The sequence below is a fragment of the Streptomyces sp. G5(2025) genome, assembly GCF_049542075.1.
Taxonomy (GTDB): domain Bacteria; phylum Actinomycetota; class Actinomycetes; order Streptomycetales; family Streptomycetaceae; genus Streptomyces.
The window spans coordinates 172,403-1,079,077 of the sequence record NZ_JBMUZT010000006.1 but is presented as its reverse complement, the minus strand read 5'-3'; the positions used below and the strand labels follow the sequence as shown (position 1 = coordinate 1,079,077).

General features: G+C 71.4%; 780 protein-coding genes, 3 rRNA genes, 69 pseudogenes and 3 riboswitches (2 of these 855 only partly in view). Of the genes and pseudogenes, 432 read left to right on the top strand and 420 right to left on the bottom strand.

The genetic code is table 11. From position 1 onward, the window contains the following. The 4 genes in view from ACOBQB_RS15675 to ACOBQB_RS15660 are tightly spaced (at most 53 nt apart) and all read right to left on the bottom strand, a layout consistent with a single transcriptional unit that may run on beyond the window. Positions 1-489, bottom strand: partial view of a 5-oxoprolinase subunit B family protein gene (locus ACOBQB_RS15675; RefSeq protein ID WP_423592359.1) — the 5' portion only. 156 nt of this gene lie to the left of the window's left edge; 489 of the gene's 645 nt are visible here — the first part of the coding sequence; the start codon lies at positions 487-489; its stop codon lies off the left edge, out of view. Further along, positions 486-1,250 (bottom strand): LamB/YcsF family protein, encoded by a 765-nt coding sequence (locus tag ACOBQB_RS15670; protein WP_423592357.1) that lies wholly within the window; start codon positions 1,248-1,250, stop codon positions 486-488. The genes ACOBQB_RS15675 and ACOBQB_RS15670 overlap by 4 nt, the downstream gene beginning before the upstream one ends. A gap of 30 nt (positions 1,251-1,280) precedes the next feature. After that, entirely contained in the window at positions 1,281-2,051 is a 771-nt protein-coding gene (locus ACOBQB_RS15665) for a putative hydro-lyase (RefSeq protein WP_423598504.1), read from the bottom strand. A gap of 53 nt (positions 2,052-2,104) precedes the next feature. Next, the gene (locus ACOBQB_RS15660) at positions 2,105-3,430 is read right to left on the bottom strand and encodes an MFS transporter (protein ID WP_423592356.1); all 1,326 of its coding nucleotides are present in this window, start codon (positions 3,428-3,430) and stop codon (positions 2,105-2,107) included. Between the two features lie 154 nt (positions 3,431-3,584). Between ACOBQB_RS15660 and ACOBQB_RS15655 the strand changes: the two genes are divergently transcribed. The 4 genes and pseudogenes from ACOBQB_RS15655 (at position 3,585) to ACOBQB_RS15640 (ending at position 11,603) form a co-directional block, all read left to right on the top strand. Then, entirely contained in the window at positions 3,585-4,313 is a 729-nt protein-coding gene (locus tag ACOBQB_RS15655; RefSeq protein ID WP_423592354.1) for a GntR family transcriptional regulator, read from the top strand. Positions 4,314-4,372: 59 nt separating this feature from the next. After that, a complete protein-coding gene (locus tag ACOBQB_RS15650; RefSeq protein ID WP_423592352.1) occupies positions 4,373-5,899 on the top strand; it encodes a hypothetical protein in 1,527 nt (508 codons plus the stop codon). A gap of 109 nt (positions 5,900-6,008) precedes the next feature. Further along, the gene (locus tag ACOBQB_RS15645; RefSeq protein WP_423592351.1) at positions 6,009-6,902 is read left to right on the top strand and encodes a hypothetical protein; all 894 of its coding nucleotides are present in this window, start codon (positions 6,009-6,011) and stop codon (positions 6,900-6,902) included. 64 nt (positions 6,903-6,966) lie between these two features. After that, positions 6,967-11,603 (top strand): annotated as a pseudogene (locus ACOBQB_RS15640) (hypothetical protein). On the opposite strand, the gene ACOBQB_RS15635 reads toward ACOBQB_RS15640, so the two are convergent. The 4 genes from ACOBQB_RS15635 to ACOBQB_RS15620 all read right to left on the bottom strand — a co-directional run bounded on the left by ACOBQB_RS15635 (position 11,596) and on the right by ACOBQB_RS15620 (position 17,479). After that, a complete protein-coding gene (locus ACOBQB_RS15635) occupies positions 11,596-12,723 on the bottom strand; it encodes an aromatic ring-hydroxylating oxygenase subunit alpha (RefSeq protein WP_423592350.1) in 1,128 nt (375 codons plus the stop codon). The pseudogene ACOBQB_RS15640 and the gene ACOBQB_RS15635 sit on opposite strands and share 8 nt — an antisense overlap. A gap of 87 nt (positions 12,724-12,810) precedes the next feature. Beyond that, entirely contained in the window at positions 12,811-15,276 is a 2,466-nt protein-coding gene (locus tag ACOBQB_RS15630) for a GcvT family protein (RefSeq protein ID WP_423592348.1), read from the bottom strand. Next, entirely contained in the window at positions 15,273-16,358 is a 1,086-nt protein-coding gene (locus ACOBQB_RS15625; protein ID WP_423592347.1) for an S-(hydroxymethyl)mycothiol dehydrogenase, read from the bottom strand. The genes ACOBQB_RS15630 and ACOBQB_RS15625 overlap by 4 nt, the downstream gene beginning before the upstream one ends. Before the next feature lie 290 nt (positions 16,359-16,648). Beyond that, entirely contained in the window at positions 16,649-17,479 is an 831-nt protein-coding gene (locus ACOBQB_RS15620) for an IclR family transcriptional regulator (protein WP_423592346.1), read from the bottom strand. A gap of 189 nt (positions 17,480-17,668) precedes the next feature. Here ACOBQB_RS15620 and ACOBQB_RS15615 point away from each other — a divergent pair, with 189 nt between their 5' ends. Together ACOBQB_RS15615 and ACOBQB_RS15610 are read left to right on the top strand one after the other, a co-directional pair. Continuing rightward, positions 17,669-18,001 (top strand): bifunctional 3-phenylpropionate/cinnamic acid dioxygenase ferredoxin subunit, encoded by a 333-nt coding sequence (locus tag ACOBQB_RS15615; protein WP_423592344.1) that lies wholly within the window; start codon positions 17,669-17,671, stop codon positions 17,999-18,001. After that, positions 17,998-19,194, top strand: coding sequence for an NAD(P)/FAD-dependent oxidoreductase (locus tag ACOBQB_RS15610; protein ID WP_423592342.1), 1,197 nt, complete (start codon positions 17,998-18,000; stop codon positions 19,192-19,194). Before ACOBQB_RS15615 ends, ACOBQB_RS15610 begins: the two co-directional genes overlap by 4 nt. Positions 19,195-19,759: 565 nt before the next feature. Here the strand turns inward: ACOBQB_RS15610 and ACOBQB_RS15605 are convergent. Beyond that, positions 19,760-20,266: a hypothetical protein gene (locus tag ACOBQB_RS15605; protein ID WP_423598502.1), complete on the bottom strand. Its 507-nt coding sequence runs from the start codon at positions 20,264-20,266 to the stop codon at positions 19,760-19,762. 451 nt (positions 20,267-20,717) lie between these two features. Between ACOBQB_RS15605 and ACOBQB_RS15600 the strand changes: the two genes are divergently transcribed. From ACOBQB_RS15600 to ACOBQB_RS15580, 5 genes and pseudogenes are all read left to right on the top strand, one after another. After that, positions 20,718-23,684, top strand: coding sequence for a nitrate- and nitrite sensing domain-containing protein (locus ACOBQB_RS15600; protein WP_423592341.1), 2,967 nt, complete (start codon positions 20,718-20,720; stop codon positions 23,682-23,684). Beyond that, positions 23,681-24,121 (top strand): roadblock/LC7 domain-containing protein, encoded by a 441-nt coding sequence (locus tag ACOBQB_RS15595; protein ID WP_423592339.1) that lies wholly within the window; start codon positions 23,681-23,683, stop codon positions 24,119-24,121. Before ACOBQB_RS15600 ends, ACOBQB_RS15595 begins: the two co-directional genes overlap by 4 nt. A 111-nt stretch (positions 24,122-24,232) precedes the next feature. Then, positions 24,233-24,664 carry a DUF742 domain-containing protein gene (locus ACOBQB_RS15590; RefSeq protein WP_423598500.1) on the top strand — a complete coding sequence of 144 codons (432 nt, stop codon included), beginning with the start codon at positions 24,233-24,235 and terminating at the stop codon, positions 24,662-24,664. A 25-nt stretch (positions 24,665-24,689) separates the two neighbouring features. Then, positions 24,690-28,510, top strand: a pseudogene (locus tag ACOBQB_RS15585) (hydantoinase B/oxoprolinase family protein). After that, entirely contained in the window at positions 28,491-29,096 is a 606-nt protein-coding gene (locus tag ACOBQB_RS15580; protein WP_423592337.1) for a GTP-binding protein, read from the top strand. Before ACOBQB_RS15585 ends, ACOBQB_RS15580 begins: the two are co-directional and overlap by 20 nt. A gap of 67 nt (positions 29,097-29,163) precedes the next feature. Here the strand turns inward: ACOBQB_RS15580 and glpK are convergent, their stop codons facing one another. From glpK to ACOBQB_RS15555, 5 genes are all read right to left on the bottom strand, one after another. Further along, complete coding sequence (glpK, locus tag ACOBQB_RS15575; protein ID WP_423592335.1) at positions 29,164-30,684, bottom strand: glycerol kinase GlpK; 1,521 nt, start codon at positions 30,682-30,684, stop codon at positions 29,164-29,166. A gap of 91 nt (positions 30,685-30,775) precedes the next feature. Further along, the gene (locus ACOBQB_RS15570) at positions 30,776-31,531 is read right to left on the bottom strand and encodes an MIP/aquaporin family protein (protein ID WP_423592333.1); all 756 of its coding nucleotides are present in this window, start codon (positions 31,529-31,531) and stop codon (positions 30,776-30,778) included. Between the two features lie 388 nt (positions 31,532-31,919). Then, positions 31,920-33,110, bottom strand: coding sequence for a lipid-transfer protein (locus ACOBQB_RS15565; protein ID WP_423592331.1), 1,191 nt, complete (start codon positions 33,108-33,110; stop codon positions 31,920-31,922). Beyond that, complete coding sequence (locus ACOBQB_RS15560; RefSeq protein ID WP_423592329.1) at positions 33,107-33,553, bottom strand: Zn-ribbon domain-containing OB-fold protein; 447 nt, start codon at positions 33,551-33,553, stop codon at positions 33,107-33,109. The genes ACOBQB_RS15565 and ACOBQB_RS15560 overlap by 4 nt, the downstream gene beginning before the upstream one ends. 38 nt (positions 33,554-33,591) lie before the next feature. Next, entirely contained in the window at positions 33,592-34,419 is an 828-nt protein-coding gene (locus ACOBQB_RS15555; protein WP_423592327.1) for a M15 family metallopeptidase, read from the bottom strand. A gap of 72 nt (positions 34,420-34,491) precedes the next feature. On the opposite strand from ACOBQB_RS15555, the gene ACOBQB_RS15550 reads away from it, so the two are divergent. Then, positions 34,492-35,025, top strand: coding sequence for an NUDIX domain-containing protein (locus ACOBQB_RS15550; protein WP_423592325.1), 534 nt, complete (start codon positions 34,492-34,494; stop codon positions 35,023-35,025). Between the two features lie 183 nt (positions 35,026-35,208). Here ACOBQB_RS15550 and ACOBQB_RS15545 read toward each other — a convergent pair whose 3' ends face one another. Continuing rightward, positions 35,209-37,575, bottom strand: coding sequence for a glycoside hydrolase family 31 protein (locus tag ACOBQB_RS15545; protein ID WP_423592324.1), 2,367 nt, complete (start codon positions 37,573-37,575; stop codon positions 35,209-35,211). 215 nt (positions 37,576-37,790) lie between these two features. On the opposite strand from ACOBQB_RS15545, the gene ACOBQB_RS15540 reads away from it, so the two are divergent. Next, complete coding sequence (locus ACOBQB_RS15540; RefSeq protein ID WP_423592323.1) at positions 37,791-39,785, top strand: acetoacetate--CoA ligase; 1,995 nt, start codon at positions 37,791-37,793, stop codon at positions 39,783-39,785. A gap of 84 nt (positions 39,786-39,869) precedes the next feature. Beyond that, on the top strand, positions 39,870-40,763 hold the full coding sequence (locus ACOBQB_RS15535) for a hypothetical protein (RefSeq protein ID WP_423592322.1): 894 nt from the start codon (positions 39,870-39,872) through the stop codon (positions 40,761-40,763). Positions 40,764-40,823: 60 nt separating this feature from the next. Here ACOBQB_RS15535 and ptsP read toward each other — a convergent pair whose 3' ends face one another. Together ptsP and ACOBQB_RS15525 are read right to left on the bottom strand one after the other, a co-directional pair. Then, positions 40,824-42,494, bottom strand: a complete 1,671-nt coding sequence (ptsP, locus tag ACOBQB_RS15530) for a phosphoenolpyruvate--protein phosphotransferase (protein ID WP_423592320.1) — start codon at positions 42,492-42,494, stop codon at positions 40,824-40,826. A 77-nt stretch (positions 42,495-42,571) separates the two neighbouring features. After that, the gene (locus tag ACOBQB_RS15525; protein ID WP_423592318.1) at positions 42,572-43,021 is read right to left on the bottom strand and encodes a PTS sugar transporter subunit IIA; all 450 of its coding nucleotides are present in this window, start codon (positions 43,019-43,021) and stop codon (positions 42,572-42,574) included. A 682-nt stretch (positions 43,022-43,703) separates the two neighbouring features. Between ACOBQB_RS15525 and ACOBQB_RS15520 the strand changes: the two genes are divergently transcribed. The 13 genes from ACOBQB_RS15520 (at position 43,704) to ACOBQB_RS15460 (ending at position 59,137) form a co-directional block, all read left to right on the top strand. Continuing rightward, positions 43,704-45,229, top strand: a 16S ribosomal RNA gene (locus ACOBQB_RS15520). A 315-nt stretch (positions 45,230-45,544) separates the two neighbouring features. Continuing rightward, positions 45,545-48,665 (top strand): 23S ribosomal RNA (locus ACOBQB_RS15515). Positions 48,666-48,752: 87 nt separating this feature from the next. Beyond that, a 5S ribosomal RNA gene (gene rrf, locus ACOBQB_RS15510) occupies positions 48,753-48,869 on the top strand. Together the 16S, 23S and 5S rRNA genes form the textbook arrangement of a ribosomal RNA operon. Positions 48,870-49,026: 157 nt before the next feature. Continuing rightward, positions 49,027-49,635, top strand: a complete 609-nt coding sequence (locus ACOBQB_RS15505; protein ID WP_423592316.1) for a CDP-alcohol phosphatidyltransferase family protein — start codon at positions 49,027-49,029, stop codon at positions 49,633-49,635. A gap of 112 nt (positions 49,636-49,747) precedes the next feature. After that, entirely contained in the window at positions 49,748-52,243 is a 2,496-nt protein-coding gene (locus tag ACOBQB_RS15500) for a sugar phosphate nucleotidyltransferase (RefSeq protein WP_423592314.1), read from the top strand. An 89-nt stretch (positions 52,244-52,332) separates the two neighbouring features. Further along, positions 52,333-53,232: a DUF881 domain-containing protein gene (locus ACOBQB_RS15495; protein WP_423592312.1), complete on the top strand. Its 900-nt coding sequence runs from the start codon at positions 52,333-52,335 to the stop codon at positions 53,230-53,232. Beyond that, the gene (locus ACOBQB_RS15490; protein ID WP_344529508.1) at positions 53,229-53,561 is read left to right on the top strand and encodes a small basic family protein; all 333 of its coding nucleotides are present in this window, start codon (positions 53,229-53,231) and stop codon (positions 53,559-53,561) included. The genes ACOBQB_RS15495 and ACOBQB_RS15490 overlap by 4 nt, the downstream gene beginning before the upstream one ends. A 5-nt stretch (positions 53,562-53,566) precedes the next feature. After that, complete coding sequence (locus ACOBQB_RS15485) at positions 53,567-54,391, top strand: DUF881 domain-containing protein (protein ID WP_423598498.1); 825 nt, start codon at positions 53,567-53,569, stop codon at positions 54,389-54,391. Positions 54,392-54,534: 143 nt separating this feature from the next. Continuing rightward, positions 54,535-55,446, top strand: coding sequence for an FHA domain-containing protein (locus ACOBQB_RS15480; RefSeq protein WP_423592310.1), 912 nt, complete (start codon positions 54,535-54,537; stop codon positions 55,444-55,446). Between the two features lie 46 nt (positions 55,447-55,492). Further along, a complete protein-coding gene (locus ACOBQB_RS15475; RefSeq protein WP_423592308.1) occupies positions 55,493-56,236 on the top strand; it encodes a MerR family transcriptional regulator in 744 nt (247 codons plus the stop codon). Between the two features lie 87 nt (positions 56,237-56,323). Then, positions 56,324-56,797, top strand: coding sequence for a bifunctional nuclease family protein (locus ACOBQB_RS15470; protein ID WP_030794342.1), 474 nt, complete (start codon positions 56,324-56,326; stop codon positions 56,795-56,797). Between the two features lie 169 nt (positions 56,798-56,966). Then, the gene (locus ACOBQB_RS15465) at positions 56,967-57,581 is read left to right on the top strand and encodes a MerR family transcriptional regulator (RefSeq protein WP_423592307.1); all 615 of its coding nucleotides are present in this window, start codon (positions 56,967-56,969) and stop codon (positions 57,579-57,581) included. 62 nt (positions 57,582-57,643) lie between these two features. Continuing rightward, positions 57,644-59,137 (top strand): DNA polymerase IV, encoded by a 1,494-nt coding sequence (locus ACOBQB_RS15460; RefSeq protein WP_423592305.1) that lies wholly within the window; start codon positions 57,644-57,646, stop codon positions 59,135-59,137. 377 nt (positions 59,138-59,514) lie between these two features. On the opposite strand, the gene ACOBQB_RS15455 is transcribed toward ACOBQB_RS15460, so the two are convergent. After that, positions 59,515-59,892, bottom strand: coding sequence for a PRC-barrel domain-containing protein (locus ACOBQB_RS15455; RefSeq protein ID WP_423592303.1), 378 nt, complete (start codon positions 59,890-59,892; stop codon positions 59,515-59,517). A gap of 141 nt (positions 59,893-60,033) precedes the next feature. Continuing rightward, positions 60,034-60,133: riboswitch (glycine riboswitch) on the top strand. A 196-nt stretch (positions 60,134-60,329) separates the two neighbouring features. On the opposite strand from ACOBQB_RS15455, the gene gcvP reads away from it, so the two are divergent. Next, the gene (gene gcvP / locus ACOBQB_RS15450) at positions 60,330-63,218 is read left to right on the top strand and encodes an aminomethyl-transferring glycine dehydrogenase (RefSeq protein ID WP_423592302.1); all 2,889 of its coding nucleotides are present in this window, start codon (positions 60,330-60,332) and stop codon (positions 63,216-63,218) included. 140 nt (positions 63,219-63,358) lie between these two features. Here gcvP and ACOBQB_RS15445 read toward each other — a convergent pair whose 3' ends face one another. Beyond that, the gene (locus ACOBQB_RS15445) at positions 63,359-63,565 is read right to left on the bottom strand and encodes a DUF5999 family protein (RefSeq protein WP_423592300.1); all 207 of its coding nucleotides are present in this window, start codon (positions 63,563-63,565) and stop codon (positions 63,359-63,361) included. Between the two features lie 356 nt (positions 63,566-63,921). Here ACOBQB_RS15445 and ACOBQB_RS15440 point away from each other — a divergent pair. Together ACOBQB_RS15440 and ACOBQB_RS15435 are read left to right on the top strand one after the other, a co-directional pair. Then, positions 63,922-64,293 (top strand): annotated as a pseudogene (locus ACOBQB_RS15440) (IS5/IS1182 family transposase); the annotation flags it as partial. Between the two features lie 336 nt (positions 64,294-64,629). Continuing rightward, positions 64,630-65,331, top strand: a pseudogene (locus ACOBQB_RS15435) (MFS transporter); the annotation flags it as partial. 9 nt (positions 65,332-65,340) lie between these two features. Here the strand turns inward: ACOBQB_RS15435 and ACOBQB_RS15430 are convergent. Then, positions 65,341-66,027: a hypothetical protein gene (locus tag ACOBQB_RS15430; RefSeq protein WP_423592298.1), complete on the bottom strand. Its 687-nt coding sequence runs from the start codon at positions 66,025-66,027 to the stop codon at positions 65,341-65,343. 119 nt (positions 66,028-66,146) lie between these two features. Between ACOBQB_RS15430 and ACOBQB_RS15425 the strand changes: the two are divergent. Further along, positions 66,147-66,452, top strand: a pseudogene (locus ACOBQB_RS15425) (IS110 family transposase); the annotation flags it as partial. A 109-nt stretch (positions 66,453-66,561) separates the two neighbouring features. Here the strand turns inward: ACOBQB_RS15425 and ACOBQB_RS15420 are convergent. Further along, positions 66,562-66,753, bottom strand: a pseudogene (locus tag ACOBQB_RS15420) (transposase); the annotation flags it as partial. Positions 66,754-66,842: 89 nt separating this feature from the next. After that, positions 66,843-67,436 (bottom strand): hypothetical protein, encoded by a 594-nt coding sequence (locus tag ACOBQB_RS15415; RefSeq protein ID WP_423592297.1) that lies wholly within the window; start codon positions 67,434-67,436, stop codon positions 66,843-66,845. Positions 67,437-67,920: 484 nt separating this feature from the next. Between ACOBQB_RS15415 and ACOBQB_RS15410 the strand changes: the two genes are divergently transcribed. Beyond that, on the top strand, positions 67,921-69,453 hold the full coding sequence (locus tag ACOBQB_RS15410) for a glutamate--cysteine ligase (protein ID WP_423592296.1): 1,533 nt from the start codon (positions 67,921-67,923) through the stop codon (positions 69,451-69,453). Positions 69,454-69,787: 334 nt separating this feature from the next. After that, complete coding sequence (locus ACOBQB_RS15405; RefSeq protein WP_423598496.1) at positions 69,788-70,591, top strand: CPBP family intramembrane glutamic endopeptidase; 804 nt, start codon at positions 69,788-69,790, stop codon at positions 70,589-70,591. A gap of 215 nt (positions 70,592-70,806) precedes the next feature. Here ACOBQB_RS15405 and ACOBQB_RS15400 read toward each other — a convergent pair whose 3' ends face one another. Further along, a complete protein-coding gene (locus ACOBQB_RS15400) occupies positions 70,807-71,628 on the bottom strand; it encodes a PhzF family phenazine biosynthesis protein (RefSeq protein ID WP_423592294.1) in 822 nt (273 codons plus the stop codon). A gap of 580 nt (positions 71,629-72,208) precedes the next feature. Beyond that, entirely contained in the window at positions 72,209-72,343 is a 135-nt protein-coding gene (locus ACOBQB_RS15395; RefSeq protein WP_423592293.1) for a hypothetical protein, read from the bottom strand. A gap of 132 nt (positions 72,344-72,475) precedes the next feature. Between ACOBQB_RS15395 and ACOBQB_RS15390 the strand changes: the two genes are divergently transcribed. After that, complete coding sequence (locus tag ACOBQB_RS15390; RefSeq protein WP_423592292.1) at positions 72,476-73,141, top strand: PadR family transcriptional regulator; 666 nt, start codon at positions 72,476-72,478, stop codon at positions 73,139-73,141. 86 nt (positions 73,142-73,227) lie between these two features. Here ACOBQB_RS15390 and ACOBQB_RS15385 read toward each other — a convergent pair whose 3' ends face one another. Beyond that, on the bottom strand, positions 73,228-73,656 hold the full coding sequence (locus ACOBQB_RS15385) for a type II toxin-antitoxin system Rv0910 family toxin (protein WP_423592290.1): 429 nt from the start codon (positions 73,654-73,656) through the stop codon (positions 73,228-73,230). A gap of 358 nt (positions 73,657-74,014) precedes the next feature. On the opposite strand from ACOBQB_RS15385, the gene ACOBQB_RS15380 reads away from it, so the two are divergent. Continuing rightward, positions 74,015-74,869: a putative protein N(5)-glutamine methyltransferase gene (locus tag ACOBQB_RS15380; RefSeq protein ID WP_423592289.1), complete on the top strand. Its 855-nt coding sequence runs from the start codon at positions 74,015-74,017 to the stop codon at positions 74,867-74,869. Between the two features lie 75 nt (positions 74,870-74,944). On the opposite strand, the gene ACOBQB_RS15375 is transcribed toward ACOBQB_RS15380, so the two are convergent. After that, positions 74,945-75,133 carry a hypothetical protein gene (locus ACOBQB_RS15375; protein WP_423592287.1) on the bottom strand — a complete coding sequence of 63 codons (189 nt, stop codon included), beginning with the start codon at positions 75,131-75,133 and terminating at the stop codon, positions 74,945-74,947. 197 nt (positions 75,134-75,330) lie between these two features. On the opposite strand from ACOBQB_RS15375, the pseudogene ACOBQB_RS15370 reads away from it, so the two are divergent. From ACOBQB_RS15370 to ACOBQB_RS15360, 3 genes and pseudogenes are all read left to right on the top strand, one after another. Then, positions 75,331-75,902: pseudogene (locus tag ACOBQB_RS15370) on the top strand (Clp protease N-terminal domain-containing protein). Between the two features lie 99 nt (positions 75,903-76,001). Beyond that, on the top strand, positions 76,002-77,084 hold the full coding sequence (locus tag ACOBQB_RS15365) for an EamA family transporter (RefSeq protein WP_423592285.1): 1,083 nt from the start codon (positions 76,002-76,004) through the stop codon (positions 77,082-77,084). Positions 77,085-77,312: 228 nt separating this feature from the next. Then, entirely contained in the window at positions 77,313-78,278 is a 966-nt protein-coding gene (locus ACOBQB_RS15360; RefSeq protein ID WP_423598494.1) for a DMT family transporter, read from the top strand. Between the two features lie 97 nt (positions 78,279-78,375). Here the strand turns inward: ACOBQB_RS15360 and ACOBQB_RS15355 are convergent, their stop codons facing one another. Both ACOBQB_RS15355 and ACOBQB_RS15350 read right to left on the bottom strand, forming a co-directional pair. Then, positions 78,376-79,017 carry an FMN-binding negative transcriptional regulator gene (locus ACOBQB_RS15355; RefSeq protein WP_423592283.1) on the bottom strand — a complete coding sequence of 214 codons (642 nt, stop codon included), beginning with the start codon at positions 79,015-79,017 and terminating at the stop codon, positions 78,376-78,378. Next, a complete protein-coding gene (locus ACOBQB_RS15350; protein WP_423592282.1) occupies positions 79,017-79,757 on the bottom strand; it encodes a pyridoxamine 5'-phosphate oxidase family protein in 741 nt (246 codons plus the stop codon). Before ACOBQB_RS15350 ends, ACOBQB_RS15355 begins: the two co-directional genes overlap by 1 nt. 92 nt (positions 79,758-79,849) lie before the next feature. Between ACOBQB_RS15350 and ACOBQB_RS15345 the strand changes: the two are divergent. Continuing rightward, a pseudogene (locus tag ACOBQB_RS15345) lies at positions 79,850-81,179 on the top strand (aminotransferase class I/II-fold pyridoxal phosphate-dependent enzyme). 59 nt (positions 81,180-81,238) lie between these two features. Here the strand turns inward: ACOBQB_RS15345 and ACOBQB_RS15340 are convergent. Beyond that, positions 81,239-82,261: a DMT family transporter gene (locus tag ACOBQB_RS15340; RefSeq protein WP_423592280.1), complete on the bottom strand. Its 1,023-nt coding sequence runs from the start codon at positions 82,259-82,261 to the stop codon at positions 81,239-81,241. Between the two features lie 190 nt (positions 82,262-82,451). On the opposite strand from ACOBQB_RS15340, the gene ACOBQB_RS15335 reads away from it, so the two are divergent. Beyond that, a complete protein-coding gene (locus ACOBQB_RS15335) occupies positions 82,452-83,354 on the top strand; it encodes a LysR family transcriptional regulator (protein ID WP_423598492.1) in 903 nt (300 codons plus the stop codon). A 192-nt stretch (positions 83,355-83,546) separates the two neighbouring features. On the opposite strand, the gene ACOBQB_RS15330 is transcribed toward ACOBQB_RS15335, so the two are convergent. Beyond that, positions 83,547-84,014 carry a pyridoxamine 5'-phosphate oxidase family protein gene (locus tag ACOBQB_RS15330; protein ID WP_423592278.1) on the bottom strand — a complete coding sequence of 156 codons (468 nt, stop codon included), beginning with the start codon at positions 84,012-84,014 and terminating at the stop codon, positions 83,547-83,549. Positions 84,015-84,195: 181 nt separating this feature from the next. Here ACOBQB_RS15330 and ACOBQB_RS15325 point away from each other — a divergent pair, with 181 nt between their 5' ends. After that, positions 84,196-84,837 carry a cysteine hydrolase gene (locus ACOBQB_RS15325; protein WP_423592277.1) on the top strand — a complete coding sequence of 214 codons (642 nt, stop codon included), beginning with the start codon at positions 84,196-84,198 and terminating at the stop codon, positions 84,835-84,837. 31 nt (positions 84,838-84,868) lie between these two features. Here the strand turns inward: ACOBQB_RS15325 and ACOBQB_RS15320 are convergent, their stop codons facing one another. Continuing rightward, positions 84,869-85,714, bottom strand: coding sequence for a class I SAM-dependent methyltransferase (locus ACOBQB_RS15320; RefSeq protein WP_423598490.1), 846 nt, complete (start codon positions 85,712-85,714; stop codon positions 84,869-84,871). 175 nt (positions 85,715-85,889) lie between these two features. On the opposite strand from ACOBQB_RS15320, the gene ACOBQB_RS15315 reads away from it, so the two are divergent. Continuing rightward, positions 85,890-86,489, top strand: coding sequence for a TetR family transcriptional regulator (locus tag ACOBQB_RS15315; RefSeq protein WP_423592275.1), 600 nt, complete (start codon positions 85,890-85,892; stop codon positions 86,487-86,489). A 42-nt stretch (positions 86,490-86,531) separates the two neighbouring features. On the opposite strand, the gene ACOBQB_RS15310 is transcribed toward ACOBQB_RS15315, so the two are convergent. The 4 genes and pseudogenes from ACOBQB_RS15310 to ACOBQB_RS15295 all read right to left on the bottom strand — a co-directional run bounded on the left by ACOBQB_RS15310 (position 86,532) and on the right by ACOBQB_RS15295 (position 90,305). Next, a complete protein-coding gene (locus tag ACOBQB_RS15310) occupies positions 86,532-87,011 on the bottom strand; it encodes a Rieske (2Fe-2S) protein (protein ID WP_423592273.1) in 480 nt (159 codons plus the stop codon). A gap of 64 nt (positions 87,012-87,075) precedes the next feature. Then, positions 87,076-88,011 carry a VOC family protein gene (locus tag ACOBQB_RS15305; protein WP_423592271.1) on the bottom strand — a complete coding sequence of 312 codons (936 nt, stop codon included), beginning with the start codon at positions 88,009-88,011 and terminating at the stop codon, positions 87,076-87,078. 242 nt (positions 88,012-88,253) lie between these two features. After that, positions 88,254-89,372: pseudogene (locus ACOBQB_RS15300) on the bottom strand (FAD-dependent oxidoreductase); the annotation flags it as partial. Positions 89,373-89,453: 81 nt separating this feature from the next. Then, positions 89,454-90,305, bottom strand: coding sequence for a fumarylacetoacetate hydrolase family protein (locus ACOBQB_RS15295; protein ID WP_423592269.1), 852 nt, complete (start codon positions 90,303-90,305; stop codon positions 89,454-89,456). Positions 90,306-90,642: 337 nt separating this feature from the next. On the opposite strand from ACOBQB_RS15295, the gene ACOBQB_RS15290 reads away from it, so the two are divergent. The 7 genes from ACOBQB_RS15290 to ACOBQB_RS15260 all read left to right on the top strand — a co-directional run bounded on the left by ACOBQB_RS15290 (position 90,643) and on the right by ACOBQB_RS15260 (position 97,187). Next, positions 90,643-91,554: a LysR family transcriptional regulator gene (locus ACOBQB_RS15290; RefSeq protein ID WP_423592267.1), complete on the top strand. Its 912-nt coding sequence runs from the start codon at positions 90,643-90,645 to the stop codon at positions 91,552-91,554. A 119-nt stretch (positions 91,555-91,673) separates the two neighbouring features. Further along, on the top strand, positions 91,674-92,459 hold the full coding sequence (locus ACOBQB_RS15285; protein ID WP_423592265.1) for a HipA family kinase: 786 nt from the start codon (positions 91,674-91,676) through the stop codon (positions 92,457-92,459). Then, positions 92,456-92,848 (top strand): DUF3037 domain-containing protein, encoded by a 393-nt coding sequence (locus ACOBQB_RS15280; protein ID WP_423592264.1) that lies wholly within the window; start codon positions 92,456-92,458, stop codon positions 92,846-92,848. Before ACOBQB_RS15285 ends, ACOBQB_RS15280 begins: the two co-directional genes overlap by 4 nt. Positions 92,849-93,013: 165 nt before the next feature. Further along, positions 93,014-93,775, top strand: coding sequence for a 3-oxoacyl-ACP reductase FabG (gene fabG / locus ACOBQB_RS15275; RefSeq protein WP_423592262.1), 762 nt, complete (start codon positions 93,014-93,016; stop codon positions 93,773-93,775). A gap of 78 nt (positions 93,776-93,853) precedes the next feature. After that, positions 93,854-94,624 (top strand): SDR family oxidoreductase, encoded by a 771-nt coding sequence (locus ACOBQB_RS15270; RefSeq protein ID WP_423598488.1) that lies wholly within the window; start codon positions 93,854-93,856, stop codon positions 94,622-94,624. A 173-nt stretch (positions 94,625-94,797) separates the two neighbouring features. Next, positions 94,798-96,381: an ABC transporter substrate-binding protein gene (locus ACOBQB_RS15265; protein ID WP_423592260.1), complete on the top strand. Its 1,584-nt coding sequence runs from the start codon at positions 94,798-94,800 to the stop codon at positions 96,379-96,381. Positions 96,382-96,503: 122 nt separating this feature from the next. Further along, entirely contained in the window at positions 96,504-97,187 is a 684-nt protein-coding gene (locus ACOBQB_RS15260; RefSeq protein ID WP_423592259.1) for a uracil-DNA glycosylase, read from the top strand. A 1-nt stretch (position 97,188) separates the two neighbouring features. Here ACOBQB_RS15260 and ACOBQB_RS15255 read toward each other — a convergent pair whose 3' ends face one another. Further along, positions 97,189-97,629, bottom strand: a complete 441-nt coding sequence (locus ACOBQB_RS15255; protein WP_423592258.1) for a DUF3224 domain-containing protein — start codon at positions 97,627-97,629, stop codon at positions 97,189-97,191. 97 nt (positions 97,630-97,726) lie between these two features. Between ACOBQB_RS15255 and ACOBQB_RS15250 the strand changes: the two genes are divergently transcribed. Both ACOBQB_RS15250 and ACOBQB_RS15245 read left to right on the top strand, forming a co-directional pair. Then, positions 97,727-98,689, top strand: coding sequence for a helix-turn-helix transcriptional regulator (locus ACOBQB_RS15250; protein WP_423592256.1), 963 nt, complete (start codon positions 97,727-97,729; stop codon positions 98,687-98,689). 98 nt (positions 98,690-98,787) lie between these two features. Then, positions 98,788-99,276 (top strand): hypothetical protein, encoded by a 489-nt coding sequence (locus ACOBQB_RS15245; protein ID WP_423592255.1) that lies wholly within the window; start codon positions 98,788-98,790, stop codon positions 99,274-99,276. A 75-nt stretch (positions 99,277-99,351) separates the two neighbouring features. Here ACOBQB_RS15245 and ACOBQB_RS15240 read toward each other — a convergent pair whose 3' ends face one another. Then, positions 99,352-99,837: a hypothetical protein gene (locus ACOBQB_RS15240; protein WP_423592253.1), complete on the bottom strand. Its 486-nt coding sequence runs from the start codon at positions 99,835-99,837 to the stop codon at positions 99,352-99,354. Positions 99,838-100,251: 414 nt separating this feature from the next. Between ACOBQB_RS15240 and ACOBQB_RS15235 the strand changes: the two genes are divergently transcribed. Beyond that, complete coding sequence (locus tag ACOBQB_RS15235; protein WP_423592251.1) at positions 100,252-101,157, top strand: Gfo/Idh/MocA family protein; 906 nt, start codon at positions 100,252-100,254, stop codon at positions 101,155-101,157. Here the strand turns inward: ACOBQB_RS15235 and lnt (ACOBQB_RS15230) are convergent. Both lnt (ACOBQB_RS15230) and ACOBQB_RS15225 read right to left on the bottom strand, forming a co-directional pair. Continuing rightward, positions 101,081-102,817, bottom strand: a complete 1,737-nt coding sequence (lnt, locus tag ACOBQB_RS15230) for an apolipoprotein N-acyltransferase (RefSeq protein ID WP_423592250.1) — start codon at positions 102,815-102,817, stop codon at positions 101,081-101,083. The two genes, ACOBQB_RS15235 and lnt (ACOBQB_RS15230), sit on opposite strands and share 77 nt — an antisense overlap. Positions 102,818-102,956: 139 nt before the next feature. After that, positions 102,957-103,463, bottom strand: a complete 507-nt coding sequence (locus ACOBQB_RS15225) for a nuclear transport factor 2 family protein (RefSeq protein WP_423592248.1) — start codon at positions 103,461-103,463, stop codon at positions 102,957-102,959. Between the two features lie 196 nt (positions 103,464-103,659). On the opposite strand from ACOBQB_RS15225, the gene ACOBQB_RS15220 reads away from it, so the two are divergent. Further along, on the top strand, positions 103,660-103,803 hold the full coding sequence (locus tag ACOBQB_RS15220) for a hypothetical protein (protein WP_423592247.1): 144 nt from the start codon (positions 103,660-103,662) through the stop codon (positions 103,801-103,803). Positions 103,804-103,908: 105 nt separating this feature from the next. On the opposite strand, the gene ACOBQB_RS15215 is transcribed toward ACOBQB_RS15220, so the two are convergent. The 3 genes and pseudogenes from ACOBQB_RS15215 to ACOBQB_RS15205 form a co-directional block, all read right to left on the bottom strand. Further along, complete coding sequence (locus tag ACOBQB_RS15215; RefSeq protein WP_423592245.1) at positions 103,909-104,058, bottom strand: hypothetical protein; 150 nt, start codon at positions 104,056-104,058, stop codon at positions 103,909-103,911. Positions 104,059-104,473: 415 nt separating this feature from the next. Next, positions 104,474-105,346, bottom strand: coding sequence for an undecaprenyl-diphosphate phosphatase (locus ACOBQB_RS15210; protein ID WP_423592243.1), 873 nt, complete (start codon positions 105,344-105,346; stop codon positions 104,474-104,476). A gap of 299 nt (positions 105,347-105,645) precedes the next feature. Next, positions 105,646-105,774, bottom strand: a pseudogene (locus ACOBQB_RS15205) (transcriptional regulator); the annotation flags it as partial. Positions 105,775-105,855: 81 nt separating this feature from the next. On the opposite strand from ACOBQB_RS15205, the pseudogene ACOBQB_RS15200 reads away from it, so the two are divergent. Continuing rightward, positions 105,856-106,068 (top strand): annotated as a pseudogene (locus ACOBQB_RS15200) (steroid 3-ketoacyl-CoA thiolase); the annotation flags it as partial. A 72-nt stretch (positions 106,069-106,140) separates the two neighbouring features. On the opposite strand, the gene ACOBQB_RS15195 reads toward ACOBQB_RS15200, so the two are convergent. Further along, on the bottom strand, positions 106,141-106,848 hold the full coding sequence (locus ACOBQB_RS15195) for a TVP38/TMEM64 family protein (protein WP_423592241.1): 708 nt from the start codon (positions 106,846-106,848) through the stop codon (positions 106,141-106,143). Positions 106,849-106,897: 49 nt separating this feature from the next. On the opposite strand from ACOBQB_RS15195, the gene ACOBQB_RS15190 reads away from it, so the two are divergent. Both ACOBQB_RS15190 and tuf read left to right on the top strand, forming a co-directional pair. After that, positions 106,898-107,605, top strand: a complete 708-nt coding sequence (locus ACOBQB_RS15190) for a DNA alkylation repair protein (RefSeq protein WP_423592239.1) — start codon at positions 106,898-106,900, stop codon at positions 107,603-107,605. A gap of 331 nt (positions 107,606-107,936) precedes the next feature. Continuing rightward, complete coding sequence (gene tuf / locus ACOBQB_RS15185; protein WP_423592237.1) at positions 107,937-109,118, top strand: elongation factor Tu; 1,182 nt, start codon at positions 107,937-107,939, stop codon at positions 109,116-109,118. A 90-nt stretch (positions 109,119-109,208) separates the two neighbouring features. On the opposite strand, the gene ACOBQB_RS15180 is transcribed toward tuf, so the two are convergent. Further along, a complete protein-coding gene (locus ACOBQB_RS15180) occupies positions 109,209-109,982 on the bottom strand; it encodes a thioesterase II family protein (protein WP_423592235.1) in 774 nt (257 codons plus the stop codon). Positions 109,983-110,723: 741 nt separating this feature from the next. On the opposite strand from ACOBQB_RS15180, the gene ACOBQB_RS15175 reads away from it, so the two are divergent. The 7 genes from ACOBQB_RS15175 to ACOBQB_RS15145 all read left to right on the top strand — a co-directional run bounded on the left by ACOBQB_RS15175 (position 110,724) and on the right by ACOBQB_RS15145 (position 117,829). After that, a complete protein-coding gene (locus ACOBQB_RS15175) occupies positions 110,724-112,286 on the top strand; it encodes a GNAT family N-acetyltransferase (RefSeq protein WP_423592234.1) in 1,563 nt (520 codons plus the stop codon). Further along, positions 112,267-113,406 (top strand): HAD-IIIC family phosphatase, encoded by a 1,140-nt coding sequence (locus tag ACOBQB_RS15170; protein ID WP_423592232.1) that lies wholly within the window; start codon positions 112,267-112,269, stop codon positions 113,404-113,406. Before ACOBQB_RS15175 ends, ACOBQB_RS15170 begins: the two co-directional genes overlap by 20 nt. Continuing rightward, complete coding sequence (locus ACOBQB_RS15165; protein ID WP_423592231.1) at positions 113,384-113,656, top strand: acyl carrier protein; 273 nt, start codon at positions 113,384-113,386, stop codon at positions 113,654-113,656. Before ACOBQB_RS15170 ends, ACOBQB_RS15165 begins: the two co-directional genes overlap by 23 nt. Positions 113,657-113,965: 309 nt before the next feature. Further along, positions 113,966-115,138: a beta-ketoacyl-[acyl-carrier-protein] synthase family protein gene (locus ACOBQB_RS15160; RefSeq protein ID WP_423592229.1), complete on the top strand. Its 1,173-nt coding sequence runs from the start codon at positions 113,966-113,968 to the stop codon at positions 115,136-115,138. Beyond that, positions 115,135-115,653 (top strand): hypothetical protein, encoded by a 519-nt coding sequence (locus ACOBQB_RS15155; protein WP_423592227.1) that lies wholly within the window; start codon positions 115,135-115,137, stop codon positions 115,651-115,653. Before ACOBQB_RS15160 ends, ACOBQB_RS15155 begins: the two co-directional genes overlap by 4 nt. A 26-nt stretch (positions 115,654-115,679) precedes the next feature. Then, on the top strand, positions 115,680-117,083 hold the full coding sequence (locus ACOBQB_RS15150; protein WP_423592225.1) for a class I adenylate-forming enzyme family protein: 1,404 nt from the start codon (positions 115,680-115,682) through the stop codon (positions 117,081-117,083). Further along, on the top strand, positions 117,080-117,829 hold the full coding sequence (locus tag ACOBQB_RS15145) for a thioesterase II family protein (RefSeq protein ID WP_423592223.1): 750 nt from the start codon (positions 117,080-117,082) through the stop codon (positions 117,827-117,829). Before ACOBQB_RS15150 ends, ACOBQB_RS15145 begins: the two co-directional genes overlap by 4 nt. Positions 117,830-117,953: 124 nt before the next feature. Here ACOBQB_RS15145 and ACOBQB_RS15140 read toward each other — a convergent pair whose 3' ends face one another. From ACOBQB_RS15140 to ACOBQB_RS15110, 7 genes are all read right to left on the bottom strand, one after another. After that, positions 117,954-118,337, bottom strand: a complete 384-nt coding sequence (locus tag ACOBQB_RS15140) for a hypothetical protein (RefSeq protein ID WP_423592221.1) — start codon at positions 118,335-118,337, stop codon at positions 117,954-117,956. Further along, complete coding sequence (locus ACOBQB_RS15135; RefSeq protein ID WP_423592220.1) at positions 118,304-118,786, bottom strand: hypothetical protein; 483 nt, start codon at positions 118,784-118,786, stop codon at positions 118,304-118,306. Before ACOBQB_RS15135 ends, ACOBQB_RS15140 begins: the two co-directional genes overlap by 34 nt. Before the next feature lie 104 nt (positions 118,787-118,890). Continuing rightward, positions 118,891-119,910: a methyltransferase gene (locus ACOBQB_RS15130; protein ID WP_423592218.1), complete on the bottom strand. Its 1,020-nt coding sequence runs from the start codon at positions 119,908-119,910 to the stop codon at positions 118,891-118,893. A gap of 54 nt (positions 119,911-119,964) precedes the next feature. Then, positions 119,965-121,032: a pyridoxal phosphate-dependent aminotransferase gene (locus ACOBQB_RS15125; protein ID WP_423592216.1), complete on the bottom strand. Its 1,068-nt coding sequence runs from the start codon at positions 121,030-121,032 to the stop codon at positions 119,965-119,967. Further along, on the bottom strand, positions 121,029-121,409 hold the full coding sequence (locus ACOBQB_RS15120; protein WP_423592214.1) for a cupin domain-containing protein: 381 nt from the start codon (positions 121,407-121,409) through the stop codon (positions 121,029-121,031). Before ACOBQB_RS15120 ends, ACOBQB_RS15125 begins: the two co-directional genes overlap by 4 nt. Positions 121,410-121,411: 2 nt before the next feature. Continuing rightward, a complete protein-coding gene (locus ACOBQB_RS15115) occupies positions 121,412-122,353 on the bottom strand; it encodes an SAM-dependent methyltransferase (RefSeq protein WP_423592213.1) in 942 nt (313 codons plus the stop codon). 167 nt (positions 122,354-122,520) lie between these two features. Further along, positions 122,521-122,964, bottom strand: a complete 444-nt coding sequence (locus tag ACOBQB_RS15110; RefSeq protein WP_423592212.1) for a phosphopantetheine-binding protein — start codon at positions 122,962-122,964, stop codon at positions 122,521-122,523. 250 nt (positions 122,965-123,214) lie between these two features. On the opposite strand from ACOBQB_RS15110, the gene ACOBQB_RS15105 reads away from it, so the two are divergent. From ACOBQB_RS15105 to ACOBQB_RS15070, 8 genes are all read left to right on the top strand, one after another. Further along, positions 123,215-124,129 carry a ketopantoate reductase family protein gene (locus tag ACOBQB_RS15105; protein WP_423592210.1) on the top strand — a complete coding sequence of 305 codons (915 nt, stop codon included), beginning with the start codon at positions 123,215-123,217 and terminating at the stop codon, positions 124,127-124,129. Between the two features lie 43 nt (positions 124,130-124,172). Then, positions 124,173-124,490, top strand: a complete 318-nt coding sequence (locus tag ACOBQB_RS15100; protein ID WP_423592208.1) for an acyl carrier protein — start codon at positions 124,173-124,175, stop codon at positions 124,488-124,490. Further along, positions 124,487-128,977 (top strand): non-ribosomal peptide synthetase, encoded by a 4,491-nt coding sequence (locus ACOBQB_RS15095; RefSeq protein WP_423592206.1) that lies wholly within the window; start codon positions 124,487-124,489, stop codon positions 128,975-128,977. Before ACOBQB_RS15100 ends, ACOBQB_RS15095 begins: the two co-directional genes overlap by 4 nt. Then, positions 128,917-129,093: a hypothetical protein gene (locus ACOBQB_RS15090; protein ID WP_423592204.1), complete on the top strand. Its 177-nt coding sequence runs from the start codon at positions 128,917-128,919 to the stop codon at positions 129,091-129,093. Before ACOBQB_RS15095 ends, ACOBQB_RS15090 begins: the two co-directional genes overlap by 61 nt. Positions 129,094-129,149: 56 nt before the next feature. After that, a complete protein-coding gene (locus ACOBQB_RS15085; RefSeq protein WP_423592203.1) occupies positions 129,150-130,157 on the top strand; it encodes a zinc-binding dehydrogenase in 1,008 nt (335 codons plus the stop codon). 29 nt (positions 130,158-130,186) lie between these two features. Continuing rightward, a complete protein-coding gene (locus tag ACOBQB_RS15080; RefSeq protein ID WP_423592201.1) occupies positions 130,187-131,434 on the top strand; it encodes a polyketide synthase in 1,248 nt (415 codons plus the stop codon). A 72-nt stretch (positions 131,435-131,506) separates the two neighbouring features. Continuing rightward, the gene (locus ACOBQB_RS15075; protein WP_423592199.1) at positions 131,507-131,941 is read left to right on the top strand and encodes a nuclear transport factor 2 family protein; all 435 of its coding nucleotides are present in this window, start codon (positions 131,507-131,509) and stop codon (positions 131,939-131,941) included. Between the two features lie 128 nt (positions 131,942-132,069). Further along, entirely contained in the window at positions 132,070-134,460 is a 2,391-nt protein-coding gene (locus ACOBQB_RS15070; protein ID WP_423592197.1) for an amino acid adenylation domain-containing protein, read from the top strand. 95 nt (positions 134,461-134,555) lie between these two features. Here ACOBQB_RS15070 and ACOBQB_RS15065 read toward each other — a convergent pair whose 3' ends face one another. Further along, positions 134,556-135,512 (bottom strand): M28 family metallopeptidase, encoded by a 957-nt coding sequence (locus ACOBQB_RS15065; RefSeq protein ID WP_423592196.1) that lies wholly within the window; start codon positions 135,510-135,512, stop codon positions 134,556-134,558. 243 nt (positions 135,513-135,755) lie between these two features. Between ACOBQB_RS15065 and metK the strand changes: the two genes are divergently transcribed. Then, the gene (metK, locus tag ACOBQB_RS15060) at positions 135,756-136,979 is read left to right on the top strand and encodes a methionine adenosyltransferase (protein ID WP_423592195.1); all 1,224 of its coding nucleotides are present in this window, start codon (positions 135,756-135,758) and stop codon (positions 136,977-136,979) included. Between the two features lie 72 nt (positions 136,980-137,051). Here metK and ACOBQB_RS15055 read toward each other — a convergent pair whose 3' ends face one another. The 5 genes from ACOBQB_RS15055 to ACOBQB_RS15035 form a co-directional block, all read right to left on the bottom strand. Continuing rightward, positions 137,052-137,825 carry a 4'-phosphopantetheinyl transferase family protein gene (locus ACOBQB_RS15055; RefSeq protein WP_423592194.1) on the bottom strand — a complete coding sequence of 258 codons (774 nt, stop codon included), beginning with the start codon at positions 137,823-137,825 and terminating at the stop codon, positions 137,052-137,054. 139 nt (positions 137,826-137,964) lie between these two features. After that, the gene (locus ACOBQB_RS15050; RefSeq protein ID WP_423592192.1) at positions 137,965-138,156 is read right to left on the bottom strand and encodes a DUF3073 domain-containing protein; all 192 of its coding nucleotides are present in this window, start codon (positions 138,154-138,156) and stop codon (positions 137,965-137,967) included. 192 nt (positions 138,157-138,348) lie between these two features. Further along, on the bottom strand, positions 138,349-138,561 hold the full coding sequence (locus ACOBQB_RS15045) for an MbtH family protein (RefSeq protein WP_423592191.1): 213 nt from the start codon (positions 138,559-138,561) through the stop codon (positions 138,349-138,351). A gap of 13 nt (positions 138,562-138,574) precedes the next feature. Next, positions 138,575-139,627, bottom strand: coding sequence for an AMP-binding protein (locus ACOBQB_RS15040; RefSeq protein WP_423592189.1), 1,053 nt, complete (start codon positions 139,625-139,627; stop codon positions 138,575-138,577). A 46-nt stretch (positions 139,628-139,673) separates the two neighbouring features. Further along, complete coding sequence (locus tag ACOBQB_RS15035; RefSeq protein WP_423592187.1) at positions 139,674-140,582, bottom strand: phytanoyl-CoA dioxygenase family protein; 909 nt, start codon at positions 140,580-140,582, stop codon at positions 139,674-139,676. Between the two features lie 255 nt (positions 140,583-140,837). On the opposite strand from ACOBQB_RS15035, the gene ACOBQB_RS15030 reads away from it, so the two are divergent. Further along, entirely contained in the window at positions 140,838-143,159 is a 2,322-nt protein-coding gene (locus ACOBQB_RS15030; protein WP_423592185.1) for a condensation domain-containing protein, read from the top strand. A gap of 573 nt (positions 143,160-143,732) precedes the next feature. Continuing rightward, complete coding sequence (locus tag ACOBQB_RS15025; RefSeq protein WP_423598486.1) at positions 143,733-144,524, top strand: spermidine synthase; 792 nt, start codon at positions 143,733-143,735, stop codon at positions 144,522-144,524. A gap of 109 nt (positions 144,525-144,633) precedes the next feature. Here ACOBQB_RS15025 and ACOBQB_RS15020 read toward each other — a convergent pair. The 4 genes and pseudogenes from ACOBQB_RS15020 to ACOBQB_RS15005 all read right to left on the bottom strand — a co-directional run. After that, a pseudogene (locus tag ACOBQB_RS15020) lies at positions 144,634-145,117 on the bottom strand (MFS transporter); the annotation flags it as partial. A 225-nt stretch (positions 145,118-145,342) separates the two neighbouring features. Then, positions 145,343-146,458 carry a hypothetical protein gene (locus tag ACOBQB_RS15015; protein WP_423592184.1) on the bottom strand — a complete coding sequence of 372 codons (1,116 nt, stop codon included), beginning with the start codon at positions 146,456-146,458 and terminating at the stop codon, positions 145,343-145,345. Positions 146,459-146,580: 122 nt separating this feature from the next. Further along, a pseudogene (locus tag ACOBQB_RS15010) lies at positions 146,581-147,647 on the bottom strand (hypothetical protein). A gap of 76 nt (positions 147,648-147,723) precedes the next feature. Further along, on the bottom strand, positions 147,724-148,698 hold the full coding sequence (locus ACOBQB_RS15005; RefSeq protein WP_423592182.1) for a hypothetical protein: 975 nt from the start codon (positions 148,696-148,698) through the stop codon (positions 147,724-147,726). 81 nt (positions 148,699-148,779) lie between these two features. Here ACOBQB_RS15005 and ACOBQB_RS15000 point away from each other — a divergent pair, with 81 nt between their 5' ends. Both ACOBQB_RS15000 and ACOBQB_RS14995 read left to right on the top strand, forming a co-directional pair. Beyond that, on the top strand, positions 148,780-149,238 hold the full coding sequence (locus ACOBQB_RS15000) for a DUF4442 domain-containing protein (protein WP_423592180.1): 459 nt from the start codon (positions 148,780-148,782) through the stop codon (positions 149,236-149,238). A 126-nt stretch (positions 149,239-149,364) separates the two neighbouring features. Continuing rightward, complete coding sequence (locus ACOBQB_RS14995; RefSeq protein ID WP_423592178.1) at positions 149,365-150,042, top strand: DedA family protein; 678 nt, start codon at positions 149,365-149,367, stop codon at positions 150,040-150,042. Between the two features lie 22 nt (positions 150,043-150,064). Here ACOBQB_RS14995 and ACOBQB_RS14990 read toward each other — a convergent pair whose 3' ends face one another. Next, entirely contained in the window at positions 150,065-150,598 is a 534-nt protein-coding gene (locus ACOBQB_RS14990) for a gamma carbonic anhydrase family protein (RefSeq protein ID WP_423592176.1), read from the bottom strand. Between the two features lie 144 nt (positions 150,599-150,742). On the opposite strand from ACOBQB_RS14990, the gene ACOBQB_RS14985 reads away from it, so the two are divergent. Beyond that, a complete protein-coding gene (locus ACOBQB_RS14985) occupies positions 150,743-151,489 on the top strand; it encodes an acyltransferase (protein WP_423592175.1) in 747 nt (248 codons plus the stop codon). Positions 151,490-151,560: 71 nt separating this feature from the next. Here ACOBQB_RS14985 and ACOBQB_RS14980 read toward each other — a convergent pair whose 3' ends face one another. Continuing rightward, entirely contained in the window at positions 151,561-152,424 is an 864-nt protein-coding gene (locus ACOBQB_RS14980) for an EamA family transporter (protein ID WP_423592173.1), read from the bottom strand. Between the two features lie 104 nt (positions 152,425-152,528). Here ACOBQB_RS14980 and ACOBQB_RS14975 point away from each other — a divergent pair, with 104 nt between their 5' ends. Both ACOBQB_RS14975 and ACOBQB_RS14970 read left to right on the top strand, forming a co-directional pair. Next, entirely contained in the window at positions 152,529-153,113 is a 585-nt protein-coding gene (locus ACOBQB_RS14975) for a helix-turn-helix domain-containing protein (protein WP_423592171.1), read from the top strand. 43 nt (positions 153,114-153,156) lie between these two features. Beyond that, on the top strand, positions 153,157-153,717 hold the full coding sequence (locus ACOBQB_RS14970; protein WP_423592170.1) for a YbaK/EbsC family protein: 561 nt from the start codon (positions 153,157-153,159) through the stop codon (positions 153,715-153,717). A gap of 25 nt (positions 153,718-153,742) precedes the next feature. On the opposite strand, the gene ACOBQB_RS14965 is transcribed toward ACOBQB_RS14970, so the two are convergent. Both ACOBQB_RS14965 and ACOBQB_RS14960 read right to left on the bottom strand, forming a co-directional pair. Continuing rightward, positions 153,743-154,915 (bottom strand): acyl-CoA dehydrogenase family protein, encoded by a 1,173-nt coding sequence (locus tag ACOBQB_RS14965; RefSeq protein WP_423592169.1) that lies wholly within the window; start codon positions 154,913-154,915, stop codon positions 153,743-153,745. After that, on the bottom strand, positions 154,912-156,108 hold the full coding sequence (locus ACOBQB_RS14960) for a CaiB/BaiF CoA transferase family protein (protein WP_423592167.1): 1,197 nt from the start codon (positions 156,106-156,108) through the stop codon (positions 154,912-154,914). The genes ACOBQB_RS14965 and ACOBQB_RS14960 overlap by 4 nt, the downstream gene beginning before the upstream one ends. A gap of 351 nt (positions 156,109-156,459) precedes the next feature. Here ACOBQB_RS14960 and ACOBQB_RS14955 point away from each other — a divergent pair, with 351 nt between their 5' ends. After that, positions 156,460-157,209 carry a GNAT family N-acetyltransferase gene (locus ACOBQB_RS14955; protein ID WP_423592166.1) on the top strand — a complete coding sequence of 250 codons (750 nt, stop codon included), beginning with the start codon at positions 156,460-156,462 and terminating at the stop codon, positions 157,207-157,209. After that, a complete protein-coding gene (locus ACOBQB_RS14950; protein ID WP_423592164.1) occupies positions 157,206-158,039 on the top strand; it encodes a lysophospholipid acyltransferase family protein in 834 nt (277 codons plus the stop codon). The genes ACOBQB_RS14955 and ACOBQB_RS14950 overlap by 4 nt, the downstream gene beginning before the upstream one ends. Here the strand turns inward: ACOBQB_RS14950 and ACOBQB_RS14945 are convergent. Both ACOBQB_RS14945 and ACOBQB_RS14940 read right to left on the bottom strand, forming a co-directional pair. After that, positions 158,017-159,012 carry a chitinase gene (locus tag ACOBQB_RS14945; RefSeq protein ID WP_423598484.1) on the bottom strand — a complete coding sequence of 332 codons (996 nt, stop codon included), beginning with the start codon at positions 159,010-159,012 and terminating at the stop codon, positions 158,017-158,019. The genes ACOBQB_RS14950 and ACOBQB_RS14945 overlap by 23 nt on opposite strands. Before the next feature lie 185 nt (positions 159,013-159,197). Continuing rightward, positions 159,198-159,653 (bottom strand): Lrp/AsnC family transcriptional regulator, encoded by a 456-nt coding sequence (locus ACOBQB_RS14940; protein WP_423592162.1) that lies wholly within the window; start codon positions 159,651-159,653, stop codon positions 159,198-159,200. A 142-nt stretch (positions 159,654-159,795) separates the two neighbouring features. Here ACOBQB_RS14940 and ACOBQB_RS14935 point away from each other — a divergent pair, with 142 nt between their 5' ends. Together ACOBQB_RS14935 and aspA are read left to right on the top strand one after the other, a co-directional pair. Continuing rightward, entirely contained in the window at positions 159,796-160,848 is a 1,053-nt protein-coding gene (locus ACOBQB_RS14935; protein ID WP_423592160.1) for an asparaginase, read from the top strand. 125 nt (positions 160,849-160,973) lie between these two features. Continuing rightward, on the top strand, positions 160,974-162,389 hold the full coding sequence (gene aspA, locus ACOBQB_RS14930) for an aspartate ammonia-lyase (protein WP_423592158.1): 1,416 nt from the start codon (positions 160,974-160,976) through the stop codon (positions 162,387-162,389). Between the two features lie 99 nt (positions 162,390-162,488). On the opposite strand, the gene ACOBQB_RS14925 is transcribed toward aspA, so the two are convergent. The 4 genes and pseudogenes from ACOBQB_RS14925 to ACOBQB_RS14910 form a co-directional block, all read right to left on the bottom strand. Further along, entirely contained in the window at positions 162,489-163,169 is a 681-nt protein-coding gene (locus tag ACOBQB_RS14925; RefSeq protein ID WP_423592156.1) for an HAD family hydrolase, read from the bottom strand. Positions 163,170-163,195: 26 nt separating this feature from the next. Further along, positions 163,196-163,678, bottom strand: coding sequence for an Lrp/AsnC family transcriptional regulator (locus ACOBQB_RS14920; RefSeq protein ID WP_423592154.1), 483 nt, complete (start codon positions 163,676-163,678; stop codon positions 163,196-163,198). A 224-nt stretch (positions 163,679-163,902) separates the two neighbouring features. Further along, entirely contained in the window at positions 163,903-165,423 is a 1,521-nt protein-coding gene (locus ACOBQB_RS14915) for an MFS transporter (protein WP_423592152.1), read from the bottom strand. Positions 165,424-165,452: 29 nt separating this feature from the next. Continuing rightward, a pseudogene (locus ACOBQB_RS14910) lies at positions 165,453-165,824 on the bottom strand (alpha-hydroxy-acid oxidizing protein); the annotation flags it as partial. Between the two features lie 589 nt (positions 165,825-166,413). Between ACOBQB_RS14910 and ACOBQB_RS14905 the strand changes: the two are divergent. Beyond that, a complete protein-coding gene (locus ACOBQB_RS14905; RefSeq protein ID WP_423592151.1) occupies positions 166,414-166,830 on the top strand; it encodes an ATP-binding protein in 417 nt (138 codons plus the stop codon). Positions 166,831-166,915: 85 nt separating this feature from the next. Here ACOBQB_RS14905 and ACOBQB_RS14900 read toward each other — a convergent pair whose 3' ends face one another. Continuing rightward, complete coding sequence (locus tag ACOBQB_RS14900; protein WP_423592149.1) at positions 166,916-167,056, bottom strand: hypothetical protein; 141 nt, start codon at positions 167,054-167,056, stop codon at positions 166,916-166,918. 315 nt (positions 167,057-167,371) lie between these two features. Between ACOBQB_RS14900 and ACOBQB_RS14895 the strand changes: the two genes are divergently transcribed. After that, positions 167,372-168,325: a GNAT family N-acetyltransferase gene (locus ACOBQB_RS14895; RefSeq protein WP_423592147.1), complete on the top strand. Its 954-nt coding sequence runs from the start codon at positions 167,372-167,374 to the stop codon at positions 168,323-168,325. Between the two features lie 97 nt (positions 168,326-168,422). On the opposite strand, the gene ACOBQB_RS14890 is transcribed toward ACOBQB_RS14895, so the two are convergent. The 3 genes and pseudogenes from ACOBQB_RS14890 to ACOBQB_RS14880 form a co-directional block, all read right to left on the bottom strand. Next, positions 168,423-169,934 carry a hypothetical protein gene (locus tag ACOBQB_RS14890; protein WP_423592146.1) on the bottom strand — a complete coding sequence of 504 codons (1,512 nt, stop codon included), beginning with the start codon at positions 169,932-169,934 and terminating at the stop codon, positions 168,423-168,425. 165 nt (positions 169,935-170,099) lie between these two features. Beyond that, positions 170,100-170,666: pseudogene (locus tag ACOBQB_RS14885) on the bottom strand (dioxygenase); the annotation flags it as partial. A 188-nt stretch (positions 170,667-170,854) separates the two neighbouring features. Next, complete coding sequence (locus tag ACOBQB_RS14880) at positions 170,855-171,805, bottom strand: AraC family transcriptional regulator (protein ID WP_423592144.1); 951 nt, start codon at positions 171,803-171,805, stop codon at positions 170,855-170,857. Positions 171,806-172,162: 357 nt separating this feature from the next. On the opposite strand from ACOBQB_RS14880, the gene ACOBQB_RS14875 reads away from it, so the two are divergent. From ACOBQB_RS14875 to ACOBQB_RS14855, 5 genes are all read left to right on the top strand, one after another. Then, positions 172,163-172,579 (top strand): hypothetical protein, encoded by a 417-nt coding sequence (locus ACOBQB_RS14875; RefSeq protein ID WP_423592143.1) that lies wholly within the window; start codon positions 172,163-172,165, stop codon positions 172,577-172,579. 46 nt (positions 172,580-172,625) lie between these two features. Continuing rightward, positions 172,626-173,099 (top strand): hypothetical protein, encoded by a 474-nt coding sequence (locus ACOBQB_RS14870; protein WP_423592142.1) that lies wholly within the window; start codon positions 172,626-172,628, stop codon positions 173,097-173,099. A 93-nt stretch (positions 173,100-173,192) separates the two neighbouring features. After that, positions 173,193-173,597 carry a peptidoglycan-binding domain-containing protein gene (locus ACOBQB_RS14865; protein WP_423592140.1) on the top strand — a complete coding sequence of 135 codons (405 nt, stop codon included), beginning with the start codon at positions 173,193-173,195 and terminating at the stop codon, positions 173,595-173,597. Positions 173,598-173,736: 139 nt separating this feature from the next. Further along, a complete protein-coding gene (locus ACOBQB_RS14860; protein WP_423592139.1) occupies positions 173,737-174,747 on the top strand; it encodes an ATP-binding cassette domain-containing protein in 1,011 nt (336 codons plus the stop codon). 104 nt (positions 174,748-174,851) lie between these two features. Continuing rightward, the gene (locus ACOBQB_RS14855) at positions 174,852-175,601 is read left to right on the top strand and encodes an ABC transporter permease (RefSeq protein WP_423598482.1); all 750 of its coding nucleotides are present in this window, start codon (positions 174,852-174,854) and stop codon (positions 175,599-175,601) included. 25 nt (positions 175,602-175,626) lie between these two features. On the opposite strand, the gene ACOBQB_RS14850 is transcribed toward ACOBQB_RS14855, so the two are convergent. Next, positions 175,627-177,744, bottom strand: coding sequence for a SpoIIE family protein phosphatase (locus ACOBQB_RS14850; RefSeq protein WP_423592138.1), 2,118 nt, complete (start codon positions 177,742-177,744; stop codon positions 175,627-175,629). A 321-nt stretch (positions 177,745-178,065) separates the two neighbouring features. Between ACOBQB_RS14850 and ACOBQB_RS14845 the strand changes: the two genes are divergently transcribed. After that, the gene (locus ACOBQB_RS14845) at positions 178,066-179,226 is read left to right on the top strand and encodes a hypothetical protein (protein WP_423592136.1); all 1,161 of its coding nucleotides are present in this window, start codon (positions 178,066-178,068) and stop codon (positions 179,224-179,226) included. A 572-nt stretch (positions 179,227-179,798) separates the two neighbouring features. Here ACOBQB_RS14845 and ACOBQB_RS14840 read toward each other — a convergent pair. After that, entirely contained in the window at positions 179,799-181,310 is a 1,512-nt protein-coding gene (locus ACOBQB_RS14840; protein WP_423598480.1) for an FUSC family protein, read from the bottom strand. 594 nt (positions 181,311-181,904) lie between these two features. Between ACOBQB_RS14840 and ACOBQB_RS14835 the strand changes: the two genes are divergently transcribed. From ACOBQB_RS14835 to ACOBQB_RS14825, 3 genes are all read left to right on the top strand, one after another. Beyond that, positions 181,905-183,215 (top strand): sensor histidine kinase, encoded by a 1,311-nt coding sequence (locus ACOBQB_RS14835; RefSeq protein WP_423592134.1) that lies wholly within the window; start codon positions 181,905-181,907, stop codon positions 183,213-183,215. Next, positions 183,200-183,847, top strand: a complete 648-nt coding sequence (locus tag ACOBQB_RS14830) for a response regulator (protein WP_423592132.1) — start codon at positions 183,200-183,202, stop codon at positions 183,845-183,847. The genes ACOBQB_RS14835 and ACOBQB_RS14830 overlap by 16 nt, the downstream gene beginning before the upstream one ends. A gap of 158 nt (positions 183,848-184,005) precedes the next feature. Then, positions 184,006-185,043, top strand: a complete 1,038-nt coding sequence (locus ACOBQB_RS14825) for a lactonase family protein (protein WP_423592130.1) — start codon at positions 184,006-184,008, stop codon at positions 185,041-185,043. Positions 185,044-185,113: 70 nt separating this feature from the next. On the opposite strand, the gene ACOBQB_RS14820 is transcribed toward ACOBQB_RS14825, so the two are convergent. The 9 genes from ACOBQB_RS14820 to ACOBQB_RS14780 all read right to left on the bottom strand — a co-directional run bounded on the left by ACOBQB_RS14820 (position 185,114) and on the right by ACOBQB_RS14780 (position 195,863). After that, positions 185,114-186,076 carry a sirohydrochlorin chelatase gene (locus ACOBQB_RS14820; protein WP_423592129.1) on the bottom strand — a complete coding sequence of 321 codons (963 nt, stop codon included), beginning with the start codon at positions 186,074-186,076 and terminating at the stop codon, positions 185,114-185,116. A 111-nt stretch (positions 186,077-186,187) separates the two neighbouring features. Then, complete coding sequence (locus ACOBQB_RS14815) at positions 186,188-187,195, bottom strand: N-acetylglucosamine kinase (RefSeq protein ID WP_423592127.1); 1,008 nt, start codon at positions 187,193-187,195, stop codon at positions 186,188-186,190. Continuing rightward, a complete protein-coding gene (locus tag ACOBQB_RS14810) occupies positions 187,192-187,869 on the bottom strand; it encodes a uracil-DNA glycosylase (RefSeq protein ID WP_423592126.1) in 678 nt (225 codons plus the stop codon). Before ACOBQB_RS14810 ends, ACOBQB_RS14815 begins: the two co-directional genes overlap by 4 nt. Positions 187,870-187,902: 33 nt before the next feature. Further along, complete coding sequence (locus ACOBQB_RS14805; protein WP_423592124.1) at positions 187,903-188,994, bottom strand: WD40/YVTN/BNR-like repeat-containing protein; 1,092 nt, start codon at positions 188,992-188,994, stop codon at positions 187,903-187,905. Positions 188,995-189,134: 140 nt separating this feature from the next. Then, positions 189,135-190,052, bottom strand: a complete 918-nt coding sequence (gene mmuM / locus ACOBQB_RS14800) for a homocysteine S-methyltransferase (RefSeq protein ID WP_423592122.1) — start codon at positions 190,050-190,052, stop codon at positions 189,135-189,137. Then, positions 190,049-192,100, bottom strand: a complete 2,052-nt coding sequence (locus ACOBQB_RS14795) for a dipeptide ABC transporter ATP-binding protein (protein WP_423592120.1) — start codon at positions 192,098-192,100, stop codon at positions 190,049-190,051. Before ACOBQB_RS14795 ends, mmuM begins: the two co-directional genes overlap by 4 nt. A 15-nt stretch (positions 192,101-192,115) precedes the next feature. Continuing rightward, on the bottom strand, positions 192,116-193,021 hold the full coding sequence (locus ACOBQB_RS14790; RefSeq protein WP_423592119.1) for an ABC transporter permease: 906 nt from the start codon (positions 193,019-193,021) through the stop codon (positions 192,116-192,118). Beyond that, positions 193,018-193,977 (bottom strand): ABC transporter permease, encoded by a 960-nt coding sequence (locus tag ACOBQB_RS14785; protein ID WP_423592117.1) that lies wholly within the window; start codon positions 193,975-193,977, stop codon positions 193,018-193,020. The genes ACOBQB_RS14790 and ACOBQB_RS14785 overlap by 4 nt, the downstream gene beginning before the upstream one ends. Continuing rightward, positions 193,974-195,863: a peptide ABC transporter substrate-binding protein gene (locus tag ACOBQB_RS14780; RefSeq protein WP_423592115.1), complete on the bottom strand. Its 1,890-nt coding sequence runs from the start codon at positions 195,861-195,863 to the stop codon at positions 193,974-193,976. The genes ACOBQB_RS14785 and ACOBQB_RS14780 overlap by 4 nt, the downstream gene beginning before the upstream one ends. Positions 195,864-196,152: 289 nt before the next feature. Between ACOBQB_RS14780 and ACOBQB_RS14775 the strand changes: the two genes are divergently transcribed. The 4 genes from ACOBQB_RS14775 (at position 196,153) to ACOBQB_RS14760 (ending at position 200,351) form a co-directional block, all read left to right on the top strand. Next, complete coding sequence (locus ACOBQB_RS14775; RefSeq protein WP_423592113.1) at positions 196,153-197,352, top strand: ROK family protein; 1,200 nt, start codon at positions 196,153-196,155, stop codon at positions 197,350-197,352. Continuing rightward, on the top strand, positions 197,349-198,950 hold the full coding sequence (locus ACOBQB_RS14770) for a M81 family metallopeptidase (RefSeq protein WP_423592112.1): 1,602 nt from the start codon (positions 197,349-197,351) through the stop codon (positions 198,948-198,950). The genes ACOBQB_RS14775 and ACOBQB_RS14770 overlap by 4 nt, the downstream gene beginning before the upstream one ends. A 149-nt stretch (positions 198,951-199,099) precedes the next feature. After that, on the top strand, positions 199,100-199,918 hold the full coding sequence (locus ACOBQB_RS14765) for a transporter substrate-binding domain-containing protein (protein ID WP_423592110.1): 819 nt from the start codon (positions 199,100-199,102) through the stop codon (positions 199,916-199,918). 52 nt (positions 199,919-199,970) lie between these two features. Further along, positions 199,971-200,351: a DUF6479 family protein gene (locus ACOBQB_RS14760; protein WP_423592108.1), complete on the top strand. Its 381-nt coding sequence runs from the start codon at positions 199,971-199,973 to the stop codon at positions 200,349-200,351. 2 nt (positions 200,352-200,353) lie between these two features. On the opposite strand, the gene ACOBQB_RS14755 is transcribed toward ACOBQB_RS14760, so the two are convergent. Continuing rightward, on the bottom strand, positions 200,354-200,635 hold the full coding sequence (locus tag ACOBQB_RS14755; RefSeq protein WP_423592107.1) for a WhiB family transcriptional regulator: 282 nt from the start codon (positions 200,633-200,635) through the stop codon (positions 200,354-200,356). A gap of 126 nt (positions 200,636-200,761) precedes the next feature. On the opposite strand from ACOBQB_RS14755, the gene ACOBQB_RS14750 reads away from it, so the two are divergent. The 3 genes from ACOBQB_RS14750 (at position 200,762) to ACOBQB_RS14740 (ending at position 202,988) form a co-directional block, all read left to right on the top strand. Beyond that, a complete protein-coding gene (locus ACOBQB_RS14750) occupies positions 200,762-201,145 on the top strand; it encodes a VOC family protein (protein ID WP_423592105.1) in 384 nt (127 codons plus the stop codon). A gap of 127 nt (positions 201,146-201,272) precedes the next feature. Beyond that, positions 201,273-201,992, top strand: a complete 720-nt coding sequence (locus ACOBQB_RS14745; protein WP_423592103.1) for a hypothetical protein — start codon at positions 201,273-201,275, stop codon at positions 201,990-201,992. A 15-nt stretch (positions 201,993-202,007) separates the two neighbouring features. Then, positions 202,008-202,988, top strand: coding sequence for a transporter substrate-binding domain-containing protein (locus ACOBQB_RS14740; protein ID WP_423592101.1), 981 nt, complete (start codon positions 202,008-202,010; stop codon positions 202,986-202,988). A 53-nt stretch (positions 202,989-203,041) separates the two neighbouring features. Here ACOBQB_RS14740 and ACOBQB_RS14735 read toward each other — a convergent pair whose 3' ends face one another. After that, on the bottom strand, positions 203,042-204,121 hold the full coding sequence (locus ACOBQB_RS14735; RefSeq protein WP_423592099.1) for an NADH:flavin oxidoreductase/NADH oxidase: 1,080 nt from the start codon (positions 204,119-204,121) through the stop codon (positions 203,042-203,044). Positions 204,122-204,361: 240 nt separating this feature from the next. Between ACOBQB_RS14735 and ACOBQB_RS14730 the strand changes: the two are divergent. Beyond that, a pseudogene (locus ACOBQB_RS14730) lies at positions 204,362-204,720 on the top strand (ArsR/SmtB family transcription factor). A gap of 816 nt (positions 204,721-205,536) precedes the next feature. On the opposite strand, the pseudogene ACOBQB_RS14725 reads toward ACOBQB_RS14730, so the two are convergent. Both ACOBQB_RS14725 and ACOBQB_RS14720 read right to left on the bottom strand, forming a co-directional pair. Beyond that, positions 205,537-206,906, bottom strand: a pseudogene (locus ACOBQB_RS14725) (FAD-dependent oxidoreductase). Positions 206,907-206,984: 78 nt separating this feature from the next. Beyond that, entirely contained in the window at positions 206,985-207,683 is a 699-nt protein-coding gene (locus ACOBQB_RS14720) for a DUF305 domain-containing protein (RefSeq protein WP_423592097.1), read from the bottom strand. 196 nt (positions 207,684-207,879) lie between these two features. Here ACOBQB_RS14720 and ACOBQB_RS14715 point away from each other — a divergent pair, with 196 nt between their 5' ends. Beyond that, complete coding sequence (locus ACOBQB_RS14715) at positions 207,880-209,391, top strand: LVIVD repeat-containing protein (protein ID WP_423592095.1); 1,512 nt, start codon at positions 207,880-207,882, stop codon at positions 209,389-209,391. A 19-nt stretch (positions 209,392-209,410) separates the two neighbouring features. Here ACOBQB_RS14715 and ACOBQB_RS14710 read toward each other — a convergent pair whose 3' ends face one another. From ACOBQB_RS14710 to ACOBQB_RS14700, 3 genes are all read right to left on the bottom strand, one after another. Next, positions 209,411-210,070 (bottom strand): TetR/AcrR family transcriptional regulator, encoded by a 660-nt coding sequence (locus ACOBQB_RS14710; protein ID WP_423592094.1) that lies wholly within the window; start codon positions 210,068-210,070, stop codon positions 209,411-209,413. A 185-nt stretch (positions 210,071-210,255) separates the two neighbouring features. After that, complete coding sequence (locus tag ACOBQB_RS14705; protein WP_423592092.1) at positions 210,256-210,951, bottom strand: HAD family hydrolase; 696 nt, start codon at positions 210,949-210,951, stop codon at positions 210,256-210,258. Between the two features lie 188 nt (positions 210,952-211,139). Next, on the bottom strand, positions 211,140-211,829 hold the full coding sequence (locus tag ACOBQB_RS14700; RefSeq protein WP_423592091.1) for a phosphatase PAP2 family protein: 690 nt from the start codon (positions 211,827-211,829) through the stop codon (positions 211,140-211,142). Positions 211,830-212,026: 197 nt separating this feature from the next. Here ACOBQB_RS14700 and ACOBQB_RS14695 point away from each other — a divergent pair, with 197 nt between their 5' ends. After that, complete coding sequence (locus ACOBQB_RS14695) at positions 212,027-212,851, top strand: aminotransferase class I/II-fold pyridoxal phosphate-dependent enzyme (RefSeq protein ID WP_423592089.1); 825 nt, start codon at positions 212,027-212,029, stop codon at positions 212,849-212,851. Continuing rightward, positions 212,848-213,030 carry a hypothetical protein gene (locus ACOBQB_RS14690; protein ID WP_423592087.1) on the top strand — a complete coding sequence of 61 codons (183 nt, stop codon included), beginning with the start codon at positions 212,848-212,850 and terminating at the stop codon, positions 213,028-213,030. Before ACOBQB_RS14695 ends, ACOBQB_RS14690 begins: the two co-directional genes overlap by 4 nt. 92 nt (positions 213,031-213,122) lie before the next feature. Here the strand turns inward: ACOBQB_RS14690 and ACOBQB_RS14685 are convergent, their stop codons facing one another. The 3 genes from ACOBQB_RS14685 to ACOBQB_RS14675 all read right to left on the bottom strand — a co-directional run bounded on the left by ACOBQB_RS14685 (position 213,123) and on the right by ACOBQB_RS14675 (position 215,160). Further along, positions 213,123-213,365: a hypothetical protein gene (locus ACOBQB_RS14685; protein WP_423592085.1), complete on the bottom strand. Its 243-nt coding sequence runs from the start codon at positions 213,363-213,365 to the stop codon at positions 213,123-213,125. 227 nt (positions 213,366-213,592) lie between these two features. Next, positions 213,593-214,189, bottom strand: a complete 597-nt coding sequence (locus ACOBQB_RS14680; RefSeq protein WP_423592083.1) for a CchlQ — start codon at positions 214,187-214,189, stop codon at positions 213,593-213,595. Positions 214,190-214,224: 35 nt separating this feature from the next. Beyond that, positions 214,225-215,160, bottom strand: a complete 936-nt coding sequence (locus tag ACOBQB_RS14675) for a M56 family metallopeptidase (protein WP_423592082.1) — start codon at positions 215,158-215,160, stop codon at positions 214,225-214,227. A gap of 832 nt (positions 215,161-215,992) precedes the next feature. On the opposite strand from ACOBQB_RS14675, the gene ACOBQB_RS14670 reads away from it, so the two are divergent. Beyond that, on the top strand, positions 215,993-216,634 hold the full coding sequence (locus tag ACOBQB_RS14670; RefSeq protein ID WP_423592080.1) for an HAD family hydrolase: 642 nt from the start codon (positions 215,993-215,995) through the stop codon (positions 216,632-216,634). Positions 216,635-216,683: 49 nt separating this feature from the next. Here ACOBQB_RS14670 and ACOBQB_RS14665 read toward each other — a convergent pair whose 3' ends face one another. Then, positions 216,684-217,244: a DUF5134 domain-containing protein gene (locus ACOBQB_RS14665; protein WP_423592078.1), complete on the bottom strand. Its 561-nt coding sequence runs from the start codon at positions 217,242-217,244 to the stop codon at positions 216,684-216,686. Between the two features lie 153 nt (positions 217,245-217,397). On the opposite strand from ACOBQB_RS14665, the gene ACOBQB_RS14660 reads away from it, so the two are divergent. The 6 genes and pseudogenes from ACOBQB_RS14660 to ACOBQB_RS14635 all read left to right on the top strand — a co-directional run bounded on the left by ACOBQB_RS14660 (position 217,398) and on the right by ACOBQB_RS14635 (position 222,407). After that, on the top strand, positions 217,398-219,161 hold the full coding sequence (locus tag ACOBQB_RS14660; RefSeq protein WP_423592076.1) for an FUSC family protein: 1,764 nt from the start codon (positions 217,398-217,400) through the stop codon (positions 219,159-219,161). Further along, positions 219,158-219,694, top strand: a complete 537-nt coding sequence (locus ACOBQB_RS14655) for a MarR family winged helix-turn-helix transcriptional regulator (protein WP_423592074.1) — start codon at positions 219,158-219,160, stop codon at positions 219,692-219,694. Before ACOBQB_RS14660 ends, ACOBQB_RS14655 begins: the two co-directional genes overlap by 4 nt. A 248-nt stretch (positions 219,695-219,942) precedes the next feature. Further along, positions 219,943-220,320, top strand: a complete 378-nt coding sequence (locus ACOBQB_RS14650; RefSeq protein WP_423592072.1) for a DUF3311 domain-containing protein — start codon at positions 219,943-219,945, stop codon at positions 220,318-220,320. Further along, positions 220,317-221,831, top strand: a complete 1,515-nt coding sequence (locus tag ACOBQB_RS14645) for a sodium:solute symporter family protein (protein WP_423592071.1) — start codon at positions 220,317-220,319, stop codon at positions 221,829-221,831. Before ACOBQB_RS14650 ends, ACOBQB_RS14645 begins: the two co-directional genes overlap by 4 nt. Before the next feature lie 104 nt (positions 221,832-221,935). Continuing rightward, positions 221,936-221,998 (top strand): annotated as a pseudogene (locus tag ACOBQB_RS14640) (hypothetical protein); the annotation flags it as partial. Positions 221,999-222,113: 115 nt separating this feature from the next. Next, the gene (locus ACOBQB_RS14635; RefSeq protein ID WP_423592069.1) at positions 222,114-222,407 is read left to right on the top strand and encodes a hypothetical protein; all 294 of its coding nucleotides are present in this window, start codon (positions 222,114-222,116) and stop codon (positions 222,405-222,407) included. 171 nt (positions 222,408-222,578) lie between these two features. On the opposite strand, the gene ACOBQB_RS14630 is transcribed toward ACOBQB_RS14635, so the two are convergent. Then, positions 222,579-223,931: an NAD(P)/FAD-dependent oxidoreductase gene (locus ACOBQB_RS14630; RefSeq protein WP_423592067.1), complete on the bottom strand. Its 1,353-nt coding sequence runs from the start codon at positions 223,929-223,931 to the stop codon at positions 222,579-222,581. Positions 223,932-224,133: 202 nt separating this feature from the next. After that, complete coding sequence (locus tag ACOBQB_RS14625; protein ID WP_423592065.1) at positions 224,134-224,526, bottom strand: VOC family protein; 393 nt, start codon at positions 224,524-224,526, stop codon at positions 224,134-224,136. An 81-nt stretch (positions 224,527-224,607) separates the two neighbouring features. Between ACOBQB_RS14625 and ACOBQB_RS14620 the strand changes: the two genes are divergently transcribed. Further along, positions 224,608-225,186, top strand: a complete 579-nt coding sequence (locus ACOBQB_RS14620; protein ID WP_423592063.1) for a GNAT family N-acetyltransferase — start codon at positions 224,608-224,610, stop codon at positions 225,184-225,186. Here the strand turns inward: ACOBQB_RS14620 and ACOBQB_RS14615 are convergent. The 4 genes from ACOBQB_RS14615 to ACOBQB_RS14600 all read right to left on the bottom strand — a co-directional run bounded on the left by ACOBQB_RS14615 (position 225,176) and on the right by ACOBQB_RS14600 (position 228,424). Continuing rightward, the gene (locus tag ACOBQB_RS14615) at positions 225,176-225,859 is read right to left on the bottom strand and encodes a glycerophosphodiester phosphodiesterase (RefSeq protein ID WP_423592062.1); all 684 of its coding nucleotides are present in this window, start codon (positions 225,857-225,859) and stop codon (positions 225,176-225,178) included. The two genes, ACOBQB_RS14620 and ACOBQB_RS14615, sit on opposite strands and share 11 nt — an antisense overlap. Positions 225,860-225,934: 75 nt before the next feature. After that, entirely contained in the window at positions 225,935-226,060 is a 126-nt protein-coding gene (locus ACOBQB_RS14610) for a hypothetical protein (protein WP_423592060.1), read from the bottom strand. An 83-nt stretch (positions 226,061-226,143) separates the two neighbouring features. After that, positions 226,144-226,806: a PadR family transcriptional regulator gene (locus ACOBQB_RS14605; protein ID WP_423592059.1), complete on the bottom strand. Its 663-nt coding sequence runs from the start codon at positions 226,804-226,806 to the stop codon at positions 226,144-226,146. Positions 226,807-226,882: 76 nt separating this feature from the next. Next, entirely contained in the window at positions 226,883-228,424 is a 1,542-nt protein-coding gene (locus ACOBQB_RS14600) for a bifunctional phosphatase PAP2/diacylglycerol kinase family protein (protein ID WP_423592057.1), read from the bottom strand. A 186-nt stretch (positions 228,425-228,610) separates the two neighbouring features. Between ACOBQB_RS14600 and ACOBQB_RS14595 the strand changes: the two are divergent. Continuing rightward, positions 228,611-228,868: pseudogene (locus ACOBQB_RS14595) on the top strand (DUF488 domain-containing protein); the annotation flags it as partial. Positions 228,869-229,016: 148 nt separating this feature from the next. On the opposite strand, the gene ACOBQB_RS14590 reads toward ACOBQB_RS14595, so the two are convergent. The 7 genes from ACOBQB_RS14590 to ACOBQB_RS14560 all read right to left on the bottom strand — a co-directional run bounded on the left by ACOBQB_RS14590 (position 229,017) and on the right by ACOBQB_RS14560 (position 238,309). Further along, positions 229,017-230,420 carry a UbiD family decarboxylase gene (locus tag ACOBQB_RS14590; RefSeq protein ID WP_423592055.1) on the bottom strand — a complete coding sequence of 468 codons (1,404 nt, stop codon included), beginning with the start codon at positions 230,418-230,420 and terminating at the stop codon, positions 229,017-229,019. Then, the gene (locus ACOBQB_RS14585) at positions 230,407-231,150 is read right to left on the bottom strand and encodes a hypothetical protein (RefSeq protein WP_423592053.1); all 744 of its coding nucleotides are present in this window, start codon (positions 231,148-231,150) and stop codon (positions 230,407-230,409) included. Before ACOBQB_RS14585 ends, ACOBQB_RS14590 begins: the two co-directional genes overlap by 14 nt. A gap of 132 nt (positions 231,151-231,282) precedes the next feature. Beyond that, positions 231,283-232,212 carry an amidohydrolase family protein gene (locus tag ACOBQB_RS14580; RefSeq protein ID WP_423592051.1) on the bottom strand — a complete coding sequence of 310 codons (930 nt, stop codon included), beginning with the start codon at positions 232,210-232,212 and terminating at the stop codon, positions 231,283-231,285. Positions 232,213-232,288: 76 nt separating this feature from the next. Further along, positions 232,289-234,520 carry a molybdopterin cofactor-binding domain-containing protein gene (locus ACOBQB_RS14575; RefSeq protein WP_423592050.1) on the bottom strand — a complete coding sequence of 744 codons (2,232 nt, stop codon included), beginning with the start codon at positions 234,518-234,520 and terminating at the stop codon, positions 232,289-232,291. A gap of 45 nt (positions 234,521-234,565) precedes the next feature. Continuing rightward, positions 234,566-235,285: a GntR family transcriptional regulator gene (locus ACOBQB_RS14570; protein WP_423592049.1), complete on the bottom strand. Its 720-nt coding sequence runs from the start codon at positions 235,283-235,285 to the stop codon at positions 234,566-234,568. A gap of 32 nt (positions 235,286-235,317) precedes the next feature. Beyond that, complete coding sequence (locus ACOBQB_RS14565; protein WP_423592047.1) at positions 235,318-236,802, bottom strand: nucleobase:cation symporter-2 family protein; 1,485 nt, start codon at positions 236,800-236,802, stop codon at positions 235,318-235,320. 67 nt (positions 236,803-236,869) lie between these two features. Continuing rightward, on the bottom strand, positions 236,870-238,309 hold the full coding sequence (locus tag ACOBQB_RS14560; protein WP_423592045.1) for an amidohydrolase family protein: 1,440 nt from the start codon (positions 238,307-238,309) through the stop codon (positions 236,870-236,872). Positions 238,310-238,514: 205 nt separating this feature from the next. Between ACOBQB_RS14560 and ACOBQB_RS14555 the strand changes: the two genes are divergently transcribed. Next, positions 238,515-239,546, top strand: a complete 1,032-nt coding sequence (locus tag ACOBQB_RS14555; protein WP_423592043.1) for an alpha/beta fold hydrolase — start codon at positions 238,515-238,517, stop codon at positions 239,544-239,546. Further along, positions 239,543-240,979 carry a diacylglycerol kinase family protein gene (locus tag ACOBQB_RS14550; protein WP_423592042.1) on the top strand — a complete coding sequence of 479 codons (1,437 nt, stop codon included), beginning with the start codon at positions 239,543-239,545 and terminating at the stop codon, positions 240,977-240,979. The genes ACOBQB_RS14555 and ACOBQB_RS14550 overlap by 4 nt, the downstream gene beginning before the upstream one ends. A gap of 25 nt (positions 240,980-241,004) precedes the next feature. Here the strand turns inward: ACOBQB_RS14550 and ACOBQB_RS14545 are convergent, their stop codons facing one another. Beyond that, complete coding sequence (locus ACOBQB_RS14545; RefSeq protein WP_423592041.1) at positions 241,005-241,802, bottom strand: helix-turn-helix domain-containing protein; 798 nt, start codon at positions 241,800-241,802, stop codon at positions 241,005-241,007. A gap of 253 nt (positions 241,803-242,055) precedes the next feature. Between ACOBQB_RS14545 and ACOBQB_RS14540 the strand changes: the two genes are divergently transcribed. Next, positions 242,056-243,780: a dihydroxyacetone kinase family protein gene (locus ACOBQB_RS14540; RefSeq protein ID WP_423592040.1), complete on the top strand. Its 1,725-nt coding sequence runs from the start codon at positions 242,056-242,058 to the stop codon at positions 243,778-243,780. Here ACOBQB_RS14540 and ACOBQB_RS14535 read toward each other — a convergent pair. From ACOBQB_RS14535 to ACOBQB_RS14525, 3 genes are read right to left on the bottom strand one after another with little or no spacing between them, the layout of a single operon-like run. After that, entirely contained in the window at positions 243,767-244,462 is a 696-nt protein-coding gene (locus ACOBQB_RS14535; protein WP_423598478.1) for a formylglycine-generating enzyme family protein, read from the bottom strand. The genes ACOBQB_RS14540 and ACOBQB_RS14535 overlap by 14 nt on opposite strands. A gap of 55 nt (positions 244,463-244,517) precedes the next feature. Further along, on the bottom strand, positions 244,518-246,107 hold the full coding sequence (locus ACOBQB_RS14530) for an ABC transporter substrate-binding protein (protein WP_423592038.1): 1,590 nt from the start codon (positions 246,105-246,107) through the stop codon (positions 244,518-244,520). After that, positions 246,053-246,532 carry a hypothetical protein gene (locus ACOBQB_RS14525; protein WP_423592037.1) on the bottom strand — a complete coding sequence of 160 codons (480 nt, stop codon included), beginning with the start codon at positions 246,530-246,532 and terminating at the stop codon, positions 246,053-246,055. The genes ACOBQB_RS14530 and ACOBQB_RS14525 overlap by 55 nt, the downstream gene beginning before the upstream one ends. Before the next feature lie 119 nt (positions 246,533-246,651). On the opposite strand from ACOBQB_RS14525, the gene ACOBQB_RS14520 reads away from it, so the two are divergent. Then, positions 246,652-247,386, top strand: a complete 735-nt coding sequence (locus ACOBQB_RS14520; RefSeq protein WP_423592036.1) for a hypothetical protein — start codon at positions 246,652-246,654, stop codon at positions 247,384-247,386. 898 nt (positions 247,387-248,284) lie between these two features. Here the strand turns inward: ACOBQB_RS14520 and ACOBQB_RS14515 are convergent. Further along, entirely contained in the window at positions 248,285-251,488 is a 3,204-nt protein-coding gene (locus tag ACOBQB_RS14515; RefSeq protein ID WP_423592035.1) for an NACHT domain-containing protein, read from the bottom strand. 261 nt (positions 251,489-251,749) lie between these two features. Between ACOBQB_RS14515 and ACOBQB_RS14510 the strand changes: the two genes are divergently transcribed. Beyond that, positions 251,750-252,145: an STAS domain-containing protein gene (locus ACOBQB_RS14510; protein WP_423592034.1), complete on the top strand. Its 396-nt coding sequence runs from the start codon at positions 251,750-251,752 to the stop codon at positions 252,143-252,145. 56 nt (positions 252,146-252,201) lie between these two features. Here the strand turns inward: ACOBQB_RS14510 and ACOBQB_RS14505 are convergent, their stop codons facing one another. Next, complete coding sequence (locus tag ACOBQB_RS14505; RefSeq protein ID WP_423592032.1) at positions 252,202-252,711, bottom strand: hemerythrin domain-containing protein; 510 nt, start codon at positions 252,709-252,711, stop codon at positions 252,202-252,204. 177 nt (positions 252,712-252,888) lie between these two features. Further along, the gene (locus ACOBQB_RS14500; protein WP_423592030.1) at positions 252,889-253,704 is read right to left on the bottom strand and encodes an SAM-dependent methyltransferase; all 816 of its coding nucleotides are present in this window, start codon (positions 253,702-253,704) and stop codon (positions 252,889-252,891) included. 177 nt (positions 253,705-253,881) lie between these two features. Between ACOBQB_RS14500 and ACOBQB_RS14495 the strand changes: the two genes are divergently transcribed. Beyond that, positions 253,882-254,424, top strand: coding sequence for an FABP family protein (locus ACOBQB_RS14495; protein ID WP_423592029.1), 543 nt, complete (start codon positions 253,882-253,884; stop codon positions 254,422-254,424). A gap of 72 nt (positions 254,425-254,496) precedes the next feature. Here ACOBQB_RS14495 and ACOBQB_RS14490 read toward each other — a convergent pair whose 3' ends face one another. Further along, positions 254,497-255,342, bottom strand: coding sequence for an RNA polymerase sigma factor SigF (locus ACOBQB_RS14490; RefSeq protein ID WP_423592027.1), 846 nt, complete (start codon positions 255,340-255,342; stop codon positions 254,497-254,499). A 202-nt stretch (positions 255,343-255,544) separates the two neighbouring features. On the opposite strand from ACOBQB_RS14490, the gene ACOBQB_RS14485 reads away from it, so the two are divergent. From ACOBQB_RS14485 to ACOBQB_RS14450, 8 genes and pseudogenes are all read left to right on the top strand, one after another. Continuing rightward, on the top strand, positions 255,545-255,961 hold the full coding sequence (locus tag ACOBQB_RS14485; protein ID WP_423592026.1) for an ATP-binding protein: 417 nt from the start codon (positions 255,545-255,547) through the stop codon (positions 255,959-255,961). Positions 255,962-256,157: 196 nt separating this feature from the next. Next, positions 256,158-257,294 (top strand): LLM class flavin-dependent oxidoreductase, encoded by a 1,137-nt coding sequence (locus tag ACOBQB_RS14480; RefSeq protein ID WP_423592024.1) that lies wholly within the window; start codon positions 256,158-256,160, stop codon positions 257,292-257,294. A 164-nt stretch (positions 257,295-257,458) separates the two neighbouring features. Further along, a complete protein-coding gene (locus tag ACOBQB_RS14475; protein WP_423592022.1) occupies positions 257,459-258,553 on the top strand; it encodes an alpha/beta hydrolase in 1,095 nt (364 codons plus the stop codon). A gap of 81 nt (positions 258,554-258,634) precedes the next feature. Continuing rightward, on the top strand, positions 258,635-260,038 hold the full coding sequence (locus ACOBQB_RS14470; RefSeq protein ID WP_423592020.1) for a DUF6421 family protein: 1,404 nt from the start codon (positions 258,635-258,637) through the stop codon (positions 260,036-260,038). 26 nt (positions 260,039-260,064) lie between these two features. Further along, positions 260,065-260,804 (top strand): annotated as a pseudogene (locus tag ACOBQB_RS14465) (SDR family NAD(P)-dependent oxidoreductase). Between the two features lie 20 nt (positions 260,805-260,824). Beyond that, positions 260,825-261,895 (top strand): threonine aldolase family protein, encoded by a 1,071-nt coding sequence (locus ACOBQB_RS14460; protein ID WP_423598476.1) that lies wholly within the window; start codon positions 260,825-260,827, stop codon positions 261,893-261,895. Positions 261,896-261,993: 98 nt separating this feature from the next. Next, entirely contained in the window at positions 261,994-262,587 is a 594-nt protein-coding gene (locus ACOBQB_RS14455; protein ID WP_423592018.1) for a transglutaminase domain-containing protein, read from the top strand. 26 nt (positions 262,588-262,613) lie between these two features. Then, positions 262,614-263,309, top strand: a complete 696-nt coding sequence (locus ACOBQB_RS14450; RefSeq protein WP_423592016.1) for a B3/4 domain-containing protein — start codon at positions 262,614-262,616, stop codon at positions 263,307-263,309. A 12-nt stretch (positions 263,310-263,321) separates the two neighbouring features. On the opposite strand, the gene ACOBQB_RS14445 is transcribed toward ACOBQB_RS14450, so the two are convergent. Next, complete coding sequence (locus ACOBQB_RS14445) at positions 263,322-264,050, bottom strand: lysophospholipid acyltransferase family protein (RefSeq protein WP_423592014.1); 729 nt, start codon at positions 264,048-264,050, stop codon at positions 263,322-263,324. 227 nt (positions 264,051-264,277) lie between these two features. On the opposite strand from ACOBQB_RS14445, the gene ACOBQB_RS14440 reads away from it, so the two are divergent. The 4 genes from ACOBQB_RS14440 (at position 264,278) to ACOBQB_RS14425 (ending at position 267,276) form a co-directional block, all read left to right on the top strand. After that, positions 264,278-264,604, top strand: a complete 327-nt coding sequence (locus tag ACOBQB_RS14440; RefSeq protein WP_423592012.1) for a thioredoxin family protein — start codon at positions 264,278-264,280, stop codon at positions 264,602-264,604. Between the two features lie 113 nt (positions 264,605-264,717). Continuing rightward, the gene (locus ACOBQB_RS14435) at positions 264,718-265,227 is read left to right on the top strand and encodes a flavin reductase family protein (RefSeq protein ID WP_423592010.1); all 510 of its coding nucleotides are present in this window, start codon (positions 264,718-264,720) and stop codon (positions 265,225-265,227) included. Between the two features lie 231 nt (positions 265,228-265,458). Further along, on the top strand, positions 265,459-266,253 hold the full coding sequence (locus ACOBQB_RS14430) for an electron transfer flavoprotein subunit beta/FixA family protein (protein WP_423592008.1): 795 nt from the start codon (positions 265,459-265,461) through the stop codon (positions 266,251-266,253). Between the two features lie 60 nt (positions 266,254-266,313). Beyond that, positions 266,314-267,276 carry an electron transfer flavoprotein subunit alpha/FixB family protein gene (locus tag ACOBQB_RS14425; protein ID WP_423592007.1) on the top strand — a complete coding sequence of 321 codons (963 nt, stop codon included), beginning with the start codon at positions 266,314-266,316 and terminating at the stop codon, positions 267,274-267,276. A gap of 60 nt (positions 267,277-267,336) precedes the next feature. On the opposite strand, the gene ACOBQB_RS14420 is transcribed toward ACOBQB_RS14425, so the two are convergent. Continuing rightward, a complete protein-coding gene (locus ACOBQB_RS14420; protein WP_423592005.1) occupies positions 267,337-268,236 on the bottom strand; it encodes an endonuclease/exonuclease/phosphatase family protein in 900 nt (299 codons plus the stop codon). Between the two features lie 248 nt (positions 268,237-268,484). On the opposite strand from ACOBQB_RS14420, the gene ACOBQB_RS14415 reads away from it, so the two are divergent. The 3 genes from ACOBQB_RS14415 to ACOBQB_RS14405 all read left to right on the top strand — a co-directional run bounded on the left by ACOBQB_RS14415 (position 268,485) and on the right by ACOBQB_RS14405 (position 272,235). Next, the gene (locus tag ACOBQB_RS14415) at positions 268,485-269,777 is read left to right on the top strand and encodes a DUF6986 family protein (RefSeq protein WP_423592003.1); all 1,293 of its coding nucleotides are present in this window, start codon (positions 268,485-268,487) and stop codon (positions 269,775-269,777) included. Positions 269,778-269,858: 81 nt separating this feature from the next. Continuing rightward, positions 269,859-271,712 carry a serine/threonine-protein kinase gene (locus ACOBQB_RS14410; RefSeq protein WP_423592001.1) on the top strand — a complete coding sequence of 618 codons (1,854 nt, stop codon included), beginning with the start codon at positions 269,859-269,861 and terminating at the stop codon, positions 271,710-271,712. Positions 271,713-271,755: 43 nt separating this feature from the next. Beyond that, positions 271,756-272,235 carry a hypothetical protein gene (locus ACOBQB_RS14405; RefSeq protein WP_423591999.1) on the top strand — a complete coding sequence of 160 codons (480 nt, stop codon included), beginning with the start codon at positions 271,756-271,758 and terminating at the stop codon, positions 272,233-272,235. A gap of 25 nt (positions 272,236-272,260) precedes the next feature. Here ACOBQB_RS14405 and ACOBQB_RS14400 read toward each other — a convergent pair whose 3' ends face one another. After that, on the bottom strand, positions 272,261-273,328 hold the full coding sequence (locus tag ACOBQB_RS14400) for a LacI family DNA-binding transcriptional regulator (protein WP_423591997.1): 1,068 nt from the start codon (positions 273,326-273,328) through the stop codon (positions 272,261-272,263). Positions 273,329-273,494: 166 nt separating this feature from the next. On the opposite strand from ACOBQB_RS14400, the gene ACOBQB_RS14395 reads away from it, so the two are divergent. Continuing rightward, positions 273,495-274,463, top strand: a complete 969-nt coding sequence (locus ACOBQB_RS14395) for an ROK family protein (protein ID WP_423591994.1) — start codon at positions 273,495-273,497, stop codon at positions 274,461-274,463. Positions 274,464-274,829: 366 nt separating this feature from the next. Here the strand turns inward: ACOBQB_RS14395 and ACOBQB_RS14390 are convergent. Beyond that, positions 274,830-276,674, bottom strand: a pseudogene (locus tag ACOBQB_RS14390) (NEW3 domain-containing protein); the annotation flags it as partial. Between the two features lie 285 nt (positions 276,675-276,959). After that, positions 276,960-277,319 (bottom strand): hypothetical protein, encoded by a 360-nt coding sequence (locus tag ACOBQB_RS14385; protein ID WP_423591992.1) that lies wholly within the window; start codon positions 277,317-277,319, stop codon positions 276,960-276,962. Between the two features lie 182 nt (positions 277,320-277,501). On the opposite strand from ACOBQB_RS14385, the gene ACOBQB_RS14380 reads away from it, so the two are divergent. After that, on the top strand, positions 277,502-278,122 hold the full coding sequence (locus ACOBQB_RS14380; RefSeq protein ID WP_423591990.1) for a DUF4352 domain-containing protein: 621 nt from the start codon (positions 277,502-277,504) through the stop codon (positions 278,120-278,122). A gap of 110 nt (positions 278,123-278,232) precedes the next feature. Here ACOBQB_RS14380 and ACOBQB_RS14375 read toward each other — a convergent pair whose 3' ends face one another. Further along, complete coding sequence (locus ACOBQB_RS14375; protein ID WP_423591989.1) at positions 278,233-278,424, bottom strand: CsbD family protein; 192 nt, start codon at positions 278,422-278,424, stop codon at positions 278,233-278,235. A gap of 24 nt (positions 278,425-278,448) precedes the next feature. After that, positions 278,449-278,886, bottom strand: coding sequence for an STAS domain-containing protein (locus tag ACOBQB_RS14370; protein ID WP_423591987.1), 438 nt, complete (start codon positions 278,884-278,886; stop codon positions 278,449-278,451). Positions 278,887-279,179: 293 nt separating this feature from the next. Here ACOBQB_RS14370 and ACOBQB_RS14365 point away from each other — a divergent pair. After that, positions 279,180-280,222: pseudogene (locus ACOBQB_RS14365) on the top strand (NUDIX domain-containing protein). A 27-nt stretch (positions 280,223-280,249) separates the two neighbouring features. Here the strand turns inward: ACOBQB_RS14365 and ACOBQB_RS14360 are convergent. Further along, entirely contained in the window at positions 280,250-281,605 is a 1,356-nt protein-coding gene (locus ACOBQB_RS14360; protein WP_423591986.1) for a dipeptidase, read from the bottom strand. Positions 281,606-281,740: 135 nt separating this feature from the next. On the opposite strand from ACOBQB_RS14360, the pseudogene ACOBQB_RS14355 reads away from it, so the two are divergent. Together ACOBQB_RS14355 and ACOBQB_RS14350 are read left to right on the top strand one after the other, a co-directional pair. Beyond that, a pseudogene (locus ACOBQB_RS14355) lies at positions 281,741-282,942 on the top strand (geranylgeranyl reductase family protein). A 358-nt stretch (positions 282,943-283,300) separates the two neighbouring features. Beyond that, positions 283,301-283,667: pseudogene (locus ACOBQB_RS14350) on the top strand (LuxR C-terminal-related transcriptional regulator); the annotation flags it as partial. On the opposite strand, the gene ACOBQB_RS14345 reads toward ACOBQB_RS14350, so the two are convergent. After that, a complete protein-coding gene (locus tag ACOBQB_RS14345) occupies positions 283,628-283,933 on the bottom strand; it encodes a DUF6332 family protein (protein ID WP_423591984.1) in 306 nt (101 codons plus the stop codon). The pseudogene ACOBQB_RS14350 and the gene ACOBQB_RS14345 overlap by 40 nt on opposite strands. A gap of 152 nt (positions 283,934-284,085) precedes the next feature. Between ACOBQB_RS14345 and ACOBQB_RS14340 the strand changes: the two are divergent. Next, a pseudogene (locus tag ACOBQB_RS14340) lies at positions 284,086-284,475 on the top strand (MarR family winged helix-turn-helix transcriptional regulator); the annotation flags it as partial. 97 nt (positions 284,476-284,572) lie between these two features. Here the strand turns inward: ACOBQB_RS14340 and ACOBQB_RS14335 are convergent. Together ACOBQB_RS14335 and ACOBQB_RS14330 are read right to left on the bottom strand one after the other, a co-directional pair. Beyond that, a complete protein-coding gene (locus ACOBQB_RS14335; RefSeq protein ID WP_423591982.1) occupies positions 284,573-285,316 on the bottom strand; it encodes a maleylpyruvate isomerase family mycothiol-dependent enzyme in 744 nt (247 codons plus the stop codon). 51 nt (positions 285,317-285,367) lie between these two features. Beyond that, positions 285,368-286,759: an MFS transporter gene (locus ACOBQB_RS14330; RefSeq protein ID WP_423591981.1), complete on the bottom strand. Its 1,392-nt coding sequence runs from the start codon at positions 286,757-286,759 to the stop codon at positions 285,368-285,370. Positions 286,760-286,774: 15 nt separating this feature from the next. Between ACOBQB_RS14330 and ACOBQB_RS14325 the strand changes: the two genes are divergently transcribed. Further along, positions 286,775-288,007, top strand: coding sequence for an ROK family protein (locus ACOBQB_RS14325; protein WP_423591979.1), 1,233 nt, complete (start codon positions 286,775-286,777; stop codon positions 288,005-288,007). Here ACOBQB_RS14325 and ACOBQB_RS14320 read toward each other — a convergent pair. The 3 genes and pseudogenes from ACOBQB_RS14320 to ACOBQB_RS14310 form a co-directional block, all read right to left on the bottom strand. Beyond that, complete coding sequence (locus tag ACOBQB_RS14320; protein WP_423591977.1) at positions 288,004-289,254, bottom strand: MFS transporter; 1,251 nt, start codon at positions 289,252-289,254, stop codon at positions 288,004-288,006. The genes ACOBQB_RS14325 and ACOBQB_RS14320 overlap by 4 nt on opposite strands. 150 nt (positions 289,255-289,404) lie before the next feature. Beyond that, positions 289,405-290,004: a TetR/AcrR family transcriptional regulator gene (locus ACOBQB_RS14315; RefSeq protein ID WP_423591976.1), complete on the bottom strand. Its 600-nt coding sequence runs from the start codon at positions 290,002-290,004 to the stop codon at positions 289,405-289,407. 80 nt (positions 290,005-290,084) lie between these two features. Beyond that, a pseudogene (locus ACOBQB_RS14310) lies at positions 290,085-290,609 on the bottom strand (hypothetical protein); the annotation flags it as partial. Here ACOBQB_RS14310 and ACOBQB_RS14305 point away from each other — a divergent pair. Further along, on the top strand, positions 290,572-290,733 hold the full coding sequence (locus tag ACOBQB_RS14305; RefSeq protein WP_423591975.1) for a hypothetical protein: 162 nt from the start codon (positions 290,572-290,574) through the stop codon (positions 290,731-290,733). The pseudogene ACOBQB_RS14310 and the gene ACOBQB_RS14305 sit on opposite strands and share 38 nt — an antisense overlap. A 116-nt stretch (positions 290,734-290,849) precedes the next feature. On the opposite strand, the gene ACOBQB_RS14300 is transcribed toward ACOBQB_RS14305, so the two are convergent. From ACOBQB_RS14300 to ACOBQB_RS14275, 6 genes are all read right to left on the bottom strand, one after another. Then, positions 290,850-291,791, bottom strand: coding sequence for a phosphotriesterase family protein (locus ACOBQB_RS14300; protein WP_423591973.1), 942 nt, complete (start codon positions 291,789-291,791; stop codon positions 290,850-290,852). Then, entirely contained in the window at positions 291,788-292,372 is a 585-nt protein-coding gene (locus ACOBQB_RS14295) for a DUF4865 family protein (protein ID WP_423591971.1), read from the bottom strand. The genes ACOBQB_RS14300 and ACOBQB_RS14295 overlap by 4 nt, the downstream gene beginning before the upstream one ends. Positions 292,373-292,395: 23 nt before the next feature. Then, the gene (locus ACOBQB_RS14290; RefSeq protein ID WP_423591969.1) at positions 292,396-292,803 is read right to left on the bottom strand and encodes a (R)-mandelonitrile lyase; all 408 of its coding nucleotides are present in this window, start codon (positions 292,801-292,803) and stop codon (positions 292,396-292,398) included. Positions 292,804-292,814: 11 nt separating this feature from the next. After that, a complete protein-coding gene (locus ACOBQB_RS14285; RefSeq protein ID WP_423591967.1) occupies positions 292,815-293,423 on the bottom strand; it encodes a TetR/AcrR family transcriptional regulator in 609 nt (202 codons plus the stop codon). A 223-nt stretch (positions 293,424-293,646) separates the two neighbouring features. Continuing rightward, a complete protein-coding gene (locus ACOBQB_RS14280) occupies positions 293,647-294,120 on the bottom strand; it encodes an ATP-binding protein (protein ID WP_423591965.1) in 474 nt (157 codons plus the stop codon). Between the two features lie 200 nt (positions 294,121-294,320). After that, a complete protein-coding gene (locus tag ACOBQB_RS14275) occupies positions 294,321-294,650 on the bottom strand; it encodes a hypothetical protein (protein WP_423591963.1) in 330 nt (109 codons plus the stop codon). 331 nt (positions 294,651-294,981) lie between these two features. Between ACOBQB_RS14275 and ACOBQB_RS14270 the strand changes: the two genes are divergently transcribed. After that, a complete protein-coding gene (locus tag ACOBQB_RS14270; protein WP_423598474.1) occupies positions 294,982-296,088 on the top strand; it encodes a PLP-dependent cysteine synthase family protein in 1,107 nt (368 codons plus the stop codon). 27 nt (positions 296,089-296,115) lie between these two features. On the opposite strand, the gene ACOBQB_RS14265 is transcribed toward ACOBQB_RS14270, so the two are convergent. Further along, positions 296,116-296,595, bottom strand: a complete 480-nt coding sequence (locus tag ACOBQB_RS14265) for an SRPBCC family protein (RefSeq protein ID WP_423591962.1) — start codon at positions 296,593-296,595, stop codon at positions 296,116-296,118. 65 nt (positions 296,596-296,660) lie between these two features. After that, a complete protein-coding gene (locus tag ACOBQB_RS14260; RefSeq protein WP_423591960.1) occupies positions 296,661-297,527 on the bottom strand; it encodes a DeoR/GlpR family DNA-binding transcription regulator in 867 nt (288 codons plus the stop codon). A gap of 211 nt (positions 297,528-297,738) precedes the next feature. On the opposite strand from ACOBQB_RS14260, the gene ACOBQB_RS14255 reads away from it, so the two are divergent. Beyond that, positions 297,739-300,078: a hypothetical protein gene (locus ACOBQB_RS14255; RefSeq protein ID WP_423591959.1), complete on the top strand. Its 2,340-nt coding sequence runs from the start codon at positions 297,739-297,741 to the stop codon at positions 300,076-300,078. Here the strand turns inward: ACOBQB_RS14255 and ACOBQB_RS14250 are convergent. The 3 genes from ACOBQB_RS14250 to ACOBQB_RS14240 form a co-directional block, all read right to left on the bottom strand. Next, positions 300,038-302,443, bottom strand: coding sequence for a right-handed parallel beta-helix repeat-containing protein (locus ACOBQB_RS14250; protein WP_423591958.1), 2,406 nt, complete (start codon positions 302,441-302,443; stop codon positions 300,038-300,040). The two genes, ACOBQB_RS14255 and ACOBQB_RS14250, sit on opposite strands and share 41 nt — an antisense overlap. Positions 302,444-302,616: 173 nt before the next feature. Further along, positions 302,617-303,222, bottom strand: a complete 606-nt coding sequence (locus tag ACOBQB_RS14245; RefSeq protein ID WP_423591956.1) for a hypothetical protein — start codon at positions 303,220-303,222, stop codon at positions 302,617-302,619. A 260-nt stretch (positions 303,223-303,482) separates the two neighbouring features. After that, complete coding sequence (locus ACOBQB_RS14240) at positions 303,483-303,908, bottom strand: DUF6643 family protein (RefSeq protein WP_423591954.1); 426 nt, start codon at positions 303,906-303,908, stop codon at positions 303,483-303,485. Positions 303,909-304,203: 295 nt separating this feature from the next. Here ACOBQB_RS14240 and ACOBQB_RS14235 point away from each other — a divergent pair, with 295 nt between their 5' ends. Next, on the top strand, positions 304,204-305,490 hold the full coding sequence (locus tag ACOBQB_RS14235; RefSeq protein WP_423591953.1) for a TerD family protein: 1,287 nt from the start codon (positions 304,204-304,206) through the stop codon (positions 305,488-305,490). 10 nt (positions 305,491-305,500) lie between these two features. On the opposite strand, the gene ACOBQB_RS14230 is transcribed toward ACOBQB_RS14235, so the two are convergent. Beyond that, on the bottom strand, positions 305,501-306,697 hold the full coding sequence (locus ACOBQB_RS14230; protein WP_423591952.1) for a glycosyltransferase: 1,197 nt from the start codon (positions 306,695-306,697) through the stop codon (positions 305,501-305,503). Positions 306,698-306,755: 58 nt separating this feature from the next. Between ACOBQB_RS14230 and ACOBQB_RS14225 the strand changes: the two genes are divergently transcribed. After that, on the top strand, positions 306,756-307,547 hold the full coding sequence (locus tag ACOBQB_RS14225; RefSeq protein ID WP_423591951.1) for a glutamate racemase: 792 nt from the start codon (positions 306,756-306,758) through the stop codon (positions 307,545-307,547). A gap of 93 nt (positions 307,548-307,640) precedes the next feature. Beyond that, positions 307,641-308,237, top strand: a complete 597-nt coding sequence (locus tag ACOBQB_RS14220; protein ID WP_423591949.1) for a hypothetical protein — start codon at positions 307,641-307,643, stop codon at positions 308,235-308,237. A gap of 31 nt (positions 308,238-308,268) precedes the next feature. Here the strand turns inward: ACOBQB_RS14220 and ACOBQB_RS14215 are convergent, their stop codons facing one another. Further along, a complete protein-coding gene (locus tag ACOBQB_RS14215) occupies positions 308,269-309,336 on the bottom strand; it encodes an O-antigen ligase family protein (RefSeq protein WP_423591947.1) in 1,068 nt (355 codons plus the stop codon). A 196-nt stretch (positions 309,337-309,532) separates the two neighbouring features. Here ACOBQB_RS14215 and lnt (ACOBQB_RS14210) point away from each other — a divergent pair, with 196 nt between their 5' ends. The 5 genes from lnt (ACOBQB_RS14210) to ACOBQB_RS14190 all read left to right on the top strand — a co-directional run bounded on the left by lnt (ACOBQB_RS14210) (position 309,533) and on the right by ACOBQB_RS14190 (position 316,370). Next, positions 309,533-311,212, top strand: coding sequence for an apolipoprotein N-acyltransferase (gene lnt, locus ACOBQB_RS14210; protein ID WP_423591945.1), 1,680 nt, complete (start codon positions 309,533-309,535; stop codon positions 311,210-311,212). A 48-nt stretch (positions 311,213-311,260) separates the two neighbouring features. Further along, on the top strand, positions 311,261-311,740 hold the full coding sequence (locus tag ACOBQB_RS14205; protein WP_423591943.1) for an NUDIX hydrolase: 480 nt from the start codon (positions 311,261-311,263) through the stop codon (positions 311,738-311,740). Positions 311,741-311,794: 54 nt separating this feature from the next. Then, positions 311,795-312,997 (top strand): methyltransferase, encoded by a 1,203-nt coding sequence (locus ACOBQB_RS14200; protein ID WP_423591941.1) that lies wholly within the window; start codon positions 311,795-311,797, stop codon positions 312,995-312,997. A gap of 309 nt (positions 312,998-313,306) precedes the next feature. Next, positions 313,307-315,679, top strand: coding sequence for a phosphoketolase family protein (locus tag ACOBQB_RS14195; RefSeq protein ID WP_423591939.1), 2,373 nt, complete (start codon positions 313,307-313,309; stop codon positions 315,677-315,679). Then, positions 315,663-316,370, top strand: a complete 708-nt coding sequence (locus tag ACOBQB_RS14190) for an alpha-ketoglutarate-dependent dioxygenase AlkB family protein (protein WP_423591938.1) — start codon at positions 315,663-315,665, stop codon at positions 316,368-316,370. Before ACOBQB_RS14195 ends, ACOBQB_RS14190 begins: the two co-directional genes overlap by 17 nt. A 324-nt stretch (positions 316,371-316,694) precedes the next feature. Here the strand turns inward: ACOBQB_RS14190 and ACOBQB_RS14185 are convergent, their stop codons facing one another. From ACOBQB_RS14185 to ACOBQB_RS14175, 3 genes are all read right to left on the bottom strand, one after another. Further along, positions 316,695-318,056, bottom strand: a complete 1,362-nt coding sequence (locus ACOBQB_RS14185; RefSeq protein WP_423591936.1) for a S41 family peptidase — start codon at positions 318,054-318,056, stop codon at positions 316,695-316,697. A 212-nt stretch (positions 318,057-318,268) separates the two neighbouring features. Next, a complete protein-coding gene (locus tag ACOBQB_RS14180; RefSeq protein WP_423591935.1) occupies positions 318,269-318,394 on the bottom strand; it encodes a hypothetical protein in 126 nt (41 codons plus the stop codon). Next, positions 318,391-318,888 (bottom strand): methylated-DNA--[protein]-cysteine S-methyltransferase, encoded by a 498-nt coding sequence (locus ACOBQB_RS14175; RefSeq protein WP_423591933.1) that lies wholly within the window; start codon positions 318,886-318,888, stop codon positions 318,391-318,393. The genes ACOBQB_RS14180 and ACOBQB_RS14175 overlap by 4 nt, the downstream gene beginning before the upstream one ends. Positions 318,889-319,294: 406 nt before the next feature. On the opposite strand from ACOBQB_RS14175, the gene ACOBQB_RS14170 reads away from it, so the two are divergent. Together ACOBQB_RS14170 and ACOBQB_RS14165 are read left to right on the top strand one after the other, a co-directional pair. Beyond that, on the top strand, positions 319,295-321,316 hold the full coding sequence (locus ACOBQB_RS14170; protein ID WP_423591932.1) for an FAD-dependent oxidoreductase: 2,022 nt from the start codon (positions 319,295-319,297) through the stop codon (positions 321,314-321,316). Between the two features lie 20 nt (positions 321,317-321,336). Beyond that, positions 321,337-321,870: a PadR family transcriptional regulator gene (locus ACOBQB_RS14165; protein WP_423591930.1), complete on the top strand. Its 534-nt coding sequence runs from the start codon at positions 321,337-321,339 to the stop codon at positions 321,868-321,870. Positions 321,871-322,131: 261 nt separating this feature from the next. On the opposite strand, the gene ACOBQB_RS14160 is transcribed toward ACOBQB_RS14165, so the two are convergent. From ACOBQB_RS14160 to ACOBQB_RS14150, 3 genes are all read right to left on the bottom strand, one after another. Next, a complete protein-coding gene (locus tag ACOBQB_RS14160; RefSeq protein ID WP_423591928.1) occupies positions 322,132-322,482 on the bottom strand; it encodes a hypothetical protein in 351 nt (116 codons plus the stop codon). Between the two features lie 216 nt (positions 322,483-322,698). Beyond that, positions 322,699-323,205 (bottom strand): hypothetical protein, encoded by a 507-nt coding sequence (locus ACOBQB_RS14155; protein ID WP_423591926.1) that lies wholly within the window; start codon positions 323,203-323,205, stop codon positions 322,699-322,701. Between the two features lie 205 nt (positions 323,206-323,410). Then, a complete protein-coding gene (locus ACOBQB_RS14150) occupies positions 323,411-323,839 on the bottom strand; it encodes a nuclear transport factor 2 family protein (protein WP_423591924.1) in 429 nt (142 codons plus the stop codon). Positions 323,840-324,036: 197 nt separating this feature from the next. On the opposite strand from ACOBQB_RS14150, the gene ACOBQB_RS14145 reads away from it, so the two are divergent. Beyond that, the gene (locus ACOBQB_RS14145; RefSeq protein WP_423591923.1) at positions 324,037-324,609 is read left to right on the top strand and encodes a PadR family transcriptional regulator; all 573 of its coding nucleotides are present in this window, start codon (positions 324,037-324,039) and stop codon (positions 324,607-324,609) included. A 7-nt stretch (positions 324,610-324,616) separates the two neighbouring features. Here the strand turns inward: ACOBQB_RS14145 and ACOBQB_RS14140 are convergent, their stop codons facing one another. After that, positions 324,617-325,606, bottom strand: a complete 990-nt coding sequence (locus ACOBQB_RS14140; RefSeq protein ID WP_423591922.1) for a fibronectin type III domain-containing protein — start codon at positions 325,604-325,606, stop codon at positions 324,617-324,619. Positions 325,607-325,763: 157 nt separating this feature from the next. Beyond that, positions 325,764-325,943: a hypothetical protein gene (locus ACOBQB_RS14135; RefSeq protein ID WP_423591920.1), complete on the bottom strand. Its 180-nt coding sequence runs from the start codon at positions 325,941-325,943 to the stop codon at positions 325,764-325,766. Positions 325,944-326,047: 104 nt separating this feature from the next. Here ACOBQB_RS14135 and ACOBQB_RS14130 point away from each other — a divergent pair, with 104 nt between their 5' ends. From ACOBQB_RS14130 to ACOBQB_RS14120, 3 genes are all read left to right on the top strand, one after another. Then, positions 326,048-326,746 carry an endonuclease/exonuclease/phosphatase family protein gene (locus ACOBQB_RS14130; protein WP_423591918.1) on the top strand — a complete coding sequence of 233 codons (699 nt, stop codon included), beginning with the start codon at positions 326,048-326,050 and terminating at the stop codon, positions 326,744-326,746. 289 nt (positions 326,747-327,035) lie between these two features. Beyond that, the gene (locus ACOBQB_RS14125) at positions 327,036-328,886 is read left to right on the top strand and encodes a glycoside hydrolase family 15 protein (protein ID WP_423591916.1); all 1,851 of its coding nucleotides are present in this window, start codon (positions 327,036-327,038) and stop codon (positions 328,884-328,886) included. Between the two features lie 143 nt (positions 328,887-329,029). Next, entirely contained in the window at positions 329,030-330,235 is a 1,206-nt protein-coding gene (locus tag ACOBQB_RS14120; RefSeq protein ID WP_423598472.1) for an amidohydrolase, read from the top strand. A gap of 34 nt (positions 330,236-330,269) precedes the next feature. On the opposite strand, the gene ACOBQB_RS14115 is transcribed toward ACOBQB_RS14120, so the two are convergent. The 3 genes from ACOBQB_RS14115 to ACOBQB_RS14105 all read right to left on the bottom strand — a co-directional run bounded on the left by ACOBQB_RS14115 (position 330,270) and on the right by ACOBQB_RS14105 (position 333,451). After that, positions 330,270-330,533, bottom strand: a complete 264-nt coding sequence (locus ACOBQB_RS14115) for a DUF5133 domain-containing protein (RefSeq protein ID WP_423591914.1) — start codon at positions 330,531-330,533, stop codon at positions 330,270-330,272. Between the two features lie 82 nt (positions 330,534-330,615). Beyond that, a complete protein-coding gene (locus ACOBQB_RS14110; RefSeq protein WP_423591912.1) occupies positions 330,616-332,082 on the bottom strand; it encodes an aminotransferase class I/II-fold pyridoxal phosphate-dependent enzyme in 1,467 nt (488 codons plus the stop codon). Positions 332,083-332,302: 220 nt separating this feature from the next. Beyond that, complete coding sequence (locus ACOBQB_RS14105; protein ID WP_423591910.1) at positions 332,303-333,451, bottom strand: amidase domain-containing protein; 1,149 nt, start codon at positions 333,449-333,451, stop codon at positions 332,303-332,305. Between the two features lie 406 nt (positions 333,452-333,857). Between ACOBQB_RS14105 and ACOBQB_RS14100 the strand changes: the two genes are divergently transcribed. Continuing rightward, positions 333,858-335,756: a transglycosylase domain-containing protein gene (locus ACOBQB_RS14100; protein WP_423591908.1), complete on the top strand. Its 1,899-nt coding sequence runs from the start codon at positions 333,858-333,860 to the stop codon at positions 335,754-335,756. A gap of 29 nt (positions 335,757-335,785) precedes the next feature. On the opposite strand, the gene ACOBQB_RS14095 is transcribed toward ACOBQB_RS14100, so the two are convergent. Continuing rightward, a complete protein-coding gene (locus ACOBQB_RS14095; protein WP_423591907.1) occupies positions 335,786-337,120 on the bottom strand; it encodes a hypothetical protein in 1,335 nt (444 codons plus the stop codon). Between the two features lie 213 nt (positions 337,121-337,333). On the opposite strand from ACOBQB_RS14095, the gene ACOBQB_RS14090 reads away from it, so the two are divergent. Further along, positions 337,334-338,971, top strand: a complete 1,638-nt coding sequence (locus ACOBQB_RS14090; RefSeq protein ID WP_423591905.1) for a class I adenylate-forming enzyme family protein — start codon at positions 337,334-337,336, stop codon at positions 338,969-338,971. A gap of 105 nt (positions 338,972-339,076) precedes the next feature. Here the strand turns inward: ACOBQB_RS14090 and ACOBQB_RS14085 are convergent. From ACOBQB_RS14085 to ACOBQB_RS14070, 4 genes and pseudogenes are all read right to left on the bottom strand, one after another. After that, positions 339,077-339,513, bottom strand: a pseudogene (locus tag ACOBQB_RS14085) (FGGY-family carbohydrate kinase); the annotation flags it as partial. 137 nt (positions 339,514-339,650) lie between these two features. Next, a complete protein-coding gene (locus ACOBQB_RS14080; protein ID WP_423591903.1) occupies positions 339,651-340,238 on the bottom strand; it encodes a DinB family protein in 588 nt (195 codons plus the stop codon). A gap of 305 nt (positions 340,239-340,543) precedes the next feature. After that, positions 340,544-341,005 carry a pyridoxamine 5'-phosphate oxidase family protein gene (locus ACOBQB_RS14075; protein ID WP_423591901.1) on the bottom strand — a complete coding sequence of 154 codons (462 nt, stop codon included), beginning with the start codon at positions 341,003-341,005 and terminating at the stop codon, positions 340,544-340,546. A 122-nt stretch (positions 341,006-341,127) separates the two neighbouring features. Beyond that, complete coding sequence (locus ACOBQB_RS14070) at positions 341,128-341,892, bottom strand: TetR/AcrR family transcriptional regulator (protein WP_423591899.1); 765 nt, start codon at positions 341,890-341,892, stop codon at positions 341,128-341,130. A gap of 146 nt (positions 341,893-342,038) precedes the next feature. Here ACOBQB_RS14070 and ACOBQB_RS14065 point away from each other — a divergent pair, with 146 nt between their 5' ends. From ACOBQB_RS14065 to ACOBQB_RS14045, 5 genes are all read left to right on the top strand, one after another. Next, a complete protein-coding gene (locus ACOBQB_RS14065; RefSeq protein ID WP_423591897.1) occupies positions 342,039-343,088 on the top strand; it encodes a medium chain dehydrogenase/reductase family protein in 1,050 nt (349 codons plus the stop codon). 361 nt (positions 343,089-343,449) lie between these two features. After that, positions 343,450-344,817 carry a carotenoid oxygenase family protein gene (locus ACOBQB_RS14060; protein WP_423591896.1) on the top strand — a complete coding sequence of 456 codons (1,368 nt, stop codon included), beginning with the start codon at positions 343,450-343,452 and terminating at the stop codon, positions 344,815-344,817. A gap of 68 nt (positions 344,818-344,885) precedes the next feature. After that, positions 344,886-345,578: an ABC transporter permease gene (locus ACOBQB_RS14055; protein WP_423591894.1), complete on the top strand. Its 693-nt coding sequence runs from the start codon at positions 344,886-344,888 to the stop codon at positions 345,576-345,578. After that, the gene (locus tag ACOBQB_RS14050) at positions 345,575-346,255 is read left to right on the top strand and encodes an ABC transporter permease (protein ID WP_423591892.1); all 681 of its coding nucleotides are present in this window, start codon (positions 345,575-345,577) and stop codon (positions 346,253-346,255) included. The genes ACOBQB_RS14055 and ACOBQB_RS14050 overlap by 4 nt, the downstream gene beginning before the upstream one ends. Beyond that, positions 346,252-347,199: an ABC transporter substrate-binding protein gene (locus ACOBQB_RS14045; protein ID WP_423591890.1), complete on the top strand. Its 948-nt coding sequence runs from the start codon at positions 346,252-346,254 to the stop codon at positions 347,197-347,199. The genes ACOBQB_RS14050 and ACOBQB_RS14045 overlap by 4 nt, the downstream gene beginning before the upstream one ends. A gap of 80 nt (positions 347,200-347,279) precedes the next feature. Here the strand turns inward: ACOBQB_RS14045 and ACOBQB_RS14040 are convergent, their stop codons facing one another. From ACOBQB_RS14040 to ACOBQB_RS14025, 4 genes are read right to left on the bottom strand one after another with little or no spacing between them, the layout of a single operon-like run. Further along, positions 347,280-348,443 carry a betaine/proline/choline family ABC transporter ATP-binding protein gene (locus ACOBQB_RS14040; RefSeq protein WP_423591888.1) on the bottom strand — a complete coding sequence of 388 codons (1,164 nt, stop codon included), beginning with the start codon at positions 348,441-348,443 and terminating at the stop codon, positions 347,280-347,282. 22 nt (positions 348,444-348,465) lie between these two features. After that, entirely contained in the window at positions 348,466-349,113 is a 648-nt protein-coding gene (locus ACOBQB_RS14035; protein WP_423591886.1) for a LutC/YkgG family protein, read from the bottom strand. Beyond that, positions 349,110-350,624 carry a LutB/LldF family L-lactate oxidation iron-sulfur protein gene (locus ACOBQB_RS14030; protein WP_423598470.1) on the bottom strand — a complete coding sequence of 505 codons (1,515 nt, stop codon included), beginning with the start codon at positions 350,622-350,624 and terminating at the stop codon, positions 349,110-349,112. Before ACOBQB_RS14030 ends, ACOBQB_RS14035 begins: the two co-directional genes overlap by 4 nt. Positions 350,625-350,635: 11 nt before the next feature. Further along, positions 350,636-351,397 carry a (Fe-S)-binding protein gene (locus tag ACOBQB_RS14025; RefSeq protein ID WP_423598468.1) on the bottom strand — a complete coding sequence of 254 codons (762 nt, stop codon included), beginning with the start codon at positions 351,395-351,397 and terminating at the stop codon, positions 350,636-350,638. A gap of 83 nt (positions 351,398-351,480) precedes the next feature. On the opposite strand from ACOBQB_RS14025, the pseudogene ACOBQB_RS14020 reads away from it, so the two are divergent. From ACOBQB_RS14020 to ACOBQB_RS14005, 4 genes and pseudogenes are all read left to right on the top strand, one after another. After that, positions 351,481-352,508, top strand: a pseudogene (locus tag ACOBQB_RS14020) (LacI family DNA-binding transcriptional regulator). Between the two features lie 84 nt (positions 352,509-352,592). Beyond that, on the top strand, positions 352,593-353,894 hold the full coding sequence (locus ACOBQB_RS14015; protein ID WP_423591884.1) for an alpha/beta fold hydrolase: 1,302 nt from the start codon (positions 352,593-352,595) through the stop codon (positions 353,892-353,894). A gap of 193 nt (positions 353,895-354,087) precedes the next feature. Beyond that, the gene (locus tag ACOBQB_RS14010; protein WP_423591882.1) at positions 354,088-354,855 is read left to right on the top strand and encodes a PIG-L deacetylase family protein; all 768 of its coding nucleotides are present in this window, start codon (positions 354,088-354,090) and stop codon (positions 354,853-354,855) included. A gap of 75 nt (positions 354,856-354,930) precedes the next feature. Next, positions 354,931-355,764, top strand: coding sequence for an enoyl-CoA hydratase/isomerase family protein (locus ACOBQB_RS14005; protein ID WP_423591881.1), 834 nt, complete (start codon positions 354,931-354,933; stop codon positions 355,762-355,764). A 70-nt stretch (positions 355,765-355,834) separates the two neighbouring features. Here ACOBQB_RS14005 and ACOBQB_RS14000 read toward each other — a convergent pair whose 3' ends face one another. Beyond that, positions 355,835-356,797: an SDR family oxidoreductase gene (locus ACOBQB_RS14000; protein WP_423591879.1), complete on the bottom strand. Its 963-nt coding sequence runs from the start codon at positions 356,795-356,797 to the stop codon at positions 355,835-355,837. Positions 356,798-356,894: 97 nt separating this feature from the next. Here ACOBQB_RS14000 and ACOBQB_RS13995 point away from each other — a divergent pair, with 97 nt between their 5' ends. Beyond that, positions 356,895-357,281: a hypothetical protein gene (locus ACOBQB_RS13995; RefSeq protein ID WP_423591877.1), complete on the top strand. Its 387-nt coding sequence runs from the start codon at positions 356,895-356,897 to the stop codon at positions 357,279-357,281. A gap of 156 nt (positions 357,282-357,437) precedes the next feature. Here ACOBQB_RS13995 and ACOBQB_RS13990 read toward each other — a convergent pair whose 3' ends face one another. Beyond that, entirely contained in the window at positions 357,438-358,457 is a 1,020-nt protein-coding gene (locus ACOBQB_RS13990) for an NAD(P)/FAD-dependent oxidoreductase (RefSeq protein ID WP_423591875.1), read from the bottom strand. A 90-nt stretch (positions 358,458-358,547) separates the two neighbouring features. On the opposite strand from ACOBQB_RS13990, the gene ACOBQB_RS13985 reads away from it, so the two are divergent. The 12 genes from ACOBQB_RS13985 to ACOBQB_RS13930 all read left to right on the top strand — a co-directional run bounded on the left by ACOBQB_RS13985 (position 358,548) and on the right by ACOBQB_RS13930 (position 371,157). Then, on the top strand, positions 358,548-359,162 hold the full coding sequence (locus ACOBQB_RS13985; RefSeq protein ID WP_423591873.1) for a helix-turn-helix domain-containing protein: 615 nt from the start codon (positions 358,548-358,550) through the stop codon (positions 359,160-359,162). A gap of 73 nt (positions 359,163-359,235) precedes the next feature. Beyond that, on the top strand, positions 359,236-360,204 hold the full coding sequence (locus ACOBQB_RS13980; RefSeq protein ID WP_423591872.1) for an NADPH:quinone oxidoreductase family protein: 969 nt from the start codon (positions 359,236-359,238) through the stop codon (positions 360,202-360,204). Then, positions 360,201-361,388, top strand: coding sequence for an acyl-CoA dehydrogenase family protein (locus tag ACOBQB_RS13975; RefSeq protein WP_423591871.1), 1,188 nt, complete (start codon positions 360,201-360,203; stop codon positions 361,386-361,388). The genes ACOBQB_RS13980 and ACOBQB_RS13975 overlap by 4 nt, the downstream gene beginning before the upstream one ends. Continuing rightward, on the top strand, positions 361,385-362,476 hold the full coding sequence (locus ACOBQB_RS13970) for an acyl-CoA dehydrogenase family protein (protein ID WP_423591870.1): 1,092 nt from the start codon (positions 361,385-361,387) through the stop codon (positions 362,474-362,476). Before ACOBQB_RS13975 ends, ACOBQB_RS13970 begins: the two co-directional genes overlap by 4 nt. A gap of 137 nt (positions 362,477-362,613) precedes the next feature. Beyond that, positions 362,614-364,206, top strand: coding sequence for an ABC transporter substrate-binding protein (locus ACOBQB_RS13965; protein ID WP_423591868.1), 1,593 nt, complete (start codon positions 362,614-362,616; stop codon positions 364,204-364,206). 59 nt (positions 364,207-364,265) lie between these two features. Continuing rightward, positions 364,266-365,231, top strand: a complete 966-nt coding sequence (locus tag ACOBQB_RS13960; protein ID WP_423598466.1) for an ABC transporter permease — start codon at positions 364,266-364,268, stop codon at positions 365,229-365,231. After that, the gene (locus ACOBQB_RS13955) at positions 365,224-366,135 is read left to right on the top strand and encodes an ABC transporter permease (protein ID WP_423591866.1); all 912 of its coding nucleotides are present in this window, start codon (positions 365,224-365,226) and stop codon (positions 366,133-366,135) included. Before ACOBQB_RS13960 ends, ACOBQB_RS13955 begins: the two co-directional genes overlap by 8 nt. A gap of 56 nt (positions 366,136-366,191) precedes the next feature. After that, on the top strand, positions 366,192-367,103 hold the full coding sequence (locus tag ACOBQB_RS13950; protein ID WP_423598464.1) for an ABC transporter ATP-binding protein: 912 nt from the start codon (positions 366,192-366,194) through the stop codon (positions 367,101-367,103). Continuing rightward, positions 367,096-367,752 (top strand): ABC transporter ATP-binding protein, encoded by a 657-nt coding sequence (locus tag ACOBQB_RS13945; RefSeq protein WP_423591863.1) that lies wholly within the window; start codon positions 367,096-367,098, stop codon positions 367,750-367,752. The genes ACOBQB_RS13950 and ACOBQB_RS13945 overlap by 8 nt, the downstream gene beginning before the upstream one ends. A gap of 511 nt (positions 367,753-368,263) precedes the next feature. Next, positions 368,264-369,139 carry a phosphatidylinositol-specific phospholipase C/glycerophosphodiester phosphodiesterase family protein gene (locus ACOBQB_RS13940; protein ID WP_423591861.1) on the top strand — a complete coding sequence of 292 codons (876 nt, stop codon included), beginning with the start codon at positions 368,264-368,266 and terminating at the stop codon, positions 369,137-369,139. A 124-nt stretch (positions 369,140-369,263) separates the two neighbouring features. Then, positions 369,264-369,458, top strand: coding sequence for a hypothetical protein (locus tag ACOBQB_RS13935; protein WP_423591860.1), 195 nt, complete (start codon positions 369,264-369,266; stop codon positions 369,456-369,458). Between the two features lie 115 nt (positions 369,459-369,573). Next, complete coding sequence (locus ACOBQB_RS13930) at positions 369,574-371,157, top strand: hypothetical protein (RefSeq protein WP_423598462.1); 1,584 nt, start codon at positions 369,574-369,576, stop codon at positions 371,155-371,157. A gap of 18 nt (positions 371,158-371,175) precedes the next feature. On the opposite strand, the gene ACOBQB_RS13925 is transcribed toward ACOBQB_RS13930, so the two are convergent. Next, positions 371,176-372,489, bottom strand: a complete 1,314-nt coding sequence (locus ACOBQB_RS13925) for a phosphodiester glycosidase family protein (protein ID WP_423591858.1) — start codon at positions 372,487-372,489, stop codon at positions 371,176-371,178. 70 nt (positions 372,490-372,559) lie between these two features. After that, positions 372,560-372,970, bottom strand: coding sequence for a DUF779 domain-containing protein (locus ACOBQB_RS13920; protein WP_423591857.1), 411 nt, complete (start codon positions 372,968-372,970; stop codon positions 372,560-372,562). 157 nt (positions 372,971-373,127) lie between these two features. Here ACOBQB_RS13920 and ACOBQB_RS13915 point away from each other — a divergent pair, with 157 nt between their 5' ends. Both ACOBQB_RS13915 and ACOBQB_RS13910 read left to right on the top strand, forming a co-directional pair. After that, positions 373,128-374,606, top strand: a complete 1,479-nt coding sequence (locus ACOBQB_RS13915) for an esterase (RefSeq protein WP_423591855.1) — start codon at positions 373,128-373,130, stop codon at positions 374,604-374,606. Positions 374,607-374,747: 141 nt separating this feature from the next. Next, the gene (locus ACOBQB_RS13910; protein ID WP_423591853.1) at positions 374,748-375,584 is read left to right on the top strand and encodes an SDR family NAD(P)-dependent oxidoreductase; all 837 of its coding nucleotides are present in this window, start codon (positions 374,748-374,750) and stop codon (positions 375,582-375,584) included. 33 nt (positions 375,585-375,617) lie between these two features. Here the strand turns inward: ACOBQB_RS13910 and ACOBQB_RS13905 are convergent, their stop codons facing one another. Next, positions 375,618-376,745 carry a hypothetical protein gene (locus ACOBQB_RS13905; RefSeq protein WP_423591851.1) on the bottom strand — a complete coding sequence of 376 codons (1,128 nt, stop codon included), beginning with the start codon at positions 376,743-376,745 and terminating at the stop codon, positions 375,618-375,620. A gap of 408 nt (positions 376,746-377,153) precedes the next feature. Here ACOBQB_RS13905 and ACOBQB_RS13900 point away from each other — a divergent pair, with 408 nt between their 5' ends. From ACOBQB_RS13900 to ACOBQB_RS13870, 7 genes are all read left to right on the top strand, one after another. After that, a complete protein-coding gene (locus tag ACOBQB_RS13900; RefSeq protein WP_423591849.1) occupies positions 377,154-378,218 on the top strand; it encodes a phytanoyl-CoA dioxygenase family protein in 1,065 nt (354 codons plus the stop codon). Beyond that, complete coding sequence (locus ACOBQB_RS13895; RefSeq protein ID WP_423591847.1) at positions 378,200-379,519, top strand: DUF6271 family protein; 1,320 nt, start codon at positions 378,200-378,202, stop codon at positions 379,517-379,519. The genes ACOBQB_RS13900 and ACOBQB_RS13895 overlap by 19 nt, the downstream gene beginning before the upstream one ends. A 37-nt stretch (positions 379,520-379,556) precedes the next feature. Then, positions 379,557-380,723: a type III PLP-dependent enzyme gene (locus ACOBQB_RS13890; RefSeq protein ID WP_423598460.1), complete on the top strand. Its 1,167-nt coding sequence runs from the start codon at positions 379,557-379,559 to the stop codon at positions 380,721-380,723. Beyond that, the gene (locus tag ACOBQB_RS13885; protein WP_423591846.1) at positions 380,720-381,325 is read left to right on the top strand and encodes a GNAT family N-acetyltransferase; all 606 of its coding nucleotides are present in this window, start codon (positions 380,720-380,722) and stop codon (positions 381,323-381,325) included. Before ACOBQB_RS13890 ends, ACOBQB_RS13885 begins: the two co-directional genes overlap by 4 nt. After that, entirely contained in the window at positions 381,303-382,496 is a 1,194-nt protein-coding gene (locus ACOBQB_RS13880) for an MFS transporter (protein WP_423591844.1), read from the top strand. The genes ACOBQB_RS13885 and ACOBQB_RS13880 overlap by 23 nt, the downstream gene beginning before the upstream one ends. 161 nt (positions 382,497-382,657) lie before the next feature. Then, positions 382,658-383,572: an AurF N-oxygenase family protein gene (locus tag ACOBQB_RS13875; protein WP_423591842.1), complete on the top strand. Its 915-nt coding sequence runs from the start codon at positions 382,658-382,660 to the stop codon at positions 383,570-383,572. Between the two features lie 36 nt (positions 383,573-383,608). Next, complete coding sequence (locus ACOBQB_RS13870; RefSeq protein WP_423591840.1) at positions 383,609-385,255, top strand: FAD-dependent oxidoreductase; 1,647 nt, start codon at positions 383,609-383,611, stop codon at positions 385,253-385,255. Between the two features lie 188 nt (positions 385,256-385,443). On the opposite strand, the gene ACOBQB_RS13865 is transcribed toward ACOBQB_RS13870, so the two are convergent. After that, on the bottom strand, positions 385,444-386,787 hold the full coding sequence (locus tag ACOBQB_RS13865) for a phytase (RefSeq protein WP_423591838.1): 1,344 nt from the start codon (positions 386,785-386,787) through the stop codon (positions 385,444-385,446). A gap of 269 nt (positions 386,788-387,056) precedes the next feature. Here ACOBQB_RS13865 and ACOBQB_RS13860 point away from each other — a divergent pair, with 269 nt between their 5' ends. Next, entirely contained in the window at positions 387,057-387,602 is a 546-nt protein-coding gene (locus ACOBQB_RS13860; RefSeq protein WP_423591836.1) for a DUF1579 family protein, read from the top strand. Positions 387,603-387,826: 224 nt separating this feature from the next. Here the strand turns inward: ACOBQB_RS13860 and ACOBQB_RS13855 are convergent, their stop codons facing one another. The 6 genes from ACOBQB_RS13855 to ACOBQB_RS13830 all read right to left on the bottom strand — a co-directional run bounded on the left by ACOBQB_RS13855 (position 387,827) and on the right by ACOBQB_RS13830 (position 393,711). Beyond that, a complete protein-coding gene (locus ACOBQB_RS13855) occupies positions 387,827-388,876 on the bottom strand; it encodes a hypothetical protein (protein ID WP_423591835.1) in 1,050 nt (349 codons plus the stop codon). A gap of 145 nt (positions 388,877-389,021) precedes the next feature. Next, positions 389,022-389,567, bottom strand: coding sequence for a hypothetical protein (locus ACOBQB_RS13850; protein WP_423591833.1), 546 nt, complete (start codon positions 389,565-389,567; stop codon positions 389,022-389,024). 95 nt (positions 389,568-389,662) lie between these two features. After that, entirely contained in the window at positions 389,663-390,895 is a 1,233-nt protein-coding gene (locus ACOBQB_RS13845) for a hypothetical protein (RefSeq protein WP_423591832.1), read from the bottom strand. Between the two features lie 113 nt (positions 390,896-391,008). After that, the gene (locus ACOBQB_RS13840; protein WP_423591830.1) at positions 391,009-391,176 is read right to left on the bottom strand and encodes a hypothetical protein; all 168 of its coding nucleotides are present in this window, start codon (positions 391,174-391,176) and stop codon (positions 391,009-391,011) included. 237 nt (positions 391,177-391,413) lie between these two features. Continuing rightward, positions 391,414-393,015: a SulP family inorganic anion transporter gene (locus tag ACOBQB_RS13835; RefSeq protein ID WP_423591829.1), complete on the bottom strand. Its 1,602-nt coding sequence runs from the start codon at positions 393,013-393,015 to the stop codon at positions 391,414-391,416. A gap of 54 nt (positions 393,016-393,069) precedes the next feature. Then, complete coding sequence (locus ACOBQB_RS13830; protein ID WP_423591828.1) at positions 393,070-393,711, bottom strand: carbonic anhydrase; 642 nt, start codon at positions 393,709-393,711, stop codon at positions 393,070-393,072. 660 nt (positions 393,712-394,371) lie between these two features. Here ACOBQB_RS13830 and ACOBQB_RS13825 point away from each other — a divergent pair. The 5 genes from ACOBQB_RS13825 to ACOBQB_RS13805 all read left to right on the top strand — a co-directional run bounded on the left by ACOBQB_RS13825 (position 394,372) and on the right by ACOBQB_RS13805 (position 400,556). Further along, positions 394,372-395,877 (top strand): SulP family inorganic anion transporter, encoded by a 1,506-nt coding sequence (locus ACOBQB_RS13825; protein WP_423591827.1) that lies wholly within the window; start codon positions 394,372-394,374, stop codon positions 395,875-395,877. Between the two features lie 202 nt (positions 395,878-396,079). Then, a complete protein-coding gene (locus tag ACOBQB_RS13820) occupies positions 396,080-396,976 on the top strand; it encodes an SDR family oxidoreductase (protein WP_423591826.1) in 897 nt (298 codons plus the stop codon). An 88-nt stretch (positions 396,977-397,064) separates the two neighbouring features. Further along, a complete protein-coding gene (locus ACOBQB_RS13815; protein ID WP_423598458.1) occupies positions 397,065-398,273 on the top strand; it encodes an FUSC family protein in 1,209 nt (402 codons plus the stop codon). A gap of 131 nt (positions 398,274-398,404) precedes the next feature. Beyond that, positions 398,405-398,881: an SRPBCC family protein gene (locus tag ACOBQB_RS13810; RefSeq protein WP_423591825.1), complete on the top strand. Its 477-nt coding sequence runs from the start codon at positions 398,405-398,407 to the stop codon at positions 398,879-398,881. Positions 398,882-398,924: 43 nt separating this feature from the next. Next, the gene (locus ACOBQB_RS13805) at positions 398,925-400,556 is read left to right on the top strand and encodes a phytoene desaturase family protein (protein ID WP_423591824.1); all 1,632 of its coding nucleotides are present in this window, start codon (positions 398,925-398,927) and stop codon (positions 400,554-400,556) included. A 60-nt stretch (positions 400,557-400,616) separates the two neighbouring features. Here ACOBQB_RS13805 and ACOBQB_RS13800 read toward each other — a convergent pair whose 3' ends face one another. The 3 genes from ACOBQB_RS13800 to ACOBQB_RS13790 all read right to left on the bottom strand — a co-directional run bounded on the left by ACOBQB_RS13800 (position 400,617) and on the right by ACOBQB_RS13790 (position 404,547). Beyond that, positions 400,617-401,495 (bottom strand): VOC family protein, encoded by an 879-nt coding sequence (locus tag ACOBQB_RS13800; RefSeq protein WP_423591823.1) that lies wholly within the window; start codon positions 401,493-401,495, stop codon positions 400,617-400,619. Between the two features lie 137 nt (positions 401,496-401,632). Continuing rightward, positions 401,633-403,789, bottom strand: a complete 2,157-nt coding sequence (gene glgX, locus ACOBQB_RS13795; protein ID WP_423591821.1) for a glycogen debranching protein GlgX — start codon at positions 403,787-403,789, stop codon at positions 401,633-401,635. A 155-nt stretch (positions 403,790-403,944) separates the two neighbouring features. After that, positions 403,945-404,547, bottom strand: coding sequence for a pep a2 (locus ACOBQB_RS13790; RefSeq protein WP_423591820.1), 603 nt, complete (start codon positions 404,545-404,547; stop codon positions 403,945-403,947). A 324-nt stretch (positions 404,548-404,871) separates the two neighbouring features. Between ACOBQB_RS13790 and ACOBQB_RS13785 the strand changes: the two genes are divergently transcribed. Genes ACOBQB_RS13785 through glgB form a run of 4 tightly spaced genes read left to right on the top strand, consistent with a single transcriptional unit; the run spans position 404,872 to position 412,633 of the window. Next, entirely contained in the window at positions 404,872-407,286 is a 2,415-nt protein-coding gene (locus tag ACOBQB_RS13785; protein WP_423598456.1) for a maltotransferase domain-containing protein, read from the top strand. After that, positions 407,283-409,028 (top strand): maltose alpha-D-glucosyltransferase, encoded by a 1,746-nt coding sequence (gene treS, locus ACOBQB_RS13780; RefSeq protein WP_423591818.1) that lies wholly within the window; start codon positions 407,283-407,285, stop codon positions 409,026-409,028. The genes ACOBQB_RS13785 and treS overlap by 4 nt, the downstream gene beginning before the upstream one ends. 13 nt (positions 409,029-409,041) lie before the next feature. Next, complete coding sequence (locus tag ACOBQB_RS13775) at positions 409,042-410,382, top strand: maltokinase N-terminal cap-like domain-containing protein (protein ID WP_423591816.1); 1,341 nt, start codon at positions 409,042-409,044, stop codon at positions 410,380-410,382. A 4-nt stretch (positions 410,383-410,386) separates the two neighbouring features. Then, positions 410,387-412,633 (top strand): 1,4-alpha-glucan branching enzyme, encoded by a 2,247-nt coding sequence (gene glgB, locus ACOBQB_RS13770; protein ID WP_423591815.1) that lies wholly within the window; start codon positions 410,387-410,389, stop codon positions 412,631-412,633. Between the two features lie 31 nt (positions 412,634-412,664). Here glgB and ACOBQB_RS13765 read toward each other — a convergent pair whose 3' ends face one another. From ACOBQB_RS13765 to ACOBQB_RS13755, 3 genes are all read right to left on the bottom strand, one after another. Next, positions 412,665-413,069, bottom strand: a complete 405-nt coding sequence (locus ACOBQB_RS13765; protein WP_423591813.1) for a hypothetical protein — start codon at positions 413,067-413,069, stop codon at positions 412,665-412,667. A 111-nt stretch (positions 413,070-413,180) separates the two neighbouring features. Beyond that, on the bottom strand, positions 413,181-413,684 hold the full coding sequence (locus tag ACOBQB_RS13760; RefSeq protein ID WP_423591811.1) for a DUF5709 domain-containing protein: 504 nt from the start codon (positions 413,682-413,684) through the stop codon (positions 413,181-413,183). A 115-nt stretch (positions 413,685-413,799) separates the two neighbouring features. Beyond that, on the bottom strand, positions 413,800-414,999 hold the full coding sequence (locus ACOBQB_RS13755) for a PP2C family protein-serine/threonine phosphatase (RefSeq protein WP_423591810.1): 1,200 nt from the start codon (positions 414,997-414,999) through the stop codon (positions 413,800-413,802). 236 nt (positions 415,000-415,235) lie between these two features. On the opposite strand from ACOBQB_RS13755, the gene ACOBQB_RS13750 reads away from it, so the two are divergent. Beyond that, the gene (locus ACOBQB_RS13750) at positions 415,236-416,276 is read left to right on the top strand and encodes a VOC family protein (RefSeq protein ID WP_423591809.1); all 1,041 of its coding nucleotides are present in this window, start codon (positions 415,236-415,238) and stop codon (positions 416,274-416,276) included. Between the two features lie 32 nt (positions 416,277-416,308). Continuing rightward, positions 416,309-417,205 carry a SigB/SigF/SigG family RNA polymerase sigma factor gene (locus ACOBQB_RS13745; protein WP_423591807.1) on the top strand — a complete coding sequence of 299 codons (897 nt, stop codon included), beginning with the start codon at positions 416,309-416,311 and terminating at the stop codon, positions 417,203-417,205. Between the two features lie 121 nt (positions 417,206-417,326). Here ACOBQB_RS13745 and ACOBQB_RS13740 read toward each other — a convergent pair whose 3' ends face one another. Further along, a complete protein-coding gene (locus ACOBQB_RS13740) occupies positions 417,327-417,791 on the bottom strand; it encodes a Dps family protein (RefSeq protein WP_423591805.1) in 465 nt (154 codons plus the stop codon). Between the two features lie 1,142 nt (positions 417,792-418,933). On the opposite strand from ACOBQB_RS13740, the gene ACOBQB_RS13735 reads away from it, so the two are divergent. Then, a complete protein-coding gene (locus ACOBQB_RS13735) occupies positions 418,934-419,287 on the top strand; it encodes a hypothetical protein (protein WP_423591803.1) in 354 nt (117 codons plus the stop codon). A 188-nt stretch (positions 419,288-419,475) separates the two neighbouring features. On the opposite strand, the gene ACOBQB_RS13730 is transcribed toward ACOBQB_RS13735, so the two are convergent. Continuing rightward, positions 419,476-420,096, bottom strand: coding sequence for a short chain dehydrogenase (locus ACOBQB_RS13730; protein WP_423591801.1), 621 nt, complete (start codon positions 420,094-420,096; stop codon positions 419,476-419,478). 70 nt (positions 420,097-420,166) lie between these two features. On the opposite strand from ACOBQB_RS13730, the gene ACOBQB_RS13725 reads away from it, so the two are divergent. From ACOBQB_RS13725 to ACOBQB_RS13700, 6 genes and pseudogenes are all read left to right on the top strand, one after another. Beyond that, positions 420,167-421,057 (top strand): LysR family transcriptional regulator, encoded by an 891-nt coding sequence (locus tag ACOBQB_RS13725; RefSeq protein ID WP_423591799.1) that lies wholly within the window; start codon positions 420,167-420,169, stop codon positions 421,055-421,057. 235 nt (positions 421,058-421,292) lie between these two features. Further along, entirely contained in the window at positions 421,293-422,447 is a 1,155-nt protein-coding gene (locus tag ACOBQB_RS13720; RefSeq protein WP_423591797.1) for an FAD-dependent oxidoreductase, read from the top strand. Between the two features lie 67 nt (positions 422,448-422,514). Beyond that, positions 422,515-427,611 (top strand): annotated as a pseudogene (locus ACOBQB_RS13715) (beta-ketoacyl synthase N-terminal-like domain-containing protein); the annotation flags it as partial. 170 nt (positions 427,612-427,781) lie between these two features. Beyond that, positions 427,782-429,908: pseudogene (locus ACOBQB_RS13710) on the top strand (type I polyketide synthase); the annotation flags it as partial. A 502-nt stretch (positions 429,909-430,410) separates the two neighbouring features. Further along, positions 430,411-431,031 carry a thioesterase domain-containing protein gene (locus ACOBQB_RS13705; protein ID WP_423591795.1) on the top strand — a complete coding sequence of 207 codons (621 nt, stop codon included), beginning with the start codon at positions 430,411-430,413 and terminating at the stop codon, positions 431,029-431,031. A gap of 154 nt (positions 431,032-431,185) precedes the next feature. Continuing rightward, positions 431,186-431,851 carry a maleylpyruvate isomerase N-terminal domain-containing protein gene (locus ACOBQB_RS13700; RefSeq protein WP_423591793.1) on the top strand — a complete coding sequence of 222 codons (666 nt, stop codon included), beginning with the start codon at positions 431,186-431,188 and terminating at the stop codon, positions 431,849-431,851. On the opposite strand, the gene ACOBQB_RS13695 is transcribed toward ACOBQB_RS13700, so the two are convergent. Next, positions 431,844-433,139 (bottom strand): cytochrome P450 family protein, encoded by a 1,296-nt coding sequence (locus ACOBQB_RS13695; RefSeq protein ID WP_423591791.1) that lies wholly within the window; start codon positions 433,137-433,139, stop codon positions 431,844-431,846. The genes ACOBQB_RS13700 and ACOBQB_RS13695 overlap by 8 nt on opposite strands. 303 nt (positions 433,140-433,442) lie before the next feature. Between ACOBQB_RS13695 and ACOBQB_RS13690 the strand changes: the two genes are divergently transcribed. Then, complete coding sequence (locus ACOBQB_RS13690) at positions 433,443-434,018, top strand: hypothetical protein (RefSeq protein WP_423591789.1); 576 nt, start codon at positions 433,443-433,445, stop codon at positions 434,016-434,018. Between the two features lie 416 nt (positions 434,019-434,434). Here the strand turns inward: ACOBQB_RS13690 and ACOBQB_RS13685 are convergent, their stop codons facing one another. Further along, positions 434,435-435,469 carry a hypothetical protein gene (locus tag ACOBQB_RS13685; RefSeq protein ID WP_423591787.1) on the bottom strand — a complete coding sequence of 345 codons (1,035 nt, stop codon included), beginning with the start codon at positions 435,467-435,469 and terminating at the stop codon, positions 434,435-434,437. Between the two features lie 410 nt (positions 435,470-435,879). On the opposite strand from ACOBQB_RS13685, the gene ACOBQB_RS13680 reads away from it, so the two are divergent. Next, entirely contained in the window at positions 435,880-436,266 is a 387-nt protein-coding gene (locus tag ACOBQB_RS13680) for an STAS domain-containing protein (protein WP_423591785.1), read from the top strand. A 65-nt stretch (positions 436,267-436,331) separates the two neighbouring features. Here the strand turns inward: ACOBQB_RS13680 and ACOBQB_RS13675 are convergent, their stop codons facing one another. Further along, positions 436,332-437,330: an SDR family oxidoreductase gene (locus ACOBQB_RS13675; protein ID WP_423591783.1), complete on the bottom strand. Its 999-nt coding sequence runs from the start codon at positions 437,328-437,330 to the stop codon at positions 436,332-436,334. 134 nt (positions 437,331-437,464) lie between these two features. On the opposite strand from ACOBQB_RS13675, the gene ACOBQB_RS13670 reads away from it, so the two are divergent. The 3 genes from ACOBQB_RS13670 to ACOBQB_RS13660 all read left to right on the top strand — a co-directional run bounded on the left by ACOBQB_RS13670 (position 437,465) and on the right by ACOBQB_RS13660 (position 439,651). Next, on the top strand, positions 437,465-437,878 hold the full coding sequence (locus ACOBQB_RS13670; RefSeq protein ID WP_423591782.1) for a hypothetical protein: 414 nt from the start codon (positions 437,465-437,467) through the stop codon (positions 437,876-437,878). Positions 437,879-438,068: 190 nt separating this feature from the next. After that, entirely contained in the window at positions 438,069-438,935 is an 867-nt protein-coding gene (locus tag ACOBQB_RS13665) for a helix-turn-helix domain-containing protein (RefSeq protein ID WP_423591780.1), read from the top strand. An 86-nt stretch (positions 438,936-439,021) separates the two neighbouring features. Continuing rightward, complete coding sequence (locus tag ACOBQB_RS13660) at positions 439,022-439,651, top strand: hypothetical protein (protein ID WP_423591778.1); 630 nt, start codon at positions 439,022-439,024, stop codon at positions 439,649-439,651. A gap of 297 nt (positions 439,652-439,948) precedes the next feature. Here the strand turns inward: ACOBQB_RS13660 and ACOBQB_RS13655 are convergent, their stop codons facing one another. Then, positions 439,949-441,382: a PLP-dependent aminotransferase family protein gene (locus ACOBQB_RS13655; protein ID WP_423591776.1), complete on the bottom strand. Its 1,434-nt coding sequence runs from the start codon at positions 441,380-441,382 to the stop codon at positions 439,949-439,951. Positions 441,383-441,456: 74 nt separating this feature from the next. On the opposite strand from ACOBQB_RS13655, the gene ACOBQB_RS13650 reads away from it, so the two are divergent. Beyond that, positions 441,457-441,882, top strand: coding sequence for a carboxymuconolactone decarboxylase family protein (locus ACOBQB_RS13650; RefSeq protein WP_423598454.1), 426 nt, complete (start codon positions 441,457-441,459; stop codon positions 441,880-441,882). A gap of 44 nt (positions 441,883-441,926) precedes the next feature. Here the strand turns inward: ACOBQB_RS13650 and ACOBQB_RS13645 are convergent, their stop codons facing one another. Then, positions 441,927-442,727, bottom strand: a complete 801-nt coding sequence (locus ACOBQB_RS13645; RefSeq protein WP_423591774.1) for an inositol monophosphatase family protein — start codon at positions 442,725-442,727, stop codon at positions 441,927-441,929. 143 nt (positions 442,728-442,870) lie between these two features. On the opposite strand from ACOBQB_RS13645, the gene ACOBQB_RS13640 reads away from it, so the two are divergent. Then, positions 442,871-443,344: a carboxymuconolactone decarboxylase family protein gene (locus tag ACOBQB_RS13640; protein ID WP_423591772.1), complete on the top strand. Its 474-nt coding sequence runs from the start codon at positions 442,871-442,873 to the stop codon at positions 443,342-443,344. A gap of 197 nt (positions 443,345-443,541) precedes the next feature. Continuing rightward, the gene (locus ACOBQB_RS13635; protein ID WP_423591770.1) at positions 443,542-445,953 is read left to right on the top strand and encodes an ATP-binding cassette domain-containing protein; all 2,412 of its coding nucleotides are present in this window, start codon (positions 443,542-443,544) and stop codon (positions 445,951-445,953) included. A gap of 42 nt (positions 445,954-445,995) precedes the next feature. Here ACOBQB_RS13635 and ACOBQB_RS13630 read toward each other — a convergent pair whose 3' ends face one another. Beyond that, positions 445,996-446,475 (bottom strand): SRPBCC family protein, encoded by a 480-nt coding sequence (locus ACOBQB_RS13630; RefSeq protein ID WP_423591768.1) that lies wholly within the window; start codon positions 446,473-446,475, stop codon positions 445,996-445,998. Continuing rightward, positions 446,463-447,413 (bottom strand): RNA polymerase sigma-70 factor, encoded by a 951-nt coding sequence (locus ACOBQB_RS13625; RefSeq protein WP_423591767.1) that lies wholly within the window; start codon positions 447,411-447,413, stop codon positions 446,463-446,465. Before ACOBQB_RS13625 ends, ACOBQB_RS13630 begins: the two co-directional genes overlap by 13 nt. A gap of 182 nt (positions 447,414-447,595) precedes the next feature. Here ACOBQB_RS13625 and ACOBQB_RS13620 point away from each other — a divergent pair, with 182 nt between their 5' ends. Beyond that, positions 447,596-448,129, top strand: a complete 534-nt coding sequence (locus tag ACOBQB_RS13620) for a GNAT family N-acetyltransferase (protein WP_423591765.1) — start codon at positions 447,596-447,598, stop codon at positions 448,127-448,129. 47 nt (positions 448,130-448,176) lie between these two features. Here ACOBQB_RS13620 and ACOBQB_RS13615 read toward each other — a convergent pair whose 3' ends face one another. From ACOBQB_RS13615 to ACOBQB_RS13590, 6 genes are all read right to left on the bottom strand, one after another. Continuing rightward, positions 448,177-448,674, bottom strand: coding sequence for a hypothetical protein (locus tag ACOBQB_RS13615; protein WP_423591764.1), 498 nt, complete (start codon positions 448,672-448,674; stop codon positions 448,177-448,179). A 53-nt stretch (positions 448,675-448,727) separates the two neighbouring features. After that, a complete protein-coding gene (locus ACOBQB_RS13610) occupies positions 448,728-449,975 on the bottom strand; it encodes an aromatic ring-hydroxylating oxygenase subunit alpha (RefSeq protein ID WP_423591762.1) in 1,248 nt (415 codons plus the stop codon). A 97-nt stretch (positions 449,976-450,072) separates the two neighbouring features. Next, a complete protein-coding gene (cydC, locus tag ACOBQB_RS13605) occupies positions 450,073-451,833 on the bottom strand; it encodes a thiol reductant ABC exporter subunit CydC (protein WP_423591760.1) in 1,761 nt (586 codons plus the stop codon). Continuing rightward, positions 451,830-453,521: a thiol reductant ABC exporter subunit CydD gene (gene cydD / locus ACOBQB_RS13600; protein WP_423591758.1), complete on the bottom strand. Its 1,692-nt coding sequence runs from the start codon at positions 453,519-453,521 to the stop codon at positions 451,830-451,832. The genes cydC and cydD overlap by 4 nt, the downstream gene beginning before the upstream one ends. A gap of 63 nt (positions 453,522-453,584) precedes the next feature. After that, positions 453,585-454,688 carry a cytochrome d ubiquinol oxidase subunit II gene (locus ACOBQB_RS13595; RefSeq protein WP_423598452.1) on the bottom strand — a complete coding sequence of 368 codons (1,104 nt, stop codon included), beginning with the start codon at positions 454,686-454,688 and terminating at the stop codon, positions 453,585-453,587. 63 nt (positions 454,689-454,751) lie between these two features. Beyond that, positions 454,752-456,053 carry a cytochrome ubiquinol oxidase subunit I gene (locus tag ACOBQB_RS13590; protein ID WP_423591756.1) on the bottom strand — a complete coding sequence of 434 codons (1,302 nt, stop codon included), beginning with the start codon at positions 456,051-456,053 and terminating at the stop codon, positions 454,752-454,754. Between the two features lie 215 nt (positions 456,054-456,268). Here ACOBQB_RS13590 and ACOBQB_RS13585 point away from each other — a divergent pair, with 215 nt between their 5' ends. Then, positions 456,269-457,225 (top strand): LysR family transcriptional regulator, encoded by a 957-nt coding sequence (locus tag ACOBQB_RS13585; RefSeq protein WP_423591754.1) that lies wholly within the window; start codon positions 456,269-456,271, stop codon positions 457,223-457,225. On the opposite strand, the gene ACOBQB_RS13580 is transcribed toward ACOBQB_RS13585, so the two are convergent. The 3 genes from ACOBQB_RS13580 to ACOBQB_RS13570 form a co-directional block, all read right to left on the bottom strand. After that, positions 457,222-457,461 carry a hypothetical protein gene (locus ACOBQB_RS13580; protein ID WP_423591753.1) on the bottom strand — a complete coding sequence of 80 codons (240 nt, stop codon included), beginning with the start codon at positions 457,459-457,461 and terminating at the stop codon, positions 457,222-457,224. The genes ACOBQB_RS13585 and ACOBQB_RS13580 overlap by 4 nt on opposite strands. A gap of 185 nt (positions 457,462-457,646) precedes the next feature. After that, positions 457,647-458,120 (bottom strand): DIP1984 family protein, encoded by a 474-nt coding sequence (locus tag ACOBQB_RS13575; RefSeq protein WP_423591752.1) that lies wholly within the window; start codon positions 458,118-458,120, stop codon positions 457,647-457,649. 169 nt (positions 458,121-458,289) lie between these two features. Continuing rightward, positions 458,290-459,033, bottom strand: a complete 744-nt coding sequence (locus ACOBQB_RS13570; protein ID WP_423591751.1) for a S1 family peptidase — start codon at positions 459,031-459,033, stop codon at positions 458,290-458,292. Positions 459,034-459,497: 464 nt separating this feature from the next. On the opposite strand from ACOBQB_RS13570, the gene ACOBQB_RS13565 reads away from it, so the two are divergent. Next, positions 459,498-459,875: a VOC family protein gene (locus ACOBQB_RS13565; protein ID WP_423591749.1), complete on the top strand. Its 378-nt coding sequence runs from the start codon at positions 459,498-459,500 to the stop codon at positions 459,873-459,875. A gap of 114 nt (positions 459,876-459,989) precedes the next feature. Here ACOBQB_RS13565 and ACOBQB_RS13560 read toward each other — a convergent pair whose 3' ends face one another. Beyond that, positions 459,990-460,736, bottom strand: coding sequence for a cysteine hydrolase family protein (locus ACOBQB_RS13560; protein ID WP_423591748.1), 747 nt, complete (start codon positions 460,734-460,736; stop codon positions 459,990-459,992). Beyond that, a complete protein-coding gene (locus ACOBQB_RS13555; RefSeq protein WP_423591746.1) occupies positions 460,736-461,320 on the bottom strand; it encodes an isochorismatase family protein in 585 nt (194 codons plus the stop codon). The genes ACOBQB_RS13560 and ACOBQB_RS13555 overlap by 1 nt, the downstream gene beginning before the upstream one ends. A gap of 175 nt (positions 461,321-461,495) precedes the next feature. Between ACOBQB_RS13555 and ACOBQB_RS13550 the strand changes: the two genes are divergently transcribed. From ACOBQB_RS13550 to ACOBQB_RS13535, 4 genes are all read left to right on the top strand, one after another. Continuing rightward, complete coding sequence (locus ACOBQB_RS13550) at positions 461,496-462,494, top strand: GlxA family transcriptional regulator (protein WP_423591744.1); 999 nt, start codon at positions 461,496-461,498, stop codon at positions 462,492-462,494. A gap of 119 nt (positions 462,495-462,613) precedes the next feature. Beyond that, positions 462,614-463,882 carry a lycopene cyclase family protein gene (locus ACOBQB_RS13545; protein ID WP_423591742.1) on the top strand — a complete coding sequence of 423 codons (1,269 nt, stop codon included), beginning with the start codon at positions 462,614-462,616 and terminating at the stop codon, positions 463,880-463,882. Next, a complete protein-coding gene (locus tag ACOBQB_RS13540) occupies positions 463,879-464,598 on the top strand; it encodes a class I SAM-dependent methyltransferase (RefSeq protein WP_423591740.1) in 720 nt (239 codons plus the stop codon). Before ACOBQB_RS13545 ends, ACOBQB_RS13540 begins: the two co-directional genes overlap by 4 nt. Next, positions 464,595-466,166, top strand: coding sequence for an FAD-dependent oxidoreductase (locus ACOBQB_RS13535; protein ID WP_423591739.1), 1,572 nt, complete (start codon positions 464,595-464,597; stop codon positions 466,164-466,166). The genes ACOBQB_RS13540 and ACOBQB_RS13535 overlap by 4 nt, the downstream gene beginning before the upstream one ends. Before the next feature lie 35 nt (positions 466,167-466,201). Here the strand turns inward: ACOBQB_RS13535 and ACOBQB_RS13530 are convergent. The 9 genes and pseudogenes from ACOBQB_RS13530 to ACOBQB_RS13490 form a co-directional block, all read right to left on the bottom strand. After that, positions 466,202-467,217: pseudogene (locus tag ACOBQB_RS13530) on the bottom strand (DUF5914 domain-containing protein). Then, a complete protein-coding gene (locus ACOBQB_RS13525; protein ID WP_423591737.1) occupies positions 467,214-468,251 on the bottom strand; it encodes a phytoene/squalene synthase family protein in 1,038 nt (345 codons plus the stop codon). Before ACOBQB_RS13525 ends, ACOBQB_RS13530 begins: the two are co-directional and overlap by 4 nt. Next, positions 468,248-469,786, bottom strand: a complete 1,539-nt coding sequence (locus tag ACOBQB_RS13520) for a phytoene desaturase (protein WP_423591735.1) — start codon at positions 469,784-469,786, stop codon at positions 468,248-468,250. Before ACOBQB_RS13520 ends, ACOBQB_RS13525 begins: the two co-directional genes overlap by 4 nt. 167 nt (positions 469,787-469,953) lie before the next feature. Continuing rightward, positions 469,954-471,237 (bottom strand): PP2C family protein-serine/threonine phosphatase, encoded by a 1,284-nt coding sequence (locus ACOBQB_RS13515; RefSeq protein ID WP_423591733.1) that lies wholly within the window; start codon positions 471,235-471,237, stop codon positions 469,954-469,956. Then, a complete protein-coding gene (locus tag ACOBQB_RS13510; protein WP_423591731.1) occupies positions 471,234-472,253 on the bottom strand; it encodes a SpoIIE family protein phosphatase in 1,020 nt (339 codons plus the stop codon). The genes ACOBQB_RS13515 and ACOBQB_RS13510 overlap by 4 nt, the downstream gene beginning before the upstream one ends. Continuing rightward, positions 472,250-472,732 (bottom strand): anti-sigma regulatory factor, encoded by a 483-nt coding sequence (locus ACOBQB_RS13505; RefSeq protein ID WP_423591729.1) that lies wholly within the window; start codon positions 472,730-472,732, stop codon positions 472,250-472,252. Before ACOBQB_RS13505 ends, ACOBQB_RS13510 begins: the two co-directional genes overlap by 4 nt. After that, positions 472,716-473,111: an STAS domain-containing protein gene (locus tag ACOBQB_RS13500; RefSeq protein ID WP_423591727.1), complete on the bottom strand. Its 396-nt coding sequence runs from the start codon at positions 473,109-473,111 to the stop codon at positions 472,716-472,718. Before ACOBQB_RS13500 ends, ACOBQB_RS13505 begins: the two co-directional genes overlap by 17 nt. Before the next feature lie 8 nt (positions 473,112-473,119). Continuing rightward, the gene (locus tag ACOBQB_RS13495) at positions 473,120-474,001 is read right to left on the bottom strand and encodes an STAS domain-containing protein (RefSeq protein ID WP_423591726.1); all 882 of its coding nucleotides are present in this window, start codon (positions 473,999-474,001) and stop codon (positions 473,120-473,122) included. Positions 474,002-474,273: 272 nt separating this feature from the next. After that, positions 474,274-474,774 (bottom strand): MarR family winged helix-turn-helix transcriptional regulator, encoded by a 501-nt coding sequence (locus ACOBQB_RS13490; protein WP_423591725.1) that lies wholly within the window; start codon positions 474,772-474,774, stop codon positions 474,274-474,276. 154 nt (positions 474,775-474,928) lie between these two features. Here ACOBQB_RS13490 and ACOBQB_RS13485 point away from each other — a divergent pair. Further along, positions 474,929-476,094: pseudogene (locus ACOBQB_RS13485) on the top strand (PP2C family protein-serine/threonine phosphatase). Between the two features lie 28 nt (positions 476,095-476,122). On the opposite strand, the gene ACOBQB_RS13480 reads toward ACOBQB_RS13485, so the two are convergent. After that, positions 476,123-476,965 (bottom strand): RNA polymerase sigma factor SigF, encoded by an 843-nt coding sequence (locus ACOBQB_RS13480; RefSeq protein WP_423591723.1) that lies wholly within the window; start codon positions 476,963-476,965, stop codon positions 476,123-476,125. A 305-nt stretch (positions 476,966-477,270) separates the two neighbouring features. Between ACOBQB_RS13480 and ACOBQB_RS13475 the strand changes: the two genes are divergently transcribed. Next, positions 477,271-478,020 (top strand): dienelactone hydrolase family protein, encoded by a 750-nt coding sequence (locus ACOBQB_RS13475; protein WP_423591721.1) that lies wholly within the window; start codon positions 477,271-477,273, stop codon positions 478,018-478,020. A gap of 25 nt (positions 478,021-478,045) precedes the next feature. Here the strand turns inward: ACOBQB_RS13475 and ACOBQB_RS13470 are convergent, their stop codons facing one another. The 3 genes from ACOBQB_RS13470 to ACOBQB_RS13460 all read right to left on the bottom strand — a co-directional run bounded on the left by ACOBQB_RS13470 (position 478,046) and on the right by ACOBQB_RS13460 (position 480,932). Further along, on the bottom strand, positions 478,046-479,059 hold the full coding sequence (locus ACOBQB_RS13470; RefSeq protein WP_423591719.1) for an RICIN domain-containing protein: 1,014 nt from the start codon (positions 479,057-479,059) through the stop codon (positions 478,046-478,048). A gap of 121 nt (positions 479,060-479,180) precedes the next feature. Further along, positions 479,181-480,185, bottom strand: a complete 1,005-nt coding sequence (locus tag ACOBQB_RS13465) for an RICIN domain-containing protein (RefSeq protein ID WP_423591717.1) — start codon at positions 480,183-480,185, stop codon at positions 479,181-479,183. 177 nt (positions 480,186-480,362) lie between these two features. Next, on the bottom strand, positions 480,363-480,932 hold the full coding sequence (locus ACOBQB_RS13460; RefSeq protein ID WP_423591715.1) for a cysteine hydrolase family protein: 570 nt from the start codon (positions 480,930-480,932) through the stop codon (positions 480,363-480,365). A gap of 217 nt (positions 480,933-481,149) precedes the next feature. Between ACOBQB_RS13460 and ppk2 the strand changes: the two genes are divergently transcribed. Then, positions 481,150-482,124: a polyphosphate kinase 2 gene (ppk2, locus tag ACOBQB_RS13455; RefSeq protein WP_423591713.1), complete on the top strand. Its 975-nt coding sequence runs from the start codon at positions 481,150-481,152 to the stop codon at positions 482,122-482,124. A 234-nt stretch (positions 482,125-482,358) separates the two neighbouring features. Here ppk2 and ACOBQB_RS13450 read toward each other — a convergent pair whose 3' ends face one another. Further along, positions 482,359-483,387 (bottom strand): ketopantoate reductase family protein, encoded by a 1,029-nt coding sequence (locus ACOBQB_RS13450; RefSeq protein ID WP_423591711.1) that lies wholly within the window; start codon positions 483,385-483,387, stop codon positions 482,359-482,361. Positions 483,388-483,834: 447 nt separating this feature from the next. Next, entirely contained in the window at positions 483,835-484,767 is a 933-nt protein-coding gene (locus ACOBQB_RS13445) for an endo-beta-N-acetylglucosaminidase H (protein WP_423591710.1), read from the bottom strand. 270 nt (positions 484,768-485,037) lie between these two features. On the opposite strand from ACOBQB_RS13445, the gene ACOBQB_RS13440 reads away from it, so the two are divergent. Continuing rightward, positions 485,038-486,342, top strand: coding sequence for a cation:proton antiporter (locus ACOBQB_RS13440; protein ID WP_423591708.1), 1,305 nt, complete (start codon positions 485,038-485,040; stop codon positions 486,340-486,342). Between the two features lie 171 nt (positions 486,343-486,513). Then, complete coding sequence (locus ACOBQB_RS13435) at positions 486,514-486,858, top strand: GNAT family N-acetyltransferase (protein WP_423591706.1); 345 nt, start codon at positions 486,514-486,516, stop codon at positions 486,856-486,858. 478 nt (positions 486,859-487,336) lie between these two features. On the opposite strand, the pseudogene ACOBQB_RS13430 reads toward ACOBQB_RS13435, so the two are convergent. Beyond that, a pseudogene (locus ACOBQB_RS13430) lies at positions 487,337-487,866 on the bottom strand (STAS domain-containing protein); the annotation flags it as partial. Between ACOBQB_RS13430 and ACOBQB_RS13425 the strand changes: the two are divergent. The 6 genes from ACOBQB_RS13425 (at position 487,805) to ACOBQB_RS13400 (ending at position 491,337) form a co-directional block, all read left to right on the top strand. After that, complete coding sequence (locus ACOBQB_RS13425; RefSeq protein WP_423599008.1) at positions 487,805-488,026, top strand: hypothetical protein; 222 nt, start codon at positions 487,805-487,807, stop codon at positions 488,024-488,026. The pseudogene ACOBQB_RS13430 and the gene ACOBQB_RS13425 sit on opposite strands and share 62 nt — an antisense overlap. A 228-nt stretch (positions 488,027-488,254) precedes the next feature. Next, positions 488,255-489,940 (top strand): ribonuclease J, encoded by a 1,686-nt coding sequence (locus tag ACOBQB_RS13420; RefSeq protein WP_423591704.1) that lies wholly within the window; start codon positions 488,255-488,257, stop codon positions 489,938-489,940. Positions 489,941-490,272: 332 nt separating this feature from the next. Then, positions 490,273-490,524, top strand: coding sequence for a hypothetical protein (locus ACOBQB_RS13415; RefSeq protein WP_423591702.1), 252 nt, complete (start codon positions 490,273-490,275; stop codon positions 490,522-490,524). Positions 490,525-490,622: 98 nt separating this feature from the next. Further along, positions 490,623-490,841: a hypothetical protein gene (locus ACOBQB_RS13410; protein ID WP_423591700.1), complete on the top strand. Its 219-nt coding sequence runs from the start codon at positions 490,623-490,625 to the stop codon at positions 490,839-490,841. 35 nt (positions 490,842-490,876) lie between these two features. Next, complete coding sequence (locus tag ACOBQB_RS13405) at positions 490,877-491,044, top strand: hypothetical protein (protein WP_423591699.1); 168 nt, start codon at positions 490,877-490,879, stop codon at positions 491,042-491,044. Further along, complete coding sequence (locus ACOBQB_RS13400; protein ID WP_423591698.1) at positions 491,026-491,337, top strand: AarF/UbiB family protein; 312 nt, start codon at positions 491,026-491,028, stop codon at positions 491,335-491,337. Before ACOBQB_RS13405 ends, ACOBQB_RS13400 begins: the two co-directional genes overlap by 19 nt. 574 nt (positions 491,338-491,911) lie before the next feature. Here the strand turns inward: ACOBQB_RS13400 and ACOBQB_RS13395 are convergent. Continuing rightward, positions 491,912-493,282: an alpha/beta hydrolase gene (locus ACOBQB_RS13395; RefSeq protein ID WP_423591697.1), complete on the bottom strand. Its 1,371-nt coding sequence runs from the start codon at positions 493,280-493,282 to the stop codon at positions 491,912-491,914. Positions 493,283-493,611: 329 nt separating this feature from the next. Continuing rightward, on the bottom strand, positions 493,612-494,889 hold the full coding sequence (locus ACOBQB_RS13390) for an FAD-binding oxidoreductase (RefSeq protein WP_423598450.1): 1,278 nt from the start codon (positions 494,887-494,889) through the stop codon (positions 493,612-493,614). A gap of 211 nt (positions 494,890-495,100) precedes the next feature. Between ACOBQB_RS13390 and ACOBQB_RS13385 the strand changes: the two genes are divergently transcribed. Further along, a complete protein-coding gene (locus ACOBQB_RS13385; protein ID WP_423591695.1) occupies positions 495,101-495,640 on the top strand; it encodes a MerR family transcriptional regulator in 540 nt (179 codons plus the stop codon). Between the two features lie 16 nt (positions 495,641-495,656). On the opposite strand, the gene ACOBQB_RS13380 is transcribed toward ACOBQB_RS13385, so the two are convergent. Next, entirely contained in the window at positions 495,657-496,226 is a 570-nt protein-coding gene (locus ACOBQB_RS13380; protein WP_423591693.1) for an alpha/beta hydrolase, read from the bottom strand. On the opposite strand from ACOBQB_RS13380, the gene ACOBQB_RS13375 reads away from it, so the two are divergent. From ACOBQB_RS13375 to ACOBQB_RS13365, 3 genes are all read left to right on the top strand, one after another. Further along, positions 496,204-496,479, top strand: coding sequence for a hypothetical protein (locus ACOBQB_RS13375; RefSeq protein WP_423591692.1), 276 nt, complete (start codon positions 496,204-496,206; stop codon positions 496,477-496,479). The two genes, ACOBQB_RS13380 and ACOBQB_RS13375, sit on opposite strands and share 23 nt — an antisense overlap. A gap of 109 nt (positions 496,480-496,588) precedes the next feature. After that, positions 496,589-496,807: a hypothetical protein gene (locus ACOBQB_RS13370; RefSeq protein WP_423591691.1), complete on the top strand. Its 219-nt coding sequence runs from the start codon at positions 496,589-496,591 to the stop codon at positions 496,805-496,807. A 126-nt stretch (positions 496,808-496,933) separates the two neighbouring features. Beyond that, entirely contained in the window at positions 496,934-497,599 is a 666-nt protein-coding gene (locus ACOBQB_RS13365) for a hypothetical protein (RefSeq protein ID WP_423591689.1), read from the top strand. A gap of 157 nt (positions 497,600-497,756) precedes the next feature. Here ACOBQB_RS13365 and ACOBQB_RS13360 read toward each other — a convergent pair whose 3' ends face one another. Both ACOBQB_RS13360 and ACOBQB_RS13355 read right to left on the bottom strand, forming a co-directional pair. Continuing rightward, on the bottom strand, positions 497,757-498,998 hold the full coding sequence (locus ACOBQB_RS13360; protein WP_423591687.1) for a hypothetical protein: 1,242 nt from the start codon (positions 498,996-498,998) through the stop codon (positions 497,757-497,759). Between the two features lie 133 nt (positions 498,999-499,131). Then, positions 499,132-500,109, bottom strand: a complete 978-nt coding sequence (locus tag ACOBQB_RS13355) for a DinB family protein (RefSeq protein WP_423591686.1) — start codon at positions 500,107-500,109, stop codon at positions 499,132-499,134. A 62-nt stretch (positions 500,110-500,171) separates the two neighbouring features. On the opposite strand from ACOBQB_RS13355, the pseudogene ACOBQB_RS13350 reads away from it, so the two are divergent. The 4 genes and pseudogenes from ACOBQB_RS13350 to ACOBQB_RS13335 form a co-directional block, all read left to right on the top strand. After that, positions 500,172-500,718: pseudogene (locus tag ACOBQB_RS13350) on the top strand (helix-turn-helix transcriptional regulator); the annotation flags it as partial. 180 nt (positions 500,719-500,898) lie between these two features. Beyond that, positions 500,899-501,507, top strand: a complete 609-nt coding sequence (locus ACOBQB_RS13345) for a hypothetical protein (RefSeq protein ID WP_423591685.1) — start codon at positions 500,899-500,901, stop codon at positions 501,505-501,507. Beyond that, positions 501,504-502,319: an SDR family NAD(P)-dependent oxidoreductase gene (locus ACOBQB_RS13340; protein ID WP_423591683.1), complete on the top strand. Its 816-nt coding sequence runs from the start codon at positions 501,504-501,506 to the stop codon at positions 502,317-502,319. The genes ACOBQB_RS13345 and ACOBQB_RS13340 overlap by 4 nt, the downstream gene beginning before the upstream one ends. Before the next feature lie 410 nt (positions 502,320-502,729). Beyond that, a pseudogene (locus ACOBQB_RS13335) lies at positions 502,730-503,170 on the top strand (transposase); the annotation flags it as partial. Between the two features lie 77 nt (positions 503,171-503,247). On the opposite strand, the gene ACOBQB_RS13330 reads toward ACOBQB_RS13335, so the two are convergent. The 4 genes from ACOBQB_RS13330 to ACOBQB_RS13315 all read right to left on the bottom strand — a co-directional run bounded on the left by ACOBQB_RS13330 (position 503,248) and on the right by ACOBQB_RS13315 (position 506,157). Continuing rightward, positions 503,248-503,850, bottom strand: a complete 603-nt coding sequence (locus ACOBQB_RS13330) for an NAD-dependent epimerase/dehydratase family protein (RefSeq protein ID WP_423591681.1) — start codon at positions 503,848-503,850, stop codon at positions 503,248-503,250. Positions 503,851-504,341: 491 nt separating this feature from the next. Next, positions 504,342-504,839 (bottom strand): nucleoside deaminase, encoded by a 498-nt coding sequence (locus ACOBQB_RS13325; protein WP_423591680.1) that lies wholly within the window; start codon positions 504,837-504,839, stop codon positions 504,342-504,344. 144 nt (positions 504,840-504,983) lie between these two features. Continuing rightward, positions 504,984-505,454 (bottom strand): cyanase, encoded by a 471-nt coding sequence (gene cynS, locus ACOBQB_RS13320; RefSeq protein WP_399931853.1) that lies wholly within the window; start codon positions 505,452-505,454, stop codon positions 504,984-504,986. 103 nt (positions 505,455-505,557) lie between these two features. Beyond that, positions 505,558-506,157 carry a carbonic anhydrase gene (locus ACOBQB_RS13315; protein ID WP_423591678.1) on the bottom strand — a complete coding sequence of 200 codons (600 nt, stop codon included), beginning with the start codon at positions 506,155-506,157 and terminating at the stop codon, positions 505,558-505,560. 126 nt (positions 506,158-506,283) lie between these two features. Between ACOBQB_RS13315 and cynR the strand changes: the two genes are divergently transcribed. Continuing rightward, positions 506,284-507,177: a transcriptional regulator CynR gene (gene cynR, locus ACOBQB_RS13310; protein ID WP_423591677.1), complete on the top strand. Its 894-nt coding sequence runs from the start codon at positions 506,284-506,286 to the stop codon at positions 507,175-507,177. A 605-nt stretch (positions 507,178-507,782) separates the two neighbouring features. Here the strand turns inward: cynR and ACOBQB_RS13305 are convergent. From ACOBQB_RS13305 to xylB, 8 genes are all read right to left on the bottom strand, one after another. Continuing rightward, positions 507,783-508,544 (bottom strand): sensor histidine kinase, encoded by a 762-nt coding sequence (locus ACOBQB_RS13305; RefSeq protein WP_423598448.1) that lies wholly within the window; start codon positions 508,542-508,544, stop codon positions 507,783-507,785. 158 nt (positions 508,545-508,702) lie between these two features. Further along, a complete protein-coding gene (locus ACOBQB_RS13300) occupies positions 508,703-509,389 on the bottom strand; it encodes an alpha/beta hydrolase (protein ID WP_423591676.1) in 687 nt (228 codons plus the stop codon). A 500-nt stretch (positions 509,390-509,889) separates the two neighbouring features. Then, positions 509,890-511,413, bottom strand: a complete 1,524-nt coding sequence (locus tag ACOBQB_RS13295; protein ID WP_423591674.1) for an aldehyde dehydrogenase family protein — start codon at positions 511,411-511,413, stop codon at positions 509,890-509,892. Then, a complete protein-coding gene (locus ACOBQB_RS13290) occupies positions 511,410-512,849 on the bottom strand; it encodes a GAF domain-containing protein (RefSeq protein WP_423591672.1) in 1,440 nt (479 codons plus the stop codon). Before ACOBQB_RS13290 ends, ACOBQB_RS13295 begins: the two co-directional genes overlap by 4 nt. Positions 512,850-512,966: 117 nt before the next feature. Then, the gene (locus ACOBQB_RS13285) at positions 512,967-513,566 is read right to left on the bottom strand and encodes an N-acetylmuramoyl-L-alanine amidase (protein WP_423591670.1); all 600 of its coding nucleotides are present in this window, start codon (positions 513,564-513,566) and stop codon (positions 512,967-512,969) included. 53 nt (positions 513,567-513,619) lie between these two features. Beyond that, positions 513,620-514,684: an acetamidase/formamidase family protein gene (locus ACOBQB_RS13280; RefSeq protein WP_423591668.1), complete on the bottom strand. Its 1,065-nt coding sequence runs from the start codon at positions 514,682-514,684 to the stop codon at positions 513,620-513,622. Between the two features lie 487 nt (positions 514,685-515,171). Continuing rightward, positions 515,172-516,380 (bottom strand): ROK family transcriptional regulator, encoded by a 1,209-nt coding sequence (locus ACOBQB_RS13275; RefSeq protein WP_423591667.1) that lies wholly within the window; start codon positions 516,378-516,380, stop codon positions 515,172-515,174. Between the two features lie 7 nt (positions 516,381-516,387). Then, positions 516,388-517,848, bottom strand: coding sequence for a xylulokinase (gene xylB, locus ACOBQB_RS13270; RefSeq protein ID WP_423591665.1), 1,461 nt, complete (start codon positions 517,846-517,848; stop codon positions 516,388-516,390). Positions 517,849-517,971: 123 nt separating this feature from the next. Between xylB and xylA the strand changes: the two genes are divergently transcribed. Beyond that, a complete protein-coding gene (gene xylA / locus ACOBQB_RS13265) occupies positions 517,972-519,138 on the top strand; it encodes a xylose isomerase (RefSeq protein ID WP_423591663.1) in 1,167 nt (388 codons plus the stop codon). Positions 519,139-519,564: 426 nt separating this feature from the next. Here xylA and ACOBQB_RS13260 read toward each other — a convergent pair whose 3' ends face one another. Both ACOBQB_RS13260 and ACOBQB_RS13255 read right to left on the bottom strand, forming a co-directional pair. Next, complete coding sequence (locus tag ACOBQB_RS13260; RefSeq protein ID WP_423591661.1) at positions 519,565-520,887, bottom strand: SWF or SNF family helicase; 1,323 nt, start codon at positions 520,885-520,887, stop codon at positions 519,565-519,567. Beyond that, on the bottom strand, positions 520,884-523,778 hold the full coding sequence (locus ACOBQB_RS13255) for a DEAD/DEAH box helicase (RefSeq protein ID WP_423591659.1): 2,895 nt from the start codon (positions 523,776-523,778) through the stop codon (positions 520,884-520,886). Before ACOBQB_RS13255 ends, ACOBQB_RS13260 begins: the two co-directional genes overlap by 4 nt. Positions 523,779-524,030: 252 nt before the next feature. On the opposite strand from ACOBQB_RS13255, the gene ACOBQB_RS13250 reads away from it, so the two are divergent. Together ACOBQB_RS13250 and ACOBQB_RS13245 are read left to right on the top strand one after the other, a co-directional pair. Further along, positions 524,031-525,089 (top strand): fatty acid desaturase family protein, encoded by a 1,059-nt coding sequence (locus tag ACOBQB_RS13250; RefSeq protein ID WP_423591657.1) that lies wholly within the window; start codon positions 524,031-524,033, stop codon positions 525,087-525,089. Positions 525,090-525,274: 185 nt separating this feature from the next. Further along, positions 525,275-525,457, top strand: a complete 183-nt coding sequence (locus ACOBQB_RS13245) for a hypothetical protein (protein ID WP_423591656.1) — start codon at positions 525,275-525,277, stop codon at positions 525,455-525,457. A 112-nt stretch (positions 525,458-525,569) separates the two neighbouring features. Here the strand turns inward: ACOBQB_RS13245 and ACOBQB_RS13240 are convergent. Together ACOBQB_RS13240 and ACOBQB_RS13235 are read right to left on the bottom strand one after the other, a co-directional pair. Beyond that, positions 525,570-526,393 (bottom strand): annotated as a pseudogene (locus ACOBQB_RS13240) (hypothetical protein). A 127-nt stretch (positions 526,394-526,520) separates the two neighbouring features. Next, a complete protein-coding gene (locus ACOBQB_RS13235; RefSeq protein WP_423591654.1) occupies positions 526,521-526,820 on the bottom strand; it encodes a hypothetical protein in 300 nt (99 codons plus the stop codon). Between the two features lie 101 nt (positions 526,821-526,921). Between ACOBQB_RS13235 and ACOBQB_RS13230 the strand changes: the two genes are divergently transcribed. Next, a complete protein-coding gene (locus ACOBQB_RS13230; RefSeq protein WP_423591653.1) occupies positions 526,922-527,827 on the top strand; it encodes an oxygenase MpaB family protein in 906 nt (301 codons plus the stop codon). Here the strand turns inward: ACOBQB_RS13230 and ACOBQB_RS13225 are convergent. Next, positions 527,804-528,337: a PadR family transcriptional regulator gene (locus tag ACOBQB_RS13225; RefSeq protein ID WP_423591652.1), complete on the bottom strand. Its 534-nt coding sequence runs from the start codon at positions 528,335-528,337 to the stop codon at positions 527,804-527,806. The genes ACOBQB_RS13230 and ACOBQB_RS13225 overlap by 24 nt on opposite strands. A 147-nt stretch (positions 528,338-528,484) precedes the next feature. Here ACOBQB_RS13225 and ACOBQB_RS13220 point away from each other — a divergent pair, with 147 nt between their 5' ends. Next, positions 528,485-529,240 (top strand): alpha/beta fold hydrolase, encoded by a 756-nt coding sequence (locus ACOBQB_RS13220; protein ID WP_423598446.1) that lies wholly within the window; start codon positions 528,485-528,487, stop codon positions 529,238-529,240. A gap of 25 nt (positions 529,241-529,265) precedes the next feature. Here the strand turns inward: ACOBQB_RS13220 and ACOBQB_RS13215 are convergent, their stop codons facing one another. Continuing rightward, positions 529,266-529,865, bottom strand: a complete 600-nt coding sequence (locus tag ACOBQB_RS13215) for a class I SAM-dependent methyltransferase (protein WP_423591650.1) — start codon at positions 529,863-529,865, stop codon at positions 529,266-529,268. A gap of 210 nt (positions 529,866-530,075) precedes the next feature. After that, positions 530,076-530,504 carry a PPOX class F420-dependent oxidoreductase gene (locus tag ACOBQB_RS13210; RefSeq protein WP_423591649.1) on the bottom strand — a complete coding sequence of 143 codons (429 nt, stop codon included), beginning with the start codon at positions 530,502-530,504 and terminating at the stop codon, positions 530,076-530,078. A 92-nt stretch (positions 530,505-530,596) separates the two neighbouring features. Between ACOBQB_RS13210 and ACOBQB_RS13205 the strand changes: the two genes are divergently transcribed. Beyond that, positions 530,597-531,010, top strand: coding sequence for a roadblock/LC7 domain-containing protein (locus ACOBQB_RS13205; RefSeq protein ID WP_423591648.1), 414 nt, complete (start codon positions 530,597-530,599; stop codon positions 531,008-531,010). A 110-nt stretch (positions 531,011-531,120) separates the two neighbouring features. Then, positions 531,121-532,062, top strand: coding sequence for a DUF6397 family protein (locus ACOBQB_RS13200; protein WP_423591646.1), 942 nt, complete (start codon positions 531,121-531,123; stop codon positions 532,060-532,062). A 33-nt stretch (positions 532,063-532,095) separates the two neighbouring features. Here ACOBQB_RS13200 and ACOBQB_RS13195 read toward each other — a convergent pair whose 3' ends face one another. The 3 genes from ACOBQB_RS13195 to ACOBQB_RS13185 form a co-directional block, all read right to left on the bottom strand. Continuing rightward, positions 532,096-532,605: a tetratricopeptide repeat protein gene (locus ACOBQB_RS13195; protein WP_423591645.1), complete on the bottom strand. Its 510-nt coding sequence runs from the start codon at positions 532,603-532,605 to the stop codon at positions 532,096-532,098. Between the two features lie 669 nt (positions 532,606-533,274). Next, positions 533,275-534,177 (bottom strand): acyl-CoA thioesterase, encoded by a 903-nt coding sequence (locus tag ACOBQB_RS13190; protein WP_423591643.1) that lies wholly within the window; start codon positions 534,175-534,177, stop codon positions 533,275-533,277. A gap of 46 nt (positions 534,178-534,223) precedes the next feature. Then, positions 534,224-536,797 carry a DEAD/DEAH box helicase gene (locus ACOBQB_RS13185; RefSeq protein ID WP_423591641.1) on the bottom strand — a complete coding sequence of 858 codons (2,574 nt, stop codon included), beginning with the start codon at positions 536,795-536,797 and terminating at the stop codon, positions 534,224-534,226. Between the two features lie 61 nt (positions 536,798-536,858). Here ACOBQB_RS13185 and ACOBQB_RS13180 point away from each other — a divergent pair, with 61 nt between their 5' ends. Beyond that, complete coding sequence (locus ACOBQB_RS13180; protein ID WP_423591639.1) at positions 536,859-537,653, top strand: metal-dependent hydrolase; 795 nt, start codon at positions 536,859-536,861, stop codon at positions 537,651-537,653. Between the two features lie 438 nt (positions 537,654-538,091). Continuing rightward, positions 538,092-538,313, top strand: a complete 222-nt coding sequence (locus ACOBQB_RS13175; protein WP_423591637.1) for a hypothetical protein — start codon at positions 538,092-538,094, stop codon at positions 538,311-538,313. A 326-nt stretch (positions 538,314-538,639) separates the two neighbouring features. Here ACOBQB_RS13175 and ACOBQB_RS13170 read toward each other — a convergent pair whose 3' ends face one another. Together ACOBQB_RS13170 and ACOBQB_RS13165 are read right to left on the bottom strand one after the other, a co-directional pair. Next, entirely contained in the window at positions 538,640-540,421 is a 1,782-nt protein-coding gene (locus ACOBQB_RS13170) for an ABC transporter ATP-binding protein (protein WP_423591635.1), read from the bottom strand. Next, a complete protein-coding gene (locus ACOBQB_RS13165) occupies positions 540,418-542,253 on the bottom strand; it encodes an ABC transporter transmembrane domain-containing protein (protein WP_423591633.1) in 1,836 nt (611 codons plus the stop codon). The genes ACOBQB_RS13170 and ACOBQB_RS13165 overlap by 4 nt, the downstream gene beginning before the upstream one ends. 293 nt (positions 542,254-542,546) lie before the next feature. Here ACOBQB_RS13165 and ACOBQB_RS13160 point away from each other — a divergent pair, with 293 nt between their 5' ends. Both ACOBQB_RS13160 and ACOBQB_RS13155 read left to right on the top strand, forming a co-directional pair. Continuing rightward, the gene (locus tag ACOBQB_RS13160) at positions 542,547-543,305 is read left to right on the top strand and encodes a L,D-transpeptidase family protein (RefSeq protein WP_423591631.1); all 759 of its coding nucleotides are present in this window, start codon (positions 542,547-542,549) and stop codon (positions 543,303-543,305) included. A gap of 98 nt (positions 543,306-543,403) precedes the next feature. After that, complete coding sequence (locus ACOBQB_RS13155; protein ID WP_423591629.1) at positions 543,404-545,050, top strand: peptide-N4-asparagine amidase; 1,647 nt, start codon at positions 543,404-543,406, stop codon at positions 545,048-545,050. 189 nt (positions 545,051-545,239) lie between these two features. Here the strand turns inward: ACOBQB_RS13155 and ACOBQB_RS13150 are convergent, their stop codons facing one another. The 3 genes and pseudogenes from ACOBQB_RS13150 to ACOBQB_RS13140 form a co-directional block, all read right to left on the bottom strand. Then, on the bottom strand, positions 545,240-546,718 hold the full coding sequence (locus tag ACOBQB_RS13150) for a Gfo/Idh/MocA family protein (RefSeq protein WP_423591627.1): 1,479 nt from the start codon (positions 546,716-546,718) through the stop codon (positions 545,240-545,242). 217 nt (positions 546,719-546,935) lie between these two features. Next, positions 546,936-549,883, bottom strand: a pseudogene (locus ACOBQB_RS13145) (FAD-binding and (Fe-S)-binding domain-containing protein). A 57-nt stretch (positions 549,884-549,940) separates the two neighbouring features. Next, complete coding sequence (locus tag ACOBQB_RS13140) at positions 549,941-550,396, bottom strand: MarR family winged helix-turn-helix transcriptional regulator (RefSeq protein ID WP_423591625.1); 456 nt, start codon at positions 550,394-550,396, stop codon at positions 549,941-549,943. 183 nt (positions 550,397-550,579) lie between these two features. Here ACOBQB_RS13140 and ACOBQB_RS13135 point away from each other — a divergent pair, with 183 nt between their 5' ends. From ACOBQB_RS13135 to ACOBQB_RS13025, 23 genes and pseudogenes are all read left to right on the top strand, one after another. Further along, a complete protein-coding gene (locus ACOBQB_RS13135; RefSeq protein ID WP_423591623.1) occupies positions 550,580-552,388 on the top strand; it encodes an ABC transporter ATP-binding protein in 1,809 nt (602 codons plus the stop codon). Between the two features lie 43 nt (positions 552,389-552,431). Then, a complete protein-coding gene (gene mltG / locus ACOBQB_RS13130; RefSeq protein WP_423591622.1) occupies positions 552,432-553,244 on the top strand; it encodes an endolytic transglycosylase MltG in 813 nt (270 codons plus the stop codon). 486 nt (positions 553,245-553,730) lie between these two features. Then, positions 553,731-555,209 (top strand): sugar transferase, encoded by a 1,479-nt coding sequence (locus tag ACOBQB_RS13125; RefSeq protein ID WP_423591621.1) that lies wholly within the window; start codon positions 553,731-553,733, stop codon positions 555,207-555,209. An 88-nt stretch (positions 555,210-555,297) separates the two neighbouring features. Further along, positions 555,298-556,632, top strand: a complete 1,335-nt coding sequence (locus ACOBQB_RS13120) for a nucleotide sugar dehydrogenase (RefSeq protein ID WP_423591619.1) — start codon at positions 555,298-555,300, stop codon at positions 556,630-556,632. Then, on the top strand, positions 556,622-557,932 hold the full coding sequence (locus ACOBQB_RS13115) for a glycosyltransferase family 4 protein (protein WP_423591617.1): 1,311 nt from the start codon (positions 556,622-556,624) through the stop codon (positions 557,930-557,932). The genes ACOBQB_RS13120 and ACOBQB_RS13115 overlap by 11 nt, the downstream gene beginning before the upstream one ends. Next, positions 557,929-559,336, top strand: a pseudogene (locus tag ACOBQB_RS13110) (Wzz/FepE/Etk N-terminal domain-containing protein). Before ACOBQB_RS13115 ends, ACOBQB_RS13110 begins: the two are co-directional and overlap by 4 nt. Next, positions 559,333-561,012 (top strand): Wzz/FepE/Etk N-terminal domain-containing protein, encoded by a 1,680-nt coding sequence (locus ACOBQB_RS13105; protein ID WP_423591615.1) that lies wholly within the window; start codon positions 559,333-559,335, stop codon positions 561,010-561,012. Before ACOBQB_RS13110 ends, ACOBQB_RS13105 begins: the two are co-directional and overlap by 4 nt. A 3-nt stretch (positions 561,013-561,015) precedes the next feature. After that, on the top strand, positions 561,016-562,941 hold the full coding sequence (gene asnB / locus ACOBQB_RS13100; protein ID WP_423591613.1) for an asparagine synthase (glutamine-hydrolyzing): 1,926 nt from the start codon (positions 561,016-561,018) through the stop codon (positions 562,939-562,941). A 37-nt stretch (positions 562,942-562,978) separates the two neighbouring features. Next, positions 562,979-565,150: a bi-domain-containing oxidoreductase gene (locus tag ACOBQB_RS13095; RefSeq protein ID WP_423591611.1), complete on the top strand. Its 2,172-nt coding sequence runs from the start codon at positions 562,979-562,981 to the stop codon at positions 565,148-565,150. Then, a pseudogene (locus tag ACOBQB_RS13090) lies at positions 565,147-567,130 on the top strand (alginate lyase family protein). Before ACOBQB_RS13095 ends, ACOBQB_RS13090 begins: the two are co-directional and overlap by 4 nt. 8 nt (positions 567,131-567,138) lie before the next feature. Then, entirely contained in the window at positions 567,139-568,668 is a 1,530-nt protein-coding gene (locus ACOBQB_RS13085) for a right-handed parallel beta-helix repeat-containing protein (protein WP_423591609.1), read from the top strand. 1 nt (position 568,669) lies between these two features. After that, positions 568,670-569,920 carry an O-antigen ligase domain-containing protein gene (locus ACOBQB_RS13080; RefSeq protein WP_423591607.1) on the top strand — a complete coding sequence of 417 codons (1,251 nt, stop codon included), beginning with the start codon at positions 568,670-568,672 and terminating at the stop codon, positions 569,918-569,920. Positions 569,921-569,931: 11 nt separating this feature from the next. Next, positions 569,932-571,167, top strand: a complete 1,236-nt coding sequence (locus ACOBQB_RS13075) for a glycosyltransferase (protein ID WP_423591605.1) — start codon at positions 569,932-569,934, stop codon at positions 571,165-571,167. After that, on the top strand, positions 571,164-572,399 hold the full coding sequence (locus ACOBQB_RS13070) for a class I SAM-dependent methyltransferase (RefSeq protein WP_423591603.1): 1,236 nt from the start codon (positions 571,164-571,166) through the stop codon (positions 572,397-572,399). The genes ACOBQB_RS13075 and ACOBQB_RS13070 overlap by 4 nt, the downstream gene beginning before the upstream one ends. Further along, a complete protein-coding gene (locus ACOBQB_RS13065) occupies positions 572,396-573,190 on the top strand; it encodes a glucose-1-phosphate cytidylyltransferase (RefSeq protein ID WP_423591601.1) in 795 nt (264 codons plus the stop codon). Before ACOBQB_RS13070 ends, ACOBQB_RS13065 begins: the two co-directional genes overlap by 4 nt. Continuing rightward, entirely contained in the window at positions 573,187-573,849 is a 663-nt protein-coding gene (locus ACOBQB_RS13060) for a PIG-L deacetylase family protein (RefSeq protein WP_423591599.1), read from the top strand. Before ACOBQB_RS13065 ends, ACOBQB_RS13060 begins: the two co-directional genes overlap by 4 nt. 3 nt (positions 573,850-573,852) lie before the next feature. Next, positions 573,853-574,878 (top strand): NAD-dependent epimerase/dehydratase family protein, encoded by a 1,026-nt coding sequence (locus ACOBQB_RS13055; RefSeq protein WP_423591597.1) that lies wholly within the window; start codon positions 573,853-573,855, stop codon positions 574,876-574,878. Continuing rightward, positions 574,866-576,155 (top strand): DUF4910 domain-containing protein, encoded by a 1,290-nt coding sequence (locus ACOBQB_RS13050; RefSeq protein WP_423591595.1) that lies wholly within the window; start codon positions 574,866-574,868, stop codon positions 576,153-576,155. The genes ACOBQB_RS13055 and ACOBQB_RS13050 overlap by 13 nt, the downstream gene beginning before the upstream one ends. Next, positions 576,152-577,474, top strand: a complete 1,323-nt coding sequence (locus ACOBQB_RS13045) for a hypothetical protein (protein WP_423591593.1) — start codon at positions 576,152-576,154, stop codon at positions 577,472-577,474. Before ACOBQB_RS13050 ends, ACOBQB_RS13045 begins: the two co-directional genes overlap by 4 nt. Beyond that, positions 577,471-578,418 carry a glycosyltransferase family 2 protein gene (locus tag ACOBQB_RS13040; protein ID WP_423591591.1) on the top strand — a complete coding sequence of 316 codons (948 nt, stop codon included), beginning with the start codon at positions 577,471-577,473 and terminating at the stop codon, positions 578,416-578,418. Before ACOBQB_RS13045 ends, ACOBQB_RS13040 begins: the two co-directional genes overlap by 4 nt. Then, complete coding sequence (locus ACOBQB_RS13035; protein WP_423591590.1) at positions 578,415-579,638, top strand: polysaccharide pyruvyl transferase family protein; 1,224 nt, start codon at positions 578,415-578,417, stop codon at positions 579,636-579,638. The genes ACOBQB_RS13040 and ACOBQB_RS13035 overlap by 4 nt, the downstream gene beginning before the upstream one ends. Then, positions 579,635-580,198 (top strand): dTDP-4-dehydrorhamnose 3,5-epimerase family protein, encoded by a 564-nt coding sequence (locus ACOBQB_RS13030; RefSeq protein WP_423591588.1) that lies wholly within the window; start codon positions 579,635-579,637, stop codon positions 580,196-580,198. Before ACOBQB_RS13035 ends, ACOBQB_RS13030 begins: the two co-directional genes overlap by 4 nt. A 7-nt stretch (positions 580,199-580,205) precedes the next feature. Continuing rightward, positions 580,206-581,531, top strand: a complete 1,326-nt coding sequence (locus ACOBQB_RS13025; protein WP_423591587.1) for a glutamate-1-semialdehyde 2,1-aminomutase — start codon at positions 580,206-580,208, stop codon at positions 581,529-581,531. A 12-nt stretch (positions 581,532-581,543) separates the two neighbouring features. Here the strand turns inward: ACOBQB_RS13025 and ACOBQB_RS13020 are convergent, their stop codons facing one another. Then, positions 581,544-582,197, bottom strand: coding sequence for a phosphatase PAP2 family protein (locus ACOBQB_RS13020; protein ID WP_423591585.1), 654 nt, complete (start codon positions 582,195-582,197; stop codon positions 581,544-581,546). 96 nt (positions 582,198-582,293) lie between these two features. Here ACOBQB_RS13020 and ACOBQB_RS13015 point away from each other — a divergent pair. Then, positions 582,294-582,730 (top strand): annotated as a pseudogene (locus ACOBQB_RS13015) (VOC family protein). A gap of 68 nt (positions 582,731-582,798) precedes the next feature. Here ACOBQB_RS13015 and ACOBQB_RS13010 read toward each other — a convergent pair. Continuing rightward, positions 582,799-583,920 (bottom strand): NAD(P)-binding domain-containing protein, encoded by a 1,122-nt coding sequence (locus ACOBQB_RS13010; protein ID WP_423591583.1) that lies wholly within the window; start codon positions 583,918-583,920, stop codon positions 582,799-582,801. Between the two features lie 95 nt (positions 583,921-584,015). Here ACOBQB_RS13010 and ACOBQB_RS13005 point away from each other — a divergent pair, with 95 nt between their 5' ends. Further along, positions 584,016-584,438, top strand: a complete 423-nt coding sequence (locus ACOBQB_RS13005) for a YjbQ family protein (RefSeq protein ID WP_423591582.1) — start codon at positions 584,016-584,018, stop codon at positions 584,436-584,438. Between the two features lie 20 nt (positions 584,439-584,458). On the opposite strand, the gene ACOBQB_RS13000 is transcribed toward ACOBQB_RS13005, so the two are convergent. The 4 genes from ACOBQB_RS13000 to ACOBQB_RS12985 are packed head-to-tail and all read right to left on the bottom strand — an operon-like array spanning position 584,459 to position 590,894. Next, positions 584,459-584,986, bottom strand: a complete 528-nt coding sequence (locus ACOBQB_RS13000; protein WP_423591580.1) for a hypothetical protein — start codon at positions 584,984-584,986, stop codon at positions 584,459-584,461. Beyond that, complete coding sequence (locus ACOBQB_RS12995) at positions 584,983-586,197, bottom strand: hypothetical protein (protein ID WP_423591579.1); 1,215 nt, start codon at positions 586,195-586,197, stop codon at positions 584,983-584,985. The genes ACOBQB_RS13000 and ACOBQB_RS12995 overlap by 4 nt, the downstream gene beginning before the upstream one ends. Further along, positions 586,194-589,208, bottom strand: a complete 3,015-nt coding sequence (locus tag ACOBQB_RS12990; protein ID WP_423591577.1) for an AAA domain-containing protein — start codon at positions 589,206-589,208, stop codon at positions 586,194-586,196. The genes ACOBQB_RS12995 and ACOBQB_RS12990 overlap by 4 nt, the downstream gene beginning before the upstream one ends. A 9-nt stretch (positions 589,209-589,217) precedes the next feature. After that, a complete protein-coding gene (locus ACOBQB_RS12985) occupies positions 589,218-590,894 on the bottom strand; it encodes a hypothetical protein (RefSeq protein WP_423591575.1) in 1,677 nt (558 codons plus the stop codon). Positions 590,895-591,058: 164 nt separating this feature from the next. Here ACOBQB_RS12985 and ACOBQB_RS12980 point away from each other — a divergent pair, with 164 nt between their 5' ends. Then, a complete protein-coding gene (locus ACOBQB_RS12980; RefSeq protein ID WP_423591574.1) occupies positions 591,059-591,616 on the top strand; it encodes a PadR family transcriptional regulator in 558 nt (185 codons plus the stop codon). A 43-nt stretch (positions 591,617-591,659) separates the two neighbouring features. Next, a complete protein-coding gene (locus ACOBQB_RS12975) occupies positions 591,660-593,381 on the top strand; it encodes an acyl-CoA dehydrogenase family protein (protein ID WP_423591572.1) in 1,722 nt (573 codons plus the stop codon). 33 nt (positions 593,382-593,414) lie between these two features. Here ACOBQB_RS12975 and ACOBQB_RS12970 read toward each other — a convergent pair whose 3' ends face one another. Continuing rightward, complete coding sequence (locus ACOBQB_RS12970; protein ID WP_423591570.1) at positions 593,415-593,831, bottom strand: Fur family transcriptional regulator; 417 nt, start codon at positions 593,829-593,831, stop codon at positions 593,415-593,417. 346 nt (positions 593,832-594,177) lie between these two features. Here ACOBQB_RS12970 and katG point away from each other — a divergent pair, with 346 nt between their 5' ends. Further along, entirely contained in the window at positions 594,178-596,421 is a 2,244-nt protein-coding gene (katG, locus tag ACOBQB_RS12965) for a catalase/peroxidase HPI (protein WP_423591568.1), read from the top strand. An 82-nt stretch (positions 596,422-596,503) separates the two neighbouring features. Here katG and ACOBQB_RS12960 read toward each other — a convergent pair whose 3' ends face one another. The 3 genes and pseudogenes from ACOBQB_RS12960 to ACOBQB_RS12950 all read right to left on the bottom strand — a co-directional run bounded on the left by ACOBQB_RS12960 (position 596,504) and on the right by ACOBQB_RS12950 (position 601,710). After that, positions 596,504-597,748, bottom strand: a complete 1,245-nt coding sequence (locus ACOBQB_RS12960) for a DUF2201 family putative metallopeptidase (protein WP_423591566.1) — start codon at positions 597,746-597,748, stop codon at positions 596,504-596,506. Beyond that, positions 597,745-599,023: pseudogene (locus ACOBQB_RS12955) on the bottom strand (AAA family ATPase). Before ACOBQB_RS12955 ends, ACOBQB_RS12960 begins: the two are co-directional and overlap by 4 nt. Positions 599,024-600,268: 1,245 nt before the next feature. Further along, a pseudogene (locus ACOBQB_RS12950) lies at positions 600,269-601,710 on the bottom strand (hypothetical protein). Positions 601,711-601,970: 260 nt separating this feature from the next. Between ACOBQB_RS12950 and ACOBQB_RS12945 the strand changes: the two are divergent. Next, a complete protein-coding gene (locus ACOBQB_RS12945) occupies positions 601,971-603,335 on the top strand; it encodes an FAD-dependent oxidoreductase (RefSeq protein ID WP_423591564.1) in 1,365 nt (454 codons plus the stop codon). A 17-nt stretch (positions 603,336-603,352) separates the two neighbouring features. Here ACOBQB_RS12945 and ACOBQB_RS12940 read toward each other — a convergent pair whose 3' ends face one another. Continuing rightward, positions 603,353-603,979: a histidine phosphatase family protein gene (locus ACOBQB_RS12940; protein WP_423591562.1), complete on the bottom strand. Its 627-nt coding sequence runs from the start codon at positions 603,977-603,979 to the stop codon at positions 603,353-603,355. A gap of 190 nt (positions 603,980-604,169) precedes the next feature. Here ACOBQB_RS12940 and ACOBQB_RS12935 point away from each other — a divergent pair, with 190 nt between their 5' ends. Next, positions 604,170-607,262, top strand: coding sequence for an AfsR/SARP family transcriptional regulator (locus ACOBQB_RS12935; RefSeq protein ID WP_423591561.1), 3,093 nt, complete (start codon positions 604,170-604,172; stop codon positions 607,260-607,262). A 304-nt stretch (positions 607,263-607,566) separates the two neighbouring features. Beyond that, positions 607,567-608,250 (top strand): M15 family metallopeptidase, encoded by a 684-nt coding sequence (locus tag ACOBQB_RS12930; protein ID WP_423591559.1) that lies wholly within the window; start codon positions 607,567-607,569, stop codon positions 608,248-608,250. Here ACOBQB_RS12930 and ACOBQB_RS12925 read toward each other — a convergent pair. The 3 genes from ACOBQB_RS12925 to ACOBQB_RS12915 are packed head-to-tail and all read right to left on the bottom strand — an operon-like array spanning position 608,247 to position 610,876. Further along, the gene (locus ACOBQB_RS12925; protein ID WP_423591558.1) at positions 608,247-609,581 is read right to left on the bottom strand and encodes an aldehyde dehydrogenase family protein; all 1,335 of its coding nucleotides are present in this window, start codon (positions 609,579-609,581) and stop codon (positions 608,247-608,249) included. The genes ACOBQB_RS12930 and ACOBQB_RS12925 overlap by 4 nt on opposite strands. Then, positions 609,581-610,177, bottom strand: coding sequence for a TetR/AcrR family transcriptional regulator (locus ACOBQB_RS12920; RefSeq protein ID WP_423591557.1), 597 nt, complete (start codon positions 610,175-610,177; stop codon positions 609,581-609,583). Before ACOBQB_RS12920 ends, ACOBQB_RS12925 begins: the two co-directional genes overlap by 1 nt. Positions 610,178-610,180: 3 nt before the next feature. Continuing rightward, entirely contained in the window at positions 610,181-610,876 is a 696-nt protein-coding gene (locus ACOBQB_RS12915) for a type 1 glutamine amidotransferase domain-containing protein (protein ID WP_423591555.1), read from the bottom strand. Positions 610,877-611,016: 140 nt separating this feature from the next. On the opposite strand from ACOBQB_RS12915, the gene ACOBQB_RS12910 reads away from it, so the two are divergent. Next, complete coding sequence (locus ACOBQB_RS12910; RefSeq protein ID WP_423591553.1) at positions 611,017-611,934, top strand: DNA-binding protein; 918 nt, start codon at positions 611,017-611,019, stop codon at positions 611,932-611,934. On the opposite strand, the gene ACOBQB_RS12905 is transcribed toward ACOBQB_RS12910, so the two are convergent. Next, positions 611,897-612,475 (bottom strand): TetR/AcrR family transcriptional regulator, encoded by a 579-nt coding sequence (locus ACOBQB_RS12905; protein WP_423591551.1) that lies wholly within the window; start codon positions 612,473-612,475, stop codon positions 611,897-611,899. The genes ACOBQB_RS12910 and ACOBQB_RS12905 overlap by 38 nt on opposite strands. Positions 612,476-612,722: 247 nt before the next feature. Between ACOBQB_RS12905 and ACOBQB_RS12900 the strand changes: the two genes are divergently transcribed. From ACOBQB_RS12900 to ACOBQB_RS12885, 4 genes are read left to right on the top strand one after another with little or no spacing between them, the layout of a single operon-like run. Further along, on the top strand, positions 612,723-613,265 hold the full coding sequence (locus tag ACOBQB_RS12900; protein WP_423591549.1) for a (2Fe-2S)-binding protein: 543 nt from the start codon (positions 612,723-612,725) through the stop codon (positions 613,263-613,265). Beyond that, the gene (locus ACOBQB_RS12895) at positions 613,262-614,254 is read left to right on the top strand and encodes an FAD binding domain-containing protein (protein WP_423591548.1); all 993 of its coding nucleotides are present in this window, start codon (positions 613,262-613,264) and stop codon (positions 614,252-614,254) included. The genes ACOBQB_RS12900 and ACOBQB_RS12895 overlap by 4 nt, the downstream gene beginning before the upstream one ends. Then, positions 614,251-616,404 (top strand): xanthine dehydrogenase family protein molybdopterin-binding subunit, encoded by a 2,154-nt coding sequence (locus ACOBQB_RS12890; RefSeq protein WP_423591546.1) that lies wholly within the window; start codon positions 614,251-614,253, stop codon positions 616,402-616,404. The genes ACOBQB_RS12895 and ACOBQB_RS12890 overlap by 4 nt, the downstream gene beginning before the upstream one ends. Then, positions 616,397-617,545 carry an XdhC family protein gene (locus tag ACOBQB_RS12885; protein WP_423591545.1) on the top strand — a complete coding sequence of 383 codons (1,149 nt, stop codon included), beginning with the start codon at positions 616,397-616,399 and terminating at the stop codon, positions 617,543-617,545. Before ACOBQB_RS12890 ends, ACOBQB_RS12885 begins: the two co-directional genes overlap by 8 nt. On the opposite strand, the gene ACOBQB_RS12880 is transcribed toward ACOBQB_RS12885, so the two are convergent. Beyond that, positions 617,535-619,754: a WD40/YVTN/BNR-like repeat-containing protein gene (locus ACOBQB_RS12880; RefSeq protein ID WP_423591543.1), complete on the bottom strand. Its 2,220-nt coding sequence runs from the start codon at positions 619,752-619,754 to the stop codon at positions 617,535-617,537. The genes ACOBQB_RS12885 and ACOBQB_RS12880 overlap by 11 nt on opposite strands. A 358-nt stretch (positions 619,755-620,112) precedes the next feature. Between ACOBQB_RS12880 and ACOBQB_RS12875 the strand changes: the two genes are divergently transcribed. Continuing rightward, on the top strand, positions 620,113-620,412 hold the full coding sequence (locus ACOBQB_RS12875) for a hypothetical protein (RefSeq protein WP_423591541.1): 300 nt from the start codon (positions 620,113-620,115) through the stop codon (positions 620,410-620,412). 2 nt (positions 620,413-620,414) lie between these two features. Next, positions 620,415-620,690, top strand: coding sequence for a hypothetical protein (locus ACOBQB_RS12870; RefSeq protein ID WP_398549480.1), 276 nt, complete (start codon positions 620,415-620,417; stop codon positions 620,688-620,690). A 90-nt stretch (positions 620,691-620,780) separates the two neighbouring features. Here the strand turns inward: ACOBQB_RS12870 and ACOBQB_RS12865 are convergent, their stop codons facing one another. The 3 genes from ACOBQB_RS12865 to ACOBQB_RS12855 all read right to left on the bottom strand — a co-directional run bounded on the left by ACOBQB_RS12865 (position 620,781) and on the right by ACOBQB_RS12855 (position 626,131). Further along, positions 620,781-622,331, bottom strand: coding sequence for an FAD-dependent oxidoreductase (locus ACOBQB_RS12865; RefSeq protein WP_423591539.1), 1,551 nt, complete (start codon positions 622,329-622,331; stop codon positions 620,781-620,783). Between the two features lie 376 nt (positions 622,332-622,707). Then, positions 622,708-624,744: a CocE/NonD family hydrolase gene (locus ACOBQB_RS12860; RefSeq protein WP_423591537.1), complete on the bottom strand. Its 2,037-nt coding sequence runs from the start codon at positions 624,742-624,744 to the stop codon at positions 622,708-622,710. A 73-nt stretch (positions 624,745-624,817) separates the two neighbouring features. Further along, entirely contained in the window at positions 624,818-626,131 is a 1,314-nt protein-coding gene (locus ACOBQB_RS12855; protein ID WP_423591535.1) for an ATP-grasp domain-containing protein, read from the bottom strand. A 119-nt stretch (positions 626,132-626,250) separates the two neighbouring features. Here ACOBQB_RS12855 and ACOBQB_RS12850 point away from each other — a divergent pair, with 119 nt between their 5' ends. Together ACOBQB_RS12850 and ACOBQB_RS12845 are read left to right on the top strand one after the other, a co-directional pair. Further along, on the top strand, positions 626,251-626,916 hold the full coding sequence (locus ACOBQB_RS12850) for an endonuclease (protein WP_423591533.1): 666 nt from the start codon (positions 626,251-626,253) through the stop codon (positions 626,914-626,916). Positions 626,917-627,172: 256 nt separating this feature from the next. Beyond that, positions 627,173-627,355 (top strand): CGNR zinc finger domain-containing protein, encoded by a 183-nt coding sequence (locus tag ACOBQB_RS12845; RefSeq protein WP_423591532.1) that lies wholly within the window; start codon positions 627,173-627,175, stop codon positions 627,353-627,355. Between the two features lie 129 nt (positions 627,356-627,484). Here ACOBQB_RS12845 and ACOBQB_RS12840 read toward each other — a convergent pair whose 3' ends face one another. Further along, positions 627,485-627,925 (bottom strand): nitroreductase family deazaflavin-dependent oxidoreductase, encoded by a 441-nt coding sequence (locus ACOBQB_RS12840; RefSeq protein ID WP_423591530.1) that lies wholly within the window; start codon positions 627,923-627,925, stop codon positions 627,485-627,487. Positions 627,926-628,230: 305 nt separating this feature from the next. Here ACOBQB_RS12840 and ACOBQB_RS12835 point away from each other — a divergent pair, with 305 nt between their 5' ends. Next, a complete protein-coding gene (locus ACOBQB_RS12835) occupies positions 628,231-629,292 on the top strand; it encodes a PucR family transcriptional regulator (RefSeq protein WP_423591528.1) in 1,062 nt (353 codons plus the stop codon). A gap of 44 nt (positions 629,293-629,336) precedes the next feature. On the opposite strand, the gene ACOBQB_RS12830 is transcribed toward ACOBQB_RS12835, so the two are convergent. Together ACOBQB_RS12830 and ACOBQB_RS12825 are read right to left on the bottom strand one after the other, a co-directional pair. Then, positions 629,337-629,744 carry a CoA-binding protein gene (locus ACOBQB_RS12830; RefSeq protein ID WP_423591526.1) on the bottom strand — a complete coding sequence of 136 codons (408 nt, stop codon included), beginning with the start codon at positions 629,742-629,744 and terminating at the stop codon, positions 629,337-629,339. A 47-nt stretch (positions 629,745-629,791) separates the two neighbouring features. Then, the gene (locus ACOBQB_RS12825) at positions 629,792-630,367 is read right to left on the bottom strand and encodes a TerD family protein (protein ID WP_423591525.1); all 576 of its coding nucleotides are present in this window, start codon (positions 630,365-630,367) and stop codon (positions 629,792-629,794) included. Positions 630,368-630,506: 139 nt separating this feature from the next. On the opposite strand from ACOBQB_RS12825, the gene ACOBQB_RS12820 reads away from it, so the two are divergent. Then, positions 630,507-630,914 (top strand): BlaI/MecI/CopY family transcriptional regulator, encoded by a 408-nt coding sequence (locus tag ACOBQB_RS12820; protein ID WP_423591523.1) that lies wholly within the window; start codon positions 630,507-630,509, stop codon positions 630,912-630,914. 22 nt (positions 630,915-630,936) lie between these two features. Further along, positions 630,937-631,869 carry a M48 family metalloprotease gene (locus tag ACOBQB_RS12815; RefSeq protein ID WP_423591521.1) on the top strand — a complete coding sequence of 311 codons (933 nt, stop codon included), beginning with the start codon at positions 630,937-630,939 and terminating at the stop codon, positions 631,867-631,869. Between the two features lie 89 nt (positions 631,870-631,958). Here the strand turns inward: ACOBQB_RS12815 and ACOBQB_RS12810 are convergent, their stop codons facing one another. Next, entirely contained in the window at positions 631,959-632,414 is a 456-nt protein-coding gene (locus ACOBQB_RS12810) for a tellurite resistance TerB family protein (RefSeq protein WP_423591520.1), read from the bottom strand. Between the two features lie 360 nt (positions 632,415-632,774). On the opposite strand from ACOBQB_RS12810, the gene ACOBQB_RS12805 reads away from it, so the two are divergent. From ACOBQB_RS12805 to ACOBQB_RS12795, 3 genes are all read left to right on the top strand, one after another. Next, positions 632,775-634,253: an APC family permease gene (locus tag ACOBQB_RS12805; RefSeq protein ID WP_423591519.1), complete on the top strand. Its 1,479-nt coding sequence runs from the start codon at positions 632,775-632,777 to the stop codon at positions 634,251-634,253. A 103-nt stretch (positions 634,254-634,356) separates the two neighbouring features. Next, on the top strand, positions 634,357-636,042 hold the full coding sequence (locus tag ACOBQB_RS12800; protein WP_423591517.1) for an amidohydrolase: 1,686 nt from the start codon (positions 634,357-634,359) through the stop codon (positions 636,040-636,042). 328 nt (positions 636,043-636,370) lie between these two features. Further along, entirely contained in the window at positions 636,371-637,111 is a 741-nt protein-coding gene (locus ACOBQB_RS12795; RefSeq protein WP_423591516.1) for a VOC family protein, read from the top strand. Between the two features lie 66 nt (positions 637,112-637,177). On the opposite strand, the gene ACOBQB_RS12790 is transcribed toward ACOBQB_RS12795, so the two are convergent. The 4 genes from ACOBQB_RS12790 to ACOBQB_RS12775 all read right to left on the bottom strand — a co-directional run bounded on the left by ACOBQB_RS12790 (position 637,178) and on the right by ACOBQB_RS12775 (position 639,995). Further along, positions 637,178-637,699, bottom strand: a complete 522-nt coding sequence (locus ACOBQB_RS12790; protein ID WP_423591514.1) for a lasso peptide biosynthesis protein — start codon at positions 637,697-637,699, stop codon at positions 637,178-637,180. Then, on the bottom strand, positions 637,696-637,989 hold the full coding sequence (locus tag ACOBQB_RS12785) for a PqqD family peptide modification chaperone (protein WP_423591513.1): 294 nt from the start codon (positions 637,987-637,989) through the stop codon (positions 637,696-637,698). The genes ACOBQB_RS12790 and ACOBQB_RS12785 overlap by 4 nt, the downstream gene beginning before the upstream one ends. A gap of 64 nt (positions 637,990-638,053) precedes the next feature. Next, the gene (locus ACOBQB_RS12780; RefSeq protein WP_423591511.1) at positions 638,054-639,805 is read right to left on the bottom strand and encodes an asparagine synthase-related protein; all 1,752 of its coding nucleotides are present in this window, start codon (positions 639,803-639,805) and stop codon (positions 638,054-638,056) included. Between the two features lie 73 nt (positions 639,806-639,878). Then, entirely contained in the window at positions 639,879-639,995 is a 117-nt protein-coding gene (locus ACOBQB_RS12775; protein WP_423591509.1) for a lasso RiPP family leader peptide-containing protein, read from the bottom strand. 849 nt (positions 639,996-640,844) lie between these two features. Between ACOBQB_RS12775 and ACOBQB_RS12770 the strand changes: the two genes are divergently transcribed. The 3 genes from ACOBQB_RS12770 to ACOBQB_RS12760 all read left to right on the top strand — a co-directional run bounded on the left by ACOBQB_RS12770 (position 640,845) and on the right by ACOBQB_RS12760 (position 643,416). After that, on the top strand, positions 640,845-641,258 hold the full coding sequence (locus tag ACOBQB_RS12770; RefSeq protein WP_423591508.1) for a hypothetical protein: 414 nt from the start codon (positions 640,845-640,847) through the stop codon (positions 641,256-641,258). Positions 641,259-641,306: 48 nt separating this feature from the next. Next, complete coding sequence (locus tag ACOBQB_RS12765) at positions 641,307-642,536, top strand: serine hydrolase domain-containing protein (RefSeq protein ID WP_423591506.1); 1,230 nt, start codon at positions 641,307-641,309, stop codon at positions 642,534-642,536. 142 nt (positions 642,537-642,678) lie between these two features. Further along, positions 642,679-643,416 (top strand): hypothetical protein, encoded by a 738-nt coding sequence (locus ACOBQB_RS12760; protein WP_423591505.1) that lies wholly within the window; start codon positions 642,679-642,681, stop codon positions 643,414-643,416. 132 nt (positions 643,417-643,548) lie between these two features. Here the strand turns inward: ACOBQB_RS12760 and ACOBQB_RS12755 are convergent, their stop codons facing one another. Continuing rightward, the gene (locus ACOBQB_RS12755; protein ID WP_423591503.1) at positions 643,549-644,256 is read right to left on the bottom strand and encodes a 4'-phosphopantetheinyl transferase family protein; all 708 of its coding nucleotides are present in this window, start codon (positions 644,254-644,256) and stop codon (positions 643,549-643,551) included. 129 nt (positions 644,257-644,385) lie between these two features. Here ACOBQB_RS12755 and ACOBQB_RS12750 point away from each other — a divergent pair, with 129 nt between their 5' ends. From ACOBQB_RS12750 to ACOBQB_RS12735, 4 genes are all read left to right on the top strand, one after another. Next, complete coding sequence (locus ACOBQB_RS12750) at positions 644,386-645,012, top strand: YigZ family protein (RefSeq protein ID WP_423591502.1); 627 nt, start codon at positions 644,386-644,388, stop codon at positions 645,010-645,012. 93 nt (positions 645,013-645,105) lie between these two features. Next, positions 645,106-646,269: an exonuclease SbcCD subunit D gene (locus ACOBQB_RS12745; protein WP_423591500.1), complete on the top strand. Its 1,164-nt coding sequence runs from the start codon at positions 645,106-645,108 to the stop codon at positions 646,267-646,269. Beyond that, a complete protein-coding gene (locus ACOBQB_RS12740) occupies positions 646,266-649,334 on the top strand; it encodes an AAA family ATPase (RefSeq protein ID WP_423591499.1) in 3,069 nt (1,022 codons plus the stop codon). Before ACOBQB_RS12745 ends, ACOBQB_RS12740 begins: the two co-directional genes overlap by 4 nt. Positions 649,335-649,558: 224 nt before the next feature. Further along, the gene (locus ACOBQB_RS12735) at positions 649,559-649,918 is read left to right on the top strand and encodes a hypothetical protein (RefSeq protein WP_423591497.1); all 360 of its coding nucleotides are present in this window, start codon (positions 649,559-649,561) and stop codon (positions 649,916-649,918) included. Between the two features lie 332 nt (positions 649,919-650,250). Here the strand turns inward: ACOBQB_RS12735 and ACOBQB_RS12730 are convergent, their stop codons facing one another. The 10 genes and pseudogenes from ACOBQB_RS12730 to ACOBQB_RS12685 all read right to left on the bottom strand — a co-directional run bounded on the left by ACOBQB_RS12730 (position 650,251) and on the right by ACOBQB_RS12685 (position 656,769). Next, positions 650,251-651,078, bottom strand: coding sequence for a hypothetical protein (locus ACOBQB_RS12730; RefSeq protein ID WP_423591495.1), 828 nt, complete (start codon positions 651,076-651,078; stop codon positions 650,251-650,253). After that, a complete protein-coding gene (locus ACOBQB_RS12725; protein WP_423591493.1) occupies positions 651,042-651,266 on the bottom strand; it encodes a hypothetical protein in 225 nt (74 codons plus the stop codon). Before ACOBQB_RS12725 ends, ACOBQB_RS12730 begins: the two co-directional genes overlap by 37 nt. Then, complete coding sequence (locus ACOBQB_RS12720; RefSeq protein WP_423591492.1) at positions 651,263-652,258, bottom strand: hypothetical protein; 996 nt, start codon at positions 652,256-652,258, stop codon at positions 651,263-651,265. Before ACOBQB_RS12720 ends, ACOBQB_RS12725 begins: the two co-directional genes overlap by 4 nt. A gap of 343 nt (positions 652,259-652,601) precedes the next feature. Continuing rightward, positions 652,602-652,982 (bottom strand): hypothetical protein, encoded by a 381-nt coding sequence (locus tag ACOBQB_RS12715; protein WP_423591490.1) that lies wholly within the window; start codon positions 652,980-652,982, stop codon positions 652,602-652,604. After that, positions 652,975-653,703 (bottom strand): hypothetical protein, encoded by a 729-nt coding sequence (locus ACOBQB_RS12710; RefSeq protein WP_423591488.1) that lies wholly within the window; start codon positions 653,701-653,703, stop codon positions 652,975-652,977. Before ACOBQB_RS12710 ends, ACOBQB_RS12715 begins: the two co-directional genes overlap by 8 nt. Before the next feature lie 33 nt (positions 653,704-653,736). Further along, on the bottom strand, positions 653,737-654,078 hold the full coding sequence (locus ACOBQB_RS12705; RefSeq protein WP_423591487.1) for a hypothetical protein: 342 nt from the start codon (positions 654,076-654,078) through the stop codon (positions 653,737-653,739). 250 nt (positions 654,079-654,328) lie between these two features. Continuing rightward, positions 654,329-654,886 (bottom strand): hypothetical protein, encoded by a 558-nt coding sequence (locus tag ACOBQB_RS12700; protein ID WP_423591486.1) that lies wholly within the window; start codon positions 654,884-654,886, stop codon positions 654,329-654,331. Positions 654,887-655,073: 187 nt separating this feature from the next. Continuing rightward, positions 655,074-655,283 (bottom strand): hypothetical protein, encoded by a 210-nt coding sequence (locus ACOBQB_RS12695; RefSeq protein WP_423591484.1) that lies wholly within the window; start codon positions 655,281-655,283, stop codon positions 655,074-655,076. Between the two features lie 164 nt (positions 655,284-655,447). After that, a pseudogene (locus tag ACOBQB_RS12690) lies at positions 655,448-656,353 on the bottom strand (N-acetylmuramoyl-L-alanine amidase). Between the two features lie 56 nt (positions 656,354-656,409). Next, positions 656,410-656,769 (bottom strand): hypothetical protein, encoded by a 360-nt coding sequence (locus tag ACOBQB_RS12685; RefSeq protein WP_423591483.1) that lies wholly within the window; start codon positions 656,767-656,769, stop codon positions 656,410-656,412. A 412-nt stretch (positions 656,770-657,181) separates the two neighbouring features. On the opposite strand from ACOBQB_RS12685, the gene ACOBQB_RS12680 reads away from it, so the two are divergent. The 5 genes and pseudogenes from ACOBQB_RS12680 to ACOBQB_RS12660 all read left to right on the top strand — a co-directional run. Then, positions 657,182-657,898: a hypothetical protein gene (locus ACOBQB_RS12680; RefSeq protein ID WP_423591481.1), complete on the top strand. Its 717-nt coding sequence runs from the start codon at positions 657,182-657,184 to the stop codon at positions 657,896-657,898. Then, the gene (locus ACOBQB_RS12675; RefSeq protein ID WP_423591480.1) at positions 657,898-658,974 is read left to right on the top strand and encodes a hypothetical protein; all 1,077 of its coding nucleotides are present in this window, start codon (positions 657,898-657,900) and stop codon (positions 658,972-658,974) included. Before ACOBQB_RS12680 ends, ACOBQB_RS12675 begins: the two co-directional genes overlap by 1 nt. Before the next feature lie 75 nt (positions 658,975-659,049). Beyond that, the gene (locus ACOBQB_RS12670; protein WP_423591478.1) at positions 659,050-659,361 is read left to right on the top strand and encodes a hypothetical protein; all 312 of its coding nucleotides are present in this window, start codon (positions 659,050-659,052) and stop codon (positions 659,359-659,361) included. A 7-nt stretch (positions 659,362-659,368) separates the two neighbouring features. Then, positions 659,369-663,805, top strand: coding sequence for a DUF6531 domain-containing protein (locus tag ACOBQB_RS12665; protein ID WP_423591477.1), 4,437 nt, complete (start codon positions 659,369-659,371; stop codon positions 663,803-663,805). A 72-nt stretch (positions 663,806-663,877) separates the two neighbouring features. Continuing rightward, a pseudogene (locus ACOBQB_RS12660) lies at positions 663,878-664,261 on the top strand (SMI1/KNR4 family protein); the annotation flags it as partial. 324 nt (positions 664,262-664,585) lie between these two features. Here the strand turns inward: ACOBQB_RS12660 and ACOBQB_RS12655 are convergent. From ACOBQB_RS12655 to ACOBQB_RS12630, 6 genes are all read right to left on the bottom strand, one after another. Beyond that, on the bottom strand, positions 664,586-665,896 hold the full coding sequence (locus tag ACOBQB_RS12655; protein WP_423591476.1) for a hypothetical protein: 1,311 nt from the start codon (positions 665,894-665,896) through the stop codon (positions 664,586-664,588). Between the two features lie 16 nt (positions 665,897-665,912). Further along, a complete protein-coding gene (locus tag ACOBQB_RS12650; RefSeq protein WP_423591475.1) occupies positions 665,913-666,755 on the bottom strand; it encodes a hypothetical protein in 843 nt (280 codons plus the stop codon). Between the two features lie 92 nt (positions 666,756-666,847). Next, positions 666,848-667,003 (bottom strand): hypothetical protein, encoded by a 156-nt coding sequence (locus tag ACOBQB_RS12645; protein ID WP_423591474.1) that lies wholly within the window; start codon positions 667,001-667,003, stop codon positions 666,848-666,850. A 6-nt stretch (positions 667,004-667,009) separates the two neighbouring features. Then, positions 667,010-667,942: a hypothetical protein gene (locus ACOBQB_RS12640; RefSeq protein WP_423591472.1), complete on the bottom strand. Its 933-nt coding sequence runs from the start codon at positions 667,940-667,942 to the stop codon at positions 667,010-667,012. After that, on the bottom strand, positions 667,939-668,388 hold the full coding sequence (locus ACOBQB_RS12635; RefSeq protein ID WP_423591470.1) for a hypothetical protein: 450 nt from the start codon (positions 668,386-668,388) through the stop codon (positions 667,939-667,941). Before ACOBQB_RS12635 ends, ACOBQB_RS12640 begins: the two co-directional genes overlap by 4 nt. A 151-nt stretch (positions 668,389-668,539) precedes the next feature. Next, positions 668,540-668,953, bottom strand: coding sequence for a hypothetical protein (locus ACOBQB_RS12630; RefSeq protein WP_423591468.1), 414 nt, complete (start codon positions 668,951-668,953; stop codon positions 668,540-668,542). Positions 668,954-669,283: 330 nt separating this feature from the next. On the opposite strand from ACOBQB_RS12630, the gene ACOBQB_RS12625 reads away from it, so the two are divergent. After that, on the top strand, positions 669,284-669,658 hold the full coding sequence (locus ACOBQB_RS12625; RefSeq protein ID WP_423591466.1) for a hypothetical protein: 375 nt from the start codon (positions 669,284-669,286) through the stop codon (positions 669,656-669,658). A gap of 423 nt (positions 669,659-670,081) precedes the next feature. Here the strand turns inward: ACOBQB_RS12625 and ACOBQB_RS12620 are convergent, their stop codons facing one another. After that, positions 670,082-670,435, bottom strand: a complete 354-nt coding sequence (locus tag ACOBQB_RS12620) for a serine protease inhibitor (RefSeq protein WP_423591464.1) — start codon at positions 670,433-670,435, stop codon at positions 670,082-670,084. Between the two features lie 860 nt (positions 670,436-671,295). On the opposite strand from ACOBQB_RS12620, the gene ACOBQB_RS12615 reads away from it, so the two are divergent. Both ACOBQB_RS12615 and ACOBQB_RS12610 read left to right on the top strand, forming a co-directional pair. Continuing rightward, entirely contained in the window at positions 671,296-671,697 is a 402-nt protein-coding gene (locus ACOBQB_RS12615) for a CU044_2847 family protein (protein ID WP_423598444.1), read from the top strand. Positions 671,698-671,739: 42 nt separating this feature from the next. Continuing rightward, the gene (locus ACOBQB_RS12610) at positions 671,740-675,906 is read left to right on the top strand and encodes a trypsin-like peptidase domain-containing protein (RefSeq protein WP_423591462.1); all 4,167 of its coding nucleotides are present in this window, start codon (positions 671,740-671,742) and stop codon (positions 675,904-675,906) included. A gap of 199 nt (positions 675,907-676,105) precedes the next feature. Here ACOBQB_RS12610 and ACOBQB_RS12605 read toward each other — a convergent pair whose 3' ends face one another. From ACOBQB_RS12605 to ACOBQB_RS12595, 3 genes are all read right to left on the bottom strand, one after another. Continuing rightward, positions 676,106-676,375 (bottom strand): hypothetical protein, encoded by a 270-nt coding sequence (locus ACOBQB_RS12605; RefSeq protein ID WP_423591461.1) that lies wholly within the window; start codon positions 676,373-676,375, stop codon positions 676,106-676,108. Positions 676,376-676,561: 186 nt separating this feature from the next. Further along, complete coding sequence (locus tag ACOBQB_RS12600) at positions 676,562-677,020, bottom strand: hypothetical protein (RefSeq protein WP_423591460.1); 459 nt, start codon at positions 677,018-677,020, stop codon at positions 676,562-676,564. 362 nt (positions 677,021-677,382) lie between these two features. Continuing rightward, positions 677,383-677,562 (bottom strand): hypothetical protein, encoded by a 180-nt coding sequence (locus ACOBQB_RS12595; RefSeq protein ID WP_423591458.1) that lies wholly within the window; start codon positions 677,560-677,562, stop codon positions 677,383-677,385. 603 nt (positions 677,563-678,165) lie between these two features. Here ACOBQB_RS12595 and ACOBQB_RS12590 point away from each other — a divergent pair. After that, entirely contained in the window at positions 678,166-679,098 is a 933-nt protein-coding gene (locus tag ACOBQB_RS12590) for a hypothetical protein (RefSeq protein ID WP_423591457.1), read from the top strand. A gap of 45 nt (positions 679,099-679,143) precedes the next feature. On the opposite strand, the gene ACOBQB_RS12585 is transcribed toward ACOBQB_RS12590, so the two are convergent. The 3 genes from ACOBQB_RS12585 to ACOBQB_RS12575 form a co-directional block, all read right to left on the bottom strand. Further along, complete coding sequence (locus tag ACOBQB_RS12585; RefSeq protein ID WP_423591455.1) at positions 679,144-679,359, bottom strand: hypothetical protein; 216 nt, start codon at positions 679,357-679,359, stop codon at positions 679,144-679,146. Continuing rightward, positions 679,356-679,589 (bottom strand): hypothetical protein, encoded by a 234-nt coding sequence (locus ACOBQB_RS12580; RefSeq protein WP_423591453.1) that lies wholly within the window; start codon positions 679,587-679,589, stop codon positions 679,356-679,358. Before ACOBQB_RS12580 ends, ACOBQB_RS12585 begins: the two co-directional genes overlap by 4 nt. Before the next feature lie 165 nt (positions 679,590-679,754). Beyond that, the gene (locus ACOBQB_RS12575) at positions 679,755-680,753 is read right to left on the bottom strand and encodes a ParB/RepB/Spo0J family partition protein (protein WP_423591451.1); all 999 of its coding nucleotides are present in this window, start codon (positions 680,751-680,753) and stop codon (positions 679,755-679,757) included. 254 nt (positions 680,754-681,007) lie between these two features. On the opposite strand from ACOBQB_RS12575, the gene ACOBQB_RS12570 reads away from it, so the two are divergent. Continuing rightward, positions 681,008-681,340 (top strand): DUF2568 domain-containing protein, encoded by a 333-nt coding sequence (locus tag ACOBQB_RS12570; protein ID WP_423591449.1) that lies wholly within the window; start codon positions 681,008-681,010, stop codon positions 681,338-681,340. A 658-nt stretch (positions 681,341-681,998) separates the two neighbouring features. On the opposite strand, the gene ACOBQB_RS12565 is transcribed toward ACOBQB_RS12570, so the two are convergent. Both ACOBQB_RS12565 and ACOBQB_RS12560 read right to left on the bottom strand, forming a co-directional pair. Then, the gene (locus tag ACOBQB_RS12565) at positions 681,999-682,988 is read right to left on the bottom strand and encodes a recombinase zinc beta ribbon domain-containing protein (protein WP_423591448.1); all 990 of its coding nucleotides are present in this window, start codon (positions 682,986-682,988) and stop codon (positions 681,999-682,001) included. A gap of 239 nt (positions 682,989-683,227) precedes the next feature. Further along, positions 683,228-683,374 carry a DNA-binding protein gene (locus ACOBQB_RS12560; RefSeq protein WP_423591446.1) on the bottom strand — a complete coding sequence of 49 codons (147 nt, stop codon included), beginning with the start codon at positions 683,372-683,374 and terminating at the stop codon, positions 683,228-683,230. A gap of 215 nt (positions 683,375-683,589) precedes the next feature. On the opposite strand from ACOBQB_RS12560, the gene ACOBQB_RS12555 reads away from it, so the two are divergent. Then, positions 683,590-684,606: a hypothetical protein gene (locus tag ACOBQB_RS12555; RefSeq protein WP_423591444.1), complete on the top strand. Its 1,017-nt coding sequence runs from the start codon at positions 683,590-683,592 to the stop codon at positions 684,604-684,606. A 58-nt stretch (positions 684,607-684,664) separates the two neighbouring features. Further along, positions 684,665-685,099 carry a VOC family protein gene (locus ACOBQB_RS12550; protein WP_423591443.1) on the top strand — a complete coding sequence of 145 codons (435 nt, stop codon included), beginning with the start codon at positions 684,665-684,667 and terminating at the stop codon, positions 685,097-685,099. An 89-nt stretch (positions 685,100-685,188) separates the two neighbouring features. Here the strand turns inward: ACOBQB_RS12550 and ACOBQB_RS12545 are convergent, their stop codons facing one another. Together ACOBQB_RS12545 and ACOBQB_RS12540 are read right to left on the bottom strand one after the other, a co-directional pair. Continuing rightward, positions 685,189-686,070, bottom strand: coding sequence for an IS5 family transposase (locus ACOBQB_RS12545; RefSeq protein WP_423598442.1), 882 nt, complete (start codon positions 686,068-686,070; stop codon positions 685,189-685,191). A gap of 53 nt (positions 686,071-686,123) precedes the next feature. Further along, the gene (locus ACOBQB_RS12540) at positions 686,124-686,639 is read right to left on the bottom strand and encodes a DinB family protein (RefSeq protein ID WP_423591441.1); all 516 of its coding nucleotides are present in this window, start codon (positions 686,637-686,639) and stop codon (positions 686,124-686,126) included. 226 nt (positions 686,640-686,865) lie between these two features. On the opposite strand from ACOBQB_RS12540, the gene ACOBQB_RS12535 reads away from it, so the two are divergent. Both ACOBQB_RS12535 and ACOBQB_RS12530 read left to right on the top strand, forming a co-directional pair. Further along, complete coding sequence (locus tag ACOBQB_RS12535; RefSeq protein WP_423591439.1) at positions 686,866-687,096, top strand: phosphatase PAP2 family protein; 231 nt, start codon at positions 686,866-686,868, stop codon at positions 687,094-687,096. Positions 687,097-687,231: 135 nt separating this feature from the next. Further along, positions 687,232-688,032: an SAM-dependent methyltransferase gene (locus ACOBQB_RS12530; RefSeq protein WP_423591437.1), complete on the top strand. Its 801-nt coding sequence runs from the start codon at positions 687,232-687,234 to the stop codon at positions 688,030-688,032. A 29-nt stretch (positions 688,033-688,061) separates the two neighbouring features. Here ACOBQB_RS12530 and ACOBQB_RS12525 read toward each other — a convergent pair. Then, positions 688,062-688,507, bottom strand: a pseudogene (locus ACOBQB_RS12525) (Lrp/AsnC family transcriptional regulator). A 127-nt stretch (positions 688,508-688,634) separates the two neighbouring features. Here ACOBQB_RS12525 and ACOBQB_RS12520 point away from each other — a divergent pair. After that, positions 688,635-689,162 (top strand): rhodanese-like domain-containing protein, encoded by a 528-nt coding sequence (locus ACOBQB_RS12520; RefSeq protein WP_423598440.1) that lies wholly within the window; start codon positions 688,635-688,637, stop codon positions 689,160-689,162. 55 nt (positions 689,163-689,217) lie between these two features. Here the strand turns inward: ACOBQB_RS12520 and ACOBQB_RS12515 are convergent, their stop codons facing one another. Together ACOBQB_RS12515 and ACOBQB_RS12510 are read right to left on the bottom strand one after the other, a co-directional pair. Then, on the bottom strand, positions 689,218-690,924 hold the full coding sequence (locus ACOBQB_RS12515) for a DUF885 domain-containing protein (RefSeq protein WP_423591436.1): 1,707 nt from the start codon (positions 690,922-690,924) through the stop codon (positions 689,218-689,220). A 32-nt stretch (positions 690,925-690,956) separates the two neighbouring features. Beyond that, the gene (locus tag ACOBQB_RS12510; RefSeq protein ID WP_423591434.1) at positions 690,957-691,472 is read right to left on the bottom strand and encodes an Lrp/AsnC family transcriptional regulator; all 516 of its coding nucleotides are present in this window, start codon (positions 691,470-691,472) and stop codon (positions 690,957-690,959) included. Between the two features lie 60 nt (positions 691,473-691,532). Between ACOBQB_RS12510 and ACOBQB_RS12505 the strand changes: the two genes are divergently transcribed. Further along, positions 691,533-692,801 carry a trans-sulfuration enzyme family protein gene (locus ACOBQB_RS12505; protein WP_423591432.1) on the top strand — a complete coding sequence of 423 codons (1,269 nt, stop codon included), beginning with the start codon at positions 691,533-691,535 and terminating at the stop codon, positions 692,799-692,801. Here ACOBQB_RS12505 and ACOBQB_RS12500 read toward each other — a convergent pair. Both ACOBQB_RS12500 and ACOBQB_RS12495 read right to left on the bottom strand, forming a co-directional pair. Further along, positions 692,746-694,194 (bottom strand): GNAT family N-acetyltransferase, encoded by a 1,449-nt coding sequence (locus ACOBQB_RS12500; RefSeq protein WP_423591430.1) that lies wholly within the window; start codon positions 694,192-694,194, stop codon positions 692,746-692,748. The genes ACOBQB_RS12505 and ACOBQB_RS12500 overlap by 56 nt on opposite strands. Positions 694,195-694,328: 134 nt before the next feature. Beyond that, positions 694,329-695,909 carry an alkaline phosphatase D family protein gene (locus ACOBQB_RS12495; RefSeq protein WP_423591429.1) on the bottom strand — a complete coding sequence of 527 codons (1,581 nt, stop codon included), beginning with the start codon at positions 695,907-695,909 and terminating at the stop codon, positions 694,329-694,331. 365 nt (positions 695,910-696,274) lie between these two features. Between ACOBQB_RS12495 and ACOBQB_RS12490 the strand changes: the two genes are divergently transcribed. Then, on the top strand, positions 696,275-696,685 hold the full coding sequence (locus ACOBQB_RS12490) for a VOC family protein (protein ID WP_423591428.1): 411 nt from the start codon (positions 696,275-696,277) through the stop codon (positions 696,683-696,685). Continuing rightward, a pseudogene (locus ACOBQB_RS12485) lies at positions 696,613-697,418 on the top strand (DMT family transporter); the annotation flags it as partial. The gene ACOBQB_RS12490 and the pseudogene ACOBQB_RS12485, both read left to right, overlap by 73 nt. Positions 697,419-697,433: 15 nt before the next feature. Here ACOBQB_RS12485 and ACOBQB_RS12480 read toward each other — a convergent pair. Next, on the bottom strand, positions 697,434-698,264 hold the full coding sequence (locus tag ACOBQB_RS12480) for an alpha/beta fold hydrolase (protein ID WP_423591426.1): 831 nt from the start codon (positions 698,262-698,264) through the stop codon (positions 697,434-697,436). A gap of 203 nt (positions 698,265-698,467) precedes the next feature. Here ACOBQB_RS12480 and ACOBQB_RS12475 point away from each other — a divergent pair, with 203 nt between their 5' ends. Then, a complete protein-coding gene (locus ACOBQB_RS12475; protein WP_423591425.1) occupies positions 698,468-699,361 on the top strand; it encodes an RNA polymerase sigma-70 factor in 894 nt (297 codons plus the stop codon). A gap of 307 nt (positions 699,362-699,668) precedes the next feature. Next, on the top strand, positions 699,669-700,430 hold the full coding sequence (locus tag ACOBQB_RS12470) for a GntR family transcriptional regulator (protein WP_423591423.1): 762 nt from the start codon (positions 699,669-699,671) through the stop codon (positions 700,428-700,430). A gap of 832 nt (positions 700,431-701,262) precedes the next feature. Here ACOBQB_RS12470 and ACOBQB_RS12465 read toward each other — a convergent pair. The 3 genes and pseudogenes from ACOBQB_RS12465 to ACOBQB_RS12455 form a co-directional block, all read right to left on the bottom strand. Next, positions 701,263-702,420: an ROK family transcriptional regulator gene (locus tag ACOBQB_RS12465; RefSeq protein ID WP_423591421.1), complete on the bottom strand. Its 1,158-nt coding sequence runs from the start codon at positions 702,418-702,420 to the stop codon at positions 701,263-701,265. Between the two features lie 97 nt (positions 702,421-702,517). Next, a pseudogene (locus ACOBQB_RS12460) lies at positions 702,518-703,179 on the bottom strand (response regulator). Between the two features lie 19 nt (positions 703,180-703,198). After that, positions 703,199-703,584, bottom strand: a pseudogene (locus ACOBQB_RS12455) (sensor histidine kinase); the annotation flags it as partial. A 55-nt stretch (positions 703,585-703,639) separates the two neighbouring features. Between ACOBQB_RS12455 and ACOBQB_RS12450 the strand changes: the two are divergent. The 3 genes and pseudogenes from ACOBQB_RS12450 to ACOBQB_RS12440 all read left to right on the top strand — a co-directional run bounded on the left by ACOBQB_RS12450 (position 703,640) and on the right by ACOBQB_RS12440 (position 705,129). Then, positions 703,640-703,789, top strand: a complete 150-nt coding sequence (locus ACOBQB_RS12450) for a hypothetical protein (RefSeq protein WP_423591419.1) — start codon at positions 703,640-703,642, stop codon at positions 703,787-703,789. An 82-nt stretch (positions 703,790-703,871) separates the two neighbouring features. Continuing rightward, positions 703,872-704,627: pseudogene (locus ACOBQB_RS12445) on the top strand (ABC transporter permease). A gap of 34 nt (positions 704,628-704,661) precedes the next feature. Beyond that, positions 704,662-705,129: a hypothetical protein gene (locus tag ACOBQB_RS12440; RefSeq protein WP_423591417.1), complete on the top strand. Its 468-nt coding sequence runs from the start codon at positions 704,662-704,664 to the stop codon at positions 705,127-705,129. A gap of 31 nt (positions 705,130-705,160) precedes the next feature. Here the strand turns inward: ACOBQB_RS12440 and ACOBQB_RS12435 are convergent, their stop codons facing one another. The 5 genes from ACOBQB_RS12435 to ACOBQB_RS12415 form a co-directional block, all read right to left on the bottom strand. After that, positions 705,161-706,225: an enoyl-CoA hydratase/isomerase family protein gene (locus ACOBQB_RS12435; RefSeq protein ID WP_423591415.1), complete on the bottom strand. Its 1,065-nt coding sequence runs from the start codon at positions 706,223-706,225 to the stop codon at positions 705,161-705,163. A 38-nt stretch (positions 706,226-706,263) separates the two neighbouring features. Further along, positions 706,264-707,283, bottom strand: a complete 1,020-nt coding sequence (gene meaB, locus ACOBQB_RS12430; RefSeq protein WP_423591413.1) for a methylmalonyl Co-A mutase-associated GTPase MeaB — start codon at positions 707,281-707,283, stop codon at positions 706,264-706,266. A gap of 18 nt (positions 707,284-707,301) precedes the next feature. Beyond that, the gene (gene scpA, locus ACOBQB_RS12425) at positions 707,302-709,503 is read right to left on the bottom strand and encodes a methylmalonyl-CoA mutase (protein WP_423591411.1); all 2,202 of its coding nucleotides are present in this window, start codon (positions 709,501-709,503) and stop codon (positions 707,302-707,304) included. Next, entirely contained in the window at positions 709,503-711,350 is a 1,848-nt protein-coding gene (gene mutA, locus ACOBQB_RS12420) for a methylmalonyl-CoA mutase small subunit (RefSeq protein WP_423591409.1), read from the bottom strand. Before mutA ends, scpA begins: the two co-directional genes overlap by 1 nt. A 150-nt stretch (positions 711,351-711,500) precedes the next feature. Beyond that, the gene (locus tag ACOBQB_RS12415) at positions 711,501-712,289 is read right to left on the bottom strand and encodes a GNAT family N-acetyltransferase (protein ID WP_423591407.1); all 789 of its coding nucleotides are present in this window, start codon (positions 712,287-712,289) and stop codon (positions 711,501-711,503) included. Positions 712,290-712,561: 272 nt separating this feature from the next. Here ACOBQB_RS12415 and ACOBQB_RS12410 point away from each other — a divergent pair, with 272 nt between their 5' ends. Together ACOBQB_RS12410 and lysA are read left to right on the top strand one after the other, a co-directional pair. Next, positions 712,562-712,984 (top strand): SAV_915 family protein, encoded by a 423-nt coding sequence (locus ACOBQB_RS12410; RefSeq protein WP_423591405.1) that lies wholly within the window; start codon positions 712,562-712,564, stop codon positions 712,982-712,984. Between the two features lie 24 nt (positions 712,985-713,008). Beyond that, a complete protein-coding gene (gene lysA / locus ACOBQB_RS12405) occupies positions 713,009-714,400 on the top strand; it encodes a diaminopimelate decarboxylase (protein WP_423591403.1) in 1,392 nt (463 codons plus the stop codon). 89 nt (positions 714,401-714,489) lie between these two features. Here the strand turns inward: lysA and purB are convergent, their stop codons facing one another. The 9 genes and pseudogenes from purB to ACOBQB_RS12360 form a co-directional block, all read right to left on the bottom strand. Then, a complete protein-coding gene (purB, locus tag ACOBQB_RS12400; protein WP_423591401.1) occupies positions 714,490-715,932 on the bottom strand; it encodes an adenylosuccinate lyase in 1,443 nt (480 codons plus the stop codon). Positions 715,933-716,014: 82 nt separating this feature from the next. Continuing rightward, positions 716,015-716,794, bottom strand: a complete 780-nt coding sequence (locus tag ACOBQB_RS12395) for an SGNH/GDSL hydrolase family protein (protein ID WP_423591399.1) — start codon at positions 716,792-716,794, stop codon at positions 716,015-716,017. Between the two features lie 92 nt (positions 716,795-716,886). Continuing rightward, positions 716,887-717,900: a hemolysin family protein gene (locus ACOBQB_RS12390; protein ID WP_423591397.1), complete on the bottom strand. Its 1,014-nt coding sequence runs from the start codon at positions 717,898-717,900 to the stop codon at positions 716,887-716,889. Next, a complete protein-coding gene (locus tag ACOBQB_RS12385; protein WP_423591395.1) occupies positions 717,897-719,228 on the bottom strand; it encodes a hemolysin family protein in 1,332 nt (443 codons plus the stop codon). Before ACOBQB_RS12385 ends, ACOBQB_RS12390 begins: the two co-directional genes overlap by 4 nt. A gap of 185 nt (positions 719,229-719,413) precedes the next feature. Then, complete coding sequence (locus tag ACOBQB_RS12380; protein WP_423591393.1) at positions 719,414-719,839, bottom strand: GNAT family N-acetyltransferase; 426 nt, start codon at positions 719,837-719,839, stop codon at positions 719,414-719,416. 82 nt (positions 719,840-719,921) lie between these two features. Continuing rightward, positions 719,922-720,848 (bottom strand): DNA glycosylase AlkZ-like family protein, encoded by a 927-nt coding sequence (locus ACOBQB_RS12375; protein WP_423591391.1) that lies wholly within the window; start codon positions 720,846-720,848, stop codon positions 719,922-719,924. Positions 720,849-721,200: 352 nt separating this feature from the next. After that, positions 721,201-721,407: pseudogene (locus ACOBQB_RS12370) on the bottom strand (LLM class flavin-dependent oxidoreductase); the annotation flags it as partial. 50 nt (positions 721,408-721,457) lie between these two features. Further along, entirely contained in the window at positions 721,458-724,022 is a 2,565-nt protein-coding gene (locus ACOBQB_RS12365; protein WP_423591389.1) for an ABC transporter permease, read from the bottom strand. A gap of 13 nt (positions 724,023-724,035) precedes the next feature. After that, on the bottom strand, positions 724,036-724,920 hold the full coding sequence (locus ACOBQB_RS12360; RefSeq protein ID WP_423591387.1) for an ABC transporter ATP-binding protein: 885 nt from the start codon (positions 724,918-724,920) through the stop codon (positions 724,036-724,038). 164 nt (positions 724,921-725,084) lie between these two features. On the opposite strand from ACOBQB_RS12360, the gene ACOBQB_RS12355 reads away from it, so the two are divergent. From ACOBQB_RS12355 to ACOBQB_RS12345, 3 genes are all read left to right on the top strand, one after another. Next, positions 725,085-725,384, top strand: a complete 300-nt coding sequence (locus ACOBQB_RS12355; protein ID WP_423591386.1) for a toxin-antitoxin system HicB family antitoxin — start codon at positions 725,085-725,087, stop codon at positions 725,382-725,384. Positions 725,385-725,388: 4 nt separating this feature from the next. Continuing rightward, a complete protein-coding gene (locus tag ACOBQB_RS12350; RefSeq protein ID WP_423591385.1) occupies positions 725,389-725,760 on the top strand; it encodes a fic family toxin-antitoxin system, toxin component in 372 nt (123 codons plus the stop codon). 136 nt (positions 725,761-725,896) lie between these two features. Beyond that, positions 725,897-726,259, top strand: coding sequence for a VOC family protein (locus ACOBQB_RS12345; RefSeq protein WP_423591383.1), 363 nt, complete (start codon positions 725,897-725,899; stop codon positions 726,257-726,259). 24 nt (positions 726,260-726,283) lie between these two features. On the opposite strand, the pseudogene ACOBQB_RS12340 reads toward ACOBQB_RS12345, so the two are convergent. The 4 genes and pseudogenes from ACOBQB_RS12340 to bioB all read right to left on the bottom strand — a co-directional run bounded on the left by ACOBQB_RS12340 (position 726,284) and on the right by bioB (position 730,341). Then, positions 726,284-726,963 (bottom strand): annotated as a pseudogene (locus ACOBQB_RS12340) (class I SAM-dependent methyltransferase). A gap of 202 nt (positions 726,964-727,165) precedes the next feature. Beyond that, on the bottom strand, positions 727,166-727,900 hold the full coding sequence (gene bioD, locus ACOBQB_RS12335; protein WP_423591382.1) for a dethiobiotin synthase: 735 nt from the start codon (positions 727,898-727,900) through the stop codon (positions 727,166-727,168). 1 nt (position 727,901) lies between these two features. After that, positions 727,902-729,182, bottom strand: coding sequence for an adenosylmethionine--8-amino-7-oxononanoate transaminase (locus tag ACOBQB_RS12330; RefSeq protein WP_423591380.1), 1,281 nt, complete (start codon positions 729,180-729,182; stop codon positions 727,902-727,904). After that, complete coding sequence (gene bioB / locus ACOBQB_RS12325; RefSeq protein WP_423591378.1) at positions 729,175-730,341, bottom strand: biotin synthase BioB; 1,167 nt, start codon at positions 730,339-730,341, stop codon at positions 729,175-729,177. Before bioB ends, ACOBQB_RS12330 begins: the two co-directional genes overlap by 8 nt. A 120-nt stretch (positions 730,342-730,461) precedes the next feature. On the opposite strand from bioB, the gene ACOBQB_RS12320 reads away from it, so the two are divergent. Next, positions 730,462-731,676 carry an 8-amino-7-oxononanoate synthase gene (locus ACOBQB_RS12320; RefSeq protein WP_423591377.1) on the top strand — a complete coding sequence of 405 codons (1,215 nt, stop codon included), beginning with the start codon at positions 730,462-730,464 and terminating at the stop codon, positions 731,674-731,676. A 34-nt stretch (positions 731,677-731,710) separates the two neighbouring features. On the opposite strand, the gene ACOBQB_RS12315 is transcribed toward ACOBQB_RS12320, so the two are convergent. Together ACOBQB_RS12315 and ACOBQB_RS12310 are read right to left on the bottom strand one after the other, a co-directional pair. Beyond that, positions 731,711-731,944 (bottom strand): DUF397 domain-containing protein, encoded by a 234-nt coding sequence (locus ACOBQB_RS12315; protein WP_423591375.1) that lies wholly within the window; start codon positions 731,942-731,944, stop codon positions 731,711-731,713. Between the two features lie 9 nt (positions 731,945-731,953). Beyond that, positions 731,954-732,820: a helix-turn-helix domain-containing protein gene (locus ACOBQB_RS12310; protein ID WP_423591373.1), complete on the bottom strand. Its 867-nt coding sequence runs from the start codon at positions 732,818-732,820 to the stop codon at positions 731,954-731,956. Positions 732,821-733,094: 274 nt separating this feature from the next. Between ACOBQB_RS12310 and ACOBQB_RS12305 the strand changes: the two genes are divergently transcribed. Next, a complete protein-coding gene (locus tag ACOBQB_RS12305) occupies positions 733,095-733,535 on the top strand; it encodes an ATP-binding protein (RefSeq protein ID WP_423591371.1) in 441 nt (146 codons plus the stop codon). A gap of 28 nt (positions 733,536-733,563) precedes the next feature. Here the strand turns inward: ACOBQB_RS12305 and ACOBQB_RS12300 are convergent, their stop codons facing one another. Further along, on the bottom strand, positions 733,564-734,481 hold the full coding sequence (locus tag ACOBQB_RS12300; RefSeq protein ID WP_423591370.1) for a LysR family transcriptional regulator: 918 nt from the start codon (positions 734,479-734,481) through the stop codon (positions 733,564-733,566). Between the two features lie 116 nt (positions 734,482-734,597). Between ACOBQB_RS12300 and ACOBQB_RS12295 the strand changes: the two genes are divergently transcribed. Then, positions 734,598-735,215 carry a LysE family translocator gene (locus tag ACOBQB_RS12295; RefSeq protein WP_423591368.1) on the top strand — a complete coding sequence of 206 codons (618 nt, stop codon included), beginning with the start codon at positions 734,598-734,600 and terminating at the stop codon, positions 735,213-735,215. A 92-nt stretch (positions 735,216-735,307) separates the two neighbouring features. Here ACOBQB_RS12295 and ACOBQB_RS12290 read toward each other — a convergent pair whose 3' ends face one another. The 4 genes from ACOBQB_RS12290 to ACOBQB_RS12275 form a co-directional block, all read right to left on the bottom strand. Further along, positions 735,308-735,781 (bottom strand): C40 family peptidase, encoded by a 474-nt coding sequence (locus tag ACOBQB_RS12290; RefSeq protein ID WP_423591366.1) that lies wholly within the window; start codon positions 735,779-735,781, stop codon positions 735,308-735,310. A 3-nt stretch (positions 735,782-735,784) separates the two neighbouring features. Next, positions 735,785-735,952, bottom strand: a riboswitch (cyclic di-AMP (ydaO/yuaA leader). Positions 735,953-736,307: 355 nt separating this feature from the next. After that, positions 736,308-736,616 carry a hypothetical protein gene (locus ACOBQB_RS12285; RefSeq protein WP_423591365.1) on the bottom strand — a complete coding sequence of 103 codons (309 nt, stop codon included), beginning with the start codon at positions 736,614-736,616 and terminating at the stop codon, positions 736,308-736,310. Between the two features lie 7 nt (positions 736,617-736,623). Continuing rightward, positions 736,624-737,271 (bottom strand): ATP-dependent Clp protease proteolytic subunit, encoded by a 648-nt coding sequence (locus ACOBQB_RS12280; RefSeq protein WP_423591364.1) that lies wholly within the window; start codon positions 737,269-737,271, stop codon positions 736,624-736,626. Between the two features lie 136 nt (positions 737,272-737,407). Then, positions 737,408-737,803 carry a RidA family protein gene (locus ACOBQB_RS12275; protein WP_423591362.1) on the bottom strand — a complete coding sequence of 132 codons (396 nt, stop codon included), beginning with the start codon at positions 737,801-737,803 and terminating at the stop codon, positions 737,408-737,410. Between the two features lie 101 nt (positions 737,804-737,904). Here ACOBQB_RS12275 and ACOBQB_RS12270 point away from each other — a divergent pair, with 101 nt between their 5' ends. Then, on the top strand, positions 737,905-738,288 hold the full coding sequence (locus tag ACOBQB_RS12270; protein WP_423591361.1) for a winged helix-turn-helix transcriptional regulator: 384 nt from the start codon (positions 737,905-737,907) through the stop codon (positions 738,286-738,288). A 348-nt stretch (positions 738,289-738,636) separates the two neighbouring features. Here ACOBQB_RS12270 and ACOBQB_RS12265 read toward each other — a convergent pair. Next, a pseudogene (locus tag ACOBQB_RS12265) lies at positions 738,637-738,948 on the bottom strand (hypothetical protein); the annotation flags it as partial. Between the two features lie 114 nt (positions 738,949-739,062). On the opposite strand from ACOBQB_RS12265, the gene ACOBQB_RS12260 reads away from it, so the two are divergent. Continuing rightward, entirely contained in the window at positions 739,063-739,356 is a 294-nt protein-coding gene (locus ACOBQB_RS12260; RefSeq protein WP_423591359.1) for a type II toxin-antitoxin system Phd/YefM family antitoxin, read from the top strand. 41 nt (positions 739,357-739,397) lie between these two features. Here ACOBQB_RS12260 and ACOBQB_RS12255 read toward each other — a convergent pair whose 3' ends face one another. Then, positions 739,398-740,366 (bottom strand): ABC transporter permease, encoded by a 969-nt coding sequence (locus tag ACOBQB_RS12255; protein ID WP_423598438.1) that lies wholly within the window; start codon positions 740,364-740,366, stop codon positions 739,398-739,400. Positions 740,367-740,594: 228 nt separating this feature from the next. On the opposite strand from ACOBQB_RS12255, the gene ACOBQB_RS12250 reads away from it, so the two are divergent. From ACOBQB_RS12250 to ACOBQB_RS12220, 7 genes are all read left to right on the top strand, one after another. Next, on the top strand, positions 740,595-741,215 hold the full coding sequence (locus ACOBQB_RS12250; RefSeq protein ID WP_423591357.1) for a TetR/AcrR family transcriptional regulator: 621 nt from the start codon (positions 740,595-740,597) through the stop codon (positions 741,213-741,215). Positions 741,216-741,414: 199 nt separating this feature from the next. Next, positions 741,415-741,717, top strand: a complete 303-nt coding sequence (locus ACOBQB_RS12245) for an urease subunit gamma (RefSeq protein WP_223772826.1) — start codon at positions 741,415-741,417, stop codon at positions 741,715-741,717. Between the two features lie 15 nt (positions 741,718-741,732). Beyond that, positions 741,733-742,077, top strand: a complete 345-nt coding sequence (locus ACOBQB_RS12240) for an urease subunit beta (RefSeq protein WP_423591355.1) — start codon at positions 741,733-741,735, stop codon at positions 742,075-742,077. Then, positions 742,070-743,791 carry an urease subunit alpha gene (locus ACOBQB_RS12235; protein ID WP_423591353.1) on the top strand — a complete coding sequence of 574 codons (1,722 nt, stop codon included), beginning with the start codon at positions 742,070-742,072 and terminating at the stop codon, positions 743,789-743,791. Before ACOBQB_RS12240 ends, ACOBQB_RS12235 begins: the two co-directional genes overlap by 8 nt. A gap of 29 nt (positions 743,792-743,820) precedes the next feature. Continuing rightward, positions 743,821-744,495 carry an urease accessory protein UreF gene (locus tag ACOBQB_RS12230; protein ID WP_423591351.1) on the top strand — a complete coding sequence of 225 codons (675 nt, stop codon included), beginning with the start codon at positions 743,821-743,823 and terminating at the stop codon, positions 744,493-744,495. Positions 744,496-744,599: 104 nt separating this feature from the next. After that, the gene (ureG, locus tag ACOBQB_RS12225; RefSeq protein WP_423591350.1) at positions 744,600-745,283 is read left to right on the top strand and encodes an urease accessory protein UreG; all 684 of its coding nucleotides are present in this window, start codon (positions 744,600-744,602) and stop codon (positions 745,281-745,283) included. Beyond that, entirely contained in the window at positions 745,265-746,143 is an 879-nt protein-coding gene (locus tag ACOBQB_RS12220; protein ID WP_423591348.1) for an urease accessory protein UreD, read from the top strand. The genes ureG and ACOBQB_RS12220 overlap by 19 nt, the downstream gene beginning before the upstream one ends. Positions 746,144-746,145: 2 nt before the next feature. Here ACOBQB_RS12220 and ACOBQB_RS12215 read toward each other — a convergent pair whose 3' ends face one another. Then, a complete protein-coding gene (locus ACOBQB_RS12215) occupies positions 746,146-746,943 on the bottom strand; it encodes an SAM-dependent methyltransferase (RefSeq protein ID WP_423591346.1) in 798 nt (265 codons plus the stop codon). Between the two features lie 215 nt (positions 746,944-747,158). On the opposite strand from ACOBQB_RS12215, the gene ACOBQB_RS12210 reads away from it, so the two are divergent. Next, positions 747,159-748,019 (top strand): endonuclease/exonuclease/phosphatase family protein, encoded by an 861-nt coding sequence (locus ACOBQB_RS12210; RefSeq protein ID WP_423591345.1) that lies wholly within the window; start codon positions 747,159-747,161, stop codon positions 748,017-748,019. A 74-nt stretch (positions 748,020-748,093) separates the two neighbouring features. Then, the gene (locus tag ACOBQB_RS12205; protein ID WP_423591343.1) at positions 748,094-748,921 is read left to right on the top strand and encodes a restriction endonuclease; all 828 of its coding nucleotides are present in this window, start codon (positions 748,094-748,096) and stop codon (positions 748,919-748,921) included. Here ACOBQB_RS12205 and ACOBQB_RS12200 read toward each other — a convergent pair. Beyond that, a complete protein-coding gene (locus ACOBQB_RS12200; protein ID WP_423591341.1) occupies positions 748,908-749,429 on the bottom strand; it encodes a hypothetical protein in 522 nt (173 codons plus the stop codon). The genes ACOBQB_RS12205 and ACOBQB_RS12200 overlap by 14 nt on opposite strands. Before the next feature lie 292 nt (positions 749,430-749,721). Here ACOBQB_RS12200 and lanKC point away from each other — a divergent pair, with 292 nt between their 5' ends. From lanKC to ACOBQB_RS12180, 4 genes are all read left to right on the top strand, one after another. After that, on the top strand, positions 749,722-752,292 hold the full coding sequence (gene lanKC, locus ACOBQB_RS12195; RefSeq protein WP_423591339.1) for a class III lanthionine synthetase LanKC: 2,571 nt from the start codon (positions 749,722-749,724) through the stop codon (positions 752,290-752,292). A gap of 23 nt (positions 752,293-752,315) precedes the next feature. Further along, positions 752,316-752,432 (top strand): SapB/AmfS family lanthipeptide, encoded by a 117-nt coding sequence (locus ACOBQB_RS12190; RefSeq protein ID WP_423591338.1) that lies wholly within the window; start codon positions 752,316-752,318, stop codon positions 752,430-752,432. An 81-nt stretch (positions 752,433-752,513) separates the two neighbouring features. Then, the gene (locus ACOBQB_RS12185) at positions 752,514-754,298 is read left to right on the top strand and encodes an ABC transporter ATP-binding protein (RefSeq protein WP_423591337.1); all 1,785 of its coding nucleotides are present in this window, start codon (positions 752,514-752,516) and stop codon (positions 754,296-754,298) included. Next, positions 754,295-756,097, top strand: a complete 1,803-nt coding sequence (locus ACOBQB_RS12180) for an ABC transporter ATP-binding protein (protein WP_423591335.1) — start codon at positions 754,295-754,297, stop codon at positions 756,095-756,097. Before ACOBQB_RS12185 ends, ACOBQB_RS12180 begins: the two co-directional genes overlap by 4 nt. Here the strand turns inward: ACOBQB_RS12180 and ACOBQB_RS12175 are convergent. From ACOBQB_RS12175 to ACOBQB_RS12165, 3 genes are all read right to left on the bottom strand, one after another. Continuing rightward, positions 756,066-756,671: a response regulator transcription factor gene (locus tag ACOBQB_RS12175; protein WP_423591334.1), complete on the bottom strand. Its 606-nt coding sequence runs from the start codon at positions 756,669-756,671 to the stop codon at positions 756,066-756,068. The genes ACOBQB_RS12180 and ACOBQB_RS12175 overlap by 32 nt on opposite strands. 139 nt (positions 756,672-756,810) lie before the next feature. Continuing rightward, the gene (locus ACOBQB_RS12170; protein ID WP_423598436.1) at positions 756,811-757,902 is read right to left on the bottom strand and encodes an endonuclease/exonuclease/phosphatase family protein; all 1,092 of its coding nucleotides are present in this window, start codon (positions 757,900-757,902) and stop codon (positions 756,811-756,813) included. 65 nt (positions 757,903-757,967) lie between these two features. Further along, the gene (locus ACOBQB_RS12165) at positions 757,968-758,540 is read right to left on the bottom strand and encodes a M15 family metallopeptidase (RefSeq protein WP_423591332.1); all 573 of its coding nucleotides are present in this window, start codon (positions 758,538-758,540) and stop codon (positions 757,968-757,970) included. A 155-nt stretch (positions 758,541-758,695) separates the two neighbouring features. Here ACOBQB_RS12165 and ACOBQB_RS12160 point away from each other — a divergent pair, with 155 nt between their 5' ends. Together ACOBQB_RS12160 and ACOBQB_RS12155 are read left to right on the top strand one after the other, a co-directional pair. Further along, positions 758,696-759,394 (top strand): response regulator transcription factor, encoded by a 699-nt coding sequence (locus tag ACOBQB_RS12160; RefSeq protein WP_423591331.1) that lies wholly within the window; start codon positions 758,696-758,698, stop codon positions 759,392-759,394. Continuing rightward, complete coding sequence (locus tag ACOBQB_RS12155; RefSeq protein WP_423591329.1) at positions 759,387-760,649, top strand: sensor histidine kinase; 1,263 nt, start codon at positions 759,387-759,389, stop codon at positions 760,647-760,649. Before ACOBQB_RS12160 ends, ACOBQB_RS12155 begins: the two co-directional genes overlap by 8 nt. On the opposite strand, the gene ACOBQB_RS12150 is transcribed toward ACOBQB_RS12155, so the two are convergent. Then, positions 760,534-761,367 carry a PIG-L family deacetylase gene (locus ACOBQB_RS12150; RefSeq protein ID WP_423591327.1) on the bottom strand — a complete coding sequence of 278 codons (834 nt, stop codon included), beginning with the start codon at positions 761,365-761,367 and terminating at the stop codon, positions 760,534-760,536. The genes ACOBQB_RS12155 and ACOBQB_RS12150 overlap by 116 nt on opposite strands. Positions 761,368-761,532: 165 nt before the next feature. On the opposite strand from ACOBQB_RS12150, the gene ACOBQB_RS12145 reads away from it, so the two are divergent. From ACOBQB_RS12145 to ACOBQB_RS12130, 4 genes are all read left to right on the top strand, one after another. Continuing rightward, on the top strand, positions 761,533-762,012 hold the full coding sequence (locus ACOBQB_RS12145) for a hypothetical protein (protein ID WP_423591326.1): 480 nt from the start codon (positions 761,533-761,535) through the stop codon (positions 762,010-762,012). A gap of 65 nt (positions 762,013-762,077) precedes the next feature. Further along, positions 762,078-763,001 carry a hypothetical protein gene (locus ACOBQB_RS12140; RefSeq protein WP_423591324.1) on the top strand — a complete coding sequence of 308 codons (924 nt, stop codon included), beginning with the start codon at positions 762,078-762,080 and terminating at the stop codon, positions 762,999-763,001. A gap of 23 nt (positions 763,002-763,024) precedes the next feature. Beyond that, positions 763,025-764,422 carry a tetratricopeptide repeat protein gene (locus ACOBQB_RS12135; protein WP_423591322.1) on the top strand — a complete coding sequence of 466 codons (1,398 nt, stop codon included), beginning with the start codon at positions 763,025-763,027 and terminating at the stop codon, positions 764,420-764,422. Between the two features lie 204 nt (positions 764,423-764,626). Beyond that, positions 764,627-766,189 carry an alpha/beta hydrolase gene (locus ACOBQB_RS12130; RefSeq protein WP_423598434.1) on the top strand — a complete coding sequence of 521 codons (1,563 nt, stop codon included), beginning with the start codon at positions 764,627-764,629 and terminating at the stop codon, positions 766,187-766,189. Between the two features lie 18 nt (positions 766,190-766,207). Here the strand turns inward: ACOBQB_RS12130 and ACOBQB_RS12125 are convergent. The 3 genes and pseudogenes from ACOBQB_RS12125 to ACOBQB_RS12115 form a co-directional block, all read right to left on the bottom strand. After that, positions 766,208-766,695: pseudogene (locus ACOBQB_RS12125) on the bottom strand (YbaK/EbsC family protein). After that, on the bottom strand, positions 766,696-767,739 hold the full coding sequence (locus ACOBQB_RS12120; protein ID WP_423591320.1) for an NAD-dependent epimerase/dehydratase family protein: 1,044 nt from the start codon (positions 767,737-767,739) through the stop codon (positions 766,696-766,698). It lies immediately after the preceding pseudogene. Positions 767,740-767,832: 93 nt separating this feature from the next. Further along, a complete protein-coding gene (locus ACOBQB_RS12115) occupies positions 767,833-768,567 on the bottom strand; it encodes a lysophospholipid acyltransferase family protein (RefSeq protein WP_423591319.1) in 735 nt (244 codons plus the stop codon). A gap of 295 nt (positions 768,568-768,862) precedes the next feature. Here ACOBQB_RS12115 and ACOBQB_RS12110 point away from each other — a divergent pair, with 295 nt between their 5' ends. Next, positions 768,863-769,249: an SSI family serine proteinase inhibitor gene (locus ACOBQB_RS12110; RefSeq protein ID WP_423591317.1), complete on the top strand. Its 387-nt coding sequence runs from the start codon at positions 768,863-768,865 to the stop codon at positions 769,247-769,249. A gap of 52 nt (positions 769,250-769,301) precedes the next feature. On the opposite strand, the gene ACOBQB_RS12105 is transcribed toward ACOBQB_RS12110, so the two are convergent. The 5 genes from ACOBQB_RS12105 to ACOBQB_RS12085 all read right to left on the bottom strand — a co-directional run bounded on the left by ACOBQB_RS12105 (position 769,302) and on the right by ACOBQB_RS12085 (position 773,880). Then, complete coding sequence (locus ACOBQB_RS12105) at positions 769,302-769,460, bottom strand: hypothetical protein (RefSeq protein ID WP_423591315.1); 159 nt, start codon at positions 769,458-769,460, stop codon at positions 769,302-769,304. A gap of 87 nt (positions 769,461-769,547) precedes the next feature. After that, positions 769,548-770,498 (bottom strand): cytochrome c oxidase assembly protein, encoded by a 951-nt coding sequence (locus ACOBQB_RS12100; protein ID WP_423591314.1) that lies wholly within the window; start codon positions 770,496-770,498, stop codon positions 769,548-769,550. A 166-nt stretch (positions 770,499-770,664) separates the two neighbouring features. Then, complete coding sequence (locus ACOBQB_RS12095; protein WP_423591312.1) at positions 770,665-771,690, bottom strand: 6-phosphofructokinase; 1,026 nt, start codon at positions 771,688-771,690, stop codon at positions 770,665-770,667. Positions 771,691-771,870: 180 nt separating this feature from the next. Beyond that, positions 771,871-772,599, bottom strand: a complete 729-nt coding sequence (locus ACOBQB_RS12090) for a type 1 glutamine amidotransferase (RefSeq protein WP_030777503.1) — start codon at positions 772,597-772,599, stop codon at positions 771,871-771,873. A 42-nt stretch (positions 772,600-772,641) separates the two neighbouring features. Next, on the bottom strand, positions 772,642-773,880 hold the full coding sequence (locus ACOBQB_RS12085) for a MurT ligase domain-containing protein (protein ID WP_205035703.1): 1,239 nt from the start codon (positions 773,878-773,880) through the stop codon (positions 772,642-772,644). Positions 773,881-774,019: 139 nt separating this feature from the next. On the opposite strand from ACOBQB_RS12085, the gene def reads away from it, so the two are divergent. Next, the gene (gene def / locus ACOBQB_RS12080) at positions 774,020-774,559 is read left to right on the top strand and encodes a peptide deformylase (RefSeq protein WP_423591310.1); all 540 of its coding nucleotides are present in this window, start codon (positions 774,020-774,022) and stop codon (positions 774,557-774,559) included. Between the two features lie 26 nt (positions 774,560-774,585). Here the strand turns inward: def and ACOBQB_RS12075 are convergent, their stop codons facing one another. Then, positions 774,586-775,236: a TetR family transcriptional regulator gene (locus ACOBQB_RS12075; RefSeq protein WP_423591308.1), complete on the bottom strand. Its 651-nt coding sequence runs from the start codon at positions 775,234-775,236 to the stop codon at positions 774,586-774,588. Between the two features lie 166 nt (positions 775,237-775,402). Between ACOBQB_RS12075 and ACOBQB_RS12070 the strand changes: the two genes are divergently transcribed. The 4 genes from ACOBQB_RS12070 (at position 775,403) to ACOBQB_RS12055 (ending at position 779,555) form a co-directional block, all read left to right on the top strand. Further along, a complete protein-coding gene (locus tag ACOBQB_RS12070; RefSeq protein ID WP_423591307.1) occupies positions 775,403-776,629 on the top strand; it encodes an acyl-CoA dehydrogenase family protein in 1,227 nt (408 codons plus the stop codon). A 99-nt stretch (positions 776,630-776,728) separates the two neighbouring features. After that, on the top strand, positions 776,729-777,094 hold the full coding sequence (locus tag ACOBQB_RS12065) for a DUF952 domain-containing protein (protein WP_423591305.1): 366 nt from the start codon (positions 776,729-776,731) through the stop codon (positions 777,092-777,094). Between the two features lie 108 nt (positions 777,095-777,202). Continuing rightward, entirely contained in the window at positions 777,203-778,417 is a 1,215-nt protein-coding gene (locus ACOBQB_RS12060) for a cytochrome P450 (RefSeq protein WP_423591304.1), read from the top strand. A gap of 7 nt (positions 778,418-778,424) precedes the next feature. Beyond that, positions 778,425-779,555, top strand: a complete 1,131-nt coding sequence (locus ACOBQB_RS12055; protein ID WP_423591302.1) for a type III polyketide synthase — start codon at positions 778,425-778,427, stop codon at positions 779,553-779,555. A 34-nt stretch (positions 779,556-779,589) separates the two neighbouring features. Here the strand turns inward: ACOBQB_RS12055 and ACOBQB_RS12050 are convergent, their stop codons facing one another. The 3 genes from ACOBQB_RS12050 to ACOBQB_RS12040 form a co-directional block, all read right to left on the bottom strand. Continuing rightward, complete coding sequence (locus ACOBQB_RS12050; RefSeq protein ID WP_423591301.1) at positions 779,590-780,384, bottom strand: GNAT family N-acetyltransferase; 795 nt, start codon at positions 780,382-780,384, stop codon at positions 779,590-779,592. Positions 780,385-780,442: 58 nt separating this feature from the next. Then, positions 780,443-781,471 (bottom strand): 3-oxoacyl-[acyl-carrier-protein] synthase III C-terminal domain-containing protein, encoded by a 1,029-nt coding sequence (locus ACOBQB_RS12045; RefSeq protein WP_423591299.1) that lies wholly within the window; start codon positions 781,469-781,471, stop codon positions 780,443-780,445. Positions 781,472-781,583: 112 nt separating this feature from the next. After that, positions 781,584-782,045, bottom strand: coding sequence for a hypothetical protein (locus ACOBQB_RS12040; protein WP_423598432.1), 462 nt, complete (start codon positions 782,043-782,045; stop codon positions 781,584-781,586). Positions 782,046-782,105: 60 nt separating this feature from the next. On the opposite strand from ACOBQB_RS12040, the gene ACOBQB_RS12035 reads away from it, so the two are divergent. Beyond that, positions 782,106-782,294 carry a hypothetical protein gene (locus ACOBQB_RS12035; RefSeq protein ID WP_423599006.1) on the top strand — a complete coding sequence of 63 codons (189 nt, stop codon included), beginning with the start codon at positions 782,106-782,108 and terminating at the stop codon, positions 782,292-782,294. Here the strand turns inward: ACOBQB_RS12035 and ACOBQB_RS12030 are convergent. Beyond that, positions 782,217-782,405: pseudogene (locus ACOBQB_RS12030) on the bottom strand (XRE family transcriptional regulator); the annotation flags it as partial. The gene ACOBQB_RS12035 and the pseudogene ACOBQB_RS12030 overlap by 78 nt on opposite strands. Before the next feature lie 435 nt (positions 782,406-782,840). Further along, positions 782,841-783,728 (bottom strand): Gfo/Idh/MocA family protein, encoded by an 888-nt coding sequence (locus ACOBQB_RS12025; RefSeq protein WP_423591298.1) that lies wholly within the window; start codon positions 783,726-783,728, stop codon positions 782,841-782,843. Between the two features lie 281 nt (positions 783,729-784,009). On the opposite strand from ACOBQB_RS12025, the gene ACOBQB_RS12020 reads away from it, so the two are divergent. Then, positions 784,010-784,615, top strand: a complete 606-nt coding sequence (locus ACOBQB_RS12020) for a TetR family transcriptional regulator (RefSeq protein WP_423591296.1) — start codon at positions 784,010-784,012, stop codon at positions 784,613-784,615. On the opposite strand, the gene ACOBQB_RS12015 is transcribed toward ACOBQB_RS12020, so the two are convergent. Continuing rightward, complete coding sequence (locus ACOBQB_RS12015; protein ID WP_423591294.1) at positions 784,566-785,510, bottom strand: DMT family transporter; 945 nt, start codon at positions 785,508-785,510, stop codon at positions 784,566-784,568. The two genes, ACOBQB_RS12020 and ACOBQB_RS12015, sit on opposite strands and share 50 nt — an antisense overlap. 224 nt (positions 785,511-785,734) lie before the next feature. Between ACOBQB_RS12015 and ACOBQB_RS12010 the strand changes: the two genes are divergently transcribed. Both ACOBQB_RS12010 and asnB (ACOBQB_RS12005) read left to right on the top strand, forming a co-directional pair. Continuing rightward, positions 785,735-786,310, top strand: coding sequence for a TetR/AcrR family transcriptional regulator (locus ACOBQB_RS12010; protein ID WP_423598430.1), 576 nt, complete (start codon positions 785,735-785,737; stop codon positions 786,308-786,310). Positions 786,311-786,574: 264 nt separating this feature from the next. Beyond that, a complete protein-coding gene (gene asnB, locus ACOBQB_RS12005; protein ID WP_423591292.1) occupies positions 786,575-788,416 on the top strand; it encodes an asparagine synthase (glutamine-hydrolyzing) in 1,842 nt (613 codons plus the stop codon). Between the two features lie 76 nt (positions 788,417-788,492). Here the strand turns inward: asnB (ACOBQB_RS12005) and ACOBQB_RS12000 are convergent, their stop codons facing one another. Beyond that, positions 788,493-788,765 (bottom strand): hypothetical protein, encoded by a 273-nt coding sequence (locus tag ACOBQB_RS12000; protein ID WP_423591290.1) that lies wholly within the window; start codon positions 788,763-788,765, stop codon positions 788,493-788,495. A gap of 221 nt (positions 788,766-788,986) precedes the next feature. Then, positions 788,987-789,745, bottom strand: coding sequence for a sulfite exporter TauE/SafE family protein (locus ACOBQB_RS11995; RefSeq protein WP_423591289.1), 759 nt, complete (start codon positions 789,743-789,745; stop codon positions 788,987-788,989). 212 nt (positions 789,746-789,957) lie between these two features. Here ACOBQB_RS11995 and ACOBQB_RS11990 point away from each other — a divergent pair, with 212 nt between their 5' ends. Continuing rightward, the gene (locus ACOBQB_RS11990; protein ID WP_423591287.1) at positions 789,958-790,896 is read left to right on the top strand and encodes a LysR family transcriptional regulator; all 939 of its coding nucleotides are present in this window, start codon (positions 789,958-789,960) and stop codon (positions 790,894-790,896) included. A 307-nt stretch (positions 790,897-791,203) separates the two neighbouring features. Here the strand turns inward: ACOBQB_RS11990 and ACOBQB_RS11985 are convergent. Beyond that, positions 791,204-792,446, bottom strand: a pseudogene (locus ACOBQB_RS11985) (RNA polymerase sigma factor). Next, the gene (locus ACOBQB_RS11980; RefSeq protein ID WP_423591285.1) at positions 792,443-792,856 is read right to left on the bottom strand and encodes a YciI family protein; all 414 of its coding nucleotides are present in this window, start codon (positions 792,854-792,856) and stop codon (positions 792,443-792,445) included. The pseudogene ACOBQB_RS11985 and the gene ACOBQB_RS11980 overlap by 4 nt, the downstream one beginning before the upstream one ends. A gap of 289 nt (positions 792,857-793,145) precedes the next feature. Here ACOBQB_RS11980 and ACOBQB_RS11975 point away from each other — a divergent pair. From ACOBQB_RS11975 to ACOBQB_RS11965, 3 genes and pseudogenes are all read left to right on the top strand, one after another. Next, a pseudogene (locus ACOBQB_RS11975) lies at positions 793,146-795,211 on the top strand (pectinesterase family protein). A gap of 135 nt (positions 795,212-795,346) precedes the next feature. Continuing rightward, complete coding sequence (locus ACOBQB_RS11970) at positions 795,347-796,618, top strand: LLM class flavin-dependent oxidoreductase (protein ID WP_423591283.1); 1,272 nt, start codon at positions 795,347-795,349, stop codon at positions 796,616-796,618. Next, a pseudogene (locus ACOBQB_RS11965) lies at positions 796,615-797,745 on the top strand (MFS transporter); the annotation flags it as partial. The gene ACOBQB_RS11970 and the pseudogene ACOBQB_RS11965, both read left to right, overlap by 4 nt. Here the strand turns inward: ACOBQB_RS11965 and ACOBQB_RS11960 are convergent. Both ACOBQB_RS11960 and lpdA read right to left on the bottom strand, forming a co-directional pair. Then, positions 797,706-800,072 (bottom strand): MMPL family transporter, encoded by a 2,367-nt coding sequence (locus ACOBQB_RS11960; RefSeq protein WP_423591281.1) that lies wholly within the window; start codon positions 800,070-800,072, stop codon positions 797,706-797,708. The pseudogene ACOBQB_RS11965 and the gene ACOBQB_RS11960 sit on opposite strands and share 40 nt — an antisense overlap. Before the next feature lie 174 nt (positions 800,073-800,246). After that, positions 800,247-801,650, bottom strand: coding sequence for a dihydrolipoyl dehydrogenase (lpdA, locus tag ACOBQB_RS11955; protein ID WP_423591279.1), 1,404 nt, complete (start codon positions 801,648-801,650; stop codon positions 800,247-800,249). Positions 801,651-801,908: 258 nt separating this feature from the next. Between lpdA and ACOBQB_RS11950 the strand changes: the two genes are divergently transcribed. Both ACOBQB_RS11950 and ACOBQB_RS11945 read left to right on the top strand, forming a co-directional pair. Beyond that, positions 801,909-802,781 (top strand): SAM-dependent methyltransferase, encoded by an 873-nt coding sequence (locus ACOBQB_RS11950; protein ID WP_423591277.1) that lies wholly within the window; start codon positions 801,909-801,911, stop codon positions 802,779-802,781. Positions 802,782-803,054: 273 nt separating this feature from the next. Beyond that, entirely contained in the window at positions 803,055-803,930 is an 876-nt protein-coding gene (locus ACOBQB_RS11945; RefSeq protein WP_423598428.1) for a TauD/TfdA dioxygenase family protein, read from the top strand. A 7-nt stretch (positions 803,931-803,937) separates the two neighbouring features. On the opposite strand, the gene ACOBQB_RS11940 is transcribed toward ACOBQB_RS11945, so the two are convergent. Continuing rightward, entirely contained in the window at positions 803,938-804,486 is a 549-nt protein-coding gene (locus ACOBQB_RS11940; RefSeq protein WP_423591276.1) for a GNAT family N-acetyltransferase, read from the bottom strand. A gap of 392 nt (positions 804,487-804,878) precedes the next feature. On the opposite strand from ACOBQB_RS11940, the gene ACOBQB_RS11935 reads away from it, so the two are divergent. Both ACOBQB_RS11935 and ACOBQB_RS11930 read left to right on the top strand, forming a co-directional pair. After that, positions 804,879-806,102, top strand: a complete 1,224-nt coding sequence (locus ACOBQB_RS11935; RefSeq protein WP_423591274.1) for a CaiB/BaiF CoA transferase family protein — start codon at positions 804,879-804,881, stop codon at positions 806,100-806,102. A gap of 30 nt (positions 806,103-806,132) precedes the next feature. Further along, positions 806,133-806,561: a YunG family protein gene (locus ACOBQB_RS11930; RefSeq protein ID WP_423591272.1), complete on the top strand. Its 429-nt coding sequence runs from the start codon at positions 806,133-806,135 to the stop codon at positions 806,559-806,561. Here ACOBQB_RS11930 and ACOBQB_RS11925 read toward each other — a convergent pair. The 3 genes and pseudogenes from ACOBQB_RS11925 to ACOBQB_RS11915 form a co-directional block, all read right to left on the bottom strand. Continuing rightward, a pseudogene (locus tag ACOBQB_RS11925) lies at positions 806,558-806,698 on the bottom strand (cupin); the annotation flags it as partial. The gene ACOBQB_RS11930 and the pseudogene ACOBQB_RS11925 overlap by 4 nt on opposite strands. Before the next feature lie 332 nt (positions 806,699-807,030). After that, a complete protein-coding gene (locus ACOBQB_RS11920; protein ID WP_423591270.1) occupies positions 807,031-807,471 on the bottom strand; it encodes an SSI family serine proteinase inhibitor in 441 nt (146 codons plus the stop codon). A 289-nt stretch (positions 807,472-807,760) separates the two neighbouring features. Next, positions 807,761-808,960, bottom strand: coding sequence for a diaminopropionate ammonia-lyase (locus tag ACOBQB_RS11915; RefSeq protein ID WP_423591269.1), 1,200 nt, complete (start codon positions 808,958-808,960; stop codon positions 807,761-807,763). A gap of 106 nt (positions 808,961-809,066) precedes the next feature. Here ACOBQB_RS11915 and ACOBQB_RS11910 point away from each other — a divergent pair. Next, positions 809,067-809,978, top strand: a pseudogene (locus ACOBQB_RS11910) (LysR substrate-binding domain-containing protein); the annotation flags it as partial. 15 nt (positions 809,979-809,993) lie between these two features. Here the strand turns inward: ACOBQB_RS11910 and ACOBQB_RS11905 are convergent. Then, positions 809,994-810,437 carry a DUF3093 domain-containing protein gene (locus ACOBQB_RS11905; RefSeq protein ID WP_423591267.1) on the bottom strand — a complete coding sequence of 148 codons (444 nt, stop codon included), beginning with the start codon at positions 810,435-810,437 and terminating at the stop codon, positions 809,994-809,996. 131 nt (positions 810,438-810,568) lie between these two features. On the opposite strand from ACOBQB_RS11905, the pseudogene ACOBQB_RS11900 reads away from it, so the two are divergent. Further along, positions 810,569-813,363 (top strand): annotated as a pseudogene (locus tag ACOBQB_RS11900) (hypothetical protein). Between the two features lie 101 nt (positions 813,364-813,464). Continuing rightward, positions 813,465-813,962 (top strand): GNAT family N-acetyltransferase, encoded by a 498-nt coding sequence (locus ACOBQB_RS11895; RefSeq protein WP_423591265.1) that lies wholly within the window; start codon positions 813,465-813,467, stop codon positions 813,960-813,962. On the opposite strand, the gene ACOBQB_RS11890 is transcribed toward ACOBQB_RS11895, so the two are convergent. Further along, the gene (locus ACOBQB_RS11890; RefSeq protein ID WP_423598426.1) at positions 813,870-814,745 is read right to left on the bottom strand and encodes a slipin family protein; all 876 of its coding nucleotides are present in this window, start codon (positions 814,743-814,745) and stop codon (positions 813,870-813,872) included. The genes ACOBQB_RS11895 and ACOBQB_RS11890 overlap by 93 nt on opposite strands. A gap of 105 nt (positions 814,746-814,850) precedes the next feature. Next, positions 814,851-815,684, bottom strand: a complete 834-nt coding sequence (locus ACOBQB_RS11885; RefSeq protein ID WP_423591263.1) for a hypothetical protein — start codon at positions 815,682-815,684, stop codon at positions 814,851-814,853. A gap of 186 nt (positions 815,685-815,870) precedes the next feature. Between ACOBQB_RS11885 and ACOBQB_RS11880 the strand changes: the two genes are divergently transcribed. After that, on the top strand, positions 815,871-816,602 hold the full coding sequence (locus tag ACOBQB_RS11880; RefSeq protein ID WP_423591262.1) for a class I SAM-dependent methyltransferase: 732 nt from the start codon (positions 815,871-815,873) through the stop codon (positions 816,600-816,602). 78 nt (positions 816,603-816,680) lie between these two features. On the opposite strand, the gene ACOBQB_RS11875 is transcribed toward ACOBQB_RS11880, so the two are convergent. The 5 genes from ACOBQB_RS11875 to ACOBQB_RS11855 form a co-directional block, all read right to left on the bottom strand. Continuing rightward, positions 816,681-817,157: a VOC family protein gene (locus tag ACOBQB_RS11875; RefSeq protein ID WP_423591260.1), complete on the bottom strand. Its 477-nt coding sequence runs from the start codon at positions 817,155-817,157 to the stop codon at positions 816,681-816,683. A gap of 115 nt (positions 817,158-817,272) precedes the next feature. Further along, positions 817,273-818,070 carry an arylamine N-acetyltransferase family protein gene (locus ACOBQB_RS11870; RefSeq protein ID WP_423591258.1) on the bottom strand — a complete coding sequence of 266 codons (798 nt, stop codon included), beginning with the start codon at positions 818,068-818,070 and terminating at the stop codon, positions 817,273-817,275. 260 nt (positions 818,071-818,330) lie between these two features. After that, positions 818,331-818,714 (bottom strand): hypothetical protein, encoded by a 384-nt coding sequence (locus ACOBQB_RS11865; protein ID WP_423591256.1) that lies wholly within the window; start codon positions 818,712-818,714, stop codon positions 818,331-818,333. Positions 818,715-818,792: 78 nt separating this feature from the next. Beyond that, on the bottom strand, positions 818,793-819,170 hold the full coding sequence (locus ACOBQB_RS11860; protein ID WP_423591255.1) for a hypothetical protein: 378 nt from the start codon (positions 819,168-819,170) through the stop codon (positions 818,793-818,795). Beyond that, positions 819,167-819,544, bottom strand: coding sequence for a hypothetical protein (locus tag ACOBQB_RS11855; protein ID WP_423591253.1), 378 nt, complete (start codon positions 819,542-819,544; stop codon positions 819,167-819,169). Before ACOBQB_RS11855 ends, ACOBQB_RS11860 begins: the two co-directional genes overlap by 4 nt. Before the next feature lie 416 nt (positions 819,545-819,960). Here ACOBQB_RS11855 and ACOBQB_RS11850 point away from each other — a divergent pair, with 416 nt between their 5' ends. The 5 genes from ACOBQB_RS11850 to ACOBQB_RS11830 all read left to right on the top strand — a co-directional run bounded on the left by ACOBQB_RS11850 (position 819,961) and on the right by ACOBQB_RS11830 (position 826,343). Further along, complete coding sequence (locus ACOBQB_RS11850) at positions 819,961-821,148, top strand: epoxide hydrolase family protein (protein ID WP_423591251.1); 1,188 nt, start codon at positions 819,961-819,963, stop codon at positions 821,146-821,148. A 508-nt stretch (positions 821,149-821,656) separates the two neighbouring features. Then, positions 821,657-823,876, top strand: coding sequence for an MMPL family transporter (locus ACOBQB_RS11845; RefSeq protein WP_423591249.1), 2,220 nt, complete (start codon positions 821,657-821,659; stop codon positions 823,874-823,876). 247 nt (positions 823,877-824,123) lie between these two features. Then, the gene (locus tag ACOBQB_RS11840; RefSeq protein ID WP_423591247.1) at positions 824,124-824,453 is read left to right on the top strand and encodes a hypothetical protein; all 330 of its coding nucleotides are present in this window, start codon (positions 824,124-824,126) and stop codon (positions 824,451-824,453) included. 193 nt (positions 824,454-824,646) lie between these two features. Next, positions 824,647-825,339, top strand: coding sequence for a restriction endonuclease (locus tag ACOBQB_RS11835; protein WP_423591245.1), 693 nt, complete (start codon positions 824,647-824,649; stop codon positions 825,337-825,339). Positions 825,340-825,494: 155 nt separating this feature from the next. Further along, positions 825,495-826,343 carry a peptidoglycan recognition protein family protein gene (locus tag ACOBQB_RS11830; protein WP_423591244.1) on the top strand — a complete coding sequence of 283 codons (849 nt, stop codon included), beginning with the start codon at positions 825,495-825,497 and terminating at the stop codon, positions 826,341-826,343. 41 nt (positions 826,344-826,384) lie between these two features. On the opposite strand, the pseudogene ACOBQB_RS11825 reads toward ACOBQB_RS11830, so the two are convergent. Beyond that, a pseudogene (locus tag ACOBQB_RS11825) lies at positions 826,385-826,683 on the bottom strand (substrate-binding domain-containing protein); the annotation flags it as partial. On the opposite strand from ACOBQB_RS11825, the pseudogene ACOBQB_RS11820 reads away from it, so the two are divergent. Beyond that, positions 826,594-826,921: pseudogene (locus tag ACOBQB_RS11820) on the top strand (hypothetical protein); the annotation flags it as partial. The pseudogenes ACOBQB_RS11825 and ACOBQB_RS11820 sit on opposite strands and share 90 nt — an antisense overlap. 35 nt (positions 826,922-826,956) lie before the next feature. Here the strand turns inward: ACOBQB_RS11820 and ACOBQB_RS11815 are convergent. Continuing rightward, a complete protein-coding gene (locus ACOBQB_RS11815; protein ID WP_423591242.1) occupies positions 826,957-827,346 on the bottom strand; it encodes a Dabb family protein in 390 nt (129 codons plus the stop codon). An 83-nt stretch (positions 827,347-827,429) separates the two neighbouring features. Here ACOBQB_RS11815 and ACOBQB_RS11810 point away from each other — a divergent pair, with 83 nt between their 5' ends. From ACOBQB_RS11810 to ACOBQB_RS11800, 3 genes are read left to right on the top strand one after another with little or no spacing between them, the layout of a single operon-like run. After that, positions 827,430-828,056, top strand: a complete 627-nt coding sequence (locus ACOBQB_RS11810; RefSeq protein WP_423591240.1) for a TetR/AcrR family transcriptional regulator — start codon at positions 827,430-827,432, stop codon at positions 828,054-828,056. 52 nt (positions 828,057-828,108) lie between these two features. Then, positions 828,109-828,888 carry a PTS sugar transporter subunit IIA gene (locus ACOBQB_RS11805; RefSeq protein WP_423591239.1) on the top strand — a complete coding sequence of 260 codons (780 nt, stop codon included), beginning with the start codon at positions 828,109-828,111 and terminating at the stop codon, positions 828,886-828,888. Between the two features lie 28 nt (positions 828,889-828,916). Beyond that, positions 828,917-830,491: a PTS ascorbate transporter subunit IIC gene (locus ACOBQB_RS11800; RefSeq protein WP_423591237.1), complete on the top strand. Its 1,575-nt coding sequence runs from the start codon at positions 828,917-828,919 to the stop codon at positions 830,489-830,491. A 26-nt stretch (positions 830,492-830,517) separates the two neighbouring features. On the opposite strand, the gene ACOBQB_RS11795 is transcribed toward ACOBQB_RS11800, so the two are convergent. Continuing rightward, on the bottom strand, positions 830,518-831,462 hold the full coding sequence (locus tag ACOBQB_RS11795; RefSeq protein WP_423591235.1) for a GlxA family transcriptional regulator: 945 nt from the start codon (positions 831,460-831,462) through the stop codon (positions 830,518-830,520). A gap of 84 nt (positions 831,463-831,546) precedes the next feature. On the opposite strand from ACOBQB_RS11795, the gene ACOBQB_RS11790 reads away from it, so the two are divergent. Continuing rightward, entirely contained in the window at positions 831,547-832,506 is a 960-nt protein-coding gene (locus ACOBQB_RS11790; protein WP_423591233.1) for an NADP-dependent oxidoreductase, read from the top strand. Between the two features lie 10 nt (positions 832,507-832,516). Here the strand turns inward: ACOBQB_RS11790 and ACOBQB_RS11785 are convergent, their stop codons facing one another. After that, positions 832,517-833,416: an endo alpha-1,4 polygalactosaminidase gene (locus ACOBQB_RS11785; protein WP_423591232.1), complete on the bottom strand. Its 900-nt coding sequence runs from the start codon at positions 833,414-833,416 to the stop codon at positions 832,517-832,519. Between the two features lie 98 nt (positions 833,417-833,514). Next, a complete protein-coding gene (locus ACOBQB_RS11780) occupies positions 833,515-834,396 on the bottom strand; it encodes an SGNH/GDSL hydrolase family protein (RefSeq protein ID WP_423591230.1) in 882 nt (293 codons plus the stop codon). 176 nt (positions 834,397-834,572) lie between these two features. Between ACOBQB_RS11780 and ACOBQB_RS11775 the strand changes: the two genes are divergently transcribed. Continuing rightward, positions 834,573-835,136 carry an HXXEE domain-containing protein gene (locus tag ACOBQB_RS11775; RefSeq protein ID WP_423591228.1) on the top strand — a complete coding sequence of 188 codons (564 nt, stop codon included), beginning with the start codon at positions 834,573-834,575 and terminating at the stop codon, positions 835,134-835,136. Positions 835,137-835,209: 73 nt separating this feature from the next. Here ACOBQB_RS11775 and ACOBQB_RS11770 read toward each other — a convergent pair. Next, a pseudogene (locus tag ACOBQB_RS11770) lies at positions 835,210-835,530 on the bottom strand (cupin domain-containing protein); the annotation flags it as partial. A 196-nt stretch (positions 835,531-835,726) separates the two neighbouring features. Between ACOBQB_RS11770 and ACOBQB_RS11765 the strand changes: the two are divergent. The 10 genes from ACOBQB_RS11765 to secD all read left to right on the top strand — a co-directional run bounded on the left by ACOBQB_RS11765 (position 835,727) and on the right by secD (position 850,661). Further along, positions 835,727-836,677 carry a zinc-dependent alcohol dehydrogenase family protein gene (locus ACOBQB_RS11765; RefSeq protein ID WP_423591227.1) on the top strand — a complete coding sequence of 317 codons (951 nt, stop codon included), beginning with the start codon at positions 835,727-835,729 and terminating at the stop codon, positions 836,675-836,677. A 112-nt stretch (positions 836,678-836,789) separates the two neighbouring features. Then, positions 836,790-838,208 carry an extracellular solute-binding protein gene (locus tag ACOBQB_RS11760; RefSeq protein WP_423591226.1) on the top strand — a complete coding sequence of 473 codons (1,419 nt, stop codon included), beginning with the start codon at positions 836,790-836,792 and terminating at the stop codon, positions 838,206-838,208. Further along, entirely contained in the window at positions 838,205-839,200 is a 996-nt protein-coding gene (locus ACOBQB_RS11755) for a carbohydrate ABC transporter permease (RefSeq protein WP_423591224.1), read from the top strand. The genes ACOBQB_RS11760 and ACOBQB_RS11755 overlap by 4 nt, the downstream gene beginning before the upstream one ends. 22 nt (positions 839,201-839,222) lie before the next feature. Then, entirely contained in the window at positions 839,223-840,041 is an 819-nt protein-coding gene (locus ACOBQB_RS11750) for a carbohydrate ABC transporter permease (RefSeq protein WP_423591222.1), read from the top strand. Positions 840,042-840,074: 33 nt separating this feature from the next. Then, the gene (locus tag ACOBQB_RS11745) at positions 840,075-843,263 is read left to right on the top strand and encodes an alpha-mannosidase (protein WP_423591220.1); all 3,189 of its coding nucleotides are present in this window, start codon (positions 840,075-840,077) and stop codon (positions 843,261-843,263) included. A 68-nt stretch (positions 843,264-843,331) separates the two neighbouring features. Continuing rightward, complete coding sequence (locus ACOBQB_RS11740; RefSeq protein ID WP_423591218.1) at positions 843,332-845,047, top strand: class I mannose-6-phosphate isomerase; 1,716 nt, start codon at positions 843,332-843,334, stop codon at positions 845,045-845,047. After that, positions 845,044-845,964, top strand: a complete 921-nt coding sequence (locus tag ACOBQB_RS11735) for an ROK family protein (RefSeq protein WP_423591216.1) — start codon at positions 845,044-845,046, stop codon at positions 845,962-845,964. Before ACOBQB_RS11740 ends, ACOBQB_RS11735 begins: the two co-directional genes overlap by 4 nt. Before the next feature lie 58 nt (positions 845,965-846,022). Continuing rightward, complete coding sequence (locus ACOBQB_RS11730; protein ID WP_423591214.1) at positions 846,023-847,087, top strand: LacI family DNA-binding transcriptional regulator; 1,065 nt, start codon at positions 846,023-846,025, stop codon at positions 847,085-847,087. A gap of 668 nt (positions 847,088-847,755) precedes the next feature. Further along, the gene (locus ACOBQB_RS11725; RefSeq protein WP_423591213.1) at positions 847,756-848,127 is read left to right on the top strand and encodes a hypothetical protein; all 372 of its coding nucleotides are present in this window, start codon (positions 847,756-847,758) and stop codon (positions 848,125-848,127) included. An 89-nt stretch (positions 848,128-848,216) separates the two neighbouring features. Continuing rightward, positions 848,217-850,661, top strand: coding sequence for a protein translocase subunit SecD (gene secD / locus ACOBQB_RS11720; RefSeq protein ID WP_423591211.1), 2,445 nt, complete (start codon positions 848,217-848,219; stop codon positions 850,659-850,661). Positions 850,662-850,755: 94 nt separating this feature from the next. Here the strand turns inward: secD and ACOBQB_RS11715 are convergent, their stop codons facing one another. Further along, positions 850,756-851,346, bottom strand: coding sequence for a TetR family transcriptional regulator (locus tag ACOBQB_RS11715; RefSeq protein ID WP_423591209.1), 591 nt, complete (start codon positions 851,344-851,346; stop codon positions 850,756-850,758). A 157-nt stretch (positions 851,347-851,503) separates the two neighbouring features. Between ACOBQB_RS11715 and ACOBQB_RS11710 the strand changes: the two genes are divergently transcribed. After that, positions 851,504-852,439 (top strand): oxidoreductase, encoded by a 936-nt coding sequence (locus ACOBQB_RS11710; RefSeq protein ID WP_423591207.1) that lies wholly within the window; start codon positions 851,504-851,506, stop codon positions 852,437-852,439. A 62-nt stretch (positions 852,440-852,501) separates the two neighbouring features. Here the strand turns inward: ACOBQB_RS11710 and ACOBQB_RS11705 are convergent, their stop codons facing one another. Both ACOBQB_RS11705 and ACOBQB_RS11700 read right to left on the bottom strand, forming a co-directional pair. After that, complete coding sequence (locus tag ACOBQB_RS11705; RefSeq protein WP_423591206.1) at positions 852,502-853,344, bottom strand: DUF1206 domain-containing protein; 843 nt, start codon at positions 853,342-853,344, stop codon at positions 852,502-852,504. A gap of 109 nt (positions 853,345-853,453) precedes the next feature. Further along, complete coding sequence (locus tag ACOBQB_RS11700; RefSeq protein WP_423591205.1) at positions 853,454-853,786, bottom strand: STAS domain-containing protein; 333 nt, start codon at positions 853,784-853,786, stop codon at positions 853,454-853,456. A gap of 434 nt (positions 853,787-854,220) precedes the next feature. On the opposite strand from ACOBQB_RS11700, the gene ACOBQB_RS11695 reads away from it, so the two are divergent. Continuing rightward, a complete protein-coding gene (locus tag ACOBQB_RS11695) occupies positions 854,221-855,450 on the top strand; it encodes a hypothetical protein (RefSeq protein ID WP_423591203.1) in 1,230 nt (409 codons plus the stop codon). Between the two features lie 30 nt (positions 855,451-855,480). On the opposite strand, the gene ACOBQB_RS11690 is transcribed toward ACOBQB_RS11695, so the two are convergent. From ACOBQB_RS11690 to ACOBQB_RS11670, 5 genes are all read right to left on the bottom strand, one after another. Beyond that, a complete protein-coding gene (locus ACOBQB_RS11690) occupies positions 855,481-855,615 on the bottom strand; it encodes a hypothetical protein (RefSeq protein WP_423591202.1) in 135 nt (44 codons plus the stop codon). Positions 855,616-855,808: 193 nt separating this feature from the next. Then, positions 855,809-857,422: a sigma-70 family RNA polymerase sigma factor gene (locus ACOBQB_RS11685; RefSeq protein WP_423591200.1), complete on the bottom strand. Its 1,614-nt coding sequence runs from the start codon at positions 857,420-857,422 to the stop codon at positions 855,809-855,811. An 88-nt stretch (positions 857,423-857,510) separates the two neighbouring features. Then, positions 857,511-861,041 (bottom strand): LuxR C-terminal-related transcriptional regulator, encoded by a 3,531-nt coding sequence (locus ACOBQB_RS11680; RefSeq protein WP_423598424.1) that lies wholly within the window; start codon positions 861,039-861,041, stop codon positions 857,511-857,513. 77 nt (positions 861,042-861,118) lie between these two features. Beyond that, the gene (locus ACOBQB_RS11675; RefSeq protein ID WP_423591199.1) at positions 861,119-862,051 is read right to left on the bottom strand and encodes an alpha/beta hydrolase; all 933 of its coding nucleotides are present in this window, start codon (positions 862,049-862,051) and stop codon (positions 861,119-861,121) included. A gap of 375 nt (positions 862,052-862,426) precedes the next feature. Then, positions 862,427-863,026: an RNA polymerase sigma factor gene (locus tag ACOBQB_RS11670; RefSeq protein ID WP_423591197.1), complete on the bottom strand. Its 600-nt coding sequence runs from the start codon at positions 863,024-863,026 to the stop codon at positions 862,427-862,429. Between the two features lie 169 nt (positions 863,027-863,195). Here ACOBQB_RS11670 and ACOBQB_RS11665 point away from each other — a divergent pair, with 169 nt between their 5' ends. The 5 genes and pseudogenes from ACOBQB_RS11665 to ACOBQB_RS11645 all read left to right on the top strand — a co-directional run bounded on the left by ACOBQB_RS11665 (position 863,196) and on the right by ACOBQB_RS11645 (position 867,802). Next, positions 863,196-864,239 carry a MerR family transcriptional regulator gene (locus ACOBQB_RS11665; protein WP_423591195.1) on the top strand — a complete coding sequence of 348 codons (1,044 nt, stop codon included), beginning with the start codon at positions 863,196-863,198 and terminating at the stop codon, positions 864,237-864,239. Between the two features lie 112 nt (positions 864,240-864,351). Further along, positions 864,352-865,500: a GNAT family N-acetyltransferase gene (locus tag ACOBQB_RS11660; protein WP_423591193.1), complete on the top strand. Its 1,149-nt coding sequence runs from the start codon at positions 864,352-864,354 to the stop codon at positions 865,498-865,500. A 6-nt stretch (positions 865,501-865,506) separates the two neighbouring features. Then, complete coding sequence (locus ACOBQB_RS11655) at positions 865,507-866,790, top strand: DegT/DnrJ/EryC1/StrS family aminotransferase (protein WP_423591191.1); 1,284 nt, start codon at positions 865,507-865,509, stop codon at positions 866,788-866,790. A 46-nt stretch (positions 866,791-866,836) separates the two neighbouring features. Then, complete coding sequence (locus ACOBQB_RS11650) at positions 866,837-867,235, top strand: DUF4440 domain-containing protein (protein WP_423591189.1); 399 nt, start codon at positions 866,837-866,839, stop codon at positions 867,233-867,235. A gap of 46 nt (positions 867,236-867,281) precedes the next feature. Next, a pseudogene (locus tag ACOBQB_RS11645) lies at positions 867,282-867,802 on the top strand (SRPBCC family protein). Between the two features lie 317 nt (positions 867,803-868,119). On the opposite strand, the gene ACOBQB_RS11640 reads toward ACOBQB_RS11645, so the two are convergent. The 4 genes from ACOBQB_RS11640 to ACOBQB_RS11625 form a co-directional block, all read right to left on the bottom strand. Next, positions 868,120-868,704 carry a hypothetical protein gene (locus ACOBQB_RS11640; protein WP_423591187.1) on the bottom strand — a complete coding sequence of 195 codons (585 nt, stop codon included), beginning with the start codon at positions 868,702-868,704 and terminating at the stop codon, positions 868,120-868,122. Continuing rightward, positions 868,701-869,741 (bottom strand): DUF6286 domain-containing Asp23/Gls24 family envelope stress response protein, encoded by a 1,041-nt coding sequence (locus tag ACOBQB_RS11635; protein WP_423591185.1) that lies wholly within the window; start codon positions 869,739-869,741, stop codon positions 868,701-868,703. The genes ACOBQB_RS11640 and ACOBQB_RS11635 overlap by 4 nt, the downstream gene beginning before the upstream one ends. Continuing rightward, positions 869,738-869,923 carry a hypothetical protein gene (locus ACOBQB_RS11630; RefSeq protein ID WP_423591183.1) on the bottom strand — a complete coding sequence of 62 codons (186 nt, stop codon included), beginning with the start codon at positions 869,921-869,923 and terminating at the stop codon, positions 869,738-869,740. Before ACOBQB_RS11630 ends, ACOBQB_RS11635 begins: the two co-directional genes overlap by 4 nt. A gap of 119 nt (positions 869,924-870,042) precedes the next feature. Next, positions 870,043-870,582: an Asp23/Gls24 family envelope stress response protein gene (locus tag ACOBQB_RS11625; protein ID WP_423591181.1), complete on the bottom strand. Its 540-nt coding sequence runs from the start codon at positions 870,580-870,582 to the stop codon at positions 870,043-870,045. A 329-nt stretch (positions 870,583-870,911) separates the two neighbouring features. Between ACOBQB_RS11625 and ACOBQB_RS11620 the strand changes: the two genes are divergently transcribed. From ACOBQB_RS11620 to ACOBQB_RS11605, 4 genes are all read left to right on the top strand, one after another. Beyond that, on the top strand, positions 870,912-871,436 hold the full coding sequence (locus ACOBQB_RS11620; protein WP_423598422.1) for an RNA polymerase sigma factor: 525 nt from the start codon (positions 870,912-870,914) through the stop codon (positions 871,434-871,436). Further along, a complete protein-coding gene (locus tag ACOBQB_RS11615) occupies positions 871,427-872,134 on the top strand; it encodes an Asp23/Gls24 family envelope stress response protein (RefSeq protein WP_423591180.1) in 708 nt (235 codons plus the stop codon). The genes ACOBQB_RS11620 and ACOBQB_RS11615 overlap by 10 nt, the downstream gene beginning before the upstream one ends. Beyond that, positions 872,131-872,493: an Asp23/Gls24 family envelope stress response protein gene (locus ACOBQB_RS11610; RefSeq protein ID WP_423591178.1), complete on the top strand. Its 363-nt coding sequence runs from the start codon at positions 872,131-872,133 to the stop codon at positions 872,491-872,493. The genes ACOBQB_RS11615 and ACOBQB_RS11610 overlap by 4 nt, the downstream gene beginning before the upstream one ends. A gap of 188 nt (positions 872,494-872,681) precedes the next feature. Next, positions 872,682-873,287 carry a hypothetical protein gene (locus tag ACOBQB_RS11605; protein WP_423591176.1) on the top strand — a complete coding sequence of 202 codons (606 nt, stop codon included), beginning with the start codon at positions 872,682-872,684 and terminating at the stop codon, positions 873,285-873,287. Here ACOBQB_RS11605 and ACOBQB_RS11600 read toward each other — a convergent pair. Beyond that, positions 873,271-874,275 (bottom strand): MBL fold metallo-hydrolase, encoded by a 1,005-nt coding sequence (locus ACOBQB_RS11600; protein WP_423591174.1) that lies wholly within the window; start codon positions 874,273-874,275, stop codon positions 873,271-873,273. The genes ACOBQB_RS11605 and ACOBQB_RS11600 overlap by 17 nt on opposite strands. 146 nt (positions 874,276-874,421) lie before the next feature. Here ACOBQB_RS11600 and ACOBQB_RS11595 point away from each other — a divergent pair, with 146 nt between their 5' ends. The 6 genes and pseudogenes from ACOBQB_RS11595 to ACOBQB_RS11570 all read left to right on the top strand — a co-directional run bounded on the left by ACOBQB_RS11595 (position 874,422) and on the right by ACOBQB_RS11570 (position 878,009). Continuing rightward, positions 874,422-874,613 (top strand): hypothetical protein, encoded by a 192-nt coding sequence (locus ACOBQB_RS11595; protein ID WP_423591172.1) that lies wholly within the window; start codon positions 874,422-874,424, stop codon positions 874,611-874,613. Then, positions 874,595-876,063, top strand: a pseudogene (locus ACOBQB_RS11590) (amidase). The gene ACOBQB_RS11595 and the pseudogene ACOBQB_RS11590 overlap by 19 nt, the downstream one beginning before the upstream one ends. Before the next feature lie 9 nt (positions 876,064-876,072). Further along, the gene (locus tag ACOBQB_RS11585; protein WP_423591170.1) at positions 876,073-876,639 is read left to right on the top strand and encodes a TetR/AcrR family transcriptional regulator; all 567 of its coding nucleotides are present in this window, start codon (positions 876,073-876,075) and stop codon (positions 876,637-876,639) included. A gap of 179 nt (positions 876,640-876,818) precedes the next feature. Beyond that, the gene (locus ACOBQB_RS11580) at positions 876,819-877,085 is read left to right on the top strand and encodes a GlsB/YeaQ/YmgE family stress response membrane protein (protein ID WP_423591168.1); all 267 of its coding nucleotides are present in this window, start codon (positions 876,819-876,821) and stop codon (positions 877,083-877,085) included. Between the two features lie 34 nt (positions 877,086-877,119). Continuing rightward, complete coding sequence (locus ACOBQB_RS11575; protein WP_423591167.1) at positions 877,120-877,686, top strand: type 1 glutamine amidotransferase domain-containing protein; 567 nt, start codon at positions 877,120-877,122, stop codon at positions 877,684-877,686. Positions 877,687-877,751: 65 nt separating this feature from the next. Beyond that, complete coding sequence (locus tag ACOBQB_RS11570) at positions 877,752-878,009, top strand: hypothetical protein (RefSeq protein ID WP_423591165.1); 258 nt, start codon at positions 877,752-877,754, stop codon at positions 878,007-878,009. A 468-nt stretch (positions 878,010-878,477) separates the two neighbouring features. Here ACOBQB_RS11570 and ACOBQB_RS11565 read toward each other — a convergent pair whose 3' ends face one another. After that, complete coding sequence (locus tag ACOBQB_RS11565; protein ID WP_423591163.1) at positions 878,478-879,482, bottom strand: YdcF family protein; 1,005 nt, start codon at positions 879,480-879,482, stop codon at positions 878,478-878,480. A gap of 160 nt (positions 879,483-879,642) precedes the next feature. Between ACOBQB_RS11565 and ACOBQB_RS11560 the strand changes: the two genes are divergently transcribed. After that, positions 879,643-880,299: a hypothetical protein gene (locus ACOBQB_RS11560; RefSeq protein WP_423591162.1), complete on the top strand. Its 657-nt coding sequence runs from the start codon at positions 879,643-879,645 to the stop codon at positions 880,297-880,299. Between the two features lie 57 nt (positions 880,300-880,356). On the opposite strand, the gene ACOBQB_RS11555 is transcribed toward ACOBQB_RS11560, so the two are convergent. Together ACOBQB_RS11555 and ACOBQB_RS11550 are read right to left on the bottom strand one after the other, a co-directional pair. Continuing rightward, positions 880,357-880,989 carry a hypothetical protein gene (locus tag ACOBQB_RS11555; RefSeq protein ID WP_423591161.1) on the bottom strand — a complete coding sequence of 211 codons (633 nt, stop codon included), beginning with the start codon at positions 880,987-880,989 and terminating at the stop codon, positions 880,357-880,359. 191 nt (positions 880,990-881,180) lie between these two features. Beyond that, a pseudogene (locus ACOBQB_RS11550) lies at positions 881,181-881,791 on the bottom strand (VanZ family protein). A gap of 299 nt (positions 881,792-882,090) precedes the next feature. Here ACOBQB_RS11550 and ACOBQB_RS11545 point away from each other — a divergent pair. Beyond that, positions 882,091-882,498 carry a hypothetical protein gene (locus ACOBQB_RS11545; protein WP_423591159.1) on the top strand — a complete coding sequence of 136 codons (408 nt, stop codon included), beginning with the start codon at positions 882,091-882,093 and terminating at the stop codon, positions 882,496-882,498. Between the two features lie 76 nt (positions 882,499-882,574). Here ACOBQB_RS11545 and ACOBQB_RS11540 read toward each other — a convergent pair whose 3' ends face one another. After that, positions 882,575-883,366 carry a YihY/virulence factor BrkB family protein gene (locus ACOBQB_RS11540; protein WP_423591157.1) on the bottom strand — a complete coding sequence of 264 codons (792 nt, stop codon included), beginning with the start codon at positions 883,364-883,366 and terminating at the stop codon, positions 882,575-882,577. A 216-nt stretch (positions 883,367-883,582) separates the two neighbouring features. Further along, entirely contained in the window at positions 883,583-883,843 is a 261-nt protein-coding gene (locus tag ACOBQB_RS11535; protein ID WP_230899031.1) for a hypothetical protein, read from the bottom strand. A 113-nt stretch (positions 883,844-883,956) separates the two neighbouring features. On the opposite strand from ACOBQB_RS11535, the gene ACOBQB_RS11530 reads away from it, so the two are divergent. Further along, the gene (locus tag ACOBQB_RS11530) at positions 883,957-884,127 is read left to right on the top strand and encodes a hydrophobic protein (RefSeq protein ID WP_423591155.1); all 171 of its coding nucleotides are present in this window, start codon (positions 883,957-883,959) and stop codon (positions 884,125-884,127) included. A 74-nt stretch (positions 884,128-884,201) separates the two neighbouring features. On the opposite strand, the gene ACOBQB_RS11525 is transcribed toward ACOBQB_RS11530, so the two are convergent. Next, a complete protein-coding gene (locus ACOBQB_RS11525; protein WP_423591154.1) occupies positions 884,202-884,444 on the bottom strand; it encodes a hypothetical protein in 243 nt (80 codons plus the stop codon). Between the two features lie 130 nt (positions 884,445-884,574). Continuing rightward, positions 884,575-885,459 (bottom strand): ANTAR domain-containing protein, encoded by an 885-nt coding sequence (locus tag ACOBQB_RS11520; RefSeq protein WP_423591152.1) that lies wholly within the window; start codon positions 885,457-885,459, stop codon positions 884,575-884,577. A gap of 250 nt (positions 885,460-885,709) precedes the next feature. On the opposite strand from ACOBQB_RS11520, the gene ACOBQB_RS11515 reads away from it, so the two are divergent. Continuing rightward, a complete protein-coding gene (locus tag ACOBQB_RS11515; RefSeq protein ID WP_423591151.1) occupies positions 885,710-885,889 on the top strand; it encodes a hypothetical protein in 180 nt (59 codons plus the stop codon). 57 nt (positions 885,890-885,946) lie between these two features. Here the strand turns inward: ACOBQB_RS11515 and ACOBQB_RS11510 are convergent, their stop codons facing one another. From ACOBQB_RS11510 to ACOBQB_RS11495, 4 genes are all read right to left on the bottom strand, one after another. After that, a complete protein-coding gene (locus ACOBQB_RS11510) occupies positions 885,947-886,567 on the bottom strand; it encodes an L-threonylcarbamoyladenylate synthase (protein WP_423591149.1) in 621 nt (206 codons plus the stop codon). A 79-nt stretch (positions 886,568-886,646) separates the two neighbouring features. Beyond that, positions 886,647-887,108 carry a hypothetical protein gene (locus ACOBQB_RS11505; protein WP_423591147.1) on the bottom strand — a complete coding sequence of 154 codons (462 nt, stop codon included), beginning with the start codon at positions 887,106-887,108 and terminating at the stop codon, positions 886,647-886,649. A 53-nt stretch (positions 887,109-887,161) separates the two neighbouring features. Further along, a complete protein-coding gene (locus ACOBQB_RS11500; protein WP_423591145.1) occupies positions 887,162-887,602 on the bottom strand; it encodes a hypothetical protein in 441 nt (146 codons plus the stop codon). Between the two features lie 14 nt (positions 887,603-887,616). Beyond that, positions 887,617-888,066 carry a hypothetical protein gene (locus ACOBQB_RS11495; RefSeq protein ID WP_423591143.1) on the bottom strand — a complete coding sequence of 150 codons (450 nt, stop codon included), beginning with the start codon at positions 888,064-888,066 and terminating at the stop codon, positions 887,617-887,619. A gap of 163 nt (positions 888,067-888,229) precedes the next feature. On the opposite strand from ACOBQB_RS11495, the pseudogene ACOBQB_RS11490 reads away from it, so the two are divergent. Both ACOBQB_RS11490 and ACOBQB_RS11485 read left to right on the top strand, forming a co-directional pair. After that, a pseudogene (locus ACOBQB_RS11490) lies at positions 888,230-889,461 on the top strand (ATP-binding protein). After that, the gene (locus ACOBQB_RS11485; RefSeq protein ID WP_423591142.1) at positions 889,458-890,579 is read left to right on the top strand and encodes a tetratricopeptide repeat protein; all 1,122 of its coding nucleotides are present in this window, start codon (positions 889,458-889,460) and stop codon (positions 890,577-890,579) included. The pseudogene ACOBQB_RS11490 and the gene ACOBQB_RS11485 overlap by 4 nt, the downstream one beginning before the upstream one ends. 116 nt (positions 890,580-890,695) lie before the next feature. Here ACOBQB_RS11485 and ACOBQB_RS11480 read toward each other — a convergent pair whose 3' ends face one another. The 3 genes from ACOBQB_RS11480 to ACOBQB_RS11470 form a co-directional block, all read right to left on the bottom strand. After that, complete coding sequence (locus ACOBQB_RS11480) at positions 890,696-892,525, bottom strand: RICIN domain-containing protein (protein WP_423591141.1); 1,830 nt, start codon at positions 892,523-892,525, stop codon at positions 890,696-890,698. 71 nt (positions 892,526-892,596) lie between these two features. Further along, positions 892,597-894,432, bottom strand: a complete 1,836-nt coding sequence (locus ACOBQB_RS11475; RefSeq protein WP_423591139.1) for an RICIN domain-containing protein — start codon at positions 894,430-894,432, stop codon at positions 892,597-892,599. 125 nt (positions 894,433-894,557) lie between these two features. Then, positions 894,558-895,364 (bottom strand): anti-sigma factor antagonist, encoded by an 807-nt coding sequence (locus ACOBQB_RS11470; protein ID WP_423591136.1) that lies wholly within the window; start codon positions 895,362-895,364, stop codon positions 894,558-894,560. 129 nt (positions 895,365-895,493) lie between these two features. Here ACOBQB_RS11470 and ACOBQB_RS11465 point away from each other — a divergent pair, with 129 nt between their 5' ends. Continuing rightward, positions 895,494-895,835, top strand: a complete 342-nt coding sequence (locus ACOBQB_RS11465; RefSeq protein ID WP_423591135.1) for a helix-turn-helix transcriptional regulator — start codon at positions 895,494-895,496, stop codon at positions 895,833-895,835. Positions 895,836-896,104: 269 nt separating this feature from the next. Here ACOBQB_RS11465 and ACOBQB_RS11460 read toward each other — a convergent pair whose 3' ends face one another. Next, on the bottom strand, positions 896,105-896,689 hold the full coding sequence (locus ACOBQB_RS11460) for a TetR/AcrR family transcriptional regulator (protein ID WP_423591133.1): 585 nt from the start codon (positions 896,687-896,689) through the stop codon (positions 896,105-896,107). A 159-nt stretch (positions 896,690-896,848) separates the two neighbouring features. Between ACOBQB_RS11460 and ACOBQB_RS11455 the strand changes: the two genes are divergently transcribed. Further along, entirely contained in the window at positions 896,849-898,282 is a 1,434-nt protein-coding gene (locus ACOBQB_RS11455; protein ID WP_423591131.1) for an FG-GAP and VCBS repeat-containing protein, read from the top strand. A 7-nt stretch (positions 898,283-898,289) separates the two neighbouring features. Here ACOBQB_RS11455 and ACOBQB_RS11450 read toward each other — a convergent pair whose 3' ends face one another. Both ACOBQB_RS11450 and ACOBQB_RS11445 read right to left on the bottom strand, forming a co-directional pair. Continuing rightward, a complete protein-coding gene (locus tag ACOBQB_RS11450; RefSeq protein WP_423591129.1) occupies positions 898,290-898,781 on the bottom strand; it encodes a DinB family protein in 492 nt (163 codons plus the stop codon). Continuing rightward, positions 898,778-899,424: pseudogene (locus tag ACOBQB_RS11445) on the bottom strand (class I SAM-dependent methyltransferase). Before ACOBQB_RS11445 ends, ACOBQB_RS11450 begins: the two are co-directional and overlap by 4 nt. 92 nt (positions 899,425-899,516) lie before the next feature. Here ACOBQB_RS11445 and ACOBQB_RS11440 point away from each other — a divergent pair. Continuing rightward, complete coding sequence (locus ACOBQB_RS11440; protein ID WP_423591127.1) at positions 899,517-900,098, top strand: helix-turn-helix domain-containing protein; 582 nt, start codon at positions 899,517-899,519, stop codon at positions 900,096-900,098. 323 nt (positions 900,099-900,421) lie between these two features. Here ACOBQB_RS11440 and metE read toward each other — a convergent pair. The 3 genes and pseudogenes from metE to ACOBQB_RS11425 all read right to left on the bottom strand — a co-directional run bounded on the left by metE (position 900,422) and on the right by ACOBQB_RS11425 (position 905,641). After that, positions 900,422-902,784, bottom strand: a pseudogene (gene metE / locus ACOBQB_RS11435) (5-methyltetrahydropteroyltriglutamate--homocysteine S-methyltransferase). 157 nt (positions 902,785-902,941) lie between these two features. After that, positions 902,942-903,164, bottom strand: a riboswitch (cobalamin riboswitch). Positions 903,165-903,250: 86 nt separating this feature from the next. Then, complete coding sequence (proP, locus tag ACOBQB_RS11430) at positions 903,251-904,801, bottom strand: glycine betaine/L-proline transporter ProP (RefSeq protein WP_423591126.1); 1,551 nt, start codon at positions 904,799-904,801, stop codon at positions 903,251-903,253. A gap of 390 nt (positions 904,802-905,191) precedes the next feature. Beyond that, positions 905,192-905,641 carry an SRPBCC family protein gene (locus ACOBQB_RS11425; protein ID WP_423591124.1) on the bottom strand — a complete coding sequence of 150 codons (450 nt, stop codon included), beginning with the start codon at positions 905,639-905,641 and terminating at the stop codon, positions 905,192-905,194. 199 nt (positions 905,642-905,840) lie between these two features. Here ACOBQB_RS11425 and ACOBQB_RS11420 point away from each other — a divergent pair, with 199 nt between their 5' ends. After that, a protein-coding gene (locus tag ACOBQB_RS11420; protein ID WP_423591122.1) for an ABC transporter substrate-binding protein crosses the window boundary here: on the top strand, positions 905,841-906,675 show its 5' portion. 374 nt of this gene lie beyond the right edge of the window; only the first 835 of its 1,209 coding nucleotides appear in the window; its start codon is at positions 905,841-905,843; the stop codon falls past the right edge of the window.

Here is a 906,675-nt window from a genome sequence, read left to right as displayed (position 1 = left end):
CGGATACACGCCCGTGTACGCGCCGGCCAGGGCGACGCTGCCGGCGGGGACGGAGGTGCGGGGCGTGTCCCGGCGCGGGACCTCGTAGCGCTCGGGCAGCCCCGTCAGGTACCCGAAGCCGGGCGCGAACCCGCAGAACGCGACGCGGAACTGCGCCGCCGAGTGGATCCGCGCCACCTCGGGCACGGCCACACCCCAGTGCGCGGCGACGTCCGCGAGGTCCGGACCGTCGTACCGGACCGGGATCTCCAGGACTTTGTCCGTGCGCGCGGGCAGGGGTGGGATCCGCCAGCCGGGCAGTTCGGCGCCGACGTGGGCGGGGTCGTCGAGGCCGTCCAGGAGCACCGTGCGGGCCGCGGGGACGATCTCCCGGACCCGCAGGGACCCCGACGCGCGGCGGCGCAGCAGCTCGGCGTGGAGGGCCTGGGCCTCGGCGCCGTCGGCCACTTCGACGAGCAGGGCCTTCTCGCCCACCGGCAGCACCTTCACGCGAAGGCCGCCACGCGCACACCGGCTGTCTCCAGGCGGGCCCGGACCCGGCGGGCCAGCTCCACCGCCCCCGGAGTGTCGCCGTGCAGGCACAGCGACCGGGCGCGGACCGGGATCTCGCGGCCGGTGCGGGAGGCGACCGTCCCGGACTGTGCCATTCCCAGGGACCGTTCGACGACGGCGTCCACCTCCGTGATGACGGCGCCCTCGCTGCCCCTCGGCACCAGCGTGCCCTCTTCGGTGTAGGCGCGGTCCGCGAATGCCTCGGTGACGGCCGGGAGCCCGGCCTTCGCCGCCGACTCCAGGAAGCGGGATCCGGGCAGCCCGAGGACGGGCAGCGAGGCGCCGGCGAGCAGTACTCCCTCGACGACGGCGTCGGCCTGGGCCTCGTCGTGGACGACGCGGTTGTAGAGCGCGCCGTGCGGCTTGACGTACGACACGCGCGTGCCCGCCGCGCGGGCGAAGACCTCCAAGGCGCCGATCTGGTAGGCCACTTCGGCCGCCAGCTCGTCGGACGGCACGTCCATCGCGCGCCGCCCGAAGCCCGCCAGGTCGCGGTAGGAGACCTGCGCGCCGATCCGTACCCCGCGCGCGGCGGCCAGGTCGCACACCGTGCGCATGGTGGCCGGGTCCCCGGCGTGGAAGCCGCAGGCCACGTTGGCGCTGGTGACGACGGACAGCAACTCCTCGTCGTCGGTCAGGTGCCAGCGGCCGAAGCCCTCGCCGAGGTCGGCGTTCAGATCGATGGAGGCGGTGCTCATCTGCGGAGGTCTCCTGAGGTTGTTCGGCGGTCAGGCCACGCGGTACTGCTCGTCCCGGGCGTCGGTGATGAACATCCGGCCCGGGGCGTGCGTGATCGCGAAGGGTGGCCGCGATGCCATCACGGCGGCCTGCGGTGTCACCCCGCACGCCCAGAACACCGGGATGTCGTCCGGCTCGGCGGCCACCGGGTCCCCGAAGTCGGGCCGGCCCAGGTCGTCGATGCCGAGCCCGCCCGGTTCGCCGCAGTGCACGGGACTGCCGTGCACCGCCGGCATCAGGGTGCTCTCCCTGATGGCGTCGGCGAGACGGTCGGGCGGGACGGGCCGCATCGACACGACCATGGGGCCGTGCAGACGCCCCGCGGGGCGGCAGGGGCGCGCGGTGACGTACATCGGGACGTTGCGGCCCTGCTCGATGTGGCGCAGCGGGACCCCGGCGTCGGCGAGCGCCCACTCGAAGGTGAAGCTGCACCCGATGAGGAACGACACCAGGTCATCCCGCCACCGGTCGACGACGTCCGTGGGTTCGTCGACGAGCTCGCCGTGCTCCCACACGCGGTAGCGCGGCAGATCCGTGCGGAGATCGGCGTCCGGGGCGAGCGGCGTGGCCCAGGAGCCCGCGTCCGTGACGTCGAGCACCGGACAGGGCTTCGGATTGCGCTGGCAGAACAGCAGCATCTCGTACGCCCAGTCGACGGGGACGGAGATGAGGTTGGCCTGGGTGCAGCCCGCCGCCCAGCCGGCGGTCGGACCCGTCTCGCCCGAACGGAACGCCGCACGGGCCTGCTCGGCGGTGCGCATCGCGGTGTCGCCCACGCGCGCGTGTCCGATCACAGCGGTTTCCTTTCCTCGCGTCACAGCAGTTCCCTCCCTCGCGTCTCGGGAAGGCCGAGCAACGCGATGACGGCGAGTGCGTACCCCAACGCTCCGAAGATCAGCGCACCGCCGACGCCCCAGCTGTCGGCGAGGAAGCCGACCATGGTGGGGAACACGGCGCCCACCGCCCGTCCCGTGTTGTACGTGAAGCCCTGCCCCGTGCCGCGCACGGCGGCCGGATACAGCTCGCTCAGGAAGGAACCGAAGCCGCTGAAGATCGCCGACATACAGAAGCCGAGCGGGAAACCGAGCACAAGGAGAAGGCCGTTGGCCCCGTCGGGGATGTTCGTGTAGGCGAGGATGCTGGCCGCGGAGAGAAACGCGAAGAGCGTGATGTTCCGTTTGCGGCCGAGCCTGTCGGTGAGGTAGCCGCCCGTCAGATAGCCGATGAAGGCGCCGGAGATCAGGAAGGCCAGATAGCCGCCGGTGCCGACGACGGTGAGGCCGCGCTCGGTCTTCAGATACGTGGGCACCCACGTGGCCAGCGTGTAGTAGCCGCCCTGCACTCCGGTGGACAGGAGCACCGCGAAGCACGTGACGCGCAGCAGCCCCGGTTTGAAGATGGCCGTGAACGACCCCTTCTCGGCGCTCTTTTGCCGCTCGGCGGCCGCCTCCGGGGCGTCGTGCACATTGCGGCGTACGTAGATCACCAGCAGGGCGGGCAGCGCTCCGGTCCAGAACATCACGCGCCAGGCGATGTCGTCGTCCAGGAACTGGAACACCAGGGTGTAGACGATCGCGGCGAGACCCCAGCCGACGGCCCAGGAGCTCTGGATCGCGCCGAGCGTACGGCCGCGGTTCTTGGCAGTGGCGTACTCGGCGACGAGGATCGCGCCGACCGCCCACTCGCCGCCGAAACCGAGGCCCTGGAGAGCGCGGAAGAGCAGCAACGTCTCGTAGTTGGGCGCGAAACCGCAGGCGACGGTGAAGACCGCGTACGTGATGACCGTGATCATCAGCGCCTTCACGCGGCCGATGCGGTCGGCGACCACGCCCGCGACGGCGCCGCCGACGGCGGAGACGACGAGGGTGACGGTGGTGAAGAGCCCGGTCTGGCCGCTGTCGAGGCCGAAGTACGCGGCGAGCGCCACCATGCTCAGCGGCAGCGTGAAGTAGTCGTAGGAGTCGAGGGCGTAGCCCCCGAAGGCCCCGGCGAAGGCGCGGCGGCCGCGCGGGCCGAGCGCCCGCAGCCAGCCGAACGCGCCGCTGTCGCCGACGAGTTCGTTCTGGAGGGCGGGCATGTCGGCGCGTGGGCCGGGGCCTGCCTCGGCCGGTGCGGCCTTGGGCGGTGGTGTCGTGCTCATGGGCACCTCGCAGGAGAGGGACGGGAGGGTGCGGGAGCGAGAGCGGGAGGTGGGACGGTGAGCGGTGGAACCGTGCCCGACAACGTAGAGGATCGTTGAACGATCCTTCAATACCCATGTTGTCTCGTTCTTGTATGTGCGATTGAATCCGGGCATGGCTGAGGGCCCGGCGGAGGGGATGGCTGACGTGAGCGGACTGGCCGACGACCGTGCGCTCCTCGGGCGCACCAGCACGGCCGAGCGGGTCTCGGACATCCTCAGGAGCCGCATCGCCGCGGGCTTCTTCCCGCCCGGGACCCGGCTCTCCGAGGACAGCATCGGTGGCGCGCTCGGCGTCTCGCGCAACACGCTCCGGGAGGCGTTCCGGCTGCTCACGCACGAACGACTGCTGGAGCATCAGCTCAACCGCGGCGTCTTCGTCCGCCGGCTGACCGATGAGGACGTGGAGGACATCTACCGCACCCGGTCCCTCGTCGAATGCGCCGTCGTCCGCGGGCTCGGCGAGCCGCCCTACGCCGTGGACGGGCTCGCCGACGCCGTCTCGGACGGGCGGCGGGCCGCCCGCGCAGGTGACTGGAAAGGCGTGTCCACCGCCAACATCCACTTCCACCGGGAGCTCGTCGCCCTCGCCGGCAGTGCCCGCACCGGCGAACTGATGCGCAGCGTCTTCGCCGAACTGCGCCTGGCCTTCCACGTGGTGGACGAACCCCGGCGGCTCCATGAGCCCTACCTGGCACGCAACCGGCAGATCCTGACGGCACTCCAGGAAGGCCGTCGTGACGACGCCGAGAGGCTCCTCGCCGAGTACCTCGACGACTCGCGCCGACGGGTCGTCGACGCCTATCGGCGCAGCGGCGCGAAGGACGAGCGGGACGACCGCTGAACCCTGTCAGATCTGCGCCGTTTCGACCGTTGTCAGACCGAGGACCTAGTCTGTGCACCGTGACTTCGCCTGCCGTTACGGACACCGCTCCGCCCCAGCTCAGCGCGGGGCCGCGGCCCGCTCTGGGCCCGGCCGCCGACGAGGGCCTGGCGCGCCGCCTGCGCGCCCTGGCCTGCACGGCCCCGCTGCACGACCTCGACGTGCGCAAGGCCAACCTCGCGGGCGAGTACACGGTCTACGCGATGGCCGAGGTGGCCCTGTCCGCGATCGACCTCGTCACGCTCAACATGGACTTCGACACCGGCGCCGACCACGAGCAGATCGTCGCCAGGCTGCTCCCGCGCGTCGCGGCGCAGGCCCCGCAGCGCCCCGCCGCCGAGCACGAGCGCGTCGCCCGCTGGGTCCTGGAGAACCTGATCAACGTCGGCAGCGTCGACCGCGGCTTCCGCGCGGTCTACGGCACCTTCGCCCCTGATGGGACATATGTCCGCAGGGACTACGACTTCAAGCTCCTCGAAGAAGTCCCCGGGTACGGCGGCAGTGTCTACCTGCGCACGACCGACGAAGCGGTCAACGTCCTGGTGGGCGCCCTCGACACCGACGTCACCAGCGCCCAGATCGCCGCCGAGGTCAAGCTGGAGGTCCTGATCAGCCGCGGCAGGCTCGCCGACGCGCAGCTCGCCGCCGAACAGGCCCGCTACCGCACCGTGCAGTACTCGGAAACGCTCCGCAAGGCCCTCGACGCCACCCGGCGCAACGTCCGCGCGGTGGACTGGCTCCAGACCGTCCCCGACATGATCGCGGAGGCGCTCGACCACGTCGCCGACCGCTACCGCCACGAGAACGCGATCCTGACCAACATCCGCAAGGCCCGCGACGAGTCCGAGGACCCTGAGCACAAGCGCCGCGCCGCCGAGCTGGTCGACATCGTCAAGGACTGCATCCGCCGCCACACCCAGCTCCAGTCCCGCCTCCTCGAAGCGGGCCCGCTGTTCCGCGCCGAGCAGGACCGGCAGGCGTTCGCGACCCCCACCGCCCGCGCGGGCCTCGACCTGTACGGTCAGCTCCTCGCGCCGCTCCTGCCGCTTCCCGCGGAGCAGGCCACGCGCGTGACGGACGCCTTCTTCGCGCGCGGGACCGGCCTGCGTACGCCCGTCTCGGTCCGGGTCGGCGACCTCGTCGACATACTGCTGACGCCGCCGATGGAGCGGGAGCACCTCGGCGCGGAGATGCCCGAGCCGGACCTGATCGCCACCCCCGACGACAGCCGCTTCAGCGAGGAGCAGCTCGCGAGCGCCATGGAGCTGCTCGACCTGCCCGCCGACGCGCCGCGCCGCCTCTCCGGCCTGCTCGCGGAAGCCCGGCTCCGCGACAGCGAACTGCCCTACCTGGTCGCTCTGCTGGCCGTCCACGCGGCCAGCCCGCCGGTCGGCACCGCCTACCGCCAGGGCGAGGAGAAGCTGCTCTTCGCCGTGGACGACGGCACTGAACTCGAAGACGAGGAGTTCGGCGGCGCCGACCTCATCGTCGGCACCGCCCTCCTGGACGCCGCCGGCATGGCGGCCGACCGGACGGAGGCCGCCTGATGCCGACGGGACAGCACACCCCGACCCTGGCGCGCACCCGACAGCACCCCGCGACGCCGGGCACCTCCCAAGACGTAAGACCGATCCACCGCCGCAAGGAGCACACGCCGTGACCGACCACCCCGCAGAGCACGCCGCGTGGGGCGAGCCGGAGTCCGCCACGGCGCCAGCCGCTCCCGCGCCCCTCACCCCGGGCGACGCCGCCGATGCTGCGCGGCTCGTCGCCTTCGGACTCCAGCCCAAGCTCCAGCCCTCCCGCGACCAGGAGTACGCCGAACTGCTGCGCCGCTACCGCGAGGACCCGCCCTTCGCGCGGCTCGCCGACGCCGTCGCCGCCGGACTCGGGCTGGTCGTCCTGGAGGTGTCCCCGCGCGCGGGGATGGCCGTGACCGCCGCCGAGGACTCCGTCTTCGCCGTCCGCATGGGCGACTACGCCCGGCGCGCCGCGACCGACTCCACCGACCGCTTCCTGCACGGCCTCGCGCACCTCGCCGTCGCCGCCATGGCCTACCCGCGCCCCGAAGACCTCGCCGACGACGGCTACATCGGCCGCGTCACGGTCAACGGCGTCGACGCCTTCGTGCGCCAGGCCTGCCGCCGCCTGGAGGAGCGCGCCGAGGAGCAGGGCGAGAACACCGACCCCGCCACCGACACCCCGGGCCTGGAGGCCGCCTGGCGGATCTGGGCGCGGCGCAGCTCGACCGGCGCCACCAAGGACGCCCGCCGCCTCGCCGGTTCGACCACCGGCATCGTCGGCAAGGCCGTGGCCTTCCTCACCGACTCCGGGTTCCTCCAGCGCACGGGCGACGACTCCGGAGGGACGTACCGCACCACGGCCCGCTACCAGCTACAGGTCCGCGACATGGCGGGCAGCGCGGCCATGGCCGAACTCCTCGACCTCGGCATCGTCCCTGTCACGGACGGCTCGGCGACGCTGCTGCCCCCCGAAGACACCGACGACCTGGAGCTGGCCGCCGACGCGGGGCTGCCCTTCCACTCCTGACGCCGCAGGCCCCCCTCCCCACCTGCCCGCCGTTCCCCACGACTTACGACGAGAGTCCGCCGCCATGTACGAGCTGTCCCGGATCCGCCTCTACTCCATCGGTCCGGCCGGTGCGCGCTACGCCGACACCGTGCTCGACCTGCGCGGTGTGGGCGCCGAGGTGCCCGACCCCGCGCCCACCCAGGCGGAGTTCTTCGAGGACGAGCCGGTCGGCCCGCCGCGCCGCCCCGCCCCCGCCGGCGTGCTCTTCCTGGAGAACGGCGGCGGCAAGTCCGTCCTGCTCAAGCTGATCTTCTCGGTGATGCTGCCGGGCCACCGGAACACGCTGGGCGGCGCCAGCTCCGGCGTGCTGCGCAAGTTCCTGCTCGCCGACGACTGCGGGCACGTCGCCCTGGAGTGGCAGCACACCCTGACCGGCGAGTGCGTCGTCGTCGGCAAGGTCAGCGAGTGGCGGGGGCGCCAGGTCTCGAACGACCCGCGGAAGTTCGCCGAGGCCTGGTACTCCTTCCGGCCCGGGCCAGGCCTGAGCCTGGACTCGCTGCCCGTCGCCGAGTCCACCGCGGTGCGGCCCTCCGCGGAGGGCGCCTCGGGCGCACAGGGGCGGCGGCGCACCATGAAGGGCTTCCGTGACGCGCTGACCGAAGCGGGCAAGGCGTACCCCCACCTCGAAGTGTATTGGGAAGAGATCCACGACCGCTGGAACGAACACCTCGGCGACCTGGGCCTTGACCCCGAACTCTTCCGCTACCAGCGGGAGATGAACGCCGACGAGGGCGAGGCCGCGGGCCTCTTCGCGGTCAAGAAGGACTCCGACTTCACCGACCTGCTGCTGCGCGCCGTCACCGACACCCGCGACACGGACGGCCTCGCCGACCTCGTCCACGGCTTCGGCAACAAACTGGGCCGACGGGCCGAGCTGATGGCCGAGCGGGACTTCACCGCGGGCTCCGTCGACCTGCTCGGACGCATCGTGGAGGCCGCCGAGGCGCGGGCACGCGCGCGTGACGTGCACGCGGCCGCCGAGCGCCGTACGCGCACCCTGGCCCGCCGCCTGTCCGCACGCGCCGTCCAGGAGCGGGGCCGCGCCGCGACACTCGCCGAGCAGGTCACCGCCGCCGCCCACACCGTCACCGAGGCCGAGCGCGCCCGCGGCAGGAGCGCGCTGATCTCCGCCGAACTGGCCTACCGCCACGCCTCCTTGGCGCTCACCGTCGCCGAGAAGGCCGCCGCCGCCCAGCGCCGCGAGCTCGCCGACGCGCGCACGCTGCACGCCGCCTGGCAGGCCGCCGAGGCCGTCCTGCGCCACCGCGCGGCCGCCGACCGCTCCGCGCGCGTGGCCGCCGCGATCCGCGAGGCCGAGCGGGACGCCGCCCCCGCGCTCGCCGCCCGCGCGAAGGCCGCGTCCGACCTCGTCCGCGCCCTGCACACCGCCGCCGAAGGCGCCGAGAACGTCGCGAACGAAGAGGAGGAGCGCTCCGCCGCCCTCCAGGAGACCGGCGAAGCCGCGCACCGCGACGCCACCGCCGCCGCCACCGAGGCCCAGCGGGCCCGCAGCGAGGCGGGGCACCTGCGCCAGCGCCTCACCGAGGTCGAGCAGGAGACCGCCGAGGCCGTCCGCGCGGGCTGGCTCGACGACACCGCCCCCGACGCCGACCCGGCCCGCGCCGCCCTCGCCGCGAGCGACGCGGAGAAGACCACCGTCGCCGCGTGGGACACCGCGCGTGAGGCCGCCCGCCGGGCCGCCGACCACGCCAAGGAGGCGGCCGCCGCCGAGGCCCGCGCCGAGCTGACCGCCGCCCGCGCCTCGGACGCCGCGACCGCCGCCGAGTCCGCCCACGCCGCGGAGCGCCACGCCGCCGAGTCGATCGCGGGGGACGAGCGGCTCGCCGAGCTGCTGAGCCTGCCCACCGGCAGGAGCGTCGTACCGCAGCCGCGCAGCGCCGAGAACGGCGACTCCTCCACGGCGGGCGGTGCCCTCTCCGTAGCGGAACTGGACCGCTCCGCCGACGACCTGCGCGCCCTCCTCGACGACAGCGTCGCCGCCGCCGAACGCCAGCTCTTCGACCTGCGCACCGCCGCCGCCGACGACTCCCGCATCCTCGGCGCCCTCGGTGACGGCGGGCTGCTCCCGCCCGGCCCCGACGTCCTCGCCACCGTCGAGTTCCTCGGCGAGCACGGCATCCCCGCGCTGCCCGGCTGGCGCTATCTCGCCCAGGCCGTCGACCCCGCCGACCACGCGCGCGTGCTCGCCGCCCGGCCCGAGCTGGTCGACGGCGTGGTCATCACCGACCCGGACACCCACGCGCGCGCCCGCGACGCCCTCGCGGATGCCGCCCTGCTGCCCCGCTCGGCCGTCGCCGTGGGCACCGCCGCCGCCCTCCTCGCCCCCACGCCGGGCGAGCAGGCCACGGACAGCGGCGTCTTTCTCGTGCCGCCCAACCCGGCCATGCACGACGAACACGCCGCCGACGAGGAGCGCCAGGCGCTGCGCGCGCGGGCCGCCCAGCGGGACGAGGAGATCCGCGTCCTCGCCGCCCGCCTCACCAAGGACCGCGAGCTGGCCGCGCGCCTGACGTCCTGGCGCACCGGCTGCCCGAGCGGCCGCCTCGCCGAACTGGCCACCGCCGCCCAGGAAGCACGCGCCTTCGCCGAGGAGGCCGAGGCGGAGCTCGCCGAGGCCCGCACCGCCCGCGCCGAGGCCGACGAGGCCGCGAGCGAGGCGGCACGCGTGCGGGACGAGCGCCAGGAAGCCGCCCAGCGCGCCCGGAGGGCCGCCGACGCCCTCGCGGGCCTCGCCTTCCGGCTCCGCGAGCGGCTGGCTGGCAGGCCAAGCTGCGCGAACTGGCCAACGACGCCGTCGAGGCCGAGGCCCGCGCCCAGACCTGCCTGGACCGCGCCCGCGCCGCCGACGAGGACCGCCGCGCCGCCCAGCGCGCCGCCGACGACGCCCGCCGCACCGCCCGCGCGCTGCGCGCCGAGCGCGCCGAGATCGCGGGCGCCCCCGAGGACATCCCCGAGGACACCGACGCCCCGAAGACGTCGCTGCCCGCCCTCCGCGAGGCCTACCGCGCGGCCTCGCAGCTCTACGAAAAGGTGGGCGTCGGCGCCGACCTGCGCGCCGAACAGGCCCGCGCCGAGAGCGACGAGAGCGCCGCCCTCGCCGAGCTGGACCGGCTCAGCAACAAGGTCCGCACCCGCGCCGCCCTGCTCCTCGAAGGCACCGACGGCTCCGACGGCCCCTCCCGGCAGGCCGCCGCCGCGCGCGCGGAGGCGCAGGTCCAGCTCATCGAGGCCCGCGCCGCCACCGCCAGCGAGCAGCTCGGCCGACTACGCGGCGAAGCCGAACGGCACGCCCCCGAGGACGGCGAGGCCCACACCGAGCTGCCTGAAGAGCTCGTCCCCGCCGACGCCGAGCAGGCCCAGACCCTGCTGCGCACCGCCACCGGCGAACTGGCTGCGCACACCGAGGCCCTGAGCCGCGCCAAGGAGGCACACGCCGCGCTGCTCCAGACCCACCGCGCCACGGAGGACGCGGCCGGCGGCTTCGATGAGACGGCCGCCCTCCTGCGTGACCTCCTGCGCGAGCACCAGGAAGACCCCGAAGAGGAGCCCGAGCCCTATCCCGGCACCCTCGAAGAGGCCCGCCAGACCGCAGCCGAGACCCGCCGGTCGCTGCGCGGCTGCGCCGCCGACCTGTCCGCGGCCGAGGCCGCCGTCCGCGAGGCCAGCGACATACTGGTACGCCACGCCAACTCGACCCGCTACGAACAGGTGCGTACCCCCGCCCGCCAGCAGATCCGCGAGCTGCCCGCCTCCGCGCTGCCCGAGCACGCGAAGAAGTGGGCCGACGCCTTCGCGCCCCGACTGCGGGTCCTCACCGACGAGTTGGAGCAGCTGGAGCGCAACCGCGACAGCATCGTCGACCGCCTGCGCGGCCTCGTCGAGTCGGCCCTCGCGACGCTCAGGTCCGCCCAGCGCCTGTCCCGCCTGCCCGAAGGGCTGGGGGAGTGGTCGGGCCAGGAGTTCCTGCGGGTCCGCTTCGAGGAGCCCGACCAGGCCACCCTGGTGGAGCGCCTCGGCGAGGTCATCGACGAGGCCACGCGCGCGGCGGTGAAGAAGAACTCCGACATGCGGCGCGACGGGATGACCCTGCTGCTGCGCGGTGTCCAGGCCGCCCTGGAGCCGCGCGGCGTCGCCGTCGAGATTCTCAAGCCGGACGCCGTGCTGCGCGCCGAGCGCGTCCCGGTCGGACAGATGGGCGACGTGTTCTCCGGAGGCCAGCTGCTCACCGCCGCCATCGCCCTGTACTGCACGATGGCCGCCCTGCGCAGCAACGACCGGGGCCGCGACAAGCACCGGCACGCGGGCACGCTCTTCCTGGACAACCCCATCGGCCGTGCCAACGCGACGTACCTCCTTGAGCTCCAGCGGGCCGTCTCCGACGCGCTCGGCGTGCAGCTGCTCTACACGACCGGACTGTTCGACACGACGGCGCTCGCGGAATTCCCGCTGGTCATCCGGTTGCGCAACGACGCAGACCTGCGGGCGGGCCTGAAGTACATCAGCGTCGAGGAGCACCTGCGCCCGGGCCTGCCGCAGCGTGACCCCGAGGACCCGGACGGCGAGACGGTGCACGGCCAGATCACGGCGACCCGGATGTACAAGCGCCCGGCGGCCACCCCGGAGCGTGTTACTACGTAGCGAGCGTTTTGGTGAGCCACTCGTGGAAGAGCCCGATGTGGTGTTCGGTCGGTACCAGCACCCCTCCCGCGCGGTAGGCGCGGGACGCCATCGCGGGCTGGGTGCGCTCGCACGCCGCGAAGTCCTGGGCGTTGACCCGGTGGAAGAGTTCCACGGACTTCGACAGGTCGGCGCCGGACGCGACGACATCGGGTGCGTACAGCCAGTCGCACTCGACGACCGTGCGGTCCTCGGCCATCGGGAACATCCGGTGCAGGATCACATGGTCGGGGACGAGGTTGACGAACACGGTCGGCTTCACGGTGACCGCGTAGTAGCGGCGGTCCTGGTGGTCCGCCACCTCGGGGAGACGGCCGAAGCCCGGGCTGCCGTCGACCGTGAAGCCGCCGACGTCCTCACCGAACGCGGCGCCGTGCCCTACGTAGTACTGCGCGGCGTAACCGTCCGCGAACTCCGGCAGTACGTCCGTCAGTTCGGGGTGGATCGTCGCGCAGTGGTAGCACTCCATGAAGTTCTCGACGATCAGCTTCCAGTTGGCGCGTACGTCATACGTGACGCGCTTGCCGAGGGCGAGCCGCTCGGTGCCGTACCGCTCGATCGACGCCGCGTCGCCCAGGCGTTCGACCGCGGCGCTGATGACGGTCTCCTCGAAGGAGGGCGGTTCGTCGGCCAGACAGACCCAGGCGTAGCCGAGCCACTCCCGCAGGGCGACCTTCGCCAGGCCGTACGCGGAGCGGTCCACGTCCGGCATCCTCACCAGGTTGGGCGCGGCGATGAGCTTGCCGTCGAGGTCGTACGTCCAGGCGTGGTACGGACACTGGAGGGCGCGGCGGACCTGCCCGGACTCCTGAGTGCACAGGCGGGCGCCGCGGTGCCGGCAGACGTTGAGGAAGGCGCGCAGCTCCCCGGTCCGGGAACGGGTGACCAGCACGCTCTCCCGGCCGACCTGGACGGTCCGGAAGGCGCCCGGCGCGTCGAGGTCGGCGGCGCGCACCGCGCAGAACCAGAGGGCCTCGAAGACGCGTTCCTGCTCCTGCCGGAAGACCTCCGGGTCGGTGTAGTAGCGGCCGGGAAGCGTCGCGATGAGGCTCGGCGCGGGGCGTTGCGGGCTCGTCGTCACGGTGGCGTACTCCTCAGGCGGGCGGGGCTGTTGCCTCCGAAGCGGCTGACGGCTGACGGCTAGGGGCTAGCGGTTATCGGCTGGCGGTCAGCGGCGGATGCGGGTCATCTCCGGGTCGAAAAGCGGCTCTTCGGCGACCGTCGCCGGCACCTTCTCGCCGAAGTACTCCACATGGACGCCCGTGCCCGCCTCCAGCGGCGGCAGCCAGGCGTACGCGACGCAGCGGCCCAGCGTGCAGCCGTACGAGGCGCTGGTGACGTACCCGGCGGGGGCGCCGTCGACGTACACGGGTTCCTTGCCGAGGACGACGGCGGTCGGGTCGTCCAGGAGGAGGGCGGTGAGCCTGCGGGTCGGCGCCCCGAGCCCTTTGAGCGCCGAACGCCCCACGAAGTCCCCCTTGTTCATGCGGACCGCGAAGCCGACACCCGCCTCGTAGGGGTTGTGTTCGGTGGTCATGTCCTGGCCCCAGGCGCGGTACCCCTTCTCCAGGCGCAGACTGTTGAAGGCCGAGCGTCCCGCCGCGATCACGCCGTGCGCCCGTCCCGCCTCCCACAACGTGTCCCAGAGGCGCAGCCCCAGGTCGGCGGTGGTGTACAGCTCCCAGCCCAGTTCGCCGACGTAACTCAGGCGCATCGCGGTCACCGGGACATGCCCGATGTACGTCTGCTTGGCCTTGAAGTAGCCGAACGCCTCGTGCGAGAAGTCGTCGCGGGTGAGCGGCTGGACGAGCGCGCGGGCCAGCGGGCCCCAGACGCCGACGCAGCAGGTCCCCGAGGTGATGTCCCTGAGGTGCACGTCTTCGGGGGCGTGCCGCAGGAGCCAGTCCAGGTCGGCGGGGGAGTTGGCGCCCACCTGGAAGCGGTCGGGGGCCAGCCGCGCCACGGTCAGGTCGGAGCGGATGCCGCCCGCCTCGTCGAGCAGCAGGGTGTACGTGACCGAACCGGGCTTCTTGGCGAGGTTGTTGCTGGTCATGCGCTGGAGGTAGGTGAGCGAGCCGGGGCCCGTGACCTCCAGGCGGCGCAGGGGAGTCATGTCGTAGAGGGCGACCGACTCGCGGGTGGCGCGCGCCTCTGCCGCCGCGATCGGGGACCAGTGGCGGGCCGCCCACGCGTCGCGCGGCGGCACCTCGATGTCCTTGGCCAGGGGTGCGTTCGCCTCGTACCAGTGCGGGCGCTCCCAGCCGCCGCCTTCCAGGAACACGGCGCCCAGCTCCTGCTGGCGGGCGTGGAAGGGGCTGACCCTTAGGGGGCGCGGCTCGGCCGGGGGCTGGAGCGGGTGGATGACGTCATAGACCTCGATGAACTGCCGTGCGCCGCGCTCGGCGACGTACGCGGGGGAGCGCTGGGCGTCCTCGAACCGCGTCAGCTCGCACTCGTGCAGGTCCAGCGAGGGCCGGCCCTCGACCATCCACTCGGCGACCGCCTTGGCGACGCCCGCGGAGTGTGTGACCCACACGGCTTCGGCCAGCCAGAACCCGCGCAGCGTCCGCGACTCCCCGAGCAGCGGCATGCCGTCCGGGGTGAAGGAGAAGACGCCGTTGAAACCCTCCTCGATGTCCGCCGCCCCGAGGGAGGGGATCAGCCATCGGCAGTCCTCCCAACTGGGCGCGAAATCCTCCTCAGTGAAGGGGTACGACGACGGCATGTCCTCGGCGTCGTCGTACGCGGGCACGGTGAACGGGTCGACGGGCAGCGGCCGGTGGGCGTACGACCCGATGCCGATGCGGTCGGTGTGTTCCCGGAAGTACAGGTCGCGGTCCTGGAAGCGCAGGATGGGCCGCGACGCCTCGGTGCGCGGGTCGTTGACGCCCGCCAGCTCGGGCAGCGGACTCGTCTTCACGTACTGGTGTGCGAGCGGCAGTAGGGGTACGTCGACGCCGGCCAGCCGCCCGATCACCGGGCCCCAGAAACCGGCCGCCGAGACGACGTGGTCGGCGCAGAAGGTGCCGCGGTCGGTGACAACGGCCGTCACGCGGTCGCCGTCCCGCTCGATGCCTGTCACGGTGTGCCGGTCCAGAAAACGTGCTCCACGCGCGCGTGCCCGATCCATCTGCGCCCGGCAGGCGGGCACGGCCCGGGCCAGGCCGTCGTCGGGCGTGTGCAGACCGCCGTACACCCGGGCCTCGTCGACCAGCGGCCACAGTTCCTTGCACCGCTCGGGGCCGACGAGCTCGGCCCGTACGCCCCAGGAGGCGGCGAAACCGGCCTTGCGGTGCAGGTCGGCCCACCGCTCGGGCGTGGTGGCCAGCTCCAGGCCGCCGACAGGGTTGAAGCAGGAGAGCCCGTCGACCTGAAGAGAGCTGAACTTCTCCACGGTGTACGCCGCGAACGCGGTCAGCGTCTTGGAGGGCCCGGCCTGGAAGACCAGCCCCGGCGCGTGCGACGTGGAGCCGCCCGGCGCGGGCAGCGGCCCCTGGTCGAGCACGGTGACATCGGTCCAGCCGCGGGCGGTCAGCTCGTCGGCGAGCGAGCAGCCGACGATCCCGGCGCCGATGACCACCACTTTGGGCTGTGCTGTCGTGTGGACCGCGGGGTGCGCGTCGGAGCGGCTCACAGGACCACCACCGAGCGCAGCACCTCACCGCGCCGCATGCTCGCGAAGGCCTCCTCCACCTGGTCCAGGGTGATCGTCTCCGAGACGAAGCCGCCCAGGTCGAGACGGCGGCTGAGGTACTGGTCGACGAGGATCGGGAAGTCCCGCGTGGGCAGACAGTCGCCGTACCACGACGACTTGAGGGCGCCGCCGCGCGAGAAGAGATCGATCAGCGGCAGATCGACCGTCATCTCCGGATCGGGCACCCCCACCTGGACGAGCACACCCGCGTGATCGCGCATGTAGAACGCCTGCTTGTACGTCGACGGGGTGCCGACCGCGTCGATCGCGACGTCGACCCCGTGCCCGCCGGTCAGCTCACGTACGGCCGCCACGGGTTCGATGCCACGGGAGTTCACGGTGTGCGTGGCACCGAACCGGGTGGCGCCGTCCAGCTTCGCGTCGTCGATGTCGACGGCGATGACGCGGCGGGCCCCTGACAGGGACGCCCCGGCGATCGCGGCGTCGCCGACACCGCCGCAGCCGATCACGGCGACGGTGTCGCCACGGCTCACGCCGCCGGTGTTCACGGCGGCCCCATACCCCGCCATCACGCCGCAGCCGATCAGACACACCGCCTCGGGGCGCGCCGCCGGGTCGACCTTCACCGCTTGGCCGGCGGCGACCAGCGTCTTCTCCGCGAAGGCGCCGATGCCGAGCGCGGGGCTCAGCGGTGTGCCGTCGAGGAGCGTCATCGGCCGGGCGGCGTTGCGCGAGTCGAAGCAGTACCAGGGGCGCCCGCGCAGACAGGAACGGCAGGCCCCGCAGGGTGCGCGCCAGGCGATCACCACATAGTCGCCGGCGGCGAGATCGGCGACGTCCGCGCCGACCGCCTCGACGGTACCGGCCGCCTCGTGGCCCAGCAGGAACGGGAAGTCGTCGTTGATCGCGCCCTCCCGGTAGTGCAGATCCGTGTGGCAGACCCCGCAGGCCTGCACGGAGACGAGTACCTCTCCGGGACCGGGATCGGGCACGACGATCGTCCGCACCTCCAGGGGTGCGCCCTTCTTCATGGCGACGACGGCACGGACCTCATGGGGCACGGCCAGCCTCCTCTGCTCTCGCGCACGGCATGACGGTGCTGAAGCTGGAACTGAAGCTGTTGCGTAGTGCACGATCGGTTGCGCTATGAGAGACATAGTGGGAACGCCATCAAGAGACCGTCAAGGGGGCGTGGTGAACCCCTTGCAAAACAGCCGAGGCACGCCGGAACCTGGCCGATACGCGCGTGGGCGGGGTGAGGGCCCCGGGTCCCCGGCCCCGCCCACGGTGTGCCTTCGAGTGGCCCACGGGTGGTCTTTTGAATGGCCTTCGTGGCCTTCGTGGCCTTCGGTCAGAAGCCGTACCCCATCCGCCGCGAGAGCTCCACGGCCGCCGCGACCGTACGTTTGGCCAGCTCGGTCAGGCGGTCCTCGGTCAGGCGGTACACCGGCCCCGACGCGCTGAGCGCCCCGATCACCTTGCCGTCGTGCGCCCGCACCGGCGCCGCGACCGCGGCGAGACCCACCTCCAACTCCTCGACGGCCAGGGCGAACCCCTGCCCCACTACGGCCTCCAACTCCCCGCGCAGCGCCACCGTGCCGGTCACCGTGTGCTCGGTCAGGCGGGGCAGCGTACGGGCCAGGAGCCCCTCCCGCAGCGTCGTCGGCAGGTGCGCGAGGAGCACCTTGCCGCTGGACGTGGCGTGCAGCGGCGTGCGCCGGCCGAGCCAGTTCTGCGCGGTCACCGAGGCCGGGCCGCGCGCCTGCATGATGTTGACCGCCGCGTCCTCGTCGAGGACCGCGATGTTGACGGTCTCACCCACCTCGTCGGCGAGTTCGCGGCAGACCGGGCCGCCCTCCTGGGAGATGTCCATGCGCACTGCCGCCGCCCCCGCGAGGCGGAGTACGCCCGCACCAAGGAAGTACTTCCCGCGATCCTTGGCCTGGCCGACCAGGCCGCGGTTCTCCAGCACCCCGAGGAGCCGGAACGCCGTCGACTTGTGGACGCCCAACTCGTCGGCGATCTCGGTCACTCCAGCCTCGCCGTGCCGGGCGAGGATCTCCAGGACGCTCACCGCGCGGTCCACGGACTGGACGGATCCGGCGGCTGTCCTGGACTGCCTCTCGCGTGGCTCGCCGTTCGGTCCACTGTTCTGATCAGCCTGTTTCCGCGTGCCGGTCATAACTCGACTCTCACCACCTGGCGGCCTGTTGAAGCCGCGTCTGCGGGAAGCCCTTGACGCGGCGGGCACCCCGACCGGATTCTGTTGCGCATAGCGCTCCCTCGTGCGCCATGCGAAACATCATGTTACCGAAGGGTCCTGGCCCCAGAAGGGGCGTGGACCGGGCCTAACGACACCAGAGGGGGGCCCATGATTCCCGTATGCCGCCTCGAAGACCTCCCCGCGGGCGAGTCCGTCCGCCTCGACACCACGCCGCCCGTCGCGGTGTTCAACGCCGACGGTGAGCTCTTCGCCATCGACGACACATGCAGCCATCAGGACGCCTCGCTGTCGGAGGGGTGGCTGGAGGGCTGTCTGGTCGAATGCCCGCTCCACGCCGCCTCATTCGATCTCCGCACCGGGCTCCCCACCTGCCTGCCCGCGCGCAGGCCCGTCCGCACCCACCAGGTGTACGTCGACGGCGGCGTCGTCCACGTGCGTCTGGCGACCGCCGGGGAAGCCCGGGAAGGATCCGCCGCATGAGGACCGTCACCGTGGTCGGGGCCTCGCTCGCGGGGCTGCACGCGGCGCGGGAACTGCGTGCCCAGGGATTCGACGGGCGCCTGGTCGTCGTCGGTGCCGAGCCGCACCGGCCCTATGACCGGCCGCCCCTGTCCAAGGGCTTCCTCACCGAAGGCGGCGACGAGGACCGACTCGCCCTGTCCGACGAGGAGGAGACGGCGGAGCTGGACGCGGAGTGGATTCTCGGCACCCGCGCGCGTGCCCTCGACACGCGTGGCCGCAAGGTCGTCCTCGATGACGGCCGCACGCTGGCCGGCGACGGCGTGGTCATCGCCACCGGGGCGTCCGCGCGGCGCCTTCCCGGCCCCGCTCTCGTGGGCGTCCACACCCTGCGCACCCTGGACGACGCCCGCGCGCTGCGGGCCGAACTGGTCCGTGGCCCACGGCGCGTGGTCGTGATCGGCGGCGGCTTCATCGGTGCCGAGACCGCGTCCTCGTGCGTGGCGCTGGGGCATGACGTCACGGTCGTCGAGGCGGCGCCACTGCCGCTCGCTTCCCACCTGGGGGCCGAGATGGCCGCCGCGTGCGCGGCGCTGCACGCGCGGGGCGGGGCGCGGCTGCTGACGGGGGTCGGAGTGGCCGCACTCCGGGACGACGCGCCGGCATCCGCTCGTGGGGGCGCCGTCACCGCCGTGGAACTGTCCGACGGGCGTCTGCTGCCCGCGGACGTGGTCGTCGTCGGCATCGGGGCCACGCCCCACACCGACTGGCTCGCGGGCTCGCCCCTCGCCGTGGCCGACGGTGTGCTGTGTGACAACGGCTGCGTCACCGCGCTGCCACAGGTCGTCGCGGTGGGCGATGTGGCCCGCGCCGGCGGCGTCCGCACCGAACACTGGACGAGCGCCACGGAACAACCCCGGGTAGCGGTAAGGAACTTGCTCGCCGGACACACGGTCGAGACGGCCCGCTCCCTGCCGTACTTCTGGTCGGACCAGTACGGCTCTCGCCTCCAGTTCGCCGGTCGACGCCGCGAGGGCGACACGGTACGCATCGTCGAGGGGTCCCCGGAGGCGGTGGGGGAGGACGGGTTCCTCGCCGTCTATGAGCGCGGGGGCCACAGAACGGCCGCCCTCGCGATCGACCGAGCCCGGCCGTTCATGAAGGTGCGCAGGGAACTGGCGGCCGCCGAGGCCAGGGAGACTGCCGTGGTCTAGAGACCGCCGAGGCTTGGGAGGTCGCCGCGGCCGGGAGGTCACAGAGGGTAGGGGACCGCCGAGGCCGGAGAGGCTGCCGTGGTCTGCGAGGCCGCCGAAGCCAGTGAAGCTGCCGTGGTCTAGAGACCGCCGAGGCTTGGGAGGTCGCCGCGGCCGGGAGGTCACAGAGGGTAGGGGACCGCCGAGGCCGGAGAGGCTGCCGTGGTCTGCGAGGTCGCCGAAGCCAGTGAAGCTGCCGTGGTCTAGAGACCGCCGAGGCCTGGGAGATCGCCGCGGCCGGGAGGTCACAGAGGTTAGGGCGACCGCCGCGGCCAGGGTAGACCCGCCGCAGCCCAGTAGACCGCCCCGGCCAGGGAACCACCGAGGCCCAATAGACCGCAGAGACCGCAGAGGCCCCCGGGACCCCCAACACCCCCAACACCCCCGAGCCCAAAGACACTGCCGAAGCCCAAGACACCCCAGCCTCACCGAACCGCAGCGAAGCCCACGCCCCCGGCCCCGGACCGCACGGCAGCACACACCGACCCGAGCAGGCCGGCAGCGCGCAGGAGGTCTCGGTGTGCCCTCAGGAGTGCGACAGCTGGCCCGCGCCGCCGCGCCTCCGTACACGCATACGTATACCTACCTTGCCCCGCGCCGCGGCCCGCGCATGCCGCCGCGCCCGGCGCCGCTCCCGCCGCAGCTGTCGCGCCGTGCTGCTCGGCGCCGACACCACCCCGTGCCGTTGCTTCCACACCTGTCGGGTCACCCACACGTCGAGCACGCCCCAGGTGGCCACGATCGTGCTCGCCACGCTGCTGAGCACCATGGGGAAGGAGAGCCAGGAGCCCGCGAGGGCGGTGAGGAAGGCGACCATCGCCTGCACCAGGGTGACCGCCACCAGAATCACGGCCCGCACGGCCGCCGTCCGGACCGGATCAGGCAGTCGCCGTCTGCGGGCGGGCTCCTCGACCCACAGCGGCGGACGGGGCGCCGGGCGATCGTCCCCCCGCGGGGCGACCCCGGGCGCCGCGCCCCTCTCGGCTTCGCCCTTGCCTGACCCCGACGCCTTGTGACGCTCTGCCGTGCCCATCATTTCGTCACTCCCCCGCTGCTTCGCAGCCGTTCACGAACACCCTCCGGGGACACCACTGGCCCAACACACCTGTGGCTGCCCGGTTTACCGCCCTTTAAGCCGCCTGCCCCGCGGCCCGCCCTCTCCCCGAAGGCTCTTCACCGTCTCTCCCTGACCGACGAACGAGAGATCGGAAAAATTCCCCTTGCAGTTCCGCGAAGCGAAGAATTCCGGCCAACTGGCGTACCTGCGACGGCCGATGAGCCCCGGTGTCGGGCGACACAGGCTGGGACGCAATCTCCCGTAATGGAGGGACAACTGCGGACGTCTCTTTCGCGTCACGGCCGAAAAGCGTTCGGATGCGTCTTCGAGTTGCTCGTAGGTCAGTAGTAGGCTCGCGCCGTTTGTTGACGCACATGTGTGCCCCTGGCCCGTGCAACGGCCGCAGGGGGCCGATCTGGGGGAGGCCATGCGCTTTCGCGGGAAGTCCATCCGCCGGAAGATCGTGGCGCTGCTGCTTGTGCCGCTGGTTTCCCTGACCGCCATTTGGGGTTTCGCCACCGTCCTCACGGGCCGAGAGGCGAGCACCCTGCTCGACACGGCCAACGTTGTCGACAAGCTCGGCTACCCGATCGAGGACACGGTCCGCGTCGTCCAGCAGGAGCGCCGCCAGACCCTCGTCTACCTCGCCGACCCACGCGCCTCCGACGCCCTCGCGGCCCTGCGCCGCAGCCGCGACGCGACCGACGACATGATCGCCAAGGTCCGTACGAACGCCAAGGATTCGGACGTACGCGACAGCGTCGACGAGAGTTCACGCAAGCGGCTCACCTCGATCCTCGACGCCTTCGACGGCATCGATTCACTGCGCCGCACCGTCGAAGAGGGCACCATCACCCGGGCCGGCGCCCTGAAGATGTACACCAAGCTGATCGACCCCTGCTTCAGCCTGCTCACCACCCTCAACGGCTTCACCCACCTCGACGACGTGAGCCTCGACCAGCAGGGCCGCGCGCTCGTCGGCGTGGCACGCGCGCGTGAACTCCTCTCCCGAGAGGACGCGTTGCTGGGCTCCGCACTCGTCGCACGGCGCGTCACCCGGCCCGAGATCCGGCAGATCGCCGAACTCAGGGCACAGCGCTCCCTTCTGTACGAAGTGAACCTCGCGCCGCTTCCGGAGGACGACCGCGGCCGCTACGAGCGCTACTGGAACGGCGCCGAGACCACGCAGCTGCGCAAGGCCGAGAACGACGTCATCGAGTCCGCGCCCGGCACCCCGCGCGCGGTGACGTCCGCACATTGGGACGCCGCCGCGGGCCGCGTCCTGAAAGACCTCGCCGAGCGCGACGTCGAGGCGAGCGACCGCCTCAGGGACCGCGTCGAACCCGCCGCCGTCGGCGTGATCGTCCGTGTCGTCCTGGCCGGCGTCCTCGGCCTCCTCGCTCTGCTCGTCTCGGTCTTCCTGTCCGTACGGATCGGGCGCGGCCTCATCCGTGACCTGCGGCGACTGCGACTGGAGGCCCACGAGGCCTCCGGAGTCCGGCTGCCGGGCGTGCTGCGCCGCCTGGCGGCCGGCGAACAGGTCGACGTGGAGACCGAGGCGCCTCGGCTGACGTACGACAAGGACGAGATCGGGCAGGTCGGCCAGGCCCTCAACACATTGCAGCGCGCCGCGATCGAGGCCACCGTCAAACAGGCCGACCTGCGGCGCGGCGTCTCCGAGGTCTTCGTCAATCTCGCCCGCCGCAGCCAGGTCCTGCTGCACAAGCAGCTCACGCTCCTGGACACCATGGAGCGCAGGACCGAGGACACCGACGAGCTCGCCGACCTCTTCCGCCTCGACCACCTGACCACCCGCATGCGGCGGCACGCCGAAGGGCTCGTGATCCTCTCCGGAGCCGCCCCGTCCCGGCAGTGGCGCAAGCCCGTCCAGCTCATGGACGTCGTACGCGCCGCCGTCGCCGAGGTCGAGGACTACGAACGCATCGAGGTGCGCCGCCTGCCGCGCATCGCGGTCACCGGCCCGGCCGTCGCCGACCTCACGCACCTGATGGCCGAACTCCTGGAGAACGCCACGGTGTTCTCGCCCCCGCACACCGCCGTACAGGTCCTGGGCGAGCACGTTGCCAACGGCTTCACCCTGGAGATCCACGACCGAGGGCTCGGCATGGCCCCCGACGCCCTGCTGGACGCCAACCTCCGCCTCGCGGAGACCCCCGAGTTCGAACTGTCGGACACCGACCGGCTCGGCCTCTTCGTCGTCAGCAGGCTCGCCCAGCGCCAGCGGGTCCGCGTCTCCCTGCAACCTTCTCCCTACGGCGGTACGACCGCTGTCGTCTTCATCCCCGAGGCCCTGCTCACCGACGACGTCCCCGACACCGGCGGCGTCGGCTTCCGGCTCGACCGGCCGCAGGCCAAGGAGCCCGCGACGAGCGCCGACAAGGCGGCGGACCGCGCGGCGGCCCTGGCCCAGGTCCCCGTACAACTGCCCGGTCTGCCCGCCTCCCTGCTCGACGGCCCCGTGGAACTGGAGGCGCCCGTCGGCATGGCGGACCTCGACGGCTTCCCCGGCGCGCTCGGCGACGACGACAGCGAACGCGGCGACCTCTTCCGGCCCCGCCGCAGGGCCCCCGGCGCCCCGGGCGAGCAGCACCAGCACGCCCGCGACGACCGGCAGGCCGGCCGCGCCGAGCCCACCCGCCGCGACGTCCCGCAGCCCCGACGCGACGTCCCGCAGCCCCGCCCCGACATCCCGCTGCCCCGTCTCGACGACGATCCCGCCGAGGACGCCCACCCCGGCGACCCCGTGCCACTGCCGCGCCGCAGGACTCCGAAGCTGGTCAGCTCACACGGCCGCCCCGTCACGCACGGCAGGTCGGAGGGCAGGCCGCTCGCCCCGGCGCCGGAGGACATGACTCCGGAGCAGTCCTCGCAGCCTCGTCCGCGGCCGCAGTCCGCCTGGCCCGATCTGTCCCCGCCGCACCGCGACGTCACCGCCGACGCGTCACCCGACCTCCCCCGGCGCACCCGCCGCACCGGCCCGCAGGGCGGCGCCGCCCCGGACCGCACTGCTCCCGACCGCACCAGCGCCACCCACCAGGACCGCACCACCCCGGCAGGGGCCGAGACCCGGCCCCGCCCCGCCCCGGCGCCCGTCGCGGACGCCGACCGGGACCTGAGCACCACCACGACCGCCCCGGGCGGACTGCCCCGCCGGATTCGGCAGGCCAATCTCGCCCCGCAGTTGAAGGACGGACCCGACCGCCGCTCCGAGCCCGCCGAGACCCGGCCGGAGGAGCGCGACGCGGACGAGGTACGCAGCCGCATGGCCTCGCTCCAGCGTGGCTGGCAGCGCGGCCGCGAAGAGAACGCCGCCGGCGACGACGCCACGGACGGCACAGCACCAGGAACGACATCTGAGGGGAACGGTCGATGACCGCACCGAAGGCCGACGCACGCACCGCCACGACCGGGGGGCCGGGTGAGCTGAACTGGCTCCTCGACGACCTGGTGCAGCGCGTCGCCAGCATCCGCAAGGCACTCGTGCTCTCCGGGGACGGCCTGCCCACCGGCATGTCCAAGAACCTGACGAGGGAGGACAGCGAGCACCTCGCCGCTGTCGCCTCCGGGTTCCACAGCCTCGCCAAGGGCGTGGGGCGCCACTTCGAGGCGGGCAGGGTCCGCCAGACCGTGGTCGAGCTCGACGACGCGTTCCTCTTCGTCACCGCCGCGGGCGACGGCAGCTGCCTCGCTGTCCTCGCGGAGGCGGACTCCGATGTGGGCCTGGTGGCGTACGAGATGACGCTGCTGGTCAAGAGGGTGGGTGTGCATCTGGGTGCGGCGCCGCGCACGGACCTGCCCGCGGGAGGGTAGTGGGAGGTCATGAGCGACGACGGTCGAGGGACACAGGGCACACAGAGAACACAGCGAACGCAGAGGACACCTGGCGCGCAGAGAGCGCAGCGGGTCCAGAGGGTGCCGACACTGCGGGGCCTACCGGGAACAGCCGCGGCGCGGGGGGCGCCGGAAGCACAGCAGCCGCCCCGCTGGTTCGACGACGAAGCCGGCCCCGTGGTGCGCCCGTACGCCATGACACGCGGACGCACCACGAGCCCCGCCCAGCACCGCCTCGACCTGATCGCGCTGGTCGTCGCCGAGGACTGGGCCGACAGCGACCCGGAGGCGGACCAGACGCTGTCGCCCGAGCACGTGGACATCGTCGAGCTCTGCCGTGACACGCCGCAGTCGGTCGCCGAACTGGCGGCCGAACTCGATCTGCCCATCGGCGTGATCCGCGTTCTCATCGGGGACCTGGTGGCCGACGAACTGGTGCACGTGACCCGCCCGGTTCCCCCTGCCGAGCTGCCGGACGAGAGTATTCTGCGCGACGTGATCAGCGGCCTCCGGGCGCTCTGAACAGCGCGGAAGCGGGAGTGAGAACGTGACTGGCTGGCAGTTCTGGGTCGACAGGGGCGGCACCTTCACCGACATCGTCGCGCGCCGCCCCGACGGCCGCCTGCTCACCCACAAGCTCCTCTCCGACAACCCCGCCCGCTACCGCGACGCGGCCGTCGCGGGCATCCGCGAACTGCTCGCCCGCACACCCGACGGCACCGCCGACATCGCGCCCCACAGCACCGCGCCCGACGGCACCGCCGACACCGCACCCCCCGGTACCGCGCCCCACAGCACCACGCCCGCCACCACGCCCGCCACCGCGCCCGACGTCGCGACCATCGACGCCGTCCGGATGGGCACCACCGTCGCCACCAACGCCCTCCTGGAGCGCACCGGCGAGCCCACCGCCCTGGTCATCACCCGCGGCTTCCGCGACGCCCTGCGTATCGCCTACCAGAACCGGCCGCGGATCTTCGCCCGCGAGATCGTGCTCCCCGAACTCCTCTACGACCGGGTCATCGAGGTCGACGAACGCGTCACCGCCGACGGCGAGGTCCTGCGCCCACCCGACCTGAAGGGCCTGACCGGGCCCTTACAGGAGGCGTACGACGACGGAATCCGCTCCCTGGCCGTCGTGTGCATGCACAGCCACCTCCACCCCGCCCACGAACGCGCCATCGGGGAACTCGCCGCCCGCACCGGTTTCCCGCAGATCTCGCTCTCCAGTGAGGTCAGCCCTCTCATGAAGCTGGTCCCGCGCGGGGACACCGCGGTCGTCGACGCCTATCTCTCCCCGGTCCTGCGCCGCTATGTCCGGCACATCGCCGACGAACTGCACGGCGTCCGGCTGATGTTCATGCAGTCGAACGGCGGGCTCACCGAAGCGGGCCGGTTCCGCGGCAAGGACGCGATCCTCTCCGGCCCGGCGGGCGGCATCGTCGGCATGGCCCGCATGTCGCACCTCGCGGGCTTCGACCGCGTCATCGGCTTCGACATGGGTGGTACGTCGACGGACGTCTCGCACTACGCGGGTGAGTACGAGCGGGTCTTCACCACGCAGATCGCTGGGGTCCGGCTGCGCGCCCCGATGCTCGACATCCACACCGTCGCCGCGGGCGGCGGCTCCGTGCTCCACTTCGACGGCAGCCGCTACCGCGTGGGGCCCGACTCCGCGGGCGCCGCCCCCGGCCCCGCGAGCTACCGCGCCGACGGCCCGCTCACCGTCACCGACGCCAACGTCGCCCTCGGCCGCGTCCAACCGGCCCACTTCCCGAGCGTGTTCGGCCCCGACGGCGACCAGCCCCTGGACGACGCGCTCGTCCGCGACCGCTTCGCCGCACTGGCCCGCGAGATCCACGAGGCGACGGGCGACGACCGCACCCCCGAACAGGTGGCCGAGGGCTATCTGCGGATCGCGGTCGCCAACATCGCGGGCGCCGTCAAGCGCATCTCGGTCCAGAAGGGCCATGACGTCACGCGCTACGCCCTCACCACCTTCGGCGGCGCGGGCGGCCAGCACGCGTGCATGGTCGCCGACTCGCTCGGCATCCGCACGGTCCTCGTCCCGCCGATGGCCGGAGTCCTCTCCGCCCTCGGCATCGGCCTCGCCGACACGACGGCGATGCGCGAACAGTCCGTGGAGGCGCCCCTGGAGGCCTCCTCGATGCCGCACGTCCTCAAGACCGCGGACGACCTGGAGAGCGCCGCCCGGTCCGAACTGCTCGCCGAGGACGTGCCCGCCGACCGCATCCGTGTCACGCGCCGCGCCCAACTGCGCTACGACGGCACTGACACCGTCCTCACCGTGGAGCTCACGGATCCGGACGACATGACCCGCGCCTTCGAGGATCGCCACCGCGCCACCTACTCCTTCACCCTGGACCGCCCCGTCGTCGTGGAGGCCCTCTCCGTGGAGGCCACCGGGCGCACGGAACCGCCCGACCTCTCCGCCTTCGCGGGCGAGGTGACCCCGGGCACCCCGCGCCGCGTCCGGCTGCGCACCGGCGGCGCCTGGCGCGACGTACCGCTGCACCGCCGTGCGGAGCTGCCCGCCGGGCAGACCGTCACCGGACCCGCGATCATCACCGAGGCCGGTGCCACGACGGTCGTGGACGACGGCTGGCAGGCCGCCGCGGCCCCGACCGGGCACCTGGTCATGGAACGCGTCGCGGAGCCGGAGAGTTCCACCGCGAGCACCGCCGCGGACCCCGTCCTCCTGGAAGTCTTCAACAACCTCTTCATGTCCATCGCCGAACAGATGGGCGCCCGACTGGAGTCCACGGCCCAGTCGGTGAACATCAAGGAGCGGCTCGACTTCTCCTGCGCGCTCTTCGACCCGGACGGCAACCTCGTCGCCAACGCCCCGCACATCCCCGTCCACCTCGGGTCGATGGGCACCAGCGTCAAGGAAGTCATCGAACGCCGCGGCAGCGCCATGCGCCCAGGGGACACCTACGCCGTCAACGACCCGTACCACGGTGGCACGCACCTGCCCGACGTCACCGTCATCACGCCCGTCTTCGACCGACCGGGCAAGCACGGCACTTCGGGAGAGCACGGCACCGCAAGCGAGCCCGTCACTTCGGAGGAGCCCGGCACCTCGGGCGAGCACATCCTCTTCTACGTGGCCTCACGCGGCCACCACGCCGAGATCGGCGGCATCGCCCCCGGCTCCATGCCCGCGAACAGCCGCACCATCGACGAAGAAGGCATCCTCTTCGACAACTGGCTTCTTGTGGAAGAGGGCCGTTTCCGCGAGGCCGAGACCCGGCGCCTGCTCACCGACGCCCCCTACCCCTCCCGCAACCCGGACACCAACCTCGCCGACCTGCGCGCCCAGATCGCCGCCAACCAAAAGGGCGTCGACGAAGTCGCCCGGATGATCGACAACTTCGGCCTCGACGTCGTCCAGGCGTACATGAAGCACGTCCAGGACAACGCCGAGGAATCGGTGCGCCGCGTCATCGACGTCCTGGAAGACGGCGCGTTCGCTTATCAGACCGACTCGGGCGCGACCATCAACGTCCGCGTCACTGTGGACCGCGCCGCACGCTCGGCGACCGTCGACTTCACCGGTACGTCCCCTCAGCTCGCCACGAACTTCAACGCCCCTTCGCGGTGGTCAACGCAGCGGTCCTCTACGTCTTCCGTACCCTCGTCGATGACGACATCCCGCTCAACGACGGCTGTCTGCGCCCCCTGCGCATCATCGTCCCGCCCGGCTCCCTGCTCGCGCCCGAGCCGCCCGCGGCCGTCGTCGCCGGGAACGTGGAGACCTCACAGGCGATCACCGGCGCGCTCTACGCCGCCCTGGGCGTGCAGGCCGAGGGCTCCGGCACGATGAACAACGTCACCTTCGGCAACGCCCGCCATCAGTACTACGAGACGGTGGCCTCCGGCTCCGGAGCGGGCGACGGCTTCGCAGGGGCGTCCGTCGTGCAGACCCACATGACCAACTCGCGCCTCACCGACCCCGAAGTCCTGGAGTGGCGGCTGCCCGTCCTCCTGGAGGAGTTCGCCGTACGGCGAGGCAGCGGCGGCAGCGGGACGTGGCGCGGCGGTGACGGAGGAGTGCGCCGCATCCGCTTCCGCGAGCCGATGACGGTGTCGACCCTGGCCCAGCACCGCAGGGTCCCGCCGTACGGCATGGCGGGCGGCGCACCGGGCGCGCTCGGTGCGGGCCGGGTGGAGCGCGCGGACGGCACCGTCCAGGAGCTCGGCGGCAGCGACTCCGCCGACCTGGGCCCCGGCGACGTACTCGTGATCGAAACCCCCGGCGGCGGCGGATACGGACCGGCCCCGCGCGACACCACTGATGCAGGTACCGATCCAGGAGAAGTGAGCGATGATCTTCAGGCGTTCTGAGCGCGGCAAGGCCCCCGTCGAGCCGGTCACGCTGAAGATCCTTGTAGCGGGAGGCTTCGGCGTCGGCAAGACGACCCTGGTCGGCGCCGTCAGCGAGATCAAACCGCTGCGCACCGAGGAGACCCTCAGCGAGGCCGGGCGGCCCATCGACGACACGAGCGGCGTCGCGGGCAAGCACACCACCACGGTGGCCATGGACTTCGGCCGCATCACCCTGCGCGAGGACCTCGTCCTGTACCTCTTCGGTACGCCGGGACAGGACCGCTTCTGGTTCCTCTGGGACGAGCTGGCGACGGGGGCGCTCGGCGCCGTGGTCCTCGCCGACACCCGCCGCCTGGAGGACTGCTTCGCCGCCGTCGACTACTTCGAACGGCGCTCCATCCCCTTCGTCGTCGGCGTCAACTGCTTCGAAGGCGCTTCCCGCTACCCCGCCGAGACCGTGCGCCAGGCGCTGGACCTCGACGAGGCGGTACCCGTCGTGCTGTGCGACGCGCGCGACCGCGAGTCCGTCAAAGAGGTCCTCATCCGCGTCGTCGAACACGCGATGGCGGCCGCCGCGGCCGCCAGGGAGCCCGCGACCACATGACGGCCTCGTGACGGGAGCGCGGCCCGTACCCCCGCCGACCGGGGTACGGGCCGCAGCCCTGCTCGGCTCAGCCCTCGCCGTCCTCCAGCCAGCCGAAGCTCCGCTCCACCGCCTTGTGCCAGTTGTGGAACTCCGTGTCCCGCGTGGCCGCGTCCATCCGCGGCGACCATTCGACGTCCCGCTGCCAGTGCGCCTTCAGCTCGTCGAGGTCGTTCCAGACGCCCGTCGCGAGCCCGGCCGCGTACGCGGCGCCCAGACACGTCGTCTCGGAGACCTTCGGCCGGATCACCGGCACCCCGAGGACATCCGCCTGGTGCTGCATCAGCAGGTTGTTCTTCGTCATGCCGCCGTCCACCTTGAGCGTGGTGATCCGCACGCCCGAGTCCTGGTACATGGCGTCGACGACCTCACGGGTCTGCCAGCTGGTGGCCTCCAGGACCGCGCGCGCGAGGTGCGCCTTGGTGACGTACCGGGTGAGCCCGGTGACGACCCCGCGCGCGTCCGAACGCCAGTACGGCGCGTACAGGCCCGAGAACGCCGGCACGATGTACGCGCCGCCGTTGTCGTCCACGCTCGCCGCCAGCGGCTCGATCTCGTCCGCGCTGCGGATGATGCCGAGCTGGTCGCGGAACCACTGCACCAGGGCGCCGGTGATCGCGATGGACCCCTCCAGGCAGTACACCGGCGCCTCGGAGCCGATCTTGTACCCCATGGTCGTGAGCAGCCCGCTCTTCGAGGGAACGGGCCGGTTCCCGGTGTTGAGCAGTAGGAAGCTGCCCGTGCCGTACGTGTTCTTGGCCGTCCCGGTGTCGTAGCAGGCCTGCCCGAACACGGCCGCCTGCTGGTCGCCGAGCGCGGAGGCGACGGGCACTCCGGCAAGCTGCCCCACGGCCGTGCCGTACACCTCGGACGATGACCTGATCTCCGGCAGCATCGCCTCCGGGACGTTCATCGCCGACAGGATCGACTGGTCCCACTGGAGCGTCTGGAGGTTCATCAGCATGGTGCGGCCCGCGTTGGTGACGTCGGTGACGTGCTTGCCGCCGTCGGTGCCGCCCGTGAGGTTCCAGATCAGCCAGGAGTCGATGGTGCCGAACGCGATCTCCCCCCGCTCGGCGCGCACCCTCAGCCCCGGCACGTTGTCGAGCAGCCAGGCCGCCTTGGGCCCGGAGAAGTAGCTCGCGAGCGGCAGGCCCGTCTGCTCGCGGAAGCGGTCCTGGCCGTCCGTGCCGCCCAGTTCGTTGCACAGCCCCGAGGTGCGGGTGTCCTGCCACACGATCGCGTTGTGCACGGGCTTGCCCGTCGCGCGATCCCACAGGACCGTCGTCTCGCGCTGATTGGTGATGCCGAGGGCGCTCACCTGGTCGGCGCGGAGCCCCGCCTTGGCGATCGCCCCCGCGACCACCGCCTGCACCTTGGACCAGATCTCGGTGGCGTCGTGCTCCACCCAACCGGGCTTGGGGAAGATCTGGCGGTGCTCGCGCTGGTCCACGGCGACGATCGCGCCGTCCCGGTTGAAGACGATGCAGCGGCTTGAAGTGGTGCCCTGGTCGATGGCGGCGACGAATTTCTCGGAGCTGTCCGGCATGGCTACCCCTTGATGAGCTCGATGAGAGGACGCAGAAGGCTGCGCTCGAAAGGCTGCGCCCAGAAGACTGCGCCCAGAAGACTGCGCTGGGTCAGAAGGCCGCGTTGTAGATGAGGCCCGCGAGGCCTCCGCCGATCAGCGGCCCGGCCACCGGAATCCAGGCGTAGCTCCAGTCGGACGTGCCCTTGTTGGGGATCGGCAGGAAGGTGTGCACGATGCGCGGGCCGAGGTCGCGCGCGGGGTTGATGGCGTAGCCCGTGGGGCCGCCGAGCGAGAGACCGATGCCGACGACGAGGAAGGCCACGATCAGCGTCTGCGTGCCGGACTCGCCGAGACCTTTGGTGAGGCCGAAGGCGAGGATCGGCAGCACCAGCGCGACGGTCGCGATGACCTCGGTGACGAGGTTGGCGACGGGGTTGCGGATCTCCGGGATGGTGGAGAAGATCCCGAGCGTCGGCGTCGGCTCGTGCGCCCCGGTCACCGTGTCCTTCACGCTCCGCGTGACATTGGCGTTGAACTGCGCGAAATAGACGAGATACGCGAGGACGGCGCCGAGCATCGCGCCGACCAGTTGCCCGAGCACGTAGACCCAGACCTTGCCCCACTCGCCGGTGTCGATGGCGATGCCGAGCGTGACGGCCGGGTTGAGGTGGCCCCCGGAGAGCGGGCCCGCGGTGTAGGCCCCGGCGAGCACTCCGAAGCCCCATCCGAAGGCGATGACGACCCACCCGGAGGCCTTCGCCTTCGAATGGCTGAGCGTGACGGCGGCGCACACGCCGGCGCCGAGCAGAATCAGGATCGCGGTGCCGATGACCTCACCGACGAAGATGTCCCCGTTCGCGTACATGGCGGCTCCTAGGCCCTCGCCCGGGGCGGTGCGCCCCGGTCCTCCGTGCAGGGTGCGTTTCCCACGACTACTGCCTGGATGCGCCCGGCTGATGCAGCCGGAGGCAGGGAGTGTCCCGCGCCCCGCCCGGCGTCCATGACGAGCGTGCCGTCGCAGTCGTATCGCCCATGGGGGGTGACCTGTTGACCAGGCCCTTCACGCAGACCCTTCGCGCGCACAGAGGCTCTGAGCGCCGGGGAGCCGGGGTGCGGCGACGCCGACTGACACCCGGAAGTGTTCACCGGTGGTGATGGAGCGTCAAGGTCGCGGACGGCAACGGTTGACCGGTGCCGCGCCTTCCTCCAAAGGGCTTCCTGTAAAGCGCTCCCGCCGAAGACCGCCCCGAGGGTCAGCGCACCGCGACGACGGCCGATCCGTGGCCGAACAGACCTTGGTTCGCGGTGATCCCCACGCGCGCCCCCGCCACCTGACGCGCCCCGGCCGCCTCCCTCAACTGCCAAGTCAGCTCGCATACTTGAGCGATCGCCTGCGCCGGCACGGCCTCTCCGAAGGACGCGAGGCCCCCGCTGGTGTTCACCGGCACGCGCCCGCCGGTGGACGTCGCCCCGTCGCGCAGCAGCTTGGCCCCTTCACCCTCGGCGCAGAGCCCCAGGTCCTCGTACCACTGCAGTTCGAGGGCGGTGGACAGGTCGTACACCTCCGCCAGGGATATGTCCTCAGGGCCTATGCCCGCCTCTTCGTACGCCGCTCGCGCGATGGAGGCGCGGAACGTCTTCTCGGCGGGGTCGACGGCCGCCGCGGAGTCCGTGGCGATGTCCGGCAGGTCCAGCACGGTGGTGGGGTACGTCGGCGTGACCGTGGACACCGCGCGGATGCGCACCGGGTCCGGCGCTCCGTGGCGCCGGGCGAACTCCATGCTGGAGAGCACCAGGGCCGCGGCGCCGTCCGAGGTGGCGCAGATGTCGAGCAGCCGCAGCGGGTCGGCGACGACGGCCGAGGCGGCGACCTCCTCGGCCGTGACGGCCTTGCGGTAGCGGGCGTTCGCGTTGAGGGCGCCCGCCGCCGCGTTCTTCACCTTGACCTGGGCGAAGTCCTCCAGGGTGTCGCCGTGCACGGCCATCCTGCGGCGTGCGTAGAGCCCGAAATACGCGGGGTTGGTCGCCCCGAGGACCCGGAACCGCAGCCAGTCGGGATCGTCGGGCCGGTCACCGCCGGCGGGCCGGAAGAATCCCTTGGGTGCCGCGTCGGCGCCGACCACCAGGACCACGTCCGCCAGGCCCGCGAGGATCTGCGTGCGGGCGGTGCCGATCGCCTGGGCGCCGGACGCGCACGCCGCGTACACGCTCGTGACCCGCGCCCCCTGCCATCCCAGCGCCTTGGCGAAGGTGGCCCCGGCGACATACCCCGGATAGCCGCCACGGACCGTGTCCGCGCCGACGATCGAGCCCACGTCCCGCCAGTCGAGTCCGGCGTCCGCGAGGGCGGCGCGGGCCGCCACCACTCCGTACTCGACGAAGCCGCGCCCCCACTTGCCCCAGGGGTGCATGCCCGCACCGAGCACCGCCACCTCGCCGGTCATGCGCTCACCTCCACGGGCCGCCAATGCCACGTCGTCCACGTCGTTCCCTCGTCCTCGTTGAGCACCCCGGGGACGACCTCCACCTCCATGCCCACCTCCAGATCGGCGACGGAGATGCCGGGAACCGCCTGCCCGAGCACCACCATGCGCTCCGCGGCCAGCTCCACAGCCATCAACGTGTAGGGCCGCCAGGGAAGTTCCGGGTCGGAGACGAAGGGCGCGGGGGGCCGGTAACGCCCGTCGGTGTACGACCACACGCGCCCGCGCCGGGACAGCGGCACCTCGGCCAGCTCCCCGCCCGCGCAGCCGGGATTGCGGCAGAAGCCGTCCTCGCGCGGGAAGAAGACGGCGGCGCAGGCCGAGCAACGCGTCCCCAGAAGGCGGAAGTTCTCCCCCTCGCCGGCGAACCAGTCGGCCACTACGGGTGTGCGCGTACGCGACAAGGCTCCTCCATGGCGCTGAGTGGCACCGCATCTGACGCTCAGTCAGAAGTGTGCCACGGGCAATGCCCCGACAGCGACCTCCGCGAGACAGGGAAGTCGAAGTAGGTGTCCGGGAACAGCTCGGGCTTGTAGGTGTAGTGCCACCACTCCTCGGGGAGATTGACGAAGCCCTCCTTGGCCAACGTGCTCCTCAGGAGGTCGCGGTGAGCTCGCTGTTGCTTCGTGACGCGGGGATCGTCCGTGTGCGACAGCGTGTCGAAACAGTCGAAGCCCGTCCCCATGTCCACGGAGTTGTCCGGGAAGCGCTCGCCCTGAGGGCGGTGGCACGGCGTCAACGGCTCCCCGGGCGTATAGGGCCGCGTCGGCGCCGCCGGAAGCTTCACCACGGTCAGGTCCACCGTTGAGCCCCGACTGTGCCCGGACTTCTCCGCGATGTAACCGTCCGCGAACAACCGCGACTTGTCGACACGAGGATAGAACTCCTCCTTCATGCGCTCATCGCTCAGATCCTCCGCCCACCGCACGAAGTGGTCGACGGCCCGCTGCGGCCGGTAGCAGTCGTACACCTTCAAGGAGTAGCCCTTGCGCAGCAGCACCCGCTGCGCCTTGTGCAGTGCCTTCGCCGCGGGCTCGGTGAGGATGCACACCGGCTTCTTGTAGCCGGCGATGGGCTCGCCCACGAAGTTGTGCGGCGTGACGTACCGCATCTCCTGGATGATGGTCGGGTCGACGTCCCGCAGCGCCACGAACTCCTCCGGAGCCTTCGGCTCGGGCTTCGCGTGCGCGGGGGAGGGGGTGGCCGCCACGGCCAGCAGGGCGGCGGCCGAGACCACGAGCTTCCGTAGAACGGGGGCAAATGCTGTCATGCCCCTGCATCTACCAGGATCACTGCCGACCAGGGAAGACCGACGCCACGGTGATCGGATACAGTCCGCGGCGTGTCCGCATCCCCACACCCCGCCAACTCCGCCCCGGGCTCCCACTGTTCGCGCTGCGGAGCGTCCTACGAAGACCAGCCCTCGGGCTGGCCCCGCACCTGCGCCGCCTGCGGAGCCGTGGCCTACCGCAACCCGCTGCCCGTAGCGGTCGCCCTCCAGCCCGTGTACGACACCCAGGGCACCGGCCTGGTCGTCATCACACGCACCATCGCTCCCGCACTCGGAGGCGTCGCCCTGCCTGGCGGCTTCATCGACGACACGGAGGACTGGCGGCACGCGGTCGTACGCGAGCTCAAGGAGGAGACCGGCATCGCGGCGCAGAGCCGCGACGTCCGCCTCATGGACGCGATGAGCGCCTCCGACGGATACCTCCTGCTCTTCGGACTCCTCCCCGAGCGCCCGGCCGCCGACCTGCCGGCCTCCGCGCCGACGGACGAGACCGAGGGCTGGCACGTACTGCGCCAAGCCGACGAACTCGCCTTCCCTCTCCACACGCTGGCGGCACGCGCGTGGTTCGAGGGCCGCTACATCTGACACCCGGACGGCAACCCCGGCCGACCTTCGAACGGCCCTGGCCGGGGCCTGAACGGCGCAGACGCCAACGGTCCGGCCGTCCAGAGCCCAGGAGCCGGCCGCACAGGGGCCGGCCGTAGAAGGCCGGCGACCCGAACCCGGCTCGGTAGAAGGCCTCACCCGACAGGCTTCACCCGACAGACCTCACCCCACGAGCCCCCGCACCCGCACAGGCCGCTCAGGAGCACCGCCTCCGCCCCCACCGCCGTCCCTCTCGACGACCACACGCCTCCCGCTCCACCGCGTCGTGAACCGCTCGATCTCCGCCTTCTCCCAGCCGTCACCGACGTCGGCGACCACCAGGCCCCCGCCCGTGCGCCCCTCGGCAGGTGCCCACACCTCCAGCTCAAGGCCGCCGTCGCGCCCCCGCACCGGCACCACCGCGCCCGCGCGCGCCAGCACCGGAATGCGCGACAGGGGGGCGTCCACCAGCACCTGTCCGGGGCCTTCGTACGCCTTCCCGGTCGCCGTGTCGTACCACCGCCCCGGTGGCAGCCGCACCGTCCGTGCCCGCGCACCGCTCTCCAGGACCGGCGCCACCAACAAGGAGTCCCCCAACAAGAACGCGTCCTCACAGTCGCGCAGCGCCCTGTCCTCGGGACAGCCCCACCACAGGGGCCGCACATAAGGCGCGCCCGTGAGCCGGGCCAGATGGGCGAGCGTCACGAAGTACGGCAGCAGCCGCCTGCGCTCGACGAGCGCCACGCGCGCGTGCCCGAGCGCCTCCTCGCCGAACTCCCACGGCTCACGCCGCCCCGCCGTGATCGCCGCGTGCGTACGGAACAGCGGCAGATACGCGCCGAGTTGGAACCACCGCAGATACAGCTCCGGAGAGGGACTGCCGTCGAAACCGCCCACATCGGGACCCGAGTACGGCACACCGCACAATCCGAGCCCCAGCACCAGCGCCAGCGACGCCCTCAGCCCCGGCCACCCCGTGGACACATCACCGGACCACGTCCCTCCGTAGCGCTGCATCCCCGCCCACCCGGAACGCGAGAACAAGAAGGGCCGCTCCTCCGGAAGCAGCTCCCGCAGCCCCTCGTATCCCGCGCGGGCCATCGCCAGCCCGTACACGTTGTGGGCCTCCCGGTGGTCGCCACCGCGCCCCTCCAGACAGTGCCTTGCGGAGCGGGGCAGCGTCGCCTCGCCGAACGCGGCGAAAGACACCGGTTCGTTCATGTCGTGCCAGAACCCCGCGAACCCCTGGCCGAGCCGCTCCTCGTAGAGACGGCTCCACCACTTCCGCGCGCGCGGGTCGGTGAAGTCCGGATACACCGCCTCCCCGGGCCAGACGACACCACGCACCAGCCGCCCCGCCGCGTCCCGCACGAAGGCATCGGCCGCCACCCCGCGGTCGTACGCCTCGACGCCCGGCTCCGCCTTCACCGCCGGATCGACGATCGACACGAGACGGATCCCGCTCCTGCCCAACTCGTCCGCGAACTGCGGCAGCGTCGGGAAGCGCTCCTTGTCGACCGTGAACACCTGATGCGCTTCGTAGTGGTCGATGTCCAGATGGACCGCGTCCAGCGGCAGCTCGTGCTCCCGGTAGCCCGCGACGATCCGCCGGACCTCCTCCTCGCTGCCGAACCCCCACCGCGCGTGATGGTGCCCGAGCGCCCACGCGGGCGGCAGAGCCGGAGGGCCCGTGAGCGAAGCCCAACTGTGCAGCACGCGCGCGGGAGTGCCGGTCATCACCCAGCACCGCAGCGGCCCGCCGTCCATCCGCACCTCGCACGCACCGCCCCGGTCGTGCCCCGACCCCGCCCCCTCCTCGCCCTCCCGGACCTGGACCTCGCCCTCCCACGTGTTGTCGTGGAAGACCAAATGCGTACCGGCGTCCGCCACCACCATCTGCACCGGCATGGTGATGTACAACGGATCGTCCCCGGGCCCGAAGGAGCCGCCCGGATCGGTGTTCCACAGCCGGTAGGTCCCGTTCCGCAACCGGGGCCCGCCGGACCGGCCCCCGAGCCCGAAGAACCGCGCGTCCGCCGGCACCTGCGACCGCTGCACCCAACGCGCCGTGCCCCCCTCGGCCGGCTCCCACCAGCGCGGCGGCAGATCACGCCGCAGCAGTGCGCCACCGGGCGTGCGCAGCTCCACGGCCCCTTGGCGCGACACCACCACCGTCGCGCGCTCCGACACCACCCGCCAGCCGCCCTCCTTGTCGGGCTCCAGGACCGCCCGTGGATCCGGCTCAGGGCTCCCGCACGCCAGCGCGTACGACGGCTCCGGCTCCGCACCGCCCCACCCCCAGAAGACGGCCCCACCGGCGGTCACCCGCACCCGCAGCTCGGACCGCGCGAACCGCACCACACCCCCACCGGGCCCCGGCTCCACCTCCGTCACGGCACCGGGCACCCGCGCGCGCTCGGTGCGCCGCGGAGCCAGCCCTGTCGCGTCCGCCCTCCATCTGCGCCACGAGGCACGTACCGTGCGCAACCCCTGCGCCGTGCCGACCATGCCGACCGCCTTCACCGAACGCACCAGGTCACGACCGTTCATGCTGCTCACCCTGCCACCGAAAACGCCACACGTGTGCTTCGTTCAACTGCCGTTCACCTGGGGGGATGGCACTTGTCGGCCAGGCCGACCGTGTGGTGTCCACCCTGGTGCGGGAGTCGATCACGTGGCATCGTCCTTTTCAGCCGTGTTCACGCGCACACCCAGCACGTGCGCACTCCGCACGCATACGACGCGTACAGCCCGGGAGCCGCCCCATGACGTCCTCAGCGAACCCTGCGCCGCTCTGGCAGCCGAGCCCGGAGAGGATCGCCGAAGCGCGGGTCACCCGATTCCAGGCCTGGGCCGCCGAGCACTACGGCGCCCCGGCCCAGGGGGGCTACGAAGCGCTGCACCACTGGTCGGTCACCGAACTGGAGACGTTCTGGAAGGCCGTCACCGACTGGTTCGACGTCAACTTCTCCACGCCCTACGCGCGCGTGCTGGGCGACCGCTCGATGCCGGGCGCCCAGTGGTTCCCCGGCGCGACCCTCAACTACGCGGAACACGCCCTGCGCGCGGCCGACGACCCCGCGCGCGCGGACGCCCCCGCCCTCCTCCACGTCGACGAGAGCCACGACCCGCAGCCCGTCACCTGGGCCGAACTGCGCCGCCAGGTCGGTTCCCTGACCGCGGAGCTGCGCGCACTCGGCGTACGCCCCGGAGACCGCGTCAGCGGCTACCTACCGAACATCCCCGAGGCCGTCGTCGCCCTCCTGGCCACCGCCGCCGTCGGAGCCGTCTGGACCTCCTGCGCCCCCGACTTCGGCGCCCGCAGCGTCCTGGACCGCTTCCAGCAGGTCGAACCCGTCGTCCTCTTCACCGTCGACGGCTACCGCTACGGCGGCAAGGAGCACGACCGCCGCGAGACCGTCGCCGAGCTCCGCTCCGAACTGCCCAGCGTCCGTGCGGTCGTCCACATCCCGCTGCTCGGCACCGATGCCCCCGAAGGCGCCCTGGAGTGGTCGGCCCTCACCGCGGCCGACGTGGCGCCCGTCTTCGAAGCGGTGCCCTTCGACCACCCCCTGTGGGTGCTGTACTCCTCCGGCACCACCGGCCTGCCCAAGGCCATCGTCCAGTCCCAGGGCGGCATCCTCGTCGAACACCTCAAGCAACTCGGCCTGCACTGCGACCTCGGCCCCGACGACCGCTTCTTCTGGTACACCTCGACCGGCTGGATGATGTGGAACTTCCTCGTCTCCGGCCTCCTGACGGGCACCACGATCGTCCTGTACGACGGCAGCCCCGGCTACCCCGACACGGGCGCCCAGTGGCGCATCGCCGAACGCACCGGAGCCACCCTCTACGGCACCTCCGCCGCGTACGTCATGGCCTGCCGCAAAGCCGACGTCCACCCCGCCCGCGACTTCGACCTCTCGCACGTGAAGTGCGTCGCGACCACCGGCTCCCCGCTGCCTCCCGACGGCTTCCGCTGGCTGCACGACGAATTCGCCGACAACCCAGGCACCCCGGGCGGACTGTGGATGGCCTCGGTCAGCGGCGGCACGGACGTCTGCTCCTGCTTCGCCGGCGCCGTCCCCACCCTCCCCGTCCACATCGGCGAACTCCAGGCCCCCTGCCTGGGCACCGACCTCCAGTCCTGGGACCCCCAGGGCAAACCGCTGACCGACGAGGTCGGCGAACTGGTCGTCACCAACCCCATGCCGTCCATGCCCATCCACTTCTGGAACGACCCGGACGGCACCCGCTACCACGACAGCTACTTCGACACCTACCCCGGCGTCTGGCGCCACGGCGACTGGATCACCGTCACCTCCCGCGGCTCCGTGATCATCCACGGCCGCTCCGACTCCACGCTCAACCGCCAGGGCGTCCGCATGGGCTCCGCCGACATCTACGAGGCCGTCGAACGCCTCCCCGAGATCCGCGAATCCCTCGTCATCGGCGTCGAACAGCCCGACGGCGGCTACTGGATGCCGCTCTTCGTCCACCTCGCCCCCGGCGCGGCCCTCGACGACGCCCTGCGCGACCGCATCAAGCGCACCATCCGCGAACAGCTCTCCCCGCGCCACGTCCCCGACGAGATCATCGAGGTCCCCGGCGTCCCGCACACCCTCACCGGCAAGCGCATCGAGGTCCCGGTCAAGCGCCTCCTGCAAGGCACCCCGCTGAACAAGGCGGTCAACCCCGGCTCGGTCGACGACCTCGACCTCCTCCGCTTCTACGAGGACCTCGCCGCCAAGCGCCCCTGACCCACCGTCGCCGCAGCTCAGCGCCCGTTGTCAGTGCCCCCGGTTACTCTGGGTGAGCATTGATCGCTGAGCGCAGGGGGAATCATGGCGCACACCCGACACGACACGATGCGACGTGCTCTACGCCGCGAAGTCGCCGGAACCATCGGCCTGTTGGCCGATGAGGAGGACTTCGCGGCGATGCGTCGCTACCGCACCTTCACCTTCGACGACCACACGACCTACCTCCAGCAGGTCGAGGCCCTGCTCAAGACCCTCGCCTCCCAGGGCAGGCACACCACCGTCGCCCTCTTCGACCCCGAGGAGTACGCGGAGTACTGCGCGGACACCGGCCTCGACCCCGACGCCCCCGGCAGCCGCAGCCGCTTCACCGCCGAACTGGCATCGGGCGGCCCCACCGTGCCCTACGAAGGCCAGCCTCTCGCCGACCTCCTCCCCGACCTCGTCGACGAGGCGGTCCGCCGGGCCACCTGGGAATACGCGACGACGGTCCTCGCCCACACCGGCGCCTGCGCGACCTGCGGCGAGGACATCGGACGAGCCGCCTTCGCCCGGGCCTCGGAACTGATCACCCGAGCCCTCGACACCACAGGCCCCGGCACCCGGCACCTGGTCTGCAGCGTGCCCTGCGAAGCCGAGACCCTCCTGGCCACCCTGCACGTCGAGATCGACGCGGACGGCACCGCCCTGCTCGACGAGACAGAAGCCCTGGAGTTCGCCACGGTCCTCGCCGTCGGCATCGCCACCCACCGGGCGGCCGGCATGGTGCTGCGCTGCAGCGCCGAAGGCACACGCGACCGCGTCCAGGGCTGGCGCATGAACGGCGGCCGACTCCACCCCCTCACCGCCGCCGAGGTCTTCGACGCGTACTGCACCGACGCCATCTCCGGAGAGCTCGTCGCCCCCGAATCCGGCGTCGACTACTGCGCGGCACCCCACCTCGAAGGCGACGCACCGGAAAGGGGCCACACCCGCTGAACGCCCGAAGGGCGCCCCACCGCATCGGTGGGACGCCCCTCGGGAACAACGACCGTACGGCTACTCGCCGGACAGCACCGCCTGGGCGGCCTGCCGGGCCTCCTCGGCGGTGTCCGCGGCACGAGCCGCCGCCGCCGCACGCTCGCACTGGGCCAGCGTGTACTTGCCGAGCGTCGCCCGCACGTAAGGAATCGACGCCGCACCCATCGACAGGGAGGTGACCCCCAGACCGGTCAGCACACAGGCGAGCAGCGGGTCGGACGCGGCCTCACCGCACACGCCACAGCTCTTGCCCTCGGCCCGCGCCGCCTCGGCGGACAGCGACACCAGGTCGAGCAACGCCGGCTGCCACGGATCCTGGAGCCGGGACACCGCACCCACCTGACGGTCGGCGGCGAACGCGTACTGCGCGAGGTCGTTGGTCCCCAACGAAAGGAACTCGACCTCCTGAAGGATCGACCGCGCCCGCAGCGCCGCAGACGGGATCTCGACCATCGCACCGAACTTGGCCCGGAGCCCGGCCTCACGGCACGCGTCCGCGAACGCCTTGGCGTCGGTGCGGTCCGCGACCATGGGAGCCATGACCTCAAGGTAGACCGGCAGCCCCTCGGCGGCCTTGGCCAGCGAGGTCAGCTGGGTCCGGAGCACCTCCGGGTGATCCAGCAGCGACCGCAGCCCTCGCACGCCCAGCGCAGGGTTCGGCTCATCGGCCGGCGTCAGGAAGTCCAGCGGCTTGTCCGCACCGGCATCCAGCACCCGTACGACCACACGGCCCTCGGGGAAGGCCTCCAGCACCTTGCGGTACGCCTCGACCTGCTTCTCCTCCGGCGGCGCCTTGGTGCTGTCGTCCAGGAAGAGGAACTCGGTACGGAAGAGACCGACACCCTCGGCACCGGCCTCGACGGCAGCCGGCACGTCGGCGGGACCGCCGACATTGGCAAGGAGCGGAACCTTGTGCCCGTCGGACGTCGCCCCGGGACCGGTCGACGCCGCCAGCGCGGCCCTGCGCTCGGCGGCGGCCGCCTCCAGCTGCTCCCGCTTCTCCATCCTCGGATCCACGAAGATCTCGCCGGTGCTGCCATCGACAGCCACGACGGTGCCCTCGGCGAGCTCACCCGCACCCGGCAGCGCGACGACGGCCGGGACACCGAGCGCCCGCGCGAGAATCGCGCTGTGGCTGGTGGGCCCGCCCTCCTCCGTCACGAAGCCGAGCACCAGAGCCGGGTCGAGCAGCGCGGTGTCCGCGGGCGCCAGGTCCCGCGCGATCAGTACGTACGGCTCGTCGCTGTCCGGAACACCCGGCATCGGAACGCCCAGCAGCCGGGCGACGATGCGATTCCGCACGTCGTCCAGGTCCGCCACGCGACCGGCCATGTACTCACCGGCACCGGCCAGCAGTTCCCGGTAGTGCGAGAACGCGTCGTATACGGCCCGCTCGGCCGTGCTGCCGACGGTGATCCGCCGGTCGACGTCGGACATGAGCTCCGGGTCCTGGGCGATCATGGCCTGCGCCTCAAGCACCGCCTGCGCCTCGCCACCGGCCAGATTGCCGCGGGCATTCAGGTCGGCCGCCACAGCTTCCACGGCCTGGCGAGCGCGCCCCTGTTCGCGCTCCGCCTCTTCCGCGGGAATCTGCTTGGCCGGCGGCTCGAGAACCGCTGTCCCCATGTGCCGGACCTCGCCGATCGCCACACCGTGGCTCACACCGACGCCTCGCAGCGTTGTCTCCATCTCACCCGTCTCCGATAGTGCGGCGGGCTCAGCCGCCGCGGTGGTTGTCCTGCTTGCCGTCAGTGACGGCGATGACGTCACTGCCAGCTGAAGAGCGCGTCGCCGGCCTTCACGTCGCCATCCTCGATGAGCTCGGAGAGAGACTCGGCCGTGGCCTCAAGCGCCACGACCGGGCACACAGGAGACTTACCGGCGGCCTCGACGGCGGCCGGGTTCCAGCGCACCACGGCCTGGCCGCGCTGCACGGTGTCACCCTTGTTGACGAGAAGCTCGAAGCCCTCGCCGTTGAGCTGGACGGTGTCGATGCCGAGGTGCGTCAGAACGCCGTGACCCTGATCGTCGACCACTACAAAGGCGTGCGGGTGGAGAGAGACGATGATGCCGTCCACGGGAGAGACGGCCTCAGAAGCCTCACGTACGGGATCGATGGCCGTACCAGGGCCGACCATGGCACCTGAGAAGACGGGATCCGGTACTGCGGAGAGCCCAATGGCGCGTCCGGCAAGCGGGGACGAAACACTGGTCATGGCAAGCCTCCCAGGGGGTGGAGATTCGTAGCCGCCGTCGCTACCTGTCCTGGACGACGCACTGCTCAGAAGCGTAAGTCATAGGAAGTCCCGGTTCCGCACGAGAGATCCCGGTTGGCGGACCTAGGGGCACAGCACGAACGATTTGCGCCTGCCCAGGAGGAGATGTAGAGTCGGACTCTGCCTGAGGCCAACGGGACGCGGCAAGCGTCCAGGCTCGGCGACATCCTTCACGACAGATCTTATCTCTGAGTCTGGTTCCGCATGTGCTGCGGTGACCGTGGTCAGAGAGTCGAATGAGACCTGATAAAGTCGGAGTCGCCGGAAGGGGAAATCGCGAAAGCCGAAAGGCCGGAGTGAGAACCGGAAAGGCACCGAGGAAATCGGACACGAAAGAGTCTGATAGAGTCGGAAACGCAAGAACAAAAGAAACACCGAAGGGAAGCGCCCGGAGGAAAGCCCGAGAGGGTGAGTACGAAGGAAGCGTCCGTTCCTTGAGAACTCAACAGCGTGCCAAAAGTCAACGCCAGATATGTTGATACCCCGGCTCACTTCGGTGAGTTGAGGTTCCTTTGAAAAAGTCCTTCCACGGAAGGCACACAGCGAGGACGCTGTGAACGGACGGGATTATTCCTCCCGACCGTTCCGCTCTCGTGGTGTTCATCCCGATTACGGGAAAACATTCACGGAGAGTTTGATCCTGGCTCAGGACGAACGCTGGCGGCGTGCTTAACACATGCAAGTCGAACGATGAACCACTTCGGTGGGGATTAGTGGCGAACGGGTGAGTAACACGTGGGCAATCTGCCCTTCACTCTGGGACAAGCCCTGGAAACGGGGTCTAATACCGGATAACACCTCCACTCTCCTGAGTGGAGGTTAAAAGCTCCGGCGGTGAAGGATGAGCCCGCGGCCTATCAGCTTGTTGGTGAGGTAATGGCTCACCAAGGCGACGACGGGTAGCCGGCCTGAGAGGGCGACCGGCCACACTGGGACTGAGACACGGCCCAGACTCCTACGGGAGGCAGCAGTGGGGAATATTGCACAATGGGCGAAAGCCTGATGCAGCGACGCCGCGTGAGGGATGACGGCCTTCGGGTTGTAAACCTCTTTCAGCAGGGAAGAAGCGAAAGTGACGGTACCTGCAGAAGAAGCGCCGGCTAACTACGTGCCAGCAGCCGCGGTAATACGTAGGGCGCAAGCGTTGTCCGGAATTATTGGGCGTAAAGAGCTCGTAGGCGGCTTGTCACGTCGGGTGTGAAAGCCCGGGGCTTAACCCCGGGTCTGCATTCGATACGGGCTAGCTAGAGTGTGGTAGGGGAGATCGGAATTCCTGGTGTAGCGGTGAAATGCGCAGATATCAGGAGGAACACCGGTGGCGAAGGCGGATCTCTGGGCCATTACTGACGCTGAGGAGCGAAAGCGTGGGGAGCGAACAGGATTAGATACCCTGGTAGTCCACGCCGTAAACGGTGGGAACTAGGTGTTGGCGACATTCCACGTCGTCGGTGCCGCAGCTAACGCATTAAGTTCCCCGCCTGGGGAGTACGGCCGCAAGGCTAAAACTCAAAGGAATTGACGGGGGCCCGCACAAGCAGCGGAGCATGTGGCTTAATTCGACGCAACGCGAAGAACCTTACCAAGGCTTGACATACACCGGAAAGCATCAGAGATGGTGCCCCCCTTGTGGTCGGTGTACAGGTGGTGCATGGCTGTCGTCAGCTCGTGTCGTGAGATGTTGGGTTAAGTCCCGCAACGAGCGCAACCCTTGTTCTGTGTTGCCAGCATGCCCTTCGGGGTGATGGGGACTCACAGAAGACCGCCGGGGTCAACTCGGAGGAAGGTGGGGACGACGTCAAGTCATCATGCCCCTTATGTCTTGGGCTGCACACGTGCTACAATGGCAGGTACAATGAGCTGCGATACCGTGAGGTGGAGCGAATCTCAAAAAGCCTGTCTCAGTTCGGATTGGGGTCTGCAACTCGACCCCATGAAGTCGGAGTTGCTAGTAATCGCAGATCAGCATTGCTGCGGTGAATACGTTCCCGGGCCTTGTACACACCGCCCGTCACGTCACGAAAGTCGGTAACACCCGAAGCCGGTGGCCCAACCCCTTGTGGGAGGGAGCTGTCGAAGGTGGGACTGGCGATTGGGACGAAGTCGTAACAAGGTAGCCGTACCGGAAGGTGCGGCTGGATCACCTCCTTTCTAAGGAGCACTTCTTACCGATCCCTTCGGGGTGAGGTCAGAGGCCAGTACATCGGCGAATGTCTGATGCTGGTTGCTCATGGGTGGAACGTTGACTACTCGGCCTGTTTCTCGGGTCGGAGGCTGCAAGTACTGCTCGTAAGGGCGTGGAAAGCATGATCTTCGGACGGGGACTGGTCGGGCACGCTGTTGGGTATCTGAGGGTACGGGCTTGTTCCCGACCTCAATGCCGACCCCAGTGTAGGTTCGCTTCGGCGGGCTGTGATGGGTGGTTGGTCGTTGTTTGAGAACTGCACAGTGGACGCGAGCATCTGTGGCCAAGTTTTTAAGGGCGCACGGTGGATGCCTTGGCACCAGGAACCGATGAAGGACGTGGGAGGCCACGATAGTCCCCGGGGAGTCGTCAACCAGGCTTTGATCCGGGGGTTTCCGAATGGGGAAACCCGGCAGTCGTCATGGGCTGTCACCCGCTGCTGAACACATAGGCAGTGTGGAGGGAACGCGGGGAAGTGAAACATCTCAGTACCCGCAGGAAGAGAAAACAACCGTGATTCCGGGAGTAGTGGCGAGCGAAACCGGATGAGGCCAAACCTACGACGTGTGAGACCCGGCAGGGGTTGCGTCGTGGGGGTTGTGGGATCTCTCTTTCACAGTCTGCCGGCTGTGAGACGAGTCAGAAACCGTTGATGTAGGCGAAGGACATGCGAAAGGTCCGGCGTAGAGGGTAAGACCCCCGTAGTCGAAACATCAGCGGCTCGTTTGAGAGACACCCAAGTAGCACGGGGCCCGAGAAATCCCGTGTGAATCTGGCGGGACCACCCGTTAAGCCTAAATATTCCCTGGTGACCGATAGCGGATAGTACCGTGAGGGAATGGTGAAAAGTACCGCGGGAGCGGAGTGAAATAGTACCTGAAACCGTGTGCCTACAAGCCGTGGGAGCGTCGGGATGGAGCTTGCTCCATCCTCGTGACTGCGTGCCTTTTGAAGAATGAGCCTGCGAGTTTGCGGTGTGTTGCGAGGTTAACCCGTGTGGGGAAGCCGTAGCGAAAGCGAGTCCGAATAGGGCGATTCAGTAGCGCGCTCAAGACCCGAAGCGGAGTGATCTAGCCATGGGCAGGTTGAAGCGGCTGTAAGAGGTCGTGGAGGACCGAACCCACCAGGGTTGAAAACCTGGGGGATGACCTGTGGTTAGGGGTGAAAGGCCAATCAAACTCCGTGATAGCTGGTTCTCCCCGAAATGCATTTAGGTGCAGCGTCGTGTGTTTCTTGCCGGAGGTAGAGCACTGGATAGGCGATGGGCCCTACCGGGTTACTGACCTTAGCCAAACTCCGAATGCCGGTAAGTGAGAGCGCGGCAGTGAGACTGTGGGGGATAAGCTCCATGGTCGAGAGGGAAACAGCCCAGAGCATCGACTAAGGCCCCTAAGCGTACGCTAAGTGGGAAAGGATGTGGAGTCGCACAGACAACCAGGAGGTTGGCTTAGAAGCAGCCACCCTTGAAAGAGTGCGTAATAGCTCACTGGTCTAGTGATTCCGCGCCGACAATGTAGCGGGGCTCAAGCGTACCGCCGAAGTCGTGTCATTTCAGCATGAGGGCCAACGCCCGCTGGGATGGGTAGGGGAGCGTCGTGTGCCGGGTGAAGCTGCGCCGGAAGGCAGTGGTGGACGGTTCACGAGTGAGAATGCAGGCATGAGTAGCGATACATACGTGAGAAACGTGTGCGCCGATTGACTAAGGGTTCCTGGGTCAAGCTGATCTGCCCAGGGTAAGTCGGGACCTAAGGCGAGGCCGACAGGCGTAGTCGATGGATAACCGGTTGATATTCCGGTACCCGCTGTGAAGCGTCAAACATTGAATCAGGCGATGCTAAGTCCGTGAAGCCGTTCCGGACCCTTCGGGGAATGGAAAGTGGTGGAGCCGACGGACCAGACTTGTAGTAGGTGAGTGATGGGGTGACGCAGGAAGGTAGTCCAGCCCGGGCGGTGGTTGTCCCGGGGTAAGGGTGTAGGCCGTGCGGTAGGTAAATCCGTCGCACATAAGGCTGAGACCTGATGCCGAGCCGATTGTGGTGAAGTGGATGATCCTATGCTGTCGAGAAAAGCCTCTAGCGAGTTTCATGGCGGCCCGTACCCTAAACCGACTCAGGTGGTCAGGTAGAGAATACCGAGGCGTTCGGGTGAACTATGGTTAAGGAACTCGGCAAAATGCCCCCGTAACTTCGGGAGAAGGGGGGCCATCACCGGTGATGAGTCTTGCACTCTGAGCTGGGGGTGGCCGCAGAGACCAGCGAGAAGCGACTGTTTACTAAAAACACAGGTCCGTGCGAAGCCGTAAGGCGATGTATACGGACTGACGCCTGCCCGGTGCTGGAACGTTAAGGGGACCGGTTAGTGCACTTTCGGGTGTGCGAAGCTGAGAACTTAAGCGCCAGTAAACGGCGGTGGTAACTATAACCATCCTAAGGTAGCGAAATTCCTTGTCGGGTAAGTTCCGACCTGCACGAATGGCGTAACGACTTCTCGACTGTCTCAACCATAGGCCCGGTGAAATTGCACTACGAGTAAAGATGCTCGTTTCGCGCAGAAGGACGGAAAGACCCCGGGACCTTTACTACAGTTTGATATTGGTGTTCGGTTCGGCTTGTGTAGGATAGGTGGGAGACTGTGAAGCATGCACGCCAGTGTGTGTGGAGTCGCCGTTGAAATACCACTCTGGTCGTGCTGGATGTCTAACCTCGGTCCGTGATCCGGATCAGGGACAGTGTCTGATGGGTAGTTTAACTGGGGCGGTTGCCTCCCAAAGAGTAACGGAGGCGCCCAAAGGTTCCCTCAGCCTGGTTGGTAATCAGGTGTTGAGTGTAAGTGCACAAGGGAGCTTGACTGTGAGACCGACGGGTCGAGCAGGGACGAAAGTCGGGACTAGTGATCCGGCGGTGGCTTGTGGAAGCGCCGTCGCTCAACGGATAAAAGGTACCCCGGGGATAACAGGCTGATCTTCCCCAAGAGTCCATATCGACGGGATGGTTTGGCACCTCGATGTCGGCTCGTCGCATCCTGGGGCTGGAGTCGGTCCCAAGGGTTGGGCTGTTCGCCCATTAAAGCGGTACGCGAGCTGGGTTTAGAACGTCGTGAGACAGTTCGGTCCCTATCCTCTGTGCGCGTAGGAATATTGAGAAGGGCTGTCCCTAGTACGAGAGGACCGGGACGGACGAACCTCTGGTGTGCCAGTTGTCCTGCCAAGGGCATGGCTGGTTGGCTACGTTCGGAAAGGATAACCGCTGAAAGCATCTAAGCGGGAAGCCTGCTTCGAGATGAGTATTCCCACCCCCTTTGAGGGGTTAAGGCTCCCAGTAGACGACTGGGTTGATAGGCCAGATCTGGAAGCCCGGTAACGGGTGGAGGTGACTGGTACTAATAGGCCGAGGGCTTGTCCTCAGTTGCTCGCGTCCACTGTGTTGGTTCTGAAACCACGAACAACCCCATGTGTGGTCACGCATGGTGCGGTTGTCAGTTTCATAGTGTTTCGGTGGTCATAGCGTGAGGGAAACGCCCGGTTACATACCGAACCCGGAAGCTAAGCCTCACAGCGCCGATGGTACTGCAGGGGGGACCCTGTGGGAGAGTAGGACGCCGCCGAACTCCTTTTATAGCCGTGGTTCCTGGATTCAATTCCAGGAACCACGGCTTTTTTGTTTTGTGCGTGCGGTACCCCCCGCCACCCCTCCGCACCGTCGGCTGTCAGCTGAGGGTAAGGTCAGGGGGCATCATTGGTTCTTTTCCCACAGGAGGCCCCCGGGTGGAGGTCCAGGAGACGCGTGTCCAGACGGACCGTGTCCTCACCATCCCGAACATCCTCAGCATGGCGCGCCTCGCCGGCGTGCCCCTCTTCCTGTGGTTGATCCTCAGGCCTGAGTTCGGAGGGCCCAACAGTGATGGATGGGCGCTGCTGGTGCTCGCGGCCAGCGGCATCAGCGACTACCTCGACGGCAAGCTCGCGCGCCGCTGGAACCAGATCAGCAACCTGGGCCGGCTCCTCGACCCCGCGGCCGATCGGCTCTATATCCTCTCGACGCTTGTCGGCCTCACGTGGCGGGAGATTCTTCCGCTCTGGCTGACCGGGGTGCTTCTGCTGCGGGAACTGGTCCTCCTGGTGATGGTCTGGATCCTCAGGCGCCACGGCTATCCCCCGCCGCAGGTGAACTTCCTCGGCAAGGCCGCCACCTTCAACCTGATGTACGCCTTTCCACTACTGCTCCTGAGCGACGGACACAGCTGGATCGCTTCTCTTGCTGCTATTTTCGGATGGGCGTTCGCCGGATGGGGTACAAGTCTGTACTGGTGGGCAGGGATCCTGTATGTGATCCAGGTCCGCCGACTCGTGAAAGCGGACAGCATGGCCGATTGAGCCTGCCAATTAGGTGACCGTAGAGGCGCGAAGGCCCGCGTTTGACATATGCGGGTCCTGCTTGGCGGGCTGAGTCGGCTAGATCGTCGTCTATGAGGAGGACGTTTCCGACATGAAGGCCGTCGTAATGGCCGGCGGTGAGGGTACCCGCCTTCGCCCCATGACCTCTAGCATGCCCAAACCGCTCCTGCCCGTGGCCAATCGGCCGATCATGGAGCATGTGTTGCGCCTGCTGAAGAGGCATGGTCTGACCGAGACCGTGGTAACAGTGCAGTTCTTGGCGTCGCTCGTCAAGAACTACTTCGGCGACGGCGAAGAGCTCGGGATGGAGCTCACCTATGCCAACGAAGAGAAGCCGCTCGGCACCGCAGGCAGCGTGAAGAACGCCGAGGAAGCGCTGAAGGACGATGCGTTCCTCGTGATCTCCGGTGACGCGCTCACCGACTTCGACCTCACCGAGCTGATTAACTTCCACAAGGAAAAGGGCGCGCTCGTCACCGTCTGTCTGACGCGTGTACCCAACCCGCTCGAATTCGGCATCACCATCGTGGACGAGGAAGGCAAGGTCGAGCGCTTCCTGGAGAAGCCGACCTGGGGGCAGGTCTTCTCCGACACCGTGAACACGGGCATCTATGTGATGGAGCCCGAGGTGTTCGACTACGTCGAGGCCGACGTGCCGGTCGACTGGTCCGGTGACGTCTTCCCGCAGCTGATGAAGGAAGGCAAGCCCATCTACGGCTACATCGCCGAGGGCTACTGGGAGGACGTCGGTACACACGAGAGCTACGGCAAGGCGCAGGCCGACGTCCTGGAGGGCAAGGTCGACGTCGAGCTCGACGGCTTCGAGATCTCGCCCGGCGTATGGGTCGCCGAGGGCGCCGAGGTACATCCGGACGCCGTGCTGCGCGGGCCCCTGTACATCGGGGACTACGCCAAGGTCGAGGCGAACGTCGAGATTCGTGAGCACACCGTGGTGGGCTCGAATGTCGTGGTGAAGGACGGCGCCTTCCTGCACAAGGCCGTCGTGCACGACAACGTCTACATCGGACAGCACAGCAATCTGCGCGGCTGCGTCGTCGGAAAGAACACCGACATCATGCGGGCCGCTCGCATCGAGGACGGCGCGGTCATCGGCGACGAGTGCCTCGTCGGTGAAGAATCGATCATCCAGGGCAATGTGCGGGTCTATCCATTCAAGACGATCGAGGCGGGCGCGTTCGTCAACACGTCCGTCATCTGGGAGTCCCGCGGCCAGGCGCACCTCTTCGGGGCCCGTGGTGTGTCCGGCATTCTGAACGTGGAGATCACGCCTGAACTCGCGGTGCGTCTTGCGGGTGCGTATGCGACGACCCTGAAGAAGGGCTCGACCGTCACCACCGCGCGTGACCACTCGCGCGGCGCCCGTGCACTCAAACGGGCGGTGATCTCGGCGCTCCAGGCCAGCGCCATCGACGTACGCGATCTGGAGAACGTGCCGCTGCCGGTCGCGCGGCAGCAGACCGCGCGCGGCAGTGCCGGGGGAATCATGATCCGGACGACGCCCGGAGTGCCGGACTCCGTCGACATCATGTTCTTCGACGGGGAGGGCGCCGACCTCTCGCAGGGAAGCCAGCGGAAACTCGATCGCGTATACGCGCGTCAGGAATACCGGCGGGCCTTCCCCGGCGAGATCGGGGATCTGCACTTCCCGTCCAGCGTCTTCGACTCCTACACCGGCTCGCTGCTGCGGAACGTGGACACCTCCGGGATCGCCGAGTCGGGGCTGAAGGTCGTCGTCGACGCGTCCAACGGAAGTGCCGGACTGGTGCTGCCCAGCCTGCTCGGCAAGCTCGGTGTGGACGCGCTGACGATCAACCCTGGCCTCGACGAGTCGCGGCCGACCGAGACGGCGGACGCCCGCAGGGCCGGCCTGGTGCGGCTCGGTGAGATCGTTGCGTCGGCGCGAGCGGCCTTCGGGGTGCGGTTCGACCCGGTGGGCGAGCGGCTCTCGCTCGTGGACGAGAAGGGACGGATCGTCGAGGACGACCGGGCCCTGCTGGTCATGCTCGACCTGGTGGCGGCCGAGCGGCGCAGCGGGCGGGTGGCGCTGCCCGTGACCACGACGCGTATCGCCGAGCAGGTGGCCGCGTACCACGGTACGCAGGTGGACTGGACGACCACCTCACCCGACGATCTGACGCGGGTCGGACGCGGGGAGTCGACGATCTTCGGTGGCGACGGCCGCGGTGGTTTCATCGTGCCCGAGTTCAGCAGTGTGTTCGACGGCACCGCCGCGTTCGTACGGCTCATCGGGCTGGTGGCACGTACTCAGCTCACCCTGAGTCAGATCGACGCGCGCATTCCGCGGGCCCATGTGCAGCGGCGTGACCTCGCGACGCCCTGGGCCGTCAAGGGGCTCGTGATGCGGCGTGTGGTGGAGGAGGCCGGGGGCCGGTCCGTGGACACCACCGACGGTGTGCGGGTCGTGGAGGCCGACGGGCGCTGGGTGCTGGTGCTGCCGGATCCGGCGGAGGCCGTCACCCATCTGTGGGCCGAGGGGCCCGACGACGCGTCCGCCCAGGCGCTGCTCGACGAGTGGGCCGCGGTGGTGGACAGCGCGGGCCGCTGATCATGACCTGCTGCCGGGCGGTACCCGCAACGGGTGCTGCCCGGCACGCCGGTGGGGCCATTCGGAAGTAGCGCCCGCGACGTGCGACGATGTGCGGCATGCCGCAGCAGCCCCCCGTTCGGAGCACATCATCCCGGCCCAGGCGTCCGGACGCGTCCATGTCGCTGCTCACCACCGTCATGGACCACAGCCTGGACGAGGGCTACGCGGAGACGGCGGCCAGGAAGAAGGCCAGGGGGGACAGCGGTCTCCCGCGCCCATTGCGGGCCAAACTCGGGCTGGCGGCGGGCCTCGTACTCGCCGCGCTCGTCGTCACCGTGGGAGCCGCGCAGGCCCGGGTGGCGGCGCCGGTGCTCGCCAAGGAGCGCGAGGAGCTGATTGACCGAGTCGAGGCGGCCACGGCCGGGGCCGACGAGCTCAAGGACGACGTGGACGAGCTCCGCGACGACGTGGGGGAGCGGCAGCGGGCCGCGCTGAAGAAGCACGGCGGCAGCAAGGGCGAGCTGCTCGGTCTGCTCTCCGGTGCCACGAAAGTCCACGGGCCCGGAGTGAAGCTCGTGGTGGACGACAAGAAGCAGGCGGAGCAGGGCGGGGGAGGGCCACGCGAGAGCCACGGGTTCTCCGACACCGGGCGGGTGCGCGACCGTGACATGCAGCGCGTCGTCAACGGCCTGTGGCAGTCCGGCGCCGAGGCGATCTCCATCAACGACCAGCGGCTCACCGCACTGTCGGCGATCAGGGCCGCGGGTGACGCGATACTGGTCGACAACAGGCCGCTGGTACCGCCGTATACGGTGCTCGCGGTGGGGGCGGGGAAACGCTTGAGCACACGGTTCCAGAACAGCCCCGACGGTCAGTACCTGCATGCTCTGCAGGAGAACTTCGGCATCCGGACCAGCATTTCCGTGGTGGACGAGCTCCGGCTGCCCGCAGCGCCGAGTGTGACCGTACGTACAGCAGAGCCGAAAGCAGGGAAGGGCACATCGTGATCGCCGTACTGGGCCTCGTCGTGGGAGTCGTGGCCGGATTGTTGGTTCGGCCCGAGGTTCCGGCGATGGTCGAGCCGTACCTTCCCATCGCCGTGGTCGCGGCTCTTGACGCCGTGTTCGGCGGCTTGCGCGCGATGCTCGACGGCATCTTCGACGACAAGGTCTTCGTGGTGTCGTTCCTGTCGAACGTGGTGGTGGCCGCGCTGATCGTCTTCCTCGGCGACAAGTTGGGCGTCGGCGCGCAGCTGTCCACCGGCGTCGTCGTGGTCCTCGGTATCCGGATCTTCTCCAACGCCGCCGCGATCCGCCGGCACATCTTCAGGGCGTGACGCCGATGAGCGCTGACGAGAAACCCGAGCACCGCCATCGCAAGGAACTTCCCGCGGAGGTCCCCACCGAGCCGGAGGCGCCCGCGCCGCCCGCCTCCGGGGGGCAGCGGCTCACCGGCCGTCAGCGGCTGGTGAAGGGCCTGTGGCCGCCGCGGGTGACCCGTCCTCAACTGATCGTCGCCCTGCTGCTGTTCGTGCTGGGCCTCGGTCTGGCCATCCAGGTGCGGTCGAACAACGACAGCAGTGCGCTGCGCGGCGCGCGGCAAGAAGATCTTGTACGCATTCTCGATGAACTGGATGACCGTACTCAGCGTCTGGAAGAAGAGAAGCGGAGTCTTGAGGAGCAGCGGACCGGGCTGGAGAACAGTTCGGACCAGGCCGAAGAGGCCCGCAAGCAGACGGTCGAGCGGGAGCGGCAACTCGGCATCCTGGCAGGCACGGTGGCGGCCCAGGGGCCGGGCATCACGCTCGCCATCGAGGACAAGAAGGGGGCGATCGAGGCGGACATGCTGCTCGACGCCATTCAGGAACTGCGCGCCGCCGGCGCCGAGGCGATCCAGATCAATGACGTACGCGTGGTGGCCAGCACCCATCTGTCGGACGCCGACGGCGGTGGCGTCCGGGTGGACGGCCGCAAGGTCGGCGAACCGTACCTCTTCAAGGTGATCGGCAAGCCGCAGGACCTGGAACCTGCGCTGAACATCCCGGGAGGCGTGGTGCAGACTCTGGAGAAGGAGCAGGCCACGGTGACCGTGACCCGCTCGGAGAAGATCGTCGTGAACGCCTTGCGACCTGCGAAGCGGCCTGACTACGCTCGGTCGTCCTCGTAGTGAGGGGCGGGCGTATGGGGGCCGTCAGGCCAGGGCATGAGGTTGCGGGGGGGTCGGCGCACCGGAAGCGTGGTGCGTGGTGGAAACTGTTTGGTGGTTACGGACGTTGTGATGATGTCTGGTTCACCGATGAATGCCGGTGTGTGCAATCAGGGTTCGTCCTGCCCCACGGGCGGGTCTGTTTCGGTCAAGGGGAATCGCCCGTGAAGTTGTTTGCGAAGTTGTTCGGCAAGAGTGCACGTGAGGACAGCGGCAATCCTGCCACTGCCCGGCACCGTGCCCCGCGTCATGGAGACGCTGAGGGACAGGGCGGCGAGCGCCCCATGTTCCGGGACCAGGTGGCTGGTCAAGGTGGAGACATTTCGGGCGGACAGGGCGTGTCATCTGTTGACCCTGCTGGTCCCGGCCGCATAGGTTCCGGGGAACCGTCGACCTCAGGAGCGGGCGGAGGATTCACCCCCGGCCCGTATGCGTCCAATGCCCCCGCGGGGCAGCCGCGGCAGGAGGACCCGTCCATGGCCCTGGTGTGTACGAGGTGCGGCAACCGCAACGCCGAGGCGAGCCGGTTCTGCTCCAATTGCGGTGCGCCGCTGCGTCCCGGGGCGACGCCGGAGCGCGCGTCCGAGACGACCTCGACGATCTCCATCTCGGGCCTGGAGGCCTACGACGCGGAGGCGACGGGGCAGACCATGTCTCCCGCCCTCTCCCCGGAGGCGCAGGCCGCCGTCGACGCGCTGCCGCTGGGCTCGGCGCTCCTCGTGGTGCGCCGCGGGCCGAACTCGGGCAGTCGTTTCCTGCTCGACGGCGAGCTGACCACGGCGGGGCGTCACCCGCAGAGCGACATCTTCCTCGACGACGTGACGGTGTCGCGTCGCCACGTGGAGTTCCGTCGCCTCCAGGACGGTTCCTTCACCGTCGCCGACGTCGGCAGCCTCAACGGCACGTACGTCAACCGGGAGCGCATCGACTCCGTCGCGTTGTCGAACGGCGACGAGGTGCAGATCGGTAAGTACCGCCTGGTCTTCTACGCGAGCCAGCGGGGCGTCGGCATCTGATCCACCACTCCCGGACTCGTCCGGGGGACTCCCCTCAGGAAGGTCCATGCTTCAAACATCGAGCGGCGGTGCCGGCACCGGCACCGCTGCCGCGGACCGTCGGCTCATGAGCATCGGCACCGTGCTGAACACGCTGCGCGACGAGTTCCCCGAGGTCACGATCTCCAAGATTCGTTTCCTGGAGTCCGAGGGGCTCATCGAGCCGCAGCGCACGCCTTCCGGCTACCGGAAGTTCAGCCCGGAGGACGTCGAGCGGCTCGGCCATGTCCTGAGGATGCAGCGGGACCACTACCTGCCGCTGAAGGTCATCCGTGAGCACCTCGAAGCGCTGGAGAGGGGCGAGCAGGCCCCTCTGCCCTCCCTGGGGCGTCAGCGGGACCCGGGCGGCACCGAGGGCCGGGACGAGGCCGAGCGGCCGACAGCGGCCCGTGTGGGCCGTGACGAGCTGCTGGCCGTCGCGGAGATCGAGGAGCCGCAGCTCGACGAGTGGGAGGCGTACGGGCTCGTGGCACGACTGCCGGACGGTGGATACGACGCGGAGGCCGTCACGATCGCCTCACTCGTCCTCGAACTCGGCCGGTTCGGTATCGAGCCACGCCATCTGCGGGCCATGAAGTCGGCCGCCGACCGGGAGGCCGGCCTCGTCGACCAGGTCGTGGCGCCGCTGCGGCGCCACCGCAATCCGCAGACCAGGGCCCACGCGGAGGCCCGTACCAAAGAGCTCGCGGGGCTCACGGGGAAGCTGCATTCGGCCCTTGTGCAGACCGCGCTCGGGGTCAGACTGCCCTGACCCGGCAGGCACTCGGGCCGAGGCCCGGCTGGTACTCGGCGGGTGCCCGACTACCCAAACCTGCCAGCCACGTCCTAGGGTTGCTGTGTGAACGAGCTCGACGTCGTAGGTGTCCGGGTCGAAATGCCCTCCAACCAGCCGATCGTGCTCCTGCGTGAAGTGGGAGGCGACCGGTACCTCCCCATCTGGATCGGACCAGGTGAGGCGACCGCCATCGCCTTCGCGCAGCAGGGCATGGCACCCGCACGGCCGCTGACCCACGACCTGTTCAAGGACGTGCTGGAAGCGGTGGGCCAGGAGCTCTCCGAAGTGCGCATCACCGACCTGCGGGAAGGGGTCTTCTACGCCGAGCTGGTCTTCGCCAGTGGGGTGGAGGTGAGCGCGCGGCCGTCCGACGCCATAGCGCTGGCCCTGCGCACCGGAACGCCGATCTACGGAAGCGACGGTGTCCTGGACGACGCCGGGATCGCGATCCCGGACGAGCAGGAGGACGAGGTGGAGAAGTTCCGCGAGTTCCTCGACCAGATCTCTCCCGAGGACTTCGGCACCAACAGCCAGTGAGCCGCTCCCGACGGCCTGTTTCTGGCCATTCGGCTAGCCTTTCCCGGTGGCGAGGTACGCGAAACCACTCTCAGGGTGATTATCACTCGGCGTGGCGAGCGCGGCGATCGTTGACGAGCCCCTGGTGACTGCCTACCGTCGAGCAGGCAGGTCAAGGACGGAGGTCGGCGTGAGAAGCAGCGGCGACGGTACGGCGGTGGGCGGTCCGTACCCGTTTCACAGCAGCGCGGCCGATCACTCTCCGAAGCCGATGGCGGTCCAGGGGAGCGGGGACGCAACGTTCGAGAATTCCGAGCAGATCGGGTATCGCGGTCCGACCGCGTGCGCGGCCGCGGGCATCACGTATCGCCAGCTCGACTACTGGGCCCGCACGGGCCTGGTCGAGCCGAGCGTGCGCGCCGCCGGTGGCTCGGGTACCCAGCGGCTCTACAGCTTCCGGGACGTCGTGGTCCTGAAGGTCGTCAAGCGGTTCCTCGACACCGGGGTCTCGCTGCAGAACATCCGTACGACGGTCCAGCATCTGCGGGAGCGCGGGTTCCGTGACCTTGAGCGGATGACGTTGATGAGCGACGGCGCGACGGTCTACGAGTGCACGTCTCCCAGCGAGGTCCACGACCTGCTGCAGGGCGGGCAGGGAGTCTTCGGGATCGCAGTGGGTGTGGTGTGGCGTGACGTCGAGGCCGCGCTGTCGCAACTGCACGGGGAGCGGATCGACACCGGCGAGACGCTCGTCGGCCACAACCCCGCCGATGAGCTCGCCAGACGGCGCAACAAGGCGGTCTGAGCCGACGCCGGGGGGCATTGCCGACGGGGCCATTGTCAGTGGCGTAGGGCAGCATCGGAGATGTGAGAAGCGCGCCGACGATCCTGCATCTGGACATGGATGCCTTCTACGCGTCCGCCGAGCAGGCCGCGAAGCCGAGTCTGCGCGGAAAGGCCGTGGTGGTGGGCGGCCTCGGGCCGCGGGGTGTGGTCGCCACGGCTTCCTATGAGGCGCGGCGGTTCGGTGTGCATTCGGCGATGCCGATGGGGCAGGCGCGTCGGCTCGCGCCGAACGCCGCCTATCTCGTGCCGCGCTTTGGGTTGTACCGCGAGATCAGCGAGCAGGTCATGGGGCTGCTGCGGGAGCTGTCGCCGCTGGTGGAGCCGCTCAGCCTGGACGAGGCCTTCGTGGACCTGGAGGCAGGTGGCGTCGCCGACGACGAGGCGTCGGCCCGGGCCGTGGGGGAGCGGCTGCGGGCGGACATCAAGGCGGTGACCGGCCTGACCGGGTCCGTGGGGCTCGCCGCGTCGAAGATGCTGGCGAAGATCGCCTCCGAGGAGGCCAAGCCGGACGGGCTCCGGCTGATAGCGCCAGGGACGGAGCGGGCGCTGCTGGGGCCGATGTCGGTGCGGACGCTGCCCGGGGTGGGGCCTGCCACGGGGGACCATCTGCGGCGGGCCGGGATCACCACGGTCGAGGAGATCGCCGAGGCCGGGGAGGACGAGCTCGTACGGCTGCTGGGGAAGGCGCACGGCGGATCGCTGTACGCGATGGCGCTGGCGCACGACGAGCGGCCTGTGGTGGCCGAGCGGGACACGAAGTCCGTCAGCGTCGAGGACACGTACGACGTGGACATCCACGACCGGGTGCGGGTCAGGGGGGAGGTCGCCCGGCTCGCCGACCGGTGTGTGCAGCGGCTGCGGGCGGCGGGGCACTCGGGGCGGACCATCGTGCTGAAGGTGCGGCGGTTCGATTTCTCGACGCTGACGCGGTCCGAGACGCTGCGGGGGCCGACGGATGACCCCGGAGTGGTGCGGGAGGCCGCGGCGCGGCTGCTGGAGTCGGTGGACACCACGGGAGGGGTGCGGCTCCTGGGGGTGGCGGTCACTGGGCTCGCCGACTACACGCAAGAGGACCTCTTCGCGCAGGCGCAGGCGGCGGCTGAGGCGGAGGTGCCTGTTGAGGCCGATGCGGGGCCGGAGTCCGGCGGCGAGGCAGGAGGGGCGTCGCTCGGGGAGCCGGAGGAGGTGGGCGCTGAGGAGCCGGCGGCGCCTGTGGAGCGGCGTTGGGTGGCCGGGCACGATGTGCGGCATGCCGAGTACGGGCACGGGTGGGTGCAGGGCAGCGGGCTGGGGCGGGTGACGGTGCGTTTCGAGACGCCGGGGTCCGAACCGGGGCGGGTGCGGACGTTCCGTACGGACGATCCGCTGCTGGCGCCGGCGGAGCCGTTGCCGTTGGTGGAGCGGGCGCCCTGTGCGGTGGAGCCGCTGGCCGCTGTGGTGGAGGTGTCGTCGCCTTCGGGGGGCGGGGCGGTGGCCGGGGTGGGGGAGGCGGTTGAGGGTGCGGGCTCGGGGTGAGGGTTCGGCGGGGGGTGTTGTTCCTGGGTGTGGTTGTTGTTCAGGGGGAAGGGCGAGGGTTGCGGCAAGTGGTCGTGGGACGTTGCGGTCCGTAGGTGAGGCCTGGAGGGGCGGGGAAGTGGCTGGCATGAGGGGTGTGGCTGAGGGTCGCCCCGGGCTGCGGGGCGGCTCGTAAAGGGGGCAAGAGGTGAGGTGGGTGGCGGGGTGGGGTGGGTTGCTTGTGACGGACGTGGTCGAAGCCACGGTTTGAGGGTGGGGGCTGTGGCGGTGGGAGGGGGTGAGGGCGCGTTTGAGGGTGCGCTCTCGGGCCGGAGGGGCGGCGGGACAGCTCGTACAGGGGTAAGGGGCGAGGACTGCGGACAGGTGGCCGACGCGGGTCAGGAAGGGTCCGCGCCCGTGATGTGGCCGAAGTCGTGGTCCGGGGGTGGGGGCGACGGGGGTGTGGTGTCCAGGCCGTAGTGGTGGTAGAGCTGGAGTTCCTGAGCGGGAGAGAGGTGGCGGCCTACGCCGAAGTCGGGGGCGTCCTTGATCAGGTCGCGGTCGAAGGGGATGCGGAGGGTGCCGTCGTCGACCAGTTCGCTCGGCTCCAGAGGGACGAAGGCGTCGCGGCTGAACAGGCCGGTGCGTATGGCCGCCCACTCCGGTGCGCCGGTGGCGTCGTCGAGATAGATCTCGTCGATCGTGCCGATCTTCGCCCCGTTCCGGTCGAACGCCTTGCGGCCGATCAGATTGCGCGGATCGATGTCGGTCTGCACGGGCCCTCCAGCCTGTCGCGGGGTCGGATGTGGGCATAACTCATCTTTGTCCGCTCGTACTCACTAAGTAAGAGCACTTCGGGGCAGGCGGCCACTCGACGGAACGGCCGGGGGGCGCGCTGGTAGGCTGGCGCTGGCTGCTGATCCCGTGCGGGAGAGCTCTCCGGGTCAGGATTTCCGGAGGCGCCGAAGGAGCAAATCCTCCCCGGAATCTCTCAGGCACACGTACCGCACGGATGAGGTCACTCTGGAAAGCAGGGCGGGCGTACGGGCGGGCACGTTCGAAACCCCTTCCTCACCGACGGTGAAAGCCGGGACGGCGCCTTCGCGGGTGTCCCCCGGTGAAGCTCTCAGGTTGAGATGACAGAGGGGGAGGCCGTCCGGGTACCCGCGCCGTGGTACCCCTCGTAGGTCGCGCAGACCAGGAGGCCTCCGCAATGACTGCCACCAATCGCATCCCGCTCTCCGAGCTCGAACAGGGCATCCCCTTCGAGCAGCGGCACATCGGGCCCGATGCGGAAGCGCGGGCCAAGATGCTCGCCCAGGTCGGGTACGGCTCGCTGGACGAGCTCACGGCCGCCGCGGTGCCGGATGTGATCAAGAACGCCGAGGCGCTGAAGCTGCCCGGCGCGCGCTCCGAGGCCGAGGTGCTTGCCGAGCTGCGTTCGCTCGCGGACCGCAACCAGGTGCTCGATTCCATGATCGGGCTCGGGTACTACGGCACCTTCACGCCGCCCGTGATCCTGCGGAACGTCATGGAGAATCCTGCCTGGTACACCGCCTACACGCCCTACCAGCCCGAGATCTCCCAGGGGCGTCTTGAGGCGCTGCTCAACTTCCAGACCATGGTCGCCGAGCTGACCGGTCTGCCCACCTCCGGGGCCTCGCTGCTCGACGAGGGCACGGCCGCCGCCGAGGCCATGGCCCTGTCGCGGCGCATGGGCAAGGTCAAGGACGGGGTCTTCGTCGTCGACTCCGACACCCTGCCGCAGACCATCGCCGTCATCCGGACCCGCGCCGAGCCGACCGGCGTCGAGGTCGTCGTCACGGATCTGAGCACCGGTATTCCCGCCGAAGCCGCCGAGCGCGGTGTCGTGGGCGTACTCGTGCAGTACCCGGGTGCTTCCGGTGTCGTACGCGACATCAAGCCGCTCATCGACCAGGCGCACGAGCTGGGCGCGGTCGTCACCGTCGCCGCCGACCTGCTCGCCCTGACGCTGCTCACCTCGCCCGGTGAGCTCGGCGCGGACATCGCGGTCGGCACGACGCAGCGCTTCGGGGTGCCGATGGGCTTCGGCGGCCCGCACGCCGGTTACATGGCGGTGCGCGAGAAGTTCGCCCGCAGCCTGCCCGGACGGCTCGTCGGTGTCTCCGTCGACGCCGACGGCAACAAGGCGTACCGCCTCGCGCTGCAGACCCGAGAGCAGCACATCCGCCGTGAGAAGGCCACCAGCAACATCTGTACCGCTCAGGTGCTGCTCGCCGTCATGGCCGGGATGTACGCCGTCTACCACGGCCCCGACGGGCTGAAGTCCATCGCGCGGCGCACCCACCGGTACGCGACGCTGCTCGCCGCGGGCCTGAAGGCCGGTGGCGTGGAGGTCGTCCACGGCGCGTACTTCGACACGCTGACCGTGCGCGTGCCCGGCAAGGCCGAGGGAATCGTTTCCGCCGCCCGCGAGAACGGCGTCAACATCCGCCGGGTCGACGCCGACCATGTCTCGCTCGCCTGTGACGAGACCACCACGCGCCGCCAGCTGGCCGCCGTGTGGGGTGCCTTCGGGGTTGAGGCCGACGTCGACGCGCTCGACGCCGAGGTCGCGGACACGCTGCCCGCGGACCTGCTGCGCGGCGACGACTACCTCGCGCACCCGGTCTTCCACCAGTACCGCTCCGAGACCTCGATGCTGCGCTACCTGCGCAGGCTCGCCGACCGCGACTACGCGCTCGACCGCGGCATGATCCCGCTGGGCTCCTGCACGATGAAGCTCAACGCGACCACCGAGATGGAGCCGGTCACCTGGCCCGAGTTCGGACAGCTGCACCCCTTCGCGCCCGCCCAGCAGGCGCAGGGCTACCTCACGCTCATCCGTGAGCTGGAGGAGCGGCTCGCCGAGGTCACCGGGTACGACAAGGTCTCCCTCCAGCCCAACGCCGGGTCGCAGGGTGAGCTGGCCGGGCTGCTCGCGGTCCGTGGGTACCACCGCGCCAACGGTGACGACCAGCGCACCGTCTGCCTCATCCCGTCCTCCGCGCACGGCACGAACGCGGCGAGCGCCGTCATGGCCGGCATGAAGGTCGTCGTCGTGAAGACCGCCGACGACGGCGAGATCGACGCCGAGGACCTGCGCGCCAAGATCGAGAAGCACCGCGACGAGCTGGCCGTGCTCATGATCACGTACCCCTCGACGCACGGTGTGTTCGAGGAGCACGTCGCCGACATCTGCGCGGAGGTGCACGAGGCCGGCGGTCAGGTGTACGTCGACGGCGCGAACCTCAACGCGCTCGTGGGGCTCGCCAAGCCGGGGCACTTCGGCGGCGACGTCTCGCACCTGAACCTGCACAAGACGTTCTGCATCCCGCACGGCGGCGGTGGCCCCGGTGTCGGCCCGGTCGGCGTGCGCGAGCACCTCGCGCCGTACCTGCCCAACCACCCGCTCCAGCCCGCCGCGGGCCCGAAGACCGGTGTCGGCCCGATCTCCGCCGCGCCGTGGGGGTCCGCCGGGATCCTGCCGATCTCCTGGTCGTACGTACGCCTCATGGGCGGCGAGGGCCTCAAGCGCGCCACGCAGGTCGCGGTGCTCTCCGCCAACTACATCGCCAAGCGCCTGGAGCCGCACTACCCGGTGCTCTACACCGGCCCGGCCGGGCTCGTCGCGCACGAGTGCATCGTCGACCTGCGGCCGATCAGCAAGGCGACCGGCGTCAGCGTCGACGACATCGCCAAGCGGCTCATCGACTACGGCTTCCACGCGCCGACCATGTCGTTCCCGGTCGCGGGCACGTTGATGATCGAGCCGACCGAGAGCGAGGACCTCGCCGAGATCGACCGGTTCTGCGACGCGATGATCGCCATTCGCCGGGAGATCGAGAAGGTCGGTTCCGGTGAGTGGGCCGCCGACGACAACCCGCTGCGGAACGCGCCGCACACCGCGGCCGCGCTCGGTGGTGAGTGGGAGCACGGCTACAGCCGCGAGGAGGCCGTCTTCCCGGCCGGGGTCACCGCGTCGGACAAGTACTGGCCGCCGGTGCGCCGCATCGACCAGGCGTACGGCGACCGGAACCTCGTCTGCTCGTGCCCGCCGCTGGACGCGTACGAGGACTGATGACGGAGCCCGTGTTTCACGGGCATGCGTCGGGGCCGGTTCGGAGAGTTCTCTCCGGGCCGGCCCCTCGTGTGTGTTCTGTGCGGCTGTGCGGCGTGCGTTCGTGCGGCTGTGCGTCCGTGCGGCTGTGCTGGCGGCGATCAGGCGGCCGTCATGATGTGGTCGGTGCCCAGCGGTCGGTGCGGGGCGATGATCTGGCCGTCCGGCAGCAGCTCACCGGTGTCCTCGAAGAGCAGGACGCCGTTGCACAGCAGGCTCCAGCCCTGCTCCGGGTGGCTCACCATGAGGAGCGCGGCTTCCCGGTCGGCGGAGTCGGCTGTCGGGCACGGTGGTTGGTGCTGGCACATGGAAGGGTTCTTTCGCTGCGGTGAGATGGTGGTGACGTCTGTGCTGCGGTTCGATGCGGGACTCATATGCGATGCGGTACTCATAACCGCCCCCCCGTTGTAGTCGGTCCGATCCCAGTGTTGCTCTACAGGCGTCAATCCGCAGGGATTTCGCAGCCTCGGTTCTTACTGCTTAATGACGTATCACCCGCCCGGACGGTTCAGCCCAACTCCACTGTCTCTTCGGGTGGTTCGGGGTGACCCGTCCGGGCTAGTCCGTCTCTCTTCGGCTCATCGGTCAGTTGATCGGACATGTCTGTCGGGCTGGTTATCGCTGACGTGATGTGGCAGCGGATGGGGCCGTTGATGCCGGTGTCCCGTGGCGGGATCTGCCGGCTGGCCTCGGTTCGTTCAAGACGGCGCACGAACGGCTGTTGCGATGGGCGCAGGACGGCAGCTGGGAACGCATCCTGGCGGCAGGACTCGCAACAGCGGATGCCGACGGCGTCATCGGCTGGAGGGTATGGGTGGTCTCAACTGTGTGCCGCGCACATCAGCATTGCGCTCCGGGGCAAGGGAGAACGAGGCCCGAGAGCGATGCGAGCCAGCAGGTCAGGCCCTGAGTCGTTACCAAGGAGGCGGCTTCAGCACGAAGATCCATGTGGCCCTGTGACGGGCTGGGGCGGCCGCTGGCACTGGTTGTCACCGCTGGGCAGGCTGGCGACGCGCCGACCTTTGGGGCGGTCATCAGAACCGCCCCAGGGGTGCGATGACATCCTGCGGTACGAGGCCCCCCTGCGGGTAGCGGATCTGGCCGTACCTGACCGGCACCTCCACCCGGGAGTCGTACTACGACAACATCACCGGTATCGCCTTCCCTCAGGGGCGACGGCCCCATCCAGAAGAACGACGTCACCTTCACCTTCGACCCCGTCGGTTTCGCGTCCGTACGTACGCAGAACGCACGCGTCGTCGAGTTCCAGACTCCGGCGGAGGGTGTTCCGGGCCGCTTGTCCTGGACCGCCGACCAGGACGGCACGCCCGAGGAGCGGCTCGACGTGCTGCACGCCTGGCTGGTCGAGGACCTGCCGTTCGCCGTGCATCTCGCTCTGGTCGCCTGCTCGGCCGCCGTCCTGCTGCGGCTTCCGGAGACCGTGCGGGAGCGGCGGCCGCTGCGGACCGTACGGCCGCAGCGGCCCGGACTGTCGCCACGGGTGCAGGCGGTCTTCGGGCCCGCGGCGGCGGCCTCCTTCGTGGGGTTCGCCCTGCTCGGCGTCTTCACGTCGGTCAGCCCGTCCTTCCTCGCCCAGTCCTTGAACGTGCACAACCACGCGGTCAGCGGGGCGGTGGTCGCGCTGGCCTTCTTCGCCTCGACCGCCGGGCAACTGGCGGTCGCCCGGATCGGCTTGGGCCGCTCGCTGCCCCTGGGCTGCGCCGCGCTCCTCGCCGGGCTGGCCCTGCCGGCGGGCGCGTTGTGGTGGGAGCCGCTGCCGCTGGTGGTGCTGAGCGCGATCGTCGGCGGAATCGACCACGGCCTGGCGTTCCGCGGCGCACTGGCCGCGGTGGCCCAGGCGTCCGAGGCGAACCGGCGGGCGGCGGTGATCTCGGCACTGTTCGTGGTGGCCTATACGGGCATCTCGGTGCCCGTCATCGGCGTGGGGCTGCTGGCGGGGCCGGTCGGCCTGGAGGGCGCCGGGCTGGTGTTCATCGCCTGCATGGCCCTTCTGGTGTCGGCCGCGGGTGTCTACCTGCTGCGGCGGCCGGTACCCGCGGCGCGTGCCCGGTAGGCCCACGGCTCACCGCCCCGCTACGGCCGCCTTCTCCTGCGCCGCGGTGGCCGTGACCGGTTTGCCGTCCTGGACCTGCTGGAGACGCTTCAACGTGGCGGCCAGCATCGCCTCGGTGCCGGTGGGGTCCTCGCCCGCACCCGCCCCACCCGAGAGCCGCACCTCGATCACGGCCTTGCCGGAACGGCTGATCCCCGTGATGTAGTCCTCGGTGCCGTTGGGGTTGACGAACAGAGCGCTCTCGTCACCGATGGGCTTGGAGGGTTTCCGCGGCTTGTCCTCGGAGCCCTTCATCGCGGTGTACACGGCGTGCGCGTCGGCCGGGCTGTCGAGCAGACAGATGTAGACGTGGGCCATGTTCAGCGTGGAGCCCTGGTACTCGTAGGACGCGTCCCCGCCGCGGACCCAGCCCTTCGGTGCTCCCTTGGCGTCCTGGGCGTTGCAGTAGACCGTGTCCATCACGCTCTTGTCGCCGTGCAGGGAATACTCGGGCAGCGCTTCGCCGTCGCCCATGAGCGCCTGGGTGATCGCGCCCTGCGGCAGGTCCTCGGTGATCGGCTTCGCCACCGCGCGGCCCGCGTTCTCGGCGCCCGAGTGCTTCTTGGCGCTGCCCGGCTCCTCGTCGGCGGAACAGGCGGCGAGGGCGACCGTGGCGAGGACGGCGATGCAGGCGAGTGCGAGAGGGCTGCGTGGCATGAACACACCCTATCCGGGGAGCGATCATGGAACGGAGCCGGCTCCGGTGACGAAGGCGAGGCGGGCCGGGAAGACCACCGCCCTCTGGGCTGCCGGCGGCCTCCGTCAGCTTCGGGAGGGCCTCGATCGGGGCACTGCCGCTGGCGGTCGCGAAGGACAGGGGCAGCCCGGTCTCCTACCTGCCAGATCTGACGATGCGGTGGAACGCCGGCCTCTACCCGGGTGAGGCCAAGACGGACGTGAAAGACGCATTCATCATCGCCGACGCGGCCCGCGCGATGCCCCACACGCTGCGGGCGATCGACGGCGAGGACGAGACGATCGGAGAGCTGGAGATGATCGTCGGGTTCGACGACGACCTGGCCGGTGAGGCGACCAGGGTGGCGAACCGGCTGCACGGCCTGCTGCCCCAAAGCCACCCGTCGCGGCGCAATGCTGATGTGCGCGGCACACAGTTGAGACCACCGATACCCTCCAGCCGATGACGCCGTCGGCATCCGCTGTTGCGAGTCCTGCCGCCGGGATGCGTTCCCAGCTGCCGTCCTGCGCCCATCGCAACAGCCGTTCGTGCGCCGTCTTGAACGAACCGAGGCCAGCCGGCAGATCCCGCCACGGGACACCGGTGCGGTACTTCCACGCGATCGCCTCCACTGTGCGGCGATGGCAAACCCACCGCCGACCCCGCACCGGGTCCACCGGCATCAACGGCCCCATCCGCTGCCACATCACGTCAGCGATAACCAGCCCGACAGACATGTCCGATCAACTGACCGATGAGCCAAAGAGACACGACCTGGTCCACCTGGGTGGCGAGGTCAGGCGGGCGAGCCGAGCAGGGGCGCGGGTGCCGTCGGCGTCAGGCGGCGGGTGAGGACCGGGAGCAACTCGGCGACGCGGTGCGGGCGGTGGGCCGCGATGCCGGGCGGGGCCGGGGCCAGTGGGACCAGCAGATCGGTGGCCGCGAGCGGTGCCTCGGTGCCGTCGTCGGTGCAGTCGCCGTGCAGCCAGAGGGTCAGCATGTAGAGCTCGGGTACGGAGAGCAGCCGGGGCTGGCAGGGTATCGGCATGGCTTCGGCGTGCCGCAGGGCCCGTTCGGTGGAGGCGATGTAGGGGCCCTCGAAGAAGTGTGAGAAGGCCCAGCCGTCCGGCGTGAGCATGGTGTCGGCCGCGGCGAGGGTGCGCTCACCGGCGCGGATCATGAAGCGCCAGCCGGCGAGGCGCGTGGGCGAGGTGCCGTCGGGTGCGGTGCGACCCAACACATGGACGGGCAGCGGGAGTTCGGGGCTCACGGACCCCTGGGCGGCACGGAGGGCCGGGGTCCGGGCCTCGCGTACGGCTGTGGGGGAACCGAGTGCCGCGAGGACGCTGCGCAGGGCGGGCGCGGGGGCCGGGAGGACATGCAGCGGCATGGTGGGTCGCCTCTCTCATTCGACAGGCACAGTGGAGCGGGGGCAGGTGCGTGACGTCGCTGTCAGCTCTGGGTCAGAGGGGCGGGGGCCGGGGGACCGCGAGCGCCAACTCTCTGCCTAGATTGCGCAGTTTATATGAGAGGTGTTCGAGCGGTGTTTCCTCTAGGTGCAGTCGATATTGCGGGCAAGGTGATATCGGGTCGTACTTCTGAGGGTTTTATCCCGATTTCGGGCAGGCTTCGCATCCATGACCTCGTATTTCGCGAGGTGAGCGGTCGGCTGATTTCCGCCGGTACTTTTGACCAGGTTCTCCGGAACGGAATCCTCACTGTGCCGCATGCCCGGTGAATGTGCCTCGCGCCAACGACCCCGAGCCTACTGCCCGGCGCGCCGCCACGGGGCGTTATCGATCACATTGACGGGGCATCATCCCCCGTACACAGCGGCCGGACCCTTGGCTGCCTGTCCGAGGAGGGACGCTTCGATGGGTGAGAAGGTCGTGGCGGGCGCGTTCGACCTGTCCGATCGCCACCAGTACCGAAGGAAGCTGCGCGCGTGTCTGACGGGACTGCGGCGGCTGTTGGAGGAGGAGCGGTTCGACCGGCCCAGGAACCTGATGGGCATGGAGATCGAGTTGAATCTCGCCGGGCCCGACGGACTGCCGAGAATGTTGAATGCGCAGGTTCTGGAGCGCATCGCGAGCCGGGATTTCCAGACGGAACTCGGAATGTTCAATCTGGAAGTGAACATAGCCCCGCACCGGCTCGGCGGACGCGTTCTCGACCGGCTCGCCGAAGAAGTGCGCACCGGCCTCAACTACGCCCACCGAAAAGCCGGCGAGCTCGACGCGGGGATCGTCATGATCGGCATTCTGCCGACCCTGAACAGGGAGGACATGGTCTCCGCCAACCTCTCCGACGTCGACCGCTACGCCCTGTTGAACGAGCAGATCGTGGCGGCGCGCGGCGAGCGCTTCGCCCTCGACATCGAGGGGGTGGAGCGGCTGACCTGCACGTCCGCCTCGATCGTGCCCGAAGCGGCGTGCACCTCCGTGCAGTTGCACCTCCAGGTCACCCCGGGCCGCTTCGCCGATGTGTGGAACGCGGCGCAGGCCGTCGCCGCGGTGCAGGTCGCCGTGGGCGCCAACGCGCCGTTCCTGTTCGGCCGCGAGCTGTGGCGCGAGTCGCGGCCCCCGCTCTTCCTCCAGTCCACCGACACGCGACCGCCCGAACTCCAGGCCCAGGGGGTGCGGCCGCGGACCTGGTTCGGGGAGCGGTGGATCACCGGGCCAATCGAGCTCTTCGAGGAGAACCTGCGCTACTTCCCGGCGCTGCTGCCCCTCATGGAAGCGGAGGACCCGCTGGGCGTCATCGACGCGGGCGGTGTGCCGCAGCTCGGCGAACTCGTCCTGCACAACGGCACCGTCTACCGCTGGAACCGCCCGGTGTACGGCATCGCCGACGGCGTCCCGCATCTGCGCGTCGAGAACCGCGTGCTGCCCGCGGGCCCCACCGTCACCGACGTCATCGCCAACGTCGCCTTCTACTACGGGCTCGTGCGCGCCCTCGCGGAGGAGGCGAGGCCCGTGTGGACGCGGCTGCCCTTCGAGGCCGCCCACGACAACTTCGACGTCGCGTGCCGGTACGGCATCGACGCCCGGCTGCGGTGGCCGCGGCGCGGCAGGCTCGGCGGCACGGGCGGCACCGTCGAGGTGCCTGCCGTCGATCTCGTACGCGATGAACTGCTGCCCCTCGCGGCCGCCGGGCTCGACGCGTGGGGTGTGGAGCCCGCGGACCGGGATCTGTACCTCGGGGTGATCGAGGAGCGGTGCAGGCGGCGGGTGAACGGCGCGTCGTGGCAGGCCGCGACGTTCCATCGCGCCGTGGACAGCGGGCTCTCCAGGGAGGCGGCGCTGGCCGCGACCACCAGGCGGTACTGCGAGCTGATGCACCAGGGCGAGCCGGTGCACACCTGGCCGGTGGGGCATCTGCGGCCGGCGGTGCCGCTGCCCCGCTGAGCCTCGCCCCGGGCGGACGTCAGCCCTGGCTGCTGCCGGTCTCCGTGATGGCCTTGAGGGTGGCCGCCCGGCTCGTGGTTGACGCTGTCGTCCGTCAAAATCACGGGGGCGTCTGACCTGCCACGCGCGTACGCCGTCCGGGTTTCTTCGCGGTCTCGGTGCCGGACTCGACGCGGGCCGGCGTGAGCGTGGCCGGGGGCCGGGCGCGTCCGTCCCGTGCTCATCGGGCAAGCTGTGATGTCCCGTGGCGGTGGTGCCCCTCCTTGATTGCCCGCCCGAGACCCTGGCGGGGCCAGGATGGGCCTCACGCGGGATCACTCAACTGGAGGTGTCAGTGCAAGCGGAGCCGGGGCCGATGGCCGGTTCTTTGCCGATGGGCGGGCCGTCGCGGCGGATTCTGCGGGACGAGACAGTGCTTGTCCTGGCCCTCTCGCTCGGCGCGAGCGGGGTGTCCGCGCTGATCAGCTTCGTCGGATCGGTCACCAGACCGGGCGGTCTGAAGGACCAGGCGGCGACGTTGAACGCGTCGCAGGCGCCGGGGCGGCCTTGGCTTGATCTGGCGTGGCAGTTGTTCGGGATCGCCACCGCGTTGGTGCCGGTCGCCCTGGTCGCGCATTTCCTGCTGAGGGAGCGGGCGGGCCTGCGGACGCTCGGCTTCGACCGGACGCGGCCATGGCCGGACCTGGGACGCGGCACGGCGATCGCCGCGGTGATCGGCAGCCTGGGCATCGCCTTCTACCTCGCGGCCCGCGGATTCGGCTTCAACCTCACGGTGGTGCCGGAGGCGCTGCCGGACGTGTGGTGGAAGTATCCGGTCCTCGTGATGTCCGCCGTACAGAACGCGGTCCTGGAGGAAGTGATCGTCGTCGGCTACCTGCTGCGCCGGTGCGGGCAGTTGGGGTGGACGCCGATGGCCGCGCTGGTGGGCAGCTCGGTGCTGCGCGGCTCCTACCACCTGTACCAGGGCATCGGCGGATTCCTCGGGAACGTGGCGATGGGCGTGGTCTTCGTACTGCTGTACCGCAGGTGGGGCCGGGTGGGGCCGCTGGTCGTCGCCCACTCCCTGCTGGACATCGGGGCGTTCGTGGGTTACGCGCTGCTCGCGGGGAAGGTGGGGTGGCTGCCCACGCCTTCGTGAGGCGGGGTGGTGCGGGCGGGTTCGGGGCACGGCCGGGCGTCGGTCCGGGGGTGGCCGCGGGGCGCCGGGTGCCTCGGGGCGGCTGTGTGGGGACGTACGCGTGCGTGTTTCTTGTACGTCCCCACCGGGATTTCGTACGTCCCCACAGTTCTCTTCTACGTCCCCACAGTTCTCTTGTACGTCCCCACCGCGCTGTTACGAGGGCGGGGGCGCCGTCAGGCGAAGAGTTCGCCCTCGATGACCGTGACCGCGCGGCCTGTCAGGAGGGTGCGGTCGCCGCGCAGTTCCGTGCGGACCAGGCCGGTGCGGGCGGAGACCTGAAGGCCCGTCAGTCCGGTGCGGCCGAGGCGTTGGGACCAGAAGGGGGCGAGCGCGGTGTGCGCGCTGCCCGTCACGGGGTCCTCGTCGATGCCGACGCGAGGGAAGAAGCCGCGGGAGACGAAGTCGTAGCCCCGGGAGGGGTCTTCCGCCCCGGCCGTGGCGATGATGCCGCGCTCCGAGTGGCGGACGAGGGCCTTGTGGTCCGGGGTGAGCGATCGCACCGTCTTCTCGTCGGCGAGCTCCACCAGCAGGTCGCCGATGTGCCGACCCGTGTCATACGCGGCGAGCGGCTCCGCGCCCAGGGCTTCGGCGATACCCGGGGGGACCTCGGTGGCGGTGAGCGGGGCGGTCGGGAAGTCGAGGGTGAGGGTGCCGTCGTCGTGCGCGGTCGCGGTGAGGACGCCGCCGCGCGTGGCGAAGCGGACGGAGCCGGCGGCGGCGCCGATGGTGTGCAGGACGTGGGCGGTGGCCAAAGTGGCATGACCGCACAGATCGACCTCGGTGGCCGGGGTGAACCAGCGCAGCGCCCAGTCCGCTTCGCCGCCCTCGGGGAGGCGGTGGGCGAACGCGGTCTCGGCGTGGTTGACCTCCCTGGCCACGTGCTGGAGCCAGGTGTCGTTTGGAAAGGCGTCGAGGAGCAGGACGCCCGCCGGGTTGCCGGCGAAGGGGCGGTCGGTGAAGGCGTCGACGATGCGGATGCGGTGTGAAGTCGGCATGTGGTCGACGGTAGTGGCCCATTGGGCGGGGCTGGTAAGGCCAATCTTGGGTAAGTGGACCGGTTGACGGCCTTGCCGCTCGGGGCCAGAAGTCCGCGGCCGCCGGTCGCGCCCCGGGTCTCGGCAACGGGGCGCGACCGGGCTCCGCCGGCCCGGGCGTCAGGCGAAGACGATGCTTCCCCGGGCGTGTACCGACGACGTGCCGCGGACCGCGCAGTGACGCGTGTCGCTGGTCGGATAGCCGCGGCCCTGGACGCGCGCGTGCGCCATGCGGCCCCTGGTGACGGTGCCGGAGAACGGCGCGTTCGGCGGGGCCCCGCCGTCGGCGCGCGGGCGCAGCGTCGAGGTGCCGGTGCGGTGACCGCGGGCGTCGTACCACGACGACGTTCCTTTCCCTGGTCCCGGGGCAGGACCGGGACGCCCATCTCCTCGGGCAGAACGGCCGCCCGCCGGGCGGGGAGCGCCGCCCGTGCCGGACTCGCCGTACCGCGGCCCTTCTTGGGCCGGGACGTAGACGGCGCCGCCCTCCGGTGCGGGGAAGCCGGGTGCGGGTGTGCCGCCGGAAGCGGGCGGGGCCGTGTCATCCCCGCATGTCGGCGGGCACCCGTTGGCCCGGCGGGGACGGACCGACGGGAAGGGGCTCGCCCCGCAGCAGTTCGGTGATGGCGTCAGCGGCCCGGGTATGGGCCTCGGTCAGGGCCAGGGCCTGGCTCACGCGCCGCTCGTCATTCTCGCGACACGACGTTCAGTGAGAACGGGGGTTGCTGGGAGACCGCTCCCGATATATCGTTGAAGCATCGCGATCGATACGTGATTGATCGTCGACCTGACACGAGGAGTGATCTGTATGCGTTCCCACGGATTTGGCCCCGGTTTCGGACAGGGGCATGAGCACGAGCATGGGCGGGGTCGGCACGGCGGCCGTCCAGGACGAGGCGGCGACGGCCGTGAAGGGTTCGGGGGCTTCGATGGGCGGCGCGGGGCGTTCGGTCCGTTCGGTCCCGGCTTCGGGGGGCCCGGCGGCCCCGGCGGTCCCTGGGGTGGCCGCGGCGGTCGCGGCGGCCCGCGCGGGCGGGCGCGGCGCGGTGACGTGCGCGCCTCGATCCTGGCCCTCCTGAAGGACCGCCCCATGCACGGCTACGAAATGATCCAGGAGATCGCCGAGCGCAGCGGCGGCGCGTGGAAGCCCAGCCCCGGCTCGGTCTACCCCACGCTCCAGCTCCTGGAGGACGAGGGGCTGATCAGCAGCGCGAGCGAGGGCGGCAAGAAGCTCTTCTCGCTCACCGACGCCGGCCGCGAGGCTGCCGAGGAGGGGCCGGAGGCTCCTTGGGAAGAGGCCGGGCGCGGGGTCGACTGGGACACGCTGAACGAGATCCGGCAGGCCGGCTTCGGTCTGATGGAGGCGTTCGGCCAGGTCTGGAAGACCGGCAGCAAGGAGCAGCGCGAGAAGGCGGTCTCCGTCATCAACGACGCCCGCAAGAAGCTGTACCTGATCCTCGCCGATGAGGACTGAGGTGACGGGGCGCGGGCCCCTGTCGCGGCTGAGGCGCTCCACACATGCGTGTGGGGCGCCTCAGCTGTGTCGGTGGAGGGTGGCCTTCAGGGCACCAGGGCGGCCAGCTTGCGCAGCGACTCGTTCAGCGCGGCCGACGCCGAGTCCTTCAGCTTGCCCGCCATCAGGGAGACGGCGGCGCCGGTGAACTCCCCCTCGATGCGGACCAGCGTGCCCGTACTGTCGGGGGTGAGGGTGTAGCGGGTGCTGACATTGACGCCCATCGGGCCCTTTCCGGCGATGGCCAGGGTGCGGGCGGGCGTCAGTTCCACGACGGTCCAGGTGACTTCGGCGGGGAAGCCCATCAGTTTCATGTTCTCCGCGAAGGTGCCGCCCACTTCCAGCGCGGGGGGCGGGCCCTTGGGGAAGCTGGTGTGGGTGGCGTTCCATTCGCCGTACGAGGAGAAGTCGGTGAGCCGGGCCCAGACCTTCTCCGCGGGCGCCTCCATCCGTGCTTCCGCGCTGACTTCGGCCATGCGGGCACCCCTTCGCGTCGGGCGCTGCGACAGCCGCAGCTGCGGTGTCGCGGAACGTAGCCGCAGGGCCTCGAACATTCAATACTGATGAACCGTCAGAACGGTCAGGGAGTCGCAGGCCCCGAAGGGGTGGGGTACTGTTCCCCTGTCCTGCGACGGCCGCAGGCGACGCGCCTTGGAGGTGAGACCCATTACCGCAGTAGCAGGTCGGGTGCTTCCTCCTCGCGACCACGCGGTTCACCCGGCATAGGTGACCCGAGGGAGCCCCGTCGGGATCCCGGAAGGTCTTTTTCGCGTGTCGGTTTCATCTTTCTCCGCTTTCTCTGCTTTCTCCGCATCTCGATCCCAGCCGTCGCCCTTGCCGTCGGCCGCACCCTCTTGCGAGCAGCGCACCGCCGTCGTCACGGCGCTGCGTGCCGCGGGCTGCGTCTTCGCCGAGGACGAGGCGGAGTTGATCCTGTCCACCGCCCGTACCCCGGCCGAGGTCTCCGCCATGGTGGAGCGCAGGGCGGGCGGTCTGCCCCTCGAACACGTCGTCGGCTGGGCCGAGTTCCGCGGGTTGCGGATCGCCGTTGACCCGGGTGTCTTCGTACCGCGCCGCCGTACCGAGTTCCTCGTCGCCCAGGCCGCCGCGCTCGCGGGGCGCGAAGCCGTCGTCGTCGACCTGTGCTGCGGATCGGGCGCGCTGGGCGCCGCACTCGCCACGGGCCTCGACCGGGTCGAGCTGCACGCCGCCGACATCGATCCCGCGGCGGTCCGCTGCGCCCGGCGCAATGTCGAGGCCGCCGGGGGAGAGGTGTACGAGGGCGACCTCTACGACCCGCTGCCCGGCACCCTCCGCGGCCGCGTCGGCGTCCTGCTGGCCAACGTCCCCTATGTACCCACCCGCGACGTCGGCCTGTTGCCCGCCGAGGCCCGTGTCCACGAGGCGCGGGTGGCGCTCGACGGTGGCAGCGACGGGCTCGACGTGCTGCGCAGGGTGACCGCCGGGGCCCCGCGCTGGCTGGCGCCCGGCGGCCACCTGCTGTTCGAGACGAGCGAGGGGCAGGTGCCCGCCGCCGTGAAAGCCGTCGAACAGGCGGGCCTGACGGCGCGGGTGGTCGAGGACGACGAGCTGTACGCCACGGTCGTCATCGGCACGTGGCCCGGGAGCGCTTCGCGCGCGTCAAGTGCCGCAAGTGCCTCAAGTGGGTCGAGCAGGCCGGGTGCCTAGCGTGCGTGGGGCGCGTGGGGCGCGTGGGGCGCGTGGGGCACGTCGGGCAGTACGTACGTCGCGTGAGGTGCCGGGCTAGCCGATCCGGCGGATCACCGCCGCGTCGAAGAGGTCCGACGCCCTCGGGAGCGGGCTCTCGTCGTGGCAGTGCCAGGCGTCCCAGAACAGGTCGGCGGGCAGTGCGTCGTCAGGTGCGTACACCCGGTACACGTACTGCCTGCCGTCGACTGCCGGCAGGGCGACCATCCAGCACCTGCTCTCCATGCTTGTGAGACGTGCGACCCCCCGCCGGGGTTGCCCTCGGCGGGGGGCGGGCAAGGCGGCGCGCCCCCTCGCAGCCGGTCGGCCGGATCTCATCCGTAAGGAGGACAACCACAGCGCGGTCGCCCAACTTGCGTCGGACGCGAAGATGCTTCCCACCGCCGATGCATATGCCACTGGTCGTTGATGTGGTGGGAGATGTGCAAAGCCGTACCCCGCCGGAAGCCGAACCCGGCCCGACCCGAGCAGAACTCGACACGCGACTCAGCGCGGAGCTGGCCTCGGTGGTGGCCAGCGCCGCCGCCGTGCCGTGCGGGACGGGGACCGGCAGATAGACACCGCGCACCTGCTGCACTCCTTGCTGGAGACCGACCCCGAGGTGCGCGCCGTCTTCGAGAACGGCGCGCAGGTCGTGCGTCTCCTCGGCTACCTCGTGCAGCGCAGCATCGGGTACGGCCTGCGGTGGCAGGGCGCCGTCGAGGACTCGGGTGCCGTGCCCGTGGTGGGGGCGGTGAAGGAGGCGGGCTTCTCGCCCGCAGCCCTCTCCGCGATGGACTTGGCGCTGGAGCGCGCCGCGTCGCGCGAGGACCCGCGAGCCCTTGGCATGGACCTGCTCGCCGGGCTCACCGCCGACCCGGAGTGCCGGGCGGTCGAGGTCCTGGGGCGGGCGGGTGTCGGCGTCGAGATGCTGCTCCAGCGCGTCGAGGCCGGATGCCGGCAGTACACCTCCGGGGGCCACGGGTTCGCGGGCGGCCACAGCTCGGGCCGCTGATCCGCCCCGGCCGGGGGCCCGGCGAGCCGTGGGCGTCCGCCGACTGAGACAGGGGTCAGACGGGATGACGGTCATGACACGTCCTGCCATGATGTGCCGGTGCAAGCGTCTCAGGGGATTCAAGGGGTTCAGGGGAGTCAGAAGGGCCAGGGGCTCCACGGGAGCAACCAGGGGCTCCAAGGGAGTGAGGGGTGTCGCGGAGGCGGCTCCAGGAATCCGGGCCGCGGCCTTGGGCTCGGCCTCGCCCTCGTGTCGGCGGTCGCCTTCGGTGGCTCCGGCGTCGCGGCGAAGCCGCTGATCGAAGCGGGCCTCGACCCCCTGCACGTGGTGTGGCTGAGGGTGGCGGGCGCCGCCCTGGTGATGCTGCCCGTGGCCTGGCGCCACCGCGCACTGCCGCGGCGCAGGCCCGCGTTGCTCGCAGGGTTCGGTCTGCTCGCCGTGGCGGGCGTCCAGGCCTGCTACTTCGCCGCGCTCTCCCGCATCCCGGTCGGGGTCGCGCTCCTGATCGAGTACCTCGCCCCCGCGCTGGTGCTCGGCTGGGTCCGCTTCGTGCAGCGGCGGCCGGTGACGCGGGCGGCCGCCCTCGGCGTGGTGCTCGCGGTCGGCGGCCTCGCATGCGTCGTCGAGGTGTGGTCGGGGCTGAGCTTCGACGCCGTCGGACTGCTGCTCGCCCTCGGCGCCGCCTGCTGCCAGGTCGGTTACTTCGTCCTGTCCGACCAGGGCAGCGACGCCGGCGCGGACGCCCCCGACCCCCTCGGCGTCATCGCGTACGGCCTGCTCGTGGGGACCGCCGTGCTGACCGTCGTTGCACGCCCGTGGGGCATGGACTGGTCGGTGCTCGCGGGCGGCGCGGACCTGGACGGCTCGACCGTGCCCGCCTGGATCCTGCTCGGCTGGATCGTGCTCGTGGCGACCGTCGTCGCCTACGTCACCGGAGTGTTGTCCGTACGCAGGCTCTCGCCGCAGGTGGCCGGCGTCGTGGCCTGCCTGGAGGCCGTCATCGCGACCGCGCTGGCCTGGGTGATCCTGGGCGAGCACCTCTCGGCGCCGCAGATCGTCGGCGGCGCGGTCGTCCTCGCCGGCGCGTTCATCGCGCAGTCATCGGCGCCGGTCGAGCCCTCCGTGAAGGGCGGCGTCCCGGATCCCGAAACGGAGTTGTCGCGCAGCGGCGGCGCGACCTAGTGTGCTGATCATGTACGCACGAGCACTCGTTCTTCCGCCCCCCGCCGCCTAGCGCGGGGCATTCACGGATCACGCCCGGCCGGTGGCCGGGCGGAACGGTGCTGCCCGCAGACGGAGTCAGATTCCTTCCCTCCTTCTCTGCTGCGGAGAACTCACGTGTCCGACACGTCCAACATCTCCAACACGTCCCACATTTCCAACACGTCCCACATCTGTCGCACGTCCAGCGTGTCGAACGCCGTCCTCGGCCTGTCCGTCGGGCGGGGCCTCTTCTATCTGATCGTCGCCGGAACCGCCTGGGGCACCGCCGGTGCCGCCGCCGCGCTCGTCTTCCAGGACAGCGACATGGGGCCGGTCAGCCTCTCCTTCTGGCGGTGCGCGGGCGGCTTCCTGTTGCTGCTCGCCGCGCGCCTGATGCGGCCGCGCCGCGTGAGGACGTACGGCCGACCGGCCACCGAGCCGCTGAGCCGCAGGATCCGCCGGATCGTCGTGACCGGCGTGGCCCTGACGGTCTTCCAGACGGCCTACTTCGCGGCCGTCCAGATCACCGGCCTGGCGGTGGGCACGGTCGTCACCATGGGGTCGGGGCCCGTCCTCATCGCCCTCGGCGCACGGCTCGCCCTGGGGGAGCGGCTCGGGCGCGGCGGGGCCGTCGCCGTCGTGGGCGCGCTGGCCGGGCTCGTGGTGCTCGTCCTCGGCGGCGGTGGCGCGACCGTCCGGCCGATGGGCGTGCTCTGGGCGCTGCTCTCCGCGGCCGCGTACGCGGCGATGACGCTGCTCACGCGGTGGTGGGGCAGGGACGGCGGCGCCGACTCGTCCGACACCACCGTGTGGTCGTTCGCCGTCGTCGCGCTCTGCCTGCTGCCCCTCGCCGCGGCCGAGGGCCTGGTGCCGCACACCGCCGCACCCGCGCGCGTGGGCGTCTATCTGCTGTACATCGCGGCCGTGCCGACGGCGGTCGCGTACGCGCTGTACTTCGCCGGAGCGGCCGTCGTGCGGTCCGCGACCGTCTCCGTGATCATGCTCCTGGAGCCGGTCAGCGCCGCCGTCATCGCGGTCGCGCTGCTCGGCGAGGCGCTGACGGTGGCGACGGTCGCGGGCACGGTGCTGATGCTCGCCGCCGTGACGGGGCTCGCGGTCGCCGAGACGCGGAGCCTGGTGGCGGCGCGCAGGGAAGCAGCGGCGCCGGTATAGCCGTCGCGGGGCCGCCTGCTGTCCACATCCCCGTGGGCGGCAGGCGGCCCCGCCCGGTCCCGGCTAGGCCTCACGGCGGCGCAGGTCCCGGTCCCGGCTAGGCCTCACGGCGGCGCAGGTGGTGCGCCAGGGCGGCCGCGTCACCGGGCCCGCCCCGCTCGGTGAGCCCCGCGACGATGCGCTCCCGCACCTCCTCCGGCTTGTGGTTCGCGTACTTGAACTTCGCCCGTACGTCGGTCACTTCGAGACACAGTCCACGGATGCCCGGGAGCATGCGGCCGTACGGCGCCTCGCCGACCGCCGCCCGCGCGGAGCCGCCCCGCGGCTGGAAGTGCCCGACCTGACGGTTCAGGATGTCGGCCTTCTCCCCGGGGTCGTCGACCACGCGTGCGGTGCAGCGGAGCTGGACGGCGGCGTAGAAGCTGGTGGGCACGCCGTGCTCGGCCGGGCCTTCGGGGGCGGCCTGCCAGGGGCCCGGCACGAACACGTAGTCGTCGACCACGCTCAGGAGCACTTCGGGGTCGCTCTCCACGGCCCGCCACAGCGGGTTCGGGCGGGCCAGGTGGGTCAGTACCCTGCCGTGCTCGCCGTGGCCGGCCTCGTACGTGAAGTGCATCGGCTGGACGTGCGGGGGCTCACCCGGCAGACCGTTCACCGCGAGCTGGCCGAAGTCGTGGGCGGCGAGCCACTGCTGCCACTCGGTGTCGGTGCGGGCGGCATCCCAGGGGTGGACCAGCACTACAGCTCCACCAGGTAGTCGGGGACGTCGATGCCGGCTGCGAGATCGTCGGAGGGGATCACGGGGTCGTGGCCCTTGCGCAGCGGGACGACGCCCGACCAGTAGGGGAGGTCCATGTCTTCGGGCTCGTCGTTCGGGCCGCCGGTGCGGGCCTTCGCGGACACCTCGTTCAGATCGAGGCGGAGCACGGCGGTCGCCGCGATCTCCTTGGCGTTGGCGGGCCGCGAGTCGGCGGAGCGGCCCGGCACGACGTGGTCGACGAGCGCGTCCAGGGCGGCCAGCTTCTCCTCCGGGTCCGTGACCTGGTGGGCGGTGCCGTGGACCACCACCGAGCGGTAGTTGATCGAGTGGTGGAAGGCGGAGCGGGCCAGGACGAGGCCGTCGACGTGGGTGACGGTCAGGCAGACCTCAAGGCCCGGGTCCGCTTGGTCGTCCTGGATGGCGCCGGCCATGCGCAGGGGCCGGGACCCCGTCGAGCCGTGCACGTAGAGGCGTTCGCCCACGCGGCCGTAGAGCGTCGGCAGCACGACAGGGGAGCCGTCGCGCACGAAACCGAGATGGCAGACGTAGGCCTCGTCGAGTATCGCGTGCACCGTCTCACGGTCGTACGAAGCCCGCTCCCGTCCGCGGGTGGGGGCGGTGCGGTCGGTCGGTGCGTAGGCGGCGCTCTCCGGCGAAGCGGTGCCCGGGGCGACCGGGGTGCCCGTGGTGCCCGAGGTGGTGGTCGGCGTCGTCTGCATGGCCTCTCCCTGCTGATCCGTGTGCGGTGTTGCTGGTGCGGTGTTGCATGGGGATGTTGCTGTCTTGTTTGTACTAGTGCATACTTTATTTTGTGCTAGGAGAGTATCGGATCGAAGGTCGTCGCGCAGCTGATATCGCCGCCAGTGTGGAGCGGGCCGTCGGTGACGGTGGGCTTGAGCCCGGGCAACTGCTACCGCCCATGCGGGAGTTGGCGGCCCGGCTCGGGGTGAACCCCAATACCGTGGCAGCCGCCTATCGCACACTGCGTGAGCGCGGGGTCATCGAGACGGCCGGGCGGCGCGGCAGCCGGGTCCGGCCGAAGCCCGCCACGACCGCCCGTGAGCTGATCCGCGTGGACGCGCCACCCGGGGTGCGGGACGTATCGAAGGGCAACCCCGACACGCGCCTGCTGCCCGCGCTCACCGAGGCGTTCGCGGCGGCCGCGGCACAGGGCGACGAGAAACCGGTCCTCTACGGAGAAGGCGCCGTCGACCCCGAACTCGAACGGCACGTGCGTACGGCCTTCGAGGCCGAGGGGTTCCGGCCGGGCCCGTCGCCGTCACCTCCGGAGCGCTCGACGCCATGGAGCGGGTACTCGCCGCCCACCTCAAGCCCGGCGACGCGGTGGCCGTCGAGGACCCGGGGTGGGGCAGCCTGTTCGATCTCGTCTCGGCCATGGGGTTGCGGGCGGTCCCCGTCGGTGTGGACGACGACGGGCCGCTGCCCGCCGAGGTGGAGCGGGCCCTCTCCGAAGGCGCCCGCGCGGTCGTCGTGACCGACCGCGCGCAGAACCCCACGGGCGCCGCTGTCAGCGCTCCACGCGCGCGTGCGCTGCGGGAGGTGCTCGCCGCGCACAAGGGGACGCTGCTCATCGAGGACGACCACGGCCACGGCATCGTCGATCTGCCGCTGCACCCGCTCGCGGGGGTGACCCACAGCTGGGCCCTGGTGCGCTCGACCGCCAAGGCGTACGGCCCCGACCTGCGGCTCGCCGTGCTCACCGGCGATCCCGTCACCGTCGATCGGGTGCAGGGGCGCCAGCGGCTCGGCCCCGGCTGGGTCAGCCGGCTGCTCCAGCGTGCGGTGGTACGGCTCTGGGAGGGCGGAGCGGTCGACCCCGCGGTGGTGGCGGCCTCGTACGGGCGTCGGCGGGACGCGCTGACCGCGGCGCTCGCCGAGCGGGGCGTACCGGCGCACGGGCGCAGCGGCATGAACGTATGGGTGCCGGTTCCGGACGAGACCGGGGCGGTGGCCCGGCTGCTGCACGCAGGGTGGGCCGTCGCCCCGGGGCGCGGTTCCGGCTGGGCGCGCCGCCCGGGGTGCGGATCACCATCGCGGCACTCGCCGACGAGGACATCGTGCCGTTGGCCGACGCGGTGGCCTCGGCCGTGGGGCCCGCGCCGGCTCGGCGATATGGGTGACGGGGTGTCACGGGTGGCGGGGTGTCAGGGGTGGCCAGCCGTTTACGACTGGCGGCGCGTCATGGGTGGCGTGGCCGGGACTGGGTGAGTGCCGCGCCCGCCAGGACGATCACCGCGCCGACCGGTGTCGACCAGCTCAGGGACTCGCCGAGCACGGCGACGCCCGCCGCGGTCGCGATGACCGGCACGAAGTACGTGACCATCTGGGCGGTGGTCGGCCCGACCTCGGAGACCAGGGCGTACTGCAACAGGAAGGCGAGCCCCGTGCCAAGGGCGCCGAGCGCCACGACCGCCAGCAGCGGCACAAGGGGGAAGCTCGTCGGCAGTGAGGTGAACATGGGCGTGACGACGGCCAGTTCGGCAGTCGCCAGCAGCAACTGGGCGCCGGTCAAGGAGAGGTTCGAGTGGCCCGAGCCTGCCAGCGTGCGGCGGACGTAGATCCAGCCGATCGGGTAGCAGAGCGAGGCGAGCAGCGCCAGCACCGTGCCGGTGAGGTCGAGGCCGCTGAAGCCCTGCCAGGCACCCAGCACTGTCAGCACCCCGAAGAAGCCGATGCCGAGGCCCGCGACGCGGCGCCGGGTCGGGCGGTCCTCGGAGAGCGCGACGAGCGAGAGGGCCATGCCCCACAGTGGCGACGTCGCGTTGCAGATCCCGGCGAGCGTCGAGGGGATCGTCAGCTCCGCGTAGGCGAAGAGGGAGAACGGCAGGGCGTTCAGGAACAGCGCCGCCACCGCCAGGTGCAGCCAGGTCCGTGCCCCGCGCGGCAGCCGCTCGCGCTTCACGACGAGGACGGCGGCGACCACAGCCGTGCCGAACACCAGCCGCCCCAGGGTCACTTGGAACGGCGCGTACGCGTCCGTGCCCACCTTGATCAGCAGGAAACTGAAGCCCCAGATCAACGAGAGGATGCCGAAGCGGACACGCCAGTCGAGGCCGGGGCGGCCTGCCGGGTGCCCCGAGGGCGTGACCGAAGAGCGGTCCGCTGCCGCAGCCGGTGGGGCTGGGCGGCCTTCTGCACCTGTGGAACGGAGGGGCGCGGAGGCGGTGGCGGCCGAGCCGGAGCGTGGGGGCGGGTTACTCATGGGTTCCACGATGGGCCTCGATGATCTCTTAGCACAAGCGATATTTGTTGCGCGGTATCGCGTAGCACTGCTTACATGTCGGGACCGCTTACATGTCGAGTGCGGGGGTTCCCCGACGCCCGGCCCCAACCGCCCCAACCGCCTCACCTCCTCCAACGCCCTGACCCAGCACCGACCCCGGAGCGTGACCGTGCTGAACCTGGAGCGCCTGCGCACGCTCGACGCCCTCGCCCGGCACGGCTCGGTCGGCGGAGCCGCGGCGGGCCTGCACGTCACGACCTCCGCGGTCTCCCAGCAGATGACGAAGCTGGAGCGGGAGGTCGGCCAGCAGCTCCTGGCCAAGAACGGCCGGGGCGTACGTCTGACCGACGCGGGGCGGCTGCTCGCCGAGCACGCCGCGCGGATCCTCTCGCAGGTCGAACGCGCCCAGGCCGACCTGGAGGAACAGCGCGGCAAGGCGGTCGGCGAGCTGCGGATCGCGGCGTTCCCCACGGCCATGCGCGGCCTGCTGCCCGCCACGCTCGCCGCGCTGCGCGCCGAGCACCCGGGGCTGCGGGTCGGCTGTCACGAGTTGGAGCCGGCGCCCGCGGTGTCGGCCGTGGTGCGCGCCGACATCGACATGGCGGTCGTCCTCGACTGGTACAACAAACCGCTGCCGGTCCCGGACGGGCTGGTCAAGGCGCCGCTCCTCGACGATCCCGCCGACATCGCCATGCCTGCCGCGCATCCCCTCGCGGACCGGTCCGAAGTGGACCTGGAGGAGTTCGCGGAGGACGAGTGGATCACCTGGGGCGAGGGCGAGTTCTGCCACGAGTGGCTGATGTTCACACTGCGAGGCAAGGGCGTCGAACCGCGCATCGCGCACCGCGCACAGGAGCACCACACCCAGCTCGCCCTGGTCGCGGCCGGCCTCGGCGTCTGCGTGGCCCCGCGGCTGGGTCGCGACCCGATGCCGGCCGGGGCGCGCACGGTCCCGGTGCGGCACCGGGTGCGGCGCCATGTGTACGTGGTGTGGCGGGCGGACGCGGACAGACGCCCGTCGATCAGGGCCGCGGTGGAGGCGCTGCGGGCGGCCGGGGCGGGTCTGCGCTAGGCCTCGCGGCGCGGCACCGGCCCACCGCTCGCCTGAAGCGCCGCCGGCGCGCCGCCTTGCCTGAAGCCCTGCCGGCGCGCCGCCTCGCCTAGAGCCCGCCCGCCCGCGCGCCGCCTTGCCTGAAGCCCTGCCGGCGCGCCGCCTCGCCTGGAGCCCGCCGGCGCGCCGCCCCGCCTCAGTGCGCCGCCCCGCCTAGAGCCCCGCGAGCTTGCGGAAGTCCCAGGACGCGATCGCGTCCGGTGTGAGCCGGATCCACGCGTGGCGGCCGTCGTGCGGCATCTCGTCCAGGCCGAAGAGTTTGCGGGCGAACAACCGCTCCGGGACGTCGAGTTCGGGGCACGGCTCGCCCGTGCGCGGGGACTCCCCGACGAATTCGATGGTGCCGGACAGCTCGACGCCGCGCAGCTCGCCGTATTCCTCGCCCGTGTCGACCACCACGGCGATCCGATGATCCCGGCGCAGATCGGCCCAGCGCTTGCTGCGGATGATCGAGTACAGCCACAGCGATGTGCCGTCCCAGGCGAACCAGAGCGTGCTGACGTGCGGGGCGCCGTCGGCGGAGACCGTCGCCACCCGGCAGGTGCGCTCCGTGGCGAGGAACGCGTCGAGTTCGTCCGGCGTCATCATGATCCTGCGGCCCCGGCGCTGTGTGACGGCCATGTGTCCTCCCGATCGGCTCTTCCTTTTCCCGTGCCTCACGCCCACGCCTGTAATTGACAGGGCGTCAGAGAAGAATGGGGGCTCTTCCTTCGTGGCGCAATGGCCGTTAGCCTCGCGCGGATTCCGGGCTCCGGCCGCCGCCGGGGCCGGCTGTCCCGGACGTCCACGACAGGGGGAGCCCATGCCGTCGTACGAACAGCTCAGGGAGGTCCTCGACCCCGCCACCACCGTTCTGCTGACCGTCGAGTGCCAGCAAGGCGTCGTGGGCACCGAGAGCGCGCTGCCCGAACTGGCCGAGGAGGCACGCTCGTCCGGCGCTCTGGCCAACGTCGCGAGGCTGGTGTTCGCGGCGCACCAGAGCGGCGTCCAGGTCCTGCACGCGGTCGCCGAGCGCCGGCCCGACGGGCGCGGGGCCAACCGCAACGCCCGGCTCTTCCGCGCCGCCGAACGCCTTCCCGTGCAGCAGCTCTCCGGGACGCGGGCCGTGCGGATCGCGCCGCCCGTCGAAGTCGCCGAGGAGGACCTCGTCGTACGCCGCCTGCACGGCCTGTCACCGCTCGCGGGAACCGGCGTCGACCCGCTGCTGCGCAACCTCGGCTGCCGCACCCTCCTGGTCACCGGAGTCTCGGCCAACGTCGCGATCCCCAACGCCGTGTTCGACGCGGTGAACCTCGGCTACACCGCCGCCGTGCCCGCCGACGCCATCGCGGGAGTCCCCGCCGACTACACGCCCGCGATGGTCCGCAACACCCTCGCGCTCGTCGCCACCATCACCAGCACGCAGGACGTACTGGGCGCGTGGAAGCGGCCGCGCGGGGCGTAGGGCTCGGCAGGCCGGTCAACGGCTCCCCGCTCTACTCCGGCCGCTCGGCCGTCACCAGCCAGGCGGTGCCCCGCAGCCGCAGGGCGCCGTCACGCTCGTACGGGCGCAGGAGGTCCGTGAGGGTGTGGCGGGCCTGCTCCTGGTCGCGCGGTCCGACCTGGGCGAGCAGGTGGCGGCCGGGGCCGGAGCCCAGCAGGAAGGCGGCCGCGTCGTCGGCGTCCCGTCCCCAGACGCCGTACGCCTCGACGTGCCTGACGCCGAGCCGGACGAGCCCCGCGGCGGTCAGGATGTCGCGGGTGCGGTCCGGGTCGGCCAGCGAGAACATGCCGGGGCCGCCCGGTTTGCCGAAGCCGCCGATCGGCAGGATGTCGCGGAGGCCCGCCATGGCCTGGAGCCACTCGCTGCCCTCGGCATCGGCGGCGCAGACGAAGGCGGCGCGGCCCCCGGGGCGCAGGGCTCTCGCGATGTTGGTGAACGCCGCGACCGGGTCGGCGAAGAACATCACGCCGAAGCGGCTGATGACGGCGTCGTAGGTGCCCGGTTCGAAGCGGTGGACCTGGGCGTCGCCCTGCTCGAACGCCGCGTTGCCGAGCCCTTCTCGGCGGGCACTTGCCCGGGCGCGCTCCAGCATCGGCCCTGACAGGTCGAGCCCCAGAGCGCGGCCTCCCTCCACGCGGCGTGCGGCTTGGCGGGTCGTGGCTCCGGCGCCGCAGCCGACGTCCAGGACGTGGTCGCCGTCGGTGAGTGCGGCGGCCGTCAGGAGAGGCTCCGTGAAGCCCGCGTTCACGGCGTCCCAGCGGTCCTGGTTCCGGGCCCAGTGGTTGCCCTCGTAACCGTTCCACGCCTGTGCCTGCTCGGTGTTGGAGATGCGCTCCACGTGCTCTGTGTGATCGATGTGCTCCGTGTGCTCCGTGTGCTTCATGGGAGTGCCTCCTGGGGGACGTGGCCTCGGCCACGGTGGGGCGCCGGGCTAGTATGGGCGCTCGCCCAAACAGTATGGGCGTACGCCCATACTGGCAACCGGCAATCCCTCATCAGGAGAAGTGGTAGGCATGGCACCGCGTGGAGTTGCGATCCCGGACCTTCGCGAGCGGCTCTTCGACGCCGCCGAGCGCGTACTGGCGCGCGAGGGCCCCGCGGCCCTGACGAGCAGGGCCGTCACCGGTGAGGCGGGCTGCGCGAAGGGGGTGCTGCACACGCATTTCGAGGGACTGGACGCGTTCGTCGCGGAGTTGGTCCTCGACCGCTTCGCCCGCACCGCGCGGCGGGCCGCCGAACTCCCCGGCCGTGCCGGTCGATCGACCGTCCCGGAGAACCTCACCTCGGTCGCGCTGGCTCTGCTGGACTCCTTGGACCCCACCGTCGTGGGCCTCGCCATGACGCGCGCGGACGCGGCCCTGCGGATCCGTACGGCGCTGGCGGACGGCGCGCCCGGCTTCGCGGCCGTCGAGGAGTCGGTCGCCGCCTATCTGGATGCCGAGGTGCGGTGTGGACGGCTCGCGGCGGCCACGGACACCGCGGCCGCCGCGCTCGCGCTCGTCGGGACCGTCCACCATCTCCTGATGACCGGGTGGGGAGGGGCCCCGGACCCCAGGGAGCGGGTGGAACGGCTGGTGGCGCTGCTCGTCGGGCCCGCCACGGCGCAGGAGTGAGCCGTCGGCCCCTCGCTGCCCGCCAACGGGTCGAAGACCTTCCTAGGCCAGCGTGATCGCGTCACCGTCCACAGAGATCTCGGCGGCCGGCAGCGGGCTGGTCGCCGGCTTCTGCTCGACGCTGCCGTCGGCGATGGAGAACTTGCTGCCGTGGCAAGGGCAGTTGATGGTGCCCCCTTCCACGCTCGTCACCGGACACCGCTTGTGGGTGCAGAGGTTCGAGAAGGCCTTGAAGTCACCCTTGGTGGGCTGGGTGACCACCACTCCCTCGTCCTTGAAGATCTTGCCGCCGCCCACGGGGATGTCCGCCGTCCTCGCGAGCACGGTCCCGGCGGCCTTGTCGCCGCCACCGGAGGCCTGAGCGCCCGCCGGTGCGGTGGAGTCGTCGCCACTGCCGCTGCCGCTGCCGTTGTCACTGTCGCCGCCGCACGCGGTCAGGGCGGCGGCGAGCCCCGCGCCGCCGATCGTGGCCACGACGGTGCGTCGGCGGGGCCCGGAGAAGGGTTCTTCGGAAGTCGTCATGCCTGGTGGTACGGCCCCGCGGGCCACCGTGTTCAAACGCCCCGCGGACTTCCTCGCATCGGGCTCAGACCGGTGGGGCGACGAACACGCCGGGGTCGGGGTCGTTGAAGGACTCCTTGGCGACGAGTTCGTTCATGGGGTTGGCGGTGCCCCACTGGTCGGCTACCTCGGGCTGCGAGAAGTCGTAGACGTGCGGATGCCACGTGTCCTCGTCGAGCAGTTCCAACTCCGTCGTGTATTCCACGGTGTTGCCGTGCGGGTCGAGGAAGTACGTGAAGGTGTTGTCGCCCGCCGTGTGGCGTCCGGGGCCCCAGATCTTCCGGAACCCGGCGCGGGTCACCCGGCCCGAGCCGCGCATGTACTCGTCGATGCCGCGCATCTCGAAGGAGATGTGGTGCAGGGAGGTGTGCGGTCCCCGCGCGATCGCCATGGAGTGATGCCGGCTGGAGATCCGCATGAAGTGGATGACCTCGCCCATGTGAGGTGACGCCAGGGTGTCGGTCAGGCGGAAACCGAGGTGCGTCTCGTACCACCTCCGAGTCCGGTTCAGGTCGGGGGAGTTGAGGACGACGTGGGAGAGCTTGACCGGGATGGCCTCCCTCTCCTCGATCCTGCGGTGCCGCCTGGCCGCGACGTCGGCGGAGACCTCGATGGTGCGGCCGTCGACATCGAAGAAGCGGAAGCCGTAGCCGCCGCCGGGGGTGTCGATCCGGCCCGGCCGGCAGATCAACTCCACGCCCCGGGAGATGAGTTCCTCGGCGAGCGTGTCGACGTCGGCCGGGTCCGCGGCCCCGTACGAGACGAGGTCGAGGCGCTTCTCGTCTGCCTTGCGCAGCCGTACGACGTACTGCTCCGGGGAGCCCTCGGCGGCGAGGAAGGAAATGCCGGAGTCCTCGGCGACCGTGGTCAGGCCCCAGACGCCGGAGTAGAAGTCGAGCTGCTTGTCGTAGTCGGGCACGGCCAGGTCGACGTGCCGCAGGTGGGTGAGCAGGCGATGCATGAGGTCAGTCAGTCCTTTCAGGCCTTTCAGGGCGGGACGTCGGTCGAGCGTGCGGCCGAAGGGTGCGGGAAAGGGGGCGGCAAAGCGTGCGGCCGAAGGGTGCGGGAAGATGCGCGGGCCGGTTTCCTCCGCGCCGGACCAGAAGGGGTCGGGGGAGAGGGGAGGCTCGAAGCTCGGAGAATTCCCGCCCCGGCGCGTGGCCCGGTCACGCGATGGGCCTGGTACGGCAGGGGCAGGTCTCGTCAGGGCAGCTCCCGGAGCATGGTCATGGTGCGGGCCATGAGGCCGGGCACGTCGGCGTCCCGTACGCCGTCGAGCTGCCACCGCCCGATCTGGACGGACGCCTCGACGACCGGCCGGACGCGCGCGATCCGCCGCTCGTAGTACGCCTGCAACAGCGCGTCGTCCCAGGTGTCGGAGGCGGTCAGCATCTGGGCGAGGACCCAGGCGTCCTCCAGGGACAGGGCGGCGCCCTGGGCGAGGGTGGGCGGGCAGCAGTGGGCGGCGTCACCGATGAGGACGACGCGGTCGCGGTGCCAGGAGCCCTCGACCAGCAGCCGGTCGAACCAGGTGTAGTTGACCTTCGCCGGGTCGGTGATGTGCTCGGTGATCCCGGGCCAGAAGCCGCCGTAGGCCGAGGCCAGTCGGCGCATCCGGGCCGCGTACGACTCGGGCGGCATCGAGGCGCGGTCGCGCTTGGCCTCGACGACGAAGGCGTACAGGGTGCTCTCGCCGGTGGGGCAGTAGCCGGCGATGTAGGCGGGGCCGCCGTAGGTGACGTCGGCGCGGGTCACGCCGGCCGGGCGCGGGGCGGCGACGCGCCAGATGGCCATGCCGGTGGGTTCGGGTCTGGCCGTGACGCCGATCGCCGCGCGGGTGGCCGAACCCAGACCGTCGGCGGCGATCACCAGGTCGTAGCGGCCCTCGGAGCCGTCGGAGAGCCGGACGCGGACACCGTCGGCGTCCCGGTCGAGGATCTCGGCGGTGGTGCCGAGACGGACCGAGGCGCCGCTCGCGCGCACCGCCTCGATGAGGATCCGCTGGAGTCGCGGTCGCTGCACGCCGACGGTGGCGGGCAGGTCGTCGCCGCCGGTGCGCAGGTCGTCCTGCGCGTGCAGCACCGTGCCGTCGGGAGCGGTGATGCCGAGCGAGCCGAAGCCGTAGCCGGACGCCGCCACCCGCTCCCACACGCCGAGGCCGCGCAGCACGCGCAGCGCGTTGCCCTGGAGGGTGATCCCGGAGCCGGCGGTGGCGTTCCAGTCGTCCTTGGCCTCGATCAGGTCCACCGCGTGACCGGCGCGGCGCAGCAGGATCGTCACGGCGTTGCCGGCCGCGCCACCACCGACGACGAGGACCGTGCGGGGCCGGCCCTGAGGACCGTACGGGGCCGGCTGACAAGGACCGTACGGGGGCGGCTCATAAAGAACTCCTTGATTCCTCGGTCACGACGCCACCTCCGCCGCGCAGCGGACGCGCTGCGCGCCGAGCCCGGTGATGGCGCCGTCCATGACGTCACCGTCACGCAGGAGCCGCCCCCAGTGCAGGCCGTTGCCGGCCGGGGAGCCCGTCAGCACCAGGTCACCGGGGAGCAGCCGGGCGGTCTGTGAGGCGTACGCGACCATGCGGGCCACGCTGAAGATCATGTCCTTGGTGGACTCGTCCTGCATGGTCTCGCCGTTCAGCTTCAGCGTCAGACGCAGATCGTCCGGATCGCCGATCGACTCGGCGGGCACGATCCACGGACCGAGCGGGGTGAAGCCGGGCGCGTTCTTGCTCCGCAGCCAGTCCGTGCCGATCTGCGGCATGTCCCGGCGGAAGACACCCGCGCGGTCGGTGAGGTCGTTGGCGATCGTGTACCCGGCGACGTACTCCAGCGCCCGCCCCACGGACACCCGGTGGGCGGTGCGCCCGATGACTGCCGCCAACTCCAGTTCCCAGTCCGGCTCTTCGGCCCGGGCGGGCAGCACCACCTCGTCGTACGGACCGGTGATCGCGCTCGGCAGACCGATGAACATGTAGGGCAGGTCCTCGGCGGCCCGCCGGTCCATGATCTGTGCCGCCTCGGCCCGCCGCTCCTCCTCGGGGCGGTCGTCTCCCGGGACCTTGTGCGCGACGTGCAGATCGATGACGTGCCGACGGTAGTTGGCACCGGACTGGAACACCTGGCGGGGTTCGACCGGCGCGTGCACCCGGAACTCCGCCAACGGCCTGCGCTCCGCCGAGCCGTCGCCGGCCAGGGCCCGCAGACGCGGCAGCACCGCCGTCCAGCCCTCCAGAATCCGACGGACCGTCAACTGGCCGTCATCGTAGGCCCTGCACAGGTCGATGACGAGCTCGTCGGGGGTGACCAGCGCCGGGAACGCGGGCCCGTCCGGGGCCGAGAGGGTCGCGAGAGCAAAGGGGCCGGCGAAGAGCGGGGGCGCGGGGGGTGCGGGGGTACGGCAGGGGTGGGTTCCACTGGCATGTCCTCCTGATCCGCGTTCTCCTGATCCGCGTCCTCCTGACGGCGTGGCACTAATCTGGCCCCGGCCCCGTCGATCAGGGAAATCGATTGTGTGGATGACTGCCATCCATCACATGGATTACTCCTGGTCGGCGCCTGGTCGGCGTCGAAGCAGCGAGGGGAAGCCCGTGAATCTGGCCCGGTTGGACCTCAATCTCGTCGTCGCCCTGCGCGCCCTGCTGGAGGAACGCAACGTCACCCGTGCCGGGCAGCGCGTCGGGCTGAGCCAGCCCGCCATGAGCGCCGCTCTGTCCCGGCTGCGCCGCCACTTCGCCGACGACCTGCTCGCCCGCGTCGGCGGCCACTACGAGCTGACCGCTCTCGGCCAAGTGCTGCTCGACCGCACCTCCACCGCCTACGACGTGCTGGAGCGCCTCTTCTCCAGCCAGGCCGAGTTCGACCCGTCGCGGGAGACCCGAGAGTTCACGCTGGTGGCGTCCGACTACGCCGTCACCGTGTTCGGCGCCGAACTCGCGCGCGTCGTGCACGAGGAGGCCCCCGGCATCCGCCTGCGTTTCGCGCAGGCCCCGACCACCGTGGTCGACGACACGGCGACGCTGCTCAGCGCGGTCGACGGGCTGCTCATGCCGCACGGCGTCATCAGCGACTTCCCCGCCACCGACCTCTACGAGGACCGCTGGGTCCTCGTGGTCGCCGAGGACCACCCGGGCGTCGAGGACCGGCTGACCCGCCAGGACCTGGCCCGCCTGCCCTGGGTGACCTACCAGCGCACGTACGACGCGCCGGCGGTCCGCCAACTCGGCATGCTCGGAGTGACACCACGGGTGGAGGTGTCCGTCGACAGTTTCCAGATGCTGCCGCTGCTCGTGGCGGGCACCCGGCGCATCGCCCTGATCCCGGCCCGGCTCGCCCGGCTCATGGCTCCGCTCGCCGCGGTCCGCGTCCTGGAGCCGCCGTACGAGGCGGTGCCCCTGCGGGAGGCCATGTGGTGGCATCCGGTGCACACGCACGACGCCGCGCACCTCTGGCTGCGTGAGACCGCCGCACGGGTCGGGCGGCGGTTGGGGGGCGACGCGTGAGGGGAGTGCGCAGGCCGGAGCACTCGGCGTCGGCACCGATACGCGCGTGGAGACGCCCGCCGCGCCCCTCTAAGGTGGACCACGGTCCGCAAGGTTGCATAGATGAATGGCCTGGGAAAATGCTGAAAGAGGTCGCCGCGACCCGCTACATCACGCCCCTGCGTGAGGGGGGCTCGCTGCCGGGACTCGTCGAAGCCGACGACCTCGCGACGTACGTCATGAAGTTCACCGGCGCCGGACAGGGCCGCAAGACGCTCGTGGCCGAGGTGATCTGCGGGGAGCTGGCGCGCCGCCTGGGGCTGCGCGTGCCGCGGCTCGTCCAGCTCCTGCTGGACCCCGTGATCGGCCTCGGCGAACCCGACCAGGAGGTGCAGGAACTCCTGAAGTCGAGCGGCGGCCTCAACCTCGGCATGGACTTCCTGACCGGCGCGCTCGGCTTCGACCCCCTCGCCCACGTCGACGTGGACCCGGCCGAGGCGGGCCGCGTCGTCTGGTTCGACGCCCTGATCAACAACGTGGACCGCTCCTGGCGCAACCCGAACCTGCTCCTGTGGCACGGCGACCTGTGGCTGATCGACCACGGGGCCAGCATGATCTGGCACCACAACTGGCGCACCGCCCGGACCGCGGCCGCCAAACCGTACGACGCCTCCGACCACGCCCTCGCCCCCTACGGCCCCGACGTCGCGTCGGCCGCCGCCGAACTCGCCCCGCTCGTCACCGAGGACCTGCTCACCGAGGTCACCGCCGAGGTGCCCGACGCGTGGCTGCTCGACGAACCGGGCTTCGCGGACCCGGACGACGTACGCCGTGCCTACGTCTCCGCGCTGCTGCCGCGCGCCGGGACCATCCACGAACGGATCGCCCTCGGCGAGCCGCGGCCGAAGAAGGGTGCCACCCAGTGACGCAGCCGGACGCCCGGGACGTCTTCGAGTACGCGCTGGTGCGCGTGGTGCCGCGCGTGGAGCGCGGCGAGCAGTTCAACGCGGGCGTCGTGGTCTACTGCCGCGCCAAGGCCTTCGTCGCCGCCCGCACCCACCTCGACGAGGGCAGGCTGCGGGCGCTCGACCCCGCGGCCGACATCGACGGCATCCGGGCCGCGCTCGGTGCCGTCGAGCGGATCTGCGAGGGCGGCGAGGCCGCGGGCCAGGCCGAGCGGGACGACGCGGGGCGCCGCTTCCGCTGGCTCATCGCGCCGCGCTCCACGGTGGTGCAGCCGGGCCCCGTGCACACCGGTCTGACGGCGGATCCCGCGGCTGAGGTGGAGCGCCTCCTCGACCTGTTGGTGAGGTAGCGCTGGGTGAGGTATCGCGTCACAGCTCGCCCGTGTGCCGTTGACACCCGGTGCCAGGGCTTCTAGCGTCTCGTCCAGCTGAAGGTACTAAGCGGTCGCTCACCAGCGGGGCGTACCGTGGAGCCGCACTACGCAGAGCCGCATCCCAAGGCGAGGAGAACCAGCATGTCCACCACTGAGCAGCGCGTCGCGGTCGTGACCGGAGGAGCGCGAGGCATCGGTGCGGCGACCGCCGTACGGCTCGCCGCCGAGGGCCGTGCCGTGGCCGTCATCGACCTCGACGAGGCCGCCTGCAAGGACACCGTCGAGCGGATCACCGCGGCCGGCGGCAAGGCGCTCGCGGTCGGCTGCGACGTCTCCGACGAGGCCCAGGTCGAGGCCGCGGTCGCCCGCATCGCCGCGGAGCTCGGCGCGCCGACGATCCTCGTCAACAACGCCGGTGTGCTGCGCGACAACCTCCTCTTCAAGATGAGCGCGGGCGACTGGGACACGGTCATGAACGTGCACCTGCGCGGCGCGTTCCTGATGTCGAAGGCCTGCCAGAAGCACATGGTGGACGCGGGCTTCGGCCGCATCGTGAACCTCTCCTCGTCCTCCGCGCTGGGCAACCGCGGCCAGGTCAACTACGCCGCCGCCAAGGCCGGCCTCCAGGGCTTCACGAAGACCCTCGCCAAGGAGCTCGGCAAGTTCGGCGTCACCGCCAACTCCGTCGCCCCCGGCTTCATCGTCACCGAGATGACCAAGGCCACGGCCGACCGCGTCGGCATGGACTTCGAGGAGTTCCAGGCCGCGGCCGCCACTCAGATCCCGGTGCAGCGCGTCGGCCGCCCCGAGGACATCGCCAACGCCATCGCCTTCTTCACGGGTGAGGAGGCGGGCTTCGTCTCCGGACAGGTCATGTACGTCGCCGGCGGCCCGCTCAACTGACCCGGAAGGCGAGTGACCCGAAAGGCGAAGACCATGGCAGCACAGGACAGCGCAGGGCAGGACAGGGCGGTGCAGGACATGGCAGGGCAGGACAGGGCAGTGCAGGACAGCGGAAAGGCCGCGCTCATCACGGGCGCGAGCCGCGGCATCGGCTACGGCATCGCCGAGGCCCTGGTCGCCCGCGGCGACCGTGTCTGCATCACGGGACGCAATGAGGACGCCCTGAAGGAAGCCGTCGAGAAGCTCGGCTCCGACCGGGTCATCGGCGTCGCGGGCAAGGCGCACGACGAGGTGCACCAGGCGGCCGCCGTCGCGCGCATGATGGAGGCGTTCGGCAGGGTCGACTTCCTGATCAACAACGCCGGTACGAACCCGGTCTTCGGGCCGATGGCCGAGCTCGACCTGAACGTGGCGCGCAAGGTGTACGAGACCAACGTCATCTCGGCGCTCGGCTTCGCCCAGCAGACCTGGAAGGCCTGGCAGAGCGAGAACGGCGGCGCGATCGTCAACATCGCCTCCGTCGCCGGCGTCTCCGCCTCGCCCTTCATCGGGGCGTACGGGATGAGCAAGGCCGCCATGGTCAACCTCAGCCTCCAGCTGGCACACGAGTTCGCGCCGAAGGTGCGCGTGAACTCCATCGCGCCCGCGGTCGTCAAGACCAAGTTCGCCCAGGCGCTCTACGAGGGCCGTGAGGCGGAGGCCGCCGCCTCCTACCCGCTCGGCAGGCTCGGCGTGCCCGAGGACATCGGCGGCGCGGCCGCCTTCCTCACCTCCGCCCAGTCCGACTGGATCACCGGCCAGACACTCGTGGTCGATGGCGGCATCTTCCTCAATGCGGGCGTCGGCTGACGTAGCCCGCACAACCATCGGGTACGCCGCGAAAAGCGACGTACACGCGCATCAAGTGCCCTGTCGGCGCCGTGGGTTGGCCCGACGGGGCACTGCGATATTGTCTCCCGACCCCATGGCATGGCCGATCGAGGAGCGTGCGCGTGTTCAGTGAAGTTCCCCTTGCGAAGCGTATGAGGGGTCTGCGTCCGGTGGCGGCGCTCGCGTCCATGTCCCTGCTGGCGGGCTGCGGGATGCTGTCCTCCGAGGGACCGGACGAGGAACAGCGGATCACCGTCGGCACGATGAGCGCGCCCAGCACCCTGGACCCGGCCAAGGCCTGGGACAGTTCGTGGGAGCTCTACCGCAACGTCTTCCAGACCCTGCTCAGCTTCCCTTCGGGGGCCACCGAGCCGGAACCGGACGCGGCCGAGTCGTGCGAGTTCTCGGACGCGTCCAACAAGGTGTTCACCTGTGAGCTGCGCGAAGGGCTGAAGTTCTCCGACGGCGACACACTGGACGCGGCGGCCGTCAAGTACTCCTTCGACCGGATGCGGGCCCTTGAGGCCAAGGGTGTGGTGAAGGGCGGCCCCATGGGGCTGCTGGGCTCGCTCGACAAGGTCACGACCAAGGGGGACCGGACCGTCGTCTTCCGCCTCAAGAAGGCGGACGCGACGTTCCCGTTCGTGCTGTCGGCGCCCGCCATGTCGATCGTCGACCCCGGGGACTACCCCGCGGACAAGCTCCGCACGGGCGACCGGATCACCGGCTCCGGGCCGTACACCCTGGAGGCCTACACACCCAACGTCAAGGCCGAGCTGGCCAAGAACAGCAACTACAAGGGCGCGGCCGACATCAAGAACGACGCCGTCACCATCCGCTACTTCAAGAAGTCGTCGGCGATGGTCGACGCCCTCAAGAAGAAGGAGATCGACGTCACCTTCCGCGGCCTGGCCGCCGAGGACGTCGTCGCCATGCAGAACAGGGGCCGGCGCGAGCAGGACATCGAACTCGTCGAGGGCGCGGGCACCGAGATCCGCTATCTGGTGTTCAACACCAAGGATCCCTGGGCGCGCAAGCTCCCGGTCCGGCGGGCCTTCGCGCAACTCGTCGACCGGGCCGCCATCGCCCACAAGATCTACAAGGACACCGTCGAGCCGCTGTACTCGATGGTGCCGAGGGGCCTCACGGGCCACGCCACCGGGTTCTTCGACGACTACGGGAACCCCAGCACGGCCAAGGCCCGGAAGATACTCACCGACGCCGGCATCACCGCGCCCGTCCCGCTCACGCTCTGGTACACCACCGACCGCTACGGATCGGCCACCGCGCTGGAGTTCGCCGAGATCAAGCGGCAGCTGGAGGCGTCCGGGCTCTTCGACATCACGCTCAAGAGCCGCCCGTGGACCGAGTTCCAGGACGGCTACAGCAAGGGCGAGTACCCGGTCTTCGGGCGCGGATGGTTCCCGGACTTCCCCGACGCGGACAACTTCATCGCGCCGTTCGTCGGCCCGAAGAACGTGCTCAACACGCCGTACGTGTCCAAGGAGATCACCGACGAGGTGCTGCCGCGCGAGCGCAGGGAGACCGACCGGGGCGCGGTGATCGACGACTTCGAGCGGGCCCAGGAGATCCTCGTCGACGACGTCAGGCTGCTGCCGCTCTGGCAGGGCAAGCAGTACATCATGGCCAGCGAGGAGATCGCGGGCGGCGAGCGTGCCCTCGACCCCTCGGCGATCATGATGATGTGGGAGCTCCAGCGCAAGACGAGCTGGTAGGCGAGGGGCGTCGGACGAGGGGACGCCAGGGGAGGCCAGGGGAGACGGGGCTCCGGTCGGATTGTCAGTGGGCGCCGGTAGGTTCTTCTGTGAGAAGTGACCGCACACCGGAGGTTGTTCACGTGACCGACATCGCCATGCTGCCCGCGTCCTGGCGCGGAGTCCTCGGCGAGGAGCTCCAGAAGCCCTACTTCAAGGAGCTCACCGAGTTCGTCGAGAAAGAGCGGGCGATGGGCCCCGTCTACCCCCCGCGCGAGGAGGTCTTCGCCGCCCTCGACGCCACGCCCTACGAGCGCGTGAAGGTCCTGGTCCTCGGCCAGGACCCCTACCACGGAGCGGGCCAGGGCCACGGACTGTGCTTCTCCGTGCGCCCCGGCGTGAAGACCCCGCCCTCCCTGCGGAACATCTACAAGGAGATGCGGGAGGAGCTCGGCCACCCCGTGCCCGACAACGGCTACTTGATGCCGTGGGCCGAGCAGGGCGTCCTTCTCCTGAACGCGGTGCTCACGGTCCGCGCCGGTGAGGCCAACTCCCACAAGGGCAAGGGCTGGGAGAAGTTCACCGACGCGGTGATCCGGGCGGTGGCCGAGCGCCCCGACCCCGCCGTCTTCGTGCTGTGGGGGAACTACGCCCAGAAGAAGCTCCCCCTCATCGACGAGGAGCGCCACGTCGTCGTGAAGGGCGCGCACCCCTCGCCGCTCTCCGCCAAGAAGTTCTTCGGCTCGCGCCCCTTCACGCAGATCAACGAAGCGGTGGCGACGCAGGGCCACGAGCCGATCGACTGGCGGATCCCGGACCTCGGCTGACTCATTCCGCGCCGCCGAGCGTGTAGTCGAAGGCGTACGGGGTGGACTTCTCCCCGTGCCGCGCGGTGAACGTGCCGGTCCCGGTGAGCCCGGCCAGCTCACCGGTGCCGGAGCCGGGCAGCACGGTGAAGGCGCACTCGATGCCGTCGCGCACGAACGAACCGCGCTGCTCGATGACGAACGACCCCTTGCGCCCGTCGAGCGTGCCGTCGATGAACTCGTAGCCGACGTACGCGCCCGTCGTCCCGCTCGTGTACGCGATGGTGTACTCGCACGCGGTGCCGGCCGCCTCGATGGTGCCAACGTAGTCGTTGATGACGGCGGCGTGCGTGATGCGGGCGCCGCCCTCCACGCCGGCGACCGGCTGCTCGTCCCAGCCGGCGAAGGTGAAAGTGCCGGCGGTGTTGCTGGTGTTTCCGGTGTTCGCGGTGTTCGCGGTCATGTGGGCCCTCCTGGAAGTGCTCGGTGTGTCGCCGTGAGGAGGACTCTGTCGCCCGTACCTGACACCTTCTGTCAGGTACCGGGGCAGACTTGGGACCATGCGCGCCGACCGTCTCCTCGCCCTCCTCCTGCTGCTCCAGAACCGCGGGTGCATGACCGCGCCCGAACTCGCCGCGGAGCTGGAGGTCTCGGTCAGGACCGTCTACCGCGACACCGAGGCGCTCGCCGCCTCCGGGGTGCCGGTCTACGCGGAGCGGGGCCCGGCGGGCGGTTTCCGGCTGCTCGACGGCTACCGCACCCGGCTGACGGGCCTCACCGACGACGAGGCCGACTCCCTCGCCCTCGCCGGGATGCCGGGGGCCGCGGCCGACCTCGGCCTCGGCGCGGAACTGGCCACCGCGCAGCTGAAGTTGGCCGCCGCGCTGCCCACGGGCCTCGGGGAGCGGTCGCGGCGCATCCAGGACCGTTTCCACCTCGACGCGGCGGCGTGGTTCCGCACGGCCGAACCGGCGCCGCGGCTCGCCGTGGTCGCCGAAGCCGTGTGGCGCCAGCGGGTGGTGAGGGCGCGCTACCGGCGCTGGGGCGGCGAAGTCGACCGTGAACTGCACCCCTTGGGCCTGGTGCTCAAGGCGGGCAACTGGTACCTCGTGGCGTCGGCCGGCGACACCGTACGCACGTATCGGGTCTCGCGGTTCCTGACGGTGACGGTGGCGGAGGAGCCCTGCGTGCGGCCCGCCGGGTTCGATCTGGCGGCGTACTGGGACGAGGCCTCGCGTGGCCTGGAGGCACGGGTGCTGCGGAGCACCGCGCGGCTGAAGGTCTCTCCGTCGGGGCTCAGGCTCCTGCCCGCGATGTTCGGTGCGGCGGGGGCGCGGGCCGTGGAGGGCGCGGGCGAGGCCGACGCGGACGGCTGGACGGAGGTCGACCTCGCTATGGAGGAGCTGCCGGTGGCCGTGAGCGACATCCTCCGGCTCGGCCTGGAGGCGGAGGTGCTCGGGCCGCCCGAGCTCCGCGCCGAAGCGGCCAGGTGCGTCACCGGGCTGGCCCAGCGGTACGCGTGAGCGCCGCCGCCGCCGAACGTGCCTGAGCGCGATTGTCAGTGGCGGCCGCTAGCGTCGTGAGGGATGGGGGCGATGGCCGCACGACCACGGAGGACCCGGTGACGGAGCAGCAGGAGCAGACGGCGGAAGACGCGATGATGACGCGGATCGGGCAGGCGGTCATGTTGCATCACGGCGGCGACCGCGAGGAGGCACAGGGCCGCTTCCTCCGTCTGTGGGGGGAGATCGGCGAGGACGGCGACCCGCTGCACCGGTGCACCCTCGCGCACTACATGGCGGACACCCAGGAGGACCCCTCGGCGGAACTGGCCTGGGACCTGCGGGCGTTGTCGGCGGCGGACGAGCTCACGGACGCCCGGTTGAACGAACACCACCAGTCCCTCGCGGTGCGCGGCTTCTACCCCTCCCTGCACCTCAACCTCGCCGCGGACTACCTGAAGCTGGGCCGCCCCGAAGCGGCCCGCAGCCACCTGCGCCGGGCCCGCGGCGCGGTCGGCGCCCTGGAGGACGACGGGTACGGCAACGGCATCAAGGCGGCCATCGAGAGGCTGGAGCGGGAGGTGGGGGAGGGCAGCGAGGAGGAGTGACCGGGGGGTGAGCCGGGGGCGCGCAGCGGCGGCCACGGGGGTGTCGCCGCCGCGTGTCCGGCTGACCGGCCCGACTCAACGCCCGTACATGTCACGGCAGATGACCGCCTCGGGGCTGCCCGGCCGCCAGCCTCCGTAGGTTTCACCCAGGTCGCAGACGTCCGCGGCGGGGCGGGTGGCACCGGCGTCGGGCCGGGCGGCGGGGGGCCTGCGCACCGGCGGCGGCTGTGACCGCGGCTGTGACTGCGGCTGCGGCCGCGGCTGCTCGGAGCGGGGTGCCGGGGCGGAAGGGCGGGCGACGGGGGCGGGGCTCTGCGCGACGGGGAGGCGGGGAGGGCCCACGCTCACCAGGGCTTCACGGGCTGGGGCCTCGCGGGCCGGGGCCTGCTCGATCTGCGGCCGGCTTCTCCCGTCCGTGCGGGGCACGGACGGCGCCGCGGCGGTCGCGGCGGTATCGGACCGGGACGCCCGCTCGACGCTCACGCAGCCGGAGGCGGTGGCCGAGACGGCCACGGAGACGAGAAGCGCGGCGGCGGCGGTGGTGGTCGTCGATCTGTGCATCCGCCCAACTCTGGGCCCTGCCGCAGCCCTTGGAGTGCGAAACGAGAGGGAGGATGCCCCGCATGAGTGACGGACCACACCGCAAGGCGACGCGAGGCGGACCCTGCCACGCGGAGGTGCGGGACCGGGGCGCGGATCGGGGCCGGGCGCCCCCGCCGGGCGTCTCCTGCGGCGGGGCGCCCAGCGCGCGCCCCGCTCATCGCCGTACGCCCGCGACGCCCTGGTCTCCACGGCCGCGCGGATCCGCACCGACCTCACCCCGCGCGGCTTCGCCTCCGTAGCCGGCCGGCGACCGCCGCAGGCCCCGTATGCTGCGGGAACGGCGACCGGGGCCTGCGCGGGGCACAGGGCGCGAGCCGGCACAGCGGTAGGCCTGGTCGGCGGTGGATCAGCGGCAGACGTAGGGAGACAACGGTGAAGATCGGCTGCATCGGACTTGGTGACATCGCGCAGAAGGCGTATCTGCCCGTCCTCACCACTCAGCCCGGGGTCGAGCTGCACCTCCAGACCCGCACGCCCGCGACGCTCGCCCGGGTCGCCGGCGTCCACCACATCCCGGACGCCCGTTGCCACACCGATCTGGACGCGCTGCTCGCCCAGGGTCTCGACGCCGCCTTCGTGCACGCGCCGACCGCCGTGCACCCCGAGATCGTCACGCGGCTCGTCGAGGCGGGCGTCCCCACGTACGTCGACAAGCCCCTCGCGTACGAACTCGCCGACTCCGAGCGCCTCGTGAACCTCGCCGAAGACCGTGGCGTCAGCCTCGCCGTCGGCTTCAACCGCCGTTACGCGCCCGGTTACGCCCAGTGCGCCGACCACCCGCGCGAGCTGATCCTGATGCAGAAGAACCGCGTCGGGCTACCCGAGGGCCCCCGCACACTCGTGCTCGACGACTTCATCCACGTCGTGGACACCCTCCGCTTCCTGGTGCCCGGGCCGATCGACCACGTCGGCGTGCGCGCCCGCGTCACCGACGGGCTCATGGAACACGTCGTGCTCCAACTGGCGGGCGAGGGCTTCACGGCGATCGGTGTGATGAACCGGCTGAGCGGTTCGACGGAGGAGATCCTCGAAGTCTCCGGGCAGGACACCAAGCGGCAGGTGGTCAACCTCTCCGACGTCATCGACCACAAGGGGCAGCCCAGCGTGCGGCGGCGCGGCGACTGGGTGCCGGTGGCCCGGCAGCGCGGCATCGAGCAGGTCGTCCTCGCCTTCCTCGACGCCGTGCGCGCGGGCAAGGTCCTCAGCGCCCGGGATGCGCTGGCGACCCATGAACTGTGCGAGCGCGTGGTCCTCGCCGCTCAGGCACAGGGCGCCTGAGGGCCCGAGCGCCCTCGGCCGCGGACAGCGCCGCGAGCACGAGGACCGCCCCGTGCACGGGCCAGTCGCCCCAACGGACGTACGCCGTAACGCCCTTGGCCAGCGGTACGTCGTAGACCTCGGCGGCGCTCGCCGAGGTGCCCAGCGGGGCACCGACGCGTGAGCCGTCCGCGGCGTGGACCGCGGAGACACCGGTGAGGGTGGCGTGCACCATCGGGCGGCCCGTCTCGGCGGCGCGCACCGCCGCGAGCGAGGCGTGCTGCTCGGGCGCCCAGCTGGCCTGGAACGACGACGTGGCGGACTGGGCGAGCAGCAGCTGAGCACCGTCCCGGGTCAGTTGGCGGCTCATGTCGGGGAACGCCGACTCGAAGCAGACCAGCGGCCCGACCCGCAGGCCGTGCCCGGCGTCCATCACCACCTGGCGGTCACCGCGCCTGCGGTCCTCGCCGGCGGCCTTGCCGACGGAGGTGGCCCAGCCGAGCAGGGAGCGCGCCGGTATGTACTCGCCGAAGGGCACGAGCCGCATCTTGTCGTAGCGGTCGCCGGTCGGCCCGTCCGGGCCGACGAGCACGGAGCTCTTGAAGATGCCGGGCCGGTCGGAACGGCGCGCGTCGACGTTCACCAGGATGTCCGCGCCGACCTCGCGGGAGAGCGCGGCGAGGCGGCGGGCCATGTCGGGCCGGTCGGCCAGGTCGAAGCCGACGCTGCTCTCGCCCCACACGACCAGGTCGAGGTCCCGCCCGGCGAGGGAGCGGGTCAGCTCCTCCTCGCGGGCGAACCGCTTCTCGGCGCCCGCGATGCCGTTGATGACGCCGGGCTGTACGACGGCGACCTTGATCCGCCCCGCCGCTTCCGGACGCGGGGCCCAGGCCCAAGCCGCGACGGTGACGACGGCGACGGCGACGAGCCCGGCAAGCCCGGCGAGGGAGGGCGCGGCGTGGGAGGCGGACTTCGGGGCCACCACGCGGGAACCGTGCCCGGACACGAAACGGTGCCCGGACACGAAACCGTTTCCGGGCACGGAACCGGCGTCCACCGCGCCTCCCACTCCCCTGCTCCGGCCCCAGGCGACGAGCAACAGCGCGAGGCCCGCGTTGACGGCGACCACCAGCGCGCTGACCAGCCAGACGCCGCCCACGGAGGCGAGCCGCAGCGCCGGGGGCAGCTGCCACTGGCTGGAGCCGAGCAGACCCCAGGGACCGCCGAGCCCCTCCCACGACCTGACCAGTTCGACCATCAGCCAGCCCGAGGGCAGGGCCACCAGCGCGACCGCCGCACGACCCGGCGTCGGTATGCCGCCGAGGAGCCGTCGCACGAGCCACCCCCAGGGCGCCCACAGCAGGCCGAGCAGCGCGGCTATGACGACCGTGAACACATGCAGGCTCGGCAGCAGCCAGTGGTGTACGGCGACCATGAAGCCGAGGCCGCCGAGCCAGCCGTCGACCATGGCCCGCCGCCCGGTCGGGGCCGTGCGGGCCAGGAGCATCCAGGGGACCAGCGCCGCGTACGCGAACCACCACAGCGACGGCGCGGGGAACGCGAGGGCGGGCAGCGCCCCCGCCGGGACGGCGATGCCGCCCCGCCACCGCCGTGACGCGAGCAGCCGCGCGACGCGGGGCCCGAGCCGCCGCCACCGCCGGTCGTCGCCGAACTCATCCATGCAGCGCCTCCCTGGATCCCCGACGCCCGGACGTGTACCCAGTGTGCGCGCTGCCGACGATCTAGAACAGTGGGCGTTTGTTCGGCTGGCGCGGCCGAGCGGCGGTAAGGGTGGACGGTGACGGGGGGCTCGGCGGCAGTCAGTCCCCGGCGGGTGTCTCGCCGGGCCGCCGCCCGCCGACGCGGCGCCACTTCTCCCGCACCGCCACCTCGCGCAGTCGCCAGCCGTCGTGCGTACGCAGCAGCGCGAAGGCGTACCGCCCGCCGCAGACGAAGTCGGGCGCCGAGGAAGAGGAAGGCGTGGTGCTTCCTGGGGGGTCCGCGAACCGCATCGGGTTCACATAATCGGCCCGTACGCGCGCGGAGTCCCCGATGTCCTGGTCCAGCGTGCCGAACTCCAGGCGGCGGTTGACGATCAGGTGCTGGCGCATCGGGAACATCCGCATCGTGTCGGCCAGCCATGCGGCCACCTCGGCGGAGTCTCCCTCGATGCCGCCGGCGGAGCGGTAGTCGGCGCGTCCTGCGGGTGCGAACAGCTGCTGGTAGGCGTCCCAGTCACCGTCGTCGACGGCCACCGCGTACTCGGTGATGAGGGCATCGATGGCCAACCGGTCGATCACGGCGGCGAGTTCCACGCGCTGGGTCATCGGCTCAGTGTTGGGCACGGGGGATGCGGAGCCAAGGGGTGTGCACGGAGGAGAAGGAGCCGGGGAGGAGCGGGAGGAGCGGGGAAGGGACGAGGAAGGGTCAGGAAAGGCACGGCACTGTCCGTACCGCGTCTGAGTGGGTACACGCAGAAGTGCACGGTCCGCCAGTCACTCTCGTCAGAGGAGAACGAACGACATGCCAGGACTGATGACGAAGATCAAGCAGTTCGTGCAGAGCCCGCAGGGCCGACGCACGGTCGCACAGGTACGTCGCGCCTCCGCCGACCCGCGGCGACGGGCCCAGGCCCAGCGGTTCCTGGGCAGCCTGCGCCGACGGTGACGCCGGCCGGCCGGTCCGCTCCCCCCTGCCGGGAGCGGCCCGCTGCCGGCAGGGCCTGACGTCAGCCCCGCGACGAGACGCCGCTCGGCGTCGCAGCGCCGTACGTCAGGCGGCCCGCACCATCTCGGCACGGACGGCCGCCGCCCACTCCGTCACCAACTGTTCGTACTCCCTGCGCTGTTCGGGGGTGAGGCGACCACCCGCGCGCAGCCACAGGCCGCGTATCCGCTCGTTCAGTTCCATGGAAGAGCGCACGGAACCATGGGTTGGTGGGGTTAAGGGCATGGCGCCAAGCCTAGGGGATGAGTACGACAATCGGAACTGTCAGCTACCGCACACCTCCGCCGGGTGATCGCTCCCGGCGTCTGCGCCCGAGTCGCCACCCTCATATCCGTATGGAACGGTAGAAAGCGACTCGACGGTCCCGCCGCACCAGTGGTTCCGACTCGAACCCCTGCTCTCTGGCGGAACCTGTGGTTCCTATCGAAGAGGTGGCTCCATGTCCTCGAAGCGACGTCGCAAGAAGAAGTCCCGCCGCAAGCACGCGGCCAACCACGGCAGCCGCCCGCAGTCCTGAGACCGCCCACGCGGCCGGGCCCCCGCCCGGCCGCCGCCTCAGGAGGCCCCTCCACGGAGGCCCCTCCATCGCGATCCCCACGCGACCGTCGTCCTATCCCGCTGACTCCCCCGCGTGCGGGCTCAGCGTCCCCGTCGCCACCAATGCGATGAGGACGATACCGAGCACGATCCGGTAGTAGACGAACGGCATGAAGCTCTTGGTCGTGATGAACTTCATGAACCACGCGATGACCGCATAACCGACCACGAACGCGATGATCGTCGCGAAGATCGTCGGCCCCCAGGAGACATGGCCCTCGCCCGCGTCCTTCAGTTCGAAGACGCCGGACGCGAGGACGGCGGGGATGGCCAGGAGGAACGAGTAGCGTGCCGCGGCCTCGCGGGTGTAGCCCATGAGGAGGCCGCCGCTGATCGTGGCGCCGGAGCGGGAGACGCCCGGGATCAGGGCCATCGCCTGGCAGAAGCCGAAGATCAGGCCGTCCTTGACGCCCAATTCCTTGAGGCCCTTGCGGTGGCGTACGGCGCGGTGCCTGCCGCCCGTTTCGTCGCGGGCCGCCAGGCGGTCGGCGATGCCGAGGACGACGCCCATCACGATCAGCGTGGTGGCGATCAGCCGCAGGTCGCGGAAGGGGCCCTCGATCTGGTCCTTGAACGTCACGCCGAGGACGCCGATCGGGATCGAGCCGACGATGACCAGCCAGCCCATCTGCGCGTCGTGGTCCGAGCGAGGCACCTTCCCGAGGATCGAGCCGAACCACGCGGACACGATCCGCGCGATGTCCTTGCGCAAGTAGATCAGCACGGCCGTCTCCGTGCCGATCTGCGTGATCGCCGTGAACGCGGCGCCCGGGTCGTGCCAGCCGGCGAACGCCGCCGTCAGCCGCAGGTGCGCGCTGGAGGAGATCGGGAGGAACTCGGTCAGTCCCTGGACGAGCCCGAGGATGAAGGATTCAAGCCAAGACATGAAAACTGCCCGTCCAAGTACTGATCATCAGACCGCGTGAGCGGTCATTGAGGTCATTGAGGTCATTGGGGTCACAAGGTCATCGAGGTGCGTGGCTTAGCCGAGGCGGTGCGTCGTGCAACGTGGGCGAGCCCCTGAAGGGGCGGAACGCCGGGACGCGAGGGGGGATCGCCGCGATCACCCCCTCGTCGAGGGGCAGCGTAGCGGCCTTGGGTTACGGGGATGCCGGGAGGGCCGTCTTGCAGCCGCCCGGCAGTGGGCGGCCGGGCAGCCGGGCGGCAGGGGGCCGGGACCGTGGCCTACGCCGCCGAGGGACCCGTCGTCGTCCAGCCCGGGGTCTGGGGACGCGCGGTGAGGTCCTCGTGGCGGACCGCGTCGCCGCAGGCCGAGCACGTCACCACCGGAACCAGTTCGTGGCCGCAGGAGTGCGCAAGGCGACCTTCTCCACGACCCCCGCGTCCACCCGTCGGCGAAGGCGCGTCGCGAGGATGTCGCGGGGCGCGCGGCTGCGGGAGGCCGGCGCCGACCACGAGAGAGCCAACGTGCACGGCGGCGCCATCGCGCTCGGTCAGCCGCTGGACGCCAGCGGCACCCGACTGATGATTACGCTCGTCCACGCGATGCGCGCCCGCGGCGCCCGGTACGCCCGGTACGTCCTGCAGACCAGGTGCGGGGCGGGCGGGCTCGCCAACGCGACGATCCTCGAAGGGCTCTCACGGTGAAGGGCTCTCACGGTCCCGTCGAGGCCCGTCCGGCCCCGTTCGGTCTCGTCGAGTCCCGTCGGCCCTGATGGGTCAGCGGGCGCCGCGGAAGTGGTGGCGCTTGAACCACGCGACCGCCGCCCCGCCCAGGCCCGTCACCGCGATGAACCCCATCGCGATCAGGAAGACGGGCGACGTCGGCGTCGAGGCGCGGGCGCCCGCGATGACGTACGCCGCCGTGTTCGGGATCGACCCGAGGCCCGTGGCGAGGAGGAACGGCAGCCAGCCCATGCGGGAGACCGCCGCGCAGTAGTTGGCGGCGGCGAACGGCACTCCCGGGAAGAGCCGCACGGCCAGCATCGACCGGAAACCGTGCCGGCTGAACTGGCCGTCCGCCGCCCTCAGCCAGCGTCCCCGCAACAGCGGCCGCAGCGCGTCCTGGCCCAGCATCCTGCCGAGCCCGAAGGCGATCCCGGCACCGAACACCGTGCCGGCGATCGCCGCGGCGAGACCCGCCTGCGAGCCGAAGAGCGCGCCCGCCGCGAGATTGAGCAGCGGCCGCGGCACGAACGCGGCGGTGCACGCCCCGTACGCCACCGCGAACAGGGCCACTGCCGTCGCGCCGCCCAACTGCGCGGGCCAGCCGTCGGAGAGGAGCCGCTGCGGCTCGAACAGCAGCACGCACGTCGCCGCCGCGGCGAGGAGCACCACGAGCAGCGACAGCCGCGACCACGGCGAGAGCAGCGCCCGGGTGCAGCGCACGGCGAGGCCCTGTGGTCGGGCGGTTGCGGTCTCGAACATCCGGGAAGACTAACCGGCTGATGTGTCTGATCGCCGTATGGTGCGTCTCATGAGCGTCACAGTCCCGAGAAGTGCCCTGGCCGACACGGTGCTCGACCGGCTCGTCGTGACGTACGCCTCGGCGGCCTCGGCGGCCGATCCCCGGCGGGGCGAGCAGATGAGCGCGTACATGAAGGATGTCGCCCCCTTCCTCGGCCTGGCCTCCCCGGCGCGCCGCGAGCTGTCGCGCGCCGTCCTCACCGGGACGCCGCGCCCCGCCGAGGCGGACTGCGCGGCGATCGCGCTGCGCTGCTGGGAACTGCCCGAACGCGAGTACGCCTACTTCGCCGTGGACTACCTACGCCGCCACGTGCGGCGCTGCTCCTCCGGTTTCCTGCCCGTCGTACGCCACCTCGTGACCACGCGCTCCTGGTGGGACACCGTCGACCTGCTCGCCGCACATGTCGTCGGCGGGCTCGTCGCCGCCGACCCGCGGCTGCGCGCCGACATGGACGCGTGGATCGAGGACGAGGACGTGTGGGTGGCCCGCACGGCGCTCCTGCACCAGCTGCGCCACAAGGAGGCGACCGACACCGAGCGCCTCTTCGCCTACTGCGTACGTCAGTCGGGGCACCCGGAGTTCTTCATCCGCAAGGCGATCGGCTGGTGCCTGCGCGAGTACGCCAAGACCGACCCGGACGCGGTACGCGCCTTCGTCGAGCGTGAGCGGAACCGGCTCGCGCCGCTGTCGGTGCGGGAGGCGCTGAAGAACCTCTGAACCGGCCGACCGGCCGCAGAGGCAACTGAGCGCGCACCTCGCCGCGTTCGGCGAAATTCATTCGACGTGGGTGACTCGTGTCGGCGAGGATCAGACCCATGTTCCGGTACGCCTTCCTCGCAGCCACGCCCGCAGTCGCGGGCGCTGCGAAGGCTGCCGTCATCGCCCCTTGCGCCCCCGACGCCTTCGACGGCGCCCGAAGCTGACCCTCCCCGGACACTCCGGCGGACCCCGCAGGGGGAGGGTCGGTACGGCCCCTGGGGTCCCCGTCCCGGCCACGCGCACACCGCTGGTCCGGACCACAGCTTCGAGTTCCGGAGAAGGAACCACCATGCCCAAGACGGCTTACGTCCGCACGAAACCGCACCTCAACATCGGCACCATGGGCCACGTCGACCACGGCAAGACGACGCTGACCGCCGCCATCACCAAGGTCCTCAGCGAGCGCGGCACCGGCACGTTCGTTCCCTTCGACCGCATCGACCGCGCGCCGGAGGAGGCGCAGCGCGGCATCACCATCAACATCGCGCACGTCGAGTACGAGACGGACACCCGGCACTACGCCCACGTCGACATGCCCGGCCACGCCGACTACGTCAAGAACATGGTCACCGGCGCCGCCCAGCTCGACGGGGCGATCCTCGTCGTCTCGGCGCTCGACGGGATCATGCCGCAGACCGCCGAGCACGTGCTGCTCGCCCGCCAGGTCGGCGTCGACCACATCGTCGTCGCTCTCAACAAGGCCGACGCCGTCGGAGACGGCGAGGACGCCGTGCTGACCGACCTCGTGGAGCTGGAGGTCCGTGACCTGCTCTCCCGGCACGGATACGGGGGCGACTCCGTCCCGGTCGTACGGGTCTCCGGGCTCAAGGCGCTGGAGGGCCACCCCCGGTGGACCGCCGCGATCGAGGCGCTGCTCGACGCCGTGGACACGTACGTGCCGATGCCTGAGCGCTATCTCGACGCGCCGTTCCTGCTGCCCGTCGAGAACGTGCTCACCATCACCGGGCGCGGCACCGTCGTCACCGGCGCCGTCGAGCGCGGCACCGTCCGCCTCGGCGACCGGGTGGAGGTGCTCGGCGCGGACACCGAGACGGTGGTCACCGGCCTGGAGACCTTCGGCAAGCCCATGGAGGAGGCGCAGGCCGGGGACAACGTGGCGCTGTTGCTGCGCGGCCTGCCACGCGGCGCCGTACGCCGCGGCCATGTCGTCGCGGCGCCCGGCAGCGTCAGCCCGAAGCGGCGCTTCACCGCGCAGGTGTACGTCCTGTCGACCCGCGAGGGCGGCCGTACGACACCGATCGCCACGGGGTACCGGCCGCAGTTCTACATCCGCACCGCGGACGTGGTCGGTGACGTGGACCTCGGCACGGCGGCCGTGGCCCGCCCCGGCGAGACGGTCACGATGACGGTCGAGCTGGGCCGTGACGTGCCGCTGGAGACCGGCCTCGGCTTCGCGATCCGCGAGGGCGGCCGCACCGTCGGCGCGGGCACCGTCACGGAGCTCGCCTGACCGGAGCGCCTCCCGCACCTCGCGCCGTCCGCCTCGACCGGGCTCCCGTGCCGGCCTGCCGGTACGGGAGCCCGAACATCGCTGAAGCCTTCACCTGCCCTGGGGCTCCGGCACCGGACGGTGCACCCTCCCGCCGAGCGCCTTCTTGATGATCGCGGCCAGTTCATCCGTGCGCTCGTCCAGATAGAAGTGCCCCGCCGGCAAGACGTGGCATTCGCCCGGCACCGCGGATTCTTCGAGCCAACCGGCCGCCTCGTCCACAGTGACGATCGGGTCGCTGTCTCCGACCAGCACCGTGAACGGAACGTTCAGCAGCGGTCCCGGGCGCCAGGCATGAGTGCGCAGAGCCTGATAGTCCGCACGCACGGCGGGCATGACTATCTCCAGCAGTTCCGGTTCGTCCAGGAGGGCCTGGGCCCCGCCGAGGCGCTCCATCTCAGCGATCAGGGCCGCGTCGCCGACGATGCGGTCGCTGGGGGGCGGTACCGGAGTGGGGCGGCTGCGCCCGGACAGGAACAGCCGCGCGGGCGCGGGCGCCGAGACGTCCTCCAGCAGTCGGGCCGTCTCGTAGGCGATCGCCGCGCCCATGCTGTGTCCGAAGAAGGCATAGGGCCGCCCGACATCGAGACACTTCACCAACTCGTCCGCGATGTGGCGAGCGAGCCCGATGATGGACTCGACGGGCGGCTCTTGATAGCGGTCCTGGCGTCCCGGGTACTGGACGGCACGCACATCGACATCAGGAGACAGCGCGCCGGACAGGGAGAAATAGGCGCTGGCCGCGCCACCCGCGTGGGGGAAGCAGATGAGCGGTATCCCGCTGGGGGACGTGCTTGCGAATCGTTTGAGCCACTGGCTCTCCATACCCGTTCCATTCCTGTGACGGTCCGCTGCTCGGGTGGGGCCGCCATCAGCTCCCCCGGGGGCCACACTACTCAGGCAGACGATCACCGGCAGCGTCGGGGTGACCACGCCGAGCGCATTCCGCGCGTATTCAGCGATATGTGCGTGCTCGGTAATTCACGCTCGCACTCTCTTTCCAAAGGAATAGCGGAGCTGCCGTGCCGCTCGGCTCCTTGCCTATTCCTGTGCGGCTGCGCGGACGGCGGGCGCGCCTCCAGGAGGGTCGGCACACCCGACGGCCGCCGCCCGGAGGGCCGAGGTGGGCGACGCGTGCCGGGGCTGTCGCCCGGCGCCTCGTGGGTGCTCCATTCCGGCCCGGCCCCCTGGGCCCGCCTACCCCGGCCGGGGTACCCTCGGGGGGTGGGTGGCATGCAAGTCATCTATACTGGCGGGCACGTTGGCAACACTGAGGATTATATTTTGACGGATTCATGTTCGGCTGGGCGCATCGAGGCGGATGCCACCCTTCAAGAAGTGGCTGATGCAGTCAATCTACAGGAGGGAGTGCCGGGCGTACGCTCCGTCCTGAGGGCTATCCGTCGACTGGCCCCGGTTTCTACAAAAGAAATCAGCAGGGCCACGAATCTCCCGGTTCCGATTGCCGCAGCCGTAGGCAATGAATTGCGCCAGCGAGGCCTCATCAGCGAAAAGCGGCCTTCCCGGCTCACCCCCTCGGGGCTGTCGCTCCTCGCGGAGCTCGGGATGAGCCTCTCCCTCGACGCGACATGCCCGGACTGCGACGGGCGTGAGCTGGTCATTCCCGCGGTGCTCGACGAGGCCGTCCAGCGGCTCACCGAAATCATGGAAGCCGGCCCGCAGGCCGACATGGCCCTGGACCAGTCCCGGTGCACGGCGGAGACGAAGGTGCGCCGAGTACTGGCGCTGCTCCGCGCCGGTGTGCTGCCCGGCGGCTCGTTGTTGCTGGTCGGGGACGACGACATGGTGTCCCTGGCTGTCGCGGTCGTCGGCGATGTACTCGGCTCGCCGCTGGTGGAGCGGCTCACCGTCGTCGACATCTCCCCGGAAATCCTCGGCCATATCAATCGCGTCGCCGCCGACTATAAGATCAACATCGAAACCGTCGAGCACGACCTGCGCCTTCCGATTCCGAAAGAGCTGCGCGGTCAGTTCGATGTGGCGATGACGGACCCGCCGTACACCCCGGAAGGGGCGCGACTCTTCCTTTCACGGGCCGTCGAAGGACTGCGCCCGGGGACCGCCAACAGTGTCTTCTTCTCCTTCGGACCCAAGAATCCGAACGAGATGCTTGAGGTTCAGCAGGAAATCATGAACCTCGGCCTCGTCACCAATGGCTTCATCCAGAACTTCAATGAGTACGAGGGAAGTGGAATTCTCGGCGGCCGGGGGTTCTTCCAGCACTTGCTCACCACCAGTTCCACCCAGTCGTCCCTGGATGAGAATTACGAGGGGCCGCTGTACACGCGTGACAAGCGTTCGCGGCAGCGGGAATACGAATGCGTCTGCTGTCATGCGCGTTTTCCGGTCGGACCAGGTGCCCAATGGACATCGGTCGGAGCCCTGCGCGCGAATGGCTGCCCCGAGTGCGGGCGCGGCCCGTTCAAACCGCGCCAATTGGTCAGCACACCGGTGCAGCCCGCCGACCAGACCGCACCGCGCGCCGACCAGACCGCACCGCGCGACGAGCGGACCGCGCCGAGCGACGCCCCGGCTCGGACGGCTCCGGCCCGCACGGCTCCGGCCCGTGTGAGTGCGCCGGTGCAGGTATCGGGCAGGCTCGAAGAGCTCGCGGAGAAGACCGGGGCGTACCGCGTGAGGCCCGCCGAGAGCGACGACCTCGACGCGATCGGCGCCTTTGAGGTGGAGATCGCCAAGGTCTCGTTCGGCGCTGACGCGATCGACGACCCACAGCGGCACCAGGCCCGGCTGGGCAGGGCGATGCAGAAGTCCCGGGCGGGGATGTTCGTCGCCTGCGACGCGGACGGCACCGTGGTCGGCTGGCTGTGGATGAGCATCAACAAGAACACGATGACCGGCGATTCCTACGCCAACTTCCGCTCACTGGCCGTGCTGCCGATCGAGCAGCGGTCCGAGATCGCCGAGCTGCTGATCGCCACCGGTCTCGACTTCGCCGTCGACCACCACGTGGGTGAGGTGATCGGCAGGGTGTACACGGGGAACATTCCGATGCGCACGCTGTATCGGAAGTTCGGATTCGACGCGACCCACATGGCCATGCGGCTCCGACTCCCGAACCAGGCCGGACATGCACACGTCGGCCAGTGACGGTCACGGCGCGGGCGTCCTCGATCGGGTGAAGTGCGTCGTGTGGGATCTCGACGGCACGCTCTGGGACGGCGTGGCCATCGAATCCGAGACCGGGGCGCTGCCCGCCCCGCGCGCGTGGGTGCTGGACGCGATCGACGCGTTGGCCGAGCGCGGCGTGCTGAGCAGCGTCGCCAGCCGTACGGCGCCCTCACAGCTGGAGCTGCTGCTCGCCGAACCGGCCCTTTCGAAGCGCTTCGTGGCCCCGCAGGTCGGCTGGCAGGACAAGAGCGAGGCGCTGCGGCGGATCGCCGACGACCTGGGCATCGCCGTGGAGTCCTTGGTCCTCGTCGACGACAACGCCTACGAACGGGCCGAGGTCAGTGCGATGTTGCCGGTGGCGATGACGCTCGCGCCGCAGGACGTGCCCGAGTTGCTCGCGGCGATCAGTACCGGCGACATCACCGCGGACGCCCGCGAGCGAGTCGCCCGGTACCGCACCGACGCCCTGCGGAAGGCAGCCGGCCGGGAGTTCTCCGGTACCCGGGAGGACTTCTTGAGGTCCTGCGACATGCGGCTCTCCCTCGGCCCGGCCCGTGCGCGGGATTTCGACCGGTTCGTCGAGCTGGCCGCCCGCACCCACCGGCTCAACTCTTCCGGGCTGGCGGTGGAGACGGACCGGGTCCGGGCCCTCATCGCGGAGGGCGCGTACGACCTGTGGGTGGCGGAGCTGGACGACCGTTTCGGCGCGTACGGGCTGATCGGGGCGGCGCTGGTCGAGCGCGCTGCGGACAGCTGGCGGATCCGGTTGCTGGCCCTCTCCTGCCGGGTGGCGGGGCGCGGTGCCTCCCTCGGTTTTCTGCGGTGGCTCATGGACCGCGCGTCGGCTGCCGGGGCGGCGGAGATCCAGGTGGACTCCCGGCCCACGTCGGCAAATGTGGAACTGCGCCTGCTGTTCAGGCAAGCGGGCTTCCGCGTGGTGGCCGATCACGTGGACAAGGAAGAGGGCAGGGACGGGGACGGGGACGGAACTCTGGTTACCCTCGGCAGGCCGCTGCGGGGGCCGCTGCCGGATTATCCGTGGTGGTTGGAAATCGTTGACAGAGAGAAAACCCTGAATGATGGCACAGCAAAGTCCTGAGGCCGAGGTGGAGCAGACGATCCGCGATCTGCTGGCACAGGCATTGGGAGACAACGTCGGCAGGATCGCGTCGCTGCCCGCCGAAACCGAGCTCTTCGGCCCCGAGATCGGACTGTCGTCCCTGGCGGGCGCCGCTCTCCTGAGCGGACTACAGCGGCGGTTCGGTGTGGACGTCGCCGACAGGGACCTGAATCTCGACTCCCTCCAGTCAATTGCCACCCTGCGGGACTTCGTCGTCACAAACATGTAGGGGAAGGCGCCGTCTCTGACACGTGGTCACATGGGGGCTGACCAGGGCCTGGACAGAAGCCGGCGCCGACCGGGCACAGGCCTGGACAGTCTGTGTCGAAGGGGGCGGGTGTGCATGGCTCGGCGGTATTCGCCCGCTATTCCCGGAAGATCTTGCGGCGCTTGCCACGGGTCCGAGACGCGCGTTAGTGTGATTTTGCTTCGGAGTAGTCGAGTTGCGCATCAACTCTTCCTCTTCGGAGGCACGAATGATAAGGGGGGCGGCAACGCATATGCGGGGCAATCAACAGAGTTGTCGTGACGGTGCTTGATGACGACTGACATACCTGCGACAGCGGGACGAACGAACTCCGACCGTTCAGTGTGTGTCACTGGAATGGGGTGGACGACAGCTCTCGGCACTGAGCTCGGTGATGTCTGGCAGGAACTCCTGGACGGGCACAGTGGAATTCGCAAGATGCCTCCGGACAGCGTGTCGACGATGCGCGAGGCCGCCTGGCTCAAAGACCGCGATCCGTCCCCGTCCTCCGCACAGCGACAGGTCGCCGTGGCCGCCGCGGCAGCCGCGCTGCGGGACGCCGGCTGCGCGTCCGGCGACATCGATCTGTTCGTCCTCGGCAGCAGCCTCGGCCCGCATCTCGACGACGCCGCCGACGTGTCCCCGTACGACCTGACGATTCCGGTCGGTGAAGAGCTCGGCATCGAGCGGTCACCGATCGCGCTGAGCACCGCCTGCTCATCGGGAGCCGACGCGATTCTCCTCGCGGCCTCCCTGATCCGCAGCGGCGTCGTGGACCGCTGCCTGTGCGGAGGCATCGACCTGCTGAGCGACGCCAAGCAGCTCGGGCACTCCCTGCTCGGCACCGCGTCGCCGACCTCTTTCCGCCCGTTCGACGAGAACCGCGACGGCATGGCACTCGGCGAGGGAGCCGGATTCCTCGTCCTGGAGGCGCGCTCGGCCGCGCATGAGCGCGGCGCCCGCGTGTGGGGCGAGGTCCGGGGCTGGGGTTCCTCCAACGATGCCTCCGGGCTGACCGCGCCCGACACATCCGGCGCCGGCGCGGTACGCGCGGTCCAACGGGCCCTCGGCAAAGCCGATGTCGCCGTCGAGGACATCGCAGTGATCAACGCGCACGGGACCGCCACCCGAGTCAACGACGCCACCGAAGCCAAGTGTTTCGAGCAGCTCTTCGGCGACGTCGAGACCAAGCCGGTGGTCTTCGCGACGAAGCCGGCCTTCGGTCACACCCTGGGCGCCACCGGAGCGATCGAGGCGATCGCGTTGCTGCTCTCCTTGCATCACGGAGTCGCCCCGCCGCTCCCGCAGTGCGAGACGGTCATGTCCGACTTCCCGCTGCCGCTGCCCACGGACGGGGCGTTGCCCCTGAAGGGCACGTTCGGCTTCAGCCTCACCCTCGGTTTCGGCGGCTTCAACACCTGCCTGGTACTGGAGCGCGGCACTCATGAAGGCAGGTCGGCATGACTGACGCGCAGTGGTGCCCCGAGGGCGCCGTCGTCGTAGGCGAATCCGACGTCCGCCTCGACGACCCGAGTGCGGCCCCGCGCCGGATCCCCGGCACGTACGCCGACCCTGTGGCATGGATGATGGCGGACGCGGTGGCCGCGGCCCTGGAAGGCTGCGGCGCCGACGCTCCGACGGACCGGTCCGAGGTGGCCGTCATCGGGATCAGCGAGTACGCGACGCGCCGGACGCTACAGACGGTCGCAGCCGGAGTGCCGGCCGGCCGGATGTCCCCGATGCGGTTCGCAGCGGCAGGTCCCGGCTCGCTCGTCGGTCTCGTCTGTGCGGTATTCGGGTTCCAGGGGCCGACTTTGATGCTTCCTATGCCGGTCACAGAAGCCACAGAGGTGGCGAAGGCGATGATCGCCGACTGGCTGACCGATGATTTCGTGAGCGCTGCTCATGCGGTTGTCGTGACCTATGACATCGCCGAGGACGGCCGCCACCGCGCACGCTGTTCCGTGATCAGTCGGTGAAAAACAATGCGGAGGAGTCACATCCAATGACGGAGCAGCAGTTCGGCGTCGAAGGGATTGGCGATTTGCTGCGCCGTGTCGAAGAGATACCCCCGTCGCAGAATGACGATCCCCTGACGCTGGACGCTCTCGTGGAGCGTTTCGCGGCGCTGCCGGCCGAGCCCGGATCGGTCGTCGTCATCTCGCTGCCCAACAGCGCGCGCCTCCTGCGGATATTCTTCGCGGTCTCCCTGGCCGGGCACACCCCGGTGATGCTCGCTCCCTCGACGCCACCGTCCAGGGTGCGGGACATCTGCCGGCACATGGGCGCGTACGCCCTGATCCGGACCAGCATCCGGCCGACGGACTACGGCCTGAGCGACACCGCGTCGATCGGCGGCGTGGATCTTGCGGTCTTCACCGACTGGCAGTATCAGCGGCATGGCCGCGGGCACGTCATCCTGATGACGTCGGGCACCTCCGGCATGGCCACCGGGTGCCTGCACAGCGTGGATTCCCTGCTGCGCAACGCCCGTCGGCACGCCGCCTCCGTCGGCCAGACGGAGAAGGACACCGTGCTGGTCAGCCTGCCGGTGTTCTACTCCTTCGGCCTGGTCGCGCAGGTACTGGGCTGCCTGGTCTCGGGGGCGTCGATGATTCTGGCGGGCCCGCCGTTCTCCGTCACCAACTACGTGGAAACCATCACCCGTCACTCCGTCACCGTCTCGGCCCTGACCCCGATCCAGGTGAAGTCGGTCGTGGGCGTCGGCGAGGAACTGCCCGCACCGCTGCGGACGTTGAGCGTCGGTGGCCAGGCGCTCGATCCCAGCTACGTGTCCCGTCTGGTGAAGCTCAATCCCGAGCTGGGCCTGTACCTGACCTACGGACTGACCGAGGCCGGGCCACGGGTCTCCACCCTCGCGGCCCATCGCGAACACCCCGACCGCTACCGCTCGGTGGGACTGCCGCTGGACGGCGTGGAGGTGCTGACGCGCGAGAGCAGTGAGTACGGTGAGCGCGAGTTGCTGGTCCGCTCGGACACCATCTACCGCAAGCGGGTCGGGGAGATCCCGCTGTCGAAGCGGGGAGAGCTGATCGAGGAGGGACTGCTCGCCACCGGCGACATGGGTTACGTCGATGACGACGGCTATGTGTACGTCAGCAGCCGTCGCTCGGACTTCGCCATGGTGCGGGGCGAGAAGGTTTCCCTGGCGACGGTGCGCAAGGCCGCCGAGTCCCTGCCCAACGTGGTGCGGGCCGCGGCACGGGTGATGGCCGACGACGGCAACGACGACGACTTCGCCAGGGTGGGGCTCGACGTCTACGTCAATGACCTCGACGTGCCCACGGAGGCCGAGGTGCAGCGGTCGCTACGGGCCTTGCTGACCCGTAACGAGCGTCCTGGCGAAGTGCGGATCCACCCGCTGCGGTCCGGTGAGTTCCACAAATGACGACGGCCGAACCGTCAGCCGACCCCGGAGCCGAGCCGCTCACGCTGTACTGCGTACCGCATGCGGGAGGGTCGGCCCGGAGCTTCCTGCGCTGGCGCCGTGAGATGCCGGCGGCGGTCCGCGTGGCACCGCTGGAGATCGCGGGCCGGGGCCGCCGAACGCGCGAGCCGCGGCACGCGAGCCTCCAGGAGGCCGCGCGTGATCTCGCCGACGGCCTTGAGCCGAGCGGACGTTACGCCATCCTGGGCCACAGCATGGGCGGACTGATCGCCCATGAGCTCGCGCGGCTGCTCACGGACCGGGGCACAGCCCCCGAGTTCCTCGTGGTGGCGGCGACCAGGCCCTGCCATCTCCTCTCCCCGGACGCGTACGCACCGCTGCTGGAGCTGCCGGACGACCTCCTGCTGGAGACGCTGGCGGAGCATGCCACCATCCCGGCAGAGCTGGTTCACTCCCCGATGAGAGCGCTCTTCGTCCCGGTGATCCGTGGCGACCTGGAGCTGATCGCCGGGTACCGGCCGGACCTCACGGCGGAGCCGCTCCCGGTCGAGTTGTCGGCCTGGTACGGCACCGAGGACGCGACGACGCCTCCGGAGGTCATGGCCGACTGGCAGCGCCACACGCGACTTCCCTGTCGCGTCGACGCCTTCGCGGGCGGCCACTTCTTCCTCCACGACCACCTGGAGCCGGTCGCGGCACGCCTCGTCGAGCTGGCCCTGGCCGGCTCGACGCCGCGAACCGGCTGAGCCGGGCCGCAACGACAAGGACGCGAAACAGCACAGACCCGAAGCAGCACAGACCCGAAACAGCAAAGACGCTCACTGAAATGAATCAGTGAGCGTCTTTGTCGTTGCCTCTACGGCGTCGGCCTCAGCCCGTCACAGGGCATCCCGAACCCTTGGGCGCTTCGTCGTGCCGGGTGCCGAGCGACCAGTACGCCTGCTCGGAGGCCCGCCACAGCTCCGGGAACAGAACGAAGTCCGACCGGGCCTCCATGGTCGACACCGAACGTCCGCCGAGGCTGCGGGGCTGGTCCGTCTGCTCGTTGTCGTGCCGCAGCCCGGGCTGACCGCCCAGCTGGGACCAGACCATGATCAGATGGCTCTTCTTCCAGCCGAGAACACTGGCGTCGAACCGCAGCATCGCTTCCCGCACCAGAGCGAGGGAGTACGCCTGCTGTGAGCCCTTGCCGGAGTCGGCCGCGTCGTTCTGGATGGTGATCAGCTCTGCCGGGGTGCACTCGGCGCGCTCCATCGCCTGTTCGAAGGACTTCCAGAGCGGCCGGGCGACCCGGCGGAGGTTGCGATACCCGGGGAGTCGAGGCCGGTGGCGTCCTCCGGCAGCGAGTTGCGCATCATCAGCAGGCTGTGCTGCGGCAGGTGGTCGGAGAGCAGACGCACCGCGTTGATGGTGATCTCGCTCAGCTCCCGCGACCGCTCCAGCAGCCGAACGGCGTGCTGGTACCGGTCGTTCTCCAGGTGCTCCTTCACTCGCCGCAGCTCGTAGTGGATCTGCACCCACGCGTACTCGCTGATGAGGTGTGTGACCTGGAAGAATCGCTGGTCCGGGTGGTTGGTCTCGCTCTCCGGGACCAGCGCGGAAAGCGCGTCGGTCAGATTGAGGACGCTTTCGTAATTGCTTCCCCTGTCGAATTCGTACGACAGCTGCGAGTTGCTTTCGTCCGGATTCAATGAACGCTTCACGGGGCTCCCTGTCGATCTTTTCCGCTGCCCTGACGGAGGACGGTTGCCGGCCCGATGGCGGCGGGCAGTCCGTACGGGTTGCTCAAGACCGGCTCAAGACCGGCTCAAGACTGGACGGTGAACTCGAGCAGCCACATGCCCGGGGTCTCGAAGCGGAGAGTGTCCGTCAGCTCCATGCCGACCTTGGCCCCGAGGCCGCGGTAGTCCTCGACACTGCGCTCACGCGCACCGAGCAGGACGAGCATCAGCAGGTCCGCGTAGCTGGCCATCACCGGGTCCTTGCCGCTGTCGACCATACGCTCGACGATCAGAACGCGGCCGCCGGGCCCGGCCGCCTCGACGAGGCGGGCCATGATCTTCTCGGCGTCGGCGTCGCTCCAGTTGTGGAGCGTGTTGGCGATCAGGTAGACGTCGCCCTGGGCGGCGATCGGCTCGAAGAAGCTGCCGCCGACCAGTTCGCAACGGTCGGCGACCGGAGCGAGCGTCTCCCGGGCCTGCTCGACGACGTGCTCCAGCTCGAAGAGCGTGCCGCGCAGCTCCGGGTGGGTGTTCAGCAGCGGGGCCAGCAGCGCGCCCTTGCCGCCGCCGACGTCGACGACGTGCTTGACCGAGGCCCAGTCGTAGATCTTGACGAACTCGGGAACCATGCGGTTCACGGTCCGGGTGAGCCCGTCGTTGAACGACTTGTCCAGCTTCGGGTGCGCCTTGAGGTCGTCCCAGAAGTTGGCGCCGTACACCTTCTCGTAGACCGGCTCGCCGGTGCGAACGGCGGTCAGCAGCTCGGCGATGGCCGGCTCGAAACGAGCCTCGATCTCCCGGGCCGGGTCCTCCAGGTCCAGCCAGCGCTGGAGGGTGCTCGGGTGGTCGGAGCCGATGACCTGGCCGACCTCGGTCACCGCGTAGGTTCCCGACTCCTCGGTGAACAGGCCGAGAAGCGTGAGGTAGCGCATCACGCGGCCGAGCGCCTGCTCATCGGCGCCGGTCTGCTCCGCCATGGCCTTCGGCGTGTTGTGGCCGGCCTCGACGAGATCCGGCAGACGTAGCGTGGCCGCCACCCGCACCGCAGTGGGGGTGAACTCGGAGGCCAGCGCGAGGATCGTGTTCAGAGGGTCCTGACGGAACACGTCATGCTCCTTGTGTTTGTACGGGTGTGCGGCAATGAGTTGTACGCGACGTGTTCAGCCGAGGGGATCGACCTGGTCCAGTGCGTTGAGCAGCGCGAGCAGATCGTCGCGGGTGCCGAGCGAGATTCTGAGATAACCGGGGAAGCCGAACAGCGCCGCGCTGCGCACGAGAATGCCGTGCTCGGCCGCGAGCCGGTTCTGGGCGAGCAAAGGGTCCTGTACCTGGACGGCCACGAAATTCGTCGAGGAAGGCAGGTGACCGCGTCCCCGCCGGTCCAACTCGGCGCCGAACCAGACGCGTTGCGCGTCATTGGCGCGGCGTGTCCCTTCGAGGAAATCGGAATCTCCGAGAGCGGCCGTCGCGGCGGCCTGGGCGATCCGGTTCACGCTGAAGGGCAGGGTGCGCAGCGTCTCCTTCAGCTCGGCGATCAACTCGGGTGCGCCGAGGGCGTATCCCACCCTCAGCGAAGCCAGCCCGTACGCCTTGGAGAAGGTACGCAACACCATGACCGGCGCACCGCGGTCGAGATATGAATGCGCCTGCGGAGTTCCCGGGTCGGCGAACTCCATGTACGCCTCGTCGAATACCAGCGGAACACCGCTGTCTCCCGAAGCGTCCACCAGGGTGCTCAGATCCGCCGCGGGGAGCACCGAGCCGCTGGGGTTATGCGGGTTGCACACATAACCGATGCCGTGCTGGGGCAATTGGGCGGCGAATCGCGCGACATCCATCGCCGTGCCGTCGAGCGGCACCGCGGTGTGCGAGCGACCGACCCGGTCCAGCGAGGCCGCGTATCCGGGGAATGTCCCGCCGTGAACGAGCCCAGGGCGCGAACGGTCGCCCAGAGTCAGAGCCGTGGCGAGTACGAGTTCGTCACTGCCGTTGGCGACGGCGATCCGGTCCGGGGAAATGCCCCAGTGCGCGGAGAGCGCCTCCACCAGTTTGTCCCGCTCGGGAGCCGGATACAGGTTGATCCGCTGAAGTTCCTGTTCGGCAGCCTTGACGGCCAACGGGCTCGCACCGTATGGGCTTTCGCTCAGGTGCAGCCGGATCAGATCGTCGGCACCGGGAATGGTGGCGTTGTACGCCTTCTTCTCCGGTGTGGCCGATACCGCGCTCACACGCGGTCCCCGATCAGGACGCCGAAACAGTAGCTGCCGACCTCGGCCTCAAGAGTCAGGAAGCAGTGCTCACTGCCGGCCGGAATGCGCATGACGGCCGGAGAGGTCAACTCGTAGCGCTCGCCGTCGAGTTGTACTTCAATGCGGGCGCCACCCTTGTTGGGGGAGACCAGCATGTAGATCTCGTCCACTTCGTGGGTGTGCGGTGCGGCGACCGGCTTTCCCACCAGAGTGCTCAGTTCACCGCCCGCGAGCTGCACCGGCAGCCCGCCGAACATGTCGGCCGTCAGATAGAACGGCGCGGGCTGGTGATGACCTGCCACCGCGAGGGGGATCGGCAGTTGGTCGATGATCTCTGCGTTGCGGGCTTCGGCCATGGTTACCGTGCCTCCAGCACGAAGAGGTACGTGTGCGGCGCGCCGAAGGGCACGGTGCGGCGAACGGTCAGACCGCCCTGCTCGAAAAGCTCCTCGTATGCCTCACGGGTGTAGATCGGCACACCCATCAGCGCGTGCGCCAGTTCGAAGCCGCTGGAGAAGATCGGCATGGTGCCGGAGCCGTCGTGCGGCCGGACCGTGGTGTCACCGAGCAGGAAGGTGTGGGCCTTCGGGAAGGCCGCGCGCAAGGAGGGGATGACCTCCGAGCGGGTGGCCGGGTCGATGAGCAGGTCGTGCAGGAACATGAAGCTCATGACGACGTCGACCTCGTCGGCGCCCTCGATCTTCTGCTTGCCGGAGATGACGTCGCGCACGTCGGCGCAGACCGGCTTCACCTGACCCTGCAGGTCGTAGCGGCTCACGGTCTCCACGGCCAGCTCGGTGGCCGACTGGCTGATGTCGAGGCCGATGCCCCGCGTGCCGGGGCGGGTCTGGATCAGCCGGCACAGGCGCTCGGAGATTCCGCTGCCCAGGTCGGCGAGTACGGAGAAGTCGAGCTGGTTGATCTGCTCGTCGAGCAGGTGGCGCATCAGGGCGATGTCGGCCTGCGCCGAGCCGAGGGCCACCATGGCCTCGTCGCGCCGGACGTCCTCACCGAAGCTGCGCTTGCCGCGGGCGATGGGCGCCGCGTTGGCGAAGACGTCGTGGTAGCCGCCGACACTCCAGGTGAAGAACCCGATCATGCGGCGGACTTCCTGACCGTCCTGCGTCAGTTCCACCTGGTCGCCCCGCACGGACATGAAGCCGAACGACTCCGCCGACGCGATCAGCGCGCGGAACACGGACTCGTCGAGACCGTTCTCCGCGCAGTAGTCTGCGATATTCAGGCTCTTCGCCTCGGCCAGGTGAGTGAACACCTGAAGCCGTTCCAGGGCGAAAGCCACATTCGTACTGATGAAGCCATTGAATGCCGCGTCCGCATTCATGGGGACTTCAGCTCGGCCACGCCACTCCGGGGGCAGAGCCAACTCGGCGCCGGCTCCGCTGTTCGATCCCGGGGTTATTGTCGAAGTCAAAGGAAATGCCTCTCTGATCCCACTGAAGACAGGTGCTATTCGGCAGGGGCCGACGCTTTTGCGATCTCGTGTTCCACGGCCGCAGTAAGCTCCCGGACGGTGGGGTTGTCGAATACCAATCGGATGGGCAGCCGCATGCCCGTGTGCCTGCGCAATTTCATCAGGACTTGAGTGGCCTTCATGGACTGGCCGCCCGCCTCGAAGAATTGCGTGGTGTCATCGAAGTTCTTGTGTCCAAGAACTTCGACCCAGGCGTTCAGTACATGGTTGCGGATTTCGCTGGCAGAAGCAGGTGTGGACAGCTCTGCTGTGGCGGCCTGTTCTGTCTTGGGAGCGCGACGGGGCTCTTTGGGCTCGCCGTCCGCATTAAGGATCATGAGTTTAATCTCCCCCGAAATTAACAAGAGCCACTGTGCCAGAATTGTTTGCCAGTGGCGACGCTGCCCCCCGATGCGCCCAATGGCGACATGTTGCAGCAAGCTCGATGGCTGGCACTATAAGCACCTCGGTTGAGGGTAGTCAAGAGTTGACTGACCTCGGGGGACCTGATGTAAGGTCAGGCAGGTGGGTCCGGCAGGAGTGAATTATCCGGAATCTTCGCGCGGGCCGCGTCTGATGGATTATCGGCCGACAAGTTGCCGACGGGTTCTCGACCCGGGGATTTAAGTTTCCATTCACTTGGACCGTTGACGGTCTCTGGTCGAAGTGTTTTCTTCGGCGGTTCGGTTAATGTTTTGGTTCCAACGGGGGAATGCGTTGAGGCATGCAATTTTGGGGGCCGGAGGGGTCGGTCTCGCGCTGGGAGCCTCCCTGGCGAAGTCGGGCCTGCCTGTGGTCCTGGTGATGACCGAGTCCTCGTACTCCCGCTATCCAGGCCGGATCACCGTGCACAGCAAGCTGCGTGAGAGTTACAGCGTGCCGGTGAGGGCGGTCGAGCGGCTCACCGAACCGATCGATGTCCTCTGGGTGGCGACGAAGGCGCCGGCATTGGACTCCGCTCTCGAGCGCATTCACCTGGCTGGTGAGGCTCCGTCAATTGTGCCTTTGCTCAACGGCATCGGCCACCTGGGGCCCTTGCGTGCCCGATTTGGCCCGAGTTTGCTGCCTGGCTCCATCCGGATCGAAGCCATGCGCACCGCTCCCGGCGAGGTCACATGGAACTCCCTGTTCGCCTCCGTCGACCTGGCTTCGGAGGATGTGACGAACGCCTCCCGCCTGCGGTCTCTGCGGGCTGAGCTGGAGCAGGCCGGCTTCGGCTGCCAGTTCGGCGATTCGGCAGAGGCGGTATTGTGGCATAAGTTGATCTTTCTGCTGCCCCTGGCCCTGGCCACCACGGCGGCCAAGGGCCCTGTCGGCGTCGTACGGCGCAACCCCGAGTTGCTCGCGCTCATGCGCGACGTCTGCCGCGAACTCTGCGCTGTCGCCGCCTCCCAGGGCATCGCTGTCGACGCGGCGGCGAGCCAGCGGCTTCTCGACTCCTTCCCGGGCCGTACCGACTCGTCGATGCACCGGGACGCCGCCGAGGGCCGGCCCACCGAACTGGACGCACTCACCGAACCGGTGCTGCGGCTCGGTGCCGCCGGCGGTATCCCCACACCGTCGATCCGGGAGCTGGCCCAGTACGCCCGCGACGCCGGCAGCTGAGCCCACATGCGCGGAAGATCCATTCATTGCAACGGAGACGATCATGACAGCTAGTGCCCACCAGCTTCTTGAGGACGAGCTGAAGGGGATCCTTGTCGAGGATCTCTTCGTAGACGTGCCGGTCGAGGAGATCGGTGCCGAGGACGGTCTGCAGGATGTACTCGGCCTCGACTCACTCGGGTTCGTCGAGCTGCGCGTGCAGTGCGAGCAGCGCTACGGCGTGAAGATCGGTGACTCCGATTTCACCCCGGTCCACTTCCGCTCGGTCCGGTCCGTCGCCGAGCTCGTGCGCTCCCTCCGCGGTGACGACGGCGGCCTGGTCTCGTCCCCGGCGCAGCAGCAGGAAGGACAGATCCATTGATCGTCGAATCAACGACGCCTGCCCTGCCCGGACATCTTGAGGTCTGGCTCGCCTGTCAGCGCGAACCGGATTCCGACCGCTACAACACCAGCGTCGTCCTGGAGTTCGGCCCCGCCGTCGACGAGGCCGCACTGCGGACGGCCCTGCGGGACGTGCTGCGGGCCCACCCCGCGTTGCGCTCCCAGTTCCTGGTCCAGGGCGGCGAGCTGAGCCGACTGGTCGTCACCGACCCGCCGGTGGCGTTCGTCACGGAACGGATGAGCGGTGCCTACGACCGTGAGCAGGCGCTGCGGTGGGCCTCCGTCGCCGGCCGCGCGCCGTTCGACCTCACCGTGTCGCCGCTGGTCCGGGCCGCGTTGCTCGTCCGTGACGGCGGGGCGCTGCTCGCGGTCACCGTCCACCACATCGTCTTCGACGGCTGGTCCAGCCGGATCTTCGCCGACGACCTCGTCGCGGCCTACCGCGCCGGCACGGTGGGCGGACCCGGCATCCCCGACCGCCTGCCGCCGACGCCGTCGGAGACCGCGGCCGAGCAGCAGGCGGAGGGCGAGGAGTACTGGGCGTCGGTCCTGCGCGACGCCCCCGCGCCGTTGGCTCCCCTCCACGACCTGGTCCCCGACGACGGCCTGCCCGGCCCGTCGGCCTCCGCCGAACTCATGCTGTCCGCCGAGGCGACGGCCGCCGTCCAGGCCCTGGCGCTGCGCGAGCGCAGTTCACCGGCCGTGGTCCTGCTGAGCGCCTGGTCGATCATGCTGCACGCGTGGAGCGACCGCGAGGAGGGCACCTTCGGCATGGTCTTCGCGGGCCGCGAAGAGGGCGCCGAGGAACTGATCGACCTGCGCAGCCGGACCCTTCCGATCCGCGACGAGCTCGACCCCGACCGCTCCTTCGCCGACGTCATGGGCGGACTTCGCGACCAGGTCATCGACTCGCTCATGTACGCGGACATCTCCGCGCAGAGCCTCCAGGAGATCCGCCGCGACCAGGCGGAGGGACCGGCCGCCGAGCGCACGGTCTTCATGCACACCCCGACGTACGAGGACCGCTGGACGGTCGGCGACACGGTGGTGAACCGTCTGGAGCACCCGGACGAGACCACCAAGTACGAGTTCGCGATCAACGTGGTCGAGGGATCCGGCTGGATGCAGCTGCGGATCTACTACGACTCCGCGCGGTACACCGCGCCGACCGCCCAGCTGTTCGCCGAGGAGCTGCGGGAGCTGGTCTCCCGCGCGGCCGCCGAGCCGACCCTCACCTGCGGCGAACTGCTCGCGGCCTGTGACCCGCACCTGGCGGAGCGTACGGAGCACTCCGCCTCGCTGGAGGAGTCCTCCGACCTCGTGCCGGACCTCGTGCTGCGACACGCGGCCGCCCGTCCGGACGCGACAGCCGTCCGGTACGCAGAGCGCACCGTCACCTACGGCGAACTCGTCGGCAGGGCCGGTGCCGTGGCCAACTGGCTGCGGGGACAGGGGGTGCGGACCGGGGACACCGTCGCGTTCCTCGTGGCGCCCAGTGACGAGACGCCGGTGTTCTGGCTCGCCGCCGTGCTGGCCGGCGCCGCCTACCTCCCGCTGGATCCCGCCTACCCCGAGGCGCAGCTCCAGCTCATCGCGGACGACGCGCGGCCGAGCCTGCTCGTCATCGACCCCGACTGCGAGCGCGACGTCGACCTGCCCACCGGCACCGTGATATCCGTGCCGGACCTGTTCGAGCAGGCCGCCGGTGAGCCGACGCTGCCGCCGCAGGTCGACCGCGACGGTGCCTCCACCTTCTGTGTGCTCTACACCTCCGGCACCACCGGCAAGCCCAAGGGCGTCGTCCTGTCGCACCGCGGCCTGGCGCGGCTCATGCAGCAGCCCGACTTCATCCCGCTCGACGAGACGGACGTCGTCGCCCAGCTGTGCCCGCTCAACTTCGACGGCGCCTCGTACGAGATCTGGGGCGCGCTCGCGCACGGCGGCGAACTCGTCGTCCTCGACAAGCACTTGGTGCTCAGCCCTCGTGACATGCGCGATGTCGTACGGACCAGGGGCATCACGACGCTCCTCGTCACGACCCCGCTGCTGAACCGCATCATCGAGGACGCCCCCGACCTCCTGCAGTCGCTGCGGCGCGTGTACTTCGGCGGCGAGCTGATCTCCGTACCGCACATGCGCCGAGCGCTGCACTGGTGCCGGCCGGGTGTGCTGCTGCACAGCTACGGTCCGACGGAGAACTCCTTCACCTCGACCTGGCACCCCATCACCGACGTGGCGCAGAACGCGCGGACGCTGTCCATCGGCAAGCCGGTGCCGGGCACGTTCGTACGCGTCGTCATGGAGGGCACCGCTCGCCCCGCGCCGCGCGGAGTCGCCGGTGAGCTGCTCCTCGGCGGCATCGGGCTCGCCGACGGGTACCTCAACGCACCCGAGCAGACCGATGCGCGCTTCGTGGCCGATCCGCTCGCCCCCAAGGGCTCCGGCGAGGCCGCCAGGCTGTACCGGACCGGTGATCGGGTGCGCTGGACCCCCGACGGGCTGCTGGAGTTCATCGGCCGTCGCGACAACCAGGTGAAGATCCGTAGCCAGAGGGTCGAACTCGGCGAGGTGGAGGCGGTGCTCGACGCGCACCCCGCCCTTGAGTCGGTCTTCGTGACGGCCCAGCGCAATCAGCGGGACGAGAAGGAGATAGTCGCCTACGCGGTCGCCACCAGGCCGACGACTCCCGCCGAGCTCAGGCGGTTCGCCGCGGAGCGGCTGCCCACCTTCGCGGTGCCCCGCCATGTCGTCCTCATGCCCGAGCTGCCGCTGACGCCGACGGGCAAGATCGACCGTCGCAAGCTGCCGGTCGCCACCGACGCATCACCGTCCGAGGTGGCCGAGACGGCTGAGACAGCCGAGGCGGTTTTGGCCGTTGGGACGGCCGAGGCTTCCGCGGCCCCGGTGGCCGCCGCCGAGCCCCTCGTCCCGACTCCCGTGGCACAACCCGTGCGGGCGACGACGGTCGAGTCGGTACGCGTCGCCTGGCGTGCCGTCCTGGAACACGACTCCTTCGGGTTCGACCAGAACTTCTTCGACGCGGGCGGCCACTCGCTACTCCTCGTCAGGCTCCAGGAGCAGCTGCGCATGAGCACCGGCTTCGCCCCGTCGATCATCGACCTGATGCGGAACGTCACCGTTCAGGCGCAGGCCGACCTCGTCGCCGGTGCGGCGGGAGCACCGCGGGAGCCCCGCGCCGCGGCGCCCGCTCCGGCACCCGTCGCCGAGCCCGCCGCCCCGGCGGCGGACGCCGTGCGGGCGGTGAGCACCGCGCGGCCCGAGCCGCTCGCGGCCGCGCCCCAGGCACGGCCTGCCGACGACCGCAGGCACCAGGTCGTCGCGGTCTCGGCCGCCACGGCCGACGCGCTCGCGGCGGCCCGGCGCCGACTCGTCCGTCACCTGGGCGAGTCCACGGACCTGAGGCTCGACGACGTGGCCCGGACCCTCGACGCGGGCCGGATGCCGCTCGGCCACCGGTTCGCCGTGGTCGCGGGCAACCTCGTCGAGGCCGCGCGGGCACTGGGCACCGAAGGGGCGGGCGCCGGAGCTCCCGCCTTCGCCGGGCAGGCGCCCACCGGGCCGGAGCCGGCCGTCGTGTTCGCCTTCGCGGACTGCTCGGAGCCGGCCACCACCGTGTCCACGGGCGCCGCCGCCACCGTATCCACGGGCGCGCTCGCGCACCGGTTGTTCCCGGCCGTACGCGACCGGATCGACCGCGCGGCCTCACTGCTGGGCACCACGCTCCCGGAGCTTCCGGCCGGTGCCGGAGCGCCGTGGGCAGGGCTGCCGTCCAGGACTGTCGCGTGCTTCACATACGCGCTACAGGTCGGCATCGCCGAGCAGTTCGCGCTCTGGGGCGCGCCGCCGGCGGCGGTCTGCGGTGCGGGTTCGGGACGGCTCGCCGCCGCGACGGTCAGCGGTGCGCTGCCGTTCGACGACGGAGTACGCCACATCGCCTCCGGCTCCGCCGAAGACCCCGATCTGCGGCTGCGCCGGCCGGAACTGCCCTGGATCACCGGCCTCGGCAGCGTGCTGCCGGACGGCCCTGAGCCGTCGGCGCGTCACCTGACGGCCGTGGGAGAGACCGCGGAGCTGCTGAAACTGGCTGCCGAGGACCTCGGCAAGGTGGTCGTGGCCGACATCGGCACGGTCCCCGGACCGGTTTCCACGACGGATGCCTGTGCGGACGCCGTGGTCGTTCCCACCCTCGCGCCGGACGTCGACGACGATCAGGCGCTGCTGATGGCCGTGGCCGGTATGTGGTGCCAGGGAGTCGGTATCGAACTGACCCGGCCGGCCGGGGGAGGCGTCTGCATCTGCCCGGTCATCCGCTGTCCTGGGGACCGGACAGCGCCCCGCAGCCGGCGGTGCCGGTCCGCCGGTCGCTCGAAGCGGCCTGGCGGGCGGTGCTGGGCAGCGCACCGAAGGAGGACAGCGACTTCTTCGCCGCGGGCGACGAACCGCTGAGGCTGCTCCGGCTCCGCCAGCGCATCAGCCAGTTCGCCGAAGTCACCCCTTCCGCCGACGAACTGAGCAGGGCCCGTACCTTCGGCCGGATGGCCGACCTGCTCACCGCACCCTGACCGGCGTCATGACGTCGAGTGAATCTCACTGGTCTTGAAGAATGAGGAGAAACCGAATGCCGGATGTACGCGGGGAAGCCGCCATCCTTGTCGAGCCGGGTCGGCTCGAAGTGGAAGAGGTTCCGTTCCGGGACCTGGCCGAGCGGGAGGTGCTCGTACGCAACTCCGTGGCGGCCATCTGCGGCAGCGACGTGCACCGCGTGCGGGCCGAGTCGCCCTTCTTCAAGGACATGCGGGACCACCCGTATCCCTGCCCGCCGGGCTACCCGGGACACGAGGGCCTCGGTGAGGTCATCGAGAGCCGCTCGCCGCTGTTCAGTCCGGGCGACATCGTGCTGACGGTGCCGAACCACGCCTACATGGCCTCGTTCGCCCGCTACCAGACGATCGCCGACCGCTTCCTGCTGCGGGTGCCCAACGGCTCGCCGATGCAGTACCTCATGGCGCAGCAGCTGGGCACCGTGATCCACGCCCTCAAGCGGTTCTGGACGGAGCCCGCGCAGGGCCGGACCGCCGCCGTGGTCGGTGTCGGGTCGGCCGGTCTGCTGTTCGTCCAGATGCTCAGGCAGCTCGGCTTCGATCAGATCATCGCCGTCGACCTTGAGCCCGGACGGCTGGAGCTGGCCCGTGCGCACGGCGCCGCCGCGACGGCCCTCGTACCGGACCAGCAGCCCGACGAGGTCGTCAAGGAGCTGACCGGCGGCAAGGGCGCGGACCTGGTCATCGAGGCCGCAGGCACGGACTCGGCGCGTGCGCACGCGCTGTCGATGGTCGGGCTGCACGGCAAGGTGGGCCTCTACGGCATGCCCGAGGCGTACGACCTCTCCATCCCGTACGTGCAACTGTTCGGCAAGCAGGTGCAGTTGATCACGGCCGTGGGCGGTGCCCAGCTGGAGCCGGGACTCACGTCGTTCCGCAGCGCTCTGCAACTGATCGTGGACGGGTCGATCGCGGTCAAGGACCAGATCACCCACACCTTCGACATCAAGCAGATCGCCGACGCGTTCGAGCTCGCGCACACCCGGCACGAAGGTGTGGTCAAAGTCGGCATCACCTTCGACTGAGCATCGCGACCGGGAGAGAGGGCTGCACCATGTACACAGATTTGCCATCCCATTCCATCGCCATCATCGGAATGGGCGGCAGGTTCGCCAAGGCACCGGACATCTCCAGCTTCTGGAAGAATCTGGTCGACGGCCGGGACTGCTTCCAGCGGGACGAAGTCCCCGCGGTCGAGGACCTGGGCGACGACACCTTGCGGGTCTCCTCTTGGGGAATTGCTCCGAACCGTGACACGTACGACGCCGAGCTCATCGGCATCGAAGGCCTGGACCCGCAGCACGGGATACTCCAGGAATCGATGTGGCAGGCCGTCGAGGACTCCGGGACCAAGGTCTCCGCGATAGGCGACCGTACCGCGGTGTACGCCGGGTGCGCGCGGACCAAGCACGTACCCCGGGCCGCTTTCGGTGACGTGGTCGGCGTCGACCCGACCTTCTCGGGCCCCTACTTCTCCTACCTGCAGGATCTGTGGGGCGAGAGCGTCATGGTCGATTCGGCCTGCGCCACCGCGACGGTGAACGTGCACCTGGCGTGCCAGAGCCTGCGACTGCACGCGTGCGACTACGCCATCGCCGGCGCGGTCGCGATCGTGGAGGAGAACGACGGCACCTACGTCCGTACACCGCGCAGCATCTACTCGACCGAGGGCATCATGCGCCCGTTCGACCGGCGCAACAACGGGGTGGTGCCCGGCGACGGTTCGGGAGCCGTGCTCCTGCGCCGGCTGGAGGACGCGATCAGGGACGGCGACCCGATCTACGCCGTCATCCGCGGCAGCGCGGTGAACAACGACGGCCGTATGAAGCCGGGATTCGTCATTCCCGGGGTCGAGGGCAAGGTCAGGGTGGTGCGGAAGGCCCTCGCGCTGGCCGGTCTGACCGGAGCGGACATCGACTACGTCGAGACGCACGGCGTCGGCATCCCGATGAACGACCAGATCGAGGCGACGGCCCTGATCGAGGCCCTGGGCACCGAAGGGCAGCCGGTGGCCCTCGGATCCGTCAAGGCGTCCGTCGGCCACTGCGACACCGCCGCGGGAATGGCCGCCCTGATCAAAACTTCCTTCGCGATTCGTGAAGGATTCTTGCCGGCCACTCCGAACACGAGTGACCCCATTGAGGAAATCGCCCGCCACGGCGACCGGTTCGGCATCGTGCCCGAAGGCCGTCCTTGGCTGTCGAACGGCCGGCCGCGTACGGCAGGTCTGATGTCGGCCGCCGTCGGGGGAACGAACGCTTTCCTCATTCTCGAAGAGCCCCCGGTACTCGCCGGGCAGTAGAACACTTCCCTGTTCTTCTCTCTTCCGTCTTCCGTACCGAATATTTTCTGAACCCACCCAGGGAGATCCTTCATGTCGTCAAAGATCGACGCCGAACTGTACATCGAGGTCAAGAACTTCTACGCCCGCCAGATGCGCGTGCTGGACGACCTGGACATCGAGCAGTTCATCCTCACGTTCACCGAGAACGGTTCGGTGGCCCACCCCCACCGCAACGAGAAGACGGTGGGCCACGAGAACATGCGCACCAAGATGAACGCCATGCTCCCCGGCTACCAGGGGACCGTCACCCGCCACTGGTTCGACCACTTCCTCCTTGAGGAGCACGAGGGCGACGCGCTGCGGGTCACGTACTACTCGCTGGTGACGCAGTCCAACGACAAGGAGGAGGTCACCTTCTTCTCCTCCTCCAGCGTCGAGGACATCATGGTCCGTGAGGGCGGCGAGCTGCGCATCCGTGACCGGATCATCTACCGCGACAACCCCGCGAAGGGCCGCGTCATCTAACTGACGCCCCGCGTCGGCCCGTCCGCTTGGTGAGGGGCGGGCCGTCGGTGTCCGCCCCCGTCGGGGCCGGAAGATGAATCAATGCTTCGCGAGCCATCGCGGCAACAAACATGTGTGGAGGTTGGCAGATGGCTTCGGCATCTGATCCGTCATCTCAGCCGGTGGAACCGCAGGCGTGTCCGGGCTCACCCGACGCGTCGCCCCGGCTGCCCCCGGCCGCATGGAACGACACCAGCCGTCCCTTCGAGGACCAGATCTCCATGGTCGAGCTGGTGGAGCGCCAGGTGGACAAGGCACCCGACAGCCCCGCCGTCCGGCTGGCGGGCGGCACCTCCCTCAGCTACCGGGAGCTGTGGAACGACGCGGGCCTGCTCGCCGGGTACCTCCACGGCCACGGGGTGGGGCCGGGGAGTTACGTGGGTGTCCTCGTCGAGAACTCCTACGCCTCGGTGGTCGCGGTGCTGGGCACGCTGCGCGCCGGTGCGGCCTACGTGCCGCTGGACGTCCGGTGGCCGACGACCCGGATAGCCAAGCCGGTCAGGCAGTTGGAGATCGGCTGGATCGTGACCAGGGACTGCTGGGCCCGGCAGGCCGAGGAAGCCGCGGGCATCGCCGGTGTCCCGACCCGCCTGATCTGCGCGGACCTGCACGCCGAGATCGTCGAGTCGCTCGACGACGAGGCCATGGGCCTGCTCTGGGACGCGATCGCCGACGACCCGGACCTCGCCCGCGCCTCGGGCTTCAACCACAACCCGGCGGACCAGGTCACGGACACCGAGATCCAGGTGTACACCGAGCACGTCCGCGATCTCGTCCTCGCGGCCCGGCCCGACCCGCGCGTCGTCGAGGTCGGCTGCGGTGCCGGACTCATCGCGAAGGCGCTGAAGGGCCGGGTCGGCGCCTACACCGGCCTGGACATCTCCGAGGTCGCTCTGGAGCGCGCGGAACGCGAACTCGGAGAGGACTGCCGCCTGGTGCACGCCACCGCGGGCCAGCTGGGCCGGGCTGTCGCACCCGCCAGCACCGATGTCGTGCTGCTGGCCAGCGTGGCGCAGTTCTTCCCCGGCTACGAGTACCTGCGGGGCGTCCTCAAGGACGCGCTCGCCGCGGTCTCACCCGGTGGATGCGTCATCGTCGCTGATGTCGTCGAGCCGTCCGACGGCCCGGACACCGGACATCTGGCCCTGCCCTCCTCCTGGTTCGACGGGCTCGGCGAGGCGCTCGGGCTCCCGGTCGAGGTGGAGATCCGCCGACGCTCGGGGGAGCAGTGGAACGCCGCGCTCCGCGACCGGTACGACGTCGTACTGCGGCCGGGCACGGGCGAGCCCACGCCGCCGCGCCCGGTGGTCATCACCTGGCGGGACGTGGCGGACTCACGCGGACTTGCGCTGCCCGACGGGCCGGGCGCCGACGACATCGCGTACGTCATCTTCACCTCGGGGTCCACCGGCACCCCCAAGGGCGTCACCGTGCGGCACCGCAGCGCGGTGAACATCATCCAGTGGGTCAATACCCGCTACGCCGTGGGCGCGCGGGACTGTCTGCTCTGGGTCACCGCGCTGACCTTCGACCTCTCCGTGTACGACATCCTGGGCACCCTCGCCGCGGGCGCCAGCCTGCGCGTCGTCGCTCCGGAGGAGCTCGCGGACCCCGAGCTGCTGATGGAGATCATGCTCAAGGAGCCGATCACCTTCTGGGACTCGGCTCCCGCGGCGCTGAGTCTGGTGATGTCGACCGCCGAGGAGCCCGCCGCCGGGGCCGCCCCGCCGAGTCTGCGGCTCGTCTTCCTCAGCGGCGACTGGGTGCCGTTGACGCTTCCGGACCGGGTCCGCCACCACTTCCCCCTGGCCCAGGTGGTCGCTCTGGGCGGGGCGACCGAGGCGACGATCTGGTCGAACTACTTCGAGGTCGGGGAGGTCTCCCCGGACTGGGCGAGCATTCCCTACGGCCGGCCGATCGACAACGCCCGGTACTACGTCCTGGACGAGGCCCGGGAGGTGTGCCCGATCGGCGTCGAAGGCGACCTGTACATCGCGGGTACGGCGGTGGCCGACGGCTACACGGGCGATGGCGCCCTCACGGCGGCCAAGTTCCTGCCGGACACGGTCGACAAAGAATCCGGCGAGCGCATGTACTTCACCGGCGACCGCGCCAGGTGGATGGAGAGCGGCCACCTCGAATTCCTCGGGCGCCGGGACGACCAGGTCAAGATCCGGGGCTACCGCATCGAGCTGGGCGACATCATGGCCGCACTGCGCCAGGTCGAGGGTGTGGTCGACTGCGCGGTCACCACGGTGCAGGGGGCCACGGGGCCGGAGCTGGTGGCCGCGGGGGCGGTCGGCGCCAACGAAGCGGGCCTGACGAGCGTATCGGTACGCCGTCGGCTCACCGGGCTGCTTCCCAGCTACATGGTCCCGGAGCATGTGCTGCTCATGCCCGCCCTGCCGGTGGGGCCCACCGGAAAGGTGGACCGGCAGGCCCTGGCCGCGGCGGCTCCCCGGTGCGAGAACGGCGCCTGAACCGAGGAGCGGTACGGCTGTCGCACTCGGGCCGGCCGCGGTTGCCCGCGGCCGGCCCCGGGGTGGCCGGGTCACCGAAGGACCCGGCCGGGTTCTCAGGCGCTGAGCTTCGTCACGACGTACGCCATGGCGTCGCTGTTGAGGTCGAGTGCCTTCTTGTTGATGTTCGCCGGGGTGTCGCAGGCGAGGTGGTAGCACTTGTCCATGGCCTCACCGGCGGTGCCGCCCCACTTCTTGGCCTGCTCCGCGGTCTTGACCTCGGCCGAGCCGGTGAAGGTGCCGCCGACCCGAACGCCCTTGGCCCGGAAGGACTCGTGGTCGCTGCGCCCGTCCAGTGCCGTCGCAGGCTCGGTCGAAATGCCCTTGCCCGCGAAGAACTTCTTGAACAGGCCCTCGATCTCGGCGTCCTGGTTGTAGACGAAGTAACCGGGGTTGGGTGACCCGATCATGTCGAAGTTCACATAGGCGCTGATCTCGCCGAGTTCTGCGGGGGTGAGGTTGTTGACGTAGTGCGTCGAGCCGATGAACGTCTCTTCTTCCGTGCCCCAGAAACCGAAACGCATGTGCTTCTTCGGCTTGATCTCGCCCTTGGAAACAGCGAGAGCGGTCTCGATGACCGCGGCGACGGCGCTGCCGTTGTCGTTGATGCCGGCGCTGGTGTCGACCGAGTCGAGGTGCGCTCCGACCATCAACGTCTCGGCGTGGGGCTTGCCGCCCTTCTCCCAGTCGGCGAGGAGGTTATAGCTCTTCTTCCCACCGAATTCAAACTCCTGCACCGAGGTCTTGAACCCGGCCTTGTCCATGATGGCCTTGACGTACGTGAGGGAAGCCGCGTAGCCGGTGCTGCCGTGCGCCCGGTGGCCGCCATTCTTGTCGGCAATCTTCTGTAGCGCGACGAGATGCTTGAACACGGCGTCGACGGAAATGTCCGGCGCCTGCTTGCGGGCCTGGGGCGCGGTTGCGGAAGCCTGGGTTCCGGCGGTGAGAGAGAGGGCGAGGGCGGTGCTGGCGCAGACTGCGAGAGCGCCACGACGCATGGAGCTGGACTTCAAGGAATCCTCCGTTGTGGAACAAGTCCCTGGTACTCAGGGGGCTTGGAACGTTGAAGAGCCTCACATAGGATGTAACGAGCAGTCAACACCATTAAAATGCCAGGACGTTGCGGACCCGGCGCCCGTGCGCCAATTCCCGACATGGTGAACTCCAATTGTCTTGCCGACAGTTGGAGGCGACTGTGTGCCGAATTGAGTGGTCAGGCGTTTCTGCCCTTGTTCCACATTTCCAGGAGTTCTTCCATGCCCAGCCGTCTGTTCACCTCGGAATCCGTGACCGAGGGTCACCCCGACAAGATCGCCGACCAGATCAGCGACACCATTCTCGACGCGCTGCTGCGCGAGGACCCCACCTCCCGGGTCGCCGTGGAGACCCTCATCACGACGGGTCTGGTCCACATCGCCGGAGAGGTGACGACCAAGTCGTACGCGCCGATCGCGAAGCTGGTCCGGGAGAAGATCCTGGAGATCGGCTACGACTCCTCCCAGAAGGGCTTCGACGGCGCGTCCTGCGGCGTTTCGATATCCATCGGCGCGCAGTCCCCGGACATCGCGCAGGGCGTCGACACCGCGTACGAGAAGCGCGTCGCGGGTGCCGCCTCCGGCGCGGAGGAGGACGAGCTGGACAAGCAGGGCGCGGGCGACCAGGGCCTGATGTTCGGCTACGCCTGCGACGAGACCCCCGAGCTCATGCCGTTGCCGATCCACCTCGCGCACCGTCTGGCGCGGCGCCTGTCCGAGGTCCGCAAGGACGGGACCATCCCGTACCTGCGCCCGGACGGCAAGACCCAGGTCACCATCGAGTACGACGGCGACAAGGCCGTCCGGCTCGACACCATCGTGGTCTCGTCCCAGCACGCGGCGGACATCAGCCTGGAGAGGCTGCTCGAACCCGACATCCGCCGGTACGTGGTGGAGCACGTCCTCAACCAGCTCGTCGAGGACGGCATCAAGCTGGAGACCGAGGGCTACCGCCTCCTCGTGAACCCGACCGGCCGCTTCGAGATCGGCGGCCCGATGGGCGACGCCGGCCTCACCGGCCGCAAGATCATCATCGACACGTACGGCGGCATGGCCCGGCACGGCGGCGGCGCCTTCTCGGGCAAGGACCCGTCCAAGGTGGACCGCTCCGCCGCGTACGCGATGCGCTGGGTCGCCAAGAACGTCGTGGCCGCCGGCCTCGCCACCCGCTGCGAGGTCCAGGTGGCGTACGCGATCGGCAAGGCCGAGCCGGTCGGCCTCTTCGTCGAGACCTTCGGCACCCACACCGTCGACCCCGACCGCATCGAACAGGCCATCACCGAGGTCTTCGACCTCCGCCCGGCCGCGATCATCCGCGACCTGGACCTGCTGCGCCCGATCTACTCCCGGACGGCGGCCTACGGCCACTTCGGCCGCGAGCTGCCGGACTTCACCTGGGAGCGCACCGACCGCGCCGACTCCTTGCGCGCTGCCGCGGGTCGCTGACCCTGGAACCGGACAACCGCGCGGGTCCGGGTCGTTCGTGACCCGGACCCGCGCGGCGTCCTGAGCGGTGTCTCACTGTTCCGGCCGGGTGTCCACGGTGCCCACGGCGAGTGCGGGAGGCCCGGGCGGGCGCGGATGCCGGTCGGCGAGCCGTGCCCAGTCGCGGAGGCGGCTGCCGACCCGGTGCTGCTCGACTGCCACCGGTGACGCGTCCGCCACTGCCAGGCAGGCGCAGTAGTCACCGCCCAGAGGGGGACGCAGGTCGATGACCTGCACCCGGCTTGCCGTGTCGGGCCGCTCCGGCCACGCGGCGATCGCCGCGGGCGCGTCGGGCGCGGTCATCTCCAGTCTGCGCAGCGTGGTGAAGATTCCGATGCCCAGCGCTTTCGCGACTGCTTCCTTGCGGGTCCAGTACCGCAGGAACGCCCGCGTCCGGTCGTGGGGCGGGACGCTGTCCAGGGCGGCGATCTCACTGTCGCCCAGCACTGTCGGGGCCAGCCCCGCGACGTCCACCGCGGTGTCGACGGGCTCCACGTCCAGGCCGACGTCGGCGGACCGGCAGAACGCCACACCCACCAGATCGCCGCTGTGCGTCACGGAAAGCCGTATCCCGGACGCTTCTTCTCCCCGCACGCGGACCTTGCCGTGCGGGCCGCCGCAGGTGGGGCAGTGCCGGAGGAGCCCTACCTCCTCGGGCTCCACGGCAAGGAACTCTCCCAGCGCGATACGGCTGATGGCACAGCCCAGCAGGAATCGCCGACGGTCGGCCCGGTCGTGCGTCGCGGCGAGTCTGGCTCGTTCGACGGGATCGAGCAGCCGCTTCAGTGCCTCATGGGCGTCGTCCACCTCGGCCCACCACACGCGCACGGTCCCGCGGGGGAGTGCGTCGGCAGTCAGGACGGATCCCGGAGGTGGGCGTCGGCGACGTCGGTGAGCGTGGACGCGGGCCGGGCGGCAGGGCGTCGGGGGAGGATCGGCCGAACCGTCACTCTTCGCGGTGCGAGTGATCGGCCGACCGGAGGCCCGAGGCCTCCGGGGTGGACTCGAACTCCTCACGCGGAGCCGTCGACTGGTCGGCGAGCTCGCGCTGGAGGGCTTCGAAGTCCGTCACGGACGAGGAGTACTTGAGTTCCCGGGCCACCTTCGCCTGCTTGGCGCGTGCGCGACCACGTCCCATAACCGCATCTCCAGGAATGATAAGAGCGGCACTACCCCGCTCCGTGGCGGCCCGCTCGTGTTTACGTCACAGGCCAGATGCTATCATGCGCATGGCCAGTCTCCTGTGGTCTCCGGCCTCTCCCGGCGGCCGTCCGGTCGGCAGCCCTCGACCGGTAGTGCTCGGCCGGCAGCGCTCGACCGGCAGAGGCCGTCAGCGGGCACTTTCGCGGCGGACCAGCGAACGGGGCCGTAGATCCGTCCAGTTCTGGTTCACGTAACTGAGACAGGCCTCCCGGGTGGCGGGACCGGCCGCCACGCCCCAGCCGTCCGGCGCTTCGATGAACTCGGGCCACAGCGAATGCTGGCCCTCGTCGTTGACGAGCACCAGGTAGGTGCCGTCCTCATCCTCGAACGGATTGGTCATGCGTGCGATCCCTTCAGCTGGACGAGGGGACGAAGACGGGCATCCCGATCGGGGCGGAACTCGGCCAGTCGGCGGGGTCCGGCGGGAGGTCGTGGGTAGTGACCACATGGGCCTCGGTGGGCCCGTAGATGTTCTGAAGCGTGCACTGCGGCATCGCGCGGAACCACTCCGTCAGCGCGGGCGTGATGACCAGTTGCTCACCGCCGGTCATGATCTCGCGCAGGGAAGGGCAGCCCTCTTGGGACCATGAGGCGGCCCCGGCGAGCTGCTGGAGGCCAACCAGGGGGAGGAACAGGCTCGTTACCCGCTGCTGCTCGATGAGGTCGAGCAGTGCGTCGGGATCCCGTCGCACGTCTTCGTCCGGCAGGACGATGGTGCCGCCCGCGGCGAGGGTCGCGAAGATTTCCAGGACGGAGACGTCGAAGGTGAGCGGGGTGTACTGGAGGGCTCGTACGGGGGCGCCCCGATGGTTTGCCGCGGAGGTGGCCACCTGGCGGTCGATCAGCTTGCGTACCGGCTGGTGGGCCATCGCGACGCCCTTGGGGCGGCCGGTCGAGCCCGAGGTGTAGATGACGTAGGCCAGATCGCGGGAGTCGAACGCGGCGTCGGCCTGCCGGTCCTGCCGGTCCTGCGGTGCGGGGCTCTCGGCGAGCAGCTCGGCGACGTCGAACACCTCGGCGGAGAGTTGGCACACCTGGTCAACGGTCGAACCGCCGGCGATCACCGACCGGGCGCCGCCGGTGTCGAGCATGTGCTGCATGCGTTCCGCGGGGGTGCCCGGAGCGAGCGGCAGATAGGCCCCGCCGGACTCAAGGACTCCGAGTACGGCGGTCACCATTTCCGGCGATCGCTCCAGGCACACCCCGACGAGCGTTTCGCGGCCGACACCCGACGTGCGCAACCGGGCCGCGATCCGGCGGGCTCCCGCGTCGAGTTCGCGGTAACTGATCCGGCGGTCGCGGAACAGCACGGCGTCGGCGTCGGGCGTCCGTGCCGCCCACGTACGGACGACGTGGTGCAGGCCCCCGGTGCGGGTGCCCGCAGGCACGGCCGCGAATGACTTCATGACTACCTCGGCGATCGTGTGGCGTGGACGGGCGTGGCCGGCGGCGTCAGACGCTGACCGTGCCCTCCTGGAGACGCTGCATCATGCGGTGGGTGATCTCCAGCGGGGTGCCGCCGCTGCTGTCCGTGACGAACCGGCCGCGCTCGTTGATCTCGGCGACCTTGGCGTTCCACTCCTCGTGACCGCGGAACGGGATCGTCTCCTCGGGCGAGTACTCCGGGTAGGAGCGGTACTGGTTCCCCGCGCCGACCGGCTCGCCGCGCACGAGGATCGGGTCGAGGTACAGGCCCTTGTTGGAGATCGTGGTCGTCGTGGACATGAAGCCCATGTCCAGGCCGCAGCGCCGCTTCGGCGAGGTGTTGGGCTCCGAGCAGTGCAGGATGTTCGGGTGGTGGATCGACACGTCGCCCGGCTCCAGCTCGATGTCGACGACGCCGGCCCGCGCCACCCACTCCTCGATGAGGTCCTCGCGGGTCTGCGAGTGCAGCATGTTGGGCGTGTCCGTACGCAGCGTCGGCTTGTGGATCGGGATCCGGTGGCTGCCGGGAATGATCCGGAGGCAGCCGTTCTCGCGCTTGGACTCGTCGATCGCGGCCCAGACGGTCAGCGCCTCCATCGGCTGGAGCTTCCAGTACGCGCCGTCCTGGTGCCAGAGCACGGGCCTGCCGTCGAGCGCCGGCTTGCACACGTAATGCGCGGTGAAGCAGGCCACGTTGGGGCCGAGGAAGAGCTCGGCGATGTCCACGATCCGCTCGTCGGTGACCATGCGTACCCAGAACGCGTCGTTGCGCATCAGCGGGTGGTGGTAGTCCTCCGGGCGAAGGTCCGGGTACTTCCGGCCCAGCCACTCCACATGCTCGTGCGCTTCCTGGATGAGGTCGGCGTCCAGAACATTGCGAAGAATGGCAAATCCATTCTTCTCGTATTCGCTTACCACGGCATCGCGATTCAACATGCGTTCCCCCTAAAGATACTTGCCTGGACATATGCAGGTACGACGGTATCTATGCGCACGGCAAAAGTGAGAAAGGGCGTGGGAGGGGTCCATGAACGAAGTCGCCACCCTCCCCCGTTCGGGTGCGCTTAATGATCAAGTGCGATCACCATAGATGAGCGACGTGAACAGTGTCCACTCTCGGCCGGATGTGACGTGCGCCACATAAATTATCTTCATTCCGGGTCAAATGGTGCATCGAGAAAGGGGTTGATCATGGAACCCTTTTCTGGAATCTTGGTGACCCAAGCGGTCGCAAGAAGCCGTGCGGCATATGCGTGGTTCACAGGGGGTCCGGTGCAGGACGCAGTAATTCCGCTTTCTATTGCGCAACAGCGCATATGGGTTTTGGAGCAGCTGATACCGGGCCGGTCCGGTCGGCACGTCCGGGCAGTACTGCGCTGCCGCGGCGACCTCGTGCCCGATGTGCTCGCGCGGGCCCTGGCCTCGGTGGTGGCACGGCACGAGGCGCTGCGCACGAGATGGGTCACGGTCGACGGCAGGCCCGGGCAGGTGGTGCGCGGCCCGGACACGCGGGCCGTCGAACGGGTCCAACCGGCTCAACAGGCCCAACCGGTTCAACAGACTCGACCGGCCGCCCGACAGATTCGACAGGTCGACCTGTCGGCCTGTGACGATCCGTCGGGCGAGGCGGAGCGGTTGACCGCCGCCGCGGCGGCCGAGCCGTTCGACCTCGCCCATGGACCGGGGCTGCGCCTCCTGCTGCTCCGGCTCGGACCGGGGGACACCACACTGTGCCTGGTGGCGCACCGGCTCGTGGCGGACGAGGCGTCGGTCGGGATCCTGCTGCGCGAACTCGACGCCGCTTACAACGCGTTCGCGTCCGGCGCCTCGGAGCCGACGCCGATACCGGCCGTCCAGTCTCCCGAGCCCGTCGCCCAACAGCTCCCTCTGGAGGGTGAGGGCGGTCGAGCGCAGACCGACTACTGGCGGGCACGGCTGGCCGGGCTGTCGCCGGAACTCGAACTGCCCGGCGGCCGGGCCAGGCCCGCGCTGCCCTCGGCCGCCGACGCCCCGGTCGACTTCACCGTTCCGGCCGATCTCACCCGCGGACTGCGGCAGCTCGCCGCGGAGCGCGGCAGCACCGTGTTCACCGTGCTGCTGGCCGCCTTTCAGCTGGTCCTGTCGCGGTATACGGGCGCGTCCGACATCCCGGTGGGCGTACCCGGCACGCTCCGTACGGCTCCCGGGCAGGTCGGCTGCTACGTCAACCCCCTCGTCGTACGGACCGACTGCGGGGGCGACCCGGCCTTCGTGGACCTGCTCGGCCGGACCCACGAGGCCGTTACCGGCGCGTACGCGCACCAGGGCGTGCCGTACGGGCGCCTTGCCGCGGAACTGGCCGGTGCCCGTGCCGGCGACCTGAGCCGTGACCCGTTGGCCCCGGCGTGGTTCCAGCTGGCCGAGCCCGTGCCGGACCTGCGCGCCTTCGGCGGCCGGCCGGCCGACCTGGTCGTCGGGCCGGTCGGGCCGAGCCCGGTCAACGCCGACCTGGAGTGCGTGCTCGTCGACCACGGCGCGGAGCTGTCCGGTCGTCTGGTCTTCCGCTCCGACTTGTGGGACGCCGGGACGATGGACCGGTGGGCGGACTCGTACCTGCGGGTGCTCCGGCAGGCGGTGGCCGGGCCCGGGCAGCGGGTCAGCGGGATCGAGGTGCTCGCCGAGGACGAACGGGACGTGGTCTTCGACCGCTGGCAGGGCGGCAACCGCATCTACGTACTGGACAGTGCGCTGCGGCTGGCCCCGGTGGGTGTCGCGGGTGAACTGTACGTCGGCGGCGGGCAGTTGGCGCGCGGGTACGCCGGACGGCCCGACCTCACGTCCGAGCGGTTCGTCGCGGATCCCTATGGCGATGCCGGTGCGCGGATGTACCGGACCGGCGATGTCGCACGGTGGAACAGGAAGGGGCAACTGGAGTTCGTCGGCCGGGTGGACGACCAGGCGAAGATCCGGGGCATCCGGGTGGAGCCGTCCGAGGCCGGGGCGGTGCTGGCGGAACATCCGGGGGTGCGCGAGGTCGTGGTGCTCGCCCGTGAGGACGCGTCAGGTGACAAGTACCTCGCCGCGTATGTCGTACTGGTGGCGAACGGCCCGGAGGTGTCCGCGCAGGTGCTGCGGGAGTTCATCAGTGAGCGGGTGCCGGAGTACCTCGTACCGTCGGCGTTCGTCGTGCTCGACGAGTTCCCCCTGACGGCCAACGGCAAGGTCGACCGCCGCGCCCTGCCCGAGCCGCACGCGGAGCCCGGCGGCGGACCGGCCGCGGAGCCGGCCGACGAACGGGAGAAGGCGCTGGCCGAGCTGTTCGCCGAGGTGCTGGGGGAACAGGCGGTACCGGTCGACGCGGACTTCTTCGCGCTGGGCGGTGACTCGCTGCTGGCCGCCACGGTGATGGCGCGGGCGAGCGGGCGGCTCGGGGTGGACCTGCCACTGCGCGCGCTCTTCGAGCACCCGACCGTCGCCGCGCTGGCCGCCTTCGCGGCCCGGCAGGAGCTGTCCCCGACGGTGAGCGTCGGCTGACCGGAGCGGGCGGGGGTTGAACCGGTCGGTCCTGGAACGTCGGAGGAACGGTCACGGGGCTGGAGGACAACGCGCGATCCGAATGGTCCGAGCCGAATGGGACTCGATAAGGCGGTTCACTTCGCGTTCGGCGGCGCGTTCCGGGGATTTCCGCGGCGGTTAACCCCAGCACGGGAAAGAGGCCGTCTCGGTGCTCGGCCAGGAAAGCGGATAATTGCCTGCCGGGGGCGACGGCTCCCGGCAGATTCCTGACAGATTCTTCAGCAGGCTTCACAGGGTCTCGTCCCGATCGGTTCCCGGATAGCCACCCGACTCGTTTTCCCGAACGCCCTCACTAATGACCGTCGGCTTCACTTGACCGACTGGCCGATGCGGGAGGGGGAACGCGAAGTCCGCGGAGGGGAGTCCCAGGGGAGTCGCACCCCTGGGACGGGCGGGACGGCAGGGCGGGCATGGTGGGCGGGCACAATGGAGCCCGTGAACGCGCACGAGTTCGAGAGCGACGCGGGGGCCGGGCCCCCGGACGAGGCGATTCCGGTGACCCGCGACGTCGATCACGGCACCGCCAAGCTGATGCCCGACATCGACCGGGCACGGGCCTGGCTGCTCACCGTCGACGGGGCGCCGCAGTCGTACGTGGACCTGGACGAGCCCACGCACCTGGAGTTCGAGTACGCCCGTCGGCTCGCCCACGTCCTGGACACCGCGGCCGCGCCGGGCCGGCCGCTCGACGTCACCCACCTCGGCGGCGGCGCCCTCACTCTGCCCCGCTATGTCGCCGCCACCCGTCCCGGTTCCCGGCAGGACGTCGTCGAGGCCGACCGGGGGCTGCTGCGACTCGTCGCCGAACAGCTGCCGTGGGAGCGGGAGTCGGGGATCACCGTGCACGGTGCGGATGCCAGGCAGTGGCTCGAAGCGGCGCCCGACGACAGCGCCGACCTCCTCGTCGCCGACGTCTTCGGCGGCTCGCGCGTGCCCGCCCACCTCACCACCGTCGCCTACGCCAGGACCACCGACCGCGTGCTGCGCCCGGGCGGCCTGTACGCGGCGAACCTCGCCGACGGCGCGCCCTTCGCCTTCCTCCGCTCCCAACTGGCCACCTTCGCCGTGGTCTTCGAGGAACTCGCGCTGATCGCAGAGCCGTCCGTGCTGCGCGGCCGCCGCTTCGGGAACGCGGTGCTCATCGCCTCGCACGCCCCCCTCGACATCGCCGCCCTGGCCCGGCGCGCGGCGTCCGACGCCTTCCCGGCCCGCGTCGAGCACGGCGCGGCGCTGCGGCGCCTTGTCGGGGAGGCGGGGGCCGTGCGTGACGCGGAGGCCGTGCCTTCACCGGAGCCGCCGGAGGGTGCCTTCGGCATCGGCTGAGGTGGGGGTGTCGGCTCGGGTGGCGTGTGTGAGTGGAGGGGGCGGGGTGGGGGCGTTGCGGCGGTTCGTCGGGGATGCGGGGGCCGTACGCGACGAGGACGCCGTCCTCTCAGCCGAGCCGCCCGACGGGGGCTTCGGCGTCCGCTGAGGTCGAGGTGCTCACCTCCGCGGAGCCCTCGGCGCGCGGCGTGGGCACGGTCACCTCCGTGGTACGCCGCGTCAGATTGCGTACGTCGGGGACGAACAGGAGCGCCGCCGTCACGAGCACCACGAACACCGCGCAGCCCCACAGCGACGGGCCGCGCCCAAGCGCCGACTCCGCGGGGCCCGCCAGGGCCGTGGCGAGAGGCACCATCGCGATCGAGCCGACCCAGTCGTAGGCGGAGACGCGCGACAGCTTCTCCTCCGGGACCTCCTGGTGCATCGTGGTCATCCATCATCCAGGAGACGCCGAACACCTCGATGGCCACGCCGCTGACGAACATCACCGCGGCAAGCCCGGCCACCGGCAGCGGCACGGCCGGCGCCGCCGAGGGCGCGGCCGGCGGAAAGACGCAGAGGGTGCCCGCGAGCAGCAGCCGCCGCGGCTTCCAGAACGGCGAACGCCGCCGCGATCAACGCCCCGTGGCTCCCGAGGTTCGTCACGATCGCGGCGGCGGTCAGCAGCGTGGAGTTGCGACCCGCCCGACTCGGGCGGCGGCGCGGCACGGAGGCGGTTCCTTCACCCGGGGACTGTCCCCGGGGGCGGGCTCACTTGCCAAACCGTTTGTTCTCGTGGCTCAGAACGCGCCGCGCGGCTCGGAGCGGGCCGCGCGGCCTCAGGACTCGTCGGTCGCGGCCTCGCTCCACCGCACGGTGTCCAGGATCTTCTTCACCGTGGCGTCGGAGACCTCTTCCTTGACGCCCTTGGCGCCGTAAAGGGTCCAGGCCACGTACTCGCCGGCCTCGTTCTTGAAGGCGAACGTGGTGGCCTTGCCCTCCGAGTCGCACTTGGCGGACGTGGCGGCGCCGGACGTCGTCGACGTCGCGAGACTGCCCTTGACACCGGACTTGGTGGTGTACTCCTCGACCTCGCCGATCTTGATCTTCTTCTTGTCGGCCTTGGTCTGCTCGGTGTAGCCGCCGAAGACCCACCAGGCCGAGTCGTTGCGCGCGACGTCCTTGGTGTTCTTGGCGCCGTTCTGGCCCTTGGTGCCGACGACGGCGAGCGAGGTGTCGTCGGGCTCGCCGTCCTTGTCGTCGTCCGACGTGCACCACTTCTCTTTGTAGACCGCGGGCGCGGACATGCCGATGATCGCCTTCGTGCCCTTGTCCTTGCGGTCGTCGAAGCCGGTGAAGGTGTCCGGCGTCTCGACTTTCCAGTCCGCCGGGACGTCGAAGGCGGTGCCCCACTTGGGGTTCACCACGACCTGCCAGCCGGGGATCGTCGGCTTGTCCTCGCCGCCCTCGCCGCGTTCGTTCCCGTCGCTGGTGGGCGTCGGGCTCGGCTTCTTCGTCACGGACTTCGAGGGCTTCGCCGGGCCCGCGTTGTCGTCCTTGCCTTCTTCGTCACCGCCGAGGACCAGGAAGCCGGTGACACCGGCCGCCACCACCACGGCGAGCGAGGCGACGATGGCGGTGATCTTCGTCTTGTTGCCGCCACCTCCGCCCTGGCCGCCACCGCTCCGCTGCGGCAGTCCGGGCGGCGGCGTCGGGGCGGACCACTGCGGCTGCGGCTGCTCGGGCTGTGAGAACCCGCCCGAGTGCGACTGCTGGTAGCCACCGGCGGGCACCTGCTGCGGGTAACCGCCCGCGGGCGGCTGCTGATACCCCGGCTGCTGATACCCCGGCTGCTGGTAGGGGTTCGGCGCCTGGTACCCCGGCTGCTGGTACGGGTTGTGATTCTGGTCCTGCGGGTTCTGCTCGCCCCCGGGCGGCTGCTGTTCTGGCCACATGGCCAGTAACCATAGAGGTGCCGGGGGCCGGGTGCCACGGGCGTCCCCCCGGGCCGGCCCCGGCCTGCCGCCGACGGGGAGCAGCAAGGGGAGCAGAAAGGGGCGGAAAGAGATGGAAAGCGTCAGGATTCCGTCGGCTCGCCGTGGGTGCGCACCGTGCTGAGGATCTTCATCACCGTCTCCTCGGGTATCTCGTCCTTCACCCCGCGCGCCCCATAGAGGCTCCACGCGACGTAGTCGCCCGCGGAGTTCTTGAAGCCGAAGGTGATCGCCTTGCCGTCGGAGGCGCACTTGCCCTGCTGGGGCGTGTTCGTGGACTCGGCGCGGGCGATGCTGCCCTTGATGCCGGACTTGGTGGTGTACGGCTGCGCCTTCTCGTCGGACGTGAAGCTCTTCTTGTCCGGCTGGGTGTAACCGGCGTAGACCCACCAGGCGACCTGGTTGACCGCGACCTGATCGGTGTTCTTCGCGCCCTTGGCGCCCTTGGTGCCGACGGCGGCGAGTTCGTGGTCCTCGCTCCTGCCGTCCTTGTCGTCGTCGGTGACGCACCACGCGGGCTTGAGATACGCGGGCGCCGACATCGTCATGAGCGGCTCGCCCGTCTTGTTGTCCTCGAAGGCGATCGCGGACCCGGGGTTCTGCACCTCCCACTCGGGCGGTACGTCGAAGGCCGTGCCCCACCGGGGGTTCACCACGACGTGCCAGCCCTTGATGGTCGGCTTGAGGCCGTTGTCCGTACCGCGCTCGCTGTCGTCGCCGTCATCCGGGGCGGCACCCGGATTCTCGGGGGCGGCCTGCGAGGGGGAGTCGGCCCGGGCGCCCCCCTCGTCCTTCTTGTCCTTGTCGCCGCCGAGGACGAGGAACCCGGTCACGCCCGCGGCGACGACCACGGTGGCGGCGGTCACGAGAGAGATGACCTTGACCTTGTCGCTGCCCTTGCCGCCGCCCTTGTTGCCGCCGTCCGGAGCCTGCGGCGCTCCGGCCGGGACGGTCGGCGCGCTCCACTGGCCGTGGCCCTGGCCATGGGCCGGCCCTGCGGTGCGGTCGCCGGCTGCTGGTAGGGGTTCGGCGCCTGATAGCCCGGCTGCTGATACGGGTTGGGCTGCTGATACCCCGGCCGCTGGTACGGGTTGTGATGCTGGTCCCGCGGGTTCTGCTCGCCCCCGGGCGGCTGCTGTCCTGGCCACATGGCCGCACACGATACGGGCAGCGCTCGTTCAAGATCACATGGGCCCCCGGAAGCCGGGCGCGGCCCGCGAAGCCGGTCAGTCCTCGGCCGTCTCGTACTCACGCACGGTCGAGACGATCTTCTTCACGGTCGCGTCCGGAAGCTCCTCCCGCACGCCCCTCGCGCCGTGGAAGGACCAGGAGGCGAACTTGCCCGCGGAATCCTTGAAGGCGAACACCGTGGCCTTGCCGTCGGAGTCGCACTTTCCCTGCTTGTCGACACCCGCCGAAGTGGCGCTCGCCAGGCTGCCCTTGAGGCCCGACTTCGTGGTGTACGACTCCACGGGGCCGGTCGTGACCTTCTTCCTGTCGGGCTGCGTGTAGGGGCCGTAGACCCACATGGTCGCGTCGTGCCGTGCGATCTGCTCGGTGCTGTTGGCGTCCTTGTTGCCGCGGGTGCCCGCGGCGGCCAGCGGGACGTAGTCCTTGACTCCGTCCTTGTCCTCGTCGCTTTCGCACCACTTCTCCTTGTAGTAGGCGGGGGCGGCGTAGGCGACGAGGAACGGCGCCGATTCGTCGTCGGCGTCCTTCTCCTCCACATATCCGCCGGCCCAGTCCCTCGATTCCAGGGACCACTCGGGAGGTACGTCGAAGGCGATGCCGCGCTTCGGGTTCACGACGACCTTCCAGCCGGGCACGGTGGGTCCGGGGGCGGCGCCCGCGCGGGGGTTGTCGGCGGAGCCGGACGCGGACGGGCCGGGTGCGGAACCGGACTTCGCCGGGCCGGGCTCCGCGGAGTCCCCCTTCCCGCCGCCGAGGAGCAGGGCCCCGGTGACGCCCGCGGCCACCACGACGGCCGCCGCCGCGGTGAGGGCGATCAGCTTGGTCCGCCTGCCGTTGCCCCGCGGGGGCTCGGGCGCGCCGCCCCGCGGCTCGCCGGGCATGGTGGGCGCCTGCCGAGGGGCCTGCTGCGCATAGGGGTTGGGCTGCTGGTACCCCGGCTGCCGGTACGGGTTCTGGTCCTGGCCCGGCTGGTTCGGTTCGCCCCCGGGCGGCTGCTGTCCATGCCACATGGGCGTTCACGATAGGGGACGGTGATCCGCGAGGCGGAGGGGCCTGGTCATTCGACTCTACTCGTGGGTAACATCGCCGTCATGAGCGCAGACCAGATGTCGATCGGCGAGATGCTCGCCGCCACGGTGCCGATGGCCAGGACCCTGAACCTCGAATTCCGGGAGACCGCGCCGGACAAGGCCGTGGTGGCCCTGCCCGACCAGAGCGAGTACCACAACCACGTCGGCGGCCCGCACGCCGGCGCCATGTTCACGCTGGGTGAGTCCGCGAGCGGGGCCATCGTCCTCGCCGCGTTCGGCGCGCAGCTCTCCCGCGCCGTGCCGCTCGCCGTCAGCGCCGAGATCGCGTACAAGAAGCTCGCCATGGGCCCCGTGACGGCCACGGCGACGCTCGGCCGCCCGGCGCGGGACGTGATCGCCGAACTCGACGCCGGACAGCGCCCCGAGTTCCCGGTCGCCGTCGAGATCCGCCGCGCGGACGGCGCGGTGACCGGCGAGATGACCGTCCTGTGGACCCTCAGGCCCAACGACCCCAGCTGACGGCAGCCCGAAGCGGGCGGCGTCGTTCCGTCCAGGTGATCTCCGACCGGTAGGCTGCGCGGGCGTGCGCGGTTGTGTGGGCGCGTATGCCGGGGGCAAGCACTGGAACTACGGGAGGAACCGGCGTTGCACGTCCAGGAGTGGCTGGAGCACGTACCGGCCGTCAGCATTTACGCGCTGGTGGGAATCGTCATCGGCCTGGAGAGCCTGGGCATTCCGCTGCCCGGTGAGATCGTCCTGGTCTCCGCGGCTCTCCTGTCCTCCCAGCACGGTGACATCGACCCCGTCATCCTCGGTGCCTGCGCCACCGCGGGTGCCATCATCGGGGATTCCATCGGGTACGCCATCGGCCGCAAGGGCGGCCGGCCGCTGCTGGCCTGGCTGGAGCGGAAGTTCCCCAAGCACTTCAGCGCGGCCAACGTCGCGAGCTGCGAGCGGTCCTTCCAGAAGTGGGGCATGTGGGCGGTCTTCTTCGGCCGCTTCGTCGCGCTGCTCCGCATCTTCGCCGGTCCGCTCGCGGGCGTCCTGCGCATGCCGTACTGGAAGTTCCTGATCGCCAACGTTCTCGGCGGCATCGTCTGGGCCGGCGGCACCACCGCCGTCATCTACTACATCGGCGTGGTCGCCGAGGACTGGCTGAAGCGGTTCTCCTACCTCGGGCTCGCCATCGCCGTACTGATCGGCGTCGGGTCCATGCTGTTCGTCAAGCGGCGGGCCAAGAAGGCCGCCGCCGAGGCCGAGGCCACCGCCGGGACCGCCCGCCCCGTGGCGGCCGAGCCGCAGCCCGTCGGCGTCGGCGACTGAGCCGACCGAGCCGACCGAGTGGTCACCCGGCGGCGTGCGCGTCGCGGTGGGCCCTGGCCAGTTCGACGTACATCGAGCCGTTGAGCGAGATGCCCTCGCGCTCCTCGTCGGTGAGCTGCCTGCGCACCTTCGCGGGCACGCCCGCGACGAGCGAGCCCGGGGGCACCCGCATGCCCTGCGGCACCAACGCCTGCGCGGCGACCAGGGAGCCGGCGCCGATCACCGCGCCGTTGAGGACGGTCGCGCCCATCCCGATCAGGCTGTCGTCCTCGACGGTGCACCCGTGCAGGACGGCGTTGTGCCCGACGGACACGCGCGCGCCGACGGTGATGGGGAAGCCCGGGTCGACGTGCAGGCTGCAGTTGTCCTGGATGTTGCTGTCGGCGCCCACGACGATGGGCCCGCAGTCGGCGCGCAGCACCGCGCCGTACCAGGCGCTGGCCCCGGCGTGCAGCGTCACCTCGCCGAGCACGACCGAGGTCGGCGCGGTGAACGCCGCCGTGTCGATCTTCGGATCCTTGCCGCCGATGCCGGTGATGAGTGCCTCGTGGCCCATCGACTCGCTCCCCGCTTCCGTGCGTCTTCCGTGGTGTCGCGCCTGACGGCACCGTACGGGACGGCGCGGCGCACGCGGCCGGGTGGGGTGAAGATCACAGGTTGTGGGCCTGCGGGGGCCGGGGGCACTGAGTAACGTGAGCGCGTGCCGAAGAACAGGAACACGTTCTCATCGCTCGCCGCCGTGCCGCGCCGCCTCGCGCAGCGCGCGGTCCACTCGGGATGGGCGTGGGTGCAGCGCACGGGCGCGGTGACCGCCGCGCATCCAGGACGGCTGCGGTTCGGGGCGATCGGTGAGGGCACGAAGCTCGCCTTCCCGCAGGGCACCGTCTTCGGTGAGCCGTGGATACGGCTCGGCGACCACTGCATCGTCGGCGAGCACGTGACGCTCACCGCGGGAATGATGCCGGACCTCGACCTCGGCCCGGACCCGATTCTGCGCATCGGCAACGGCGTCGTGCTCGGCCGCGGCAGCCATGTCATCGCCGATACGACGGTGACGATAGGCGACGACTGCTACTTCGGGCCCTATGTGTACGTGACGTCCACCAACCACTCCTACGACGATCCGCACACGCCCATCGGCAAGCAGTGGCCGCGGATGGAGTCGGTGGAGATCGGGGCCGGGTGCTGGGTGGGGACGGGCGCGGTGATCCTGCCGGGTGCCCGGATCGGGCGCAATGTCGTGGTCGCCGCGGGGGCCGTCGTGCGGGGAGAGGTTCCCGACCACGCGGTGGTGGCGGGGGCGCCGGCGCGGGTCGTGCGGACGTGGGACGTGGAGGTGGGGTGGCAGCCGCCGTTGCGGACGCCCGCGCCGGTTCCCATCCCTGAGGGGGTTACGCCGGAGCAGTTGATCGCGCTGGGGGAGATGGGGGAGATGGGCAAGGGGTAGGTCGGTGAGTTTTCGGCTGCGGGTCGTGTGTGGCTGGTCGCGCAGTTCCCCGCGCCCCTGGCGGGGCCGTGTCAGCTGGCCAGCAGTACCGTCCCCACCAGCGCCAGGCCCGCTCCCGCCGCCTGGATCCCCCGCAGCCGTTCCTTCAGTACCGCTCGCGCCGCCAGCGCCGTGACCACCGGGTAGACGGAGGAGAGCACGGCGGCGACGGTGACCGGGCCGTTCTGGGCCGCCACCGAGTACGTGCCGTTGGCCGCGACGTCCGCGAGGCCGACGAAGGCGAGGGCGGGGAGCATCGCCCACAGGACGCCGATGCCGGAGCCCTCGGGGAGCGCGGCGCCGCCCCGCTTCACGGAGACGTACAGGGCCGCGCCGCCCGCCGCCACGTTCGTCACGCGCTGCACGAAGAGCGCGAGGAAGAGCCCGGTGAGGCTGCTCGACGCCTCGGCGATCAGCGCCATGACGCCGCCGAAGCCGAACGCGGCGAGCAGGGTGAGCAGGACGGCCTGGCGCTGCACGGGGGCGCCGCGCAGTTCGGGGCCGCCCGCGAGGAGGATGCCCGCCACGGCCACGGCGATGCCCGCGAACTGCGCGAGCCCGGGCCGCTCGCCGAGGAAGAGCCCCACGCCGACCGGCACGGCGACGCCGAGCGAGCCGAGCGGCGAGACGACGCCCATGGGCCCGAGGGCGAGAGCCTTGTAGAACGCGAGCATGGCGACGGGGCCGACCAGGCCCGCGCCGACCGCGAACCACAGCTGCGGCCCCCACTCGGTCCACCCGCCGGTCGCGACCACGACGGCACCGAGCACCAGCACCGCGATCGCCTGCGAGGCCACGACCACCGTGAGGGCGGGGACGCGGCGGGTCAGGAGTCCGCCGCCGAAGTCGGCGAGGCCCCACAGCAAGCTCGTGGCCAGGGCGAACAGTGCGGTCATGGAGGAGCCTCGCAGTACAGTGTGGTGAACCGTCGGGAACTGTCAGGTGCACCGCACGGTAGTTCAGTACAGTGAACTCTGTCATCCAAAATATTGGACGGAATGTGTCGGACCTCGACCAGCTGACCCAGTCGCTCGCGCGCAACCTCAAGCGGTGGCGCAACGAGAGAGGCTTCACCCTCGACGCCCTCGCGGCCCGCGCCGGTGTGAGCCGCGGCATGATCATCCAGATCGAGCAGGCCAGAACCAACCCCAGCGTGGGTATCACGGTGAAGCTCGCGGACGCGCTGGGCGTCAGCATCACCACGCTCCTGGACTACGAACAGGGCCCGCACGTCCGCCTCGTGCCGCCGGAGCAGGCGGTGCGCATGTGGTCCACGGAAGCCGGCAGCAGTACCACGCTCCTGGTCGGGGCCGAGGCGCACGGCCCCTTCGAGCTGTGGTCCTGGCGGTTGATGCCGGGCGACGGGAGCGACTCCGACGCGCATCCGCCGGGCACGATCGAGCTGCTGCACGTGGTGCGGGGCGAACTGACGCTCATCGTGGACGGTGTCGAGCACGCCGTCGCGACGGGCACGGCCGCCACGTTCGAGGCCAACGTCCCGCACGGCTACCACAACAAGGGTGCCGAGCCGCTGGAGATGACCCTGTCGATCTCGGTCCCGCCCGCCCACGCGTCCACCCACTGAGAGCTGTTGGCGCGCCCCGCGCCGAGTGGCCTACCGTGCCGCCATGCGTGCTCCTCTCGGTGATTTCGATGTCGTCCACCCCGCTCCCGAGGTCCTCGACCTGCTGGTCGCACCCGTCGCGGAAGCCGTACGCGGCTGGCGCGGGCCCGTCCCGGCCGACGAGCTGATCCACGTCGACACCGAACCGGAGTGGGCCGACACCGCCACCTTCCTGGAGCACTACGGCCCCGAGCTGCTCTCCCGGTCCGCCAACTGCGTCGTCGTGGCGGGCAAGCGCGGCGGCGAGACCACGCTCGCCGCGTGCGTCGTGCCGTCCGGGACGCGCGTGGACGTGAACGGCGTCGTCCGCCGCCAACTCGGGGCCCGCAAGGCGTCGTTCGCGCCGATGGAGACGGCGACGGGGGAGACCGGTATGGAGTACGGCGGCATCACGCCCATCGGGCTGCCCGCCGCGTGGCCGCTGCTCGTCGACGCCGTCGTCGTCGATCTGCCGTACGTCCTCGTCGGCAGCGGCAGCCGCCGCGGCAAGCTGATCGTGCCGGGCAAGGCCTTCGCCGCGCTGCCGAACGCGGTGGTCATCGAGGGGCTCGGCACCGCCGTCTGATCCGCGGGCAGCGGTGGACGGCGGCTCAGACGTCCAGGCCGCCGCGCGCCACGAGTTGACGGGTGATCACATTGCGCTGGATCTCGTTGGTCCCCTCACCGACGATCATCAACGGCGCGTCGCGGAAGTAGCGTTCGACGTCGAACTCGGTCGAGTAGCCGTTGCCGCCGTGGATGCGGACCGCGTCCAGCGCGATCCGCATGGCCGTCTCCGACGCGAACAGCTTGGCCATGCCGGCCTCCATGTCGACGCGCCGCCCCGCGTCGGCCTCCCGCGCCGCGTGCAGGGTGAGCTGGCGGGCGGCGGAGAGTGAAGTCGACATGTCGGCCAGGTAGTTGCCGATGGACTGGTGCTGCCAGATCGGCACGCCGAACGACTCGCGCTCCTGGGCGTAGCGCAGCGCGTCCTCGAACGCGGCGCGCCCCACGCCGAGCGCGCGAGCGGCCACCTGCAACCGCCCGGTCTCCAGGCCCTTCATCATCTGCCCGAACCCCTTTCCCTCCACGCCGCCGAGCAGCGCGTCGGCCGGTGCGCGGTGGCCGGAGAAGGACAACTCGCAGCTCTCCACGCCCTTGTAGCCGAGCTTCGGCAGATCGCGCGAGACGGTCAGGCCCGGGCCGTGCTCGACGAGCAGGACGGAGATGCCGCGATGGCGGGGCTCGGCGGCGGGGTCGGTCTTGCAGAGCAGCGCGATCAGCTGCGAGCGGCGGGAGTTGGTGATCCAGGTCTTCGCGCCGTCGATGACATACCCGCCGCCGTCCTCGTCACGGCGCGCGAGCGTGCGCAGCGCCTGGAGGTCGGAGCCGCCGCCCGGCTCGGTCAACGCCATCGTCGCGCGCACCTCGCCGGTGGCCATGCGGGGCAGCCAGCGGCTCTTCTGCGCGTCGGTGCCGAAGCGCGCGAGCAGCCCGGCGACGACCGTGTGGCCGCCCATCGCGCCCGCCAGACTCATCCAGCCGCGCGCCAGTTCCTCGGTGATCAGGACGGAGCAAGGGGTGGAGACGGGGGTGCCGCCGTATTCCCCGGGGACGGTGAGCCCGAAGACGCCGAGCTCCTTCATCCCCTCGACGAGCGCCTCGGGATAGGTGTCGGAACGCTCCAACTCCCTGACAGCGGGCCGGACCCTGCGGTCCACGAAGTCCCGCACGGTCGTGACCGCCAGCTGCTCGTCGGGCGGGAGGCTGTCCAGGGCGCTCACCGGCACACCCCCTCGGCGACCAGCCGGGCGATCTCGTCCGGGCCGCGCCCCAGCTCGGCGAGGATCGCCTCGGTGTGCTCGCCCGCCGCCGGCACCGGGTCCATCCGCGGGGCCACACCGGAGAGGTCCGCGGGCGGCAGCAGCGCCTGTACGGGCGACGGCACCCCCGGCACCCGTACGTCCTGCCAGCGCCCGCGCTCGCTCAGCACGGGGTGGTCGAGGAATTCCTGGACCGAGTTGACACCCGCGTTGGCGATGTGGGCCCGGTCGAGGAGCTTCATCGCCTCGTCACCGCCGAGCTCCCGGAAACGTACGGCGATGATCGCGTCCAGGGCGTCCCGGTGCGCCACGCGGTCGGAGCCGGTGGCGAACCGATGGTCGTCGGCCAGCTCGGGGCGGCCGAGGAACTCCCGGCACAGGGCGGCCCATTCGCGTTCGTTCTGCACGGACAGCAGGACGTCCTTGCCGTCGGAGGCGGTGAAGGGACCGTACGGCGCGACCGTCGCGTGCCGGGCGCCGACGCGCGGCGGCTGGGTGCCGCCGTAGCGCGTGTAGTACGCGGGCTGGCTCATCCACTCGGCGAGCGCGTCGAAGAGGGAGACCTCGACGGCCGGGGCGCGGCCGGTCGTCGCCCGGGTGAACAGCGCCGAGAGGATGCCGCTGTAGGCGTACATGCCGCCCGCGATGTCGGCCACGGAGATGCCCACGCGCACCGCCTCGTCCGGGGTGCCGGTGAGCTGGAGCAGCCCCGTCTGGCACTGCACGAGCAGGTCGTACGCTTTGCGGTCCGCCCAGGGGCCGTCGGTGCCGTACCCGCTGATGGTGCAAGGGATGAGGGAGGGGTGGCGGGCCTGGAGCTCCTCGGCGCCGAGACCCATGCGGGCGGCGGCGCCGGGGGCGAGGTTCTGCACGAACACGTCGGCGCCCTCGATGAGTTCGGCGAGAACACGCATTCCGTCCACCGACTTCAGGTCGAGGGTGACGGATTCCTTCGAGCGGTTCAGCCAGACGAAATAGCTGGCCTGGCCGTGCACCGTGGTGTCGTACCGCCGCGCGAAGTCTCCACCGCCGGGCCGTTCGACCTTGATGACGCGCGCGCCCAGATCGGCGAGCTGCCGGGTGGCGAAGGGCGCGGCGACGGCCTGCTCAAGGCTGACGACGGTGATACCGGCGAGGGGGAGGGGAGGTGGCATGCGGCGTTTGTACGGCCTGGCGCGGGGGCGGGTCAATCGGGGCCGGCCGGGGCGAGGGCCGCGGAGGCCGGAAGAGGCCGCAAGAGGCCGGGCCGGAGGTGAGGCCCACCGCCCGTTCTGGACGCGCGCCCGACGCACGGCCGACGCGCGCCTGAAGCGCGAAGTTCAGCCGGTGCCGTCACCGTGCTGAACGTGCCGCGGCGCCCACCGACGCGAGCGGTCCGCCACGCGGCGCCCCCGTCCCCCTACCTCCACTCCCTCCCCTCGACACTCCCTCCCCTCGACACTCCCTCCCCGCGACCCTCCCTCCCCGCGACCCTCCCTCCCCACCGAACCGAGAACGGAAGCGTCATGCCCCCGACATCCCTCGTTCCGACGGTCACCAGCTCATACGTCACTTCCATCGCGGACACCACCGAACAGATCAGGGCCGCCCAGCGCCTGCGTCACCGCGTCTTCGGTGAGGAGATGGGCGCGGCGCTCGACACACCTCTGCCCGGCCACGACATCGACGCCTACGACGACCTCGCCGACCACCTGATCGTCACCGACACCGCGACCGGTGAGGTCGTCGGCACCTACCGGCTGCTGCCTCCCGGCCGTGCCGAACGCTCCTACTCCGAGGGCGAGTTCGACCTGCGTGCCCTCAGCGCCCTGCGGTCCTCCACCGTGGAGGCGGGCCGCTCCTGCGTCCACCCCGACCACCGCTCCGGTGCCGTCATCAACCTCATGTGGTCGGCGCTCGCCCGCTACGTCCTGCTCTCCGGCCACCGCCACCTGGCGGGCTGCGCCTCCGTGCCGCTGGCCGACGGCGGGCGGGCCGCGTCCAGCGCCTGGCTGCTCGGCACCGCCAAGCACGCCGCGCCGCCGGAGCTGCGCGTGCACCCCCGGCTCCCCTGGACCCCCACGGGTGCCGCCCCGGAGCGCCCCACCTACGCCGACCTGCCACCCCTGCTGCGCGGTTACCTCCGCCTCGGCGCGTGGATGTGCGGAGCCCCCGCCCACGATCCGCGGTTCGACGTCGCCGACTTCTTCGTACTCCTCGACACCGAGCGGCTCAGCGCGCGCCACCGCCGCTACTTCCTCGGGGCAAACGCGTGAGGAGCCCTTGGGCGGTCGACCGCGGCTGTCCCGCGAGCTGCGTCGCGGAGCCGGACCCGCGCGTGCCGCCGGGTGAACTCGCCCGCCGGTACACCGCGTTGGCGTACACACTGACCCGGGCCATGGTGCGGGGCGGCCGGCTCGCCGAGCCCCGGATCCTGCGGGGCGAGGCGCGCGCGGTGCTCGGCGCGCTCGGGGTGCGCCTGGAGGTGGCGCGCGCCGCACGGCTGAGCGCGGGGGGCGGCGGCGCGGGCACCCTCGTCGTGGCCAACCACATCTCCTGGCTCGACGTCGTCGCCCTGCTCGCGGTCGAGCCGGTGAGCGTGCTCGCCAAGCGCGAGGTGGGCCGGTGGCCGCTCGTGGGCACGCTGGCCCGGCGGGCGGGGACACGGTTCATCGACAGGGACGGCAGCCCGCGCCGACTCCCCCACGCGGTGGCCGAGTTGGCGCGGGACCTGCGGGGCGGTACGTCCGTTCTCGTCTTTCCCCAGGCGACGACGTGGTGCTCCGCCGCGGGCGGCGACTTCCGGCGGGCCGCTTTCCAGGCGGCGGTGGACGCGGGCGCGACCGTGCGCCCGGTGACGGTCGCCTACCGGCAGGGCGGCGCTCCCAGCGCCGCGGCCGCCTTCCTCGGCGAGGAGGACTTCACCGCCTCGCTGCGCAGGGTGGCGGCCGCGTCCGGACTGGCCGTGCGGGTCACGGTCCACGACCCGCTCACCGGCACCGACCGGCGTTCGCTGGCCGAGGCCGCACGGCGGGCCGTGGCCGGGGTGGCCGCGCCGCTCGGCACAGGGCCCCAGGGCCTGCTCAACTCCGCGTCAACCGCTTGAAGTTGTCCCCGAACGTCCACCCCTTCGAACCGTCCCAGTTGATCGACCACGTCATGAGGCCCTTCAGGCCGCCGCTGTACGTGTTCCACGCCTGGGTCACCAGGGCCGGGGACATGTAGCCGCCGCCCGCGCCGGGTTGGGCCGGGAGGCCCGGGACCTGTTTGTCGTAAGGGACCTTGATCGTGGTGCCCTGGATGACCAGACCCTTGTTGAGGCAGTCCGTCTGCGCGGTGAAGCCCTGGACGGTACCCGCGGAGTAGGAGTCGCCGGAGCAGCCGTACATGCTGCCGTTGTAGTACTGCATGTTGAGCCACCACAGGCGGCCGTTGTCCGCGTACTTCTTGATGATGGGGAGGTACGCGCCCCAGATCGAGCCGTAGACGACGCTGCCGCCGGTGACGTAGGCCGTCTCGGGGGCCATGGTCAGGCCGAAGTTCGCGGGCATCCGCGCGAGGACCCCGTCGATGATGCGGATCAGGTTGGACTGGGACGGCGAGAGCTGGTTGATGTTGCCGCTGCCCACGAGGCCGGTCTCGATGTCGATGTCGATGCCGTCGAAGTTGTACTTCTTGAGGATCGGCACGATCGTCTCGACGAAGCGGTCGGCGACCCTGCTGGAGCTGAGGTCGATCCCGGCCGTCGCGCCGCCGATGGACATCAGGATCGTCGCGCCGGCCGCCTTGGCCTCGCACATCTCGGCGGGCGTCGCGACTTTCACCGTCGCGTCCATGCCGTCCTCCCACAGGACGGTGCCGTCGGAACGGATCACGGGGAAGGCCGCGTTGATCACGTTGTAGCCGTGCTCACGGATGCGCGAGTCGGTGATCGGGGTCCAGCCGAAGGGCGGGTGGACGCCGTTGGCCGCGCCGTCCCAGTTCTCCCAGTAGCCCTGGAGCACCTTCCCCGCGGGCTTCGACTTGACCGCGCACGTGTCGGCCGGGGGCGCGGAGGGGGCCGCCGCGGCGGCCGGCAGTTGTGCGGCACAGGCGAGGGCCAGGGCGGCCCCCAGCAGGCGTAACGTCCGACCGATCACGCTGTGCTCCTTGACTGCGAGGGGGCGAGGAGGCGTGCGTGGTGCGAAGCGTCACAGTAGGAAGGACCGGACCTGGCGTCAATAGGTCTGTACCAAGGGAGGCGGGGTATCGACGCTGTCCTTGGTCAGCCGCCCACCGGCAGGCCCTCGGGTTCCTTGATCCGCTTCATGATGATCTGCGAGTTGACCTCCGTGACCCCCGCCAGCGCCGTGAGCCGCTCGATCCACAGGCGCTCGTACGCGGCGAGGTCCGCCACGGCGATGCGCAGCAGGCAGCCTGGGCTGCCGAACAGGCGGTACGCCTCGATGACGTCCGGGATGTCCTGGAGCGCCGCCTCGAACGCCTCGACCGTCTCGCGGTCGCGCCGCACCTCGATGGAGACCAGCACCTCGAAGCCGCGGCCGACCGCCTCGGGGTCCACGACCGCGCGGTACCCCTGGATCACGCCGTCCAGCTCCAGCTGACGCACCCGCCGCATGCACGGCGACGCGCTCAGGCCGACCCGCTGGGCCAGCTCCTGGTTGGTGAGGCGACCGTCCTTCTGAAGCTCGCGCAAGATTTGCCGATCGATCTCGTCCATGGAGCAATTATCCACCCCGAAATGCGCCTGAGTGAACGAATACAGGCAAACACATTGCGCGGTGTTCGAACTATTGTTGCGCCGAGGCTGCCCGCCGCTCGGAGGGCTCTCGGTCTTCGGTATTCCTGGGAGGGACGCACACGTGGAAGCACAGGCGCGACGGATCGTCGTCATCAGCACCGGCGGCACCATCGCCAGCCGCTGGCAGGGCACCGGCTTCGCCGCCGACGCCCCCGGGCGCGAGGTGCTCGCCACGGCCGCGATACCCCACGGCATCACCTCCGAGGTCATCGACCTGTTCAACGTGAACAGCCCGCGGCTGACCTCCGCCCAGCAGCTCACCCTGCTGCGCACCGTGCACGAGGTGCTCGCCGACCCCGGCGTCGACGGCATCGTCGTCACCCACGGCACGGACACCCTGGAGGAGACCGCCCTCCTGCTCGACCTGCACCACGTCGACTCCCGCCCGGTGGTGCTCACCGGCGCCCAGAAGCCCCTCGGCGCCGAGGACGGCGACGGACCCGGCAACCTGTACGACGCGCTGCTCACCGCCGCGACCGTGCGGGACCTCGGGGTGCTGATCGTCTTCGACGGCAAGGTGCACGCCGCGCGCGGCACCGTGAAGACGCACACCCTCGCCGCCGACGCCTTCGCCGACCCCTCCGGGCCGCGTGTCGGCAAGGTCGGCTTCGGCAAGGTCTCGATCCTGCACCGCCCGGAGCGCCCCGAGCCGCTGCCGCTGCCCGCGGCCGGCGCGGTCCTGCCGCGCGTCGACATGGTCATGCACCACGTCGACGCCGACCCGCTGCTCCTGGAGGCGGCGGTCCGGGCAGGCGCGCAGGGCATCGTGCTCGTCGCCACCGGAGCGGGCAACGCGACACCCGAGTTCGTCACCGCCGTCCGCGGTGCCGTCGAGCGGGGCGTGCTCGTCGCCCTCACCAGCCGCGTCCCCGCGGGCCCCGTCACCGAGATCTACACGCACGGCGGAGCCGTCGACCTCGCGGCCGCCGGAGCGGTCCTCACCGGTACGTTGCGCGCCGGTCAGGCGCGTACGGCAGTGCTCGCGGCGCTGCTCGCGGCCTCCGGCCGGGGGGAGCGGTCGGAGATTCTGCGGCGGATTGTCGGTGCGGCGGGGGACCTGGCCAGGGCTGGGGCTGGGGCTGGGGCTGCGGCTGCGGCTGCGGTGGCTGCCTGAGCGTATGTGCCTGCGGGCCGGTTTGTGGCTGGTCGCGCCCGCGCGGCGGAAGCCGCACATGTCACTGCCCCACGCCCCTTGAGGGGCGTTCGACTTCCCCCCGTACGACTGAAAAGAACAGCACCATGACCGCCGCCCCGGCCCCCGCCCCCGCCACGCGCCGCGAACACGACCTGCTCGGTGACCGCGACGTCCCCGCCGACGCCTACTGGGGCATCCACTCCCTGCGCGCCACGGAGAACTTCCCCATCACGGGCATCCCCATCTCCGTGTACCCGCAGCTCATCGACGCCCTCGCCGCCGTGAAAGAAGCCGCCGCGCGCGCCAACGAGGAGCTGGGGCTGCTCCCGAAAGCCAAGGCCGACGCGATCGCCGCCGCCTGCCGGGAGATCCGCGCGGGGCGCCTGCACGACCAGTTCGTCGTCGACGTCATTCAGGGCGGCGCGGGCACCTCCACCAACATGAACGCCAACGAGGTCGTCGCCAACCGGGCTCTGGAGCTCCTCGGGCACCCCAAGGGCGCGTACGAGCACCTGCACCCCAACGAGGACGTCAACCTCAGCCAGTCCACCAACGACGTCTACCCGACCGCCGTGAAGGTCGCGACGATCAGCGCGGTGCATGGCTTGCTGCGCGCCATGGCGGTCGTGCAGGACGCGTTCGCGGCGAAGGCGCTGGAGTTCCGCGACGTCCTGAAAATGGGGCGTACGCAGCTCCAGGACGCGGTGCCGATGACGCTCGGCCAGGAGTTCTCCGCGTACGCCGTGATGCTCGACGAGGACCGCATGCGGCTCGCCGAGGCCGTCGAGCTGATCCACGAGATCAACCTCGGCGCCACCGCCATCGGCACCGGGCTCAACGCCCCCGCCGGATACGCCGAGACGGCCCGCCGCCACCTCGCCGAGATCACCGGCATGCCGCTGGTGACGGCCGCCAACCTCGTCGAGGCGACGCAGGACTGCGGTGCCTTCGTGCACCTGTCGGGCGTCCTGAAGCGGATCGCCGTCAAGCTCTCGAAGAGCTGCAACGACCTGCGGCTGCTGTCGTCCGGCCCCCGCGCCGGGCTCAACGAGATCAACCTGCCACCCGTGCAGGCCGGTTCGAGCATCATGCCGGGCAAGGTCAACCCGGTGATCCCCGAGGTCGTCAACCAGGTCTGCTTCGAGGTCATCGGCAACGACGTCACCATCACCATGGCCGCCGAGGCGGGCCAGCTCCAGCTCAACGCCTTCGAGCCGATCATCCTGCACTCGCTGGCGAAGAGCATCACCTCGCTGCGCGCGGCCTGCCTGACGCTCGCCGAACGCTGCGTGGAGGGCATCACCGCCAACACGGAGGTGCTGCGCCACTCCGTGGAGACGTCCATCGGGCTGGTCACCGCGCTCAACCCGCACATCGGGTACACGGCCGCCACGGAGATCGCGCGGGAGGCGTTGGCCACGGGGCGCGGTGTGGCCGAACTGGTGCTGGAGAAGGGGTTGTTGCCGCCGGAGCGGTTGGCTGAGCTGCTTACTCCTGAGCGGGTGGCGGGGGCAGCCTGAGCAGAGGGACCGAATTTTCCCTGCGGGCCGTATGGGGCTGGTCGCGCACTTCCCCGCGCCCTTGAACGGGCCACGCCCGCCCTCGGCCCCCCTCTGTCCCTAGCTCGCCAGGAGTTCCAGTGCTGCCTGTGCGGTGAACTCGGTGTGGCCGCCGGGGAACAGGAGGTCTGCGTGGGTGAAGGCCTCGTGGGTGGCGTGAGCCGGTATGTAAGGGATGGCTACGCACCGCATTCCGGCCGCCCGCGCGGCCTCCGCGCCCGGTGCCGCGTCCTCGAAGACCACGCAGTCCGCGGGGTCCGCGTCCAGCAGGGCGGCCGCCGCCAGGAACACGTCCGGGGCGGGCTTGCCGCGCGGCACCTCCTCGGCGGAGACGAGCGTGGTCAGCTGGGCGGCCAGGCCCGTGCCGGTCAGGATCGCCTCGATGGCCGCGCGGGAGGACCCGGACGCCACGGCCATGGGCACGCCCGCCTCGTGCAGCCGCTCGACGAGCTTGCGCATCTCCGGGTAGACCGGTGTGTTCGCGCGCGCCAGCGCCAGATAGCGGCGGTCGAGGTCGGCGAGGAGCTCCGCCGCCGACGCCTCGATGCCGTACTCCGCCTTCCACAGCGCGAGCGTCTCGACGGAACTGATGCCGACGTACTGTTCGTTGTCGGCCCAGGTGTACTCCCGGCCCGTGCGGTCGGCGAGCAGCGCCCGCGAGGCTTCGTAGTAGTTGGGCTCGCTGTCCACGAGTGTGCCGTCCAGGTCGAAGACGACCGAGGTCCTGCCGAAGGTGCTCATGCCCTCCAGCATGTCAAACGGCCAGGTCACCCTTGTTCGGTGGTCGACCTGCCGACGGACTCGACGAGCGGGAGCAGGCGGTGCGGCACCCGCTCGCGCAGCGCCATCTCGGTACGGGTGCGGACGACACCCGGCAGCTTGATCAGCTGCTGGATGACGTCCTCCAGGTGGCCGTTGTCGCGGGCGGCGACGCGCGTCAGCAGGTCGCCGCCGCCCGTGATCGAGTGCGCCTCGATGATCTCGGGTACGGCCGCGAGCGCGTCGCCCACCTCGTCCAGGTACCCCTGCGTCACCTCGATGTGGACGAAGGCCAGCACGGGGTGACCGAGGGCGGCGGGGGAGAGGAACGGTCCCGTGCCCGTGATCACGCCGTCCCGCTCCATGCGGTCGAGCCGCGCCTGGAGCGTGCCGCGGGCGATGCCGAGGACGCGCGCGTACTCACGCAGGCTGGTGCGCGGCTGTTCGAGGAGCAGCCGCAGGATGCGGGTGTCGAGTTCGTCGACGGCCATGGTGCGAGGTTCTCCCAGGTGAGCGGTGCCGATCGCTGGTGACTGTAGCCGCTCGGGCCTGGGGCGCCACTTCGGTCACCCAGACCTGGCGCTTGTTCGTGTTCGTCGCGTCCGTGTGCCCGGTCCCTCCGGTGCCGAACGCGCCGGGCGGCAGCTGCACTCCACGACGACGGCCGCCACGGCGCCCTCACTGAAGGGCATGCGGCCGCCGGTGGACGCGTGGCTCAGTGCGCGTCCTCCGTCGGGCGCAGGCCCTTAGGGATCTTCGCCCAGGTGAGCGCCGCGGCGGCAAGCGGCAGCGCCGCCGCCATCAGGAACGTCGGCGTCATCCCGGAGGTGAACGCATCGCCGGCCTTCGACAGCAGGGTGCTGCCGGCCGATCCGGTCAGCTCGTGCGCCACGTGCGCGGCCTCGCCGATCGAGTCGCTCGCGGCCGAGGCGGTGTCGCCCGAGAGGCCGAGGTCGGGCAGGTTCACGCGGTACAGGGCCGTGGCGACGCTGCCGAGGACGGCCACGCCCATCGCGGCGCCGAGTTCGTAGCAGGTCTCCTCGACGGCCGCGGCACCGCTGACGTGCTCGGCCGGAGTGGCGGCCATCAGCGTCACGGACGCGGCGGTCGTCGCGATGCCCACGCCACAGCCGAGCACGGCCAGCGCGACGGCGATCTCGCCGTAGCCGAGCGGCGCCGACAACTGGAGCAGCCACGGCAGGGCGAGGCCCGCCGTCATCAGCAGCAGACCGCCGCCCATGACGTGCCGGATCGGCAGCCGGTGCATCAGCGCCGGGGTGACCAGCGACGTCAGGACCAGGCCCAGTGGCGCGGGCAGCAGGTGGACGCCCGCCTCCAGGGGCGTGTAGCCCTGCCCGTACTGGAACCACTGGGTGATGAGGAACAGGGCCGAGCCCATCGCGATCATGCCGAGGAAGATCGAGGCCGCGGCGATGGCGAACGGCCGGGAGGCGAAGAGCCGTACCTGGAGCAGCGGGTGCTCCAGCCGCAGCTGGCGGCGGACGAAGAGGGTGAGCGTCACCGCGGCCACGACGAGCAGGGTCCAGGCCACGGGGTCGGCCGGGCCGCCCTTGCCGAGCTGCTTGATGCCGCCCGCCAGGGCGAGCATGCCGAGCACGGACTGACCGACGCCCCACCAGTCCCAGCGGCCCTCCCGGGGCTGGTGCGACTCGGGCAGGATCCACAGGCCGAGCGCGATGACGACCAGGGCGACGGGGATGTTGATCAGGAACGCGGAGTGCCAGCCGTCGTGCTCCACGAGGAGACCGCCGACGACCGGGCCGAGCGCCATGCCGCCACCGAAAACGGCGGACCACACCGCGTAGGCGAGGGCGCGCTCCCGGGCGTCGGTGAAGACGTGCCGCAGGATCGACAGGGTGGCGGGCATGATCGCCGCGCCACCGGCGCCGAGGAGCGCGCGGGCGGCGATGACCTGCCAGGGGGCGGTCGCGAAGACGGCGAGCAGCGAGGCGAGGGCGAAGACGCCGAAGCCGATGATCAGCAGTCGCTTGCGTCCCCACCGGTCGCCGAGGGCGCCCGCGGTGACCAGGAGTCCGGACAGCACGAGGGCGTAGACATCGATGATCCACAGCTGCTGTACGGAGCTGGGCCGCAGATCGGCGACGAGGGACGGGAAGGCGACGTTCAGGATCGTGGTGTCCATGGCGATCAGCAGCAGGCTGCCGGAGAGGATCGCGAGGACGGCCCAGCGTCGTGAATCACGCTGCGGGGTCATGATGGAACACTCCAAGTTCGAATGAGACACTAATGTCTCACACGGAACGTAAAAGTGTCCAGTGAGGGGGTGGGGGGCGGCTGCAACACCCGCTGGAGCGCCTCCGGCGTGAGGTCCGCGAGCGTCGGGTTACCGTCCACGGCCATCAGCAGGCCGGCCTCGGCGGGCAGGGAGCGCAGGACGTGCGTGACGCCGTCGGTCCCGCCCATGCCGAGCCCGTAGACGTACGGGCGGCCCACGCCGAGGGCGGTGGCGCCGAGCGCCGGCGCCTTGACGAGGTGCGCGCCGCCGCGCACCCCCGAGCCGAACAGGACGGGCAGGCCGTCGGCGGCCTCGACGACCGCGGGCAGGACGTCCAGCGCGGGCAGTCCTCCGTTGGCCTGGCGGCCGCCGTGGTCGGAGCCATCATCGGCACCCCGGTCCGCGCCGCCGCCCGCGCGGCCGCGAGGTCGCCGTGCCCGTCCTGCGTACAGATGCCGAGGTCCCCGATGGGCGCCATGAACAGGGGAGAGGGCAGGGTCATGCCGAACAGGTCCACGGACAGGTCGCGCCGCTTGGCGCCGACGGACACCCGGGGGATCAGCCCTCAACGGTCGAACGCCCTGACGTGGGCGTCCTGCGTCCGCTCGTCCCGCACGCCGCCCGCCACGTACGAGAGGACCGACGACGGCAGCGCGGCGTGCGCGCGTGCCCCTCAACCGGCGTACGTCATGGGAAACGTGGGGGTGACGCCGCGCGGGCCGTCCAGGTAGATCTCGTCCTGGTAGTCCTTGAAGGGGCGGGGCTCCTGGGGCATGGGGCGGCCTTTCGGGGCAGTTCTCCCGTGCCGCATCCGACGTCTGCCGTACGACTTGCTGGACGGGCGGGTTGGCGATCGGCCCGAGGGGGCATCACCGTGGGGCAGGACCGGTCGCGCAAGACACGCCGCGGCCCCGGTGGCGACAGTGGTCGCGGGTGTGCCGGTTGTCCAGGGAGGGGATGTGAGTTGCCATGCGTGCGCAGCAGCGCGCCCATAGGCCCACCGCACGGGTCGAGTACGCATTGCCGCAGGAGGCCGCTTCCGCGGGGCGGGCACGGAGGCTGACCTGCGCGTTTCTGGTCAGGCCCCACCGCCGTAAGAACGAGGTGACCGCCGAGCGCGTGGACGACGCCGCCCTGGTCGTCTCCGAGCTGGTCTCCAACGCCGTCCAGCACGCGCGGGGCGGCTGCCGCCTGCGCGTGGAGGTCTCCGGCGACCGGGTGACCGTGGAGGTCCACGACACGAGCCCGGTCCGCCCCCGCGTACGCAGGCCGAGCAGCGAACGGGAGAGCGGCCGAGGCCTGGCCCTGGTCCGTCAACTCGCCCACCGCGTGGAGGTCGTGACCGTACGGCGGGGCGGCAAGACGGTGCGGGCGGTGCTGGCCTGACGGCCCGTAGAGCCCGTAGAGCACAGACGTCGGTGGGCCCGTAGACCTCGGCGGGCCCGCGCGCCCCGACGCCTCGCACGACCGCTCACGCACGTGCCGCGGCGGCCCGCAGGGTCCGGACGGTGTGGACGCCGCGCACCACCGCGAGCAGCGTGGCGAGCACGGCGCCGGCAACGAGAAGTCGCCCCACGTCCGGGGCGAAGAGCAGGATCTGCGCCAGGCCCACCCCGTGACCTGCCGGGGCAGTACGTACACGACAGACCCCGCGAGGAGCAGGAGACCCGCGACCAGGACGGCGCCGCCGAGAACGGTCCGCCACCGGACGCACTCCGCCGCCGGTGCCGGGCGCCGTACCGGCCGGAACAGCGACCAGCCGAGCGCCGCCCCCAGCGCGGCCGTGAGGCCGGTGGCGAGGGCGAGCAGGGTGGCCGTCATCGGGTCGGCGGGGGCGGGCTCGGCCCGCACCTCCGGCAGGCCGCCGGGGCGCACGCCGGAAAAAGTCCGTTGCGGGCGACGGGTGCCGCATCGGAGAGTTGAGCCCATGACCACGTCTCACACCCCGCCGCCCGGCCTGACGGTGCGGGCCGCGACGCTCGGCGACGCGGCGGCGGTGTGCGCGCTGCTCAATGAGATCGATCTGCTGGAGATCGGCCGCGCGGACACCGAAATCGCAGAAGTCCAGGCCGGCTTGAACCACCCCGACGTGGACCTGGAGCGGGACTCCTGGCTGTTGTTCGAAGGTGAGCGGCTCGTCGGGTACGCCCTGCTGTGGGACGAGTCGGGCGGCGAGCGGATCGACGTCGACCACTATGTCCTCCCCGGCCTGACGGAAGGCGCCCTGCACCTCTTCGGCCTGATGGAGGACCGCGCCGCGCAGCGCGCCGCGGCCAACGGAGCCACCCGCGCGGTGCTCCACCTGCACCTCAACATCACGCCCACCATGGACCTGCCGGCACTGCGCGACCGGGGCTGGCGGCCCGTACGCCGGCACCACGTGATGGACCGTCACCTCGACCCAGTGGTAGACCACTTGCCGAAGGCGCCGGACGGCGTCACACTGCGGGACTGCTCGCAGGAGGAGGACCGGCGGCGCGCCCACCGGCTGCTACAGGAAAGCTTCGCCGAGCACTTCGACTTCCAGCCGCGCACGTACACGCAGTGGCTCGACGACATCGACGCCGAGCGCGTCGACTGGTCACTGATCTGGATCGCCCGCGTCGAGGACCTGGGCGACGCGGCCGTGCTGCGCACCCACAACCACCGCGCGTCGATGGCCTGGATCGGCGCTGTCGGCGTCCTGGCCGAGGCCCGCGGCCGTGGCCTCGGCAGTCATCTCCTGCGCCACGCCTTCGGGCACTACGCCGCGCTGGGCCGCGACCGGATCGGCCTCGGCGTCGACACGGACAACAGCAGCGGCGCCCTCGCGCTCTACGAGCGGCACGGCATGGCCCTCGACTTCGCCGTCGACACCTGGGAGCTGACCCGCCCGGTCTGACCGCCCACGAGCCGGCCGCCCACAAGAACCGCGGCCCGGCCCGAGACCCACAGGGGAGGTCTCGGGCCGGGCCGCCACCGCCCCCACCGCCTGCGGGTCAGCGCAGGAAGCCGCCGAACAACGCCGACGCGTTCGGAGCCGCGACGTCCTTGGGACCGAAGGCGACGGAGCCCGTGGCGGTCAGGCCCGTGGACGTGCCGCGCAGCGACCACACCGCGCCGGCCTGGGCGTTCTCCCGGACCGAGGAAGCGGCGAGGTCGGTGTGCCCGTCACCGGTGACGTCGAGCAGCGCGGCGGCGGCCCCGAACGTGTCGTCCTGCTCGGCGACGCCCGGCACGTCCGGCGTGTTCTGGTGGAAGACCTGGGCCCCGGTGCCGGTCGCACCGGCGGCACTGCCGCGCACCAGGACGACCGCACCCGCGTTGGCGACGGTGCCGACGTCCTCGCCGAGGACACCGACCGCGATATCGGCGTATCCGTCACCCGTCACATCGCCGACGGCGATCGCGCTGCCGAAGCGGTCCCCGCTCTCCTCGGCGCCGGGCACGCCCGGCAGGTCCTGGTTGAACTTCTGCGTCTCAGCCGTGAGGCCGTCGGCCGAGCCGAAGGCGACCACGACCCCCGACTCGTATTCGTCGTCGCCGACCACCAGGTCGTCGTAGTGGTCGCCGTTGACGTCGCCGATGCCCAGCTCCCCGCCCGAGCCCGTCGCCCGGCCGCGCTTGAAGCCGGTCGGGGTGCCGTACAGGACGCTGTTGTCCCACTCGCCGTCACCGTAGTAGTCGTTCATGGCGATGTCGGCGCGGCCGTCGCCGTTGACGTCACCGACGGCCTTGGGGACGACCGGGCCCTGCACGGAGCCGGGGCCGTCGACGCAGTCCCGGTCGGCGCAGGTCGGGTCGGGGCGCTGCTCGCTGTCGTAGTCCCACCACTGCGACTTGTCCATGAAGTCCAGGGTCTTGGCCGGCGTGCCGGTCCGCGCGATGGGGCCCTTCCAGAGGCGGGCCTGCTGGCCGACCGGGTCGTCTCCGTAGGACCCCGCCCCGGCGAACAGGGCGAGGTCGGTGATGCCGTCGCCGTCGAAGTCACCGGCCTGCGGCGCGAAGCCGTAGGCGGCGATCTTGGTGCCGCCGGTCAGGCCGGACGCGGAGCCCCACAGGACCACCGCGCCCGCGGCCGAACTCCTGCTGTCGACGCCGATGACCAGGTCGGTGTAGCCGTCGCGGTCCAGGTCGCCCTTGGTGAACGACCTGCCGAACTCCTGCTTCGCGGTGGCCGCGCCGGGCACCCCGCTCGTGGTGCGGCTGATGACCTTCTTGCGGGCCGGGTCGAGGCCGTCCTTCGACCCGTACGTCACCACCACATACCCGGCCTTGGCCTGGCCGGAGACCGTACCGCCCGGGGCGCCGACGGCCAGGTCGCCGTACCCGTCGCCGTTGAAGTCGTCCGTCGTCTTCGCCGCGGCCCCCGCGCGCCCGGCGTCGGCGGCGGGAGCGGCGGCACGGGCGGTGCCCTGCCCGAGAGTGAGGGCGGAGAGGCCGCCGCCCACCAGCAAGGAGGCGGCGATCACGGGCATGGTGAGGCGAACGGTGCGACGGGCGCGCGACATACGACTTCCCTTGGTCAAGGTCCGGTTGAGCGGCTCGGGACGTGAGACCACCGATGGTTCCCCGCCGTTCACTGCGGATCACCCGCTGGTTCACACCCGGCCGGTCATGTGACCTTCGACCGTGCGGGAAGGTTGTACGGGGGCGTGCGTCGTACCGGGCGGCTACTGCGGCACGTTCAGCACGAAGTCGAAGTCGGCCTCCTTCGCGTTTCCGACGGTACGTACGTTCATGAGCAGCCGGGCGTCGAAGATCGGGTCCGTGTTGTTGCGCGGCTCACCGGGGAAGTACAGCTGGGTTGTGAGCACCGGCCGCCCCGGAGCCTGCACCTTGACGTGCAGATGGCGGGTGCGCCCGGGGTAGAGACCCGGCACGACCGTGGTGAGCCGGAAGGCGCCGGACGCGTCCGTGAACTGGTGCCCGCGGAAACGGAACCCCACGTTGTCGTACGTCCCATAGGTGTCGGCCTGCCAGAAGTCCAGCAGGACCTGCGGTATCGCACGGCAGGCACGCCCGAAGACGTACCCGGTGACGGTGAGCCGCACCCCAGGTGTGCCCGCCTGGATCAGCGAGGTGCGGCGCGGGGAGTTGGGCTTGAAGTACGGCCCTTCCATCTGCGGCGGCGTCGGGTCGTCGCCGTCGTCGCAGGTCGGGGTCAGCGCCGGCGCCTCGCCCCGCTCGCGGGCGGACCGGGCCAGCGCCGGCACGCCCATCAGGCTCACCGGGACGGCCATGCCGACCGCGGCGGCGGCCCGCAGGACGGCCTTACGGCTGGGCCCCTTCCCGCGCGGCCGCCCGGCCCCGCCGCCACTGCCGCCCTCGGCGTCGTCGCGGATGCCGTCCCCGGCGCCTGGGCCGGTGCCGATCTCGTCGTCCATCGCTCCTCCTGAAGGGTGGGGTGGGTTCCGGATCGGCTAAGAAGCTATGCGGGGGAGCGGAGCCGGGCGATGGACGGGAGCCGGTGGTCGTGGTGAATATCGCCACCGCCGCGGCGGAAGTCCCCGGGGCTGGCCCCGGTCTCCCGGCGGAAGAAGCGGCAGAAGTACGCCGGGTCCCCGAACCCGACCCGCCCGGCGATCTGACGTACCGACAACTCCGTGCGCAGCAGCAGGCGTTTGGCCTCGTGCACCCGGGCCTGCCGGATCAGCTCGCCGGGCGTGCGGCCGGTGGACGCCTTCACCGCCTCGCTGAGATAGCTGACCGAGACGCCCAGACGCTCCGCGCAGGTCCGCACCGACGGCGGCGCGCCCTCCGGGGTCGCGAGCAGCGTCACGAACTCCGCCGCCACCGAGCCGGGCCGCGACCGCGGCGGCGCGGCCACCGGCTGGTGCGCGGGCAGCCGCGCGGCCCGCACCACCAGGACGTGCAGCAGGGCCCGCAGCACGCTCTGGAACCCCTGCGCACCCGTGCGGTACTCGCCGTCCAGCTCGGCGACGAGGCGCGCCGTCCACTCCGCCGCCTCGCCGGACAGGTCGAGCCACGAGCGTCGCGTGAGCCCCCGCAGGACCTCGCGGTCGGCGGGGTGGTCCAGGAGGAAGTCGTCGGTGAAGAGGATGACGCGGCCCTCCAGGCCCGTGACGCCTTCCCAGTGGTGGACCTGGCCGGGAGCGATGAAGCCCAGGTTGGGCGGCCGCAGCGCGAAGCCCGTCAGGTCGACGACGTGGCTGCCGGTGCCGCCCGTGACGTGGACGATCTCGTGGAAGGTGTGCCGGTGCGGGAAGGACGCGCGCGACATCGGCCCGATCGTGTCGAACGTGCCGATGGCGAACGGCAGCGCGTTGGGCATCGGCACTTCCAGGCGGTGCATGGGCATGCCCTCCCCGGCGGGCTCGCCGTTGTTCCCCTTGCCGGGCAAGACCGTTGTGCCGCGCATGCCTACGCTCCTCATCCCGACGCCGTCCGCCACGGCCGCCGTCACCATGACCGGGAGGCTGGTCCGGGCCGGCCGGTCCCACGATGGCACGGCCGGCCCGGCGGCGTCAGAGTCATGTCAGCGCCGCTCGGCACGATCGGAGCCGCAGAGAACCGATCGAGCCACCCGAAGCAAGACGACACGGACCCGAGCGAACGACCCGGACCCAAGCCAACGACACGGACCCGAGCCGCTGGGGGGACAGCAGACATGGCCGTCAGAAGACGCGCACGCGATCGGAACAGAAGCGGGAACCGGAACCGGCGCGGGGACGGGAAACGGGCGGCCCTCGCCGGTGCCCTCGTCTGCGCCGCCGCCATGACCGTCTCCCCGGCCTCGCAGGCCACGGCGTCCGCCCCGTCCACGGCGTCCGCGCAGTTCACGGCGTCCGCGCAGGCCACCGCCGCGACCTGTCAGACGCGGGCCGACGCCCGGCACACCGACTGGACCGGAATGCACTTCCTCGGCGACGTCGTGTGCTCGCACAACACCGGCTCGATCCGGGTGCAGTCCACCACCGACAGCATGGTGAACGGCCAGATCGACTTCTCGCCCAGCTGGTTCGTCTGCTGGAAGCGCGGAAGCCCGTACCAGGGCGGGGACATCTGGTACTACACGCAGGGCGACACGGTCTCCGGCAGCAGGACGGCCAAGGGCTGGGGCTACCTCCCGGCCGCCGAACTCTCCTCGGCCACGCACCCGGTACCGGGCCTGAAGCAGTGCACCTGGTCATGAGCGACTGACACCGCCGACCCTCCGGACCTCTGGATGGAGTACGAGCATGCGTCCCACCTCGCCCCACGGAAAGCGCCGCGCGGCCCTCGCGGGCGCCGCGCTGAGCCTGGCCCTGACCGCGGCACTGGCCCCGACCGCCGCCCAGGCCGGCCCCGCCGCGCCCCGCGCCGGTTACGCCGACGCGACGGCCACCTGCTCGCTGCGGCAGAACCAGCCGCACAAGGACACGCTGGGCAACTACTTCAGCCTGGACCTGTACTGCGACAACCTCGCCTCCGACGCGTTCGGCCGCCCCGCCTTCAACGCGCCGGTCACCGGCCGCCTCAAGTTCTCGCCCAGCTGGTTCGTGTGCTGGACCGAGGGCGACGCCGCCCCCGACGGGAACAAGGTCTGGTACTACACGCAGAGCGACGAAGTCGTGAGCCTGCCCGGCATCAAGGGCTGGGGCATGGTGCCGGCCAAGGTCGTGCAGACCCAGAAGCACCCCTACCCCGGGCTGCCCCGCTGCCCCTGGTTCTGATCCGCCCTGCTCCTTTCCACGTACGCCCACTTACATCCATGCAGGTCCACGTAAATCCACGTACGTCCACCACTGTTCGGGAGAAGGTCCACCGTGACTTCACGATCCAGCCGACGTATTCGTGTCCGTACACTCGCCGCCGCGCTGCTCGGCTGCGCGCTGCTGGCCGGGCCCGCCGTGGCGCTCGCCGGGGCCAGCCCGTCAGCGAAGGACGGCGGGACGGCCGCCGCCGACGTGCAGATCAGGCAGGCCACCAATGGGGAGTGGCGCCACTGCCCCTACACCGGTACCCACCCCGAACTCGGCAAGGGTCACGCGAACGACGCGGTCGGGCACCTCCAGTGTGTCCTGAACAAGGTGTACGGCTACAAGAACATCGTCATGGACAAGATCTTCGGTGACGCCACCCTGGCCGCGGTCAAGAACTTCCAGCAGAGCGTCGGTCTGACCGCCGACGGCTTCGTCGGCCCCAACACGTGGGCGGCGCTGCACCCGTAGCCGAACGCCTGAGTCGAAGGCCTGGGCCGAAGAAATGAGTGATCAAGTTTGACTAATAACCCCTCCCCGGTTTACCGTCCCTCCTCCTAGTCAAGCTTGACTACATGGTCGGGGTGGAGATGTGCGTGGAGGGAGACGAATGGAGAACGCGATCGTCCTCGCGGGTGTGCGGAAGCGGTACGGAGACAAAGCGGCCCTCGACGGGCTCGACCTGGTGGCCGCGCGCGGGACGGTGCACGGCGTGCTCGGCCCGAACGGCGCGGGCAAGACCACCGCGGTACGCATCATGTCGACGCTGCTCCGGGCGGACGAGGGTCAGGTGGAGGTCGCCGGACGCGACGCGCGGCGCGACGTCGACGGGGTGCGCCGCAGGATCGGTCTGCTCGGTCAGCACGCGGCGGTCGACGAGGAACTCAGCGGCCGGCAGAACCTGGAGATGTTCGGCCGCCTGCACCACCTGGGCGCCCGGCGGGCACGTGTGCGGGCCGACGAACTCCTGGCCCGTTTCGGCCTCGCCGACACGGGCCGCAAGGCGGTCAAGCGGTACAGCGGCGGCATGCGGCGCCGCCTCGACCTCGCGGCGTCGCTCCTGACGGAACCGGAGGTGCTCTTCCTGGACGAGCCGACGACAGGCCTGGATCCGCGTGGCCGGGCGGAGGTGTGGGAGGCGGTGCGCTCCCTGGTCGGCGGCGGCACGACGGTGCTCCTGACCACGCAGTACCTGGAGGAGGCCGATCAACTGGCCGACCGGATCTCCCTGGTGGACCGCGGCCGGGTCATCGCGGACGGCACGCCGGACGACCTGAAGGCGCGGACCGGCGGTGACCGGATCGATGTCGTGGTGCGCGACAGCGCCCACCTGGTGCCGGCCGCGCGGCTCCTGCCGGGCGACGCGGGCGACGTGACCGTCGACGCCGACCGCCGACTCGTCAGCGTCCCCGTCACCGACCGCATGGACGCCCTCGCCGGTGTCGTACGGGCGTTGCGGGAGGAGGGCATCGAGGCGGAGGACATCGCTCTGCGCAGGCCGACGCTCGACGAGGTGTTCCTGCGCCTGACAGGACGTACGGAGGAGGGGGCGGACGGGGCGGACGGGCCGGGAACGGCGGGATCGGCGGGATCGGCGGCATGGGCGAAGGAGGCCGTATGAGGGCGACGGTGACACCACAGAGCACGGCGGTGAGCGCGGCGAGTGTGACGGTGACCGTTTCGGGTGGCTCGCTGATCGGCTGGGCGCTGATCGACTCCTGGACCATGACCCGCCGCGAACTCGCGCACTGGGCGCGGCAACCCGTGCAGTTCCTCGTCGGGCTCGTCTTCCCCGTGATGCTGCTCCTGATGTTCAACTACCTGATCGGCGGCGGCAAGGGCATCGCGGGTGACTACGCCGAGTTCCTCGTGCCCGGCATGTTCGCGCTGACCATGGCGTTCGGCCTTGACGCCACGATGGTCGCGGTCACCACCGACCTCAACAAGGGTGTCGTGGACCGCTTCCGCTCCCTGCCGATGACCAACGGCGCGGTCCTGGTGGGCCGTTCGGTGGCCGACATGCTCCAGTCGTTCGCCTCGCTGGTCGTGATGACGGGTGTGGGCCTCGCCATCGGCTGGCGCTGGCACGGCTCCCTCGGCGCGGTGCTCGGCGCGATCGGCGTGCTGATGCTGCTGCGCTTCGCGATGCTGTGGCTCGGCATCCACCTCGCCATGGTCGCGGGCAGACCGGAGCTGGTGGCGGCCGTGCAGATCCTGGTCTGGCCGGTCGGCTTCCTCTCCAACGCGTTCACGGTGCCGGAGAACATGCCGGGCTGGCTGGGCGCCGCGGTCGAGTGGAACCCGATGTCGGCGACGGCCACGGCGGTGCGGGACCTCTTCGGCAACGACCCCGGGGTGAGGGGCACTTCGTGGGCGGCGGAGCATGCCGGGCTGCTCGCGGTGGTGTGGCCGCTGCTACTCGTCGGCGTCTTCCTGCCGCTGGCGGTACGGAGGTTCGGTGCTCTGAGCAAGTAGCGCCGCCGCCTTCACCGGGGTTCCTTTACCGGGTGTCGGGCGGGTCCAGGGGCCGGGCTTCGGCGATCAGGAGCGCGACGTCGTCGTGGTCGTCGGAGTGCCTCAGGGACGACAGCAGCCATTCACAGGTCTCGCCCAGCGGCCGGCGCGGCTCGTCGAGCAGGAGCAGGAGGGCCTCCAGACGCTCGTCGATGGGGTGGTGCCGGGTCTCGACGAGGCCGTCGGTGTAGAGGAGGAGCCGGTCGCCCGGGTTCAGTTCGAAGCTGATCGTGCTGAACGGGACGCCGCCGACGCCGAGCGGCGCCCCGGTCGGCAGGTCGAGGAGCTCGGGGCGGCGGCCGCTGCGGGCGAGGACGGGCGGCAGGTGCCCGGCGTTGGAGATGCGGCACATCCGCTCGTGCGGGGCGTAGATGGCGTAGGCGCAGGTGGCGATGTAGTGCTCAAGGCTCCGGGCGATCTTGTCGAGGTGTCGCAGGACCTCGTCGGGCTCCAGGTCGAGGTCGGCGAAGGCGCTGGTCGCCGCGCGCAGACGCCCCATGGCGGCGGCCGCGTCGATTCCGTTCCCCATGACGTCGCCGATGACCAGCGCCGTCCTGTCGCCGTCCAGCGGGATGATGTCGTACCAGTCGCCGCCGACCTCGCTGGACGCCTCGGCGGGCCGGTAGTGCGAGGCGACGTCCAGGCCCGCGAGACGCGGCGGTGTCTTGGGCAGGAGACTGCGCTGGAGGGTGACGGCGGAGTTGCGGATGCTCTCGTGCCGGCGCGCGTTGTCGATGGCCACGGCGGCCCGGGCGGCCAGCTCCTTGGCGAGGAGTACGTCGTCCTCGTCGAAGGGCCGCTGATTGCGCGCGCGCAGCAGGTCGAAGGCGCCGAGGATCTCGTTGTGCGCGATCAGCGGTACGGCGACGTAGGAGTGCACACCGGCGCGGGCCAGGGTCCGCGCCGCCTCCGGGTCGCGGGCGATCCGCTGGAGGTCCTCGGGTCCGGCGTGCGTCACGAGCACGGGCTGCCCCGTGCGCACGCACCGGGTGACCAGCCGGTCGGCGCCGTACTCGGCGACGTCACCGACCTGGTCCATGGCCACGGTCGCCTCGGACGGGTAGGCCGAGGCCACGGCGAGCGCGCGGAACACCTTCGCGCCCTCCACGGACTCCGTGGGGCGGCGGAAGGCCAGCACGGAGTCGAGCACGTCCACCGCGGCCATGTCGGCCAGCTCCGGGACGGCGACCTCCGCCAGTTCGTTCGCGGTCTGCACCACGTCCAGGCTGGTGCCGATACGGCCGGACGCCGTGGCGATCAGTGTCAGATGGCGGCGGGCCCGCTCCGCCTGGGTCTCGGACCGGTGGCGTTCCGAGACGTCGATGACGGAGTTGGCGACCCCCATCACCCGCCCCGTCGGCCCCTCCAGTCGGTAGTACGACACTGACCACGCGCGATCGGTGCCCGGCGACGCCGGGGTGCGGCCCACGACGTAGTCGTCGGTGATGGGTGTGCCGGTGCTCAGCACCTGCCGCAGCGCCGACTCGATGCGGTCCACGTCGAGGAACGGCAGGATGTCGCGCGGCCTGCGGCCGATGTGCTCGGCGGCCGGAATCCCGTTGATCCGTTCGAGGGCGGGGTTGACCAGGAGATAACGCAGGTCGGTGTCGAGGAGCGCGAGACCGATGGGGGACTGGTACACGAGCCGCTCGGACAGCGCGAGGCCCGTCTCCACCTGCTGCAACGTGGACTGATCGGCGGCGATCCCCAGGGCGTAGACGTCGCCCAGGTCGTCCAGCAGCCGCATGTTGCGGAACTCCACCACACGCGTGCTGCCGTCCTTGTGCCGCACGGGGAACGCCCCGGCCCAGCTCGCCCCGGTGCCCATCACCTCGGTGAACAGCTTGGCGACCAGACCGCGGTGCTCCTCGTGGACCAGCAGCCGGGCCGCGTACTGGCCGAGCGCCTCCTCGGCGGAGTACCCGAAGACGTCGTCCGCCTGCGGGCTCCAGAAGACGATGCGCCCGCCGCTGTCCAGCACCACGGCCGACACGCTGAGCAAATCGAGCAGGCCGCCCGGAGGCAGGGTCGCCGAGGGGTCCGTCACTCCGTCGTTCACCCCTTGGTTCACCCCGTCGTTCCGCAACGGTTCGCCTGTTCCCATCGCGCCCACTCCCTCCTGGCCGCGCCCGGGGGCTGCGCGGCCGGCGGCGTGTATCCCTCCATCCTGCGCGAGGAACCGGGCAGCGCACGACCGGAGGGCGCCGGAGCGTGTCCCGAGCGGGTTCGGGGGCGTGGGACGAAAGGGGAGGTGCCCGGTTTCCCGCGCGTCCAGGGCCGGCCGAGGCTTCGTCCAGGGCCGGCCACGGCTTCGTCCAGGGCCGGCCGCGGCCCACCTCCCTGGGGCCGTTCACGGGGTTCCCGCTTCGCCCGGCGGCCCCACGGACCATACTGGTCGGGCCCTGACCACCCACAGAACGATTCCATGGCCAAGAACAGCACCTCCTCGACCACCGTCCCCCACACCGCGTGGCTGGGGCGCGGGCGCCACCTCGGGCCCGAGCCCGAACAGGACGTCCGGCGCAACCTGATCGCCCTCAAGGCGGCCGGGGTGCTCGACGACTACCTGGACCTCGACCCCGTCGAGGCGGCCCGCTCCACCGTCCTCCACCCGCGTGACGAGACCGCCGACCCCGGCCCCTCGGCCCGCCGCCTGTTCGAGGCCCGCTGGCACGTGGCCGACGACGTCACGGTCCGCGCCCAGCTCACCACGTACGACCCCGAGACGCGCCGCAAGGACGGCGAGGGCGTCGTCTGGGTCCTGGCCGCCGAGGCGGAGCAGGCGTGGGACGCGCACTGGCCGTCGCCCGCCACCATGTTCTGGCCCGACAGCGACCGGGTCGCCTGGGACCACGACACGGTGGAGGACCTGCGCCTGCGAGCGACGAACCACCTGCCGAAGGACGACGACGAGCTGCGCCACCGGCTGCGGGACTGCACCCGGCAGAGCTGGTTCATCCACGTCGTCGTGCACGAGGCGATGACCCCGGACGCGCGCGGGCAGCAGCCGGTCTCGGTGTTCCTGCCGCCGAGTCTGCGGCACCGGGTGGTCGAACACCGGGGCACACCCGAGCAGGCGCAGATCGCCGACTTCGCGATGAAGCGGGAGCTGGGCGTGCGGATGCCGCGCGGCGGCGCGGTGGTCCTGCCCACGGCGCCGCAGGGACCGGAGTACGACGCGGAGCGCTTCACGGTGCGCAGCGTCTTCCTGGACGGCTCGGAACCGACCGAACTCCTCGACAGGATCGCGCAGTTCGCCGCCCTGCCCCGGCCCCTGCCCGCCGACGCCGAGCGGGCCCTGACGCGCCTGCGCCAGGGCTGGCACCTGCTCACCCCGGACGAGGAGCTGGCCCACGCCCAGTCCATGGTCACGAGGTACGCCGAGGCGCTCGACGCCATGACGACATCCCGTGACCTGTACCGGGAAGCGGCCGAGGCGGCGCAGGCCGCGCTCGCGGAGACGGCGGGCGGCGCCGCACCCCTCCCGCAGGCACCCGGCCCGGCCAAGACGGAGGGCTCATCACCGCTGGGCGCCCTCACGAAGGCGTTCGGCCGCTTCCGGGACCCGAACAAGGAGAACAAATAGCGCGCGCGGACGCCTCGTCCCGAGGGCAGGTGGCGTCACCTGCGGCTCCCGGTCGGCCGTCAGCCGCCGAGGCGTGCCGTGGAGGCCCCGGTCGGCGGGGGCGGCGATACGGCGTCATCCCCGCCGACCCGAAGCCCGAGCTCCCCGGAACAGCCGTCACGTCGTTGAGGTAGGGCCCCGGTGCCGTGCCCGCGGGGCCCCGTACGACCGTCCAGCCGTCACCGTCCCGGTGCAGACAGGTGCTGCGGGCCGGGTCCTGGTGGTTCCAGCCGGAGACCCGGGCGGCGCGGCCCCGCCGGTCACCCGCGTCCCCCAACAGCGCCCCGAGGGTGAAGCCCGCCTCCACCCGCCTCCAGGCGGTGCCGTCCCGGTGGGCCAGGCCGTCCGGAGCGCAGCTGCGCGGGGGGCGGGGTGCTGTCGGGCGCTGGTACGGCCTGCCAGTCCTCTGCGCGAGACGCCGCCGGTACGGCGGCCCCTGCCAGGCCCGTACCGAGAGTGACCCCCAAGGGGTGATCCCCAAGAGTGATCCCCGGGAGCGCGCCGGCCGTCCCCGCCACACCTCGTCAAACCGGTCAGGCGCCGATCAGCGGCGCGCGCCCCGTGCCCCGGAGAGGCGTGGCGAGAGCGGCCAGCGCTTTTTCCAAGCTGTGCAGGTGAGCGAGGGCGGGTTCCGCGACGGCGGCCTGCGGCAGCTCCTGGGGAGCCCCCGCCGGGCGGGACGCCGCCGCATCCGGCGCCGTCAGGGCCTCGACGGCCGCCTCGACGCGCCAGCACGCGGCGGCCAGGCGGGCGTCATGGCTGGCCTCCGGGTCGCCCGCGACGGAGGCCAGCCCGCGCACCTCGTGCGCGCAGGCGTCGAGCAGCGCGAGGACCTGGAGGGCGCGCCGCTTGCGGGCGCGCAGCGGGCAGAGCGGATGCACGAGCGGCGCCACGGACAGACGTACCCGCCCCAGAAGCGCTTCGAGCTCGGTGACCCGGTGGGCGGGGTCGGCGTCGGCCGACCCGGCGAGCCGCGCGGCGGCCTCCGCGGTGCAGGCGTGCACGCAGCGCAGCGCGCGCTCGATCCAGCCGTGGGTCGTGGCGTGGGTCGTGACGGGCAGGACGAGGAGCACCGCGAGCACCGCGCCCAGAGCGCCGACGCCGGTCTCCACCAGCCGCAGCACGAGCAGATCCCCGGTCAGCACCCCGATGAGTCCGTACAGGGAGCTGGCCAGGACCGTCACCGAGAGCATCATCCACGTGTACGACACGGCGGCCGTGAAGAAGATGCCGAAGACGCTGATCGCGACGAGCGCGCCGCTGGGCACGGCCGCGCCGTTCAGCGGCACGACGAGCACGAACCCGGCGCCGATCCCGATCAGCGTGCCGAGCAGCCGTCGGAAGCCCCGTACGAGCGTCTCGCCGCGCGAGGTGGTGTTCACGAAGACCCACCAGGTGGCGCCCACGGCCCAGTACCACCGCTCACCGGAGACCACCTGGCCCAGCGAGAGCGCGAACGCGCCGCCGAGCGTGGCCTGGACCGCCTGCCGGGTCGTCGCCCGCGCCAGGCCCCTGCCGGCCGGCGGAACCGGCGGGGCCGCGGTCGGCAGCCGACGCTCGTAGCACCACAGGCCGAAACGCACGGCCGAGGACGCGAGGAGGGAGAGCAGCACGGCGGCGTAGAGCTCGGGCAGCTGCTTCCACTCCGCGTGCAGGAACTGCGTGATGAAGAAGGTCATGAACGCGAAGACACCGAGCGAGTGCCCGCGCGGCCCCCACCGCCGCGCGTAGACCCCGACGCCCATCACGGCGAGGAACGCGATGTCCCGCGCCACGGGAACGTCGTGCAGACCGGCGGCCAGCGCGAGGACCGGGAACCCGACGACCGGCAGCAGCACGGTGGTGGCCGCCTGCGCCCGCACCGTCGCGTCGGTCACGGTGAACAGAGCCAGGAGGGCGGCGAGGCCGCCGATGATCGCCGCCATGAGCGAGTGCCCGGTCAGACCGCACACCGCCACCGCCAGGCCGATGCCGAGGACGGCCCGTGAGGCGAAGCGCAACCGCACCCGCCCCGGATCCGGAGCCACGAACATCCTCTTCAGCACTGCTTCCCCGCCCTTCCACGACGTGCCCGACATGCCCACATGAAAAAGGCGCCGCGGGAATCCGCAGCGCCATCGACAGACCCATCTCACCATCTACTCACCCCTTGGCTCAACCGGTGCCTTCAAGGCTGTGCCATTGGCTCACCGCGTCCCGGCCGCACCGAACCGCGAGCAGGCCAACGGACCAGGAGGCGGCAGGGGGAAACGGAACGAGGGGTCGGCACGGAGACATGAGAAGACCCCGGCTGGACGGGGGAGACCGGCCGGGGTCGTCGCGGGTGGCTTGCGGAGGGCGGTCGCCTCTCGGCGAAAGGCTCCATGGGGCTTCAGCCGAACGATCGTCCCCATGGGCTATAGGTGAGGCCCGGGGACACTGTCCCCTCCGCAGCCACACCTAGGGGAACGGCGGACCACATTCGGTTGTTCCGGGCGTTCGCGCCTTTACGTCGTGACCTGGGACACAAGTGGCGGCGGAGTGGGTCCAGCCCCACTTTCGGGGCCGCTCCCGCGCGAGGCAGACTCCAACGGTCGGGCTCGGTGAGCGCGAGGGCCGAAGGACGAAAGACGAAGGACGAAAGGCGCGGAGGAATGGTCGTGCGGCGGTTGGTGTCGTGGGCGGCGGGTGCCTGCGTGGGACTGGTGCGGGCATGCGCGCTGACGGTGGTCAGCATGCTCGTCCCGGCCGTGTGGGCCGCCGCCGTGGCCCTGGCGGTCCGGTGGGGGCCGGGAAACCCCTGGTCGTGGGTGGCCGCGTCCGTGCCGGTCTGCGTCGGCACCCTCGCCCTGTCCCGCCCGGTCTGCCGCATGGTCCGCCACCTGGTCGCCCAGTGGACGGGCACCGTCATCCCCGGCGGCTACTGGCAGGCCGCGCCGGTGACCCAGCTGTCCACCGGCTACTGGTGGAACGGCTTCAGTTACGAACGCACTCGCCGCGACGCCCGCATGGACCAGAAATGGCGGCTCCGGTGGACCGACCCGGCCACCTGGCGCGACCTGCGCTTCACCGCGCTCGCACCGGTCACCGTGGGCGTCACCTCGGCCGTCCCCCCGGCCGCGCTCGCGGCGGCCGCCCTCGGCCTGGGCCAACCCGCGCTCCCCGCCCGCCTCCTCGGGGCGCTCGCCCTCGCCGTCGGGGTCGCCGTGGCCCCGTACGCCTGGCGGGCCGCCGCGTCGCAGGCCGTCCGCCTCCTGCGCCCGTCGCCCGCCATGGCGCTGGCCGACCGGGTCGGCGAGCTGACCGCCCAGCGCGCCGACACGACGGTCGCCCAGGCCGCCGAGATCAGCCGCATCGAACGGGACCTGCACGACGGGGCCCAGGCCCGCCTGGTGTCGCTCGGGCTCTCCCTGGCGACCGCCGAGAAGCTGATGGGCACCGACCCGGAGCGGGCCAGGGCGCTGATGCGGGAGGCGCGGGCCGGCGCCGCCACCTCCCTCGCCGAACTGCGCGAACTGGTCCAGGGAATCCGCCCGCCCGTACTGAACGACCGAGGCCTCGTCGACGCCGTGCGCGCCCTCGCCCTCGACAGCCCCCTCGAAGCGACCGTCAGCGCCGACCTGCGACTGTCCCTGGACCCGCCGATCGAGTCCGCCGTCTACTTCGGAATCGCCGAACTGCTCACCAACGCCGCCAAACACGCCCACGCGACACGGGCCCGGATCTCCGTGACCGTCAACCGGGACACCGTCAACCGGGGCCCCGTCAACCGGGACACCGCCACCCGCGGCGGAGCCGCTCTTGTCGTCGACGTGGAGGACGACGGCCGCGGCGGAGCCGCCGTACGCCCCGGCGGCGGGCTCGACGGGCTGCGCCGCCGCCTCGCCGTCTTCGACGCCACGCTGGAGCTCACCAGCCCGGCGGGCGGCCCCACCCACGCGAGGATGGTCGTGCCGTGCGCGTCGTCGTAGCCGAAGACCTCTACCTCCTGCGGGATGGCATGGTCCGCCTCATCGAGGCGTACGGACACGAGGTGGTGGCCACGGCGGCCACCGGACCCGAGACGCTCGACGCGCTGCTGACCTGGCGGCCGGACGTCGCCCTCGTCGACGTCCGCATGCCGCCGACCCAGTCGGACGAGGGCCTGCGCGCGGCGCTCGCCGCCCGCGAGCAACTGCCCGGGCTGCCCGTCCTGATCCTGTCCCAGTACGTCGAACAGCTCTACGCCCGCGAACTGCTGGCCGACGGCGCCGGAGGCACCGGGTACTTCCTCAAGGAGAGCGTGTTCGACGCCGACCAGTTCATCGACGCCCTCCAGCGCGTGGCCGACGGCGGAACCGCCATGGACCCGGCCGTCATCGCCAAACTGCTCGCCGGCGGCTCCTCGAACCGACGGCTCGACGGTCTCACCGAACGCGAACACTCCGTGCTCGCCCTCATGGCCGAAGGCTGGTCCAACCAGGCCATCGGCCGGCGGCTCTTCCTCAGCGACAGCGCCATCAGCAAATACACCACCTCCATGTTCGGCAAACTCGGCATCACCGACGACAACGACAGCAACCGCCGCGTCCTCGCCGTCCTCGCCTACCTCAACAGGCCGTGACCACCTCAACAGGCCGCGACCACCTCAACAGACCGTGACGCACCGCTCGGATCGTGCCGACGCGGCCGCCTCTGCCGCCGCTTGGTCTAGACCGACTGCTAGCGTCGGCCGCACGGGCGGCGCCACGGACGCGGCGCCCCGGTCGAGAGGGGACAGCAGTGGGCGACGGCAACCGCACCGGACGGGCGTACATCGGATCCTTCACCGCGGCCGGGGGACTTGGCATCCTCACCGCGGCCGTCGACGAGGACACCGGCGCGCTGACCGTCCTCAGCACCTCGGACGCGGTCGCCGACCCGTCCTACCTCGCGCTCTCACCCACCGGCGACACCCTCTACGCCGTCAGCGAGACATCGGACGGCGCCCTCGCCGCGTACCGGCTCGAAGGCGACAAACCGCGACTCACCGGCCGCCCCGTACCGGTCGGCTCGGCCCCCACCCACCTCGCCCTGTACGACGGTCACGTGCTCACCGCCAACTACCGCTCCGGCAGTGTCACCGCCGTGCCGCTGCGCCCCGACGGCAGCCTCGCGGCCCCCACCGGCGAACTGCGCCACACGGGTTCGGGACCCCACCCGCAGCGCCAGCAGGGCCCGCACGCCCACCAGGTCCTCGCGGACCCGAGCGGGCGCTGGGCCGTCAGCGTCGACCTCGGCACGGACTCCGTCCGCGTCTGCGCGCTCGGCGGCGACGGCCTGACGCTGCACCGCGAAGTGGCGCTGCGCCCGGGCTCGGGGCCACGCCACCTCGTCTTCCACCCCCGCGGCGACCGCGCGTACGTCCTCAACGAACTCACCCCCACGCTCACCGTCTGCGCCTGGGACGCCGACGAGGGCGCCCTCAAGCCGCTCGGCGAGGTCTCCGTCCTCGTCGACGTCCCGGACGGCGACGTCCATCCCTCCGAGGTCGTCGTCGCGCCCGACGGCCGGTTCCTGTGGACCGCCACGCGCGGCGCCGACGTCATCTCCGTCCTCGCACTCGATGAGGCCGGCGACGCGCCTCGGCTCGTGGCCACGGTGTCCTGCGGCGGCCACTGGCCGCGCGACCTGGCCATCGGCCCCTCGGGACGCCATCTGTACGCAGCCAACGAACGCTCCGGAGACGTCACCTGGTTCACGGTCGACCACGACACCGGGCTCCCGCGGAAGTCCGGCTCCATCAAGGCGCCCGCCGCCTCCTGCGTGATCTTCGGCTGAGCCCCGACCCCGGGTACGCGAAGGGCCCGCCCCCACATCGGGGCGGGCCCATCGGCGTACGTACGTGGGCTCAGCGCACCGGCGCGCCCGAAGGCTGCTGCGGGGTGATGCCGAGCGCCGTCGTGTACTTCGAGAGCGCCAGCTTGCCGATCGCCGGGTACGGGCCGAGCGGCTCGGCTACCGAGCAGCCGGCCTCCTTCGCCGCCGCGTCCAGCAGGCCCGCGTCGAGCTCGGGGCCGATCAGGTACGGCGCCAGCGCCAGCTGGGCCGAGCCGGAGCCGCGCAGCTGCTCGGCGGTCGCCGCGATGGCGCCCTCCTGGTCGAGCGCGGCGGCCATCACCGGCACCGCGAGGCGCGCGGCGAGCAGCATGCCGGTGATCCCGGCGGCCTGGACGGCCTCCTCGCCGCCGACCGTGGCGAGGACGATGCCGTCCGCCGCCGTCGCGACGGTGAACAGCCGCGCGCGGTCGGCGCGGGCGAGCCCGGCCTCCGACAGGCGCACGTGCAGCGCCTCGGCGAGCAGGGGGTGCGGGCCGAGCACATCGGTGAGCTGGGCCGCGGCACCGCTGTCCACGACGGCCTGCCGTATCCGGTCCGTCAGCGCGCTGTCGGGGCCCGCGAGCAGCGGCACCACGACCGCCACAGGACCCTCCAGCGGCGCGTCCTGACCGGTCTCGCCGGCCTCGGCGGCGGCGGCGCGCGCCCGCTCCACGCGTGCGGCACGCTGGGCGGCCGCGTGCACGAGCACCGACCGCAGCGAGGGGAACTCGGGGAAGGACGTGACGGTGGCGTCCTCCTCACCGTCGACGTAACCGATACGGGCGTCGAGGCCGGGCAGCTCGGAGCGGGCGATGCTCACGACTTCCTCGGCGAGGCCGCGCGTGATGGTGCTGGGGCCGCCCGGCACGGCGAGGACGAGTGCGGGCGCGCCCTCGGGAGCCGCGACGGGCTCCGGACGGCGGTGCCGGCCCGGCTGACGGGGGCGCGGCATTCGTACGGGCAGGCCGGATGCGGGCCCAGTGGAGGAGCTCATGCGCCCGCATGCTACTGGCTAGCGGAGCCGCCCTGTTCGGGGAGGGTGCAGGTGAGCGGTATAAGTCCGTTTTTGTCTGATGAATTATGCAGAGGTCGACTGTCGCTTTCCTCATGCCCCTCCTGCTCGGCCAGAATGTACGGAGAGCAGGCGCGCGTCCCGAGGCAGCCGCAGCCGGTCCAGGGCGATATCGACCGCTATGCGCAGGGCGCCGTCCAGCGGGTCACCGGCCGCCGGGACCTGTCGCGCCCGCGGCAGTTGGGACGCCAGTTCCTCGCGCAGCGGCGCGAGCAGCGGCTCCCCCAGCTTGAACACTCCGCCGGTGAGGGCCACTTCGCATGCCCCGCCCTCGGGGGAGACGGCCGCCGCGGCTTCCGCGATGTGCCGCGCCGCGCCCCGCAGGATGCCGCCCGCCACCGCGTCGTCCGCCGCGCAGCCCGCCACCTCGGGGGCGAACGACGCGAGGACGGCCGGCCGGTCGGCGCGCGGATAGAGCTGACCCGGCAGCCCCACCACCGGGCCGAACAGCTGCTCCGCGCGCGCGAGCAGCGGCCGCGAACCGCCCCGCCTGCCGTCGTGCGCCCGCATCGCCGCTTCGAGCCCCGCGCGGCCGATCCAGGCGCCGCCGCCGCAGTCCCCGAGCAGATGGCCCCAGCCGTCGGCCCGCCGCCAGGTCGTGCCGTCCGTACCGATCGCGATCAGGCCGGTGCCCGCGGCGACGACCGCGCCCGGCCGCTCCCCGAGCGCGCCCGCGTAGGCCGTCACGGCATCCGCGGCCAGCGCCACCCGCCGTACGCCGAGGGCTTCGCCGAGCGCGGACGGCAGTGCGGCCCGCAGGCCGTCGCCCAGCGTCGCCATCCCCGCGGCCCCGACGGCGACGGCCGTGATGCGTCCGCCGCCCGCCCGCTCCAGCAACTCCCGCGCCATGGGCAGCAGTTGCGCCAGAAAATGCGAGGCGTCGATACCGCCAGGCCCGGTGCGCACCGGCTCCGCGGAGCGCACCGGGCCCCCGGCCGCGGGCGCACTCGGCGCGCCACCGTCCGGCACGGCGAGAGCCGCCCGCAGCCCGGAGCCTCCCGAGTCGACGCCCAGGACGTACGCGGGCTCCGGCTCGGTCACGGCAGCCGCCAGTCCACCGGCTGCGCCCCCTGCTGGACCAGTAGGTCATTGGCCCGGCTGAAGGGGCGCGAGCCGAAGAAACCCCGGTCCGCCGACATGGGGGAGGGATGCGAGGACTCCACCGAAGGCAACTGCCCGAGCAGCGGCCGCAGATTGCGCGCGTCACGCCCCCACAGGATCGACACCAGCGGCTTCCCGCGCGCCGCCAGCGCCCGTATCGCCTGCTCGGTGACCTCTTCCCAGCCCTTGCCGCGGTGCGCGGCGGGCTTGCGCGGGGCCGTGGTGAGCGCTCTGTTGAGGAGCAGGACGCCCTGCCGGGTCCACGGCGTCAGGTCGCCGTTCGACGGCGGGGGCAGCCCCAGGTCGGTGGTCATCTCGCGGTAGATGTTGATGAGGCTGCCGGGCAGCGGCCGCACCTCGGGCGCGACCGAGAACGACAGCCCCACCGCGTGACCGGGCGTGGGATAGGGGTCCTGGCCGACGATCAGGACGCGGACGTCGTCGAAGGGCTGCTGGAACGCGCGCAGCACGTTCGCTCCCGCCGGGAGGTAGGTGCGTCCCGCGGCGATCTCCGCGCGCAGGAACTCCCCCATTCCGGCGATGCGTTCGGCCACCGGTTCCAGGGCCTTGGCCCAGCCGGGTTCGACGATCTCATGCAAGGGTCGTGGTGCCACGGCGTCACCCTACTGCCGTACCGGCGGTGTCGATCAACCGATGGCCGCGGCCCGCACGCACAGCACGTCCGGCAGGTGCGAGGCGAGCAGCCGCCAGCTGTCGCCGTCGTCCGCCGAGGCGTACACCTCGCCGTTGCGGTTGCCGAAGTAGAGGCCCGCCGGGTCGTTGCCGTCGCTGCACATGGCGTCCCGCAGCACCGTGCCGTAGTGATCCCCCTGGGGCAGGCCCGCGCTCAGCGGCTCCCAGCTCGCGCCCGTGTCGGCCGTGCGGTACACGCGGCAGCGGCGGCCCGCCGGGACGCGGTCGCTGTCCGCCTCGATCGGGAAGACGTACGCCGTGCCGCCGCGGTGCGGGTGGGCGACCACGGCGAAACCGAAGTCGGAGGGCAGGCCGCCGCCGATGTCCGTCCAGTGCGCTCCCGCGTCGTCGCTGCGGTACACACCCCAGTGGTTCTGGAGATACAGCCGGTCCGGGTCGGCCGCGTCCCGCGCGACCTTGTGCACGCACTGCCCGAACTCGGGGTCGGGCTCCGGCAGGAACACCGCCGAGACCCCGCTGTTCGAAGGGGCCCAGCTCTCGCCGCCGTCCAGTGTGCGGAACACCCCCGCCGTGGACACCGCGACCGTCACCGCCCGGGCGTCACGGGCGTCGGTCAGGATGGTGTGCAGTCCCTCGCCGCCACCGCCCGGCACCCACTTGGAACGCGTGGGGTGCTCCCAGAGCGGACGGACCAGGGCGAAGCTCTCGCCGCGGTCCTCCGAGCGGTACAGCGCGGCCGGCTCCGTGCCCGCGAACACCACGTCCGGCTCCGCGGCCGACGGGTGCAGCTGCCACACCCGCTCCAGTGACGCCCCGGTGTCCTTGGGGAACTTCACTGCGGGCTTTGACGGCTCCGTCCACGACTGGCCCAGGTCGTCGGAGTGGAAGACGGACGGGCTCCAGTGCGCGCTGTCGCCGCCGACGAGCAGGCGGGGCGCCGGACCCCGTGTGTCGATCGCGACGGAGTACACCGCCTGGGCGTTGAAGTACGGGCTGCCGTCGAACTCCCAGGTGCCGGCGCCGTCACGCCTGCGGCCGATGAACAGGCCTTTGCGGGTGCCTACGGTCAGAAGTACATCGGCCATGACGGCCACCTCCGGACGTCGTTGTCTCAGGTATCCGTCAGTCTGCACCCCGCCACTGACAGTCACCCTCCGGCGCGACGTTTCCGCAGGTGAACCCCGTGTCTCCGCCCGCAGGCCGGGTCTCGGCTCTTTCGCCGGGCTCAGACGTCCCGGCCCGCGGGCCGGTCCGGCGCCGACAGCTCCGAGGCGACCCGCGCGATCACCTCCGGTCCCACCCGGCAGCAGCCGCCGACCAGCCGCGCCCCCGCCGCCCGCCAGCCGGTCACCTGGGCGGCCGTGAACCGCGCGGGACCGCGCCACGCCCGCGCCTCGGCGTCCCACTCCTCACCGCTGTTGGGATAGACGACCACCGGCTTGCCGGTGACCCGCGCGGCCGCCGCCACCGCCGCCACCGCGTCCCGCGGATCGCAGCAGTTCACGCCGACCGCGATCACCTCGTCCACATCGGCGGCGAGAGCGAACGCCTCGTCGAGCGGCTGACCCGCGCGCGTGCGGTCCCCCGCGACGCTGTACGACAGCCACGCCGGAACGCCGAGACCGCGCACCGCGCGCAGCAGCGCCCGCGCCTCGTCGGTGTCGGGGACCGTCTCCAGGGCGAGGACGTCCGGCCGCGCCGCGGCGAGGGTCTCCAGACGAGGCCGGTGGAAACGCTCCAGCTCGGCCACGGAGAGCCCGTACCGGCCCCGGTACTCCGAGCCGTCGGCGAGCATCGCGCCGTACGGCCCCGCCGACGCGGCCACCCACACCTCGCGGCCAAGACCGTCACCCGCGCGCCGCGCCAAGTCCACGCTCAGGCGCAGCAGCTCCGAGGTGTGGCGCGCGTCGATGCCGTGCCGTGCGAACCCCTCGTACGTCGCCTGGTAGCTCGCGGTGATGGCGACGTCGGCGCCCGCCTCGTAGTACGCGCGATGGGCGGCCTCGATCGCGTCGGGCCGGTCGGCGAGCAGACGCGCCGACCACAGGGCGTCGCGCAGGTCGTGCCCGGCGGCCTCCAGCTGGTTGGAGAGGCCGCCGTCCAGCACGAGCGGGCGGTGGGCGAGGGCATCGGCGAATCTCACCTCGCCGACGCTAGCCGAGGCGCGGCCAACGGGAAGTGACAGGCCACCTGGTGTCCCGCACCGTTCGGGGTGCTCACCGGCGGCTCCGTCGTGGCGCAGACGTCCTGGGCCAGCGGGCACCGGGCGCGGAAGCGGCAGCCGGACGGGGGTTTCGCGGCGGAGGGAGTCTCGCCCTTGAGCGGCGCGCGTTCGGCGGTGGAGAGGGCCCCCGGGTCGGCCAGGTTCACCGTCTCCAGCAGCCCTCGCGTGTAAGGGTGCAGTGGCTGGGCGTACACCTTTTCCGCCGGTCCCGCCTCCACCAGCTTGCCGAGGTACATCACACCCACCGTGTCCGCCAGGTGCCGCACCACGGCCAGGTCGTGCGAGATGAACAGATACGTCAGGCCGCGCTCGCGCTGGAGCTCCCGCATCAGGTTCAGGATCTGCGCCTGCACCGACACGTCCAGCGCGGAGACCGGCTCGTCGGCGACGACCAGGTCGGGGGAGAGCGTCAACGCCCGTGCCAGGCCGAGGCGTTGGCGCTGTCCTCCGGAGAACTCGTGCGGGTAGCGGTGGACCGCGCCGCGCGGCAGGCCGACGGCGTCGAGGAGCCCGGCGACCCGCCCCTCCTGCTCGGCGCGGCTGCCGACGCCCTGGATGACCAGGGGCTCCCGCAGGATGTCGGCCACCCGCATGCGCGGATCCATCGCGGCGGTGGAGTCCTGGAACATCAGCTGGACGCGACGCCGGTGCGCGCGCCGCTCGGACCGTGACATCCGGGACGGATCGACGCCCTCGAAGCGCACCGCCCCGGCGGTCGGCTCCTCCAGTCCCGCGACGATCCGCCCGAGCGTGGTCTTGCCGCAGCCGGACTCGCCGACCATGCCGAACGTCTCGCCCCTGCGGATGGTGAGGGACACTCCGCCGACCGCGCTGACCGTGCCGCGACCGCGCGAGAACGGCCCGCCCTTGAGCGGGAACTCCTTGGTGAGCGCGTCGAGTTCGAGGAGTACGTCACCGGGGGCGGCGGCCGGGGGCGCGGGCGGCGGGCTCACCACCTCGTCCTCGGACGCGGCCCCGTCCGGCACCGGGTGGAGGCACGCGAAGCGGTGCTCTGCGCCCCGCCTCTCGTCGTCGGCGAGCGGCGGCTCCGCGCTGCGGCACTCGTCCGTGGCGAAGGCGCAGCGCGGCGCGAACCGGCAGCCCGTGGGCCGCGTCGCGAGGTTCGGCGGCAGGCCGGGGATGGTGTGCAGCTCCGTTCCGGCCGCGGCCGCGCGTTCGGGCAGCGCGGCGAACAGGGCCTCTGTGTAGCGGTGGCGCGGGCGGGCGAAGAGGTCCCCTACACCGGACTGTTCGACGACCTTTCCCGCGTACATCACCGCGACCCGGTCGACGCGGTGGGCGATGACGCCCAGGTCGTGGGTGACGAGGATCATCGCCATGCCGAGGCGGGCACGCAGGTCGTCGACGAGTTCCAGGATCTGGTGCTGGGTGGTGACGTCCAGGGCGGTGGTCGGCTCGTCCGCGATGAGCAGTCTCGGCTCGCAGACCAGGGCCATGGCGATCGCCACGCGCTGGCGCATGCCGCCCGAGAGCTGGTGCGGGTAGGCCGTCATGCGCTCGGCGGGCTGCTCCATGCCGACCAGGCGGAGCATCTCCTCGGCGCGGGCCCGGGCCTCCTTGCGGCCGATGCCCGGGCGGTGCAGGAGCAGCGGCTCGGCGACCTGCGCGCCGATGGTCATCGTCGGGTTGAGGGAGGTCAGCGGGGACTGGAAGACCATGCCGATGGTGTTGCCGCGTACGTTTTGAAGCACGGGCGCGGCGGCGGTGGCGAGGTCGTGGCCGTCGAACAGGACGCGTCCGCCTGCGATCTCGCCGCCCGGCGGCAGCAGGCCCAGCACGCCGAGCGCGGTCATGGTCTTGCCGCAGCCGGACTCGCCGACGATACCCAGGGCCTCGCCGGGGGCGAGGGTCAGGGAGACGCCGTCGAGGGCGTGGACGGTGCGGTCCCGGGAGGCGATGTCGACGCGCAGGCCGTCGAGGGTGAGGAGGGGCTCGGTGGTGGTCATCTGTGGGTCTTCCTCTCAGCTCCGCAGCCGGACTTCGAACGCGTCCCGCAGCCCGTCGCCGATGAAGTTGAACGCGGCGACGACCAGCACGATCGCGACGCCCGGCGGGAAGATCAGCCACCAGTAGCCGTTCTGGGTGTAGGTGATGCCGGCGGACAGCATGGAGCCCCAGTCGGCCGAGGGCGGTGGGATGCTCAGGCCGAGGAACGCGAGGTAGCTGACGTAGAGGATGGCGTCGGCGATCTGGAACGTGCAGTTGACGATGACCGTGCCGATGGCGTTCGGCACGATGTGCCGGAAGACGGCCCGGGTGCCGCCGCCGCCCATCATTCGCATGGCCTGGACGTACTCGCGGTCGCGCAGCGACAGGGCCTCGCCGCGCACCAGGCGGGCGGGGGAGAGCCAGGCGACCGCCGCGATGATCACGACGAGGACGCCCTTGCTGGGCGTGATGATCGCGGCGACCACGACGAGCAGGAACATCGCGGGGATGGCGAGCGCCGCGTCCGTGACCCGCATCATCACCGCGTCGACCCAGCCGCCGAAGTACCCGGAGACCGCGCCGTAGACGGTGCCGAAGAGCGTGGCGAGCAGGCCTGCCGCCAGGCCGATCTCCAGCGAGGTCCGGCCCGCCACCATCAGGCGGCCGACCATGTCGTAGCCGAGGTCGGTGGTGCCGAGGAGGTGGCCGGGGCTGCCGGGCGGGAGGTTCGCCCGCGACAGGTCGGTGTGGACCTGGTCGGTGGGGTGCAGGAGCGGGCCGAGGTAGCTGAAGGCGAGCAGCAGGGCGAGGATCACCACGCCCGTCAGGGCGAGCTTGTTGCCGGTGAAGACCCGCAGGGTGCGGCGGGCGAGGGAGGGCGTGGCCCGCGCCGCCTCTTCCTGGCCGGGGGCGACGACAGGGGCAGCGGTGGTACTCATGCCACGCTCCGTATCCGGGGGTCGAGGACGGCGTACAGGATGTCGGTGAGCAGGGAACCGACGACGGTGGCGACGCCGAGGACGAGGGTCACGCCGAGGAGTACGGGGAAGTCGGAGCCCTGTGCCGCGTTCCAGAACAGCAGCCCCATGCCGGGGTAGTTGAACATCGACTCGACGACGAGGGCGCCGCTGAACAGCGTCGGCAGGTAGAGGCCGAGAAGGGTCACGAGCGGGATGAGCGCGTTGCGCAGGACGTGCCGGACCATGACGCGGCGGCTCGACTGCCCCTTGGCCATCGCGGTGCGGACGTATTCCTCGGTGAGGTTGTCGAGGACCGCCGAGCGCATGTAACGGCTGAACATCGCGATGACGCCGAAGGCCAGGGTGACCACGGGCAGGACCAACCCGGTGAAGTCGCCGAGGAGTTCACCGATCGTCTCGCTCTGTGGCGCCTCCGCCGGGAAGAGAGGCATGACCTGCGCGAACAGGATGATCATGATGAGGCCGAGGAGGAACACCGGCGTCGCGTACAGCAGGAAGGCGAGGCCTGTCAGCGCGTAGTCCGATGCCTTGCCGCGCCGCACGGCCTGGAGCAGGCCGAGCGGGACGGCGATGGCGACGGCGAGCGCGGTGGACAGGACGGTCAGGAGCAGGGTCTTCGGCAGGCGCTGTTTCAGTAGGTCCAGGACGGGCGAGTTGAGCTTGAAGGACTCGCCGAGGTCGCCGGTGAGCAGCCGCTTCAGGTACATCGCGTACTGCGTCGGCAGGGAACGGTCGTACCCCTGCCGGTGGTTGAAGTGCTCGATCTGCTGCGGCGTGCCCTTGGGGCCGAGGATGGCGCGGGCCGGGCCGCCCGGCAGGAGGTGCAGGAGCACGAAGACGATGACCGACACCAGGAAGAGGACGACGATCGCCTGAAGGAAGCGCTTGACCAGGAAACCGGTGAGGCCGGTCACTTCGCGGCTCCCCTCTTCTCGACGTGGTTCGTGTCGTCTTTCGTGACGTCTTTCTTGACGTCTTTCTTGACGTAGTACCAGTGCTGCGGCGCGAAGGTGACCGTCGGGTTCTGTTCGACGCCGCGCAGGTCGTTGCGGATGACCGAGACCTGGTACGCCGGATTGGGCATCCACATCACCGGAAGCTGCTCGGCCAGGTACTCGCCGTACTCGTGCACGGCCTTCATGTCGGGGGAGTACTGCACCGCCCGGATGACACGGTCGGCCTTCTTGTCGCTGTAGTTGCCGAAGTTGGCGGCGGCCCCGGTGGAGAAGAGCTGCTCGCCGCTGGGGTTGAGGGGGTAGTACCAGCTGCCGGCGGTGCCGAAGAACGACATGTCCCAGTCACAGCCGGGGTCCTTCGCCGTGCAGGGCACGGAGTTGCCGAGGACCGAGTTCAGCGGCTGCTGGCGCACGGTCAGGTCGATGCCGGCCTTGGACAGGGACGACTTGAGCTCCTGCATCATGTTCGTCGTCTCGGTGGAGCCGGACTGGGAGAGCAGGGTCAGTTCGAGCGGGGTGTCCTCCGCGATGCCCTTGCCGCACTGGCGCTCGCCGGTTCCGGGGCGTACGCAGCGGGCGGTGCCGTCCTCGACGCGCCAGCCGCGCGCGGCCAGGAGGCGCCGCGCCTTGTCGACGTCGTACGGGTAGCGGTTCTTCTCCATGGCCTCGGAGAGGTACTGGCTCTTCGGTGTCACGGGCACGGGGCCGAGTGTCGGCGTCGCGCTGCCCTGCCAGATGACGTCGCTCATCGCCTTCTGGTCGACGAGGTGCTGCATGGCCCGGCGGATGTAGAGCTGGTCCATCAGCGGGCCGCCGCGCGTGGAGTTGAAGTTGTAGACGATGTACGTCGCCGCCCAGCCCTCCCAGGGGTCGACGCGGTAGCCCTTGGCCTCGAACCTCTCCTTCTGCGCCATCACCGACGGCGGGATGTAGCCGTAGTCGACGCCGCCCGAGCGCAGCACGTTGTACTCGGAGTCGGCCGTCGTGAAGGGCTTGAAGACCACCTTGTCCAGGTGCGGGCGCTCGGACGCCGGGCCGGTGAACTCCTCGTTCGGCACGATGGCGACCTGCCCGCTGTCGCGCCAACCGGCCAGCTTCCATGGGCCGTTGACCGTCTTCCAGAGCGGGTCGCAGGCGTACGAACCGAGGCTCTTCGCATGCTTCGTGAGCCGGGCGAAGACCGCCTTGGCGCCCTTCGGCGTGCGGTCCCAGTCACCGATCTCACCGCCGTCGGTCTTCGCGTCCCAGGCGTGCTGGGGGAGGGCCCGCATGAGGGTGAGCTGGTTGGCGGTGAACCAGTCCGGGTTGTAGGCACGGGTCAGGTGGAGCCGCACGGTGTGGTCGTCGAGCGTCTCGAACCGCTTGACGTTGTCCGGCATGGCACCGACCGAATAGGAGGCCCACTCGGCCTTGTCGGCCTTGACGAGGCGGAACCAGAACTCCAGGTCACGGGCGGTGACCGGCGTGCCGTCGGACCACGTCACGCCTTCGCGCAGCGGCACTGTCACGGTCTTGTTGCCGTCGCTGTACCTCGGCTCAAGACCCAGTGTGCCGGGCCCGTGCGTCGTCAGCTCGCCCTTCTCCTTGTCCTGCACGGCGTCGTAGACCGGCGTGAACAGCAGGGACTGGATGCCGTAGTTGTACGAGCCGCCGTAACCGGGCGGCCCGATCGGGAAGATCCAGTTGGGCGTGGCGGCCGGCGGGAGCGCCATCGTCGCCGTGCCGCCTTGGACCGGAGTGCCGCCGGTGGGGCCCATGTCGATGCGGCCGCCGTCGCGGGTGCAGCCGGTGAGGGCGGCCGCGAGGACGAGCAGGGCTGCCGCCGCGGACCTGAGTGAGCGCATGGCGATGGGCCTCCAAGGGGGACGGGGCCGGCCTCCGTGCCGGAGAACGACGGGACGGCGCCCGAACGCTAGGCCGCGCCGGAAAAGCAAGTCAATAGCTTGCTTCGGCAAGAACGGGAAAACCCGTTGGGGGTGGCGGACTTGGTTCGGTGAGTCCTAGTGTTCGGGTGGACGTCAAAGGAACATCCCGAAGTAACATCGCTGCCTAACATCGCGAAACGTCGCGAACGCACAAGGCGAGAGAACAGTGCGGGGCAGCCCGTACGACAGGTGAGCAACTGGGGGCGGCATGGCCGGAACACCACTCGGCGAACCAGGATCGGCACAGCACATCGTCCACCTGGTCTCCTCGGGGGCGGCCTCCTCACGGGCCGACCTCGTACGCGAACTGGGCCTCGCCGCCTCGACGGTCTCCCTGCGGGTGCAGGAACTCGTCGACGCGGGGCTCCTCACCGAGTCCGGCGAGGGCGCCTCCCGCGGCGGCCGCAGGCCGAGGCTGCTGCGGGTCGCCTCGCACGGAGGCGTGGCGGTCGCCGCCGACCTCGGCAGCCACCACGCGCGGCTCGGCGTCGTCGACCTCGGCGGCACCGTCAGCGACGCCGTCGACCTGCCGCACGACATCACCGCGGGCCCCGAGTCCGCCGTCGACTGGCTCTGCGGCCAGGTCGACCGGCTGGTCGCCCGCCAGCGCGATCAGGGCCGTACGGTGCGGGCGCTCGGCGTCGCCTTCCCCGGGCCCGTGCAGCCCGGCACGGGCCGCGTCCTGAGCCCGTCGCGCATGCCAGGCTGGCACCGCTACGCCCTGCGCGACGTGCTCGCCGAACGCCTCGGCTTTCCCGTCACCGTCGACAACGACGCCACGATGATGGCCGTCGGCGAGCACCGCGTCGCCCGCCCCGAACTCGACCACCTCGTCGTCGTCAAGGCCGGGCGCGGCATCGGCAGCGGTGTCGTCTCCGCCGGGCGCCCGCACGACGGCGCCAACGGCAGCGCCGGCGACATCAGCCACGTCCGCGTCGACGCCGCGGGCGACCGCCCGTGCAGCTGCGGCAACATCGGCTGTCTGGAGACCGTGGCCAGCGGCGCCGCCCTCATCCGTGAACTCGCCCTCCAGGGCGTCGAGGTGAGGGACACCAGCGACCTGCTGCGCCTCGTCGCGGACGGCGACCCGCGGGCCACCACCCTCGTGCGCACCGCGGGGCGGCACATCGGCACCGTCCTGTCCGTCGTCGTCAACTTCTTCAACCCGCAGGCCGTGGTGCTCGGTGGCGTCCTCGCGACCGCCGAGCCCCTGGTCGCCGCCGTGCGGGGCGTGCTCTACGAGCGGTGCCTGCCCCTTGCCACGGCCGACCTGGAGATCACCACGACGGTCACGGGCGTTGACGCGGGCCTGCTCGGCGCGGGCCTCACCGCGCTGCGCAAGCACCTGCCGACCACTCCGGTGGCCCTCCCCGCCCCGGCCCCCCAGCAAGAGAGCGCACCCGCATGACGCCCACCACTGCCAACCGCCGCCGCCTGCGCATCGGCATCGGCGGCATCGGCATCGAGTCCTCCACGTTCTGCCCGCACCGCTCCACCACGGACGACTTCCGGCAGACCCGCGGCCAGGACCTCCTCGACCGCTACACATGGACGCGCGCGGACGCCGACCTCACCGACCTCGCCGCCACCGTCGAATGGGTGCCGCTGCTCCACGCGACCGCGCTGCCCGGCGGCCCGGTGGAGGCACAGTCGTACCTGACCCTCAAGGACGAATTCGTCACGCGCATACGGAACGCGGGCCCCCTCGACGGCCTCGTCCACGACATCCACGGCGCGATGAGCGTCGTCGGCCTCACCGACGCCGAGGCCGACCTCACCGAAGCGGTCCGCGCGGCCCTCGACTCCGTCGGCACCCCGGACGGCACCGGACGCCCCATGATCTCCGCCGCCATGGACCTGCACGGCAACGTCTCCCGCCGGTTCGCCGAACCCGTCGACCTGCTCACCGCCCACCGCCTCGCCCCGCACGAGGACGCCTGGGAGACCCGCGAGCGCGCCGCCCGCAACCTCGTGCGCTGCCTCCTCGGCGGCACGCGCCCGCACCGCGCCTGGGTCCAGGTGCCGGTGCTTCTTCCCGGCGAGAAGACCAGCACCCGCCTGGAACCCGCCAAGTCCCTCTACGCCTCCCTCGCCGACATCGAGCGGCTGCCCGGCATCCTCGACGCCGCGCTGTGGGTCGGCTACGCCTGGGCCGACGAACCCCGCTGCCAGGCCGCCGTCGTCGTCACCGGAGACGACGCCGAACTCGCCGCCACCGAGGCCGGGAAACTCGCCCGCCGCTACTGGGACGCGCGCCGCGACTTCGTCTTCGTCGGCCCGACGGGCACCGCCGAGGAGTGCGTGGCGCGGGCGGTGGCCTCGGACAAGCGGCCCTTCCTGATCAGTGACTCCGGCGACAACCCGACGGCGGGCGGCGCGGGAGACCTCGCGTACATGCTCGGCAAGCTGCTCGCACACGACGCGATCCGCTCCGGCGAGGTCACCGCGCTCCACCCCGGCATCACCGACCCGGCCGCCGTCGCCCGCTGCTTCGAGGCGGGCGTGGGCGCGGAAGTGACGCTCAGCGTCGGCGGCAAGGTCGACCCGCACCACGGCGGACCGTACGAACTCATCGGCACCGTCGTCGCGTTGCAGTGCGCCACCGACCGGAAGGACCGCGCCGAGGGCGGCGCGTACGACCGCGGGGTCGACATGGCGGCCGTCCGCACCGGCGGCCTCACCGTGATCCTCGTCGAACGCCGCAAGCCGTTCCACACCCTGGCCGACTTCATGGGCCCCGCGGAGGGCGGCCTCGGCATCGACCCGCGTACGTACGACATCGTCGCCGTGAAGATCGGCTACCTGGAACCGGAGCTGTACGACATGGCGGCCGACTGGCTGCTCGCCCTCACCCCCGGCGGCGTCGACCAGGACCTGCCGCGCCTCGGGCACCACCGGGTGGCACGGCCGCTCTACCCCTTCGACGAGGACGCGTACGACACAGGTGCGACCGGAGGTGAGGGGCCGGACCTGACGCCCGTCGTAATGGCGCCGCTCGCTGGGTGAGAAGGGTGAGAGGGGGGAACAGCCGCGGAACCGGGCCTGGTCTGCGAAGGTGATCCCTTCGAAACCGCCCGCCCGCCCGCCCGACTACCTACCTACCTACGTACCTACCTGCCCGCCCGCTTGCCTGCCCGCAGCGCAAAGGAGCCCCCGTGAAGCGTGCCGCCACCCTGTCCGCCCTCATCTGTCTGCTGGCCGTCACCGCCGCCGCGCCCGCGTCCCCCGACGCGGGCGCGCGACCGGAACGCCTCCACCCGGGCAGCCTCCTGGACGCCGTGCCGAAGAAGGGCGTCCTGAAGGTCTGCACGACCGGCGACTACGCGCCCTTCACGAAGCTGGACCCCGCAGGCAAGACATACAGAGGTGTGGACATCGAGATGGCGCGCGACCTCGCCAAAAGCCTCGACGCGAAGCCGAAGTTCACCGCGACGACGTGGGCGAACCTCACCAGAAATGTCGCCGCGCGCCGCTGCGACATCGGGGTCGGCGGCGTCTCGATCACGCTGCCGCGCGCCCGCCAGGTCTCCTTCAGCGAACCGACGCGCGAGGACGGCAAGACGCCGATCGTGCGCTGCGCGGACAAGGACAGGTTCGGCGCGGGCACGCTGAAGGACATCGACAAGGCGGGCGTGCGGGTCGTCGTCAACCCCGGTGGCACGAACGAGGAGTTCGCCAGGGCGCACATCAAGCACGCGACGATCAGGCTCCACCCGGAGAACACCACGATCTTCCAGGAGATCATCGACGGGCGGGCGGACGTCATGATGACGGACGCGAGCGAGACGCTCTACCAGTCGAAGATCCACCCCGAACTCTGCGCCCTCCACCCCGGCAAGCCCTTCACGTTCTCGGAGAAGGCGTACGCGATGCCGCGCGGCGACGAGGAGTTCAAGGAGTACGTCGACCAGTTCGTGCACCTCGCGAAGCACGACGGGACGTACGCGGAGTACGAGGACGAGTGGATGAGGTGAGCCTCGGCGGGCCCCCAGGCATCCGCCGCCCGGCCGCGGGTACCCGGCGCCCATGACTGGTTCCAAGACCGACCTCGGCGTGGAACACCTGGCCGCGTCCCCGCCCCTCGGCGGACTCCTGCCGTTCCTGGCGGGGCTGTGCATCGCCGCCCTGCTCGTCTGGGCGGTGTGGTTCGGGGTGCGCGTCCGCAACCGCGAGCAGGTGCCGCCCCGGCCCGAGGACCAGCCGCGCCCACCGGCCGGCGGCCCCGTCGGCCACCTGGAGGAGAACCGTGAGCCGGACGAAGTCCCCCGGAACGGCGGGCGGCTGACCCCGCACGAGCTGAAGGGCATGGGCAACGCCGCGTCCAAGCGCGGTGACGACCAGCGGCGCAGGCGCTGGACGCCGGGCAGCGGCGGCGCCTTCGGCAGCGGCGGCGACGGCAAGCGGTGAGGTCAGCGTGGCTGTGCGTCGGCCGCGGTGCCCGCGGCGGCGCGCTGTCCGGCCCCGCGTGTCTCCCCGCGCAGGGCCGCCCGTTCCTCCTCGCAGGTGCCGCCCCACACGCCGGCCGTCTGACCGGTCCTGAGCGCCCACGCCAGGCACTGGCCGCTCACCGGACAGCGGGCGCAGACGCGCTTGGCGGCGGCGAGATCCCTCAACGCGGGCCCTGTCGTGCCGACGGGAAAGAAGAGGTCAGGGTCCTCGTCGACGCAGGCAGCCCTCTGCAACCAGTCCATGGTCGCCCGGGTGCCCAGGGAACCGGAACGAAAACCGCCGGGTAGCCCGCGCCACGCGCCCCCGGCCCGCCGAGTGGCCCTCCGCGCACCCCGTTTGACGAGGGCGGCACGGGGGACCCGGACAGCATGACCGTCCACAAGAACGCCGTGCTCGTACTGGACTGTTCGGAACCCGAGGCCCTGGCCGAGTTCTACGCCGGACTCCTCGGCGCGGAGGTCCGGTTGAGCAAGGACCCCGACTACGTGGAGATCACCAACGACGCCGGGGTCTGCCTCGCCGTGCACAGGGAGCGCGACTACATCCCGCCGAGCTGGCCCCGCCCGGAGGACTCGCAGCAGGCGCACCTGAGGATCATGGTCGCCCGGCACGACATGGACGAGGCGGAGCGCGAGGCGGTCGGCCTGGGGGCACGCCCGGTGGACACCAAGAACAACCACGGTCCGCGCGACACGCGTACCTACTCCGACCCGGCGGGCCACTCCTTCACACTGGCGGCCATCCCCGAGTAACGAACCCGCCCTGAACTCATGCGAGTTGATGTCCTCCAGTTGATGTTCTTCAGCTGATGTCCTTCGCGTAACTCTCTGTGGCATCCTTGCCCTCCACACGCACCACTCGCGCGGGGGGAGGCGCCACTTGGCCGCGGAGTCGAAACCCGTCCGCCCGGGCGCCGGGGCCGCCCGTCCCGAGGCCGGCGCAGACGCCGATACCGGAACGGACACCGGAGCCCCGGACACCGAGGGCAGGCGCTACTTCTCGGTGCTGTTCATCGTGCACATGGTGCTGATGCTGACCCTCGTCGGTGTCGCGGTCGCCATCTTGAGCATCGGTGACTCGGCGACCGCGCTGACGTTCGCGGGCGGCGGCTTCATCGCGTATGTCTCCGCCATGACGCTCTACGCACGTCGGGACGAGCGGCAGGAGGTCACGCAGCACCTGCTGGCCTTCCTCGCCGCGTTCCTCGTCGTCGCGCTCGTCGGGGGCGCCGCGTGGTGGTTCCTCGCGGCCCGGCCCGAGAACGTGTCGGGCGACGCGCGTCTGAAGGGGGACACGATCGGCGCCGACGCCACGGTGCGGCTCGTGGTGGACGCCGAGCCGGGCGACAACGACCGGCTGAGGCTGACGTTCACGGCTCGGGACAGCGTGGCCGGCGCGTCGCCCTGCCTGCGCATGGGCAAGCTGAGGTTCCTGGGGGGCGACATCGAGGCCAAGGCCCCCGTCGGCCTGGAGGAGACGCTCACCACCACCCTCGCGCTCGACGACCCCGGTCCCGAGGTCGCGGTCGACCTCCAACTCGTCGGCAGCGCGGACTGCCGGGTCGAGCTCACGCTGGAGAAGGCGGAGTACCGCCGGTAGCCCAAGGAGAGTGCCATGCCCCGCAGAGAGCCAAGCCTCCGCCTCGTCACCGCCGCGTGCGTGCTCGCCCTCTCCCTGGCCAGCGCGTGCGGCGGCGGGTCCGACGGCGGGGGCGGTACGGGCGGCGCGTCGCCGTCCCGCTCCGACGGCTCGCGAGGCTCACGCGAGGGCGCGCAGCCGTCGCTGTTCGACAAGGAGACGCTGAACATCGCGGTGAAGAAGGGGCAGCCCGGCTTCAGCACGCGCAGCGAGGAGGAGGACGACTTCGCCGGATTCGAGGCGCAGTTGGTGCAGTTCCTCGGCACCGACCTCGACTTCCGGGCGGCGGACTGGGACGTGCAGTCCCGCAACCGCGAGAAGGTGCTGCGCGAGCGGAGCATGGACCTGGTGGTCGCCACGTACTCCATCACCGCGCCGCGCGACAAGAAGGTCGACTTCACCGCCCCCTATCTCAAGACTTACCAGGGCGTTCTGGTGCGCGACGACGAGAACCGGATCAAGCGGCTGGCGGACGTCGACGGCAAGGGGGTGTGCAGCGTGCGCGGCTCCACCGGCGACCCCGAGAGCGAGACGGACGAGAAGGCGAAGAAGGCGGTCCGTGACGCGCTGGGGTCCAGCGTGGAGGTCGGGCTCCGCAACAGCTACAAGACCTGTGTCAGGGAGCTGATCAAGGGGAATTTCGAGGTCGTCTGGACGGACAAGATCATTCTTGAGGGCTTCGCGCAGGACCCGCGGTACGCCGACGACGTCAAGGTCGTACGGAACATCACGGTGAAGAAGCTCCAGTTCTACGGCATCGGCCTGCGCGAGGGCCACACGGAGGACTGCCGCAAGCTGAACGACGCCCTGAAGCGCTTCCTCGACACCCAGTGGACGCTGGCCTTCCAGGCGCACTTCCGCAGCATCACCGAACGCGTCGCCGGCTACGAGCAGCAGTACAAGCCCACCGAGGACGAGTTCGAGGCGCTCGCGGAGACGTCGTGCGGGGGCCAGTAGGCGAGCGCGGCGCGTGGCGTGGCGTGGTTACTGGCCCCCGACGGTACGGGCGTTCAGACGGACCGGTGGTACTGCTCCGGCACGTGCACGTCGGCTCCCAGCTCGCGTCCCGCGCGCCGTGCCCACGACGGGTCCCGCAGCAGCTCCCGGCCCAACAGGACGGCGTCCGCCTCGCCGTTGGCGACGATCTTCTCGGCCTGCTCCACCTCGGTGATCAGGCCGACGGCCGCGACCGGCAGCTCCGTCTCGGCCTTCACCCGCGCGGCGAACGGCACCTGGTAGCCGGGCCCGACGGGGATGCGGACGCCCGCCGCGTTGCCGCCCGTGGACACGTCGAGCAGGTCGATGCCGTGCTCCTTGAGCTCGGCGGCGAAACGGATGGTGTCGTCGGCCGTCCAGCCCGCCCCGTCCAGCCAGTCGGTGGCCGATATGCGGAAGAACAGCGGCTTGTCCTCGGGCCACACGGCGCGCATGGCGTCGACCACTTCGAGGGCGAAGCGCGTGCGGTTCTCGTACGAACCGCCGTACGCGTCGGTGCGCTTGTTGCTGTGCGGGGAGAGGAACTCGCCGATCAGGTAGCCGTGCGCGCCGTGGATCTCGGCGACCTCGAAGCCGGCGTCCACCGCGCGCCGCGCGGCGTCGGCGAACTGGCCGACGATCCCGTGGATCTGCTCGACGGACAGCTCGACCGGCGTGGCGTGGCGCTCGTCGAAGGCGACGGGGCTGGGCGCGACGCTCTGCCAGCCGTACTCCTCCGGTCCCACGGGTGCGCCGCCCTGCCACGGGCGGCCGGTGGAGGCCTTCCGCCCGGCGTGCCCGATCTGGATGCCGGGGACGGTGCCCTGGCTCTTGAGGAACGCCGTCGTCCGGCGGAACGCCTCTACCTGGGTGTCGTTCCAGATGCCCAGGTCATAAGGGCTGATGCGGCCCTCGGGACTGACGGCGGTGGCCTCGACGATGATCAGGCCCGTGCCGCCGGTGGCCCGCGCCGCGTAGTGCGCGAAGTGCCAGTCCTGCGGGACGCCCGCTTGGGGGCCCTCCGGCGGCGCCGAGTACTGGCACATCGGGGGCATCCAGACCCGGTTCGGGATCGTCAGCGATCGCAGGGTGTACGGCTCGAACAGCGCGCTCACGGCGGACTCCATTCCTCGCGGCTGGTGTGCTGCTCGTACGGTAGTCCTCGTAGTACGGTGAAAGTCAAACTACGGTGGTTCTCGTACAATGGCGCGGGAGAACGCTGGTGCGCGAAGCGACACCAAACGAACCGCCTGAGCTGAATGAATGGATGAACCGGTCGAACCGGTCGAACCGGTCGAACCGGTCGAACCGGTCGAACCGGTCGAACCGGTCGAACCGCACGAAGGGGAGCCGTCATGACGACCGCCACCGCGAGCGGCAGGACACTCGCCCACCCGAGCCGGCCGACATCCGGCTTGAGGCGGTGCTGCACGCCCTCGCCGACCCCATGCGGATGCGGGTGGTCCGGGACCTCGCCCGGGAGGAGGGCGCCGAGCTCTCCTGTTCGCACTTCGGCCTGCCCGTCACCAAGTCGACGAGCACGCACCACTTCCGGGTTCTGCGCGAGAGCGGTGTGATCCGGCAGATCTACCGCGGCACGGCCAAGCTGAGCGCGCTGCGCCGCGACGACCTGGACACGCTCTTCCCCGGCCTCCTCGACACCATCCTCACCGCCGCCACCCACGAGGCGGAACGGCTCGGCGCCGACGCCTGAGGTGGAGGCGGGGCCCGCGCTCGGGGGTGCCGGCCGCGGTGGCTTGTTGAGGCTCGGCCGGCCGCCGACGCCTGACGTGGCGGTGGCCCGCGTCTTCGGATGGTTGCCGCAGTGGCCTGTCGGGGATCGGCTTGGCCTCGGCGCCTGAACCTGGCGGCGGGCCGTGTTCTGCGACGCTTGCCGCCGTGGCCCTGCCGACGGAGCGGCTCGTGCCGGTGCCTGGTCCGGCGGCGGGCCCATGCTGCTGCTCGGGTGCCTTGTGGTGCGTGTGTCCGCGCACCTTGTGGTGCGTGTCCGCGCACCTTGTGGTGCGTGTTCGCGCACCTTGTGGTGCGTGTTCGCGCACCTTGTGGTGCGTGTTCGCGCACCGTGTGGTGCGTGTTCGCGCACCGTGTGGTGCGTGTTCGCGCACCGTGTGGTGCGTGTTCGCGCACCGTGTGGTGCGTGTTCGCGCACCGTGTGGTGCGTGTTCGCGCACCGTGTGGTGCGTGCTCCCGCACCGTGTGGTGCGTGCTCCCGCACCGTGTGGTGCGTGCCGCTGTGGTCCGCTGCGGGGCCGGCTTGGTGGCGGTGTCTGTCCTGGCGGCGGCTCCGTGCCTTGCGGTGTGTGCCGCCGTGGCCCGGCGGGTGGCGGCTCCTTGCCGGCGTCTGGCTCCGTCGTGAGCTGCGATACGGCTCTCGGCCGTGCCGCTCAGCCCCATCGCCCGTCAGCTGGAACGGCTCGGTAAGCCCGCACCCGCGCCCGGCCGCCTCGATGCCGGCCCGCGTTGCCCCGCGCCGCCCGCCTGCTTGGGCCCGGCCGGCCGTCGGCTCGCGCTACTGCTGCCCCGTGCCCTGCGCCGCGCGCCGTAGCCCCGGCCAGTCAGGGATCTTCACCACGCCGCGGCCGAGTGAACGCCCCAGTTCCGCCTCCGCGCGTTCGATCGCCAGCCATCCCGGCCACTCCACCGGCCGCAGGCCCGCCGCGCGCAGCCCGGTCAGAGGGTCCTCCGGCAGGGACTTCCGTACGAGGTCGGGGGCGTCGTCGAGCAGTGACTGGACCGTCTCCTTGGCGCACGGGCGGTTCGTGCCGATGACGCCGGTCGGGCCGCGCTTGATCCACCCGGCCACGTACTCTCCCGGTGACGGCGCCCCGTCGCGCAGCACCCGCCCGGCCGCGTGCGGCACCGTACCGCGCTCCGAGTCGAACGGCAGCCCTTCGAGCGGCACCCCGCGGTAGCCGACGGAGCGCAGGACCAGCTGGGCCGGGATGTCCTCGTACCGCCCCGAACCCGCGACCCCGCCCCGGCCGTCCGGCAGCGTGCGCTCGAACCGCGCCCCGGCGACGCGGCCCGTGGCCCCCGCCGTCAGGGTGACCGGACGCAGGAAGAACCGCAGCCGGATCCGCCGGGGCTGTCCCGCGCGGGACGCTCGGCCCAGCCGCGCAGCACCTCGACGTTGCGACGGCTCGCGGCGGGCAGGCCCGACGGGTCGAGGTACGCGGGGTCGAGCGCCAACTCCGCCGGGTCCACGAGGACTTCCGTGTCCGGGAGTGAGCCGAGCTCCCGCAGCTCCTTGGTGGTGAACCGGGCCTGCGAGGGCCCGCGCCGCCCCACCATGTGCACCTCGCGCACCCGGCTCCCCGCGAGGACGCCGAGCGCGGCGTCCGGCATGTCGGTGGGCAGCAGTTCCGCGACGCCCCGCGCCAGGATGCGGGCGACGTCCACCGCGACGTTGCCCACGCCGATGACGACGGCCGACTCCACGCCCCGTACGAAACCGTCCTGTTCGAAACCGTCCGTCAGTATGTCGGGATGCGCGCTGTACCAGGAGACGAACTCGGTCGCCGAGTGGCTGCCCGGCAGCTCCTCGCCCGGCACGCCGAGCCTGCGGTCCGCCGCCGCGCCGACGCAGTAGACCACCGCGTGGTACAGGCCGAGGAGCCGGGCCGGCGGCAGCACGCCGGGGCCGATCTCGACGCCCCCCAGGAAGCGCACGCGATCGTGTTCCAGGACCGTGCGCAGGTTGGACTGGAGGGACTTGATCTTCTCGTGGTCCGGCGCGACGCCGTAGCGCACGAGGCCGTACGGGCACGGGAGCCGGTCGAGCACATCGACCCGCACCTCCGGCACCCGGTCCTGCTCGACGAGGGACTGCGCGGCGTACACCCCGCTGGGGCCCGAACCGACGACGGCGACGTGCAGCACGGTGGTGCTCCCTCCGCGAGGTGACCCCGACGGTTTCAGGATCGCACCCGCGGTGCCCGCGGGGGAACCGGCGGGCACTCAGTCCATCTGCCGCATCCGGCTGATCTCGCTCGTCTGCTGCGCCACGACGTCGTTCGCCATCTCCTCGACCTGGAGGTTGTTGCCCTCGGCCAGAGCGTCCGTGGCCATCGTGACGGCCCCGCTGTGATGCGTGATCATCAGCTTCAGGAAGAGCTGGTCGAACGCCTTGCCCTTCGCCGCCCGCAACTGCTTGAGCTGCGCCTCGGTGGCCATCCCCGGCATCGTCGCGTGGTCGTGGTCGTCGCCGTGACCGCGTCCGTGCCCGTGCCCGTGCTCCGCACCCTCGCGCGGCCCGCCATGGCTCTTCAGCCAGCGCTTCATGGCGCCGATCTCCGGCCCCTGCGCGGCGCTGATACGGGACGCGAGGCGCTTCACCTTCCCCGACGCGGCCCGCTTCGGGGCGAGTTCGGTCATCGTCAGCGCCTGGCCGTGGTGCGCGATCATCATCTGCGTGTAGGTGAAGTCGGCCGCGTTGGGAGTGTCGTCGTCGACTCTCCTCTCCGCCGCCTCCTTCGCCGACATGGTTTCCGCGGCCTCGCCCGGCTTGCCGGGGGCGATCACGGAGGGGCCGGGCGGCGCCTCGCGCCCGGCACCGGACCGCGGGCCGCCGCCTGCGCCGGAGTCACAGGCGCCGAGCGCGAGCACGGCGGTCGTCACGAGCGCGGTGAGGGTGTACGTACGACGCTTGAGCAGCACAGCGGCCTCCTGCGGCGCGGGGGCGGGTCGGGGTCCGTATCAGCGGATCGGGGTCCGTATCAGTTCGAGGGCGAGCACCGGTCACCGGACACTTTCGTGACGAGCGCGCCGCCCCCTGTTGATATGTGCATGATGAGCACGATACTGCGGGTGTCCGTGAACCGTTCGACTTTGAACGGCGACAAGGGAGGACGCAGTGATCCTGTTGAACAGATCCCGAACTCGGCGCAGACGCCTGGCCGTCGGCGCCGCGGCGGCCGGACTCCTCGCCGCGCTGCTCACCGCGGCGCCCGCGGGGGCCACACCCGACCCCGGTGACGCACCCGCCGCCCCGAAGAGCGTCTCCAAGAGCGACGCCGCGAAAGCACGGAAGGCCATCGAGCGCGGCGAGATACCGGCGCCGGACGAGGTGGTCCACTCGGCCAACATCGAACACGTCGCCAACATCCCCAAGGACGCCCTGCCCGGCACGAACACCGACATCGCCTTCCAGGGGAAGTACGCGTTCGCGGGCAACTACGACGGCTTCCGCGTCTTCGACATCAGCAGGCCGGAGAAGCCGAGGACGGTCTCGCAGGTCCTGTGCCCGGGCGGGCAGAACGACATCTCCGTCTCGGGGAACCTGCTCTTCCTGTCCACCGACTCCTCGCGCAGCGACAACTCCTGCAACAGCACCTCGCAGCCCGCGACGGAGAAGTCCTCCTGGGAGGGCATGAAGATCTTCGACATCAGCGACAAGGCGAACCCCAGGTACGTCTCGGCCGTCGAGACCGCCTGCGGCTCCCACACGCACACGCTGGTGCCGGAGCGGCGCGACGTCTACGTGTACGTCTCCTCGTACTCCCCGAGCGCGAGCTTCCCGGACTGCCAGCCGCCGCACGACGGGATCTCGATCATCAAGGTGCCGCGCAAGGCCCCGGAGAAGGCCGCGGTCATCGACTTCCCCGTGCTCTTCCCCGGTGAGGGCCCCGACGGCGGCGGCAACCCGGGCGGGCCCACCAACCCGGGCGTCTCCAAGACCACCGGCTGCCACGACATCACCGTGCTGCCCTCCAGGGATCTCGCCGCGGGCGCGTGCATGGGCGACGGCATCCTCTTCTCCATCGAGGACCCGGAGAACCCGAGGATCATCGACCAGGTGCAGGACAACGAGAACTTCGCCTTCTGGCACTCGGCGACCTTCAACCAGAAGGCCGACAAGGTCGTCTTCACCGACGAGCTGGGCGGCGGCTCCGGCGCCACCTGCGACGAGGCCACCGGTCCGGAACGCGGCGCCAACGGCATCTACGACATCAAGGGCAAGGGCGACAAGCGCAAGCTCGTCTTCAAGAGCTACTTCAAGATCCCGCGCCACCAGGCCACCACCGAGAACTGCGTGGCCCACAACGGCTCGCTGATCCCTGTCAAGGGCAAGGACCTCATGGTCCAGGCCTGGTACCAGGGCGGCGTCTCCGTCTGGGACTTCACCGACTCGACCAGGCCCAAGGAGATCGGGTACTTCGAGCGCGGCCCGCACACCACCGACAAGATCACGACGGCCGGCTCGTGGTCGGCGTACTACTACAACGGCCGGGTCTACTCCAACGACATCGCGAAGGGGCTCGACGTCCTGAAGATCAATGACAAGCGGACGCACCCCGCGCACCGCGTCCACTTGAGCGAACTGAACGTCCAGACGCAGCCCGACTACTTCGACCGACGCGACTAACGGGAGTGCACCGACGCGACTAGGAGGTCCGCGGCAGGCGGAACGACAGCGTCGACGGCGTCCCGTCGGGCGGCATGCCGCTCGGCGGGACGCCCAGCTTCCAGTCCAGGCCGTACCGCTCGAACAGCTCCGCCCGCAGCGTCGCCTGCGGCATCGGCGCACCCGGGATGAGCAGGGCGAAGACCGCGCCCATCAGGAGCGCGCGCAGCAGCGGGTAATCCGTGTCCACCTCGCCCGATCCGTACCGCGCCACGGTGTCGCGCAGTAGTTCGGCGAGGCGCTGTTGCTCCGGGCACTGCACGAAGCCCTCCGCCTGGAGGATGCCCGCCATATGCGTGCGCATGAGCAGTGGTTGGTCGCGGGCCAGGCCCAGGATCGCGTCGATGGCCCGCGCCAGCCGCTCCGCACCGGCCTCGTTCCCGGCGGGGCTCGGCTCCCGCTCCAGGGCGGCTGCCAGGGTGCGGTGCATCAGCCGGTGCACGGCCGACTGGAGGAGCTGACGCTTGCCGGGGAAGTAGTACGAGACCAGGCCGCGGGCCGCGCCGGCCCGGTCGGCGATGTCGCCGAGGGTCGTGGCCTCGTAACCGCGCTCGGCCACCAACTCCACTGTGGCTTGCAGCAGTCGCTCGCGAGAACGCCTGCGCAGCTCTTCATTGACCGATGGGCTACGCGGGGACATTCTGTAACTCCTGCGTTGACTGGCTCCGAGCCAATATACTCAGAGGGGCCTGTGACGGGGCCTTCATACGGTCCCGTACGGGCCGGGCCGGCCTGGGGCAGGCAACACCGCGGGGGAGTGTTGCCTGCTCACAGGTGGTCCTGCGGCTTCCCGAGGCCTTCTCCTTCGCACGCCGGGCGGGCGCTTCACCCGACGAGGCCGAGCACCGACCGCAGCGCGTCCGGGCGCTGTTCGCCCGGCAGGTGGTCGACGAAGTGCACGGCGCATCCCAGGCCGGCCGCGCCGCCGTCGGCCCGCCGGTCGTCGCCCACCATCAGGGCGTCGCGGGGATCGGTCCCGAGCGCCTCCAGGGCCAGCGCGAACAGGCGCGGGTCGGGCTTCTGGATGCCGTGTTCGTACGACAGGACGTACGTGTCGACGTACGGGCCGAGGCCGTGGGCGCGGAAGACGGGCCGCAGGTCCCACCCGATGTTGCTGACCACCCCGACCTTGGCGCCCCGCTCGCACAGCCCGGCGAGCACCTGTGCCGCGTCGCCGTAGGGACGCCACGCCTGCGGGGTCATGTGCCGTGCGTACAGCGCGTCGTACAGCCGTGGATCGGGCAGGGGCACCTCGCGGGCCAGCCCCGTGTACGTGGCGCGGTGCAGCTCGGCGGAGCGGTCACGGACCGCCCACAGCTCGGCGAGGTGCGCGGGCACGGCCACCGGCGAAGCGCCGCCGGGCAGCGCTCCCGCCCGCTCCAGGGCGGCGGCGGCCCGCGCCGACTCCCCGTCGCCTAGCGGCACTTCGAGGTCGTCGAGCACGGCGCGCAGCCAGGCCTCGGTGGGTTCGACGCGGAACAGCGTTCCGGAGAAATCGAAGAGGACGCCCTTGACCGTCATGCGCAGGATCCTCCGGGAGCGGCCGACGGGCGGTCAAGTTCCCCTGGGGGTACGGAGGCGGCGAGGTGGCCTGAACGTGCGGGAAGGGCAACGACGTGTGCGTGTCCACGCCCACCGGATCGGCCCGATCGGCCGGATCGGCCGGGTCTCCGCGATGGCACGCGGCCGGCGACCGCTCGCGCCGGGAGTCACACCGCCCCCCGCCCCGCCCGGCCGCCGGGCCCGCGCGTATACGTCAGGACGGCCAGCGCCACCGTCAGCGCGCCGAGCAGCCAGCCGCCGAGGACGTCCGTGGGCCAGTGCACGCCGAGCCAGACGCGGGTCAGGCCCACGCCCGCCACGGACAGCACCGCGAGGGCCACGGCCACGCGCCACGGCGCCCGGCCCACGCCGTACAGCCGCATCAGCCACAGCAGCAGGCCGCAGACGACCGCCGCCGTCATCGCGTGGCCCGAGGGGAACGCCGCGTAGTGCGCGGAGTCCACCGGGTCCGACCACACCGGGCGGGGCCGGTCCACCGCCGCCTTCAGCGACTGCTGCACCGCCGACGCCAGCAAGCAGGTCCCCGCGAGCCAGAGCGCCAGCCGCCGGGCGCCGCGCACGGCGAGCCAGATCACCACCACCGCACACAGCGCGCGCATCGTCCAGGGATCCCACACCCAGTCGGTGAGGACGCGGCTCGCCCGGGTGACGCCCGGATCGGCCACCGCCCAGCGGTGCGTGGTGCGCGCGATGCCCTCGTCCAGTGCGATCAGCGGGCCCCACTCCAGCCCCACCAGAAGGAGAAGCAGCACGGAGGGCACGCCGAACAGGACGGCGGCGAGCGCCGCACGGTGGGCGGCCGGTCGGGTCGGGGAGTCCAGTGGTGCGGGGTACATGAAGCGATCCTCGCTGACGGAGTGGGCCTTAGGCCATCCCGGGGTGGCGCGGCGCGGCGACTCCTCGACGCCCCTGCCCGCAAAGGGCCGTTGCGAAGAAGGGGACAGACGACACTCGCCACACGGCCCAGTGACCGCCTGTAGTCACTCTGTTGCCTTCGGCTGCAACGTGTCCTGGGAACGAAGGCAAATCCACGATGCCTGCTTGGACCCCCGCACTTCCCCCCATCGGCGACACCATCGCCGCCTGCGGGGACGCCTACCCGTACTTCCGGGTCGTCGGCGGGCGATCCGCGCCCGGCGAGGTGACGGTGGAGGGCCGGCGGGTCATCAACGCCGCGTCGTCGGACTACCTCAAACTGGCGGGCGACCCGCGGCTCGGCGAAGCGGCGGCCCGTGCCGCACGCGACCTCGGCACCTCGTGCTCCGGTTCCCCGCTGCTCACAGGAACCATGCCGCTCCACGTCGAGCTGGAGCGCGAACTGGCCGCCTTCCTGCGCCGGCAGGCGGTCCTCCTCGCGACCACCGGCTTTCCGGCGAACCTCGCGCTGGCCTGCCTGTTCGCCGCCCGCCACCTGGTGGTCACCGACCGGCACGCACACGCCTCGCTCGTCGACGCCACCCGCCTGGGCCGCTCCGTCAACCGCACCTTCCGCCACAACGACATGGAGCACCTGGACGCGCTGTTGCGCGAAGCGGCCGACGCGGGACAGCCCGCGACCATCCTCACCGAAGGCGCCTTCTCTCTCGACGGAGGCCTGGCGGCTCTCCCGCGGATCACCGGACTGACGCGGCACCATGGCGCGTCGCTGGTCCTCGACAGCGCCCACGACATCGGCGTGTACGGCTCCGACGGGCGGGGCGCGGCCGAACACCTGGGGTGCGAGAACGCCGCCGACCTCGTCACCGGGACGTTCTCCAGGCCGGGCCGCGCTGGGTGGGCGGGACACCGGCCCGGCAGGTGGACGCCAAGGACGCCCTGGCGCAGCGTGCCCCGCCGGCCGGGCTCATCATCGCGGTGACCACCTTCACCGTGCTGTTCCTCTACACCCGGCCCGTGCTCATCCCGCTCAAGACCCTGGCTCTGGCCGCGCTCAGCCTGACGGCCGGCCTCGGCGCGGCGCCATGGTGTACATCTGCCAGGACGGGCATCTGCGGTGGCTGGTCGGCGACTTCACCGCCACCGGATGGCTGGACATGACCGTCCCGCCGTTGTTGTGCGCCATCGCCTTCGCGCTGACGATCGATTACGAGGTGTTCCTCCGAAGTCCTGCCGGTCCAGGGGGTGAAGCCTCAGTTGGCGCCGTGGGCCGCGTTGTAGAGGGTGCGGACCAGCTCGGCCTCCTCGTCGAAGCGCCGAAGGTTGATCGGCCGTACGGTGAGCTTCTGGTTCCGGTTGAGGCGGGCCGCGGCGCGCAGCAGGCGCGGGTCCTCGTGCACGGTGGTGGGGAACTCCCAGGCCAGCAGGTCCCTGGCCATGCTGAAACCGCTCCTCTCCAGGAGCTTGACGTAGTAGGAGGGCGTGTACGGCATCATGACGGCCGGCCCTGGTCGAAACCCTCCACCAGCAGCCCGCACTCGTCATTGGTCGTGAAGGACACCGGCCCCAGCATCGTGGGCCGGCCCCCCTTCGCCAGCCAGTCCGCCGCCGCCCGGGTGAGGACCTGGGCGACGGCCAGGTCGTCGATCGTGTCGAAGAACCCGAAGAATCCGAAGAATCCCTCCGGCCGCGCGTGATGCGCGTCGAAGCGCGCTCATGTGGCCTAACCGGCTCTGTCCCGCCCCTGGGGTACGGCGACGGCCGGGCCCGCCACCTCGGCCGACGCGCGGTCCGCGCAGTGCGGGCAGCGCTCGCGGCCGTCCCACGCGGACCAGCCGAAGTCGGCCGGGGTGAGGGCGTGTCCCTCCAGCTCGTCGCGCACGGCCTTGCGGTAGGCCCAGACGGCGTCCAGGTAGGGGTGGTAGACGTCGTGGAACGCGGGGGTCGAGAGGTCGGCGCCCGCGGCGACCACCCTTCGGAGGGCGCGGAGGTGTTCGAACATGGTCTGGCCCATGCCTGCCACCCTGGTGCTGGCGCCGAGGAAGAGGCGCTCACGCACCTCGTAGACGCGGGCGTTCGTCAGCGCCAAGCGGCTCGCTTCCTCCACGTCGGCCGCCGCGGCACCGTTCTGCGACGCGAGACGGCGCAGCTCGGTGTGGGCGGCGCCCGCCGCCGTGATGAACTCCGTGTAGACGTCCCTGCGACGCGCCTGAAGGGCACGGCGGTGCTCCTGGCGGGTGCGCAAGCGGTCGGCAAGGACCGTGCCCGCTATCGCGATCAGACCGCCGCCCAGCGTGGCGACCAGCGTTCCCCACTCCATGCCGTGCTGCCCCCTCAGCCGGTGACGGACAGGCCCTAGCCCAGGGCCCGCAACCCCGGCACGAACGTGACCAGGACGGGGATCACCGGCACCAGCGCCGCGGTCGCCGTCAGGCGGAGCCTGCGGGCCGCGGTGAGGCGAGGGCGGGCGGAGAGCAGCCGGTGCACGCGCTGCGGTACGTGCGCCTGCGGCGTCGGGCAGGGGCCGAACACGCCGCGGTCCTCGTTCAGTTCGACCAGGGCGAGCGCGATCGTCAGCCTGCCGAAGCGGCGCGAGGCCACGTCGTCGGCGGCCAGCTCCACCAGGCGGTGCATCTCGTCGCGGAACGCCGCGAAGACCCGTACCTGGGGGAACCCGGCGGCCAGTGCGCCCGAGCAGTGCAGCAGCCAGTCGTGCCGCGCCTGCGCGTGGCCCTGCTCGTGGGCGAGCACGGCATCGAGCCGGCGTCCCTTGAGGCGGCGCAACGCGGCCGTGGTGATGACGAGTTGGGGCGCCTGGCCCGGCAGCCACCAGGCGTCCGGGCGCTCGCCCTCCAGGACGACGAGACGGTCGGCGCCCGGCTCCTCGCCGGGCAACAGCGGGGCGCGCTCAAGGAGTTCGGCCCGGCGGCCGGACCGGCGCGCCCGCGCCAGGGCGACCTCGCGGGTCAGCATCGCCGCGGTCCACACGCCGCCGCAGGCCAGCGTCACGGCCGTGGCCGCCGCCCAGGGCCCCGGCGCCTGGAGGGCGTACGCCTCGACCACGGCGTGCGGGGCGGGCGCGAAGAGGTGGCCGCGCACGGCCTGCCACGCGGCGGCCGCGCTCAGCGTCATCGAGAGCGCGCAGCAGAGCAGGACACCCGCCACCACGCACTGCCAGACCCATAGCGCGACCACGGGTTCGCGCTCCGGCCAGTCGGCCCGCGCGAGCATCCGCGGGGCGAGGACTGCGGTCAGGGCGCCCAGCAGCAACAGCGCGACGGGGACCATCATGCCGCCCAGCCTATGAGGCCGCGCTACCCAGGGGTATGGGCTACCTCCGCAAGTGACGGACGCCACGGTGGGTCTCTGCGGGTGGGGTCGGCGGTGGGTCCCTGCGGTGGGCTCCGCGGGCGGTCGCTGCGGGTGGGCTCTGCGGTGGGTCTCTGCGGGTGGGGTCGGCGGTGGGTCCCTGCGGTGGGCTCCGCGGGCGGTCGCTGCGGGTGGGCTCTGCGGTGCTCTCTGCGGACGGTCCTCATGGTGAGCTCCGCAGTCGGTCTCCGCGGTCGGTCTTTGCGGTGCTCTCTGCGGACGGTCCTCATGGTGAGCTCCGCGGTTGGTCTTTGCGGTGGCCTCTGCGGGCGGGTCTCCACGGTGGGTTCCGCGTCGGTTTCCGTGGGTGGTTCCCGTGGGTTCGGCGGTGGGGTTTCTGCGGGTGGGTTCCGCGTCGGTTTCCGTGGGTGGTTCCCGTGGGTTCGGCGGTGGGGTTTCTGCGGGTGGGTTCCGCGTCGGTTTCCGTGGGTGGTTCCCGTGGGTTCGGCGGTGGGGTTTCTGCGGGTGGGTTCCGCGTCGGTTTCCGTGGGTGGTTCCCGTGGGTTCGGCGGTGGGGTTTCTGCGGGTGGGTTCCGCGTCGGTCTTCGCGGGCGGTCCCCACGGTCTCTGCGGTGGCCTCTGCGGGCGGGTCTCCACGGTGGGTTCCGCGTCGGTCTTCGCGGGCGGTCCCCGTGGGCTCCGCGGTCGGTCTCCGCGGGCGGCGGCGCGGGAGGGGCGCGCGATCGGGTCGCTCCGTGTGCCACCCGCCGAGTGGCGCCCGCTTGCGGACGGGGGCACGCCGTAGTGTCGGACGATGATCGAGACCATTGTGTTCGACGTGGGGGAGACCCTCACCAAAGACGACCGTTACTGGGCCTCTTGGGCGGACTGGTTGCAGGTTCCGCGGCACACCGTCTCCGCGCTCGTCGGCGCCGTCGTCGCACAGGGTGGCGACCGCCTCGACGCGCTGCGCCTGATCAGCCCGGACATGGACATCGCCTCGGCCCATCACGCACGCGAGGCGGCGGGCCGTGGCGAGCATCTCGGCGAGACCGATCTCTACCCCGATGTGCGGCCCGCGCTCGGCGGCCTCCACAAGCTCGGGGTCCGCGTCATCATCGCGGGCAACGAATCCTCACGCGTCGCCGAACTCCTGCGCGACCTCGACCTGCCCGCCGACCTCGTCGTCACCGCGGGCGACTGGGGCGTGGCGAAGCCGGACCCCGCCTTCTTCGCGCGGGTACTCGAAGTGGCCCAGGCCGGGCCCCGCGAGACGCTCTACGTCGGCGACCACCCCGCGCACGACGTCTTTCCCGCGAAGCAGGCCGGGCTGCGGACCGCGCACATCCGCCGCGGCCCCTGGGGCCACCTGTGGGCGGACGATCCGGCCGTGGCCGAGGCGGCGGACTGGCAGATCGACAACCTCACCGTGCTCGCCGCGCTGATCGCCCGCTGAGGCCGCGCCCGGGGAGGACGCCGACCGGAGCGCCAACAGACCGCGCCGGCTAGAGCGTCAGCAGCATGGCCAGCATGCCGATGCCCATCGACAGCCTGCAGGCCAGCGCCAGCTCCGGCCGGTCCCCCCAGCCGAGGACCGCGGAGCCGGCGCCCCGCCCGGCGCCGACCGGCCCCGCGGGAGCAAGCCGGGCGCCGGACCACAGGACGTACCCGGCGAAGTAGAGCAGGAGGGCGCCGGTCAGTGGTGGCAGCCCCGCGCCCCCGTGGCCCGCGTGCGCGCCCGGCGTCGTGATCATCGCCGCCGACATGTAGACCATGGCGAACGCGCCGACGAGGTGGTGGAGGTGGTGGCGGCTCGCGCGCGCCGCCCAGAGCGCGTGCAGCGTCGCCGCGCCGAACACCGCCGCGTAGCCCAGCCAGGCCCAGCGCGGCGGTGCGACGACCGCCGCGGGCACGGCCATCACCGCCATCCCGAAGCCCATGAGCGCCTCGCCGCCCGCGGTGCGGCGCTGTTCCTCGATCCGGCTGCGCATCCGCAGCAGACAGTAGGAGCCGCTCACGGCGCACAGGGCGACGAGCAGCCAGGCGGCCTGCACCGGTCCGTGCACCGCGTACCTCCCCAGTCGACGGCGTTGGCGGGTTGTCGTCGGGTCGATGCCCGGACCCGTGCGGCCGTATGCGAGCGCACGGGGGTGCATGGGGGGAGCACAGGGGGAGCGGGGAGGTGTTTTCCAGGTAAAACACTTGCTAATGTTTTAGGTATGAGCAGTACGCCGCCGTCCCCGCCCCCCACCCGCCGCACCACCCGCCACCCCGCACGCCCCCGCAGGCTCCCGCTCGCCGGGGTGCTGCGCCCGGGCAGGCCGTCCGACATCTGGTTCAAGCCCGCGTGCAGCGTGGTCGTCGCCACCGCGATACCGAACCTGACCCTCCTCGCCCTCGGGCGGCTCGACCTCGTGATGTACACGATGGCCGGTTCGTTCTGCGCGCTGTACGCCCATAACCTCCCCTACGCAGCCAGGGCGCGCGCCCTGGCCTGGGTCGTCGCGGGAATGTTCGCCGGGGTGGCCGTGGCCCTGGTCACGGCCTCGCTGGCCGGCTTCGCCGCTGTCCTCGTCGCCGTCGGCGCGGTCCTCGCCGCCGCGCAGAAGACGCTGTGCGACGCGACGCGCATCGGGCCACCGGGCCACCTGATCTTCACCTTCATCAGCTCGGCCACCCTCTTCGCCCCACAGACCCTCGGCCAGGTCCCCGGCCACCTCGCGCTCACCCTCGCCGGGGGAGCCGTGGCCTGGCTGGTCGGCATGGCGCCCGCGCTGGTGCGCCCGCACGGTCCCGAGCGCAGGGCCACCGCCCGCGCCCTGCGCGCCGCCGCGGCGTACGCCGAAGGCGCCAAGGGCGGTGCGGGCGGCGAGGGTACGGACTCCGGGCGCGGCGAGGGTACGGGCTCCGGGCCCGCCGCCGAGCGGGCCCGCGCCGCCGCGGCCGGTGCCGTGCACGCGGCCTGGCAGTCGCTGCTCGCCACCGGGGCCCGCGGCGTCGAGGCCCGGCACGCCCTGGCCCGCCTCGTCGTCCGCGCCGAAGAGGCCCTCGCCCACCCCGCCGCCGCGGACCCCGCCGCCCTGCGTTCCTGGGCGGCCGGGCTGCGCGGCACGGGCGCCGTCCCGCGCCCCGGCGACGTACGCCCCGGTGAACGCGACGAACTCCTCGGCGTCGCCGCCGAACTCGCCGGGCCCACCGTCCCGCTGTGGCGTCGGCTCGCGCCGGGCTCCCCGCTGCTGCCCATCGCGCTGCGCACCGCGGTCGGCTGCGCGCTCGCCGGGTACGGATCGCTCGCGCTCGGCATCGGCCGCCCCTACTGGGCGCTGGTCACCGCCGCCTCGCTCTACCAGGCCAACGTGACGCTCACCTGGAACCGGGGGGTGCAGCGCGTGGTCGGCAACCTTGTCGGGGTGCTCGCCTTCGCCGCCATCGCGCCGTTCGCCCACCTCGGCCACGCCGAACTCATCGTCAGCTGCCTCGCCCTCGCCTTCGGCGCGGAGGCCCTGATCAGCCGCAACTACTGGCTGGGCAGCGTGTGCGTGACGCCGATGGCGCTGCTGGTGACGGAGTTCGCGCGGTTCCAGCCGCCGGGCGAGCTGATCCTCGACCGCGTGGTGGACACCCTCGTCGGCGCCGTGCTCGGCGTCGCGGCCGCCGTCCTCGTCACCAACCGGCGCGCCGCCGACCAGATCGAACAGGCCGTGGAGGCCGTGGAACGGGCCCGGGAGCAGGCCGAGGCCGACCTGGCGGCCGTGTCCGCGCGGCGCCGGCTCACCGCCGCCCTCGTCGACCTGCGCGCCGCCGCCGACGCGGCGGCCGGGGAATGGTGGCAGCGCGCCCTGCCCGAACAGCGGGTGATCGCGGCCGAACGCGCCGGACACCGTACGCTCGCGGCGACAGTCCGACTTCAAAGCGGTGGCGGCGGTCAGGGGACACGGCCACGCGACGAGGTCGCCGATGCCTGGGAGGGCGCACCAGCATGAGAGCAGAGAACGGTCCGGTGACGGGTCCCGGTGGGGACACCGTGGCCGCGGTGGTGCGGCAGTGGCAGGCCGTGCGCCCCGACATCGACACCGGACCGATGGAGGTGATCGGCCGCATCAACCGCTGCGCGGCCCTCCTCCAACAGGCCGAGGACGCGCCGCTGCGCAGGGCGGGCCTGACCCGCGCCGAGTTCGACCTGCTCGGCGCCCTGCGCCGCACCGGCCACGAGCTGACGCCCGGCGAACTGGCCCGCGAGACCTTCTCCTCCGGCGCCGCGGTCACCAAGCGGCTCAAGCAGCTCCAGGAACGGCGACTGGTCGACCGACGGGCCGACGCGCGGGACCGGCGTGTGGCCCACGTACGGCTCACCGACGCGGGCCGCGACCTGGTCGACGCGATCCTGCCGGAGCAGCTCGCGTACGAGACAGTGGTGCTGTCGGTGCTCGACGGCGACGGCCAAGGCCGACTGAGCGGCCTGCTCGGTGAGTTGCTGGCCCAGCTGGAGGGGCGGCTCGGGGTGCGGAGAGGCTGAGCGCCTTCACTTGTCGGCAGGTTTCACTTGTCGGCAGGTCGGTCGCCGCTCGCACGGCGCGGGCGGCGCGTACCCGGTGCCGGAGGTGAGCCTCCGTGCCACAGCCCTGCCGGGCCAAGCGGCACGGGGCTCATTGATCCGCCCGGTAGCGTCCTGACCGTCAACCGCGGATGGACGGCGGTCGACGGGCGGTACGGCCTCGGTGTGACGTCGCCCCCCACTCCCACGTACGACCGAGAAGGAGCACGATGGCCCGCCCGGACCACCGTCACGGCCACCGCGACGGCAACCGCCCGGAGCCTCCGGAGCCGCATCCCCAGGGCTCACCGCCCCCGCCCGACCCCCTCGACGGTCTGCCCACCCTGCGGGCCGTCGCCCGGCCCTCCCTGTGGCTGCTGCTCGTGCCCGCCGTGCTCTACGGCGCCGCGCCGCTGGTCGCCAACCGCATCGAGCCGCGCGTCCTCGGCGTCCCCTTCCTCCTCGCCTGGGTCATCGCCGCGACGATCGTCAGCCCTCTCGTCATCTGGCTCGTGGCCCGCCTCGACCCGGCCTACCGGCTGAACGCCGTCGAGCCGATCCCCGCCGACGACGAGGGACCCGAACGGCCCCGGGGAGGCGGCCGATGAGCCGGTCCGCCGCGATCGCGACCACCGTCTTCGCCCTCGCCATGGTCGCCACCATCGCCATCGGCGTGCTCAGCGCGCGCGGCCGGTCCAAAGGCCTCGCCGAGTGGTCCGTGTCCAGCCGCGGCCTCGGCGTGCTGTTCATCTGGCTGCTGATGGCGGGCGAGACGTACACCAGCTTCTCGTTCCTCGGCACGGCGGGCTGGTCGTACTCCTTCGGCGCGCCGATCCTCTACCTCGTCGCGTATCTGACCGTCGGCTTCGCCGTCGCCTACGTCGTGGGCCCCGCCCTGTGGACGTACGCCTCCCGGCACGGCCTCATCTCGATCGCCGACATCGCCGAATTCCGCTTCAGGTCACGGCCGGTGGGGATCCTCGTGGCGGTCGTCGCGACCGTCTTCATCGTTCCCTACATCCAGGTGCAGATCCAGGGCATGGGCGTGGTCGTGAACGCCATGACATACGGCGGCGTCGATCTGAAGGTGGCCGCCGTCATCTCCTTCGTGGTCGCCGAAGTGTTCATCCTCGTGTCCGGGCTGCGGGGGTCGGCCTGGGTGAGTGCCTTCAAGGACGTCCTCGTGATCCTCGCCGTCGTGTTCCTCGCCGTATACATCCCGACGCACTACCTCGGCGGCCTCGGCGACTTCATGCACCGCATGGTGACCGAGAAGCCCGAATGGCTGACCTTCCCCGGGCACGCGTCCGGCGGGCGCGACTCGGTGTGGTTCCTCAGCACCGTCGCCCTCAACGCCGTGACGATCACCATCTTCCCCACGACCGTCGCCGGTTATCTGAGTGCCAAGAGCCCCAATGCCCTGCGCCGCAACGCCCTGTTGCTGCCGTGGTACCAGCTGCTGCTGTTCGTGCCGATGGTCGTCGGCGCCACCGCGCTCTTCGTGCTGCCGACCCTCGGCAACCCGGACCTCGCGCTGTTCAGCCTCGTCACCGACTCCCTGCCCGCACCCGTCGTCGCCGTCATCGGCGTGGCGGGCGCCCTGTCGGCCATCGTGCCGATGAGCGTCTTCATGCTGTCCATCGGCACGCTGTGGGGACGCACGATCCTCGGCGGCGGCAACGGCGCCGACCCGCGCGGCGCGCGCCGCGCCCCCGGTGCCCCGGCCGAGGCACGCGACATCCGGACCAAACGGCTCTCCCAGGCGGTGTGCGTCCTCGCCGGGCTCGTGGCGCTCGCGGGCAGCCTCTTCCACCCCAACACCCTGGTGGAGCTGTCCGTCCTGTCGTACGAGGGGCTCGCGCAGCTGGTGCCCGTCGTGCTCCTCGCCCTGTTCTGGCGGCGGCTCACGGCACGCGCCGCCGTCGCGGGGATGCTCGTGGGCCTCGCGGTGGTGCTGGGGCTGTGGGCCACGGAGAACGACCCCTTCCACGGGATCAACGGCGGCATCATCGCTCTCGCCGCCAACCTCGCCGTGACGGTGGCGGTCACCTGGCTGGCGCCCGGCCCGGCCCCCGTACCCTCAGCGAGAGAACCCGCCCTGGTGAAGGAGCGAGGATGAGGATGAGGATGATGACTGAATGCGGCGAACGTCTGCCCGGTCGCACCGAGTTCGACGTCCCGGGGCTCGCCGATCCCGTGGAGTTCCCCGTCGACCGCTGAGGCATCCCGCACCTGTACGCCGCCTCGCCGGACGCCCTTTCCCTCGCCCAGGGCTGCAACGCCGCCCGCGACCGCCTCTTCCAGCTGGACCTGCGGCGGCGGCGCGGACTGGGCCTGCGAACCCGGCCCGCACCGGCTGCGCGTACCCGACGGCCTGGACCTGTCCGCACTCCCCGACGACGTGCTGCACCTGTACACCCTCGCGACCGTCCCCGCCCTGGGCCGCCGCCCCGGCACCCCGCCAGGGCCTGGACGGCTCGAACAACTGGGTCATCGCCCTGTCCCGCACCGCCACCGGCCGCCCCTGCTCGCCAACGACCCGCACCGCGCTGGACATCCGTCGGGCCCGCCCCGCGCGGCGGCAGCGATGACGCGGTCGGCGCCCGCCGCCTACGGACCCGGCTTCCGGCAGACGGCGGGTGCCACCTTCCGCCTGGTCGTCGGCGTCGGCGCCTGGGACAACTCGGTCCGATGAACTCCCCGGGCCAGCCGGGGGACCCACGCGGCCCGCACTGCGCCGACCTGTTCGACACCTGGGCGGCCGACGGTTGCGCAAGGCCGCCGAGCCCGTGCTCCGCTGCTCCACTCCCGTACGGAGGTGGAGAAACACACCGTCCGCACCCTCACGCTGCCGCCCGCCCCGCCGTCACAGCCCGGCCGAGGCGACCCGCTTGCCGATCTCCTCCCGTGACAGGTAGGCGTCCGTCATCTCGAAGTCCTTGAGCGTGGCGGGGCGCTGGGCCTGGAAACCGGTGCGGACGTAGTCGTTGCCCGCGACCGCGTTGAGCCCCCAGTTGGCGGCCGTCCGGAAGCGGGCGGTCAGCGTCCGCAGGGCTCCCAGGTGGTAGCCGCGCGCCACTGTCTGCGCGGGCAGCCCGGTCAGCTGCACGCCGAGCGGCTTCGACACCGCCTGGATGCCGCCGAGGTCCACGACCAGGCCCATGTCCTTGTGCCGGTAGTCGGCGAGCGGGAGGCCACGCAGGGCCGATACGACGTTCTTCGCCGCCGCCCAGCCCTGACGCATGGCGTGCTGCGCGGTCGGCGGGCAGATGGCGTCGCCGCCCTTGACGACGTCCGGCACGGCCGCCGCGTCGCCGAGCGCGAAGACGCCGTCAAGACCCGGCACCGTCAGGTCCGGCCGGACGACGAGGCGGCCCTTGTTGGTCTCGGCGCCGAGCGTCGCGATGAGCGGACTGGGGGCGACCCCCGCGGTCCAGATCAGCGTGCGGCAGGGCAGGACGCGGTCGTCGGTGAGCGTGACGGTGTCCTCGGTCGCCTTGGCCACGGACACCCCGAGGGAGACGTTCACGCCCCGGCGCTGCATGATCGCCATCGCCTTCTCGCCGAGCCGCTCGCCGAGCTCCGGCATCAGCTTCGGGGCAATGTCCACGAGGTGCCACTTGATCTGCGAGACGTCCAGGCCCGGGTAGCGCTTGACGGCGGCGCACGTCAGGCGTTGCAGATAGGCGGCCGTCTCCACGCCCGCGTACCCGCCGCCGACCACGACGAACTGGAGGCGCTGTTCACGCTCCTCGCGGTGCGAGCTGGCCGCGGCCAGGTCCAGCTGCGAGATCACGTGGTCGCGGATCCAGGCGGCCTCGGCGAGCGTCTTGACACCCACCGCGTACTTGTCGACGCCGGGGATGTCGAACTGCCGTGTGACGCTGCCGGGCGTCAGGACGAGATAGTCGTAGCGCTCCACGACCTCCTCGCCGTTGATCTTCTTCACGATCACGGCCTTCGCCTCGGGGTCGATCCCGATGGCGCCGCCCGGCACGATCGCCGTGCGGCGCAGCATCCGGCGCAGGGGCACCGCGACCGACTGCGGGGTGAGCACCCCGGAGGCGACGTGCGGCAGGAGCGGCAGATAGAGCTGGTGGTCCGTCGGACTGATCAGCCGCAGCTCCGCCTCGTGGGGCGCGAGTTTCTTCTCCAGCTTGTGAGCGCACTCCATGCCGGCGAAACCGCCGCCGACGATGAGGATCCGGGGAGCTGCCATGTGATGTCACTCCAAGACTCTGGGAGATCGTCTTCAGTGCTGTGTCACGGCTGTCGGGGCCGCCGCCGGGGCCGACAGAAGATCTTTCTGGATCTTCTGCGGACCGTACCCGTGGCCTTGTACCCCTGCATCCCGAATGGATTAATCGTGTGACGTGCTTCACACCTGGCCGGAGGGGCGGGCGGGATCCGGGACGCCCGGGTCAGATCCCCGGCCGGTAGCGGATGGGGTGGTCGTGCGGGACCTCGACGAGGACGATCGGCAGGCCGTCCGGGTCCGCGATCCACATCTCGACCAGGCCCCACGGCTCCTTGACCGGCGGCCTGACCACCTCGACGCCGCGCTCGACGAGCTCGTCGTGCGCCGCGTGGACGTCCGGCACCTGGAGCCACAGCCGGAGCCCGGACGAGGGCGGGGTGGCGCAGCGGCCGGAGAGTTCGAGGAAGCCGCCGCCGAGGAAGTAGACGGTGCCGCGCTCGGGGCCCGTGCCGAACTCGCGGTAGACGGCGAGGCCCAGCGCCTCGCCGTAGAACGCGCGGGAACGCTCCGGGTCGGTGGGCTGGAGAAGGGTCCTGCTGCTCAGTACATGCACCATGCGGCCGCACCCTAGCGCCGCGTTAGGCTCGGCGGAGCAGCACGCCGCGCCCGGATCCGCCCAGATCGGAGAAACCCGTCGATGGAAACCGCCCCGCGCGCCCTCACCGGTGACATCACCTTCCGCGACGCCGGCCCCGCCGACGTCGACGCGCTCGTCGCCCTCATCGAGTCGGCGTACCGCGGGGACGCGAGCCGCGCCGGGTGGACCACCGAGGCGGACATCCTGGAAGGGCAGCGCACCGACCCGCGTGGGGTCGTCGAGGTCATCGAGTCACCGGCGAGCCGGCTGCTGGCCGTCGAACGGGACGGCGCGCTCGTCGCCTGCTGCCAGCTCGAACACCGCGGGGAACACGCCTACTTCGGGATGTTCGCCGTGAGCCCCGCCGAGCAGGGCGCGGGCCTCGGCAAGATGATCATCGCCGAGGCGGAGCGCGTCGCCCGCGAGGAGTGGGGCGCCCGCGAGATGCACATGACCGTGATCTCCGTACGCGAGGACCTCATCGCCTGGTACGAGCGGCGCGGCTACCGCCGTACGGGAAAGATGACGCCCTTCCCGTACGGCGACGAGCGCTTCGGCATCCCGCAGCGCGCTGACCTGGAGTTCGAACTCCTCGTCAAGGAGCTTCAGGCCGTGAACGGCGCGGACCTCACGCCGTGAAGCGGCCCGTCCGCTTGATGTCCGGGTAGTCCGTGGTCGCGCCGTCCAGCTGGAGCGCGCGCACGAGGCGCAGATCGTCCTGCGTGTTCACCACCCAGCCGATGATCCGCAGATCGGCCTTCTTGGCGTGCTCGACGATCTCCAGCGTGAGGCGCCGGATGTTGAGGACGAGCGTGGTGGCGCCGACCGCCGTCGCGCGCTCCACGACGTCGGTGCCGTAGCGGCTGGCGACGAGCGCGGTGCGCACGCCGGGGACCAGGCGGGCGATCTCCGCGATCGCCTCGTCGTGGAAGGAGATCACCTCCACGCGCGAGACCAGATCGCGGCGGTGCATGACCTCGGCGAGGGCGCGCGCGGCCGCCACATCCTTGATCTCGGCCTGGAGGGGCGCCCGCACGGCGTCCAGGACCTCTTCGAAGACGGGAACGCGCTCGCCGTGCCCCGCGTCGAGCTCCCGCAGCTCGGCGAGGGTCTTCTCGGCGATGGGCCCCTTGCCGTCGGTCGTACGGGCCACGTCGGCGTCGTGCATGACGACGAGGGCGCCGTCCTTGCTCAGATGCAGATCGAGTTCGATGAGATCGAGGCCGGCGGCTTGCGCGGCGATGAAGGAACGGAGGGTGTTCTCGGGCTCGACGCCCATGACCCCGCGATGACCGATGGTGAGGAAGTTCAAGGCCTACTCGCTTCCGTCGACGGCGGCTCGGCGGCCGCGCGGCGAGGACGGAGAACCACGCGGCAATGTCGCAGCCTAACGGCCCGCCTCGGTGAGGGAACCGGCCGGACGGGGGTGAACGGAACCTTCCGCTCTGGTTCCCACGATGCCGAGGACGAGTCCGGTGACGAGGGCGGCGACAAGGACGGCACGGGTGCTCACGGGTGCGCTGCTCCCTGCGGAGGGGACGGCTGACTCCGCCCGTCCTACCGGCGAAGGGGCCGCCGCCGCGAGCCGCGTCACCCTCAGGTGGGCGAGTCCGCCACGGGTTGACCCGGCGGCTGCGACCCCGTGCGCGCCGTGCGCTCCAGGCGTGCCAGGCACTTCAGGTCGTCGAGCATCGCCTCCGCCAGCTCCACCTCCGACTCCAGGCGCCGCTCGCTCCAGCGCAGCGCGACCCGCGGATGCGACCAGGCCTCCCGCGCCCCGTCCGCCCGGGCGAGCGCGTCCCGCACCTCCTTCAGCTCGCCCCTGGTGCGGGCGATGTGCTCCGCCACGAGCGCCCGCAGGTGGTCCGGCGCCGTCAGGTGGCCGAGCCAGACCCGCAGCAGCAGCGGGTGCTTCAGGACGGGCGGCCCGGCGTCCTGCCCGCTCTCCGCCCAGGACGCGAGCGCGGCGCGGCCCTCCTCGGTGATCGCGTACGACCGCTTCGCGCGCGGCTCCTCGGGCCCTGAGCGCCGCGAGGTGGCGTAGCCGAGCGCTTCGAGGCGGCGCAGTTCGGCGTAGATCTGGCTGAGGGCGGGCGACCAGTAGAAGAAGCGCAGGGAGGCGTCGGCCCACTTCTTCAGTTCGTAGCCGGTCCGCTCCCCGGGGAAGGAGAGCAGGCCGAGCACGGCCCAGGCGGTCGGTGGCAACCCGCCGCCGGAAGGTTCTTCGTCCCGCTGCTGGGTCGTTCCGCGGCCTGCCATACGCCGCATTCAAGTGAACGGCGCGCTTTGGGCGCAAGAGGCGCGTGGCAAGCGCGCGCTCTCAGGCCGGGCGGGGTCACGCCGGGCGGCGCTCTGCCGCCGCCAGCGACGCCGTCCGGGCGAGCTGGGTGATCTCGGCCTCCGGTGCGGCCGGGCTGTAGACCGTCAGCGCGCCCTGGAGCTTGTCGAGGAGCAGGGTGTCCGGCGCGGCCGCGTGTTCGCCGTCGTACGCCAGCCCGCCCGCGCCGTCCAGCCCGCCGATCCGCAGCCGCTCGACGCGCTCGGCCCGGTAGACCCGCGAGCGACGCAGCGCACCGGCCAGCGCGGAGACGGCGAGCCGGGTGCGGGCCAGCGGCGCCTCGGCGTCGACCGTACGGACGTCGAGCAGCCCCTCGTCCAGCAAGGGCCGGTGCGAGGGGGCGAGGCCCTCCGGCAGATAGGGGCCGTTGCCCGCGAAGAGCAGCCACAGGACGCGGTCGTGGCCGTCGAGGCGGACCCGCAGCGGCGTCGCGTCGCGCAACACGCCCAGCAGCGACACGGCGGCCGCGGGCCACTTTCCGATACGACCCTCCAACTTCTCGCGCCTGCGCACCAGTTCGGGGTAGAGCCCGATGCCGAAGGTGTTCACGAAGCCCGTGACGTCCGCGCCGTCACCGTCGCGGACCCGCGCCAGGTCCACGCGTACGGCCTCGCCGCGCCGCACGGCCTGCGCGGTGTCCTCGAACGTGGCCGTGCCCGCGTCCAGCGCGAAGTGGTTGAGGGTGCCGCCGGGGAACACCGCCAGCGCGACCCCGGCCGCCACGGCGCGGCGGGCGGCGGCGTTGACCGTGCCGTCGCCGCCGCACACCCCGAGCGCTCCGCCCGACTCGGCGGCCCGCGCGACCGCCTTGTCCAGCAGCTTGCCCAGGTCCTCCGTCGGACCGCAGGTGAGGATCTCGGCCTTCGGCAGCAGCAGTTCCACGTACTGCCGGGCGGGCGGCCGGCCCGGCGCGCCCTTGCCGGCACCGGAGTTGACCACCACGATCAGCCCCTCGCCGTCCGGCAGCACCGGCGCCGCCGCCCGCGTCCGCCCGAACCGCGCGGGAGCCGGACGCGGCGGCCACCAGTAGCAGGTGACCGCGGCGGCGGCCGCGCCGAGCGCGATGCCCGCGAGCACGTCACCGGGGTAGTGCACGCCCACGTACACGCGGGAGAAGGCCACGGCCGCGGCGACGGGCGCGACGACGGCGCCGTAGCCGGGCGCCTCCAGGGCCACCCCCGTGGCGAACGCCGCCGCCGACGCCGCGTGCCCGGACGGGAACGACGGCGTCCACGGCGCCTTCGGCAGGCGCCGCACCAGCGGCACCGCGTCATGCACGGGGCGGCCGCGCCGCACGGCGTACTTCGCGACCGCGTTGGTCGTCAGCGACGCCAGCGCGAGGGCGCCCACGCCGCGGCGCGCCGCACGCCGGGCCGCGGGGCCGCCGACGGCCGCGAGCACCGCCGCCGCGCCGAACCACAGCCGCCCGTGGTTCGCGGCGGAGCTCAGCGGCGGCAGCACCTGTTCCGCGCCGGGCAGCCGCGCCGCCGCCACGCGTGCGAACAGCCGCCGGTCGATCCTGCCGATGCGTCCCGTCATGGCCTCACTGCACCAGCACGCGGTGGCCGCGGCCCGCGCTGCTCGCCCGAACGGGTCACACGCGCGGGCGCGGGCCGCCCGGCGGAGAATGCCGCCATGACGACGAACCGCGCCTAGACGTACAGGTCAAGCGCGTCTACGCCGGCACCCGCGTCCTCACCGACCGGCTCCGGCCACAGGGCCCGGGCCGCGCTCGACGCCTGGGACAAGGAAGTGGCCCCCTCGGACGAACCGCGCCGCTGGTACGGCCACGACCTCGCGCGCTGCGAGGAGTCCACAAAGCGCCCCCGCCAGGAACTCACGACCGCCGACAGCCAGACGCCACAGCACCGCCTCCACGACCTCGCCCGCGCCGGCCGCCTGACCCCGCTCACGGCGGCCAAGGACCTGCCGCACAGCCGTGTGACGGTGCTGGCGGACGTGCTGACGGCACGGTCGGCGTAGTGCCGGAGGACCGCGCCGCCGACGGTGATCCGCACCTCGGTGTTCCGTAGAGAAGCGAAGCCGCCGAGCGGAGCGCTACGGGCGGGAGTCCGCCTGACCCGGCTCACCGCGTGGGCCGCGGCGATGGTGCTCATCATGTCGGGGGCGGTCAGCCGTGCGGTGGCAGGCCGTCGAGGAGTTGGCGTGCGGCCGTCAGCCGCTCGGGGGGCAGGTGGATGCGTGTGCCGTGGAAGTCCGGGCCCCTCGTCGCGTCCAGGGCCATGCGGGACGTCGTGCCGTCCGTGGTCGACGACGGGTCCAGGGGGCTGCCGGGCAGGCCGTCGACGACGAACACGTCGCGGTGCGGCTGGAGATGCGTCGCCATGGCCCACAGGACGTCCGCGTCGCGGGTGGCGTCCACGTCCTCGTCGACCGCGACGACCGTCTTCAGGTACGGGTCCCAGCCGAGCAGCGCCAGCATGATCTGCCGCGCCTGGCCGGGGCGGGAGGGGCGCAGCGCGACGTACGCGTGGAAGTGCGTTCCCGAAGTGGGGTAGTGCAGCGCGGTGACCTCCGGGAAGCGGCGCGTCAGTTGTTCGGCCATCTCCGCCTCCCGGGGCAGCCGCGCCAGGTTGAGGTGCTCCGTGCTGTTGCCGCCGACCACGTCCAGCAGGAGGGCGTCGTGGCGGCGCAGGACCGTCTCCACGGTGAGGACGTTGTGGGTGGAGCGGTCCGAGGAGTAGCCGGAGAACTCCCCGAAGGGGCCTTCCGGCGCCCGCCGCCCCGGATCGATGAACCCCTCCAGGACGAATTCGGCTCCCGCGGGCACCCGGATGCCGTGGCGAGGCGTCTCCACGACGTCGAGCGGTGCCCCGAACAGGCCCCCGGCGATGGTGCGTTCGTCGACGTCGGGGCCGACCCGCGCGGACGCGGCGAGCAGAAACAGCGGGTGGGCGCCGATCACCATCGCCACCGGCAGGACGTCGCCCCGCTCCTCGGCCAGCCGCAGGAGCTGCCAGAGATGGCCGCGCGAATGCAGGCTCGTGGCCAGCTCGTTGCGGGAGTGGACCATCGAGCGGTGGTAGCTGAGGTTCCCCGCACGGCCGGGCACGCCCGGCGGCGCCTCCGCCGTGACGACGCCGCTCGTGATGTACGGGGCCCGGTCCGAGGCGAAGTGACGGATCAGGGGGAGGGCGGTGAGGTCCACCGTGCCGCCCTCCTCCACCACCTCCAGGACGGGCCCGTCGGCGACCACCCGCGGCTCGCGGCGCCGCGCCGCCGCGGCCTGGTAGGCGCGGTGCAGCCCCGCGCGGTCGGTGCCGAGCAGCCGGGCGAGCCGGTCCCGCGACGCGAAGACGTTCGTGACCAGCGTCGTGCCGAGGCCCTTGACGCGCGGGCACACCAGCAGGTCGTCCCGGCCTCGCGCGGCCAGCTCCAGGACCAGCGCTGCCACGTCCTCGCCCGCGATCTCCTCCGTCACGGTCAGCACGTCATCGGCCCGGCCGGGGCCGTGGGCGCGCAGGAACGCCCGCAAATCCTGCGTGCCCGTGGTCTCGTGCTCAGTGCGTGTCACAGCACACCCCGGCAGGCGTGTCGGAGGTGAACAGCCGTCCCCACCCGGGGGAGTCGACGTGCAGGCCGAGCAGCTCCAGGCCCGTGTGCACCGCCACCCGCGCGCCGTCGAACACCGGCTTGCCGAGCTCCCGTTCCACGAGCGCGGCCACCGGCGCCACCGGCAGCTCCGTGCCCGCCACCACCAGGCACCGCGCCTCGTCGGTGTCCGCGTCGAGCAGCAGCCGCCGCAGCCGCGCCACGGGCAGTTCCGCCGCCTCCCGGGGCGTCGCGAGGCCGAGCGCGGTCACCGAGGCGACCCGCAGCCCCGCGGCGACGTACGTGTCGGCGACGCGCCCGGCGGTCTCCCGTGAACCCGCGGTGACCAGGGCCAGGGAGGGCAGGCGGTGGCGGGCGAGCAGGTCGAGCTGGCCGAGGGTGACCGTGGAGGACGGTACGCCCGCCGTGGCCTCGATCGAGCGGGCGATGGCGCGGGCGTGCGCCAGGCCGTGCAGCCCGCACGAGCCGCCGTTCCACACCACGGCGTCGGCGCCCGCCTGCGCCAACTGCTCGGCACCGCGCGTCAGTTCCGCCGCCTGGGCGCGGGCGATCGCCGGTCCGCACAAGTGTTCCGGCAGCGCGGCGCGGGCGGTGGGATGCGCGGTCTCCACCGCGACCGGTGCGCAGATCCGCACCGCCCAGCGGTCCGCGCCGAGCGAGGTGGAGGGAAGGAGGTGGCCGATGCGTCGCATGGAGGAGCTCCGTTTCTCGTCGCCGGGGCGTGGGCGTGGGCGTAAGCGCGGTCGTGGTCGTGGGCAGAGCGCGGGACGGGCCGCCCCCGGGGCGCGCCGAGGTGCGGCCCGCAAAGAACGGACAGCAGGGACCTACGACCCTGCCGCGGTGTCCAGCGAGGCGTACGTGTCCTTCAGCCGCAGCTGCGCCTCCGCCTGGTCACGCGGCGGGGGAGTGGGCTTCAGACCCAGCAGCCTGGCCATGTTGTTGCCGAGATAGCCCTCCAGGTCCTCCTCGGACAGGTGCATGCCCTGCGGCGGCGGACCGCACAGCACCTCCAGCTCCCGCGCCCACATGCCCGGTTCGTTCGGCGGCGAGTCCGTGCCGAACACCAGTTGGTGGCGCTCCATCTGCTGGGCGAACTCCACGATCCGTGACTGGAGCAGCCAGCCCGACTCCCCGTACACGTTGGGCGAGTCGAGGATCATGTACAGCGCCTCGAAGCAGTACACCCCGCCCGTCTGCACGCCGAAGTGCGCCAGGATGAAGTTGACGTCCTTGAACTCCCGGATGATCGGGTAGAACTGCGTCGGGATCGAGTAGGGCCCGTCCCCGGTGTGGATGAGGACGACGAGCCCCAGCTCGTCGCAGACCCGCAGCACGGGCCGCAGCCAGTCCAGGGCCCGGTCGGGACGGTAGGCGTGCATGTTGGCATGCAGCTTGACCATCTTGTAGCCGTACTCCTTGACGTGGAACTCCAGCTCCTTCGCGCCGTTCTCGGGCCCGAAGCGCGGGTTGTACATGAAGTTCCCGATGAACCGGTCCGGATACCGCTGGACCAGTTCGGTGATGTACGCCATGTAGTCGCGGATGCCCTCGCGGCCGGTCCGCATCCCGTCCTGCCAGACGCTGTTGCCGGGCGGCGGCATGATGCAGCCGTAGTCGATCCGACGCGGCTTGCCGTTGATCATGTACGGGCCGTCCATCATCTCGATGGTGCGCTCACCCGTGAAGGGGGATCCGTCGTGCCGCCACGCCTGGTCCACGATGTTCGTGGGGTGCATGTGAGTATCGATGATCAAGGTGCTTGTTCCTTCCCAGCTGGTACCGACCGTGTCCGCGTGGTGGACCGTTGGGGGACCCAGGGCAGGGCCCGCCTCACCCCCTCTCCGGGTCGAGGAAGTCGGTGGGCCGCACCGGCACCCGGGGCAGCGGTAAGCCGGTCGCGTCGCGCAGCGCATTGGCGATGGCCGGCGTCGAGGACAGCGTCGGCGGCTCGCCCACGCCGTTCAGGCCGTACGGCGCGTCGGGGTGCGGCAGTTCGAGCAGGTCGATGGGGACGGCGGGCATGTCCGCGATGGTGGGGATCAGATAGTCGGTGAAGGACGGGTTACGCACCCGTCCGTCCGTCACGCGCAGCTCCTCCATGAGGGCGAGCCCGAGGCCCTGCGCGCTGCCGCCCTCGATCTGGCCCTCCACCGCCAGGGGATTCATCGCCTTGCCGACATCCTGTGCGGTGGCCAGCTCCACCACCTTCACCAGGCCCAGTTCCGTGTCGACGTCGACGACCGCCCGGTGCGCGGCGAAGGCGAAGGCGATGTGCGCGTCGCCCTGCCCGCGCTCGGGGTCCACCGGATATGTACGGCGGTGGGCGAACTCGTACTCCGCCTCCAACGGCCCGTGTCCGGCAAGGAGTTCGGTGAGCGGGCGGTCACCGAGTCCGGCGATCCTCGCCCGCAGCTCCTCGCACGCGCCCCGGACCGCGCCCCCGCTCATCCACGTGATCCGCGACGCGGACGCCGAGCCCGCGTCGCCGACGCGTGTGTCCGCCGGCAGGACCACGACCCGGTCCACGCCCAGCTCCGTACGGGCGATCTGCGCCTGCACGGTGACGATGCCCTGCCCGCACTCGGCCGCCGCCGTGTGGATCTCGGCGACGGGCTCGCCGTTCACCATGCCGAGCCGCACGCGGGCCACCGAGCGGTCGTCGACGCCACCGGAGAAGCCGATCGCCTTGACGCCGATCGCGTACCCCACACCGCGCCGGACGCCTTCGCCGTGCGAGGTGTTGTTGAGGCCGCCGGGGAGACCGAAGGGGCCCTCGGGAGGGGGCGGGAGCGGTCGGGCGCGGAGCCTTTCGAGGAGCTCGGCGGCGGGCGCGGGGCCGTCCACGGCCTGCCCGGTCGGCAGCACGGTCCCGGTCGTCATGGCGTTGCGGACACGCAACTCGACCGGATCCATGCGCAGTTCGCCCGCGAGGCGGTCGAGGTTGGACTCCACGCCGTAGCAGGACTGGACGGCACCGAAGCCGCGCATCGCCCCGCACGGCGGATTGTTGGTGAACACCGACCAGCCGTCGATCTCCACGTGCGGCACGTCGTAGGCGCCCGCCGCGAAGTACGAGCCGTTCGCGATGACGACCTGCGAGGTGGAGGTGTAGGCGCCGCCGTCGAAGAGCAGCCGCGCCTTCACGAACACGAGTCTCCCCTCCCGCGTCGCCCCGTGCTCGAACCACATCTTCGCCGGATGGCGGTGCACATGGCCGAAGAAGGACTCCTCGCGGTGGTAGCTCATCTTCACAGGACGGCCGGTGTGCAGCGCCAGCAGCGCCGCGTGGATCTGCACCGACACGTCCTCGCGTCCGCCGAACGCGCCGCCCACCCCGGAGAGCGTCAACCGCACCTTCTCCGGCGGCAGTCCGAGCGCCGCGCACACCTGTCGCTGGTCGTCGTGCAGCCATTGCGTGGACACGTAGACGTCCACGCCGCCGTCCTCGGCCGGGATCGCGAGCCCTGCCTCCGGGCCGAGGAACGCCTGGTCCTGCATGCCGACCTCGTACGTCCCCGACACGACCACGTCCGCCGCGTCCCGCGCGGCCGCCAGGTCCCCGTGCCGGATGCGGACATGGCGTACGACGTTGCCCGCGCCGCCGTCCACGCGCCGCTCGTGGACCAGTGGACCGGTGCCCGCGAGGGCGTGTTCGGGGTCGGTGAGCGCGGGCAGCTCCTCGTACTCCACGTCGATCAGCCGCAGCGCGCGGCGCGCCGTCTCGGGGTGGTCGGCGGCCACCAGGGCGACGGGCTCGCCCTGGTGGCGCACGCGGTCGGCGGCGAGGACCGGCTGGTCGGCGACCTTCATGCCGTACAGCGGGCGCCCCGGCACGTCCTCGTGGGTGAGCACCGCCGCCACCCCCGGCAGGCGCCTCGCGCGAGTGGCGTCCAGGCGCAGGATGCGGGCGCTGGGGTGCGGGCTGCGCAGCGTCGCACCCCACACCATGCCGTCCCGGCGCAGGTCCGAGGCGTACGCGAAGTCGCCGCGGACCTTCAGCCTGCCGTCGGGGCGCCGGACGCTCTCGCCGACGCCACCTCGCACTCCGGTGGCGGTACTCACGTACAGTCACATCCCTTCTGTGGGGCGGGAATGGGCGGTACGGGGCTACGCGATGGGGCGCACCGCCCGGTGGCCGGCGCCGCCCGGCGCCGCCTCCGCCGTGACCGCCTGGGAGAGCCGGGTCCGCAGCCGCCTGATGTGGTCGCGGGCCGCCTGCTCCGCGGCCTCCGGATCGCCCGCCGTCATCGCCTCGAAGATGCGCCGGTGCTCGTCCACCGCGAGGCGCGGCGCCTCGGGGCTGCGCCACAGCGAGTGCAGGGCCAGGTGTGCCTTGCCCTGGATGGTGTCGAGGGCGGTGGTCAGGTGGTCGTTGCCCGCCGCCTCGCGGATCAGCCGGTGGTAGGCCATGTCCATCTCGATGTGCGCCCGCTCGTCGAACTCCGAGGCCACGACGGTCTCATGGCGTTCGAGCAGGCGCCGCAGCTCGGCGACCGTGCCCGCGTCGAGGCGCTCCGTGGCGAGGCGCGCCGCCAACCCCTCCATCACCTCGCGCACGACGTACAACTGGCGTACGTCCTCGATGTCGACCGTGGCGACGACCGCACCCCGGTGAGCGGCGTGCGTGGCGAGACCGTCGTGGATGAGCCGCTGCACGGCCTCGCGGACGGGGCTGCGGCTGATGCCCATCTGCACGGCGAGCGCCGGTACCGACAGGGCGTCACCGGGGTGCAGCCGCCCCGCGAGCACGGCGCCCTTCAGCTCCTCGTACGCGCGCTCCGCCAGCAGGCTCCCCGCCGCCACCGGATTGACCGCCCTCTGTGTCACCACCCGCTCCATGGACATCCTCAACCCCCTTGTCATGGCGCCTCGTTGACCGGCGTATCGGTACTGGCCGACCGCTCTTCATGTTGCATGTAATGTTCAGACCGGTCAATGGAGCGCGCGGCCTTCTTCTGCCGCCTCGGCGGCCTTGGCGACCTCGGCAGCCTCAGATGGTGGAAGAAGAGGTTGAGCAGCACCGCCGTCAGGGTGCCGAGGATGATGCCGCTCTCGAACAGCGCGTGCAGGTGCCGCCCCGGCATCTGCTCGGCGAACTGCGGGAACGCCGTCGGCAGGAAGCCCACGCCGACACTGGCCGCGACGAGGATGGTGTTGCGTTGGTCGCTCAGGTCCGCCTGGCCGAGGATCTGCACGCCGACGACGGCGATCGTCGAGAACAGCACGATCGTGGCCCCGCCGAGGACGGACGTCGGCATCGAGGCCACCACGGCGCCCACCTTCGGCACCAGACCGAGCACCATCATGATCACGCCGCCCGCCGCGACGATCCAGCGCGACTTCACCCGCGTCAGCTGGATCAGGCCGATGTTCTGCGAATACACCGTGCTGGGGAAGGAGTTGAGGGCTCCCGCCGCGGCCGTCGCGAGCCCGTCCGCCCGCAGGGCGCGGATGACGTGCCGGCCCGACACCTCCCGGCCCACGATCCGCCCGACCGCGAAGAACTGCCCGATGGACTCCACCGCGATGATGACCATCACGAGGAAGAGGGAGAGCACGGCCACGGCGTCGAACCGCGGCATGCCGTAGTGCAGCGGAGCCGCCACGCCCAGCCAGGCGGAGTCCCCGATCCGGGAGAAGTCCGTACGCCCCGTGAGCGCGGCGACGCCGGTGCCGATCGCGAGGCCGGCGAGGACCGCGACGGTGGCGAGGAACCCCCGGGAGAGCTTGTTCAGGAGCAGGATGGCGACCAGCGTGACGGCGGCCAGGCCCAGGTGCGCGGGCGAGCCGAAGGAGGCCGCCGCCGGGTCGCCGCCGCCCACCTGACGCGCGGCCACCGCGAGCAGGGTGATGCCCACGATCGTCACGATGGTCCCGGTGACCAGCGGCGGGAAGTACCGCACCAGCCTGCTGAAGACGGGCGCGATGACGAACAGCGCGAGCCCCGCGGCGATCACCGCCCCGAACACCGTCGGCAGCCCCGCCTGCGCGCCGCCCGCCGCGAGACCCACGGAGACGAGCGAGGGCACCGCGGTCGTCGACGTCCCCTGGACGACCGGCAGCCGGATTCCGACGCCCGGCAGCCCCACGGACTGGAGCAGGGTCGCGATGCCGCACGTCAGGAGCGAGGCGTTGACCAGCCGACCGATGTCGTCGCCGGACAGCCCGATGCCCTCGGCCACCAGTAGCGGCATGACCACGGCCCCGGCGTAGAAGGCGAGGACGTGCTGGAGCCCGTACACGGCGAGCCGCCACGCGGACGGCACCGCCTCGACCGGATCCCTGTCCCCGGCTGGGTGGTCGTCCCCGTGGTCGTCTCTGTCATGCGCTTTCCGGTGGGGCATGTGCGTTCTCCCTCCGCCCGACGGGCGTGACTTGTGGCGCACGTGCGAGGCCGCGGACGGGCAGGGTTCAGCACCGCCAGGGGATGCGCAGCGCGCCGAAGGAGGCCCGCTGCACCAGGTGGTCGGCGCGCTCCTGGACCTCCGTGAGCAGCGCCTCCTCGTCGACGAGAGGACAGCGCCCGTCCTCGAAGACGACTCTTCCGTCGACGATCGTCATGTCGACGTCCGAGCCGCGCGCCGCGTAGACGAGCGTCGTGACGGCGCGGTGCAGCGGACGCAGATGCGGCCGGTCGAGCCCCACGACGACGAGATCGGCGGGCGCGCCGACCGCCAGGGTGCCCGCGCCCGCGGCGGCGTACCGGCCGCCCTCGCGGGTGGCCAGCTCCAGGGCGTCCTCGGCGCGCGGCACGGCCGGGTCGAGGGTGTGCTGCCGCTGCCCGAAGAGGGTCTGCTTCATCACCTCGAACATGTCCTGGCGGTGCCCGGCGCTCGGCCCGTCCGTGCCGAGCGACACCACCGCCCCGGTCTCCCGCAGCGCCCGCAGCCGCATGACGCCGGAGGCGAGATAGGCGTTGGAGGCCGGGTTGTGCGCGACCCCGGCGCGGCGCCCGCCGAGCCAGGCGATCTCGTCGTCGTCCAGCCACACGGCATGGGCGAGCGTCGCCCGCTCGTCGAGCAGCCCCGCCCGCTCCAGCCACTCGACGGGACGCACTCCGTACGCGTCCAGATAGCTCGCCGGGTCCTTCGCGCCCTCGCAGCAGTGCGTGTGCCAGCGGGTGCCGAACTCCTCGGCCAGCGCCACCGCGCCGGTGACCAGCTTCTGGTCGACGTAACTGAGGTTCAGCGGCGCGGGCCACACGCCCACCCGGCCGCCGGCCGGACGCTCCGTCAGACAGGCGCGGGTCAGCTCCAGTTCCTCGGCGGTGGAGTAGCGGAACAGCTCCTCGGGCAGGCCGCGGGCCGCCGCCACGGCCGTACGGTCGCCGAGCATGCCGCGCGCGATGACGCCCCGCAGCCCGGCCGCCTCGACGGCGTCGGCCACGGTGAGGACCGTCGAGACGTCCGTGGGAGCGTAGTGGTTGTCGACGACGGTGGTGATGCCCGAGCGCAGCGCCTCCACCGCGCCGAGCGTCGCCGCGATCCGGGCGTCGTCCGGGCCCACGGCGATCGAGTACGGCCACATGAACTCGCACAGCCACGGCCAGATCGGCAGGCCCTCGCCGAGGCCGCGGGCGAGGGCCTGGAACAGGTGCGTGTGCCCGTCGGTGAAGCCCGGCAGCACGGCCCGGTCCCGGCAGTCCACGGTCCTGGCCGCCCGCCAGGCCGCGTCGACCTCCGCCGCCGGTCCCACGGCGGCGACCCGGCCCCCGACGACGGCGACGGACCCCGGTTCGTACACCGCGCGGCGGTCGTCGACGGTGACGACGTGGCCGTGCGACAGCAGGAGATCGCACGCTCGCGGTCGTCGGTCACCGGGCCGTGCTCGCTGGTCACTGGTCGGTGTCACGGGGCCCCCGGTTGGTCGACGGCATGCTCCATATTGCATGTAACGTATTCCGGCCATCGGGCATGTCAACCCCCGGCGCAAGCAACCGACTTGATGTACCGTCGCCCGGTTTGCCGAAGCGGCAACGGAGATCGCGTATGTCCTGCCGGGCGCCCCATACTCCTGAGCGAAGCCACGCGGCAGCAGACGCCCCAGGAGGACCCGTATGCCCCAGCCCTCGTCACCCGCCACGGACCGCACGCACCGTCTGGTCCCCTCGCCCGCCGGCCGGATCCACCTGGTGGAGCAGGGGGCCGGGCCGCTCGTCCTGTTGGTGCACGGCTTCCCCGAGTCCTGGTACTCCTGGCGCCACCAGCTGCCGGCCCTGGCCGCCGCCGGATACCGGGCGGTCGCCGTGGACGTGCGCGGGTACGGCCGCTCCAGCAGACCGGACGACGTGGCCGCCTACCGCATGCTCGAACTCGTCGAGGACAGCGCGTCCGTCGTGCGGGCGCTCGGCGAGGAGACCGCGGTGATCGTCGGCCACGACTGGGGCGCCGCCATCGCCGCGCACTCCGCCCTCGTCCGGCCGGACGTCTTCACCGCGGCCGCCCTCCTCGCCGTGCCCTACACACCGCCGGGCGGCCCGCGTCCCAGCGAGGTGTTCGCGGCGATGGGCGCCCCGGAGGAGGGCGGCGAGGAGTTCTACGTCTCGTACTTCCAGCGGCCCGGCCGCGCCGAGGCCGAGATCGAGCCCGACGTCCGCGGCTGGCTCGCGGGCTTCTACGCCGCCTTCTCCGCCGACACGATGCCGGGACCGGACGCGCCCGACCCGCACTTTGTCGGCCGCGACGGCACGTTGCGGGACCGCTTCCCCGTCGGCCACCTGCCCGGCTGGCTCGACGAGGCGGCTCTCGACGTCTACGCGGGAGAGTTCGAGCGGACCGGACTGACCGGCGCCCTCAACCGCTACCGGAACATGGACCGCGACTGGGCCGACCTCGCACCCTTCAACGGCGCGCCCCTGACCCCGCCCACCTTGTTCATCGGCGGCGCCCTGGACGCCTCCACCACCTGGCTGGCCGACGCGATCGCGGCGTTCCCCGAGACCCTGCCCGGCCTGAGCGCCTCCCACCTCCTCGACGGCTGCGGCCACTGGGTCCAGCAGGAACGCCCCGCCGAGGTCAACGAGCTGCTGATCTCCTGGCTCGCCGTGCTGGCCTCGCGGACCGCAACCGGGGTATACGGGAGGGCATGAAGGATCTTTTGCGGCACAGCGCCCGGCGACTGCTCGGCGCCGACCACCGACTGCTGTTCTGCGGCATCGCCGCCGGGATGTGGGGGCTCGGCGGTGTGCGGGGACGGCGCGCGGCGGTGCGCGGCGTCACCTCCCTGGCACTGGCCTCGGCCACCGTCAACGCCCTCGGCCGGCACGCCGTCGGCGAGTCACGCCCGGCCCAGGAGGCGGCGCCGTTGCTGCGCCGTCTGCCCCGCAAGCCCCTCACCGGCCCCTACCCGTCCGCTCACGCCACCTCCGCCGCCGCCTTCGCGACCGGCGCCGCGCTGGAGTCGGCGGGCTGGGGCGCGGCTCTCGCCCCGGTCGCGGCCTCGGTGGCGTACTCCCGCGTCCGCGGCGGCCGCGCCCCGAGGGACGTCCTGGTCGGCGCGGCCCTCGGCGTGGGCGCCGCCTACGCGGTGCGCGGGATGGTGCCCACGCGGGCCCAACTGCCGCCGCCCGCGCGCCCGCGCGTCGACGCGCCCGCCCTGCCGGAGGGCGAGGGCCTCGTCGTGGTGGTCAACCCCTCCTCCGGCGCGCAGCCCCAACTCGCGGACCCCGTGCGGCAGCTGAGGGCCGCCCTGCCGCGCGCCGAGGTGGTGCTGTACGAGGAGGAGGCGGGCGCCCTGCCCAAGGTCCTGGAGGAGGCGGCGAGGGACGCCGCCCGGCGCGGCGGTGTCCTCGGGGTGTGCGGGGGAGACGGCACGATCAACGCCGCCGTGGCGCCCGCCCTGCGGTTCAAGGTGCCGCTGATGGTGCTGCCGGGCGGGACGTTCAACCACTTCGCCGCCGACCTGGGCGTCGACACGGTCGCGGACGCCTGCGCGGCCGTGGCCGACGGCAGCGCGGTGCGCGTCGACGTCGGCCGCGTCAAGCCGCTGGCCGGGATCGGCCCGGCGGGCAGGACCCCCGCCGAACCCTCCTACTTCCTCAACACCTTCAGCCTCGGCAGCTACCCCGACCTCGTCCGCAGCAGGGAACACTGGTCCCCGAAGATCGGCGGCCCGCCCGCCACCCTGCTCGGCGTCCTCCAGATCCTGCGCACGGGCCGCCCGCTGCGGGCGGTGGTGAACGGCCGCCGCCGCTCGATATGGCTGCTCTTCGCGGGCAACGGCGCCTACCGCAGCGTCGGCATCGCCCCGGTGCGCCGGCACGACCTCGCCGACGGCCTGCTTGACGTCCGCATCGCCCACGGCGGCTACTTCGCGCGCAGCAGGCTGCTCGCCGCGGCGCTGGCGGGCCAGCTGACCAGGACCCGCGTCTACGCGGCGGCCCGCCCCCAGCGGCTGGTCATCTCCGCGCTGCCCGAGGGGACGCAGATGGCGTACGACGGTGAGGTGGCGGACGCCCCGGCCGCGCTCCTGATCGACAAGCTCCCCGAGGCGCTCACCGTCTACCGCCCGACGGGCGGCTGACCCGGATCTCTCAAGCCGGAGCCCGTCAGGGAAAGGTGACGGCCGTGTCCACAGGCGTGAGGACGAGCCAGCGCAGAGCGGTGTCGTCGTAACGTCCGTAGGTCCGCACGTGGACGTCGATGGGGCCGGGCGCGACCAGCGGGAAGTACATCGGGCGAGCCCGCGCGTCGTCGGGCTCCGGGACGTCGGCGGTGGCGTCCCACAGCGCGGCGACGCCCGGCTCGCGGCGTACCGTGCGCACCACCTCGTCGAGGCGGTCGTCGTCCGGCCGGCGCTGCCAGGCCAGCCGCAGCCGGGCCAGCAGCGGTGCGGCCCACCGCGTGTCCCAGTCGCGCAGCTGGTAGCGGGCCTCCGGTGAGAACGCCCAGGTCATGACGTTCGCCCCCGGGTGGACCAGCCAGGGGCAGTGGCGCGCGGCCACGGCGTTGGCCGCGACCACGTCCCAGGCCTGGTCGCAGATCCAGCTCACCCGGCGCTGTTGGTGCAGCAGGTCGAGCATCGCCTCGTCGGGCCGCGCGTCGTGCGCGACGCGGGGAGGCGGGCGGTAGCCGGCGCCCCGGTACAGGGCGTCCGTCTGCGCGGGGGAGAGGCCGAGGATCCGGGCCACCCCGGCGATCATGTCCGGCGCGTAGCCGCGGTCCTCGCCCCGCTCCAGCGCGCGGTACCAGCGCTCGGAGACGCCGAGCAGCAGGGCCATGTCGAGCTGCGTGAGGTAGCTGCGGTGGCCGCGGAACGGGACGGGGCCGGGCAGCCGGCGCGGATCGCGCGCCATCCGCCAGGCGCGCAGCATCCGGCCGAAGTCCTCGCGTCGTGCGTCCGGCAAGGGTAAAGACCTCGCAAAGATGGGTAGGGCGGGTGCCAGGCACCGCGTGGCCCGCGCTCTCGCGCACCCGCGCCGGTGCAGGTTGACAGCGTCGCACAGCGGTCCGTGGACCGGCACTGTGGAGTACCGGTATCGAAGCGTGCCGTTCTTCATGGCGGACGGAGGTCCATGGTGAGCGCCGCGACCACGGGCCGCACCCCTGCGGCACCGCACACCCGCCGCAGACCCCGCACACGTACGGAGAAACTCACCGATGAGCTACTTCCTGCCGGATTCCCACCCCGTGCTGACCGCCGCCCGCGGTCTGGCCCTCGCCCACGCCGGGATGATCGAGGTGAACACCTCGCCCCTCTACCTGCGGGCGCGCGACCCGCACCCGGGCCGCACGGTCGCGCTGGTCTCGGGCGGCGGCTCCGGGCACGAGCCCCTGCACACCGGGCTCCTGGGGCGCGGAGGGCTGGACGCCGTCTGCCCGGGCGAGATCTTCGCCTCCCCGCACAACCGGCAGATCTACGAGGCGAGTGCTGCCGCGGCGAAGAGCGGTGGTGTCCTGCTGATCATCAAGAACTACACCGGTGACGTGATCAACTTCCAGATCGCGGCGGAGCGGCTGCGGCACGACGGCATCCCGGTCGCCACGGTCCTGGTCGACGACGACCTGGCCACCGACAGCGCGGACAGCGCCACCGGCCGCCGGGGCACGGCCGCCACCGTGGTCGTCGAGAAGCTGCTGGGCGCCGCCGCCGACCGGGGCGCCACGCTGGAGGAGCTCGCCGAGCTGGGGCGGCGGATCGTCGCCGCGTCCCGCAGCATCGCGGTCGCCGCCCGCGCCCAGACCTCCCCCACCACCGTCGGCCCGGCCTTCACCCTGGAGGCGGGGACCCTGGACTACGGCGTCGGCATCCACGGCGAGCGCGGCATCCGTACCATCGCCCGTCCCGCCGTCGGCGACCTCGTCCGGCGCATGACCGACGACCTCCTCGACGCCCTGCCCGAGGGGCCGGGTGACGTGCTCGCCCTTGTCAACGGCCTCGGCGCCACCACGGAGCTGGAGCTGCACGCCATCGGCGTCCTGCTCAGGGACGAGCTCACCGCCCGCGGTCTGCGGCCGGTGTTCACCGTCCCCGGCACCTTCACCGCCGCCCTGGACATGGCCGGTTTCTCCCTCACCGTGACGCGGCTCGACGAAGGGTGGGCCGAACTGTGGACCGCCCCGACCCGGACCCCGCTCATTCTGCCGCGCCCCACACTCACCCCGGAGGAGTCGGCCGAGCCCGCCGGGGAGCCTGCCGGCTCCCCGGCGGACATCGCGGCCCATCGGCCCCCGAGCGGCGACCGCGCCCTCCTCGACCGCTACGCGCTGACGGTCTCCCAGGTGCGCGACAACCTGACCGAGCTGGACCAGCTCGTCGGCGACGGCGACTTCGGCGACAACCTCGCGGGCGGCGTCCGGCGCGCGGTGAAGCTGGCCGACGAGCGCGGCCTGGACGGTACGGCGGCCCTCGCCGAGGCCTTCCTCGACGACGTCGGCGGCACCAGCGGCCCGCTCTTCGGCCTCCTCTTCCAGCACCTGGCGTCCGCGGCGCCGAAGGACGGCGGGGCACCGTCGGCCGCCGCCCTGGCACAGGCCGCCGAGGCGGGCTTCGCCGCCATCCACCGGGTGGGCGGCGCGAACCCGGGGGACTGCACCCTGGTCGACGCCCTCGCGCCCGCCGCCGAGTCGCTGGCCGCCTCCGCGCGGGAGGAAGCCGCCGAGGCACCGCTGACGGAGGCGGCCCAGGCGGCCATCCGCGGAGCCCTGGCCACCGCGGAGCTGCGGCCCCGGCGCGGCCGCGCCAGTTACGTCGGGGACCACGCCCTCGGCGTCCCGGACCCCGGTGCCCTCGCCGTCGCCCTCCTCTTCATGGCCCTGGCGGACATCCACGAGCCCACCACGGCCCCACGCCTGCCGGCGCCGGGCTACATCACGGTGCCCTGACGGGGTCGGTGGGGGGCCGCGACGCGGAACGTGCGACGCGGAACCCCACGTCGTCCACGCGGAAGCTCGGGTGGCTGCGGCGCCGCGCGGAGGCCCGGCAGCTCCAGTGCTCGTCGAACCAGCCGCCGCCGCGCAGCACGCGGTAACTGCCGTAGACCTCGGCGTCGTACACGTCCCAGCACCAGTCCCAGACGTTGCCGAGCATGTCGTACAAACCCCACGGGTTGGCCTGTCTGCTCCCCACGTCGTGGACGCGCTCCCCGGAATTCCCGCGGTACCAGGCGATGTCGTCGAGCGGGCCGTAGTGCGATCCGGTCGTGCCCGCGCGGCAGGCGTACTCCCACTCCGCCTCCGTCGGCAGGCGGTAGCCGTCGGCGGAGGCGTCCCACGTCACGCTCTCGTCGCCGTCACCACCACGGCCGGCACCCGCGATGTCGTAGGCGGGTGCGAGACCGGCTCGCTCGGACAGGGCGTTGCAGAACCGGACCGCGTCCCACCAGGAGACACCCTCGACGGGCAGCCGGTCCCCGCGCGCGGTGCTCGGCCGCAGGCCGGTGACGCGCTCGTACAGCTCCTGGGTGACCGGGCGCGCCCCGAGCCGGTACGGCGCGAGATCGACCGTCCATCTGCGCTGCGTGCGGCGGTCCGAGAGGGTCACCTCGCCCGGCCGGACGGCGATCATGTCGTGCTCTTCGTGCGTGTTCACGGGGCGGGCCTCTGCGGGGTCGTACGGGTGGTCAGTCGGGGCAGGTTTTGTCGTCCCCGCCCCTGAACGTGCGGTAGAGGGGCAGAGGTTCCCCTGTCCCCCGCCCGCTCCTGGCGGCCGGGTACTCGACGATCGGGACCGGCTTGCAGACCGCCCACTGGTCGTTCGCCCCCGGGCCCTCGAACCCGTACGAACCCGCGGCGCCCCGCAGGCAGTTGCTGCAACCGCTCGCCGAGATGCTCGGCATGATCAGGGTGTTGTAGACGTCGTTCTTCGAGGGGATCAGCGGGCCACCCTTCCCCCGAGGCCTGTCCCCGCCGTCGTTGACCTCGCTGTACGTGCGGTCGACGGCGTCGGCGAGCAGGGTGAACGCGTCGTGGTACATCACCGCGTACCCGTCGTTCAACGGGTCGGCCCCCAGCCCGTGCCGTGCGGCCAGCTTGTCGAAACGGTCCAGGAAGCGGCCGAGCGCGCGCGGCGGATCGTTCTTCCCCTTCCACCAGGCCGGGTCGACGGACGACGCGTCGATGATCGTGGCCCGCGCCTCCTTCAGCCAGCGGGTCGTCTCCTCCGTGGTGAGGGTCGGTTCGAGTCCGATGCCCACCTTGAGCAGGCGCAGCCGCGAGCCGCGGCCGCAGTCGCCCTCCTGCGCGAGCCGTTTGACGAACGCCGGCAGGTCCTGGTCCCGCCCGGCGAAGAAGACGGTGTCGGACCGCGCGGTGCAGATTTTCTGCACGGCGTCCGTGAACCGCCGGGGAATGCCCTTGTCCCGGCCGGAGGAGCCGGTGAAGTTGGAGTTGTGCCCCTTGAAGTCGTACCGCTCGTCGAAGTGTTGCTCGAAGACCCGGCGGAGGTTGCGCGAGTAGACGTCCTCGCTGCGGTTGTCCCAGACCAGGAACCCGCGGCCCTGTTGCGGCCGTTCGGCGAGGTACTGCTTCAGGGCGCGGGCGAACTGGTCGTTGTTCGGTGCCGTCTTGAAGAAGTGCTCGGCGTTCATGTCGGCCGCCGTGATGACGGGCCCGACGGTGGGGATGCCGTGCTCGCTCAGGGCGGCGACCGCCCGCCGTGTGTCGGTGGTGCTGCTGGGGATCCCGGTCACGCCGACCAGAGGGGCGCGCTCGTCCTCGGCCAGCTCCGCGAGCCGGGTCACGACGGGACGCCACTGGTCGAGGTTGCGGCCGTCGGGCGCCAGCAGCAGCTGGTAGTGGGGGCCGCTGCCGCTGTTGGCCTCCAGCTGCGCGGTCAGCGCCCCGGCCAGGCCGCGGCGGATCATGTCGACCGTCATCGCGCTGGACTCGTCCGAGGTGTACGGCATCATCAGCGCGATCCGCACATACGGGATCCTGGCGCTGTTCTCGGCGGGGGACTCGGCGTCCCGCCGTACCTTCGCGTTCTCCTCCGCCACCGCTTCGATGAGGCCTGCCAGGCGCGGATCGGCGTCGAAGGCGTACTCGGTGACGCCGACGCAGTCCCCGTCGATCTCCCGCAGGTCGTCGCCGCACCTGCCGGGCCCGCGGGCGCCGAGGGTGAGAAGCGCGGCGACCACCGCGGCCACCAGGACCAGGGTCAGGGCCGCGGCCCACTCGATCGGTCCCCACTCGCGGGGGTGGCGACGGAACATGCTTCCTCACTGTCCTGGTACGGGGAGGGGCGCTTGTCCCGGGCCGCGGCGGGCCATCTGCGGGCCGCCTGGCCGAGCGCGACGCGCCAGGAAGGATGACGCAGGGAGAGATAGGCGAGCTCCTGCTCGATGGCCGTGCACGTGTCGGCGTCCGGCTCCGTGTGCGGTTCGGAGAGGTACCACAGGGCGTGCAGCAGCCGGTTGACGCACCGCTCGGTGTCGTCGAGGTGGATGTAGCGGCCGTCGTGCGCCCCGAGCGCGATCCCCAGCCGGTCGTCCCGCCAGTCCCGCTCGGGCGGGGTGGGAGCGGTGGCGGCGTAGCGCAGGCAGCGCAGCCAGTGCCCCGCGCCCCGCTCGTCCCGCTCGGACTGGAACTCCTCGGCCAGCGACGCCACCACCGTCTCCACGCCCCCGGCGGCGAGCATGTGCCGCAGGGCGTCCGCCTCGCCCTCGTCGCCGCGCTGGGCGTGGTGGTTCTGCAGGAAGCGGTGGATCTCCTGCCAGCCCCGGCTGTCGTCGGGCCCGGGGAGAGCCGGCGGGCTTCGTGCACCAGGAGCCTCTGGAGCAGCGGATCGGTCACCAGCGGGCTCTCGGGCGGCGTGAGGTGCTGCCAGTGCTGCTGTTCCAGGTAGTCGGTGACCGCGTTCGCCGGCAGCTGCTCGGGGCCCTCAAGGCGCAGCCGGGTCGCCAGCGCCTCGGCCGCCGTGCTGTCCCTGGCCAGGGAGAGGAGGGTCAGCCGGTCCCGCTGGCGGCGGTCCGGCAGCAGCCGCTCCAACAGCGCCTCGCCGACGGGACGGCCGTCCGGCGCGGACAGTTCGAGGAGGTCCCGGGGGGCCACGGCGCGGCCCGCCCGGGTCGCGGCGCGCACCGCCGAGCAGAGCATGGCGGTGGCCGCGGGGTGGCCGCCGGTCAGCGTGTGCAGGGCGGAGGCGAGGTAGGGGTGGAGCGGGGCGCCGGCCGAGCCGGCCTCAAGGAGCGGCAGGACGTCGTCGCGGCTCAGCGGTGTCAGGGGCACGGTGAGCAGGCCCGCGGAGGGGGCGGTGCCGCGGCGCTCCCAACCGGAGGCCCGCACCAGGTCGGGCAGTTCGCGGCGGACGGGGCCGGGGTCGCTGCCGGGTGGCTCACCGAGCCGGGTGGCCACGACGACCAGTTCCTCGCGCTCGGGGGCCTCGGGCGTCGCCCGGTGCTCCAGGAGCAGGTCGACAAAGCACCGCCCGGCCGGCAGGTGTACGTCGTCCAGGAGCACCAGCGGCCATGGTTCGCGATTCCAGCGCTGTAGTCGGCCGTACGCCCCGGCGACATCGTGGCGGAACGCCGCCACGAGGGTCCGCTCGACCGCACGCCGGTAGTCCCCGCCCTGGTGGTACCAGTCGCCGAGCAGGGCCAAGGAGTCGGTGTCCCGGGCGAGTTGCGGATAGCGAGCGCGGTACCAGTCCCGCTCGGCCCCCGAGCGGTACCGGTGCGTGTACTCGGCGTGCAGGGCGCGGGAGACGCTCGCCGCTGCGCCACCAGGGGCGCCGGGCGCACGCGAGGCCCCCGGTCCCACGCGGGCCTCGACCGCCGCCGCCCATGCCCGGCGTACGTCCTGCTCGGGCTCGTCGGCCATACGGCAGGCGATCAGCAGCCGGGCGAGGCGCAGGCAGGCCGCGTCCCGCTCGGCGCCGTCGCCCGGGTCCCAGCTGGACACCGCGAACAGGCCGGGCAGCAGGACAGGGAAGGGGCGCCGGTATGACGGAGCCAACTGGCGTGCCAGTTCGGCGAGGAGGCCGACCAGGCCGGTGGCGACATGACCGCCGGTGTCGCCGCCCCCTGGATGTGACGCCAGGGAGAAGGCGCCGGCACCTTCGGGCGCCACCCGGATGTGGGCCAGGGGGAGCCGCCCTCGGTAGTGGGCCGCGAGCTCCCGCAACACCGCGCTGCGCCCCATGCCATGACGTCCCGTCAGCAGCACCACGGGCAGGTCGTGCTGGAACTCCCGCGCCGTCCGCGCGCGCTCGTCGTACTTCAGGCCGGTCAGCCGTGGGACGAGCGCGCGCAGGAGCGGGTCCCTGCCGTACAGCGGCACGTCTTCCGCTCTGTCCATCCGACTGGCCCCGCCTCCGTAGTGCCGCTCCTTTTCAACTGTGCTTGGAAACACAGAACTTACCCGTAGCACATGCCCGATGTCAGTCCGTTGATCAGGGCTGTGGATGGACGGAGAGCTCGACGCCGGACGAGAGCGCCTCCGCTCCGCTCACGTCACCCGGGTAGTCGAGGCGGACCCGGCGCAGCCGGGGCAGCGCGGCGAGTGAGCCGAGGTCGACCTCGGCCGCCTCCGTGAGGTGGACCTCCTCAAGACCGGGCAGCCGCAGGGAGATCCGGCGCAACGGCACCGCGGCACCCGCCCCCGCCTGTACGTTCAGCCGGGTGATCTGCGGCAGTCGCGTACGCGGCGCGAACAGCAGCAGGCTCAGCTGCGCCGACGTCAGCGTGAGCGTACGCAGCTCGGGAAGGTCGCCGAGGAGCGCTCCCCAGGAGTCGGGCGTCAGCCGCTCGCTCGCCTCCTGGAGCCGCAGCTCCACGAGGCTCGTGCAGCCCGCGATGTCGGAGAGGCGGGTGGCCGTCGGCGGCAGCGACAGGACCCGGAGCCGCTCGGGGCACGGCAGGTCGGCAAGGCCCCGCCAGGGCACGGCGGCGCCGATCAGGAGCGTGTCGAGCCGCGCACAGCCGGCCAGCTCGCGCAGCGGTTCGAAGCGGGGCAGGTCCCGCAGCGCGAGCCGCCGCAGAGCGGGCAGCCGGGTCAGCGGCCCGGGGCCCTCGACGTTGCGGCAGCCGCGCAGCCCGAGCGACTCCAGGGCGGTGAAGCCGGACAGCACGTCGAGCGAGCCGAGGGAGAGGAGGTCGCGCAGCTGGAGTTCCCGCACCTGACCGGCGTCCAGCGCGCAGAGGATGTCGTCCGGCGTGAAGTCACCCCGCAGGCTGACGCGCCGGTACCCGGACATGGTGCGCAGCATGTCCAGCTCCGCGTGCGAGCGGACGGTGACGGTCTCGTCGGGCGCGATCGCCAGGAGCGGCCGCACGATCTCCTCGGCGTACACCTCGGGGTCGAACCGGTCCCAGTGGTCCAGCAGTTGAGATCGTACGGCCGCCTGGCCCGTGTGCAGGAACTCCCTCAGGCGGGGGATGGCGGCGTCCCCGCCGATCTGGCAGATCGCGTGGACGGTGGCCAGCTCCTCGTCGCCCGTCAGCTCCGCCGCGCCCGGCAGCAGGCCGAGCAGCAGCGGCCCCGTCTGCGCCAGGGACCTGGCCTCGCGCAGACCGCGCGGCGGCACCATGCGGGCCGCCTGGCCCTCGATGGCCTCGCGCACCGCGGGCGCCACACTGGTGGCCTGCTCCAGGGACGCCAGCGCGAGCAGCCGCAGCCGCGCCTGGACGGCCGGGTCACGCTCCCGCTCACCCCTCTCGCGCAGCCGGGTGAGCAGCTCGCCGCGCTCGTGATGACGGGCCTGGGCGACGACCATCTGCACCACGTCCTCCCACTGCTCCAGGTGGGCGTTGTTCACCAGCATGCCCATGTCCCGCTCCTCCAGGACCGCTTGGGCGCCCAGGAAGTCCTGGAAGGTGCGGTGGATGAAGTCGACGGCGCCGTGGGCGGGTTCGCGCAGCAACCCGGAGCGCTCCAGGAGCAGCTGGAGGACGTCCTCCGCCTCGCCGATCTCCGCGAGCCGCTCCACCGAGGGCATCAGGCGGCGTACGACATCGACGGCGTCCGCCCGGTCCAGCTGGGTGCGTTCGTTGCGGATCAGCCAGTACGCGAGACGGCGCAGCGGCTCGGTGGCCGACTTCTGGTCCAGCTGCGGTGTGCCGCCGACGCCGCCGTACACCTCACGCTCCACGTCGCGCCGTTCCAGGAGCATGGCGAGCGCGGCTTCGTACAACGAGGCGCGGCCGCGCGGCAGGAAGCCGCGGCGCTCCCGGTGCAGGGCGCAGATGAGCCCGCACATCAGGGGGTTGGTCGCGAGGCGGCTCAGCTCGGGCCTGCTGCGCAGCGCGAGGGTCAGCGATTCACCGAGGCGTGCGGGCGCTCCCGCCGCCGCGTGCCAGCGTTCGATGAACCGCCGCATGTCGGCGGGGCGCATCGCGCTGAGCGTGAACTCGTGGAAGCCCTCATGCCGCAGCCAGCCCGGTTCGAGGGCGGAGGGGCGCGAGGTGAGCAGCCACAGGTTGCCGGGGAAGACCGCGAGGAGCCTCTTGAGCCACGCCTTGACCCGGACGCGCTCACCCCTCGGGATCTCGTCCGCGCCGTCGATCAGCATCACCGCGCGGCCGTGTCGGAGCACGCGCGCGGCCCAGCCGTCCGGCTCGGTGCCGACCAGGGGGCAGTCGATCCAGCGCAGGAAGTCCTGGGGCATCGGCAGGTCGGCGCCCTTGCGGGCCAGCGCGCGCAGCGGCAGGACGAACGGCACGCGCCCCAGCAGCTGCGACAGGGCGCCCGGCACCCGGTCCTGGCGCGCCGTGGTCAGGGCGAGCCACTGCACGAGCGTCGTCTTGCCGGTCCCGGCCACGCCGCGCAGCAGGACCCGGTCGTGGGTGGCGAGGGCGGTCTCCACCGGCGCCGCCGCACGCTCGGCCGGCTCGCCGTCCGCCATCGGCGCCGCGTCCACCGGCTCGCGCTGGGGGGTGGCCTCCAGGCTCAAGTAGGCCGCCTCCAAAGGCCATTCCTGGCCGGCGGGCTCACGCAGGTCGACGCCGTGGATGGTGAGCCTGCCGTGGTACTGGACGACGTAGCGGGCGTACTCCTCCTCGAACCGGGCGTCCTGCGCGGAGACGTCGGGAAGCCGCTCCAGGATCCGCTCAAGCCGCTCGCTCTGCTCGCGGATCTCGCGGCTCTGCTCGACCTGCGTGCGCGCCGCGAACCCCGGCTGCTCGCTGAAGAACCGCACCACATGGACGCAGGCCGTCTCCAGGAGCCGGTCGTGGAAGCGCGCGGCGTCGTCGCTGAGGAGCCTGCGGGTCTCGGGCCCCGCCCGCCTCGACAGCTCGGCGGCCAGCTCCTCGGGCCCCAGCGCGAACGCCTGGACGTCGTCCATGTCGAGGTCGCCGAGCGCGTGCAGGGTGCGGGTCAGCGCCAGCGCCACGGCGTCCTTCTCGTCGGCGCCGACCGGCGGGTCGTAGGGACCGGCGGCCCGCACCGCCCGGCGCACCAGCTCGCGGGCGATCCGGTGCAGATCGTCCTCGCTGAGCGTGCGGTGCTCGCGGGAGAAGGCCATGAGGCGCCTGACCGGGATCGGCCGCTCCTGGTACGACGCTCCCGGCGCTTTCGCCGCGGGCAGCAGCAACCGCTTGAGCAGCGGCGCGAGCACCGCCGACGCGACCCGCAGTCCTACCGTGCCCCCGTCCACGCACCCTCCCTCGGCCGCTCCGCCCCGCGGTCCGAGCCCGCCCGCGCGGTGGTGACCCGACCAGCGTAGCCGCGGACCGGTCCAGGCCCGGCGACTACCGGGCGTCTACTGAGCGGCCGCCGCGCGGACCGAGGACCGGTCCGCCGAGAAAACACCTCCCGCTCCGCTGCCCCGCAAGATGCGGGGCACACTCCTCCATAAGAGTGCCGATCACCGGGCGTCGCGGGCGTAGGGTGGCGCCGCGAAGAGACGGAGGCGCCGATGGCCACGCAGATCCATCGTCTGACGATCACGGAGCTGGCGAGCTGCGACGACTGCGTGGTGCTGCGTGTCACCGGCGAACTCGACCAGAGCGGCGAGGCGCTCTTCCTCGGCACGCTCGGTGCCTGCGTGGACGCGGGGCACCGGCATCTGGTCCTGGACACCACCGCCCTGTCGTTCTGCGACTCGCGGGGGCTCAACTGCCTGCTGGCCATGCGGTGGCTGCTGGACCGCCGCGACGGCAAGCTCCTCCTGGCCGGGGCGGGCCGTCGGCTGACGGAGCTGCTCGCGCAGACCGGCAGCTCCGAACTGCTCCCCAGCCACCGCACGGTCGGCCACGCCCTGGCGGAACTGCCGCGGGCGCAGCGCCCGGTCTGGCCGCCCGTCCACGACTGAACCAACCGCCGGGGCGCCGCGCGCGGGACTGCTTCGGGTCTCGGTGGGCGCCGTGCTCAGGACTTCACGACGCGACGGACGTTCTCGACGTTCCCGCAGTCCGCCTTGAGCTGCGTGGCGCGCTCCTTGGTGAACGCCGCGCCCAGCTCCTCGCGGCGCTCCATGGCGACGTTCTCGCGCGCGCCGTTGAGGATCGTCCGCTCCTCCTCGTCGGCGTGGTGGGTGACCGCCTCGACGAGCTGCTCCAGCTTCTCGTCCCAGTCGTCGGAGCCGACCTCGTCGACCTCCAGCAGGGCCAGGAGCGCCTTGTTGCCCTCCTCGTGCTCCTCGACGCCGTGTTCGACCTCGTCGTTCTCGATGTCCCGGTAGCGCTTGAGCGCGGGGTAGACCTCGGCCTCCTCGGCGAGCGCGTGCGCGATGAGCAGGCCGGCGAACTCCCGCAGGGCCCCCGCCCGGTCGCCCTCCACGCTGCGCATCTCACGGAAGAGGTCCTCCATCCGCCGGTGGTCGTCGAGGATCAGCTCGACGACGTCCGTCGACGTCGCCTCGTTCGCCTTGGCCGCCATGACAGTGCTCCTTCTCGGCTGGACAGTGGGGCTCGCTGCGTCGTGTACCCCGTACCGATAGGTAGCGCGCCCCCCTCACCGACCGAAGTTCCGGCGTCCCGGCCGTCGCGTGTGTCACTCCTGCGGCCCACCGCCGGGGCCCGGGCAGGGCTTGGCCGAGGCTGGAGCAGGGCCGGGTCAGGGCTTGCGGGCGAGGCCGCCGTGCTCGCCGATCGGCTCCGGGGCGGGAGAGGCCGCCTCCGGCCGCCAGAGGGTGACCGGCACGACTCCGGGGTCCAGGAGTTCGAGGCCGTCGAAGAATGCCGCGATCTCGTCGACGGGGCGCAGGTAGTAGGGGAGTGCGCCGGACTCGTTGTAGGCGTCCTGGGCGTGTTCGTACGCGGCGTCGACGCCCCGCGAACCGTCGTTGAGGCAGAGGAAACTGCCGGAGGGCAGCGCCCCCATCAGGTGGGTGACGACGGAGCGCGCCAGGGCGTGGTCGGCGACGTGGCCCAGGATGTTGCTGAGGATCAGACCGGTGGGCCGGGTGAGGTCCAGCGTCGCGGCCGCCGCGGCCAGGATGCGGTCGGGCTCCGTCAGATCGGCGTCTACGTAGGCGGTCGCGCCCGCGGGGGTGGACGTGAGCAGGGCTCGGGCGTGCGCCAGGACCATCGGGTCGTGGTCGACGTAGACGATCCTGCTCTCGGGGGCGAGCCGCTGGGCCACCTCGTGGGTGTTGTCCACGGTCGGCAGACCCGTCCCGACGTCCAGGAACTGCCGGATGCCCGCCTCACCGACGAGATGGGTGAGGGCCCGGCGCAGGAAGGCGCGGCTGCCGCGGGCCACGGCGACGATGCCGGGGAAGACGGCGCTGTACGCGTCGCCGGCCTCTTCGTCGACGGGGTAGTTGTCCTTCCCGCCCAGCCAGTAGTTCCAGATCCGGGCCGAGTGCGGCACCGAGGTGTCGATCGTCTGGTGCGCCACCGGTCCGGGCGCCGCAGCTTGGTCGGTCATGGTACGTCCGCCGTCTCAGCCGAAGTGTGAACTGTACGTCGCACAACCTACGGCCCAACGGCACGGTCATGTACGGCGGTTCGGCCGCCCCCGGTCGGAGCGCGGGCGGCCCGCGTCTAGGCTGCACCCCGGCACCTGCCCAGCCCAGCCCCGCCCTCGATGTCAGGAGCACGCACCGTGTCCGACCCCGCACCGCAGCACCCGTACCCCGACGCCCACCGCCCCGGCCAGGCGCCCGCCCCGTACGCGCTGCTCACCCCCGTGCTCGGCCTCCTCGGCACCTGGCACGGCAGCGGGCGCGGCGAGTATCCGACGCTCGACGCGGATTTCGCGTACGCGCAGGAGGTCACCTTCAGTCACGACGGCCGGCCCTTCCTGCACTACGAGGCCAGGGCCTGGCTGGTCGACGCCGATGGCCGGCCGCTGCGCCCCTCGGCCCGCGAGAGCGGCTGGTGGCGGCTCAAGCCCGACGGCCGGGTGGAGGCGCTGATCACCCAGCCCACCGGCATCGCGGAGATCGCGGTCGGCCACGCGGACGGCGACACGGTGGACCTCGCCACCCAAGAGGTCGCCCTCGCGCCCACCGCGAAGAAGGTCGACGCCACCCGCCGCCGCTACGCCCTGACCGGCCCCGACGCCCTGACCTTCGTCCACGACCTCGCGGCCGTGGGCCAGCCCTTGCAGCATCACCTCTCGGCGCTTCTGCACCGCAGGGGGTGACAGCCCGCCGCATACGTCGGCGGGATCAGGGTGGGCGGGATCAGGCGTCGCCGGGATCACGCGTCGGAGGGATCACGCGTCGGCGGGGACCATCCCCTTGCGCAGGGTCGCCAGGGTGCGGGAGAGCAGGCGGGATATCTGCATCTGGGACACGCCGAGACGCTCGCCGATCTGCGACTGGGTCAGCTCCTCCACGAAGCGCAGGCGCAGGATCTCCCGATCGCGCTCGGGGAGCTCGGCGACCAGGGGGGCCAGCGAATGGAAGTCCTCGACGAGTTCCAGGGAGGGGTCCACCGCGCCGATGAAGTCGGCCAGGGGGGTCTCGTCGGTGGGGTCGCCGTGCAGGACGGCGTCGAGGGAGGACGAGTTGTAGCCGTTGGAGGCCAGCCGGGCCTCGATGACTTCCTCGGGGGTCAGATTCATCAGGGTGGCCAGTTCGTCCACCGTGGGGGAGCGGCCCAGGCGGCTGCTCAGCTCCTCGGTGGCCTTGGCGAGCTCGACCCGGGCCTCCTGCAGGCGGCGCGGCACGTGGACCGCCCAGGACGTGTCACGGAAGAAACGCTTGATCTCACCGACGATATAGGGCACCGCGAACGTCGCGAATTGCACCTCGCGGGAGAGCTCGAATCGGTCGATGGCCTTGATCAGACCGATCATGCCGACCTGGACGATGTCTTCCATCTCGTCACCGCGATTACGGAAACGGCCTGCCGCGTAACGCACCAGCGACATGTTCAATTCGATCAGGGTGTTGCGCACGTACTGGTATTGGGCCGTGCCCTCCTCCAACACCGCGAGTTGATCGAAGAACAACTGGGACAAGGCGCGCGAATCCTTGGGGGTCACCGCCTGCGGATCGACCACCTCCGGCAGTTCCGTGATGCCGGTGTCCGTCTGGGTTCCAGTGGCCATCGTCATGTCTACCTCCCTGTCCACCGGCCTCCTCGTCCCCTGTGGACCGGTGAGCCAGCGCCTACCCCTCCTCAAATACTTCATGTCAGTTCCGACATGAGGACGTTCCGTGACGCCGGCCACACGGCTCGGCGCGAGCACGTTAAGAAGTCGGGTTCGGGGGCAAGAGACCCATTCGTACAGTCCACCCCTGATCGAGGAGGGGCGTATGAGGACGGACCATTCACAGCCCGGCGTCAAACCGTTGGACCGCAAGGTCTTCGACAAAAGGCCGGAAGTCATCCCACGGGCCCGGGAATTCGCCCGTGTCTTCCTGGACGGCCTCAGTCCTGCCCTGGACGAGCAGGCCGCCGCGAGCGTGGAACTCACCGTTTCCGAACTCGTCACCAATTCCGTACGGCACGCGCGCGGCGAGTCCTGCTCGCTGCGTCTGGTGGCGCGCCGGGACGCCATCACGGTCGCCGTCACCGACGCCGATCCACGGCCGCCACGCGAGCGGACGCCCGACCTGGCGGGAGGCACCGGCGGCTTCGGCTGGCCGATGGTGCGCAGTCTCGCCCTCGCGGTCCGCGTGAGCACGGGCCCCCAGGGCAAGACCGTGCGGGCGGACCTGCCCCGCGGCTGATCCGGCCCGGCCGGAGCGCATGGCAGTCGTCGCCTCGCAGGGAAAAGCCTGTGCGAAGCCTTGCCACTTCCACACCTGACGGTTAGTCATATGACTGTTGGAAGTGAGCGGGTGTTCGAAGTGTGGACCCGAAACCCGGGCCACGCCGCGGAGACACCGCAGAGGCGTCGCAGACGCACAACTCCCTGGAGGGCACGTGAAGTTCTCCGTCATCTTCGAGGCGCAGCTCGCCGACCCGACCGTAGAGCGCGAGCATCAGGTCATCCACGACAGCGTCGAGCAGGCCGTGCTCGCCGAGGAGATGGGGTTCGACCGCGTCTGGGCGGTCGAACACCACTCCCTCAAGTGGTACGCGCACATGAGCGCCCCGGAGATCTTCCTGACCTGGGTCGCCGCACGCACCCGCACCATCAGGATCGGACACGGCGTGGTCTGCATGCCGTTCAACTTCAACCACCCGGCGCGGGTCGCCGAGCGTGCCGCGATGCTGGATCTGCTCTCCGGCGGCCGCCTCGACCTGGGGGCCGGACGGGGCGGCACCGAGCAGGAGACCTCGCTGTGCGGCGTCGACAAGGAACGCACCACCCAGGAGGTCGAGGAGGCGCTGCGCGTCATCGGCAAGGCCTGGGAGAAGGAGGAGCTGGAGCACCACGGCGAGCTGCTCGACATCGGCCCGCATCCGATCCTGCCGCGCCCGAAGCAGACCCCGCACCCACCGCTCTTCCTCGCCTGTAGCAGGACCGAGACCCTGACACAGGCGGCCGAACTCGGCATCGGGGCGCTCGTGATGGGCTTCGCGGGGCCCGAGGCGATCGCCGGGATGCGACAGGCGTACGACGCGGCGGTCGCGGCCCGCACCGGCGCGCGCCGGGTGTCGAGCGTCGTCAACGACCACTTCTCCGTGCTCTGCCCGACGATCGTGCTCGACGACCGGGAGACGGCGCGGCGTGTCGGCATCCGGGGGCAGCGGTTCTTCGCGCAGTCCATCGGGCACTGGTACGGCGGCGCGGGCCTCCCCGACGAGGCGGTCGTCGAAGGCGGTGACGAGGCGGCCCGGATGCGCGAGGCCGCCGAGCAGGTCGTCGCCCGCCTCCACGAACACGACATTCCGGTACGCCCGACGGCGACGGCCACCTTCAACGCCGACCACGCGTACGGCACCGCGGGCGACGCCATCGCCTACGTTGAGCGGCTGCGCGACGCCGGGGCCGACGAGATCATGTGCCTCATCCAGATGGGCACGGTCCCGCAGGAGGCGTGCCTGGAGACACTGCGGCAGTGGGGCGAGAAGGTCATCCCGCACTTCCGCGCCCAGGAAGCGGCGCAGCGGTGACGCCCACCGAACGCCGGCCCCCGCCCGCCCCAAGCCCTGCCGCCCCCGATCCCCCCGCGCCACCCCGAGCACCCGCCTCGCCCCGAGCACCCGCCCTGACGCGGGAGCCCACTCCACCCCGGGTGCCCGGCGGCCCCACCGAGCCCTTCGTCCCGCGCGGGCCCGTGGCTGAACGGGCCGGCGCTCCCGGCGAGCTCCCCGCCCCGCGCGGCGGTGTCGCCCGCATGTCGCCCGCCGCCCGCCCCCTCGTCACCGCCCTGAGTGCCGCCTTTCCCGATCTCGGCGGCACCGTCACCGACGCCGCCGAGGCGCGCCGCATCCTCGCAGCCGCCCCCGTTTCCCGGAAGGTCTCGCTCGCTGTGGGGGCGGTCGTGGAGCGGAATATTCCAGGCATACCGGAAGCGTGCCCGGCGGGTGTGGCGGAGGTGCCGGCCCGTACCCCCGCCCCCGCTGCCGCGGAAGTCCTCGTACGCGCGTACTTCCCGGATCCCGAGCGTTTCCCCCGTCCCCACCCCACCGTCGTCTTCTTCCACGGCGGTGGCTACACGCTCGGCGGGCTCGACAGCTACGACGCCACAGCACGCAGACTGACCGTGCGGTCCGGTGCCGTGGTCGTCTCCGTCGGGTATCGCCTCGCCCCCGAGCACCGTTTCCCGGCCGCCGTCGACGACGCGTACGCCGCGCTGTGCTGGGCCGCGGACGCGTGCGCGGTGCTTGGCGGGGCGCCCGGCGCGCTCGTCGTCGCGGGGGACAGCAGCGGCGGCGGGCTCGCCGCGGCCGTGGCGCTCAAGGCCCGCGATGATCCGCGTGGCCCCGCCATCGCGCGCCAGGTGCTGATCTACCCCGTGCTCGACGCCTCCCAGAGCACCGCCTCCTACCGGGAGAACGCCACCGGCTGCTTCCTGACCGCCGCGCACATGCGCTGGTTCTGGCAGCAGTACCTCGGACCGGACGGCGACGGCGCCCACCCCCTCGCCTCCCCGCTGCGGGCGGCGGACCTCGCCGGACTGCCGCCCGCGCACCTCGTCACCGCCGGTTGCGATCCGCTCAGCGACGAAGGCCTCGCCTACGCCCACCGACTGCGCGCGGCCGGCGTACCCGTGACCGGACGTCACTGGCCGGGCATGTTCCACGGTTTCGTAGGGTTCCCCGAACTGCTGCCCGAAGCCGAGGAGGCACTCCATGGCGTGGCAGAAGCGATCGCGTCAACCGTGAAGGGCAGGAAAAACAGCGGTGAAGGAGGGGGTGCCGCAGGATAATTTCCCGAGGCCCCCCTTGTCGCGGAGAACCTGGCACGCATACGGTGTCCATACGCGAGGTTCTCCCGTGGAAGGTGGGACATGACGGAAATTCTTGTGCAGGCGGGTACCGAGGGTGCGGTTCCGTCCGCTGAAGAGCGGGTGGTGGACCACCCTGCGTGGCCGGTGCTCAAGGAGGCCGTGGAAGAGATCAGGCCCTGGCAGTCGAAGGACGGTTCCATCGACTTCGCAGCCGAGGGAGCCCCGTCGAAAGCCGTGGCCGAACTCGCCGTGGACCGCGTGATCTCGGCGGTCGAGCAGCTCGGCCCGCTGCTGCCGCACGACGTCGCCTACCACCGCGCCCTCGTCACGGACCTGCGCCGCTGGGCGCAGGACGGCTTCCAGGTGCCGGACTTCCTGGACTCGCTGCTCGCCTTCCAGCCCGCGGCGAACCGCCGGGACGGCCTCCAGCACCTGGTGGTCTTCCCGATGTACACGCAGAACGGCAACCCCGACCGCAACCTCGAAGCGGTCGTGCTGCGCATGGTCTGGCCCGAGTGGCTGGCCGAGCTGGAGCGCACGCGCTACGACAACCCGCTGTTCTGCGGCATCACCTTCGAGGACTTCACCGCCGGATACGACACGAACTCGGCCGTCCTCTTCCCCGAGACCATCGCGGTCCGCGAGGCCCCCGAGCGCTTCTCCTGGGGCGGCATCTTCTGCGACCGGGAGGCGGCCCGCTTCCGTCGCGTCACCGAGGCCGCCGTGGACATCCTCGGGCTCGAACTGCCCGAGGACATCCGTGACATGGTCGGCGACCAGGACCGCTGCCAGCAGGCGTTCGTGCTGTGGGACATGGTCCACGACCGCACCCACAGCCACGGCGACCTGCCCTTCGACCCCTTCATGATCAAGCAGCGCCAGCCGTTTTGGATGTACGGCCTCGAAGAGCTGCGCTGCGACCTCACCGCCTTCAAGGAGGCCGTGAAGCTGGAGGCCGAGGGCAACCGGCACGGCCGCGACGTGCAGTACGCCGTCCTCTTCGACCGCATGTTCCGCTTCCCCGTCACCGGGGACCGGACGCGCAACTACGACGGGCTCGGCGGCCAGCTCCTCTTCGCCTACCTCCACCAGCACGACGTGGTCCGCTGGACCGACAACAAGCTGACCATCGACTGGGAGCGCGCGCCGCAGGTCACCAACCAGCTGTGCGGCGAGATCGAGGACCTCTACCGGGCCGGCATCGACCGCCCCAAGCTGGTCCACTGGTTCGCCGCCTACGACCTGGTCTCCACCTACCTCGCCCCGCACCCCGGATCGCGCTGGGCCAAGGGCCCGGACGCCCTGGACACCTCGCTGCCGCCGCGCAAGCTCGTCGACGAGGTGCTTCCTGACGAGTTTCCGCTCAGCATGTTCTATGAGGCGCTCTCCAAGAAGCTGAAGAACGTGATCGCCTCCACCAAGGGGATCACCGCTTCCGCGAACGCCGAGAAGGTCGCCGCGTGAGCGGCCGCCAGGAGGAGGCGAGGACCATGTCCGCACTCGATGGAGCCGTGGTCGCGGTGGCCGAGCCGGCGGCCCCGCCGGACGGGCGGTGCTGCTGAGGCTGGCCGAGGCGGGCGCCACGGTCGTGGCGTCGGACGCCGATCCGCTGCGCCTGCACGAGGCCGTCGACGCCGCCCGGTACGCGCACGGCGGTGCCACCGTCATAGGGGACACGGTCGATCTGCTGGATCTGGACGCCACCCGCGACTGGGCGACGCGTACGGAGAAGGAGTTCGGGCGGATCGACGGCCTGGTGCACCTCGTCGGCGGCTGGCGCGGCAGCAAGAGCTTCGCCGAGACCGACCCCGCCGACTGGGCCTTCCTGGAGAAGCTCCTGATCCGCACCGTGCAGCACACCTCCCTCGCCTTCGAGGACGGCCTGCGCCGCAGCGACCGCGGACGCTATCTGCTGATCAGCGCGGCGGGCGCGTCCAAGCCGACCGCGGGCAACGCGGCGTACGGAGCCGCCAAGGCGGCCGCCGAGGCCTGGACGCTCGCCCTCGCCGACGCCTTCCGCAAGGCGGGGGGCGAGGAGGGCCCGCGCGCGGCGGCTGCCATCCTGGTGGTCAAGGCGCTGGTGCACGACGCGATGCGCGCGGAGCGGCCCAACGCGAAGTTCGCGGGCTTCACGGACGTCACGGAGCTGGCCGAGGCCATCGCCGACGTCTGGGAGCGGCCCGCCGGTGAAGTGAACGGAAACCGCCTGTGGCTGACCGAGAAGCCGTGACCGCTGCCGTCAAGGACGCCGTGAATCCTCCGAAGACCGACGCCCGGCGTCACCACGACCCCGACGTGCGCGGTTTCGCCAGCGACAACTACGCGGGCGCGCACCCCGAGGTCATGGCCGCCCTGGCCCTCGCCAACGGCGGGCACCAGATCGCGTACGGCGAGGACGACTACACGGCCCACCTCCAGCAGGTGATCCGGGGACACTTCGGCCCGACCGCCGAGGCGTTCCCGGTGTTCAACGGCACGGGCGCCAACGTCGTCGCGCTCCAGGCGGTCACCGACCGCTGGGGCGCGGTGATCTGCGCCGAGTCCGCGCACATCAACGTGGACGAGGGCGGTGCCCCCGAGCGCATGGCCGGCATCAAGCTGCTCACCGTCCCCACACCCGACGGCAAGCTCACCCCGGAGCTGATCGACAAGCAGGCGTTCGGCTGGGACGACGAGCACCGCGCGATGCCGCAGGTCGTCTCGATCGCGCAGAACACCGAGCTGGGCACGCTGTACACACCGGACGAGATCCGCGCGATCTGCGACCACGCTCACCAGCTCGGCATGAAGGTGCATCTCGACGGCTCGCGGATAGCCAACGCGGCGGCCGCGCTCGACGTACCCATGCGGACGTTCACGAACGCGGTCGGCGTGGACATCCTGTCGCTCGGCGGCACGAAGAACGGCGCGCTGTTCGGCGAGGCCGTCGTCGTCATCAACCAGGACGCCGTGCGCCACATGAAGCACCTGCGCAAGATGTCGATGCAGCTGGCGTCCAAGATGCGGTTCGTCTCCGTGCAGCTGGAGGCCCTGCTGGGCAAGGACCTGTGGCTGCGCAACGCCCGGCACGCCAACGAGATGGCGCAGCGCCTGGCCGAGGGCGTCCGCTCCGTGCACGGCGTGGAGATCCTCTACCCGGTCCAGGCCAACGCCGTCTTCGCGCGCCTGCCGCACGACGTGAGCGAGCGGCTCCAGAAGCGGTACCGCTTCTACTTCTGGGACGAGGCGGCGGGCGACGTGCGCTGGATGTGCGCGTTCGACACCCGCGAGGAGGACGTCGACGGCTTCCTGGCGGCGCTGAAGGAAGAGATGGCGCGCTGACTCGGCCTGCATGAGTCCCACAAGGGGCACTGCATAGATATGCGACCGACCGTAAAGGCATTGACTTACGGTCGGTCGCATTCCTATGCTCCCGAGCCATGCAGCTGATCCAGGACAACCCTGACCTGTCCGCTTACTTGGCGGCCGACGAGGTCATCGACCACCGTCATCCGCTCGTACGCGAGACCGCGGCGCGCCTCGCCAAGACAGCCGCCGATTCATACGTATACGCGCAGGCGGCCTACGAATACGTGCGCGACGTCATCCCGCACTCCGCCGACAGCGGCGACCTGCGCGTCACCTGGCGCGCCTCGGACGTCCTGGAGCAGGGCACCGGCATCTGCCACGCCAAGGCCCACGCGCTGGCCGCACTGCTGCGGGCCGAGGACATCCCCACCGCGCTCTGCTATCAGCGGCTGGCCTATGACGCCGGGACGGGGCACTGCGTCCACGGGCTCGTCGCCGTCCGCTTCCACGGAGCCTGGCATCGGCAGGACTGCCGCGGCAACAAACCGGGGGTCGATGCCCAGTTCTCCCTGTCCGGGGAGCGGCTGGCCTTCCCGCCCGATATCGAGTCCAATGAAGTGGACTATCCGGTACTCTATGCTGCACCGCACCCGGCGGTTCTGGGCGCCCTGAAGAACGCCCCGGACCGACCGCACCTGTGGGAGAACCTTCCCGACGCGCTCTGACGAGCCACGACGCAGCAAGGCAGCCCATGACCAACGCGCCCCTGACCCTCACCGTCTCCGACGAGGTGAGCACCCTCGCGCCCGGCTTCACCCACGTCGCCATCGAGGCGCATGGCCTCGTCAACGGGCCGAGCACCGAGGACAGCTCGGCCCTCCTCGACGAGGCGGCGCGCCGGCTTGCCGTACGACTCGACGGCCGCGCCCCGCACGAGGACCCGCACATGGCCGCCTGGCGCGCCGCCTACACGGCCTTCGGCGCGAAGCCCTCGCGCACCCGCAACTCGGCCGAGGCCCTGGCCAAGCGCGCGCTCGCCGACGGCGGGCTGCCCCGGATCAACGTCCTCGTCGACGTCTACAACGCGATCAGCGTGGCCCATCTGATCCCGGTCGGCGGCGAGGACCTGGACCTGATCAAGGGCGGGATGCGGCTGGTGCGGGCCACCGGCGCCGAGGAGTTCGTGACCGCCTCAGCGGGGGAGCGGGTCGTCGAGCACCCCGACGCGGGCGAGGTCGTGTGGTGCGACGACGAGGGCGTCACCTGCCGCCGCTGGAACTGGCGCCAGGGGCCGCGCACCCGCCTCACCGAGGAGTCGGTGAACGCGATCTTCCTACTGGAGGGCATGGGGCCGGACGCCGGGCTCGAAGCCGCGGGCGCCGAGCTCGCCGAGCTCCTGGAGAAGTTCAGCCCCGGGGCGCGGATCACCGTCCACGCGGCGCGCTAGGCGGGCAGACGGTCAGCCGGCCTCGGCGGCCTTCACCTCGGCGGGGGTCGGCGCCGTCCCGCCGAGGTGTGCCGGCATCCACCAGGTGTCGTCCGGGCCCTTGGGGCGCACCGGGTAGGCGCGCTGCGCGGCCTCCAGCAGCTCCTGGCAGCGCTCGCGCAGCCGCCGGGTGATCGCGCCCGCGTACTGGTCCTTGGGCGCCTCGACCGGCTCGCCGACGCGGATCGTGATCGGCAGGTGGCTGCGCTTGAAGTTGCGCGGGTGGCCCTTGGTCCACAGCCGCTGCGTGCCCCACAGGGCCACCGGGATGAGCGGCACCCCGGCCTCCTGCGCCAGCCGCGCGGCGCCCGTCTTGAAGGTCTTGAGGGTGAAGGACTGCGAGATCGTCGCCTCGGGGAAGACGCCGATGATCTCCCCGGAGCGCAGCGAGTCCAGCGCGTGCGCGTAGGCCGCCTCGCCCGACTTCCGGTCCACCGGGATGTGCTTCATCCCGCGCATCAGCGGCCCGGAGATCTTGTGCCGGAAGACCGACTCCTTGGCCATGAAGCGCACCAGCCGCTTCTGCGGCAGGGCGGCGAGGCCGTCGAAGATGAAGTCCAGGTAGCTGATGTGATTGCTGACGAGGACCGCGCCGCCGGAGCGTGGGATGTTCTCCGACCCCTTGCAGTCGATCTTCAGGTCCCATGCCTTGAACAGCGTTTTCGCTGCACCGATGACGGGACGGTAGACAAGCTCGGCCATGGGTGGCGAGGGCCCTTCGTGTCTGGCTGGGGAGGGGGCTCCCGGCGAGAGGTTACGCAGCCGTAGGTTTTTCGGCGTTGCGCAGATCGTGCCCCAAGAACGGACGAGTGACCAGCCTTGGTGCCCTCAATCCGGGAGATTCTCGTCACGTCGGAATCTTTTGCGGGTACCCCGGTGCTGAACCGGGGAGCGAACGGATCGAGGCCCCCTAGGGGCGGGAGGCACACGTGTCAGGACATGGCACCGGGCGGCGGCTCGACGCGGCGGACATCGGCGAGGGGCTGGGGGAGCGGGCCACGCTCGTACAGTTCTCCAGCGCGTTCTGCCAGCCGTGCCGCGCGACCCGCAGAGTCCTCGCGGAGGTGGCCGCGATGGTCCCCGGCGTGGCCCACGTGGAGATCGACGCCGAGGACCACCTCGATCTCGTACGGGAGCTGCGCGTCCTCAAGACACCGACCGTCCTCGTCCTGGACGCCGGGGGCCACGTGGTGCGCCGCGCCGCCGGACAACCCCGCAAGGCCGACGTGATCGCCGCGCTGGGCGAGGCCGTGTGACCGACCGCCTCGCTGCCCCGGGCGCGGACACACCCGTATCCCCGCCCGTGACACATCTTTCACATCCTCGGGCGGACTTGACTGCACGCGGCATCTATCGGGAGCCTCCTTCCATGACGGCCTCGCCCGCCCTCGGCGCCCACCCACCCGCCACCTCCGACCTGCTGCGCTCGGTCTTCCGGCGGCATGCCGCGGGGGTCGCCGTGATCACCGCGGCCCACGGCTCACGCCCCGTCGGCTTCACCGCCACCTCGCTCACCTCGGTCTCCGCCGACCCGCCGATGATCTCGTTCGGCATCGGCACCGGTGCCTCCAGCTGGCCCGCGGTCTCCGAGGCCGCGTACGTCGGCGTCCACATACTCGGCGAGCATCAGCAGGAACTCGCCGCCACCTTCGCGCGCAGCGGCGCCGACCGCTTCGGGGCGCCCACCAGCTGGCGCGAGGGGCCCGAGGGGGTGCCCGTACTGGACGGCGCCCTCGCCTGGCTGGTCTGCCGTGTCGTGGCGCGCGTGCCCGCGGGCGACCACCGCCTGGTGCTGGCGGAGGTGGTCACCGGCGACCCCGCGGGCGAGGGCCGCCCGCTCCTCTACCACCAGGGGCGCTTCAACGCTCTGCGCGACTGAGAGTTCCCGCGAGCGGGCGCCTCAGGTGATGACGGAGGGTTGGGAAGGTCACAGTTCAAAGCGCTTGCTCAGCGGGAATGAACTGGGTGTACTCATGAGTAATATTTCGTTCGGAGCACGGCCCGCCCCGACCGTGATCCGCCGCTTCAGGCGCCTATGCTGCCTGCAAGAAGGCAGTGGCCATAAGCCGAGGCAGCAGCCCAGTAAAGACGATGCAGTAGGAGAGCCGGCGTGAGCTTGAGGATCGTTGTCTGTGTGAAGTACGTGCCCGACGCCACCGGCGACCGGCACTTCGCCGATGACCTGACCGTCGACCGCGACGACGTCGACGGCCTGCTGTCGGAGCTGGATGAGTACGCGGTCGAGCAGGCGCTCCAGATCGCCGATGACCACGACGGCGACGGCGACGCGGAGATCACCGTGCTGACCGTCGGCCCCGAGGACGCCAAGGACGCGCTGCGCAAGGCGCTCTCCATGGGTGCCCACAAGGCCGTCCACGTCGAGGACGACGATCTGCACGGCACCGACGTCATGGGCACCTCGCTGGTGCTCGCCAAGGCCATCGAGAAGACCGGCTACGACCTGGTCATCTGCGGCATGGCGTCGACGGACGGCACCATGGGCGTACTCCCGGCGATCCTCGCCGAGCGCCTGGGCGTCCCGCAGGTCACGCTGCTCTCCGAGGTCTCCGTCGAGGGCGGCGCCGTAAAGGGCCGCCGTGACGGCGACAGCGCCTCCGAGCAGCTGGAGGCCTCCCTGCCGGCCGTCGTGTCGGTGACGGACCAGTCGGGCGAGGCCCGCTACCCCTCCTTCAAGGGCATCATGGCCGCCAAGAAGAAGCCGGTGGAGGCCCTGGAGCTGGACGACCTGGACATCGACGCCGACGAGGTCGGCCTCGCGGGCGCCTGGACCAAGGTCGACTCCGCCACCGAGCGTCCGGCGCGCACCGCCGGGACGATCGTCAAGGACGAGGGCGAGGGCGGCAAGCAGCTCGCGGAGTTCCTCGCGGGCCAGAAGTTCATCTGAGCTTCGGTCACCTTTCCCACCGCCCCCAGATTCTTCGCACTCGCAGGAGATTGAAGTCCCATGGCTGAAGTTCTCGTCTACGTCGACCACGTGGACGGTGCCGTCCGCAAGCCCACCCTTGAGCTGCTGACCCTGGCCCGCCGCATCGGCGAGCCCGTCGCCGTCGCGCTGGGCAACGGCGCCGCCGACACCGCCGCCGCGCTCGCCGAGCACGGCGCGGTCAAGGTCCTCACCGCCGACGCCCCCGAGTTCGCCGACTACCTCGTCGTACCGAAGGTGGACGCGCTCCAGGCCGCGTACGACGCCGTCTCCCCGGCCGCCGTGCTGCTGCCCTCCTCCGCCGAGGCCAAGGAGATCGCGGCCCGCCTCGCGGTCCGCATCAAGTCCGGCATCATCACGGACGCCGTCGACCTGGAGGCCGGCGACGAGGGCCCGGTGGCCACGCAGTCCGCGTTCGCCGCGTCGTACACCACCAAGTCCCGCATCACGCAGGGCACCCCGGTCATCACGGTCAAGCCGAACTCGGCCGCCGTGGAGGCCGCCCCGGCCGCGGGCACCGTCGAGGCGCTGTCTGTCTCCTTCTCCGAGAAGGCCACCGGCACCAAGGTCGTCTCGCGCACCCCGCGCGAGTCGACGGGCCGCCCCGAGCTGACCGAGGCCGCGATCGTGGTCTCCGGCGGCCGCGGCGTCAACGGCGCCGAGAACTTCGCGATCATCGAGGCCCTCGCCGACTCGCTCGGTGCCGCCGTCGGCGCCTCGCGCGCCGCGGTCGACGCCGGCTGGTACCCGCACTCCAACCAGGTGGGCCAGACCGGTAAGTCGGTCTCCCCGCAGCTGTACATCGCCTCGGGCATCTCCGGCGCGATCCAGCACCGCGCGGGCATGCAGACCTCGAAGACCATCGTGGCCATCAACAAGGACGCCGAGGCCCCGATCTTCGACCTGGTCGACTACGGCGTGGTCGGCGACCTCTTCGAGGTCGTCCCGGCCCTCACCGAAGAGGTCAAGTCCCGCAAGGGCTGAGCCTGTCGCGCCTGTACGAGGCCCTCGCCCCGCGCACAGCGGTGCGGGGGCCTCGCCGCGTCACAGCGTCATCGTCACCTGCACGGCCCAGTGGTCGCTCGGGTACTGCCCGCCGAGCGAGAACGTGTTCATCGACGCCGCGTGGACCGTCGCCGACGGCCGCGTCAGGACCCAGTCGATGCGGCCGCCGCCCACGACGGGCGGCTTGAAACCGCCGAACGTGCCGTATGCCGGGCCGCGTTCCTTGGCGACGTCCCAGGTGTCGACGAGACCGGCGCCCAGCATCGTGGTGTAGACGGCGCTGTCGTGCGCCGTCGCGTTGAAGTCACCCGTCACGATGAGCGGCGTGGTCGTCTTCAACAGCGCGATGCGCTCGACCATGAGGGACGCCGAACGCTCGCGCGCGTTCTGGCTGACGTGGTCGAAGTGCGTATTGAGGACATACAGCTGGGTGTTGGTGATCAGGTCGAGGAAGCGCACCCAGGTGGCCATGCGGGGCGAGTTGGCGCCCCAGGTGTTCGAAGCGATGGTGTACGGGGTGTCCGAGAGCCAGAAGTGCTCATATTCCAGCGGGAAAAGCCTGCGGTTGTCGTAGAAGACGGCCATGAACTCGTCGCGGCTTCCGCCCCCGACGCCCGTACCGACCCAGTCGTAGTTCGCGCCGAGGTCGGACTCGATGTCCTGCAACTGGTAGTAGAGACCTTCCTGGGTGCCGATGATGTGCGGCTGGGCGCGCAGGAGCATCTCCTTCATGACCGGGCGGCGTTCGGGCCATGTGTGCGGTGGTCGGTTGCTCGCGAAGCGGACGTTGTACGACATGACCTCCAGGCGCGCTTCCGGGCCCGGGGCGGCCTGTGCCGGGCCGCCGGACAGCACCGTGCCGGACACGGGGAGCGCCACGGCGGCGGCGAGCGCGGTCCGCAGGACGGAACGGCGCGTGAAGGGCGAGTCGATCGGCACACATGCTCCTTGAGTTCGGCCCGCGCGGCGAGCACCAGAGGCGCGCGGGAGGATGTGGGCCACAGACTGGCCGCGTCGGCCGCCGCCGGGGCCCGGGACACGCGTGAACCGGCGCGGTCGGCTACGGATGCAGGACACGGGAGGGTGTTGACCAGGGCGAAGGTCGCGGATAACTTCGCTATACGGATTGTTGATTCCGTGGAGCGGAAACTGCCGGGCGCGGCACCGACTGTGTGGAGGATGCGGGAATGGGTCAGCAAGAGAAGGTGGCGACGAGCCTCGCCGGCGCGGTCAGCGAGGGCATCAGCGCTTCCCTCGCCCCCGTGGACGCGGAGCTGGAGCGCCGCTACCCCGGGGACCCCGGCACCCGCCAGCCCGTCCACACCGTCTACGTCCCCGGTGAGCAGTTCGGCGCCGACACCATCCGCACCTGGGGCGACAAGGCCCTGGCGATGCTCGACGAACACGCCCCGGACGCCGCCTCCTTCGCCGCCGTCCTCGGCCTGTCGGACGACCTCGCCGAGGCCGTCCACACGCGCGTACGGGCCAAGCTGGAGCGCGAGCCGATCGAAGACCTCCGCGTCGACTTCGAGGACGGCTACAAGGGGGCCGACGAGGACCAGGACGCCGCCCGCGCGGCACGCCTGATCGCCGAGGCGTACAAGAACGGCACCGCCGCCCCGTACATGGGCATCCGCATGAAGTGCATGGAAGAGGCGGTACGCGACCGTGGCATCCGCACCCTCGACGTCTTCCTGTCCGGCCTCATGGAGGCGGGCGGCCTGCCCGACGGGCTCGTCCTGACGCTGCCCAAGGTGACGTACCCCGAGCAGGTCACCGCGATGGTGCGCCTCCTGGAGGAGTTCGAGAAGGCGCGCGGCCTGGAGCGGGGCCGCATCGGCTTCGAGATCCAGATCGAGACCAGCCAGTCCATCCTCGCCACCGACGGCACCGCCGCCGTCGCCCGCATGATCCAGGCCGCCGAGGGCCGCGCCACAGGCCTGCACTACGGCACCTTCGACTACAGCGCCTGCCTGCACGTGAGCGCCGCCTACCAGGCCAGCGACCACCCGGCCGCCGATCACGCCAAGGCCGTCATGCAGGTCGCCGCCGCCGGCACCGGAGTCCGCGTCTCCGACGGCTCCACCAACGTCCTGCCCGTCGGCGCCACCGAGCAGGTCCACGACGCCATGCGGCTGCACTACGGCCTCACCCGGCGCGCCCTGGCCCGCGCCTACTACCAGGGCTGGGACATGCACCCCGGCCACATCCCGACGCGCTACGCCGCCGTCTTCGCGTTCTACCGTGAGGGCTTCGAGGCCGCCGCCAAGCGCCTGGCCGCCTACGCCGGTCACCACGAGGGCGGCGCCGTGGCCGACGAGCCCGCCACCGCCAAGGCCCTCGCCGGCTACCTGCTGCGGGGCCTGGACTGCGGCGCCCTCGACGTGGGCGAGGTCACCCGGCTCACCGGCCTGACCCTGGCCCGACTCCAGGGCTTCTCGGGACCGCGCCGGGGCGATCTCACGGCCTCGGGCAAGTAACACCCGGCACGTACGGTCACCGTCACCGCTGCCCCGTAGTCTGTACGCCACGGAAAGTGGCGTCACACGGACGGGGCAGCGGTGTTTTCGGGGGACCAGGAACAGACGGGCGAGGCGGGCAGACTCCTCGCGGGCCGCTACCGCGTGCTGGCGCAGCTCGGCCGCGGTGGCATGGGCGTCGTATGGCGCGCGGTCGACGAGGTGCTGCACCGCGAGGTCGCGGTGAAGGAGCTGCGCACGTACACGGACGCGGCGGGGCCCGAACTGGCCGACCTGCGCCTGCGAATGCAGCGCGAGGCCCGCGCCGCCGCGCGCGTGCGCCATCCCGGAGTCGTCGCCGTGCACGACGTGGCCGAGGTCGACGGTCGGCCGCTGATCGTCATGGAGCTCGTCGACGGCCCGTCCCTCGACGACGTGCTGCGCGAGCGCGGCGCCCTCGGCCCCGGCGAGGCCGCGGCCATCGGCGCCAAGGTCATGGAGGCCCTCGCCGCCGCGCACCGCGTCGGCGTGCTGCACCGCGACGTGAAGCCCGGCAACATCCTGCTGGAGAGCAGTGGGCGCGTCGTCCTGACCGACTTCGGCATCGCCACGATGGAAGACCCCGGCGACGGCTCGGCCACGCACCTCACCCGCAGCGGCGAACTCGTCGGCTCCCTGGACTACTTGGCGCCCGAGCGCGCCCAGGGCCACGACCCCGGCCCCGCCTCGGACGTCTGGGCGCTCGGCGCCACGCTGTACGCCGCGGTCGAGGGCTCCTCCCCCTTCCGCCGTACGTCGACGTGGTCCACGCTCACCGCGATCGTCGCCGACCCGCTGCCGGAGCCGCGACGCTCGGGGGCGCTGACCCCCGTACTGCGCCGGCTCATGGACAAGGACCCCGAGGCGCGCCCGGACGCGGAAGAGGCGCGGCGGCTGCTCGCCGGTGTGGCGGCCCTCGGGCCCGGCGGCGCGCACGCCCCCGGGGCCACCCCTGGACCGCACCCGGGCACCGAGCGCAGCATCCCGAGCACGCCACCGCCGGGCTTCGGGCCGCCGCCGTCGGTCACCCACCCCGCGCCCGCCCACCCCGCGCCCGCCCACCCCGCGCCCGCCCACCCCGCGCCCGCCCACCCCGCGTCCGCCCACCCCGCGCCCGCCCCTCCTGCGTCCGCAGGCTCTGCGTCCGCGCCTTTCGTGGCGCCCCAAGGGCCGCCGTCCGTCCGCCTCGGGGAGACCCGCTCCACGCGGCGCCCGCGCCGGGGCAGGGCCTTGCTCGCCGCGGCCGCCGTCGCCGCGGTCCTCGCGGTGACCGGCGGAACCGTGGCCTACCTCAGCGGCAAGGACGGCGGCGGCAGCCAGGCACGCGAGGACACGGCCGCCGGAGGCTCCGGTTCGACCGAGGACGACGGCAGCCGTGGCCCTCTGGGAGACGGAACGAAGCGCCCCGAGCCGTCGGACCGCGACGACAAGAAGTCCCGCGAGCCGGACGCGAAGCGCTCCAAGGGCGCGGGGAAGGACGGGGCCGACACCTCGGACCGGGACAAGAGCGCCTCGGACAAGGGCGAGAAAGCCGAGGACGGCAAGGGCCGGGACAAGCCCGCGTCGCGCCCCGACCCCACGTCCAAGCCGACCGGCGCAGGCGAGCCGGGCGGCGGGGGCGGCTCCGCCGAGGACCTCGTGTGCCACCCCATCGGCGGCGGTAAGTACAACTGCACGGTGTGGCGCACCGCGAAGTCGTACACCGCCTCCGGTGCCGAGGCGGGCGTGCTGAACGCGGGCACGAACTATTTCTACTGCCAGCAGAACCTCGGACGCCGCGAGACGCACGGGGAGTGGACGAACATCTGGTGGGCGAAGACGGACGACGACAGCGGCAACACCGGCGTCTTCGTCAGCGACGTCTACATCAAGGGCGGCGACAACGACAAGCCGCTGCCTGGCCTGCCGACCTGCTGAAACCGGTCAGACCGGTGAGCCCGTGAGAACGGACATCGAGCGTATGAACGACACGTCCCGACCGAGCGGCGCCGAGGAGGTGCGCGCCCGTATCCAGGCCGCGACCGCCGGCACGCCATATCGCTACCGGTGGACGGAGCGGGGATTCGACCTGGTGGTGGGCGTCCCGGTGCCGGGCGAACGCCACGTGCACACCTACCGAGTCGAACTGCGCCGCGCAGAGAAGACCTTCACGCTGACGGACGTCGTCCGCACCCAAGAGCGAGGGCCGTTCGGGACCACGTGGAAGACCGTGGAGATCGGCCGGGCGCGGTACCGGACGTGGAGCCGCTCGCTGGACGGCTCCGAGCGGCACTCCTTCTCCTCCGCCGACGGGCACCGCCTGATCCGGGGCGTGGCCGAGGAGCTGGGGTGGCGAGAGCTGAAGCCCGCAGCCCCGAAGGCCGCGCTGTTCGCCGGGGCCTTCGGTGGCCTCGTGGCCCTCGGCACACTGGTCGCGCTCGCGATCGCCTTCTGGCCCTGAGGAGCGGTGCAGCGGGGATCGTCGTTCAGTCGGCGGGCGGCAGCTCCCCCGACCCCCGTGTGATGAGCCGCGTCGGCAGCTCGACCCGCTCCGGCGCCCCGGACGCGCCGTCGAGCTGCCGGAACAGCCGCTCGGCGGCCGTCCTGCCCAGCCGCGCCGCGTCCTGCGCGACGACGGTCACGCCGGGGTCCAGCAGATCCGCCAGCTCGATGTCGTCGAAGCCCACCAGGGCCACCGGCCGGTCGAGGGCGGCCAGGACCCGCACGACCGTGACGGTCACGCGGTTGTTGCCCGCGAAGACCGCCGTGACCGGCTCGACGCCGGACAGCATCGCCTCGGCCGCCGCGCGGACCCGCCGCGGGTCGGTGACACCCAGCGACACCCACGCCTCGTCGACCGGGATGCCGGCGTCCTCCATCGCGGCGCGGTAGCCACGCAGCCGCTCTATGGCGGTGTGGATGCGCGGCTGGTCACCGATGAACCCGATGCGGCGGTGGCCGTGCGCGATGAGGTGGGCGACGCCGTCCCGCGCGCCGCCGAAGCTGTCGGAGAGCACCACGTCGGCGTCGATCCTCCCCGCCGGGCGGTCCACGAAGACGGTCGCGACCCCGGCGGCGATCTCGGGCTCCAGATAGCGGTGGTCGTCACCGGCCGGGATGATGACGAGCCCGTCGACGCGACGCGCGCACAGGGCGAGCACCAACTCCTGCTCACGGTCCGGGTCCTCGGCGCTCGAACCGTTGATGAGCAACGCGCCGTGCGCCCGGGCGACCTCCTCGACGGCGCGGCTCAGCGGGCCGTAGAACGGGTCCGCGAGATCCTCAAGGACGAGGCCGATGCTGGCGGTACGGCCCTTGCGCAGGACGCGCGCGCTGTCGTTGCGACGGAAGCCCAAGGCCTCGATGGCCTCCTGGACGCGGCGTTCGGTGTCGGGGGTGACGCCCGGCTCGCCGTTCACGACACGCGAGACCGTCTTCAGGCCGACCCCCGCGCGGGCCGCGACGTCCTTCATGGTCGGACGGTTGCCGTAGCGGTTGGCGGGTCGTCGGGCGGCGGTCTCGGCCACGGTGCGCTGTCCTGTCCTGTCGTCCACGGATTTCCTGGGCTTTTCCTGGGCTTTTCCCGGGGCGTGGGGCCGCCCTTGAAGCATGTGGCGTCGAGCATAGGGCCTGGACAACGTTGTCAGATGCAGGGGAGACTGAAGGAGATACTGACCTTCGCACTCTCCGGCCTGCCCTTACACAGGAGACCCGACACAGATGCACATGGACCTCGTCGCCGCACTCGACATCGGCGGCACCAAGATCGCCGGCGCTCTGGTGGACGGGCGGGGGCGCATCCTGGTGCGCGCCCAGCGGCCCACGCCCGCGCGCGAGGACGGCGACACGGTGATGCGGGCGGTCGAGGAGGTCCTCGGTGAGCTGACCGCCGGTGAGCTGTGGGGCCGGGTCACCGCGGTCGGCATCGGCAGCGCGGGGCCTGTGGACGCCTCGGCCGGTACGGTCAGCCCGGTCAACGTCCCCGGCTGGCGGGGCTATCCGCTGGTGGAGCGGGTCCGCGCGGTGACCGGTGGGCTCCCCGTCGAACTGGTCGGCGACGGCGTGGCGATGACCGCGGCCGAGCACTGGCAGGGCGCGGCCCGCGGCCACGACAACGCGCTGTGCATGGTCGTCTCGACCGGCGTCGGCGGCGGTCTCGTCCTCGGCGGCAAGCTCCACCCCGGCCCCACGGGAAACGCGGGCCACATCGGTCACATCAGCGTGGACCTCGACGGCGACCCCTGCCCGTGCGGTGCGCGCGGCTGCGTCGAGCGCATGGCGAGCGGCCCGAACATCGCGCGCCGCGCCGTGGAGAACGGCTGGCTGCCGGGTCCCGACGGCGACACGTCCGCCGCCGCCGTGGCGGACGCCGCGCGCGCCGGGGACCCCGTCGCCCTCGCCTCCTTCGAACGGGCCGCCCAGGCCCTGGCCGCCGGGATCGCCGCCACGGCCACGCTCGTCGAGATCGACATCGCGGTCATCGGCGGCGGAGTGGCGAAGGCGGGCGACATCCTCTTCACCCCGCTGCGCCGCGCCCTGCGCGACTACGCCACGCTCTCCTTCGTACGCCGCCTGACCGTCGCGCCCGCCGTGACAGGCACGGACGCGGGCCTGGTCGGCGCGGCGGCCGCGGCGCTCGGCGGCGCGTCGAACGGGGCGGTGGGAGTGCGGTTGACGGTGGGGGGCTGAGGGGCGGGGCCCACGGGGGCGAGTACGGAAGACCGCCCGACCCGATGCCGCAGGCGGCGCTGAGTGGGACGGGGCTGTGCCGTGCGGGCGTGACGGGCCCGGTCCGTGCGGGTCATCGCGCGGGTCGGGTGCGGGCCGGGCTGGCGGCGGGGTGTACGCCCGGCCCTGCCGGTGTCCGCACGGGCGCGTGCCGTTAGGGCCGCCCCTGGTGCCGCCTGGCGCCCGCGGCGGTGTGATGGCGTGACGGGCCCGGTCCGTGCGGGTCATCGCGCGGGTCGGGTGCGGGCCGGGCTGGCGGCGGGGTGCACGCCCGGCCCTGCCGGTGTCCGCACGGGCGCGTGCCGTAAGGGCCGCCCCTGGTGCTGCGTTGTCGACGCCGACGTCCGCTGTGACCTTCTCGCAGGCCCGGCCGGCGCAGAACGTGAGCTCGCTCGCGGCGTGCACGCCGACCCCCTTGGCGGACACTTTCCCGCCGTCACCGGCCGCGCCCTCGCCGCTGCTGGTGTTCCGCTCCGCCGGGCCCCAGCCGTTGCTCATCAACAGCCACGGCAGCTCGCCGAGCGCCGAGGCGCCCGCGGGCGGCGCGACGACCACCCGCGAGGTGAGCGGCAGGACGTGGTGGGTCCGGGCGCCCGTGGGGGAGCGGTAGGCCGCCGAGACCTTCACGTCGTACGTCCCGGGGGGCCGCGCCCGGCGGTGCGGTCACCCGCCACGAGGTGCGCAGGGACTGGCCGGGGGCCAGTGCCCGCGCGCCGCCGGCGAGGTCGCCTTGCTCCGTCAGCCGCCGGGTGCCTCGACCGACGGCGTCACCTGGCGTGCCGGTACGCGGCCGAGGTTGGTGATCGTGGTGGTGAGCGGCGTGGCCTAGCCGGCCGGCCTCGAAGCAGTCGCCGCTCTCCAGGCCGAGTTCGACGGCGGGCGGGTGTCGGCCCACTAGCCGTCGGCCGACACCCGCAGTAGCACGGTGCCGTGCGCGGGGACGGTCGCCGCGATCCTGCCCGCCGTGTGGTGGCTCTTGTGCCGCCACAGGTCCCGCAGGGTGTACGCGGTGGCGTTCGGCAGGCCGACCGCCTTCGCCGTCGTGGAGATGGTCCGCGCGCTCCCGGTCTCGTTGAAGAGGGCGACGGCGCGGCTGCCGTCCTTCATCTCCTTGGCGACGACCCAGCGGCCGTTCTCGGACGAGAGGACCTTGCCCTGCTTGCCCAGCGAATCCTGGTCGACGGCGATGACTTCCTTGTTGCCGAGGATCTCAAAGGTCTCCGGGGAGGCTTTGCGCAGGTCGGACCCGATGAGCAGCGGCGCGGCCATGATCGACCACATCGAGAAGTGCGTGCGGTACTCGGTGCCGGTCATGCCGCCGTTGCCGACCTCCAGCATGTCCGGGTCGTTCCAGTGCCCCGGACCCGCGTACGCGTCGAGCGGCAGGTTCCGCTTCATGATCGACAGCATGGAGGGCCAGTTGTCGCTGATGTCCCCGGTGGTGCGCCAGAGGTGGCCGACGCCCGCGGCCCACTTCCACGGCTTGTTCTCGCCCCACTCGCAGATGCTGTAGACGATGGGCCTGCCGGTGGTCTCGGAGGCGGCCCTGAGCGCGTCGCGCATCGCGGTGTACCGCTTCTTGGCGTCCACGCCCTGGTTGTTGCAGTTGTCGTACTTGAGGTAGTCGACGCCCCACTCCGCGAACTGCTGCGCGTCGCTGCGCTCATGGCCGAGCGCGCCGGGGAACCCGGCGACGTTGCAGGTCTTCGTACCGGCGCTGGTGTAGATGCCGAACTTCAGGCCCTTGGAGTGGACGTAATCGGCAACTGCCTTGATTCCGTCGGGGAAACGCTTGGCGTCGGGCACCAACTTACCGTTGGCGTCGCGCTCCGGACGCGCCCAGCAGTCGTCCAGATTGACGTACTGGTAGCCGGCGTCCTTGAGCCCCTTCTCGACGAAGATGTCGGCGATCCCCTTGACCATCGCCTCGTCGAACCCGGCCCGGCAGTGCGTGGAGTTCCAGTTGTTGAACCCCATGGGCGGGGTGAGCGCCAAGCCGTCGGGGAGTTTCACGGCGCGCCCGGCGGCGGACGTCCCGGTGGCGGGCTGCTCCCCGGCGTCACGCGCGGCGGCCGGGGCGGCGAGCCCTCCGGTACACAGCAGGATGGCGGCGAACGATCCGAGCACTCTTCGGCGGATGGTGGGTGGCGCAGGGGGTGGCATATGACGCATCGTTACGTTCCTCCGTACTCGCGGAAGATGAAGCCTTGCGCGTCATGGAGCCGGGCGCGCCATGAAGCGCTGAGCGTCACGCGGACGTGTGCGTCCTGTGGGTGTACGTGTCCTGCGGACGTACGTGTCCCGCCGACGTACGTGTCCTATGGACGGCGCGTACGTCGCGTCGGCGTGCGTGTCCATGCCATATCCTTCCCCCGCCTCCGTACGGAAAGCCAGGCCCGAGGCGGGCAGCGCGATGCCCCCGCCCGAGTGGTACCGGGCGGGGGCATCGCGGGTGCGTCAGTTCAGCGGGGTTCTCACCATGCCGTGGAACTGGATCCGGGGCCAACCGCGCGCCTCGGCCATCTTGTTGATCGCGTCGGCGATGTCCAGCGGTGTGATGTTCTGCCCCGAAGGAGCGTTCTCGATCACCAGGCTGAACTCCACCGTCATCGAGGCGTCGTCAGCGGCGAGGCTGCTGTGTCCCGTGAACTCGCCCCCCATCGGCCACTCGACCTCGGAAGCCTGCTCCGCGCCGGCCGTCCCGGCCTCGGCTGCCTTGCCCTCGGCGGCCTGCGCCGAGCCCGCCGACGCGACGACGGCACCGGCCGCGGCCGAACCCGAGTAACCCAGCAAAGCACGTCTGGAAACTCCGGACATGTCCCCTCCTTCATGCCTTCTTCATGCCAACGGCCTCCCCCCTGGAGGCCGTTCGTGATCGTATGCGCGAAAGCGGCGCCGCGGGGGAGACTTTCCGCCACCCGGATCGAACGCTTTTCCTGTACAACCCTGCGCGGAGTTCACGGGTCCTTCACGTGTACTCATTCACCCCTGGGGGGAACATGCGCATCCGCGTCAGAAGCATCGCCGCCGGCGTCCTCGTACTGGGCGCGCTCACCGCCACCACCGCCTGCGGTTCGACGGACAACGACGTCAGCACCAAGCCCGAGAAGACCGCCGCCGGTGAGGCCACGAGCGGGGACAAGGCCTCCGAGGGCAAGCCGGCCGCCAAGGCCGAGCCCAAGCCCAAGGCCAAGGAGCAGCGGGATGCCGGGGTCGGTGACACGATCGCCGTGACGGGCCTGGAGGAGGGCAGCGGGCTCGACGTCACGCTGGTCAAGGTCGCGGACAACGCCACGTCGGGCGACGAGTACAGCGTCCCGGAGAAGGGCAAGCGCTGGCTGGGGCTCCAGTTCCGGCTCGTCAACACCGGCACCAAGGCGTACGGCGACAGCCCGCAGAACGGCATCCAGGTCACCGACGCCGACGGCCAGCAGTTCCAGACGACGTTCGCCGACATCACCGCCGGTCCGTCCATGTCCTCCGACGTGCGCCTCAAGCCGGGAGCCAAGGCCCTCGGCTGGGTCGTGGTCGAGGTCCCGAAGGGGGTCGAGGCCACGACGGCGCAGTTCACGATGGACTCGGGGATGGCTGATCACACGGGGGAGTGGAAGCTGAAGTAGCGGCGTGCCGGGGCGCCGCCGGCCACGGCAGCGCCCCCCGCTCGGGGCGAGGGGCGCGGCACACCACAGGACCGGACAGTGTCCTTGAGAGTTCTCAGGAAGGAGGGTTCTCAGGAATCGTCCCGCTTCAGCGAGTCCTTCATGCCCTCGGCCTTGTCGCGGGCGGACTCCACGGCGTCCTTGGCGCCGCCCTTGGCCCGGTCCGTCCGGCCCTCGGCCTCGCGGCGCTTGTCGCCGGTGGCCTTGCCGGTCATCTCCTTGGCCTTGCCCTTCAGCTTGTCCATGCCGCCTTTGCCGGCCATGGCTCCTCCTTGAGTTCGGTGGGCCTACCCGGCCAACGTAAGACGAGGAGGCGTGGCGCGCTCGCTCAGACGTCGCGCCGCCTGACTACGGCGTGAGCAGCGCCGCCCCCACGGTCGGCGCGGGGAGAGGGGCCCGGTGAGGTGCGTCAGGCGCAGCACGCGCAAGGTCAGTGGGTCCGCGCAGACGACGCGCAGCTGACCGCCCCTGTCGCTCACCCTCCGGTGGGCCCGCATCAGCAGGGAGACGCCGGAGCAGTCGAAGAACTCCACCTCGCTCAGATCGACGACCACGATCGGTTCCGGGCCGGTGGCCACGGCGTCGATCAGTGGGGCAAGCCGTCGATGGGCCACAAGGTCGATCTCGCCGTGCAGCTCGATCACGACGGCGTGGTCCAGCCCGTACACGCGCGGCGGTCGGTCGAAGTCCCCGCGCGCGCTCTCGCTCAGTTCGTTCTGCCGCATCGATCCCCCCAGCGCCGGCGCCGCACTCCCCGCGAGGGGGACGCGACGCTCCGGGAATGCCAGTGCCTTCAGGGCGCCGGGGACTGGGCGCCTGGCGGGCCACGCTAGCCGGGGACGGGCCGCTCCGGAGTGCGGGAACGATTCACGACAAGGCATCCCATGCGATCAGGTGAAAACAGGGCGGGCCGCTTGACATGGCGTATGTGGCGCGAACCGCTCGCCCATCAGCGCCTGGTTTCCATGGCAGGGTGTTGCGGGCAAGCCACAGGGGGCCGACGGAAGAGGGGGAAACCGTGATCGTCTGGATCAACGGCGCGTTCGGTGCGGGCAAGACCAGTGCCGCACGGGAACTGATCGAGCTGATCCCGAACAGCACGTTCTTCGACCCCGAAGTCATCGGCGGCGCACTGCCCCACCTGCTGCCGCCCAAGCGTCTCGCCGAGGTGAGCGACTACCAGGACCTGCCGATCTGGCGCCGTCTCGTCGTCGACACCGCGGCCGCGCTCCTCGCCGAGATGGGCGGCGTCCTCGTGGTGCCGATGACGCTGCTGCGCCAGGAGTACCGCGACGAGATCTTCGGGGGCCTCGCCTCGCGCAGAATCCCCGTGCGGCACATCGTGCTCACCCCTGACGAAACGATCCTGCGGGAGCGAATAGCCGGCCGCGAGGTACCGCCGGACCTGCCCGACGGTGACCTGCGCGTTCGCCAGTGGTCGTTCGATCACATCAAGCCGTACCGCGCGGCCCTCGCCGGGTGGCTCGGCGCCGACGCCCACCGCGTCGACACCACCGCGCTGTCCCCCGCGAGACCGCCGAGCTCCTCGCCGAAGCCGTGCGCACCGGATCCGCCCAGGCCTGCGACATCGTGCAGACGCCCGAGCCCACCGCGGAGACCCTAGCCGCGGGCGTGCTGCTCTTCGACGAACAGGACCGGGTGCTGCTCGTCGACCCGACCTACAAGGCCGGCTGGGAGTTCCCCGGCGGCGTCGTCGAACCCGGCGAGGCTCCCGCGCGCGCGGGCGTACGCGAGGTCGCTGAGGAGACGGGCATCCGACTCACCGGCGAACTCCGCCTGCTGGTCGCCGACTGGGAGCCGCCGAAACCGCCCGGCTACGGAGGGATGCGGTTCCTCTTCGACGGCGGCAGGCTCGACAGCGCCGAGGCCCACCGCATGCTCCTACCCGGACCCGAACTGCGCGACTGGCGCTTCGTCACCGAACAGGAAGCCGCCGAGCTGCTGCCCTCGGTGCGCTACGAACGGCTGCGCTGGGCGCTGCGCGCACGTGAGCGCGGTGCTGCCCTCTACCTGGAGGCAGGCGTTCCCCTCGACGGATGACCGCCCCAGGGGACGCCCGCCGGCCGGTCAGCTCGCGGCGTACTTCTGGAGGAACAGCGCCTCGGCGACCGAGAGGCGCTCCAGCTCCTCGGGGGACACGCTCTCGTCAATCGCGTGGATCCGCGCCTCCGGCTCGCTCAGGCCGATCAGCAGGATCTCCGCGCTCGGGTAGAGCGACGCGAGGGTGTTGCACAGCGGGATCGAGCCGCCGTGCCCCGCGTACTGCATCTCCTCACCCGGGTACGCCTCGCCCATCGCCTCGGCCATCGCCGCGTACGCCGGGCTCGTGGTGTCCGCGCGGAACGGCTGGCCCTGCCCGATCTGCTCCGTGTGCACCCGCGCGCCCCACGGCGTGTGCGCCTCCAGGTGGGCCTGGAGCAGCTTCGTCGCCTCGGCGGCGTCCACGCTCGGCGGCACCCGCAGGCTGATCAGCGCCCGCGCGCCCGCCTGCACGGACGGCGTCGCGCCGACCACCGGCGGGCAGTCGATGCCGAGCACGGTGACGGCGGGGCGCGCCCAGATCCGGTCGGCGACGGTGCCCCCGCCGATCAGCTGGACACCGTCGAGGACCTTGGCGTCCTTGCGGAAGGCGTCCTCTTCGTACTGAAGCCCGTCCCAGACGGCGTCGCCCGTGAGGCCGTCGACCGTCGTCGAGCCGTCCTCGGCGCGCAGCGAGTCGAGCACGCGGACCAGCGCCGCGAGCGCGTCCGGGGCGGCGCCGCCGAACTGCCCGGAGTGGAGGTTCCCCTCAAGGGTGTCGACACTGACGCGTACGAGGGTCATGCCGCGCAGCGTCGACGTCACCGTCGGCAGGCCGACCCGGAAGTTGCCCGCGTCACCGATGACGATCGTGTCGGCCATGAGCAGGTCGGGGTGCTGCTCCGCGTACCGCTCCAGGCCGCCCGTGCCCTGCTCCTCCGAGCCCTCCGCGATCACCTTGACGCTCACCGGGACCCCGCCGTTCGCCTTCAGGGCGCGCAGCGCGAGCATGTGCATGATGAGGCCGCCCTTGCAGTCGGCGCTGCCCCGGCCGTACCAGCGGCCGTCGCGCTCGGTCAGCTCGAACGGCGGGGTCGCCCACGCGGCCTCGTCGAGCGGCGGCTGCACGTCGTAGTGCGCGTACAGCAGGACGGTCGGCGCGCCCTCGGGGCCCGGCAGGAAGCCGTACACCGACTGGGTCCCGTCCGGGGTGTCGAGCAGCGCGACGTCCTGGAAGCCTTCGGCCCGCAGCGCGTCCGCCACCCAGTTCGCGGCGGCCTCGCTCTCGCTCCTCGGGAACTGCTCGAAGTCCGCCACCGACTTGAAGGCCACCAGTTCGGCGAGCTCCACCTTCGCCCTCGGTATGAGCGAGGCGACGGTCTCGGCGATCGGATGCGGCGACATGGGCACGCTCCTCGTAGGTGCGACGTTGTACCTGTGGATGCCTGCGATCCTCCCACAGGAGAGGCTCGCGGGGCTCCGCCGTAGGATGCCTGGGGAAAGCGCGGCCAACAGCGGGATCAGGAGCGGTAGACCAACGTGAGCAGCGAGAACTCAGCGGACGACGCCCGGTACGTGTGGGATGTCGTCGTGGTCGAGCCGGCCCCGCGGGGGCCTCGGCGGCCTATGCGGCGGCCGTCGCGGGACGCAGCGTGCTGCTCCTGGAGAAAGCCGAACTGCCGCGTTACAAGACGTGCGGCGGCGGCATCATCGGCCCGTCGCGGGACGCCCTGCCGCCCGGCTTCGAGCTGCCGCTGCGGGACCGGGTGCACGCGGTGACGTTCTCCCTCGACGGGAAGTTCACCCGCACCCGCCGCTCCCGGCAGATGCTCTTCGGGCTCATCAATCGCCCGGAGTTCGACCAGCAGCTCGTCGAGCACGCCCAGAAGGCGGGCGCCGAGCTGCGCACCGGCGTCACCGTCGCACGCGTGGAGCAGCACGGGCCCGAGGTGCCCGACCGGCGGACCGTCGCGGTCGTGCTCCAGGCCGGCGAGACCGTCCTCACCCGCGCCGTGGTGGGCGCCGACGGCAGCGCCAGCCGCATAGGAGCGCATGTCGGGGTCAAGCTCGACCAGGTCGACCTCGGCCTGGAGGCCGAGATCCCGGTGCCCGCGACCGTCGCCGAGGACTGGGCGGGACGGGTCCTCATCGACTGGGGCCCCATGCCGGGCAGTTACGGCTGGGTCTTCCCCAAGGGCGACACCCTCACCGTCGGCGTGATCTCCGCGCGCGGCGAAGGCGCCGCCACCAAGCGGTACTTGGAGGACTTCATCGCCCGGCTCGGCCTCGCGGGCTTCGAGCCGAGCATCTCCTCCGGGCACCTCACGCGCTGCCGCAGCGACGACTCGCCGCTCTCCCGCGGCCGGGTCCTGGTCTGTGGCGACGCGGCGGGACTCCTTGAGCCGTGGACCCGCGAGGGCATCTCCTTCGCGCTGCGCTCCGGGCGGCTCGCGGGCGAGTGGGCGGTGCGGATCGCCGAGGCGCACGACGCGGTGGACGCCCGCCGCCAGGCACTGAACTACGCCTTCGCGATCAAGGCGGGCCTCGGCGTGGAGATGAGCGTGGGGCGCCGCATGCTCCAGGCCTTCGAGCGCCGCCCCGGCATGTTCCACGCGGCGATCACGGGCTTCCGCCCCGCGTGGAACGCCTTCGCGAAGATCACGCGCGGCTCGACGACCCTCGGGGAACTGGTACGGACGCATCCGCTGGCGGGCCGCGCGCTGAGCGCGATGGACCGCTAGGGCGCGGCCGCTGGCGGACGTACCGCGGTGCGCGACAGGCGGGGCGTGGGTCGGGGCGGCCGGCGGGGCACCCGGAGTGGCAGCGCGAACGCGGGCCGGGTGGGCCGTACCCGGCGTGGGGCGGAGCGCCGATGTGGCGGTACGGGCCGTCCTCGTGGAACTCGTACGCAGGACGGAGCGCGGCGCCGGCTGCCCTGGCCGACGATGCTCGCGCTCACTGTGTCGGTGCGGATCGGCTATCGGTTTCGCCGGGCACGGCCAGCCCGGCCGTGAGAGCCTCACCCCGCCCCGCGCGTGCTGCTGCTCCTGGCCACGGCGGCCCTCCTGGTGCGCCACCGCCACCGCCACCCCGTACCCGTCGCTGCGCGCGGTGGTCGACGGCGACGCGCTGTTCTCGCCCGGTGTGATCCGCCGCCTCATCGCCGAGTTCGCGGCCCGTTATCGCCGAGTTCGCGGCCCGTTATCGCCGAGTTCGCGGCCCGTTCGAAGGAACCGGCCGCCGCCGACGCCCTGAGCGGACCCAGCGAGCGCGAGCGGGAGGTGATGGCGCTGGTCGGCATCGGCCAGTCGAACGAGGAGATCGGCCGCCGCCTGGTCGTGAGCCCGCTCACCGCCAAGACGCACGTGAACCGGACGGATGGTGAAACGGGGCGCCCCGTGACCGCGCCCAACTGGTCCCGCTCGCCTACGAGTCGGGCCTGGTCCGCCCCGGCCGGCCGGGTTGAGCCGCCGCCCGCGTGCGTCCGTGGAACCGCCACAGCACGGTGGTCACCCGCACCAGGAACACCACCGCGGCGAGCACGGGCCCCGCCGTCATGAGCGCGCTCGCGACGGCGCGTGGCGGGTCGAACGCCAGCAGAGGACCGGCGGTCACCACGCCGAACACCGCGAGGGCCACGACCACCCCGCTGGCGAGCGCGTAGCCGATCTCGATCGTGATCGCGTCCCGGTCGGCGGCCGACCGTCGCCCTCCATACCCCGTTTGTGCCATGCCAGGAAGTGTCACAGCCGGGTGCCCGGCGGGCAAGGGACCGCCACTGGGCACCATCCCGCTCGCAGGAAAATTATATGCGTATGCAGAGAGTGCATATGCATTAGATTCTGATGCAACAAACTGGGCGCTCTCTGCTACCGTCGCATGTCATGGCGGCGAAAACGGCCGAGCAGGGGCTCGTGGATCAATGGCGGGACATCCTCGCGGTGCATGCGCGCACACTGTGCGAACTCGACCGCGAGCTGCATCCGCACGGCCTGGGGGCGAGCGACTTCGAGGTCCTCGACGTCCTGGCCGAGGGATCGTCGGACGACGGTGGCTGTACGTTCCGCGTCCAGGAGATCTCCTCGCAGGTCCACCTGAGCCAGAGCGCGCTCTCGCGTCTCATCGGGCGTCTGGAGAAGGACGGCCTCGTCGAGCGCGGCATGTGCAGCGAGGACCGGCGAGGGGTGCGGGTCTCCCTGACCGACAAGGGACGTGAACGGCACCGCGAGGTGCGGCCGTTGCAGCGGGCGGTGCTCAAGCGGATGCTCTCCGGCTCCGACTGCGGTTCCGGTTCGGGTTCCGGTTTCGTTTCCGGTTCCCGTTCTGACTCCGGGGCCCGGTCCCATTGAGTCCGCAGCCGACGGCCACAGGTCAGCGCATGACGATGGCGGACCTCTCCCGCCACAGCGCGGCGAGCGAGTGGTCGCCGGTCACCTCGGGGAACGGCAGCCGGTTCCACAGCGCCAGATAGAGCCGTGCCGCCGGGCCGGAGATCTCGCAGTCGGCGGGGGCCGTGGCGCCGCGCTCCACGACGGGCGGCCCCTCGAAGAGCCGTACGGTCCAGATCCGCTCGTCGGCCGTGTCGGTCGCCCGCACGCGCAGCACCCGCGGCACGTCGCTGCGCACCCGGCTCTTGTCCCGCGCGTGGAAGCCGAGCACCAACTCCTCGATCCCGTCCACGGCGAACTCGACGGCCACCGGCGACGGCTCACCGCCGCGCGCGGACTCGGCGTCGGCCCGGTGGACGGTGGTCTCGTTCGCCTGCCGCCGGGCCCAGAAGGTCAGCGGTGACGGGGCGGGCAGGAAGGTCCAGCACGTGACGTCGGGCGGCGCGGCGGTGAGCGTGTCGACCAGCGCGGCGTGCCCTTCGCGGAACCAGTCGAGGAGCGCCGCGCCGTCCAGCTCGGGCAGCTCCCCGCCGAGCCGGAACTCGGTGCGCCGCTCGGTGACGAACGCCGCCGCCCAGCGGTGCACCATCCCGGTGTGCCGCAGCAGGTCCCGTACCTCCCAGTCCGGGCAGGTGGGCACCTTGGCGTCGGGCCCGGCCTGTTCGGCGGCCCGGGCCAGTAACTGCCCTTCGGCGCTGATCACTTGGATGTACCGGGAAATGTCCATGCGCAGAGTGTGTCGGATGGAGTGCGGTCGAACCCGAGCCTCCGGAATATGTCAGACCGTTTCCGTATGGCCGATGTCCTCGGTATGTGCCGGATGGGTCGTGGGTGCCGGGTGTTCCGTGTGCCGCGTCGCGAAACCGATGCAGGCGGCGACCCCCGCCAGTACGGCCACGCTCGTCAGTGCCGTGGGCAGGGAGTACCAGTCCGCCATGAAACCGATGAACGGCGGCCCGACGAGCATGCCGCCGTAGCCGAGCGTGGACGCGGCCGCGACCCCGCCTGGACCGGCCAGCGCTCCCGCGCGTTCGACCGCCACGGGAAAGATGTTGGCGAGCCCGAGCCCGGTGACGGCGAAGCCCGCGAGGGCCGGGCCCGTCGAGGGCGCCAGGGACCCCAGCAGCATTCCGGCGCACGCCGTCGCGCCGCCGCCGACCACGGTGCGGGTCCGGCCGAGCCGTTCGAGGAGCGTGGTGCCCATGAGGCGGCCGACGGTCATGGCGAGGGCGAAGCACGAGTACGCCACGGCGGCGACGCCCGGGTGCGCGCGCAGGTCCTGCTCCAGGTGCAGCGGGCCCCAGTCCGCGATGGCGCCCTCGCCGTACGCGGTGCACAGCGCGATGAGCCCGAACACGAGGACGAGGGCGCGGGTGCGGCGGTCCGTGCGGGGCGGACGGCTGCGGGGGGAGGCCGCGGAGTCCTGCGGTCGCGGCTTCGGCTGTGCGCCGGCGCGTGCTCGTACACGATCCGCCGCCCCGTGCCGCAGCAACGCGGGCGCCGTCGTCGCGGTGACCGCGAGGCCGACGACGGTGATGCCCAGCAGGTGCGGGGTGGGGGAGAGGTGCCCCGCGACCAGGCCGCCGAGCCCCGAGCCGACCATGCCGCCCAGGCTGAACGCCGCGTGGAAGCTGGGCATCACGGGCCGCCGCAGCGCGCTCACGAGATCGACGGCGGCGCTGTTCATCGCCACGCTGATCCCGCCGTACGCGGCTCCGAAGAAGAGCAGGACGAGCCCGAGCACGAGCACGGAATCCGTCAGCGGTGGCAGCGCGACGCTCAGCGGAAGCAGCACACCGCAGGCCACGGTGACCGGGATGCTGCCGTGGCGCTTGCAGAGCCGTCCGGTGAGCGTCATCGTCACCACCGCTCCGGCGGAGACGGCGAGCAGCGCGAGCCCGAGCTCGCTCGCCGAGGCGCCGGTCCGCTCCTTGACGGCGGGGATGCGCACGACCCAGCCGGCGAAGACGAAGCCGTCGAGGGCGAAGAAGACGGTGAGCGCCGCGCGCAGGCGGCGGAGGTCGGGGGCGGTGGACCGCGACGCTGCGGACCCGAATTTGTTTAGTAGCGGCACAAAGTCAGGGTAGGGGTGGGCGCCGGTGGCGTACAAGACGGTCGTGGCGAGGAACGGGCGGATGACGTCCGCGCGGCGATGCCGTGTACGGATCATGGGAGACTCGCCCTCATGAACGGCAAGGCTGGCCCCCGCGCCGAGGGGGAACTGACCACGCGTACCCGCCTGGAGCGAGGGCGCGGCGCGCTGGGCCCCGCGCTCGAACTGGTCCACACCGGGCGCGCCCCGACCCGTGCCGTGCTCACTGCCGAGCTGGGCGTCACGCGGGCCACGGCGGGTGCCGTCGCCGCCGAGCTGGAGGCGCTCGGCCTGATCCGCATCGACGCGAAGCCGAGCGCGGCCGCGGGGTCGCAGGGCAGGCCCTCGCACCGGCTCTCCATCGCGGAGGAGGGGCCCGTCGCGCTGGCGGCGCAGGTGCACGCCGACGGGTTCCGGGCCGCGCTCGTCGGGCTCGGCGGGCACACCGTAGCGACCGCGCCGGGTTGCGAGATCATCGACGCCGACCCCGCGCAGGTCATCGGTTCCGTGGTCGACGCGGGCGCGCGGCTGCTGCGGGAGACCGGCAGGCGCTGCGTGGGGGCGGGCCTCGCCGTGCCGTCGGCGGTGGCGGAGCCGGAGGGCACCGCCTTGAATCCACTGCACCTGGCGTGGCCCGCGGGCGCGCAGGTCCGGGAGATCTTCACCGAGCGCGTGCGCGCCGCTGGCATCGAAGGGCCGGCCTTCGCGGGCAACGACGTGAACCTCGCCGCCCTCGCCGAGCACCGCCACGGCGCGGGCCGCGGCGCCCGCGACCTGCTGTGCGTGGCGACCGGCCACCGCGGCGTCGGCGGCGCCCTCGTCCTCGACGGCCGCCTGCACAGCGGGAGTTCGGGCCTCGCCCTGGAGGTCGGCCACCTCACCGTCAACCCCGAGGGGCGCCCCTGTCACTGCGGCAGCCGCGGCTGCCTGGACGTCGAGACGGACCCCCTCGCCTTCCTGACGGAGGCCGGCCGTGAGCCCGGCCCTGAGGGGCTGCTCGTCCAGGCCCGCACTCTGCTCCGGGACGCGTACGCCGACCCGGCCGTGCGCTCGGCGGCGGAGGCGCTGATCGACCGGCTCGGTCTCGGCCTCGCGGGGCTCGTCAACATCCTCAACCCGGACCGGATCGTCCTGGGCGGTCTGCACCGCGCCCTGCTGGAGGCGCACCCCGAGCGGCTGCGTGCCGTCGTCGCGGACCGCAGCCTCTGGGGCCGCAGCGGCAGCGTGCCGATCCTCGCCTGCACGCTGGACCACAACAGCTTGGTGGGGGCCGCCGAGCTGGCCTGGCAGCCCGTGCTCGACGACCCTCTCGGGGCGCTCGGTTAGACCGTCTCGGGCACTTCGCGCGCGGCCGGTCGCTCAGCCTCGGCCGGCACCGAAGGGACGGCTCGGGGCTCGGTTCGAGACCCGGTTCGGGACTCGGTTCGGGATCCGGCTCGGCGGCGCAGCGCGTCCGGCAGCAGCGTGACGAGGCCCAGTGCGGCGAGCCCCGCGCCGATCCACAGCGGCGCCCGCAGGCCGAAGGCGTCGATGGCGGGACCGCCCACGGACGTGGCGATGATGATGCCGAGGGTGATGAAGGACGAGTGGACGGTGTTCACCAGCGGCCGCGCGTTGCCGGTGCGCTGGACGCGGGTGACCAGGGCCGGGTTCATGGTGACGCCGACGAGGCCGATGCCCATCATCAACACCACGGCGGGCACGGTCAGTTGGGCGAGGAGCGCGAACCCGGCGAGGAAGGCCAGGTTCAGCGCGAGACCGACGACGAGCACGGGGATGGCGTGGCGGTCGGCGAGCCGCCCGACGACTGTGTTGCCGACGACGGTGGCGGCGCCGTACGCGATGAGCAGCAGCGGAACGGTGCCGGTGGAGAAGCCCGTGATCTCCGTGAGGATCGGGTTGAGGTAGCTGAAGGCGGAGAAGGTGGCGCCGATCACGAAGGTGCTGGTGGTGAGGGTGAACCACAGCCGCGGGTTGCGGAAGGCGCCCAGTTCCTGACGGAGCCCGCCGCTCTCCTCCGTCTCGCCGTCGGCGCTCGGCACTCCCGCGAGCGTGGCCAGGGCGGCGAGCACGGTCAGGACGGTGATGGCCCAGAACGCGGCGCGCCAGCCCAGGTGTTCTCCGATCACGGTGGAGAGCGGCAGGCCGAGCAGGGTGCCCAGCATCAGTCCGTTGAGGGCCACGGCGACGGCGCGGCCGCGCACTTCGGGCCGGGTGAGCCGGGAGGCCAGGGAGATGGAGACGCCGAAGAAGGCCTGGGAGGCGATGCCGGTGAGGATCCGGGCCACGAGCATCGTGCGGTAGTCGGGTGCGAGCGCGGCGAGGACGTTGCCGACGAGGAAGACGCCGAACAGCAGGAGCAGGGCGCTCTTCTGACGCATCCTCAGCAGAGCGATCGTCAGGAAGGGGCCGCCGAGGGCCATCGCGGCGGCGAAGGCGGTGATGAGGTAGCCGATCTCGGGGATCGTGGCGTCCAGTCCCGCGGCCATCTGCGGCATCAGTCCGGCGACCACGAACTCGCTGGTCACCATGGCGAAAATGCCAAGGGCCAGTACGTATACGGCACGGGGCATGGTGGTGTGCTCCTGTCGGGGTTTCGTTTTGGACGACTCAGTACAAAATGAAGGCGCGAAAGGGCGTGAAAGGGTGCGAAAGGTGCGCGGGAGCGACAGAGGCGCGATGCGCGGCGGCGTACGGGGCCGGGGGGCGGAGGTGGGCGGCCGCTATCGGGGGATCAGCGCGTCGAGCGCGGTCTCCGCGATGTCCTCCAGGGCGGCCCGGTCGGCGCCGCCCTGCGCGGCGACCCGTATGCCGCCGATGACGGCGTTGACGTAGCGGGCCAGCGAGTCCGCGCCGCGTTCGGCCGTGATGCCGCCGTCCCGCTGGCCGGACCGGATGGCGGTGCGCAGCATGGCGAGCCGCGTCGCGAGATCCCGTTCCAGCATCGTGGCCGCTTCGGGGTCGCGTGCGGCGAGCTCGACGGTCGTGTTGACGGTGAGGCAGCCGATGCTGTGCCCGTCCTTGCGGTGCTCGAACTCGCCCTCGATGACCGTCGCGAGCAGGGCGCGGACGCGCTCCAGGCCGGATCGCTCCACGTCCTCCAGGATGTCGAGCTGGGTGGCGTTCATGGTCTGCATGTAGCGGGCCAGGGCGCGCCGGAACAGATCGTGCTTGCTGCTGAACGTGTTGTAGATGCTGCTGCGGCCCAGGCCGGTGGCTTCGCACAGATCCTGGGTCGAGGTGGCCTCGTAGCCGTTCTCCCAGAAGGCGCGCATCGCCGCGTCCAGGGCCCGCTCCTCGTCGAAAGTCCTCGGTCGGGCCATGGGAGGACCGTACCGGTTTTGGAACGTGCGGTGCAATACGTTGCCTGCGCCCGCTCGGCCGACTGTCGGCGCCCTCGCGTTCACCGGCGCTGACCAGTCCTGTCTCGTACGCGACGATGACGGCCTGGACGGTCACGCAGTCCGAGCTCGGCGAGGATGCGGGCGACGTGCGTCTTGACGGTCGTCTCGGCCAGGTGGAGGCGGGCCCCGCCCGCTCCCGGCTGCCCACCGGTGTCGGTGACTTCCACCCGGAGCCGCCGCGGTCCGTACTCGACGGCCACGGCGGCGATGGCGCCGGACGCGTGCTTCACGGTGTTCGTCAGGGCCTCCTGGACCACGCGGTAGGCGGCCAGTTCGATGCCGGGCGGCAAGGGGCGGGGCGACCCGGTCACGGTCAGGCCGACGGGCACCCCGGCGTCCCGGACCCGTCCGACCAGCGCGTCCAGCCGGTCCAGGCCGGGTTGCGGGGCCGGCTTCGCCGCCGTGCCGAGGGCGTCCGCGCCGCCGTCCGCCCCCTCGTCCTTGTCGGCCATGGTGAGCAGCCCCATCACGTGGCGCAGTTCCGTCATGGCCGCCCGGCCGCCCACCTCGACGGCGAGCAGCGCCTACGACGGGGCAGAACTGCTGCCGCTCGCGCTCGGCTGCCTCGTCATCGCCACGCTGGGCGCGCTGCTGCCCGCTGGATGGGCCGCCGGGGCCCGGACCGCCACGGCTCTGCGCACCGAGTAGGGGGCCGGGGTTCAGGGCTGCGGGCTCGGAGCTGGAAGTTCAGGGCTGAGGGTGAGGGCTCGGGGCTCGGAGTTCGGGACCACGACCCTCCCCGGCGCTCATTCCAGGACACCGCGTCAGGCGTCGTTCCCGGACCACTCCACCGCGAAAGCCAGCCCCGCGTTGACCGTCAGCATCCGTTGCGTCAGCTCCTCGCCCACCGCGAGTTCGAGCCGGGAACGCACTTCGCGGAGCAGATGGGGCATGCCGGGGCCGCCCCGCACCGACCGCGCGTCCGCCGTGGTCGTGTCACCGCCGAGGAGCAGGCGGTCGCCGAAGCCGGCGTCGGCCAGGGAACGCACCGCGTCCGGCATGCGCCAGTCCGTGGCGTGATGGGCGCGGGACGGGCCGTCGAAGGCGAGGAAGGCGCCCGCTTCGGCGGCCTCGCGGTGAACGCTCAGGTCGGGGGAGCGGTTGAGGTGGCCGAGGATCACCCGGTGCGCAGGCACGTCCAACTCCCCGCAGAGCAGGTCGAGTACGTCCAGCCCGGCGGTGCCCAGTTCCAGGTGGACGGCGATCGGCGAACCCGTCGCACGGTGGGCCTCGGCCGCGGCGGTCATCGTCCGGCGGGCGTGGGAGTCGAGGCCGTGGAAGCCGCCCGCGACCTTGATCAGCCCGGCCCGCACACCGGAGTGCCCGATGCCTTCGGTGAGTTCTCGGACGAACAGATCCGCCAGGCCCTCCGTCCGGAGCCGCTCCAGCAACCCAGGGTCGTAGTGCACGGCTTGGTGCAGTCCCGTCGCGGCGACGACGTGGACGCCCGCCGCCCTTGACAGCTCCGGCAGCCGCCCCGCCTGCCGGCCCATGCCGTGCGGCGTCCACTGCACGACACTCCGCCCGCCCGCCGCGCGGAACGCCGCCAGCTCGTCCGCCGCGGTCCGTGCCGAGTCCAGCTCCTGGCCCGGCAGTCGAGGGCTGCGCAGGAACAGGTGGTCGTGGGCGTCGCAGACCCCCAGCCGCGCCGGGGCGATGTCACCGAGGACCGTGCGAACCGTGTGGACCGTATGGTCTGCCGTCACCACTGCCGTCCGTCCCTCAGCTTCTCGCGCTCGGGTGTCGACAGGTGCAGCACCTGGAAGACGTCGCCGAGGCCGTCGGGTGCGTCGTGCTCCCAGAGCGAGAAGTGCACCGCTTCCCAGGTGCGCGGGTCGACGGCGGTCAACGCGCTCAACGCACCCTTCGTCCCGGTCAACTGCCTGGCTGCCTCGGCGAGTTCGTCCGCCAGCTGAGGGAGGCGTGCCGCCTCGGGGATGCTCTGGCGGCGCCGTACCGCGGCCCTCGCGGTAATCCCCGGCGCGGCCTGATCCTCGTACGCGAGGACCGGCCAGTGCTGCACGACCGGCCGCCCGAAATCGTCCGAGAGCCCTTGGAAGCCGGGGCCCCAGAGGAAGGAGTTCATGCCCGCGGCGGTGTTCCAGAGGTAGAAGGGCGCGTACTGGTTGACGGGCGAGCCGTCCCTGCCGCGCTCGCGCATCAGATAGGCCTTGAAGCCGAGCCCGGCGAACGCGTCGAGAAGATGGCCCTTCGACGCGACGCGGTGGCGGATGACGCCCATGTCGTAATCGGCGGGCAGGGTGATCTCGTACTGCATGGCGTGCATCGCGTACCTCCCTGGTTGCGGGCTCAGTTGGGGCAGGAGGCGGTGGCGGTGGTGTCGTCGACCAGGGCGCCCCACTCCGCGGTCGTGCCGTCCTGCGCCGCCTCGACCACGGCGAGGTGCGTCATGAACGTGCGCGGTCCCGCGCCGTGCCAATGCGCCTCGCCCGGCTCGATCCAGACCGTGTCGCCCGCCCGGATCGGCTCGACCGGACCGCCTTCGCGCTGCACCAGCCCCTCGCCCTCGGTGACGTGCAGGACCTGGCCGTGCGGATGACGGTGCCAGGCGGTGCGTGCGCCGGGGGTGAAGTGGACACTGAACATCCGTAGCCGGGAGGGGGCGTCGGGTGCGGCTATCTCGTCGAGCCAGACCGTTCCGGTGAAGTGCTCGGCGCGACCCTGCGTGCTGTCCGGTCGATTGCGGGTGATGTGCAACGTTCCTGTCCTTACTGGGAGTTGGCGCGAGAGGCAGAGGAGGCGGGGGTGGGAGAGGAGGGGGCGCAGGCGCCGAGGAGGGTGAGCAGGCCGCGCACCGCCGTGTCGAAGGCGGCCGGTGCCTTCGACGAGCGGGCCAGGACATAGCCGCCCTGCACCGTCGCGACGATCGTCGAAGCGATCTCCCGAGGGTCGAGCGACGCCACGAACTCGCCCTGCTCCACGCCCTTTTGGAGAATCCCGGCGAGGCGGTCGCGCAGCCAGTCGAGGGTCTCGGTGACGGGTGCGCGCAGCTCGTCGCTCGCGATGACGTCCGGGTCCATCGTGAGCCGACCGACCGGGCAGCCCCTCAACACGTCGCGTTCGCGCAGGAGATAGGCCTCGACGCGCGCGAACGCCGGCCCGGAGCCGCCGAGCACCGCCTCCGCCGTGGCCCGCATCTCCTCGGCCGTACGCCGGATCGCGGCGAGCGCGAGGTCGGGTTTGCCCGCGAAATGGTGGTACATGCTGCCCTGCCCCGCGCCCGCGTGCTGCTGGATGGCCTTGGGGCTCGTACCGACATAGCCCCGCTCCCACAGCAACTCGCGAGTGGACTCGATCAGACGTTCCGGAGTGCTCATGCGAGTACTGTACATACTAGTAGGTACAGAAATCTATGGAGTCCGGAGTCCGGAGTCCGGAGTCCGGAGCCCGGAGCCCTTGGAGTCCGCAGAGAGGGAGTGCGTGCCGGGACGTGCTGGGCGTGGCCTGCGCAGCGATCACAGCTGCGGGCGATGGCCCGCAGCTGCGATCGCTGCGGGCCATCGCCCCTGAGCGGGGCCGCGGTGGAAGGTCACCGCCCGGTCAGCCGGCAACGGTCGACCGGGCGGGAGTTTTCGCGGCCGACCCGTACACGGGGTACGACGGCACAGTCGCGGTGGGCGCGGGCGCGGGGAGGGTGAACCACACCGTCTTCCCCGCGTCGCCCTGCGGGCACACGCCCCAGCTCTCGCTCACCGCGGCGACCATCGCGAGGCCTCGGCCACAGGTGGCGAAGGGATCGGCGTCGTGAACCTCGGGGAGCCTCGGGTCGTGGTCGTGGACGGAGACCGTGAGACGGTCGAGCAGCAGCTCGATCTCCACGGTGCACTCCTTGTCCGGCTCGGCGTGCCGATGGACGTTGCTGAGCAACTCGGTCACACCGAGGGCGGCCTGGTCTATCAAGGGATCGAGATGCCAGTAGCGCAACTGCGCAGAGACGATTCTGCGGACCTGGCGGATCCGCGACGGCAGAGCCTGGAGCTCCACCGTGCAATGCCTGCTTTGTTGGCTGATCACGGCTGCGACTCCCCGAATTGAGGTCCGGAAGAAGACGACGTTCGGATCGAGCAGGGGGCCGCTTGGTCTGCCGCCTGCTGCGTGGCCGGCGGCGGGCTGGTTCTTCAGCGTCATCGCCGGTAAACCCAGAGTGATGTGAGACCAGAGTGACCCAGGGGGTGCGGGCGTGCAACTCGCGTGTCGCGCCGCGCTCCCGCCGTTCAACCCCGCCGGCGGCGCTCCGCGGCCCTGCCCACCGCTTCGATGAACCTGCGCACGGTCGACGGCCCGCCCTGGCCGGGGCCCGGTTCGCGCCCGCCGAGCGTGAGGCTGTACCGCCTGCCGTTCACCTCGGCCAAGGCCCGGTCCTCGGCGGCGAACCACGGCTTGCCCGTGCGCACCGCCTGGACCGGGGCGCTGTCGATCTCCTTGCCGCAACTGGTGAGCAACTCCAGCCTGCCGTCGGCGATTCGGACCTGCCCGGCCCGGGTGAGGGAGCGCAAGCGCCGCCCGATCCGCACACCCGTGGCCGTGAACTCCGGCTCCGCCATGACGCTCCGCCCCCTTGTGCGCTCCGGTGCTGTCCCTCCGTCCGGGACAGGTGCCTCGTGCGGTGCAGTCTGCACGCGCCAGGCGGGGAGCACCAGTGCGCATGGAGACGTCGGACCGGCGCGCCCACGCGCCCCCACATGCTGCCTCACAGGTCTTGACCCGCCACTGCGCCAGCTGTGCCTTTGAGCTGCCCAAAGGTGTGTTTATGCAGGTGAGGAGCGTGCAGGGGGTGTTTAAGATCGAGGGGTACGGCCGCGTCGAATCGCGTCCGGCACGACGCGAAGGAGCCCCGCGGTGAGCACCACACAGCAGGATCGAGCCGACGAACCGATGCCCACACTCGACGTCGACCACAGCGACGACGAGTACCGCGCCTGGCTCAAAGAAGCCGTCCGCAAGGTCCAGGCCGACGCCAACCGCTCGGCCGACACCCACCTGCTGCGCTTCCCGCTGCCCGAGCACTGGGGCATCGACCTGTACCTCAAGGACGAGTCGACGCACCCCACCGGCAGCCTCAAGCACCGCCTCGCGCGCTCCCTCTTCCTCTACGGCCTGTGCAACGGCTGGATCAGGCCAGGACGCCCGGTCATCGAGGCCTCCAGCGGCTCCACGGCCGTCTCCGAGGCGTACTTCGCGAAACTGACCGGCGTGCCCTTCATCGCGGTGATGCCGCGCACGACGAGCGCCGAGAAGATCCGCCTGATCGAATTCCACGGCGGCCGATGCCACTTCGTGGACGACCCGCGCACCATGTACGCGGAGTCGGCAGCCCTCGCCGTCGAGACCGGCGGCCACTACATGGACCAGTTCACGTACGCGGAGCGGGCCACCGACTGGCGCGGCAACAACAACATCGCCGAGTCCATCTACCAGCAGCTCAGGCTGGAGCGCTACCCCGAGCCCGCGTGGATCGTCGCGACCGCGGGCACCGGCGGCACCTCGGCGACCATCGCGCGCTACGTCCACTACATGCAGCACGACACCCGCATCTGCGTCGCCGACCCGGAGAACTCCTGCTTCTTCGACGGCTGGACGAAGAACGACCCGGACGCGACGAGCGACTGCGGCTCGCGCATCGAGGGCATCGGCCGCCCGCGCATGGAGCCGAGCTTCGTGCCGGGGGCCATCGACCGCATGATGAAGGTGCCGGACGCGGCGTCCGTGGCCGCCGTACGCGCCCTGGAGCAGGCCATCGGCCGCAAGGCGGGCGGCTCGACGGGCACGGGCCTGTGGAGCGCCCTGAAGATCGTCGCCGAGATGGTGGCCGTGGGCCGCACGGGCAGCGTGGTCACCCTGATCTGCGACCCGGGCGACCGCTATCTGGACAAGTACTACTCCGACACGTGGCTGGCCGAACAGGGCCTGGACATCGGTCCCTACGCGGAGGCGATCAACACCCTGCTCGCCACCGGCGAATGGCCCAGGCGGCTGTCGTGACCCTCCCCGGCCCGTCCCGGCGGCCCGCTACTCCTTGGCCGCCGTGAGCCGCCGGTCCAGTGCCGTGACCGCGTCGCGGAAGGCCCGGCCCAGGCCCGCGCGGCTCAGCCTCAGCACCAGGCGGAAGGGCGGCGTGCCGTCCGCGGCGAACGTCCACTGCACGCGGGTGCCGGTGCCCGCCGGAGTGAGCCGCCACTCCTCCACGATGGCGCGCGGTCCCGGCGCGTTCGTGACGTCGACGCGGTAGGCGTACCGCACCGGTTCATCGGCCGCGAGGATCGTCTCCCGAAAGCGCGTACCGCCCTTGAGCCGGACCTCGCGGCCCTTGCCGCCGTCGGTCGGTCGGCACTGCGTGACCGCGGTGAACCACGCGGGCCAGCCGGCCAGATCGTCGGCGAGAGCGCGGTAGACCGCTTCGGGCGGGGCGCTCACCTCGCGCGCGAAGACATGACGCGGCGCGGCGGTCTCGATGAAGTCGAGCCCCACAGGACTCAGTCGGCGTGCCATCGAACTCTGCCCCCCAGCGGAGTCAAGACAGTTGACCGGGCACCGACACCATAGCTGGCGGCCTGTCAGATGTCTGTGGCATCCGCACGGCCGTCCGCAGAGCCGTCGCCGCTCTCCCGCCCGTCCTCACCCGCCACCACGAGCCGGCGCAGATGCTCGGAGATCTCCGCGCGCGCCTCCGCGGGCAGCCCCGCGTCCGTCACCAGCGTGTCGACCTGTGAGAGCGTCGCGAACGAGCTCAGGCCCACCGTGCCCCACTTGGTGTGGTCGGCGACGACGACCACACGGCGTGCCGACCGCACCAGGCGCCGGTTCGTCTCCGCCTCCGCCAGGTTCGGCGTCGACAGACCGGCCTCGGGCGATATGCCGTGCACCCCGAGGAAGAGCACGTCGAAGTGGAGCGAGGCGACCGCCTGGTCCGCGACCGGCCCGACCAGCGAGTCCGACGGCGTGCGCACCCCACCGGTCAGCACGACCGTGGCCGCGCCCTGCCGCTGCCCGGAGGTGCGCTGCGCGGAGTGGAAGACGTCCGCCACCCGCACGGAGTTGGTCACCACCGTCAGATCCGGCACCTCCAGGAGATGGTGCGCCAGCGCGTACGTCGTCGTGCCACCGGACAGCGCGATCGCCGACCCCGGCACCACCAGGGACGCCGCGGTGCGCGCGATGTCCTCCTTGGCCGTCGGCTCCAGACCCGACTTCGCCTCGAACCCCGGCTCGTGCGTACTCGCCTCGACGACCGGCACCGCACCGCCGTGGACCTTCTCCAGGACTCCCTGGCGGGCCAGCGCGTCGAGATCGCGACGGACGGTCATGTCGGACACGCCCAGTTTCCGGGTGAGTTCGTTGACGCGGACCCCACCCCGGCGGCGTACCTCGTCGAGAATCAGGGCGCGGCGCTGCTCGGCGAGAAGATTCTGATTCTCACTCACGCCCGGCCCGGCCCTTCTGCCTCGTCACACCCGTCGCGCCCGACCGGCGCACAGCCTCATCCTCGCATGCACCACGGACAGCCGTGCGGCCACCCGCGCGCGGGTACACACGCCCCAGAAGGGGGAGATTACGTAACGAGGGGTGCGCGGCGGGCCGCGGCCCGAGATCCTTGTTTCCCCACCACGCGACATCTCGGGGGCAGCGAAAACAGTGGAGCGTGCGACGCAGGACGAGACCGCCCTGGAACTCCTGGTCCATGGAGTCGGGGGCACCACACCGCAACAGATGCTCGGCGATCCGCGGACCGTGCGGATCTCCGGCGACGACACGGCGGCCGTCTTCCGCCGCACCGAGGACGCCGACGCGGAGCGGCGCCCCGACGACTACCGCGGCAAACCGGTCCCCGAGGCGTACGTCTGGTGCAACCTCACCTCCGGCAACGGCTCCCGCGCCCTGTGGCTCCTGCTGCTGCCCTTCATGGTCGTCAACCTCGCCCACTGGATGCGCCCCACCTCCCGCCACCGCCGACGCCTCGTCCGCACGTACGGCCTCCTGGTACGGCTGACCGGGCTCACCCTCACCCTCCTGCTCGTCGCCGCCGCCTGCGAGGTCGCGCTCGACCTCACCGCCTGGCAGTGCGCGGGCACCCCCGCGTGCGCGGCCGACCGCGACTGGCTCAACTTCCTCGCCGCCGACGGAGCGGGCCACGGCGGCTGGTGGTCGCAGCCCGGCCGCCGCCTCGCCCTCGCCGCGCTCCTGCCCGGCGCCCTCACCGGGCTGCTCTGGTACCTCTCCCACCGCACCTGGAGCGCGTACGAGTCCCAGCAGCCGCTGCCCCACCAGCCCGACCCGGAGGAGGAGACGAGCCGCACCGCGCTCGGCAGGCCCGGCTTCTGGTACGGCCGCCGCCTCGTCGCCCGGCTGCGCGCCGCCCACACCGCCGCGGGCCTGCTCACCGTCGCCGCCGCGGTCGGCGCGTCCGCCGCGCGGCACGACCGGCGCCCCGGGGGCCCCGCCCTCCTCGACGTCCTCGGCTGGAGCCTGCACGCCGCGCTCCTCGCGGGCGGGGCGGTCATCGCGTGGGTGGTGTGCCGCAGGGGACGCAGCGAGAACAAGCTCGACCGCAGGCTGGACCGCGCCCTCGTGCGCAGGCTCCCGCTGGCCGCGCTCGCCGTGCTCGCCCTGACCCTGCTGTACGCGGGCTGGTCACGCCCCGGCTGGCGCTCCGAGGGCCGGCTGCCGGGTGACGCGACCTTCGGCGGCATCGCACTCGTCCAAGGCCTGCTGGTCGTCGCCCTCGCGGTGGTCGCGCACTGCCTGTACCGCACCTCACCCGACGCCCGCACCGCCATCCGCGGCCTCGGCGGCCCCGCCACCGCCATGCTCTCCTGCGCCCTGGGCGGAGTGATGTCCGGCGGCGGCGCGCAGCGGGTCGCCGACTGGCTGGACGGCACCCACGGCTCCATCCCCGGACCGCCCGTCCTGCTCACCTGGCAGGCGTCCGCGATCCCGCCGCTCCTGGTCGTCGTCGCCGTGCTGTGCGCCTGGTTCGGCGTACGCACGCTCCAGCGCAAGCGCCGCGAGATGAAGAAGGTGGCGGCCGACTACGCCGACGAACCCCAGGACACCACCCGCACCCGCCGCATCGCCGGGACACGCGCGCGTGCCGCGCTCACCGACCGCGCGCCCTTCCTCGTCGGCATCATCTCCGCCGTCACCCTGCTGCTCGGTGCGGGCGCCCTCGCCGGCGCGTGGCTGACGGAGAAGGTCCCGGCCAAGGCCGCGCAAGGCACACCCGACGTCGTGGAGGGCGCCGCCGAGACATCCCAGGCGCTCGGCTCCTGGCTCATCGGCTTCGGCTTCATACTGTTCGTCACCTGGGGCCGTCGCGCCTACAAGGACGCCTCGGCCCGGCGCACCATCGGCATCCTCTGGGACGTCGGCACATTCTGGCCGCGCGCCGCCCACCCCTTCGCCCCACCCTGCTACGCCGAGCGTGCCGTCCCCGACCTCACCTGGCGCATGGCCGCCTGGACCCGCGCCACCAGCGCCACGGGCGGCCGCCTCGTCATCTCCGGGCACTCCCAGGGCAGTGTCCTCGCGGCGGCGGCCGCCTGGCAGCTGCGCCCCTCGGTCCGCAGGCGCGTCGCCCTGCTCACCTACGGCTCGCCCCTGGAGCGCCTCTACGCCCGCTGGTTCCCCGCCCACTTCGGCCCGGCCGCCCTGACCTCCCTGCACCGCGAGGTCGACTGCTGGCGCAACCTGCACCGGCCCACCGACCCGATCGGCGGCCCCATCGGCCTGCGCGGCGACTGCGGCCCGCAGGTGGACCGCGCCGCACTCAAGGACCCCGTCGCCTACGGCCGTACGGAGGACCATCCGCTCCCGGCACCGATCCTCGGCCACAGCGACTACCAGTCCGACCCGGCGTTCGCCGAGGAGCGCGCACGGCTTCTGGCGCGCCTCAAGGCGGCCGTGCCCTCCCCGCGCCCCTCGGAGACGGAAGCGGTCACACCAGCTCCGGCAGATCCTCCGGATACAGCAGGGTGAGGTCGTCCGTGCTCGGCTCGGGGAGCTGGGCGACCCGGCCCGCGTGCCGCTCCACCATCGCCTCGAAGGCCTGCCGCGCGGTGCGGCCGTTGCCGAAGGCGGGCCCCTTCGGGAGCGCCGTGAAGTACTTCAGGAGCGCCTCACCCGTGCCCGCGCCCAGGCGGTACTCGTGCTCCTCGGCCTGCTGCTCCACGATCCGCAGCAACTCCTCGGGCACGTAATCGCTGAAGGTGATCGTCCGCGAGAAACGGGACGCCACACCGGGGTTGACGGAAAGGAAGCGCTGCATCTCCGCGGTGTAACCCGCGACGATCACCACGACGGCCTCGCGGTGGTCCTCCATCAGCTTCACGAGCGTGTCGATGGCCTCCCGGCCGAAGTCGCGCCCGGAGTCCTCGGGGGAGAGGGCGTACGCCTCGTCGATGAACAGCACACCGCCACGCGCCCGGTCGAAGGCCTCCTGGGTGCGGATCGCCGTCGAGCCGATGTGCTCGCCGACCAGGTCGACGCGCGAGACCTCGACGAGGTGGCCGCTCTCCAGGACGCCGAGCGAGGCGAGGATCTCGCCGTAGAGCCGCGCGACGGTCGTCTTGCCCGTGCCCGGCGAGCCGGTGAAGACCAGGTGGCGGCGGACGGACGCGGCCTTGAGCCCGGCGAGCCGCCTGCGGCGGCCCACCTCGATCATGTCGGTGAGCGCGCGCACCTCGCGCTTGACGCTGTCCAGGCCGACCAGGGCGTCGAGTTCGCCGAGGACCTCCTTGGAGGCGCGGGCCGCCTTCTCCGGCGGCGCCGACTGCGGAGCCTGTTGAGCGGGGACCGAGCCGAGCAGCCCGGCGGTCTGCGTGGCCGTCTGCACGGCGGGCACCTCCTGCGGCGCCGCCGGGGTGCGCAGGCCGCCGCCGCTCTCGTCGCTCGCGCAGTCCTCGACGAGCGGGCCCTCCTCGGAGAACTCGAAGCCGCCGCGCGCGCACCGCTCCGTGCGGCACTTCTTCAGCGTCGTACGGCAGCCGTCGATGACGTGGAAGCCGTAGCCGCCGCTGCCGCTGACCCGGCAGCCCTGGAAGCTGCCGCGGCCGCCCGCGGAGACGTAGAAGCCCGCTTCGGCGGGCGAGGTGACCGTGCAGCGCCCGATGGTGGGGTCGGCGCCCTTGGTGACGATCACGCCCGTCTGGACGGCGTCGATACTGCAGTTGGCGAGGGTGCCGCCGCTGCCGTGGTCGCGGAACCAGGCGCCCGTGGCGGCCTCGCGGATGCGGCAGTCGTCGAGCTGCGCGGTCGCGCCGTCGCTCACCGACACCGCCGTGTTGCGCACCTGGGAGAGGTCGCTGTCGACGACGTCGGCGCGCGAGCCGCGGTCCAGGACGAACAGCGCGTCCGGCACGTCGCGCACCCGGCACGACTCCAGGACGGCCGTCGCGCCGTCGCTGACCCAGACCGCCGGATAGTCGCCCGTACTGTCGTGGATCTCGCACTGGTTGGCGTCCACGCGCGTGCCGGGGTCCCACACCGACAGGCCGTTGCGCCCGAACCGGCAGACCGTGGAGCGGGTCAGCGTCAGCACGGAGCGCGAGCGCAGGTCGATCGCGTTCTCCGGGATGTCGTGGATGCGGCAGTCGGCCAGCGTCAGCACGGCGTCCGTGTCGAGCGTGACGCCGTCGGAGGTGGTCCGGTGCACGTCGCAGTCGGTCAGATGGGCGGAGGCCCGCCCGGTGACCTGGACGCCCGTGCCCTTGATCTCGTAGATCTCGCAGCCGATGGCCTCCAGACCGGTGTGCTCGCCGGTCACCGAGAGCCCGGCGCCCGAGGCGTGATGCACCCGGCAGCGCTCCAGGCGGGGGTGCGCGCCGCCGCGCACCGCGACACCGGACTGGCCCGCCGCGACGATCTCGCACTCCTCGAAGACGCCACCGCCGCCGTCGAGCACCGCGATGCCGACGCCGCCCGGATTGTCCACGGTGCAGCGGCGGACCGTCGGGCGCGCGCCGCCGCGCACCTCTATGCCGGCCGCGGAGCGGGTCACGACCCGGATGTCGGTCAGCTCGGGGGCGCCGTCCTCGACGAGCAGCGCGGGCGCGGAGGAGTCCTGGCCCTCGACGTGCACGTCCTGGACGATCGCGGAGGCGCGCACCGTCAGGGGCACCCCTTCGGACGGCGCGATGCGCACGGAACCCGCCGAGCCGTCGGGCCCGCGCAGGGTCACCGCGCGCTGGACGACGAGGTTCTCGCGGTAGGTGCCGGCGGCGACGGTGAGTATGTCGCCGTCGCTCGCGGCCTCCAAGGCGGCGGCGAGCGATGCGTACTCGCCGGTGCGGCGCCGCCACCGCGACGTGCCGGTGTGCGTCACCTGGACCGTGCCCTGTGCCATGGAGTTGCTCTGCCCCCACCTCGTCGTACGCGGGTCTTGCGCCGGTCTGCCGCGATGTGCCGCATCGCCGCGCAAGGAGCCGAAGAGTTCGGCCGGTCCACCGTAGCGCGCGCGAGCAGGGGCAGTTGACCCGATCGGCGGGCTCCGGCCGCGCGGCCCGGTCCCGGGGCCGGTCAGGAGCCGGTGCCGGTCCTGCCCCAGTCGGGGCCCGCCTTGGCCCATGCCCGGTCCAGGCGGGCGTATCGCCCTTGGACGATGCGCCAGAGGACGAGCCTGCGCGTGCCCTCGATGAGGGCGACGCTCGCCGCGGCGGCGCCGAATCCGGCGAGGGCGGCGTGGGTGGTCGCGGTCGCGGTGTCCAGCGGACGGCCGACGACCCGGCCGCGCTCGTCGGTCCACAGCCGGAAGTGGTCACCGGCACGCGGGGCGTTGAGCCGGGCGACGACGACTCCGGAGCGGTCGGCGCCATCCGGACCCGTCCAGCGGGCGAGGACGCGGCTGTGGGCGTCGCGTGCCGACGCGGTTTCGGGGTCGGGGTCGAGCGGGGGAGAGGAGACCTTCCGCACGACCGTGCCGACGGTCGCGTGGCGGGCCTCGCGCTGCTCGCGCACGGAGGTGAGCAGGGCGTCGCGCGTCAGGCCGGTGGTGACCGTGCCGATGACGGGGGCGGCGACGGCGAACAGCACCAGGGCGGCGAGGGCCAGCCAGGCCTCCACGAGGTCGGTCCCGCGGCGCAGCGGATTGCGCCGCCACCGCCAGAGCCCGGCGATCGCCCGCACAGCCCCGCACCTCCTTCCGCGTCCGCCCCGACCAGGAACGGCACGTGTCCACGAAGCTCAACGTCCGTGCTCCGTCGATGAGTTCCCCAACCGGAGGCGGGTCATTCGAGGGTCGTGGAGGCATCACCGGCGCGGATGAGCCCGGTGGATCCGGCCACCGGATTCTGCCCGAAACCGAGCTGATCCGGCGCACACGAATGCCGCCGCCGGGCAGAAGCCCGGCGGCGGCAGGCGCCATGCGCGGAGGGCGGTGTCGTCGATCAGTACCCGCGGTAGGGGCGGTTGTACGGATCCTCGTACGGCGCGGGGGCCGGGCGGGGAGACGCCGGACTCATCGCCTCGTATCCCGTACCGGCCGCGGGGCGTTGGGGCTGGGCGCCGGGGTACCCGCGCGGGCCGGCGGCCTGCTGCGGGATGTACGGCGCGGGGGCCTGTTGCAGCGGGGCGGGCTGCGGGGCCTGGGCGTAGCCGTACCCGGGGTTGTGGTGGGAAGGGGCGGCCGGCAGGGCGGGGAGCGCGGCCGGGAGGGCGGGCAGGTGGCTGCCCGTGTCGTACGCGGACGGAACCCGGATCGGGGCGATCTGAGGAGTGCCCCGCTCTGCGACGAGGGAGTCGTAGATCGGAGTGTCCGTGAAGGACGGCGCGGAGTAGTAACCGCCGCCATAGGTGGAGCGGGGGGAGGTCATGCTCCATAAGTTAAGCCCTTGATGTGCTGGTTGGGGAGACCGATAAGAGGGTTGTTTTACGTGTCGGCAGTGGTGACATGTACTCAATTCGAGCGAACTTGGGAAAATCGGTCGCCAGGCGGTGTAGGGATCGTGTAAGAGCCGTGCTCCTGGCGGGTTACCCGCGGTCGGCCGGGGAGCGACTGGGGAGGCCCGCGGGGCGCGGTCATGGGCCTCCCGGTGATCCGGGTAATAGGTTGGCCGCGAACGGAATCGGCGGCCCTGCCGGACGCGGCGACTTGCGATGGGGGCGGACATGACCATGCCTAAAGGATCGAATGTTCCCGTACCGGCACCCGCGGTGCGGGTGGAACTGGGGTGGGGCGCGGGCGCCGGAGTGCCCGACGCGGACGCGTCCGCACTGTTGCTGACCTCGTCAGGAAAGGTGCGCTCGGACGCCGACTTCGTCTTCTACAACCAGCCGGCGCACTCCTCCGGAGCGGTGCGGTACGAGGGCAAGCAGCGCTCCGACGGCGGCGTGCGCGATGTGCTCACCGTCGACCTCGCGCGCGTGGAGCCCGCGATCGAGACCGTGGTACTCGCCGCCTCGGCCGACGGCGGCACCTTCGGACAGGTCCCCGGCCTGTACGTCCGCGTGCTCGACGCGGTGAGCGGTGCCGAACTGGCGCGCTACGACAGCACGGACGCGACGGTGGAGACGGCCTTCGTCCTCGGCGAGCTGTACCGGCGCCAGGGCGCGTGGAAGTTCCGCGCCGTCGGCCAGGGCTACGGCAGCGGTCTCGAAGGACTCGCCACGGACTACGGCATCACGGTGGACGAGCCGCAACGATCCGTGCCCCCGGCGGTCCCCACGGCGGTCACCCCTGCGTCCCCGCCAGCCGCAGCCGTCACACCCGCCCCCGCCGCCCCGGCCCCTCCCGTGCCCCCGCCGCCCGCAGAGCCCGTGCGCCTCACCAAAGTCACCCTGACGAAGGACGCCCCCTCCGTCTCGCTGACGAAACAGGGCGGCACCTCGGGTGCGCTGCGCGTGAACCTCAACTGGGAGGTGCGCAAGCAGTTCAAGGGATGGGGCGCGAAGCTCAGCAGAGCCGTCGCCCTGCACGCCGACCTCGACCTGGACCTGTGCGCGCTCTACGAACTCGCCGACGGCCGGAAGGGAGTCGTCCAAGCCCTCGGCAACGCCTTCGGAGCGCTGCACCAGCCTCCGTACATGCTGCTCGACGGCGACGACCGCACCGGCGCCGTGGCCAGTGGCGAGAACCTCACCGTCAACCTCGACCACATCAAGGACTTCCGCCGCATCGTCATCTTCGTGACCATCTACGAAGGCGCCCGCAGCTTCGCCGACCTCAACGCCACCGTCACCCTCCAGCCGCAGCACGGCGCCCCGGTCGACTTCTCGCTCGACGAGTGCACCGTCCCCTCCACGGTGTGCGCGCTGGCCCTGCTCACCAATAACGGCGGCGACCTCGTCGTCCAGCGCGAGGCCCGCTACCTCGTGCCGGACCGAGGGGTGAGCCCGCAGCGCACCATCGACCACGCCTACGGCTGGGGCATGAACTGGACGCCCGGCCGGAAGTGACTCCAGCCGGTCAGCGCTGCTCCGGTGCCGCTTCCGCCGTGGCGTCCGGACGGGCGTACGTACGCCCCTTCCACGCGGAGCCCCGCCCCCTGTAGTGCTGCACCGCCGAGTCCACCGTCATCAGGAGGTACAGGAACGCCGTGCCGGGCAGCAGCGGGGCGAGCCACAGGGGCTGCCGGTAGTAGCGGAGCATCGGCAGGTAGGTCGCGGTCATCAGCAGCCAGGCGAGGCCCCCCATCGTCGCCGCCGGTGCGTCGCCCGTGGTGAGACCCGCGACCAGGGTGGCCGGGGGAGCGAGGTACACCAGCGCGAGCCCGGCGACCGTGCCGGCGAGCAGCAGCGGATGGTGCCGCAGCTGGGCGTACGCGCTGCGCGAGACCATCCGCCACAGGTCCGCGAGACGGGGGTAGGGGCGCACACTGTCGACGCGCTCGGCGAGACCCAGCCAGATGTGGCCGCCGGAGCGGCGGACCGCCCGCGCGAGCGCCACGTCGTCGATCACCGCGTGCCGGATGGCGTCGGGAATCCGCGCCCGCTCGGCGGCGTCGGCGCGCAGCAGGACGCAGCCGCCCGCCGCTGCCGCCGTCCGTGCCCCCTTCCGGCCGATCCGGCGGAAGGGGTAGAGCTGGGCGAAGAAGTAGACGAACGCCGGGACCACCAGACGCTCCCACACGCTGCGCACCCGCAGCCGCGCCATCTGCGAGACCAGGTCGAAGCCGCCCGCGTCCGCGGCGGCCACCAGCTCGCGCAGGCTCTCGGGCCCGTGGGCGATGTCCGCGTCGGTCAGGAGCAGATACTCGGGGTCTCGCGCGCGGGCGAGACCGATGCCGTGGCGCACCGCCCAGAGCTTGCCGGTCCACCCCGGGGGCGGCTCACCGGGGGAGCCGACGGTCAGCGGCAGGCCGCCGTGCCGCTCGGCCAGCGCGCGGGCCAGCTCGCCCGTGCCGTCCGTACTGCCGTCGTCGACGAGGAAGACCTCCGCCCGCCCCGGATAGTCCTGCGCCAGCAGCGACGGCAGGCTCTCGGGCAGCATCGCGGCCTCGTCCCTGGCGGGCACGACGACACACACCGCCGGCCAGCGCGTCCAGTGCGCCGGGTCCCGGCGCGGCGGCAGACGTACGTCCGTACGCCAGAAGAACCCCTGACCCAACAGCAGCCACAGCCACGCGGCAAGCGATCCGGCGGCGATCCACGCAACGGCGCTCATCCGCCGAAGTCTGCCCCACGGGACGGAGCCTGTGGGGCCCATCGACTATGGTGACCGGGTGAAGATCGCGCTCATGGACTCCGGTATCGGACTGCTCGCCGCGGCGGCCGTGGTACGTCGCCTGCGGCCCGACGCCGATCTCGTGCTCTCCTCCGACCCGGACGGCATGCCGTGGGGACCGCGGACCACCGAAGACCTCACCGCCCGCGCCCTCGCCGTCGCCGAGGCCGCCGCCGCGCACCGCCCGGACGCGCTGATCGTGGCCTGCAACACCGCCTCCGTGCACGCGCTGCCCACGATCAGGGCCCGCCTGGAGCCCGGCATCCCGGTCATCGGGACCGTGCCGGCCATCAAACCCGCCGCCGCGGGCGGCGGACCCGTCGCCATCTGGGCCACCCCCGCCACCACGGGCAGCCCCTACCAGCGGGGCCTGATCGAGCAGTTCGCGAGCGACGTCGACGTCACCGAGGTGCCCTGCCCCGGCCTCGCCGACGCCGTGCAGTACGCGGACGAGAAGGCCATCGACGAGACGATCGCCGCCGCCGCTGCGCTCACCCCGCCCGATGTAAGGACCGTCGTCCTGGGCTGCACCCATTACGAGCTGGTCGCGGAGCGTATCCGCGCCGCCGTGCAGCAGCCGCAGCTCCCACCGCTCGTGCTGCACGGCTCGGCCGGCGCGGTCGCCGCCCAGGCGCTGCGCAGGATCGGCGCGCGCCCCGGCTCCGACGCCGACGACGGCGCGGCGCCCGGACTCACCGTGTTGCTCAGCGGGCGCGAGGAGCAGCTGCCGCGGGAGGCCCTCACGTACGCCGAGGGGCGCCTGCTCGCGGCGGTCAGCCCCGTGCTCTGAGCCCTCCGGAGTCCCGGAGCCCACGGAGCCACGCAGCCCGTCACGGTCCGCGACGCGGTGCCTTGGCGGCGGAACGTGAGTAATCTCGATGGCATGAAGGACCCAGTCCGCAAGGGCCCAGTCCACCAGGACCCAGTCCACGAGGAGCATGGCGAACACGGCGCGAGTGCCGTGCCCGACGCCCCGCCCGAAGTCTGGACCGGCCGCGCGACCAACCGCGTCCAGTGGCTGCTGGCCTGTGCCGGTGCGGCCTGCCTGGCCCTCGGCATCGAACTCGCGGTCGGCTCGATGTGGACCTCGGGCTTCGCGCCGCTGCTCATGTCCGTCGTGGGATGCATCGCCGTCGGACTCCTGATGCTCTTCGGGACCCTGGCCTTCGTCCATGTGGCCGTGAGGGTCGACAAGGATTTCCTGGAGGTCCGCTGCGGCCATCTGGGGCTGCCGCGCCGGCACATCCCGCTCTCCCATGTTGTCGGCGCGGACTTCGCCCCGAGCGTCACACCGCGGCAGTGGGGCGGCTGGGGCTACCGCTGGCGGCCCGAGAAGGGCACGGCCGTCGTGGTCCGGCGCGGTGAGGGCCTGGTGCTCAGCCTGGGCGACGGCCACAAGTTCACGGTGACCGTGGACAACGCCGAATCCGCGGTACGCGCCATCAGGGCCCGGCTGAATGTCAGGGAGAAGTCGGTCTGACCACCCCGACCGAACCGCTGGCTCCATCGGCTCAGCCGGAGTCACCGGAGCCACTGGAGTCACTGGAGTCACCGGAGCCGTCGTGCAGAGGACGCGCCGTCGCGATGCCCGCGAGGAGGCCGGCCGCGGCCGTCACCGACGTCACGCTGAGCGCGTTGCCCACCGTCGCCACGGCCGTCAGCGCCGTCAGGGCCGCGCCCGCCGACAGGACGACCTGGGTGGAGCGCGGCGAGCGCCACAGGACGTAGAGCAGCCAGCCGAACACCGCCGCCAGCAGCGCCACCCCGACCAGGCCCTGCTCGCAGGCCTGTTGCAACGGCGCCGAATGCGGCTTGCCGTCCGCCAGGAGGTTCCGGGCGACCGCCGGGCTGACCTCACCGAAGCGCCCCGGCCCCACGCCGAGGACGGGTTCCCGCTCCGCGAGGCCAAGAGCGTCCCGCCACAGCTGCACGCGTTGCCGACCGAGCCGGCCCTCCAGCGAAGCCGACAGGCCGTCCGGCAGGATGTTCTCGGCCACCGCCCAGGACAGCCCCGTCAGCAGCGCCGTCGCGGCCGCGAGACCGGCGAGGCCGAGCGCCCTGCGCCGTACGTGGGCCGCCGCGAGCGAGCAGAGCAGCACCAGGGCGCACCCGGCGAAGGCCGCGGGCGAGCCCAGCGCCACCGCGGTACCGGCGACCCCCGCGGCCAGCACCCGCAGGGCGACGCGTGCCGCCGGGGTCCGGGCCGCCCACGCCGCGCAGCAGGCCGCACCCGCCGAGAGGATCAGCAGCCCGGCGGTCGAGCCCGCGTGACCGAGGGGCGAGGCGGGGCCGAGCGTCAGACGGGGCGCAGCCACCGCCAGGCCGAGCCCCGCGATCGCCCCCGCGCAAGGGGCGGCGACCGGGAGCAGCGCTCCGCAGATGCGCCCGCCCGCGTACCCGGCGGCCACGGCCAGGACCGCGAGGAGCACTCCCTCGGGACTGCCGCCGCGCACCGCGGCGGTGATCAGCGCCCAGGCGGCACACGCGCCGAGCAGGGCCACGCCCAAGGCGTCGGACGCGTCCCGCCGCTCACACTCGCCCGCCGGACCGGCCGTCGCGGCCGCACCCGCTGCCCCCACCCCGCCGCCCCCCGATGTATGCGGGCCCGGACGGTGTCGGCCGGCCCACAGTGGCGTGAGCCCGGCCCGCGCCCGGGGCCCGGCCACACGCTAACGGCAGGACCGCGTCATGGGGACCAGTTGCGCAGGAACGGTACGGCGGGGGCACCTCCGACCGCGCTGTCGGCGCCCCGACGGTGCGCCGTACACTCCCCGAGTGACCGCCACCACCACCCCCGTAGACGAGCCGGAACAGCTCGATCCGCAGCCCGCGCGGGCCTCCCGCGCCGACCGCGTCCTGCGGCGGCTCGGGCCCGCCGCCGCGGCGGCCCTCTCCGGAGTGCTGCTCTACGTCAGTTTCCCGCCCCGCACCCTGTGGTGGCTCGCGCTCCCGGCCTTCGCCGTCCTCGCCTGGACCCTGCACGGCCGCGGCTGGAAGACGGGCCTCGGCCTCGGCTACCTCTTCGGCCTCGGCTTCCTGCTGCCGCTGCTGGTGTGGACCGGCGTCGAGGTGGGCCCCGGCCCCTGGCTGGCGCTCGCCGCCGTCGAGGCCGTCTTCGTGGCCCTGGTGGGCGCGGGCGTCGCGGCGGTCTCACGCCTGCCCGGCTACCCGCTCTGGGCGGCCGCCCTGTGGATCGCGGGAGAGGCGGCACGCGCGCGCGTGCCCTTCAGCGGATTCCCGTGGGGCAAGATCGCCTTCGGCCAGGCGGACGGCGTCTTCCTGCCGCTCGCCGCGCTCGGCGGCACCCCCGTGCTGGGGTTCGCGGTCGTCCTGTGCGGCTTCGGGCTGTACGAGGCCGTGCGCCAGGGCCGTGACGTACGTGCCACCGGGGTCCTGCGGCGCGGGGCGGCGGCCGTGGCCGGGCTCAGCGTGCTCGTCCCGCTCCTCGGTGCCTTCGCCGCGCGGCCGCTGGTCAGCGACGAGGCGGAGGACGGCACCGCGACGGTCGCCGCGATCCAGGGCAACGTCCCGCGCGCGGGGCTCGGCTTCAACGCCCAGCGGCGCGCCGTCCTCGACCACCATGTGCGCGAGACCGAGCGGCTGGCCGCCGAGGTGAAGGCCGGCAAGATCAAGCGCCCGGACCTCGTGCTGTGGCCGGAGAACTCCTCCGACATCGATCCCTTCACCAACCCCGACGCGCGCCAGGAGATCGAGGACGCCGTCAACGCCATAGGGGTGCCGGTCTCGGTGGGCGGTGTCGTCGAGGGCAAGGACGGCAAGCTCTACAACGAGCAGATCCTGTGGGATCCGCAGAAGGGCCCCACCGACACCTACGACAAGCGGCAGATCCAGCCCTTCGGCGAGTACATCCCGCTGCGCGGCCTCATCAGTGTCTTCAGCAGCGACGTCGACATGGTCCGCCAGGACTTCAGCCGCGGCTCCGAGCCCGGTGTCTTCACCATGGCGGGCACCGAGGTGGGGCTCGCCACGTGCTACGAGGCGGCCTTCGACTGGGCCGTACGCGACACGGTGACCAACGGCGCCCAGATCATCTCCGTACCCAGCAACAACGCCACGTTCGACCGTAGCGAGATGACGTACCAGCAGCTCGCGATGTCCCGTGTCCGCGCGGTCGAGCACAGCCGCGCGGTCGCGGTCCCGGTGACCAGCGGCGTCAGCGCGGTGATCATGCCGGACGGCACGGTCAAGGCGAAGACGAAGTGGTTCACCGCCGACTCGCTCGTCGAAGAGGTGCCGCTGCGTTCGTCGCGGACCCCGGCCACCCGCCTCGGCGTACTGCCCGAGGGCCTCCTCGTGCTGATCGCCCTCGGCGGACTCGGCTGGGCCGCCGTGCCGTCGGCGCGGGCCCGGCGGGGCGCGGGGACGGGCGCGAGGGCGGGGACAGGCGCGGGGGCGTCGACGGGTGCGGGTGCGGGTACGGCTGCGGGGGAGTAACCCCCGCTCCTGTCAAGGACGGTGACGGGACGCCGTTAGGGTCGGACCATGGCCACTCCTGAATTCATCCGCACCTTGCGGGCCGACGCCGGTCAGCAGCTGCTCTGGCTCCCCGGGATCACCGCCATCGTCTTCGACGACGAGGGCAGAGTGCTGCTCGGGCGGCGGTCCGACAACGGCAGGTGGTCGGTGATCGGCGGTATCCCCGACCCGGGGGAGCAGCCCGCCGAGTGCGCGGTGCGCGAGGTGTACGAGGAGACGGCGGTGCGCTGCGTCCCCGAGCGCGTGGTCCTGGTGCAGGCACTCGACCCGGTCACCTACCCCAACGGCGACACCTGCCAGTACATGGACATCACCCTGCGCTGTCGTGCCGTCGGCGGCGAGGCGCGCGTCAACGACGACGAGTCGCTGGAGGTGGCGTGGTTCGACGTGGACGCACTGCCCGACCTGCACGAGTTCTCGCTCTCCCGCATCAAGCACGCCCTGGTCGACGGCCCCACCTGGTTCGAGCCGCCCGCCGAGCGGTGAGGCCCGCGGGCTGACCCCCGCGCCCGGCCGGCCCTCCGTTAGCCTGAGGGCACGATGAACCGTTTGAGCACGTCATGGGGCGCGTACGACCTCACCCGCTTCCCGGAGGACCCCCGCGACCAGCTGCGCGCCTGGTCGGCGGCCGACGCCTATCTGCTGCGGCACCTCGCGGGCGAGGAGGGCGATGAAGGGCAGGGCGCGGCGGCCGTCGATCTGAGCGGCACCGTCGCCGTCGTCGGTGACCGGTGGGGAGCGCTGACCACCGTGCTCGCGGGGCACGCGCGCGTGCTGGTGCAGATCACCGACTCCTTCCTCGCCCAGCAGGCCACCCGCGCCAACCTCGCGCGGGCCGGGCACGCGCCGGACACCGCGCGGCTCCTGACGACGAGGGACACGCCGCCCGCCCGTATCGACGTACTCCTGGTGCGCGTACCGAAGAGTCTGGCGCTTCTGGAGGACCAGCTCCACCGGCTGGCGCCCGCCCTGCACGAGGGCACCGTCGTCGTCGGCAACGGCATGGTCACCGAGATCCACACCTCCACGCTGGAACTCTTCGAGCGGTTCGTCGGACCGACCAGGACCTCTCTGGCGCGGCAGAAGGCGCGGCTCATCTTCAGCACCCCCGATCCTTCGCGCGTCCCCGATCCTTCGCGCACCACGGCTCCCGGCCCGTGGCCTCGTACGTATGTGCTGCCCGCCGACTCCGGGGCCGGTGCGGGCCTGACCGTCGTCAACCACGCCGGCATCTTCTGTGCCGACCGGCTCGACATCGGCACCCGTTTCTTCCTCAAGCACCTGCCGCGCGCCCGCGGCGGCGCGCACGTCGTGGACCTCGGGTGCGGCAACGGCGTGCTCGGCACCGCCGCGTCCGTCGCGGACCCGGACGCCACGGTCACCTTCATCGACGAGTCGTTCCAGGCCGTCGCCTCCGCCGAGGCCACCTTCCGCGCCAACGCCGCCGAGGGCGCCAAGGCGCACTTCGTGGCCGGTGACGCCCTGGCCGCCGTGCCGCCGGGGACGGTGGACCTCGTCCTGAACAACCCGCCCTTCCACAGCCACCAGGCCACCACCGGCGCGACCGCGTGGCGGATGTTCAGCGGCGCGCGCGCCGCGCTGCGGCCCGGCGGCGAACTGTGGGTCATCGGCAACCGCCACCTCGCCTACCACGTGAAGCTCCGCAAGCTCTTCGGCAACGCGCAGGTCGTCGCGAGCGACCCGAAGTTCGTCGTGCTGCGGGCGGTCAAGGGCCACCGCTGAGCCCACTCCCGGGTCCCGGCCCGGGGCCGAACGGGCCGCCCTGCACTCGCGGCGACGGCCGGGCGGTGGCAGCGTCGAGGGAGAAACGCCGGGCCGGTCGGTCGCCGCGACCGACCCGGCACCGCGACGACCGAGCCGGCACGTGGCGACTGGCCCGGCATGCGACGACCGACACGCGACGACTCATACCGCACGCCACGACTGACCCGCACCGCGACGACTGACCCGGCGCTTGTGTGGAACCCGCGCTTCAGCCACGTACTGCTCCGTGGTCCCGCCGCACGCACCCGACCCTCGCGAGGAGACCTCATGGCGCCCATGGCGAAGGAGGACCTGGCGGCACTCGACGCCCACTGGCGTGCCGCCAACTACCTGGCCGTCGGCCAGATCTACCTGATGAGCAACCCGCTGCTGAGCGAGCCGCTGCGACCCGAGCACATCAAGCCGCGCCTCCTCGGCCACTGGGGCACCTCACCCGGCCTCAACCTCGTCCACACGCACCTCAACCGCGTCATCAAGGAGCGGGACCTGGACGCGCTGTGCGTGTGGGGACCCGGCCACGGCGGCCCGGCGGTCCTCGCCAACTCCTGGCTGGAGGGCAGCTACACCCAGACGTACCCGGCCGTGACGCGGGACGCGGAGGGCATGGCGCGGCTGTTCCGCCAGTTCTCGTTCCCCGGCGGCGTCCCCAGCCACGTAGCGCCCGAGACGCCCGGCTCGATCCACGAGGGCGGCGAACTGGGCTACTCCCTCGCCCACGCCTACGGAGCCGCCTTCGACAACCCGGACCTCGTCGTGGCCTGCGTGATCGGGGACGGCGAGGCGGAGACCGGGCCGCTGGCCGGCTCGTGGCACTCCAACAAGTACCTCGACCCCGTGCACGACGGCGCCGTCCTGCCGATCCTCCACCTCAACGGCTACAAGATCGCCAACCCGACGCTGCTCGCCCGGCTCCCCGACGCCGAACTGGACGCCCTGCTCAAGGGCTACGGCCACGATCCGCTGTACGTCACCGGGGACGACCCGTTCCAGGTCCACCAGGCCATGGCCGACACCCTGGACCAGGCCCTCGACCGCATCGCCGCCATCCAGCGCGCCGCCCGCGGCGGCGGCGCTCACCACCGTGCGCGCTGGCCCGTCGTCGTCCTGCGCACGCCCAAGGGCTGGACGGGGCCGCGGGCTGTGGACGGGGAGCCGGTCGAGAACACCTGGCGCTCCCACCAGGTGCCGCTCTCCGGAGTACGCGAGAACCCGGACCACCTGCGGCAGTTGGAGCAGTGGCTGCGCTCCTACCGCCCCGAGGAACTCTTCGACGCGGAGGGCGCCCCCACCGCCGACGTCCTGACCTGCGTACCCGAGGGCGAGCGCAGGCTCGGCGCCACGCGACACGCCAACGGCGGCCTGCTCAGCCGGGCGCTGCCCCTGCCGCCGCTGGAGGACTTCGCCGTCCCCGTCGAGGGGCCCGGCACCAGCGTGCACGAGCCGACCCGGGTCACGGGCGCCCTGCTCGCCCGCGTCATGGCCGACACCGCGCGGCGGCGCGACTTCCGTGTCGTGGGCCCGGACGAGACCGAGTCCAACCGCCTCGGCGCGCTCTTCGGCGCCACCGGCAAGGCCTGGCAGGAGCGGACCCTCGACACCGACGAACACCTGGCCCGCGACGGCCGCGTCATGGAGGTCCTCTCCGAACACCTCTGCCAGGGCTGGCTGGAGGGCTACACCCTCACCGGCCGGCACGGCCTCTTCTCCTGTTACGAAGCGTTCGTCCACATCGTCGACTCGATGGTCAACCAGCACATCAAGTGGCTGAAGACCTCGCGCTCCCTGCCGTGGCGCGCGCCCGTGCCGTCCCTCAACTACCTCCTCACCTCACACGTGTGGCGCCAGGACCACAACGGTTTCTCACACCAGGACCCCGGCTTCGTGGACCACGTGCTCAACAAGAGCCCCGACGTCGTACGCGTCTATCTGCCGCCGGACGCCAACACCCTCCTGTCGGTGACCGAACACGTCCTCGGCAGCCGCGACTACGTCAACGTGGTCGTCGCCGGGAAGCAGCCCTGCTTCGACTGGCTCACCCTCGACGAGGCCCGCGCCCACTGCGCGCGCGGCGCCGGCGTGTGGGAGTGGGCGGGCACGGACGACGGCACGCGCGAACCCGACGTGGTCCTGGCCTGCGCGGGCGACGTCCCCACGCAGGAGGTCCTCGCCGCGGCGGGCCTGCTGCGCGAATTCCTGCCCGAGCTTGCCGTCCGCGTCGTCAACGTCGTCGACATCGCCCGCCTCATGCCCCGTGCGGAACACCCGCACGGCATGCCCGACTCCGAGTTCGACGCGCTCTTCACCCGGGACCGGCCGGTGATCTTCGCCTACCACGGCTATCCGTGGCTGATCCACCGCCTCGCGTACCGCCGCACCGGGCACGACAACCTGCATGTACGCGGCTACAAGGAGGCGGGCACGACGACCACGCCCTTCGACATGGTCGTCCGCAACGACCTCGACCGCTACCGCCTCGTCATGGACGTCATCGACCGTGTCCCGGGCCTGGGCGTGCGCGCCACGGCCGTGCGGCAGGCGATGACCGACGCCCGCACCCGCCACCACGCGTGGATCCGCGAGCACGGCACCGACCTGCCCGAGGTCGCCGACTGGACATGGCCCGATGCCGCCGGACGGTGAGTGGTTCTCCGCCGACTCGTTCTCCGCCGAGCTGTTCTCCCCCGAGCTGTTCCCGCGGGCCCGTACGGAGCTCGCCCCCGGCGCCGTGCATGTGCCGGACTGGCTGCCGCCGCGGGAGCAGCTGCGGCTCGTCGAGGCGTGCCGGGAATGGGCGAGGCCGCCGGCCGGGCTGCGGCTGGTCAGGACGCCGGGCGGCGGGACCATGACCGCGCGGCAGTTCTGTCTCGGCTGGCACTGGTACCCCTACGGGTATGCGCGCACCGTCGTCGACGGGGACGGCGCGCCGGTCAAGGCGATGCCGCCGTGGCTCGCCGCGCTGGGCGGTGCGGCGGCCGAAGCGGCGGGGCACGCCGCCGAAGACACGTATGACATCGCGCTCGTCAACTTCTACGACGCCGACGCCCGCATGGGCATGCACCGCGACAGCGACGAGAAGTCGTCCGCCCCGGTGGTGTCGCTGAGCCTCGGCGACACGTGTGTGTTCCGTTTCGGCAACACGCGGACGCGTACGAAGCCGTATACGGACGTCGAGTTGCGCAGCGGCGACCTGGTCGTCTTCGGCGGCCCGTCACGCCTGGCCCACCACGGCGTGCCCCGGATCCTCCCCGGCACGGCCCCGCCGGAGCTGGGCCTGACGGGACGGCTGAACGTGACCCTGCGCGTGAGCGGTCTGGCGGATGACGGCGTGTGAGGGGGCGGTGGCGCGCGGAAGACCGCGGTGAAGCGGTGTGGCCCACCCGCTCGCTGCCGTGACGAGGTAGAGACACGCCACGCCCGCGACGACGCAGAGCGCGACCAGGACGATCAGTGCGCAGCCCAGCGCTCCTGCCGTCCCGGCAATCGCCGTCCCGGCAATCGCCGTCCAGGCAATCGCCGTCCAGGCGAACCGGGTTGCTTTTTCGGCCCGTTGGACTATGTCGCGGTACTCGCTGTCGTGGTACTTGCGGTCGCGGTATTCGTTGTCTTCGTACCAGCCGCGATCGGTCATGGCCACCCCCGGGCGAACCCTATAGCTCTAGTCCCGGAGCACCGCGACCGCCTTGTCGAAGGCCGAGTCGCGGTGCTTCTCGAACTCCTCCTCGGTGAAGACCGGCGTACGCAGGTGCGGCGGGATCCCGGTGCCGTCGAAGGTTCGGCCCGAGCGGGTCAGGAACTCCTCGTTCGGGAGCCAGACCGCCATGTCGTTGGGGAGGCGCCGGTCCAGGACGTCCGAGAAGACGCCCTGCGTGGGCTCCCCGATGCGGACCGTCCTGCCCGGCCGTTCCATGAGGGCCTGGGTGAAGGTCTCGCCCGCGCTGACCGTCGAACCACCCGTCAGGACGGCGACCGGACCGGTGTAGCGGGGGGTGTCCTTGGCGGGCCGCACGACGACGGGCTGCGGGCGGGTGTACTGGGTGCGCTTGCGGTAGGCGAGGTACGGGGTGTCGGTGAGGCGCTCGGCGATGTGCAGGCCGAGGGCGTCGGAGCCACCGCCGTTGATCCGCAGGTCGATGATCAGTCCCTTGAGGGAGGCCGTGCGCTCAGGGGTGAGAACGGTGTCCAGGGCCTTGTCGAGCTCGGCGAGCTGAGCGGCGTACGAGGAGTCCTCGGTGTTGTAGGCGGCGAATCCGGAGACGCGCAGATAGCCCTGCCTGCCGGGCAGATCCGCGTAGCTGATCCGGCCGTTGGCGAATTCCCGCGGCTTCTCGCCCTTGAGGTCGCGCCGCACGATGTGGTTCTTCACCTTGGTGTCCAGCTCCGCGCCGGGCACGGTCGTCCCCGGGCGGACCTGGTAGAACCTGCGCTCGCCGTCGAAGACGGTGACATGTGCGTCGTACAGCGGCTCGACCATCTCGCTGAAGACGGCGAAGAGTTCGGCCCTTGTCGTGTCGGCGTGCACCTTGGGCCGGTACGTGTCCCGTACGGAGTGCCAGTCGATGCCCTTGGCGGCGAAGAAGGGGTAGTTCTCCTCGAAGGACTGCCAGAAGACGTCGAACGCCGTCACGGGATCCGTGGGCATCGGGCGGTCGCGGCGGCAGGTTTCGGGAAGCTCCGCGATGCGCCTCAGCTTCCGGTCGCCCGCTGATCCGGACACATGCAGGGCGCCTTTCGGCCGGACGGTGAGGATCGTCGCGTCGGCGGTGCGGTACTCGCCCGGTGCCGTCTGCTGCGCGGAGTCGCCCTTCAGACAGCTGATCTGCGTCGTCTGGTACTCCTGTAGGCGTCCGTCCTCGATCGACAGGACGGTGCCGTAGCCCTCCACGCGCCAGAAGCCGTCGACGGAGGCAGGCTGTCGAGTCGCTTGAGTCGCTTGAGTCGCTGAGGCGGGTGCGATCGCGCCTCCGGCGAGGGCCAGTGCCACGGCTGCCGTCGCGGCCTTGGAACTCCTGTGTCGCACGGTCTTCGTCTCCCTGTTCCCTGTACGCGCCTTGCGTCAGAGAACCGACGATCCCCGATCGGTCCGCCCCGGGGCCATCCGGCGAGCCGGTTGATCAACTGGGGGGATTTCCCCATGCCCCGGCCCCCCATCCGCCGGATAGGGCACGGTTCCAGGCCGCGCCACGTCGACCGTGGAGCGGAACAGGTCCGGGTCGTCGTAGAGCCCCGCGATCAGCGGCACTCGGCGGGGACGACGGGGCGCGGGGTGAGCGCGCAGCCGTGCGTGTCCAGCTCGGCGGCGAGCACGGTCCGGTCCGCCGTGTTCGCCGCTGACGTGACCGCGCGTGGTGTGGTCACGCCGCCTCCAGGTCGAGGAGGAGCCGCTTGCGCTCCAGGCCGCCCGCGTAACCGGTGAGGGAGCCATCGGCGCCGATCACCCGGTGGCAGGGGCGTACGACGAGCAGTGGATTGCGCCCGATGGCCGTGCCCAGGGCACGCACGGCGGCGCGGGAGAGGCCGAGCTGTTCGGCGAGGCGTCCGTAGGTGGTCGTGGTGCCGTAGGGGAGGGCGTCCAAGGCGTCCCAGACCTTGCGCTGGAAGGCGGTGCCCGCTCCGGCGGCGTACTCGATGTCGAAGCGGGTCAGGCTTCCGGCGAAGTACGAGCGCAGCTGCGCGGTGATCACCGTGAATGCCTCGTCGTCACGGACCCAGCCGTCCAGGACGGCGGCGGCGCCCTTCTGGCCCGGCATGGACAGGGAGGCGAGCGCGGTGCCGCCCTTGGCGGTGCCCGAGGCCTCGCCGACCAGCAGCAGCGCGCCCAACGGGCTGTCGATCGTCGTGTAGACGGTCATGGGACTCTCCTCCGGCGTTCTTGACCGATCTCCAGTCTGCGGCGCGCGCGGGACGGCGGCTGGCGGGATTCGGACATGGCGCTTGCGCCCCCCGCCTCCCGCGTCGCCCCGCCTCCCGCGTCCCGCGTCGCCCCGCGTTCTGCGGGCAGCAGGGGAGGCTTGCGGCTACCGGCGGGGGTTCGCCTCTGGTTGTTCGACCCGCGGAATCATCCTGGAGGTCGATGCCGCCAGCGGCCGGCCAGCCGCCATCGGTGGCGAACACGCTGCCGGTGATGAACGACGCGCTGTCGCTGGACCGGAACGCGCCCCCATGAGACTCCCCTCACGCTTTATGCAACTAGTTGCACAACGCTTCGCGCGTCGTCTACAACTGTCCTGTAGACACCGCGTACGGAGGGCCGCCCGCATGAGCCGTTACCCGAACCTGCTGAACCCGCTCGACCTGGGCTTCACCACCCTGCCCAACCGGGTCCTGATGGGCTCCATGCACGTGGGCCTGGAAGAGGCCCCGAACGGCTTCGAGCGGATGGCGGCCTTCTACGCGGCCCGTGCCCGCGGCGGCGTCGGCCTCATCGTCACCGGCGGCATCGCCCCGAACGACGCGGGCCGCCCCTACCCCGGCGGCGCCAAGATGACCACCGAGGCGGAGGCCGCGCAGCACGCGGGCATCACCGCGGCCGTGCACGCCGAAGGCGGCAGGATCGCGATGCAGATCCTGCACTTCGGCCGGTACGCCTACCACCCCGACCTCGTCGCGCCGAGCGCCATCCAGGCGCCGATCAGCCCCTCCGTGCCCCGCGCGCTCACCGACGACGAGGTCGAGCAGACCATCGAGGACTTCGTCCGCGCCGCCGAGCTCGCCAAGCTCGCGGGTTACGACGGCGTCGAGGTCATGGGCTCCGAGGGCTACCTCATCAACGAGTTCATCGCGGCCCCCACCAACCGGCGCACCGACCGCTGGGGCGGCGCCTACGAGAACCGCATCCGCTTCCCCGTCGAGATCGTCCGCCGCGTCCGGGAACGCGTCGGCACCGACTTCATCATCATCTACCGCCTCTCCATGCTCGACCTGATCCCCGGCGGCTCCACCCTCGACGAGGTCATCCACCTCGCCAAGGAGATCGAGGCCGCGGGCGCCACGATCATCAACACCGGCATCGGCTGGCACGAGGCCCGCATCCCCACCATCGCGACCTCCGTGCCGCGCGGCGCCTACACCTTCGTCACCAAGAAGGTCATGGGCGAGGTCTCCGTCCCGCTCGTCACCACCAACCGCATCAACACCCCCGAGATCGCCGAGCAGTTGCTCGCCGACGGCGCCGCCGACATGGTCTCCCTGGCCCGCCCGCTCCTCGCCGACCCCGACTTCGTCGCCAAGGCGCGCGCCGAGCAGCCCGAGGCCATCAACACCTGCATCGGCTGCAACCAGGCCTGCCTGGACCACACGTTCAACCTCCAGATCACCTCCTGCCTGGTGAACCCGCGCGCCTGCCACGAGACCGAACTCGTGCTCGCGCCGACCCGCACCAAGAAACGCGTCGCCGTGGTCGGCGCGGGCCCCGCCGGCCTCGCCTTCGCCGTCTCGGCGGCCGAGCGCGGCCACGACGTGACGCTCTTCGACGCGGCCTCCGAGATCGGCGGTCAGCTCAACGTCGCCCGCAAGGTCCCGGGCAAGGAAGAGTTCGACGAGACCCTGCGCTACTTCCGCACCCAGCTGCGACTGCGCGGCGTGGACGTCCGCTTGAACACCGTCGTCACCGCAGAGGAGCTGGCCGACGCCGCGTACGACGAAGTCGTCGTCGCCACCGGCGTGGCCCCCCGCACCCCCGAGATCCCCGGCATCGACCACCCGAGCGTCGTCGGCTACCTCGACGTGCTGCGCGACGGCGCGCCCGTGGGGGAGCGGGTCGCGATCATCGGCGCGGGCGGCATCGGTTTCGACGTCGCCGAGTACCTCACCGACGGCGGCGAGAAGGCGAGCCTGGACCCGGCGACGTACTTCCGCCAGTGGGGCGTCGACATGGACTACCGCGAACGCGGCGGCCTGACCCGGCCCGAACGGCCCGCCCCGCCGCGCACCGTCCACCTCCTCCAGCGCAAGGCGTCCAAGGTCGGCCAGGGCCTCGGCAAGACCACCGGCTGGATCCACCGCACCGAACTGCGCCACCGCGGCGTCACGATGGTCGCGGGCGCGAGCTACGACCTCATCGACGACGCGGGCCTGCACGTCACCGTCGACGGCGTCTCCTCCGTCATCCCCGTCGACACCGTCGTCCTGTGCACCGGCCAGGAACCGCGCCGCGGCCTGTACGAGGAGCTGCTCGCCGCCGGGCGCAGCGTGCACCTCATCGGGGGCGCCGATGTCGCCGCCGAGCTGGACGCCAAGCGCGCCATCAAGCAGGGCACGGAGCTGGCCGCCGCGCTGTGACCCATCCCTAGGATGGCCCCATGTCACTCCCGCACGCGATCCTCACCGCCCTCCTGGAGAAGCCGTCGTCGGGGCTCGAACTGACCCGCAGGTTCGACAAGTCGATCGGCTACTTCTGGTCGGCGACGCACCAGCAGATCTACCGCGAACTGGGCAGGCTGGAGCGAGAGGGGGCCATCCGCGCGCTGCCGCGGCAGGGGGCGACGCGCGGACAGAAGAAGGAGTACGAAGTCCTGCCCGCGGGCCGCGCCGAACTGTCCCGCTGGACCGCGGCGCGCCAGGACCCGAAGCCGATGCGCGACACCCTGCTGCTGCGCCTGCGCGCCGCCGCGGTCGTCGGCACCGAGGGCATCCAGGAGGAACTGCACCGCCATCTCGACCTCCACCGGCGGCAGTTGGCGGAGTACGAGGACATCGAGCGGCGTGACTTCCCGCCGGGGAAGGACGCGATCGAGGACCGCCTGCGCCATGTCGTGCTGCGCGCGGGCATCGACCTGGAGACGTTCTGGACGCAGTGGCTCACACGCGCGCTCGACGAACTGGAAGCGCCGTAGCCCCGCCCGAGCGCGTCGCCTTCCCGTGCCTCCTGGCCCGGGCGGCACGCGCGCGTTGTCTGCTGCGGGGCGGGGGTGAGGCTGGGGCGGAGGCTGCGTCTGGGTCTGGGTCTGGGTCTGGGCCTGAATCGGCCGGGCATCGCCTTCCGGGCCCCGGTCCGGGCCATCGGGGTATCGCTTTCTGCGGGTCTTGGTTCGGTGCGGCGTTATGGGGCCCCGGCCCGGGTCCGCCGAGCGTCGCCTTCTGAGGGCGGTCCCGTATCAGCCGAGCGTCGCCTTCCGCAGGTCCCGTTCGGGTTGCCGGGTGTCGCCCTTCGCCGGTTTCGGTCCGGGGCGGCCGGGCGCGGCATTCCGGGGCCCCGATCCGGGGATGCCCGCGGGCACGATCGCGAGGTCGGTACCGAGCGTGGCCACCGCGTCGAGGACCGGGCCCTGCTCCGGGCCGAGCAGCTGGACGACGTGCGCGCCGGTCACGGTCAGTCCGAGCCCGTCGAGGCTCTCCCGCAGCTCCTCGGGGTCGGCGAGCACGTCGTACGGCTCCACCGCCCCGTATCCGAGGTCCGCAAGGCGGCGCAGCGTCCCCTCGCGGTCGGTGGTGAGCCGGTCGCGCACGGAGTAGAGCTGAACGAACGCTGAGCGGTCGTGGCATGAGCGCGCCCTCCCTGTCGGCTGGGAGGACGGTAAGGGCGGCCCACCGGGACGGGCGCGACGCGGCAAGGGTGCCGCCGGGAAGCGGCGCAGAACACGGCGGCTGCCGCCCACCCACCGCGAGGGTGGGGGAGCGGCAGCCGGTGGTGGCGCCGTGGCCGGGCGGTGCCGGGTCGTCGGTCAGGCCCGGTTGCCCGCGGCGCGCCGCCGCAGGTACCAGACGCCGCCGCCCGCGGCCGCCGTGGCCACGAGGACCCCGCCGGTCATGAGCGTGAGCGCGCCCCGGTCCTCCGCACCGCCCCCGAGCCCCCCACGGACACCGCGCGAGGGCGCGGCCGTCGAGGACGCCGTCGGCATGCTGCCGACGGTGACGGTCTGAGGTCCGGCCTGCGAGCCGTCCTGACAGGCGACCAGAACGGTGTAGGTGCCGGCACTGACATTCCGCCAGGTGCCGCTGCCGTTCGTCAGCTGCACCTGTCGACCGCCGGCGAAGCTCGCGTTCGCGGCGTCCATCAGCGAGGCCGTACCGCCGCCCGCGCACGCGGCGGTGGTGACCCGGACGGTGGAGCCGGTGGCGGTCACGGAGATCCCGCCGCCCGCGAACGCCGCCGGCGCGGCCAGCGCCAGTGGGAGCGCGGCCGCGGAAACGGTCAGGCCGGCACGGACATATATCTGATTGGTACGCATGAGTCTGCCCTCCGGTGGCACGGGAGGCGGTACAACCCATGCGCCGCCGCGAGTCGGGGAACGCCCGTGCTACCTGACGAAGAGCCAACGTGCCGCGGGCGCATACCGCATGCGGACTGCCTCCGGGCAGGTGACGGAATCCTTCGTCCGGCGCAGAGCCGACCGCGCGCAGAGCTGACCGCCCGTCACCCGCCCACGGGGCGCCTCACCGGGGAGCGGGGACGAGCCCGTCGGCGACCAGACCCTCGTACACGGCCTGCCCGAGGGCCTGGACGGCGGACTGCGGGCGCACCATCACGGTGAACTCCTTGATCCGGCCCTCCTCGTCGAAGTGCAGCAGGTCGATGCCGTGGATCTCCTTGCCGTTCACGGTCGTCCGGAAGAGGAGGACGGCCGACTCGGCCTCGTCGCCGTCGGTGCTGGTCCGCGCCTGTCCGGCGTACGACCCGACGTACCGGAAGTCCTCGAACGTGCGTAGCAGGACGCCGAAGAGCCCGAGCACCATCGCCCGGCCCTCGAAGGGCACGAACTTCACGGGGCTGTAGAAGCGGATGTCCGGAGTGAACAGATCCGTCAGGGCGTCGAGGTCACGCTGTTCGACGACGGAGCGGAATCGTTCGGCGGTGGGGTGCATGAGGGTCCTCCCGGAGGCGCACGGCACGAGATCACGGCGGCATGGTCATGATGTCGGCATAAAGCCGACATACATAGTCATGGATATGGCTAGTCATGGAAGCGGCTAGTTATGGGGTGCGGCTAGTCATGGATCTGACTGGTCATATCCATGACTATGATGAGTGGCGAGGTGGTGGAAGGGAAGGGGATCGGGCGATGGCTCTGCGGCACGCGGTGCTGGCGGCACTGCTGGACGGCGAGTACAGCGGCTATCAGCTGGCCAAGGGCTTCGACGTCGGTGTGGCCAATTTCTGGCACGCGCTGCCCCAGCAGCTCTACGCCGAACTCGCCAAGCTGGAGACGGAGGGCCTGGTCACCGGCCGGGAGGTCGTCCAGGAGGGCCGCCCGAACAAGCGGCTGTTCCGCGTCACCGACGAAGGCCTCGCCGAGATGGAGCGGTTCGCCGCGCGCTCCGCCAAGCCGTCCTTCATCCGCGACGACCTACTGGTCAAGGTGCAGGCCGTGGACGGCGTCGACGCCGCGCCGGTGATCGGCCAGCTCACCGAACGCGCCGAAGTGGCCGACGCCAAGATCGAGGTCCTCGAAAAGCTGCTGGTGAAGCTGCGCGGCGGCGCGGACGAGGACACCTTCCTGCGTACCGGCGAGCGCGTCGGCCCCTACCTCACCTGCCTGCGCGGTCTCGCCTTCGAACGCGAGTCCCGCGACTGGTGCCGGCGCGCGGCGGCCCTGCTGACCGAACGGGCGGCCGCCGCGCGCCGACGGGACTGAGCCCGCGTCAGCCCGTGGTGACCGTCCGCGTGGGGGAGTAGGCGCCCCACGTCCCGTCCGGCAGCTTCGGGCGGATGCGCACCTCGTGCCGTTCCGCCGCCTTCCTGCCGATGTAGAAGCTGTGCCTGGCCCTGGCGTCGGGGCCTTCGGGTGCCGTACCGCCGAAGACGAGCGAGGTGGCGGTGCGGCCGTCCAGCTGGATCTGATATTCCGTCACCGCGCCACCCGTCCGCGGCGGCGTCCAGGCCAGGTCGATGTAGTACGCGCCGTCCGCGCGGTGCGTGCCGGCGCGGAAGGCGGTGGGCGCCGTGCCGCGCCCGGAGTCCTTGCCCGCGGCGGTCGTCAGGCGGACCGCCGGGCTCGCGGGCGAGAAGTTGTCGGCGGCGTCACGCGCCTTGACCGTGAACGTGTAGTCGGTGTCCGGCCGCAACCCGGTCACCAGCGTCGTGGTCTGCCCGCCGCCCACACTGTGGATCTTCGAGGAGCCCTGATAGATCTCGTACGAGGCCACGGCCCGGTTGTCTCTCGACTTCCGCCAGGACAGCATGGCCGACCGGCTCCCCTCGGCCTCGCCCCGCAGCCGTGCGGGCCGGGTCGGCGGCTCGTGGTCGGCGGCGGCCGCGGCGGGCGTCGTGACGGACAGTCTCCTGCTGTCCTCGCTGAGGTTCCCCTCGGCGTCGCGGGCGCGCACGGTGAAGGCGTACGTGGTCGACGGCTTCAGGCCGGTGATGTCCACCATGTGCCGCCCGCCCGGCACGTCCTTGACCTTCTTGGCGTCGCGGTACACCGCGTAGCCGGTGACCTCGGTGTCGTCGGTGGCCTGGTTCCACATGACGTGGGCGGTGGTGGCGCTGCCCGCCTGGACGGTGAGGCCGCGGGGCGCCGCGGGCGGCCGCGTGTCCTGCCGGTCACCCTGGCCTCCCCACGCGCAGCCGCTCAGCGCGGCGACGAGGGCCACCAGGGCCAGGGGGGTGGACAGCTGGGAGGTCCGTCGCACGGGGCTGCCTTCCACTCGACGGCATTGGTCCGGACCTATTTCACGCACAGGTGACGGGGTCACATCAAGAGGCGGAGCGTGCGACCTCACACCTTTCGGTAGGCACCGCCAGTTCGGCACCCGTCCCGAGCCCCCCCGCCCTGCGTCCCGATTCAGGTCAGCCCTCGGTCAGCGGAAGGGCCGGGGAGACGAGGGGGTCCGCGGTGGTGACGATGGCGAGGGTCGGCGCCTTGACACGGGCGAGGTCGCCGCGGACGTCGATCCTGCGCACCAGGTCCACCTGTCCCGTGGTTCCGGCGGGCAGGGCGGATGCGAGCTGCTCGGCAGCTGTGTGCACCTGAGCGGGGGTGAGAGCATGCCCCGGGAGCCCACGAAGTCCACGAGAGGAGTAGCGTGCGGGATTTGCCCGATTCGACGACGGACCGAGACGGATGCGCGGTCGTGCGTGTGCTCAGCTACAACGTCCGCTCCATGCGGGACGACGTCACCGCCCTCGCTCGGGTGATCCGGGCCTGCCGTCCCGATGTCGTCTGCGTTCAGGAGGCGCCACGGTTCTTCCGCTGGCGAAAGGCCGCCACCCGTCTCGCTCGGACCAGCGGTCTCGTGTACGTCGCGGGCGGCGCCACCGCCTCCGGCCCGATGATCCTCTCCTCGCTCCGTGCCCACGTGGAACGCACCGAAGACATCCTGCTGCCCCGCACCCCGGGGCTGCACCAGCGTGGCTTCTCCACCGCCGTGCTGCGGTTCGGCCGGGCCCGGCTCGGGGTCCTGAGCTGTCACCTGAGCATCGACGACCGGGAGCGCTACACGCAGGGGGAGCTGCTTCTGGAGCGGCTGTCCGCTCTCGCGGAGCCGCACGCCGTCGTCGGGGGCGACTTCAACGACCGACCCGACGGCCGTACGTTCGGCCTGCTCAGCAACGCCCTCCAAGACGGCTGGGCGACGAAACCGTGGGGGCGGGAGCACACCACCCGGCTGGGCGATCCGCTGCAACGCATCGACGCCGTCTTCGCCACACCGGGGGTGCGGGTGCTGGGGTGCGGAGTGCCGATGGGCCTCCCCGGGATTCGCGAAGAGGATCTGCGCGCGGCCACGGATCACCTGCCGGTGCTGGCCGCTGTGCGAGTTCCGGCCGCTTAGAGGCAAGCGGCAGTCAAGCTGACGCCCATGCCGGGGGGAGGGGGCGGCGAGGGTGACGCCGGGTGTCTTGGGAGCCAACGGCCGTTTGCTGGACTGCGCCTGCCCACCCGCGCGGTGGGGCGCGGAAACCATGCAGCGCGCCACCTGGCGGGAAGCGGTGCGCGCCAGGTGCATTCGTGGCAATTCATGTGGGTATCCCCCTTACGTACGCCGTAGACGCACGGCCTCGACACACCGGACACCGGACGTCTCTGTCCCGTCGCTACAGAGTTCCGAGGGAGAGCCGACCATGGCCGCAGGTGAATGGAGGCCGGTGAACAGGCACGACGGTTACCTGCCCATCGCCGAGCATGGCCTGATCGGTGACGGCCGCGGCTCCGCCCTGGTCGGGCACGACGGTGCGATCACCTTCATGTGCGTACCACGCTTCGACTCCCCACCGCTGTTCTGCGCGCTGCTCGACCGGCACCGCGGCGGCCACTTCCTCGTCGCCCCGCAAGACCTCCGGCACAGCCTCCAGCGGTACGCGGAGGACACCGCGGTCCTCCTCACCCACATGCGCACACCCACCGGCACCGTGGAACTGACCGACGCCTTCGCGCTGCACCCCGCGGCGCGGCTCGAAAACAGTGGCCGGCCCGGAGCGGGAGGGCTGCTGCGCACCGCTCGCGTCACCCGCGGCGAAGTAGATCTGGACGTCACGCTGCGTCCCCGCGGAGGAGCACATCTCACCGGCGGACCGTACAGGTGGACGGTCGACTGCACGCGGCAGCGACTCTCTCTCGGCCTCACCTGCTCCCACCCCCTGACGGGCGGCGACAGCACCCTCCACATGCGGGCCGGGGAGCAGCTTTCGCTCACCCTTGACTGGGAGAAACCCTTCGGCCCCGGCCCGCATGACGACGTGCGGACAGCCCTGGCACAGACCGAGCGGGTATGGCGGCGCTGGTCGGCCCGCGTCGTGACAGCGGTACCGCAGCTCCCGCTGGTACGCCGCTCCGCGATCACCCTGAAACTGCTGGACCACATGGACAACGGGGCCATCGTCGCGGCCCCCACCTCCTCCCTGCCCGAATGCATCAACGGCACCCGCAACTGGGATTACCGCTACACCTGGATCCGGGACGCGGCCTACACGGTGTTCGCGCTGCGCCGCATCGGGCTGCCGCAGGAAGCGGGGCGTTTCCTGCGCTGGGCGCTGGACACCGCGCAGTGGCAGGACCGGCCACGTGTCCTGTACGACGTCGACGGCCGCGCCCCCGCTCCCGAGACGATCGACCCGGAGCTGGCGGGATACCGCGCCTCCGCCCCGGTGCGCTGGGGAAACGCCGCCTCGGGACAGATCCAGCACGACGTCTACGGCGAGATCCTCGACTGTGCCTTCCAGTGGTCGGCGACCGGCGGCACTCTGGCCCCCGAGCTCTGGCAGCGTCTGGCCGGCCTCGCGCACAAGGCACGCACCGCGTGGAACACGCCCGATCACGGTATCTGGGAGGTGCGCACACCAGGTCGGCCCTTCACTTACTCCGCCGCCATGTGCCAAGTCGCCCTCGACCGCGCCGCCCGCCTCTCACGCCGCCTCGACCTGCCGGGAGAGGCCGATACGTGGGCCAAAGAGGCGCGTCGTCTGACGGAACACATCCTGCACGCGGCGTGGGACGACGAAGTCGGGGCGCTGACCGAGCATCTGGGAGTGGGCGGGGCCCTCGACAGCTCGTTGCTGGCCCTCCCCCTGCGGCGCGTGGTGCCCGCCGACCACCCGCGCATGGTCGCCACCACCCGCGCCATCTCCGACCGGCTCGGAGCCGGCAACGGACTGCTCTACCGCTACCTCCCCGAGCGCTCGCCCGACGGCATCGGGCAGCCGGAAGGCGCGTTCGTGCTGTGCAGTTTCTGGCTGGTGGACAACCTGGTCGGACAAGGCCGCGTCGAGGAGGCCCACGAGCTTTTCGACCGGCTGTGCTCCTACGCGAACGATCTGGGGCTGCTGCCCGAGCAGATCGATCCGGCCACAGGGATCTTCCTCGGCAACTTCCCCCAAGGGCTCAGCCACGTCGGACTCATCTCCAGTGCGATCGTCCTCGGCCGCACCCTTCATGGAGCCCGCCCGGAACTGTCCACCCAAGCGTGGTTCGGCTGACCCCCGGCACTGTTCACAAGGGACGGGACGGTGCCGTCGAGGCACGTGTGGCTGCCGGAATCCGTGGAACACGTCCCGTGCCGTCGCCGGGCGACCGCGCAGACCCGGTCCGAGGAGGTCGAGGAGGTCACGTGTCGCAGCCCATGGATACGGACATGGATTCCGTGTACGCCCGCATCGAGCGGGAGGTCGCCGCCCGCGCCGGCCGGCTCTGGGACGTGAGCCTCGCGCTGCACGGCGAACCGGAGACCGCCTACGAGGAGCACCGCGCCGCCCGGCTGCTGGCGGACGAGCTGGCACACGAGGGGTTCCTGGTCGAGCGGGGTGCCGCAGGGCTGCCGACCGCCTTCGTCGCCCGCTCGGGCACGGCGGCCGCCGCAGGAAAGGGCCCGCGCGTCGCCCTGTTGCTGGAGTACGACGCGCTGCCGGAGCTGGGACACGCCTGCGGGCACAACCTGATCGCGGCGGCGGGCCTCGGAGCGGCCCTCGGCGCGCGGGCCGCGCTCGGCGACGCCGCCGGAACCCTGCTGGCCGTCGGGACGCCGGCGGAGGAGCGCGGCGGCGGCAAGGTCGCGGAGGTGGCGGCGGGCCTGTTCGACGGGGTGGACGCCGCGCTGATGTTCCACCCGGGCGTATACGACTGGTCGTGGGCGCCCTTGACGGCGAGCGCGCAGATACGTATCGGCTTCCACGGCAGGGCCGCGCACCCGACGGGCAACCCCACGGAAGGCATCGACGCGCTGGGGGCGCTGATCCAGCTGTTCAACACGCTCGGCGTCCTGGACCGCAGGCTGCCCGCCGGGTCGCACGTCCAGGGCATCGTCACGGACGGCGGCCGGGCGACGAACATCGTCCCCGAGTACGCGGAAGGGCTGTTCGGGCTGCGCGGCGCGACCACGTCCGCGCTGGAGGACCTGGTGGCGGAGCTGCGCTCGTGCGCGCAGGGTGTCGCGCTGGCCACGGGGACGAAGACGGAGATCGCCGAGGTGGCCGCCCGGTACGAGCACTTCCGAGACAACGACGTGCTCTCGGGGCTGTTCGCGGGACACCTGGAGAAGGCGGGCATCCGGCTGTCGGAGCCCGCCGCCGGGGTCTACCTGGGGTCCTCGGACATCGGCAACGTCAGCACCCGGGTGCCGACGATCCATCCGTTCGTCGCCATCATGGGGTCGGACGGCTCGGACCACACCCTTGAGTTCGCCCGGGCGGCCGCCGGACCGCGGGGACGCGAGGTCATGCTGGCGGCGGCGTACGCGCTGGCGAGCACCGCGGCCGACGTCCTGCTCCGTACGGATGTGCCCGAGCGGGCCTGGGCCCGCCACCACCGGAAGGCCGCGGCCGGAGGATGACCACCGGAGGGGGACCGGGGGCCGCCGTACCGCCTCAGGCCGCCAGGACCGTGTCCTGAGCGGCAGGCGCAGCAGGCGCCGCCGGTCGTGCGTCGGGGCGCTCGGCGGTCGCCAGGATCTCGTCGGCGGCCGCGATCGCATCCGTGATCGACTGCGTGCCTGTCACCACGCACAGCGTGTAGGTGACGTCCTCCAGCTCCCGCTGCCACGCCGGGTCTGCCTTCTCCACGAGCGCGATGCGCGCGCAGGCGTAACGGGCGAGCAGAGTTCTCACTGAGCGCGGTTCCGGCTTCAGCACGATGACAAACCCCTCCTGAACACAGTTCGGTGGGGTACGGGTGCCCCGTAACCGCGCCCTCATGCCTGAACTCGCCGCCGGTTCAGTCCTCGACCGCCACCCGCACGCTCTTGACCTCCGTGTCAGCGGCATCCGGCACGACCATGCCGGCGTCGACGCCGGTGCGCAGGTAGCGGACGACGTCCGCGTTGAGACGTTCGCCGGGCAGCGCGGCGGGGATGCCGGGCGGGTACGGGGTGAGCATTTCCGCGGTGACCCGGTCGACGGCCTTCTCCCACGGCACCTGCTCGGTCGGTCCGAAGTACGCGTCGCGCGGGAGCAACACCTGTTCGAGCCGCAGCTGTGGGGGATCCGGGACCGCCACCCGCTGCGCGGGCCGCAGCTCGTCCGCGTGCGCGGCGACGTCCCGCAGCGCCGTGAGAAGTGTCTGAGCGGCGTGTTCGTCGTCGGCGTGGGTCAGTTGGGCGCTGATGCGACGGTGGTCGGACAGGTGCAGGTTGATCCGGTGGTGTTCGCGCAGCCAGTCGGCCGCCCGGTAGCCGGTCGTGCCGAGACCGGTGATGTCGACGATGATCTGGAGGGGGTCCATGGTGGCCGCGCGGCCGGGCCCGCAGAAGTCGTCCCGCCCGTGGACGTGCATCCCCTCGATGCCGGCGATCCGGGTCCGCAAGGAGGCGGCGAGGGCGAGCGCGTCGTCGTAGAGGGCGCGGCCGTGCTCCACCATCTGGCGCCGCCAGCCGTCCAGGGCGGCGTACAACAGCACGGAGGGGCTGGTGGTACCGAGCAGGTCCTCGCGGCTCTTGAGCACCTCGGGGTCGATCAGGTCGCCCTGGAGGTGGAAGACCGAACCCTGCTCCAGGCCGGAGCCCATCTTGTGCACGGAGGTGACGCAGACGTCGGCTCCGGCGTCCATGGCCCAGGTCGGCAGGTCCGGGTGGAACGGCAGGTGGGCGCCCCACGCCTCGTCCACGATGAGCGGCCTGCCCCGCCTGTGGCAGACCTCCGCGACGGCGGCCAGATCCGAACAGGTGCCGTACGGCGTGGGCGTCGTCACGAGGGCGCCCCTGGCGTCGGGATGTTCGGCGAAGGCCGCCTCGAAGGCCTCCGCGGACGGCGGGTGGGCCAGATGCCGCTCCGGGTCCCACTGCGGCGCGACCCAGATGGGCCGGATGCCGGAGAGGATCAGCCCGGAGACCACGGACTTGTGGGCGTCGCGCCCCACGAGCAGCTTCTCGTGCGGCCCCGCCACCGACAGCATGGCCGACTTGACCGACAGGGAGCTGCCGCAGGTGGAGAAGAAGGTGTGCTCGGCGCCGACGGCGTCCGCCATGAGGGCCTGCGCCTCTTCGAGCACGCCGTGGGAGGACGTGCGGTCGTCGAGGCCGCTGGTCGCCAGGACATCCGAGCGGAACACCGCGTCCCCCAGAACCTCACGGACCCGGGGGTCGGCGCCGCGTCCCTGCTTGTGGCCCGGCGGGGTGAAGGGGGTCTGTCCTTCGGAGTGGTAGGCGGCCAGGGCTTCGAGTACCGGCGCTTTCGAATGGTCCATAGGGTGCGGTTGCCCTTGACCCAGGAGAAGGAAACGGCACGCCGCCGCGGGTGCGGCCGGGCGAGTGAACCTGACCCGGCCCGCTTCGCGGGCACCTCACGGAAGGACCGGCGCGGGAGCCTTGGCGGAGCGCTCCGCCGGCATCGGCCTTGCGACCGCGAAGGCCACGCGGGGACGACCCGGTGCCGCCCGCGCCGGTCCGGTGGGGCTACCGGTTCCGTCAGGTGCGGTACGCGAAGTAACGCGCGTCGGGGTAAGACGCGACGACGCTCGCCAGCGACCTGCGGTACGTGTCGTTGGAGTGGTACGTCAGGTACGGCATGCCCCGACCGTTGCGGTACGTCACCATCATGGTGTGGTCCTTCGACCCGTTCTTGTCGAAGTCCACCTGGAGGACGTCGCCGACATCCATCTGGTAGGCGTTCGCGAGGTTGGGGGCCCGCCGGTTGGACAGCGTGAACCAGGCCCACTCGTTCACGCCGATCCAGGAGGTGCTCTGGCTCGCGCCGTCGTACCACCAGTTCCGGTAGTCGTAGGCGGAGCCGGGAACGGGCTTCCAGCCGCCCGCGTGCAGCGCCTGGCTGACGAAGTTGGTGCAGTCGCCGCCGGATCCGTTGAACGTCCGGTACGCCGGGTTGTAGCTGTACCAGTACTTCTCCGCGTACCGCGCCATGGCGGCGTAGTCGTACGTAGTGGCGGTCTTCCCCGAGGGCATCGGGGTGGCGGGGCGCTTGGTGGACGCCGGGGTGCCGTCCGGGTACTGGTTGCCGTCGTCCTCGACGGTGTTCACCCGGGCCACCGAAGGGTCGTTGACCGCGACGGGGCCGTCGTCCCGCGAGGTGATCGCGGTCAGCTTCCAGCCGCCGCCCTTCGTGCCGGCGAGCTTCAGCTCCTGCCGCGTCGAGAACGCGGTGGTGGCCGGTTCGTCCCCGCGCACCTTCTTGTAGGTGAGCGTCGACGACGAGGTCACCTCGACGGTCGCCGTGCCGCCGGTGATCGTGGCGCGCTCCACGGCGACGCGGGTGTCCGCCTTCGTGTAGGCCTCGCCGAGCTTCGCCAGCCGGGACTTGCGGGCGCGCAACGAGCGGAGCGCGGCGTCCTCGTCCTTCTTCAGCCGGGCCGACATGCGTGCCGTGGAAGCGCCGGCGCCGGAACCGCCGCGTCCCGCGTGCTCCTCCACCAGGGCCTGGGTGCGCCGGGAGAGGACGTCATCGGCGATGCGGGCGAAGGTGGCGACCGTCTTGCGGTCGGCCTTGCGGGGCTCGCTCTTGGCGGTGTCCGCGTGCGCGGGGGGCGCCAGCAGGGAGCCGGATGCCACAGCTGCGGTGAGACCCGCGACGACGGCGGGTCTGTATCTCTTGGGTATCACTCTGTTTCCTCTTTTGTCGCTTGATCACCCCGACTGGGGCACGGAATCTTCGCACAACTCCGGGCCGGCACTGTGCTGTTCCTCCCGCCGGAGTCCCGAAGGCCGCCGGACCAGGGCGTCAAGGCCCCGGCGGAGGCGCCCCGCGTACCTCTAGGGTGTGCGGCAAAGCGCAGCAGAGGAGGCGTACGGGGTGGGTGGGCGCAGGAAGGCCGCAGGTGGGGGCTCCGGGGGGCGGCGGGCGGCACCGGGGGGCCGCCGAGCGGCGACGGGCCGGCGCAGGAAGTCCGGGGAGCGGCGCAGGGCACAGCCAGGCGGCATACCCGGCGCCCTCGCCCGGGCGCGCAGGCAGCTGCGGCGCCTGCGTCCCGCGTATCCCCGGCCGGGGCGCAGCGGTTGGCGGCGGTGGATGCCTTCGTGGCGTCAGTGGCTGGGCGCCTTCCTGTACATGTTCGTAGGTTTGAGCGGCTTCGTCGCGATCGCGTACGCCGCCACGGACATACCGGACGACCTCAACTCCTTCGCCACGCAACAGGACAACGTGTACTACTGGTCCGACGGCACCGTCATGGCCCGCACCGGCTGGGTCATCCGGCAGGAGATACCGCTGGGCAAGGTGCCGCCGAAGGTCCGCGGGGCCGTCCTCGCGGCCGAGAACGCGAGCTTCTACTCGGATTCCGGGGTCTCGCCGACCGGTTTCCTGCGTGCCGCGACCGCCGCGGTCACCGGAGGGGAGACCCAGGGCGGGTCGACCATCACCCAGCAGTACGTGAAGAACGTCTACCTCAGCCAGGACCGCACCCTGTCCCGCAAGTTCACCGAAGCCCTGCTCGCCGTGAAGCTGGACAACCACACGAGCAAGGACAAGATCTTCCAGGACTACCTCAACACCAGCTGGTTCGGGCGTGGCACCTACGGCATCCAGCGCGCCTCGCACGCGTACTACGGCAAGGACGTCTCGCGGCTCAACCCCAGCGAGGGCGCGTTCCTGGCCTCTCTCCTCAAGGGCGCCGGTCTGTACGACCCGGCCCTCGGCAAGGAGAACCGCGAGCGGGCCGTCGAACGGTGGAACTGGATCCTGGACCGCATGGTCGCGACCGGCCACCTCACGCAGGCCGAGCGCGCCACGTACAAGAAGTTCCCGGAGCCCACGAAGCCGGGGTCCGGCGGCACCATCCCCGGCGCGCAGACCGGCTATCTGGTGGAGCTGGCCAAGCGGCACGCCATCAAGGAGGGGCACATCAAGGCCGCCGATTACGACCTCGGCGGCTACCAGATCCGCACGACCTTCGACCGGAAGCGCACGAAGGCCCTGACCGCCGCCGTCCGTAAGGCCGAGAAGGACTTCGACGCCAAGCGGCGGCCCGACACCGACAAGTACGCCAGGATCGGTGCGGCGAGCGTCGCCCCGGACGGCCGGCTGCTCGCCGTGTACGGCGGCCACGACTACCTGAAGCAGGGCTTCAACCAGTCGAACGCGACGACGATCCCGGCCGGTTCGGTGTTCACCCCCTTCGTCTACGCCGCCGCCCTGGAAGACGGTGTGCAGCGCACCCGCGACGGCGGCCGCACACCCGTCTCCCCGGCCAGCGTCTACGACGGCGACGACCGGATCGCCGTACGGACGCCGGAGGGGCCGTACTGGGACCGCAGCGGCAAGGTCGTGAAGGGCCGCAACGAAGGCGGCCGGGACTGGGGCGAGGTGACCCTGCGGCAGGCCGTCGCGAACTCCGTCAACACGCCCATGCTCCAACTCGGCCTCGACGTCGGCCTCGACCGGGTGGAGACGTACGCCCTGCGCGCGGGGCTGCTCGAATCGAGCCTGGGGGAGCGGATCCCCACGTTCGCGCTCGGGGAGAACTCGACGCCCAGCGCCATCCGGATGGCCGGCGCGTACCAGACGTTCGCCGCCGACGGGATGCACACCGACCCCTACTCGGTGCGCTCGGTCACGCGGGCCGGGGACGCGGTGCCGCTCGTCGAACGAAAGCCCGTCCGGGCGGTGTCGAAGAAGACCGCCCAGGCGGTCACGGACGCCCTGCGGGCCACCATGACCGACGGGTCGGCCAAGGCGGCGGGCGGGGCGCGCGCCGGTGCCGTGGGCAAGACCGGGACGACCACCGCGAACACGGCGGGCTGGTTCGTGGGCGGCACCGAGGACGAGACCACGGCCGTGGTCGTGTACCGCATGTCGCTGAAGGACCTGGTGCCGCTGCCGCTGAAGGGGCTCGGCGGCGACGCCCCCGGAAAGCTCGGCAGCGAGCGGGCGGTGGGCCTGTGGGCCGACTACATCGAGGCGGTGAAGTAGCAGGAGGTGCGCCGCGGCCCCCGCCCACGCTACTTGACGAGCGACTTCCAGTCCGGCGCCTGCGCGGGGTCGAGCAGGCGCAGCCGGGCCAGGACCTGCGGGTCCTGGGCGTCGAGCCAGTCCGCCAACTCCCGGAACGACACGCAGCGCACGCCCTTGCGCGGGCACACCTCCCGCATCACGTCCTCGACGGCGTTCATGTAGATGCCGCCGTTCCAGTCCTCGAAGTGGTTGCCGATGAACATCGGCGCGCGGCTTCCGTTGTAGACGCGGTTGAAGCCGTTCATGTACGACTTGCGGACCTGCGCCTCCCACTGCGGGTACTTCTCCGGGTCACCCTCGGTGCTGTCGCCCGACTGGTGGTAGAGGAAGTTGAAGTCCATGGAGAGGACTTGCACCTCTTTGCCCTCCAAGGGGAGGAGTTGCAGGGGGAAGTTCCATATGTCGTCGACCTTGGACGGCCATATCTGGAAGTCCCCCGAGGAGCTCGCGTCGTAGCGCCAGCCGAACGGCTTGATCGCGGTCAGGAGGTTCTTCTGCCCCTCCAGGCAGGGCGCGCGGCCGCCGACCACTTCCCGGTCCGGGTCGAAGGGCAGGGGCGCCTCCTGCGTGAAGCCGGTGTTGGTCTTCCACTTCTTCACGAACGAATACGTCTGCTCGATCTCGCTCTTCCACTCCGCCGGGCTCCAGTCCCCGCCGCCCTTGGGACCGCAGAAGTGCCCGTTGAAGTGCGAACCGATCTCATGGCCGTCCTTCCAGGCCCCGCGCAGCTGCTCCAGCGTGGTCTGTATGTGCGGGACGGTCGGGTACGAGATGGCGGCCGACCCCGGGTTGTGCTGCGGGGGGCGGTAGAGGGCCTTCTTGCTCTCCGGCAACAGATAGATGCCGGTGAGGAAGAAGGTCATGTGGGCTTTGCTCTCCCGCGCCACTTGGCGGAAGTGGGAGAAGCGGTGGTCGTCGCCCTCCAGCGCGCCGTCCCAGGAGAAGACCACGAACTGCGGTGGCTTCTCGCCGGGCTTCAGCTTCTTGGGCTTGAGCTGTCCGCGCTGCGGCCCGGTGTACGAGGTGGAGCCGTCACCCAGCACCCGGATCTTGCCGTCCCACTTCTCCTCGCCCTTCTTCGCGCGCTTCGCGGAACGCGCCTTCTCCGCCGCGTTGCCCTGCGACGTGGACGCCGTGTGCCGGGCGTCGTCCCCGTTCCCGGAGGAGTCCCCGAGGGCGAGGACGCACGTGGTGGCCACCCCGCCCAGCGCGAGCACGGCCGCGACCGCGACCACGCGCTTGCGCTTCCGCGCCTTCTCGCGCGTCTTGCGGGCAGCGCGGGACTCGGTCCGGGCGGATCCGGTGCCGTCGGGTTCGATCACTGCGGTCCCACCCCGTGTTCATCGCAGCAGGGCCGCGTGTGAATTGTTTGTATGAATATAGAACCGACGGGGTCGTCTTCAGTAGCCCGGGTTGGCCGCACGGCGGCTCGGCGGCCCCGGGCTCAAGGGCGGGGGCATGCTACTCCGCCCATCGATGGCCGAAGTTGCCCCCTGCGAGACCGTCGCCCCTAAGTGGCATGTTTGCATGTGTTCATGATCATCAACACACAGGGAACATCTGAGCCGCAGACCTACGTGGACCGCATCCTGGAGCACTGGCACCAGGACGAGGACGCCGAGGCGCTCGTCCAAGGGGCGCGGCGGCTCACCCGGGGAGAGGCTCGGCGGCGGATGTTCCGTTTGGGGCACGCGCTGCGCCGGCAGGGGCTCGTGCCCGGTGACGGAGTGGGGCTGTTCCTGGCCAATCGTGTGGACTCCGTCCTCGTCCAGCTCGCGGTCCATCTCATCGGCTGCCGCGTGGTGTTCCTGCCGCCGGAGCCAGGGCCCGGCGAACTCGCCGCGCTGGTCGAGCAGTCCAAGGCGCGCGCCGTGGTCACCGACCCTCTCTTCGCGCACCGCGCCGCCGACGCGGCCGGCCGCAGCGTCCACGCACCCGCCCTGCTCAGCCTCGGGCCCTGCGAGCAGCCGTGTGCGGACCTGCTCGCCCTGGCGGCCGACTGCCCCGAGGTGCGCCCGGACGGCGTGCCCGCCCCGGGAGCGGACGAGGCCGTCACCGTCCTCTACACCGGCGGCACCCTCGGCCGCCCCAAGCTCGCCGCGCACAGCCACCGGCTCTACGACGCGCTGGTGGACCTGGCGGTGGACAAGGCGGAGGAATCCCGGTCCGCGTTCTTCCCGTCCATGGACCCGGGCACGGACCGGGTGCTCGCCGCCACGCTCCTCACCCACGGCAGCGGCCACCTCACGTCGGTCCAGGCACTGGTGACCGGCTCCGTCCTCGTCGTACTGCCCGAGTTCGAGGCGGGCGCGGCGCTGACGGTCCTGCGCGAGGAGCGGATCACCGCCACCATGTTCGTACCGCCCATGCTGTACGCCCTGCTCGACCACCCGGCGTGCGAACCCGGCGCGCTCCCCGAGCTGCGGCGGATCGTCGTCGGCGGCGCGGCCACCTCGCCCAGCCGGCTGCGGCAGGCGGTCGAGGTCTTCGGGCCCGTGCTCAGCCAGGGCTACGGGCAGTCGGAGGCGCTCGGCATCGCCGCGTTCGGCGCGGAGGACCTCGCCTCGGAGGGAGCCCGGCGGCCGGAGCTCTGGCGCAGCTGCGGCCGCGCGATATCCGACGTCGAGATCGAGATCCGCGGCGAGGACAGCACGGCGGCCCTGCCCGTCCGGCAGGTCGGTGAGGTGTGCGTGCGCGGCGAGACGGTGATGCTCGGCTACTACGAGGACCCCGAGCGCACCGCGGCGGCGCTGCGCGACGGCTGGCTGCGCACCGGGGACATGGGCTACCTCGACGCCGAGGGCTACCTCTATCTCGTCGACCGGGCCAAGGACATCATCGTCACCGGCAGCACCAGCGACAACGTCTACTCCCGGGTCCTGGAGGACTTCCTGCTCACCCTGCCCGGGGTGCGCAACGCGGCGGCGCTCGGCGTACCGGACGAGGAGTACGGCGAGGCCGTCCAGATCTTCCTGGCCACGGCCGGGGACGCCGACGTCGACCCGGCCGAGGTCGCCGCTGCGGTGACCGCCGAGTTGGGAGACCTGTACACGCCCCGCGGGACGGTCCTGCTGGACGAGCTGCCGACGACCAAGGTCGGCAAGGTGGACAAGAAGGCGCTGCGCGCCGCGTGGGAGAGCGGTGCCATGGGCGCCCCGTCCGTCTCGGCGTGAGAGGCGGTGCCCCGGGCGGGCGCGGCGGACACCGGACACCCTCGGTGCCCGCGCCCGCCCGGAGCGCTCAGGGGCGGCTGATCCGTTCGGCGGCGGCCGCCCGGGCCGCGCCCGGTCACCGTGCGGCTCGTAGCGGGTCAGGGGCAGGCTCCGGGCCCGCAGGCGCCGTGCTTCGGCGCGGTCGCCGACCAGGCCGTGCGCGCGCCTGGACCAGTACGTTGCCGAGCGCCGCCGCCTCCGCCGGGCCCGCGACCACCGGCAGCCCGCGGGCGTCCGCCGTCAACTGGCACAGCAGGGCGTTGCGGGCCCCGCCGCCCACGACGTGGACGACGTCCACCGGCCGGTCGGCGAGGCGTCGCGCGTCCCCGACGGCCGCGCGGTGCGCGAGCGCGAGCGCGAGCGAGTCGAGAATGGCCCGCGTCGTCTCGGCGGGCGTACGCGGCAACAACTGCCCCGAGGCGCGGCACGCCTGCCGCGACGCGCCGCGGCATCCGGCTGGGCACGAGGAAGGCCGGGTCCGCGGCGTCCACCACGGACGCCGGGCCGGGGATCCGAGTTGCTGTCAACCCTCGGCGTGCGCGTAGGGGCGGGGCGGGGCGGGGTCGAGCTTTGGCATCCGGCAGGGGCACCGAGAGGGAGTCCGGGTGGGCGGACGGGCGCCACCACGGCCCCGGCCGTCTCAGCCCGCTTCGCGTGCCGCCCGCTCCACCCGGGCGCGGTGCTCGGCCCACCACGTGGCGTCGCCCTGGGCAAGGTTGTCGTCGCCGACCCTCAATCCAGCCGTCCCGTCGATCAGTTCACGGACGACGTCGGCGTGGCCCGCGTGGCGGCCGGTCTCGGCGATCATGTGGACGAGCACGCGGTGCAACGTGATCTCGCTGCCCTCGGCGCCCTCGCCGCCGGGCAGCCGGCCGACCGCGTCGAGTTCCCGTGACTCGATTGTCGCGTCCGAGTGGACCCAGGCCTTCCGGTAGAGACCGACGAGGTGCTCCCGGCTCTCACCGGGGGTGGCCCACAGATCCGCGTTCGGCTCGGCGTCGCCCGTGATCCACAGGGGCGGCCCGTCGAACGGCCGCCCGAACGTGGCGCCGAAGTACAGTGCCTCGGCTCCGGTCGCGTGCTTGACGAGGCCCAGGAGGTTGGTGCCGGTCGGCGTCAGGGGGCGGCGTATGTCGTACTCCGACAGGCCTTCGAGCTTCCACAGCAGTGCGTCGCGGGCGTCCTGGAGGTGGACGCGGAGGTCGGTCTTGAACTCTGAGGTGGTCATGGGCGGCAAGTCTGCCGTGGGCGGATCTTGGGGGCGCGGGGATTTCGCCCGGGCGGGGGGCGGTGTCGGTGGGGTGCGGGGGTTTTTGCGCAGGTCGTGGGGTCGGTGCGGGTGCGGTGCGGTGGGGTGTGGTGTCGTGCGGTGGGGCGCGGGGTGGGCCGGGGGTGCCGGGTGGGCCTGCGCCCGGCCGACACCCGTTCCGCACTGGACCGGCCGCCGATGTCCCGTGAACGCCATCACGCGCACTGGACCGGCCGCCGATGTCCCGTGAACGCCACCAGGCGCACCGCGCCCAGCGGCCCGTGCTACCCCAGCCACACCCCGTCGCGCATGACGAGCCGGCCCCGCAGCTCCGGTTCTCCGCGCCAGGCGCGCACGGTTCGCGGTACGACGCGCAGATACGTATAGGGCGCCTTCGCCGTACGCGGATCCCAGCCGAACTTGCCCGCGAACGCGTCCGCGGCCTCCTTGGGCACGTCGGGGGCGGGGCAACACTCCGCTTCCCCCTGGAGCATCACCACGTCCATGGTGTGCGACAGCGCCAGTCGTACGCGCGGCTCCTTCCGTACGTTGCGTACGGTCGCGGAGTTCGCGCCGGTGCACATCCACACCGCCTGGCCGTCCCACAGGAACCACAGGGGTACTTGGTGCGGGCCGTGGTCCGGGTGGGCCGTCGACAGCCATATGTCGCGCTCCGAGCCGAGTCGTTCCAGGGTGTCCTGCCTGCGCTCCGCCGGGTCGCGACGAGTGATCTCCGTAGCTTGCATGGACGCCGGCTTTAGCCAGCGGGGGCGCCGTGCGTATGGGGCGCGAGTCCTGGGCCCATGGGCGGACCACCCCCGGCGCGGCGGTGGCCGGCGAACCCGACCGGCGCGGACAGGTCACCCCATCACCCCCGCCCGAGCAGTCCTGCCAGCTCCGCCTCGAAGAGGGCGCCCGCGTCGAAGCCCATGCCGGTGAAGTGGCCCGCCAGTTCGAGCGAGAGCACGCCGTGGAGGCGTGTCCAGAAGGAGAGGGCGCGGTGGAGCTGGGCAGGGCCGGCGGGGTGCTCACCCGCCCACTGCCTGTGCGCCTCGATGTGCTCGCGGAAGGACTGGTTGAAGCCGAAGGACTGGTTGAAGCCGAAGGGCTGGTCGAAGGCCTCGTCCGAGGTGTCCTGGGGCAGCTTCGCGCAGGCGTCGAGCAGCACCGACATGATCTCCGAGGCGATCTCGGTGACGTCGTCCGGGGCGTGGTAGCCGGGCACGGGCGTGCCGTAGACGAGGAAATACCGGTGGGGGTCGGTCTGCGCCCACCGCCGCAGGGCGCGGGCGAGGCCCGCGAGGTCGGCGCCGCCCTCGGCCTCCGAGCGGAACGTGTCGGCCAGGCTGCGGTAGGCGTCCCGGATGAGCTCGGTGATCAGTTCGTCACGGCTGCCGAAGTAGCGGTAGAGCGCCGGTCCGCTCATGCCCATCCGCTTGGCAATCGCGTTCAGGGACAGGGCCGAGGCCCCCGCGTCGGCGATCTGTTCCCACGCCCGCTCCTTGACCTCGGCGCGGACCTGCGCCCGGTACCGCTCGCGGGGCGACCCCGCGGCGGCCCCGGCCGTCGCCGCCGCGCCCTTCTCGCCCCCGCCCCTCTTTGCCGCCGTGGCCGTCCCGCCGGTCTCGGACATGCCGCCTCCCTCTGCTCTTGCCTGCCCGCACATCTGATGCCCTGACGCTTTAGTTAGACGTTATCACCCAGTTTCTTGACGGCCTCTTCGAGAAGTTATAGCTTCTAACCACAGCGACAGTAGCTACGGAATATTAGGGGGCGTAAATGATTGCCACAGGTGCTACGAGTGCAACGGAACGGATCGAGGTCGTACTTCCGGGGCAGGTCGAGCCGGAGGGTCTGGAGTTGCGGCGCGGCCCCCTGCCCGTCGCGGGTGCCGGTCAGGTCGTCGTCGCGATGGAGGCGACCGGCGTCTCCTTCGCCGAGCAGCAGATGCGCCGCGGCCGCTACTACGACCAGCCGCCGTTCCCGTTCGTCCCCGGGTACGACCTCGTCGGTACGGTGCTGGCGGCGGGCCCCGGTGTCGCGCCCCCGCTCGTCGGCAAGCGGGTCGCCGCGCTGACCAAGACCGGCGGCTGGGCCAGCCACGTCCTGCTGGACGCGGCGGACGTCGTCGAGGTGCCCGGAGGAGTGGGCGCCGCGGAGGCGGCGACCGCGGTGGTGAACGGCATCACCGCCTGGCAGATGCTGCACCGCAAGGCCCGGGTCCGCGCCGGCCAGACGGTGCTGGTGCACGGGGCGAACGGCGGGGTCGGCTCGCTCCTGGTCCAGCTGGCCCTCGCCGCCGGTGCCCGCGTCATCGGCACCGCTTCCGTCCGCCATCATGAGGCCCTGCGGCGGCTGGGCGTCCGGGCCATCGACTACCGGACCGAAAATGTCCCGCGCCGGGTCAGAGAGCTGGCGCCGGACGGCGTGGACGCGGTCTTCGACCACGTGGGCGGGCGCAGCGTCATCGACTCGTGGGGACTGCTGGCTCCCGGCGGCACCCTCGTTTCGTACGGCACCGCGGCGACACGTGACGACACCGGGTCCAAGCAGTGGCCCGTGCTCAAGATCCTCGGCCGGGTGTGGCTGTGGAACGGCCTCCCCAATCGGCGCCACGCGTACTTCTTCAATGTCTGGGCGGGGCGCGCCTTCGGCAAGGGCCGCTTCCGGGCGCGGCTACGCGCCGACCTCGGCGAGGTGTTCGCCGCGCTCGACCGCGGCGAGATCACCGCGAGCGTCGCCGCCGAACTGCCCCTGGCCCGCGTCGCCGACGCCATACGGCTCGCCGAGTCCGGCACGGTCAACGGCAAGGTCGTCCTCACGCCCTGACCGGCACCGGTGCGCCGCCAAGCGGAACCCCTGCCGTAGTCGGTGCCGCGTGGCCCGAGTGGAGCCCTCGCCCGCAGTCGGGGCCGCCGGCCTTGAGCGGAGTCTTCGGCCTGAGCGGTCGCCGCGCGCCCCCGAGCGGGGCCCTCGCCCGCAGTTGGGGCCGCCGGCCTTGAGCGGAGTCTTCGGCCTGAGCGGTCGCCGCGCGCCCCCGAGTGGAGCCCTCGCCCGCAGTTGGGGCCGCCGGCCTTGAGCGGAGTCTTCGGCCTCAGCCGTCGCCCCGCACCCCGTGCGCCCCCTCCCGCTCACCCCCGCCACACCACTCCACGCCACACCACCCCACACCACAAGGAGAACCCGCACCATGACCCGCACCGCCCCCGCCGACGGCCTCCATCAACCGCCCTACCTCGCCGGCCACTTCACCCCCGTCCCCGACGAGATCACCGCACGCGACCTCACCGTCAGAGGCGCCATCCCGCCCGAGCTGTCCGGCCGATACTTCCGCAACGGGCACAACCCCAAGCCCGGCGAGGAGCCCACCCACTGGTTCCGCGGCGCGGGCATGCTGCACGGTGTGCGGCTCGGCGGGGGCCGCGCCCAGTGGTACCGCAACCGCTGGGTCCGCACCCCCGCCCTGGACGGCGCCCCGCTGGTCCGCGGCGACGGCACCGTCGACCTCACCGCCAGCGTCGCCGGCACCCACGTCATCGAGCACGCGGGCCGCATCCTCGCCCTGCAAGAAGCCAACCTCCCCTTCGAGATGAGCCCCGAGCTGGACACGATCGGCGTCCACGACTTCCGGGGCGGACTGACCACCGCCATGACGGCGCACCCCAAGGAGGACCCGGAGACCGGCGAGCTACACTTCTTCGGCTACGCGCCCACGGCGCCGTACCTGACGTACTACGTCGCCGACGCACAGGGGGAGTTGATACACAGTCAGGTCGTGCCCGCGGCAGGCCCCACCCTGATGCACGACTTCGGGCTCACCGCGCACCACACCGTCTGGCTCGACCTGCCGGTCGTCTTCGACGCCGAGGAGCCCTCCGGCATCCCGTACCGCTGGAGCGACACCTACCGCCCCCGGATCGGCGTGATGCCGCGCACGGGACCGGCCGAGCCCGTCTGGTACGAGGTGGAGGCCGGCGCGATGATCCATGTGACCAACGCCCATGAGGACGCGGCGGGGCGGATCGTCGTGGAAGGGCCCCGCTACGACCGGTCGTCCTGGGAGAGCAGCTGGAAGTGGTGGACCGGCGCCCCCGGCCATCCGCCCGTGCCCGCCGTCGGCTCGATGCGGCACCGCTGGATCCTGGACCCGGCCACCGGGACCGCCCGGGAGGAGCGGCTCGACTCCCTCGTCACCGAGTTCGCCACGATCAACGAGGCGTTGACCGGCTCGGCGCACCGCTACACGTACACGGTCGCCTTCCCCGGCGCGGGTCTGGAACGGTACGCCCTGGTCAAGTACGACGCGCTGACCGGGCGGCGGCAGATCGCGGACGCCGGGCCCGGACGGATGTACGGCGAGCCCTGCTTCGTAAAGGCGGCCGGGGGGACGGCCGAGGACGACGGATACCTCATGACCCTCGTCAGCGACCTCGCGCGGGACGCCTCCGAACTGCTCGTCCTGAACGCGCGGGACGTCACCCAGCCGCCGATCGCCGCGATCGAGCTGCCGCGCCGCGTCCCGGCGGGCATCCACGGCTCGTGGATCCCCGACGCCTGAGCCCGTGGCGTGCCCCATCCGGGCCACCACAACGCGCCGCCGCCCGTCGCCCCGCCTTGAATGGACGGGTGACCGCGCCTCCCGACGACTGCCTCGCGCACAATGAGTGGATCTGCGGTGAATACCTGAGCACCCGCCGTCAGATCGTCCTCGACGCGGTCGTGCAGCACCTCGAACTGACCGCCGTCTCCGTCGTGATCGCCCTCGTCGTCGCCGTGCCCCTCGCCGTGCTCGCCCGCCGCTGGCGATGGGCCGCGGGCCCCGTCCTCGCGCTCACCACCATCCTGTACACCATCCCCTCGCTCGCGATGTTCTCGCTGCTCCTGCCGGTGTACGGACTCTCCGCGTCCCTCGTCGTCGCGGGCCTCGTCCTCTACTCGCTCACCCTGCTCGTACGGAACATCCTCGCCGGACTCCGCGCCGTCCCCGAGGAGACCCGGCAGGCCGCCCGCGGCATGGGCTACGGCCCGATCCGCCTCCTGCTCACCGTCGAACTCCCGCTCGCGCTGCCCGCCGCCATGGCCGGGCTGCGCATCGCCACGGTCTCCGCCGTCTCCCTGGTCACCGTCGGCGCGATCGTCGGCTTCGGCGGGCTCGGCAACCTCATCTACACGGGCATGAACACCTACTTCAAGGCCCAGGTGCTCACCGCGTCCGTGCTCTGCGTCGTCATCGCCGTCGCCGCCGACCTGCTGCTCCTCGGCGTACAGCGCCTCCTCACGCCCTGGGAGAGAGCGGCAGGGGCGGGGGCCCGCTCATGAGGACACTCACCGACGCCTGGGCATGGCTCGCCGACTCCGCGCACTGGGCCGGCGACGACGGCATCTGGCACCGGCTCACCCAGCACCTCGTGCTCACCGTCGTATGCCTGCTGATCAGCTGCCTGATCGCCCTGCCCGTCGCACTCGTCCTCGGCCACCTCGGCAAAGGCGGCGCGCTCGCCGTGAACATCTCCAACGCCGGACGCGCGGTGCCGACCTTCGCGGTGCTCGTCCTGCTGCTCCTGACCCCGCTCGGCCGGTGGGGCGACGGGCCGACCGTCGTCGCCCTCGTCCTGTTCGCCGTGCCGCCGCTGCTCACCAACGCCTACGTCGGCATGCGCGGCGTCGACCGCAGCGTGGTGCGCGCGGCACGCGGCATGGGGATGACCGGGCGGCAGCTGCTCTGGCGGGTCGAACTGCCGCTCGCCCTGCCCCTGGTGCTCAGCGGCGTCCGCATCGCCGCCGTGCAGCTCGTCGCCACCGCCACCATCGCCGCGCTCGCCGGCGGCGGCGGGCTCGGCCGGATCATCACGGCGGGATTCAACCTGGCGAGCACCCCGCAGGTCGTGGCGGGCGCCGTGCTCGTGGCCCTCTTCGCACTCCTCGTCGAAGGCGTCTTCGAGGTGGCCGAGCGGATCGCCCCCGGCTGGACGAGGGGCCGGGGGAACGCCGGATGAGGCGCCGCACCGCCCTGACCGCGGCCCTCCTCGCCCTGACAGCCCCGGCCACAGGGTGCGCCTCCGGGCCGTCGTTGGAGGACCGGGGCCAGGTCACCGCGTCCCCGGGCGACAGCAAGAACCTCGTCGTCGGCTCCGCGGGCTTCACCGAGTCCGACCTGCTCGCCCAGTTGTACGCGCTGCTCCTGAAGAAGGCCGGTTACGGCACACAGATCCTCTCCGTGGCCAACCGCGAGCTCTACGAACCCGCCCTGGAGTCCGGCCAGATCGACGTCGTCCCCGAGTACGCCGCGACCTTCGCGGACTGGCTGAACGCCAAGAAGAACGGCGCCGACGCCCGTCCCGTCGGCTCACCCGACCTCGGCACCACCATGCGGGCCCTGCGCCGCCTCGCGGCCCCGCGCGGCCTCACCGTCCTCGACCCCGGCAAGGCGGTCGACCAGAACGCCTTCGCCGTCACCGCGTCGTACGCCGCCCGGCACCGCCTGAAGACGCTCAGCGACCTCGGCAGGTCGGGCCTGAAGGTGCGCCTCGCGGCGGGGGACGAATGCGTGCGGCGCCCCTACTGCGCGCCGGGCCTCAAGAAGGTCTACGGCATCGACGTCACCGGCATCGACCCGAAGGGCGTCGGCACGACCCAGGCCAAGAAGGCCGTCCAGAGCGGCCAGGACCAGATGGTGCTCACCACGTCCACCGACGCCACCCTCGACGACTTCGGTCTCGTCCTGCTCAAGGACGACAAGCACCTCCAGAACGCCGACTACATCGTGCCCGTCGTCAACCGCTCCCAGGCGGGCAGCGGGGGCGTCGCGGCTGCCCTCGGGCGGCTCAATACCGTTCTCAGCACGGAGGACCTCGCGTCCATGAACGAGCAGGTGGACAGCTGGCGGCGGTTGCCGCGGGACGTGGCACGGGCCTATCTGGAGGACAAGGGGCTGCTGTAGCGCCCCTCAAGGGGCGCGGGGAACTGCGCGACCAGCCACACACGGCCCGCGGACACAACACCGGTCGACCAGCGGGGCGCCTACGCGTCGGAGACCGAGTCGAACTCCACCTCGTCGCGGGAGACCCCCTGCGCGTCCGCGTCCACCGAACGGCGCAGCGCCTCATGCAGCTTCGCCGGGGTCAGGACGCCGAGGAAACGCGCCCCGTCGAGCACCGCGACCCAGCCCGCGTCGTGCTGCAACATCACACCGAACGCCTGCTTGAGCGGGGCACCGACCGGCACCCATGAGTTCATGCGGTGCGCCAGGTCGCCGACCGTGCCGCCGGCACCGGCCAACGCCACCTCGTCGACGCCCACCCAGCCATGCAGATCACCCTCCGCGTCCAGGACCACGGCCCAGCGCGCCCCCTCCTCGCGCAGCCGGGCCGCCGCCTGCGCGGCGGGCTCGTCGAGCCGGGCGACCGGCGGCTCCTCCAGGTCGTCCGACTGGATCTCGGTGACCGACAGTCGCTTCAGACCGCGGTCGGCCCCCACGAACTCGGCGACGTACGGCGTCGCGGGCGCCCCCAGCACCGCGCCCGGGGTGTCGAACTGTTCGATGCGGCCCTGGCCGTACACCGCGATGCGGTCGCCGAGGCGGACCGCCTCCTCGATGTCGTGCGTGACGAGCAGGACCGTCTTGCGCACAGCCCGCTGCATCCGCAGGAACTCGTCCTGCAACTGCTCGCGCACCACCGGGTCGACCGCGCCGAACGGCTCGTCCATCAGGAGGACGGGCGGATCGGCCGCCAGCGCCCGCGCCACGCCGACCCGCTGGCGCTGACCGCCCGACAGCTGCTCGGGGTAGCGGGAGCCGTACGTCTTCGGGTCCAGGCCCACCAGGTCGAGCAGCTCCGCCGCCCGGGCCCGGGCCTTCGCCTTCTTCCAGCCGATGAGCGCGGGGACGGTCGCCGTGTTGTCGAGGACCGTGCGGTGCGGGAAGAGGCCGACCTGCTGGATCACGTAACCGATGCGGCGGCGCAGCCGCACCGGGTCCACGGCGGCGATGTCCTCGCCGTTCACGAAGACGCGGCCGGACGTCGGTTCGATGAGCCGGTTCACCATCATCATCGTCGTGGTCTTGCCGCAGCCGGACGGGCCGACGAGCGTGACCAGTTCGCCCTCGGCGACCTCGAAGGACAGGTCGTCCACGGCCGTCGTGCCGTCCGGGTAGCGCTTGGTCACCTGCTCGAACCGGATCATGCCCTCACGCTAGCCGCGCCCGTCACTCACCGCTCACCAGCACGACCTCAAGGACGCGCGGCCCATGCACCCCCTCGACCCGGTCCAGCTCGATGTCGCTGGTCGCGGACGGCCCCGAGATCCAGGTCAGCGGACGCGCCGGATCGAGCCGTTCGAGGGCCTGCGGAACGGAGGACACCACCTGGTCCGGGACACGGACCACGCAGATGTGGTGGTCCGGGATGAGCGTGATGCGGCGACGCCCCTGATCGGGCGAGCCGTCGAGCACGATCGTGCCGGTCTCGGCGACGGCCACGGCACAGCCGGTGACGACGGCCCCGGACCGGTCCAGCTCGGCGGCGGTGCTCACCGCGCGGTCGTGGACCAGAGGGGCATCGACCGCCGACATCCACCCGGGCGGCAGCCCCGGAGGCACCAGCACGGTGTCCGGCCACCGCTCGGCGAGCAGCCGCATGATCAGGAGAGGCAGCTCCCCGGCGTCCGTACGGTGCACGATCGCCCGGTAGTCCGCGAGGTTCTCCGCCAGCAGGTCCACCGTCTCCCCGACGGTCCGCTCACCGTGCTGACGGCGGTATGCGCGGTCGATGTCCGTGTCGTACGTCGTCGGCGCCCCGCCCGGCCCGCCGAGCGCCCGGCGCACCCGGCCCAGGATCACGTCCCGGCTGCTCACTTGCCGCCCTTTCCGCTGTCCTTGCCGCCGCCCGTGCGCTGCCACCAGTCGCGGAAGGGCTCCGCCGGCACCTTCGGCAGGTCGCGGGTCGCCGTCCACGCGCGGCCCGGCCCCGGGAGCGTGCGCGGATGGAACCGGCGGGTGCGCGACGCCAGGCGCTGGCCCGCGCGCAGCGCACCGGGGCGGGCGAACGCGAGGCCCGCCGCCCGCATCGCCGCCCGCTCCGCCGCGTGCCCCTTCGCCGGCTTCAGCGTCACCTTCACGCCGCGCCGCGTCACCTCGCCGCCCTGCACGACTCGCTCACGCAGGTGCACGAGGACCTCGGGGATGTCGATGGCCACGGGGCACACCTCGTAGCAGGCGCCGCAGAGCGAGGAGGCATACGGGAGCGACGCGTCGATCTCGCTGGCCGTGCCCCTCAGCTGCGGGCTGAGGATGGCGCCGATCGGCCCCGGATAGACCGAGCCGTACGCGTGCCCGCCCGCCCGCTCGTACACCGGGCACACGTTGAGACACGCCGAACAGCGGATGCAGCGCAGGGCCTGGCGGCCCACCTCGTCGGCGAGGGTGTCGGTACGGCCGTTGTCCAGCAGGACCAGGTGGAAGGCGCGGGGGCCGTCCGTGTCCGTCGTGCCCGTCCAGGTAGAGGTGTAGGGGTTCATGCGCTCGGCCGTCGAGGAGCGGGGCAGCGTCTGGAGGAAGACCTCCAGGTCGCGCCAGGTGGGCACCAGCTTCTCGATGCCGACGACCGAGATCAGCGTCTCCGGAAGCGTCAGGCACATCCGGCCGTTGCCCTCGGACTCGACGACGACGAGGGTGCCCGTCTCGGCGACCATGAAGTTGGCGCCACAGACGCCGACCTTGGCGCGCAGGAACTTCTCGCGCAGGTGGAGACGGGCCGCCTCGGCGAGTTCGCGGGGGCTGTCGGTGAGACCGTCCGGCGCCGGACGGCCCCAACGCCCCATCTCCCGCTCGAAGATGTCGCGGATCTCGCCGCGGTTGCGGTGGATGGCCGGGACCAGGATGTGCGAGGGGCGGTCCTCGCCGAGCTGCACGATCAGCTCGGCGAGGTCGGTCTCGTACGCGCGGATGCCCGCCTCTTCGAGGGCTTCGTTGAGCCCGATCTCCTGCGTGGCCATCGACTTGACCTTGACGACCTCCGACTCGCCCGTCTCCCGGACGAGCCGCGTCACGATGCGGTTGGCCTCGTCGGCGTCGGCGGCCCAGTGGACGGTGCCGCCCGCCGCCGTCACCGACTCCTCCAACTGGACGAGGTAGTGGTCCAGATGACGCAGCGTGTGGTCCTTGATCTGCTTGCCCGCCTCGCGCAGCGCGGACCAGTCGTCGAGCTCGGCGACCGCGCGGGCCCGCTTGTCGCGGATGGTGTGGGTGGCGTGCCGGAGGTTGGCGCGCAGGGTGGTGTTCCCGACCGCCTCGTGCGCGGCCTTCGGGAAGGCCGGCATCCCGAGGTACGTGCCGCTCGTGCCGTTCGTACCGCTCGTGCCGCTCATGACAGGGCCGCTCATGGCAGGGGCTCCTCCTCCGTACTCGCCAGGATCTCCGCGATGTGGACGGGGCGTACGGCCGTACGCAGCCGGGCCATCGTGCCGCCGATGTGCATCAGGCAGGAGTTGTCCGCCGCGCACAGCACCTCGGCCCCTGTCGACTCCGCGTGGCGCACCTTGTCGGCGCCCATCGCCGCCGAGACATCGGGGTTCTTCACCGCGAACGTGCCACCGAAGCCGCAGCACTCCTCGGCGCCGGGCAGCTCCACCAGCTCAAGGCCCTTGACCGCCCGCAGGAGCCGGGCCGGCCGCTCACCGAGGCCGAGGCTCCGCAGGCCGTGACAGGTCGGGTGGTAGGTCACCTTGTGCGGGTAGTACGCCCCGACGTCCGTCACGCCGAGGACGTCCACCAGGAACTCCGTCAGCTCGTACGTCTTCGGCACCACCGGCGCGAGCGTGCGCGCGAGGGCGTCCCCGCGGCCCTCCGCGCGCGCCCGCTCGCCCATGCGCGGGTACAGCTCGCGCACCATCGCCCCGCACGAACCGGAGGGCGTCACGATCGCGTCGTACGCGTCCGAACCGAAGACATCGGAGAAGTGCCGGGCGAGCGGTTCCGCCTGATGCCGGTACCCGGTGTTGTAGTGCGCCTGCCCGCAACAGGTCTGCGCCGCCGGGAAGTCGACGTCGACTCCCAGCCTGGTCAGCAGTTTCACCACCGCGCGGCCCGTGTCCGGATAGAGCGTGTCGTTGACACAGGTCAGGAACAGGGCGACACGCATCGCGGGTTCCTCCTCGTCGATCATCGGATGGAGGCAGCGTACGCGGGAGGGACGCCGTACGGCCGCACAGCAGGATGGAGCACCTGAGACGCGTGGTCGGCATCAAGGACGTGGCGAAGCACGCCGGAGTGCCGGTGGGCACCGTGCCGAACGTGATCAACCGCCCCGACACGGTCTCCGAGGAGACCGGCACCGCGTGCTGGCCGTCATCGAACGGCTCGGGTACGTACGCAGCGAGTCCGCCCGCCAGCTGCGGGCCGGGCGCAGCCCCATCATGGCGCTGCTCGTCCTCGACATGGGCAACCCGTTCTTCGTGGACGTCGCCCGCGGCGCCGAACGGGCCGCCCGCGAGGCCGGGCTGCGGGTCATGGTGTGCAACAGCGGGCAGAGCCCCGCCGAGGAGGCCGACTACCTCGGGCTCTTCGCCGAGCAGAGGGTGCGCGGCGTCCTGCTCACCCCCGCCGACGCGACCGGGGAGAACATCGACGCCTTCCGCCGGCACCACATCCCCTTCGTGCTCGTCGACCGGGTCGCCCAGGGAGCCACCGAGTGCTCCGTCTCCATCGACGACGTGATGGGCGGGGCGCTCGCCGCGCGCCACATCGTGGACGCGGGGCACCCTTCCCTCGCGTACGTGAGCGGCCCGCCCGGACTCAACCAGGTCGAGGACCACCGGGAGGGCGTGCTCCAGGTGCTCGTCGAGGCGGGCCTCGGTCCCTCGGCGCTGCGGGAGTTGCCGACGGAGCGGCTCGACGTGGCCGCGGGCCGCGACGCGGGCGCCCGCGTCCTCGGCCTCGCGGACCGGCCCACCGCCGTCTTCTGCGCCAACGACCTGCTCGTGCTCGGCGTGCTCCAGGCGATGTACGCGGCCGGGGTGCGCGTCCCCGAGGACGTGGTGATCGTCGGCTACGACGACATCGAGTTCGCGGACGCCGTCGTCGTCCGCCTCACCTCGGTGCGCCGGCCCGCCGTGACCATGGGCGCGATGGCGGCCGAACTCCTCATGGAGGAGACCGAGTCGGACGACGGGGCAGGCGCAGGCCATCGGCACCGGCGCGTCGTCCTCACTCCGGAGCTGGTCGTACGACGCTCCAGCCCGCTCCCGCGCTGAACCGGAGCCCCGCGGCCGGGCCGCGCCGCGGGTGTGCTGGACTGGGCGGGAAGATTGGCCTTCGCCCAGCGCCCAGGAGCATCCTTGACCGCCACGTACCGCCAGCCAGGAGTCGTCCTCACCGACCGCCGCTTCAGCGTGCCGCTCGACCACGAGGATCCGGCGGGGGAGCGGATCGAGATCTACGCCCGCGAAGTGGTTCCCGCCTCGCGCGGCGGCGCCGACCTGCCCTGGCTGGTCTACCTCCAGGGCGGTCCCGGCTTTGGAGCCACCCGCTTCCACGGCAGGGAGTCCTGGCTCGACCGCGCCCTGCGGGACTTCCGCGTCCTTCTCCTCGACCAGCGCGGCACAGGCAGCTCCACCCCCGCCAACCGCCAGACGCTTCCGCTGCGCGGCGGACCCCGCGAACAGGCCGACCACCTCGCCCACTTCCGCGCCGACTCCATCGTCCGCGACTGCGAGGCCATCCGCCCCGAGGTGACGGGCGGCGCGCCCTGGACCGTCCTCGGCCAGAGCTTCGGCGGGTTCTGCGCCACGCACTACCTGTCGGCGGCCCCCGAGGGCCTGTCCACGGCACTCATCACCGGCGGCCTGCCCACCCTGGACGGCCACGCCGACGACGTGTACCGCGCGGCCTACCCGCGCATGGCCCGCAAGAGCGCCGCGCACTACGCCCGTTACCCGCAGGACGCCGAGCGCGCCCGACGCATCGCCGCCCACCTCGCCGAGCACGAGCCGGTCCTGAACGGCGGCTACCGTCTCACCGTCCCCGCCTTCCAGTCCCTCGGCATCCTGCTCGGCACGGGCGACGGCAGCCACCGGCTGCACTACCTCCTGGAGGACGCCTTCGTGCGCACGGCGTCGGGGACCGTGCTCTCCGACGCGTTCCAGGAGAACGTCCAGGCCGTCCTGTCGTACGCGGGAAATCCGCTCTACGCCCTCCTGCACGAGGCGATCTACGCCCAGGGTGAGCGGCCCACCGCCTGGTCGGCCGAGCGGGTGCGCGCCGAGTTCCCCGCGTTCGACGCGGACAAGGCCCTGGCGGGCGACGAGCCGCTGCTGTTCACCGGGGAGGCCGTGCAGCGCTGGATGTTCGACTGCGACCCGGCGCTGCGCCCGCTGCGCGAGACCGCGGACCTGCTGGCCGAGCGCGCCGACTGGCCGCGCCTGTACGACCTGGACCGGCTGGCGGCGAACGAGGTACCGGTCGCCGCGTCCATCTACCACGATGACCTGTACGTCGACACGGAGCACTCGCTGCGGACCGCCCGCGCCATCCGGGGGCTGCGCACCTGGGTCACGGACGAGTTCGAGCACGACGGACTGCGGGTGAGCGGACCGCGGGTCCTGGACCGGCTGCTGGCGCTGACGCGTGGGGAGGCGTGAGGCAGCGCCGTGCGCAAGGTACCCGCCGTTCCGCAAGGCGCCCGCCCGAGCCGTAAGGCGCCCGCTGTGCCGCAAGGTACCCGCTGTGCCGTAAGGCGCTTGCTGTGCCGCAAGGTACCCGCCGTGCCGTAAGGCGCCCGCCGTGCCGTGACGCGGCCCGGCGGGTGTCGGCGGGGGGCCTTAGGCTGCGGCCATGACCGAGTCGCAGACCGCAGCCGGGGCCACGGCGCCCGACCAGCTCACCCCCATGCCCGAGGACTGGCAGCGCGCGCTCGCCGTCGTGGCGCACCCCGACGACCTGGAGTACGGCTGCGCGGCGGCGATCGCCGGCTGGACGGACGCGGGCCGCGACGTCGCCTACCTCCTCGCGACCCGCGGGGAAGCAGGCATCGACACGATCGACCCCGCCACCTGCGGGCCGCTGCGCGAGCGGGAGCAGCGGGCCGGTGCGGCGGTCGTCGGCGTCGGGACGGTGGAGTTCCTCGACCACCGGGACGGCGTCGTCGAGTACGGCACGGCGCTGCGCCGCGACATCGCCGCCGCGATCCGCAGGCACCGGCCCGAACTCGTCATCACGCTCAACCACCGAGACACCTGGGGCGGCGTCGCCTGGAACACCCCCGACCACGTGGCGGTGGGCCGGGCCACGCTCGACGCCGCGGCGGACGCGGGCAACCGCTGGATCTTCCCCGAGCTGATCGAGGAGCAGGGCCTGGAGCCGTGGGACGGTGTGCGGTGGGTCGCCGTGGCCGGTTCGTCGACCCCTACGCACGCGGCGGACGCGACGGCCGGACTCGACCGCTCGGTGGCCTCGCTCCTCGAACACCGTACCTACATCGAGGCGTTGACGGACGAGGACCCCGAGAAGTACTGCCGTACGTTTCTCACGGGCAACGCCCAGGCACTGGCCCCACGCTTCGGCGGGAAGCCGGCGGTGGGGTTCGAGGTCTTCAGTCGGTGAGCCCGCGCCCTTAGCCTGACGGCCCATCAGGTTCCATCAGGTCCCATCGGGTCCGTCGGCGCAGGGGAGCGCGGCATGATCGACACCATCGGCACGGACATCCCGGAGGGCGAGGAGCGGCTGCGCCTCGACGTCGAGGACGGGCTCGGCGTCCTCACCCTCTGCCGCCCGCGCAGGCTCAACGCCTGGAGCTGGGAGTCCACCCGCCAACTGGGCCTGTTCGCCGACCGCATCCGCTTCGACCGCGCCATCCGGGCGGTGCTGCTGCGCGCCGAGGGCCGGGCCTTCTGCGCGGGCATCGACGTCACCGCGCCGGGCGGCGCGATCACGGGCCGCTCCGGCGCCGAGCGCGCCCACCACTACTACGAAGGCGTGCGGTGGGCGCACGAGCGCTTCCGGGCCTTCGCGGGGCTTCCGCAGCCGGTGGTGGCGGCCGTGCATGGGTACTGTCTGGGTTTCGGCTTCGAGCTGGTGCTCATGGCGGACGTGCGGATCGCCGCCGACGACGCGGTGTTCGCCCTCCCCGAGGCGCAGTTGGGCGTCGCGGTCGACGCGGGCGGCGACCTGCGCATAGCGCGCGAGGCGGGCGCGGGGTGGGCCAAGTACCTCGCGCTCACCGGGCGCCGCGTCGACGCCGCCACGGCCGAGCGGCTGCGGCTGGTGCAACAGGTCGTGCCGAGCGGCGAGTTGGCGTCGGCGTCACACGCGCTGGCGGCGGTGATCGCCGCGAACGCCCCGCTCGCCGTGCAGGGCATCAAGCGCGGCATCGACGCGTACGCCGACGCGGGGATGTCCGGCGCGCTCGACCGCGTGGCGATGAACGCGGCGATCACCCTCACGTCGGACGACTCCCGGGAGGGGTACGGGGCGAAGGCGGCGGGGCGGGCGGCTTCGTTCGAGGGGAAGTGAGCGGCGTCGTGCGGCGGTTCATACGCGGTTCATGCGACGGTTCAGGGGGCGGACGGTGCCGTGCGGCGGCTCAGGGCGTGAACTCGCCTCGCCCCAGCTGCTCGCGGACCGTCGTCACCGGAGGGCTCACCACGGCGCGCCGCTGCCAGTTCGCGCCGTCCACCACCAGGGTGTGACCCGTGATGAAGCGGGCGTAGGGGGAGGCGAGAAACGTGGCGGCCCAACCGAGTTCGCGCGGGAGGCCGACGCGGAGGGCGGGCTGGCGCGCGGCCTTGTCATCGGCTCGGCCGCCCCGGTCGAGGTTGCCGCGGATGTCCGCGCTCATGTCGTCGTGCGGCATCAGGCCCGGCACCAGCCCGTTGACCTGGATGCCGTACGGACCCCACTCCACGGCCAGGGTCTCCACCAGGCTCTTCACGCCCGCCTTGGCCGCCGCGCTGTGTGCGAAGCCGGGGCCGCCCGTCCAGGCGTACGACGCCCCGACGTCGATGACCGACCCGGGGGTGCCGGCGGCGAGGTGCCTGCGGCCGAACTCGCGCGTCATGAGGAACGTGCCGGTGAGCGTGATGTCCACGACCGCGCGCCAGGCGTTGGGGGACATGTCCTCGGCCGGTACGGGGAAGTTGGCGGCGGCGTTGTTGACCAGGATCCCCGGCAGGCCGTACGCCTCCTGCGCCGCGTCGAAGACCTCGGCCACGCGCCCGGCGTCGCGGATGTCGCACACCGTGGCCGTCACCCGGCCGCCCAGGGACGCAAGTTCGTCCCGCGCGGCCTGGAGCCGGTCCTCCTTGCGGCTCGCGATCACCAGGTCGGCGCCGAGCCGCGCGAACTCCGCCGCGACCGCCTTGCCGAGCCCCGTCCCGCCGCCGGTGACCAGCACGACCGTGCCGTCGTACGTCCCCGGCGGCAGCGCGCTCTCGCCCGACGGGGGAGGGCTGGGCAGGCCGGGCAGCACACCGCCCGGACGGTCGTGCGCGGCGGCTTCCCTGGTGCCCGTGTCGTCCTGCGCGTCGTCCCTCTGTTCGTCCGCCATGCGCGCATCGATACCGCGTTCGGGGCGAAACCTCCATGCTCTGTGGCGAAGCGACGGGTCTGTGCCTGCGCGGCGTGCCGTTTCGTACGATGACGGCGTGAGAAGCCATGGATGGATCGTCGCGATCGGCCTGGTCGGGTTCAGTGCGTTCTTCTGGTCCCTCAGCGGCACCGTCCACCTGGGGCTGGAGGAACAGGCCCGCGGGCGCTACGGCCTTCCTGATGGCGGCGAGCGCTACACCGCCGGGCTGTGGGTCGGCGCTCTGGCCGCCATAGGAGGCCTGCTCGGTCTCGGCGGCCGTCTCGACGGCCGGAAGATCGCCCTGCTCCCCGCGTTCGGCCTCGGCTTCGGCGCGATCTCCGCACTGGTCCTCGGCCAGCAGCCCCGGCACTGGATCGCCGCCTGCGCGATGGCGCTCGCCGGGATCACGGTGGCCGTGGCGGCGCGTCTGTACCGCCGGGCAGACCGCGCGCGCCGTCCCTGAAGAACCGCTCCGGCCCACGAACGCCCACCGTCCCGCCGGGCACCCGCCTGCCGTTGAGGCGGGGCGGTCCCTTGTGCCGTCCCTTGGAGGGCAGGGCCACACCCCCTGCCTCGCTCCCCAGCGACACGCCCCCCACCCGCCCCCCAACCGCACGGCCTAGCCCGAGACCCCATGCTCGCGACCGCCCGCCACCGCACGGGCCACCGCCGCCTCCGTCTCCGGTGTGAAGACGCCTGCCCTGCGGCGGGCCGCCTCCGCGTCGATGTCCGTCATGACGAGCTCGGCGTTGATCATGGTGCCGGCCCGGTAGCCCGCGCTCGCCGCGTTGATCACCTGCTCCGTGGGGCCCGCCGCGTTGCCGACCGCCCAGATGCCGGGGACCGTGGTGCGGCCCGTCTCGTCCACCGCCGGGTACCGCCCGACCGGCGTCTCCCTGGTCCCGGCGCCGAGCGCGGTGAGCAGGCCGGCACGGGGTACCGGCCGCGCGGCGACGAACAGGACCGAGCGGGGGAACACCCGGCCGTCGGCGAGCCGGACGCCCGTCAGGCGGTCGTCGGTCACCTCCAGGCCGGCGACCTCACCCTCCACCACCGAGACCCCGGCGGCCGCGAGGCGCTCCCACTCCGCGTCCGGCAACTTGCGCACGGTGTTGAGGAAGAGCGTCACGTCCTTGGACCACTGCGTGACGAGCAGCGCCTGATGGCTGGTGAACGGCTCCGCGGCGAGCACCCCGAAGGGCTGGTCCCGCACCTCCCAGCCGTGGCAGTACGGGCAGTGCAGCACGTCGCGGCCCCAGCGCTCGGCGATCCCCGGCACCGCGGGCGCCTCGTCCACCAGGCCCGTGGCCACGACGGCCCGGCGCGCGTGCACCGCCCGGTCGTCCGCGAGCCGCACCTCGAACTCGCCCCGCCCGTCCGGCAGTACGTCCGTCACACGGCCCCGCACCATCTCCACGCCGTACCGCTCCAGCTCCCGCCGCCCCTCGGCGAGGAACTCCGCGGGCGGCATGCCGTCCCGCGACAGGTAACCCTGCACGTGCGCGGCGGGCGCGTTGCGCGGTTCGCCGGCGTCGACGACGAGAACCCGCCGCCGCGACCTGCCGAGCACGAGCGCCGCGCTCAGGCCCGCCGCGCCGCCTCCGACGACCACGACGTCGTAACCGTTGTTCTGGGTCATGGTGACCACCTCCACGACGACTCTCCCGCCCGTGGTGCGTTTTCGACAAATGGCTTTGCTGATACAGCAACGGCGCGCCATGATGGGGGCATGAGCGAAAAGCCGAGCGAAGAACCGGAAGAGATGGACCAGGTCCTCACCGAGGTCGGCCCCCGGCTGCGCCGCATCCGCCGGGAGCGCGGCGCCACCCTCGCGGGGCTCTCCGCCGCCACCGGCATCTCGGTCAGCACCCTGTCCCGCCTGGAGTCCGGCAACCGCAAGCCGAGCCTGGAACTGCTGCTGCCCATCGCCCGCGCCCACCAGGTCCCGCTGGACGAACTGGTGGGCGCCCCGCCCGTGGGTGACCCGCGTGTGCGGGCCAAGCCGATCGTCCGGCACGGGCGCACGATGCTGCCGCTCACCCGCCAGCCCGGCGGCCTCCAGGCGTACAAGGTGATCGAGCCCGCCCGCACCACCCCCGCCCCGGACCCGCAGACCCACGAGGGGTACGAGTGGCTGTACGTCCTCTCCGGCAAGCTGCGGCTGATCCTCGGCGACCACGACGTGGTGCTCGGCCCCGGCGAGGCCGCCGAGTTCGACACCCGCGTCCCGCACTGGTTCGGGGCCACGGGTGAGGGAGGGGCGGAATTCCTGAGCCTCTTCGGGCCGCAGGGCGAGCGGATGCACGTACGGGCGCGGCCCACCCGCAAGGAGAAGGGCGACTGACGGTTCCCCTGCGGCAAGCGACCGCTTAGTATGCGATCGAGCCCGGTCTACGACAGCCCCGTGGAGGCCCCGCATGCAGGCATGGCAAGTGCACGAGAACGGTGAGCCGGGCGAGGTGATGCGCCCCGCGGAGACCGACCGCCCGCAGCCCGGCGACGGGCAGGTGCTCCTGAAGGTCCGCGCCGCCAACATCAACTTCCCCGACGCGCTGCTCTGCCGCGGCCACTACCAGGTCAGGCCCCCGCTGCCCTTCACGCCGGGCGTGGAGATCTGCGGCGAGACCGAGGACGGGCGGCGCGTGCTCGCCACCCCGGCGCTGCCGCACGGCGGCTTCGCCGAGTACGCCGTCGCGGACGCCGCCGCCCTGCTGCCCGCACCGGACGCGCTGGACGACGCGGAGGCCGCCGCACTGCACATCGGCTACCAGACGGGTTGGTTCGGCCTGCACCGCAGGGCGCACCTCCAAGAGGGCGAGACCCTGCTCGTGCACGCGGCGGCGGGCGGCGTCGGCAGCGCCGCCGTGCAGCTCGGCAAGGCCGCGGGCGCCACGGTCATCGGCGTCGTCGGAGGGGCCGACAAGGCGGAGGTCGCGCGGCAACTCGGCTGCGACCTCGTCCTCGACCGCCGTACCGACGACATCGTCGCCGCCGTCAAGGACGCCACCGGCGGTCGTGGCGCGGACGTGATCTACGACCCCGTGGGCGGCGACGCGTACGCCAAGTCCGCGAAATGCGTGGCCTTCGAGGGCCGGATCGTCGTCGTGGGCTTCGCGAGCGGCTCCATCCCCTCGCCCGCGCTCAACCACGCCCTGGTGAAGAACTACACGATCACGGGTCTGCACTGGGGCCTGTACAACACCAAGGACCCGCGCGCGATCCTGCGCTGCCACGAGGAGCTGACCGAGCTCGCCACCAAGGGCGCCATCAAGCCGCTGGTGAGCGAGCGCGTGCCGATGGCCGGCGCCGCCGCGGCCGTGCAGCGGGTCGCCGACGGTGTCACCACCGGACGCGTCGTCGTCCTGCCGCAGGGAGGTGCCGCATGACCGACGCCGCCGAACTGCGTATCCGTGTAAGGGAGTTCCTCGCCGCGCACCCGCCCGCGAGCACCGACCGCGACGCCTTCCTCCAGGCCCGCTTCGACGCGGGCCTCGCCTGGGTGCACTACCCCGAGGGCCTGGGCGGACTCGGCGCGCCGCGCTCCCTGCAAGCCGTCGTGGACGCCGAGCTGGAGGCCGCGGGCGCGCCCGACAACGACCCGCGCCGGATCGGGATCGGCCTCGGCATGGCCGCGCCGACCGTCCTCGGCTTCGGCACCGAGGAGCAAAAACACCGCTTCCTGCGGCCGCTGTGGACCGGCGAGGAGGTGTGGTGCCAGCTCTTCAGCGAGCCGGGCGCCGGGTCCGACCTCGCCGCGCTCGGCACCCGCGCCGTCCGCGACGAGGCGAGCGGCGACTGGATCGTCAACGGCCAGAAGGTGTGGACGTCCAGCGCCCACAACGCCCGCTGGGCCATCCTCATCGCCCGCACCGACCCCGAGCAGCCCAAGCACCGCGGCATCACGTACTTCGTATGCGACATGACCGACCCGGGCGTCGAGGTGCGGCCGCTGCGCCAGATCACCGGCGAGGCCGAGTTCAACGAGGTCTTCCTGACCGACGTGCACGTCCCCGACGCGCACCGCCTCGGCGCGGTCGGCGAGGGCTGGCAGGTCGCCCAGACCACGCTCATGAACGAGCGCGTCTCCATCGGCGGCATGCGCATCCCCCGCGAGGGCGGCATGATCGGACCCGTCGCCAAGGCCTGGCGCGACCGCCCCGAGCTGCGCACCCACGACCTCCACCAGCGCCTGATGAAACTCTGGGTCGACGCCGAGGTCGCCCGGCTCACCGGCGAGCGGCTGCGCCAGCAGCTCGTCGCGGGCCAGCCGGGCCCCGAGGGCTCCGGCATGAAGCTCGGCTTCGCCCGCCTCAACCAGGAGATCAGCGGCCTGGAGGTCGAACTCCTCGGCGAGGAAGGGCTGTTGTACGACGACTGGACGATGCGCCGGCCCGAGATCGTCGACTTCACCGGCCGCGACGCGGGCTACCGCTATCTGCGCTCCAAGGGCAACAGCATCGAGGGCGGGACCAGCGAGGTCCTGCTGAACATCGTCGCCGAGCGCGTCCTCGGGCTGCCCGCCGAGCCGCGCACCGACAAGGACGTCGCCTGGAAGGACCTCGCGCGATGACTGACCTGCTCTACTCCGAAGAGGAAGAGGCACTGCGCTCGGCGGTGCGCGACCTGCTCACCGACCGCTGCGGCGCCGCCTCCGTGCTCTCCCGCGCCGAGACCGCCGAGCCGCACGACCGCGAACTGTGGAAGGCCCTGGCCGACGGCATGGGGCTGGCCGGCCTGCTGGTGCCCGAGGAACTGGGCGGGCAGGGCGCCACCCACCGCGAGGCCGCCGTCGTCCTGGAGGAGCTGGGCCGCGCGGTGGCGCCCGTGCCGTATCTGACCAGCGCGGTCGTGGCCACGGAAACGCTGCTGGCCTGCGAGGGCGAGGCGGCGCGCGAGCTGCTCGCGGCACTCGCGTCGGGCCGCAGGATCGGCGTGCTCGCGCTGCCGCTGTCACACGCCACCCAGAACTTCGGGTCCGCCGTACGGGAGGAGGGCGGCGCCCTGCGGGGCCGCGTCACGGGCGTGGCGGACGCCGCCGTCGCCGACGTGCTCCTGGTGCCCACCGGCACCGGGCTCTTCGCGGTCGACGCGGCGGACAGCGGCGTGGACATCGCACCGCAGACCTCGCTCGACCTGACGCGGCCGCTCGCCGCCGTCACGTTCGACGGGGCACGCGCGCGTGCCCTCACCCCGGACGCGGCCCCCGCGCTCGCCCGCGGGCTGCGGGCCGGGGCCGCGCTGCTGGCGTCGGAGCAACTGGGCGTCGCCGAGTGGTGCCTGACCGAGACGGTCCGGTACGTGAAGGAGCGGCACCAGTTCAACCGGCCCGTCGGCTCCTTCCAGGCCCTCAAGCACCGCCTCGCCCAGCTGTGGCTGGAGGTCGTGAACACCCGGGCCGCCGCCCGGCACGCCGCGGACGCCCTGGCCGCGGGGAGCGACGAGCCGAACCTCGCCGCGGCACTGGCACAGGCGTACGCGGCTCCCGTCGCGGTGCGCGCCGCCGAGGAGGCCCTGCAACTGCACGGCGGCATCGGCATGACGTGGGAGCACCCCGTCCACCTCTACCTCAAGCGCGCCAAGGCCGACTCGATCGCCTACGGCACGGCCGGGCGCCATCGGGAGGCGCTGGCGGAGCTGGTCGAGCTTCCGGCGCCCTGACCTGCGTACACACCCCCGACCGAGGAAGATGTGGCCCACACGTACCCGGTGTGGGCCATGCGACGGCGCCCGATATGGGTAAGGCATAATTGCGAGCCGTTCGCAACAACGGTTGATCTTCAGTAGGGGTGTGGAGCATGAGGGCCCGATCGATACGGGGCACGGGCGGCCTGGCCGCGGCCATCGCGATAGCGGTCGCGGCCTCCGCCTGCTCGGCGCCGGGCGACGGCGGCAGCGGCGGCGCGAAGGATTCGGCGGTCGTCGGCATCGCGTACGAGCCCGACACCCTCAGCCCCCTCCTCGGCTACGGCAAGGACGGCAACTCGAAGATCTTCGACGGCCTGCTCACGCACGACGCCGACATGAAGCTCAAGCCCGCCCTCGCGGCCGCGCTGCCCAAGGTCACCGACGACGGCAAGACCTACACGTACCAGCTGCGCGAGGGCGTCAAGTTCAGCGACGGGAAGCCCTTCTCCGCCAAGGACGTCGTCTTCACGTACGAGACGATCCTCGACAAGAAGACCAACAACGCCTCCAAGACCGAGCTTGACGCCGTCAAGAGCGTCGAGGCCAAGGGGGACGACACGGTCGTCTTCCGCCTGAAGTACCCCTACGCGCCCTTCGCCGAACGCACCGTCCTGCCCATCGCCCCCGAGCACATCGCGGGCAAGCAGGACGTGAACAACGGCGCCTTCACCACCAAGCCCGTCGGTACCGGCCCCTACGAGCTGGTCAAGTGGTCCAAGGGCGAGAAGCTGACCTTCAAGGCCAACCCCGGCTACTGGGGCGGCGCGCCGAAGATCAAGAACTTCACCATGGCGATCATCAAGGACGACGACGTGCGGGCCACCCGGCTCGACGCCGGCGAGCTCGACGGCGCGATCCTGCCGCCGAACCTCGCGAAGAAGTACCAGGGCGACAGCGGCAAGAAGACGTACGCCGCCAAGACGTTCGACTACCGCGTCGTGACGCTGCCCACCGGCAACAAGGTCGCCGGTGACACCGCCATCCGCCGCGCCCTCGACGTCGGCGTGAACCGCAAGGCCATGGTCGACTCGATCCTGGACGGCGCGGGCAAGGAGGCCTACGGCCCGGTCCCGACCGACAGCCCCTGGTTCACCAAGGGCACCGAGCGCAAGTTCGACGCCGCCAAGGCGAAGAAGATCCTCGACGACGCCGGATGGAAGCCCGGCAAGGACGGCATCCGCGAGAAGGGCGGCGTGCAGGCGACGTTCCCGCTCTGGTACCTCTCCGGCGACAAGCTCCGCCAGGACCACGCCCTCGCCTACGCCTCCGACGCCAAGAAGCTCGGCATCAAGGTCGAGGTGCAATCCGGCACGTGGGAGGTCATCGAGCCGCGCATGCCGAAGGACGCCGTCCTCGCGGGCGGCGGCTCCCCGGCCGACCCCGACTTCGACCAGTACACGCTCCTGAAGTCCTCCCTCGCCGGTGACGGCTTCAACAACATGGCGCACTACGACAACCCCGAGGTCGACAAGGCCCTGGAGGACGCCCGCAAGAGCGGCGACCACGCGAAGCGCCAGGCCGCCTACGACACCATCCAGCGCGAGCTGGTGAAGAACCCCGGCTACACCTTCCTCACCCACATCGACCACCTCTACGTCGTCGACAAGAAGTTCGGCGACCTGACCACGCAGGTCGAGCCGCACGACCACGGCCTCGCCTCCGGTCCCTGGTGGAACGTCGAGGACTGGCAGCCGAAGAAGTGACGACCGCGATACGCGAGACCCCGGGGAAGGCGGCACGCCGCCGCCTCCCCTGGGGGCTGATGGCGCGCCTCGCGGGACGGCGGCTGCTGTTCGCCGTGCCCGTCCTGCTCGTCGTCACCTTCGGCGTCTTCGCCATCGCGGCCGCCTCGCCCTTCGACCCCGTCAAGGCGTACGCGGGCACGGCCGGACTCACCGCCTCGCAGGAGAACCTCGACCAGCTGCGCGCCAACCTCGGCGTCGACCGGCCGCTCGCCACCCGCTGGTGGGACTGGCTGACCTCCGCCCTCACCGGTGACCTCGGCGACTCCAGCACGCTGCGCCAGCCCGTCGCGGACGTCATCGGCGAGCGCGTCGGCTGGTCGGTGCTGCTCGCCGCGACCGCCTTCGCCGTCGCCATCCTGCTCGGCACGGCACTCGGCGTCCTCGCCGCGCGCCGCCCCGGCGGCTGGCTCGACCGCGCCGTGACCTCGCTCGCCTACACCCTCGAAGCGGCGCCGCCGTTCTGGCTCGGCCTGCTCGCCGTCTGGCTGTTCGCCCTGAAGCTCGGCGTACTGCCCTCGGGCGGCCTGACCGACACGGCCAGCTCGACCGTCACGGCCGGACAGGTCGCGAGCCATCTGGTGCTGCCCGCGGCAGTACTCGCCGTCTCGCAACTGCCCTGGTTCGTGCTGTACGTGCGCCAGGGCGTCGGCGACGCGCTCGGCGACGATCCCGTGCGCGGCGCACGCGCGCGTGGCCTCGCCGAACGGACCGTCCTCCTCGGCCACGCCCTGCGCTCCGGCATGCTCCCGGTGCTCACGCTCATCGGCTCGCGCGTGCCCGAACTGATCACCGGTGCGCTCCTGGTGGAGACCGTCTTCAGCTGGCCCGGCATCGCCGCGGCCACCGTCCAGGCGGCGACCTCCGTCGACTTCCCGCTGCTCGCCGCGCTGACCGCGCTCGCCACGGCCGCGGTCCTCCTGGGCAACCTCGTGGCCGACCTCCTGTACGGCCTCGCCGATCCGAGGGTGGGATTCGATGGCTGAGAGGACTGAGGTGGCTGAAAGGTCTGAGAGGACTGAGAGGGCCGGCATCGTGTGGCGCGCCCATGGGGGCGTACGTCGCTCCACGCGCGCGTGGCGCGTGCGTACCTCCGCGGTGATCGTCGCCGCCGTCGTCCTCGCCGTCCTCGTCGTCCCGCCCCTCGTCAACCTCGACGAGCAGGCCGTCGACCTGGCGGCGAAGCTTCAGCCGCCGTCGTGGGAGCATCCCTTCGGGACGGACGACGTCGGCCGGGACCTGCTGCTGCGCTGCGTGTACGGACTGCGGGTCTCGTTGCTCGTCGGTGTGGTCGCGGCAGTCGTCGCCACCGTCATCGGCACGGCTGTCGGTGCCCTCGCGGCCGCCTCCGGGGGCTGGGTGGACCGGATCGTAATGCGGCTCGTGGACGTCTTCTCGTCCGTGCCGCACCTGCTCCTCGGCATCTTCATCGTCGCGATGTTCCGGCCCGGTGTGTGGCCGGTCGTGGTGTCGGTGGCGCTCACGCACTGGCTCTCCACCGCCCGCATCGTGCGCGCCGAGGTGCTCTCCCTGCGCTCACGGCCCTACGTCGACGCGGCCATCTCCGGCGGCGCCTCACGGCTGCGCGTCGCGGTGCGCCACCTGCTGCCCGGTGTCCTGCCGCAGGCCGGCCTCGCCGCCGTCCTGATGGTGCCCCACGCCATCTGGCACGAGTCCGCGCTGTCCTTCCTCGGCCTCGGACTCCCCACCCACCAGGCCAGCCTCGGCACGCTCGTCCAGAGCGCGCGCGGCTCGCTCCTCGCGGGCGACTGGTGGCCCACGCTCTTCCCCGGCCTGTTCATCATCGTGCCCACCCTGGCGATCGCGGGCCTCGCGGGCGCCTGGCGGGAACGGATCAATCCCCGGCGCCGATCGGAGCTCATGCTGTGACGGTCCCCGTCCCGTCTCCCGTCCTGTCCGTACAGGGACTCTCCGTACGCTTCCGCATGCGCGGCGGCACCCATGTCTCCGCCGTCACCGACGCCACCTTCGACCTCGCGGTGGGGGAGTGCCTGGCGCTGGTCGGCGAGAGCGGCTGCGGCAAGTCCGTGCTGGCCTCCGCGCTGCTCGGCCTGCTCCCCGAGAACGCGGAGACGGCCGGTTCGGCGCTGCTCGGCGACACCGATCTGCTCACCGCCGACGAGCGCACCCTCGCCCGCACCGTGCGCGGGCGGCGCGTCGGCCTCGTACCGCAGAGCCCCGCCGCGCACCTCACGCCGGTACGGACCGTGCGGTCCCAGCTGGAGGAGACCGTGCGGGAGTTGACGGGGGTGCGCGGGGCGGACGCGCGCGCCGCCGCCGAAGCCGCCGCCGCGCGCGCCGCGTTCCCCGCGGGGCACCTCGACCGCTACCCCCACGAGCTGTCCGGCGGCCTCGCCCAGCGCGCCGCCACCGCGCTCGCCCTCATCGGCGACGCGCCGCTGCTGCTCGCCGACGAACCCACCACCGGCCTCGACCGCGACCTCGTGGACCGCACCGTCGACGAACTGCGCCGACACGTCGGGGACGACCGCGCGCTGCTCCTGATCACCCACGACCTGGCCGCCGCGGAACGCATCGCCGACCGCGTCGCGGTGATGTACGCGAGCCGGGTCGTCGAGATCGCCGACGCCCCCGACTTCTTCGGTGCGCGCGGGCCCCGCCATCCGTATGCCCGGGGGCTCCTGAACGCCCTGCCGGAGCGGGAGTTCACGCCCGTCCCCGGCCTGCCGCCCGAGCTGTCCGCGCTGCCGGCGGGCTGTGCGTTCGCGGCGCGGTGCGACCGGGCCGACGAGGCGTGCGGTGCCGTGCCGGCGCTCGGCGGCGGGGCCGCGTGTCACCACCCTCACGTGGACGTGCTGGAGGCGCCCCGTGCTTGAACTGCGCGCGATCACCGCCGGATACGACCGGCGCGCTCCCGTCGTCCGCTCGGCGGACCTCACCATCGCCCCCGGTGAGTCGGTGGGGCTGCTGGGGCCCAGCGGCTGCGGCAAGTCGACGCTGGCGCGGGTCGCGGCGTTGCTGCACCGGCCCGACGCCGGGCAGGTCGTCATCGACGGCACCGTCGCGGGCGGCTGGCGCCACCGGGCCCCGCGCGAGCAGCGCACCGCCTTCGGTGTCGTCTTCCAGCAGCCGAGGCTCTCCGCCGATCCCCGGCTGGCGCTGCGGGATCTCGTCGCGGAGCCGCTGCGGGCGGTGGGCCGCGGTTCTGAGGTCGACGCCATCGTCCCCGGCCTTGCGGCCCGCGTCGGCCTCGGCAAGGACCTCATGGGGCGCCGCCCGCACGAGGTCAGCGACGGGCAGTTGCAGCGGGCCTGCCTGGCCCGGGCGCTCGTGCTGCGCCCGCGCTGGCTGATCTGTGACGAGATGACGGCGATGCTGGACGCGTCGACGACGGCGGCGTTGGTCCACGTCGTGGAGGAGTACCGGGGGGAGTGCGGGGCGGGACTGTTGGCTGTGGGGCATGACCGGGTGCTGCTTGAGCGGTGGTGTGATCGGACGGTGGGGTGGGGTGAGGTGGCCGGGTAGGGGGTGCGGCGGAGGGTTGGGCGCGGGGTGCGGGTTGTGTGTGGCTGGTCGCGCAGTTCCTCGCGCCCCTGATGGGGTGTGGGTTGTGTGTTCGGTGCGGGTTGTGTGTGGCTGGTCGCGCCGTTCCTCGCGCCCCTGATGGGGTGTGGGTTGTGTGTTCGGTGCGGGTTGTGTGTGGCTGGTCGCGCCGTTCCTCGCGCCCCTGATGGGGTGTGGGTTGTGTGTTCGGTGCGGGTTGTGTGTGGTTGATCGCGCAGTTCCCCGCGCCCCTGGCGGGGCGGGGTTGCGTGGTCGGTGTGGTTTGCGGGCCTTGGGTTGTGTGTGGCTGGTCGCGCAGTCCCCGCGCCCCTGACGGGGCCTGATCGTGTCAGTTCGTCTCGCGCCCTGACCGGGTGCGGCCGTGTCAGGTCACGTCAGTTCCCGGACGCCTGGGGTTTCCCCTGGTGGGGCAGGATTCATATTCGCCACTCACGAGGACTCACTGAAATCCCCATCGCCCCGGGAGGAAGACATGGCCCTCACCACCCGTCGCAGAGCCCTGACCACCCTCGGTGCCGCCCTCGCGGGCAGCATCGCCGTACCCGTGCACGCGCAGGCGGGCGAGCGCGGGCGCCGGCCGCGGCCGCGCCCCCTCGTCCGCGCCCACGCGCACAACGACTACGAACACCCCAGACCCCTCCTCGACGCCCTCGACCACCGCTTCGGCAGTGTCGAGGCCGACATCTACCTCGTCGACGGTCAACTCCTCGTCGCCCACGACCCCGAGGACCTCGACCCCGCCCGCACCCTCGAAGCCCTCTACCTCGACCCGCTGGCCGCCCGCGTCCGCGCCCACCACGGCTCCGTGTACCGGGGGCATCACCGCACCCCCTTCCAGCTCCTGATCGACATCAAGACCGAGGGCGCCTCCACGTACGCCGAGCTCCACCGCCATCTGCGGCCCTACCGGCACCTCTTCACGGCGTACGCCCACGGCAAAGTGCGCCGCTCCGCAGTCACGGCGGTCGTCTCCGGCCACCGCGCGGCCCGTGCCCCGATGGAGGCGCAGCGGGTCCGGTACGCCTTCTACGACGGCCGCCTCGCCGACCTCGGGACCCCCGCGCCCGCCTCCCTCATCCCGCTGATCAGCGACAACTGGTCGCTCAACTTCACCTGGCAGGGCGCGGGGCCGATGCCCGCCGCCGAGCGCGAGAAGCTGCGCGGCATCGTCTCCGCCGCCCACGCGCGCGGGCAGCGCGTCCGCTTCTGGGCGACGCCCGACGTGCCGGGCCCGCGGCGCGACGCGGTCTGGGCGGAACTGCTCGCCGCCGGCGTCGATCACCTCAACACCGACGACCTCGCGGGGCTCGAAGCCTTCCTCGACGCGCACGACGCGCACGGCCGCTGACCCGGCTGATCAACGCACGGCCAAGCAGCACCCGTTCGGAGCACAGGTCAGAGGCCCGGACGCACCCTCCGCTACGCGACACTGACGGCCGAGAGCCGCGGTGTCGCGTGGCGGAGGAGGTTCCATGGCTGTCTCGATCTCTGTGGTGCTGTTGCTGTCCATCCTGGCGGTGGTCTTCCTGCGCAACGGCGCGCTGAAGATCTCCCACGCCGTCGTCTGTGCCCTGCTCGGGTTCTACCTGGCGAGCACCAGCATGGCGCCGACCATCCACGACGGCCTGACGGCCACCGCCCACATCGTCAGCGGGCTCCAGCCGTGATGAGCTTTCTTTGCGGCTCCATGAACAACTGACCGGATTCATGAACACCTGACGCTGTTTCATGGACACTTCAAGCGGGCGGTCCTAGCTTCGGCGCATGTCACGCATACCACGCATGTCCCCGGGCATCCCGCGCACCGTCCTCGCCCTGGCCGTGACGGTCACCGCCGTCGCGGCCACCCTCGCCGCCCCCGGCCCCGCCCGGGCCGACGACATCCCCAAGGCCCCCGGGCACCGGCTCGTCAAGAGTTACGAGGGGGCGCCCGCGGCCGCCCGGCCGCTGCCCGGCACCCCGCCGCCCCAGCACCCCCACCTCGCCGCCAACGGCCGCAGCGGCATGCACGCCGACGCGGCGGGCAGCGGAACATATCCCTGGAGCGGCCCCCTTGGGAAGCGGCCCGCAGTCGACAGCGAGAAGATGGCGGCCCTCGGCGGCGAGTGCGCGACGGTCACCTTCGACCGCGACGGACGGATCGTCACCGTCTGCGGCACCTTCACCGGCTTCCTGGTCAAACTGCTCGACCCCAAGACGCTCGACACGCTCGCCGAGTACAAGCTCCCGCAACGGCCCTCCACCGTCGAGGCCATCACCCGGCTGGATTTCTCCAAGATCTTCAAGGACACCTCGGGCGGGGCGTACTCGTACCTCGACCACAAGGACCGGCTCGTCCTCGCCGACTCCCGGCAGCACATCGTCCGGCTCGCGCACGAGCGAACCGCGGACGGCGGGTGGCGCTTCGTCGTCGACACGGAGTGGGACCTGACGGCGCACGTTCCGCACGACTGCGTGACCTGGTCAAATCTTTATCCGAGTGGCGAATGTGACCCGGTCACCTCCGTGATGCCGGACTGGGACGGGCGCGTCTGGTGGGTGACACGGCAGGGCCGCATCGGCACCGTCGACCCGGGGACCGGCGCCATCCGCTCCGTCCGGCTCGACGGCGAGGAGATCCAGAACTCCTTCTCCGTCGCCGAGGACGGCGTCTCCATCGTCTCCGACCACGCCCTCTACAGCTTCCGGGCCGCCCCGGACGGCACACCCCGGATCGTCTGGCGCGAGACGTACGACCGCGGTACCGGCACCAAACCCGGCTCGGTGAACCAGGGATCGGGCACCACCCCGGACCTCTTCGGCGCGCACGACGACTACGTGGCGATCACCGACAACGCAGACGACCGCATGAACGTCCTCGTCTACCGGCGCGGCGCCGACGTGCCCGACGGTCGGCGGCTCGTGTGCAAGACCCCCGTCTTCGGCTCCGGCGCGTCCACCACCGACAACTCACTGATCACCTGGGGCGACAGCCTGATCGTCGAGAACAACTACGGCTACGAGAACATCACCTCGCTCACCCTCGGCCGCAGCGTCGTCGGCGGCGTCACCAGGATCGACGTCCGCGCCGACGGCAGCGGCTGCGACACGGCGTGGGAGAGCGACGTGCGCGCCCCCTCCACCGTGCCCAAACTGTCCACCGCCAACGGCCTGCTGTACTTCTACACGAAGGAACCCAACCGTCTCGGCGTCGACGCCTGGTATCTCACCGCCGTCGACTTCCGCACCGGCGACACCCGGTGGAAGCGGCTGGCCGGCACGGGTGTCGCGTACGACAACAACTGGGCGCCCGTGACGCTCGGCCCCGACGGAACGGCGTACGTAGGTGTCTTCAACGGCCTGGTGGCGGTGCGGGACACGCCGTGAACCGCCGGGGCGCGCCGCTCACGTCCGGGAGAACACGCCGATGCCGTTGGGTACCGGGCGCTCCACCCCGCCGCTCGGGTTGTTGCGCACGGTCACAGCGTCGGCGCCCGGCGCCCGCGCCACCAGCGTGGACGTGGACGAGACCAGCGTGGAAGAGCCTCCGCCGTCCAGGCTGAAACCGTCCTCGGCACCCAAGCCGCGCAGCGTCTGCGCCACTTCCGCGATCGTCAGGCCCGTACGGAACTCCGGGGAGCCGTCCAGGGAGAGCAGCAGCAGGCGTCGGCCGCCGTCGGCGATACCGGCGGCCGTCCGCACCGCCGAGGTGGTGGCATCCAGGCCGGGCAGCGGCGCGCCGTCCCGCAGCACGGGGTAGCCGCCGAGCGCGAAGCGGAACGGAACGCGGGAATCGGCGGCTACCAGGCGGTGCCTGACCTGGACCCGGTCGCCCGCCGACAGCTTCCGCAGCTGCTGCGCGCCCGCCTCACGGCCGACCAGGACCGTACTGTCACCGGCGATCGGACCGCTGCCCGGCGTGTCGGCCGACGCCACGACCCGCCCGTGACGGACGGTCACCTCGTGCGTGTCCGTACTGCACGGCGCGCCACGGCTCGTGTCCGTGCCGCACGTCGCGCGCACCCGCGAGACCGCGCCCCAGTCGGCGGTGAACGCCCCGACGGACCCCACCGGCAGCGCGTACTGGTTGAGCCCGCCCAGGCGCAGGCGTGTGTCCCGGGTGCGCAGCTCACCGTCCAGTGTGAGCCTGTCCAGCCGAGCCCTGCGGTCCACGCCCACCCCGAGGACGGCCTCGGTCGTGACGCCCGGCGGCATGGCGGGCCCGAAGCGCTGCCCGTTCGGCACGGCGGCCTTCAGCGCGCGGCCGTTCGCGATCGCCGGTCCGACGGGCGCGCCGGTCGCCTCGACGCCGGGGTGCTGGGTCTCGGTGATGTTGAAGAAGTCGCCGTTGACCCCGCCGACCGCGCCGACGCCGTTCGCGAGAGCGGAGACGGGCGAGCGCGCGGCGACCTTGCCCGGGTAGAGCAGGCCGACGGCGGTGCGCGGATCGCGCAGATCGACGTCGAGCACATGGGCGCGGGCGGTGCCGCGCGAGGCCGGGACGTCGAAGTACCGGTACTCCACCCCAGGCGCGATCCGGGTGGCCGCCGCCCGCCGGGTGTCCCCGTCAGCGCCGCTGGCCGGTGCCGCTCCCGTGAGAGCCGCACCGGCCAGCGTGCCGAGCGTCGAGACGAGGGCGAGGGCCGTTCTGCACCGTCTGCCGTGTCGGGTCTGCCGGGTCTGCCGGGTCTGCCGTGTTTGCCGGGTCTGCTGTGCCACAGATTCCCCCCTGGGGTCGGCCGGGCCTCAACTCTCCCAGCGGTCAACGGAGTTCACCAGAGGGTGGTGGTCATGCCCCGACCAGCCGGGAACGGATCAGGAAACGTACGCCTTCCGGAGCCTCCAGCGAGAAGCCGCTGCCGCGCCCGGGCACCACGTCCACGATCAGCCGGGTGTGGCTCCACGCTTCGTACTGGCTCTTCGACATCCAGAAGGGTATGGGCTCCGCCACGCCGTCCACGGTGAGCGACGCGAGTCGTACGTCCGAATCGCCGGTGCGGAACTCCCCGTCCGGGTAACACATCGGCGCGCTGCCGTCGCAGCAGCCGCCCGACTGATGGAACATCAGAGGCCCGTGTCTGCCCCGGAGCAGCCGCAGCAGGTCGGCCGCGGCGGGCGTCAGCTCCACGAGGGGGGCGCCGTCAGGACTCTCGTGGCTCACGTGGCTCGCGTGGCTTTCGTGGCTCTCATGGCGGTCCATGGGGCGATGCTTCCCCTCGGCACGTTGCAACGGGGTTGCAGGGCCCCGTACAACCCTTTGGCCCTATCTCGTGTCGAACAGGGCGCCGGACAAGGAACGGGCCCTTTCCGGACACACCCCCGCGCCTGCCCGGCCACCTCTTTCACAGGAGCCGCTCGTGCGCAAGAACCGTTCGGCCGCCCTCGCCGCGGCATCGTTCCTTCTGCTGACCGGGGCCGGTATCGCCGCCGCCCCCTCCGCCTTCGCCGGCACCCCCGGGGGTACGCACGCCGACGACCGCAACAGCGACTTCAACGGCGACGGATACGAGGACGTGCTGGTCGGCGCTCCGGGCGCCACGGTCAGCGGCCACAAGGGCGCGGGACTCGTCACGGTCCAGTACGGCTCGACCAGAGGCATCGGGACCACGAACGTCGACCGGTTCAGCCAGTCGACGTCCGGAATGGCGGGCGCCGCCGAGGCGGGCGACGCCTTCGGCAGGGCCGTCGCCACCGGCGACCTGGACGCCGACGGCTACGACGACGCGATCGTCGGCATCCCCGGCGAGGACCTCGGCGACCAGGCGGACGCCGGTGGCGTCGCGATCCTTTGGGGCTCCAAGGACGGGCTCAGCGGCTCGGCGAGCGACTGGCTCCAGACCCAGGAGCCCACCAAGGGATCGCAGTTCGGCCTGGCGCTCGCCGCCGCGCACCTCACCGGCGACACGCCGGGCGACGTCCTCGCCGTACTCGACCGTGACGGCCTGCAACTGTTCGTGTACGACGCCTCGCCGCAGCCCGGCGAGGCCCCGCTGCGCCGCAAGGACACCCAGCGGCTCGCCGCGGCCGCCGAGCAACGCCCCGTCCAGCCGAAGTCCCTCACCACCGGCGACTACGACGACAACGGCTACGCCGACCTCGTCGTCTCCGGAGTGACCACGGGACCGGAGGAGCCGGGGCACGGCTGGTCCCTGCACTTCGCGGGGAGCGCCGACGCCCTCACGTACAAGGGCGAGCTGCGCGGCGGACCGGCGGCGGCCTCCGGCGACATCAACAACGACGGCTACGACGACCTGGTGACCGGCGAACCGGCCTCACCGGACGACGGCGGCGAGACCATGACCGGCGGTCTGGTCGGCGTGCGCTACGGCACCGCGGACGGCCTCGGCCAGGAGGCCAAGTGGTGGACGCAGGGCTCCGCGGGCGTCCCCGGCACCCCGGAGCGCGGTGACGGCTGGGGCGCCGACCTGTCCGTCGCGGACACCGACGGCGACGGCTACGCGGACGTGGCGATCGGCGCGCCGGGCGAGGACATCGGCACCGTCGCCGACGCGGGCGCGGCCTGGGTGCTGCGCGGTTCGGAGAACGGCCTGACGGCGACCGGCGCCAAGTCGTGGGACCAGAACTCCGCGGACATCCCGGGCGTGGCCGAGAAGGGCGACAAGTGGGGCGCGCAGGTACGGCTCACGGACCCGAACAAGGACGGCCGCTTCGGCCTCCTCGCGGCCGCGCCGGGCGAGAACGCCGGGGACGGCGTGGTGTGGGTCCTGTCGGCCGGTTCGGGCGGCGTCGTCGCGTCGGGTTCCTGGACGTACGGCGCGTCGTCGCTGGGCGCGCCGGGCACGGGCGCGGCGTTCGGCGCGGCGATCGACGAGTGAGCGGGGCCTGACCGTCCGTCCGGCCCCGCCGGGCCGGATGGCTGGACCGCACCGCACGGACGCGGTCGTGAGCGGGCGTCTCCGTATCATCACGGGGAATCGTGGCACGTGATCACGACTGCGTCCGGAGGGTGAACAGGCATGACAGAGAGCCGAGTTGTCATCATCACGGGTGGCGGAACCGGCATCGGGGCCGCCACCGCCCGGCAGCTGCGGGCCGACGGCCACCGCGTGGTGGTCTCGGGCCGCCGCCCTGAGCCGCTGCGCCGCGTCGCGGAGGAGACCGGGGCGCTGGCCCACCCCGCCGACACGGGTGACCGCGACGCCGTCGCCGGTCTGGTCGACGCGGCCGTGGCGGCGTACGGCCGCGTCGACGGGCTCGTGCTCAACGCCGGGGTGGGGCGCGGCGGCGCGGTCGGTGACCTGTCCGACGAGGACTGGGAGACGGTGATGCGCACCAACCTCACCGGCCCCTTCCTCCTCCTGCGCGCCGCACTGCCGCACCTGCTGGCCACGCGCGGCTCGGTGGTCGCCGTCGCGTCGGTCGCCGCGCTGCGCAACGGCGTCGCGAACGCCGCGTACGCGACCTCGAAGGCGGCGCTCCTCCAACTCTGCCGCTCGCTGGCCGTCGACTACGGCCGGGACGGGCTGCGCGCCAACACGGTCTGCCCCAGCTGGGTGCGGACCGACATGGCCGACCGGCGGATGACGCGGTTCGCCGAAGAAGCCGGCCTGGGAGACGGGCTGGGGGGCGGGCTGGGAGACCGCGGGGCCGAAGCGGCGTACGAGGAGGCGACCCGGCTCATCCCCTCCGGTCGGCCCGGCCGGCCGGAGGAGGTGGCCGAGGCGATCACCTGGCTGCTCTCACCCGCCGCGTCGTTCGTCAACGGCGCGGCGCTGACGGTGGACGGTGCGGTCACGGCCGTCGACCCGGGCACGGTGGCGTTCGACTTCGGGATCGTCCCGCGTCGCGGCTGAACTCATCTTGAGGGCCCCTTCAGGGTGGTGACCTCAGCCGAGGCGTTCGACGCGGTTCTGGGCAGGCGGGTATGGATAGAAGGAGGTCGTGCCCACCGACCAGAGGCCGCCGTCCGTGCCGGGGATCCGGGCGAGCGCCACGGGCAGGGCCACGGAAGGTGTCTCCGGGCCCCGCTCACTCACCCAGGCCGTGCCGTCCCAGCGCAGGTAATGGGCGCGCTTTTGATCCCAGAAGTCCCAGCCCGAGATCCGGTCGGGCCTGCCGTCCGCGTCGCCGACGATCGAGGTCAGCATGCCGACGCCGAACGGCCCCTTCACGCCGTTCCACTGCGTGCCGTCCCAGTGTTCGAGGCGGACCCCGGGCGGCTTGCCCGCCGGTCCGCCGATCCCGTAGCCCCATCCGGTCAGCCAGATGTCGTCGTGGGCGACGGGCAGCAGGCCGGAGACCGAGGCGCGGATGCCGAGCAGGCGCGGGATCACGGTCCAGGCGCCGTCCCAGCGGGCGATGATGTCGCCGAAGACCCACACTTCCCCGCCGGGCGTGACGTGCACGCCGCTCGGGGTGGGCGCGGCCTCGTCCGGCAGCGGCCGGCACCAGCGCCACGTCTTGCCGTCGCCGCTCAGCAGCCCCGCGCGTCCGCCGTGCCGTCCCGACACCCAGAACCGGCCGTCCGGCCCGGCGGCCACATCCGTCACCTGCGTCCCGGCCTCGCCGCGCCCGGGGAACGAGGTCTCCCGCCAGGTCGCGCCGTCCCAGGTGAGGAGCTGGTCGTGGCCCGCGGTGTCGGTGCCGACGGCCCAGGCCGCCCCGCCCGAGGGACTGACGGCGACGGACCGCAGCGTGGTGTACGTCAGGTGGGACAGGTCGGTCGGTGACCAGTCGGTGCCGTCCCAGCTCAGGGCGATGGCGGTGCCGTCCTTGGTGCTGTCGAGGCCCTGTTGGCCGACGGCCCAGGCCAGGTCGGGCCGCGCGGCGGCCACGCCGTAAAGGCGCGAGGCCGGTTGGCCGCCGGGTGCGGGCACTTCCCGCCAGGACGCGGCGGCCGACGTGGGCCGGGCAGCCGCCGCGGCCGTGCCGGCCAGGGCTGCGGGCAGGGCTGCGGGCAGGGCCACTCCCGCCCCGGCAGTGGTGAGTCCACGGACAAAGACACGTCTTCGCATGAGAGGCCTTTCCTCGGGCCCGTGGGTTCGGCGCATGGGCTGGGCGTGGGCAACACCCTGAACCGGGCACCGCGACGCGTCAATGCGCGCGGATGCCGGTTTCCGCACCCAACCACGGTGCGGCGCACGGCGGTTGAAGAGGGAAATTGCGTCCGCTCCACACGTGACGAGCGCGTGAACCGGGGGTCAATATCGTCGTTTTGCTCAACAAGGCGCCCAAGTCAATTGTTGACAGCGGTCGTTGGTCTAGTCCATTTTGAGGGTACGCAAGTTCGACGTGGGGCGGATGTGACACCCGCTGCCCCGGCCGACCTGAAGCGGCCCGCCGACCCGGCGCGGAGATTCCCGGGGGACGAATGCCTCCGCCGCCGTGCCCGCCCCGGAACAGACCACACCTTGGAGCACGCCATGCCAGCGTCCGACCGCTACCTCCATCGAGCCTCCAGCGCCGTCCCCTACTTCAGCTCCGACGGCGACACGTACCTGGCGCAGACCCAGCTGCGGGACCTGAAGAAGACCCGGCCGCTGAAGGTCCTGTCCGAGGACGACTTCGCCTTCTGGCAGACGTACGGCTACGTCGTCGTGAAGCAGGCGATCCCCGCCGAGGCGGCCAAGGACCTCCTCGACTTCGCCTGGGAGTTCCAGGGGCTCGACCGGGGCCGCCCCGAGACCTGGTACGAGGAGCGGGAGTTCCGCTCGGACCTCGACCGTGAGCTGCACGTCTACGGCTTCGTCGAGGCCTACCACCACCAGCTCATCTGGGACAGCCGCCAGACGCGGCGGGTCTACGACGCCTTCACCGACGTATGGGACTGCGAAGAGCTCTGGGTCACCCTGGACCGGCTCAACCTCAATCCCCCCAACGTCAAGAACCGCTCCCGCTCCCTGATCGCCCCCACCGAGCGCGGCTTCGACATCAACCTCCACTGGGACGTCGACACCACCCTCGGCGTGCTGCCCCAGCGCGTGCAGGGAATCATCGCCCTGGACGACACCCGCGACGAGCACGGCGGCTTCCAGTGCTGCCCGGAGCTGTTCCGCCGCTTCGACCGGTGGAAGGCCCTCCAGCCGGACGACCGCGACCCGATCCGCCCCGCGATCGACCGGGACGAGATGCCCGTCGTACGGCCCGAGCTGGAGGCAGGCGACCTGCTGATCTGGAACGGCCTGCTCGCCCACGGCGTGGCACCCAACACCTCCGCGAACGGCGTCCGCGCCGTCCAGTACCTCTCGATGATGCCCGCCCTGGAGACCCACGAGGAGCTGCGCCGCTCCCGGGTCGACTCCTGGCGCACCCTCGCCACGCCGGACTGGAACGCCACGCTCCTCGGCGACCGCGACAAGCACGAGTCCTTGCGCTACGGCACCGCGACACTGAGCGACCTGGGCGAGAAGCTGCTGGGCCTCACCTCCTGGACCGGGCAGGACGTCGACCAGCCGATCGGGGACGCCACATGCGCCGCATCTGCCTGACCCTCCCCACCAACCGCGCCTGCCCCGAGACGATCGCCGCGATCGGCGGCGAAGCGGCCTACGCCGCCGCGCACTTCGACGTCGAGGCGCACCTGCTGATCCTCGACTCCTCCGACCCGGGCACCTTCGCCGCGCACGCGGAAGCCGTCCGCGCGCTGGGCGAGGTGCCGCACGTCGTCACGCACCACCTCGGTGAGCCGGAGCAGCGCGACTTCCTGCGCCACGTGATCGGCAGGGCCGAGGTCGCCAAGCCCGAACTGATGCTGGAGCTGATGCTCCCGGCCGGGCTCTCCTACGGGGCGTGCACCAACCGCGCCTTCCTCATCGCCGCCGCGCTCGGCTGCGAGTCCGTCCACCGCAGGGACTCCGACAGCCGGTACCAGACCGTCGACGGCGAGCCCGTCTTCCCCGTCCACCACGAGCTGATGTCGCTCGGCAAACGCGCGGCCGACGCGGCGCGCGGCCCCGTCGAGACGGCCCTCGCCGAGCGCCACGCCGACAAACGCGTGGCCATGGTGGGCAGTTCCTTCGTGGGGGAGCTGTCCGTGGACATCGGTGAGATACGCGGGCTCGACCCCGACGTCTACTACGACGTCGTCAGCCTCTGGGCACCGGACCACTGGTCCGACGAGCAGAAGCGGGAACTCGTCGACGACTCCTTCCGCGGCGCCGGTGCCGAGCCGTTCACCGGCGACCGCGCGACGCTGACCCTGGTCGACCCCATGCGCGTCGACATGTGCAACATCAGCTTCCACGGCGTGCACGAACGCGTGCCGCTGCCGCCCGCCACCGACACCATCGGCAGCGACTACTTCCTTATTCATGTGGTTTACGACGCCGCACTGCCCGGCGTCCTGCACAACCGCAACATCGTCAACTTCTACACCGCGGAACGCAGGACCGACGCCGGCTTCATCGCGTACCAGACGCGCTTCGTCAAGTTCTTCCTGTCGATGCTCTACTTCAACCACGTCTACGAGCGGATGGCCGCCGCCGGGGAGACACTCCTCGACGCCCAGGGCCACGTCCGGGCCTCCGTCATCAGCGCGCTCGCCAGGGAGAGCGCCACGCTCGACCGCGCCGAGAACGTCCGGCGCCTGGACCGCGTCGATGCCGCGTACCGGGAACTCGGCGGCAGATACGCGCAGTTCGCCGACATCCTCGCCACGCGCCGCGAGCGTCTCCTGGACGAGGCGCGGAGCGACATCGAGGACTTCGCGCTGCTGACCGAGGCCTGGGAGCCCCTGGTGCGGGCGAGCCGGGAAGCCGGACCGCTCCTGTCGGCGGGGCGGCCGACGTGAGCGCCACGATGACCCACCACAGCGCGCGGACCGAAGGATCCGCGCCCTCCTCGACGCCCTGGCGGCCGCCGCCGAGGACCAGATCGTCTTCGACCTCCCCGGCATCGAGGAGCGCTACGAGACGCTGCGCCGCGAACTGCCCGGCGTGGCCGTCCGGTTCGCCATGAAGGCCTGCCCGGTCGACGAGGTGCTTGCCCGCCTGGCCGAGCGGGGCGCAGGCGTCGACGCGGCGAGTCCCCGCGAGGTCGAACAGGCCCTGAACGCCGGCTTCCCGGTCGCCAGGATGCACTACGGCAACACCGTCAAGTCCGACGAGAACATCGCGGACGCGCACCGCCTCGGCATCACGGACTTCGCGACCGACAGCCTGGAGGACGTGACCGCGATCGCCCGACACGCCCCCGGCGCACGGGTGTTCTGCCGCCTCGCGACCACCGGGGAGGGCGCCCTGTGGGGGCTGAGCCACAAGTACGGATGCCCGCCCGCCGACGCCGTCGCCGTGCTGGAAAGGGCCCGTGACCTCGGGCTGACCCCCGCGGGCCTGTCCGTGCACGTCGGCTCCCAGCAGATGACGGCCGACGCCTGGCGCGCCGCCTTCGACCGCATCGCGGACGTCCTCGAAGCCCTCCACCGGCGCGGCATCCGCCTCGACCACGTCAACCTGGGCGGCGGCCTGCCCGCGCTCGGCTACCGCGACAAGCACGGCAGAGCGCTCGACCCGCCGCTGGACAAGATCTTCGCCGTGATCCGTGAAGGCATGGCGCGCCTGGCCGGGATCCCGGGCCACCGGCTCGGCTTCGTCGTCGAACCGGGGCGCCATCTCGTCGCCGACCACGGCGCGATCCGCGCCCACGTCGCCCGGCTGTCCGCGCGGCGCGGGCCCGACGGCGAGCGCCAGTACTGGCTGTACCTGAGCTGCGGAAAGTTCAACGGCCTGTACGAGATGGACCAGTTGCAGTACCGCCTCGTCTTCCCCTCGCACCGCGACGCCGAGTCCGTCCCGGCCGTGGTGGCGGGCCCCACCTGCGACAGCGACGACGCCTTCTCGCACGAGCACGGCCTGATCCCGGTGCCCAAGGCGCTCGCCTCCGGTGATCCGGTGTGGGTCCTGTCCTGCGGCGCGTACGCGACCAGTTACATGACACAGGGCTTCAACGGCTTCAGCCCGCTTCCGTACACCTGGATCGACGGCGGGGACGCGTGAGCCACGAGATCGTGAACCACGAGATACGGATACGCCCCGTCGCCGACCGCGACTGGGACGGCATCGTGGCCCTGGAGTCCCACGCCTACGGCCGCCTCGGCCTGTCCGAGGGGCGGGCCGCGCTGAAGTCGAAGGCGCACGCGTCACCGGCCACCTGCTTCGCGCTGGATCTGGGGGGCAGGCGGCTCGCGGGCTATCTGCTGGCCCTGCCCTATCCGGAGTCCGCCTACCCGGACCTGCGCGGGGCCACCGAGGAGAAGCCCGCGCTCCCGTCCCGCAACCTGCATCTGCACGACATCGTCATCGCCGAGGACCTGCGCCACCGGGGCCTCGCCCGGCACCTGCTGAACCGCCTGTGGGCGGCGGCCCGTTCGTATGGCTACGAGCAGATCTCCCTGGTGGCCGTCGGCGGCAGTGAGACGTTCTGGGCGGCCCGGGGCTTCACGGCCGGCCACGTGTCCCCGACCGGATACGGCCCGACGGCTATGTACATGTCCAAGCCCGTGCCGGCCGGTCCGGCGCCGCGCACAGAAACAGAGAACACAGAAACAGAGAACACAGAAACAGAGAAGTGGGCTGATGCGGGTGCTGCGCGTGCGTGATCCTTTCCACCGGGGCCAGCTGGCGATCGCGGCCCTGTTCTGCTCGCTGGGTTTCCAGTACGCCACCTGGGCGGCGCGGATCCCCGCCCTCAAGGACGAACTGGGCTTGAGCGCGGCGGAGGTCGGCGTCCTGCTGATGGCGGCGGGAGTGGGCGCCGCCGTGTCGTTCCCCGTGGTGGCCGCGCTGATGCGGCGCCTCGGCTCCCAGCGTCTCGCGCTCTTGTCGGCGCTCTGTCTGGCCCTGGTGCTCCCGGCGCTGGCCGCGGCGCCGAACTACCCCGTCGCGCTGCTCGTCATGTGCGTCGACGGCGTCCTCGTAGGGTGCCTGAACGTCGCCATGAACGCTCAAGGCGCCGCTCTGGAAACCCGGTTCGAGCGCAACGCCATGGCCCGGCTGCACGCGACCTTCAGCGGCGGTTCCCTGCTCGCCGCGCTGCTCGCATCCGGCATGAACACGGTGACGTCGGCGGTCGCCGTGCACTTCGCCGCGGCCGCCGCGATCCTGCTCCTGCTGGTGGCATACGCCCGAACCGAGCTGCTGACGGAGGATCAACTCCCAAAACAGTCTGAGGCGAAGGGAGAGAAGAAGCGCGCCGGGAAGTGGACCATGCCCTCCCGCGTGACGCTGTGGATGTGCGTCGCGATGGCGTTCGGCACCGTGACCGAGGGTGCCATGAACGACTGGTCGGCGCTCTACCTGGAAGACGTCGCCGAGGCGTCCGCGGAGCTGGCGCCCCTCGGTATCGCCGTCGTCTCCGGAATGATGGTCGTGGCCCGCCTCTTCGCCGACGGCTGGCGCGGCCGCTGGGGCGACGGCCGCGTCGTGTTGACCGGAAGCGTGCTGGCGGGCGCGGGGCTCATCCTCGCCCTGCTCAGCGGCGGCCTGGTCCCGGCGCTGCTCGGCTTCGCGTGCGTCGGCCTCGGCATCGCGGCCGTCACCCCGTGTGTCTACGTGGCGGCGGCGGGGCAGGGCTCGGACTCGCTGACGCTCGTCGCCGCCATGGGGACGACGGGCCTGCTGGCGGGACCGCCGCTGATCGGCTTCATCGCCCATGCGAGCAGCCTGGTCTGGGGCTTCGCCGCCGTCGCCGCCTCTGCGCTCGTCGTCTCCGCGTGCAGTGCGCGGATCCGGTGGACGCCTGCCGCCACCGAGGAGTTGAGCCGCTCGTAACGCACCGCTCGTGGCCCACCGCCCGCGCCCCGCTCGTGCTTACTGGGGGTAGGCCTACCCGGCCCCCTTGTTATACCTTCTGTCTAACAAGGGGGTCGTGGCGTGCCGCGCCTGGCGTCGCCGCGGGCCCTGCCCTGACGTCCGAGTCGAGGAGCCGCTCCATGGCAAGCAGCACTGTTCGGCCGAGCACACACGACCACTCCCCGGAGGGCGACATCGCCCGGCGGCTGCTCGACTCGGCAGCCGTCCTGGCGTACGACCCCGCCACCGAGGTCGACTGGGAGACCCCGCTCGACCGCAACTGCCACGGCGCGAGCCCGGAGTGGAGCACCCTCTACGGCACCGCGTACTGGCAGGAGTTGACCGAGGAGCAACGCAAGGAGCTGACCCGGCAGGAGGCCGCCTCGGTGGCCAGCACCGGCATATGGTTCGAGATGATCCTCCAGCAGATGGTGCTGCGCGACGTCTACGCGAAGGACCCGACCAGCGCCGAGGTCCAGTGGGCGCTCACGGAGATAGCCGAGGAGTGCCGCCACTCCATCATGTTCGCCCGCGGCGCGGAGAAGCTCGGCGCGCCCGCCTACCGTCCGCACCGCTTCGCCGTCGAACTGGGCAGGGCCTTCAAGTCCGTTGCCTTCGGCGAGGCGGCCTACGCCGCGATCCTCGTCGCGGAAGAGGTCCTCGACGTCATGCAGCGCGACTGGATGCGGGACGAGCGGGTCGTGCCGTTCGTCCGTACCATCAACAACATTCACGTCGTGGAGGAGTCGCGGCACATGAAGTTCGCCCGCGACCAGACGCGCAAGCGCCTCGCGGGCGCAGGCCGGGCGCGCCGCCAGCTCAACGCCCTGGTGATCGCCATCGCGTCGTACGTCATCGTCACCAGCATGGTGAACCGCAAGGTCTACGCGAACGCGGGGCTGGACGAGGAGCGCGCCCTCGCCGAGGCGAAGGCCAACGAACACCACAAGTCCATGATGCGCTCCAGCTGCGCCGGCCTCATGGAGTTCCTCGCCTCGTGCCGCCTGCTCACCAAGCCGGCGCTGTTCTTCTACCAGCGCGCCCACCTCATCTGACAACCGCGCCCACCGAGCCGAGCTGAGTCCAGGAACATGACCTACGCCATCACCCAGACCTGTTGCAGCGACGCCACCTGCGTCGCCGTGTGCCCGGTCAACTGCATCCATCCCACGCCGCAGGAGCGGGCGTTCGGCAGCACGGAGATGCTGCACATCGACCCCAGGACCTGCATCGGCTGCGGCGCCTGCGCCGACGCCTGCCCCGTCGACGCGATCTTTCCGGTGGACCGCCTGCCCGCCGCGCAGAAGGAGTACGCCGCGATCAACGCCGCGTACTACGAAGACGCCGGGCTAGCCGAAACGGAGCCCGACGGGCCGAACCTCCACGTCTGGGGCGCGCCCGAGTTCCCGCGCGTCCTGCCCGCGGACTTCGCACCGCTCAAGGTCGCCGTCGTCGGCACCGGCCCGGCCGGCATGTACGCCGCGCAGGACCTGCTGCTGCACACCAGCGCCGAAGTCACGCTGATCGACCGGCTGCCCGTGGCCGGCGGCCTCATACGCTACGGCGTGGCACCCGACCACCCCGCGACCAAGAAGGTCGGCGACACCTTCGCCCGCTTCCACGCGCACCCCAGAGTGCGGATGCACCTCGGACTCGACGTCGGCACCGACGTCACCCCGCGGGAGATAGCCGCCCACCACGACGCGGTGATATACGCCGTCGGGGCGTGCGGCGACCGCCGCCTGTCCATCCCGGGCGAGGAGCTGCCCGGCAGCGTCTCCGCGAGCGCGTTCGTCGCCTGGTACAACGCCCATCCGGACGCGGCACCGGACGCCGTCGACCTGTCGGCGGAACGCGTCGTCGTGGTCGGCAACGGCAACGTCGCCCTCGACGTGGCCCGCATCCTGCTCGCCGACCCGGAGACCCTCGCCCGTACCGACATCGCCGACCACGCCCTGGCGGCGCTGCGCGGCAGCAAGGTCCGCGAGGTCGTCCTGCTCGCGCGCCGCGGGCCCGAACACGCCGCGTACACCACGTCCGAACTGCTCGCCCTCAAGCAGATGCCGGGCGTCGAACTGATCGTGGACGACCACGACCCGCGGATCGCCGCCGCCCTCGACGCGGCGGACCCGCAGGGCAAGGCGACCGTCCTGCGCGGCGTCGCGCGCCGCCGGCCGGACTGGGAGGCTCCACCGGCGCCCGGACGCCGCATCGTGCTGCGCTTTCACTGCGAACCCCGCGAAGTGCTCGGCGAGGACCGCGTGAAGGCCGTGCGCGTCGCATCCGACACGGGGGAGCGGACCGTGCGCGCGGGCATGATGCTGCGCGCGATCGGCTACCGGGGCGTGCCGGTCGCGGGGCTGCCCTTCGACGAGAACAGCGGGACCGTGCCGCACGAGGGCGGCCGGGTCACCGGGCTGCCGGGCACCTACGTCGTGGGCTGGATCAAACGCGGGCCCACCGGCGGCATCGGCGCCAACCGCACCTGCGCCGCCGAGACGGTCTCGACGCTCCTGGCCGACGCGGTGGCCGGAACGCTGCCCACGCCACCGCACGCCACCCGCGCCTTCCACCGCCTGGCCCGCCGCCGCAACCGCCACGTGGTCGACGCCCGCGGCCTGGCCGCGATCGAACGAGCCGAGCTCTCCCGCGGCAAGGCCTCGGGCCGCCCCCGCGTCAAACTGCCCACGGTGCCCGAACTCGTCGCCACGGCCCGATCGAAGCGGCTACCACGCTGACCAGCACAACGCGCCCCGCTAGGGGCGCGGGAACTGCGCGCTCAGCCTGATGCGGCCCGCAGCGCACCGACTGCCGCATGACAACGGCGCACTCAGCCGAACCCGGCCCGCGGCGCACCGACAACCGCACCGCAACGACGCGCGCGCCCCCCGGCACCAAGACATGGCCGCAGCGCGACGGGACGACGTCAGTCCTCGATGGCCTGCCTGACCTCGCCCAGGTCCACGAACTTGAAGTTGGTGGAGGGGCGTTCGGCGTCCCCGGGGGCATCGTGGCCGTCCTGGACGACAAGCAGACCGTTCGGGTACTTACGACCCAGCGGCGCGGCGAGCGCGGCGGCACCGTCGCACTCCTGTGAGCCGTCGAGGGCGGCGGACGCCGCGGTAACGCGGAATCCGCCTTCGTACTCGTTGCCGTCGGACAGCTCGCGGTCATAGACGGCGAAGGTGTCGTCGCCCTGGCTGGACGCGAGGACGTGACCGTCGCCGTCCGCCTCCGTGAGCAGCGTCAGCCCCTCGACGTCGGCGGTCAGACGGGTCCCGCCGTAGCCGGGGTCGGCGCCCGCGACACACTCCTCGGTCTCCTCGTCGTAGGCGCCGGGGACGCCGTACTCACGCACCTTGTCGACGAGCTTCGGCGTGCCGGTCAGGTCGGCCCGCATCCGCCAGATGCCGACGTCCTCCTGGCCCGCGTACAGCATGCCGTTCGCCGGGTCGACCACCATGCCCTCGACCTGGGGCAGTTCGCCGGGCTCACCGCACGGCGACCACGAAGTGCCGTCAGGGAGACGGAAGTCGGCGGGAAGGTCGAGGGTGCGGACCTTGCGGTAGCCGACCTCGCCGCCGGCGCCGGGGACGATTTCGAGCAGGGCGACGCTCGTCCGCTCCCGACGGCTCACCAGAGCGTAGGAACGGCCGGTGGCCTTGTCGGTCCAGGTCGCGAGGCCGTACGCGGTGCGCTGCTCGTCGATCTCCGCCTGGGAGGAGGAGAAGACGGGCGGGGCGGCGGGGTCCGTGACGTCGGTGAGGGGGCCGCCCGCGCGGTTCCCGCCGATGCGGTAGAAGCGGAGCCGGTCGCCGCCGCGGTCGCTGGTCACGGCGAGGTCGGCGCGGCCCGAGGGCAACCGCAGGCCGTGCACGAGGTCGACGTTGTTGAAGCGGCCGGGCGCGTGGTCGGGGCCGGGCGAGGCGGGTGCGGGCACGGACTGCACCTCGCGGGCGTCCAGGTCGTAGACGCGCAGGCCGCCCTGTTTGGCGGTGGCGATGACCAGACTGCGGTCGGGAGCGGCGGCGTTGCGCCAGATGGCGGGGTCGTCCGCGTCGGCGTCACCGCCGGCCTCGTCGTCGTGCAGGACCGGGGTCTCGGAGCGCGCGGTGACGGCGGGCAGCGCAGGCAGCCCAAGCAGCGCGGCACGCGAGCCGTTCGGTGCCGGTGCGGCCAGTGCCTGGAAGGGGAGGACCGTCGCGGTGAGCGCGGCGACCGCCGTGGCGAGGGCGAGGGCCGTCGACCGTGCGGTGCGGGACGTGACCACGTAAGGGCTCCTTCTGGAGAGGGAGTTGAGGGGGCAAGGACGTGCAGAGCGTGTGATCTCCGCATGAAGACTTGCTGTCAGGTAAGGCGTCCGCGATTAATGCGGGGCGTGAACACATGGTGTCGCGGGGCAGTCACGCCTCCATATGGCTCCTTCTTGGCCGAAGAGCGCTGAAGAGCACTGCAATCAGTACTTGGTCAGTGATCCTTTCCGATGTGCCACCCGAGTACGGATGCACCTTCCGGTCGACTTCTGGATGGGCGGGAATGATGACTGCTGCGACATTCGGTGCCGTCGCCACCGCGGCGGGCGCCGTCCTGCTCGGCGCGACCTCGTCCAGGGTGGCGGCCCGGCCCGTGCCGGTGGGCGGGCCGCCACCTTCGGAACGCATGCACGAACTGGATTTCCTGCTGGGCTCGCTGCGCTGCCTGTCCCACAGCGGATCGATCCGCACGGCCCGGGTCCGCCCCATCCTGGGCGGCCACTACTACCAGCTGGACCTGATCCACGTACGGTCCCCGAAGAAGGAAAGGGTCAGGGGCAGCTGGGTGCTCGGCTGGGACCGGGTCGACGCCGCCTTCGTCTCCTACTACTTCGACGACGCCGGCATGCAGGGCATCTCGACGTCTCCCGGGTGGCAGGGTGGACATTTCATCCTCACCGGATCTTTCGTCCTCGGTGAGTCGCAACAGCACAAGACCATCAAGAGCGACATCACGCGCGTGGACGAGGACCACTTCACCATCGAAGAGCACATCGAGGAGAACGGGACATGGGAACTCCTCGACACCCGGGACTGCTTCCGCAAGCGGTAGGAGCGCGAACAAGAAGACCCCGGCCTCCATGAGGGAGACCGGGGTCTGTCGCGAGCGCTGGGCAGGCCTTGCACCTGCATCTCCCCACAGGAAGTGGGGCGCCTTTCCTTGGACCACCAACGCCGGGCCTGTCACCGGTTTCCGGTGGCGAGCTCAAGATCAATCGTACAGTACGTTTGCCGGTGCTCCGCACCCCGCGCCGCCCGGGCTCCGCCGTGCCCTCGCTACTGGATGCTCCACCGGTGCGGGTGCCCCGGATCGGCGGGGCAGGCGAAGATGTTGAGCTCGCCCGCGCGCCCCACGACGACCTCGGTCGGACAGGCGCGTTGGAACCCCGTCTCCTCCCGCTCCTCCTGCGGTGTCCAGCTCGCGCTGCCGCCGTCCCACTCCGAGCTGTCGATCGTCAGCAGCAGTTCCATCGGCGTCGCGCAGGCCCCGCAGTCCATGGGGGAGGGGTCGGTCAGATGCCAGGACGCGAAGCCGCCGGCGCGCCAGCCGGGCGGGATCGACAGGTCGTACTGATAGCCGAGCGGCTCCGGCACGTCGCCCTCCCCGGCGTCCTCCCGGGCGTCCTCCCGGGCCTCGGCCCCTTCCTCCAGGCCTTCCTCCCAGGCGTACACACGCGCGCACAGGTCCTCGGGCAGCAGCCCCGCGAACGGATACGTGTCGACCTGCTCCGGGTGCAGGACGCATGGCTCCGGCACGTATCCGTCGAAGCCCACGACCTGCGGCTCCGGCGGTGTCCGCAGCACCTCGGTCACCTCCCACGAGCGGTGCCGGCGCAGCTGCACGGACATGCTGTAACCGGTCGGCCCGTGCCGGTCGAAGGGGCACCAGAACACCTGGAGGAGGTCGCAGCCGTCCGGCCCCTCCAACAGGTCGGGGACATCCCTCCGGTACAGCTGGGCGACGCCGATCATCGGCAGCGGGTCGGTGTCGGCGATCCCCTCGACGCGCTGCTCCTCCTCCCACGCGCCCAGGAGCCGCCGCTCCTCCTCGGTGGGGCCCGCGGGGCCGCGCTGCCACGCCGCGGCCAGGAGCGCGCGCCCCCGGTGGATGTCGGCGGGCCGCCGCCCCCGGTCACGCGTGTGCGGCTCGGTGCACACCGGCCACGGCTCGCCCACGGGCCACAGCAGCGGTCCGCCCACGGAACTGTCGGCGACACCCGGGTCGCCGGGCCGCGGGTGCAGCCTGGTCGTCGTGCCCCGGTGGGCGGCCAGTTCGGGGAAGAGCGCTTCGACGTCGAGCGGGCGGGGCGGGGTGGTCCTCGTCATGCGGGTGACCCTAGACACCGTGCGATCCCGAGGTGTCGGCGCCCCCTGTCGGCTCTGGGAGCCCTCGCCCCCATGGCGTCGCCACTTGGCCATCGCGCCCCTTTTTCTCACATTCCAAGGAGTCCGGCGACGGTTCCCGCCGAGGTCAGCCCTCCAGAGCGGCGATCTCCGCGAGGGACAGGCCCAGTTCGTCGTGCAGGAACCGTACGACCGTCCAGTGCGGCAGGGCGTTCTCGTCGAAGGGGCCGAACGCCGCGGTGTAGAGGGGGATCCACCGCAGCGCCTCCTCGGCGGCCCTCTCACGGCCCGGGGCCGACTGGTACGCGTCGTAGGCGATGCTCCGGTGGTGGATGAAGTGGCCGCCGGGGAGCCGCTGTTCGCACAGCTCGCGGTACTCGCGGGTCTGGAGTATGAGGTAGTGCCAGATCTCGTCGATGTCCTGCTCGACGGGGAGGAAGAGGCCCCCGAGCCGGTCGGGGTGCAGGGAGATCAGGTAGAGGTAGCGGAGGCATTCACGGACCTGATACGTCACGTGCGTGGCGTCCGGCGCGTCCGGTGTGCCGGGCGTGCCGGGCTTCGCGGTGAAGTGCCGGACCACCTCGTCGTGCAGGGTGTCGCCCAGCAGCTCCTGGGCGGTCGGGGCCGCGTCGGGCGAAAGGGCGGAGGCCAGGGGTGTCGCGGTCGGATGCATGGCGGAGTCCTGTCGGGGCGTGAGAACGGGCAGGGCTTCGGTGGGGCGTCAGGGATATGGGGGGTGGGAGCTGGGCGGTGGGCGGTGGCGGAGAATCAGCTGCCGGCCGGGTCCGGGGCCGTCAGCCACGCGTACTTGCCGGAGCGGCCGATCGGGATGTGCTTGCGGTGCTCCACGGCGGCGGCGCGGCCCGTCAACGCTCCGAGAGAGACCGTGAGTTGGGCTTCCTGTGCGGGTGTGAGCGGCGCGCCGTCGAACGTCGTGAACCGCAGGCGGCAGCGGTCGTCACCGAGCAGATGGAGCTGGTGGAGGAACACCTCCGGGCTCACGGCCGTGATGCGGGCGTCCAGGTCGGCCTGGGCGACGGGGCCGTCGGGCGTCGCGAGGAGCTCCTTCTCACGGCCGCAGAAGGAGGCGATCCGCCGCGGGTCGTCGCTCCCGTCGCGGGTGCGGACGCAGTCACCGGAGCGGTAGCGGACGAGCGGCATGTACGGGTTGCGGATGCTGGTGACGATGAGGCTGTGGATGCCGCTGCCCGGTTCCACCGGTATCAACTCCACGCTCATGTCGTGCAGATAGGGCCGGTAGGCACCTTCCGCGTCGCTGTAGAAGAGGTAGCCCAGCTCCGTGCTGCCGAAGAGGTCGATCACGGGGCAGCCGAAGCGGTCGCGCAGGTGGGCGCGGACGTTCAGCGGTGTGTATTCGTAGGCGTGGACGATCCCGGAGGGCCGGGGGAAGTCGTCCCACAGGCCCCACTCGGTGACCTTGCCGACCAGATGGGCGAGGTGGTAGCCGGAACAGTCCAGGAGATACGAGCCCTGCGGGTGCGCGGCGCTGACCTCACGGATCTCCGCGAGCATCCGTTCGACCTCCGGGCGGTCCCATTCGGCCGGGTCCAGGCGGCGGTTGAGGTAGAGCGTACGGTCGTCCAGCCAGCGTTCCCCCGGAGTGGCCCCCGGTTTATGGGAGTTGACGCGCGCGACGTGCTCGGTGGCGAGGACGGTGGTCAGCGAGATCCGCCGGGCGCCGTCGTGCCAGAGGGGGCCGAGATCGGGGTGCTCGCTCCACAAGCGGTAGTAGGAGCGGAGCAGGAAGTACGGCGGCCGGATGAGCTGCATGCGGGCGTGGTTGGTCCCGGTGGACAGCACGAACTCCGCCTCGCCGGTCTCCAGGGCACGCGCCAGTTCGGGGGTCATCCAGTTGTCGGGGAAGCCCCGGGCGATCTCCGGCTTCTCCAGGATCGGGAAGTCCCCGCGTTCGATTGAGGCGCGGTAGAGGGGGATGTCGCGGATGTGCTCCAGGACGTCGGCACTCGGCACGGGGTTCAAGGCGGCTCCGGGACAGGACGGGACAGGACAGGGCAGGGGGCGTCGGAAGGCAAGCGGCGGGGCCGCCGCCACGGCGTCGACGGCCGTGGCGGCGGCCCCGCGGGGTCAGCGGGTCAGGAGATGCAGCCGGACTTGCCGGTGGCGCTGATGCAACCGCTCTTCGGCGTCGCGCTGATGCAGCCGTTCTTCGCGGCTTGCGTGGCGCCGTCGGTGGCCGAGTTGGCGGCGACCCACTTCTGCCACACGGACTCTTCGGTCATGCGCTTGATGAGCTGCTCCATGGTGAAACCTCCATAGGTGATCGCTACTTGATGTGGAGAAATGGCCTGATGGGCACAGCACCGCATCCCCACGCGGCGAGGCAGGACGTCGTGCGGGGACAGATGACGTGCGGGACAGACCACGTGCGCGCGAGCAGAAAGAAGCAGGAGAAAGAAACGGGAGAAACCAGAGAAAAGAAACAGGAGAAGGGGAGGAGGGCGTGAAGGGGCCGACATCTTTGGCGGCCCCGGCTCGCGTCAGCTCCGCGCCTGCGCCTCGACGGGCTCATGCCCATGCCCGGGCTCGGCCTTGCATGCGGGTTCACCCGTGAGCTCGGCGGAATCCGCGTCGGCGTCGGCATCCACCGGACGCGTCCTCATCCGTACCGCCTCCGTGCCACTGTCGTTGTGCCGCAGCGCCCAGTTCTCCAGCGTCGTACGGCACGCGTGGTCTAGGTGGCGCACCACGGTCAGGTCCAGCTCTATGGGCCGGTCCTTGGGCAGGGCCTCCAGGGCCTCCAGGATGCGCGGCAGCCGCAGGAACGTGGCGTTGCCGGTCAGGGTGATGATGAGGCGGCCGCCGGGCAGCTCCCGCTTGTCCACGTGGACATGGGAGGTGTCCCAGGCGGACTTGACCACCGCGAGGATCAGGCCGAGCACCACGCCCTCGAACATGTTCGTGACCAGGATGGCGATCGCCGTGGTGGCCAGGACGATGGCCTCGCCCCGGTGGGCGCGGGCGAGCGGGACGATCTCCTTGACCGGTATCAGCTTGAAGCCCGCGTGCACGAGGACACCGGCGAGGGCGGCCAGGGGGATGATGCCGAGCGCGGCGGGCAGCAGCACGGCGAAGAGCAGCAGCCACGCGCCGTGCAGGATCCGCGAGAGCGGAGTGCGGGCCCCCGCCTGGACGTTGGCGGAGCTGCGGACGATGACCGCGGTCATCGGCAGCGCTCCGAGCACGCCGCACACCGTGTTGCCGACGCCCTGGGCGACGAGTTCCTTGTCGTACTGGGTCCGCGGTCCGTCGTGCATACGGTCCACCGCCGCCGCGCTGAACAGCGACTCGGCGGAGGCGATCAGGGTGAACGCCAGGACGGTGCCGAGCACGGCGACACTGCCGAGGTCCGCCAAGTCCCCGAGACCCGGCGGCTGGATGGCGTCGACGAGGCCGCGTACCGTCACGGTCGCCACGTCCAGGCTCAGCCCGGCGACAGCGGCGGTGGCCAGCGCGACGGCGGCCAGCGGGGCGGGCACCAGCTTCGCGGCCCTGGGCACCTTCGGCCACAGCACGAGGACGGCGATCGTGCCGAGGCCGACGGCCGCGGCGGTCAGGGATGTGGTGCTGCCCAGGATGTCGCCGACCAGCCCGGGCAGCCCGGCTATCTTGTCGATCCCGGAACGGGGCTGCTCCACCTCGGCCATGGTGTAGAGCTGGCCGAGGATCAGCACGAGTCCGATGCCCGCCAGCATGCCCTGGACGACGGAGACGGAGATCGCGCGGAACCACCGGCCGCAGCGCAGCAGGCCGAGGGTGATCTGGAGCGCGCCGGTGAGCAGCACGATCGCGCCGAGCATGCCGAGCCCGAACTCCTGGACCGCCTCGAAGACGAGGACGGTCAGGCCGGCGGCGGGTCCGCTCACCTGGAGGGCGCTGCCCGGCAGGAAGCCGACGACGAGACCGCCGACGATGCCGGTGACCAGGCCCAGTTCGGCGGGGACGCCGGATGCCACGGCCACACCGACGCACAACGGCACGGCCACGAGGAAGACGACGAGCGAGGCGAGGATGTCCTGGCGCAGGACGCCCGGCTCACGCAGCGCGCGGTAGGGGGAGAGGAAAGAGGATGTGGAGGACATGAGGGTGGGAAGTCCTGTCGTGGGAGCGGGCGGGGCGAAGGGGCGCTGGGGAACTCACAGCGGACCGAACGCCGAGCGGCCGTCGGACGACTGGCGATGGGCGGAGACGATGCCGGTGTGCACCTCGTAGTACCAGGCGTGCAGGGTGAGCGAACCGTCGGCGACGCGCTCGCTCACGCACGGGTAGGCGCGCAGCCTTTCCACCTGTGCGAGCACGTGTGTCTGGACCGCCTCCGCCACGTCGGGTGAGGTCGGGGCGAGGGAGCGCAGGGCGTCGTCCGGGGCGACGGAGTGCTCCAGCCAGTCGCGTACGGCCGGTACGGCCGACAGGTCTTCGCCACGCACCAGGGCGCCCACCGCGCCGCAGTGGGAGTGCCCGCAGACGACGATGTCGCGGACCCCGAGCACGCACACCGCGTACTCGATGGTGGCTGCCTCGCTCATCGGGTGGCCGGCGCGGTCGGGGTGACCGGCGGACGGATAGGGCGGGACCACATTGCCCGCCGTACGGAGTTCGAAGAGTTCGCCGGGGCGTGCTCCGGTGATGAGAGCCGGGACGACGCGCGAGTCGGAGCACGTGACGAACAGGGCTTCGGGGGACTGTCCGGCGCCGAGGGCCTCGAAGGCCGCGGCGTTCCGGGGGTCCGCGACGTGCGTCGCGGCGAAGGAACGGGCGTTGTCGATCAGTGACTTCATGGTGGCCTGCCTCCTGCGTCTCTCGGGCGGTGCCGGGACGCGGTGTGGTCGGGTCGATGGTGAAAACGGGGTGGAGCGAACCGCTGGGTCACAGCGAGCTTCTCGTCCCCCGGGACACCACAGCCTGGACGGCGGGTGTGTCTCTCACTTTGCCATTGCATTACGTACAGATGACAGGGCAAATTCTTGCCAAAGAATGAGTAATAACCGCCCCTGAGCTGGGAATTGGTACAGACCTAAACCATTGGTCAAGGCTTTGCGTGCAGGTGATGTGCAGCATGCGGGGTGATTCCGTTCGCATGCGCTTGCGGCGGCGACGATTTGCCGGTCCCGTACGTTCCGGGCCGCCGACGCCGATCTCTACCGTGACGTTAGGTAGGGTGAGCTGACCGCCGGGGCCGACGACGCCCCCCTTTCCGCGAAGACCGAAGACTGATGGCCGTAGGAGAGAGCGTGCGCATGCCCCCGGTGCCCGGCGCCGCTGCCTGCCCGCCGTGACGCTTCGCCCTTGAGTGGCCGCGCGGTCCGAGTTCGCGCCGCCGCCTCCTGATCTTCGGCCCGCCGCCCGCGGGCTCCGCGGACGGCCGCCCCGGCCCACCCGCGCCTCTCCGCACGTCCACGGTGATGCCAGGCGTGCCCGAGCACGACAGGTAGCTCCTCTTGTCCACCTCCACACTGTCCCCGGCCGCGCGCCTGCGCGGTCTTCGCCCCGACTGGCTGTCCGACCCGAAGGTGTGGCGCACCGAGATCCTGGCCGGACTCGTCGTCGCGCTCGCGCTGATCCCCGAGGCGATCTCGTTCTCGATCATCGCCGGGGTCGACCCGGCGATCGGCCTGTTCGCGTCGTTCACCATGGCGGTCACCATCTCGATCGTCGGCGGACGCCGTGCCATGATCTCCGCCGCGACCGGCGCGGTCGCCCTGGTCATCGCCCCGCTCAACCGCGAGCACGGCCTCGGCTACCTGGTCGCCGCCGTCATCCTCGCCGGCGTCATCCAGATCGCCCTCGGCGCGCTCGGCGTCGCCAAGCTGATGCGGTTCGTGCCGCGCAGCGTGATGGTCGGCTTCGTCAACGCCCTGGCCATCCTCATCTTCGTCGCGCAGGTCCCCGAGATGCACGACGTGCCCTGGGCCGTCTATCCCCTGATCATCGGCGGCCTCGCGCTCATGGTGTTCTTCCCGAAGGTCACCAAGGTGATCCCGGCCCCGCTCGTGTCCATCGTCATCCTGACCGTCATCACCGTCGCGGCCGGGATCGCGGTGCCGACCGTCGGCGACAAGGGCGAGCTGCCGTCCTCCCTGCCCGTGCCGGGCCTGCCCGACGTGCCTTTCACGCTCGACACCCTCACCACCATCGCCCCCTACGCCCTCGCGATGGCGCTGGTCGGCCTGATGGAGTCGCTGATGACCGCGAAGCTGGTCGACGACATCACCGACACCCACTCCTCCAAGACACGTGAGTCCATCGGCCAGGGCATCGCCAACATCGTCACCGGCTTCTTCGGCGGCATGGGCGGCTGCGCCATGATCGGCCAGACGATGATCAACGTAAAGGTGTCCGGCGCCCGCACGCGCCTGTCGACCTTCCTCGCCGGTTCCTTCCTGATGGTGCTCTGCATCGTCTTCGGGCCGGTCGTCTCCGACATCCCCATGGCGGCCCTGGTCGCCGTGATGGTGATGGTGTCGTTCGCGACCTTCGACTGGCACTCCATCGCCCCGAAGACGCTGAAGCGGATGCCCGCCGGTGAGATCACCGTCATGGTCGTCACCGTGGCCTGCGTGGTCGCCACCGACAACCTCGCCATCGGCGTCGTCGTCGGGTCGATCACCGCCATGGTCGTCTTCGCCAAGCGGGTGGCCCACCTGGCCACCGTCACCGCGGTCGAGGCCCCCGACGGAGCCCAGGTCGTCTACGTGGTCACCGGCGAGCTCTTCTTCGCCTCCTCCAACGACCTCGTCACCCAGTTCGACTACGCCACCGGCGCCGACAAGGTCGTCATCGACCTGACCGCCGCCCACATCTGGGACGCCTCCTCCGTCGCCGCCCTCGACGCGATCGAGACCAAGTACAAGCATCGCGGCAAGACGGTCGAGATCATCGGCCTGAACCAGCCCAGCGCCCAGATCCACGAGAAGCTCAGCGGCGAGCTCACCGGCGGCCACTGAGCCGTCACCTCCGTCCCACCGCCCTCACCGCCCCCGGCCCGAACGACGACGTCCGTTTCACGGCCGCGCCCCCGGGCACCCGACGGTCCCTCCACGACGGACGGCCGCACGGACCGGCCGACGCGCGGCTCCCACCACGGTTCAAGTGGTGGGAGCCGCCTCCGCGACGGAGGGTGGTAAGGACGAGCAGGAGGCACAGCTGATGAGTGACACCCCCGGCGCACAGGGCGGACAGGACCCGACCACGCGCCACCCCCGGCCCGATTTCCCCCAGCAGGACCAGCAACCGCCGGGCTGGACGGGACCGATGGACCCGCCGCCGGACCACGGCGAGGAGTCGTACCGCGGCAGCGGCTTGCTGAAGGACCGCAAGGCGTTGCTGACCGGCGGTGACTCCGGAATCGGCAGGGCCGTCGCGCTCGCCTTCGCACGCGAGGGCGCGGACGTGCTCTTCACCCACCTCCCCTCGGAGGCGGGCGACGCCCGGGAGACGGTACGCCTCGTCGAGGAGGCCGGGCAGCGGGCGATCGCCGTGCCCTGCGACATCCGCGAGGAGGAGCAGTGCCTCAGGCTCGTGGACCGCGCGGTGGCGGAGTTCGGCCGGATCGACATCCTCGTCAACAACGCCGCCTACCAGATGTCCCAGCCGGAAGGCATCGGGGACATCTCCACGGAACAGTTCGACCAGGTCGTCAAGACGAACCTGTACGGCATGTTCTGGCTCTGCAAGACGGCCGTGCCGCACATCCCGGCGGGCGGGTCCATCATCAACACCACATCCGTGCAGGCCTACAAGCCGAGCCCGCACCTGCTGGACTACGCCATGACCAAGGGCGCCATCGTCACCTTCACCCAGGGGCTCGCGCAGATGCTGGTCGACGACGGCATCCGCGTCAACGCCGTGGCTCCGGGCCCGGTATGGACACCGCTGATCCCCGCGACGCTGCCCGACACCAAGGAGTTCGGCAAGCAGGCGCCGCTGGGACGGCCCGCGCAGCCCGCCGAGATGGCGCCGGCCTATGTCTTCCTCGCGTCCGACCACGCGAGCTTCATCACCGCCGAGATCATGAACGCCACGGGCGGAACGCCGCTGCCGTGAACCGCCTCCTCCGCCGGCCGGCAGGCCCTCGCCCCGCCGCCGCCACGACCCACCGACGACGAGAGGACAACGGGAGGAGGCGACCGCCATCCGGTGGAACGCGCTGACCCAGGACGCCTCGGCCCTGTGGCGCTCCGCACGCAGGGCCGTCACGACCTCGGGACCGGAACGCGACACGACCGTCCAGTCGCTCAAGGCGGCAGGCGCGGGGGTACTCGCCTGGGCGCTCGCCGGATGGTGGTGGAGCGCGCCGATGGCCCTCCTCGCGCCCTGGACGGCGCTCTTCCTCGTGCAGAGCACCGTCTACCGCTCGGTGCGCTCCGCGATGCAGCAACTCGCGGTGGTCATGCTGGGCACCCTGCTGGCCGCCGGAGCGGCGGTCCTGACAGGGAACAACTCGCTGGCCGCGATGGCGATCGTCCTGCCCATCACCGTGCTCCTGAGCACCTACGCCCGCTTCGGCACCCAAGGGGTCTACGCCCCGACAGCCGCGCTCTTCGTCCTCGCGTACGGGACCTACTCGGGCATCGACATCCTGCACCGCCTCTTCGAGACCCTGCTCGGCGCCGTCATCGGCATCGCCGTGAACGCGCTGGTCCTGCCGCCGGTGCACGGGCGCGACGTATGGCACCTGCGCAAGCGGTTGCCCCAGGAGAGCGCCGACCTCCTGCACACCGTCGCGGACGGCATCGAGGAGGAGACGTACGACGCGAAGAAGGCGCAGGGCTGGTACGACCGGGCGCAGCGGCTCACCGACCTCATGACGGATCTGCGCACCGCGCGGCGGTGGTCCGACGAGAGCTACCGCTTCAACCCCGGCCGCAAACTGCGCCGCTCCGTGCCGCATCCGCCGTCGGCCGACTGGGACTTCACCTGGGACAGGATCACCGAGCACATCAGGACGACCGTGCGCACCGTCACCGAGACGCGTGAGGAACGGCCCTCCCTCGCCGACCTGCCGGAAGAGGCGCCGGGCATCCTGGCCGAACTGCTGCGCGCGGCGGGCGACGTGTGCGAGCTCGACGACAGCGACACCCGCCCCGCCGGCCAGGAGAGCCCTCCGGAGACGGTGCGCGACCGCCGACGCGCCATGCGGGCGGCGAACGCGGCGCACGGCCGGCTGGCTCGGCTGCTCACGGACAGCCGCTACCGGACCACACCCGCGCTGGGCGGCCTGACCGCGGACACCCAACGACTTCTGAGTGATCTGGCGGCCATCGGGGGGAACCCGGAGACCGACGGCACGGACAGCACGGACAGCACGAGCAGGGACAGCACCGACACCGCGGCCGGGTGACCGTTGCACACGACCTCGTGTGGCGGGCCGCACGAGATTGCGGTGGGCTGGGGAAACAAGAGAAGCGAGAAGCGCGCGGACACCGCGCACGCGCCGGCCGACCGGGCCGGTCCAGGACGAGGAGGCATGACGTGGCCGTACGCCACCAGTTGGTCAAGAGGCCGCCCTCCAAGGTGTGGGAGGTGCTGGAGGACGGGCACCGGTACGCCGACTGGGTGGTCGGCACGCACGACTCCCGGCCGCTCGACACCAAGTGGCCGGCGGTCGGCTCGCGCATCGAGTACACCGTCCGGGTCGGCCCCTGGCAGGTCGCCGGGGACACCGTGGTGCGCCATCTGGACAAGCCGGACCGCCTCGAACTGGAGGCGTACAGCGGGGTGCTCGGCACCGCCCGCATCGCCATCGAGGTGCGGCCCTGGGGCGAGCACACCCTGGTGATCGTCGACGAACACCCACTCCAAGGGCCTGGCGGTGTGCTGCACAACGCCGCGGTCGACGCCCTCATCCAGGTCCGGCACCGCAGCATGCTGAGCCGCCTGGCGAGGCTCGTCGAACACGGCGACGCCACCCGCGGCCACGGGCGTGCCCAGCAGACCGCCGAGGCCTAGCTCGCCGTCCGGACCGGCGGATCGAACGCGAAGGGGAGTGGACATGCCGGACGCAGTGGTGATCGGCGCGGGGCCCAACGGACTGGTGGCGGCGAACCTCCTGGCCGACGCGGGCTGGAGCGTCGTCGTCCTGGAGGCCCAGGACGACCCGGGCGGCGCCGTGCGCAGCGACCGCGGCGTGCACCCCGACTACGTCAGCGACGTGTTCAGCGCCTTCTACCCGCTCGCCGCCGCCTCGCCGGTCCTCGCGGCCCTGGAGCTGGAACGCGAGGGGCTGCGGTGGTCCCACGCCGAGCACGTACTGGCGCACCCCCTCTCGGACGGGCGCTGCGCGGTGCTGAGCCGTGACCGCGCCCTGACCCGCGACTCGCTCGACACGTTCGCCCCCGGCGACGGCGCGAGCTGGGAACGCCTGTACGGCATGTGGGAGAACCTGCGGGAGCCGCTGATGGGGGCCCTGTTCACGCCGTTCCCGCCGATCCGTGCCGGGGTCGGCCTCGCCACGCGGCTCAGGGCGGGCGGCGGTCTGCGCGTGGCCCGCTCCCTCGTGCTGCCGGTGCGCCGGCTGGGCGAGGAGGAGTTCGCGGGCGAGGGCGGGCGGCTCCTGCTGGCGGGTAACGCCCTGCACGCGGATCTGGCGCCCGAGGCGGCGGGCAGTGGCGGCTTCGGCTGGCTGATGTCCATGCTCGGACAGACGCATGGCTTTCCCGTGCCGGCGGGCGGCGCGAGCGCGTTGACGGACGCCCTGGTCCGGCGGCTGAACCGGCGGGGTGTGAGCGTGCGCTGCGGCGAGCGCGTCACCGAAGTGGTGGTGCGCGGTGGCCGGGCGGTCGGCGTGCGCACCGTGTCGGGGGAGGGGGTCGTGGCGCGCAAGGCGGTGCTGGCCGATGTCGCCGCCCCTGATCTGTACGGACGGCTGGTCGACGCTGCACATCTGCCGTCCCGCCTGATGGACGATCTGCGCCGCTTCCAGTGGGACTTCGCCACGTTCAAGGTCGACTGGGCCCTGGCCCGGCCGATCCCCTGGGAGACGGAGGCCGCTCGCGGGGCGGGCACGGTCCATGTGGCCGACGGGGTGGACGAGTTGACGCGCTTCGCCGCGCAGATCGCCCGGGGCCTCGTGCCCGACCGGCCGTTCGCCCTCGTCGGGCAGATGACCACGGCCGACGCCGCACGGTCACCCGCCGGGACCGAGTCGGCGTGGGCGTACACCCATGTCCCGCAACGGATCAAGGGCGACGCGGGGCCGGACGCCCTGACGGGCACCTGGGACGAGCGGGAGGGCGAGGCGATGGCGGACCGGGTGGAGGCGCAGATCGAGCGGCTCGCCCCCGGCTTCCGCGACCACATCATCGCCCGGCGCGTCCTGACGCCCGCCACCCTCGAAGGCATGAACGCGAACCTGCGGAACGGAGCGATCAACTCCGGCACGACCAGCATCCACCAGCAGCTGGTCTTCCGCCCCGTCCCCGGCACCGGCCGCCCCGAAACCCCGGTGCCCGGTCTCTATCTCGCGTCCGCCTCGGCGCACCCGGGTGGCGGGGTGCACGGGGCCCCGGGTGCGAACGCGGCGCGGGCGGCGCTGCGTGCGCGCTATGGGGCGGGTCTGTTGTTCACGGCTCAGCGTGCGTTGGGGCGTCGTGACCGGAGGGGTCAGGAGTCGGGGGAGACGTGAGGCCTCCGGCGCCGGCCGTCCGGAGAGCCGGGTGGGTGGGGGGAGACGTGAGCCGTGCGGTCAGGCGCGCGGTTGTGGCGGCGTTCCGCTTTCGCCCTCGACCACCCTGAACTGCGCGCCGTCCGGGTCCCGCAGCGTCGCCCAGGGCGGGCGCGCGTGGAGGTCCTGGTCGACCACGTGACCGCCGTACTCGGCCGTGGCACGCACACACGTCTCGACGTCCGGGACCGTGAAGTGGACCTGCCAGTGCGGGCGTACGGCCGGGTCGGGGTCCGCCTCGACGGCGCCCGAACTGAGCCGGGCCGCCGGGCGGCCCCCGCTGTAGACCACCACCTCGTCCTGCTGGTAGAGCACCTCGCAGCACTCGGGGCGCCCGCACGCCCAGTCCAGGACCTCGCCGTAGAAGATGGCGGCGTCGAACGCGTCGCGCGTGCGCAGCCGCAGCCAGGCGGGCGCCGAGTGCACCTCGCTGCGCCAGCTGGTGAGGATCTCGCCCTCCCAGATGCCGAAGACGGCGCCGTCGCGGTCCGACAGCAGGGCCGCGCGCCCGTTGGGGAAGGGGATCGGCCCGACCGCGGTGGTCCCGCCGCGTTCCCGGACGCGGCTCACCGTCTCGTCCGCGCTCAGGACCGCGAAGTAGGGGGTCCAGGCCACGGCGATCTGGAGGGAGGACGCGATGGCGCCGACGCCCGCGACCGGGTCGCCGTGGGCCGTCGCGACGGAGAACTGCTCGCCGAGTTTGGCCGGGCGGAACCGCCAGCCCATCACGGCCCCGTAGAACCTTTGTGCGGTGGTGAGGTCCCGTGCCGTCAGGCTGACCCAGCAGGGTGCCCCGACCGCGGCCTCACTCAGCACCGACCCGGTCCGGGAACGGCGGGTGCCCCCGTCCGGGGCCGTCGTGGCGTCCGGAGCCGGCGGGATCCTGTTGTCGTGGTGCATGTGCAACCCGTCCTGGAAATCGAGGCGCCCTGAAGGAACAGCCTGGCACCTGTGCTTTCGGGCTCAGCGGGAGGCTCGGCGCCCTGCCGCCCTTCAGTGTGGGCAAAGGGGTGGGCGCCGCGCCACTCGACGCGGCCTCAGCGCGCCTTGGCCGCCCGGTCCGCCGATCCGGTGATACGACGCCGGGCGAGGGAAGGCCGCGAGAGCAGCAGCAGGCTGTGCGCCGCGACGGTGACCTCGCCGCCCGCCTTGTGCTCGGCCTCGTCCGAGAGACCGAGCGGATCCGTGGTGTCGATCCGCGACGACCACCGCTCGCCGTACGCGGCACCCGGCAGGCGGAAGACGACCGGCTCCCGGTAGCTGTTCAGCAGGAGCAGGAAGGAGTCGTCCACCACGGGCCTGCCGCGCGAGTCCGGCTCCGCGATCGCGTCGCCGTTGAGGAAGGCGCAGACGGAGTGGGCGTCGCCCCGCTGCCAGTCGGCCTCCGTCATCTCGCGCGCGTCGGGCCGCAGCCACACCAGGTCCGGCAACGGCTGGCCGTCGTGCGTCGCGGTCTCCCCGCGGAAGAAGCGGCGCCGGCGCAGCACCGGGTGCGCGGCGCGCAGCGCGATCGCCCGCCGGGTGAATTCGACCAGGTTGCGCTGTTCGTCGTCGAGGTCCCAGTCGATCCAGGAGATCGCGTTGTCCTGGCAGTAGGCGTTGTTGTTGCCCTGCTGCGTGCGGCCCAGCTCGTCACCGTGGGCGAGCATCGGGATGCCTTGCGAGAGCATGAGCGTGGCGAGGAAGTTGCGCTGCTGGCGCGCGCGGAGCTCCAGGACGCCCTCGTCGGTGGTGGGCCCCTCGACACCACAGTTCCAGGACCGGTTCATGCTCTCGCCGTCCCGGTTGTCCTCGCCGTTGTCCTCGTTGTGCTTGTCGTTGTACGAGACCAGGTCCCGCAGCGTGAAACCGTCGTGCGCGGTCACGAAGTTGATGCTGGCGCGCGGCCGGCGGCGGTCGTGCTGGTACAGGTCGGAGGAGCCGGTCAGCCGGGAGGCGAACTCCGCGAGGGAGTGCTCCTCGCCGCGCCAGAAATCCCGTACCGAGTCCCGGTACTTGCCGTTCCACTCCGACCACAGGGGCGGGAAGTTGCCGACCTGGTAGCCGCCCTCGCCGACGTCCCACGGCTCGGCGATGAGCTTGACGCGGCCGACCACCGGGTCCTGCTGGACCAGGTCGAAGAAGGCGGACAGCCGGTCCACCTCGTAGAACTGGCGCGCGAGCGTGGCCGCCAGGTCGAAGCGGAAACCGTCGACGTGCATCTCGGTGACCCAGTACCGCAGCGAGTCCATGACGAGCTGAAGAACGTTGGGATGGCGCATCAGCAGGCTGTTGCCGGTGCCGGTGGTGTCGAAGTAGTGCGCCGGATCGTCCTGGGCCAAGCGGTAGTACGAGGCGTTGTCGATGCCGCGGAAGGCGAGGGTCGGACCGTTCTGGTTGCCCTCCGCCGTGTGGTTGTAGACCACGTCCAGGATCACTTCGAGCCCGGCCGCGTGCAGCTTCTTCACCATCGACTTGAACTCGGTGACCTGCTCGCCCCGGGAGCCACGCGCCGCGTACGCGTTGTGCGGGGCGAAGAAGCCGATGGAGGTGTAGCCCCAGTAGTTGGACAGGCCGCGGTCGCGCAGGAAGCCGTCCTGCACGTACTGGTGCACCGGCATCAGCTCGACGGCGGTCACGCCCAGCGCGAGCAGGTGGTCGATGACCGCCTCCGTGGCGAGACCCGCGTACGTGCCGCGCAGCTCGTCGGGGACCCCCGGATGGGTGAGGGTCAGGCCGCGCACATGCGTCTCGTAGATCACGGTGTCGGCGTACGGCCGCCTGAGCGGCTGGTCGCCCTCCCAGGGGAAGGACGGGTCGGTCACCACCGAGAGCATGGTGTGACCGGCGCTGTCGGCCGGTTCGGGCCCGTCCGCCGCGCGTTCGTAGAGAGCCTCGTGGTGGTCCACCTGCCCCTCGAACGCCCTTGCGTAGGGGTCGAGGAGCAGCTTCGCGGGATTGCAGCGGTGGCCTGCGTCGGGGTCCCAGGGGCCGTGCACCCGGTAGCCGTAGCGCTGGCCCGGCCCGACCCCGGGCAGATAGCAGTGCCAGACGAAGCCGTCGACCTCCGAGAGGGTGACGTCGCGGTGGGTGCCGTCCTCGTGGATGAGTACGAGGTCGACACGGTCGGCGACCTCGCTGAACAGGGCGAAGTTGGTGCCTTCGCCGTCGTAGGTGGCCCCCAGGGGGAAAGGGCGTCCGGTCCAGGTGCGCACGCTGCTGCCTCCGTAGGGATGGGCGTGGTCTCGGGTCGGTCCTCAGCGCCCGCAAGGACGTCCGAAGACGCCGACGGGCCGCGGCTTCCCGGCGGGGTCGCCGCGGCCTGTGGCGCGCTGCCGCGTGAGCGGGGTGCTCTCCGTGAGCGGGGTGCTCAGGTGGCGGACGGCGTACGTGACCCGGGAGACGACGCTGTGGTTCGTTCCACCATCTTCGGCCAAGATCCGCCGGACCGCTGGGCGGCGCCCGGAGCGGAGCCGATGGTCACCGGCTCCTCCTCGGGCGGAGTCGCGAGCGCGGAGACCGGCACCTCGCGCGGCAGTTGACGCGCCGTGCGCAGCGTGGGCGCGGGAGGCGTCGGGGCCAGCGGGGCGCGCTCGGGGCACCGGGCGCGGTGCGAGAACCAGATGATCTTGCCGTTGGTCCCCGGGTAGTTGCCCCAGCCGTCGCTGAGCGCCGCGATCTGCGCCAGGCAGCCCTGTGGCCCGTAGTGCGGGCGGGGCAGGTCGGGCTCGTTGTCCGACACGGCGGTGATGAGGTGCTGTCCGTTCCACCACATCTCAACCACGGCGTTCTTGTCCGTCCCGTGTTCCTCGATCGCGCCGAGCAGCACACCGGCGCAGTGGCACACCCGTTCGGCGAGAATCCCCAGACCCCAGTGCCGGAGATGTGCGGCCAGAATGCGCCTGACCTGATCGATCCTCTCCGGGCTGATCTCCACCTCAAGGTGGTAGTAACAGGGGATTGCAGTCTTCATCGCGCTTGGCTCCTCTCAGCGAAGCCCCGGTCTTCATCGGCTCTGTGAGCCCTTCATCGGCTCTGCGAGCCGAGCCCCGAGCACGAAGCGTGAGCAGTGATCGCTTCTGAGTCAGTCTCAGGGTGAGAGCACTGCTCCATTCGCGCAACACGAGCAGGTCAGCCCCGGCCGTTGAAGATCCAACAGGACGCTGCGTGGTCACACGTGCACCATGGGTCGGGAAGCTTGACGGCGAAACACGCCCATTCCTCTACGTGCGCCGCGGCCCGGCACCAGCCAGGTGCGCCGTGCGTACGTCCGGAGAACGAGAAGGTGACCAGCGTGATGCTGCTGCCTACGAAAGCTGAGGTCGCGCGGCATCTGGACCAATACCGGGCATGGGAGCGCCTGTTGCTCGCGGACCCGGCGGACCGCACCGTGCGGACGCACTTCGAGAACACCGCGTACACCCTGTGCGTGCTGATGGGTGAGCTCACCGCACGGACCGCCGCCGACGCGGCCGAGTACTACCTCGGCCTGCGGCCGGCGCGACGGCAGCGGAAGGCTCCCGGCGTGAAGGCGTCGGCGGTGCGCGGAAGTTGTCTTCGACCCGTACGTGTGAGCGTGGCAGAGGAGAGAGCGATGACCCCAGCTCCGGATCCGAGTCCGGTCGCGTCGGCGCGCTCCTCGGCGGCGCGTGCTTCGGTGGTGCGCTCATCGTCGGTCCGCTCGGCGGTGCGTGCGGCGGTGCGGGAACCGGCTTCCCGCGACGTCCCGCCGGTCCTCACCGTGCCGATCCGCGACATCCGCCCGGCACTCGACTGCGGCCGGCGCCCCGTGAAGGCGGTGCTCGAAGAGACCTTCCAGGTCACGGCCACGGTCTTCGGCGAGGGCCACGAGGCGGTCGGCGCCAACGTCGTGCTGCTCGGCCCCGACGACCGCGGCGGACCCTGGACCCCGATGCGTGAACTGTCCCCGGGCAGCGACCGCTGGGGCGCGGAGGTCACCCCGGACGCGGAGGGGCACTGGACGTACGCCGTGGAGGCGTGGGCCGACCCGGTGACCGGGTGGCGCAGGGCCGCCGAGATCAAGGTTCCGGCCGGTCTCGACACCGAAGTGACCCTCGAAGAAGGGGCCCTGCTGTTCGACCGTGCCGCGGACGGAGTGCCGGACGGCACGGACCGCCGGACGCTGCGGGCCGCCGCCGACGCGCTGCGGGACGCGTCGCGCCCGCCCGCCGCCCGCCTGGCGGTGGCGCTCGCGCCGGGGACGGACGCGGTCCTCGCGCGGTACCCCCTGCGCGAACGTGTCACCCGTTCGCACGCCCTGCCCCTGCTCGTGGAGCGGAAGCGGGCGCTGTTCGGGTCGTGGTACGAGTTCTTCCCGCGTTCGGAGGGTGCGGTGGTCCGTGAGGGCGAGCCGCCGGTGTCGGGGACGTTCCGCACGGCGGCCGAGCGGCTGCCGGCCATCGCGGAGATGGGCTTCGACGTGGTGTACCTGCCGCCGATCCATCCCATCGGCGTCACCTTCCGCAAGGGCCCGGACAACTCTCTCTCCTCGGGCCCGTACGACGTGGGCGTGCCGTGGGCGATCGGTTCGGCGGAGGGCGGGCACGACGCCGTGCACCCCGACCTCGGGACGCTGGACGACTTCGACGCGTTCGTGCGGCGCGCGAAGGAGTTCAGTCTTGAGGTGGCGCTGGACTTCGCGTTGCAGTGCTCGCCGGACCACCCGTGGGTGGACAAGCATCCGGAGTGGTTCCGGCAGCGGGCGGACGGTTCCATCGCGTACGCCGAGAATCCGCCGAAGAAGTACCAGGACATCTATCCGATCGCCTTCGACAGGGATCTGCCGGGTCTTGTCGCGGAGACGGAGCGGCTGTTGCGGTTCTGGATGGGGCACGGCGTGCGGATCTTCCGTGTCGACAATCCGCACACCAAGCCGGTGGTGTTCTGGGAGGAGGTGATCGCCCGGATCAACGGCACCGACCCGGACGTGATCTTCCTCGCCGAGGCCTTCACCCGGCCCGCGATGCTGCACACCCTCGCCGCCATCGGTTTCCAGCAGTCGTACACGTACTTCACCTGGCGCAACACCAAGGAAGAGCTCACCGACTACCTCACCGAGCTGTCGCGGGAGACCGCGCACTTCCTGCGGCCGAACTTCTTCGTGAACACCCCGGACATCCTGCACGGTTACCTCCAGGAGGGCGGGCGCCCGGCCTTCGAGGTGCGGGCGGTCCTTGCCGCGACGCTCTCGCCGGCCTGGGGTGTCTACAGCGGCTTCGAGCTGTGCGAGAACACGCCCGTGCGGCCCGGCAGCGAGGAGTACCTGCACTCGGAGAAGTACCAACTGCGGCCCAGGGACTGGGCGGCGGCCGAGCGGGAGGGCCGCACCATCGCCCCCCTCATCACCACGCTCAACGCGATACGACGCCGCCACCGTGCCCTGCACCTGCTCAGGAACCTCCGTTTCCACCGGGCCGACAACGACGCGCTCATCGTCTACAGCAAGCGCGACGGCGACGACATGGTCCTGGTGGTCGCCAACCTCGACCCCCACCACACCCAGGAGGGCACCGTCTCCCTGGACATGTCGCAGCTCGGCCTCGACCGGCACGAGAGCGTGCCGGTGCGCGACGAGCTGAGCGGCGAGACCTACCACTGGGGCAGCGCCAATTACGTGCGTCTTCGCCCGGGCGGGGCGCATGTGCTGGTCCTGCCGGAGTCGGGGGAGAACGGAGGGTCACCCACATCATGATCGTCAACGAGCCCGTCCAGGACACGTTCGAGGACACGCCCGCCAAGGACCGGCACCCCGACTGGTTCAAACGCGCCGTGTTCTACGAGGTACTGGTCCGTTCCTTCCAGGACAGCAACGGCGACGGCATCGGCGACCTCAAAGGCATCACCGCCAAACTCGACTACCTCCAATGGCTCGGCGTCGACTGCCTGTGGCTGCCCCCCTTCTTCAAATCCCCCCTCCGCGACGGCGGCTACGACGTCTCCGACTACACCGCCGTCCTCCCCGAATTCGGCGACCTCGCCGACTTCGTGGAATTCGTCGACTCCGCCCACCAGCGCGGCATGCGCGTCATCATCGACTTCGTCATGAACCACACCAGCGACCAGCACCCGTGGTTCCAGGCTTCCCGCACCGACCCCGACGGCCCTTATGGCGACTACTACGTCTGGGCCGACGACGACAAGCAGTACGGCGACGCCCGCATCATCTTTGTCGACACCGAAGCCTCCAACTGGACCTTCGACCCGGTGCGCAAGCAGTACTACTGGCACCGCTTCTTCTCCCACCAGCCCGACCTCAACTACGAGAACCCCGCCGTCCAAGAAGAGATCCTCGCCGCCCTCCGCTTCTGGCTCGACCTGGGCGTCGACGGATACCGGCTGGACGCGGTGCCCTACCTCTACCAGGAGGAAGGCACCAACTGCGAGAACCTGCGGGCCACCCACCACTTCCTCAAGCGGGTCCGCTCGGAGATCGACGCGCACTATCCGGACACCGTCCTGCTCGCCGAGGCCAACCAATGGCCCGAGGACGTCGTCGACTATTTCGGCGACTTCTCCAAGGGCGGCGACGAATGCCACATGGCGTTCCACTTCCCCGTCATGCCCCGCATCTTCATGGCCGTACGCCGTGAATCGCGCTATCCCGTCTCCGAAATCCTCGCCAAAACGCCCGCGATCCCCTCGGGCTGCCAGTGGGGCATCTTCCTGCGCAACCACGACGAGCTGACCCTGGAGATGGTCACCGACGAAGAACGCGACTACATGTACGCGGAATACGCCAAGGACCCGCGCATGCGCGCCAACATCGGCATCCGCCGCCGCCTGGCCCCCCTCCTGGACAACGACCGCAACCAGATCGAACTCTTCACCGCCCTGCTGCTGTCCCTGCCAGGATCGCCGATCCTCTACTACGGCGACGAGATCGGCATGGGCGACAACATCTGGCTCGGCGACCGCGACGCGGTGCGCACCCCCATGCAGTGGACGCCGGACCGCAACGCGGGCTTCTCCTCCTGCGACCCCGGCCGCCTCTACCTGCCCACGATCATGGACCCGGTCTACGGCTACCAGGTCACCAACGTCGAGGCCTCCATGTCCTCGCCGTCCTCCCTCCTGCACTGGACCCGCAGGATGATCGAGATCCGCAAACAGAACCCCGCCTTCGGCCTCGGCACCTACACCGAACTGCCCTCCTCCAACCCCGCCGTCCTCGCCTTCCTCCGGGAGGCGCCCGCGCAGGAGGGGGACGACGACGACCTCGTGCTGTGCGTGCACAACTTCTCGCGTTTCGCGCAGCCCACCGAGCTGAACCTGCGGGCCTACGACGGACGCCACCCGGTGGAGCTGATCGGCGGAGTGCGCTTCCCCGCCATCGGTGAACTGCCCTACCTCCTCACCCTCGCGGGCCACGGCTTCTACTGGTTCCGGCTGACCGAACAGCCACGACGTCCGGCCGCACCCGCGGTGCGCCTTTGAAGGGACGTGTCGCATGCTGAAGACCGCATCACAGTCGCCCGGCAGCCTCAGCCCTCCTCGGCTGCTGACCTCGTTGGCGGGGCTCCTTCGTGAATGGCTGCCGCGGCAGCGCTGGTTCGCGGGCAAGGGCCGTCCCGTCACGGATCTTGCCGTGCTCTCCATGACCGAGCTGCACCCCGGCTGCCTGCACCTGCTGATCCGCTCGGGCCCCGCGGGACCGCCCGAGGACTGCTACCAACTGATTCTCGGCGTCCGCGAACACCTGCCGCCCCGGCTCCACCACGCCGTCGTCGGCCGCCCCGACGCCGGGCCGCTCGCGGGCCTGACCGTGTACGACGCCCTCCTGGACCCCTGGTCGGCGGGGCTGCTCCTCGAACGCCTGCGCACGCCCGGCGAGATGGGCCCCCTGCGCTTCGAACGGGACACGCGGACCGTCGTGCCCGAGGGACTGCCGCCCCGCCTGCTCGACGGAGAGCAGTCCAACACCTCACTGGTGTACGGCGACGCCTTCATCCTCAAGCTGTTCCGCCGCGTCCAGTACGGCATCAACCCGGACCTGGAGGTGCCGTGGGCCCTCGCCCGCGGTGACTGTGCCCGCGTACCCGCCCCTGTCGCCTGGTTCTGGACCACCGAGCCGCACAAGGCGACCCTCGGCGTCCTCCAGCCGTTCCTGCCCGAGGCGACGGACGGCTGGACCCTGGCACTCCAGACCCTCACCCGCGGCGACAACTTCTCCGACGAGTCCTACGAACTGGGGCGCGCCACCGCCGAGGTGCACCTCGCCCTCGCCCAGGCCTTCGGGTCGGGGCCACCGGACCCCTACAGTTGCAGCCGGCTCGCCGCCGCCATGACCGGACGTCTGGAGACCGCGGCCCATCAGATGCCGGAGCTCGTCCCGTACGTGACGCGCCTGAAGGCCGCGTACGCCGCCGTCGCGGCCCGCGGACAGGGCCGCCAGGCCCAGCGCATCCACGGCGACCTGCACCTCGGACAGGTGCTCAGGGCCAGGGGCCGCTGGTTCATCATCGACTTCGAGGGAGAGCCAGCCCGGCCCCTCGACGAGCGCCGGCGCGTCCAGGCGCCCATACGCGACATCGCGGGGATGCTCCGCTCCTTCGACTACGCGGCCCACTCCCGGCCCCCGTGGCGCTCCGAGTGGGTGCGGCGGTGCCGGGAGGCCTACTGCGCCGGCTACGCCGCCGAGTCGACGTGGGACCCACGCGTGGAACCCGAGCTGCTACGGGCCTACGAGACGGACCGAGCGGTGTACGAGGCGCTCTACGAGGCCCGGCACCGCCCCGACTGGCTGGCCGTCCCCATGGCGGCGATCGCCCGCCTCGCAGAGGAGAGCTGAAACAGTGGACACCACCGCGACACCCGCTCCCGCGCACACGATCGGCACCGGCCGCGTCCCCGAGGCCCCCCTCGACGTGGAGGACCGCCGGCGCCTGCTGTCCGGCACCCACCACGACCCGCACGCGCTGCTCGGCGCGCACCCGGTGCCCGGCGGCATCGCCTTGCGGACCCTGCGCCCGCACGCCCTGGCGGTGACCCTCCTCACCGAGGAGCGGGAGGTGCCCCTGAACGACATGGGCGAGGGCCTGTTCTCCGGTGTCCTGCCGCTCGACGCGACCCCCGCGTACCGGCTGCGCGTGACCTACGAGGGTCCGGGCGCCGTGCACGAGTACGAGGACCCCTACCGCTTCCTGCCCGCGCTCGGCGACCTCGACCTCCACCTGATCGGCGAGGGCCGGCACGAGGAACTGTGGAAGGCACTGGGCGCGCACCCCATGACCCACCAAGGAGTGACCGGCACCCGGTTCACCGTGTGGGCGCCCAACGCGCGAGGTGTGCGGGTCTGCGGGGACTTCTCCTGCTGGGACGGCGCCGCGTACCCCATGCGCTCGCTGGGCTCGACCGGCGTGTGGGAGCTGTTCGTCCCCGGGCTCGGTGAAGGGAACCTGTACAAGTTCGACATCGCCCGCGCCGACGGCACGCACACCCTGCGCGCGGACCCGATGGCCCGCCGTGCCGAAGTCCCGCCGAACACCGCCTCGGTGGTCACGCGATCGTCCTACACATGGGGCGACGACGCCTGGATGGCGCGGCGTGCCGAGCGCCCGGTGACCCGCACCCCCTTCTCGGTGTACGAGGTCCACCTGGCCTCCTGGCGACCCGGACTGACGTACCGTCAACTGGCCGAGCAGCTCACGGAGTACGTGACGGAGGCGGGCTTCACCCACGTGGAGTTCATGCCGGTGGCCGAGCATCCCTTCAGCGGCTCCTGGGGCTACCAGGTCACCGGCTTCTACGCCCCGACGTCCCGCATGGGCACACCGAACGACTTCCGGTACCTCGTCGACACGCTGCACCAGGCGGGCGTCGGCGTCATCCTGGACTGGGTGCCCGCCCACTTCCCGAAGGACGACTGGGCGCTCGCGGCGTTCGACGGGGAGCATCTGTACGAGCCGCAGGACCGCCGGCGCGCCGAGCACCCCGACTGGGGCACCCTCATCTTCGACTACGGGCGCAAGGAAGTGCGTAACTTCCTGGTCGCGAACGCGAGTTACTGGTGCGAGGAGTTCCACGTCGACGGGCTCCGGGTGGACGCCGTGGCATCGATGCTCTACCTCGACTACTCCCGCGAAGAGGGCCAGTGGGCCGCCAACGAGTCCGGCGGTCGGGAGAACCTGGACGCGGTCGCCTTCCTTCAGGAAATGAACGCGACGGTCTACCGCCGCAACCCCGGCGTCGTCACCATCGCCGAGGAGTCCACGGCCTGGAACGGTGTCACGCGGGCCACCCACCACACCGGTCCCGACGGCTTCGGCGGCCTCGGCTTCGGTTTGAAGTGGAACATGGGCTGGTCTCACGATTCGCTGGAGTACATCAGCCGCGACCCGGTGTACCGCGAGTACCACCACAACGAGATGACGTTCTCGATGGTGTACGCCTACAGCGAGAACTACGTCCTGCCGCTCTCGCACGACGAAGTGGTGCACGGCAAACAGTCGTTGGTCTCCAAGATGCCCGGCGACTGGTGGCAGCGACGGGCCAACCACCGTGCCTACCTGGGCTTCATGTGGGCCCACCCCGGCAAGCAACTCCTGTTTATGGGCCAGGAGTTCGCGCAGGGCGCTGAGTGGTCGCAGGAAAGCGGCCTGGACTGGGGGCTGTTGGACCCGGCCTACCCGGCGCGGCCGGACCACCACGGCGTACAGCTGCTGGTGCGGGACCTCAACCACCACTACCGGGCCACTCCCGCCCTGTGGGAACAGGACACGTCACCGGCCGGGTTCTCCTGGATCGTGACGGACGCGGCCCAGGACAACGTCCTCGCGTTCCTGCGTTACGCCGAGGACGGCAGCCCGCTGCTGGCGGTGTGCAACTTCTCCCCGGTGGTGCGCCGCGACCACGTACTGGGTGTTCCGGAGGAGCCCCACGCCTGGCGGGAGGTCCTCAACACCGACGCGGCCCGCTACGGAGGCGGGGACATCCGCAACCCCGACCCGCTGAAGCCCGAGCCGGAGGGCGCCCACGGCCGTCCGGCCCGCCTGCGCGTCACCCTTCCGCCGCTCGCCACGGTGTGGCTGCGGCCGGAGTGACGGCAGGCGGAGGCCGTCCCTGAGGGGCGCGTCAGCGGACGGTGACCTGCACGACGTTGGAGACGGCGCCGCCACCGACGACGCGGAGCTTGTTGGGGCCCTTCAGGCCCAGCTTGACGCGCAGGTTGTACGTGTGGGCGCGGCTGGTGTTCATCTGGGCGGGCAGGCTGACCCACTTCTTGTGGTGGAGCTGTTGCAGGGTCACGCGCGTCCCCGCGCGCAGGTGCGTGGAGGCTCCGTGGATACGGAACTGCTGCCACGCCCTGATGGAGCCCGCCGTGACCTTCGCGCTGAGCGTGGGCCGCGGCGCCGCCTTGGCGGCCGGGCCCGGCGGGGTGTCGGAGGGGCCGGCGAGCGCGGACGCCGCGGCGATGGGGGAGGTCACCAGCAGCAGGCCGGCGCCGAGAGTGAGGGCACGCGTCAGGACAGGGTTCATGAGATCTCCAGGGGGAGCCAGAGGAATGGGATCGACCATAAGTTATGACAAATCATCCCGATTCGACCGGATCGACATACGTCCCTCCCAGTGACCGTCGTGGCGGGACGCTCAGTCGCCGGGCTCCCTGACATCGGAGATGACATGCACCGCGGCCTCCTCGGCGGAGGCCGCCCCGCCGTCGACGCCCATGTCCTCACCGAACATGTCCTGCGCGGCCCTGTCCTCCGGGTCCTCGCTCGCGCCCTCGTCCGGGGCGAACAGGCGCCCGGCGCGGACGTCGCCCACCTCCGCCTCGTCGATCGGCTCGCCGTCGGTGTCCACCGTGTCGCCGATGCCGTCGTCGTACTCGGCCGGTCCGGGGACCTGGAGCGCCGGGTCGGGCAGCTCCTCCGAGAGCCGTTCGTCGAGGCTCTCGCCCTCGCGCTGCTCCTCGGCGGTGGTCCCGGTGTGGGTGACCCCCAGGGGACGCTCGGGGGGCGACCAGCCCTCGTCGTAGGGGTCCGACGCGCGGTCGCTGAGCGTGTCCTCGGCGTCGAGGATGCCCTCGTCCTCACGGATCTCGTCCGCATCGGGCTGGTAGACCTCGTCGCCCATGACGCCGTCGTCGTCCATGGTGTTCGCACTCCTTCACGCGCGGCGGGGTGCCGTCGTCATGCCGTGTATCCACCTTGATCCGGAACACACGTTCCGGCACGCGGGGAGTGACGGCGGCCGGTGCCGCGGCGGGTCACCGGGCGCCCGGCGGCAGCCATTCGAGCAGCAGCAGCGTCGCGTCGTCGCGCAGCTGGTTGTCCTGCCGGTCGAGGATGGAGTGGATGAGCTGGCGCAGCGCCTCCGGAGCCGATTCGCCCGCGGCCGTGGCGCGGATGATGCTGTCGGTGAACCGCTCCAGGCCGAATTCGGCGCCGCCGCCCGTGCGCAGCTCCGTCACGCCGTCGGTGTACATGAGCACACGGTCGCCCGGCTGGAGCGTCTCCTCGTGCACCTCCCACGCGACGTCGGCCAGCGCGGCCGGCGTCCCCAGAGGCGGCTGCGGGGGCCGCTCCAGGGCACGGTCGAGGACGCGGTGGTCGCGGATGAGCAGGGGCGGCGGATGGCCGCAGTTGCACCACCGCAGGACACCTCCCGCCAGGTCCAGCTGGGCCAGGATCCCCGTGCAGAACTGCTCCGGCAGCCACCGGGCCAGCGCCTCCTGGACGTTGTCGACGAGTTCCGGCAGCTCGACCTTGGCCCGACGGGCGTTGCGGCAGCCGGCCATGGCCACGGCGGTCGTCAGCCCGGACAGGAGGTTGTGGCCCATGGCGTCGAGGATGCTCACGTGCAGGGTGGAGGTGGTCAGGGAGTGGTCGAAGACGTCGCCGCCGATGTCGTAGGCGGGTTCGAGGACGGCGGTCGAGATGACGGTGGAGTTGCCGATCGTGCGAGGCGGCAGGAACGCCCGGAGCATCTCGGCGGGCAGCCGCATGGTCTCTGACCGCGTCAGGCGCGCGAAGGTGTCGCTGGACGCGCGCTTCGAGGTGATCACCATGGCCAGGATGGAGGCGAGCGTACGGCAGCGCCGCAGCAGCGCCCCGTCGAGGGCCGAGGCCGTGGCGCCGACGACGCCGAGGCGCTCGACCCCGTCGATCAGCGGCAGCCAGGTGGTGATCCGGCCGTGGGGCAGCTCCTCCAGGCGCAGCTCGTGGGCCCGGTAGGCCGATCCGGCGACGGTCGTGTCCACGTTGAGCGGTGGCGGCCCCTCGGCCAGCGGCACCAGATACCGCTGCTGGAGGTCCACCAGGTATACGTCGATCCGGTCGAGCCCGGAGGCGTCGGCGAACTGCTGCACCAGGGCGGGCAGCTCCACGGGAGTCGCCGCATGCGCCGCGGCGAGCAGTTGTTCGAGTAGCTGCTCTCCGGGACCGGGCACCCTGGGTTGCGTCGACATCTGTGATCACCACCTCACAGGCAGTCTCACATCGGGGCCCGGATCCTGCCCGAGTTCCCGGCCGCGGCTCTTGGGCGCGGCAGGAGGTGCCCTTGGGTCCGGGCAGGAGGTGTCCTTGGTCCCTGCCATGAGTGAAGAAGGTCCCGGTATGCGGGCTTCCGTCTGCGGAATCACACGACAGACCGCAGGAACCGGCTGAGGAGAAGGCTGTGAAGGCTGTGCCAAGGGACATCGGTGTGACCAGGGGGAGCGGGCGGCAGGCCGAGGAGGGGGCGCCGGTCCCGCGCGCGGGAGGCCCGGCGAAAGAGGCGCCGCGGCCCGTGTGGACCGGCAGGAGGAAGACGCCCCGCCAGCACAGGAAGCTCCGCCTCGTGCGGCCCGGCGGCCGGTGGCCCACGGCATCCGCGTCCGGGGCCGAACCCCGCCCGCCCGCGCCCGCGCCGTCCGGCGGGCAGGGGCCGCGCTGGTCCGAGCCCGTCGGGCAGCCGTCCGCGCGCCCCGGCGCGAGCACGCCGCGGGGTGGCTCCCGGGAGGGGCTCGGCGCGCCGTGCCGGCTGAGCCTGGCCGTGCGGGACCTGCGCGCCGCCGAGGAGTTCTACGCCCGGGTGTTCGGATGGTGCCATGTGCCGCTGATCGGCACGCCGGGCCGGACGCGGTCCCTGCTGCTGCGGGCCGGGGCGCCGGTCGGGACCCTCAGCCAGAGCGACTGCGCGGGCCCCGACGTGGGCTGGATGCCGTACTTCGCCGTCGACGACGTGGACGACGCGGTGGGCCGCCTCCGCGACCGCGGCGCCACCGTGGCCGTCGGGCCGCTCACCACCCGCACCGGACGGGCCGCGGTGGCGGCCGGGCCGGAGGGCGCGGTCTTCGGACTGCGGCACCCGGCTCCCGACGACCGCCGGACGCTCGGTGCGGGCCCGGTCGCCCGCCTGGAGCTGCACACCAGGGACATCTTCGCCGCGGCCCTCTTCTACGGCGGCGTACTGGGCTGGGCGGGCGAGCCCGGCGAGAGCTGCTCCGTGGAGTACGTGGACGACCGGATCGTGGTGCGAGACGGGTCGCGCCCGGTCGCCGCGCTCGTGGACGGGGCGGCGCCCGGCACCGAGGGACGGTACCGCTGGCACACGTCCTTCCGGGTGGCGGACGTCGACTCGGCCGCCGCCGCGGCCGTGCGGTGGGGCGGCGGTCTCGTCTCCGCGCCGAGAGGACTCGGGCCCCGGCGGGAGGCCGTGCTGGCGGACCGCGAAGGGACCGTGTTCGCGGTCACCGCGAGCTGAGTCGTGCACGTCGAGACTGTGGGGAACCAGGAATGTTTGTTCGGACAATCGATGAGTATCAAGGCGTCGGGCAGGGCGTCACACAGGCCGAGGGAGTGCCGGACGGAGGAGTGCCGCTGCCGCGGATCGATGCCTCCGAGGTCGCCCCGAAGGACGCGCGGGAGCTCTCCAAGCTCTTCTTCGACCGGCTGAAGGCCCTGGAGGAGGGCTCGCCCGAACACACGTACACGCGCGACACCCTCATCGAGATGAACCTCTCGCTGGTGCACTACGTGGCGGGCCGCTTCCGCCACCGCGGCAACGGCCAGCTGGAGGACATCGTGCAGGTCGGGACCGTGGGCCTGATCAAGGCGATCGACCGGTTCGACATGAGCCGCGGGTTCGAGTTCGTCTCGTTCGCGGTGCCCTGCATCCTCGGCGAGATCAAGCGCTACTTCCGTGACACGAGCTGGGCCGTGCACGTGCCGCGCAGGCTCCAGGAACTGCGTACGCGCATCTCGCAGTCCCAGGAGAAGTTGAGTTCCGTGCTCGGCCGCGAGCCCACCGTCAAGGAGCTCGCGGCCGACCTGGAGGTGACCGAGGAGCAGGCGCTGGAGGCGATCGTGGCCGCCAACGGCTACGCGGCCGGATCCCTGGACGCCCCGCACGGTTCGACCGAGGAGGGCGAGACGTACCGCAGCGGCCGCTCGCTCGCCGACGTCATGGGAGCCCCCGACCCCGCCATCGAGGTCTTCGAGCACGTCCACGCCCTGGCGCCGCTCCTGGCGGAACTCGGTGAGCGCGAGCGCCGCATCATCGAGATGCGCTTCGGCCAGGAGATGACCCAGGCCGAGATCGGCGCCGCCCTCGGCATCTCGCAGATGCACGTGTCACGGCTGCTCTCCCGGACCCTGGCCGAGCTGCGCACCGCCCTGCTCACGCACGAATAGGGGCGGCCTCCGGCTCGGCGTCGGGCAGCAAACGCACCAGGGGCGTCTCCACCAGGTGCTCGGCGAGGAACCAGGCCTGCGCCTCACCACCGCGGATCACCTCAGAGACGAGGAGGTCGTTTCAGAGACGAGGAGGTCGTTGCTGCCGTCGTCGTCGAGCTCCGCCAGGCGGTGCGCGGTGCGCCGCGCCCCGGGCGCCGACGAGATTCGTCTCGTGGGCCTCCAGGAGCCGCGACACCATGGCGGGCACCTCCTCGCCGCCGTCCGGCGGGCGCGGCACCGAGGTGATCTCCGCCGCGTGCCGCGGGTCGCCCACCGCGACCCCGCCGAGGCTCTGGACGCGCTCGGCGAGCGCGTCGACGACGGCGAGCTGCGCCGACGCGTGCTGGTCGAGCAGCAGGTGCAGCTGGTGGAAGGTGGCGCCCCGCACCAGCCAGTGATGCTTCTTCCAGTGATGCTTCTTGTAGAGCGCGTACAGCATCCGGGTCTCCGCGAGGAGATGGTTCAGCCGTTGGCGGGCGTACCTCCGCGCCTCGTAGGACAGGACGGTCGGCAACTGCCTGACCGTGCCGAACGGCTGGATCACCTCTCCCTTCTGGTGAAGCCACGGCTGGCTGCCGTTCGCCGGAAGAGGTCATGACCGGGATTCAGGCCCGTGTGTCCAAGGGCCCAGTCCTGCGCCGCCTCTTGGAATGCCTGGGGGCCGGATCCCGCCTCACAGCCCGGGCGACGCAAAGCGCTTCGTACGTGACCCCTCCGGCTGGCTCATGCCGGATTGTGTGGTTCACGAACCGAAGGACAGCGCGCGTACTCACTGGCGCCCTTCCGGGTGCCGACGCATGGAGACGTTGCAGTCGCTCACCGTGGTCCAGCCGCCCCCAGCGCGGGCACGGGTCCACACGTTGGCCAATTCGATACACCCTGCGCACCCGGGGACCGGCTGAGGCTCTGACTCGTCCCGCCGCAAGGGCAACACAACCGGCTCACTCGGATAGGTCTTCGGTTCGCCCACATCCAACCCCTTGCCTCATCGCTGCCTGATGCGCAGTCAACAGCCAGTCAGGGGCCGCTCTCCACAAACTTGCACGGACTTGCACGCGAGTTTTCCGAAGCGGTCTTGACTGCCCACGTGGGGAAGGGAGGATGGTCATGCAGGTTCGAGCAAGCCACACACGACCTTGAGCACTGCCCACCATTCGGGCCGACGAAGAGGCGGGGGAGTTGGTATTTCAGGGACGGAAAGCTGCCCCGGAACTTCGCGCGGCCTGTGAGGCGAACAGCCCGGCCAAGGGAGGAATCCCGGACAGCGAAGAGGTCATCAGGATTCCGGCGCGCATGGTGTCGATGATTAGGTAAGCGTGCCGTCGAGCGTTCCGCCGTTCAGTGAGCTACTGGCCAGCACCCGTGAATCCGCCGTGCACTTCCAGAAACTGACACCGCGCCAGGAAGCCAGACGGCGCGACTCAGGAAGGCGGCACGTCATCTTCCGATTCACTCTTAGCGGTCCATCGCTGCCATTCACGCTGAGCCTGTGACTGCCGCTGGCGCGGCGCTCAGCCGCAACACCACCAGCCTGATTGTGTCCTGTCTCTCGGTTATGGCAGTGCACGCAAAGGGCTCTCAGGTACTCATGCGCATTCGGGTCAGTGACTCCACGCTTAACCAGTTCCTTGCGGCTCAGCGGGAAGTGAAAGGTTGCAGGGGAACGGCCTGGATCTGTCTGACGGGGTGCGCGTCGATGCATACATGCGCGTGCCGGAGTGTGAGGATTTGTTCGCCGTCGGGGATATCGCCCGTTACCCGGACCCGTGGGCCACGGGAAGCTTTACGTGGATAAAATTCTGGAAGAACGCGATTGACACTGGCGATGTCGCGGGCAGGGCTGTGGCGTCATCGTTGGGTTACGGCGCGAAAACGTCGCGTATCGGGTATTTCCCCAGCATGGTCACCGAAGTATTCGGACTCCGTATCGAGATTGCCGGCAACCCCAAGATATCCGACTCCGTGGAGATCGTCTGCGGGGACCTGGACCGGCTGGGCCACGTTTCTGTGTATCTTCACGCCGGCGCTCACCGGGCGTGAGGATCATGACGAGAGCGGGGTCCACCCACTGCTGACGGATGGATAGAGGCTTGCGGAAGGTGCGGATCGGTTAGCCGCGTTCGACCGTGAGCCCCCGTCAGTTCGCTGGCGGGGGCTCGGTGTGGGTTCCGTGCGGGCTCCGCCGATGCCCGACGCGTGTTTACGTGGCCCGCCGCGAAGCCCGCGGCTCACAGGCGGTAGACCTGCCCGGTCTGCGCGCCCTCGACGGAGCGCACGTAGGCCTGGGCGACCTGTTCCAGCGGGACCGATCCCATGCCGGGGAAGAAGTCTCCGTACGTGTCCAAGGACTCGGTGAAGACGTTCGGGGAGACGGCGTTGACCCGCTGCGGTGCGATCTCGATCGCGGCGGCGCGGACGAACGCCTCGACGGCGCCGTTGGCCAGGGAGGCGGCGGCTCCCGTGCGGATCGGCTCGCGGCCGAGTATGCCCGTGATCAGCGTGAAGGAGCCCTGCTCGGTGAGGTGGGCGAGGCCCTGGCGGACCAGTTCGACCTGGGAGAGGACCTTGCCGGTGAACGCCGACTGCCAGTCGTCCGGGCCGAGTTCGGCGACCGGCTTGTACGGCACCGTACCCGCGGCGCTGACCACGGCGTCCAGCCGCCCGTCCGCCTCCGCCGCCGCGTAGAGGGCGGTGATCTGCGCCGGGTCACTGATGTCGAAGCGCAGGTCGCCCGAGCCGCGGCCGACGGTGCGGACCGTGTGGCCGCGCGCGGCGAGTGTCCGGTGCACGGCCGTGCCGAGCGTTCCGCTCGCGCCGATGAGGAGGATGTTCTGCCGACGGTTCGTCATGGCGACCACGCTAGTCAGGCGGCCCCGGGCCGGGGAAATGCCTTCCGTGGGCCAGTTATGCTTGCCGGTCATGAATGTGGAGCTGCGCCATCTGCGAGCCCTCGCGGCGATCGGCGACGAGGGCACGCTGACGGATGCCGCCCGCGTACTGCACCTCACGCAGCCCGCGCTCTCACGGACCCTCGCCCAGCTTGAGCAGCGCCTCGGTGTGCGCCTGGTGGAGCGGACGACGCGCAGTCTGCGGCTGACCGCGCCCGGAAGACGGCTCTGGGAGAACGCGCATCGCATTCTCCGGGAGGTGGACGACGCCCTCACCGACGTGACGGAGGCCGGTACGCCACGCCCGCTGAGACTCGCCTTCGCCTGGGCGGCGCTGGGCAGTCACACGGTGCCGCTGCTGCGCGCCTGGCGTGAGCAGCACCCCGAGAGCCCGGTGCACATCCGCCGCGCCGACGATCCGGCGGCACTGCTCCGCCGCGGCGCGGCGGATCTCGCCTTCCTGCGGCTGAGCCCGGAGCCGGACGACCCCCACGTGACCCATCAACCGCTGATCCGCGAGCGTCGGCTGGCCGTCGTGCCCGTCAGCCATCCGCTCGCGGGCCGTACGGATGTGACGCTGGCCGAGCTGGGCACGGAAACCGTGGCGCTGTGCGCGACGGCCGCGACGACCACGGCCGAACTCTGGCCCGCGGGGCGACGGCCCGGCACCGTGACCGTGCCGGGCGTGGACGAATGGCTGACGACGATCGCCACCGGCGCGGCGGTCGGGGTGACCGCCGAGGGCACCATGCACCAGCACCCGCACGCGGGGGTGCGCTACGTGCCGGTACGTGACGCCGAGCCGGTCACCGTCCGCCTGGCCTGGCCGGCCAGAGGCTCCCACCCCGCGACGGACACCTTCCGCCGCTTCACCGAGCGGCATCTCGCGGCGGACGGCCCGCTCGCGCCCGCGGGTTCCTGACCTCCTCCGGCGGACCTCTCACCTCGACGGCACCGCCTGTGGGGCGGCTGTCGGCGGTGATCGGTGATCTGTCGGTGATCTGTCGACGGGCGCTGGGAGATTGAGGGCCGTACTCGCGCCGGTCCGCCCCAGCACCGGCCACCGGTTCGCACCGCATGACCGACCGGAACGCGCGCTCCCGGCATGACCTGCCGAGCGTCCGTCCAGCCGACTCATGCTCAGGAAGGAAGCCCTCATGACCACTGACGTCACGATCATCGGCGCCGGGCTCGGCGGCCTCACGCTCGCCCGCGTCCTGCACCTCCACGAGATACCGGTCGCGGTCTACGAGGCGGAGACGTCCCCGGCCGCGCGCTCGCAGGGCGGGATGCTCGACATCCACGACTACAACGGTCAACTGGCCCTTCAGGCCGCGGGCTTGATGGACGAGTTCCGCGGGCTCATCCTGGAGGGCCGCCAGGCGATGCGGTTCCTCGACCCGGACGGGACCGTCCTCCTCGACAAGGCCGACGACGGTACGGGCGGCCGCCCCGAGGTACAACGCGGCGAGCTGCGGCAGGCCCTGCTCGACTCGCTCCCGGCCGGCACCGTCCGGTGGGGGCACAAGGTCCGCGGCGCCCGCGGCCTCGGCGACGGGCGCCACGAAGTGACGTTCGCCGACGGCCCTACCCTCGTCACCGACCTGCTGGTCGGCGCGGACGGCGCCTGGTCACGGATCCGGCCGCTGCTCTCCGCCGCCACGCCCGAGTACACCGGCAAGTCGGTCGTCGAGACGTACCTGTACGAGGCCGACACCCGGCACCCGGCCGCCGCGAAAGCGGTCGGCGGCGGATCGCTGATGGCGCTCACGCCGAGCAGGGAGATCTTCGCCCACCGGGAAAGGGGCGACACGCTGCACGCCTATGTCGGGCTGGCCGAGCCGCAGGACTGGTTCGCCACCGTCGACTTCACCGACGGCCCCGCCGCGGCCGCGCGCATCGCGAAGGAGTTCGCCGGCTGGGCACCGGAACTCTCCGCGCTGATCACCGACAGCGACATCGACCCGATCCTGCGGCCTCTCTACGCGCTGCCCACCGGACACCGGTGGGACCGCGTGCCGGGGGTGACCCTGCTCGGCGACGCCGCCCACCTCTCGGCACCGAACGGCGAGGGCGCCAACCTGGCCATGCTCGACGGCGCCGACCTCGGCACGGCTCTCGCGGCGTACCCCGACGACGTCGAGGCCGCGCTCAGCGAGTACGAGCAGGCCATGTTCCCCCGCAGCGCCAAGGCTGCCCTCTTCGAAGGCCCCGAGGCCCACGGGACCGACACCGGCTCCGGCTCCGGCAGCGGCAGCGACCCGATCCACGAGATGATCGCCGCGTTCACCCGGAACGAGCGGTCCCAGTAAGCCCCGGCGCCCGGTGGCCGCCCCTCAACGAGGCGTACAGAGAGAGGAGTTCGATCCAGTGAGCCCGATGAGCCCGATGAGCCCGATGCGCCCTATGAGCCCCATGAGTCCAGCGAGTCCAGGTGAGGACGCCATCAGGCCGATCGCGGAGATCCTTCGGGACCATGTCTCGCGCCGAGGGGAGAAGGTCGCCTTCCAGGACCGCCGAGTGCTCAGGACCTACCGGGACCTGGAGCGGCGGACCGGACGACTGGCCGGTCACCTGGTCGGGCTCGGCCTGTCGCGGGGCGAGCGGGCCGCCGTCCTGCTCGGCAACCGCGTCGAGGCGGTCGAGAGCCTGCTGGCCGTGACCCGGGCGAGCGGGGTGGGCGTACCGCTGGACGCAGGCGTCCCGGAAGCGGAACTGGACCGCCTGTTGGCCGACTGCGGCGCGCGCGTGCTCGTCACCGATGAGGTGCGGGCGGCCCGTCAGCCGGGGCTGCTCTCCCGCCCCGGGCTGACTGTGGTGGTGGCCGAGGGCGGCGGTGAGGAGAGCGGTGACGGGCGGTTCACCGCCGGCGATCCGGGCGTGCCGACGGGCACCTCCGGTGCGCCGGGCGGCTTCCTGCGGTACGAGGAGCTGGCGGGCACGGAGGCGGTGACGTCCGCCCGGGACGATCTGGGCCTGGACGAGGTGGCGTGGATGCTGTACACCTCCGGGTCCTCCGGCACTCCGAAGGGCGTGCTGTCCACGCAGCGCAACCGCCTGACGCCGGTCGGGACGGGCCTCGTCGGTGTGCTCGGCCTGTCGGAGCGGGACCGGCTGCTGTGGCCGCTGCCGCTGCACCACGCCATGAGCCAGGTCGTGTGCGTCCTCGGGGTGACCGCGACCGGGGCGAGTGCCCTGCTGCTGCCCCGGTTCTCGGCGCGGGAGGTCCTGGGCGAACTGCGCCGCACGGACGCTCCGTTCACCCTCCTCGGCGGCGTACCGACCACATACTCGGCCCTGCTCGATGAGGTGCGGGGCGCGGAGGGCGGCGCGCGGGACGTGGACGGCGAGCGCGGTGCCCGCGGTCTCGGCGCGCCCGCGCTGCGCGGCTGCATCAGCGCGGGCGCCTCCGCGGGGCCCGAGTTCCGCAGGTCCTTCGAGGCGATCTGCCGCGTCCCCTACCTGGAGCACTACGGAAGCACCGAGGCCGGCCCGGTCACCATGACGGCCCCCGGCGAGGCGCCGGCGGGCAAGTCCTGCGGCCGTGCGCTGCCGGGCACCCGGATCCGGGTCGGTGGCGGCGCGGACGGACGGGACGCCGGTGAGGGGGAGTTGTGGGTCCACGGGCCCGGTGTCATGGCCGGCTACCACGGCGCGCCGGAGGCCACCGCCGAGGTGCTGCGCGACGGTTGGTTCCGTACCGGCGACCTGGCGAGGATCGAACCGTCCGGCGAGCTCGTGCTCACCGGCCGGGCGAGTGACCTGATCATCCGGGGCGGTACGAACATCCACCCCACGGAGGTGGAGGCGGTACTACTGCGGCTGCCCGGCGTGGCGGACGCCGCCGTGGCCGGGCGCCCGCACCCCCTCTTCGGCGAGGTGCCGGTCGGATACGTGGTCCCGGAGGCCGACGGCGGCGCTCTGGACCGAGGCGCTCTGCTGGCCGGATGCCGGGCGGAACTGTCCGCCCACAAGGTGCCCGCCGAGCTGTACGCGGTGGACCACATCCCCCGTACCGCCTCCGGGAAGGTCCAGCGGTACGCCCTGGCCGACCTGAACGCGCGGGCGCTGGGCGGCGGCGGACCGGACACCGGCGACCCCGCGGATGGCCTGCTGGCCTTGGTGCGCGGCGAGACGGCGGCTCTGGTCGGCTGTCCGGTGGACGCGGTGGAGCCCGAGACCGCCCTGCGCGACCTGGGCATGGACTCGCTGACGGCGACAGCGCTCAGGGAACGCTTGTCGGCGGCCACCGGACTCCCCCTCTCCGAAGCCGTCGCCTTCGACTTCCCCACGGCCGCGGCGCTGGCCGCCCACCTCCGCTCGCGCGGCGCCGCCGACCGGCCCGCCACCGGCACCGCGCACGCGGGCGCGCACGCGGGCAAGGACCGGCCGGACGACGACCCCGTGGTCATCGTGGGAATGGCCTGCCGCTACCCCGGAGGCGTGACCTCCCCCGAGGAGCTGTGGGAGCTGGTGGCCGAGGGAAGGGACGCCATCGGCCCGTTCCCCTCCGACCGCGGCTGGGACACGCGGGCGCTGTTCGACCCGGACCCCGGGCGGCCGGGCCACACGTACGTGCGAGAGGGCGGTTTCCTCTCCGGCGTCGACCGCTTCGATCCCGGCTTCTTCGGCATATCGCCCCGCGAGGCCGTGGCCATGGACCCGCAGCACCGGCTGCTCCTCGAAGTGGCCTGGGAGGCCTTCGAACACGCCGGGCTCGTACCCCGCGCCCTGCGCGGCTCGTCGACCGGGGTGTACATCGGACTGATGTACAGCGACTACGCGAGCCGGCTCGCCGAGACGCCCGAGCAGGTCGAGGGCTACCTCAGCCTGGGCAACGCGGGCAGCGTCGCCTCGGGCCGCATCGCCTACACCTTCGGTCTGGAGGGGCCGGCCCTCACGGTGGACACGGCCTGTTCGTCGTCCCTGGTGGCCCTGCACCTGGCAGCCCGGGCGCTGGACCGCGGGGAGTGCTCGTACGCGCTGGCAGGCGGCGCCACGGTGATGTCGGGACCGTCGTCGTTCGTGGAGTTCAGCCGGCAGCGGGCCCTGGCCCCGGACGGCCGCTGCAAGGCGTTCGGGGCCGCCGCGGACGGCACCGGGTGGGCCGAGGGCGCCGGCATGCTGCTGCTGACCCGGTTGTCCGAGGCGCGCCGCGCCGGGCTTCCGGTGCTGGCCGTGGTGCGCGGTTCGGCGGTCAACCAGGACGGAGCGAGCAACGGCCTGACGGCACCGCACGGGCAGGCGCAGCAACGAGTGATCCGGCAGGCCCTCGCCCAGGCGCGGCTCACGCCCGAGGACATCGACGCGGTGGAGGCGCACGGCACCGGCACCCGGCTCGGTGACGTCATCGAGGCGGAGGCGTTCCTGGCGGCGTTCGGGCGCGCGGCGCGGGAGCGTCCGCTCTGGCTGGGCTCGGTGAAGTCGAACATCGGCCACACCCAGGCCGCCGCCGGAGTGGCGGGAGTGATCAAGACGGTGCAGGCCATGGCACACGGTCTGCTGCCGCGCACGCTGCACGCCGACGTACCGACCGACCGGGTCGACTGGGCGTCGGGGCGCGTGTCGCTCCTGTCCCGGCCGGTGCCGTGGCCGAGGACGGACCGCCCGCGCCGGGCCGGAGTGTCCTCGTTCGGCATCAGCGGCACCAACGCCCACGTGGTGATCGAGGAGGCACCGGCGGACGCGGACACCGCGCCGTCGGTCCCTGCGACGGACAGCCGGGAAGCCGGGAGCAGTCACGTGGACGGCGGCGGCCCGGTGGGGGCGGCGTCCTTCGCCGTCCCGGTATCGGCGAGGAGCGCGTCCGGGCTGCGGGCCCAGGCGCGACGGCTGCACGCGCGGGTGACCGCCGACCCGGACGCGACCCCACGCGACATCGGGTACGCGCTCGCCACCACCCGGACCGCCTTCGAGCACCGCGCCGTGGTGGTGGCCCGTGACCGAGCGCACCTGCTCACCTCCCTCCGGGGAGTGGCCGAGGGAACTCTTCAGGGAGTGGCCGGGGGAACTCTCCAGGGAGTGGCCGAGGGGGCGAACCCACCCGGGGTGCGGACGGGCACGTCCCGCCGCCGAGGCCCGCTCGCCTTCCTCTTCACCGGGCAGGGCAGCCAACGCCTCGGCATGGGGCGCGAGTTGTACGCGTCACGGAAGCTGTACCCAGGCTTCGCCCGGTCGTTCGACGAGACGTGCTCCCTGCTCGATCCCTGGCTGCCGGTGCCCTTGCGGGACGTCGTGTTCGCCGCTCCCGGCACGGAGACGGGCGCGCTGCTGGCGACGGCCCAGTTCGCGCAGCCCGCGCTCTTCGCCCTGGAGACGGCCCTGTTCCGGCGGCTGGCGGAGTGGGGTGTGCGCCCGGACCTGGTGGCCGGGCACTCGCTCGGCGAGGTGACCGCGGCACACGTCGCCGGGGTGCTCTCCCTCAAGGACGCCTGCGCGCTGGTGGCGGCCCGGGGCCGGCTCATGGACGCGCTGCCCCCGGGCGGTGCGATGGCCTCCCTGGACGCGAGTGCGCGGGACGTGGCGAGCCACCTCGCCGAGGCCGGGCGGGCCGTGGAGATCGCCGCCGTCAACGGGCCCTCCTCGGTGGTCGTCTCCGGGGACGAGGCGGCCGTGGCACGGACCGTCGCGCAGTTCCGCGAGCAGGGCCGGTCCGCGACACCTCTGCGGGTGAGCCACGCCTTCCACTCCGTGCGGATGGAACCCATGCTGGCCGACTTCGCGGAGGCGGTACGCGGTCTGACCTTCGCCGCGCCGCAACTACCGCTGGTCACCGCCGTGTCAGGGCGAGCGGCCACCGAGGAGGAGCTGCGCGCCCCGGAGTTCTGGGTGGACCACGTCCGCCGCCCGGTCCTCTTCGCCGATACGGTGACCCACCTGCGGGACCGGGGCGCGGCGCACTTCGTGGAGGTGGGCCCGGACGGGGTGCTGTCCGGCCTGGTACGGGATTGCCTCGCCGGGCAGTGGCTTGAACCCGAGCCCGAGCAGGCTCCCGCGCCGCTGGTCGTGCCGACCCTGCGCACGGCCCGGCCGGAAGCGGACGCGCTGACCGACACCGTGGCGGCCCTGCACAGCCACGGGGTGCCCGTCGACTGGGAAGCCGTCTTCGCCGGTCACCACCCTCGGCGCGTCCCCCTGCCCACGTACGCCTTCGAGCGCCGCGGGTACTGGCTCGACGCCGCCTCCCCGCGACGCCGGTCGGCGCCCGCGCCCGCATTCGCGCTCGCATCCGGCAAGCCGGCCCATCCGTTCCTGACCCACCGCACCGCGACGGCCGACGGCGGGCTGCTGCTGGGCGGGCCGCTCTCCGTCCCCGCCCATCCGTGGCTGGCCGACCATACGGTGGCGGGGGCGGTGCTGCTGCCGGGCACGGCCTTCGTGGAGATGGCCCTGCAAGCCGGTACGTCGATCGGCGCGCCCTGCCTCGCCGAACTCGCCCTGACTACGCCGCTGGTGCTGCCCCCCGACGGAACGGTCGACCTCCAGGTGACGGTGTCGGGCCCGGACGACGCGGGACGCCGAACCGTCCTCTTCCACGGCCGCCTGCGGCTGCGTCGGCGGATGATCACCGCCCCTGGCGCCTGCACGCCTCCGGGACTCTCGTACCGGAGCGGCAGCCGAAGGACCGGACCGCGGTCGGTACGGACGTGTGGCCGCCGTCGGGCGCCGTCCCGCTGTACGACGGTGATGCGGCCGACGACCCGTACGAGGCATTGGCCGGAACCGGGTTGGACTACGGTCCCTCTTTCCGGGGCCTGTGTGGCGCCTGGCGGCACGGGGAGGAGCTGTACGCCGAAGTGGCGCTGCCCGAAGCCGCGCAGGCCCCGCTCCCCCCGGACGACGGCCCGGGTTTCCTCCTGCACCCCGCGCTGCTGGACGCGGCCCTGCACGTCCTCGCGCTCGACGGCCGCCTGCCGGATCGTGCCGGGGCAGGTGAGACCGGCGGCAACGGCGTGTGCCTGCCGTTCGCCTTCGAAGGAGTGACGTTGCACGCCCCCGCCGACGGGCAGCGACTGCGGGTGCGGATCTCTCCCGGGCCGAGCGGGCCGCACGGGCCGAACGGCCGGGCGCAGGTGCAACTCACCGACGGAGCGGGGGCCTTGGTGGCGTCGGTGCGTTCGCTGACCCTGCGACCGCTCCCGGAAACCGGGCCGAAGACGGCGGCCCCAGGCGTCGGGCTTCTGCACCGGCTGGACTGGGTGCCCTGGTCCCGGCCGCCCGTATCCGCGGCGGCGCCCTCCTGGGGTGTACTGGGGCCGCTCGGCACACGGCTGGCCGACGTCCTCGCTCCTCAGGGCTCCGGCGTTCCGGTCCACCCCGATCCGGCATCGGTGGCCGGCGGTCCGCCCGCCGTGGTCGTCGCCCCCTGTCCGTCGCCGCCAGAGTCGGCACTTGGCGCACAGGACCCGGCGGCGCAGACGCTGGAGACGGCGAGCCGCGCCCTGCGGCTCATTCAGGACTGGCTCTCCGAGCCACGGCTGACCGAGTCCTGCCTCGTTCTCGTCACGTCCGGCGCCGTCTCCCCGGCTGGTCCTGACGCCGCCGATGCGCAAGATACGCAGAACTTCGCGCCGGCCCACGCCGCCGTGTGGGGTCTGGTCCGCTCGGCCCTGCGCGAGCATCCGGGCCGTCTGGCGCTGCTCGACGTGGACGACCACCCCGACTCCTGGCGGCTCGTCCCCACCCTGCTGGCCGCACCGGCGCCGGAGGCGGCGGTGCGGAACGGAACAGCCTTCGTACCCGAGTTGGTCCAGCTGGACGAGCGCGAGGCATCGCCGCGGCGGCGACTCGATGCCGAGGGCACCGTACTGATCACCGGCGGCACCGGTTCGCTCGGCATGCTCGTCGCCCGGCACCTGGTCACCGACCATGGCGTACGGCATTTGCTCCTCGCGGGCCGGCGCGGACCGCGGGCACCCGGAGCGGACGCACTGGTCGCCGAACTCACCGCGAGGGGAGCGGAAGTGACGGTACGGGCGTGCGACCTCACGGACCGGGCGCAGCTCGCCGCCCTGCTCGACTCCGTACCGGCGGACCATCCGCTGACCGGTGTCGTCCACAGCGCGGCGGTGCTGGAGGACGGCATCGTTTCCACGCTCACTTCAGAGGGCCTGGAGCGCGTACTGAGGCCCAAGGCCGGCACGGCCCTCGCTCTGCACGAACTGACCCAAGGACACGACCTGGCGATGTTCGCGCTGTTCTCCTCCGTGGCGGGCGTCCTCGGCTCCGCGGGCCAGGCCAACTACGCGGCGGCCAACCACGTCCTGGACGCCCTCGCGCGGCACCGGAGAGGACTCGGCCTGTCGGGCACCTCCATCGCCTGGGGGCCGTGGCGGCAGAGCGACGGCATGACGGCGCACCTCACCGAAGTGGACCTGCGCAGGATGGCCCGCTCCGGCTTCGTCCCGCTGACCCCCGAGGAGGGCCTGACCCTCTTCGACACCGCCGTGGCGGGTGACACCCCCGAAGTGGTCGCGGCCCGCATCACCCCGGCGGCCTTCAGCGACGTGCGACCGGCTGCGGGCGGCCACCGGACCTCCGTGTCCGGCGCCGTGGAAGCGGGCGGTGGCAACGTGACCCGGTTCGCCGAGCGATGGGCGGCCGCTTCCCCGAGCGAGCGGACAGAACTGCTGCTCACAGAGGTGCGTACGCAGGCAGCCGCCGTCCTCGGCCACCCGGAGGGGGCGAGCGCGATCGACGCGAACGACCGGTTGACGGACCTGGGACTCGACTCCCTGGCCGCGGTGGAGCTGCGCAACCAGCTCTCGGCATCGACGGGCATGGCCCTCCCGGCCACGCTGCTGTTCGACTTCCAAACGGCACGGGCGGTGGCCGTCGAGCTGGCCGAGCGGTACGCACGGGACGGCGTATCCGGCAGCCCACCCGGCATCCCTGGGCGGCGGCACCCCACCGGCAGCCCGGCGGCCAGCGGGGCTGCCGGCGAAACGGGGGTGGCGGGTGCGTCAGGAGTGGCGGGCGCACCGGGTGCGGCGGGTCCGGCGGCTTTGGCGAGTACGTCAGGGACGGCGGGTTCGGCGGGCAGACCCGTACGGGCAGAAGGTGTACCGGACGCCGGGGACGCGTCGGACTCGCTGAGCGCACTCTTCCGCAGCGCCTGTCTCCAGGACCGCGCCTGGGACGGCATGGCGCTGCTCACCGTCGCGGCACGCCTGCGACCGGTCTTCGACGTCGCCGGGGCCGCCCGTGCGGCACTCGAACCCGTCACCCTCACGTCGGGGGGCGCGGGTGCCCCGCTGATCTGCTTCCCGTCGCTCAGTGCGCTCTCCGGCCCTCATCGAGTACGGGCAACTCGGCGCCGCACTACGGGGTTCGCGACCGGTCGCGGCGGTGCGGCACCCGGGCTTCGAGCCCGGCGAGGCGCTGCCGGGCGCGCTGGACGCCCTGGTCACCGCCCACGTCGCCGCGGTGCGCGCCGTCGCGGGGCAGGAACGGCCGGTGCTGCTCGGCCGGTCGGCCGGTGGCTGGGTGGCCCACGCCGTGGCCGAGCGGCTGGCGGCCGACGGCTCCGCACCGGCCGCCCTCGTACTGGTGGACACCTACCCGCACGACGCGGACGGCGCCGGGCAGTCGCTCTCGGCGATGACGTCGGACATGCTGCGACGCGTCGCGAGGTCCTCCTCGGCCGTCCCTCATCGGCTCACCGCCATGGCCGGTTACTTCGAACTCTTCGCCGACCGGAAACCCGCGCGGCTCGCCGCCCCGACCCTGTACCTACGCGCGCGGGACCCGCTGCCCGGCGCCGAACCCACCCCGCCCCGGAGCCTGACGCACACGGAAGACATCGAAGTCACCGTGCCCGGCGACCACTTCACCGTCCTGGAGGAACACGCCCGAACGACGGCACGCGCCGTCCACGACTGGCTGGCCGACCTGTGAGGCCACCACGCCGTTCCGCCGGTCACATCGCCGGGTCTCAGGACGGCTCTCTGTAGCAGTCGGCGGCCGGGGCGGCTCAATGCCGACGTGCCGACGTGCCGACGTGCCGACCGAGGCCGTGCCTCGCGGCAACTCCCCTGCGTAGCCTGCCTGGATGACATCTACCAACGCTGTAGACGCTCTGGTCGGCGGGGTGCATGTGCGCGAGAGCGTCGCGCACTGTGTCACGACCCTCTCCGGTGTTCCCTCGGCCGACTGGTCCGCCCGTGCCGGCAGCCTGGAGTGGACTCGTTGGGAGACCCTGGAACACCTCGCGGACGACTTGCTCACGTATGCGCTGCGCTTCGGGCTCGCGCGGCCGATGGAGGTTCCGCGGGTGCCCCTGCGTATCTCCAGCGACCGCCCCGGCGGCCCGGGCAACGTCATTTTCGGTGACCGGTCGACGGGGCCCGAGGGGCTGCTGACCGTCGTCCAGGCGTGCGGCGGGCTGCTCGCCACCGCCGTGGACAACGCTCCTCCCACAACGCTGGCCCCGCACGTCCACGGCGCCTCCGATCCGGAGGGATTCGCGGCCATGGGTGTGGTCGAGACCCTCGTTCACACGTATGACATCGTCCAAGGACTCCCGTACGACGGTGCGCCGCCGGAGGAGTTGAGCCGACGGGCCCTCGCGCGGCTGTTCCCCGACGTGGCCGTCACGGACACCGCCTCGTCCACGCTGCTCTGGGCGAGCGGACGTATCGAGACGCCCGACCGGCCCCGCCGGACGAACTGGCGCTGGTACGGGGAGCCGCCCAAGCCCCGTCCCGGGGTCACGTGACCGCGGGCCGCGTCAGGCGAACGGGGAGGGTCTGGTGGCCGTTGCTGATCAGGGAGGCGAGCGGCTTCAACTCATCCACGGGCACCGCGAGTTCGATCCCTGGGAACCGGTCGAAGAGCATCCGGAGGGCGGTGACGACCTCAAGGCGGGCGAGAGGAGCCCCGAGGCAGAAGTGGATGCCGTGGCCGAAGGAAAGGTGATCCTTCGGCACACGGGTGAGGTCGAAGGCGTCCGCGGTCTCGCCGTGCCAGTCGGGGTGCCGGTTGGCGGCGGCGTAGGAGGCGAGGATCGCTTCGCCCTTGGTGATGACCTGTCCCCCGGGCAGGCTGATGTCGCTGAGGGCGAAGCGGAGGGGGAGGTGTTTGACGGCCGGCTCGTGGCGCAGGGTCTCCTCGACGGCGTCGCTCCAGTTGGCGCGACCGGACCGGATGTGGTCGAGCTGATCGGGGTGGGTGAGCAGCTGGGTGACGGCCTGGTCGATGACGTTGACGGTCGTCTCGTACCCGGCGCTGATCATGAGCAGCAACGTGTCGCGGAGCTCGGCGTCGGACAGACGGCTCCCGTCGCCCTCCTCGTCGCGCGCGGTGATGAGCAGGGACGTCATGTCCTCGCCGGGCTCCGCGCGTTTGGCGGCGATGAGCTGGTCGAGTGCCTCGTAGAGCCGACCGGTGTTCGCCGTGGACTGCTCGGCGGTCAGCGTGGTGTCGAAGACGCCGTCGACGAGAGCGCGGAAGGCGTTCCGGTGGCCGGTGGGGACGCCCATGAGGTGGCCGATGACGGAGATCGGCAGCGGATAGGCGAGGTGCTCGCGCAGGTCGACGGGTTCATCTGACGCCCCCGATGCCCTCGACGCACCCGACCCATCCGACCCACCCGATTGCTTCGACAGGTGCGCATCGAGGTCGTCGAGGAGGCCGGCGACGATCGTCTCGACGACCTGTTCCAGGGCGGCGATGCGGCGGGCGCTGAAGGCGGGCGCGACGAGGCGGCGCAGCCGGCGGTGGTCTGCTCCATAGGCGGTGAACATGTTCTCGACCGCGACCCACAGGGCGAGCGGCCAGCTCTGCACGACCTCGCCGAACTCCGGCCAGTGGGCACGGGCGTCCTTCGAGACGCTCTCGCTGGTCAGCAACCTCTTGAGGAGCGCGGGATCGGTGACCGACCAGGCGGCCACCCCGAGGACGTCCACGCGGACGGCGGGCCCCAGAGCACGCAGGCGTCGGTGTTCGTCATGCCGGTCGGCACCGGTGGGGTCAAGGACGACGGGAGCGGTGGGCGGGAGCGTCACGGCGAAAGGTCCCTTCGGTCGGCTCGTACGGCTCGTACGGCTCGTACGGTTCGTACGCACGGCGTCGCGGTGGGCGGTAACGGACCGGCGGTGGCCATGTGTGCGCTCCTCGTCTGACGCTGCTGCACGGTGAACTCTCCCGTGGTTGAGCCGCTTCGCGCGACGGCGTGATCCAGCCAATCTGTTGGGGCGGGTGAGGGCCCACGTCATTCGATCGTGGGGATTGAAAGGTCATTCCACTGCGGGTCCGGCTGCCGGGCGGGACCGTCTGAACCGCACGCAATGGCTGATCTTGGAGGCGCTATGTCCATGCTCCGTCGCCGACTGTCCTTCCTGTCCACCGTCGCCCTGGCGGCGGGGGCCCTGAGCTCCGCTTCCTCCGCGTCGGCGGCCGTCGAGCCTCCGGTCGTGGTCAACGCCGGGTACGCGAGCCAGTCGGGCCAGGTCTCGCGGGCCTCCTGCCCCGAGGGCACACAGCTCGTGGGCGGTGGCTACCGAGTGTTCCCGGTGAAGAACGGCCTCGGCGAGGTGGTCGACTTCATCGCGACCAACGCACCTTCGACCACGGTCCCGAACACCTGGGAGGTCCGCGAACTGTTCGGCCGTGCCGGGGCCTTCGCCATATGCTCGACGTCCTCGGCGGAGGCGCCGGTCGTGGTGGCTTCCGCGTGGGTCGGGAAGGACGCGACGGCCAAGGCCACGTGCCCGGAAGGGACGCAGCTGACGGGTGGCGGCTACGACTCCCGGCCGGCCGTCAACGGCATGAACAACAACATGGACGAGATCATCATCAACGCCCCTGCCGGTGAGACCCCCAACACATGGATGGCACGCATGGACAAGGGCGAGGCACGTGCGATCGCCATGTGCGCCAAGTAGCTGTCCTGCCCGGCGTGTGACTGCCAGGCCGCCGGGACGCGCGCGGCAAGGTCGCGCCGGGTAGCCCCCAGGGCGACCAAGAGGGCTGAGCAGAGCTCTGCCGCGAACAGGGCCCATCCGGTGAGGGCTTGCCGTATGGCTTCCTCGTCGAGTGTCAGTCCGGCGGCGGCCGACCAGGCGAGCGCACCGGCCACGGCGGGTTCGACGGGGAAGTGCTCCACGGGGACCTCGTAGTCCGCCGCCTTGTCGCGGTTGAGCGGGCCCTCCCTACCAGGGGATGCCTCTGGCAATCCGGAATCCGGGCGCCTGGCCGGGGCCCGCAAGACGCCGCGGCGCGGCAGTCGGTGTTGCCGGTGACGGGCCGACGGTCGACGTCGCCGGTGACGGGCCCCGGCAGCCGGCCCGCCTCGGGCGGGTCACTCCGCCTGCCGCGTGGCCAGCCGGTCGCAGTGGGTCCGTAGCCAGTACGAGCGGACAGCGACCACGAGCGCGCCCCCGTAGACGGCGAACGCGGCCATGCCGATCCAGGCGACCAGCAGCGCATCGGCAGAGGAGTGGAAGTCGCCGCGCCGCATCGTCACCACACCTGCCGTGGAAAGGGCCGAGTAGCCGACCCCGAGCACCCCGTACGGAGCGAGCGTGGCCGCCCCTGTCAGCGCCGGGGCCAGGAGCAGCCAGTGAGGGACGCGCCGGCCGCGCAGCCGCGGTGTCCAGCGCGGGAAGACCTGGCCCCACGGGCGGACCAGGCCCCACAACAGACAGATGCCGAGTGCGGCCAGCAGCACGGTGCCGTCAAGGCCCCAGGACTCCAGAGTGAGCCACATGCCCGACGCGCCGTTGCGCTCGGAGATAGCGAGCATCTCCTCGCCGGAAAGCCCGGCGAAGGTGCCGCCGGACGCCCAGACGAGCTTCATCGCCACGTAAGGAAGAAAGCCCACCGTCCCGGCCCAGGCCGCGAGTTGGACCGGCCGGGAGGCGGCGGAAGGGGCTTTGGCGGCGGCTGCGGTGAACGGCCGGCGGGCGGACCGCGCGGTGGCCGCGAGCAGCACGGCCCCGGCCGCCGCCAGTACGTGGTTCGTCGCGGCCGCCCCACTGTCGACCCCCTGGCCGAAGACCAGTGTGACGACGTCCATCAGCAGGCCGAACGCGGCGATCCCGGCCGGTGCGCAGGCCGCCCAGAGCAGCACCCGCAACGACGGCCGCAGCCCGTAGCGCGCCACCGCACCACTGGCCAGGCCCGCCACTGTCCCGACCGCCACGGCCCCCCAACCCAGTGACGAGGGCCCCGCGCTACCGCCCAGGTGGAGAAGCGGCGTCCCGCTCAGTGCGCACGCCAGGCCGAAGCCGGCGTACGCCACCGCCCACAGCGTGGTGGCTCGGCTCACCCAGCACGGCCACCGCTGCCACCACGTGCGCCAAGGAGTCGCCGTCACACCTGTCTCATCGGTCATGCGCTGAACGTCGCATCCATCGCAGCGGCGCCACATCAACCGCTGGAACCACCTGCCTCCGCCTGCCGGGGGACCACCCGTGAATCCGCGCTGCGAAAGAATTGGAGTAGACCAATGGTTCGAAAGATGTCGATGACGAGAATCTCCGCGGGAAGCTGTGCTCCGGCCGGTCCGGCGGGTCTGGCGTGACACCTCCCATATGGCCTCCAGCCTGCGACGATGTCGTTCCGTCGTCATCCACCGCCAGGCGGGCGCGCAGGCCACCTCTGGCGGTGGCGAATCCGTCATGGTATAGACATATGAAACAAGCACATGCCTCTCGGTCCGACCCGCTGGTCGACTCGGCCGACAGGCGGTGTACCACCGGAAGGTCTGTCCTGGTGCCTGCCCTTGATCACCCTCACGCTGTCGTGAGAGCGCGACGCGCCCTCAGTGCGTCCCGGCTGCTGCACCCGGGCGCGGTGCTGCGGCTGCGGCGTGCGGGTATCGCGCGCGTGCTCGTCACCGACCGACTGACCCGCGTGGCCCTGCGCGGCGAGATCACCGGCCGCGAAGCCGACGAGCTCGCCGCACAGCTGCGCGGGCTGGTGCGGAACGGCTGCCGCCACCTCGTCGTGGACCTGTCCGAGGTCACGTATCTCGCGCGGGAGAGCGCGGGCGTCTTCTTCGGCACGCTGAGGGCCCTCAAGGACGTGGAGGGCTCCATGGTGCTCCAAGGAGCCTGCCCGCGATCCGCCGCCACCCTGCGCTGTCTGGGCCTGGGCCGGCTCACCGAGGTGTGCGGGTCCGCGCCGTAGCGTTCGGCGCGGTCACACGTATCCCGCACGGCGTCGCCCTGGGTGTGCCCCTGCGGCGGCGGCGATTACCCCCCGAAGCCGCACCCACACCCGCGGACGGCTCGACGGCCCGCCACCAGAACCGCCCCCACGGCCAGCGTCGCCACGCCCAGCCGCCGCACCGCCGTGCGCCTGCGCCCGTGCCAGCCGCCGGCCACCGCCGCCGCCTCGGGCAGCGGCCGCAGTACGTTGCCGGGGGTGGGTTCGGCGGAGTGCTCGCGGGAGAAGTGGGAGCGGTCCATCCGGTGCGCCAGCACCCGCTCCACGAGACCGGGCGCCAGTTTCGACTGGATGCCGAGCACCCGGCCCGCCGGCCCCACGTAGGTCTCCCGGCGTGGCCGACGCGTCAGCCGGACCACCTTCCGTGCCGCCCGCTCGGCCGTGTACACCGGCGCCATGGGCAGCACCTCGCGCCCCGAATAGTTGGCCGCGTGCCGGAAGAACGGCGTGTCCATCGTCGCGGGCAGCACCGTGCACACGTGGATGCCGTGCTGCCCCGCCAACCGCAGTTCCTGGCGGAGGCCACCGCTCAGCGCGCGTACCGCCGCCTTCGAGATGACGTACGGGATGTTGTACGGCACGACGGCCACCCCGACCACGGAGGACACGTTGATCAGCGTGCCGCCGCCCTGTTCGCGCATCACGCGGAGCGCGGCGCGCGCGCCGTGCGCGTACCCCATGACGTCGACGTCGAGCACCCGCCGGAAGACCTCCGGCGGGATCTCGTCGAGCGAGCCGAAGGCGGCCACCGACGCGTTGTTCACCCACACGTCGATCCGCCCGAACGCCGTCACCGCCCGGCGGGCGAGATGCTCGACCGCTTCGGCGTCCGTCACGTCCGTGGGTACGACCAGCGCCCGCGCGCCTCGGTGCTTCCGGCACGCGGCGGCGGCCTCCTCCAGCTCCGTGGCCCGCCGCGCGGCGAGCACCACCGACCAGCCCCGGGACGCGAACCGGAGCGCGCAGGCCCGCCCTGCGCCGCTCGACGCCCCGGTGATCACCACGACCTTGCCCTGTTCCGCCACGAGCCCGGCTCCTTCCGTGCCGCTGCCGCTGCAACCACGTCGGCAGTCGATCGTGGTTCGGCCCGCGTCGCATCCGGGAGCGGCAACCGGACCAGGCCGCCCGGCGCCGGGGCCGGAGTGCGTACGCTCGCCGCGTGCCCCGTCATCCGAAGAAGCCCCGCCGCCTGGTCGTGGACGGGCGTGTGTATCTGTGGACGCTCCGTCACAGCCACCGCGTGCTGGACGGTGGCCGCTCCGCGGACTGCCGCCAGACCCTCACGCTCCACCCGCAGCCGCCCGGCAGCGGCGGCCCGCTGCGCATCGTCTTCGACGAGGGCCCGGGGCGGTACGTCCCCGGCGGGTTCCCCCTGGGCTCCGGGGACGTCGGATACGTCCACGGCGGCTCTCTGAACCTGCACGAACCGGGCGCCGTACGGGCCCTGCTCGACGCGGCGTCGGCCCACGGATGGCAGCCGGGGGAGCGACGAGCGGTGGAGGTCGACGGCTGGCCCCTGCTGGCGGCGGCGGTCGCCGCGCGAGCCGGGGAAGACGGTCCCGGGGGCGCGTAAAGTGGGATCTTCGGACCGGACCGGACCAGACCGCCCCGGACTGTCGCGTCGGTCCCGGGCGGCGTCGCGCCCGCCGCCCCGATAGGCGGCTCCCCCGGTCCCGCTCGTCCACGTGGCGCTCGCCGTCGACCGGTTTCACCGCCTACCGCAGGCACGCTGACCGGCACCGTCTGAGGGCGGGGGAGAGGGTGTGGCAGCGGATTTCATGAGGGGTGGCCCGGTGGCCGGGGAAGAGCGCGGAGCCGAGGAGCTCGCGGGACGGGACGAGCAGCTCACCGCCATCGACGCGGCCCTGGCCGGCATCGCCGCCGTCGGGACGTCCGTCCTCCTGCGGGGCGACCCCGGTATGGGCAAGACCGCGCTCCTGAAAGTCGCCGAGACCAGGGCGCGCGACGCCGGCCTGCGCGTCCTGCGGATGACTGGCGCCGAGGCGGAGTACGAACTGCACCTGATCCGGATGTCGCGGCGCGCCCTCACCCTGACCGACGACCAGGTCCGCGACCTGAGCGGCCGGGCGCCGTTCGCCGACGGCCCGGTGGCCTCCCTGCTCGGCACGTTGCTGCGGCAGCTGGTCGACACCTTGCCCGGGGGAGCGCCGCGGACCGCGCTCCGGCTGGCGGGCGCCACCGCCGAACGGGTCGACCTGCTGGCCGTCGAGGAGGCCGACCCCGGACCACGGGGCCGCGACGCACTGATGCGCCGGACGCGCGCGTACGTCGACGCACACCGCTGGGACCGGAACCTCACACCCGCGGCCGTCGCGGAGGCCCGGCACATCTCGATCCGCTACCTCCACAAGCTCTTCGAGGGCCACGGCAGCACGGTCGGCCGGTGGATCCAGCACCGCCGCCTGGAGGAGGCCCGGGGGGAGCTGGCCCGACCGGGCCGCGGGGACATCACGGTGTCGGCGGTCGCCAGACGCTGGGGCTTCGCCAGCGCCACGTATTTCAGCCGCGGTTTCCGCGCGGCGTACGGCATGTCGCCCAGCGACTGGCGCGACGGCCGGACCAAGGGGACGGCGGAGGCGGGGAAAGCCGACGCTCGACCGGCCACATGATCCGCCGGGCAGGACGGCAGAACGCAGGACGGCAGGACGCAGGACGGTCGGTCGGCCGGTCCGGTGTGTGTCGCTAAGGTGTGCCGATGCAGCCCTCCCCACCACCGCGGATACCGGCGAACGAACTCCGGCCCGGCCGTCACTGGTATGCCACAGCGGCCGTGATCGCCGTCGTGCTGACCGCGCTGGGCGCGGTCATCGGTGTGTCCCGGTTCCACGACGTGGTCGACGCGGTGGACACCGGCCATCAGTTCGCCGACGGCGACACCGTCACTCTCCGGCTCGATCCGGAAGACGAGAAGGCGCTCTGGATCAAGGAGCGAGGTCCGTCCCCCGACCAGTCGTGCGACATCACCGGCCCGGGAGCCCCCCGTCTCACTGATCCGGGAATCGACGTGTTCCTCACCCGCGACGCGGCCTGGAACCCGCTCCACACCATCCACGTTCCGCGGGCAGGCGAGTACAAGATCACCTGCACCTCCCAAGGGCCGTCCCGGTACGCCATCGGAGACCCCGGAGGCCTTGTCGCGTTCGGGGGCTGGCTGATACTGGCCGGCCTGTTCCCTGTCGTCGGAATCCTCATCTGCGCCGCCATCGTCCTGGTCACCGCCGTCCGCCGCAGCGGCCATCGCAAGCGGCTGCTCGCCGAACGCCACGGCCCGCAACGCATCCCGATGGCCGCGGCGTCAGCGCGGGCCCGGAACGGCGTCGGCTGACCGGGCGGCATCGGCGCCCAGGGCTGTGCCGCCCGCCGCAGCCTCCCTCGCCTCTGCCCCCGCCATGAGGACCAAGCGGCACCGCTGCTGAGGCGGCTGGCCGTGGACGGCCTTGAAGGTGCGGCTCACCGAGGAATCGGTCAGCGCGTGGTGGAACGCCTCCGGACGCTCACGCGGCCGCACCGCAGGTCGAGCAGCAGTACAGAACCCCCCACATCACCGGCCCGGCATTCTGCCTCATCCGCGGCGGCGGCCACCCGCCCCCTACCCGGCGTGAAACCGTGAAGCCGCGAGGCCTCACTCCGGGTCCGGCAGGGCCAGGCACAAGGCCGCCAGCGCGCCGTCGACGGCATGGTCGGGCGGAGTGCCGTACCCGATGACGAGACCCTCGCGGGGCGGCATGGCGCTGTCGGGATGGCGGTAGGCAGCGAGGCCTTCGAGAGCGAGGCCCTGCCGGGAGGCCGCGCGCACCGCTGCCTGTTCGGTGCCCGGCGGCAGGTCGAGGACGGCGTGCAGCCCGGCGGCGATCCCGCCGATCCCGATGTGCGGCGCCCGCGCCCCGAGCGTGGCGACGAGCCGGTCGCGCCGTCGCCGGTAGGTCAGCCGCATGCGGCGCAGATGCCGGTCGTAGGCACCGCAGGCGATGAAGTCGGCGAGGGTGAGCTGTTCCAGGCCCCCCGTCCACAGTTCGCGGGCGCCCTTGACGGCGAGGATGTCGTCAACCAGGTGGTAGGGCAAGGCCATCCAGCCGATGCGCAGCGCCGGTGACAGGCTCTTGCTGGTCGACCCGATGTAGACGACGCGGTCCGGGTCGAGGCCCTGCACGGCGCCGACCGGCTGCCGGTCGTAACGGAACTCGCCGTCGTAGTCGTCCTCGATCACCAGCCCGCCGCCCGCCCGCGCCCAGTCGATCACCGCGGCCCTGCGGGACGGGTGGAGCGGCCCCCCGGTGGGGAACTGGTGGGCGGGCGTGAGCAGTACCGCTTCCGCGCCCGTCGCCGGGAGTTCGTCGATCACGGCTCCCCGCGCGTCCACGGACAGCGGGACGGTGCGCCGCCCGGCCGCGGTCAGGAGCGAGCGATGGAAGCCCAGACCGTACGACTCGACGGCCACCGCACCGTCAAGTACCTGGCCGAGCATGCTCAGCGCGTGGGCGAAGCCGGCGCAGACGACGATCCGGTGGGGTGCGGTACGTACGCCACGGGCCCGGGCCAGGTATTCCGTGAGCGCGGTGCGCAGTTCGACGCGGCCTCGCGGATCGCCCACGCCGAACGCGTCGTTGGGCGCCGCGTTCAGCGCACGCCGCGCCGAGGTCTGCCAGGCCGAGCGGGGGAACGCGGCGGCATCCGGTGAGGTCGGCATCAGGTCGTACGCGGGGCGGCGGACCGGCGGCGCCGAGCGGCGCGAGCGGTCCGGCGGCAGCGGTGTGCTGCGCCGCGCGACGCGGGTGCCCGACCCCTGCCGGGCCACGAGCCAGCCCTCCGCGACGAGTTCGCCGTACGCCTCGCCGACGGTGTTGAGGGCGATGCCGAGGTCCCGGGCCAGACTGCGGTACGGAGGCAGGCGGGTGCCGGGGGCCAGGCGCCCGGAGCCGATGGCCTCACGCAAGGCACGCATCAACTGCTCGCGCAGGGTGCCCTTCCCGCTCAGCTCCAGGTGGAAATCGGAACCGGATCCGGTGCCCGGCTCCGGCGCGCGCCCGTCGGCGGTATTGCCCCATCGATCTGACATGAGAATGCACCATACCGGGGGGCTAATCCGCTCCTAGGGTTCTTGGCATGCCAGCAGTCGAGATTCCCCAGCGCATGAACTTCGCCACCGTCGCCCCCAAGGTCTTCAAGGCCGTCCTCGCCCTGGACGCCGCCGCCCGTCAGGGCCTCGACCCGGTGCTGCTCGAACTCGTCCAGATCCGCGCGTCCCAGATCAACCGGTGCGCGTACTGCCTCGACTACCACACGGGCGACGCCCGCAAGGCGGGCGAGAGCGAGGCCCGCATCTACCAGCTCGACGGCTGGCAGGAGTCCAGTCTCTACACGGCGCAGGAGCGGGCCGCGCTCGCCCTGACCGAGGCGGTCACCCGGCTGCCCGACGGAGTCCCGGACGCCGTGTACGACGAGGCCGCCCGGCACTTCGAGGAGCAGGAGCTGGCCCAGCTCATCGCGCTCATCTTCACGGTCAACACCTGGAACCGGATGAACGTCACCACCCGCAAGACCCCCGGAACCCCGTAGTCCCGCTCAGGGCACCTCGGCCGGGCGCCGGCCGAGGTCGCGTATCACTGACATCGGCCGCGTATCACCGACGTCAACTGCGCGTGCGTCCCGGCGTCCGCGGCGGCCACGAGACCCCGGCTTCCCGGGCCGATCGGAGCGCCGTCGATGCCGGTGACCACGCATCCGGCGGCCCGGCACACGGCGATCCCCGCGGCGAAGTGGACGCTCCCGTACAGATGCGTGCCGTCGGTGGCGTACGCGGCGCGCCTGCCGGCCACGACCCGGGCCAGCGCCGGCGTCGTCGACACGATCCGGGGGCGGAAGTCCGCGACGAACCGCGGGTGGGCGAGAAGCTCCACCGAGCGGAAACCGGGCGCGCTCGGAAAGGGCGGGTCCGGATTGACGTCCACCAGCCGCGTGGCGGACGACGGCGACAGCGGCGCCTCGCCGCCCTCACGGCGCGTCCAGGCGCTCACGCCGTCGGTGCAGAAGACCTCGCCGCCGAACGGGTCCACGACCGCGGCCGCACCGCCGCCCAGCGCGACGTTGACCGCCACCAGCGTGCTGCCGACGGCGTAGTTGAGCGTGCCGCACAGGGGATCCACCAGCCACTGGCGCTCCGCGCCGCTCGCGCCCTGCCGCCCGCTCTCCTCGCCGAACAGCGCGTCGTCCGGCCGCGCGGCACCGACGACGCCGAGGATCGCCTTCTCCGCCGCCACGTCGGCGGCGGTGGCGAAGTCCCCGGCGCCCTTGTCGATCCGGCTGAGGCGTCGTCCGTACAGGTCGCGTACGACGTCCCCGCCCGCGAGGGCCGCGGCTATGGCCACCTCGGTGTCGTCGAGGCGCGCGTATGAGTTGATCACGGGTCGCAGGCTGGCGGGGCCCCGCTTACGGTGCCGCCGGTCCACCGCGGGGTGAGACGCGGGTCACATCCGGCCGTGTCACATTCCCTGTCGTCCGTTCCGTCAGAGGGGTGTAGCCATCGACAACGGCAGAGGAGCCCACCATGGACGCACGACTGAACTTCTTCGCCAGCCCGCTCGCGGGCAAGGCCCTGAAGCACTTCACCTCGGCGGGGAAGGCGCTCGCGGACTCGGCGCTGCCCGCCGCGACGCAGGAGCTGGTGAAGATCCGCACCAGCCAGATCAACGGCTGCGGCTTCTGCCTCGACATGCACACCAAGGAGGCGGCCGCCGCGGGGGAGACCGCGCTGCGCCTCAACATGATCGCGGCCTGGCGGGAGGCCACGGTCTTCACCGACGCCGAGCGCGCCGCCCTGGAACTGACCGAGCAGGGCACCCGCGTCGCCGACGCGGCCGGTGGCGTCACGGACGAGGCCTGGGCGGACGCCGCCAAGCACTACGACGAGGAGCAGCTCGTCGCCCTCGTGTCCCTGATCGCCCTCATGAACGCCTTCAACCGCCTCAACGTCATGGTCCAGCAGCCCGCCGGTGACTACCAGGTCGGCCAGTTCGGTTAAGCGGGACGCACGCGCGACACACAGCGACACACACGCAAAGCCTCAGGCCCCGGGCGCCGTTGCCCGGGCCCTGGGGCTACGTCGCGTATGCGCCGGGGCTACGTCGCGTACGGGCCGGGGCTGCTTCGCGCATGGATCAGGAGTACGCATCAGGAATGGAGAAGCGTGGCCCACGCCCCGCCGCTAGCGTGAGCGCCATGGACCACCACCATGCGCCGACCCCGCAGCCGCCCGCGCCGCACGCCGCCGACAGCCACGACCTGATCCGGGTGCACGGCGCGCGGGAGAACAACCTCAAAGACATCAGCATCGAGATCCCCAAGCGCCGCCTCACGGTGTTCACCGGTGTCTCCGGCTCGGGCAAGAGCTCGCTCGTGTTCAACACGATCGCCGCGGAGTCGCAGCGGATGATCAACGAAACCTACAGCGCCTTCCTCCAGGGCTTCATGCCGACACCGGCGCGGCCCGACGTCGACGTGCTCGACGGGCTGACCACCGTGATCACCGTGGACCAGCAGCGCATGGGCGCCGACCCCCGCTCCACGGTCGGCACCGCCACCGACGCCAACGCCATGCTGCGCATCCTCTTCAGCCGCCTGGGCAAGCCGTACATCGGCTCGTCGGCGGCGTTCTCCTTCAACGTCGCCTCGGTTCAGGCCTCCGGCGCGTTCAAGGTCGACCGAGGGGCCGACAAGACCAGAACCGTCAAACGGACCTTCACCCGCACCGGCGGCATGTGTACGAGATGCGAGGGCCGGGGCTCGGTCTCCGACATCGACCTCACCCAGCTCTACGACGACACCAAGTCCCTCGCCGAGGGCGCCTTCACCATCCCCGGCTGGAAGTCCGACAGCTTCTGGACCGTGCGGGTCTACGCCGAGTCGGGCCTGCTCGACCCCGACAAGCCGATCCGGAAGTACACCAAGCGCGAGATGCAGGACTTCCTCTACCGGGAGCCGACCAAGGTGAAGGTGGAGGGCGCCAACCTCACCTACGAAGGCCTGATCCCCAAGATCCAGAAGTCCTTCCTGTCCAAGGACAAGGAGGCGATGCAGCCGCACATCCGGGCGTTCGTGGAGCGGGCGGTCACTTTCACGACGTGCCCCGAGTGCGACGGCACCCGGCTCAGCGAGGCGGCCCGCTCGTCGAAGATCAAGAAAATCTCCATCGCCGACGCCTGCGCGATGGAGATCAGGGACCTGGCCGAGTGGGTACGCGGCCTCGACGACCCCTCGGTGGCGCCGCTGCTCACCGCCCTGCGGCAGACGCTCGACTCGTTCGTGGAGATCGGCCTCGGCTACCTCGCCCTCGACCGGCCGGCGGGCACCCTGTCGGGAGGCGAGGCGCAGCGCGTCAAGATGATCCGCCATCTCGGCTCCTCGCTCACCGACGTCACATACGTCTTCGACGAGCCCACCGTCGGCCTGCACCCCCACGACATCCAGCGCATGAACAACCTGCTGCTGCGCCTGCGGGACAAGGGCAACACGGTCCTGGTCGTGGAGCACAAGCCGGAGACGATCGCGATCGCCGACCACGTCGTCGACCTCGGCCCCGGCGCCGGCACGGCGGGCGGCACCGTCTGCTTCGAGGGCACCGTCGAAGGGCTGCGGACCGGCGGCACCATCACCGGCCGCCACTTCGACGACCGGGCCGCCCTCAAGGAGACGGTGCGCGAGCCCACCGGCGCGCTGGAGATCCGCGGCGCGTCGGCGAACAACCTCCGTGACGTCGACGTGGACATCCCGCTCGGTGTGCTGACCGTCGTCACCGGCGTCGCGGGCTCCGGCAAGAGTTCGCTCGTGCACGGGTCGCTGGTCAAGGGCTCCGCGGTCGCCGACCAAGGCGTGGTGGCCATCGACCAGAGCGCCATCCGCGGTTCGAGGCGCAGCAACCCGGCGACATACACCGGACTGCTCGACCCCATCCGCAAGGCGTTCGCGAAGGCCAACGGCGTCAAGCCGGCGCTGTTCAGTGCCAATTCCGAGGGCGCCTGCCCCAACTGCAACGGCGCCGGGGTGATTTACACCGACCTGGCGATGATGGCGGGCATCGCGACCCCGTGCGAGGAGTGCGAGGGCAGGCGGTTCGAGGCGTCGGTCCTGGAGTACCGCCTCGGCGGGCGCGACATCAGCGAGGTGCTCGCGATGCCGGTGGCCGAGGCGCAGGAGTTCTTCGGCGCGGGCGAGGCGCGCACCCCGGCCGCGCACAGGATCCTGGAGCGGCTCGCCGACGTCGGCCTCGGCTACCTCACGCTCGGCCAGCCGCTCACCACCCTGTCCGGCGGCGAGCGGCAGCGGCTCAAGCTGGCGACCCACATGGGCGAGAAGGGGGGAGTGTACGTCCTCGACGAGCCGACCACCGGCCTGCATCTCGCCGACGTCGAGCAGCTCCTCGGCCTGCTGGACCGGCTCGTGGAGTCCGGCAAGTCGGTCGTCGTCGTCGAGCACCACCAGGCGGTCATGGCGCACGCCGACTGGATCATCGACCTCGGCCCCGGCGCCGGTCACGACGGCGGCCGGATCGTCTTCGAGGGCACCCCGGCCGACCTCGTGGCCGCCCGGCCGACCCTCACCGGCGAGCACCTCGCGGAGTACGTCGGCGCGTGAGCGGCCCCGAGGTCCCGCAGTCAGCCGCGTGAACCCGTTCGGCTACCCGTGCGGCGTGGTCCGCCCGGCTGCTCCCCGCGCGGCGGTCAGAGCGGTGTCGGCTGCTTCCAGGATGGTGCCAAAGGTGCGTGTGATGACCGGCCGCGCCACGTGCCGGGTCAGGGCCGCGCCGAGCAACGGCACCCGGACCTCGGCGCGCGTGGTCCAGCGGACCAGTGTGCCGCCGTCCACCTCGGCGAACGTCATACGCCCCACCTCGTGCCGGGACGGCGGCAGGCTGCGGTCCACGACGTACTCCGTGGAGTACGGCGGGTCGTACTGGGTGATGCGTTCCCGGAACCAGCCGATCAGCCAGAGGTGGCCGCGCACCGCGCCGACCCCGTAGGGCGCGCCCTCGCCGCGCCGGGTCAGACGGCAACGCACCACCCAGGGTGAGCGCGTGTAGTTCGTGGTCGTCGTGAGCCAGGCGAAGACGTCGTCGATCGGGGCGTTGACGACACGTTCGACCGTCATGGTTTCCATGGCCGGAGTCCTCCTCTGTCGAGAGCGCGCACGGTGTCGGCGCGGTGCAGCTTGTCGGGGTTGCGGATGCCGTACAGGCCGGTGATCCGGCCGTCCCGGATCTCGAAGGCGAGCAGCCAGTCCAGCTCGCCGCCCGCGAGGAACCGCGCGGCGGGCATGCCGTTGCAGGTGACGTGCTCGACGGGGGCGTCCGCGGCGCCGGTACGGGCCACGCCCAGGACGAACCGGGCCACCTCCTCGCGGCCGACGATCGGACGGCGGGCGGCCGACACCTTCCCGCCGCCGTCGGAGATCTGCACGACATCCGGGGCCAGGAGATCCATGAGCGCCTGGACCTCACCCGTCGCCGCCGCGAGCAGGAACCGCTGGATGATCTCCCGCGTGGCGTCGGAGTCGGGCTCGAAGCGGCGCCGCCGCGCGTGCACGTGCCGCCGGGCGCGGTGGGCGATCTGCCGGACGGTGACCTCGCTCTTGCCGATCGTGGCGGCGATCTCCGGATGGGTGTAGCCGAACACGTCGTGCAGCAGGAACACCGCGCGCTCGGCCGGGCCCAGCGTCTCCAGGACGAGCATCACGGCCATCGACACCGACTCGGCCAGGATGACGTCCTCGCTCACCTCGGGCGCGGTGCGGATCGGCTCGGGCAGCCAGGTGCCGACGTACTCCTCACGCCGCGCCCTGACCGCGCGCAGGTGGTTGAGGGCCTGGCGGGTCACCACGCGGACCAGATAGGCGCGCGGATGTTCGACCTCGGCACGGTCGACCGCGCTCCACCGCAGATAGCTCTCCTGGAGTACGTCCTCGGCGTCGGTGGCGCTGCCCAGCATCTCGTAGGCGATGGTGAACAGCAGGGGGCGGTGCTCGATGAACGGGTCATCGGCCCGTCCCGGCCCCGGAGCGCACGGTTCGCCCGGCGGGTCCACACACTGGTCGTTCACACGGCTCCTCTCCTGAGCCCTCGAACCCTTGGGGCTCATGGGCGTCCGTCCGGACATGCCCATCGAGACACCCCGCTCCGGCGAACCGTGACAGGTCGGCCGTGTGATCTGCTTCACATGGGGCCGGAGCGGAGCGAGCCGCCGATTAACGATCAGCGCCCCGCCTTGGGCAGGATGGGTCCATGACCGAGATCCGCACGCCCCGCCTCCTCCTCCGCCGATGGCACGACGACGACCTCTCGTCCATGGCGGAGATCAACGCGGACCCGCGGGTGATGCACTGGGTCGATGACGGCCGGGTCCGCGACCTGGAGCAGACCGCGGAGGACATCGAGCGGTGGGAGGAGGAGTGGGACGACGAGGGCTACGGCCTCTTCGCCGTCGAGCTCCTCGCCTCGGGCGAGCTGGCCGGCTTCACCGGCCTGTACGTGCCGGAGTTCCTGCCGGAGGCGGCGGCCGACGCGGCCATCGCCTGGCGGCTCGGCGCCCAGTTCTGGGGCCAGGGGTACGCCTCCGAGGCCGCCCAGGCCACGCTGGAGTTCGCGCTCCAGGACCGTGGAATCGACCGGGTCGTCAGTATCCACCGGGTGGGCGACAACGCTTCCGAGAACGTCGTGCGCAAGCTCGGCATGCACCTGGAACGCGAGGTGGAGCACCCGGAGTACGGCCACCCGCTGTTCGTCCACGCCATCGACCTCACCGAGTTCCAGGCGTGAGGCGCGGCGCGGCGTGACCACGTCGGCGCGCCACAGCGGCGTCCGCGCTACAGCAGGTGCGCGTTGGGCGCCTTCGCCGCGTCGGCGTACTCCGGCAGTTCGAGTACGGTGACGCCCGCGCCCTCCAGGAACTCCGTGCCGTGCGCCTCGGGCAACGATGTGCCGGGCTCGCGCCAGGCGGTGACCAGCCGCCGCACCCCCGACTCGCTGATCAGCCGGGCGCAGGCGCGGGGCCGCGAGGCGCGCCGCGCGCACGGTGCCAGGGAGCTGTAGACCGTCGCTCCGGCCAGCCGCGGATCGGCGGGGTCGATCTTGGCGAAGGCGTCTTCCTCGGCGTGGTCGTCCGGGTCCCTCTCGCGGGAGTGGGCGCGGGCCAGCTCGGTGCCGTCGTCGGCGACGACGACCGCGCCCACGCTGAGCGCGGTGTCGGAGGGCGGGCACTGCGTGGCGAGCCGGCAGGCGATCGCCAGCCAGGCCCGGTCGGCGACGGTGGGCCGGTCGCCGGGGCCGGGCAGGCCGCAGGCGGCGGGGGAGTGGTCGTTCATACGGTGGTGGCCTCCTTGGTGGCGTACCGGAGGAGTACCACGAAGCCGCCGGGTCAGAGCTGTTCGGGGGCAGGGGCCGGGGCCGGGTGTGCGGGCGCCAGGCGGTCGGCCAGATACCGCTGGAACTGCCACAGGGGCCGCTCCAGATGCGAGAAGCGCCCGCCCGAGGGCGCCGGATCGGTCGCCAGGCCCCGCTGCACGCCCCGCACGGCGACCAGATCCTCGTTCTGGATCATCTCGAACTGCCGCCGGGACGCCTCGACGTACGCCCCGAAGTCCGGGTCCCGCTCGGCCCGCGCCGGGACCAGTACCGTCACGAGCGCGTCATGTGTGGCCGGACCGGTCGGCACCCAGCGCACGAAGGTGACGCTGTCGGGCAGCAGAGCCATCACCAGGTTCGGGAAGAGGCCCGCGACCGTCATGCCGGACAGCTCCCGCTCGCCGAGGCCCGGGATCAGGGTCCCGACCCTCGGAGCGTCCCCGTCGGCCAGGCCCGGCGCGTCGAGCGCGAACGGCGTGTACATGCTGAACCAGCGCCCTTCGCTCTCGTCGACGACCGTGTCCTTGCCGGGGACGAGGGTGTCGAGCGTGGAGGCGTGCGTCCCCATGTGGTGGTAGTTCTCCGAGCCGTTCTCGAACGCGACCTTCCAGTTCGCGGGCACGCCCTCCCACCGGTCCGTGTACGCGACGACGAGGTCCGCCAGACCGTAGGGCGCGATCCGGTCGGTCAGCTCGGCCAGCTGCGGCGCGAGCGGCGGGACGGCCGGGTCGGCGCAGACCATGAGGAGCCCGTTCCACTCCTCCAGGCGGTACCGGGGCAGCCTGCACGCCGCACGGTCGAAGTCGACCTTGCTCATCATCGGGGCGCCGGCCAGCTGCCCCGCGTACTCGCCGTTCAGCCGGTACGTCCAGGTGTGGTACGGACACATGAGGCGCTCCAAGGACCCCTGCTCCGGGGTGGTCTCGGGCGGCAGGATGTCCATGAAGCGGTGCCTGCACACCCGCGAGAGCGCGTGCAGGCCGCCCTCCTCGTCGCGGGTGACGACCAGCGGCTCACCGGCCGCTTCGGTGCGGAGATAGTCACCGGGCCGGGCGACCTGGGAGACGTGGCCGACGCACAGCCAGTCGCCGCGGAAGACACGGTCGTGTTCGAGCCGGTGGAAGCCCTCGTCGGTGTAGGCGCGGGCGGGCAGGGTCTCGCCGCGCTCCAGGGGCAGCGCGGCGACGCGGGCCAGCTCGTCGAGAAGGGGCTGAAGCCCTTCGTGCCGGGGGTGAGGTCCATCAGATACGTCGTGCAGCATGGTGCCACCGCCTTCGTCCGGGATCTCCTTCCATGCTGGGTCGCCGCCCCGGACGGCGAATCACCACCGGGAACGACATTCCGGTACATCCTTTGGATTACTGGCAAATCGGCTCCGTCTCGCGCGCCGGGACCCGGTGGCCGGATGAGCACGCGTCCAGATCCACGATCCGGTCGGCGGCGGCGATCCCCGACCGGTCATGGGTGACCAGAAGCGTGGTGCGGCCCCGCGTGGCGTCGAGGATGTCGGCGAGCACGGCGGCGGCGGTGTGCGGGTCCAGTCCCTCGGTGGGTTCGTCCAGGACGAGGACGGGCGGGTCGGCGAGGAGCGCGCGGGCCAGCAGCAGACGACTGCGCTGGCCGCCCGACATCGCGGCGCCGTCCCCGCCGAGGAGCGTGTCCCAGCGGTCGGGCAACGACTCGATCCAGTCCAGGAGCCGCGCCCGGCCGGCCGCCTCGCGCAGGTCGGCGTCCGTGGCGCCGGGGCGGGCCAGGAGGAGGTTGGCACGGACCGTGGCATGGAAGACATGCGCGTCCTGGGTCATGCCGGTGATCGCGCGCCGCGCGTCGGCGCCGGCGAGGTCACGCAGTTCGCGCCCGCCGACGCGGATGCTCCCGGACTCGTACGGGATGAACCGCATCAGCGCCGCGATCAGCGTCGACTTGCCCGAGCCGCTGGCCCCGAGGAGCACGACCCGGTGGCCGGGCGGCAGCCGCAGGCTCACGCCGTCCAGGGCCGGGGGGCCGTCGGGGCGGTGGCGCACCCGCAGGTCGGTGATGTCGACGCCGAGCGGCTCGTCGACGCCGAGTGGCCCGGCGGCGGGCGGGTCGGTGACCGGGGGAGGCGTGTCGAAGAGGTCGGCCAGCCTGCGCGCCGACGCCCGCACTTCCGCGAGTCGCCGGGCGGCGGCGGGCAGCGGCCCCAGAGCATCGAAGGCGACCAGCGCGAGCACCGCGAGAACGGTCAGCTGTACGGCGGCCAGATCGCCGCCCGCGTGCGCGCGCAGCGCCAGCCAGGCCACCCCGACCGTCGCCCCGCCTTGCAGCAGGAGCACCACGGCCGAGGCGAGCGAGGCGGTGAGGGCCGCTCGGCGCTCCAGGGCGGCGATCCGGGCGGCGGCGCGCCGGGCCCGCTCAGCCGCGCGGTCCCGGGCGCCGTACGCGGCGAGGTCCGCCGCTCCTTGCGTCAAGTCCAGGGTGAGCGCGGCCAGTTCACCTCGGGCGGCCTTCTGCGCGCGGCCCGTACGACGGGACAGCGCGAGCACCAGGGCGGGGACGCAGAGCCCCGCCACGGCCAGGAGCAGGCCGAGCACGAAGCCCGCCTGGGGCAGGAGCGCCATGGCAGTCCCGGTGGCGGCGACGGCCACCGCGCAGGCGGCCGCGCCGGGGAACAGTACCCGCAGCAGCAGGTCCTGCGCGGCGTCCACGTCGTCGACCAGGCGGGTCAGCAGATCACCGCCGCGGAAGGCGGGCGTGCCCGCGGGGGCGAGCGGCACCAGGGCCTCGTACACCCGGGTGCGGAAGCCGGCGACGGCCCGCAGCACGCCGTCGTGCCCGAGGAGCCGGTCGGCGTAGCGCAGGGCTCCCCGCCCCAGGGCCAGCGCGCGTACGGCGACGATCGCCAGGCTCACGGACGCGATCGGCGGCTGCTCCGCGGCACGGGTGATCAACCAGGCGGCGGTGGCCATCAGCGCGGCGGCGGCGAGCTCACTGCCGACCGACGCGAGCACGGCGGGCAGCAGCCTGCGCCAGTACGGCAGGAGGTGCCGCAGGAGGCGGAGGGTGGGGCGGGAGGCGCGTGCGGGGACGGGTCCTGGGTGGCGTACGGCCCCGGGCCCTTTCGTGTGATTCTCTGTCACGACGTCACCAGGCCCTGAGACGCGGCTGCTTGGGGCAGTGCCAGACCGCCCGCCCGTACCGTCACGATCCGGTCGGCATGCGGCAACAGGCTTGTGCGGTGTGCGACCACGAGCGCGGTCCGGCCGCGCAGGAGCGCGACGGTGGCGCGCGTGACGGCGGCCTCGCTCTCGGGGTCGAGATGGGCGGTCGGCTCGTCGAGGAGAAGGAGGGGCGCGTCCTTGAGGAACGCGCGGGCCAGGGCGACACGTTGGCGCTGCCCGGCGGAGAGCCCGGCGCCGTGCTCGCCGAGCACTGTGTCGTACGCCTGTGGCAGCCGCTCGACGAAGAGATCGGCCGAGGCCGCCCGCGCCGCCTCCCGCACCTCGGCGTCGCTCGCGTCGGGCCGCCCGAGGCGGATGTTGTCCGCGACGGACGCCGCGAACAGGTGGGGGCGCTGCGGTACCCACGCGACCTGCGTGCGCCAGGTGTCCGGATCGACGTCCGCGAGGTCGGTGCCGCCGACCTCGACCCGGCCCGACGCAGGGGCCACGAAGCCCAGGAGCAGCGCCAGCAGCGTGGACTTGCCCGCCCCGCTCGGGCCGACCAGCGCCACATGCTCGCCGGGGCGGACGTCGAGGGAGACCCGCCGCAGGGCGGGCGCGGCCCTGCCGGGGTAGCGGACGGTGACCGCGTCGAGGCGCAGGCGTGCCGTGCGCGCCGCAGGGACCGGGACGGGAGGAGCCGCAGGCGGGGCGGGCGCCTCCTCCGCGTCGAGGAGCGCGAAGACCCGCTCGGCCACCGCGATGCCCTCGGCGCTGTCATGGAAGGCGGCGCCCGCCGCGCGCAGCGGCAGGTACGCCTCCGGGGCGAGGAACAGCACGGTCAGAGCCGTCCGCAGGACCAACTCGCCGCCGAGCAGCCGCAATCCGACCGGCACGGCCACCAGCGCCACGGAGAGCGTGGCGACCGTCTCCAGGACGAAGGAGGACAGGAACGCCACGCGCAACGTCCGCATCGTGGCCCGCCGGTGCGCCTCCGCCATCTCGCCCACCACCCGGGTCTGATGCGCCTCACGGCCGAAGGCGCGCAGCGTCGGCAGCCCGGCGACCACGTCCAGGAAGTGACCGCCGAGGCGCGCGAGGAGCGACCACTGCCGGGCGGTGCGCCGGGCGGTGTGCAGGCCGACCAGCGCACCGAACACCGGGATCAGCGGCAGCGTCACGACGACGATCAGCGCCGACGTCCAGTCGGTCCACCCCAGCCAGGCGACGACCGTCACCGGCACCACCGCGGTGGCCGTCATCGTGGGCAAGTAGCCGACGACGTACGGGTCCAGGGCGTCGAGGCCCCGGGTGAGCAGGGTGGCCGTCTCGCCGTGGCGGCGGGCCGCCAGCCGTCGCGGCGCGGTGTGGCGCAACCGGCCGGTGATCCGCTCCCGCAGAACCCGCTTGGCGTCGGCCGCGGCGCGTTGCGCGAGGGCGCCGCGGGCCCACGTCAGCAGTGCGCGCAGGGCCATGACGCAGCCCAGCGCGGCCAGCGGGGCGGTCCCGGGCTCCCGCCCGGCGAACCCGTCCGCGAGGAGCCCGGCGAGCAGCACCGCCTGGGCCACGACGGTCCCGGCGCCGAGCAGCGCCAGCGTCGCGGACCACGCCATGTGGCGGCGCAGCGCGGGGAGTTCACGCAGCAGGCGGCGTTCGACCGGCTTCATCTCGGTGCCTTTGCCTCTCGTCGATCGTGCGGTTTCAGCGGTGGACGGCGTGCACCGGGGGCTTCAGAAGTAGCTGGGGTGACGGCGGCCCGTCCGCCCGCGAAAAGCCCACCAACTCCACGTCTGGTAGGCGAGGATCACCGGAACCAGCACGATGCCGAACGCCGTGAGGATCTTCAACGTCACGCCGTCCGTCGCCGCCTGACCGATGGTCATCCCGCCCCCGGCCGCGTCGGTGAGGACGTACGGGTAGTGGCCGGCCCCGACGAGCAGCACCGGCAGCACCGCGGCGCAGGATGTGCCCGCGAACCCCCGGACGTGGTACCCGCGGGCCAGGGACCACCAGGCGCCGGCCAGCGCCGCCGCGAACAGGACGGCGAGCACCGCCGAGGTCCCGCGGTTGTTCATCGAGGCGCCCGCGCCGAAGAGCGTGAGGAGCAGGGGAAGGCAGGCCACGGCTCCGGTCGCCCGCAGCAGGAGCGCCCCCGACCGCCGTGCCCTGGACGCCACGTCGGGGCCCGATCGCAGGGCGACGAAGGCCGCGCCGTGCGCCGCGAAGAGCAGCGCGGTGGTCAGGCCACAGCCCAGCACGAAGGGCGTGAGCACCTCGCCGGGCCCGATGTGGAAGCTGCCGTCGGCGCGGCGGGGCACGCCGTGGAGCAGCAGCCCCAGGACGAGCCCCCAGCACACGGCGGGCAGCGCGCCGCCGAGCACGATCAGGGCGTTCCACCGCCGGCGGCTGGCGGCGCCGCGGGCGCGCCCGCGCAGCTGTACCGCGGCGTTGCCGAGGACCAGGCCGGCGAGGATCGCCACGATCAGCGGATACAGCCCGGACAGGAGGGTGCCCTCCAGGTGCGGGAAGGCGCCGAAGAGAACGCCGGTGAAGGCGACCAGCCAGACCTCGTTGCCGAGGAAGAACGGCGCGATGGCGTCGAGCGCGGCGTTCCCGCGCAGGGGCTTCTCGTCATGACCGTCATGACCGTCATGACCGTCGTGACTGACGTGACCGTCCTGGCTGGCCTGGCCGTCCTGGCTGGCCTGGCCGTCCTGGCCGTCCCGGCCGAGGAAGGGGTGCAGCATCTGTGCGCCGTAGTCATAGCCGCCGAGCACGAAGTACCCGGCGAGCAGCAGGCCGAGGAGGGCCAGCCAGGCGGTCTCCAGATTCATCTCGCTCAACTCGCTCAACTTCCTTCGGGGTAGGGGCGGGGGCGGCAGCGCGCTGCGCCCGGCTCAAAAGGCGGGCAACGGCTGCTTCTCGTCGGCGCCGCCCTCCGGCCCCTCGGGGACGTCGTCCGGGAGCGGCTCGGTGGCGCCGAGCTGTGTGGCGTCGGGGCCGCGGAGGGCGAAGCGCGTGATGAGGGTCCAGTTCGTCACCGCCAAGGCGAGGAAAATGGCGATGAACAAGGTGCAGGACACCAGCAGCGAGGTCCGGCCGACGTGGGAGAGAGCGTCCTCGACCGTCAACTGGCCGTACACGATCCAGGGTTGCCGCCCGACCTCGCGGACGACCCAGCCGCCGACGGAGGCGACGAAGGGGAACGGAACCGTCGCCACCAGGATCCAGGAGGCCCACCGCCAGCGCATCAGACGGTCCTTCCACAGGAGGACGAGGGCGATGAAGGTGATGGTGGAGACCGTGTTGCCGATGATGGTCATGACGTCCATCGAGATCCGCACGGTGTCCTGCCAGGGCACGTAGTCGCCCGGCCCGTGCTCCTTGACGAGCTGTGCCTGTACTTCGGCGACGCCGCTGTTCTCCAGCACCGCGTCCTTCATGGGCTGCGTGCGCTCGATGATGGGCCGCTGCATCTCGCCCACGACGACCACGAAGAAGGAGGCGACCGTCGACACCCAGAGCCCCAGCTTGAGGGAGGTGCGGAAAAGCTCCGTCTCCTCGGTGCGCCGCAGGAAGTGGTACGCGCTGACACCCGCGACGAAGACACCGCCCGTCGTCAGAGCGCCCAGCGTGAGGTGGAGGAGGGCGACCAGGGCGCTGGAGTTCGTGAGCAACGCTCCGAAGTCGGTCAAGTAGGCGGCGCCGTCGCGTACTTCGTAACCCACCGGGTGCTGCATGAAGCCGTTGGCGATCAGGATCCAGTACCCCGAGGCGTACGCGGTCAGGGTGACCAGCCAGATCAGCGTGATGTGCACGCCCCCGCGCAGCCGGCCCCAGCCGAAGATCCACATGCCGAGGAAGGTGGACTCGGCGAAGAAGGCGATGAGGGTCTCCAACGCCAGTGGGGCCCCGAAGACGTTGCCCGCGAACTTGCTCAGCCCGCTCCAGCTGAGCCCGAACTGGAACTCCATGACGAGGCCGGTGACGATGCCGACCGCGTAGTTGATGACGTAGAGCTGTCCCCAGAAGCGGGTCGTACGCTCCCGGAGGGCTCTTTTGACGGGATCACGGGTGAACACGGCGCGGGTGTGCATGACCGCCACGAGGGGGACGAGCCCCATGGTGAGGATCACGAACAGCCAGTGGATGCCGGTCGTGGCCGCGAACTGGAGTCGGGCCAGATCCGCAGCGCTCATGAGGCGACCTTCCTGGGGGACGAACGGCCGTAGGACGGCGGACGCGACGGGTGGCGGAAACGGAACGCGTGGCGGAAACGGAACGCGTGCCTGAGGACGACGCTAGAGAGATTTGCTCATGCGTTCCAAGACCGGTTTAGTCATGTGCAGATAACCCAGAAGGCATAAGCGACCCAGAGGGCACAAGTTCCAGAGGGCATAAGTGAAGGGGGACCGTGGATCTTCTGCAGTTGCGCTATTTCCAGGCCGTCGCACGGTACGAGCACATCAGCCGCGCGGCCGAGGAGCTACGGATCGCCCAGCCCTCGCTCAGCCGCGCCATCGCGCGCCTGGAGGCCGACCTCGGCTCGGCGCTCTTCGACCGCGAGGGCCGCCGCGTCCGGCTCAACCAGTACGGCGCGATCTTCCTGCGCCATGTCGACCGCGCCCTGAGCGAACTGGACGACGGGCGCAGGGCCGTCCGCGAGGCACGTGACACGGGCCTCGGCAGGGTCAGCGTCGCCTCCGAGACCCTGCTGACGGTCACCCCGCTCCTCGGCCGCTTCCGTGCCGCGTACCCCCGTGCCGACGTACGGCTCTACCAGTCGAACGCGGAGGAGATGGACCGTCGGCTGCGCGCCAGGGAGGTCGACTTCTGCATGGCGTCACAGCCGCTGAGCGGCACCAACTTCGAGTCGGTCGAGCTGACGCGGGAGGAAGTGCTGCTCGCCGTTCCCTGCGGGCACCGGCTGGACGGACGGGAGCGCGTGACCATCCCGGAGATCGCCGACGAGCCCTTCGTCTCCACCCGCGTCGGCCACTGGCAACGCGCCCTTTTGGACCGGCTGTTCGGGGCGGAGGGACTGACGCCGGTGCTGTCCTGCGAGAGCGACGAACCGGCCGCCAGCCAGGACATGATCAGCGCGGGCCTCGGCATCGGCCTCATCCCGGCGGCGTCCCGCCAGGCCGGCACGGAAACGCGCGTCCCCGTCGCCTGGGTGCATCTCGACGCGCCCGACTGCCACCGTGTCCTCACTCTCGTGTGGAACCGCGACACCCGCTTGTCCGAAGCGGCCCTGAAGTTCAAGGAGTTCACGCTCAGCAGACCGTTCATCACGCGCCGTCTCCCCGAACCGCACGACAAGTCGGCACCCGGCGGCCACACACCCGCCGCGCCTCCTGAGCGGCCCTAGCCCGGCGAGTCGAGCAGCCGACCGGAGTCGGCGCTCACGAACATGTACGGCCTGACGGCGGTTCTGCTCGCCCGCGGCCTCGGCGGGTACTTCATGAACGCCGGCGCCGCCACCGAATTCCAGCCGTTGAACACCGTCCCGTACTCGCCGCCCTCGGCGGCACTGTCGCGGTGGCCGCGAGCCGGCGTCAGTGGTGTGGAATCCCCGAACCCGCCCTCGCCGTCGTGGATCTGCACGTGGTGATGTGCTGTGCGCTGTGCACTGTCACCTGTGCGCGGTGCTGAGCTGCACTGTTGACGGGGAATCGAACCCCCGCGTTGCTCCTCACGCGCCAGGCGTGAGCCGGAAACCGCCGGCTCTCGGTCTGTGCACGCCTCCACGACGGCTACCTGCTCCACATCGTCACTCCCTGCCGGAGCGCTCAGTCCAGCAGATCGACCTCCCAGTTGGTGCGCTGGATGCGCACGTCGATCTCCCGGATGTCCCGCGCGAGCACGTCGGCCTGCCCGCGAAGCTCCGCGACCGGCAACGCGGCGAGCATCATCAGCTCGGAACGGAGCTGGCGGCCGTACCCCCGCTCGCCCGTAACCGCGGCCGCGTCGGCCGCCGAGGTGACCACCGAGTGGCGCAGCCGCAACACGTCCCGCCGCGCGAGCGCGTCGGTAAGGGTGCCGTGCTCGTCGCCCAGATCGGTCGCGGCGTTGGTCCGGTTGATCCGGCGGATGAGGTCCTCCAGCGAGCCGAGCACCTCGGAGACTTCGGCCAGCAACTGCGCCGCGTCCTCGGCGGGCGTCTCGCCCTCCTGATGGCGCGCGCTGCTGACGATGCGCGCCCGCAACTGCTCCACGCGACGCGTCGCGTCGGCCCGCTCCGCCAACGCCTCGGCAAGCTTCACTGTCCCACTGCCCCATTCATCGTGATCTCGCACGAGTATACGAATGTGAGGGCGCCCCCGCGCGGTGAGAGCGCGGGGGCGACGAAATGTGGGGCATGGGGCATGGGGCATGAGGCACTGCGGAGACGGAAGCCAAAGCCAAAGCCGCAGTCTTGCAGGTGACGGGCCGTCAGACTCCCGCGGTGCTCTGGATCCAGGAGCGGTACGCCGTCACGTTCGTGTACGCGGTCGTGGTCTGGCGGTCACTGGTGGAGGCCACGCCGACCTGTACGCCGTTGGCCATCATCGGGCCACCGGAGTCGCCGCCCGCGGTGATGCCGTCGCCGCGCCGGGCGCAGATGGCCTGGCCCTGGTAGGCGTCGCGGCAGCCGCCGGTCACGACGACGTTGGCGACCTTGAGGAGCCGGGACTGGCAGTTGATCTCCGAACCGCACTGGGACGTCGCTCCCCAGCCGTACACCTGCACGGTCTGGTTCACCGATACGGAGCCGGGGTTGCCGAGGCGTGCGTAGGTGCCTGCCACGGAGCGGTCGAGCTTGACCAGGGACAGGTCCGAACCGGAGTGGTTGTAGACGCTGACGCCGTTGGCCATGGTGCCGCCGGACGTCTGGTCGAGGCTGCCGATGCGGAACGAGAGGCCACCGCCGCTGACGCAGTGCTTGGCGGTGAGGATCCAGGTGGGGGCGATGATCGAGGCGCTGCACGTCTGCCGGCCGTTGGAGAAGAGCCGGGCCGCCCAGGGTGCGTTGCTGGCGTAGCCGCCGCCGATGATCGGCTGCGGGCCGTCGATGGACGCGACGACGGGCGCCTCGGTGCGGGCGCCGGACGCGCTCTGGGCGGCTGCCGTGGGGGCCAGCCCCAGAACGGCGAGTGCGGTGGCCGCGAGCGCGGGGACGAGTCTGGATATTCGCACGTTCGTCTCCATTGTGTGGGGGTGAGACGTCCTGGATGAGGACGAGACCGCATAGCTATGCAGTCGAAGCGCACGCGTCAGAGGCGGGTCGCTCGTGACGCGTGCATGCCATTGCGGGCTTGGGTGAATGTGGCAGAAGAGTTGTTGACGGCGCAAGAGGTCGACGCCGGATTCCTTCGCCTCGCGGGACCGAGGGTCGGTGCCGATCGCCGGCCGGCGTCGTTCGCGGGGAGGTGCGTCACCGTGAAGAGGGCGCGCGAAAGCCTTCTCCCGCAGAGTCCGGCGCTCTGGGTAGGCTTGCGATCTACCACATGATCAAGCATGTTCCTGGCTGAGCTATGACCGGAGAACGAGGGTCCGCGGCTGACCGTGGTCTCGACCTCGGCCGGAGCGGTCGCCGGCTCGACGGGACGCCCGCGGAAAACCGCGCGACAAGCCCCGCACAACTCGTGCAGGGTTGGCGGATGTTGGATCACATAGCCATCCAGGTGAATGACATCGCGGCCAGTGCCGCCTTCTACGACGCCGTACTCGCTCCGCTCGGGGGTGAGCGCAAGAAGCAGTACGGCCAGAACATCAGCTTCGGCGTCACCGGCCACCCGCTGTGGCTGGTCCCCACGGCCCCCACGAGCGACCCTGCGCCCGCGCGCGAGCTGCACATCGCCTTCGCCGCGGCCGACCGCTCCGCCGTCGACGCCTTCCACGCCGCGGCCCTCGCCGTGGGCGCCGAGGTTCTGCATGCGCCCCGGCTCTGGCCGGAGTACCACGAGGCGTACTACGGAGCCTTCGTCCGTGACCCCGACGGCAACAACGTCGAGGCCGTCTGCCACCACGGGCCCTGACGGGCTGCCCGGGGCGCGTCGTGGAGCGCGGGTGTCGCGCGCGTCGGCGGGGGAAGGAACCGGAGTTCCTTCCCCCGCCGAAGTCAGCCGAGGAGAGCGCTACTTGTTGCCGCGCTACTCAATGTCACGCTGCCGCGGGACCACGACGCCGAAGCGGTCCTGGATCGTGGCGAGCGCGGATTCGTGGACCTGCTCGGCGGGGATACCGTTGGGGTTGCCCTTGACCGGCAGCGGCCGGGTCGCGGAGGCGTCGCCCACCACGGTCGGGTGGTAGCCGTTGTAGACGGCGCCCTCGGCGGTGAACAGGGTGCACATGTGGGTCATGAATCCGGCGATGATGACGTTCTTGCGGCCGCTCTTCTTGAGCTCCGCGTCGAGGTTCGTGTCGTGGAAGCCGTTGGGGACGGCCTTCTCGACGACGGCCTCGCCCTTGGCCGGCTTGAGCTCCGGAACGATCTGCCCGGCCTTCGACTTGAGGTCGTACCCCTTTTCGACGATGTGGATGACCGGGGTGTCGGCCCGGCGGGCCCGCTCCAGCAGGGCCTTGGCGTTGTCCACCGACTCACGCCAGCCGTCGAGTTCCATCGGGCCGCCGGTGTAGACGTTCTGGTAGTCGACGAGGACCAGCGTGGCGTTGGACAGCTTCGCCGGCGTCTCGTCGAGCTTCATGATCTCGCGCAGCGTCGTGGTGTCCTTCGCGACGTTCTGCTCGGAGGACGGCGACGGCTTCTGGCCGTTCCGGTCGGTGCGGTTGTCCCGGTCGGTGCGGGCGGCGGCGTCGGTGTCTCCGCCGCACGCGGCCACGGTGGCCGCGAGAAGGGCGGTGGCACCCAGGATGACGAGCGAACGCAGCGGCTTCATCAGACGATCTCCTTCTGAGAGGCGGTGACGACCCCGTACAGGTCGGCGATGGTGGCGAGAGCGCCCTGGTGCACCTGGTCGGCAGGGACGTCGGTGCCCGCGACGGGCAGTGTGCGGGTGGCGGTGGCGTCGGCGGCGACCGTGGGACGGTTGCCGTTGAGGAACGCGCCCTGCGCCGTGAACGCGACACACATGTGGGTCATCCACCCCACGATGACGACGTCCTGGCCCTCCTTGAGGTGGCTCGCCAGGTCGGTGCCGACGAACGCGTTCGGGACCTGCTTGACGACGACCGGCTCGCCGTCGAGAGGGGCGACCTTCGGGTGGATCTGGCCGATCTCCGCCCGGATGTCGTACGGAGTTCCCTCCCCGCCATCGTTGATGACGTGCACGATCTCCGTGCCGGCAGCGCGCGCCCGGGCCAGCAGCTGCGCGGCGGCGTCGAGGGACCGCTCCCAGCCGTCGAGCTCCATTACGCCCTGGGTGTAGGTGTTCTGGAAGTCGATCAGGATGAGCGTCGACTCGGCCAGCTTCGCGGGCGCCTGGACGAAGCCGTTCAGCTCGCGCAGCGTGGTCCTGGACATGGGTGTACCGCCTTTGCGTCACGTAGGAGAGATCACAGCCCGACGTCGGCCCGTGTCGGTCCGGGAGGCTGTGCCCACCACGCTATGAGCCCGCAGCGGTGTCCACCATGACGTCTAACATGCAGAAACCGACCTACGGGTGGGTGGCACAGCGGCAGCGACACCAGGGGGAAGCGTGACGGAAACCGCGAAACGGCTCATCGTGATCGTGCTCTTCGAGGATGTGGACCTCCTCGACGTCACCGGGCCGCCGGAGGTGTTCGCGCTGGCCCGCCGGGAAACCGCGGACGCGGCCGGCTATCACGTGGTCCTCGCCGCCGAGACCATGGACCCGGTCACCACCGGCGCGGGTGTCCGTGTCCTGCCCGACCTCACCTTCGATGAGGCCGCCGAGCGCGGCATCAACACCCTCATCGTGCCGGGGGCCGTGGAGATCGACGACGACGGGCGCGTCCACCCCCTCGTCGACCCCGCACTGGTCGAACGGGTGAAGGCGCTCGCGGCACGGACGCACCGGATCACCTCGGTGTGTGTCGGGGCACATCTGCTCGCCGCCGCCGGGCTGCTCGACGGCAAGCGGGCCACCACGCACTGGTCGACCGCACCCCGACTGGCCGCCGACCACCCGGAGGTGAAGGTCGACGCCGACCCGATCTTCATCCGCGAGGGAAACGTATGGACCGGTGCCGGGATCAGCGCCTGCCTCGACCTCTCCCTCGCCCTGATCGCCGACGACCTCGGCGAGGCCGTCGCGCTGCGCGTGGCCCGCCAGTTGGTGATGTACCTCAAACGCCCCAGCGGCCAGAGCCAGTTCAGTGTCCCGCTGGAGCAGGTCTCCACCACCCGGCGCATCGAGGAGCTGCGCCACCACATCCTGCGGCACATCTCCGAGCCGCTCACCATCGTGGACCTCGCCGCGTACGCCCATGTCAGCGACCGGCATCTGACCCGCCTTTTCAAGAGCGAACTGGGCACGACCCCGCACGCGTACATCGAATCGGTGCGCGTCGAGAAGGCCCGCCGCGAGCTGGAGTCCTCCGACGCCACGCTCGACCGCATCGCATCCCTGTGCGGCTTCGGCACGACCGACACCCTCGTACGGGCCTTCCGCCGTCGTCTGCACACGACGCCGACGGAGTACCGGCGCAGGTTCCGGGTGCCTCACGTGTCCTGACCTCGGTGGCACGCGACCCCATGTCCCTGCGCCCGACGCCCCCCTCCCTGGGCCATGCTGACCACGCGAGAAGAGACGCACAAAAAGAGACGCACGAGAAGCGACGAACGAGGGGTGGCATGAACGACGCGGAGATCGCCATCGTGGGCGCCGGCGCGGCCGGGCTCTCCCTGGCCTACCGGCTCCGCGCCGCCCCACCCGGACATACGTGCCCCTCGATCGTGCTCATCGACGCTCCGCGCGGCCCCGCCCGGCCGCCCGAACGGACCTGGTGTTTCTGGGAGGCGCGCGACGGCGAGTTCGACATGGCACTGTCCGGCGCCTGGGACACCCTGCGCGTGCGCGCTCCCGATGGAACAGCCGTGGTCGGCTCCCCGGCCCCGCTGCGTTACAAGATGCTCCGCTCCAGCTCCTTCGAGGAACTGGTCACGACGCGCCTGGACCGCGAGCCGCGCGTGCGGCGCCTGGAGGCCGAGGTCGACGACGTGCGCGACCTGAGCGGGGGAGCGGAGGTACGCGGAGTCACCCCGCAGGGCGAATCGCTGGCACTGCGCGCCAGATGGGTGTTCGACTCACGCCCGCTCCGCACGCTGCCACCCGCCCGGACCACCCTCCTCCAGCACTTCCGCGGCTGGTTCGTCCGCACGGACCGGCCCGTCTTCGAACCGCGCCTCGCGGACCTGATGGACTTCCGCACCCCACAGCCCGCACACGGCCTGTCCTTCGCGTACGTGCTGCCCATGACTCCGTACGACGCCCTCGTCGAATACACGGAGTTCTCCCGCGCCGCCCTCGACGAACGCGCGTACGACGAAGCGCTGCGCGGCCATGTGACGCAGCGGCTCGGTATCAGCCGCTTCGAAGTGGTCCGTGTCGAGCAGGGCGTCATCCCCATGACCGACGCGCGCTTCCCCCGCCGGACCGGCCGTTCGGTCTTCCGTATCGGTACCGCGGGCGGGGCGACGCGGCCTTCGACCGGCTACACCTTCGCGGCAGTGCAACGGCAGGCGCGCGCCATCGCGAGCGCGTACCACCGCGGTCGTACGCCCGTGCCCCCACCGGCCCACGCGCGGCGTGCCCTGGCGATGGATGCCGTCATGCTGCGTGCCCTGGACTCCGGGCGCGTGGACGGAGCGGCGTTCTTCACCGGCCTGTTCCGCACGGTCCCGATGGCACGGCTGCTGCGGTTCCTCGACGGGCGCACCCGGTGGGACGAGGACTTTCGGATCGGCCTGCGCACACCCGTCCGCCCCATGCTCCGAACCGTCGCGGAACTGCCCCGGCTGCCGCGAGTACCCCGGCTGCCCCGGTCGCCGAGCCGCGCCACCACCACCGCACCGCCGGGCGACCCGACCGAACAGAACGAACCGAAAGAGACGCAGAGATGACGCTGCTGCGCGACGAAACCCTCTCCACCGCGTTCGACCACGCCGCCCGCACCTACGACCGCCTCGTGGCCGCCAACCCCGGTTACCACGCCCACCTGCGGCGCTCCGCCCGGCGCCGCGGACTGCCGGACGGCGGCGCCGGGCTGCGCGTCCTCGACCTCGGCTGCGGCACCGGGGCGTCCACCGCCGCCCTCCTGCGCGCGGCTCCCCTCGCCGAGATCGTCGCGGTGGACGCCTCGCGCGGCATGCTGGAGCGGGCCGCGGCCAAGCGGTGGCCGTCCGGGGTGCGCTTCGTCCACGCGGTGGCCGAGAGCCCGCACCGGACCGGGGTCGAGGGCCCCTTCGACGCGGTCTTCGCCGCCTACCTCTTCCGTAACCTCGCCGACCCGGACACGGTGCTCACCGCGGCGCGCGAACCGCTCGCCCCCCGGGGCCGGTTGGGCGTACACGAGTACACGCTCAGCGGCCGGACGCTCGACCGCGCGGTGTGGACCGCCGTGTGCAACGGCGTGGTGCTGCCCGTCGGCACACTGACCGGCGACCGCCGCCTCTACCGGCACCTGTTCCGCAGCGTCGTCGACTTCGACACGGCGGCCGCCTTCGCCGCGCGGGTACGGCGCACGGGCTTCCGCGAGGTGCGCGTCCTGCCGATGCCCGGCCGGCAGACCGGCATCGTGCACACCGTGACCGCCTCGGCCCCGGGCGCCGGGCGATGAACGGCCGCGCGACCGCCGCCCCCGCCAGCAGCGGCGCCCGCCACGGACGCGACCGGCGCGCACGCGTCGTACACGGCCCGCAAGGCGCGTCCCGCGTCTTTGGCACCGCGCCCCGCGTCGCCGTCATCGGCGGCGGCATCGCGGGCCTCGCCGCCGCGACCGCACTGGCGGAGCGCGGCGTCCATGTGACGGTGTACGAGCGGGAGCACCAGCTCGGAGGTCGGCTCAGGGGCTGGCCCGAGGAACTGGCCGACGGCTCCGCGGTCACCATGAGCCGCGGCTTCCACGCCTTCTTCCGCCAGTACTACAACCTGCGCGGCCTCCTGCGCCGCGCCGACCCCGCCCTGCACATGCTGCGCGGCCTGGCGGACTACCCGCTCCGGCACAGCGGAGGCCTCCAGGACAGCTTCGCGCGGGTGCCGCGCACCCCTCCGTGGAGCGCCCTCGGCTTCGCGGCCCTCAGCCCCACGTTCAGCTGGCGCGACCTGACGCGCATGAACCCCCGCGCCGCGCTGCCCCTGCTGGACGTACGCGTGCCCGACATCTACCGGCGGCTCGACCACCTCAGCGCCTGGGAGTTCCTGGAGCGGATCCGATTCCCCCGAGCGGCCCACCATTTGGCGTTCGAGGTGTTCTCCCGCAGCTTCTTCGCCGACCCGCACCGCCTCTCCGCGGCCGAGCTCGCCCTGATGTTCCACATCTACTTCCTCGGCTCCAGCGAGGGCCTGCTGTTCGACGTGCCGCGAGAACCGTTCCCGGCCGCGCTGTGGGACCCGCTCGCCCGCTGTCTCACCGGCCACCGGGCCGACATCCGCACCGGCCGGGCCGTCGAGCAGGTGGAGCCCGCGCGACATGGCGGCTTCCACGTCGTCACCGGGGACGGCGAACAGCACTGCGACGCCGTCGTCCTCGCCCTGGACGTCAAGGGCCTCCGCAGCGTCGTGGGACAGTCGCCGCTGTTCGTCGACGACGCCGTGTGGCGGGCGCGGATCATGGGCCTCGCGACCGCGCCGCCCTTCCTCGTCTCCCGGCTCTGGCTCGATCGCCCTGTAGCCCTCGACCGGCCCGGCTTCCTGGGTACGAGCGGTTACGGCTCCCTCGACAACGTCAGCGTGCTGGAACGCTGGGAGGGCGAGGCGGCCCGCTGGTCGGCCCGCACGGGAGGCTCGGTCGTCGAACTGCACGCGTACGCCGTCGACCCGGCCGCGGACCGGGCGGCGGAGCAGCGAAGCCTGTCGGCCCAACTGCACCGGCTCTACCCGGAGACCCGTGACGCCCGGATCGTCGACGCCCGCCACGAATGGCACGCCGACTGCCCGCTCTTCCCCGTCGGCGGCTACCGGACCAGGCCGACGGTAGGGACACCGGACCCGGCTGTCACGGTGGCGGGCGACATCGTGCGCAGCGATCTGCCGGTGGCGTTGATGGAACGGGCGGCGACGACAGGATTCCTCGCGGCGAACGCCCTGCTCGAACGCTGGGGTCTGCGGGGACAGACACTGTGGACGGTTCCGCCCAGGGGCAGGACCCCGGCCCTGCGCGCACTGAACCAACTGTTCGGCGACTGAACCGGCCGTACGGGACGTGAGGGCGGGACGAGGGTTCAGCCCGGGAACCGCCCGCTGTTCCGCAGCTCCCAGCGCCGCTCGGCGTACGCGATGTCATCGCGCCACAACCGCCCGGCCGCCGCCCGCATCACGGGACGCAGCACCGGTGCCACGGACCGTGCGAAAGCGAAGCCTCGCCGACCGGACGCGGCCACCACCGCCTCGGTCACGGCGGTACGCGGGCACCCCTCCGCGTCCGGCGCCAGCGGCGTGGCATGGGTTTCCACGACGGAACCCGTTCCCTCGCCCTCGGCGATGCGCATGACGACGGTGCGGGGCCCGGGAGCCGTGAAGACCGCCCGCACCGGTACCACCACCCGCCCGGCCACCTTGAAGGACACGTCCACCGCGAAGCGGTCGCGTGCGTCGTCGTCCTCGGGACCCGGCGCCTCCACGACACGGAGGTCGACGAACGCGTACGGATGGAACCAGGCGCCGTGCCACGGGTCCAGCCGGTTGGCGACGACGTCCTCGGGCTCGCAGCGCCCGGTCACCGAGCAGATCGCCGACACGCTCTCGGCCGGCCGCGGACGGACGGGCACCACGGGCCGCTCCAGCGGCTCTTCACCGCCCACCGCGTCCAGCCGGACCCAGGTCAGGACCCCGTCGTCGTAAGCCGGGTACGGTTCCCAGCCAGCGCGCGCCGAGCCGTCGAGAGCGAGCCCGTGCCAGTGGCAGACGAGGGTGCCGCACCGCAGCGGGCTGTCCTGCAAGGGCGCCCCGAGATGAGGACAGACACCGGGCCGGCCCGCACGGCACCCGCCGCGTCGCGCCACGCGACGACCTCCGTGCCCGCCACGGACAGACCGAGTGAACGCTCGGACGTGATGCCCCGACTGCCCCCCAGCACATACCAGTTGCCCGACGGCCGGGCCTGCGCGCGCTTGAGCGCCGCGGAGATCACGGCGGGTTTCGCCTCCCGCCAGGTGGGGCGCTGCCGCTCCCAGGGGACGGGGCGGCGACGGAACCTCAACGGGTAGCGGCCGGTGCCAGGAGAACGTCCGGAGGTCATACGGTCTCCCTCCAGGGCTGCCGGTCGCGTACCCCGCCCGTACGGAGCCCGGGCCGGGGCGGCGCCGAGCCGGGCGAGCCGGTGACCGCGCCACCCGTGGACGGCGCGCGGACCCGGGCGAGGGCGAGCCGGACCAGGCCGTCGCACGCGACCGCGGCCCGTCGGCGGCGGGGCACCACGGCCCGGCGGTGCAGCACCGCGAAGCCGTCGTCCGCGATGGCGTCGAGAATCGCGCCGTACAGCACGAAGGCGGTGCGGATACACGGCCGCGAGACGGGGTCGAGCAGCGGGAGACCGCCCGCCGCCTCGCCGTACACGCCCCGCGTGAGCGCGGCGGCGTCCCGCAGGGCCGCGGTGATGCGCCGATCGCGCCGCCCGCTGTCCCTGCTCCACCGCAGCAGGGCGCGGTCGACGCCGTGCGCGGCCAGCAGGTCCAGGGGCAGGTAGACCCGGCCGCGGTCCAAATCCTCCCCGACATCCCGCAGGAAGTTGGTCAGTTGGAAGGCCACGCCGAGCGCGGCCGCGTGCGGGGCAGCCTCCTCGCGGGGGACGACCGTGCCGAGGACGGGCAGCATCTGAAGCCCGATGACCGCCGCGGAACCGTGCATGTACCGCCGCAGGTCCTCGTAGCGCGCGTACTCGGTGACCTCCAGGTCCAGCCGTATCGAGGCCATGAAGTCCGTGAAGAGCCGCGGCTCGATGGCGTAACGGGCGGCCGTGTCGGCGAGCGCCGCCACCACCGGGTCGGCGCTGGTCCCCGCGCGCAGCCCGCTCTCCAAATCCAGCTGGAGCAGGCGCAGGGCCGCGGCCCGCTCGCCCGCCGTGGCCGTGGAGTCGAGATCGTCGACGATGTCGTCCGCCCAGCGGGCGAACCCGTACAGGGCGTGCACGGCGGATCTGCGCTCGACGGGCAGGAGGCGGGTGGCGAGAAAGTACGTCTTGCCGTGCCGTGCGTTGAGCCGACGGCAGTACGCGTACGCGGCACGCAGGGCCGGATCGGTGATGCCCGCGCTGTCGAGTTCCCGGGCGGTCATGGAGCGGCGGTGCCCTTCGTGTCGATGGGGAGCCCAAGGCGTGCGGGCACGGCCCGCGGCGGGCCGGTGACGCGTGCCGCGGCCAGCTTCCCCGAGATCAGGACGGTCGGCACGCCGACGCCCGGGGTGGTGCCGCAACCGGCGAGGACGACGTTCTCGACCCCGCGTACGAGATTGCGCGGGCGGAACGGACCGGTCTGGGCGAAGGTGTGCGCGGCGGAGAACGGAGTACCGGCGGCGTGTCCCTGAGCGGCCCAGTCCGCGGGCGTCACCACGCACTCCTCCTCGACGGCGGAGGCGATGCCGTCGAGCCCGCGCCGCTCCAGCTCGGCCAGGAGACTGTCCCGGTAGCGCGGCGCGAGGTCGTGCCACGCCCGGGCGTCGGGGCCGACGCGGGTGTTGGGGCAGGGCGCCAGGACGTAGTGCAGATGGCGGCCCGGCGGTGCGAGAGAGGGGTCGGTGGCCGTGGGCCGGGTGATCAGGAGCGACGGGTCGGACATGAGGGTGCCGCCGCGCGTCAGTTCGTGGAAGGTGCGCTTCCAGGCCGCACCGAACGAGAGCGTGTGATGGGCCAGCTGGGGCCACGTGCGGTCGGTGCCGACGTGCAGGACGACGGCCGACGGGGAGTGGCGCAGCGGCAGGGCACGGCGCGGCTCCCGCCCCAGTAGGCGGTAGGCGACCGGGAGATCAGGGGTCAGGACGACGGCGTCGCACGGAATGCGTTCCCGGTCGGTGACGACGGCCGTGACGCGGCCCCCGCAGCGTTCGAGCCGCGCCACGTCCTGCCCGAAGCGGAGGTCGCCGCCGGCGGCGGAGGCGGCGGCCACCATGGCGCGCGGCAGGGCGTGCATCCCGCCCCGCGGGAAGTGGACACCGGCGACGGTGTCCATGTAGGCGATGACGGCGTACGCGGCCAGGGCGCGGGCCGGGGGCACGCCCGCGTACAGCGCCTGGAAGGTGAAGACGCGGCGCAGCCGCTCGTCGGAGAGGAAGCGCCCGACGCGGGCGTCCAGCCGGCCGAAGCCGCCGAGTGCCGCCAGGCGGGCGAGGTCCGGAGTCAGCAGCGCCGCCGGGGAGTCGAAGTTGGCGTCGATGAACCGGCGCATCTGCACCTGGTGAAGACGGCTCAGCCAGGCGCGCAGCCGCCGGTAGCCGAGCGCTTCCCGCGCCCCGGCGAAGCGCTCCACCTCGGCTTCCATCGCCTCCGCCCCGGTGTGGACGTCCAGAGTGCTCCCGTCGGCGAACCGCGCGCGGTAGGCGGGGTGGAGCGCAAGGAGTTCCACGCGGTCGGCGAGGCTGTCGCCCACCGCGGCGAACGCCTCCTCCGCCAGCTCCGGCATGGTCAGGACGGTGGGCCCGGTGTCCATGCGGTACCCGCCCCGCTCAAGCAGTCCGGCCCGGCCGCCGGGCTCCCGGCCCCGCTCGACCAGCGTGACCCGCCGCCCCGCGCCCAGCAGGTGCAGCGTGGCGGAGAGCCCGGCCAGACCGGCCCCGACGACCACCACGTGATCCGTCCGCCCTGCCAGCCGCCTCATCGGTCCCTCTCTCCGCCACGGAGCACGCCGCCCGGCTGCGGGAAGCCGCCGCGAGTCGCACCGGTTGGTGTCCACGGCACCGATGATCTGCCCTGCCGCCCCTTCCTCGTACGCGCCACCCCGTGCACGCGCTGTCTTCACCGCCCTGCCCTCAGACCCTCAGGCCTTCACGCCGTCGTACGCCGCACCGCGATCGCCAGCGTGTCGTCCTGGTGGAGGACGTCGCTGAGCAGATCTTTGGCCAGCAGGCCGGGGATCTGCTCGGTCGGGCGTGCGCGGTGGCGGCACAGGGCCTCTTTGAGCCGGGCCTCGCCCTCGCACGGGTCCCGGCGGCTCTCGGTGAGACCGTCGGTGTAGAGCAGCAGGACGTCGTCGGGCTCCATCGTCGCCGTCAGGACCCGGTCGCTGCCGGGCATAGGGAAGCCGACGCCCCGCCCGCGCACCTCCAGATAGCTCGCGGTGCCGTCGCGATGGGCGAGGAGGGCGGGCGGATGGCTGCCGTTGGCCAAGGCGAGCTGCCCGTCGGCGAGGTTCAGCCGGGCCAGCAGCAGGGTGGCCATGACGTTCTGGTCGAAGGGCGCGAGGATGCTGTCGGTACGCGCCACGATGCTTTCCAGCGGGTGCCCTTCCAGGGCGAGGGTGCGCACCGCGTGAGTGACGGTCAAGGCGGTGCGCGTACTGGTGATGCCGTGGCCGAGCGCGTCGACGACGGTGATGTGGACCGTGCCGTCCGGGAGGGTGAACCAGTCGTACAGGTCCCCGCCGGTGGGCGCCTCGTCGCTCGCCGGGGCGTAGTGCACGGCCAGCTCCAGGCCGTCGACGTGCAGGGGTCTGGGGCGCAGCGCGTCCTCCAGGGCGCGCAGGGTGCGGCCGTGCGCCGTCCGCAGCTGCTCGTCGCGCTCCTCCAGCTGTACGTACAGGGCGAGGACCCCGCTGTTGGTCTCGGCCAGTTCGTGCTTGAGCATGCGGTGTTCGTCCGCCAGGGCGTCGGCGCGGGCCAGCGCCGCGCGGAGCTCTTCCTCCAGGAGCGCGATGTCCGCCTCGGTGCTCTGCGCCGCCGCGGCGGAGGGGGCCGCGGAACGGCACGCCTGCTGCCCGATGCCGGGCACCGCGTGGCCGTGCGCGCCGGTGGCCGGCAGCGGGAGGTTCCACACGATCGTGCCGTCCGGCCCGGTCCGCGCGCGCAGCGGCAGCCGCTCCGGCACCACGACGGGGACGGAGTTCTGCTGCGGCAGGCGCAGCGCCAGCGTCAGCCGATGGGCGCCGTCCTCGTCCGTCTCGCGTCCGCTCAGCAAGGTGACGGGGCGGCCGCCACCCAGGGCCGGGGCGGCCACCTCGCTCAGCGACAGGACGAGGCGCGCCCGGTCGTCGGCGGGCAACCGGTGCCCCAGGGCGATGCTGCGCACGGTGTGCCGCAGAGCCGTGAGCGTACGGAAGGTTTCGCGGGTCATCTCATTCCCGGGTGGGGGCCAAGGGCAAGAACGGTGGCGTCGTCACGACGCCGGCGATGGGTGTGGGTCAAGGAGGCGGCCAGGAGCGCCGGAGGCAGCGTGAGTCGCGCGGCGGTGGGGGCCTGCGTCCACCGGTGGTCGATCCCGTCCGTGTGCACGGCCACGGTGGTGTGCTCGGACAGGTCCACGAACCGGCTCCTGGGCGTGGGGAGGGTGTACCCGACGATCCCCGCCTGCCCGTTGAACTGGTGGTGTACGCCTTCGGGGGAGAGCGCCACGGCGCGGACATTGCCCACCCCGCAGAACTCGGCCCGTCCGGCGGCGATGCGCAGCGCGGCCACGGCGGCGCCGCGCGTGTGCCGCAGCGCCTTGTGCAGTGCGGCCATGATGTCCGCCAGCGGGGCCGCCGGGTCCACCAGGAACGTACGCTCGGCACGCTGGGCCGCCATGGCGGCCTCGGGGCCGTGGCCGAGACCGTCGATCACCAACGCCGTCCGGACTCCGGAGTCTTCGGTGACGGCGTACCCGTCGCCGCTCGCGTCCTCACCGTCGGCGGGCAGACACAGGGCCGCCAGCGCCCCCGGAGACGCCGGGGACGGCGGGGTGTCCGGCCCCGCGAGGCGGGCGTGGACGAGCGTGCCGAGCCCCGCCTGGGAGCGGATGGCGAAGTCCGTGGCGATCCGGCGCGCGGCACCCAGGCCCGCGCCGATCGTCCGGGTGGTGCTGTACCCGTCCCTGAGGCTCAGGCCGATGTCGGACATGCCGGGGCCGCTGTCGACGGCCATGACGTCCAGGCCGCCGCCGAGCGGCGCTTGGTGGACGAACACGGCGCCGTTACGGGCGTGTTTGACGATGTTGCTGGCCAACTCGCTCGCGAGAACGGCCGCCCGGTCGGGCAGCACGCCCCGCATCTCGCAGGCGACCGCCAGGGAGCGGGCATGGTCGGCCGCACTCTGCACAGCGCTCGGATGGTCGATGTCGATGTGCAGAGTACGGGCCGCTACGCTGCTGTTCACCCGCGTCCGTTCCAGCGCACGGCGGTCACGGTCGTGCCGCGGCCGGGCGAGGACCACACGTGGAACTCGTCCATGAGGCGCCGCGCACCACCCAGACCGTGCCCGAGGCCCGCACCGGTGGTGAAACCGTCCGTGAACGCCTGCTCGATGTCGGCGATACCCGGCCCCTGATCGCTCACCACGAGCTTCAGGCCCCGGCGACCGCTCTGCTGCACGACCTCCAGGGTGAGGGTGCCGCCGCCGCCGTGCACATAGGCGTTGCGGGCCAGTTCACTCGCGGCCGTGACGACGCGCGTCTGGTCCACGAGTCCGAAGCCCGCCCGCAGGGTCGCTTCCCGCACCGCGTGCCGCGCCGTCAGCAGGTCCTCCTCGGCCCGGATGGCGTGGACGGCGTGGAGGCCGTCGCTCTCCGAGTGGCTCTCGGCGCGCGTGGGGGAGGAGAGGGCCGGCGTCTCTTCGAGGTCACCGTAGAGGGTCAACGGGGCCCCCCTTTGGGGGTCGGGAGGCCGGCTGCCAACCCAACGCGATCATGCCCTGCTCGGCGTTGAGGGTGGTCTCCACACCGGACAGTTGCAGCCCCAGCTCCACCAGAGTGATCGCGACCGCGGGTCGCATACCGGCCACTATGACCCTCGCTCCCAGCAGACGTGCCGTCGTGGTCAGTTCCATGAGCGTACGGGCCACGAACGAGTCGATGATCTCCAGCCGCGAGATGTCGATGAGAACGGCCCGCGCCCGGTCGGCGACGATGCGCTCCGTCAACTCCTCGGTGAACGCGACCGCGACTTTGTCGTCGAGCTCGTTGAGCAGGCCGGTGACCAGCACATCACCGAGTCGCAGGATCGGGACGCCGCTCAAGCCGCCGCTCACCGCACGTTCACAAGCGAGGACTGGTGGACCGGCTGATCCGTGAGCAACGGGATCGCGGCGGCCAGGGCGTCCGCCAGCGTCGCCCGCGTCAGGATGGCCGACAGGTCGATGCCGAGCTGCGCGATGATCTGGGCGATCGGCGGGCGGATGCCACTGATCACACAGTCGGCGCCCATCAGCCGGACGGCGTTGACCGTCTGCATCAGGTGGTGCGCGACCGCCGTGTCCACCGTCGGCACACCCGTGATGTCGATGATCGCGACCTGCGCCTCGTCCCGCTCGATGGCCTCCAGCAGGTTCTCCATCACCACCTGCGTGCGGGTCGTGTCGAGCGTCCCGATCAGCGGCACGGCGAGGACCCGGTCCCAGATGCGCACCACGGGGGTGGACACCTCCAGGAGCTGACGGCTCTGGCGCCGGATGATCTCCTCGCGGCCCTCCACGTAGATCTCGAAGGACATCGCGCCCGCGGTGTCGAGCAGCCGGTTGATGAACAGCGCCGCGTGGTAGAGCGCGGTGACGTCGCGCGTATCGGACTGCACCGCTTCCAGCAGCGCCTCCTTGAGCGCCAGTATGGTCGGCGATGTCGCCGTGGGGGTCGCTCCGCCGCGCGCGCGGCGCATCGACAGGTCCGTGACGGCCTGGCGCAGGCCGGGGTGCGTGGTGACCACGTTCTGCACCGGGATGTCGGTCTCCAGGCCGGCGAGCAGCGCCTCGACCAAGGAGTCGGCTTCCTCGTTCAGCTCCGCCTCGGTGATGCCCGTCTCCTGGATGGCCTGTTCCGACTGGAGTTGCACCCACCGGTCGGCCACCTTCTCGCCCTGCTCGCGCAGGGCCGTGCTGACGCGCAACCGGGCCTCGGACTCACTGGTGTTCATTCCATCCACCTTAGCAATTGTTGTCGCACGGCAAATGTTAGCCGAGGGAGGCGATCTTCAGAAGGCGGACCGTGATCTCGCGTCAACTGGCCTTTGAGCTGCGCCGTCACCGCCCAGGTCCGACCACCGGCCACGCCGCGACGCTGAACGCACCCGAACCTCGCAGGGGTCGACCCTCCACAAACCTCCGTGTGTACCTGGGAGCGTCGAAAGTAAACCCATGTGTTCCAGCTCACTGTCACCGCACACCCCACGGGCGGCCGCACGGTGCTTCAGGCGGTCTCGACCGGCCGGCCGCCCGCCGGTGTGCGCCCCGGCGCGGTGTGCTCCACCGCACGGTGGAAGCCGCTCAGGCCCTTCACCAGGGCGGAGCGTTCCGCGGGCCGCATCGCCGAGATGGCTTCCAGCAGGGCGCTCTCACGGCGGGCCCGCAGCTCGTTGAGGTAATTTTCTCCCCGGCTCGACAAACGCAGTTCGAGCTCACGGCGGCTGGCCGGGCTGAGGGACCGCTCGATGAAGCCCAGAGCGTGAAGGCGATCACACATACGACTCACCGAGGACGGCGCCGATCCCAAGAACTCACCGAGCGTCCGCAGGTTGATCCCCTGAGCGCCGTCCAGGGCGTACAGCACACGCAGCTGCGACGACGACACCGGTGCTGTCGGAGTGATGTCCCTGCCCCTGCTCCACAGCACCTCAAGCACTTCGATGACTTCCCGGGCAGCATGCGCGGCCGCATCCTGGTCGCCCCTGACGGAAGTTTCGGAATCCATGCCCTCAACTGTGACACTTCGCAGTGGCCCTGTCAGTCGCTGAGGCATGGCAGGCCCTCGGCTCCTTCTCGCACTCTCGTCACGGACTCACGTCCCGAACTCGTCTCGAACCCTCGCAGTCTCATTCCGAACAGGAACAGGTGGAACCCGACCGGTGGACAGATTCATGGCTGTGGAGCGCGCGCTGCGCCACTCCGCACCGCACGCTCTTCTCGAAGCAGTGCAGGACGCGCTCACCGTCCACTACATGGCCCGCAAGGTCGACCTGCTCATGGCCGATTACGCGATGACCATACTCCAACCGGTCAACGCCCTCCCGTACACGGCGGCCCCCGTACCGATCCACACCAGCGCCCCCGGCCGGGCCTTCGGGGCGCAGGAGCCGTACATCGAGGACGGCGCCCCGGGGAGCCGCACACCGCCCACCTCCCCGTGAGCGTGCGCGGCGACCGCATCGGCATCCTCAGCGTCCGGCTGCCGGCCGAGGCCTGCGACCCCGCGAGCGTGCGTGAACTCGCCGACGTGGCGGAGGTCCTCGGCCACGAGATCGTCGTGGCCGAGCGCGACACCGATCTCTATCTCCAGGCGCGGCGCGCCGACCGGCTCACCCTCGCCGCCGAGATGCAGTGGCAGCTGCTGCCCGGCCGTTCCTGCTCCCGCCCCGAGTACGACATCGGCGCCCAGCTCGAACCGGCCTACGCCATCTACGGCGACAACTTCGACTGGTCGGCCTCCGCCGACCACCTCACGCTCACCGTCACCAACGGCATGGGCGAGGGCATCGAAGCCGCCCTGCTCACCAGCCTGGCCATCAACGCGCTGCGCAACGCCCGCCGCGCCGGACTCTCGCTGAGCGACCAGGCGTGCCTGGCCGACCAGGCCGTCTACGGGCACTACCAGGGCGCCGTCCACCTCTCCGTGCTGCTCCTGCGCTTCGACCTCACCACAGGAGAGACGGAGATCATCGACGCGGGTTCCCCGAAGATGTGGCGCGTGCGCAACGGCAGGTCCGAGCCCTTCGACCTGGACGCGCAACTCCCGCTCGGCATGGCCGAGGACACGCCCTACACCGTGGAGCACTTCCAGGTCGAGCCAGGGGACCGGCTCCTGTTCGTCAGCGACGGGGTGTACGACGTGGCGTCGCCGACGGGGGAGCGCTACAGCGAGCGCGCGCTCACCCGGGCGATGACCAACTCCCGGCTCCTGCCGCCCTCGCAGGTCCCGCGCGCGGTGCTCCATGAACTCTCCGGCCACCGTGGTCCGACCGCCGCCGCCGACGACGCCCTGATCGTGTGCCTCGACTGGCGGGGCCGCCCCTGAGGAGCGGCCCGCGCCGGACAGGGGCAGGTCAGTCGGAAGGGGTGAGCATGCCCGCGCGCAGGCGCTTCAGCGTGCGGGTCAGCAACCGGGACACGTGCATCTGCGAGACGCCGAGGTGCTCCCCGATCTGCGACTGGGTCAGCTCGTCGACGAACCGCAGATGAAGGATCTCCCGGTCGCGCTGGTCGAGTTCGGCGATCAGGGGAGCCAGCGTGTGGAAGTTCTCCACGAGCTCCAGCGCGGGGTCCTCCTCGCCGATGAAGTCCGCGAGGGCGGCCTCGCCCTCATCGGGGTCACCGTGCACGGCCGCGTCCAGGGAGGTGGAGTTGTAGCCGTTGGAGGCCACCTGGGCCTCGACGACCTCGTCCTCGGTCAGGTTCATGAGGGCGGCCAGTTCGGCGACGCGGGGGGCCCGGCCGAGCCGCGTGCTGAGCTCTTCCGTGGCCTTGGCCAGCTCCACGCGGGCTTCTTGCAGGCGGCGCGGGACGTGCACCGCCCAGGAGGTGTCACGGAAGAACCGCTTGATCTCACCGACGATGTACGGCACCGCGAAGGTGGCGAACTGGGTGTCGCGGGACAGCTCGAAACGGTCGATGGCCTTGATCAGGCCGATCATGCCGACCTGGACGATGTCCTCCATGTCGTCGGCCCGGTTCCGGAAGCGGCCGGCCGCGTAGCGGACCAGCGACATGTTCATCTCGATCAGGGTGTTCCGCGCGTACTGGTACTCGGCGGTGCCTTCCTCCACCGTGGCGAGCCGGCCGAAGAACAGCTTCGACAGGGCCCGGGCATCCTGCGGGGCCACTGACTGCGGTGCGGTGATCTCCGGCAGTTGCTCGCTGTCGGTCACAGCCTGCGTGGTGGTCGCCATGGTGATGTGTTTCCCTCCCTGTCCGATCAGCCCTTGAGTCTCTGAGGGGCCGGTGACCCGCGACTACCCCGGCCCGTTCACTTCATTCCTGCCCAATCGCTCCTGTCCGATCTTTCCTGTCCGAATCCTTCCCATCCCATCGTCCCCGTCCAATCCTTCCGATCCTTCCCGTCCCGACAACGCGTGCGCGCTGACCGGTACTCGGGGGAGGACCTCCGTGATCGTATGGTCGTCGAGTCGAGCTCTGGTCGACCGCGACCCCCACGGCCGCGCACACGCGCCGGCCCATGGAAGGAAGAACCGCCGTGCCCACGAAGACGCTGCAGATCCCCACCCCGGACGGCCGGGCCGACGCGTTCGCCGCCTTCCCCGACCGTGGCGGGCGGCACCCAGGGGTGCTGCTGTACACCGACGCCTTCGGTACGCGGCCGGTGTTGGAGAAGATGGCCGGCGAACTGGCCGGGCACGGGTACTACGTGCTCGTCCCCCACCTCTACTACCGCCACGGCCCCGCACCGGTGATCGAGCTTCCCGAGCACATCGGGGAAGCGGAACGCCCCGGGGTCTTCGCCCGCGTGATGCCCCTGATCGAGGCGCACACCACCGAGCGCGCCCTGCGTGACGCCGACGCCTACCTCGGCTTCCTCGCCGCCCAGCCCGAGGTCGCCGCCGGACCGGTCGCCGTGGTCGGCTACTGCATGGGCGCCGTCCTGGCGATGCGCACCGCGGCGGCGTACCCCGGGCGGGTGGCCGCCGTCGCCGGGTTCCACCCCAGCCCTCTGGTCACCGAGGCACCCGACAGCCCGCACCGCCTCGTTTCCCGGCTCACGGCCGAGGTCCATCTCGGCCTCGCCGAGAACGACATGTCGCCCGAGGCCATCGGCGAACTCGGCGAAGCCCTCGGCGCCGCGGGTGTCGCGTACACCTGCGAGGTCTACCCCGACACCGTCCACGGCTTCACCATGGCCGACACCGACGCCTTCGACGCCTCCGCGCTGCGGCGGCATTGGGACCGCCTGCTGCCCCTCCTCGACCGCGCCCTGGCCGCCGGCTGACGTCGGGCCTCGCGCGTCGTCACGACTACAGCGGCTGCATCCGCCACACCTGATCCGCGTGCGCCGTACGGTCCCACTGCTCCGCCTGGGCACCTTCCCCCGTGCTCTGGCCACGGATGCCGACGTACTTTCCGCTGCGGAGATTGGCGAGTGTGTACGTGCGGTTCTCCGCGGGCCCTTCCGGCGCCATGGCCCACGTATGGAATCTGTAGCCGTCACAGGAGAACTGGTTGACGTTGGCGCCGTTGTCCAGGCTTCCGTTGCTGACGGCCAGGCACTTGCCGCTGTTCTGGTTGACCACGGCTACCTTGCCCTCGCCCAGTTCGACGATGTGCCAGCGCTGGTCGGTGCTGCCCGCGCACGTACGCTGGATCGCTCGGGCCCCGTCCGCCCCGCTCTGGTCGAGGATGCCGAGGCATTTGCCGCTGTGGGCGTTGACGAGCGTGGTGTCCCACTGCCGCGGCGGCTGCTGCTGGGCGAAGTTCGCGCCCGGCTGCTGCCCGCAGTCCCACTGGCGCAGCGCCGCGCCGTCGGCGGTGGACGACTCCGTCACCTCCAGGCACTTGGGCGGGGTGGACGTCATGGTCCGGAAGCCGACGCCGTCGCCGATGGGCACGATCCGGAAGCTCACGGAAAGGCCGCTTCCGCATGCGGCCAGCCGGACCGCCGCCCCCGCTGCCGGGCTGCCGTTCTCCACGCCCACGCACGTGCCGCTCACCGCGCTGACGATGTTGACCGCGTCGCTGCTCGCGCCCGAGGCCTGGAGATACCAGCGGGCGGTGGGCTTGCCGAAGCAGCGGCCCTGGCGCACCGGCTGGCCGAGCGCGGACGTGGGGGTCTCCATGCACAACTTGCTGTGCGTGTTGGCGATGTTCACCACCTGCGCGGCGGAGAGGCGCGAGGCAGGTGCAGGAGCAGGGACGGGGTCAGGAGCGGCGGCGTGCGCGGGGAGGCTCAGGGCTGCCGCCAACACGGCACACAGCAGAGCGACGAGGATGCCGACGAAGCCGTCTCCTTTCCCGCGGTCCGGTCTGTTCATCCGAGGACTCTCCCTTCTTCGGGGGCGCACGTGACAACGTCACGATCGATGGCACACGCTGACAGAGGCGGCTGACGGGTTGCTGACGTGAGCGGATGCTCGTCGCCGAAGCAACGTTCCCTCACACGGTGTCGATGAAGAACACCTGGTCGGTGCGGTCGGTGCAGGGCTCCTGCTTGGCCGTGGCGCCCTCCGCCGTGGAGCTGTTGGTGATCCCCACGCAGAACTTCCGGTCGGGCGTGTAGAGCGTGTAGATCCGGTAGGTGTTGGGCACGGGCGTGTCGACCGCCTCGATGTAGAACACGTTGGCCCCCGCGCAGTCGCTCGTGGGCTCCAGCATGTCGGCCACCGTGCTGACGATGAAGATGGTGAGGCAGCGGATGCCTGCCTGGGTGCTGTGCCACTGGAGCTTGAACAGGCCATTGCCCTGCGGCACCAGGTATGTGCGCGGCGACGTGGCCTGCGCGCACGAACGCTGTACGGCCACCGGGGCGTTCAGGAACCCGGCGCGCCCCTCGGTCAGGCACAGCCCGGACGCGCTCGCCGGACGGATCTTGATCCAGCCCTCCTGGAGCCCGCGGAAGTTCCCCTGGACGAAGTTCGCGCCCGGCTGGCGGTCGCAGGACCACTGGCGCAGCGCCGTACCGTCCGCGGTGGCGGAGGAGGTGACCTCAAGGCACTTGCGCGGACTCGCTGTCATCGGTTGTATCAGCGCCGCGTCCCCGTGGTCCTCGAACTGGAAGCTCGTTCCGGCCTGATGGCCGCAGTCCGCCTGTACGACGGCGGCACCGTTGTCGGAACTGGAGTTCTCCACCGCCATGCACTTGCCGCTGAGGACGCTGACGATCTGCACCGCACCGCCGTGCACCGAGGACTCCCTCAGCGTCCACAACGCCCCCTCCCGCCCGGCGCAGCGCCGCTGCTTGACAGGCTCGCCGGTCGCCTGCGTGGCCACCTCCAGACACATGCCGGTGTGGGTCGCGGCGATGTTGACGCCTTGGCCCGCCGCGGCGGTCGCGGGCCGGGCCGCCGGGCCGCCGACCGTCACCAGGGCCAGGAGCAGCGCCAGAACCAGGACCAGGGGCGGTGCGGCCGCGTACGGGCGGGGTGAACGGAACCTCAGCATGGAGTTCTCCATCCCTGTGGGATCGAGCCCGCCCCCGGCGGGCTGAGCCGCCGGCTCGGCTCGCGCGGACGCGGGCATGGCGGCGCAGATGCTGCCTGCCGGTGCTGACACCGCTCTGACGCGGGCGCGCCGACGGGGCGGTTCGACCTACGTCACGCCCGTGACCCGTCGCGTACCTCACTCACGAACACTGGCTCCGATCGTCTTGAGCCGCCCGTCGACGGTCACGACATCCGCCCACTGCGGGAACAGCCTCTCCACGAGGACCCGGTGCACCTCGGGATCGGTGTCCAGGCAGGCGCCGGAGAGGACGGTGAGGCCGAAGTCCATGTCGTTCGCCTGGCAGAGGGTGGACAGCACCACAGCGCTGGTGGCGATGCCGGTGAGTACGAGACTGTCGATACCGCGCGCCCGCAGCACCACGTCCAGGTCGCTGCCCGAGAACGCGCTCGCCCGTCGCTTGGTGACCACCACGTCACCCGGCCGTGGCGCGACCTCGGGGTGGATCTCGGTGCCGGGGGCGCCCTCGACGTAGAGACCGGCCCGCGCGATGGCGGCGAGAGGTTTGTTGCGGGTGCCGACTTCGGGGAAGCCGGGGCGTAGCGCGATGACCACGTAGATGACGGGTATGTCCGCGGCCCGGGCCCCGTCGATCGCCGCGCGCAGGCGCGGCAGGTATCCGCAACCGCCGTCGGCGATGTCCACGATGGCCTGTTGGACGTCCATCACGAGAAGGGCGCTGCTCATGTCGTGTGTCTCCAGTCGTGTGTCTCCAGGAATGGAGTCGGTTCGGCGGGGCAATGGGCCGGGTGTGCCCATCGGTCGAGAGCCCTCGGACAAGACAGGGCGGCTGCTGGGCCAGGTCGCATACGGCCCACCTGTGCCTCGTCCCCCGAGGGCGGCGAAGACTGAGTTAGGGTCGGGCTGTCTGTCTTTCTGTCGTGTTTGCGTCGAGGAGGGGCCGTTGAAAAAGGACGATGACGCGGAGAATCTGCTCGACGGACTGAGCGTGGACGAGTCCCGCCCGGAGCGCCCCGTGCTCCTGGACGAGCAGGGGCTTCCGCTGCGGACGTGGCGGGAGAACTACCCGTACTCGCAGAAGCTGCAGCGCAAGGAGTACGAACGCCGCAAACGGGTCCTCCAGATCGAACTGCTCAAGCTGCAGAAGTCGGTCCGCGATCAGGGGCTGCGCATCGTCGTGCTGTGCGAGGGGCGCGATGCCGCCGGAAAAGGCGGCACCATCAAACGCTTCACCGAGCGGCTCAATCCCCGTGGGGCGCGGACGGTCGCGCTGGACAAACCCACCGAGCGTGAAGCGAGCCAGTGGTATTTCCAGCGGTACGTCGCGCACCTCCCGGCCGAGGGCGAGATCGTGTTCTTCGACCGGTCCTGGTACAACCGCGCGGGGGTCGAGCCCGTCATGGGGTTCTGTACGCCCGAGCAGCACCGCCAATTCCTGCGCCAGGCCCCGCTGTTCGAGAAGATGCTGACCGAGGACGGCATCATTCTGGTGAAGTTCTGGTTCTCCGTCTCCAGGGCCGAGCAGCGTACGCGTTTCGCGATCCGCCAGGTGGACCCCGTCCGTCAGTGGAAGCTTTCGCCCACCGACGTCGCCTCGCTCGACCTGTGGGACGCGTATACCCGCGCCAAGGTGGAGATGTTCCGCGCCACCGACACCGCACACGCGCCATGGACCGTGGTGAAGACGAATGACAAGAGACGCGGACGCCTCGAAGCCATGCGTCATCTCCTGCTGCGCGTCGATTACGAGGCGAGGGACGAAGGGGCGGTGGGCAAGGCCGACCCGCTGGTGATCGGCGCGGCCGACACGCTTCTGGAACCCGGGGAGGACCCGACGGACCTCTCGCCCAGCCGACTCGCCAACACCGACGAAGGCCCCGGACAGCACCCGGCCGACCAGGACCCATCCGCTCTGTAGCCCGGGCCGGGCCGGGCAGGGCCGGGCCGGTCGCTTCGGGTGGCGGGGCGGCGGAGTTTCCGACCGCCGAGCGCGTCACCGGCGTCGCGGTTCGGTGCTCCTCGGCATCGGCCCGGCGGGCGTGCACGAGATCCGCCCGGACGCTCCCCGGTCCGCGTGCTGGACGGGACCCGGCGGACATCACGCCGGACCCGGTGGCGTGTATCGACGGCCACACGCTGAGGCCTGCGAGCCTCAGCCGGCGACGCCCGCGGCTATGCGCCCGCTCAGCTCCTCCGCCGTCAGGCCGCCCGGCTCCCGGCTCTGGCGCACGCTCTGCCGGGCGGCGTCCTGCAACGCCGCGTTCACCGGGGTGGGCACGCCGTGCTCCCGGCCGAGCAGCACCAACTCCCCGTTGAGGTAGTCCGTCTCGATCGACCCCGCGCCCCGCGCCAGGCTCTGCCAGGACGAGCCGCGGGTGCGCTCGCCCGGCATCGGCTGCGGTTCGACCGTACCGCTGCGCAACTCGGTGATCTCGGCGCCGCTCGCGTAGGCGATGCCCGCGGCGTCGAGGACCGCCGCGCCCTCGGCCTTCGACCGGGCGACCAGGTCCTGGGCGGCGGCGTCCGCGGCCGAGCCGCACACGGCCTCGACCACGTTGGCGAGGTTGCCGAGGAGTTTGCCGTACTTCCAGCGCATCACGTCCGCCACCACCGGAGCCAGGAAGTGCGCCTTCTCCAGGTCGTCCGCGATGCGCCGGGCGGTGTCGTCCACGCCCGTCCCGTACCGGCCGACAGCTGACCCGTACCGGCCGATGACCAGGGCGCCGGTGTACGGGCCGCAGGGCGCGACGACCTCGCCCGGGTTCAGGTGGGTGCTGGGCAGGATGACGCAGACGCCGTACACCTCGCGGAAGCGGCGCAGCGCCAGACGTTCGTTCACCACGCCGTTCTGCGCGCACACCAGAGGCAGACGCTCACCCGCGGTGCCGCCGCCCGCCACCGGGCGCGCGGCCCACGCGTCCAGGGCGGCCACGCTGTCCTGGGTCTTGACGGCCAGCACGAGCACGTCGTCGGCGCGCAGTTCGACGTCCTCGGGCCGTGCCACGACGGGCACGTCGTCGAGGGTGAGCGTGCCGGTGGGGACCATGAGCCGCAGACCGTTGGCGCGCAGCGCCTCGAAGTGCGCGCCGCGGGCGACCAGGACGACGGACCGGCCGCTCTCGTGCAGCCGCCCCCCGATCGAACCGCCCACCGCTCCGGACCCGATGATGATGTAACGCATGGTGCTCCCTGGCTCTCCGCTTCGGGTGTCGTTCGCTTCGAAGCGGCTCTGTTCTGCTGTCAGTTGAAAGTGTCGGCGGCGCCGGTCAGGACGTAACCTCCCACGTGCATAGGGGACTTATCGCCCCTTGGCGCGCCGCGCCCACCGTACCCCGCAGGCGTTTCTCCCCCGCGAAGATCCGCGTGGGCCACCCGCGCAACGGTTCAGGGGCGGTGCCGGCGGCGCGCCGCCGCCGCTTTCCACCGCCCGGCGGTGGGCACTGATCGCCATGTCTGTGGCATGGTCTGCGTCCAGCTCGACGTGGGTGAACAGCGCGTATTGCTGCCCACCGGCCACGGGCCCGCAACCCTCCGGCCGCCGTGGCGCACGGCGGAGGTCGCCACGGCGGTGTGGTCACCGCATGCCGCGCCTACGACATCGTTGTCACAGGCGCGGCGTGCGGACGCCTCACGGCGTGTAGGTGGCGTCACTTCCGTACAGCTCTCGGGTGAACGCGGAGACATCGGCACTGCGATCGGCGCCGTTGAGGTTGTACGTCAGATACACGCCGTACCCTTCGCGGACGGTGCGGCGGGCGAGGCTCGCGGCCGTGCTCCGCGAGGTCCGGCCGATCTCGACGGCCGCCGGCGACAGCTTCGACTTGGGCAGGGCGATGCGGGGGACCTGCCAGGTGCCGTAGTACGGGTTCCAGGCGTAGTCGAACTCGGCGGAGACGTCGACGCCGCCGTAGGAAAGGCGCGACGCGGCCGGACCGATGTTGTAGAGACTGATGATCTTGTCCGGCATGTCCGCGCGCAGCGCCGTCACCAAGTGCACGAACGAGCTGCTGTTGGGCTGCCCGGTGCCGTTCTTGCCGTACTCGGCGTACTCGTCGTCGAAGTCGATGCCGTCGAGGCCGTACTTGGTGACGGCGCCGGACAGCTGTTTCGCGAACGCCGAGGCCGCTTGCTGGGACGGGAAGTTGGCGAAGCCCGCGCCCTGATGGTTCCCGAGCACGGAGAGGACGACCTTGATGCCCTTCGCCTGCAACGGCCGTATCTCCGTGGCAGCGTTGTCGAGGACACGCTGCACGTTCTCGTTGAAGTGCAGATACGCCGCCTTTGTGTTCGTGTCGTAGTTGATGTTCGCCGCGAAGATCACGGCGACGTCGAAGACGTTGCCGCCGCCGTTGGCGAGGGTGTACTTGCCAACGTTGAGCATGCTGTTGTCGTTCACCTCGACGTACGCCACCGAGGTCGGCCCCTTTTTCGCGGGAGCGGGGCCGGGGGCCGCTGCCGCGCCGGTCGTGGCGTTCGTGGCGGTCGTTCCGAAGGTGAGGGCCGCGACGGTCGCGAGAGCGAGCGCGGCCGTTCGTACTCTGCTTCGTGCCAGAGTGAACATCGCTGAGTGGTCTCCCATCGTATGGGTCGGCGCCCGACCTGTTCGAAAGCGCCGAGTGAGCCCTGTGAGTTTTCCACTGCCGCGACCGAACCCCCAGGGTCGTGCGCCGACTTCTCGGAACGTCCACGCCTCGCCGCTGTCGGGCTGGTGATCGTCCGCGGCAGGGTGTCGTTGTGGTCATGGAGGGTTAGACGTAGGTCAGGCATTCGAAAGCTGAGGAGTTCCGATGAGCCGCCTACTTCACTGCGCCCTGGTGACAGGTGCAGCGCGGTGACTCTTGCCGATGTGGTGTTCGCGTGGCTGGGAGTGGGGGCGTTCCTCGCGGCGGTGCTGCCGCGGGTGGTGGCGGGGCGACCCGTGTCGTTGCCGGTGGTGTTCCTGGTGAGCGGCATCGTCGTGTATCTGCTCCCGGTGCCGTTGCCGGCGGTCGACCCCGTGGAGCAGCGGCTCGTGGCGGAACACGTCACCGAGGTGTGCGTCATCATCGCTCTGATGGGCGCCGGGCTGGCGCGCAACCGGCCGGTGGGCCGACGCATGTGGGCCTCGACCTGGCGTCTGCTGGGCATCACGATGCTGCTGACCGTCGTGGTGACCGCCGTGGTGGCGTGGTGGCTGCTGGACTGGCCACCGGCCGCCGCGCTGCTGCTCGCGGCGGTCCTCGCGCCGACGGATCCCGTGCTCGCCTCGGAGGTGCGCGTGGGGGAGCCCACCGAGGACAAGCACGACGAGGACGAGGTGCGGTTCGCCCTCACCAGCGAGGCTGGCCTCAACGACGGGCTGGCCTTCCCCGTCACCTACGCGGCGATCGCGCTGGCCGCCGCCGCGGGCAGCGGCTGGTCGGGGGAGTGGATCGGTACGTGGGCGGCCAAGGACGTCGCGTTCAAGTGTGTCGTCGGTGTGCTGAGCGGGTTGGTGATCGGCAAGCTGCTGGGCTGGCTGTTCTTCCGGACCCGTTCCTCGGTGCTGCGGCTGGCCGAGTACCGGGAAGGGTTCGTCGCGCTGGGCGCCACCTTCCTGGCGTACGGGGTGACCGAACTCGCCGGAGGCTACGGCTTCCTCGCCGTGTTCACCACCGCCTGCGCGGTCAGGGCGGCCGAGCGGGCCCACGGCTTCCACAACGTGCTGCACGACTTCGTGGAACAGGTCGAGCGGCTGCTGACCGCGACACTGCTGTTCCTGCTGGGCGCGTTCATCGCGCTGGGCGGCCTGGCACCGCTGACCTGGCAGGGCGCCGTGACCGGTCTGGTGCTTCTGCTGGTGGTCCGGCCGCTGGCCGGGTGGGCCGGGCTGCTGGGGGGCCGCCTGCGGGGCTGGGAGCGCTGGGTCGTGGCGGGATACGGAATTCGCGGCATCGGTTCGCTGTACTACCTGGCCTACGCGCTGGGGCAACAGGACTTCTTCGTCCCGGAGCGGGAGCTGTGGGCGGTGGTGACGTTCACGGTGCTGGTGTCGGTCGTACTGCACGGTGTCACGGCGGGGCCGGTGGTGGCACGTCTGGACCGGCGGCGGACTGCGGAGCCGCCGAGCCGCGGAGCCCTCAGGGCCGGGGGCGGGACGGGGAGCCGAGCCGCATAGGCCGAGGCCCTCCGCCTTTGCTCCGCTCGGGTGGTCTTGCGGGGTTTTCCCGCCGCGCTCCCGGGTCTTTCGTCTTGGATGTCCGAAGGCGTCCGCGCCCCTGGCGCCGGCACCCGAGGCATCGCGGACAAGGGCTGACAAGGCGGACAAGGGCAGACAAGGGCTGACTGAGTGGATCGGCAGGTGTCTTTCGAGCGCGTCTTCCCGGCGTTGCCCGCCGGCCGTCAGGCCGTCTCCGTCTTGGACGCGGGCCATCGCCTGGTGGGTTGTCTCGAATACCAGGTCTGCCACGTGTGCCGAATCGGGTACGTGGCCAACATCGCCGTCGCCAGTCACTGGCAAGGCCAGGGACTCGGCCGCGATGTCCTGCACACGGCCCTGGCTCCGTGCGGGGGGTACACCTGGTCCACGTCCCGGCAGTCGTCCGAAGGACGGCGCTTCTTCGCCGCGATGGAGGAGGAGACAGACGTCGCCTTCCCTGCCGGCGGCGTGCAGTGCTCACACATGACGTCTTGAGGGGTCCGCCCCCACGTCCGAGCGGCGGCACACTACGCCGCGCGCGGTGGGGCTCAGGAAAGAACGGGGAGGCATGCTCATCCCTCCCGGGGAGGGGCGGGCCCAAAGCTGTTGCCCGAGGAGGTCGGCCACGCCCCGTGGAGGACCGGGACCAGACCGGGGTCGGCCGGGCCGTCGAGTCCGGCATCAAGAGCGCGTAAAACTTGCCGGAAGGCGGCAGTGAACTGTGCCGCCCTCCCGGTCCAGGATGGGCGTGGCAGATACGGAGGCACGGCCCCGGTGCCGGGTTACGGAAGCGGGATCCGTCATCGGGGCCGGAGCTGCGGCGCGTTCAGGGGGCAGATCGCCCCGGGCGGCGCTGCGCCGGCAAGACACCTACGGTCGGCAGCAGACCAAGGACGAACGAACACGGCGGACTCAGGACGTACGACGTACGACGTACCCGGCACCCTCTCCCCGCCAACTGGGCGGCGGCTTCTCAGTGGCCGGCGGTGAGCTGTCCGGCGAGCTTGCCGTGCATCTCGGCGCTGGGCTTGTTGAGACCGATGATGGCGACCTTCTTGCCGCGGTGGGCGTACTTGGTCTCGATGGCGTCCAGAGCGGCCACGGAGGACGCGTCCCAGATGTGGGCGCCGGAGAGGTCGATGACCACGTCGTCGGGGTCATCCTTGTAGTCGAACTGGGTGACGAGGTCGTTGGAGGAGGCGCAGAACAGTTCGCCGGTGACCGCGTAGACGACCTGGTTGCCATCGGGGTCGACCACGCCGGAGACCTGAGCGAGGTGGGCGACGCGCTTGGCGAAGACGAGCATGGCGGTGAGGGAGCCGACGACGCCGATGGCGAGGTTGTGGGTCGCCACGACGCAGGCGACGGTGATGACCATGACGGTGGTCGCGCCGATCGGCATCCGCTTGAGGGTCCCGGCCGGATGGAGTGCCAGTCGAAGGTGGCGACCGAGACCAGGATCATCACCGCGACCAGGGCTGCCATCGGGATGGTCGCCGACACCGATGACCCGCCGCGGGGCGAGGAGAAGGAGCGGCTGTGCGAGCGTCTGGACTCCTACCGGAAGGTCACCGACGCCCGCTGCGAGAAACTGCGCGCGCAGCTGATGGCGGCCGAGGACTTCGCCGCGACGCTGCGTCGTCGGCTGGGGGACGGGAACTGACCGGGGCGTGCTCCAAGCCGTGCGGGCCGCGACCACCGTCATCGTGGTTGCGGTCGAACGCCCGCATGCACGTACGTACGTACCAACGCACGTACGCGTACGCAGGCTGACGGTGCCGCGGGGCGGCGGCTGCTTCTGCCGCCCCGCGGCACCGTCAGCCGACCCCTCGGGAGAACACGACCGCGGACACAAAGGATCAACCATGCGAGTCTCCGGTAGCGTCAACGTATGAGTCATCCGCACCCAGAGCTGAAAGCCGCCCCGCCGCTGCCCAAGGGAGGGCTGAGGGTCGTCGCCCTCGGTGGTTTGGGGGAGATCGGCCGCAACATGACCGTCTTCGAACACGCGGGCAAGCTGCTGATCGTCGACTGCGGCGTCCTGTTCCCCGAGGAACACCAGCCCGGCGTGGACGTGATCCTGCCGGACTTCACCTCCATCCGGGACCGCCTCGACGACATCGTGGCGATCGTGCTGACCCACGGTCACGAGGACCACATCGGCGGCGTGCCCTACCTCTTGCGCGAACGGTCCGACATCCCCGTTGTCGGCTCGAAGCTGACGCTGGCGTTCTTGGAGGCCAAGCTCAAGGAGCACGGCATCCGGCCGCGTACGGTGCGCGTGCGGGAAGGGGATCGGCGCCGTTTCGACCCCTTCGAATGCGAGTTCGTGGCGGTCAACCACTCCATTCCGGACGGCCTCGCCGTCGCCCTCCGCACCGGTGCGGGCATGGTGCTGCACACCGGCGACTTCAAGATGGACCAGTTCCCCCTCGACCAGCGCATCACCGACCTGCGCGCTTTCGCCCGCCTCGGCGAGGAGGGCGTGGACCTGTTCCTGACCGACTCCACCAACGCCGAAGTCCCCGGCTTCACCACCTCCGAACGCGAGTTGAATCCCGCGATCGAGCAGGTCATGCGGACCGCGCCGCGCCGCGTGATCGTCTCCAGCTTCGCCAGCCATGTGCACCGTATCCAGCAGGTCCTGGACGCCGCGCACCAGCACGGCCGCAAAGTCGCCTTCGTCGGCCGTTCGATGGTCCGCAACATGGGCATCGCCCGTGACCTCGGCTATTTGAAGGTTCCCTCCGGCCTGGTGGTCAACGTCAAGGAACTGGAGAACCTGCCCGACCGCAAGATCACCCTGGTGTGCACCGGCTCCCAGGGCGAACCGATGGCCGCGCTGTCCCGGATGGCCAACCGCGACCACCAGATCCGCATCGGCAAGGGCGACACGGTTCTCCTCGCCAGCTCCCTCATCCCGGGCAACGAGAGCGCCATCTACCGCGTCATCAACGGCCTGACGCGGTGGGGCGCGAACGTCGTCCACAAGGGCAACGCCAAGGTGCACGTCTCCGGGCACGCGAGCGCCGGGGAACTCGTGTACTGCTACAACATCGTCAAGCCCCGCAACGTCATGCCGGTGCACGGCGAGTTCAAGCACCTGCGGGCCAACGCCGATCTGGCCATCCGTACCGGCGTCGACCCCGACCGGGTCGTCATCGCCGAGGACGGTGTCGTCGTCGACCTCGTCGACGGGCGCGTCTCGATCACCGGGAAGGTGCCGGCGGGCAACGTCTACGTGGACGGCATGGAGGTCGGCGGCGCCACCGAAGCCTCCCTCAAGGACCGCCGTACTCTTGCCGAGGAGGGTGTGGTGACGGTGGTGGCGATCGTCGACGCGGACACCGGCGCCCTGGCCGAGGCCCCCGACTTCCTGGCCCGCGGCTTCGTCCACGACGAGACCACTTTCGAGTCGGTCGTCCCCGTGATCGAGAAGGCCCTGGCCAAGGCGGCCGAGGAGGGTGTCGGCGACGCTCATCAGCTCGAACAGCTCCTCGCGCGCGCCGTGGCGAACTGGGCGTTCCGCACCTACCGCCGCAGGCCCCTGATCATCCCCGTGATCATCGACGCCTGAGACGCCGGACGCCCGACGTCGGCGCCACCGCCGAAGCCGGAGGCAGGCAGGGGGGCACCCTGCCGGACACCCTGCCCCTGATCCGCGCGAGTGCCGGGCGGGGCGACTCGAAACGGGTGTGGGCTGCGCCCGGATTCACCGTCTCTCCTCCTGCGCGGGGACGGCATACCGGGCGGCGAGGCCGGTGATCGTCGCCCGGTCCGGGGAGGCGCCCGCGTTGAGGGCGGTCAGGGTGGTGTCGCAGATGTCGAGGGTGAGCGCACAGAACTCCCTGATCGGCCCTGCGGGATGGAGTCTTTGCAGGCGCGGGCCGCGGGCAGGTGGCGGCCCGCGTGGCGGACCGCGACGGCCGCGTCGGCCGGGCCGAGTTCGTCACCGGCACACTGAACGTCACGGGCGCCCCGTCCTCGTACGTACGAGAGGGCCTGCTCCCGGCGGTGGAAGCCGTCTTCGATGTGGTGGACGGCGACGGCAGCGGCCATCTGGACATGGCGGAGTACCGCACGGTCTTCGGCCCCAAACTGTATCCGGCCGACCTCAACCGGGCCTTCCACGAGCCGGACAGTGACGGGGCGGACGAGTGACCAAGGCCGAGTTCCTCGACGCGCTCGACCAGTTCTTCACCATTCGTGCGGACTTCGAGGCAGGCGCGCGCCTGTTCGGCCGCTGAGAGGAGCGTTCCATGAGGGGCGGGGACCCCCGCCCGCTGCGCGTACTGCTGCGCACCCGCGACGGACGGCTGAGGAAGACCGGGGCGCACGGGGAGATCGTATGCCCGGAGGAGTTCCGGGCCCTGCTGCAGGCAGGCGAGCGGCTACGGGTGAGGCACGAGAGCACCGGCGCCGACTGCACGCTCGACACGGCGGCCCAAGTGAGCGCGGCCTGCCTCCCGGCGCCGTGAGACCTGTTCAGCGTATCCGGGGACGGGGCGTCGATATGAGCCCCGGCCGCAACCTCCTGGTGGCCCGGCCGATGACCCTGCTCGTCTCCGACGTGCTCGCCTCGCGCGAACGCATCGACGTCGAGCAGTCCGCCCTGGCCGGACAGCGGCGTCGGGCCCGCCGAATCCGGGAGACGATCGAGCGTTGGGCCCGTTCTGGGTGAAGGTGGGTCAGATCCTGGCGACGACGCGCTCGGACGTGGTCTCCGGGGCGGTGCTCGGCGAGCTGGCCCACCTCCAGGACGCGGTCCACACAGAGCCGTTCGCGGTCTTCGAGCCCGTGCTGCGCGAGGAGTTGGGGCCGCGCTGGCGCTCGCTGTTCCGCGACATCGACACCGCAACACCCCTGGGGTCCGCGTCGCGCGCCCAGGTCTACCGGGTCGTCTTCGCCGACGGCCGGGTCGCGGGCCTGAAGGTGCAGCGGTCGGCATCCGCGCACGCGTCTACGCCGACATGAGCCAACTCCTGCGCGCCGCACGGGTCGCGAGCCGCGCTGTCCCCCGTATCGGCTCGGTACTCGACGTCGAGGCGACCCTGCGGATCGTCTTCGACTGCATGCAGTCCGAACTCGACTTCACGGCCGAGGCCCGCCTCATGGCCCAAGGCCGCCGCATAGCAGGGGACTTCAAAGACGTCCACGTCCGAGGGTTCTTCGGCTGCGTGTGTATTGCGCGGCCATGCGGCCAACGCAGGCTATTCGCCCCCGGCTCGAACAGCGCCATCGGCCGGAGAGCGGGACAACGCCGAGAGGGACCGGCAGCTATCACGTAACCGTGCCCCGCTCGGAGCGAGCCACGCGGAAGGCACCTGACAGGCAAAGGTCCGGTCCGGGTCAGGCGCCTTTTCCAGTACCTAGAAGAAACCGAGCTTCTTCGGTGAGTACGACACCAGGAGATTCTTCGTCTGCTGATGGTACATCAGCTGCATTGGCGCTGACCTGGGGAAACGATGCTTTGTAAGCCTTTCGCCCGGGGGTTGGTCCGGTAATGGTCCGGATCTTGATAGCCACTGGCACGGGCGGCAGGGGTCGGTCAACAGTGTGAAGCCGTGGGAGCGATCGGGAGCAGGGAGTGCGCTCCCGCGGGCCGCCCGTGCAATCGACTACGACCGGTGGACGTCGCAGAGCCATCCGGCGGGATAGAAGCGAGCGGGTGCCCCGCATGGCCACTTGCCCCGGTAGGCAATCGGTCGCGTCCCCGGCACCGCAGGCCTTGTGCTCGGAGCGGGCTCTGGTGGGCGGGGCGCCGGGATGGTCCGGCGCGGCTGGCGGCCGGACGCGGCACGTCGGGTCGCCGTCCTCCATGGGACGCCGCACCTGACGTGGTCCGCTTCTTCGGACACGGCCCCGGGAACGGCTCGTCGCACTTGGCGAGTGACGTCAAAGCGTCGACTCCACTGTCTGGGGGGCAGCATGCCCTCGGGACCATCCCCGCGGGCGCGGGGAGCACGGCATAGTTGCGAACCGGCGCAAGGCCTGTCGGGTCAGGCCCGCGAGTCATCAGCATCACGCGGGGCAGTTGCTGCCGGAGTCGAGCGTGTCGCAGGCTGCAACGGGCGTCGGCGGGCGGGGTTTCGAGGTCGAGGAGATACTCACTGACCACGTCGTCGACGCACTTACTGCCGCCGAGGATATAGACGCCGTGCTGCTTGCCGTCGGCTGTGAGCAGGCTTCCGCCGAGAGCTCGCGCCATCGCGATGCCACCCTCGTGCGGTGTCGCAGGATCGCCGGTGACCGACACGACGAGCGTCTCGGGGAGGCCTTCGACATCGGCGAGCCAGGGTTCGTCACGTGTTGGCGGCGCGGGCCACGCCTCGCATTCGCTGTGGTAGTTGCCCGCCGTGAGCGCGTCAATGTCGAACATCGGAGCGGCCTTCCCGATCTCGCGTGCGAGCGCGGTCTGTTCCTCCGGCGTCGGACGGGGTGAGTCCATGCAGCGCACAGCGATGTTCGTGTCGAAGTCATGGCCATAGGCGCCGTCCGCCGTGCGAGCGTAGAAGGTGTCGCGCAGGGCGAGCATCCGGTCGGCGTTCCCCGCTTCGAGCGCGGTCAGGGCGGAGATGACGTCGGGCCATTTCTTTTCGGAGTACAGTCCGCCGCTGATGCCGAGATAGACGTCCCGGACGCTCAGGCCCCGGCCGTCGGTGGTCGGTGCTGGTGTCTCGATGAGCGGCTGGACGATCTCGCGCAGGCGGTCGTTCGCAGCCGCGGGGTTGGAGCCGAGAACGCAGTCGGGCGAGTCTGCGCAGTGTGCGGCGAGGTCGTCGAAGCGCGCCTGCAGTCCGGCGAAGGAGGAGAGGCGGTACTCGCTCGCCGTCAGGTCGGGCGAGACGGCCCTGTCGAGGTCGGTCCCGGCATCGAGGACCTGGTGATGGCGGAAGGTGAGTGTGCGTTCGCCCTCCACTCGAAGTCACGCGGAACCCGGCACACCGCATCCTCACCTGCGAAAACACCCTAAGACCTGCGAATTCGTGGGCGAGACGCCTGCATCGGTGACGCTTGTGGTGGCTTTTCCGGAGATTTTTGACGCTCGGATGACGCTCGTGACGGAAGTCTCTGCCGCACCGCCGTAGTGGTGGTGCATGTGTGCTCGTCCCGGTCGTGGATATCTCGGAGGCCGGGTGGCGGACGAGCCCAGACCGTAGTGATGTAGGCGGGAATGTTGCAGGCAGCTGCGGCGTTGTGGGCGGTGAGGATGCCTCTGACGGTCAGAGTGGTGACGTCGCCTTCGTCTCAGACGGGCGCGGAGCCGGCGTCGGCGGTGTCGATGGGGAGCGGCGTGGCGGCGAAGACGGCATCCGGGTCGACCGCGGACTTCACGGCCAGCAGGCGCTGGGTGTTCGGCCCGTAGGAGTTCGCAACCTGGTCGGGAGTCTCCGGCCCCAGGAAATTCACGTAGCCGCCCGGCGATGAGAACGGTTCGAGCGCCGCGTGAAGCTCTTCCAGCCAGCGCAGGTGGGGTGAGCCACCGTCGCCACGTCCCACGTGGCTGTTGCTTCCGCCGCTCTCCCACATGGAGATCAGCTCGACCATCAGGTGCGGTTCGCGTCGGCCGAAAGCCGTCGAGCCGAGAGGCGGGCGGGTGGCGGCGCCATGGAACTGGTGCCACACGATCGCGGAGAACGGTGAGGTGAACTCCTGGGCGGCGCGTTCCAGGACGGTCGCGATGGCGCTGGAGACGCTCAGGACGGTTCGCGTGCGAATCGCGCCCATCCGCCCGGGTGGGAACATGGCGTCCGTCGCGGCCAACGTCGCGGAACGGTCGACCGGTCCGACCTCGGCGAGCACGGGTGTACCGAGCCTGGCCAGCGCACGCACCGGCCCGTTCTCGGCGTTCCCCGCCTTGAGATCCCCCGACCAGGTCGGCGCGAGGTACACCGTCGGTTTGCCGTCCGGACCGGGAAGGAACCCCACGTCCACCGTCAGCTCGTCCGGACTGTCCTGAAGGATCTCACCGAGGTCGGCCAGGATGCCGGCGCTCTGGGCGATCGGGTACAAGATAGTTCCCGACACCACTGTCGGCACGGGGTGCAGACGGATCCGCGCCGAGGTCACGACACCGAAGTTGCCGCCGCCGCCGCGCAACGCCCAGAAGAGGTCCGGATGATGTTCGGCGTCGGTGTTCACCCGTGAACCGTCGGCCAGGACGACTTCGGCGCCGAGCAGGTTGTCGGCTGCGAGCCCGAACCGCCCGAGGAGGGGACCATACCCGCCGCCGAGCGTGAGGCCGACCATTCCGACGGAGCCCGCCGTTCCGGTGACGGCGGTCAGGCCCGCCCGCTCGGCGGCCGATACGACGTCGGACGAGAGCGCCCCGCCACCCACCGTCGCGTGACGGTGGGTGGCGTCGACCTGGACTTCCCTCATGTCGGTCAGATCGAGAACCAGCCCATTGGGACGGAACGCCCGGCCCCAGAAGTCGTGACCCCCGCCGCGCACGGACATCGGTACCCCATGGTTACGAGACGCGCGTACTCCGGCCTGCACGTCGGCGGTGGTCGCGCACCGCACGACGACAGATGGGCGGACATCCACCGCCGCGTTGAACAGCGCCACGGCTCGTGCGTACTCCGGTCCGTCGGTGAGCACACGGGCCGGTGACCCTGGCCCGGTTGGTGCGCGGGGAACGTTTTCTCGCCGCCTCCGGCAGCCTGACCGGCGTTCTGGTCGCGGCAGGCATCGTCGCGCTCACCGGTTCCGCCAAGGACTTCTTCCTGCGGACATGCGTGACGGCCCGGATTCCGACCCGGACCCGCGTGATCTACGGGCTCTCGACGAGGAGTTGGCCGCCGCCATCGAACGCCTGCAACACGCCCGCGCCGAGGTCGGCGCCCTCATGCGCAGAACGGCCACGGCCGATCTCCCCCTCCGACTCGCCTCCGTGGACGAGACAGCAGAGCTCGCTGACCCCGACCGCTCTTTCGTCACCGTCCTCGGTACGGTCCTCGGCCCCCGTGGGATGGACGCCTACGCGGACTTGCTCCATGAGGAGCCGCAGCCGGTGGCACGCGAATTCGACGAGCTTCCCGCCGATGCGGACGAGCAGGCGCGCCAGAGTCTCGCTGAGCGTCTCGTGTCTTACGTCCGAGGTCTCCGGGCCAAGCATCCCGGGCTGAGCGACCTCGCCTCGGACGCCCCGCGCGGCCGGCAGCACACCGCTCGCACCATCCGCACAGCCATTACCGATCTCTACAATCCGGCCCAGGTCGACGTGATGCGGCGTCTCCACGCACTTCTGTCCGATACGGGCGACCCACGTTGACGGCCTCCGGGGAAGGTCAGTCCGCGCGGCAGGACGTGTCCTTCGCGGGCACCTCGCCCTCGACGAGGTAGCGCGTGACGGTGTTCAACGCGCAGGAGTTGTTGCCCAGGACGTACACGCCGTGCCCGCTGTCGTCGACGCTGACCAGCCGCGCCCGGTCCCCGAACTTCTCGCGCAGCATCTTCCCGCCCCGATGCGGGGTCGACGCATCCCGCCGGTTCTGCAGGAGCAGCACGTTGCGGGGGCCCTCGGCGTCGATCTTCACCGGCGGTTCGGCGGGGGTGTGCGGCCAGAAGGCGCACGGTGTGATGTTGGCGGTGGCGGCGCCGTACAGCGGGTAGCGTTCGCGGTCCTCGGCGACGCCCTGCCGGTAGGCGGTGACGTCCTTGGGCCATGCGACGTCGTTGCAGGTGACGGAGAGGAACACGGTCAGGGCGTTGTCGTTCGGCGACAACGCCCCGTCCGCCGTTTCGTCGGGGACGGCCGACAGACCGCGGGCCGCCGCCTCGTCGCCTTCGAGCATCGCCTGCCAGGTCTGTGCCAGCTTGGGGTACTGCGTCTGCTTGAACAGGTGGCCGAACGTCACCGTGCGCGCCGACACCCACGACCCGGCCCGCGCGACGCACCGCCTCGCCTACCGGTCGACTCGCCGCCCCGGCACCACCGTGCTGTCCCTGCCGCCGAGCGCCACCGGCTGGCGGATCGAGGTGTCGGGCCGCACGGCACACCCCAGCGCCCGAAGTGTGCCGCCCGGGCAGGCACGACAGGTGCGCGTGCGGGCGTCCGACGGAACGGAGGTGGAGGTGACGGTGCGGCCGGGCTCCGGCCGCCGGGGCTGAGACCCCGGGGGGCCTCCTAGTAGAACTCGTTGCGGTCACGCGCGGTGGACCGTCCGCCGCGCGGCGGAAATCGTCGAGGACTTGCGCGCATCCCGGCACGGTGGTCTCCGTGGACGACATGATCCTGGTCGTCACCGACACGGACGGCAGCCGCCGCGGGGTCGCCCCCGAGGACGTACAGCTTGAGGGGCGGAAGGCAACTGCGCTCGTCGACAGCGGGACCGGAGCCGAGCCCTCTGGTGCTGCCTTGATGGCAGACCATGCGGTGATCTATGGGGCACTGTTACATGATCTGCGGTTATCCGTTATGACGGGTCAACTAGGTTGATTGTGTACTCGCCGCACAGCATGGACGGCGAGAGTGAACAGGACAGCTCCCGGCATGGCGCCGCCCGACCAGCGGAGCTGTGCCGTGCGTGCGAACAGATCCATGACCGTGAAGGGGAACCACGTTATGCGTACCACCACCCACCGCCGCAGCGCCCTGCGTACCGCCGCCGTTTCGGCCCTCGTCGGTACGGCGCTCCTGGCCCCGGCCGCGGCCGCGCTGGCGAGCGCGCCCGCCGCTGAGCAGCGCACTGCTGTACAGAGTGTCGTCGCCGCCAAGCCCGTGAAGATCGATATCGGTGCCGGAGTCACCGTCACCGTCAAGGACGGCAAGCCGTACTACAACGGCAAGATCGTCAAGCCGGGCCAGACGGTCAACGACGGCATCTACCTGCACTTGAGCGCCGACGGCAAGCGCCTGTACAGCAAGACGCAGGGCGGTGGCGCGCCGTACGCCATCTGGGACGTCGCGACCGGCAAGAGCCTCGGTACCCAGAAGAACAGCCCCACCGCCGCGGTGAAGCCCGCGCTGACAGCCAAGCCCTCGGCGGCCTCCGTGAAGGCATGGCAGGAGCTGCGCGTCAGCGGCAAGGCCACCGGCATCACGGGGGGCACCAAGGTCGGCCTGCAGCAGAAGCAGCGCGGCATGTGGAAGACGCTGCCCGCCTCCACGACCGTCGACAAGTCCGGCGCGTACAGCCTGCGGGTCAAGCTCGGCCTCAAGGGCAAGAACGAGCTGCGCATGAAGAGCGGCTCCACCCAGTCGCCCGTCTTCACGGTGACGGTTCGCTGACACCGGGGGAGGCGGCCACGAGAGCGGCGGCCAGCGCTACGAGAGTCTCCCACCGGTCACCGGGGCGGGGTTGACCTTGATGATGCCGTCACGGCCTGCCTGCTCCGTGACGCGGACCAGGACAGCGATGGTGTTCTTCACCGTCGAGGACATGGTCCTATCTCAGGGCGTCCAGCTTCACCGAGTACAGCACTCTGTCCTCCTCGCCCTCGGTGAGGCTCCAGAGTTCGTTGGTGGCGTACCAGAGGGAGAGGTCCTGCGGGCGGTACGACCAGTCCTTGCGTGCCTTGAGCGTCCAGCCCGCCGCGGCCCCGCCGACAGCGGCCGTGGAGAAGCGGCGGTTGGCCACGGTCCCCTTGGACATGTTGAAGTGCAGTGTGTCGCCGTTGGCCTGGACGCCCTGGACATCGCTGATCGCGTCGTCGGCGTTCTGGGGGACGGTGGACTTCCAGCCCTGTACGGCCGTCCGGTTCAGCCGGTAGTCGTCGCCGAACCGGTAACGGTAGACCTCGGTGCCGGCATGACTGCCCGTGGTCGACGAGGACCTGTAGTTGCCGCCGACCAGGCTGGCGCCGCCCGCGCTGTTGCGGTCCAGCGAGACGTAGTCGAAGGAGGCGCCGCCGGAGACGTAGTGCCGTACCTCCGGCAGGACGTACTGGTAGTCGCCGCCTCCTCCGTCCTTCTTCTTGTAGATCTTGCGGGTGTCGAACACGCGCACGCCGGCCTTGCCCGCGTCAGGGCCCGGCCGGCCCTCCCAGTTGGAGGTGCTGGACATGAACAAGTAGGGGCCGTACCAGGCCAGTCCGCCGCCGTGCCCGTAGATCCGCCGCTGCACGCCCGCTTCGTCGACCCACACAGGGAGCACGAAGCGGTACTTCATGTCGTCCAGGTTGACGAAGGCGAGCTTCACCGAGTTGTGGCGGTAGTCCTTCTTGGGCGGCGGCGGGTTCTCCGGGTCCGTCACCGGGTCCTGCTTGGTGTTCTGCCACGTCCAACTGACTATCGCGGCGCGGTTGTTTCCGGTGACAGGGATGCCGCTCAGCTGTGCTTCGCCGGAGGTGGCGAGGCCCTGCGGCACCCAGGGCATCAGGTGCGCGTTCTCCGCGCCCTGCTTGCCCTGCACCACGGTGTCCCAGCAGTACGCCGCGCTGGTCGGCACGGTCGGTCGCGGCAGCGCGTCGGCACGTGCCGCGCACTGCGGATCGCCGCTGTCCAGCATCGCGGTGCGATCGGCGCCAAACAGCGCTCCGTTGATCCCCACAGGCGCGTACTCGGCAGTCGGCGGGGTCTGGTACGGGTTGGTCTTCTCGGTCAGTGCGTAGTGGTCGCCCGAGACGTTCAGGCTCACCAGCGGTGGCTGGGGAAGCGGGGCCGCCGCCGCGGGAACCGCTGTGAGCACGGCCATCACTGTGCCGCCGAACACGAAGAACCGCTTCCTCACATGCCACCCCGTCGCCCGCCGTCCCCGCCACGGCGTTGTCATCGACCATGCGGCGAGTTACGCCTGCGCGGCCCCGATTTGCTGGTTCGTCCTACTCGGGAATGACCGCTACCGCGTCGATTTCCACGAGTGCGCCCGGCCGGGCGTGTCCTGCGGTGGAAACGACCGTGATGGCTGTGCGGTGATCGCCCCACACTGATCGCGACGCCGCGTACCCCACCTGTGCGTCGACTCCACCGACGAGGTAGATGTTGAGCTTGGCGACATGCTCGGGACCGGTACCCGCGGCGGCGAGCACCGCCAGCACGTTGCGCACGGCCTGCATGGTCTGCGCCTCGATACCGTCGAGCAGGTTTCCGGTGCTGTCGGTGCCGAGGTGGCCACCGACATGGAGTGTCCGCGCAGCGGGTGTCATCACACCTTGCGTGAAGGCAGGGTTGCGGTGGAGTTCTTCGGGGTCGATGTGGGTCGTCTTCGCGGTCATGAGTTGCTCCCTAGAGGTGCCCGGTTTCGTGTGCAGGTGAAGGTCGCGCAGCGGGCAGACCTCGGACAGGTGGTGGATGAGTTCGCGGTGGATGTGCAGCACCAGGTCGGCCATGGGCATCTCGGGGAAGGTTTCCTTCACCCCGACCGGGGCCCGCAGCCCGACCTCACCAAGGCCGCGCACCCCGGCCAGCCACACGTCGAGCTGGGCTTGGAGCTGGTCGAGCGCGGTGGCCGCGCTGCCGGCGTACTCCCATGTCTCGTAGGACGCTGCCGGTGCGCCGAAGTGCGCCGCGTTGCGCGCGGCGAGCACGCCGACGATCACGTGGCCGAGCCGCCAGGCGATCGTGGTGAAGGCCGCGGGGACCGGCTGGGGGGAGGCGTAGTCCATCGTGAAGTCGCCCGCACCGAGCTGCACAGGCGCCGTCGAGCCGCCGCGCGGCCGCACACTCCAGGCGTCCGGCACCGGTGACCAGAAGTACTCGTCGTCAGTGATGCCCTCCAGCCGGGCGCGCAGCTGATGGTTCCAGTGGAACTCCAACTGCTCACGCAGCGTTCGGTGCACATCGAGTTCGTTTGCGTCCATGCAGGCACCGTGACACCTCTGGCGGACAGGATCGGTCCGCTATCCCTGGCAGGGCGGATGACATGGATACGGCAAGCGGTGGCGGACGAGGGACGACGGAGCGGATGCTCGCGCTGCTCGGGGTGTTGCAGCAGCGCCAGGTCTGGACCGGCCCCGAGCTCGCCGACCGGCGCGGGGTCACAGCCCGCACGGTACGGCGTGACGTCGAGCGGTTGCGTGCCCTCGGCTATCCGGTGCATGCCGGCCAAGGCGTCGGCGGCGGCTACCGGCTCGGGGAAGGACCTGCCGCCGCTGCTTCTGGATGACCAGGAGGCCATCGCCACCGCCCTCTCGCTGCTGATCGGCGCGCACGGCGCAGTCGCCGGTTCCGGCGATGCCGCGCTACGGGCGCTGACCGAGCTCGACCAGATGCTGCCCACCCGGCTGCGCCAGGAGGTGCGCGCGCTCACCGGCTCCGCGGAGTCCTTCGACGCAGGCCGCACGCCGGTCGACGCCGAGGTGCTCATGACGCTCGCCAGAGCTTGCCGCGATCAGGTCGAGGCAGGCTTCGACTACCCGTCCGGGAACGAAAGGCGACGGCGGCGCGTCGAGCCCTACCGGCTGGTCGCCTGACCGGCTTCGGCAGCACGGCCATGCTGGCCGGCGACCACGAACGGGCGCGCGACTTCCACCAGCGGGCGCTGCGCCTCGCGGCGGAGCACAGCTTCAAGCCGGGGGGAGCTCCACGCGGAGATCGGGCTGGGGCTCGGCGCCCGCCGCGAGGGCCGGCTCGACGCGGCCGAGGCGCACATGCGGCACGCGCTGGAGTGGCAGGCCGCGATGTCCTTCGAACCCGGCCGCGCTCCGGTCCTGGCCGAGCTGGGCTTCGTGGCGGAACAGCGCGGCGAAGCGGACGAGGCGCTGCGCCTCCACCTGGAGGGCTGGGAGTCCGCGCGCAACACCGGTGACGTGCGGGCGCTCGCGCTCGCGCTGGAGGGACTGGCGGGAGCGCACTCCCTCGCGGGCCGGCCCCAGAACGCGGCCCTGCTGCTGGGCGTGGCGCACGCGGCCCGTACCTCGGTCGGCATGCCACTGCCGCCGGCCGAACGCGGCGACGTCGACCGCATCTCGGCGGCCGTACGCAGCCACCTCGACGAGGACGCGTACCGGACCGCCCACGACCGGGGCGGTCGACTGACCCCCGAACAAGCCGTCGTCGCGGTCCAGGGCCAGTACGGCGGCTTCCAGCCGCCGGCTCCCCCAAACACGACAGCCCCGCACCATCAACCGCCGCGCCATCGTCAGCGACACAACCAGCCGTTGACATGTTCGAACACGAGCGGGGGTCATCCGGACTCGACGGTGCCACCTATGATCGAACCGCGCGTTGTCGATGGGGGAGGAGCTCAACGTTCATGACTGGTGGGCGAGTTGTCGTCGTCACTGGCGGCGGGACGGGCATCGGTGCCGCGACGGCCCGGTTGCTGCGGGCCGGCGGACACGATGTCGTGATCGCCGGCAGAAGACCGCAGCCGCTGCAGCAAGTCGCTGCCGAGACCGGAGCACTGGCCCACCCTGCCGACGTCGCGGATCCCGAGGCCGTGCGCGAACTCGTCGAGACGACGGTGAAGACCTACGGGAGACTCGACGGCATAGTGCTCAACGCCGGAATCGGGCGAGGCGGCGCGGTCGGCGACACCGAGGTCGAGGACTGGGAAGAGCTGATACGGACCAACCTCACCGGCCCGTTCCTCCTGCTCCATGCCGCGCTACCGCATCTGCTGGAGAGCCGCGGCGCGGTGGTGGCGGTCGCCTCGGTCGCCGCGCTCCGCAACAGCGCCGGTAACGCCGCCTACGCGACGTCCAAGGCGGCCTTGCTCCACCTGTGCCGTTCCCTCGCCGTCGACTACGGTCCGCAGGGGCTGCGGGCCAACACGGTGTGCCCGGGCTGGGTGCGTACGGAGATGGCCGACCAGCGGATGCAACGGTTCGCGGCGGAGGCGGGGCTGGCGGGCGGTGCCGAGGCGGCATACGAGGAGGCGAACCGGCTGAACCCCGCCGGGCGGCCGGGTGATCCCAAGGAGGTCGCCGAAGCGATCGACTGGCTGCTGTCACCCGCCGCGTCCTACGTCAACGGGGCTGTCCTCACCGTCGACGGCGGGCTGACCACGGTCGGCGTCGGTGGCGCCGCCTTCGACTACCGGATCGAGGCACGCACCCCGCACCTGTGACGGACTACCGGGCAGGCTGACGCTCGGGGGGCTTGTTGGTGTATCGCGGGCTTGTTGGCCTGGTGTGTTGTGGGTTCGTTGCGAGAGGCCGGGTGCATGGTTCCAGCGGGCAGTTACGCCGACAACGACCCCGCCAACCTCTCCGACCCCTCCGGCAACTGCCCCTCGTGCATCGGCGCAGGCATCGGCGGCGTCTACGCCCTGACCCACGGGGACGACTTCGACTGGGACGACTTCGCAGGCGCCACCGCCAAGGGCGCCGTCATGGGCGCCGGCGCGGGCGCCCTGGCCCCCGCAGGCGCCGGCTTCGCCGGCAGTCTCGGCCTCTCCGGCGGCCGAGCCCTGGCCACCGCCGCTGTCACCGACGCCGCGACCGGCATGGGCTACACCTATGCCATCAACACCGTGCGATGCCAGCCCACCAGCCCGACAGACCTCCCTATAGGGACACCGTGCTCATCGTGGACGGCACCAGGCGCCAGGGCGTCATCGACGTCGACAGCCGTCTGGTCGTCATGGTCGGTCGACCGCTGCCGGGTAACCGCGCCGACTGCAAGGCATGGGCGGAATCCGGGGCCAAGGCCGTCGTCGGGCACACCACGACGATCGCGGACGGCGGTTACCCGGGCACCGGCCTCGTGATGCCCCATCGGCGCCGGAAGGGCGAGGAGCTTCCGGACTGGAAGCAGGCACACAACAAGTCCCACAAGCAGGTCCGCGCCCGCGTCGAGCACGCCTTCGCCCGCATGAAGACCTGGAAGATCCTGCGTGACTGCCGTCTCAAGGGTGACGGCGTTCACCAGGCCATGCTCGGCATCGCTCGCCTTCACCACCTCGCCCTAACCGGATAACTCACGCCCCCCTCGTTGGCACTGGCTCCTCACTTCGGAGACCCACTGCAACGCCCGAGCAGTGGAGCAAGGGCGAGTCAGGGCTGGAGGTGTTTCAACGTGATCTCGGGCAGGGCGTACGGGCCGCCTTGCGGAGCTTCGGAACCGGCAGGGACGTCGGCGTCGGTGATATGCGACGCATGTGTTTCGGCGTTGTCGATCGGCGTGTGGGCCAGTTCGGATTGCGCGGGGAGTTCCCAGAAGCGGCGGGTGTTGGCAGAAACGGCGTAGACCGTGGCAAAGCGAGTGGAGAAAGGGGCGGCAAGCGCGGCGCGGCAGAAGCCGACGGCATCGCGCGGGCTGAGCCAAGTCGCCAGGTGGCGTGACTCGGTGGGCACTTCCTCGAAGCTGCCGATACGCAGGCAGATAACGGAAACGCCGAACTTGTCCGGGTACAGCCGCCCCAGGGCCTCGATAGCTGCCTTGCTCACCCCGTACAGGCCGTCGGGGCGCACCGGCTCCTGCGGGCCGGTGCGATGGTCCGTGGGATAGAACCCCGTCACGCGGTAGCTGCTGGCCAGCACGACCCGCGGAATCGCCGAGCGGCGGGCCGCTTCGAGGACATGGTGGGTGCCCAGCACGTTGGCGTCCAGGAGTTGCTCAAGCGGTGCCTCGTCCGGCAGGCCGCCCAGATGGAGCACGGCGTCCGCCCCGCGAGCGCGGCCTCGACGGTGGCCGCGTCCCGAAGGTCGACGGTGTGGAGCACCTCATTCGCGGCTTCGACCTAAAGGACAGTGCGGTCGAGCAAGACCAGGCGGCTAGCCTCGCTGCGCAATGCCCGGCGTACGACCGAGCCGATGTTCTCTGCTGCCCCGGTGACGACCACTGTTCCCAGCCCCACTGCGCGCCTCCCATGGTCCGCCTCATCAACGCCCTGATCCGGGCAGGCGGCGATCCTCTCATCGCCGGACATGCCAACCAACGGGTGGGGAGCCAACAGGAGGAGAGGCCCCGCTACGAGCCTCGGCACCATACGGGACAAGCCTTATAGGCACTGTGTTGGAGGGTTTCGCCGGGTTCGGGTTTGCCGCCGGGCAGGTGGAAACGGTCGCGGCTGTGGCTGCGGGTGGCCAGGACCCGGCCCTGGTGGAGCCGGATCCAGGCAGCCTTCTCGATCACGTCGGGTACGCGGTCAGGCGGTGGGGGTGCCGGCCACGCGGCGCTCGCCGCCGTTGCGCTGCTGCCAGAACTTGTAGACGGCGGTCGCGTCCTCGCGTGCCTCGTAGCGCATCGGAAGGCGGCGCTCGTCCCAGGTTTTGGCGAACTCGCTGTAGAAGGTGTCGAGCTCGAAGTATTTGCGGTCGTCCACGTAGTGGGGCTCGTAAGCGTCGCGGGTGGTGAGGAAGACGACCTCGTCCGGGGAGCAGTAATAGAGCGAGCCCAGGCACATCGGGCAGGGGTGGGCGAGGACGTAGATGGTGGTGCCGGTCAGGTGCTCGGTGCACAGCTTCGTGCACGCTTCGCGGATGGCGAGGATCTCGGCGTGGGCGGTGGGGTCGTTGGTCTGGGCGACCTTATTGGGGGACTCGGCGAGGATCTCTCCGTCCTTGACGATGACGGTCGCGAAGGGTCGGCCGCCTTCGGCGACGTTCTGTCGGGCGATGTCGATGGTGCGCTGTGCGAAGTTCATGGGAGTCCGCCAATGGGGAAGGAGCGCGCGCGTGCCGTTTCGGCGTCGGCGGCGGGCCGCGAGGAAATGGAGGGAGGGGCCGGGGCGGGCTCGGGGACGTGGTGGTCCGGGCCCGCCCCGGGTTGTGCTGTCCTGCGGGTTGCCTCAGAAGGGCTTGGTGGGCAGGTACTTGCCGTCGAGGGTGATGACGGCGCGCTCGCCGCCCTCGGGGTCGGCGACCTTCTTCACGTCGAGCTTGAAGTTGATCGCGGAGATGATGCCGTCGCCGAACTGCTCGTGGACCAGGGCCTTGAGGGTGGTGCCGTAGACCTGGAGCATCTCGTAGAAACGGTAGATCGTCGGGTCGGTCGGGATGCCGCCCTCGATGGAGCCGCGGGTGGGAATGGTCTGCAGTAGCATCACCGCGTCGTCGTCCAGGCCAAGGAGCTCGGCGACGGCCTTCGCGGACTTCTCGGGCAGGGCGTGCTGGCCGAGGACGGCGGCGGTAACGAACGCGACCGACAGGCCGGCTGCGTCGGCGATCTGCTGCCAGGACAGGTCACGGCGGGTCTTGGCCTCGACCGAGGCGATCGCGAGCTGCTGACGGGCGCTGTTGTCGAACTGGGCGTGCACCATGAGAGGCGGTTCCTTTCCAGTGGGTGCCGTCCCCATGAGAAGGGGGTGGCAGGTTCGTGGGGGTCCGGGCGAAGGTGCCCGGACGAGATCAGCAGGGGCTGGGTCAGGCCGCGAGGGCCTGGGGCGCGTCGTGGAGTTCCTCGACGGTGCCGGTGGGGATGTCGAACACCCAGCCGTGCAGCCGCACGCTGCCTTCGGCCACGGCGCGGGCCACTGAGGGGTGCGTGGCCAGGTTCGTCAGCTGGGCGGCGACGTTCTGCCGTACCAGGGCTGAGACCTTGTCCTCGCCCGCCGAGGGGGCGATGGCGCGGGCCTGGGAGGCGTCCGCGTGGCGCAGCCAGTCGGCAATGGCCGGGGCGCCGGTCAGGTCGTGGCCCTCGGCGAGGGCGGTCATGGCGCCGCAGGCGGAGTGCCCGCAGACGATGACGTCCTTCACGCCCAGGACGGCGACCGCGTACTCGATGCTCGCGGCCACACCGTCGGCGCCGGGGGTGTAGGCAGGGACGAGGTTGCCGGCGGTGCGGATGACGAACAGCTCGCCGGGGTCGGACTGGGTGATCAGCTCGGGGACGACGCGGGCGTCGGAGCAGCTGATGAACAGCGTGCCGGGCTGGTGGGTAGTGGCCAAGTGGGCGAAGAGCCCGGCCTTGGCGGGGAAGATCTCCCGCTGGAAGCGGTCGATTCCCTGGGTGAGATGACGCATGACCCGTACTCCCTTCGATCGGGTGTGCCGGTGGGGGCCGACGTCATTCACTGTGCACGACCTGCACCTATAGTGTCCAAGACTCGCTACCACTGACAGCTATCGGCCACATCTATAGTTGGGGTCATGAAGCCGGAACTGCGTCATCTGCGCTACTTTCTCGCCGTCGCCGAGCACGCCAATTTCACCCGCGCCGCCGAAGCGCTGCGGATCTCCCAGCCCACGTTGTCGCAGCAGATCCGACAGCTGGAGAAGGCCCTGGGCGTCCAGCTGCTGGACCGCACCGGCCGCACCGTACGCCTCACCGACGCCGGGACCGCCTACGCCCACTACGCCCAGCGCGCCCTACGGGACCTCGCGGCCGGTGAACGGGCGGTACTGGATGTCCAGGACCTCTCCCGCGGACGCCTGAGCCTCGCTGTCACCCCCACCTTCACCGCCTACCTCACCGGCCCTGTGATCTCCGCTTTCCACACCCGCCATCCCGGCATCAGCCTGGATGTACGCGAGATGACCCAGGACCGCATCGAAGCCGACCTGCTCGCCGACCGGCTCGATCTGGGCATCGCCTTCACCGGCACCCACCTCCCGGGCATCGAGGCCACCGCACTGTTCACCGAATCCCTCAGCCTCGTCGTCGGCCCCCACCACCCCGACACCGGCGCATCCGGACCCATGCCGGTCACCGACCTCGGCGAACGCCATCTCGCGCTGCTCAGCGGCGACTTCGCCACCCGACGGCACATCGACCAGCACTTCGCCGACCACCACGTGCAGCCGCGCATCGCACTGGAGGCCCACTCCATCAGCGCCCTCACCGAAATCGTGGCGCGCACCCGGCTCGCCACCGTCCTGCCCGACGCAATCACCCACGAACATCCCCACCTGACGCCCATCCCCCTCACCCCCGCGCTCCCTACCCGCACCGTCACGCTCCTGCGCCGCGACAGCACCTACCAAAGCGCCGCGGCCCGCGCCTTCACCCTTCAGACCGTCCACTGGGCACACGCCCGGGTATGAGTCGGACCGCCCCCAGGCTCCGAAGGCGGCATGTGTGAAGCGCGGCTCCCGTCCTGCACAGCCGCAGATCCCCAGTCAGCGAAACCGGGATCCTCAAGGCCATAGATGCCTCACTCGTTGTAAACAACTCGGCCATGGAGGCGCCATCAATGCTCACCATCCACAGACACCGTCGATGCTCGCCGTGTCCGGATATCGCGTTTCCGCAGGGATCAGGGCCAACGAAGTAGCGGACCCTACACCGCCTTGCTCTTCATGGACCGCGTCGCCCTGTGCGAGGGATCGGGTCCCTCCCGTGCCGGGACAACGTTTTGGTCCTGTCGCCCACCTCGCTGGTCCTGGAGGAGCAGCGAGGTGGGCAGGGAGCCGGCACGGGCAGTTCTGAAGCGTGGTTCCGATGTGGGGTTCTCCTGGCGTCCCTTGAAGTGGACGAAGCCGGCTGACGGCCCGGGCCCGGTTGCAGCTTCGTGACCATGGCTGTTGGGCATGAACTTGATTGCCGGTCCGAGCACGTTGGTGGCGCCTGTCTGTTTGCTACGGCGTGGCACAAACAGCTGCCGTCGGGTTCTCGACGTCCGGGCCGCTGCAGGTCTTGCGCGCTTTGCTCACCTCCCGTGCCTGTCGATGGGCGGGGAGTCGACTTCCACTGTGAGGCCGCCGTCGGCATTGGCTCGTACATGCATGGTTGCGGCGTGAGCGTGAGCGTGAGCGATCGAGGTCACGATGGCCAGGCCGAGGCCGACTCCTTCGCCGGTCTGGTGGCTGCGGGCCTGGCAGCGTTGGAAGGGTTCCAGGAGTCGGGAGACGGCTTCGGGCGGAACGCCCGTGCCGCTGTTGGAGACCTCGTCGAGTCGGCCGTGCCAGCGGTGCACGTTGACGTAGCCTCCTGAGATGTTTTGGGCCGCGGCGTTGCGCACGAGGTTGCCCACCAAGTGGGCGAGGAGAATGCTGTCACCGCGGACGGTCACCGGTTCGATCTTGGCGGTGAGCCTGGGGTCGTCGGTCTTCACTTCGGCGAGGACTTGCCGGACCACGTCGTGCAGCGGCACGTCCGCGTTGTGTTCCAGTCCCTGATCGCTGGTGGACAGCAGCAGGGACTCGATGAGGTGCTCGGAGCGGCGTACGACGGTGAGCATGTCGGCACGGGTTCGGGCGACGCGTCGTGGGTCGGGGTCGGTGAGTCCGACTTCGATCGCGGTGCGCTGGATGGCCAGAGGGGTGCGCAGCTCGTGGGCGGCGTTGGCGGTGAACCGGCGCTGGGATTTGCACCAGTGGAACGGACAACGGCCCCCGCCCGGGAGGAGGGGGCGAGAGCCAGGACCATCACACGAACCCGAGACGGACGGGCGACAGCACGTGTATCCCAGCTCAACCCCGGCCCGGCAGCAAGGTCACGCACAAGCGAGCCACCATCTCATATGCCGACCACGAAACCGATGACGGGGAAGGGTAAGCGCCCTGGTCACAGGCACTGCGGTGTGCGGTGCCTTTACGCGTTCGTGCTGGCACACCGCTGTGCCATGCGCTAATCGCCCTCTGTTGGCGGTTCCCCGTGGAGGTATCCCACCAGCAGGTCCGCCAGCTCCTTCGACCTGCTGAGCGCGACACAGTGACCGCCGCCGATCTCGTCGGGCACGATGCCGAGGCGCGCTCGCGCAAGGCCACGGAAGAACTCGGGCGGGAAGAAGCGGTCGTCCTCGCACACGATGAACTTCGTGGGCACGTCCGGCCAGGCCGCCAGCGGCCAGGGCTCGCTGCCGACCTGGGAGGATTCCTCCCGCTCCCTGTGCATCGCCTCCTCGGCCAGGCCGCGCGGAACATCGTGGTAGAAGCTCTCGAATGGGTCCTCGATGGCAGACAGGCCCGCAGCTTCCCTGGCCCGGTTGCAGCCGGTCGTCTCCCACCAATCGTCCGGCCGCTCCCCCGGGGCCGGGATCATCCCGGCCAGCAGGACCAGGTGGCTGGCCGAGAGCCGGTCGGCCACCAGCGGTGCGGTGAAGGCGCCGTAGGAGTGGCCGACAACCACGAGATCCCGCCGCTCGCCGATGGCCCCGACGACGGCATCGGCATAATCGGCAAACCCCGCGGAAGGCTGGTCCGACGGCAGGTCCGGGGCCACCGTTTCATGCCCCCGCGCACGCAGCTCGGCTTCGAGAAGATGCCAGGCCCAGCCGCTGTCGCCGCCGCCGTGAATGAGTACGAAGGTCGCCATCTCCTATGTATACCGTCGCTCCGCCGTCCGGGCGGGCAGTGCGGCGAGACGGCGGGGGCCGCAGGTCAGGCAGAGGTTTCGGGAACAACGCGGGTCAGGGGACCGAGCACGGCGTACAGGGCGGCGTGCAAGGCGGTGGCCAGCTCGCGGGCCCGCTGCTTGCTGTCGATGTCGTACAGCACGAAGTGCACCGGACGGCGGAGGAGTCCGGGCGGACCTGGCGCGAGCGGATCAACCGGATCACCGCGTTGCGGACGGCGTCGTCCACGCTGTCGTCGACCGTGTGGCCGACGGCGGTGCGTGTCCGCCTTCGCCGTCCACCGAGGGCTCTGGCGCTCGACCGCGACGAACACCGCCTGCTGCTGCTTGGCCCGCGGTAGGCGGCATTGAAGGCATCGACGCCTGTGGCATTCGGGATCAGGTCGGCAGGGCACGCGCTGAGCAGGTCGAAGGGGCGCCTGACGGGCAAAAGTCCAGGTCAGGCGCCTTTTTTCGTGCCCCTAGAAGAAGCCGAGCTTCTTCGGTGAGTACGACACCAGGAGATTCTTCGTCTGCTGGTAATGCTCCAGCATCATCTTGTGCGTCTCGCGCCCGATGCCCGACTGCTTGTATCCTCCGAACGCCGCATGCGCCGGATACGCGTGGTAGCAGTTCGTCCACACACGGCCCGCTTGGATCGCACGACCCGCCCGGTACGCGGTGTTCATGTCCCGCGTCCAGACCCCGGCCCCCAGCCCGTACAGCGTGTCGTTCGCGATCTTGATGGCGTCGTCGAAGTCGTTGAACGACGCGACCGAGACGACCGGGCCGAAGATCTCCTCCTGGAAGACCCGCATGCGGTTGTCGCCTTCGAAGATAGTCGGTTGGACGTAGTAGCCGCCCGCCAACTCACCGTCGTACTCGATGCGCTGTCCGCCTGTCAGGACCTTGGCGCCCTCCCGCTGGCCGATGTCCAGGTAGGAGAGGATCTTCTCCAACTGGTCGTTGGAGGCCTGCGCGCCGATCATGGTGTCGGTGTCGAGGGGATGCCCCGCCTTGATCTGTTCGGTGCGGGCGATCGCCGCTTCGAGGAACTCGCTGTAGTGGCCGCGCTGCACCAACGCCCGCGACGGGCAGGTGCAGACCTCACCCTGATTGAGGGCGAACATCGTGAATCCTTCGAGTGCCTTGTCCCGGAAGTCGTCGTTGGCGGCCCACACGTCGTCGAAGAAGATGTTCGGCGACTTGCCGCCCAGCTCCAACGTCACCGGCTTGATGTTCTCCGAGGCGTACTGCATGATCAGCCGGCCCGTGGTGGTCTCCCCGGTGAAGGCGACCTTCGAGACACGCGGGCTTGAGGCCAACGGCTTGCCCGCCTCCACGCCGAAACCGTTGACGATGTTGACCACGCCCGGCGGCAGCAGATCGGCGACCAGGCTCATCCAGTAGTGGATGGAGGCAGGCGTCTGCTCGGCGGGCTTGAGAACGACCGCGTTCCCGGCGGCGAGCGCCGGCGCCAGCTTCCAGGTCGCCATGAGGATGGGGAAGTTCCACGGGATGATCTGCGCGACCACGCCGAGCGGCTCGTGGAAGTGGTACGCGATGGTGTCCTCGTCCAGCTCACTCAGCGACCCTTCCTGCGCCCGGATGACCCCCGCGAAGTAGCGGAAGTGGTCAATGGCGAGAGGGATGTCCGCTGCCAGCGTCTCGCGGACCGGTTTGCCGTTCTCCCAGCTCTCGGCCACCGCGAGTTGTTCGAGGTTGGCCTCCATCCGGTCGGCGATCTTCCGCAGGACGTCGGCCCGCTCGGCGACGGACGCCCGCCCCCACGCGGGCGCGGCCGCGTGCGCCGCGTCGAGGGCACGCTCGACATCCTCGGCGGTGCCTCGGGCGATCTCAGTGAAGGGCTGTCCGTTGACCGGGCTCGGGTTCTCGAAGTACTGCCCGCCTGCGGGAGCCACATACTCGCCGCCGATGAAGTGGTCGTAGCGCGACTGGAAGTCGACGATCGCGCCCTCGGTGCCGGGCGCTGCGTAACGGGTCATCTTGGCTGGCCTCCCGGGGAAGGCTGCCCACCGTCGGGCAGCTCTCGCCCGGAGGCTAGGACCGCGGACGTTGCATGTACGTTGCGTGAGTCCCCCTCAGTACGGTTGCCCGGAGCCTTGCCCAGCGATGCCCGGAGCCTTGCCTGGCTGCTTCGAGCCTCGCCCGGTTGCTCGGAGCCTTGCCCGGCGAAGGCCAGCTCCGTGTCGAGTTCGCGCAGGCGCGTCAGAACGTGAGACGTGGGGCGCAGTGCGGCCAGCGCCCGCCACACCACCAGGTCGTCCTCGCCCCAGGCAGCGTGCGCCCAGTCCGCCAACAGGTCGGGGTCATCGCGGTCGACCAGCGCCGCCCGCAACTGATCGGCGAGCCTACGACGGAGCCGGACCAGTGCGGGCGCCTGCGACTGCGGCAGCAGCGGCCCGGCGTACGCGGCGGCCGCTGCCGCCACCGCACCGGCCCCCAGCCGACGCTCGACCACGTCGGCATCACATGTGACAGGCGACGCCAGGCGATAAGGACGCGACCGCAGCAACTCCGCCCCGAGCACACGCCTGAGCCGAGCCATCTCCGCCCGCAACGTCACCTGTGCCACCGACTCGTCCTCGTACAGCGCATACAGCAGCTCGTCCCCGCTCAGCCCCTCCGGGTGACGGGCGAGCAGCACGACGATCTCGCTGTGCCTACGACTGAGCCGCACCTTGCGCCCGCCCACCACAACCAACGCTTCGTCCCTGCCCAGCGCCGCTACCTCCACCGTGTCCCCACCCCTTGCCGACGGCGCGAGCAGTGCGAGCTGGGACTCCGCGGCTCTCGCCACCGCCTGGACGAAGGCGAGGCTGTGCGGGTGCGCGAGACCGTCGCCGCCCGTAATGTCGATCGCCCCGATGAGCCTCCCGGTACGCGGATCGTGCACCGGAGCCGCCGCGCACGTCCACGGCTGCACCCCCCTCATGAAGTGCTCGGCGGCGAAGACCTGCACCGGCCGGTCCACTGCGACCGCCGTCCCCGGTGCGTTGGTCCCGACGGCGCACTCCGCCCACCGCGCGCCCGGCACGAAGTTCATCCGCCCCGCGCGCCGCCGCGCCAGCGCGTGACCCTCGACCCACAACAACCTGCCCTGCGCGTCACACACCGCGAGAAGATGCTCCCCGTCCGTCGCGAAGGTGCCCATCAACTCCCGGAACAAGGGCATCACCCCGGCCAGCGGATGCTCCGCCCGATAGGCCCCCAGGTCGCCGTCGACCAGCTCCACCGCCGCGCCCGCGCCCTCCGGGCTGACGTGGGCCCTGGCCGACCTCCTCCATGAGTCGGCCACGACCGGACGTACCGGACGGACCACTGTGCCGGCGGCGGTGAACCTCTCGTGTGCCCGGCGCAACACCCGCACCCGCTCGGCGGGATCTGCTCCCGGCTCAAGAGCCACCCATGGATCGGTCAACTCGGCCTCCCGGGTCGGCGATGCGCTGGTGCCATCGTCGCCCCCGGAGCAGTGCCCGACAAGCGTGCCGCCCGATGGGTGAAGCGTGCCTTTGGCCGCGGTGGGTCGAAGTCCTTCTCAGGCGAAGTTGACGAGGCGTATGTAGCGCGACCAGTCCCAGTACGGGCCGGGGTCCGTATGGTCCGAGCCGGGGACCTGGTGGTGCCCGATGATGTGCTCACGGTCCATGGGGATGTCGTACTTCGAGCAGATGGCGGCTGTCAGTGCTGCGGACTGCTCGTACATCGCGTTGGTGAAGTACTGCGGCTTATCGACCCACCCTTCGTGTTCGATGCCGATGCTGCGCGTGTTGTAGGTCCAGTTCCCGGCGTGCCAGGCGACATTGCGGTCGCGGACGCACTGGGCGATGTGGCCGTCTCTGGAACGCACCACGTAGTGGGCCGAGACCTTCTTCGCCGGGTTCTGGAAGATGGCGAGTGTGTCGGCGTACGTCTCCTGGGTGACGTGGATGATCACGTAGTCGATGGGATAGGTGGTGGGGCGGTTGGCGGCCGTGTAGTTGGAAGTGCTGGCCGGAACCCACTCGGCCAAGGGGTAGTCGACCGCCTGGGCCTGGGCCGTCGCCTGGTTCGCGGTCACGAGCGCCGCCGGAACGGTGGCGGCGACCGCGCCTTGGAGCAGCCGGCGCCGACTCGGGAAACGTCTCGTTCCATCCATGACTGACCTGCCTCTCGGTGAGTGACAACTGGCTGAGCGAGCGACTACTGCGCCTAGTGGGAGGGACGGTGAGCTGTTCCGTGGGGGAGCGGTGAGGCAACTGTTCCGTGGGGAAGCGCGGCGGCTGCCTCCCGCGGCCGCGCGTGCAGACCGCGGTGCGTTTCGCGGGCGGGCAGCCACCCCTTGCGGAGCTTGGCCACGCACGTGTAGTTCGTGTCGCAGACATTGGCGAGCGGTGACTCGACGGTCTGCGTCGTGAATTGATAGGCGTCTAATTCACTGACACCGTAATCACGCACCAGCCACTGGACCAGGTCGAGTTGGGATATGCGGAACACGTCCTCCAGAGGACGTGCCGATTCGGTCGAGATGATGTGCGTGTCGGACTCCAGGCGGGGCGAGGCAGTGGCCACGCCCTTCAGGAGTTCGACGATCACCAGGGTGTGCATGGCGCACTCGACGGCGACCCCGCACGTCTCGCCTTCGCCCTGGCGCGCGTGCCCATCACCCAGGCTCAACAATGCACCTTCGACGTTCACCCCCAGGTAACAGGTGACTCCCGCGCGCATCTCCGGTGTGTCCATGTTGCCGCCATGGGCGTCGGGCACGAGTGCCGAGCGCACCTCCAGATGGGCGGGCGCGACACCAACCGTGCCGTGCATCGGGTCCATCGGCACCTCGATCTCGAAGTCGCTGTCCCGCGCGCTGAACTGCGCGGTACGGCGGGCCCGATCGAGCCGCCAGATCCACACGGCTTCCGGCAGCGGAGCCTGGAGCGAGGCGGTCGAGCGGGTGGACGTGAGGGCGCCGAAGAGCGGGACAGCCGTGGACGCCGCCCAGCCCCGGGCCGGCTCGATCGACACGAAGTGCACGGCCACGGTGTCGCCGGGCTCCGCGCCCTCTACGTAGAAGGGCCCCGTCTGCGGGTTCAGAAAGGGGAACTCGCACACTTTGGAGCCAAGGTCCTTCTCCGAGCGCACGTTTCCGGCGAAGCAGTCCTCGGTGAACAGGTCGAGGACCGTGCCCGGTGCGATACGCGCCACAGGTGGGGCGCTACCGAACGTCCAGGCGTACTCACCTGGTTCGGGCCGCACAGTGAGGATGCGGGGGTCACTCATCGCTGTGCTGCTCCACTCTGGCCCGTTGGCCCGTTGGCCCGTTGGCCCGTTGGCCCGTTGGCCCGTTGGCCCGGGCGGACGGGCGCTTTGGAACAGGACCTCGCGGGGCCCGATGGCCCCACGGCGCAGTCCTGGATTGGTCTCCCCCGACATGTGAATCCCCCGATCCGCAGCGACGCCGTCGTCGCCAGGCCGACAGCGTCCCGCGTGAATTACGGTACGGCGCTGGCCGGTTGGGGCGGAAGGGCGTAGCTCGCATCTGTGTACAGCAGCGCGATTGTGGAAATCGCGGCCACCCGAACGGGGGAAAGGAAGGGTGGGGGGAGGCCTTTTGGTGTCGGCGGCCGGCCGCGATCCGGCCTGACTGGCGGCTCGATCTGGCACTCCGGTCTGCGCCGCGCCCACCCTGCGGTGACTTTCGCCGCGCCCCGCGGAGCCCGCGTGGGCCCACCGATCTCGACGGCGCGCCGTGCAGCACCCACCCCGGCTACCCCGCCACACACACTCCCACCGGATCGTCCAGCACCGCCCGCACCACCGAGTGCGCCGCGCCCAGCAGTGGCCCGTCCGGCCCAAGCCCTGACACGGTCACTCCGCAGGCCCGGCCGGCTGTCCGCCCCGCCAGCTCCCGCTCCAGCGAAGGCAACAGCCACGGCGCGAGGCGGGACAGCGCCCCACCGAGCACCACGGCCTCAGGATCCAGTAGGTTGACGGCGCCCGTGAGGGCGATACCCATGGCGGCCCCAGCGCCGCGCAGGGCCCGTCGTACCGCCTTGTCGCCCGCGGCAGCCCGCTCAGCGAGGAGCCCGAGCCGGTCCTCGCCGGGCTCCAGTCCTGCCGCTCGGAGCACCGCCACCTCTCCCGCGTACTGCTCCAGACAGCCACGGCCCCCGCAGGGGCAGGACGGCCCCTCGGCCCGCACCGGTATGTGCCCCAACTCGCCTGCGAACCCCCGTGTCCCGCGCAGCAGCCGACCGTCGACGACGAGCGCGGCGCCGATGCCGATCTCCGCCGAGACGTGGAGAAAATCCTCCGGTATGTCCTCGCCGAGCCACAGCTCGGCGAGTGCGCCGAAGTTGGCCTCGTTGTCCACCGTCAGCGGTAGCCCGGAGAGGAGCAGCGGTTCGAGGTCGATGTCACGCCAGCCGAGATTGGGCGCTCGGACGACCGTGCGGGCGTCCCTGGCGACGAGGCCCGGCACGGCCACCGCCAGACCTGCCGGACTCATGCCTGCCCGGCCGGCGTCGTCGCAGACCCGTTGTACCAAGGCGGCCAGTTCCCGCAGCACCGGCTCGGGGGACCGCCCGCGGTTGCCGACCCGGCGGACGGCGCGCGCCCGTGTCTCTCCCCGCAGATCGACCGCGCAGACTGCCAGGTGGTCGACGCCGACCTCGGCTCCGATGCCCACCGGGCCGCGCGCGCTGACCGCGAGCGCGGATCCGGGGCGGCCCACCCGCCCGGGGCGCTCCGGGCCCAGCTCGTCCAGGAACCCTGACCGGATCAACTCCTCCACCAGGGTGGAGACAGCGGCTCGTGTCAGCCCGATCCTGGAGGCCACGGCCGCGCGGGACAGCGGCCCATGGGCGGCCACGGCGTGCATCACCCGGGAGAGGTTGCGGCGGCGCATCCCGTGCTGGGTGTCGGGCAGCCGCGCACCCGATGTCCCCGGGCGCTTGTCGTGCAGCGGTGCGGTCATGCCTCGGTCAACCCTCACTCCCCATGGGCGCCCTGTCCATGAGCGGCGCCGCGTCGGAGATTACCCCGGAGATCCGCGACAACGTCGCTTCGTCCCGCTCCACCGGGTCGAGCACCGGCCCCTGGGCCGTGCCCCAGCGCCGTGCGATGGCGCTCGGGTCCTCGCCGGTCAGGATGCCCGCCGCCTGCGCGGCGGCACCGAGCGCGACCAGTTCCTGAGCCTGGGGCACCTGGACGGGACGGCCGGAGAGGCGACGCACGGTGTGCTGCCAGGCCGCGCCGCGCGCTCCGCCTCCGATGAGCAGCAGTGGGGCCGACCTGTCGGCGTCCGGGTCCAGGACGAGGTCGAGTGCGCCGAGCAGGGAGTACACGGCCCCGTCGTAGGCGGCCTGCAACACCTGTCCGGGCGTCGTGTCGTGCCGCAGGCCGTGCACCATCCCGGTGGCGTGGGGGAGATCCGGCGTCCGTTCGCCGTCCAGATACGGCAGGAGGGTGACCGTGCCGCCGGGGGCCACCTCTTCACGGTCGAGACGCAGCAGGGCGGCCACCCGGTCGACGGCCAGTGTGCAGTTGAGCGTGCACGCGAGCGGCAGCCATGCGTCCCGTGCGTCGGCGAAGCCCGCCACTGTGCCGGTCGGATCCGCGGGGCGGCGCTCCGAGAGCGCGTACACCGTGCCCGAGGTGCCGAGACTCAGCACCGGGGTGCCGGGGCGCAGCCCGAGCCCCATGGCGGCCGCCGCGTTGTCGCCGGTCCCCGGAGCGACCAGCGTGCCTTTGGAGAAGGGCAGTTCAGCGCCCCCTCGTACGGTGCCGACGACTTCCCCGGGACGTGCCACGCGGGGCAGCAGCGCCGGGTCGAGGCCGACCATGCCGAGGATCTCCTCGTCGTACGTCTCCGAAGACGACGTCCACCACCCCGTCCCCGAGGCGTCACCCCGATCGGTCGTGCCGAGCCCTGTGAGGCGTTCCGTGAGGTAGTCGTGGGGCAGACGAACCGCCGCCGTCGCGCGCGCGGAGGCGGGCTCGTGCTCGGTGAGCCAGGCCCACTTCGTCACGGTGAAGGAGGGCCCTGGCACACTGCCGACCCGAGCGGCCCACTCCTTCGGGCCTCCGAGCCCCTCAAGGAGCCCGCGAGCCTGCGCGGCGGAACGCACGTCGTTCCACAAGAGCGCGGGTCGTACCGGCTTGCCCTCCCTGTCGAGGGTCACCAAGCCGTGCTGCTGGCCCCCCACCGACACCGCCGAGGCCTCCCGCGCCAGAGGCCCGCACTGCCGCAGCGCCGCGCACAGCGCTTCCCACCACTCCTGGGGGTCGCTCTCGCGGCCCTCGCCCGTGGTGACCCGGTGCGGCGCCTGTCCGCTCGCCACGACCTGCCCGGTGGCCGCGTCTACGACCAAGGCCTTGGTGGACTGCGTGGAACTGTCCACGCCGACAACAAGGGGCCCCTGAGCTGATGGCGCTGATGACATATGGGTCTCCGTTCCTGCGGCTCTCCCCGGGCGTTGCCCCGAGTTTCCTCCCCGACCTTCCCAGCGGCGCCCTCGGATACTAATTTGTAAAGTGCCATGACGAAATAGGTGAGGGAGCCGCACATGAACTACCAACCCACTCCGGAGGACAAGTTCAGCTTCGGCCTGTGGACCGTCGGCTGGCAGGGCCGTGATCCGTTCGGCGACGCCACCCGAAGCGCGCTCGACCCCGCCGACTCGGTGCGCCGCCTCGCGGAACTGGGTGCCTACGGGGTGACCTTCCACGACGACGACCTGATCCCGTTCGGGTCATCCGACACGGAGCGCGAAGGCCACATCAAGCGCTTCCGGCAGGCGCTGGACGCGACAGGCCTGGTCGTGCCCATGGCGACCACGAACCTCTTCACCCACCCTGTCTTCAAGGACGGCGCTTTCACAGCCAACGACCGAGACGTACGTCGTTACGCGCTGCGCAAGACGATTCGCAACATCGACCTGGCAGTGGAGCTGGGCGCGCACACCTACGTGGCGTGGGGCGGCAGGGAGGGAGCGGAGTCCGGTGCCGCGAAGGAAGTGCGTGATGCGCTCGATCGGATGAAGGAGGCCTTCGACCTGCTCGCCGAGTACGTCACCTCTCAGGGCTATGATCTGCGCTTCGCGATCGAACCGAAGCCGAACGAGCCGCGCGGCGACATCCTGCTGCCGACCGTTGGCCACGCCCTCGCCTTCATCGAGCACCTGGAGAAGCCCGAACTGTTCGGCGTCAACCCCGAAGTGGGCCACGAACAGATGGCGGGTTTGAACTTTCCGCACTCCATCGCGCAAGCGCTGTGGGCGGGCAAGCTCTTCCACATCGATCTCAACGGCCAGACCGGCATCAAGTACGACCAAGACCTGCGCTTCGGCGCCGGAGACCTGCGCAGCGCCTTCTGGTTGGTGGACCTCCTGGAGAGGGGCGGTTACGAGGGCCCGCGGCACTTCGACTTCAAGCCGCCCCGCACAGAGGACTCCGAGGGAGTGTGGGCATCGGCCGCCGGCTGCATGCGCAACTACCTGATCCTGCGGGAGCGGGCTGCCGCTTTCCGCGCCGATCCCGAGGTGCGCGAAGCGCTGAGCGCCTCTCGCCTCGACGAGTTGGCGCTCCCCACGGCCGAGGACGGGCTCTCCGGGCTGCTCGCCGACCGGAGCGCCTACGAAGCGTTCGACGTGGAGGCGGCCGCCGCGCGCGGGATGGCCTTCGAGCGCCTGGATCAGCTGGCCATGGATCATCTCCTTGGCGCGCGCGTCTGAGCGTGCTTCATCACCGCTACACCAACTTCCGCACAGGGGTCACCTCGTGACCGGTTCGAGGCGACTCTCGACGGTATGACCACGCCGCCGATACCGCCTCAGCCCCCGCCCAGCGGCCCGCCTCCCGGAACCGCAAAATGGCCGCCGACGCCGCCTGGAGGGCCCTCCAGGCGGTGCAACGGGCTGTTCGTGTTGCTCACCGCCCTCGTGGCCATCGGAGTCATCACAGCGGTCGCCCCCATGGCCGCGAGGGGGAGACAGGAAGGATCCTGTCGACACCAGCAGGACCACGCGTCGCGGGCCGACGCCTTCCCTGAGCATCCCCTCGCGGCTTCCGGGCGAACGCCCGATCCGCGCGCCACCACACGTCACGTGCGGTCGAGCGCACTACCTCAGCACGTCACCCGAGAGTCGAGGGCGCCCTTGTCACTCGTTGCCACCTGCCACGGCCAGAGCCGTCGCCGGGTCATGGGCCGCCGGCCCCGCAGGAGTCCAGCGGCCACGCTCCTTGCGATAGGGCCACCAACGGCCGTCCTGCCCGTGGCGCAGTTGAACGTCCGAGCCGACCACGGTCCAGCGATTGCGGGCCGCCCGCAACTCTGGGCGTTCGCCCTCTTCCCAGGCCGCTTCCAGCGCGGCACGCGCGCGTGCCAGCGAGTCCTCCTTGGGTGTCCATTCCTCTTCGAGTACACGCAGCGCGGCTCGGCCCCCGTTCCGCCAGGCCTGTACGGCGAGAGCGAGACCGTCACGGCCGCGTTCGGAGGCCGTCGCGAGCCGGGCCTCGATGGCGGGCCCTGGAGCCGCGGCAGCCAGGCGTACGGCGTCCTCGCTCGCGGTCAGCTCCTCCGTGGCAGCATGCTTTTCATGACCGGGAGCAATCGCCTCGGCCAACAGGCGGTAGGCCTCGGCAGCCGCCTGCGCCGCCAGGAACTCCACGGCGGCCACATCGAGCCCCTGCGCAGGCTCAGCCTCCGTGTCGAGCGTCGGCGGCAGACCCGGCTCGGACGGCAGCGCGGGCAGGACGGGCAACGGAGGCAGGATGGCGCCGTCCGCGTATGCCTCTGCGGCGCTGACCCCCTCTGGAGCACTGTCCTCGGCCTCTTCACCAGGATCCGGGGCCTCGGCACGAGCTACGCTGCGCTCGTGCAGCTCGTCCAGGAGCTCACGCTCCCCGCGACCCCGCATCAGCAGGAGCACGAAGGGGTCCTCGTCGAGCAACCGCGCCACCTGGTAGCAGAGCGCGGCGGTGTGCCCGCAGTGATCCCACGCCTCACAGTCGCACTCGGGCTCCAGGTCGCCGATACCGGGCAGGAGTTCGACGCCTGCCGCCGCGGAGTCCTCTACCAAATGCGGCGGCATGTCCCGGTCGAGAAGCGCCGCGATGTGCCCGGCCCGTTCTAGGGCCATCGTCAGGAAGCGATCCCACTTCTCCGGGCCCAGCTCCTGCAACAGCACGTCGGAGCGGTGCGGAGTGCCGTCACGGCCCTTGACGACCGCGGTTATCCGGCCGGGCCGCACCGAGACCGCACCCACGGCACCCGCGCGCGCGAGCCGACGCCCGGCCTTGAGCTGACCGAGGTCCAAGGCCGTATCCTCCAGAGCCTTCAGCCAGGCCTGGCCCCACCAGGTCTGCGCGAAACCGCGCCCGTGCGGAGGCGGCAGCGCCTCGAACGTGCGCTCGTCCGCAGCCCGGTCGGCGTGCCGGTGGCCGTCCTCGGCCTCGTATGCGCCGTCATGGATGTCACTCATCGCGTGCCCCCTCGCAGCTCCACCAGATCCGACAGTTCGGCATCGGTCAGCTCGGTGAGACCGGCCTCGCCTGAACCGAGGACGGCATCGGCCAACTCCCGCTTGCGCAACAGCATGTCGGCAATACGGTCCTCGATCGTGCCCTCGGCGATCAGCCGGTGCACCTGCACCGGCTGCGTCTGCCCGATGCGGTACGCACGGTCGGTGGCCTGCGCCTCGACGGCGGGGTTCCACCAGCGGTCGTAGTGCACGACATGCTCGGCGCGGGTGAGGTTCAAGCCTGTTCCCGCTGCCTTCAGAGACAGCAGAAAGACCGGCACCTCACCGTCCTGGAAGCGCTGCACCATCGCTTCACGCTCCGCGACGGGCGTGCCGCCGTGCAGGAACTGCGAGGGGACACCGCGGCCCGCCAGGTGCCGTTCGATGAGCCGTGCCATCTGGACGTACTGCGTGAAGACGAGCACGCTCGCCTCCTCGGCGAGGATCGTGTCGAGCAACTCGTCGAGCAGTTCCAGCTTTCCGGAGCGGCCAGGGATCCGGGGCTTGTCCTCCTTGAGGTACTGCGCGGGGTGGTTGCAAATCTGCTTCAGGCCGGTGAGGAGCTTGACGATCAGCCCGCGCCGCGCGAAACCGTCGGCTCCGGAGATCTCCGCGAGGGTCTCTCGCACCACCGCTTCGTAGAGGCCTGCTTGTTCCGCCGTGAGCGAGACCGCACGGTCGGTCTCCGTCTTCGGCGGCAGCTCGGGCGCGATCCCAGGATCCGACTTGCGCCGGCGCAGCAGGAACGGACGTACGAGCTGCCCGAGCCGCTCGGCAGCGCCGGGATCCGCGCCGCCCTCCACGGCGTTGGCGTAGCGAGTACGGAAGGTGCCGAGCTTGCCGAGCAGGCCGGGGGTGGTCCAGTCGAGGATGGCCCACAACTCGGAGAGGTTGTTCTCTACGGGTGTGCCGGTGAGCGCCACGCGCGCGCGGGTGCCGATGGCGCGCAACTGCTTCGCGGTCGCCGAGTACGGATTCTTGACGTGCTGCGCCTCATCGGCGACCACCATGCCCCAGGACGTCTGGGCCAGCCGCTCCGCATCGAGCCGCATCGTGCCGTAGGTGGTGAGCACGAACTCGCCGTTCGCCAGGTTCTCCAGACTGCGCCGGCCACCGTGGAACCGTCGTACGCGCGTGCCGGGTGCGAACTTCTCGATCTCCCGCTGCCAGTTGCCCATCAGCGACGTCGGGCAGACCACCAGGGTGGGACCCGCGGTGTCCTTCTGGGTCTGGCGGTGCAGGTGCAGCGAGATCAGAGTGATCGTCTTGCCGAGACCCATGTCGTCGGCGAGGCAGCCGCCGAGACCGAGCGACGTCATCCGCGCCAGCCAGTTCAAGCCGCGCAGCTGATAGTCGCGAAGCTCCGCGGCGAGCGCCTCGGGCTGGCCGACGGGCTCCATGCCCTCGGGGTCCGAGAGCCGCTCACGGAGCGTGGCGAGCCAGCCTGTGAACTCTACGTCGACGGGTCGCCCCCCGACCTCAGTGGTACCCGTCAGGGCGGCGCTGAGGGCGTCGATCGGGGTGACCTTGCGGTCCTGCTGGTCGCGGGCGCGGCGGACCTCTTCGGGGTCGATCAGCACCCACTGGTCGCGCAGGCGCACCACGGGGCGGTTCGACTCGGCGAGGCGGTCCAGTTCGTCGCGTGTCAGCTGCTGGTCGCCCAGCGCGAAGCGCCAGTTGAAGGCAAGCAGGGCATCGGCGGAGAGGAAGGACGGCGCATCCGAGGACAGCTTCTCCGGGCTCTTCTCGTCGCTCAGCCGCTCGTCGCCCAGCCGGTCATCATCCGGCGGACCGATGACGGCGCGCGCGGTGAGACTGCGCGCCAGCTCCTTGGGCCAGTGCACGTCGACGCCCGCGACCGCCAGCATCCGGGCGCCTTCGCCCGCGAGTTCGGTGACTTCCTCGTCGGCGAGCTCGATCGCGTCGGGCACGGTCGCCGAGAGCAGCGGGGCCAGCGGAGGCCACGCGCGCGTAGCGCGACGCAGCGCCAAGAGGGCGTCCATACGTGAGCGCGGACCGAATGCCTGCGCGGTCGAGCCGGCCCCGGCCCACACCTCGGCCGCGTCCGCGACGAAGGAGGGGTCGCTGACGCTGTGCAGTTGCAGAACGGCGCGGAAGGGAAGCCGCGTACCGTCCTCGGTGACCGAGACGAGGCCGGGGATCTCCACGCGCAGCGAGACCCGGACCCCCGCGTCATGCCCCGCCGCCACGTCCGCGGCCCACGCCTGCTGCTCGGGAACGTGCTGCGGCTCCCAGGACGCGAAGACCGGTCCGCCCGCGGCCAACGCGGCGGCGGGCGAGCGGGGCAGCGTGTCGGCCACGGCATCGAGGAACTGGCGCAGCAGCGGCTCCGGCTCGGGCAGTCGCAGCGGTGTGCCGCCGTCCAACGGAAGGGCGTGGGCGGCCGGTGGCATCGCCGCGGCGAGTTCACGCAGTCTCTGGAGATCCTGTGCCCCCAACGGGCCCGCGCGCCAGGAGTCGTGATCAGTGGCCGTCAGTCCCGGCAACAGCAGGCCGCGGGCAGCGAATTGCAGCGCGAGCACCCCCGCCGTCCCCCAGAAGGCAGCCGTCGGGTGAGCTCCTGATGCGACACGCGCGCGCGTGAGGACCGGCAATGCGGCGCGTACGGGCAGCAGCACCGCGGACACGGCACTCAGTTCGACACCGTCGTCCCCTGGGAGGGCGAGGGACAGCTCCTCGCGGGTGCCCCCAACGAGCGAAGGCACTTCTGTGCCGTCCGGGTGCCAGAAGGCGACCCGGCCACCGCGTGCGGGGTCGGCGGGCACGAAGAGAACGGAACAGCATGACAGTTCAGAAAGCTCGTCGGGGGAGACGACAGGGAGTTGGTGCACAGCGATGGCGCGTTCCTCAAATTTGACTACTTGGACCGGAGCGGCCGAGGGTACATCAAGTGGCGAGCGACGCGAGGGGGCGTAGGCAGTGATCCCAGTCACTTCACCCCAGAGGAGGTGCAGTCAACCCCCCTCTCCCGTGGCGCTGCCCCCCGGCTCGACACGGGGGGTGGCGCCATGGTTGCGACAGGTCACCGATCCGTACGTTGTGGCAGGTAAAGCCCTGACCTCACGGAGACCGGAGACCCACCCATGCCCCAGGTCGCAGCAGCAGTCGCGGAACGACCCCCGAGCGCAACCGCCAGGCAGCCTGCCGGGGGAAGCGATTTCGCACCACTCCTGCGCGCTGTCAAAGAGCAGGGGCTGTTGGATCACCGAATCGGCTGGTACACGCGCTCCATCGCGATCAATGCCTTGGCGCTGATCGCGGTGGGTGCCGGAATGTTCTTCATCGGAGCTTCCTGGTGGGTGCTGCTGCTCGCACCCGTCCTGTCCGTCCTGTGTGCCAGGACGGCGTTCATCGGCCACGACGCGGGACATTCGCAGATCACCGGCAACCGGTCCGTCAGCCGGTTCCTCGGCCTCGTACACGGCAACCTGTTGCTCGGGATGAGCTCAGCCTGGTGGAACGACAAGCACAACAGGCACCACGCCAACCCCAACCACGTCGAGAAGGACCCCGACGTCGCCGCGGACGTCCTCGTCTGGACCAGCACGCAGGCGAAACTCCGTGTCGGCTTCCGGAGTTGGCTCACTCGCAACCAGGCCTGGCTGTTCTTCCCGCTGACGCTCCTCCAGGGCATAGCCATGAAGATCTACGGCTTCCAGGATCTGCGCCGGCAGCCGCCCCCTGAGCGCGTGGTGGAAGGGGCGTTCCTCGTCGCCCACCTCGTCGGATACGTGACACTACTGCTCGCCACCATGCCTCTCGGCCACGCGATCGCTTTCGCCGCCATCCATCAGGCGCTGTTCGGTTTGCACCTCGGACTCGCCTTCGCGCCCAACCACAAGGGCATGGAAATGCCCGACCCGGACGGTGAACGTTGGGGACATCTGCGCCGGCAGGTGCTCACTTCGCGCAACATCCGTGGCGGCCTGCTCACCGACTGGTTCCTGGGCGGGCTCAACTACCAGATCGAGCATCACCTGTTTCCCAGCATGCCCCGCCCTCACCTGCGACTCGTCCAGCCGGTCGTGCGCGCTCACTGTGCCGCGGTGGGCATGTCGTACGCGGAGGCCGGATTCGTCGACTCCTACCGGCAGGTGCTGCGTCACATGTACGAAGTCGGCGAGCCCCTGCGAGTCGAGTAGGCGGCGAACGGCGAGCGGCCAGCCCAGGACCGAGAAGCCGCTGGGCGGACGGGCCGACGGTTGGTAAGCCGAAATCCAGTAGGGGCCCGACTCAGGGGCCTCTCAGGGCCGCCATCAGGAACCGTCCGAAGCCCGATGCCGTTTTCCCAGACAGAGAGCGGCGCAAGCCGCGAAGGAGGCGAGACATGTCGACGAACGCGAAGATCGCCGCAGGAGGTGTGGCGGCCGGGCTCATCATGCTGATCTGGCTGCCCTGGTGGGCGGCACTGCTGATCGTGCTCGGGGTCCCCGCGGCGGCCTATCTGACACTCGACCCCGGCCAGCGGCGCAGGCTGCGCCGCGTCACGGGCAAAGAGCTCGGCGGCTGAGGAAGCTGTGCGGCTTCTATGCTCCCGTTCGCTCGCGGGCCGACCGACGTCGGTTCCGCGAGCGGATCCGACAGCCCGTCGTGCAACCGTGCATGCTGGTGGTCCGACCTGTTCAGGCGGGGCGGACCGCCATCTTGTCGAGGGCCTCCAGGAGCGAGGGAAGCTCGGGTCCGCGACCCACCGGCAGCACTTCACCGGGCTCGTCGTCCAGGAGGACGAACGCGATGTCGTCGGTCCGGGCGACCAGCGACCAGCCGGGGCCGTCGGCTCGCAGTGTGCGGGCGTCCCCCGGGGCGAAGGAGGACCGCACCCGGCCCAGGGGCGGAGGAGTACCCAGGTAGGCACGGGCCTCCGCCAGGACGCGCCGGACGCCGGTCGGAGGAGCCCCCTCGAGCCGGCCGGGGCCGTCTCCCGGGCGCCGTTCGGCGCGAAGTCCGCGTCGTCGACCTGCTCCCGCCAGGCCGCCCACTGCAGCGCTATCTCGTCGGCGCCGAGCCGCCGTTGAGCCGGGCCCCAGGTGTCCGACTGCGGCGGCGCAAGCGGTTTCCGGTTCCCGCCCTTGGGGTCCGGCTCCGGGTCGTGCGGAGCGGGCACACCGGGGGCCGCGACGGCGACCGCGAGGGGCCAGCCGGGCAGCGCGGCGACGACTGTGCGTCCGTCAGGGGACAGGTCGTACTCCATGCCGCAGTCCCAGGAAGCGATCGCCACGGCCACGAGCGATACGTCGTCGGCGACGACCGTCCATCGGGCGCCGTCGCCGTCCTGCCCGAGTACCAGTCCGTACCCGGTGGCGAGCGGAGCGAGGCCCAGCGCCGCGCACGCTTCCGGATAGTCGTCACCCAACACACTGGGAAACTTCGCGGGCGTGAGGAGAACCGCCGTCAGCACGTACAGCGCGTCGTCATCAGCGGCGACAGCGTCATCTGCCCCGGCCATGCCAGCCTCCCATCGCTTCATCCGTCGGCGCACCCTAACCAGTCGCCCCAGAGATCGTCGAGAGGTGCATGACCCGGAAAATCAACGACGCCCTGTCCCGATCAGACTGCCCCGGGCAGACCGCGGCTCAAGCGGCGGGCAGCCCGAGCAGCGTACGAGCCACGTCCCGAGGTGACTCATCACGTTCCCGTGCGAGGGCGATGACGGCCCGGCACGCCAGCTCGCTGACGCCGAAGGACAGTGCCTCCGGGGAGACCCACCCGGCGGCTTCATCCATCCCGTCCTGATCGTCCTCGGCGTAGGCCGCCACATAGACAGCGGCCGCTTCGAAGAGATTGTGGGCGCGCTTGCGCTTCGCGGAGCCGCGCGTGCGCTCATCCTCGTCGCGCTTGCCTACGCGCCATAACGTGCGGAGCCTGTCAAACATGTGGTCGACCTTCCCCCGGGGCATGGACGCTGTCGCTGAACTCTCATCTTCCGCTCCCCAACGTAGAGTTAGAGCTTCGGTCATAGAAGGGGGACTGCCGGGTGAAGCGTTTCGAGCGGCTTGAGCAGATCAGACGTCTCGATCCGGAGAAGGACTTCTTCGAGATCTATCGGCTCACCGCGACGTTCGAATTTCCGTGGGACTACACACGCGCACTCGAACTCGCTCTTTACCGCACCTACGCCGTGCCCAGTATCGGCCGTCTGCTCGCCGAGACAGCCGAACTGACAGACCGTACGCAGAAGAGGTACGACGACACGGCTCTGCTCCTCGACACTGTCGTCGAACACGGTTTCGGGAGCGACGAGGGCCGCACCGCCATCCGTCGCATCAATCAGATGCATCGCAGTTACGACATCAGCAATGACGACATGCGTTACGTCCTGTGCACGTTCGTGGTGATGCCCAAGCGATGGATCGACTCCTACGGCTGGCGCAGGCTCTCGCGTCACGAGATGGTCGCCGCCGCCACGTACTACCGCACTCTCGGGCAGCACATGGGCATCAAGGAGATCCCGGGCTCCTACGAAGAGTTCGAGCGCTGCCTCGACGAGTACGAAGAGGCCAACTTCGGCTGGGACCAAGGCGCGCGTGAGGTGTCCGACGCGACGCTCCACTTGATGGCCTCCTGGTACCCGCGCCCCCTGGCGCCCATGCTGCGTTCCGCGACCCTCGCCCTGCTCGACGAGTCCTTGCTGCGCGCGTTCCGCTATGCACCGCCGGGCGCCGTCACACGGTCGCTGGTGAGGGGCGCGGTGCGGCTGCGTGGACGAGCCGTCCGCCTGATGCCGCCGCGCAGGGCGCCGCACTATGCACGTCAGAACTGGGAGATCAAGGGCTACCCGGACGGTTATGAGGTCGCGGAACTCGGCTCCTTCCCGGTGCCCGGCGTCGGCGGTTGCCCGGTGCCGCACAAGGGCGGGTCAGCGGACGCTCCCACCGAGTGAGGCCAAGGTCTCGTGCAGCCAGGCCCGTTCGGCCCGGCTGGTCGCGCGGGCGACCGTGAGGATGCCGCGCCGGAAGGGGTCGTCGAGTTCCTCCGCGCGCAGCGGCCGATCGCCGTCGTAGAAGAAACTCGCCGGCTCCTCCAGAAAGGTCAGCCGCCTGCGCAGCACCGCTGCCTGGGCCGCCTCGTCGTCCAGGTGGCGCAGGAACGCGAGCAGCGTGAACCAGCGGTTCTCGTCGGTGATGTCGCCTCGCGGTGGGTTCGCGAGCCGCTTGCGCAGGTCCTGCCTGCCCTCCGGCGTGAGGGTCAGAACGTGGCGCGGCGCCGCGACGGCCCCGGGTTGCGTCTCGCGGGCCAACAGTCCCGCCTTCTCCAGCCGCTTGATGGCTGGGTACAGCGTGCTCTCGGCGACGGGGCGCACATGCCCGGTGAGCGCGGTGATGCGCTTGCGCAGTTCGTAGCCGTGCAGAGGGGCGTCGTAGAGGAAACCGAGGATGGCCAGTTCGAGCATGGTTCGTATTCTGCCGCATCCTTCATCACTCCCGTTGTATCTCACATGCGTAATACCTCGGAGCCGATGTATGGTCGTTGCCACTCAAGGTGCCGGCGAGTGACGGGCACGGCGCCGAACATGACGACGAGAGGCGGCCACACAGCCATGCGGGAGGCACAGTTCGACGCGCGGGGCAGCCGTGTGCGGTGGACGGAGACCGACGGGGACGAGTCGGCGAGGGTGTACGTGCACGGCCTCGGCGCGGCGTCGACCGTCTACCACGCGCACATCGCGGCCAGGCCCGACCTGGCGGGCCGCCGTTCGCTGTTCGTGGACCTTCCGGGGCACGGCATCAGCGACCGGCCTGCCGATTTCGGCTACACGCTGGAAGGTCACGCACAGGCGCTGGCCGCAGTCTTGGATGCGGCCCAGGTGACGGGCGCGGAGGTCATCGGGCACAGCATGGGCGGGTCCGTCGCCATCGTGCTCGCGTATCGACGCCCCGATCTGGTATCGAGGTTGGTGGTCACGGAAGCCAACCTCGATCCGAACCCACCGCTGACGGCGGGCAGCAGCGGTATCGCCGCCTACGAGGAGGAGGACTTCGTCAAGGGCGCCCACGCGCGCGTGCTGGATGAAGTAGGTCCTACCTGGGCGGCCACCATGCGGCTCGCCGACCCAAGGGCACTGCATCGGAGTGCGGTCGGCCTCATGGTGGGGACGCGGCCCACGATGCGCCACATGCTGATGGCACTGTCCGTGGACCGCGTGTACTTGCAGGGCGCGTCGAGTGGTGAACTCCGAGGGCAGGACGCGCTGGACGCTTCTGGGGTGCGAGTGGTGACCGTGCCGGATGCGGGGCACAACATTATGTTCGACAACGCCGACGCGTTCGCCGCGGAGGTCGCGGGGCGACGCTGACCGTCGGCCCGGAGGCGGGGCTCGCTCAGTCCTCGCGTACGGCCAGAGCGAGGAAGCGGGCGTCTTCGTCGACGTACGAGGTCATGTGCCAGCCGGAACCGGCAAGCAGAGGGCCGAGGTTCGCCTTCGCCCGCAGATCGTCCGGCGTGATCTGGCGTCCTTGCCGAGCCGCGAGCGCCGCCCTGCCGATCGGGTGGAAGAGGGCCAGCAGCCCTCCAGGGCGTACCACCCGTCTCAACTCCCGCAAGTTCTCTTCCGGTTCCGGCAGGTGCGCGATCAGACCGGCACCGAAGACAGCGTCGAGTGACTCGGCGAGCAGCGGCAGCCGCGCCACGTCGGCAAGAAGGAGCCGACCGGCGCGATCCCTGCCCGCTTCTCTCGCCGCCTCCAGCATGGCGGGCGTCAGATCTGCGCCGATAACGACACCTGACGCCCCCACGGCATCCCTGAGGGCCGGGAGGGCGCGGCCGGTGCCGCAGCCCGCATCAAGCACTCGGGAGCCGGGACGCAGCCGGAACTCGGCCACGGCAGCCTGGTAGGCGGGCCCGTCGTCGGGGAACCGAGAGTCCCAATCGGCCGCGCGGGCCGTGAAGAATTCCTGGACCTGCGTGTGGTCGTTGCTCATGCGCCCCATGATCCCGCACGAAGCACACGCGCGTTGAACGCACTCGTTCGAGCGGGGTTCGCGATCTTTCCGGACGCTCGCCCCGATGAGGCGGTGCGGTTCCTCGACACATCCGGGAGATCCGAGACGAGGTGCTGATATGTCCGGCCGAATACGTGCATACGCCGGACGGACGCAACCGCCCGGCCGCTCGGCTCGGTGTGCCGATCCTCAGTCGGTGACCGCGGTGTACGCGAGCACCTTGTTGATCTTCACGCGCACCAGGAGCTCGCCGGGCACGCCGTTACGCTTGCCGAACTCCTCGGCCCGGTCCTCGCCCATATAGCGGGCACCGAGCCGGGCGGCCCAGCGCCGGACTTGGCCGATCTCGTCGATCAGGTCAGCGTGGCCCTGCAGGACGACGAAGGCGAACGGCGGCTGATCGTCGTCCACGCACAGAGCCACGCGTCCGTCGCGCGCGAGGTTCCGGCCCTTCACCGTTTCCTTGCCGGTGTTGAACACCAGGTCGTCCCCGTCGAGCAGGAACCAGATCGGTGCGATGTGCGGGCTGCCGTCCGCTCGAACAGTGGAGAGTTTGCCGGTTCGCGTGCCGTGCGAGACGAAGGCCCGCCACTGGTCATCGGTCATCTTCTGTGCCATGTCCCCATCATGCTTGCCGGGGCGCCGGTCGTGGGGAAGGCTGGCAGGTCAGATCCTCCAGCCAGGGGGAGCGGATGCGGGGAGACAGGGTCATGGGGCAGAACACGGGGCTGGGCTGGCTGCTGGACGACCTGACGCAGCGGATGGAACACGTACGGCATGCGCTGGTGCTGTCCAACGACGGGTTGGTGACGAGTGCGAGTTCGGACCTGAAGCGTGAGGACGCGGAGCATCTCGCGGCGGTCTCCTCGGGACTTCACAGCCTTGCCAAGGGATCCGGGCGTCATTTCCACGCCGGCAAAGTGCGGCAGACCATGATCGAGTTCGACGAAGCCGTCCTCTTCGTCACCGCGGCAGGCGACGGCAGCTGCCTCTGCGTCCTGAGCTCCGCGGAAGCCGACATCGGCCAGGTCGCCTACGAGATGACGCTGCTTGTGAACCGCGTCGGCGAGCACTTGGGCGTCGGAGCCCGGCAACCGGACCGCACGCCCATCGTTGACCTCTGACCAGCACTGACGCTGTCACGACAAGAGTTATCCACAGGCCCAGCGAAAATCGCGGTGGTCGGGCTACGGTTTTTCCCGAGAGCAATGACGCCTCACGGGGGAGAACCACCATGACAAGTGACACCATCACGCAGACGGCCGGCACAGCGGCCGCGCGGCCGCCGATGACGCCGAGCGGTGCCGCGAGAGAACTGGGTTTGAAGCGGGGCGAGTTCGACCTCGCGGTGATGCTGGGGCACATCCGCGCCGTCAGCGACGCCATGGGCGGTCAGCGCCGCGTGACGCGTGAGGAGATCGATCGCGTGCGCGGAAGTGAAGGCTTCCCCGAAACATTGCGCACGTGCATCAGAGCCGTGGGGACCACAGAGGGCGCGGGGCTCATGGGCATCAGCTCCGCCCGCTTCACTCGGCTCGCCCGAGTCGGTGCGCTGACTCCAGTAAAATTTTACTTGAACCGGTACCGCGCTGTCGTATGGCTCTATCTCGCCGAAGAACTACGGCAGTTCGCTGGGAGCGAGGCCAATGCCGACCTCCTCACAGGACGCATGCCGGGAGTGATGCGCGCGCGACTGGAGGAAGGCCAGGACCTGAGGGCGCGCAACTGGCGAGGCCGGTACGCGGACTCGCTGCTGCGCCAGTCCGAGGACCCCTGGGAGCGCGCCGCCGCCATGGCGTCGCTGCTCGACCCGGTGCAGATCGCGGAGATCATCAGGGATCCGTACGAACGCGCCTACCTCAACCGGCTCAAGCCTGCGCCGCGCGCCGACGGGACGCCGGACTCGCCCGTGGCGCGAATCGTCGAGCGGATCACCACCGCGGACGATCCGGACGAGATCCGCTGGCTGCGCTCCAGCCTGCTGATCGGCCTCGTTCAGGCCCGCGCACAGCGCCCGGCGCCCCGCCCCGCGGGCCCGCCGGCGCCTCAGCCGGTGGCCGAGGGAACACCTCTTACCGCGGAGCCCGACCACCCGAGGGAGATGGAGATCGCGATCGACGCCTCGGTGCGGGAGCCGCGCGGCCTGAGGAAATGGCTGCGCCGCGTGCGGGCGTAGCCCGGTGGCGCCGCGCCGTCCCTATCGGTGCAGCTACACCGTCGCGTGGAGGTCTTTGGCGTACTCCTCGATGGCGGGTCGATAGCCCGCGATCTCCGGATCCTTGGTCGTGGCGGCAAGCAGTGTCAGGAGCAACCCCATCGCGTCATGCGTCCGGCCTGTGTTGTACAGCGCCATGGCCAGGAAGGTCTTGAGCGCGCCGTCTTCGGGGAATTCAGCCGTCGCGTCGCCGAGCGTGGCGACGGCTTCTTCGTAGCGGCCAAGAATCCTGTACGTGCTGCCCAGGCCCAGGAGTGCTCCCCGGCGGGCGCCGTCCGAAAGCCCCTTCCCGGCGAGCGCGCGCTCGTAGTAGGGGACTGCTTCGGCCTCCAGGCCCAGCGTGTCGTGGACCCACGCGGTCTGGTACGCCACCTCGGCGTCCTGAGGCCACCGCGCCGAGAGGGCGACCAGCCGCTCTCGGGCTTCCTCTCTTCGGCCTGCCTCGCGTAGTCGGACCGCCTCGGCCAGTAGTTCATCCCTGCCCTCGGCTGTGTTCTCGCTCAACCGCGCACCCTCTCGTCACGTGGCCCGATTCCAGTCCGGAGCCACCCCCGGCCCGCTCCGGAACCACCCCTGAATCCGTTCTCAACGGAGGCACAGATGCCCGACCCGACCCGCTCTCGCTTTACCCGCTTTACCTGCTTCAAGCGTGCCCGACGTGCTTCAACCGGCCATTTCCCCTTCGAGCCATGTGCGGCCACGCGTGCGCGCGGCCGTTCCCACGTCCTCCAGGAACCTGTAAGTGTCCCAGTCGCTGAGCCCGGCACTGAACCAGTCCGTCAGCGGGGCCCGGCGGTACTGGAAAGAGGTCCACGTACCGTGGGGGCGTCCACGTACGACATGGCCCTCGGCGGCGAGCGGAAGAAGGAGCCTGCTGGCCAGTTTCTGCCGGCCCTCTCAGCTCTTGCCGCGCGCCATCACCAACTCCGTGCTCACGTGTGGGTCATCGCTCCCGAGGACGAGGCGGCGCTCCCAGGCGGCGACCGCGCAGGAACACAAGGCCTGCGCACGGAAGGGGCATCCCAGGACGACACGAAGACCGTGCGGTGCATCCTCATAGGCCGATCGTCCGCCCTGGCGCCGGCCGCCAGCCGATGCCGAAGTGTGAGTCGCGCCCGACGCTCGGCCACGCCTATGCGTCGCACCATGCCTCCCGCGAGGATCCTCCGTCGATCAGGCTCCTGGTGTCGGGCTGTCCATGTGGCGCTCCCCGTACGGGCGGAACAGCCCTTCCTGGACGACCGACACCAGCAGCCGACCTTCGGCGTCGTAGATACGGCCCCGGGCGAGGCCGCGACCCCCCGTCGCGATGGGGGACTCCTGGTCATACAGAAACCACTCGTCCGCGCGGAAGGGGCGGTGGAACCACATGGCGTGGTCGAGCGAGGCCATGTCGAAGCCACGGGGCCCCCAAAGGGGCTCCACCGGGATACGCACGGCATCGAGGAGCGTCATGTCGCTCGCGTAGGTGAGCGCGCAAGTGTGCACGAGCGGATCGTCGCCCAACGGGCCGACGGCTCGCATCCACACCGCGCTGCGCGGCTCCGCGTCCTTGATCTCCTCAGCAGTCCAGCGCAGCCGGTCCACATAACGGATGTCGAAAGGCTGGCGCCGGGCCATGCGCTCCAGCTGCTCGGGGAGCGCGCCGAGGTGTTCCCTGATCTCCTCGGCGACCGTGGGCAGCGACTCCGGGTCGGGCGCGGCGATGCGTGGTGGCAGCTGATGTTCGAATGCGCCCTGTTCGGGCTGATGGAAGGAGGCGGTGAGGTTGAAGATGGTGCGGCCCTGCTGGACGGCGGTGACGCGGCGCGTGGTGAAGGAGCGCCCGTCCCTGACCCGCTCGACTTGGTACACGATGGGAACGCCCGGGCGGCCCGGACGGAGGAAGTACGCGTGCAGGGAGTGCACCGGGCGGTCGCCCTCGGTGGTGCGGCCCGCTGCCACCAATGCCTGTCCGGCGACCTGCCCGCCGAACACCCGCTGGAGGGACTCCTGGGGGCTGCGGCCCCGGAAGATGTTGACCTCGATCTGCTCCAAATCCAACAGATCGACGAGCCGGTCGGCGGGATTGTTCATGACAGTTCCTCGACTCCTGTCCGGGACGCGTGAATCCTCTGAGCGGTCAGAGCTGGCCGACGTCCGTGACCCGGACGACGGCGCGGCCCTCCTCGTCGGAGGCCGCGAGATCGACCTCCGCGCTGATGCCCCAGTCATGGTCGCCGTTCGGGTCGGCGAACGTCTGCCGGACGCGCCACAGACCGTGCTCCGGGTCCTCCTCGATGCGCAACAGCTTGGGGCCGCGCGCGTCGGGGCCGGTCCCGAGATCTTCGTACTCGTCCCAGTACTTGTCCATGGCCTCGCCCCAGGCGTCCGCGTCCCAGCCGGACTCGCCGTCCAGTTCGCCGAGCTCCTCGACGTGATCGAGGGCGGCCAGCTCGACCCTGCGGAACAGTGCGTTGCGCACCAGGACGCGGAAGGCGCGGGCGTTGGCGGTGACCGGCTTCACCTGGTCGGCCTTCTCCTGGGCCTCCTCGGCCGTCATGATCTCCGGGTTGGCCAGCTGCTCCCACTCGTCGAGGAGGCTGGAGTCGACCTGACGGACCATCTCGCCGAGCCAGGCGATCAAATCCTCCAGGTCCTCGGACTTCAGGTCGTCCGGGATGGTGTGCTCCAGAGCCTTGTACGCGCTGGCGAGGTAGCGCAGCACGATGCCCTCGGTGCGGGCGAGCTCGTAGAAGGACGTGAACTCGGTGAAGGACAGCGCCCGTTCGTACATGTCACGGATGACGGACTTCGGGGAGAGCGGGTGGTCGCCGACCCATGGATGGCTGGTGCGGTAGGTGTTGTACGCGTGGAAGAGCAGCTCCTCCAAGGGCTTCGGGTACGTGATGTCCTGGAGCCGCTCCATCCGCTCCTCGTACTCGACACCGTCGGCCTTCATCAGCGCCACGGCCTCGCCGCGTGCCTTGTTCTGCTGGGCCGCCAGGATCTGGCGCGGGTCGTCGAGAGTGGACTCGACGACGGACACCATGTCGAGGGCGTACGACGGAGACTCGGGGTCGAGCACCTCGAAGGCGGCGAGCGCGAACGTGGACAGCGGCTGGTTGAGTGCGAAGTCCTGCTGAAGATCGACCGTCAGGCGCACGATGCGGCCGGTGGCGTCCGGCTCGTCGAGCTTCTCCACGACACCGCCGGCGAGGAGCGAGCGGTAGATCGCGATGGCCCGGCGAATGTGCCGGAGCTGCTGCTTGCGCGGCTCGTGGTTGTCCTCAAGGAGGTGACGCATCGCCTTGAAGGCGTTGCCCGGGCGAGCGATCACGGAGAGCAACATCGTGTGCGTGACCCGGAAGCGGGACGTCAGCGGCTCGGGCTCGGAGGCGATGAGCTTCTCGAAGGTGTTCTCGGTCCAGCCGACGAAGCCCTCAGGGGCCTTCTTGCGGACCACCTTGCGACGCTTCTTCGCGTCGTCGCCCGCCTTGGCGAGCGCCTTCTCGTTCTCGATGACGTGCTCGGGCGCCTGGGCGACCACCAAGCCGGCGGTGTCGAAGCCCGCGCGCCCGGCCCGTCCGGCGATCTGGTGAAACTCCCGCGCGCGCAGCGTGCGGACGCGATTGCCGTCGTACTTGGTGAGCGCGGTGAAGAGCACGGTACGGATCGGGACATTGACGCCGACGCCGAGAGTGTCCGTGCCGCAGATGACCTTGAGCAGACCCGCCTGCGCGAGCTTCTCCACCAGACGGCGGTACTTCGGCAGCATGCCTGCGTGGTGCACACCGATGCCGTGGCGTACGTAGCGCGAGAGGTTCCGGCCGAACTTGGTGGTGAAGCGGAAGCTGCCGATCAGATCGGCGATCTTGTCCTTCTCCTCGCGCGTGCACATGTTGATGCTCATCAGCGACTGCGCGCGCTCGACGGCCTGCGCCTGCGTGAAGTGAACGATGTAGACCGGTGCCTGCTTGGTCTCGAGCAGCTCGGTGAGCGTCTCGGTGATCGGCGTCAGGCGGTACTCGTAGGAGAGCGGGACGGGACGCGTCGCGGAGCGCACCACCGAGGTGGGTCGACCCGTGCGGCGGGTCAGATCCTTTTCGAACATGCTGACGTCGCCGAGCGTCGCCGACATGAGGACGAACTGTGCCTGGGGCAGTTCCAGCAGGGGGATCTGCCACGCCCAGCCGCGGTCCGGCTCGGCGTAGAAATGGAACTCGTCCATCACGACCTGGCCGACGTCGGCGGCCTTGCCGTCTCGCAGCGCGATCGAGGCGAGAACTTCGGCTGTGCAGCAGATGACGGGTGCGTCGGCGTTGACCGACGCGTCGCCGGTGAGCATGCCGACATTCTCGGTGCCGAAGAGCTTGCAGAGGTCGAAGAACTTCTCGGAGACCAACGCCTTGATGGGCGCCGTGTAAAAGGTCACCTTGTCCTGGGCGAGCGCCGTGAAGTGAGCGGCCGCCGCCACGAGGCTCTTGCCGGAGCCAGTAGGCGTGGACAAGATCACGTTCGCCCCGGAGACCACCTCGATCAGCGCCTCCTCCTGGGCCGGATAGAGAGTGATCCCCTGATCCTCGGCCCACGACGAGAAGGCTTCGAAGAGGGCATCGGGGTCGGCATCCGGCGGCAGCTGATCAATAAGGGTCACACCCCCATCTTGCCTTCCTTCTCGCCCGATCAGGGAACCGGAGGTCTCGACGAAGATCATGAACGCTACGCTGTGTCGCCAACGGGGCGTCAGAACAATGGAAATGGGGCGGGCGACAGCAATGATGGGACCGGCACACTCACTGTCGGGGGCGGCGGCCTGGCTCGGAGTAGGCGCGGCTGCCGCAGCGGCGGGGCACACGATGCCCTGGCCGGTCCTCCTTGTAGGAGCCCTGATCTGTGCCGGGGCGGCGCTCGCGCCCGATCTCGACCACAAGTCGGCCACCATCTCGCGCGCCTTCGGGCCGGTGTCGCGCGGTCTGTGCGAGATCGTCGACAAGCTCTCGTACGCCGTCTACAAGGCGACGCGCAAGCAGGGCGACCCGCGCCGCTCGGGCGGGCACCGCACGCTGACGCACACCTGGCTGTGGGCGGTCCTGATCGGAGCCGGAGCCTCGGCCCTGGCGATATCCGGCGGGCGCTGGGCGGTCCTCGCCATCCTCTTCGTCCACATGGTGCTCGCCATCGAAGGCCTGCTCTGGCGGGCCGCGCGCGGGTCGAGCAGCGATGTGCTGGTGTGGCTGCTCGCCGCGACGAGCGCCTGGATCCTCGCCGGGATCCTCGACAAGTCCGGCAATGGCTCGGACTGGCTGTTCACCGCGCCTGGCCAGGAGTATCTGTGGCTCGGGCTGCCGATCGTTCTCGGAGCGCTGGTCCACGACCTCGGGGACGCCCTGACGGTTTCCGGGTGCCCGGTCCTGTGGCCCATTCCCATCGGACGCAAGCGCTGGTATCCGATCGGACCCCCCAAGGCGTTGCGGTTCCGGGCCGGCAGCTGGGTCGAGCTGAAGGTACTGATGCCCGTGTTCATGCTGCTCGGGGGAGTGGGCGGCGCGGCCGCGCTCAACGTCATCTGAGGTCCGGCTTTCGTGCGAGGGCGGCCCACGCCCGTGGGTGGCGCGCCCTGGCCGGGTTCCTGGCGGGTTTGGTGCCGAGTGCTGCGTGGGTGGTGTGCGGCTACGCGTCCGGGGCGGTCCTCGCGTGGGGGCGGGGCGTGCGGCGGGGCAAGGTGAGGCGCGCCCGGCCTGGGGGCAAGTGGAGGCGCGGTCGGGCCCGGCCCGGATGGAGGCCCAGGCCCCTGCCGGTCGCCGTCGTCGCGTCCCTTGACGGCGCGTGGATGGCCGCGAGGGGACGGCTCAGGGCGGTCTCGCGCGTGCTGGGTGGGCCGACAGCGATCAGGCCAGGGGCGGCCGTCGGCCCCGCTGATACGGAGGTCACCGGACCTGCTCCCGCGGATGCGGCCAACTCTGTTCCCACAAGGGCGGCCGACTCTATTCCCACAACGGCGGGCGGCCATGCTCGGGCCGGAGCGGGCGGTCTGGCTCGGGCTGAGGCGCCCGGACCTGTTCGGGCCGGCGGTCTGGCTCGGGCTGAAGCGTGCGGCCCTGCGCTGGCCGAAGCGGACGGTCTGGCTCGGGCCCAAGCGTACGGCCCTGCTCGGGCCGGAGCGGATGGTCTGGCTCGGGCCGGAGCGGGCAGCGCTGCCGAGGTCGATACGGGCGGGCCTGCTCACGTAAGCGTGGCTGAGTCCGGTCGGGCAAGGGCTGCGGCCCTGGTCCCTGCGCCGCTTGTCCCGGAATCGCAGCGGCCGCCCCCTCCGGAGCAGTCCCTACCTGTGCCAGGACCGCCACTAAGCGTGGCTGAGTCCGGTCGGGCAAGGGCTGCGGCCCTGGTCCCTGCGCCGCTTGTCCCGGAATCGCAGCGGCCGCCCCCTCCGGAGCAGTCCCTACCTGTGCCAGGACCGCCACTAAGCGTGGCTGAGTCCGGTCGGGCAAGGGCTGCGGCCCTGGTCCCTGCGCCGCTTGTCCCGGAATCGCAGCGGCCGCCCCCTCCGGAGCAGTCCCTACCCGTGCCAGGACCGCCACAGCGCCGCGTACGCGCCGTTGGCGGACACCAGCTCGTCATGGCTGCCGAGTTCGCTGATGCGGCCGTTCTCGACCACGGCGATGACGTCCGCGTCGTGTGCGGTGTGCAGGCGGTGGGCAATAGCCACCACCGTGCGGCCGTCCAGGACGCGGGCGAGCGAGCGCTCCAGGTGCCGAGCGGCCCGGGGATCGAGCAGCGAGGTCGCCTCGTCCAGGACCAGCGTGTGCGGATCGGCGAGAACGAGACGTGCCAGTGCGATCTGCTGCGCCTGTGCGGGCGTCAGCGCGAACCCGCCGGAGCCGACCTCGGTGTCCAGCCCTTCCTTGAGGCCGCGTGCCCAGTCGGCCGCGTCGACCGCGCCGAGCGCCGCCCACAGCTCGGCGTCCCGGGCTCCGGTCCGTGCGAGGAGGAGGTTGTCGCGCAGGGAGCCGACGAAGACGTGATGCTCCTGGTTGACCAGGGCCACATGGGAGCGCACTTCCTCGGCGGGCATCGCCGACAGAGCGGCGCCACCCAGTGTGACCTGGCCGGTACGGGGACCGTAAATGCCGGCGAGCAGTCGACCCAGCGTCGACTTTCCAGCGCCCGACGGGCCCACCAGGGCGACGCGCGAACCGGGCTCGACGGCGAGGGACACCTCGCGCAGCACGTCGACGCCCGCGCGGTACCCGAAGTGCACATCGTCGGCGAGGACGTGGTGTCCCTCCGGTACGACGGAGGCGTCGCCCGCGTCCGGCTCGATGTCGCGCACGCCGACGAGCCGGGCCAGCGACACCTGGGCCACCTGAAGCTCGTCGTACCACCGGAGGATGATCCCCAGCGGGTCGACGAGCATCTGGGAGATGAGTACACCCGCGGTCAGTTGCCCCACGCCGATCCAGCCTTGGAGTACGAAGAATCCGCCGATCATCAGTGTCGAACAGAGCACGGTGGTGTGGGTGAGGTTGATCGCCGGGAAGAGCACCGACCGCAAGTAGAGCGTGTAGCGCTCCCAGGCGGTCCACTCCTTGATACGGCGTTCGGAGAGTTCGATGCGGCGCTCGCCGAGCCGGTGCGCTTCGACGGTGCGCCCCGCGTCGACGGTCTCGGCGAGGGCCGCGGCCACGGCGGCGTACCCGGCAGCCTCCGAACGGTATGCGGCGGGCGCCCGCTGAAAGTACCAGCGGCAGCCCACGACGAGGAGCGGCGCGGCGACGAGGACCGCCGGCGCCAGCGGTGGCGCGGTCACGACAAGCCCGCCCAGCAGCAGGACCACCCACACCACGCCGATGGCGAGCTGCGGCACAGCCTCACGCATGGCGTTGGCCAGGCGATCGATGTCCGTCGTGATCCTGGAGAGCAGATCACCCGTCCCCGCCCGCTCCAGGACTCCCGGCGGCAGCCCGACGGACCGTACGAGGAAGTCCTCCCGCAGGTCGGCCAGCATGCGCTCGCCGAGCATCGCACCGCGCAGCCGCACCTCCCGTACGAAGAAGGCCTGCACCGCGAGTGCGAGTGCGAACAGGCCGACGGTGCGCTCCAGATGCAGGTCCCGGGCGTCGGCCGAGACGTTCTCGACAAGATCGCCGAGGAGATAGGGGCCGACCATCGAGGCGACCACAGCCAGCGTGTTCACCGCGATCAGCAGCGCGAAGGCCTTGCGGTGGCGCTGGAACAGCTCGCGTACGTAGGCGCGCACGGTGCCGCTCGCGCCGACGGGCAGGGTCTCCGCGGTCGTGGGGGCCGCCGGGTCGTACTCCGGGGGCGCCAAGCCGATCATGCCGTCTCCTCGATGTCGATTTTCGTGGGGGCGCCCACGCCGGCGCGTTCGTCGTCGGTCTCGCGGGTCACGACCGCGCGGTACAGCGGTTCGCTGCGCACCAGCTCGCGGTGCGTGCCCACCGCCGCGACGTCGCCGTCCGCGAGGAAGACGACGCGTTCGGCACGGTCCAGGAGCAGGGGGGACGAGGTGAGCACCACGGTGGTGCGTCCGGCCCGGAGCCTGCGGATCCCGTCGCCGATCCGGGCCTCGGTGTGCGAGTCGACGGCGGACGTCGGCTCGTCGAGTACCAGCGCTTCGGGGTCGGTGACCAGGGAGCGGGCCAGGGCGAGGCGTTGGCGTTGCCCGCCGGAGAGGGAGCGGCCGCGTTCTGTGAGGTGGGCGGCCATCGGGTCGTCGTCCACCGACGCCTGGGCCAGCGCGTCAAGGACGTCCGCGCACTGCGCCGCCGCGAGCGCTTCTTCGGGGGTGACCGCTCCGGAAGCGGGTACGTCGAGGAGCGCGCGGAGTGTCCCGGAGAGGAGGACGGGGTCTTTGTCCTGGACCAGGACGGCGGCGCGGGCCTCGGACAGGGGCAGGTCATCGAGCACTGTGGCTCCAAGGCGTACGGACGGCAGGTCCGCGGCGTCGTCGAACGCCGGGTGGCCGCCGAGACGTTCGGCGAGTCGCCCTGCTTCGTCCGGGTCGCCGCAGACCACGGCGGTCAGGCGGCCGGCGGGGGCGAGAAGCCCTGTCACGGGGTCGTACAGGTCACCGGTGGGGCGAGCACCGCCCGCCCTCTGCCCCGGCGTACGCGGGCCCGGGGTCTTCGACCGCGACCCACTCGCGGGCTCCGCCGTCCGCTCAAGCGAGAGCACCCGTGCGGCCCGCTTCGCGGAGGGGCGTGAGAAGGAGTACGCCATGGCGATCTCCTCGAAGTGCCGCAGCGGATAGTTGAGCATCATCACCGCGCTGTAGACGGTGACCAGTTCACCGACGGTGATACGGCCCTCACGGGCCAGGTGCACGCCGTGCCAGACGACCGCGATCAGCAGCAGGCCCGGCATCAGGACCTGGATCGCTGAGATCGCGGCCCACATCCGGGCGCTGCGTACCGCCGCCGTGCGAACCTCCTGCGAAGCGCGGCGGTAGCGATCCAGGAAGAGGTCCTCGCCGCCGATGCCGCGCAGCACGCGCAGCCCGGCGACGGTGTCCGACGCCAGCTCGGTGGCCCGTCCCGCCTTCTCGCGCTGGAAGTCGGCCCGACGCGTCGCGCGGGGCAACAGGGGGAGCACGGCGAGCGCGAGGACGGGGATGCCCACGGCGACGACGACACCGAGCGAGGGCTGGTAGACGAGGAGGCCGACGCAGACCAGGACGACCGTGGACGCCGCCGCCGCGAAGCGGGACAGCGCCTCCACGAACCAACCGATCTTCTCGACGTCACCGGTGGAGACGGCGACGACCTCACCGGCCGCCACGCGCCGGGTGAGCGCGGAGCCGAGGAGGGCGGTCTTGCGCGCGAGGAGTTGTTGCACCCGGGCTGAGGCCGTGACCCAGTTGGTGACTGCTGTGCGGTGGAGCATCGCGTCGCCCAGAGCGATGGCCAGGCCGAGCAGACCGATCAGCGCGCCCGCGAGGGCGAGCCGACCGCCGGACCGGTCGAGAACGGCCTGGACGGCGATGCCGACCGTGTATGGCAGACCCGCGATGGAGCCGAAGTGCAGCAGGCCCCAGGCGAGGGCCTTGAGCTGCCCCTTGAGTTGGTTCCGGCCCAGCCAGAGCAGGAAGCGTGGCCCTGACCGGGCGTCGGGGAGGCCAGGGTCGGTATACGGAAGGTCGCGAATCTGCATGACGTCCCAGGACTCGGAGCGGCAGCCGTCGGCTCCGCGGACGTCGGACTCGTGCGCTGGCGCGCAGACGCTGATGCAGACGCAAACGCGGACGCAGGCGCAGGCGTAGGCGCGATCGTGCCGAGACCGACAGTCAGGAGAAGCGGGCGGCGGTAACAAACCGTGAAAGGTTCGCCTCGGGCGGTGGCCCGAAGCAAACGATTTTCCGTCCCGGGGTAAAGAATCGGCCCGGTCTTCGAGAGAGCCGCAGGGCATGGACAAGGGAAGCGCGGGCCGGGTGCGACCATGGACGGATGCGTATAGCCGGTGCGGTGCGAACGGTGGTCGCGGCAGCGGCCTGCGGTGTCCTTCTCACGTCCTGCGGGAGCGGGGGTGGGAGTTCGGCGAAGGGGGGCGGCGCCGACGCCGGGCACGACAAGGAGGCGGGCGGCGCGGGAGGCGAGCGTGGACGCGCCGCCGACCTCAAGCGCATCCCCGATGTGGGCGATCGACTCCAGTCGAAGATTCCGAAGGACTCGCGCCAGGTCGTCGCGGTCTACGGCGATGGCGAGGACTCGGCGAAGTCGACCGTCGTCCTCTACACGAAGTCGGGTGAGACGGACACCACCTGGGAGAAGAACCGCAGCTGGCCCGCGCACAACGGCAAGAAGGGCTGGACCACCGACCACCACGAGAACGACAAGCGCAGCCCCGTCGGGGTGTTCACGCTCACCGACGCGGGCGGGGTCCTCGCGGACCCGGACGCCAAACTCCCGTACACGCAGTCGGACTCCATGCAGGCGCCTCACTATTGGCCCAAGACGCATTGGCACGACTTCGACTACGTCATCGCCATCGACTACAACCGTGCCAAGGGCACCCCGCCGAACGACCCGACGCGCCCCCAGGGCCAGGCCAAGGGCGGCAGCATCTGGCTGCACATGGACCACGGTAGCGGCACGTCGGGCTGCGTGAGCCTGTCCGAGTCGGGCATGGAGCATCTGCTGCGCACACTGGACCCGAAGCAGCACCCGGTCGTGGTGATGGGGGACAAGGCGAACCTCAAGGCGTAGGCGCCGCGTCCCCCTGGCGGCCTCCAGGCCGAGTTCCCTGGCCCACAGAGAGCAGAGAGGCCGTTGCGGTGATCCGTGACTGGCCATAGAAATCCCCCATGAGAAGACACGTCATGTCCATGCTCGTGGGGGCGGCTCTGGTCGCGAACACGCTCCTCGGCACCGGCACCGGCACCGGCCAGGCCACAGCCGCGCCTCGCCCCGCCGTCACGCCCCCGCCCGAGTTCGGCACCGACTGGCACGATCCGATAACCGCCGCACCCCCGGTCTCCAAGCCGCGCACCAAGTCCTGTGAAGTGACGGTCGCCGAGGCGCGGTTCAAGGACTTCACGCCGTACGAGGGCGATTACGCGCCGCCCCGTGGTTGCGGCGACCGCTGGGGCAAGGTGGTGCTGCGACTGGACGGCAAGGTGAAGGGGCGGCAGTACGACCGTCTCGGGTATCTGCGCGTCGGCGGAGTAGAGGTGTTCCGTACGTCCACGCCGCAGCCGTCCCCCGACGGCATCACCTGGTCCGTGGAGAAGGACGTCACCCGCTACAGCGAGACGTTGAGCCACGACCAGCGGGTCGAGATGCTCATTGGCAACGTCGTCAACGACACGTACACCGGAGTCATCGACGTCAAGGTCACGCTGACGTTCTACGCGCGGGAGAAGGGGCCTGACGGGCGGGACAAGGGCACTTCAGGGCGGTCGGTGGCCGACCGTGTCCTGCCGCTCGGTGACGGCACCACGCTCACCGCTCCACGCAACAGCGCACGCATCGTCGCCGAGGTCTACGCGACCGGCTCCGGAGGCGGTTGCGAAGAGTACTGGTACATGACGGTCCCCGACGCCGTGCCCTACTCCTGCGAAGCGGACGACGGTCCCTACCGTGAGGTGCAGGTCACGGTGGACGGGCAACTGGCCGGGATCGCCGCGCCGTTCCCGACCGTGTGGACCGGCGGCTGGTCCAACCCCTTCCTGTGGTACCTGATCCCGGGCCCCCGAGCCTTCGACGTCAAGCCCATCGAGTACGACCTGACGCCCTTCGCGGGGATCCTCAACGACGGCCGCCCGCACGAGGTGGAGGTCTCCGTCGTCGGCGTCCCGAAGGCGCAGACGGGCTGGAGCACCCCGGTCAACGTCCTGGTCTGGCAGGACGAGAAGAGTGAGCGCGTCACGGGCAAGCTGACCCGGCACACGGAGGGCACCCTCACGAACAAGTCGACGTACACGCCCGCTTCTGGAGAGGCCGCTCACCGGCTCGACACCAGGGGCGGTCATCGCTTGAGCGTCTCCGGGTACGTGAACACCTCGCACGGCCGTGTGACGACGACGGTGACGCGCACTCTCGCCAACACCTCGGTGCACCGATGGACCGAACGCGAGGCGGTGGACACGCTCCAGGCCACGTGGAACGACCGTGAGACGGTCACGGCAGGCGGCCGTTCGGTGCGCACCGAACGGACCTACACGATGGACGGCACCACGACGCTCGGCGCCGGTGACCGACTGCGTACCGAGATCTCCCTCGGCGACCGTGCCGAGAACGTCACCGCGCACGGCGGCCGACGGGTCGGACGGACGGTGAGCGACGACCGGTACGACGGGGACGCCTCCTACCTTTCCAACGTCCCGCGCGAGGAACGGCACGCGGTGGGCACCTCGCGTGAGCGCTACCGGCAGTTCGGCGACGGCGGCTGCCATGACCGCACCTTGGCCACCGTGCAGGGGATTCTGACGGAGGACCGGCTGCGCTGCTGAGGCGCGACGCACGCGAGGGCGGACGCATGAGCCGCGTCGGGCGGGCTGCTCGGCGTGGATCGCATGATGGACGCCATGCGCTTCGCCACCAACCAGATCGCGCGCTCGTACCTGAGCAGGAGGGGGACGGCCCTCGGTGGTGACATGAGCACCGCGCCCGGGCCCGCCCTTCCACATCCCTGCTGCCCGCTACGCCTTCGGCTTCGGCGAGTCCATCCCCGGGCGCGCCTTCTTCCACAGTCCGCGAGTGAAGTCGGGGATCGCCTGCGGCGCGCCCTTCGCCTTGATCGAGAGGTGACTCAGCGGCACGGGCGCCGTCCACGTCGCGGCGTCGTACACGTCGAAGTCCGGGACGAGGCCGAGCTGCATGGTCTGCATCAGCCGGAAGATCATGATGTAGTCCATGCCGCCGTGGCCGCCCGGCGGGTTAGCGTGTTCCTTCCAGAGCCAGTGGTCGAAGTCGGCGTACTTGGAGAAGTCGGCCCACTTGTCGTCCGTGTGGTCCGGCTCGATGTAGATGCGGGCGGGGTAGTCCTCGAAGACGCCCTTGGTGCCGCCGAGGCTGTTGATGCGGCTGTAGGGGTGAGGCGTGGAGACGTCGTGCTCCAGACGGATCACCCGCCCCTTCGCCGTCTGTACGAGGCTGATGGTGCGGTCGCTCTCGATGTACGTCTCTTTCCAGCTCGGGTCACCGGGCGGCATGTGCGCCCTGCGGTACTCGGCCAGACCCAGGGCGGGTGTGCCGAAGCTGGATATGTGCGTGACGCGATCACCGCGGTTGACGTCCATGTAGTTGGCGACCGGGCCGAAGCCGTGGTTGGGGTAGAGGTCACCGCGCAGCCGCGTGTGCCACAGCCGGCGCCACGGGCCCTCGTAGTAGTCGGGGTCGAACATCAGGCCGCGCAGATCGTGGTTGTAGGCGCCCGCACCGTGCAGCAGTTCGCCGAATTTGCCCGCGTGTGCCATCCGCAGGACACGCATCTCGTTCTTGCCGTAACAGCAGTTCTCCAACTGCATGCAGTGCCTGCGCGTCCGCTCCGAGAGGTCCACCAGCTCCCACAGCTCGTCCAGCCGCATGGCGAGGGGACACTCCACGCCCACATGCTTACCGTTCAGCATCGCCGACTTGCAGATGGCGAAGTGGGAGTCCCAGGGCGTCGCCACGTACACGAAGTCGATGTCCCCGCGCTTGCACAGGTTCTCGTAGTCGTCCTCGCCCTTGGTGTACGTCGCCGGGGCCGGCTGGCCCGCGGCGGTGACCTTCTTCGCCGCCGCCGCGGTCTTCTCCTTGACCGGGTCGCAGAGCGCCACGACGCGCACCCCGGGGAGCGCGAGGAACAGGTCGATCATGGAGCCGCCGCGGTTGCCGAGGCCGACGATCCCGACCCGCACCGTGGAGCGCCGCTGGAACGGCACACCGATCATCGTCCGGCCCTTGCGGGCGGGCGCCTGGGCGGCCGTGTCCGCGGCCTCGGCCTCGGTGGGGGCTGCGCCCGGGGCGTCGGCGTGGGCCGTGCCGCCCGCGAAGGCGCCGAGCCCGAGCCCCGCCCCGGCGAGCCCCGCCGTGCGCAGCACCGTACGGCGTGAACGGCCGTCTCCCGGTGTGCCGGCGGCGGCTTCGTCGGGGGTGGCGCCGTCAGGGGTCGGTGTCGCGTTCTCGTGGTGCATCGGACCTCCGTAGCTGTCTGTCGGGTGGTCTCTACCGCTGGGGCGGGAGCCACCCTGATGGGGCTACGGCGGGGATGCAAGAGGCTGGAGTGGTCGGGGAGTTGGACTTCCTTGCGGGCAGCGGGCAGCGGGCAGCGGGCAGCGGGCGACGGGCGACGGGCGGCGAGCAGGGGGCAGCAGAGGCGACGAAGGCTGACGGAGCTGAACGGCGGCGTTCTCAGAGGCCGCGGGGCCCCGGTCCCGGCCCCGGGGGCCGCGTCGCGCGTTCCAGCTCAAGAAGGACCGAGTAGTAGCCGCGACCCGTCGCGTGGTCCATGCCGACCTCGCACATGCGGTTCGCGGAGAGGTGGGCGTCGTAGGAGCGCGCGCAGACTTCCGCCGCCTCCTTGCGGGTGGCCGACTCGGTGAGCTCCTTGTGCAGCATGCCGCGGTCTCCCGCGAACGCGCAGCACCCGGCGTCGTCCGGCACGACCACCTCGTCCGCGCAGGCCTCCGCGACGGCACGCAACTGGGCCTCGTCGCCGAGATGCCGCATCGAACACGTGGGGTGCAGGACAGCGGAGCCGACCGTGCGGTGCACCGTCAGGTGGGGCAGCAGTTCGTCGGCGGCCCACACGATCGAGTCGACGACCGTCAGCTCCCGGTGCAGCGCGCGGTTGTCGGCCGTCAGATACGGCACCACCTCGTGCGCGATGCCGAGTGTGCAGGAGGAGGCGTCGACGACCAGCGGCAGTCGGCCGCCCGCGGTCCAGCCCCAGGCCGCCTCGACGATGCGATTGGCCATGAGGGTGTTCCCCGCGTCGTAACCTTTGGAGTGCCAGATCGTCGCGCAGCACGTCCCCGCGACGTCGTCCGGAATCCAAACCGGCTTGCCCGCGCGCGTGGACACCGCGACGACGGCCTCGGCCAGGGAGCGGTCGCCGGGGCCGCCGAAGATGCGGTTGACGCACGCCGGGTAGTAGACCGCCGTGGCGCCCACGCGCGCGGTGCGCGGCAGTCGGCGGGCCGCGGCGCCGGGGATCTGCGGCAGCCACTCCGGCACGAGGTCGGGCCGCACGGCCTTGCGGGCGGTGCGGGTCACCACGGTGAGCAGCCGGTCGCTGATCCTGTCGGCGGCGGCCACCGCGAGCCGCGCGGACGCCTCGACGGCCTTGAAGTTCCTGGCGGCGAGCGCGGCCATCCTCTCCTCGCGGGGCGAGTGCCGCGCGTGCCGGAAGTCCTTCATCAGGGCGCCCGTGTCGATGCCGACCGGGCACGCCAGCTTGCAGGTCGAGTCACCCGCACAGGTGTCCACGGCGTCGTAGCCGTACGCCTCGACGAGGCCGTCCTCGACGGGGGAGCCCGGCGTCTGGCGCATCATCTCGCGGCGCAGCACGATGCGCTGACGCGGCGTGGTGGTCACGTCGTCGCTGGGGCAGGTCGGTTCGCAGAAGCCGCACTCGATGCAGGGGTCGGCGATGAGCTCCACCTTGGGGATGGTCTTCAGGCCCCGCAGATGGGCCTTGGGGTCACGGTCCAGCACGACGCGCGGGGCGAGGACCCCGTCCGGGTCGATGACCTTTTTGGTGCGCCACATCAACTCCGTGGCCTTGGGACCCCATTCCAGTTCCAGGAAGGGCGCGATGTTGCGCCCCGTGGCGTGCTCGGCCTTCAGGGAGCCGTCGAACCGCTCCACGGTCAGTCGGCAGAACTCGTCCATGAACGCGGCGTACCGCTCCACGTCCGAGGGGAGTGCCGCGTCGAAGGCGAGCAGGAAGTGCAGATTGCCGTGCGCCGCGTGGCCCGCGACGGCGGCGTCGAAGCCGTGCCGTGTCTGGAGGTCCAGGAGCGTCTGACAGGCCTCGGCGAGCCGGCCCGGGGCACCGCGAAGTCCTCGGCGATCAGGGTCGTCCCCGAGGGACGGGAGCCGCCGACGGCCGTGACGAACGCCTTGCGGGCCTTCCAGTAGCCGCCGGTGGTCTTCGCGTCGCGTGTGAACCCGTTCGTCACCGAAGGGACCGGCGCCACCAGCTCCAGCCCGTCCAGGACCTTGGCCGCGGCGGTTTCGTACGCCTCCTGTGTGGCCAGGTCAGGTGCGCGGAATTCCACCAGAAGCGCGGTCGTCGACTTCGGTAGCCCGGCCCAGTCGGCGGGCACCCCTTGCACGCTGACCGAGGCGCGCAGGGTGTTGCCGTCCATCAGCTCGACGGCGAGCGCCCCCGCGGCGTTGAAGAGCGGCACCGCCGCGGCGGCCGCGGGCAGCGAGGGGAAGAAGAGCAGGGCCGTGCTGGTGTGCCGGTCCAGCGGCAGGGTGTCGAAGACGACCTCCGCGATGAAGCCGAAGGTGCCCTCGGAGCCCACCATCAGGCCGCGCAGGATCTGAACGGGCGTCGCGCCGTCGAGGAAGGCGTCGAGACGATAGCCGTTGGTGTTCTTGATCTGGTACTTGGCGCGGATGCGGGCCACCAGCTCGGCGTCCGCCTCGATCTCCCGCTTGATCGCCAGGAGCCCCTCGCACAGGGCGGGTTCCGCGTGCGCCAGCTGCTCGTCGGCTTCCGGCTCGGCGGTGTCCACGACCGTGCCCGAGGGCAGGACGAAGGTCAGCGAGGCGAGCGTGCGGTAGGAGTTGCGGGTCGTACCCGCCGTCATGCCCGAGGCGTTGTTCGCGACGACGCCGCCGACGGTGCAGGCGACGGCGCTCGCCGGGTCGGGACCGAGCACCCGGCCGGACCGGGCGAGCGTGGTGTTGGCGCGCACGACCGTGGTGCCCGGCCCGATCCGCGCCCGCTCGCCCCGGCCGAGCACCTCGACGCCCGCCCAGTGCTTGCGCACGTCGACCAGGATGTCCTCGCCCTGCGCCTGGCCGTTCAGCGAGGTGCCGGCGGCGCGGAAGACGACCTCGCGGCCCTTGCCGTGCGCGTACGAAAGGACGGCCGAGACATCGTCGATGTCCTCGGGGACGACCACGACCTGCGGCAGGAAGCGGTAGGGGCTCGCGTCCGAGGCGTACCGCACCAGGTCGGAGACCTTGGTCAAGACCTTGTCCGCACCGAGCAGCGCGATCAGCTCCGCCTTCAGCGGCTCCGGGGTGCCCGGGGCCCGGTCGTCCGGGACACGGTCGAATGCGGGCCCTTCGGTGCGCGAAGTGGGGCGCAGGGCATCCGGCTCGGGCTCCAGCAGCGGCATGGGCTCTCCTCGGCGGTGGCGGCGTACCCGCAAACGTGTCCGCGGGGCGCCTGGGTGTCAGCAGCGGCGGTGGCCGTCCTGCGCGTCCCGCACATCGAACAGGGCGTTCAGCAGACCGCCCAGCTGCGCGCGCTGGTCGGCGTCCAACGGGGCCAGGATGTCCTCCGCGGCGGCCCGGCGCGCGCCACGCAGCTCGCCGAGGGTCTTCAGCCCCGCGTCGGTGAGCTCGATGCGGATCACCCGGCGGTTGGTCGGGTCGGGCACACGGCGTACGAGCTCACCGGCCTCCAGGGCGTCGACCAGCGTCGTCACGGCGCGCGGGACCACTTCGAGGCGGTCGGCGAGGTCGGCCATGCGAGGCGGGGTCTCGCAGTGCGCGAGAGTGCGCAGCAGGCGGGACTGGGCAGGAGTGATGCCGATCGGCACCAGATGGCGCTTCTGGATCCGCTGCAACCTGCGGGTCAGCCGCAGCAGCTGTTCGGCGAGCAGGCCGTCGGGGTCCGGGGTTCTCATGCGGGAACTTTACCAGGACCTTGTGCATTGTGAGTATAGGTAACAGTGAGCTATGCTCCTGAGCCATCATCGCCGCGAGCCCGTAGATCCCTCTAGGTCCAGTAGGGCCTGTACGTCCTCTACGTCCTCTACATCCTCTACATCCTCTACGCCCTGTAGGTCCTCTAGATCCCGTAGGAGCCCATGCGTCACGACGAACCCACCTGGACACCGCAGGACCCGGCGCCGGGCGAGGAGCCGCAGCCGCGCCAGATGCGCCGCATCCTGCGCCTCTTCCGCCCCTACCGAGGCCGCCTCGCGATCGTGGGCCTGCTGGTCTGCGCCGCGTCCCTCGTCTCGGTCGCGACCCCCTTCCTGCTGAAGGAGATCCTCGACACCGCGATCCCGCAAGGGCGCACAGGCCTGCTGAGCCTGCTCGCGCTCGGCATGATCCTCAGCGCGGTGGTCACGAGCGTCTTCGGCGTCCTCCAGACCCTGATCAGCACCTCCGTGGGGCAGCGCGTCATGCACGACCTGCGCACGGCCGTCTACGGCCGGCTGCAGAGCATGTCCCTGGCCTTCTTCACCCGCACCCGCACGGGTGAGGTCCAGTCCCGCATCGCCAACGACATCGGCGGCATGCAGGCGACCGTCACCTCCACGGCGACGTCCCTCGTCTCGAACCTCACGAGCGTGATCGCGACGGTCGTCGCGATGCTCGCCCTCGACTGGCGCCTGACCGTCGTCTCCTTGCTGCTGCTCCCGGTGTTCGTGTGGATCAGCCGCCGGGTCGGCCGCGAGCGCAAGAAGATCGCCACCCAGCGCCAGAAGCAGATGGCCGCGATGGCCGCGACCGTCACGGAATCGCTCTCCGTGAGCGGCATCGTCCTCGGTCGCACGATGGGCCGCGCCGACTCCCTCACCCAGTCCTTCGCGGACGAGTCCGAGCGCCTGGTCGACCTGGAGATCCGGTCGAACATGGCGGGGCGCTGGCGCATGGCCGTCATCTCGATCGTGATGGCCGCCATGCCCGCCGTCATCTACTGGAGCGCCGGCCTCGCGTTCCAGATGGGCGGCCCCACCGTCTCCATCGGCACGCTCGTCGCCTTCGTCTCGCTCCAGCAGGGGCTCTTCCGGCCGACCGTGAGCCTGCTCTCCACCGGCGTGCAGATCCAGACCTCGCTCGCACTCTTCCAGCGCATCTTCGAATACCTCGATCTGACCGTCGACATCACCGAGCCGGAGAAGCCGGTGCGCCTCGACACGATCAAGGGAGAGGTCCGCTTCGAGGACGTCGAGTTCCGCTACGACGAGAAGTCGGGGCCCACCCTCCAGGGCATCGATATCGCGGTACCCGCCGGCGGCACTCTGGCCGTCGTCGGAGCCACCGGTTCCGGCAAGTCGACCCTGAGCCACCTCGTCCCCCGGCTGTACGACGTCACGGGCGGCCGCGTCACCCTCGACGGCGTCGACGTGCGCGACCTGGACTTCGACACCCTCGCCCGCGCCGTCGGGGTGGTCTCCCAGGAGACGTACCTCTTCCACGCCTCGGTCGCCGACAACCTCCGCTTCGCCAAACCCGACGCCACCGACGAGGAGCTCGTGGCCGCGGCCCGTGCCGCCCAGATCCACGACCACATCGCCTCCCTGCCGGACGGGTACGACACCGTGGTCGGCGAACGCGGCCACCGCTTCTCCGGAGGCGAGAAGCAGCGCCTTGCCATCGCCCGCACCATCCTGCGGGACCCGCCGGTCCTCATCCTCGACGAGGCCACCAGCGCCCTGGACACCCGCACCGAGCGGGCCGTGCAGGAAGCCATCGACGCCCTGTCCGCCGACCGGACCACCCTCACCATCGCCCACCGGCTCTCCACCGTCCGCGGCGCCGACCAGATCGTGGTCCTGGACGCCGGACGCACCGCCGAGCGCGGCACGCACGAGGAGCTGATGGCACGCGACGGGCGTTACGCCGCTCTCGTCCGCAGAGACGCCCAACTGGAGTCGACGTCATGAGGATATGCCGCAAATAACCGTATTTACGGGTTAACGTGCCCCCATGCAGACCAAGATTCCGCGACGGGGCACGATTCGACTGACGCGGCGGGGCCGGATCGCCCTGATCGCGACCGGAGCTCTCGTGGCGGCCGCCGCCGTGACGGTGCCGCTGCTGCTTCCGGACGACGATGTGCGGCCCCAGACCTTGACGATCCCCGAGGGCTGGCGCTCGGGTCAGGTGTACGCGGCCGTGGACAAGGCCTTGAAGGTGCCCGTGGGCACCACGAAGAAGGCCCTGGCCAAGGCCGATCTGAAGCTTCCCGGTGACGCCGGGGGCAACCCCGAGGGGTATCTCTTCCCGGCGACCTATCCGATCGGTTCCCGGTCGACCCCGGCATCGGTCCTGTCGCACATGGTGGACACGGCGAACAAGAAGTTCAGCGGCAGCCATGTGACGGCGGGAGCCGACCGCAACGCCGTCAACGTCTACCAGACCGTCGTCATCGCGAGCATGATCGAGGCGGAGGCCGGGTCCAAGGCGGACATGGGCAAGGTGGCCCGGGTCATCTACAACCGCCTCGACAAGGGCATGCCGCTCCAGATGGACTCGACCATCAACTACGCCCTCAACCGCTCCTCGCTGACCACCAGCGAGCGTGACACGAAGATCAACAGCCCTTACAACACCTATGCGCGCATGGGCCTGCCGCCCACGCCGATCAGCAATCCGGGCGAAGCGGCGATGCGGGCGGCGATCAATCCCGCCCCCGGGGACTGGCTGTACTTCGTGACGGTGAAGCGGGGAGAAACACGCTTCACGGCGAACTTCGAAGAGCACCAGAAGAACGTCGCGGAGTTCAACAAGAACACCTAGTGACAAGAAACAGGTATGTGCATCCGATCCGGCCAAGTGGATTTAGGGCTGCCGGTGCAGGCGGCCCGCAGAATTCCTGTCGTCACAGGTCACAAGGCGTGCCCGCGCCGTCAGAGCATCCGCGGCAGTCACTGATCGGCCAGCCCGTCTCCAAAGCCTGGGCACAAGTTCCACACATCCCCTCTCCAGACGGGCCCTGATGGTCTAGATTGACCGTGCTTCGCAGCGGACACCGTGCGACAAATGATGATCTTAAGGCCTGACGCCATGGACGACCAGCGGTAATGTCCCCGGCGCCAGGCATGGGGGCTGCCGCCGGGGTGGGTTGTTCAAGCGGCGCTGAAACAGCCGGAATGCCATGCCCGGGAGGCGGGGGCCTCCCGAGGGGGAAGAACAGCGCGGCACGGGGGGCGGGGGCGCCTCCCGAGGGAGAAGCAGTGTGAGACGAGACGTCGAATCACTGGCGGCCTGGGCCTGGGGGGTTCTGTGGAGCAGGGGGAATTAGTCAGCCCTTTTCCGTCGGCGGGTGGGCGCCTGGCGGACGAGGTGATCAGTCGGCCCGCAATCGACTGGGAGCAGCGGTACCGCCGTACCGTGATCACCACCGATTCGGTGGTCACCGCCTGCGTAGTGGCGTCGATCGGCATCTTCTTCGGAGCCAGGGACGCGGCCAACTGGCACGAGAAGTGGGGAATTCTCGCATTCGGCACCGAACTGCTGGTGCTGGGCGCGCTTGCGGTGAGCCGGGCGTGGGCTCCGGCCGTGCTCGGCCAGGGTGCCGAAGAATTCCGCCGCCTCGGGCGCTCGCTGTTCGCGGCGGTCGTCGTACTGGCGCTCGGCGGGATCGCCCTCACTTCGCGCAACATCAAGCTGTGGATCTTCGTCGCGATTCCCGCGATCGCGCTCACCACCATGATCGCTCGGTATCTGCTGCGCCTCCGGCTGCACAGACAGCGCAAGGACGGGCAGTGCCTGCGGCCGGTTCTCGCCGCCGGAAGCGTGGCCTCCGTACGGGACCTGATCGCCCGTGCCCGCAAGTTCCCGCACCTCGGCTGGCGGGTGGACGCGGTGTGCACGGCCGACGGCCATGGGCTCGACGGTGACCAGCTGGACGGGGTGCCGGTCGTCGGCCGGCTGGCGGACGTCGCGGGCCACGTCCGCCGCGACGGCTACCGTGTCGTCGCGATCACACCGGACCCGCACTGGTCACCGGCGCAGCTCCAGCGGCTCGCCTGGAACCTCGAAGGCAGCGATGCCGAAATGGTCGTGGCTCCCGTGCTGATGGAAGTGGCCGGCCCACGGCTGCACGTCGACGCGGTGCTCGGGATCCCCTTGCTGCGGGTCACCATGCCGACCTTCACCGGGGGCCGCCGGGTGGTCAAAGAGGTCGTCGACCGGTTGGGCGCGGTGTTCCTGCTGATGCTCTTCGCGCCGCTGATGGTGCTCGTCGGGCTGCTCGTGCTGACGGACAGCCGGGGCGGCGCGTTGTACCGCCAGCGCAGGGTCGGCAAGGACGGCCGCGAGTTCACCATCTGCAAGTTCCGCACCATGATCACCGGGGCGCACGGGGCGCGTGCCCAGCTGGCCCACCGCAACGAAGGCGCCGGCCTGCTGTTCAAGCTCCGCCGGGATCCACGGGTGACCCGGGTGGGGGCGGTGCTGCGCCGGTACTCGCTCGACGAGCTGCCCCAGCTCTTCAACGTACTCACCGGCTCGATGTCGCTGGTCGGCCCGCGGCCCCCCTTGCCGGAGGAGTCCGCCGCGTACGGCCCGGACATCCGGCGGCGGCTGCTGGTCAAGCCCGGACTCACCGGCCTGTGGCAGATCAGCGGACGCAGCGACCTGCCATGGGAGGAGGCGGTCCGCCTCGACCTGCGATACGTGGAGGACTGGTCGCTCGCCCTCGACACGGTGATCTTGTGGAAGACGCTGCGCGCGGTGCTCCACGGGCAGGGGGCCTACTGATGCGCGGCCCATCGATGCGTGGAGGGGCGCCGTCCGATCGGCGCACGGGCGGCAGGCCGCGAGGGCCTGCCCGGGGGAGGGACGGGACATGAAGGTAAGCGTCTTAGGGCTCGGTTACGTGGGCTGCGTGTCGGCCGCGTGCCTGGCCGGCATGGGCCACGAGGTCATCGGGGTGGACGTGAACCAGGTGAAGGTCGACCTGGTCAACGACGGCAAGGCCCCGGTGGTCGAGGAGCGGATCGGCGAGCTCGTCGCCGAGGCCGTGGCGGCCGGAGCGTTGCGCGCCACCGGCGACGTCCACGAAGCGATCACGAACAGTGAGGTGTCACTGGTCTGCGTGGGTACGCCGTCGGAGCCCAACGGCAGCCTGTGCACCACGTACCTGGAGCGGGTCACCGAGCAGATCGGTGCCGCGCTGGCGGATCGCGGTGAGCACAGCGGGCACGGCGGGCGGCACACCGTCGTGTTCCGCAGCACCATGCTCCCGGGCACCTGCCTGAACCTGCTGGTCCCGATCCTGGAGAAGTACGTCGGCGGCACGGCCGGGGTGGACTTCGGGGTCGCGGTCAACCCGGAGTTCCTGCGCGAGGGCACGAGTGTGCGGGACTTCTTCGACCCGCCCAAGACCGTCATCGGCGAGCTGGAACCGGCGAGCGGCGACGCGGTGGCGGCACTGTACGACGGTCTGCCCGGCGAGGTCTTCCGGGTGCCCGTGCCGACGGCCGAGGCGATCAAGTACGCGGACAACGCCTTCCACGGCCTCAAGATCGGCTTCGCGAACGAGCTGGGCGCGGTGTGCCAGGCGCTCGGCGTCGACTCGCACCAGGTGATGGACGTGTTCCTCGCCGACCGCAAGCTGAACATCAGCCCCGCCTACCTGCGGCCCGGCTTCGCCTTCGGTGGCTCCTGCCTGCCCAAGGACCTGCGCAGCCTGGTCCACGCGGCGCAGCGGGCCGACGTCTCCGTGCCCATCCTCGCCCACGTACTGCCCTCCAACTCCGACCACCTTCAGCGCGCGGTCGAACTGGTCGAGCGCACCGGAAAGCGCAGGGCGGGCCTGTTCGGGCTCTCCTTCAAACCCGGCACCGACGACCTCCGCGAGAGCCCGCTCGTCGAACTGGCGGAGAGACTCTTCGGCAAGGGGTACGACCTGAAGATCTACGACGCCAACGTGAGCCTGTCCCGGCTGCTCGGCGCGAACCGCGAGTACATCGAGACCCGGCTGCCGCACCTCGCGCAGCTGCTCGCGGACTCCGTCGAGGAGGTACTCGACCACGCCGAGGTGTGCCTGGTCGGAACCGAGGATCCGGCCGTGCTGGCGGCGCTGCCCCATGGCGAAGGACCGATGATCGTCGACCTCATCCGCCTGCCCGACGCCGAGGCGCGCCGGACCGAACCGGGGTACGTGGGCCTTGCTTGGTGACAGATCGTTCGGTGACGCGTCGTCCGGTGGTACTCCGCCCGGTGCCCCTGCCGGCGGCGACCGGCCCGGCCGGCGTGCGCTGATCCTGGTGGAGAACCTGTCGGTGCCGTTCGACCGGCGGGTGTGGCAGGAGTGCACGACGCTGCGCGACGCGGGCTGGGAGGTGCACGTCATCTGCCCCCGGGGCACCAAGCGGGACACCGAGCCGGAGGCGGAGATCGACGGCGTGCGGATCCACCGCTATCCGCTGCGTGCGGCCACCGGAGGCCCGGCCGGCTACCTGCGGGAGTACGGATCGGCGCTGTGGCACACGGCCCGGCTGGCCCGGAAGGTCGGCCCGGTCGATGTGGTGCACGCCTGCAACCCGCCCGACCTGCTGTTCCTGCCGGCCCTGTGGCTGAAGCGGCGCGGTGCGCGGTTCGTCTTCGACCAGCACGACCTGGTGCCCGAGCTGTATCTCTCCCGGTTCGGCCGCGGCGAGGACCTGCTCTACCGCGCCGTATGCGCGTTGGAACGGCTGACGTACCGGGCCGCGGACGTCGTCCTCGCCACCAACGAGAGCTACCGGGACGTCGCGGTGCGCCGCGGCGGCCGACGGTCGGAGGACGTCTTCGTGGTGCGCAGCGCACCGGACGTCGACCGGTTCCATCCCGTACCGCCCGAGCCGGGACTGAAGCGCGGCAAACCCCATCTGCTGTGCTACCTCGGTGTCATGGGCCCGCAGGACGGCGTCGACTACGCCTTGCGGGCCCTCGCGAAGCTCCGCGACGACCTCGGGCGGACCGACTGGCACGCGGTGTTCGTCGGCGGGGGCGACACCTTCGAGGCGATGGTGGAGCTGTCCGGGCGGCTCGGGCTCGCGGAGCAGGTCCAGTTCACCGGCCGCATTCCGGACGCCGATCTGGCGCGCTATCTCTCCACCGCGGACGTGTGCCTCTCCCCGGACCCCCGCAATCCGCTCAACGACCTGTCGACCATGAACAAGGTCCTGGAGTACATGGTGATGGGCCGCCCGATCGTCTCGTTCGACCTCCGGGAGGCGAGAGTCTCCGCCGGTGACGCCGCCGTCTACGCGGCCGCCAACGACGAGGCCGAATTCGCCGGACACATCGCGCTGTTGTTGGACGACCCCGAGCAGCGGGCCCGGATGGGCAGGATCGGCCAGGAGCGGATCAGCGGACGGCTCTCCTGGCGGAACTCGCAGGCGTCCCTGCTCGCCGCCTACGCCGCCGCCTGCCGTGACCGCGCCCCGGCCTCGCCGGGCGGCCCGGACCGGGCACCGAGGAGGCAGCGTCGTTGAGCGATGACCCGATACGCCTGGTCACCATCGGGCGGATCTTCCGTCGGCGCGGGCGGCTGCTCGTCATCGTCGCCGTGGTGGGCGCGCTCGTCGGCTACGGCGTCTCACTGCTGTTCCCGCCGAGGTACACGACGTCGACCTCGGTACTCCTCGCGGGGCAGTGGGAGGAGCGCGAACTGCTCACCCAGGCGCAGGTCGCGGCCAGCTCGGCGGTGGTCGACCGCGCGGCCGCCGCGCTCGACTGGAGCGGCGTCAGCGGCAGCGAGCTGCGGGATCGCGTCAGCGCCGAGGCCGCCGACGGGAACATCGTCAAGATCTCCGGAACGGCCGACAGTCCGGAGCGCGCCCAGCGGCTCTCCGACCAGGTGGCCCGGCAGTTCGTCACCTTCGCCGCGCGGATCGCGGGCGACAGCGGCGACAGCGCCGACTCCGAGGCGGCGGAGGGCCCCGAGACACTGCGGGAGAAGGTGGTGCGGACCAACCGCCGCATCACCGATCTGGCCAACGCGGCCGACCCGGGGCAGACCGTGGAGAGCGTCCAGGCCCGCACCGAGCTGGAGAAACTGCGCACCGCGCTGCACGAGGCCATGAAGAAGCTGGACCAGGCCGACCCGGCGGCCGGCCAGGCCGACATGGTCGTCATGGGCCCGGCGGCCCGGCCGACCGGTGAGGCGCCGCCGACGAGGCTCCAACTCATCGCCGCCGGGGCCCTGCTGTCCTTCCTGCTCGCGGTCATCGGCCATCTCGTCGCCGCACGGTCGAGCCGTCGACTGCGCACCGAACAGGAGATCGCCACGGCGCTGGGCTCGACGCTGCTCGGCACCGTCGACGTACCCGGCGAACGGCCCGCGCACCGGCCACAGGGCCGTGACGCGCGGGCCTGGACCCGCCGACTCCTTGGCGTCGACACCCGGTGGGACATACCGACACCTCCGCGGCCGTCCGGCGGCGAAGCCGACAGACAGCTCCGCTACCGGCGGGTGTGCGCTCGCCTGCGCGCCCAACTGGCTTCCCCGCGGCGGCTGCTGGTCCTCGTACCGGACGGCGACGAGATCGCCCGCCGGGCCGCCGGGCAGCTCGTCGCCGAGGCCGGAGCCGATCCGGCCCCCACCGCTGAGAGCGGGGGAGACCTCATGCTGCGGGTGGTGGAAGTCCCGGTGTCCCGGCCGCTGGTGCCGGACCGTGGCACCGAGTCCGGTGTCCTGGTCGTACTCAGCCCGGGCAGCTGGACCGCGGAGGAGCTGGCGGGCGTCGCCGAGGCGTGTGCGGACGCGGGGCACGAGGTCGTCGGGATCGTCGTCGCCGGCGCGGTCCGGGTCCGTGCGGCACGGCCTGCGCGGTTCCCCGCGTCGCACCACACCCGCGATCGCCGTGGGCGACGACGTCAGGGGAGGCGAACAGTGACGACGACCAGGACTTCGGAGCCATCCGCCGCCGCTCCGCTCCTCGACCTGCACGCGCTGGTGGTGGCGGTACGCAGGCGTCGCCGCCTCTGGTGCTCCATGGCGCTGGTGGGGTTGCTGCTCGGCGCGGCGGTGGCGGTCCTGCGGCCGCCTCCGCCGAACGCGGTGACCAAGGTGCTGGTCGCGCACAAGGAGGACCAGCCGAATGACACCGGAACGCTGATCCGCACCGACGTCGAGCTCCTGGGGACCACGCGGATCGCCGACAAGGCCCTGCGGTCTCTCAACTCCCCTGAGAAGCCCGAGGACTTCATGCGGGACTACCGAGGCACCGGCCTGACCAACAACCTGCTGCGGATCGACGTCACGGGTGACAGCGACGCGCACGCGGTCGCCCGCGCCAAGGCGCTGGCCGACGCGTTCGTCGCCGACCATGTGCAGCGGATGCGGGAAACCGCGAAGGCCGAGGCCAAAGCGCTGCTCGACCAGCGCGACCGGATGCGGGACGAGCTGGCCAAGGTCAACAAGGCGATCGGGGACCGGTCGCCGGAGAGCGACCCGAAGGCGTCGGCGAGCATCGAGACGCTCTTCGCCCGCCGGGCCGAACTCACCTCGCGCATCGGCGACTTCGACCAGCGCGCCGAGGAGGCGCGCATCGGCACGCCGCGGCTCGTCGCCGGCACACAGATCGTGGACGCGCCGCGCGCGGTGCGGCACTCCCTGCCCAGGGCCGCCGCCACCGACGGCGCGATCGGGCTCCTCCTCGGACTGGTCATCGGGCTCGCGGTGGCCGCGGTCGGCGCGGTGGTGGCGGACCGCCCGGTGCTGCGCCGGGACATCGCGGCGAACCTGGGCGCCTCGGTCATCGCGGAGCTGCGCGGCGTGCCCCGCCGGCCTGCCGGGGCATGGCAGCGCCGACGGGCCCGGGTGGCGAGCGAACGGCTCACCACGACCCTGGCCCGTACGGTACGCGGCTCCGCGGAACCGGTGTCGCTGCTCGAACTGGGCTGTGCGCGCGGCACGAGCGTGATCGCGCTGAACGTCGCCGGGGCGCTGGCGGCGGAGGGGCCGGTGGTCGTCGTCGACGGCCTGCCCGGCCCGCAGCTCGCGGACAGCCGCCGGAAGCCGGGCGGCCCGGACGTGGTCAGCGGCGAGGGTGCCGAGGCCGTGCCGCCACAGGTGCGCAGGCTCGGCGTCGGCTCGGTCGCGCCCGGCACGGCGTGGAGCGACCTCCCGTACCTCGGGAGCCGGACCGTGCTCGTCGTGCGTGCCGGGCACGGCAGTACGACCTGGCTGCACACCGTGGCGCGGCAGCTCGCGGACCAACGCATTCCGGTGATCGGTGTGGTGCTGATCGCCCCCGACCCGCGTGACCGGACCGACGGCACGCTGTGGGACGGGACGGACATCGCCCTGCGGAGCCATGGCGAACGGCCGGCCCGGCACAACGGGACGGACCGCCCGCGGGCGGAGGGGCCCGCCCTGCGGAACGACGGGGGGCGGCAGGGTGAGATGGGGCGGCAGAGCGACCCGGCCTGGCAGGGCGAGATGGGGCGGCGCACGGAGACGGCCCCGCTGAACAGCACGGCCCCGCAGAACAACACGGACCAGGCACGGACGGAGCGGCCCCCGATGCCGGCCGCACGAGTCCCGGACACCGACCAGGAGGACCCGTAGACCATGTGTGGCATCGCAGGCACCTACTTATGGCCGGACGGGAAGGCCGTGACCGACCGGCTCACCGATACGCTCGCCCACCGCGGTCCGGACGGGGCGGGCCGGTACGGGCACCCCGTCGGTGACGGCGAAGTGCAGCTCGGACACCGCAGGCTGGCCATCATCGACCTGTCTGAGACCGGCGCCCAGCCCATGGTCTCGGGCGGCCTCGCCCTGACGTACAACGGCGAGCTGTACAACGCGCCCGAGCTGCGTGCCGAGCTGACCGCCGCCGGGGTGCGCTTCCGTGGTACCTCCGACACCGAGGTGCTGCTTGAGGCCTGGCGGCGCTGGGGCACCGGCTGTCTGCCGCGGCTGCGCGGCATGTTCGCGTTCGGGATCTTCGACGAGCGCACCGGTGACCTGGTGCTCGCCCGTGATCAGCTCGGCGTCAAGCCGCTGTTCCTGCTGCGGCGCGGCGAGGGGCTGATGTTCGCCTCCGAACTCAAGGCACTCGCCGCCGTGAGCGGCGGGTCGCTCCAGGTGGACCACGCGGCGCTGGTGGCCTCGCTGCTCTACTACTGGGTGCCGGACACGCGCTGCGCGTTCCGCGAGGCGCAGAAGCTGCCGCCGGGGAGCTGGCTCAGGTGCCGGGCCGACGGCCGGGTGGAGCGCGGCCGGTACTGGAACCTGAAGGACGTCGCCGCCGAGGGCCGGGAGCGGGCCCGCGGCGGCGAGCAGCCGGACCTCGCCGCCGTCGTCGAGGAGTCGACCCGGCGGCATCTGCTCTCCGACGTGCCCGTGGCCACCTTCCTCTCCGGCGGACTCGACTCCAGCTACCTGACCGCGCTGGCGGCCCGCCACCGGCCCGGGATCTGCGCGTACACGATCGGGTTCCGCGCCGAGGACGCCAAGTTCGAGGCGATGCCGGACGACTTGCGCTACGCCCGGCAGGTGGCCGAGCGGTTCGGCGTCGACCTGCACGAGATCGAGATCGCCCCGGACGTGCTCGACCTGCTGCCGCGGATGACGCACGACCTCGACGAGCCGATCGGCGACCCCGCCGCGATCAACACCTTCCTGATCTGCTCGGCCGCCCGGGACGCCGGGGTCAAGGTGATGCTCTCGGGGATGGGCGCCGACGAACTGTTCGCCGGGTACCGCAAGCACCTGGCCAACCTGCTCGCCCTGCGCTACCAGCGCGTCCCGCGGCCCCTGCGGCGCGGCGTGTCCGCGGCCGTGGACCGGCTGCCGGTCGCGACGGCCCGCCGGGGGTACCGGTCGGTGCGCTTCGCGAAGCGGTTCCTCTCCTTCGCCGAGCTGCCGGAGGAGACCGCGTTCCGGCGCAGTTACACCATGTACGACCAGGCCGAACTGCTCGCCCTGATCGATCCGGACCTGGCCGGGACGGTCGAGGACGTACTCACCGAGCACGCGGACATCTACCACGACAACGACCTCGACGACTTCGTCAACCGCATGTGCCTGGGCGACGCCCGGATGTTCCTGCCGGGCCTGAACCTCGCCTACACCGACCGGTCCAGCATGGCCGCGTCGACCGAGGTGCGGGTGCCGTACGTGGACGTCGAGGTGGTCAAGGCGGCGTTCGCCGTGCCCGGCGACCGCAAGATCGTCGGACGGCAGGGCAAGGCCGTCCTCAAGGAGGCGGCCACCTCCGTCCTGCCCCGGGAGATCGTGTACCGGCCCAAGGGCCTGTTCAGCGCCCCGCTGCGCGCCTGGATGAGCCGGGACCTGGCGCCCCTGGTGCGCGAGGTGGTGCACGACGGCGTGCTCGTCAACTCCGGGATGCTGCGCCGCGACGCGCTGGCCCGGATGGTCGCCGAGGACGCCGCCGGGCAGCGGGACTTCTCCAAACATCTGTGGCATGTGCTGACCCTTGAGTACTGGTACCGCGGCGCGACCTCCGGTTCCGGCCGGACCGCCCCCTGACGGTGCCCTGAAAGACGTGGAAACAAGAGGAGTTCGGGTGAAGCAGGTCGTACAGAATTACAAGAGCGGCGAGCTGGCGGTGCTCGATGTGCCGGTGCCGGGGTGCAAGCCGGGCGGTGTCCTGGTCCGCAGCGCCTACTCGCTGATCTCCACCGGGACCGAGCTCATGAAGGTGTCCGAGGCAGGCATGTCGATGGTGGGCAAGGCCCGCTCCCGGCCGGACCAGGTGGCGAAGGTCATGCAGAGCGTGGCCACCAACGGGGTGCCCGCCACCTACCGCAAGGTGATGGGCAAGCTGGACTCCTACACGCCGCTGGGCTACTCGCTGTGCGGGGTGGTCGAGGAGGTCGGCGCCGGGATCGACGACGTGAAGACCGGGGATCTCGTGGCCTGCGCCGGCAACGAGCACGCGCTGCACGCCGAGTTGAACTGGGTGCCGAAGAACCTGTGCACCCCGGTGCCGGACGGCCTCGCGCCGCGGCACGCGGCCTTCGGCACCGTCGGGTCGATCGCCTTGCAGGGTGTCCGCCGCGGCGAGTCGCAGCTCGGCGACGTGGCGCTGGTCATCGGCCTCGGACTGATCGGGCAGCTGGTCGTGCAGCTGCTCACCGCCTCGGGGGTCCGCGTCGTCGGCGTCGACCCCGACCCGGCGCGCTGCGAGCTGGCCGAGCGCCTCGGCGCCGCGGCCTGCGGCGATCCCGCGTCCCCGGCCGCGGAAGCCGCCGTCGCCGAACTCACCGGCGGTCACGGCGTGGACCAGGTGTACTTGGCCGCCGGCGGCGGCAGCAACCAGCCCGTCGAGCTGGCCGCCCGGCTCTGCCGGGACCGCGGCCGGGTCGTCGACATCGGCAAGTGCCGCCTGGACCTGCCGTGGAACGCGTACTACGAGAAGGAGCTGGACGTCCGGTTCTCCCGCAGTTACGGCCCCGGGCGCTACGACCCGGAGTACGAGCTGGAGGGGCGGGACTACCCGATCGGCTACGTCCGCTGGACCGAGCGCCGCAACCTCGCCTGTTTCCTCGATCTCGTCGCCCGCGGCCGCGTCGACGTGGAGCCCCTCATCTCCCACATCGCCGACTTCGCCGACGCCGTCACGACGTACGAGCGTCTGAAGGACGGCGAGCTGAAGGCCGTGGCGGTGCTGTTCCGCTACCCCGAACAGGCCGGGGAGGCGGAGGCCCCGAAGGTCGCCGTGCCCTCCGTGAACGTACGCCCGACCCCGGCCCGGACCACCACGGCGCCCGTGCGCCTCGCGTTCGTCGGCGCAGGGAACTACGCGACGTCGATGCTGCTTCCACACCTGGCACGGCGCGACGGCGTCACGCTGTCGACCGTCGTCACGACGACGGCACTGTCCGCGGCCAACGCGAAGCGGAAGTTCGGCTTCGCCGAGGCGACCACCGATCTCGACGCCGTACTCGGCGACAAGTCCATCGACGCGGTGTTCGTGGTCACCCGGCACAGCTCGCACGCCGACCTGACCCGAAAGGCGCTCCTCGCCGGGAAGACGGTGTTTGTGGAGAAGCCGCTCGCCCTCACCGGGGACGAGCTGACCGGCGTGCTCGCGGCGGTGGAGGAGTCCGGCAACGACCGGCTCCAGGTGGGCTTCAACCGCCGGTTCTCGCCGCTGCTGCGGGAGGCCCGGCAGCGGTTCGGCGCCCGGAGCGGTCCGGCGAACCTCCGTTACCTCGTCAACGCGGGCCGCCTCCAGCACGGCAGCTGGTACCTCCGACAGGGCACCGAAGGCTCCCGGTTCGCCGGTGAGGGCGGGCACTTCATCGACACGGCGAGCTGGCTCCTTGAGGCCGACCCGGTCTCGGTGTACGCGACCGCCACACCCGGCAACGAAGACCTCCAGGTGGTGCTGCGCTACCCGGACGGGTCCACCGCCACCATCAGCTATGTCACCACCGGGCCCGCCGGCTTCCCCAAGGAGACGCTGGACCTCGTCGCGGACGGCCGTGCGCTGCGGTTGGACGACTTCGTCCGCGCATCGGTGTACGGCCGCAAGCGGTGGGTCAGTTCGCGGCTGCCCAAGGCCAGGGACAAAGGCCAGAACGCCGAACTGGCCGCGTTCATCAAGGCCGTGCGGACCGGTGGGCCGATGCCCGTGCCGCTGGAATCGCTGGTCGCCACCACCGCGGCGACCCTCGCCGTACAGACCGGCCTGGCCGGGGGCGCGCCGGTGACGCTGACGAGGCAGCGATGAGTGTGAGCGCGGGGAGCGCGGGCTGGTACCTGCGGCGGCTGTCCCGGATGGGCCCGCGGGAGGTCGTGGGCCGGGCGGGCGACGCGGTGCGCAGGCGGCGGTGGCGGTCGGCGCGGCCGAGCTGCCCGAGCGTGACGGGTGCCCGGTTCACCTCGGTCCTGCCCGCAGGGACGCTCGCGGCGGTGCCACCGGACGCCGCGAAACGTCTCGTCGCCGAGGCGGACCGGCTGATGGCCGGGCACGTCGAGTACTTCGGCGTCGACCGCGACGACCTGGCCGACCCGGACTGGTGGTACGACCCCAAGACCGGGCGCCGGGCCGCGTGGGGCCACGCCTTCGACGTGCCGTACCGGAACGAGGACGTGACCGGGGACATCAAGCAGATCTGGGAGCTGTCCCGGCACCAGTACCTCACCGTGCTCGCCGCCGCCTACGCGATCACCAGGGACGACCGGTACGCCGAGCGGGTGGCCGAGCACCTGCGCCTGTGGTGGGCGGCCAACGCGCCGCTGCGCGGAGTGCACTGGATCAGCGGCATCGAGCTGGGCATCCGGCTGCTGTCCTGGGTGTGGATCCGCAGGCTGCTCGACGGCTGGCAGGGCGCGGCCGGGCTCTTCGAGGACAACCCGGTGGCGCACCACCAGATCTGGCACCACCAGCGCTGGCTGGCGGCCTTCCCCAGCCGGGGGTCGTCGGCGAACAACCACGTCATCGCCGAGGCCACCGGGCAGTTGGCCGCGGCCTGCGCGTTCGGGTGGTTCCCCTCCTCGGCGCGGTGGCGTGACGACGCGCTGCGGTCGCTGGAGCGGCATCTGCGGAGCAATACCTTCGACTCCGGCCTCAACCGCGAGCTGGCCACCGAGTACCACGGCCTCGTACTGGAGCTCGGCCTGGCGGCGGTGGCCGAGGCGGACGCCGCCGGCGTGCCGGTCCCCGCTTCGGTCCGGTCGACGCTGCTGCGGATGACCGACGCGCTCGCGGCCGTCGTCGACCACCGGTTGCGGCCGCCGCGCCAGGGGGACGCGGACGACGGCCACGGCCTGGTCCTGGACGGTACGGGCACCGACCGCTGGGCCTCGCTCCTCGCGACCGGGGACGCCGTGTTCGGCCGGCTCGACTGGTGGCCGCAGGTGACCGGCAGCGATGTGCGCACCCCGCTCCTCGCCGCGCTCATCAAGCCCGTCGGCCTGTCTTCGTCCCGCCGCCCGGCGAGCCGGCCGAAACCACTTCGCCGACGCGGGGCTCACCATCCTCCGCGATCCGGCGGGGATCTGGTGCCGCTGCGACGGCGGTCCGCACGGCTTCCTGTCCATCGCCGCGCACGCCCACGCGGACGCGCTGTCCGTGGAGGTCCGACACGACGGGGTCGACGTGCTCGCCGACCCGGGGACGTTCTGCTACCACGGGCAGCCCGCGTGGCGGCAGTACTTCCGGTCGACCCTCGGCCACAACACCCTGCAACTGGACGGCGCCGACCAGTCGGTCTCCGGGGGCCCGTTCCTGTGGACCCGGCAGGCCCGCAGTCGCATCCTGGTCACGGACACAGCGGACACAGCGGATCCAGGGGGCGATCCCGAGGAGGGTGTGGGCCGCTGGTGTGCCGAGCACGACGGCTACCGGCCCTCCGTGCACCGCCGCCGGGTGGAACTGACCGCCGCGACCCAGGAGTTACGGGTGGTCGACGAGGTCCGCGGCCCGCGCCGGTCCGTGCGCCTGGCGTTCCACCTCGGCCCGGCGATCAGCGTGGACCTGGTGGGGGAGCGGGCCGTGCTCAGCTGGACCCGGGACGGCGAGGACCGCTCGGCGGTGCTCGACCTGCCCGGACAGCTGAGCTGGCGGGCGCACCGCGGCGAGAGCGATCCGCCGCTGGGCTGGTACTCCGCCGGGTTCGGCCGCAAAGAGCCCACGACCACGCTGGTCGGGACCGGTGTCGCCGACGGCACCGAGGGGTTCACCACCGTCCTCGGGTTCCGGGGCTAGGGGGACGCGTGGGGAGGAAGTGGCGGAACCGGCGGAACTGGCGGTTCCCGGTGGTGGCGCTGGCCCTGCTGGCGGCCGGCTGCGAGAGCACGCCGGACGCCCCGGACGCCAAGGCGCAGCCGACCGCCGCGCCGTCCACGCCCGTGGCCCGGGCGTGCGCCGAGCCGGCCGCCGGACCGGTGAAGGCGCCGGCGGGCGCGGTGACCGTCGACCCCGCGAACGTCGGTGACCTGGCCGCGAAGACGAAGAACAGCCCGCCGAACACCACGTTCTGGCTCCGCCCGGGCAAGCACAGGCTCGCGCCGGACCGCTACGCCCAGATCATCCCGAAGAAGGGAAACCGCTACCTCGGCGCGCCGGGCGCGGTGCTCGACGGCCGGAAGACCAACCAGTACGCGTTCGGCGGCACCGCCCGCGACGTCACCATCCGGCACCTGACCGTGCAGCGTTTCGTCGCGCCGCCGGACGAGGGCGTGGTCAACCACGACTCGGCCGACGGATGGGTGATCGAGCACGCGACGATCCAGCGCAACTCCGGCGCTGGGCTGATGGCCGGTGACCGCCAGCGGGTCCGCGCCAACTGCCTGCGTGAGAACGGCCAGTACGGCATGAACGCGTACAAGGCCAAAGGAAAGATCAGCGGCCTGGTGGTCGAGGGCAACGAGATCGTGGGCAACAACACCGACGACTGGGAGCGGCGGCGCAAGGGCTGCGGCTGCACCGGAGGCATCAAGTTCTGGGCCGTCGACGGCGCCGACGTACGCGGCAACTGGGTGCACGACAACCGCGGAACCGGCCTGTGGGCGGACACCAACAACAACGACTTCCGCATCGAGGACAACGTCCTGGAGGCCAACGACGGTGCCGCGCTGATCTACGAGACCAGCTACAACGCGGTCATCCGGAAGAACACGATCCGGCGCAACAACTGGGTCGAGGGCCGCAGATACGCCGACCGCGGCGACAACTTCCCCTTCGCGACCGTCTACGTCTCCGAGTCCGGCGGCGAGCCACGCGTCCGGGCCCGCACGGACAAGATCGAGATCCACCGGAACGTGCTGGAGGACAACTGGTCCGGGATCACCCTGTGGGAGAACGCCGACCGGTTCTGCAACAGCCCCGCCAACACCTCCTCCGGCGACTGCACGTTGCTGGTGAAGGACACCGACCGCTGCGCGCGTCCGGCGATCGCCAAGGCGCCGCTGTACGGCGACTGCCGGTGGAAGACCCAGCGGGTCGACATCCACCACAACCGCTTCGTGCTGGACAAGTCGGTCGTCGACTGCACCGTGAGGTGCGATCGCATGGCGGTCCTCGCCAACTACGGCACCTATCCGGACTGGTCGCCGTACCAGGGCGAGCGGGTGGCCGAGGCGATCACCCGCAAGCAGCACAACCGCTGGCACGACAACGCCTACGTAGGCCCGTGGAAGTTCGTGGCCCACGACCCGAGCCGGGTGCTCGACTCCGGACAGTGGCAGGGCGAGCCGTACCGGCAGGACGCGGGCAGCACCTTCCGCGCGCGGGACGGGGGTTGACTTGAGCGCCGACCACATACCGGAGGCGGACCACACGCCGAAGACCGTCGGAGCGGTCTGGGGGCTGCTCGTCCTCAACACGCTCGGCTCCGCCGGGGCGAAGACCATCGTCCCGCTGCCCCGCTCCCTCATCCAGATGGTCACCATGGGCGCGCTGGGCGCCGCGTTCGCGCTGGCACTCGCGGTCAATCTCCGGCTGCGTGTCCGCCCCAGTGCCTACGTGTTCCTGCTCACCCTGCTGCTGGTGCCGAGCGTGATCTCCAGCGCGGGCCTGGAGTCCGGATTCGGCGCGCTCTTCCGCTGCGCCCGCCTCGCTCTCTTCATCGGCACGCTGTGGCTGCTCAGCCGCTGGTGGGACGGCGGCGTCACGTTCGTCCGGCACCACATCCGGATGTACTTCGCGGTGCTCGGGTCGGTGGCCGTCGGCCTGGCCGTCTCACCGGGCGCCGCCCTGCCCGAGCTGTACGGCGGGCGCCTCGTCGGCGCGCTGTGGCCGCTCACTCCGCCGCAGATCGGGCAGTACGCCGCGGTGATCATCGGACTCACCGTCCTGCTCGTCCTCGGCCGCGGGACCGACAGGGGCAGCGCGGCGGTGGTCCTCGTGCCGTCACTCGTCCTGCTCGCCCTGACCCATACCCGCACGGCCACGCTCGGCCTGCTCATCGGCCTCACCCTGGCGATCGGCTCGCTCGTCCTGACCAGCGCCGCCGCCCGCCGCTTCCTCGCCTGGGCGGTGCTGTGCGCCGTGGTGGCCGCGGTGGGGTTCGCCTCCGCGCTGCGGTCGTGGTTCCTGCGCGGCCAGAGCCAGGAGCACTTCACCAGCCTCACCGGCCGGGAAAAGGTCTGGGACGCCCTGCTGGCGGCGCCCCGGACGACCTCGGAGCAGCTGTTCGGCATGGGCCTGGGCGACAAGTCGTACGGCGGGCTGCCGATCGACAACAGCTGGCTGGCCGTCTACCACGAACAGGGGCTGACCGGCGCCGCCTTGGTGGCGGCCATCATCGTCGTCCTCGCCGGTGTCGCACTGCTGCGGCCGCCGTCGCTGTCGCGGGCCTGTGCGATCTTCCTGATCAGCTACTGCGCCATCGCGTCGTACACCGAGGCCGGGCTCGGCGACGCCTCGCCGTATCTGCTGCATCTGGCTGTGGCCGCCTCACTGTTGGCGGCGCCCGGCGCGGCCACGCCCCTCCCGACGCCCGAAACCCCTCGACGACGTGTCCCGCGCCGGGCCCGGAGATCGGAGATGACCTGAGCATGCACGGCATGCACGTGTTGGTGGTCCACAACCGCTACGCCTCGGCGCAGCCGAGCGGCGAGAACAAGGTCGTCGACCAAGAGGTGGAGCTGCTGCGCGCGGCCGGCCACCGGGTCGAGGTGTTCGAGCGGCGCAGCGACGACATCGCCGCCCGGTCCCTTCCCGCCAAGGCCGCGGTGCCGCTCCTCGTGCCGTGGAACCCCGCGGTCCGCACCGAGCTCGCCGCCCGGCTCCGCAGCGAGCGGCCGGACGTGGTCCACGTCCACAACGTCTTCCCGCTCCTGTCGCCCGCCGTCCTCGCCGCCTGCGCCGACGCGGGCGTACCCGCCGTCGCCACGCTGCACAACTACACCCAGATCTGTCCGCCCGGCACCCTCCAGCGGAACGGCAGGCCGTGCACCGAGTGCGTCGGGTCGGTGGCGCCGCTGCCCGCCGTCCGGCACGGCTGCTACCGCGGCTCCCGCCTCGCGACGGTGCCGCTCGCGGTGGGCCTGGCCGTCAACCGGCGGCGGTGGTGGTCCGGCGTGGAGCGGTTCCTCTGCATCTCCGCGGCGCAGCGCGACGTCCTGGTGCGGGCGGGCATGCCGGCCGAACGCCTCGCGGTGAAGCACAACTTCGTCCCCGAGCCGGACGTCCGCCGGTCGGCCCCCGGCGAGCATCTGCTCTACCTCGGCCGTCTCGCGGAGACCAAGGGCGTACGGCTGCTCATGGCCGCGTGGGACGAGCTCGCCGCCGGCGGCGGTGTGGACGTACCGCTGGTGATCGCGGGCGCGGGGCCGCTGGAGCGCGAGGTGACCGCCTGGGCGACGGGCCGGGACGACGTGCGGTACGTCGGCCTGTTGGACACGGCGGGGTGCCGACAGGCGATCGCGCGGTCGGTCGCCGTGGTGGCTCCCTCGACCTGGCTGGAGGCGTTCGGCCTGGTGGTCGTGGAGGCGATGGCGGCCGGGGTCCCGGCCGTCGCAGCCGGTCATGGCGCCTTCGTCGAACTCGTCGAGGACGGGGTGGCCGGGCTGCTGCACAGGCCGGGCGACTCCGCCTCGCTCGCGTCCTGTCTGCGCGGGATCACGGCTGACCCGGTCCGCAACCACCAGCTGGGCCAGGCGGCCCGACGCCGTTACGAGCAGGACTTCAGCCCGGCCGTCGGCCTTGAGCGCCTGGTGGAGGAGTACCGCACCGCGATCGCGGGTCGGACGGAAGCAACGGAATCAAGGGGGACGGAAACAATGGGGGGCAGTAGATGACACGATGCCGACTCTGCGGATCGGAAGCGATGGCGAGCGTCGTCGACCTCGGGGCGACGCCACCGTGTGAGAGCTTTCTCGCCGCGGACCAACTGGACCGGCCGGAGCCCGCGTACCCGCTGCACCTGCGGGTCTGCACCGACTGCTGGCTCGCGCAGATCCCTCCGCTGATCACGCCGGAGGAGACGTTCAGCGAGTACGCGTACTTCTCCTCCTTCTCGACCTCCTGGGTGGAGCACGCGCGCACGTTCGTCGCCGACGCCGTGCGGCGGCTTCCGCTCGGCCCCGAGGCGTTCGTGGCCGAGGTGGCGAGCAACGACGGGTATCTGCTGCGGCACCTGGTGGACCGGGGCATCCGCTGCCTCGGCATCGAGCCGTCGGTGAACGTCGGCGCGGCGGCGCGGGAGGCGGGTGTGCCCACGCTCACGGCGTTCCTGGACCCGGTCACCGGCTCGGCCGTCCGCGCCGAGCACGGCCCGGCGGACCTGGTCGTGGCGAACAACGTGTACGCGCACATCCCCGACGTCGTCGGATTCACCCGGGGGCTGCGCTCCCTGGTCGCCGACGACGGCTGGGTCTCCATCGAGGTGCAGCACCTGCTGACCCTCATCGAGGAGAACCAGTACGACACGATCTACCACGAGCACTTCCAGTACTACACGGTCGCCTCCGCGACGCGGGCACTGGCCAGCGGTGGACTCGCGCTCGTGGACGTCGAGTTGCTGCCCACGCACGGCGGCTCCATCCGCCTGTGGGCCCGGCCTGCCGAGGTGGCCGGCGAGCCCTCCCAACGGGTGGCCGACGTACTGGACCAGGAGAAGGCCGCCGGACTCCAGGAGCTGTCCGGGTACACCGAGTTCTCCGCCCGCGTGTCCAAGGTGCGCCGGGACCTCCTGAAGTTCCTCATCGAGGCGGCCGAGCGCGGTGAGACGGTCGTCGGATACGGCGCGCCGGGCAAGGGCAACACCCTGCTCAACCACTGCGGCATCCGGCCCGACCTGCTCCCGTACACCGTCGACCGCAACCCCTACAAGCACGGCAGGTTCACCCCGGGCACCCGCATCCCGGTCCTGCCGCCCGAGCGGATAGCCGCCGACCGGCCGGACTACGTCCTCGTCCTCCCGTGGAACCTGCGGGCCGAGCTGGTCGAACAACTGTCCTTCGTGCACGAGTGGGGCGGCCGCCTTGTCTTCCCCATCCCGGAACTGAGCATTGTCGAGGTCGAGCGATGAAGGTCGTACTGTTCTGCGGCGGTTACGGGATGCGGATGCGCAACGGCGCCGCGGACGACGTGCCCAAGCCGATGGCGATGGTCGGCCCGCGACCGCTGATCTGGCATGTCATGCGCTACTACGCGCACTTCGGGCACACGGAGTTCATCCTGTGCCTCGGCTACGGCGCCCACCACATCAAGGACTTCTTCCTCACCTACGAAGAGACGACGTCCAACGACTTCGTGCTGCGGGGCGGGAAGACCGAGCTGCTTTCCACCGACATCTCGGACTGGACGATCACGTTCGCGCAGACCGGGATCGAGTCACCGATCGGGGAGCGGCTGCGCCGGGTGCGGCACCACCTGGACGGCGATGAGATGTTCCTCGCCAACTACGCCGACGTCCTCACCGACGCACCGCTGCCGGAGATGATCGACCGGTTCGCCCGGCGCGACGCCGGGGCGTCGATGATGGTCGTGCCGCCGCAGTCCTCGTTCCACTGCGTGGAGCTGGGCGAGGACGGGCTGGTGGGCGGCATCACCGCCGTGAGCGACCTGCCCCTGTGGGAGAACGGCGGCTACTTCGTGCTCCGCCAGGAGGTCTTCGACCACATCCCGGAGAGCGGGGACCTGGTCGCCGACGGATGCGCCCAACTCGCCAAGCGGGGCCGCCTGGTGGCGCACCGGCACCGCGGCTTCTGGAAGCCGACCGACACCGTGAAGGAACGGGCCGCGCTCGACGCCGCCTATGCCCGGGGTGATCGCCCGTGGGCCGTGTGGGAACGGGACGGCGCGGGGGTGAGCGCGTGATCGGGCTCGGGGCAGGGCGCCTGGACCGGATCGCGGCGGTGGGCGCGCACTGCGACGACATCGCGATCGGCGCCGGTGGCACGCTGCTGACGCTGTGCCTCGCGCACCCCGGCATCCGCGTCGACGCGCTGGTGCTCTCCGGCGGCGGCAGCGAGCGGGAACAGGAGGAGCAGGCCGCGCTCACCGCGTTCTGCCCCGGCGCCGACCTGCGGCTGACCGTGCTCAAACTGCCGGACGGCCGCATGCCGACGCACTGGGACGAGGCCAAGGCCGCGGTCGAGGAACTGCGCGGGCTGACCGACCCGGATCTGATCCTGGCCCCGCGCACCGATGACGCGCACCAGGACCACCGCGGCCTGGCGCGGCTCGTCCCCACCGCGTTCCGCGACCACCTCGTACTCGGGTACGAGATCGTCAAGTGGGACGGCGACCTCGGCCGCCCGGCGGCGTACCAGCCGCTGGCGCCGGAGATCGCCGAACAGAAGGTACGGCTGCTCCAGGAGCACTACCCGTCACAGCGGCACCGGCCCTGGTACGACCGGGAGGCGTTCCTCGGCCTCGCCCGGATCCGCGGCATCGAATGCCACGCGCGCTACGCCGAGGCGTTCGCCGTCACCAAACTCACGCTCGATCTCGGCACTCTTGATCTGGGAGACTGAACCTTGCGCGTACTACTGACCGGACACCAGGGCTACCTGGGCACCGTGATGGCCCCGGTCCTCACGGCCGCCGGACACGAAGTCGTCGGCCTCGACTCCGGCCTGTTCGCCGACTGCGTCCTCGGCCCGCCGCCCGCCGACCCGCAGGGGCACCGGGTGGACCTGCGCGACGTCACCGCCGACCACGTGACCGGCGTGGACGCGGTGATCCACCTGGCCGCGCTCTCCAACGACCCGCTGGGCTCGCTGGCGCCCGACCTCACCTACGACATCAACCACCACGCGTCCGTACGCCTGGCCCGGCTGGCCCGCGACGCCGGGGTGCGGCGCTTCCTGTACGCGTCCACCTGCTCGGTCTACGGCGCCGCCGGCGGCGGCGACCTGGTGGGCGAGGACGCCCCGCTGCGCCCCGTGACGCCGTACGCGGAGTCCAAGGTGCGGGTGGAGGACGACCTGCACGCCCTGGCCGACGACGACTTCAGCCCGGTGTTCCTGCGCAACGCCACCGCCTTCGGCTACTCGCCCCGGCTGCGCGCCGACATCGTGCTGAACAACCTGGTGGGCCACGCGCTGCTCTCCGGCGAGGTGCGCGTGCTCTCCGACGGCACCCCGTGGCGCCCACTGGTGCACGCCGCCGACATCGCGCGGGCCTTCGCGGCCGCACTGACCGCGCCGCGCGAGGCGGTGCACGACCGGGCGTTCAACATCGGCGGCGAGACCAACAACGTCACGGTGGCCGAGATCGCCGAGCAGGTCGCCGACGCGGTGTCCGGCGCGAAGGTGGTGATCACCGGGGAGACCGGCGCCGACCCGCGGTCCTACCGTGTGGACTTCTCCCGCTTCCGTGCCGCGATACCCGGCTTCGCCTGCGCGTGGACGGTGCGGCAGGGCGCTCTCGAACTCGCCGACGCCTACCGTAAGTTCGGCCTGACCGAGGAGGACTTCGAGCGGCGCTTCACCCGGCTCGCCGTGCTGCGCGCCGCGTCCGACGCGGGCGCCGTCGACGACACGCTGCGGTGGCGCCGGTGACCGCGGACGGCTTCGGCGAGGAGATGTACGCGCTGGTCAAGCGGTTGTACCCGCTGTGCCGGAGCATCACCGGTGACGGTGTGCGCGCCACCTTGCAGATCGTCGACGAGTACCTTCCGCTCCAGCTGCACGAGGTGCCGACCGGGACACAGGTGCTCGACTGGACGGTGCCCCAGGAGTGGAACATCCGGGACGCCTACATCGCCGACGCCTCCGGAACGCGGGTCGTCGACTTCGCCGCGTCCAGCCTGCACGTCCTCGGCTACAGCGTGCCGGTGGCCAGGACCATGCCCCTGGCCGAACTGCGAGAACACCTGCACACCCTGCCGGACCACCCGACGTGGGTGCCGTACCGCACCAGTTACTACAAGCCGGACTGGGGTTTCTGCCTGGCCCAGGAGACCCTGGACGCGCTGCCGGACGGCGAGTACGAGGTACGTATCGACTCCACCCTCGCCGACGGCCACCTCACCTACGCCGAGCATGTGATCCCCGGCCAGGTCCCCGACGAGGTGATCGTCTCCTGCCATGTCTGTCATCCGTCGCTGGCCAACGACAACCTGGCCGGGATCGCGGTGGCGACGTACCTGGCACGGGCGCTGGCGGAGCAGACGCCGTACTACACCTACCGGTTCGTCTTCGCGCCCGGCACCATCGGCGCGATCACCTGGCTGGCCCGCAACAAGGAGCGGGTGGAACAGGTCAGGCACGGCCTGGTGCTGGCCTGCGCGGGGGACTCGGGACGGCTGACGTACAAGCGGAGCAGGCGCGGCGACGCGGAGATCGACCGGGTGCTGCGGTACGTGCTGGCCGCCTCCGAACGCCCGCATGAGCTGCGGGAGTTCACGCCGTACGGCTACGACGAGCGGCAGTACTGCTCGCCCGGCTTCGACCTCGGCGTGGGCTCGCTCAGCCGTACGCCGTACGCCGGTTACCCCGAGTACCACACGTCGGCCGACAACCTCGACTTCGTCTCCCCGGAGGCGATGGCGGACACGCTCGCCGTCTGCCGCGAGGCGTTCGCCGTCCTCGACCGCAACCGCCGGTACCTCAACCTCAGCCCCTACGGCGAACCGCAGCTCGGCAGGCGCGGGTTGTACGACTCGCTGGGCGGCCGCAGCGACGCCAAGCAGGCCCAGCTGGCCATGCTCTGGGTGCTCAGCCTCTCCGACGGCGAGCACAGCCTGCTGGACGTCGCCGAGCGGGCCGGGCTGCCGTTCGACACCGTCGCCGCCGCGGCCGACGCCCTGCGCGGCACCGGACTCGTCAAGGCATGACGCCGATGACCACGGGGCGTGAGGCTACGGGGAGTGAGGAGGCTGCGCGGGAGAAGGCGGCGCCGCCCACCGCCAAGCGGGCCATGCTCGGCCGGCTGTCCTGGGGCCTCGCCGACCAGGCGGCCTCCAGCATGACCAACTTCGCGGTGGGCATCTACGTCGCCCGCTCGCTCGGCCTTGCCGCGTTCGGCGTGTTCAGCCTGGCCTGGGTGACCTACGGCGTGGTGCTCAGCGTCTCCCGCGGGCTCGCCACCGACCCGCTCGTGGTGCGCTTCAGCGGCGTACCGGACGCGTCCTGGCGCGGGGCGGTGGCCCACTCCTCGGGCGCCGCGCTCAGCGTCGGAGGCGTCATCGGTGCGGCCTGCCTGGTGGCGGGACTCGCTCTCGGCGGCGCCGTGGGGCCCGCGTTCGCCGGTCTCGGCGTCATGCTGCCGGGACTGCTGCTCCAGGACGCCTGGCGGTACTCGTTCTTCGCCGCCGGGAACGGGCGCAAGGCGTTCGTCAACGACCTCGTGTGGGGCGCGGCACTCGTCCCCGCCATGGTGGTTGCGGCCCACGTGGGCACCGTGACCGCCTTTGTACTCGCCTGGGGCGCGTCCGCCGCCGTGGCCGCGCTCTACGGCTGCCTCCAGTCCGGGATCCGGCCCTGCCCGTTCGGGGCGCGCGAATGGCTTCGCGCGCACCACGACCTCGGCTACCGGTACGTGATCGAGAACGTCAGCACCAGCGGCGCGAGCCAGCTGCGGGCGTACGGGCTCGGCGCGATCGTCGGGATCGGCGCGGTCGGCGCGATCCGGGGCGCCGAACTCCTGCTCGGCCCCTTCCTCGCGGTGCTGATGGGCCTGTCGCTGGTCACCGTCGCGGAGGCGGCACGCGTGCTGCGGCAGGCCCCGCACCGCCTCGGCGTGTTCTGCCTCGTACTGGGCGGCGCGCAGGCCGTCGCCGCGCTGCTCTGGGGCGCGGCACTGCTCCTCGTACCGGACCGGGCGGGCGAGTTCGTGCTCGGCGACGTCTGGAGCACCGCCTCGGAACTCATCGTCCCGGCCGCACTCGGCGTCGCGGGCGCGGGCCTCGGCACCGGCGCGGCGGCAGGGCTGCGCGCGCTCGCCGCCGCCCGGCGCAGCATGCGCAGCCAGCTGTTCGCCTCCGCCTGCTATGTCGGCGGCGGCCTCGGCGGTGCGGCCGTGGCCGGCACGGTCGGCTCGGCCTGGGGCGTCGCCGCCGCCACCGTCGCCGGCTCGGCCGTGTGGTGGCTGCACCTGCGGTCCGCCCTGCGCGAGCACCACCAGAACCCCCTTCCCGAAATGAGGACACCATGACCGCCCCACCGCGGTTGAGCATCGGCCTGCCCGTGTACAACGGCGAGGAGTACCTCGCCGAGTCGCTCGACGCCCTGCTCGGCCAGACCTACGAGGACTTCGAGCTGGTCATCACCGACAACGCCTCGACCGACGGGACCCAGGACCTCTGCCGCAAGTACGCCGCGCGGGACTCCCGCATCCGCTACATCCGGCTGCTCCGGAACATCGGCGCCGCGCCGAACCACAACTACGTGTTCACCCAGTGCCGCGGCGAGTTGTTCAAGTGGGCCTCGCACGACGACCTGTACGCCCGCGACCTGCTGCGGCGCTGCGTCGAGGTGCTGGACGAACGGCCGGAGGTGATCCTCGCGCACAGCGGCCAGGCCGTCATCGACGGCGACGGCCAGGTGAAGGTCCCCTACGCGTACGGGCTCGCCACCGACTCGCCGCACGCACCGGAGCGCTTCCGCAGCCTGCTGTTCGAGCCCGGCGGCGACGACTTCTACGGGGTGATGCGGGCCGACGTACTGCGCCGGGTGAAGCCGCACGACAGCTACCACCACGCGGACCGCACGTTCGTCGCCGAGATCACCCTGCACGGCCCCTTCCACCAGGTGCCCGAACTGCTGTACTTCCGCCGCGACCACCCCACCCGCGCCGAACGGGCCAACCCCTCGAAGCGGTCCCGGTGCGTCAACCTCGACCCGCGCCGGGCGGGCCCGCTGCACCCCACGCCCCGGCTGCTCGCCGAGTACGTCTGGGGCTTCGCCTCGGCGATCCGGCGGGCGCCGCTGTCCTCGGCCGACCGGCGCGCGTGCTACGGCCACCTGGTCGCGTGGCTGACCAGCCGGGCCCGGCCGGGCGCCGGTGAGCGGGTCGAGGACCGCGCCCCGGTCGACCCGGCCGAGCTCGCCGTCTCCATCGACGCCCTCGTGGCGGGCCGTGAGGGGAGGCGGACGTGACGCCGGTGCGGGTAGGGCTCTTCGGTCTGCTCGGCTCCGGCAACCTCGGCAACGACGGGTCGCTCGAAGCCGTGCTCGGCTATCTCCGTGCCGAACACCCGGAGGCGGTCGTCGACGCGCTGTGCGGCGGCCCCGAGACCGTCACGGCCCGGTACGCGATCCCCGCGGCACGGCTGCACTGGTACCGAGGGGAGTACCGCACCGCGTCACGCGCGGGCGCGGTCGCCGGAAAGGGCCTCGGCAAAGTCGTCGACGCCTTCCGCACCGCCGCCTGGGTGCGCGCGCACGACGTGGTGATCGTGCCGGGCATGGGCGTCCTGGAGGCCACGCTGCCGCTGCGGCCGTGGAGCTTCCCGTACTCCCTGTTCCTGCTCTGCGCCTCCGGCCGACTCTTCGGCACCCGGGTCGCGCTGGTCGGCGTCGGTGCCGCCCCGATCGGCAACCGGGCGACCCGGACCCTGGTGCGCTGGTCGGCGCGGCTGGCCGCCTACCGGTCGTACCGCGACGCCCAGTCCCGCGACGCGATGCGGGCGATGGGCGTGGACACCGCGCGCGACGAGGTCCACCCGGACCTCGCGTTCGCCCTGCCCACGCCGCGAAGGAGCACGCCCTCGGGTCCGCCGGGCACGGTCTGTGTCGGCGTCATGGCCTTCCACGGCGGTGACGACGACCGCGCCCGCGCCGACGAGATCCACCGCCGCTACCTCGACGGGGTCACCCGGTTCGTCCGCGCGCTGGCCGAGGACGGCAGGCCGGTGCGGCTGCTCACCGGCGACGCGTGCGACACCCCGGTGGTCGCCGCGATCCTCGACGCGGTGGACTCGCCGCTGGTCACCGCGGCCGAGACGGCCTCGCTGGCCGACCTGATGGAGGAGATGGCGGTCGCCGACACCGTGGTGGCGACCCGCTACCACAACCTGGTCTGCGCGCTGAAGACCGGCACACCGACGCTGGCGCTGAGCTACGCGGCGAAGAGCGACGCGCTCATGGACCGGATGGGCCTCGCCGCGTACTGCCACCCGGCGCGCGAGGTCGACGCCGACCGGCTGTTCGAACAATTCCGTGAGCTGGAGCGGCGATCAGCACAGCTGCGGCAGACCCTCGCCGAGCGGAACCACACCGCTGAGCGCCAACTCGGGGTCCACTTCACCCAGTTGACCACGACCCTGTTCCCCGCCGCCGACCACGCGCGGGCCCACGCACGGCAGGAGACTCCATGAAAGCGACCGAGGTCCCGCAGATCGCGGGCGCGTTCCTCTTCGAACCCACGCCGTACGCCGACGAACGCGGGTTCTTCTGCCGCACCTTCGACGCCGACGTGGTCCGCTCGGTGGGCCTCGACCCGGCCGCCTTCGTCCAGGACAGCCTGTCCCGCTCGGTCCGGGGCGTGGTGCGCGCTCTGCACCTGCGCTCCGGCGCCGGCGAGGCCAAGCTGGTGCGGTGCTCGTACGGGAGGATCTTCGACGTCGTCGTGGACCTGCGGCCGGACTCACCGACGTACCGCGGTGTGGCCTTCTTCGAACTGTCCGACGAGACGCAGGCGACCCTGTACATCCCGGCGGGATGCGCGCACGGCTTCCAGGCGCTGACCGAGACCGCTGACATCGCGTACCGGATCGACCGCCCGCACGATCCGGCCGAGGACGTGACGATCACCTTCGACGACCCGGACCTCGCCATTCCCTGGCCGCTGCCCGTCACCTCGATGTCCCGGCGGGACCGGGAGGCGCCGGGCCTCGCCGAGGCCCTGAAGCAGTCGCGGCAGCGGAAAGAGAGCTGAAGTCGGCGTGGACACCGAAGAGTTCCGCCTACCCCGGTCGCAACGGGCGAACGAACGGCTGCACGCCATGATCCCCGGGGGCGCGCACACCTACGCCAAGGGCGACGACCAGTACCCCGAGGACCTGGCCCCGGTCATCAGCCACGGCCATGGCGCCCATGTGTGGGACATCGACGGCAACCGCTACATCGAGTACGGCTCCGGCCTGCGGTCGGTCAGCCTCGGCCACGCCCACCCGCGCGTGCTCGAAGCGGTGCGGCGGGAGATCGAGCGCGGCAGCAACTTCGTCCGGCCGTCCATCGTGGAGGCCGAGGCCGCGGAACGCTTCCTGGCGACGGTGCCCACCGCCGAGATGGTGAAGTTCGCGAAGAACGGCTCCGACGCCACCACCGCCGCGGTGCGCCTCGCCCGCGCCGCCACCGGCCGCCCGCGCGTGGCCCTCTGCGCCGACCACCCCTTCTTCTCCGTCGACGACTGGTTCATCGGCACCACGCCGATGTCCGCCGGTATTCCGGCGGCCACCACCGACCTCACCCTGGCCTTCCCGTACGGGGACCTGGCCGCCACGGAGGAGCTGCTCACCCGCCACCAGGGCGAGGTCGCCTGCCTGATCCTCGAACCCGCCACCCACACCGAGCCGCCGCCGGGGTACCTCGCCGGGCTGCGCGAGGTGGCCGACCGGCACGGCTGCGTCCTCGTCTTCGACGAGATGATCACCGGCCTGCGCTGGTCCGAGGCGGGTGCGCAAGGGCTGTACGGCGTCGTCCCCGACCTCTCCACGTTCGGCAAGGCGCTGGGCAACGGATTCGCCGTCTCCGCGCTGGCCGGACGCCGCGACCTGATGGAGCGGGGCGGACTGCGCCACTCCGGTGACCGGGTGTTCCTGCTCTCCACCACGCACGGCGCGGAGACGCACTCCTTGGCCGCCGCCATGGCCGTGCAGACCACCTACGCCGAGGAAGGCATCACCGCCCGGCTGCACGCCCTCGGCGAGCGGCTGGCCGCCGGGGTCCGCGAGGCGGCGGCCGCCCTGGGCGTCGGTGACCACGTCCTCGTCCGGGGCCGGGCCAGCAACCTCGTCTTCGCCACCCTCGACGAGCAGCGGCGGCCGTCGCAGCCCTACCGCACGCTGTTCCTGCGGCAGCTCCTCGCGGGCGGGGTGCTGGCCCCGTCGTTCGTGGTGAGCAGCGCGCTCGACGACGCCGACATCGAGCGCACCGTCGAGGTGGTGGCCCAGGCGTGTGCGGTGTACCGGAAGGCGCTGGACGCAGGTGACCCCGACCCCTGGCTGGGCGGGCGACCGGTGAAGCCCGTGTTCCGCCGCACGGCATGAGGTGACGCGACGTCAGAAACGTGGCCGCCGACCGGCGTCGGCCAGTCGGTCGGCCGCCCCGTCGATCAGCCGGTCGGTCGCCGGCACCACCGCCAGCGCGGTGCACCAGCCGCCGAGGGCGTCGGTCGGGTAGTGCGCGCCCAGGACGACCTGCGCCCAACCCATGGCGGCACCGGCGACCAGCGCCGAGGCGAGCACGATGAGGGTGCCGCCCGTCCTGCCGAGGCCGAGCCGACCGGTCACGGCCAGCGCCACCACGAGGGCGAGCGCGGTGAGGAAGGCGGTGTGCCCGCTCGGGTAGGACAGATTGCCGTCACCGTGGATGGTGCGTTCCACCAGCGGCTTCAGCAACTTCGTCGCCCCCACGGCCAGACCGGTGCCGCTCACGACGAGCACTGCCGCGCGAGGACGCCGAAGCAGCAGGCAGCCCGTCACGGTGACCGCGACCAGCACCGCCGCGCCCACCGGCTCGCCCAAGAAGTCGGTGGCCAGGGCGACGCTCCGCCACGGCGGCCCCACGCCCTCCACCGCCGCCCGGATCCGCGCGTCCACCGTGCCGGGCCGGCTGTCATCGGCGTACAGGGCCCCGAGCGCGACGACCAGCAGTGCGGCGAGGCCCCCGACCAGCCCGAGCCTCACGCGCGCCGCTTCGGCCGGACGATCCAACGCGAGCCCCCCGAAATCCTCTGCTCGTCACCCTAGCCGCCAACCCACCCGAGACCAACCGGCGTTGTGCAGGAGGCGGCCTGCTATGGTGCGCCGATGTCATCGACGATCAAGAAGTTCCAAGTCACCTTCGACTGCGCGCAACCCGAGCGCGTCGCTCGTTTCTGGTGCGAGGTGTTGGGGTACGTCCCACCGCCGCCGCCGGAGGGATTCACGACATGGGACGACTTCAACCGTTCCCTGCCGCCTGAGGAGCGCGATTCCTGGTTCGCGTGCAGCGACCCCTCGGCGCCGGCCCGCGACTGTACTTCCAGCGCGTTCCCGAGGGGAAGGTCGCCAAGAACCGGGTGCACCTCGACGTGCGGGCCGGCACCGGGCTCGTGGGCGACGAGCGCCTCGCCACGCTGGAGGCCGAGCGCGACCGACTGGTCGCGCTCGGCGCGGTCTGCGTGCAGGTGCTGCTCGCCGACGAGGAGAACGAGTCCTGCATCGTGATGCAGGACATCGAGGGCAACGAGTTCTGTATCGACTGAGCATCGACTGAGCGTCCTCGGGACGGCGGTCAGGGCCGACGGCCCTGACCGCCGCAGGGGGCGTCGGATCACACCACGACCGGTGCCCCCGCCAGCAGCCGCTGGATGTCGCGCACCGCCGCGCGCCCCGCGCGATTGGCGCCGATCGTGCTGGCCGAAGGCCCGTACCCCACCAGATGGACGCGGGGGTCGGCGGCCGCCCTGGTGCCCTCCATGCGGATGCCGCCGCCCGGCTCGCGCAGCCGCAGCGGAGCCAGGTGGTCGATCGCGGCGCGAAAGCCCGTGGCCCACAAGATGATGTCCGCGTCGACGCGCCGTCCGTCGTCCCACTCGACACCGGTCGGCGTGATGCGGTCGAACATCGGCAGCCGGTCGAGGACCCCGTCGGCCCGGGCCTGCCGGATCGCGTCGTTCACCGGCAGACCGGTCACCGACACCACGCTGCGCGGTGGCAGCCCCTGACGTACGCGCTCCTCGACCATGGCGACAGCCGAGCGCCCCCAGTCCTCGTCGAACGGCCCCTCGCGGAACACCGGCGGGCGCCGGGTGACCCAGGTGGTCTCCACCGCGTACGGAGCGATCTCCATCAGGTGCTGCGTGCCCGACGCGCCACCGCCGACGACGATCACCCGCTGCCCGGCGAAAGCCTCGGGGCCGGGGTAGATCGCCGTGTGCAACTGCCGTCCCCGGAACGTCTCCTGGCCCGGATAGCGCGGCCAGAACGGCCGGTCCCACGTGCCCGTCGCGTTGATCAGCGCGTGCGTCGACCAGGTGCCCGCCGAGGTCTCCACGAGCAGCCGCCCGCCCTCGCCCTCACGCACCGTGTGTACGTCGACGGGACGCCGTACCCGCAGGTCGAAGCGGTCCTCGTACGCCGTGAAGTACTCCCCGACGACCTCCGACGACGGACGCGCGGGGTCGGCGCCCGTCAGTTCCATGCCGGGGAGCGCGTGCATGCCGTGCACCTTGCCGTACGTCAGCGAAGGCCACCGGAACTGCCAGGCGCCGCCGGGCCGGGGCGCGTGATCGAGGACCACGAAGTCCCGGCCCGGCCCGAAGCCGACCCGCCGTAGGTGGTAGGCGCTGGACAGGCCTGCCTGCCCCGCGCCGATGACGACCACGTCCACGTCCACGTCCACGTCGTGCGCGGGTGCCGCGGCGGCTGCGTCTCGTACCCCGATGTCGTTCACGGTTCTACTAACTGCATCGGGGCCCGGGATCTTCCCGGTACACCCAAGCCGTCGCCGGTCGCCGGTCGCCGGTCGAGATGGGGGATGATGAGGGTATGTCCGATGCGTTCACCACCCGAGTCCTGCGGGTCACCACCGGTTCGAGCGAGCGGGTCCTCGACCTCACCCGCGACTGCGAGTCCTTCCTGCGTGAGGCCGCGGCCGGCCGCGACGGCCTCCTCAACATCTTCGTCCCGCACGCCACGGCGGGCATCGCCGTCCTGGAGACGGGTGCGGGCAGCGACGACGATCTCCTCGCCGCGCTGCACACCCTGCTCCCCGCCGATGACCGCTGGCAGCACCGCCACGGCAGCCCCGGTCACGGCCGCGACCACGTCCTGCCCGCCCTCGTTCCGCCCCACGCCACCCTGCCGGTGGTGGGCGGGAGCCTGGAGCTCGGCACGTGGCAGTCGGTGTGCCTGGTCGACACGAACGTCGACAATCCCGACCGGCAGGTCCGTCTGAGTTTCCTGGGCTGAGCGAGCCCCGCAGCCGCCGGTCAGCCTCCGAGGTCGGCGTACCGCACCACCTGGACAGTGAGCCCGGCGAGCATGGCCGTCTCAGCCAGGGAGACCGCGAGCAGCGGCCACTGCGCGGGGCCGAGCAGCCAGAAGACGGTGAGGGAGGCGAGTGGGGCCGCGCAGAACGTCAAGAGGTCCACGGCGAGCTGTATCCGCTTGCGGGAGCGCCGGTGCGCGTCGCGGCGGTGAGCGGATTCCCAGCCGAACACCTCGCCGCCTTCCGGTGTGAGGTCCTTGAGGCGGGGGGCCAGTTCGTCTCGTACGTACCGGCCGATGGCGGAGATCTTCTCGTCGTTGGCCAGGTACGTCCAGCCCAGCGTGACCGACAGCGGGGGCAGCAGGAGCAGCAACTCCAGCTGGCCGTCCCGCGCCAGTGTCGAGCCGATGACGGCCGCCATGACGCCAAGGGTGGCGTAGATGAGGTTGTCGCGGAAGCCGATCCGCGCCCGTTGCTCCTGTTTGATCTGGTCGTACTCGGCGAGGAGGAGCTGGCCGGTGTCGATCACTTCTGTTCATCCTCCAGTCGGGCCAGTTGGGCTTCCAGGCCGCTGTGGCCGGTTCTCCCCGCACCGGCCCGGAGCCGGGACAGCTCCGGGGGATCGAGGTCCAGTTGCCGGCAGAGGCGAGCGATGAGCTCTTCCGCCTCGGGGAGGCTGACATGGCGTCGGGAGCCGAGACGCTGGTCCAGGCGGTCGAGAAGAGCGCGTTTCCGCGGCGTCGGCTCCTTGCACCACACGCGGAAGAAGCCGCTGCCTGCCACGCGGTAGGTGCCGATGCGGGCCTCCGGGATGCCGTTGCCGCGGAAGGCGGCGGCGGGCAAGGACACCGTCCAGGTCCCGTCGGCCTCCTGTTCGGGGGAGACCGATTCCAGGTTCTGCTTGCCGAGCCAGTTCTGGGCGGCTCGCCGGACCCGCTCGTCCGTCTCCTCCGCCTGCTCCTCGTTGTCGAGGGCGTTGATCAGCTCAGGTGCGCGCGTGCAGAGTTCACTGAGCTCCGGGTCGTGCGCGCGCCCCGCTCCCGCCTGGCCGTAGACCAGGAGCCCGCCGTGGCCCCGCACCACGTAGACCGGCAGGAAGACGAGTTCCGCGCCCAGACTCTCCAGCGCGTCCATGGCCACGGGCAGGTTGAACCGGGCACGGTCCTTGCGGTGCTTGAGGCGGTCCAGGGCCGACGCGTCGAAGTCGGACATCCCGAGGACCGGGGTGAAGCGGGGGTGGCGGTCTCCGCGCGTCGCCTGGGCCAGGCCGTCGCCGGACAGGAGGGTGACGACCTCTTCGTCGTAGTGCTCCCGGGTCAGCGGAGTGCCGCTGAGGGCCTCGAAGTACAGCTTCCTGCGGTCCTGGCGGGTCACCACATAGCGGATGTCGTCGTCCACGGAACGCTGTCCCAGCGGTGTCAGGGTCAGTCGGTCCGCGGACTGCCGCACATGACCGATCGCTGTCAGGAACCGCACGGCCTGCGCGACCAGGGCGCGGTCCAGGGCGAAGAAGGCGGCGAGTTCATCGACGGTGTGGAGGGCGCCGTGGCGCAGGCCACGCCCCAGGAAGCGGTCGATGAGGAAGAAGTCCTCGCCCTCGGTGATGTCGGCGCGGATCTCCACCTGCCAGACGGGCAGCAGCAGGCAGTAGAGCCGGGTGGGCGCGATGCCCTGTCCGAAGGCGGCGTCCTCCAGGGCCCACTCCGCGGGGAAGGGCATCAGTCGCGGCGAGGCGCTCACGCTCGGCCTCCTTCACGAGCCGGGCCGGCGGCCTCGTCGAGCGCCGGATCCGCTTCGTCGAGCGCCGCCATGACGTCCTGGTAGGCCAGCAGGTCACCCCGGGCGAGCAGATGCCGGTGGAGACCGTCGGCAAGAGCGCGGAAACCGGGGTCGCCCGCGCGGAGCAGGGTGCTCAGGTCGCCGGTCAGCACCAACTGGCTCTTGGCGCGGGTGAAGGCCACGTTGGCGCGGCGCAGTTCCTTGAGGAAGCCGACCCGGCCTTCGGGGTTGCTGCGCGTGAAGCCGTACAGAACGACCTCGCTCTCCCCGCCCTGATAGGAGTCGACGCTGCCGACCATGGCGTCGGCGAGCTGAGAGTCACCGATCAGCGGGAGCAGGTGGCGGATGACCTCCCGGCGCTGCGCGAGGTAAGGCACGATCACCACCCATTCGGAGCCCCTGCGGTGGTAGAAGGCGGCGAGGCGCGCCAGAAGAAGCGCCTCACAGGTGTTGAGGGAACCCTTGAGACCATGGCCCCCACGTCCGCCGCCCGACTCCCGGCGAACACGGTCGGGCAGCGCGGAAGTGTCGACAAAGGCCATCGGGCTCGCGAACAGTGGGCCGGTGTGCCGGTGCTCCTTCTCGGTGAGGAGTTCACCTCCGTAGAAGGTGGCCGAGATGAAGTCGGCGATCTCGGCGGGCATACGGCGCTGCCGGGTCAGCTGCACCACATGCGAGGCCGGCAGCCCGGCACGCAACTGCTCCAAGGCGCTCTGCGAAAGGAGCCGGACCAGTTCCGGGCCCCCCATGTCCCGGGCCCAGTCGGCCACTTCGGGGTCGTGGAGAGGCGGCAGCTGCCGGTCGTCGCCGACCAGGACGCCACGGCGGACCCGCGTCAGCGGCACCAGCGCGTCCGCGACGCCGATCTGGCCGGCCTCATCGACGATCCCCAGGTCGAACTCGACTCCCGCCAGTTCCCGGCGGGACGCGGCGCCGATGCAGGTGGCGCCCACCACCTGGGCGTAGCGGACGAGTTCGGGTGTCAGCCGGCGCGGGTCCTGGCTGATCGCGCCCTGCCACTGCCGGGCGAGCTCGCCGCGCCGGGCGACGAGCGGCAGCCATGGCCGCACCTGCTCGTGCAAGGCGTGCAATGCCGCTGCCGCGGCGGCCGGGTCCGCCAGCCGGTCGGGCAGGGGAAGGCTCGGCAGGACAGCGCGGAGTGCCCGGACCGCCATGTCCGCGGCTTCGTAGGCCGCGAGCAGAGCCGCGCCGAGCCGCTGTCCGGCCGTTTCGCGGGCGGCCAGGGCGGAAGTGACGCCAGGGCTCTCCCGGACCGCGCGCTCCGCCGCGGCGTTCGCCGCGTCGGCCTGCCGGCTCAGCTCCACGCCCAGCTCGTCGAGCCGGGCGATCTCGTCCCGCACCGCCGTGAGTTCGTCCTCCCCGCGCCGGGCCCTGGACCGGTGCAGCCGACCGGTCAGCCAGGAGTCGGAACGCTGCTGGTGGGTCCCCACCTTCTCCTGGAGCCGCGAAGCCCGCTCGGCCAGCGACCGCCGGGCCGACGCCCTCTCGTTCTCCTCGTCCTGGAGCGCCGCTCGCCGCGCCCGGGCCGGGGCCGCGGCCACCCGGACCGCCTCCTGAACGGACCGGGCCGCGGCCTTCTCGCGCTGCGCCAGCTCGTCGACCCGACCCAGCCGGGAGGCGAGCTCCGCCGTCCACGGCTCGGCGGCCTCCGCCTCCTGGTACGCCTGCGTGCGCTGCGCCATGCTGTGCCGAATCGTCTCGGACAGGTTCTCCGCCTGTGCCTCAAGGAGCAGGGGCTTCACATCGGCGTGGACGTTGCTCTCGTCCCCCACCCTGATGACGACGAGATCCCGTGGCAGCCGCGCCAGTACGTTGTCCACCGCGCGATTGGTGTGGGAGGTGACCAGGACGCGTCCACCGCCGGTGCCCGCCGTGACCGCGCACGTGCGGGCGATCTCGGTGATGGTCCGGGTCTTGCCGGTGCCAGGAGGACCTAGTACGACCAGCAGGTCCTCGGTGGTCAGCGCTTTGCGGAAAGCTTCCAGCTGCTCGGGGTCGAGGTCTTCATGCGGCCGCGCGGTCGTGGGCGGGATGGCGCGTACCTGGTGCTCGACCATGGCCGGCAGCAGCCCCGGATTGCCGGCGTCCGCGGTCCGTAGGCTCGCCACGGCCTGGCGCTGCTTGTTGTACACCACGTTCATCGGGATGAGTTCGAGTGCCCCGCGGGCAGGCAGCCGCTCCCACGACACGGGCTGGTCGAAGCGGACCGTGGCACAACTCCCCGCCGTCCGGCTCACCTTGCCCCGAGTCTCCGTGTCGCCCTGGATGCGGACGAAGTCGCCGATCGACGGCGACTCGGGCCCGAGCAGGTGAAACTCGTACACGGACTGCGGGGTCCTGCCGCGCCTGCCGCCGACGGTCGTCACACGCTCGTACGGAAAAGGGGCCGCCGCCCGCGCTTTCCGGGTGGTGATCTCCTCGGACGCGTCGATCAACCGGCCCACGGTGTCGAGGAATTCCGCCTGGGCTTCGCTGATGGCGAGAGCGTCCGGCGATGGCGATCGTGGTTCTGGTTGCCCTTGGCCGAGGCTTCGCCACGCCTTCTCCAGATCCTGCCATTGGGCGTCCGAACCCTCGGGCACCGCCCGGAGCTCGAACACCATCCGCCAGGAAGGCGGGCGCACGAGGAGGCACGAACGAGCGAGGCGTGCGTGGTCGGCGAGGCGCAGCGGATCGATGCGTTTGACGAAGTAGCCGGTACCGCGGCGCGTCGCCTCAAGGCGCAGCCGGTAGGCACGCGTGTGCACCAGCAAGGAGGGCTTGTACTTGCCGTTGCCCTCGCTGAGGCTGACGGCGACGCCGCCTTCGAGCTCGTTCAGATCGCGGACGATCTGCGGAATGCCGGCCGGCAGGCCGGCGTTGGTCTCGGCCTTCGCGCGCAGCTGCTCATCCAGGGAGAGCCCCGGGATGAGCACCAGCGGAGCCGACAGACGGACGGTGGTGAGGGACATCGGCGCTCCTCAGCGTGGGGGCGGCGGGGCGGACGACAGGTCGCGGGCGGCGGCGCGCAAGGCGAGGCGGAGCGCGCGCATGCCGGGACGCGCGGCCGGCTCCTGCCGCAGCGCACCGGCGACCAGGTGGACGAGGCTGTCGGGTGCCACGGCCGGGTCGACGCGGAGAGGCAGCCCGGGATCATGGGCCCGGCCGGTGAGCGCCCGGTGCAGCAGAGCGCCCACCTGGTAGACATCGGTGGCCGGGCCCGGGCGGAAACCGGAGCCGTACCGCTGCTCGGGCGCCTGGTAGGGGCCCGCGTTCTCGCCCGGGCGGGGCGGTACGGCGGCGAGGCCGAAGTCGCGCAGCACCGTCCGCGGCCGGCTCATGACCAGCGCCGTGGGCCGCAGCGCCCGGTGGGAGCGCCCTCTGTCGCTCAGCCGTTCCAGGACTCCGGCGACCTCGGCGAGCCCTTGGACGGTCGACCAGAGGCGCAGTTGGTCCATCGGCTCGGGCTGCTCGGGCAGCAGCTCGTGCAGGGTCTTGACGGGCCCGCCGAGACGCGGGTCGGCCGGCCAGGCCAGGGCCAGAGTGGCGGTGTTCCCGTGCCGGGTCAGCTGGACGACGCCGGGGCCGTGGCAGGCACGGCAGAGGGACGCTTCCTCTTCGAGCGCGGCCAGCGGGTCGAAGCGGCCGGGCCCGGGCGGCGACTGGCCACGTTCGACCTGACGCAGCCACACGTACGCGTCACGGGAGCCGCGCTCGGACACCGCACAGGCCACTGCCTGCCGCCGCAGCACGTCACCGTCGCGTGACTCCTGGAGAAGGTCGCCGGGGCCGGTGTACAGCAGGTACGTCCGGCCCTCGACCTCAAGGGTGCGCCGGCTCTCCCAGGTCGTGGGGCCCGCGTCGGTACCGGGTCCGGAGACGACGATGACAGCGGGTGGCCGTGGCCGCTCCGTGGCCGCCGCCCTGGCGGGGCGCAGGTCGCGCAGCACTCGCAGCGCGAACGCGGCGGCGTGCCGTGATGCCGTCTCCTTGGAGCCCGCGGCGTCGAGCGAGGCCTTGCCGGGGTCGGTGAAGTCGCTGATGCCGCGGATGGAGAGCGCCTGCACCGTGCGGTGCATCTTGACCGCCTCGGTGACGCCGTGGCTTTCCATGTCGATGGCCGCGGCGTCGTTGTAGTGACTTCGGATACGGCGGACCGTCTCGGAGTCACGGAAGCCGACGAGCACATCACCCGACGCGATCGGTTCGAAGCGGATGCCGGGTGGCGTCGCGGGCGGCGACTGCGGGGAGAGGAAGGCCCATGGTTCGTTGCGGCGGGCGGACAGCACCAACTGGCTCATGCTGTACGTCGGTTCCCAGACGTCAGGCCGGGCCTGGAACCCTTCGGCGCTCTCACGGCCGCCGTGATAGCCGTAGACCTTCCGCGCGACGACGACGTCACCGAGGCGGAGATCGTCCTTGAGGGCACCGGCGACCCCGACGAAGAAGACCGCCTCGGCGTCGAAGAACTCGACCGTGGGCTGGGTGATCAGCGCGGCACGCGTGTTGGTGGGGCCTGTCTCGACCAACGCCACTTCCCAGCCGAGCCCGGGTATCCGGCCGACGTCGGCAAGGGTTCCTTGCGGCAGTTCGACCTCGCGCACACCTTCCATGTGCAGGCGAACCGCTTCGTACTCCTCCTGCAAGGCAGTGAGCACGACCACGGTGGGCCGCCGCCCCCTCGCTCCCCCCAACGCAACCCCTCGTTCTCCCGGGATCTGTGAAGGATCACTGTAGCTCCCGGTGAGGCGCCCGGGTGAGGCGCGTCTCACCGGGCCGGTGACTCTTGTCTATGCAACGAATTGCATAGAAGGATCGGCGTATGGCGCTAGAGCACGCGATCCTCGTCTCGTTGCTGGAGAAGCCGGGCTCCGGCTATGAGCTGGCCCGGCGGTTCGAGCGGTCCATCGGGTACTTCTGGACCGCCACCCACCAGCAGATCTACCGCGTCCTCAAGCGGATGGAGGGCGACGGCCGGCTCGATGCCCGTGCGGTGGCGCAGCAGGCGCGGCCGGACAAGAAGGAGTACTCCGTCACCGCCCTGGGGCGCTCCGTCCTGTCCGAGTGGCTGCACGAGCCCATCGCACCCGAGAGCGTCCGGCACGAGCTCGCCGTGAAGATCCGCGGCGCGGCTTTCGACGACCCGGTCGCGCTGATCCGCGAGGTCGAGCGGCACCGCCAGGAGCACGCCGACCGGCTCGCGCGCTACCTCGCGGGGGAGCGGCGGGACTTCACCGGCCCCGAGGCTCCCGCGCCGCCCGACGCCGGGCAGGAGCTCCAGCACGTCGTGCTGCGCGGCGGCATCGCGTACGAACGCATGACGCTCGCCTGGCTCGACGACGTGATCGACACCCTCCACCGGCTCGGTCCCCAGGGCTGAGCCGCCCCCACCCCTCGACCCCCTCAGGAATAGGCGACCCCTCATGGCCGACGCGCTGCTGTTCAACCCCCGCACCTACGACCCGACGCACTTCGACCCCGAAACCCGCAGGCTGCTGCGCGCCACCGTCGACTGGTTCGAGGCCCGCGGCAAGCGCAAGCTGATCGAGGACTACCGCTCCCGGGCCTGGCTGGCGGATTTCCTGGAGTTCTCCGCCAAGGAGAAGCTGTTCGCGACCTTCCTCACCCCCGCCTCGGCGGCCGAAGACAACCCGGACATGCGCTGGGACACCGCCCGCATCGCCGCACTCAACGAGATCTTCGGCTTCTACGGGCTCGACTACTGGTACGCCTGGCAGGTGACCATCCTCGGCCTCGGCCCGGTGTGGCAGAGCGACAACGCGGCGGCCCGTGAGCGGGCGGCCGAACTCCTCGCCCAGGGCGAGGTGTTCGCCTTCGGCCTGTCGGAGAAGGCCCATGGCGCCGACATCTACTCGACCGACATGCTTCTCGAACCCGATGGCGACGGCGGCTTCCGGGCCACCGGCTCCAAGTACTACATCGGCAACGGCAACGCCGCCGGGCTCGTCTCCGTCTTCGGCCGCCGCACCGACGTGGAGGGCCCCGACGGCTACGTCTTCTTCGCCGCCGACAGCCGCCACGAGGCGTACCACCTGGTCAAGAACGTCGTGGACTCCTCGAAGTACGTGAGTGAGTTCCGCCTGGAGAACTACCCCGTCGGCCCCGATGACGTCCTGCACACCGGCCGCGCCGCCTTCGACGCCGCGCTGAACACCGTCAACGTCGGCAAGTTCAACCTCTGCACCGCCTCGATCGGCATCTGCGAGCACGCGATGTACGAGGCCGTCACCCACGCCCACCACCGCATCCTCTACGGGCGCCCCGTCACCGCCTTCCCGCACGTGCGCCGCGAGCTGACCGACGCGTACGTCCGGCTCGTCGGCATGAAGCTGTTCAGCGACCGCGCCGTCGACTACTTCCGCTCCGCCGGGCCCGACGACCGCCGCTACCTCCTCTTCAACCCGATGACGAAGATGAAGGTGACCACGGAGGGCGAGAAGGTCATCGACCTGATGTGGGACGTCATCGCCGCCAAGGGCTTCGAGAAGGACAACTACTTCGCCCAGGCCGCCATCGAGATCCGGGGGCTGCCCAAGCTGGAGGGCACGGTCCACGTCAACCTCGCGCTGATCCTCAAGTTCATGCGCAACCACCTGCTGGACCCGGCCGAGTACGCGCCCGTGCCGACCCGCCTCGACGCCGCCGACGACACCTTCCTCTTCCGGCAGGGACCGGCCCGCGGGCTCGGCTCCGTACACTTCCACGACTGGCGCGCCGCCTACGACGCGTACGCCTCGGTGGCGAACGTGGCGCGTTTCCGGGAGCAGGCGGACGCCCTGTGTGAATTCGTGACGACCGCCGCCCCCGACGAGGAGCAGAGCCGTGACCTCGACCTCCTCCTCGCCGTCGGCCAGCTGTTCGCGCTGGTTGTGCATGGCCAGCTGATCCTGGAGCAGGCGCGCCTGACCGGGCTCGACGAGGACGTCCTCGACGAACTGTTCGCCGTCCTCGTACGCGACTTCTCCGCGCACGCCGTCGAGTTGCACGGCAAGGACTCCGCCACCGAGGAGCAGCAGCGCTGGGCGCTGGGTGCGGTGCGTCGCCCGGTCGTCGACGAGGCCCGGTCGGCGCGGGTGTGGGAGGCCGTCGAGTCGCTGGCGGGGACGTACGAGATGGCGCCGTAGCGGAGACAGCGGAAGCAGGGGCGCGCCCGTGCCTCAGGGGCGGGCGCAGTCCGGACAGCGCCCCCGATATGTCATCTCGACCGCGGAGACGGTGAACCCGAACCTCTCCGCATCCGGCAGGGCGCTCAGTGGATCGCCGGTGGGGTGGACGTCGCGGATCGCGCCGCAGTCCGAGCAGATCAAGTGCTGGTGGGGGCGGTGGGCATTGGGGTCGTAGCGTTTGGCGCGGCCGTCCGTGGCCAGCTCAAGCACCTCGCCGAGCGAGACCAGTTCGCCGAGGGTGTTGTAGACCGTGGCGCGGGAGATCTCCGGCAGCCGGTCGGTGGCACGCGCGAGCACTTCGTCCGCGGTGAGATGGACGTGGTCGCCGTTGAGCACCTCGGCGACCACCCGGCGCTGAGCGGTCATCCGCCAGCCGCGCCCGCGCAGCCGTTCCAGCAGGTCACTCATTGCCACCAGCCTTAGTGTGCGTCGTCCGACAACTGACTTCTCATGGGCTTGTCTGCCGTATTGACTTGGACTTGGTCCATCGTAGGATCGGTTCCGGCCGTAGCCAAGGGACAGGGCAACAGCAGGGAAAAGTACGTGACTTCAGGAGACGGGTCCGTTCGCCGCGGAGCCGTGTACCCCGGTCACGGACGATCCATGCGGCGAGCGGACCGCCCCGTCCCGATGACGTCCGACCACCGAGGCTTCCGCGATGACGAGGCCGAGGTCATCCATGGGCCTGTGCTGCGACGGTGCGACCGTCCGCAGCTCCCGAGCAGTGTGATCCGCCCCGTCCGGAAGGATTCGCATGACCGAGAACCATGACGCGATCGTCACCGACCCGAAGCCGGAGGAGGTGACCGGCTGCCCCGTCGCGCACAGCCGCGCCCCGCACCCGACCCAGGGCGGCGGAAACCGCCAGTGGTGGCCGGAGCGGCTCAACCTGAAGATCCTCGCCAAGAACCCCGCCGTGGCCAACCCGCTCGGTGAGGAGTTCGACTACGCCGAGGCGTTCGGCTCCCTCGACCTGCCGGCCGTCAAGCGGGACATCGCGGAGGTCCTCACGACCTCGCAGGAGTGGTGGCCCGCCGACTTCGGCCACTACGGCCCGTTCATGATCCGCATGGCCTGGCACAGCGCGGGCACCTACCGCATCAGCGACGGCCGCGGCGGCGCGGGCGCCGGTCAGCAGCGCTTCGCGCCCCTCAACAGCTGGCCGGACAACGCGAGCCTCGACAAGGCCCGCCGCCTGCTCTGGCCGGTCAAGAAGAAGTACGGCCAGAGCATCTCGTGGGCCGACCTCATGATCCTCACCGGCAACGTCGCCCTGGAGTCCATGGGCTTCAAGACCTTCGGCTTCGCCGGTGGCCGCGCGGACGTCTGGGAGCCCGACGAGGACGTCTACTGGGGCCCCGAGACCACCTGGCTCGGCGACGAGCGCTACACCGGCGACCGCGAGCTGGAGAACCCCCTCGGCGCCGTCCAGATGGGCCTCATCTACGTCAACCCCGAGGGCCCCAACGGCAACCCGGACCCGCTCGCCGCGGCCCGCGACATCCGCGAGACGTTCCGCCGCATGGCGATGAACGACGAGGAAACCGTCGCCCTGATCGCGGGCGGCCACACCTTCGGCAAGACCCACGGCGCGGGCCCGGCCGACAACGTGGGGCCCGACCCCGAGGCCGCCCCGATGGAGCAGCAGGGTCTGGGCTGGCGGAACACGTACGGCAGCGGCAAGGGCGCCGACACGATCACCAGCGGCCTTGAGGGCATCTGGACGAACACCCCGATCACCTGGGACAACAGCTTCTTCGAGATCCTCTTCGGCTACGAGTGGGAGCTGTTCAAGAGCCCGGCGGGCGCGCACCAGTGGCGACCGAAGGACGGCGCCGGGGCCGGCACTGTCCCCGACGCCCACGACGGGTCGAAGACGCACGCCCCGACGATGCTCACGACGGACCTCTCGCTGCGGTTCGACCCGGCCTACGAGCAGATCTCGCGCCGCTTCCTGGCCAACCCCGAGGAGTTCGCGGACGCCTTCGCCCGCGCCTGGTTCAAGCTGACCCACCGCGACATGGGCCCGGTCGCCCGCTACCTCGGCCCCGAGGTCCCGCAGGAGACGCTGGTGTGGCAGGACCCGCTCCCCGCGCTCGACCACGAGCTGGTCGACGCGGCGGACGTCGCGGCCCTCAAGGCGCAGATCCTCGCCTCGGATCTGTCGGTGTCCCAGCTCGTGTCGACCGCGTGGGCCGCGGCCTCGTCCTTCCGGGGCAGCGACAAGCGCGGCGGTGCCAACGGCGCCCGTATCCGCCTGGAGCCGCAGAGCGGGTGGGAGGTCAACCAGCCCGACCAGCTGGCGACGGTGCTGCGCACCCTGGAGGGCATCAAGGAGACCTTCGACGCCGCGCAGAGCGGTGCGCAGAGCGGCGGCAAGCGGATCTCGCTCGCCGACCTGATCGTGCTCGCCGGTGCGGCCGGGGTCGAGCAGGCCGCCAAGGACGCGGGCTTCGACGTCGAGGTGCCCTTCACGCCGGGGCGGGTGGACGCCACGCAGGAGCAGACGGACGTGGAGTCGTTCGCCGCGCTGGAGCCGAGCGCCGACGGGTTCCGCAACTACCTCGGCAAGGGCAACCGCCTCCCCGCCGAGTACCTGCTGCTCGACAAGGCGAACCTGCTGACCCTGAGCGCCCCCGAGCTGACGGTCCTCGTCGGCGGCCTGCGCGTCCTCGGCGCGAACCACCAAGGCGCACGGCACGGCGTGTTCACGGCCACGCCCGGGACGCTGACGAACGACTTCTTCGTCAACCTCCTCGACCTCGGCACGGAGTGGAAGTCGACGTCCGAGGCCCAGGACACGTTCGAGGGCCGCGACGTCACCACGGGCGAGGTGAAGTGGACCGGCACCCGTGCCGACCTGGTCTTCGGCTCGAACTCCGAGCTGCGGGCGGTCGCGGAGGTGTACGCGAGCGATGACGCGCGGGAGAAGTTCGTGAAGGACTTCGTCGCGGCCTGGGACAAGGTCATGAACCTCGACCGGTTCGACCTGGCCTGATCGGTCGGGCGCTGCTGCCGCCGCGTACGTCGTCCGGCTCGGGCAGGCCCGCGAGGGCCGGCCCGAGCCGGAGGCCGGCGGCTCACCCGATGTCGACCACGCGGGCCCAGTCGGGCGGCAGGTCCGGCACGTGATCGGGATCGTCCTCGTCCCACGACCCGCCGGGTCCCCCCTGCCGGGGGAAGAGGCCCACGACGGTCCGGCACGGCGGCCGACTGCTCGGCCACGGTGTCTGACCGTCCGTCAGGACGACGATGGCGTCCGGACGGGGGTTGGTGCGGAGCGCCTTGGTGAACCCGGTCCGGAGGTTGGTTCCGCCACCGCCCACCAGCGGGATCCCCTCGCCCCGGCACAGCGGGTGCACGATCCGCGCCGCCGCGTCGCACGGCACCACCGTCACCAGATCCCGACGGCCCCCCACGGCACGGCCGATCGCGGCGACTTCCAGGAGCGCGCCGCCCAGTTCGGCGTCGCTGACCGAACCCGACGTGTCGATGACCACGCAGACCCGCGGCGGCCTGCGCCGCAGGCTCGGCAGCACGACGCCGGGCACCCCGGCCGAGCGCCGCGCCGGCCTGCCGTACGTGTAGTCCTCGCCCACGCCGGGCCCGGAGGCCGCCGAGCGGACGGCCGCCCCCAGCAACTCCCGCCACGGCTGCGGTGGATGGAACGCCTCCTCCGCCCACCGCTGCCAGCCCTTCGGCGCGCTGCCGGGCCGCCCGGTGATGCCCTGCGCCACCCGGAAGCGGACCGCGTCCCGCTCCTGGGCGCTGAGTCCGTGCGCGCCCTGAGGGCCCAGCTCCCACTCCCGGTCCAGCCCGTCGGCGCCGCTTCCGCAGTCCAGCCAGGCCAAGTGCTGCGTACGCGGCCCGAGCCGGAACTGGCGCAGGTAGTCCTCCATGAGCTCCCCTTCGGGCAGCTTCAGGTCGGCCGGTCCCACGGCTCCTTCGGGGCGTACGAGTCCGTCGCCGAAGACGTCGTCGTTGATCTCGCAGTCGGCGGCGATGTTCATCCGCAGCCGTTCGCCCGGCCCGGTCAGCCCGCGCTGCCGGGCGACCCGGTCACTGCGCCCGTGGTGGTCGCGCAGCAGGTGCGAGACCTCGTGCACCCACACCCCGGCGAGCTCCTCCACCGGCGTCCGGTCCACGAACACCGGTGAGACGTAGCACCGCCAGTGCCGGTCCACGGCCATGGTCGGCACCTGACGGGACTCGACGGTGTGCAGGGCGAAGAGGGCCGCCGCCAGGTACGGCCGGGCCCGCACGGCCTGGAGCCGGGCGGCGAACAGCTTGTCGAGGTCCAGCGCCCCCGGCGTGTCCGGGGTCATCGGCGGGCCTTTGAGTTGGGGGCCTTGGCGGCCACCGCGGCCCGGGCCGCCGCGCGGTCGGCACGCAGGGACAAGGACACCGTTCCGGTGAGGCGTTCGATCGACGCCGGGACGTCCCAGTCCGGGCGGCGCAGCGAGGCGAGCGTGGTGGCGGGCACGACGACGAGGTCCGGGGCTCCGGTCTCCACCGCCCGTACGAGAAGCGCCCAGGCCGCGTCCCAGCGGTCCTTCGACGGGGTCTTGCGCACCGCTTCGACGACTCCCTCGAGCACGGCCTGGCGCAGATCGCCCCGCTCGGGGAGCGTCGCGCCCGCGGGGTCGGCGAGCAGCGTCTCGGGGTCGGGGAGGTCCATCCGGTCCAGGCTCGCCAGCAGTTCGAGGCCCCGGGCCGTCGCCGACGGTGCCCCGGACGAGCAGGGAGAGCACCTCACGGGAGGAGCCCGCGGCGGTCGCGAAGGCGATCAGACACAGCGCCGTCTCCCAGCTGCGGGGAGAGGGCCAGGCGCCGCCTCGGCGCGCTTCGTCGCCCGGCATCCGGTGGACGAGCCGGGGGCGGGCGGCGAGGAGCCCGCACACCGCGCGGCGGGCGAAGTCCACGGCTTCGGGAAGCTTGTGCGGGTCGAGCCGCGGGAGGGTCGCGCGGGGCCAGACGCCGCCGAGGCCGCGTACGACGACGTCGTGGTCGTGGGTCCACTGGAGGTGGACGAACCGGTTGGCCAGGGGCGGGCTCAGCTCCCAGCCGTCGGCGGCCGAGGAGCGCGGGTTGGCGGCGGCCACGATCCGCACGCCGGGCGGCAGCCGCAGGGCGCCGATGCGGCGTTCGAGGACGAGGCGGAGCAGGGCGGCCTGGACGGCCGGGGGAGCGGTGGACAACTCGTCGAGGAACAGCAGCCCCCGCCCGGCCCGCACCAGGCGCACCGCCCAGTCCGGCGGCGCCATCGGGACGCCGTGCTCGGCCGGGTCGTCGCCGACGACGGGCAGCCCCGAGAAGTCGGACGGCTCGTGCACGCTGGCGATCACCGTGGTCAGCGGAAGGTCGAGCGAAGCGGCGAGCTGGGTCAGCGCCGCGGTCTTGCCGATGCCGGGCTCACCCCACAGCAGCACGGGCAGATCCGCGGCGACGGCCAGGGTCAGGGCCTCCAGCTGGGAGTCGGGCCGCGGCTCGGTGGTCGTGTCCCGGAGCAGGGTCAGCAGCGTGCCGGCGACGTCGAGTTGGCTGCGGTGGTCGGTGTCGGTGTCGGTGAGGGTGGGGGCCGGTGGGGTGTACGTGGGCATGGGGATCACCTTTGGGTTCGTGGTGCGGCTGGGTGTGCTCGGGATTGGGCGCGTGTGTACGGGGCTGTGGGCCCCGGAGGGGAAGGGCCGACGGGCCAGGAGTCGGCTGGGCTGGGAGACGCGGTCGGGGCCGGGCGGCGGGATGGCGGTCGGTGGGGCGGGGAGTCGGTGGCGGCCAGAGCCCGGCGGGGTCAGAGGCCGGCCTGATAGGGCCGGCGCGGGTCGGCGGCCGGCGGGGTCGGAAGCCCGCGAGGCTGAACGCCAACCGGGCCGGGACCGGCGAGGCCAGGGGCAAGCGGCGTCAGTGGTTGGCGGGGGCGAGAAGACGGGTCGTAGAAGTCCACAAGACCAGGGCCCGGCCTGGCCACGGCCCGGCCCGGCCAGGGGCCGGCTCGGCGCGGACTGGCTCCGGACGTACCGGCTCGGCGCGGACTGGCTTGGTACGGACAGCACGGTTCGGGGCTGGCCCGGCGGGGACCGGCCCGCCCCGAACCGGCTCTGGACGTGCCGGCTCGGTGCGGACCAGCCTGGCGGGGGCCGTCCCGGCGCGGACTAGCCTGGCACGGCCAGGAGCTGTCCCGGCCAGGGCCCAGCCTGGTACGGACCGGCCTGGCCAGGGACTGCCCGGCACGGACCGCCTTGTTACGGACGGCACGGCCCCCAGGGCTAGCCCGGCCAGGGGCCGGCCTGGTACGGACCGGCCTGGCCAGGGACTGCCCGGCACGGACCACCTTGTTACGGACGGCACGGCCCCCAGGGCTAGCCCGGCCAGGGATCGGCCTGGCGTGGAATATCCCAGCGCGGCGCGGCGCGGCGCGGCCCGGCCCGGCCGCGGACCGGCCTGGCGTGGACCGGCCTGGCACGGCCAGGAGCTGTCCCGGCCAGGGGCCGGCCTGGTACGGACCGGCCTGGCCAGGGACTGCCCGGCACGGACCGCCTTGTTACGGACGGCACGGCCCCCAGGGTTAGCCCGGCCAGGGATCGGCCTGGCGCGGAATATCCCAGCGCGGCGCGGCCCGGCCCGGCCACCCGGCCAGGGCCCGACCCGGCCACGGACCCGCCTGGCCACAGCCCAGCCCAGTCCCGCCTGGCGACAGCCCAGCCCAGCCCCGCCTGGCCGCGGACCCGCCTGGCCACAGCCCAGCCCAGTCCCGCCTGGCGACAGCCCAGCCCAGCCCCGCCTGGCCACGGACCCGCCTGGCCACAGCCCAGCCCAGCCCAGCCTCAGCCCAGCCCCGCCTCAGCTCATGGCCGCGACACCTGACGTGTGCGTCGGCGGCCGCGGCGGTCGTCAGGGCGGTGGCGGGCCGCGGGGACCCGTTCGGGTGAGGGTCCCAACAGGCCCGCCCTGTACAGCCCGTAGGTGATCCGTCCGAGCGCCGCCTTCTCCAGTTCGTCCCGCAGGGCGCCGTCGCGCAGCACCGCTTCGGGCCCCAGCAGGTTCTCGACGACGGTCAGCGCCCCGGTGAGGTCGCCGTGGTTCAGGCGTTCACGGACGTCCGTGAGGCAGGACGGGCGGCGGTGGGCCGTGTCGATCGCCTGGAGGCAGGGGAGAGGCGTGCCGGTCAACGCGGCCAGCAGCTCCTCCCGCCGGACCTCGCCGGCGTCATGGTCCAGCGCGGTCAACACCCCGCCCACCAGGGCGATGTGGTGCTCGGCGCCTCGGCACTCCACCGGCCGCGGTCGCCCCGCCCGGTCCAGGACGGGGGGCGGGCCGGTCGGTGAACAGCCCGGTACGAGTGCCGAGGCGACCAGGGGATGCAGCCGTTCGACCTTGATGGAACCGGTGCGGAGCAGTTCCAGGTCGGGCGGCACCCAGGTCGCCGCGTCGGGCAGGACCGGCAGCGCGGAAGCGCCGGGGCCCTCGTACACCGACGCGAGCCGGGACCCGGGCGGCAGAATGCCCCTCCGCCCCGGTCCGCGATCGGTGTCAGGACCAGCCGCCGCCGCGCACTGATCCGTACGAGGACGGGGTGGTCGGCGGGCCGTCCCTCGGCGCGGAGCAGGATGTCCGCCTCGGCCGCCCACCGGTCGACGGCGCACCGGTGCTCCTGAATCCGGGCGTCGGGAGCCTCCGTATCCGCGCCCGTCACGACAGGGCCCGTCACGGCAGGGCAACTCCCGTCGGGCGACCGGCCGGTCCCTGACCGCAGGCGCAGGCCCTCGGTCCTGCGCGCGTCCCACAGGTGACGGTGCAGGTCCAGGCGGAACCGCCGGCTGGGGCGCAGATGAGGGTGGCGCGAGGCGTCGGGCTCGGCGCGGGAGCCGTCCCACAGCGCGAGGCTGATCCGCTGCCCGGACTCCGCCCACGCGGGTGCGGTCCTGGCCACGAGGTACAGCGGGGGCGTGTCGTCGCGGCCCGCGTCGGCGTAACCGGCCAGGGCGATGGTCAGCCCGGGGCGCAACAGCCCGTCGGGCGCGATCCTCGGCATGTGCCAGCGCAGGAGGTCGGGAGCCAGCTGGCGAAGATCGGCCCGCAGCCGGGCCGCGACATCGGTGCCGTGCGTGCGTGCCACGGCACGCGGGTTGAGGTCGAGGTCGAAGCCCGCGGCGGCGCACGCCCCCGCCCAGTCGCCGGCCCGGCGACGGGCGGTCGCGGACTCGATCATGGACAGCGGCACGGCGAACTCTCGCACGCGCAGCCAGAAGGAGAGGCGGGAATCCCCATACGCGGTGTCGGTGAGCATCAGCACTCACCTGGCGCGGACGGGACCCCCCAACGGTCTGATCGGTCAGCATAATGAGTCGTCATCGCCGGGGAGCCTAGCGCCCGGCGAGGCGCCGTGCGAGGTAATTTCACCCCGGTCGCAGAGGCCCGGAAGCGCCATGGGAGACTCATAAGGTTGCCTTATGAGGTCATAAATCTGACCCGGCTACTTACTTAGGTTTGCCTTAGTTTAGGCTTCCCGACGAGTACCCCCCATCACCGCTCGAAGGGAACCTGAACATGCCTCGCCCTCTGCGGGTAGCCATTGTCGGAGCCGGCCCCGCCGGGATCTACGCTGCCGACGCGCTGCTGAAGTCCGCGGTGGCCGTCGAACCCGGTGTGTCGATCGACCTCTTCGAGCGGATGCCGGCCCCCTTCGGCCTGATCCGTTACGGCGTCGCCCCCGACCACCCGCGGATCAAGGGCATCATCACGGCCCTGCACCAAGTGCTCGACAAGCCCCAGATCCGTCTCTTCGGCAACGTCGACTACCCGGGTGACATCAGCCTGGACGACCTGCGCACCTTCTACGACGCGGTGATCTTCTCCACCGGCGCGACCGCCGACCGGGCCCTGGACATACCCGGCATCGACCTCGACGGCTCCCACGGCGCCGCCGACTTCGTCTCCTGGTACGACGGCCACCCCGACGTGCCGCGCACCTGGCCGCTGGAGGCGGAGAAGGTCGCCGTCCTCGGCGTCGGCAACGTCGCGCTCGACGTGGCCCGCGTCCTCGCCAAGACCGCCGACGAGCTGCTGCCCACCGAGATCCCGGCGAACGTGTACGACGGCCTCAAGGCCAACAGGGCCAAGGAGATCCACGTCTTCGGCCGCCGCGGGCCCGCCCAGGCGAAGTTCAGCCCGATGGAGCTGCGGGAGCTGGACCACTCCCCGAACATCGAGGTCATCGTCGACCCCGAGGACATCGACTACGACGACGGCTCGATCGCCACGCGGCGCGGCAACAAGCAGGCCGACATGGTCGCCAAGACTCTGGAGAACTGGGCGATCCGCGACGTCGGCGACCGCCCGCACAAGCTGTTCCTGCACTTCTTCGAGTCGCCCGTCGAGATCCTCGGCGAGGACGGCAAGGTCGTCGGCCTGCGCACCGAGCGCACCGCCCTGGACGGCACCGGCAACGTCAAGGGCACCGGCGAGTTCAAGGACTGGGACCTCGGCGCGGTCTACCGCGCCGTCGGCTACCTCTCCGACGAACTGCCCAAGCTGCCCTGGGACGTCGCCTCCGGCACGGTCCCCGACCAGGCGGGCCGGGTCATCCAGGAGACCGGCGAGCACCTGCCGTCGACGTACGTCACCGGCTGGATCCGCCGCGGCCCCGTGGGCCTCATCGGCCACACCAAGGGCGACGCCAACGAGACGGTCGCGAGCCTCCTGGACGACCGCGAGAACGGCCGCCTGCTCACCCCCGAGGCGCCCGCCCCGGAAGCCGTGGACGCCTTCCTCAAGGAGCGGAACGTCCGCTTCACCACGTGGGACGGCTGGTACCGCCTCGACGCCGCGGAGAAGGCGCTGGGCGAGCCGCAGGGCCGCGAGCGCGTGAAGATCGTCGAGCGCGAGGACATGCTGGACGCGAGCGGCGCCTGACCTTCCTGCCCAGGTCGTCAGCCGAGGTGACGCGTGTCGCCGAGGCTGACGACCTGTCGGTTGTGGAAGAAGGCGTCCTCGCGCAGCACGGTGATGCTGCCGCTGGGCGCCAGGAAACTGACCGAGCCCACCGCCTCGTACGGCATCTTGATCCACGCCGCCACGACGAACGTCAGGGCGAAGCCGTGCGTCACGACGATCCGGTGCGCGCACGGGCGGCGCAGCAGTCCGTCCATGACGTCGTAGACCCGCCGCGCGCACTCGCCCCGGGTCTCCGAGCCCGCCACGCCCTCGTGGTGACCCATCCGGTCCCCGGCCGCCGGCGGCGGCACGAACCGCCGGTCCAGCCACTCCTGCGGGCGCCCCTCCGCCTCCCCGTAGGACTTCTCGCGCAGCCCGCGCTCCAGGGTCACCGGCACGCCGAAGAGCTCGGCCGCCGCCTGTGCCGTCCGCCGGGCACGGCGCAGGTCCGAGGAGACCACCTCCACCTCCTCGCCCTCGGGGACCTGCTTCCGCAACGCCCCGGCGATCGAGGCCGCCGCGCTCAGCCCGGCCGCCGTCAGGTCCGAGTCGTGCCAGCCGCCCACCACACGCTCGACATGGTGGGTCGCCTCCGGGTGGGCGATCACGTACAAGCTGCGCATCGGTGCCTGCCTTCCGTAGGGCGTCTGTAGGCGTCCACTCTGCGTCATGCGCGCGGCCCGTATGGCTGATTCCCGCTGCTCAGCGGCGAGTTGCGGCCGAGCGGACGTACCATGCGAGTCGATCGGGGGCAGGCTGGGCGAGGGGCGGAACAGAGGAGCGGGGAGCGGGGGCGGTGCGGGGCAAGGACCCATGGAGACGGGCGTGGACACGGACATGCACTTCCGCTTGCTGGGGCCGGTCGAGGCGTGGCGCGAGGGCCGCCGTCTGGCCCTGGGAGGCCCCAAGCCCCGGGCGTTGCTCGCGGCGCTGCTCCTGGAACCCGGCCGGGTGGTCTCCGCCGACGCCCTGATCGACGCGATCTGGGGCGACAGACCGCCCGACACGGCACGGTCCCTGATCCAGTCGTACGTGTCGGCGCTGCGCCGCGCCCTGTCGCCCGACGTCATCGAGACACAACCGCCCGGCTATCTCATCCACGCGGACGCCGACGTCGTCGACCGTGCCGCGTTCGAGCGGCTCACGGCGCGGGGCCGGCAGGCGGCGGCCGCGGGCGATCACGCGGGCGCCGCCCGGCTGCTGAGCGAGGCCCTCGCCCTCTGGCGCGGCCCCGCACTCGGCGGAATCGGCGAGACCTTGCGGGCCATGGCCGACCAGCTGGAGGAGGCCCGGCAGGCGGCCCTTGAGGAGCGGATCGCCGCGGACCTCGCACAGGCGGGCCGCGAGACGGAACTGGTCGCCGAACTCACCGCCCTCGTCGCCACCCACCCCACACGGGAGCGCCTGCGCGGCCAACTGATGCTCGCGCTTTACCGGTTGGGCCGCCAGGCCGACGCACTCGCGGTCTACGCGGAAGGGCGTGACGTACTCGCCGAAGAGCTGGGCATCGACCCCGGGCCGGGGCTGCGGGCCATGCACGAGGCGATCCTGCGGGGCGACGAGGACCTGCTGCCCGCGGCGGGGAGCACACCGGCCGCCACCGACATCCCCGCCGGGGAAGGCACCCCCGTGCCCCCCGCCCCCGCCCTCCTGCCGCCCGCCATCGGCGACTTCACCGGACGCGAGGCACAGCTCAGCGAGATCCGGGCCGCGTTGACGGGGACGGGGACGGAGCCGCGCGAGGCCATGCCCGTCGTCGCCGTGACCGGACCCGGCGGCGTCGGCAAGTCCGTCCTCGGCGTCACCGCCGCACACCGGGTCGCCGACGCCTACCCGGACGGGCAGCTCTACGCCGAACTGCGCGGCGCCACTGACCCCGTGGCCCCCGGTGAAGTCCTCGGCCGCCTGCTGCGCGCCCTCGGCGCCGACCCGCCCGAGGGCGACGCCGAGCGCAGGGACCTCTTCCGCAGCCTGGTCGCCGGGCGCCGTGTCCTGCTCGTCCTGGACGACGCGGGCAGCGAGTCACAGGTCCGCCCACTGCTGCCCGGCAGCGCCACCTGCGGGGTGCTGATCACCGCGCGCGCCCGCCTCGCCGCCCTGCCCTGCACGCACCGCACCGACCTCGACGTGCTCGACACGCAGCCCGGCGCCGACCTCCTCGCCCGGGTCGCCGGGGAGCAGCGCGTGCGGGACGAGCCGGACGCCGTCCGCCGCATCGTCGAGCTGTGCGGCGGCCTCCCGCTGGCCCTGCGCATCGCCGGGGCCCGCCTCGCGACCCGCAAGCACTGGACTGCCCGCACACTCGCCGAACGGCTCGCCGACGAACGCCACCGCCTGGACGAACTCGCCGTCGGCGACCTGGAGGTCCGCGCCGGGCTCAGCCTCAGCTACCAGGCCCTGGACGCCCCCGCCCGCACCGCCCTGCGCCGCCTCGGCCTGCTCGCCGCGCCCGACGTCGCCTCCTGGGTGGTCGCGGCCCTGCTCGACGTGAGCGAGACCCAGGCCGAACGCGTCGTGGAGCAGCTGATCGACGCCCAACTCCTGCACTGCACCGTCGTCGACCGCGCCGGACAGCCCCGCTACCGCCCGCACGACCTCGTGCAGGTGTACGCCGCCGAACGCGCCGAGGCCGAGGACACGCCCGCCGAGCGCTCCGCCGCCGTCGGCAGGGCCCTCGGCGCCGGGCTCTGGCTCACCGGCCGCGTCGCGTCCGCCACACCGTCCGGCGCGGTCGAACTGCACCGCGGCTTCCTCGACTCCGGCGGGCCGGTCAGCGCCGCCTCCGACGCCATGCGCCGGCTCGTACGGCCCGTCGGGCCCGAGGCCACCCGGCGGGCGCTCGCCGACCCCTCCGCCTGGTTCGAGGCCGAGGCCGACGCGTTCGCCGCCGCCGTCGAGCGGGCCGCCGCCTACGACCTGCACAGCCTGGCCTGCGAGGCCGCGGCCGCCCTGTGCTCGTCCGCGTACGCCGTCGGCAACCGCTTCGAGGCCTGGTGGCGCAGCCATGACGCCGCCCTGGCCGCCGCCCGCCGCGCCGAGGACCGCTCCGGCGAGGCCCTGCTGCTCATCGGGCTCGGCCAACTCCGCTACGAACAGGACCGGTTCGACGAGTCGCAGGCGTACTTCCGCCAGGCGGCCGGGCTCTGCGCCGAGCTCGGGGACGCGCGCGGCCGGGCCGCCGCCCTCGCCGGACTCGGCAGCGCCCTGCGGGAGGCCGGCCTGCGCGCGGCGCTGGACGTGCTCACCCAGGCGGTCGAAGGCTTCCGCGGGCTCAAAGACGACCCGGGGCTCGGCCTCTCCTGTCGCTTCGCGGGCACCGTCCACCTCGAACTGGGCGAACTTCAGGAGGCGTTCGACCTCCTCGACGAATCCCTGCGGGCCTACCGCCGCCTCGGCAGCCGCCGCGGCGAAGCCCTCACGGTGCGCTCGCTGAGCCTGGTGCACCGCGCGCTCGGGGCGTACGAGGAGGCGGAGGAGCTCGCGGACGACGCGGTGGGTCTGCTGCGCCTCATCGGCGACCCGCTCATGTCGGCGTACGCGGTGCAGGCGCGCGCCAAATGCCGCTTCCGGCTCGGCCGTTGCGCCGAGGCGGCAGCCGACCTGCGGGACGTCCTCGATATCTGCCGCTCCCACCACGACCGCTTCGGCGAGGCCCTCACCCTGCGCACCCTCGGCGAGTGCGAGCTCGCCGCGGGCCGCCCCGACGTCGCCGAGAAGCACCTGACCGAGTCGGCCGCCCTCTGGGCCGCCCTGGACCTGCCGCTGCCCCGCGCCCGCACCCTGCGCGACCTCGCGGCGGCGCGTGAGACCGTGGGCGACAGCGAACAGGCCCGCGCGCTGCGCGCCGAGGCCCGGGACGTCTTCATCGCGTACGAGGCACGGGAACGGGATGAAACGGACATCTGATTCCCGCTGTCACGGCGCCGGAACTCTTGCGGTGGTTTTGCAGAGAACTTGCAGCGGCCCGCGCCATGCTCTACCTGTCGGCGGCACCAAGGGGCCGACAGCAACGGGGGACCAACGGGGGAAGGCCACTGTTGCCTCGCACGGCCCATACGACCGCGACAGTCGGCCGTGTGGGCCGTTGCCGTGTGGAGCCGTATATGGAGCCACCGCGACATGGAGCCACTGCCACAAGGGGGAGTCCGGGGGCGGGTGGGAGCCCGCCCCCGGGGCTGTGCCCGTCACTTCCGCCACGAAGGGGCCGAGTGTGCCGCCGATCATCCTCATGAACGATCCACGGATCGTCGACATCCCGGTCCACGAATGCGGCGAGGCCCTGGTCGACCTGCGCCACCTCCCCTTCGTCGACGTCGACGACCGGCTCGCCGACCCGGCGGGGGCCTACGCCCAGCTGCGCGAGGGCGTCGCCTGGCGCCTGGCCCGCGCCGCCCGGCTGCTGCCCGAGGGGCTGCGGCTGCTGGTCACCGAGGGCTACCGCCCGCTCGACCTCCAGATCCAGTACTTCGAGGAGTACGCCGCGGAGCTCAGACGCGCGCACCCCGAGTGGTCGGCCGACCACCTCCACCGGCAGACGAGCCGTTCCCTCTCGCCGCCCGAGGTGGGCCCGCACGTCGCGGGCGCCGCCGTCGACGTCACGCTGTGCACCACGGCCGGGGACGAACTCGACCTCGGCACGCCGGTGAACGCCAGCCCCGAGGAGAGCGACGGCGCCTGCTACACCGACACCGACCGCATCTCCGCGGCGGCCCGCCGCAACCGCCGCACGCTGAGCGCGGCCCTGGGCACGGCGGGCCTGGTCAACTACCCCACCGAGTGGTGGCACTGGTCCTACGGCGACCGCTACTGGGCCCACCAGACCAGCATGCCCACCGCCCGCTACGGCCCGGCGACCTTCAGCGCGCGGAACGGCGGCCGGGGCGTCTCCCCTTAGGCCAGCGGTACGTCGAGACGCGCGCGGCGGTGGCTGAACGTGGCGATGGAGTGCGGGCCGTGGTAGCTGCCCATGCCGCTCTCGCCGACGCCGCCGAACGGCAGGTCGGGCACGCGCAGGTGGGCCATCGGGAGTCCGAAGCCGAGCCCGCCGGACGAGGTCTCGGTGGCCAGGCGCCGCCGGGTGGTCTCGTTCTCCGTGAAGCCGTAGAGGGCCAGCGGCTTGTCACGGTCGTTGATGAAGGCGATGGCCTCGTCGAGGTCCGCCACCTCGACGATGGGCAGGACCGGGCCGAAGATCTCCTCCCGCATGACGGGGTCGTCCCCCGTCACGCCGGTCAGGACGGTCGGCGCGATGTACAGGTCGTCGCGGTCCGTCTGCCCGCCGAACGCCACCGTCCCGGAGCCGAGCAGCGCCGCGACGCGGTCGAAGTGCCGCTGGTTCACCATGCGGCCGTACCCCTCGCCGGCCTGCGGGTCAGCGCCGAACATGCCCTCCACGGCCTCGGCGAGCGCGGCGGCGAGGGCGCGGGCGGTGGCCGGGTCGGTCAGGACGTAGTCCGGCGCGACGCAGGTCTGCCCCGCGTTGCGGAACTTGGCGTCCGCCAGGCGCCTGGCGACCGTGGTGACATCGGCGTCCCGGTCGACGAACACCGGTGACTTGCCGCCCAGTTCGAGCGTGACGGGGGTCAGGTGCTCGGCGGCGGCCCGCATCACGATGCGGCCGACCGTGCCGTTGCCGGTGTAGAAGATGTGGTCGAAGCGCTGGGCGAGCAGCTCCGTGGTCTCCGGGACGGCGCCCTCGACGACGGCGACCGCCTCGGGGTCCAGGTACCGCGGCACGAGGCGGGCCATCAGCGCGGACGTCGCGGGGGCGAGCTCGCTCGGCTTGAGGACGACGGTGTTGCCCGCGGCGAGCGCGCCCGCCACGGGGATCATCGAGAGCTGGACCGGATAGTTCCAGGGCGCGATGACCAGGACGGTGCCCAGCGGCTCGTACTGCGTGCCGGCCGTGGAGCCATCCGGCAGCCCGGCGAGGGCCTCGCGGTCGAGCCGCGTCGGGGCGAGCCACCGCTCCAGATGGGCCAGCGTGTGGTCGATCTCGTGTACGGGGAGGTCGACCTCGGCGGCGTACGCCTCGGGGCGCGGCTTGCGCAGGTCGCTGTGGAGCGCGTCGGCAATGGCCTCGCGGTTCTCGGTGAACAGCGCCCGCAGCCGGGTCAGCTGCTCCACGCGCCAGGCCAGGGGGCGGGTACGGCCGGTGGTGAAGGTGGCGCGCAGCCGGGCCACGAGGGTCGCGGTGTCTTCGGTGGGGGTGACGGTGGTGGTCATCAGGAGGTTCCTCGGGGAGTGCTGGGAGTGCTGGGAGCGGGGGGAGTGTCGGGGGCTTCGAGCAGGCCCGTCGTGAGGGCGGCGGTCGCCGGGGCCAGCAGGCCACGGGCGCCGGGCATCGACTCCAGGCCGACGACCATCGCCACGCAGATGTCGGCGGCCTCGCGCGGCTCGACACCCTCCGCCGTGCCCGCCTCGGTGAACAGCTCGGTCAGCAGATCACGCAGGTCGCAGGTGAACGTCGTACAGATCTCGCCGAACAGCCGGGCCTTGCCGTCGAGCAGTTCCGTGGTGTGCGGGGAGTCGCCGGCCAGCTGGAGCACCAGGTCGAGCTTGGCGGCCAGTACGCCGTGCAGCCGCTCGCCGTAAGGGGCGTCGGAGGTGGCCGCCGCCCGCGCCCGCCGGAGCGCCTCTTCGTGGAGGCGCCCGGCGAGGCGGCGGAAGGCGTCGTCCTTGTTGCGCACGTACTGGTAGACCGCTGACCGGGACACGCCCATGGCGGAGGCGATGTCGTCCATCGTGGTACGCCGCGCGCCGTACCGCGTCAGGCAGGCGTAGGCGGCGTCGAGGACCTCGTCGAGCCGGTCGGTGCCCATCGCTCAGGCCAGCTTCTTCAGCAGCTCGGCGGCGAGCGGGGCGGAGGAGGCGGGGTTCTGACCCGTGACGAGATTGCGGTCGACGACCACCTTCGGGGCCCAGGGCTCGCCTTCCTGGAAGTCGACGCCGGCCTCGACGAGGCGGTCCTGGAGCAGCCACTTGGCCCGCTCGGCGAGGCCGGCCTGCGTCTCCTCGGCGTTGGTGAAGCCGGTCAGGCGGTACCCGGCGAAGGCGTTCGAGCCGTCGTCCTTCGTGGCGGCGAGCAGGGCGGCCGGGGCATGGCAGACCACGCCCAGCGGCATGCCGATCTCCAGGGCCAGCGTGAGGAGCCTGCCGGAGTCGGCGTTGACGGCGAGGTCCTCCATGGGGCCGTGGCCACCGGGGTAGAAGACGGCGGCGTAGTCGGCGAGGTCCACGTCCTCCAGCTTGATCGGGTCCTGGAGCTCGGTGAAGGCGGCGAGTGAGGCGGCGACCTTGTCGGCACCCTCCTGGCCGCCGTTGGCCTCGGGGGCGAGGGAGCCCTGGTCGACGGTGGGGACCACGCCGCCCGGCGTGGCGACGACGACCTCATGGCCGGCGGCCTTGAAGGCCTCGTAGGGGGCCACGGCCTCCTCGGCCCAGAAGCCGGTCGGGTGGAGACTGCCGTCGGCCAGCGTCCAGTGGTCGGCGCCGGTGACAACGAAAAGGATCTTCGACATGGTGGGTCTCACTCCGAGAGTCTGCGAGTCCGAGAGTCTGACGTTCTGTGCTCAGATCGTCAGTACGGCGACAACTCGACGGTAGACCCATCGGACATAACTATCCAATGCGGAAATCAATGGGAGGTATCGGAAAACCGATGGAGGACCGCGGAATAGGCGGCGTCGTCAGCGTTCAGCGGCGCCTGCTCGCCCTGGAGGCCGCGCACGGCGCGCGGGCCGTGGTGCCCGCTCTGCGCGAGGCCGTGCGACGCGTGCCCGAGCTGTCCGTGGAGCCCGCGAGCCTGCGCGGCCACGACCGGGACCTCCTCGCGGCGCTCGCGGAGCTGTGCGAGGTCGTCGGCTGGCTCCTCTTCGACGCCGGTCTGCACGGCCCCGCCCGCCGGGTGAACGCCCGTGCACTGGCCCTCGCGTGCCTCTGCGGCGACCGCTGGACGGGGCGCCTCGTGCTCCTGAACCACAGCATGCTCCAGGCCCACACCGGCCGCCCGCGTGCCGCCCTGGAGACCGCTTCGCGCGTACGAGGGCCCCGCCCCCTCCCGCCCAGGATCGACGCCCTCGTCCTCATCCGGCGGGCCCACGCCACCGCCCTGCTCGGCGGCCACCGCGAGGCCGCCGAGCTGATCGGCCGGGCGCGGAGCCGCTTCCTGGACGGCGTCTCGCGCCACGACCCGCCCTGGGCGTGGTGGCTCGACGGCACCGAACTGCTCGGCCATGAGGGCTGGGTCCTGGCCCGGCTGCACCGCTGGGACCGGGCGATCCCGCTCCTGCGCGCAGCCGCCACGGCCCCCGGCGGCCCCGCGTACCGGGCCCTGTTCGGCGCGGAGCTCTTCGCGGCGCTCGCGGGAGCCGGAGCCTGGCGCGAGGCCGAAGAGCTCTTGGTGGACCTCGCCGACCGTGCCGCTCACGCCGGGTCGGCCCGTACGGTCGAGTCGCTCACCGCCACCGCGCTCCGCCTGCGCGGGCGGGCCTCGGCCCCTGCCTCGCTGCGCGACGGGGCGGCACACCTCCTGGAGGTGCTCAGCGTCCGGGAGCGCCCGCCCGCAGCCCGTCCATGACGAGGTCCATGAGGCGCCCCGCGCGCGGCTGCCAGTCGCCGTGCGGGTCGATCTGCCAGAGGCCGGCGATGGCGAGCAGGAAGTCGTCGGGGGTCACCCCGGGGCGGATGGTGCCCGCTTCCTCGTTGGCCTTCAGGAGGTACGCCACAGCCTGGGTCAGCGGTCCGTGGCCCACGCCGGACAGGCTGCCGAGCGCGCTCGTCGCCCGGCGTATGGCGTCGGCCAGGCCCGCCTTGGCCATGGCGTACTGGACGAGGCGGTCCATCCACTCCCGCAGCGCCTGGTCGGGGGCGCGGCTCCGCAGCAACTGGCAGGCCGTGTCGCACACTTGCTGCACTTCGTAGCGGTAGACCTCCAGGACGAGCGCCTCGCGGTTGGGGAAGTTGCGGTAGAACGTCCCCTGGCCCACGCCCGCCTTTTTCGCGATCGCGCTCAACGGCGCGTCGCTCGCTCGCGTCAGCTCCATCAGGGCGACTTCCAGGATGCGTTCGCGGTTGCGCTGCGCGTCCGAGCGCAGGGGCGCGTCCTTGTGGTGTCCCACTCGCTCTCCTTCCGCGCCTCGCCGCAGATACGGCCTTGCTAAGCGGACAGGTGTCCACTAGGTTCGACGACTGGTGGACAACTGGACAACCGTCCACTTAGGGCAACCATAGTGCCAGAACCGGCCGCTGGGGACAGCCGTGCCCCGAGGCGCCCTTCTCCTTCTCCGTCTCCTGCACAGCGCCACCGTCTCCCGTACCTCACGCCGGGACCGCCTCGTTCGAGCGATTCGCGAAAGAAGGCTGCTCATGGCTCCATCGACGACCAGTGCCCTCACCCTCAACATCAACGGCGAGAAGCACACACTGTCCGTCGACCACCGCACCACCCTGCTCGACGCACTGCGCGAGCGGCTCGACCTCACCGGCACCAAGAAGGGCTGCGACCAGGGCCAGTGCGGCGCCTGCACGGTGCTGATCGACGGCCGCCGCGCCGTCTCCTGCCTCCAGCTCGCGGTCGCCGCCGAAGGGCGGGAGATCACCACCATCGAGGGCGTCGCCGACGGCGACCGGCTCCACCCCGTGCAGCAGGCCTTCCTCGACCTCGACGGCTTCCAGTGCGGCTACTGCACCCCCGGACAGATCTGCTCGGCCCTCGCCGTGATCGAGGAGCACGCGGCGGGCTGGCCGAGCGCCGCCACCGAGGACGTGCGGCCCGAAGCGGGCGTGCCCGAACTCACCGCGGAGGAGATCCGCGAGCGGATGAGCGGCAACCTCTGCCGCTGCGGTGCCTACGTGTCGATCGTGCAGGCCGTCGCCAAGGCCGCCCGCGCCGAGGAGGAAGCGGTATGAGGGACTTCGCGTACCAGCGCGCCCACGACGTGTCCGCAGCGGTCGCCCTGCTCGGCGCCGACCCCGAGGCCCAGTATCTCGGCGGCGGCACCAACCTCGTCGACCTGATGAAGACCGGCGTCGAGCGGCCCGCGCGCCTGGTCGACGTACGCGAACTGCCCCTGGACGGCATCGAGTCCACCGGCGACGGCGGCCTGCGCGTCGGGGCGACCGTCACCAACAGCGACCTCGCCGCCCACCCCGAGGTGCGCCGCCGCTACCCCGCGCTGGCGCAGGCCGTCCTCGCGGGCGCCTCCGGCCAGCTGCGCAACATGGCGACCGTCGGCGGCAACCTCCTCCAGCGCACCCGCTGCGGCTACTTCACCGACCTGAGCAGGCCCTGCAACAAGCGCGCCCCCGGCACCGGTTGCTCGGCCGTCGAGGGAGAACACCACAACCACGCGATCCTCGGCGCCACCGAGCACTGCGTGGCCACCCACCCCTCCGACATGGCGGTGGCGCTCGCCGCCTTCGACGCCGTCGTCACGTACGAATCGGCCGACGGCCCGGGCCAGTTGCCGCTCGCCGAGTTCTACCTCCCGGTGGGGGACACCCCGCACCTGGAGACCGCGCTGCCGGCCGGTGCGCTGATCACCGGCGTCGTCCTGCCGCCCGCCCCGGTCGCCGCCCACTCCCGCTACCGCAAGGTGCGCGAGCGCGCCTCCTATGCCTTCGCCATCGGCTCCATCGCCGGAGCGCTCGACGTCCGGGACGGTGTCGTGCGCGAGGTGCGTCTCGCCTTCGGGGCCGTCGCGTCCCGGCCGTGGCGGGCGCGGGAGGCCGAGCGGGTCCTGACCGGCGGCCCCGCGGACGCCGAGGCGTTCGCCGCCGCCGCGGACGCCGAACTGGCCGCCGCGCGGCCGCTGCCCCACAACGCGTACAAGGTGACGCTGCTGCGCAACCTCGTCGTGGCCCTGCTGACCGAACTCACCGAGGAGGCCGCCCGATGACCACGACGACCGGACCCACCGCGGTGACGGGCTCCGTCGGCACCGCGCACACCCGCGTCGACGGCCTCGACAAGGTCACCGGCACGGCGCGCTACGCCGGCGAGATCCCCTTCACCGACCTCGCCCACGGCTGGCTCGCGCTGTCCACGATCGCCCGCGGCCGTGTCCGCTCCGTCGACGCCGAGCCCGTCCTCGCGATGCCCGGCGTCCTGACCGTCCTGCACCACGGCAACGCGCCGCGCGTCGACATCGACTACCAGGGCATGCTGGGCCGCCCCGACCCGCTTATCGGGGTCTTCCAGCACGACCAAGTGCCCTTCGCGGGCTGGCCCGTGGCGCTCGTCGTCGCCGAGACCTCCGAACAGGCACGGGAGGCCGCCGAGGCCCTGGTCGTCCACTATGACCAGGAACCGCACGACATAGAGTTCTGCCACGGACGCCCCGGCACGTACACGCCGGACACCGACGGCATGCTGGTGGAGAAGGGTGACCTGGAAGCCGAACTGGCCGCCTCCGCCCACGTCGTGGACGCCGAGTACACCACGCCGGAGGAACACCACAGCCCCATGGAGCCGCACGCGGCGACCGCGCGGTGGGAGGGCGGCAGGCTCGACCTCGTCGACTCCAACCAGGGCAGCACCTGGATCGCCGACGAACTGGCGAAAGTGTTCTCCCTCGACCCGGCCTCGGTGCGGGTGCGCTCCGAGCACGTCGGCGGCGCCTTCGGCTCCAAGGGGCTGCGGGTCCACCAGGTCTGCGCCGCGATGGCGGCGACCGTCCTCGACCGGCCCGTCCGCGTCGTGCTGACCCGACGTCAGATGTTCTCCCTCGTCGGCTACCGCAGCCCCACCACGCAGCGCGTGCGGCTCGGCGCACAGCCCGACGGACGGCTGCGGGCCTTCGACCACCAGGGCCAGAGCCTGACGTCGATCATCCATGAGTTCGTCGAGGCCAGCGCCGGTTTCGGCCGTCCGATGTACGCCGCCGACGCACACCGCAGCGTCAACCGCGTCGTACGCCTGGACGTGCCGACGCCGACCTACATGCGCGCGCCCGGCGAGGCCCCCGGGTCGTTCGCGCTGGAGTCCGCGCTCGACGAACTCGCCGAGAAGTGCGGCATGGACCCCATCGCGCTGCGGGCCCGCAACGAACCCGCGGTGGGACCCGTCTCCGGGCTGCCGTTCAGCAGCCGCAACCTCACCGCCTGCTTCGACGAGGGCGCCCGCAGGTTCGGCTGGGCCGACCGCGACCCGCGCCCCCGCACACGCCGCGAGGGCCGCTGGCTGATCGGCACCGGCACGGCCGCCGCCACCTTCCCGGTGCTCGTCGGCCCGGCCACGGCGGCCGTGACGGCCCAGGCCGACGGGACGTTCACCGTGCGCATCACCGCGGCGGACGTCGGCACCGGCGCGCGGACCGCGCTCACGCTGATCGCCGCCGACGCCCTGGAGGTGGCGCCGGAGCGCGTCAAGGTCCACATCGCCGACAGCGACTTCGGCCCCGCCATGATCGCGGGCGGCTCCATGGGCACCCGCTCCTGGGGCTGGGCGGTCACGGCGGCGGCGCGCGAACTGCGCGAGAAGCTGGTCCCCGGCGGCGACATCCCGGCGGAGGGCATCACCGCGCGCTCCGACACCAGCGCCCTCCTCGGCACGCTCTCGCAGAAGGAACGTCACTCCTACGGCGCGCAGTTCGCCGAGGTCGCGGTGGACGTGGCCACCGGCGAGGTCCGCGTACGGCGCATGCTCGGCATCTTCGCCGCCGGCCGCATCATCAACCCCCTCACCGCGCGCAGCCAGTTGGTCGGCGGCATGACCTGGGGCCTGTCCATGGCACTGCACGAGGAGGCGGTCAGGGACCGGGCCTCGGGCGCCCACGTCGGCCCCGACCTCGCGGGCTACCACGTCGCCGCGCACGCCGACGTGCCGCACATCGAGGCGGACTGGGTCGACGACCCCGACCCCGAGGACCCCGTGGGGATCAAGGGCATCGGTGAGATCGGCATCGTCGGCGCCGCCGCGGCGATCGCCAACGCGGTCTGGCACGCGACCGGTGTCCGCCACCGGAACCTGCCGATCCGCCCCGACCGCGTGATCGAGGACGGCCTGCCCGAGACGGCTGCAACGGAGGCGGGCGGCAGCGGTGCTTGACATCGCCGCCGACCTGCACCAATGGGTCGAGGAAGGCCGAGACTTCGCAGTCGCCACCGTCATGAACGTCGGCGGCAGCGCACCGCGCGGTCCCGGCGCCGCCCTCGCCGTCGACAGCGAGGGCACGGCCATCGGCTCGGTCTCCGGCGGCTGCGTGGAGGGCGCGGTGTACGACCTGTGCGTCCAGGCCCTCCAGGACGGCACGACCACCGCCGAACGGTTCGGCTACAGCGACGAGGACGCCTTCGCGGTCGGCCTCACCTGCGGCGGCGTCATCGAGGTGCTCGTCACCCCGGTGACCGGGGACGCGCCGCACAGGGCGGTGCTCGCCACCGCCCTGTCGGCCGCCGCCCGCGGTGAGCAAGCCGCCTTGGCCCGGATCACGCGGGGCCCCGCCGACCTCCTCGGCAAGGCGCTCGTGGTCCGCCCCGACGGGACGTACGAGGGAAGCCTCGGCGGACACCCGGAGCTGGACCGCACGGCGGTGGGGGAGGCCCGCGCCCTGCTGGCGGCCGGCCGCACCGGCGAGTTCGTCGTCTCGGAGAGCGGCTCACGCTGCGGGAGCGAACTGACCTTCCTGGTCGAGTCGAGCGTGCCGCCGCCCCGCATGATCGTGTTCGGGGCCGTCGACTTCGCGGCGGCCCTGGTCCGCGCGGGAAAGTTCCTCGGCTACCACGTCACGGTCTGCGACGCCCGCCCCGTCTTCGCGACGCCGCTGCGCTTCCCCGAGGCGGACGACATCGTCGTCGAGTGGCCGCACCGCTACCTGGAGCGGACCGCGACCGACGAGCGCACGGTGCTGTGCGTGCTCACCCACGACGCCAAGTTCGACGTGCCGCTCCTCGCGGCGGCGCTGCGGCTGCCCGTCGCGTTCGTCGGCGCGATGGGGTCGCGCCGCACCCACGAGGACCGCGACCGCAGGCTCCGCGACGTCGGCGTCACCGCCGAGGAACGAGCGCGGCTGCGCTCGCCGATCGGCCTCGACCTCGGCGCCCGCACGCCCGAGGAGACCGCCCTGTCCATCGCGGCGGAGATCGTCGCGGCCAGACAGGGCGGCACGGGCCTGCCGCTCACCGGTTCACGGACGCCGATCCACCACGAGGAGCCCGTGAACCGCCCTCAGCGGGTGGTCAGTTCGTAGCCAGTTCGTAGAACCCCCTGCCGAACGTGGCCGCCAGCAGGCGCCGGTGTCCGGCGTCGTACTCGATGTCGTCCACGGGGACCGCGGGCATGCCCCGGCCGAGGCGCGACCACACGGGCTTGCCGGAACGGGAGGTGAACACGCCCTGGTCGGTGCCGATGTGCAGCCGCCCGCCGTGCCCGAGTACGAGATCGTTGACGGGCGCGTCCGGGAGGTTGCCGGACAGGTTCCGCCAGCTCTTGCCGCCGTCCGAACTGCCGTAGACATGCGCTGTGTTGGACCCGGAGCGGTAGGCGGAGTGGGTGGTGTACACGCGGTCGGGATCGCGCGGGTCGACCACCACGCGGGTCACCCACGAGCGGCCCTCAGCCAGCTTCTTCCAGTGCGCGCCGAGATCCTTGGTGACCCACAGCCGGCCGTCGTCGGTGCCCGCGTAGAGTGTGCGGCCGTCGCCCGCGGGCGCGATCGAGGTGATCGTGCCGTAGTTGGTGTAGAGCGGGTCGGGGCCGGGGCCGCCGGACAGGTCGGGGCTGATGGGCCGCCAGGTCACGCCGCCGTCGGTGGAGCGGTTGACCACCTCCGAGCCGTAGTAGAGGACGCGCGGGTCCTTCGGGTCGAAGACCACGGGCGTGAACCAGTTGCGGCGCTTGAACGTCGTCTTGTCCGCGAAGTAGGTGAGGGTGTCGCCGCCGTCCGTGGAGCGGAAGCAGTTGCCGTACTGGTAGCAGGCGAAGACGTTGTTCACGTCCGTGGGGTTGATGAGGTTCTCCTCGCCGTCGCCGCCGAGGTATTCGTTGAAGCGGGGCCCGCCCCAGGAGCGCAGCGAGCCGTTGTCCTGGGAGCCGCCCGAGATGCGCCCGGTGTCCTGCGGGGTGAGGGCCGCGCTGTAGAGCTGCGTGTACGGCTCGTGGCGGGCCTTGGTCCAGCCGCCGTCGCCGTTCGCGTCGGAGCGGTAGACGCCGCCGTCGTTGCCGAGGTAGACGCGGCCGGGCCTGCGCGGGTCCCACACCATCGCGTGCTGGTCGACGTGGATGCTCGTGTCGTCGGCGCTCCAGGTGGCGCCGCCGTCCTTCGTGGTCATCAGAGGAACACCCGCCACATGCACGTGGTTTGCGTTCTTCGGGTCGGTCCACACCTTCCCGAACCACCAGCCGAACGACGACTGCGAGTCGGTCAGCCGCTGGTCGGCGGGGGTGCGCCGCCAGTGGTCACCGCCGTCGGTGGAGGCGTAGAAGCCCTCGAAGGAGCCGCCGGTCCTGTTGACGACCGCGTACGCCTTCTCACCCGCGACCGCGAGGCCGATACGCCCCACGTCCGGCCCCTGTTCGGGCAGTCCGCCACCGAGCCGCCGCCAGCTCTTCCCGTCGTCGTCACTGCGGAAGATCCCGGAGCCCACGCCGCCGTAGGTGCGCAGCTCCGGCGTGCGGCGGTGGTCCCACAGCACGGCGTACAGCCGCTTGCCCCGGACGACGATCTCGGTCGCGCCGGTGAACTCGTTGGCACCGGTCAGAATCCGCCGCCACGTCTTGCCGCCGTTCTCCGAGCGGTAGACGCCGCGGTCACCGCCGCCGTTGTAGAGCGACCCGGCGGCGGCCACGTAGATGCGGCGCGGGTCGCGGGGGTCCACGGTGATCGCGCTGATGGCCCCGGAGTCCCGCAGTCCGATCCGCCGCCAGTGCCTGCCGCCGTCGGCGCTGCGGTACAGGCCCGTCCCTTCGTAGGTGATGCTGCCGCCGCCGGGGTTGGGCTCACCGGTGCCTGCGTACAGGGCGCCGTCCGGGCCGGTGGCGACCGCGCCCATGGCCTGGGTCCAGCTGTCGGGCCAGGCGGAGGCGAAGGTGCGGCCCGCGTCCGTGCTGCGCCAGATCCCGCCGCTGGCCGCGGCGGCGTACAGAGTGTCGGCCCGCTTCGGGTCCAGGGCGAGCGACACGATCCGGCCGCCGATGTTGGTGGGGCCGAGCGCCTTCCACCGCCCGCCCGTGGTGGGCAGTTCGCGTGCCTGCGCGGCGGCGTTCTCGTGGGCGTGCCGGGGGATCGGCTCGCCCGGCACGGTCTTCTGGAGGTAGCGGTACTCGGCCGGTGCGGCGGGCCCGCGGACGGGGCGGTACACGTCACCCGGCCCTGGCGGCGCCGCGCCCGCCGGTGCGGTTGCCAGGAGGACGACGCCCACGAGCGGGGCGAGGACCAGATGAAGCAGGCGTCTGCGCATGGGCACCCTCTTCTTCGTCATGGCCAGGACAAGCCGTGCCGACGTTACGAGAGGGGAGGGGGGAACAGAAGGGCGCGAGTTGGCCTTTGTGACGGGTCTTGGGGCCGGGCCTGCCGACAGACACGTCAACGTGCCGCACACCAGCGGCAGTTACTCGCCGGTTGGGTCCCGTTCTTTCCTCCGGCGTGCGCGACCGTCAAGTTGCCGCTAAGCGCAAGCGAGTTCATCCTGGAAATGAGTTCGAAACCGCTGACCTGTCATGGCGCCGGTGGTAGCAGCCGACGTCGATCCGGGCGAGGGCACACTTGCCGACACCCGTTTTCGCAGAGCCCGTTGGGCGCGTAATGGAAGGCACGTCATGGCGTTCGTCAATGTGGGTCACTACTGGCTGGCCAATGGTGCCAGTACGTGGGTCTTCATCAAATTCGGCACGGTAGGCACGGACCGCAAGGCCCAGTGGATCATGGCGGACCCCCTGCCGTTCGACACCTTTCCGACACCCTCCGGAATCATGCAGTTCGAAGTGGGCAGATTCCAGAGGCGACACGAATACCGCAACGGTGGCTCGGAGTACACGTATTTCTGCCTCGTGCAGAACACCCCGTCTCCTGGCTGGCTCGGAGGCTGGTTCAGCCTCTCGGGCGGAGGGAATGTATAGCCATGGCCACAAGGAACCTGCTCGTCATCAAGGACGCGCGCGGCGAGGTCATCGCCGCACAAGTCGAGGGCCGTCCCGACGACGAGGTCGTGAGTTACATCGTTCCCGCGGAACCCGAGCACACCCTGTACAGGGTCTCCAACGTTCCCGCGGAAATCTTCGACCGCGTCCACCCGGCCGAGTTCCAGGGCATGATCACCGAACACGTCAATTCCGACGCCGCGGAGGTCGAGGCGCTCACCGCCGAGAATCTCCGTGAGTACTACTCGGGCCTGTGATCGGCCCTCGCCCCACCCTCGGTGGTAACGCCCCACCCCTGGTGCAACGCCCCGCCCCGGCAGTCGCATTGCCGGGGCGGGGCGTTGTCCTCACGACCCCGGCAGTTCCCGACGCTCCAGCGGACGGGTCGCGGGCCCCTGGAGGACCTCGCCGTCCGTGCCGAAGCGGGAGCCGTGGCAGGGGCACTCCCACGTGGTCTCCGCCTCGTTGAACGCGACCAGGCAGCCCATGTGGGTGCAGCGGGCGGAGACGGCATGGAGTACGCCGTCCTCGTCGCGGTGCACCGCGCAGCGGCGGCCCTCGACCCGGACCACGGCGCCCGAGCCCGCGGGGATCTCGTCCACCGAATCGACGTGACTGCGCAGCCGGTCACCGACGAAGTGCTTGGCGACCTCGGCCTGTTGGCTCAGCAGCGAGGGCACCTCCCGGACGGTGGTCAGCAGCCGCCGCGGGTCGTACAGCTCGGCCCAGGAAGACTTCTCGCCCTGGATCAGCCGGGCGAGCAGGGCGCCGGCCATCACGCCGCCGCTCATGCCCCAGCCGCCGAACCCGGTGGCCACATAGGTGTGCCGGGCGCCGGGGTGGAAGGGCCCCACCATCGGGACGCCGTCGGTCACGGAGTTGTCCTGGGCCGCCCAGCGGTAGGCCGTCTCCCCGACGTCGAAGCGCTCCCGCATCCACGCGTCGAGCGCCCGGAACCCGGCGGCCGCGTCCCCCGTGCCCGGCGTGAAGCCCTCGCCCGTCACGATCAGCAGCCGCCCGCCGTCGTCGCCGTACGGCGCGGTGCGCACCGACCGCTTGCCCTCCTCCTGCGTGATGTACATGCCGCCGGGGTCCTGCCCGGGGGCCAGCGGCGCGGCGACGACGAGTTCACGCTGGGCCGACAGCCGGGCGAAGAGCAGGGCGCGGTCGAAGACGGGGTAGTGCGTGGCGACGACGACGGCCTTCGCGGTCACCGTGTGCCCGGACTCGGCGGTCACCCGGCACGGCGAGCCTTCGCGCAGGCCGGTCACCCGGGTCCGCTCGTGGATGACCCCGCCCTGCGCGAGCAGGTCGGCGGCGAGCGCGAGGAGATAGGCGCGCGGATGGAACTGCGCCTGGTCCTCCACCCGCACCGCGCCCGCCACGTCGAAGGGCAGGCCGGTGACCTCGGTGTACTCGGCGGGCAGGCCCGCCTCACGGGCCGCCGCTGCCTCCGCCCGCAGCTTGTCGGTGTCCTCGGGGCGGACGGTGTAGGTGTAGGCGGGCACGCGCTCCAGTCGGCAGTCGATGCCGACGTCCGCGCAGACGTCCGCGACATGCTCCACCGCCTCCTGCTGGGAGCGGGCGTACAGCTGGGCGGCCTCCGCCCCGCGCGTGCTGCGCAGCCGCTCGTACACGAGGGTGTGCAGGGCGGACAGCTTGGCGGTGGTGTAGCCGGTCACCCCGGCGGCGATGCGGTCGGCTTCGAGGACCGCGACCGTCCGCCCGGTGCGGGCCACCTCCCAGGCCGTGCTGAGCCCGGCGATGCCGCCGCCCACCACGGCGACGTCCACCTCGATGTCCTCGGCCAGCGGCGGGTAGGACGTCGGCCCGGTGCTGTCCATCCAGTAGGACTCCGGTCGGCCCGGCAGCGGTCCCGTACGAGGTGTGACAGCCATGGCGGCTCCCTGTTCCCATGCTCGGCGTTCGTTGATCGTGCGGGTTCCCCCGCCTCACCGCGTCAATCCGGTGGGGCGGGGACCGCGGATCTTGCCCACAGGCTACGCAAAAGGTGCATAGCGCGCCCGCGGGGTGAGCGGCGTCGCTGGGTGGGACCGTCAATGTCCCGGTCGGCCGGAGGTCTGGGTCGCGGGCGTGTTCGCCCCGACGGCGGTCCTCCTCCTCGCGTGCGCCGAGCTGGGGCAGTCGGCCGGCGCGTGCGGCCTCGGCTTCGGACTTGCCCCCGAAGCCGCGCGGGGAGAGCGGGGAGAGCACGGCCTCGATCGCCCCGGCGGTGCGTCGCGCCCGCAAGGACGACCTGACCCCGGTGTCCGCCTAGAGCCAGTCCCTGGGCACCGTCTCGTTCCACGTACGGGAGAAGACGCGGCGCTCCCCCTCATAGCCGTCGAGCGTGGCGTCGACGAGGAAGTCGTCCCCGTCGCACCGCAGCACCGTGCGGGTGCGCACGCTCACATCCCAGTCGTCCCGCGCGAAGCGCATGGTCCAGGCCGATTCGCCCGTCACCGACGTGAAGTCCTCGCCCGTGGACGTGTACCGCTCGAAGGCGCGGCAGCCGACGTCGAGCCCGATGTCCTCGTACCGCACGGTCCCGCGGTCCTTGACGATCTCCAGCGCGGAGTTGTAGCCGATCAGGTCCCGCCTGACCTCCCAGCGCTGGTCCGGCTGCGACAGCCGGGTGGTGGCCAGGGGCTCGGTGCCCTCGGGCTCGCCGAAGGGACGCAGCGGCGCGTTGTCCGGCTCGGATACCGGCCGTACCGGCAGCCGCAGCGCGCTGGTGCCCTCGTACACGCTGAGCAGGACGGGCCGGGGCGGGGGCCAGGCGAGCGGCCAGTACGACGTCGACAGCGACAGCCGGATGCGGTGGCCGGGCGGGAAGCACTGGGCCACGCCGTTGAGCTGGAGCGTCGCGCGGTAGCGGCGGCCCGGCTCCAGGGGCTCGGGCTCGCCCGTGCCGTCCCTGCGGGTCAGGTTGAGCACGCCGTACGTCACCCGGGTGGCCCGTCCGTCGGGGGCCACGTCGGAGATCCGGGCGGCGACCGTGGCCACCGGTTCGCTGACCGACAGGTCCAGGTCGACGATGGGGGAGCCGAGGATCTCCACCGGCTCGGTCAGCTGCGGGGAGTCGAAGACCAGCGAACCGCCGTCCTCCTCGCGCTGGTCGTAGGGCAGGTCGGGCGGCGCGTTGTAGGAGGCCCACTTGCCGGCGAACTGGCCGACCGACAGCGGGGACTGCACGGTCATGGCCTCACCGGAGCCGTCCTTCTCGACCGCCTCCCCCTCCCAGGCGATGCGGTGACGCGTCAGCGGACGGCTGACCTCCTCGATGTGCGGCGAGGGCCAGTCCGGCTCGCCGACCCAGCGGCCAGGACGCTCCTCGTACGCCGTCGAGGGCGGCACGCTGTCCTGCATCCAGGCCCGCAGCATCGGGCCCTCCATGACGCCGTTGTCCTCACCCTTGAGCCAGTGATCCCACCAGCGCACCACTTCCTGGAGGTAGCCGATGGCGGGGCCCGGCTCGCCCAGGTGCGGATACTTGTGCGACCAGGGGCCGATCAGCCCCTTGCGCGGCACGTCGAGATGGCCGAGCAGCCGGGTCACGGCGTTCGAGTAGCCGTCCGCCCAGCCGCTGGAGGCGAGGACGGGACAGCGTACGTCCTGGTAGTTCTCACAGACCGAGGCGTGCTTCCAGTAGTCGTCGCGCCGCTGGTGGCGCAGCCACTCCAGGACCCAGGGACGCGCGTTGTCAAGGCGCTCGTGCCACATCTCGCGCCAGCGGTCACCGACCACGGCCGGATCGGGGGGACAGGTGGCGTACGCGAACATGGTCCCCGCCTCGGCGAGGTTGTCCGACAGCATCGCGCCACCCATGTAATGCATGTCGTCGGCGTACCGGTCGTCCGTGAACGACGAGATGACGATCGCCTTCAGGCTCGGCGGCCGCCGCGCGGCGACCTGGAGCGCGGCGAACGCCCCCCAGGAGATGCCCATCATGCCGGTGGAGCCGTCGCACCAGGGCTGCTCCGCCAGCCAGGCGAGCACTTCCTCGGCGTCGGTCTGCTCCAGTTCCAGGTACTCGTCCCGCAGGACGCCCTCGGACTCGCCGGTGCCGCGCACGTCCACGCGGACACACGCGTAGCCGTGGCCCGCGATGTAGGGGTGGTGGATCGAGTCACGCACCGAACTCAGATCGCGCTTGCGGTACGGGATGTACTCAAGGACGGCCGGTACCGGCGCGTCGTCCGAGGACGCGGGGCGCCAGACGCGCGCCGACAGCCGGACGCCGTCGGACATCGGGATGAGGACGTGTTCTTCCTCTTTCGTCGCGTACGGGAGATTGCCCACGTAACGCATGGGGCCGTGCCATCCTCTCGGTCGGTTCTTCCGTGCCTGTGTCGCTTGTGCCGCCTGCGGCGCGTCGGCCGTGCTAGTCGTTGGTGACGTCGCGGCCGCCGGGCTCCGTCTCGTCGAAGGTCAGGCCGAGCGCGGCCACGCAGCGGTCGTACTTGCGCCGCACGTCCTCCTCGTCGTCACCCCCGATGGCGAAGTGGGCCAGCTCGTAGCTGTAGCTGTCCTGGTGACCGGCGTCGGACAGCCGCTGGCCCTCCTCGACCAGCACCTCGATCCGGACGTCGCCGATCTCGCGCTCGACGCGGTCGAGCTCCTCGCGCGTCGGCACGTTGTGCACCACGCCGTCGGCGAACCACCGGTAGTACCACTTGGCGGCCGTCGCGCAGGGCCCCTCGCGGTGGGGGAGCTTCGGGTCCTCGCCGAAGGCGAGGCTGACCATGCAGTGGTGGTTCGGGACGCCGTCGACGTACTCGAAGAGCTCGGCGTGCGCCTGCGAGTGCCGGGGGTTGATCTCCAGCAGGTTCAGCTCGTCCGTACCGGGGTCGTAGAAGTACTCGATGCTGAAGGTCGCGTCGTCCATGCCGATCTGCCGCATCACCCGCTCCGACACGTCGTGCAGGCGCCGCACCACCGGCTCCGGCAGCGTGGACGGGTACTGGTGGCGAAGGAAGCACGAGGAGTCCGGGTAGTTGATGGAGTCCAGGACGCCGTAGACGGTGACCTCACCCCGGTGGACGTAGCCCTCGACGGCGACCTGGATGCCGGAGAGCGCCTCCTCGGCGAGACAGACCTGCGCGCCGACGCCCGCCATCTCCTCGGGCAGCTCGATCTGCTCCATGATGTGCTCGAAGGGCCGGCCGACCAGGCCGATCCCCTCCTTGATCTTGGCCACGGCCGCGTCGAACTCCTCCTCGTCCTTCACGCTGTAGGCGAGCTTGGAGGAATACGACAGGGCGGGCTTGAGCCACATCGGGAAGCGCACGCCCTCCGGCGGCTTCGGGGTGTCCGCCTCCAGGTCGACCCGGCCGAAGCGCGGATGCTCCTCGATCACCTTCTGCTGCTCCAGGCGGCTCCAGTACTTGTGCTCGCACTTGACGACCGACTCCAGGCTGGTGCTCCGGGTGCCGTACAGGTCGCCCAGCATCGCGACCATCGTGCTGACCGGGAAGTCCCAGTAGCCGACGATCGCGTCGATGCTGCCGTCGAACGCGTCGAGTATCTTCCGCGCCTTCTCCATGAGCTCCGGTACGGAGACCTCGCCGCCCTGAAGCTCCTCGATCGAGAGCAGCGGGTGGAAGCGGTAGTCCTGTGCGTGCGGGACGGCGTGCAGGGTGGGCAGGTTGGCCTCGTCCAGACCGATCACGAACACATTCTTCTGGCGTGCAGCCACGTTTGCTCCTTCTGCTGGGGTCAGAGCGGCTGTGTACCCGCAGGCCAGAGGTGCACACGTCGGCCATCATGGGCAGGGGGACCCCGACCGCGCAGGAGATCCCGACCGTGAGGAGAACCATGGCCGACCGACGCAGCCGCGCCCCGTCCGTCGTGCGGGCGCTGCTCGACGCCCACGGCAGCACCTACGCCGAGGACGCCGGCATCCGGCTGCGGGACACGCCGCAGCCGCTGTACCAGCTGCTCGTCCTGTCCGTCCTGCTGAGCGCCCGCATCCGCAGCACCGTGGCGGTGGCCGCGGCCAGGGAGCTCTTCGACGCCGGGATGCGCGATGCGCGGCGCATGGCCGACGCGTCGTGGCAGGCCCGCGTCGACGCGCTGGGCCGGGGCGGCTACCGGCGTTACGACGAGCGGACCTCCACGCAGCTCGGGGAGGGCGCCGAGCTGGTCCTGCGGGATCACGGCGGCGATCTGCGCCGTCTGCGGGACGCGGCGGGCGACGACGACGCGGAACTGAGCAGGCAACTCCAGAAGGTGCCCGGCCTCGGGCCCATGGGCGCCGACATCTTCCTGCGCGAGGTGCAGCGGGTATGGCCGCGGGCGGCACCGCGCCTCGGTGACAAGGCCCTGCAGGGCGCGCGGCGGCTCGGCCTGCCCGACGACCCGGACGAACTGGTGCGCCTCGCCGGGGACAGCGACCCCGCGGCCCTGGCGGCGGCGCTCGTACGCGCCGCCCTGGACAAGAGCGTCGTCGAAGAGCTGGTGGGAGAAGGAGACCCGTCGTGACCACATCACACCGGGAGCAGCCGGGCGATGAGCCCGCTGAGTTGCCGGCGTAGCGGCACTCGCGCATCTCGACCCGTTCCACGAGGCGCTCGGCGGGATGGCCGCACACGGGGAAAGGGGAACGCGCAGCCCCCCGGCCCGGTGGTCGCGTGCTCCGGCGAGGCCGCGCTGCGGCTCGGCGAAGACGGCGTCGTACGCCTGGGACCGCACGGCACCGGCTGGCGCCACCTCGTCGCGCTGGCCCTCGCCGTGTTCGTTGTACGAAGAGCAGCGGTCCGACACCGCCCGCCATCTCAAGGCCTGCCGCAACCCGCTCTGCCGGGTCGCCTTCTACGACCGCTCCCGCTACGACAGCGGCGTCTGGCATGACGTGAAGACCCGCGGCAACGCGGCGAACCTCCGGGCCTACCGCGCGCGTCGGCGCGAAAAGGAAGTGTGACGCGAGGGCTCCCCGGTCGTGTCACGCCGCAAGGGCGCAACGGGCTCGCGGCCGCGTCACGTTCCAACTGCGCGGGCTCGGGCGGCTCAGCCCTCGACGGCCGTCAGGACGAAGTGCCGCTCGGGCGGCTCACGCCTCGACGGGCGTCAGGACGAAGAGCGGGATCTCGCGGGTCGTCTTCTTCTGGTAGTCGCCGTAGGCCGGCCACACCGCGACCGCCCGCTCCCACCAGAGCTGCCGCTCGTCGCCCGTGACGATCCGCGCGCGATAGTCCTTCTTCACCGGACCGTCCTGCAACTCCACGAGTGGGTGCGCCACGAGGTTGTGGTACCAGGACGGGTTCGCCGGGTCGCCTCCCTTGGAGGCCACCACCGCGTACTCCCCTTCGTGCTCGACGCGCATCAGGGGGTTCTTGCGCAGCTTCCCGCTCTTGGCGCCGAGCGACGTCAGCACGATGACGGGCTTGTCCATCAACGTCGTGCCCTCGGTGCCGCCGGAGCGCTCGTACAGCTCGGCCTGCTTGCTCGCCCAGTCCCACGTACCGGGCTCGTAATCTCCAGTCAGAGGCATGCCCTGTCCAACCGCGCGGGGGCGCCGATTGTTCCGGCGGCCCTCAGAGACTCGACATCCCTCACAGACTCAGCATTTCTGGTAACCGTCGATGACGCGGGCGGCCGTCACCGTCCCCGGCCCGCTCACCGACAGCCTCCGCGCACCGGCCAGGGGCCCGGCCTGTGGATGGTTCTCGGGAGCGAGTACATCGGGCGGCGGTGAGGAGGTCCGGGGTCGGCTGCCGCCCGTCAACCCGTCATGCGTTAAAAAGGCATCAACGTAAACGCGGCAACGACTCATCGAGGCAACAGGGGCGGGCGGGCATGGCGGAGCAGGACATACCGGAGGAGTATCTCGACGGCTATGCCCACATCCTCGCCGCCGCCTCCTCGACGGGACGGCGGCTGACGCGCGAGGAGCTGGACTCCCGGCGCGCGCTGGGGGAGCGGGCGGCCGAGGCGGGCCACGGTCTGCGGGCCCTGGTCGGCGCGCACCTGACGGCCACCCGCGCGCACTGGCCCGCCTCACGGACGGTCTCCGCCGACAGCGTGCTGGCCGCCGCGGAGCAGGCCGTGGACGCCTTCGCCGAGGGGTACGAACGCGCGCAGCGCCTCGCCGTACGCCAAGAGGAGGCGGCCCGGCGGGAGTTCATCGACGATCTGCTCTACGGCCGCAGCGACCTCGGCCTGCTCGCCGAACGCGCGGAACGCTTCGGGCTGCGCCTGTCCTACGAGCACGCGGTCGCCGTCGCCGAGGGCGCGAGCGGCTATGAGGAAGGGCACGCCGTGCCCCGCGAGGTCGAACGTGCCCTGATCGGCCGGTTCGGCGACCGCAGCATCCTGCTGACCACCAAGGACGGCCGCCTGGTGTGCATCGCCCCGGGCGACCAGGACGAGGTGCTGACGTTCTTCGCCAAGCAGGCGTACGCCGCCACCGACGGCGGACGCGTCGCCATCGGCCGCCCGCAGCCCGGCCCGGGCGGCGTCGTCCAGTCGTACGAGGAAGCGCTGAACGCCCTGGACCTCGCCGAGCGCCTGGAGCTCGACGAGCCCGTACTGCGCGCCGCCGACCTGCTCGTCTACCCCGTTCTGACCCGCGACCGGCAGGCCATGGCCGATCTGGTGGTGAACACGCTCGGCCCGCTGAGCCAGGCCCGTGGCGGCGCGCAGCCGCTCATCGACACGCTCGCCGCCTACTTCGACTCGGGCTGCGTCGCGGCGGAGGCCGCCCGCCGGCTCGCGCTGAGTGTGCGCGCCCTGACCTACCGCCTGGAACGCATCCACCGGCTCACGGGCGCCAACCCGTCGGACCCCGTGCACCGCTACACCCTGCAGACGGCGGTGATCGGCGCACGCCTGCTCGACTGGCCCGCGAAGCCGTTCTGAACCCGCGAAGCCGTTCTGAACCAGGGCGGCGCGGGACCCGGCACCTAATCGAGCAGCGGGATCTCGATGGCCGGGCAGCGGTCCATGACCATGTCCAGGCCCGCCGCGCGCGTGCGCTCGTACGCCGCCTCGTCGACCACGCCGAGCTGGAACCACACCGCGGCGGCCCCGGCCGCCACGGCCTCGTCGGCGACCTGGCCCGCCAGGCCGCTGTTGACGAACACGTCGACGACATCGACCTTGAACGGCACGGCGGACAGGGACGGATAGCCCTGCTCGCCGTGGACCGTCTCCGCCTTGGGGTGGATCGGCACGACACGCTTGCCGAAGCGCTGGAGGACGGCCGCGACGCCGTACGCCGCCCGGTCGCGGTTGGCGGACAGGCCCACGACGGCCCAGGTGTCGCCCAGCTCCGTCAGGATCTTGCGCACCGTCTCCTGGTCGCCGTACATGACCTGCCTCCTCAAGGGTCCCGGCCGAGTGCCGTCAGGGACCGCGGTCAGACGTTCACGCCGAAGTCCGACGCGATGCCCCGCAGTCCACTGGCATAACCCTGACCGACCGCGCGGAATTTCCACTCCGTGCCGTGCCGGTAGAGCTCACCGAAGACCATGGCGGTCTCCGTCGAGGCGTCCTCGGAGAGGTCGTAGCGCGCGATCTCGACGCCGTCCGCCTGGTTCACGACGCGGATGAAGGCGTTGCGGACCTGGCCGAAACTCTGGCCGCGGTTCTCCGCGTCGTGGATCGACACCGGAAAGACGATCTTCTTGATCTCGGCGGGGACCTCCGCGAGGTTCACCTTCACGGCCTCGTCGTCGCCCTCGCCCTCACCGGTGAGGTTGTCGCCGGTGTGCTCGACCGAACCGTCCGGGCTCGTGAGGTTGTTGTAGAAGACGAAGTGCTGGTCGGAGACGACCTTGCCGGAGTCGTCGCAGAGCAGCGCGCTGGCGTCCAGGTCGTAGTCCGTGCCCGTCGTGGTGCGCACGTCCCAGCCCAGGCCGACCAGCACGGCGGTGAGGCCGGGGGCCTCCTTGCTGAGCGAGACGTTGCCGCCCTTGGCCAGCGAAACTCCCACGATGTCCTCCTGAAGTTCGGGTTCATGCCGGTTCCGTAGAATCTACAGGAATGTAGAAGACGGTGGGGCGGGTCGGGCCCGTTACGATGTGGCGCTCCCGACCGCCGCGGAGCACCAGGAGGCCGGAGGGAGCCCGGGCATGGAGCAGCACGACGACCGCGAGGAGCGCCGGCCACGGCTGCGCCGCCGCGCGCAGGGTGAGCTGGAGCAACAGGTGCTCGCCGCGCTGCACGCCGCCCACGGCCCGGTCAGCGCAGGCTGGGTGCAGGAGCGGATCGGCGGCGACCTCGCGTACACGACCGTGATGACGATCCTGACCCGCCTCCTCGCCAAGGACGTGGTGACCCGCGAGCGCGCGGGCCGGTCGTTCGCGTGGACCCCGGCCTCCGACGAGGCGGGGCTCGCGGCGTTCCGCATGCGCAAGGTGCTCGACGGCGAGAGCGACCGCGAGGCCGTCCTCGCCAGCTTCGTCACGACGCTGACGCCCGACGACGAGCAGCTCCTGCGCGAGCTGCTCGGTCGGGCCGGCGCCGCGTCGGACGACTGACGCCCGAGGGAGCTCTTGCCTGATGGGTGTCTTCGTCTTCCTGCCCCTCGTGCTGCCGCTGACCGCCTGGCCCGTCGCCCGCCTCGCCGAGCAGCACCTCCACCCGCGTACCGCCACGCGCGTGCTCACCGCCGTCGCCGGGGTGATGGCCGTGTGCAGCACGCTCTGCCTGGCGCTCCTCATGGTCGTCGGCACCGCCCAACTGCCGGGAAACCCCCTGCCGGACGGCTGGTCCGACCCCGAGGTCCGGGCCGCCGTCCCCTACGACGAGGTCGCGGGGAAGGCCGCGATCCCCGCGCTGCTCGCCGTGTGCGCCGCCGGGGCGCGCACCTTGTGGCGGCACGCGCGTGTACGCCGCCGGGGGCGCCGGGCTCTCGCGAAGCTGCCCGGCACGTCCGTCGCCGTACTCCGCGACGAGGCGTCGTACGCCTACGCCCTGCCCACGCGGGGCGGCGGCCGGGTCGTCGTCACCACCGGCATGCTGGACCGGCTCGCGGCGCCTGAGCGGCGCGCGCTGTTCGCGCACGAGCGGGCCCATCTGACCGCGCGGCATCACCGGCACCTGCTGGTCACGCAGTTGGCGGCCCGCGCCAACCCGTTCCTGCGGCCGCTGCGCACCTCCGTCGCCTTCACCGCGGAGCGGTGGGCCGACGAGGCGGCGGCGCGGGCCGTCCGGGACCGCCGGGTCGTCGCCCGCGCGATCGGCAAGGCGGCCCTCGTCTCGCGAGGTGTGCCCGCCCCGACCTTCGCGGGGCTCGCCGCGCCGGGACCGGTCCCGCGCCGTGTCGCCGCGCTGCTCGCCCCGGCGCCCGCGGCCCGCACCCGGCCCTCCCTGTTCACGGCGGTGGGGCTCGCCCTGTGGTGCGCGGCGTTCGGCACCGTGGTGTCGGCGATGTCGTCGGCGAACTCCGCGGTCACGATGGTCCTCATCCTGCGCGCGGCCACGCCGCTTTGAGCTGCCACGCCGCTCTGGTCCGTCCTTGCGGGGTCCCTCGGCGCTGGGCTCGGCGGACCGGCCGGAAAGGCCGGTCCGCCGACGGCGTGCTAGAGGTCGAACTCGTGGGGCGGCAGGTCGAGCGCGAAGCAGGCCTCGCGGACGACGGCCTGCTCGTCCTTGTCGAAGTCACCGTCGGCGCCACCGATGACGATGCCGATCTGGATGACCGCACGGGCCTCCGCCGGCTTCTTCCTGGCCTTGGCGACCTCCTGGAGGACGCTCACCTTGCCGAACGCGAAGTCGGCGGTCAGCTTGTCCACGGAGGCGTCGAAGCGGCTGCGCAGGTCGTCCGCCGGGAAGTTCTGCAACACCTCGTTCGTGCCGATGAGCTGGGCCACGCGCTGCCGCTCGGCAGGGTCCACGGTCCCGTCGGCGGCCGCGACCAGGGCGCACATCGCCATGCTCGCGTCGCGGAACGCGCCGCTCTTGAGATCGTTCTTCTTCGCCATCAGCTGGGTCTGCATCGTCGATGCGGATTCCTTGACGCGGTCCCACAGGGCCATGGAGAACTCCAATAAACGTAGCGGTGTATCGATATGTCGAGCTGTCAGGGGTGTCGGCGCGGGCCGCGGCCGTCTCGTACGCGTCCGTGGCCTCACCAGTTTCTACAACAGAGTAGAAACTAGCAGTCGGACCGAGAAGTTCCCGCCCAGCGGAAGGTGCACGCGATGGCGGCGACGGCACGAACTCCTGCGGAGCGCCGCCGCCCGCCTCGCCCTGGCCCCCCGGGAGCCACCCCTTCGTGACCTCTTCCCAGACGCTTCCCCCGCGGAGTACGGTCCTGCCAGCTCGGGCCAAGGGGTGTGGTCGTCCCGCGATTCCGCTCTTGGCCCGTCGGCGTTTCCGACCCCAGGAGTACGCGCGTGACCGCACCCCTCTCCTCCGTACCGCCTCCGCTTCCGGCTCCCGCTCCCTCCTCCCGTGGCCTCAGTGGGGGTGCTGTCGGCACTGGCGACCTGGTCTTCTTCGTGGTGGCGGCCGCCGCGCCGCTGACGGTCATGGCGGGCGTCGCCCCGCTGGCCATCGGCATGGCGGGCCGTGCGGCCCCGCTCGGCTATCTGCTCTCGGGACTGCTGCTGATCGTCTTCGCCGCGGGCTTCACCGCGATGAGCCGGTTCGTGCGCAATGCCGGTGCCTTCTACGCCTACGTCGGCAGAGGCCTCGGCCGCCCCATGGGAGCGGGTGCCGCGTACGTCGCGCTCTTCTCGTACAACGCCATCGAGGTGGGGTTGCTCGCCGCCTTCGGGTGGTTCACGGAGTCGGGCTTCGAGAACCTGACCGGGACGCATGTGCCGTGGTGGAGCTGGGCGGTGGCGGGGCTCGTCGCCATCGGGGTGCTCGGCTGTCTCAAGGTCACCCTGAGCGCCAAAGTCCTCGGCGTCGCGCTCGCCCTGGAGGTCCTGGTGCTGCTCGTCCTCGAAGCGGGCGTCCTGGCGCACGGCGGCGGCACCCAGGGCCTCGACCTCGGATCGCTCTCGCCCACCCACCTCGGCGCGTCGGGGGTCGGCGGCATGTTCGTCCTCGCCATCGGCGCCTTCGTCGGCTTCGAGGCGACCGCGATCTACGCGGAAGAAGCCCGCAGGCCGGAACGGACCGTGCCGCGCGCCACCTACGTAGCCGTGGGGTTCCTCGCGCTCTTCTATGGCTTCACGGTCTGGATGATCATCAACGCGTACGGCGGTGACCGCGCCCAGGCGGTCGCGAACGGCCAGGACGGCGCCGACATGGTGTTCACCGCCACCGAACGCTTCGCCGGGGCCTGGGCAGCCGACTCCATGCACATGCTGATCATCACCAGCGCCTTCGCCGCCACGCTGGCCTTCCACAACGGCGCCGCCCGCTACTTCTACGCGCTCGGCAGGGAGGGCCTGCTGCCGGCCCGCCTCGGCACCGTCTCCGCGAAGACGCGGGCGCCCGCCACCGCGGTCCTCGCGCAGTCGGCCATCGCGCTCGCCGTGATCGTCATGACGCTGATCAGCGGGGCCGATCCGTACAGCGTCACGTTCCTGTGGAGCAACGGCTCCGGCATCCTCGGCGTGATGTTCCTGCAAGCGCTCGCCGCCCTCGCCGTGTACGGCTTCTTCCGCCACGACCGGCGAGCCATACCGCGCTGGCGGGTCGTCGCCGCGCCTGTGCTCGCCTGCGGGGGACTCGTGCTCCTGATCGTCCTGGTCTGCGCCAACCTCCATCTCCTCACCGGAGCCTCGGTGGGCGTGAACGCCGCGCTGATCCTTCCGCTGCCCGTGCTGTTCGGAATGGGCGCGGCGCTCGCGCTGCGGATCAAGAGGCGCGATCCGGCGGCGTACGACCGGCTGACGACGGTGGACGCCGAGCGCGTCTGAGACCGCGCCGCACGGCACCGCACCGCGCCGCACGGCACCGCACCGCGCCGCACGGCACCGCACCGCGGCGCCGCGGTGCACGCGAGAAGGAGAAAGCGACAGCATGACCACGACCACCACCACGACCACCACCACGACCACGGCGGCGACGACCCTGGTCTTCCTCGGCGCAATCCGCACCGGGAGCGACCCTCGGGCGGACACCACGGCGCTCGCCGTGCGCGGCGGCCGGATCCTCGCGCTCGGCGACGAGGCCCGCGACCTCGCCGCCACGGCCGACGAGGTCGTCGACATCGGGGACGGCCTGCTGATGGCCGCCTTCGGAGACGGCCACGCCCACCCCCTCTTCGGCGGCCTGGAAGGCTTCGGGCCGCAGATCAAGGAGTTGGGCTCCGTCGACGCGATCGTCTCCGAGGTCGGACGGTGGGCGGCGGCGCACCCGGAGGCCGAGTGGATTGTCGGCGCCTCCTACGACCCCGCGCTCGCACCGGACGGCGAGTTCGACGCGCGCTGGCTGGACGCGGCGGTGCCCGACCGGCCTGTCGTCCTGCGCGCCCACGACTACCACACCGTGTGGTGCAACACCGAGGCCCTGCGCAGGGCCGGCGTGACCAAGAAGACCCCGGAACGGCGCCTCGGCTGGATCGTGCGCCGCCCCGACGGTTCGCCGCTCGGCACACTGCGCGAATGGCATGCCTGCGACCTCGTGCTCGACCAGGTCCCCTCGCGCTCGGTGGACGAACTCGTCGAGGCGCTGCGCCGCGCTGGCCACACGTACGCGCGCGCGGGCGTCACCTGGGTCCAGGACGCCTGGGTGGAACCGGAGATGGTCGACGCGTATCTGGCCGCCGTCCAGCGCGGCGCCCTGTCCGTCCGCGCCGACCTCGCCCAGCGCGCCGATCCCGACCGGTGGCGCGCGCAGCTGAAGCCGTTCACCGAAGCACGCGCGCGCGTGGCCGCGGAGGGCGGGGACCTGCTGTCCGCGCGGACGGTGAAGTTCTTCAGCGACGGCGTCATCGAGGGCGGTACGGCCGCCATGCTCGCCCCCTACCTGGACGCGCCGCACAGCTGCGGCATGCCCGTGTGGGAGCCGCCCGCGCTCGCCGAAGCCGTGCGCGCCTTCGACGCCGCGGGCTTCCAGACGCACATCCATGCGATCGGCGACGCGGGCGTACGGGCGGCACTCGACGCCATCGAGTCCACGAGCGCCGGCAACCCCGCCTGGGACCGGCGCCCGGTGATCACCCACGTCCAGGTGGTCGACCCCGCGGACCTGCCCCGCTTCGCCGAGCTGGGCGTCATCGCCAACTTCGAACCCCTGTGGGCCCAGCCGGACCCGCTCCAGACCGAGCTGACCATCCCGCGGATCGGCGCGCATCGGGCAGGCCTCCAGTACCCCATGGGTGAGCTGGCGCGGGACGGCGTGCGCCTCTCCTTCGGCAGCGACTGGCCCGTCAGCTCGCACATCCCGCTGGAGGGCATCCAAGTCGCCGTCACCAGGCGTACGTTCGCCGGTGAGCCGGAAGAGGGCTGGATCCCCCACCAGCGGCTCACCGTCGAACAGGCACTGACGGCGGCCACCTCGGGGGTGGCCCACCAGGCCGGCGCCGACGACCGGTTGCACGTGGCGCAGGGCGCCCCCGCCGACCTGGTCCTGCTCTCCGCCGACCCCCGCACGCTCGATCCGATGGCGATCCGCCACGCGCGCGTACTGGGCACGTGGCTTGCGGGCCGGCCCACGTACCGGACGGCCTCCGATCCGGCGGCGCGAGTCGTCAGGTCGTCGTAGGCGCTCGACGTGGCCAGGCGTCGCCGGTGCCGGGGGGGGGAAACGAGAGCACGACGTCGGCGAGGTTGGGTTTGCCGTTCTCAGGGCTGATGAACACGCGGCTGGCCCTGCGGCCCGGTAAGAAGCCTTCGGCGTGGATCGTGTATCAGCCGCCGTCGATCTCCACGACGTCGAGCTTGGGGTCCTTGACCATGCCGAGGTGGACAGATGCCGTGGTTGCAGGGCACGTGTCGCGAGGCGGCGGGACGAGCACCGCGCCCTCCAGGCGCGGCTCGAACTCCTGGGCGCCCCGCCGACTAAGGACCAGCGGGTACGTAGGATCGCCGCCATGGCACTACGACCTGTCCAGGTGAACATCAAGGCTCTCGACGGCTCGGCGGTCGGCCGGTTCTGGGCGCAGGCGCTCGGCTGGAGCGCCTACAGCCCCGGCGTGACCACCTACGTCGGCCCCGCCGGTGGCCTCGTCTGGCCGCACCCGGACTTCGTCTGCGTCGACGTCGTTCCCGTCCCGGAACCCAAGACAGCGACAAAGAACCGTGTGCACCTCGACCTCGCCACCACTTCCGCGGCCCATCAGGCGGAGCTGGTCGCGCGCCTTCGGGCGCTCGGCGCGACGCCCGCCGACGTGGGCCAGGGCGAGGTGCCGTGGACGGTCCTCGCCGACCCCGAGGGCAACGAGTTCTGCGTGCTGGAGCCCCGGCAGGTCTACCGGGACACGGGGCCGATCGCCGCGGTGGTCGTCGACTGCGTGGATCCGCGGGCCATGGCCAGGTTCTGGGGCGAGGCGATGGACTGGACCCTGCACGAGGTGGCGGACGATCACGCGGTGTTGCGCTCCGCGAAGGGCGTGGGCCCGTATCTCGAATTCCTCCGTACGCCCGATGTGAAGACCGTGCCGGACCGCGTCCATCTCGACCTGCTGCCGTACCCCGGTGACGACAAGGCGGCGGAGGTGGCCCGGCTGCGGGCCCTCGGCGCCAGCGACCTCGACCTCGGCCAGGGCGACGTTCCCTGGACGTGCCTGGCCGACCCGGAGGGCCATGAGTTCTGCGTCTGTGCCCTGTCCTGACGCGGTGCTCGCCGACTCCGTTGGTCTCGCGATGCTGGCCGCTGGGGCGGGTGGCGTTCAGCCGGATCACCGACAACACGGCAGTGGTCGCACCAGGGCGGCGCACCCCACCCGCTGGAGCACCGTATGGCCGCTCTGGACGGCCGGGACGTCGTTGAGGACCTCGCCGTGCAGTTCCGTCCAGGAGTGGAAGGCGAACCGCGCGCCGATCGACGAACGCTGCCGGGCGATGACGGTCTCGGCGGGCAGCCCGAGTGCCGACAGATGGACGGCCAGCGCGAACGACCTGGACAGGCAGAGCGCGTCGGGGTCGAGCAGCCGCACCACGCGCTGACAGCGGGGCAGTTCGCGGCGGGCGAGGCGGATCGCTGTCGCCGACGGCAGGTCGTGGTGGGCGCCCGGCGGCACGCGCAGGTCCCGCAGAGCGCACTGCGCCACTCCCCAGCCGTGCCTGCTCAGCGTTCGCAGCGCGCGTGCCGTGTGCGTGGCGGCGGCCAGTTGCACCGAGAGGGGCGTGCGGGGTACCGGCCCGGCCGCGTCGTCGCCCCAGAGCAGGAAGGCCCAGTCGGCGGTCGCCGCGGGCCTCACGGCCCGGCCCCAGCCTCTGGTGGACCGCCGCCCGACTCCACGAGACGGCTCTCGGCGAGCTGGGCGGCGAGCGACTGTATGCCCTCCCGCAGTTCCCCGTCGGCGGCGTCGATGCGTTCGGTGAGCTCGTGGACGGCCTCGTCGTAGGTCTCGCAGCGCAGGGCGGCCTCCAGCATCAGCGTCGCGGTGGGGTTCAGCTCGAAGTAGACGCCTTCGGAGGTGTCCAGAAGGACACCCGAACCGTCGGCCGGGTCAAAGACTGTCTGCTCTGCCAGTTGGATCAGCGGCATCTTTCCCATCTCCAGTCGGCCTGTCTGCCGTTGCACACGTCAACCGGCCCGTGGGCGGGTGGGTTCACCTTCTCGGCGCCGGCTCGAACGTGTGCGCCAGGTCGCGCAGGAACAACTCGACCATGGCCGTGCACAGCAGGTTCTCCGCGTTGCGCCGCAACGCGCGCGGGTCGGCGAGGACCGCGGCCAAGCGGCGCGGATCGACGACGCCCAGGGCGGTCAGCCAGGCGTCGGGTCCGGCGAGTACGTCCGCGACGGCGTCCGGATGGCGCAGGCACCACGTCTCGTCCGGCGAACCGAGCCAGTCCCGCCCGTAGTGCCGCCAGACGAGGGAGGGAACACCCCGGCGGGCGGCGGCGAGACGCAGCACAGGCTTGTCGATGGTCCGGCCCGCGTAGGGAATCACTCGGTAGGCGTTCGGCAGCCTGGCCGCCAGCCGGCGCAGCTCGCGGCCGCCCCAGGGCTTGGCGCAGTGGATGCCGTACGGCCGCCAGACTGTCAGGTTCAGGGTGTGTTCCTGGGCGGCGGAGTCAGGTTCGTAGCGTTCGGCGTCGGCGCCGGGAACGGGGACGAGGAAGTCGCCCGCGCGCTCGGTCTCGGCGGTGGCTTCGGGGTCGTCGTAGAGCGAGCGGCCGGGGCGGATGCTGCGGACGATCCGGCTCAGCTCCCACCGGGAACTGAGCAGGCCGTTGGCCATGGCCCACCGCTCGCGCCACGGCACGTCCGCGACGGCGACGTCGTACAGGCCGTACCGCAACGGACCGAAGACGACGTCCCCGTCCAGACCGCTGAGCACCGTACGCACCCCGTCTTCGGCGATCCGTCGGGCCGTCAGGTCGAGGCGGCGGAACCAGACGTGGTTGAAGGGCAGCGGATGGTCGTGCCCTACGGGGAAGTACGACTCGTCCTCACCGGGCGGATCCACGCTCACCAGCGGGACCGACAGCGCGCGGCACACCTCACGCGCGCGTGGCCACTCGTCGGCGAGCGGGTCCTTGCTGCGCATGTGGTACGCGGTGACATCAGCCCCGTGGTCGGCGAGCGCGGCCAGGACGACGGCAGAATCGACGCCTCCGGAGAGCAGGACGCCGATGCGGCCGGCGGACGCGTAGCGCCGGGTCTCCTCCAGCAGCAACTCGTAGGCGAGGTCGGCGTAGTGGCGCAGGGAGGTGCGGCGCGGCAGCGGGAACGCGCCGATGCCGTCGTAGGTCTCGGCGCGCGCGTCGGACCAGCCGTCCGCCACAACGAGCCGACCGGGAGTCAGCCGGTCCATGCCAGGGAAGACGAAAACGTCCTCGCCCCGGCAGGCTCGCCACAGTGTCTCGCGGTCGAACTCCGGTGGGCCGTCGAGCAGATCACGGGGGTCGCTCGACCACCGGGTCCATCCGCCCGACGTACGAAAGAACAGCTGATCGGTGCTGCACACGCCGCGGAAGAGAACGACTCGCCGGGGTGTCACGACGGCACCGGCGAGTTCCGGCGGCAGTTGGCGCAGTGCGGTGACCTGCCCGCGTACGACATCCCGTACAACCCGCTTTATCCGCTCCGCCCGATCCGGTGACAGCTCACCTGGCAAAGGCCCCGCGAGGGCGAGCACGGTGCCGGGAACCGGCTGCGGGACGACGAGTACTGGGGTGGCGGCCCCCACCCCCGCCGGGAGCCACTGGCAAACGAGGCTGCCGGGACGGCGGTTGGATCGGCTGGATCGGTCGGATGGCCGGGCGTCGAACGGCGCGTACGTGTGGTCCACGGTGCTCGTACCGGCGGCGATACGCCCGGAGCACCCGGGGAACTCCGTGAGGCACTGACCGGCCATGGCGCTCCTGAACTCGGCCCATGGGACGGACGGAGCCGAGAAGGCTCCGCCCCTGTGCTGAGATCGGTCACGGTCAGAGGATGTTGCCGTGGGCGAGCAAGTCGGGAACGCCCCGACGCAGTTGCCCGGTCAGCTTCTCCACCCGTCCGATACGGACGACCTTCGGAGGCGTGTAACGCAGGCGCATCATGGTTCACCTTCCTCCTGCTCTCGGGTCGTCGCCTCCGGCAACGACAGCCACATATAAGGGAGTTTTCCCTCTTCTTCCAGCTTGCAGGGTGGAGCGTGCCACGTCAAAAGAGAGCAACCAGGTGAACCCGCAGGCCCCCGAACGGCCTGCCGTCGGCAAGACCACCACGATCGCGATGCTCTGCGAACCGCCTCGCCATCCTCGATGCGGCCGTGTCGTCACCCACGGCACCCCGGCCGCCCTGAAGGCTGTCACCGTGGCGGCGGGCGCGCACCAGGCCCCCGGCTGTGCGCCGCCCTGGCCGCCCGCGCCATCCGCGTGCACACCGACCCCCCCCACCAGGCCACGCGGACACGGCCTCCGGCGACGGCGACGGCGACGGCGGTGCCGGGCTCGGTGCCGGGGGCCGCCCGCGACGGCCCTGGCGGAAGGCGCGGTACCGCCACGACCGGCCGCGACGCCGCTGGCACGGGACCTGCGCGCCGTCCACGCCCTGGCCCCGCGGGACCTGCTGCGCATGCTTGTCCAGCCCGAGCAGACAGCACCGACGCTGATCCAGCCCCTGGCATTTCTCCTGCCCCTCGGCGGAGGCCCGGCGGCCTGGTGGTGCCCGCGACGGCCTCGGCGGCGACTACCGCACCTGCCTCCGTGCCGTTCGTCGCTGACCGCCGTCAACCCCCTCACGGTTGGACGAGCCGCGGCGGAGCGGTGGTGGCTGCGTCAGCGGTCGTGTCAGCCGTCGTGTCAGAGGCGTGACAGGGGACTGACAGGCCCGGCGGAGATCTTTGTGTCATCGGCCCCCCGGGACCGCGCTCGCCATCCGCTCGTCACACCGAAAGGCACGCCACCATGTCTGTCACCCTGACCCTCACCGTCCAGGACAAGCACACCCTGCGGACCGCCGCGTACGGCGCCGTCTCGCTGCTGGCCGCCGCTGACGCCACCGGCTCGCCGCACAAGGTCGCCACCCACGGCTCCATCGCCCTGGCCGCCGCGACCGGCCCCGTCGGGCACGTGCTCGCCGAGAAGTCGAAGATCGGGAACCTGAACGGCAAGTCGGTCGCCGCGCTCGCCGACCAGGTGCTGCCGGCCCTCACAGCAGCTATGGGCCTGCTCAAGGAGCAGGCCCCGGCAGAGGCGGACAACTTCCGCGCCACCATCGACGTCGCCCTCGAAGCGGCCGCCCGCGCACACAAGGGCGAGCCCACCCCCGCCATGACCGCGATGGCCCGCAAGATCACCGAGGCCCTCGACGCGGCGTGACCGTGAACCCCAGTACCTCTCCCGAATCCGCACGCAAGGAGACTCATGATGGGCAAGACCAACCGCGGCTTCTCCGAAGCCGGCCTGCGCAGAGTGCGTGACGTGCTGGCACGGCATGTCGACTCCGGGAAGATCCCTGGGCTCGTCGCCCTGGTCGGCCGGGGCGACGAGACGCACGTCGAGGCGATCGGGACGATGCGCCACGACGGTGGCGCGCCGATGCGCCGCGACACGATGTTCCGGATGGCGTCCACGTCCAAGCCGGTCGCGATGGCGCCGGTGATGATCCTCCTCGACGAGTGCAGGGTGCGCCTCGACGACCCGGTGGAGGAGTGGCTGCCCGAGCTCGCCGACCGGCAGGTGCTGAAGCGCGTCGACGGCCGGCTGGACGACACCGTTCCGGCGCTGCGGCCGATCACCGTGCGGGACCTGATGACCTCGACGTTCGGGCTCGGGATGGACGTGACGACGCTCGGCGCCCCGATCCAGGCCGCCATATTCGAGGAGGCGATCTGGAGCCAGGGAGGGGAGCCGGCGCCCGAGCCGGACGAGTGGATGCGCCGCCTCGGCACGCTCCCGCTGATGTACCAGCCAGGAGAGCGCTGGCAGTACCACATCAGCCACGACGTGCTCGGTGTGCTGGTCGCCCGGGTCACAGGTCGGCCGTTCGAGGAGTTCCTGCGCGACCGCGTCCTCGATCCGCTGGGGATGAGGGACACCGGTTTCCACGTGCCCGCCGACACGATCGACCGACTGCCGCCCAGTTACGTCCCCGATCCGCTGACCGGCGAGTTCACCGTATGGGACGAGGCGGCAGACGGGCGGTACAGCCGGCCTCCCGCGTTCCCCTCGGGCGGCAGCGGGCTGGTCTCGACCGTCGACGACTACCACGCGTACTTCCGGATGCTGCTCAACCAGGGGACACACGGGACGGAGCGGATCCTGTCCGGGCCGGCCGTCCAGCTGATGACCACCAACCGCCTCACGCCCGAGCAGCAGACCGCCCGGGAGGCACTGGCCCGCGACAACGTCCATGTGTCGTTCGGACAGGGACAGCACGGCGGCTGGGGTTTCGGGATGGCGGTACGCACCTACCGCGGCGACTACGCGTCCGTCGGCCAGTTCGGCTGGGACGGCGGCACCGGCACCACCGCGTACGCCGACCCGGACAAGCAGCTCACCGGGATTCTGCTCACCCAGGTGGGGATGTCCACCCCGGATTCGGCGCGGCTCATCCACGACTTCTGGACGACGCTGTATCAGGCGATGGACGACTGATCGTCACCGGATCATGACACGGTGACGGTCCACACAGTCACCACGTGCCCCGGTCGCGGGCCTTCGGCGAGCGGCCGTGCGGCCGTGCGGCACCACCCGAACGGCGGGCAGGAAAGGCGTGCAGGTACCCATGTCATCCCACGTGGCAACTAACGAGAACGAGAACGAGACCGAGACCGGGACGGACGGGCACGGCGCAGGGCTCGCGGTGACCACTGCCGCGTTCGCCTTTCTCCTTCTGCGGCTGTTCGCCGTGTCCGGCTACGACTGGCACACCTCTTTCGCGGTTCTCCACACCCTCGATCTGGACGACACCATCGGCCTCGTCCTCGGCACCGTGATGGCCGACTCGTTCGCCTCGGTGCTCTTCCTCACGCTCCTCCTGCCGGTCGCCGTCCTCCGGCTCGTCATGGAGGCGCGGGCTCTGCGGGAGGCCAGGAACCGTGCGCCAGTGAAGGGCCAGGCCGAGCGGCCCGACCTGGCGGGCGCGATGCTGCTGCTGATCGCGGTCGTGGCCGTCGTCGCGTACGTGGGGACCTTCCACAGCTGGTGGGTGTTGCTGCTCATGGTCGCGGTCGGCGGGCTGGTCGCCGGCATCAGTTACGGGGTACGGGCCGGGGGACGGCTGCGCAGGGCCGCCTTCTGGGCCACTCGGCACCTCGTGGCGCTGGCAGGCCTGGCGATGCTGCTCGGCGCGGCGACGATCACCACTCCGTGGGTGCCTCTGGAGCGGATCGCGATGCGCGGCGGCGAGGATCTGCGCGGGTACGTGATGCAGGCCGAGCCCGGGTTCCTCAAGGTGCTGACCGAGCACGAGCGGGAGTTCCTCATCCTGACGGACCAGGATGTCAGATCGCGGGAGGAGCTTGCGGAGCACTGAGACGCGCGCATGCCAGGACGCCGCGATACCGGCGCTGCTCCCGGCTGAAACGGGGCTCGACAAGACTCTTGCGCTCAAGACCGACATGACACGACATGACCCGTGCGCTCAAGACCCGACAGGCCCCGTGCGCTACGGCCGTGCCTCGGGCGTCGACATCGGCAGGACGATCGCCGTGGCCGCTATCCCGTCGCGGACGATCCACTGGCCCGAGAACACCTTCACCTCGACGCCCTCCACCATGGGCCCCTCCACGAGCAGCCGCGCCGTGAACGTACCGTCCGGGTCCAGCTCCACCCGCGCCTCCTCGAAGCCGAGCCACCGGCCGGTGAGGGGGAACCACGTCTTGTAGACCGACTCCTTGGCGCTGAACAGCAGCCGGTCCCAGGGCGTGCCCGGATGGCGGGCGCCCAGGCCGGCGAGCGCGGCACGCTCCGTCTCGTCGGCGATCAGTCCAAGGACGTCAGGGTCCCGCAGCGGCTCGCCCGGCTCCGCGTCGACGCCGAGCGAGGTCACCTCGTCGGCACGGGCCACGACCGCCGCCCGGTAACCGGCGCAGTGCGTCATGCTGCCGACGACCCCCGCCGGCCAGCGCGGCGCGCCCCGCTGGCCCGGCAGGATCGGGGCGGGCGGCACGCCGATCCTCTTCAGCGCGGCCCGCGCGCAGTGCCGCACAGTGGTGAACTCGTTGCGCCGCTTGGCCACCGCGTTCGCCACCACCGCCTCCTCCTCGGGGAAGAGGACGGCGTCGGCGGGGTCGTCGTGGGTCTCGACGACGGTGACGGGCACAGCGGACAGCAGGGATGCCAAGGGGCCGGAGGAGCCCGGGACTTGGCGCACGGGTATCGAGGGTGACGTCACGAGAGATCACCGTACCCGGCGGACGCCCACGCGCGCGTGGAGAGTGACCTGTGCCACCCGGCGCCGCCGCCGGGTGGGCGACCCCCGGCGAGCGCCTACGCTGGCGTGATGCAGGACGAGTACCGCACAGTGGCCCGCGAGGGCGTGCACGAGACCGAGATCAGCCGTTCGCGGTTCCTGTGCGCCCTCGCGCCCGCGGCCACCGAGCGGGAGGCCCAGGACTTCGTCGCGCGCATCCGCAAGGAGCATCCGACGGCGAGCCACAACTGCTTCGCGTACGTCATCGGGGCCGACGCGGCGATCCAGAAGGCCAGTGACGACGGCGAGCCCGGCGGCACCGCGGGCGTCCCGATGCTCCAGATGCTGATGCGCCGCGACATGCGGTACGTCGCCGCGGTCGTGACCCGCTACTACGGAGGCGTCAAGCTCGGCGCGGGCGGACTCATCCGCGCCTACGGGGGAGCGGTCGGTGAGGCGCTCGACACACTCGGCACCGTCACCCGCCGCCGCTTCCGCCTCGCCACCGTCACTGTCGACCACCAGCGCGCGGGCAAGGTCCAGAACGACCTGCGGGCGGCCGGACGTGAGGTGCGTGACGTCCGTTACGGCGACGCCGTCACCATCGAGATCGGTCTCCCCGACGGCGACATCGACGCCTTCCGGGGCTGGCTGGCCGACGCCACCGCGGGCAGCGCGGAGTTCGAACTCGGCGGAGAGGCGTACGGAGACGCCTGACGCGCGGGGCCCCGCGGAGCCGGGGCCAGGGATGCGGACGGATACAGGCGTAGCCGCCCGTGATGTCAGACCCGCCCGTTAGTCTCGGGGATCATGAGGCTGCTGCACACGTCCGACTGGCATCTGGGCCGATCGTTCCACCGCGTGAACATGCTCGACGCCCAGGCCGCCTTCATCGGTCACCTGGTGTCGACCGTGCGCGAGCACGACGTCGACGCCGTCGTGGTGTCCGGCGACGTGTACGACAGGGCGGTGCCGCCGCTCGCGGCGGTCGAGCTCTTCGACGACGCGCTGCACCGGCTCGCCGACCTCGGCGTGCCTACGGTGATGATCTCCGGGAACCACGACTCGGCGCGCCGCCTCGGCGTCGGCGCGGGCCTCATCGACCGCGCCGGCATCCACCTGCGCACCGACCCGGCCGCCTGCGCTGAGCCCGTGCTCCTCACCGACCGCCACGGCGACGTGGCGTTCTACGGCCTGCCCTATTTCGAGCCCGCCCTCGTCAAGGACGAGTTCGGCGTGGCCAAGGCGGGCCACGAGGCGGTCCTCGCGGCCGCCATGGAGCGGGTGCGGGCCGATCTCGCCGGCCGCGCGCCCGGGACTCGTTCCGTCGTGCTCGCCCACGCCTTCGTCAGCGGCGGCCAGGTCAGCGACAGCGAGCGGGACATCACCGTCGGCGGCGTCGCGGCGGTCCCGGCCGGCGTCTTCGAAGGCATCGACTACGCGGCGCTCGGTCATCTGCACGGCAGCCAGACGCTCGGCCCGCGCGTGCGCTACTCCGGCTCCCCCCTGCCGTACTCCTTCTCCGAGGCCGACCACCGCAAGAGCATGTGGCTGGTCGACCTCGGCCCCGAGGGGGAGATCGAGGCCGAGCGCGTCGACTGCCCGGTGCCGCGCCCGCTCGCCCGCGTCCGGGGCACCCTCGACGCCCTGCTCGGCGATCCCGCCCTCGCCCGGCACGAGGAGGCATGGGTCGAGGCCACCCTCACCGACGCGGTGCGGCCCGACGACCCCATGGCCCGCCTCTGCGCGCGCTTCCCGCACACCCTCAGCCTCCTCTTCGACCCGGACAGGGCACCCGACGACCCGGACGTCTCGTACGCCCAGCGGCTCCAGGGCCGCAGCGACCAGGACATCGCCGAGGACTTCGTGGCCCATGTGCGCGGCGCGGGGCCCGACTCGCACGAGCAGGCGGTCCTGCGGTCGGCCTTCGACGCGGTCCGCACCGAGGACACCGTGCGCGAGGTCGCCCGATGAGACTCCACCGGCTCCGCATCACCGCCTTCGGGCCCTTCGGTACCACCCAGGACATCGACTTCGACGCCCTCTCCGCTGCCGGGATCTTCCTGCTGCACGGCCCGACCGGCGCCGGCAAGACGTCCGTGCTCGACGCCGTGTGCTACGCCCTGTACGGATCGGTGCCCGGAGCGCGGCAGGGCAGCGGGCAGGGCATGACGCTGCGCAGTGACCACGCCCAGCAGGGCACGCGCACGGAAGTGTGTCTCGAACTGACCGTCGCCGGGCGCCGCCTGGAGATCACCCGTCAGCCGCCGTGGGAGCGGCCCAAGAAGCGCGGCACGGGCACGACGACGGAGAAGGCGCAAAGCTGGCTCCGTGAGAGCACTCCGGAGGGCGGCTGGAAGAACCTGAGCCGGTCCCACCAGGAGATCGGCGAGGAGATCACCCAGCTGCTCGGCATGAGCAAGGAGCAGTTCTGCCAGGTCGTGCTCCTGCCCCAGGGCGACTTCGCGCGCTTCCTGCGCGCGGACGCCGAGGCCCGCGGCAAGCTGCTCGGGCGCCTCTTCGACACCCGTAGGTTCGCCGCCGTCGAACAGCGGCTCGCCGAGCAGCGGCGCGCCACCGAGGCCGAGGTCAAGGAAGGCGACGCGGCCCTCCTCGCCGACGCGCACCGCATGCAGCAGGCCGCGGCGGACGGCGGCCGGGACACCGAACTCCCCCTGCCCGACCTGGCGCCCGGCGACCCGGGCCTCGCGACGGAGGTCCTGGCCTGGGCCGCCGTCGCCCGCACGGGAGCCCGCGAGCGGCTCACCATCGCGCAGTGCGCGCTGACGGCCGCCGAATCCGCACAAGTTGCAGCAGAGCGCCACCTCGCCGACGCAGCGGAACTCGACCGGCTCCAGGCTCGCTTCGCCGAGGCGCGGGAGCGCGCCGCGCGGCTCCACGCGCGCGAGGCGGAGCAGCGGGAGCGCGAGCACCGCCTGGAGCGGGCCCGCAAGGCCGAGACGGTCGCCCCCGCGCTCGGGCTGCGCGAAGCCGCCGAGGCCGAGCACCGCCGGGCGACGCAGGAGGAGGCACGCGCGCGTGCACACCTGCCCGAGACGTTCGAGGCCGCCGGTGCGGCAGGGCTCGCCGCCGCCGCTCGTAAGGCCGCCCAGGAACTGGGCGGCCTCGCCTCCGCCCGGCGCGCCGAACAGCGACTCGCCAACATCACCGCCGAACGCGCCGCGCTGGACCGGCAGGAGCGCGCCGACGACGACCTCTTGCAGGACGCCTCGGGCTGGCTCGACGGCTGGGAGGCGACCCGGACCGCCCTCCAAGAACGGGTCGAGTCCGCCCAGGAAGCCGCCACGCATGCCGAGCGACTGGCCGGCCGCCTCGAACCGGCGCAGACTCGCCTGGACGCGGCCCGCCGTCGTGACCGGCTCGCCCAGGACGCGGCGGCGGCGCAGGAGCGCACCCTCACCGCCCGCGAACACGCCACCGCCGCCCATGAGCACTGGCTCGCTCTCAAGGAACAGCGCCTCGCGGGCATCGCCGCCGAACTCGCCACGCATCTGACGGACGGTGAACCGTGCGCGGTGTGTGGAGCGACGGAACACCCGGCCCCCGCGCGGAAGACCGCCGGGCACGTGGACCGGAGTGCCGAGGAGGAGGCGCTCGCCGCCCACCGTGCCGCGCTGGAGTCGCGCACGGCCGCCGAACGCGTGCTCGGCGACGTACGGGCGACGCTGGCCGCGGCCACAGAGGCGGCGCGAGGCGGCACGGGCGAGGGACGCACCGCCGGTGAACCGACTGCCGGTGAACCGAACGCCGATGGTCCGACCGTCGATGAACTCGCCGCGATCGTGGAGGGGTTGCGCCGGGAGTACGCCGAGGCCCGCGACCGCGCTTCCGGGCTGCACGCCGCGCGCGAAGTGCTCGCGCAGGCCGAGCGTGAGTACGACCGCCGGGTCGCCGGACAGCAGGAGGCCGCGCGCCGCGCCGCGTCACGGGCCACCTTGCGCGAAGCCCTGGACCGCGAACAGGAGTCCCTGGGCGCGGAGTTGTCCCACGCGCGCGGGACGGCCGGCAGCGTCGCCGCCCGCGCCGCCCAGCTGGAGCGGCAGACCGCACTGCTCACCGAGGCCGCGGACGCCGCCCGCGCCGCGGACGACACGGCCGAGCGGCTCAAGGCGGCGGACGCGCGGCTCGCCGACGCCGCCTTCCGCGCCGGGTTCGACACGCCGGAGGCCGCGGCCGCCGCCCTGCTCGACGACGCCCGGTACCGCGAACTCCAGCACCGCATCGACGACTGGCGGAACGAAGAAGCCGCCGTCCGCTCCGTCCTCGCCGAACCGGACACGGCCGCCGCCGCCCAGCGGCCCCCCGCCGACCTGCCCGGCGCACGGGCGACGGCCGACGCCGCGGGCCGGCGCCTGCGGGCCGCCGCCTCCGCGCTCGACGCCGCGGCCGGACGGTGCGCCGAACTCGACCGGCTCTCCGCCCGCACCGTCGCCGGGGCACGCAGCCTGGCGCCCCTGCGCGCCGCCTACGACCGCGTGGCGCGCCTCGCGGGGCTGGCCGCCGGCACCTCCGCGGACAACGAACGCAGGATGCGCCTGGAGTCGTACGTGCTGGCCGCCCGTCTCGAACAGGTGGCGGCGGCAGCGACGGTCCGGCTGCGGCGGATGTCGTCCGGGCGGTACACCCTGGTGCACTCCGACGACCGTACGGGCCGCGGCCGTTCGGGCCTCGGCCTGCACGTGGTCGACGCGTGGACGGGCCGCGAGCGCGACACGGCGACGCTCTCCGGCGGCGAGACGTTCTTCGCCTCGCTCGCGCTCGCGCTCGGCCTCGCCGACGTCGTCACCGACGAGGCGGGCGGCGTACGCCTGGACACGCTCTTCATCGACGAGGGCTTCGGCAGCCTCGACGACCAGACCCTGGACGAGGTCCTCGACGTCCTGGACTCGCTGCGCGAGCGGGACCGCAGCGTCGGCATCGTCAGCCATGTCGCTGACCTGCGACGACGCGTGCACGCGCAGCTGGAGGTGGTGAAGGGGCGGGGCGGTTCGACGGTACGGCAGCGGGGCGGTGTCTGAGAGGTCCAGCCCTCGATGCCGCACCAATCGCTGTCTGTCCCTGCTTTTCCGCAACCGTCCTTGCCCTTGTGTCCCCCGTCTGTCCCCCCAGAGGGGCTTCAGGACTAGTTAGGCAGCCCACGGGCCCGTGGGCGTGTATGTCCTTGCAGGTAGGCGCCCGCGACAGCATTGTTTGACTACCGGTTTGGGTTCGCGGGCCCGGCCAGCCGCCCGGGCGGCTGAGCATGGTTGGCCTTCTCGACGTGCGCTCCCGCAACGACGACTCCAGGGCCGACTGGGTGGACCTGCCCGCCTTCCATATGGGCGAACTCGGCGACAAGCCTGGCTACTACCGCTTCCTGGTGTGGCCGCAGGCGGCCGAGGGGCAGGACGGCTTCAGCCACCAGTACAGCTGGGACCCCAGCAAGCCCGAGGACGCCTTCCAGACCGTCACTGTCCATGCCCCGCAGGGCATGCGGTTCCACCGAGCCCCGCCTGTACTGGGGACGCAACGGCATACCGCAGAACTGGTGGGCCCTGGGCGAGTTCTCCGCGGACGGCACCACACTGACAACACGGATTCCGCTGGACCTGAACTCCGGTGAGTTCGCGACCCTGTGGGCGCCACTTCGGGTCACGGCGGACGCGCCGACCGGCCTGGCACATGTGGCATTCGAGGTGGGAGCGGCGCGCGGGGCCGCCATACCCGAGGTCACGCCGAAGAAGTGCATACGAGGTGGGGCCTTTCAGCGGCGGAAGGCCCCACGCCAACAAACCCCCTATGGTCGTGGTCCACTTCCGAACAGCAGAGCCGGGACCAGCTCGGCTGAGACAAGGCCCAGCGCCACCTCGTGCGGGGCCGCATCAGCCGAATTCCGGCATCTCCACGTCTCAGCTGAACTGGTCACCGCAGGTCAGGGGCTCGGCTCGGGCCAGATCACCGCAGCGCATGGGGCAGACGCGAGTTCAGCCGCCGCTGCGGTACCGATCTGTCAATTCGAAGAAGGTAGGTCGGCGGGTCAACTCTGTTCCCGGCAGTCTCCGCCTCACGTAAATTCTTCTCTATCGCCGCACTGTCGGCTTGCTCCCGGTAAGCGGCGAGGCCAAAGAGCGCGACCTGTATTGGCGCGTCGGGATTCCGGTCCGCCTTCTCCCGAGCCTGCGCCTGCCGAATCTCTTCCAATCTCTGGCGAGCCACAGCGGACAAACCCTGCGCGTCCGGCTGGCGCCGCACCGACTTCAGCACCCGCTCATTGGCCTCACGCCGAGAGGCCTTGACCTTCTCCTTCTCTGCCTGTTGCTGCGCCTCCCGCTGCTTGCGCGGACTCGTGCCGCAGTCGCGACAACGACGGCCAGGCTGATCGGCGTGAGCCGCACAGCCGCTGCCCTCCCGGCCCGACGAACCGACTGCCTCTACGGGCGCCCCTGGAGCGACAGCTGCGGGGGAAGGGGGGTTCTGCTGTGGGTAATTGGTGTGGTTACTAACTAGAAAGCCTGAAGAACCGGCGGCGGGTTCACCGACGCCTGGTGAACCGACGCCCGAAAACCCGTCCTCGGTCTCGGCGCCCTCGTCCTCCAAGGCCTGTGGAGACTGCTCGGCTTCGGCTTTCAGCCTGCGCTCGACCCGACGGACCACCTGGCGGGCGTACTCTTCGGCCGCCCAGTCCTGCGCAGTGTCGTACACCTCCGTAATCCGGATCAGTCTTCCGTCGCTCAACCGCTCCGTGATCACCCGGTAGTAGCCGCAGTTGCGCAGCTCCCGCAACGCGGCACCGCATCCCGGCCCTCCTTGCCCATCTTGGCGATGGACTCGGCGCGTACCTGCCAGTCGTCCGGTTTCGCGACCAGGAACGCGCGAATCCCGCGCGCCCGGAACGACAGGCGGGAATCTTCCAGGGTGGCCGTCGGCAGCACGGTGTAACTGGAGCTGAGATGGCGGCGCAGGATGGTCACGGAGCATGCCTCCAGGGGCAGTACAAGCAGCAGAGCAAGAGGGTGATGAAGGGGAAGGCGGGCCCGGCCTCGCAGGCCCGCCAAGGAGCCGTCAGGACCGCGTACGGGCCCGCGTGACCTTGATGGTGCGCGCGGTCTTCTGACCAGCCAGCCGCCTTGCGCCGGGGAACGACCATCCCGGCACGGCGGAGGATCGCCACCATGGCGTCGGTGTCCGGAACCATCGGCACGGTCAGATCGGCGTTCTCGAACTCCTCGACCATGGCGGCGACGTCCGTCTCCTCGTTGTCGTTGCCGCCGCTCCAGCCCAGGTGGTTCTCGCCGTAGTTGCCTTCGGGGGAGTCATCGAGCATCGCCCGCGCGAGCTCCTTGACCCGCTTCGCCTCCCTGAACCGCTCGTGAGCCCGCACGTAATCGGCAAGGGCACGGGCCCGGTCCTCGTCATCGTGAACGAGGATCGTCTGCGCGGGCCGCCCAGGCGCGGCACCGGCCCAGCAGGCCTGCACGAACGGGCAGTTGTCGCAGATCACGGACAGGCCCGGGCCCTCGTGATCGCGCCGCAACTGCTCTGGCAAATCGGCTTCCAGAACCCGGTCCACCCACCAGCGCGCTTCGGTGGCCAGCCACTCGTCGAAGGCGAACTCCTGCACGTGCTCCTCGCCCGTGTCACGGCACACGAACCTGAACCGGATGCGCTGAACATCCACCGGCCCCAGACGGTGCAGGTACCGCTGGCCGGGCATGTCGGCGAAGCCGACCGTGCGCAACAAGTCGGCGTACAGCAGGATCTGGCGCATCTCGGCAGCAGTCGGCCCGTAGCGGACGACGCGGTCCCAGACGCGGGAGGACTTGGTCTTCACGTCCTCCACGGTCACCACATCCGCAGGGCGCACGGGCCGGTGGCGCTTCGGCAGCCGCGCGGCCGTCGCCGCGTCGAGCTGTACGACATCGACGTGCCCGCGCAGCGTCGCGTCAGTGACGGTGCGCTCCACCAGCCACCCGTACTCGCGACGCGCGTCTTCGAGCAGACCTTGGTGGATGTACGTGCGGAGGATGGCGGCCCGTTTGTCTCCGGGGTTCGTCCGCTCCGCGCGGGCCAGGATGTATCCGGCGCGGCGTGCACAGATGGTGTCCGACGCCCCGAGCTGAGTCTGTACCGAGCGTGGACACCGAGCGTCAGCGGCTCGTGCGGCATCCCAGATCGACAGGGGTGCGGGTGCGCTGGTCGTTGTGGCGGTCACAGCAGTCTCCAAGAAGGCACTGCCGAGGCCCGGCCCGTCACGCGACAGGCCCCGGCAGCGCAGAGGGAAAGAGGAAGAGGGGAGCGGAGCGCGGTCAGGCGGCGAACTCGACGCCGGGCTCCTCAGCGGACGTGCCCTCGGCGTCCTGGTCCTGCTGCTCGCTGGCAGCAGCCCGCAGACGGGACACATCATCGCTGGTGGGATCGCTGAGCTTCCTGGGGTTCTTCAGCTCCGTGGCCGCACGCTCGATCGCCGCGCGTACCACCAGGACCTCGTCGCGGTCCAAACCCTCATCGGCCTCGACCTGCCGCCACAGCTTCTTCAGCTGCTCCACGCCCTGCGCGGCGGCCTCGTGCACCTTCGGCATCCACGCCTGCGCGAGATCGCCCGTCAGCTCCGGGGTGGGCTTGGGCTGGTTGTGGATCGAGCAGCCCATCAGGCCGAACACGAGCTTCTCGATGGAGAAGTCAGGCATCGGCTTCGGCTGCCCGCCGCGCGGCACCTGGAACTGCAACGAGCGCGCACCGATGATCTGCGGCGGCTCCTCGCGGCGCATACGCACCCACACCGCCGCATCGAAGGCCAAAGACTTGTGCGCTTCCACCCGCCAGTCCTTCGTGCGCGGGATCGGATCGCCGTTTCCGTCGACCGCCGCAACCTCTTTGCCGCGGGCCCAGAAGGACCACGATGCCGGGCATGGTACGCACCAGGTACATCACCCGCTGCCACCGTTCGGCCGCGTCGTTCCAGAGGTTCATCGACGGCTTGACCTCGGCGTCCGGGACCTGCCTGAGGGCGTTCTGGCCCGTCCGCGAGCGCCTGGCCCGCTCGTTGGTCCAGTTCACGAGCATCCGCCACAGCATCGAACCCGAGTCGATGACCAGGACTACCGGCTTCTCCTTCGCGACAGCCGCGCGGGTCGTCTCCGCGTGCACGGCCTCGATCTGGCCGAGGATGTCGCGGTAGGTGCCGTTGTGCTCGATCAGCAGGTAGGCCGCACCGGGCACGTTCGCGTACTCGTCGGCGGTGTCCTCGCCGAGCTCCAGCCAGTACGCCTGGCCGGTCTGCTCGCAGCCGGTGAACTCCGCTGCCTGATGGCTCTTCCCACTCTTCTCCTCGCCTTTGATCAAGACGATCGGCCAGGGGATAACGCCGGTGGGCTTACGGGTCCGCAGCTTCGGTATCGGGCGGTTCACGCACATCTCCAAGTTTTTGTATCGGGACCTATTTCAAGGTGTGCGGAGTTCCCTGGTCTCGAACAGGGCCGCCCACTCCGGATGCCGCTGGACCAGCAGCCGGTCATAGCGGGAGCGGAAGTCGTTGTTCAGCTTGAACGGCTCGCCGCTCGTCGCGCGCCCGTACTGCCAGCGCAAGACCTCGAAGAGCATCCCGATGCCGATACGCCGAAGCCCGCGCTTGGCGCAGTCGGCGGTCAGCGACTCCAGCTGCACCAGAATCCACGGGTTGAGCTGGTGGAACGCCTCGAAGCGTTCCTGGATGCTCGCCCCCGCGATCCCCGGCCCCGGGTGTCGCAGCGGTGCGATCGACAGCTCCATCTGGACGGGGACCATGCAACCCTCCATAGTTTTCATCGCGACCTATATTGCGCCATGCCCTGTCGGGGAGCGCAGGCACCCCCTCACACCTTCTACGAAAATTCTACTCTCCTTCTTGGGGGGTGCAACTCGGCGGGACCCGCCTACCGGCGCCCCCACCGGCTGACCTCAACGCTCTACCAGGCGCCAAGTCGGCGGCTGCCGTACCGACTCCGGCGACATCACCGGACAGATGCCGGTGACGGCCCCCGTCGGCCGCGCGGAACTACTGAACCTTGTTCCCCCGCTGCGAGAAGAACGACCCCGGGCCGTCGTACCGGCCCTGCTCCAGTGCCTCGGCGACATCCTCGCGCAGCACCCAAATCTTCTTGCGTGACTTCTCCATCGTGGTCGGCGCATGGGCGAGCACCGACTCCAGCAGCCACACCTTCGAACCGGACAGGGCGTAGTCCGGCTCCGCCACCCGGCCCGAACCAGCCTTCGCGGCCTGCCCCACAGCGACCTGCGTCACCCCGAACAACTCCGCGTACTCCTGCGCACCGACCAGCGCGGGCAACTCGCCCTTCTTGCGGGGGCGCACCCTTGCCCCCTGCTCGGCCTCCAGCGCAGCAAGCTCCTCCGCGTCGAGCTGCCGGCCACGAGAGCCCGGCGGCAACGCCAGCGACTCCACGAACCCCCCGGGCCAGACCGGCTTACCCGAAACGATCACGGCGTCCTCGTAGGAGAGGACGCCCCGGTGGATCCACGTATTACTGACCACTTCGGGCTTGATGCGGTACACCCGCCCGATCTCCTGCCGACCACACAACAGCGGCTTCGCCACCTCTGCCTCCTCTCCATCACGACATATCCAAGAGAGCAGAATAGTGCTAGCAGCCGCAGATCCGATCGCAGAGGGCCCGCGCCGCGACGCCGTCGGGACGCGGAGTCCGACCACCGGCTACCAACAGGCCTCCTCCCCTCACGTGACGTGAGGGGAGGAGGCGGGGCGCTGTGGCGCTGGTCGTTGTCTACGAGGCCGCGGGCGGCTCCTGGTGAAGGGCCTTGGCCGTCTTGCGGTCCTCCACCCGCTGAACGGCCCCACCGGTACCGAGGATCGCGGCGACCAGGGCGAGGATGAGCCCCGTCGGCAGGCCGTCCACGAAGTAGGCGACGAGGGCCAGCGCCGCGGCCGCGATGGTGTAGAGGCGGGTGCTGTGCGTGTGAATGAAGTCGATCAACGTTCTGCTTCCCGTATGCGAGTTCGTGCAGGAGGCTCCAGCCCCGGCGGCCGATCGCCGGATCATCGGGGTGACCTGCGGTGAAGAGGTTGTGCTTGCGGTTGAAGGCGGCGACGGCCTTCTGCGTCTGCGGCCCGTACGCGTCGGCCAGCGGTACCGACCGGTCAAGCCAACCGGTGTCCTTCAGCGCCTTCTGTAGACTCTTCAGCAGACGGTGCCGAACGGCCCGGAGCAAGACCCTCCGGAAAGGGAGGAGCGGAGTAGGAGCCGCCGCTCGACTTACCCGGAACGGTGAGCTTCTGCCCCGCCTTGATCACGAACGGCTTCTTGATCTTGTTGGCCTGGGCGAGAACTTCCCAACGGACGCCGAGCTTCTTGCCGATCCCGGACAGCGTGTCGCCGCTCTTGACCGCGTAGGTCGACGAGCCCGCCGGCGAACCACCTGCCGAGCCACTGCTCGAACCTCCGCCGGACGGCTTCGACTTCAGCCTGGCCGCCACGCGCTCGCGCAGCCAACTCATGGTGAAGCCCTTGGGGTCGACCTTGCCGGGCTGCCACTCCTTGTGGCCGATGACGCTCGCTGCGCTCCAGCCGTGCGCGCGGCACAGCGCCGCCGTCGCCCGCTCGATCGCCTCAAGCTGCGCCTTTGGCCACGGGTCCGTGCCATCACCGCGGTTCTCGCACTCGAAGCCGTAGAAATGCGTGTTGCCGTCGGTGTCCGCCTCGTTCGCAGCGGGAAGCCCGCGCTCGGCGATCACGGACCGCAGCACGTCACCATCACCGCGGCCGGCGTGGTTCGTGCGGCCGTGACCGATCAGGTAGACGGTGCCGTCCTTGGCGAACATGCCGTGTCACAGCGGGCCCGGCAGACCCGCGTAACCGCGCTCAACGATGCTGACCGTGTTGCTGGTCCCCGAGGTCACGGTGTGGTGGATCACCACACCGTTCACCGGCCCGAACGGCCCCTTGTGGTTTCTGTTGTGGGTTCTCCACCCCGGCCGCTCCACCACGTGCACGCCTTCGGCACGCAGCGCGGCAACGAATCGGTCGGCACTGACAGGTGTCGCCACGGTCGGCGCTCACTGTTCTCCCCGCTCCTCAACTACAACCCCTGGCCCCAGGCCTGCTACGAGGCGGTACCTCGCGAAGCCAGCCACAGCTGGAGGGCCATCAACAGCACCGGCGAGACGAACGAGCTGAACACCAGCCGACGCGTCGCCATCGCCTGCGCCTGATCCTCACGGCGCTGCTGCTCCGTGCGCTCCAGACTCTGATCCACTTCGGCCCGCAAGGTGCCAAAACCCGTCTCAAGATGTGTGATCCGCTGCTCCACGCCGCGCTGGTCCGCCCGGTATACGTCCTCGGTCACGACGTGATCAAGGCGTGCCGCCAGCCGTGCGAGGCCGCCACGAAGGTCCTCTCGGAGCTGCGAGACGGCACGGTGCAGCTCCCAGAGCGTCGGCTCGGCGCTGGGAGGCATGGACACCGCGATCACTCCTGAGCAGCCCCGAGCCCTACCGTGATCGTAAGAGAGCCAAGGGGGAGCCGCACTCGGTCTGCGCTTCAGCCAGTTCCTTGACGCCCTCCCCGACCTGTCACGGTACTGGACGGCAACTGCACGACCTGCCGTCCTCGGCCCGGGCCAGCAGTGAACGAAGCACTATCGATCCCATGCCCAAAGGCCAGCAACCTTCGACGTCCTTGTCGAGTGCGGTGACCTAGCTGCTGACACGGCTCTCGCCCTCTGGCTCGACGGGGGCCATCCGGGCCATTGAGGGTCAGCGAGGACGGCATGGTGGATGGCACCTCGGAATGCCGTGACGGTTACGCCGACCAGTTCTTCGACCCATCGATGATCGGCCAACTCCTCGCCCCACGGTCAGAGGTGGATCGATCGCATGAAAGCATTTGCATCGTGGGTGTCGTCAGATGCCCCCGAGACGCCGTCGCCCCATCTGGAGTCAGAAGTGAACCGCCGTTTCCTGCCCGTTGCGCTCGCGATCGCCGCAAGCACTGCACTATTGCTGACCGGATGTGGCTCCGGTGGTGGTGACGATGGTTCATCCGACAAGATCAAGGGGGCCGGGGGCGCAAACAAGGACACCTCAGCGTCCGCCAGTCCGTCGGCGAAGCATGACGGAGCCGTGCGGCCGAAGATCAAGCTGCCTAAATCGTTCCAGGTGGATTTCGCCGGTTGGACGAACAGTGATCCGAAGCTGCAGGCTCTCATGGATGACGGGAAGCAGCAGCTCCTGGCTTCCTACGCGGCCATTGCCGAGGGCAATCCTGAAGCCGAGCCGATGGCGTTCTACAACACGGGCGAGGCTCTGGCCACAGGCAAGAAGTGGATCAGTGGCTTCGCCGACAAGGACTTGACCATCATCGGCAAGACACGGACGTACAAGCCGCAGGCGCGGATCAGCCCTGACGGCTCGGGCACCTTGTTCTACTGCTCGGACGAAAGCAAGGCATCAACGCAGAACCGTAAAACCAAGAAGGTCACCGAGACCCCGTCCGACAAGGCACAGGTGCTGTACCGGACCAAGCTGCGCAAAAGCAGCCGGGGCGTCTGGCAGACCACGTTCGTGTCGACCACCCAAGGTGGGTGCCAGTGATGACGCGGAGCAGTACCCGGACGGTCCTGAGCGCGACCGCCACAGTACTGGTGCTGTCCTTGGCTACGGCGCACCCGGTGGCCGCGATCGGAGGTGACGGCGGCCGGAACCCCTCCAAGCCTGGTCACGCCGGAGGGGGAGCCTCTGGGAAGGAACTCTATGCGCAGGTGGGTCAGTCCAGGATCGTCGTCAAACAGTCCGGTGGCGGTACGGCGAAGCCCTCCACCGGCTCGCTCGCCCCGGTGGACCCCAACTGGCAGCCCCCGGCGTGCTGGTACGAACCGGTGGCCACGGCCGAACAGCTCAAGGCCGCGGTCGAGGACATGAAGGGCACAAGCAAGTTGCTGCCCGTGAACTCCCAGCGCAGGTGGTCCGAGGAGTTGCTCGTCGAGACGTATGACAAGGGCGAGCAGACCTTCTCCTCCGAGGTCGCCAAGAACTACAACGTGGGGAAGCGAGGGATGTTCTGGCGGGATGTGGTCCGCAAGGGGCATGAGGACGACATCGAGGCGATGGACTGCTCACGGACCATGTTCTGGCAGAACGCCGGCGCTGTTCCCGATGACCCCAATGCACCCACCCCCGAGGTGCTGGCCGCCTACGCCTACGACAAGATCCGCGTCCCAGACACGAAGGTCGAGCTGAAGCCGCAGGGCAAGTCGACAGTGAATCTGCCCACCTGGGTGTGGCTGGACAAGGCCGTCTTCAAAGACGTCGAGGTGCGCGCCGAGCTGCCGAACACCCCCTTGTACGCGGTGACGACCGCGAAGCCGGTGGCACTGCACTTGGAGCCGGGCACCGACGATGCGAAGACGCTTCCGGCCTCCGGTGACTGTCCGGTCAATGAGGACGGCTCCATCGGCACCCCGTACACCAAGGGCTCCTCCCAGCAGGACCCGCCGTGCGGTGTCACCTACCTCCGCGCCACGGGCGGAGAGCCGTACCAGCTGACTGCCTCCGTCACCTGGGAGATCTCCTGGAAGGGCACCGGGGGAGCCAAGGGCCGCCTGCCCAACGGCACCTTCGCGACCACCCAGGACATCAACGTTCGGGAAATCCAGTCCATCAACCGCTGACCGACGCCGACGGACTGGTCGGCCGGTCGGCACAGCACACGCACAACCATTTCAACCAACGGGGGGCGGACACGTATGTCGGACCTGAAGAAGGATGCGGAGGTTCTGCACAAGGCGGCATCCGCGTTGGGCAAGGCGGAGGACCACACCCGCAAGCCACTGCACGACTTCAAGGCCGCTTCGCATGACCTGTCCGCGTTCGGGGTGCTGGGTTCGCTGATGAGTGCCAAGGACGACATCCAGGACGGCATGGACACCATCGCCAAGCTCACCAGGGACCTGCACAAGGAGTGGGACGCCGAGGCGAAGTTCATGGATGACGTCTCCGACGCCTTCGATTTGCTGGACGTCCTGCTGTCCGCCGCGGCCCGCGCCAAGAAGGGCTGAGCCGTACATGGGCTTCGACATCATCCCCGGCGACGCCGAGTTCGAAATTGACGCCGGGGATCTCAACCCGCTGCACTGGATCAACAAGGCCAACCACGCCTTCGGCAGCACCCTCGCCAGCAATCTGGAGTTCCTGGGCATCACCGACCCTGCCGTCGACCCGGACGGCATCCGGGAGATAGCCAAAAAATGGCGAGCCCTGGCCAAGGGCCTGGATGCCGCCGCCCGCGACGCCGAGACGGCACTCACGGGCCTGGAGTGGGAGGGCAAGGCCGCCAAAGCTCTGCACAAGCGGGCCAAGACCGCCCGTACGCAGGCCACCGAGATGGCCGACTCGCTGCGCAAGGGTGCCAAGGCGCTGGACGACTTCGCCGACGAGGCCCACGACCTGCTGACCGAGATCGGCGTGATCCTCGCGGAGATAGCCGAGTTCGAGATCGCCGGCCTGGCCCTGTCGGTGCTGACCGGTGGCCTCTCCGCGATCGCCGGCAGCCTTGCGGCCGGCGCACGGGCCGCCAAGGTCGTGGCACTGATCGCCCGGATCGAGAAGTCCGGCAGTCGTATGGCCAGGGTCATCCGTACCGTCATGGAGGCCATTCGGGGCCTGGAGCGGGCGCTGAAGGCTCTCGGGGAGATCAAGACGATCGCCAAGGCCGGAAAACTCGCGGGCGAGGGCATGAAGTTTTCCGCCTTCGACGCTGCCCTGCAGGATCCGGGGACCTTCAAGGACCCGAGCAAGCTGGCGGAGACCCTGGCTATGGGGGCCGCCTTCGGTGTCGGTGCGGGAGGTCTGGGCAAGCTCCTCGGCAAGGGCTTGGGCAAACTCAAGCCGAGCGACCTCGCCAAACTCAGCCGGAAGTTGGGACTCGATGGCTCGGGCCTGTCCCGGCTCAAGTTCCGCCCCGGTGAGGCCGGGAAGGTCCGGGCAGCGATACGTGCCCTGTCAAAGTACTGTGACCGCGACCCGATCGACGTGGCCACCGGTGAAATGCTGTTGCCGCAGAACGATGTCGAGTTGCCCGGCACCCTGCCCTTGATCCTGCAGCGCACCCACGTCTCCTCCTACCGATGGGGTGGCTGGTTCGGCCCGTCATGGGCCTCCACCCTCGACCAGCGCCTGCAAGCCGACGACGCCGGTATCACCTACGCCACGGCCGACGGTGCTCGCGTCACCTTCCCCCTGCTCGCCCCCGATGCGGAGAGACCCGTGCGTGGGGAATCGGGCTCGCGTCTCCTGCTCGGCTGGGACGCAGAGACGGACGGTGCGCTATGTGTGACTGACCCCGAGTCGGGGCTGGTCCACACCTTCCACTCACCCCGAGCCACCGACGACGGCGATGCCGTGGACCTGCCTCTGCAGAGCATCACGGACCCCAACGGCCACCGCGTCAGCATCCTGTACGCCGACGACGGCACCCCCGTCGAAGTTGTCCACACCGGGGGCTACCGCGTAGCGGTCGACCGGCACCCCACGCTGCCCCGCATCCGTGGCCTGCGACTCCTCGATCCCGACCGCCCCGACGCGTCCGGGACCACGCTGGTCTCCTACGGCTACAACGATGACGGCCATCTCGCCGAGCTCATCAACTCCTCCGGTCGGCCCATGAGGTTCACCTACGACGAAGTCGGCCGAATCACGTCCTGGACCGACCGCAACGGGACCTCATATCGCTACACGTACGACGAGCAGGGACGAGTCGTGCTTACTCAGGGCAGCGCCAACTGCCTGGCCGGAGCCCTGACCTACGACGACACCACGTGGACGACCAGCGTCACGGATTCCCTGGGACACACCACCCGATATGAGCACAACGAGTTCCTCAGGCTTATCCGTCAGACCGATCCCCTGGGCAATGTCATGCTCCAGGAGTGGGACGCCGACCACCGGCTGGTGGCGGTGACGGACCCCCTCGGCCACAGCACGCGCTACTCCTATGACGAGCACGGACGTGTGACATCAGTCATCACTCCGGACGGCCATGAGACAAAGGCTGAGTACAATCGGCTAGGCCTGACGACAGCTCTCACTGGGCCCGACGGCAGCAACTGGCGGCAGGAATACGACGCGCGCGGCAATCGCACTGCGTTCACCGATCCTGCTGGAGCGACAACGGGCTACGCCTACGACTCCTCCGGGCGCCTCACCGCGATCACTGACCCTGTGGGAAACATGACCCGCATCCGCTGCGATCAGGCGGGCCTTCTTGTGACGGTCACCGATCCACTCAATGCCGTCACCCAGTACGGTCGGGACGCCTTCGGTCGTGTCATCCAGACCACCGATCCTCTGGGCCACACGACCGAGTTGGAGTGGACGGTCGAGGGACATGTCACGCGTCGGACCATGCCCGACGGCAGCACCGAAGCCTGGACCTACGACGGCGAAGGCAACTGCACCAGCCACGTCGACGCGGCAGGCGGCATATCCCGCTTCGAGTACACCCACTTCGACATGCTGTCCGCTCGAACCACCGCGGACGGGGCCCGCCACGAGTTCCAGTACGACTCCGAACTGCGCCTCACCCAGGTCATCAACCCTCAGGGCTTGTCGTGGACCTACACGTATGATGCGGCAGGCCGACTCGTCTCGGAAACAGATTTCGATGACCGAATCTGCTCGTACGAACACGACGCCGCGGGCCGCCTGATCGCTCGGGTCAATCCGCTCGGAGAGACCGTCCGCTACGAGCGTGACCGGACCGGACAGATCATCCGCAAGCGTCTCGGAAATCAAGTCATCACGTATGACTACGACCTGTCGGGCCAACTCTCCCACGCCGCAGGACCGGGTGTCGCTCTCACCCTGACACACGACAGAGCCGGGAACCTGACATCCGAGACCGTCAATGGGCGCATCACCAGTTATGAGTACGACTCTCGGAAGCTGCGCACTGCCCGCATCACTCCCTCTGGTGCGATGAGCAGCTACGAGCACGACGGCGCGGGCAACCGAACCCACATCTCCATTGCCGATCACTCCTTGGACTTCTCCTACGACGCCTTGGGGCAGGAACTGTCCCGCGCCGTAGGCGAATCGGTTACCCTGACCCACGCATTCGACGGCTCGGGTCGACTCATGGACCAGTCGACCACAGGCTCGGACAGTAGGCTCATTCAGCGGCGCTCCTATGCCTACCGCCCGGACGGATACGTTCTGCAACAGCACGACCGGCTCAACGGGGCACGGAGCTTCACCCTCGACCCGGCCGGCCGCGTCACTCACGTCCGAGCTGACGACTGGGTGGAGAACTACGCCTACGACAGCGCCGGAAACCAGACGAGCGCGTCCTGGCCGACTACCCATCCTGGTCACGAGGCCGGCGGCCCGCGAACGTACGACCGAACCCGAATAATCCGCGCCGGGCGCGTTCGCTACGAACACGACGCCGCCGGCCGCGTCACCCTCCGCCAGAAGAGGCGCCTGTCCCGGAAGCCCGAGACCTGGCGGTACACCTGGAACGCCGAGGATCAACTGACGTCGGTCGTCACACCTGACGGAACCCAGTGGCGGTACCTCTACGATCCTCTTGGCCGGCGCATTGCCAAGCAACGCCTGGCCGACGACGGCGAAACCATCGTCGAACAGACCGACTTCACTTGGGACGACACGACGCTGTGCGAACAGACCACCGCCTCACGTGACGTGCCCAACCCGGTCACCCTGACTTGGGAACACCAATCCCTGCAGCCGGTGGCTCAGAGCGAGCGCATCAGTGCCGCCGACACACCACAGTGCGAGATCGACTCTCGCTTCTTCTCGGTCATCACCGACCTCGTCGGCGCCCCGACTGAACTTATCAACGAGGCCGGCGAGATCGCCTGGCGCACACGCACCACGCTGTGGGGTATCACCGCCTGGGAAGCGAGCAGCTCGGCGTACACACCTCTGCGTTTTCCGGGCCAATACCACGACCCTGAGACCGGGCTGTGCTTCAACTACTTCCGGCACTACGACCCCGAGACCGGCCACTACGCCTCGCTCGACCCGCTTGGTCTCGACCCGGCGCCGAATCCCACGACCTACGTCCACAACCCCCTGACATGGACCGACCATCTCGGTCTCGCCCCACTCTGCAAGTACTGGAAACTCGTCTCCTACCGCGGACAGCGCGTCTACCAACGCGACGACCTCGTGCTGAACAACCCCGAAGCCATTCAGGTGCGCGACCGGTACGGACGCTCCAACCTCAAACGCATGCAGCAGGGACTCGCCCCGCTCGGACCTGACGGCCGCCCCATGAACGTGCACCACATGCTCCAGACCGAAAACGGGCCCATGGCAGAGCTCACTCACAGCATGCACTTCGGCAACTACTATCAACTGCACTGGAAGGCCGGGACGAAGATTCCCTCCGGAATCGACCGCGATGCGTTCGACCTCTGGCGCAAGCAGTACTGGAAAGACCGAGCCAAGGCATACTTGGGGAGCCAAAATGGGAATTAGGGAAGCCGAGCAGTTCGTGCAGCTGGTGCGCGACAACCCCGGGGAGTCGATCTTTACGGGGGGTGTTCTGAGTCTCAAATTACGGACGCAGAACGCCGGTTGGGGGTGACGTTCCCTGAGTCGTACAGGCTCTTCCTTCGCGAGATTGGCGACTGTGACATCGCCGGAGACGAGTTCTACGGCATTGTCATCCGCGAGGGTCAGGTGCTGGGCACGGTCACCGAGACGCTGGACCTCAGGGACTCCGTAAACCTGCCGCCACACCTCGTAGCCTTCCACCCAGACGGCATGGGCGGCTACTTCGTGCTCGACACATCGAAAGAAACTGCAGACGGAGAGGCGCCGGTCTTCGTGTGGGGCAGCGGCCCGAACAGTCCGACAGACCTCGAGTACATCGGGCCGGACTTCGGAACGGTCGCGCTCGACATGGCCCGGAGAGGGCTCCGAATCGAGTGACTGGGAGTGTGTGATTATCGATCCAGTCTCACTTTCGATGGTGACGGAGAGTGCTGTCATCCGAGGAGGATACGGTGGTGAATTAGGGTGAAGCGTGCTCGGACGTCTTCGCAGATTCGACCTCTTCGCGCCCTTTAGGGAAGAGAGACGTACACAGGTACGAGATCGGCGAGTTCCCGCCCGCAGCGCATGCAGATTCCCCGGTAAGTGGGCGGCTTTACGTTGGCGTAGAACGACGCCGTGAACGCCCGCCCCGCCACAGGGCATCCCGATGCGCGGCAGGTGGCGGTCATGGTGACTGGTGTCGGGTCGACCATGGGTGGTTCAGTCCTCTCCAATGATCATCCAGTGCACAACGGTCGGCGTGGTGTTGGCGCGGTGCACCCAGATGGTCAGACCGCTCGATGAAACAGCCGTGACGCCGACGCCCACGACGGTCTTGCCGGGCACGGAGGTGACGGGGGTGACGAACGCGCGGAAGTTGTTCCCCTTGATGTTCCCGCCGCTCAAGGTGACGGACGTGGGCTTGTTGGCGACCGGGGTGATGGTGGCTGTGCCAAGGGCGACGTTGTCCGATCGCAGCACCCCGGCCGCCCGGATTGTCGCCGCGGACAGGGTCGCAGCGCCCTGCCGCAGCGACAGGCTGCCGCAGCCCTCGCCAGACCTCAGATCCACAGAGTTCTTGCCGAGGAAGAGGCGCCCTCCAACGGGCTTGGCTTCTCTGGCCCTGATGCGTTCCGCGGTGAAGAAGTCGTTGCCGAAGAACATCCGCCACCGGTAGACGCCGCTGTCGTCCGCGTCGGTGAACGTCCCTGAGTTGATGCCGATGTTCGCGTCCGAAGAACTGGAGCCGCTGACGTTGATGAAGGCCTGGCCCGAACCGTCGACAGACGCCCAATAGATGTACGGGTAGACATCGTTTGGCTCCATGCCGATCGCCGAGCCGTTCGTGCCGATCGCCCGCAGCCGGGCCGCGTTCAGGACGATGCGCGGCCCCTCGGCGGCGGTCTGCACCGTAGCGCCAGTGATGATCTTGCCGTTGATCGCGTCCGCGTCCAGGAGGTCCACAGTGATCGCCCCAGCAGCAACATGATCGCGCCGCACAACCCCTTGACCCAGATCCTCGGACGCGGCCCGGCGCGTCGTGGCCTCCACCGCCTCAGATGGCTGCCCGGGAGTGCCGGAGGTGTTCACGGCGACCAGGCGTACCCACACGGGCCCGTAGTGATTGACCGCCACGGTCACCGACGCCCCCGAAGCTGCTTCGATCGTCGTGGTCGGCCACCGCAGATCCGGTTGCCCGGTCACTGACGACAGGACGTGTACCTGCACGCGGGACAGATCCAGCGGGGCCGGTTGGCCGTCGGCGAAGGCGCCGTCCCAGGTGATGCGCACGCCACCGAGCACCGGCTCCACCACGGCCGGGGAGGGCATGGGCGGCCGAGGGCCGTTGACCGCGGTGACGCCGCTGGTGCCATCCGGCTGCTGCCCGATGACCGCGCGCAGCGAGCCGTTCTCGTCGTACACGTCGACCGCGCCGTTCTCCAGGCTGGCGTTGACCAGCTTGCGGGCACGGATCATGGTCTGCACGAGCTTCTCCAGGCGGGCCAGACGGGCGCCGATGTCGTTACGCACAAGAGTTCCTTCGAGGTCAGGCGGCGGTCGCGTACTGGTGGGCGCCGACCGGTTCGAGCTGGAGCTGGGCGGTCTCACCGGAGTCAGTGTCGGGGCGGATCGTGAAGCCGGTGATGCGGCACCAGCCCGACCAGTTCGCCCACTCATCGCGCACCGACACCTGCACGTCATCACCCACCTGCCACGACCCGATCGGCGCCGCGGGATGGTCGCGGACGGTGATCTCCTCGACGTGCCCGAGGCTCTGCCGCCAGGCCCGCTCCCTGCGGGCCCGCTGTGCGAGCGCATCGCGGCCGCGCACCTCGGGCAGCTCCAGGACGTGTTCCAGGCGCAGCCATTTGTTGCGCACCGCGTCGACGGCCCGCTGCTGCGAGCGCCCCTCACCCGCCCCGGTGGCGATCACGACCTGCGCGTACTCATCCGCGCTGTAGGTGACCGGCGTATGGCCGACGATGTTGGTGTCCGAGCTGAACGCGATGTCGCTGCGGCGCGCACCCAGACGCGGGTAGCCGATCCGGATCCGCCGCACCGGATACCGGTCCTTGCCCCACCAGGTGGTGCACGTGTAGTCCGGCGCATCAGGCGCCTTGATCAGATCGTCGAAGAGGTCGCCGAGCACCGGCGTCTCCCACCAGCGTGAATGCCACGGCTCCGCCGGGCTGCCCACCTTGGCCGTCGACGTCGTGTCGTCCACGGTGATGCCCAGGCTGCCGTTCGGGACCGACTGCGCGTAGGTGACGATGTCGCGCATCACCTGGCACGGGTCGGCGTTCACGTACGGACCACGCCCGCCCAGTTCCCCGTCCAGGTCATGCCGGTACTGCAAGTACGACGACCATCCCGCGGCCTCGACCTGCATCGTTCCGCCGTCGGGCTCGGTCTGCCAGATGATGCCGCCCCACCGGATCCGCCCGCCCGCCTCGACATACAGCAGCGTGTTCCCCGGGTCCGTCAGCCCAGGATGAGACCACGCGAGCCGGGGGACAGCGCGCCCCGCAGAAGGCCCGGCCCGTTCAAGTCCGGGCCGAACTCCACTCCGCGCAGCAGCAGATCGTGCGACAGCCACTCGCCGGTCAGGGCGTGCTGCGTCAGATACCGGTACCCCACCGACTGTTACACCGGTCCTTCGGTGAACTCGACATCGGCGATGATCGACGTCCCGCCGTCGACACTCAGGTCGCCCTTCCAGTCCTTCGCCATCTTGGCCTGCATGTACAGCACCTGCGTGGTGCCCCGGTAGGAGGCGGGCAGCGTCAGGGTGTCCGCGACCACCGTCGTCTGCCGACGTACGACCTGGCCCTGGTTGTTGTCGACGACCGTGTCCTGGCCGTGAACCGTGCCGAACACGAGCTGGAGCTTCCCGTACAGCGAGTCGAAGTCCATCCGCAGACCCGCCACCGTGATGGTGACGATCATCTTCGTCGCCCACGCCGGCACCGGTATCTGCCAGCGCGCCTCGGGCGGCCAGTCATGCCACTTGTCGTCGTCCTTCCACGCCTTGCTCATCTTCGTCGGATACGCCGTGTAGAGGGTGCGTTCCCTGCGCGGGTTCGCCACCCGCCGCAGATCACGGATCATCCCCGCGGTGACCGTCCCCGTGCTCGCGGGCAGATCGACACGGGCCAGTGGCACCCCCGTCACCCCCTTGGGCACCACAGAGGCAGTGGAGGACACGTTAGGGATCACGTCGAAGAAGTTCACCGCGTCCTTCGCCGGATCGAGCCCGCCCTCAAACTCGGGGTCCTGCACCCGCAGCACGACCAGATCCGAACGCGGCGCAGCACCCGGTGGCGCAATATCCACCGTCGCCGTGCCGATGTTGTACGCCGTGTACGAACCCTGCCACGCCGACGCCTTCCCGCGGATCACCGCAGAGCCGTCCGCGATCTGCACGCCGCCGCCCGGGACAGGCAGCGGCGCCACCTTGAGGTCGGCGGCCTCGGTCACCCCCTCCGATCCGTGCGACAGATCCTTAATCATCTGCCGGAACGTCTGCGCACTGTGGGTAGCGCCGTTCACCAGTAGCGGGGCCTGGGCGAGCGTCATTGAACGAAGTTTTCCTTCGGGTTCACGAGGGTCTTGAACACGTCACGCCACACCACCGTCAAGCGGGCGGGCGCAGTGGGATCGGAGGCGGTCCAGCGCACTTCGCTGCGGCCCTTCGGCAGCCGGAAGCTGCCCAGCGGCGAGGTGGTCGCGACGGTGCCGCCGTCCTGCCGCGTCACCGTGCGGCGCCCGGGCCGGGTATCGACCCGCACGTACTCGCCCGCCGGCACGGTGATCCCCAGATCGATACGCCGCCCCGTCTCCACATGAGTGATCACCGGGTTCGCACACGGTCCGTGCACGGTGATCACCGGGTAGGCGTCGACGGTGCCGTTGTTGGTCACCCAGCCCGGCCGGTCCTGTCCCGACTGGTCGCCAAGATAGACGCCGTCGCGGTACAGACGGAACCCGATGCGCTCCCATCCCCGGGTGATCTTGGCGGCCACCCGGCCCCACTCGGACCGGTCCATTGGCCGCTGGCCGCCCAGGTCGGTGATACCGGGCGAGCAGGCGACCGCCCGGCACCCGGCCATGAGGCGGTGAATTGCCTCGCTGGCGAGTACGGAGGCCAGGCCGTGACCCCGTGCGGGTCCAAGGTCACCCGGTCCATGACGAGCAGGGCCGAACCGACGTAGTCCAGCGGTTCACTGACCTCACTGGTGAACGACCCGGTCTGTGCATCAAAAGGAGAACCTGCGCGGTCGCGTGCAGCTCCTCGGATTCCTCCTCCATGGCCCAGACGGCATTCCGCCCACGGTCGAGATGGACACGGTAGAAGGTCATCGTCCCGACAGCGGCATCCTCCACGATGCACAGGGGGCAGCCTTCGCCGACGCAGGTGCTGGACGCGGCCGGATCGGCTGCGTCGTCGTGGGTGCGTCGGCGGTGGAGGATCGTCACGTCCCACCGCTCCAGCGTGTCGGTCTGCGGGGTATCGGCAAGCGCGTCGTCGTAGGAGATGGGTAGGCGCAGCTCGGAAGGGTCGCCGGGCAGCGAGGAGGGCTCGGTCACGGCGGCAGCCTAACGAGGCGGAGACGACCACAGCGGGCTCCGGTGCTGGGCGCGGTCAGAGCCCATCTGCAAACTTAAGACGGCGGACATTGAGGGCAGGAAAGCCCCTAGGCCGGGCTGAATCGCCAGCAAGATGAGTTTCCGCTCTCCATGGGACCGCTCACCCATGTCTTGCGAACCCTCAGTATCCGCAAAGCCTGGTTGTTGTTGTCGTTTCCGTTATTGACAATTTGATCGTTGCCCATAGAAATGCCAACGTTATCCCCTTTGGGGAGGCCCGCCCCGCCGCAATGGTTGAGTGCATTGACTAAAGGACCTCTGGCCCTGCGGATGACTTCATCCGACGACATCGCCCACCATGCGGTCACCATCAGCTTCCGCGACGACTCCGCCTCAGGCGGACTGATCGGCGCGGCTGGCCGCAGCACGACAAGCCGTCCGAGCGGCCTCGCTTCCCTGGCTGCCGATTCGCCCGCGTGGCAGGCCTTGGGCCGCTTGCCTCTTCGCTGGGTGACTCAGAACCCCAACAAGGGCTTCTTCAGCTTGTTGCACCCGTTCTTGACCTCCGTGAGCAGGCGGGGGTCGCTGATGGTTCGATTCGCCGCGCCCCTGCATACTTTGCGGCCTTCGTCGGTCGCCGGCATGCTGCACGGGTTTACTTTTTTGGCCCAGTCCTTTGCGTTCTGCGATGCCTTTTCGAAGTAGGAGGTGCACTCGGCCTGTCCGGCATACGCCGGAGCCGGAGAGAGGAGGATGATGCTACCCCCCGCAAGCAGAGCTGCTCCCGTAGCCGTTGCCGCACGCGCTAGGAAGGACATGACATTCTCCTTCGGGCTTGGTTTCTGTGCCCCGGTTTCTACCCAAGGCCACCGTCCTTCTCGCGCGGGCTGTGACCCATTCATTCAAAAGAGGGCTCGCCGGACGGCCGTATTCAGCCACTGATCATCTTGGCGCGGGGCGACTCGCCCGGGCGTCGATGAACCACACCTGCCCCGAGCCTGCGATCCCGGAAAGGCCGCCGATGGTGGGGACGTTCCCCCGGGGCTGTTCAGCCCGCACCGGGAAGCGAGTCCTCTTCCGCACCGCTCGGACTCATTACCGAACGCGGAAGAGGTCCCGAGGAGCTGACTACCCGACGCGGGGCATCTCGACAACCACGTTCTGGGGGTTGACGAAGACGCGGACGCGGTCGCAGCGGAAACCAGGCGACACCGGCGAGCCTGCCAGGATGATCTGAACGGTGACCGAAGGATTCTCCTTCCTGATGGTGTAGCCGGCGGTGTTCGCGTCGATTCCGACGAGCTCGGGCCATGCCTGCTTGCCCTCACATGGCGCGGCAGGCGCGAGCGCGACGGCGGGAGCGGTCTCCGAGGCCGCGGTCGCAGCAGTCGGGACGAGCAGGACAGCGGTGGAGGCAGCCATCACGGCAGTCAAAAGGATCTTCCTCATGGCCGGGAAGCGATCAACCAACTGAACAGTCACGCCGGGATGGCATCTCCCGACACCCTCGTCGAAGGCCCGGCAGCGCGGGAGGAGGCGCCGTGGGCCTCGATGAGGGCCGCCAGCTGATGCCCCTTGGCAGCTTGGACACGGACGCGGCGAGAGCAACGGCGAGGGGGTACTCCACGCCACCAGCTTCAGGCCGACCGCCGGTACCCGCGCGATGGGATGATCCGTTCGCACCTTCGGGCGGCTCGGAATCTGGCAGCGACCGGTGAATGTGACGGCTATGGCGCTTGCAGAAAAATTCGAACATGCGCTCTAATCGGCTCATGGATCGCATGGACTTCCCTTCGGACCTCATGGAGGCCCAGACGGCTTGGTACGCCACGTACGGGCAGCTCGCTGACGCAGCGGCGGATGGGACGGCCGCGCACCGGAGGCGACTGCTGAACCTCTCCCGGCTTATCGCAGCCCACCCCTACTGGGAAACCTCAGCAGGAACGCCAGCGGCCCGGGTGGCGCTCAAGGAACTCGCACGCGTGAAGGCGCGGTCGTGAGCCTCACTGAGCGCCAGGTCCAGATCGTGCGCAGCGCGCGTGAATGGGTTGCCGAGTACGGCGAGGCGCCCCCACTTCGAGAACTCGCTGAGGCGGCGGGCCTCTCTTACGGTCCTGCCCCCGGCAGAACCGCCGCCCGAGCCCGACGCCGAGGACGAGGAGGACGGCACTGAGGACATCTGATGGATCGCGATGCGTCCGGGGCGTCGCTGGGCCGAGGTCTACCTCCAGCGTCGCCCCCGAAGACCCGCCGTGTGAGCGGTACTGCCGACACCATCCCGACACCCGGCTCAGCCCCGCGCTTGTGTGGAGCCTGTTTGATGAGCACCGGTGTCCGCTGGGATGCTTGAGGTTCAAGATGCTTCTGGAGGGGTCGAGTTGATGATTGCGTGCGTGCGGATGCCGTTGGAGGGAGGCGGGACGATCCTGCTGGAGGAGCAGAGGCAGGAGGTTTCGTCAGCTGCTGGGCCCGTGAAGGTCGGACGGCTGGGGGATGCGGTGCGTGAGCTGCCCCGGACGTTGCAGGAGTCGCTTGTCCCGGTACGGGAGACGGCGCGGGCGGTTTTGGAGTCGCTGCGCGAGGCGGGCTCGCGGTCGGTGGAGGTGGAGTTCGGGGTGAACCTGTCGGCGAAGGCCGGGGCGGTCATCACCACGGGTGAGGCGACCGTGCACCTGAAGGTCCGCGTGGTGTGGGAAGCCGACCGGTCAGTGCCTGCTGATGCTTCTGACGCCGGTGGGGTGTGAGGTGTGGACGGCAGCTTAGGAGTCCCGGGCCGTGGCGTTCTGGTGGACGAGGCGGACACGCTCGGGGCGGTCTTCCAGGTGCTCGGAGCGGACGGCCGGCCTGTGGGGGCGGGCTTCTTGGTCGGCATTGACACCGCGTTCACCTGCGCACACGTGGTACAAGCCGCCGGGCAGGCGACGGGCGGACGGGTGGAGATCACTTTCCCCGGGCTGCCGCGCAGGCCGCGAGTGTGGGGCCAGGTACTCACGGAGGGGTGGCGGGAGCCGGAGGAGCAGGACGTCGCCGTGCTGCGCCTGACGGGGCTGCCGCAGGGGGCGGGCGCGCTACCGGTGGGAGTGGCGGCCGGGTGCCGGGGGCACCGGGTGTTCTCGTTCGGGTTTCCCGCCCAGGCCCTGGACGGCGGACACTTCGGCTACGGCACGGCCGCGGACCTGCTGGGCAGGCAGGGCGAGGCGGGACCGCTGTTGCAGCTGGCGGGAGCCAACAGCCTGACGAGCGGGTTCAGTGGGGCGCCGGTGGTGGACGAGATGACCGGACTGGTGGTCGGCATGGTCACTGCGGTTGTCTCCCCCGACACCCACCTCAAAGGCCTGGACATCGCCTACGCCACCCCCGCGGAGGTGCTGCGGGAGGTGTGGCCGCAGCTGGCCGAGCGTCAGGTGTGCCCGTATCGAGGGCTGGAGCCATTCGGGACGGAACACGCGCAGTGGTTCCACGGCCGTGAGCGGGCGGTGGAGAAGGTACTGGCCGCATTCGCCGGGAACCGGCGGCTGCTGATGCTGCTTGGTCCCTCAGGGGCGGGAAAGTCGTCCCTGGTCAACGCCGGTGTGCTGCCCGCCCTCGCCGACGGGGCAGTCACGGGCAGCGACCGCTGGCTGACGCTGGTGACCCGCCCGGGCCGGGACCTGCTGGCACAGTTGGAAGAGAGCGGCCTGCCCGGCGCCGCCGACGGCGGACTTGCGGGCGCGGCCGAGGCCCGACTGGCAGCCGAGCCGGAACGCGACCGGCTGCTGCTGGTCATCGACCAGTTCGAAGAACTCCTCACCCAGCCCGCCCCTGAAGCCAGGGAAGATGACGGGCACGGGGGCGACGTTCGGATACGGGCAGTCCAGGAGCTGACGGCACTGGCAGCCTCCGCTGTGCCGGTCACCCTGCTGCTGATCACGCGAAACGACTTTTACGCGCCCTTGAGCGAACTCGCCCCCGACCTCATCGACGCCGCCTCACCGAGTATGTGCAACATCCCCGGGACCCTGGGCCGGCCGGAACTGGAGGCCATCGTCACCCGGCCGGCCCAGACCGTGGGCCTGCCGTGGGAAACCGGGCTGGCGGACCGGATCGTCAACGACGTCCTGGAGGCCGACCCCACGACCCGGCAGGCGCCGGCCGTCCTACTCCCTGCACTCGAACTGGCCCTGCGCCAGCTGTGGGTACGCCGACGCAGAGAAGACGGCCGCTTGACCCACACCGCCTACGAAAAGATCGGCGGAGTCACCGGCAGCATGACTGCCTGGTGCAACCAGGCCCTCGGCCAGCTGCCCCCCGACCACCGCACCACCGCCCAACGTGTCCTGACCGCGCTGGTACGACCCGCCGACCCCAAACACGGCACCCCCGCTACCCGTCAGCTCGTCCCACTCACCCAACTCCGAGGACTGGCCGCTGACCCCCAACCCACCGGCACCAACGCCGACAGTGCCTTCGACGCCGTACTGGCCGCTCTGACCGGCCACCGCATCATCACCACCAACACCACCGCACACCCGGACCCAGACCCAGGCCGACAGGTCCCCGGCGAGGCAACCGCGGAACTCATCCACGACACCCTCCTGCGTGACTGGACCGACCTGCGCGACTGGGTCACCCAGGACCACCAGTTCCAGGTCTGGCTGCAACGCGCCCGCGAACAGCAAGCCCTTCACGCCCGCAGCGGCCTGCCCGACGACCTGCTGAAAGGCTCCCTGCTCGCCGAAGGCAACGAGTGGGCCGCCCACCGCGCCCTCACACCCCAGATCACCCAGCTCCTCCACGACAGCAGACAACAACAACACAAGGCCTTGCGCCGCACTCGACGCCTCAACACCATCCTCGGCACACTCCTGGCTCTCGCCCTCGTGGCCACCGGTATCGCCTTCTACCAGCAACACACCGCCACGACCGCACAGCGCGCCGCCACCGCCGCACAACGCACCGCCCAGTCCCGCCAACTCGCCGCGTTGTCCGCTACCTTCGCGGAGAGCGACCCTGACTTGTCCTCCCTGCTCGCCGTAAAGGCATGGAAGACCAGCCCCACCGCAGAGGCCGCCGCAGCCCTTTCCGCAGCCCCCGCAGCCCCTCTCATGCACAGCTGCAAAGCCGAGGGGGCCGTGTTGGCGTTCAGCCGGGACGGTAAGGAGTTCGCCACTGGCAACTACAACGGCACTGCACGGGTGTGGGACGTAGAGTCCGGGAAACTCCTTGCCACCTTTACAGGCGTCGACGGCGCGTTGCCGTCAGTGGCATTCAGTCCGGACGGCAACAGGCTCGCCACCGGAGGCCACGACGGCACCGCACAGGTATGGGACATAAAGTCCGGTAAGTCCCTCGTCGCCTTTTCCGGTGGGACGATCCGGACAGGTCCCCTCGATGGCGTGGTGTCGCTGGCGTTCAGTCCGGACGGTAGGAGACTCGCCGTCGGCAGTAACCACGGCTTACGGGTGTGGGACGTGGAATCCGGACAAAACCTCACGACCGAGTACACGGATGACGTGTTGTCGGTGGCTTTCAGTCCGGATGGCAAGAGGATCGCCACCGCAGGCAGCGTTGGCATCGTGCAGATGTGGGACGTGAAATCCGGAGCAGCTCTCACCCGTCTCAAAGGTCACACTTCGCCGGTGATGTCGGTGGCTTTCAGTCCGGATGGTAAGAGGCTCGCCACAGGAAGCGAGGACTACACCGTACGAGTGTGGGACGTAAAGGCCGGGAAAAGCCTCACCACTCTCGAAGGCCGCACCAGCTCGGTGTTGTCGGTGGCTTTCAGTCCGGATGGTAAGAGGCTCGCCACTGGTAGCGAAGACGGCACCGCGCAGGTGTGGGACGTAAAATTCGAACAGAGCCTCGCCACCCTCAAAGGCCACACCGAAGCGCGGGCGGTGTGGTTCAGTCCGGATGGTGCCAGGCTCGCCACTGGTAGCGAAGACGGCACCGCGCAGGTGTGGGACGTAAAATCCGAACAGAGCCTCGCCACCCTCAAAGGTTCCACCGACATGGCGTTGTCGGTGGCTTTCAGTCCAGATGGTAAGAGGCTTGCCACCGACACCGACGATGGCAGCGTACAGATGTTGGACCTTAAGTCACGAAAACGCCTAGCCACCTTCAACGATCACACCACCTGGGTGTCTTCGGTAGTGTTCAGCCCGGATGGTAAGAGACTCGTCACCGGAACTGGCGACGGCATCGTGCAAGTATGGGACGTGCAATCCAGGCAACGCCTCGCCTCCCTCAAAGGGCACACCCAAGAAGTGTTGTCGGTGGCTTTCAGTCCGGATGGTGCGAGGCTCGCCACTGGCAGCGAAGACGGCACCGCGCAGGTATGGGACATGAAAACCGAAAAGCGCCTTGCCGCCTTCAAACACCGTGACGCCCGCGGGGTGTTGGCGGTGGCGTTCAGCCCGGATGGCAATCGGCTCGTCGCCGGCAGCAGCGACGGCATCGCACAAACGTGGGACGTGCGATCCAGAAAACGCCTCGCCACCTTCAACAGCCACACCGGCTCGGTGTTTTCGATGGCGTTCAGTTCGGGCGGCAAGAAGATCGCCACCGACCGTGACAGTACCATCGCGCAGGTGTGGGATATGAAATCCGGTGAATCCCTCGCCACCTTCAAAGACAACACCGACTCGGTTTCATCAGTGGCGTTCAGTCCGAACGGTAAGAGGGTCGCTGTCGGAAGCCACGACGGCACCGTGCAGGTATGGGACGTAGAATCCGGCGCATCCCTCGCCACCCGCATAGGTCACACCGACTCGGTTTGGTCGGTGGCGTTCAGCGCGGACGGTAAGAGGCTCGCCACCGGCAGCGAGGGCACCGTGCAGGTGTGGGACGTAAACATCCGTGATGCAACCGCGATCAGCCGGTCCATCTGCATGGTCTTGCGAAGAGACTTCACCAAGGATGAACAAGGTCAGTATCTACAGGGGCAGGACCCCACCCCTGTCTGCAGGAACTGACGCGCGCTGAGGAGGCCCAGCGCACCCGTTACTACCCCGGCCCGAGGGAAAGCAAGGACGCCTTCGAGGTGCGGCGTCTCCAGGTTGCCAAGTGAGGGGAAACGGCTCGCCGCAACCGTGTCGTCCGTTGAGCTGGACTTCTGCGGCTCCCGCGTCCCGGGCCCGTAATCGGTAAGTACCTGTACAACGGCGGAAGTGATCACGGTGCCGTAGCGGCTCCGACGTAGCGGGCGTAGACGTCTATGGCCTCGTCGTCATCGGTCCTGATGGTGGCTTCGAACGCGCCGGCGGGGCGGAACGCGGCGAGTTTCCCAGTGCGAATGCGGTGAGCCTGGTTGAAGGCCCGGTTGCTGTTGGAGTGCGTGTCGACGTGGGCCCACTCGCCGGGGCGGTCGCGGAGCGCGGCGGCGGTCTCGTACGTCGCGTGGTGGGTCCGCTTGTCGGGCAGCGGCGCGAAGCGGGCGTGCACCAGTGTTCTCCGGCGTGGGGCAGGGTGGCTTCGGCGAGCTGCCGGATGCGGGCCGACAGACGCCACTGGTCATCGGTGAGGTGCTCGCACAGGGCGTTGGCGAGGCGGGCGATCTCGGTGAGTGCCTGTTCGGGGAGTGTGTCTCGTGTCGGAGACGGGGGTTCCATCTCTGGCTCCTCGCTCACGTCAGCGGTTGTTGCCGCGGCAGGTGTTGGTGATGGGGTTGAACCAGCTGTCGCATGAGCCGCACCAGCCGGCGCCGGGCATGGGCGGGATCTGGCTGGCCTGCTGGGAGCGGTTGTGCACGGTGTGGGGTTTCCTCGGCCAGAAGGTGTCGGGGAGTTCGGCACGGGGGCCGTCAGGGGCGAGGACAGCGACGATGTGATCAAGGTCCTTGGGGCGCCACAGTGCAGTCTCGAAGCCGCACGCCTGGAGGTGCTGGAGCCGGTCGCGCTGAGCGGGACGTATCCGCCCGGTGTTCGACTTGGATTCAGCGAAGATGGTTCGCTTGGCCTTGGGGTGTCCGTAGACCTCATCGGGCCACCCCGCGTCACTGCGGCGGGAGTTGTGCGCGTGGTAGGTGAGCGTCCAGCCGCGAAGGGCGGCGATCTTCGGGACGTGGCACCGGAACTGTTCTTCGGTCACGCGGCGCCCGCCGTCGTGGTGTGCCTGCTGCAAGGAGGGCGGCACGGTGGGCTTCGGCGTCCGGGCCGGGCTGCGGTTCGCGGTGATGCACCGGTACTGGGCGCGGGCTGCGGCGGTGGCGTTCCTTGAGGAGTTCGGGCAGCGGGCGCCGGGTCTCCTCTCAGAGGATTTCGTGGATCGGGCGCCCGTACCGCTCGGCGATGTGCGCCTGGCATGCCGTCCCACAGGACCATGTTCAGCCGCTCACCGAAGGGGACTGCTTCGGCGTAGCTGACGACGCGGCCGAACGGTCGCAGCTCGTCCCTGGCCTTGTGGGCGACGGGGGTGACGATGGTGTTCTTGTCGAGCGTCATAACGTGCTCCTATCGGCCGCTGTTAGCGAGAGGGTCGAGGGCGACGCCCCATTCGGCGGTTACGGGTTCGTCGAACGTGAAGCCTGATGCGCGGTCCTCGAAGGTGGCCCGCCAGCACTCCGGTCCGCCGTCCATGGGGTGCTCGAAGTGCTGCACGCCTCCTTCCGGCAGGGGGATGGCGAGGCGCATGCGCCCCAGCTCCGTGGAGCGGATGACGTACAGGCCCTTGGCGAGGGCTTCGCAACCCGCATTCCCGTGCCCGCTCGAAGGGGCCGTGGGGGTAAGTGACCATGCCGGAGCCTTCGTACTCCCCGCATTCGGGTGCGAGTACGCCGAGCGCGTGGAAGGCGTCGACGGGTGCGATGGTGACATACTTTCTCTTTTCGTTCCGGCCCCGCCCGGCAGATAGGCCCCTCTTCCTGATGTGATAATTCTACTCTCTTGGGGGGTGTCCACTTCGGTACTGCGACGGGTGTAGCTCTCTTCCGGGGACGGCCCCGATGGTTTGAGCTGGGAGATCGTGGTTGAGGGTGATGGCGGCGTGGTCGGGTCTCTACCGTGTGGGTGGAGGAGGCGACGCCGATGGGGTCGTTGGTCGGGGAGTTGGAGGCGCGGGAGGCGGCGGCCCGGGCCCGGGTGCGGTCGCCGTCGTCCTCGACGAGTGACAGAACCGCCGGGGCCGCACCGTGCCGGGGGCCGAGCGGGACGGGCCGCCCACCGACTAGCATCGCCGAGTTCGTGCCACCCACCGGCCCGGGCATCGCGGCGCGGCGTACAGGGAGCTGACACGGCATGAGAACGAAGAGCGCAGCGGCGTGGGCGGTAGCGGTGCTGATGCTCGGCGCAGCCGTCGGCGGCTGCGCCGAGCAATCGGACAAGGGACCGTCCGGCAGCAGCGCGAAGCACACGAAGTCCCACCGCGAACCCGAGGACAAGCCTGATTCACGGGTCGTCGAGGACGACGACGACCACACCGTCCTCGAACTGTCCGACGGCCGGCAGGTGTCCCTCCGCTTCACTCGCCGCGGCCTGGAGGCACAGCATCGCGACGCCTCTGACGACGCCTGGTCCGCCCGGAAGACGGTCTATGACACCGGCACCAAACCGTGCCACGGCATCAGGGCAAAGGCGTACCGGGACACCGTGTGGCTCGCGGCCGGCTTCGGCGCGTACTGCAGGGACGGCGAAGAACCGCAAGAGGTGATCGCGGCCGTCGCCACCGGGGACCTCTCCTCCTGGACCACCGACCCGACCAAGAACACCATCGTCTGGCCGAAGGCCCGCATCCGCGACGGTGGCGCCCGAGTGGACTTCGTCGATCCCAGCATGCTGGAAACCACCACGCTGACCTGGCGCAAAGGCTCCGGATTCGCCGGGGTGGCCACTAAGTACAAGCCCATCCACCCCTGGTTCGTGGGCCGGTGGCGAGCCACGGACGGCAGCCAGCAGCTGACCCTCCACCAGGTCGAGCCGGGCAGATCCGCACGCGTGGTCATCGAGTCCCGCACCGGCCCGCGATGCAAGGGCAGCGCCGCTGTCTCCGGCATCGACCAGCACGACCTGTCCATGAGCAACTTCAAGCTCGATCAGGGCACCAGGACCGTCAACTGCCCGCCGGAAGAGACCAAGTACTCCTTCGACGTGAAGTCCTCGGACGGCCCGCTGCGCCTACGCAAGATCGGCAACCACCCGAAGACCGTCCTTACCTATGAGCGGGCGGGCTGACGTACGACTGAGGCGGCCAAGGCCCTGTCGGCTCCGTCTGGAGGGTTAGAACAGCTCGTCTTGGCCCTCGACGTCACCGGCCTTCACGGTGGGCTTGCGGGAGGGGCGTCTGTCCGGGGCGACTTCGCCGAAGAGGGCTTCGGTGCCGTAGGCGTCGGGTCGGGCCGGAATGCGTGCAGGCGCCTTCACGGGCAGCAGGTTCTGGGCGTCGCGGTCGAAGTCGGGGCGCCACATGTCACGCCAGTTCTGGCCGGTGCTCACGCGCGATCCCCTCGGCTGGAGACGTTGAGGACCGCGTCTGCCCAGTCGTGCATGAGGGCGGTCGCCGCTCGGCCCGCCGCTTCGCCTCGCGGCAAGCCGTCCTCGAGGTCCTTCAGGTAGCGGATCGCGGTGACGTCCAAGGCGTTGGAGGAGGTGAAAGCTTTCGCCAGGCGTTCGATGTCCGCTCCGTGTACGTGGTTGAGGGCCTGGGCCGCTAGCGCGGCGATCAATGCCCACGTCTTCGCCGAGCAGCTCGGCCTGGGCGCGGATGAGGAGTGCGCTGAAGCGCATGACGAAGCAGCCTTTCGTGCGGCGTGTGAGGTGAAGAGGCGCGGTATGCGGCCGTGCCGTGTGTGAGGGGGCGGGCAGGGGAGCCCGTCCCCGGAGCGTCGTGGTCAGGCGGCAGCCAGCTCGCGGTCGACGCTGTCCTCGGTGGAGCTGTCCGCTTCCGCCTCCGGGTTGACGCTGACCAGCTTGCGGGCTTCGGCGTGTGCCTTGGCCTGCTTGAGCTGCCACCGCGCTTTGGTCAGCCACTCAGCGACCCGGTCCAGCTGGTCCAGCCGTGCACCGACCTGCGTCTCCAGCGTCTCCGCGAGCTTCAAGGGCTTCGTCCTGGCGATCTCGTCCAGGAGTTCGCGGACCTGCTCGATCGTGTCGAGCGTGCTGCGGGTCTTCTTCTGCGCGGCGGCGCGTTCGGTGCGCTGCTCCTCGGTCATCTCCTCGACGACCAGGAGGACGGCTTGGTCCTGCTGCTGCTTCATCGCGTAGGCGAAGTGGACGATCTCGTTGTCCGCAGCGAACTCGCCGCGTACGAACTTGCTCAGCACGGAGCCCTGGTCGGCGAGGTTCAGCGCGGCGATCTGCACCGCTGCCTGCGTGCCGATCTTCCCGTCCTGCACCAGTTCCTGACTCTCGATACGCAGGTCGAGCAGGGCCAGGCGCAGCTTCACGTACGTGGTGGTCTTGGCGAAATCGGCGGCGACGGTCTCGATCGTCGCGCCTTCTTCCTCGTCGGGGATCCGCTGGTAGCCGTGGGCCTCCTCGAACGGGGTCATGTCCTCCCGGGTGACGTTCTCCGACATGGACCGCTTGAACCGCTGGAGTTCGTTCTTCTCCGAGATGATCGTGGCGCATCTTGGTGGACCGAGGATCTGGTGCGCGCGCCAGCGGCGCTCACCGGCGACGATCTCGTAGCCGCCGCGCTCGTTGTCGGGACGCGCCTCGATGGCCTGCATCAGGCCGTACTTGTCGATCGACGTGGCCAGCTCGTTCAGCGCGTCCTCGTTGCGGTACTCGCGCGGCTGGCGCGGGTTGCGGTGGACCTGGCTCACCTTGAGGACGCGCTGCACGGGGTGCTCCTTGGAGTAGGTGGTGAGGTTTCCTGCCCTCACCACGTAACTAAATTCTGCTCTTCGTGAGGGGGGTGTCCACTCCGGAGGAGCCCCCGGCAGTGACCTCGATCGCGAAGCCCTCAAGGCCGCCAGGGGGAGCGGCTGAGTCGAGGCACACTCCCGACCGCTGACATTTCAGGCGGGTGAGGCCGAATCTCCCGTGCGGCTGTCTGTGATCATGGAGGGCTGCGTCGGAAGGAGTCGTGCATATGTGGTCCGGGTATGGCTTTCACCCGGTGTCTCTCGGGGTGAGATTCGTGCTGGAGCTGGCAGCTCTGGCGTCCTTCGGGCTCTGGGCATGGGGTACCGCGTCCGGTCTGTTGCGGTACGTCTCCGTGGTTGCTGTTCCCCTGGCCGTGGCTGTGCTGTGGGGAGTGTTCGCCACAGCAGGCGATGCGTCCCGCTCCGGTGGGGCGGTGATTGCGACACCTGGCCCGCTGCGGTTCTTGCTGGAGCTGGCTGTGTTCTCCGGTGGTGCGGCGGCGTTGTACGCGACAGGGCTCCGTGCTCACGCCGTGATACTCGCCGGTGTGCTGGTCGTGTACCACCTCGCGTCGTGGGACCGAGCCCTATGGCTACTCAGGCACTGAGTCAGGCCGCCGTCTCAGGCTGCGGGCACGCTCGCGCTGTTGAAGGCTGGTAAGGGCACGCGGCCGGCTTACCTCAGAGTGGTGACGGCTCTCCGACATGCCAGTGGGCGCCGGATCGCTGGTACCGCAAGCTGGAGACCGGAGGTGATGATCTCCGCGTCGGTGACGAGCTGATTGCCCCGGTGTGATCACCGTTGGCCTGGGAGTTCACGACGGTGGATATCTCGGTGCCCGGCAGAGTCGCGGCGACGGAACGCAGAAGGTCACGTGTGGAGTCGAGCGTGAACTGTGTATCGATCGGAAGGCCTTGGCCGCCACTGGCCACCACGCCGCTGTTGCTGTAGCCCCAGCCGGGCCGGTCGTTCATCCACGCCCACGTGGTGGCGGACAGCTGCTGGAGGGCAGGGGAGGGCACTGTGGTTCATCCGTTCCGTGGGACATGATCGGCGAAAGCCTCAAAACGCCCGTATCTTACGGACAGGTGTCCCCGTCGAGGCAAACCAGCCCAGAGGCAAAGCTGCTGCCGCACTCACCGCAGACGGGCAGACCTAGCACCCGGCGCACCCCCGCGGTTCGCAAATGCCGCAGCAGGGGCCCGTGCCACAGGTCAACAAGCCATCAGACTCACGGCCATTGACCGTCCCGCAACGGGCGGCGCCTAACGCCACTCGATGTGGATCCGCTCACTGGGATCGCGGTGCCTGCCACGCCCCACCGGCATGACGCGCACCTTGACGATCACGACGCCGACCAGCGCACGCTGCCAGGCCCGCGGCGCCGTCTTCCACCAGGCGGCCAAGTCCTCGACACCTTCAATGGGTACGTCGATCAACTGCTCCAGGTACCGCAGGCGGCTCCGCGCCTCACGCAGGTCCTGCTTGGTCGCCTTCTCGGCAGCCTCGTAGGCGGCCGGCACCAGCACCTTGCGCATCTCCCGCAGCTCCCCGAACCGCTCCGGCGACCCGTCGATGTGCGCCTTCAGGCGCTCGGCCTCCGCCCGCAAGTCGGCCAGCAGCTCAGCCACCCGCTCCCGGGCGCCCGGCCGCAGCAGCTCTGCGAGAACTTCCTCGGCCACGGAGTCTTCGAGCCGGTCGGCGTTCATCCGAACCCGCCCGCACGAGTCCTGACCTTCCCGGGGCGGGGGGCAGCGGTAGGCCGGATCGCCGCCGCTGGTGACGCGTGTGCCCACCATGCTGTAGTCGCACCGGCCGCACTCCGACCGGCCTTCGCTCAGCAAGTAGTCGAAGGCGTCGCGGGGCTCGGCCTGCTGGCCCGCCTTCTCGGCAAACAGGGCAAGGAGCCGCTGACGCTCATCGGGCGTCAGTACCGTCTCGCCGAAGTTTTCGATGGGCTCGCCGTCCTCACCCAGCCCCGCCATGCGGGGATGACTCAGGACGCGGGTCAGGACCTCCGGAGCCCACTCGTTGCCGAGCGCCGTGCGATACCCCTGGGCGTTCATCCACCGGCACGCCTCAGCCCTGCTGTGCTGGTCGAACAGGAGGGAAACGGCCTTGCGCAGACCTGAGGCCTCCTGGGGGTGGAGCCCCCCGCGGCGACTCAGGTAGCCAGTCAGCCGTGCCATGCGTCTCCGTCCGATCACGAGCGGATCGCCTGCCCATAGCGACCCCTTAGCCCAGTAATAGGTCACGATAGCTCCATTGTGTAGACAATGGAGCCACCAGACCGACGGCACCCCACAAGCGAGGCATTTACGCACGTCACAACGCCGCAACCGCGACGATCAGTGAGCCACGTCACCACTCCCTTCAGCCCCGGGCGCCACGAAGCCGAACTGGTCGCAGCGCCGCCGCCCACGGAAAAAGACAGCACCGCGGGCCCGGTCGCGGCGTGATCCGACTGGCCCTACCGAGCCCATGCCGCACCCCGTCAAGACACCCCCAAGGCCTCCCACAGCGAAGCGGTCGCCACCTTCTGCGTGCGCCCCAAGGGGATCAGCTTCGCCGGGAACGCATCCGCCTTGATCAAGTCGTACGCCTTGTCCGCCCCGATCCCCAGGGCGCGTGCAGCTGTCACGACATTCACTACTGCCGGCAGCGATCGGACTTCCTCCACGGACATCCCGCTACACCGCTGGCGCTGCTCAATCGCAGACGAGGACAAAGGTGGTCATATCCCTCTTCCCCGCGCCACCTGGCAGGAAGCATGCGACGCCCAAGGAGGCATCACCTTCGCTACAGCAAGATCAGGACACGTAAGGAACAACCCGCCGCAATCAGGGGGATACCAACGTGTTCGATGGCAGCACCTACAAGCGATGCAAGTGCACCGAACCCAAGCTGGATAGTGACGGTCAGCCTGTTCTCGACGCGAGTGGGGAGCCCAGATTTCGCGAACTCGGCTCCGCCTGCCCCCTCCTGAACAGACGCGACCACGGCTCTTGGTACTACTACGTCAAGCTCCCCGACGGTCCAGGCGGCAAACGCCGCCGCCCGCGCAAAGGCGACTTCCTCACACAGAAGCAGGCGAAGGAGGAAGCACAGAAACTGTGGGACGAAGCTCAGGGGGGCATCGACATTGACAGCAATGAGACTGTCGCCTCGTACCTCGACCGCTGGTACGCCAAGCGCGTCGACCTCAAGCGCAAGACCCGAGGCGACTACCGTGACTTCATCGACCGTGTCTTCAAGCCCGCCCTCGGCCACCTCCCCACGCGCGATCTTCGCGAGCGCCACATCCAAGAGATGTTCCAACAGATATGGGCATACAACGAGGTCAAGAAGGCCAACCGCGAAGCGGCAGCGCTAGCCAAAACCGAATGCGACGCCGCCCACTTGGCCTGGAGCCAGGCCCCCACGCCCCGGCCCCCCGAGCTGCGTCAGGCCTGGCACCAAGCCCGTACAGCTCTCAAAGTAGCCCGCGCCAAGCCTCGCCAGGACACAGGTCCCGCCTCCCGGAAGAAGTACCTCGACTGCCTGACCACCGCTCTCAACGATGCCGTCACCGAGAAGCTCGTCACGCAAAACTGGGCCAAGCTCGTCGTCATCCCCAAATACGAGCGCCCCCAACCGCTGGTGTGGACCGACGAGCGAGTGGCGCGCTGGCGCGAGACCGGCCGGAAGCCCAGTCCAGTCATGGTCTGGACTCCAGAACAGACGGGTGAGTTCCTCGACGCAGCCGTCGATCACCCCATGTACATCATGTGGCACCTCATGGTGTACCGGGCACCACGTCGAGGTGAGGCAACCGGCCTGCCCTGGACCGAACTCGACCTCACTAGACGGTGTCCGACGAGTTATGGCGTGTAGGCCGCAGCCGGATGCTGGGGCGACTCCCCCTGTCAGAGGTGCGCAGTACCGTCCTGCCATGGCAGCCAGAATCGATCTGACCCTTGATTGCACAGACGCGCAGCTCCTTGCCGAGTTCTGGAAGACGGCCCTGGGGTATGTGGACGAGCCGCCGCCCGCTCCCTTCAGTACCCGCGAGGAGTGGCTCGCGCAGTTCAACCTCCAGGATGACGACTCCGTGGACGACGCCGCGTGGCTGTGCGATCCCGACGGAGTCGGCCCCCGGCTCTCCATTCTCAAGGTCCCTGAACCGAAAGCAGCGAAGAACCGACTTCACATCGATGTCCGGGTGCCGGGACATGGCCGTTGCGATGAGCGTTGGGCGCGGATCAAGGCGGAGGCCGAGCGCCTGGTGAAGGCGGGCGGGAACGTCGTCAGAGAGTTCGACGAGCACCACATCGTGATGGCCGACCCGGAGGGCAACGAGTTCTGCGTCGCTGCGGCCTCGCCCTGAGGACTGACAAGGGCATGGCCCGCTTCCTGCGGAGGGTCGCGTTCGCCGCATGACCATTCGTCGACTGCTTGTGAGTTCCCGCAATCCGCTTATGGGCAGAGCCATAGGCGGATTGCGGCGGCAGTAACGGTGCCATGGAAGACGTAGGCCCGCTTGTCGTACCTCGTGGCCACGGCCCTGAAGTTCTTGAGTCGATTGATCGTTCGCTCGACCTCGTTACGGCGTTTGTAGACCGTCCTGTCGAAGCCGGTGGGCCGACCGCCCTTGCTGCCCCGGCCTTGACGGTTGGCCCGCTGGTTCCTGGGCTCGGGGATGGTGTGCTTGATCTGACGTCTGCGCAGGTAGCGGCGGTTGCGGCGTGAACTGTACGCCCGGTCGCCACTCAGGTAGTCCGGGCGGGTGCGGGGGTGTCCGCCGGCGGGCCGGGCGACGCGGATGCGGTCCAGGACCTCGATCAGCTGCGGGGCATGGCCCCACTGGCCCGGTGTGATCACAAATGCGAGCGGCCGTCGGCCGCCTTCACTGGCCAGGTGGATCTTGCATGTGAAGCCACCGCGTGAGCGTCCCAGAGCTTCGTCGGCGCGGTGCGAGACAGGGCGCCGACGGCGTCCTGGAATGCGAGGGGCGGTTCGACGGGCTCCGGCCGCGTGTTGGTGAGCGCGGCACACTGTGGAGTCCACGCTCACCATGGACCAGTCGATGCGGCCCTCCGCGTCAGCGTCAGCCTGGACAGCCCGCAGAACCCTGTCCCACGTGCCGTCCGCTGACCAGCGTCGATGCCTGTCGTGCACCGTCTTCCACTTCCCGAACCGGAGCGGTAGGTCCCTCCATGGAATGCCGGTCCGCTGCCGGAAGAGGATTCCGTTGATCACTCTGCGATGGCTCTTCCAACGTCCGCCTCGTCCAACGTTCTTCGGCAGGTGCGGCTCCAGCCGAACCCACTCCTCATCCGAGAGGTCACCCCGCCCCATGCCGATCGGAACGATCCCCAAGCTGGTCAGTCACCGGACCTATCGGACAGGACCTAGTAGTACCCCTTCGCCCCGTCGAGCAGCTCCCGCACGATGTCCGCGTGTCCCGCGTGCCGTCCGGTCTCCTCGACGAGGTGGATGAGCATCCAGCGGAGGTTGGCGTTGCCGGACCGGTAGTCGGGATGTCGGCCGACGTCGTCCAGGGAGGCCGTTGCCACGATCTCGTTGCTTCGGGCGCACTGTGCCTCGTACTGCGCGAGCAGCTGCTTCAGCGGGACGCCATCGGTGCGCCAGCTGGCGTCCTCGTCCGTCTCGTCAAAGGACGGGTTCTGCGTCTTGTCGCCACCGAGGAACAGCACCTCCAGCCAGGTGTGCTCGACCCACCGCATATGGCTGATGAGCCCGGCCATCGTCATCACCGGCGAGGTCGGGATGACGGAACGGTGCGCGTCCGCCTCGCTCAGGCCAGCGCACTTCCATCTCAAGATCTGCCGTTGGAGATCCAGCCAGCCGATGAGCGCGGTGCGCTCGTCGGCCTGCAAGGGGGGACGTTCAAGTGAAGGTGCCATGCCTGCGGACGTTAGGGCGCCTGGGCCCCGACTGTCGTCTGATTTTCAGCTGCGCCCGGAGACTGGCTCCCCTCTCCACGGCCAAGCCAACGACGACCCGCCTCGAACAAGTCACAAGATCCGCCGGACAGGCCCTAAAGGGGCGGCCAGGCTGGCCTGCCGGTACCTGGGGGCGCCACGCGCACTGCTGACGGTTGGAACCGTCGCTCCGCTGCTGGTCGTTCTTGTGCTGGCAAGTACCTGTGCCGGCAACATCTCCCTGCACACCACCGCGGCCGCCGCCAGCACCACCCTCCTGGCCCTCCTGGTGGACGTGCGCTGGGCCGTGCTCTACGTGTTGGTGGCCGCGATCGCCTGGTCCCGTCTGCATCTGGGCGCACACACCCCGCCCCAGGTCCTCGCCGGAGCCGGGTTGGGCACAGTTGTCTGCGGTGTCGCTGTGTACTGGAGCCGCTGACCAGGCGCGGCGCGGCTACGCGGCACACGTGCCTGACGTCGCTGCTCACGAGGTGAGTTGAGGGTGTGACTGCCCGCGGATCGGTATGGCGTAGCGTCTGTGGCGCAGAGTCAACGGCGAAGAGCGGAGCGGCCCATGCGTGGCGCAGGCGATCGGATCGATACCTCAACTGCCCACTCGGCGCGGGTGTATGACTACATCCTGGGCGGCAAGGACCATTACCTCGTCGACGTCGAGGCGGGGGACGCCATGTGCCGGCACTGGCCCGCGCTGCCCGTACACATGCTGGAGAACAGGCGGTTCATGCACCGCGCCGGGCGTTTCCTCGCTCAGGAGCAGGGCGTCCGGCAGTTCCTCGACATCGGCACCGGGCTGCCCACGGCCCCCAATCTGCACGAGGTGGTGCAGGGGGCGGCCCCCGATTCGCGCGTGGTCTATGTCGACAACGACCCGATCGTTCTGGCCCACGCTCGCGCGCTGCTGCAGAGCTCGCCGGAAGGAGCGACCGCATACGTCGACGCGGATATGCACGACCCGGACGCCATCCTGGAGAGCCCCCAGTTCCGCTCCCTGATCGATCTGGACGAACCGGTCGGCCTGATGATCATCGGCATCCTGCATTTCATCCTGCCGCCGGACGACCTGCGCCTGGTGCGGCGCCTGCTCGAACCCCTGCCGTCGGGCAGCTTCCTGGCGCTGACGATCGGCACCGCGGACTTCGCCCCCGAGGAGGTCGGCCGGGTGGCGAAGGAGTACGCGCAACAGGGCATGCGCATGGCCTTGCGCGACCTGCCGACCGCCACGGCCTTCTTCGAGGGCTTGGAGTTGCTGGACCCCGGCGTCACCCAGGTCCACAAGTGGCGGCCCGGCCCCGAGCAGAGCGGCATCGACGACCGGGCCATCGCCATGTACGGGGCGGTCGCCCGCAAACCGTGACAGTGGCGCCGCGGCCGCTGGGCCGCCCCTCAGCGGCCCAGCGGCCGTCGCGGCAGGGGGAGGAGTAGACGACGCTCGTCGTCACCGAACCCAGGGCGCCGATCCGGCCCGAGACCTCTTCGAGGTGGTGCATCGAGCGGGCGGCGACCTTGATGACGAAACAGTCGTCGCCCGTGACGTGATGCGCCTCCAGGATCTCCGGGGTCGCCGCCACCAGGTCGTGGAACGGCTTGTAGTTGCCGGTCGGGTAGCGCAGTCGCACGAAGGCCAGAATGGGCAGGCCGAGCCGCTCCGGGTCGACCACGGCAGCGTAGCCCTGGATGACACCCGCCTCCTCCAGGCGCCGCACCCGATCCGTGACGGCGCTCGGGGACATCGAGACGGCGCGCGCCAGTTCGGCATAGCTGGCGCGGCCTTCGCGTTGGAGGACGTGGAGGATACGCCAGTCGGTGGCGTCCGTGGAATAACCGGTCATGACCGAGAGGTAACAGGGAAATCCCCGGCCGATCAAGGGGGATGCCGGGGATCAGCGCTTCAGACTTCCGGTCGTCGGCCATAGATTTTCCGCCATGAACGCCAACGCCATGAACGCCGTGAATGCCATGAACGCCGTGAACGTGCAGCTCAGTGCCCCTTCCGTCACCTCCGACGCATCGGCCGCCGCCGCTCTCAATCCAGTGCTGCGGACTCCGCCCGCCTCCCCGGCCGCGGCCGTCGCGTATTTCGGGGCGAGCCTCGCCTTCCATGCCGACGTCTCCGACGTGGCGTCCGCGCTCGCCGAAGGAGGCGACCCCGGGTTCGTCGTGATCGACACCCGTTCCACCGCCTCCTGGGACCAGGGCCATGTACCGGGCGCGATCCACCTGCCCACCGCGCTCATCCCCGAGCAGGCGGAGGCGCTCCTCGACAAGTCGGTGCCGGTCGTCACCTACTGCTGGGGCCCCGGCTGCAACGGCGCGACCCGCGCCGCCTTCGCCCTCGCCCAACTCGGCTACCAGGTGAAGGAGATGCTGGGAGGCTTCGAGTACTGGGCGCGTGAGGGCTTCGAGTTCGAGACCTGGGAGGGCCGCGAGCGGCGCGCCCCGGACGCGCTCACCGCTCCCGTCGACGCGGAGGACTGCGGCTGCTGAGCGGGGGCCCGGGGCGGGGCGGCAGCCGCTGTGCCGCCCCGCCGCCCGCGAGCCGTCACAGCTTGGACAGTTCGTCCACCAGGTCGTCCAGGCCCAGCGAACCCTGGGACAGCGCCGCCATGTGCCACGCCTTGGCGTCGAACGCGTCACCATGGCGCCGGCGCGCGTTCTCGCGGCCGAGGAGCCAGGCCCGCTCACCCAGCTTGTACCCGATGGCCTGGCCGGGGATCGTGAGGTAACGCGTCATCTCGCTCACCACGTACTCCGTCGGACGGCTGCAGTGCGCGTCGTAGAACTCCTGGGCCAGATCCGGCGTCCAGCGCTCGCCCGGGTGGAAGGGCGAGTCGGCCGGGATCTCCAGCTCCAGGTGCATGCCGATGTCCACGATGACCCGCAGCGCGCGCGTCATCTGCGCGTCGAGATAGCCAAGCCTGCGCTCCGGGTCGGTCAGGAAGCCGAGCTCGTCCATGAGCCGCTCGGCGTAGAGCGCCCAGCCCTCCGCGTTGGCGCTGACGATGCCGACGGTCGCCTGATAGCGGGAGAGGTCCCCCGCGACATGGGCCCACTGGGCGAGCTGGAGGTGATGGCCGGGCACACCCTCGTGGTACCAGGTGGAGACCAGGTCGTAGACGGGGAAGCGGGTCTCGCCCATGGTCGGCAGCCAGGTGCGGCCGGGGCGCGAGAAGTCCTCGGAGGGGCCCGTGTAGTACGGGGCGGCCGCACCGCCGGGCGGGGCGATGTGGGACTCCACCTTCCGAACCCGCTCGGCGAGTTCGAAGTGCGTGCCGTCCAGCGCCTCGATCGCCTCGTCCATCAGCTCCTGGAGCCAGACGCGCACCTCCTCCACGCCCTCGATGTGCGTCCCGTGCTCGTCGAGGTGGGCGAGCGCCACCCACGGTGTGGCCGCGCCGGGCAGGATCTTCTCGGCCTCGGTCCGCATCTCCGCGAGCAGCCGGTGGAACTCCGACCAGCCGTACGCGTACGCCTCGTCGAGGTCCAGGTCCGTGCCGTTGAAGTGGCGGGACAGCAGGGCGTACCGCTCACGGCCCACGGTGTCGGGGGAGCCGTCGACCGCGGGCGCGTACACGTCCCGCATCCAGTCGCGCAGCGCCACCACCGAGGCGGTGGCGGCCCGCGCCGCCGTGTCGAGGTCGGCGCGCAGCGCGTCCGGGCCCCCGGCGGCGAACTCCTCGAACCAGCCGCGCCCGCCCTCCGGACCCGCCCACTCGGTGAGCTGCCCGATGAACGTGGCCGTGGGGCGCGGCGGCGCGAGCAGCTTGCGTTCCAGGCCGAGTTCGAGCGAGGCGCGGTAGCCCTCGAACGCGGTCGGCACGGCCCGCAGCCGCTCCGCGATCGCCGCCCAGTCCTCCTCGGTCTCCATGGGGGTCACCGTGAAGATCTCCCGCACCTGGTGCGGCATGGTGTGCAGATTGCCGACGGAGCGCAGGCCCTCACCGGCGTCGTGGACGGCCAGCTCCGCGGTGAGCCGCTCCCGCAGCAGCCGGCCGCAGCGGCGCTCGACCTCACTGTCGGCGCCGGGCCCGCGCTCCGCCTCGTCGAGCCGGTCCAGCGTCGTCCGCGCCAGCCGGGCCAGGGCGTCCTGCCCCGCGGGCGAGGTGTCGGGGAGCTTGCTGTTGCTCTCCTTGACGCCGAGGTAGGTGCCGGTGAGGGGATCGAGGGCGATGAGCTCGTCGACGTACATGTCGGCGATGTCGCGGGGCAGGGGACCGGCGTTCGAGCGCGGGTCATTCGTGGCTGACATGCGGACATCCTCGTACGAACGAAGGGTGCGCGTCACCAGGATTCGCCAGCGGCGTCGCGGGGAACGTCGGCGGTGGCGTCGGGCGGCAGCAGCGGGCCGCACTCCCACTGCTGGAAGATCAACCTCGTCTCCACACGTGCCACTTCGCGCCGCGCCGTGAACTCGTCGAGGACGAGCCGCTGGAGGTCCGCGGGACCGGCGACCGCCACATGCACCAGAAAGTCCTCGGGGCCCGTCAGATGGAACAGGGACAGGGACTCGGGCAGCGCCCGGATCCGCTCCACGAACGGCCCGACCAGATCGCGGCGGTGCGGCCGCACCTGCACCGAGAGCAGCGCCTGGAGGCCGCGTCCGAGGCGCGCCGGGTCCAGGCGCAGCTGGTGACCGAGAATCACCCCCGAGCGCCGCAGCCGCGTCACCCGGTCGAGACAGGTCGACGGCGCCACACCGACCTGCGCCGCCAGATCGCGGTAGGTGGTCCGGGCGTCGTTCTGCAACAGGCGCAAAATGTGCAGGTCCACCGGGTCCAGTGCGACAGAGTCGGCCATCGGGCGAACGTAGCACGGCTTTCACCGCCGGAACCCCGGTCAATGTTCAGCCTGGGGAGCATGGACGCGAACACGGAGACCGTCACGGCGACAGCCACGGAGACGGCGACGAAGACAGTGACGCGCGATGCCGCGCGCCCCGGCGGCTCACCCGTAGAGCGGCGCGCCCTGGCCACCGAGGCCGTCCACGCCGGACGGGACGACCTGGCCGGACTGGGCCTGCACGCACCGCCCATCGACCTGTCCACGACCTACCCCTCCCATGACAGCCGGGCCGAGGCCGCCCGCATCGACGCCTTCGCCGTCGACGGCGCCCTCGACGACGGGCCACCCGTCTACGCCCGCCTCGGCAACCCGACCGTCGCCCGCTTCGAGACCGCGCTCGCCCGCCTCGAAGGCACCGAGAGCGCCGTCGCCTTCGCGAGCGGCATGGCCGCCCTGAGCGCGGTCCTGCTGGTCCGCGGCGCGGCGGGCCTGCGGCACGTCGTGGCCGTACGGCCGCTCTACGGGTGCAGCGACCACCTGCTCACCGCGGGCCTGCTCGGCACCGAGGTGACGTGGGTGGACCCGGCCGGCATCGCGGACGCCATCCGTCCCGACACCGGCCTGGTGATGGTCGAGTCACCGGCCAATCCGACCCTCGCTGAACTCGACCTGGCGGCGGTGGCCCACTCCTGCGGCGAGGTGCCGCTGCTCGCCGACAACACCTTCGCCACGCCCGTCCTTCAGCGGCCGGTGGAGAGCGGGGCGCGCCTCGTGCTGCACAGCGCCACGAAGTACCTCGGCGGACACGGCGACGTCCTCGGGGGAGTGGTGGCGTGCGACGAGGAGTTCGCGCGGCGGCTGCGCCAGGTGCGGTTCGCCACCGGCGGGGTGCTGCATCCGCTGGCCGGATACCTGCTGCTGCGCGGCATCGCCACGCTGCCGGTCCGGGTGCGGGCGGCGTCGGCTACCGCGGCGGAGCTGGCGCGGCGCCTCGCCGGGGACCCGCGCGTGGCCCGCGTCCACTACCCGCGGCTCGGCGGCGCCATGGTCGCCTTCGAGGTCCTCGGCGACCCGCACGAGGTGACCGCGGGCGTGCGGCTGATCACCCCGGCGGTCAGCCTCGGCAGCGTCGACACCCTCATCCAGCACCCGGCGTCCATCAGCCATCGCGTCGTGGACGTCACGGACCGGCACGCGTCCGGGGTGAGCGACCGGCTGCTGCGCATGTCGTGCGGACTGGAGGACGTCGAGGACCTCTGGCGCGATCTGGACCGGGCCCTTGGCCCCGTCAGCGCTCCGCCCGCTGATGCCGTTCGGCGTGGCCGTCACGCAACGGTGAGCTGACGCTTGTCGTGTCGAGGCGGGCCGTGATCACCAGCGTGCCCTCCTCGATCTGGTAGTCGAGCGGCAGGTCCAGGCCGCGCATCGCCGCGACCATGCCGGTGTTGGATGCCTGCGTCACCGCGTACACGCTCTCGCAGCCCGCCTCCACGGCCATCGCGACGAGCCGGCGCAGCAGTTGGCCGCCGATGCCGCGCCGCTGCCACGCGTCCTCGACGAGCAGAGCGATCTCGGTCTCGTCGCCGTCCCAGAGCAGATGGCCGATGCCGACGATGCGGCCGGAAGCCGTCTGCACCGCCAGGGTGCGGCCGAACCGGGGGCTGAGGAGGTGGCCCAGGTAACGGTCGGCGTCCCGCACCGGACCGTGGTAGCGCATGCTCAGGGTGCGCTGCGAGCAGCGGTCGTGCATGGCCTTGGCCGCGTCGACGTCGGCGGTGTCGGCGCGGCGCAGGGTGATGGAGTTGCCCTCGGGCAGCGTCAGCACGTCCTGGCTGAGCGGCACGCGCGGACCGAGCCGCGTGTCGAGCTCCACGAGCGCCCGCGCGCGGGCGAACTCCGTGGGTGTGAACGGCAGGTAGGGCCGCTCCACGGTGATCACCTCACCCTCGGGGCCCCGCAGGCGCAGCACGGTGCCTTCGAGGACGCCGTCGAGCGGAACCGTGTTCTCGGGGTGCTCGGGCGTCGTCTTGTCCCGCCGCGTCACCGACCGGGACGCGGCGGGCAGCGACCGGATGGTGCAGCGGCCCAGGAGTTGCCGCAGCGCCAGCGGCAGCTCGGCGGCGTCGAGCGCGGTGCGGGTGGCCAGGCCCAGGATGCGGGTGGGGGCGTCCACCAGGTCGTGGGCGTCGGCGCGTTCGATCCAGGTGCCCGTGCCGCCCGCCCCGGCGATCGCGCGGGTGAGCTCGGCGGCGGGCAGCGCCTCGGGGACGCGCAGCAGGAACTCGTCGACGGTGCCGTCGGCCAGCGGGTGCGCCTGGAGGCTCAGGATGTCCACCCGCCGGTCGGCGAGCGCCACGCACAGCGCCGCCAGTGAGCCCGGCTCGTCCCGTACGGTCGTACGCATCCGCCACAGCGTCGTCGCCCCCGGCGGTTCGGCGGCGTCGCGGGCGGCGGTGGGCCCGGCCCGCTCCGCGACGGCGGGCGCCCGGGGGCCGGTATCGTGCGCGGGCGGCGGGGCGTGGTTGTGGCGCCGTGCCCACCAGATGTGGAACCCGGCTGTGGCGACCAGCACCACGGCCGAGACCGTGAGGAGGGCGGGGCCGTCGGGGCCGTGCCCGATCATGTTCGCCACCGCGTCCGCCACCGCGACGGCGGTGAACAGGGCGGCCAACTCGACCACGTCGCGCCGCCAGTGGTGGACGGGGCGGCCGTGCTTGATCCGTGTCACGTCAGACATCTCAGCTCGCATACGGCCACTGTGCGGGACCGGTGTTGCGTGATCACGAACGCCTTGTGACTGATGGGTTAAGAGGCCATCTGCCCTCTTCGCGCCCTTTCGCCCGTACGTTCTCCCGGCGCGCCCCGCGCCCGCTACTGGCCGACCCGGCCCGGTCGCAGGGCCTGCGTGAACAGTACGCCGCCGCCCTCCTGCCGCAACCGGACGGTCAGCTCACCGCTGTCCCCGTCGATGTCGACCTCGCCGAAGTACTGCGGGGTCTCGGCCGGGGAGGTGTTCGCGCGGCTCGGCGCCTTGACGAACTTCTGCTCGGGGCCGAACGTCCCGTCCAGCTTCGTCGCGGGGAACCCGCCCGCGGCCAGCGGCCCGGACACGAACTCCCAGAACGGCGCGAAGTCCTGGAACGCCGCCCGCGACGGGTCGTAATGCTGGGCCGAGGTGTAGTGCACGTCGGCGGTCAGCCACAGCGTGCCGGTGATCTTCCGGTGCTTGATGTGCCGCAGGAGCTCCGCTATCTGGAGCTCGCGGCCCAGCGGGGCGCCGGGGTCGCCCTGCGCCACGGCTTCGAAGTTCGTCCTGCCGTCGGGCACGACGAGACCCAGCGGCATATCGGACGCGATCACCTTCCACACCGCCCGGGAGCGCGAGAGCTCCCGCTTCAGCCAGGTCAGCTGCCGGGCGCCGAGGATGCCGGTGGTGTCGTCGGACTGTCTGTTCGGCGAGTTGGCGTTGCGGTACGAGCGCATGTCAAGGACGAAGACGTCCAGGAGCGGACCGTGCCGCAGCACGCGGTACATCCGGCCGTCCTCGTCGCCCGGCGGCAGCGTGGAGACCGGGAAGTACTCGCTGAACGCCCGCACGGAGCGCCTGGCCAGGACGTTCACGTCCTTCTCCGTGTAGCGGGCGTCGTCCAGGATCTGCCCCGGGTACCAGTTGTTGCGCACCTCGTGGTCGTCCCACTGCACGATGGAGGGCACCTGGGCGTTGAACCGCCGCAGGTTCTCGTCCAGCAGGTTGTAGCGGAACGCGCCGCGGAACTCCGTGAGGGACTCGGCGACCTTGGACTTCTCCTCCGTCGTGACGTTCCGCCACACGGACCCGTCGGGCAGCGTGACGCTGGGCTGGATCGGCCCGTCCGCGTAGATGGTGTCGCCGCTGCACAGGAAGAAGTCGGGGTCACGGCGGCGCATCTCCTCGAAGACGCGGTAGCCGCCCCGGTCGGGGTTGATGCCCCAGCCCTGGCCCGCGATGTCGCCCGACCACAGGAAGCGCACGCCCTCCTTGCGGCCCTTGGGCGACGTACGGAACGTGCCGGTGACCGGCTCTCCCGTGCGCCGCGGATCGTCGGGGTCCTGGAGCAGCACCCGGTAGTGGATCTGCTCACCGGCGGGCAGCCCGCGTAGCCGTGTCGTCCCCGTGAAGTCCGTGTCCGGACCGAGCAGCGGCCCGCGCCAGCGCCGAGCGTCGCGGAACGACTCCGTCGCCGACGTCTCCACGACCATCCGGGCCGGGCGGTCGGACCGGACCCAGACGAGCCCCGCGTGCGCGGTCACGTCGCCCGCCTGCACGCCCCACCCGGCCTTCGGGCGTCCCGACAGGGCGAACGCGGGAGCCGCCCCGGCCAGGGCCGGTACGGCGAGCGCCGCCGGTACGGCCAGCGATCCGCGCAGCACGCTGCGGCGGCGGGGGGACGGGCTCGGCTGACGGTGTGACATGAATGCGCCTCCAGTTGACGAGTGCGACCAGTGTGCGGGTGCCTGACCAGGGTCGCGCCACAGTGTCCACACGAACCACAAGTGAACAGCTCCCCTGCGCGCGGGGGAACGGACGTGCGGGCATCAGCTGGGGCTGGGGCTGGGACCGGGATTGGGACTAGGACAGGGTCCGGAACCGGAACCGGAACCGGGGCCGGGGCCGGGGCCGGGCCGGGGCGAGGCCGGGACCCGGGTCGCAGGTCTCCGGACGGATGGCCCAGGGACCTGCGCACCAGGACGTACGGCCGATGGGCCCGTGATCATTTCCGCTCTACGCTCATGGTTCCCGGCACGCGCACGGCGTGTCGCACCGAAGGGGGACCCACATGCCGGTCAACGGTCAGAGCCACATCCGCGTCGCCCGCCCCTCCCGCGACCTGGCGGCGGCCGAGCGCTTCTGGGTCGGCGGACTCGGTCTGGACGTGGTGTACCGCATGGAGGGCGGCGACGCTCCCGGCGAGCACGACCTGCTCATGGTGGGGTGGCCGGACGCCTCCTGGCACCTCGAACTCGTCCACGAGGCCGCCGCCCCGGTCCAGCCCCGCCCCACCGAGGAGGACCTGCTCGTCGTGTACGTCGACGGCGAGATCCCCGAGGAGCTGATCGCCCGCCTGGAGGAGCACGGCGGGAAGCGGGTGCAGTCGCCGAACCCGTACTGGAACGAATGGGGCGTCACGGTCGAGGACCCCGACGGCTACCGTCTGGTGCTCTGCACGCGCGCGTGGTCCAACTCCTGAAGCCAGTCCCAGGCGGTCAGTGCGCTCGCTACGGAGTGGCCTTCCTGCTCCTTCTGCCCTGGCTGGGAAGAGGCTCACCCGCCGTCCTGCGGCGACTGCCTCGCCGTCAGTGGGGACGCCTCGCTCTCCTGGCGGCCGTGGGGATGGTCGGCTTCAACATGGCCATCCTGGCGGCGGAGCGGTCGGCGGAACCTGCCGTACCGGGTGTCTTCGTAGCGTGCGCCCCAGTTGTCGTCGCCGTCCTTGTGCCGCTCCTTGAACGGCGTACTCCTCAGCGCGTCGTCGTCTACGGGGCGCTGCTGGTCGCCGCAGGTGCCTTCGTCGTGCAGGGGTGGGGCGCACCGACGGCATGGGGCTCGCGTTCTCGGTCTGCGCGCTCGCCGGGGAGGCCGGCTTCGCGGTGCTCGCCCTCCCGTTGGTGCGGTCGCTCGGTCCGCGGCTCCTCTCCGCCACGGTGTGCGCGCTCGCAGCCGTCGAGTCGGCCGTCCTCGGTGTCGTCGGGGACGCCGGCGCGTTCGTGCGGTGGCCCGACCGCACGAACGCGCCGCCCTGGCGTGGCAGGCGGCGATCGTCACGGTCGTCGGCTTCGTGCTCTGGTACATGGGGCTCCAGCGCATCGGCGCCGAGCGGGCCACTTATCTTCTCCGGCCTCGTCCCCGTCGCGGCGGCGTGCACGGCGCCTCTGGTCGGCACGGGCACGTACGGGGCCGCCCAGGCCGTCGGCTCCGGTGTGCCGCGCGGGCGCCCGTCAGCGGCAGGTGTCGAGGATGACGCGGGCGACCAGCGCCGGGTCGTCGTTCATCGGGACGTGACCGCAGCCCGGGAGCCGCACGAGCCGCGCGCCGGGGATGGTGTGCTTGGCGCGCATCCCCTGGCGGCGCAGGAGCAGCCGGTCCCGGGTGCCCCAGGCGACGGTGACCGGCAGGCCCGTCACGTCGTCGCGGAAGAGGACCTCGCGCCCGGCCGTCAGCGTCGCCTCGAAGCCCGTGGCGTTGCGCAGGGCGAGCGTCTCGGCGACGACCGCCTCCGGTGAACGGCGCCAGGGCCGGGCGTAGATGGTGCTGGTGAGCGCCGCGCGCCCGGCCGCGCTGGCGGACAGGCGTTCTATCACCGGCACGGGGAGCAGCCGGGCGCCCTGCCGCATCGCGAGCAGCGTGCCGAAGGCGTACCTGCGCTCGGCCGCCGACCAGAAACCGCCGGGCGAGAGCGCGGTGACGGAACGCACGAGGTTCGCGCGCCCCAGCTCCAGGGCGAGCAGCCCGCCCAGGGAGTTGCCCGCGACATGGGGGCGCTCGATCTCCAGGGCCTCACACATCGCGCCGAGCGCCGAGACGACCGTCGAGAGGTTGTATGCCAGTCCGTCCGGCAGCGCGGGCGATGCGCCGAAGCCCGGCAGGTCCACCGCTATCACGTCGTGCTCGGCGGCGAGTATCCCAAGGACCGGGCCCCAGGCCTGCCGGTGGTGGCCTATGCCGTGCAGGAGGAGCAACGGCTCGCCGCCACCCGCCCGTTCGTAGGCGATCGTCACGTCGCGCGGACCGCCGGACGACGCGACGCTGAAGGACACCTCTGCGGCCATGGCTGCTCCTGTCCCCGCCGTGGGGCGACGGTTCCTCAGATCCGTTAGACACGTTGTGAGCAACAATTACCGTCCAGTAGGCAGCACTTCAAGAGGCCGACCGCCCGTCCTTGGCGCGAGGGGCCGGGCCGACCACCTTCATGTGCCGCGTGCCGCACCCATTTCTGCTGGACAGAGGGGGCGCCGTGAGTTGGGATGGGAGAGTGGCTACCGAGAGCGTGACCGATGTCTTCGAAGAGCACCGCCCCGTCCTGATGGGCGTCGCCTACCGCATGCTCGGCCGGGTGGCCGACGCGGAGGACGTCGTCCAGGACGCCTGGCTCCGCTGGTCCGCCGCCGACCACGGCCAAGTGCGCGAACCGCGCGCCTACTTGGTGCGCGTCACCACCCGGCTCGCCATCGACCGGCTGCGCCACGTGCAGTCCCGCCGCGAGGCGTACGTCGGCCCCTGGCTCCCCGAGCCCTACGTCACCGACTTCGGGCCCACGGTGCCCGACACCGCCGAACGGGCCGTGCTCGCCGAGTCGGTCTCCCTGGCGGTCCTCGTCGTCCTGGAGTCCCTCTCGCCCCTGGAGCGGGCCGTCTTCGTGCTGCGGGAGGCGTTCGGCTTCCCCTTCGCCGAGATCGCGCTCACCCTGGAGCGCAGCGAGGCCGCGGTGCGCCAGCTCGCCGGACGCGCCCGCAAGCACGTCGAGGCGCGCCGCCCGCGCTACGAGGTGGACCCCGCCGAGCGCCGCGACCTGACCGAGCGGTTCCTCGCCGCCGCGTCGGAGGGCGACCTCGAAGGGCTGATGTCGCTGCTGGCCCCGGACGTCCGGCTGGTCGGCGACAGCGGCGGCAAGGCCAAGGCCCCGCTGCGCGTCCTGGAGACCGCCGACAAGGTGGGCCGCTTCATGCTCGGCGTCGCCGCCAAGGGGGTGGGCGCCCACGGGGCCGAGCTGGGATTCCGCTTCGTCGAACTCAACGGCGCCGAGTCCCTGCTCCTCCTGGTCGACGGCAAGCCCGACAGCGTCTTCCAGGTGGAGGTCGTCGAGGGGCGGATCCAGAGCATTTACATCATCCGCAATCCGGACAAGCTCGTGTCGCTCGCCCGATAGGGCGGCACAGAGAAAGCGGCCAGAACCGCCCGATTCCATGGAAAGAAGCCCCCACCCTGCGGTGGGGGCTTCTTTCCATGGAATGCCGACGTGTTCCCCACGCACCCGTGGCCGATTACGCCCGCTTGGCCCCGCGCGAACTTGGTGTGAATGCTCTGTGGCGTCACCCCTGTGCGGGCTGTAACGGATCGAGGATTGGTCTTGACCAAGGGTGGGTGCAGGCCTATGGTCGCAGGGATAGTGCAGGAACCTTTAATAAACAAGGGCGCTAAAAAGCCGCCGGTGAACGGCGATTGCGGAGGACAGGGTGGGGACCACGCAGCTCGAAACGGTGCCGGAGCCGAAGTACTGGCACCTGAAGACCGTGCTCAGTGAGGCGCTCGACTCCGAGTTCGCCGTGGGGGAGATCCTGCCGAACGAGCGCGAGCTGGCCGCCCGCTTCGGCGTCGCCCGTGCCACGCTCCGCCAGGCACTGGAGCAGCTCGAACTGGAAGGCAGGCTGCAGCGCCGCCGCGGTGTCGGCACGACCGTCGCCCCGCCGCGCATGGGCGTCGCCGTCGGCTCCGCACAGGGCACGTGGCCGGGCGCGGCCGGCGACGCCTGGCAGCCCGCGGACTGCGCGCCCGCCACGCCGCCCGCAGCCGTCGCACGCATGCTCGGGACCCGCCCCGACGAGCAGGTCCACGTGGTTCGGCGCACCCGCGTCTCACAGGGCCAGCCGGTCGCCGCCGAGCTGCTGTACGTCCCCATGTCGTCCGTCGCCGAACTGACCGGCATGGACGCACCCTCCGGCGCCGCACGCGCGCGTGTCGTCCTGCGCGAACTGGCCCGGCACGACCTCGAAGGGCAGGACCGGGCCGTCGAGCTCGGCTCGGCCCGCGCGGACGACGCCAAGGCGCTCGACCGGCTCCCCGGAGCGCCGGTGCTCGTCGTGACGACCCGCTTCTTCGCGGAGGGCCGCACGGCCGCCGTCTCCGTGGCGACCTACCGCGCGGACACCTGCCGCCTCACCTTCGGCGACACCGGCGGCGTGGAGATCCATCACGGCCCGGAGCGCCGCACTTCCTGACCCGGCCTTCCTGGCGGGCTCCCTTCGGGCGTCCTGCCGACGTGCGCAGTGCCTGCGTCCGGTACCCGCTGTGCCGGACGTGCGGGCGACTTTCCCGCTTTCCGCCGGGTGTCTTCATCCTGTCGTGCTGAGGCTGTGGGCGCGTTTGCTTGTGCCCGGTGGTGGTGCCGTCGACGGTGAACGCGGGGTGGGGCCCGCTGTGGTCCGGAGCGCGGTGTTTCCCGCCCGGCGCACCTGTGCCGGGCGCGTGGCTTTTCCGCCGGGTGTGCTTATCCTGTCGTGCTGAGGCTGTGGGCGCGTTTGCTTGTGCCCGGTGGTGGTGCCGTCGACGGTGAACGCGGGGTGGGGCCCGCTGTGGTCCGGAGCGCGGTGTTTCCCGCCCGGCGCACCTGTGCCGGGCGCGTGGCTTTTCCGCCGGGTGTGCTCATCTTGTCGTGCTGAGGCTGTGGGCGCGTTTGCTTGTGCCCGGTGGTGGTGCCGTCGACGGTGAACGCGGGGTGGGGCCCGCTGTGGTCCGGAGCGCGGTGTTTCCCGCCCGGCGCACCTGTGCCGGGCGCGTGGCTTTTCCGCCGGGTGTGCTCATCTTGTCGTGCTGAGGCTGTGGGCGCCTTTCCTCGCGCGTGGTGGCGGTGCCGAGGACGGCGAACATGGGGTGGGGATCCACTGCGGCCCGCGCGCCGCGCTTCCTGACCCCGCCTTCCTGGCGGCGCCCTCGGGGTGCCCCGCCAGGTCTGCGTGGCGCCGCGCTCGGCGCACCGCGTGCCGGGCGGGCGGCTCTTTCGCCGGGTGCCTTCGGGTGTCTTCCTCTGCCGTGCTCAAGCCGTGGGCGCCCTCACTTGCGCGCAGTGACCGTGCCCTCGACGGCGAACAACTGTTCCTCGACGTGGTCGAGTGCCAGACGCAGCGCCCCCGTCGCCACCGCGGCCTCGCCGAGTATCGACAGCGCCACCCGAGGCGGCCGCAGGCAGTAGCGCGCCAACTCGCGGTGCAGTGGCTCCAGTACGCCGTCGAGGCCCGCCGCCCAGCCGCCCACCACGACCAGCTCGGGGTCGAGGGCGAGTACCAGGGCCGCGACGTCGTGCACCAGGCGCTGGATGAAACGCTCCACGGCTGCCTGTGCCCGCTCGTCCCCCTCACGGGCGTCCGCGAAGACACGGGCGACCGCCTGCTCGTCCAGCGGGTGCAGCGGCTCGCCCGTGGTCGAGAGCAGCGTCTCCGGAGTGACCTCACGGCCCAGCAGGTGCAGCGCGCCGATCTCGCCGGCCGCGCCGCCGAAACCGCGGTGCAGCCGCCCGCCGATCAGCGACCCCGCCCCCGGGCTCAGCCCCGCGAGGACGAACACCACGTCGTCGGTGTCGGTCGCCGCGCCCTTCCAGTGCTCGGCGACGGCCGCCGCGTTGGCGTCGTTCTCCACGAGGACGGGGCACTTGAAGGAGCGGCGCAGCCGCTCTCCGAGCTGGAGCCCCGTCCACTGAGGCAGCGCCGTGCTCAACCGCACCGTGCCGTCCGCCTCCAGGATGCCGGGGCTGCCCACGCCGACCGCGCGCAGCGAACTGCGGGCTATTCCCGCCCGGCGCAGCAGCTCGGCGACCGTGGTGCGCAGGCGTTCGAGCCGCTCGTCCGCGGGGGCCTCCTCGCCGACGTCCTTCGAAGCCGTCCCGAGCACGGTGCCGTCCAGGTCCGACAGGACGGCCGCCACCCGGTGCGGTCCGACCTCAAGGCCCAGCAAATGGCCCGCCTCCGCTCGGAAGCGGAACTTCCGGGCAGGCCGTCCCTGGCGCCGCGCGCCACTGTCCTCGGCCGCGGACTCCACCACGAGCCCGGCCTCGATGAGCCCTTCGACGACCCCCTCTACGGTGGGCCGCGAGAGTCCGGTCACTCGGGTGATCTCCGTGAGCGTCGCCACCTCCGCGGCGCGCAGCGCGTGCAGCACCACCGCGGAGTTGATCCGCCGCAACAGAGAGGGGTCCCCGCCGGTCAGCTGCCCCAACGTCCGTCCTCCCAGCTCGTGCGCGTGATGGCCGGATCGTACTCGCAGGAGGGTGCGGCGGCGAGGGGCGGGCCCGCGTTCCCCCTGCGTACGGCCGTCATGCCGGTGAGACGAAACCGGATTCGTACGCGGCGACGACCGCCTGCGTCCGGTCGCGCGCGCCCAGCTTGGCGAGGACGGCACTGACATGCGACTTGACCGTCTCGGTGCCGACGAACAGATGGGCCGCTATCTCCGCGTTCGACAGGCCGCGCGCCATCAGCCGCAGCACCTGCGCCTCACGCTCGGTGAGCGCCGCCCGGTCGAGCGCGGCCCGCGCCTCGGCGTTGCCCCGCTCCTCGGCGTACGCGCCGCCAGTTGCCGCACCGCCGCCGGGAAGAGCAGTGACTCACCCTCGGCGATCAGCCGTACGGCGTGCACGATCTCCGCGGGTCCGGCCCGCTTCAGCAGGAACCCGTCGGCGCCCGCGCGCAGCGCCTCGTACGCGTACTCATCGTTCTCGAAGGTCGTCACGACCAGGATCTTCGGGGTGTCCCGCACCGTGCGCAGCACCGCGCGGGTGGCCTCGATGCCGTCGAACAGCGGCATGCGGACGTCCATGGCGACCACGCCCGGCCGCGGCTCGCGGACCAGGGGGAGCACCGCGGCGCCGTCCGCCGCCTCACCGACGACCCGGATGTCCGGCTGCGCCTCCAGGACGGCGCGCAGGCCCGCGCGGACGAGGGGTTCGTCGTCGACGAGGAGCACGGTGACGGGCATCCGGCCAGCCTAGATACGTGAGCGGCAGCTCGACGTGCATCTGCCACTCGCCTCCGCGCGGGCCGGTCATCGCCAGGCCGCCGAGCAGGGTGGCCCGCTTCCGGATGCCGCGCAGCCCGCTGCCGCCGCGCGCGGTGCCACGGTCCACGCCGGCAGCGCGTTGCGTACGTCCATCACCAGACGGGTCTCGTCGACGGCTGTGCGCAGCCGCACCGGCACCGGACCACAGCGCCGCAGTACGTTCGTCAGCGCCTCCTGGAGCATGCGGTAGCCCTCCCGGGACACCGGCCCGGGCAGCCGCTCCACGGGGCCCGTGACGTCCGCGTCCACCGTCGCGCCCGAGGCACGCGCCGAGGAGAGGAGGCGTTCGGCGTCGGTGAGGGCGGGCCGGGCGCTCGGGGGCCGCCGGACGACGGAGCCGGAGCGGCTGCGCGACACCCTGGCCGGAAAGGGCTACGCGGTGCGCCTTACCCGCGACGCCCGTTGGACCGTCGAGGGGGCGAGAGCCGAGGACGTCGGTGTGCTCGCCGCGACTGTCGGCATCCCGCTGCTCGAACTCCTGGACAAGCAGACGAGCAGGCGTCTCTGGAGCAGGCGTATCTGGCCCTGACGGTGGACGAGACCCAGTTCGTGGCCACCACCCCCACGCCCACCCCCACGCCCCGCCCCACCTCCCGCCGGGAGAACTGACCATGCCGAACAGGCCCGCGAACGCCGCGCTGCCCGTGGCCCACGCCGAATGGCTCAAGATCACATCACTGCGGTCTTCACTGGGTTCGCTGATCGCCGTGTTCGCGGTGACCGTCGCCGTCACCGCCCTGGTCTTCGCGACGGTCGGGACGCAGGAGACGGACGGCGCCGACTCCGATCCGCTCTTCGGCGCCTTCTACGCCTTCAACTTCGGGCAGATCGCGGCCATCGGCTTCGGCACGACCGCCGTCGCGTCCGAGTACGCGAGCGGCGCGCTGCGGATCTCGCTCGCCGCGGTGCCGCGCCGAGGACTCTTCTACGGCGCCAAGATGGCGGTGTCGGCGGCCTCGCGCTGCTCGCCGCTCTCGCCACCGGCTTCGGCACCTTCCTGACCGGTCAGGCGTTCCTGGGAGAGGAGGCCATCGGGCTCGGCCACCCCGGCGCCCTGCGGGCCTGTGTCGGAGGCGGCGTCCACCTCGCGCTGTTGGCGCTCCTCGCGGCGGGACTGACCGCCGTACTGCGCAGCGGCGTCGCCGTCCTGGGCATCCTGATTCCCCTTCACTCTCATCGTGTCCTTCGTCGTCGGCGGTGTGGCGAGCGGCGCCGCGGAGTTCCTGCCCGACAAGGCGGGACAGCAGGTGCCGCACGAGGACCCGACGGGAACGCTCGGCCCCTGGAGCGGACTTGCGGTGACCGCGGCCTGGGCGGCGGCCGCGCTGCTCGCCGGCTGGTGGGCCGTGCGGCGCCGCGACGCGTGACCGATTGTCAGTGGTGCCCGCTTTACTGGACGTCATGAGCACCGCACAGCATCTCGCCGTGATCGACCTGCTGCGCTCCCGGGAGTTCCCGGCGGAGCACGGCAGGTCGGAGTGCGGCTGTGAAGGCCCCGGGTACCACATCGCCGAGTTACTGACGAGCGACACCTTCTGGGAGGACGACGGCTCTCGGCGGGACTTCGTCGAGGAACAGTACGAGGCCGAGCGGGACGCCCTGACCGTCCTGCTCGGCGACCGCTGGGGGCCGCCCCAGAGGTTCAGCCTGGCGAGCCTCTTCGAGCGCACGATGGACGCCGCCCTGGGGGCCGATGGCCAGGGCGAGGCCGAGGAGATACCGGAGCCGTGGGCCCAGCTCAGCTCGTCCGTGCCGGACCTGCACCTGTGGCGCGTGGACGGCCGCTGGATAGCCCTCGGCGTCGCGCAGTGGGACAAGGAGCTGCCCTTCCAGCTCCTTGCCGTGGTCACCGGGATCGATCCGCCCTGAGGCGTGTGTCCGGGAGGGGGCGGGCGGCCTGTCAGCCTCGGCCCGGGGGCTCGGCGTCGGCCTCCTCGAAGAAGCGGGCCACGTCCGCCTCCGTCACCTGCTCCAGCCGCGCGGGCGACCAGCGCGGCCTGCGGTCCTTGTCGACGACCTGCGCCCTGATGCCCTCGGGCAGGTCGGGGGAGCCGAGCGCGGCGCAGGACACGCGGTACTCCTGGTCGAGGACCGCCTCCAGGGACGGCAGTTCACGCGCCCGGCGCAGTGCCGCGAGCGTGACCTTCAGGGAGGTCGGGGACTTCGTCAGGATCGTCTCGGCGGCCTCCTTCGCGTGCCGGTCACCGACGGCGTACAGCCGGGCGACGATCTCCTCGACGGAGTCCGCGGCGTAGCAGTGGTCGATCCATGGGCGGTGCGCGGCGAGTTCACCGTCCGGGACCGCTTCGGCGTACTGCCGTACGACTTCGGACGCCGCACGGTCGGCGAGGGCGGCGGTGAACTCCGCCAGACGCCGCGAGGGCACGTAGTGGTCGGCGAGGCCGCACAGCACCGCGTCGCCCGCGCCCACCGCGGCGCCCGTCAGTGCCAGGTGCGTGCCCAGCTCGCCCGGTGTGCGCGTCAGCAGATAGGTGCCGCCCACGTCGGGCACGAACCCGATGCCGGTCTCCGGCATCGCCACCCGGGAGCGCTCGGTGACCACCCGCACGCTGCCGTGCGCCGACACGCCCACACCGCCGCCCATCACGATGCCGTCCATGACGGCGACATACGGCTTCGGGTAGCGCGCGATACGGGCGTTGAGGCGGTACTCGTCGTGCCAGAACGCGGCCGACGCCGCCCGGCCGCCCGCTCTGACGTCGTCATGGATGGAGCGGATGTCACCGCCCGCGCACAGCCCCCGTTCGCCGGCGCCGGTGAGCACCACCGTCGCCACCGACGCGTCGCCCTCCCAGGCGTCGAGGACCTCCTCCATGAACCGGACCATGGGGTGGTTCAGGGCGTTGATGGCCCGCGGCCGGTTCAGGACGAGGTGACCGGCGCGGCCCTCGCGGCGGAGCAGGACGGGTGCGGTTCCGGAGGTGGCACCGTCGGTGGCGTTCATGGCGCGGATGGCTCCGTTCACCGGGGGGGCCCTGGACGTCAGCGGGGAGTGTGGCCCTGGACGTCAATGGGGTCGTGCCCCTGGAAGGCGTCCAGGATCTGCTCTGCGGCCGAGGTGGCGGTCAACGTGCCCTCGCGGACGCGCTGTTCGAGGTCCGGCGTCACCCGCTGCACCTCGGCGTGCCCGCGCAGCCTGCCCAGGAGCTCGTCGCGCACCATCGACCACGTCCAGTCGACCTGCTGGTCGCGGCGCTTGGCGGCGAGGCGGCCCGTCGAGTCGAGCAGGGCGCGGTGTTGTTGCAGCCGCTCCCAGAGCGTGTCCAGGCCGCTCGACTCCCGGGCACTGCACGTGAGCACGGGAGGCGTCCACGCGGCGTCGGCCGGGTGCATCAGCCGCAGCGCCCCCGCCAGTTCCCGCGCGGCCGAGCGGGCGTCCCGCTCGTGCGGACCGTCCGCCTTGTTCACGGCGATCACGTCCGCCAGCTCCAGGACGCCCTTCTTGATGCCCTGGAGCTGGTCACCCGTGCGGGCGAGGGTCAGCAGCAGGAAGGTGTCGACCATGTTCGCGACCGCCGTCTCCGACTGACCGACGCCCACGGTCTCCACCAGGACCACGTCGTAACCCGCCGCCTCCATCACCACGATCGACTCCCGCGTCGCCTTGGCGACCCCGCCGAGCGTCCCCGCGGAGGGGGACGGACGTACGAACGCGGCGGGGTCCAGCGAAAGCCGCTCCATGCGGGTCTTGTCACCGAGGATGGAGCCGCCCGTGCGCGTCGACGACGGGTCGACGGCGAGCACCGCGACCCGATGGCCGAGCGAGGTGAGCATCGTGCCGAGCGCGTCGATGAACGTCGACTTGCCGACACCCGGCACCCCGCTGATACCGATCCGCCGCGCCCGCCCACTGTGCGGAAGCAGCTCGGTCAGCAACTGCTGTGCGAGCGCCCGGTGCTGCGGCCGCGTCGACTCGACGAGGGTGATGGCCCGCGCGACGTACGCGCGCTTCCCGTCGAGGACGCCCTTCACATACGTATCGATGTCGATCGTCACAGGCATGGGTCGGCGCTCACCGGCTCACAGGTCGTGGCCGAGGTCGGCCGCCAGTCGCTTCACCAGGTCGTGCGCCGCGTCCGGGATCACCGTGCCGGGCGGGAACACCGCCGTGGCACCCGCCTCGTGCAGCGCCTCGACGTCCTGCGGCGGGATGACCCCGCCCACGACGATCATGATGTCGTCGCGGCCCTCGGCGGCCAGCTCCTCGCGCAGCGCCGGTACGAGGGTCAGATGCCCCGCTGCCAGCGAGGAGACGCCCACGATGTGCACGTCGGCCTCGACAGCCTGGCGGGCGACCTCCGCCGGGGTCTGGAAGAGCGGGCCGACGTCGACGTCGAAGCCCAGATCGGCGAAGGCGCTCGCGATCACCTTCTGGCCGCGGTCGTGGCCGTCCTGGCCCATCTTCGCGACCAGGATGCGCGGTCGGCGTCCCTCGGCCTCGTCGAACGCGTCCACCAACACGCGCGTGCGCTCCACGGACGGGGACTGGCCTGCTTCGGTGCGGTACACACCGGAGATCGTACGGATTTGGCCCGCGTGCCGCCCGTACACGCTCTCCAACGCGTCGGAGATCTCACCGACCGTCGCCTTCGCACGGGCCGCGTCCACCGCGAGCGCGAGCAGGTTGCCCTCCAGGCCCTGGCCCGGGCCGTGCTCGGCCGCCGCGGTCAGCGCGCGCAGCGCGTCCCGGCAGGCGGCCTCGTCACGCTCGGCGCGCAGCCGCTCCAGCTTGGCGATCTGCTGGGCGCGCACCGAGGAGTTGTCGACCTTCAGGACGTCGATCTGCTCGTCGGTGTCCACGCGGTACTTGTTGACCCCGATGACGGGCTGGCGCCCCGAGTCGATCCGCGCCTGGGTGCGCGCGGCGGCCTCCTCCACACGCAGCTTGGGGATGCCGGCGTCGATGGCCTGCGCCATGCCGCCCGCCGCCTCGACCTCCTCGATGTGCTGCCAGGCGCGGCGCGCCAGGTCGTACGTCAGCTTCTCGACGTAGGCGCTGCCGCCCCACGGGTCGATCGTCCGCGTCGTCCCCGACTCCTGCTGGATGAGCAGCTGGGTGTTGCGGGCGATGCGCGCGGAGAAGTCGGTCGGCAGGGCGAGCGCCTCGTCGAGGGCGTTCGTGTGCAGCGACTGGGTGTGACCCTGCGTCGCCGCCATCGCCTCGACGCACGTACGCGTGACGTTGTTGAACACGTCCTGCGCGGTCAGCGACCAGCCCGACGTCTGCGAATGGGTGCGCAGCGAGAGCGACTTGGCGTTCTTCGGATCGAACTGCTTGACCAGCTTCGCCCAGAGCAGGCGCGCCGCGCGGAGCTTGGCGACCTCCATGAAGAAGTTCATGCCGATCGCCCAGAAGAACGACAGCCGGGGCGCGAACGCGTCGACGTCGAGCCCCGCCTCCTGCCCGGCCCGCAGATACTCCACGCCGTCGGCCAGCGTGTACGCCAGCTCCAGATCGGCCGTCGCACCCGCCTCCTGGATGTGATAGCCGGAAATGGAGATGGAGTTGTAGCGCGGCATCTTCTGCGAGGTGTACGCGAAGATGTCGGAGATGATCCGCATCGAGGGCTTCGGCGGATAGATGTAGGTGTTGCGGACCATGAACTCTTTGAGAATGTCGTTCTGAATGGTCCCGGCGAGTTTCTCGGGCGGTACGCCCTGTTCCTCGGCCGCCACGATGTACAGCGCCAGTACGGGGAGCACGGCGCCGTTCATCGTCATCGACACCGTCATCTTGTCCAGCGGAATGCCGTCGAAGAGCTGACGCATGTCGTAAATGGAGTCGATGGCCACGCCCGCCATGCCGACATCGCCGGTCACGCGCGGGTGGTCACTGTCGTAACCGCGGTGCGTCGGCAGGTCGAAGGCGACCGACAGGCCCTTCTGCCCGGCCGCGAGGTTGCGGCGGTAGAACGCGTTGGACTCCTCGGCGGTGGAGAAACCCGCGTACTGCCGGATCGTCCAGGGCTGGTTCACGTACATCGTCGGGTAGGGGCCACGCAGATACGGGGCCACACCGGGATAGGTGCCCAGGAAGTCCAGGCCCTCCAGGTCGGCGCCCGTGTACAGCGGCTTGACCCCGATGCCCTCGGGGGTCTCCCACAGCAGATCGCTCTCGGACCTGCCTGTGGACTCCTTCACCGCGGAGCGCCACTGCTCGTGCGAGCCCTCCGCGTCCGCGCCGGGACCCAGGTCGACGGAGGAGAAATCGGGGATGCGCATTACGCCACTCCCATACGGTCGAGGGTGGAGGAGAGCACGGCCACGGCGTCACAGCCCGCGTAGACGTACGCGTCGACGCCGTCGTACGTGCCACGCCCCGCGAGGAACACTCGCTGAGCGCCCGCCGATGTGAGCGCGCGGGCGACCGCTTCGGCCTGCTCGGCGTAGAGCGCGTCGCTGGAGCACAGGCACGCCACCGTCGCACCGCTGGCCTTGAAGGCGTCGGCGGCCGTCTGCGCGTCCACCGTCGCCGGCTCGTGCACGGCCTCGATGCCGCCCGCCTGGAAGAGGTTCGCGGCGAAGGCGGCCCGCGCGGTGTGCGCCGCGGCCGGGCCGAGCGCGGCCAGGAACACCTTGGGGCGCGCGCCGGTCGACGCCAGGTGGGCGTCGGAGCGGGTACGCAGCTCTTCGTACGCCTCGTCGCGGCGCACCCGAGGCAGGCCACCGGCAGGCACGGCCGGGGCGGGCTCCCGCTCCACGGGCCGCTCCCTCAGATGAGGGAACTCGCTGACGCCGGTGATCGGTTCGCGCCGCTCGGCGAGCTTCTTGCCGCGCGCCGCCCACGTGGTGGCGAGGCACTCGCGGATCATCCCGGAGCGCAGGGCCGCCGCCTGGCCGCCCGCGCGCTCGATCTCCTGGAAGAACTCCCATGCGGCGTGCGCCAGTTCGTCCGTCAGCCGCTCGACGTACCAGGAGCCGCCCGCCGGGTCGATCACGCGGGCCAGATGCGACTCCTCGATCAGGATCGTGGAGGTGTTGCGCGCGATGCGGCGCGCGAAGGCGTCCGGCAGACCCAGCGAGTGATCGAACGGCAGTACGGTGACGGCATCGGCGCCGCCGACCCCCGCGCCCAGGCACGCCACGGTCGTGCGCAGCATGTTCACCCATGGGTCGCGGCGGGACATCATCACCGGCGAGGTCACGGCGTGCTGCCGCTGCGCCCCCGCGCCACGCGCGCCGCACACCTCGGCCACCCGCGCCCAGAGGCGGCGCGCCGCGCGGAGCTTGGCGATGGTCAGGAACTGGTCGGCGGTCGCCGCGTAACGGAACTCCAGCTGCGCACAGGCCTCCTCGACCGACAGCCCGGCCTCGGTGAGCCCGCGCAGGTAGGCGACGCCCGTGGCGAGCGAGGCGCCCAGCTCCTGCGCGGCCGAGCCGCCCGCCTCGTGGTACGGCAGCGCGTCCACGGCGAGGGCCCGCAGCCCCGGGTACTCCCGCCCGCACAGCCGGGCCAGCTCGACGGCCTCCGCCGGGTCCAGCGCCTCCCCGGAGCGGGCCTCGTGGCCGAGCACGTCCGTGCCGAGCGTGCCGCGCGCCGACTCCTTCGGGACACCCGCCGCCTCGTACAGGCGGAACAACTCGCGCGCCGCCGAGCCGAATTCGGCGCCGGCGTCGAGCGCGACCGGCGCGAGGTCCAGATAGACGCCGTCGAGTGCCCGCGCCAGCCCGGAGACCGGTACGCCATGGGCGCCGACGCCGAGCCACAGCGAGGTGACGCCGTTCTCCAGGTCACCGAGCACGGCTTCGTTCGCGCGGGCGGGATCGGTGCTCGCGTGGCGCTGGCGCACGTCCCACCCCGTGGCGGCGTTGCCGCCGGGTGTGGCGCCCCGTACGAAGGGGGCGAAGCCGGGGTGGCCGACAGCGGGCACGGCGTCACGGGAGGTGTACAGGGGGCGGGTGGTGAGCCCGTCCTCAAGCGCGGTGGACAGTGCTTCCTCGGCGGCCGTGCCCGATACGTCCTTACCCGACTTGCGCAGCACGCCTTCCACCAGGCGCTGCCACTGCTCATGGGTCGCATCAGGGAACTCGGCGGCCAGGGAAAGCCCGTCGTCAGGCAGGACCGTCATGCCCCGATGCTAGGGCGCAACCCATGGCACGCGGTGCCATCAAGGGCTGTGACCTTGCCCTCTTCTGATCGCTCTTGATCTCGAACGAGCGGACGGCTAGCGCCGACGGCGGCGTCGGGGCAGCGGTGGAGGGGCGCCCGCCCTCGGCTGTCAGGCGGTGACGCGCGGCGCGTGCTGGGGCCGCGCCGCCGGGTTTCCCGTGGCGTACCGCACGTACTCGCGGTGTAGCCGGAATCCGGCGTTCCACGCCAGCAGGCGGCTGGGCCGGTTGTCGCTCCCGCAGGACCAGCTCGCGGTCCGGCCGCGCGCGGTGATGTCCTTGCACAGGGAGGTGACGCAGGCCAGCGCCAGCTGCTCGCGGCGGCGCTCGGGCACGGTGAACACGGCGACGTCCTCGTAGGCCTCGCCGACGAAGTAGCCGCAGGCGACGGCGGCGATCCGGCCGTCCCGGCCGACCGCGCCCCAGGCGTGCCCCGAGGCGGCGAACCCCGCCGGGCCGCCCCAACTGGCGTGTATCCACGCGGCTTCGGGGGAGAGCGCGGCGAGCGCCGCGGCGTCGTCGGGCTCCAGACGGCGGACGGTCACCCCCTCGGGCGGACGCGGCGGGGCCGCCGGCTCGCGGTGGACGTACACCATGCGTTCGACCGGAATCACCCGATCGAAGGCGGCACCGAGCACCGGCAGGAAGCGGACGGGTGCCTCGACGTGACTGTGGGCGAAAGGAGCCAGGAAGGCGGGGGCGACACTCCCCGGATCGCCGCTCAGCAGGACATGGCCCGCGCACGAGACCGCCACGGCGCGTGGTCTCAGGGCGTGGTCGCCCCACCAGGCGCCCACCCCCGTGGCCGTGACGTGCTCGTGCAGGGACGCGGGCCCGGGAGCGCCGGTGGTGAACCAGCGGGGCGCGGTGGGCAGGCGGTGGAGGGGAAGCTCGATCATAAACGCTCCTGCGGAATGAGACCTTGCGAGACCTTGCGAGATCTCGTGAGACCTTCGGGTGAAAAGCGCCGTGCCACCGGACGGGCCGTGCGGCCCCCGGCGATCTCGGCGCGGCCCCCATGGTCAGGGGGGCGGACGCCAGTATCGCGTCAGGGAGGGGCCTCGACGCGTCAACAATGCGTTATCGAGGATCGGTTGGCACTCCGTGCCGGGCATAACGTCTTCGCGTGCCGCAGGTCTTTTTCTCCCCTTCTCTCCACTGGAGGAACCCCATGGCCGAGCTTCTGCGCGACGAGGACCCCGAGCCCTGTGAACCCGGCCCGGCCGGGCCCCTGTTCGTCCCCGTCCGGCCGGGACCCGCGGGCTGCGTGGCCCGCCTGTTCCGCACCCCCGTGGGCGAGCGCACCGCCGTCGCGTTCACCACCCCGCAGCGTCTGAGCGCCGCCCTCGGCGCCCGGCAGCCCTGGATCAGACTCTCCGAACAGGCTCTGCGCGCCCTCGCGGCGCCGCTCGGCGTCAGCGGCCTCACCGTCGATCCGAGGCCGGCCGCGCACCCCGTGGAAGCGGCGCCGAACCGGCCCGGCGAGCGCTACGGCACCCCGTGGCGCGGCCAGGACCCGAGGCCGGTGGATGTGCCGCGGGTCATCGGTGCGGCGGCGGCCCGGGTCAGCGCACGCACGCTCGGGATCGGCTGAGGACGAGGCGAAGAGGAACCTGCCATGACCACTCTGCACGTACCCCCGCTCCCCGGCCCCGCCGACCCGGCGCCGCCCGCAGCCGCCGCCCCCGCCGCCCCGGCAGCCGCCGCCCCAGGTGCGGACCTGTCCGTCTGGCCCGCGTCCACCACACCGCTCGCGGCCGGCGACCTGGCCGTCGCCGGCGTCCCGCTCACCGAGATCGCCGAGCGCTTCGGCACCCCCGCCTACCTCCTCGACGAAGGCGACGTACGCGCCCGCTGCCGCGCCTATCTGCGGGCCTTCAAGGACGCCGAAGTCCTGTACGCCGCCAAGGCGTTCCTGTGTCGCGCGATGGCGCACTGGATCGCGGACGAGGGCCTCGGCCTCGACGTCTGCTCGGCGGGGGAGCTGGAACTCGCCGTCACCACGGGCTTCCCCGCGGACCGCATCGTGCTGCACGGCAACGCCAAGAGCCCCGACGACCTGCGCGCGGCGTTCCGCCTCGGTGTCGGCCGCATCGTCATCGACAGCGCCTCCGAGATCGCCCGGCTGGCCGCCGCCGTCCCGCCGGGCAGCCGCCAGAAGGTGATGGTCCGGGTGGTGCCGGGCATCGCCGCCGGTGGACACGCCAAGATCCGCACGGGTACGGACGACCAGAAGTTCGGCCTGTCCCTCACGGACGGCTCCGCCCAGCACGCCGTCGCCCGCGTCCTCGGCCAGCCCACGCTGGAACTGGTCGGCCTGCACTGCCACCTGGGCTCACAGATCACCACGGAGAAGCCCTTCCTCTGCGCGGTCCGCCGCCTGGTCGGGCTGATGGCGAGGATCAAGGACCAGCACGGGGTCACCCTCCCCGAACTGGACCTCGGCGGCGGGCACGGCATCGCGTACCGCCCGGGTGAGGACGTGCTCGACATCGCCTCCCTCGCCCGGAAGGTGCGCGCCGAGCTGACCGAGAGCTGCGCGGCGGCGGGCCTGCCCGTGCCGCGGCTGGTGGTGGAGCCGGGCCGGGCCATCGCGGGTCCCGCCGGGGTGGCGCTCTACCGGGTGCTCGCGGTCAAGCGGACGTCGGGGCGGACGTTCGTCGCGGTGGACGGCGGCATGAGCGACAACCCGCGGCCCGCGCTGTACGGCGTGCGGTACGCGCCCCGCCTGGTCGGCAGGCGCGCCACGGCCGCCGCGGAACCGGTGACGGTGGTGGGGCGCCACTGCGAGGCCGGCGACATCCTCGCCTCCGACGTCCGGCTCCCCGGCGACGTACGCCCCGGGGACCTGCTCGCCGTCCCGGTCGCGGGCGCGTACCACCTGTCGATGGCCTCCGGATACAACCTCGTGGGCCGCCCGCCCGTGGTGGCGGTGGCCGACGGGCACGCGAGGCTGCTGGTCCGCCGTGAATCGCTGGAGGACTTCCGCGGCAGGGACGTGGGCCTGTAGGGCGCAGGGCAGAACCTGTCGGGCTCGGACCACGGCCAACACGGCGGCCCGGGGCATCGCGCCCCGGGCCGCCGTTCACGACACGTGCGTCAGAGGATCGCGCCCGGCGCGTAGGCCGCGGCCTCCGGGTGCTGCTTCAGGAGGGCCTCGACCTGGGCCACGACGGTGGCGACCTGGTCGCTCGCCGCACCGGTGAACGACAGCTTGTCGGCCATCAGCTCGTCGAGCTGGGCGCGGTCCAGCGGGATGCGGGAGTCCGCGGCGAGCTTGTCGAGGAGTTCGTTGCGCTCGGCGCCCTGCTCGCGCATGGCGAGCGCGGAGGCGACCGCGTTCTCCTTGATGGCCTCGTGGGCCTCCTCGCGGCCGACGCCCGCGCGCACCGAGGCCATCAGGACCTTGGTGGTGGCGAGGAAGGGGAGGTAGCGGTCCAGCTCGCGCGCGACGACCGCCGGGAAGGCGCCGAACTCGTCGAGCACGGTCAGGAAGGTCTCCAGGAGACCGTCGAGCGCGAAGAACGCGTCGGGCAGGGCGACACGGCGCACGACCGAGCAGGAGACGTCGCCCTCGTTCCACTGGTCGCCCGCCAGCTCGCCGGTCATCGAGGCGTAGCCGCGCAGGATGACGGTGAGGCCGTTGACGCGCTCGCAGGAGCGGGTGTTCATCTTGTGCGGCATCGCGGACGAGCCGACCTGGCCCGGCTTGAAGCCCTCGGTGACCAGTTCGTGCCCGGCCATCAGGCGGATGGTCTTCGCCAGCGAGGACGGCGCCGAGGCGACCTGCACCAGGGCCGTCACCACGTCGTAGTCGAGGGAGCGCGGGTAGACCTGGCCGACCGAGGTGAAGGCCGTCTCGAACCCGAGGTGCGAGGCGATGCGCTGCTCCAGGTCGGCCAGCTTCCCGGCGTCGCCGCCGAGCAGGTCGAGCATGTCCTGGGCAGTGCCGACCGGACCCTTGATGCCGCGCAGCGGGTAGCGGGCGACCAGCTCGTCCAGGCGGCGGTAGGCGACGAGGAGCTCGTCGGCGCCGGTCGCGAAGCGCTTGCCCAACGTCGTCGCCTGCGCGGCGACGTTGTGGGAGCGGCCCGCCATGACCAGCTCGGCGTACTCACCGGCGAGCTTGCCGAGCCGGGCGAGGACCGCGACGGTGCGGGAGCGGATCAGCTCCAGGGAGAGCCGGATCTGGAGCTGCTCGACGTTCTCGGTGAGGTCGCGCGAGGTCATGCCCTTGTGCACGTGCTCGTGCCCGGCGAGGGCGTTGAACTCCTCGATACGGGCCTTCACGTCATGGCGCGTGACCTTCTCGCGCTCGGCGATGGAAGCCAGGTCGACCTGGTCGAGGACGCGCTCGTAGTCGGCGATCGCGGCGTCCGGCACCTCGATCCCGAGGTCCTTCTGCGCACGCAGCACGGCGAGCCAGAGCTGACGCTCCAGCTTCACCTTCTGCTCGGGCGACCAGAGGGTGGCGAGCTCGGCGGAGGCGTAACGTCCCGCGAGGACGTTGGGGATACGGGGCTTTGCAGGCGCAGCAGTCACGTGTACGGATTCTACTGGCCATTCATGCAGGCCAGCGCCACGCCCCCGTTCGTCGGAAGCTACGAGAGCCCGCCGGGGGCCGCTACGGCAGCGGCCCGTCGTAGGGCAGCAGCTCCGGACGCTTCGGCGGGCGGCCGTCGCCGGAGGAGCGGCCGGTGAGGCGGCGGACTATCCAGGGCGCGAGGTGCTGCCGGGCGAAGCGGGCGTCGGCGACGCGGCGCGCGGCCCAGTTCAGCGGGGCGGCCGCCGACAGCGGGGTCCGCCAGTCGTCCTCGGGTGGATACCCGAGCGCCTGCCACACCGCCTCGGCGATCCTGCGGTGCCCCTCGGCCGTGGGGTGCAGCCGGTCCACGTCCCACAGGCGCTGGTCGCCCAGGACGGGCACGCCGTACAGGTCCACGACGACGGCTCCGTGCCGGGACGCCAGGACGTCGACGTGGGCGTAGAGCTCCTCCATGCGCGGACGGAACCGTTCCATCACCGGGCCGTTCCGCCCGGGGCTGCGCATCAGGACCAGCTGCTTGCAGGAGGGCGCCAGGCGCTCCACCGCCTCTTCGAGCAGGTCACGTACGCGGACCATGTCGCACTTGGGACGCAGGGTGTCGTTGAGCCCGCCCACCAGAGTGATCACGTCGGCCTGCATGGCGGCCGCCACGTCCACCTGTTCCGCGACGATCTGGCCGATGAGCTTGCCGCGCACCGCGAGGTTCGCGTACCGGAAGCCGGGGCTGTACGCGGCCATCCGGGCGGCCAGGAGGTCGGCCCAGCCGCGGTAGGTGCCGTCGGGCAGCAGGTCCGACATGCCCTCGGTGAAGGAGTCGCCGACCGCGACGAAACTGGTGTAGTTGGCATTTATCTGCATGGCAAAAGCGATGGTAACGCGCCGGGCACGGCCGTCAGCGAGGGGCGGGGGAGGTGCCGGGACGGTGCTTGAGGACGGCATCCCCCCGCCGCTCACACAGGCTGGCCGAACAGCTCCCGCAGGACGTCCTCCATCGTGACCATCCCGGCGAGCCTGCCGTCGGAGCCGAGGACCGCCGCCACATGCGTACGGCTGCCCCGCATCGCGGTCAGTACGTCGTCCAGCGGCGTCGTCTCGCGCACCTGGGCGATCTTCCGCATGTCCGGCACCCGGAACGGCAGGTCCCGCGGCGCCCGGTCCAGGGCGTCCTTGACGTGGAGATAGCCGACGATGCGACGGCCCTCGTCGACGACCGGGAAGCGGGAGAACCCTGATTCGGCCGAGAGGTTCTCCAACTGCTCCGGGGTGACGCCCACGCGCGCGTAGACCACGTTCTCCAGCGGCAGAACGACGTCCCTGACCGGCCGGCGGCCGAGTTCCAGCGCGTCGTGCAGCCGCTCCTGCGCACGGCCGTCGATCAGCCCCGCGTCACCGGAGTCCTTGACCATGCGGGCCAGGTCGTCGTCCGAGAAGCTCGCCGAGACCTCGTCCTTGGCCTCGACCCGCAACAGCTTCAGCAGGCCGTTGGCGAACGCGTTGATCGTGAAGATCACCGGCCGCAGCGCCCGGGCGAGCGCCACCAGCGGCGGCCCGAGCAGCAGTGCCGTGCGCACCGGCTCGGCGAGCGCGATGTTCTTGGGGATCATCTCGCCGAGCAGCATGTGCAGGTACGTCGCCAGGGCCAGCGCGATGACGAAGGAGATGGGATGGACCAGGCCGTGCGGCACGCCCACCCCGTCGAACGCGGGCTCCAGGAGATGCGCGATCGCGGGCTCCGCGACGACGCCGAGGACGAGCGTGCAGAGCGTGATGCCCAGCTGCGCCGCCGCCAGCAGCGCCGACACGTGCTTCAGGCCCCACATCACGCTCTTGGCGCGGCGGTCGCCTTCCTCCGCTCGGGGTTCTATCTGGCTGCGGCGTACGGAGATGAGGGCGAACTCGGCGCCCACGAAGAAGGCGTTGACCACGAGGGTCGCGAAACCGATCAGCAACTGGATGGCGATCATCGGGCGTCCTCCGCCTCGTCCTCGGTCAGCGGGGCGTGCAGCAGTACGCGTGCGGCGCGGCGCCCCGCGGCGTCCGTGACGTCGAGCCGCCAGCTGCCGACCTCGACGCTGTCGCCGACGGCCGGAATACGGCCCAGCTCGGTCGCGACGAGTCCGGCGAGCGTCTCGTAGGGCCCGTCGGGGGCCCGCAGGCCGACCCGCGCGAGCTGGTCGGTGCGCGCGGCGCCGTCGGCGGAGTAGAGCGTCCTGCCGTGGTCGTCCGTACCGCTCAGGGCGATGTCGGGCGTCTCGTGCGGGTCGTGCTCGTCGCGGACCTCGCCGACGACCTCCTCGACGATGTCCTCCAGGGTGGCGACCCCGGCGGTACCGCCGTACTCGTCGATGACCACGGCCATCGTGCGCTTGCCGGAGAGCCGGTCGAGAAGGCGGTCGACGGTCAGTGACTCCGGTACGAGCAGGGGCTCCCGCATCAGTTCGGCGACGGACACCCGCGGCCTGCGCTCGGCGGGCACGGCGAGGACGTCCTTGATGTGGGCGACGCCGACGACCGTGTCGAGGTTGCCGCGGTAGACGGGGAAGCGGGACAGGCCGGTCGCGCGCGTGGCGTTCGCGACGTCCTCGCAGGTGGCGTGCGCGTCGAGGGCCATGACCTGGACGCGCGGCGTCATCACGTTCTCCGCGCTGAGGTCGGCGAGGTTCAGCGTGCGCACGAACAGCTCTGCCGTGTCCGCCTCCAGTGCGCCCTCCCGCGCGGAGTGCCGGGCCAGCGCGATCAGCTCCTTGGGGCCGCGCGCGGAGGCGAGCTCCTCGGTGGGCTCCAGGCCGAAGCGGCGTACGGAACGGTTCGCGGTGTTGTTGAGATGCGCGATGAACGGCCGGAACGCGGCGCTGAACAGCCGCTGCGGCGTCGCCACCCGCTTGGCGATGGCGAGCGGTGAGGAGATCGCCCAGTTCTTGGGGACCAGCTCGCCGATGACCATCAGGAAGACCGTCGACAGGGCCGTGCCGATGACCAGGGCCACCGAGGACGCCGCCGAGCGGGGCAGGCCGAGGTCGCGCAGCGGGCCCGAGATCAGCTTGGCGATGGACGGCTCGGAGAGCATGCCGACCACCAGGTTGGTGACCGTGATGCCGAGCTGGGCGCCGGAGAGCTGGAAGGTGAGGTTCTTGACGGCCTTGAGGGCGCCGGCGGCGCCGCGCTCGCCACGTTCCGCGGCCCGCTCCAGCTCACTGCGCTCGACCGTTGTCAGAGAGAATTCCGCCGCGACGAAGACACCGCAGGCCACGCAGAGCAGCACCGCCGCGAGGAGCAGGAGCACTTCGGTCATCGGGTCACCTCCGTCCCATGATCGGGCAGGGGCCGGGGGAACGCGCGATGTCGGGTACTAGGAGGCTCGCCCATGGGCGGACGCTCACACCTTTCAGTCGGATACGAGTAGTGGTCCATGGTAAAGGATCAGCAAAGCAACTCTCGAACGCTCTCGAACCCCGGTCGAAGACGCACGGCCGGGGTTCAGTCCGTGAGGGGTTTCACCCACCGGCTCCACTGCGGTTCGGGGGCGTAACCCGCCGCGCGCCAAGCGTGGTGGGCGAGTTCGTTGCGGTCCAGCACCATCGCGTCGCCGCGCCGCCCCCCGAGGCGTACGAAACGCTCCTCCGCGGCGGCCAGCAGCGCCGCCCCCACACCTTGGCGGCGGTGGTCCGGGTGGACGGCGAGGCGGTAGAGGTGGCAGCGCCAGCCGTCGAAACCCGCGATGACCGTGCCCGCCAGCTCCCCGCCGCGCTCGGCGAGGATCAGCGCCTCGGGGTCGCGGGCCACGAGCCGCTCCACCCCCTCGCCGTCGTCACTGATGCTCGTGCCCTCGGCGGCCACCTTCCAGAAGGCCAGCACCGCGTCCAGGTCCTCGGGCGCGGCAGCCCTTATCCGCAGATCGTCCATGGGGCCATCCCATCACCGGTCCGCGTCGCCATGCACGGGCTTTCCACGATGCGGGCACGACGCGGACCGGGAAGAGGGGGCGTCAGGCGACGAGTCGGCGTTCCACTGGTGTGCGGTAGCAGGGGGTGACGCGGGTGGTGCCGAGAAAGGCTCGCAGGCGGCTGATCTCGCCGTCGACGGCGGCGCGGGCCCGCGAGCCGGGGTCGGTCAGGAGCCGGTGGCTGATGGGCCCGGCGGAGCGCTGGGCCCAGGCGCCGATGACGCGTCCGTCCCACCAGATGGTGGGGCCGATGTCGCCGTTGCGATCGAACAGGGCGCCGGTGTGGGCGTCGTCGAGATACCAGGCGCGGTGGCGCCGGCCCATGGAGGTGGGTTCGAGGCCGGGCAGGAGGGCCGCGCGGGGCTCGTCCGGCGTCGGGGGCGGGGCGTCCTCGGGGAGGAGGTAGCCGGTGCCTTCGTCGAGTTCGACGGCCTCCGCGCCGGTGGCGGCGATGGCCTTGCGGGTGTGGGTCACGGTCCAGCCGGTCCACCACTTGAGGTCGTCGGCGGTGGCGGGCCCGAACGCGGCGAGGCAGCGGCGGGCCACGTCGGTGCGGGCTTCGTCGGCGGGCAGCTCGGGGAGGGGGTGCCGACGGTCCAGCGGAACCGGGCGGAGGTCCAGGAACCGGCAGGCCGGCCGGGCGCGGCGCACGCGCCCTTCGGCGGCGAGGACGCCGAGGACCGTCGTGCATATCCGCCGGCGGGACGCGTAGGGCTTGCCGGGGAAGGTGACGATCTGCTCGGCGAGAGCCGGGAGGGCCGCGGCGAGTTCGGCGGCGGTGGCCTGCCCGAGTGCGGCGAGCGCGGCGAGGAGGTCGGCCTCCGCGGCCAGGTAGCGGGCTTCGTCCCAGCCGACCGCCTCGGCCAGTCGCTTGAACGCGCTGGACCGCTGGTTGTGGGTGTCGGTGACCGATGCGGCGTGCAGCACGGGGGCGAGGTCGGCGGGGACGGCGAACATGGTGCGGCGCACGCACCGCATGCGGACCAGGCCGCCGGTGCCGTACGGGGCCTCGTCGCCCGTGCCGTACGGGGCCTCGTCATCCGGGCCGTACAGGGCCCGGTCGATCAGGGCGGGGGTCGGCGCGTGCAGGCGGGCGGCGGCGCTGAGGTAGACGGTGGCCGTCCGTCGCGTGCAGGCCGACGAGGGCGTGGGCGGCGGCCGTGGCGTCGGTGGCGCGGCGCTCAGGGGTGAGGAGATGCCGGTGGGTGAGACGGGTACGGCGTTCGGCGGGAGTGACGCGGCGCAGGGTCGCGGGCATCGCTACCAGGTCTGCTTCTGGGTGACGGCCATGACGTAGCCGTTGGGGTCGGTGAAGTAGAAGAGCTTCTGGGACGAACGTGCCGACGCGCGGCCGCTCGGTGGCCTCGGCGGCGGCCGCGACGGCGGGGAACGGCGAGGGCGCGCCCAGATGGTCGGGGACGAGGATCACGTCGTACCCGAGCCGTTCCGCCTGGCGGCACTTCTCACGCCATTCGTCCCCTGTCGACAGGCTCACCATGGTGACGCCGAAACGGAACGGCCTGGCCATGAACTCTCCTCGCGTACAAGCAGGTTGACTGACGGCGGGGCCTCAGTCCATCACTCGTGCGCGATGGCCGCCAGTACATTCATGCGGGAGGCGCGCAAGGCGGGCAGCAACGCCGCGGCGAGGCCCACGACCACCGAGCCGATCACCACGGCGACGATGGTCCCCCAGGGGAACGCGAGTTCCTTCATGCCCTGGAGCGCGAGCACCTGATGTACGGCGACGCCCCAGACCAGCCCGAGCGCGAGGCCGAGCAGCGCCCCGAACACCGCGATCACCACCGACTCCAGCCGGATCATCCGGCGCAGCTGACGCCGCCCGAGCCCGATGGCGCGCAGCAGCCCGATCTCACGGGTGCGCTCCACCACCGACAGGGCCAGGGTGTTGACCACACCCAGTACCGCGATGACGATCGCGAGGCCGAGCAGCGCGTAGACGAGGTAGAGCATCACAGCGATCTGCTGCCGGATCAGCTCCTTGTAGTCGGCCTGGTCGCGGACCTGGACCTGCGGATACGGATCGAGGGTCTTCTCCAGCCGCTCGCGCAGCGTGTCCGCGTCCGTGCCGGACGCCGCGTTGACGTAGACCGCCGAGTCCTGTCCGTCCGGCACGTACTTCTCGACCGTCTTCAGCCCGAGGAAGAGCCCGCCCTCGATGCCGAACCCCTCGGGCGCGTCCTGATCGGTGAGCGCCTCCACCGTCAGCTTCGTCTCCCGCCCGCCGGGGAACGTCGCCGCCAGGGCGTCGCCGACACGCACCCCGTGCTCGTGCGCGAAGTCCTTGTCCATGCCGATGCGGCCGGGCGCGAGTGCGGCGCGCGAACTCCCCTCGGCGTACGTGATGTCGGCGACGTCGTCGAGCCGCGGGTCGTAGCCCGCGGCGGTCGACTCGACCTTCTCGCCGTCGGGGAGCGCCAGTTCGATGGGGCTGAAGCGCTGGCGCACGACGAGGCCCGCGCCGCCGGTGTCCTCGATCTTCGCCGTGATCTCCGGTGAGAACGGCATGAAGTTGGCGTTCTGTACGACGAAGTCGGCGCCGAGCGTCTCGTCGATCCGTCGGTCGAACGACTTGGTCATCGACGCGCTCGCCACCGAGAGACCGCCGACCAGCGCGAGCCCCACCATCAGAGCGGCCGCCGTGGCTCCCGTGCGGCGCGGGTTGCGCAGGGCGTTGCGCTGGCTCATCCGGCCGACCGGACCGAAGACCGCGGGGAACGCCCCGCCGAGCACCCGGATCACCGGGCGCACCAGGAGCGGCCCCGCGATGACGGTGGCGACGAGCGTCAGGACGATGCCGAGCCCGAGGAGCGACGCCGCCGAGGAGGTCGTGTCGGCGACCACGCAGCCCACCAGGGCCGCAGCCCCGGCCACCGCGACGACCGAACCCGCCACCGCCCGCACCTTCAACGGCCGCCCCACGCCGACGATCTCGGCGTCCGCGAGCGCCGCCATCGGCGAGACGTGGGCGGCCCTGCGCGCCGGGAGGTACGCCGCGACGAACGTGACGCCGACCCCGACGACGTACGACGCCACGGGGGTCGCCCAGTTGAGGACCATCTCCGTGGACTTCAGGTTCATCCCGAGCGCGCCCATCAGCTCGATGAGGCCGAGGGCCAGACCGATGCCGGCGGCCAGCCCCAGCGTCGAGCCGACCAGGCCGAGCAGCAGCGCCTCGAAGAGCACGGAGCGGCGCACCTGGCCGCGGTCGGCGCCGAGCGCGCGCAGCAGGCCCAGCTCACGGGTGCGCTGGGCGATGAGCATCGAGAAGGTGTTGACGATCAGGAAGATGCCCACGAGCACGGCGACACCGGCGAAGCCCAGCATCACGTACTTGATGACGTCCAGAAAGCCGCCGAGCGAGGCGGCGGCGGACTCGGCCTGTTCCTCGGCGGTCTCCAGCTCGTAGCCCGCGCCGACCTCGGCGGCGATGCGGCGCTTCAGCGTGTCGTCGTCGACGCCCGGGGCGGCGGTCACGGAGATGCTCGTGGCCGCGTCCGGGACGCCGAGCAGCTTCCGCTGCGCGGTCGGGGTGTCCAGGAAGACGAGGGCGGCGCCGGGGTTGGTGGTGGTGAACGTGGCGATGCCGACAATCTCGACCCTGAACGAGCCGGGGCGGGCGAGGACGGTCAGGGTGTCGCCGAGTTCCACGCCCTTCTTGTCGGCCGTGTCCGCGTCCAGCATCGCCTGGCCCGCGCCGCGCGGCGCGTGGCCCGAGGTCAGCTCCACGGGGCTGCGGTCGGTGGGGTACCAGTTGGTGGCGACGGTCGGCGCGCCGGTCGTCGAGCCGACCGGTTCGTTGTCACGGTCGACGACGGTGATGTTGTCGACGGACGCGTCGACGTGGGCGTCCGCGACGCCCTCGACCTTCGCGACCCGCTCCTTCAGGCGTGCGGGCACGGTCGGCGTGCGCCCGGACGGCACCGCCTCGTCGAGGTCCTCCTCCGGCCCGACCGTCACATCGGCCGAGGTGGAGGCGAACAGCCGGTCGAAGGTACGCGTCACCGTGTCCGAGAAGATCAGACTGCCCGCGACGAACGCGACCGAGAGGATGACGGCAAGGGCGGAGAGCACCAGCCGGCCCTTGTGCGCGAGGAAGCTCCTGAGCGTCGCCTTCAGCACAGCGGCCCCCTGCTCAGCTCTGCTCGGACGGGTCGCCCAGGGACGCTTCGGCGCCGGGGCCGCCCGGGGTTTCCCGCGCGGGTCCTGGGCCCTGGCCGCCCGGTGGGCCCGGCGACGGCGCCGCGTGCATGGCGTCGAACCGCTTCATCCGTTCGAGCACCGCGTCGGCGGTGGGGCGCTCCAAGTCGTCCACGATCCGGCCGTCGCCGAGGAAGAGGACCAGGTCGGAGTGGGCGGCGGCACCGGGATCGTGGGTCACCATGACGACGGTCTGACCCAGCTGGTCGACCGCGTCCCGCAGAAAGCCGAGCACCTCCAGACCGGCCCGCGAGTCGAGATTGCCCGTCGGCTCGTCGGCGAAGATCAACTCGGGCTTCGCCGCCAGCGCCCGCGCGCACGCCACCCGCTGCTGCTGCCCGCCGGACAGTTGCGCGGGGCGGTGCTTCAGCCGGTCCCGCAGCCCCAGCGTGTCGATCACGTGATCCAGCCACGCCTGATCCGGCCGCCGGCCCGCGATGTCCATCGGAAGCGTCATGTTCTCCAGCGCGCTGAGCGTGGGGATGAGGTTGAACGACTGGAACATGAACCCGACGCGGTCGCGCCGCAGCCGGGTCAGCTCCCGCTCCCTGAGGCCCGTGATCTCGGTGTCGCCGAGCCACACCTGACCCGCCGAGACGCTGTCCAGACCGGCCAGGCAGTGCATCAGCGTGGACTTCCCCGACCCGGAAGGGCCCATGACAGCCGTGAAACGCTCACGTGCGATGTCCACGTCGACCGAGTCGAGGGCGAGGACGGTCGTCTCGCCCGAGCCGTACGCCTTCGTCAGCCCCCGGGCGCGGGCGGCGGTCCCGGCCGCCCCGGAACGGCCGGTGAACGGTGCCGAATCAGGTATGGGCAAGGCCGCCTCCCGGGTTGTGGCCGGTCCAACTCCCGTATGCCCGCCGAGAGTAGTGGGACGGGCCGAGCCCGCGATATCCCCCCGAGGTCGGGCCCGCGGACGTATGTAAGGGGCACGCTCCCGGCACCCTTGTCGTGCTAGCACACCGGCGCTAGCTTGAGGAAATGGCGAAGACTCAGCTGAACGTACGCGTGGACGAGGACACCGCCCGGGCCGCACGAGAACGCGCCCTGGCCCGAGGCGTGAGTGTCAACCGCTACATCGAGGAACTCGTGAAACAGGACGCCGGCGAAGTCGGACACACGTTCGTCGAGGCGGCCGCCGACTTCATGAAGCAGTACGAGTCCGTGTTCGCCGAGGAGTTCGGGACGGAGCGCGAGGGCACCCGCCCGGTCCGGGAGCCGGTCCGCGCCGTATGCGCGCCGCACGAGAGCGCGCGGCCGCTCGGTGAAGGCCGTCGTTGAGCCGTTGAACCTCAGAATCGATCTTGCCTGGCTCCTGATGATCGCCGAACACAAGACGCCCGGGGACCCTCAGGTCACCGACTGGGGAGCGCTCGTCGCCGCCATCAGCCGGCACGAGGCGGAGATATTCGGCATGCCCGTCTACGAGACCCCGCACGACCGGGCCGCGGCGCTCCTGCAACTGCTGCTCCACCTCCCCGCGCTGGAACGTTCCAACGCTCTCTTCGCCTCCTCCGTCGCGTACGCCTATCTCGTCTCCAGCGGCATGAAGGTGGTCACCTCGCCCGAACAAGTGCGTGACCTCGCGCGTCTGGTGAAGGACGGCGGCGCGAGCGTGCACGCGATCGCCGAGCGGTTGCGTCAGTGGAGCCTGTGAGCCTGTGCGTTGCCGCAGGTTCTGGGCGATGAATTCCGGGCCCGGGCACGGTCATAAGAGGTGACCGGCAACGAGCCGACCGGGGCGTGTGCCGAAGCCAGGACCGCTCCCGTCACCGGCAGCCGAAGGAGCCCCGATGCCCGCCGCCGTCCAGCCGATCGTCGTCACCCCCGACGTCCACCGCCTCCAGGCCTTCTACCGCGACCTGCTCGGAGCCGAACCGGCGGAGCGGTACCCGCGGGACGGCGCGGTCTTCTTCGTGGAGCTGCGGATCGGCGACGCGGGGCTCGGCATCGTCGCGAACGACGCGGTCGAGACCGGCACGCCGGGGCGGGTGCTCCTGAGCGTCGCGGTGGACACCCTCGACGACGTACTGAGCCGTGTCGAGCCGCTGGGCGGGACGGTACTGGGTGAGCCGAACGACATGCCGTGGGGGCAGCGCGTCGCCCACATCAGGGACCCCGACGGCAACGCCGTCAACCTGACCCAGGCGATCTGACCACAGACCCACGCCTCCCGGGCGTCACGGGGCGTCCGGGCGGCGTGCCGTACCGATCACGCAGTACGAGGTGGGCAGGCGCGGCCCCTTCGCGGGCACCAGGATCCGGCGGTACGCGCCGAGTTCGAAGCCCGCCTCGCGCAGCGCGCCCAGCGTGTCCCGCGCGACGTGGCAGCCGCCGAACAGCGGGGGCCACACCGTGCGGTCCAGTACGCGCTGGGTGGCCGCCATCAGCGTGCCCGGGGCCCGGCCGTGCTCGAGAAGCGCAGCTCACCGCCGGGCCGCAGCACCCGGCGCAACTCGCTCAGTGCCCGCGGCACATCGCGCACGCTGCACAGCACGAGCGAGGCCACGGCCGCCTCGAAGGCCTCGCTCTTGACGGGCAGCGCCTCGGCGGCGCCGGGCACCACGTCGACGGGGACCTCCGCGCGCAGGGCGGCGGACAGGGCCAACTTCCGCAGGACGCGCTCCGGTTCGATGGCCACGACTTCGGAGACCGCGCCCGGGTAGTGCGCGAAGTTCAGTCCGTTGCCCGCGCCGACCTCGATCACCCGGCCGGAGAGCCCGGCGAGGAGTTCCTTGCGGTGGACGGAGATCACGGGCTCGACGGCCACGCTCTGACGTGCGTAGAAACGAGCGAAGACGGGGTGGTGCACGGCGTCGTGGGACGTCGGCTTGGGTGCCCGTGGACGTAGGCGCGACAGTGGTGACACGGTCCCTCCTCGGCGAGGTGAGCGGATACCGCAATGGTGCCCCGGTGCGAGGCATTCCCCTCCTGCCCACGGCGACGAGTCCCCCGGAGGAGACGCAGCGAGACCAGCACCGTGGCCGACGGCCCCGACTGCCGGCCCCGACCCCCAACCCCAAGCGGGGCATGGTTCGCTTGGCCCGCGTAGGGGGCGTGGCTCAGGAGGTCAACGGTCGCGGTGCCTCCCGCCTCGTGAAGGCCCGCGCGTCCCACGTGCCGCCCAGCGCCGGGCCCAGCCAGCCCACGGCCGCCGCGCGGAACGCGGAGCCCTCCAGCGTGCCGGCGCCCTCCGGAACCGCGCCCAGGAGGTCGGCGTCCGCCGCCTTCGGGAGGTCCGCCAGGTTGCAGCGCGAGGCCAGGTCGGGGGCGGTCGGCCAGCTGCCGATGGTGACGCCCAGCTGGCGTAGGCCGCGTGTCCGCAGCGCCTCCGCCGACAGCGTCACCGTGTTCAGCGTGCCGAGGCCCGCCGACGCGACCAGCAGGACAGGGGCGTCCAGGAGCCGCGCCGCGTCGGCGAGCGTGCCGCCCTCCTCGTCGAAGCGGACGAGCAGCCCGCCCGCCCCCTCGACGAGGACCAAGTCGTGCTCCGTGGCCAGCTTCGCGGCGGCGTCCGCCACGTCGGCGGGACGCACCGGCGCCATCCCGGCCCGCCGCGCCGCGGTCTGAGGCGCCAACGGCTCCGGGAAACGGGCGAGTTCGAGCGCGGTGACACCCTCGCCCGCGAGCCGCCGCACCTCCTGCGCGTCCCCCGGCTCGCCGGGCGCGACCCCGGTCTGGGCGGGCTTGAGCACGGCGACGCTGCGCCCGCCCGCCAGGGCCGCCGCCGCCACCGCGGCCGTCGTCACCGTCTTGCCGATCTCGGTGCCCGTCCCGGACACCACGATCACCGTCATGTCAGCCCTTTCTCGCCGCCGCGGACACCGCGCGCGCGATCCGCGCCACGTCCTCGTCGCCCGTGATGAACGGCGGCATCGTGTAGATCAGATCCCGGAACGGCCGCAGCCAGACACCCTCGCGCACCGCCGCCCGCGTCGCCGCCGCCATGTCCACCGGGTGGTCCAGCTGGACCACGCCGATCGCCCCGAGGACGCGGACATCCCGTACGGACGGCAGGGCCGCCGCCTCCGCCAGGCCCTCGCGCAGACCCGTCTCGATGCGCTTGACCTCGCTCTGCCAGTCCTGCCCGAGCAGCAGGTCGATCGAGGCGCCCGCCACCGCCGCGGCCAGCGGGTTGCCCATGAACGTCGGCCCGTGGGCGAGGACCGGGAGCTCGCCCCGCGAGATGCCGTCCGCGACCCGCGCCGTGCACAGCGTCGCCGCCATCGTCAGATAGCCGCCGGTCAGGGCCTTGCCGACACACATCACATCGGGCGTGACACCCGCGTGGTCCGCCGCGAACAGCGCACCCGTACGGCCGAAGCCCGTCGCGATCTCGTCGAACACCAGGAGCACGTCGTGCGCGTCGCACGCCTCGCGGAGCACGCGAAGATAGGCGGGGGAGTGGAACCGCATCCCGCCCGCACCCTGCACCACCGGCTCCACGATCACGGCGGCCAGTTCCCCCGCGTGCCGCTCGATCAGCTCACGCAGATGATCCGCGTACCTCTCCTCGTACGCGTCCGGCGGCGCGTCCGCGAACACCTGCTGCGGCAGGACCCCCTGCCACAGCTCGTGCATGCCGCCCACGGGATCGCACACGGACATCGGCTGCCACGTGTCGCCGTGGTAGCCGCCCCGCCACGTCAGCATCCGCCGCTTCTCGGGGCGACCCACCGAACGCCAGTGCTGGAGGCACATCTTCACCGCGACCTCGACCGAGACCGAGCCAGAGTCGGTGAGGAAGACATGCTCCAGACCCTCGGGAGACATGTCGACAAGGCGCTTCGCCAGCGCCACGGCGGGCTCGTGCGTCAGCCCGCCGAACATGACGTGGCTCATCCGGTCGAGCTGGCCGCGCACCGCTTCGTTCAGCACCGGGTGGTTGTAGCCGTGGATCGCGGACCACCACGACGACATGCCGTCGATCAGCTCGCCCGAGCCGCCCGCGAGCCGCAGCCGCACCCCGCTCGCCGACTCCACGACCAGCGGCTCCTGGCGCCCCGGCATCGGGCCGTAGGGGTGCCACACATGGCGACGGTCCAGTTCGAGGAGATCGCCCAGGGGAAGCTCAGGCATTGGGCGCGAGGTCCGTTCCCGCGCCCCGGCGGCGTACCGCCACCAGATCCGTCCGCGCCTCGCCGGCCTTCGCCTCGCCGGCCTTCGCCGCGGCCCCGCACGGACCGCAGCCGCCCCCCTCGTGCGATCCGCAGCCCACGGCGGCGTCCGCGCCCGCCCGGTGCTCGGGCAGCGTCACCTGGTCCGTGCCCTCGACCTCGAAGCCGGCGTCGGCGATCATGTCCAGGTCCGCCTTGCCCGCCTGGCCCTCGCTGGTGAGGTAGTCGCCGAGGAAGATCGAGTTGGCGATGTTCAGGGCGAGCGGCTGCATCGAGCGCAGGTGGACCTCGCGCCCGCCCGCGATGCGCACCTCGATGTCCGGGCAGACGAAGCGCACCATCGCGAGGATGCGCAGGCAGCGCTGCGGGGTGAGGTTCCACTCCTTGGCCAGCGGGGTGCCCTCGAAGGGGATCAGGAAGTTCACCGGCACCGAGTCCGGGTCGAGCTCGCGCAGCGAGAAGACCACGTCGACCAGGTCCTCGTCGCTCTCGCCCATGCCCGCGATCAGCCCCGAACAGGCGGAGAGCCCCGCCGCGTGCGCCTTGCGCACGGTGTCCACGCGGTCGGCGTAGGTGTGCGTCTTGGTGATGTCGGCGTACGTCGCCTCGGAGGTGTTGAGATTGTGGTTGTACGCGTCGGCGCCCGCGCCCCGCAGCCGCTCCGCCTGACCGTCCGAGAGCAGCCCGAGGCAGGCGCACACCTCGACGCCCTCGTTCTGCTCCTTGACCGCCGCGATGGTCTGCGCCACCCGGTCCACGTCACGGTCGGTGGGCCCGCGGCCGCTGGCCACCAGGCAGACCCGCTTGGCGCCGCCCGCGACCCCGGCCGCCGCGGCCTGCGACGCCTCGTCGGGCTTCAGCCACGTGTACTTGAGGATCTCGGCCTTCGAGCCGAGCCGCTGCGAACAGTACGAACAGTCCTCGGGGCACAGCCCCGACTTGAGGTTGACCAGATAGTTGAGTTTCACCCGCCGCCCGAACCACTGCCGCCGCACCTTCCCGGCGGCGGCCACTACGTCCAGGAGTTCGTCGTCGGACGTGGCCAGCACGGCCAGCGCCTCTTCACGGGTCGGCAGCTCGCGCCGAAGCCCCTTGTCCACCAGCGTGTTCAGCAGATCCATGGCGCTGATCCTTACGCACGGCAGCGTCCCCGGCCAAGGAGAGTTCGCACAACAGAAACGCTTTGAGGTGTGGGTATTGCCACACCCTGGCCAGGTGGCACGGCGGCTAAGGTCTGTGCAATGTCTACAAACAGGCACCCCGTGTCAGGCGCGCCCGGGTCCGGCGCCCGGCGCCCGCCGCGCGCGCCGCACTCTCCGTTCGACTGGCTCGACGAGCAGGCCAGGCTCCGCGCCGACGCCGGCCTCGTCCGCACCCTGCGCCCGCGCGCGGCCGACGCGGGCGGCCACCTCGACCTGGCGAGCAACGACTACCTGGGGCTGACCCGGCACCCGGAGGTCACCGAGGGCGCCGCCGCGGCGGCCCGGCGGTGGGGCGGCGGCGCCACCGGCTCCAGGCTCGTCACCGGCTCCACGGAACTCCACGCCGAACTGGAACGGGAACTCGCCGACTTCTGCGGCTTCGAGGCGGCGCTCGTGCTCTCCTCCGGCTACGCGGCGAACCTCGCGGCGGTCACCGCGCTCGCCCCGCACGGCTCGCTGATCGTCTCCGACGCGGGCAACCACGCGTCACTGATCGACGGCTGCCGCCTCGCGCGCGCCACGACCCAGGTGGTGCCGCACAGCGACCCCGACGCGGTGCGCAAGGCGCTGGCCGCCCACGACGGTCGCGACGGCCCCGCCGTCCTGGTGTCCGATTCGGTGTTCTCGGTCGACGGCGACGCCGCGCCGCTGGCCGAACTGGCGAACGTATGCCGGGAGTCCGGTGCGGGGCTGATCATCGACGACGCGCACGGCCTCGGTGTCCTCGGCGACGGCGGCCGGGGCGCACCGCACGCCGCGGGACTCGCGGGGGCCGCCGACACGGTGGTCACGCTCACCCTCTCGAAGTCCTTCGGCAGCCAGGGCGGCGCCGTGCTCGGCCCCGCCAAGGTCATCGACCACCTGGTGAACGCGGCGCGTACGTTCATCTTCGACACGGGGCTCGCGCCCGCCGCGGCGGGCGCCGCGCTCGCGGCCCTGCGGCTGCTGCGCCGCGAACCCGAACGGGCCGCGCGGGCCCGCCAGGTCGCCGCCGAACTGCATCGTCGTCTCACGGCCGAGGGCCTGTCGGCGGTACGTCCCGACGCCGCCGTCGTCTCCGTGCGCGCGCCGGCGCCCGAGTCGGCCGTGCGCTGGGCCGCCGACTGCCGGGCCGCGGGTCTGGCAGTCGGCTGCTTCCGGCCGCCGTCGGTACCGGACGGAATTTCGAGGCTGCGGCTGACCGCCCGCGCGGACCTCACCGACGAACAGATCGCCGATGCCGTACGAGTGATCAGCCGCACCGCACCCCGCTGAGACGACCCGGCCCTGCCCGGGGGCCGGGCCGCGGTCAGCGGAGGCTGTCGAGGAACGTCTCCCAGGAGCCGGGGGAGAAGAGCAGGGCGGGCCCCGCGACGTTCTTCGAGTCACGCACGGCCAGCAGGCGGGCCGCAACGTCGGAGTGGAGCGTGTCGAGGGTGGCTGTCTCGACGCAGTTGTTCATTCCGTTGCTGCGGCTGCCGCGCTGCCACCGCGCGCCCTGAAGGGTGGTGCTGGAAGGTACGTGCCGAGGCAGTGCGGTCATGGTGCCTCCTTACGCGCCGTCGATGAGTCCGGCGATGAAATCCTCTGAGTCCTCGGGTGAAAGCGCCTGTTCCTGAAGAGAGTTGAAGGCCTCCGCGTATGCCTGGAGGTCTTCCTTCCGTTCGAGATAGAGGCTACTCGTCAAGTGGTCGAGAACAACCAAATCCAGATCAGCAGTGGTCGGAAATGACAAAATAACGAAAGGCCCCATGAGGCCCACATGCTCGCCGGAGGAGAACGGAAGCACCTGAAGTCGCACCTGGGGCAACTGTGTCACCTCCTGTAACCGTGCGAGCTGTTGTGCGAAAACCTGCGGCCCGCCCACCGAACGGCGCAAAACAGCCTCGTCCAGGACCACGCTCAGCCGCAGCGGCGGCTCCGCGCGCAGCACGTCCTGACGGGCCAGGCGGACCTCCACCAGCGCGTCGACCTGCTCGTCGGGCAGCCCGCCGACCGCGGCCCGCGTGACGGCGCGCGCGTACTCGGGGGTCTGGAGCAGCCCCGGGACCACCGAGGTCTCCAGGGTCCGCACCCAACTCGCCTGCGCCTCCAGGCTGATGAAGTCGCGGTACGCGGCGGGCAGCAGGTCGCGGTAGGCCTTCCACCAGTGGTGACGCCCCGAGGCGCCGGTGTCGTCGGCCCCGGCCAGGGCCACGAGCAACTCGCTGAGGTGCGGGTCCCTCACCTCGTACGCGTCGAGCAGGAGGCGTACGTCCGTGGCCTTCACGCCGCTGCAGCCCGTCTCGATCCGGCTCACCTTCGACTGGTGCCAGCCGACCTTGGCGGCGGCCTGGCTGCTGGTGAGTCCCGCGAGGCCGCGCAGCGCACGCAGTTCGGCGCCGAGCCGGCGGCGGCGCACCGCTGGGCCGTACTGCATGTCCGTCTCCTTCCGGACCGATCCTTCGGGTCTCCCGGCGGCAGAGCGGGGGGACAGGGGCGACAGTAGAGGAAGTGGCGCCCGCGCGCCCAAATACGGTCGCTCGTGGCAGAGTTCACCGCTTCGAGCGACAGATATATGCACATCTCGGTGGATCGTCACCCGTGACCGGCAAAGGAATGGGAGGCTGGCGCGAAGCACCAGTCCGGGGCCGTCCTCGAGTCATCCGCTCCGAGTCGGAGACCGACCCCGGTGGGAAAGGGACAGCGTCGCCATGGCAGATCACCAGGAAGCATCCGTCACTCTGCCGAGCGATCCCGCCTCGGTCTCGGCCGCCCGCGCGTACGTGGCGAACGTACTCACGGAATGGGGCCTGCCGGGCGAGGCCGAAGTGGCGGACACGATCAGACTCATCGTCTCAGAGCTCGCCACCAACGCCGTGCAGCACACCCGAGGGCAGTCGCCCACCTTCACGGTGGACGTACAGCTCGACCGGGACGAGCGCCTGCGGATCGGCGTCACCGACAGTCACCCACGCTATCCGAGGCGGCTGCCGGCCGCCGTCCAGCAGGACAACGGCCGTGGCATGGTCATCATCCGCTGGCTGACGGCCGAATGCGGCGGCAAGCTCTCCGTCAGCCCCACGGCCGAGGGCGGCAAGACCGTGTGGATCTCCCTGCCCTGGACGGCGCCCGTCCAGCAGGGGCGCCGCTGACGCCGCGCACGCGACCTCCCGGTGCGGCTCAGCCCGTACCCGCCGAGCGCCCGAACGCCCCGCGCAGCAGCGCCCGGAAGGAATCGGCCGCGGGGCCCGACTCGTCGGTGCGGTAGGCGACGGAGATGGTCCGCCGCAGGCCGCCGGGGTCCAGGAGCCGCATGCCGACCGGTGTCGCGGCGGTGCGCGCCACCATCTCCGGCACCACGGCCACGCCGAGCCCGGCGCTGACGAGGGCGCAGACCAAGGCGTAGCCCGGAGTGTCCACCACGACGGCGGGTGTCGCCCCGGCCTCGGCGAGGGCCCGCTCCACGGCCTGCCGGGGCGGGTGGTCGGGCGCCATGCTGATCACCGGCTGTCCGGCCAGCTCGGCGAGCGGCAGCCGCGACGTCCCGCTGGTGAGGGCGTGCCCCGGCTGGGCCACCAGGACCAGTTCCTCCACGAGGAGGGGCTCGGCCGACACCGAGGCGGGCAGCGGCGCCGGGTCGGCGGGCTCGTAGGCGTGGGTGAGGGCGAGGTCGACCTCACCCGCCGCCACGGCCGCGACTCCGGACGGCGGTTCGTGGTCCGTCACGGTCAGCCCCACCTCCGGATGGGCCCTGCGGAACGCCGACAGGACGGGCGGCAGCAGATGGATGCCCGCCGTCTGGAACGTACCGAGGCGCAGCCGTCCGCCGGAGAGCCCGGCGAGCCGCGCCAGTTCGTGCCGGGCCCGCTCCATCTCGTCGAGCACCCGCCGCGCGTGCCCCACGAGCAGCTCACCGGCCCCGGTCAGCCGAGCCCCGCGGTGATGGCGCACCAGGAGAGCGGCGCCCGCCTCCCGCTCCAGCTTGGCCAGCTGCTGGGAGAGCGCGGGCACGGTGTAGCCGAGGCGCTCGGCGGCCCGGGTGATCGAACCGGCCTCGGAGACCGCGACGAGCGCGGCGAGCCGCGTGGGGTCGTACATACGAATCTCCCGTCGGCGGCGCGCCGCGGTATGTGCCGGGGCTAAACGTCTGCTTAAGGCAGACCCAGGATATTGCACATACCCGCTGAAGGCTCGCGCCCGGCAGGCTGGGCGGCATGGACGCACAACTGGTCGCCTTCACCGGCGTCGCCGCGGGCATGGTCGCCATGCCGGGCGCCGACTTCACCGTCGTCGTACGCAACGCCCTCGCCTCGCGCGGAGCGGGAGTCCTCTGCGCGGTGGGCGTCGCCGCCGGGCTGCTGGTGCACTCCGCGCTGGCGGTCGCGGGCGTCGCGGCGGTCCTCGCGGCCGTGCCCGCGCTCTTCAGGGCGCTGCAACTCCTCGGCGCTGCCTATGTGCTCCACCTCGCCTTTCGCGCGCTGAAATCCGCGGTGGCAGCGCGGCCCCCGACGGGCCACGAGCCGGTGGCGCGGGGCGGCGGTCTGCGTGAGGGCTTTCTCACCAACGTCCTGAACCCGAAGGCGCCGATCACGTTCCTCAGCGTGCTGCCGCAGTTCGTGCCCGAGGGCAGCCCGGCGATGCCGAGGACGCTGCTGCTCGCGGCCGTCGTCGTGGCGCTCGCCCTGCTGTGGTTTCCCGCCGTGGCCCTCACGGTGGACCGGCTCGGCAGATGGCTGCGCGGCCCGCGCGCCGCACGGGCCGTCGAAGCCGTCACCGGCACCGCTCTCGGTGCGGTGGGCCTGGTGCTGCTCCTCGCACCCCTGCGGGCGTGACGTGCGAGCGGTGCTCGGCGGCGGGCGCCGTGAACAGCGCCGGCCGCCGAGCACCTCCGAAGTGCCCTGGGGCATCTCCGAAGACAGACGGGTCAGCGGACCCGGCCGTACCAGACGCTCTTGCTCCAGATCTTGTCCTTGCGTACCACGGTCCCCCTCTTCGGTGCGTGCCAGATGCGGCCGTCACCCGCGTAGATCCCGACGTGGTAGACGTTCCGGCCCGAGTGGAAGAACACCAGGTCGCCCCGGCTCCGCTGGGACTTGGCGATGTGCCGCGTCTTGTTGTACTGCGCGGCGGCGGTGCGCGGCAGCTTCTTGCCCGTGCGCTTGTACGAGTACAGCGTCAGGCCCGAGCAGTCGAAGCGGTTGGGCCCCACCGCTCCATAGCTGTAGGGGGAGCCCTTCTTGGACGCCGCGATCTTGAGCGCCTTTGTCCCGTGAGTGGCTGCCTCCGCCTCCGACGTGAACCCGGGGGTCACGATGGTGGCGCCTACGACGGCGAGGGTGAGAGCCGATGCGGCCCCCGTCCTGCCGAGCAGCGACGGAACGTGATTCAGCGCGGTCATGCGTAACCCTTCGTCAGCCGCCTGTGAAGGATGACCTGTCGGGTTCGGGCAGGCGAAGATGCCCGGCCGCGTCGTGCTCTGCGGCTTCACCCCAAGGGCGTCGTCCGGACTTTCCGGGCGGGCCCGCCGTGCTTGGGTCCTCCACTCCTGCCGATGCACCGATGTCGACCGGTCATCCGGGTGGCGGCAGGACTCGGCGTCCGCCCGGATCGCCCCGCCGCTGTGGCGGGGTCTTGTCGTCGGAAGGGATCTTGACCCGAAAACAGCTCGAAAACCGAGTCGAAACGACGTTTTGTGAGGCTCCTCACGACTGATCCGTTCGGGTGGACGCTGTCGAATTCGACTCTCCGCGGCCGTGGCTGACGATGGTTCGACCAGCACTGGAACGTCTTATTCCGTCCTCGCCGTACGTCCCCGGCGCAACTCTCGACCGCGTGATTAAGGGGTCCCGGCTACGCCGACTGAGGTAGCCCATCTGGTCCGTTTTAAAGCGGAACCGGACGTTCTAGCGAGCGGAACGCGTCGTTCAGCGGCCTGCCGACGGTGGCACGCCCACCCGCCCGGCCCGCCGCTCGCCGTCGAGAACGCGCAGCGCCCGCGCGAGCGTGGCGGCGTGCACCTCGCTCTCGCCGCGCTGATGCATGAGGGTCAGCGCGTCCCGCAGGGCCGTCGCCCGGCCGACCAGGGCCTGGGCGGCGCGCAGCCCGCCGTAGGTGTGCTCGGCGCGGGCGGGGTTGATCCGGCCGAGCAGATCCACGACTTCGAGGTAGCGGTCGATCAGCTCGGCCTCCGCGCGGGTCAGGGCGGGCAGCGCGGGCAGTTCGGGTGGCAGCATCCGCGGGTCACCTCGTCCCGTGGGCGCCGAGCGAGGTCTTGCGGCTCGTCACGATCCGGTCCACGAGCCCGTACTCCACGGCGGCGGGGGCGTCGAGGATCTTGTCCCGCTCGATGTCCGCGGTGATCCGCTCGCGGTTCTGCCCCGTGTGTCGCGCGAGGAGTTCTTCGAGGAGCTCCCGGGTCCGCAAGATTTCGTCGGCCTGGATCGCCAGGTCGCCGGCCTGACCCTGGATCGGTTCGGCGAAGGAGGGCTGGTGGATCAGGACCCGCGCCCCGGGCAGCGCGTGCCGCTTGCCGGGGGTGCCGGCCGCCAGCAGGGCGGCGGCGGCCGACGCGGCCTGCCCGAGGCAGATCGTCTCCACGTCACAGCTGACGAACCGCATCGTGTCGTAGATGGCGGTCATCGCGCTGAACGAGCCGCCGGGGGAGTTGATGTACAGCGAGATGTCGCGGTCGGGCGCCAGGTACTCAAGGTGCATGAGCTGCGCCATCACGTGGTTCGCCGACGTGTCGTCGACGGGGGTGCCGAGAAAGACGATGCGCTCTTCGAGCAGCCGCGCGTACGGATCCAGGGTCCGCGTCCCCGAGCTGGTGCGTTCGGTGAACTCGGGCAGGACATAACGGGCGGACGGACGGTACGACGGACGGTACATGGCACGCCTCTCTTGTACGGGGTGACGGAGGAGACCGGCTCTCCACCCAACTCTCCGTCAAAAACGTACAGGACGTACGTTATTCCGAGCGAGAGACGTGCCGCGGTGATCCTGTGGAGGGCTCAGGCGGGTAGCCCTATATCGACATGTCGACGATGAAGCTGATCTCGATCATCTGACCGGGGAAGGTGAGTTCGGTGACGCCGAGGGCCGTGCTGGCGGGCCGATGGTCGCCGAAGTACGCCAGGTTGCCTGCCGCTGTCGTCATGGCGTTCTGTCGCATGTTCACGACGTACAAGTTCTGTGAGACGACCTGGTTCCGGGTGGCGCCGTAATGGTCCAGGACCTTGTCCAGATTGGCGTACGTCAGCTTGAGCTGGGCGGCGAAGTCGTCCGCGTGTACGAAGGTGCCCGACTCGTCGAGTGCGAGCTGACCGGAGACGTGGATCAGCTCGCCGGACCTGATCGCCTGCGCGTAGCCGAAGTCGCTCTCGGCCGGGATGTCATAGGTGAAGACGTCGATGGTGGTCAAGGTGGTCGCCCTCCTGAGGTGCTCTCTTGTGGTTACTCAGGAACTGTAGGAGAGTGACGCCCGACCTGGAAGAACGCACTTTTCGGTGACTGGGGAACCTGATGGTGACCAAGCAATTGCTCAAAGGCCTGCCCGAGGACGCGGACCTCAGGCGCGCGGACTCGCTGGCGCGGGAGATCTTCTCGGACGTCGCCAACAAGTGGGCGCTCCTGATCATCGAGGCGCTCGGTGACGAGACGCTGCGCTTCAGTGCCCTGCGGGACGAGGTCGAGGGCATCAGCCACAAGATGCTCACGCAGAACCTGCGCATGCTGGAGCGCAACGGCCTGGTCGAGCGGACGGTGCACCCCACTGTGCCGCCGCGCGTCGAGTACACCCTCACCGACGCCGGCCGGGGCCTGCGCGCCACGGTCGATGCCATGTGCGAATGGACCCACCGCCACCTCGGTCACATCGAGGCGTCGCGCTTCCGCTTCGACGCCTGAGGGCAGCGCCTGCGGTACCGGACCCGTCCGGCACCCGGCGTCACAGTTCGGCCTCCGCGATCCATGGCAGGGCGAGCTGACAGGCGGTCTCCACCGTCTCGGCTTCGGCGAAGCCGGGCGTGCCCAGACAGTGCCGCGCCAGTTCGCGCAGGCTGTCGCCGCGCTGCTGTTGGCACGTGTCCGGCGCGTGACGGAGGGTCCAGACTGCATGAGCAGGCCGCCGAAGACGGCCAGGGGCCCTTGAACAGGACCCTCCCGGCGCGCCCAACGCTCCGCGATGACGCCGCCCACGGAGGGGACCCGCTCGATTCCGCGCCACATAGGGTCCGCGGCGGGATAGACCACGGTGCCGACATGGGCGTGGAGGGCGGCGCTGCTGCACAGGAGGCAAGGTTCAAGCGCGGTGAAGAGGCGGTGGTTCTCGTGCCGGCGCCGGGACGACATCTGGGCCAGCACGTCGATCTCCGCGTGCGTGATGGCAGCCCCGGCGAGCTGCCGGGGAGGGGCGGCCGCCTCTTGGCCTGCGGTTGCACCCGCAGGCCACCACTTCGCCGGCGGCGTCGAGCAACGCGGCTCCGATGGGCCGGCTGCCCGCCCTGAACGCCTCCCACGCCAACGCGAAGGGCAGCCGCCAGACCGCCGACAGCGCGGTTCCGGCACCAGGCATACACCGATTCCGCCCGGCCGGAAGGCCCGGGGGAAGCCGCGTGGTGATGCGGCCGGACGCCTCCGCTGCACGGCTCACCTCGCGGAACAGCCACTAAGCTGGGCGGCATGGCCTACGAGATTCCGGTGACGCAAGCCCGGGCAGAGCTCGCCGAGCTGATCAACCGCGTCGTCTACGGCGGCGAGCGGGTCGTCGTCACGCGCCACGGCAAGCCGCTCGTGGCGCTGGTCTCCGCCGCTGACCTGGAGCGCCTCGAAGCGCTCGCCGAAGCCGCACAGGCCCCGGAGGAGCAGACGATCAGCACCGTGACCTCGATCGGTTCCGCGCCGGCCGCCGCTTCCGGGCCGGCGCACCGGCGGTTCGGCATCGCGGCCGAGCACCGCGGGCCCAACGCCACCTAGCGCGGCGGTCGTTGGCGGGCCAGGGGCAGGCAGGGGCGCCCTCAGGCCACCGGTGCGGTCTCCCGTACGGCCGAGGGTTGCGCCGCGGCCGGTGTGCGCCGCCCGCGCCGCGCGCCGAGCAGGACGCCGGTGAGGCCCAGCACGCCCCAGGCGCCGAGGGTCAAGGCGGGCGTCGTGGCCTGGGCGCCGTCGAAGAAGGACACCGAGCGCAGCAGGGAGCCCCCGGCGCCGGGCGGCAGCAACTGGCCGATGGCGCCGACCGGTTCGGGCAGCAGCCGCGGTGCGGAGGTCACGCCGGAGAAGGGGTTGCCGAGCAGCACCATCGTCAGGCCGCCCACCCCGACGCCCGCCGGGCCGAGCAGCGCGCCGAGCCCGGCGACGGTGGCGCTCACCGCGAGCATGGAGAGCCCCAACACCCCCGCTTCCGCCCACCAGTTGCCGATGAGAACACCCAGCCAGCTGTGGGTGAGCGCGGCGGCGACGGCGCCGACGAGTACGGCGGCCACGACCAGCGCCCTCACCGCGCGGACCCCGCGCAGTCCACGCAGCGTGACGAGGGCGCCCGCGGCGACCCCGGCGATCGCCAGTGGCAGCACACTCGACCCCAGCGCCGAGCCCCGCGGATCGGCGGCGGGGGCGGGCACCACGTCGACGACCGGGACCCGCGTGCCCTCCGGGGCCTGTTCCCGCACCGCCTGCTCCAGGAACTGGGCGACGACCGGGCTCGCGGCCGTCGCGGTCAGCAACTTGGGACCCTGCGGGGTGGCGACGACCGCGCCGTACACGGTCCGCCCCTCGATCGCGGACCGGGCGGCGGCCTCATCCGCGTAACGACGCACCTCGAACGCGCCCTCGCGCTGCTCCAGTCGCTGCGCGATCGGCCCCGCCGCCGCGCTCGGCCCGGCGACACCGAGAGGGAGGTCGTGCGGGGCGGTACGCGCGGCGGGCCAGGCGAAGGCCCACAGGGCGAGCGCCACGAGCGCGGGCACCAGGACCGCCACCAGCGCTATGCGGGGGCCGTGCTTGTCGGCGGTCTCGGCGCTCTCGGTGCTCTCGGCGCTGCGGGCACGCTCGGCGCTCCGGGTGCTCCGGATGCTCTCTGGTGGTGCGGGCACGGGACTTCCTCCTGCGGGCGAGAGGGATTTTAAGAGAAGGAGCGTTCGTTTTACAGGGTGCGGCCACTGTCCTGCGGCGTGGTGCGGTTGTCAAGAAGGAATGTTCGTTTTACGTTTGGGCGCATGGCTCGCGTATCCCAGGAACACCTCGACGCCCGACGGCGGCAGATTCTCGACGGCGCCGCGCTCCGCTTCGCGCGCAACGGCTTTCACGCCACGTCGATGCAGGACGTCCTGAAGGAAGTGGGCCTCTCGGCGGGCGCCGTCTACCGCTACTTCGCCGGCAAGGATGAGCTGATCACGGCGATCGTCTCCGAGGTGCTCACGGACATCAAAGGCATCTTCGACGTCGCCGCCCGCCAGAGTCCGCCGCTCCCGCCCGACGTCCTGCTGGGCCGCGTGGTCACCCAAGTCCTCGACCTGAGGCCCGGCATGAGGGTGGACGGGACCTCGTACTTCCCCCGGCTGATGATCCAGGTCTGGACGGAGACCCTCCGCAACGACGAACTGGCGGCCGTCATGGCCGGGGTCTACGCCGATGTGCGCGCCGCGTGGGTGAAGGTCGTCGAGGCCTACCAGGAAGCGGGCATGATGCGCGCCGACGTGCCCGCCGACCACGTCGCGCGCACGATGATCGCGGTGGTGCAGGGATTCGCGGCGCAGTACGCCCTCTTCGAGGGAGTGAGCGTCGAGGCGCTCCAAGAGGGCCTCGGGGCATTGCTGGGTATGGCGCAGGCCAGCTGACGGTCATGGGCCGGTCAACGGCTGGTTAACCTCGTTGAAACTCCTCCCAACTACCCTCCCGTCCCACGCCACCAGGGGTTTTCGTAACCAGGGTGCGCAAGATCGCGCGCATTCGCTGTGTGTTACATCTATACCCGTCGCGGTGGCCGCGGCAGCCGGACCCCGAACGGTTCGGAGCGAGGACTGTGAGGTGGGACGCGTGCAATTGACGCCGCACGAGCAGGAGAGACTGCTCATCCATGTGGCCGCGGACGTGGCCGAGAAGCGAAGGGCGCGGGGGCTGCTGCTCAACCACCCCGAGGCGATCGCCCTCATCACCTCCCACATCCTGGAAGGCGCACGGGACGGCCGTACCGTCGCCGAGCTGATGTCGTCGGGGCGCAAGGTGCTCACCCGGGACGACGTCATGGCGGGCATCCCGGAGATGATCCACGACGTCCAGGTCGAGGCCACCTTCCCGGACGGCACGAAGCTCGTCACCGTCCACGACCCGATCGTCTGACGGAGCCGGCGCCTCATGCATGCCGCCACGCACGGCACAGGTCAGGGACTCGTCCCCGGCGAGATCCTCTTCGCCGACGAGTCCGTCCCCTTCAATGAGGGCCGCGAGGCCACCCGCCTCACCGTCCTCAACGCCGCCGACCGCCCCGTCCAGGTCGGCTCCCACTACCACTTCGCCGAGGCCAACCCGGGTCTGGACTTCGACCGCGGCGCCGCGCACGGAAAGCGGCTCAACATCGCCGCCGGAACCGCCGTGCGCTTCGAGCCCGGAATCCCCGTCGACGTCGAACTCGTCCCGCTCGCCGGCAAGCGCGTCGTGCCCGGCCTGCGCGGCGAGACCGGAGGTGCCCTCGATGCCTGAGCTGTCCCGTGCCGCGTACGCCGACCTGTTCGGTCCCACGACCGGCGACCGGATCCGGCTCGCCGACACCGACCTGCTGATCGAGATCGAGGAGGACCGCGCGGGCGGTCCCGGCCGCTCCGGTGACGAGTCGGTGTTCGGCGGCGGCAAGGTCATCCGCGAGTCGATGGGCCAGTCCCGCACCACGCGCGCCGAAGGCGCCCCCGACACCGTCATCACGGGCGCGGTGATCATCGACCACTGGGGGGTCGTCAAGGCCGACGTCGGCATCCGCGACGGCCGCGTCACCGGCATCGGCAAGTCCGGTAACCCGGACACCATGGACGGCGTCCACCCCGACCTCGTCATCGGACCCGAGACCGAGGTCATCGCGGGCAACGGCAAGATCCTCACCGCGGGCGGCATCGACACCCACATCCACTTCATCTCGCCGACCATCGTCGACGAGGCCCTCGCCTCCGGCGTCACCACGCTCTTCGGCGGCGGCACGGGCCCCGCCGAGGGCAGCAAGGCGACCACGATCACCCCGGGCGCCTGGCACCTGGCACGGATGTTCGCGGCCATGGAGTCCAGCCCCGTCAACATCGGCTTCCTCGGCAAGGGCAACACCGTCTCCGCCGAGTCGATGCACGCCCAGCTCCGCGCCGGTGCCGTCAGCTTCAAGATCCACGAGGACTGGGGCGCGACGCCCGCCGTCATCGACGCCTGCCTGAACGTGTGCGAGGAGACCGGTGCCCAACTCGCCGTCCACACCGACACCTTGAACGAGGCCGGCTTCGTCCAGGCCACCTTCGACGCGGTCGCGGGCCGCACCCTGCACGCCTTCCACGTCGAGGGCGCGGGCGGCGGACACGCCCCCGACATGATCACGGCCGTCTCGCTGCCCAACATGCTGCCGAGCTCGACCAACCCGACCAGGCCGCACACCGTGAACACCGTCGAGGAGCACCTCGACATGCTGATGGTCTGCCACCACCTGAACCCGGCCGTCCCCGAGGACCTGGCCTTCGCCGAGTCCCGCATCCGCCCCACGACGATCGGCGCGGAGGACATCCTCCACGACCTCGGCGCCATCTCGATCATGTCCTCGGACTCCCAGGCCATGGGCCGCATCGGCGAGGTCATCATGCGTACGTGGCAGACCGCGCACGTGATGAAGCGGCGCCGCGGCTTCCTGCCGGGGGACACCCGCGCCGACAACCACCGCGCGCGTCGCTATGTCGCCAAGTACACGATCAACGCGGCCGTCGCGCAGGGCATCGACCACGAGGTCGGCTCGGTCGAGACCGGCAAACTCGCCGACCTCGTGCTGTGGGACCCGGCGTTCTTCGGCGTCAAGCCGCAGGTCGTCCTCAAGGGCGGACAGATCGCGTACGCGCAGATGGGCGACGCCAACGCCTCCATCCCGACCCCGCAGCCGGTCCTGCCACGCCGCATGTACGGGGCGCACGGCAAGGCCCCCGGGCTCAACTCGGTCAACTTCGTGACCCAGGCTGCCCTGGACGACGGGCTCCCGGAACGCCTCGGCCTGGAGAAGGAGTTCCTTGCCATCCGCTCCACGCGCGGCCGCTCCAAGGCGGACATGCGCGAGAACGACGCGCTGCCCCGTGTGGAGGTCGCCCCCGACAGCTTCGCCGTCACCATCGACGGCGAACTGGTCGAGCCGTCACCCGCCGCCGAACTGCCCCTCGCGCAGCGGTACTTCCTCTTCTGACGGCCTCGACGGAATCCGGCGACGATCACATGTCACGCGCAGCGCTCCTCGTCCTGGCCGACGGCCGCTTCCCCGCCGGCGGGCACGCCCACTCCGGCGGGGCCGAAGCGGCCGTCAAGGCGGGCCGGATCACCGGGGCCGCGAGTCTGGAGGCCTTCTGCCGAGGGCGGCTCCACACCAGCGGCCTGGCGGCGGCGGCCCTCGCGGCGGCCGCCGCACTCGGCGTGGACCCGATCGCCCTGGACGAGGCGGCCGACGCCCGCACCCCCTCGCCCGCCCTGCGGACGGCGGCGCGGCGGCTCGGGCGGCAGTTGATGCGGGCCGCCCGCGCCACCTGGCCGCACCCCGAACTCGACGCCCTGGCCCGGCAGTTCCCCAAGGGCGCCCATCAGCCGGTCGTCCTCGGACTCACCGCCCGCGCCGCCGGCCTCGGCCCCGACGACGCCGCGTACTGCTCGGCGTACGAAGGAGTCAGCGGCCCGGCGACCGCCACGGTCCGGCTGCTGAGCCTCGACCCCTTCGACGCCACGGCGGTCCTGGCGCGGCTCGCCCCCGATCTCGACCGGGTCGCGCGGGACGCGGTCGAGGCGGCGGAACGCACCGCCGCCGAGGGCGTCGACGCGCTGCCCGCGGCTTCGGCCCCGCTCCTGGAGATCGGCGCGGAGGCGCACGCGGCGTGGCCGGTGCGGTTGTTCGCGTCGTAGCACAGCACCGCCCTGGGGGCTCCGCCCCCAGGCCCCCATCGGCCTGACGGCCTCGTCCTCAAACGCCGGACGGGCTGAACGGGCCCCGACCATTGGAGTCATCCATGCACCTCGACCACTCCCACGACGGCCCCGCAGCGGTCAGCGCCGACGCCGTCCGCCCCGACGGACGCCGCCGCGCGCTGCGCATCGGACTCGGTGGCCCCGTCGGTTCCGGCAAGACCGCGACCGTCGCCGCCCTGTGCCACGCGCTGCGCGACCAGCTCTCCCTGGCCGTCGTCACCAACGACATCTACACCCGCGAGGACGCGGAGTTCCTGCTCCGCGAGGCCGTCCTGCCGCCCGAGCGGATCACCGCCGTGGAGACCGGCGCCTGCCCGCACACCGCGATCCGTGACGACATCTCCGCCAACCTGGAGGCCGTGGAGGACCTGGAGGACGAGGTCGGGCCGCTCGACCTGATCCTCGTCGAGTCCGGCGGCGACAACCTCACCGCCACCTTCTCCAAGGGGCTCATCGACGCGCAGATCTTCGTCATCGACGTCGCGGGCGGCGACGACATCCCGCGCAAGGGCGGCCCCGGCGTCACCACCGCCGACCTCCTCGTCGTCAACAAGACCGACCTCGCCCCGTACGTCGGCTCCGACCTCGCCCGGATGGCCGCGGACGCCAAGGCACAGCGCGCCGAACTCCCGGTCATCTTCCAGTCGTTGCGGTCCGACGAGGGTGTCGGGCCGGTCGCCGCCTGGGTGCGCGAGCAGTACACGGCATGGACCGCGTCGGCGTGACGGTCGACCTCGCTCCACAGGACGACACGCACGGCCTGCGAGGCGGTACGCGGGGCCTCCGGGCCGGTGTGCGGGGCCTCCGGAGCGGCACGGCATCGAGGGGCGGTGCCGGTCTGCGGGCCACCGCCCGTATCGAGGCCCGCGCGGACGGCCGTGGCGGCACCGCCCTGCCCGTGCTCGACGGGGAGGGCCCGCTCGCCCTGCGCCGCACCCGCTCGACCGGCCCGGCGGCGCGCGTCACGCTGGTCGGCGCGATGAGCGGCCCCCTCGGCGGCGACCACCTCACCGTCGAGGCCACCGCGCACGCGGGCTCCGCGCTGCACATCACCACGGCCGCGGCGACCCTCGCACTGCCCGGCCAGGACAGGGAGCCGGCGCGCTACGACGTACGCGTCTCCGTGGCCGAGGACGCCGAACTGCACTGGCTGCCGGAGCAGTTGATCTCCGTGCGCGACAGTGAGCTGCGGGTCACGACGCGCGCGGATCTCGCCGCGGGGGCCCGCCTCGTGCTGCGCGAGGAGCAGGTGCTCGGCCGGACCGGCGAGGCTTCCGGCCGCCTGACCAGCCGCCTCACCGTGCGCCGCGCGGGCACGCTCCTGCTCGACCAGGAACTGTCGTGCGGTCCCGGAGCCCCGGGTGGCTGGGACGGCCCCGCGGTCCTCGCGGGGCACCGTGCCGTGGGGCAACTCATCGTCGTACGACCGGAGTTCGAGCAGCGCAGACCCAAGCCCGCGCCGCTGGGGGAGTGGGCGGCGCTCACACCGCTGGCGGGACCCGGCGTCCTGGTCACCGCCGTCGCTCCGGACGCCCTGCGAGTGCGCCGCACGCTGGACGAGGCCTTGCGCGATCTCCTCGCGTGACGTCACGGGACCCGCGCCACGCCGACCCATCCGGCCCGCAGGGTCAGTGATCCCGGCATGGCCGCGTCCGGCTTCCACTTCGGCCACGGAACGAAGCCGGGATCGACGAGTTCAAGGCCGTCGAAAAGGGAGACCGTCTGCTCCGGGCCGCGCAGAATGTAGGGAATCGCACCGGAGTTGTTGTATTCCTCCTGCACGCTGCGGTGCAGTTCGTCATCGGCATCGGAATGGGTCAATGAGACGTAACTCCCCGAGGGAAGACCTGCCACCAGCCCGCGCACCAGAGTCAACACGTCTTCCCACGGGTCGATATGGCCCAGTACGTCATTGATCACGAGACCGATGGGCCGGGACATGTCCAGCGTTTTCGCCGCGCCCCGAAGAATCGTGTCGGTGTCGCGCATGTCCGCCAGGACATAGTCCGTCGCGCCTTCGGGGGAGCTCTGGAGAAGTGTGTCGACATGCATGAGGACGATCGGGTCGTGGTCCACATAGACCACCCGGCTGTCCGGCGCTATGCGCTGAGCGATCTCGTGGGTGTTGTTGGCCGTGGGCAGCCCGGCGCCCACGTCCAGGAACTGCTTGACGCCTTGCCGCGCCATCCAGGTCACGGAGCGGCGCAGCACGTCGCGTGACTCCCGGGCCATCGGGACGATCAGCGGAAACTTCTCCTTATACGCGTCACCGGCCTGCTGGTCGGCTGCGTAATGGTCCTTGCCGCCCAGCCAGTAGTTCCAGACGCGTGCGCTGTGCGGGAGGGACGTGTCTATGTCGCGGAGATCTGCCGGTTCACTGCTCACTGATAAGTGCCTCTCTCGATGGACAAGGGCGACGGTCCTGGCGCGGGCCACCGCGACCGGGCCGGGAACACATTGTGCCGATCACTGCCAACGGCGTATCGGATTCGGGGAAATCGGACTTCACCGAGGGGCCGTTGCCATGGCGGCGCCCCGTCCCCATAACCTCGTGCGGGGAGGCGCCATGTGATGCGATGTGTCTCCACTTCGAGGAGGCGATGGTGACCGGAAGAGGCGCGCGATGGTTCGCGGGCGCCCTGATCGTGGCCTGCATGACGCTCGTCGGTCCCAGCGCGCCGAAGGGCACCCTCTTCACCAGGCCGCTGCCCGCCGGCGCCCCCGAGGATGTCGTGCCGAACCGGGTCATGACGTGGAACATCTGCAACCCCTGCAACGAAAGCGGGCAGAACCTCGGCCGTGCGGCGGACATCGCCACGTACGCGCCCCAGGTCATCGGCATGCAAGAAGCGTGCGTGCGGGACGTCAAGAGGATCCGGGACCATCTGGAGTACCAGTACGGGCTGGTCTACCACGTCGAGTACGGGTCGGTTCTCCGCAGCTGGAGCCGCTGCGGTGGACTGCCGTGGCGGCCGGGCGGCTTCGGCCAGGCCATCCTCTCGGCGGCACCGATGACGGACCGGGTGAGCGTGGAATACCCCGACGGCGGATCCGAGGACCGCGGATACATGGCGGTCACCACCACTGTGGACGGCCGGTCCGTCCGCGTCTTCAACACCCACCTCGCCCAACGGCGCCAGGAAGATGTCCGCGCGGAACAGGCCGGCGTACTCGCCGCGGTCGTCGCCCGGCACGACCGCGCGATCGTTCTCGGTGACTTCAACGCCGTGCCGCAGGCCCCGGAACTCGCCGAGATGTGGGCGGTGGCCGCGGACGCCGACCCTCAGTGCCGTGCCTCGGACACCGCTGAGGGCACCTGCGAGGTGACCACCGACTGGTACAGCAAGTTCGACTACATCTTCCTGCGGGACATCGCCCCGGTCGGACACGGTGTGCGGCTGACGCGGTTCTCGGACCACAATATGTTCCACGCCGACGTGGACCTGAGCGATCCGACGTAGGCGGTATCGGGTCCCCTCTGCGCCGCCTCCGGCGATGATCTTTTGAGGGCGGGGTTCCAGGGCACGCGTACGGAATGACCGTACCCTCACGCCCGGCGCCACGCGTGGCCCGTGGGCGCTTCGAGCGCTTCGACCTGCGCGCGAACGCCCTGTTCTTCGTCCTGCTCGCGATCCTCCTGTGCGTCATCGTGTTCCTGGTCCGCACCGCGGCGAACATCGTCGAGAGCCGCCCGCTGTGGGCCGGTGTACTCCTCGTGGTGGCGCTCGCCACCGTCCCGCTGTGCCGGTCCAGGTGGCGCCGCTTCTCCGCCGCGAGGTACGCGCGGCGCGCCGCCGAGGTCCTGGAGGAGGCGGCGGAGCAGGCGTCCGACAGCCTCGGCGCGGCGGAGGGCGAGGCGAGGCCGGCGCCGGGCGGCGAGGAGGCGACCGCGCTCCTCGACCCGCCGCTCGCCTGCGACAACGCCTACGAGCATGCCTGCGACAACGCCTACGAGCCCGCCTATGACTACGCCGCGCTCGATCCCGACGGCTTCGAGGAGGCCATAGCGGAACTGTGCTCCCGCGACGCGTGCCACGACGTGCAAGTCGTCGGAGGAGCATGCGACTTGGGGGCGGACGTCATAGCGTTGACCGCCGACGGGCGGCGGATCGTCATCCAGTGCAAGCGTTACGGCGAAGGCAACCGGGTCGGCTCGCAGGACCTGCAACGCTTCGGAGGGACCTGCTTCACCGTCCACGAGGCCGACGTGGCCGCACTCGTCACGACGAGCGACTTCACCGCTCCCGCCCTGGATTACGCGCAGCAGTGCGGCATAGTCTGCGTCGACGGCGAGGCCCTGGAAGCCTGGCGCGACGGCACGGGGCCGAGCCCTTGGGAGCGGGCGGGCGTCATCGAGGTCTGACCACGGGGCGGGAGGCCAGGGCGAAGGCGGCGGACCGTAGTCGGGTCCGCCACTCCTCTTCGTCGAGCCCCAGCGTGTATTCGAGGCAACACGTGCAGGGCGGGAGCAGCGCCACGAACGCCCGTTCCTCCGCGCTCTCGACCTCCGTCTGCCACCAGCCGTCCGACGCCAGCTCGGCAAGACCTGTCTCCCCGGCGACGAACCTCACGGCCAGCGCGCGAAGCGCGTGACGCTGAGCCTGGCCGTGATCGGGCAGCGCGATGCCCACTTCCGGGAGAGCCTGCTCGAACGCGTCGCGGATGTCCCGCGGGTCCGCGTTGCACGGCATGCCGGCCAGCTCGACGAGCGTCGGACCGTCCAACCCTGCCGCGAGCGCCTCGGCGGCGGCCATCGGCAGGTCTTCCGGACGCATCCAACCCACCTGACAGCGCCACGCCGCCTCCTCCAGTGGCAGGTGTGCGTAGAGCCGGGAAGGGCCGGGTGCGGAGGTGTCTTCTGTCGCTGCCATGGTTCATACCCTACGAGCGGATGTGCGGCCTGCTCGGGCCGACGGCTGTACCGCTCCCGGACACCGCCCGCCATCGCGAGGTGTCACGATTCTCCCACGTCACGGCACCGCCGTGTGATTTTCACGGGTATCGCGTGACAGTGAGTGGTGTTCCGCACCGGAGAATTCTGGGAGAGTCGCAGGTAAGCGGTGCTCCGGCGAGTGCGGAAGCGACCTTTCCCCCCGCCCCGGCGCCGCACGCGCGACACAACCGCTTCAGGGGCTTACCCGCCCCGGAAGGGGAAGGCCACCAGTGGACAAGCGCTACGAGGTCTACTGCCTCATGGACGCGCATTTCTACGACACCCCGGCCCGCGCCCGTGGTGGAGAGACCACCTTCGCGCAGGCCCGGCGTCCGGCTCCGGACACGTGGCGGCGCTCCGAACTCGAGGACTGGGTGGTGCTCCGTCCCGAGGGAGCCGAACTTCCCCGCCAGGGCTGGAAGATCCACGTTTCGGCGTGTCTCGACAACGCGGCGCACATCCTCACCGACGTCTGGGACCACTGCGTCCCGCGCCGCATCCCCTTCAAGTTCCTGCCCGGCAAGGACGAGCTGCTGCTCGCCAACGCCAAATACGCGCACCGGGGAGCGAGCGGCAAGTTCGTGACGATCTACCCCGCCGGCGAGGAGCAGCTGGAGCGGGTCCTCACCGAACTCGGCACGGTCCTCGCGGGGCCGGGCCCGTACATCCTGAGCGACCTGCGCTGGGGCGAAGGGCCGCTGTACGTGCGGTACGGGGCCTTCGCCGAGCGCTACTGCGTCTCACCCGCCGGGACGGTCGAACTCGCGATCGAGGACGGTGACGGCCGGCTGGTGCCGGACGTCCGGGGGCCGACCTTCCAGGTGCCCGAGTGGGTCGAGTTGCCCGGTTTCCTCGCCCCCCACCTGGCGGCGCGGGGCGGCGCGCGGGTCGCCGACCTGCCGTACCGCCTCAAGAGCGCCCTGCACTTCTCCAACAGCGGCGGCTTGTACGCCGGTGAGGACGCGCGCACCGGCGAGCGCGTGGTGCTGAAGGAGGCCCGGCCGTACGCGGGCCTCACCGCGGACGGCCGGGACGCGGTGGCCAGGCTGGCCCGCGAACGGGAGACCCTGGAGCGATTGAGCGGCCTCGACTGCGTACCGGCACTGCGCGATCACTTCGTGATGGGGGAGCACCACTTCCTGGTCGAGGAGTTCGTCGAGGGCAAGGAACTCAACCACCTCTTCGTGGAGCGCTACCCCCTGACCCGGCTGGGCGCCGACGAGGCGGTGACGGCGGACTACACGTCGTGGGCCATCGGAGTCCACGACCGCGTGGAGCGGGCCGTCACGCGGATCCACGAACGCGGTGTGGTCATCGGTGACCTCCAGCCGTCGAACATCATCGTCCGCCCGGACGGCGGCGTGGTGCTGATCGACTTCGAGGGCGCGGCGGACGTGTCGCAGGAGCGGGCGCAGTCCCTCGGCGCCCTGGGATTCACCGCACCGCCCGAACGGCGTGGCACCGCCGTCGACGACTACGCCCTGGCCTGCCTCAAGCTCTTTCTCTTCATGCCGCTGACCTCCCTGTTCTCCATCGACCCCGGCAAGGCGGGACAGCTCGCCCGGGAGGCGGCGCGCACGTTCCCGGTCCCCGACGGCTTCTTCGACACGGCGGTACGGACCATCACCGGCGCCGACGGGGACACGCGTGCGGAGCCCCGGATCCGGCCCGACGCCGAAGGCTGGGCGGAGGTCCGGCAGTCACTGGCCGACGGCATCCTCGCGGAGGCCACGCCCGAGCGGGACGACCGGCTCTTCCCCGGCGACATCGAGCAGTTCGCCACGCCGGGCGGCGGCCTCGGCATCGCGTACGGCGCGGCCGGCGTGCTGTACGCGCTCGACGTGACCGGTGCCGGCCGCCATGCCGACCACGAGGAGTGGCTGATCCGGCGGGCACTGCACCCCGAGCAGGGAACCCGCCTCGGGTTCTACGACGGCCTGCACGGCGTCGCGTACGTACTCCACCACCTCGGCCACCGGCGTGAGGCGCTGAAAATCCTGGACCAGTGCGCGGGCGAACGCTGGAAGGAACTCGGCCTCGACCTCCAGGGCGGGTTGTCGGGCATCGGTCTGAACCTCCTGCACTTCGCGTCGGCCACCGGGGACCCCGCCCTGCACGACGCGGCCCGGGACGCGGTGGACGCCGTGGCCGCCCGCCTGGGACCGGCCGACTCCGTACCGGAGGTCAGCGGCGGCCTCCACCCCTACGCCGGCCTGATGCGCGGTTCGGCCGGGCCCGCGCTGCTCCTCCTGCGGTGGTACGAACACACGGGCGACCCCGCGTTCCTCGACCTGGCCGCCACGGCCCTCCGGCAGGACCTGCGCCGGTGCGTCGTACGCGAGGAGGGCGAGATGGAGGTCAACGAGGGCTGGCGGACGATGCCCTACCTCGCCGACGGAAGCGTGGGCATCGGACTCGTCCTCGACGACTACCTCGGCCACCGGGAGGACGACCGGTTCCGTACGGCCTCGGCGGCGATCCGCCGGGCCGCCGAGGGCGGGTTCTACATCGAACCGGGCCTCTTCCACGGTCTGGCCGGGATGATCCTGTACCTCAGCCGCGCACACCCCGCGGGAACCGCGGCCCGGTGCGATCCGGTGGTCGCCGAACACATCCGACGGCTGGCGCGGTACGCCGTGGTCCACCGGGGTCACCTCGTCTTCCCTGGCGAGGAGTTGCTGCGGCTCTCCCTGGACCTGGGCTCGGGCAGCGCCGGGGTGCTGCTGGCGCTCGGCGCCGCCCTGCACGACGCCCCCGTACAACTGCCCTTCCTCGGACAACTGCCGTCCCCGGACAAGTAACAGCGGAAAGGAGGTGACAGGACATGACGATCCTCGACCTGCAAGGCATGGACCTGCCGGACAGCGCTTCACCGCCGCCCGGCAGCCGGGCCAGCAAGCAGTGCAGCGGCGCGAGCAGGTACAGCCTGCTCATCTGTTGACACCCGCCGGGGCGGGGGCGTCGAGCGCGTCCCCGCCCCCTTTCTGTGTCCGTACTTCTGCGTCCGTACCGGGAGGCGTCCATGGACCGACGCGCCGCGGGCCCGCGCCCCGCGGGTCGGCCTGCCGCGGACCGGCTGCTGCTGGCGGCGACGCGGGCGGGCGGGCCCTGGGTGGCCGCCATGGTGGCCGTCTCACTGCTGCTCGCGGGCGTCTACACCGTGCTGCCCGCTCTGATGGGCCGTACGGTCGACGCCGTGCTCGACGACGGCGACTTCGCCCTGTGGCTGACCTTGAGCGGCGCGGCGATCGGCGTGCTGATGGTGGCCGACACGCTGGACGACTTCATGGGCAAGATGGCCGAGGCGCGTTCCACCGCGTGGCTGCGTCACACCCTGCTCAAGCACGTACTCCGCCTGGGCCCCCGGGCCGCGCGCCGGTTCACGGCCGGGGACCTGGTGAGCCGGCTCGTGGGCAACTCCGCCCGCACCGGACAGGTCGCGTCGACGCTCGTCTGGGCCCTCATGGACCTCGTGCCCCCGCTCGGCGCGATCGTGGCGCTCGCGCTGATCGACCCGTGGCTCTGCCTCACCTTCCTGGTGGGGCTGCCCGTCGTGCTGGCCGTGGTGCGCACCTTCATCCGTGACGCCTCCGGCATCAACGAGCGCTACTACGACGTGCAGGGCCAGGTCGCCGCCCGACTCGTGGACGCCCTGTCCGGCATCCGGACGATCACGGCGGCCGGAACCGTGGACCGCGAGGTGCGGCGCGTGCTCGGTCCGCTGCCGGAACTGCGCCGGCACGGATACGGGATGTGGGGCGCCCTCGCGCGGGTCTCGTCACGGGAGGCCTTGGCCATCCCCCTGCTGGAGGTCGCCGTGCTCGCCGTCGCGGGTGGGGAGCTGGCGCGCGGACGGATCACCCCGGGGCAGATGCTCGCGGCCGCCGAGTACGTGGTCCTGGCCACCGGCGTCAGCTCGCTGGTGGCGTCCGCGAACCGGCTCGCCCTGGCGCGGGGGACAGCGGGCCGCGTCGCCGAGGTGCTCGCCGAACCGCCCATGACGTACGGCGGCGAACCGCTCCCCGAAGGACCCGGGAAGCTGGAGTTCCGGGGCGTCACGGTACGGGGGCCGGACGGCGCGGCCGTACTGGAGAACCTGTGGCTGACCGTCCCGGCGGGGTCCCTGGTCGCGGTCGCCGGACGTTCCGGATCCGGCAAGTCCGTGCTGGCCGCCCTGGGCGGGCGCCTCCTCGACCCGGACGAGGGCGAGGTGCTGCTGGACGGCGCTCCGCTGCACCGGCTCGACCGGTACGCGCTGCGGCACGCGGTCGCCTACGGGTTCGAGCGGCCGGTCCTGCTCGGCGAGACCTTCGCCGACGCGATCGGATTCGGACCGGCACCCGCCGGACCGGACGAGGTGACGCGGGCGGCCGCCGCGGCGCGGGCCGACGCGTTCATCCGGCGGATGCCCGAGGGGTACGGGACGCGGCTCGCCGACGCCCCGATCTCGGGCGGCGAGGCACAACGGGTGGGGCTGGCACGGGCGTTCGTCCAGTCGGGGCGGAGCGGGCGGGTGCTGGTACTGGACGACGTCGCCGCGAGCCTCGACACCGTGACCGAACACCACATCAGCCGCGTCCTCACCGGCACGGGCGCCCTGGCGGGCCGCACCCGCCTGGTGGTCACCCACCGCGCGTCCACCGCGGCCCGGGCGGACCTCGTCGTCTGGCTGGACGCGGGCGGCGTACGCGAGCAGGGCCGCCACCGCGATCTGTGGGCGGACCCGGGGTACCGGGCCGCTTTCCAGCCCGAGCCGTCGGGGACGGACACCGCGAGGGCGGGTTCCGGTGCCGGGGGGCGGGTGTGAGCGGCGGGGCGGGTGGGCTGCTGCGGGAGTCGCTGCGCCGGCGGCGTGGTGAGTTCCTGCGCCTCACGGGGTGGTCGCTGGTGCAGGCGGTCCCCGCCTCCCTCTCCGGGTGGATGGTCGCCCGCGCCGTGGACGACGGCTTCCTCGCCGGCCGGACCGGGCAGGGCCTCGCCTGGCTGGTGGCGCTGGCCGGGGCCGTCATGGTGGGCGCCTGGGCGACGCGGCGCGTCACGCTCGGGCTCTCCGCCGTGGTGGAACCCCTCCGCGACGAGCTGGTCACCCTCGTGACGTCCGGCGCCCTGAACCGTTCCGCACAGGCGGGACGCCCCGCCGACACGGGCGGCGTGGCGCGCCTCACCGAGCATGTCGAGATCGCCCGGGAGGCGTACGGCGCGGTCGTCATGTTCGTGCAGGGCTTCGTCGTCACCGCGGCGGGCGTGCTGCTCGGCCTGGCCGCCCTGGACCCGGTCCTGCTCGTGTTCGTACTGCCGCCCCTGCTCCTGGGGCTGGCGCTGTTCGTGGGGGCGCTGAGGGCCATGGCCGGGCGGCAGCGGGACGTGGTGCTGGCCGACGAGCGGATCGCGGAGTCCGCGGGCGCGGTGACGGGTGGGCTGCGGGACGTGGCGGCGTGCGGGGCCGAGGACCTCGCACAGCGGCGGGCCGGTGAGCGGATCGACGCGGCGGCGAAGGCCACCCGGGCGCTGGCACGGGTGACGGCGGTACGGACGGCGTCCCTGGGCATCGGCGGGTGGCTGCCCCTCGTCCTCATCCTGGCGGGAGCGCCATGGCTGGTGCAGCGCGGAGTGTCGGCGGGGGCGATCCTGGGCGCGGTGACGTACGTGTCGCGGGGCCTCCAGCCGGCCTTGCAGGGGCTCGTCCAGGTGCTCGGCGGGAGCGGGCTGTGGCTGCTGGTCACCCTTTCGCGGATCGCGGAAGCGGCCGAGGGGAGCACGCCGGACACGACCGGCGCGCCGGACGGAGAACGGGCCCGCCCGGGCACAGCATCGCCGGGCGGCTCCGGCGGGGTGGAGCTGCGCGGCGTCACGTTCGGCTACGCCCGCTCCGCCGAGCCGGTGATCGACAGACTCGACCTCGTGCTGCGGCCGGGTGAGCACCTGGCCGTCGTGGGGCCGAGCGGCGCGGGGAAGTCGACGCTCGCCGCACTGGTGGCGGGGGTGCTCGAACCGCGGGCCGGGCGGATCCGGCTGGACGGCGTACCCCTCCAGGACCTCGGCACCGGCACACTCGCCCGGTACCGCGTGCTGATCCCGCAGGAGGCCTACGTCTTCGTCGGCACGCTGTGGGAGAACCTCGCCTACCTGGCGCCCGATGCCACGCCGGCGGAGGTGGACGCGGCGGTGGACGCGGTCGGCGCCCGGCCGCTCGTGGAACGGCTGGGCGGCTACGACATGCCCGCCGATCCACGGGAGCTGTCGGCCGGGGAACGCCAGTTGGTGGCCCTCGTCCGCTCCTACCTCCCCCCTGCGAGGCTGATCCTGCTGGACGAGGCGACCTGCCATCTCGACCCGGCCTCGGAGGCTCGCGCGGAGGAGGCCTTCGCCCGCCGTCCGGGCACGCTCTTCGTATGCGCGCACCGGATCAGCTCGGCACTGCGGGCCGATCGCGTCCTGGTGCTGGACGGTACGGGCACCGCCCTTGGGACACATGACGAGCTGATGGCGGGCTCCGCCCTCTACCGGGACCTCGTCGGGCACTGGGAGGTGACGGAGTCCTCGCAGGCCACGCGCTCCCTCCCGGGCTCGAACGTCACAGCCAGCCGGAGCCCCGGGCGATCCTGATCGCGTCGACGCGGTTGCGGGCGGCGACCTTGCGGGTGATCGCCGAGAGGTGGTTGCGGACGGTTCCCACGGACAGCGCCAGCCGGTCGGCGATCTCGCGTGTCGGCGCGCCTTCGGCGGCGAGCCGCAGGACTTCCCGTTCACGCGGCGTAAGGGGAGTCTCCACCGCGTCGAGCACCAGCGGCGCCAGCTCGGGGGCGATGTAGCGCTGCCCGCCGACCACCTTGCGGATACCTTCGACGAGCCGGTCGGGAGGCCCGTCCTTGCCGATGAGCCCGGGCGGCCGCAGAGCCAGCACCGTGCGCAGCCGTTCGAGCGTCGGCGCCCCCGCCACCAACAGGGTGCGGCACTCCGGGAGGCGCTCGCACATCTCGCTCGCCGTGGCGAGCGCCTCGTCGTGGCGGCCGTCGAGGTCGATGACGACCACATCCGGGCGGTACGACAGCGCTCGCGCGAGGACCAGCCCGTCGCCCCCGGGCTCCGCCACGACCTCGATGTCGTCCTCGCGGGTCAGGAGGGCGGCGATTGCTTCGCGCAGCAGCCCGTTTTCCTCGACGAGAAGAACACGGATCACTGTCGCTCCCTGCCATCGCCCCTGCTTCTGCTTCCGCCGCGGCCACTGCTTTCCGCCTCGGTCTCGGCCTCCGACGAATTATCCCTTTTATCTCCGCTTATCTCTGCTTATCCCGCTCGGCCCGTGGCCCGGTGGGCGTTCACCAGCTGATTCCGGCCGCCACCGGCAGATGATCGCTGCCGGTGGCCGACAGCACCCACGCGCTCTCCGGCCGCACGCCGCGGACCAGTATCTGGTCGATCCGCGCCACCGGGAACGTCGCCGGCCAGCTGAAGCCGAAGCCGCCCCCGGCCTCGTCCTGGACCGAGTCCATGCGCGAGGTGATGCCGCCGAGCGCACGGTCGTCCAGGGTGCCGTTCAGGTCACCGAGCAGCACCACCCGCTCGTTCGGCTCGGCGGCCAGGGCCTCGCCGAGCGCCTGGGCGTTCCTGTCCCGCGACTCCGTCGAAAAGCCGCCCCTGGGATGTACGCGTACGGAGCCCAGGTGGGCCACGTACACCGACAGCGGTCCCTGGTCAGTGGCCACCGTGGTCCGCAGCGCCCGGGTGTAGGCCATCTTGGCCTCGGCGGGCTTGGCGTCCCCCAGCGGCCCGACGTCCTGCTCGATGTCGACCGGCTCGGTGTCCGACAGCGGCAGCTTGCTCCACACCCCGACCGTGCCCTGCACCGTGTGGTGCGGGTAGGCCTTCGCCAGAGCCTTCTCGTACAGCGGCTTCGCCCGCGCGCTGATCTCCTCCAGCGCCAGCACGTCCGCGCCTGAGGCGGCCAGGTCGCCGGCGGTCCCGACGGGGTCGGGATTCTCGGCGCCGACGTTGTGGCTGACCACGGTGAGGTCACCGCCCGACCGGGACTTGTCGCCGAGCAGCCCGCCGAACAGGTTCAGCCACACGACGGCCGGCAGCAGCAGCGCGACCACCGCGGAGGCGGAGCGGCGCCACAGTGCCCCGGCCAGCAGCACCGGGACGCACAGGCCGAGCCACGGCAGGAACGTCTCCACCAGACTGCCGAGGCCCCCGCGGTCCGTGATCCGTCCGTGCAGCAGCAGGACCAGGCCCAGCAGCAGTGCCAGCACCGCGAGCACCGGCCCGCGCTTCCACGGCCCCGGCCGAAAGCCGGATGCGGACGCCCGGCGGACGGCCGCGCGCCAGGCACGACCGGAGCCGGTTCCCCGGCGGTCCGCCTCCGGATGCCCGGCCTCCGCTGTGTCCGCCGCGTCCGCCGTCTCCGTCATCCCTGTCATCCCCGTCGCCCCCGCCCGCACCATCGTCTGTCCTCGCTCCCTGTCTTCAGCGCCGGTCACCGCCGCATCCTCGGGTCCTGGGTGGGATCGGCGTAGATCCGCGGGCACCTGTCATCGATCGCCTCGGAGCGCAGTTCGTAGTGCCAGGGTTCGTTCTCGTAGATCTGGCACAGGCCGTGGCCGGCACCGTGTCGGGACAGCCACGCCGTCGCCCGCGAGGGCCCGATGTCGACCGCGTCCCCCGACACGTGAGGGGACGTCGCCGCGGTGGCCACCCATCGGGCGGCCTCCTCCTCGGAGCCGTACGTGGCCACCGCCTTGCGAAGAAGCCGGTTCTGGTACGCCGGGGAACGCCAGCCGCTGTTGACGGAGAACTCGACGCCGTCGTCCGCTGCGGCCTCTGCCGCCCGGCGGAGAGCCTTGAGCAGGCCTGGATCGAGGTTGGCCACGGCCGGAATCGAGTCGTCGAAGACCGTCGCGCCGTCGGGAACGACACCGTCGGCCTCGCCGGGCATTCCACGCGGCGCGCCGCGTGGAGCGTGCAGGGACGCGGCAGGGGAGGCCGAGGTGGACGAGGAGTGGGGTACGAGGTACCCGAGGACGGTGACGATCACCGCTGTGACGGCCATCAGGCCGACCACCGCGAGCCACCGGATCCGCCGGGCCCTCATTCGCGCTGAGGGATGGGTTGGCTGCATACCGCCAGCCAAGACGGCGGCGCGTTGCCGGCACGTATGCGGTTTTCGATATGCCGACGATATGCGCGGACTCGTAGCCTCGGAGCATGCGCGTGCTGATCGTCGAGGACGAGCCCTATATGGCGGAAGCCGTCCGCGACGGCCTGCGCCTGGCAGCGATCGCGGCGGACATCGCGGGTGACGGCGGGACCGCTCTGGAGCTGCTGAGCCTCCACACCTACGACATCGCCGTCCTCGACCGCGACATCCCAGGGCCGTCCGGCGACGAGGTCGCCCGACGCATCGTCGCCTCCGGCAGCGGCATGCCGATCCTCATGCTCACCGCGGCCGACCGTCTCGACGACAAGGCCACCGGCTTCGAACTCGGCGCCGACGACTACCTCACCAAACCCTTCGAGCTCCAAGAGCTCGTGATGAGGCTCAGAGCCCTCGACCGCAGACGCGCCCACAACAGGCCCCCCGTACGAGAGATCGCGGGCCTGCGAGTGGATCCGTTCCGCAGAGAGGTCTACCGGGACGGCCGCTACGTGGCACTGACCAGGAAACAGTTCGCCGTGCTCGAAGTCCTCGTCGCCGCCGAAGGAGGCGTCGTCAGCGCCGAAGAACTCCTCGAACGCGCGTGGGACGAGAACGCCGACCCGTTCACCAACGCCGTACGCATCACCGTCTCGGCCCTGCGCAAACGGCTCGGCGAACCCTGGGCCATCGCCACGGTGCCGGGCGTCGGCTACCGCATCGACACGCCGCCACCACCGGCCGCGAACGGGGGAGCGGACCGTGGATAGGGCACCCGGGCTGAGCGTTCGCCTCAAACTCACCCTCAGCTACGCCGGATTCGTCATGCTCGCCGGCGTCCTGCTGCTCGTGGCGGGTTGGGTGTTCCTGACGCGTGTGCCCCACGTCGGGCTCGTTTTCCACCCCGGCTACCGCCTGCCTGTTCTGCGCGCCTTCGCTCCGACCGCAGCCACCGTACTGGCGTTCCTGCTGGTCTTCGGTCTCCTGGGAGGGTGGCTTCTCGCCGGCCGCATGCTCGCCCCCCTGACCCGCATCACCCACGCCACGCGCATGGCCACGAGCGAATCGCTCTCCCACCGCATCCGGCTGCCGGGCCGCAAGGACGAGTTCCGCGAACTCGCCGACGCCTTCGACGCGATGCTCGCACGGCTCGAAGCGCACGTCGCCGAACAGCGGAGGTTCGCAGCCAACGCCTCGCACGAACTGCGCACCCCGCTGGCCATCTCGAAGACCCTTCTCGACGTGGCGCGCACCGATCCGGACCGCGTCACCCGCGAACTCGTCGACCGCCTCCACGCCGTCAACACCCGAGCCATCGACCTCACCGAGGCGCTGCTCCTGCTCAGCCGCGCCGACCAGCGGGCCTTCACCCGAGAACCCGTCGACCTGTCCCTCCTGGCGGAAGAAGCCACCGAAACACTCCTTCCCCTCGCGGAAGGGCGTGACGTCACCGTCGAGACCGTCGGCGAGTTCACCCCCACGACCGGATCGCCGGCGCTCCTGTCGCAGCTGACGACGAACCTCGTGCACAACGCGATCGTCCACAACCTCCCCGCACAGGGCACCGTGTGGGTCAAGACCGCCGTCCGCCCCGGGGCCGCGGTGCTCACCGTCGAGAACACCGGTGAGCAGGTCACCGCGGAGCTGACCTCGACACTCGTCGAACCGTTCCGGCGCGGCACCGAACGCGTGCACACCGACCACGCGGGCGCCGGTCTCGGCCTGGCCATCGTCAAGACCATCACTCAGGCACACGACGGGACCCTCACCCTCACCCCGCGCCCGGCCGGGGGGCTCCGCGTCACGGTGGAACTACCCGTGACAGCCCCGCCCCCGGCCCCCCCACAGACCGGGCGCGATGACTCCGTGACGTCCGCTGACCGATGCCGTCCCCGGCCGGACGGGCGGATCAGCGCAGTCCGGCGAAGAGATCGTTCTCGGGTACGGCCGCGCCGGTCACGTCCTGGACGCGTACGAAGGTCTCCATGCCCATCAACTCGGCGAATATCTCCTCGCCCATCTTGAGGAAGAAGATGTTCTCGCCCTGACTGGCGTGCGCGGCCAGCGCGTCGAACTTCTGAGCGCTGAACGCGGTGGTGTCCACCCACGTGGTGACCTCATCGTCGGGGAGACCGATCTCGGCCAGCGCGGCGGCCTCGGCGGGATCCGGCTCCGGCATGTCCTCATGGAACTCACGCATGACCTCCCCGAACCGCCGCACCCCCGAGCGGGGCATCGTCGTCCAGTACACCTTCGGCGTCAGCGAGGTCATCTCCAGCGCCGCCATCGTGATGCGGTGGGCCTGGATGTGATCCGGGTGGCCGTAGAAGCCGTTCTCGTCGTACGTGACGACCACATCGGGTCGGTAGTGCCGCATGAGGTCCGCGAGGCGGGCGGCGCCCTCCTCCACGGGGGTCCGCCAGAAGGATCCGGGGGCGTCGTTGCTCGGCCAGCCCATCATCCCGGAATCGGCATAGTCCAGCGTCTCCAGGTCGCTGACCTTCAGGACTTCACAGCTCGCCTCCAGTTCTCGACGGCGCAGCAGGGCGACGGCCGCCGGATCGTGTCCCGGCTCGCCCGGCTTCATACCCCCCGGCCCGTCCCCGCAACCGCCGTCGGTACACGTCACGAGAACCGTGCGCACGCCCTCAGCCGCGTACCGCGCGAGGACCCCTCCGGTTCCGGTGGCCTCGTCGTCGGGGTGGGCGTGTACTGCCATCAGCGTCAAAGGCCGGTCAGTCATGAAGCAGTCCTCCTACGGAAAGAAATACGTCTTGGTGCAACAGCGCCGACCGGGCAGGCTGTTCCCGGCAAGGGCAGAAGCCTGCGGACCCCCGGACGTGCGTGCTTCCATGGGGGTGTCAGCTCGCGGGCTGCCCAACTGCCGTACCTGGGGTGGGATTTGGTGTTGAGTGAGTCATGGGCGGCCCTGGCCGCGATGGGCGGCGGGGCCGTCGTGCAGGCGATCGGAACGGACGCGTGGGCGGCGGTCCGGACCGGTGTGGCCCGGCTCTTCGGGCGCGGCGAGACGGACGCGGGCACGCTGGCCCGGCTGGACCGGACCGCGGCCGACCTCGATGCCCGGCCGGTGGCCGACGACCCCGGAGCGGGGCGGGCGAATCCGGCTCACGCCTGGCGGACCAGGTTCGAGGACTTCCTCGGGGCCCTCCCCGATGACGAACGTTCCGCCGCCGAACAGGAACTGCGGGTACTGATCGCCCTCGTCCCGCGCGCCACGACGGACCCGGCCGAGGGCGGCCGGTGGGCAGGCGCCGGCCGGGATATGAACATCAGCGCGGGAGACGGTTCGGTCGCCGCCTACCAGGTGGGCACGGTGCATCTCGGTGTCCCGCCGGACCCTACGACGCCGGGCCCTGTGACGCCGTAGGGCCCGGCGCACGGCCGAGCCGGGCCGGCGGACACCCCTCCGTCACCGTGGGCCACGCCCGCCACATGTACGTCGACCAGCACGTGTACGGCGACATCCCCTTAGCCGGGCCCGGCTACCTCGACGACCCCGCACGATGGCTGCCGGTACGTGACTGGGAGCCGTCCGAAGCGGGCGTGCACCGCACGTACACCTACCGTGACGGACCCGCACTGCCGCCCTATGTGCCTCGCGACATGGACGTCATCCTCCGGGCCCTGCTACGGGAAGCGCTTGACCGGGGCGGTTTCGTGTGTCTCGTAGGGGAGGGCGCCGCAGGTGCGACGCGGGCCGCCTTCGAAGCAGTTCGTACCGAGGCCGCCGACCGGCGGGTGCTCGCCCCGCGTGCGCCGAGCCATCTGGCGCTGCTCACCGACCGCCCCCGCCCTCCCGTGAGCCGCGCGCCCGTCATCTGGCTGGACGACCTGGAGCGCTTCCTCGTTCCGGACGGCTTGTGCGTCGAGGTGCTCGGTGAACTCGTCCGTGCGCGATTCCCTGTCGTGGCCACCCTCGACATCCAGTCGTACGAAGCGCTCACCGCGTCCCGCGGACGTGTCCTTTACCGCCTGCTCCACGACAGCCGGGGAGCGCGCGTCCTCAACTACGCGCCACCCATCCGGCTCGCACGCCGGTGGACGCCGTCCGAGCTGGCGCGGGCACGGCTGAGCGAGGACCGGCGGGTACGGGAGGCGACGCGGTATGTGCGGGCCCCGGTCGCGGAGTACCTCGCGGCGGGCCCCGCGCTGCGGGACCGGTGGGAGAGCGGCTGGCGTGCCGGGGGAACCCGCGCGGCGCCGCTCTCGTCGCGGCCGCCGTCGACCTCGCCCGTGCCGGACTCGCCGGCCCGTATCCGCGTCAACTCCTCATCGACGTCCACCGGTTCCACCTCGTCGACCGCGGCGGTGACGGGTTGGACCTGGTGGCCCCGGAGGGCCCGGCGGACCCTGTGAACCCTGCGGACCGTGTGGACCGTGTGGACCAGGATGACGCCTTCGCCTGGGCCGCCCAGCCCGCGCGCCACACCATCGCTCTGCTGAACCAGATGTCTCCCGGCCAGTGGCAGCCGTACGGCGGCCTGGCCGATGCGCTGTGCGACGACGCCGGGTCCCCGGGTGTGCATCCCCTGGTGTGGTTCGACGCGCTGGCGAACACCGGCGACATCCGTGAGGCGTTCACGATCGCCCTCAACGCGCACGACAAGGCGCCCGGCATCGCCACATACCTGTGGACCGCCCTGGCCGACGCCGGGGTTCCCGACGCACGGGTGAACCTCGGCGTCCTGCTCCTGCGGCAGGGCCGATACGCCGAGGCGGAAGCGGCCTGCCGCGAGGCGGCTCAGGTGCCGCGGACCCGGGCCGGGGGACTGTGCAACCTCGCGATCGTGTACGCGAGGACCGGACGGCCCTGTGACGCGTACGAGACGGCTCTCCGTGCCGTGGAAGCGGGCGCGCATGAGGCCTGGGCCCTTGTCGGGCACCTCCGGGCGGAGAGCGGTGACATGGACGGCGCGGTGGCGGCCACCCGACAGGCTGTCGCTCAAGGAGTGCCCGAAGCGGCCCACGACTTGGCCGCGTACCTGGCGGAGGCCGGGCACCTCGAAGAGGCGGTCGACACCTACCGCGACGTCATGGCCTCCGGCGACCTGGACGCCTGCGGCGCACTCGGCCTGCTGCTGGCGAGCATGGGACGCCCGGCCGAGGCACGGCGCGTCTACCGGGAGGGCATCGCCGCCGGGCGGACAGACCTCTGGCTGAACCTGGGCAATCTCCTCAACCAGGAGAGCCGGTACGAGGAGGCGTGCACGGCGTTCGAGTGCGGCGGCGACGCGGGAGACACCCGAGCCTGGTTCAACCTCGGGAACCTCCATGGCCGCCAGGGCCGCCACCGGGCCGCGGTGACCGCCTACCGGGCCGCGATCGACGCGGGCGACCGGTACGGCCTGCACAACCTCGGCCTGGCCTTGGAGCGACTGGGCCGCTGGGAGGAGGCCGAGGAGGTATGGCGTCCGGCCGGGGAAGAGGGGGACGCGGACGCGCTGCTGAAGCTGGCGGATCTCGCGGAGAAGGCGGGCCACAGAGCACGTGCCCTGACCCGCTATCGCCGGGCGGCAGAGGCCGGAAGCAGCGAGGCGCTGTACTGCCTCGGCGCTCTGACCATCCTCGCGGGACGCACGGACGAAGGGGAGGAACTCGTTCACCGGGCGGCCGACGCGGACAATGTGTGCGCGCTCGTCCACCTCGGCGTCTCGGCCCTGTCACAGGGCCAGGACGCACAAGGGGAGCGATTCCTGCGGCGCGCGCTGGAATCGGACCGTCAGCTCGCCGAGGCGTACCTCGCCGAATGGCGGGACAAGAGGCCCGCGCCGCCTTGAGGTTCGCCATTGCCGGGCAGACCGCACCGTTTATCGGATTGGTAAAGAAGACACGTCGTCTCTGTCGGCAGGGCCCCGCAGACGTAAGGATCCTCGCACTGATCGAATGTGCTCGAATTCGTGTGCGGGAGGCCTCACTTGATACGGACCCGAGGGACCAGGCGGTCGGCGGTGCGCGGATCCGCCGGCGCCCTGGTCATCGCGATGCTGATCGCGGGCGCGATGGCGGTGCCGACGGCGAGTGCCGGCGCGCGGGCGGGTAGTGCGGCACCCGACGCGAGCGCCCCGTCCGGCAAGGACCGCGAGGCCCGAGGCGTCGCGCTCGCCGCCCAGCGGGCCGCCAAGGCCGGCGTCGACTGGCGCGACTGCCCGGCCGACTGGAATCTGGAGAAGCCCATCCAGTGCGGCTGGGTCACCGTCCCGCTCGACTACGCCGAGCCGAACGGCAAGAAGATCAAGCTCGCCGTCGACCGCATCGGCAACACAGGCACCAAGGAGGAGCGTCAAGGCGCCCTCGTCTACAACCCGGGCGGCCCCGGCGCCTCCGGCCTCCGCTTCCCGCGCCGCGTCGTCACCAAGAGCAAGCTGTGGGAGAAGACCGCGAAGGCGTACGACTTCGTGGGCTTCGAGCCGCGCGGCGTCGGCCACTCGGCGCCCGTGTCCTGCGTCGACCCGCAGGAGTTCGTGAAGGCACCCAAGCTGGACCCGGTCCCCGACAGCGAGGCGGACAAACGCGTCCAGCGCAAGCTGGCCGCCGCGTACGCGGACGGCTGCCAGGAGCGCAGCGGCGCGCTGCTGCCCCACATGACGACGCCGAACACCGCCCGCGACCTCGACGTCATCCGCGCCGCCCTCGGCGAGAAGAAGCTGAACTTCCTCGGCGTCTCCTACGGCACGTACCTGGGCGCCGTCTACAGCACCCTCTTCCCGACACACGTACGCCGCATGGTCTTCGACTCCGTGGTCAACCCGCGCACGGACAAGATCTGGTACGAGGTCAACCTCGACCAGGACGTCGCCTTCGAGAAGCGCCTCATCGACTGGATGACCTGGGTCGCGAAGAACGACGCCGCCTTCCACCTCGGCGACACCTACGACGAGGTCCGCGCGCAGTGGGACAAGCTGCGCGCCACCGCGAAGAAGCAGCCGCTCGACGGCGTCGTCGGCCCGGCCGAGCTGCACTCCTACTTCCAGAACGCGCCGTACTACGACTCCTACTGGGTCGAGATCGCCACGAACTGGAGCAAGTACGCCGCCGGTGATCCCAAGCCCCTCATCGACGCGGCGAGCCCCGACCTGGCGGACAAGGCCGGCAACGCCGCCCAGGAGAACGGCAACGCCGTCTACACCGCCGTCGAGTGCGCGGACGCCAAGTGGCCGCGCAGCTGGTCGAAGTGGGACCGCGACAACACCCGCATCCACCGGACGAGCCCCTTCTTCACCTGGGGCAACGCCTGGATGAACCTGCCGTGCGCGACCTGGTCGAGCAAGCAGCAGCGCCCACTGGAGATCGAGAGCCGCAAGGGCCTGCCGCCCACGCTGCTCGTCCAGGCCACCCGGGACGCGGCCACGCCGTACCCCGGCGCCCTCGAACTGCACAAGCGGCTCAAGGGCTCGCGCCTGGTCACGGAGAAGGACGCCGGTTCGCACGGCATCACCAACATCGCGAACCCGTGCCTCAACGACCGTGTCGACGCCTACCTGTTGTTCGGCAAGCTCGACGCCTCCGACGTGACGTGCGGCCCGCACGCCACGCCGAAGCCGTAACAGCCGCCCGCCGCGCCCCTATTGGGAGATCGTCTCGATCCGAGGCGAGGCGATCTCCCGGTAGTCCGCCGTCCGCAGCGCCAGCGAGCGGTCCAGCCGCGCCGCGTTGAAGAAGATCTCGTCATGCTCCAACAGGGCCGGATCAACGACGAGTTCCAGCTCCGGGTCGAACGAGAACGGCAGGATCGTCCCGCTCACGCTCCCCGAGAGCCGCTCCGCCACCTCCTGCGTCGCGAAGCCGGCGTACGTACCGCCGAGCAGCGCCTTCAACGCGTTGAGATCGACGCGCCGGTCGCCCGGCACCACGGCGAGGACGTACCGCTTGGTCTTCTTGCCGATCTTCACCATCACGACGATGCACTTGGCGGCCTGTTCCAGGGTGTTCCCGCGCAGTGCGCTCACCGCCTCCGTGGCGCCCTCCGGCTCGTGCTCGATGACCCGGTAGGCCGCCCCCGCTCCTCCAGCAGTGCCACCAGCTTCGTGTACTGGGCGTGCTGCTCGCTCACTTATTCCTCCCGCCGCGCCAACCAGGCGTCTTCCGCTGCGTAGTCGAAGAGATCGACGTTGGGATCATAGTTCGCGGCCATCTTCGGGAACGCCTCCCGCCAGTCCCGGCCGTCCAGCCGGTCGACGAGCCAATGGACCGTCTCCGCGAGGGAGTCGGCGTACGTCGTCACCGGGCGGTAGCCCAACTCCCGCTCCGCCGCGGTCATGTCGAACACGACAGGGTGCTTCGAGGACCACGGGGTGAGGCCGACGCCACGCCCCGGAGGGTCGCCCTCCACCAGTACCGTCCTCGTCTCTACGCCCATCACCGCGTCCACGGCGGCGCCGATCTCCGCGACGGTCGGCGCCGCGGGGTCTCCCGCGTTCAGCGCCCGGGAGCCCGGCCGGATCGCCGCCAGGCGCACCAGCTCCGCGAGGGTGTGCACGCTCACCGGATGGAAGCGGCTGCGCCCGCCGTAGGCGAGCACCCGTACCCGCCTGCCGTCCACGTTCCGCTTCACGAAGTACAGCTCACGCGGCGTGCGGCAGCCCGGCCCGTGGATCGCCCCGGCCCGCAGCAGCGTCACCGGCAACCGCTCGCCGAGCGCGAGGAGCTCCTGCTCCAGGGCGGCCTTGCGGGTGCCGTACGTCGTGTCGCCGGGCGCGACGGTCGGCTGGGTCTCGGGGAGCGGCACGAGATACTCGGGGAAGCCGTCCGGCTCGTCCTGGGTGTCGAAGCTGCGGCCCCGCCCGTCCTCGTACACCGCTGCGCTGGAGAGCACCACGGCCGACCCGATCCGGTCGGCGAGCGCCACGTACTGCCGGGCGTGCCCCCGGTGGAAGGCGACCGTGTCGACCACCAGCTCCACGCCGTCGCCGACCACCTTCGCCAGCGCCGCGTCGTCGTCCCGGTCGAGCCGCGCCTCGCGTACGTCATCGGGCCACTGCTTGTCGCGCCCGCCGGTCCGCGAGACCGCCGTCACCGCCCAGCCGTCCTCGGCGAGAGCCCGTACCACCACGCGCCCGGTCTGTCCCGTCGCGCCGATCACCACTGCGTTCTTCATGGGGGGACCGTACGTGGCGGCCCCGGCCCGGTGGGGAACAATCTGCTCCTGGCAGAGTGTCGCACCGACGTGTCGAGGAGGGGACGCCTCGGGTCAGCTCAGCGGGATCCGCGGGAACCTCCGGGACTCCTTGGCGCCGGCCGCCGCGCGCTCGGCCTCCTCCGCCTTCACGACGGCCGCGTACTTGTCGACGTACTCCTGCCCGGAGAGCCCGAGGATCGCGTACATGATTTCGTCGGTGACGGCCCGCAGGACCGCCTTCTCGCCGTCCATGCCGTAGTAGCGGGAGAAGTCGAGGGGCTCGCCGAAGCGGATCGTCACGCGCCGGAAGTTCGGCACCTTCTGGCCCGGCGGCTGCGCCTCGAAGGTGCCGATCATCGCGCAGGGGATCACCGGCACCTCCGCCTTGAGCGCCATCGCGGCGACGCCGACCTTGCCCTTGTACAGCCGCCCGTCGTGGGAGCGCGTGCCCTCCGGATAGATGCCGAGCAGTTCCCCCTTGCGCAGGACGCACAGTCCCTCGCGGATCGCGGCCTGCCCCGCCTCCTTGCCGGAACGGTCGACGGGGATCTGCCCGGCGCTGCGGAAGAAGGCGGCCGTGAGACGGCCCTTGAGACCCGGGCCGGTGAAGTACTCGGCCTTCGCGAGGAAGGTGATCCGGCGCTTGATGATCGCGGGCATCAGGAAGTGGTCCGAGAACGAAAGGTGGTTGCCCGCGACGATGGCCGCGCCGGACTCCGGCACATGCTCCAGCCCCTCGATTCTGGGCCGGAACATCAACCGCAGCAGTGGGCCGAGGATCACGTACTTGAGCAGTAGATAGAACATGGCGGCCGCCTTCCCCTGATCCCGGTGCCGACGCACAGTAGCCAATCGGCGACGCGGACGCGAGAGCCCGTTCGGGCTCTTCCGCGCCACACGCGGGCGACTCACCGGCGAGGCGGCTCGACGCCCGGCGCGGACGGGAGGTCCGCTGGCCTCGCCCCGACGTGCCCGGCACCCGGCACCGCGGATCGACGCCATCGACCACAGAACGCCACAGAACGACACCGCCACAGAACGCCACCGTCACGGCACGTCACCGTCACTCAGCCCGACCGACACCCACCCCGGAGGTTCCGCAATGCGTCCGTTCACCGTCGCAGCCGCCGCGCTGATCGCTCTCGGCACGGCCGTCCCCGTCCATGCCGCGGAGGCCCCCACGCGGGAGCGCGGGTTCTTCCTCACCGTCTCGGGCGCCGAGAACTCCTGGGTCCGCGGCGTGACGCTGCGCTGCGAGCCCCGGCCGAGGGGCCACCACCCGCAGGCGGCCAAGGCGTGCGAGGCGATCCACCGGGCCAAGGCGGACTTCGGCGCCCTCGCCGACGACCCGCACGCGTGCACCAAGGAGTTCGAACCGGTCACGGCGACCGCGATCGGGACCCACGAAGGTCGGCTGGTCGTATGGCGGAAGACTTACCCGAACGCCTGTGCGATGGACGTCGACACGGGCCACGTATTCCGGTTCTGACACCGGACGACCCGCCGTGGAGCCCCGGCTGTCGCGCGGCACCGGCGCCCGCTCACGTGGCGCGCGACAGGACCATCCCGAGCGTGATCAGTCCGAGCACGACCCAGCCGAACCACAGCCAGCCGTTGCTTCCGAGCGCCACCGAGTAGGCCGTCACCATGACCAGGCCTCCGACGGTGAGCCCACCCATGGTCTTCGTGGAACCGGGCATCGCTCAGCCTCCTCCCGGCAGCCTCCGACGCGTGCGCGCCGAGGCCGCGGTCCGAAGACCATCGTGACCCGCGAGGGCCCTTTGGCGCTACCTCCCGCGTGCGGCCAGAGAGGCGAGATAGGCGTTGTACGCCTCCAGCTCCTGGTCCCCGTCGCGGTCCGCGGCGCGGTCCTTGCGCCGGGCCTCACGGTCCTCCGAGCGCCGCCACTGGAAGAGCAGGGCCACCAGCACGACCACGGAGGGGATCTCGCTGAATGCCCAGGCGATGCCGCCCGCGGCCTCCTGGTCGGCGAGCGCGTCGATGCCCAGCGAGGCCGGCGGGTGCATGTACGTGCCGATCATCGGCTGGGTCGCCATCATCAGCGCGATGCCGAAGAACGCGTGGAACGGCATGCCGGCGAACAGCTCCAGCATCCGCATCACGTAGCCGGGGCGGTGCGGCCCGGGGTCGACGCCCATGATCGGCCAGAAGAAGACCAGGCCGACGGCGAGGAAGTGCACCATCATGCCGATGTGACCCGCCTTGGAGCCCATGAGCGTGTCGAAGATCGGCGTGAAGTAGAGCGCGTACAGGCTCGCGATGAACAGCGGGATCGTGAACGCCGGGTGCGTGATGATCCGCATGTACCGGCTGTGCAGCAGCCACAGCAGCCATTCGCGCGGCCCCTTGTGCCCGCGCGCCGCGACCGGCAGCGCGCGCAGCGCCAGCGTGATCGGCGCGCCGAGCAGCAGCAGGATCGGCGAGAGCATGCTGATCACCATGTGCTGCACCATGTGCACGCTGAACATGACCATGCCGTAGTCGTTGAGCTTGGTGCACATCACGAGGAGCACGCTCAGGATGCCGAGCACGAACGAGATCGTGCGGCCCACCGGCCACTTGTCACCGCGCCGCACGAGGCGCACCACGCCCCACCCGTACAGGCCGAGGGCCAGCAGGCAGCCGATGAGGAAGAAGGGGTCGGCCGAGAGTTCCAGGCCTCGCCCCAGCGTGAACGGCGGCAGATCCATGTTCATGCCGTGCCCGCTGTGATCCATCCACTGGCTCCTGATTCGTGCGGTTGTGCGCTGTGTGTCCGCACCAGACTAGAACGGCCCCCGGACGCCGACGCGTCCGGGGGCCGTTCGCCCTGAAGGGGCGCGTGGAACCGCGCGATCAGCCCCCACCGGCCCGCGGGGTCATCACCGCAATCCCAGCGGAGCGTCAGAGGACGCACTCGGCCTCGGCGTACCGCTCGTCCGGCACGGTCTTCAGCGTCTCGACGGCCTCGGCCAGCGCCACCATCGTGATGTCCGTGCCGCGCAGCGCCGTCATCATGCCGAACTCGCCGCGGTGCACGGCCTCTACGGCGTGCCAGCCGAAGCGGGTCGCGAGGACGCGGTCGTACGCGGTGGGGGTGCCGCCGCGCTGGACGTGTCCGAGGATGACCGGCCGCGCCTCCTTGCCGAGGCGCTGCTCCAGTTCGAGGGAGAGCTGCCGGGCGATGCCGGCGAACCGCTCGTGGCCGTAGACGTCCCTGCCGCCCTCGTCGAACTCCATGGAGCCCGCCCGGGGCTTGGCGCCCTCGGCGGCCACGACGATCGCGAACTTCTTGCCCGCGGAGAAGCGCTCACCGACCTTGGCGGCCAGCTCCTCGATGTCGAACGGGCGCTCGGGTACGACGATGGCGTGCGCGCCCGCGGCCATACCGGAGTGCAGGGCGATCCAGCCCGTGTGCCGGCCCATGACCTCGACGATGAGCACGCGCTGGTGCGACTCCGCGGTGGTCTTGAGCCGGTCGAGGGCCTCCGTCGCGACGCCCACGGCGGTGTCGAAGCCGAAGGTGACGTCGGTGACCGCGATGTCGTTGTCGATCGTCTTGGGCACGCCGACGATGGGCAGGCCCGCGTCGGAGAGCAGCCGGGCCGCCTTCAGCGTGCCTTCACCGCCGATCGGGATGATCGCGTCGAGCGCCAGGTCGGCGACGTGGCCGCGGGCGCGCTCCACGCCGTCCCGCAGATGGGCGGGCTGCACGCGCGAGGAGCCGAGGATCGTGCCGCCGCGGGCGAGGATGCCGCCCACCGCGTCGAGGTCGAGCTTGCGGTAGTCGCACTCCAGGAGGCCTTTCCAGCCGTCGTGGAAGCCGATGACCTCGTCGCCGTGGTCCACCACCGCGCGGTGCACGACGGAGCGGATGACGGCGTTCAGGCCGGGGCAGTCGCCGCCGGAGGTCAGGACACCAATGCGCATAGCCCGGGAAACCTTTGCAACGTGGGCCGAATGGCCGGACCACGTCGTCCGGCTGGATCTCCGCCACCCTATAGGCGCCGGGGGGCCGCACCGCATCAGGCGTCCGAGGGCTGGACGCCCCCGCTCACATGTGCGGGCGGGGCGTCAAGCGGGCTGTCGCCGGGAGTGCCGGGGGAGCGGCTACGCGGGCTGCTGCGCGGCGTTGATGCGCTCGGCGCGCAGCGCCTCGTACCAGCGGTCGTCCGTGGGCGGCAGCGCGTTCACATCGAGGGCCAGCTTCAGCAGCAGGTCCGCGATGAGCGGGTTGCGCGCGAGGACCGGGCCGTGCATGTACGTGCCGAAGACCGTGCCGTTGTACGCGCCCTCGGTGCCGTCGCCCGTGCCGTTGCCCCGGCCGAGCGTGACGCGGGCCAGCGGCCGCGCGTTCGGGCCGACGTGCGTGACGCCCTGGTGGTTCTCGAAGCCCGTCAGCGGGGGCAGGCCCAGCTGCGGGTCCATGTCGGCGAGGACGTCGCCGACGCACCGCTCGCCCTCGCCGCGCGTGGAGACCACGTCGAGCAGGCCGAGGCCCGGCTCGCGCTGGCCGAGGTCGTTGATGAACTCGTTGCCGATGATCTGGTAGCCGGCGCAGACCGAGAAGACGATCGCGCCGTTGCCCACGGCGCGCTGGAGGCCGCCGTCGCGCCGCAGCCGCTCCGCCGCGAGGCGCTGCGGGCGGTCCTCGCCGCCACCGATGAGGTAGATGTCGCCGGAGGTGGGCACCGGCTGGTCGCTGCGCACGTCGTACCGCTCGACCTGGAGGCCGCGCTGGCGTGCGCGGCGCTCCACGACCAGGGCGTTGCCCTGGTCTCCGTACGTGCTGAGCAGGTCGGGGTAGACCCACACCAGCCGCAGGCTGTTGTCGCTCATGCTCATGTGTCCCTACGAAAAGGTCTAGAAGGGCCGGTGGGGTCAGTTGCCGACGCGGCGGCGCAGGTCCTGGAACGCGGTGTAGTTCGCGATCGTCTCGATGCGTCCCGGCGGGGCCAGCTGCACCGCCTCGTCGACGGTCTCGCAGACCCGGAAGTCCAGGCCCGCGACCTCAAGACGCACGGCGAGGTCCAGCTTGCGGTCACCGAGGACGAAGATCGGGTGACCGGCGAGGCGCGTGTAGTCGACGTCCCACAGCCAGGAGGTGTCCGTGCCGTCCGCGCCGCGGGCGTTGACGGAGAGGATCACCGGGGTCGGCGGCGGGTCGATCAGCGAAAACGTTTCGAGCCAGCCCGCGGGGTTCTTCGCGAGGAGGAGACGCAGGTCGCGGCCCTGGAACTGGACGACGTCATAGCGTCCGGCGACGGCCTGCACCTGGTACATCCGCTCCAGCGCGACCTGCGGCGGCACGCCGAAGACGGCGGCGACGGCGGCCGAGGAGGTGGCGTTGGCCTTGTTCGCGCGGCCCGGCAGCTGGAGGTGGATCGGCCAGGCCGAGCCGTGCGGATCCAGGACGTGGTCGCCGGAGAGCACCCAGCTCGGCGCGGGGCGGCGGAAACCGCACTCGCCGCAGAACCAGTCGTCCCCGGGGCGCTGCATGACGCCACCGCAGGACGGGCACGACCAGGCGTCGTCCTTCCACTCCTGGCCCGCGGCCACCCACACCACGTTCGGCGAGGAGGAGGCGGCCCACACGACCAGCGGGTCGTCGGCGTTGGCGACGACGACGGCCTTGGTGCCGGCCAGGCCCTCGCGCCACTTCTCGGCGAGCATGCGGGTCTCGGCGGCGCGGTCCAGCTGGTCGCGCGAGAGGTTCAGCAGCGCGATCGCCTTCGGGTCCACGTCACGGGCGACGCCGGCGAGGTACTTCTCGTCGACCTCGATCACGCCGTACCGGGCGTCGGAGCCGCCGGCGAGCGCCGAGGTGATTCCGGCGGGCATGTTGGCGCCGAGGGCGTTGGAGACCACGGGGCCGCTGGCGCGCAGGGCCTCCGCGATCAGGCGCGTGGTGGTCGTCTTGCCGTTGGTGGCCGACACGAGGACCACGTCCAGGTGTGTGGCGAGGCGGCCCAGCAGCTCGGGGTCGAGCTTGAGGGCGACCTTGCCGCCGATCACCGATCCGCTGCCGCGGCCCGCCGCGCGCGACACCGCCGCGGCCGCCTTGCCCGCCGTCACGGCCAGCTTGGCCCGCGGCGACAGCGGGTCCGTGTTGCCTGACATCTGTCGAGATCCTCCTTGCGTACGGCGCCGCGCCTGCCCGGCATCGTTTCGTTGCTCAGCCTATCGAGATCCACTGACAAGCCCGAACCGCGGCACCACGTCGATGCCGCTCGTCCCCATGGACCGTACTCTTGCCGCCATGCGACACGGCTCGATCCCGGGCGCCTCGGGGCGCGTACGACCTCTGACCCTGCTCGGTGACCCCGTGCTGCACACGGCCTGCGAGGAGGTCACCGACTTCGGACCCGAACTGGCGCGGCTCGTCGAGGACATGTTCGCGACGATGTACGCGGCGCAGGGCGTGGGCCTGGCCGCCAACCAGATCGGCGTCGCCCGGCGGGTGTTCGTGTACGACTGCCCGGACGACGACGATGTCCGCCACCTGGGGCACGTGGTCAACCCGAGGCTGGTCGAGGCGGACGGCGTCACCGTGCGCGGGCCGGAGGGCTGTCTGTCGCTGCCCGGACTCGAAGCGGGCACGCCGCGTTTCGACCACGCCGTGGTCGAGGGGGTCGATGTGCGCGGGGAGCCCCTGCGTGTGCACGGGACGGGCTGGTTCGCGCGCTGCCTCCAGCACGAGTGCGACCACTTGGAGGGCTGCGTCTACACCGACCGCGTCACCGGCTGGCGGCGCCGCAGGGTGCTGCGGGCCGCCGCCAGGGCCTCCTGGAACAGCTGAGGTCCGCCGAGCCCTGCCGGAGCGGGTCAGAAGCCGGGCCCGCCGACGCGGTTGCCCGCGGCGGCCAGCCGCCCCCAGAGCAGATCCGCCAGGCTGCGCACCAACTGCTCCCGAGGGCACGGTCGTTCGCCGAGCCACCAGTCGCCGGCCGCGTGCATCATGCCCACGATGCCGTGGCCCCAGACGCGGGCCAGCTCGGCGCTCTCCGGACCGAGGTCGACGCGTTCCTCGATGACCGTCGCCAGCTCCTCGCCGAGGCGGCGCAGCAGGGGAGCGGAATGCAGGCCGACGTCGAAGCCCTGCTCGCCCGGTGAGGGCGCCTCGGAGGGATGCATCAGGAACCGGTAGACCTGCGGGCGCGCCTCGATCGCCGCGAGATAGGTGTCGAGCGTCGCCTCGACCCGCTCCCTGCGCTCGGCCGGTGCGTCCAGGGCGGCGCGCAGCGAGGCGAGCAGCGCGTCCGTGTGGCGCTTGGCGAGCGCGGCGTACAGCCCGCCCTTGTCGCCGAAGTGGCGGTAGAGGATGGGTTTGGTGATGCCCGCCTCGGCGGCGATGGCGTTCATGGAGGCGCCGGGGCCGTCGCGGAGCACCACCCGGTCCGCGGCCTCCAGCAGCTCGCGCCGGCGCTCTCGATGGTCCGCGGATCTCTGCTGATCGGTCGGCTGTGTGGTCCCCATAAGCGTTTCTCCCCGCCCGTGCGATTGCGTGACGCACGCGCAACGTAACACCCGCGGTGCGGCGCGCATCGAACGGGTTGCCGGGAGTTGACACGGACTACTGGCTGGTAACAGACTCCTGTTACCGCTGGTAACGCAGCAATTGATCGCAGGTCCTGGAGGGGTCATGGCCGAGTTCACCATGGAGCTCAACGACGAACAGAAGGAGGTCCGGGACTGGCTCCACGGGTTCGCCGCCGAGGTGATCCGTCCCGCGGCCGCCGAGTGGGACGAGCGCGAGGAGACTCCCTGGCCCATCATCCAGGAAGCGGCCAAGATCGGCATCTATTCGCTCGATTTCTACGCCCAGCAGTTCTTCGACCCGACGGGCCTCGGCATCCCGATGGCCACCGAGGAGATCTTCTGGGGCGACGCGGGCATCGGCCTGTCCATCATGGGCACGGGCCTGGCCGCCGTCGGCGTGCTCGCCAACGGCACCGAGGAGCAGATCGGCACCTGGATCCCGCAGATGTACGGCGACGTGAACGACGTCAAGGTCGCCGCCTTCTGCTCCTCCGAGCCGGACGCGGGGTCCGACGTGGCCGCCATGCGGACCCGTGCCGTCTACGACGAGGCCAAGGACGAGTGGGTCCTCAACGGCACGAAGACCTGGGCGACCAACGGCGGCATAGCCAACGTCCACGTCGTCGTCGCGGTCGTCGACCCCGAGCTCGGCTCGAAGGGGCACGCCTCCTTCATCGTGCCGCCGAACACGGCCGGCCTCTCCCAGGGCCAGAAGTTCAAGAAGCACGGCATCCGCGCCTCCCACACCGCCGAAGTGGTCCTGGAAGACGTACGCGTGCCCGGGCACTGCCTGCTCGGCGGCAAGGACAAGCTCGACGAACGCCTCGCCCGGGCGCGAGAGCGCGCCAAGTCCGGTGGCGAGCGCGTGAAGAACGCCGCGATGGCCACCTTCGAGGCGTCGCGCCCGGCGGTCGGTGCCATGGCGGTGGGCACGGCCCGTGCCGCGTACGAGGAGGCACTGGAGTACGCCAAGACGCGTACGCAGTTCGGCCGCCCGATCATCGACAACCAGGGCGTCGCCTTCCAGCTCGCCGACATGCGCACCCGGATCGACGCCGCGCGCCTTCTGGTGTGGCGCGCCTCGTGGATGGCGAGCACCGGCAAGAAGTTCGAGTCGGCCGAGGGCTCCATGTCGAAGCTCTACGCGAGCGAGGTCGCCAAGAAGGTCACCGCGCAGGCCGTACAGATCCTCGGCGGCAACGGCTTCACGCGTGAGTACCCGGTGGAGCGCATGCACCGGGACGCGGCGATCTACACGATCTTCGAGGGGACGAGCGAGATCCAGCGCCTGGTCATCGCGAGGACCCTGTCGGGCATGCCGATCCGCTAGGCCGGGAGCGCGCGGCCCCGCGGCCCGTGTCGTCCCCGGCCGGTCCGGTCACCCGATCGGCCGTATCCCGCGTCGGACGCGTCCCGCTATAACGGGCCCATGCTCTTTCACGCGGCACGTCTCGACAGGTGGCTCGCCGAACCGCATCAGCCCTACTCCGCCCCTCCGTCGGGCACCCACGGGACGGTGCACTGTTCAGCCGATCAGGACGCGCTGCTGGCCGTCGTGTCGCGCTTTCTGCGGGACGTGGAAGGGCCGCTCGTGGCGCTGGTCATCGACGAGACGAAGCTCGACGCACCGGTGAGCCGGGGGCCGGTCCCCGGCTCACCGTCGCCCGAGGCGCTGATCCCGCAGATCCACGGGCCCGTGAACCGCGATGCGGTCGTCGCACTGATGGACGTCGAACGAGATAGCGACGGCCGGGCGCGCGCGCTGGTGCCTCGGGATGTGGCCGAGTGCGATTGATCTCAAAAGGGTGATCTTCTCCTCCTCAAGGTGCTCCCGCGGCGGGGCGGGTATCGCCTCGTAGGGCACGCGAAACAGGCGGGCCCCAAGGCGAGGAGGAGTACGAGGATGACCACTGCGGATACCGGGACCGAGCCGACGTGTCCCTTCCGGCATGACGACGCTCTGGAGCCCGATCCGTTCCTGGCGCGGATGCGGACCGAGGCACCCGTGACCCGGGTCCGCATGCCGTACGGAACGGGCACCTGCTGGCTGGTGACACGTTACGCGGACGTGCAGAAGGTGACTTCCGACCGGCGGTTCAGCCGGGCCGCGCTCATCGGCCGGGATTTCCCGCGGATCACCCCGGCGCCCATCGCGCAGTCGGAGGCGATCAACCTGATGGACCCGCCGGCGCTCAACCGCCTGCGCAAAGTCGTCATCAAGGCCTTCACCACCCCACAGGTCGAGGCGCTGCGCCCCTGGACCCAGCGCACCGTGGACGAACTGCTGGACGAGATGGAGGAGCACGGTGCGCCGGCCGACATCGCCGCGCATCTGGCCGGCAGAGTGCCGTTGATGACGATCAGCCAGCTGATGGACGTGCCGGAGGCGGACCGTCCGCAGCTGCGCCGCTGGGCGACGGCCATGATGTCGATGAGCGCCGCCGAGGCGTCCTCGGCGGCCGAGGCGAAAGTGGCGCTGCGCGCCTACTTCACCGAGCTGACCACCGCGCGACGCCGCACCCCGGGCGACGACCTGATCAGCGCGATGGCCACCGCGCGCATCGACGACGAGATGCTGGAGGAGGGGGAGCTGTCGGTACTGGCCATGCTCCTGATGGTCACCGGACACGACACCACCACCTACGACATCAGCAACGTCGTCTACACCTTGCTGACCCACCCCTCCCACCTGGCCCAACTACGGGCGCGGCCCGACCTGCTGCCCCGTGCCCTGGAGGAACTGCTGCGCTACATCCCCTTCCGCCAAGGCGTCGGCATCCCCCGGGTGGCCCTGGAGGACGTGGAGGTCGGCGGGCAGCTGATCAGGGCGGGCGACGCCGTGCACGTGTCGTACCTGACCGCCAACCGCGACGAACTCGCCTACGACCGGCCCGACGAACTGGACTTCGAGCGGCAGGCCCCCGCCGGGCACATGGCCTTCGGGTACGGCAGCCACCACTGCCTCGGCTCCCACCTGGCCCGCATGGTGCTCCAGGTGTCCATCGGCACGCTCCTCGACCGTTTCCCAGGGCTGCGCCTGGCGGTACCCCCGGACGAGGTGCGGTGGAACACCGTGTCGATCTGGCGCCATCCGCTCGCCCTGCCGGTCACCTGGTAGGCCGGGCATGGCCACGCTGTGCAGGCCGGCCATCGCCGTGCCTGAGCACATCATCACCCGGGAACAGACCCTCGACCTGGCGCGCGAGCTGCACGCCGACCACCCTCAACTGGACCTGGCGCTGCGCCTGATCGCCAACACCGGCGTTCAGACCCGCCGCCTGGTGCAGCCCATCGAAGACACCCTGCGCCACCCGGGCCTGACCGCACGCAACGCCTTGTACGAGGCGGAGGCCAAGGCGCGGGTACCCGAGGCCGCCTACCGGGCGCTGGCCTTCGCCGATCTCACCCCCCGTGACATCGACATGATCATCTACGTCTCCTGCACCGGATTCATGATGCCGTCGATGACCGCCTGGCTCATCAACACGATGGGCTTTCGACCGCAGACCCGGCAACTGCCGATCGCTCAGCTCGGCTGCGCCGCCGGTGGTGCGGCCATCAACCGCGCCCACGACTTCTGCACGGCCTACCCCCAGGCCAACGTGCTGATCCTGTGCTGCGAGTTCTGCTCACTCTGCTACCAGCCGACGGACCTGGCGGTGGGCAACCTGCTGTCCAACGGCCTGTTCGGGGACGCCATCGCCGCCGCGGTGGTGCGCGGCGAGGGCGGCAGGGGCGTACAGCTGGATCACAACGGCTCACATCTGGTACCCGACACCGAGGAGTGGATCTCCTACGCGGTCCGCGACACCGGCTTCCACTTCATGCTCGACAAACGAGTGCCCGGCACCATGGCCGACCTGGCCCCCGCCCTGCGGGAGATGGCCGAGCTGCGTGACTGGGACGTCTCCGGGCTCGACTTCTACATCGTCCACGCCGGCGGGCCCAGGATCCTGGACGACCTGTGCACCCACCTGAAACTGCCACCGGAGAAGTTCCGCTACAGCAGGGCCACCCTCACCGAACGCGGCAACATCGCCAGCGCCGTCATCTTCGACGCACTGGAACGCTTCTTCGACGACGGTGGCACCGCCCACGCCGCGCAGGGCATCATCGCCGGATTCGGCCCCGGCATCACCGCCGAGATCACTTTGGGCACCTGGAGCACGCCGGGAGAACCGAATCGGCCGCCGACGCGTCAGGCGAGTCAGGCGAGGCATCTGACGACGACGTCGGCGCAAGCGGCCCCCGCGTGACGGCTCCGTGCGGGTGCGGGTCCGCAGTTCCGCGTCAGGGCCGGGGCCGGTAGACGTACGGCGTGGTCGTGCACAGCGTGGTGAAGCCGAGGCGGTTCAGGATCGGGCGGCTGTCGTCGGAGGCGTCGACCTGGAGGTAGCGGTAGCCGCGCTCGGCGGCGATGCGGGCGCGGTGGGCCACGGTGGCGCGGTAGATACCCTTACCGCGCCACTGGGGAGCGGTGCCGCCGCCCCAGAGGCCCGCGAAGTCCGTGCCGGGGCGGAACTCCACCCGGGCGCCGCACACCGGCCGGTCACCCGCCATGGCCACGACCGCGACGATCTCGTCCGGCGTCTCGGTCAGCTGGGCGAGGATCCGCTTGCCCAGCCGCTCGCTCAGCGCGGCGTCGCCCTCGCCGAAGGCCGCGAGGTGGGCCTCAGCCATGAGTTCGACACCCGCCGCGTCGGTCACCGGGAGCAGCCGGATGCCCTCGGGCAACTCCGGCGCCACGGGCAGGACAGCGGCCTCGGTGACCATCACCGTCTCCAGCGGATCGGCCACGAAGCCGGCCGCGAGGAGCCGCTCGGCCAGGTCGGCGGGGCGGTCGTAGGAATGCAGCTTCCACTCGAACTCGCGTCCGGCGGCGGTGAAATGGCGCACCTGCTCGGCGATCGCGTCATCCGCCGTCCTCGCGTCGACGTCCGACCACAGGACGCCGTTCCAGTCGTCCGGCGAGCCGGTCTGGCGGACGACGCGGCCGGTCCGCTCGACGCGGGTGCGGGGGCCTTCGCTCCGCGCGTCGCGTCGAATCTGCTGGTCGTAGGCGGCCAGAACCGCTGCGAAATCCATTCGGTCACTTCAACAGGGGCGACATGGGACGGCAAGTGCATAACGCCGGGCCGCGGGGTCAGGACTGCCAGCGGCAGCGGAGGGCGGCGGTGATGAAGCCGGGACCGAACGCCACGGCCACACCGTTCGTTCCGTCGGCGGGCGGGGCGGTGTGGGTGCGTTCGAGGACGCGGAAGACGCTGACGCCTCCCATGTTGCCCTCCTCCGCCAAGGTGTCCACGGAGTGGCGGGCCTCGCTCTGCGCGAGCCCGAGTGCGTCGGCGGTGCCGGTGATGATGCGCAGGCTGCCCGGGTGGATGATCCCGAAGTCGACGGTGCGCTGTCCCAGCCAGTCCGTCAGAGGAGCGAGGGTGGAGACGGCCGTGTTGGGCGCCTGTTTGGTGGAGTCGAAGTGCATGCCATGGGGGTCGAGCCGGCCGCGGTAGCGGTCGAGGCTGCCGGGCAGGGTGTACTCGAAGGTGTCCTCGATCACCAGCCCCGGCCCCGAAGGAGCGCCGGTGACCACCGTCGCGGCGGCCGCGTCGGCGAACAGGGCTTTGTAGATCATCGACTCGATGGTGTCGACCGTGTGGTTGTAAGAGGTCGAGAGCACTTCGGCCGCGACGACGAGCACTTTGTGGCCGGGGCGCGCGGTGACCAGGTCCGCGGCACGGATCAGAGCCTGGACACCGCCCGCGCACGCCACCGTCGTCAGGGCGACGCGGCGCACCGTCGGCCGCAGTCCGAGGCGGTCGATGAGATGGACGTCCAGATTCGGGACGGCCCAGCCGGTGGCATGCGTGGTGACGATCGCGTCGACGTCGTCGGGCGTCAGCCCGGCCGCCCGCAGGGCCTCATGGGCGGCCTGCTCCGACATGTCCACGGCGTCATCGAAAGCGGCCTGGGTCCGCTCCTGCACGTCGGCGCTCCCGGCGACGGTGGGGGAGGAGAGGGGGCGCGTGAAGTGGCGGGAGTGCACACCACAGTTGTTGACGACGCGGAGGATCGCGTTGAGCCTGGGATGGTCACGGTGATGGGTGCGTATGTCGTCGGCGATCTCGTCCGTGGTCACCTTGTGGGCACCGAGGACGGTTCTAGGGGCGGACACGAAGGCTGGCATGGGCACTCCCACGGTGCTGATTCGGGTGCGGGGGGTGCCGATAACGTACTTGACGGGGCGGCAGGTGTCCCCCTTCACGCGAGAGCCGGGGCCGGGGGCCTCACACCGCGCGCAGCATCGGTGCGCGTGCGTGCTTCCGGGCCGTGCCGGGGTGGTAGATGAGGATGAACAGCCGGGAGCCCGGGGCGGTCATGGGCTGGGCCGCGCAGATCGACACCCAGCCGAGGCCGTGCACGGCGTGCCGCAGCGGGCGTTCGTGACCGTCGGGGTGGATGAGGGCGCCGTCGATGTCGTACAGGTGGGCCAGTTCGGGATCCGCGAGCACTTCCTTCTCGATGCCGCGCAGGATCTCGTCGTCGGGCCGGGCGACCAGGGCGGCACGCAGCTGCGGCAGCACCATCGGGGCCCATGAGTCGCGCCAGTCGGTCAGCTGCTCGCGGCCGACACGGTCCAGGAGCATCCACCGCATCGTGTTGGTCGGCACCTGCCGGTCGGGGAACATCGCCTGGAACGGTTCGTTGTGGGCGAGCAGTTCCCACGACGCGTCGGTGACGTAAGCCATGTGGGTGATGCTGTCGACCGCCTCCTGCCAGACGCCCGGTATCTCCTTGCCGGAGGAGGGGTGAAGCGGGCCCGGCGGATCCTGCAGGAGCGCGTACCGATTGAGGGATACCCACTCCTGCTCATTGAGGCCGAAGAGACGCGCGACGTCACGGAGCAATGCGGTCGGTGGATTGGGGTAATTGCCGGATTCAAGACGGTGATACGTCCCGAACGTGCGGTGCAGCAACTGATCGACCTGATGCTGTGACAGGCCGGGAGCCCGCCGTCCCTGACCGCTAGGCCGCGAGAAGCCATGCGATTCGGGGGCAATGAGGGCGCGTCGTTCGCGGAGCAGAGCGCGGAGCGCCGTCTTGTTCATGGTGGGTAATCCCTCTTGGTACACGCCGAGTTGGAGCGTGATCAGTCTAAATATTCACATCTTCTTTGGTAGTAAACATTGCCCGAAGAAAACGATCAGCCGCTGCGGCATCATGGTGTGCGCGACCTCGCCGACCTGCAGGTTTGATCGTCGGCGGGTGCGCGGGCACAACTGTGGGGCATCTTGTCCGGGGAGCGCGAGAATGGCTGAAATTCCCCGGCATTGGGTACCCCCTAGGCCCGTCGGGGCCGACGTGGGATGCGCGTGGGACGGTTGTTCGTATTCCGATCCGTGTGGTTGGAAACAGGACAGCACCGGACCGCGCGGACCTTCTTCCCCGTCCGGTTTCGCGGGTCCACCGGCTGCGGTCGGTGCCGTCACTCGCCATTACGTAGCGGCCACGGTACCGACCGCCCGTGGTTGTCCCCGGCCGCGTCACGCGGCCCTTATCCGCTCCTCGGCCCGGGCCAGGATCTCCGTGACCCGCAGCCCGAACCGGACGTCGCAGGGATGGGCCGTGCCGGTGCGCGCGGCCGTGACGAGTTCGCCGATCGCGGCGTCGAAGGCATCGTCGGCGCCTTCCCACGGCGGCAGTACGGCGACGCCGCTCTCGCCGCGCAACTCCACGGCCAGGCCCGACCCCTTCGCCGGCGCCGTCAGGCTCAGCGCCGCCGTGCTGGAGGCGCCGCCCGTGTGCCGCAGGATGAGGTGGGCCGTGTCGCCGGGCCCCGGAGCGGCCGTCACCTCGCTCACGTCGCCGAGGATCGGCAGCAGCATCGACAGGGCGTGCGGCCCCACGTCCCACAGGCCTCCGCGGCTCGCGCGCCACGGTGAGGAGAACGCGGCGGTTCCGTCTGGGGTGTAGAAGGAGCCGTACCAGTCGGCGCGGCCGGTGAACCAGCCGCCGACGGTGGCCTGTTCGGAGACCCAGGCCGAGCTGAGGGTGGCGAAGCGCAGCGTGAAGAAGACCACGGACGCCACCTCGGCGCGCTCGACCGCCAGGGTCAGCTCGCGCGCGGCGTCCGGCGTCGTGGCCACCGGTTTGTCGAGGAGCAGGTGGCAGCCCGCCGCCGCGGCGCGCACGGCCAGCGGCGCCTGCACGTCGGGCGGAACGGCGAAGGCCACGGCGTCGCTCGCCGCGAACAGTTCGTCGACGTCCGCGTACGCCGTCGTCCCGTGTGCGGCGGCGAGCGTGGCGGCGGCCTCCGGGCGACGGCCCCACACACCGCTGAGCTCGATGTCCGGATGCCGGGCGAGGGCGGGGGCGTGGGTGGCGGTGGCCCAGGGCCCCGTACCCACGAGGCCGATACGTAGACGGTTCATGGGCGGCAGTATGGCTGAAGCGCTCCGAAAGGAGCCTCTCGCGGCGGAAGCCTCCGTCCCCAATGGCCTGTTGCCGACGGCTGATCAATGGCCTGTTGCCGTGGGCGCGCATTGCCGGACGGGAGCGGCATGGTCCTCCGGCACATGCCGAGTTCCTGGGGGTGAATACCCATTCACCCGCTATCGTGAATTTCCGTGCGCCTGCGCCTCGTCGGTGCCCTGCCGACGCTCAGGGGCCGAAGGGGAGGCGATGAACCGTGGGGACAAGAAGCGTGCCTCCGGTGGGCGAGCGTGAGGACGAGCGTGAGGACGAGGGCGCGGGCCGGGCCCGGGTCGCCGTCCGCAGGGACGCCGAGGCCACCAAGGACCTCATCGTCCGGGCCGCCCGGCACCTCCTCGCGCGGCACGCGCACGGTGACATCACCCTCAAGGCGGTGGCCGAGCGCGCCGGGGTGAGCGCACCCCTGGTCCTGAAGTACTTCGGCAACAAGGACGCCCTGTTCGGGCAGGTCATGTGCTTCGAGGCCGATGTGGTGGAGCTCCTCGACGCGCCCCTCGGCGGCCTCGGCCGGCACATGGTCCACCAGTTGCTGACCGGCCAGGCGGAGCGGGGCGCCGACCCCATCCTGCGCATCGTCTTCGCCCCGCTCCACGGCGAGCGGGGCGACCTTCTGCGGGCCAACTTCCGCGCCCAGGTGGCCCAGCGCCTGGCCGAGCGCCTCCCGGGGCCGGACGCGGGGCTGCGCGCCGAACTCGCCGTGAGCATGCTGCTGGGGCTCGGCGTGATGTACGGAATCGCCCGTGGCCCACGGCTGCGCGACGCGACGATCGACGAGATCACCGACCGGTACGCGCCCTCGGTGCAGGCCTTCCTGACTCCGGAGTGACCCGCCCGGCCGGTACACCGGAAGCCCGGGGGCGCTCGCCGCGTCGTACGACGACCACCGCGGCCAGCCCCATCGCCAGCCCGAGCACCGTCTGCGCGCCGAAGGGCTCACCGAACATCAGTGCGCCCCACAGGGCCGTCACGGGGGCCATGAGGAACATCAGCGTATTGACCTGGGTGACCCCGGAGCGCCGCAGGATCAGCCAGTACAGGCCGTACCCGCCGAACGTGGAGAGCGTCACGAGCCAGCCGATCGCGACCCAGAAGGACAGCTCGGCCGGCGGCGTCGCGGCCCGCGCCGCCACGGCGAGCGCCGTGAAGATGACGGCACTTGTGAGGCAGTGGACGGTCATGGACACCACCGGGCCGACCGGGCGCGTCGTACGCCGGTCCAGGAACGTCGCCGCCACCAGCGACAGCATGCCGAGGAACGGTACGAGGTAGGCCCACCACGCGGTGTCGCCGCCGCCCGCGAAGTCGGCCGCCGTGACGATGACGACGCCACTGACACCGAGCCCGAGGCCGAGCCACTGCGTGCGGGAGACGAACTGCCCGAGCAGCGGACCGGCGAGCGCTCCCGCCACCAGGGGCTGGGTGCCGTCGATCAGCGCGGTGGTGCCGCTGGAGACGCCGAGCTGGATGGCGTAGTAGACGGTGAGCAGATAGCCGCTCTGCGACAGCGCGCCCACGACCACCTGCCGCCCGACGTCGCGTGCCGTCAGGCCGCGCCAGGACGCGCGCGCCAGAGTGAGGGCGACGGCCCCGAGGACCAGGGCAAGCGGCAGGAACCGCCACATGAGCACCGTCACCGCGGAGGCGCTGCCCGCGCCGAGCTTGGCGCCGATGAACCCGGAGCTCCAGGTCAGCACGAAGGCGAGGGACAGCAGGACGTTCATGGGGCTCCTTCCCGCCGCGCCACCCGCCAGGGGGTGAGGTCCGGCGGGGTCCGACGGTTCGGCGGGCTCGGCGCGGCCCGGCGCGTGAGAGTAGACCGATCTGTTTACTTTCGTTCTGCGGCCGAGTATACAGACCGGTCTACTATGGCTTCATGAGCGAGAAGGCGTACGGGACGACGGAAGGTGCGGGCGCGGGCGTGGTCGCCGCGCCGCGGCGCATCGCCATGACGCCGGCGGCGCGCCGTGCCCTCGACGCCGCGGGACGGCTCTTCTACGAGCGCGGCATCCATGCCGTCGGCGTGGATCTGATCGCGGCCGAGGCCGGGGTGACCAAGAAGACCCTCTACGACCGGTTCGGTGCCAAGGAGCAGATCGTCGTGGAGTACCTCGCCGACCGGGACGAGCGCTGGAAGGCGTTCCTCGCCGGGTATCTGGAGGCGGCGCCCACGCCGCGCGCCCGGATCCTGGCCGTCTTCGACGCCTCGCGCGACTGGGCGGCGGACCGCTCGGCGAAGGGGTGCGGCATGGTCAACGCCCACGCCGAGATCAGCGACGCCGCGCACCCCGCGTACCCGGTCATCATCGGCCAGAAGGCGTGGATGCTCGCGCTCTTCACGGGGCTGGCCCGGGAGGTCTCCCCGGATGGTGCCGAACGCCTGGCGCGGACCCTGATGCTGCTGCATGAGGGCGGCCTGGTCGCGCACGGTCTGCGGGTCTTCCCTGACGCGCTCGATCAGGCCCGGGGTGACGCGGAACGGTTGCTGGCGGGCGGCGCGGTGTCGTCCGGCGCCGGTCGTTGACAAGTCTTTGCCCGTGGCCGGAATGTTTCCATCTGTGATCTCGGCCGGGCCCGGCTTCATGGGGCTGGAGGCCTTTTCCGTCTGAGAAACCCCCTCTGGCCATGGCAAAGTGCGGCCGAAAGCATGAGGGCGGCGGCCGTCGCCGGGTTTCCGGAATGTTGACCGTACGCAGTCGCAGGCGCACGATCGATATATAGGTGCTAGATACATCTACATTTGTGTGGCGCCCGACCGCACCTAGTTCGCCAGAGCAGGAGGAAGCGCATGTGTGGCATCACCGGCTGGGTCTCCTTCAACCGTGACCTGACGGCCGCGTCCACCACCCTGGACGCCATGACGGAGACGATGTCCTGCCGCGGTCCGGACGACCGCGGCACGTGGACCGGCGGTCCCGCCGGGCTCGGACACCGCCGGCTCGCGATCATCGATCTGCCCGGTGGGCGCCAGCCCATGACGGTCGAGACGCCGACCGGAACCGTCGTCCTGGTCTACTCGGGGGAGACCTACAACTTCACCGAACTCCGACGGGAACTGGCGGGCCGCGGCCACCGGTTCACCACCGAGTCCGACACCGAGGTCGTCCTGCGCGGCTATCTGGAGTGGGGCGAGTCCCTCGCCGAACGGCTCAACGGCATGTACGCCTTCGCGATCTGGGACGCCCGGCACGACAGGCTCGTCATGGTCCGCGACCGCATGGGCATCAAGCCGTTCTCCTACTACGAGACCGCCGACGGCGTCCTCTTCGGCTCCGAGCCCAAGGCGATCCTCGCCAACCCGCTGGCCCGCCCCCGCGTCGGCGTAGACGGACTGCGGGAGCTGTTCTCCGTGGTCAAGACGCCCGGCCACGCGGTGTGGGAGGGCATGCGCGAGGTGGAGCCCGGCACCGTGGTGACCGTGGACCGCTCGGGGCTGCGCCGGCACGTCTACTGGTCGCTGGAGACGAGGCCGCACACCGACGACCGCGACGCGACCGTCGCGAAGGTGCGCGAGCTCTTGGAGGACATCGTGCGCCGTCAGCTCGTCTCCGACGTGCCGCGCTGCACGCTGCTCTCCGGCGGCCTCGACTCCTCGGCGATGACGGCGCTCGCCGCGCGTCAACTGGCGGAGGCGGGCGAGACGGTGCGCAGTTTCGCCGTCGACTTCGTCGGCCAGGCGGACAACTTCGTCGCCGACGAACTGCGGGGCACGCCCGACACGCCGTTCGTGCACGACGTCGCGAAGGCGGCGGGCACCGAGCACCGCGACATCGTCCTGGACTCGCACGCCCTCGCCGACCCCGACGTACGCGCCAAGATGATCCGCGCGCGGGACATCCCCATGGGCTTCGGCGACATGGACGCCTCGCTCTACCTCCTCTTCCGTGCCATCCGCGAGCACTCCACGGTCGCGCTCTCCGGGGAGTCCGCCGACGAGGTCTTCGGCGGTTACCTCCAGTTCTTCGACGAACAGGCGCGTGCGGCGGACACGTTCCCCTGGCTGGTGCGGTTCGCCGACCACTTCGGGAACGACTCCGGTGTCCTGCGCCCCGACCTGACGGCCGCGCTCGATCTGCCCGGGTATGTCAAGGACAGTTACGCGACGGCCGTCGAGGGCATCCAACGGCTGGACGGCGAGAGCGACTTCGAGTACCGGATGCGCACGATCTGCCATCTGCATCTGACCCGCTTCGTGCGCGTCCTGCTCGACCGCAAGGACCGCGCCAGCATGGCCGTCGGCCTCGAAGTGCGCGTCCCGTTCTGCGACCACCGGCTGGTCGAGTACGTCTACAACACGCCCTGGGCGCTGAAGTCCTTCGACGGCAGGGAGAAGAGCCTGCTGCGGGAGGCGACCGCCGATCTGCTGCCCCGGTCGGTCTACGACCGGGTCAAGAGCCCGTACCCGTCCACGCAGGACCCCGCGTACGCCCGCGCCCTCCAGGGACACGTCAAGGATCTGCTCGCCCGGCCCGGCCACCCGGTCTTCGAACTGGTGGACCGGGAGCGTGCGGCACGGGCCGCCGAGCGGGAGGCGCCGCAGATCACCCAGGCCTCACGGCGCGGTCTGGAGCGCACCCTGGACCTCGCGCTCTGGCTTGACCTCTATCAGCCGGACATCGCGCTGTCCTGAGGTGGGCGGGGCATGCTCCCCGGCCTCGCGCTCATTCGCTGAGCGCTCATCTCCTGAGCGGTCAGGAAACGCGCGCTCACTCCGTGGGCTCGCCCGAGGTGGCGAGCGTGTCGAGGAACCGCCGGAGCGCGGGCTTCCCGTCCGCCCCGAGGCTCCGCTGGACCGGTGGCACGCTCGCCCCGCGCCGGGCATCGGGGGTCCGGCAGGGGTCGAGCTGTTCCTCGGCGCGGACGGTCACCGCGCGGCGTATGAACTCCGCCACCGGCACGCCGAGCCGGTCCGCGTGGAGCAGGACCGAGGCGTACTCCTCGGGTGTGAACAAGACCTGCACAGGCCGGGCACCGTCCATGGACGCATGATGCCGCCAGGGCCGTCCTGGCGCGGTGCGGTCGGCATATTCGCCCACGAACGCGTGAAAACCGCGGAAGGCCGGTGAAAACAGCGGAAGGCCGGGGCGTGAACGAGAAGTGACCCCGGCCGGACGGGGGAATCGCGGTCGGGGTCACATCATGTTCAACCATAAACCATAAAAAGGGGCTCCCGCGCCACGGGGAGCGGGTGTGCGCCGTGCTACGCCTTCGCGATCATGGCCACCGACGCCGTGACGCCCACGACGACGATGAAACCGCGCATTGCCACCGGCGAGAGCCGGCGGCCGTAGCGCGCGCCCACCAGCCCGCCCACCGTGGAACCGGCGGCGATCAGCCCGGCGGCCACCCAGTCGATGTCGGCGACCACGATGAAGACGATGGCCGCGACCCCGTTCACGAGTGAGGCGAGGACGTTCTTCGCGGCGTTCAGCCGTTGCAGGTCGTCCAGGAGGAAGGCGCCGAACAGGCCCATGAGCAGCACTCCTTGGGCCGCCCCGAAGTAGCCGCCGTACACCCCGGTGGCGAGGACGCCGCACCACATCGGCACACCGCCGTCCCGCTTGCCCCGCTCCCCACGCTGCTTGAGCCGCCGGTTGAGCCAGGGCTGGAGCAGCACCAGGGCGCACGCGGTCAGGATCAGCACCGGCACCACCGCCTGGAAGGCGTCGGCGGGCAGCTTCAGGAGCAGCAGTGCGCCGATGAGGCCGCCGATGAGGGAGGCCGTGCCGAACCGCACCAGGCGCCTGCCCTGCCCCTTCATCTCCCTGCGGTAGCCGTATGCGGCGCTCAGCGTGCCCGGCACCAGGCCGAGGTTGTTCGACACGTTGGCGAGCACCGGCGGGAAGCCGAAGGCCAGCAGGGTGGGGAAGGTGATGAGGGTGCCGGACCCCACCACCGCGTTGAGCCCGCCGGCCGCGACACCGGCGACCCCGACGGCCACCATTTCGAGCGCTTCCACGCGTCACCTTTCCCATACGGTTGTAGCCCGCCCGACGGAGTCCGGTCTCCGAGGCGCCAGGTCGCCAAGTCGTCAGGCCGCCTGGTCGCCCTCGGGTCGACGCCCGTCACCGGGTCGCCGCCCGGGGGCCGGTAACGATCTTGGGGGACGCGGAAAACCCAAGTCAATCCTCGGGTTTCCTTGCATCCGACCAAGCGATACCTTCACCCCTCGTGACCCTGGACGATCTCCGTGTCTTCGTGGCCGTGTGCCGCGCGGGCAGCCTCAGCGCGGTGGCCCGCGACCTCACCTGTACGCAGTCGGCCGTGAGCCAGCACGTCAAACGCCTGGAAAGGGAGCTCGGCGTGAGTCTCCTGGAGCGGCACGCGCGCGGTGTCGTACCCACCTCGGCCGGGCGCGTCCTGCACGCCGCCGCGTCCGAGGGCATCGGCGGCATCGACCTCGCGGTGCGGCGGCTGCGCGAGCAGGCGCGCGGTGACGCCGGCACGGTGCGGATCACCACGGGCGCCACCACCGTGCGGCACTTCATGGCCGAGGCCGTCGTCGGCTTCCGCAAGCGCTGTCCGCGCGTCAGCCTGGAGTTCCGGACCGTGGCCTCCAGCAGCGGCTGCTTCGACGCTCTCGCCGCGAACGACCTCGACCTCGCCTGGATCACCCTCGGCGAGCCCGTGCGCGGCATCGAGCAGCGGCCGATTCTCGCCCTGCCCTGGGTCCTCGCGGTCCGGGCCGACGACCCGCTCGCCGACCGGCCGCGCGTCGAGCCCGCCGAACTCGGCGCGGGGCCGATCATCACGCCGCCGGCGAACTCGACCTCCCGCGCCCACCTCGACGCCCATCTGGGAGAGCTGGGCGTGACGCTGCCCACGGGGACCAGTGTCGCCGACTGGGACACCGCCGTCCTCCTCGCGGAGCTGGGCCTCGGCCAGGCCGTCGTCCCCGCGCTGCCGGCGGGGCGCGGCGACGCTCCCGCCGGGCTCCGCATGGTCCCGATCCCGGCGCTGCCGCCGCTGTCGGTCGGCTGGGCGGTACGCCGCTGGGACGCGCTCAGCCCGGCGGCCCGCGCCTTCGCCGACACGGTGACCGAGCACTGCGCGTCGCTGGGCGCGGCGCCGGCTCCGGGCGGCAGCCTGGCGGCGCGTGTCTGGAGGTAGCGGGCTTTCTGGGTGGCTCAGGGGCCTTTGGTGGCGGGCCGGTAGGCGGCAATGGCTCCGCAGCTGGCTGTGCGATGCGGCGAGTTCGCGCCCCCGGCCTTAGGGCCTGCACTGTGCGTCGCGCGCGGCATCGGCTCCGGGCGGCGGTCTGGCGGCGCGTGTCTGGAGGTAGCGGGCTTTCTGGGTGGCTCAGGGGCTTTTGGTGGCGGGCCGGTAGGCGGCAATGGCTCCGCAGCTGGCTGTGCGATGCGGCGAGTTCGCGCCCCCGGCCTGAGGGCCTGCACTGTGCGTCGCGCGCGGCATCGGCTCAGGGCAGCAGTCTGGCGGCGCGGATCTGGAGGTAGCGGGCTTCTGGGCGGCTCAAGGTTCCCTTTGCCGCGAGCCGGTAGGCGGCGAGGGCGCCTTTTGTGTCACCTGCCCGCTCCAGCAGATGCGCCCGTACGGCCTGGAGGCGGTAATGGCCCCGCAACTGGTCCTCCACAGCCGCGAGTTCGTCGAGCCCGGCCTTCGGGCCGTGGACCATCGCGTACGCCACGACCCGCCCGAGCTCGGCCATGGGTTCCGGGGCGCTGCGTACGAGAACGTCGTACAGGGCGAGGATCTGCGGCCAGTCGGTGGCGTCGGCGCTCTCCGCCTCGTCGTGCAGCGCCGCGATGGCCGCCTGCAACTGGTAGGGCCCCGCAGGGCCTTGCTGGAGCGCCTCCTCGACGAGCGCCGTGCCTTCGGCGATCGCGCGGCGGTCCCACAGGGCGCGGTCCTGCTCGTCGAGCGGGATCAGCTCGCCGTGCGGGCCGGTCCTGGCCGCACTGCGCGCCTCGGTGAGCAGCATCAGCGCCAACAGGCCCGTCACCGCGCCGACATGGGGCAGCAGGCGGCGCACGGAACGGGTCAGCCGGATCGCTTCCCTCGCCAGGTCCGCCCGGTGCAGGGCCTCACCCGACGTCGCCGTATAGCCCTCGTTGAAGATCAGGTACAGCACTTGGAGGACCGCCGCCAGCCGCGCGTCACGGTCCACGGGCCCCGGCTGCCGGAACGGCACCCCTCTTATCCGGGCCTTCGCCCGACTGACCCGCTGCGCCATCGTCGCCTCCGGAACCAGATGCGCGCGGGCGATCTCCGCCGTGGTCAGACCGCCGACGGCACGCAGCGTGAGGGCGACCTGCCCGGCCGGGGACAGTGCCGGGTGGCAGCACAGGAACAGCAGCGTGAGCGTGTCGTCGTCCGACGGGGCGCGGCCCTCGCCCGGCGGGGGAGCGGTGAACGCGTCACGGGGCGTGAGCAGCGCCGCGTCCTCCTCGCGCCGCCGCCGCGCCTCGTCCGCGCGCAGCTGATCCATCAGGCGGCGCGAGGCCACTCTGATCAGCCAGCCGCGCGGATTGTCCGGGACGCCCTGCTCCGGCCACTGCCGCGCCGCCGCGAGCAGCGCCTCCTGTACGGCGTCCTCGGCGGCGTCGAAGTGTCCGTACCGGCGTACGAGCGCGCCGAGGACCTGCGGCGCGTGCCAGGCGCAGCAGGTCCTCGACTCCGGTCCCACCGCTGGTACGTCTCAACAACCACCTCCCGCTTCCGGCACGGGCCGGATGACGACGGGCGGCTCGACCAGCCCCTCGGGGCCGGGGCACCGGGTGACGCGCTCGGCGATCTCGGTGACCCGCTCCAGGCTCTCGCAGTCGAGCAGCCAGTACCCGGCGAGGACCTCCTTCGTCTCGCCGTAGGGGCCGTCCGTGATCACCGGACGCCCGTCCTTGCCCGCGCTGACGAAGCGGGCCTGCGCGGGCTCGGTCAGGCCCTGCGCGTCGATGAGCTCCCCGGACTCGGCGAGATCGTTGTTGATCTCGTTCATGTAGGCGAACATCGCCTGGAGTTCCTGCTCGCTCCAGGCCGGGCTGTTCTCGGAGGGCTTGCCCGCCATCGCCTCGTAGTCGGCCTGCGAGCCCTGGACCATCACCAGATACTTCATGACTTCGCTCCTCGGCTGCGCCGTCACCCCTCGTGGGCGACTCTCACAGGGGACGTCGGAGCGGGCGGCACGTTCTCTACAAGTCACGGAAAGAATTTCCGGAACCCGGCGGGTTCTCTGCGGCAGCGCGTCGGAACCGGCCGCCCCCAGCATGCTATCGGGGGACGGCGGCGACTTCCTGGCGAGACGTATCGAAGAGGGGCGGCAACCTTCTCCGGCCGTGCGGCGACTGCTCAGCGGCCCGTGATCCACGGGCGCCCCCCACGTACGTACAGATGGGAAGCGACGCATGACTGAGCAGCACGGCCACGGCACGGCGCGGCACCGCAGAAGAAGACGGCCCTGCTGGCAGGTGTCCCGCTGGCGCTGGCCGCCGCGGGCGCACTGGCCTACGGCGCGGCCTTCGGGGTGTTCGGCGAGGACGCGCAGCCGAGGGCCGCGGCCGCCGCCGCGCCGTCCTGGGCCAAGGACACGGCCGACGGCTTCGCCTCGGTCCACGCGCTCGGCCAGAAGGGGACGTACGGCGGGCGGGACGGGAAGACGGTCACCGTACGGACCCTCGCCGACCTGGAGAAGTACGTGACCGCCCCGGAGCCGTACGTCATCGTGGTGGCCGCGACGATCTCGATGGACCCGAAGGGCAAGGAGATCAAGGTCGCCTCCGACAAGACGATCGTGGGCGCGGGCACCTCGGGACAGATCGTCGGCGGCGGGTTCTTCCTCGGCCAGGGCGTGCACAACGTGATCATCCGGAACCTCACGATCCGGGACTCGTACCACGGGATCTGGAACGACAAGGAGCACGACTGGGACGCCGTCCAGATGGACGGCGCGCACCACGTCTGGATCGACCACAACGACCTGCGGCACATGGCCGACGGCCTGATCGACAGCCGCAAGGACACCACCTACGTGACCGTGTCCTGGAACAGGCTCAGCGACAACAACAAGACGTTCGGCATCGGCTGGACCGAGAACGCCACCGCCGACCTGACGATCCATCACAACTGGTTCCGCGAGACGGAACAGCGCAACCCGTCGACCGACAACGTCGCCCACGCGCACCTCTACAACAACTACCTCCAGGACGCCACGGGCACGGACATCACCTCGTCCTACGGCAACTACGCGCGCGGCAGGACGAAGATGGTCCTGGAGAACAGCTACTTCGACGGGATCAACAACCCCGTCATCAAGGACGCCACCGCCTCCCTCGTCCAGCGCGGCAACGTCTTCTCCCGCACCAGCGGCCGCAACGAGAGCGGCGGCACGGCGTTCGACCCGAAGGCGTACTACACGTACACGCCGGACAAGGCCGCCGACGTCCCGGCGCTTCTCAAGTCCGGCGCGGGGCCGCGTGGTTCGATCGGGACGGAGGCCGGCGCCCGGGCCGCCGCGAGCGGCACCCTCACGGTGGCGAAGGACGGCAGCGCACGGTTCACCAGCGTGCAGAAGGCCGTCGACGCCGTCCCGGCGGGCAACACCTCACGCGTGGTGATCCGCATCGCCCCCGGCACCTACCGCGAGACGGTCAACGTCCCGGCGAACAAGCCCCACGTCACGTTCGAGGGAACGGGCCGCAGCCGCAAGGACACCGTCATCGTCGAGGGCCACGCCGCCGGAATGACGAAGCCGGACGGCTCGGGAACGTACGGCACCGGCGGCAGCGCGACCGTCGCCGTGGAGGCGGACGACTTCCAGGCCCGCAACCTCACCGTCTCCAACGACTTCGACGAGGCGAGGAACCAGCAGCTCAACGGCCACCAGGCGGTCGCGTTGCGGACCGCCGCCGACCGTATCCGCCTGGACGACCTCATCATCAGCGGCGACCAGGACACGCTGCTCCTGGACACGGCCGCCAAGGAAAAGGTGGGCCGGGTCTATCTCACCGACTCCTACGTGATCGGCAACACCGACTTCGTCTTCGGCCGCGCCACCGCGGTGATCGACAAGTCCGTCCTCACCCTGAAGAAGCGCTGGAACGGCACCTCGGCCGGATACGTCACCGCGCCCAGTACCCCGGCCGGACGCAAGGGCTTCCTCGTCACCCGCTCGACCGTCGACGGCGATGTCGCCGCCCGGAGCTTCCACCTCGGCCGCCCCTGGCACGCGGGCGGCGACGCGAGTCTCGACCCGCAGACCACCGTCCGCGACACCACCCTCGGCGCGGCCGTGAAGGCGGCCCCTTGGACCGACATGGGCGGCTTCTCCTGGCAGGACGACCGGTTCGCCGAGTACAGGAACAAGGGCCCCGGCGCCGGGCCCGCCGCCGCCGACCGCCCGCACCTGACGGACGCCCAGGCCGCCGCCCAGGAGACGGCGGACTGGCTCGGCGACTGGCAGCCGGCCGCCTGAACACCGCCGGCCGCCTGAACACCGCCGGCGTCCGATGCCCGCCTCGCCCCGACCGGCACCCCTGAACTAGCGTGATCCCCGGGCCCGCGGACACCCGCGGGCAGTTCGGGGACGACGGGGGAGTGGGGGCGGCAAGTGGCTGTCGATGTCGGGGTGTTCCTGCCGATGCTGCACGCGGACGGGGAGGGGGAGGGGCAGGCCCCGGAGTTCGCCGCGGCCGCGCGCCGGGCCGAGGAGCTGGGGTTCGAGTCCGTGTGGGCGAGCGACCACCTCACGGGACACGCCCCGATGCTGGATGCCACCGTCACCCTCGCCACGGCCGCCGCGGTGACCACCCGCATCAGGCTCGGCCACGGCGTCCTGACCCTTCCCGTCCATCAGGTCGCCCTCCTCGCGAAGCAGCTCGCGAGCCTCGAATTCCTCTCCCGGCGGCGGCTGTTGGTGGGTGTCGACGCGGGCGGCAGCGCCTGGGCGCAGTGGCGCGGCGGCGTGGTGGACACGCCCGTCTGGGCGGCGACCGGAGTGCCGTACGAAGAGAGGGACGAGCGGACCGACCGGGCGCTGGAGCAGCTGCGGAGCCTGCTGCTGGGGTACCCGACGCAGATCGGTGACGCGGAACTGCGCCTCCGGCCCGGCGTGGGATGGTCGCCCTTCCTGATCGGCGGCGAGTCCGAGGCCGACCTGCGGCGCGCGATCCGCCACGGCGGCTGGTTCCCGAACCTCGTCTCTCCCGCGTATCTCGCACGGATGATCCCGCGCCTGTCCGCACTGGCCGCCGAGACCTACGACACGGCCCCCTGGGTGAGCGTCGCCGTTCCGGCCACCCTCGACGCCCCCGGCACCGGCGAACGCCGCGGGTCCACGGCCGGCGGAGTGGCGCACCGCTACGGCATCGACGCCGAGCGCGCGGCGGCCATGCTCGTCGAGGGCACACCGCAGCGGGCCGCCGAGAAGCTCGTGGAGTTCGCGCGGGCGGGAGCCGACCGGATCGTCCTCAGCTTCCCCGACACCGACTGGCGTACGCAGTACGACCTCGCCGCCCGCGCCATGGCGTCGGCACGTGCCGTCCTCCCCGTCCGGCGGACCGCCACCGTCCGAGAACAGACGAGCTGCGGCAGCGGCTGGGCGCGCGTCACCCTCGATGTGGAGCGCGCGACGGGTGCGTACGCGTTCATCAATCCCCTCGGCGCCGACGCCCTGCCCGCCGACCTCGCCGAGGCCCTGGAGGAGGGCGTGCGCGAAGGGCTCGCGGGGCAGGACCGTGCCGTGCGGGTGCGTCGTGCGTGGGTGCAAGAAGTCGACGCACATCCAGGGGTGTTCCGCGAAGCGGGCCGCAAGGCGGTCACCGAGGCGCTGGCCGCCGAGCGTGCCGAGTCCGCTGAGCGTGCCGAGGCCGCGGGGCGATGACCGGCCGCGACAAGCCGGAGGCCTCCCTCTGGGCCAATCCCGACTACCGCGCGTTCCTGGCCATCCAGACCCTCTCCGCCCTCGGGGACTCCTTCTCGTTCGTGGCGATTCCGCTGCTCGTGCTGCACACCACCGGCTCGATCGTGCAGATGGGTCTGGTCACCGGCCTGACGGGTGTCGCCTCCATCGTCACCGGGCTCTTCGCCGGGGTGATCGCCGACCGCGTGGACCGGCGCGGGCTCCTCATGGTCACCGACGTGGCGCGGTGCGTGCTGTACGCGACGATTCCGCTGGTCTGGCTCTTCGCGACGCCCATGTGGCTGATCTACGCGGTCGTCCCGCTGGCCGGCGGCTTCGCCATGCTCTTCCGGGTGGCGTACGTGACCGTGGTGCCCGCCATCGTCGAACCCGACCAGATCACCAGGGCCAACGCCCAGCTGTCCGGGTCGTACGCCGTCGCCACGGTCGGCGGGCCGACCCTCGCGGGCTTCGTCACCGCCGCGTTCGGACCGGTCGCCGCCATCGGGGTCGACGCCGCGACATTCGCATTCTCCGCCGCGGGGCTGCTGCTGGTGAAGCTGCGGCCGACGCCCACACCGTCACCGCCGGGGGACGGGCGGAGGGGCGAACGGGAAGGCGTCCGAGGGGAGTTCCTCGCGGGCATCCGCTTTCTGTGGGCGCATCCCGTCCTGCGGCCGCTGACCGTGCTGCTGTCCCTGTTCATCTTCCTCACGCACGGCATGACCGACGTCGTCATCTTCCGCGTGAAGGAGGACCTCGGCCACGGGGACGACACCGTGGGCTATGTGCTGAGCGCGGGGACCATCGGCACCATCCTCGCGTCCTTCGTGGTGACCCGCGTACGCAAACGCCTTGGGTTCGGGCCGAGTTGGGTCGGTGCCACCGCGTTGGGCGGGGTGGCCGTCGCCTGCTTCGGGCTGACCGAGGACGTGCCGGTCATCGGCGCGCTCTCGGCGGGCATGCTGCTCGCCACCGGTGTCGCGGGCATCTGCTCGATGTCCCTGCGCCAGGAAGTGACGCCCAGTCACCTGCTCGGCCGGGTCACCGCGGCGTTCTGGACCACGCACTACTCCCTCGGGCCGCTGGGCGCCGCCGCCGTCACCGCCGCCGCGGCGGGGTTCGGCGTCGCGGAGGTCTGCGTGGTCGTGGGGGCGGGTGTGGTGTGCGTGGCACTGAGCGGGACGCTCACGGGCGTCGTACGCGGCTGAAGCGACCGTGAACGGTGGGGCGGCGGGGCGTGGAGCGCCGCCCCGGATTCCGCTCGCTCACCCCGCCCGCGACGTACCCCCACCCGCTCCCCCTCCGGGCCCGGCGGGGCCGCCCCGGAGGAGCCGTTCCGCTTCTGGTCCCCGTGGCCGGGCCACCAGGCGGCGTGCCCGATGAGGGCCGTCAGAGCGGGCGTGAAGACCGCCGCCATGACGAAGGCGGCGATGACGATGCCGAAGGAGAGCGAGAAACCCATCTGGGAGAGCGTCGAGTTGCCCGCCAGCATCAGCGTCGCGAACGTACCGGCGAGGATCACGCCCGCCGAGCCGATCGTCGGGCCCGAGTGCCTTACCGCCGTGCCCGCCGCGTCGTGCGGATCGCGGCCCTCACGCGCCTCCTCGCGCAGGCGCGACACCATGAGGATGTTGTAGTCGGTGCCCAGTGCGACCACGAACAAGTACATGATCACCGGCAGCATGAACATCAGCCCCGGCTGGTCGCCGAGCTGCTGGAAGATCAGCGAGGTCGCGCCGAGCGTCGCGCCGAAACCGAGCGCGACCGACAGCATCAGATACCAGGGCGCCACCAGGCTGCGCAACAGCAGGCCGAGGATCACCATGATGGCGAGCGCCGCCACGGGGAAGACGACCGAATAGTCGCGGCCCACGGCCTTGTTGATGTCGACGTACACCGCTGTCGTGCCGCCGACCAGCGCCTGGGAGCCATCCGGCGCCGCGTCGTGGGCGGCGGGGCGCAACCGGTCCTTGAGGGTGGAGAGCGCCTTGTCGGAGGCGGGCGGGTCCGAGAGGATCACGGAGTACGAGGCCGTCGTGCGGTCCGGGTTCAGGCGCGGCGCCGCGACCTCGCCGACGCCCCGGACATCACCGAGCCGCTCGCGGAAGGCGGCGGACTCCGCCTGCGTCAGCGGCTCGTCGTTCGTCGAGGAGAGGTAGACGGAGGTGGGGTCGGTGGAGCCGGCGGGGAAGCCCTTCTCCAGGTCCCGCATGGCGACCATCGACTCCTTGTCCTTGGGCAGCGAGGACCCGGCCAGGTCGAAGTTGGCCTTGTAGCCGAGCGCGCCGAGCGCCAGCGCGCCCATGAGCAGAGCCGAGACCACCGCCCACACGGCGGGCTTGCGGGCGATCGACGTGCCGAGCCGGGCGAAACCGCTGCCGTGCGGCTCCCGCTGCCAGGACTTCGACGGCCAGAACACCTTCGTGCCGAGCAGCGACACCACCGCCGGAACGAGCGTGAGACCGGCCAGCAGCGTCAAGAAGACGGCGATGGCGAGCGCCGGGCCCATCGAGCGCAGCATGCCGAGCGAGGAGAGCGTGAGCGCGGCGAAGGCGACGATGACGGCGCCCGCCGCCGACGTGATGGCCTCACCGACCCGCTCCACGGCGTGCACCATGGCGCCCTTGGGTTCCTCGCCCGCTCGCAGCGCCTCCCGGTAGCGGAAGAGCAGGAACAGGATGTAGTCCGTGCCGACACCGAACAGGACGACGGTCAGCAGCTCCTGGATGGAGGAGTCCGCCTTCATGTCGAAGGCCTTGTTGGCGGCGGCGATCAATCCGGTCGCCATCGGCGAGACCAGGCCGATGAGGACGACCGGCAACAGCGCGATGATGGGGCTGCGGAAGATGACCAGAAGCAGCACGATGATGATGGCGATCGTGCCGACCCCGACGAGCATGCCGGCGCGCTCGGAGGCGTCCCGCTCGTCGAGGGCCTGGGCCGCGGAACCGGTGATCCCGGCCGACAGGTCCGTGCCGTCCAGCTCCGGCTTGAGGTCCTTGCGCAGCCGCTCCACCGCGTCCTGCTGCGAGGTGTCCTCGGGGTCGGTGATCTTCGGCATCGCGACGACCGACGTCTGCACCAGCTTGTTGGGCGAGACTTCACCGGGGACGACACCCTGCACGTCCTCGATCTTCTTCGCCTGGAGATCCTTGGAGACGCGGACCACGTCGGCGGAGTCGGCGGCCGTCAGCTTTCCGCCGTCGGACCGCTCGAAGACGATGATGGCCCCCACGTTCCGCTGTTTCGGGAACTCCTTCTCCTGCACGTCCGCCGCGCGGATCGACTCGTAATGGCCGGGAAGGAAACTCGCCTCGTCGCTGCTGGAGGTGAGCTTCGGCGCCAGTGAGATCACCGCACCGGCCGCCACCACCCACGCCAGGATGATCCACCAAGGGCGGCGGACCACGAAACGGCCCAGACCAGAGAACATCGGCTACTGCCTCTCCTCGCCCCCGAGGCATAACAGTCGTGTTCCGCCCAGCATCGGCCGGTCCGGGCGGCCCCGCCACTTGAGCCACTCGATTTCGGTCACTCGCGAGTCACTCGCGTCGCGGCGGGGCGCCCCCGGTCTCCCTGGGTCCCTCTCGGTCCGGGTCCGGCGCCGTCAGAAGTTGATCATGTGCCCGGCCAGGCCGTGCACCGCTTCCTTGACGGCCTCGCCCAGCGTCGGGTGCGCGTGGACGTTGCGCGCCACCTCGTGGACGGTGAGGTCCCACTGCTGGGCCAGGGTGAGCTCGGGCAGCAGCTCGGTCACGTCCGGGCCGATCAGGTGGGCGCCGATGATCTCGCCGTACTTCGCGTCGCTGATGATCTTCACGAAGCCGACGGTGTCGCCGAGGCCGTGCGCCTTGCCGTTGGCCTGGAAGGGGAACTTGGCGACCTTGACGTCGAAGCCCTTCTCCTTGGCCTGCGCCTCCGTCCAGCCGAAGCTCGCGATCTGCGGCTGCGAGTAGGTGGCGCGCGGGATCATCGGGTAGTCGAGTTCCATCGTCTCGGCGTCCGCGAGGGTCTCCGCGGCGACGACGCCCATCGCCTCGGCGGTGTGCGCCAGCATCAGCTTCGCCGTGACGTCACCGATGGCGTAGATGTGCGGGACGCTCGTCCGGCAGCGGCCGTCGACGTCGATCGCGCCGCGCTCGGTGAGCGCCACGCCCGTCGCCTCCAGGCCGAAGCCGGTGACATTCGGTGCGAAGCCGATGGCCTGGAGGACCTTGTCCGCCTCCAGCGTCTGCTGCTTGCCGTCCTTGCCCGTGACGGTCACCCGGACCTGCTCGCCCGACTCGTCGATCGACTCCACGCGCGTCGAGGTCATCACGTCGATGCCGAGCTTGCGGTACTGCTTCGCGAGCTCCTTCGACACGTCCGCGTCCTCCAGCGGCGCGACGCGGTCCAGGAACTCGACGATCGTCACCTTCACGCCGTAGTTGTGCAGGACGTAGGCGAACTCGATGCCGATCGCGCCCGCGCCCGCGATCACGATGGAACGCGGCAGGGAATCGGCGAGGATCTGCTCCTCGTACGTCACCACGCGCTCGCTGCGGCTCGTGCCCGGCAGCAGCCGGGGCGTGGCGCCGGTGGCGATGATGCAGTTCTCGAAGCCGATCGTGGCCGTCGTGCCGTCGGACTTCGCCACCTGAAGGGTGTTGGCGTCCAGGAACGTGCCCCGGCCGTCGAACTCCGTGATGCCGTTCTTCTTCATCAGGAAGTGGACGCCCTTGACCCGGCCGTCCGCGACCGCGCGGCTGCGGCTGAACGCCTCGCCGTAGTCGAAGGTCACCTGCCCGTCGACCTTGATGCCGTACGTCTTCTGCTCGTGCGTGAAGAGGTGGGCCAGCTCGGCGTTGCGCAGCAGCGCCTTCGTCGGGATACAGCCGACGTTGAGGCAGACACCGCCCCAGTACTTCTCCTCGACGACCGCTACCCGCTTGCCCAGCTGGGCGGCGCGGATGGCGGCCACATAGCCGCCGGGTCCTGCTCCGAGTACGACGACGTCGAAGCGGTCTTCCATGGAAGGTCCTCTCTGGGTACGGATGGCTCTGGCCACGATCATGCGCCATGCGACGGCCAGGATGGCGGGCGGGTGGCGCACACCACTGTCCACCCCGGCGGATCCCGGCGCGCCCACGCCCGGTCGGCGCCTCAACCGCCCCCCGGCACAGGGGTGTTGCGGTTTCCGCCTTCCGTTCACCCGAACGGGGATCACCGGATAGTGTCACGCCGACGGCACACATTCCGTGAACTCCACGGGAGAGGTGGAGAGCGCGCTGTGGACAGCGAGAACCGGTCCGGGACGGAATCCCGTCCCTCGATTCCGTACGACATCCCGACCTCCGCACGCGCCTACGGCTGGATGCTGGGCGGCAAGGACAACTACGAGGTCGACCGGGGCTTCCTGCTCTCCACTCTGCCGTCGTTCCCGGAGTGCGTCGACATCGCCCGGCAGAACCGCGAGTTCCTCTTCCGCGTGGTGCGGTATCTGACGCGTGAGGCGGGCATCCGCCAGTTCATCGACATGGGCTGCGGCCTGCCCACCGACAACAACGTCCACCAGGTGGCGCAGCGCTTCGTCCCGGACGCCCGCGTCGTCTACGTCGACATCGACCCGATCGTCCTCGCCCACGGCCGCGCGCTGCTCGCCGACGACTCCTCCACCACCGTGATCACCGGCGACATGCGCGACCAGAAGGCGATCCTGGACCACCCCGACCTCGTGCGGCTCATCGACTTCGACGAGCCGCTCGCCGTGCTCTTCCTCTCCGTGGGGCACCACCTCACCGACGCCGACGGGCCGGCCCGCGTCCTGCGGACCGTCATCGACCGGGCCGCGCCCGGCAGCCTCCTCGGCTTCTCGCAGGTGGTCGCCGACGATCCCGCCCGGGGCGCGGCCATGACCGCGCACATCTCCGGCGGCGGCGTCCCGTGGCAGACCCGCACGTTCGCCGAGGTCGACGCCCTCTTCGCCGGCCTGGAACCGCTGGAGCCGGGCCTCGTGAACCTCGTCGACTGGCGCCCCGACCCCCAGCAACCGCCGCTCGCCCCCGTCGACCCCGACCTCGTGCCCTACCTCGGCGCCACCGAACTCAACAAGGGCATCTACGAGTACGGGGGAGTGCTGCGGCTGCCGGCTCAGGAGCGCTGAGCTCCCGGAGGCGGTTGACCTGGGGCGAGTGGCGCCGCACAATGACGACCATGATCCAGCACCTGACCGCCGCCGTACGGACGTTCGGCGTCCCGTGGCGGCGCGGGTGCGAGCGATCGGGCCGCTAGCCGTACGGAGTTCCGCTCCGCCCGGCCCGCCCGTTTCCGCACCCCGAAGGATCATCTCCCCATGGCTGCCACGAACCCGGTTGTCACCGATCACACCGCCTTGCCCCATGCCCCGCTGCGGGAAGCCCGCGTCCCCGCCGACGGCATGTACGAAGGCCGCCGCACCCTGCGCCGACTGCCCGAGGGGTGGCAGGAGCGGCCGTACGAACTGATCGACGTCGTGCCCCGAGGCCGTCTCATCGGCGCCGAGATCCGCGGCGTCGATCTCGCGCGGCCCCTCACGCCCGCCCTGCGCGAGGAGCTGAACCGCGCGCTGCTGGAGTGGAAGGTCCTGTTCTTCCGCGGCGCGGCCATCACGGCCGAGCAGCAGCGCGCCTTCGCCCTCAACTGGGGCGAGCTGGAGACCAATCCACTGCTCGCCCGCGGTTCCGCCGACGACGTCGTCCGCTTCGACAAGGGGGGCAGCGCCACATCGACGTACGAGAACGTCTGGCACGCGGACGTCACCTTCCGCGAACGCCCCGCTCTCGGTGCCGTGTTGCAGCTGCGCGAGGTGCCGCCGTACGGCGGTGACACGCTGTGGGCGGACATGGCCGCCGCGTACGACAACCTCCCCGACACCGTGAAGGAACGCATCGAGGGGGCGCGGGCCGTCCACGACTTCATCCCCGGCTTCGCACGTTTCTACGGACCCGAACGGCTGGCCCCGCTCCAGGACCGCTTCCCGCCCGTCACCCACCCCGTGGTGCGCACCCATCCGGAGACCGGGCGGCGGATGCTCTTCGTCAACACCTCCTTCACCACGCACATCGTCGGCATGGAGAGGGAGGAGAGCGACCGTCTGCTGAGCTTCCTCGTACGACAGGCCCATGTGCCGGAGTACCAGGTGCGATTCCACTGGCAGGCGGGCGACGTCGCCTTCTGGGACAACCGCGCGACCCAGCACTACGCCGTCGACGACTACGCGCCGCACCGCCGCGTCGCGGAACGGGTCGCGATCGCGGGCGACCGCCCCTGCTGAACTCCCCCTAGAGGGACGCCTCCCAGCGGGTCTCGCCGTCGTGGACCTTTTCCGTGGCGGCGAGACCTGCCGCCGCCGCGACGGCCGCGGACGCGCCGTGGTCCGGGTGGACGTGCGCGACGAGCGTCCGCACGCCCTGTCCCGCCAGCCAGGCCACCAGGCCACGGGCCGCCTCCGACGCGAAGCCGCGCCCCTGCCAGGGGGTTCCGATCACCCAGGCGATCTCCGCGAGGGGCCCCCGCGTGCCGGGGACGACCGTGGCCTGCACCGTACCGACCAGGCACGCGGGCGCGTCCGAACGGGAGCCCTCCCGGGAGCGGACGACCCAGTTGCACCAGCAAACGCCGGGCTCGGGCGAGCCCGCGACCATCCGCCCGTAGCGGTTGCGCAGGGCCTCGGCGTCGTCGGGGGAGCCGCCGATGAAGCCGTGCAGCGCAGGATCGCCGAGTACGACGGCCATCTCGGTGGCGTGCTCGACGCGCAGCGGTACGAGGTCGAGCCGCGCGGTGCGGATCTCATCGGCCGTGATCAGGCGGACCGGGTGCGAGGGTGACATGAACATATTGTGCTCTCAGTGACGGTGGGCCCCGGCCGCACCCGGCCGGGCCGCGACGGCGTCCGTGGGCCCGACGAGAGCCTCCGCGTTCCCGGTCAGCCGTCGCGCCGTACGCGACGTGGGGCCCCGCCACCGCGACCACGGAACGCGGCTGCCCGCCAGCCGGCACCGGCCGGGCGGCCGCGGTCGACACCACGCCGTTGACCCGGCCGAACACCGACGACTCACAGTGTCCGCACTGCCGCGTGCACAGCAACTGCCTGCGTGCGGAGCCGCTCTTGACCTGGCGATCACGCGGCTCCTAGCCTCACGGACATCCGACTCCGCGACCGTGTGTACGAACTGGGGCAGTGATCCATGGACTTCGCGCCGACAGCGGCAGCTGACTGCTGATGACGACTCCGCCGCCCGCGCCCGCCCTCGCCGGGCTCAAGGTGCTCGACCTGTCCCGCGTCCTGGCCGGCCCCTACTGCGCGCAGATGCTCGCCGATCACGGAGCCGACGTCATCAAGGTCGAACCACCGGCCGGTGACGAGACCCGGGGCTGGGGGCCGCCGTTCGTCGCGCCGGACACCTCCGCGTACTACCAGAACCTCAACCGGGCCAAGAAGAACATCGTCGTGGACCTGTCCGTGCCCGAGGGCCGGGACATCCTCGACACCCTGCTGCGCGACACCGATGTCCTCGTCGAGAACTTCAAGGCGGGCACCCTCGCCAAGTGGGGCTACCCCGACGAGGAACTGCGCCGCCGCTTCCCCGCCCTCATCCACTGCCGCGTCACCGGCTTCGGGACCGACGGCCCGCTCGGCGGGCAGCCCGGCTACGACGCGGTGCTCCAGGCGTACGGCGGCCTGATGAGCGTCAACGGCGAGCCGGGCGGGCCACCGCTGCGCGTGGGCGTACCGGTCGTCGACCAGGTCACCGGCATCCTCGCCTTCTCCGGCATCCTGCTGGCCCTGCACGAACGCCACCGCTCGGGCCTCGGCCAACTCGTCGACTGCACCCTCCTGGACACCGCCGTCAGCCTGCTCCATCCGCACTCGGCCTCCTGGCTCGCGAGCGGCACCGTGCCCCGGCGTACCGGCTCCGCGCACCCCACCATCGCCCCCTACGACGCCTTCACCGCCGCCGACGGACCGGTCTTCATCGCGGTCGGCAACGACCGGCAGTTCGGCGCGCTCACCGACGTGCTCGGTGTGCGCGGGCTCGCGGACGACCCGCGCTTCCGCACCAACCCGGACCGCGTCCGCCACCAAGGGGAGCTGCGTGCCGCGCTGGAGAGGGCCATCTCGGACGTCCCCCGCGCCGAGCTCGCGGCACGGCTCACCGCCCGGGGCGTTCCGGCCTCCCCGGTGCACGACGTGGCCGAGGCGCTGACCGCGCCGCAGGTGCGCCACCGAGGCCTGGTGGTCGAGTCCGGCGACTACCGCGGGCTCGCCTCCCCCGTGTCGCTCTCCCGCACCCCGGCCCGGGTGCTGCCCGAGGTGCGGGGAGCCGGGGCGGACACGCGGGAGGTGCTGGACGCGGCCGGGTACGACGCCGAGGCGATCGCCAAGGCGGTCGCGGACGGTGTCGTACGCGCCGGGAAGACGTCCCTGACCTGTGACGACGCGTGATTGTCAGTGGCGGGTGCGAGAGTGATCGCCATGACACCACTTCGCTTGAGCGACATCGAGGCCGCGCTGCGGGACAGTTGGGGCGCGGACACGGCCGACCCTGGCTCCAGCGAGACATGGCCGCCGGACAATCCCGAGCGGGACCAGTGCGGCGTCACCACACTCGTCGTGAACGACCTGCTGGGGGGCGAGTTGATACTCGGCGAGGTCCATGTCGACGGTGAGCGGACGGGGTATCACTGGTGGAACCGCTTGGCCTCGGGGGTCGAGATCGACCTGACCCGCGGCCAGTTCCTGCCGGGCGAGACCGTGACGGACGGGGTCGCCGTTGCCCGGCCGCCGGAGATCCGCCGCTGCCGCGAGGAGTACGAACTGCTGCGCACCCGCGTGTCGAGGAGACTCGACGAGCTGGCCCTGGCCCGTGACCGCTCCACGGCGGCCGTTCCCGCCACGTCGTAGACGTCCAGCCGCCCGCACATCCCGAACCGCCTCCGTGCTGCGGGCTGTTCGGCCCGAACGACGGCATGCGCCAGGTAGTCGGCCTCTCCGCGTGCCAGTCGGTCCAGCTGCGTGGCGGTCGCCTCGGCCGCGGCGGCTCCGGGCGGCTGCCGCCGGCTCCGCCTCGCCGCCCTCGGCGGGCAGGGTGACGGCGGCACGATAGGCGTCGGCGGCCGGCCAGTCGTACACCCTCGGCAGGGACACCCCGATGCCACCGGGAAGTCCTGCGTACGGTGCGGGCGCGTCGGGCGGATTCACCGCGGACTCCTATGGCTTGTCGGGTTGCTCGGGCTCCTCGCGAGACGGCGGCCGCGGAGAACACTACGGCCCCCGGTGCCCGAGGACACCGGGGGCCGCCCCGCATCCCGGCAGCCTTCCCCCACGAAAGGTCACCAGGACTCCCCTGAGTGTGGATCAGGGTCTGATCTCGTCAGAAGGTCAATACGGCACCCTCCCCGAGACCCGCCTTCATCGTGCACCGGTTGGCGAAGGTGGTGGACCAGCCGACGTGCTTGCCGTTCCACACACCGGCCACGGTCACCGTGACCGGCTGCCACTCCTTGGTACAGACGATGTCGGACGTGTTGCGCACCAGGTGGGTCAACTGCCCGTCCACCCTGGCGAGCTCGGCGCACGCCGCGGCCGGCGTCGGGTGGGTCCCGGCGGGGCGCGGCGCACAGGTCAGTGTCACGGCGCGCTCGACCGCCGCGGAGGTGGCGTCCTCGCCCTGGCCGACCGTGAGCACCAGAGCGGACGGCGCGTAGAGGCTCGTGGGCTTGGGAGCCTCGGCCTGCGCGGTGCCTGATGTCGCGGCGAGGACGCAGGTGGCCGCCGCGGCGGTTGCTCCCATCGTCCTGAGGGTGCGACGCATGGTGGACTCTCCTTCGCTGGTTGCGGTTGATGACTGCGGTGGGGAGTCTTGCCGGTGCGGAGAGTGAGTGCCAGACGGATGGTCGATTTCCGGATGTGCGCGTTCGGTGGACGGTGCCCGTACGAGCGTTCGGGCAGCTCAGAAGTAGTGGCCCGGCCGCGCGGCGCCTGTCCAGCATATGGACAATCGGCATTGGTATAAACGCCAACGACCGGGTGACCTGCAACTTTCTGAAATTGGTTCTTTTTTCGACCACCCGCATCGACCGGAAATCACCGCTCCGGAGCGGTTAATCCGCGTCCTCGCGCGCTGGTAAGGGGTTGGCGGCCGCGCCCTCGGTGCTGATCAGTACGACCGTCGATGCGGCCCCGATGCCCAGATCGGCCCGGCGCCCGGCGCTCCCCTCACCGGTGAGGGCGGCGCGCACCCCCGCGAGGGAGGCGGCGCCGCACGGCCCGGACGAGACGCCCAGCTCCGCCAGATCCCGCACGGCCACCGCGCTGTCGGCGTCGCGGACGGCGACCGCCGCGTCCAGTCCGTCGCGCAACGCGGGCCACGCCAGCGCCGACGGCGTGCCGCAGTTGAGGCCCGCCATCGCGGTGACGCCGGTGTCCACGCTGGTCAGCCGCCCCACCCGGAGGCTGGCCAGCACGCACGCGGCGACCTCCGGCTCCACGGAGAGAAGCGCGGCGGGCGCCTCGCCGGAGGTGGCCGGGACGGGTTGTCGGCCCCGGTAGTGCGCCACGGCGGCCTGGGCGAGGGAGCCCACGCCGACCGGGACGGCGACGAGGGAGGGGGAACCGGCGCCCGCCGCGGCCAGTTGGATGTCGATCTCGGCGAACAGGGTCGCGTACCCCTCGACGATCAACGCGGGAATCTCCTCGTAGCCGTCCCACGCCATGTCCTGGATGAGGACGGCGCCCGGCGCCCCGGCCGCGTCCGCCGCCCTGCGCACCGCCACGTCGTAGCAACCGGCCACGGTGGTGACCTCGGCGCCCTCGCCCGCGATGGCGGCCACGGCCGCCGGGTGGACACCGTCGGGGACGAAGACGTGCGCGCGCTGACCGAGTCGCCGCGCCATTCTGGCCACGGCCCGCCCGTGGTTGCCGTCGGTGGCGGTGACCAGACGCAGCCGCGGGCCGCCGGAGGCCACCGCCGCTCCGCCCTCGCGGCGCGCCAGGACCCGGTGGATCGCCCAGGACGCGCCGAGCGCCTTGAACGCGGGCAGACCGAGCCGCTCCGACTCGTCCTTGACGAAGACTCGCGCGACCCCCAACTCGTCGGCGAGAGGCGGAAGTTCATGCAGGGCGGTCGGCGTGTAACCGGGCAGCGCGGCATGGAACGCGCGGGCGTCCACCGGGGGCGGGGCGCAGGTCCACGACCGCGCGGCGGACCGCGCGAACCAAGGAAGCCGAGGGAGCGGGGAGCGGGCGGAAGACGAGGAGAGGGAGGCGGGGGAATCGGCCACGGAGTAAGCCTCTTGTTCCATCACGGGACCACCTTGCGGCGCCGCCCTCTCTTCGGTCCAGCGATTGTTTCCGACCGATAATGTTCGGAGAAGCCGACGAAACCCGGCGGGGAGCCGGCGCGGACCGAAACACCGAGGGACGCTCGCCGCTGTCGCCTCGGCCCTCTCCTACAGCCCTTCCTCGGTCTCCCGGCAACTCTCGCACCTGGAGAGGGAGGTGGCCGTCCCGCTGCTCGAACCGGCCGGCCGACGCGTGCGCCTGACCTCGCAGGCCGAGATCCTCGTCGCCCACACCGAGGCGGTCCTCGCACGCCTGGAACGCGCCGAGGCGGACATCGCCACCTCGCTCTCCGGCCTGACCGGAACGCTGCGGACCGCCTCGTTCCGGACCGCGGCCCTCACACTGGTGCCGACCGCGCTGACCCTTTGCGCGAGGAGCACCCCGCCCTGCGCGTGCACGTCACCCGGGCCGAATCGGAGACCGCGCTGCCCGCGCTGCTCGCCCGCGACGTCGACCTCGTCGTCGCCGAGGAATACCCCGGCGACCCCGGCCCCCGCCCTGCCGAGCTCCACCAGGAAGACCTCCGCCAGGACCCCCTGCGCCCGGCCCTGCCCGACGCGCCGGACGAGGCCGCGCCGCACACACGCGGCGCCGGTTCCGTGCCGCACACGCGCGGCACCCGGTCCGCGCTGCTCACCTGCGCCGAGCGGCCCCGGCTCATGGAACCGCCCGGCAGCGCGGCCCGGCGCTGGGCGACCACGCTGTGCCGCACCCGCCGGGTTCGAACCCGATGTGCGCTTCGAGCCCCCCGATCTCCGACTCCACCTGCGCCTGGTCGAGCAGGGCCATGCGGAGGCACTCCTGCCTGACCTCGCGGGGGGGGGCGACCCTGCGCCGGCGGTGCGGCTCGTTCCGCTGCCACGGGGTCAGCGGGCCCGCCGCCTGTTCACCGCCGTCCGGGCGGGCCGCAGCACCCACCCCGCGACCCTCGCCTGCCGCCAGGCGCTCTGTCAGGCGGCCAACGTGCCTGCCGCCTGACGGGCCGTCACCCGGTCAGCTCCGCGAGAAGGCCAGTACCGCCGCCAGGTTCATGGGCTGCCGCGTCGAGACGTAGACGTACGGCGCGCCGCCGTAGGAGTCGCGCAACTCGATGCGCAGGGCCGTGGGGACGTAGGAGCGCAAGAGCAGCAGCGCGTACGGGTTCGCCCTGACGGTGCGCCACTCGAAGGCCTCCCGCTCGTCGAGGATCTCGGTGGCTCCGAGCGCCTCGATCGGGATGGTCCGCTCGCCGACGACGAGCGAGCCCGGCGTCACGAGGATGCGCACCCTGCCGTGCGCGTGCACGATCGCGGCGGCCACCGCGATGCCGACCGCGGCCGTGATCGCCGCGGCCGGCACGCCGAAGGGAATCGCCCCGAGCCCCAGTCCGAATCCGCCCAGCGCGACCAGGGCCCACCAGGAGCGGGGAACGCTCAGCCGCTCTTCGTAGATGTGCATGACCGAATCCTGGCAGGTCGTCCGCCGCCGTGGACACAGGGCCCGTCGCGAGGCAACGCGAAGCCTCCGGTTGCCGTCCTCCAAGGGGCAAGAGGGGCACATGAGTTCGTTTGTGTGCCCTGAGAAGAGTGATGAGGAGGAGGACCACTTTGAGACGCGTCTCACGAGTGGCGACCACGGCGCTCGCGGTACTCGCGCTCGCGGCGGCGGCCCCGGGGGCGGCACACGCGCTGCCGTCCAACGATGCCCCGCCACCTGCGAAGTCCGCCCCGCCCGGCAGCGACGAGGACCTTCCCGAAGGCTGGCGCCTGGCCGGCGAGGACACCGGCAGGGAGCTGGTGTGGGCCTCGCCCGAGCCGGTACCCATGGGGAACGCCCGGGTCGAGTTCTACTCCGGGGACACGCTCCTCGGCAGGCCCGTGGCCGCCCGGGACGGCCGCTCGTTCCGGTTGCCGCTCAACGGCACGCGTGTCGGCCCGGCGAAGAAGCTGCGTGTACTGGCCGGCGGGCGCCGCCTGGACGAGGCCGGCGCTGGCCGGCAGTCGACCGCCCCGCGCTCCGCCTCTCCCGTGGCCCTGCCGCCCGCCAACGCGGTGGACCCCGGCAAGCCCGGCCGCTACCGCGCCGTCCGAGGCGAGTACACCCTCAAGTCCGTGCGCCTGCCCGGCTTCCCGGAGCCGGTGGAGATGCGGGCCGACGTGGTCGGGCCCGCCGACGCGCCCGGGAAGCGGCCGCTCGCGCTGTTCCTGCACGGCCGTCACTCCACCTGCTACGGCGCCGGGGACGCTGCGAGCGGTGACTGGCCCTGCAAGGCCGGCATGAAGCCGATCCCGAGCCAGGACGGCTACCAGCGGGCCCAGAAGCTCCTCGCCTCCCAGGGCTACGTCACCGTGTCCATCGCCGCCAACGGCATCAACGGCCAGGACCACCTCGCCGAGGACGGCGGCGCACAAGCACGCTCCTCGCTCGTGCGACTGCACCTCGCCCACTGGGCGGACTGGTCACAGAAGCAGGCCGACGCCCCCGCGGCTGTGCGCGCCGTCGCCCCGGCCGACCTGTCGCGCGTACTCCTCGTCGGACACTCACGCGGCGGCGAGGGCGTCAACCGGGCCGCGCTCGACAGCCTTTACGCGCCGCCCGCCGACCAGGACGGCTACCACGGTCCGGTCCGCTGGAAGATACGCGGCAACGTCCTGATAGGCCCCACCGTCTTCGGGCAGAACCCGGCTCCGGACGTGCCCTCGGCGACGATCCTGCCCGGCTGCGACGGAGACGTCTCCGACCTCCAGGGCGAGATCTACGTCGACGGGACGCGCCGCGTCAGCAAGGGCACCGCCCTGCACAGCTCGCTGTACATGGTCGGCGCCAACCACAACTTCTTCAACAGCGAATGGACTCCCGGGCAGGCGAAGGCGCCCGCCGAGGACGACTTCGGCTCCGACGGCGACGACCCCGTCTGCTCCCCGGGCAAGAAGACCCGCCTGACCGCCAAGCAGCAGCAGACCGCGGGTGCCACGTACATGGCCGCGGCGGCCCGGCTGTTCGTCGCGGGCGACGACCGGGCGCGCCCCCTCCTCGACGGCTCGAACCGGCGCGCTCCCTCGGCGGACCCCGCGCGGGTCCTGACCCACGCCGTCGGCGCCCGCCGCACGGAGGCCTTCCTGCCGGACTCCTCGGCCACGGTCAAGGGCGCCCGGCTCTGCGCACAGGTGTCCCCGGACGCCGCCCGCGCCTGCCTGCCGCCCGACGCGGCCGGCGCGTCACCGCACTTCGCGGGCTGGGACGTCTCTCCGGAGCCCGGCCGGGACGCGGTGGCGATGCGCTGGACACGGCCGGGCACCCCGGCCCGGCTGAGCCCCGCCCGCCCGGTCTCCCTGGCCGGGGCCAAGGACGTGGCGCTGCGGGTGATCGTGCCGCCCAACAGCAAGGGCACCCGGCTCGACGTCACGCTCGTCGACAAGGCCGGGCACCGCGCGAAGCTCGGCACCGCCCGGGTCGACGGGCTGCCGGGCAGCGGCCGAACCGCCTCCTACTGGGGCCGCGAGGTCCGTGTGCCGCTGACGGCTCAGGCGAAGGCCGAGCTGGACCTCAAGCGGGTGAAGACCCTCGAACTCACCCCGCGCAGCCGCTCCGGCAAGGCCTGGCTGATGGACGCCTGGGGCCGGCGCCCGGCACACCCGCCGTCGAGGCGGCCGCCCTGCCCCGCGTCGACGTCGGCCGGCTGACCGTCGACGAAGGAAACTCCGGGGTGCGGACCTACCACGTTCCGGTACGCGTCTCGGGCCAGGGCAGCGGCCAGGTCCGGCTCTTCACACCGAAGCCCGGCTCCGACGAGGTCACGTCGCGGCTGGTGACGGTGCGGCCGGGCGGCCACGACATCGACGTACCGGTGGAGGTCCGGGGCGACACCCGCTACGGCTACGACCTCGCGCAGGACGCGTTCGTCAAGGCGGTGCGCGGTGCGGTGGTCGGCTCCCACCACGGCGGCGTGACGGCACGCAATGACGACCCGATGCCGAAGCTCACCGTTGAGCCCGTCGCCGACCGCGTCACCGAGGGCAAGCCGCTGAAGTGGCGGCTGAAAATCGCGGAACCCGTCGACGTGGACCTCAGCGTGGGCATCGCCTTCCTGCCGGTCGACGGCGGCGCCGAGCTCTCCACGCTCGACGTGGACCCGCGCTGGCTGAAAAACGAAGTCGGTGAGCCGCCCCGGCCGGGACGCGCGCTCTCCAAGATGGTGGACGGCGAGTCCCTCTACCTCGTCCTGCCCGCCGGCAAGAAGAGCGTCGACGTACGCGTCCCCACCATCAAGGACGCCGTGCGCGAACCGGCCGAGTCGCTGAAGGCCCAGATGTTCATCTACGACCAGAACTGGGAGCCGCAGCCCGGTCCGACGATCACCGGCACGGTCCTGGACGGCCGGTAGCAGGAGGCGGCCGGTAGCAGGAGGCGGGCGGTCAACACGGGTTACATCGCTCCCGGTTGGCCGCCTGGCCGAGGCCGAACGGACCTACGTAGAGTGCGGCCATGCATAGAGACGTGATCAACGCCGAACTCCAGCTCCTGCGGCCGGACCACGCACCCGCGCTGCTCGCCTTCGAGGAGGAGAACCGCGCGTACTTCGCCGCGTCCGTCCCCGACCGGGGCGACGCCTACTTCCGCGACTTCGCGGCCCGGCACAGCGCTCTTCTCGCCGAGCAGGCGGCCGGGATCTGCTTCTTCCACGTGCTGGTGGACGACGCGGGCGAGGTGCTCGGACGGGTCAACTTCGTCGACGTGGCGGACGGCAGCGCCGAACTCGGCTACCGCATCGCCGAGCGGGCCGCCGGACAGGGCCTCGCCACGCGGGCCGTCCGACAGGCCCTCGACCTCGCCGTCAGCGTCTACGGCCTCGCCGAACTGCGCGCCGTGACGACGTACGACAATCCGGGCTCACGGGCCGTGCTCGCCCGCGTCGGGTTCGTGGCCACCGGCGACGTCCGGCTCGATGGCCGTCCGGGGACCAGCTGCGTACTGACCCTCTGAGGGCTGTACCTCCGGTGCGGGCTGCTGCTGGGCCCGTTCCAGGAAGCGCAGTAGCTCCACCGGGAAGGGCAGGACGAGGGTGGAGTTCTTCTCGGCGGCGACGGCCACCACCGTCTGCAACAGGCGCAGTTGGAGCGCGGCGGGCTGCGTGGACATCTCCTTCGCGGCCTCGGCCAGCTTCTTGGACGCCTGGAGCTCGGCGTCGGCGTTGATGACGCGGGCCCGCCGCTCGCGGTCCGCCTCGGCCTGGCGGGCCATGGACCGCTTCATGGTCTCCGGCAGCGACACGTCCTTGATCTCGACGCGGTCGATCTGCACGCCCCAGCCGATGGCCGGGCTGTCGATCATCAGCTCCAGGCCCTGGTTGAGCTTTTCGCGGTTGGACAGCAGATCGTCCAGGTCGCTCTTGCCGATGATCGACCGCAGGGACGTCTGCGCCATCTGCGAGACCGCGAAGCGGTAGTCCTCCACCTGCACGACGGCGTTCGCCGCGTCGACGACCTTGAAGTAGATGACGGCGTCCACCCGCACCGTGACGTTGTCCCGCGTGATGCCGTCCTGCGCGGGCACGGGCAACGTCACGATCTGCATGTTGACCTTGCGCAGCCGGTCGATGCCCGGAACGATCATGGTGAAGCCGGGACCCCGCACATGCCCCGAGAGGCGGCCCAGGCGGAAGACCACCCCGCGCTCGTACTGCTTGATCACGCGGGCTGCCGCCACCGCGTACATGAAGCAGCCCGAGGCGACCGCGGCGCCTGCTGTCAGTAGCTCATCGACCATGGCGACCCCCCTGACGTCCGAGTCGGCCATTGATCTCACGATATGCCCGCGGATGTCCTTCGGTCGAGCCCCCGGGCGCCCGGAATCTGCCGGCGAGGGCGAGCGTCAGCCCGTATGGGGCCGGGACTCGTACAGCCGCGCGTGGTAGCGGCCCTCGGACTCGTGCCCGGTCGGGTCCTCACCGGCCAGGATCACCTGCCGCACGGCGTCCCGCCGCTCCTGGTCGCTGGTGAAGAGCCGCTGCGGATACGCCCGCGAGGCGTTTGCCACCGTGGCCAGACCATGCGCGGCCAGGGCCACGGCGATGCGCCGGTACGGCACGGTCCGCAGCGCGAACGCGCTCACCCACACCGGCGTCCTGGCGCAGTCGAGCAGCGCGTCGAAGGTGCGGTGGGAGATGTAGCCGATCCCCCCGGTGATGGTGATCAGACCGGTGCGGGCGACCGCGCGGCACAGCCCGGAGCTGGGCGGATGCCGTTCGAGGTCCTCGGCGTACGCCTCGTCGAGCAGACCCGCCTCCAGCGCGTACCGCGTGGCGTTGGCGGCGGCGTCGAGCCCGATCATCGGCGTGGCGTCCGGGCGCCGCCGCGTGGCGTAGAACTCCTTGTCGCACGCGAGGAGTTCCTGCGGTGTGAGCGCGGCGGTCGCGGCCGAGGTGTAGTGCGCGTACAGGTCGGCGAGCGTGAGGTCGTGGTTGAGCAGCGCCGCGTTGATGCCGTAGGAGCAGCACACGTCCAGGACCGTCACGGGCCCCTCGCTGCCGGGCAGCTGGGAGCGCAGTTCCCGGGTGCGGCGGAAGATCGCCTGGGCGTGGTGCGGGATCTCGTACTCGTAGGGCGCCAGCGTCCGGAAGTAGGCGCGCGGGTCCGGCTGGTCGTAGATGTCGTCGAACCGGGTCTTGCCCGACGCGGTCGCTGTCCTGTGCCGTTCTGTGGCCATGGAGCACCTCCGGGAGTGAGGGACGAATCCGAGGCAGACGTGCACCTCTACCCGACCCGTGCCGCCCCCCGGTAGCCCCCCTGGCGGTAACCGGCCACGGTGCCGTCCGTCCACGCCGCCCGCATCGTCCGCATCGCCCGCGCCGCCCGTGTCGTTGGGGTCGCCTCCCTGGCTACCCTGGAGCCGATGTTCTCCTCCCAGGGTCCCACGCTGCGCGAGCTGGCCGTTCAGGCGCTCTCCTCCATCGAGCGGGGTTACGACCTGCTCGCCCCGAAGTTCGACCACACGCCGTTCCGCACCCCTGACCGGATCCTGGAGGCGACCGCCGAGGCGCTGCGCCCGCTCGGCCCCTTCAAAGCCGGCCTTGATGTGTGCTGCGGGACCGGCGCCGGCGTCGAGACGCTGCTGCCGCTGTGCCGGGAGCGGGTCACCGGCGTGGACTTCAGCGCGGGCATGCTGGCCGCCGCCGACCGGGCAGTGCGCAGGCCGGGCGTGGGCGGCCCGGCGGTCGAATGGGTGCGCGCCGACGCCCGGGCGCTGCCGTTCACCGAGGGCTTCGACCTGGCCGTCAGCTTCGGGGCGTTCGGCCACTTCCTGCCCGCCGAGCGGCCCGCCCTCTTCGGCGGCGTCCACCGGGCGCTGCGCCCCGGAGGCCTCTTCGCCTTCCCGATCGGCGCGCCGCAGCCCGTCACGTCCCCGTGGCACTGGGCCCTGCTCGGCTTCGACGGGATGATGCGCGTGCGAAACCTGCTGTGGCGGCCCCGGTTCGTCATGTACTACCGCACCTTCGCCCTGGGCGACGTACGAAAGGACCTGGTCGACGCCGGGTTCGACGTGTCGCTGCTGCCCCTGGAGGAGTTCGGGCGCCGCCCTGACGGCAGCCCCCGGTGGCGCCTGGTGGTGGCCCGCAGGGGATGACGGTCCCAGGGTCGACGGCCTGCTGGAGGTCACGGCCTGCTGAAGGTGAGGGCCCGCTGGAGGTGACGGCCCGCGTCCCTAGGCCTTGCCGTCGGCCGCCGCCCGCAGCGCGGCCACGTCGAGCTTCTTCATGCCGAGCATCGCCTGCATGGCGCGCTGGGCCCGCTCGGCGTCCGGGTCGGCCAGCAGTTCGACGAGCGCGGTGGGCACGACCTGCCAGGACAGGCCGTACTTGTCCTTGAGCCACCCACAGGGCCCCTCCGAGCCGCCTTCGGAGAGCTTCGCCCAGTAGTAGTCGACCTCCTCCTGGTCGGCGCAGTCGATCGTGAAGGAGACGGCCTCGCTGAAGGTGAACTCGGGGCCGCCGTTGAGCGCCATGAACTCTTTGCCGTCCAGCCCGAACTCCACGGTGAGCACGGTGCCGGCCGGGCGCGGGGCGCCTTCTCCGTAGTACGAGATGTTCTTGATCTCCGAATTCGGGAAGACCGAGACGTAGAACTCGGCCGCCTCCTGGCCCTCGGTGTCGAACCAGAGGCAGGGTGTGATCGTGGGCATGGCACTCTCCTGTCGCGTACGCGCCGGACTGTCCGCGCTCTGCGGCGCTCGGTGGTGTTCCTTGCGGCGCTCTCTAGAGGGACCGTCGCACCGCCCGGAACTCATCGCCACACGGTCACCCGGTTTTCCGTACGCTTGGCTTTCGAACGCTCGGCTCCCGCTCCAGGCGCATGCCGAAGTGCCGCTCGTACGCCGCCAGCACCTCCGCCTCGGTGGTCAGTTCGGTGACGTGCCGCTCGCCGGCCACGGTGGCGGTGAGGGTGCGGCCGCTGAGGGTGAGCCGGCCGTCGTCCGTGACGATCGAGCAGACCAGGGAGCGGGTGAAGTGGGAGTCGGGTGAGGTGCGGTGGTACCAGGCACCGATCCTGAAATCGGGCAGCGCGCGCGGACGCGGGTCGAGCAGGTACTCCCGCTTGCCGTCCTTGAGCACCTCCAGATCACCTTCGGCGGTCTCCACGAGACGGAACGTGCCGCCGGGGTCGGCCTGCTCGCCCCGCTCACCGAAGGCGAGCGGCAGATGGCTGTGGGCGCCGAAACCGACGTCCGCGAGCCAGTCGCCGCCGTCCCGCGTGCCCACGCGCAGCGCCAGGTGGTCGTACGGGATACCGAGCCGCCCCGTGCCGTCGTACACCCGGGCCTGCGTCAGCGTGACGTTGAACCCGAGGGCCGTCAGGAGGGTGGCGAAGGCGCCGTTGAGTTCGTAGCAGAAGCCGCCGCGGCGCGCGTCCACGACCTTCGCGACCAGTGCCTCGGCGGTGAGCTCGATCTCCTCACCGAGGTGGACCGAGAGGTTCTCGAAGGGGATGGCGCGCAGATGGGCGAGGTGCAGCTCGTGCAATGCCTGGTCGGTGGGGGCGGCGGGGCGCGCGGAGCCGATCCGCCGCAAGTAGGCGTCGGTCTGTTCGATGTTCATGGGACCAGTGTGGTGGGGGAGCGGGAGGCGGACTAGGGGCCCCCGGACGTGCCCCTCTCGGACCTCGGTCCTAGGCCGTGTTCGCACCACCCGCCGCGAGCCGAACTGCCCGTCCGTCCGCGGCGGAGGAGAGACGGATCAGGCCGTGGGCGGCCTGGGGGTGGAAGGACGAGTACGTGACCGCCCTGGGAGACAGCGCAGCACTGTGACCTTGGCGGCGGCCTTGTCCGGCCGTGCCCGTGCGGCAGGCGCGTGCGGGGTCAGCCCCAGTCGCCGTTGATCCACGCGAGCAGGCGGGCGCGCTTCTTGTAGGAGCAAGGAGCGTAGGCGGCGCCGGACGTGACGTACGTTTCGGACCCGCCCCGCAGGTCGTGCCCGTAGTCGCTGGGGCCGTATTCGCCGTCGCGGTGGCCGTCCATGTCGTCGACCCAGTCGAGGAGACCGAAGTCGACGTCGAGGTTCTTGAAGTACCGGCCGGGATCGGCCGGTTCCACCGGTGCGGGACGACCGCCTGCCCTGGCGGTGAACCGGTCTTCGAGGCAGCCGTCGGAGCGCACGGGCTGGCCCAGCCACCATCCGGCCAGGAACACGGCGTACAGAGTGGTGACGGCGCCGAGGCGGCGCACGGTTGTCCAGGCAGGCATCCGGGGAGTGTCGCACGACATGAGGCCTGCGCCCGCGTCGGTGGCCATACCAGGTCACGCCCCGCCAACCCCACCTTTCTACAGCCCGTGACCCTCGAACCATGCGCGGATGCGGGGGCGTTCGCTCATGTCGTTGGTGCAGGCGGCGGCGTAAGCGGTGACGGTCCTGGTCAGTGTGGCGTCGCCGCCCTCAAGCTGCTCGTAGGACGGGTTCGGCGTCGGGTCGAGCGGGAGGGGGGACTTCGAGACGGATGGTGACGGGTACGCCGTCGGCGTAGGGGTGGGGGTGGGGGATGCTTCGGTTTCGTACTCCTCGATGACCCGGTCGAGGGCGGCTTGGTCGATGTGGCATTCGGGGGTGACGGGCTGGCCCAGGTACCAGCCCGCGACGAAGACCCCGTAGATCGTGGCGGCGGCGCCGAGGCGGCGCGGAGTGACCCGGCGGGAGGTGTTCACCGGCGGCCCCGTTCCAGAACACGGGCGGCGTCCCGCAGCGCCTGGACAGCGGCTTCGGTGTCCTTGGCCCGGCCGTCACGGATGAACTGGCAGGCGGTCGAGAGCGCGTCCTCCCGCACGGCTGCGGCATTTCCCATGGTCGCGGAAGGCCCGGTGCACACGCCGGGCAAAGGGTCCCCGGTCATGGACTGGTTCCCGGTGCCGTGGCGAGGGCCGACCGAGTGTTCGACGACGATGTTGTCCGGGCCCGCGCTGCCGCTCTGGTCGGCGGAGAGGGTGAATCCGGCGCCGAACGCGGCGGCGCTGAAGGCCGCCGCGGTTCCGACGGCGGCGCGGAGGCTGACCCGGCGTCGCCCGGGCGGTGTTGTGCTCATGTCGAAGGACCCTACTCGCAGGTGCGTGGGGGCAGCCGGAGCTTGAGGCGGGGGCGGGTGAACAGGGCTTGGGGCCCGTGTCGTGGCCGATGCGTTCCGGATCGCCGCTGTGCCGGGCCGCCCCGGGCGACAGCCTCCACAAGGTCCTGTCGACCACCTGGCGGCGCGTCCGCGCACGTCAACTCCCGGGTGACGTACGCCAGTACGTGTGTATAGTCGCCGGAGACGTACGCGTCCCGCGCGAAAAACCAGGAGGTGAGCCCGATGACCATGCAGCACACGCAGCACCCTTGCCGGGCCCTCCTGGCCGCAGTCCGCGCCTGACCCCTGTTCCTCCGGAACACCGCCAGGCCGCGCCGCCCAGGAGAACCGCCCACCGCGATCGAACACTCCTGAGCGAAGGAAACGAAACACCCTTGAACACCACGTCTGTGCAGGCCCCTGTCCGCGACTTCCGGATCAGCGTCTCCGACGACGTCCTGGACGACCTGCGCACCCGTCTGCGACGCACCCTCTTCACCACGGCCACCGACCCGACCTACTGGGCGGCGGGCACCGACCCGGACTACCTGCGCGACCTCGTCGCCCACTGGGCGGACGGCTTCGACTGGCGTGCCGCGGAAGCCGCGCTCAACGCCCACCCGCACCGCATCGCCGAAGTCGCGGGCACCTCCGTCCACTTCGTACACCTGCGCGCGGCGCGCCCCGAAGACGCCCCCGCCCCGCTGCCGCTGGTCCTCACGCACGGCTGGCCGAGCAGCTACGTAGAGATGCTGGACCTCGCCCGGCGGCTCGCCGACCCCGGCAGCCACGGCGGCGACCCCGCCGACGCCTTCGACGTGGTCGTGCCCTCGCTGCCCGGCTTCCTCCACTCCGGGCTGCCCACGGGGACGTTCACCCGCGAGGGCGTCGCGGGGATCTGGCACGCGCTGATGACCGAGGCCCTCGGCTACCGGCGCTTCGGTGCCTTCGGCGGCGACATCGGGGGAGGAGTGACACAGTGGCTCGGCGCCCGCTTCCCCGGGGAGGTCGCCGGCGTGCATATCACCTCCGCGGTGGTCTCCGCCGACTTCGACGCGGATCCGCCGACCGCCGAGGAGCAGGCCTACCTCGACCACCTTGCCGCGTACGACCTCGACGACCAGGGGTACAGCGAGATCATGTGCACCCGGCCCGACACGATCGCCGCCGCGCTGCGGGACTCCCCGGCGGGACTGCTCGCCTGGATCATCGACAAGTACCGCGACTGGAGCGACTGCGACGGCGACCTCGAAGCCCGCTGGGACAGGGACACCCTGCTCACCGTCGCCACGCTCTACTGGTCCACCGGAAGCATCGGTTCGTCGTTCCGGCAGTACTACGACTACGTACGCCACAACAGGCCGGTGCCGCCCATCTCCGTCCCCGGCGCCGTCACCCTCAGCCATGAACCGGCCAACCGGGACTTCCCGAAGAGCCTCGCCGAGCGCGTCTTCACCGACCTGCGCCACTGGAGCACGCCGCGCAACGGCGGCCACTTCATGGCGTACGAGGAGCCCGAACAAGTCGCGCGTGAACTGCGGGAGTTCTTCCGCCCGTTGCGGACCGCCGACTCCGAGGGCTGACGGCTCCGAGAGCTGACGGCTGAAACTGGCCATCCGCATGGCGGGGAAGTCGTCTACACGCATTCGCGACAAGCCGACCACCGGACCGGGCCGCACCGCACGGGACCGGGCCGCACCGCACGGGACCGGGCCGCACCGTACGGGACCGGGCCGCACCACACCGCACCGGCCCGCACCAGGGTGTCCCGGCCCGCGGGCACATCGGGACATCTTGCAAGTGCGCGGTGAAGGGGAGCCGAATATTCCGCGCCAATGACGACGAAACCGTTGACACGTGACTGCACCCTGTGGCCTAGACGACGTCCTCGGCTCTCCTCCCAGGGGATGACACTCCACCGCACGCAGTACAGCGACCGTGGGCCGATAGTCCGACTCGCAGGCGGACTTCCGCCTCCGGATCGGCGGTGAGTATGGAGAGGCATCCTGCTGGACCCCCTGACGTGCGGCGATCGCACGTACCGGGGGGGTCGTTTCCTGCCTGCCCAACCCGACGGGAGTCCCCTTCGCCGTGGCTACGTTCCTGTACAAACTAGGCCGCCTCGCCTTCCGGCGACGCCGTTATGTGGCGCTGCTCTGGGTGGCGCTCCTCGTCGGTGCGGGCGTCGCTGCCTCGACCGCTCCCGCCCCGCCCGAGGACTCCTTCTCGATGCCGGGGACCGAGTCGCAGAAGGCCTTCGACCTTCTTGAGAAGCGCTTCCCCGACGCCAGCGCCGACGGCGCAAGCGCCCGCGTCGTCATACGCGCCCCTGAGGGCCAGAAGATCACCTCCGCCGACTCGAAGGCCGAGGTCGCGAAGATGGTCGCCACCATCGGCAAGGGCTCGCAGGTCGCGGGTGTCGAGGACCCGTATGAGGCGAAGACCGTCAGCAAGGACGGCACCACGGCCTACACCTCGGTGACGTACAAGGTCGCCGCCCCCGAACTCACGGACAAGTCGCGCGACGCCCTCACCAAGGCCACCGACGAGACCCGTGACGCGGGCCTGACCGTCGAGACCGGCGGCGACGCCATCATGGCCGAGCAGGAGATGGGCGGCAGCGCCGAACTCATCGGCATCGCGATCTCCGCCGTCGTCCTGATCCTCACCTTCGGCTCGCTGGTCGCCGCGGGCATGCCGCTGCTCACCGCGATCATCGGCGTCGGCATCGGCATCTCCTCCATCGGAGCGCTCGGCAGCGTCCTGGACCTGTCCGCCACCACCTCCACGCTGGCGATGATGATCGGCCTCGCCGTCGGCATCGACTACGCCCTCTTCATCGTCTCCCGCTTCCGGGCGGAGATAGCCGAGGGCCGCACACCGGAGGACGCGGCGGGCCGGGCCACCGGAACCGCGGGCTCCGCCGTGGTGTTCGCCGGGCTCACCGTCGTCGTCGCCCTCTCCGGCCTCGCCGTCGTCAACATCCCGATCCTCACCAAGATGGGCCTGGCCGCGGCGGGCACCGTGGTCGTCGCCGTCCTCATCGCGCTCACCATGATCCCGGCGCTGCTCGGCTTCGCCGGCCGCAAGGTGCTGCGCCGCAAGGACCGCAAGAAGTCCACGAGTGAGCTCCAGGACCCGAACGCCAAGCCCAAGCTCGGCACCCGCTGGGCACGCTTCGTGCTGCGCCGCCCGCTCGCCGTCCTGCTCGTCGCGGTCGTCGGCCTCGGCGCGGTGGCGGTCCCGGCCACCAGCCTCGAACTCGGTCTGCCCGACGAGGGCACGGCGGCGCCGGACAGCACCCAGCGCAAGGCGTACGACATGCTGTCCGAGTCCTTCGGCGCGGGCTCCAACGGCCCGCTGATGGTCACCGTCAGCAAGGACTCCGGCGTGGCCGAGGCCGCCAAGACCGTCGGCGAGAAGCTCGCCAAGGTCGACGGCGTCGTCGCCGTGACGCCCCCCACGCCCAACAAGGCCGACAACACCGCGATCATGAACATCGTCCCCGAGACGGGGCCGAGCGATCACGAGACCGAGGAACTGGTCAAGTCGATCCGTTCCAGCGCCCAGGACATCGGGTCCGACACCGGCTCCGAGATCCTGGTCACCGGCCAGACCGCGATGACCATCGACTTCTCGCAGACCCTGGACGACGCGCTCCTGCCCTACCTGGGCCTGGTCGTCGGCCTCGCGTTCCTGCTCCTGATGCTGGTCTTCCGTTCGATCCTGGTCCCGCTCAAGGCCGCGCTCGGCTTCCTGCTCTCGGTGGCCGCCGCGCTCGGCGCAGTCGTCGCCGTCTTCCAGTGGGGCTGGCTCGCGGACATCGTGGGTGTCGACCAGCCGGGCCCGATCATGAGCATGATGCCGATCTTCATGATCGGCGTGGTCTTCGGACTCGCGATGGACTACGAGGTCTTCCTCGTGACCCGGATGCGCGAGGCGTACGTCCACGGGGCGAGCCCCGGCGAGTCGGTCGTGACCGGCTTCACCCACGGCGGACGGGTCGTGGCCGCGGCCGCGATCATCATGATCAGCGTCTTCTCCGGCTTCATCATGGAGAACGACGACATGATCAAGATGATGGGCTTCGGCCTGGCCGTCGCCGTCCTCTTCGACGCCTTCGTCGTCCGCATGGCCATCGTCCCCGCCGTGCTCGCGCTGCTCGGCAAGTCCGCCTGGTGGCTGCCGCGCTGGCTGGACAAGGCACTGCCGAACGTCGATGTGGAGGGCGAGAAGCTGCACAGGGTCCTCGGTGACACGGCCTCGCCCGAGGTGGAGACCGACCGGGAGCTCCAGCCTGTCGGCAGGTGACACAGCCGTTCCACCACCGAGCGGGCCGCTCGGGGCACCCCTTCGGGGGAGCGCCCCGGCCGGCCCGCTCGGTCTTTCCGTCCGGGCGTTCTGTCCACCCGGGCGTTCTTTCCGGCCCGCTCGGGGGGCCGACCGCAGCTGTGCCCCTCTTGTGGGGGATTTCGCTCCCCGGGGAAGCGAGAGACGTTTGTTCAGCTGGTGGGTTTCTCCGAAACCAGCGGTCCCTTCGAGGAGAGGAACTCCGACCATGCGTGCACTGAGGCGTTCGGCGAAGATCGCCGTGATCACCGGGGCGGCGGCGCTGATGGCGGCGCCCGGTATGGCCACGCCGGCCCAGGCAGCGGAGGGGACGTTCTTCTACACCCGTGCCGACACCGGAGCCGAGACCTTCCTCGGCTCGACGCCGACCGGTCCGTGCGTCGCCATCCCGGGCGGCGCGCGCCAGGCGACCAACGACACCGACACGGATGCCCGCCTCTACACGAACAGCAGCTGCACGTCGGCCAGCAGGTTCCTCGGGTCCCGGGAATCCGACGCATACGCGGCGCCGTTCCCGACGTTCGTCAAGTTCGGCTGAGCTCGTCCGCGTCCACCGCCCGCCCCCGCGCTGCCCTGTGTGCTGTTCGCTGTTCGGTCACGCGACTCGTCGGGCACGCCGTGAGCCGTGCGGCCCCTTCGGCCCAGGGGACCGCCGAGGCCCTCTTGCCGGATCCGGGGAGGCCTTTCACACTGCGGGTCACAGGTTGGGGGAGCGGGGGAGCGGGGGACTGGTGGCGGCACGACGGCGAGGCCGGCGGTCGAAACGGCGCACGCGCCAACAGGTGCAGGGCTGGGGTGGGGCGGCGGTCGCGGTCGCCGTGCTGGGGGTGGCGGGGAACTGGTCGGCGGTGTGGCCCGTACTCGTGGCGATGCTCGCCCTGGTCGTGGCGGGCGGCGCAGGGTGGGCGCTGTGGCGCACGCACCGTCACGCGGTCGGGCGTGACCGGCAGTGGCGGGCGGACGAGGAGGCCAGGGCCCGGGAACTGTCCATGGCGGAGGTCGACGCCCTCTCCTGGCAGGAATTCGAACGGTACGTCGCGGACCTGTGCCGCCGGGACGGCTGCACAAACGTCATCGTCAGCGGCAAGAGCGGCGACCTGGGAGCCGATGTCGTCGGCTATCTCACCGATGGCCGCAAGGTGGTCATACAGTGCAAGAAATACGCGCCGCACCGCAGCGTCTCCTCACAGGACATGCAGATGTTCGTCGGCACCGCCCGCTTGGAGCACGGCGCGGATGTCGCTCTGTTCGTCACGACCGGCCGCACGTTCACCAAGGCCGCGCTGGGTCTGGCCGTGCGGCAGAACATCGTGGCGCTCCACCGCGACTTGCTGGGAGCCTGGGTCAAAGGTGCCCGTCTGGAGACGCTGATCCCCTTGAACGGACGCGGAGGCGGCACATCAAGGAGGAGATCGCCCGCCTGACTCCGGCGCGGCGCCCCGGCCTGACAGACGGTGCCGGCGCTTCTCCGGAGCCCGACGCCCAACGCCCACGGCCCACGGAAGTCGAAGCCAGGGGGCGGGGCCCCATGTGGCGTAGCCGAAGGGCACGCCCGCCGGGCCCGGGGGAGAGTGGTGCCATGCGTGTCCTCCCCGCACCCACCGCGCATCGCGTCCCCCGCGCCGTGCGCGTCGTGCTGTGCTGGGTGCCGGGCACGGCCGCCCTCGGGCTCCTGCTGGTGTGTGCGGCGGGCATCGACCCCGCCGTGTCCGCGGCCTCAGCCGGTGACGGCAGGGTGTCCACGTCGACGGTCGTCTCCGGGCGCCGTTCCGTGATGCCCGCCGCCGCGGTCCCGGCGCGGCGGGCGGCCACGGCGTTCCGGGCGGCGCGCCCGCGCATCGTGCCGCGCGAGGCCTGGCTGGCGCCGGGCACGCCCGAGCCGCCGCCCGCCCGCTACGCCGACCGGGTCGAGGCGCTCTTCGTCCACCACACCGACTCTCCGAACCGCTACTCCTGCGCCGACGCGCCCCGCATCATCCGCTCCCTGCACGCGGGCCAGGCGGGCAGCCGGAAGTGGGACGACATCGGCTACAACTTCCTGGTGGACCGCTGCGGCACGCTGTACGAGGGTCGTGCGGGCGGCGCCGAGCGGCCGGTCGTGGGGGCGCACACGCAGGGGTTCAACCAGCGCTCGGCGGGTGTCGCGGCGATCGGGACGTTCACCGCGGGGACGCCGGTGCCCCGAGCCATGGCCGACGCCATCGCGGCCCTGGCCGCCTGGAAGCTCGGCCTCGCCGGCATCGACCCGCGCGGCGCCGCGCTGCTGGTCTCCAGCCACAACATGAGCCGGTTCCCCGTCGGCACCGACGCGGTCCTGCCCACCGTCGCGGGCCACACGGACGGCTACCCCACGCACTGCCCCGGCGCCGCGCTGACCGCCCGGCTGCCCGCCATCAGGGACGCGGCGGCACGCCTTCAGGGACGCTAGCCGGCCATCGTGCCCGTCCCTCTCGGCAGCCGGGGCCGGGGCTACCGGGAGGGCGGCGGCGCCGTACTGTCGCGCAGCACCAGCCGCGTGGGCACCAGCGTCGTGCCGCGCTCGGCCTCACCCTGCGGACCTGGCGCAGCACCCCCGCCACAGAGCGCCGCCCGACCTCGGCGAAATCCTGGTGGACGGTGGTGAGCGGCGGCAGGAACGACCCGGACTCGGGGATGTCGTCGAAGCCGATCACGCTGACATCCTCCGGCACCTCGCGGCCGCGCTCGCGCAGCGACCGCAGCAGACCGAGCGCCATCTGGTCGTCGGCCGCGAACACGGCCGTGCAGTCGACTACCAACAGGCTCTGCGGGGCGACTAGTTCTGGGCCTCCTTGAGCCGCGTCTCCCTCTTCCTCGCGGTCCAGGTGCCGCTCATGCTCGGCATCGCCCTGCTGGTCCCCCTGGCCCTGGACAGCGGCCGCCTGTACGGCAAGGACTTCTTACCGTGGCCGCCTCGCCGATGTGGGCTTCATGTACGGCAGCCGGTCCGGGCTCGTCGGCGACATCAACGGCGCCCTCGTCATCACCGCCAACGCCCTGAGCAGCGCGCCCGGGACGGGCCCTCAGGCCGCCAGTAGCGGGCCGAGTTCGGCGGCCCACTCGGGGTAGAGCGCGGCCTTCTCCTCGTGCAAGGCGAGCGTGTCCTCGGCCAGGGTCGGCGTCATGTCGTCGGACAGGTCCGGGCCGACGGCGATCCTGGCCAGGTGCGGCATGATCTGCGGGTCGCCGGCCAGGTGGACCGGGTCGTGCATGTAGCGACGCAGGGCCGCCATATCGGCGATGCCCACGCAGGAGGCATGCGTGAAGCCCTCGGGATCTCCGAGGTTCTGGCCCACCGTCGAGAACGAGACCGACTCGACGGCGGCCGTGCGCCGCATCACCGCGAGTACGCGCTCGCGATCCTCCTCGGTCGCGGTCTCCTTGAACGTGAAGCGCAGCATGTGGACGATCACCCTGTCCCACCCTTCTGATGTCTGTATCTGAACCAATTGGTTCAGAAATTCTTTCTTACTGGTTCAATCGCTATGCTGAACCCATGGGTTCAGAAGTGTCAACGGGGGGCGGACGTACCGCCCGTGGACGGATCGAGCGGCGGCAGGCGATCCTGGACGGCGCGTTCGCGGTCTTCGCACGTCGTGGCTACGCCCAGACGTGCGTGAAGGAGATCGCGCAGGAGGCGGGCGTCGCGAAGCCGACCGTCTACAGCCACCTCAACGACAAGGAGAGCCTCTACCGCGAGGCCGTAGAGGTCGCCGCTGACCGGATCGGCGCGCAGAGCCTCGCCGTCGTCGAGCAGCTGCGCGAGGTTCCAGCGGACAGCGACCCGCGCGCGCCCCTCACGACCGTGGCCCGCGGCCTGACGCGGGCGTTCAGCGCCCCGGACGCCCGCGCCGTACGGCAGTTGGCCTGCGCCGAGGCGGCTCAGTTCCCGGACCTGGCGGTGCGCGTACGCGAGCGCACAGCGCTTCGGGTGCGGTCCGCCCTCGCTGACCGCCTGGCCCGCCTGGCTCTCGCCGGCCGCCTGCGCCCGTGCGACCCGGAGGTCGCCGCCGAGCACTTCCTCTCCCTCCTCACCGGCCCGTTGGAGTACCGCCCCGACGCCGACCCCGACACCGTCGCGGCCCATGCGACAGACGTCTTCCTGCAGGCCTACGGAAAGTGACCGCGACCTGCCACCTCGTCGGGGCCCGCGTGCGTCGGCGAGAATCACGCGCATGGCAGCGCTGAACGAAATCCTCCCCGCGGAAGCCGTCCTCCTCGACGCCCCGGCGGGCAACTGGCGCGAAGCCGTCCGGCGCGCCGGTGACCTGATGGTCGCGACCGGCGCCGCCACGGACACGTACACCGCCGAGATGATCGAGAACGTCGAGCGGAACGGGCCGTACATCGTCATCGCCCCCGGCCTCGCCTTCGCGCACGCCCGCCCCTCGCCGGCGGTCCTCGGCACCGGCATGTCGTGGGTGCGGCTCGCCGAGCCCGTGGAGTTCGGGCACGAGACCAACGACCCCGTCGGGTTGGTCGTCGGCCTCGCCGCGAAGGACGCCTCCGAGCACACGGCGGCGATGGGCGCGCTCGCCCGGCTGCTCGCGGACCCCGACACCGCACGCGCCCTGCGCGAGGCCCCCACGCCGCGGGCCGTGCACGCCCTCCTGTCCGGCGAACCTCAGGGCGCACGCCCGAGGCAGGCGGCGGTACGCGACACCGGCGACCCGCACAAGATCCTGACCGTGTGCGGCAACGGCGTCGGCACGAGCCTGTTCCTCAAACAGACCCTCGAAGGCGTCCTGGACCGCTGGGGGTGGAGCAGGTACGTCACCGTCGAGGCGACGGACACCATCTCGGCCAAGGGCAAGGTGAACGAGGCCGTCGCCATCCTCACCTCGCGGGAGGTCGCCCGGATGCTCGGCGACGTCGGCATCCCGGTGAAGGTCGTCGAGGACTTCACCAGCGCGGCCGAGGCCGACCGCGTCCTGCGCGACACGTACGACGTCTGACGGCCCGGGCAAGGAGAGAGAAACCACCATGGACTGGCTCGTGTCGACCGCCGAGTTCCTCGTCGACGAAATCCTCAGCCAACCCGCCTACCTCATCGGCCTCATCACCGCCGCCGGACTGATCGCGCTGAGGAAGTCCGCCGGACAGATCGTCGGCGGCGCCATCAAGGCGACGCTCGGCTTCCTGCTGATCGGGGCGGGCGCCACCCTCGTCGTCGGCGCCCTGGCCCCGCTCGGCGAGATGATCCAGGGCGCCACCGGAGCGCACGGCGTGATCCCCACCAACGAGGCGATCGTCGGCATCGCCCAGGAGCAGTACGGTGCCCGCGTCGCCTGGCTCATGATCCTCGGCTTCGCGGTCAGCCTGCTCCTGGCCCGCTTCACACCCTTGCGTTACGTCTTCCTGACCGGCCATCACATGCTGTTCATGGCGACGCTGCTGACCATGGTGCTCGCCATCTCGGGGCAGACGTCCTGGGTCGTGGTCGTCGTCGGCGGCGTCCTGCTCGGCATCCTCCTGGTGGCGATGCCGGCCTTCGCGCACCCCTGGACGAAGCGTGTCACCGGCAACGACAACGTGGCCATCGGCCACTTCGGAACGGCCGGCTACATCGCGGCGGGCGCGACGGGCCGGCTCGTCGGGCGCCGCAGCCGCTCCACCGAGGAGATGAACCTCCCCGAAGGGCTGCGGTTCCTGCGCGACTCGATGGTGGCGACCGCCCTGTCCATGGTGCTGATCTACGTCATCATGTCCCTCGTCTTCCTCGGCAAGGTGGGCAAAAAGGCCGCTCTCAAGGCGTTCGGCGAGAACGGCGCGGCGGGCGCGGGAGGCGTCGGCGACTACGTCATGCACTCCGTGATGCAGGGCCTTCAGTTCGGCATCGCCGTCGCCGTGATCCTCTTCGGCGTCCGCACGATCCTCGGCGAACTCATCCCCGCCTTCCAGGGCATCGCGCGCAAGCTGGTGCCCGGGGCGGTGCCCGCGCTCGACGCGCCGATCGTCTTCCCCTACGCGCAGAACGCCGTCCTCGTCGGCTTCATCTCCAGCTTCATCGGCGGCCTCGTCAGCCTCGGCCTGCTCGCCTGGATCTTCCACCCCGCCTTCGGAATCGCCCTCGTCCTGCCGGGCCTCGTCCCGCACTTCTTCACCGGTGGCGCGGCAGGCGTCTACGGCAACGCGACCGGCGGCCGCCGCGGCGCGGCCCTCGGTGCCTTCGTCAACGGCGTCCTCATCACCTTCCTGCCCGCGCTGCTCCTGAAGGTCCTCGGCGCCTTCGGGGAGGAGAACACCACGTTCGGTGACGCGGACTTCGGGTGGTTCGGCACGCTCATCGGGTACGCGGCGAAGGCGGGCGAGGCCGGTGGCGTCACCCTGATGCTGCTGATCGGCCTCGCCGTCCTCCTTGGGGCCGTCGTCGTCCAGAAGCGGGTCGTGGAGACGGGCTGGGACCCGGGCGCCCACCGCGACGCCCTGCTCCCGCCCGCCGAGGTCCCCGCCGCCGCGGCCGTGACCACGCCCGGCACCCCGGTGACGTACGACAAGATCGCCCCACCGCGCGGCGCACCGAAGCCGCCTCCGCCGCCGGAGGGGGAGGAGAGGTGAGGGGGCAGGCGGCAGCCCGGAAGAGGTCAGCAGGCGCCCGTGGTGCGGAAGGTGTGGCGGTACGCCTGCGGTGAGACGCCGATCGCGGCGTGCAGATGCCGGCGCAGTGACGCGGGCGTCGCGAATCCGACCCTGGCGGCGATCTGCTCGACGGGCAGGTCGCTGGACTCCAGCAACTCCCGCGCCCGCGCGACCCGCTGCTGGATCAGCCACCGCCCCGGGCTCATCCCCACCTCGGCCCGGAACCGGCGGGCGAATGTCCGCAGGCTCATCCGGGCGTGCCCGGCGAGGTCGGTCAGCGTCAGCGGCTCGTCCAGCCGTCCGAGCGCCCACTCCCGTGTCGCCGCCGTCCCCGCTGTGGACGGTTCGGGCACCGGCTGCTCGATGTACTGTGCCTGCCCGCCGTCCCGCCACGGCGGCACCACGCACCGGCGTGCGACGTGATTGGCCACCTCGCTGCCGTGGTCCTTGCGTACGAGATGCAGACACACATCCAGGCCGGACGCGGCCCCGGCCGAGGTGAGGACGTCGCCGTCGTCGACGAACAGCACATCGGCGTCCAAGGCCACGCCGGGGAACAACTCCCGGAACCGGTCCGCCAGTTGCCAATGCGTCGTGGCGGGGCGCCCGTCGAGCAACCCGGCCGCGGCGAGCGTGAAGGCGCCGGTACAGATGGACACGATGCGCGCTCCGACCGCGATCCGCGCGAGCGCGTCCGCCACCGGAGCCGGGAGCCGCGAGGAGGCCGGAGCCGACGCGTACGGGGGGATGACCACCGTATCCGCGTCGGCCAGCGCCTCCGGCCCCCGGTCCGGGGTGATCGCGAAGTCCGCGGACGTGCGTACCGGGTGGCCGTCGACCGTGCAGGTGACCACCTCGTAGCGGCGCTCCGCGGCGCCGAAAACGCGTTGCGGGATGCCGAGTTCGAACGGATAGACCCCGTCGAGCGCCAAGACGACCACACGATGCATGGCGCGATCGTATGGCACGATCATATCGGAGAATGACCTTCATGCCACTGCCGCCGGATGCGCGGGAGCCGCAAGCTGGGGCACATGAACGACACCCTCCCCACCATGCGAGCGATCACTCAGGACATCCTCGGCGGCCCCGAGGTGCTCAAAGAGGTCCGGCTGCCCCGGCCGGTGCCCGGACCCGGCGAGATCCTCGTCCGCGTCCACGCCGCCGGGGTCAACCCCACCGACTGGAAGCACCGCAGCGTCCCCGGGCTCTTCCTCGGCGAGCCGCCGTTCGTCCTGGGCTGGGACGTCTCCGGCGTGATCGAGACGACCGGCCCCGGCGTCACCCTCTTCAAGCCGGGCGACGAGGTCTTCGGCATGCTGCCGTACCCCTACGGAGCGGGCAGCCATGCCGAATACACCACGGGTCCCGCCCGCGCCTTTGCCCGCAAGCCGGTCGCCGTCGACCACGTGCAGGCCGGCGCCCTGCCGCTCGCCGCTCTCACCGCTCGGCAGGCGCTCGTCGACACCGCCCGCATCGAAGCCGGCCAGCGGGTGCTGATCCACGCGGCGGCCGGAGGCGTCGGCCACCTCGCCGTGCAGGTCGCCAAGGCCCAGGGAGCCCACGTCATCGGCACGGCAAGCGCGCCCAAGCACGACTTCGTACGCGCTCTCGGCGCCGACGAGGTCCTCGACTACCGCACCACGGACATCGCCGAGGCCGTCCGCGACGCCGACGTCGTCCTGGACGCCCAAGGCAGCGACCACGCCCTGCGCTCCCTGCGCAGTCTGCGCCGGGACGGCATCCTGGTCTCCCTCCGGCTCGATGACGGCACGCGGGCGCTCGCCGAGGAGGCGGCCCGGCTCGGTGTGCGCGCGGAGGTCATGCTGGTCGAGGACGACCACGCCGGGATGTCGGCCATCGCACGCCTCGTGTCCGAAGGCCGGCTGCGCGCCGAGATCGCCGGTACGTTCGAGCTGGCGGACGCGGCGAAGGCGCACGAGCTCGGCGACACGGGACGCACCGCGGGCAAACTGGTGCTGACCGTGCGGTGAGGCCGGATGCTCAGCAGTGCCGGTACACGTACCCCTCCTCACCCGCAGGACGGACATCACGGTCGCGCAAGGTCACCGACAGCTCCTCGCCCCAGGAGCGGCAGGCGGCGGTGAAGTCCTTCGTCTCGTACTCGACGTCGAAGACCCTCCCGTCGTACGCCTCTTCGAAAGCGCGGCACTCCTGATAGCGGGCGCACTCCTCGGTCACGGCGAAGTCGAAGCCGATGGTGCGGTGGCGGTCCAGCAGGTCGGTGGTGTTCTTCTGGGCGATGGCCAGGCCCTCGTCGTGGGACCGGCGGGCGAGGAGGCGGGCGAAGGACGCCGCGTCATCGGTGGTGAGCAGGCCGTCGGAGCGTTCGTAGGAGTCGAGATTGTCGGGCTCCACCGCGTCGAAGCCGTCCCGCGCGCAGCCCTCGATCCACTCGCCGACGACATCGGCGAGCGCGGATCGCTTTTCCTCGGTGGAGATGTCCAGCAGGGGCTCCTGCCAGTCCTCGTCGACGACCGTCCGTCCGTCCTCGTCGCGCAGCAGCAGGCCGGGGTGCTCGCGCTGCCACCAGCGTGCCGCCTGCTTGCCGGGCTGGGCCTGGAAGGCGTTGACGTAACAGATGTTGTAGCGGCCGGGGGCGGGGTCGGCGGTGCGGTCCCGGGAGACGGCTCGTACCTTCGACGGGGGCCGGTAGGGGCCGCCCAGTTGATAGTCGAAGGCCGCGTCGGCGGGCGGTCGGCGGACGGCGTCGCCGGAACCGGAGGGGTGGCCCGCGGAGGTGCCGGACCCGTCCCGGCCCGGCGCGTTCGACGAGCAGGCGGCGAGAGGGCCGAGGGCGGTGAGGAGCAGCACGGCGCCGACAGCGGCTCGTAGGGTCCGCCTGGAGCGGTTCTTGCTGGTGGGCCACTTGATTCCGGTCACCGGACCAGGATCGCAGCCGCGCGGAGCCGGCCCGTACGCGGGTCGTCCGGTATGGACGGGTTCGCCGGGCGGGCGGTGCCGCACGCCCGGCGTCCCGGTCAGGGCAGGTTCAGGACCTCGGCCGTCCGCGCGGCCATGCCGGCCTCGCCGGCGGCGTTCGGGTGCACGGGTACGAAGTTGGTGCCGAACAGCACGGGCTCGATCCACCGTTCGCCCGCCGGGCGGCAGGCGTCGTGCGTGTCGGAGGCGGCGGCCATGTCGACGAACGTCGCGCCGGTCTCGGACGCGGCGCGCCGCGCGGCCCCGTTCAAGTGGGTCTGGAGGTCGCGCAGGTAGGGGATGTCGCCTTCCGCGACGGGCATCTTGGCGAAGCAGCCGGGGACGGCCTTCGCCGGGGTGATCCACGGGTAGCCGAGGATCGCGACCTTCGCCTTCGGCGATCTGGCCTTGATCTGGTTGAGGGAGGTCTTGATCGCCGGGTAGGTCTTGGACTCGATCTGGTCCTTGAAGGTGGTGCCATACGTGTCTTTGCAAGGGCTGCCCTTGCCACCGGAGAGGATGCCGGAGCTGCCGCAGGCGAGGATCGCGTTGATGAACGTGTTGTTGTCGTTGCCGCCGATGGTGAGCGTGACCAGTTCCGTGTCGCTCTTCAGCGCGTCGAACTGCGGGGCGACGCCCGGGTATTGCGCCGCGGTGAAGTCCTTGGTCCGGGCTCCGCCGCAGGTCACGTCCGTCAGCTTCGCGCCGAGGGAGGCGGCGAGGAGGTGCGGGTAGTTCTTCGACGTGCGGGCGCACAGGAGCGGGGCCCCGGGATCGAGGGGCAGTACGCCCGACCCGGCGCTGTAGCTGTCGCCGAGCGCGACGTAACGCAGTGGCTCCGAGGCGTCGGCGGCGGCCGGTCCCGCGCCGAGGCCGAGCGTGGCGATTCCGGTGACGGCGGCGAGGGCCGCGACGGTCCGATGCTGTGCGGGCATCCGCATGGACGTACTCCTCCGGGCGTGTGGGGGGTGGGGGCCCCAGGGTCCGGGCAACGTAGTGCACGACGTCAACCGCCCACTACGCGCGGGGGTGCGTGTCCCGGGGCGGTCCTTTGGCATGCGAGTGACAACCAGCCCCGGGCCGGGGCGACGAGCAGGGGCTGGCAGACTTTCCGACCATGAGCAGAGGTGAAATGGCTGCGAGCGGCGGCCGAGTCGGCGTCGGAGTGACCTTCGGGCTGCTGGCCGCGTGGGCACTGCACGACGCGGAGGAAGTGGCCATGGTGCCGGGCTGGGCCCAGGGCCGGGTGCCTGAGCTTCGTGAGCGGTTCCCGGGTGTCCCGGAGCGCGTATGGCGGCGGTTGGAGTCCATCGACCGGCGTGAGTTCACGACCGCCGTCGCCGGGATGGGCGTCGTGGTCGCCGCGGCGGCCGCCGCCGGGCACCGCACCGGCGGACGCTCCGCCTTCTACCAGGCCGCTCTGAACGGCTTCGGGCTGCACGGCGTGGTGCATCTGGCCCAGGCCGCCGCCGTCCGCGCGTACACGCCCGGCTCCGTCACCTCACCGTTGGTGGTGATCCCCTTCGCCCTCTGGGCCCGTGGGCGGCTGCGGGACGCGGGCGTGCTGCGTCCGACTCGCCCCCGCGACGCCGCACGGGGCCTTGCGCTCGCCGCGGTGGCCACGGCAGGGACACATATGCTCGCGCGGCGCCTCCTCCGCGAGAGGCGGACCGTGTCCTGAACTCGCTCACACATGTCGGCACCGCCCGACCGGCCATGGGTGGCGTCCCGCCCTGGGCGACGTGGGCAACTACCTCGGCGTCCGCCGTACCGGGGTCGGGCAGTTCGGGCCAGGACCCGTCGGGCTCCAACTGGACGTTGTCCAAAGGGCTCAGGGGGTGATCGGCGAGGCCGTGGCCGTACCCGTGGGCCAGGAAGACGACGTCACCCGGTCCAAGGCGCAGTGGATCGGCGCCCTCGGGGCCCAGCAACCAGGCCGAGCCCTGGAGCACCACGTGGAAACCGGCGCCGTCGGACTCGGGGAACCGCACGCCCCACGGTGCGCGCTTGACGGTGCGGGAGGAGTGGGGGCGGCCGGTGCGCATGGCCGCGATCACGTCGCTGAGAACGTCCATGGACGTACCGTACGCGCGACCGCTGAAGACGAGCAGGGAGGGCGATCAGCGGAGACGATCAGACATGAACAGGCGGCTTTGAGACATGGATCGTCTCGTCTGCGCCTCCTAGGTTCTTCTCCATGACAACTCTTCTCTTTCCAAGGCAGTTCTCTTCCACGAGCTCGGCGGCCCCGACGTCCTGAAGGTCGAGGACGTGCGGTTGCCCGCGCCGGGTCCCGGCGAGGTCCTCTTCAGGGTGGAGGCGATCGGGCTCAACCGCGCCGAGGCGCTGTTCCGCGCGGGTGTCTATTACTACCGGCCGACGCTGCCCGGGTCCCGGCTCGGGTACGAGGCCGCCGGCGTGGTCGAGGCGGTCGGCGACGGCGTCACGGCGTACCGGCCGGGCGACCCGGTGATGGCGGCCGCCAACTTCGACTTCGGCGTCCACGGCGTCTACGGCGAGCGGGTCCTGCTGCCCGAGGCCTCGGTGGTCCCCAGGCCGGCGGGCGTCGACGCGGTCACCTCCGCGGCCGTGTGGCTGACGTACTCCACCACGTACGGCGCCCTCGTGGAGACGGCCGGGCTGGCCCCCGGCGACCATGTGGTGATCACCGGCGCCTCCAGTGGGGTCGGCACGGGCGCGGTCCAGACGGCCCTGCGGCTCGGCGCGATCCCGATCGCCACCACCCGCGGTGAGGCCAAGCGGCGGCAAATTCTGGAGCTGGGCGCGGCCCATGTGATCACGACGGACTCCGAGGACGTGGTGAAGGAGGTCCGACGGATCACCGGCGGCAAGGGCGCCGAGGTGGCCTTCGACGGGATCGGCGGCCCCGGTTTCGCGGCCCTCGGCGACGCACTGACGCCGGGTGGCACGGCAGTGTTGTACGGCTGGCTGGACCCGCGCCCCATCGAGCTCTGCATGAACTGGCCACAGACCGTGCACACTTACGCGAACGGCGTCCTCGCGGGCTCCGAGGGATACCGTCGGCGGGCGTCCGCGTTCATTGGTTCCGGACTGGCCGGCGGCACGCTGGCCCCCGTGATCGCGGAGACCTTCCACGGACTGGAAAGCATGCCCGACGCACATCGTCTGATGGAGTCGAACACGCACACAGGGAAGATCGTTGTGACCCTCGACCGGACCACCTCTCCTCGATCTCGTTGAACAAGCCAGCGGCTCTCGAACCATTGACAACCCGTGCGCCCGCGGTGAAGCTCCATCACGTCCGTGTTAACGCTAACAAGGGGCGAGTCACGCACACCTGAGGGAGCCATCCATGTCAGGTCGTCGGCACCCGGGGCCGAGAACACCGCAGCAGCCGAGCGCGCCAGAGCAGCCGAGCGCGCCAGAGCAGCCGAGCGCGCCAGAGACGCAGAGCGCGTCAGGCGCACACAGCACGCCCGCCGCGCCCGCCCGCCGCACCCTCCTGCTCACCGCCGCGACCGCCCTCACGACCGGCGCCCTCGCCACCGCCTGCGGCACCGCCGAGGGACGGCCCCCCGGCGAGGTCGCCGTCCTCGGTGACAGCGCGGCGTGGGAGAAGCCGATGGCCGCCGCGGGCATGGCCATGAAGACGGTGGGGGGACCGCGCATGGTCCCCGAGGTCAACCCGTCCCTGGAGTCGTTCGAGCAGGTCGTGAAGTCCTCGCTGCGGACCGACAGGACGCCCGACATGCTCAAGTACTGGTCCGGGTACCGTCTGCGGGACCTCGCCCGCACCGGCGGCATCGAGGAGCTGACCCGGCAGTGGGACCGCGCCGTCGCCAAGGGCTGGGTCGACGCCTCCTTGCGCGAGGCGTTCACGTACCGGCGGCGCGTCTACGGCCTGCCGATGAACCTCGCGTACTGGGTGTTCTTCTACAACCCCGAGGTCTTCCGCGAGCACCGGTTGAAGGCCCCGGAGACCTGGGACGACTTCCTCGCCGCCTGTGCGCGCCTGAAGAGGAGCGGCGTCACCCCGCTGCACGGCACGGCCGACGGCCGCTGGCCCTCCTTCATCTGGTTCCAGGAGATCCTCAGCCGCCAGGACCCCGCGTTCTACGACGACTTGATGAACGGCCGCGAGCGGTACACCGACCCCCGCGCCGATCGCGCCCTGCGCACTCTCCAGTCGTTCTTCGACAAGGACTGGTTCACGCCCATGGACATGAACCACCCCGACGCGGCCGCCGCCATGCTGCACGGCGAGGTCGGCATGGTGCCCTGCGGCACCTGGCTCGGCTCCACGCTGGCGGCGGCGGGCGGCAAGCCGGGCAAGAACCTCGGCGCGTTCGTCCTCCCGATGGCGGACCCGATGGCGGACCCCAAGGCCCGGCCCTGTGTCATCTTCGAGGCCAGCGCCCTCGTCGCCACCGTCAAGGGACCCGACCGCACGGAGGCGTTGCAGGCCACCCGCACCTGGCTGCATCCCACCGTCATGAAAGCCTTCTCGCACGCACTCCAGGACGGCTGCCCCAACCCGCGCGTCGCGGCCCCCAACCCCGTCATCGGCTCCCTCGCCCAGAAGGTCCGCGGCGACAAGCTGTGGCTGCTCAACCGCTTCTGGGAGCAGGGCCCGCCCGAACTCGTCGAGGCGACCGTCGACGACCTCGCCGGCTTCCTCCTGAACCCCTCCTCGGCCCGCGAGACGCTGCGCACCATGCAGGGCCGTGCCGACGAGGCGTGGCGCGTGTGGCGGGAGGCGGAGAGGACATGACCGGGACCGCCACCCCCGCCGGGCACGGTGCCGCGAAACCGGTCCGCGTACGCCGCCGCGTGCCGGTACGCCGCAGGGTGCCCGTGCGCACACCCCACCAGGCCGCGAAGGCGGGCGGCGGCAGGCTCGGCGGCCCCCTCGCCGCCCTGCCCTGGGCGCTGCCCGCCTTCGCTTTCGTCGGCGTCCTGCTGGTCTATCCGTTCCTCCGCAGCGTCTACGGCAGTTTCTTCGACGACAACGGTTTCACCAGCCGCTTCACCGGCCTGGACAACTACGCGCGCCTCGCCGACGACCCGATCTTCGGCAGGTCGCTGCTCAACACCCTCATGTGGGTGGCGGGCACGCTGCTCCTGCCCGTCCTCGCCGGACTGCTCCTCGCCGTCGCCACCCACCGGATGCGCTTCGGCGGCATCGTGCAGCTGATCATCGTGCTGCCGTTCGCGATCTCGACGACGGCCACCGCCGTGCTGTGGAACTTCATGCTGACCTCGGACGGTACCGTCAACCAGGTGCTGCGCGGCATCGGCCTCGACGGCTGGGCGCAGACCTGGCTCCTGGAATGGCCGCAGAACACCCTCTCGATGATCGTCGCCAGTACGTGGCAGGCGACCGGGCTGAATGTCGTCCTCTTCGCGATCGGCCTGCGGGCCATCCCGCGCGAGACTGTCGAGGCGGCCGCGCTGGACGGGGCGAGCGGCTGGCGGATGTTCCGGCACATCACGCTGCCCCAGCTGCGCGCCGTGACGGTCGTCGTGGTCGGCATGGCCCTCGTGAACAGCCTCAAGGCGTTCGACATGATCTGGATCCTCACCAAGGGCGGCCCGTCCCGCTCCTCGGAGACCCTCGCCCTGAGCATGTACCGGGAGGCGTTCCGGCTCTTCCACGTGGGCTACGGCTCGGCGATCGCGCTCGTCCTCTCGGTGATCGTCGTCGCCTCGTCCTGGATGTACCTGCGCCGCCAGATGCCCGACACCGACGCCGCCAAGGGCTGAGAGCTGAGAGGGGAGGAGCGTGATGGGACGCCTGACGCGCAACGTCCTCGTCGCCGGATGCGTGGTGCTCTGGCTGGTCCCGCTGTACCTGCTGGTCGTCAACGCCCTGACACCGGCCACCGAGTACGCGGGCAAGCCCGACTGGACCGTCCAGGGCTTCGCCCTGTGGGAGAACCTCAGGACCGCCTGGGACGTGGCCGGCATCGGCGACAGCTTCCAGGCCTCGCTGCTCTACTCCGTGGTGTGCGGCCTCGTCGCGGTCCTGGTGGCGGCCCTGGCGGCCTTCGCCGTCGTCGTGCTGCCGATCCCGAGGCCCGCGTTCTGGTTCTGGCTGATCTACTCCGGCACGCTCTTCCCCCTCCAGATCTTCCTCGCCCCCCTCTTCGGCCTCTACGCGGACGCCGGCCTGTACGACACCAGGATCGGCATGATGCTCGTGTACACGGCCTGGGCGGTGCCCTTCGCCTTCTTCCTGATCCGCAACCAGATGACCACCATGCCGCCCGAGCTGACGGAGGCGGCGCTGCTCGACGGCGCCTCCTTCCGGCGGATCTTCTGGCGCATCCACGTGCCGCTGATGAGGGCGGGGCTCGGCGCGGCCTTCATTTTCCAGTTCACGGCCGTCTGGAACGACCTGCTGCTCGGCATCACTCTCAGCCGCAGCCCCGACGTCCAGCCGGTCATGGCGGCCCTGACCACCCTCAACAACGCCTACGCCTCCACCGGCCCGCCCGTCATCCTGGCGGGCGCGCTCATCGTCTCGGCGCCGACCCTCGTCCTCTTCCTGGTGTTCCGCGGCCTGTTCCTGCGCGGCGTCACCGCCTCCGCCTCCGCCCGCTGACCCGACCACACACCGCCTCCGGGAGCGATCCGCATGACGACAAGGGCTCTGGTCCGCACCACCGACTGGGACAACGACCGGATACGCGACAGCCTGCGCTCCGGCGTGGTGAGCGCCGAGGGAACCCTGGCGGACGGCAGCACGTTGAAGCTCACCGAGGAGCCCTTGCTGCGCCACGCCGAGGACGGCACCCTCCTCCAGTCCCTGCGCGTCGAACCCGTCAACGGCACGTCAGTTCCGGGCGACTTGAGCGTACGTACGGAATCGGGCGCCGCCCCGCACGTCGAGCGCGTCGCCGGGCCGGGCCGCTCCGTGCGGCTCCTGCTGCCCGCCGTCGAGACGGCGACCCGCGTCACCGTCGGCCTCCCGGACGGGCGGGACGGCATCGGCGTACGACTGACCCCGCAGCGCCGCTGGACCCTGCACCTGGTCCACCACTCCCACCTCGACATCGGCTACACCGACCCGCAGGGCGAGGTCCTGGCCGAGCACCTGTCGTTCCTCGACTCCTGCCTGGAGCTGACCCGCGCCACCGACGACTGGCCCGACCGGTCGCGGTTCCGCTGGTGCGTCGAGTCGCTGTGGTCCTTCCGGCAGTGGGCGAAGGCCCGCCCCGCCGAGCAGGTGGCGGAGTTCGTACGCAGGGTCCGCGAGGGACGCATCGAACTGACCGCGATGCCGTTCAACCTGCACACCGAGACATGCTCCACGGACGAACTGCACGAACTCCTGCGCCTCGCCCAGGAGGTGCGCGACGAGCACGGCGTCGACATCACCTCCGCCATGCAGACCGACGTGCCGGGCGCGGTCGTCGGCCTCGTCGACGCGCTCGCCGCGGCAGGCGTCAGGTACCTGTCGGTGGCGCACAACTGGGCCGGACGTTCCGTGCCCCACCTCGTCGGCGGCGAGAAGCTGCCCCGCCTCTTCCGCTGGCGCGCCCCCAGCGGCAACAGCGTCCTGGTGTGGGTCACCGACACCCCGCACGGCCTCGCCTACATGGAAGGCCCCCTGCTCGGCTTCGACACGAGCTACGCGGACGTCGACGACCTCCTGCCCGCCTACCTGACCTCCCTCGCCACCAACCCCTACCCCTACCGCGGCGGCATCTTCGGCTGGGCGATGGACCACACCGAGGTCAAGCGCGAACCGTACCCGTGGGACATCCTCCACCTGCGCGTCCAGGGCAAGTTCGGCGACAACGCGCCGCCACGCCGCGTCATCGCCGACACCGTCCGCCGCTGGAACGACACCTGGGCCCACCCCCAACTGCGGCTCTCCCGCAACGAGGACTTCTTCACCGACGCCGAGGCGCGGCTCGGCGGCGAGATCCGCACCTTCGAGGGCGACTGGACCGACTGGTGGGTCGACGGGGTCGGGTCGGGCGCGCGCCCGCTGTCCCTGGCCAGGACCGCCCAGTCCGTGGTCGCCGACGCCCAGACCATCGGCACGTTCGCCGCCCTCCTCGGCGCCACGGGGGCCGAGGACGACAGCGCGGACGCCGCCGGGGTCTATGAGGCGGTGTCGCTCTTCGACGAGCACACCTGGGGCGCCGGCGACCCGTGGACCCACGGCGACGAGGGCGGCCACTCGGGCGAACAGCAGTGGCACTGGAAGTACGGCCAGGCGCTGCGCGCCCACGACGACGGCAACGCGCTCCTCGCCCGCGCGAGCGCCCGCCTCGGGCAGCGGCTCACCGCCCCGCCGGAGGCCACCGCCTCGTACCACGTCGTCAACACCTGCTCCTGGCCGCGCACCGACGTCGTCCGCGTCTTCCTGCCGGAGAGCACCGTGCCCCTTCAGCGCCCGGTGACCGTGCGCGACGCCCGCCACGGACGCCGCCTCGCGCACGAGGAGCGGCCGCAGACGAATGACGACCATCGCGACGCGGGACGCTTCCTGCTCGTCCGCGTCGACGAGGTGCCGCCCGCAGGGTCGGTTCGCCTGGACATCACCGCCGACGGGCCGAGGCACACCGGTCACACCGGTCGCACCGGCCGGGACGCGGACGGTACGACGGAGAAGGCCGCCACCGGTTGGAACCCGACCGGCGGCACCGAACGCGAGGACCCCGCCGAGAGCGCAGCCGCGGCCCGCGCGCACCCCGCCCCGATCCTCCTGGAGAACGAACACCTCGCCGTCCGCGTCGACCTCGCGCACGCCTGCGTCGCCTCGGTCACCGACAAGGCGACCGGCCGCGAACTCGTCCGCCAGGACGCCATCGTGGGCTTCAACGCCTACCTCCACGACAGCTACACCACGGCCGGGGCCTTCAACCACAACTCCAGCCGTACGACCGCCTCGGACCGGCTCGAACACCTCGGCGCCCGCGCGGTCGCCCCGCCCGCCGCGCTGATCGCCCGCCGCTCCACCGCCACCGGCGAGTCCCTCACGTACGAGACCCGCCCGGCGGGCGCCAACCGGCTGCGCACCACCCTCACCCTGCCGCACGGCGTGCCCCGGCTCGACATCGAGAACCGCCTCGACAAGGACGCCACGCTCGGCAAGGAGAGCGCCTACTTCGCCTTTCCGTTCGCCTTCGACGACCCGACCGTCCGCATGGAGGCCTCCGGCGGCACCACGGGCAGCGGCCTGCCCGTGGTGCCCGGCTCCGCCCTGCACATGCGGGCGGTGCGGCGCTGGGTGACGCTCCACGACGGCGCTCTCGCGGTGGCCTGGTCCACGCAGGACGCGCCGCTCGTGCAGTTCGGCAACATCGCCCTGCCGTACGCGCCGTTCCCGAAGACCATGGACCACGACGAGCCCGCCACCGTCTACTCCTGGATCCACAACAACCTCTGGGACACCAACTTCCCGAGCGCTCAAGGCTTCGCGTTCACCTACCGCTACAGCCTGGCCTGCGGCCCCACCCCCGACGGCCTCGGTCCGCACACAGCCGCCGCGTGGAGCCGCCCCCTGCGCGCCGTCCGAGCCAGGGGGGTCTCGGACGGCGCGCCCTCCCACCACGCCTTCGCCGCCGTCGGCGACCCGCGCATCCGCCTCGTCGGCGCCACCACGCCCCGGCCGGGCCACGTCCTGCTGCGGCTCCAGTCGTTCGCCGAGGAGCCGCTGTCCTGCCCGGTCCGCGCCCACTTCCCGGCGGCCGCCGCGCACCGCGCGGATTACCTCGGCACGGCGGGCGACCAACTGCCGCTGCGCGACGGTCAGGTGGGCGTCGAGCTGCCGGCCCTCGGGACGGCCGCCGTGCTTTTCGTACGTCCCTGAGACCTCCCCCGAGGGTGCTGTTCCCGTACATCCGCACGAATCCCGTACCTTCGCACGAAGGAGAACGTGTGTACCGGCTCGACCCGCGCTACGCCCCGGCTCCGGGCGCCGTCCTCGCCACCGGCTGGCGGGCCGTCGCCACCCGGCTGGCCCACGGCCCCGCCACCGTCGCCGTGGACGGTCCACCGACGGTCGACTGGGACCGCCTCGCCACCCGCCTGACCGAGGAACTGGCCGCGCTCGGCACGCCCGTGCGGACCCTGGACCTGCGCGCCCACCACGCACCGCCCCACGCCGTGCGCAGCCGCACCGACGCCACCGACGACCCCTATTACGCCAGGCTCGCCGAGAACTCCCTGCGGGACCTCTTCGACGACCTGCCCGATCCGCCGCCACCCGCGACCGGGGAACTGCTGCTCGTGCACGGGCCCGGCGCGTCCCTCCTCCCGCACGACGTGCTCTGGTACGCCGACCTGCCCAAGCGCCACGCCGAGGCCGCCGTGACCGCAGGCGAGGGCCCCAACCTCGGACTGCCTTACGAGCACGGTGACGTGAGGCGGCTCTTCTACATCGACTGGCCCGTCCTCGACCGGCACCGCGACGCGCTCGCCCCCCGACTCGACGGCTGGCTCGACGTACAGGACCCCGACCGCCCCACCTACATCGACGGCGACGGCCTGCGCGCCACCCTCGCGGACCTGGCCCGGCGCCCCGTACGCACCCGGCCGTACTTCAACTCCACGCCGTGGGGCGGCCACTGGGCCCAACGCGCACTCGGCTTCGACCGCGCGGCCCGCAACACCGCCCTCGGCTACGAACTCATCGCCCCCGAAGCCGGCGTCCTCATCGGCACCCACCCGGGCCAACAAGCAGAGATCCCGTTCCAACTGCTGTGCGTCCTGCACCCCGAGGCGATGCTCGGCCCCCAGGTCAGCGCCCGCTTCGGCACGTCCTTCCCGATCCGCTTCGACTACCTCGACACCGTGGACGGCGGCAACCTCTCGGTGCACTGCCACCCCAAAGAGCCGTACATGCGGGAGCGGTTCGGCTGGCCCTACACCCAGCACGAGACGTACTACATGACCCTCGGCGGCCCCGGCGCACGCGTCTTCCTGGGCCTGCGCGAGGACGCCGACCCGGACCTCTTCCGCAAGGAGATCGAGGAGGCCGCGCACGACGGCGTGCCGATGGACCCCGAGGACCACGTCATGACCTTCCCCGCCGAACCGGGCCGCCTCTTCATGATCCCGGCGGGCACCCCGCACGCCTCCGGCGCCGGAAACGTCGTCCTGGAGATCAGCGCCACCCCCTACCTCTACTCCCTGCGCTTCTACGACTGGCTGCGCCCCGACGCGAACGGCCGCCCCCGCCCGCTCCCGTACGAACACGGCCTCGCCAACCTGGAGACCGAGCGGCGCGGCGAGGCCGTCGTACGCGATCTCGTCCAGGAGCCGCGCACCCTGCGGCGGGGCGCGGGCTGGCGCGAGGAACTCCTCGGCGCCCTGGAGGAGATGTTCTACGAGGTGCGGCGCCTCGTCCTCGACGGCGGCGCCGGCGCGGTGGCCGACGACGACACGGAGGGCCGCTTCCACGTATTGAACGTGGTGGAGGGCGAGGGTGTCGTGGTGCGCACGGCGGCCGGGGAGCGGCACACCCTGTCGTACGCCGAGACGCTGACGGTGCCCGCCGCGGTCGGCCGCTACCAGCTGGCGGCGATCGGCGAACGCCCCGTCAAGGTCGTCAAGGCCCTGGTCCGGCCGGAGCACCCCGGTGGGGCGTCATGAGACCCGTCCTGGAGATCGGCGGCACGCATGTGACGGCCGCCCTCGCCGACCCGCACACCGCGACCGTCGCCCGCAGTGTGCGACGGCCCCTCGACGCCCGGGGCACCGCCGAACAGATCCTGGGCGCGGTGGTCCGCTGCGCCGGCGACTTGGAGGCGGCGGCCGGAGAGGTGTGGGGCGTGGCGGTGCCCGGACCCTTCGACCACGACAAGGGCATCGCCCGCTTCGAAGGCGTCGGCAAGTTCGACGACCTGTACGGCATCGACGTACGGTCCGTGCTTCTGGACGGCGTGTGGCCGCGCCCGGCAGAGACGGTGTTCCTGAACGACGCCCACGCCTTCCTCCTCGGCGAGTGGCGGGCGGGCGCCGCGCGCGGACACCACCGTTGCGTGGGCATCACCTTGGGCACGGGCGTCGGTTCGGCCTTCACCGTCGACGGCGGCGTGCGGCGGACGGGGCCGGGGGTGCCGCCGCAGGGCCGTGTCGACCTGCTGCGGGTGGGCGGCAGGCCGCTGGAGGACTCGGTGTCACGGCGCGCGATCCTGGCGCGCTATGGCGACGGCGACGCGGCGAACGGTGTCCTGGACAGTGCCGTGGACGGAGCGTCGGGCGGTGTCCTGGGCGGTGTCCTGGACGGAGCTTTGGATGTGCGTGAGATCGCCGACCGGGCGCGGGCGGGAGAGCGGCGCGCACGCCACGTCTTCGACGAGACCTTCACGACCCTCGGCGCCGTCCTCGCCCCCTGCCTGCGTGGCTTCGACGCGACGGCCCTCGTCGTCGGCGGCGCCATGGCGGCGTCATGGGACCTGATCCGCCCGGCCCTGCGCGCCGGCCTCGGGGACACGCCGGTCGCGCTGCGCGCGGGTGCGCTGGGTGAGAACGCGGCCCTGATCGGGGCGGCGGTGTACGTGACCTGAGACGGTGGTCGCGGCAGGGCGTGACGGACGCGCTGGACATGGCGGGAGCGGTGGGGCGTTGGAGAGTACGGAACAGCACAGAAGGGGCGGCCAGCCCACCCTGCGGGACGTCGCCGAACGCGCGGGCGTCAGCGCGATGACCGCGTCCCGGGTGCTGCGCGACGATCCGCAGGTGCTGCCGGCCACCCGCGAGCGGGTCAGGGCCGCGGCGAGCGCGCTCGGCTACCGGCCCAACGAGGTGGCCCGCAGCCTCCGGCTCGGCCGCGGCTCCGGCCTGGTCGGGCTCGTCGTCACCAACCTCGCCAACCCCTTCTACTCACGCCTGGCCCTCGGCGTCGACTCCGTCGTCGTCAAGGACGGACTCAAGACGGTCATCGGCAACACCGGGCAGGATCTGCGCGCCGAGCGGGAACTGGTGGCCGACCTCGTGGCCCGCCGTGTCGACGGCATCATCGCCGTGCCCGCGGATGCCGACCAGCGTCACCTGGCCGCGGCGGTGGCCGAGGGAGTGCCGGTGGTCCTCGCCAGCCGTCCGCCGGAGGGCTTCGCCGCCGACAGCGTCCTGGTCGACGACTTCGGCGGCGCCCGTGACGCCACGGCCCGCCTCGTGGAGCGGGGGCACCGCCGCATCGGCTTCCTCGGCTCGCCGCCCGCCGTGCACACCGGCACGGAGCGGCTGCGCGGTTACGCGGCAGCTCTGTCCGCGGCGGGCCTCGCCGTCGACGACCGCCTCGTTCGCCAGGGCCAGACGGAACCGCACGAGGCGACGCGCGCCGCCGCCGACCTGCTCGCGCTGCGCGATCCGCCGACCGCGCTGTTCTGCTCCAACAACCGCAACACGATAGGGGCGTTCCGCGCGATCCGCGCCCTGCGGTCCCACGGCGGCGCCGACGTCGCCCTCGCCGGCTTCGACGACTTCGAACTGGCCGACGCGCTGGGGCTGCCGCTCACGCTCGTCGCCTACGACAGCGACGAACTGGGCCGCGCGGCGGCCCGCCTCCTCGCCACCCGCCTGCATGCCGCCGCCGGGCCCGGCACGGCCACGAAGAGGAGCTCTGGGCCGCCGCCGCGGCAGGTCGTGGTGCCGACGAGTCTGGTGGAGTACGGGGTAGGCAGTAGGTAGGCAGGCAGGTAGTCCGCGGCGGCCTCGGGGCGCTGTCCAGGGGAGCCGGAGTGGGGGCCGCCTGTCGCTCGGGCCGGGGTGCCCGCCGCACCGGCAACCCGGGGCAGCTCAGGCCGTGGTGCCGACCAGCCTGGGGAGTATGGAGATGGTGCGCGGGACCGGATAGCGGCGCGGGGCCCTTCCGTTGCTCGGGGCGGGCGCGTCCTGTGCGCTCAGCGGGGCCGGGGCCGCCGCCTCGGCGGGTTGTGGTGGTCACGGCCTGGTGGGGCACAGGGGGAGGGTGTGGGTCCGGGGGAGCTGTGGGGGGCCTGTCCGTTGCTCGGGGCGGGCGGGGTGCGTTGCGTGTGCTTAGCCGGACGGGGCCGGGGTCGCCGTGTTGGCCGGTCGTGGTGGCCGTCAGGCCGGTGACGTGCGTGGAGTGAGGCTGCCGCCCGGGAAGTCGTCCACCCCGGGCGGTGCCTTGCTCGGAGCGGGGTCCTCCTTGCGTGTCCGCCGCCTTGGCACGTCGTGGCGTCCACCGGGCCGGAACGCTCGGCGCGGGGCGGAACCGCCCGTGGACCCCGTACGTTGAGCGTGGCGGGTCGCGCCGTGCGTGCCCGCCGAGCAGATGGCCGTCGGTCGCCACACCAAGCGGTCACAGGCGCGGACGAGCGGGGAGGGAGGCACGCGTGTCGCAGCAGAGCCGTCCCGCGCGCCTGGCCGCCTCCGCGCTCTCCCTCGTCGTCACCGTCCTCGCCCTCTTCACGCCGTCCGCCGCGATGGCGTACCGCACGCCTGCCGCCGAGCCGCTCACCCACCACACGGTGGCGGCTCACGTGGGGGAGCGGACCGGACCCGAGGACGTCCCCGCACTGCGCGTGGTCGCGCACCGCCTCGACGCCCACACTCCGGGGCCACACCCACCGGGGCCCGCGCGCACGGCCTGCGACCCGGTGCCGCACCGTGCCACGGGCGGCCCGCCGTCGCACCCGACTGCCGTCCGGGTCCGGACACATCAGGCGGCCGACCCCGCCGCCCCTCGGGCCCCGCCCCACCGATGAGCAAGCAGACCGTCCCCGACGCCTGACCCGGCGCATCCCGCGCCGCCCGGTCACGCGTCCATCCGCCCTGCCCTCATCATGGAGAACCGATGTCCCGTGCACCCAACTCCGGTGCGCTCAAGCCCAGTAACCCCAGTAACCCCAGTAACCCCCGTAACCCCAGCAAGCGCAGTAAGCCCGGTAGGCCCAGTAAGCCCGCGTCCCGCGCGGCCCTGTGGCGGGCCGTCGTCGCCTTGTGCGTCGTCGCCCTCTCCCTCTACGTCGCCCTCACCCAGACCGCCCGCCTCGGTCTCGACCTGCGAGGCGGCACCCACATCGTCCTGGAGACCAAGGACTCACCCACCGTCAAAGCCGACGCCGCGTCCACCGACCGCGCCCTGGAGGTCCTGAGACAGCGCGTCGACGCGCTCGGTGTCGCCGAACCCGGCATCGCCCGTTCCGGCGAGAAGCGGATCATCGTCGAACTCCCGGGCGTCCAGGACCCGCGCAAGGCCGCCGAAGTCATCGGCCGCACCGCCCAACTGACGGTCCACCCGGTGGCGGGGGAGCGCCCCGACCCGGGCGGGAAGAAGCCCGCGGCCGACGGCTCACGCACCCTGCCCGACCCCGACCGGCCGGGGAACCACCTCGTCCTCGGCCCCACCGCGCTCTCCGGGGCGGGCGTCAAGGACGCCGAAGCGCGCCTCGACCAGCAGTCACTCGCGGGCTGGACCGTCTCGCTCGACTTCCGCGACAAGGCCGGCGACGCCTGGGCGCGCGTCACCGGCAAGGCGGCGTGCGCACCGCAGGGCGCACCCGAGCGACGCGTCGCCATCACACTCGACGACAAGATCATCTCGGCGCCCGGTGTCAACCCGGACGTACGGTGCGAGGTCGGTATCACCGGCGGCGAGACCCAAATCACCGGCGGCTTCAGCCGGACCGAGGCCCGAGACCTCGCCGCACTCGTCAAGGGCGGCGCGCTGCCGGTGCCCGTCGACATCGTGGAGCAGCGGACCGTCGGCCCCACGCTGGGCGCGGACGCCATCGCCGCGAGCACCCAGGCCGCCCTCATCGGCATCGCCCTGACCGCGCTGTTCATCACCGTCGTCTACCGGCTCCTCGGCGCCCTCGCGGCCCTCGCCCTCGTCCTGTACGGACTCATCTCGTACGCCGCGCTGGTGGCGCTCGGCGCGACACTCACCCTGCCGGGTCTCGCCGGCTTCGTCCTGGCCATCGGCATGGCCGTCGACGCCAACGTCCTCGTCTTCGAACGGGCCCGGGAGGAGTATCTCGGCGTACGCTCCACAGACCTGGCCAAACCGGTACGCACGGGGTTCGCCAAGGCGTGGAGCGCGGTGATCGACTCGAACGTGACGACGCTGCTCGCCGCCGGACTGCTGTTCTTCTTCGCCACCGGGCCGGTCAAGGGCTTCGGAGTCACCCTGTGCATCGGCGTGCTCGCGTCCATGGTCACCGCACTCGTCATCACGCGGGTCCTCGCCGACTTCGCCGTCGCCCGGCACGTCGTGCGCCGGCGCCCCGCCGTGACCGGCATCGCCTCCACGGGCCGCGTCCGCACCTGGCTGGCCCGACGCGACCCGGACCTGGTGCGCCACCGCCGCCGCTGGCTCGGCGCCAGTGCGCTGCTGGTCGCCGTGGCCGTCGCGGGCATCGCGCTGCGCGGCCTGGACTTCGGCGTCGAGTTCACCGGCGGCCGTCTCGTCGAGTACAGCACCAGCAGGTCCGTCGACGCCGACACCGCCCGCGGCGCGGTGTCGGACGCCGGGTTCCCGCGCGCCGTGGTGCAGGAGTCCGGGGACGGCGGCATCACCGTACGCACGGAGCGGCTCACCGACGACGAACAGCGGCGCGTCATGGCCGCGTTGGAGGAGCCCGGCGGCACGGTCGCCGTCGAGCGCGACGAACTGATCGGCCCGAGCCTCGGGGCCGAACTGCGCCAGAAGGCCCTGGTCGCCCTGGGCATCGCCGTCGCCGCCCAGTTGGTCTACCTGAGCGTGCGCTTCCGCTGGACGCTCGCGGCGGCGGCCGTGTCCGCCATGGTCCACGACGTACTGCTGGTGGTGGGCCTCTTCGCCTGGCTGGGCAAACCGATCGACAGTGTCTTCCTCGCGGCGGTGCTCACCGTGATCGGCTACTCGGTCAACGACACGGTCGTCGTCTTCGACCGGGTACGTGAGGGCCGGCGCCGCGACCCGCGCGCGGACCTGGCGGCCGTCGCCAACCGGGCCGTCGTGCGGACGCTGCCGCGCACCGTGAACACGGGCATGGGCGCGCTGTTCATCCTGACGGCGCTGGCCGCGCTCGGGGGCGACTCCCTCGCGGACTTCTCCCTGGCGCTGATCGCGGGGGTGGTGGTCGGCATGGCCTCGACGGTCTTCACGGCCGTCCCGATCGCCGTCGCGCTCGAACGGCGCAGTCCGGCGCCACCGCCGTCCGGTCGAGGAGACCGTAGTACGGCCGAAGTGCCGGGGTTGTTCAGCCCGTTGGCGGCACGCGGGAGCAAGGAACGGGGGTCGGGGGCGGTCGTCTGAGGCGGCCATGGGCGGCTGCGGGCGGCCCGGCGGAACGTTGCCGGGCCGCCCGCCTGGCGCAGAGGAGGCGTCGGCCGGGCAGAGGCCCCGAGGACTACCGCCCCACCCCGCTGTCCAGCGCCGGGGCGAGCACCGCGAAGGCCTCGTCGAGCAGCGCGGTCGGGTCCTCGGCACCGTCGCTGTCGCACCACCGCCGCAGCACGGCGTCGAAGGCGGTCAGCGTCATCCCGGCGGCCAGTCCCGGATACAGCTCGGTCTCGGGGGCGAGCCCAAGCCGCTGCCCCAACTGCGCGGTCAGGCCGTCGCGCCAGTGCGCCTGCCGTTCGAGGAAGCGCGCGTGCAGGGCGGGGGTGCGCAGGATCAGCCGCACGACGCGCAGCGCCCTCTCGGAGTCGATGGCGCAGGCGTGCAGAGGGACGCGGACGGCGTGCAGCAGCGCCTCGGAGGCGCGCTCGTCACCGGGACGCTCCGCCAACTCCGCACACATGTCGGAGCCCATGTCGGCCAGGAACTGGACGACCACGTCCTCCTTGGACGCGAAGTACCGGAAGAACGTACGCCGGGACACGCCGGCCGCGGCCACGATCTCGTCCACGGTGACGCCGTCGTAGCCCTTCAGCGCCAGCAACTGCAGCGCCGATTCGGTCAGTTCATCGGAGACGAGCCGACGCTTTCGCTCGGCCATGCTCACTGGTGGACGGCTCACTTCTGCACGCTGGCTCACCTCGCCATCGTACACGCCATGCCCTCCACGGCACCCAGGGGCAAAGCGACATGCGGTGATGTCAGAGGCACTTGGGGGCGTGTTGACACTCAGTGTCAGCCGGTGCACGATGTGCCGCATGACGCAGCAGCACTGCACCATCGATCAAGTCCCGGACCAGACAGGGCGGTTGTTCGTCGTCACCGGGGCCGGCAGCGGTCTCGGCCTGGCGACCACCCGTGCGCTCGCCCGCCGGGGCGGACGGGTGATCCTCGCCGTACGCGACGAGGAGAAGGGCCGCCGGGCCGTAGCCGGGATCACCGCCGAACAGCCCTCCGCGCGGCTGGAGGTGCGCCACCTCGACCTGGCCGACCTCGACTCGGTCGGTGCCTTCGCCGCACGTATGCGCGCCGAGCACGACCGGTTGGACGTACTGGTCAACAACGCGGGGGTGATGGCGCCGCCCCGCACGCTGAGCGCACAGGGCCACGAACTCCAGTTGGCCGTCAACCACCTCGGGCACTTCGCGCTCACGGAGGCACTGCTCGACCTGCTGGGCGCAGGCAGCGATCCCCGGGTGGTGACGGTGAGTTCGGTGAACCACCGGCAAGGACGCCTCTTCTTCGACGACCCGCACGGCGAGCACGGTTACAGACCCATGGCCTTCTACAACCAGTCGAAGCTCGCCAACGCCGTCTTCGGACACCAACTCCACCTGCGTCTGACCGAGGCGAAGAGCCCCGTCCGCAGTGTCCTCGCCCACCCCGGCTACACGGCCACCAACCTCCAACTGCACGGCCCCGTGGGCCTGTGGCGTTTCCTGCTGGGCCGGATCGGCAACCCGCTGTTCGCCCAACGCCCGGCCGACGGCGCCCGGTCACAGCTGTACGCGGCCACCGACCCGAGCGTGCGCGGCGGCGAGTTCATCGGACCCGGCGGCCCGGCCGAACTGCGGGGCGCACCGAAGCGAGTGGCGCTGTCGGCCACGGCGGCCGATGCCGAGACGGGCCGCAGACTGTGGGAGCTGTCGGAGCGGCTGACCGGCGTGCGGTACGAGTTCCCGACCTCGGTCTGAGCCCGCCCGGCCCCCACGCTCCCGGCCCCCACGCTCCCGGCCCGGGGCCAGGGGGGCGGCCGTCAGACCTTGCGCCAGCGCGCGTTCACCCAGGAGAAGAGGCCGAAGGCGACGAGGCCGACCGCGATGAGGGCGAGCAGCCAGGGCCCGAACCCGGTCTCGGTGAAGGAGCGCAGCGTGTTGTCCATGCCCTTGGCCTCGCCGGGCTCGTGCTGCAACGCGGCGGTGAGGGCGAACCCGCCGGCCACGGCGAACACCGTTCCCCGGGCCACTCCGCCGGCGATCCCGAGGACATCCGTGGCCTGCCGCATCCGGCGCGGCATCTCCGACAGGCGCAGCCGCTTGTGGAACTTGCGCAGCAGCGCCCGCCCGGCGATCCACACCCCGGCGACGAGCACGCCCACGCCCGCGGCGGCGACGATCCACTGCCCGGCGGGCCAGTCCAGGACCTTCGCCGTCACGTCCTTGGTCTGCCGGTCGCTCGCGCCGCTGCCGCTGCCCTCGTCGCCCGCCGCGTACGCGAGGACGGAGTACGACACGAACACGTAGAAGAGGAACCGCGCCCCGGACAGTGCCCGCTTGCCCGGCTTGTCACCGTCGGGCCCTGCCTGCCCGAAGAGGGCCTCCGAGAGCCGCCACAACGCCATCCCGGCCAGGGCGATGCCGAGCAGCCACAGCAGTACGTTCCCGAAGGGCCGGTCCGCGAGCTCCGCCACGGCGCCGCCGCGGTCGGCCTGACGGCCCCCGCCGTCGGAGAAGGCGATACGCAGGGCCAGCGCCCCGATGAGGAGGTAGATCACTCCGCGGCCGACGAAGCCGGCACGCGCCACCGCGTCGACGGTCCGTCCCTTGGCGGCCCGCCGGGCCCGGCCCTTCCCGTTCGCTGTCACCGAAGGCAGATGCATGGCTTCCAAGTGCCCCCGCGGTACCGCCTTATGCTTTATGCGGTCCGAGCGGGTCTTCGCAGGTCACAGAGCGGTCTTCCGTACGCCGTACGGAATAACCGCATCCCGATCAGTGGTATCCGGTGCGGGCTCCCGGCCGACCGCCCGTGTACGGGGCGCTGGCCGGGATCGTGAACGTCCGGTCGAGGCGGGTGATGCGGAGCACGCGCCAGTTCCGGGGACTGCCGGGCACGAGCCACAAGGTGCCCTGCCCCGCGGCCACGTACTGCCGGATCCGCACCAGCAGCCGCAGGCCGCCGGCGTCGAGGAACGTCACCTTTCGCAGGTCGGCCACGACTTGGCGGCCGGCCTGGTCGAGGAGTGCCGTCACACGGGGGGTGAGTTCCTGGTCGGCCCAGGCGTCGAGCTCACCCCAGAACGCGAGGACATCTGTGCCGTTCACCACGCGGTGATGCAGGCCGAAGGTGAAGTCGGCGGTGCCCGTTTCCCAGTCCAGCAGTGTCCTGCCTCCTTCACTGAGAGTAATCGGATGGAGGTGGCGCGGCGTTTCGAGACCGGTGTCTGACGCCACCGGAGTCGGTGGGCGGCACCGAGGTGCTATGTCCATCGTTCCCGCTCAGCGCCGTTCGTACCCTTGTGTGGGTGGTAGTTTGAGCGAACTGTCGCGCCGATCAAGATCCAAGAGGGTGATTACGTAGCGTAGTTGCTGGTCCGGGGGGCGGCGGTGCCAGGGTGAAGTAGGCCGTCGGCGGGCGGTCGCGGTGCGCCAAGTCACTGAAAACGCGGTAAAACCACCCACTCCGAGAAGCGCGGGCAATTCGTACGGATCGTCGTCAGGCTGTCGTGCGCGGGGCGAGCAGCGGATACGGTGCTGGCGTGGTGATCGATAGGGAGGGGCCGGTGCCCGGTACTGCGCTGCTCATCGCGGCGGCCCCCGTCAGCAAGAGCCGTCTCGTGGACGCGGCTTCCGTGCTGCCCGTGCTCGCGGCGGTCTCACCGGCCACGCTGGCCGGCACGGACACCGCGAGCGTGGTGGAGCTGGCGGACCCCCTGGACCCGCAGACGGTCCTCACCCGACTGCGGGCCGCCGCCATGGCGCCCGGACCTTTGACGATCTATCTCATCGGACAGGTCCATCTGGACCGCCGCCAGCGCCACTTGCACGTCGCGCTCGCGCGGGCCACCCCCGCGACCATGCGCTACACGGGGTTCCCCTGGCACTGGTTCACCCAGGAACTGCGGCCGCGTCCCGCGGGCAGCACCGCGCTCATCGCCGACCTGCACACCGACGCCGGGAGCTGGCAGGCCCTGCACGAGCACCCGCTCGACGCGGGGCCCGGCGTCGCCCTGTACGGGCGCGTCGCCCCGCCCGCCCGGCGCCGCACCCCGGCGGTGCCCGCCTACATGAAGGCGCTCGCCACCATCTTGCGCAGCGGCCACCGCCCCCCGCTGCTCCCGCTCCACCAGCAGGCCGCCGCCCAGTCCCTCGGCGACGACGCCCCTGACCTGCTCCTCGCGCTCGACCCCCAGGCGGCACCGCCGCCGCCTGCCATCGCGTACGTCCCCCAGGCGCCGGCCGCGAACCCGCCGGGCTCCGACCAGCACACCGCCCCGTTCCCGGATCCGTACTCCGCGCCACACCACGACCCGCGGACCGCGCCACACCCCGACCCGCACACCGACCCGCACGCGGCGATCACCGCGGCCGTCGAGGCGGGCCGGCACGGCGAGGCGGCGGCGCTCGCGGCCTCCTGGGAGCAGACCGCCCTGCGCATGCACGGTCCGGGCTCGAACGAGGTCATCCATTGGATGGAAGTCCGCGCCGACCTCGCGCGGTTTGCCGGTGATCCGGCGCGCAGCTGCGAGACGTGGCTCGCGGTGGCCGCGGCCCGCCTCACGGCCGGACAGGCCCCCGACTCCCCGGAGGTCGAGGCCGCGGCCGACCGCGCCCACCACCTCTGGGACCGCGTACGCGACCCCGAGACCGTCCGCGCCCTCGGACCCGAGCTGATCCGCCTGCGCCGTCAGGTCCCGGGCCGCCGGCGCGGCACGCTGACGCTGGCCCAGCGCCGCCTGGAGCAGTTCCACGGGCAGCGGGTCGGCTGAGCCGGCCGTCAGCGCGTGGCCGTCCCGCCATCACCGATGACCGGGACGGGCCTCGGCGGCGGCCTTGAGGCCGAGCAGCCACGCCGCAAGGCCCGCGCCGAGCAAGTCCTTCGTGTTCGGGAGGGACTCCACCTGGTCGCCGCTCCAGGTCTCCACCATGTGCACGCGTACGCCGCCCTTGACCTTCCGGAAGGTCCACAGGTGGACGCCCTCGTGGATACCCCTCGTGGATACGTACGCCCTCGCTGGACGTCGGCCTGGAGTTTGGAGACGGTGCTCAGCGGGGCGTCGATTCGCGACGGACGGACGGATGGACGCCCGGCCGGGCGGTCGGGCGAAGGCGCATCCGGCCCCGGCCTCAGCCCGCCGTGCCGAACGCCTGGGTCCACCAAGGCCCGCCCGAGGCGTTGTGGATGCCCACGCCCATCTCCTTGAAGTCGCAGTTGAGGATGTTCGCGCGGTGGCCGGAGCTGTTCATCCAGGAGTCCATCACCGAAGCCGGGGTCCGCTGGCCCCGCGCGATGTTCTCGCCGTACGTGCTCCAGCGGTAGCCGGCCGCCGTGATGCGGTCACCGGGGTCCGTACCGTCCGGACTGGTGTGGTCGAAGTAGTCGCGCGCCGCCATGTCAGCGGAGTGCCTCGTGGCGGCCGTCGCGAGCTTGCCGTTGGAACGGACCGGACCACAACCCGCCTTGGCGCGCTCGGTGTTGACCAACGCGACGACCTGCTCGGCCGTGCCGCTCGGCGCCGCCGGAGCCGCGTCGGACGCCTCCGGCTTCGGCTTGGGTTTGGGCGTCGACTTGGGCCTGGTGGGCGTCGGGGACGGCTTCGACTCCGCCTTCCTCTTCTGCTTCCTCTTCGGCTTCTTCTTGTCGGTGCTCGGCTTGGCCGAAGGAGAGGCCGAACGTTTGGAGGAGGGCGACGCGCTCTTCGAGGCCGACGCCGACGCCGGGGGAGTGGCGGAGCCGGGGGCGGCGGCGGTGGCCGGGGAGGTCTCCTTCGACTCCGGGCCCGTCAGGAGATGCACCGCCGCGCCACCGGCGACCAGCGCGGCGACCGCCGCGGCCACCCCGGCGGTGCGGCGCCGGCGCCTGGCGCGTTCCTGCCGGGCCAGCGTCCGCGCCGAGACCGGTACGCCGCCGTCCTGCGAGGCGGCGGCCGAGCCGACCACGACGAGATCGGGCCGCGTGACCCGCTGGGCGAGGGCCGCCCCCACCGGAACGAGAGCGAGCGCGACGAGCAGCCGCTCGGCGGGCACCAGATCGGACCAGTGGCCCGCGCAGACCGAGCAGTCACGGGCGTGCCGGGCCAGCCGCTTGCGCCACAGCGCGGATGGCACGCCGTCCCAGCCCGCGGTCAGCTCCTTGAGCCCGTCGCAGAGCGGCCCGGCAGCCAGGGCACGGACGACCACCCGCGCCGTCTCCAGCTGGGCCTTCATCCGCTGCACCCGCACCGCCGCGTGCTGCGGCGACAGCTCCAGGGCCTCGGCGACCTCCGTCCGCGTCAGCTCGCCCGCGGACTCCAGCCACCACAGGGACAGCAGGGCCCGGTCGTCCTCGTCCAGCCACCGCGTCGCCTCCGCGGTCTCCCTGCGCTGCCCGGAGAGGCCGAGCCGCGCGATGGTCAGATCCACGAAGTCCGCGCCCGGGTCCACCACGTCGTACCCGTCCGCCAGACCGCCACCGGCGGGTATCGCACCCGAAGCGCGCTCCCGCCAGTGGCCGCGTATCTGGTTCATGGTGATGGCCACCAGCCAGCTGCGGAAGTTCTCCGGGTCGCGCAGGCCGTCAAGACCGCCGAGGACGCGGAGCATGGTCTCCTGCACCACGTCGTCCACATCCGCGTGACCGTTCAAGGCCCGCCCGACGATGTTGTAGACCAGCGGCAGGTACTCCGCCACGAGCGCGTCCTGCGCCTGCTGGTTGCCGTCCTGTGCTGCCCTGACCATCGCGACTTGGCGTTCGCTGCTCACGCTGTGACCACTTTCTGTGTGGGGACCTGTCTCCTCCGACACAGGGGAGACGCGCGGCCCGGGCCCGGATAACAGAAACCGGTCGGGCTCACGGCTCGTCGTGGGCGGTGGGCTGCTCGGACCTGGCCACGAGCCGGGACAGTTCGACGCGAGAGCGTACCCCGAGCAGCGCGAACACGTTGCGGAGGTGGTGGTCGACGGTCCGCGGACTCACCGACAGGCGCCGCGCCACCTCCCGGTTGGTGGCGCCCTCCGCGACGCAGCGGGCGATCCGCAGCTGCTGCGGGGTCAGGCCCGACAGGCCGCCGGTCGGCTCGGTGACCTGCCGGGCCTCCCCGGTGGCGCGCAGCTCGGCCCGCGCCTGCTCGGCCCAGGCGCGGGCGCCGCACCGCTCGAAGGAGACCAGGGCGTCCCGCAGCCTGCCCCTGGCCTCACCGGGGCGGCGCCTGCGCCGCAGCCACTTGCCGTACAGGAGCTGGGTGCGGGCGCTCTCGAAGTCGCCGCCCACCAGTTCATGGCGGGCGAGCGCCATGGTGTACAGCGCGTCACTGTCCTCGGGGGCGGCGAGCAGGGCGTGGCAGCGGGCCAGCTGGGCGGGGGCCTGCGGGTCGGCGCCCTGCGCCGCCCACGCGGCGAACTCCGCGACGCAGCCGTGCGCCGCGTCCGCCTCACCGGTGAGGGAGGCCGCCTCCACGAAGCAGGGCACCGCGAGCATCCGTACGGCGAAGTGACCGCGGCGCGGCCCCGGGCGTACCACCGGGCCGAGCCGCGCGGCGGCCTCGGGCGCCCGGCCGCGGGCCAGGTCCATGCGGGCCAGCGCCCACTGGACCAGGGTCGAGGCCTGCGCGAGGCCGTGCCGGTCGGCGGTCCGTGACGCGGCGGCCGCGTGGGCGTCGACGGCGGCGTCCTCGCCCTCCATGGATGCCACCAGGGCGAGGACCGCGTGATGTTGCGCGGCGATGTTGCGCTGCCCCGTGCGGCGCGCCGTGCGCAGTCCTTCCTCGGCATGGGCCCGGGCGCGGGCGTGCCGCCCGGCCCGCAGTTCGGCGTAGGCCAGGTACTCCAGGGCCTGCGGTACGTGGATCTCCGTGCCCGAGGCCCGCGCGGCGGCCAACGCCCGGGCGTTGATCCGGGAGGCCGCCGCGAGGTCCCCGACGACCAGGGCGGCCACCCCGGCCCGCAGCAGCCGCGACGGCTCCTCCGCGCCCTGGCCCCGCGCCATCACGCCCCGCAGCCCGCGACTCGCCGCACGGAGCCGTCCGCGCATGACGACGGACATGGCGGCGCGGAACTCGTCGGCCAGGATCTCTTCGGAGGGGGACGCGTGGGCCGGCGGCTCGGCTTCGGCGGGGGGTTCGTGGCGCAGCGGGTCCTGGGCGGGCGGCGGCGGCTCCGGGGGCTGCGACTCCGCGGCCGGGGGGTGTGGCACCCGCGACCGCGCGGACTGCGACTCCGGGGGCGGTGGCTGCGCGGCCGTTGCCCTCTCGGTGGGTGACTCCCCGGCCAGCGACTCTGCAGTCGGCGGCTTTTGGGGCGGCGGCTCTTCGGTGGGTTCCTTCATCGGCGGCCCCGCGGCTACCGCCCCCTCCGCCGGTGGCTGCTCGGGCAGCGATGCCGCGGCCCGCGGATCGGTGTGGGCCGACGCCGACCGCGCGGTCCCGGGGTCGGCGTTCGGGGATGTGACAGGCGCGGACGGGTACGCCTCGGCGTTCGAGGGTGTGCCCTGTGCCGACAGGTGTGCCTCGGCGTCCGGGGGTGTGCTGGGCGCGGGTGGGTACGCCTTGGCGTCCGGGGGTGTGCCGGGCGCGGACAGGTACACCTCCGTGTCCGGGGGCGTACCCCGAGCGGAAAGGTGTGCCTTGGCTTCCAGGGGTGTGCCGGGCGCGGACGGGTACGTCTCCGTGTCCGGGGGCGTACCCCGAGCGGAAAGGTGTGCCTCGGCGTCCGGGGGTGTGCCGGGCGCGGGTGGGTACGCCTTGGCGTCCGGGGGTGTGCCGGGCGCGGACGGGTACGTCTCCGTGTCCGGGGGCGTACCCCGAGCGGAAAGGTATGCCTTGGCGTTCGGGGGTGTGCCGGGCGCGGACGGGTACGTCTCGGCGTTCGGGGGTGTGCCCGGCGCGGACAGGTACGCCTCCGTGTCCGGGGGTGTGCCCAGTGCCGACAGGTACGCCTCGGCGTCTCCCATGTCCCAGGCCGCCGCCATAGCGGCGAGGCGGGCCTCCCGGGCGCGGTGTGGGTCGTGCGGGGTGAGGAGTTCCGCCGCCAGCAGGAGGGCTTCGCGGGCGTCGGACACGGGGCCGTCGCCCAGGGCCAACTGGCCGCGGGTCAGCTCGACGGTGCCGCGCACCCGGGCGTCCGTCGACTCGGACGCGGCGGCGGCGAGCAGTTCCCGCGCCCGTGCGGGTCGGCCCGCCAGCCGGGCGTGATGTGCCGCGGCGGCGCGACGCAGGGCGCGGGCCCGCGTGGCCTGCGTGAGGTCCGCGGCGGCGGAGAGCGCCGCCGCGCGCAGTGCGTGGGACGGCGCGGTACCCGCCGCCTCCGCCATGGTGGCCAGCGCGGTCGCGAGCCGGGCGTCGGGCCCCTCGGCCGCCAGGGCCCGGTGCAGCCGACGCAGCAACGCAGGCGTGCGGCTGTCGTCGAGGGCCGCGGCAAGCAGCCGGTGGGCGGCGCGGCGCCGGGCGGGCGAGGCGCCGGCGTACAGCGAGCGCCGCAGGCCGGGCGCGTCGAAACGGATCCGGTCGGCCGTGCGGCACACGAGCCCGGCCGCCTCCGCCGGGAGCAGGGACGACCCGTCGAGCCCGGCCGCCGCCCCGGCCCGCAGGACGAGCTCCGCGTCGGCGCCCGCGTCCGCCGCCCCCGGCACGTGCGCGGCGGCCGCCAGGAGCAGCAACTCGCCTGTGGCCGCAGGGAGGTCCGCGGGGTCGACGCCGCCGTACCGAGGCGTGGAAGCGTCGTACAGCCGCCGGGGCAGTGGAACCCGCCCCGCCAGCTGATCCGGCGTCACCGCGGCGACGAGCGCGTGCAGCGCCCCCGGGTTGCCGCCCGCAGCCTGGAGGAGTTCCTCGCGTACGACGGTGTCCGCGGCGCCCCGCGTGAGGTCGTCGAAGAGCGCGGCGGCCTCCGTCGGCTTGAGGGGATCGAGGTGGACGACGGGCAGCGCCGCCAGATGCGGATCGTCCGCGCGGCGAGCGGCGACGGAGACGATGAGGCCCACCGGATGCGGCCCGCCGATGCGGCGGGCGGCGAACCCCAGGGCGGCCCGCGAAGCGGCGTCCCACAGGTGGGCGTCGTCCACGCACACCAGCAGAGGGCGCCCGCCCGCCAGCTCGCCGACCACGGCGAGCAGGGCCCCCGGCTCCCTCCGCAACGGACGCGGCGCCGCCCCCGCACACCAGAGGGAGTGGACCCCGCTGTACGGGATCAGGCTCTCGGCGGGGACGGCACGCGTGCTCAACGCCGCCCCCGACCGGAGGGAACGGAACGAGCGGACGGCGTGGGCGAGCAGCGCGCTCCGGCCGAGCCCCGGCGCCGCCGCCAGCACCAGAGCTCCGCCCCGCCCTTCGCTCAGGCCATGCAACACGGCGTCCACGGCCCGTAGTTGAGCGCTCCGGCCGTACATCCGGAGGGGACCCGTCACAGTCGTCAGTCCGGCCACGACCGTCACGTTACTTCCGCGTAAAACTTCTTGGAACCCTCTCAGGAGGTGTGCGGGCAGTTGCCCCGGTACTCTTCGATCGTCGTGCTCGGCCGGGGCAGCGGGCAGAGGAACCGCTCATAGCGCACGTCGTTGTCGATGAACCGCTTGAGCCACGAGACGCTGTACTTCGCGATGGTGGTGTTCGAGGTGTTCGGCGTGAAATGGCTCGCGCCGTTCAGTTCCAGATACGCCTTGTCGAGAGAGCCGGGAAGGCTCTCGTAGAAGGGCTCCGAGTGCGAGGAGACCGGGGCGACCGTGTCACCGTCCGCGCCGACGACCAGGGTGGGCGTACGCAGTTCGGGCCACGTCTTGTCGAGGTTCCAGCCGGTCAGCGGGATCGCCGCCTGAAGTCCCGGCCGGCTCTTGGCGGCCTCCAGCGAGCCGCCGCCGCCCATCGAGTGGCCCATGACGCCGAGCCGGCTGCTGTCGACGCGGCCGCGCACGCTGCTGCGCTGCGTCAAGTGGTCGAGCGCCGCGAGGAGTTGGCTGCCCCTACTGGCGGGCTGGTCGAGCGTGGTGAGGGTGTCGATGGTGAAGACGACGAATCCCTGCGAGGCCAGCCGCGGCCCCAGCCACGAGATGGACGACTGGGTGGCCGTGTAGCCGGGGGAGATCGCCACCGCGCCGAACGTGCCGTCGGCGGTGCTCGTCGGGTAGTAGATCGTGCCGCCGCCGAAGCCGGTGACGCCCAAGGACGACACGCGGGTCTCGGACACGGCGTAATGGCCACGAGGGGCCTCGATGCTGGCCACGGTCGGCTCGGGACCGCGTTCGTACGGATTCTCCGCGGCGCCCGCGCTGCCCGACTGGGCGGTGATCAGCCCGCCCGCGGCCAGAAGGGCGGCGAGCGACGCCCGCAGGAGGCGCGGCCGCAGCCGGGATCTGCGCGGGGACGGAGGGCTGCCGGGGGTCTCGACACTGAGCTGCTGCACGACGGTCGCATCCTTTCGACGGTGCGATGACTGGCAGCGGCTACTGTCCGGGCACATCCACCCCAGGCACATCGGCGAAATCACCGGCCTTGAACCACCGGCCGGGCGACGGAGCGGAGCACGGCCGACGTGCGTCAGGTCGCACTTCGGCCGTACCTCGGCCGCACTTCGGCCGCGTCTCGGCGATGTCGAGGACGGCCGTGGGTGGCCGCCCTTGCGCGACGCGTCCTCCACCCACGGCCCCTCGGCCGCCGCCTCGGGGGTGACGGCGGCATCCTCAGCGGCGCCGACTCCGCTGAGGCGCATCGAAGGGTTGCCCCTATGCTGCTCCTACGCTTCCGCCATGCCTCGACCGTGAGCCGGGAGGAGGCACCCTCACGGTTCGTCCACCGCGCCCGCGTCCCGCAGGAGGGAACGGAGCCGGTGCATACCGCGCCGCGCATGGCTCTTGACCGTGCCCAGCGGCCAACCGGTGCGCTCGGCGATCTGTGACTGCGTCAGGTCCTCGTAGAACGTCAGACGCAGCACCGTCCGCTGCGGCACGGGCAACCTCGCCAACTCCGCTGTCACCAGCACCCGGTCGAGCACCACGTCCACTTCATCGCGCTGCGGCCCCTGCGTGGCGTACCGCGTCACCGCGCCTTCGACGAGGGCCGCCCCGCGGGACCGCGCCGCCACCGCGTCCGCGATCATCCGCCGGGCGATGCCGGTCAACCAGGCGGCGGGCGTGCCGAGTTCGGGCCGGTATGTCGTCCGGCCGTGCCACGCGGCGAGGAAGACCTGCTGGGCGACGTCCTCCGCCTCACGGCTGTCGCCGAGCGCGCGCAGGGCCAGGGCCCGCACCCGAGGCCCCCACTGCCGGTACACCGCGGCGAGACACGCCTCGTCACCACGGGCCAGTCCGGCTGCCAGAGTGTCACTTCCGTCCGGCACTTCGGCGAAGGCCCGCGCGGGCCGCGGCACCGCTGCACTCATCGACGCTCGTCAGCTCCTCGTCGCGCTCGTCGACCGCCCCGCTCCCGGCGCGCATCGCTCCCGGCACGCATCGCTCAGGCGGGCCGTGGCCCCGCCACGGCTGCGCCATACTCGGAGCAGCTTCGCGCACCCGGCAACCCGCATCGTTTGTGCGTCGTATCGTGAGCGGATGAGCGACCCCGAGGGACGCGGTGAGCCCTCCGAACGCACGGACGTGGAGGCGCGGCACCGTCCGGAGGACACCGAGATCCCGGGTGCCGGGGTCACCACCGGCGCCCTGGCGAGGCGGCTGGGCGTGTCACCGACGACGCTGCGCACCTGGGATCGCAGATACGGCCTCGGTCCCGCCACGCGCGAACCCGGCCACCACCGCCGCTGGTCGGAGCGCGACATCGCGGTGGTCGAGGAGATGGGCCGCCTCACCTCGCTCGGAGTGCCCCCGGCCGACGCCGCCCGCGCGGCGCTCCAGCACGGCCCCGGTCCCGCCGCCTCCCGCCTGCCGCCACCCCGGCAGGCCGCCCACGACCGTGAGACACCACCCGACACTTTCGTACGGCAGCGACGGGGCCTGTCGCGCGCCGCCACCCGCCTCGACGCCCCCGTCGTCCAGGCCCTGCTGACGCGGGCGGTGGAGCGGCACGGCCTGATCGCCGCGTGGCAGGAGGTGATGGTGCCGACGCTGCACGCGGTGGGCCGCAAGTGGGAGGAGGCCGGCGACCGGTACGTGGAGGTGGAGCACCTGCTGTCCTGGCACGTCTCCCGCACCCTGCACCGCTGCGCCACCGCCCCGCCCACCCCGCCCCCGGCGGCGGCACCGCTCGTCCTGGCCTGCGTGCCCGGCGAGCAGCACTCGCTGCCCCTGGAGGCGCTCAGCGCGGCGCTCGGCGAACTGGGCGCCGATCAGCGCATGTTCGGTGCGGCCGTGCCGGTCGAGGCGGTCTCGGCGGCGGTCCGCAGGACGGGCCCCGCGGTCGTCGTCCTGTGGTCGCAGGCCCGCTCCACGGCGAGCGTGCCGCTGGCCCGGCACATCGCGGACACCCGCTGGGGTGTGCGCGGCGCCCGCGGGCGACCCACCGTCATGCTCGCCGGGCCCGGCTGGGCGGGCCCCGCCGTGCGCGGTGCCCTGCGGCCGGCCACCCTGCGGGAGGCGTTGACGCAGATCGGCAAGGTGTGCGGCAAACGCGCCAACATCCCTCGACGGCAGCCTGGTTGAGCGGCGAAGCGCGTCGGTTCCCTTGACACGTGCGTACGGTTTCGCGACCTTTGAGCATCGCCGAGCAGTTCGAACCGGTCGCCGACCCTGGAGAAGTGTCAGGAGAGCTGAGGTGGACATCACCATCCACAGACTCGACGGGCTGAGCGACCCGCTCCGCGCGGCCTGGCACCGGGCGATGGACGAATCGCCCGAGTACGCCAACCCGTTCCTGGCCCCCGAGTTCGCCGAAGGCGTCGGCAGGTTCCGCGGTGGCGCCCGCGTGGCCGTGTTGCGGGAGGGCGGCCGGCCCGTCGGCTTCTTCCCGTACGAGCGCAACTCCTTCGGCATCGGCCGGGCGATCGGCCTCGGCCTCTCCGACTGCCAGGCGCTCGTGCACCGCCCCGGAGTCGTGTGGGACACCGAGGAGCTGCTGAAGGCCTGCCGGCTCTCCGTCTTCGAGTTCGACCACCTCGTCGAGGAACAGAAGCCGTTCGGCGCGCATGTCACCGGCACGTTCGCCTCGCCGGTGCTCGACCTGACGGCCGGCGAGTGCGGCTACGCCGAGTGGCTGCGGGGCGCCTATCCGGGGCTGGCCAAGACGACGCTGAAGAAGGAACGCAGACTGGGCCGCGACGTCGGCGAGATGCGGTTCGTGTACGACGAGCGCGACCCGCGCGTGCTGCGCACCCTCATGCGCTGGAAGTCCGCGCAGTACCGCAGGACGGGCCGCATGGACCGGTTCGCGCGGCCGTGGATCGTCGGCCTGGTGGACCACCTCTTCGAGATCCGCGAGGAGCACTTCACCGGAGTGCTCTCGGTGGTGTACGCGGGGGACCGGCCCGTGGCCGCCCACTTCGGGCCGGCCTCGGGCACGGTGTTCGCGGCGTGGTTCACCGCGTACGACCCCGAGTTCCGCTACTACTCGCCCGGACTGCTGATGCATCTGCGGATGGCGGAGGCGGCGGGACGGCACGGTGTGCGGGTCATGGACATGGGGCGCGGCGAGAAGGAATACAAGGACTGGCTCAAGACGCGGGAGCTGCGGGTCGGCGAGGGCTTCGCGACCCGCCCCCGCCCGGTGGCCGCGGCGCACCGGATGTGGCGCAGACCGGTACGCGGCCTGCGCAACACCGTCCTGGCCCACCCCGGACTGCGCGAGCCCGCCGACCGGCTCCTGAAAACGGTCGGCTCGCTGCGCACGCACGCCGCCCCGACCCCGTCGATCCGCATGACCGGTAACCGGACCGGCCCCTCCACCCGAAGAAGCGGAAGCGAATAGGTGCCGATGCCTTACGGATCACGGCTCACCGCGGAGATGACGCGACGGCTGGGACGCGAATGCCTGTACACGCCCTCGGCCCGGCTGGCCCTCTATCTGGCGTTGCGCCGCTGGTGCAGGCCGGGCGCCCGCGTCCTGATGTCCCCCGTGAACGACGACGTCATCCTCTTCGTGGTCCTCGCGGCGGGACTGCGCCCGGTCCAGGCCCCCGTCTCCGTCTGGGACGGCAACATCGACCCGGCCGCGGTCCCGGAGTCGACCTGGCGAACCGTGGACGCCGTACTCACCACCAACCTGTACGGGATACCGGACCGCGTCGTCGAACTGCGCGCCCGCTGCGACCAGTTGGGCATCCCACTTTTCGAGGACGCGGCGCACGCGATCGGCACGCACGTCGAAGGGCAGCCGATCGGTACCTTCGGGAAGGCGGCGGCGTTCAGCCTGTCCAAGCACGTGGCGGGGATGGCCGGCGGCTTCCTCGCGGTCGAAGACGCCCGCACACGGCGGGAGGTGGAGCGGCTGCGTGACGAACTCCTCGTGCCCGGCCGCCTCCGCGGCGACCTCGCCACCACGCTCCGCCCCCTGGCGCGTTCGGCCGTACGCGGCCTGCGTCTGGTGCGCCCGGTGTGGCGGACGATGCAGCGCCTCGGGCTGCTCGAACGCGACACGTTCCGCATGGAGCTGCACCCGCTGCGCCTCGCGGACCGCGCGCGCCGTGCGCCGAGCCTGTCGGCGTACGAACCGTGGGTGCGCGTCGACCTCCACGGCTTCCGGGAACGCCACGGGCCCCTGGTGCGCGCCCAGTTGCAGCTGCGGATGGAACGGCTCGACGGCGACCTCGCCCGGCGCACCGTGGGCGTCTCCCTGCTGGCGGGCACCGCCTGGGCGGGCCGGGCGCTGCGCGACCGCACGGCGGAGGACGGTCCGCTCCCGCTCTTCCGCGTGCCGCTCCTGGTCCGGGACCGCGACGCGCTCCTCGACCGCCTCGTGGACCACGGCCTGGTCTGCGGGTACGTCTATGACCCTCCGCTCGACGACTACGCGGGCGCGGAGTTCGTCGAACCGTCCCCCGACCCGACGGCGGCCCGCTGGTTCGCCTCGCACACCCTCCCGGCCGACCCGCTCCTGGCCCGCACGATCATCAACGCCCTGACGAAGGACGGGGTGAAGCCCGCGAGCCCGGAGGCACCGGCCCACGACTCCGGCCCCGACGCCGGCTCCGGCTCCGGGGCCCAGCCCTCCGTACCTTTCCCCGGCCGGGACGCGACCTCGAAATCCACCACCGGGTAAGGCCGTTCGGCAGGCGTCCCGCGCGCCGCGTTGCTAGCGTCACGCCATGTCCAAGATCGAGATAGACGCGCTGACCGCCGGGTTCTTCGGCGCCTTCGACAACCGGGGCGGCAAGCCCGCCGACGTGGCCCGGATCCGCCGCCTGCTCATCCCGCGCGGCGTGATCGTCGTGGCCGGTCCCGAGCTCAAGGTCTACACCGTGGAGGAGTTCATCGAGCCCCGCGAACGGCTGCTGAGCGACGGCCGCCTCGTCGAGTTCTCCGAGTGGGAGACCTCCGAGCAGACGTTGATCGCGGGGGATGTCGCGGCGCGGTTCGGCGAGTACCGCAAGGCGGGCGTCCTGGACGGCGAGCCCTTCGAGGGCGCGGGCACCAAGAGCATCCAGTTCGTCCGCGACGCGAACGGCTGGCGGATCGCGGCATTCACCTGGTGCGACAAGCCCTGACCGGTTACTGGCGGGTAGGGTCACTGGTCGAGGAACGGAGTCCCCCATGCCCCGCACGCTCACCGTGTCCCGCAGCATCCTGGTCCAGGCGCCGCCGTCGGCGGTGTACGAGGCAGCCGCCCCACGCAGATGGGTCGGTGGAGCCCCGAGAACCTGGGCGCCACCATCATCGGCGCGGACGGAGCCGCCCGCGTGGGCATGGTCTTCGAGGGGCACAACAAACGCGGCGCGGTCCGCTGGACGACGCGCTGCACGGTGACCCGGGCCGAGCCCGGCAGGCGTTTCGCCTTCCGTGTGCACGCGATCGGGTTCAAGCGCCCGCGTCTGCGCGGTCCCATCGCCACCTGGGAGTACCGCTTCGAGGAGGCCGGCTCCGGGGAGGCGGGCGGTGCCACCAGGGTGACCGAGACGTGGACGGACGACCGGCGCTCCTGGCCGGACTTCGTGGCCGGCGTGTTCGACCGGCTCGCCACCCGCGGGCATACGTTCGCCGAGTTCCAGGCCGGGAACATCGACAGGACGCTGCGCAACCTCAAGCGCGACCTGGAAGGCCGACGCGCGACCTGAGGTCGCCTCTCGCCCCGCTCCCCGACCCTAGGGGTTCTCTCCGCCGGGCTTCCCGGGCCGCTGGGCTTCCCGGCCCGCCGGGCCCGTCGGTCGCGTGGCCGGGGACGGCCGCCGAGGCGCTCGATGTCGTGGCTGAGGCGGCCCAGGTTGCCCGCGAGCCGGCACCGCTGCTTCAGGGGCCCGCGTGGCCGTGCTGATCGGCCGCGGGGCGGGCCCGGCCTCCAGCGAGGTGCCGGACGCCAGGGCGGCCTGACCTCCGGGGCCGACGATGACGCGCCGGTCGCCAGAACCCCGACGCGGCGCCCGGTGGAAGTGCTTCAGCGCAGTCTCCGGGTCTTGTGGCGCCGCACTGTCAGGCGTGCGTCGACCTCCAGGACGCGGGGCGCGGCCGCAGCTCTCGCCTCGGCGACGGCCCGCCGCCCGAGGTCGCCCAGCACGGCCTCCGGGCGGCTCTCGGCGGCCAGGACCAGGGTGATGCGGGCGCGCAGCCGCCGGGGGCGGCCCAGCAGGGTCACGTGGGCGCGGGCCACGCCGTCGACGGCCGCCGCCCGTTCGGCCATCGCCGCGGCCAGCGCCGGGCCGGACAGAGTCACGCCCGGCTGACCGAGCGGCACCTCTCGCAGACGCCCCGCACGGACCTGCGCCCCGCCCCACCACAGGAACAGCAGGACGCCGACGGAGAGCGCGACGATCACCCCGGTCGGCCACCAGCCCTGGTCACGCCAGCGGCCGAGGGCCTCCCCGTCGAGCCAGGTCCTGCCCGCCGGGAGGCGGGGCCAGTTCGCGGGCAGCCGGTCGCCGACGACGCCGGTCGCGGAGGCCAGCGTGGCACCCGAGGCCAGCAGCACCGCCGCCGCCCCGAACAACGCCGCGCGGTTGGTGCCGTTACGGAGTCGGCTCATGGCAGGGTGCTCCTCCGTGTCGAACCGTCAGCCGCGGGCGGCACGTCCGCCTCCGGTGGCGCGGGAGCACTCCAGGCGGGCTCGGCGCGCACCCGGACCCGCAGCCGCGGGGGCCTCGCCAGACCGCAGGCGGCCAACGTCTCCTCGGAGGTCCCGGCCACCGCACGGCGCGCGGAATCCAGGTCGCCGAACTCCAGCCCGGCACGCACCCATGCCCCACGTCGCCCGACACCGACCCGTACCCGGGTGATGCCGGGCAGTTCCGTCACGGCGTCCCGCAGCAGCATCGCCACGGCATGCCGGTCCAGCACGGCCCGGACCCCCACGGACGCTCCCGCCATGGGCAGCCCGCGCCGCCGCCCCGGCGTGAGGGCCGGCACCAGCAGCCATACGCCGACGAGGAACACGGCGGCCGCCATCGCCGCGCCGGGCCATGCGCCGCTGTCCGGGCCGTGCGTGGTCAGCCACTCCATCAGCCGGCCGCGCCACCGGGCGGGAGGCCGCCCGGCCGCGTGGACGGACACCACGTCGTACAGGAACAGGGCGCAGAGCGCCGCGCAGGCGAACGCCAACGCTCCTACAGGGACGCGGCGTTCGGACCACGGCCGCCACGGCCGCCGCGCCCGAACCCCGTACGCGGATCCCGGCGCCCGCCCCTCCGGCGCCCGCCCCTCCGGCGCCCGCCCCTCCGGCGCCCGCCCCTCCGGCGTGGCCACCGACACACGTAGCTCGCGGACCTGGACCCCGGTCGAGGACACCGCGAGACCGGTGAGGCGGGCCGTGCGGTCGGCGACGTGGGACCGTACGCGTTCGCCCGCCTCGTCGAGCACGGCAGGGTAGGGCAGCGTCACGGCGACGCCCACCCCCGCCCGGCGGCCCCGCACCACCGCGGAGCCCCGGTGCACCTGCACCTCGCCCGGCGCCAGCGCCTCCGTGGCGGCCCGTTCCGCGATGCGGCGCACCGCGCGCTCGGCCACCGTCGTCGTGCCGCGCTCGGCCGCGGCCGTGGCGCCGCGCTCCGCCGGCGTCGCACTCATCGCCGTCCCCGGCCACGGCCGCCGAGGAAGTCCCGTATATCCGTGCCGTCGTCCACGAGACGGCCCAGGACGAAGCCGACCGCGCCGAGCGCGGCGACCACGAGGAACGCGCCGAAGCCGCCGAACCAACCGGCGAACCCCAGGGCCATCCCGGCGATCATGCCTACCAGAGCTGTGCTCACCACTCACCCCACACCACACAAAGAGACGTGACGAGAAAAGAGACGTCACGAGAAAGGAGACGTCACGAGAAAAGAGACGTCACGAGAAAGGAGACGTCACGGCCCAGCCCGGGGCCGCGCTACTCCACCCGCGTCTCACCGGCGGAGTCCGCGGTGTCGTCGTCGGGCAGCCGTACGTCGTTGACCGCGACGTTGACCTCGACGACTTCGAGGCCGGTGATCCGCTCCACGGCGCCGATGACGTTCTCCCGCACGTCATGGGCGACGTCGGTGATCGGCACGCCGTACTCGACGACGATGTCCAGGTCGATCGCCGTCTGCCGCTCGCCGACCTCGACCTTCACGCCGCGTCCGACGTTGGGGCGCCCGCCCGGGACCCGGTCGCGCACCGCGCCGATGGTCCGCGAGAGGCCGCCGCCCATGTCGAAGACACCGGGGATCTCCCGCGCCGCCATCCCGGCGATCTTCACGACCACCACGTCGGCGATGGAGGTCTTCCCCCGGGTCGCGGCCGGCTCGCCCACCCCGCTACCGCCCGTCGTCACCGTGGTGGCGCCCGCCACCGCGGCGCCGCCCGCGCTCCTGTGGGCGGTGCCGGTGGAGCCGCTGTCGCCGCCACCGGACGTGGTCGCGTTCGAATGGATGTCCTGAGTCGCCATACCGGCATCTCCTCGTCATCGAAGTCCTGTGACCGACTGACACACAGCTGACCGGTCCTGGCCGGTCCGCCGCCCTGTCAGCCCGCCGAGCGTTCGGTACCCGGGCCGGGTGCCCGGCTCCGTGCTTGTCTGACACGGACGGCGGGGATTCGTTACGCGCCTCGGAAGAACTTCTCGTCCTGGGAGGTAACGTGCCCTCGCCGCGTCACGCGGGCGGCTTTCCGTGTGTCGTACGAGTACGACCTGGACGAGAGGAGCCGCGTGTGCCCGGGGACCGGGACCGAGCGCCGCAGGACGCGGCGGACGAGTCCGCACGGCGCGAGGACGGATTGCTGGCGGTACGGGCCGGGGAAGGTGACGAAGAGGCCTTCGAGGAACTCGTACGACGCCACGCGCCCGGCCTGTTGCGGCTGGCGACGCGGCTGCTGGGGAGTCGGACGGAGGCCGAGGACGCCGTGCAGGAGTCGTTCGTGAGCGCTTGGCGCAAGCTGCCGGAGTTCCGGCGTGACGCCCGGTTCGGCACCTGGATACACCGCATCGTCACGAACCGGTGCCTGAACGTGCTGCGCGCGCGCCGCCCCGCGGTGGACCTGGACGGCGTGCCCGAGCCACCGGCCCCGGAGCACCAGGCCTCGCCCGCCAGGGTGGCCGAGGGGCACGCGGCCGTGGCGGACCTGAGCAGGGCGATGGCAGGGCTGTCACCGGAACAGCGGGTGTGCTGGGTGCTGCGCGAACTCAACGGCCTGCCGTACGAATCCATCGCCGAGTCGGTCGGGATCAGCCCGGAGGCGGTGCGCGGCCGCGTCTTCAGGGCGCGGCGCTATCTCACGGAGGCGATGGCCGCATGGCGGTGAACGAGGAGACCGGGCCGGGCGAGGAGCGCGAGACGGCCACCGGGGGGAACCTGGCGGGCGGCCTCGCGGAGCGCGAACGCCTGCCCTGTGGACGGCAGTTGTGGAGCGTATGGGGGCACCGGGAGAGCGGCGAGCCCGATCCCCACGCCGAGGCGTGCCCGCACTGCGCCGAGGCGCTGAACACGCTGCGCCATCTGGAGGACGTCGTCTCCGCCGCGCGTGCCGCGGAGCCGCAGGAGCGGGAGGAGGCCGACGCCTCCGCGCTCGTCGGCCGCGTCATGGACGTGGTCCGGCTCGAACTGCGGCCGGGCCGGAGACTGCCGCTCGGCGACGAGCAAGAGGACGCGTGGATCGTGGAGGCCGCCGCCGCCCGGACCGTCCGCGCGGCGGCGGAGACCCTGACCGGGGTGCGGGCGGGCAGTTGCCGCATCGAGGTCCGGCCCCAAGACGAGGCGCCCGACGCGCCCGACGCGCCCGACGCGCCCCCCGCCCCGGCGGGACGCCTGCGACGGGGCCCGGTCAAGATCCGCCTCGAAGTGCAAGTGGCCCTCACCTGGAACCTCCAGGAGGTCGCCGAGCGCGTCCGCCGCAGAGTGCTGGAGGCGGCCGACGCCGAGCTGGGCATGCCGGTCGCGACGGTCGACGTGACGATCGGCGACATCATCGACGACGACGGCGTGGAAGGACGGCGACCGTGACGGAGCAACGCGCATCCGGTGACCTGACCGACACCGTCGCCAGGGCGGTCCTCGGCACCGCCGGGGTCGCCTTCCTGCGGCCAGGCCTTGCCCAACTCCTGCGCGCCTCTGGCCCGTTCGGGCGCGCACGTACGGGGACCCCCGGCACCGGAAGGCCGTCGCACTCCTCGGGCGTACGTGTCACACCGCTCGGCGGCACCGGACGTTGGCGCGTCGAGGTGCATGTCGTCCTGCACCGGGGCCATCGCGCCGTCGATGTGACCCGGGCGGTGCGCGCCGCGGTCACCGAGTCCCTGCGCGGGACGGCGGAGGGTGCCCTTCAGGTCTCCGTGACCGTGACCGTGACCGGGCTGGTGTGACGGCTCCGAGGTGGTGGGGCAAGGCCCTGAGGTGGCGTGTTGCGGTTCGGTGACATGGCAGACAGAGCTGTGACATGCGTGAGGGCAACGGCCCGGGGGCGCCGCGGGTCGTACGGGGCGTGGGGTCGAAGGGCGGACGGATCCGCCCGGAGCAGGCCGACCGAACCCTGTGGGGGAGAACGATGAGGATGAACGCACGAAAGAACAAGAGTCTGTTCGCCGCGGCAGCCGCGGTGGCCGTGACAGGTGTCGTCGCCGGGGCGGTGCCGGCTTCCGCCGCCGCGACGCCCCTCTTCCTGGCGCCTTCCGAGTTGCCGCCGCACGCGTCGTCGCCCTGGTACGCCGGGCCGGTGACGTCCGGGCAGCCCGACCCGCTGCCGATGTGCGTCGGCGAGGCGCTGCCGTCGATCTCCGTGCACCGCACGTACCGCACCGACCTCGACACCGGTGCGCTCCAGGTGACCGTGGTCGAGCGCGGCGAGCAGCGGGCCAAGGACTTCGCGGCCCTGTTGCGCAAGAAGCTGGACGGGTGCGCGGAGACGGTGATGAAGCTGAACCCCGAGATCACCGCCTCGCAGAAGTACTACGGCAAGGTGAACGTCGAGGAGGGCGCACACGTCTACGGCGTCCACACGGTCGCCTCGTGGGGGGCCACCGACATCAACATGTTCTCGGTGGGACGTGACGGCAACACGGTGACGCTCGTGACGTGGGGTCAGCTGGGCACCTTCGCCGACGCCCAGGTCGGCGACTTCAAGACCACCACCGCCACGGCCGTCAACAAGCTCTACTGAGCCTCGACGCGGCGCTCCGACCATCGGCCTCGGCTCCCGGATGCGTGTCGGGGGCCGAGGCCGTGCCGCCCCGGCGGGGGGCCACGGTCTTGAGGCGGTAGCCGCCGCCGTCCCTGACGACGCGGCCCGCCGTCGGCGGCGGGAAGTGGCCGCCCAGCAGCAGCGTCCCGGTGTCGGCGAGCCCCGCGAGGAGTTCCCGGCGGCTGCGGACGGCCCGGTCCGGGTCGGTGTCCACGCAGCTGGTGATGCCGGGGTGGCGCATCTGCACCGGATGGTGCACGCAGTCGCCGGTGACGACGGCGTCCCCGTCGCCGCCGTGGAGCCGCACGGCGACGTGTCCCGGTGTGTGGCCGGGGGTGGACAACAGCCGCACGCCGTCGGCCACGTCGGTCTCGGGGCCCGTCATGTCGACGAGGTCGAGCAGCCCGGCGTCCCGTATGGGGTGGACCGAGTCCCGGAACATCTGCCGGCGTGGCTCCTCCAGGTCGCTGCTCGCCCAGTGGTCCCATTCGGCGCGGGACGTCACGTAACGGGCGTGGGGAAAGGTGGGCACCCAATTCCCGTCCTGCATCCGGGTGTTCCAGCCGACGTGGTCGGTGTGCAGGTGGGTCAGGACCACCAGGTCGACGTTCTCCGGCGCGAAGCCCGCCGCCGTGAGCCGGTGGAGGTAGTCGGTGTCCAGGCCGTGCCAGGCGGGGTTGGTCCGGGTCTTGCCGTTGCCGATGCCCGTGTCGATCAGTACGCGCAGTCCGTTCGCCTCGACGGCGAACGTGTGGCTGGCCAGCCGCAGGACGCCGTCGGCCCCGGCGAAATGCGGCCGGAGCCACGGGGTGCCATCCACGACGTCGGGAGTGGCGGCGGGCAGCAACCAGGGGCCGGTCTGCGCGGGAAGCGCCACTTCGTCGATGCGGTGCACCAGCAGATCACCCACGGCCCAGCTCGGCGCGGGGCTGTCGGCGGGCTGCGGGGAGGCGGTGTCCTTGGCCATTCAGGGTCCTTGAGGTTGAGGTTGAGGGCTGGAGGTCGACGCGAAGGCAAAAGCAATCTCTTTGCGTTTAGGCGACGGTATGCCGTACGGTCCACTAACGCAAATGTTGCGCGTTTAGTCTCTACGGATAAGGACCTCCGTTGACCATGGCCACGACCCCCGGCACCGATCTGCTCCCGCACGAGGTGGCCCGCTGGGCACAGCGGGCGGGACTCCCGCTCGACCCAGGACGGCTCGACCTCGTGACGGCCACCGCCAACCACGTCCTGGACGTCATCGCCGTACTGCGCGATCTCGACCTCAGTGAGGGGGCGGGACGATGCGGCCGTATGAGCTGACGCTCACCGAAGCGGCGAAGGCCATCGCGGCGCGGGAGCTCTCGCCCGTGGAGCTGACGGCCTCGGTGCTGCGACGCGTCGAGGCCGTCGAGGGGCATCTCGGTGCCTACGTGACGGTCCTCGCCGATGCCGCGCACCGGGCGGCCGTACGAGCCGGACAGGACATCGCGGCGGGGCGGCACCTCGGCCCGCTGCACGGCATTCCCATGGGCCTCAAGGACCTCATCGACGTCGCGGGAGTGCCGACCACCGCCAGCTCCCGAGTCCGCGATTCGGCCCGCGCGGCCGACCGCGACAGCACGGTCGCGAGCCGGTTGCGCGCCGCCGGAGCGGTCCTGATCGGCAAGACCCACACCCACGAGTTCGCCTACGGACTCACCACGCCCCAGACCCGCAACGCCTGGGCCCACGACCGGGTGGCCGGCGGCTCCAGCGGCGGCTCGGCGGTGGCGGTCGCGGCGGGGGAGGCGACCTTCGCCCTGGGAACGGACACCGGCGGTTCCATCCGCGTCCCCGCGGCCCTGAACGGCGTGGTCGGCCTCAAACCCACCCACGGACTCGTCCCCGAACACGGCGTCACACCCCTGTCCTGGTCCCTGGACCACGTGGGGCCGATCACCCGCACCGTCGAGGACGCCGGACTCGTACTCGAAGCGCTCCTCGTCGAGGCGGGCGACACCGCGACCCCGCCCGGCCCCACCTCTCGTCCCCCTCTCGCCCTTCCGGTCGCCCTTCGGGCGGCAGCCTGACCGGCCTGCGCGTCGGCGTCCCCCGGAATCACTACTTCGAGCGGGTGCACCCCGAGGTGGAGGAAGCCGTCCGCGCCGCCATCGACGCGCTCGGCGAACTCGGTGCCGAACCGGTCGGCGTCGACATCCCGATGACCGAGTACATCCAGGCGACCCAGTGGGGGCTCATGGTCCCCGAGGCCACGGCCTACCACGAGCGGACCCTTCGTACGACCCCCGAGCTGTACTCCGACGACGTCCGCACCCTTCTCGAAGCGGGCGGACTGGTCCCGGCGGCCGACTACCTGCGCGCCCGCCGCTCCCGCACGCTCATGCGCGACGCCTGGACGCGGCTGTTCGAATCCGTCGACGTCGTCGCCGCGCCGACAGTGCCCGCCACCGCCGCCCACCGCGACCAGCGGACCATCCACTGGCCGGACGGCTCCGAGGAGAGCGTGTCCGACGCCTACGTACGACTGTCGGCCCCTGCGAACATCACGGGCCTGCCCGCCCTCACCCTCCCGGTCGGCGCCGACACCGCGGGGCTGCCCATCGGGATGCAGCTCATCGGCAGACCCTTCGGCGAGGCCACGGTGCTGCGGGCAGGCCGCGCGTACGAGATGACCCGCGCGCCGGAGCCGCGCAAGCGGGGGAGGGGAATGCCTCCACACGCCACCGGGGCACGCTCGGCGGCGCCGGGACAAGCAATGTCTTTGCGTTAAGGTGAAGGGGTGAGCCCTAGACCAGCCGTCCGTCCCGGAGGACGCAGCGCCCGAGTCCAGCAGTCCGTGCACACCGCGGTGCGCGAACTACAGGCGGAGGGCGGCGACCTCACCGTCCCCCGGGTCGCCGCGCGCGCCGGCGTCACCCCGTCGACTGTCTACCGCCGGTGGGGAGACCTCCAGGAACTCCTCGCGGACGTCGCGGTGGAACGACTGCGTCCCGAGGCGCCTCCGGGCGACTTCGGGAACCTTCGCGAGGACCTGGAGCGCTGGGCCGCGGACTTCCTGGAGGAGATGTCCTCGCCGCCGGGCCGCTCCTACATCCGGGACGCCCTGGCCGGTGACCCTGACGGCACCAACGCCGGTCAGTGTTCCGCCTACGCCGTCGAACAGGTCGAGACGATCCTGCGCCGCGCCGCCGCACGCGGCGAACACGTCCCGGGCACCGACACGGTGATGGACCACGTCGTGGCCCCCATGATGTACCGCATCCTCTTCCGCCCCGGCCTGCTCGACACCCAGTACGCCCGCGATCTCGTCGCCACCGTGTTCTACCGCCTGATGCCGCTGCCCTGAGAACGGGGGACTTCCTTCCCTCCCGTGAGGGCCGTTGGTCCTGAGTGACGCACGGTCACCAGGGCAACCGATCCTTACTCCGGTCGCCGGATCCGTCTGGCGGCGCCCCGCCGTGTAGTCATGCTGAAGGCGGGTACCGGAGCGACCGATCGACTCGAAAGTGAACGGAAGGTAGCACCGTGGGCGTCATCGCCTGGATTCTGGTCGGCTTGATCGCGGGGGCGATCGCCAAGGCACTGACCCCGGGGAAGGACCCGGGCGGGATGATCGTCACGATGCTGCTCGGCATCGTGGGCGGGCTCCTCGGCGGCTGGCTCGGCAAGCTGATCTTCGGGGTGGAGTCGATCAACGGCTTCTTCCACCTGTCGACCTGGATCGCGGCCGTCGTCGGCTCGGTGGTCGTCCTCTTCCTCTACCGGCTGGTGACCGGCCGCACTGCCCGCTGACCAGGAAGCCAGAAAAACCAGGAAAGGCAACGTCATGGCTGACAACACCCTGAACGGCCGCCGCGTACTGGCGATCGTGACCAATTACGGAGTCGAACAGGACGAGCTGGTGGTGCCGGTGCAGCACCTGCGCGACCGGGGCGCCCACGTCGACGTGGCCGCCGTGTCCGGCGACGAGATCCGCACCCTCGTCGGGGACAAGGACCCCGGCAAGACCGTTGCCCCGGACCTCACCCTGGCCGACGCGGACGCCTCCTCCTACGACCTGCTGCTGGTGCCCGGCGGCACGGTCAACGCCGACACTCTGCGCCTGGAGGAGAGCGCCGTCGCGATGGTCCGCTCCTTCGCGGAGTCCGGCCGCAAGGTGGCCGCGATCTGCCACGGCCCGTGGCTGCTGGTCGAGGCCGGTGTCCTGGACGGCAAGACCCTCACGTCGTACGCCTCGGTCGCTACCGACATCCGTAACGCCAAGGGCACCTGGGTCGACAAGTCCGTCATGCACTGCGGTGCGCGGGGCTGGGACCTCATCACGTCCCGTACCCCGGACGACCTCGACGACTTCCTCCGCGAGATCGACTCCGTGCTCGACGCGGCCGCCTGACAGGCACCAGCGCGCGGAACCCGACAACCGCGACGGCCGGGAGGGCGGACCTCCCGGCCGTCGGCGTGCGCGCCTCAGTACTGCCGACGCCGCAACCGGTACGCGGTGTACCCGCCCGCCGCGAGGACCAGCGCGATCCCCGCCCCCAGATAGACGGCGTCCGCGCCGTGCGAACCGCCGGCCCCGCCCGCACGCCCCGGTCAGGGGTCGTCGCCCCCGCCACGGTGATCGAGTACGTGGAGGTGCCGCCGCCGGGGCAGGAGACGCTCACCGTGTGGCTTCCGGCGTGGGCGTCGGCACGGATGGTGCCCGTGCCCGTGTAGACGCCGGCCGAACCGGTCGACAGGTGGACGTTCTGGGTGAAGGCGTTCGAGCGGGCGGTGGCCGATGGGGCGGTGCAGCCGCCGCTGACGGAGACGACCACCGACTGCCCGGGCCTGCCGGGGCTCGGCGTGATCGACAGGGACGGCTCGGTCCGGGCCTCGGTGCGGTCCTCCGCCTCGGCCTCGATCTGCCCCGGCGGCTCCACCGGGGGTTCGACGTCGGCCGACGCCTGCGGCGACATCAGGGCGAGCGCCGCGACGGTGAAAGCGGCTGCGGTGACGGTGGGACGCACACGCATGACAGACAGACCTCGATCCTTCGCGCGGCCGGGAGCATGCCGTCCCTGCGGACTCCGCGCGCTGCCCCTCATGCAAGGCGCATCCGGGGCGGTCGGCGCGCCGGACACGGCCACGCGGAGTAGCCGCCGACCGCCGCGCGCGACCCGGGCGGGCCGAGCGACCGACCGGCTAACGGGCCGCCCAGACCAGCACCCCGCCGAGGACGAACAGCAGACCGATGCAGAGGTTGGTCCGGCGGTAGGCCACGAGCACGGCGGCGAACTCACGGATCGTCGCGTTGGGCCAGAAGTACGAGGCCGTGGGCGCTCCCACCACTTGGGCCCTGACCCCGGCCCGGCGCGCGGTGAGCGCGGCGCGGAAGGCGTGGTAGTTGTTCGTGACGACGACGCACCGGTAGTCGGGCTGCGCCTGCTCCATGATGGCCCTGCTGAACCGCAGATTCTCCTCCGTCGTCGTCGAGCGGTCCTCACGCTCGATCAGCTCGGCGGGAAATCCGCGGTCCGTCAGGTAGTCCGCCATGGCGTGGGATTCCGGCAGATCCTCGTCCGGCCCCTGACCGCCCGAGGTGATGAGCACCGGAGGACGCCCGTGCGCCGTGAGCCGCGCGTGCACCTCCTGCGCCCGCCTGAGCCGGCTGGCCAGCAGCGGCGGCACCGTGGAACCGCCGACGAGCCCCGAGCCGAGGACGACCACGAAGTCGGCCCTGCGGCGGACCTGCAAGCGGCCGTAGAGGAAGGCGTAACACACGAAGCTCAGGAAGAGGAAGGAGACGTAGCCCGACAGCCCGAGAGCGGCCGCTCCCACCCCGAGCAGTACCGGCGTCCGCACGACCGCGGCCGTGATCAGGAGGGCGATGACACCGACGATGCTCAGGGCGGCCATCAGCGACAGCAGATTGGTCGGGCTCCGCCCTTCCTTGCGCAGCATCCGCAGGCCGTTGACGAAGAGCAGGTACGTGAGCACGAGGATCCCCACCGCGCCGACCGCGAGCAGCGAGAAGGCGATGACCAGGCCCGACGTCGAACCGGACCTGAGCAGCCGGGACATCCAGGCGACCAGACCGCAGAGCACGGCGAGCCCCAGGATCACCGCGTTGCCGAACCTCCGGCGCTCACGCAGCATCCGCCAGCAGAAGACGAGGAAGAGCAGGGCCGCCGGGATGTAGACCAACATCCCCACAGCGTATGGGGGGTGAAGTCACGGGTGGCGGGCGCCCCTTGGCACAATCATCGGGCGCCCCTTGGCACAATCACCCAGTTGCCCCGCCATGCCCTGCCCTGCCCGATTCTGGAGGAACGCCACGACTGCCGACGGCAGGCTCGCGCCGGCCTGGTTGCCGTGGTCCGCGGTCGATCCCGACCTGATCGCCTTCGCCTGGGACGACGAGGAGCGCTCCGAGGTCGCCGCGGTGATCGCCTCGATGGTTCCTCCCGCCGGTGCCGGGTGGGAGGACAGACGCCGCTTCACCACCGAGGTCACGGAGCTTCTGGCCGCCCGGTACGGCCGATGGGCCTGCGGATGGCACTGGGCGGTCGGCGAGGGCGGTGGTGGTGGCGTCGTCACCGCCTGGTGCTGCGCCTCCCATTCCGTGGGCGAGCCCGCGGCGACGGCCGCCAAGGTGGTCGCGTCCCTGCTGGAGTGGCGCGACTGGCTGGAGGAGCTGGCCGAGCGGTTCACACACATGGCGCCGCCCGCCGGGGCGGATGCCGAGGAACGCAGTTGGCACCTGGAACGAGCGGCTACCCGACTGGTGACGGTGGTGGTGGACCGCACCGGTACCGAATGCGGCTGGTACGGCCTCTGCCATACGGTCCTCACCTGGTTCCTCTCCTGTACGGGCATGGGGGTGGAGACCGCGAAGCAAGCGGTCGACACCGCGATCGGCGGACGGTTCAAGAGCTGGACCGAACCGTCGCGCACCTTGGTCGACTCCGTAGGAGAGGACCTCGCCGTGGACCTGACCGGAGAGCGGCCATACCGCGACCGCTGACACCTTGGCCGCCCGGTACCGGCGCTCGGTACCGGCTGCGGTCAGTATCGGCTGCGGTCAGTACCGGCTGGAGTGCGCGGAGCGCTGCGGCGGGATCTTGAAGGGGCGGTACGGCCGCGTGTGGCCGGCCAGCGCGTCGGCCTTGCGGTCCTGGGGGCGCGGGACCAGCAGGTCATGGAAGAGCTCGTACCCCGCGAGCATGGCGCGCCGCATGGCCTCGGTGTCCATCTCGCCGGAGGCGGCACGCCGCGCCGCCTCGTGCAGTTCCCGGCTGCCCTGCGCGTGCCGCGGGCAGTGCAGGGAGAGGGCCTCGGCCTGGCGCTCGCGCGACTCGGCGGGGAACCCACGCTCGGCGGCCAGCCGGTTGAGGAGGGCGTTGGCCTGGGCGACCGTCCGCCCCGGGGCCTCGATGAACCGCGCCTGGAGCAGGGCCCACTCGGCGCTGTACCGCTCACGGGCCGCGGTCGTCATGCCCTTGACCCTCAGGCCGCCGAAGCGCCGCAGCCGTTCGCTGAGCTCTCGCTCGGCGGCCTCTGTGTCCCCTAGGTGTCGGGCCACCGCGCGGTCGAATTCGGGACCGAAGCGGCGCCGGAGATCTTCGGTGGTCGTCTGGTTCAGCGGGCGGGCGAGCAGCAGCGCGGTGATGATCGCCACCGCAGCGCCCAGGATGGCCAGCATGCTTGCGGACATGTGCCTGCCTTCCGCAGAGGATCCCTCACGCGAGGCTTTCGCTACAGCGAGTTACCAATTAGGGGGTCACATAAACGCGAGGGGTGACATCCGCGGCGGCGATTCACCTTTCCAGGCCTGAGGAGGCCCCCCTCCAGGCTCGATGAGGGCTCGTCAGGGCATGGTCGTACCCCTCCTTCTCCGTCGGTCCGTCAGGCGCCCGCTGTGCCGCGCCGGGTGAACCGGTGCCACCAGTGCCGCCGCCGGGGATGCACGGCCCGCCCGAGCCGGCGCCCAGGACGAGGTAACCGAGCAGCGCGCCCGTCGTGTTGAGGATGACGTCGTCGATGTCGAAGGTCCGGCCGGTCACGAAGGCACCTTGAGCCAGCTCGACGAGCACCATGGTCACCGCCGTGGCCACCGCCACCCGCAGCAGACCGCGCGTGCGGGGCAGCAGCACCGGCAGCAGCAGCCCGAACGGCACACCCAGCAGGATGTTGCCGCCGATCTGCTTGACCGTGTCGCGGAACGCGGGCTGGCCGAGGTACTCGCGGATGGAGTCACCGGGCTTGAAGTTGCTGTGCGTCAGTGCCTCGGAGGCCGCCGAGGGCTCCAAGGTCAGACGGGCGAGGACGACGGCGAAGGCGACCATCCCGGCGAAGGCCACCAGCATCGTCGCCGCCCGCGCCGGCGGGGACAGCGTCGTACGGCGTGGGGAGGAGGTGGTGGTGCTGTTATCCCTGTTGTCCCCGCTACCCCTGTCGACCCTGTTGTCCTTGTTGCCCCCTTCATCTGGTTTCGCGTAGCGATCTGTTCGTGCCATCAGTGCCTCCGAGTAAGGTCCCTTGGCGATGCGGGCGGTGTGGGCGGGGCGCCACGGGAAGCGGCGCCCGACGCCGACGGGTTCCTCGCTCCGCCCGTCCCAAGCGCGGCGGACGCCTCAGCAACGGGAAGACGCCTCACCGCCCCCTCGGAGGGGTGCGACAATCTGCTGGCAGACCACGGCCGTGACCCTGACCGGTGCGATGGTCTCGTCGTTCGAGGTGTTGGCTGTATCGGCTGCGGAGGGGCCCCGGGACGTTGTCGTGCCCGGCGCCCGGTGGTGGGGAGGAACCGACGGTGATGGAGTGGCAGTACATAGCCAAGGGCGCGAGAGCCGTTCCCGAACCCATGGCCACCCCTCTGATCTGGACGGCGGCTTCCTGGGGCTCCTTCGTGCTGGTGATCACGTTCGACCTGCTCGGCGCCCTCGACCGCACCAGCCTCGCCCTGACCGCGCTGTCCCTGCTGGCGGCGGTCCTCGGCATGCTGGGCCGGTTCGTCGCGGCGCCGGGGACGGCGCTGTTGTGCTGGGCGCTGCTCAACTTCTTCGCCACCCACCCCACCGGGGAGATCTCGTGGGCGGGCCACCGCGACCCCGGCTGGATGGCGTGCCTGTTGGTGGCGGCCCTGATGGGTACGGCGACGGCCCGACTGCTGTACGCGCGCGCCGCCTACCGCCGCGTCACCCCATACGACGGCGCCGCCTGACGCCGGGCCGTCCGGCGCGGGGAGGCGACCGGACCTGCCCCGCCGCCCGGCGGGGCACAGGCGCGCGGGGGCTTGTTCAGTCCACGGCGGCCCGCGCGCGGGCCAGTTCCACGGTGAACTGCGCCCCGGCGAGCAGCGCCAGGTTGGACACCCAGAGCCACACCAGGAAGACGACGACACCCGCGAGGGAGCCGTAGAGCCTGCCGTAGGAGCCGACGCCCGAGGCGTACGACGTGAACAGGCCCGAGGAGAGCAGCCAGAGCGGCGCGGCCAGCAGGCCGCCCGGCATGATCTGACGCCAACCGCGGGCCGCGGGCGGCGCGTTGCGGAAGAGCACCAGGACGAGCAGCGCCACCAGACAGACCAGGGCGGGCCACTTCAGGACGCTCCAGGCGGTCTGCCCCGCGTCGCCGAAACCGACGCGCCGCCCCAGCCCCTCGGCGAGCGGGCCGCTCAGCACCAGGAGCAACGCACTGGCGACGAGCAGCGCGAGGAGGGTCACCGCGGTCATGAGCACCCGGTGCGCCTTGCGCAGCGCGGGCCGGCAGTCCGCCACGCCGTGCATCGCGTGCAGCGCCCGGCGGAACACCGCCGCGTAACTGGACGCGGACCACACCGCGCTGACCGCTCCGCCGATCAGCACCATGAAGGCCGCGGAACGGGCCTCGGCCATCTCGCTGAGCGCCCGGTGCAAGGAGCGGCCCGCCTCCGCGGGGGCCCAGTCCGTGACCTCGGCGATGAGCGCCTCGGTCGTACCGGGACTGACCAGACTGATGAGGCTGACCGAGACGAGGAGGGCGGGGAGCAGGGCGAGTATCGCGTAGTACGTCAACGCCGCGGCCCAGTCCGAGATGTCGTCGTTCCACATCGATATGGGGGTACGACGCAGGGCGGTCCGTCTCCGCGCCCATGCCGACCGGCCCCCGGCGGACCCGGCGGACCCGGTCAGGGGAGCGGAGACTGCCCCATGCCCATGCCCATGCCCATGCGCGGGCGGCGGTGGACTGTCCATGGGGCTGCTCCTTCCCGCGTGTGCGGCGCGGGGTGCGCCGCGAACTGTCTCGGTTCTGTCTCGAAGCGCCGGTCAGTCCCGCTGCTCGGCTTCGTTGCGGTTGAGTCCGTGCGCGAGTTCTTGCAGCACTTCGTGCTGGGTCTTTCCGGTCATCTCGGCGATCTGGAAGAGCAGTGCGGCACACAACGCTGTCGCGCTGTCGGCGACCTGGTCGAGATTTCCGTCGGCGGCACGTTTCTCCGCGACGTATTCCTCCATTACCTGCTCGCCGGAAATGTACGCCGTCATGGCTTCGATGCCGGCGCGCACGCGGTCGTAATCATTCATCGTCATGTCCGTAGACTTTCATGTCACCTCACGTGCACGCCAAGCGTGCATACGTGCGTGGTGCCTGCGTGCATAAGGGCGTGGGCCGGGGGCACACGGTGCTCTGGAGGTCGATATCGATGGTTCCCCTGCTGATTGTTCTTCTGCTGGCCCTGCTTCTCTTCGGTGCCGGATTCGCGCTGAAGGCGCTGTGGTTTGTCGCGGCGGTGGTGCTCGTCCTGTGGCTGCTCGGCTTTGTGATGCGTTCCGCGGGAGCGGGCGGCCGGCGAGGCCGTTGGTATCGCTGGTAGGAATCCGCAGCAACCGCGGCCGGGGTCCGGACGAGATTCGTCCGGACCCCGGCCGCGTATCGATTCCGCCCGTATCAGGCGGCGTCCCTGCCCCGCATCCGCTCCCCGAAGCTCCGGGCCGCAGACGTGGATGGCGATACCGATGCCATGGCCGGTGAAACGTCACTGCCGCCGGGGATCAGGCGCAGATGGCGCCGACGGGCGTGACGGGCGGAAGAAGTCCGCCCTTCGGCGTCGAGCAGCCCGTCCTCCAGACGCACCACCACGAACAGCAGAAGCGCCAGCCCCGGCAGGAGCAGGACGGCGACCGCGATCATGCCGCTCCCCTTTCCGTTGAGGACGCGGTGCGGGTGCCCGTCAAACCGGCAGGCAAGGGCGTTACGGCGTGAAGATTCCGCAAGAGAACGGCTCTTGGCGCTACTCCTGGCGTCGGCGCGGCGTCTGGCGCTACTTCTGGCGCGCGAGGGCCAATTGGTGCAGGTCTTCCAGCGCGTCGAGGACGACCGTGCGCTGGTGCCAGTCGATCCACGTGCCGATGGCGCGGCTGGTGCGGTGCAGCGCCTGGAGCCGGGCCCGGTCGAAGCCGTCCAGGGGGTGCGGATGGTGGGAGGAGATGACGCCGCGCACGGTCCTGGCGTCGTCCATGAGGGGGACGCTGTGGACGCCGCGGCTCCCGGCCGAGAGGATCACGCGGCGTGAGATGTCGTCGAAGCCGGGAGACAGGGCGACTTCTTTGACGGTGACCTGGTTGCCGCCGACCGCCGCCCGCGAGCAGGCGGTCTTTCCGTCGACGAAGGCGAAGTGGTCGGTGAACTGCCGGGGCAGGCCGGTGTGTCTCTCCATGCGGAGCGTGCCGTCCTCGACCAGCTGGACGTTGCCCATGTGCGTACTGGTGATCTCCAGGACACGGCGCAGGGCGGCGCCGAGCACCTCGCCCTGGTTCCTCGCGTCGAGCGTGCCGACGCCCAGAGCGGTCAGCGGCGGGGCCGGGTCCTGGGGCCGTTCGCCGAACCACAGCGAGGCGCCCTGAGCCGGGCCCGGCATACGGGCGACGGCGACCGCCACCTGGTGGAGTTTGATGTTGGCCCGCTGAGAGGCCTGGCGCATCAGGGCGAACGCCGCGTCCGCGTCCGGCAGGCCGTACCGCTCGACCAACACCCCTTCGGCCAGCGCGATCTTGGGGCGGGCGCGCACCTGCACCTCCAGCTCGAACACCTGCTCCTGGAGTTGTTGTGCCCGGACCGTGAGCTGGTCTGTGGCCCGTTCTGTTCCCTCTTGCCGTGAGGTGGGCTGCTCGTCATGAGGGTGGGGCACAAGTTGGTGATCCGTCATGCTGTCTTTCTCCCGCGGGCGTGCGTTGAGGCTCGCTCCCCAGCACTGAGGGTGACAGTAGCCCGCCGGGTTCGGGGCCGTCATGGCACCCCCGAAGGCCGGCCGAGAAGGCCCGCGACCGGCGCCCCCAAGTCCGCGTCAGCCCGGGAGGGCGGCGGACAGGCATGGACGGCCCGCCACGGGGCACCCGGCCGGTGAGCCGCCCCGCACCGCCGCGCGGCGGCGGGCCGCCCTGCCTGAAGGAGTAACCGTGCTCGCTATCGGCGCAGCCGTCGTGTTCGGCACAGCCTGGATCCTGCATCTCACGGAGACCTCCACCAACATCTTCTTCGGCACGACCAGCCTGATGCTGCTCGGCCTGACACTGACGGCCGCGCACCTCGCGGGAGTCGGCGCGGGCTGGGCCCCGCAGAGCCGCCGACGCCGCTGAGCCGAGGCGATGCAGCTCGCTGTCGAAGACGACCGCGCCCCGCCGTTCCCGCCGCGGCTACTCGAAGCGTGAGGCGTCGCCCGCGCCGTGGCGCACGACCTCGGCCTCGCCGCTGGAGAAGTCGATGACGGTCGTGGGCTCGGTGCCGCAGTCACCGGAGTCGAGAACGACGTCCACGACGTGGTCGAGCCGCTCCTTGATGTCCCAGCCCTGGGTGAGCGGCTCGTCCTCGTCGGGCAGCAGCAGCGTGCTGGACAGCAGGGGCTCGCCGAGCTCGGCGAGCAGCGCCTGGGTGACCGTGTGGTCGGGGATGCGGACGCCGACGGTCTTCTTCTTCGGGTGCAGCAGCTGGCGCGGGACTTCCTTCGTCGCGGGCAGGATGAACGTGTACCGGCCGGGGGTGGTGGCCTTGATGGCACGGAACACGTCGTTGTCGAGATGGACGAACTGACCCAGCTGTGCGAAGTTCTGGCACACGAGGGTGAAGTGGTGCCGCTCGTCGAGATCGCGGATCGTACGGATGCGGTTGATGCCGTCGCGGCTGCCGAGCCGGCATCCCAGCGCGTAGCAGGAGTCCGTGGGATACGCGATGAGCGCGTCGGAGCGGATGCTGTCCACCACGCTGGTGATGCTGCGCCGCTGGGGGTTGTCGGGGTGCACGTCGAAGTACTTCGCCATTGGCCGATTCTAGGTGATCAGAAGGCGCGCGCCGCGGGCGGCACGGGCAGCGGGTCCCCGCCCCAGGCGCCCGGCGTGATCAGTGCCAGGGGCAGCGCGGCAGACCGGGGAACGGATCGGTGCTGGTGAGGACGCTGCTCGCGGGCATGTTGCCCCATGCCTGGAGGCCGGGCAGCTGCACGGCCTCGTCGCCCTGCGTGTAGTACCAGATGTTGTTGCCGCCCTTGTGCGCCTCACCGATCGAGTAGCACACGAACCAGCTCTGGGTCGTCTTGAGGCGTCCGGTCACGGGGGCGTCGAAGGCGGGGCGCCCGTAGAGGTCGCCCGGGGCGTTGGCGCAGTACAGGTCGCCGGTGAAGGTGTTGCCGAGCGTGTCCTTGTGGACGACGCCGGGCCGCAGGACGCAGGTCACCTCGTCGGTGGCCGGCGTGGCGGTGCTGGTCGCCGAGGCCGGGGCGGTGGCGGGCACGGCGGCTGCCGCCGTCAGGACGAGGGCCGAGGCGACGGTGCGTCCGCGTCGTATCACCTGGGAAAGAGCCACGGGTTCACTCCTGGAGTCCAAGGGTCGGGTCGGTGGTGCGGCAGAGCCGTGGATCAGCTGGGCAGGCAGGCCGGTACGCCCGGGAACGGGTCGGGCTCGGTCTCGATGCGGAACGCCGGAACGTAACCCCAGCCCTTCCACAGCGGCCAGTTGGTCACCTCGTCGCCCTGCGTGTAGTACCAGATGCGGTTGCCGCCCTGGTGCAGGTCACCGCTCTCCCAGCACACGAACCAGCTCGGTGACGTCTTCAGCTTGGCGATGACCGTCCCGTAGACCTCAGGGGTGGCGAAGACGTCCGCCACGGCGTTCTCGCAGTAGAGGTCCTTGGTGTACGTGTGGCCCTTGACGTCGGTGTGCCGCACATTGTCACGGACGTAACAGACCGGTCCGGCCGCGTCCGTCGCGTCCGCCGCGCTCGCCGTCGCGGGCAGGCACAGCGCGGCCATCGCCGCGGCCAGCACCGCCCCCACGAAACGGTTCGTCATCTTTGTCATCCCCGACATCCCCGTTACCCCCACGAACACTTGGGCAGGCCCGGAACCGGGTCCTGCGGCGTCTCCAGCATCACCGCGGGCATATAGCCCCACCCCTGTGCCGTCGGGCGTGAGACGACCTCGTCGGCCTGGGTGTAGTACCAGATGTTGTTGCCCCCGGCGTGCGGGTCACCCACCTTCCAGCACACGAACCAACTGCGGGTGGTCACCATCCGGCCGACCACCGGACTGTCCCTGAACGACTGGAGGCGTACGTCGCCGGGCGCGTTGTCGCACAGGATGTCCGCGTCCCACGTCATCCCGGTCCAGTCCGTGTGCGCGCTGCCCTCGCGCATGACGCACGCCGTGGCCGAGCCCGCGGCGTGGGCCGGCCCGGCCGCCGTGCTCATCGGGCCCGTCGCGGCGACCGTCGCGGCGACCGCCGTCGCGAGCAGCGCACCGCCGGTGCCGGTTCTTCGCTTCATCGAAACTCCCCGCGCTCCTGTGAATCCCTCCGATGGCCGAAGTCTGACGGGGACCCCTGACGGCGCGCTGACTGATCCGAACGGAGCGGTCGTGGCACCCGGAGCCCGGCTCCGGCCCAGGGGCGACGGGCAAATAGGGTAGCCGCATGTCCGAGGACTCCCCCTGATACGAAGCTTGCGCACGGCTGTTGAGGCGGCACCCGCCGACGTACCGCTACGGCTGCATTTGGCCGATTTGCTGCTGGCGGCCGGGCAGCCGGACGCCGCGGTCGCGGAGGTGGCCGTCGCGCTTCAGCACGCGCCGGGCGACGGCGAGGCCCGGGCACTGATGGCCCGCGCGATGGGCGCCCCCGCCCCCGCCCCCACACTTTCGGCCTGCCCGCCCCCGACGCCCGCACCGGCGCCTTCGACTGGCGTGCCGCCGCCGACCAGGTGGGCGACGCGATCCCGCCCCGCTTCGTCGAGGCGCCCCTGACCGCCGACGGCAGCGGCGACCCCGAGGGCGCCGGCGCCTGGGACGTGGACACCCCCGGCACGATCCGCCTGGCGGACGTCGGCGGCATGCGGGAGGTCAAGGAGCGCCTGGAGGCGGCGTTCCTCGCTCCCCTGCGCAACCCCGAACTGCGCAAGCTGTACGGCAAGAGCCTGCGCGGCGGACTCCTCCTGTACGGGCCGCCCGGCTGCGGCAAGACCTTCATCGCCCGCGCCATCGCCGGTGAACTGGGGGCGGGTTTCCTGTCCGTGTCGGTCAACGACGTCCTCGACATGTGGATCGGCAACTCCGAGCGCAACATGCACGAGATCTTCCAGACCGCCCGCCGCCAGGCGCCCTGCGTCGTCTTCCTCGACGAACTCGACGCGCTGGGCGCCAAGCGCAGCCGCACCCAGCACAGCGGGCTGCGCAACACCGTCAACCAGCTCCTGACCGAGCTGGACGGCATCGACTCCGCGGCCGACGACGGCGTCTTCGTGCTCGCCGCCACCAACGCCCCCTGGGACGTGGACATCGCCCTGCGCCGCCCCGGACGCCTGGACCGCACCCTGCTCGTCCTGCCGCCCGACGCCCCCGCGCGTGAGAGCATCCTCCGCTACCACCTGAACGAACGCCCCGTCGAGAACGTCGACTTGGGCAAGCTCGTCAAGGCCACCGACGGCCTGTCCGGCGCCGACCTGGCCCACCTGTGCGAGTCCGCGGCCGAACGGGCCCTGCTCGACTCGGCGCGCACCGGCACGGTCCGCATGATCGGCATGCGCGACCTGCTCGACGCCGCGCGGCAGATCGTGCCCTCCACGGAACCGTGGTTCGCCTCCGCGCGGAACGTCGCCATGTACGCCAACGAGGGCGGCACCTACGACGACTTGATCACCTACCTGAAGAAGAAGCGGAAGCTGTGAGCACGCCGACCCCCGCCCTCGACCAGGCCCAGGCCCTGATCGAACTCAAACGCTATGGCCAGGCCCAGACCCTCCTGGCCCGCCTCCTCGCCGAGGACCCCGGTGACGTACGCGCCTGGGTCAAGATCGGCTACTGCCACCTCCACATGGAACAGCCCAAGCAGGCGCTGACGGCCGCCGACGAGGCCCTCAAGCTGGCGCCCGAGGACTACGGCGCGCTCCGGCTGCGCGCCCAGGCGATGACACACGACAACGGCTGGCTCAAGGTCCAGCCCGTGCTGCGCGAGATGATCCGTGTCGCGCCTCATGACTCGTTCGCCCACGCCATGCTCGCCGACGCCGTATGGCGCGAAGCCCTGGTCCGGCACGTCCGCGAGAGCGGCGCCCGGCAGATCACCCACGACGCCGCCGACCGTGTCTCCCGCGAAGCCGCCGACCTGGCGATGGAGGCGCTGCGGCTGGGGCCCGAGGACGTGTACGCCCACGAGATAGCGCACCGCATCGCCAGCACCGCCGGGAACGGCACGGTCTCCGACATGCTCGACGAGGCCATCCTCCGCATCGACCCCCACCACGCCGAGGCCCTCGCCCGGCAGACGAGGAAGGCGGCGCGGGCACCGGGCGTGGGGGCCGCGCGGGCCACCGAGCTGTACGCGGACGCGCTCGCCGCGGAGCCCGACTCCCCGTCCCTGCGCCAGGAACTCGACCACGCCACCTACCGCCTGCTGCGGGGCACGCGCTGGCTCGCACTGCTCTGCGTGGGCCTGGCCGGCGCCATGGTCGACGTCTTCCCCGCCGACGACCGGCCCGCCCCGGAGCTGCCCATCCCCGTCGGCCAGCGGCTGTGGTTCCTGTTCGTCATGGCCGTCATCTGGGCCTTCGGGGCATGGCGCCGCTACCGCAGGCTGCGGGCCGGCGTCCAGCTCCACGTCCGCTCCCTGGTACGCCGCGGCCGCTGGGCACGCATCGTCCTGGCCCAGGCGGGCTGGGCCATGGTGTGCGCCCTGCTGATCACCGAGATCCCGTGGACGGACCGGGCCGTGCCGCAGATCATCTTCTGGGCCGGGCTCGTGCCCACGGCGGCGACCATCTGGTTCGACAAGAAGAAGGCCCGCTAGCCGGCCGGGCGGGCCGGGGAGGGCCGGGCGATCTTCCTCTCAGCGATGACACGCTTCTCACCCACGGCAACGCCTTCCGCGCCGCCCGCTGGTCGCGGGCGGCGGCCGTCACTACGTCAGGCGACGCTGCGTCGCACGAAGACGTCGTACGCGGCGTTGGTGTCACCCGGGACGAGGTCGGAGGCGGCGGAGGAGAAGACGGTGTGGCGGCCGTCGGCGCTGATGGACGCCTCCGACGAGTAGTGGTCGCCGTCCCCGCCGTCGGTGTGGGCGGTACTGACGCGCTGCGTCTTGTCGGTCTCCTGGTCGTGGACGAAGACGTCGCTCACGGCGTTGGCGTCCCTGGCGATGAGGTTGCCGGCGCTGGAGGAGAACGCGACGTGCCGGCCGTCGGCGCTGATCGACACCAATCCCGAATGCCCGTCGCCCTGCGTGCCGTTGTCGGCGACGCTCACCCGCTGCGTGGTCCCCGCCTGGCGGTCCCGTACGTACACGTCGATACGCCCGTTGGTGTCGCCGGGCACCAGTCCGGCGGCGCTGGAGCAGAACGCGACATGGCGTCCGTCGGCGCTGATCGAGGGCGACGTCGAGTCGCGGTCGCCCTGGGCCCCGGTGCCCGTCACGCTGACGCGCTGCGTGGTGCCGGACACCAGATCGCGTACGAAGACGTCGTCGGCCGCGTTGGTGTCGCCGGACACGAGGTTGGACGCGGCCGAGGTGAAGGCCACGAACCGGCCGTCGGCGCTGATGGACGGCGCCGTCGACTCCCCGTTGCCCTGCGCGCCGCCGCCCGCGACGCTGACGCGCTGCGTGGTTCTGGCCTGCCGGTCGTGGACGAAGACGTCGTCGGCCGCGTTGGTGTCGCCGGGCACGAGGTTGGACGCGCCCGAGGTGAAGGCCACGAACCGGCCGTCGCCGCTGACCGAGGGGGAGAACGACCAGCTGTTGCCCTGCCCGCCGTTGCTCGCGACGCTGACACGCTGGGTGGTGCCGGCGGTGCGGTCCCGCACGAAGACGTCCCTGTTGCCGTTGGTGTCACCGCTCACCAGGGCCCGCGCCACGGATTCGAAGGCGACGTACCGCCCGTCGCTGCTGATCGACGGCTCGTCGGACCACTCGGCGGGGGCGCTCTCGGCGTCTCCGTCGGTCAGGCTGACACGTTCGGTGGTGCCCGCCGACCGGTCCCGTACGTACACGTCGGACGCGAGATTCTTGTCGCCGGGTACGAGGGAGGCCGCGTCGGAGGTGAAGGCCGCGTACCGCCCGTCCGCGCTGAGGACCGGTGCGCTGTCCATGAGCTGCGTGGACGTCTGGGCGCCGCCGGAGGTGAGGTTGACCCGCTCGGCCACGGTGGCGGGCGGCAGCACGGGCGGGGCGTCGAGGGCGGTCGCGTTCTCCGCCCGGGGTGCCCGCTGGACGAAACCGCTGCCGGACTGCCCGTAGCACTGGGCGAGTTGCACGGGTACGCCGGACCCGTGGGAGCCCGAGGCGACGTCGAGGCAGAGGGCGGGGGAGGGGGCGGCGGCCCGGAGACCGACGTGCTCGGCCCCGCTGTCGACGAGGCGGAAGTCGGCCCCGGCCGCGGCGGTGCAGGCGCCCTGACGCGTCCGCGTGCCGACACCGGCGGAACCGGGGTCGGGGACGATCAGGCAGTGGTTGCTCCGGGCGTTGACGACGTTGACGGTGCCGCCACCGGTGGGGGACTCCCGTAGGTACCATTCCGCGCCGACCTGCCCCGTGCAGTCCGCCTGGACGATCGGCGCGTCGAGGGACTGCGACGAATCCTTGGTCTCCACGCACTTGCCGCTGTGCACGGCGATGATGTTCACCGCCGAGGCGGCATGAGCCCGCGGGGCGCTCAGCCCCACCGAGGCCATCGCCACCACGACCGTCCACGGGACGACCCGCAACCGTATCCGACGCGACGACCACATCAGCTGACGCACGATCAGGCTCCTTCTGCTGTAACGACTTTGCGAGGCGGACGACGGCGACGACGGGCGCAGAGCGGGCGGTGCTAGGGAGCGATGCGACGGACGAAGGTGTCGGGGCGGCCGTTGGTGTCCCCGCTGATCAGATTGGCCGCCGAGGAGGCGAAGGAGACAGAGCGCCCGTCGCCGCTCACCGACGGCGACGCGCACAGCCCGTCCGCCTCGATCCCGCTGCCGGAGCTGCTGACGCGGTGGGTGGCGCCCGTCTCGCGGTCCCGGACGAAGACGTCCGCCACGCCGTTGGTGTCGCGCACGATCAGATTGGTGGAGCCGGACGTGAAGGCGACGTGCCGGCCGTCGCCGCTGACCGCCGGATCAGCCGCGTAGGCGTTGCCCTGACCGCCGCCGCCGGAGACGCTGACGCGTTCGATCGTGCCCGAGCGCCGGTCCCGCAGGAAGACGTCCTGCTTGCCGTTGGTGTCGCCCGTCACCAGGTTCGACGCGTGGGAGGCGAAGGAGACATGGCGGCCGTCCGAGCTGATCGACGGGGCGGAGGCGTATCCGTTGCCTTCGCTGCCGTTGCCGGCGACGCTGACGCGTTCGGTGGTGCCGGACTGCCGGTCCCAGACGAAGACGTCGTGCTGGTTGTTGGTGTCGCCGGGGACGAGGCGGGCCGAGTTGGAGAGGTAGGCGATGTGACCGCCGTCCGAACTGATCGACGGCCCGGTCGAGTTGTCGTAGCCGTCGTTCCCTTCACCGGTCTCGCTGACGCGCTGGGTGGTGCCGCTCTGCCGGTCCCGTACGAAGACGTCCCACTCGTTGTTGACGTCGCCCGGCACCAGGGTGGCGGAGAAGGACTCGAAGGCGACGTGACGTCCGTCGGCGCTGATGGAGGGCGCGGAAGAGCCGGAGTTCCCCTGGCCGCCGCCGCTCGCGACGCCGACGCGCTCGGTGGTTCCGGTCTGGAGATCGCGTACGAAGACGTCACCCGAGTTGTTCGTGTCGCCGGGCACCAGGTTGGACGAGCTGGACTCGAAGGCGATGTGGCGTCCGTCCGCGCTGATGGAGACCTCCGACGACCCGGAATTGCCCTGGCCGCCGCTGTCCGTGACGCTGACCCGCTGGGTCGTGCCGGTCTGGAGGTCGCGTACGAACACATCGCTGTAGCCGTTGGTGTCGCCCGGCACCAGGTCGGCCGCATGGGAGACGAAGGCGACGCGGCGCCCGTCCGCGCTGACCGCCGAAGCGCCGTGGGAGTCGGAGGCGGGCTTCGTCTGGGCGCCGCCCGAGGCGACGCTGACCCGCTCGGGAGAGGCGGTCGGAGTGCCCGGCGGCAGCGGGTCCAGGGGCGTGTCGTCGCCGACGCGCGGAGCCCGTTGCGCGAAGCCGGTGCCGGACTGCCCGTCACAGGTGCCGAGTTGAAGGGGTACGCCGGACGCGTGCGAACCCGAGGCGACATCGAGGCAGAGGGCCGGGGCGGGCACGGCGGCCTGAATGCGGATGTACGCCGTGCCGGTGTCCACGAGGCGGAAGTCGGCCCCGGCGGCGACGGAACACGCCCCCTGCCGGGTCTGGGTGCCCACGCGCGCCGAGGCCGGGCCCGGCACGGTCAGGCAGTGGCCGCTGTGCGCGTTGACGATGGTGACCGTGTTGCCGCCGGTCGCGGACTCGCGCACGGACCACTCGGCGCCGGGCTGCCCGGCGCAGTCGGCCTGGAGGACCGGCGCGTCGAGGGACTGCGAGGAGTCCTTGGCCGCCAGGCACTTGCCGCTGTGCACGGCGATCACGTTCACCGCCGAGACGGCGTGGACGGCGTGGAGGGCGTGGGCGGCCGGAGCGCCCCCGCCGACCGAGGCCGCCACGACGCCCCACACCGCGACCAGTGATGCGAACATCCGGTACCGCCACCGCTGCTGGCGCATGGAACCCGTCCTTCCCGCTGGTGCGCGGCAGCCTGCCGGGCGGCGCTGACATGCTGCTGACGCGGAGTGACGCGGAGATGCGGCCCGTTCCGCAGCCCGGGGCGGTACGTGGCTACGACATCACGTCAACGGGGGTTCTGCGCGGGGACGGCGGGACCGGCTCCGTCGCCCGTCGTCCCGCCGTTGGACGCGGGCGCCGCGCGGGCCGAGTGGGTCTTGCTGACGGCGGCCACGAGCTGATGGTGGATGCCCTCGGGCAGGGTGCTCCCCTGCGCGGTGCCGACCAGGTCACCGGCCAGGCGGTGCAGCTTGGTGTTGGTGTTCTGCGAGGCCGTGACCAGCACCTCCCAGGCCGCCTCGGGGCTCAGGCTGAAGGAGGACATCAGCATGCCGCGGGCCAGGTCGATGGTGGGACGGGTCTGCATCGCCCTGCGCAGCTGGGCGACGACGACCCGCAGATCCTGACCGGACTCCTCGTCCTGATCCGCGTCACGGGCCGTCGCCTGCGCGGGCCCGCCCTTCTGGCCCTCGGGCGTGAACAGGTGACGGGTGCCCGTCAGGTCCAGGATCCGGTCGACCGCGGGGCTCCTGGAGGCGATGCCGATGGCCTTGCCCTGGCGCAGGACCCGCTGGCGCAGGCCGAGCAGGAGGTTCAGGCCGGAGCAGTCGCAGAACACCACCCGGCTCAGATCGAGGTCGACGACGCGGGCCGCCCGGTCGAGGGCTTTGCTCAGGCCGGGCCGCAACATGCGACCGGCCTCAAGGTCGAGCTCTCCCCGCAGCACCAGCGTGATCCGGTCGTCGCCGTCCGGCACCGTCTCGAAGGACGCCGGGGGCGACGTCTGCGGCAGGGAGGTCGGTGTTCGGCCGTCATGGCCATGCTCGGCGCCTCGCCCCATGAGGGAACGCTCAGGATGTACAGGCTCCGGCATGGCCTCTCCCTCTCGTCATCGCCCGCCGCCGCTCCCAGGCTGCCCGGAGCGGCATACACACGTCAACTAATACCTGAAACGTAGTACGTGTTTTTGAAAACGCGTATGGCGAGTCGCTAGAGTTGGGGCATGGATGGAGTGCCCGAGCCACACACTGGATGGACGTTTCTCACTAACCACGCACGGGTGCTGGCAGCTATCGCGGACGATCACAACGCCCGCATCCGCGACATTGCCGCACACTGCCGACTCACGGAACGCGCCGTGCAGAAGATCATCGCGGACCTGGAGCGGGACGGTTATCTCTCCCACACGAGGGAGGGACGCACCAACACCTACCGGATCGACCCCAGCAAGGTGCTGCGCCACCCCGCGGAATCCGGGCTGGCCGTGGCATCGTTGCTCTCGCTGCTGGCCCGTGACGAAGCCGACCGCAGCGACGCGAGCAGCCGGCCCCACGCCACGGCCTGACGGGACCCGGCTGTCCGGGCCTTCAGTTTTCGTCTGGCGGGCAGGCCCTGACGCCCGGCCCTGACGGCCGTCGCTCAGAGCTTCTCGGCCTCCTGGACGCGGTGCGGGTGGATGAGGACGTCGTAGGCCCGGCCGAGGGCGAGCGTGGGCGGCGGGTCGGGATCGAACACCGAGCCGGCGTCGTAGGTGGGGCGGGCGGCGTCCCCTTCTGCCTGTCGTACGCACCGACTCGGGCGTCTGAAGAGCCTGCTGCCGGAGCCCCGAACCGCCTATGCCTTGAGCACGCGGAGCGTGGCTGCGCGTAGGTGGGCCGCCGCCTCGGCGACGCTCACGCGGCCGGCTCCGACTTCGCCGCCGGCGGCGTGCCCCAGGGCGATCACCGCCGCGACCAGCCAGGCGGCGGGCGGGCCGGGGTCGAACTCGCCCGCGGCCTGCCCCTTCGCGACCAACCGGGTCAGCCGGTCCGTCACGGGTTCGTGCCGCGCCCGGTCGGCATCGGCATGGCCAGGGCCGGTGCCGAGCTGGAGCAGCACGGGATGCTGCTCGAACAGCCGCCAGCCGATGTCCTGAAGCCGCAGGAGCGCGTCGAGGGCGGGCCCGTCCTCGACCTCCGCCGCGTCCATCGCCGCCATGGCCTCCTGCGTGACACGGTCGGCGACGGCTTCCAGCAGCGCGTCACGGGTGCCGAAGTGGGCGTAGACGGTCTGGCGGGTGAGGCCGGCCGCCGCGGCGACGGCGGCCATGCCCGCGTCGGGCTGTTCGGCGAGCAACCGGACCGCGGCCTCAAGGACGGCTTGTCGGCTCCGCTCGGCGTCGGCACGACGGGTTCTTGTGGTTCCTGCCGGAGAAGGCAACTCTTGCGACCTCGTCAGAGCTAAGTGGCCCGCATATCTTACAGCGATGTCTTACGGCGATGCAAACAAGGGTAGCGCCGGAACTGGGCACCGACAGCAACCTTTCCGCCTCGCCGGTGGTCACGTGTGTGTCTTGGCGTCGGTGATGTGCGAGGTCCCATGCAACGGCTGGATGAAGAGCAACGGAAAGCGCGGACGTCGCACCTCCTGGCGTACGCCGCCGGGGCGCTGGCAACCGTACTGCTGGCGCCCGGATGCGGTACCGCGGATCGCCCGGCCGAAGGCGGCCACGGCGAGGGACGGCAGGGACGGCAGCACCCGGCCCGGTCGCAGGCTGAGCGGCCACCGGCCGGGAAGCCCTCGCCGCGGCCGCGCCCCGGAGATTTCAACGGCGACGGCTACGACGACTTCGCGGCGGTGGTGGAGGGCCGGAGCCTGGTGGTGGTGTACGGCTCGGCGGCCGGACTGGATGCGCACCGACGCACCGTGGCCCCACAGCCGGCCTCGAAGGCGGGCCCCGAGGAGACGCGGCTGTTCCGCGCCGATCTGGACCACGACGGCTACACCGACCTGCTCCAGGCGCCCCAGCGTCACGGGACGACCGTGCTGTGGGGCGGTCCGCGCGGCGTCGGCGACCCGCAGCCGCTCGCCGGGGCACCGAGAAGCCCCACGGCCACCGGTGACTTCGACGGTGACGGCAACGCCGACCTGTTCATCCCGGGCGGTGTCACGGGCCCCGAGGGAACGGTCTGGTACGGCCCCCTCAAGCGCGACGGCACACCCGCCCGCCGCCAGAACCTGACCGACGGCCGCTGGCCGGACTCGGTTCCGGCCCGCTCCCTGGCCGGTGACTTCGACGGGGACAAGGCCACCGACCTGGCGCTGTGGTTCCACGGAACCGACCCGGAGATGGAGGGCGACGGCGAGGTGACGGTCAGCGGTCTGCACTATCTGCGCGGCGGCCCCCGAGGGCTGACGCGCGCCGAGCGCCGCGAGCGGCCGGACCTGGGCATGGAGGGGCAGCCGGGAGATGTGGACGGCGACGGCAGCGACGACCTGTACGGGGCGAGTTTCCTCGCGTCGCAGAAGAAGCTGAGCGTCGGCTACCGGCTCAGTACCCGCTCCGGGCCCGAGAGCGGCAAGCGGGACGCGGTCACCACCGGCCCCGCGCCGGGGCTGACCGCCAAGACGCAGTACGGCGGCATGGGCGGCACCGCCCTCGGCGACGTCACCGGTGACGGCAGGGCCGACCTGGTCACCTCGGCGTCCGGCGCCAACGACGACAACGGCGTCGTCTGGCTGGTCCCCGACCTGCTCGCGGCAGAAGCCGAGGCCGTGCAGGCGATCGCTCTCGACAGCCCGGGCGTCCCCGGCAGCGACACCCCCTCCGCCGGCCGGGGTCCCACCCGCAACCGCATCACCGTCGTAGGCCCGCTCCTGGACACTGACGGAGACGAACACCTGGACGTGGTGGTCGGCGCGCCCGGCTTCCTGGACGCGAAGAAGCGGGACGTGGACGCGTTCTGGGTGCTGCGCGGCACGGGGGAAGGGATGCGGTATCAGCGGCACTTCACCGCCACGGACCTCCACTGAACGGCGTTCAGCGGCCGGTCGTGCCGTCGGCCAGTTCCCGCAGGATGTCGGCGTGTCCCGCGTGGCGTGCGGTCTCCTCGATCAGGTGGGCCAGCGTCCAGCGCCGCGAGGGGGCTTGCCTGCCGTGCCCGGCCGGGCGGGGGCCCGCCGCCGTGAGGTCGTCCCAGGAGGCGATCTGGTCGTTCGCCGCGGCGTTGGTCTCCCGGTAGGCGGTGACGACGGCCTCGGCGGTGTCGTCCGGGGCGGGGTGGAACGTGGCCTTCCAGTCCCGCACGTCCTGGCCGAGCAGCCAGTGCCGTTCCACGTAGGTGAGATGCCTGACAAGCCCGAGCAGGTTCGTCCCCGACGGCACGCCGGCAGCGCGGGCCTGGACTTCGGGGACGCCCTCGGCCTTGGCCGCGACGGAGGCGCGAAGGTAGTCGAGGAAGCCGACGAGTACGTCCTTCTCGCCGGGGCCGGTCGACGGCGGCCCGGCGTCGCGCCGCCGCTGCGCGCTCATCGTCGTTCCGCCAGATCCGCGCCCGCCCTGCGGAGGACCAGCACGTGGTCGACGACGGTCGCGGTGCCGCCCGCCGGGCCCGTGGCTCGCCGTTGCGGGCTGTCGGCACGTTCGATGGACCATTCCGCGGGGTCGAGTGCCAGCTCCTCGGCGACTTCCCGGGGCGACGGATACCGTACGTCGGGGTCCTCGCTCCACGACCACGGCGCCGTGGAGCCGTGGTCGACGACGACGAGCCGGCCCCCGGGTTCACCGACTCCGCGGCGGTCCGCAGCGCGCGGGCGCGGTCCAGGGCGAACGGCGTGTGCAGGTACTGCGCGCACACCAGATCGAAGGCACCGGCGGGGAAGTCGTCGGCCAGATCGACGCGGAGCGCGGTGACAGGCACTTGGGCGCGGTCGGCCTGCTCCTGGAGTGCCCGCACGGACACGGCGGAGATGTCGACCGCGGTCACCCGCCAGCCGCGGGCGGCGAGCCAGAGGGTGTCTCCTCCGGCCCCGCACCCGAGGTCCAGCGCGGTGCCCGCGAGCAGTGAACCGGCGACCTCCACCAGCCTCGGATTCACCGCCACCACCGGCGACTCGGCAGCGCGCTGGCTGTGGAGCTCGTCCCAGAAGTTGGCGGCCCGGTCTTGAGCGTTCATGTCTCTCCTTCACGAGGACTGTGGCGGACCCACGCTGGCGCGAGCATCCGTGAACCGCACGGAAAATTGCCGTTATGGCATGATCGGGCGGCGTGACGGAGAAGACGGATCAGGTGCTGGACGCGGTCGGTCCCCGGCTGCGCGCCCTGCGGAAGCAGCGCGGACTGACCCTGGCCGACCTGTCGACGGCGACGGGGACTTCGGAGAGCACCCTGTCCCGGCTGGAGAGCGGCGGCCGGCGGCCGACCCTGGAGCTGTTGCTGCCGCTGGCCCGCGTGTACGGGGTACCTCTGGACGACCTCGTCGGCGCCCCTCGGACGGGCGACCCACGCATCCACCTGCGGCCGCTGCACCGCCACGGCATGACGTTCATCCCGCTCACCCGCCGGGCGGGCGGGGTGCAGGCGTTCAAAATGCTGATCCCGAGCCGCCTGGAACCGGCGCGGCCGACGCCGCAGACCCACGGTGGCTACGAATGGGTGTACGTCCTCAACGGACGGCTCCGGCTCTTGGCGGGCGACCGCGACATCGTCCTGTCGGCCGGCGAGGCAGCGGAGTTCGACACGGCGTTGCCGCACTGGCTCGGCTCGGCCGACGGGCACGCGGTCGAGACGCTCGTCCTGTTCGGCCCTCAAGGCGAACGGGCACACGTGCGCGCGCACCCCACGCGGTAGCGGGAGACCTCGGGCGCCACCCCGAGCTTTCATGAGGTATAGTCGATCTTGACCTGGTCGCGGCAACTCACCGCGGTCGGCGATGCGTTGGTGGTCCAAGGAAAGACGCCCCGCTTCCTGCGGGGAAATGCAGGTGCAAGGCCTGCCCGGCGCTCGACAGGGGCCCGTCCGCGTATGACGCGGACGGGCCCCTCACATGTGTGCTCGTCTCATGGATCGAGCAGACGCCCGACCCCAACCGGTCAGGGCAGCGGACCTGAGAACGGCGCTGCCCCCCTACGCCCGGCAACGGGACGCCGCCGCCGGACGTGGGGGGGCGGTGCTCAGGAGGAGTCGAGGGCGAGCGAGGAGCGCACTTGCCTGGCCGCGGCGACCAGGTTCTCTAGGGAGGCGCGGACCTCGGGCCAACTCCGGGTCTTCAGACCGCAGTCCGGGTTGACCCACAACCGCTCGGCCGGAATGGCCTCAAGTCCCTTACGGAGCAGGGCGGCCGCCTCCCCTGCGCCGGGGACACGCGGTGAGTGGATGTCGTAGACGCCGGGACCGGCCCCGCGCGGGTAGCCGTGCGCCGCCAGCTCGCGTGCGACCTGCATGTGGGAGCGGGCCGCCTCCAGACTGATGACGTCGGCGTCGAGGTCGTCGATGGCCTGGACGATGTCGCCGAACTCGGCGTAGCACATGTGGGTGTGGATCTGGGTGTCCGGGCGGACGCCGCTCGTGGCGAGGCGGAACGCCTCCGTGGCCCAGGCCAGGTAGGCGCCGCGCCCGGCGGCCCGCAGCGGGAGGGTCTCGCGCAGCGCGGGCTCGTCCACCTGGATGACCGGCGTACCGGCCGCCTCCAGGTCGCCGACCTCGTCGCGCAGGGCGAGGGCGACCTGGCGGGCGGTCTCGGCGAGGGGCTGGTCGTCGCGGACGAAGGACCAGGCGAGCATGGTGACCGGGCCGGTGAGCATGCCCTTGACCGGACGACGGGTCAGCGACCGGGCGTACGCCGTCCAGCGCACCGTCATGGGCCCGGGGCGCGAGACGTCACCGGCCAGGATCGGCGGGCGGACGTAGCGGGTGCCGTAGGACTGGACCCAGCCGTGCCGAGTGGCGAGGTAGCCGGTGAGCTGCTCGGCGAAGTACTGGACCATGTCATTGCGTTCGGGCTCGCCGTGCACGAGGACGTCGATGCCGGCCTCCTCCTGGAAGGAGACGACCTCACGGATCTCCGCCTCGACGCGCTTCTCGTACGCCGCGGTGTCGATGCGGCCCGCGCGCAGGTCGGCCCGCGCGGTGCGCAGCGCGGTCGTCTGGGGGAAGGAGCCGATGGTGGTCGTGGGCAGCAGCGGCAGTCCGAGGTGGGCGTGCTGGGCGGCCGCCCGTTCCGGGTACGGCTGCGAGCGTCGCCCTTCGGCGTCGGTGACAGCCGTGGCGCGGGCGCGTACCGCTGGGTCGTGGGTGAGGGCGGAACCGGCCCGGGACGCCAGGGCGGCGCGGTTCGCGGCGAGTTCGGCCGCGATGGTGTCGGTGCCCTGCGCCAACCCGCGGGCCAGGGTGACGATCTCGCCGGTCTTCTGGCGGGCGAAGGCCAGCCAGCGGGCGACCTGCGGGTCGAGGTCGCGCTCCGCCGAGGCGTCCAGCGGGACGTGCGCCAGGGAGCAGGAGGCGGCCACGTCCACCCGGTCGGCCAGGCCGAGCAGCGTGCCGAGGGTGGACAGCGACTTCTCCAGGTCGTTGATCCACACATTGCGGCCGTTCACCACGCCCGCCACCAGCCGCTTGCCGGGCAGCCCGCCGACAGCGGCGAGGTCGTCGAGGTTCGCCGCGGCGGGACCGGTGAAGTCCAGCGCCAGCCCCTCCACGGGCGCCTTGGCCAGAACGGGCAGGGCTTCGCCGAGCCGGTCGAAGTAGGAGGCGACCAGGATCTTCGGCCGGTCGGCGAGCGCGCCCAGCGCACGGTAGGAGCGGGCCGCGGCGTTCAGTTCGGCGGGGGTCCGGTCCTGGACGAGGGCGGGCTCGTCCAACTGCACCCACGCGGCGCCGGCCGCCCGCAGGTCGGCGAGCACCTCCGCGTACACCGGCAGCAGCCGGTCCAGGAGGGTCAACGGCTGGAAGTCCGCAGCGACGCCAGGGGCCGGCTTGGCCAGGAGCAGGAAGGTGACCGGGCCGACCAGCACCGGGCGCGGCGTGTGGCCGAGGGCGAGCGCCTCCTTCAACTCGGCGACCTGCTTGGTGGAGTCGGCGGAGAAGACGGTGCCGGGGCCGAGTTCGGGAACGAGATAGTGGTAGTTGGTGTCGAACCACTTGGTCATCTCCAGCGGCGCCACGTCCTGGGTGCCGCGGGCCATCGCGAAGTAGCCGTCGAGGGAGCATCCCCTGGTCGAGCGAGGCCGCGAGCTCGGGGAAGGCCGGCTTCGATGGCGGCACGGTGGCGGTCGGGGATCGCGCCGACCATGACGCTGGTGTCCAGGACGTGGTCGTAGTAGGAGAAGTCGCCGGTCGGCACCTCATGGATACCGGCGTCGGCGAGCTGCCGCCACGTGGCCCGGCGGAGGTCGGCGGCGACGGCCCGCAGGGCGTCGGCGTCCACGCGGCCCTGCCAGTAGCCCTCGATGGCCTTCTTCAGTTCCCGGTGGGGGCCTTGGCGTGGGTAGCCGTACACGGTGGCCCTGGCTGTGGCGGCCGTAAGTCCGGTGGTCACGGAACTCTCCTTCGCGAGTGTCTCTCCGAAAGACCCCGGCGAAGGATCGAAGGCGCGAAGGGATGGCCGACCGGGCGGACCACGCCGCTGTGCCCTCGCGTGTGCCACCTGATCTGTACGCCGACCCACCCACGAGGTCACCGAGGTCTCCGCGCGCGTCGGCGCACGGGCAGTGGCAGGTCTTCGGACTCGCGGACCCGTCCGCCGGTCTCCCGGCGGACACCTACTGGCCGTCGCTTCCCGGACCCGGCCGGGTCCAGTGCGTATGACGGCTGTCGTTTCCGCTCACCGCTGCGGGGCAGTCCCGGATTCCCACCGGGTTCCCTCTTGCGACGCGCCTGTCTGGCGGACAGGGCGAACCAGCTGCACCCGTACCGTACACGCACACGTACCAGCACGTCTCCGCCTGTTGACGGCACAACGCTCGCCGCCCCGCACCACCCCGCCCCCGTCACTCCCCGCCCCGTCACTCCCCGCGTCCGCCGGACCTCTTGCTGTCGTCCCGCCCGCGCCCGCCGCGCGGATGCCACAGGCGCAGCCACACGTCACGCGCGTGGCGCCCCGCCTCCGCGCGGCTGCGCGCCACCAACTCGCGGGCCTCGTCCTGCGTCTCCACCATGGGCCCGGAGCCGCGCAGCGGCCGTCCGGCCGTCTCGTGCAGGAAGAACGTCGACACCAGGCCGATCGCGCCCGCCACCATCAAGTAGAAGGCGGGCACGAGGGTGTTGCCGGTGGAGTCGACCAGGTAGGAGGCGAGCAGCGGGGTGGTGCCGCCGAAGAGGGAGACGGAGATGTTGTACGAGATCGACAGGGCGCCGTACCGCAGACGCGTGGGGAACAGGGCGGGCAGTGTGGCCGCGGCCGTGCCCGCGAAGCAGACCAGGAGCAGACCGAGGATCGCGCACCCGAAGGCGGGCATGAGGATGCCGCCTTCTCGGATCAGCAGGAACGCCGGGACGGCGAGCACCATCAGCGCGATGCTGCCCGCCATGAACATCGGGCGTCTGCCCCACCGGTCCGAACTGCGGCCCACGGTGGTGATGGCGAGCGCCACCAGCAGCATGGTGCCGAGCACCAGCAGCTGCGCCGTGGTGTCGCTCTCTCCCAGCGTCACCGTCATGAAGGTGGGGAGATACGACGTCACCATGTAGTTCGTGACGTTGTAGAGCAGCACAAGCCCCATGCAGATCAGCACCGCCTGCCAGTGACGGGTGAAGATCTCCTTGAGACGGCCCTTGCCGGACTGGCGGGCCTGCTCGACGGGGTCGCTCTCGCCCCGCTGGTGGACGACTTCCCGCTCGGCCGCGGCGGACGCCGCCTCCTGCTGGAAAGCGGGCGTCTCCTCCAGCTTCACGCGCATGTACAGGCCGATGAGTCCGAGCGGCCCCGCGACGAAGAAGGGAATGCGCCAGCCCCAGCTCTCCATGCCGTCGGACCCGAGAGCCAGCGTGAGGACGGTGACCAGGCCGGAGCCCAGGGAGTAGCCGATGAAGGTGCCGAAGTCGAGCCAGCTGCCGAGGAATCCGCGCCGCTGGTCGGGCGCGTACTCGGCGATGTAGGTGGTGGCACCGGCGTACTCGCCGCCCGTGGAGAAACCCTGGACCAGCCGGCATACGAGGAGCAGCAGCGGGGCGGCGAATCCGATCGAGGCGTACGTGGGCAGCAGCCCGACCGCGAAGGTGCTCACGGCCATCATGATCATGGTCGCCGCGAGCACCCGCTGCCGGCCGATACGGTCACCGAGCGGCCCGAACACGAGCCCGCCCAGGGGCCGGACGAGAAACGCCGCGGCGAAGGTGGCGAAGGCGGCGACGACCTGGACGCCCGGCGAGCTGGCAGGGAAGAAGACCTTGCCGATCGTGCCCGCCAGATAGGCGTAGACGCCGAAGTCGAACCACTCCATGGTGTTGCCGAGCGCCGCGGCTGTCACCGCGCGTCGCACCTTGGGACGGTCCGAGACCATCACGTCCTCGGCGCTGAGCGCCTTCTTCCGGCGCCGCAGCAGCGTACGCGCCATGCGGTCCGTCGCCGAACGCGACGAGCGCGTGGCATCCGCCTCCGGCCCACGAGACTGGCGGGCCTTTCCACGCGGAAGGCCTTTCACCATGGAGTTTCTCTCCTCTGGTCGGCCGAGAAAGAGTCGTATCCACGCAAATTAGACCGAACCGGAAGGACCGGCAAATCGCCCGCCGGGGCGATGCGCTATAGTTGATCTTGCACTGGTCGCCGCGGTTCGCGGTGGCCGGCGATGCGTCGGTGGTCCAAGGAAAGACATCCCGCTTCCTGCGGGGAGATGCAGGTGCAAGGCCTGCCCGGCGCTCGACAGGGGCCCGTCCGCGTATGACGCGGACGGGCCCCTCGTATTACCGTCTGATGTGGGCGAGTCGAACTGCGATGTGGGGAACGGTCAGACCGCACCGCGCCAGGCGCCGGTCTCGCCGCCGCGCTGCTCGATGAACTTCTTGAACCGCCCCAGGTCGCCGGAGACCTGCCGCTTGACGAAGCCGAGCTTGTCGCCGACCGTCTCGGCCAGGCCCTCGGGGTCGTAGTCCAGCTGGAGCATGACCTTCGTCCGCGCGTCGCCCAAGCGGTGGAAGGTGACGACGCCGGCTTGCCTGGCCTGCCCGTCGACGGTGGTCCATGCCACGCGCTCGTCCGGGATCTGCTCGGTGATCGTGGCGTCGAACTCCCGCTCCACACCGCCGATCTTCGTCACCCAGTGGGTGAGCTTGTCGGTGCGCTGCTCGATCCGCTGCACGCCTTCCATGAACTCGGGGAACGTCTCGAACTGGGTCCACTGGTTGTAGGCCGTACGGACCGGCACGTCGACCTCGATGGATTCCTCGACTTGCGACATGGATGACACCTTTCCTCGTGGAACGCGCCCGGGCCCTTCCGCCGACGCCGGGCGGTGCGTCGTTTCCTCTCCCCGCGAGTGCCCAGGACCTGCGCTCTCACTCCCGTCCCGCACGCACGCATCACTCGTTCAGCCCTCTTGCGCCTGCCGGCCGGTGGGGAGTGTGGGGCGAACGGGACTCACACAGCGAGGAAACAGGATGAGCGACAGCGTTGTGAACGGTGGGCGGGAGCGGGTCCTCACGGTGGGTGTCGTCGTCGCCCGCACGGGACGGCTGACCAGTCTGGGCGACCCCCTGGACTTCGCCATGACCTTGCTGGAACCCGAACTGGCCGCGGCCGGCCCGCGCGGCTTCCGGATCCGGCTGGCGGGCCGGGACAGCCGTTCGTCCGCCGACGGCGCACGGCAGGCGGTGAAGGAACTCGTCCAGGACGAGAACGCCGCGATCATCGTGACCCTGGCCGGAACGCAGGTCCTGCCGGCCGTCGCGGACACCTGCGAGTCCATTGGGGTGCCATGCCTGTCGAGCACCTTCCCCTGGCAGGTCTACTACTACGGGCGAGGAGCGGACGCGGCGTGTCCCTTCGACTGGACGTACCACTTCTGCTGGGGGCTGGACGACATCGCCGAGACCTTCGCCGACCTGTGGGAAGAAGCGGGCGGCGCGGGACGGCAGAGAGTGGGCTGCCTGTGGAACGACGGCCCGCAGGGCGCCTGGTCGCGCCATCCCGAGCACGGTTTCGCACCGGCCGCCCGCGGCCGGGGACACCAGCTGGTGGAGCCCGGGCCGTACCAGGAGCCGGCCGTGGACCTCGATCGGCACGTCGCCGCGTTCCGGGACGCCGACGCCGCAGTCGTCACCAGCGCGGCCACCGGACAGGACCTGGCCCTCTTCCGTGCCCAGGCCGCCGAGAGCGGCTGGCAGCCCCGCCTGATCACCTGCTCACGATGGCTGGCCTACCCGCCGTCCCCCACCGTCAGCGGCCGCCAGTCCGCCCAGGCCGACGTGGCCACCCTCGTGTACTGGACCCCGG

Excerpts from the sequence above, each read along its gene's own strand:
- ACOBQB_RS15670 (WP_423592357.1), bottom strand. The coding sequence starts at position 1,250 with ATGAGCACCGCCTCCATCGATCTGAACGCCGACCTCGGCGAGGGCTTC.
- ACOBQB_RS15665 (WP_423598504.1), bottom strand. The coding sequence starts at position 2,051 with ATGCGCACCGCCGAGCAGGCCCGTGCGGCGTTCCGTTCGGGCGAGACG.
- ACOBQB_RS15660 (WP_423592356.1), bottom strand. The coding sequence starts at position 3,430 with ATGAGCACGACACCACCGCCCAAGGCCGCACCGGCCGAGGCAGGCCCC.
- ACOBQB_RS15655 (WP_423592354.1), top strand. The coding sequence starts at position 3,585 with ATGGCTGAGGGCCCGGCGGAGGGGATGGCTGACGTGAGCGGACTGGCC.
- ACOBQB_RS15620 (WP_423592346.1), bottom strand. The coding sequence starts at position 17,479 with ATGACCGGCACGCGGAAACAGGCTGATCAGAACAGTGGACCGAACGGC.
- ACOBQB_RS15615 (WP_423592344.1), top strand. The coding sequence starts at position 17,669 with ATGATTCCCGTATGCCGCCTCGAAGACCTCCCCGCGGGCGAGTCCGTC.
- ACOBQB_RS15610 (WP_423592342.1), top strand. The coding sequence starts at position 17,998 with ATGAGGACCGTCACCGTGGTCGGGGCCTCGCTCGCGGGGCTGCACGCG.
- ACOBQB_RS15605 (WP_423598502.1), bottom strand. The coding sequence starts at position 20,266 with ATGGGCACGGCAGAGCGTCACAAGGCGTCGGGGTCAGGCAAGGGCGAA.
- ACOBQB_RS15600 (WP_423592341.1), top strand. The coding sequence starts at position 20,718 with ATGCGCTTTCGCGGGAAGTCCATCCGCCGGAAGATCGTGGCGCTGCTG.
- ACOBQB_RS15595 (WP_423592339.1), top strand. The coding sequence starts at position 23,681 with ATGACCGCACCGAAGGCCGACGCACGCACCGCCACGACCGGGGGGCCG.
- ACOBQB_RS15580 (WP_423592337.1), top strand. The coding sequence starts at position 28,491 with ATGATCTTCAGGCGTTCTGAGCGCGGCAAGGCCCCCGTCGAGCCGGTC.
- glpK (WP_423592335.1), bottom strand. The coding sequence starts at position 30,684 with ATGCCGGACAGCTCCGAGAAATTCGTCGCCGCCATCGACCAGGGCACC.
- ACOBQB_RS15570 (WP_423592333.1), bottom strand. The coding sequence starts at position 31,531 with ATGTACGCGAACGGGGACATCTTCGTCGGTGAGGTCATCGGCACCGCG.
- ACOBQB_RS15565 (WP_423592331.1), bottom strand. The coding sequence starts at position 33,110 with ATGACCGGCGAGGTGGCGGTGCTCGGTGCGGGCATGCACCCCTGGGGC.
- ACOBQB_RS15555 (WP_423592327.1), bottom strand. The coding sequence starts at position 34,419 with ATGACAGCATTTGCCCCCGTTCTACGGAAGCTCGTGGTCTCGGCCGCC.
- ACOBQB_RS15545 (WP_423592324.1), bottom strand. The coding sequence starts at position 37,575 with ATGAACGGTCGTGACCTGGTGCGTTCGGTGAAGGCGGTCGGCATGGTC.
- ACOBQB_RS15540 (WP_423592323.1), top strand. The coding sequence starts at position 37,791 with ATGACGTCCTCAGCGAACCCTGCGCCGCTCTGGCAGCCGAGCCCGGAG.
- ACOBQB_RS15535 (WP_423592322.1), top strand. The coding sequence starts at position 39,870 with ATGGCGCACACCCGACACGACACGATGCGACGTGCTCTACGCCGCGAA.
- ptsP (WP_423592320.1), bottom strand. The coding sequence starts at position 42,494 with ATGGAGACAACGCTGCGAGGCGTCGGTGTGAGCCACGGTGTGGCGATC.
- ACOBQB_RS15525 (WP_423592318.1), bottom strand. The coding sequence starts at position 43,021 with ATGACCAGTGTTTCGTCCCCGCTTGCCGGACGCGCCATTGGGCTCTCC.
- ACOBQB_RS15500 (WP_423592314.1), top strand. The coding sequence starts at position 49,748 with ATGAAGGCCGTCGTAATGGCCGGCGGTGAGGGTACCCGCCTTCGCCCC.
- ACOBQB_RS15495 (WP_423592312.1), top strand. The coding sequence starts at position 52,333 with ATGTGCGGCATGCCGCAGCAGCCCCCCGTTCGGAGCACATCATCCCGG.
- ACOBQB_RS15485 (WP_423598498.1), top strand. The coding sequence starts at position 53,567 with ATGAGCGCTGACGAGAAACCCGAGCACCGCCATCGCAAGGAACTTCCC.
- ACOBQB_RS15475 (WP_423592308.1), top strand. The coding sequence starts at position 55,493 with ATGCTTCAAACATCGAGCGGCGGTGCCGGCACCGGCACCGCTGCCGCG.
- gcvP (WP_423592302.1), top strand. The coding sequence starts at position 60,330 with ATGACTGCCACCAATCGCATCCCGCTCTCCGAGCTCGAACAGGGCATC.
- ACOBQB_RS15445 (WP_423592300.1), bottom strand. The coding sequence starts at position 63,565 with ATGTGCCAGCACCAACCACCGTGCCCGACAGCCGACTCCGCCGACCGG.
- ACOBQB_RS15430 (WP_423592298.1), bottom strand. The coding sequence starts at position 66,027 with ATGCCACGCAGCCCTCTCGCACTCGCCTGCATCGCCGTCCTCGCCACG.
- ACOBQB_RS15415 (WP_423592297.1), bottom strand. The coding sequence starts at position 67,436 with ATGCCGCTGCATGTCCTCCCGGCCCCCGCGCCCGCCCTGCGCAGCGTC.
- ACOBQB_RS15410 (WP_423592296.1), top strand. The coding sequence starts at position 67,921 with ATGGGTGAGAAGGTCGTGGCGGGCGCGTTCGACCTGTCCGATCGCCAC.
- ACOBQB_RS15400 (WP_423592294.1), bottom strand. The coding sequence starts at position 71,628 with ATGCCGACTTCACACCGCATCCGCATCGTCGACGCCTTCACCGACCGC.
- ACOBQB_RS15390 (WP_423592292.1), top strand. The coding sequence starts at position 72,476 with ATGCGTTCCCACGGATTTGGCCCCGGTTTCGGACAGGGGCATGAGCAC.
- ACOBQB_RS15385 (WP_423592290.1), bottom strand. The coding sequence starts at position 73,656 with ATGGCCGAAGTCAGCGCGGAAGCACGGATGGAGGCGCCCGCGGAGAAG.
- ACOBQB_RS15375 (WP_423592287.1), bottom strand. The coding sequence starts at position 75,133 with ATGGAGAGCAGGTGCTGGATGGTCGCCCTGCCGGCAGTCGACGGCAGG.
- ACOBQB_RS15350 (WP_423592282.1), bottom strand. The coding sequence starts at position 79,757 with ATGCAGACGACGCCGACCACCACCTCGGGCACCACGGGCACCCCGGTC.
- ACOBQB_RS15340 (WP_423592280.1), bottom strand. The coding sequence starts at position 82,261 with ATGAGTAACCCGCCCCCACGCTCCGGCTCGGCCGCCACCGCCTCCGCG.
- ACOBQB_RS15330 (WP_423592278.1), bottom strand. The coding sequence starts at position 84,014 with ATGGCCGTCACACAGCGCCGGGGCCGCAGGATCATGATGACGCCGGAC.
- ACOBQB_RS15325 (WP_423592277.1), top strand. The coding sequence starts at position 84,196 with ATGCCGTCGTACGAACAGCTCAGGGAGGTCCTCGACCCCGCCACCACC.
- ACOBQB_RS15315 (WP_423592275.1), top strand. The coding sequence starts at position 85,890 with ATGGCACCGCGTGGAGTTGCGATCCCGGACCTTCGCGAGCGGCTCTTC.
- ACOBQB_RS15310 (WP_423592273.1), bottom strand. The coding sequence starts at position 87,011 with ATGACGACTTCCGAAGAACCCTTCTCCGGGCCCCGCCGACGCACCGTC.
- ACOBQB_RS15305 (WP_423592271.1), bottom strand. The coding sequence starts at position 88,011 with ATGCATCGCCTGCTCACCCACCTGCGGCACGTCGACCTGGCCGTGCCC.
- ACOBQB_RS15285 (WP_423592265.1), top strand. The coding sequence starts at position 91,674 with ATGCTGAAAGAGGTCGCCGCGACCCGCTACATCACGCCCCTGCGTGAG.
- fabG (WP_423592262.1), top strand. The coding sequence starts at position 93,014 with ATGTCCACCACTGAGCAGCGCGTCGCGGTCGTGACCGGAGGAGCGCGA.
- ACOBQB_RS15270 (WP_423598488.1), top strand. The coding sequence starts at position 93,854 with ATGGCAGGGCAGGACAGGGCAGTGCAGGACAGCGGAAAGGCCGCGCTC.
- ACOBQB_RS15265 (WP_423592260.1), top strand. The coding sequence starts at position 94,798 with ATGAGGGGTCTGCGTCCGGTGGCGGCGCTCGCGTCCATGTCCCTGCTG.
- ACOBQB_RS15255 (WP_423592258.1), bottom strand. The coding sequence starts at position 97,629 with ATGACCGCGAACACCGCGAACACCGGAAACACCAGCAACACCGCCGGC.
- ACOBQB_RS15250 (WP_423592256.1), top strand. The coding sequence starts at position 97,727 with ATGCGCGCCGACCGTCTCCTCGCCCTCCTCCTGCTGCTCCAGAACCGC.
- ACOBQB_RS15240 (WP_423592253.1), bottom strand. The coding sequence starts at position 99,837 with ATGCACAGATCGACGACCACCACCGCCGCCGCCGCGCTTCTCGTCTCC.
- lnt (WP_423592250.1), bottom strand. The coding sequence starts at position 102,817 with ATGGATGAGTTCGGCGACGACCGGCGGTGGCGGCGGCTCGGGCCCCGC.
- ACOBQB_RS15225 (WP_423592248.1), bottom strand. The coding sequence starts at position 103,463 with ATGACCCAGCGCGTGGAACTCGCCGCCGTGATCGACCGGTTGGCCATC.
- ACOBQB_RS15220 (WP_423592247.1), top strand. The coding sequence starts at position 103,660 with ATGCCAGGACTGATGACGAAGATCAAGCAGTTCGTGCAGAGCCCGCAG.
- ACOBQB_RS15210 (WP_423592243.1), bottom strand. The coding sequence starts at position 105,346 with ATGTCTTGGCTTGAATCCTTCATCCTCGGGCTCGTCCAGGGACTGACC.
- ACOBQB_RS15195 (WP_423592241.1), bottom strand. The coding sequence starts at position 106,848 with ATGTTCGAGACCGCAACCGCCCGACCACAGGGCCTCGCCGTGCGCTGC.
- ACOBQB_RS15190 (WP_423592239.1), top strand. The coding sequence starts at position 106,898 with ATGAGCGTCACAGTCCCGAGAAGTGCCCTGGCCGACACGGTGCTCGAC.
- tuf (WP_423592237.1), top strand. The coding sequence starts at position 107,937 with ATGCCCAAGACGGCTTACGTCCGCACGAAACCGCACCTCAACATCGGC.
- ACOBQB_RS15180 (WP_423592235.1), bottom strand. The coding sequence starts at position 109,982 with ATGGAGAGCCAGTGGCTCAAACGATTCGCAAGCACGTCCCCCAGCGGG.
- ACOBQB_RS15175 (WP_423592234.1), top strand. The coding sequence starts at position 110,724 with ATGAGCCTCTCCCTCGACGCGACATGCCCGGACTGCGACGGGCGTGAG.
- ACOBQB_RS15170 (WP_423592232.1), top strand. The coding sequence starts at position 112,267 with ATGCACACGTCGGCCAGTGACGGTCACGGCGCGGGCGTCCTCGATCGG.
- ACOBQB_RS15165 (WP_423592231.1), top strand. The coding sequence starts at position 113,384 with ATGATGGCACAGCAAAGTCCTGAGGCCGAGGTGGAGCAGACGATCCGC.
- ACOBQB_RS15160 (WP_423592229.1), top strand. The coding sequence starts at position 113,966 with ATGACGACTGACATACCTGCGACAGCGGGACGAACGAACTCCGACCGT.
- ACOBQB_RS15155 (WP_423592227.1), top strand. The coding sequence starts at position 115,135 with ATGACTGACGCGCAGTGGTGCCCCGAGGGCGCCGTCGTCGTAGGCGAA.
- ACOBQB_RS15150 (WP_423592225.1), top strand. The coding sequence starts at position 115,680 with ATGACGGAGCAGCAGTTCGGCGTCGAAGGGATTGGCGATTTGCTGCGC.
- ACOBQB_RS15145 (WP_423592223.1), top strand. The coding sequence starts at position 117,080 with ATGACGACGGCCGAACCGTCAGCCGACCCCGGAGCCGAGCCGCTCACG.
- ACOBQB_RS15140 (WP_423592221.1), bottom strand. The coding sequence starts at position 118,337 with ATGGAGCGCGCCGAGTGCACCCCGGCAGAGCTGATCACCATCCAGAAC.
- ACOBQB_RS15120 (WP_423592214.1), bottom strand. The coding sequence starts at position 121,409 with ATGGCCGAAGCCCGCAACGCAGAGATCATCGACCAACTGCCGATCCCC.
- ACOBQB_RS15105 (WP_423592210.1), top strand. The coding sequence starts at position 123,215 with ATGTTTTGGTTCCAACGGGGGAATGCGTTGAGGCATGCAATTTTGGGG.
- ACOBQB_RS15100 (WP_423592208.1), top strand. The coding sequence starts at position 124,173 with ATGACAGCTAGTGCCCACCAGCTTCTTGAGGACGAGCTGAAGGGGATC.
- ACOBQB_RS15085 (WP_423592203.1), top strand. The coding sequence starts at position 129,150 with ATGCCGGATGTACGCGGGGAAGCCGCCATCCTTGTCGAGCCGGGTCGG.
- ACOBQB_RS15080 (WP_423592201.1), top strand. The coding sequence starts at position 130,187 with ATGTACACAGATTTGCCATCCCATTCCATCGCCATCATCGGAATGGGC.
- ACOBQB_RS15075 (WP_423592199.1), top strand. The coding sequence starts at position 131,507 with ATGTCGTCAAAGATCGACGCCGAACTGTACATCGAGGTCAAGAACTTC.
- ACOBQB_RS15070 (WP_423592197.1), top strand. The coding sequence starts at position 132,070 with ATGGCTTCGGCATCTGATCCGTCATCTCAGCCGGTGGAACCGCAGGCG.
- metK (WP_423592195.1), top strand. The coding sequence starts at position 135,756 with ATGCCCAGCCGTCTGTTCACCTCGGAATCCGTGACCGAGGGTCACCCC.
- ACOBQB_RS15050 (WP_423592192.1), bottom strand. The coding sequence starts at position 138,156 with ATGGGACGTGGTCGCGCACGCGCCAAGCAGGCGAAGGTGGCCCGGGAA.
- ACOBQB_RS15045 (WP_423592191.1), bottom strand. The coding sequence starts at position 138,561 with ATGACCAATCCGTTCGAGGATGAGGACGGCACCTACCTGGTGCTCGTC.
- ACOBQB_RS15040 (WP_423592189.1), bottom strand. The coding sequence starts at position 139,627 with ATGAAGTCATTCGCGGCCGTGCCTGCGGGCACCCGCACCGGGGGCCTG.
- ACOBQB_RS15035 (WP_423592187.1), bottom strand. The coding sequence starts at position 140,582 with ATGTTGAATCGCGATGCCGTGGTAAGCGAATACGAGAAGAATGGATTT.
- ACOBQB_RS15030 (WP_423592185.1), top strand. The coding sequence starts at position 140,838 with ATGGAACCCTTTTCTGGAATCTTGGTGACCCAAGCGGTCGCAAGAAGC.
- ACOBQB_RS15025 (WP_423598486.1), top strand. The coding sequence starts at position 143,733 with ATGCCCGACATCGACCGGGCACGGGCCTGGCTGCTCACCGTCGACGGG.
- ACOBQB_RS15015 (WP_423592184.1), bottom strand. The coding sequence starts at position 146,458 with ATGTGGCCAGAACAGCAGCCGCCCGGGGGCGAGCAGAACCCGCAGGAC.
- ACOBQB_RS15005 (WP_423592182.1), bottom strand. The coding sequence starts at position 148,698 with ATGTGGCATGGACAGCAGCCGCCCGGGGGCGAACCGAACCAGCCGGGC.
- ACOBQB_RS15000 (WP_423592180.1), top strand. The coding sequence starts at position 148,780 with ATGAGCGCAGACCAGATGTCGATCGGCGAGATGCTCGCCGCCACGGTG.
- ACOBQB_RS14990 (WP_423592176.1), bottom strand. The coding sequence starts at position 150,598 with ATGGGCCACGAGGCACTCATCACCGGCATCGGCGGCAAGGATCCGAAG.
- ACOBQB_RS14980 (WP_423592173.1), bottom strand. The coding sequence starts at position 152,424 with ATGACCGCACTGTTCGCCCTGGCCACGAGCTTGCTGTGGGGCCTCGCC.
- ACOBQB_RS14970 (WP_423592170.1), top strand. The coding sequence starts at position 153,157 with ATGCGTGCTCCTCTCGGTGATTTCGATGTCGTCCACCCCGCTCCCGAG.
- ACOBQB_RS14960 (WP_423592167.1), bottom strand. The coding sequence starts at position 156,108 with ATGCCACCTCCCCTCCCCCTCGCCGGTATCACCGTCGTCAGCCTTGAG.
- ACOBQB_RS14955 (WP_423592166.1), top strand. The coding sequence starts at position 156,460 with ATGCCCCCGACATCCCTCGTTCCGACGGTCACCAGCTCATACGTCACT.
- ACOBQB_RS14940 (WP_423592162.1), bottom strand. The coding sequence starts at position 159,653 with ATGGACGAGATCGATCGGCAAATCTTGCGCGAGCTTCAGAAGGACGGT.
- aspA (WP_423592158.1), top strand. The coding sequence starts at position 160,974 with ATGACCGCCGCCCCGGCCCCCGCCCCCGCCACGCGCCGCGAACACGAC.
- ACOBQB_RS14925 (WP_423592156.1), bottom strand. The coding sequence starts at position 163,169 with ATGAGCACCTTCGGCAGGACCTCGGTCGTCTTCGACCTGGACGGCACA.
- ACOBQB_RS14920 (WP_423592154.1), bottom strand. The coding sequence starts at position 163,678 with ATGGCCGTCGACGAACTCGACACCCGCATCCTGCGGCTGCTCCTCGAA.
- ACOBQB_RS14915 (WP_423592152.1), bottom strand. The coding sequence starts at position 165,423 with ATGACCCCGCAGCGTGATTCACGACGCTGGGCCGTCCTCGCGATCCTC.
- ACOBQB_RS14905 (WP_423592151.1), top strand. The coding sequence starts at position 166,414 with ATGCGTGCGCAGCAGCGCGCCCATAGGCCCACCGCACGGGTCGAGTAC.
- ACOBQB_RS14895 (WP_423592147.1), top strand. The coding sequence starts at position 167,372 with ATGACCACGTCTCACACCCCGCCGCCCGGCCTGACGGTGCGGGCCGCG.
- ACOBQB_RS14890 (WP_423592146.1), bottom strand. The coding sequence starts at position 169,934 with ATGTCGCGCGCCCGTCGCACCGTTCGCCTCACCATGCCCGTGATCGCC.
- ACOBQB_RS14880 (WP_423592144.1), bottom strand. The coding sequence starts at position 171,805 with ATGCGCGGCACAACGGTCTTGCCCGGCAAGGGGAACAACGGCGAGCCC.
- ACOBQB_RS14875 (WP_423592143.1), top strand. The coding sequence starts at position 172,163 with ATGACCGTCTCCCCGGCCTCGCAGGCCACGGCGTCCGCCCCGTCCACG.
- ACOBQB_RS14870 (WP_423592142.1), top strand. The coding sequence starts at position 172,626 with ATGCGTCCCACCTCGCCCCACGGAAAGCGCCGCGCGGCCCTCGCGGGC.
- ACOBQB_RS14860 (WP_423592139.1), top strand. The coding sequence starts at position 173,737 with ATGGAGAACGCGATCGTCCTCGCGGGTGTGCGGAAGCGGTACGGAGAC.
- ACOBQB_RS14855 (WP_423598482.1), top strand. The coding sequence starts at position 174,852 with ATGACCCGCCGCGAACTCGCGCACTGGGCGCGGCAACCCGTGCAGTTC.
- ACOBQB_RS14850 (WP_423592138.1), bottom strand. The coding sequence starts at position 177,744 with ATGGGAACAGGCGAACCGTTGCGGAACGACGGGGTGAACCAAGGGGTG.
- ACOBQB_RS14845 (WP_423592136.1), top strand. The coding sequence starts at position 178,066 with ATGGCCAAGAACAGCACCTCCTCGACCACCGTCCCCCACACCGCGTGG.
- ACOBQB_RS14820 (WP_423592129.1), bottom strand. The coding sequence starts at position 186,076 with ATGAGCTCCTCCACTGGGCCCGCATCCGGCCTGCCCGTACGAATGCCG.
- ACOBQB_RS14805 (WP_423592124.1), bottom strand. The coding sequence starts at position 188,994 with ATGGCCGATGTACTTCTGACCGTAGGCACCCGCAAAGGCCTGTTCATC.
- ACOBQB_RS14795 (WP_423592120.1), bottom strand. The coding sequence starts at position 192,100 with ATGACCACCACCGAGCCCCTCCTCACCCTCGACGGCCTGCGCGTCGAC.
- ACOBQB_RS14790 (WP_423592119.1), bottom strand. The coding sequence starts at position 193,021 with ATGAGTACCACCGCTGCCCCTGTCGTCGCCCCCGGCCAGGAAGAGGCG.
- ACOBQB_RS14780 (WP_423592115.1), bottom strand. The coding sequence starts at position 195,863 with ATGCGCTCACTCAGGTCCGCGGCGGCAGCCCTGCTCGTCCTCGCGGCC.
- ACOBQB_RS14775 (WP_423592113.1), top strand. The coding sequence starts at position 196,153 with ATGGCCGGAACACCACTCGGCGAACCAGGATCGGCACAGCACATCGTC.
- ACOBQB_RS14770 (WP_423592112.1), top strand. The coding sequence starts at position 197,349 with ATGACGCCCACCACTGCCAACCGCCGCCGCCTGCGCATCGGCATCGGC.
- ACOBQB_RS14760 (WP_423592108.1), top strand. The coding sequence starts at position 199,971 with ATGACTGGTTCCAAGACCGACCTCGGCGTGGAACACCTGGCCGCGTCC.
- ACOBQB_RS14755 (WP_423592107.1), bottom strand. The coding sequence starts at position 200,635 with ATGGACTGGTTGCAGAGGGCTGCCTGCGTCGACGAGGACCCTGACCTC.
- ACOBQB_RS14750 (WP_423592105.1), top strand. The coding sequence starts at position 200,762 with ATGACCGTCCACAAGAACGCCGTGCTCGTACTGGACTGTTCGGAACCC.
- ACOBQB_RS14740 (WP_423592101.1), top strand. The coding sequence starts at position 202,008 with ATGCCCCGCAGAGAGCCAAGCCTCCGCCTCGTCACCGCCGCGTGCGTG.
- ACOBQB_RS14710 (WP_423592094.1), bottom strand. The coding sequence starts at position 210,070 with ATGTCCCCGCGTAGCCCATCGGTCAATGAAGAGCTGCGCAGGCGTTCT.
- ACOBQB_RS14705 (WP_423592092.1), bottom strand. The coding sequence starts at position 210,951 with ATGACGGTCAAGGGCGTCCTCTTCGATTTCTCCGGAACGCTGTTCCGC.
- ACOBQB_RS14700 (WP_423592091.1), bottom strand. The coding sequence starts at position 211,829 with ATGTACCCCGCACCACTGGACTCCCCGACCCGACCGGCCGCCCACCGT.
- ACOBQB_RS14695 (WP_423592089.1), top strand. The coding sequence starts at position 212,027 with ATGCCTGCTTGGACCCCCGCACTTCCCCCCATCGGCGACACCATCGCC.
- ACOBQB_RS14685 (WP_423592085.1), bottom strand. The coding sequence starts at position 213,365 with ATGATGCCGTACACGCCCTCCTACTACGTCAAGCTCCTGGAGAGGAGC.
- ACOBQB_RS14680 (WP_423592083.1), bottom strand. The coding sequence starts at position 214,189 with ATGGAGTGGGGAACGCTGGTCGCCACGCTGGGCGGCGGTCTGATCGCG.
- ACOBQB_RS14675 (WP_423592082.1), bottom strand. The coding sequence starts at position 215,160 with ATGATGGTCCCCGTCGCGCTGTTGCTGCTGGGCGCCCTGACCGCAGTC.
- ACOBQB_RS14670 (WP_423592080.1), top strand. The coding sequence starts at position 215,993 with ATGATCGAGACCATTGTGTTCGACGTGGGGGAGACCCTCACCAAAGAC.
- ACOBQB_RS14660 (WP_423592076.1), top strand. The coding sequence starts at position 217,398 with ATGAGCAGTACGCCGCCGTCCCCGCCCCCCACCCGCCGCACCACCCGC.
- ACOBQB_RS14655 (WP_423592074.1), top strand. The coding sequence starts at position 219,158 with ATGAGAGCAGAGAACGGTCCGGTGACGGGTCCCGGTGGGGACACCGTG.
- ACOBQB_RS14650 (WP_423592072.1), top strand. The coding sequence starts at position 219,943 with ATGGCCCGCCCGGACCACCGTCACGGCCACCGCGACGGCAACCGCCCG.
- ACOBQB_RS14645 (WP_423592071.1), top strand. The coding sequence starts at position 220,317 with ATGAGCCGGTCCGCCGCGATCGCGACCACCGTCTTCGCCCTCGCCATG.
- ACOBQB_RS14630 (WP_423592067.1), bottom strand. The coding sequence starts at position 223,931 with ATGGCAGCTCCCCGGATCCTCATCGTCGGCGGCGGTTTCGCCGGCATG.
- ACOBQB_RS14625 (WP_423592065.1), bottom strand. The coding sequence starts at position 224,526 with ATGGTGCATGTACTGAGCAGCAGGACCCTTCTCCAGCCCACCGACCCG.
- ACOBQB_RS14620 (WP_423592063.1), top strand. The coding sequence starts at position 224,608 with ATGGAAACCGCCCCGCGCGCCCTCACCGGTGACATCACCTTCCGCGAC.
- ACOBQB_RS14605 (WP_423592059.1), bottom strand. The coding sequence starts at position 226,806 with ATGGCAGGCCGCGGAACGACCCAGCAGCGGGACGAAGAACCTTCCGGC.
- ACOBQB_RS14600 (WP_423592057.1), bottom strand. The coding sequence starts at position 228,424 with ATGACGGGACGCATCGGCAGGATCGACCGGCGGCTGTTCGCACGCGTG.
- ACOBQB_RS14585 (WP_423592053.1), bottom strand. The coding sequence starts at position 231,150 with ATGCGACGCATCGGCCACCTCCTTCCCTCCACCTCGCTCGGCGCGGAC.
- ACOBQB_RS14565 (WP_423592047.1), bottom strand. The coding sequence starts at position 236,802 with ATGCCCCACCGGAAAGCGCATGACAGAGACGACCACGGGGACGACCAC.
- ACOBQB_RS14555 (WP_423592043.1), top strand. The coding sequence starts at position 238,515 with ATGCCCCAGCCCTCGTCACCCGCCACGGACCGCACGCACCGTCTGGTC.
- ACOBQB_RS14550 (WP_423592042.1), top strand. The coding sequence starts at position 239,543 with ATGAAGGATCTTTTGCGGCACAGCGCCCGGCGACTGCTCGGCGCCGAC.
- ACOBQB_RS14540 (WP_423592040.1), top strand. The coding sequence starts at position 242,056 with ATGAGCTACTTCCTGCCGGATTCCCACCCCGTGCTGACCGCCGCCCGC.
- ACOBQB_RS14535 (WP_423598478.1), bottom strand. The coding sequence starts at position 244,462 with ATGATCGCCGTCCGGCCGGGCGAGGTGACCCTCTCGGACCGCCGCACG.
- ACOBQB_RS14530 (WP_423592038.1), bottom strand. The coding sequence starts at position 246,107 with ATGTTCCGTCGCCACCCCCGCGAGTGGGGACCGATCGAGTGGGCCGCG.
- ACOBQB_RS14525 (WP_423592037.1), bottom strand. The coding sequence starts at position 246,532 with ATGCTCGCCGCCGGGGGCGTGGAGACGGTGGTGGCGTCGCTGGCCGAG.
- ACOBQB_RS14510 (WP_423592034.1), top strand. The coding sequence starts at position 251,750 with ATGGCCACGCAGATCCATCGTCTGACGATCACGGAGCTGGCGAGCTGC.
- ACOBQB_RS14505 (WP_423592032.1), bottom strand. The coding sequence starts at position 252,711 with ATGGCGGCCAAGGCGAACGAGGCGACGTCGACGGACGTCGTCGAGCTG.
- ACOBQB_RS14500 (WP_423592030.1), bottom strand. The coding sequence starts at position 253,704 with ATGACCGACCAAGCTGCGGCGCCCGGACCGGTGGCGCACCAGACGATC.
- ACOBQB_RS14490 (WP_423592027.1), bottom strand. The coding sequence starts at position 255,342 with ATGACGATGGCCACTGGAACCCAGACGGACACCGGCATCACGGAACTG.
- ACOBQB_RS14485 (WP_423592026.1), top strand. The coding sequence starts at position 255,545 with ATGAGGACGGACCATTCACAGCCCGGCGTCAAACCGTTGGACCGCAAG.
- ACOBQB_RS14470 (WP_423592020.1), top strand. The coding sequence starts at position 258,635 with ATGACGGAAATTCTTGTGCAGGCGGGTACCGAGGGTGCGGTTCCGTCC.
- ACOBQB_RS14455 (WP_423592018.1), top strand. The coding sequence starts at position 261,994 with ATGCAGCTGATCCAGGACAACCCTGACCTGTCCGCTTACTTGGCGGCC.
- ACOBQB_RS14450 (WP_423592016.1), top strand. The coding sequence starts at position 262,614 with ATGACCAACGCGCCCCTGACCCTCACCGTCTCCGACGAGGTGAGCACC.
- ACOBQB_RS14445 (WP_423592014.1), bottom strand. The coding sequence starts at position 264,050 with ATGGCCGAGCTTGTCTACCGTCCCGTCATCGGTGCAGCGAAAACGCTG.
- ACOBQB_RS14435 (WP_423592010.1), top strand. The coding sequence starts at position 264,718 with ATGACGGCCTCGCCCGCCCTCGGCGCCCACCCACCCGCCACCTCCGAC.
- ACOBQB_RS14425 (WP_423592007.1), top strand. The coding sequence starts at position 266,314 with ATGGCTGAAGTTCTCGTCTACGTCGACCACGTGGACGGTGCCGTCCGC.
- ACOBQB_RS14415 (WP_423592003.1), top strand. The coding sequence starts at position 268,485 with ATGGGTCAGCAAGAGAAGGTGGCGACGAGCCTCGCCGGCGCGGTCAGC.
- ACOBQB_RS14405 (WP_423591999.1), top strand. The coding sequence starts at position 271,756 with ATGAACGACACGTCCCGACCGAGCGGCGCCGAGGAGGTGCGCGCCCGT.
- ACOBQB_RS14395 (WP_423591994.1), top strand. The coding sequence starts at position 273,495 with ATGCACATGGACCTCGTCGCCGCACTCGACATCGGCGGCACCAAGATC.
- ACOBQB_RS14385 (WP_423591992.1), bottom strand. The coding sequence starts at position 277,319 with ATGTCCGGAGTTTCCAGACGTGCTTTGCTGGGTTACTCGGGTTCGGCC.
- ACOBQB_RS14380 (WP_423591990.1), top strand. The coding sequence starts at position 277,502 with ATGCGCATCCGCGTCAGAAGCATCGCCGCCGGCGTCCTCGTACTGGGC.
- ACOBQB_RS14375 (WP_423591989.1), bottom strand. The coding sequence starts at position 278,424 with ATGGCCGGCAAAGGCGGCATGGACAAGCTGAAGGGCAAGGCCAAGGAG.
- ACOBQB_RS14370 (WP_423591987.1), bottom strand. The coding sequence starts at position 278,886 with ATGCGGCAGAACGAACTGAGCGAGAGCGCGCGCGGGGACTTCGACCGA.
- ACOBQB_RS14360 (WP_423591986.1), bottom strand. The coding sequence starts at position 281,605 with ATGTCGCCGCATCCGATCGCCGAGACCGTCGCCTCGCTCATACCGAGG.
- ACOBQB_RS14345 (WP_423591984.1), bottom strand. The coding sequence starts at position 283,933 with ATGGCACAAACGGGGTATGGAGGGCGACGGTCGGCCGCCGACCGGGAC.
- ACOBQB_RS14335 (WP_423591982.1), bottom strand. The coding sequence starts at position 285,316 with ATGGACATTTCCCGGTACATCCAAGTGATCAGCGCCGAAGGGCAGTTA.
- ACOBQB_RS14330 (WP_423591981.1), bottom strand. The coding sequence starts at position 286,759 with ATGATCCGTACACGGCATCGCCGCGCGGACGTCATCCGCCCGTTCCTC.
- ACOBQB_RS14325 (WP_423591979.1), top strand. The coding sequence starts at position 286,775 with ATGAACGGCAAGGCTGGCCCCCGCGCCGAGGGGGAACTGACCACGCGT.
- ACOBQB_RS14320 (WP_423591977.1), bottom strand. The coding sequence starts at position 289,254 with ATGCCCCGTGCCGTATACGTACTGGCCCTTGGCATTTTCGCCATGGTG.
- ACOBQB_RS14315 (WP_423591976.1), bottom strand. The coding sequence starts at position 290,004 with ATGGCCCGACCGAGGACTTTCGACGAGGAGCGGGCCCTGGACGCGGCG.
- ACOBQB_RS14305 (WP_423591975.1), top strand. The coding sequence starts at position 290,572 with ATGGCCGCCCGGCCGCCCACCTCGACGGCGAGCAGCGCCTACGACGGG.
- ACOBQB_RS14295 (WP_423591971.1), bottom strand. The coding sequence starts at position 292,372 with ATGCACGCCATGCAGTACGAGATCACCCTGCCCGCCGATTACGACATG.
- ACOBQB_RS14285 (WP_423591967.1), bottom strand. The coding sequence starts at position 293,423 with ATGAGCACTCCGGAACGTCTGATCGAGTCCACTCGCGAGTTGCTGTGG.
- ACOBQB_RS14275 (WP_423591963.1), bottom strand. The coding sequence starts at position 294,650 with ATGGCGGAGCCGGAGTTCACGGCCACGGGTGTGCGGATCGGGCGGCGC.
- ACOBQB_RS14270 (WP_423598474.1), top strand. The coding sequence starts at position 294,982 with ATGCCCACACTCGACGTCGACCACAGCGACGACGAGTACCGCGCCTGG.
- ACOBQB_RS14265 (WP_423591962.1), bottom strand. The coding sequence starts at position 296,595 with ATGGCACGCCGACTGAGTCCTGTGGGGCTCGACTTCATCGAGACCGCC.
- ACOBQB_RS14250 (WP_423591958.1), bottom strand. The coding sequence starts at position 302,443 with ATGGCACAGGGCACGGTCCAGGTGACGCACACCGGCACGTCGCGGTGG.
- ACOBQB_RS14240 (WP_423591954.1), bottom strand. The coding sequence starts at position 303,908 with ATGACCTCCCCCCGCTCCACCTATGGCGGCGGTTACTACTCCGCGCCG.
- ACOBQB_RS14235 (WP_423591953.1), top strand. The coding sequence starts at position 304,204 with ATGACCATGCCTAAAGGATCGAATGTTCCCGTACCGGCACCCGCGGTG.
- ACOBQB_RS14230 (WP_423591952.1), bottom strand. The coding sequence starts at position 306,697 with ATGAGCGCCGTTGCGTGGATCGCCGCCGGATCGCTTGCCGCGTGGCTG.
- ACOBQB_RS14220 (WP_423591949.1), top strand. The coding sequence starts at position 307,641 with ATGAAGGACCCAGTCCGCAAGGGCCCAGTCCACCAGGACCCAGTCCAC.
- ACOBQB_RS14205 (WP_423591943.1), top strand. The coding sequence starts at position 311,261 with ATGGCCACTCCTGAATTCATCCGCACCTTGCGGGCCGACGCCGGTCAG.
- ACOBQB_RS14200 (WP_423591941.1), top strand. The coding sequence starts at position 311,795 with ATGAACCGTTTGAGCACGTCATGGGGCGCGTACGACCTCACCCGCTTC.
- ACOBQB_RS14195 (WP_423591939.1), top strand. The coding sequence starts at position 313,307 with ATGGCGCCCATGGCGAAGGAGGACCTGGCGGCACTCGACGCCCACTGG.
- ACOBQB_RS14190 (WP_423591938.1), top strand. The coding sequence starts at position 315,663 with ATGCCGCCGGACGGTGAGTGGTTCTCCGCCGACTCGTTCTCCGCCGAG.
- ACOBQB_RS14175 (WP_423591933.1), bottom strand. The coding sequence starts at position 318,888 with ATGACCGTCTACACGACGATCGACAGCCCGTTGGGCGCGCTGCTGCTG.
- ACOBQB_RS14170 (WP_423591932.1), top strand. The coding sequence starts at position 319,295 with ATGAGCCGTTACCCGAACCTGCTGAACCCGCTCGACCTGGGCTTCACC.
- ACOBQB_RS14165 (WP_423591930.1), top strand. The coding sequence starts at position 321,337 with ATGTCACTCCCGCACGCGATCCTCACCGCCCTCCTGGAGAAGCCGTCG.
- ACOBQB_RS14155 (WP_423591926.1), bottom strand. The coding sequence starts at position 323,205 with ATGCGTACCAATCAGATATATGTCCGTGCCGGCCTGACCGTTTCCGCG.
- ACOBQB_RS14150 (WP_423591924.1), bottom strand. The coding sequence starts at position 323,839 with ATGCACCCCACCGCCGAACGATTCCGCTCCGTCGTCGAACAGCGTGAC.
- ACOBQB_RS14145 (WP_423591923.1), top strand. The coding sequence starts at position 324,037 with ATGGCTCTGCGGCACGCGGTGCTGGCGGCACTGCTGGACGGCGAGTAC.
- ACOBQB_RS14125 (WP_423591916.1), top strand. The coding sequence starts at position 327,036 with ATGGCCGCAGGTGAATGGAGGCCGGTGAACAGGCACGACGGTTACCTG.
- ACOBQB_RS14120 (WP_423598472.1), top strand. The coding sequence starts at position 329,030 with ATGGATACGGACATGGATTCCGTGTACGCCCGCATCGAGCGGGAGGTC.
- ACOBQB_RS14110 (WP_423591912.1), bottom strand. The coding sequence starts at position 332,082 with ATGGACCATTCGAAAGCGCCGGTACTCGAAGCCCTGGCCGCCTACCAC.
- ACOBQB_RS14100 (WP_423591908.1), top strand. The coding sequence starts at position 333,858 with ATGCCTTCGTGGCGTCAGTGGCTGGGCGCCTTCCTGTACATGTTCGTA.
- ACOBQB_RS14090 (WP_423591905.1), top strand. The coding sequence starts at position 337,334 with ATGATCATCAACACACAGGGAACATCTGAGCCGCAGACCTACGTGGAC.
- ACOBQB_RS14080 (WP_423591903.1), bottom strand. The coding sequence starts at position 340,238 with ATGACCACCTCAGAGTTCAAGACCGACCTCCGCGTCCACCTCCAGGAC.
- ACOBQB_RS14075 (WP_423591901.1), bottom strand. The coding sequence starts at position 341,005 with ATGCAAGCTACGGAGATCACTCGTCGCGACCCGGCGGAGCGCAGGCAG.
- ACOBQB_RS14070 (WP_423591899.1), bottom strand. The coding sequence starts at position 341,892 with ATGTCCGAGACCGGCGGGACGGCCACGGCGGCAAAGAGGGGCGGGGGC.
- ACOBQB_RS14065 (WP_423591897.1), top strand. The coding sequence starts at position 342,039 with ATGATTGCCACAGGTGCTACGAGTGCAACGGAACGGATCGAGGTCGTA.
- ACOBQB_RS14060 (WP_423591896.1), top strand. The coding sequence starts at position 343,450 with ATGACCCGCACCGCCCCCGCCGACGGCCTCCATCAACCGCCCTACCTC.
- ACOBQB_RS14050 (WP_423591892.1), top strand. The coding sequence starts at position 345,575 with ATGAGGACACTCACCGACGCCTGGGCATGGCTCGCCGACTCCGCGCAC.
- ACOBQB_RS14045 (WP_423591890.1), top strand. The coding sequence starts at position 346,252 with ATGAGGCGCCGCACCGCCCTGACCGCGGCCCTCCTCGCCCTGACAGCC.
- ACOBQB_RS14040 (WP_423591888.1), bottom strand. The coding sequence starts at position 348,443 with ATGATCCGGTTCGAGCAGGTGACCAAGCGCTACCCGGACGGCACGACG.
- ACOBQB_RS14030 (WP_423598470.1), bottom strand. The coding sequence starts at position 350,624 with ATGAGCGGCACGAGCGGTACGAACGGCACGAGCGGCACGTACCTCGGG.
- ACOBQB_RS14025 (WP_423598468.1), bottom strand. The coding sequence starts at position 351,397 with ATGCGTGTCGCCCTGTTCCTGACCTGTGTCAACGACACGCTCTATCCG.
- ACOBQB_RS14010 (WP_423591882.1), top strand. The coding sequence starts at position 354,088 with ATGACCGAGTCGCAGACCGCAGCCGGGGCCACGGCGCCCGACCAGCTC.
- ACOBQB_RS14005 (WP_423591881.1), top strand. The coding sequence starts at position 354,931 with ATGATCGACACCATCGGCACGGACATCCCGGAGGGCGAGGAGCGGCTG.
- ACOBQB_RS14000 (WP_423591879.1), bottom strand. The coding sequence starts at position 356,797 with ATGGCGGACGAACAGAGGGACGACGCGCAGGACGACACGGGCACCAGG.
- ACOBQB_RS13990 (WP_423591875.1), bottom strand. The coding sequence starts at position 358,457 with ATGACCCAGAACAACGGTTACGACGTCGTGGTCGTCGGAGGCGGCGCG.
- ACOBQB_RS13985 (WP_423591873.1), top strand. The coding sequence starts at position 358,548 with ATGAGCGAAAAGCCGAGCGAAGAACCGGAAGAGATGGACCAGGTCCTC.
- ACOBQB_RS13980 (WP_423591872.1), top strand. The coding sequence starts at position 359,236 with ATGCAGGCATGGCAAGTGCACGAGAACGGTGAGCCGGGCGAGGTGATG.
- ACOBQB_RS13975 (WP_423591871.1), top strand. The coding sequence starts at position 360,201 with ATGACCGACGCCGCCGAACTGCGTATCCGTGTAAGGGAGTTCCTCGCC.
- ACOBQB_RS13970 (WP_423591870.1), top strand. The coding sequence starts at position 361,385 with ATGACTGACCTGCTCTACTCCGAAGAGGAAGAGGCACTGCGCTCGGCG.
- ACOBQB_RS13965 (WP_423591868.1), top strand. The coding sequence starts at position 362,614 with ATGAGGGCCCGATCGATACGGGGCACGGGCGGCCTGGCCGCGGCCATC.
- ACOBQB_RS13960 (WP_423598466.1), top strand. The coding sequence starts at position 364,266 with ATGGCGCGCCTCGCGGGACGGCGGCTGCTGTTCGCCGTGCCCGTCCTG.
- ACOBQB_RS13955 (WP_423591866.1), top strand. The coding sequence starts at position 365,224 with ATGGCTGAGAGGACTGAGGTGGCTGAAAGGTCTGAGAGGACTGAGAGG.
- ACOBQB_RS13950 (WP_423598464.1), top strand. The coding sequence starts at position 366,192 with ATGCGCGGCGGCACCCATGTCTCCGCCGTCACCGACGCCACCTTCGAC.
- ACOBQB_RS13940 (WP_423591861.1), top strand. The coding sequence starts at position 368,264 with ATGGCCCTCACCACCCGTCGCAGAGCCCTGACCACCCTCGGTGCCGCC.
- ACOBQB_RS13935 (WP_423591860.1), top strand. The coding sequence starts at position 369,264 with ATGGCTGTCTCGATCTCTGTGGTGCTGTTGCTGTCCATCCTGGCGGTG.
- ACOBQB_RS13930 (WP_423598462.1), top strand. The coding sequence starts at position 369,574 with ATGTCCCCGGGCATCCCGCGCACCGTCCTCGCCCTGGCCGTGACGGTC.
- ACOBQB_RS13920 (WP_423591857.1), bottom strand. The coding sequence starts at position 372,970 with ATGGACCGCCATGAGAGCCACGAAAGCCACGCGAGCCACGTGAGCCAC.
- ACOBQB_RS13910 (WP_423591853.1), top strand. The coding sequence starts at position 374,748 with ATGACAGAGAGCCGAGTTGTCATCATCACGGGTGGCGGAACCGGCATC.
- ACOBQB_RS13905 (WP_423591851.1), bottom strand. The coding sequence starts at position 376,745 with ATGCGAAGACGTGTCTTTGTCCGTGGACTCACCACTGCCGGGGCGGGA.
- ACOBQB_RS13900 (WP_423591849.1), top strand. The coding sequence starts at position 377,154 with ATGCCAGCGTCCGACCGCTACCTCCATCGAGCCTCCAGCGCCGTCCCC.
- ACOBQB_RS13895 (WP_423591847.1), top strand. The coding sequence starts at position 378,200 with ATGCGCCGCATCTGCCTGACCCTCCCCACCAACCGCGCCTGCCCCGAG.
- ACOBQB_RS13880 (WP_423591844.1), top strand. The coding sequence starts at position 381,303 with ATGCGGGTGCTGCGCGTGCGTGATCCTTTCCACCGGGGCCAGCTGGCG.
- ACOBQB_RS13875 (WP_423591842.1), top strand. The coding sequence starts at position 382,658 with ATGGCAAGCAGCACTGTTCGGCCGAGCACACACGACCACTCCCCGGAG.
- ACOBQB_RS13870 (WP_423591840.1), top strand. The coding sequence starts at position 383,609 with ATGACCTACGCCATCACCCAGACCTGTTGCAGCGACGCCACCTGCGTC.
- ACOBQB_RS13860 (WP_423591836.1), top strand. The coding sequence starts at position 387,057 with ATGACTGCTGCGACATTCGGTGCCGTCGCCACCGCGGCGGGCGCCGTC.
- ACOBQB_RS13855 (WP_423591835.1), bottom strand. The coding sequence starts at position 388,876 with ATGACGAGGACCACCCCGCCCCGCCCGCTCGACGTCGAAGCGCTCTTC.
- ACOBQB_RS13850 (WP_423591833.1), bottom strand. The coding sequence starts at position 389,567 with ATGCATCCGACCGCGACACCCCTGGCCTCCGCCCTTTCGCCCGACGCG.
- ACOBQB_RS13840 (WP_423591830.1), bottom strand. The coding sequence starts at position 391,176 with ATGGAGCAGCTCATCAAGCGCATGACCGAAGAGTCCGTGTGGCAGAAG.
- ACOBQB_RS13835 (WP_423591829.1), bottom strand. The coding sequence starts at position 393,015 with ATGTCCTCCACATCCTCTTTCCTCTCCCCCTACCGCGCGCTGCGTGAG.
- ACOBQB_RS13830 (WP_423591828.1), bottom strand. The coding sequence starts at position 393,711 with ATGAAGTCACTGATCGACAACGCCCGTTCCTTCGCCGCGACGCACGTC.
- ACOBQB_RS13820 (WP_423591826.1), top strand. The coding sequence starts at position 396,080 with ATGAGTGACACCCCCGGCGCACAGGGCGGACAGGACCCGACCACGCGC.
- ACOBQB_RS13805 (WP_423591824.1), top strand. The coding sequence starts at position 398,925 with ATGCCGGACGCAGTGGTGATCGGCGCGGGGCCCAACGGACTGGTGGCG.
- ACOBQB_RS13800 (WP_423591823.1), bottom strand. The coding sequence starts at position 401,495 with ATGCACCACGACAACAGGATCCCGCCGGCTCCGGACGCCACGACGGCC.
- ACOBQB_RS13790 (WP_423591820.1), bottom strand. The coding sequence starts at position 404,547 with ATGAAGACTGCAATCCCCTGTTACTACCACCTTGAGGTGGAGATCAGC.
- ACOBQB_RS13785 (WP_423598456.1), top strand. The coding sequence starts at position 404,872 with ATGCTGCTGCCTACGAAAGCTGAGGTCGCGCGGCATCTGGACCAATAC.
- treS (WP_423591818.1), top strand. The coding sequence starts at position 407,283 with ATGATCGTCAACGAGCCCGTCCAGGACACGTTCGAGGACACGCCCGCC.
- ACOBQB_RS13775 (WP_423591816.1), top strand. The coding sequence starts at position 409,042 with ATGCTGAAGACCGCATCACAGTCGCCCGGCAGCCTCAGCCCTCCTCGG.
- ACOBQB_RS13765 (WP_423591813.1), bottom strand. The coding sequence starts at position 413,069 with ATGAACCCTGTCCTGACGCGTGCCCTCACTCTCGGCGCCGGCCTGCTG.
- ACOBQB_RS13760 (WP_423591811.1), bottom strand. The coding sequence starts at position 413,684 with ATGGACGACGACGGCGTCATGGGCGACGAGGTCTACCAGCCCGATGCG.
- ACOBQB_RS13755 (WP_423591810.1), bottom strand. The coding sequence starts at position 414,999 with ATGTCGACGCAACCCAGGGTGCCCGGTCCCGGAGAGCAGCTACTCGAA.
- ACOBQB_RS13745 (WP_423591807.1), top strand. The coding sequence starts at position 416,309 with ATGTTTGTTCGGACAATCGATGAGTATCAAGGCGTCGGGCAGGGCGTC.
- ACOBQB_RS13730 (WP_423591801.1), bottom strand. The coding sequence starts at position 420,096 with ATGACGAACCGTCGGCAGAACATCCTCCTCATCGGCGCGAGCGGAACG.
- ACOBQB_RS13725 (WP_423591799.1), top strand. The coding sequence starts at position 420,167 with ATGAATGTGGAGCTGCGCCATCTGCGAGCCCTCGCGGCGATCGGCGAC.
- ACOBQB_RS13720 (WP_423591797.1), top strand. The coding sequence starts at position 421,293 with ATGACCACTGACGTCACGATCATCGGCGCCGGGCTCGGCGGCCTCACG.
- ACOBQB_RS13700 (WP_423591793.1), top strand. The coding sequence starts at position 431,186 with ATGACATCTACCAACGCTGTAGACGCTCTGGTCGGCGGGGTGCATGTG.
- ACOBQB_RS13690 (WP_423591789.1), top strand. The coding sequence starts at position 433,443 with ATGTCCATGCTCCGTCGCCGACTGTCCTTCCTGTCCACCGTCGCCCTG.
- ACOBQB_RS13685 (WP_423591787.1), bottom strand. The coding sequence starts at position 435,469 with ATGACCGATGAGACAGGTGTGACGGCGACTCCTTGGCGCACGTGGTGG.
- ACOBQB_RS13660 (WP_423591778.1), top strand. The coding sequence starts at position 439,022 with ATGCAGCCCTCCCCACCACCGCGGATACCGGCGAACGAACTCCGGCCC.
- ACOBQB_RS13655 (WP_423591776.1), bottom strand. The coding sequence starts at position 441,382 with ATGTCAGATCGATGGGGCAATACCGCCGACGGGCGCGCGCCGGAGCCG.
- ACOBQB_RS13650 (WP_423598454.1), top strand. The coding sequence starts at position 441,457 with ATGAACTTCGCCACCGTCGCCCCCAAGGTCTTCAAGGCCGTCCTCGCC.
- ACOBQB_RS13640 (WP_423591772.1), top strand. The coding sequence starts at position 442,871 with ATGGACGCACGACTGAACTTCTTCGCCAGCCCGCTCGCGGGCAAGGCC.
- ACOBQB_RS13635 (WP_423591770.1), top strand. The coding sequence starts at position 443,542 with ATGGACCACCACCATGCGCCGACCCCGCAGCCGCCCGCGCCGCACGCC.
- ACOBQB_RS13630 (WP_423591768.1), bottom strand. The coding sequence starts at position 446,475 with ATGGAAACCATGACGGTCGAACGTGTCGTCAACGCCCCGATCGACGAC.
- ACOBQB_RS13620 (WP_423591765.1), top strand. The coding sequence starts at position 447,596 with ATGACCGAGATCCGCACGCCCCGCCTCCTCCTCCGCCGATGGCACGAC.
- ACOBQB_RS13615 (WP_423591764.1), bottom strand. The coding sequence starts at position 448,674 with ATGAACGACCACTCCCCCGCCGCCTGCGGCCTGCCCGGCCCCGGCGAC.
- ACOBQB_RS13610 (WP_423591762.1), bottom strand. The coding sequence starts at position 449,975 with ATGCTGCACGACGTATCTGATGGACCTCACCCCCGGCACGAAGGGCTT.
- cydD (WP_423591758.1), bottom strand. The coding sequence starts at position 453,521 with ATGAAGCCGGTCGAACGCCGCCTGCTGCGTGAACTCCCCGCGCTGCGC.
- ACOBQB_RS13595 (WP_423598452.1), bottom strand. The coding sequence starts at position 454,688 with ATGAATCTGGAGACCGCCTGGCTGGCCCTCCTCGGCCTGCTGCTCGCC.
- ACOBQB_RS13590 (WP_423591756.1), bottom strand. The coding sequence starts at position 456,053 with ATGAGCGCTGCGGATCTGGCCCGACTCCAGTTCGCGGCCACGACCGGC.
- ACOBQB_RS13565 (WP_423591749.1), top strand. The coding sequence starts at position 459,498 with ATGTTGGATCACATAGCCATCCAGGTGAATGACATCGCGGCCAGTGCC.
- ACOBQB_RS13560 (WP_423591748.1), bottom strand. The coding sequence starts at position 460,736 with ATGAAGCCGCTGCGTTCGCTCGTCATCCTGGGTGCCACCGCCCTTCTC.
- ACOBQB_RS13555 (WP_423591746.1), bottom strand. The coding sequence starts at position 461,320 with ATGTCCAGGACCACGCTGCGCGAGCTGAACGGCTTCGTCCAGGCGCCC.
- ACOBQB_RS13545 (WP_423591742.1), top strand. The coding sequence starts at position 462,614 with ATGAACGACGCGGAGATCGCCATCGTGGGCGCCGGCGCGGCCGGGCTC.
- ACOBQB_RS13540 (WP_423591740.1), top strand. The coding sequence starts at position 463,879 with ATGACGCTGCTGCGCGACGAAACCCTCTCCACCGCGTTCGACCACGCC.
- ACOBQB_RS13535 (WP_423591739.1), top strand. The coding sequence starts at position 464,595 with ATGAACGGCCGCGCGACCGCCGCCCCCGCCAGCAGCGGCGCCCGCCAC.
- ACOBQB_RS13525 (WP_423591737.1), bottom strand. The coding sequence starts at position 468,251 with ATGACCGCCCGGGAACTCGACAGCGCGGGCATCACCGATCCGGCCCTG.
- ACOBQB_RS13520 (WP_423591735.1), bottom strand. The coding sequence starts at position 469,786 with ATGAGGCGGCTGGCAGGGCGGACGGATCACGTGGTGGTCGTCGGGGCC.
- ACOBQB_RS13515 (WP_423591733.1), bottom strand. The coding sequence starts at position 471,237 with ATGACCCGCGAAACCTTCCGTACGCTCACGGCTCTGCGGCACACCGTG.
- ACOBQB_RS13495 (WP_423591726.1), bottom strand. The coding sequence starts at position 474,001 with ATGAACACCAGTGAGTCCGAGGCCCGGTTGCGCGTCAGCACGGCCCTG.
- ACOBQB_RS13490 (WP_423591725.1), bottom strand. The coding sequence starts at position 474,774 with ATGGATTCCGAAACTTCCGTCAGGGGCGACCAGGATGCGGCCGCGCAT.
- ACOBQB_RS13480 (WP_423591723.1), bottom strand. The coding sequence starts at position 476,965 with ATGGCGACCACCACGCAGGCTGTGACCGACAGCGAGCAACTGCCGGAG.
- ACOBQB_RS13470 (WP_423591719.1), bottom strand. The coding sequence starts at position 479,059 with ATGAACAGACCGGACCGCGGGAAAGGAGACGGCTTCGTCGGCATCCTC.
- ACOBQB_RS13465 (WP_423591717.1), bottom strand. The coding sequence starts at position 480,185 with ATGCTGAGGTTCCGTTCACCCCGCCCGTACGCGGCCGCACCGCCCCTG.
- ACOBQB_RS13460 (WP_423591715.1), bottom strand. The coding sequence starts at position 480,932 with ATGAGCAGCGCCCTTCTCGTGATGGACGTCCAACAGGCCATCGTGGAC.
- ACOBQB_RS13450 (WP_423591711.1), bottom strand. The coding sequence starts at position 483,387 with ATGCGTTACATCATCATCGGGTCCGGAGCGGTGGGCGGTTCGATCGGG.
- ACOBQB_RS13445 (WP_423591710.1), bottom strand. The coding sequence starts at position 484,767 with ATGTTCACTCTGGCACGAAGCAGAGTACGAACGGCCGCGCTCGCTCTC.
- ACOBQB_RS13420 (WP_423591704.1), top strand. The coding sequence starts at position 488,255 with ATGAGTCATCCGCACCCAGAGCTGAAAGCCGCCCCGCCGCTGCCCAAG.
- ACOBQB_RS13410 (WP_423591700.1), top strand. The coding sequence starts at position 490,623 with ATGAGGGGCGGGGACCCCCGCCCGCTGCGCGTACTGCTGCGCACCCGC.
- ACOBQB_RS13405 (WP_423591699.1), top strand. The coding sequence starts at position 490,877 with ATGAGCCCCGGCCGCAACCTCCTGGTGGCCCGGCCGATGACCCTGCTC.
- ACOBQB_RS13385 (WP_423591695.1), top strand. The coding sequence starts at position 495,101 with ATGCGTGACGGCCCGGATTCCGACCCGGACCCGCGTGATCTACGGGCT.
- ACOBQB_RS13365 (WP_423591689.1), top strand. The coding sequence starts at position 496,934 with ATGCGTACCACCACCCACCGCCGCAGCGCCCTGCGTACCGCCGCCGTT.
- ACOBQB_RS13355 (WP_423591686.1), bottom strand. The coding sequence starts at position 500,109 with ATGGACGCAAACGAACTCGATGTGCACCGAACGCTGCGTGAGCAGTTG.
- ACOBQB_RS13345 (WP_423591685.1), top strand. The coding sequence starts at position 500,899 with ATGCGGCACGCGCTGGAGTGGCAGGCCGCGATGTCCTTCGAACCCGGC.
- ACOBQB_RS13340 (WP_423591683.1), top strand. The coding sequence starts at position 501,504 with ATGACTGGTGGGCGAGTTGTCGTCGTCACTGGCGGCGGGACGGGCATC.
- ACOBQB_RS13325 (WP_423591680.1), bottom strand. The coding sequence starts at position 504,839 with ATGAACTTCGCACAGCGCACCATCGACATCGCCCGACAGAACGTCGCC.
- cynS (WP_399931853.1), bottom strand. The coding sequence starts at position 505,454 with ATGGTGCACGCCCAGTTCGACAACAGCGCCCGTCAGCAGCTCGCGATC.
- ACOBQB_RS13315 (WP_423591678.1), bottom strand. The coding sequence starts at position 506,157 with ATGCGTCATCTCACCCAGGGAATCGACCGCTTCCAGCGGGAGATCTTC.
- cynR (WP_423591677.1), top strand. The coding sequence starts at position 506,284 with ATGAAGCCGGAACTGCGTCATCTGCGCTACTTTCTCGCCGTCGCCGAG.
- ACOBQB_RS13300 (WP_423591676.1), bottom strand. The coding sequence starts at position 509,389 with ATGGCGACCTTCGTACTCATTCACGGCGGCGGCGACAGCGGCTGGGCC.
- ACOBQB_RS13295 (WP_423591674.1), bottom strand. The coding sequence starts at position 511,413 with ATGACCCGTTACGCAGCGCCCGGCACCGAGGGCGCGATCGTCGACTTC.
- ACOBQB_RS13285 (WP_423591670.1), bottom strand. The coding sequence starts at position 513,566 with ATGGATGGAACGAGACGTTTCCCGAGTCGGCGCCGGCTGCTCCAAGGC.
- ACOBQB_RS13280 (WP_423591668.1), bottom strand. The coding sequence starts at position 514,684 with ATGAGTGACCCCCGCATCCTCACTGTGCGGCCCGAACCAGGTGAGTAC.
- ACOBQB_RS13275 (WP_423591667.1), bottom strand. The coding sequence starts at position 516,380 with ATGACCGCACCGCTGCACGACAAGCGCCCGGGGACATCGGGTGCGCGG.
- xylB (WP_423591665.1), bottom strand. The coding sequence starts at position 517,848 with ATGTCATCAGCGCCATCAGCTCAGGGGCCCCTTGTTGTCGGCGTGGAC.
- xylA (WP_423591663.1), top strand. The coding sequence starts at position 517,972 with ATGAACTACCAACCCACTCCGGAGGACAAGTTCAGCTTCGGCCTGTGG.
- ACOBQB_RS13260 (WP_423591661.1), bottom strand. The coding sequence starts at position 520,887 with ATGAGTGACATCCATGACGGCGCATACGAGGCCGAGGACGGCCACCGG.
- ACOBQB_RS13250 (WP_423591657.1), top strand. The coding sequence starts at position 524,031 with ATGCCCCAGGTCGCAGCAGCAGTCGCGGAACGACCCCCGAGCGCAACC.
- ACOBQB_RS13245 (WP_423591656.1), top strand. The coding sequence starts at position 525,275 with ATGTCGACGAACGCGAAGATCGCCGCAGGAGGTGTGGCGGCCGGGCTC.
- ACOBQB_RS13235 (WP_423591654.1), bottom strand. The coding sequence starts at position 526,820 with ATGTTTGACAGGCTCCGCACGTTATGGCGCGTAGGCAAGCGCGACGAG.
- ACOBQB_RS13225 (WP_423591652.1), bottom strand. The coding sequence starts at position 528,337 with ATGCTCGAACTGGCCATCCTCGGTTTCCTCTACGACGCCCCTCTGCAC.
- ACOBQB_RS13220 (WP_423598446.1), top strand. The coding sequence starts at position 528,485 with ATGCGGGAGGCACAGTTCGACGCGCGGGGCAGCCGTGTGCGGTGGACG.
- ACOBQB_RS13215 (WP_423591650.1), bottom strand. The coding sequence starts at position 529,865 with ATGAGCAACGACCACACGCAGGTCCAGGAATTCTTCACGGCCCGCGCG.
- ACOBQB_RS13210 (WP_423591649.1), bottom strand. The coding sequence starts at position 530,504 with ATGGCACAGAAGATGACCGATGACCAGTGGCGGGCCTTCGTCTCGCAC.
- ACOBQB_RS13205 (WP_423591648.1), top strand. The coding sequence starts at position 530,597 with ATGGGGCAGAACACGGGGCTGGGCTGGCTGCTGGACGACCTGACGCAG.
- ACOBQB_RS13200 (WP_423591646.1), top strand. The coding sequence starts at position 531,121 with ATGACAAGTGACACCATCACGCAGACGGCCGGCACAGCGGCCGCGCGG.
- ACOBQB_RS13190 (WP_423591643.1), bottom strand. The coding sequence starts at position 534,177 with ATGAACAATCCCGCCGACCGGCTCGTCGATCTGTTGGATTTGGAGCAG.
- ACOBQB_RS13185 (WP_423591641.1), bottom strand. The coding sequence starts at position 536,797 with ATGATCTTCGTCGAGACCTCCGGTTCCCTGATCGGGCGAGAAGGAAGG.
- ACOBQB_RS13180 (WP_423591639.1), top strand. The coding sequence starts at position 536,859 with ATGATGGGACCGGCACACTCACTGTCGGGGGCGGCGGCCTGGCTCGGA.
- ACOBQB_RS13175 (WP_423591637.1), top strand. The coding sequence starts at position 538,092 with ATGCTCGGGCCGGAGCGGGCGGTCTGGCTCGGGCTGAGGCGCCCGGAC.
- ACOBQB_RS13170 (WP_423591635.1), bottom strand. The coding sequence starts at position 540,421 with ATGATCGGCTTGGCGCCCCCGGAGTACGACCCGGCGGCCCCCACGACC.
- ACOBQB_RS13165 (WP_423591633.1), bottom strand. The coding sequence starts at position 542,253 with ATGCAGATTCGCGACCTTCCGTATACCGACCCTGGCCTCCCCGACGCC.
- ACOBQB_RS13160 (WP_423591631.1), top strand. The coding sequence starts at position 542,547 with ATGCGTATAGCCGGTGCGGTGCGAACGGTGGTCGCGGCAGCGGCCTGC.
- ACOBQB_RS13155 (WP_423591629.1), top strand. The coding sequence starts at position 543,404 with ATGAGAAGACACGTCATGTCCATGCTCGTGGGGGCGGCTCTGGTCGCG.
- ACOBQB_RS13150 (WP_423591627.1), bottom strand. The coding sequence starts at position 546,718 with ATGCACCACGAGAACGCGACACCGACCCCTGACGGCGCCACCCCCGAC.
- ACOBQB_RS13140 (WP_423591625.1), bottom strand. The coding sequence starts at position 550,396 with ATGAGAACCCCGGACCCCGACGGCCTGCTCGCCGAACAGCTGCTGCGG.
- ACOBQB_RS13135 (WP_423591623.1), top strand. The coding sequence starts at position 550,580 with ATGCGTCACGACGAACCCACCTGGACACCGCAGGACCCGGCGCCGGGC.
- mltG (WP_423591622.1), top strand. The coding sequence starts at position 552,432 with ATGCAGACCAAGATTCCGCGACGGGGCACGATTCGACTGACGCGGCGG.
- ACOBQB_RS13120 (WP_423591619.1), top strand. The coding sequence starts at position 555,298 with ATGAAGGTAAGCGTCTTAGGGCTCGGTTACGTGGGCTGCGTGTCGGCC.
- asnB (WP_423591613.1), top strand. The coding sequence starts at position 561,016 with ATGTGTGGCATCGCAGGCACCTACTTATGGCCGGACGGGAAGGCCGTG.
- ACOBQB_RS13075 (WP_423591605.1), top strand. The coding sequence starts at position 569,932 with ATGCACGTGTTGGTGGTCCACAACCGCTACGCCTCGGCGCAGCCGAGC.
- ACOBQB_RS13070 (WP_423591603.1), top strand. The coding sequence starts at position 571,164 with ATGACACGATGCCGACTCTGCGGATCGGAAGCGATGGCGAGCGTCGTC.
- ACOBQB_RS13065 (WP_423591601.1), top strand. The coding sequence starts at position 572,396 with ATGAAGGTCGTACTGTTCTGCGGCGGTTACGGGATGCGGATGCGCAAC.
- ACOBQB_RS13045 (WP_423591593.1), top strand. The coding sequence starts at position 576,152 with ATGACGCCGATGACCACGGGGCGTGAGGCTACGGGGAGTGAGGAGGCT.
- ACOBQB_RS13040 (WP_423591591.1), top strand. The coding sequence starts at position 577,471 with ATGACCGCCCCACCGCGGTTGAGCATCGGCCTGCCCGTGTACAACGGC.
- ACOBQB_RS13030 (WP_423591588.1), top strand. The coding sequence starts at position 579,635 with ATGAAAGCGACCGAGGTCCCGCAGATCGCGGGCGCGTTCCTCTTCGAA.
- ACOBQB_RS13005 (WP_423591582.1), top strand. The coding sequence starts at position 584,016 with ATGTCCGATGCGTTCACCACCCGAGTCCTGCGGGTCACCACCGGTTCG.
- ACOBQB_RS12990 (WP_423591577.1), bottom strand. The coding sequence starts at position 589,208 with ATGTCCCTCACCACCGTCCGTCTGTCGGCTCCGCTGGTGCTCATCCCG.
- ACOBQB_RS12980 (WP_423591574.1), top strand. The coding sequence starts at position 591,059 with ATGGCGCTAGAGCACGCGATCCTCGTCTCGTTGCTGGAGAAGCCGGGC.
- ACOBQB_RS12975 (WP_423591572.1), top strand. The coding sequence starts at position 591,660 with ATGGCCGACGCGCTGCTGTTCAACCCCCGCACCTACGACCCGACGCAC.
- ACOBQB_RS12970 (WP_423591570.1), bottom strand. The coding sequence starts at position 593,831 with ATGAGTGACCTGCTGGAACGGCTGCGCGGGCGCGGCTGGCGGATGACC.
- katG (WP_423591568.1), top strand. The coding sequence starts at position 594,178 with ATGACCGAGAACCATGACGCGATCGTCACCGACCCGAAGCCGGAGGAG.
- ACOBQB_RS12960 (WP_423591566.1), bottom strand. The coding sequence starts at position 597,748 with ATGACCCCGGACACGCCGGGGGCGCTGGACCTCGACAAGCTGTTCGCC.
- ACOBQB_RS12945 (WP_423591564.1), top strand. The coding sequence starts at position 601,971 with ATGCCTCGCCCTCTGCGGGTAGCCATTGTCGGAGCCGGCCCCGCCGGG.
- ACOBQB_RS12940 (WP_423591562.1), bottom strand. The coding sequence starts at position 603,979 with ATGCGCAGCTTGTACGTGATCGCCCACCCGGAGGCGACCCACCATGTC.
- ACOBQB_RS12935 (WP_423591561.1), top strand. The coding sequence starts at position 604,170 with ATGGAGACGGGCGTGGACACGGACATGCACTTCCGCTTGCTGGGGCCG.
- ACOBQB_RS12925 (WP_423591558.1), bottom strand. The coding sequence starts at position 609,581 with ATGACCACCACCGTCACCCCCACCGAAGACACCGCGACCCTCGTGGCC.
- ACOBQB_RS12920 (WP_423591557.1), bottom strand. The coding sequence starts at position 610,177 with ATGGGCACCGACCGGCTCGACGAGGTCCTCGACGCCGCCTACGCCTGC.
- ACOBQB_RS12915 (WP_423591555.1), bottom strand. The coding sequence starts at position 610,876 with ATGTCGAAGATCCTTTTCGTTGTCACCGGCGCCGACCACTGGACGCTG.
- ACOBQB_RS12910 (WP_423591553.1), top strand. The coding sequence starts at position 611,017 with ATGGAGGACCGCGGAATAGGCGGCGTCGTCAGCGTTCAGCGGCGCCTG.
- ACOBQB_RS12900 (WP_423591549.1), top strand. The coding sequence starts at position 612,723 with ATGGCTCCATCGACGACCAGTGCCCTCACCCTCAACATCAACGGCGAG.
- ACOBQB_RS12895 (WP_423591548.1), top strand. The coding sequence starts at position 613,262 with ATGAGGGACTTCGCGTACCAGCGCGCCCACGACGTGTCCGCAGCGGTC.
- ACOBQB_RS12890 (WP_423591546.1), top strand. The coding sequence starts at position 614,251 with ATGACCACGACGACCGGACCCACCGCGGTGACGGGCTCCGTCGGCACC.
- ACOBQB_RS12880 (WP_423591543.1), bottom strand. The coding sequence starts at position 619,754 with ATGCGCAGACGCCTGCTTCATCTGGTCCTCGCCCCGCTCGTGGGCGTC.
- ACOBQB_RS12875 (WP_423591541.1), top strand. The coding sequence starts at position 620,113 with ATGGCGTTCGTCAATGTGGGTCACTACTGGCTGGCCAATGGTGCCAGT.
- ACOBQB_RS12870 (WP_398549480.1), top strand. The coding sequence starts at position 620,415 with ATGGCCACAAGGAACCTGCTCGTCATCAAGGACGCGCGCGGCGAGGTC.
- ACOBQB_RS12865 (WP_423591539.1), bottom strand. The coding sequence starts at position 622,331 with ATGGCTGTCACACCTCGTACGGGACCGCTGCCGGGCCGACCGGAGTCC.
- ACOBQB_RS12860 (WP_423591537.1), bottom strand. The coding sequence starts at position 624,744 with ATGCGTTACGTGGGCAATCTCCCGTACGCGACGAAAGAGGAAGAACAC.
- ACOBQB_RS12850 (WP_423591533.1), top strand. The coding sequence starts at position 626,251 with ATGGCCGACCGACGCAGCCGCGCCCCGTCCGTCGTGCGGGCGCTGCTC.
- ACOBQB_RS12840 (WP_423591530.1), bottom strand. The coding sequence starts at position 627,925 with ATGCCTCTGACTGGAGATTACGAGCCCGGTACGTGGGACTGGGCGAGC.
- ACOBQB_RS12835 (WP_423591528.1), top strand. The coding sequence starts at position 628,231 with ATGGCGGAGCAGGACATACCGGAGGAGTATCTCGACGGCTATGCCCAC.
- ACOBQB_RS12830 (WP_423591526.1), bottom strand. The coding sequence starts at position 629,744 with ATGTACGGCGACCAGGAGACGGTGCGCAAGATCCTGACGGAGCTGGGC.
- ACOBQB_RS12820 (WP_423591523.1), top strand. The coding sequence starts at position 630,507 with ATGGAGCAGCACGACGACCGCGAGGAGCGCCGGCCACGGCTGCGCCGC.
- ACOBQB_RS12815 (WP_423591521.1), top strand. The coding sequence starts at position 630,937 with ATGGGTGTCTTCGTCTTCCTGCCCCTCGTGCTGCCGCTGACCGCCTGG.
- ACOBQB_RS12810 (WP_423591520.1), bottom strand. The coding sequence starts at position 632,414 with ATGGCCCTGTGGGACCGCGTCAAGGAATCCGCATCGACGATGCAGACC.
- ACOBQB_RS12800 (WP_423591517.1), top strand. The coding sequence starts at position 634,357 with ATGACCACGACCACCACCACGACCACCACCACGACCACGGCGGCGACG.
- ACOBQB_RS12795 (WP_423591516.1), top strand. The coding sequence starts at position 636,371 with ATGGCACTACGACCTGTCCAGGTGAACATCAAGGCTCTCGACGGCTCG.
- ACOBQB_RS12785 (WP_423591513.1), bottom strand. The coding sequence starts at position 637,989 with ATGCCGCTGATCCAACTGGCAGAGCAGACAGTCTTTGACCCGGCCGAC.
- ACOBQB_RS12780 (WP_423591511.1), bottom strand. The coding sequence starts at position 639,805 with ATGGCCGGTCAGTGCCTCACGGAGTTCCCCGGGTGCTCCGGGCGTATC.
- ACOBQB_RS12775 (WP_423591509.1), bottom strand. The coding sequence starts at position 639,995 with ATGATGCGCCTGCGTTACACGCCTCCGAAGGTCGTCCGTATCGGACGG.
- ACOBQB_RS12770 (WP_423591508.1), top strand. The coding sequence starts at position 640,845 with ATGTCTGTCACCCTGACCCTCACCGTCCAGGACAAGCACACCCTGCGG.
- ACOBQB_RS12765 (WP_423591506.1), top strand. The coding sequence starts at position 641,307 with ATGGGCAAGACCAACCGCGGCTTCTCCGAAGCCGGCCTGCGCAGAGTG.
- ACOBQB_RS12750 (WP_423591502.1), top strand. The coding sequence starts at position 644,386 with ATGCAGGACGAGTACCGCACAGTGGCCCGCGAGGGCGTGCACGAGACC.
- ACOBQB_RS12745 (WP_423591500.1), top strand. The coding sequence starts at position 645,106 with ATGAGGCTGCTGCACACGTCCGACTGGCATCTGGGCCGATCGTTCCAC.
- ACOBQB_RS12740 (WP_423591499.1), top strand. The coding sequence starts at position 646,266 with ATGAGACTCCACCGGCTCCGCATCACCGCCTTCGGGCCCTTCGGTACC.
- ACOBQB_RS12735 (WP_423591497.1), top strand. The coding sequence starts at position 649,559 with ATGGTTGGCCTTCTCGACGTGCGCTCCCGCAACGACGACTCCAGGGCC.
- ACOBQB_RS12715 (WP_423591490.1), bottom strand. The coding sequence starts at position 652,982 with ATGCCTGACTTCTCCATCGAGAAGCTCGTGTTCGGCCTGATGGGCTGC.
- ACOBQB_RS12705 (WP_423591487.1), bottom strand. The coding sequence starts at position 654,078 with ATGGTCCCCGTCCAGATGGAGCTGTCGATCGCACCGCTGCGACACCCG.
- ACOBQB_RS12680 (WP_423591481.1), top strand. The coding sequence starts at position 657,182 with ATGAAAGCATTTGCATCGTGGGTGTCGTCAGATGCCCCCGAGACGCCG.
- ACOBQB_RS12675 (WP_423591480.1), top strand. The coding sequence starts at position 657,898 with ATGACGCGGAGCAGTACCCGGACGGTCCTGAGCGCGACCGCCACAGTA.
- ACOBQB_RS12670 (WP_423591478.1), top strand. The coding sequence starts at position 659,050 with ATGTCGGACCTGAAGAAGGATGCGGAGGTTCTGCACAAGGCGGCATCC.
- ACOBQB_RS12665 (WP_423591477.1), top strand. The coding sequence starts at position 659,369 with ATGGGCTTCGACATCATCCCCGGCGACGCCGAGTTCGAAATTGACGCC.
- ACOBQB_RS12650 (WP_423591475.1), bottom strand. The coding sequence starts at position 666,755 with ATGCAGGTCGAGGCCGCGGGATGGTCGTCGTACTTGCAGTACCGGCAT.
- ACOBQB_RS12640 (WP_423591472.1), bottom strand. The coding sequence starts at position 667,942 with ATGACGCTCGCCCAGGCCCCGCTACTGGTGAACGGCGCTACCCACAGT.
- ACOBQB_RS12625 (WP_423591466.1), top strand. The coding sequence starts at position 669,284 with ATGACTTCATCCGACGACATCGCCCACCATGCGGTCACCATCAGCTTC.
- ACOBQB_RS12615 (WP_423598444.1), top strand. The coding sequence starts at position 671,296 with ATGCTTGAGGTTCAAGATGCTTCTGGAGGGGTCGAGTTGATGATTGCG.
- ACOBQB_RS12595 (WP_423591458.1), bottom strand. The coding sequence starts at position 677,562 with ATGCGCCTCGCCATCCCCCTGCCGGAAGGAGGCGTGCAGCACTTCGAG.
- ACOBQB_RS12590 (WP_423591457.1), top strand. The coding sequence starts at position 678,166 with ATGAGAACGAAGAGCGCAGCGGCGTGGGCGGTAGCGGTGCTGATGCTC.
- ACOBQB_RS12550 (WP_423591443.1), top strand. The coding sequence starts at position 684,665 with ATGGCAGCCAGAATCGATCTGACCCTTGATTGCACAGACGCGCAGCTC.
- ACOBQB_RS12545 (WP_423598442.1), bottom strand. The coding sequence starts at position 686,070 with ATGGGGCGGGGTGACCTCTCGGATGAGGAGTGGGTTCGGCTGGAGCCG.
- ACOBQB_RS12540 (WP_423591441.1), bottom strand. The coding sequence starts at position 686,639 with ATGGCACCTTCACTTGAACGTCCCCCCTTGCAGGCCGACGAGCGCACC.
- ACOBQB_RS12530 (WP_423591437.1), top strand. The coding sequence starts at position 687,232 with ATGCGTGGCGCAGGCGATCGGATCGATACCTCAACTGCCCACTCGGCG.
- ACOBQB_RS12520 (WP_423598440.1), top strand. The coding sequence starts at position 688,635 with ATGAACGCCGTGAACGTGCAGCTCAGTGCCCCTTCCGTCACCTCCGAC.
- ACOBQB_RS12515 (WP_423591436.1), bottom strand. The coding sequence starts at position 690,924 with ATGTCAGCCACGAATGACCCGCGCTCGAACGCCGGTCCCCTGCCCCGC.
- ACOBQB_RS12510 (WP_423591434.1), bottom strand. The coding sequence starts at position 691,472 with ATGGCCGACTCTGTCGCACTGGACCCGGTGGACCTGCACATTTTGCGC.
- ACOBQB_RS12505 (WP_423591432.1), top strand. The coding sequence starts at position 691,533 with ATGGACGCGAACACGGAGACCGTCACGGCGACAGCCACGGAGACGGCG.
- ACOBQB_RS12500 (WP_423591430.1), bottom strand. The coding sequence starts at position 694,194 with ATGTCTGACGTGACACGGATCAAGCACGGCCGCCCCGTCCACCACTGG.
- ACOBQB_RS12495 (WP_423591429.1), bottom strand. The coding sequence starts at position 695,909 with ATGTCACACCGTCAGCCGAGCCCGTCCCCCCGCCGCCGCAGCGTGCTG.
- ACOBQB_RS12490 (WP_423591428.1), top strand. The coding sequence starts at position 696,275 with ATGCCGGTCAACGGTCAGAGCCACATCCGCGTCGCCCGCCCCTCCCGC.
- ACOBQB_RS12480 (WP_423591426.1), bottom strand. The coding sequence starts at position 698,264 with ATGGCCGCAGAGGTGTCCTTCAGCGTCGCGTCGTCCGGCGGTCCGCGC.
- ACOBQB_RS12440 (WP_423591417.1), top strand. The coding sequence starts at position 704,662 with ATGAGCACCGCACAGCATCTCGCCGTGATCGACCTGCTGCGCTCCCGG.
- ACOBQB_RS12435 (WP_423591415.1), bottom strand. The coding sequence starts at position 706,225 with ATGAACGCCACCGACGGTGCCACCTCCGGAACCGCACCCGTCCTGCTC.
- meaB (WP_423591413.1), bottom strand. The coding sequence starts at position 707,283 with ATGCCTGTGACGATCGACATCGATACGTATGTGAAGGGCGTCCTCGAC.
- scpA (WP_423591411.1), bottom strand. The coding sequence starts at position 709,503 with ATGCGCATCCCCGATTTCTCCTCCGTCGACCTGGGTCCCGGCGCGGAC.
- mutA (WP_423591409.1), bottom strand. The coding sequence starts at position 711,350 with ATGACGGTCCTGCCTGACGACGGGCTTTCCCTGGCCGCCGAGTTCCCT.
- ACOBQB_RS12415 (WP_423591407.1), bottom strand. The coding sequence starts at position 712,289 with ATGATCGAGCTTCCCCTCCACCGCCTGCCCACCGCGCCCCGCTGGTTC.
- ACOBQB_RS12410 (WP_423591405.1), top strand. The coding sequence starts at position 712,562 with ATGGCCGAGCTTCTGCGCGACGAGGACCCCGAGCCCTGTGAACCCGGC.
- lysA (WP_423591403.1), top strand. The coding sequence starts at position 713,009 with ATGACCACTCTGCACGTACCCCCGCTCCCCGGCCCCGCCGACCCGGCG.
- ACOBQB_RS12395 (WP_423591399.1), bottom strand. The coding sequence starts at position 716,794 with ATGCAGATAAATGCCAACTACACCAGTTTCGTCGCGGTCGGCGACTCC.
- ACOBQB_RS12390 (WP_423591397.1), bottom strand. The coding sequence starts at position 717,900 with ATGATCGCCATCCAGTTGCTGATCGGTTTCGCGACCCTCGTGGTCAAC.
- ACOBQB_RS12385 (WP_423591395.1), bottom strand. The coding sequence starts at position 719,228 with ATGACCGAAGTGCTCCTGCTCCTCGCGGCGGTGCTGCTCTGCGTGGCC.
- ACOBQB_RS12380 (WP_423591393.1), bottom strand. The coding sequence starts at position 719,839 with ATGGACGATCTGCGGATAAGGGCTGCCGCGCCCGAGGACCTGGACGCG.
- ACOBQB_RS12355 (WP_423591386.1), top strand. The coding sequence starts at position 725,085 with ATGGCGAAGACTCAGCTGAACGTACGCGTGGACGAGGACACCGCCCGG.
- ACOBQB_RS12345 (WP_423591383.1), top strand. The coding sequence starts at position 725,897 with ATGCCCGCCGCCGTCCAGCCGATCGTCGTCACCCCCGACGTCCACCGC.
- bioD (WP_423591382.1), bottom strand. The coding sequence starts at position 727,900 with ATGACGGTGATCGTGGTGTCCGGGACGGGCACCGAGATCGGCAAGACG.
- ACOBQB_RS12330 (WP_423591380.1), bottom strand. The coding sequence starts at position 729,182 with ATGCCTGAGCTTCCCCTGGGCGATCTCCTCGAACTGGACCGTCGCCAT.
- bioB (WP_423591378.1), bottom strand. The coding sequence starts at position 730,341 with ATGGATCTGCTGAACACGCTGGTGGACAAGGGGCTTCGGCGCGAGCTG.
- ACOBQB_RS12320 (WP_423591377.1), top strand. The coding sequence starts at position 730,462 with ATGTCTACAAACAGGCACCCCGTGTCAGGCGCGCCCGGGTCCGGCGCC.
- ACOBQB_RS12315 (WP_423591375.1), bottom strand. The coding sequence starts at position 731,944 with ATGACCGCACTGCCTCGGCACGTACCTTCCAGCACCACCCTTCAGGGC.
- ACOBQB_RS12310 (WP_423591373.1), bottom strand. The coding sequence starts at position 732,820 with ATGCAGTACGGCCCAGCGGTGCGCCGCCGCCGGCTCGGCGCCGAACTG.
- ACOBQB_RS12305 (WP_423591371.1), top strand. The coding sequence starts at position 733,095 with ATGGCAGATCACCAGGAAGCATCCGTCACTCTGCCGAGCGATCCCGCC.
- ACOBQB_RS12300 (WP_423591370.1), bottom strand. The coding sequence starts at position 734,481 with ATGTACGACCCCACGCGGCTCGCCGCGCTCGTCGCGGTCTCCGAGGCC.
- ACOBQB_RS12295 (WP_423591368.1), top strand. The coding sequence starts at position 734,598 with ATGGACGCACAACTGGTCGCCTTCACCGGCGTCGCCGCGGGCATGGTC.
- ACOBQB_RS12290 (WP_423591366.1), bottom strand. The coding sequence starts at position 735,781 with ATGACCGCGCTGAATCACGTTCCGTCGCTGCTCGGCAGGACGGGGGCC.
- ACOBQB_RS12285 (WP_423591365.1), bottom strand. The coding sequence starts at position 736,616 with ATGCTGCCACCCGAACTGCCCGCGCTGCCCGCCCTGACCCGCGCGGAG.
- ACOBQB_RS12280 (WP_423591364.1), bottom strand. The coding sequence starts at position 737,271 with ATGTACCGTCCGTCGTACCGTCCGTCCGCCCGTTATGTCCTGCCCGAG.
- ACOBQB_RS12270 (WP_423591361.1), top strand. The coding sequence starts at position 737,905 with ATGGTGACCAAGCAATTGCTCAAAGGCCTGCCCGAGGACGCGGACCTC.
- ACOBQB_RS12260 (WP_423591359.1), top strand. The coding sequence starts at position 739,063 with ATGGCCTACGAGATTCCGGTGACGCAAGCCCGGGCAGAGCTCGCCGAG.
- ACOBQB_RS12250 (WP_423591357.1), top strand. The coding sequence starts at position 740,595 with ATGGCTCGCGTATCCCAGGAACACCTCGACGCCCGACGGCGGCAGATT.
- ACOBQB_RS12240 (WP_423591355.1), top strand. The coding sequence starts at position 741,733 with ATGCATGCCGCCACGCACGGCACAGGTCAGGGACTCGTCCCCGGCGAG.
- ACOBQB_RS12235 (WP_423591353.1), top strand. The coding sequence starts at position 742,070 with ATGCCTGAGCTGTCCCGTGCCGCGTACGCCGACCTGTTCGGTCCCACG.
- ACOBQB_RS12230 (WP_423591351.1), top strand. The coding sequence starts at position 743,821 with ATGTCACGCGCAGCGCTCCTCGTCCTGGCCGACGGCCGCTTCCCCGCC.
- ureG (WP_423591350.1), top strand. The coding sequence starts at position 744,600 with ATGCACCTCGACCACTCCCACGACGGCCCCGCAGCGGTCAGCGCCGAC.
- ACOBQB_RS12220 (WP_423591348.1), top strand. The coding sequence starts at position 745,265 with ATGGACCGCGTCGGCGTGACGGTCGACCTCGCTCCACAGGACGACACG.
- ACOBQB_RS12210 (WP_423591345.1), top strand. The coding sequence starts at position 747,159 with ATGGTGACCGGAAGAGGCGCGCGATGGTTCGCGGGCGCCCTGATCGTG.
- ACOBQB_RS12205 (WP_423591343.1), top strand. The coding sequence starts at position 748,094 with ATGACCGTACCCTCACGCCCGGCGCCACGCGTGGCCCGTGGGCGCTTC.
- ACOBQB_RS12200 (WP_423591341.1), bottom strand. The coding sequence starts at position 749,429 with ATGGCAGCGACAGAAGACACCTCCGCACCCGGCCCTTCCCGGCTCTAC.
- ACOBQB_RS12190 (WP_423591338.1), top strand. The coding sequence starts at position 752,316 with ATGACGATCCTCGACCTGCAAGGCATGGACCTGCCGGACAGCGCTTCA.
- ACOBQB_RS12185 (WP_423591337.1), top strand. The coding sequence starts at position 752,514 with ATGGACCGACGCGCCGCGGGCCCGCGCCCCGCGGGTCGGCCTGCCGCG.
- ACOBQB_RS12170 (WP_423598436.1), bottom strand. The coding sequence starts at position 757,902 with ATGACGGAGACGGCGGACGCGGCGGACACAGCGGAGGCCGGGCATCCG.
- ACOBQB_RS12165 (WP_423591332.1), bottom strand. The coding sequence starts at position 758,540 with ATGGCCGTCACAGCGGTGATCGTCACCGTCCTCGGGTACCTCGTACCC.
- ACOBQB_RS12160 (WP_423591331.1), top strand. The coding sequence starts at position 758,696 with ATGCGCGTGCTGATCGTCGAGGACGAGCCCTATATGGCGGAAGCCGTC.
- ACOBQB_RS12150 (WP_423591327.1), bottom strand. The coding sequence starts at position 761,367 with ATGACTGACCGGCCTTTGACGCTGATGGCAGTACACGCCCACCCCGAC.
- ACOBQB_RS12140 (WP_423591324.1), top strand. The coding sequence starts at position 762,078 with ATGTACGTCGACCAGCACGTGTACGGCGACATCCCCTTAGCCGGGCCC.
- ACOBQB_RS12130 (WP_423598434.1), top strand. The coding sequence starts at position 764,627 with ATGCTGATCGCGGGCGCGATGGCGGTGCCGACGGCGAGTGCCGGCGCG.
- ACOBQB_RS12120 (WP_423591320.1), bottom strand. The coding sequence starts at position 767,739 with ATGAAGAACGCAGTGGTGATCGGCGCGACGGGACAGACCGGGCGCGTG.
- ACOBQB_RS12115 (WP_423591319.1), bottom strand. The coding sequence starts at position 768,567 with ATGTTCTATCTACTGCTCAAGTACGTGATCCTCGGCCCACTGCTGCGG.
- ACOBQB_RS12110 (WP_423591317.1), top strand. The coding sequence starts at position 768,863 with ATGCGTCCGTTCACCGTCGCAGCCGCCGCGCTGATCGCTCTCGGCACG.
- ACOBQB_RS12105 (WP_423591315.1), bottom strand. The coding sequence starts at position 769,460 with ATGCCCGGTTCCACGAAGACCATGGGTGGGCTCACCGTCGGAGGCCTG.
- ACOBQB_RS12100 (WP_423591314.1), bottom strand. The coding sequence starts at position 770,498 with ATGGATCACAGCGGGCACGGCATGAACATGGATCTGCCGCCGTTCACG.
- ACOBQB_RS12095 (WP_423591312.1), bottom strand. The coding sequence starts at position 771,690 with ATGCGCATTGGTGTCCTGACCTCCGGCGGCGACTGCCCCGGCCTGAAC.
- ACOBQB_RS12090 (WP_030777503.1), bottom strand. The coding sequence starts at position 772,599 with ATGAGCGACAACAGCCTGCGGCTGGTGTGGGTCTACCCCGACCTGCTC.
- ACOBQB_RS12085 (WP_205035703.1), bottom strand. The coding sequence starts at position 773,880 with ATGTCAGGCAACACGGACCCGCTGTCGCCGCGGGCCAAGCTGGCCGTG.
- def (WP_423591310.1), top strand. The coding sequence starts at position 774,020 with ATGCGACACGGCTCGATCCCGGGCGCCTCGGGGCGCGTACGACCTCTG.
- ACOBQB_RS12075 (WP_423591308.1), bottom strand. The coding sequence starts at position 775,236 with ATGGGGACCACACAGCCGACCGATCAGCAGAGATCCGCGGACCATCGA.
- ACOBQB_RS12070 (WP_423591307.1), top strand. The coding sequence starts at position 775,403 with ATGGCCGAGTTCACCATGGAGCTCAACGACGAACAGAAGGAGGTCCGG.
- ACOBQB_RS12065 (WP_423591305.1), top strand. The coding sequence starts at position 776,729 with ATGCTCTTTCACGCGGCACGTCTCGACAGGTGGCTCGCCGAACCGCAT.
- ACOBQB_RS12060 (WP_423591304.1), top strand. The coding sequence starts at position 777,203 with ATGACCACTGCGGATACCGGGACCGAGCCGACGTGTCCCTTCCGGCAT.
- ACOBQB_RS12055 (WP_423591302.1), top strand. The coding sequence starts at position 778,425 with ATGGCCACGCTGTGCAGGCCGGCCATCGCCGTGCCTGAGCACATCATC.
- ACOBQB_RS12050 (WP_423591301.1), bottom strand. The coding sequence starts at position 780,384 with ATGGATTTCGCAGCGGTTCTGGCCGCCTACGACCAGCAGATTCGACGC.
- ACOBQB_RS12040 (WP_423598432.1), bottom strand. The coding sequence starts at position 782,045 with ATGGCTTACGTCACCGACGCGTCGTGGGAACTGCTCGCCCACAACGAA.
- ACOBQB_RS12025 (WP_423591298.1), bottom strand. The coding sequence starts at position 783,728 with ATGAACCGTCTACGTATCGGCCTCGTGGGTACGGGGCCCTGGGCCACC.
- ACOBQB_RS12015 (WP_423591294.1), bottom strand. The coding sequence starts at position 785,510 with ATGAACGTCCTGCTGTCCCTCGCCTTCGTGCTGACCTGGAGCTCCGGG.
- ACOBQB_RS12010 (WP_423598430.1), top strand. The coding sequence starts at position 785,735 with ATGACGCCGGCGGCGCGCCGTGCCCTCGACGCCGCGGGACGGCTCTTC.
- asnB (WP_423591292.1), top strand. The coding sequence starts at position 786,575 with ATGTGTGGCATCACCGGCTGGGTCTCCTTCAACCGTGACCTGACGGCC.
- ACOBQB_RS12000 (WP_423591290.1), bottom strand. The coding sequence starts at position 788,765 with ATGGACGGTGCCCGGCCTGTGCAGGTCTTGTTCACACCCGAGGAGTAC.
- ACOBQB_RS11980 (WP_423591285.1), bottom strand. The coding sequence starts at position 792,856 with ATGAAGTATCTGGTGATGGTCCAGGGCTCGCAGGCCGACTACGAGGCG.
- ACOBQB_RS11960 (WP_423591281.1), bottom strand. The coding sequence starts at position 800,072 with ATGTTCTCTGGTCTGGGCCGTTTCGTGGTCCGCCGCCCTTGGTGGATC.
- lpdA (WP_423591279.1), bottom strand. The coding sequence starts at position 801,650 with ATGGAAGACCGCTTCGACGTCGTCGTACTCGGAGCAGGACCCGGCGGC.
- ACOBQB_RS11945 (WP_423598428.1), top strand. The coding sequence starts at position 803,055 with ATGTACGAAGGCCGCCGCACCCTGCGCCGACTGCCCGAGGGGTGGCAG.
- ACOBQB_RS11940 (WP_423591276.1), bottom strand. The coding sequence starts at position 804,486 with ATGTCACCCTCGCACCCGGTCCGCCTGATCACGGCCGATGAGATCCGC.
- ACOBQB_RS11935 (WP_423591274.1), top strand. The coding sequence starts at position 804,879 with ATGACGACTCCGCCGCCCGCGCCCGCCCTCGCCGGGCTCAAGGTGCTC.
- ACOBQB_RS11930 (WP_423591272.1), top strand. The coding sequence starts at position 806,133 with ATGACACCACTTCGCTTGAGCGACATCGAGGCCGCGCTGCGGGACAGT.
- ACOBQB_RS11920 (WP_423591270.1), bottom strand. The coding sequence starts at position 807,471 with ATGCGTCGCACCCTCAGGACGATGGGAGCAACCGCCGCGGCGGCCACC.
- ACOBQB_RS11915 (WP_423591269.1), bottom strand. The coding sequence starts at position 808,960 with ATGGAACAAGAGGCTTACTCCGTGGCCGATTCCCCCGCCTCCCTCTCC.
- ACOBQB_RS11905 (WP_423591267.1), bottom strand. The coding sequence starts at position 810,437 with ATGCACATCTACGAAGAGCGGCTGAGCGTTCCCCGCTCCTGGTGGGCC.
- ACOBQB_RS11895 (WP_423591265.1), top strand. The coding sequence starts at position 813,465 with ATGCATAGAGACGTGATCAACGCCGAACTCCAGCTCCTGCGGCCGGAC.
- ACOBQB_RS11890 (WP_423598426.1), bottom strand. The coding sequence starts at position 814,745 with ATGGTCGATGAGCTACTGACAGCAGGCGCCGCGGTCGCCTCGGGCTGC.
- ACOBQB_RS11885 (WP_423591263.1), bottom strand. The coding sequence starts at position 815,684 with ATGGCCACAGAACGGCACAGGACAGCGACCGCGTCGGGCAAGACCCGG.
- ACOBQB_RS11880 (WP_423591262.1), top strand. The coding sequence starts at position 815,871 with ATGTTCTCCTCCCAGGGTCCCACGCTGCGCGAGCTGGCCGTTCAGGCG.
- ACOBQB_RS11875 (WP_423591260.1), bottom strand. The coding sequence starts at position 817,157 with ATGCCCACGATCACACCCTGCCTCTGGTTCGACACCGAGGGCCAGGAG.
- ACOBQB_RS11870 (WP_423591258.1), bottom strand. The coding sequence starts at position 818,070 with ATGAACATCGAACAGACCGACGCCTACTTGCGGCGGATCGGCTCCGCG.
- ACOBQB_RS11865 (WP_423591256.1), bottom strand. The coding sequence starts at position 818,714 with ATGCCTGCCTGGACAACCGTGCGCCGCCTCGGCGCCGTCACCACTCTG.
- ACOBQB_RS11855 (WP_423591253.1), bottom strand. The coding sequence starts at position 819,544 with ATGAGCACAACACCGCCCGGGCGACGCCGGGTCAGCCTCCGCGCCGCC.
- ACOBQB_RS11840 (WP_423591247.1), top strand. The coding sequence starts at position 824,124 with ATGCGTGCACTGAGGCGTTCGGCGAAGATCGCCGTGATCACCGGGGCG.
- ACOBQB_RS11830 (WP_423591244.1), top strand. The coding sequence starts at position 825,495 with ATGCGTGTCCTCCCCGCACCCACCGCGCATCGCGTCCCCCGCGCCGTG.
- ACOBQB_RS11810 (WP_423591240.1), top strand. The coding sequence starts at position 827,430 with ATGGGTTCAGAAGTGTCAACGGGGGGCGGACGTACCGCCCGTGGACGG.
- ACOBQB_RS11805 (WP_423591239.1), top strand. The coding sequence starts at position 828,109 with ATGGCAGCGCTGAACGAAATCCTCCCCGCGGAAGCCGTCCTCCTCGAC.
- ACOBQB_RS11800 (WP_423591237.1), top strand. The coding sequence starts at position 828,917 with ATGGACTGGCTCGTGTCGACCGCCGAGTTCCTCGTCGACGAAATCCTC.
- ACOBQB_RS11795 (WP_423591235.1), bottom strand. The coding sequence starts at position 831,462 with ATGCATCGTGTGGTCGTCTTGGCGCTCGACGGGGTCTATCCGTTCGAA.
- ACOBQB_RS11790 (WP_423591233.1), top strand. The coding sequence starts at position 831,547 with ATGAACGACACCCTCCCCACCATGCGAGCGATCACTCAGGACATCCTC.
- ACOBQB_RS11780 (WP_423591230.1), bottom strand. The coding sequence starts at position 834,396 with ATGCGGATGCCCGCACAGCATCGGACCGTCGCGGCCCTCGCCGCCGTC.
- ACOBQB_RS11775 (WP_423591228.1), top strand. The coding sequence starts at position 834,573 with ATGAGCAGAGGTGAAATGGCTGCGAGCGGCGGCCGAGTCGGCGTCGGA.
- ACOBQB_RS11760 (WP_423591226.1), top strand. The coding sequence starts at position 836,790 with ATGTCAGGTCGTCGGCACCCGGGGCCGAGAACACCGCAGCAGCCGAGC.
- ACOBQB_RS11755 (WP_423591224.1), top strand. The coding sequence starts at position 838,205 with ATGACCGGGACCGCCACCCCCGCCGGGCACGGTGCCGCGAAACCGGTC.
- ACOBQB_RS11750 (WP_423591222.1), top strand. The coding sequence starts at position 839,223 with ATGGGACGCCTGACGCGCAACGTCCTCGTCGCCGGATGCGTGGTGCTC.
- ACOBQB_RS11745 (WP_423591220.1), top strand. The coding sequence starts at position 840,075 with ATGACGACAAGGGCTCTGGTCCGCACCACCGACTGGGACAACGACCGG.
- ACOBQB_RS11735 (WP_423591216.1), top strand. The coding sequence starts at position 845,044 with ATGAGACCCGTCCTGGAGATCGGCGGCACGCATGTGACGGCCGCCCTC.
- secD (WP_423591211.1), top strand. The coding sequence starts at position 848,217 with ATGTCCCGTGCACCCAACTCCGGTGCGCTCAAGCCCAGTAACCCCAGT.
- ACOBQB_RS11715 (WP_423591209.1), bottom strand. The coding sequence starts at position 851,346 with ATGGCCGAGCGAAAGCGTCGGCTCGTCTCCGATGAACTGACCGAATCG.
- ACOBQB_RS11710 (WP_423591207.1), top strand. The coding sequence starts at position 851,504 with ATGACGCAGCAGCACTGCACCATCGATCAAGTCCCGGACCAGACAGGG.
- ACOBQB_RS11705 (WP_423591206.1), bottom strand. The coding sequence starts at position 853,344 with ATGCATCTGCCTTCGGTGACAGCGAACGGGAAGGGCCGGGCCCGGCGG.
- ACOBQB_RS11680 (WP_423598424.1), bottom strand. The coding sequence starts at position 861,041 with ATGTACGGCCGGAGCGCTCAACTACGGGCCGTGGACGCCGTGTTGCAT.
- ACOBQB_RS11670 (WP_423591197.1), bottom strand. The coding sequence starts at position 863,026 with ATGAGTGCAGCGGTGCCGCGGCCCGCGCGGGCCTTCGCCGAAGTGCCG.
- ACOBQB_RS11665 (WP_423591195.1), top strand. The coding sequence starts at position 863,196 with ATGAGCGACCCCGAGGGACGCGGTGAGCCCTCCGAACGCACGGACGTG.
- ACOBQB_RS11655 (WP_423591191.1), top strand. The coding sequence starts at position 865,507 with ATGCCTTACGGATCACGGCTCACCGCGGAGATGACGCGACGGCTGGGA.
- ACOBQB_RS11650 (WP_423591189.1), top strand. The coding sequence starts at position 866,837 with ATGTCCAAGATCGAGATAGACGCGCTGACCGCCGGGTTCTTCGGCGCC.
- ACOBQB_RS11640 (WP_423591187.1), bottom strand. The coding sequence starts at position 868,704 with ATGAGCCGACTCCGTAACGGCACCAACCGCGCGGCGTTGTTCGGGGCG.
- ACOBQB_RS11635 (WP_423591185.1), bottom strand. The coding sequence starts at position 869,741 with ATGAGTGCGACGCCGGCGGAGCGCGGCGCCACGGCCGCGGCCGAGCGC.
- ACOBQB_RS11625 (WP_423591181.1), bottom strand. The coding sequence starts at position 870,582 with ATGGCGACTCAGGACATCCATTCGAACGCGACCACGTCCGGTGGCGGC.
- ACOBQB_RS11615 (WP_423591180.1), top strand. The coding sequence starts at position 871,427 with ATGGCGGTGAACGAGGAGACCGGGCCGGGCGAGGAGCGCGAGACGGCC.
- ACOBQB_RS11605 (WP_423591176.1), top strand. The coding sequence starts at position 872,682 with ATGAACGCACGAAAGAACAAGAGTCTGTTCGCCGCGGCAGCCGCGGTG.
- ACOBQB_RS11600 (WP_423591174.1), bottom strand. The coding sequence starts at position 874,275 with ATGGCCAAGGACACCGCCTCCCCGCAGCCCGCCGACAGCCCCGCGCCG.
- ACOBQB_RS11595 (WP_423591172.1), top strand. The coding sequence starts at position 874,422 with ATGGCCACGACCCCCGGCACCGATCTGCTCCCGCACGAGGTGGCCCGC.
- ACOBQB_RS11575 (WP_423591167.1), top strand. The coding sequence starts at position 877,120 with ATGGCTGACAACACCCTGAACGGCCGCCGCGTACTGGCGATCGTGACC.
- ACOBQB_RS11565 (WP_423591163.1), bottom strand. The coding sequence starts at position 879,482 with ATGTTGGTCTACATCCCGGCGGCCCTGCTCTTCCTCGTCTTCTGCTGG.
- ACOBQB_RS11555 (WP_423591161.1), bottom strand. The coding sequence starts at position 880,989 with ATGTCCGCAAGCATGCTGGCCATCCTGGGCGCTGCGGTGGCGATCATC.
- ACOBQB_RS11545 (WP_423591159.1), top strand. The coding sequence starts at position 882,091 with ATGGAGTGGCAGTACATAGCCAAGGGCGCGAGAGCCGTTCCCGAACCC.
- ACOBQB_RS11540 (WP_423591157.1), bottom strand. The coding sequence starts at position 883,366 with ATGTGGAACGACGACATCTCGGACTGGGCCGCGGCGTTGACGTACTAC.
- ACOBQB_RS11535 (WP_230899031.1), bottom strand. The coding sequence starts at position 883,843 with ATGACGATGAATGATTACGACCGCGTGCGCGCCGGCATCGAAGCCATG.
- ACOBQB_RS11530 (WP_423591155.1), top strand. The coding sequence starts at position 883,957 with ATGGTTCCCCTGCTGATTGTTCTTCTGCTGGCCCTGCTTCTCTTCGGT.
- ACOBQB_RS11525 (WP_423591154.1), bottom strand. The coding sequence starts at position 884,444 with ATGATCGCGGTCGCCGTCCTGCTCCTGCCGGGGCTGGCGCTTCTGCTG.
- ACOBQB_RS11520 (WP_423591152.1), bottom strand. The coding sequence starts at position 885,459 with ATGACGGATCACCAACTTGTGCCCCACCCTCATGACGAGCAGCCCACC.
- ACOBQB_RS11510 (WP_423591149.1), bottom strand. The coding sequence starts at position 886,567 with ATGGCGAAGTACTTCGACGTGCACCCCGACAACCCCCAGCGGCGCAGC.
- ACOBQB_RS11500 (WP_423591145.1), bottom strand. The coding sequence starts at position 887,602 with ATGACAAAGATGACGAACCGTTTCGTGGGGGCGGTGCTGGCCGCGGCG.
- ACOBQB_RS11495 (WP_423591143.1), bottom strand. The coding sequence starts at position 888,066 with ATGAAGCGAAGAACCGGCACCGGCGGTGCGCTGCTCGCGACGGCGGTC.
- ACOBQB_RS11475 (WP_423591139.1), bottom strand. The coding sequence starts at position 894,432 with ATGCGCCAGCAGCGGTGGCGGTACCGGATGTTCGCATCACTGGTCGCG.
- ACOBQB_RS11470 (WP_423591136.1), bottom strand. The coding sequence starts at position 895,364 with ATGCCGGAGCCTGTACATCCTGAGCGTTCCCTCATGGGGCGAGGCGCC.
- ACOBQB_RS11465 (WP_423591135.1), top strand. The coding sequence starts at position 895,494 with ATGGATGGAGTGCCCGAGCCACACACTGGATGGACGTTTCTCACTAAC.
- ACOBQB_RS11455 (WP_423591131.1), top strand. The coding sequence starts at position 896,849 with ATGCAACGGCTGGATGAAGAGCAACGGAAAGCGCGGACGTCGCACCTC.
- ACOBQB_RS11450 (WP_423591129.1), bottom strand. The coding sequence starts at position 898,781 with ATGAGCGCGCAGCGGCGGCGCGACGCCGGGCCGCCGTCGACCGGCCCC.
- proP (WP_423591126.1), bottom strand. The coding sequence starts at position 904,801 with ATGGCGCGTACGCTGCTGCGGCGCCGGAAGAAGGCGCTCAGCGCCGAG.
- ACOBQB_RS11425 (WP_423591124.1), bottom strand. The coding sequence starts at position 905,641 with ATGTCGCAAGTCGAGGAATCCATCGAGGTCGACGTGCCGGTCCGTACG.